701 protein-coding genes, 12 tRNA genes, 2 rRNA genes, 3 pseudogenes and 2 riboswitches (2 of these 720 only partly in view) are annotated in these 922,746 nt (G+C 59.6%); of the genes and pseudogenes, 344 read left to right on the top strand and 374 right to left on the bottom strand.

Annotation, left to right across the window (positions count from 1 at the left end):
* Positions 1 to 3,455: the 3' portion of a methionine synthase gene (gene metH, locus AC6H1L_RS15465; protein ID WP_497598382.1), read on the top strand. 139 nt of this gene lie to the left of the window's left edge; the window shows 3,455 of its 3,594 coding nt (coding positions 140-3,594); the start codon falls outside the window, past its left edge; its stop codon occupies positions 3,453 to 3,455.
* Between the two features lie 283 nt (positions 3,456 to 3,738).
* Here metH and AC6H1L_RS15460 read toward each other — a convergent pair whose 3' ends face one another.
* Positions 3,739 to 3,927 carry a hypothetical protein gene (locus AC6H1L_RS15460; protein ID WP_497598381.1) on the bottom strand — a complete coding sequence of 63 codons (189 nt, stop codon included), beginning with the start codon at positions 3,925 to 3,927 and terminating at the stop codon, positions 3,739 to 3,741.
* 741 nt (positions 3,928 to 4,668) lie between these two features.
* On the opposite strand from AC6H1L_RS15460, the gene cysS reads away from it, so the two are divergent.
* The 4 genes from cysS (at position 4,669) to AC6H1L_RS15440 (ending at position 11,301) form a co-directional block, all read left to right on the top strand.
* Positions 4,669 to 6,099 carry a cysteine--tRNA ligase gene (gene cysS, locus AC6H1L_RS15455; protein WP_497598380.1) on the top strand — a complete coding sequence of 477 codons (1,431 nt, stop codon included), beginning with the start codon at positions 4,669 to 4,671 and terminating at the stop codon, positions 6,097 to 6,099.
* Positions 6,100 to 6,586: 487 nt separating this feature from the next.
* Positions 6,587 to 9,034 (top strand): penicillin acylase family protein, encoded by a 2,448-nt coding sequence (locus AC6H1L_RS15450; RefSeq protein WP_497598379.1) that lies wholly within the window; start codon positions 6,587 to 6,589, stop codon positions 9,032 to 9,034.
* A gap of 290 nt (positions 9,035 to 9,324) precedes the next feature.
* Positions 9,325 to 10,104, top strand: a complete 780-nt coding sequence (locus tag AC6H1L_RS15445) for a Clp protease N-terminal domain-containing protein (protein ID WP_497598378.1) — start codon at positions 9,325 to 9,327, stop codon at positions 10,102 to 10,104.
* A 306-nt stretch (positions 10,105 to 10,410) separates the two neighbouring features.
* Positions 10,411 to 11,301 (top strand): DNA adenine methylase, encoded by an 891-nt coding sequence (locus tag AC6H1L_RS15440; protein WP_497598377.1) that lies wholly within the window; start codon positions 10,411 to 10,413, stop codon positions 11,299 to 11,301.
* 163 nt (positions 11,302 to 11,464) lie between these two features.
* Here AC6H1L_RS15440 and AC6H1L_RS15435 read toward each other — a convergent pair whose 3' ends face one another.
* The 4 genes from AC6H1L_RS15435 to AC6H1L_RS15420 all read right to left on the bottom strand — a co-directional run bounded on the left by AC6H1L_RS15435 (position 11,465) and on the right by AC6H1L_RS15420 (position 14,801).
* Positions 11,465 to 12,370 carry an ABC transporter permease gene (locus AC6H1L_RS15435; protein ID WP_497598376.1) on the bottom strand — a complete coding sequence of 302 codons (906 nt, stop codon included), beginning with the start codon at positions 12,368 to 12,370 and terminating at the stop codon, positions 11,465 to 11,467.
* A gap of 5 nt (positions 12,371 to 12,375) precedes the next feature.
* Positions 12,376 to 13,473 (bottom strand): ATP-binding cassette domain-containing protein, encoded by a 1,098-nt coding sequence (locus AC6H1L_RS15430; protein ID WP_497598375.1) that lies wholly within the window; start codon positions 13,471 to 13,473, stop codon positions 12,376 to 12,378.
* Positions 13,454 to 13,978, bottom strand: a complete 525-nt coding sequence (locus AC6H1L_RS15425) for a MarR family winged helix-turn-helix transcriptional regulator (protein ID WP_497598374.1) — start codon at positions 13,976 to 13,978, stop codon at positions 13,454 to 13,456. Before AC6H1L_RS15425 ends, AC6H1L_RS15430 begins: the two co-directional genes overlap by 20 nt.
* A 496-nt stretch (positions 13,979 to 14,474) precedes the next feature.
* On the bottom strand, positions 14,475 to 14,801 hold the full coding sequence (locus AC6H1L_RS15420; protein WP_497598373.1) for a Sec-independent protein translocase subunit TatA/TatB: 327 nt from the start codon (positions 14,799 to 14,801) through the stop codon (positions 14,475 to 14,477).
* A gap of 956 nt (positions 14,802 to 15,757) precedes the next feature.
* Between AC6H1L_RS15420 and AC6H1L_RS15415 the strand changes: the two genes are divergently transcribed.
* Positions 15,758 to 16,453 carry a hypothetical protein gene (locus tag AC6H1L_RS15415; RefSeq protein ID WP_497598372.1) on the top strand — a complete coding sequence of 232 codons (696 nt, stop codon included), beginning with the start codon at positions 15,758 to 15,760 and terminating at the stop codon, positions 16,451 to 16,453.
* Positions 16,454 to 16,716: 263 nt separating this feature from the next.
* Here AC6H1L_RS15415 and AC6H1L_RS15410 read toward each other — a convergent pair whose 3' ends face one another.
* Together AC6H1L_RS15410 and AC6H1L_RS15405 are read right to left on the bottom strand one after the other, a co-directional pair.
* The gene (locus AC6H1L_RS15410) at positions 16,717 to 17,571 is read right to left on the bottom strand and encodes a purine-nucleoside phosphorylase (protein WP_497598371.1); all 855 of its coding nucleotides are present in this window, start codon (positions 17,569 to 17,571) and stop codon (positions 16,717 to 16,719) included.
* Positions 17,572 to 17,577: 6 nt separating this feature from the next.
* Positions 17,578 to 18,471: a tyrosine-type recombinase/integrase gene (locus tag AC6H1L_RS15405; protein WP_497598370.1), complete on the bottom strand. Its 894-nt coding sequence runs from the start codon at positions 18,469 to 18,471 to the stop codon at positions 17,578 to 17,580.
* Between the two features lie 397 nt (positions 18,472 to 18,868).
* Between AC6H1L_RS15405 and AC6H1L_RS15400 the strand changes: the two genes are divergently transcribed.
* Positions 18,869 to 19,702 (top strand): hypothetical protein, encoded by an 834-nt coding sequence (locus AC6H1L_RS15400; protein WP_497598369.1) that lies wholly within the window; start codon positions 18,869 to 18,871, stop codon positions 19,700 to 19,702.
* Positions 19,703 to 19,828: 126 nt separating this feature from the next.
* On the opposite strand, the gene AC6H1L_RS15395 is transcribed toward AC6H1L_RS15400, so the two are convergent.
* Together AC6H1L_RS15395 and AC6H1L_RS15390 are read right to left on the bottom strand one after the other, a co-directional pair.
* Positions 19,829 to 20,545, bottom strand: coding sequence for a PIG-L deacetylase family protein (locus AC6H1L_RS15395; RefSeq protein ID WP_497598368.1), 717 nt, complete (start codon positions 20,543 to 20,545; stop codon positions 19,829 to 19,831).
* 7 nt (positions 20,546 to 20,552) lie between these two features.
* Positions 20,553 to 21,536 carry a hypothetical protein gene (locus AC6H1L_RS15390; protein WP_497598367.1) on the bottom strand — a complete coding sequence of 328 codons (984 nt, stop codon included), beginning with the start codon at positions 21,534 to 21,536 and terminating at the stop codon, positions 20,553 to 20,555.
* Between the two features lie 217 nt (positions 21,537 to 21,753).
* Here AC6H1L_RS15390 and ispE point away from each other — a divergent pair, with 217 nt between their 5' ends.
* From ispE to AC6H1L_RS15365, 5 genes are all read left to right on the top strand, one after another.
* Positions 21,754 to 22,686, top strand: a complete 933-nt coding sequence (gene ispE / locus AC6H1L_RS15385) for a 4-(cytidine 5'-diphospho)-2-C-methyl-D-erythritol kinase (RefSeq protein ID WP_497598366.1) — start codon at positions 21,754 to 21,756, stop codon at positions 22,684 to 22,686.
* Positions 22,687 to 22,960: 274 nt separating this feature from the next.
* Positions 22,961 to 24,175, top strand: a complete 1,215-nt coding sequence (gene waaF / locus AC6H1L_RS15380; protein WP_497598365.1) for a lipopolysaccharide heptosyltransferase II — start codon at positions 22,961 to 22,963, stop codon at positions 24,173 to 24,175.
* On the top strand, positions 24,175 to 25,401 hold the full coding sequence (locus AC6H1L_RS15375) for a glycosyltransferase family 9 protein (RefSeq protein ID WP_497598364.1): 1,227 nt from the start codon (positions 24,175 to 24,177) through the stop codon (positions 25,399 to 25,401). The genes waaF (AC6H1L_RS15380) and AC6H1L_RS15375 overlap by 1 nt, the downstream gene beginning before the upstream one ends.
* Positions 25,402 to 25,424: 23 nt before the next feature.
* Entirely contained in the window at positions 25,425 to 26,819 is a 1,395-nt protein-coding gene (waaF, locus tag AC6H1L_RS15370) for a lipopolysaccharide heptosyltransferase II (protein ID WP_497598363.1), read from the top strand.
* A gap of 64 nt (positions 26,820 to 26,883) precedes the next feature.
* On the top strand, positions 26,884 to 28,131 hold the full coding sequence (locus tag AC6H1L_RS15365) for a glycosyltransferase family 9 protein (protein WP_497598362.1): 1,248 nt from the start codon (positions 26,884 to 26,886) through the stop codon (positions 28,129 to 28,131).
* Positions 28,132 to 28,211: 80 nt separating this feature from the next.
* On the opposite strand, the gene AC6H1L_RS15360 is transcribed toward AC6H1L_RS15365, so the two are convergent.
* The 3 genes from AC6H1L_RS15360 to aroA all read right to left on the bottom strand — a co-directional run bounded on the left by AC6H1L_RS15360 (position 28,212) and on the right by aroA (position 31,866).
* Entirely contained in the window at positions 28,212 to 29,489 is a 1,278-nt protein-coding gene (locus tag AC6H1L_RS15360; RefSeq protein ID WP_497598361.1) for a radical SAM family protein, read from the bottom strand.
* A gap of 334 nt (positions 29,490 to 29,823) precedes the next feature.
* Entirely contained in the window at positions 29,824 to 30,126 is a 303-nt protein-coding gene (locus tag AC6H1L_RS15355) for a hypothetical protein (protein ID WP_497598360.1), read from the bottom strand.
* Between the two features lie 372 nt (positions 30,127 to 30,498).
* Positions 30,499 to 31,866: a 3-phosphoshikimate 1-carboxyvinyltransferase gene (gene aroA / locus AC6H1L_RS15350; RefSeq protein ID WP_497598359.1), complete on the bottom strand. Its 1,368-nt coding sequence runs from the start codon at positions 31,864 to 31,866 to the stop codon at positions 30,499 to 30,501.
* 388 nt (positions 31,867 to 32,254) lie between these two features.
* Here aroA and AC6H1L_RS15345 point away from each other — a divergent pair, with 388 nt between their 5' ends.
* Complete coding sequence (locus AC6H1L_RS15345) at positions 32,255 to 33,466, top strand: FAD-dependent oxidoreductase (RefSeq protein WP_497598358.1); 1,212 nt, start codon at positions 32,255 to 32,257, stop codon at positions 33,464 to 33,466.
* Here the strand turns inward: AC6H1L_RS15345 and AC6H1L_RS15340 are convergent.
* On the bottom strand, positions 33,441 to 33,866 hold the full coding sequence (locus AC6H1L_RS15340) for a hypothetical protein (protein WP_497598357.1): 426 nt from the start codon (positions 33,864 to 33,866) through the stop codon (positions 33,441 to 33,443). The genes AC6H1L_RS15345 and AC6H1L_RS15340 overlap by 26 nt on opposite strands.
* Positions 33,867 to 34,235: 369 nt before the next feature.
* On the opposite strand from AC6H1L_RS15340, the gene AC6H1L_RS15335 reads away from it, so the two are divergent.
* The 6 genes from AC6H1L_RS15335 to AC6H1L_RS15310 all read left to right on the top strand — a co-directional run bounded on the left by AC6H1L_RS15335 (position 34,236) and on the right by AC6H1L_RS15310 (position 39,932).
* Positions 34,236 to 34,478 (top strand): helix-turn-helix domain-containing protein, encoded by a 243-nt coding sequence (locus AC6H1L_RS15335; protein ID WP_497598356.1) that lies wholly within the window; start codon positions 34,236 to 34,238, stop codon positions 34,476 to 34,478.
* A gap of 588 nt (positions 34,479 to 35,066) precedes the next feature.
* On the top strand, positions 35,067 to 35,657 hold the full coding sequence (locus AC6H1L_RS15330) for a TetR/AcrR family transcriptional regulator (protein WP_497598355.1): 591 nt from the start codon (positions 35,067 to 35,069) through the stop codon (positions 35,655 to 35,657).
* A gap of 263 nt (positions 35,658 to 35,920) precedes the next feature.
* Complete coding sequence (locus AC6H1L_RS15325) at positions 35,921 to 37,231, top strand: ribonucleotide-diphosphate reductase subunit beta (RefSeq protein ID WP_497598354.1); 1,311 nt, start codon at positions 35,921 to 35,923, stop codon at positions 37,229 to 37,231.
* A 218-nt stretch (positions 37,232 to 37,449) separates the two neighbouring features.
* Positions 37,450 to 38,058 carry a DUF6114 domain-containing protein gene (locus AC6H1L_RS15320; protein WP_497598353.1) on the top strand — a complete coding sequence of 203 codons (609 nt, stop codon included), beginning with the start codon at positions 37,450 to 37,452 and terminating at the stop codon, positions 38,056 to 38,058.
* Positions 38,059 to 38,233: 175 nt separating this feature from the next.
* The gene (locus AC6H1L_RS15315; RefSeq protein ID WP_497598352.1) at positions 38,234 to 38,920 is read left to right on the top strand and encodes a DUF6230 family protein; all 687 of its coding nucleotides are present in this window, start codon (positions 38,234 to 38,236) and stop codon (positions 38,918 to 38,920) included.
* A gap of 232 nt (positions 38,921 to 39,152) precedes the next feature.
* Positions 39,153 to 39,932: a hypothetical protein gene (locus tag AC6H1L_RS15310; protein ID WP_497598351.1), complete on the top strand. Its 780-nt coding sequence runs from the start codon at positions 39,153 to 39,155 to the stop codon at positions 39,930 to 39,932.
* A 534-nt stretch (positions 39,933 to 40,466) separates the two neighbouring features.
* Here AC6H1L_RS15310 and AC6H1L_RS15305 read toward each other — a convergent pair.
* Positions 40,467 to 40,540: transfer RNA gene (locus AC6H1L_RS15305), tRNA-Arg, on the bottom strand.
* A 485-nt stretch (positions 40,541 to 41,025) separates the two neighbouring features.
* On the opposite strand from AC6H1L_RS15305, the gene AC6H1L_RS15300 reads away from it, so the two are divergent.
* Together AC6H1L_RS15300 and ftsZ (AC6H1L_RS15295) are read left to right on the top strand one after the other, a co-directional pair.
* Positions 41,026 to 41,523 carry a response regulator gene (locus AC6H1L_RS15300; RefSeq protein WP_497598350.1) on the top strand — a complete coding sequence of 166 codons (498 nt, stop codon included), beginning with the start codon at positions 41,026 to 41,028 and terminating at the stop codon, positions 41,521 to 41,523.
* Positions 41,524 to 42,156: 633 nt separating this feature from the next.
* Positions 42,157 to 43,608, top strand: a complete 1,452-nt coding sequence (gene ftsZ, locus AC6H1L_RS15295; protein WP_497598349.1) for a cell division protein FtsZ — start codon at positions 42,157 to 42,159, stop codon at positions 43,606 to 43,608.
* Between the two features lie 468 nt (positions 43,609 to 44,076).
* Here the strand turns inward: ftsZ (AC6H1L_RS15295) and AC6H1L_RS15290 are convergent, their stop codons facing one another.
* Positions 44,077 to 44,403 (bottom strand): general stress protein, encoded by a 327-nt coding sequence (locus tag AC6H1L_RS15290; protein WP_497598348.1) that lies wholly within the window; start codon positions 44,401 to 44,403, stop codon positions 44,077 to 44,079.
* 106 nt (positions 44,404 to 44,509) lie between these two features.
* Positions 44,510 to 45,322 carry a nickel pincer cofactor biosynthesis protein LarB gene (gene larB / locus AC6H1L_RS15285; protein WP_497598347.1) on the bottom strand — a complete coding sequence of 271 codons (813 nt, stop codon included), beginning with the start codon at positions 45,320 to 45,322 and terminating at the stop codon, positions 44,510 to 44,512.
* A gap of 800 nt (positions 45,323 to 46,122) precedes the next feature.
* On the opposite strand from larB, the gene AC6H1L_RS15280 reads away from it, so the two are divergent.
* Positions 46,123 to 46,611, top strand: a complete 489-nt coding sequence (locus AC6H1L_RS15280; RefSeq protein WP_497598346.1) for a hypothetical protein — start codon at positions 46,123 to 46,125, stop codon at positions 46,609 to 46,611.
* Here AC6H1L_RS15280 and mutM read toward each other — a convergent pair.
* A complete protein-coding gene (gene mutM, locus AC6H1L_RS15275; RefSeq protein WP_497598345.1) occupies positions 46,605 to 47,570 on the bottom strand; it encodes a DNA-formamidopyrimidine glycosylase in 966 nt (321 codons plus the stop codon). The genes AC6H1L_RS15280 and mutM overlap by 7 nt on opposite strands.
* Positions 47,571 to 47,693: 123 nt before the next feature.
* The gene (locus tag AC6H1L_RS15270; protein ID WP_497598344.1) at positions 47,694 to 48,368 is read right to left on the bottom strand and encodes a DUF3267 domain-containing protein; all 675 of its coding nucleotides are present in this window, start codon (positions 48,366 to 48,368) and stop codon (positions 47,694 to 47,696) included.
* A 300-nt stretch (positions 48,369 to 48,668) separates the two neighbouring features.
* Here AC6H1L_RS15270 and AC6H1L_RS15265 point away from each other — a divergent pair, with 300 nt between their 5' ends.
* On the top strand, positions 48,669 to 48,851 hold the full coding sequence (locus AC6H1L_RS15265; RefSeq protein ID WP_497598343.1) for a hypothetical protein: 183 nt from the start codon (positions 48,669 to 48,671) through the stop codon (positions 48,849 to 48,851).
* Positions 48,852 to 48,864: 13 nt separating this feature from the next.
* A complete protein-coding gene (locus tag AC6H1L_RS15260; protein ID WP_497598342.1) occupies positions 48,865 to 49,824 on the top strand; it encodes a ribonuclease Z in 960 nt (319 codons plus the stop codon).
* A gap of 4 nt (positions 49,825 to 49,828) precedes the next feature.
* Here the strand turns inward: AC6H1L_RS15260 and AC6H1L_RS15255 are convergent, their stop codons facing one another.
* Together AC6H1L_RS15255 and AC6H1L_RS15250 are read right to left on the bottom strand one after the other, a co-directional pair.
* Positions 49,829 to 50,872 carry an alpha/beta hydrolase gene (locus AC6H1L_RS15255; RefSeq protein WP_497598341.1) on the bottom strand — a complete coding sequence of 348 codons (1,044 nt, stop codon included), beginning with the start codon at positions 50,870 to 50,872 and terminating at the stop codon, positions 49,829 to 49,831.
* Between the two features lie 441 nt (positions 50,873 to 51,313).
* Positions 51,314 to 52,843, bottom strand: coding sequence for an alkaline phosphatase family protein (locus tag AC6H1L_RS15250; protein WP_497598340.1), 1,530 nt, complete (start codon positions 52,841 to 52,843; stop codon positions 51,314 to 51,316).
* Positions 52,844 to 53,263: 420 nt separating this feature from the next.
* On the opposite strand from AC6H1L_RS15250, the gene AC6H1L_RS15245 reads away from it, so the two are divergent.
* A complete protein-coding gene (locus AC6H1L_RS15245; protein WP_497598339.1) occupies positions 53,264 to 54,535 on the top strand; it encodes a cytochrome P450 in 1,272 nt (423 codons plus the stop codon).
* Here AC6H1L_RS15245 and AC6H1L_RS15240 read toward each other — a convergent pair.
* Together AC6H1L_RS15240 and AC6H1L_RS15235 are read right to left on the bottom strand one after the other, a co-directional pair.
* Positions 54,521 to 55,192: a GNAT family N-acetyltransferase gene (locus AC6H1L_RS15240; protein WP_497598338.1), complete on the bottom strand. Its 672-nt coding sequence runs from the start codon at positions 55,190 to 55,192 to the stop codon at positions 54,521 to 54,523. The genes AC6H1L_RS15245 and AC6H1L_RS15240 overlap by 15 nt on opposite strands.
* Positions 55,193 to 55,294: 102 nt before the next feature.
* On the bottom strand, positions 55,295 to 56,032 hold the full coding sequence (locus tag AC6H1L_RS15235; RefSeq protein ID WP_497598337.1) for a class I SAM-dependent methyltransferase: 738 nt from the start codon (positions 56,030 to 56,032) through the stop codon (positions 55,295 to 55,297).
* Positions 56,033 to 56,304: 272 nt separating this feature from the next.
* Between AC6H1L_RS15235 and AC6H1L_RS15230 the strand changes: the two genes are divergently transcribed.
* Positions 56,305 to 57,702, top strand: a complete 1,398-nt coding sequence (locus tag AC6H1L_RS15230; protein ID WP_497598336.1) for an NAD-dependent succinate-semialdehyde dehydrogenase — start codon at positions 56,305 to 56,307, stop codon at positions 57,700 to 57,702.
* Positions 57,703 to 58,040: 338 nt separating this feature from the next.
* Positions 58,041 to 59,729, top strand: a complete 1,689-nt coding sequence (locus AC6H1L_RS15225; protein ID WP_497598335.1) for a phospholipase D-like domain-containing protein — start codon at positions 58,041 to 58,043, stop codon at positions 59,727 to 59,729.
* Positions 59,730 to 59,976: 247 nt separating this feature from the next.
* Here the strand turns inward: AC6H1L_RS15225 and AC6H1L_RS15220 are convergent, their stop codons facing one another.
* Entirely contained in the window at positions 59,977 to 61,362 is a 1,386-nt protein-coding gene (locus AC6H1L_RS15220) for a glutamine synthetase family protein (protein WP_497598334.1), read from the bottom strand.
* A 275-nt stretch (positions 61,363 to 61,637) separates the two neighbouring features.
* On the opposite strand from AC6H1L_RS15220, the gene AC6H1L_RS15215 reads away from it, so the two are divergent.
* Both AC6H1L_RS15215 and AC6H1L_RS15210 read left to right on the top strand, forming a co-directional pair.
* Positions 61,638 to 61,769 (top strand): hypothetical protein, encoded by a 132-nt coding sequence (locus AC6H1L_RS15215; RefSeq protein WP_497598333.1) that lies wholly within the window; start codon positions 61,638 to 61,640, stop codon positions 61,767 to 61,769.
* A 407-nt stretch (positions 61,770 to 62,176) separates the two neighbouring features.
* Positions 62,177 to 63,400 (top strand): D-alanyl-D-alanine carboxypeptidase family protein, encoded by a 1,224-nt coding sequence (locus AC6H1L_RS15210; RefSeq protein WP_497598332.1) that lies wholly within the window; start codon positions 62,177 to 62,179, stop codon positions 63,398 to 63,400.
* A gap of 221 nt (positions 63,401 to 63,621) precedes the next feature.
* On the opposite strand, the gene AC6H1L_RS15205 is transcribed toward AC6H1L_RS15210, so the two are convergent.
* The 5 genes from AC6H1L_RS15205 to AC6H1L_RS15185 all read right to left on the bottom strand — a co-directional run bounded on the left by AC6H1L_RS15205 (position 63,622) and on the right by AC6H1L_RS15185 (position 69,696).
* Complete coding sequence (locus AC6H1L_RS15205) at positions 63,622 to 64,437, bottom strand: phosphodiester glycosidase family protein (protein ID WP_497598331.1); 816 nt, start codon at positions 64,435 to 64,437, stop codon at positions 63,622 to 63,624.
* A 228-nt stretch (positions 64,438 to 64,665) separates the two neighbouring features.
* Positions 64,666 to 65,505, bottom strand: a complete 840-nt coding sequence (locus AC6H1L_RS15200; protein WP_497598330.1) for a type 1 glutamine amidotransferase — start codon at positions 65,503 to 65,505, stop codon at positions 64,666 to 64,668.
* 6 nt (positions 65,506 to 65,511) lie between these two features.
* The gene (locus AC6H1L_RS15195) at positions 65,512 to 66,951 is read right to left on the bottom strand and encodes a MurT ligase domain-containing protein (protein ID WP_497598329.1); all 1,440 of its coding nucleotides are present in this window, start codon (positions 66,949 to 66,951) and stop codon (positions 65,512 to 65,514) included.
* 279 nt (positions 66,952 to 67,230) lie between these two features.
* Positions 67,231 to 68,694 carry a proline--tRNA ligase gene (proS, locus tag AC6H1L_RS15190; RefSeq protein WP_497598328.1) on the bottom strand — a complete coding sequence of 488 codons (1,464 nt, stop codon included), beginning with the start codon at positions 68,692 to 68,694 and terminating at the stop codon, positions 67,231 to 67,233.
* A 666-nt stretch (positions 68,695 to 69,360) separates the two neighbouring features.
* Entirely contained in the window at positions 69,361 to 69,696 is a 336-nt protein-coding gene (locus tag AC6H1L_RS15185) for a tRNA-binding protein (RefSeq protein ID WP_497598327.1), read from the bottom strand.
* 938 nt (positions 69,697 to 70,634) lie between these two features.
* Here AC6H1L_RS15185 and AC6H1L_RS15180 point away from each other — a divergent pair.
* From AC6H1L_RS15180 to AC6H1L_RS15160, 5 genes are all read left to right on the top strand, one after another.
* Positions 70,635 to 71,627 carry an ABC transporter ATP-binding protein gene (locus tag AC6H1L_RS15180; RefSeq protein WP_497598326.1) on the top strand — a complete coding sequence of 331 codons (993 nt, stop codon included), beginning with the start codon at positions 70,635 to 70,637 and terminating at the stop codon, positions 71,625 to 71,627.
* A 159-nt stretch (positions 71,628 to 71,786) separates the two neighbouring features.
* Positions 71,787 to 72,446 (top strand): ABC transporter permease, encoded by a 660-nt coding sequence (locus tag AC6H1L_RS15175; RefSeq protein ID WP_497598325.1) that lies wholly within the window; start codon positions 71,787 to 71,789, stop codon positions 72,444 to 72,446.
* Between the two features lie 33 nt (positions 72,447 to 72,479).
* Positions 72,480 to 73,163 (top strand): ABC transporter permease, encoded by a 684-nt coding sequence (locus AC6H1L_RS15170; protein WP_497598324.1) that lies wholly within the window; start codon positions 72,480 to 72,482, stop codon positions 73,161 to 73,163.
* A gap of 139 nt (positions 73,164 to 73,302) precedes the next feature.
* Complete coding sequence (locus AC6H1L_RS15165) at positions 73,303 to 74,253, top strand: glycine betaine ABC transporter substrate-binding protein (RefSeq protein ID WP_497598323.1); 951 nt, start codon at positions 73,303 to 73,305, stop codon at positions 74,251 to 74,253.
* A gap of 313 nt (positions 74,254 to 74,566) precedes the next feature.
* The gene (locus tag AC6H1L_RS15160; protein WP_497598322.1) at positions 74,567 to 76,030 is read left to right on the top strand and encodes a glycosyltransferase family 87 protein; all 1,464 of its coding nucleotides are present in this window, start codon (positions 74,567 to 74,569) and stop codon (positions 76,028 to 76,030) included.
* 107 nt (positions 76,031 to 76,137) lie between these two features.
* On the opposite strand, the gene AC6H1L_RS15155 is transcribed toward AC6H1L_RS15160, so the two are convergent.
* The gene (locus AC6H1L_RS15155) at positions 76,138 to 76,356 is read right to left on the bottom strand and encodes a hypothetical protein (protein WP_497598321.1); all 219 of its coding nucleotides are present in this window, start codon (positions 76,354 to 76,356) and stop codon (positions 76,138 to 76,140) included.
* A 388-nt stretch (positions 76,357 to 76,744) separates the two neighbouring features.
* Between AC6H1L_RS15155 and AC6H1L_RS15150 the strand changes: the two are divergent.
* A pseudogene (locus AC6H1L_RS15150) lies at positions 76,745 to 77,017 on the top strand (DNA-methyltransferase); the annotation flags it as partial.
* 141 nt (positions 77,018 to 77,158) lie between these two features.
* Here AC6H1L_RS15150 and AC6H1L_RS15145 read toward each other — a convergent pair.
* Complete coding sequence (locus AC6H1L_RS15145; RefSeq protein ID WP_497598320.1) at positions 77,159 to 78,022, bottom strand: GNAT family N-acetyltransferase; 864 nt, start codon at positions 78,020 to 78,022, stop codon at positions 77,159 to 77,161.
* A 344-nt stretch (positions 78,023 to 78,366) separates the two neighbouring features.
* Complete coding sequence (locus AC6H1L_RS15140) at positions 78,367 to 79,512, bottom strand: acyl-CoA dehydrogenase family protein (RefSeq protein WP_497598319.1); 1,146 nt, start codon at positions 79,510 to 79,512, stop codon at positions 78,367 to 78,369.
* Between the two features lie 142 nt (positions 79,513 to 79,654).
* On the opposite strand from AC6H1L_RS15140, the gene AC6H1L_RS15135 reads away from it, so the two are divergent.
* On the top strand, positions 79,655 to 80,941 hold the full coding sequence (locus tag AC6H1L_RS15135; RefSeq protein WP_497598318.1) for an alkaline phosphatase family protein: 1,287 nt from the start codon (positions 79,655 to 79,657) through the stop codon (positions 80,939 to 80,941).
* A gap of 195 nt (positions 80,942 to 81,136) precedes the next feature.
* Here AC6H1L_RS15135 and AC6H1L_RS15130 read toward each other — a convergent pair whose 3' ends face one another.
* Together AC6H1L_RS15130 and AC6H1L_RS15125 are read right to left on the bottom strand one after the other, a co-directional pair.
* Complete coding sequence (locus tag AC6H1L_RS15130; RefSeq protein WP_497598317.1) at positions 81,137 to 83,884, bottom strand: ABC transporter permease; 2,748 nt, start codon at positions 83,882 to 83,884, stop codon at positions 81,137 to 81,139.
* Positions 83,881 to 84,666, bottom strand: a complete 786-nt coding sequence (locus AC6H1L_RS15125; protein WP_497598316.1) for an ABC transporter ATP-binding protein — start codon at positions 84,664 to 84,666, stop codon at positions 83,881 to 83,883. The genes AC6H1L_RS15130 and AC6H1L_RS15125 overlap by 4 nt, the downstream gene beginning before the upstream one ends.
* 663 nt (positions 84,667 to 85,329) lie before the next feature.
* On the opposite strand from AC6H1L_RS15125, the gene secD reads away from it, so the two are divergent.
* The 3 genes from secD to AC6H1L_RS15110 all read left to right on the top strand — a co-directional run bounded on the left by secD (position 85,330) and on the right by AC6H1L_RS15110 (position 89,317).
* On the top strand, positions 85,330 to 86,706 hold the full coding sequence (secD, locus tag AC6H1L_RS15120; RefSeq protein WP_297161207.1) for a protein translocase subunit SecD: 1,377 nt from the start codon (positions 85,330 to 85,332) through the stop codon (positions 86,704 to 86,706).
* Between the two features lie 12 nt (positions 86,707 to 86,718).
* Complete coding sequence (gene secF, locus AC6H1L_RS15115) at positions 86,719 to 88,251, top strand: protein translocase subunit SecF (RefSeq protein WP_497598315.1); 1,533 nt, start codon at positions 86,719 to 86,721, stop codon at positions 88,249 to 88,251.
* A gap of 133 nt (positions 88,252 to 88,384) precedes the next feature.
* Positions 88,385 to 89,317, top strand: coding sequence for a VOC family protein (locus AC6H1L_RS15110; protein ID WP_497598314.1), 933 nt, complete (start codon positions 88,385 to 88,387; stop codon positions 89,315 to 89,317).
* Positions 89,318 to 89,438: 121 nt separating this feature from the next.
* Here AC6H1L_RS15110 and AC6H1L_RS15105 read toward each other — a convergent pair whose 3' ends face one another.
* The 3 genes from AC6H1L_RS15105 to AC6H1L_RS15095 all read right to left on the bottom strand — a co-directional run bounded on the left by AC6H1L_RS15105 (position 89,439) and on the right by AC6H1L_RS15095 (position 92,240).
* Positions 89,439 to 90,080, bottom strand: coding sequence for a hypothetical protein (locus AC6H1L_RS15105; RefSeq protein ID WP_497598313.1), 642 nt, complete (start codon positions 90,078 to 90,080; stop codon positions 89,439 to 89,441).
* Between the two features lie 167 nt (positions 90,081 to 90,247).
* Complete coding sequence (locus AC6H1L_RS15100; protein WP_497598312.1) at positions 90,248 to 90,778, bottom strand: CHAD domain-containing protein; 531 nt, start codon at positions 90,776 to 90,778, stop codon at positions 90,248 to 90,250.
* Positions 90,779 to 90,782: 4 nt separating this feature from the next.
* Positions 90,783 to 92,240: a Ppx/GppA phosphatase family protein gene (locus AC6H1L_RS15095; protein WP_497598311.1), complete on the bottom strand. Its 1,458-nt coding sequence runs from the start codon at positions 92,238 to 92,240 to the stop codon at positions 90,783 to 90,785.
* 306 nt (positions 92,241 to 92,546) lie between these two features.
* Between AC6H1L_RS15095 and AC6H1L_RS15090 the strand changes: the two genes are divergently transcribed.
* Positions 92,547 to 92,631 (top strand) — tRNA-Leu (locus AC6H1L_RS15090).
* Between the two features lie 200 nt (positions 92,632 to 92,831).
* On the opposite strand, the gene AC6H1L_RS15085 is transcribed toward AC6H1L_RS15090, so the two are convergent.
* A complete protein-coding gene (locus AC6H1L_RS15085) occupies positions 92,832 to 93,446 on the bottom strand; it encodes a TetR family transcriptional regulator (protein ID WP_497598310.1) in 615 nt (204 codons plus the stop codon).
* Positions 93,447 to 93,665: 219 nt separating this feature from the next.
* Between AC6H1L_RS15085 and AC6H1L_RS15080 the strand changes: the two genes are divergently transcribed.
* Positions 93,666 to 94,433, top strand: coding sequence for an SDR family NAD(P)-dependent oxidoreductase (locus AC6H1L_RS15080; protein ID WP_497598309.1), 768 nt, complete (start codon positions 93,666 to 93,668; stop codon positions 94,431 to 94,433).
* 260 nt (positions 94,434 to 94,693) lie between these two features.
* Positions 94,694 to 94,807: riboswitch (TPP riboswitch) on the top strand.
* 105 nt (positions 94,808 to 94,912) lie between these two features.
* Positions 94,913 to 96,205, top strand: a complete 1,293-nt coding sequence (thiC, locus tag AC6H1L_RS15075) for a phosphomethylpyrimidine synthase ThiC (RefSeq protein WP_497601555.1) — start codon at positions 94,913 to 94,915, stop codon at positions 96,203 to 96,205.
* Between the two features lie 137 nt (positions 96,206 to 96,342).
* On the opposite strand, the gene AC6H1L_RS15070 is transcribed toward thiC, so the two are convergent.
* Both AC6H1L_RS15070 and AC6H1L_RS15065 read right to left on the bottom strand, forming a co-directional pair.
* Positions 96,343 to 98,718 (bottom strand): phosphoketolase family protein, encoded by a 2,376-nt coding sequence (locus AC6H1L_RS15070; protein ID WP_497598308.1) that lies wholly within the window; start codon positions 98,716 to 98,718, stop codon positions 96,343 to 96,345.
* Between the two features lie 671 nt (positions 98,719 to 99,389).
* Positions 99,390 to 100,343, bottom strand: a complete 954-nt coding sequence (locus AC6H1L_RS15065) for an MBL fold metallo-hydrolase (RefSeq protein WP_497598307.1) — start codon at positions 100,341 to 100,343, stop codon at positions 99,390 to 99,392.
* 651 nt (positions 100,344 to 100,994) lie between these two features.
* Here AC6H1L_RS15065 and AC6H1L_RS15060 point away from each other — a divergent pair.
* The gene (locus tag AC6H1L_RS15060) at positions 100,995 to 101,333 is read left to right on the top strand and encodes a zinc-ribbon domain containing protein (protein WP_297161230.1); all 339 of its coding nucleotides are present in this window, start codon (positions 100,995 to 100,997) and stop codon (positions 101,331 to 101,333) included.
* 11 nt (positions 101,334 to 101,344) lie between these two features.
* Complete coding sequence (gene rpsU / locus AC6H1L_RS15055; protein ID WP_497598306.1) at positions 101,345 to 101,539, top strand: 30S ribosomal protein S21; 195 nt, start codon at positions 101,345 to 101,347, stop codon at positions 101,537 to 101,539.
* 123 nt (positions 101,540 to 101,662) lie between these two features.
* Here rpsU and AC6H1L_RS15050 read toward each other — a convergent pair whose 3' ends face one another.
* From AC6H1L_RS15050 to AC6H1L_RS15000, 11 genes and pseudogenes are all read right to left on the bottom strand, one after another.
* The gene (locus AC6H1L_RS15050) at positions 101,663 to 102,865 is read right to left on the bottom strand and encodes an SAVED domain-containing protein (protein ID WP_497601554.1); all 1,203 of its coding nucleotides are present in this window, start codon (positions 102,863 to 102,865) and stop codon (positions 101,663 to 101,665) included.
* 252 nt (positions 102,866 to 103,117) lie between these two features.
* Positions 103,118 to 103,477, bottom strand: a pseudogene (locus AC6H1L_RS15045) (TIR domain-containing protein); the annotation flags it as partial.
* A gap of 15 nt (positions 103,478 to 103,492) precedes the next feature.
* The gene (locus AC6H1L_RS15040; RefSeq protein ID WP_497598305.1) at positions 103,493 to 104,659 is read right to left on the bottom strand and encodes an RAMP superfamily CRISPR-associated protein; all 1,167 of its coding nucleotides are present in this window, start codon (positions 104,657 to 104,659) and stop codon (positions 103,493 to 103,495) included.
* Complete coding sequence (csx19, locus tag AC6H1L_RS15035) at positions 104,656 to 105,315, bottom strand: type III-D CRISPR-associated protein Csx19 (protein ID WP_497598304.1); 660 nt, start codon at positions 105,313 to 105,315, stop codon at positions 104,656 to 104,658. Before csx19 ends, AC6H1L_RS15040 begins: the two co-directional genes overlap by 4 nt.
* Positions 105,312 to 106,370: a type III CRISPR-associated RAMP protein Csx7 gene (gene csx7, locus AC6H1L_RS15030; protein WP_497598303.1), complete on the bottom strand. Its 1,059-nt coding sequence runs from the start codon at positions 106,368 to 106,370 to the stop codon at positions 105,312 to 105,314. Before csx7 (AC6H1L_RS15030) ends, csx19 begins: the two co-directional genes overlap by 4 nt.
* Positions 106,371 to 106,395: 25 nt before the next feature.
* Positions 106,396 to 107,346 carry a type III CRISPR-associated RAMP protein Csx7 gene (csx7, locus tag AC6H1L_RS15025; RefSeq protein WP_497598302.1) on the bottom strand — a complete coding sequence of 317 codons (951 nt, stop codon included), beginning with the start codon at positions 107,344 to 107,346 and terminating at the stop codon, positions 106,396 to 106,398.
* A complete protein-coding gene (locus AC6H1L_RS15020) occupies positions 107,337 to 107,774 on the bottom strand; it encodes a hypothetical protein (protein WP_497598301.1) in 438 nt (145 codons plus the stop codon). The genes csx7 (AC6H1L_RS15025) and AC6H1L_RS15020 overlap by 10 nt, the downstream gene beginning before the upstream one ends.
* A 53-nt stretch (positions 107,775 to 107,827) precedes the next feature.
* Positions 107,828 to 108,337: a hypothetical protein gene (locus AC6H1L_RS15015; protein WP_497598300.1), complete on the bottom strand. Its 510-nt coding sequence runs from the start codon at positions 108,335 to 108,337 to the stop codon at positions 107,828 to 107,830.
* The gene (locus tag AC6H1L_RS15010) at positions 108,282 to 109,619 is read right to left on the bottom strand and encodes an RAMP superfamily CRISPR-associated protein (RefSeq protein ID WP_497598299.1); all 1,338 of its coding nucleotides are present in this window, start codon (positions 109,617 to 109,619) and stop codon (positions 108,282 to 108,284) included. Before AC6H1L_RS15010 ends, AC6H1L_RS15015 begins: the two co-directional genes overlap by 56 nt.
* Entirely contained in the window at positions 109,616 to 110,410 is a 795-nt protein-coding gene (locus AC6H1L_RS15005; RefSeq protein WP_497598298.1) for an RAMP superfamily CRISPR-associated protein, read from the bottom strand. Before AC6H1L_RS15005 ends, AC6H1L_RS15010 begins: the two co-directional genes overlap by 4 nt.
* Positions 110,394 to 112,190 (bottom strand): Cas10/Cmr2 second palm domain-containing protein, encoded by a 1,797-nt coding sequence (locus AC6H1L_RS15000; RefSeq protein ID WP_497598297.1) that lies wholly within the window; start codon positions 112,188 to 112,190, stop codon positions 110,394 to 110,396. The genes AC6H1L_RS15005 and AC6H1L_RS15000 overlap by 17 nt, the downstream gene beginning before the upstream one ends.
* 555 nt (positions 112,191 to 112,745) lie before the next feature.
* Here AC6H1L_RS15000 and AC6H1L_RS14995 point away from each other — a divergent pair.
* Complete coding sequence (locus AC6H1L_RS14995) at positions 112,746 to 114,032, top strand: phospholipase D-like domain-containing protein (protein ID WP_497598296.1); 1,287 nt, start codon at positions 112,746 to 112,748, stop codon at positions 114,030 to 114,032.
* Positions 114,033 to 114,180: 148 nt separating this feature from the next.
* Here the strand turns inward: AC6H1L_RS14995 and AC6H1L_RS14990 are convergent, their stop codons facing one another.
* The 9 genes from AC6H1L_RS14990 to lysW all read right to left on the bottom strand — a co-directional run bounded on the left by AC6H1L_RS14990 (position 114,181) and on the right by lysW (position 123,686).
* Positions 114,181 to 115,284 (bottom strand): isocitrate/isopropylmalate family dehydrogenase, encoded by a 1,104-nt coding sequence (locus AC6H1L_RS14990; RefSeq protein ID WP_497598295.1) that lies wholly within the window; start codon positions 115,282 to 115,284, stop codon positions 114,181 to 114,183.
* Positions 115,281 to 115,769: a 3-isopropylmalate dehydratase small subunit gene (locus tag AC6H1L_RS14985; RefSeq protein ID WP_497598294.1), complete on the bottom strand. Its 489-nt coding sequence runs from the start codon at positions 115,767 to 115,769 to the stop codon at positions 115,281 to 115,283. The genes AC6H1L_RS14990 and AC6H1L_RS14985 overlap by 4 nt, the downstream gene beginning before the upstream one ends.
* 124 nt (positions 115,770 to 115,893) lie before the next feature.
* A complete protein-coding gene (locus AC6H1L_RS14980; RefSeq protein ID WP_497598293.1) occupies positions 115,894 to 117,147 on the bottom strand; it encodes a 3-isopropylmalate dehydratase large subunit in 1,254 nt (417 codons plus the stop codon).
* The gene (locus tag AC6H1L_RS14975; RefSeq protein ID WP_497598292.1) at positions 117,135 to 118,286 is read right to left on the bottom strand and encodes a LeuA family protein; all 1,152 of its coding nucleotides are present in this window, start codon (positions 118,284 to 118,286) and stop codon (positions 117,135 to 117,137) included. The genes AC6H1L_RS14980 and AC6H1L_RS14975 overlap by 13 nt, the downstream gene beginning before the upstream one ends.
* The gene (locus AC6H1L_RS14970; RefSeq protein ID WP_497598291.1) at positions 118,283 to 120,664 is read right to left on the bottom strand and encodes a [LysW]-lysine hydrolase; all 2,382 of its coding nucleotides are present in this window, start codon (positions 120,662 to 120,664) and stop codon (positions 118,283 to 118,285) included. Before AC6H1L_RS14970 ends, AC6H1L_RS14975 begins: the two co-directional genes overlap by 4 nt.
* The gene (locus tag AC6H1L_RS14965; protein ID WP_497598290.1) at positions 120,661 to 121,545 is read right to left on the bottom strand and encodes a [LysW]-aminoadipate kinase; all 885 of its coding nucleotides are present in this window, start codon (positions 121,543 to 121,545) and stop codon (positions 120,661 to 120,663) included. Before AC6H1L_RS14965 ends, AC6H1L_RS14970 begins: the two co-directional genes overlap by 4 nt.
* 42 nt (positions 121,546 to 121,587) lie before the next feature.
* Positions 121,588 to 122,649: an N-acetyl-gamma-glutamyl-phosphate reductase gene (argC, locus tag AC6H1L_RS14960; protein ID WP_497598289.1), complete on the bottom strand. Its 1,062-nt coding sequence runs from the start codon at positions 122,647 to 122,649 to the stop codon at positions 121,588 to 121,590.
* Positions 122,646 to 123,509: a lysine biosynthesis protein LysX gene (gene lysX, locus AC6H1L_RS14955; RefSeq protein WP_497598288.1), complete on the bottom strand. Its 864-nt coding sequence runs from the start codon at positions 123,507 to 123,509 to the stop codon at positions 122,646 to 122,648. Before lysX ends, argC begins: the two co-directional genes overlap by 4 nt.
* A gap of 3 nt (positions 123,510 to 123,512) precedes the next feature.
* Positions 123,513 to 123,686 carry a lysine biosynthesis protein LysW gene (gene lysW, locus AC6H1L_RS14950; protein WP_497598287.1) on the bottom strand — a complete coding sequence of 58 codons (174 nt, stop codon included), beginning with the start codon at positions 123,684 to 123,686 and terminating at the stop codon, positions 123,513 to 123,515.
* A 1,150-nt stretch (positions 123,687 to 124,836) separates the two neighbouring features.
* On the opposite strand from lysW, the gene AC6H1L_RS14945 reads away from it, so the two are divergent.
* The 4 genes from AC6H1L_RS14945 (at position 124,837) to AC6H1L_RS14930 (ending at position 130,658) form a co-directional block, all read left to right on the top strand.
* A complete protein-coding gene (locus tag AC6H1L_RS14945) occupies positions 124,837 to 125,628 on the top strand; it encodes a 4'-phosphopantetheinyl transferase family protein (RefSeq protein WP_497598286.1) in 792 nt (263 codons plus the stop codon).
* Positions 125,629 to 125,710: 82 nt separating this feature from the next.
* Positions 125,711 to 127,669 carry a baseplate J/gp47 family protein gene (locus AC6H1L_RS14940; protein WP_497598285.1) on the top strand — a complete coding sequence of 653 codons (1,959 nt, stop codon included), beginning with the start codon at positions 125,711 to 125,713 and terminating at the stop codon, positions 127,667 to 127,669.
* Positions 127,670 to 127,872: 203 nt separating this feature from the next.
* A complete protein-coding gene (locus AC6H1L_RS14935) occupies positions 127,873 to 128,547 on the top strand; it encodes an SRPBCC family protein (protein ID WP_497598284.1) in 675 nt (224 codons plus the stop codon).
* An 851-nt stretch (positions 128,548 to 129,398) separates the two neighbouring features.
* Positions 129,399 to 130,658: a DegT/DnrJ/EryC1/StrS family aminotransferase gene (locus AC6H1L_RS14930; RefSeq protein WP_497598283.1), complete on the top strand. Its 1,260-nt coding sequence runs from the start codon at positions 129,399 to 129,401 to the stop codon at positions 130,656 to 130,658.
* Between the two features lie 108 nt (positions 130,659 to 130,766).
* Here AC6H1L_RS14930 and AC6H1L_RS14925 read toward each other — a convergent pair whose 3' ends face one another.
* The 4 genes from AC6H1L_RS14925 to AC6H1L_RS14910 form a co-directional block, all read right to left on the bottom strand.
* Positions 130,767 to 131,177: a response regulator gene (locus tag AC6H1L_RS14925; RefSeq protein ID WP_497598282.1), complete on the bottom strand. Its 411-nt coding sequence runs from the start codon at positions 131,175 to 131,177 to the stop codon at positions 130,767 to 130,769.
* A gap of 455 nt (positions 131,178 to 131,632) precedes the next feature.
* A complete protein-coding gene (locus AC6H1L_RS14920; protein ID WP_497598281.1) occupies positions 131,633 to 132,673 on the bottom strand; it encodes a sigma-70 family RNA polymerase sigma factor in 1,041 nt (346 codons plus the stop codon).
* Positions 132,674 to 132,755: 82 nt separating this feature from the next.
* Positions 132,756 to 133,676, bottom strand: a complete 921-nt coding sequence (locus tag AC6H1L_RS14915; RefSeq protein ID WP_497598280.1) for a PP2C family protein-serine/threonine phosphatase — start codon at positions 133,674 to 133,676, stop codon at positions 132,756 to 132,758.
* 40 nt (positions 133,677 to 133,716) lie between these two features.
* Complete coding sequence (locus tag AC6H1L_RS14910) at positions 133,717 to 133,938, bottom strand: hypothetical protein (protein ID WP_497598279.1); 222 nt, start codon at positions 133,936 to 133,938, stop codon at positions 133,717 to 133,719.
* A gap of 827 nt (positions 133,939 to 134,765) precedes the next feature.
* On the opposite strand from AC6H1L_RS14910, the gene AC6H1L_RS14905 reads away from it, so the two are divergent.
* From AC6H1L_RS14905 to AC6H1L_RS14895, 3 genes are all read left to right on the top strand, one after another.
* Entirely contained in the window at positions 134,766 to 138,902 is a 4,137-nt protein-coding gene (locus AC6H1L_RS14905; RefSeq protein WP_497598278.1) for a DUF6788 family protein, read from the top strand.
* A 381-nt stretch (positions 138,903 to 139,283) separates the two neighbouring features.
* Positions 139,284 to 139,451 carry a hypothetical protein gene (locus tag AC6H1L_RS14900; RefSeq protein ID WP_497598277.1) on the top strand — a complete coding sequence of 56 codons (168 nt, stop codon included), beginning with the start codon at positions 139,284 to 139,286 and terminating at the stop codon, positions 139,449 to 139,451.
* 1,590 nt (positions 139,452 to 141,041) lie between these two features.
* Positions 141,042 to 145,193, top strand: a complete 4,152-nt coding sequence (locus AC6H1L_RS14895; RefSeq protein ID WP_497598276.1) for a DUF6788 family protein — start codon at positions 141,042 to 141,044, stop codon at positions 145,191 to 145,193.
* A 93-nt stretch (positions 145,194 to 145,286) separates the two neighbouring features.
* On the opposite strand, the gene AC6H1L_RS14890 is transcribed toward AC6H1L_RS14895, so the two are convergent.
* Both AC6H1L_RS14890 and AC6H1L_RS14885 read right to left on the bottom strand, forming a co-directional pair.
* The gene (locus AC6H1L_RS14890; RefSeq protein ID WP_497598275.1) at positions 145,287 to 146,516 is read right to left on the bottom strand and encodes a protein kinase domain-containing protein; all 1,230 of its coding nucleotides are present in this window, start codon (positions 146,514 to 146,516) and stop codon (positions 145,287 to 145,289) included.
* Positions 146,517 to 147,086: 570 nt separating this feature from the next.
* Positions 147,087 to 148,763 carry an NAD(P)/FAD-dependent oxidoreductase gene (locus tag AC6H1L_RS14885; protein ID WP_497598274.1) on the bottom strand — a complete coding sequence of 559 codons (1,677 nt, stop codon included), beginning with the start codon at positions 148,761 to 148,763 and terminating at the stop codon, positions 147,087 to 147,089.
* 938 nt (positions 148,764 to 149,701) lie between these two features.
* Here AC6H1L_RS14885 and AC6H1L_RS14880 point away from each other — a divergent pair.
* The 6 genes from AC6H1L_RS14880 (at position 149,702) to leuS (ending at position 157,156) form a co-directional block, all read left to right on the top strand.
* Positions 149,702 to 150,199 (top strand): hypothetical protein, encoded by a 498-nt coding sequence (locus AC6H1L_RS14880; protein ID WP_497598273.1) that lies wholly within the window; start codon positions 149,702 to 149,704, stop codon positions 150,197 to 150,199.
* A 506-nt stretch (positions 150,200 to 150,705) separates the two neighbouring features.
* Positions 150,706 to 151,725 (top strand): phosphogluconate dehydrogenase (NAD(+)-dependent, decarboxylating), encoded by a 1,020-nt coding sequence (gene gnd, locus AC6H1L_RS14875; RefSeq protein ID WP_497598272.1) that lies wholly within the window; start codon positions 150,706 to 150,708, stop codon positions 151,723 to 151,725.
* A gap of 525 nt (positions 151,726 to 152,250) precedes the next feature.
* A complete protein-coding gene (locus tag AC6H1L_RS14870; RefSeq protein WP_497598271.1) occupies positions 152,251 to 153,651 on the top strand; it encodes a polysaccharide deacetylase family protein in 1,401 nt (466 codons plus the stop codon).
* 111 nt (positions 153,652 to 153,762) lie between these two features.
* Positions 153,763 to 153,835 (top strand) — tRNA-Ala (locus AC6H1L_RS14865).
* A gap of 344 nt (positions 153,836 to 154,179) precedes the next feature.
* Positions 154,180 to 154,252 (top strand) — tRNA-Ala (locus AC6H1L_RS14860).
* 429 nt (positions 154,253 to 154,681) lie between these two features.
* A complete protein-coding gene (gene leuS, locus AC6H1L_RS14855) occupies positions 154,682 to 157,156 on the top strand; it encodes a leucine--tRNA ligase (protein ID WP_497598270.1) in 2,475 nt (824 codons plus the stop codon).
* A gap of 103 nt (positions 157,157 to 157,259) precedes the next feature.
* On the opposite strand, the gene AC6H1L_RS14850 is transcribed toward leuS, so the two are convergent.
* Positions 157,260 to 157,445 (bottom strand): hypothetical protein, encoded by a 186-nt coding sequence (locus tag AC6H1L_RS14850; protein WP_497598269.1) that lies wholly within the window; start codon positions 157,443 to 157,445, stop codon positions 157,260 to 157,262.
* 354 nt (positions 157,446 to 157,799) lie between these two features.
* Here AC6H1L_RS14850 and speD point away from each other — a divergent pair, with 354 nt between their 5' ends.
* Positions 157,800 to 158,162, top strand: a complete 363-nt coding sequence (gene speD / locus AC6H1L_RS14845; protein WP_069804310.1) for an adenosylmethionine decarboxylase — start codon at positions 157,800 to 157,802, stop codon at positions 158,160 to 158,162.
* Between the two features lie 241 nt (positions 158,163 to 158,403).
* Here the strand turns inward: speD and speE are convergent, their stop codons facing one another.
* Positions 158,404 to 159,336, bottom strand: coding sequence for a polyamine aminopropyltransferase (gene speE / locus AC6H1L_RS14840; RefSeq protein ID WP_497598268.1), 933 nt, complete (start codon positions 159,334 to 159,336; stop codon positions 158,404 to 158,406).
* A 695-nt stretch (positions 159,337 to 160,031) separates the two neighbouring features.
* On the opposite strand from speE, the gene AC6H1L_RS14835 reads away from it, so the two are divergent.
* The 3 genes from AC6H1L_RS14835 to AC6H1L_RS14825 all read left to right on the top strand — a co-directional run bounded on the left by AC6H1L_RS14835 (position 160,032) and on the right by AC6H1L_RS14825 (position 162,994).
* Entirely contained in the window at positions 160,032 to 160,268 is a 237-nt protein-coding gene (locus AC6H1L_RS14835) for a hypothetical protein (RefSeq protein ID WP_497598267.1), read from the top strand.
* Positions 160,269 to 160,643: 375 nt separating this feature from the next.
* Complete coding sequence (locus AC6H1L_RS14830; protein ID WP_497598266.1) at positions 160,644 to 161,849, top strand: ArsA family ATPase; 1,206 nt, start codon at positions 160,644 to 160,646, stop codon at positions 161,847 to 161,849.
* 254 nt (positions 161,850 to 162,103) lie between these two features.
* Positions 162,104 to 162,994: an NAD-dependent epimerase/dehydratase family protein gene (locus tag AC6H1L_RS14825; RefSeq protein ID WP_497598265.1), complete on the top strand. Its 891-nt coding sequence runs from the start codon at positions 162,104 to 162,106 to the stop codon at positions 162,992 to 162,994.
* Positions 162,995 to 163,260: 266 nt separating this feature from the next.
* Here the strand turns inward: AC6H1L_RS14825 and AC6H1L_RS14820 are convergent, their stop codons facing one another.
* Positions 163,261 to 163,947, bottom strand: a complete 687-nt coding sequence (locus tag AC6H1L_RS14820) for a hypothetical protein (protein ID WP_497598264.1) — start codon at positions 163,945 to 163,947, stop codon at positions 163,261 to 163,263.
* 301 nt (positions 163,948 to 164,248) lie between these two features.
* Between AC6H1L_RS14820 and recG the strand changes: the two genes are divergently transcribed.
* Positions 164,249 to 166,996 carry an ATP-dependent DNA helicase RecG gene (gene recG, locus AC6H1L_RS14815; protein ID WP_497598263.1) on the top strand — a complete coding sequence of 916 codons (2,748 nt, stop codon included), beginning with the start codon at positions 164,249 to 164,251 and terminating at the stop codon, positions 166,994 to 166,996.
* A 299-nt stretch (positions 166,997 to 167,295) separates the two neighbouring features.
* Positions 167,296 to 167,676, top strand: coding sequence for a hypothetical protein (locus tag AC6H1L_RS14810; RefSeq protein ID WP_497598262.1), 381 nt, complete (start codon positions 167,296 to 167,298; stop codon positions 167,674 to 167,676).
* A 142-nt stretch (positions 167,677 to 167,818) separates the two neighbouring features.
* On the opposite strand, the gene AC6H1L_RS14805 is transcribed toward AC6H1L_RS14810, so the two are convergent.
* Together AC6H1L_RS14805 and AC6H1L_RS14800 are read right to left on the bottom strand one after the other, a co-directional pair.
* Positions 167,819 to 169,081, bottom strand: coding sequence for a sensor histidine kinase (locus AC6H1L_RS14805; protein ID WP_497598261.1), 1,263 nt, complete (start codon positions 169,079 to 169,081; stop codon positions 167,819 to 167,821).
* 176 nt (positions 169,082 to 169,257) lie between these two features.
* A complete protein-coding gene (locus AC6H1L_RS14800) occupies positions 169,258 to 169,668 on the bottom strand; it encodes an ArsR/SmtB family transcription factor (protein ID WP_497598260.1) in 411 nt (136 codons plus the stop codon).
* Positions 169,669 to 169,794: 126 nt separating this feature from the next.
* Here AC6H1L_RS14800 and AC6H1L_RS14795 point away from each other — a divergent pair, with 126 nt between their 5' ends.
* Entirely contained in the window at positions 169,795 to 171,198 is a 1,404-nt protein-coding gene (locus tag AC6H1L_RS14795) for an MmgE/PrpD family protein (protein WP_497598259.1), read from the top strand.
* Positions 171,199 to 171,544: 346 nt separating this feature from the next.
* Entirely contained in the window at positions 171,545 to 171,880 is a 336-nt protein-coding gene (locus AC6H1L_RS14790; RefSeq protein WP_497598258.1) for a class I SAM-dependent methyltransferase, read from the top strand.
* Between the two features lie 94 nt (positions 171,881 to 171,974).
* On the opposite strand, the gene AC6H1L_RS14785 is transcribed toward AC6H1L_RS14790, so the two are convergent.
* Complete coding sequence (locus AC6H1L_RS14785) at positions 171,975 to 174,212, bottom strand: ATP-dependent Clp protease ATP-binding subunit (protein ID WP_497598257.1); 2,238 nt, start codon at positions 174,210 to 174,212, stop codon at positions 171,975 to 171,977.
* 524 nt (positions 174,213 to 174,736) lie between these two features.
* Here AC6H1L_RS14785 and AC6H1L_RS14780 point away from each other — a divergent pair.
* The gene (locus AC6H1L_RS14780; RefSeq protein ID WP_497598256.1) at positions 174,737 to 175,783 is read left to right on the top strand and encodes a phosphotransferase family protein; all 1,047 of its coding nucleotides are present in this window, start codon (positions 174,737 to 174,739) and stop codon (positions 175,781 to 175,783) included.
* Between the two features lie 26 nt (positions 175,784 to 175,809).
* Positions 175,810 to 176,499 carry a histidine phosphatase family protein gene (locus AC6H1L_RS14775; protein WP_497598255.1) on the top strand — a complete coding sequence of 230 codons (690 nt, stop codon included), beginning with the start codon at positions 175,810 to 175,812 and terminating at the stop codon, positions 176,497 to 176,499.
* 100 nt (positions 176,500 to 176,599) lie between these two features.
* Here the strand turns inward: AC6H1L_RS14775 and AC6H1L_RS14770 are convergent, their stop codons facing one another.
* Positions 176,600 to 177,280, bottom strand: a complete 681-nt coding sequence (locus tag AC6H1L_RS14770; RefSeq protein WP_497598254.1) for a hypothetical protein — start codon at positions 177,278 to 177,280, stop codon at positions 176,600 to 176,602.
* A 1,067-nt stretch (positions 177,281 to 178,347) separates the two neighbouring features.
* Between AC6H1L_RS14770 and prfA the strand changes: the two genes are divergently transcribed.
* The 3 genes from prfA to AC6H1L_RS14755 all read left to right on the top strand — a co-directional run bounded on the left by prfA (position 178,348) and on the right by AC6H1L_RS14755 (position 182,056).
* The gene (gene prfA / locus AC6H1L_RS14765) at positions 178,348 to 179,448 is read left to right on the top strand and encodes a peptide chain release factor 1 (RefSeq protein WP_497598253.1); all 1,101 of its coding nucleotides are present in this window, start codon (positions 178,348 to 178,350) and stop codon (positions 179,446 to 179,448) included.
* Between the two features lie 241 nt (positions 179,449 to 179,689).
* Positions 179,690 to 180,928, top strand: a complete 1,239-nt coding sequence (locus AC6H1L_RS14760; RefSeq protein WP_497598252.1) for a pyridoxal-phosphate-dependent aminotransferase family protein — start codon at positions 179,690 to 179,692, stop codon at positions 180,926 to 180,928.
* Between the two features lie 273 nt (positions 180,929 to 181,201).
* Positions 181,202 to 182,056, top strand: coding sequence for an HAD family hydrolase (locus AC6H1L_RS14755; RefSeq protein WP_497598251.1), 855 nt, complete (start codon positions 181,202 to 181,204; stop codon positions 182,054 to 182,056).
* Positions 182,057 to 182,149: 93 nt separating this feature from the next.
* Here AC6H1L_RS14755 and AC6H1L_RS14750 read toward each other — a convergent pair whose 3' ends face one another.
* Positions 182,150 to 182,860: an NUDIX hydrolase gene (locus AC6H1L_RS14750; protein ID WP_497598250.1), complete on the bottom strand. Its 711-nt coding sequence runs from the start codon at positions 182,858 to 182,860 to the stop codon at positions 182,150 to 182,152.
* Positions 182,861 to 183,311: 451 nt separating this feature from the next.
* On the opposite strand from AC6H1L_RS14750, the gene AC6H1L_RS14745 reads away from it, so the two are divergent.
* From AC6H1L_RS14745 to AC6H1L_RS14710, 8 genes are all read left to right on the top strand, one after another.
* Entirely contained in the window at positions 183,312 to 186,419 is a 3,108-nt protein-coding gene (locus AC6H1L_RS14745; protein WP_497598249.1) for a helicase C-terminal domain-containing protein, read from the top strand.
* 302 nt (positions 186,420 to 186,721) lie between these two features.
* Positions 186,722 to 187,858 carry a hypothetical protein gene (locus tag AC6H1L_RS14740; protein ID WP_497598248.1) on the top strand — a complete coding sequence of 379 codons (1,137 nt, stop codon included), beginning with the start codon at positions 186,722 to 186,724 and terminating at the stop codon, positions 187,856 to 187,858.
* Between the two features lie 109 nt (positions 187,859 to 187,967).
* Positions 187,968 to 188,312, top strand: coding sequence for a histidine triad nucleotide-binding protein (locus AC6H1L_RS14735; protein WP_497598247.1), 345 nt, complete (start codon positions 187,968 to 187,970; stop codon positions 188,310 to 188,312).
* Between the two features lie 469 nt (positions 188,313 to 188,781).
* Positions 188,782 to 189,972, top strand: a complete 1,191-nt coding sequence (locus AC6H1L_RS14730) for a glycosyltransferase family 4 protein (protein ID WP_497598246.1) — start codon at positions 188,782 to 188,784, stop codon at positions 189,970 to 189,972.
* Entirely contained in the window at positions 189,956 to 191,116 is a 1,161-nt protein-coding gene (locus tag AC6H1L_RS14725; protein ID WP_497598245.1) for a glycosyltransferase family 4 protein, read from the top strand. The genes AC6H1L_RS14730 and AC6H1L_RS14725 overlap by 17 nt, the downstream gene beginning before the upstream one ends.
* Positions 191,091 to 192,278 carry a glycosyltransferase family 4 protein gene (locus tag AC6H1L_RS14720; protein ID WP_497598244.1) on the top strand — a complete coding sequence of 396 codons (1,188 nt, stop codon included), beginning with the start codon at positions 191,091 to 191,093 and terminating at the stop codon, positions 192,276 to 192,278. Before AC6H1L_RS14725 ends, AC6H1L_RS14720 begins: the two co-directional genes overlap by 26 nt.
* A 76-nt stretch (positions 192,279 to 192,354) precedes the next feature.
* The gene (locus AC6H1L_RS14715) at positions 192,355 to 193,608 is read left to right on the top strand and encodes a glycosyltransferase family protein (RefSeq protein ID WP_497598243.1); all 1,254 of its coding nucleotides are present in this window, start codon (positions 192,355 to 192,357) and stop codon (positions 193,606 to 193,608) included.
* Between the two features lie 73 nt (positions 193,609 to 193,681).
* Positions 193,682 to 195,025 carry a protein kinase domain-containing protein gene (locus tag AC6H1L_RS14710; RefSeq protein ID WP_497598242.1) on the top strand — a complete coding sequence of 448 codons (1,344 nt, stop codon included), beginning with the start codon at positions 193,682 to 193,684 and terminating at the stop codon, positions 195,023 to 195,025.
* A gap of 47 nt (positions 195,026 to 195,072) precedes the next feature.
* Here the strand turns inward: AC6H1L_RS14710 and AC6H1L_RS14705 are convergent, their stop codons facing one another.
* Positions 195,073 to 195,885, bottom strand: coding sequence for a TIGR01458 family HAD-type hydrolase (locus AC6H1L_RS14705; protein ID WP_497598241.1), 813 nt, complete (start codon positions 195,883 to 195,885; stop codon positions 195,073 to 195,075).
* A 377-nt stretch (positions 195,886 to 196,262) separates the two neighbouring features.
* On the opposite strand from AC6H1L_RS14705, the gene AC6H1L_RS14700 reads away from it, so the two are divergent.
* From AC6H1L_RS14700 to AC6H1L_RS14690, 3 genes are all read left to right on the top strand, one after another.
* A complete protein-coding gene (locus AC6H1L_RS14700) occupies positions 196,263 to 197,477 on the top strand; it encodes a protein kinase domain-containing protein (protein ID WP_497598240.1) in 1,215 nt (404 codons plus the stop codon).
* 107 nt (positions 197,478 to 197,584) lie between these two features.
* Positions 197,585 to 198,952 (top strand): FHA domain-containing protein, encoded by a 1,368-nt coding sequence (locus AC6H1L_RS14695; RefSeq protein ID WP_497598239.1) that lies wholly within the window; start codon positions 197,585 to 197,587, stop codon positions 198,950 to 198,952.
* Between the two features lie 277 nt (positions 198,953 to 199,229).
* Positions 199,230 to 200,372 carry a serine/threonine-protein kinase gene (locus AC6H1L_RS14690; RefSeq protein WP_497598238.1) on the top strand — a complete coding sequence of 381 codons (1,143 nt, stop codon included), beginning with the start codon at positions 199,230 to 199,232 and terminating at the stop codon, positions 200,370 to 200,372.
* Positions 200,373 to 200,381: 9 nt separating this feature from the next.
* Here AC6H1L_RS14690 and AC6H1L_RS14685 read toward each other — a convergent pair whose 3' ends face one another.
* Positions 200,382 to 200,864, bottom strand: a complete 483-nt coding sequence (locus AC6H1L_RS14685) for a response regulator transcription factor (protein WP_497598237.1) — start codon at positions 200,862 to 200,864, stop codon at positions 200,382 to 200,384.
* A 238-nt stretch (positions 200,865 to 201,102) separates the two neighbouring features.
* Positions 201,103 to 203,226 (bottom strand): GAF domain-containing protein, encoded by a 2,124-nt coding sequence (locus AC6H1L_RS14680; RefSeq protein ID WP_497598236.1) that lies wholly within the window; start codon positions 203,224 to 203,226, stop codon positions 201,103 to 201,105.
* A 621-nt stretch (positions 203,227 to 203,847) separates the two neighbouring features.
* On the opposite strand from AC6H1L_RS14680, the gene AC6H1L_RS14675 reads away from it, so the two are divergent.
* Together AC6H1L_RS14675 and AC6H1L_RS14670 are read left to right on the top strand one after the other, a co-directional pair.
* Positions 203,848 to 204,669 carry a hypothetical protein gene (locus AC6H1L_RS14675; RefSeq protein ID WP_497598235.1) on the top strand — a complete coding sequence of 274 codons (822 nt, stop codon included), beginning with the start codon at positions 203,848 to 203,850 and terminating at the stop codon, positions 204,667 to 204,669.
* Positions 204,670 to 205,060: 391 nt separating this feature from the next.
* Positions 205,061 to 205,930 (top strand): zinc ribbon domain-containing protein, encoded by an 870-nt coding sequence (locus tag AC6H1L_RS14670; protein ID WP_497598234.1) that lies wholly within the window; start codon positions 205,061 to 205,063, stop codon positions 205,928 to 205,930.
* A 128-nt stretch (positions 205,931 to 206,058) separates the two neighbouring features.
* Here the strand turns inward: AC6H1L_RS14670 and AC6H1L_RS14665 are convergent, their stop codons facing one another.
* From AC6H1L_RS14665 to AC6H1L_RS14650, 4 genes are all read right to left on the bottom strand, one after another.
* Positions 206,059 to 207,021 carry a dihydrodipicolinate synthase family protein gene (locus AC6H1L_RS14665; protein WP_497598233.1) on the bottom strand — a complete coding sequence of 321 codons (963 nt, stop codon included), beginning with the start codon at positions 207,019 to 207,021 and terminating at the stop codon, positions 206,059 to 206,061.
* Positions 207,022 to 207,154: 133 nt separating this feature from the next.
* Positions 207,155 to 208,072 carry a J domain-containing protein gene (locus AC6H1L_RS14660; RefSeq protein ID WP_497598232.1) on the bottom strand — a complete coding sequence of 306 codons (918 nt, stop codon included), beginning with the start codon at positions 208,070 to 208,072 and terminating at the stop codon, positions 207,155 to 207,157.
* 302 nt (positions 208,073 to 208,374) lie between these two features.
* Positions 208,375 to 209,490 (bottom strand): hypothetical protein, encoded by a 1,116-nt coding sequence (locus tag AC6H1L_RS14655; RefSeq protein ID WP_497598231.1) that lies wholly within the window; start codon positions 209,488 to 209,490, stop codon positions 208,375 to 208,377.
* Between the two features lie 194 nt (positions 209,491 to 209,684).
* Complete coding sequence (locus AC6H1L_RS14650; protein ID WP_497598230.1) at positions 209,685 to 210,167, bottom strand: hypothetical protein; 483 nt, start codon at positions 210,165 to 210,167, stop codon at positions 209,685 to 209,687.
* A gap of 544 nt (positions 210,168 to 210,711) precedes the next feature.
* Here AC6H1L_RS14650 and AC6H1L_RS14645 point away from each other — a divergent pair.
* The 8 genes from AC6H1L_RS14645 to AC6H1L_RS14610 all read left to right on the top strand — a co-directional run bounded on the left by AC6H1L_RS14645 (position 210,712) and on the right by AC6H1L_RS14610 (position 219,490).
* Positions 210,712 to 211,587: a class I SAM-dependent methyltransferase gene (locus tag AC6H1L_RS14645; RefSeq protein ID WP_497598229.1), complete on the top strand. Its 876-nt coding sequence runs from the start codon at positions 210,712 to 210,714 to the stop codon at positions 211,585 to 211,587.
* Positions 211,588 to 211,965: 378 nt separating this feature from the next.
* Positions 211,966 to 212,757, top strand: coding sequence for an ABC transporter ATP-binding protein (locus AC6H1L_RS14640; RefSeq protein ID WP_497598228.1), 792 nt, complete (start codon positions 211,966 to 211,968; stop codon positions 212,755 to 212,757).
* Entirely contained in the window at positions 212,754 to 213,644 is an 891-nt protein-coding gene (locus tag AC6H1L_RS14635) for an ABC transporter permease (protein WP_497598227.1), read from the top strand. Before AC6H1L_RS14640 ends, AC6H1L_RS14635 begins: the two co-directional genes overlap by 4 nt.
* A gap of 188 nt (positions 213,645 to 213,832) precedes the next feature.
* A complete protein-coding gene (locus tag AC6H1L_RS14630; protein WP_497598226.1) occupies positions 213,833 to 214,801 on the top strand; it encodes an ABC transporter substrate-binding protein in 969 nt (322 codons plus the stop codon).
* Between the two features lie 297 nt (positions 214,802 to 215,098).
* Positions 215,099 to 215,956 carry a class I SAM-dependent methyltransferase gene (locus AC6H1L_RS14625; protein WP_497598225.1) on the top strand — a complete coding sequence of 286 codons (858 nt, stop codon included), beginning with the start codon at positions 215,099 to 215,101 and terminating at the stop codon, positions 215,954 to 215,956.
* Between the two features lie 210 nt (positions 215,957 to 216,166).
* Positions 216,167 to 217,249 (top strand): ABC transporter substrate-binding protein, encoded by a 1,083-nt coding sequence (locus tag AC6H1L_RS14620; protein WP_497598224.1) that lies wholly within the window; start codon positions 216,167 to 216,169, stop codon positions 217,247 to 217,249.
* A 258-nt stretch (positions 217,250 to 217,507) separates the two neighbouring features.
* The gene (locus tag AC6H1L_RS14615; RefSeq protein WP_497598223.1) at positions 217,508 to 218,476 is read left to right on the top strand and encodes an ABC transporter substrate-binding protein; all 969 of its coding nucleotides are present in this window, start codon (positions 217,508 to 217,510) and stop codon (positions 218,474 to 218,476) included.
* A 147-nt stretch (positions 218,477 to 218,623) separates the two neighbouring features.
* Positions 218,624 to 219,490 carry a class I SAM-dependent methyltransferase gene (locus tag AC6H1L_RS14610; protein ID WP_497598222.1) on the top strand — a complete coding sequence of 289 codons (867 nt, stop codon included), beginning with the start codon at positions 218,624 to 218,626 and terminating at the stop codon, positions 219,488 to 219,490.
* A gap of 261 nt (positions 219,491 to 219,751) precedes the next feature.
* Here AC6H1L_RS14610 and AC6H1L_RS14605 read toward each other — a convergent pair whose 3' ends face one another.
* The 3 genes from AC6H1L_RS14605 to dnaA (AC6H1L_RS14595) all read right to left on the bottom strand — a co-directional run bounded on the left by AC6H1L_RS14605 (position 219,752) and on the right by dnaA (AC6H1L_RS14595) (position 223,682).
* Entirely contained in the window at positions 219,752 to 220,915 is a 1,164-nt protein-coding gene (locus AC6H1L_RS14605; RefSeq protein ID WP_497598221.1) for an S-adenosylmethionine:tRNA ribosyltransferase-isomerase, read from the bottom strand.
* Positions 220,916 to 220,973: 58 nt separating this feature from the next.
* Entirely contained in the window at positions 220,974 to 221,681 is a 708-nt protein-coding gene (locus AC6H1L_RS14600) for an SDR family oxidoreductase (protein WP_497598220.1), read from the bottom strand.
* Between the two features lie 408 nt (positions 221,682 to 222,089).
* Positions 222,090 to 223,682: a chromosomal replication initiator protein DnaA gene (gene dnaA / locus AC6H1L_RS14595; protein ID WP_497598219.1), complete on the bottom strand. Its 1,593-nt coding sequence runs from the start codon at positions 223,680 to 223,682 to the stop codon at positions 222,090 to 222,092.
* Positions 223,683 to 224,481: 799 nt separating this feature from the next.
* Between dnaA (AC6H1L_RS14595) and AC6H1L_RS14590 the strand changes: the two genes are divergently transcribed.
* The 7 genes from AC6H1L_RS14590 (at position 224,482) to AC6H1L_RS14560 (ending at position 233,187) form a co-directional block, all read left to right on the top strand.
* Positions 224,482 to 225,249: a hypothetical protein gene (locus AC6H1L_RS14590; RefSeq protein WP_497598218.1), complete on the top strand. Its 768-nt coding sequence runs from the start codon at positions 224,482 to 224,484 to the stop codon at positions 225,247 to 225,249.
* Positions 225,250 to 225,457: 208 nt separating this feature from the next.
* A complete protein-coding gene (locus AC6H1L_RS14585; protein ID WP_497598217.1) occupies positions 225,458 to 225,877 on the top strand; it encodes a zinc ribbon domain-containing protein in 420 nt (139 codons plus the stop codon).
* A gap of 215 nt (positions 225,878 to 226,092) precedes the next feature.
* On the top strand, positions 226,093 to 227,475 hold the full coding sequence (locus AC6H1L_RS14580; RefSeq protein WP_497598216.1) for a double zinc ribbon and FHA domain-containing protein: 1,383 nt from the start codon (positions 226,093 to 226,095) through the stop codon (positions 227,473 to 227,475).
* Between the two features lie 47 nt (positions 227,476 to 227,522).
* The gene (locus AC6H1L_RS14575) at positions 227,523 to 229,094 is read left to right on the top strand and encodes a phytoene desaturase family protein (RefSeq protein ID WP_497598215.1); all 1,572 of its coding nucleotides are present in this window, start codon (positions 227,523 to 227,525) and stop codon (positions 229,092 to 229,094) included.
* Positions 229,091 to 230,458: a UDP-N-acetylglucosamine 1-carboxyvinyltransferase gene (murA, locus tag AC6H1L_RS14570; protein ID WP_497598214.1), complete on the top strand. Its 1,368-nt coding sequence runs from the start codon at positions 229,091 to 229,093 to the stop codon at positions 230,456 to 230,458. Before AC6H1L_RS14575 ends, murA begins: the two co-directional genes overlap by 4 nt.
* A 238-nt stretch (positions 230,459 to 230,696) precedes the next feature.
* Positions 230,697 to 231,290 carry a TetR/AcrR family transcriptional regulator gene (locus AC6H1L_RS14565; RefSeq protein WP_497598213.1) on the top strand — a complete coding sequence of 198 codons (594 nt, stop codon included), beginning with the start codon at positions 230,697 to 230,699 and terminating at the stop codon, positions 231,288 to 231,290.
* Positions 231,291 to 231,483: 193 nt separating this feature from the next.
* Positions 231,484 to 233,187, top strand: coding sequence for an MDR family MFS transporter (locus tag AC6H1L_RS14560; RefSeq protein ID WP_497598212.1), 1,704 nt, complete (start codon positions 231,484 to 231,486; stop codon positions 233,185 to 233,187).
* A gap of 215 nt (positions 233,188 to 233,402) precedes the next feature.
* Here AC6H1L_RS14560 and gltB read toward each other — a convergent pair whose 3' ends face one another.
* From gltB to AC6H1L_RS14540, 4 genes are all read right to left on the bottom strand, one after another.
* Entirely contained in the window at positions 233,403 to 237,965 is a 4,563-nt protein-coding gene (gltB, locus tag AC6H1L_RS14555; protein WP_497598211.1) for a glutamate synthase large subunit, read from the bottom strand.
* A gap of 530 nt (positions 237,966 to 238,495) precedes the next feature.
* On the bottom strand, positions 238,496 to 239,365 hold the full coding sequence (locus AC6H1L_RS14550) for a metallophosphoesterase (protein WP_497598210.1): 870 nt from the start codon (positions 239,363 to 239,365) through the stop codon (positions 238,496 to 238,498).
* A 109-nt stretch (positions 239,366 to 239,474) separates the two neighbouring features.
* Positions 239,475 to 240,461 carry a serine/threonine protein kinase gene (locus AC6H1L_RS14545; RefSeq protein ID WP_497598209.1) on the bottom strand — a complete coding sequence of 329 codons (987 nt, stop codon included), beginning with the start codon at positions 240,459 to 240,461 and terminating at the stop codon, positions 239,475 to 239,477.
* A gap of 568 nt (positions 240,462 to 241,029) precedes the next feature.
* Positions 241,030 to 242,598 carry an APC family permease gene (locus AC6H1L_RS14540; RefSeq protein ID WP_497598208.1) on the bottom strand — a complete coding sequence of 523 codons (1,569 nt, stop codon included), beginning with the start codon at positions 242,596 to 242,598 and terminating at the stop codon, positions 241,030 to 241,032.
* A gap of 421 nt (positions 242,599 to 243,019) precedes the next feature.
* Between AC6H1L_RS14540 and AC6H1L_RS14535 the strand changes: the two genes are divergently transcribed.
* On the top strand, positions 243,020 to 243,409 hold the full coding sequence (locus tag AC6H1L_RS14535; RefSeq protein WP_497598207.1) for an ACT domain-containing protein: 390 nt from the start codon (positions 243,020 to 243,022) through the stop codon (positions 243,407 to 243,409).
* On the opposite strand, the gene AC6H1L_RS14530 is transcribed toward AC6H1L_RS14535, so the two are convergent.
* Entirely contained in the window at positions 243,406 to 243,558 is a 153-nt protein-coding gene (locus tag AC6H1L_RS14530; RefSeq protein WP_497598206.1) for a hypothetical protein, read from the bottom strand. The genes AC6H1L_RS14535 and AC6H1L_RS14530 overlap by 4 nt on opposite strands.
* A gap of 520 nt (positions 243,559 to 244,078) precedes the next feature.
* Between AC6H1L_RS14530 and AC6H1L_RS14525 the strand changes: the two genes are divergently transcribed.
* Both AC6H1L_RS14525 and ppc read left to right on the top strand, forming a co-directional pair.
* Entirely contained in the window at positions 244,079 to 245,587 is a 1,509-nt protein-coding gene (locus AC6H1L_RS14525) for a carbohydrate binding domain-containing protein (RefSeq protein WP_497598205.1), read from the top strand.
* 635 nt (positions 245,588 to 246,222) lie between these two features.
* Positions 246,223 to 249,153, top strand: a complete 2,931-nt coding sequence (ppc, locus tag AC6H1L_RS14520; protein WP_497598204.1) for a phosphoenolpyruvate carboxylase — start codon at positions 246,223 to 246,225, stop codon at positions 249,151 to 249,153.
* 97 nt (positions 249,154 to 249,250) lie between these two features.
* Here the strand turns inward: ppc and AC6H1L_RS14515 are convergent, their stop codons facing one another.
* Entirely contained in the window at positions 249,251 to 250,213 is a 963-nt protein-coding gene (locus AC6H1L_RS14515; protein WP_497598203.1) for a TIGR03560 family F420-dependent LLM class oxidoreductase, read from the bottom strand.
* A gap of 773 nt (positions 250,214 to 250,986) precedes the next feature.
* Between AC6H1L_RS14515 and AC6H1L_RS14510 the strand changes: the two genes are divergently transcribed.
* From AC6H1L_RS14510 to AC6H1L_RS14500, 3 genes are all read left to right on the top strand, one after another.
* On the top strand, positions 250,987 to 251,133 hold the full coding sequence (locus tag AC6H1L_RS14510) for a hypothetical protein (protein ID WP_497598202.1): 147 nt from the start codon (positions 250,987 to 250,989) through the stop codon (positions 251,131 to 251,133).
* Positions 251,134 to 251,685: 552 nt separating this feature from the next.
* Positions 251,686 to 253,134: an argininosuccinate lyase gene (gene argH, locus AC6H1L_RS14505; protein ID WP_497598201.1), complete on the top strand. Its 1,449-nt coding sequence runs from the start codon at positions 251,686 to 251,688 to the stop codon at positions 253,132 to 253,134.
* A 4-nt stretch (positions 253,135 to 253,138) separates the two neighbouring features.
* Complete coding sequence (locus AC6H1L_RS14500; RefSeq protein WP_497598200.1) at positions 253,139 to 254,443, top strand: argininosuccinate synthase; 1,305 nt, start codon at positions 253,139 to 253,141, stop codon at positions 254,441 to 254,443.
* Between the two features lie 186 nt (positions 254,444 to 254,629).
* On the opposite strand, the gene AC6H1L_RS14495 is transcribed toward AC6H1L_RS14500, so the two are convergent.
* On the bottom strand, positions 254,630 to 255,535 hold the full coding sequence (locus tag AC6H1L_RS14495; protein ID WP_497598199.1) for an LLM class flavin-dependent oxidoreductase: 906 nt from the start codon (positions 255,533 to 255,535) through the stop codon (positions 254,630 to 254,632).
* Between the two features lie 207 nt (positions 255,536 to 255,742).
* A complete protein-coding gene (locus tag AC6H1L_RS14490) occupies positions 255,743 to 256,654 on the bottom strand; it encodes an LLM class flavin-dependent oxidoreductase (RefSeq protein ID WP_497598198.1) in 912 nt (303 codons plus the stop codon).
* Between the two features lie 300 nt (positions 256,655 to 256,954).
* On the opposite strand from AC6H1L_RS14490, the gene AC6H1L_RS14485 reads away from it, so the two are divergent.
* Positions 256,955 to 257,533 (top strand): nitroreductase family protein, encoded by a 579-nt coding sequence (locus AC6H1L_RS14485; protein ID WP_497598197.1) that lies wholly within the window; start codon positions 256,955 to 256,957, stop codon positions 257,531 to 257,533.
* 298 nt (positions 257,534 to 257,831) lie between these two features.
* Here AC6H1L_RS14485 and AC6H1L_RS14480 read toward each other — a convergent pair whose 3' ends face one another.
* Both AC6H1L_RS14480 and AC6H1L_RS14475 read right to left on the bottom strand, forming a co-directional pair.
* Positions 257,832 to 258,596: a zf-HC2 domain-containing protein gene (locus AC6H1L_RS14480; protein ID WP_497598196.1), complete on the bottom strand. Its 765-nt coding sequence runs from the start codon at positions 258,594 to 258,596 to the stop codon at positions 257,832 to 257,834.
* A gap of 215 nt (positions 258,597 to 258,811) precedes the next feature.
* Entirely contained in the window at positions 258,812 to 259,516 is a 705-nt protein-coding gene (locus tag AC6H1L_RS14475; RefSeq protein WP_497598195.1) for an RNA polymerase sigma factor, read from the bottom strand.
* 1,056 nt (positions 259,517 to 260,572) lie between these two features.
* Between AC6H1L_RS14475 and AC6H1L_RS14470 the strand changes: the two genes are divergently transcribed.
* Positions 260,573 to 261,292, top strand: a complete 720-nt coding sequence (locus AC6H1L_RS14470) for a universal stress protein (RefSeq protein ID WP_497598194.1) — start codon at positions 260,573 to 260,575, stop codon at positions 261,290 to 261,292.
* 204 nt (positions 261,293 to 261,496) lie between these two features.
* On the opposite strand, the gene AC6H1L_RS14465 is transcribed toward AC6H1L_RS14470, so the two are convergent.
* Positions 261,497 to 263,656, bottom strand: a complete 2,160-nt coding sequence (locus tag AC6H1L_RS14465; protein ID WP_497598193.1) for a thioredoxin domain-containing protein — start codon at positions 263,654 to 263,656, stop codon at positions 261,497 to 261,499.
* A gap of 274 nt (positions 263,657 to 263,930) precedes the next feature.
* Between AC6H1L_RS14465 and AC6H1L_RS14460 the strand changes: the two genes are divergently transcribed.
* The 9 genes from AC6H1L_RS14460 (at position 263,931) to AC6H1L_RS14420 (ending at position 273,654) form a co-directional block, all read left to right on the top strand.
* Positions 263,931 to 264,767 carry a TetR/AcrR family transcriptional regulator gene (locus tag AC6H1L_RS14460; protein ID WP_497598192.1) on the top strand — a complete coding sequence of 279 codons (837 nt, stop codon included), beginning with the start codon at positions 263,931 to 263,933 and terminating at the stop codon, positions 264,765 to 264,767.
* Positions 264,703 to 265,617, top strand: a complete 915-nt coding sequence (locus tag AC6H1L_RS14455; protein ID WP_497598191.1) for an ABC transporter ATP-binding protein — start codon at positions 264,703 to 264,705, stop codon at positions 265,615 to 265,617. Before AC6H1L_RS14460 ends, AC6H1L_RS14455 begins: the two co-directional genes overlap by 65 nt.
* Before the next feature lie 55 nt (positions 265,618 to 265,672).
* Positions 265,673 to 267,316 (top strand): DUF2705 family protein, encoded by a 1,644-nt coding sequence (locus tag AC6H1L_RS14450; protein ID WP_497598190.1) that lies wholly within the window; start codon positions 265,673 to 265,675, stop codon positions 267,314 to 267,316.
* Positions 267,317 to 267,647: 331 nt separating this feature from the next.
* Positions 267,648 to 268,313, top strand: a complete 666-nt coding sequence (locus AC6H1L_RS14445) for a DNA-3-methyladenine glycosylase family protein (RefSeq protein ID WP_497598189.1) — start codon at positions 267,648 to 267,650, stop codon at positions 268,311 to 268,313.
* A gap of 40 nt (positions 268,314 to 268,353) precedes the next feature.
* Positions 268,354 to 269,784 carry a DnaJ domain-containing protein gene (locus AC6H1L_RS14440; protein WP_497598188.1) on the top strand — a complete coding sequence of 477 codons (1,431 nt, stop codon included), beginning with the start codon at positions 268,354 to 268,356 and terminating at the stop codon, positions 269,782 to 269,784.
* 202 nt (positions 269,785 to 269,986) lie between these two features.
* Complete coding sequence (locus tag AC6H1L_RS14435) at positions 269,987 to 270,763, top strand: glycosyltransferase family 2 protein (RefSeq protein WP_497598187.1); 777 nt, start codon at positions 269,987 to 269,989, stop codon at positions 270,761 to 270,763.
* A 150-nt stretch (positions 270,764 to 270,913) separates the two neighbouring features.
* Positions 270,914 to 271,909, top strand: coding sequence for a 2-hydroxyacid dehydrogenase (locus AC6H1L_RS14430; protein WP_497598186.1), 996 nt, complete (start codon positions 270,914 to 270,916; stop codon positions 271,907 to 271,909).
* A 219-nt stretch (positions 271,910 to 272,128) separates the two neighbouring features.
* Complete coding sequence (locus AC6H1L_RS14425) at positions 272,129 to 272,410, top strand: hypothetical protein (protein ID WP_497598185.1); 282 nt, start codon at positions 272,129 to 272,131, stop codon at positions 272,408 to 272,410.
* Positions 272,411 to 272,883: 473 nt separating this feature from the next.
* Complete coding sequence (locus AC6H1L_RS14420) at positions 272,884 to 273,654, top strand: hypothetical protein (RefSeq protein WP_497598184.1); 771 nt, start codon at positions 272,884 to 272,886, stop codon at positions 273,652 to 273,654.
* A 114-nt stretch (positions 273,655 to 273,768) separates the two neighbouring features.
* On the opposite strand, the gene groL is transcribed toward AC6H1L_RS14420, so the two are convergent.
* From groL to AC6H1L_RS14405, 3 genes are all read right to left on the bottom strand, one after another.
* On the bottom strand, positions 273,769 to 275,394 hold the full coding sequence (gene groL, locus AC6H1L_RS14415; protein ID WP_497598183.1) for a chaperonin GroEL: 1,626 nt from the start codon (positions 275,392 to 275,394) through the stop codon (positions 273,769 to 273,771).
* Between the two features lie 130 nt (positions 275,395 to 275,524).
* On the bottom strand, positions 275,525 to 275,815 hold the full coding sequence (gene groES / locus AC6H1L_RS14410; protein ID WP_497598182.1) for a co-chaperone GroES: 291 nt from the start codon (positions 275,813 to 275,815) through the stop codon (positions 275,525 to 275,527).
* Between the two features lie 366 nt (positions 275,816 to 276,181).
* Positions 276,182 to 276,463: a hypothetical protein gene (locus AC6H1L_RS14405; protein ID WP_497598181.1), complete on the bottom strand. Its 282-nt coding sequence runs from the start codon at positions 276,461 to 276,463 to the stop codon at positions 276,182 to 276,184.
* Positions 276,464 to 277,563: 1,100 nt separating this feature from the next.
* Here AC6H1L_RS14405 and murI point away from each other — a divergent pair.
* Positions 277,564 to 278,508: a glutamate racemase gene (murI, locus tag AC6H1L_RS14400; protein WP_497598180.1), complete on the top strand. Its 945-nt coding sequence runs from the start codon at positions 277,564 to 277,566 to the stop codon at positions 278,506 to 278,508.
* A 5-nt stretch (positions 278,509 to 278,513) separates the two neighbouring features.
* Positions 278,514 to 279,182, top strand: a complete 669-nt coding sequence (locus AC6H1L_RS14395; protein WP_497598179.1) for a phosphoesterase PA-phosphatase — start codon at positions 278,514 to 278,516, stop codon at positions 279,180 to 279,182.
* A gap of 354 nt (positions 279,183 to 279,536) precedes the next feature.
* On the opposite strand, the gene AC6H1L_RS14390 is transcribed toward AC6H1L_RS14395, so the two are convergent.
* The 14 genes from AC6H1L_RS14390 to AC6H1L_RS14325 form a co-directional block, all read right to left on the bottom strand.
* Positions 279,537 to 280,934: a complex I subunit 1/NuoH family protein gene (locus AC6H1L_RS14390; RefSeq protein ID WP_497598178.1), complete on the bottom strand. Its 1,398-nt coding sequence runs from the start codon at positions 280,932 to 280,934 to the stop codon at positions 279,537 to 279,539.
* A 188-nt stretch (positions 280,935 to 281,122) separates the two neighbouring features.
* The gene (locus AC6H1L_RS14385; protein WP_151727299.1) at positions 281,123 to 282,274 is read right to left on the bottom strand and encodes an NADH-quinone oxidoreductase subunit D; all 1,152 of its coding nucleotides are present in this window, start codon (positions 282,272 to 282,274) and stop codon (positions 281,123 to 281,125) included.
* 673 nt (positions 282,275 to 282,947) lie between these two features.
* Positions 282,948 to 283,676, bottom strand: a complete 729-nt coding sequence (locus tag AC6H1L_RS14380) for an NADH-quinone oxidoreductase subunit C (RefSeq protein ID WP_497598177.1) — start codon at positions 283,674 to 283,676, stop codon at positions 282,948 to 282,950.
* Positions 283,667 to 284,035 carry an NADH-quinone oxidoreductase subunit A gene (locus AC6H1L_RS14375; RefSeq protein ID WP_297160537.1) on the bottom strand — a complete coding sequence of 123 codons (369 nt, stop codon included), beginning with the start codon at positions 284,033 to 284,035 and terminating at the stop codon, positions 283,667 to 283,669. The genes AC6H1L_RS14380 and AC6H1L_RS14375 overlap by 10 nt, the downstream gene beginning before the upstream one ends.
* A 208-nt stretch (positions 284,036 to 284,243) precedes the next feature.
* Complete coding sequence (locus tag AC6H1L_RS14370) at positions 284,244 to 286,940, bottom strand: protein phosphatase 2C domain-containing protein (protein ID WP_497598176.1); 2,697 nt, start codon at positions 286,938 to 286,940, stop codon at positions 284,244 to 284,246.
* Between the two features lie 59 nt (positions 286,941 to 286,999).
* Positions 287,000 to 288,796, bottom strand: a complete 1,797-nt coding sequence (locus AC6H1L_RS14365) for a protein kinase domain-containing protein (protein WP_497598175.1) — start codon at positions 288,794 to 288,796, stop codon at positions 287,000 to 287,002.
* 356 nt (positions 288,797 to 289,152) lie between these two features.
* Complete coding sequence (hisD, locus tag AC6H1L_RS14360) at positions 289,153 to 290,484, bottom strand: histidinol dehydrogenase (RefSeq protein ID WP_497598174.1); 1,332 nt, start codon at positions 290,482 to 290,484, stop codon at positions 289,153 to 289,155.
* Positions 290,485 to 290,566: 82 nt separating this feature from the next.
* On the bottom strand, positions 290,567 to 292,285 hold the full coding sequence (locus AC6H1L_RS14355) for an MFS transporter (protein ID WP_497598173.1): 1,719 nt from the start codon (positions 292,283 to 292,285) through the stop codon (positions 290,567 to 290,569).
* Positions 292,286 to 292,361: 76 nt separating this feature from the next.
* Positions 292,362 to 293,210 (bottom strand): DNA repair protein RecO, encoded by an 849-nt coding sequence (recO, locus tag AC6H1L_RS14350; RefSeq protein ID WP_497598172.1) that lies wholly within the window; start codon positions 293,208 to 293,210, stop codon positions 292,362 to 292,364.
* Positions 293,211 to 293,277: 67 nt separating this feature from the next.
* Positions 293,278 to 293,348 (bottom strand) — tRNA-Cys (locus AC6H1L_RS14345).
* 5 nt (positions 293,349 to 293,353) lie between these two features.
* Positions 293,354 to 293,428: transfer RNA gene (locus AC6H1L_RS14340), tRNA-Gly, on the bottom strand.
* A 161-nt stretch (positions 293,429 to 293,589) separates the two neighbouring features.
* On the bottom strand, positions 293,590 to 294,399 hold the full coding sequence (locus tag AC6H1L_RS14335; RefSeq protein WP_497598171.1) for a 16S rRNA (uracil(1498)-N(3))-methyltransferase: 810 nt from the start codon (positions 294,397 to 294,399) through the stop codon (positions 293,590 to 293,592).
* A 6-nt stretch (positions 294,400 to 294,405) separates the two neighbouring features.
* The gene (gene prmA, locus AC6H1L_RS14330) at positions 294,406 to 295,329 is read right to left on the bottom strand and encodes a 50S ribosomal protein L11 methyltransferase (RefSeq protein WP_497598170.1); all 924 of its coding nucleotides are present in this window, start codon (positions 295,327 to 295,329) and stop codon (positions 294,406 to 294,408) included.
* 318 nt (positions 295,330 to 295,647) lie between these two features.
* Positions 295,648 to 297,381, bottom strand: coding sequence for an acyl-CoA mutase large subunit family protein (locus tag AC6H1L_RS14325; protein WP_497598169.1), 1,734 nt, complete (start codon positions 297,379 to 297,381; stop codon positions 295,648 to 295,650).
* A 200-nt stretch (positions 297,382 to 297,581) separates the two neighbouring features.
* On the opposite strand from AC6H1L_RS14325, the gene AC6H1L_RS14320 reads away from it, so the two are divergent.
* Positions 297,582 to 298,916, top strand: coding sequence for an MFS transporter (locus AC6H1L_RS14320; protein WP_497598168.1), 1,335 nt, complete (start codon positions 297,582 to 297,584; stop codon positions 298,914 to 298,916).
* Positions 298,917 to 298,979: 63 nt separating this feature from the next.
* Here the strand turns inward: AC6H1L_RS14320 and AC6H1L_RS14315 are convergent, their stop codons facing one another.
* The 12 genes from AC6H1L_RS14315 to AC6H1L_RS14260 form a co-directional block, all read right to left on the bottom strand.
* On the bottom strand, positions 298,980 to 300,308 hold the full coding sequence (locus AC6H1L_RS14315; RefSeq protein ID WP_497598167.1) for a hypothetical protein: 1,329 nt from the start codon (positions 300,306 to 300,308) through the stop codon (positions 298,980 to 298,982).
* A 40-nt stretch (positions 300,309 to 300,348) separates the two neighbouring features.
* Positions 300,349 to 303,672, bottom strand: a complete 3,324-nt coding sequence (locus tag AC6H1L_RS14310; protein WP_497598166.1) for a glycosyltransferase family 39 protein — start codon at positions 303,670 to 303,672, stop codon at positions 300,349 to 300,351.
* A 59-nt stretch (positions 303,673 to 303,731) separates the two neighbouring features.
* Positions 303,732 to 305,174, bottom strand: a complete 1,443-nt coding sequence (locus tag AC6H1L_RS14305; protein ID WP_497598165.1) for a tetratricopeptide repeat protein — start codon at positions 305,172 to 305,174, stop codon at positions 303,732 to 303,734.
* Between the two features lie 31 nt (positions 305,175 to 305,205).
* Positions 305,206 to 306,408, bottom strand: coding sequence for an efflux RND transporter periplasmic adaptor subunit (locus tag AC6H1L_RS14300; RefSeq protein ID WP_497598164.1), 1,203 nt, complete (start codon positions 306,406 to 306,408; stop codon positions 305,206 to 305,208).
* A 150-nt stretch (positions 306,409 to 306,558) separates the two neighbouring features.
* Complete coding sequence (locus AC6H1L_RS14295) at positions 306,559 to 307,419, bottom strand: lysylphosphatidylglycerol synthase transmembrane domain-containing protein (RefSeq protein ID WP_497598163.1); 861 nt, start codon at positions 307,417 to 307,419, stop codon at positions 306,559 to 306,561.
* 365 nt (positions 307,420 to 307,784) lie between these two features.
* Positions 307,785 to 308,813 carry an NAD-dependent epimerase/dehydratase family protein gene (locus AC6H1L_RS14290; protein ID WP_497598162.1) on the bottom strand — a complete coding sequence of 343 codons (1,029 nt, stop codon included), beginning with the start codon at positions 308,811 to 308,813 and terminating at the stop codon, positions 307,785 to 307,787.
* A gap of 137 nt (positions 308,814 to 308,950) precedes the next feature.
* Positions 308,951 to 309,745 (bottom strand): class I SAM-dependent methyltransferase, encoded by a 795-nt coding sequence (locus AC6H1L_RS14285; RefSeq protein WP_497598161.1) that lies wholly within the window; start codon positions 309,743 to 309,745, stop codon positions 308,951 to 308,953.
* Entirely contained in the window at positions 309,742 to 311,037 is a 1,296-nt protein-coding gene (locus AC6H1L_RS14280; RefSeq protein ID WP_497598160.1) for a glycosyltransferase, read from the bottom strand. The genes AC6H1L_RS14285 and AC6H1L_RS14280 overlap by 4 nt, the downstream gene beginning before the upstream one ends.
* Before the next feature lie 84 nt (positions 311,038 to 311,121).
* Positions 311,122 to 312,111, bottom strand: coding sequence for a glycosyltransferase family 2 protein (locus AC6H1L_RS14275; protein ID WP_497598159.1), 990 nt, complete (start codon positions 312,109 to 312,111; stop codon positions 311,122 to 311,124).
* Positions 312,112 to 312,487: 376 nt separating this feature from the next.
* Entirely contained in the window at positions 312,488 to 313,675 is a 1,188-nt protein-coding gene (locus tag AC6H1L_RS14270) for an acetyl-CoA C-acetyltransferase (protein WP_497598158.1), read from the bottom strand.
* A 145-nt stretch (positions 313,676 to 313,820) separates the two neighbouring features.
* Positions 313,821 to 314,867 (bottom strand): hypothetical protein, encoded by a 1,047-nt coding sequence (locus AC6H1L_RS14265; RefSeq protein ID WP_497598157.1) that lies wholly within the window; start codon positions 314,865 to 314,867, stop codon positions 313,821 to 313,823.
* Positions 314,864 to 315,496 carry an RNA polymerase sigma factor gene (locus tag AC6H1L_RS14260; RefSeq protein WP_497598156.1) on the bottom strand — a complete coding sequence of 211 codons (633 nt, stop codon included), beginning with the start codon at positions 315,494 to 315,496 and terminating at the stop codon, positions 314,864 to 314,866. Before AC6H1L_RS14260 ends, AC6H1L_RS14265 begins: the two co-directional genes overlap by 4 nt.
* Before the next feature lie 558 nt (positions 315,497 to 316,054).
* On the opposite strand from AC6H1L_RS14260, the gene AC6H1L_RS14255 reads away from it, so the two are divergent.
* From AC6H1L_RS14255 to nfi, 5 genes are all read left to right on the top strand, one after another.
* The gene (locus AC6H1L_RS14255) at positions 316,055 to 316,681 is read left to right on the top strand and encodes a HEPN domain-containing protein (protein WP_497598155.1); all 627 of its coding nucleotides are present in this window, start codon (positions 316,055 to 316,057) and stop codon (positions 316,679 to 316,681) included.
* 279 nt (positions 316,682 to 316,960) lie between these two features.
* Positions 316,961 to 319,651: a pyruvate, phosphate dikinase gene (gene ppdK, locus AC6H1L_RS14250; protein ID WP_497601553.1), complete on the top strand. Its 2,691-nt coding sequence runs from the start codon at positions 316,961 to 316,963 to the stop codon at positions 319,649 to 319,651.
* A gap of 362 nt (positions 319,652 to 320,013) precedes the next feature.
* Positions 320,014 to 320,727 carry a hypothetical protein gene (locus tag AC6H1L_RS14245; protein ID WP_497598154.1) on the top strand — a complete coding sequence of 238 codons (714 nt, stop codon included), beginning with the start codon at positions 320,014 to 320,016 and terminating at the stop codon, positions 320,725 to 320,727.
* A gap of 265 nt (positions 320,728 to 320,992) precedes the next feature.
* Positions 320,993 to 321,772, top strand: a complete 780-nt coding sequence (locus tag AC6H1L_RS14240; protein WP_497598153.1) for a class I SAM-dependent methyltransferase — start codon at positions 320,993 to 320,995, stop codon at positions 321,770 to 321,772.
* Positions 321,773 to 321,775: 3 nt separating this feature from the next.
* On the top strand, positions 321,776 to 322,531 hold the full coding sequence (nfi, locus tag AC6H1L_RS14235; protein ID WP_497598152.1) for a deoxyribonuclease V: 756 nt from the start codon (positions 321,776 to 321,778) through the stop codon (positions 322,529 to 322,531).
* Positions 322,532 to 322,649: 118 nt separating this feature from the next.
* Here nfi and AC6H1L_RS14230 read toward each other — a convergent pair whose 3' ends face one another.
* The 3 genes from AC6H1L_RS14230 to mnmG form a co-directional block, all read right to left on the bottom strand.
* Entirely contained in the window at positions 322,650 to 323,975 is a 1,326-nt protein-coding gene (locus AC6H1L_RS14230) for a sensor histidine kinase (RefSeq protein WP_497598151.1), read from the bottom strand.
* 18 nt (positions 323,976 to 323,993) lie between these two features.
* Positions 323,994 to 324,863: a response regulator transcription factor gene (locus tag AC6H1L_RS14225; protein WP_497598150.1), complete on the bottom strand. Its 870-nt coding sequence runs from the start codon at positions 324,861 to 324,863 to the stop codon at positions 323,994 to 323,996.
* 163 nt (positions 324,864 to 325,026) lie between these two features.
* The gene (gene mnmG, locus AC6H1L_RS14220; RefSeq protein ID WP_497598149.1) at positions 325,027 to 327,075 is read right to left on the bottom strand and encodes a tRNA uridine-5-carboxymethylaminomethyl(34) synthesis enzyme MnmG; all 2,049 of its coding nucleotides are present in this window, start codon (positions 327,073 to 327,075) and stop codon (positions 325,027 to 325,029) included.
* Between the two features lie 345 nt (positions 327,076 to 327,420).
* Here mnmG and AC6H1L_RS14215 point away from each other — a divergent pair.
* The 6 genes from AC6H1L_RS14215 (at position 327,421) to rlmD (ending at position 333,102) form a co-directional block, all read left to right on the top strand.
* Positions 327,421 to 327,507, top strand: a tRNA-Leu gene (locus AC6H1L_RS14215).
* A gap of 382 nt (positions 327,508 to 327,889) precedes the next feature.
* Positions 327,890 to 328,453, top strand: a complete 564-nt coding sequence (locus tag AC6H1L_RS14210; RefSeq protein WP_497598148.1) for a DUF4352 domain-containing protein — start codon at positions 327,890 to 327,892, stop codon at positions 328,451 to 328,453.
* Positions 328,454 to 328,855: 402 nt separating this feature from the next.
* Positions 328,856 to 329,638: a sigma-70 family RNA polymerase sigma factor gene (locus AC6H1L_RS14205; protein WP_497598147.1), complete on the top strand. Its 783-nt coding sequence runs from the start codon at positions 328,856 to 328,858 to the stop codon at positions 329,636 to 329,638.
* A complete protein-coding gene (locus AC6H1L_RS14200; RefSeq protein ID WP_497598146.1) occupies positions 329,619 to 330,185 on the top strand; it encodes a hypothetical protein in 567 nt (188 codons plus the stop codon). Before AC6H1L_RS14205 ends, AC6H1L_RS14200 begins: the two co-directional genes overlap by 20 nt.
* A 214-nt stretch (positions 330,186 to 330,399) precedes the next feature.
* The gene (locus AC6H1L_RS14195) at positions 330,400 to 331,335 is read left to right on the top strand and encodes a bactofilin family protein (RefSeq protein WP_497598145.1); all 936 of its coding nucleotides are present in this window, start codon (positions 330,400 to 330,402) and stop codon (positions 331,333 to 331,335) included.
* A 345-nt stretch (positions 331,336 to 331,680) separates the two neighbouring features.
* Positions 331,681 to 333,102: a 23S rRNA (uracil(1939)-C(5))-methyltransferase RlmD gene (gene rlmD, locus AC6H1L_RS14190; protein WP_497598144.1), complete on the top strand. Its 1,422-nt coding sequence runs from the start codon at positions 331,681 to 331,683 to the stop codon at positions 333,100 to 333,102.
* 236 nt (positions 333,103 to 333,338) lie between these two features.
* Here the strand turns inward: rlmD and AC6H1L_RS14185 are convergent, their stop codons facing one another.
* Together AC6H1L_RS14185 and AC6H1L_RS14180 are read right to left on the bottom strand one after the other, a co-directional pair.
* Positions 333,339 to 334,910: a PH domain-containing protein gene (locus AC6H1L_RS14185; protein ID WP_497598143.1), complete on the bottom strand. Its 1,572-nt coding sequence runs from the start codon at positions 334,908 to 334,910 to the stop codon at positions 333,339 to 333,341.
* Between the two features lie 154 nt (positions 334,911 to 335,064).
* A complete protein-coding gene (locus AC6H1L_RS14180; RefSeq protein ID WP_497598142.1) occupies positions 335,065 to 335,598 on the bottom strand; it encodes a hypothetical protein in 534 nt (177 codons plus the stop codon).
* A 408-nt stretch (positions 335,599 to 336,006) separates the two neighbouring features.
* Between AC6H1L_RS14180 and gyrA the strand changes: the two genes are divergently transcribed.
* Positions 336,007 to 338,571 carry a DNA gyrase subunit A gene (gyrA, locus tag AC6H1L_RS14175; protein WP_497598141.1) on the top strand — a complete coding sequence of 855 codons (2,565 nt, stop codon included), beginning with the start codon at positions 336,007 to 336,009 and terminating at the stop codon, positions 338,569 to 338,571.
* 208 nt (positions 338,572 to 338,779) lie between these two features.
* Here the strand turns inward: gyrA and AC6H1L_RS14170 are convergent, their stop codons facing one another.
* Positions 338,780 to 339,172: a hypothetical protein gene (locus tag AC6H1L_RS14170; protein ID WP_497598140.1), complete on the bottom strand. Its 393-nt coding sequence runs from the start codon at positions 339,170 to 339,172 to the stop codon at positions 338,780 to 338,782.
* 11 nt (positions 339,173 to 339,183) lie between these two features.
* Positions 339,184 to 339,963: a glycosyltransferase family 2 protein gene (locus AC6H1L_RS14165; RefSeq protein WP_497598139.1), complete on the bottom strand. Its 780-nt coding sequence runs from the start codon at positions 339,961 to 339,963 to the stop codon at positions 339,184 to 339,186.
* 624 nt (positions 339,964 to 340,587) lie between these two features.
* Here AC6H1L_RS14165 and hisS point away from each other — a divergent pair.
* Positions 340,588 to 341,895: a histidine--tRNA ligase gene (hisS, locus tag AC6H1L_RS14160; RefSeq protein ID WP_497598138.1), complete on the top strand. Its 1,308-nt coding sequence runs from the start codon at positions 340,588 to 340,590 to the stop codon at positions 341,893 to 341,895.
* Positions 341,896 to 342,089: 194 nt separating this feature from the next.
* Here hisS and AC6H1L_RS14155 read toward each other — a convergent pair whose 3' ends face one another.
* The 3 genes from AC6H1L_RS14155 to fdhD all read right to left on the bottom strand — a co-directional run bounded on the left by AC6H1L_RS14155 (position 342,090) and on the right by fdhD (position 345,767).
* Positions 342,090 to 343,337, bottom strand: coding sequence for a hypothetical protein (locus AC6H1L_RS14155; RefSeq protein ID WP_497598137.1), 1,248 nt, complete (start codon positions 343,335 to 343,337; stop codon positions 342,090 to 342,092).
* 69 nt (positions 343,338 to 343,406) lie between these two features.
* Positions 343,407 to 344,855 (bottom strand): tRNA uridine-5-carboxymethylaminomethyl(34) synthesis GTPase MnmE, encoded by a 1,449-nt coding sequence (mnmE, locus tag AC6H1L_RS14150; protein ID WP_497598136.1) that lies wholly within the window; start codon positions 344,853 to 344,855, stop codon positions 343,407 to 343,409.
* 36 nt (positions 344,856 to 344,891) lie between these two features.
* Positions 344,892 to 345,767, bottom strand: coding sequence for a formate dehydrogenase accessory sulfurtransferase FdhD (fdhD, locus tag AC6H1L_RS14145; RefSeq protein WP_497598135.1), 876 nt, complete (start codon positions 345,765 to 345,767; stop codon positions 344,892 to 344,894).
* A gap of 398 nt (positions 345,768 to 346,165) precedes the next feature.
* On the opposite strand from fdhD, the gene AC6H1L_RS14140 reads away from it, so the two are divergent.
* Complete coding sequence (locus tag AC6H1L_RS14140; RefSeq protein WP_497598134.1) at positions 346,166 to 346,660, top strand: Fur family transcriptional regulator; 495 nt, start codon at positions 346,166 to 346,168, stop codon at positions 346,658 to 346,660.
* A gap of 177 nt (positions 346,661 to 346,837) precedes the next feature.
* On the opposite strand, the gene aroC is transcribed toward AC6H1L_RS14140, so the two are convergent.
* On the bottom strand, positions 346,838 to 348,013 hold the full coding sequence (gene aroC / locus AC6H1L_RS14135) for a chorismate synthase (protein WP_497598133.1): 1,176 nt from the start codon (positions 348,011 to 348,013) through the stop codon (positions 346,838 to 346,840).
* A 182-nt stretch (positions 348,014 to 348,195) separates the two neighbouring features.
* Positions 348,196 to 348,369, bottom strand: coding sequence for a hypothetical protein (locus AC6H1L_RS14130; RefSeq protein WP_497598132.1), 174 nt, complete (start codon positions 348,367 to 348,369; stop codon positions 348,196 to 348,198).
* Between the two features lie 143 nt (positions 348,370 to 348,512).
* Here AC6H1L_RS14130 and AC6H1L_RS14125 point away from each other — a divergent pair, with 143 nt between their 5' ends.
* Positions 348,513 to 349,883, top strand: coding sequence for a tetratricopeptide repeat protein (locus AC6H1L_RS14125; RefSeq protein ID WP_497598131.1), 1,371 nt, complete (start codon positions 348,513 to 348,515; stop codon positions 349,881 to 349,883).
* Between the two features lie 52 nt (positions 349,884 to 349,935).
* Here AC6H1L_RS14125 and AC6H1L_RS14120 read toward each other — a convergent pair whose 3' ends face one another.
* From AC6H1L_RS14120 to AC6H1L_RS14110, 3 genes are all read right to left on the bottom strand, one after another.
* Positions 349,936 to 350,991, bottom strand: a complete 1,056-nt coding sequence (locus tag AC6H1L_RS14120) for a hypothetical protein (protein ID WP_497598130.1) — start codon at positions 350,989 to 350,991, stop codon at positions 349,936 to 349,938.
* A 55-nt stretch (positions 350,992 to 351,046) separates the two neighbouring features.
* Positions 351,047 to 351,982 (bottom strand): hypothetical protein, encoded by a 936-nt coding sequence (locus AC6H1L_RS14115; RefSeq protein ID WP_497598129.1) that lies wholly within the window; start codon positions 351,980 to 351,982, stop codon positions 351,047 to 351,049.
* A gap of 533 nt (positions 351,983 to 352,515) precedes the next feature.
* Positions 352,516 to 353,898 carry a helix-turn-helix domain-containing protein gene (locus AC6H1L_RS14110; RefSeq protein WP_497598128.1) on the bottom strand — a complete coding sequence of 461 codons (1,383 nt, stop codon included), beginning with the start codon at positions 353,896 to 353,898 and terminating at the stop codon, positions 352,516 to 352,518.
* A 691-nt stretch (positions 353,899 to 354,589) separates the two neighbouring features.
* On the opposite strand from AC6H1L_RS14110, the gene AC6H1L_RS14105 reads away from it, so the two are divergent.
* Together AC6H1L_RS14105 and rsmI are read left to right on the top strand one after the other, a co-directional pair.
* Positions 354,590 to 354,775, top strand: coding sequence for a hypothetical protein (locus AC6H1L_RS14105; protein WP_497598127.1), 186 nt, complete (start codon positions 354,590 to 354,592; stop codon positions 354,773 to 354,775).
* Positions 354,776 to 354,983: 208 nt separating this feature from the next.
* Positions 354,984 to 355,754: a 16S rRNA (cytidine(1402)-2'-O)-methyltransferase gene (gene rsmI / locus AC6H1L_RS14100; RefSeq protein WP_497598126.1), complete on the top strand. Its 771-nt coding sequence runs from the start codon at positions 354,984 to 354,986 to the stop codon at positions 355,752 to 355,754.
* 156 nt (positions 355,755 to 355,910) lie between these two features.
* On the opposite strand, the gene mdh is transcribed toward rsmI, so the two are convergent.
* From mdh to AC6H1L_RS14085, 3 genes are all read right to left on the bottom strand, one after another.
* On the bottom strand, positions 355,911 to 356,837 hold the full coding sequence (gene mdh / locus AC6H1L_RS14095; protein WP_497598125.1) for a malate dehydrogenase: 927 nt from the start codon (positions 356,835 to 356,837) through the stop codon (positions 355,911 to 355,913).
* A 513-nt stretch (positions 356,838 to 357,350) separates the two neighbouring features.
* The gene (locus AC6H1L_RS14090) at positions 357,351 to 357,839 is read right to left on the bottom strand and encodes a CHAP domain-containing protein (protein ID WP_497598124.1); all 489 of its coding nucleotides are present in this window, start codon (positions 357,837 to 357,839) and stop codon (positions 357,351 to 357,353) included.
* 963 nt (positions 357,840 to 358,802) lie between these two features.
* On the bottom strand, positions 358,803 to 359,789 hold the full coding sequence (locus AC6H1L_RS14085) for a CHAP domain-containing protein (RefSeq protein WP_497598123.1): 987 nt from the start codon (positions 359,787 to 359,789) through the stop codon (positions 358,803 to 358,805).
* A gap of 482 nt (positions 359,790 to 360,271) precedes the next feature.
* On the opposite strand from AC6H1L_RS14085, the gene AC6H1L_RS14080 reads away from it, so the two are divergent.
* Positions 360,272 to 361,630, top strand: a complete 1,359-nt coding sequence (locus AC6H1L_RS14080) for a S53 family peptidase (RefSeq protein ID WP_497598122.1) — start codon at positions 360,272 to 360,274, stop codon at positions 361,628 to 361,630.
* Between the two features lie 187 nt (positions 361,631 to 361,817).
* Here the strand turns inward: AC6H1L_RS14080 and asd are convergent, their stop codons facing one another.
* From asd to metX, 4 genes are all read right to left on the bottom strand, one after another.
* Entirely contained in the window at positions 361,818 to 362,885 is a 1,068-nt protein-coding gene (gene asd / locus AC6H1L_RS14075; RefSeq protein ID WP_497598121.1) for an aspartate-semialdehyde dehydrogenase, read from the bottom strand.
* 41 nt (positions 362,886 to 362,926) lie between these two features.
* Positions 362,927 to 364,402 carry an aspartate kinase gene (locus tag AC6H1L_RS14070; protein WP_497598120.1) on the bottom strand — a complete coding sequence of 492 codons (1,476 nt, stop codon included), beginning with the start codon at positions 364,400 to 364,402 and terminating at the stop codon, positions 362,927 to 362,929.
* Between the two features lie 67 nt (positions 364,403 to 364,469).
* Positions 364,470 to 365,795: a homocysteine synthase gene (locus tag AC6H1L_RS14065; protein WP_497598119.1), complete on the bottom strand. Its 1,326-nt coding sequence runs from the start codon at positions 365,793 to 365,795 to the stop codon at positions 364,470 to 364,472.
* A 118-nt stretch (positions 365,796 to 365,913) separates the two neighbouring features.
* Positions 365,914 to 367,062, bottom strand: a complete 1,149-nt coding sequence (metX, locus tag AC6H1L_RS14060; RefSeq protein ID WP_497598118.1) for a homoserine O-acetyltransferase MetX — start codon at positions 367,060 to 367,062, stop codon at positions 365,914 to 365,916.
* Positions 367,063 to 367,329: 267 nt separating this feature from the next.
* Here metX and AC6H1L_RS14055 point away from each other — a divergent pair, with 267 nt between their 5' ends.
* Positions 367,330 to 367,545: a hypothetical protein gene (locus tag AC6H1L_RS14055; RefSeq protein WP_497598117.1), complete on the top strand. Its 216-nt coding sequence runs from the start codon at positions 367,330 to 367,332 to the stop codon at positions 367,543 to 367,545.
* A gap of 92 nt (positions 367,546 to 367,637) precedes the next feature.
* Positions 367,638 to 367,747: riboswitch (SAM riboswitch) on the bottom strand.
* Between the two features lie 255 nt (positions 367,748 to 368,002).
* Positions 368,003 to 368,647: a GNAT family N-acetyltransferase gene (locus AC6H1L_RS14050; RefSeq protein ID WP_497598116.1), complete on the top strand. Its 645-nt coding sequence runs from the start codon at positions 368,003 to 368,005 to the stop codon at positions 368,645 to 368,647.
* On the opposite strand, the gene AC6H1L_RS14045 is transcribed toward AC6H1L_RS14050, so the two are convergent.
* Together AC6H1L_RS14045 and AC6H1L_RS14040 are read right to left on the bottom strand one after the other, a co-directional pair.
* Positions 368,648 to 368,890 carry a PLD nuclease N-terminal domain-containing protein gene (locus AC6H1L_RS14045; RefSeq protein WP_497598115.1) on the bottom strand — a complete coding sequence of 81 codons (243 nt, stop codon included), beginning with the start codon at positions 368,888 to 368,890 and terminating at the stop codon, positions 368,648 to 368,650.
* Between the two features lie 347 nt (positions 368,891 to 369,237).
* Complete coding sequence (locus AC6H1L_RS14040) at positions 369,238 to 370,284, bottom strand: lipid II:glycine glycyltransferase FemX (protein ID WP_497598114.1); 1,047 nt, start codon at positions 370,282 to 370,284, stop codon at positions 369,238 to 369,240.
* 341 nt (positions 370,285 to 370,625) lie between these two features.
* Here AC6H1L_RS14040 and AC6H1L_RS14035 point away from each other — a divergent pair, with 341 nt between their 5' ends.
* A complete protein-coding gene (locus tag AC6H1L_RS14035) occupies positions 370,626 to 371,066 on the top strand; it encodes a potassium channel family protein (RefSeq protein WP_497598113.1) in 441 nt (146 codons plus the stop codon).
* Positions 371,067 to 371,077: 11 nt separating this feature from the next.
* Positions 371,078 to 371,740: a potassium channel family protein gene (locus AC6H1L_RS14030; RefSeq protein WP_297166768.1), complete on the top strand. Its 663-nt coding sequence runs from the start codon at positions 371,078 to 371,080 to the stop codon at positions 371,738 to 371,740.
* 11 nt (positions 371,741 to 371,751) lie between these two features.
* Here the strand turns inward: AC6H1L_RS14030 and AC6H1L_RS14025 are convergent, their stop codons facing one another.
* The 4 genes from AC6H1L_RS14025 to AC6H1L_RS14010 form a co-directional block, all read right to left on the bottom strand.
* Positions 371,752 to 373,119 (bottom strand): AI-2E family transporter, encoded by a 1,368-nt coding sequence (locus AC6H1L_RS14025; RefSeq protein ID WP_497598112.1) that lies wholly within the window; start codon positions 373,117 to 373,119, stop codon positions 371,752 to 371,754.
* 1,014 nt (positions 373,120 to 374,133) lie between these two features.
* On the bottom strand, positions 374,134 to 374,979 hold the full coding sequence (locus AC6H1L_RS14020) for an FG-GAP repeat domain-containing protein (RefSeq protein WP_497598111.1): 846 nt from the start codon (positions 374,977 to 374,979) through the stop codon (positions 374,134 to 374,136).
* 170 nt (positions 374,980 to 375,149) lie between these two features.
* Positions 375,150 to 377,114, bottom strand: a complete 1,965-nt coding sequence (locus AC6H1L_RS14015) for a serine/threonine-protein kinase (protein WP_497598110.1) — start codon at positions 377,112 to 377,114, stop codon at positions 375,150 to 375,152.
* A gap of 94 nt (positions 377,115 to 377,208) precedes the next feature.
* A complete protein-coding gene (locus AC6H1L_RS14010; RefSeq protein ID WP_497598109.1) occupies positions 377,209 to 379,269 on the bottom strand; it encodes a DUF790 family protein in 2,061 nt (686 codons plus the stop codon).
* A gap of 532 nt (positions 379,270 to 379,801) precedes the next feature.
* On the opposite strand from AC6H1L_RS14010, the gene AC6H1L_RS14005 reads away from it, so the two are divergent.
* Complete coding sequence (locus AC6H1L_RS14005; RefSeq protein WP_497598108.1) at positions 379,802 to 382,021, top strand: serine/threonine protein kinase; 2,220 nt, start codon at positions 379,802 to 379,804, stop codon at positions 382,019 to 382,021.
* A 72-nt stretch (positions 382,022 to 382,093) separates the two neighbouring features.
* On the opposite strand, the gene AC6H1L_RS14000 is transcribed toward AC6H1L_RS14005, so the two are convergent.
* The 4 genes from AC6H1L_RS14000 to rnc all read right to left on the bottom strand — a co-directional run bounded on the left by AC6H1L_RS14000 (position 382,094) and on the right by rnc (position 386,167).
* Positions 382,094 to 383,509 (bottom strand): DEAD/DEAH box helicase, encoded by a 1,416-nt coding sequence (locus tag AC6H1L_RS14000; protein WP_497598107.1) that lies wholly within the window; start codon positions 383,507 to 383,509, stop codon positions 382,094 to 382,096.
* An 88-nt stretch (positions 383,510 to 383,597) separates the two neighbouring features.
* Positions 383,598 to 384,566, bottom strand: a complete 969-nt coding sequence (meaB, locus tag AC6H1L_RS13995) for a methylmalonyl Co-A mutase-associated GTPase MeaB (protein ID WP_497598106.1) — start codon at positions 384,564 to 384,566, stop codon at positions 383,598 to 383,600.
* A 7-nt stretch (positions 384,567 to 384,573) separates the two neighbouring features.
* Positions 384,574 to 384,996: a cobalamin B12-binding domain-containing protein gene (locus AC6H1L_RS13990; protein WP_497598105.1), complete on the bottom strand. Its 423-nt coding sequence runs from the start codon at positions 384,994 to 384,996 to the stop codon at positions 384,574 to 384,576.
* Between the two features lie 448 nt (positions 384,997 to 385,444).
* Positions 385,445 to 386,167 carry a ribonuclease III gene (gene rnc, locus AC6H1L_RS13985; RefSeq protein WP_497598104.1) on the bottom strand — a complete coding sequence of 241 codons (723 nt, stop codon included), beginning with the start codon at positions 386,165 to 386,167 and terminating at the stop codon, positions 385,445 to 385,447.
* Positions 386,168 to 386,450: 283 nt separating this feature from the next.
* Between rnc and AC6H1L_RS13980 the strand changes: the two genes are divergently transcribed.
* The 3 genes from AC6H1L_RS13980 (at position 386,451) to AC6H1L_RS13970 (ending at position 390,990) form a co-directional block, all read left to right on the top strand.
* A complete protein-coding gene (locus tag AC6H1L_RS13980) occupies positions 386,451 to 388,469 on the top strand; it encodes a copper resistance CopC/CopD family protein (RefSeq protein ID WP_497598103.1) in 2,019 nt (672 codons plus the stop codon).
* 200 nt (positions 388,470 to 388,669) lie between these two features.
* Positions 388,670 to 389,674: a WD40/YVTN/BNR-like repeat-containing protein gene (locus AC6H1L_RS13975; RefSeq protein WP_497598102.1), complete on the top strand. Its 1,005-nt coding sequence runs from the start codon at positions 388,670 to 388,672 to the stop codon at positions 389,672 to 389,674.
* 104 nt (positions 389,675 to 389,778) lie between these two features.
* Positions 389,779 to 390,990, top strand: coding sequence for a YncE family protein (locus AC6H1L_RS13970; protein ID WP_497598101.1), 1,212 nt, complete (start codon positions 389,779 to 389,781; stop codon positions 390,988 to 390,990).
* A gap of 150 nt (positions 390,991 to 391,140) precedes the next feature.
* Here the strand turns inward: AC6H1L_RS13970 and AC6H1L_RS13965 are convergent, their stop codons facing one another.
* The 10 genes from AC6H1L_RS13965 to AC6H1L_RS13920 all read right to left on the bottom strand — a co-directional run bounded on the left by AC6H1L_RS13965 (position 391,141) and on the right by AC6H1L_RS13920 (position 409,175).
* A complete protein-coding gene (locus tag AC6H1L_RS13965) occupies positions 391,141 to 392,922 on the bottom strand; it encodes a hypothetical protein (RefSeq protein WP_497598100.1) in 1,782 nt (593 codons plus the stop codon).
* A gap of 16 nt (positions 392,923 to 392,938) precedes the next feature.
* Positions 392,939 to 393,784, bottom strand: coding sequence for an ABC transporter ATP-binding protein (locus AC6H1L_RS13960; protein WP_497598099.1), 846 nt, complete (start codon positions 393,782 to 393,784; stop codon positions 392,939 to 392,941).
* Positions 393,785 to 394,279: 495 nt separating this feature from the next.
* Positions 394,280 to 394,675, bottom strand: a complete 396-nt coding sequence (locus AC6H1L_RS13955) for a hypothetical protein (RefSeq protein ID WP_497598098.1) — start codon at positions 394,673 to 394,675, stop codon at positions 394,280 to 394,282.
* A gap of 88 nt (positions 394,676 to 394,763) precedes the next feature.
* Entirely contained in the window at positions 394,764 to 396,482 is a 1,719-nt protein-coding gene (locus AC6H1L_RS13950; protein ID WP_497598097.1) for a hypothetical protein, read from the bottom strand.
* 234 nt (positions 396,483 to 396,716) lie between these two features.
* On the bottom strand, positions 396,717 to 399,092 hold the full coding sequence (locus AC6H1L_RS13945; RefSeq protein ID WP_497598096.1) for a serine/threonine protein kinase: 2,376 nt from the start codon (positions 399,090 to 399,092) through the stop codon (positions 396,717 to 396,719).
* Positions 399,093 to 399,516: 424 nt separating this feature from the next.
* Complete coding sequence (locus tag AC6H1L_RS13940) at positions 399,517 to 400,881, bottom strand: dihydroorotase (protein WP_497598095.1); 1,365 nt, start codon at positions 400,879 to 400,881, stop codon at positions 399,517 to 399,519.
* A gap of 11 nt (positions 400,882 to 400,892) precedes the next feature.
* Positions 400,893 to 404,087, bottom strand: coding sequence for a carbamoyl-phosphate synthase (glutamine-hydrolyzing) large subunit (carB, locus tag AC6H1L_RS13935; RefSeq protein WP_497598094.1), 3,195 nt, complete (start codon positions 404,085 to 404,087; stop codon positions 400,893 to 400,895).
* Positions 404,087 to 405,235: a glutamine-hydrolyzing carbamoyl-phosphate synthase small subunit gene (carA, locus tag AC6H1L_RS13930; RefSeq protein ID WP_497598093.1), complete on the bottom strand. Its 1,149-nt coding sequence runs from the start codon at positions 405,233 to 405,235 to the stop codon at positions 404,087 to 404,089. Before carA ends, carB begins: the two co-directional genes overlap by 1 nt.
* 22 nt (positions 405,236 to 405,257) lie before the next feature.
* The gene (gene pyrB / locus AC6H1L_RS13925; RefSeq protein ID WP_497598092.1) at positions 405,258 to 406,247 is read right to left on the bottom strand and encodes an aspartate carbamoyltransferase; all 990 of its coding nucleotides are present in this window, start codon (positions 406,245 to 406,247) and stop codon (positions 405,258 to 405,260) included.
* Positions 406,248 to 406,736: 489 nt separating this feature from the next.
* On the bottom strand, positions 406,737 to 409,175 hold the full coding sequence (locus AC6H1L_RS13920; protein WP_497598091.1) for a DEAD/DEAH box helicase: 2,439 nt from the start codon (positions 409,173 to 409,175) through the stop codon (positions 406,737 to 406,739).
* 903 nt (positions 409,176 to 410,078) lie between these two features.
* On the opposite strand from AC6H1L_RS13920, the gene AC6H1L_RS13915 reads away from it, so the two are divergent.
* On the top strand, positions 410,079 to 411,446 hold the full coding sequence (locus AC6H1L_RS13915) for a glycine--tRNA ligase (RefSeq protein ID WP_297165991.1): 1,368 nt from the start codon (positions 410,079 to 410,081) through the stop codon (positions 411,444 to 411,446).
* 436 nt (positions 411,447 to 411,882) lie between these two features.
* On the top strand, positions 411,883 to 412,905 hold the full coding sequence (locus AC6H1L_RS13910; RefSeq protein WP_497598090.1) for an endonuclease/exonuclease/phosphatase family protein: 1,023 nt from the start codon (positions 411,883 to 411,885) through the stop codon (positions 412,903 to 412,905).
* A gap of 203 nt (positions 412,906 to 413,108) precedes the next feature.
* On the opposite strand, the gene dnaJ is transcribed toward AC6H1L_RS13910, so the two are convergent.
* Both dnaJ and dnaK read right to left on the bottom strand, forming a co-directional pair.
* Complete coding sequence (dnaJ, locus tag AC6H1L_RS13905) at positions 413,109 to 414,263, bottom strand: molecular chaperone DnaJ (protein WP_322481143.1); 1,155 nt, start codon at positions 414,261 to 414,263, stop codon at positions 413,109 to 413,111.
* A 26-nt stretch (positions 414,264 to 414,289) separates the two neighbouring features.
* Positions 414,290 to 416,197, bottom strand: a complete 1,908-nt coding sequence (dnaK, locus tag AC6H1L_RS13900) for a molecular chaperone DnaK (protein WP_497598089.1) — start codon at positions 416,195 to 416,197, stop codon at positions 414,290 to 414,292.
* Between the two features lie 188 nt (positions 416,198 to 416,385).
* On the opposite strand from dnaK, the gene AC6H1L_RS13895 reads away from it, so the two are divergent.
* Positions 416,386 to 416,508: a hypothetical protein gene (locus tag AC6H1L_RS13895; protein WP_497598088.1), complete on the top strand. Its 123-nt coding sequence runs from the start codon at positions 416,386 to 416,388 to the stop codon at positions 416,506 to 416,508.
* A 96-nt stretch (positions 416,509 to 416,604) separates the two neighbouring features.
* Here AC6H1L_RS13895 and hrcA read toward each other — a convergent pair whose 3' ends face one another.
* The gene (gene hrcA / locus AC6H1L_RS13890; protein WP_497598087.1) at positions 416,605 to 417,696 is read right to left on the bottom strand and encodes a heat-inducible transcriptional repressor HrcA; all 1,092 of its coding nucleotides are present in this window, start codon (positions 417,694 to 417,696) and stop codon (positions 416,605 to 416,607) included.
* A 338-nt stretch (positions 417,697 to 418,034) separates the two neighbouring features.
* Between hrcA and AC6H1L_RS13885 the strand changes: the two genes are divergently transcribed.
* Positions 418,035 to 418,586 (top strand): hypothetical protein, encoded by a 552-nt coding sequence (locus AC6H1L_RS13885; protein WP_497598086.1) that lies wholly within the window; start codon positions 418,035 to 418,037, stop codon positions 418,584 to 418,586.
* A gap of 225 nt (positions 418,587 to 418,811) precedes the next feature.
* Here AC6H1L_RS13885 and AC6H1L_RS13880 read toward each other — a convergent pair whose 3' ends face one another.
* Positions 418,812 to 421,856 (bottom strand): transglycosylase domain-containing protein, encoded by a 3,045-nt coding sequence (locus AC6H1L_RS13880; protein WP_497598085.1) that lies wholly within the window; start codon positions 421,854 to 421,856, stop codon positions 418,812 to 418,814.
* 438 nt (positions 421,857 to 422,294) lie between these two features.
* On the opposite strand from AC6H1L_RS13880, the gene AC6H1L_RS13875 reads away from it, so the two are divergent.
* From AC6H1L_RS13875 to AC6H1L_RS13860, 4 genes are all read left to right on the top strand, one after another.
* Entirely contained in the window at positions 422,295 to 423,887 is a 1,593-nt protein-coding gene (locus tag AC6H1L_RS13875) for a peptidase MA family metallohydrolase (protein WP_497598084.1), read from the top strand.
* A gap of 216 nt (positions 423,888 to 424,103) precedes the next feature.
* Positions 424,104 to 425,297, top strand: coding sequence for a DNA-processing protein DprA (dprA, locus tag AC6H1L_RS13870; protein ID WP_497598083.1), 1,194 nt, complete (start codon positions 424,104 to 424,106; stop codon positions 425,295 to 425,297).
* Between the two features lie 41 nt (positions 425,298 to 425,338).
* Positions 425,339 to 427,927 carry an alanine racemase gene (gene alr / locus AC6H1L_RS13865; protein WP_497598082.1) on the top strand — a complete coding sequence of 863 codons (2,589 nt, stop codon included), beginning with the start codon at positions 425,339 to 425,341 and terminating at the stop codon, positions 427,925 to 427,927.
* A gap of 306 nt (positions 427,928 to 428,233) precedes the next feature.
* Positions 428,234 to 429,139, top strand: a complete 906-nt coding sequence (locus AC6H1L_RS13860; RefSeq protein ID WP_497598081.1) for a hypothetical protein — start codon at positions 428,234 to 428,236, stop codon at positions 429,137 to 429,139.
* Here AC6H1L_RS13860 and AC6H1L_RS13855 read toward each other — a convergent pair.
* Together AC6H1L_RS13855 and AC6H1L_RS13850 are read right to left on the bottom strand one after the other, a co-directional pair.
* Positions 429,136 to 429,303: a hypothetical protein gene (locus AC6H1L_RS13855; protein WP_497598080.1), complete on the bottom strand. Its 168-nt coding sequence runs from the start codon at positions 429,301 to 429,303 to the stop codon at positions 429,136 to 429,138. The genes AC6H1L_RS13860 and AC6H1L_RS13855 overlap by 4 nt on opposite strands.
* A 102-nt stretch (positions 429,304 to 429,405) precedes the next feature.
* Entirely contained in the window at positions 429,406 to 430,035 is a 630-nt protein-coding gene (locus AC6H1L_RS13850; protein WP_497598079.1) for a hypothetical protein, read from the bottom strand.
* A gap of 474 nt (positions 430,036 to 430,509) precedes the next feature.
* On the opposite strand from AC6H1L_RS13850, the gene AC6H1L_RS13845 reads away from it, so the two are divergent.
* The gene (locus AC6H1L_RS13845; RefSeq protein ID WP_497598078.1) at positions 430,510 to 430,728 is read left to right on the top strand and encodes a hypothetical protein; all 219 of its coding nucleotides are present in this window, start codon (positions 430,510 to 430,512) and stop codon (positions 430,726 to 430,728) included.
* A 120-nt stretch (positions 430,729 to 430,848) separates the two neighbouring features.
* On the opposite strand, the gene AC6H1L_RS13840 is transcribed toward AC6H1L_RS13845, so the two are convergent.
* A complete protein-coding gene (locus tag AC6H1L_RS13840) occupies positions 430,849 to 432,591 on the bottom strand; it encodes an AMP-binding protein (RefSeq protein WP_497598077.1) in 1,743 nt (580 codons plus the stop codon).
* 340 nt (positions 432,592 to 432,931) lie between these two features.
* Here AC6H1L_RS13840 and selB point away from each other — a divergent pair, with 340 nt between their 5' ends.
* Together selB and pknB are read left to right on the top strand one after the other, a co-directional pair.
* The gene (gene selB / locus AC6H1L_RS13835) at positions 432,932 to 434,902 is read left to right on the top strand and encodes a selenocysteine-specific translation elongation factor (protein ID WP_497598076.1); all 1,971 of its coding nucleotides are present in this window, start codon (positions 432,932 to 432,934) and stop codon (positions 434,900 to 434,902) included.
* Between the two features lie 565 nt (positions 434,903 to 435,467).
* On the top strand, positions 435,468 to 437,282 hold the full coding sequence (gene pknB / locus AC6H1L_RS13830) for a Stk1 family PASTA domain-containing Ser/Thr kinase (protein ID WP_497598075.1): 1,815 nt from the start codon (positions 435,468 to 435,470) through the stop codon (positions 437,280 to 437,282).
* A 413-nt stretch (positions 437,283 to 437,695) separates the two neighbouring features.
* On the opposite strand, the gene AC6H1L_RS13825 is transcribed toward pknB, so the two are convergent.
* The gene (locus AC6H1L_RS13825; protein ID WP_497598074.1) at positions 437,696 to 438,529 is read right to left on the bottom strand and encodes a YjbE family putative metal transport protein; all 834 of its coding nucleotides are present in this window, start codon (positions 438,527 to 438,529) and stop codon (positions 437,696 to 437,698) included.
* 420 nt (positions 438,530 to 438,949) lie between these two features.
* On the opposite strand from AC6H1L_RS13825, the gene otsB reads away from it, so the two are divergent.
* Positions 438,950 to 439,795: a trehalose-phosphatase gene (otsB, locus tag AC6H1L_RS13820; protein WP_497598073.1), complete on the top strand. Its 846-nt coding sequence runs from the start codon at positions 438,950 to 438,952 to the stop codon at positions 439,793 to 439,795.
* A gap of 59 nt (positions 439,796 to 439,854) precedes the next feature.
* Here the strand turns inward: otsB and AC6H1L_RS13815 are convergent, their stop codons facing one another.
* Positions 439,855 to 441,465, bottom strand: a complete 1,611-nt coding sequence (locus AC6H1L_RS13815) for an alpha,alpha-trehalose-phosphate synthase (UDP-forming) (protein WP_497598072.1) — start codon at positions 441,463 to 441,465, stop codon at positions 439,855 to 439,857.
* A 406-nt stretch (positions 441,466 to 441,871) separates the two neighbouring features.
* Between AC6H1L_RS13815 and rph the strand changes: the two genes are divergently transcribed.
* The 5 genes from rph to AC6H1L_RS13790 all read left to right on the top strand — a co-directional run bounded on the left by rph (position 441,872) and on the right by AC6H1L_RS13790 (position 448,447).
* Entirely contained in the window at positions 441,872 to 442,582 is a 711-nt protein-coding gene (gene rph / locus AC6H1L_RS13810) for a ribonuclease PH (protein WP_497601552.1), read from the top strand.
* Positions 442,583 to 443,371: 789 nt separating this feature from the next.
* Positions 443,372 to 444,529: a hypothetical protein gene (locus AC6H1L_RS13805; RefSeq protein ID WP_497598071.1), complete on the top strand. Its 1,158-nt coding sequence runs from the start codon at positions 443,372 to 443,374 to the stop codon at positions 444,527 to 444,529.
* Between the two features lie 17 nt (positions 444,530 to 444,546).
* Entirely contained in the window at positions 444,547 to 445,689 is a 1,143-nt protein-coding gene (gene hisC / locus AC6H1L_RS13800) for a histidinol-phosphate transaminase (protein ID WP_497598070.1), read from the top strand.
* Positions 445,690 to 446,149: 460 nt separating this feature from the next.
* The gene (gene eno, locus AC6H1L_RS13795) at positions 446,150 to 447,466 is read left to right on the top strand and encodes a phosphopyruvate hydratase (protein WP_497598069.1); all 1,317 of its coding nucleotides are present in this window, start codon (positions 446,150 to 446,152) and stop codon (positions 447,464 to 447,466) included.
* Positions 447,467 to 447,544: 78 nt separating this feature from the next.
* Positions 447,545 to 448,447, top strand: a complete 903-nt coding sequence (locus tag AC6H1L_RS13790) for an alpha/beta fold hydrolase (RefSeq protein WP_497598068.1) — start codon at positions 447,545 to 447,547, stop codon at positions 448,445 to 448,447.
* 170 nt (positions 448,448 to 448,617) lie between these two features.
* Here AC6H1L_RS13790 and AC6H1L_RS13785 read toward each other — a convergent pair whose 3' ends face one another.
* Both AC6H1L_RS13785 and AC6H1L_RS13780 read right to left on the bottom strand, forming a co-directional pair.
* Positions 448,618 to 448,821, bottom strand: coding sequence for a hypothetical protein (locus AC6H1L_RS13785; RefSeq protein ID WP_497598067.1), 204 nt, complete (start codon positions 448,819 to 448,821; stop codon positions 448,618 to 448,620).
* A gap of 27 nt (positions 448,822 to 448,848) precedes the next feature.
* Positions 448,849 to 449,649, bottom strand: a complete 801-nt coding sequence (locus tag AC6H1L_RS13780) for a hypothetical protein (RefSeq protein ID WP_497598066.1) — start codon at positions 449,647 to 449,649, stop codon at positions 448,849 to 448,851.
* Positions 449,650 to 450,249: 600 nt separating this feature from the next.
* Between AC6H1L_RS13780 and AC6H1L_RS13775 the strand changes: the two genes are divergently transcribed.
* The 6 genes from AC6H1L_RS13775 to pcaF all read left to right on the top strand — a co-directional run bounded on the left by AC6H1L_RS13775 (position 450,250) and on the right by pcaF (position 456,454).
* Positions 450,250 to 451,098 (top strand): XdhC family protein, encoded by an 849-nt coding sequence (locus AC6H1L_RS13775; protein ID WP_497598065.1) that lies wholly within the window; start codon positions 450,250 to 450,252, stop codon positions 451,096 to 451,098.
* A gap of 278 nt (positions 451,099 to 451,376) precedes the next feature.
* Positions 451,377 to 452,330 carry an NHL repeat-containing protein gene (locus tag AC6H1L_RS13770; RefSeq protein ID WP_497598064.1) on the top strand — a complete coding sequence of 318 codons (954 nt, stop codon included), beginning with the start codon at positions 451,377 to 451,379 and terminating at the stop codon, positions 452,328 to 452,330.
* Positions 452,327 to 453,241, top strand: coding sequence for a CoA transferase subunit A (locus tag AC6H1L_RS13765; RefSeq protein ID WP_497598063.1), 915 nt, complete (start codon positions 452,327 to 452,329; stop codon positions 453,239 to 453,241). The genes AC6H1L_RS13770 and AC6H1L_RS13765 overlap by 4 nt, the downstream gene beginning before the upstream one ends.
* Before the next feature lie 180 nt (positions 453,242 to 453,421).
* The gene (locus tag AC6H1L_RS13760) at positions 453,422 to 454,201 is read left to right on the top strand and encodes a CoA-transferase subunit beta (protein ID WP_497598062.1); all 780 of its coding nucleotides are present in this window, start codon (positions 453,422 to 453,424) and stop codon (positions 454,199 to 454,201) included.
* Between the two features lie 146 nt (positions 454,202 to 454,347).
* The gene (locus AC6H1L_RS13755; RefSeq protein ID WP_497598061.1) at positions 454,348 to 455,124 is read left to right on the top strand and encodes an enoyl-CoA hydratase-related protein; all 777 of its coding nucleotides are present in this window, start codon (positions 454,348 to 454,350) and stop codon (positions 455,122 to 455,124) included.
* A 133-nt stretch (positions 455,125 to 455,257) separates the two neighbouring features.
* A complete protein-coding gene (pcaF, locus tag AC6H1L_RS13750) occupies positions 455,258 to 456,454 on the top strand; it encodes a 3-oxoadipyl-CoA thiolase (protein ID WP_497598060.1) in 1,197 nt (398 codons plus the stop codon).
* 111 nt (positions 456,455 to 456,565) lie between these two features.
* Here pcaF and rplI read toward each other — a convergent pair whose 3' ends face one another.
* The 3 genes from rplI to AC6H1L_RS13735 form a co-directional block, all read right to left on the bottom strand.
* The gene (gene rplI / locus AC6H1L_RS13745; RefSeq protein WP_497598059.1) at positions 456,566 to 457,090 is read right to left on the bottom strand and encodes a 50S ribosomal protein L9; all 525 of its coding nucleotides are present in this window, start codon (positions 457,088 to 457,090) and stop codon (positions 456,566 to 456,568) included.
* A gap of 355 nt (positions 457,091 to 457,445) precedes the next feature.
* On the bottom strand, positions 457,446 to 458,615 hold the full coding sequence (locus AC6H1L_RS13740) for a carboxylate-amine ligase (protein WP_497598058.1): 1,170 nt from the start codon (positions 458,613 to 458,615) through the stop codon (positions 457,446 to 457,448).
* A 286-nt stretch (positions 458,616 to 458,901) separates the two neighbouring features.
* Positions 458,902 to 459,312, bottom strand: coding sequence for a cytidine deaminase (locus tag AC6H1L_RS13735; RefSeq protein ID WP_497598057.1), 411 nt, complete (start codon positions 459,310 to 459,312; stop codon positions 458,902 to 458,904).
* A 363-nt stretch (positions 459,313 to 459,675) separates the two neighbouring features.
* On the opposite strand from AC6H1L_RS13735, the gene AC6H1L_RS13730 reads away from it, so the two are divergent.
* Both AC6H1L_RS13730 and AC6H1L_RS13725 read left to right on the top strand, forming a co-directional pair.
* Positions 459,676 to 460,374, top strand: coding sequence for a response regulator transcription factor (locus AC6H1L_RS13730; protein WP_497598056.1), 699 nt, complete (start codon positions 459,676 to 459,678; stop codon positions 460,372 to 460,374).
* Positions 460,375 to 460,928: 554 nt separating this feature from the next.
* Positions 460,929 to 461,210: a helix-turn-helix domain-containing protein gene (locus AC6H1L_RS13725; RefSeq protein WP_297168068.1), complete on the top strand. Its 282-nt coding sequence runs from the start codon at positions 460,929 to 460,931 to the stop codon at positions 461,208 to 461,210.
* A 197-nt stretch (positions 461,211 to 461,407) separates the two neighbouring features.
* Here the strand turns inward: AC6H1L_RS13725 and AC6H1L_RS13720 are convergent, their stop codons facing one another.
* Entirely contained in the window at positions 461,408 to 461,863 is a 456-nt protein-coding gene (locus AC6H1L_RS13720) for a hypothetical protein (RefSeq protein ID WP_497598055.1), read from the bottom strand.
* Between the two features lie 759 nt (positions 461,864 to 462,622).
* Positions 462,623 to 463,777: a helix-turn-helix domain-containing protein gene (locus AC6H1L_RS13715; RefSeq protein ID WP_497598054.1), complete on the bottom strand. Its 1,155-nt coding sequence runs from the start codon at positions 463,775 to 463,777 to the stop codon at positions 462,623 to 462,625.
* Positions 463,778 to 464,385: 608 nt separating this feature from the next.
* Here AC6H1L_RS13715 and AC6H1L_RS13710 point away from each other — a divergent pair.
* Positions 464,386 to 465,330, top strand: a complete 945-nt coding sequence (locus AC6H1L_RS13710; protein ID WP_497598053.1) for a methyltransferase domain-containing protein — start codon at positions 464,386 to 464,388, stop codon at positions 465,328 to 465,330.
* A 591-nt stretch (positions 465,331 to 465,921) separates the two neighbouring features.
* Here the strand turns inward: AC6H1L_RS13710 and AC6H1L_RS13705 are convergent.
* Complete coding sequence (locus AC6H1L_RS13705) at positions 465,922 to 466,152, bottom strand: hypothetical protein (RefSeq protein WP_497598052.1); 231 nt, start codon at positions 466,150 to 466,152, stop codon at positions 465,922 to 465,924.
* An 825-nt stretch (positions 466,153 to 466,977) separates the two neighbouring features.
* On the opposite strand from AC6H1L_RS13705, the gene AC6H1L_RS13700 reads away from it, so the two are divergent.
* The gene (locus AC6H1L_RS13700; RefSeq protein WP_497598051.1) at positions 466,978 to 468,090 is read left to right on the top strand and encodes an ABC transporter ATP-binding protein; all 1,113 of its coding nucleotides are present in this window, start codon (positions 466,978 to 466,980) and stop codon (positions 468,088 to 468,090) included.
* A 330-nt stretch (positions 468,091 to 468,420) separates the two neighbouring features.
* Here AC6H1L_RS13700 and AC6H1L_RS13695 read toward each other — a convergent pair whose 3' ends face one another.
* The 6 genes from AC6H1L_RS13695 to AC6H1L_RS13670 form a co-directional block, all read right to left on the bottom strand.
* Positions 468,421 to 469,350, bottom strand: coding sequence for a ribonucleotide-diphosphate reductase subunit beta (locus tag AC6H1L_RS13695; protein WP_497598050.1), 930 nt, complete (start codon positions 469,348 to 469,350; stop codon positions 468,421 to 468,423).
* 346 nt (positions 469,351 to 469,696) lie between these two features.
* Positions 469,697 to 472,159 carry a 3-hydroxyacyl-CoA dehydrogenase/enoyl-CoA hydratase family protein gene (locus tag AC6H1L_RS13690; protein ID WP_497598049.1) on the bottom strand — a complete coding sequence of 821 codons (2,463 nt, stop codon included), beginning with the start codon at positions 472,157 to 472,159 and terminating at the stop codon, positions 469,697 to 469,699.
* Between the two features lie 2 nt (positions 472,160 to 472,161).
* A complete protein-coding gene (locus AC6H1L_RS13685; RefSeq protein WP_497598048.1) occupies positions 472,162 to 473,358 on the bottom strand; it encodes a thiolase family protein in 1,197 nt (398 codons plus the stop codon).
* Positions 473,359 to 473,542: 184 nt separating this feature from the next.
* Positions 473,543 to 473,998: a MaoC family dehydratase gene (locus tag AC6H1L_RS13680; protein ID WP_497598047.1), complete on the bottom strand. Its 456-nt coding sequence runs from the start codon at positions 473,996 to 473,998 to the stop codon at positions 473,543 to 473,545.
* 233 nt (positions 473,999 to 474,231) lie between these two features.
* Complete coding sequence (locus tag AC6H1L_RS13675; RefSeq protein WP_497598046.1) at positions 474,232 to 476,025, bottom strand: acyl-CoA dehydrogenase FadE; 1,794 nt, start codon at positions 476,023 to 476,025, stop codon at positions 474,232 to 474,234.
* A 271-nt stretch (positions 476,026 to 476,296) separates the two neighbouring features.
* A complete protein-coding gene (locus AC6H1L_RS13670; protein WP_497601551.1) occupies positions 476,297 to 478,066 on the bottom strand; it encodes a long-chain-fatty-acid--CoA ligase in 1,770 nt (589 codons plus the stop codon).
* Between the two features lie 253 nt (positions 478,067 to 478,319).
* Here AC6H1L_RS13670 and AC6H1L_RS13665 point away from each other — a divergent pair, with 253 nt between their 5' ends.
* The gene (locus tag AC6H1L_RS13665) at positions 478,320 to 479,123 is read left to right on the top strand and encodes an MmyB family transcriptional regulator (protein WP_497598045.1); all 804 of its coding nucleotides are present in this window, start codon (positions 478,320 to 478,322) and stop codon (positions 479,121 to 479,123) included.
* 199 nt (positions 479,124 to 479,322) lie between these two features.
* On the opposite strand, the gene AC6H1L_RS13660 is transcribed toward AC6H1L_RS13665, so the two are convergent.
* The 6 genes from AC6H1L_RS13660 to AC6H1L_RS13635 form a co-directional block, all read right to left on the bottom strand.
* Positions 479,323 to 480,021 (bottom strand): hypothetical protein, encoded by a 699-nt coding sequence (locus AC6H1L_RS13660; protein ID WP_497598044.1) that lies wholly within the window; start codon positions 480,019 to 480,021, stop codon positions 479,323 to 479,325.
* A 440-nt stretch (positions 480,022 to 480,461) separates the two neighbouring features.
* Positions 480,462 to 481,319, bottom strand: coding sequence for a hypothetical protein (locus tag AC6H1L_RS13655; RefSeq protein ID WP_497598043.1), 858 nt, complete (start codon positions 481,317 to 481,319; stop codon positions 480,462 to 480,464).
* A gap of 383 nt (positions 481,320 to 481,702) precedes the next feature.
* Positions 481,703 to 483,145, bottom strand: a complete 1,443-nt coding sequence (locus AC6H1L_RS13650) for a tetratricopeptide repeat protein (protein ID WP_497598042.1) — start codon at positions 483,143 to 483,145, stop codon at positions 481,703 to 481,705.
* Between the two features lie 492 nt (positions 483,146 to 483,637).
* The gene (locus AC6H1L_RS13645) at positions 483,638 to 485,299 is read right to left on the bottom strand and encodes a tetratricopeptide repeat protein (protein ID WP_497598041.1); all 1,662 of its coding nucleotides are present in this window, start codon (positions 485,297 to 485,299) and stop codon (positions 483,638 to 483,640) included.
* A gap of 407 nt (positions 485,300 to 485,706) precedes the next feature.
* Positions 485,707 to 485,982: a helix-turn-helix domain-containing protein gene (locus AC6H1L_RS13640; RefSeq protein WP_497598040.1), complete on the bottom strand. Its 276-nt coding sequence runs from the start codon at positions 485,980 to 485,982 to the stop codon at positions 485,707 to 485,709.
* 325 nt (positions 485,983 to 486,307) lie between these two features.
* Positions 486,308 to 486,529, bottom strand: coding sequence for a helix-turn-helix domain-containing protein (locus AC6H1L_RS13635; RefSeq protein ID WP_497598039.1), 222 nt, complete (start codon positions 486,527 to 486,529; stop codon positions 486,308 to 486,310).
* Between the two features lie 252 nt (positions 486,530 to 486,781).
* Between AC6H1L_RS13635 and AC6H1L_RS13630 the strand changes: the two genes are divergently transcribed.
* Positions 486,782 to 487,183, top strand: coding sequence for a hypothetical protein (locus AC6H1L_RS13630; protein ID WP_497598038.1), 402 nt, complete (start codon positions 486,782 to 486,784; stop codon positions 487,181 to 487,183).
* A 446-nt stretch (positions 487,184 to 487,629) separates the two neighbouring features.
* Here AC6H1L_RS13630 and AC6H1L_RS13625 read toward each other — a convergent pair whose 3' ends face one another.
* Positions 487,630 to 487,881, bottom strand: a complete 252-nt coding sequence (locus AC6H1L_RS13625; protein WP_497598037.1) for a helix-turn-helix domain-containing protein — start codon at positions 487,879 to 487,881, stop codon at positions 487,630 to 487,632.
* Positions 487,882 to 488,280: 399 nt separating this feature from the next.
* Here AC6H1L_RS13625 and AC6H1L_RS13620 point away from each other — a divergent pair, with 399 nt between their 5' ends.
* Positions 488,281 to 492,867, top strand: a complete 4,587-nt coding sequence (locus AC6H1L_RS13620) for a TIR domain-containing protein (RefSeq protein WP_497598036.1) — start codon at positions 488,281 to 488,283, stop codon at positions 492,865 to 492,867.
* A 20-nt stretch (positions 492,868 to 492,887) separates the two neighbouring features.
* Here the strand turns inward: AC6H1L_RS13620 and AC6H1L_RS13615 are convergent, their stop codons facing one another.
* Positions 492,888 to 494,633: an Eco57I restriction-modification methylase domain-containing protein gene (locus AC6H1L_RS13615; protein ID WP_497598035.1), complete on the bottom strand. Its 1,746-nt coding sequence runs from the start codon at positions 494,631 to 494,633 to the stop codon at positions 492,888 to 492,890.
* Positions 494,634 to 494,872: 239 nt separating this feature from the next.
* Here AC6H1L_RS13615 and uvrC point away from each other — a divergent pair, with 239 nt between their 5' ends.
* The 5 genes from uvrC to AC6H1L_RS13590 all read left to right on the top strand — a co-directional run bounded on the left by uvrC (position 494,873) and on the right by AC6H1L_RS13590 (position 499,727).
* Entirely contained in the window at positions 494,873 to 496,831 is a 1,959-nt protein-coding gene (uvrC, locus tag AC6H1L_RS13610; protein ID WP_497598034.1) for an excinuclease ABC subunit UvrC, read from the top strand.
* 294 nt (positions 496,832 to 497,125) lie between these two features.
* A complete protein-coding gene (locus AC6H1L_RS13605) occupies positions 497,126 to 497,431 on the top strand; it encodes an FmdB family zinc ribbon protein (protein WP_497598033.1) in 306 nt (101 codons plus the stop codon).
* 174 nt (positions 497,432 to 497,605) lie between these two features.
* The gene (locus AC6H1L_RS13600) at positions 497,606 to 497,818 is read left to right on the top strand and encodes a hypothetical protein (protein ID WP_497598032.1); all 213 of its coding nucleotides are present in this window, start codon (positions 497,606 to 497,608) and stop codon (positions 497,816 to 497,818) included.
* Between the two features lie 220 nt (positions 497,819 to 498,038).
* Positions 498,039 to 498,818 (top strand): sensor histidine kinase, encoded by a 780-nt coding sequence (locus tag AC6H1L_RS13595; RefSeq protein WP_497598031.1) that lies wholly within the window; start codon positions 498,039 to 498,041, stop codon positions 498,816 to 498,818.
* A gap of 612 nt (positions 498,819 to 499,430) precedes the next feature.
* Positions 499,431 to 499,727 carry a DUF4177 domain-containing protein gene (locus AC6H1L_RS13590; RefSeq protein ID WP_497598030.1) on the top strand — a complete coding sequence of 99 codons (297 nt, stop codon included), beginning with the start codon at positions 499,431 to 499,433 and terminating at the stop codon, positions 499,725 to 499,727.
* A 256-nt stretch (positions 499,728 to 499,983) separates the two neighbouring features.
* Here AC6H1L_RS13590 and AC6H1L_RS13585 read toward each other — a convergent pair whose 3' ends face one another.
* Positions 499,984 to 500,511 (bottom strand): peroxiredoxin, encoded by a 528-nt coding sequence (locus AC6H1L_RS13585; RefSeq protein ID WP_497598029.1) that lies wholly within the window; start codon positions 500,509 to 500,511, stop codon positions 499,984 to 499,986.
* Between the two features lie 451 nt (positions 500,512 to 500,962).
* On the opposite strand from AC6H1L_RS13585, the gene AC6H1L_RS13580 reads away from it, so the two are divergent.
* The gene (locus AC6H1L_RS13580; protein ID WP_497598028.1) at positions 500,963 to 502,459 is read left to right on the top strand and encodes an aldehyde dehydrogenase family protein; all 1,497 of its coding nucleotides are present in this window, start codon (positions 500,963 to 500,965) and stop codon (positions 502,457 to 502,459) included.
* Between the two features lie 233 nt (positions 502,460 to 502,692).
* Here the strand turns inward: AC6H1L_RS13580 and AC6H1L_RS13575 are convergent, their stop codons facing one another.
* Positions 502,693 to 503,958 (bottom strand): DUF4388 domain-containing protein, encoded by a 1,266-nt coding sequence (locus AC6H1L_RS13575; protein WP_497598027.1) that lies wholly within the window; start codon positions 503,956 to 503,958, stop codon positions 502,693 to 502,695.
* 139 nt (positions 503,959 to 504,097) lie between these two features.
* Complete coding sequence (locus AC6H1L_RS13570) at positions 504,098 to 505,360, bottom strand: glycosyltransferase family 4 protein (protein WP_497598026.1); 1,263 nt, start codon at positions 505,358 to 505,360, stop codon at positions 504,098 to 504,100.
* A gap of 282 nt (positions 505,361 to 505,642) precedes the next feature.
* Between AC6H1L_RS13570 and AC6H1L_RS13565 the strand changes: the two genes are divergently transcribed.
* Both AC6H1L_RS13565 and AC6H1L_RS13560 read left to right on the top strand, forming a co-directional pair.
* On the top strand, positions 505,643 to 506,356 hold the full coding sequence (locus AC6H1L_RS13565) for an SDR family NAD(P)-dependent oxidoreductase (protein ID WP_497598025.1): 714 nt from the start codon (positions 505,643 to 505,645) through the stop codon (positions 506,354 to 506,356).
* Between the two features lie 209 nt (positions 506,357 to 506,565).
* Positions 506,566 to 507,000, top strand: coding sequence for a 6-carboxytetrahydropterin synthase (locus tag AC6H1L_RS13560; RefSeq protein WP_497598024.1), 435 nt, complete (start codon positions 506,566 to 506,568; stop codon positions 506,998 to 507,000).
* Here the strand turns inward: AC6H1L_RS13560 and AC6H1L_RS13555 are convergent.
* The 3 genes from AC6H1L_RS13555 to AC6H1L_RS13545 all read right to left on the bottom strand — a co-directional run bounded on the left by AC6H1L_RS13555 (position 506,987) and on the right by AC6H1L_RS13545 (position 510,183).
* A complete protein-coding gene (locus tag AC6H1L_RS13555; RefSeq protein WP_497598023.1) occupies positions 506,987 to 508,168 on the bottom strand; it encodes a ribonuclease D in 1,182 nt (393 codons plus the stop codon). The two genes, AC6H1L_RS13560 and AC6H1L_RS13555, sit on opposite strands and share 14 nt — an antisense overlap.
* A 292-nt stretch (positions 508,169 to 508,460) precedes the next feature.
* A complete protein-coding gene (locus AC6H1L_RS13550; protein ID WP_497598022.1) occupies positions 508,461 to 509,048 on the bottom strand; it encodes a beta-class carbonic anhydrase in 588 nt (195 codons plus the stop codon).
* A gap of 328 nt (positions 509,049 to 509,376) precedes the next feature.
* Complete coding sequence (locus tag AC6H1L_RS13545; RefSeq protein WP_497598021.1) at positions 509,377 to 510,183, bottom strand: phosphate signaling complex PhoU family protein; 807 nt, start codon at positions 510,181 to 510,183, stop codon at positions 509,377 to 509,379.
* A gap of 374 nt (positions 510,184 to 510,557) precedes the next feature.
* Here AC6H1L_RS13545 and AC6H1L_RS13540 point away from each other — a divergent pair, with 374 nt between their 5' ends.
* Positions 510,558 to 511,409 carry a PIG-L family deacetylase gene (locus AC6H1L_RS13540; RefSeq protein WP_497598020.1) on the top strand — a complete coding sequence of 284 codons (852 nt, stop codon included), beginning with the start codon at positions 510,558 to 510,560 and terminating at the stop codon, positions 511,407 to 511,409.
* 177 nt (positions 511,410 to 511,586) lie between these two features.
* Here AC6H1L_RS13540 and AC6H1L_RS13535 read toward each other — a convergent pair whose 3' ends face one another.
* Positions 511,587 to 512,438, bottom strand: coding sequence for a serine/threonine-protein kinase (locus tag AC6H1L_RS13535; RefSeq protein WP_497598019.1), 852 nt, complete (start codon positions 512,436 to 512,438; stop codon positions 511,587 to 511,589).
* A gap of 971 nt (positions 512,439 to 513,409) precedes the next feature.
* Between AC6H1L_RS13535 and AC6H1L_RS13530 the strand changes: the two genes are divergently transcribed.
* Entirely contained in the window at positions 513,410 to 514,723 is a 1,314-nt protein-coding gene (locus tag AC6H1L_RS13530) for a glycosyltransferase family 4 protein (RefSeq protein WP_497598018.1), read from the top strand.
* Between the two features lie 11 nt (positions 514,724 to 514,734).
* Positions 514,735 to 516,198 (top strand): glycoside hydrolase family 57 protein, encoded by a 1,464-nt coding sequence (locus tag AC6H1L_RS13525; RefSeq protein ID WP_497598017.1) that lies wholly within the window; start codon positions 514,735 to 514,737, stop codon positions 516,196 to 516,198.
* Between the two features lie 15 nt (positions 516,199 to 516,213).
* Here the strand turns inward: AC6H1L_RS13525 and AC6H1L_RS13520 are convergent, their stop codons facing one another.
* Entirely contained in the window at positions 516,214 to 517,491 is a 1,278-nt protein-coding gene (locus AC6H1L_RS13520) for a cytochrome P450 (protein ID WP_497598016.1), read from the bottom strand.
* A gap of 219 nt (positions 517,492 to 517,710) precedes the next feature.
* Between AC6H1L_RS13520 and AC6H1L_RS13515 the strand changes: the two genes are divergently transcribed.
* The 3 genes from AC6H1L_RS13515 (at position 517,711) to AC6H1L_RS13505 (ending at position 520,999) form a co-directional block, all read left to right on the top strand.
* Entirely contained in the window at positions 517,711 to 518,331 is a 621-nt protein-coding gene (locus tag AC6H1L_RS13515) for a TetR/AcrR family transcriptional regulator (RefSeq protein WP_497598015.1), read from the top strand.
* A 212-nt stretch (positions 518,332 to 518,543) separates the two neighbouring features.
* Complete coding sequence (locus AC6H1L_RS13510) at positions 518,544 to 519,542, top strand: hypothetical protein (RefSeq protein WP_497598014.1); 999 nt, start codon at positions 518,544 to 518,546, stop codon at positions 519,540 to 519,542.
* A gap of 209 nt (positions 519,543 to 519,751) precedes the next feature.
* The gene (locus AC6H1L_RS13505; RefSeq protein WP_497598013.1) at positions 519,752 to 520,999 is read left to right on the top strand and encodes a lytic transglycosylase domain-containing protein; all 1,248 of its coding nucleotides are present in this window, start codon (positions 519,752 to 519,754) and stop codon (positions 520,997 to 520,999) included.
* 285 nt (positions 521,000 to 521,284) lie between these two features.
* Here AC6H1L_RS13505 and glmS read toward each other — a convergent pair whose 3' ends face one another.
* Positions 521,285 to 523,156, bottom strand: a complete 1,872-nt coding sequence (gene glmS, locus AC6H1L_RS13500) for a glutamine--fructose-6-phosphate transaminase (isomerizing) (RefSeq protein ID WP_497598012.1) — start codon at positions 523,154 to 523,156, stop codon at positions 521,285 to 521,287.
* Between the two features lie 501 nt (positions 523,157 to 523,657).
* Complete coding sequence (locus AC6H1L_RS13495) at positions 523,658 to 525,430, bottom strand: NAD+ synthase (protein WP_497598011.1); 1,773 nt, start codon at positions 525,428 to 525,430, stop codon at positions 523,658 to 523,660.
* Positions 525,431 to 525,564: 134 nt separating this feature from the next.
* Between AC6H1L_RS13495 and AC6H1L_RS13490 the strand changes: the two genes are divergently transcribed.
* Positions 525,565 to 526,068: a hypothetical protein gene (locus AC6H1L_RS13490; protein ID WP_497598010.1), complete on the top strand. Its 504-nt coding sequence runs from the start codon at positions 525,565 to 525,567 to the stop codon at positions 526,066 to 526,068.
* Between the two features lie 442 nt (positions 526,069 to 526,510).
* Here AC6H1L_RS13490 and AC6H1L_RS13485 read toward each other — a convergent pair whose 3' ends face one another.
* Positions 526,511 to 527,227, bottom strand: a complete 717-nt coding sequence (locus AC6H1L_RS13485; RefSeq protein WP_497598009.1) for an SRPBCC family protein — start codon at positions 527,225 to 527,227, stop codon at positions 526,511 to 526,513.
* A 667-nt stretch (positions 527,228 to 527,894) separates the two neighbouring features.
* Here AC6H1L_RS13485 and AC6H1L_RS13480 point away from each other — a divergent pair.
* Positions 527,895 to 529,232 carry a cation:proton antiporter gene (locus AC6H1L_RS13480; RefSeq protein WP_497598008.1) on the top strand — a complete coding sequence of 446 codons (1,338 nt, stop codon included), beginning with the start codon at positions 527,895 to 527,897 and terminating at the stop codon, positions 529,230 to 529,232.
* A gap of 173 nt (positions 529,233 to 529,405) precedes the next feature.
* Here AC6H1L_RS13480 and AC6H1L_RS13475 read toward each other — a convergent pair whose 3' ends face one another.
* The 10 genes from AC6H1L_RS13475 to AC6H1L_RS13430 all read right to left on the bottom strand — a co-directional run bounded on the left by AC6H1L_RS13475 (position 529,406) and on the right by AC6H1L_RS13430 (position 537,230).
* Positions 529,406 to 529,954 carry a hypothetical protein gene (locus AC6H1L_RS13475; RefSeq protein ID WP_497598007.1) on the bottom strand — a complete coding sequence of 183 codons (549 nt, stop codon included), beginning with the start codon at positions 529,952 to 529,954 and terminating at the stop codon, positions 529,406 to 529,408.
* A 233-nt stretch (positions 529,955 to 530,187) separates the two neighbouring features.
* The gene (locus tag AC6H1L_RS13470) at positions 530,188 to 530,802 is read right to left on the bottom strand and encodes an enoyl-CoA hydratase/isomerase family protein (RefSeq protein ID WP_497598006.1); all 615 of its coding nucleotides are present in this window, start codon (positions 530,800 to 530,802) and stop codon (positions 530,188 to 530,190) included.
* A gap of 268 nt (positions 530,803 to 531,070) precedes the next feature.
* On the bottom strand, positions 531,071 to 531,880 hold the full coding sequence (locus AC6H1L_RS13465; RefSeq protein ID WP_497598005.1) for an enoyl-CoA hydratase/isomerase family protein: 810 nt from the start codon (positions 531,878 to 531,880) through the stop codon (positions 531,071 to 531,073).
* Positions 531,881 to 531,895: 15 nt separating this feature from the next.
* Positions 531,896 to 532,129, bottom strand: a complete 234-nt coding sequence (locus tag AC6H1L_RS13460) for a PaaD-like zinc ribbon domain-containing protein (RefSeq protein WP_497598004.1) — start codon at positions 532,127 to 532,129, stop codon at positions 531,896 to 531,898.
* Positions 532,126 to 532,932: a Phenylacetic acid catabolic protein gene (locus tag AC6H1L_RS13455; RefSeq protein ID WP_497598003.1), complete on the bottom strand. Its 807-nt coding sequence runs from the start codon at positions 532,930 to 532,932 to the stop codon at positions 532,126 to 532,128. The genes AC6H1L_RS13460 and AC6H1L_RS13455 overlap by 4 nt, the downstream gene beginning before the upstream one ends.
* Before the next feature lie 199 nt (positions 532,933 to 533,131).
* Entirely contained in the window at positions 533,132 to 533,374 is a 243-nt protein-coding gene (locus tag AC6H1L_RS13450) for a hypothetical protein (RefSeq protein WP_497598002.1), read from the bottom strand.
* A gap of 32 nt (positions 533,375 to 533,406) precedes the next feature.
* Positions 533,407 to 533,760: a metal-sulfur cluster assembly factor gene (locus AC6H1L_RS13445; protein WP_497598001.1), complete on the bottom strand. Its 354-nt coding sequence runs from the start codon at positions 533,758 to 533,760 to the stop codon at positions 533,407 to 533,409.
* The gene (locus tag AC6H1L_RS13440; RefSeq protein WP_497598000.1) at positions 533,757 to 534,716 is read right to left on the bottom strand and encodes a Phenylacetic acid catabolic protein; all 960 of its coding nucleotides are present in this window, start codon (positions 534,714 to 534,716) and stop codon (positions 533,757 to 533,759) included. The genes AC6H1L_RS13445 and AC6H1L_RS13440 overlap by 4 nt, the downstream gene beginning before the upstream one ends.
* Before the next feature lie 280 nt (positions 534,717 to 534,996).
* Positions 534,997 to 536,289, bottom strand: a complete 1,293-nt coding sequence (locus tag AC6H1L_RS13435; RefSeq protein ID WP_497597999.1) for a M16 family metallopeptidase — start codon at positions 536,287 to 536,289, stop codon at positions 534,997 to 534,999.
* Between the two features lie 362 nt (positions 536,290 to 536,651).
* Positions 536,652 to 537,230, bottom strand: coding sequence for a hypothetical protein (locus tag AC6H1L_RS13430; RefSeq protein ID WP_497597998.1), 579 nt, complete (start codon positions 537,228 to 537,230; stop codon positions 536,652 to 536,654).
* Positions 537,231 to 537,432: 202 nt separating this feature from the next.
* Here AC6H1L_RS13430 and AC6H1L_RS13425 point away from each other — a divergent pair, with 202 nt between their 5' ends.
* Complete coding sequence (locus tag AC6H1L_RS13425; RefSeq protein WP_497597997.1) at positions 537,433 to 538,605, top strand: acyl-CoA dehydrogenase family protein; 1,173 nt, start codon at positions 537,433 to 537,435, stop codon at positions 538,603 to 538,605.
* Positions 538,606 to 538,931: 326 nt separating this feature from the next.
* On the opposite strand, the gene AC6H1L_RS13420 is transcribed toward AC6H1L_RS13425, so the two are convergent.
* From AC6H1L_RS13420 to AC6H1L_RS13385, 8 genes are all read right to left on the bottom strand, one after another.
* On the bottom strand, positions 538,932 to 539,240 hold the full coding sequence (locus AC6H1L_RS13420; RefSeq protein WP_497597996.1) for a winged helix-turn-helix domain-containing protein: 309 nt from the start codon (positions 539,238 to 539,240) through the stop codon (positions 538,932 to 538,934).
* 158 nt (positions 539,241 to 539,398) lie between these two features.
* Positions 539,399 to 540,196 (bottom strand): HAD-IIA family hydrolase, encoded by a 798-nt coding sequence (locus AC6H1L_RS13415; RefSeq protein ID WP_497597995.1) that lies wholly within the window; start codon positions 540,194 to 540,196, stop codon positions 539,399 to 539,401.
* An 88-nt stretch (positions 540,197 to 540,284) separates the two neighbouring features.
* Positions 540,285 to 541,844, bottom strand: a complete 1,560-nt coding sequence (dnaA, locus tag AC6H1L_RS13410) for a chromosomal replication initiator protein DnaA (protein ID WP_497597994.1) — start codon at positions 541,842 to 541,844, stop codon at positions 540,285 to 540,287.
* The gene (locus tag AC6H1L_RS13405) at positions 541,841 to 542,239 is read right to left on the bottom strand and encodes a RidA family protein (protein ID WP_497597993.1); all 399 of its coding nucleotides are present in this window, start codon (positions 542,237 to 542,239) and stop codon (positions 541,841 to 541,843) included. The genes dnaA (AC6H1L_RS13410) and AC6H1L_RS13405 overlap by 4 nt, the downstream gene beginning before the upstream one ends.
* 92 nt (positions 542,240 to 542,331) lie before the next feature.
* On the bottom strand, positions 542,332 to 543,300 hold the full coding sequence (locus tag AC6H1L_RS13400) for a protein kinase domain-containing protein (protein ID WP_497597992.1): 969 nt from the start codon (positions 543,298 to 543,300) through the stop codon (positions 542,332 to 542,334).
* Positions 543,301 to 543,391: 91 nt separating this feature from the next.
* A complete protein-coding gene (locus AC6H1L_RS13395; RefSeq protein ID WP_497597991.1) occupies positions 543,392 to 544,597 on the bottom strand; it encodes a TolB family protein in 1,206 nt (401 codons plus the stop codon).
* A 406-nt stretch (positions 544,598 to 545,003) separates the two neighbouring features.
* Positions 545,004 to 547,130, bottom strand: coding sequence for an LCP family protein (locus AC6H1L_RS13390; protein ID WP_497597990.1), 2,127 nt, complete (start codon positions 547,128 to 547,130; stop codon positions 545,004 to 545,006).
* 981 nt (positions 547,131 to 548,111) lie between these two features.
* On the bottom strand, positions 548,112 to 550,280 hold the full coding sequence (locus AC6H1L_RS13385) for a tetratricopeptide repeat protein (protein WP_497597989.1): 2,169 nt from the start codon (positions 550,278 to 550,280) through the stop codon (positions 548,112 to 548,114).
* A 134-nt stretch (positions 550,281 to 550,414) separates the two neighbouring features.
* Here AC6H1L_RS13385 and fmt point away from each other — a divergent pair, with 134 nt between their 5' ends.
* Positions 550,415 to 551,401, top strand: coding sequence for a methionyl-tRNA formyltransferase (fmt, locus tag AC6H1L_RS13380; RefSeq protein WP_497597988.1), 987 nt, complete (start codon positions 550,415 to 550,417; stop codon positions 551,399 to 551,401).
* Positions 551,402 to 551,579: 178 nt separating this feature from the next.
* On the opposite strand, the gene AC6H1L_RS13375 is transcribed toward fmt, so the two are convergent.
* The 8 genes from AC6H1L_RS13375 to alaS all read right to left on the bottom strand — a co-directional run bounded on the left by AC6H1L_RS13375 (position 551,580) and on the right by alaS (position 562,568).
* A complete protein-coding gene (locus AC6H1L_RS13375; RefSeq protein ID WP_497597987.1) occupies positions 551,580 to 551,792 on the bottom strand; it encodes a hypothetical protein in 213 nt (70 codons plus the stop codon).
* 299 nt (positions 551,793 to 552,091) lie between these two features.
* Positions 552,092 to 552,271: a hypothetical protein gene (locus tag AC6H1L_RS13370; RefSeq protein ID WP_497597986.1), complete on the bottom strand. Its 180-nt coding sequence runs from the start codon at positions 552,269 to 552,271 to the stop codon at positions 552,092 to 552,094.
* A 222-nt stretch (positions 552,272 to 552,493) separates the two neighbouring features.
* Positions 552,494 to 553,387 carry an undecaprenyl-diphosphate phosphatase gene (locus AC6H1L_RS13365; protein ID WP_497597985.1) on the bottom strand — a complete coding sequence of 298 codons (894 nt, stop codon included), beginning with the start codon at positions 553,385 to 553,387 and terminating at the stop codon, positions 552,494 to 552,496.
* Between the two features lie 29 nt (positions 553,388 to 553,416).
* Positions 553,417 to 554,526 (bottom strand): endolytic transglycosylase MltG, encoded by a 1,110-nt coding sequence (gene mltG / locus AC6H1L_RS13360; protein ID WP_497597984.1) that lies wholly within the window; start codon positions 554,524 to 554,526, stop codon positions 553,417 to 553,419.
* On the bottom strand, positions 554,523 to 555,014 hold the full coding sequence (gene ruvX, locus AC6H1L_RS13355; RefSeq protein ID WP_497597983.1) for a Holliday junction resolvase RuvX: 492 nt from the start codon (positions 555,012 to 555,014) through the stop codon (positions 554,523 to 554,525). The genes mltG and ruvX overlap by 4 nt, the downstream gene beginning before the upstream one ends.
* 320 nt (positions 555,015 to 555,334) lie before the next feature.
* Positions 555,335 to 557,974 carry a baseplate J/gp47 family protein gene (locus tag AC6H1L_RS13350; protein WP_497597982.1) on the bottom strand — a complete coding sequence of 880 codons (2,640 nt, stop codon included), beginning with the start codon at positions 557,972 to 557,974 and terminating at the stop codon, positions 555,335 to 555,337.
* Between the two features lie 177 nt (positions 557,975 to 558,151).
* Positions 558,152 to 559,486 (bottom strand): cell division FtsA domain-containing protein, encoded by a 1,335-nt coding sequence (locus AC6H1L_RS13345; RefSeq protein ID WP_497597981.1) that lies wholly within the window; start codon positions 559,484 to 559,486, stop codon positions 558,152 to 558,154.
* 433 nt (positions 559,487 to 559,919) lie between these two features.
* Positions 559,920 to 562,568 carry an alanine--tRNA ligase gene (gene alaS, locus AC6H1L_RS13340; protein ID WP_497597980.1) on the bottom strand — a complete coding sequence of 883 codons (2,649 nt, stop codon included), beginning with the start codon at positions 562,566 to 562,568 and terminating at the stop codon, positions 559,920 to 559,922.
* 338 nt (positions 562,569 to 562,906) lie between these two features.
* Between alaS and AC6H1L_RS13335 the strand changes: the two genes are divergently transcribed.
* The gene (locus AC6H1L_RS13335; protein ID WP_497597979.1) at positions 562,907 to 563,422 is read left to right on the top strand and encodes an AAA family ATPase; all 516 of its coding nucleotides are present in this window, start codon (positions 562,907 to 562,909) and stop codon (positions 563,420 to 563,422) included.
* Positions 563,423 to 563,526: 104 nt separating this feature from the next.
* A complete protein-coding gene (locus AC6H1L_RS13330; RefSeq protein ID WP_497597978.1) occupies positions 563,527 to 564,489 on the top strand; it encodes an HAD family hydrolase in 963 nt (320 codons plus the stop codon).
* A 128-nt stretch (positions 564,490 to 564,617) separates the two neighbouring features.
* Here the strand turns inward: AC6H1L_RS13330 and AC6H1L_RS13325 are convergent, their stop codons facing one another.
* From AC6H1L_RS13325 to AC6H1L_RS13305, 5 genes are all read right to left on the bottom strand, one after another.
* Positions 564,618 to 565,121 (bottom strand): helix-turn-helix domain-containing protein, encoded by a 504-nt coding sequence (locus tag AC6H1L_RS13325; protein WP_497597977.1) that lies wholly within the window; start codon positions 565,119 to 565,121, stop codon positions 564,618 to 564,620.
* Positions 565,122 to 565,182: 61 nt separating this feature from the next.
* Positions 565,183 to 565,566: a VOC family protein gene (locus tag AC6H1L_RS13320; RefSeq protein WP_297159661.1), complete on the bottom strand. Its 384-nt coding sequence runs from the start codon at positions 565,564 to 565,566 to the stop codon at positions 565,183 to 565,185.
* Positions 565,541 to 566,185 carry a 16S rRNA (guanine(966)-N(2))-methyltransferase RsmD gene (gene rsmD, locus AC6H1L_RS13315; RefSeq protein ID WP_497597976.1) on the bottom strand — a complete coding sequence of 215 codons (645 nt, stop codon included), beginning with the start codon at positions 566,183 to 566,185 and terminating at the stop codon, positions 565,541 to 565,543. Before rsmD ends, AC6H1L_RS13320 begins: the two co-directional genes overlap by 26 nt.
* 24 nt (positions 566,186 to 566,209) lie before the next feature.
* Positions 566,210 to 567,484 (bottom strand): hypothetical protein, encoded by a 1,275-nt coding sequence (locus tag AC6H1L_RS13310; protein WP_497597975.1) that lies wholly within the window; start codon positions 567,482 to 567,484, stop codon positions 566,210 to 566,212.
* 220 nt (positions 567,485 to 567,704) lie between these two features.
* Positions 567,705 to 568,337, bottom strand: a complete 633-nt coding sequence (locus AC6H1L_RS13305; protein WP_497597974.1) for a glucosaminidase domain-containing protein — start codon at positions 568,335 to 568,337, stop codon at positions 567,705 to 567,707.
* 312 nt (positions 568,338 to 568,649) lie between these two features.
* On the opposite strand from AC6H1L_RS13305, the gene AC6H1L_RS13300 reads away from it, so the two are divergent.
* The 5 genes from AC6H1L_RS13300 (at position 568,650) to AC6H1L_RS13280 (ending at position 576,684) form a co-directional block, all read left to right on the top strand.
* Positions 568,650 to 569,396 (top strand): hypothetical protein, encoded by a 747-nt coding sequence (locus AC6H1L_RS13300; protein WP_497597973.1) that lies wholly within the window; start codon positions 568,650 to 568,652, stop codon positions 569,394 to 569,396.
* Between the two features lie 171 nt (positions 569,397 to 569,567).
* Positions 569,568 to 571,460 carry an AAA family ATPase gene (locus AC6H1L_RS13295; protein ID WP_497597972.1) on the top strand — a complete coding sequence of 631 codons (1,893 nt, stop codon included), beginning with the start codon at positions 569,568 to 569,570 and terminating at the stop codon, positions 571,458 to 571,460.
* A 251-nt stretch (positions 571,461 to 571,711) separates the two neighbouring features.
* A complete protein-coding gene (locus AC6H1L_RS13290) occupies positions 571,712 to 573,292 on the top strand; it encodes an ArnT family glycosyltransferase (RefSeq protein ID WP_497597971.1) in 1,581 nt (526 codons plus the stop codon).
* Between the two features lie 811 nt (positions 573,293 to 574,103).
* Entirely contained in the window at positions 574,104 to 575,780 is a 1,677-nt protein-coding gene (locus tag AC6H1L_RS13285) for a spermidine synthase (protein ID WP_497597970.1), read from the top strand.
* A gap of 91 nt (positions 575,781 to 575,871) precedes the next feature.
* Positions 575,872 to 576,684 carry a cyclase family protein gene (locus AC6H1L_RS13280; protein ID WP_497597969.1) on the top strand — a complete coding sequence of 271 codons (813 nt, stop codon included), beginning with the start codon at positions 575,872 to 575,874 and terminating at the stop codon, positions 576,682 to 576,684.
* Between the two features lie 157 nt (positions 576,685 to 576,841).
* Here the strand turns inward: AC6H1L_RS13280 and AC6H1L_RS13275 are convergent, their stop codons facing one another.
* Positions 576,842 to 578,233, bottom strand: coding sequence for a glutamine synthetase family protein (locus tag AC6H1L_RS13275; protein ID WP_497597968.1), 1,392 nt, complete (start codon positions 578,231 to 578,233; stop codon positions 576,842 to 576,844).
* Between the two features lie 287 nt (positions 578,234 to 578,520).
* Here AC6H1L_RS13275 and AC6H1L_RS13270 point away from each other — a divergent pair, with 287 nt between their 5' ends.
* From AC6H1L_RS13270 to dcd, 7 genes are all read left to right on the top strand, one after another.
* Complete coding sequence (locus AC6H1L_RS13270) at positions 578,521 to 579,069, top strand: helix-turn-helix domain-containing protein (protein ID WP_497597967.1); 549 nt, start codon at positions 578,521 to 578,523, stop codon at positions 579,067 to 579,069.
* A 278-nt stretch (positions 579,070 to 579,347) separates the two neighbouring features.
* Complete coding sequence (locus AC6H1L_RS13265) at positions 579,348 to 580,160, top strand: caspase family protein (RefSeq protein WP_497597966.1); 813 nt, start codon at positions 579,348 to 579,350, stop codon at positions 580,158 to 580,160.
* A gap of 27 nt (positions 580,161 to 580,187) precedes the next feature.
* Positions 580,188 to 580,778, top strand: coding sequence for an NTPase (locus AC6H1L_RS13260; RefSeq protein WP_497597965.1), 591 nt, complete (start codon positions 580,188 to 580,190; stop codon positions 580,776 to 580,778).
* Positions 580,779 to 580,915: 137 nt separating this feature from the next.
* Positions 580,916 to 583,375 carry a tetratricopeptide repeat protein gene (locus AC6H1L_RS13255; RefSeq protein ID WP_497597964.1) on the top strand — a complete coding sequence of 820 codons (2,460 nt, stop codon included), beginning with the start codon at positions 580,916 to 580,918 and terminating at the stop codon, positions 583,373 to 583,375.
* Positions 583,376 to 583,377: 2 nt separating this feature from the next.
* On the top strand, positions 583,378 to 583,683 hold the full coding sequence (locus AC6H1L_RS13250; protein ID WP_497597963.1) for a tetratricopeptide repeat protein: 306 nt from the start codon (positions 583,378 to 583,380) through the stop codon (positions 583,681 to 583,683).
* 152 nt (positions 583,684 to 583,835) lie between these two features.
* Entirely contained in the window at positions 583,836 to 584,114 is a 279-nt protein-coding gene (locus tag AC6H1L_RS13245; protein ID WP_497597962.1) for a hypothetical protein, read from the top strand.
* Complete coding sequence (gene dcd / locus AC6H1L_RS13240) at positions 584,098 to 584,622, top strand: dCTP deaminase (RefSeq protein ID WP_497597961.1); 525 nt, start codon at positions 584,098 to 584,100, stop codon at positions 584,620 to 584,622. The genes AC6H1L_RS13245 and dcd overlap by 17 nt, the downstream gene beginning before the upstream one ends.
* 39 nt (positions 584,623 to 584,661) lie before the next feature.
* Here dcd and AC6H1L_RS13235 read toward each other — a convergent pair whose 3' ends face one another.
* Positions 584,662 to 588,309, bottom strand: coding sequence for a WD40 domain-containing protein (locus AC6H1L_RS13235; RefSeq protein ID WP_497597960.1), 3,648 nt, complete (start codon positions 588,307 to 588,309; stop codon positions 584,662 to 584,664).
* Positions 588,310 to 588,772: 463 nt separating this feature from the next.
* Here AC6H1L_RS13235 and AC6H1L_RS13230 point away from each other — a divergent pair, with 463 nt between their 5' ends.
* Complete coding sequence (locus tag AC6H1L_RS13230; protein ID WP_497597959.1) at positions 588,773 to 589,423, top strand: hypothetical protein; 651 nt, start codon at positions 588,773 to 588,775, stop codon at positions 589,421 to 589,423.
* Between the two features lie 151 nt (positions 589,424 to 589,574).
* Here AC6H1L_RS13230 and AC6H1L_RS13225 read toward each other — a convergent pair whose 3' ends face one another.
* On the bottom strand, positions 589,575 to 590,600 hold the full coding sequence (locus AC6H1L_RS13225; protein WP_497597958.1) for an alpha/beta hydrolase: 1,026 nt from the start codon (positions 590,598 to 590,600) through the stop codon (positions 589,575 to 589,577).
* Positions 590,601 to 590,872: 272 nt separating this feature from the next.
* Between AC6H1L_RS13225 and AC6H1L_RS13220 the strand changes: the two genes are divergently transcribed.
* Positions 590,873 to 592,027 carry a trypsin-like peptidase domain-containing protein gene (locus AC6H1L_RS13220; protein WP_497597957.1) on the top strand — a complete coding sequence of 385 codons (1,155 nt, stop codon included), beginning with the start codon at positions 590,873 to 590,875 and terminating at the stop codon, positions 592,025 to 592,027.
* A 115-nt stretch (positions 592,028 to 592,142) separates the two neighbouring features.
* Here AC6H1L_RS13220 and hflX read toward each other — a convergent pair whose 3' ends face one another.
* The gene (hflX, locus tag AC6H1L_RS13215; RefSeq protein ID WP_497597956.1) at positions 592,143 to 593,483 is read right to left on the bottom strand and encodes a GTPase HflX; all 1,341 of its coding nucleotides are present in this window, start codon (positions 593,481 to 593,483) and stop codon (positions 592,143 to 592,145) included.
* A 230-nt stretch (positions 593,484 to 593,713) separates the two neighbouring features.
* Positions 593,714 to 594,241: a CvpA family protein gene (locus AC6H1L_RS13210; protein WP_497597955.1), complete on the bottom strand. Its 528-nt coding sequence runs from the start codon at positions 594,239 to 594,241 to the stop codon at positions 593,714 to 593,716.
* Positions 594,242 to 594,453: 212 nt separating this feature from the next.
* On the opposite strand from AC6H1L_RS13210, the gene rlmN reads away from it, so the two are divergent.
* Entirely contained in the window at positions 594,454 to 595,638 is a 1,185-nt protein-coding gene (gene rlmN / locus AC6H1L_RS13205) for a dual-specificity RNA methyltransferase RlmN (protein ID WP_497601550.1), read from the top strand.
* Between the two features lie 139 nt (positions 595,639 to 595,777).
* On the opposite strand, the gene rpmB is transcribed toward rlmN, so the two are convergent.
* Positions 595,778 to 595,969, bottom strand: coding sequence for a 50S ribosomal protein L28 (gene rpmB, locus AC6H1L_RS13200; RefSeq protein WP_297160586.1), 192 nt, complete (start codon positions 595,967 to 595,969; stop codon positions 595,778 to 595,780).
* A gap of 664 nt (positions 595,970 to 596,633) precedes the next feature.
* Between rpmB and AC6H1L_RS13195 the strand changes: the two genes are divergently transcribed.
* From AC6H1L_RS13195 to AC6H1L_RS13175, 5 genes are all read left to right on the top strand, one after another.
* Complete coding sequence (locus tag AC6H1L_RS13195) at positions 596,634 to 597,029, top strand: Asp23/Gls24 family envelope stress response protein (RefSeq protein WP_497597954.1); 396 nt, start codon at positions 596,634 to 596,636, stop codon at positions 597,027 to 597,029.
* A 55-nt stretch (positions 597,030 to 597,084) separates the two neighbouring features.
* A complete protein-coding gene (locus AC6H1L_RS13190; protein ID WP_497597953.1) occupies positions 597,085 to 598,836 on the top strand; it encodes a DAK2 domain-containing protein in 1,752 nt (583 codons plus the stop codon).
* A gap of 258 nt (positions 598,837 to 599,094) precedes the next feature.
* Entirely contained in the window at positions 599,095 to 599,943 is an 849-nt protein-coding gene (locus AC6H1L_RS13185; protein WP_497597952.1) for a DegV family protein, read from the top strand.
* A 615-nt stretch (positions 599,944 to 600,558) separates the two neighbouring features.
* Positions 600,559 to 600,798 (top strand): hypothetical protein, encoded by a 240-nt coding sequence (locus AC6H1L_RS13180; protein ID WP_228026331.1) that lies wholly within the window; start codon positions 600,559 to 600,561, stop codon positions 600,796 to 600,798.
* 2 nt (positions 600,799 to 600,800) lie between these two features.
* Entirely contained in the window at positions 600,801 to 601,205 is a 405-nt protein-coding gene (locus tag AC6H1L_RS13175; protein ID WP_497597951.1) for a hypothetical protein, read from the top strand.
* Between the two features lie 343 nt (positions 601,206 to 601,548).
* On the opposite strand, the gene AC6H1L_RS13170 is transcribed toward AC6H1L_RS13175, so the two are convergent.
* The 4 genes from AC6H1L_RS13170 to AC6H1L_RS13155 all read right to left on the bottom strand — a co-directional run bounded on the left by AC6H1L_RS13170 (position 601,549) and on the right by AC6H1L_RS13155 (position 605,920).
* Positions 601,549 to 602,175: a DUF3090 family protein gene (locus tag AC6H1L_RS13170; RefSeq protein ID WP_497597950.1), complete on the bottom strand. Its 627-nt coding sequence runs from the start codon at positions 602,173 to 602,175 to the stop codon at positions 601,549 to 601,551.
* A 348-nt stretch (positions 602,176 to 602,523) separates the two neighbouring features.
* Entirely contained in the window at positions 602,524 to 603,507 is a 984-nt protein-coding gene (locus AC6H1L_RS13165; protein WP_497597949.1) for a D-2-hydroxyacid dehydrogenase, read from the bottom strand.
* 460 nt (positions 603,508 to 603,967) lie between these two features.
* The gene (locus AC6H1L_RS13160; protein WP_497597948.1) at positions 603,968 to 604,696 is read right to left on the bottom strand and encodes a hypothetical protein; all 729 of its coding nucleotides are present in this window, start codon (positions 604,694 to 604,696) and stop codon (positions 603,968 to 603,970) included.
* A gap of 54 nt (positions 604,697 to 604,750) precedes the next feature.
* Positions 604,751 to 605,920: a glycosyltransferase family 4 protein gene (locus AC6H1L_RS13155; protein ID WP_497597947.1), complete on the bottom strand. Its 1,170-nt coding sequence runs from the start codon at positions 605,918 to 605,920 to the stop codon at positions 604,751 to 604,753.
* A gap of 375 nt (positions 605,921 to 606,295) precedes the next feature.
* Between AC6H1L_RS13155 and AC6H1L_RS13150 the strand changes: the two genes are divergently transcribed.
* The 10 genes from AC6H1L_RS13150 (at position 606,296) to AC6H1L_RS13105 (ending at position 615,829) form a co-directional block, all read left to right on the top strand.
* On the top strand, positions 606,296 to 606,985 hold the full coding sequence (locus AC6H1L_RS13150; protein WP_497597946.1) for a response regulator transcription factor: 690 nt from the start codon (positions 606,296 to 606,298) through the stop codon (positions 606,983 to 606,985).
* Between the two features lie 470 nt (positions 606,986 to 607,455).
* Positions 607,456 to 607,683, top strand: coding sequence for an AtpZ/AtpI family protein (locus AC6H1L_RS13145; protein ID WP_497597945.1), 228 nt, complete (start codon positions 607,456 to 607,458; stop codon positions 607,681 to 607,683).
* Between the two features lie 59 nt (positions 607,684 to 607,742).
* On the top strand, positions 607,743 to 608,681 hold the full coding sequence (atpB, locus tag AC6H1L_RS13140; protein WP_497597944.1) for a F0F1 ATP synthase subunit A: 939 nt from the start codon (positions 607,743 to 607,745) through the stop codon (positions 608,679 to 608,681).
* Between the two features lie 327 nt (positions 608,682 to 609,008).
* Positions 609,009 to 609,224, top strand: a complete 216-nt coding sequence (atpE, locus tag AC6H1L_RS13135) for an ATP synthase F0 subunit C (RefSeq protein WP_112429942.1) — start codon at positions 609,009 to 609,011, stop codon at positions 609,222 to 609,224.
* A 398-nt stretch (positions 609,225 to 609,622) separates the two neighbouring features.
* Positions 609,623 to 610,150, top strand: a complete 528-nt coding sequence (atpF, locus tag AC6H1L_RS13130; RefSeq protein ID WP_497597943.1) for a F0F1 ATP synthase subunit B — start codon at positions 609,623 to 609,625, stop codon at positions 610,148 to 610,150.
* Positions 610,150 to 610,794, top strand: a complete 645-nt coding sequence (gene atpH / locus AC6H1L_RS13125; protein ID WP_497597942.1) for an ATP synthase F1 subunit delta — start codon at positions 610,150 to 610,152, stop codon at positions 610,792 to 610,794. Before atpF ends, atpH begins: the two co-directional genes overlap by 1 nt.
* A gap of 411 nt (positions 610,795 to 611,205) precedes the next feature.
* Positions 611,206 to 612,765, top strand: coding sequence for a F0F1 ATP synthase subunit alpha (gene atpA, locus AC6H1L_RS13120; RefSeq protein ID WP_497597941.1), 1,560 nt, complete (start codon positions 611,206 to 611,208; stop codon positions 612,763 to 612,765).
* Between the two features lie 22 nt (positions 612,766 to 612,787).
* On the top strand, positions 612,788 to 613,684 hold the full coding sequence (gene atpG / locus AC6H1L_RS13115; protein WP_497597940.1) for an ATP synthase F1 subunit gamma: 897 nt from the start codon (positions 612,788 to 612,790) through the stop codon (positions 613,682 to 613,684).
* A 272-nt stretch (positions 613,685 to 613,956) separates the two neighbouring features.
* Positions 613,957 to 615,375 (top strand): F0F1 ATP synthase subunit beta, encoded by a 1,419-nt coding sequence (atpD, locus tag AC6H1L_RS13110; RefSeq protein ID WP_297159444.1) that lies wholly within the window; start codon positions 613,957 to 613,959, stop codon positions 615,373 to 615,375.
* A gap of 1 nt (position 615,376) precedes the next feature.
* Entirely contained in the window at positions 615,377 to 615,829 is a 453-nt protein-coding gene (locus tag AC6H1L_RS13105; protein WP_497597939.1) for a F0F1 ATP synthase subunit epsilon, read from the top strand.
* A gap of 205 nt (positions 615,830 to 616,034) precedes the next feature.
* On the opposite strand, the gene AC6H1L_RS13100 is transcribed toward AC6H1L_RS13105, so the two are convergent.
* From AC6H1L_RS13100 to AC6H1L_RS13005, 20 genes are all read right to left on the bottom strand, one after another.
* A complete protein-coding gene (locus AC6H1L_RS13100; RefSeq protein WP_497597938.1) occupies positions 616,035 to 617,075 on the bottom strand; it encodes a hypothetical protein in 1,041 nt (346 codons plus the stop codon).
* A 63-nt stretch (positions 617,076 to 617,138) separates the two neighbouring features.
* Positions 617,139 to 617,288: a hypothetical protein gene (locus AC6H1L_RS13095; protein WP_497597937.1), complete on the bottom strand. Its 150-nt coding sequence runs from the start codon at positions 617,286 to 617,288 to the stop codon at positions 617,139 to 617,141.
* Positions 617,289 to 617,568: 280 nt separating this feature from the next.
* Positions 617,569 to 618,687 (bottom strand): hydrogenase expression/formation protein HypE, encoded by a 1,119-nt coding sequence (gene hypE, locus AC6H1L_RS13090; protein WP_497597936.1) that lies wholly within the window; start codon positions 618,685 to 618,687, stop codon positions 617,569 to 617,571.
* Positions 618,688 to 618,809: 122 nt separating this feature from the next.
* Entirely contained in the window at positions 618,810 to 619,949 is a 1,140-nt protein-coding gene (gene hypD, locus AC6H1L_RS13085; RefSeq protein ID WP_497597935.1) for a hydrogenase formation protein HypD, read from the bottom strand.
* Positions 619,933 to 620,667 (bottom strand): D-sedoheptulose-7-phosphate isomerase, encoded by a 735-nt coding sequence (locus tag AC6H1L_RS13080; RefSeq protein WP_497597934.1) that lies wholly within the window; start codon positions 620,665 to 620,667, stop codon positions 619,933 to 619,935. Before AC6H1L_RS13080 ends, hypD begins: the two co-directional genes overlap by 17 nt.
* A gap of 159 nt (positions 620,668 to 620,826) precedes the next feature.
* Positions 620,827 to 621,114 carry a HypC/HybG/HupF family hydrogenase formation chaperone gene (locus AC6H1L_RS13075; RefSeq protein ID WP_497597933.1) on the bottom strand — a complete coding sequence of 96 codons (288 nt, stop codon included), beginning with the start codon at positions 621,112 to 621,114 and terminating at the stop codon, positions 620,827 to 620,829.
* Positions 621,111 to 621,731: a D-sedoheptulose-7-phosphate isomerase gene (locus tag AC6H1L_RS13070; RefSeq protein ID WP_497597932.1), complete on the bottom strand. Its 621-nt coding sequence runs from the start codon at positions 621,729 to 621,731 to the stop codon at positions 621,111 to 621,113. The genes AC6H1L_RS13075 and AC6H1L_RS13070 overlap by 4 nt, the downstream gene beginning before the upstream one ends.
* Before the next feature lie 29 nt (positions 621,732 to 621,760).
* A complete protein-coding gene (locus AC6H1L_RS13065) occupies positions 621,761 to 622,033 on the bottom strand; it encodes a HypC/HybG/HupF family hydrogenase formation chaperone (RefSeq protein WP_497597931.1) in 273 nt (90 codons plus the stop codon).
* Between the two features lie 103 nt (positions 622,034 to 622,136).
* On the bottom strand, positions 622,137 to 624,566 hold the full coding sequence (hypF, locus tag AC6H1L_RS13060) for a carbamoyltransferase HypF (RefSeq protein ID WP_497597930.1): 2,430 nt from the start codon (positions 624,564 to 624,566) through the stop codon (positions 622,137 to 622,139).
* Positions 624,563 to 625,267 (bottom strand): hydrogenase nickel incorporation protein HypB, encoded by a 705-nt coding sequence (hypB, locus tag AC6H1L_RS13055; RefSeq protein WP_497597929.1) that lies wholly within the window; start codon positions 625,265 to 625,267, stop codon positions 624,563 to 624,565. The genes hypF and hypB overlap by 4 nt, the downstream gene beginning before the upstream one ends.
* 12 nt (positions 625,268 to 625,279) lie before the next feature.
* The gene (locus AC6H1L_RS13050) at positions 625,280 to 625,693 is read right to left on the bottom strand and encodes a hydrogenase maturation nickel metallochaperone HypA/HybF (protein ID WP_497597928.1); all 414 of its coding nucleotides are present in this window, start codon (positions 625,691 to 625,693) and stop codon (positions 625,280 to 625,282) included.
* 85 nt (positions 625,694 to 625,778) lie between these two features.
* A complete protein-coding gene (locus AC6H1L_RS13045; RefSeq protein ID WP_497597927.1) occupies positions 625,779 to 625,883 on the bottom strand; it encodes a DUF6893 family small protein in 105 nt (34 codons plus the stop codon).
* Positions 625,884 to 625,947: 64 nt separating this feature from the next.
* Positions 625,948 to 626,547 (bottom strand): hydrogenase maturation protease, encoded by a 600-nt coding sequence (locus AC6H1L_RS13040; RefSeq protein ID WP_497597926.1) that lies wholly within the window; start codon positions 626,545 to 626,547, stop codon positions 625,948 to 625,950.
* Between the two features lie 7 nt (positions 626,548 to 626,554).
* On the bottom strand, positions 626,555 to 626,893 hold the full coding sequence (locus AC6H1L_RS13035; RefSeq protein ID WP_497597925.1) for a hypothetical protein: 339 nt from the start codon (positions 626,891 to 626,893) through the stop codon (positions 626,555 to 626,557).
* A complete protein-coding gene (locus AC6H1L_RS13030; RefSeq protein ID WP_497597924.1) occupies positions 626,890 to 627,957 on the bottom strand; it encodes a hypothetical protein in 1,068 nt (355 codons plus the stop codon). Before AC6H1L_RS13030 ends, AC6H1L_RS13035 begins: the two co-directional genes overlap by 4 nt.
* Complete coding sequence (locus AC6H1L_RS13025; RefSeq protein WP_497597923.1) at positions 627,954 to 628,613, bottom strand: DUF6084 family protein; 660 nt, start codon at positions 628,611 to 628,613, stop codon at positions 627,954 to 627,956. The genes AC6H1L_RS13030 and AC6H1L_RS13025 overlap by 4 nt, the downstream gene beginning before the upstream one ends.
* A complete protein-coding gene (locus AC6H1L_RS13020) occupies positions 628,600 to 629,373 on the bottom strand; it encodes a DUF5947 family protein (RefSeq protein ID WP_497597922.1) in 774 nt (257 codons plus the stop codon). The genes AC6H1L_RS13025 and AC6H1L_RS13020 overlap by 14 nt, the downstream gene beginning before the upstream one ends.
* Positions 629,374 to 629,388: 15 nt before the next feature.
* Positions 629,389 to 630,048, bottom strand: coding sequence for a NifU family protein (locus AC6H1L_RS13015; RefSeq protein WP_497597921.1), 660 nt, complete (start codon positions 630,046 to 630,048; stop codon positions 629,389 to 629,391).
* A gap of 161 nt (positions 630,049 to 630,209) precedes the next feature.
* A complete protein-coding gene (locus tag AC6H1L_RS13010) occupies positions 630,210 to 632,006 on the bottom strand; it encodes a nickel-dependent hydrogenase large subunit (RefSeq protein WP_497597920.1) in 1,797 nt (598 codons plus the stop codon).
* Positions 632,007 to 632,208: 202 nt separating this feature from the next.
* Positions 632,209 to 633,237 (bottom strand): NADH-quinone oxidoreductase subunit B family protein, encoded by a 1,029-nt coding sequence (locus AC6H1L_RS13005; protein WP_497597919.1) that lies wholly within the window; start codon positions 633,235 to 633,237, stop codon positions 632,209 to 632,211.
* Between the two features lie 137 nt (positions 633,238 to 633,374).
* Here AC6H1L_RS13005 and AC6H1L_RS13000 point away from each other — a divergent pair, with 137 nt between their 5' ends.
* Complete coding sequence (locus AC6H1L_RS13000) at positions 633,375 to 633,527, top strand: hypothetical protein (protein ID WP_497597918.1); 153 nt, start codon at positions 633,375 to 633,377, stop codon at positions 633,525 to 633,527.
* A gap of 785 nt (positions 633,528 to 634,312) precedes the next feature.
* Positions 634,313 to 635,065 (top strand): FG-GAP repeat domain-containing protein, encoded by a 753-nt coding sequence (locus AC6H1L_RS12995; protein ID WP_497597917.1) that lies wholly within the window; start codon positions 634,313 to 634,315, stop codon positions 635,063 to 635,065.
* A gap of 252 nt (positions 635,066 to 635,317) precedes the next feature.
* Here AC6H1L_RS12995 and AC6H1L_RS12990 read toward each other — a convergent pair whose 3' ends face one another.
* Together AC6H1L_RS12990 and scpB are read right to left on the bottom strand one after the other, a co-directional pair.
* Complete coding sequence (locus AC6H1L_RS12990; protein WP_497597916.1) at positions 635,318 to 636,166, bottom strand: deoxyribonuclease IV; 849 nt, start codon at positions 636,164 to 636,166, stop codon at positions 635,318 to 635,320.
* Positions 636,167 to 636,273: 107 nt separating this feature from the next.
* Entirely contained in the window at positions 636,274 to 636,981 is a 708-nt protein-coding gene (gene scpB, locus AC6H1L_RS12985; protein ID WP_497597915.1) for an SMC-Scp complex subunit ScpB, read from the bottom strand.
* A 271-nt stretch (positions 636,982 to 637,252) separates the two neighbouring features.
* Here scpB and clpB point away from each other — a divergent pair, with 271 nt between their 5' ends.
* The 3 genes from clpB (at position 637,253) to AC6H1L_RS12970 (ending at position 643,478) form a co-directional block, all read left to right on the top strand.
* Positions 637,253 to 639,853 carry an ATP-dependent chaperone ClpB gene (gene clpB / locus AC6H1L_RS12980; protein WP_497597914.1) on the top strand — a complete coding sequence of 867 codons (2,601 nt, stop codon included), beginning with the start codon at positions 637,253 to 637,255 and terminating at the stop codon, positions 639,851 to 639,853.
* Between the two features lie 120 nt (positions 639,854 to 639,973).
* Complete coding sequence (locus AC6H1L_RS12975; protein ID WP_497597913.1) at positions 639,974 to 641,368, top strand: LuxR C-terminal-related transcriptional regulator; 1,395 nt, start codon at positions 639,974 to 639,976, stop codon at positions 641,366 to 641,368.
* A gap of 277 nt (positions 641,369 to 641,645) precedes the next feature.
* A complete protein-coding gene (locus tag AC6H1L_RS12970) occupies positions 641,646 to 643,478 on the top strand; it encodes a methyl-accepting chemotaxis protein (protein WP_497597912.1) in 1,833 nt (610 codons plus the stop codon).
* 183 nt (positions 643,479 to 643,661) lie between these two features.
* Here AC6H1L_RS12970 and AC6H1L_RS12965 read toward each other — a convergent pair whose 3' ends face one another.
* The 3 genes from AC6H1L_RS12965 to upp form a co-directional block, all read right to left on the bottom strand.
* A complete protein-coding gene (locus tag AC6H1L_RS12965) occupies positions 643,662 to 644,483 on the bottom strand; it encodes a M55 family metallopeptidase (RefSeq protein ID WP_497597911.1) in 822 nt (273 codons plus the stop codon).
* A gap of 234 nt (positions 644,484 to 644,717) precedes the next feature.
* Positions 644,718 to 645,197, bottom strand: a complete 480-nt coding sequence (locus tag AC6H1L_RS12960; protein ID WP_497597910.1) for a hypothetical protein — start codon at positions 645,195 to 645,197, stop codon at positions 644,718 to 644,720.
* Between the two features lie 20 nt (positions 645,198 to 645,217).
* Positions 645,218 to 645,886, bottom strand: a complete 669-nt coding sequence (upp, locus tag AC6H1L_RS12955) for a uracil phosphoribosyltransferase (RefSeq protein ID WP_497601549.1) — start codon at positions 645,884 to 645,886, stop codon at positions 645,218 to 645,220.
* Positions 645,887 to 646,444: 558 nt separating this feature from the next.
* On the opposite strand from upp, the gene AC6H1L_RS12950 reads away from it, so the two are divergent.
* The 5 genes from AC6H1L_RS12950 (at position 646,445) to murJ (ending at position 651,309) form a co-directional block, all read left to right on the top strand.
* Positions 646,445 to 646,735: a DUF503 domain-containing protein gene (locus AC6H1L_RS12950; protein WP_497597909.1), complete on the top strand. Its 291-nt coding sequence runs from the start codon at positions 646,445 to 646,447 to the stop codon at positions 646,733 to 646,735.
* Between the two features lie 62 nt (positions 646,736 to 646,797).
* Positions 646,798 to 647,613, top strand: coding sequence for a WecB/TagA/CpsF family glycosyltransferase (locus AC6H1L_RS12945; RefSeq protein WP_497597908.1), 816 nt, complete (start codon positions 646,798 to 646,800; stop codon positions 647,611 to 647,613).
* On the top strand, positions 647,610 to 648,638 hold the full coding sequence (locus tag AC6H1L_RS12940; protein ID WP_497597907.1) for a bifunctional heptose 7-phosphate kinase/heptose 1-phosphate adenyltransferase: 1,029 nt from the start codon (positions 647,610 to 647,612) through the stop codon (positions 648,636 to 648,638). The genes AC6H1L_RS12945 and AC6H1L_RS12940 overlap by 4 nt, the downstream gene beginning before the upstream one ends.
* Before the next feature lie 112 nt (positions 648,639 to 648,750).
* Positions 648,751 to 649,254, top strand: a complete 504-nt coding sequence (locus tag AC6H1L_RS12935) for an adenylyltransferase/cytidyltransferase family protein (protein WP_497601548.1) — start codon at positions 648,751 to 648,753, stop codon at positions 649,252 to 649,254.
* Positions 649,255 to 649,509: 255 nt separating this feature from the next.
* Complete coding sequence (murJ, locus tag AC6H1L_RS12930) at positions 649,510 to 651,309, top strand: murein biosynthesis integral membrane protein MurJ (RefSeq protein ID WP_497597906.1); 1,800 nt, start codon at positions 649,510 to 649,512, stop codon at positions 651,307 to 651,309.
* Positions 651,310 to 651,524: 215 nt separating this feature from the next.
* Here the strand turns inward: murJ and AC6H1L_RS12925 are convergent, their stop codons facing one another.
* Positions 651,525 to 652,436 carry a glucosaminidase domain-containing protein gene (locus tag AC6H1L_RS12925; protein WP_497597905.1) on the bottom strand — a complete coding sequence of 304 codons (912 nt, stop codon included), beginning with the start codon at positions 652,434 to 652,436 and terminating at the stop codon, positions 651,525 to 651,527.
* Between the two features lie 467 nt (positions 652,437 to 652,903).
* On the opposite strand from AC6H1L_RS12925, the gene AC6H1L_RS12920 reads away from it, so the two are divergent.
* The 4 genes from AC6H1L_RS12920 (at position 652,904) to ccsB (ending at position 656,621) form a co-directional block, all read left to right on the top strand.
* Entirely contained in the window at positions 652,904 to 653,749 is an 846-nt protein-coding gene (locus AC6H1L_RS12920) for a YjbE family putative metal transport protein (protein WP_497597904.1), read from the top strand.
* Positions 653,736 to 654,437, top strand: coding sequence for a DedA family protein (locus tag AC6H1L_RS12915; protein WP_497597903.1), 702 nt, complete (start codon positions 653,736 to 653,738; stop codon positions 654,435 to 654,437). Before AC6H1L_RS12920 ends, AC6H1L_RS12915 begins: the two co-directional genes overlap by 14 nt.
* 251 nt (positions 654,438 to 654,688) lie before the next feature.
* Positions 654,689 to 655,252: a PadR family transcriptional regulator gene (locus AC6H1L_RS12910; RefSeq protein WP_497597902.1), complete on the top strand. Its 564-nt coding sequence runs from the start codon at positions 654,689 to 654,691 to the stop codon at positions 655,250 to 655,252.
* A gap of 286 nt (positions 655,253 to 655,538) precedes the next feature.
* Positions 655,539 to 656,621: a c-type cytochrome biogenesis protein CcsB gene (ccsB, locus tag AC6H1L_RS12905; protein WP_497597901.1), complete on the top strand. Its 1,083-nt coding sequence runs from the start codon at positions 655,539 to 655,541 to the stop codon at positions 656,619 to 656,621.
* 171 nt (positions 656,622 to 656,792) lie between these two features.
* Here the strand turns inward: ccsB and AC6H1L_RS12900 are convergent, their stop codons facing one another.
* The 3 genes from AC6H1L_RS12900 to AC6H1L_RS12890 all read right to left on the bottom strand — a co-directional run bounded on the left by AC6H1L_RS12900 (position 656,793) and on the right by AC6H1L_RS12890 (position 660,093).
* A complete protein-coding gene (locus AC6H1L_RS12900; protein WP_497597900.1) occupies positions 656,793 to 657,560 on the bottom strand; it encodes a hypothetical protein in 768 nt (255 codons plus the stop codon).
* 482 nt (positions 657,561 to 658,042) lie between these two features.
* The gene (locus AC6H1L_RS12895) at positions 658,043 to 659,059 is read right to left on the bottom strand and encodes an alpha-ketoacid dehydrogenase subunit beta (RefSeq protein WP_497597899.1); all 1,017 of its coding nucleotides are present in this window, start codon (positions 659,057 to 659,059) and stop codon (positions 658,043 to 658,045) included.
* Positions 659,056 to 660,093 carry a thiamine pyrophosphate-dependent dehydrogenase E1 component subunit alpha gene (locus AC6H1L_RS12890; protein WP_497597898.1) on the bottom strand — a complete coding sequence of 346 codons (1,038 nt, stop codon included), beginning with the start codon at positions 660,091 to 660,093 and terminating at the stop codon, positions 659,056 to 659,058. The genes AC6H1L_RS12895 and AC6H1L_RS12890 overlap by 4 nt, the downstream gene beginning before the upstream one ends.
* A gap of 421 nt (positions 660,094 to 660,514) precedes the next feature.
* Between AC6H1L_RS12890 and AC6H1L_RS12885 the strand changes: the two genes are divergently transcribed.
* The 5 genes from AC6H1L_RS12885 to AC6H1L_RS12865 all read left to right on the top strand — a co-directional run bounded on the left by AC6H1L_RS12885 (position 660,515) and on the right by AC6H1L_RS12865 (position 665,129).
* Positions 660,515 to 661,000 carry a hypothetical protein gene (locus AC6H1L_RS12885; RefSeq protein ID WP_497597897.1) on the top strand — a complete coding sequence of 162 codons (486 nt, stop codon included), beginning with the start codon at positions 660,515 to 660,517 and terminating at the stop codon, positions 660,998 to 661,000.
* Positions 661,001 to 661,462: 462 nt separating this feature from the next.
* A complete protein-coding gene (locus tag AC6H1L_RS12880) occupies positions 661,463 to 661,897 on the top strand; it encodes a MaoC/PaaZ C-terminal domain-containing protein (RefSeq protein WP_497597896.1) in 435 nt (144 codons plus the stop codon).
* 40 nt (positions 661,898 to 661,937) lie between these two features.
* Entirely contained in the window at positions 661,938 to 663,575 is a 1,638-nt protein-coding gene (locus tag AC6H1L_RS12875; RefSeq protein WP_497597895.1) for a long-chain-fatty-acid--CoA ligase, read from the top strand.
* The gene (locus AC6H1L_RS12870) at positions 663,559 to 664,518 is read left to right on the top strand and encodes a ribonucleotide-diphosphate reductase subunit beta (protein WP_497597894.1); all 960 of its coding nucleotides are present in this window, start codon (positions 663,559 to 663,561) and stop codon (positions 664,516 to 664,518) included. Before AC6H1L_RS12875 ends, AC6H1L_RS12870 begins: the two co-directional genes overlap by 17 nt.
* A 332-nt stretch (positions 664,519 to 664,850) precedes the next feature.
* Positions 664,851 to 665,129 (top strand): Lrp/AsnC family transcriptional regulator, encoded by a 279-nt coding sequence (locus AC6H1L_RS12865; RefSeq protein WP_497597893.1) that lies wholly within the window; start codon positions 664,851 to 664,853, stop codon positions 665,127 to 665,129.
* 66 nt (positions 665,130 to 665,195) lie between these two features.
* Here AC6H1L_RS12865 and AC6H1L_RS12860 read toward each other — a convergent pair whose 3' ends face one another.
* From AC6H1L_RS12860 to AC6H1L_RS12850, 3 genes are all read right to left on the bottom strand, one after another.
* The gene (locus AC6H1L_RS12860) at positions 665,196 to 665,726 is read right to left on the bottom strand and encodes a DinB family protein (RefSeq protein WP_497597892.1); all 531 of its coding nucleotides are present in this window, start codon (positions 665,724 to 665,726) and stop codon (positions 665,196 to 665,198) included.
* A 273-nt stretch (positions 665,727 to 665,999) separates the two neighbouring features.
* On the bottom strand, positions 666,000 to 667,538 hold the full coding sequence (locus AC6H1L_RS12855; RefSeq protein WP_497597891.1) for an MFS transporter: 1,539 nt from the start codon (positions 667,536 to 667,538) through the stop codon (positions 666,000 to 666,002).
* 480 nt (positions 667,539 to 668,018) lie between these two features.
* Positions 668,019 to 668,651, bottom strand: a complete 633-nt coding sequence (locus tag AC6H1L_RS12850) for a histidine phosphatase family protein (RefSeq protein WP_497597890.1) — start codon at positions 668,649 to 668,651, stop codon at positions 668,019 to 668,021.
* A gap of 316 nt (positions 668,652 to 668,967) precedes the next feature.
* Here AC6H1L_RS12850 and AC6H1L_RS12845 point away from each other — a divergent pair, with 316 nt between their 5' ends.
* Together AC6H1L_RS12845 and AC6H1L_RS12840 are read left to right on the top strand one after the other, a co-directional pair.
* Positions 668,968 to 669,702: a response regulator gene (locus tag AC6H1L_RS12845; protein ID WP_497597889.1), complete on the top strand. Its 735-nt coding sequence runs from the start codon at positions 668,968 to 668,970 to the stop codon at positions 669,700 to 669,702.
* 265 nt (positions 669,703 to 669,967) lie between these two features.
* Positions 669,968 to 670,831: a PHP domain-containing protein gene (locus AC6H1L_RS12840; RefSeq protein WP_497597888.1), complete on the top strand. Its 864-nt coding sequence runs from the start codon at positions 669,968 to 669,970 to the stop codon at positions 670,829 to 670,831.
* Positions 670,832 to 670,848: 17 nt separating this feature from the next.
* Here the strand turns inward: AC6H1L_RS12840 and AC6H1L_RS12835 are convergent, their stop codons facing one another.
* The 3 genes from AC6H1L_RS12835 to AC6H1L_RS12825 form a co-directional block, all read right to left on the bottom strand.
* Positions 670,849 to 673,131 carry a transglycosylase domain-containing protein gene (locus AC6H1L_RS12835; protein ID WP_497597887.1) on the bottom strand — a complete coding sequence of 761 codons (2,283 nt, stop codon included), beginning with the start codon at positions 673,129 to 673,131 and terminating at the stop codon, positions 670,849 to 670,851.
* 720 nt (positions 673,132 to 673,851) lie between these two features.
* Positions 673,852 to 674,577 (bottom strand): helix-turn-helix domain-containing protein, encoded by a 726-nt coding sequence (locus AC6H1L_RS12830; RefSeq protein WP_497597886.1) that lies wholly within the window; start codon positions 674,575 to 674,577, stop codon positions 673,852 to 673,854.
* Between the two features lie 220 nt (positions 674,578 to 674,797).
* Entirely contained in the window at positions 674,798 to 675,868 is a 1,071-nt protein-coding gene (locus tag AC6H1L_RS12825) for a phospholipase D-like domain-containing protein (protein WP_497597885.1), read from the bottom strand.
* Positions 675,869 to 676,426: 558 nt separating this feature from the next.
* On the opposite strand from AC6H1L_RS12825, the gene AC6H1L_RS12820 reads away from it, so the two are divergent.
* Both AC6H1L_RS12820 and AC6H1L_RS12815 read left to right on the top strand, forming a co-directional pair.
* On the top strand, positions 676,427 to 677,728 hold the full coding sequence (locus AC6H1L_RS12820) for an NAD(P)/FAD-dependent oxidoreductase (protein WP_497597884.1): 1,302 nt from the start codon (positions 676,427 to 676,429) through the stop codon (positions 677,726 to 677,728).
* Between the two features lie 231 nt (positions 677,729 to 677,959).
* Positions 677,960 to 681,406, top strand: coding sequence for a beta-sandwich domain-containing protein (locus AC6H1L_RS12815; RefSeq protein WP_497597883.1), 3,447 nt, complete (start codon positions 677,960 to 677,962; stop codon positions 681,404 to 681,406).
* A gap of 128 nt (positions 681,407 to 681,534) precedes the next feature.
* On the opposite strand, the gene AC6H1L_RS12810 is transcribed toward AC6H1L_RS12815, so the two are convergent.
* A complete protein-coding gene (locus tag AC6H1L_RS12810; protein ID WP_497597882.1) occupies positions 681,535 to 682,011 on the bottom strand; it encodes a Clp protease N-terminal domain-containing protein in 477 nt (158 codons plus the stop codon).
* 340 nt (positions 682,012 to 682,351) lie between these two features.
* On the opposite strand from AC6H1L_RS12810, the gene der reads away from it, so the two are divergent.
* The 18 genes from der (at position 682,352) to AC6H1L_RS12720 (ending at position 701,274) form a co-directional block, all read left to right on the top strand.
* Positions 682,352 to 683,779, top strand: coding sequence for a ribosome biogenesis GTPase Der (der, locus tag AC6H1L_RS12805; protein ID WP_497597881.1), 1,428 nt, complete (start codon positions 682,352 to 682,354; stop codon positions 683,777 to 683,779).
* A gap of 270 nt (positions 683,780 to 684,049) precedes the next feature.
* Positions 684,050 to 684,613, top strand: coding sequence for a type 1 glutamine amidotransferase domain-containing protein (locus AC6H1L_RS12800; protein ID WP_497597880.1), 564 nt, complete (start codon positions 684,050 to 684,052; stop codon positions 684,611 to 684,613).
* A gap of 355 nt (positions 684,614 to 684,968) precedes the next feature.
* Positions 684,969 to 685,616, top strand: a complete 648-nt coding sequence (locus AC6H1L_RS12795; RefSeq protein ID WP_497597879.1) for a TlpA family protein disulfide reductase — start codon at positions 684,969 to 684,971, stop codon at positions 685,614 to 685,616.
* 119 nt (positions 685,617 to 685,735) lie between these two features.
* Positions 685,736 to 686,221: a CopD family protein gene (locus AC6H1L_RS12790; RefSeq protein ID WP_497597878.1), complete on the top strand. Its 486-nt coding sequence runs from the start codon at positions 685,736 to 685,738 to the stop codon at positions 686,219 to 686,221.
* Between the two features lie 227 nt (positions 686,222 to 686,448).
* Complete coding sequence (locus AC6H1L_RS12785) at positions 686,449 to 686,913, top strand: cytochrome c maturation protein CcmE (RefSeq protein WP_497597877.1); 465 nt, start codon at positions 686,449 to 686,451, stop codon at positions 686,911 to 686,913.
* A gap of 132 nt (positions 686,914 to 687,045) precedes the next feature.
* Positions 687,046 to 689,226 (top strand): heme lyase CcmF/NrfE family subunit, encoded by a 2,181-nt coding sequence (locus tag AC6H1L_RS12780; protein WP_497597876.1) that lies wholly within the window; start codon positions 687,046 to 687,048, stop codon positions 689,224 to 689,226.
* Positions 689,223 to 689,792, top strand: coding sequence for a cytochrome c-type biogenesis protein (locus tag AC6H1L_RS12775; protein WP_497597875.1), 570 nt, complete (start codon positions 689,223 to 689,225; stop codon positions 689,790 to 689,792). The genes AC6H1L_RS12780 and AC6H1L_RS12775 overlap by 4 nt, the downstream gene beginning before the upstream one ends.
* The gene (locus AC6H1L_RS12770) at positions 689,792 to 690,187 is read left to right on the top strand and encodes an SPASM domain-containing protein (protein WP_497597874.1); all 396 of its coding nucleotides are present in this window, start codon (positions 689,792 to 689,794) and stop codon (positions 690,185 to 690,187) included. The genes AC6H1L_RS12775 and AC6H1L_RS12770 overlap by 1 nt, the downstream gene beginning before the upstream one ends.
* Positions 690,162 to 691,574, top strand: a complete 1,413-nt coding sequence (locus AC6H1L_RS12765; protein WP_497597873.1) for a carboxypeptidase-like regulatory domain-containing protein — start codon at positions 690,162 to 690,164, stop codon at positions 691,572 to 691,574. Before AC6H1L_RS12770 ends, AC6H1L_RS12765 begins: the two co-directional genes overlap by 26 nt.
* A gap of 146 nt (positions 691,575 to 691,720) precedes the next feature.
* Positions 691,721 to 692,509, top strand: coding sequence for a heme ABC exporter ATP-binding protein CcmA (gene ccmA / locus AC6H1L_RS12760; RefSeq protein ID WP_497597872.1), 789 nt, complete (start codon positions 691,721 to 691,723; stop codon positions 692,507 to 692,509).
* 1 nt (position 692,510) lies between these two features.
* Complete coding sequence (locus AC6H1L_RS12755) at positions 692,511 to 693,194, top strand: heme exporter protein CcmB (RefSeq protein WP_497597871.1); 684 nt, start codon at positions 692,511 to 692,513, stop codon at positions 693,192 to 693,194.
* Positions 693,195 to 693,259: 65 nt separating this feature from the next.
* A complete protein-coding gene (gene ccsA, locus AC6H1L_RS12750; RefSeq protein ID WP_497597870.1) occupies positions 693,260 to 694,003 on the top strand; it encodes a cytochrome c biogenesis protein CcsA in 744 nt (247 codons plus the stop codon).
* Positions 694,004 to 694,107: 104 nt separating this feature from the next.
* Positions 694,108 to 694,254 carry a CcmD family protein gene (locus AC6H1L_RS12745; RefSeq protein ID WP_497597869.1) on the top strand — a complete coding sequence of 49 codons (147 nt, stop codon included), beginning with the start codon at positions 694,108 to 694,110 and terminating at the stop codon, positions 694,252 to 694,254.
* Positions 694,255 to 694,368: 114 nt separating this feature from the next.
* Positions 694,369 to 694,863: a DUF3054 domain-containing protein gene (locus AC6H1L_RS12740; protein ID WP_497597868.1), complete on the top strand. Its 495-nt coding sequence runs from the start codon at positions 694,369 to 694,371 to the stop codon at positions 694,861 to 694,863.
* Between the two features lie 567 nt (positions 694,864 to 695,430).
* Positions 695,431 to 697,392, top strand: a complete 1,962-nt coding sequence (locus tag AC6H1L_RS12735) for a hypothetical protein (RefSeq protein WP_497597867.1) — start codon at positions 695,431 to 695,433, stop codon at positions 697,390 to 697,392.
* Positions 697,393 to 697,498: 106 nt separating this feature from the next.
* On the top strand, positions 697,499 to 698,740 hold the full coding sequence (locus AC6H1L_RS12730) for a DUF2851 family protein (protein ID WP_497597866.1): 1,242 nt from the start codon (positions 697,499 to 697,501) through the stop codon (positions 698,738 to 698,740).
* A complete protein-coding gene (locus AC6H1L_RS12725) occupies positions 698,737 to 699,579 on the top strand; it encodes a pseudouridine synthase (RefSeq protein ID WP_497597865.1) in 843 nt (280 codons plus the stop codon). Before AC6H1L_RS12730 ends, AC6H1L_RS12725 begins: the two co-directional genes overlap by 4 nt.
* 216 nt (positions 699,580 to 699,795) lie before the next feature.
* Complete coding sequence (locus AC6H1L_RS12720) at positions 699,796 to 701,274, top strand: helix-turn-helix transcriptional regulator (RefSeq protein ID WP_497597864.1); 1,479 nt, start codon at positions 699,796 to 699,798, stop codon at positions 701,272 to 701,274.
* A 183-nt stretch (positions 701,275 to 701,457) separates the two neighbouring features.
* Here the strand turns inward: AC6H1L_RS12720 and AC6H1L_RS12715 are convergent, their stop codons facing one another.
* The 3 genes from AC6H1L_RS12715 to AC6H1L_RS12705 form a co-directional block, all read right to left on the bottom strand.
* Complete coding sequence (locus AC6H1L_RS12715; protein WP_497597863.1) at positions 701,458 to 704,028, bottom strand: RelA/SpoT family protein; 2,571 nt, start codon at positions 704,026 to 704,028, stop codon at positions 701,458 to 701,460.
* A gap of 603 nt (positions 704,029 to 704,631) precedes the next feature.
* Complete coding sequence (locus AC6H1L_RS12710) at positions 704,632 to 707,265, bottom strand: RelA/SpoT family protein (protein ID WP_497597862.1); 2,634 nt, start codon at positions 707,263 to 707,265, stop codon at positions 704,632 to 704,634.
* A gap of 425 nt (positions 707,266 to 707,690) precedes the next feature.
* A complete protein-coding gene (locus AC6H1L_RS12705; RefSeq protein WP_497597861.1) occupies positions 707,691 to 707,996 on the bottom strand; it encodes a zinc-ribbon domain containing protein in 306 nt (101 codons plus the stop codon).
* 649 nt (positions 707,997 to 708,645) lie between these two features.
* Between AC6H1L_RS12705 and tgt the strand changes: the two genes are divergently transcribed.
* Positions 708,646 to 709,842, top strand: coding sequence for a tRNA guanosine(34) transglycosylase Tgt (gene tgt / locus AC6H1L_RS12700; protein ID WP_497601547.1), 1,197 nt, complete (start codon positions 708,646 to 708,648; stop codon positions 709,840 to 709,842).
* 34 nt (positions 709,843 to 709,876) lie between these two features.
* Positions 709,877 to 710,695 (top strand): lipoate--protein ligase family protein, encoded by an 819-nt coding sequence (locus AC6H1L_RS12695; RefSeq protein WP_497597860.1) that lies wholly within the window; start codon positions 709,877 to 709,879, stop codon positions 710,693 to 710,695.
* Positions 710,696 to 710,724: 29 nt separating this feature from the next.
* Here AC6H1L_RS12695 and AC6H1L_RS12690 read toward each other — a convergent pair whose 3' ends face one another.
* Positions 710,725 to 711,666, bottom strand: coding sequence for a DUF8757 domain-containing protein (locus AC6H1L_RS12690; RefSeq protein ID WP_497597859.1), 942 nt, complete (start codon positions 711,664 to 711,666; stop codon positions 710,725 to 710,727).
* 25 nt (positions 711,667 to 711,691) lie between these two features.
* Complete coding sequence (locus AC6H1L_RS12685; RefSeq protein WP_497597858.1) at positions 711,692 to 712,603, bottom strand: DUF488 domain-containing protein; 912 nt, start codon at positions 712,601 to 712,603, stop codon at positions 711,692 to 711,694.
* 368 nt (positions 712,604 to 712,971) lie between these two features.
* Here AC6H1L_RS12685 and AC6H1L_RS12680 point away from each other — a divergent pair, with 368 nt between their 5' ends.
* Positions 712,972 to 713,769 (top strand): glycosyltransferase family 2 protein, encoded by a 798-nt coding sequence (locus tag AC6H1L_RS12680; RefSeq protein ID WP_497597857.1) that lies wholly within the window; start codon positions 712,972 to 712,974, stop codon positions 713,767 to 713,769.
* 35 nt (positions 713,770 to 713,804) lie between these two features.
* Positions 713,805 to 717,197 (top strand): glycosyltransferase, encoded by a 3,393-nt coding sequence (locus tag AC6H1L_RS12675; RefSeq protein ID WP_497597856.1) that lies wholly within the window; start codon positions 713,805 to 713,807, stop codon positions 717,195 to 717,197.
* 33 nt (positions 717,198 to 717,230) lie between these two features.
* Here AC6H1L_RS12675 and AC6H1L_RS12670 read toward each other — a convergent pair whose 3' ends face one another.
* Positions 717,231 to 717,971, bottom strand: coding sequence for an MBL fold metallo-hydrolase (locus AC6H1L_RS12670; RefSeq protein ID WP_497597855.1), 741 nt, complete (start codon positions 717,969 to 717,971; stop codon positions 717,231 to 717,233).
* Positions 717,972 to 718,248: 277 nt separating this feature from the next.
* Between AC6H1L_RS12670 and AC6H1L_RS12665 the strand changes: the two genes are divergently transcribed.
* Complete coding sequence (locus AC6H1L_RS12665) at positions 718,249 to 720,057, top strand: WD40 repeat domain-containing serine/threonine protein kinase (RefSeq protein ID WP_497597854.1); 1,809 nt, start codon at positions 718,249 to 718,251, stop codon at positions 720,055 to 720,057.
* 163 nt (positions 720,058 to 720,220) lie between these two features.
* Here AC6H1L_RS12665 and AC6H1L_RS12660 read toward each other — a convergent pair whose 3' ends face one another.
* Positions 720,221 to 720,817 carry a GvpU-like protein gene (locus AC6H1L_RS12660; RefSeq protein WP_497597853.1) on the bottom strand — a complete coding sequence of 199 codons (597 nt, stop codon included), beginning with the start codon at positions 720,815 to 720,817 and terminating at the stop codon, positions 720,221 to 720,223.
* 333 nt (positions 720,818 to 721,150) lie between these two features.
* Positions 721,151 to 723,532 carry a transglycosylase domain-containing protein gene (locus tag AC6H1L_RS12655; protein ID WP_497597852.1) on the bottom strand — a complete coding sequence of 794 codons (2,382 nt, stop codon included), beginning with the start codon at positions 723,530 to 723,532 and terminating at the stop codon, positions 721,151 to 721,153.
* A gap of 272 nt (positions 723,533 to 723,804) precedes the next feature.
* On the opposite strand from AC6H1L_RS12655, the gene AC6H1L_RS12650 reads away from it, so the two are divergent.
* The 10 genes from AC6H1L_RS12650 to AC6H1L_RS12605 all read left to right on the top strand — a co-directional run bounded on the left by AC6H1L_RS12650 (position 723,805) and on the right by AC6H1L_RS12605 (position 736,929).
* Entirely contained in the window at positions 723,805 to 724,530 is a 726-nt protein-coding gene (locus AC6H1L_RS12650) for a hypothetical protein (protein WP_497597851.1), read from the top strand.
* 37 nt (positions 724,531 to 724,567) lie between these two features.
* Positions 724,568 to 725,500 carry a 16S rRNA (adenine(1518)-N(6)/adenine(1519)-N(6))-dimethyltransferase RsmA gene (rsmA, locus tag AC6H1L_RS12645; protein WP_497597850.1) on the top strand — a complete coding sequence of 311 codons (933 nt, stop codon included), beginning with the start codon at positions 724,568 to 724,570 and terminating at the stop codon, positions 725,498 to 725,500.
* Between the two features lie 215 nt (positions 725,501 to 725,715).
* Positions 725,716 to 728,040 carry a tetratricopeptide repeat protein gene (locus tag AC6H1L_RS12640; RefSeq protein WP_497597849.1) on the top strand — a complete coding sequence of 775 codons (2,325 nt, stop codon included), beginning with the start codon at positions 725,716 to 725,718 and terminating at the stop codon, positions 728,038 to 728,040.
* A 434-nt stretch (positions 728,041 to 728,474) separates the two neighbouring features.
* Positions 728,475 to 729,824 carry an acetyl-CoA carboxylase biotin carboxylase subunit gene (accC, locus tag AC6H1L_RS12635; RefSeq protein ID WP_497597848.1) on the top strand — a complete coding sequence of 450 codons (1,350 nt, stop codon included), beginning with the start codon at positions 728,475 to 728,477 and terminating at the stop codon, positions 729,822 to 729,824.
* A 252-nt stretch (positions 729,825 to 730,076) separates the two neighbouring features.
* Positions 730,077 to 731,321 carry a beta-ketoacyl-ACP synthase II gene (gene fabF / locus AC6H1L_RS12630; protein ID WP_497597847.1) on the top strand — a complete coding sequence of 415 codons (1,245 nt, stop codon included), beginning with the start codon at positions 730,077 to 730,079 and terminating at the stop codon, positions 731,319 to 731,321.
* Positions 731,322 to 731,504, top strand: coding sequence for a hypothetical protein (locus AC6H1L_RS12625; protein ID WP_497597846.1), 183 nt, complete (start codon positions 731,322 to 731,324; stop codon positions 731,502 to 731,504).
* The gene (locus tag AC6H1L_RS12620) at positions 731,504 to 732,025 is read left to right on the top strand and encodes an acetyl-CoA carboxylase biotin carboxyl carrier protein (protein WP_497597845.1); all 522 of its coding nucleotides are present in this window, start codon (positions 731,504 to 731,506) and stop codon (positions 732,023 to 732,025) included. Before AC6H1L_RS12625 ends, AC6H1L_RS12620 begins: the two co-directional genes overlap by 1 nt.
* A gap of 202 nt (positions 732,026 to 732,227) precedes the next feature.
* Entirely contained in the window at positions 732,228 to 733,199 is a 972-nt protein-coding gene (locus AC6H1L_RS12615) for a TIGR03621 family F420-dependent LLM class oxidoreductase (protein ID WP_497597844.1), read from the top strand.
* Positions 733,200 to 733,365: 166 nt separating this feature from the next.
* Positions 733,366 to 734,877, top strand: coding sequence for an APC family permease (locus AC6H1L_RS12610; RefSeq protein ID WP_497597843.1), 1,512 nt, complete (start codon positions 733,366 to 733,368; stop codon positions 734,875 to 734,877).
* A 411-nt stretch (positions 734,878 to 735,288) separates the two neighbouring features.
* Positions 735,289 to 736,929 carry an APC family permease gene (locus tag AC6H1L_RS12605; RefSeq protein WP_497597842.1) on the top strand — a complete coding sequence of 547 codons (1,641 nt, stop codon included), beginning with the start codon at positions 735,289 to 735,291 and terminating at the stop codon, positions 736,927 to 736,929.
* 247 nt (positions 736,930 to 737,176) lie between these two features.
* Here AC6H1L_RS12605 and AC6H1L_RS12600 read toward each other — a convergent pair whose 3' ends face one another.
* Entirely contained in the window at positions 737,177 to 738,538 is a 1,362-nt protein-coding gene (locus AC6H1L_RS12600; RefSeq protein ID WP_497597841.1) for a glutamine synthetase family protein, read from the bottom strand.
* A gap of 398 nt (positions 738,539 to 738,936) precedes the next feature.
* Between AC6H1L_RS12600 and AC6H1L_RS12595 the strand changes: the two genes are divergently transcribed.
* Positions 738,937 to 739,650, top strand: a complete 714-nt coding sequence (locus AC6H1L_RS12595) for a zinc ribbon domain-containing protein (protein ID WP_497597840.1) — start codon at positions 738,937 to 738,939, stop codon at positions 739,648 to 739,650.
* A gap of 354 nt (positions 739,651 to 740,004) precedes the next feature.
* Here the strand turns inward: AC6H1L_RS12595 and AC6H1L_RS12590 are convergent, their stop codons facing one another.
* Complete coding sequence (locus tag AC6H1L_RS12590; protein WP_497597839.1) at positions 740,005 to 740,787, bottom strand: L,D-transpeptidase; 783 nt, start codon at positions 740,785 to 740,787, stop codon at positions 740,005 to 740,007.
* 433 nt (positions 740,788 to 741,220) lie between these two features.
* Between AC6H1L_RS12590 and AC6H1L_RS12585 the strand changes: the two genes are divergently transcribed.
* The gene (locus tag AC6H1L_RS12585; RefSeq protein WP_497597838.1) at positions 741,221 to 741,343 is read left to right on the top strand and encodes a hypothetical protein; all 123 of its coding nucleotides are present in this window, start codon (positions 741,221 to 741,223) and stop codon (positions 741,341 to 741,343) included.
* On the opposite strand, the gene AC6H1L_RS12580 is transcribed toward AC6H1L_RS12585, so the two are convergent.
* The 13 genes from AC6H1L_RS12580 to AC6H1L_RS12520 form a co-directional block, all read right to left on the bottom strand.
* Positions 741,340 to 741,987 carry a uracil-DNA glycosylase gene (locus tag AC6H1L_RS12580; protein ID WP_497597837.1) on the bottom strand — a complete coding sequence of 216 codons (648 nt, stop codon included), beginning with the start codon at positions 741,985 to 741,987 and terminating at the stop codon, positions 741,340 to 741,342. The two genes, AC6H1L_RS12585 and AC6H1L_RS12580, sit on opposite strands and share 4 nt — an antisense overlap.
* 498 nt (positions 741,988 to 742,485) lie before the next feature.
* Positions 742,486 to 744,924, bottom strand: a complete 2,439-nt coding sequence (locus AC6H1L_RS12575; protein WP_497597836.1) for a polyribonucleotide nucleotidyltransferase — start codon at positions 744,922 to 744,924, stop codon at positions 742,486 to 742,488.
* A gap of 1,166 nt (positions 744,925 to 746,090) precedes the next feature.
* Entirely contained in the window at positions 746,091 to 746,360 is a 270-nt protein-coding gene (gene rpsO, locus AC6H1L_RS12570; RefSeq protein WP_497597835.1) for a 30S ribosomal protein S15, read from the bottom strand.
* A gap of 422 nt (positions 746,361 to 746,782) precedes the next feature.
* On the bottom strand, positions 746,783 to 747,172 hold the full coding sequence (rplL, locus tag AC6H1L_RS12565; RefSeq protein WP_497597834.1) for a 50S ribosomal protein L7/L12: 390 nt from the start codon (positions 747,170 to 747,172) through the stop codon (positions 746,783 to 746,785).
* Between the two features lie 66 nt (positions 747,173 to 747,238).
* Positions 747,239 to 747,784, bottom strand: coding sequence for a 50S ribosomal protein L10 (gene rplJ / locus AC6H1L_RS12560; RefSeq protein ID WP_497597833.1), 546 nt, complete (start codon positions 747,782 to 747,784; stop codon positions 747,239 to 747,241).
* A 716-nt stretch (positions 747,785 to 748,500) separates the two neighbouring features.
* The gene (gene rplA, locus AC6H1L_RS12555) at positions 748,501 to 749,208 is read right to left on the bottom strand and encodes a 50S ribosomal protein L1 (protein WP_497597832.1); all 708 of its coding nucleotides are present in this window, start codon (positions 749,206 to 749,208) and stop codon (positions 748,501 to 748,503) included.
* Between the two features lie 339 nt (positions 749,209 to 749,547).
* On the bottom strand, positions 749,548 to 749,970 hold the full coding sequence (gene rplK, locus AC6H1L_RS12550) for a 50S ribosomal protein L11 (RefSeq protein WP_497597831.1): 423 nt from the start codon (positions 749,968 to 749,970) through the stop codon (positions 749,548 to 749,550).
* Between the two features lie 244 nt (positions 749,971 to 750,214).
* On the bottom strand, positions 750,215 to 750,835 hold the full coding sequence (gene nusG, locus AC6H1L_RS12545) for a transcription termination/antitermination protein NusG (protein WP_297163453.1): 621 nt from the start codon (positions 750,833 to 750,835) through the stop codon (positions 750,215 to 750,217).
* A 359-nt stretch (positions 750,836 to 751,194) separates the two neighbouring features.
* A complete protein-coding gene (gene secE, locus AC6H1L_RS12540) occupies positions 751,195 to 751,461 on the bottom strand; it encodes a preprotein translocase subunit SecE (RefSeq protein ID WP_497597830.1) in 267 nt (88 codons plus the stop codon).
* Between the two features lie 151 nt (positions 751,462 to 751,612).
* Positions 751,613 to 751,783, bottom strand: a complete 171-nt coding sequence (gene rpmG, locus AC6H1L_RS12535; RefSeq protein ID WP_297163449.1) for a 50S ribosomal protein L33 — start codon at positions 751,781 to 751,783, stop codon at positions 751,613 to 751,615.
* Positions 751,784 to 752,322: 539 nt separating this feature from the next.
* Complete coding sequence (gene tuf, locus AC6H1L_RS12530; protein ID WP_497597829.1) at positions 752,323 to 753,537, bottom strand: elongation factor Tu; 1,215 nt, start codon at positions 753,535 to 753,537, stop codon at positions 752,323 to 752,325.
* A 430-nt stretch (positions 753,538 to 753,967) separates the two neighbouring features.
* Positions 753,968 to 754,039, bottom strand: a tRNA-Thr gene (locus AC6H1L_RS12525).
* Between the two features lie 186 nt (positions 754,040 to 754,225).
* Positions 754,226 to 754,309, bottom strand: a tRNA-Tyr gene (locus tag AC6H1L_RS12520).
* Between the two features lie 335 nt (positions 754,310 to 754,644).
* Between AC6H1L_RS12520 and AC6H1L_RS12515 the strand changes: the two genes are divergently transcribed.
* The 3 genes from AC6H1L_RS12515 (at position 754,645) to selA (ending at position 756,986) form a co-directional block, all read left to right on the top strand.
* Entirely contained in the window at positions 754,645 to 754,869 is a 225-nt protein-coding gene (locus AC6H1L_RS12515) for a hypothetical protein (RefSeq protein ID WP_497597828.1), read from the top strand.
* A 125-nt stretch (positions 754,870 to 754,994) separates the two neighbouring features.
* Positions 754,995 to 755,426: a type II toxin-antitoxin system PemK/MazF family toxin gene (locus AC6H1L_RS12510; RefSeq protein WP_052887442.1), complete on the top strand. Its 432-nt coding sequence runs from the start codon at positions 754,995 to 754,997 to the stop codon at positions 755,424 to 755,426.
* Between the two features lie 186 nt (positions 755,427 to 755,612).
* Positions 755,613 to 756,986, top strand: a complete 1,374-nt coding sequence (selA, locus tag AC6H1L_RS12505; protein WP_497597827.1) for an L-seryl-tRNA(Sec) selenium transferase — start codon at positions 755,613 to 755,615, stop codon at positions 756,984 to 756,986.
* A gap of 16 nt (positions 756,987 to 757,002) precedes the next feature.
* On the opposite strand, the gene AC6H1L_RS12500 is transcribed toward selA, so the two are convergent.
* Both AC6H1L_RS12500 and rsgA read right to left on the bottom strand, forming a co-directional pair.
* The gene (locus AC6H1L_RS12500) at positions 757,003 to 760,344 is read right to left on the bottom strand and encodes an adenylate/guanylate cyclase domain-containing protein (protein ID WP_497597826.1); all 3,342 of its coding nucleotides are present in this window, start codon (positions 760,342 to 760,344) and stop codon (positions 757,003 to 757,005) included.
* 14 nt (positions 760,345 to 760,358) lie between these two features.
* Complete coding sequence (gene rsgA, locus AC6H1L_RS12495) at positions 760,359 to 761,357, bottom strand: ribosome small subunit-dependent GTPase A (protein ID WP_497597825.1); 999 nt, start codon at positions 761,355 to 761,357, stop codon at positions 760,359 to 760,361.
* Positions 761,358 to 761,917: 560 nt separating this feature from the next.
* Between rsgA and AC6H1L_RS12490 the strand changes: the two genes are divergently transcribed.
* The gene (locus AC6H1L_RS12490; protein WP_497597824.1) at positions 761,918 to 763,108 is read left to right on the top strand and encodes a potassium channel family protein; all 1,191 of its coding nucleotides are present in this window, start codon (positions 761,918 to 761,920) and stop codon (positions 763,106 to 763,108) included.
* Here the strand turns inward: AC6H1L_RS12490 and AC6H1L_RS12485 are convergent.
* The 7 genes from AC6H1L_RS12485 to AC6H1L_RS12455 form a co-directional block, all read right to left on the bottom strand.
* Positions 763,065 to 764,417, bottom strand: a complete 1,353-nt coding sequence (locus AC6H1L_RS12485) for a methyltransferase domain-containing protein (RefSeq protein WP_497597823.1) — start codon at positions 764,415 to 764,417, stop codon at positions 763,065 to 763,067. The two genes, AC6H1L_RS12490 and AC6H1L_RS12485, sit on opposite strands and share 44 nt — an antisense overlap.
* A gap of 38 nt (positions 764,418 to 764,455) precedes the next feature.
* Positions 764,456 to 765,865, bottom strand: coding sequence for an amidase (locus AC6H1L_RS12480; RefSeq protein ID WP_497597822.1), 1,410 nt, complete (start codon positions 765,863 to 765,865; stop codon positions 764,456 to 764,458).
* Positions 765,866 to 766,185: 320 nt separating this feature from the next.
* Entirely contained in the window at positions 766,186 to 767,694 is a 1,509-nt protein-coding gene (gene gcvPB, locus AC6H1L_RS12475) for an aminomethyl-transferring glycine dehydrogenase subunit GcvPB (RefSeq protein WP_497597821.1), read from the bottom strand.
* Complete coding sequence (gene gcvPA / locus AC6H1L_RS12470; protein ID WP_497597820.1) at positions 767,691 to 769,046, bottom strand: aminomethyl-transferring glycine dehydrogenase subunit GcvPA; 1,356 nt, start codon at positions 769,044 to 769,046, stop codon at positions 767,691 to 767,693. Before gcvPA ends, gcvPB begins: the two co-directional genes overlap by 4 nt.
* 326 nt (positions 769,047 to 769,372) lie before the next feature.
* Complete coding sequence (gene gcvH, locus AC6H1L_RS12465; RefSeq protein WP_497601546.1) at positions 769,373 to 769,759, bottom strand: glycine cleavage system protein GcvH; 387 nt, start codon at positions 769,757 to 769,759, stop codon at positions 769,373 to 769,375.
* A 135-nt stretch (positions 769,760 to 769,894) separates the two neighbouring features.
* Positions 769,895 to 771,052 carry a glycine cleavage system aminomethyltransferase GcvT gene (gene gcvT / locus AC6H1L_RS12460; protein WP_497597819.1) on the bottom strand — a complete coding sequence of 386 codons (1,158 nt, stop codon included), beginning with the start codon at positions 771,050 to 771,052 and terminating at the stop codon, positions 769,895 to 769,897.
* A gap of 174 nt (positions 771,053 to 771,226) precedes the next feature.
* Positions 771,227 to 772,270, bottom strand: a complete 1,044-nt coding sequence (locus AC6H1L_RS12455; RefSeq protein ID WP_497597818.1) for an ATP-binding cassette domain-containing protein — start codon at positions 772,268 to 772,270, stop codon at positions 771,227 to 771,229.
* 388 nt (positions 772,271 to 772,658) lie between these two features.
* On the opposite strand from AC6H1L_RS12455, the gene AC6H1L_RS12450 reads away from it, so the two are divergent.
* The 5 genes from AC6H1L_RS12450 (at position 772,659) to AC6H1L_RS12430 (ending at position 779,394) form a co-directional block, all read left to right on the top strand.
* Complete coding sequence (locus AC6H1L_RS12450) at positions 772,659 to 773,546, top strand: ABC transporter ATP-binding protein (RefSeq protein ID WP_497597817.1); 888 nt, start codon at positions 772,659 to 772,661, stop codon at positions 773,544 to 773,546.
* 87 nt (positions 773,547 to 773,633) lie between these two features.
* Positions 773,634 to 774,752 carry an ABC transporter permease gene (locus tag AC6H1L_RS12445; RefSeq protein ID WP_497597816.1) on the top strand — a complete coding sequence of 373 codons (1,119 nt, stop codon included), beginning with the start codon at positions 773,634 to 773,636 and terminating at the stop codon, positions 774,750 to 774,752.
* 281 nt (positions 774,753 to 775,033) lie between these two features.
* Positions 775,034 to 777,742, top strand: coding sequence for a sensor histidine kinase (locus AC6H1L_RS12440; RefSeq protein WP_497597815.1), 2,709 nt, complete (start codon positions 775,034 to 775,036; stop codon positions 777,740 to 777,742).
* A complete protein-coding gene (locus AC6H1L_RS12435) occupies positions 777,726 to 778,100 on the top strand; it encodes a response regulator (protein WP_497597814.1) in 375 nt (124 codons plus the stop codon). Before AC6H1L_RS12440 ends, AC6H1L_RS12435 begins: the two co-directional genes overlap by 17 nt.
* A 109-nt stretch (positions 778,101 to 778,209) precedes the next feature.
* Positions 778,210 to 779,394 carry a tetratricopeptide repeat protein gene (locus AC6H1L_RS12430; protein WP_497597813.1) on the top strand — a complete coding sequence of 395 codons (1,185 nt, stop codon included), beginning with the start codon at positions 778,210 to 778,212 and terminating at the stop codon, positions 779,392 to 779,394.
* Positions 779,395 to 779,429: 35 nt separating this feature from the next.
* On the opposite strand, the gene queA is transcribed toward AC6H1L_RS12430, so the two are convergent.
* Positions 779,430 to 780,605, bottom strand: coding sequence for a tRNA preQ1(34) S-adenosylmethionine ribosyltransferase-isomerase QueA (queA, locus tag AC6H1L_RS12425; RefSeq protein WP_497597812.1), 1,176 nt, complete (start codon positions 780,603 to 780,605; stop codon positions 779,430 to 779,432).
* Between the two features lie 688 nt (positions 780,606 to 781,293).
* On the opposite strand from queA, the gene AC6H1L_RS12420 reads away from it, so the two are divergent.
* The 4 genes from AC6H1L_RS12420 (at position 781,294) to AC6H1L_RS12405 (ending at position 787,005) form a co-directional block, all read left to right on the top strand.
* Positions 781,294 to 782,823 carry an MFS transporter gene (locus AC6H1L_RS12420; RefSeq protein ID WP_497597811.1) on the top strand — a complete coding sequence of 510 codons (1,530 nt, stop codon included), beginning with the start codon at positions 781,294 to 781,296 and terminating at the stop codon, positions 782,821 to 782,823.
* A 179-nt stretch (positions 782,824 to 783,002) separates the two neighbouring features.
* Complete coding sequence (locus tag AC6H1L_RS12415; RefSeq protein ID WP_497597810.1) at positions 783,003 to 783,905, top strand: sulfite exporter TauE/SafE family protein; 903 nt, start codon at positions 783,003 to 783,005, stop codon at positions 783,903 to 783,905.
* Between the two features lie 117 nt (positions 783,906 to 784,022).
* Positions 784,023 to 785,174, top strand: a complete 1,152-nt coding sequence (locus AC6H1L_RS12410; RefSeq protein ID WP_497597809.1) for a DUF2330 domain-containing protein — start codon at positions 784,023 to 784,025, stop codon at positions 785,172 to 785,174.
* Between the two features lie 889 nt (positions 785,175 to 786,063).
* Entirely contained in the window at positions 786,064 to 787,005 is a 942-nt protein-coding gene (locus AC6H1L_RS12405) for a class I SAM-dependent methyltransferase (RefSeq protein ID WP_497597808.1), read from the top strand.
* A 778-nt stretch (positions 787,006 to 787,783) separates the two neighbouring features.
* On the opposite strand, the gene AC6H1L_RS12400 is transcribed toward AC6H1L_RS12405, so the two are convergent.
* The 4 genes from AC6H1L_RS12400 to AC6H1L_RS12385 all read right to left on the bottom strand — a co-directional run bounded on the left by AC6H1L_RS12400 (position 787,784) and on the right by AC6H1L_RS12385 (position 793,044).
* The gene (locus tag AC6H1L_RS12400; RefSeq protein ID WP_497597807.1) at positions 787,784 to 788,989 is read right to left on the bottom strand and encodes an LLM class flavin-dependent oxidoreductase; all 1,206 of its coding nucleotides are present in this window, start codon (positions 788,987 to 788,989) and stop codon (positions 787,784 to 787,786) included.
* Entirely contained in the window at positions 788,989 to 789,810 is an 822-nt protein-coding gene (locus AC6H1L_RS12395) for an alpha/beta fold hydrolase (RefSeq protein ID WP_497597806.1), read from the bottom strand. Before AC6H1L_RS12395 ends, AC6H1L_RS12400 begins: the two co-directional genes overlap by 1 nt.
* Positions 789,811 to 790,180: 370 nt before the next feature.
* Positions 790,181 to 791,275, bottom strand: coding sequence for a three-Cys-motif partner protein TcmP (locus tag AC6H1L_RS12390; RefSeq protein WP_497597805.1), 1,095 nt, complete (start codon positions 791,273 to 791,275; stop codon positions 790,181 to 790,183).
* Between the two features lie 257 nt (positions 791,276 to 791,532).
* A complete protein-coding gene (locus AC6H1L_RS12385; protein ID WP_497597804.1) occupies positions 791,533 to 793,044 on the bottom strand; it encodes a radical SAM family protein in 1,512 nt (503 codons plus the stop codon).
* 365 nt (positions 793,045 to 793,409) lie between these two features.
* Between AC6H1L_RS12385 and AC6H1L_RS12380 the strand changes: the two genes are divergently transcribed.
* The 6 genes from AC6H1L_RS12380 (at position 793,410) to AC6H1L_RS12355 (ending at position 802,318) form a co-directional block, all read left to right on the top strand.
* Positions 793,410 to 794,549, top strand: a complete 1,140-nt coding sequence (locus AC6H1L_RS12380) for a LacI family DNA-binding transcriptional regulator (RefSeq protein WP_497597803.1) — start codon at positions 793,410 to 793,412, stop codon at positions 794,547 to 794,549.
* 101 nt (positions 794,550 to 794,650) lie between these two features.
* On the top strand, positions 794,651 to 797,101 hold the full coding sequence (locus tag AC6H1L_RS12375; RefSeq protein ID WP_497597802.1) for an MGH1-like glycoside hydrolase domain-containing protein: 2,451 nt from the start codon (positions 794,651 to 794,653) through the stop codon (positions 797,099 to 797,101).
* Positions 797,102 to 797,369: 268 nt separating this feature from the next.
* Positions 797,370 to 798,758, top strand: a complete 1,389-nt coding sequence (locus tag AC6H1L_RS12370; RefSeq protein WP_497597801.1) for an ABC transporter substrate-binding protein — start codon at positions 797,370 to 797,372, stop codon at positions 798,756 to 798,758.
* Between the two features lie 206 nt (positions 798,759 to 798,964).
* A complete protein-coding gene (locus AC6H1L_RS12365) occupies positions 798,965 to 799,927 on the top strand; it encodes a carbohydrate ABC transporter permease (protein WP_497597800.1) in 963 nt (320 codons plus the stop codon).
* Positions 799,928 to 800,039: 112 nt separating this feature from the next.
* The gene (locus AC6H1L_RS12360) at positions 800,040 to 800,948 is read left to right on the top strand and encodes a carbohydrate ABC transporter permease (RefSeq protein WP_497597799.1); all 909 of its coding nucleotides are present in this window, start codon (positions 800,040 to 800,042) and stop codon (positions 800,946 to 800,948) included.
* Between the two features lie 80 nt (positions 800,949 to 801,028).
* Positions 801,029 to 802,318, top strand: coding sequence for an amylo-alpha-1,6-glucosidase (locus AC6H1L_RS12355; protein WP_497597798.1), 1,290 nt, complete (start codon positions 801,029 to 801,031; stop codon positions 802,316 to 802,318).
* Between the two features lie 124 nt (positions 802,319 to 802,442).
* Here the strand turns inward: AC6H1L_RS12355 and AC6H1L_RS12350 are convergent, their stop codons facing one another.
* From AC6H1L_RS12350 to mraZ, 17 genes and pseudogenes are all read right to left on the bottom strand, one after another.
* Positions 802,443 to 804,140 (bottom strand): 5'-methylthioadenosine/S-adenosylhomocysteine nucleosidase family protein, encoded by a 1,698-nt coding sequence (locus tag AC6H1L_RS12350; RefSeq protein WP_497597797.1) that lies wholly within the window; start codon positions 804,138 to 804,140, stop codon positions 802,443 to 802,445.
* A 114-nt stretch (positions 804,141 to 804,254) separates the two neighbouring features.
* On the bottom strand, positions 804,255 to 805,814 hold the full coding sequence (locus AC6H1L_RS12345; protein ID WP_497597796.1) for a radical SAM protein: 1,560 nt from the start codon (positions 805,812 to 805,814) through the stop codon (positions 804,255 to 804,257).
* 147 nt (positions 805,815 to 805,961) lie between these two features.
* A complete protein-coding gene (locus AC6H1L_RS12340) occupies positions 805,962 to 808,700 on the bottom strand; it encodes a tetratricopeptide repeat protein (protein ID WP_497597795.1) in 2,739 nt (912 codons plus the stop codon).
* A 22-nt stretch (positions 808,701 to 808,722) separates the two neighbouring features.
* Positions 808,723 to 810,042: an ATP-binding protein gene (locus tag AC6H1L_RS12335; protein ID WP_497597794.1), complete on the bottom strand. Its 1,320-nt coding sequence runs from the start codon at positions 810,040 to 810,042 to the stop codon at positions 808,723 to 808,725.
* A gap of 40 nt (positions 810,043 to 810,082) precedes the next feature.
* Positions 810,083 to 811,147 carry an SIR2 family protein gene (locus AC6H1L_RS12330; protein WP_497597793.1) on the bottom strand — a complete coding sequence of 355 codons (1,065 nt, stop codon included), beginning with the start codon at positions 811,145 to 811,147 and terminating at the stop codon, positions 810,083 to 810,085.
* 1,360 nt (positions 811,148 to 812,507) lie between these two features.
* Positions 812,508 to 813,506: pseudogene (gene ftsZ, locus AC6H1L_RS12325) on the bottom strand (cell division protein FtsZ); the annotation flags it as partial.
* 208 nt (positions 813,507 to 813,714) lie between these two features.
* Positions 813,715 to 814,950, bottom strand: a complete 1,236-nt coding sequence (gene ftsA / locus AC6H1L_RS12320; protein WP_297164702.1) for a cell division protein FtsA — start codon at positions 814,948 to 814,950, stop codon at positions 813,715 to 813,717.
* Positions 814,951 to 815,291: 341 nt separating this feature from the next.
* A complete protein-coding gene (locus AC6H1L_RS12315; protein ID WP_497597792.1) occupies positions 815,292 to 816,440 on the bottom strand; it encodes a cell division protein FtsQ/DivIB in 1,149 nt (382 codons plus the stop codon).
* The gene (locus tag AC6H1L_RS12310) at positions 816,437 to 817,537 is read right to left on the bottom strand and encodes a UDP-N-acetylmuramate dehydrogenase (RefSeq protein ID WP_497597791.1); all 1,101 of its coding nucleotides are present in this window, start codon (positions 817,535 to 817,537) and stop codon (positions 816,437 to 816,439) included. Before AC6H1L_RS12310 ends, AC6H1L_RS12315 begins: the two co-directional genes overlap by 4 nt.
* Positions 817,538 to 817,671: 134 nt before the next feature.
* Positions 817,672 to 819,312, bottom strand: a complete 1,641-nt coding sequence (gene murC / locus AC6H1L_RS12305) for a UDP-N-acetylmuramate--L-alanine ligase (protein ID WP_497597790.1) — start codon at positions 819,310 to 819,312, stop codon at positions 817,672 to 817,674.
* A 177-nt stretch (positions 819,313 to 819,489) separates the two neighbouring features.
* On the bottom strand, positions 819,490 to 820,644 hold the full coding sequence (gene murG / locus AC6H1L_RS12300) for an undecaprenyldiphospho-muramoylpentapeptide beta-N-acetylglucosaminyltransferase (RefSeq protein WP_497597789.1): 1,155 nt from the start codon (positions 820,642 to 820,644) through the stop codon (positions 819,490 to 819,492).
* Between the two features lie 299 nt (positions 820,645 to 820,943).
* The gene (gene ftsW / locus AC6H1L_RS12295; protein WP_497597788.1) at positions 820,944 to 822,599 is read right to left on the bottom strand and encodes a putative lipid II flippase FtsW; all 1,656 of its coding nucleotides are present in this window, start codon (positions 822,597 to 822,599) and stop codon (positions 820,944 to 820,946) included.
* Between the two features lie 173 nt (positions 822,600 to 822,772).
* The gene (locus tag AC6H1L_RS12290) at positions 822,773 to 823,153 is read right to left on the bottom strand and encodes a hypothetical protein (protein ID WP_497597787.1); all 381 of its coding nucleotides are present in this window, start codon (positions 823,151 to 823,153) and stop codon (positions 822,773 to 822,775) included.
* Between the two features lie 29 nt (positions 823,154 to 823,182).
* The gene (locus AC6H1L_RS12285; RefSeq protein ID WP_497597786.1) at positions 823,183 to 824,964 is read right to left on the bottom strand and encodes a peptidoglycan D,D-transpeptidase FtsI family protein; all 1,782 of its coding nucleotides are present in this window, start codon (positions 824,962 to 824,964) and stop codon (positions 823,183 to 823,185) included.
* Positions 824,965 to 825,277: 313 nt separating this feature from the next.
* Entirely contained in the window at positions 825,278 to 825,679 is a 402-nt protein-coding gene (locus tag AC6H1L_RS12280; protein ID WP_497597785.1) for a hypothetical protein, read from the bottom strand.
* A gap of 209 nt (positions 825,680 to 825,888) precedes the next feature.
* Complete coding sequence (gene rsmH / locus AC6H1L_RS12275) at positions 825,889 to 826,881, bottom strand: 16S rRNA (cytosine(1402)-N(4))-methyltransferase RsmH (RefSeq protein WP_497597784.1); 993 nt, start codon at positions 826,879 to 826,881, stop codon at positions 825,889 to 825,891.
* 149 nt (positions 826,882 to 827,030) lie between these two features.
* A complete protein-coding gene (gene mraZ / locus AC6H1L_RS12270) occupies positions 827,031 to 827,438 on the bottom strand; it encodes a division/cell wall cluster transcriptional repressor MraZ (RefSeq protein WP_112430241.1) in 408 nt (135 codons plus the stop codon).
* 622 nt (positions 827,439 to 828,060) lie between these two features.
* Here mraZ and lipP1 point away from each other — a divergent pair.
* Positions 828,061 to 829,023, top strand: a complete 963-nt coding sequence (gene lipP1 / locus AC6H1L_RS12265) for a LipP1 family hormone-sensitive lipase (RefSeq protein WP_497597783.1) — start codon at positions 828,061 to 828,063, stop codon at positions 829,021 to 829,023.
* 80 nt (positions 829,024 to 829,103) lie between these two features.
* On the opposite strand, the gene AC6H1L_RS12260 is transcribed toward lipP1, so the two are convergent.
* The 3 genes from AC6H1L_RS12260 to rhaI form a co-directional block, all read right to left on the bottom strand.
* Positions 829,104 to 830,609 carry a rhamnulokinase gene (locus AC6H1L_RS12260; protein ID WP_497597782.1) on the bottom strand — a complete coding sequence of 502 codons (1,506 nt, stop codon included), beginning with the start codon at positions 830,607 to 830,609 and terminating at the stop codon, positions 829,104 to 829,106.
* A gap of 87 nt (positions 830,610 to 830,696) precedes the next feature.
* Positions 830,697 to 832,769: a bifunctional aldolase/short-chain dehydrogenase gene (locus tag AC6H1L_RS12255; protein ID WP_497597781.1), complete on the bottom strand. Its 2,073-nt coding sequence runs from the start codon at positions 832,767 to 832,769 to the stop codon at positions 830,697 to 830,699.
* A gap of 89 nt (positions 832,770 to 832,858) precedes the next feature.
* The gene (gene rhaI / locus AC6H1L_RS12250; protein WP_497597780.1) at positions 832,859 to 834,097 is read right to left on the bottom strand and encodes an L-rhamnose isomerase; all 1,239 of its coding nucleotides are present in this window, start codon (positions 834,095 to 834,097) and stop codon (positions 832,859 to 832,861) included.
* A gap of 45 nt (positions 834,098 to 834,142) precedes the next feature.
* On the opposite strand from rhaI, the gene AC6H1L_RS12245 reads away from it, so the two are divergent.
* Entirely contained in the window at positions 834,143 to 834,355 is a 213-nt protein-coding gene (locus tag AC6H1L_RS12245; protein ID WP_497597779.1) for a hypothetical protein, read from the top strand.
* On the opposite strand, the gene rhaS is transcribed toward AC6H1L_RS12245, so the two are convergent.
* The 4 genes from rhaS to AC6H1L_RS12225 form a co-directional block, all read right to left on the bottom strand.
* Positions 834,352 to 835,335, bottom strand: coding sequence for a rhamnose ABC transporter substrate-binding protein (rhaS, locus tag AC6H1L_RS12240; protein ID WP_497601545.1), 984 nt, complete (start codon positions 835,333 to 835,335; stop codon positions 834,352 to 834,354). The two genes, AC6H1L_RS12245 and rhaS, sit on opposite strands and share 4 nt — an antisense overlap.
* Positions 835,336 to 835,513: 178 nt before the next feature.
* On the bottom strand, positions 835,514 to 836,707 hold the full coding sequence (locus AC6H1L_RS12235; RefSeq protein ID WP_497597778.1) for an ABC transporter permease: 1,194 nt from the start codon (positions 836,705 to 836,707) through the stop codon (positions 835,514 to 835,516).
* Positions 836,704 to 837,744 (bottom strand): ABC transporter permease, encoded by a 1,041-nt coding sequence (locus AC6H1L_RS12230; protein ID WP_497597777.1) that lies wholly within the window; start codon positions 837,742 to 837,744, stop codon positions 836,704 to 836,706. Before AC6H1L_RS12230 ends, AC6H1L_RS12235 begins: the two co-directional genes overlap by 4 nt.
* Before the next feature lie 13 nt (positions 837,745 to 837,757).
* Complete coding sequence (locus AC6H1L_RS12225; protein ID WP_497597776.1) at positions 837,758 to 839,287, bottom strand: sugar ABC transporter ATP-binding protein; 1,530 nt, start codon at positions 839,285 to 839,287, stop codon at positions 837,758 to 837,760.
* 593 nt (positions 839,288 to 839,880) lie between these two features.
* Between AC6H1L_RS12225 and AC6H1L_RS12220 the strand changes: the two genes are divergently transcribed.
* The gene (locus AC6H1L_RS12220) at positions 839,881 to 840,945 is read left to right on the top strand and encodes a LacI family DNA-binding transcriptional regulator (RefSeq protein WP_497597775.1); all 1,065 of its coding nucleotides are present in this window, start codon (positions 839,881 to 839,883) and stop codon (positions 840,943 to 840,945) included.
* A gap of 101 nt (positions 840,946 to 841,046) precedes the next feature.
* On the opposite strand, the gene AC6H1L_RS12215 is transcribed toward AC6H1L_RS12220, so the two are convergent.
* On the bottom strand, positions 841,047 to 842,222 hold the full coding sequence (locus tag AC6H1L_RS12215; RefSeq protein WP_497597774.1) for an aminotransferase class I/II-fold pyridoxal phosphate-dependent enzyme: 1,176 nt from the start codon (positions 842,220 to 842,222) through the stop codon (positions 841,047 to 841,049).
* Positions 842,223 to 842,461: 239 nt separating this feature from the next.
* Between AC6H1L_RS12215 and AC6H1L_RS12210 the strand changes: the two genes are divergently transcribed.
* Positions 842,462 to 842,992 (top strand): protein-tyrosine phosphatase family protein, encoded by a 531-nt coding sequence (locus AC6H1L_RS12210; protein ID WP_497597773.1) that lies wholly within the window; start codon positions 842,462 to 842,464, stop codon positions 842,990 to 842,992.
* 35 nt (positions 842,993 to 843,027) lie between these two features.
* Here AC6H1L_RS12210 and AC6H1L_RS12205 read toward each other — a convergent pair whose 3' ends face one another.
* Both AC6H1L_RS12205 and AC6H1L_RS12200 read right to left on the bottom strand, forming a co-directional pair.
* Positions 843,028 to 844,638 carry an amidohydrolase gene (locus AC6H1L_RS12205; RefSeq protein ID WP_497597772.1) on the bottom strand — a complete coding sequence of 537 codons (1,611 nt, stop codon included), beginning with the start codon at positions 844,636 to 844,638 and terminating at the stop codon, positions 843,028 to 843,030.
* Between the two features lie 2 nt (positions 844,639 to 844,640).
* On the bottom strand, positions 844,641 to 845,720 hold the full coding sequence (locus AC6H1L_RS12200; protein WP_497597771.1) for a methyltransferase: 1,080 nt from the start codon (positions 845,718 to 845,720) through the stop codon (positions 844,641 to 844,643).
* Between the two features lie 4 nt (positions 845,721 to 845,724).
* On the opposite strand from AC6H1L_RS12200, the gene AC6H1L_RS12195 reads away from it, so the two are divergent.
* Positions 845,725 to 846,393: a transaldolase family protein gene (locus AC6H1L_RS12195; RefSeq protein WP_497597770.1), complete on the top strand. Its 669-nt coding sequence runs from the start codon at positions 845,725 to 845,727 to the stop codon at positions 846,391 to 846,393.
* Between the two features lie 485 nt (positions 846,394 to 846,878).
* On the opposite strand, the gene AC6H1L_RS12190 is transcribed toward AC6H1L_RS12195, so the two are convergent.
* Positions 846,879 to 848,615, bottom strand: coding sequence for a DUF4129 domain-containing protein (locus AC6H1L_RS12190; RefSeq protein ID WP_497597769.1), 1,737 nt, complete (start codon positions 848,613 to 848,615; stop codon positions 846,879 to 846,881).
* Positions 848,616 to 849,068: 453 nt separating this feature from the next.
* Between AC6H1L_RS12190 and AC6H1L_RS12185 the strand changes: the two genes are divergently transcribed.
* The 3 genes from AC6H1L_RS12185 (at position 849,069) to plsX (ending at position 853,656) form a co-directional block, all read left to right on the top strand.
* Positions 849,069 to 851,762, top strand: coding sequence for a type ISP restriction/modification enzyme (locus AC6H1L_RS12185; RefSeq protein ID WP_497597768.1), 2,694 nt, complete (start codon positions 849,069 to 849,071; stop codon positions 851,760 to 851,762).
* 380 nt (positions 851,763 to 852,142) lie between these two features.
* Positions 852,143 to 852,514, top strand: coding sequence for a response regulator (locus AC6H1L_RS12180; protein ID WP_069805377.1), 372 nt, complete (start codon positions 852,143 to 852,145; stop codon positions 852,512 to 852,514).
* A gap of 92 nt (positions 852,515 to 852,606) precedes the next feature.
* Entirely contained in the window at positions 852,607 to 853,656 is a 1,050-nt protein-coding gene (gene plsX / locus AC6H1L_RS12175; protein WP_497597767.1) for a phosphate acyltransferase PlsX, read from the top strand.
* A 237-nt stretch (positions 853,657 to 853,893) separates the two neighbouring features.
* On the opposite strand, the gene AC6H1L_RS12170 is transcribed toward plsX, so the two are convergent.
* Together AC6H1L_RS12170 and AC6H1L_RS12165 are read right to left on the bottom strand one after the other, a co-directional pair.
* Positions 853,894 to 854,268 carry a J domain-containing protein gene (locus tag AC6H1L_RS12170; RefSeq protein ID WP_497597766.1) on the bottom strand — a complete coding sequence of 125 codons (375 nt, stop codon included), beginning with the start codon at positions 854,266 to 854,268 and terminating at the stop codon, positions 853,894 to 853,896.
* 12 nt (positions 854,269 to 854,280) lie between these two features.
* A complete protein-coding gene (locus AC6H1L_RS12165; protein ID WP_497597765.1) occupies positions 854,281 to 854,703 on the bottom strand; it encodes a dUTP diphosphatase in 423 nt (140 codons plus the stop codon).
* 69 nt (positions 854,704 to 854,772) lie between these two features.
* On the opposite strand from AC6H1L_RS12165, the gene AC6H1L_RS12160 reads away from it, so the two are divergent.
* The 3 genes from AC6H1L_RS12160 to AC6H1L_RS12150 all read left to right on the top strand — a co-directional run bounded on the left by AC6H1L_RS12160 (position 854,773) and on the right by AC6H1L_RS12150 (position 857,616).
* Positions 854,773 to 855,300, top strand: coding sequence for a hypothetical protein (locus AC6H1L_RS12160; protein WP_497597764.1), 528 nt, complete (start codon positions 854,773 to 854,775; stop codon positions 855,298 to 855,300).
* The gene (locus AC6H1L_RS12155; RefSeq protein WP_497597763.1) at positions 855,297 to 856,019 is read left to right on the top strand and encodes a DedA family protein; all 723 of its coding nucleotides are present in this window, start codon (positions 855,297 to 855,299) and stop codon (positions 856,017 to 856,019) included. Before AC6H1L_RS12160 ends, AC6H1L_RS12155 begins: the two co-directional genes overlap by 4 nt.
* Before the next feature lie 349 nt (positions 856,020 to 856,368).
* A complete protein-coding gene (locus AC6H1L_RS12150; RefSeq protein ID WP_497597762.1) occupies positions 856,369 to 857,616 on the top strand; it encodes a sigma-70 family RNA polymerase sigma factor in 1,248 nt (415 codons plus the stop codon).
* Between the two features lie 19 nt (positions 857,617 to 857,635).
* Here the strand turns inward: AC6H1L_RS12150 and AC6H1L_RS12145 are convergent, their stop codons facing one another.
* Both AC6H1L_RS12145 and AC6H1L_RS12140 read right to left on the bottom strand, forming a co-directional pair.
* Positions 857,636 to 857,800, bottom strand: a complete 165-nt coding sequence (locus AC6H1L_RS12145) for a hypothetical protein (protein ID WP_497597761.1) — start codon at positions 857,798 to 857,800, stop codon at positions 857,636 to 857,638.
* Positions 857,801 to 858,139: 339 nt separating this feature from the next.
* Positions 858,140 to 859,519: a dipeptidase gene (locus AC6H1L_RS12140; RefSeq protein WP_497597760.1), complete on the bottom strand. Its 1,380-nt coding sequence runs from the start codon at positions 859,517 to 859,519 to the stop codon at positions 858,140 to 858,142.
* A 338-nt stretch (positions 859,520 to 859,857) separates the two neighbouring features.
* Here AC6H1L_RS12140 and AC6H1L_RS12135 point away from each other — a divergent pair, with 338 nt between their 5' ends.
* The 3 genes from AC6H1L_RS12135 (at position 859,858) to AC6H1L_RS12125 (ending at position 861,791) form a co-directional block, all read left to right on the top strand.
* Positions 859,858 to 860,511, top strand: a complete 654-nt coding sequence (locus AC6H1L_RS12135; RefSeq protein ID WP_497597759.1) for an SOS response-associated peptidase — start codon at positions 859,858 to 859,860, stop codon at positions 860,509 to 860,511.
* A 201-nt stretch (positions 860,512 to 860,712) separates the two neighbouring features.
* Positions 860,713 to 861,336, top strand: a complete 624-nt coding sequence (locus tag AC6H1L_RS12130) for a biotin transporter BioY (protein ID WP_497597758.1) — start codon at positions 860,713 to 860,715, stop codon at positions 861,334 to 861,336.
* Between the two features lie 137 nt (positions 861,337 to 861,473).
* Complete coding sequence (locus AC6H1L_RS12125) at positions 861,474 to 861,791, top strand: class I SAM-dependent methyltransferase (RefSeq protein WP_497597757.1); 318 nt, start codon at positions 861,474 to 861,476, stop codon at positions 861,789 to 861,791.
* Positions 861,792 to 861,820: 29 nt separating this feature from the next.
* Here AC6H1L_RS12125 and AC6H1L_RS12120 read toward each other — a convergent pair whose 3' ends face one another.
* Positions 861,821 to 863,227 carry a DUF512 domain-containing protein gene (locus AC6H1L_RS12120; RefSeq protein ID WP_497597756.1) on the bottom strand — a complete coding sequence of 469 codons (1,407 nt, stop codon included), beginning with the start codon at positions 863,225 to 863,227 and terminating at the stop codon, positions 861,821 to 861,823.
* Between the two features lie 538 nt (positions 863,228 to 863,765).
* Here AC6H1L_RS12120 and AC6H1L_RS12115 point away from each other — a divergent pair.
* A complete protein-coding gene (locus tag AC6H1L_RS12115; RefSeq protein ID WP_497597755.1) occupies positions 863,766 to 865,043 on the top strand; it encodes a hypothetical protein in 1,278 nt (425 codons plus the stop codon).
* 55 nt (positions 865,044 to 865,098) lie between these two features.
* Here AC6H1L_RS12115 and AC6H1L_RS12110 read toward each other — a convergent pair whose 3' ends face one another.
* A complete protein-coding gene (locus AC6H1L_RS12110; RefSeq protein WP_497597754.1) occupies positions 865,099 to 868,527 on the bottom strand; it encodes an Eco57I restriction-modification methylase domain-containing protein in 3,429 nt (1,142 codons plus the stop codon).
* Between the two features lie 393 nt (positions 868,528 to 868,920).
* Here AC6H1L_RS12110 and AC6H1L_RS12105 point away from each other — a divergent pair, with 393 nt between their 5' ends.
* On the top strand, positions 868,921 to 869,505 hold the full coding sequence (locus AC6H1L_RS12105; RefSeq protein ID WP_497597753.1) for a pyridoxamine 5'-phosphate oxidase family protein: 585 nt from the start codon (positions 868,921 to 868,923) through the stop codon (positions 869,503 to 869,505).
* Positions 869,506 to 869,559: 54 nt separating this feature from the next.
* Here AC6H1L_RS12105 and AC6H1L_RS12100 read toward each other — a convergent pair whose 3' ends face one another.
* Positions 869,560 to 869,703 (bottom strand): hypothetical protein, encoded by a 144-nt coding sequence (locus tag AC6H1L_RS12100; RefSeq protein ID WP_497597752.1) that lies wholly within the window; start codon positions 869,701 to 869,703, stop codon positions 869,560 to 869,562.
* 306 nt (positions 869,704 to 870,009) lie between these two features.
* On the opposite strand from AC6H1L_RS12100, the gene AC6H1L_RS12095 reads away from it, so the two are divergent.
* The 6 genes from AC6H1L_RS12095 to AC6H1L_RS12070 all read left to right on the top strand — a co-directional run bounded on the left by AC6H1L_RS12095 (position 870,010) and on the right by AC6H1L_RS12070 (position 879,561).
* Positions 870,010 to 870,261 carry a hypothetical protein gene (locus AC6H1L_RS12095; RefSeq protein WP_497597751.1) on the top strand — a complete coding sequence of 84 codons (252 nt, stop codon included), beginning with the start codon at positions 870,010 to 870,012 and terminating at the stop codon, positions 870,259 to 870,261.
* Between the two features lie 272 nt (positions 870,262 to 870,533).
* Complete coding sequence (locus AC6H1L_RS12090; RefSeq protein ID WP_497597750.1) at positions 870,534 to 871,484, top strand: nucleoside hydrolase; 951 nt, start codon at positions 870,534 to 870,536, stop codon at positions 871,482 to 871,484.
* 224 nt (positions 871,485 to 871,708) lie between these two features.
* Complete coding sequence (locus tag AC6H1L_RS12085; protein ID WP_497597749.1) at positions 871,709 to 874,828, top strand: FAD-binding and (Fe-S)-binding domain-containing protein; 3,120 nt, start codon at positions 871,709 to 871,711, stop codon at positions 874,826 to 874,828.
* A 266-nt stretch (positions 874,829 to 875,094) separates the two neighbouring features.
* The gene (locus AC6H1L_RS12080) at positions 875,095 to 876,435 is read left to right on the top strand and encodes a hypothetical protein (RefSeq protein WP_497597748.1); all 1,341 of its coding nucleotides are present in this window, start codon (positions 875,095 to 875,097) and stop codon (positions 876,433 to 876,435) included.
* A gap of 599 nt (positions 876,436 to 877,034) precedes the next feature.
* Entirely contained in the window at positions 877,035 to 878,600 is a 1,566-nt protein-coding gene (locus AC6H1L_RS12075) for an APC family permease (RefSeq protein WP_497597747.1), read from the top strand.
* 277 nt (positions 878,601 to 878,877) lie between these two features.
* Positions 878,878 to 879,561, top strand: coding sequence for a helix-turn-helix domain-containing protein (locus AC6H1L_RS12070; RefSeq protein WP_497597746.1), 684 nt, complete (start codon positions 878,878 to 878,880; stop codon positions 879,559 to 879,561).
* Between the two features lie 115 nt (positions 879,562 to 879,676).
* Here the strand turns inward: AC6H1L_RS12070 and AC6H1L_RS12065 are convergent, their stop codons facing one another.
* Both AC6H1L_RS12065 and AC6H1L_RS12060 read right to left on the bottom strand, forming a co-directional pair.
* Entirely contained in the window at positions 879,677 to 880,180 is a 504-nt protein-coding gene (locus AC6H1L_RS12065; RefSeq protein ID WP_497597745.1) for a hypothetical protein, read from the bottom strand.
* Complete coding sequence (locus tag AC6H1L_RS12060; RefSeq protein WP_497597744.1) at positions 880,167 to 881,654, bottom strand: CCA tRNA nucleotidyltransferase; 1,488 nt, start codon at positions 881,652 to 881,654, stop codon at positions 880,167 to 880,169. The genes AC6H1L_RS12065 and AC6H1L_RS12060 overlap by 14 nt, the downstream gene beginning before the upstream one ends.
* A gap of 401 nt (positions 881,655 to 882,055) precedes the next feature.
* On the opposite strand from AC6H1L_RS12060, the gene gpmI reads away from it, so the two are divergent.
* Positions 882,056 to 883,630 carry a 2,3-bisphosphoglycerate-independent phosphoglycerate mutase gene (gene gpmI / locus AC6H1L_RS12055; protein ID WP_497601544.1) on the top strand — a complete coding sequence of 525 codons (1,575 nt, stop codon included), beginning with the start codon at positions 882,056 to 882,058 and terminating at the stop codon, positions 883,628 to 883,630.
* Positions 883,631 to 883,741: 111 nt separating this feature from the next.
* On the opposite strand, the gene AC6H1L_RS12050 is transcribed toward gpmI, so the two are convergent.
* The 4 genes from AC6H1L_RS12050 to AC6H1L_RS12035 all read right to left on the bottom strand — a co-directional run bounded on the left by AC6H1L_RS12050 (position 883,742) and on the right by AC6H1L_RS12035 (position 889,168).
* Positions 883,742 to 884,500: a class I SAM-dependent methyltransferase gene (locus AC6H1L_RS12050; protein ID WP_497597743.1), complete on the bottom strand. Its 759-nt coding sequence runs from the start codon at positions 884,498 to 884,500 to the stop codon at positions 883,742 to 883,744.
* 142 nt (positions 884,501 to 884,642) lie between these two features.
* Positions 884,643 to 885,692, bottom strand: a complete 1,050-nt coding sequence (locus tag AC6H1L_RS12045; protein ID WP_497597742.1) for a hypothetical protein — start codon at positions 885,690 to 885,692, stop codon at positions 884,643 to 884,645.
* A gap of 262 nt (positions 885,693 to 885,954) precedes the next feature.
* The gene (locus AC6H1L_RS12040) at positions 885,955 to 887,820 is read right to left on the bottom strand and encodes a glutamate mutase L (RefSeq protein WP_497597741.1); all 1,866 of its coding nucleotides are present in this window, start codon (positions 887,818 to 887,820) and stop codon (positions 885,955 to 885,957) included.
* A gap of 25 nt (positions 887,821 to 887,845) precedes the next feature.
* A complete protein-coding gene (locus tag AC6H1L_RS12035) occupies positions 887,846 to 889,168 on the bottom strand; it encodes a hypothetical protein (protein WP_497597740.1) in 1,323 nt (440 codons plus the stop codon).
* A gap of 484 nt (positions 889,169 to 889,652) precedes the next feature.
* On the opposite strand from AC6H1L_RS12035, the gene AC6H1L_RS12030 reads away from it, so the two are divergent.
* Complete coding sequence (locus AC6H1L_RS12030; protein WP_497597739.1) at positions 889,653 to 890,732, top strand: DUF92 domain-containing protein; 1,080 nt, start codon at positions 889,653 to 889,655, stop codon at positions 890,730 to 890,732.
* Here the strand turns inward: AC6H1L_RS12030 and AC6H1L_RS12025 are convergent.
* The gene (locus tag AC6H1L_RS12025; protein WP_497597738.1) at positions 890,625 to 890,993 is read right to left on the bottom strand and encodes a DUF4870 domain-containing protein; all 369 of its coding nucleotides are present in this window, start codon (positions 890,991 to 890,993) and stop codon (positions 890,625 to 890,627) included. The genes AC6H1L_RS12030 and AC6H1L_RS12025 overlap by 108 nt on opposite strands.
* Before the next feature lie 281 nt (positions 890,994 to 891,274).
* Between AC6H1L_RS12025 and AC6H1L_RS12020 the strand changes: the two genes are divergently transcribed.
* The 3 genes from AC6H1L_RS12020 (at position 891,275) to AC6H1L_RS12010 (ending at position 894,052) form a co-directional block, all read left to right on the top strand.
* On the top strand, positions 891,275 to 891,646 hold the full coding sequence (locus AC6H1L_RS12020; protein WP_497597737.1) for a PTS sucrose transporter subunit IIBC: 372 nt from the start codon (positions 891,275 to 891,277) through the stop codon (positions 891,644 to 891,646).
* 64 nt (positions 891,647 to 891,710) lie between these two features.
* Positions 891,711 to 892,823: a DNA polymerase III subunit delta gene (gene holA, locus AC6H1L_RS12015; protein ID WP_497597736.1), complete on the top strand. Its 1,113-nt coding sequence runs from the start codon at positions 891,711 to 891,713 to the stop codon at positions 892,821 to 892,823.
* Between the two features lie 122 nt (positions 892,824 to 892,945).
* Entirely contained in the window at positions 892,946 to 894,052 is a 1,107-nt protein-coding gene (locus tag AC6H1L_RS12010; protein WP_497597735.1) for a class I SAM-dependent methyltransferase, read from the top strand.
* Between the two features lie 29 nt (positions 894,053 to 894,081).
* Here AC6H1L_RS12010 and AC6H1L_RS12005 read toward each other — a convergent pair whose 3' ends face one another.
* The 8 genes from AC6H1L_RS12005 to AC6H1L_RS11970 form a co-directional block, all read right to left on the bottom strand.
* Positions 894,082 to 894,564: a hypothetical protein gene (locus tag AC6H1L_RS12005; RefSeq protein ID WP_497597734.1), complete on the bottom strand. Its 483-nt coding sequence runs from the start codon at positions 894,562 to 894,564 to the stop codon at positions 894,082 to 894,084.
* A gap of 265 nt (positions 894,565 to 894,829) precedes the next feature.
* Positions 894,830 to 894,946 (bottom strand): 5S ribosomal RNA (rrf, locus tag AC6H1L_RS12000).
* A 67-nt stretch (positions 894,947 to 895,013) separates the two neighbouring features.
* Positions 895,014 to 895,086, bottom strand: a tRNA-Ala gene (locus AC6H1L_RS11995).
* Between the two features lie 13 nt (positions 895,087 to 895,099).
* A tRNA-Ile gene (locus tag AC6H1L_RS11990) sits at positions 895,100 to 895,173 on the bottom strand.
* A 422-nt stretch (positions 895,174 to 895,595) separates the two neighbouring features.
* Positions 895,596 to 897,120 (bottom strand): 16S ribosomal RNA (locus AC6H1L_RS11985).
* A gap of 393 nt (positions 897,121 to 897,513) precedes the next feature.
* Positions 897,514 to 897,738, bottom strand: a complete 225-nt coding sequence (locus tag AC6H1L_RS11980) for a hypothetical protein (protein WP_497597733.1) — start codon at positions 897,736 to 897,738, stop codon at positions 897,514 to 897,516.
* Positions 897,739 to 897,815: 77 nt separating this feature from the next.
* Positions 897,816 to 898,307: a beta-class carbonic anhydrase gene (locus tag AC6H1L_RS11975; RefSeq protein WP_497597732.1), complete on the bottom strand. Its 492-nt coding sequence runs from the start codon at positions 898,305 to 898,307 to the stop codon at positions 897,816 to 897,818.
* Positions 898,308 to 898,457: 150 nt separating this feature from the next.
* On the bottom strand, positions 898,458 to 898,898 hold the full coding sequence (locus AC6H1L_RS11970) for a DUF6249 domain-containing protein (protein WP_497597731.1): 441 nt from the start codon (positions 898,896 to 898,898) through the stop codon (positions 898,458 to 898,460).
* A gap of 138 nt (positions 898,899 to 899,036) precedes the next feature.
* Here AC6H1L_RS11970 and AC6H1L_RS11965 point away from each other — a divergent pair, with 138 nt between their 5' ends.
* Together AC6H1L_RS11965 and AC6H1L_RS11960 are read left to right on the top strand one after the other, a co-directional pair.
* The gene (locus tag AC6H1L_RS11965) at positions 899,037 to 899,705 is read left to right on the top strand and encodes an RNA polymerase sigma factor (protein WP_497597730.1); all 669 of its coding nucleotides are present in this window, start codon (positions 899,037 to 899,039) and stop codon (positions 899,703 to 899,705) included.
* Positions 899,692 to 900,243 carry an anti-sigma factor family protein gene (locus AC6H1L_RS11960; RefSeq protein WP_497597729.1) on the top strand — a complete coding sequence of 184 codons (552 nt, stop codon included), beginning with the start codon at positions 899,692 to 899,694 and terminating at the stop codon, positions 900,241 to 900,243. The genes AC6H1L_RS11965 and AC6H1L_RS11960 overlap by 14 nt, the downstream gene beginning before the upstream one ends.
* Positions 900,244 to 900,618: 375 nt before the next feature.
* On the opposite strand, the gene AC6H1L_RS11955 is transcribed toward AC6H1L_RS11960, so the two are convergent.
* Together AC6H1L_RS11955 and AC6H1L_RS11950 are read right to left on the bottom strand one after the other, a co-directional pair.
* Positions 900,619 to 900,692, bottom strand: a tRNA-Pro gene (locus AC6H1L_RS11955).
* Positions 900,693 to 900,847: 155 nt separating this feature from the next.
* On the bottom strand, positions 900,848 to 904,366 hold the full coding sequence (locus AC6H1L_RS11950; RefSeq protein WP_497597728.1) for a DNA polymerase III subunit alpha: 3,519 nt from the start codon (positions 904,364 to 904,366) through the stop codon (positions 900,848 to 900,850).
* Positions 904,367 to 904,664: 298 nt separating this feature from the next.
* Between AC6H1L_RS11950 and AC6H1L_RS11945 the strand changes: the two genes are divergently transcribed.
* Entirely contained in the window at positions 904,665 to 905,819 is a 1,155-nt protein-coding gene (locus AC6H1L_RS11945) for a LacI family DNA-binding transcriptional regulator (RefSeq protein WP_497597727.1), read from the top strand.
* An 88-nt stretch (positions 905,820 to 905,907) separates the two neighbouring features.
* On the opposite strand, the gene AC6H1L_RS11940 is transcribed toward AC6H1L_RS11945, so the two are convergent.
* On the bottom strand, positions 905,908 to 906,792 hold the full coding sequence (locus tag AC6H1L_RS11940) for a class I SAM-dependent methyltransferase (RefSeq protein WP_497597726.1): 885 nt from the start codon (positions 906,790 to 906,792) through the stop codon (positions 905,908 to 905,910).
* A 231-nt stretch (positions 906,793 to 907,023) separates the two neighbouring features.
* Here AC6H1L_RS11940 and purL point away from each other — a divergent pair, with 231 nt between their 5' ends.
* The 12 genes from purL to AC6H1L_RS11880 all read left to right on the top strand — a co-directional run.
* Positions 907,024 to 910,158 (top strand): phosphoribosylformylglycinamidine synthase subunit PurL, encoded by a 3,135-nt coding sequence (gene purL, locus AC6H1L_RS11935; protein WP_497597725.1) that lies wholly within the window; start codon positions 907,024 to 907,026, stop codon positions 910,156 to 910,158.
* Positions 910,155 to 912,137 carry a phosphoribosylformylglycinamidine cyclo-ligase gene (purM, locus tag AC6H1L_RS11930; RefSeq protein WP_497597724.1) on the top strand — a complete coding sequence of 661 codons (1,983 nt, stop codon included), beginning with the start codon at positions 910,155 to 910,157 and terminating at the stop codon, positions 912,135 to 912,137. Before purL ends, purM begins: the two co-directional genes overlap by 4 nt.
* Positions 912,138 to 912,228: 91 nt before the next feature.
* Entirely contained in the window at positions 912,229 to 912,975 is a 747-nt protein-coding gene (locus tag AC6H1L_RS11925; RefSeq protein ID WP_497601543.1) for a phosphoribosylaminoimidazolesuccinocarboxamide synthase, read from the top strand.
* 78 nt (positions 912,976 to 913,053) lie between these two features.
* Positions 913,054 to 914,637 carry an amidophosphoribosyltransferase gene (gene purF, locus AC6H1L_RS11920; RefSeq protein ID WP_497597723.1) on the top strand — a complete coding sequence of 528 codons (1,584 nt, stop codon included), beginning with the start codon at positions 913,054 to 913,056 and terminating at the stop codon, positions 914,635 to 914,637.
* Positions 914,638 to 914,720: 83 nt separating this feature from the next.
* Positions 914,721 to 915,998, top strand: coding sequence for a phosphoribosylamine--glycine ligase (gene purD, locus AC6H1L_RS11915; protein WP_497597722.1), 1,278 nt, complete (start codon positions 914,721 to 914,723; stop codon positions 915,996 to 915,998).
* A 92-nt stretch (positions 915,999 to 916,090) separates the two neighbouring features.
* Positions 916,091 to 916,588 carry an AIR carboxylase family protein gene (locus AC6H1L_RS11910; RefSeq protein ID WP_497597721.1) on the top strand — a complete coding sequence of 166 codons (498 nt, stop codon included), beginning with the start codon at positions 916,091 to 916,093 and terminating at the stop codon, positions 916,586 to 916,588.
* Positions 916,569 to 917,267, top strand: coding sequence for a phosphoribosylglycinamide formyltransferase (gene purN, locus AC6H1L_RS11905; RefSeq protein ID WP_497597720.1), 699 nt, complete (start codon positions 916,569 to 916,571; stop codon positions 917,265 to 917,267). The genes AC6H1L_RS11910 and purN overlap by 20 nt, the downstream gene beginning before the upstream one ends.
* A 298-nt stretch (positions 917,268 to 917,565) precedes the next feature.
* The gene (locus tag AC6H1L_RS11900; RefSeq protein ID WP_497597719.1) at positions 917,566 to 917,805 is read left to right on the top strand and encodes an ADP-ribosylglycohydrolase family protein; all 240 of its coding nucleotides are present in this window, start codon (positions 917,566 to 917,568) and stop codon (positions 917,803 to 917,805) included.
* Between the two features lie 57 nt (positions 917,806 to 917,862).
* Positions 917,863 to 918,102 (top strand): hypothetical protein, encoded by a 240-nt coding sequence (locus tag AC6H1L_RS11895; RefSeq protein ID WP_497597718.1) that lies wholly within the window; start codon positions 917,863 to 917,865, stop codon positions 918,100 to 918,102.
* A 205-nt stretch (positions 918,103 to 918,307) separates the two neighbouring features.
* Positions 918,308 to 919,912: a carotenoid biosynthesis protein gene (locus AC6H1L_RS11890; RefSeq protein ID WP_497597717.1), complete on the top strand. Its 1,605-nt coding sequence runs from the start codon at positions 918,308 to 918,310 to the stop codon at positions 919,910 to 919,912.
* 152 nt (positions 919,913 to 920,064) lie between these two features.
* Complete coding sequence (locus tag AC6H1L_RS11885; protein ID WP_497597716.1) at positions 920,065 to 921,273, top strand: glycosyltransferase family 2 protein; 1,209 nt, start codon at positions 920,065 to 920,067, stop codon at positions 921,271 to 921,273.
* Positions 921,274 to 921,463: 190 nt separating this feature from the next.
* A protein-coding gene (locus AC6H1L_RS11880; RefSeq protein ID WP_497597715.1) for a glycosyltransferase family 2 protein crosses the window boundary here: on the top strand, positions 921,464 to 922,746 show its 5' portion. 166 nt of this gene lie beyond the right edge of the window; 1,283 of the gene's 1,449 nt are visible here — the first part of the coding sequence; the start codon lies at positions 921,464 to 921,466; the stop codon falls past the right edge of the window.

Below are 922,746 nucleotides of genomic sequence, written 5' to 3'. Positions count from 1 at the left end.
TGACACGACCGGAGGTCATTGAGGAGATCCACGCGGGCTTTCTGGAAGCGGGCTGCGATGTTTTGGAGACTAATTCATTCACGGCCAGTCGTTTGAAGCTCAACGAGTACGGCCTTGGAGAGCGCACCTATGAGATTAACTTGGCCGCCGCGCGTCTGGCCCGTCGGCTGGCCGATCGTTACAGTACACCTGACTGGCCGCGCTTTGTGGCTGGTTCTATTGGCCCCACTGGTATGCTGCCATCCTCCGATGATCCCGTGTTGAGCAATATCACCTATCAGCAACTGGCGGCGGTCTTCCAGGAGCAGGCCGCTGCTTTGTTGGAGGGCGGCGTCGATGTGCTGCTGATCGAGACCAGTCAGGATCTGCTGGAGGTCCGCGCCGCTGTGACAGGCCTGCGGCGCGCAATGGAGCAAACGGGGCGCCAGGTACCGATTCAGGCCCAGGTCTCGCTTGATACGAGCGGACGGATGTTGCTCGGTACGGATATCGCCGCAGTGATGGCTACTCTGGTTGGACTGCGGGTCCAGATTATTGGACTCAACTGCTCCACCGGTCCCGAGCATATGCGCGAGCCGGTGCGCTATCTGGCAGAGCATTGCCCGCTCCCCATTTCAACGATCCCGAACGCCGGTATCCCGCTGAATGTGGGTGGCAAGGCCGTCTATCCGCTCGCTCCCGAGGCGATGGCCGCCGCCCTGCGCGAGTTCATTACCGACTTCGGCGTCAATATTGTGGGAGGTTGCTGCGGTAGCTCTCACGCCCACCTGCGCGCCATTGTGCAAGCTTGCCGCACGGCCCCACGCCGTCCACGCCCTCTGGCCGACAGCGTGCTACAGCGGCGCAGCTTTGCTAGCGTCTCGCTGCCTCTGGTGGCCAGTGGCATGCGCGCCAGCAGCCTGCAGCAGGACCCGCCGCCGCTGCTGATCGGCGAGCGCGTCAACAGCCAGGGGAGCCGCAAGGCCAAGGAGGCCCTGCTCCGGGACGACTATGATGCCTTATTAGCCATCGCCCGTGAACAAGTTGAGGGCGGGGCCCATGCTCTGGATGTCTGTGTGGCACTGACGGAGCGCAGCGATGAGGCCGCCCAGATGGCCCAGACTATCAGGAAGCTCTCCCAGGGTATTGAGGTACCGCTCTTCATCGATTCGACGGAGCCGACGGTCATTCAGGCGGCCCTGGAGGTCTACCCAGGTCGGGCCGTGATCAATTCGATCAACATGGAGAATGGGCGCGAGCGTATTGAGCGCGTTCTGCCTCTAGCCCGCGAACACGGGGCGGCAGTGGTGGCGTTGACGATCGATGAGGTCGGCATGGCCAGAAGCGCCGAGCGCAAGCTAGAGGTGGCGCGCCGCATCTACGAGATCTGCGTGAACGAGTATGGCCTGTCTCCCGAGGCGCTGCTCTTCGATCCGTTGACGTTCCCCATCACCACCGGCCAGGAGGACTTACGCACAGCGGCGATCGAGACGCTGGAGGCGCTGCGTCGGATTAAGGCCGAGCTGCCCGGCGCCTTGACGCTGCTGGGGGTGAGCAATGTCTCCTTTGGCCTCAAGTCGCAAGCGCGCGCCGTGCTCAATAGCGTTTTTCTCTATCACGCGGTCCGCGCCGGTCTGGATGCCGCCATTGTGAACCCCGCTCATATCAAGCCGTATGCAGAGATCCCCGAGGAGCAGCGACGCCTGGCCGAAGATCTGATCTATAACCGCCCCGAGGCGCTGCCGCGCTATATCGCTTATTTTGAGGAGCATGGCTCAGTCGAGACAGCCGGGGAAACGCGCGCCGACCCGACCGAGGGCCTCAGCACCGATGAGCGTATCCGCTGGCAGATCTTGCACCGGCGCAAAGAGGGCATCGAGGAGCTGATCACCCAGGCTATCCACGAGCGTTGCACTGCCGGTATAACAGCCAGTGAGGCCGCTATCCAGGTTCTCAATGGCGTGCTCTTGCCCGCGATGAAAGAGGTCGGCGACCGCTTTGGGGCCGGTGAGTTGATCTTGCCTTTTGTGCTGCAGTCCGCCGAGGTCATGAAACGGGCCGTGGCCCATCTCGAAGGCTATCTTGAGCGCAAGGAGGGCTATACCAAGGGGCGGGTCGTGCTGGCGACCGTCTTCGGCGATGTGCACGATATCGGCAAAAACCTGGTCAATACGATCCTGAGCAATAACGGCTACACCGTCTATGACCTGGGCAAACAGGTCCCGCTGAATACGATTCTCGCCAAAGCCGTCGAGGTTAACGCCGATGCCATTGGTCTTTCGGCTCTGCTGGTCAGTACTTCGAAGCAGATGCCGCTCTGCGTCCAGGAATTGCACCGTCGTGGTCTGTCCTACCCGGTGATCGTGGGCGGCGCCGCCATCAATCGCGCCTATGGCCGCCGCATTCTCTTTGTTGAGGAGCGGGATGGCTCCGCCAAAGATCAGGTGCGCCTGGTTCCTTACGAGCCAGGGGTTTTTTATGCGCGCGATGCCTTCGAGGGGTTGGAGATCATGGACCGCTTGACCGGAGACCCGCAGGAGCGGGCTGCCTTCGTGGAGCGCATCAAGCAGGAAGCCCTGCGTGAGCTACAAAGGCAGCAGCAGCAACAGGCTACACCCAGCGAGGGAGCTGCCACCGCGGATGAGCAACCGTCGGCCAGCATCCAGCCGGCTCCTTCGATCCCGAGGCCACCTTTCTGGGGACCGCGCCTGCTAGACCGCCTCGGCCTGGAGGATATCGCAGCCTGTCTGGATGAGAATACGCTCTTTCGGCTGCATTGGGGTGGCAAGGCGCATGGTGAAGACTTCGCGCGCCTGGTAGCGGAGGAATTCCGCCCGCGTTTGGAGCGCATGCTCCGTGAGGCGAGGCAGCAGCGCTATTTGCAGCCGCGCGCTATCTATGGCTACTACCCCTGCCAGTCTCAGGGCAATAGCCTGATCATCTATGATCCGCAGCCGTTCATAGAGGGCCGCCAGACGCTGCGCGAGTTAGCGCGCTTTCGCTTTCCTCGCCAACGCCAACGCGAGCGGCTTTGTCTGGCTGACTACTTCGCCTCGACAGCCAGCGGCTCGGTCGATGTCGTGGCGTTGCAAGTGGTGACGATGGGACCTGGCCCATCAGAGCGCGTTCAGCAATTGCAGCAGGAGGGCCGTTATTCAGAAGCCTATTTTCTCCACGGCCTGTCAGTACAGCTCACAGAGGCGCTGGCCGAGTATACCAATCAACATATTCGGCGCGAGTTGGGGTTAGCAGAGCAGGAAGGGCGCGGGCGACGCTATAGCTGGGGCTACCCGGCCATCCCTGATCTGGAGGACCATCGGACGCTGTTCGCTCTGTTGCCCGTCGAGAGCAGTATCGGCGTCGAGTTGACCCCCGGCTATCAGTTGGTACCAGAGCAGTCGACAGCGGCCATCGTAGTCCATCACCCCCAGGCTGTCTACTTCGCGGTGCGCGAAGCCCCAGCCGCTGGAGCCTAGAGAGACGAAGAGCGCGTCGGCCCTTTAGGCTCACCCGGCTTAGAAAGGCCACGACCGCCACGGCCCCGACTGGCTGTGGCCGCCTCGCATTAGCAGCCTTGGCCCGCCAGGCTTGCCGTGGCGGTTGCTTTTGTAAATCTCGCTGTGGTAGGATAGGCAGGGGCAGAGCTCGATGGCGCCGGTACGTTGTGCCTCGCAAGCCGCACTCTTGCGGGCTAACGCTCCTGTATCAGGTGCTGATCTGAACGCTGTTTGATCCCGTTGAGGGGATAGAAGAGGCGAGCTACTGCCCTGTCCCTTGATTGCTGACTTGCGAGTCTCCTTCCTCCTCTTCCTCGGGATCAGTGTCCTCCGGCGAGGTGCCAGGCTTCCAGCGGCCCTCTCCGTCGTTGTCGTCATCGTAGGGACCTGGCCCATCGTATGGGAAAAGTCGCCAGGTGCGCTGCTCAGATGGCGAGCATCCGTAGACCATGTCTGTAACTCCTTTCCTGTTTAAAGCAACTACTTTCAAGCTGACATCGATTTCGAGATTATAAAAATCTCGAAATCTTAGAGAGATCTAAATCCTAGTAGTAGAATCACTATAAGTTTACCGTCACCGCCGGGCTTATCCTGGTACGGATACCCAGGTTGAACATAGGAAAGCAGGGCGGGAGGTCGCTGCCCTGGGGACTGGCCCGCGGGCAGGGTCGTCAGCTTTGACCAAAGGGGACCGGCGCTATCAGCTCTGTCCCTGCGGTTGCCTTCCACCTTGTAGACGTCGCAGGGGGGGCAAACCGAAAAAAATGGTGGGCGATGATCGCTGATAAACAAAAACTCTGCAAATTCTGTCTGGGGCTATACCAGTGCCTGAGAGTGTGCTATACTAGCGAAGACGGACCGACCTTAACCGTCATCTATCGGTGGTTTCCTCCCGACAGAAGCATAGAGCGGCCTCCAGGCATGCGCTCGCCCCGGCAACCTGGCGATAAGCGTGAGCGCAGATGAGACGAGGCGCAACGAGAAGAGAGACATGGGGCAGAGAAATCAGAGGACTGAAGGTGCTATGGGCATGATGGCGGCTATACCACGAGCTGCAACACACTTCTGTACCCACGCTGTTTCTGGCCGCAACACGCGCAACTAGCGTACTGCTTGCCTGCATTCTTTTCCCTCGGCTCCACTTTGGGTACAGTCTTGTGAGCATTTCTGCACATTAGGAGAGAACAGCGCAATGAGCAGCATATCGGCCAGGCCGATTGTGCTTTACAATACACTCGGTCGAGAGAAACAGCGTTTTGAGCCTCTTCACCCGCCAAAGGTGGGCATCTATAGCTGCGGACCCACTGTCTATCGTGATATCCACATCGGTAACTTTCGCACCTTTCTCATGACCGACTGGCTACGCCGCATGCTCGAATACAACGGCTATGAAGTGCTGCTGGTGCGCAACATCACCGATGTTGGTCACCTGCAGAACGACGTCGAGGAGCGCGGCGAGGATAAAATCGAGCATGAGGCGCGCAGAACGGGCCGTTCAGCCTACGAGATCGCAGCCTACTACACGCGCCGCTATGAGGAGGATGCCGCCGAGCTGAACATCCTGCCCCCCCATATCGCGCCCAAGGCGACCGATCACATTCCTGAGATGCAGGAGATGATCGCCAGGCTTATCGAAAAAGGCCTGGCCTACGTGACCAGTGAGGGCAACGTCTACTACGATGTGAGCCGCTTTCCCGAGTATGGCAGGCTCTCTGGCAATACATTGGAGCAGTTGCGGGCTGGCGGTCACGGGCGCGAACAGATGGAGGTGGCCGAGGATAAGCAGTCTCCCGAGGACTTTGCGCTCTGGAAGCGTGGCAGCCCTAAGCGCCAGATGAACTGGCAAAGTCCCTGGGGCCTCGGCTTCCCCGGCTGGCACATCGAATGCTCGGCGATGTCCGTCAAGTACCTGGGCGAACAGTTCGATATTCACACCGGCGCGGTTGATCTGATCTTCCCTCATCATGAGGACGAGATCGCGCAAAGCCAGGGTGTCAGTGGTAAGCCGCCAGTGCGCTATTGGGTCCACGGCGAGTTTCTGGATTTCGGCAATGCCAAGATGGCCCGTTCAAAAGGCAATGTGGTTCTGCTCTCTACCTTGAAGGAGCGTGGCATTGAGCCGCTGGCGTTGCGCTATCTACTGCTGACCGCTCACTACCGCTCAAAGATCAACTTTACTGATGAGTCGATCGCGGCGGCGCAGAATGGGCTGAATAATCTGCGCGAGGCCCTGGCGGAGTTGCCCGCTGATGGCGTGGGCGCAACGGGCCCCTGGTCCGATGAGGCTCAGCGCCTGCGAGAGGCTTTCCACGAGGCGATTAACGATAATCTGGAGCTGCCTACGGCCCTGAATCTGACTCACCGCGCACTGCACAATCAGCGTATTCCTCCAGCCGAGCGGCGCCGCCTGGTCCTGGACTTTGACCGCGTGCTCGGCCTGCGCCTGGAGACGGTCGCTCCTCGCCAGCCGCGCTCTATTCCTGAAGAAGTACTGGCTCTGGTGCGCGAGCGCGAGGCCGCTCGCGCCGCTCGCGATTGGAAGCGCGCTGATGCGCTACGCGAGCAGATCAAGGCATATGGCTTTGAGGTGCGCGATACGGCTCACGGCACTGAGTTGGTCTAGCTGCCCCTTTCATCAGAAAGGAGAGCTGGCCCGCCAGGCCTGGTGGGTCGCAGTTGGATTGGCTCAGCGGCCCGCCGATCGCGCTTGCTTGCCAGGATTGGCCTTCGGAGCCTGCACTCAACGCTGATCACAACGTATAATATTGCCTGGATGATCCAGGTTGTCTTAGCCAGCTAGTAAGAGCGGGAGGGAGCCAGGACCGCCTGGTATTCTTCCCGCTGTTCTTCTGCCTTTTCTCGCTTGCTTGCTCGTACAGAGGCAGATGAGCAAGCGCCGAAGGCTGAGGTACCAGTCCGTCCGTCTGTCTGTTAGATCCAGCGACTCGCTGATTCGGCATGTGCATGCAGCGTTGTCCAAGTTATAGAGAAAGTGGTGAGGTAAGATAGCCAGCAACTTGTTGCGCATGTGCTGATAGATGATGGGCGGTTCGGCCCATCTGCATGACAGTCAGCGAGTCGTATACACGCACGCAAAGGAGGCGAGAATCATGGCATCCTGGTGGCAAAAGACGCTGATGGCTGCCGCCGGTTTGGCGGGTGCGCTTGGCGGCGCGTATTATTTCCTGCTGCGTCGCCCCATTCCCTCGCCCAAGGGTGTCCGGCGCCTGCCTGGTCTGCATGAGGAAGTCGAGGTCATTACCGACCGCTATGGCGTGCCCCATATCTATGCTCGCAATGAGGATGATCTCTTTTTTGCTCAGGGCTACGTTCACGCACAGCAGCGTCTCTGGCAGATGGATTTCAATCGTCGCCTGGGCGCCGGTCGGCTCTCGGAAATTGTAGGTGAGGTGACGTTAGAGCTTGATCGCTTTTGCCGTCGTCTGGGTTTGCACCGCGCTGCCGCTAAGGATGTGGCGCATCTCTCGGCCCATCACCGCCGGATTCTGGAGGCTTACGCTGCTGGCGTTAATGCCTTTATTGAAACTCATCCGCTCCCCGTTGAGTTCACCCTTTTGCGCTATCGACCTGACCCCTGGCAGCCCGCTGATAGCCTGCTCTGGGCCAAGATGATGGGCTGGAACCTCAGTGGCAACTGGGAGAGCGAGCTGATCCGCGCTCGCATCATTGCCCGCGCCGGGGCCGAGCGGGCGGCCCGCCTGGAGGCAGGTTATGATCCTTCGCATCCGCTGATCATTCCTCCAGGCGCTGAGTATGGTGGTGTCAATCCGGGTTTGTTGGAGCCATACGAGCAGGTGCGCCAGTTGAGCGGCTTCGGTCCGTTGGGAGCAAGCAATAACTGGGTGGTGGATGGCAGTAAGACTGTGACGGGCGCGCCGATCCTCTGTAACGATCCTCATCTGGCTCAGAGCGCCCCTTCGATTTGGTTTGAGTGCCACCTGGTGGCTGGCGATATCGATGTGATTGGGGCCTCGTTCCCGGGAACCCCTGGTATTGTGATCGGCCATAACCGTTATATCGCCTGGGGCCTGACAAATGCGATTTCTGATGTTCAGGACCTCTACATTGAGAAGTTTGATCCGCAGAATCCCCTCCGCTATGAGTTTCAGGGCCGCTGGGAAGAGGCGCAAGTGATCCGTGAGGAGATCCGCGTCAAGGGGCGTAAGGAGCCGGTTGTTGAGGAGGTAGTGATCACTCGTCATGGTCCGGTCTTGACGAACTTGCCGACGGGGAAGGCGCAGGCGGGTCAGGGCGATGGTGCTACGCCCGCGGCGTTACCTCTTGCTCTGCGCTGGACCGGCTTTGAGTCGTGCCGCATTATTGCGGCGGTGGAGAAGCTGAACCGCGCGACGTGCTGGGAGGAGTTTCTAGAGGCGATGCGCGATTGGGATGTGCCGCCGCAGAATGTGGTTTATGCGGACCGTGAGGGCAATATTGGCTACATTATGGCGGGCTTGATTCCTGTTCGCAACCATCGTCAGACGTTGCTGCCTTCACCGGGGTGGACAGGTGAATATGAGTGGACGGGCTTTATCCCCTTCGAGGAGCTGCCGCGCCTCTTTAATCCGCCTGAGCACTTGATTGTGACGGCCAATAACCGTGTGGTGAAGGATGATTATCCCTACTATATTACTCACGAGTGGCTCAACGGCTATCGCGCGCAGCGTATCCGCGATTTGCTTTTGAGCAAGGAGCGGCTATCGCTGGCGGATATGGCGCGCATCCAGTCGGATCAGTATGCGCTGCCGGCTCGCGAGATTGTGCCGCATGTGCTGGAAACGGTGAGTCCGGCGAATGCTTTGGAGGAGACAGCGCTGCAGACGTTGCGCGAGTGGGATTATGTGCTTTCTCCGCAGAGTGCGGGGGCGGCAATTTATGAGACATTCTTGCAGAAGTTGGAGCGCATTGTCTTCGGGGCGGTCATCGGCGATGATGAGCAGTTGCTCTATCAGTATCTGGGCGTCGGCTCAACGCTGCTGGCGATTCTCAATGGCTATGCCAGCCGGAGCAAGCCGCTGCTGATTCGCCTGCTCAGGGAGCGTGATGACCGCTGGTTCGCGGATTCAGCGATCCCCAACGGGCCGCACTCGTGGCATGCGGCGATCTCGGCAGCCTGGTCGGCGACCATCGCTGAGCTGCTGGAGAAGCTAGGGCCGGATGTGTCGCGCTGGCAGTATGGGGCCATTCACCGGTTGACCTATCAGCATCCGCTGGGGAATGTGAAGCCGCTTGATAAGCTGTTCAATCGTGGCCCCTATCCGGCGGGCGGCGATATTGATACGGTCTTTATGGGGGCTGTGCTGCCCAACCAGCCGGAGCAGGTGGTGATTGTGCCTTCGTATCGCCAGATTGTGAATCTGGCTGATCTGAATGCCTCGCTCTCGGGCCATGCACCCGGGCAGTCGGGTCACCCCGGTAGCCGCCACTATGGCGACTTTGTGCGTCCCTGGCTGCGGACGGAACACCATCCAATGCTCTTCGAGCGCCAATCGATCGAGGAGAATATGGAGGGCCGCCTGCTCTTGCAACCACGCTAGTCCGGTTGCTCCCCCGTGAGTCAGACAAGTCGTGGAGCAGCCTTTCAGGACCAGCATGGGCGGGCCCCCATCACTCTTAGAGGGCAGGCGGCAGCCAAATTGCTGTAGCCTGCCCTCTACGCCGGCTTGCCGGTTGCCGCCTCCTGCCTCTGATTGGAAAATCTCCTTGATTTCTTCCTTTCGCTCTCACCAGCTCTCGAATAGTGTTGAATGTTTTAATAGCTATCAATATAATGGGCTTATTCGCTGTCGTTGCAGCCAGCATATAGTGATAGGATGGGCAGCTCCTCATGTCAAACGAGTCACCAGATCAGTCCATATTCCCAGCTTCCCTGAAGCCTGTCCCCGGCACCTTTCAGTGGTGGCTCCTCGGCGTCCGTGGCGACCCCGCCAAGGTGATCCCTCCCCTGGCCGAACCGTGGGAGCGTGAGCTGGGGCTCGGCTTCTCCAGAGAAGCTTTCTTCTGCCTGAGAGCAGCGCTAGAGGCTGCCAGCCAACGGGGTCAGGCCGTGCTCACTCCTTTCCACCTCCTGCTCGGTTTCTGCGAGTCGAAGTCGTGGGATCTCTACCTGTTCCCAGCCGGCCCTTCCAGCGCTCTGATCGCCCCCGCTGTCGACAGCCTGCTGCAGCAGGAAAGCCCTGCCCTGCAGCTGCAGTGGCAGCATGACCCAGCCCTGCAGGAGGCCCTTGCCTCTGCCAGGGAAGAGGCCCACGAGCGTGGCTATCCCATCGTGGGTATCGAGACCTTCCTTGTCCCCGATGTGGCCCTGCAGCGCATTTTCGCTCTCGCCAAAGACGAGGCCCGCCAGCACGGGGCACAGTACGTTACCCCCAACCCCATGCTGCGCGCTTTGCAGCGTATAACCGTCAGCTCCGAAGCCAGGGATAGGGATTTCCAGCCTTGCCAACCGAGCCAGCCACTGGCCAGCGTCGGCCCCCTGCTGCTCGGCCTGCTGCGCGTCGCCGATGAAGGTCTCCTGCTGCCCTCCTTGCAGCAGTTGCTGACCCGCTTCGGCCTCTCCTATGCCGTCGTGCGCTCCTCTCTCTCCGAGGAGACTTTCTCTCTCTAGGGCCACCTGCCACCTTGCTCTGCTCCACAAGGCCAGTCAAGGGGATACAGACAGACCCTGGCTATCTTCGCCCTCTATTCGGACCCAGAGAGAGCAAGGAGTCAGGGTCTCACCAGGCACCGGTTGGATCGCTTGCCAGAAGCTGCGCAGGGACAAGCCTTTCGCTGCAGAGACTCTTGCAAAGGCCAGGCAACTGGTCTATGCTGCCTCATTGACAGTATTCGCCGCCACGGTTTTAGCTGCGCGGGAATCCAAAGCGGCGGATCAGAGGTACTCTTCTATTTCAAGCGCATTGAGGCTGCTGGCATGGAACACGATGGAAAAAGAAGACTGATCGCCTTTGGCTGGTACGGGGGGAAATTTAATCATCTCAATTGGCTCTTACCATTGCTGCCCAAAACCATACACTACTGCGAACCTTTTGGCGGCTCTGCCGCCGTCTTGCTCAACCGCGAACCCTCACCAGTGGAGACCTACAATGACCTCGACAGCGAGGTGGTCAATTTCTTCCGCGTGCTGCGCGAGCAGAAAGAGGCCTTGATCGAAGCCATCGGCCTGACGCCCTTCTCGCGCGAGGAGTTCGAGCGCGCCTGTAGCGAAGCGCCGGAAGGTCTCTCGGATCTGGAACGGGCCCGGCGTTTCTTCATTCGCGCCAGGCAAGTTCGTACCGGGCTGGCGCAGTCCGCCAGCGCCGGACGCTGGGCGCACTGCATCCTGACCAGTCGCGCCGGGATGGCAGGGGCCGTCTCGCGCTGGCTGGGTAGCGTCGAAGGGCTGGCCGAAATCGCTCAGCGTTTACTACGCGTCCAAATCGAACATGCCCCCGCCATCGAGGTGATCCAGCGCTACGACAGCAAGGAAACCCTTTTCTACTGCGATCCTCCCTATCCCCACGATGCTCGCGGGGATGCCAATGCCTATGCTCATGAAATGAGCGACGATGACCATCGCCGTCTGGCAGAGGTACTGCATAGTGTGAAGGGAAAGGTCGCTCTCTCAGGCTATCATTGCGATCTCCTTGACCATCTCTATCGCGACTGGAAATGTATCGAGGCGCCAATAAAGCTCTGCCATTCAAAGAAAACCCCCAGGCAAGAAGTACTGTGGGTGAATTATGACGTCACGGAAGCAACATCATGGAAAGAAACGACACAGCAGGAGAGCAACGAGATCCTTCTTTGCGTCTGGCAGCGGTAGACAGCAGCGGGATCAGCGCAGAGGGGAACTGAGCCAGGCCGGGCTATGGTCACAAGAAGAAAGCCGGCATCCTCGCCTCACAAGCAAGCGATACCGGCTCTCCTTGCTGGTAGGTAAGCTGCCCACCGGCCGAGGGGGCCAGGCTCGCAGGCAGCTCCTGCCTCTAATCCTGCTTATTGAAGGCCAGCGCCCCCCAGACAATAAAGATCAGCCCCAGCGCCGCCACAATCCCCAGCTCCACCGACGTCGATAGCGTTGTATCGAAAATCTTCACGCCCAAACCCAAGGCATCCAGCACAAACTGGGGCAGATTCAGCGCGCGCAGCACCGCCTGCCGCAGCGGGTCCACCCCATAGGTCACCGGATTAATCTTCGTCAAAAAGGCCAGCCAATCGGGCAGATTGCGCAGTGGGAAGAGCGCGCCGCTCAGGAAGAACATCGGCATCAAGAAGAACTGCATGATCATTTGGAAGCCTTCCATCGACTTCATGCGCGAGGCGATAACAATGCCCAGCGACGTCAGAGAGAAGGCCAAGAGCAGCATCTCTAGCATCAACTTGACGACCAGGCCGACGCTCAGATTGACCCCTACCAGCGGCGCAAAGATCAACATGATCGTCCCCTGCAACATAGCAATCGTACTGCCACCGAAAGCCTTCCCGAGCACCAGAGACGTACGCGAGATCGGCGCCACCAGCATCTCACGCAAGAAACCAAACTCGCGGTCCCAGACGATCGAGATCGCCGAGAAAATCGAGGTAAAGAGCACCGTCATGCTCAACACGCCCGGGAAGAGGAAGGTACGGAAATCGAGGGTCGGCGTCCCCGGTGGCAGATTGGCCTGGCCCCCCACCACATTCAAGCTGTTAGAGAGGCCTGAACCGAAGATAAACAAAAACATTAACGGCTGGGCCAGCGAGGTGATGATGCGTATCCAGTCGCGCACAAAGCGCAAAACCTCACGATACCAGATGATAAAGATCGTGTTCAGGTTGCGGCGGAACGGCCCATTGATCGGCGTCAGCGCCCTCTCTAGCTGTGCCGGTTGCGGTGTCACTACAGTGGCCATCGTACTTACCTCCTTGCCCAGCGGCGCGAGCGCATGAAGCCACGCATCTGCTCTCTGGCGTCCGCCTCTTCATCGCGGATCTCACGCCCTGTCAGCTTGATGAAGACGTCGTCAAGCGTCGGGCGCCGCACGCTGATCGAGGCGATGCGCGCCGTCACCTTTTCGACGATACGCGGTACAAGCTCCTCTCCGCCCGCAATCTCGAAGATCAATTCACCCTTATTCTCACGCGGTTCAACCCCAAAATGCTCCTTGATCTGCTGGGCCGCCACCGCGTTATCGCTGGTCCTGAGACGGATGACGTCGCCCCCGACCATGTCCTTGAGCCGACTCGGCGTGTCCAGCGCCACGATCTTGCCATGATCAATAATGGCAATTCGATCACAGTATTCAGCTTCATCCATATAGTGCGTGGTCAAAAACATCGTGATCTGCTTTTGCTGACGCAGATTCAGAATATATGACCAGAGATGGAGGCGCGTCTGAGGGTCGAGGCCGATTGTCGGCTCATCAAGGAAGAGCACTCGCGGATAGTGCAGGAGGCCGCGCGCAATTTCGAGACGGCGCTTCATGCCTCCTGAGAAGGTGCGCACAAGCTGATCACGTCGATCGTAGAGATCGACCATCTTGAGCAGCTCCTCACGGCGCTGCTTGCTGACCGCCGCAGGCAGGCCATAAACGGTGGCGTGAAAGCGCAGGTTCTCATCCGCGGTCAGGCGATCATCAAGGCTCGGGTCCTGGAAGATGAGACCGATCGACTCGCGTACCTTGTTGCGCTGCGCGACAATGTCATAGCCCGCAATGCGCGCCCGCCCCGCCGTGGGGCGCAGCAGGGTACAGAGCATGTTGATCGTCGTCGACTTGCCGGCCCCATTGGGACCAAGAAACCCAAAGATCTCCCCTGGATAGACTTCGAATGAAATGCCTTTGACCGCCTCTAGCTTGCCGTAGTGGCGGGTCAGGCCCTCAACTTCAATAATCGGGGGGCCACTCGGACGTACCCCCTCGCTCGCTACGGCTAGCTGCAGATCCGCCGGCGACTGAAAGCGACCGTTTAGCTGTTCTTCCCGCATTGCCTGCTCTTCAGCAGCCATGTCTGCCATGTGTCTCTCCTTCTCTCTCAGCTCTCTCAGCTATCACTCTGGCTAGCTCTTCTAGCCCGCGTAGAAGGGCAAAGCGCCCCTCTTCGCTCATCAGGCTGAAGACCGCCTTGAGCTGCTCTTTCATTTGTTGCGCCATATGCTGGCGCAAGGCTTTGCCAGCATCGGTGAATTCAACAAAAACCTGACGACGGTCTTGCTGATCACGCCGCCTGATGACCAGCCCCCGCCGCTCTAGACTGTCGACGGCTCGCACCACCGTCGCCGGGTCCAGGTCAAGGCGATTGGCCAAGAGACCGATAGTGTACGGCTCCCCCCCCTCTTGTTGCGCCCGTTGCAGTAAGCCCAAAACCATGAATTGGGTCATGCTTACCATCGCCCCATGCTGCGGAAAACGCTTGAAGCTTGCCCCCAGCGCACGCTGAACCTGATTGAAGAGGGCCGCAAAGCGCTCCGCTTGCTCCTCCAGGTGCTGCACCTGCCTTTCACCATCGGTCTCTTTCTCCATAACCTCCGGTTGCTTCCTTTCTTCCTGCGTTGCTGATCGGTCGCCCTGGCCAGTTAATTGCCCCTACCAATTACTGTCGGTAACAATTATTGGCCTGGTCAAAGAATAACACGGTCGTTTTCGGGCTGTCAAGCCCACCTTCAATCCGATATATCGTTTTCTGAGAAGTATAACGATATATCGGATAGATGTCAAGGTGAGCAGGCCTCGCCTCGGCTGAGCCGGTCTTTGAGGGGGAGACAGACGCGAATAGGCTGCGGACTACTCCCGGACGCGCTGGCTTGCCGATCGATCTAATCGGTTGCTAGCGTTGTGCACAATAAGCCGGTGAGGGACAACAAGAGCAGGGAGGGGACGACTGCGTAATGAAAGGATAGCGAGGGCGGCGCCGCCGTCGCGGCGGGAATGTGAACAGCTAGCGACAGGTTAGGCCGGCTCGCACGATAGGATGGCCAGGGGCCAGGGCATAAGCAGGTTTGACCCGCGGAGGAGCCTCTCAGGCGCTGGCCGCGCTATCACGGACCGCCCCTTCGTTCGCCTGGTTCGTCTGGGTCGATGCCGCTTCCTGGCTGGTACGCTGCTCCTTTTGCTCTGTCAGAAGAAGGCGGGCCGCTTCCCGCGTATTGAGCGGCAGACGAGGGATGTTCTCGGAAATGTGCGATAGCTCTTCAACCTGCAGCTCTTCCTTGATCTTATCTTTCATGACGCGAGCTTGACCAACTCCTCTGCCCAGATTGCGCGCGACCGACTGCAGCGCTCGCGGACCAAAGAGCGCCAGGCCAAAGAGGAGAATGATCAGCAGGTCAATTGGATGAAAGCCCATAGGGGCCACCTTTCGTCTTCGCTCTCTCGCTTGTTAGTTGGGAGGCAAGAGGCTGTGTCCCAATTCGATGCTACTTTTATATGATACCATAAGGCGCTAGCTTCGTGGGAGAGCATGGGGACTTAGAAAAGGTTCGGTTCTCTCGCGCACTCGCTATCTTGCTCATCCGGCACCACTTCAATCAGGTCGCGCGGGCCACTCTCCAGCGCCCTCGCTATCTTCTTCACTGACCCCCTTTTCACGGGCAACTTCTTTGCTCTCTAAAGGGAGTCGGCACCCTCCGCCACACTAGCCAATCCGCGCCTGGCTGGTTCATGGGGTTTCTTTGAAGCGGCCGGGATAGGAGCGAGAAAAATTCATGAACGAAAAAGTGATCGTTGAGAGTTTATTATATTGGAGAGAGTGCCGAGGTTGACCGTCCGGCTCTTCCTGGCATCGTAGTTCATGTGCTCTCTCAGTATCTCCTCGTGTCTCTCAAACCTCGCCTCGTAAGAGGGGGCAACCCACAACGAGGAGCCTGGCAAGGGCATGGGAAGACGCGAAAGCTGAAGAACAGGACTACGGTTCTGAGGAGGTTGCAGCCGGTCAACGCAGGAGATCCAGGCCCGGGGTTATTCCCCCACACACCCCCACTCCGAGCCTGCCGATTGCTGTTTTTCTGGTTCCTGCTACAGCAATCGGTCTCCTTCTTTTTGGAGCACTGGCGAGCGCCGCCAGCCTCCTCCTTCCTGTCTTGCCTCCTTCGCCCTATCCTGCCCTCGCCCGCCTGGCCCTCGTGATCCTCACCCTCATGGCCAGATCGGGGGAGAAAGAGGCCCGTGACTACTGCCCACTCCCTGGCCTGTGCTATCATCTAAGCCGAATATAGAAATGCAGCGATAAAGAGGAGCGATCGACGCCGCTGCGCGAGCAAGCTAGCGCTCAAGCGAGCGATTGAGTGAGCAAGTGAGGAGACCATGCAGTTCAGAGAGAACTTTCCCCAGAGTGGAACCCATCTCCGCACCATCGTAGTCAGTGCCCTCGTACTTTTTGCCCTGGCCGGGATCATGAGCGGTTTCGCCTTTGGCGCCGTTGTCCATCGCAAATCAAGCGCGACCCAGCCGACGCCCTCGCCAACCGTGCCAACCATTGCCCAGCACACCATCACACCGACGCCCACACCCTCGCCGGTGCCCATTCTCCTCGGTATCCCTCGTTTCGCCGCTGGACCAACCTTTAGCGAAGTAGCCGACGGTCAGACCAGCTACACGGTCACCGTTCAGGCCGTCGATAAGCAAGGGCAGGCCATTAACCGCAGCGGAGTAACCTGCAAGCTCTGGTTGGTACACCGCGTTCCCGATGGGGCCCTTCTGCAACTGCCCGACATCGGCAAGCGAATGGATCTAGCCAGCATCCAGCAACCCATTCCGGGTCAGGTAAAAGACAAACCCTACAACGAGGTCGCAGGGCTACAGTTCTCAGCCGGTACCCCGCAGACGCAGTCATGCGATGCCCAGGGGCGCGCCACCTGGAACTATACCATCTCGCCCAGCCTTGAGCCGGGCAAGTACGACCTTGTTCTGCTGACTGACTGGCAGGGCATCCACTATAACTGGAGCTGGGCCCACATCGTCGTTACCAAAGCTCAGGGGCAAGGACCAGGCAATGACTGATTCTAGGCCTGGCAAGAGCCTGAACAGAGGACGTCACTGCGGCAGTGCAATAGGCGGCAGAGCTTTGCTGGTTGCCTTCTCCCTCTGCCCCTCGTCGCTTGCATGGCAGCGCCTATCGAAACTTCACGGACCAGTTGCGGCTTGGCCGCTCAGGAGCCCTAGCGCAAGCTCGACGGCTTTGGTCAAGCCTAGGCGTGGCCAGGCTTTTCACTGGGATCGCCACGGATAGGCAACTGCCCGCATTCTCCTCGCTTGCTTCCCATTTACTGCGCCTGGCTCTTTAAGAGCTGAGCCAGTTCGCGCAGCACACCACGCATCAGCAGCACAAAGCGCGAGCTGGCAGCCGCGGCGGTCGCCAAGACCTCACCGTGATCCACGGCCTGCCCTTCCGCTCCTGTGGCGCTATTCGTAATCAGGCTCAGCCCAAGAACGCGCAGGCCCATATGGCGGGCAACGATCACCTCGGGCACCGTGGACATGCCGACGGCATCGCCCCCTATCTGGCGCAGGAAGCGCAGCTCAGCAGGCGTCTCATACGATGGGCCACAGACCATCACATAGACACCCTCATGCAGACGCACGCTGGGAATCTCCCCCGCCACTTTCCGCACCAGAGCGCGCAGCTCCTCATCATAGGCCGCCGCCAGAGAGGGGAAGCGCTCCCCAAAGCGTTCATCGTTGGGACCACGCAAAGGATGCCAGCCGGCCAGCCCAGGCAGATTAATATGATCCCGAATCAGCATGAAGTCGCCCGGCTGATAAGCCGGATGCAAAGCCCCTGCCGCATTGGTCACCACAAGCACCTGCGCCCCCAGGCGGGCCATGACCCGCACTGGCAGCGTCACCTCTTGCGGCGTATAGCCCTCGTACAGATGCAACCGACCTTGCATGGCCACCAGGGCCACCCCCTCTAGCTGCCCCAATATCAAGCGACCCGCATGGCCGGCCACAGTAGCCGCGGGCCAATGGGGTAGCTGAGCATACGGAACGGCAGCCGCGACCTCCACCGTCTCAGCCAACTCGCCCAGGCCAGACCCCAAAATCAGCGCCACCTGGGGCACCAGCGCAGAGCGCTGTCTAATAGCCCTGACGGCCTCCTCAACCTGGTCATAGAGCATAAAAAGCTATCCTCGCTTCACTAGCGCATCAGAGCGCGCAGACGGGCCCCACGGCCTTGATAGGCGCGCCCCTCTCGATACATGAGCATGTTCCAATAACGCCTGTATGCCTTGCAGCTCACTACTGCGCTTAATGGCCAGCATCATTAATGACTGACGCAACTGACAGGGAGTCAACTCAGCAATACCGGCGCGCTGAGCATAGTTTCGCACCACCAGCCAAAAACCCTGGCGCGTGAGTCGGCGGCCATGATGGTTCACGAAGAGCCCAGGCTCCTCGGGATGGTGACGCGCCAGATAAGGACGCGAGCGTAACAGATACTGATCCAGCGCCATAATGGCCTGCGAGGTCAGCGGACACTCGCGGACACGATCTTCGCCGCGTAGATAGACCAGCGAGCCCCGGAGACGATCAAAGCAGCCCATGTCCAGGGCCACCAGATCAGTCAGGTGCATCCCTGTTGCATAGAGCACATGCACCATCGCCAGATCGCGCATACCGGTGGGCGTGAAGGGCGGAATCTGCTCCAGCAGACGAGCAAGCTGCTCAGCAGAAAGCACAGGTACAGTAGCCCCGAAAGCACGGGGAGTCGGCACCGTCTCCAGCGGATTCCTCTCCAACAATCCCAGGCCCTTGAGGTAACGAAAAAAGGTCTTCAGCGCCGCCAGCTTGCGGGTGATCGTTGTCGGCTGATAGGCACGCACCTGGCGCATCTCCTCAAGATAAGCCTGCACATCCTCGCTCTCCACCTCCGACCAGCGCCGGCGCTGCCGTCTTTGCTCTACAAAGACGGCGAACTGAGAGAGATCATTGCGATAGGCCGCCACCGTGTGGTGATTGATCCCGGTGCTCCGCTCAGCCAATGTGGCAAGATAGGTCTCCACAGCTTCTTGCAACATCGCGACATATCCCCTGCCCAGAAATGAGAAAGAAGCGCATCTACCACCATCTTCTCGTCTCGTCCGTGTCTGAGGGAGGAGTGGGTGGCTTGCCCTGGTGCTGGCATTATATGCCAGAGATTGGAGAGAGGCAAGAGTAGCTACAGAAGAGTACCACTGCGCCAACATAAGAAGCGGGTGCTATAATAGGACTACCCGCCCGGAAGGAATTGCCCAAAGGCGACCCAGCGCTCCCTTTCAGGGAGGCATGGCGGGCCGTTGTGCTAGCTTGCTGGCGCCTGTACTGGCCGCGAGCCACAACAACCCTTGTTCGACGGCTCTGCCTGCTATTGCGAGAACCGTTGCGCTGTACTACCAACCTAATCATCCACCACTATCTAGCTAGCTGGAGAGAGAGATGAGCAAGTTTTCAGATATGTTGAGCCAGGCACGGCGTGGTCAGAGCGGTGGCACCATCGGCTTTTTCGGTGGCAAGAGCCGACCAGCGGTGAAGCCACGCGCCGCGGCGCTTCTCATTGAGTTTCCCGCTGTAGACACCGGCCAGGCGGAGGCCGCCATTAAAGCTGGTGCGAATGGCCTGCTCTTCCACTGGTCCGGCTCCACCTTAGAAGGCGCCAGCCTGGCTACCCTGAAACAGCTCAGCGAGACCATCCAGAGCCAGGATGAGAACGCTGCTCTTGGTTTGCGCCTGCTTGGCGACGGAGCCGGCATTGAGCGCAAGACGCTAGAGGATCTGAAAGAGCACGGGGTCCATTTCTTGATTGTACCACTTCAGGCGCCAGCACGCTTGCTGAACGTGCATCTGAAGGACTTCGATATAGCGGTCACCCTGCCCTGGCGCAGCAATGACCCGCTTTACCCCCTCGTGATACGCAACCTGGGCGCGTTTGAGGGAGTTTCAGCCCTCCACCTGGATGGGCGTGAGCTGCTCCTGGAGCGCTTGAGCATTGAAGAAGCGCTCGGCTACCGCGCCATGCGCGAGGCGCTGCGCCTGCCTGCACTGCTGAGCTTGACAGCGCTGCAGAGCGAAGCCGCGGCCTATGGCCTGCTGGCGCTGGGAGTACAGGCGATCATTGTGCCAGCCGCCGAGAGCGCCGCCGCAACGATGCAGCGTATTCAGGAGCAGCGCGAGTGGCTCGAAAAGGTGCATCGGCCAGAAGAAAAGGAGTTGCCTCCGCCGACCGTACCTCAGCCACCACTCTCGACCTCCTTTGAGGAGGAAGAACCCTAGAGCACAGCAGAGCTGGCTGCTCCGGTGAGCGGAGGCGGAGGCACGCCTCCGCGCCTGAGCGCCGGTCCGCGCTCAGGGTAGGAAGGGGAGCGAGACCTGTTTGTTGTCAGGCTATAGGCGGGCGGCTCAGTTCATCACCAGGTGATGAAAGGCTTCGGCACAGGAAAAGCCGTGCTCGCTGCCAACGGGACGGCCCCGCTGAAGCACCAATTCGCGAACGGCTTGAGCATCGCGCCCGCGCATCTGACTGGCATGACAGAGCAGCGCCTCAACCTTCCTGTCGACAACGGCACTGATGTCGACCCAGTGATTGGGCTGATCAGTGGCGAAGAAGTAGATCTGACGCACGCGGTGGGGTCCGCCTGTCTCGGCAAACTGCTCCGTGTAATACATGAGGTTACGCGAGGCGGCCAGGGCGTCCAGGGTGCAGAGGCCGACCGCGCGATGGTCAGGATGCACCTGGTAGCGCTGCCAGGGATCAAAGGTAAAGACGACGTCGGGCTTGAGCAGCCGGACCATGCGGGTAATTTCACGCCGCATCTGCAGCGAGGGCTCAACCTCTCCATCGACATAGTCGAGAAAGAGCACCTGGCGTACGCCTAATACCTCCGCTGCCCGCCGCTGCTCGGCCTCGCGGATCACTGCCAGGCGCTCCGGCGTCATGGCGGGGTCGTCGCTGCCGCGCTGCCCGCGGGTGGCGAGGAGATAGCTGACGGTGCATCCCTGGGCGGTCAGGCGGGCAATGGTCCCTCCGCAGAGAAACTCGGCGTCATCGGGATGGGCCATCACTACCAGAATATGCTGACCGCCTGGGGGAAGAAGCACACTGCTGTTCTCGGCCATCGTTCTCTCACTCTTCTCCTAAGCGTGGAATAGCGAAGTGCTTGCCGGTCTGCCAGTGCAACTGGCGACGGGGAATGCTTCGCAGCAACTGCCTGGTGAGCTGCCAGACTCCCTCTGGATCACTATTGTTGCGCCAGTAGTAATAGCATGCAACTTCGTCGGGTTCAGCTTGCAGCACCAGTTGAAAAAGCCGCGGTAGCTCCTGCTGGCCCTCTTCGTCCAGGTCGAAGTTTTGCAGCCAGAGCAAACTGCGCTTCTGGTGTTGACGCGCCAGGTCTACAATGTCCCGCTCGCTGCGCTCCTTGCCAGCGACCTCGGCCTCAGCCCGCTGAGGCTGGCGGGAAGGCCGCCCCAGATGTAACCCCAGTACGTCTAGATCTGGCAGGAGCGCCAGGTCTTCGACCAGGCTGGCATCATACGATGGGAGGACAATGGCAGTTCTGATATGTTTATCCAGGCCTTTAATGTGGGCGCAGAGATCGCTTAAAAAAGTAACCCATGAGCGGCGACGGAAACCCGCCAGGTCGGTCACGTCGGGACACAGCGCCCGGCAGACTGAGCAGAAACAGGTGATTTCACCGTAGTGCGGTTCATCAAGCAGAATACCATTGATGGGATAGGTGTTTAAATAAAAAGCGAGTTCCTGAAAGAACCAGCGGCGAAACGGCTCGTGATTGAAGCAGGTAAAGTCGTGATAACGACCGTGGTGGTCCAATACCCGCGACTCAGGGTGATGGAAGGTGTACCAGCTCGGCGCAGGCGAGGGGGTGGCGAATAGGTTACCATGTTGACCCGGACTCAGATAGACTTTGAGGCCTACGTCTTGCGCGAGGAGTAGGCCCCGCTCCAGGTCACGTGGCCAGTAGTGGCGTTCTTCATCGAGAATGCTGTAGACAATGCTGCTGGCGCCTGCGGCGCGAATCTGCTCAAAGTCCCGTTTGACGAGGTCGGGATGAAAGAGTGAGTGGAAATACGCAACAGTAATGTCCATGACGCTCACCAGGCAAGCGGTCCAGGATGGGTGGTGCGGAGACCGATCGCTGCTCTTGTTGAGCAAGCGGCTTGGCTATGTTGGGAAATAGCTCGCTGGTAGTATACCACAGGTGGGGCAGAATAGTGCTCCCACAGCGAAAAAGGACTAACTTCCTTCTGCGGGGCGGCGTCCTTGACAACTTGCTCGCGAAGCGGCACAATCCAGACGAGTGACTATGGCGATGCATTGGCAATGGTTACAGCCGGGGATGAGCTGCAGCGTTCGCGCGTACGCCAAGATCAATCTCACGCTTGATGTCCTTGGCCGGCGCGGCGATGGCTACCATGCTCTGGCCACGGTAATGCAAACGGTTGATCTCTACGATACGCTCTGCTTGACACTGCGCCCCGATGAACAGGTGCGGCTGGTTTGCACACAGCCTGAGCTGAACACAGCGGCCAATCTGGCGCTCCGCGCCGCGGCGTTGCTCCGGGAATATGTCGGTGAACAGCATGGCGTGCTGATTGAGCTGCAGAAGCGTATTCCTACCGCCGCCGGTTTGGGTGGGGGGAGCAGCGACGCTGCGGCGACTCTGTTGGCTCTCACGCGTCTCTGGCAGCTCAGTCTGACGCCGGAGGAGTTGCTGGCGCTGGCCGCCTCACTCGGTTCGGATGTGCCCTTCTTTCTCTACGGTGGGCTGGCCCTCTGTGAGGGTCGGGGCGAGCTGGTCACGCCTTTGCCCCCCTGCTGGCCAGCCTCCTGGCGCTGGCTGCTGCTGTTGAAGCCGGCGATTAGTGTTTCTACGGCAAGCGTCTTCAGGGCGTTAACGGCGCATGACTATAGCGATGGGTCACATACACGGGCGGTCTCTACAGCGCTCCGCGAGGGACGCTTGCCTGATTTGGCTCACTTGCATAACGGTCTTGAGCGCGGGGTCGTGGAGCGCTATGCGGAGGTGGCCGCTGCGCGGGCCGCGCTGCTGGAGGCCGGCGCTCCTTTTGTGCGCCTCTCGGGCAGTGGCCCAACGCTCTTTACGGCGCTGGCCGACCTGGTAGAGGCTCATCGTCTTTGGTTCCTCCTCCAGGAGCAGGGCTATGAGGTCTATTTGACGCAGGTGGTTTATCCCTCGGCCGAGTCTCTGACCCTTCCTTCTCGGCTCACTCGCTAGACTGCTTTGAGCTCCATCGAGTTGGCTAGGGCACTCGACTGGCTCATGCGCCCTTTGCTATAATGGCCTCACATTCGGCGCTCTGCCAGACCGCACGGAGAGGGTGGTGTCTCTCCACTCTCCAGGTACGCAAACCACGAGTCAGGAGGTGGCCCGATCGCCTCCACCGGCTCGCTGGTGCCTTTTTTTGCTGCTTGGCCGGCTCCGTTCAGCCGGCGGGCAAGGACTGCACTGGCTGAGACGCGCTCTGTCGAGGATGAGGGAGAAGAAGACGATGCCTTTGGCAGTCTTGCGCCAGCACGTGGTGAGTCTGCTCTGCTACGCGCTGCGTCTTCCTTTCGCCTGTTTTAATCTTGTTGAGCGCTGGCTACGGCGACGCGCCTGGCGCGAGCCGCGCCGTATTGTGCTGATTAAGCCCTGCTGCTTGGGCGATTTGCTGATGACAACGCCGCTGCTGGAGGTGCTGCGCGCCGCTTATCCCCAGGCCCACATTACCTATGTGGCAGGTAGCTGGTCGAAGGTGGTACCAGAGCATCATCCCGCAGTGGATACGGTCCTTGATTGCGGTACGGTTGGCATTCCCGGGCGCTATCGCTTCTCAGAGTATCTGCGCCTGGCCCGCTTTCTGCGCAGGCAGCGCTTTGATCTGGCCCTGGTGCTGGACCGTTCTCCTATGCTGACTTTGTTGCCGTGGCTGGCTGGCATTCCTCGCCGCGTGGGACCGGATAGCCTGGGGCGCGGCTTTGCTCTGACTGATCGTGTACCTGCCCCTGTTTCTCCGACCACTCTGCGCCACCAGGCTGAGCTGTATTTGGATCTGGCTCGCGCGCTCGGTCTGCCACTGCCACGGGTCCATATGCGTTTTGTGCCTACGAGTGAGGAGCGCCTCCAGGCTCGGGCTTTGCTCTCCAGCAGGGCGGGAGGAGATGATGAGCCACGCCTGCAGGTCGCGCTCTTGCCCGGCGGTGGCTCTAACCCTGGTATGACTTTGACGGCTAAGCGCTGGCCCGTGGAGCGCTATCGCGAGCTGGCCCGCCGTTTGATCAAGGAGCTGGATGCTCGCGTGCTGTTGGTGGGTGGCCCGGAAGATCGCGCGCTCAATGAAGAGGTGATGGCTGGCCTGACCGCTCCGCCAACTCGACTTCTGAACCTGGCCGGACAGACGAGCTTTGGGGAGCTGGCGGCGATCTTTGAGCAGTGTGCGCTTTTCATCGGGAATGATAGTAGTCCGATGCACCTGGCGACGGCTGTAGGCATTCCCGTGATCGCGCTTTTTGGGCCGACCAGCCCAGAGGAGTATGGCCCGTATCCACTGGACGAGGCGCATCATGTGGCGCTCTGGCAGCACCCACGCGGAGAGCCGTGCTTTTTCTTAGGTCGCATGCGGGCCTGTCAGGAATGCACATGTATGCAGGCCCTCACGGTAGAGATGGTCTGGCAGGCGGTGCGGCAGCTCTTGCCCAGTCCTGAGCGGGGAGGGATTCGCTGATGCGAGAAGTGCTGCGCCGGGTGCTGCTGCTGCTGATTTATGCGCTGGGCCTGCCCGGGTCGTGGCTGGCGCGGCGACGGGCCCGTCAGTGTCCGTTTGAGGCCCCTCGTTTGCTGCTGCTGCGACCGGACCATCTGGGGGACCTGGTGCTGACGACGCCTGCTCTGACAGCTCTCAAGGAGCATTGCCCCCAGGCAGAGGTGACGCTCTTTGTCGGCCCCTGGTCAGAGGCTATTGTGAGACGCCACCCCGCGGTGGCGCGTGTGCTGACCTGCGCTTTTCCTGGCTTCCGCCGCACGGCCCAGGGAGCTTTAGGTCCCTATTGGCTGCTGCTGCGCCTGGCCTGGCAACTGCGGCGCGAACGTTTTGATCTGGCTATCAATCTACGCCCTGATTTCTGGTGGGGTGCGGCTCTGCTCTATCTGGCGGCTATCCCGCTCCGCGTGGGTTATGCCCTGTCTCCAGGCAAGCCTTTCCTGACCCATGCGCTGCCTTTTCCCGAAGGCGAGCATAGCACTCGTTCCAGCCTGCGCCTGGTCAGTGCCGCGCTGGAGCTGTTGGGGCAGGCTCCGCTTGCTGAGCCGTTGACGCCTGAGCGCTATCCGCTGCTCTTTGAGCCGGTAGCCCATGAGGAGGAGCGCGCAGCAAGCCTCCTCGCTGAGGTTGGGCTGACAGACGAGACTCCTTTTGCAGTGATCCATCCAGGCAGTGGGGCCGCAGTGAAACTCTGGCGCCCGGAGGGCTGGGCTACGTGTGCTGTGACCCTGCAGCGCCGCTATGGTCTGCGTCTCGTCTTCACAGGGACCTTCCAGGAGCAGCCTCTCCTTGACGCCATTGCTACGCTGGTTCGCCAGCAGCTTTGGCCTGGCGAGGCCCCGCCTGTTCTGCTTTTCTCTTTGAGCGTTGGTGAGTTGGCCGCTGTTCTGCGTCGTGCCCGGCTGGTGCTGGGAGTCGATAGCGGCCCTCTGCATGTGGCCGTCTCCCAGGGAACACCGACCGTGGCCCTCTATGGGCCTGCCGATCCAGCTATCTTCGGTCCCTGGGGTGATGTCAGGCGCCATGTAGTCATTATGGCCAGCGAGCGCTGCCCCTCTTGTCCGAAGATTCCCTGCGGGCGGCTCGACATCGCTCAGCAGGATTTGCCTTTGCATCCCTGCGTACGCCTGATTCGAGAGGAGCGCGTCCTTGCAGCAGTGGAGCAGCTCCTGCCGGCACGTATGTTGTAGAATAAGGAAGGCCCGCGAGAGCTATGGCAGCAAGAGAAGAACTCGACGAATATGGCTATCCGCTGCGCCCGCCCGCTCGGCGTCGCCTGCGCAAGCTGCTCATCCAGGTCAGCAAGCGCACGCTGCTGACGATGATCTACCTGGTGCTGAGCAGCTACGGTTTGCTGCTGCGCTGCGCACGGCTGGTGCGACGTTACGAGCCGCTCAATCCACAGCATTTTAAGCCGCAGCGTATCTTGGTCATCCGTCTGGACCTGATTGGCGACCTGGTCCTCTCGCTGACGCTGGTCCACGCACTTAAACGGACTTATCCCGAAGCGGAGATTGATCTGTTGGCCATGCCTTCGACAGCTCCGATCGCCGGCGCCGATCCTGATCTGGCCCAGATCATTACCTACGATCCCAATATCTGGCGCCGGCCCAAGGCGCTGGTTCGAGGTCGCAACTGGCGCGAGGCCGTAGCGCTCCTGCGCCGACTGCGGGCCCGCCGCTACGACCTGGCCGTGAGCGTCTTTGGCCCCTGGGCCGCCCTCCTGGCCTTGCTGAGCGGTGCCCGGCGCCGGGTGGGTTTTGCCGGCGAGGGCTATGCAGGGTTCATGACCGATCCGGTGCCAGGTCGCCACTGGCAGCGCGGCGATCGTCGGCATGAGGTCGATTATTGCCTGGAGCTGGCACGCGCAGCCGGTGTTAGCCTGCGGCCAGAAGATCGCTGGCCACGCCTCTATGTTGATCCCCAGGCGCGCCAAGAGGTGGCCACTCTGCTCAAGCGCCTTGATCCTGTCGGAGCACTGCCCGACCAAGAACAGCCAGCAGCGTTACAAGCGCGGCCTCTCGTGGTCTGTCACGTGGCCTCACATAACGGCTATGCCAAGCGTTGGCCTATCCCCTATTGGGCGCGCCTGCTGACAGGCCTGGCGCGGGAAGCCCAGGCGCGCCTGGTGCTGACGGGAGCCAGCGGCGACCTACCGCTGATTATGGCCGTGCTCCAGCGTCTGGAGCAGTCAACGCCGGTGCTCAACCTGGCCGGGCAGACCAGCCTGCCGCAGTTAGCTGCTCTGATGCAAATGGCCGACCTGGTCATCAGCGGAGATAGCGGCCCGATGCATATTGCGGCGGCTACTGGGGCCCCGCTGATCGCCATCCACGGCCCGACCGATCCAGCGCTTAGCGGGCCAGTCAGTCCACAGGCGACGGTTCTGCGTAGCGGGATCTGGTGCAGCCCATGCTACGACGCACGCAGTCCAGCCGACTGCCGCTTCCACACGGTTCAGTGTATGAAGGATGTCACCCCGGAGCAGGTGCTGGCGCTCGCCTTACAGCGCCTCCAGGAGCGGTTAGCGGTGCGCTCCTCAACCGCCTCCGCCGCTCCGCATCCTCCTACCCCAGTCAGCCGCGAGCAGCCCGATCAGAGCCGTTAGACCTTCGTTCGGACCTTTACCAGAGGAGGCCGCGACAGCCGTGCAACAGCAACAGCATTCACTTTTGAAGCAGTCACTTGCAGAGCCAGAGCAGCTGCAACACCACGAGCCGGCGCCAGTTCGCCTACCCGAAGAGGCGCGGCTCCTCGTGATCAAGCTGGCCTCCATCGGCGATCTCCTACTGGCTACCCCTGCTCTGCGCGCTCTGCGCGAGACCTACCCACAGGCCCGCATCGACCTACTCGTGACGCCAGCCTCTGCGGACCTGCTGACCGGGTGGGAGATCATCGATGAGATCATTGTCCTGGACAAGTACTTGTTCGATTCGCCGAAGCAAATTCTGACCAATCCGCTTCAGCTCAGGCATCTCTACCCACTCTGGCGGCGGCTGCGAAGTGCCCACTATGATGCCGTACTGCTGCTCCACCATCTGACCCTGCCCTTTGGTCGCCTGAAGCACCAGCTACTGGTACGCGCCACAGGAGCGCGCTGGCGCGTAGGCCTGGACAATGGACACGGCTGGTTTCTCAATGTGCGCGTCAAAGATGAGGGCTTTGGGGCCATGCATGAAGCTGATTATAACCTGGCCGTCGCCGCAGCCGTCGGCGCCCATACCAGCGACCGGCGTCTAACCGTCCCGCTGAGCGAGACCGATCGGGAGCAGGCCCGCTATCTGCTCTATATGGAGGAGGCCCCTGACCCCTTTACGCGCCCGATTATCGCCATGCACCCGGGCAGCGGTAGCTATAGCACCGCCCGCCGCTGGGCCCCCGAACGCTTCGCCGCCCTGGCAGATACCCTTTACCGCGAGGTAGGCGGACAACTGGTCCTTCTTGGAGGACCCGAGGAGCGCGAGCTGCATCAGTACATCCTGAGTTTGCTACGCTCAGGCCTGCCAGCACGTAGCTTCGCCGGCAAAGGCAGCGTCAAGGTCACTACGGCAGTGCTGGAGCAGGTCGATCTCTTTATCGGGAACGATGCGGGCGTCATGCACCTGGCAGCCGCCGCCGGCACCCCTACCGTCGCGATCTTCGGCCTCTCCAATCATCGGGCCTGGGGACCTTACACAGGTGATCTGCCGGGACGCCACGCTATCGTCGTGCGTCTCGATCTGCCATGCATGCCTTGCTTCTACCGCGGCCATGACTTGGGAACACCCGAGGGCTGTGCTACCCGTGATTGCCTGGCGCAACTAGGAGTCGATCCAGTCGCTGCCGCAGCGCGCAGTCTTCTCTACCAGGCCGGCTACCGGCCTATCTCGTCCTCTCACTCCCCTCAAACAGGCAGGCCCAATAGAGACAGAGACCCCTGACCACCAACCCAACCATCTCACAGGCAGGCTGGCTGGCTGGCCGAAGGGCCGATCGCGCCCCGCTATGCGCGGCACCTCCCCTACACGCCGGCCTCAGCAGGCTGGCACGCGCGCCGCTTTACCGGTCGCGAGAAATTGCCGATCTCAACCTCGGGCAGCTCCCGGCGCAGAATCTCAATCAGCGTACGCATGCCCAGCGCCTTGCCAAGCGTATCAAGCGGCGGGAGACGTGGTAAGAGCACTTCGGGATCAATGTTCAGGTTGCGTAGCTGGATCAAACGCAGGCCCGTTTCTCGCACAAAGGCCAGCAGGGCTTCCACCTCGCGCTCACGATCGATCAGGCCGGGGAAACAGAGCAGGTTGATCGAGGCGTAGACACCGGCATCGCGCGCACGCTTGAGCGATTCCTTCACATCAGCCAGCGTATAACCGAGCGGACGATAGTAGGCCATATAGGTCTCCTCGCGGCCAGAGATCGTGCTAGCGCGCAGCATATCAAGGCCGGCATCAAAGAGGCGCTGCAGCCAGCGCGGATTGCTGGCATTGGTATTGATATTAATGACACCGCGATCAGTGCGCCGGCGGATCTCGCGAATGGCCTGTTCAATGCGCCGCCACTGGAGCAACGGCTCCCCCTCGCACCCCTGACCGAAGCTCACAATCGCCTCCTCAGCTTGCTCCAGATGGGGGACAGCCACCTCTACAATCTCCTCCACCGTGGGCACAAAGGTCAGGCGATCTTGAGGCGAGATCAGCTGCTCCTCCTCCTGTTTCGAGATACAGCCCACGCAACGAGCATTACAGCCAGGAGAGACGGCGATCGCCATCTCCCAGCGCCCAAAAAAGAGGTTACTGGCCGTGGGGCAGTAGTAGTCAAGGGCACAATGAGCATGCTGCTTCACAATACGATTATGGGGATAGGCAGCTAGCTTCTCCTGGACCAGACGCTCCAGCTTTCGACGCGGGAAAGCGCGTGGATGCCACTTACGCGGGTCGTCCGTTTTGAGCGCTGCCGCGAAGAGCTGCCCCTTGAAGCCGGCGACAGCACAGTAGCCAAAGAAAGGTAAAGGTCCGCTGTCGGGCACCTTGCTATAGGCCGGCAAATGGGTACGCGTATAGCCAATCGGCAAGAGCGCCGCCAGAGCCCAGATTCCGCGCCGCTGCAGTGTTCGGCGCTGCCCAGCCGCGTCCAGCCCCACAGGCAGGCGACCAGGCAACATTGAGAGTGTCGCCCCATCGGGTAAAGGGATCAACTCCTCAGCCCGCAGAGGGCTTCCATCAAAAGCCAACGCGCGTAGCCCCCGCTCTTCACGGACCTCGCCTTGCGCTGTTGCATAAACAAGATACGGTTCCTTCATAGCACCTCGCGCACGGCGCTCATCAGAGCGCCGACAAGCATCTCCCCTGGTTCATCTCTTGCTGCACTCAACTCTCATCACAGACAGCAGCAGGGACCCCTGGCGAGATCCCGAAAGCCTCACAGCTGCACGCTCCCCACAAAGTCGCAGGCCTCAACAAGACAGACCCAGGGGAGCAGAGTAGAAGCAAGTAGAGCATAATCTCAGCAGAGACAGAGACACCCCACCCGCGCGCTGCCCTCGCCATCACGGCAGCGCAGCCAAGCGACAGCGGAGACCGAGTGTATGCCTTGCCCGGGAGGCAAGACGCTCCCCCCTCCGAGGGCCAGGTTGCTCAGTGGACAACCGGCGGGATAATTGGCAACTGAGGATTGGTCGGAGGCCCTTCTGAGCAATCCTCATCCAGAAATCTAGAGCGAGCGCTCCCAGCCTGCGTCTGAGCCTGGGCAGGCAGGCGCTGCTCTAGCTCTGACATTTCCTCGTAGACAAAGCTCAGCAGGATGTGGTTATTCAGCACACTCTGGCAGACATGACGGATGCGGGGGCGCTCGGCCTCCATCCAGGCATTGATGGCCGCCTCAAGGGCGGAGATGCTATCGCCGCACTGGGCACTATCAAAGCCTTTGTATCGATACACCCCTCTGTCCTTTCTCTGCTCGAACACTCAGGCAGACTCAGGTAAACAACGCTTCCTATCATCCATAACGTGCCGCGCTTGCCCCTTGGATATATCCAGGGGAGGAAGGCGACTCCCCGCTTACTCTCCGCCGAAGATTGACATTGCAGCCTCTTTCTGGCCATCCTTCTCCTCGTGAGGCCAAAGGCAGCGACCTGCCGGTTAGCAACGGCCTCCCCTCACAGCGCCGAGGAACGGGCCAGGCCTTCTCACAGTGCTCTGCCGTTCTACGGGGCAGTGGGTGGGCTGCAGTCAACCAGCCGGCAGCCTGGGCCGACGAGGCTGTGGGCAAGCCCCTGACTTGCGCCAGGGATCATTGACCTGGACAAAAGTTTACCACGAAAGCGCAGGACTGACCACTGCCCCCAGACGCTGCAGCTCAGAGAAGAAGTGCGGAAAGCTCTTGGCAATATGTTCCACCCCGGTCAAGACCAGCCCGCGGCGGCTACGCATTCCCACGATCGTCAGAGCCTGCAGGAGGCGATGGTCACTATGGCCATCGACGCAGACGCCGCCCTCAACCCCTTCCGGCCGCCCCTCGACCACAATGGCATCCGGCAACGGAGTCACACGACACCCTGCGCGCTGCAGCTCAGCGCAGAGATCATTAATACGATCTGACTCCTTATAGTGCAGATTTTCCACGTTATAGAAAACACTACGCCCTTCAGCGAAACACGCCAGGGCCACCAGCACCGGAATACAGTCAATAGCCCGGCTGCCATCCATCTCCACCCCATGCAGCCGGCGTCCGCCACGGATCAGCAGCGTCTCGCCCTCCCGCCGCAGATCGCAGCCCATAGCCAGCAAGGTCGTCAGCAGCGCTTCGCCATCCTCCTCACCAGCCGGCAAGCGTCCAAGGCGCAGCTCGCTGGCAGGATCGGGCATAGCCGCACAGGCCGCCAGCAAGGCCGCGGCTGAGGGATAATCGCCAGGAATCACATACCTTCCGGCCCGGTAGCACTGCGGCGCTGGTACCAGGAAACGGCGTAGAGCGGCATCATGCTCAATCACAATGCCGGCCTGACGCAACACCTTCAGCGTTAACTCTACCATCACCTGAGAGGTCAGGCCCTCGACCACCTCGATCGTCAACGGCTCACTCAGTAAAGGAGCCAGAAAGAGCAAGGCACTCACATACTGAGAGCTACGCGCGCCCGAGACTGCCACATGCCCACCTCGTGGATGACCACCATAGAGCGTAATCGGCAGATAGCCCTCGGCTCCCTGGGCCTCGACCCGCACGCCCAAGGACTCCAGCGCCTGTAGCAGCTCGCGATTCGGCCTGCGCCCCAGCGACTGGGGCTGATCAGTCACAAAAGTCACCTGGGGCAGCCAGGCACTGACACCTAGCAGCAAGCGCAGCACAGCCCCAGCATTGCCCACATTGATCGTTACCGCCCCCTCGGCTCGGGGCCGTCCCACCCCCTGCACTCGTAAGCACTCCCCCGATTCTCCTATCCAATCGAGCTGCGCCCCTAAAGCCCGACAGCCCCGGAAAAGTGCCTCGCTATCCTCGCTGAGCGCAGGAAAGAAGACCTGGCTCTCCCCCTCCGCCAGAGTTGCCGCTAGCAGGTAACGCAAGGTATAGTACTTGGAAGAGGGAAACGATGGTTCCCCCCGCAGCAAGGCCGTCGGTGCAATCGCAAGGCTGCGTCCCGAAGGGCCCGCTGCTGTGGTTCTTACGTCTCGTTGCTCCATCACTCTGATCGGCCTGGCCTGTACGCATCAGGTTGCATCGACCGTCCGTCCAGCAGAGCCGCGCTTGCCTCACGCGACCGCCCTGCCAGCAGACCGAAGCTTGTCTTCAAGATAGTATCACGCTAGCGTTGTTTTTCTCAAGAGGCAACAGAGAGAGACGCCTTGCAGGGCAGCGCTTGCAACTTTGTGACTAGCAGCCAGGGCGACATGTGTCTCATGCTCATCTTACAAAGGAATTACACTGTACATACAAACAATGCCACACTTTATAGTGTACCACTTTATCTTTTCAACAAGGAAAGGGTCATAGCTATCGATTGACTAAAAATGTATATTCTGCTATACTAGGATTCCATATAGCAGAATTTCTAGGAGGCGCCAGACGATCGTGAAGCACGACCATTTTGTCATTGTGGGAGCGGGGATCGTGGGACTGGCGACGGCCTATGCGTTGCTGGCCCGTGGCATAGAGCACGTCACCGTACTAGAGCAGGAAGTGGTTGACCATCCGCGCTCTACCTCTCACGGGGCCTCGCGACTATTACGCTTCGAATATGGAGCCAATGCTCTCTACTCACAAATGGTCATCTTAAGCCTAAGTCGCTGGGTGGCATTGGAGCAGCTCACAAAGCGAACTCTCTATCTGCGCACAGGTTTACTCTTACTTGGGCGTGAAGACGACGGCTTTACTCTGGAGAGCTACCGCACGCTAAGAGCGCTGGGCCTGCCGACAGAGCGGCTCGCCGAGCAGCAATGTCGCCGGCGTTTCCCCCAGTTTGAAACCCATGCTTTTGATCTTCTGACATATAATCTGGAAGCGGGTATTCTGCACGCCTCAACCGCCCTGCGCGCCCTGAAAGCGCTGGTCAGTGAGCTGGGAGGCACCATCTGCGAAAGGACACGCGTACGCGCCCTCGATGCCAGCAGCCGACAGCGCCCCCTACGCCTCTGGCTGGCCGATGGGGCCACCATCAGCGCGGATCGCGTCGTGCTGGCGACCGGGCCGTGGGTACATCGTCTGCTTGGCGATCTCCATTTACCCGTCCAGACCACTCGTCAGTATCTGCTCTATTTTGGAGGTCTACCGCTCTCTAGCTTTGGTGTTCATCACTTCCCGGCCTTTATGGCCAATGATCTTTATGGGCTGCCTATCCATAGTACCTATAGCGCCAACGGTGAGGGGCTGCCCTGGCTCAAAGTGGCATCCCACGCCACCGGGCCGGCGATTGACCCCGATGAAACAGAGCAGCCTGCCCACGGTCAGCAGCTTGTGCGTCAGGCCATCCACGACCTGGAGGAGCTGATTCCGGCCCTGCGGCGGGCCTACCTTGCTCACGTTGGCAAATGCATCTACGACATGAGTCCCGACGGCGACTTCATCATCGACTTCCTGCCTGATGAGCCGCGCGTCGCCTTCGCGACAGGCCTTTCGGGCCACGGCTTCAAGTTTGGCCCTTTGCTCGGCGAACTACTCAGCAGCCTGGTCTGTGGCGAAGAGCCGCTGGTCCCGCTCACGCCCTTTCGCCTGGCTCGTTTCCGCGAGCGCGATGCGCTGAGCAGTCGCCAGTCTGGACCTATCGATCAACGGGCGCCCAGGTAAGCAGTGCCCCATTGCTGGCGTCGATCACCAGGTAGAGGCGCGAGGCAATCGGGGCCACCCGCCCCAGAGGACGGAGCGGGTCATGGATCTGAAACGGCCCCAGCAGCTCAACAAGACAGACCTGCTCTTGCTCTGGGGGCAGAGCAGCCAGCGCCTGCCCTGCCCGCCCCTGGCGCAGCAGCGAGGCTGCCTCCGCACTGGACAGAAAGCGCACACTACCAACAGCAGGTATGGCGCCAAACATCGTGTACAGAGGAGGATGCTCACCCAGATAGGCGCGAACATCCTCCTCTGTGAAAGCCGGGACCCCCTGCCGTCGGCGGGGGATGGCCCAGCCTGTTTGCCGCTCCTTTTCTCCATCCGTGCCGGCCCCTGAACCTGAAGCCAACTGGGCAGGCATAGCTTTCACCTCCTCGTAGCGTAGACCGCAGTCTCCGCCAGACCGCCCGCTTCTGCCAGAACATATTACCCGCATTATTTCAAGTGAGCATCAACATTATATAAGGGAGGAGCATGGGGAAGCTGGCAACAGCAGGCCCTGCACCGTCTAGCATAGCCCCGTCTCGCCAGGCAGGCAAGGCTGGACAGGGCCATGCAAAGTCAGGCAGGGGGCACCCGAAAAGGCTCCTCCGGCAGACTCACACCCGGAGGTGAGTCGGTCTGCAGACATCCTCTTTGTGTACTGACGTATGCTAGTGGTAAGACGGAGGCCGCTCCGTTCGGGAAATACTGCAGGTGCTTTTTGGAATTCAGGAGGAAGGAGAAACACATGGCACGAACACGCACACGCCACGAGGAAGCAGGTCGCACGCTGGAGCCTCCCCCTGAGCTGCTCACTGTAAGCGAAGTCGCCCAGCGGCTGCGCGTCGATGACACTACCGTGCGACGCTGGATTAAGTCGGGCGCTCTGGAGGCCATCCTGCTTCCCCATCGGGGGAAACGCCAGGGCTATCGGGTGAAGAAAAGTACACTGGATGCCCTAATTCATGGCTCAACGGCGGTCAGCGTTTAGTCTAAACAAGACCGCCGGAGCCAGGCCCAGCTTGGCCAGCAGCGCGCGCCAGGAGGCAGCAGAGTGCAGTTGGGCGATAACCATTAGTCAGAGTTTGCTCAGGTACGCACATAGGCATCTCAGCCTGCCGAGCAAACAGGCTGCCCCACTGTCGTGGTCAGCACCGCCCTTTCTGGCGGCGTGCAGGCTTAGCTGTTCCGCCCACTCCCAGGTCCGCTCTGCACGTGGAACAACGCGGACATGTAGCGGATAGAGCCATAGACCGCCGACCCACCTCCCAGCCTGCTCGGATCTGTGCCCAGAAGCGGGCCCCTTCGAGGGCTAGACCCGAGGAGCGCCACGAGGTGGGTCAGCCTTCCTCTCCGCTTAACCTTCCCAAGGCAGGCATCAGCCTGCGCTGTCGGCAGCAAGCGCCACCAGGCCACCGCTCACTCCCGCTGTGGACCACCCTGCCGGCTGGCTGGCCATAGTCCTTTTCTGTGAGCTTACAGGACAGGCTTGACCTGGCGTATGGCCGTGTTTGTATGCTATGCTATTAGAAAAGACTAGCAAGGGATCTGCTTTACTGATAGCACAAAGGTGAAGGGAATGGCAGCAAATCGAGGCAATCGCGAAGCACGTAAGGCCGAGTTGCTCAGGATCTCGCGCGAGGTCTTCGCCGAGAAAGGATTCGAAGCAACGACCATCTCCGAGATCGTGGCGCGCGCTGGCGTGGCCCAGGGAACTTTCTACTGGTACTTCCCGTCTAAGGCCTCGGTCCTGACGACGCTCGCCCGCGAAATGCAAGAGCGCATTGAGACCGCCCTCCGACGCGCCTATGATGAGGCCCACAGTCTGCAAGAGATGATAGAGCGCAGCGTGGCCGAAACGTTCCAGATCATGTCAGAGTATCGCGATATTCTGGCAATTGTGCACTTCAATACCTGCTGGACCGAGCATCCCGCAGAACGCCAGCATATCTTTGCTCCCTACTACGGCCTGATCGCCGAGATCATCCGCCAGGAGCAGCAGCGCGGCACTCTCAGCCCGACGATCAACCCCGAGGTGACGGCGATCCTCATCGTCGGTACCGTCTACTACGCCGCCGAAGAGTGCTACATCTATAATTCGCCCGTCTCCCCCGAGGTCTTCATCGCCGAATGCTCTAGCTTCATTCGCCACGCGCTCGGCATCGCCTAACGCCGGTTCACAGCGGTAGCTCGCTCTCGCTCCCGGTATCCTATCCGGTCGCAGAAACTACCATAATTTACCAGGCGATCGTTTTCCCCTTGACAATCACCTGATTGCCGGCTATAGTCATATACAACAAGGTTGACTGACTGTCAGTCAATTTTATCGACGGTTCAGGATCTGGCGAGGGCCAGCCGTCCCCAACGCGGCTTTGTTGGGGCGGCGCCTCCCTCACAGGCAGGCAGGTACCCAGGAACAAGGGGGGAAAACCCATGACCACCGAACCGGTCCAACAGGAAGGCTTCATCGACGTCGATTCTGAGCAGACGCCACCGGTTGAGAAAGATCGACTCTATCGCCTGTGGGAGGAAGGGAACTGGTCAGCAAAGGCGCTGGACTTTAGCCAGGACGCGCTGGATTGGAGAGAAAAGCACAGTGAGCGAGAGCGGGCCGCTATCCTCTGGAACTGCTCCATGTTCCTCGACGGTGAGGAGTCTGTTACCCTGACGCTGGCGCCCTTTGTAGAGCCGGCGCCGCGGCCAGAGGATAAGATCTTCCTCGCGACACAAATCGCCGACGAGGCCCGTCATCATGTCTTTTTCGATCGCTTTATCCGCGAGGTTTGCCAGCTTGGCCAGGATATCAGCACGACGCTGAGCGCGGTTCGTCCTCATCTGAGCTGGGGCTTTGTCCAGGTCTTTACAGAGCTGGATCGCGCCGCAGAGCGGCTGCGCCGCAACCCGCATAGCCTGCCCCTTCTGGCTCAGGGGGTGGTGCTCTACCACATTGTGATCGAAGGTATGCTGGCCCACACCGGACAGCATTTCTTGCGCGAGTATACCGCGCGCACCGGTCTTTTGCCAGCCCTTGGGCGTGGTATCTTCTTTGTTTCGCGCGACGAGTCCCGCCATATTGCTTTCGGTATCCAGTTGCTACGCGAGCTGGTGAGCAGAGACCGCCGTTGTAAAGAGGCGGCTATTGAGATGCTCAATCGCATTCTGGCCTGGACAGCTGGTGTTCTGGCTCCCCCCGATAACGATTGGTCGTACATTACCTGCCTGGGCTTTACCCCACAGGAGATGTTTGCTTTCGGCTTGCGTTCGCTGCATACGAAGTTGCGCCGCGCAGGCATTGATCCACATGAAGTGAGCGAGCTGGCAAAGCTGGGTCTTGACGATCCCTTCGAGGTACAGGCCGAGCGCATTATTAAGTTTATCGAGGGCGGCGTTCTAGGCACCGGCGATGCTCCCCACGTGACTGAAGAGACAATGGAGACGATCTTTACCTCGATGCGCCTGGTAGCCGCCTGGTCACAGCAGCGCTCTAAGCCGATCCGCGCCTCGATCCAGTGGCTCTTCGATGATATGCAGCCGCGCTATCTGAAGCTGGAGCCCGGTGAGCCTCCGGTCACCGGTGTGGGCCGCGTGGAGAATCCACGGCTGACCCTGCGCTGCTCTGCTAACGACTGGGCTAGCCTCTCGAACCGTCGCCTGAGTCAGCGTCAGGCTCTGCTCTCGCGCCGCTTGCGCATTAGCGGCGACTGGCGCCTGGCTTTGGAGTTGCCGCGCTTGCTCGCTGTCTAGGTGAGGGGTGTGGCGCTCTCTCCTCTCAAGGCTGCGAGAGCGAGGCCACTCCCCAGCAAGGCAGCAGGAGGATCGGGCTGCATTCTCCTTTGTCTCTAGCGTCAATCACATTATTCCCTGCTCGCTCGACTTGCTAAGCGTCGTTTGCTTCCCTGGTTGCCGGGGCTGGTTACCGGCAGGTCGCTTCACCGCAGAGGCGTGGAAAAGGAGTTTCTACAATGGCGATGTCTCAGGAACCACAGGCGGAAGGTACCGCGCAAAGCAGCAGGAGTGAAGGTCAGCAAGTTATTGTCGTTGACCTCTCCAGTCGCTCTAGTCGTACTCACGGGCTGACACGCTCGCTGGCAGGACTACGCCAGGCCTTCAGCGCCTGGCGCACTCACCGGCGCTTGCGCACAGCAGACAAGGATGCGCGGCTCATTCAGCAATGGCACCGCTGGGGCCGCTTCCGTCGTTGGCGCCGTTCACGTCCTTTTGCTGGATCTATCCTCTTAATCCTCTCTGGCCTGCTTGTCCTCTGGGGTCCTGCCATGCTCATCAGGCTGGCCATGCTTCCTGGCAGTACGTTGTGGGCAGGCCTCCTTGTCGGTGCTCTGCTGATCATCATGGGGGTGATTCAGCTCCTGGTCCCGGCGTACTCGCTCATTACTGGGGCCATTGGCGTGGTTCTTGCCCTGGTCTCCTTGATCGCTTCTTCCTTTGGCGGCTTTGGGATCGGGATGCTGCTGGGCATCATCGGCGGAGCCCTGGGAGTAGCCTGGCGTCCGGTGGCTGCAAGCAAACGGGGCGGTGCACGCATACGTGCACGCGCGACGCTGCGCCCATGAGTCTGCCAGCAGGACAGGCCTGAGCAGCTTAGTCCAGCCGGACGGGACGTCAGCATATTTGCCGCTTTGATTATCTATGCTCTTTCTCCCCGTTCTTTCGCCTGTAATCCCGTTATCGGGATTGCATATACATAAATATATCTGGTGATGTATTACTTGAAAAGGAGAGTGACTCATGGAAAAAGAGCACGACACCGGAATGACCCGGGAGCCAGAGCGTGAGGAAACGAGCTTACCTATTCACCTGCCGCCTTTCGAAGGAGAAAGCATTGATGTCAGTCGGGTGGAAACCATTGAGACCAGGGCGGTGACTGACGAGGAGGAAGAGCTGCCTCCGGTGGGGCGCACCAACCGCACTGTCTTCTGGTCGGTGATGCTCATTGCAGCCCTCGTGCTCTTTGGCATGCTGGGAGCGGTGGAGAACGGGGCCATTGCCCTGGCAGCAGCGGCACCGGTGCCGGTCACAGTGCAGGCTAAGGTGTTGCAGGCCAAGAACTTCCACCTTTACCCGGGCATCTCGCCTGCTGACAACAGCACGCCGGTAGCTGTCAACCAGCTTGATGGTACTATCACCGATCTGGTGATCAGCAAGAGCATCAGCCTGGGTCCGCTGGGCACGGTGACCGTCAAGCTAGAGGCTGGTCAGAACACGCCGGTGACGGTGACGGGTCTGACCAATGACGCCACAGGCCTGCAAGCTGACGAAGGCCAGTTCCAGAATCTGGTACTGAATACCGGTCCCAATCCCTTCGATCAGACGGCCACCAGCGCGACGCTGACCAATCTTACGATTAGCTCCCCGTACCAGGCTGTTAACAGCATCACGCTGCCTGGTCTGACGCTGAGCATTACTCACAGCTAAGCCTGGCAAGGGAAGGGTCGCTCACTCCGAGGCCCATGCATTGTCACGGCGCGGGTGCAGTTGGCGCTCCCGGGGCTGGCTGCACTTGCGCCCCTCCCTGTCTGGTATTCCACCAGTGGTTTTGATGCCGTTAGTCTGTGATGCTATTTTTCTGCCTATGCTCTCAAGCTCAGTGTCCATACGCCTAGCATACGAATGAGTTGCGTACAGAGATAAAAGGTCAGGCTAAGCGATGAAGAAGAAGCGTTCTCCAGCAACGTTGGCTTTCTGGGGAAAAGTCGGCGCACTCTGCTCTTTTCTGGTGTTCTTGCTTCCAGCCTTTGCAGCGGGTAGCCAGGTTGCCTTTGCCGCTGGTCCTGGGCTCGTGCCGCAGGCCGGGCCGCAATTCTGTCTGCCGCCGCTGATCCCGTGTCATCATCGCACGCCGACTCCTACGCCAACGGTTGACCCACCAACCCCTACGCCTACACCGACGCCACGGGCGACCCCCACGCCTGGCGAAACGGCCACAGCGGCGCCGACTCCGAGCGCGGTTCCGTCGGTTACGGTCACGCCGAGTCCTACGGTCACTGTGACCGTCACTCCAACGCCGACGCCTACTGCTACGCCGAAGCCGACTATTTTGACGGCTCCGAACTCGATCGTCTTGCGAGCCAGCGAGATCATTGGCACCAACGCCCATCTGAGTCTCTTGCCTGATCCGCTCCACCCCGTACTGACTTTTAGTTCGACCACGATGTCGGGGTTACAGATCTCGCGCGATCTGGGTAATGTGACCATTACCATCACTGCTTCAGGCACGGCGGTAGCGACTGGCGTCTCTATCAAGACGTCGATTTTGCAAGATATCGTTACGGGCCTGAGCAGTTTCACTAATAAGGCTGATCTGCTGATCCTAGCCGCCGGGGGTACGGTGCCCCGGCTCGTCATGACCAATGTGGTGCTTTATATCGATCGCTCTCTCAGCAGCGCCTCCCTTCAGGCCAGTGGGCTACAGGTCTCTTTCTCCTGACCTTGTGGTCAACGCCGGCCTCAGCAGCACTATGCGTGGCCACAAGCATAAGGGGGACGCAGCGGTGCGTCCCCCTTGTGCTTTTTTCTTTTGTTTCTGTATGCAGGCAGGTTTGCTGGCTGCCTGGCAGTCACAGGACAGCAGGGTTTCCCCGGGCTGTGCGCCCCTCGCCCGGACCGCGCACATGCCGCGCGCAAGAGATGATCAATCGCTCCAGCGTTTTCCCCCGCCGGTTGGGCAGCGACAAGTCTGCGCACGATGAGAGCCGGCGATTAGGCGCAGCAAGTGGCGCCTTCTGCTCTGTAGCGGACCTGCCAGCTCGCCGCTGTTGGAATCAAGCCGGCAGCGGCCAGGAACGCGGCACGCTCGAGACAGGAACCAGGCGGGAAGCAGGTGGTTCCCAGGGGAGGCAGGCAGGTGGTCGTTGCAGGGAGCAACGGTCGTCTTGCCGACCCCCATCGCCTCCGCCCGCTGCTTCCGCGTGGCATCGCGGGGCTTGAGAAGCGGAGGGAGCGGGTGATCCCGAGGGGAGAGCGCACCTGGCAGGACTCGAACCCGCAACCACTTGATCCGAAGTCAAGCGCTCTATCCAATTGAGCTACAGGTGCAGCGCTTTCATGATAGCATAGTCCCCCGCCACTCTTCAAGTCCCTCCCCCTTTGCCATCGTCAGTCTCCTAAAAGGAGAGGCCAGTTGTTCCTTCACCCCTTCCCAAGACGGGGGTGTCTGCTCTATGCTAGGCACGAGCAGCTACACTGGAAGGAGAGCAAGCGGAGACCTACGCTGCTCGTCTCGCCTCCTAACCAGATGCGGCGTGCCCCTCTCCCTGGGGCACGTGCTTGGCCCCTCGACCAAAAGGAACAGGTCAGAAGGGAGGCTGGGCATCTTTTTTCATAATGAGTAAGAAGAGCGGTGCAGATTCAACGTGCAAGCCCGCATGAAGATGGTATGCTTTCAGAGAGAAGAGGGCGTCGCGGTTAAATGTTGTGATCATGTCACCTATCCATAGGAATAACCGTTAGACTACAATGTAGTTATCGGTTATCCTTTCTCTCTCCATTGAGCTGACAGAGACAAAGGGAAGGAGTACACAATGTCAGGGCTTGTCTTTCCGCCGGCAGCCCAACGCCCACGCAGCGCTATTATCCTAATTGTCGAGGACGATGCCGATTTTGGCAAGTTTCTGGAGGAGGTCATCAACAGCGAGACCCCCTATCAGGCAGCTCTTGCCGAAAATGGTTCCTGTGCCCTGGAGCAGGCCAGGCGCCTCCGCCCCTGCCTTCTCCTCCTCGATTATAAACTCCCAGATATCAACGGCTTAGAAGTCTTTGATCGTCTGCAGGAGATGGAGGAGACACGTGGAACCCCAGCTATTATGATGAGCGCCGATCTCCCCTACGAGGAGCTGCAGCAGCGCGGTATTCATCCCTTGCGCAAGCCGATGGACATCCGGCGCGTCATTCGCGTGATTACGCATGCCCTGGCTACCAGTGAAGAGCAGCAGCTAGCCCGCGCTCAGCAACAGTTCCAGCCTCCTCAGCCGCCACGGCCCCAGCAACCACATCAACAGCTGGTACGCGCCCAATTCTAAATAGCAGCGGCAGGAAGGCAAAGAACTGAAGCGGCGCCCTCTCGCCATCGCTGGTGCCCTGTCTTGTCACCAGGCCCGAGTATTCCCTGCGCGCCAGTCTCCTGGATGCGTGAGATGGGGAAGATCAGGTTCTAGCAAGGCAGGAGAGGAGCTGTGTGGGGGCTGTTCTCCCGTTCCGGGTACGTACGAAGGGAGACAGCCCCCGCTGTCTTGATTGGCGTTTCCGTTTGGCTTCCGCGCGTCCCTCTCAAGCATTTCTTATCTTCTCTTACTCATTACTGTATTTTTTTCTTTCAATTGTATAAAAAATGAGCAGGAGAGAGGCTGGCCCGGCCAGCAGAATGTTAGAAGGCGAGACTATTGCCCCGCCTGTTTTGCCTAACCCCCTCGCTCCTCGTAATATCTCATAGAGAGGGATCGCATTTTGAAGAAGAAGGAACGTCTTGCCATCCCTTGACACACTTGTTACAATGCGCTTAGAACGCCTTTCGGCAACATACTACCTGCTCATCGCAGCACCCAGACAAGGGCTGCTCGCTCACAGACAGAAGAGAAACGGGGGTCCGCATGCAGTCTATATTTCATAGCGATCGATATGAGAGAGGGAGGCCCTGGGACCGCCAAGCACACGCGGTGAACGAGGGGTCAGATATCTACGATGAGCAGGCGAACCGCTGGGCCGTACTCCGACATGAGGTAGAGGTGGGAGAGGATATGCGGGAGGAGCACACCCTGGCCGGCTGGGAGCAGCGGGATACGGAAGAGGAGCTGATTGCTGCTCAGACACCCACTGAGGAGCGCTGCGATGAGCCGCGCCATGTTGATATTGTGGTGGCTGGCGTAGGCGGCGGAGGCACGAATGCGGTGAATCGCATGATTGATATGAATGTCAGGGGCGTGCGCTTCATTGCCATGAACACGGATGCCCAGGTGCTGGAGCTGTCACAGGCCCCGCTGCGCATTAGTTTGGGCTATCACTATACCAAAGGCCTGGGAGCAGGCGGGAACGCAGCTGTGGGGATGCGCGCAGCCACGGAGAGCGCGGCGGAGATTCGTGCCGCGCTCAAGGATGCTGATTTGGTCTTTATCGCCGCCGGCCTGGGCGGCGGCACCGGGACCGGAGCCGCGCCAGTGGTGGCCTCGATTGCCCGCAAGCTGGGAGCCTTGACCATTGGCATTGTGACCCTCCCATTCAGCTTCGAGGGCGCGCGTCGTCGCCGTGTGGCTCAGGAGGGCCTGGCCGAGCTGAGCAAGGAGGTCGACGCCCTGATCACTGTTCCTAACGACCGCTTGCTGATGTCGAGTACACGAGACCGCAGCCTGGCGGAAGCCTTTAAGGTCGCCGATGATGTCCTGCGCCAGGGAGTCCAGGGGATTGCTGAGGTCATTAATGTACCAGGGCTCGTCAACGTTGATTTCGCCGATGTGCGCAATGTGCTGCGCGGCGCCGGCAGCGCTTTGATGAGCATCGGCGAGGGTAAGGGTCGCAACCGCGCTCAGTTGGCCGCCCAGGAGGCAATTGCCGGCGGCTTCCTGAATGTGACTATCAAGGGGGCACATCGAGTACTGTTCAATATTAGCGGCGGAGAGGATCTGACGCTCTTTGAGGTGAACGAGGTTGCCGAATGCATTCGTAGCGTCGTTGACGAAGCGGCCGACATTACATTTGGGGCAGTCATTGATCCAACGCTCCAGGATACGCTGCGTGTCACCTTAATCGCCGCTGGTATGGAGGAGCCTTTGACGGCCCAAACGCCGGCGCTGATCTCAGGGGCACCGCGCCCGGCCCAGCTTCAGGCTCCGGCCCAGGCTAGCCAGGCAGCTCACAGCGCAAGCGCCCCGGAACCGGCCCGGGCGGCTCATCAGATGCTACCTATGCCACCTTTGACGCCACGCCCTTCCCCATCTCAGGGGACGTCAGCAGCTTCCGCAGTGCCCTCAGCCTCCCTACGACCGCCTGCGCTGCCCCGCCCACAGCGTAGTCTGGAAGATCTGCGCGGCTTACGCAGTCTGGCGCGCCGCTATCAGGAGCGGCTTGAGCAGGAAAAGGAGATTAGTGCACCTCCTTTTTTGCGTCGTCGCTAGAGCGAGGAGGATGGGAGGCTCACCAGAGGAGTGAAGGAGGAGTCTGCCGTCTCGTCCCCTTAGCAGGGCCATCTCCATTGAGTGAGACAGGCAGTGAGGACGAGCGAACGAAAAGACTGCTGTCCTTCCTTGACTTGATCAGGAAGCAGGTACCAAGTCGACCCTGCTGGCAGGCCAGGGCAAGGCTAACCTTCCAGAACATTCAGGGGGAGCTGACCACACTAACACTAGACGTGGCCAGTCTCCCCGCTGGTCAGCCTCTTCGCTGGTCAGCTTTTCTCTTCCCTACAGCTTCCCCGCCATAGGGTCTGCGCTCATGCTGGAAGACATCACTAGTCACTTCACTCCTGACCCTACCCGACTCGACCCAGCTCGCGAGGGGAGTGGATCGGATGGTGATAGGCAATGGCCCGCCAGTGAGCCAGCCACCTCTTCTCTGGTGGAGACAGCCAGGTAAGGTATCATCGATCAGCTACTCTCTGTCCCGCTATTGCTCTCCTCCGGCGTCTGAGCCGGGGCGACAGGGGAGTTAGCCCCTCCAGCGGCACGCCCCCGTTCGCCCCCCTTCTTGCCAATGCGCGAATAGAAAGCCGAGCCTTGCTGACGCTTCGTCGACTCGCCGCCCTTCTTACCGATCTCAGAATAGAACTGAGGGCCGCGTCTCTGCTTGACTGCTTCGCCTCCCTTCTTGCCAATTCTGGCATAGAACTCCGTGCCATACTTCTCACGCACAGCCTGACCGCCATGCTTGGCCTTCTGCGATCCGGGTTCCGGTCCGCGCTTATTATTTGCCATAGAAAGTCCCGCCTCTCTTTCACTCAAACTCCACGTTTACCCAACAACGCGGCGAGACAGTCTCTGCTCCCAGCTAGAGAGAGACAGAAATCTCGCAGCCTTCTAGCTAGCGCAAGGGATGCTTGCGAGCCTGAGCCACGCGGTTGGCGATCAGAGCCGCGGTAATGCCCGCGCCGACACCGTTATCGATATTGACGACGGCGAGGCCCGGCGCACATGTCTGCAGCATTGACAGGAGGGCGGCCAAGCCCTTGCCACCCAGGCCATAGCCAACCGAAGTGGGCAAGCCAATGACAGGGACAGGAACCAGTCCTGCCACGACCGAAGGGAGCGCCCCATCCATGCCAGCGGCCACCACGATTGCATCTACGCCGTTCGAGAGCAGGTCGCGCAACGGGCCAATCAGACGGTGTAGCCCTGCCACCCCCACGTCATAGATACTGGTCACGCGGCAGCCCATTTCCTCGGCAACGAGGGCCGCCTCCTCCGCTACAGGGACATCGGAGGTGCCCGCCGTGATGATACCGACGTGCCCCCCGGTGTCGGGACGCACAAAATCGGGCCTGGAGATGACCATCGCTCTGGCGGCTTCGCGCAGACGAATGGTATAGTCATGAAAGACTTCCAGGAGTGCATCCTTGGTCTCTGAGCGCATGCGGCTGATAATCGCTCGCCCCGAGCCAGCCAGCAATGCCTGGGCCATCGCGATCACTTGCGCCGTCTCTTTGGTCTCGGCAAAGATGACCTCCGGCGCTCCCTTCCTACGCTCGCGACCAGGATCGGGGCGAATCGTTACTGGGTCCAACTCGGTACGGGACGACGCTGGCTGCACCCTCCCGCTGGCATGCGCCTCTAAGCCTTCGCTCAGTCGCTCTAGCTCTGCGAACAGCTCCCACTGTTCGTCAGCCTGATGGCTCATAAAAATGTACACTCCTGATCGAGCAAAATAATTGTCTTCCTATTCAGGAATTCTCCAACGCCCAATAGTGTAACACATCTCTACAGAAAGAACAAGACAATGATGCCGGACCAAGACCATCAGGGCCTTGAGAACCTGCGGACAAGCACGTCTAGGAGAAGAACCTCCCTCCCTCACCACCTGTCCGGCCAGTCGTCGGCCTCAGAACGGAACCTGACGGGCAGGCCTCTTACCGCCAAGCCAGGCAGCCACCAGCTCCCGCGAGGACTGGCCTTCCCTCTCCCACTTGTATGCTTGCTTGCTTCCTTTCTACTAAGCATTCCCTTGCTTCAGCGTCTGCCGGCTTAGCCGGCTTCGCGTAACCTCTCCTATACTACCTGTCTATGATATAATGTACTCGCACCTCCAAATGTGGTCTATTTCTAACAGGTGCTATGGCCCCGCTCCAGGGAGCACCGCTTCAGGCCGGAAGATGTTCGGCTCTTTCGCTGCAAATATCTTTCCTCTTTGCTTGTGCATAAAGATAACAATTTATCTTGCATCACCTGCCCAGAACGTGAAGCACGCTCGGGGGAGAGTCGGGCCAGTCCCTTTCTACGCGGACTTGCCAGATGTCCGTTTCAGATGTATCCTGCCTGTCAGTAGAGAGTGAAGACCGCAGGAGAGCTGAGCGTGCCGCTATAAGCGAGCCAATCGGGGTTGGTTCTACCCCGCGCTTTTTTTGGCGCTCTGCCGCATTCCGCCCGCGCTGGAAGGATCAGGCTGATGCCTTGTGAGAGAAGTTCTGAGGGGTAATCTGTATGAGTAGATCTTTGCTGCATAGATGCATGTGTACCTTGCTCTCGGGGCTGGCTGTGCTCTGGCTGCTCCTGCTAAGTGCTTGCGGTCCGACGGCTAATCAGCTCTCGCCCGCCGCGACGGTGACCATCAATCCTGCTTTCCAGGCAAGTACTTCGCCCCTTCCCACGACGCCACCCTATCGCTGCGGCGCTTGGGCTTCGAATAACGCTCCAGCTCCTACAGCGGTGATTACTATCTATGCCCGCCTGACCAAAAATCTCCAGGGAGTGCCCGGCGCAACAGCAACGGCTGTGGTCCATTTTAGCAGCGGCGATTTGACTTTGACTCAGCAGCCGACCAGCGATCAGGGAGGCTATGTGCGTTTCACCCTCCCTTTGGCTGGCCGTCAGCCGCGCAATGTGCCGGCCACTGTCGATGTGACCTTCACCAATATCCCTGGAGGACCCGCTAGCTTGCGCTGCAGCCCGGCTTTCTTTACCCCTCAGTAAGGCGCTGGCTGGCAGGTCGGACAGAAATGGGTGCTCCGCTGGGCGACGATGATGCGCTGGATAGGGGTGCCGCAGCGTCGACAGGGCTGGCCAGTGCGCTGATAAACCTGCACGTGGGCATAGTTGTTTCCGGCTTCTCCCCAGAGGCCGCGATAGTCGTTGAAGGAGGTTCCTCCATGTTCGATACCGAGCTGGAGCACGGCAACGATGGCCTGGCGTAAGGCTGCCACTTCCTCGGAGCTGAGGGTGTCGGCCCGGCGCAGCGGGTGAATAGCCGCCAGAAAGAGGGCTTCGTCTGCATAGATATTGCCCAGACCAGCAATCAGGGTTTGTTCCAGGAGCACCTGTTTCAGTGGCCGCTTCTTCCCTTGCAGCAGTTGCCCTAGTCGCTCAGCTGTGAAGTCGGGGGCCAGCGGCTCCAGACCCAGGCCCGCCAGGGCCTCGGCCTCTTGGGCACGGGGCCAGAGGGCCAGCTTCCCAAATTTGCGCAGATCGTTGTAGAGCAAGCGCCGCCCATCGGCAAGGGTGAAGCAGACACGACAGTAGAACGGCTGATCATGCCGCAGACAGAGAGTCTCCTCCTGTCCCTCCTGCTGTTTCTCCTGACAGCGGCACTGATATCCTTCGTTGACAAAGGTCGGCCCCAGGCGCTCCCATAACGCCCGATCTTGCTCCTGGAGGCGACGATCGAGGCGCCAGCCCGGAGGCAAAACCAAGAGGTTACCGGTCATGCGCCGATGGATGGTCAGGAGATAGTCGCCGCTGAGATCCAGCAGCAGTAGTTTGCCGCGACGGCGCACGCCTTCAATGCGCTGTCCGGCGATGGCCTGGCAAAAAGTGGCGCTGTCGGGCCGGGCAATGCTCCTTGCCCAGAAGACCTGGGCCTCGATTATACAGGCCCCTAAGAGAGCATCTCGAACCTGACGAGCAGTATATTCAACTTCTGGTAATTCTGGCATGATCCTCTGGACTCATAGCGTAGCTACGGACTCGGATGCAGTCGCCGGGCTGGGCGAAGAGATGGCCAGGTCTCAGCCCTGCCCCACGCCCAGGGCGTCTTTGCTCCTGTCGCATAGTATGCCTCAGTTCGCCTGGACTGTGGAGTTGAGGTCAAGGTGATGGGGGAAAATTTCCCATACCCGGAAGCCCAGTTCGGTATCCTCAATGCAAAGGTGGGATGGGTAGCGCAGGAGGAGGAAGATCGCCAGCAGGTCGCCGGCGCAGCCGGAGAGATGACCGGCCCCGGCCAGCACCAGGTAGGGAGCTGTTATTGGCCAGCAGAACATGAGCAGAACCAGGAGTAAGGACAGGATCAAACAGGGAGCCAATCCTACAAGGAGATAGTGGTTGCGACGAAAGAGCTGGTTACGTGCTCCGCAATAGAGAGCCACGGGCAGGCGCATGCCATAGTAGGGTTGTCCTCCCCAGAAGCGGAAGACCAGCCCATGCAGAAGCTCATGGAGAGGCAGCAGGGCCAGATAGACAGCGCTGCTGATGGCGAGCCAGATGAGCAACCGCAGGACATCGATGCTCCCTGCGGACCAGCCAGGGAGCGTGCGCCAGGCAAGGGCCAAGAGAGCCAGGGCGCTAAAGCCTACTAGTCCAATGAGCAGAAGGAGAAAACTGAGCAGCGTCAGGAGATACAGCTGTGGCGGTTCTAGCAGGGAGACCTCTCCCCGCAGCAGCGCCAGGCCAGCATCGAGAGCAGCCTGTAGCTCACGGCATCTCTGAGGATGGAAGCGATCAATGACTCTCACGGGGCACCTGCTCCTCGCTTCTTTTTTGCTTTTGCCGGCTAAGGTAGCCTTATTGACTCGCTTGCCTGGGACTAGATCTTTGCAGATTGATGATACCACAGCTATTGACGCAACGATAGGGGAGAAGAGGAGCCTGTGAGGCGCCGCCTGGCGTCACGGGGCCTGGCAGCATAGCCCTGGTTGTCAATAGTAGGTGTCAGGCTAAGGGCCTGGCAACAGAGCCGCTGCCCGCTATGCTGGTTGCAAAGGCCTTCCAGGCGTGCTACCATACGAGGGAAACGGCGCGAAAGGATGCAAGCTATGCGGCGGATTCCTGCCCTCGCCTATCTGGCAGCAGCCTTGCTCATCTTCTGGCTTTTGTTGGCCACGGTGATGATCATGTCCGGCTTCCCTTTCATCGTGGTGACGCTCTCTCTGAGCAGCGATCTGGTCATCTCTCTTTTCATTCTTGGGCTGGCCTGGGCCTACCAGAAAAATCTGTGAGTGCGAACAAACGATGATTGACATCTGCATGCTGGGAACAGGCGGTATGATGCCTTTGCCTGGACGCTGGCTTTCGTGCGCCTTGGTGCGCTGCGGCGCCACTCTGACGTTGCTGGATTGCGGAGAAGGGACGCAGATCCCCTGGAAGAGCCTGGGCTGGGGCTTTCGCCAGCTTGGAGCCATCTGTTTGACGCATATGCATGCCGATCATGTGGCTGGCCTGCCCGGGGTGCTCTTTATGGTCGCTCACGCCGGACGCACGGAGCCATTGCGGCTCTATGGGCCGCCCGGGACTAGCTATGTGGTTGAGGGTCTGCTACGCATTGCGGGTGAGCTACCTTTCCCGTTGCAGATACAGGAGCTGCAGGGAGGCGAGCGGCTGGCCTTGCCTGGGGGACTGCAAGGCGCCTGCGCTCCTGCTCAGCACGGTGTGCCCTGTCTCGCCTACCGTCTGGAGCTGCCGCGCCGCCCTCAATTTCAGGTAGAACGGGCCCAGGCCTTGGGTTTGCCTGTCCAGTACTGGTCTCGCCTGCAACGCGGCGAAAGTGTTGAGTATGAGGGCCGGCTGATCACGCCCGATCAGGTGCTTGGCCCTCCACGACGGGGCATCTCCCTGGCTTTCATTACTGATAGCCGCCCGACGGCCAAGCTCGCTGCCTTGGCCCATGATGTCGATCTGCTGATTTGCGAGAGTATGTACGATGATCCTGCGGATCTGCCCCTGGCCCGCGCTCATGCGCATATGCTGGCAGAGGAAGCAGCCCGCCTCGCTAAGGAGGCCGGCGCTCACGCGTTGCTGTTGACGCACTTTAGCCCTAAGATTAATGATCCTTCGAGCGCAGAAAAAGCGGCCCGGCGCATCTTTCGCGCGACCCGAGCCGCCCGAGATGGAGAAATTCTGACGCTGAGCTATCCACCGGCTCCCGGCGAGCAAGAGGAGCGCTCGCTATCTCAGGAGCTTGCTGACTCCTGACTCACTAGCTGGCTTCCGATAGGTCGCTCACTGCTTCGCCCGTCGCCTGGGCCGGGCGCGGGAGCGCTGATCCTGCCGCTTCTCCCTCGATCAGTTGCAGGCGAGGGCGCGGCTTCTTGAGGTGCTCGTCGAAGAAGGAGAGTACTTTGTTGACATAGGCACGCCGGTCGGCGAAGTAGGCGCCGCAGTGGTCAGCTTCGGGTACAATCCATAGCTCTTTCGGCTCACCGGCTGCCTCGTAAAGGAGTGGCGCATCGCGCGGGTCAACCAGTGAATCTTTCCCACCGTGGATGATGAGAATGGGACGCGGCGCGATTTTGCCAATATCGCGTAGCGGCGCCACCTGGTCGAAACGGTAGCCCGCGCGCCACCAGAGCAGGTAATCGGCGACCCAGGTGAAGGGAGCGGCGGGCAGGTGGAGAACCCGATGGACATTGTAGTCGATGACGCTCCAGTGGGTGGCAAAAGAGCTGTCAGCGACAATGGCCTCTACGTCCGGGCAGCGGGCGCTGCACATAATGGCTACAGCAGCCCCCATCGAATAGGCAATGACCCCTAAGCGGGCCTGGGGGGCCCGCTCTTTGGCATAGGCCACGGCCCCCATGAAATCATTGATCTCACGATAGCCCAGGGTGACCGGTTTGCCGACCTCCTGCCCATGTCCGTAATACTCAAAGACAAGCACGTTGTGACCAGCTTTCCAGAGATGGGCACACATGCCCAGGACATCGGCCATGCCCGAACGATAGCCGGGACAGACCAGGATGGTCGTCGTGGCCCCCGGGTACGGGATGTACCAGCCATTGACCATGTGGTCGCTGTTGGGCGCCGGAAAGGTCACTGCCTCGGCAGGCAGCTCAAGCTCAAATGGAGAAATCTTGTAGAGGTCCGCAAAACTGACAATCTTCTTCGGACGGATCAGCGTTTCTACAACGTAGACCGCTACGGTGAGGATGAATCCCGCCACTCCGATGACGCTCCCCAGGCCGCCAACCAAAAGCTGCTTCAGAGAAGGCTTGCCTACACGAATCTTGCTCAATTCTATCACAGAGGCCGCCAACCTTTCTACTCGCTAGCTGATTGGCCCAGAGGGACGAGATCACACTTGCCCAGAGGGACAGCTGAGCTGACTAGTATACCTTGTGCTTGCTATGACTCCGCGACTCGCTCGCCTGGCAGCCTGGTAGTTGGACCTTCTGTTCGCCTTGCGAGCATAGGTCAGCCTCCTTACCAGCTCGGCCTTCGTTGCCCGAAAGGCGCAAAAAGCCCCTTCTACCAGCGCGGCAATTGCAAGTCGGTGCATGCCCTTGTAGATGCACTCTCCCCACCACTGTCGGCCCCACCCAGAGAGAAATAGAGGCAGCGGCACGCTGTCAGGCCCTCTCGGTCTCAGCCGCTGCGACAATTCAGGCGATTCGAGGCTGCTATCGCTATCCTGATAGCAATCGTAGATAGACATCACCAATGAATTAGCTCATTAGCTATGATACTATATCGAGGAGGGGCTTGCAAGGGGCGCCTCCTTGCCAAGAAGCAGGTGCCCGCTGAGTTGCGCAGGAATCGGCACGTTGAGCGCAGCCAGAATGGTCGGCACAATGTCATAGGCGGAGGCAGGCTTGAGGACAGCTCGGGCCAGCCCAGCCCCGTAAAGACAAAGAAGCCCATCGGGATGATGCATCCCACAGCAGGCTGTCCCCGCGCTCCATAACTGTCGATGCCCCAGCGTCTGGGAGAGGAGCACCCCATCGTGAGCCAGCAGCATGAGACGGCGCGTCGGCCCGCCTGCTGTCTGCAGCCCGGCTGATGCTCCGATAGGAATGCAGGCATCGTCGCGGTAGATGTCGCCAATAGCGGGATAGGCTGTCTCTGGATCGACTTGCGCTTGCAGGTCAGCGATGAAGTCTTCGATCTGCCTCTCCGTCAGGTGGTCGGCAGGAGCGATGATTGCATAGCCTCCCAACGGTGATGAGGCCGGCAGGAGCGAGAAGGGCCTGTCCGCCACAACCTGCCCGGCTCGCCCCTTCCTCACCGAGGCCCTGGCCAGATATGAGGCCCGCCAGCGCCGCTGTGCGGGAAAGGGGAGTGGCAGATGAGAGAGAAGGTGCAACCCCCAGGCTCTCCAGCGAGTTCCTCCGTGCCAGCGCCTGGCGCGGCTGGCTCCTTGACCGCTGTGGCTGAGAGAGACGCTCATATGGCGTAGCAGATATTCTTGCAGATGGAATGTTCTTCTAATGCTTTGGAAGCTATAGGGTGAGAGAAGGATCAGAAGATCGGCTGGCTGTAAAGCCGCCAGCGCCAGCCCAAGTAGCTCATCCAGCAGGCGATAGCAAGCGACTACGTCGCTGTGCAGATCAAGTACGCGATCCCAATAGAGATGTTGTAGCAGATCGATCTCATGAAGCGCAAAAAGACAGCAGTCCCATGTCTCGCGTAGCAGCAGGCTCAGCAGCGCGCGACGCTCTTCCAGCAGGCGGCGAATCTCTGTCAGGGGTTCCCTGAACCAGGCAGCCAGCCCGTGCCAGGTGGGCATGAGCTGATAGTCTGGGATGGCTTCCAGCAGCCTGGCGGCAAAATCAGGCGGATAGGCGAGGCCGGCATAAAAGGCCGGTGCCGGCGGGCCGCTGAGCATGATGCCATTGATGGGACAAGGCGGATAGGTTGCGGGCACATTCGCGACGACTACGCGCCGTCCCCAGGAGCTGAGGAGATCCCAGAGCGTCCTACTCTCCTCCAGGGCCAGGGCGCGCGACGAGAGTGAGGCCGAAGGCAAGGCGCCAGGGGCCTCTGGCACACAGCGATCATATTCATCGTAGTCAGGAATCGGGCCCTGCCGCTGAGGTGGTAGACCTGTCACGATGGCCTGCCAGCGCGTGATTGCCGTTGGAGGCAAAGGGGCGTGTAGCAGGGCATGGCTTCCCCCCTCGTAGATCTGCCGCAGATGGGGTAGCAGTCCTTGCGCCATCAGCGGTTTCACAATGCGCAATGTCAAGCCATCCACCCCAATAAGCAAGACCCGCATGATTACCCTCAAAGTGCTGTGCTGTATTATACTTGATATATATCGCCTTTGGAGAGCATGGAGCCGTCAAGATCTGGTTAACGCCGGGCATGATCCATAAAGATTTCTCCATAGGCGGCGGCTTGATTAAAGAGAAAGGCAGCGGGCCCTCCCTTCGCTTCAGTTCAGCCCGCGAGAGCCGGAAGGGCAAGGCAGGAAGAGAATGGCTCTGACGCCCCTGACGGAGCCCAGATTGTCGTTGGTCCAAGCGCTGTGATAGGGTAAGAAGGAGAGAGAGCAGGAGTGAAGAGAATCTTCACCAGGATCTGCCAGGCGGCAGCCTTAGCGCCCTGGTGGCCCTGGCTATCTGATCGCCTGTCACTCCCTGCGCTTCTGTTTTTGAGAGAGTAGCAGCCTGGTCTGCAAGGAGCCACAACTACGATGCAAGAGCACCAGAGTGATAGCCAGCGTCTCACCTTAAGCGATGTCCAGCGGCCAGAACATCTGGCTAATCCTTATCCCCTCTATCATCGCCTGCGCGAGCATGATCCCATCTATTGGGACAAAGAGATGAACGCCTGGGTGCTGACACGCTACGCCGATGTTGTCGCTGTGCTGCGCGACCCTCGCTTCTCGTCGGCCTGGGGGACGCTAGAGACGACCTGGATGCCCGAGGAGCTGCGCCCCCAGCTAGAGCCTGCCCTGCGCGCTGTCTCGCGGCAGATGCTCTTTCTTGATCCTCCTGATCATTCTCGCATTCGCGGTCTGGTGGCGCGAGCTTTTACACCGCGGATGGTAGAAAGTCTGCGTCCACGTGTGCAGCGCCTCGTCAATGAACTGCTGGACGCGGTACAGGAGCAGGGGCACATGGAGTTTGTCGCTGATTTCGCTTATCCGCTGCCCGCGATCGTGATCGCCGAAATGCTCGGCGTGCCAGTCGAGGATCGCCAGCAGTTTATCGCCTGGACCCAAGATTTCGGTCGGCTCCTGGACGGTAGCGATCTCAGTTTTGAGGAGCTGCTGAAAACGTTGAGCAGTATTGCGGAGTTTCTCGACTATTTCCGGCGTCTGATCGAGCAGCGACGCAAGGCGCCGCGTAATGACCTTTTGCAGGCCCTCATCATGGCTGAGGAGCAAGGGGACCGCCTCAGTGAGGAGGAGCTGCTTGGCAACTGCATCTTACTGCTTGCTGCCGGTCATGGTACTACTACCCATCTGCTTGGCAACGGCCTCTATGCTCTCTTGCAGCACCCTGAGCAGCTTCAGTTGCTGCGAGACGACCCCGGTCTGGCCCCGACAGCTGTGATGGAGCTTTTACGTTACGATAGCCCGGTGCAGCTGACTTCGCGCCGTCTTAAGACTGATGTGGATTGGACAGGGCGACGTTTCAAAGCCGGTGAGGAGGTGCTGACTGTGCTCGGCGCAGCTAATCGCGATCCCGAGCAGTTCCCCGAACCCGATCGGCTCGATCTTCGTCGCGCTGATAATCGTCATCTGGCCTTCGGGCACGGTCCCCATTTCTGCCTGGGGGCCCCTCTGGCCCGGCTGGAGGCTGAGGTGGCCTTTACCACTCTGCTGCGACGTTTGCCTGAACTACGCCTGGAGACAGAGGAGGTTGAGCGTCTTCCGTCAATGGTCTTCCGTGGTTTCAAAGCCTTGCCGGTAACATTTGAGGCTGTCTCGCCAGCGGCAGGCAGATCAAGGGAAAGCTAAGGAGGAAGAGAGGCCACACCTCATAGCGACAGACGGCGGGGCTGGCGGTGAGCTGGCGATCTCCTTCGCATAGATGACCAGGGGTCGGCCTGGTCCTGGTCGCCCAGGCAACGGCATGGGTGTTTGCCAGGTAGTACAGTAGCCCGCCGCGGCGAAAGGGAGGAGAGCGCGGCAAAAGCCGAGGGTCAGGAAGACATAGCCCTCACGCTTCAGGAAGACCTGCGCCCCATCGCTGTCTCGCCCTAACAGCACCGGAATACAAAGCCAGCCCCGCGCCGGTTTACGATTACCAGGTTCTGGTAGGGGAGAAAGCCCTCTCACTAGCTGGCGAGCTTTCTCCTCCGCCAGGCGCAGCAAGAGAGTAGCCAGGCCCCGACGACGATGATGCGGATGCACGAGGAGGCGCAGCAGACAGGTCAGACCGACAAGGCCGGCGGCTTCTTCTTGGCCTATCCTCTGAGTATGAAGATCAGCGTAGGCAATCGGCTCCTCACAGCCGGATTTGATCAGCCAGGCCTCTTCGGCGGTAAGCAGCGTTCCGTATCCATCAATGGTCTCGGAGAGGCCATAATCACAAACAGCAAAGAGCTGCAGCACTCCCCCGAGGTCAGCAAGATCAGGAGCAGTCAAACGCAGTCCGTGCAATAGCGCGCTCACAGCGATGGTTCTCCCTCTCTCTTGCTTGCGCTCTTGTCTTTCCAATGCAGGCCAACAAAGGAAAGCAGCCCTTTATATGGCCGCCGTCGTCGCCTTGCCCTCTCAACTGGTCAGCGGCTTGTAAGCCAGCAACATACGCAGAGGCGGGAAGACACGTAAGGACGGGCGCCCAAGCATGAGCAACTCAACCCCAAGTTCGCGTAGATCGCGGGCATACTGCTTCACATGGGCCAGATCAAGGATCGCGATTCGTCCGCCGGGCTTGAGCACCCGCACCATCTCACGCAGGGCCTGACGACGTTCCTGCTCCCCGTGAATATTGTGCAAAGCGAGACATGAGACGATGACATCGAAGCTTGCCTCTGGAAAGGGCAGTTGCCGCGCGTCAGCGGTGACCACGCTGACCCGTTCGGCCACGCCGGCCAGGCGGGCATTCTCTTGAGTAATCAGGGGGCTATTACCGCTCTGGTCGCGCGTGTCCCAGATATCGATGCCCGTGGCGTGTCCACTGCCCAGGCGGCGCGCCGCTTCGATGAGCAGCATTCCACGTCCACATCCCACATCAAGCAGTTGCTCATCGCCGCAGAGGACCAGGTAATCGAGCATGCGTCGTATCTCCCGCAGCTTTCCGACCCGCGAGGTCCAGAGCATGGCCAGAGCCTCTCCCAGACAGAGAGAGGCATTCGCCAGCAGCCAGATGGCCAGACCTGTCAGGCGCAGGCCAATTATGAGCCAGAGCGCTACAGCGTAGAGCACGAGCGCGCTCAAGATGAGCATGCGAACCACGCCGGGGGCATCGACGCCATAATCCGGTCGCGTGAGCCTGGGCCGGCTCTGCATAGTCTGATCCTCCTTTCAGTCAGCCGTCGTCTGCAGGGCGCCACGTGCGCTCTTCCCTATTGGCAATAGTTTGCATCGCAATGATTTTATTTGCCATATTTATGGGGAATTTTACCATGAATTTGGAGAGATGTCAAATAATCTCCAAGGATTAGGCAAGGAAGTCGCAATGCCTGCTTGATCAGGTAAAAGCAAGCGTTCGGAAGGGCCGGCTTGCGAGTGATATAATACAGTCGAGAGGAGCCTTATTCTGTCCCCTGGGAGTTGTGCCGATGACCATCCCATCTACCAGGCCGATCATCCAGTCGATCAATCCGGCCACCGAAGAGATTCTGGAGACCTTCGAACTCTACACGGAAGAGCAGATCAACGCCGCTCTTGATCAGGCACGCCGCGCCTTTCTCCAGTGGCGGGACACCAGCTTTGCGGAGCGCGCCGCCCTTTTCCAGCGCCTTGCCACCTACTTACGCGAGCACAAGACAGAGCTGGGGCGCCTGATTACGCTAGAGATGGGAAAGCCCATTACAGAGGCCGAGGCCGAGATCGTCAAATGTGCCTGGGCCTGCGACTATTACGCTGAGCACGCTGAACAGTTTCTAGCCGATCAACCTGCCGAGAGCAGCGCCAGTGAGAGCTACGTAGCTTTCCGGCCTCTAGGAGTGGTTCTGGCGCTCATGCCCTGGAATTTCCCGTTCTGGCAGGTGTTCCGTTTTGCCGCGCCGGCGCTGATGGCAGGCAACACGACGGTCCTCAAGCATGCCTCGAACGTCTCGCGCTGCGCTCTGGAGATCGAACGCGTTTTCCGCGCATGCGGCTTTCCCGAGGGCATTCTACGCACAGTGCTCGTACGCGGCTCCGAGACCGAGAAGCTCATCACTGATCCACGGATCGCCGCTGTGACGCTGACCGGCAGCGCGGAGGTGGGTATGGAGGTGGCCGCCACCAGCGGGCGTGCCCTGAAAAAGCACGTGCTGGAGTTGGGTGGTTCCGACGCCTTTATCGTGCTGGAGGACGCAGATCTTGACGCGGCTGCCGAATGGGCAACCCGCTCGCGTTTCCAGAATACTGGTCAGAGCTGCATCGCAGCCAAGCGCTTCATCGTAGTGGAGGCGGTCGCTGCTGATTTTGAGCGCCGCTTTGTTGAGGCAGCTTCCCGCCTGCGTATGGGTAATCCACTAGAGCGGGAGACCCAGATCGGTCCGGTGGCACGCGGTGATCTGCGCGAGACCCTGCGCCGCCAGGTTGAGGAGACGCTCCAGATGGGCGGGCGCCTGCTCCTTGGTGGCAAGCCCGGCCCGGGCCGCGGCTTCTTCTATGAGCCGACGATCGTGAGCGGTGTCACCCCGGCCATGCCGATGTTTCGCGAGGAGACCTTCGGTCCAGCAGCGGCAGTGATCTACGCCCGCGATGCAGAGCATGCTCTGGAGCTGGCGAATGCTTCTCCTTTCGGCTTGGGCGGCAATATCTGGACGCGCAATATCGAGCGGGCACGCCAGATGGCTCGCCATTTTGAGACCGGCGGCGTCTTTATCAATGGGATGACAGCCAGTGATCCCCGCCTGCCGTTCGGCGGCGTGAAGCATAGCGGCTATGGCCGTGAGCTATCGATCTTCGGTATTCGCGAGTTTGTGAACATCCAGACGGTCTGGATCGGACCCGCTCGTCAGTAATCCCTCCCTATCCTGGCCTTCTCTCTCCTGGCCCTTTGCCCTGGTCTCGCCAGCGAGCAGGGGCCAGGAGGCGAACGGCGGCGAGAGCCTGGCCACTGACTTGCGCTCTCTGGTGCATTCTCTGCTCGCCGTGGCTCGGCTTAGAGGGTGCTAGCTCTCGCTCCAGCCGCAGCAATGTTCCCAACCTCTGCTTTCTCGCTCCCTGCCAGCTCGTCCCAGTTCATCCGGCTTGTGCTCCTGGCAGAACGCATGCTACAATCAGGGGGCTTGCGTCTGCCGGCAGAACGAGCTTTGTTGTCCAGTGCAGCATTCGAGCAACGGAGGGAGATACGGACGCCATGAGCGGAGAGAGCGCTGACGGGCTGCAGTGGTGGGCCCAGGGTGACACCCCGGTCCGTCGTGATTCGCGCGTGACCTATCTGGTCGATGGCCATGCCACCTTGCTGGCTTTCTGTCTGGCTTGCTTTCAAGCCAGACAGTATATTTATCTTGCGCACTGGGGCCTTACTCCTTCGATGCCTCTCGTGCGTGGTAAGGATCAGCGCGCTGGGCCCGACGATAGCCCCGCCCAGCAGGAGCTTATCGCTGAGCTGCGCCAGGCTGGCTTAAGTGAGGAGGCGATCGCCTTCTGGTGCAACCATGAGCTGACCCTGCAGGCCGTCCTGGGGTATGCTGTCGAGCGTGGCGTTGAGGTGCGGGCCTTGCTCTGGGACTGTCCCGAGATCTTTTCACACTATAGCCCGCAGCAGGCCTACGAGGAGCTGAGTGCGGTCGGCGTCCTTTGCCTGCTTGACGACAGCTCGCGCGGGCTGCTCCATCATCCGGCGGAGTCGCTTCACCAGAAGGCCAGCGTGATCGATGGACGCTATGCCTTCGTGGGCGGCATCGATCCTTTGATCGAGAATGACGGCGAATTCGATCGCTGGGATATGCACCCTCACCCGTTGTTTACTCCTCTTCGCCGTTTACTTGCCAAGCCTCTTTCACCGCACCCCTGGCATGATGTGCACGCCTTGATTGAAGGACCAGCAGCCGCCGATGTCGAGCTGAACTTTCGCCAGCGCTGGAACGATGTGGTAGAGCGCAAAGGGCTTGAGGCAACATTACTGGTACCAGAGCATCCGCTGCCTCCACCGCTCCAGAGCCGTACAGTCGTGCAGATCGCGCGCACTATCCCTCAGCATACCTATCGCTTTGCCCCAGAGGGAGGCATCCAGGGGATCGCTCAGCTTTATGCCTCGGCCTTCCGCAATGCGCAGCGCCTGATCTACCTGGAGAACCAGTATTTCTGGCTTCGCTCCTTTCTCGGGTTGAATGTCCCCTTTATCGGTCCTGATAGCCCCGATATGGAGCAGAACTTGCGTCTGCTTGGGGAAGCACTGCAACGGGGTGCGCGCCTGGTGCTGGTTCTGCCTGATCATCCCAATGTGGGGCGAGCGTTCAGCGATGCCAGTTTGCAGCGTCTTCGTGAGGAGGCTCCCGAGGCCGTTCAGGAGGGACGCCTGCTTGTCTTGACACTGGCCACTTCTGATGTGATCGATGGTCGCGTTCGCTACCGCCCGATCTATGTGCATGCGAAGGTAGCTTTGATTGATGACCTTTGGGCAACGGTTGGCTCGGCTAACCTGAATAACCGAGGTATGCGTGACGACGCTGAAATAAATGTGGCAACGCTCGATAGCGAGTTAGTGCGCGGTCTGCGCCTTCTCCTCTGGGGCGAACATCTCGGCCTCGTCCCTGATGAAGACATGCTGACCCTCCTGCGCTACCTGGGCCAGCAGCCTTTGCATCCAGAGCGCCAGACTCGTGCTCGCGCTCTCTTCGCAGAGCTAGAAGGCCGCCTCGCTGAGGGTGAGCAAGGGGCGCTCTTGCTGGCCAGGCAGGCTCAAGAGAATCTGGCCCGTTATCGCAACGGCGAGCTATTGGTCGGGCATGTCCTCCCCTATTTGACGGCAACAGAGGCCAGAGAGCAGGGCCTTACCTGTGACGAGGCGCATGGCTGGATCGAGCAGGAGCAGCCCTCCTAACTCTTCCAGCCTTGCCCTTCCAGCCTCCACCCCATCGGCCCCTCCCGAGGCCCCAGCGCAGGGGCCGCCGTTCTCGCGACCGCTCTCGTTGCTTGAACGAGAGCACGCCAGCACAGCCACAAGAGCGCTGCGCTGCGGCTCTCGCTCCTTAGCGCTGCTATCAGGAGATCATGAGGATCGTGGAGGCGGTTGCGGGGCGGCGATACTCTCCGCCCGCGAACAGTGCCAGGGGCGCCAGCCGGACCACTCAGATGAGTTCGAAATAGCGACGACGCTCCCAGTTAGTCACGGCGCGCTCAAACTCACTGACCTCCCAGCGCCGCGTAGCAGCGAAATGCTCCACAAAGTCGCTGCCGAAGTACTCGCGCGCTACTTCGCTCTGCTCAAAGAGGTCGGTCGCCGCGGTCAGATTACGCGCCAGGGCCTGAATGTGACCGCTCTCAGAGGCACGCGCAATGGTGGCCGGGTCATAGGCATTCCCGCGCAGTGCTGGACCCAGCTCTAACTTACGTTCGATGCCATAGAGGCCGCCCGCCAGCATCGCGGCAAAGACCAGGTAGAAATTGGCGTCGGCGCCGGGCACACGATTTTCGATGCGGATGGCCCGCGGACCATTATTGATGACACGGACCGCGCACGTGCGATTATCCCAGCCCCAGGTAGTATTGAGCGGGGTCCAGGTACCAGCGACATAGCGCTTGTACGAATTGATCGTTGGAGCATAGAGCGCCATCAAGCCAGGCATCGACTCCAGAATGCCGGCCAGGAAATGGCGCATTGTTGTCGACATGTGGCCTTCGGCTTCCTCATCCCAGAACAAATTGCGCTCCATATCCAGGTCCCAAAGGCTCATATGAGAATGGCCACTACTGCCATCCTCCTGGTCATGCCACTTGGCCATAAAGGTAGCGGCGTAGCCCATCTGATAGCAGATCTCCTTGACCCCTGTCTTAAAGAGCATGGTGTAGTCAGCGGCGACCAGAGCCGGCTGATAGCGCAGGTTCATTTCGTACATGCCGGGGCCATGCTCGCGATTGTAGCCCTCGACAGCAATGCCATAATCGCGCATCATGCGAGCAATACGACCCAGCAAATGATCATCCGCGCTTGCCTGGCTGATGGCGTAACAGTTCATGCCAGGGTTGAGCGGGGTCAGATTTGGCCCGAAGTCCTTCTCACGCAGAGAAACCTGACTCTCGCGGAAGAGGCGAAACTCTAGCTCGGCAGCCGCTGCCACGCTGTAGCCAAGCGAGCGGGCGCGCTCAACCAGTTGGCCGAGCAGGTAGCGCGGCGAGAGCTTCACCGGTTCACCCGACTCGGTCCACAGGTCACAGATACAAGAGGCGACATGCTCTTCCCAGGGGACCAGCGCAAAGGTCGAGAGATCAGGGCGCATGACCAGGTCAGCAAAACCGCGCTCCCAGTTGCTAAATTTAAGATTGGGCAGAACATTTTCGGCGATATCCCAGCCAAAGAGCACATCGCATTGTGCAAAGCCTTCGTTGAGCGCATGCAGGAAATAGGTGGCATCGACGCGCTTGCCGCGGTAGACTCCTTCCATATCGGGTGTCCCGATCTTGACATATTCCACTTTGCCATCGCGTACAAGCTGCTCAATCTGAGCGAGTTCCATTCGATCTCCGTCCTTTCTTCAGCAACTGAGGGCTGGCGCCTCGCCTCGTTGACTCTCGCCAGCAGGCCAGACAGACGGCAGAGGTAGCGAGGCATTGGTTGCAGAGTAGCATGCCCGGCCCAGACCGTCAAGGGCCGAAAGAGCGGACAGTCGCCCCTCTTTCCTGTGACTCCGGCCACTCTTCCCCTTGAACAAGTATGCTAGACTAGAACCGGTGTTGCTGAACTACCATAGAACGGAGAGATACATTTCGATGCAACGCACGCCGCTTGACGATGATGAGCAGCGCGCCTATCGGCCTGCCTTTTCTCCGCGGCAGGCTCCCCAGCAATCTCGGCAGTCCGCCCAATCCCAGCGATCGCGCCGGCTGCCAGCAGCCAGCGACCCCGACCTCTCAGCGACGATGAGCAGGCCTTCCTGGAGGAGCGTTCCCGTTCCAAAGCGCCGAGCCTCACTGCGAGCCAGCCGGGCTGCCGCTCAGGCTGGCCCAGGCCCAGATGCAGAGGCCGAGACAGGTTCTCTACGCCAGCAGCGTCCTGCTGCGGCTATGGGTGCTAGCTCGCAGCGCGCCGCTGACTGGCCTACGCTTGCTGATGACGCTGAATCGATCTCGCTGGACCCGACGCGGCAGGGCCGTCCCCCTCTCTCTAGCGCTAGCGCAGGCGCCCGCTCTGGCCGCAGGCGCCTGGCTCCGTCTTCCCCGCTTTCCCAACCTACTACTATGGCCAGCCCCTCTTTTCATCCTCAGAGCTTAATACGTCGCTTGAATGATCTTAGCCATAACAGAACATTTCTCTTGCTGTGCGCTGCCATTATGGTTGTGCTTGTCTCTCTTATTCCGCTGCTCGTTAGCTGGCTCGGGGCCCCCAGGCCGATGGGCCTCAGCGTCCAACGGAATACAGCCACCGTGGCAGCCACGCCGCTTAACCAGGTTCCTGTTCATCCTCACCAATTGGTGATTATTCCCAGCGATACCGATCACCCTCCTCCACCAGTGCTGGCAACGGCGGCCTACCTTATGGATATGGATACTGGGGCCACGCTTTACGCTTACAATCCCTTCATGCATCTGCCAATGCTGAGCACCACTAAACTGATGACGGCCCTGCTGGCAGTGGAACATGGCAATCTCGATCAGCAGGTGACCATCACGAGCGCCCTCGACCGCGATATCCAGCAGCATATTTCGCCCGATAGCAGCCTTTTCGGTTTGAAGAAAGGAGAAACCTACACGCTGCGCGATTTGCTCTACGGGCTGCTGCTGCCTTCTGGTAACGATGCCGCAGTGGCGATCGCCGATGCAGTCGGTGGCTCCTATCAGCATTTTGTGGACATGATGAATCAGCGCGCTCGCGAGCTGGGCATGTATGATACTCACTACATGAATCCCAGCGGCCTGCTCGCTACTGGTCACTACTCCAGCGCGCACGATCTGGCAGTACTCGGCCGCTATACGATGAGCAACCCTATCCTCCACCAGATCGCCAACACGCGGACCTACCACATTCCCAAGACCTCCCAGCACGCAGAACACTACCTGGTCAACGGGAATCAGTTTCTCTGGTGGTATCCCGGTGCCGACGGCGGTAAACCAGGCTGGGACGGCAACACTGACTTTGTCCAGGTGGTCTCGTGCACGCGCAATAACCGCCACTTGATTGGGGTCACTATGAACACGAAAGACTGGTGGACGGACATGCGCGATTTGATGAACTGGGGATTCGATAATTTCCAGTGGGTGTCACCTTACGATGTCGATCTGCAGCACGCTATTCCCTATGACTCTGACTGGGACTACTTTGTCCGCGATAAAAAGACCAATACGATTCCGACACCTGACCACGGTCGCTATTACATCTACACGGGCTACAGCGTCTCACCTCCCATTCTGGGCTATTTCGATAAGAATGGCGGCCTGGACAAATTCGGCTTCCCGATCGGGATGCCCAACTATACACAAGGGAACCTGGTCAGTCAGCGCTTCCAGAAAGCTACAATTCAGTGTGACCTGGCCGGCAAACAGTGCAAACGCCTCTAGCTCTGCACAGCCCGGCTGGCGCACCAGGGCCGCCCTTGTGCTGACTCTCGACAGGTTCCAGGCCTGCCGCAGGCCTGGCCAGACGCCAGGAGGAGAACAGCAGGAAGAGAGCAGCTTGCTCGTAGGCAAGCTGCTTTTAAAGCCCTCCAGCATGAAGGAAGGGCACCAGCGCTGGTCACACACTAACCCTCAGCGAGCCGCTAGCCAGTGCAGAGCGGGCGCTAGCGCGGCAGCAGGACGAGGGCGATTGGCACCGGTGTCAGCGAGTCCACTCCGACGCGCTGGCCCCCGGCATTGAGGTACATTCCTGTTGAGGAGCCGCCGTCAAGGTTGAGGGCGACATCAATATTCAGGTCGGAGGCCAGCAGCAGATCATCAAACTCGTCCAGCGAGAAGGCAGCCTCGGGGCTGATAATGAAGAGGAGGCGCCCCTCTTTATCAAAGGCCACGACCGTCCGCCGGTTGCTCGATGCGTCGGCGTTGAACTGGGTGCGCTTGCCCCCAGGAAGGACCAGCATGGGAGAGGATTGGGTAGCCTGCTGAAGCTGTTCCCCAGGACTATACGGATACTGGCTCAAGGAGCGCAGATGAATGGCCCCCTGGCTGTCGACGTAAAGCATGCCACCAAAGCCGCTGTAGGAGCTACCATAGACCTGACCATCAGAAACGACCAGGCCGGTAGCCTCTCCCTGATCGTTAAAATAGCCACCGTTGATGACGGCTAGCGCCCCTTTCTCCAGCTTCAGCCAATCACTAATGAAGTGCGGCGCCGAGGGACTGTAGAGCACCCGCAAGGCCACCCGTTGCGGATCAAAGCGGGCGATCATCAGCGTATCCTCGTTGCCACTTGGTCCCTTCCAATGCTCGTAGCGCAGCTCAACACCCTTAGCGAGCGTCAGCCAGCGATTCAGCGGGCGGCTGCTTGCATCGGTAGAGGCCAGCATCGTAGGCGAAGGGGTACCCGCTCCAGGAATGCTGATTGTGAGCGGCATCTGACAGGCCGTCACGAGCCACGCACACACAAGCAGCCCGATCATTAACAGTAATGACAGTCTTTTATTGCCTTTTTCTCTCCCTCTCATCCGGGGCATTACAAAAGTCCCTTCTTGCCACAGCTACAAGATCAAGAGCTGGTTCTCCTTATCTCCTGCCCTGAAACTGCCACCGCTCGTGCTCGCATAGACGACGAGAAGAGACAGTCAGGCCGGGCAGAGCCAGCGCTAACGCCAGGAGCCTCCTGGCCTCAAGGCCAGAGCACACCTGAGCTAAAGGGAACGCGAGGTAGAGCCAGGAGAGAGGCGTTCTCGCCAGGGGGTAGCATCGATAGCCGAAACCGTTCCCTTAAAAGCCATCGCCAGCTTGAAGGCCGCCGCGTGAGCCGCCTGCTCAGTCGAATCATCCAAAGGTGGTAGCTCAACATGGCCGTAGCGCCGAGCCAGCGCCCGCGTAATCAGCAGATCGGTGAACCAGGGATTCTTCGGGAGCACGGGGCCATGCAAATAGGTCCCGAAGACATTTTTATAGACCGCCCCCTCATAGCCATCCTTGCCATTATTGCCCCAACCGGCCAGCACCCTGCCCAGAGGCTGGGCGCCTGGACCCAGGTAGGTTCGCCCACTATGGTTTTCGTAGCCGACCAGGACCTGCTTGCCGCACTCAGGGAACTCGCATTCGATCGCAATATGCGTCATGAAACGCGTACTGCCCCCTTCAGTATGCAGGTCCAGGATACCGACGCCTTTCAGCTCGGGGCCTTCAAAGGGCTTGTAGGAGTGCCCAAGTAACTGGTAGCCGGCACAGACAGCCAGAAAAACAGTATTGGATTCCGCCGCCTCGCGCAGCGAGGCCGCTTTCGCCTGCAGATCACGGGAAGCCACCTCCATCTCGCGATCGGCCCCACCGTGGAAGAGGATCAAATCATATTGAGTGAAATCCGGCGTCTGCTTCACAAAAATCTGATCAATAGCTGTTTTGATCCCGCGCCACTTACAACGCTTAACGATTGCGAAAAGATTGCCGCGATCCGCGGCCACACTCATCAACTGGGGATAGAGATGCCCAATGCGTAACACCAGACGCGTATCTTTTCCCTGCTCGTTCGCCATGCCTGCTTACTCCTCCCAATAGGGCTTGACCCAGCCGCGTTTCTGCATAATGCGGCGCAGCTCCTGCGTTGGCGTATAGCTTGCCATAATATAGAGCGTGCCGCCAGGGCCAGCATTCTGCAGGGCGGCATTCAGCGCAGCCTCACGCTCATGGATAATGCGCACGCGATCCAACGGCACCTCTGCATATTTCAAGCGCATCGCCAGCTCCTCGGCTTTGGTCCCGCTGCAAATGACATCGGCCACCTGGGGCGAGATCTCCTCTAAATCGACATCCCAAAGCCAGGCGAAGTCTTCGCCGTCGACCACCGTATTGCTGGCAACCAGCAGCAAATGTTTTTCGCCTGGATGCTGGGCCACAAGACGCAACACCAGATTGAAGGAAGTTGGGTTCTTGACAAAGGCCAGATAGATAGTCTGATCGCCAGCCTGGATCTTCTCCAGACGCCCGAAGGCGGTACGGATATTGCTCAGGGCCGCCGGGACCTTTTCGATACCGAAGCCGGCGGCGATGGAGGCAGCGATCGCAGCGGCGGCATTGTAGACATTGTGCACACCAGGCAAAGGCAGCGTCAGCTCCAATTGACCAAGCGGCGTCTGCATCGTCACCTGCGTTGGCCCGTCGCCCTGGGGGTCCAAACGGATGGAGGTTGCAGCCACATCCAGCGGCGGCAGCTCATAGCCACAGTTGGGGCAGCGATACAGCCCCAGGTGGGAAAGATAAGCGACCTCGTAGACCAGGTCCTCGTTGCAGCGAATGCAGCGAATGACGTCGGCAGCGTGCTCGGGCACGGGGCGGCCAACATCGGTAGTGCGCAAGCCAAAGTAAAGCTTTCTGGCGCGAGCCTGCTGCCCAAAGCTGGCTACCTGGGGATCATTGCCATTCAGCACGATCGTGGCGGTCTCTGGCAGACTCTCTAGGAGCTTGTCAAGGGCCTTCGCCACAGAATACAGCTCGCCATAGCGATCAAGCTGATCGCGGAAGATATTGGTGATGACCACCACATCGGGCTGAATCTCGGGCATAGCCACCGGCATGGTACCCTCATCGATCTCAAAGAGCAAGAGATCGCTGTCGAGTCGCCCGAAGATATCCGCGTAGTTGACGACGACGGAGGTCACGCCTTGCAGCAAATTCGACCCGGTACGATTATGAGAAACGCGCTGACCGCTGGCATCGGCGATGGCGGCGGTCATGCGCGCGGTAGTAGTTTTGCCATTGCTGCCGGTGATGACAATCTTTTTGGCGGTTGTGGTCGCCATGACAGAGCGGAGCACGTTGGGATCGATGCGCCGCGCAATCATACCTGGCAGACTGGTACCGCCACCGATACGAAAAAGGCGGCCCGAGGCCCCCGCCAGCTTGCCGGCGGAGATCGCCAGGGCCAGGCGCGCACGGCTTGGCCAAGAGATTCCCCCGCCACCATGTTTCGAGTAGTCAGCCATACGAAAAGAGCCTCCCAGCACTCAAGGCGGATAGTTCATCGTGAGCAGTATAACAAAGGAGGCTCAAGCGGGCAAGTCAGATAGGTCTTCTTGTACCCACCTGCCCAGACTCGTCAGTGGCCGAGCCAGCTCATCAGCATCATCGCGCTGGGGGGCAGTCCTCAACGGCCAACGCCCTTCAAGGTCCAGCCCCTCAGCGCGCATTGCCTCAGCCCAAGAGCAGGGAATAAGCGCGCACGTCGCCGGGAGCCTCTGGCTGCTCCCCAACCAGCTACTCTCTCAATACGAACGGGCAAAGACCGCCTCACAGGTCGCTGGCTTGCCTGTATAGAAACACTTTCCCTGAACGCCGCCTTCGGGTTGATCAAAGGGGATCACACGCAGCGTTGCTTTTGTTTCCTCCTTGATCGCCAGCTCGGCTTCGCTATCCTCTGCCCACTTCACGCGCACAAATCCGCGCTTCTCGCGCATAATTTCTTTAAACTCATCGTACGTTTCAGCATAGTAGGTATGCTCTTCGCGGAAGGCCAAAGCCCGCTGGAAGAGAGCCTGCTGCAGTTCCTCCAGCAGCTCTGGCAGGCGCGTTTCCAGGGCCTCGATCGCCACCGTCTCCTTGGCGCGATTATCGCGGCGCACCAGCACTACGCTATTGTTCTGCACATCGCGAGGACCGATCTCAATGCGCACCGGGACCCCGCGCAGCTCCCACTCGTTGAACTTCCAGCCCGGCGTATTGTCGCTTAAATCGACCTTGAGCCGTACTTTCCCCTTCAGCATGCGCTCGATGCGGGCGATAGCCTCCATAATCGCCCCCTGGTCAGCATCCTTGCGCCAGATCGGCACCACTACCGCCTGATAGGGAGCCACACGCGGAGGGAGAATCAAGCCCGACTCATCGCCGTGCACCATAATGATCGCCCCTATGATGCGGGTGCTCAGGCCCCAGCTCGTCGTTGCACAATATTTGCGCTGGCCATCGGAATCCAGATACTGGATATCGAAGCCGCGGGCAAAGTTATGGCCCAAATTATGGCTGGTGGCCGACTGCAGCGCCTTCCCATCGCGCATCATCGCCTCCAGCGAATATGTGCGCAAGGCGCCCGCGAACTTCTCGTTTTCGCTTTTGCGCCCATGAAGCACCGGGATCGCCAGGTCCTCCTGCACAAAGGAGCGATAGACCTCCAGCATTAGGCGCGTGCGCTCTTCAGCCTCTTCCAATGTTCGATGAGCAGTATGGCCCTCTTGCCAGAGAAACTCTGCGGTGCGCAGGAAGAGTACCGTACGCTTCTCCCAGCGCATCACGTTGTTCCAGAGGTTAATTAAGAGGGGCAGATCACGATAGCTTTGAATCCACTTGGCGAAGCTATAGCCAATGATCGTCTCGCTTGTCGGGCGAATCGCCAGCGGCTCCTCCAGCTCTTCACCTCCCCCACGCGTGACCCAGGCTACCTCGGGCGCAAAACCCTCCACATGCTTGGCTTCTCTCTCCAGGAAGCTGCGCGGAATCAGCAGGGGGAAGTAGGCATTCATCACCCCTGTTTCCTTAAAGCGAGCATCCAGCAGGCGCTGAATATGTTCCCAGATGGCATAGCCGTAGGGGCGGATAATCATGCAGCCACGCACTGGCGCATAATCAGCCAGCTCAGCCTTACGCACGACCTGGTTGTACCAGCGTGAAAAATCGTCGCTCTGATCGACAAGCTCTTCGACGTATTTCTCCTTTTCCTTTGCTCCTTCAGCCATACGGAAGAACACCCTTTCTCTCACTCGCTGAGAGCAAGCAGACAGACAGATAGGCCAGGAAACAGCCCAATAAAAAAACTCGCCCTTTAGAGAAGGACGAGCATCGAGACCCGTGGTACCACCTTACTTGAGCTGCCTCTTGCGAGACAGCCCCACTCGTACGACCAGGCAGCCAGGTACCTCCCGCAGCGCTTCCTCCTCATCGTCTACCCGGCCATAAGCTTAATGTTCTCTCACTCACTCACTCACTGAGCCAGGCCAGGAAGGAGCCGGCATCGCCCTGGCGGACTGCCCCTGATCGCGTCCTCCTCTAACGGAGAGGGAACCGGTCGGCTCCTCGCCGACGCTCTCAGGTGGGTTCAGCGTGGCCACATTCGCCGGCTTGCACCGCCCCGGCTCGCTGTCGAACGGTCACCACGCCTACTAGTCCTGATCATCGCATTCCGACTCTGTTCGCTTTTCACAGCCGGCTCGCCTGGGTCGCCCTCTCAGTCAGTAAGCATAGCCACTATGGTGAGAAAGGCTCAGGCTGGCCGCTGCTCAGGATTGATGATCACTACGTTGCGCTCTGTTGCTCTGGCGCTCAGGATACACCTTTTCCTGTGGGCTGTCAAGCAGGTGGGGGGAGAGGCGAGAAGGGAGGCGGGCACCGCTAGCCCGGCCTCCTCAGAACATACGTCCGCCAAGGGGTACCTCGCGGGTAGGGGTAAGCAGGATCACTTTGCCCTCGGCATCGGGAACCCCCAGCGTCAGCACCTCAGAGCGGAAGGGGCCGATCTGCTTGGGTGGGAAGTTGACCACCGCGACTACTTGCATGCCAAGGAGTTCCTCTTTTGCATAGTTGGTGATCTGAGCTGAAGAACGCTTGATGCCAATCTCAGGGCCGAAATCGATGGTGAGCTTATAGGCAGGCTTGCGCGCTTGCGGGAAGTCTTCGACAGCGATGATTTTGCCTACGCGAATATCGACTTTTTCGAAGTCTTCATAGCTAATGGTCGCCATAGCAACAGTAGCTACCCTCCTTGTAACTGTTTCCCCTTGTCTCTTCGCACCGTACCGTCTCGGCGTGGCGCCTATTATAGCATAAGATCGTCCGGTCCGCATGGATGGTCAATACTACACGCATATGGGGCGAGCGCGCTCTAGCGGTCCGCTGGTTGCGCACTAACACCAATCAGGCAGAAGAAAAACACCCGGATCGGCGATCCTTCGCGCGATCCGGGTGCCTCCGGATGGTATGGTCCAAGCAGAATGGGTACGCCAGAACACACAACTGTCGATCAGCTCAGGCCGCTGCTCTCACCTCCCGTCTGAGTTGGATGAGATGGTCATGACAGAGATCATGTGCGTGCAAATCGTGTGCCAATCCGCCGGCTAGAGAAGCCGCATCGCAACTGCTTCGTTGTGCAGGGCCTCTATCGTTACACCAGGATCATACGCCGAGAAATTCAAGAAAGTATGGGGAAGTTGTCAGATTTCTATCAAAAAATTTTTAGGCAGAAATAAGAACTGGCTCAGTCTTCAAGACGCCAATAGATGGCCTTGCTCAGTGGTCGTAGTCGCCTCACAGCGCTCTGGCGCCCTCGCCAGCACCCAAAAAGGAGCTCTCATCGTGTCTATATGGTGAGCCGCTGCTGCCGTCTCCAAGTGACTAGCCAGCAGGCTAGCTTGCGAGGGAGCCTAACCGTATGCCATAATGAAGAGGTTCGCCTCAGTCCAGGCAGGCAAAAAAGCCAGAAAGGGACTAGAGATGCGCACCTACTTTCTTGTTGGCAGAAGCTCTGGCTTGACAGCGCTTTCCAGCAGGAAAGCATGAGCTGGCACAGCGGTGCTGGTGCCTCTGTCACTATCTGACAACCGGAACGAAGCGTGAAGAGAGAGGAGCACCCGGGAAACAGTCGGAAAGAGCAACATACACTGCTCTAGTGAAGGAGTGTTGTATGGCCAGAATTGCGTTTCACGAGGTCAGCAAGTATTACCGCGGTGCCAGCAAGCCTGCTGTCGACCGAGTCAGCTTTGAGGTGGCCGAAGGTTCGATCTGCATGCTGCTGGGGACTTCCGGCTCAGGCAAAACTACCTTGCTGCGCATGGTGAATCGCCTGATTGAGCCAAGCAGCGGTACCATTACGATCGATGGTCACAACATTCTAGAAGAAAACCCTATTCAGCTCCGCCGGCGCATTGGTTACGTTATCCAGCAGGTCGGCCTCTTCCCTCATATGACTATCGCCGAGAATGTGCGGATCACCGCCGAAATCGCCGGCTGGTCCAAGGCGCGCATGGCGAGCCGCGTTGATGAACTGCTTACTTTGGTGGGCCTGGACCCGGCAGAGTATCGGCGGCGCTACCCACGCCAGCTTTCGGGAGGCCAGCAGCAGCGTGTCGGGCTGGCCCGCGCTCTGGCTGCTGATCCGGCCATCTTGCTGATGGACGAGCCTTTCGGCGCCCTGGATGCGATCACTCGCACGCATCTGCAGGATGAACTGCAGCGCATTCAGCGCGAGATGCGTAAAACGATCTTGTTCGTTACGCACGATGTTGAGGAGGCTTTCAGGCTCGGAGATCAGATCGCTATTCTCTCTGAGGGTCGCCTCGTTCAGATTGGCTCACCGGTCGATCTGCTACTGCAGCCGGCGAATGAGTTCGTGAGTCGCCTGATCGGCTCCGATAATATCCAGCGTCAACTGCAGTACTTGCCCGTGAAAAGCGCGATGATAACGGACGCTAGCGGGCTTGAGCCTCAGCCAGGCTGCTCCTCAGAGGCGACGCTGCTAGAGGCCCTGATGAGCTTGATCGCTTCTGGCTCACAGGCCCTGACAGTCTACGACGCCCAAAGCCAGGCCCCGATCGGCAGGATTACGCTCAGCGCCATTAACCAGGCGATTACTAGCGCCCGACAGAGAGAGCAGGCTGCGGCTAGTCCGGCTTTTTGAAGCGGGGGCAATTTGCTTGGCATGCCGGTTCTCTGAGCAGCGGCTCAGGCTGGCTGAAGGGAGATGGCTTGAGTGAGCTGGCATGGCCGCCGCCTGGCCCCAAACGGATTGTCCTTTGCCCCTCTGGTTTCGCGATTGTTTCTCAGCATGGGGTTGTCTATGCGTTACTTGACCAGTCCATCGAGCTACGATCTCTCAGATCCTAGCAGCATACCGAATTTGCTTTTGCAGCATTTCACGATCGTGACGATCAGCATGCTGCTGGCCTTGGCTATTGCTTTCCCTCTCGCCTTGCTGATTGTGCGCTATCGCCGTTTACGCCTCCCTGTGATCACCTTCATGGGTCTGCTCTACACGATTCCGGGCCTGGCCCTCATTGGCATTCTTGTCACGATCACTAAGCTGTCCCTGGCGACGGTCGTGATCCCTCTGGTGCTCTATGCCCAGCTTGTGCTAGTGCGGAACATCTCCACAGCCATTAGCTCTATTGACCCGTTGCTGATCGAAGTCGGGCGGGCAATGGGCCTGAATCGGGCGCAGATTCTGTGGCGTGTCACACTCCCGCTGGCCATGCCCGTGATTATAGCAGGGATTCGCGTGGCAACTGTCACGACTATCGGCATTGCCTCGCTGGCCTCGCTTGTGGATCAGGGCGGGTTAGGCGACTTGATCTTTAAGAGCATTCCTCTCGGGGACTACGATACGATCCTGGCTGGAGCCATTCTTTTGGCGCTCTTTGCCCTGGTGGCCGATTTGCTCTTGCTCTTGCTGCAGCGTGCGCTGGAACGCGGTCATCGTCAGTTGGCGCTGGCATCTTAGTTCAGGCGCTGGATGAGCGCCTCAAGGGAGAAGATGATGCTGTTGCTTGTCCAACTCTGGCAGTTCATGCTTGATCCAGCCAATGCCTTCCTGGATCACACGCTGGCTTATTTGCAAGTCTGCGCTGTCTCGGTGATCCTGGCGACACTGCTCGGCATCGCCATTGGCGTGGCCGTGGTTCGCAGCCCCTTGCTCTCGTTTATCGCTGTGAATCTGAGCGGGCTGATGCGCGCGATCCCCATCATAGCCTTTCTCGCCGCAGCTCTTCCCTATCTAGGGGTGGGCTTTAAGCCGACGGTTGTGGCCCTGACGCTGCTGGGCATCCCGCCAATCCTGCTGAACACCTATACTGGCATTCGCAGCATTGAGACCGCTATCATCGATGCCGCGCGTGGTATGGGCCTCAACACGCGACAGATCTTGCTGCGCATTCAGGTGCCGCTGGTGCTGCCAATTGTGGCGGCTGGTGTGCGGACTTCGGCGGTCCAGATTGTGGCTACCGCTACGCTGGCGGCGATTATCGGAGCTGGCGGCTACGGCGAGTATATTATCAACGGCCTTTATGAGTTTAAGACGGTTCAGATCCTGGCTGGTGCCCTGCCTGTGGCCGCGCTGGCTATGCTGGTTGAGCTGCTGATGGGCTGGCTCCAGCGCGCCCTGACGCCGCCTGGCCTGCGCGTTCAGGAGCAGGCGCTGAGCGAGGCTGCACGGGCCTGACCGAAGGTTGCTCCGGAAAGGGTGGGCGAAACCGGCCTTTTTTGCACTTCACTCACTATTTAACCCTTCATTCTTGTTCACTGGGTATACTGAGAGTGGAGTCAGCCTGTCCTATTTGGATCTTATGAGGAGAGTGTTTATGCGTTCCGTTGCCTTGCTAGTGCGGCTGCGCGCGTTGCTGCTGTTGTCCGTAGTAGGGATTGTCCTGATGACTCTGGCCGCCTGCGGTGGCTTGTCCAGCTCGGGTGGAGGGTCTTCTCCGAATAGCCAGATTACGCTGACGGTCGGTGGTAAGCTCGACGTGGAGGCCCAGCTACTGACCAAGATGTATACGCTCCTGCTGCGCCATGCTGGCTTTAAAGTGATAGAAAAGCCGGCTCTCGGCACCAACGATGTGGTCTTTAACGCGATTACCAGCGGCGCCATCGATCTCTATCCAGAATTCACAGCGACGGGCCTGCAGCGTTTGGGCCTGCAGACAACGCATGACCCGAAGAAAGACTACGAGTTGGTGAAGCAGGGCTTTGAGAGCAAGTACAAGATTGTCTGGCTGGATGTGGCGCCTCTCAATGATACCTATGGGATTTGTGCCCCCAAGATGGCGGCTGCACCTTTGCAGATTACGAAGCTCTCTCAGCTCCCAGCCGTCGTAGCCTCCCAGTTGACGGTTGCGACGCCAACGGATGGTCAGCAGCCTTTGCAGACGATGGAGTCGATCTACGGCATCCACTTCAAGAAGGTGATCGTGATGGATGAGGCGCTGACCTTTAATGCTGTCAAGCAGAACCAGGCACAGCTCAATGTCTGCTATACGACGAGCGCCTTGATCGATCAGAACGGCTTCGTGCTGCTGCAGGACGATAAGAACGCTTTCCCCATCTATAACCCGGCGCCGATTGTGCGCGAGGATACGTTGAAGAAGGCTCCGGGCATTGCCACGGCTCTGAATCCGTTGGCGCCTAAGCTGACTACCCAGGTCAGCATTGATCTACAGCGTCAGGTCACACAGGCCGTTAATAGCGGTACGCCACGCTCGCAGGCGATTACTCAGGTGGCGACTAACTGGCTGAAGAGCGTTGGCTTGCTCTAGGGCCAAACGGTGCATTTTCGCCCAGCCTCAGATTGGGCAAGGTATGGCCGGCGCTTGCCGGCGCCTGGCGGGGCTGTCGCCTGCTTGTCGGCAGCCCTGCCTTTTCTTTGCGGTGAGCGTCGTCGATCGCTCAGCCTTGTCGACTTCATGCAGCTTCCTGGCCGTGTCGTCTTTGTTGCGCGCGTCTGGTCAATCAGGGCTTCCGGCTCGCTGGCTGGCGGCAAGCGGACAGGCAATGTGCTATCATAGTTGAGACAGCGGCTCCCGAGAGCCACTGCCCAATCTGATGCGATCTTTACCCAGGGAGACGGCGATGACACGCTTGGTCAGAGAGGCTGAGCCGCAAGAGACCCGCCGGCTGACGCTGTTATCCCTGCCTCTCAACTGGCGCCTTGCCCTCCTGGCGCTGCTATGGCTGCTAGAGGCCTTTCTGCAGATACCCTTGTTCATCAATCCTCCGAATACCAGTAGTCCCGCTCCTCTGATCAATGCCTTCGTCTGGCACTGGCTTTTGACGTTTTTGCCTTATCTGCTAGCCTGTGGGCTTGTGCTGGTCAGCGCGCCGCTCCCAGGCCGAGCGCGCTACCTTGAACTTGGATTATTGCTTGGTGGGGCCCTGGTGCTACGTCTGATGCTGCTGCCTATTTCACCGGTGCTGTCGCCAGACGCCTGGCGCTATTTGTGGGACGCACGGGTGACGCTGCTTGGTTACAGTCCCTATGTCTACGCTCCAGGTGATCCGCACTTCATTCATTTGCGCGATTTCGTCTTTGCCAATAGCCGCTATCGCAATGTGCCGACGCTCTACCCGCCCGGTGCCCAGCTTTTTTTTCTGGTCAGCTATTTGCTGGCCCCCAGCAACTTGACGGTTCTGAAAACGATCTTTGTAGGCTGCGATTGGCTGGCCTGTGCCGCCCTGGCCTGGCTGCTCTCTAGGCGAGGCAAGGACCCAGCACGTTGTGTGCTCTATGCCTGGTGTCCGCTGCCAATCGTGGAATTCGCCATCCAGGGCCATGTTGATGCGCCGGCAGTGCTCTTGACGATTCTGACTCTGCTGGCAGCCGAGGCTACGACTCGCCGCGGGCGGGCCGTGACCGGCTTTTTGCTGGGGATGGCGACCCTGGTACGTCTCTATCCCGCGCTGCTCTTGTTGGCAGTTGCACGCCGTCGCGACTGGCTGCTGCTGCTAGTCTGGACCGCAACGCTGGTCGCTGGTTACTTGCCATATCTGATTTTAGGACATGGCCAGTTGCTGAGTCCTTTTGAGAGCTACGCTGGCAACTATACGCCCAATGCAGGCTTACCTCAGCAGCTTAGCCATTGGTTGGCGCTGCATACTTCCCTGAATCCGACAGCCCTTCATTGGCTGGAGGAGGGCCTCATCGTTGCTATCATGGGCGGGTCAGCACTGATAGTGCTCTGGCTGCGCTGGAGACAACGTCTGTCAGGAGAAGCTGCCTCGCTGTGGCTCTTCGCCGCCTTGTTCGCCGTATCGGCCCATATTTTCCCCTGGTATACGCCTGTCTTGATCCCGCTGGCGGCGCTGCTGCTCGTTCCCGCCGGAAGCAGACTGACCTTGGGAACGTTGGCGGCACTTTGGGCCTGGTACTTTGCCTGTGCGACTCCGCTGGCCTACTTTTTCATGTATGAGCGCGATTGGACGCCCTATTATGCGCTCGTCTATTGGCCTCCCCTCGCTGGATTAGGGCTGATTGTTGGCGGCGTTGGCTGGCAATGGCTACGTCGGGAAAGGATCGTTCGCCGGTTCTCTAGCTAGCTAGCTAGGAGGCGCAAACCGCGGCACTGGTTCACGCCTCTGCTTTGCCATTCTTACAGCTAGGTGCGGCTGTGGATATCTCATCATGAGGAGATGACAAACGGTTGCTAAGATGACTCTTCTCGTGAAGAAGAACGCCGATAGAGGTAGAGGTAGGCCTCTCCCGCAACATGACCCGAGGAACTGGCGTGGTCGACGGGCAGGAACCAGGTGCCACGTCGCTGCCATTCCGGGCTGTCGGGGCCATCGCGGCTATCCGCGCCCCAGAGCATGGCCGCTACATCGAGAAGGATGATCAGCAATACGAGCAGCAGGATATAGATCACCGGGTACCTCCTGGATCGAGACAGGCTCTGTCCTAACGCGCTCAAAGGATACTCACTTTGCAGGGTAGAGTGAAGCGGCATCTGGCTGGGGCTCTCCTTGCCTGGTTGGGCCGACGGCATCGTATTGAGGCCCGCCAGCCTCCTCGTCGCAGCGCTGCTGTTGGCTATAACAATCATAGAAGGAGAAAGGTTGCACAACCACAGCCAATCTGTAGCCTTTCCCCTGCAGTAGAGCGAGCCAATCAGTTCCAGGCATAAGTACTGTTATGTTGCTCTCGCCGCCAGCAACTCTCTTTATCTCCGACTCTGCGCCAGGGCAGGATAGGAAGCCTGGGGAAGAGCCCACATTAGGGTGGCTGGGGAGGGCGGTGCGTGGTATTATGTCTTCTATCCAACCCAGAAGCCTGAGGAGCTGCTGCGCAAAATAGTGCTCGCTTCCTCTAACCCTGGCGATCTGATCCTTGATCCCTTTCTTGGCTCCGGTACTACGGCAGTGGTCGCAGAGCAGCTCAAGCGCCGCTGGAAGGGTTGTGATATCTCCGTCGAATACTGTCGCTGGGCCGTCGAACGGATTGAGCTTGTGGAGGACTGGCCCATAGAGAGGTGGATTTTGTATGACCAGGAGAACGCTAGACGCCGGCAATCAATCAGATGCCTATAGAATCCTGCTGAAGAGACTGCAGACCAGAATCCTTGTAGACTATCGACCTGCATTGAGCACAGATCACAAACTGCAAGGGCAAGTCAGATCCTTTGAGGATCTGCTCTTTCACGACTTGTGGCTGCTGCTGAACCCTCCCGATCAGCTCACCGGTACCTCGTAATAATCAAAAGTCGTAGTGATCTCGAAGCCACAGGAACGGTAGAGCGAAAGAGCGCCTTCGTTAGTCGTATCGACCTCCAGGGCGATCCGGCGCGGACGCTGACGCAGGATATGCTCGATGGTCCAGGCCAGTGTTTGGCGTCCATAGCCCTTGCCCTGGTGCTCAGGCAACATGCAAAACCCATAGATGAAGGCCTCTTCCTCGTCATCGATATAGCGGATCAGGCCAACTACCTCGCCAGCTACCTCTGTCACCAGGGTCACTCGTCGCGGACTGGTAATGTCACGCGTTGTTTCCGCCAACAGGGCCCTATCCTCCGTCATCTCGAAGGCTCGTGCTGTAATGTGCGTCAGCAACGGGGCCTCTTCCTCCCGCGCCGGACGAATACGTATTCCTTCCCGCGGCTTCACATAGAGCGGCGCCCTGCTCAACTCCCGTACCATGCGATACTCAGAGTTGCGATAGCGCGCCTTCACGGCTTGCACAAAGCCCTGAGCCCCCAGAGACTTGCGATCAAAAAAGAGAAGAATCCGCGGCACCCCCCGATACCGTAACTCCTGATTGGCCAGGCGGAACAGCAAGGAAAAGATGCCCTGGCGGCGCCTGTCGGGGTGAACCATGCCCGTCAGTTCTGTCTCACGTGGATTGAAGCTATAGAGCGCCAGATAACCTAAGAGCTGACCATCCTCATAGTAGAGAAAGTCATTGGTCACTTGCCCTGAGCGCGAACGCAACATTTCCCAGAGCAGACGCACCTCAATGCCCTCACGCTCCCGACATAAGGCCGCCAGCGCGGCAATCTCGCGCAAATCCTCAGCGGTCAGCGTTCTCTTACGTACCAAGCCGTGTTTCTGCATCTCGTGCTAGTCCCATCTAGCCAGGCTGCTGGTCTCGGGGATCACATCCCGCCGCAGCCTGCAGTCTACCCTATGTGTCGAGCGAGACGAAAGAGCGCTGGTCATCCTTCCCCCTGGCCAAGCGGCTTGAACGAATCTGCTCAGAGAGCCATCCTCAAGGGCCATGCTGGCCCTATAAGGGATGTCATGACACCAGCGCTCCTGGCAAGCAGAGAAGACCGACGGGAGCTTCCGCGGCTTCTGGACTCCCTCCGATCTCTCCACGCCTCACGTGCCTTGCTCCCGACTGTCCAGTCAGAAAGCGACAGAGTCAGGGTTACATTGGAACATCAGCGCATACCAAGCAACTCACGCGCAATGATAAGCTGCCGGATCTCAGTGGTTCCCGCTCCGATTTCCGCCAGACGGGCATCGCGCCACATGCGCTCGACCTCGAAGTCTGTAGTATAGCCCCAGCCGCCATGAATCTGCAGCGCCTCGTTCGCCGCCCGCCATTGTGCACGCGCCGTAAAGAGCAGTGCCGCAGCAGCTTCCTTACTGACGCGCTTCCCCTGCTGAGCCAGCCACAAGGCCCGATGAGCCAGCAGCCGGGCTGCCTCCAGATCAGTATACATGTCAGCCAACTTGGCTTGAATAAGCTGGAAATTGGCAATTGGCTGCCCAAATTGCTGGCGCTCGCGGGCGTATTTGAGCGAAAGCTCCAGGGCCGCCTCAATACCACCGACAATGCTCACGGCAAAGAAAGCTCGCTCCAGGTCAAGGCCACTCATGACCACACGGTAGCCCTCGTTGACCTGGCCTAGCACGTTCTCCGCCGGCACAAAGGCCTCCTCGAAGACCAGCTCTCCGGTGGGAGAGCCATGCATACCGACTTTTTCGATCTTGCGCGCCACATGGTAGCCTGGCGTCTTTGTCTCGAAGAGAAAGGCTGTAATGCCTCGGCTACCTGCTTCCGGCCTGGTTTTAGCATAGACAATGAGCAGGTCGGCAATCGGGCCGTTGGTGATAAAGACCTTGGTGCCGTTGAGCAGAAACCCGCCCTCAACGGCGCGCGCCGTTGTTCGGATGCCCATCGCATCGGAGCCGGCATCAGGCTCGGTCAGGGCCAGTCCACCGATCATCTCCGCCGCTGCCAGCTTTGGTAGATAGCGCTGCTTCTGCTCTTCAGTGCCATTGCGCAAAATATTATGGGCACAGAGGTTCAGATGCGCCCCAAATGACATGGCGATGCCCCCGTTGGCTCGCCCAATAGCTCGCGCCACCAGGGCCGCCATCAAGAAATCACCCCCGCTCCCACCGTAGGTTTCAGGGATACCAATGCCGGTATACCCCTGAGCTGCCAGTTTCTGCCACAACCAACGTGGAAAATCATCGCTCCGCTCCAGCTCGGGCGTCAGGGGCTTAATTTCGTGTAGCGCGAACTGCAGAGCGCTCTCGTAGGCTAGCCGGTGCTCTTCAGGGAGTTCGAAGTCCATAGGTCGCCTTATCCTTTCCTCTCAGCGGAAACGGACTGCGCGCATGCGCTCTCTCTTTTCTTTTGGGAGGCAAGTTGCGTATACTCTATTATATGACGAAACCAGAGCAGCACCGACCCTCCCCCTGGAAAGCGAACTGAGCATGCTCAATACAGCTTCTGTGCAGGCCGTTGAGAAGGCCCGCTTCTCCCAGGTCTTCACGCGACCGCTCTACGACTCCTATTGCTTTGCCAATATTCCTGATACTATCCTGGCCCTGCTCACAGGCCAAGGCAGTCATCCCTTGCCCATAGACGTCCTTGGCTCACTGCCACGGCGCTATCAGCGGGTGATTCTCCTCTTTGTCGATGGCTTCGGCTGGCGCTTCTTGCAGCGTTACGCCGAGCGCTTTCCTTTGCTACGACTTGTCTTCGACGAAGGGAGCGTCTCACTCCTTACTTCGCAGTTCCCTTCGACCACCGCCGCCCATACAACAACCATCCATACCGGCTTGGAGGTCGGCCAGAGCGGCATCTATGAATGGACCTACTATGAGCCACTGGTCGATGAGGTGATCGCCCCTCTGCTCTTCTCCTACGCCGGCGAATTTACGCGCGACACCCTGATGCAGTGCGGCTTGCCGCCCTCAGCTTTCTATCCACAGCAGACATTCTACGAAACGCTGGCTACCTACGGCGTACGCAGCACGATCTTCCAGCACCGTTCTTATACCCCTTCCACCTTCTCCAACGCGGTATTCCGTGGAGCGAGCGTCTACGCCTTCGATACGCTTTCCCAGGCCCTCGACGAGCTGCGCGATCATTTGCTCTCCGCCGTGGCCAGCAGTACGACGCCCGCTTACTATCTGCTCTATTTCGACCAAATCGACGCGGCCGGCCATCGCTTTGGCCCCGACTCTCCAGAGTTCGAGGAGGCAGTTGAGCAGTTCTGGACAACGCTGGAAACAGCTTTCTACCGCCCACTGCAGGGGAAGCTCAGTGAAACGCTCCTCATGCTCACCGCTGATCACGGCATGGTCCCCGTCCACCCCGAAACAACGCTCTATCTAAACCAGCAGGCACCAGAGCTTGTGCCCATGTTACGGACAACGCGCCAGGGTCGCCCGCTGGTGGCTGCCGGCTCAGCGCGCGATATGTTTCTCTATGTGAGAGATGAGGCCCGGGACGAGGCGCTAGCTCTCCTCAAGCGCCTGTTGGCCGGGCGGGCAGAGGTCTATCTCACCCAGGAGCTGATCGACAAAGGTTTCTTCGGAAGAGAGGCTCCCAGTGAGCGGTTTCTGCAGCGAGTCGGCAACATCGTGCTCTTACCCTATGAGGGGGAAAGTGTCTGGTGGTTTGAAAAAGGACGCTTTGAAATGCGCTTCCGTGGGCACCACGGAGGGCTGACTCCGGCGGAGATGCAGATTCCGCTCCTCCTGCTGCCCGTCTAGCGACCAGTAGCGCCCGGCTGGTAACGGCAATGCGCTCCTCAGCCCAAGCCCAAGCCACCGGCAGACGCGAAGATGAGGAGCAAGGAGACGGAAAAGTAAGTGTTTCTTGCCCCCCACCTTCGCGTTGCCCATGATGAGCAGCCAGCGTGCTGTGTTCACCGGACGAAGGCAGCACCGTCAGTCCGCCTTGATCGCTTACTCGTAGCGCAGCACCTCCAGCGGGCGTACACGGACCGCTCCCCAGGCTACGAGGGCCGCTACGACCATTGCCAGGACCGCCGCCCCCCCGATGAGCGCCAGAATAATGAGTTCATTGGCCCCCAGGCTGATATTAAAGACAAAGCGACCCAATAAGCTGAGAGCCAGGCTGACCAGCAGCATGGCCAGGAAGGCCCCAACCCCAGCCACTCCCCCGTTTTCTATTAACACCTCGCTCAGGATCGAACGACTGGTATAGCCCACCGCCTTGAGAATCCCTAGCTCGCGCCGCCGCTCTAGCATGGCAAGGCCCACGGCGTTGGCAATGATGACAATGCCGGCAAAGAGCGAGAGCGAAGCGATGGCGCTCAGAGTCAGAATGATGTAGCTCAGGAATTGGTTTACATAATCGCCCAGATTCGCCAGGTTAGTCACAGAGATGGCCCCAGCAATGGCTTGCATGCGATCGAGCGCCTTATTCACCTGGGCTGGATCGATCTTCAGGTAGTAGATGTTGGTGGCCTGACCTCCAGGACTCAAGGCACGCACTAGACTCAGCGGCGCCAGCATAGCGCCAGTCGAGGTAATCCCCTGCAAGCGATAGATCCCTACTACTGTCACTGTGCGGACGAGTTTGCCATCCTCGCTGGCCAGGGTGAGCTTACTGCCAAGCCGCAGATGGCCCTCCAGTCCCTCGAACTGCAGAGCAATGTCGGGCACGAGCACGCTATCGCCATTGGCATCTGCCGCACTGAGATTGCGCCCTTGCACGATAGTTATGCCTTGAGCAGGGATCTGCCCATGTGCCAGATCGTATCCCTGCAGACTCCCCAGGTAAAAGTAAGCGGCCTGAGTTTCGAAGTTGCCTGGGGATGGGCTGCCATTCTGCTGGAGCAGCGTCTTCAACGGCACCCCATCGATGGTCAGCGGAAAGCAGGAGGCCACAATCAGACGCTGCCGCTCCTGGAGGCCAGGGACGCTGCTCCAGGCTCCCTCTAGCTGGCTGGCCTGCTGATCATTGGTGACAGCAATGATATTGAACGATACGACGCGTGCCAACGAAGTATTGATGGCGTCGCGCAGGTCCTGCCCTAGAATCAGGATCAGACCGATCGTGAAGATGCCGACGAACAAGGCCAGCATAGTGGTGGTCGTGCGTACTCGCTGGCGCCCGATATTGCGCAGGGCCATCTTGATATTGGCCTTCCAGGCAGTGGGCAGGAAGACTGTCACTAGCCCGACCGCCGTCGCCAGGAGGAGCAGCGAGCCGAAGACGGGCAGCACAAAGGTGATCAGCGCGGAAATGACAAGGGCTACCAGGATCAGAGCCAGGAAACCTGCGTTGAGCCGCTCCGGCACCGGCAGCAAGCTGATGATGATGACAGCCAGGACAAAGAAGAGACTGAGGAGCCCAAGAAAGATGAAGGTCCCATAGACGACGCCGATGCCAAGAACCACATCGTTGTTGAGCACCACAATGGCCATGCCGCAGAACAGTACCGAGAGCAAGAAGAGCAGGCCCGCTGTGAGGGCATAGCTCCCTGGACGAAAGCCCTCCGGGAGATCACGAATGACACTGAGCGGGCGAATGTTGGCCGCCTGAACAATCGGCAGCAGCCCAAAGATGAGGGCTGTCCCTAAGCCAATGAGTACCCCTCCTCCAAGGATGAGCGGATCAAAGCTGACAGGCAAACTCAACAGAAAGAGCCGCATGATCAGGCTGCGCACCAGCAGACTTACACCAAGGCCAATGGCTGAACCAATGATGCCCCCAATGCAGCCGAGCAAGCCAGCCTCTAGCCCGAAGAGCAGGTAGAGATCGCGCCGTCGATAGCCCGCAGTCTTGAGCATGGCGATCTCTGTGCGCCGCCGCAAAAGCAGCACTTGCATCGTGTGCACAATGCCTACTCCCCCAATCAGGAGCGCCAGCAGGCCAGCAATCTCCAAAAACTTGCGGATAAATTCTACTTGCTGCTGATCAGCCTTTAAAGCATCAGCCGCAGTCTGCGCCGTGGCATAGTAGAATTGATCCTGAATAGCCCTGGCGACACGATCAGTGCGCGCTTGATCGTTATTTGTGGATATATAGATATGATCGTAAAGCAACGGCATGTCAGGAGCGGCGGCCTGATAAGTCGCTGCAGACAGATAGACGCTACTACCAACCATCGCGGTCAAGCCTTCATTGGCGATAATGCCGGCAATGGTCACATGGAAGGAGCGCCCTGTAGAGCTGCTAGAGCTGGTATAGATAGTCAGGCTATCCCCGACCTTGTAGTGATATTGATCAGCAAAGTTCCTGGTTACGACGACCTGCTGGCTCTGGACCAGGCGCGCGAAACTGCCATCCGTTGGCTGGAGAAAGGCCGGAGAGGGCACCACAGGGAAGGTCTGCGGGTCAATCACAATGACCTGGAAGGCATCTCCCAAACTCGCTGAGAGCCGCGTCGAAGCGCGCACTGTGATCACCGGGGTGTAGGCGTTGATCTCGCCTTGCTTCTTGAGGCGCTCAAAGAAGGCCAGATCAGTGCTATTGAACGGGTGAACGTAGGTCGAGACATCAATGTCGCCGCCGTTGGCCTCCCGGACATTGCTGGTGAAAGCGAGATTGATCATCTGGCCAACCAGCTCCAGCGAAACGATGGCCAGCACGCCGACAGCTATACACAATACTGCCAGCACACTGCGCTGACCGCCCCTAAGAAGAGAGCGCCAGGCATATTTAAAGTACAGTGAGGCCTTCATGAGTGAATAGCCTCCCCCCGCAGCACCTCGATGGCCGCGATGCGCCCATCGACGATGCGAATGGCCCGATCAGCATGGCTGGCTACCGTGGCGTCATGGGTCGCAATAATAAAGGTTTTCCCTGTGGTATGGCGCAGGTAAGCGATCAGCTGCAGCAGCTTTTCACCGTTGGCGGCATCCAGATTGCCGGTCGGCTCATCGGCGATAATAATCGGAGGGTCCGCCGCCAGCGCACGCGCAATGGCGACGCGCTGCTGTTCGCCCCCCGAGAGCTGTGTTGGTCGATGCTTGAGGCGATGAGAGAGGCCGACCAGCTCTAGCAGCTCACGGGCCCTGGCGGCAGGCGAGCCTTTGTGCTTGCCAACATAAAGGGGGATCTCAACGTTCTCTTGAGCCGTGAGTGTGGGGATCAGGTTAAAGGCTTGAAAGACCATGCCGATTTTCTGATTGCGCACAGCAGCAAGCTTGCCTTCGCTCATGCGCGTGACATCGATGCCATCAATGATGACTCGCCCGCTCGTCGGATTGTCGAGTCCCGCAATGATCCCCAGTAAGGTGCTCTTGCCCGACCCCGATGGTCCAACGATGGCGATAAATTCCCCTTGCCGCACACTGAAGCTGATGCCACGCAGAATCTCAATGCGCTCATGGCCAAGCGGCAGGCTGCGCGTCACTTCTTCAACCTGCAGAATCGTGGCCCCAAGCGCCGGACGCCCTCCTTGTCCTACCTCTGCGGCTACAGCATGGCTCTCGGATTGACCTGCGCTCTTCTCTTCTTCCATAGCGATGATTTCTCCTTCTCTCGGCGACCTGCAACAGCGATCGCCTATTTACTTACTCTGTCACTTTCCCCTCCCCTATGAGGCATATGACGGCTCTCTCCAGGGGAGAGGGTAGCTGTCTGCTAGCCCGGCGTCAATCTCTTGCCCATCATGCTGGCTATAGCTTATTGTTATAGCTTTCGAATTTATAACATACTGCTATCTAATCTGTCAAGGGGGCTTCATGACCCTGATGGAGGTTCTGCCCTCCCTACCCTACAACAGCCCAAGCGGATAAGCAAGCTTCCTGGCGAAGGAGGGAGGAGAGAGCAGGTAGGGATGCGGCCATCTGTCGGCCCGCGAGTCCGGGATAGGCAAGCATCATCAACTATGCTATACTGCACAGGAACTCATCGTAGGACCTTGACAGAGGAAAGAGCGAGCGACTGTAAAGAATCGAACAACAGCGACCGCCTGTGCTCATCAGCGGTTCGGTTCAAGAGCAAGGGGGCCGGCACCTGCGAGTTCTGGCTGTCGCTGATCAAACCAACCCAATATCATCTCTTTCCCTGAGTTTTCTCTCCTATGGCCTTCGCAGCGCAGGCAGGGCGGCAGGGAGAGCCAGCGTCTGCGCGAGCGAGCTGGGGAGAAAGCCAGGCAGAGAGCGAGGAGAACGTAGACGCTATGCGTAGAGGAACAGCCCTACTCCTCCTGCTGATTGTTATCCTGGCGGCCTGCGCGGCCTATATTGACTGGCCTAACACGCCGGGCATTCACATCCTGGGAATTAACCATGATTTCAAGGTCAACCTGGGACTGGATCTGCAGGGAGGCGTACGCGCCTTACTGGTGCCTTCTAACCCCAACGAGCAGGTGACCGATGAGACCATTCAGGCCGCCCGCAACCTCATCGAGCAGCGCGTGAATGGCGGACTGGGGGTCTCGGAGCCGAGCATTCGCGTGCAACAGAACGGTAACCAATATAGCATCTCAGTTGAGCTGCCGGGCTTTAATACTGGTAATCAGACCCAGGCCCTGCAGACCTTGCTCCAGGCGGGCAATCTCGAATTCTGGGACACTGGTTCAACGCCTCTCTCCGAGAACAGCACCTTTGATCCCAGCCAATATACCAGTACCAACCCTGGCGGTAAGCCCTGGTTCACTGGCAAGGACCTCGACCCCAGTCAGATCGGGGTAAGCACGGATTCGTCCGGCCAGCTACAGATTAACTTTGCGATGAAGGGGGATGCCGTCGCTAAATTTGGCCAGTTTACCCAGCAGCATATCGGCGACTACCTGACCGTTACCCTCGATCGCAAGGTTATTCAGTCGGCGGTTATTCAGAGCGCCATTAACGGCCCGGGCGTCATCACTGGTCGCTTTACTCTCCAAGAGGCTCAGTCTATCGCCACGGTTCTGCGTTACGGGGCTTTGCCTATCGCCCTCAAAATCGCTAGCCTCCAGACTGTCGGCCCCACCCTGGGTACGGACTCAATTCAGAAGAGCCTGATCGCCGGCGCTATTGGCCTCGGGATGGTCGTGCTCTTCATGCTGCTCTATTACCGCCTGCCCGGCTTGCTGGCCGATTTGGCTCTGGCACTCTACGCCGGCCTGACTTTCGCTGTCTTCAAGGTGATCGGGGTCACTCTGACGCTGGCCGGGATTGCTGGTTTCATTCTGTCGATCGGCATGGCAGTGGACGCCAATGTCTTGATCTTTGAGCGTGTTAAGGAGGAGTTACGCGCCGGTCGCTTGCTGGCCGCGGCCATCGACGTTGGCTGGAAACGTGCCTGGCCTTCGATCCGTGATTCTAACTTCTCCACAATTATCACCTGTCTGGTGCTTTTCTTCTTCGGTAATACCTTCGGGGCAACGATCATCAGCGGTTTCGCCACAACGCTTATCCTGGGCGTGCTGATCAGCATGTTCACGGCGATCGTGGTCACGCGCACCTTCCTGAACGTGCTGGTACCGACAGGAGTCATCAACCATCCCGCCCTCTTTGGTCTGCCTGCTGGCTCGATCGCAGCGGCAACCGCGGGGCGACGTAGCTCGCTGTAAGAGGAGGCTGCTGTGTTCAGGCTCGTTGAAAAGCGTTATCTCTTCCTGGGGCTTTCGCTGCTGGTGATCGTGCCTGGGGTGCTTTCTCTGATCTTCAAGGGACTGAACGTCGGCATTGACTTCGCCGGTGGGTCCTCTCTCAGCCTGCGCCCCGAAAAGCAGCTTAGCATCACCACTGTCCGTAATCTGCTCAAGCCCTTCCCGCTCAAAGATGTGCAGGTTCAGCTTGGCAGCGATCAGACGCTGGCTGGTAAGGGCACTGTCTGGGTGCGCCTGAATACGACTGTCGATAGCACGGTCCAGAACACCATTAAAAAGGATCTGCAGACGCTCTACAAGAGCACGAGCCTGGGGATCACCTTCGATGATCTGACCTATAAGGGCAAGAAGGTCACGATTGTGACTGTGACCAATTTCCCCAAAGGCGTGACTCCCAAGGTCGAAGACATCAGCAAGGCGCTGAGCAAGCTGCCCAATACGACCGATACGACGAAGTCAAGCTCTTCTAGCGCAGTCTCTTCCGCGACGCCTACACCGACCTCGGGTCCTTCGGTCGCGCGCACGCCTACCCCAACGGCTAACGCTCAGGCGACGGCTACGGCTGCAGCCCAGGCCACAGCCACGGCCCAGGCCAAGAAGGTCACCCCCACCCCAACGGCCACAGCGACCGCGACGGCCACGGCCACAGCGACTGCGACGGCTACTGCGACGGCCACCCCCTCTAGTGGCTCTAGCAGCAATCCTGCCAATATTCCGGTCAAGGTTATGGAGGTCCGTCAGGGCACGACAACCCAGACGATCAACATCTTGACGGTGACGCCGCTGGATGCCAATATGCAGGCGGCTATCGAAAGCGCCTTTATCAATCAGGGCAATACCTACGTCCAGTTGCTGCAGACCGCCACCGTTCAAGGCTCAGTGGCCGCCGATACGCAGCGCAATGCTGTGCTGGCTGTGATCGCCGCCTCGATCTTGATTTTGCTCTATATCTGGTTCTCTTTCCGCAAGGTGCCACGTCCCTGGCGCTATGGCGTCTGCGCTGTCATCGCTCTGGTGCATGACGTACTGGTGGTCGTGGGCATCTCTTCGATCCTGGGCTGGACCATCGGTTTCCAGGTCGACGCGCTTTTTATCACTGCTTTGCTGACGGTGATCGGCTTCTCAGTGCATGATACGATCGTCGTTTTCGACCGCATCCGTGAGAACATGCAGCGGCGCACGGTGGAGACGTTCGAGGAGGTAGTGAACGCCAGTCTGGTGCAGACAATGGCTCGCTCGCTCAACACGTCGCTGACGGTGCTCTTTACGCTGGCTGCGCTGACGCTCTTCGGTGGCGTCTCGATCCGGCCTTTTACAGGGACGCTGCTGCTGGGTATCTTCAGCGGTACGTATTCGTCGATCTTTAATGCAAGTATGCTCCTGGTGATCTGGGAGAAAGGCGAGCTTGGCCTGAGCTGGCTGAAGGAGCGCTTCGGTGGCGGCCCTCCTCCCGCGACGAGCGCTCGCCGGGCGCGCGAACGCGAGCTGACCACGACGCGCGGCTAGCAAGGCTACTCGCTTGAACGCGGCCAGGTAGACTTGATCCGTTGTGGTCTGCCTGGCCGCCAGAGCGGTCAGATCGACGCTGCTCTGCGAAGTAGAGTTTTGGGGCGAGTAGAAAGTAGAAAAGCGAGAAGTTATGCTCACGGGTCTCGATCATGTCATTATCGGCGTCAAGGATCTGGAGAGCGCCAGTCTACTCTTTACTGAACGGCTGGGTTTGACGGTCTCAGGCGGCGGACGGCACCCTGTCGGTGGGACAGCTAATCGCATTATTGTGATCGGCGATACTTACCTGGAGCTGATTACGGTAGTGGCCCCGGATGAGGCCCAGCCCAGCATGCTGGAGCGCCTTGCCAAAGGAGAAGGTTATTGGAATTTTGCTCTGGCTTCTGATGCCATTGAAGAGGATTGCCAGCGGATGCGTGCGCGTGGGGTGCCCGTGTTGGGGCCCGCACATGGCGAGCTGCGGGCCGCCGATGGTCGCTCTCGTTCGTGGTTGCGCGCCGATATTGAGCGTCCCGACCTGGCCCAGCATTATCCTTTTTTGATCCAGCACGACAGCAGTGGCGCAGAACGCCGTTTCCGCCTGGCCGGCTGGCGGCAGCCGCCGGCCCATCCTCTGGGAGCAGTGCGCGTCTCCAGTGTGACTATCGCGGTGGCCGATTTGGAAGAGGGCCGGCGACGCTTCAGCCATATCTATGGGCTGGAGGCTTCACCTCCTTATACCGGCGAGGCCGATCACTGGGAGGCCCTTCTGACCGCTTTTCCTCTGGGGAATGGTTTTCAGAGCTTTGAGCTGGCAGCTCCCTTGCCGCTGGCCAGCGCTGAGGATGCCCTTCTTAGCCCAGGCGAGTTTTTGCCTGAGCCGGGCAGCTTGACCCGCTACCTCCAGACTGTGGGGGAGAATCTCTGTCGGATGACCTTGGAAGTGGCTGATCTGGAAGCCGCCCGGCGCTATCTTGACCAACAGGGGGTCACCTGCACCTTCCAGACAGAGCCTCAGCCCGCTCTCTGGATTCACCCGAGCTTTACCTGCGGCGCCGCCATCGTGCTGCACCAACTGGTGTGAAGCGATCCGTTAGGAAGGCATGGGTGAAGCATCAGCCCAGCCAGGGCTGACGGGGAAAGAAAGAAGCCAGAGGCGCAGCCAGCCGTCCAACCAGCCAGCCAGCGCTGTTCCTTTCCCTGCTCTACTCAGCCGCCGTGATCTGAAAACGCAACTTACGCTTAAAGACCTTCTCGAAGAGGTCAGCTTTCTCATGCGCCTGGTCAAGTTCTTCGTCGAGATCAGCCAGGGGCCGGGTCCAAAGCTGGATGGTCCAGCGCTCGCGGGTGCATTCCTCGGGAATGCTGGCTAGACGCAGGACGCGAGCATCATGGTTGTAGTCGAGGGCATCGGCTATACGCAGAAGGGCCGCGAGCATGGAGACGCGCCTGCGCGCTGTACGGCTCATGCTCGCGTATTCTTCGTGCGCAAGGCTGGGCAAGGCGCGCCGATGGTAGCGTGCAATACAGGCAATCTCATGGCGCTCCTCGTCCGAAAAGTCAGGGAGTGGCGTCTCCTTGATCAGGCGGAAGGAGTGTTTGTGATGGCGTCGCGCCTCCACGAGCATGCCTGTATTGTGTAAGAGGGCCGCACGCTCTAGTAGACGTTGGGCTTGAGCATCAAGATGGTGTAATGGCTCAGTGGCGACAAAGAGCTGTGTGGAGAGACGAGCCACATGCCGGGCATGGGGCCAGTCTTCTACCTGTAATCCTCCGCTGAGATGCAGCTCCTCGGGTGTGGGCTGAGGAAGCTGCCACCACTCTAATTGGTCCTCTATGGTATGCATTCGGTATACCCACCTTTATACGCCACGCTCTTTAACCATACCATGCCTGATAGCATAGTTTTAACCTGGCGTTTACTGTCCCTTTACCTGTTCTTATTGTACACCAGATTGACGAAGACTGCTGAGCTGCGATGTATAGAGCCGGCTGACGTAGAGCGCGCCTGGCCTCAGTCTCGCAGGAGGGCTTGCAGCTCTTGTCGCAAGCTGCGGGCTTCAAGGGTTTGCCAGTGTTGACGGAAGGCCTGGAAATGGGCATCGCGCTCTCTGCGGAGGCGCCTCAATAGCTGGCGCAGGCCCGCCTGCAGAGGAGAGGGAGGGCTCTGGAAGGCTTCCAGCAAGGATCGAGGGAGCAGAGCCTCTGCAGCCTCGGAGGGTGTGTCATGCTCGGTCAGGGCGGCTTCGATCAAGGTCACCAGTACATCATGATCGTGAAGCCTCCCCAGCTCTTCCTGGAGCTGCTCCAGCTCGGCTAGAACCGCCTGGCACGCCTCCGGCAGCACCGCCTGGAACAGCTCCAGCGTGTAGCGGAGTCGCTTGACGGCAATACGCAGATGGTGCTGACTGGCGGTGTCCTGCGGATCAGTCGCCGCCTGGCTCCAGTGATAGAGTTCCTCTAAGCGCTGTAGGGCAATCAAGCGGGCATTGCGCGTAGCAGGCGCACAGGGATCGAGATCTTTGACAGGTTGGGCTTTGGCCATCCCTTTAACACTCCTCTTCTACAACAAAGCAGGCTGCTAGCTGCGAACGCAGCGTTTCGGCGTCAAGCTCACGGAGATGCTCCTCCAGAACCGAGATTTGCTGGCTGCGCTGCTCTTCGAGCACGGCCAGCAGCCACAGAAGAGCCGGACGCTCGTCGGCGTTGGCGTCGCTTAATAGGGCGCGCAGGCCCAGGAGCATCACATCGCTGTCACGTACGGCGCCGAGAAGAGCGGCGGTTTTTTTGATCCGGCGATAGAGCTTCTTGAAAGCCGACGGTTCCAAATAGCCACGGTAGGCATCGAGAGCGGCCCGCAGGCGTCTAGAGGCTACTCGCATCTTATGAATAGCCTCTTCATCCGGCTCTTTCAGCAGCAGACGACGCCAGGAGAGCATCTTTTCGAGGCGCTCGGTGAGTAGACGACGCCCATAGGCAAGGAAGCTCTCTCCCTGAGTCTGCTCATCAGCTCGCCGCGCCTGACCCTGGTTGCCGATAGTACCTTGTTTCTCTATCTCGCTCAACCAGGCCGGACCATGGCGCTCATAGGCTAACAAGGCTCCTTCACGAATGCCGTGGGGACTGATCAATAGCTGGTCCAGCCCTAGACGCGCCAGTACGGCTCTCAGGATCAGGACCCCAGCAGGGAGAATGCGCGCCCGTTTATAGGGCTGCCCATAGCGCTCGGCGATTTCGCTGGCTGATAGGGCCGCAAGTAGCCCTTCACATTGGGCCAGCTCGTCAGCGCTCAGGGAACGCTGAGTCTGGGCCGCCGTTAAGCCGAAGGCGCGTTCAGCAAGCAACCAGAGAGAATTTGCGCTTCCCCCGGTGGCAACCAGCACAGGTGGATAGAAAGGGATGGCCAGATTGCGCAAATAATCCTGCAGGAAGGCGCGTGCGCCGGCCCGCTCTTGATGGGTCGGTGGATCAGAGGGCAGGTAGCGATCCAGTAACCAGCCCGAGCCAATGGGTAGTGAGATGCGCCAGGTGATCTGCCCGTCATGGGCAGTGACTAGCTCAGTGCTCCCTCCTCCAAGATCAACAACCCCGAGATCAAGCGGGGCATGACCGCCGCTATATAGCTCGTAAGTCGCGCCATAGAAGGTCAGAACAGCTTCCGCTTCACCGCTAATGAGGGCCACAGGTAAGCTTGTTTGCTGCTCAATGCGCTGGAGAAAGTTCTCCCGATTGCTGGCGCGGCGAATGGCTTCGGTGGCAATCAGGAGAATCGTTTCTGCCCCAAGGCGCCTGGCCAGCGCCACATAGTGGGCAATGACCAGCAGGGCTTGCTGTGTTTTCTCTTCTGAGATGGCGCCACTGACGTTGACACTTTCGCCGAGGCGGGTCAGATCAAGCTCGTCAGCGAGAATGTCTAGATGATCAGGCCAACAGCGCGCAACTACCAGGTGAATCGTGTTGCTGCCAATGTCGATGGCGGCCCGTACTGGCCGCGGCTCACTTCCCATATGTCGCTTTTCGCCTCTTCTGCAGAGCTGAGCTGCTGCTCTCGTGTTCCAATAGACTAGCCGCTGCTCATCACCAGGCGCGCCCATCAGGGATCGCGCTCATTCCTGCGGCTCGGTGGCCGCCTGCTTTGGTCTCATTATAGCATGTTGGCTCGCGGGCCAGAGAAGAGGCCGAGCAGGAAAGAAACCCTGGAAGTCGCTGGTAAAACCCCTTGACAGCGACTAGAAGTTGGAGTAATATAGGGTCACGGAACCGAAAGCCCTATCGCTCAGGTAGATGAGCACCGGGCCACTCGCAGCACACAGGCCGAAGTGGTGAAATTGGTAGACACGCAACGTTCAGGGCGTTGTGCCTCTTGAGGGCGTGTGGGTTCGAATCCCACCTTCGGCACCTCTTTCAGGCTGCCATACTTGAGATGGCTGAACGAGCCTTTTCAAGTATGGCAGCCTGCTTGCTTTTTTCTCTTCGAGAGAAAGAGCCTGGCAAGCTAGGCTCCTGGCTCCCTCACGGCATAGCTCCCCCCGCCAGCACCTGGCACAACAGGGTAAGGCCATGCGCGCTTATGCCGCATGCGGCAAGCTTGCAGTTGCTCACTCCAACATTTTCAGGTGGCTTTTGAGTAGCGTCTGCAGATCCGCTTGCGCCCCTCCATCAAGCCATTGCTCCAGGGTAACGCGCAGAGTAGCGATATGTGTCGCTACGAGCAGACGTAGCTGAGCACGGTCGAGAGTCTCTCCCCCGCGCTCTTGCAGCAGATCACAGAAGGCTGTCTCGGCTTCCAGGAGAGCATACAGATAGAACGCTGCCACCGAGGGAACCTGTCTGGCAATTTGGTAGCGGAGCAGAAAGCTGCGACGCTGCTGTTGATACAGATCGGCAATGTGGAGGAGGGCGCCCTGTAGAGCTGCGCGCGCCTCCCTGGCCTGGGCTACAGGCAGTGCGCGCAGGTAGGCAAGTCCAGCCTGCATGACAGCACGTGTCGGCCCTAGTAGCACTTCTTCCTTGGAGGGAAAGTAGCGGAAGAAGGTACGCGGCGAGATCATGACGGCTTCGGCGATGTCCTGAATCGCGGTCTGTTCGTAGCCGCGCTGACGGAAGAGGGTAAGGGCAGCCTGCTCGATGGCTTCCTGCAAAAGGCGTTTCTTGCGCTCGCGCAGGCCGGGCCGCGTGGCCTGGCTCTGCTCAGAAATGGTTGCGTCTCTCATTGGCTCTTTTCGTCCACTCATTGACTTTTGTCAGTTAGTGACATTATAATGCCAGCAAGCGGCGCTGACAACTGGCCCGCCCGTGCTCTGACGGCGCAGCTCCAGCAGTCAAGCGCCGCTTGGATTGACCGACGAGCAGGGAGGAACAACTCCGAGTTTCACAGTCTGTCTCTTCTTCTGACGACGTCCTTAGTTTAGCAGAGAAGGAGTAAGCAAGAGATGAAGCGCTTTGAGCAACAGGTCGCCGTAGTGACAGGAGCCGCGTCGGGCATCGGTCGCGCGCTGGTGCAGCGCCTCACCAATGAGGGTGCAGCCGTCGTAGCTGTCGACATCGTGGAGGAGCCGCTGCAGGCCTTGGTAACAGAGCTGCAGGGCCAGGGAGCCAGCATCTGTGCTTGCCGTGCTGATGTGGCCTCAGAGAGCGGGGTCGAGGCCATGCTGACAACGGCCACTTCGACGTATGGACGGCTTGATATCCTCTGCAACAATGCGGGCATTATGGATCTGATGACGCCCGCGGCTGAAGTCCCCCTAGAGTTGTGGGAGCGGGTGCTAGCGGTCAACCTCTACGGGCCTTTTTTAGCTTGCCGCCGGGCCATTCCAATTTTTCTAGAGCAGGGTGGAGGTACGATCGTCAATACGGCTTCGGAGGCTGGCCTGCGCGGCGGGGCCGCTGGCACTCCGTATACGGTCTCCAAGCACGGCCTGATCGGTCTGACCCGCAGCATCGCTTTCCACTACGGTGAGCGCGGTATCCGCTGCAATGCTGTTTGCCCGGGAGCCGTGGCTACGGCCATCGGCCTGGGACAGGGCGTTCCGCACCAGTCCGGTCTAGAGCGGGTAGGGGCTTTTATCCGCGCCAGCGCGCCTTCACGGGTGGCCTCTCCTGATGAGATTGCCGCAGCCATTGCTTTTCTGGCCTCGAAAGAAGCGAGCTATATCAATGGGGCTATCCTTCCTGTTGATGGCGGTTGGTTAGCGGCCTGAGTTGTTCCTCTCTAAGGACTGTTGGAGCATGGCAGACGCCGGGGACAGCCAGGCTTGGGCAGCTCTGTTTGTTCATTTGACTACGCTTGTTCCTCCTGGGCTATGGCGGTCTGAGGCATCCGTGGACGCTTATGCCTTGCTTCTGGCTCTTTTAGAGGGTGTGCTCAAGCGGCCAGAGACGCGGGCTGCTGGCCCTCAATGGCGACTTATCGGCAGGCTCGATATGGTATGATTCTCTCAGGAGAAGACTGAGCGCTTCTGATTGGACCTGGGGGAGCTCGGGCAACCGGGCTGAGAGGGCCCCTATGAGCGGGGCCGACCCCTCGAACCTGACCCGGGTAATACCGGCGGAGGGAAGGGTCCGTCTGGCTGCCCAACCCGCTGCCGGTTCCCCTTCAGGTCAGTTCTTGACAATGACCGGAGGTGGAACAGTGCCAACCCAGCTTGAGCAGGCCCGTCAGGGCCGGATTACTGAGGCGATGGCCTACGTGGCCCAAGTCGAAGGTCTCCCCGCTGAAGAGATCCGCGAAAAGGTAGCTACTGGTCGGGCCGTCATTCCCGCCAACCCCAACCATCGTACGCTCTCCCATTTCACTGCTATCGGTCAAGGTCTCCTGGTCAAGGTCAACGCCAACCTTGGTACTTCGTATGACTATGTCAATCTAGAAGAGGAGCGCCAAAAGCTTGCCTTGGCACAGCAGGCCGGCGCCGATGCTGTGATGGACCTCTCGACCGGTGGCGACATCCCCGCTATTCGTCAAACGTTGCTGGAGTCCTGTGCGGTCCCCCTGGGTACGGTGCCCATCTACGAGGCAGAGTTTCGGGCAGTGCGCGAGAAGGGTTCTTTTCTCAAGATGAGCGCTGATGAGCTGTTCGAGACGATCGAACAGCACGGGAAAGCCGGCGTCGATTTTATTACTGTGCACTGCGGCGTGACTCGCCAGACACTGGAGCATTATCGGCAAGCTTCGCGTGTGACGGGGATTGTTTCGCGCGGTGGAGGCCTGCTCGCTGCCTGGATGCTGGAGAATGGGGCTGAGAACCCGCTCTACGAGCACTTTGATCGGTTGTTGGAGATCGCCCGTCAGTATGATATGACCTTAAGCCTGGGGGATGGTCTGCGGCCTGGGTCGCTCGCAGATGATCTTGATGGGGCTCAGGTGGGCGAGTTGATCATTTTGGGAGAGCTGGTCGAGCGGGCCCGACGGGCCGGCGTGCAGGTGATGGTCGAGGGCCCGGGCCATGTGCCTCTCAGCGAGGTACAGACTAACGTTCAGCTTCAGAAGAAGCTTTGTCGCGGCGCGCCTTTCTACATCCTGGGCATGCTGCCCGTCGATACTGCTGCCGGCTTCGACCATATCGCTGGTGCGATCGGCGGGGCGCTGGCAGGAATGCACGGCGCCGATATGCTCTGCTATTTGACGCCGGCGGAGCATCTGGGACTGCCCAATCCGCGTCAGGTCTACGAGGGCGTGGTAGCCTTTAAGATCGCCGCCCACGCCGCCGATGTGGCCCGCGGGCATCCCCAGGCGCTGGCGCGCAACCGTCAGATGTCTGAGGCTCGCTATCGCCTCGACTGGGATACTCAATTCCAATTGGCGCTGTATCCCGAGGAGGCGCGGCGTATTTTCGCCGAGCGGGCTTCTAAGACACGGGCCTGCTCCATGTGTGGGCCGTTCTGCCCGATGAACCTCGTTGAGCATGTGCTGCGGCGCCAGCAGCGGAACGGCAGCGCCAGCCCGCTGGCAGCCGCGCAGCAGGCAGGTCTCTGAGCGCGAGGGAGAGCGGCCAGGCCTTCGCCTGAGTCGGCTTCTTTGAGGATCTACGTTCTGGGTGCACAGGGGTGGCGCGAGCGAGGAAGGCCACCTTACTGGTTTGGCTTCCTTGCGCCACTCCTGTTGTGTGAGTATTAATCGCGCCAGGTCCAGTCACGAACCTCGGGCATATCCTCTAGATGCTCGCGGATATAGGCATGGTGCTGACGAAGCAGCTCTTCACATTCGCGTACCAGGGGTGCTGTCAGGTGGCGCAGGCGCGGCACGTGCTCCATTGCCAGCAGGCAGAGATGGTAGCGGCTGACCTCGTTGAGGACAACCATATCAAAGGGGGTGGTTGTCGTCCCCTGCTCGTTGTAGCCCCGGACGTGGAAGCGGGCCGGATTAGGGCGCCCGTGCACAAGCTGGTGAACGGCGCGTTGATAGCCGTGGAAAGCGAAGATGACGGGCTTCTCTTCGGTAAAGTGAGCGATGAAGGTCGCCCGGTCAATGCCATGCGGATGCAGCTCGGGGGGATAGAGGGTCATTAGATCGACGATATTGACGACGCGCACTTTGATTTGAGGGAGCCGCCGGCGCAGCCACCAGGCAGCGGCCACGGTCTCCATCGTCATGACATCGCCAGCGCAGGCAAGCACAACGTCTGGCTCGCCATCCTCTTCGTTGCCAGCCCAGGACCAGATCGAGAGGCCGCGTCGGCAGTGTTCGATGGCTTCGGCCATGCTGAGATATTGCAGATGCGGCTGCTTGTCGACGACGATCAGATTGATGTAGTCGCGGCTGCGCAGGCAGTGATCGGCCACCGAGAGCAGACAGTTGGCATCGGGTGGCAGGTAGATGCGCGCAATGCTGCCGCGGCGCGAGAGCATGGTATCGATGAGGCCCGGGCCTTGATGGGAGAAGCCGTTATGGTCGTTGCGCCAGCAGGTTGAGGTCAAGAGGAGGTTGAGCGAAGCCACTGGGGCCCGCCAGGGGAGGGTACGTGCGCCTTCGAGCCATTTGGAGTATTGGATGATCATGGAGTCGGCGATCATGGCAAAGGCCTCGTAGGTGGCAAACAGGCCATGCCTGCCAGTCAGAAGGTAGCCTTCTAACCAGCCTTCGCAGAGATGCTCGCTGAGCACCTCCATAACGCGCCCATCCGGCGAAAGATGGTCATCGATGGGGGTGATGCGCTCCAAAAAGGTGCGGTTCTGGGCCGCAAAGATGTCGCCGAGACGATTAGAGTTGGTTTCATCGGGACAGAAGTAGCGAAAGTTGCGCTGCTCTGCATTTTCTTTGAAGATGTCGCGCAGCAAGGCACCGAGTGGACGAGTGTTACTGTAGTAGCTGGTGGCTGGCTTGATGACTTCAACGGCGTAGGAGCGAAAATCTGGCAGGCGTAGATCGACTAGCAGCTTACCGCCATTGGCGTGGGGATTGGCCCCCATGCGTCGCTCACCCTGGGGAGCCAGAGCCGCCAGCTCGGAGCGCAGGCGTCCTTGCTCATCAAACAGCTCCTCGGGGTGATAGCTGCGCATCCAGTCCTCAAGCAGCTTGAGATGGGCAGGATTGGTTCTTACCCCTTCCAGGGGGACTTGATGAGCGCGAAAGGTGCCTTCGATGGGGAGGCCGTCGACTTCTTTGGGGCCTGTCCAGCCTTTGGGGGTTCTGAGAACGATCAGCGGCCAGCGTGGGATACCGCTGAAGCCCTGAGTTCGCGCCTGCCGCTGATGGGCGCGGATCTCGTGATAGCAGCGGTCAAGGGTCTCTGCAAGAGCGCGATGGACAGCAAGCGGCTCGTGGCCTTCGACAAAGTAGACGTGGTAGCCGTGACCGCTAAAGAGTTGTTCGATCTGCTCGTCGCTGGTGCGCCCCAGGACCGTCGGTCCCGAGATTTTATACTCATTGAGGTGGAGAATGGGAAGGACAGCCCCGTCACGAACGGGATTGAGGAATTTGATGCTTTTCCAGGAGCCTTCGAGGGGGCCGGTCTCAGCCTCTCCATCACCGACGACGGCGGCGACAATTAGCTCGGGATTGTCGAAGGCGGCGCCGAAGGCATGGGCCAGGACATAGCCCAGCTCGCCCCCCTCATGAATGGAGCCGGGGATCGGAACGCCGACATGACTAGGTACGCCTCCCGGAGTCGAGAATTGACGGAAGAGACGGCGCAGTCCTTGTTCGTTCTGGCTGACCTCTGGGTAGATCTCTGAGTAGGTGCCCTCAAGGTAGACGTTCGCAATCACAGCGGGGCCACCATGTCCCGGCCCTGCCAGGAAGATCATATCGATGTCGTAGTCTTTAATGAGCCGATTGAGATGAACGTAGATAAGATTGAGGCCCGGTGAGGTTCCCCAGTGTCCCAGCAGCCGCGGTTTGATATGTTCGGGTCGCAGCGGCTCTCTGAGCAGGGGATTGTCCTGGAGATAGATCTGCCCCACAGTCAGGTAGTTGGCAGCACACCAGTACTTATGCATCAATTCTAGCTGCTGCTGGCTGAGTGTGCGCACACCGGCGGCAGTCGACATGTTTCCCTCCTCTGTTGGGTGCTTCAGTAAGCGACGACAACTGCAGAATTTTCTCTTTCTATCATTAACTAGCCTATCTTTTTGCTGCTGCTTTCTCGCCCGCGATGACAGTTAGCGGCGATCGGCGGCCGTCAAGAGCGTGGTTGGATAGTAGCGCTCTCTCCCGAGCATAGCCACTACAACTCACACGGCGATCACAGTCCACCTCATCAGTGCTCACAGGAGTGGCACGATTCTGAGCGCAGGGGGAAAAGAGCCATCAGCAGCCTGTCCTGTGACAGGTACGACTGGGACAGGCAAAAGGTGTCTCTGCTTTCTGTCAGGCCGGCAGGCCATGTTCTGGTCTCGGAAGGAGAGAGCCAGGCGGCGAAGGAGGGAGGGGATTGCCAGCGTGTTGGGTAGCAGGCAGCAGGTAGATCTGCTGATTAAGCCCCCTGGGTTAGCGTGGCCGCGCTGAAGAGCAGCAGCCGGCAGGGCCTGGCAAACAGCGGCGAGCTTTGGGAGCAATCAGCAGGCTCCAGAGCAGGACCGCAAGCAAGGCTAGCCCCAGAAGCAACCTGAGTGCCAGGCACTGGCTCGGCTGTACATTCCTCCGTAGGCAGGGTGAGGATCATGCCCCGTTCAGCAAGGAGGCACAGAGCCGGTGGAGCGGAGGCGCGACAATAGCGAGATCAGGTTAGATGCAGTGTGGTGCCAACACTGGTCTGGATGTAGGCCGCGGGCAAAGCACGCGCCAGTTCATGAGTGGCGCGCCAGCCGGTGCAATGGCCGGGGACGATGATACTGGGGCCAATTGTTTGCAGTTCGGCAATGGTGCGCGGAATGATCGGCTCGAAGACGGCTCCGCTCAGGTGGAGGCCTCCGACAAAGGCATAGATAGCCTCAATGCCGGTGAGCCGGCGAGCATGCTGTAGGATGTTGATGACCCCCGCATGGCTACAGCTAGAGAGCACTACCAGGCCGCGATTCTTGAGGTGACAGACGACTGCTTGATCATCCCAAACCCAGATGTCGGGTTCCCAGCCGTGGTCTGTGCGCGCTTGTTGCAGAGGAAAACCTTTTTCAAAATCGGTGACGCGTTCAACCTGGCCCGTAACCAGCACGGTTCCGTCGAGGAGCAGTGAGGGGCCGCGTTCTTCGATGATCGTGACGCCTTCGCGATCAAGGTCGGTGTGACTTGGCGGAGGCATGTGAATTTCGGTGCCGGTTGGGAAGACGATGCGCCGATAGCGCCAGGCATCGGGATGGAGGAGGAGAGGCAGACCGCGTTTGCCGAGGCGGCGAACGATGCCTTCTAGTCCTCCGTGATGGTCGGCATGGCCGTGTGAGAGCACAATGGCCCGCAGTTCGCTGGGGCGAACTTCCAGGACATCCATATTGTGGAGGAGCGTGTTACGCCCAAGTCCGGCGTCGTAGAGCAGAGAAGCGCGCTGCCCATTGCGTACGACTGTGAGCAGCAGGGCATAGCCGTGCTCAGCAATGAGCTGCTCGCGCTCGGTCCAGTCGATGGCCAGCGGAGCACGCTGAACCATCTCATTGCCAGGTAGGAGAACGTCGACGCTGTTGTCAACCAGGATGGTGATATCGAGGCTGTCAACGGGGGCCAAGGTGACGTGTTCGCCCATGAGGCCGCACTCCTTTCCATCAAGAGTGGCGCTTTGGCTTATCCAGCTAGTATTGTTGTTTACTCCACTTTCCTGCTTGATAGTTTGCTCACGCGCAGAGACGGGCAGGCATCGCTGTTTTCGCCGGATCAGCTTCCTGCTACCCATTAGCAGGCTCTGTAAACCGGAGGCAAGCTATTGTCAGCATACCGCAGGCAGACAGATGGCTGCAAGCGAGAGACGCGAAGAGATACGGCAATGGAAGGTGAAGGCCTCCCCCTGGCTTGGAGCGCTTGTCTTCGTCGACTGTGGTGGCTGGCTGGCGGGAACTGGTAGAGCGAGAGATAGACGGGCTGGGGGCTTGCTCTGCTAGACTTGACGGGGGACGGCAGGTGTGGTATGCTGCATATGGCACATGGAAGCGAAACTGTTAAAGCCGCTGCCCATGTTTGTGGGCGGCGGCTTTTTTTGGCGAGCTGTTCGCTCTCAGCGGTTCCGCGCCGACGCTGCCTCCCAGTTCCAGGCTCAGGTCGCACGTTTCCGCACCTATGGCCTTTTCGCCGTCTGGCGCTATGCAGATCAGCGTAATGCGCTCCAGGCGAGCCCCTTTGCATTGCATGGCACTTCTCTACCACGTACGGGCGGAGAAATGCACGTAAGGAGACTATCTAGATGATTAATCCTGGACAGGACCAGATCCTGATCTGTCGCGATTGCGGTCAGGAATTCACTTTTACTGTTGGAGAGCAAGAGTTTTTTGCCAGCCGTGGTTTGACCAATACGCCCAGCCGCTGCCCTAGCTGCCGGGCGGCTCGTAAGGCGAGCGGTGGGCGCCGTGGGCGTGGCTATGGGCGCGAGGAGCGCCAGATGTACACGGTGACCTGCGCCAGTTGTGGCAACGAGGCCCGTGTACCTTTCCTGCCTCGTGATGATCGCCCCGTCTATTGCAGCGATTGTTATCGTCCCCAGGAGTCGTACGGGCGCGGCCAGGGCCGCCGCGCGCGTTGGTAAGGCGGGCTGTCATGAGTGAAGTCCGCCTGAACCCCGATGAGTCCTTCGAGGTTGCCCTCAAGCGCTTTAATCGTAAGGTCCTGAATGCTGGCATCCTGGCTGAGGTGCGTCGCCGCAAGCACTATGAGAGCCGTAGCGACCGTCGCAAGCGTAAGGCTGCTGTGGCTCGCCGTCGCCGCCGCCGCCATAGCCGTTCACGCCGCTAATGCTCAGACACTTCTGGCCTACATAGGCTATTCTCCTTTCTCGCCCGCTTGACGTTAGTCATGCAAAGACTTCGCGGCGGGCGAGAAAGCGAGCCACAGTACGCGTGCATTATATGTTTCCTTTCAGGTAGAGCTGCGGCTGTTGTCCAGAACACAAGCAGGTAGATATCCCTGCGGCGCTCGATATTCGTAGACGGTAATGGGTACCAAAGTGTTGAGCTGATATCCTATCATGACAGCCAGTGCTATTGGCACAGCGGCAAATAGGTGAATATGTTTGATGTGTTCTCCCGCCGGTCCAAATCTATGCGGCAGCAGGCGTAAGCCTTTGCGTATCTCGTACATCATGCTCTGAGCTTCCTGCTCATCAATCGACTTCTTATCTGTACGAATCTCATATCTTTGGCGATAGCCGTAGCTAATACCATGCAGGTCCAGATAACTTGTTATTACCTGCGGACTGAAGGGAGGACTAATAGCAATCTCAACAACTGCTGTAGAAGGATCTCCCCCAGGATTATAGCTATCAATAAGCCTCAACTGCTGTGAATCACTATCAGAAAGCATCGTATGCCAATATTTTTCTTCTACAGCTTCTGCGCTAGCAGGGCCACTGTTTTTGATAGCGAGCTTGAAGCCAGTTGGCTCTTTGAACATAAGTCCAATAGCAAAGCCAACCGGAATAATGGCTTTAAGAGCCAAGTAAAGAGTACGTGCTGTAGTATGCTTGCTCAGCAGTGCCTTGAGATCCGCTAAGGCCGGCCAGAGCCATCTATTCCATTCTTGCTCATTTGGCAACTTGCTCTTGCCCTGGAAAAAGTCGTACCAGTCGAGTTCCAAGTCAAGGCGTCTGGCAGATTCGCGGTCCTGGAAATGGGTGATGCCAATGAAGGGCATATAGTCGGTTCCAGCCCTCGCACGATGCTGGCGCTGGTGAAATGCCTGGCGCAAGATCGCGCGAGCCAGCAAACGCAGCTTGCCGTCTACTGCCTGCTGATCGCTCTCTTCCGGCTCAAGCTCGCCGCCAATAAAACTGATCAGCTTCCCGAGACCGACCTTTTCCAAGGCATTCTGCGCTCTCTTCCGGCTGACCCCCTGGAGGACTAAAACTATCGGAAATTCCGGCTCGCTTTGCTGGCGCTGCAGGGCGGCGTGCGCCTCGGGCCGCCAGAGCTGAGGCCGCTTGAGGGCCTCGGGTGTGAGGTAGAGCAAGTAGGCGTCGGCCAGCGTGCCAACCGCCCGCTCTGCCGCCTTCTCGCGTATGCCGAGAAAGGGCAGATCCTCGCTGTCGCGGTGCCAGAGCTTGAGGCCGCGCAGGCGCAGCATGAGCTCTAGCTGTTCGCGGTTTTTGCCAGCGTCGGCAGCAGAGCTGATGAAAACAGTGGCCGGCCTGGTGGGGTCCTGCTCTTGCTGCTGAGACTGATGAGCTTCGGATTGGCCTGCCTTCATCGTCGTCTTCTCCTTCTTCTCTGCTCCAGAGCCTGCGTCGAGGGAGGCTACGAGGCCTCGCCAGATCTTCTGAATCTCCTCAGCAATTTCTTTCCATGCCCTATTGCGATCATCCCCCTCGTGCTGAGTGAGAGCCTTTCCATCGCGCGGCAAGCGCTGCAGTCCATCCAGATCAGTGCCTTCAAGAGCTACGGTCTTGTACAAGATAGGAATAATTTCAATCTTTCCGCTTCTCGCCTGCTCTAAGGCCATGCTGGCCTCTTCTCTCAGCGAATCCGAGAGTTCAGGGCTGATCAGCAGAATCACCAGCCGCGCCTGATTGATCAGCCTGATCCGCTCCTCCTTCACTGGCTTACCCGGTGAGATATTTTGAATATCCCCTATCTCTCCAAAATTACTAAAATGTTTCTTTAAATCATCAAAGCCTCTCTTACTATCATTGGCATACAAACAAAGGATTTCAAAGGTTTTTGACTGATTCGTTCCCATGAAGAGGTCTCCCTTCTACGCAGAGTCGCGCGTCTCAGCGATACGCTTGCGGGCGTTCTCGGGCAGATCGAACCACCCAGCTTTGTCAGGATAGTAGTATTCGACATCGGGATCAGGCGGCCAGCGCCAGATACGACGCAGATCCTCCATTGCCAGCCGCTGTAAGTGCTCGCGCTTGAACTCCCCTACCAGCTCGCCGATAAACTGAGACAGAGCCTCACCCTCCAGTTGCTCTCTGCCAGCCTGACCACGGGAGGTCAGGCTGTAGCGCCGCGCATAGTCGATCAGCTCCAGACGCAGCGGCTCCAGGGCGATCGAGCCAAGGCCCAGCGGCTTGGCGTAGCCGATCTTGTGACACATGCCCTCTTCCAGCACAATGGCCAACAGCAGCGCACCCAGCTCATCACGCTCCAGATTGGTAAAGTCGAGGCGGGCGTAAAAGACGGTGTCGTAGTCCAGCGGGTGAATATAGCGGTTGGCCGGCTGCGCGCGCGTGAAGTAGACATAGCCGCCCTCCCGTAACGGTTCCTTACTGGGATCATGGTGGAAGTAGAACTTACGCCCGGCGATGTAGCGCTCTTGCTCATCGAGATAGAAGGCGCGATGATGCGGCTTCGGCTCAACCAGGGGCTTGGTATACATTGGCTCATAGAGAACAACCGTTTCGGGATCGGCGTGAGCATCCCCGATATTGACCTTCCCCATAAAGACGCTTCGTTTGCCCTCCTTAAGCGAGCCAAAGATGCGGCAGGAGATGCACAGGCCGGTATCGTTCTCACAGTGCAAGAACGTAGGCTTCACCTTATCCTTATACATTGCCTTAAAGCGCCGCTCGCCTGTTTTCTCCTGCTCATAGTTGCCATCGAAGAGCGTCAGGCAGCCGTTGCCCAGGGTTTCAACCAGGCTGCGCAGCAGGCCCTTGAGCGAGGTGCCGGGAATGATATAGTGGCCAGCTCCATCCTGGAGGAAAGGCTCTGGCTTACGCGGATCTCTGATCGCTTTGCCAGCAGCCGCCAGCGAGTAGGCCGGGATAAAAATGGGGGTGCGCGCCGTCAAGCGCAGCTCCAATCTGCCGCTGTAGAGCCGTGGGAGACCAGCGCCGAAGAGGCGATGATGCCAGACGGGCTTACGCCGCTCCGGGGGACGGTCCCAATCAATGCGCGCAAAATCATACGGGTTCATGACCGCCCTCCTCTCGTCTTTGTGGGCAACGACTCGGCCTCTAGACCGGCAAAGCGGAAGTAGAGGGTTGTTCCGTCCGCAGGATTCTGGTAGTAGTAGCTTTTCAGGGTTACCCGTTCTGTCGGCAACAGCTCGGCAGGATAGAGTAGAGGCCGCGGGATGCGCGTGGTCAGAAAGAGACGCCGCTGCTCTTCAGGGGCCACATCTACCTCTTGGGGCTTCACATCACGGGGGCGCTCTCCAAAGAGATAGTAGGTAGTAGGATAGCGCTTGAGACCCGCTATCGGACGTGAGCTTGCCTGCAAAGGCTCGGCCAACAAGTGCGCCTGTCCTAGATAGACTACGCGTAGCTCTCCTTCGCTGCCATCCCAGCGCAATTCTCCTTCTTCGCAGAAGACACGTCCCCAGGTATAAGCAGTCCACGGCAGAGGGTCCCCCGCCATCTGTTGCACCTCGCTCAGCCGGGCAAAGCGCACCAAAAGGCGCCGCATTTGCCGATTATCATCCACGACCGTGCCGGGCAAATGTTCGCCAAGAAAGAAGGCCTCTGAAGGAAAAGGCTTCACAAGCTGTTCGAGGACAGCGCGCGTCACAGATGCGCTGGCAACAACCTCACCAGACTGCGCGTCACATGCAGGAGATGCTGTTTCGCTCATACGCGTCCTCCTGCTGCCAAGGCAGCCCGCACTGCTGACTCATCTGGCCATTCCTGGATGCGACGAATGAAGTGCCCAATGGCCTCCTCGCGGAGTTGCGCCAGGGCCTCATTGGTGAAGACGCGCAGGTGGCGAATGCCGCGCGGGCGTCGTTCAATGCCAGCAGGCAGCTTGACCAGATCGTCATACCAGGTCCCGTAACGACCTAAGTTCGTCTCCCTGGCAGCAGGCTGCTCATTCAGCCAGCGCCCCAGTCCCCACAGCTCGTCGATCGGCTCGCGCGCATCGCTGCCGCGAATGGTAGCCGTGACAAAGCCGCCGGGCCAGCCCTCGTGCTCTTCCTGACTGATGGCCCCTTTGACCCAGCCCAGGCCACGCGAGCGCCCTGAGCCAATGCGAATCAGGCCATCCTCCAGGTCTTGCAGGACCACAAAGAGCATGCCAAGCTGCCAGATCTCGAAGTTCCGCAGATGAATCGCGCATTCGAAGGCGACCCCTTCACTGATGGCCTCTAGCTCAAATTTGACTCCGTGGGCAGCGCCGCCGGTCAGGCGATCAATGCCCACACCATCGCGCTGCTCGCGGATAGGGGCCGAAACAAGATAGGCATCGGTGATGGTCAGGCGCCCAATAAACCAGGTTGAACCGAAGAGGCGACAAACCGGGCAGGAACGCGCATAGACTTCATCTGTACGGGCTTCGAGATGGCGGCGGAGAGTCTCATTGTGCCTGACCTCACGATTGAAGCTTTCGCCGCAGGAATCACGATAGGTGCGGCGGCGCTCCTCAAGATCGGCCTCCTGCTCCTCACTGCCAGCGAAGGGGTAGCAAACCACCCGCGGTCTCAGGCTGGCGACAATCTTCTCTACGTGGCTGCGAAAGACCCCTTTGAGCGAACTGCCGGGCAGGAACGGCTCCTGACGTCCGTTGCGGAAGGTCAGCACTGGCGTCATATCCGGCCCGCTGACAGTAGGCAGACCAGATCTCACGAGCAGTGGCCCGGTGGTGGTGATACGCAGGCGCAAGCGGGCCTCATTGAGGAGTTGTTTGAGCATCGGTGACAACCTCCCGTCTCGTTTGTTACCTGGCGTTAAACAGCAGTTCAATCTGCTGCGCCAGGAAGCTCTCACCGTCTTCGACGCGGTTAAATTTCTCTTCGGGACTGTGCCCAAGCAGGTAACGCTGCAGACGCCGGGCACGCTCCTCGGGACTCAGCTCCCTGTGCCCGCCATCGGTTGTCTCTTCCTCCTCCAGCTCCAGAATGTAGACACGCAGGTCGCGCAGGCGGCAGGCCCCCAGGCCGCGCGAACGCATGCCGCCGATTGCTCCGAAGCCGTTGACAAACTCGCTGAGTCCCAGACTGAGTAGCCAGAGATCTTCTCTGCTGGCGTTCTCTAGAGTGATCTCCAGGTCAAAGGCAGTGCTGGCCGGCACGACCTCGTAGTCGTATTTGAGGCCTTCCTTGGCGCGCTCGCTGTCGCGTTCGATGGCGACGCCGTCGCGCAGCTGAATGATGCCGCTCCATTCCTCCTCGGGAATGTAGAGGTCGTTGACGTTGACTCGTGAGGCGGAGAACGGTGAGCCAAAGAGACGGCATGTATGACAAAGCTGCTCTAGAATAGGCAGAAGGTCCAGCTCGCCCCGCTGGCGCCTTTCCTCAGCTATGGTGCGCTGGCGTGCCGTCGGGCAGATGCTATCAAGACTTCCTCCCCCTCTCTGGATCTCTTCTAGCTCTTCTTGTTGCCTCTCAATGAGGCCGCAGGTACGCAAGCGCGGCTGAGGAAGATCCGCGAGAGCGGCCACCAGTTTCTCTACAGTGCTGCGCAATGCCCCTTTGAAGCTTGAACCCGGAATGAAAGGGATGTTTTCGGGCGTCAGGACAATCGGGCTTCTGCTGCTGCTGAGGGTAAGCCTGCCACCGCCGATGTGGAGCGCTGTCTCCATGACCAGGCGTCCCTTGAAGAGATAGCGGTTGCGCAGGCGCAGCCGCCGCACGGGGTCTTTGGCATAGAGCTGATGATTCATTGCCATGATCGCTCTCCCCTGGCAAGATTCTTGTTAGCCTGCTCCTCTTGTTGCTTGCGGCGCGCCTCCTGGCGGCTGTTTTCTGCCACCAGATGCTGAATGAATTCAGCCATCAACTGAGCCATCAGCTCCTCAGTCTGGGCGCGCATTGCCTGTATCCCTCCCTGGTCATCAAGCAGATGGAACTCAGTTTTCAGGCGCTTCTTTTGCATATTATCCATATATTTCTTTAGATTTTGATAGAAGATTTCAATATTCCTTTTACTGGCAGGCCAGTTACGTTCGGCCTGATGGGTGATGAAATCACGCAGCGCCTGGTAGTTGTGGGCTAGTGAGATGGAATGCAGGTCGTTGATTTGGCTACTGGACAAAGGCTTACAGTCTTCCTCTTCCAGCAACTGGCGCATGAAGTCTATCGCCTCGGGATAGAGCACCTCGTCGCTGAGCAGGGCAATAGCTCTGATCTGCTGCCCGGAGAGCATGAGCGCTACCTCCTTCGCTCCATAAAGGCTTCTACCTCCTTGTGGCCCTCCACCATTGAGCGAAATTCATAGTGGGCCACCATTGAGCGGATAAATTGACGCATCAGCAGTAGATGCACATGCCGACGCAGCTGACGGTCCTCCTCAGTTTTCTCGCCGATGCCCAGCTCCTGGCAGACTCTGTCAGCGCGCTTGGCTAGATCCTGCTCCAGGACAAGCAGCAAACGCTCGCCGAATCCCGTCTGTGGATCGATCTCATCGTTATGCGATGGCAGGCGCCAATAGCCAAAGCGTGCGATCTGCTTCTTGACATAGTCCAGGACATCGCTACGTTTGAGCGTTCCATTGGCGACAGCCTCCAGCCCGGTCATCTGCGAGCGATGTTCCTTCTTCAGGGCGATTGCTGCATGGTATCCAAGGCGTTCGGCCAGATCATAGAAGTCCGGTTTATCGGCTTCCTTACTCACAGCAATCACAAGCTGACTCTCCGGGATAGCCTTGGCCTTTGTGCTCATGGTCTAACACCTCAAAATGAAAAGGATCAGAAACACGTATACAACCGAAACCCTCGTTGCGACGGCGACCGACGCCCTCCTCTTCCAGGCGGAAAAGGGCCTCAATCAGCCGATCAAGGTCGACATCGCTACGCTCCCAGTAGGCGAAGAGGAAGACCGAGCCGCGTTCAATGGCGTACTCCGCCGGACGCGGCAGCCCCCACAGGTCGTTCCAGCCTGTGACACGGCACACAGCCGCCGCCGTGTGGAGACAGCGCACATCATTGCTGGTGAAAGGTGAACCGAGCAGCTCCGCCAGAGTTGTTTCATCGATGCGACCACGATAGCGCAGGAATTCATCGCAGAGGATGGTCGGCGAGTAGAGCGTGAGCGCAAAGTAGAAAGGCTTCCGACCCTGGCATGGCTCTGGAATCTTGTAGTCGGTCAGATAGTCCCTCAGCCTGCGATCGAAGGTCAGCAGGCGCTCGCGGAAACCGGCCAAAGACAGCGACGGATCTTGCAGGGGAGTCAGCGTCAGCTCAACTGCGCCGAGGCCGCGCGTGCGTCCCGTTCCGATGCGCACCAGACCCGAATGGCCCGCCTCCTCAAGAAAGCGCTGAAGCAGGGGAGCCTCTTCGTCGGCGGCCTTTAACAATCCCCAGAAGCAGGTTCCCTCTTCCAGAACCTCACGATTGTAAAGAATCTCTTCCTGCACGGTTCCCCGCAGGCGATCGATGCCGGTATGGGTCTGCAAGTGCCGCCGCCCCCGGTAATCGGCCAGATGGAAGGCCCCGTTTTGGCGCGCATAGTAGCCGGCAATACTCTCCATTGGAGCACTACAGACCTTGCATAAGTGCTGTCTCTGGAGAGCTTTGATAGCTCGCGGTTCATCATTGGACTGCAGAGCAAAGGCGGCCCAGGCGAAGAGGGTGTCGTAAACGCCATGTCCGCTCTCGCTGGCTTCTGGGCCGTTACCGCTCTTAAAGCCAGGATAGCGCTTGCAGCTCTGCGCTGTACGAGGTAGAGGATAGACAGGACTCAGCGGTGTCTCTTGCCTGGTCCCGCTCCCATTCCGTACGACCAGGGGCGCGAGCAGGAGATCGGGGAATTGGACGCTCCCGCTGAGAAAGAGGCGCCTGAATTCCTCGCGCTGGGCCGGATAGAGCAGACGGTGGAGGCTGGCCAGGCTGCCAGCTAGACTGGTGCCAGGCAGGTAGTCCAGGCAATCAAACCCAGCGGGGGCATGATCAGCGCGAATGGCCAGCGGAGAGCGAGCTTGCAGCAGTAGGGAGAAAGCTTTCATTCCTTCATCTCCTCCTCCTGCGCCGTCGAATAGTACGTCAGTTCGTCGAGGTGGGCTAGCCAGCCGCGCCATTCCTCGGGAGGATACTCCTCGCCGTTGATTTCCAGACGCAGTACCTCGCAGCGACAACGTCCCTTGCCTGTTGACTTGTTGGCTCCGAGCTGCTCGACTAAATGCAGGCCAGCGAGCAAGAGCAGCAGCGAGTAGGTTGGGCTACGCGGTTTCTCATCAAGAGGAAGGCAGGTCAGCCAGCCGCGAATCGTGCCGTGGAAAGTCAGATGGCGCCGACCAAACTCGCTAGTGTAGAGGGCGCCAGGGACCGCCGTGCGCGTGAGGCGCCGCAGACGCACCTGGGTATAGGAAGTTACCAGAGCCTCGGGGGACTCTTGCGCTCCTTCTGTTGCCGGTGCTGTTCCTGCAGTCGAAGCCGTCTCTGAGGCTGTCGAGAGGCGGGCGTTGTCAAAGAAGAGCGTTCCGGGCAGCATCTGCGAGCCGAAGATACGTGTGATCATGCTGACACGTGACCCGAGGCCGCGCAGGGCAAGCTCATCATCATGCGGGGTAGCCATGAGATGGCGCATTTCAGCCAGCTCTTCGTAGGTGCGGGCCAATTGCTCGCAGCGTTCGCGGACGGCCCCCTTAAAGGTAGCCCCGGGTACGTAGAGCCAGCCGTGCCGATCACGCGCTACTGTACGATCGACCAATCCCCAGCGGAAGCCGGTCCCGAAGTGGAAGGGAGTAAGGAATGTTAAGCTGTAATCGATCGACAGGCGGTCAGTCCTCGCTTTCACGCTCGCCCTCCTGTACGGCTACAAAATCGTAGAGTTCGACCAGGTCAAGCAGAGGCGTCAGGTAGATCTCTCGTCCAGACTGGCCTGGGGCTTGCAGGCACGACCAGGGGAAGATCACTCGCGGGAACCCCTGGATGGTGCCGGCCTCTTCTGCCGGCTGGCCATTCTGAAGGAGATAGCGCTGATTGAAGTCATAGAGCCATCTCAGCAGGAACTCACGCTCTCTGTCGTGGCAGCCCTGCAAAGCAGCCAGCGCCGCGAGAACGGTGCTGGTCCGGTTCATCTTGAGAACCGCTTCGCGGAGCTGATGCAGCTTGGAGCGCGGAAAACCCAGGCGCTTCGCCTGGCGAATGGCTTCTAGGAGAGCCTCCAGCACGGGGAGTCGATAGGGGCGCAGCGTGGCGCAGAATTCGCTGTTGCCCTCGCGCCTGGAGTAGACTGTCTGGTAGAGATAGTCAAACTCGTGGGTAGCAGCGCCCGCGACAACCAGGAAATTGAGGCGCGTATCGTCATCGTCTCCGGTGCTATGCCATTTGCTAGCATGAGCCTGCTTTTTAGCGAACCTGAGTGCATTCTCAGCCAGGCTGCGCATCAGACCAAAGGGATACTTCAGGGGAGCAAAAACTACCCCCACCGAGAGCGTGCCCTGCTGCTCACGCGCCTCCGAGCGGAAGACACGGGCCACCTCCAGCGCTACTTGAAGGGCACGATCGCCGCTGGTCAGCAACATCAGGTCGTCACCGCCAAGCAGAAGCACGTCGAAGGGGAAGAAATAACTATCTTTCTTCGGTTGACCGCCTTGTTCCGTCTGGCCATTTTCCTCGTCTTCTTCAGCGAGCAGGCCGCTGACGTGGACCGGGGAAAGGTGCCTGGCGACAGCGGTCGCCAGGGCCTCGTAGATGGCATCGTCAATGCTCTTGGCGAATTTTTTGATTTCGCCAAGGGTCAAGCATTTTTCTATCTTGCCGCCCATGCCGTTGCCATCGGCGTAGATGAGGCCGAGATAGTCCCTGATGCTGCCTTGACTGGCGCTGGCTACGGAGCGCAAGGTATCGATATCACGCGGGCGCTTGGGCACGATTGGCTGGCCATCCTTGAGAAAGTAATCAGGCGCTATTCTATGTAACCGATTGATCAGATTGGCCCAAAGTACCGCTTGCTTCGCGTCTTCGCCAGAGCCTGGCCTCACCTCCTGTGGCCTGGCCGCCATTTTCTCAATACTTTTCTTGATCTGAGCATCCTCACTTCTCTTCTGAAGGCAGATAGCGCAGTAGCGCTGGTGTTCTTCCCGAGGCTCTCTCCAGGGGCTTTGGCCAGCAGCATATTCAAGGCCACAGGAGTCACAGAGCTGAAACAGCGGATGGGATGGCCGGGCCACGGTGGCTGGCGGGCATTCCTTGGCACGGCGCAGCTTGTAGAGCAGCAGAGCAAGCTGCTCTTGCAGATGGGCCTTCCACAGATCACGCTCTGCCAATCCCGCTGGCAGCCGTTGCACAGCGCCAGTGACAGTAGCCCCACCCCGGGTTTCTTCGCTATACTTCGCCTGAACGCGCCTCACGAACTCCTCGGCTTTGTCTTCGGCCAGTAGGAAGAGGCCTGAGCCACCATTGGCATAGACCACCTGCGCCCTGGGGTCGAGGTCCCTGGCAATCTCCTCCATGATCTCACGGTTGAGTCGGTCAAGGATGGAGCTGGCTCCACGGATCTCTCTTAGTCGGTCGGTGCCGAAGACATAGCTTTTGATGCGATCAGTATCGAGTGCTACCAGCGCATAGGCCACAGCTGCACTACCTCCTTCTGATGTCTACAGCACGTTCTGGTCGCCCTACCCGGCAAGCAATAGGAGTATAGCATAGTTATAGATCCCTTTCCTCAAAGGAGGATATGGACTCCTACACAAATTTCAGAAAATTTTATTTGGTCATACATGCCAGTGACCTTAGTAGGCACAAAATTTTTCAGTAAAAAATACCTTTATTTCCTTAATCTAACAACATGCAAATGTACCATATATACAGCCTTTTAGCAATCCATTGTTACACAAGTGACCAGCAATACTCATACAGAACTAAGGGCTGATCATGACCAGGAAGTAGCAGGGGGGTTCCTGCCCAGGGTGACGATCAGCCAATGATTTTTAAGCCTAGTCCATTGTCACCTTCCCCGAGGGGGCAAAGTACGCTATCATATCAGGGCAGCCAGGAACAGCAGAGGGCAACGGGGGTTAGCTTGCTCACCAGTCAGTCAGCTTGGCGGCACACGACACATCAGTCCGCACCGAACAGCCCAAACAACCCAACCCGCCATCCTCGCGGAACAAATGGAGATTGACCATATGAAGAACAGAGAGCGCAGCAGTCTGAGTAGCACAGCGATGGCATTGCTCATTTTCCTCGCCCGTCATCTCTCCCTGAAGCGTCTACTCTTACGGGCTCTGGGGGCTATCCTCGGCGCGCAAGCCATCACCCTGATCATCCTGCAAGTCATCTCGCGCCAGCGCAAGCGCTATCTTCCCCAGGGCGGCTTCCCACATACCCGCTTCGCAGAAGTCACCATCGGCGAAGACCACCTGCAGCTCTACGACTACGGACGCGACCTCTACGATGACATGCTTGCCGCCATCGACTCTGCGCAAGAGACTATTTATCTGGAATCATATATCTGGAAAGATGACAGCATCGGTCGCGCCTTCAAAGAGCACCTCATTCGTAAGGCCGAAGAAGGTGTCGCCGTCTACGTCATCTTTGACTGGTTCGCCAACCTGGTCGTCCCACGCAAATTCAAAATCTTCCCCCCAACCATCCATGTGCTTCAGTACCAGGCGTTCCGCTATCCCTGGCACCTTTTTGACCCCCGGCGTTACGCCCTTGACCATCGCAAACTGCTCGTTGTCGACGGCAAGATCGGCTTTATCGGCGGCTACAACATTGGCGAAACCTATGCCACGAGCTGGCGCGACACTCACCTGCGCATCCGCGGGCCAGCCGCCGCCGACCTGGCTCAGTCCTTCGTCGACTTTTGGAACCAGCATGTGCCTCCACACGAACGCATCACGCGGCGCCACCCGCGCTGCTTCAACCCGCTCATCAATGTGCGCGGCACCAGCGCCCTGCGTCTGATGTTCCCCATCCGCGACATGTACATTGAGGCCATCGATCGCGCCCAGAAATTCATTTACCTCACCAACGCCTATTTTGTCCCCGATTCCATCTTGCTCGACGCCCTCAAGGCTGCCGCCCGTCGCGGCGTCGACGTTGAAATCCTTGTCCCCTGGATGTCTAACCACATCATCGCCGACTGGCTCTCACGCAGCCACTTCAGCGAGTGCCTCAAGGCCGGCATTCGCATCTTTGGCTACCGTCATATGCTCCACGCCAAAACCTGTACCATCGATGGCGAATGGTCGACCATCGGCACCGCCAACCTCGACCGCCTCAGCTCGATCGGCAACTATGAAATCAATGTAGAGATCTATAACAGCGACCTGGCCCGTCAGATGGAGGTCCTTTTCAAGTACGACAAGACCAACGCCTTTGAGCTGAGCCTGGAAGACTGGGAGCAGCGTCCCTGGTACGTGCGCCTTAGCGAGTGGCTGCTTGCTCCCCTGCGCTTTCTGACCTGACCCCGAAAGGAGCAACTCAGGTCCAGCAGTATCGGCCTCTCCCATTCCAAAAGACCCAACAAAGAAGCACGCCCCGGCTGCATCTGGTAGCTAGCATACGCCGCCAGACGCAGCCGAGGCGCACTTTTATCCTCTAGAGGCTCCTCGTCTACGAGAGCAAGCGCATCACCGCCTCCACGAATGCCGCCGTTGTGGCCGCGCCGCCCTGATCAGGAGGCAGCACCTGCCCACGCCGATATACTTCAGCAATGGCCTCTCTCAGACGCTGGGCCGACTCTTCATAGCCTAGATAATCCAGCAACATCGCCCCAGAGAGCAGCATGGCCGTCGGGTTGATCACTCCCTTGCCGACCAGGTCCGGGGCCGAGCCATGCACCGGCTCAAAATAGGCATACGTGGGGCCATAGCAGCCGCTCGGCGCCAAACCCAGGCCTCCAATGCAGCCGGCAGCCATATCGGCCAGAATATCGCCATGCTCGTTCGACAGCACGACGACATCGAGGCTCTCTGGGACCGCTACCATGCGCCGCGCCAGGTCATCAATGAGAAATTCCTGATACTCCAGCTCCGCATAGCGACCCACTGTCTCGCGCACAATCTCGCGAAAGCGTCCATCGGTGCGCGGCTGAATCGAATACTTGGCCCCCAGCGTCACCCGTCCCGCATAGCCCTGGGCCTTGCGCTGCAGCGCTAACTCACAGGCCGCCTGCGCTACATAGGCCATCTGCTCGTCGGTACAGATGCGTACCGCATAGGCCCCCTTTCGCTCTACCGGCGGCGGCTGCCACCAACTGCGGCTACTTGCCAGGGCCGTCAGCTCGGCAAGATCCCCCTCGCGCGGCGGATACATGCCCTCCAGATTGTCGCGTACAATGACAAAATCGACGCGCTCCGGCTCACGCAGGGGACTGCGATAGCCCGGTTGCCAGCGCACTGGACGCACGTTGACCCGCGTATCCTTGCCCCAGCGTAGATACCAGAGCACGGGCCGGCTCGGTCCGCCACTGGCCCCAAAGAGCGTACACACCGCCCGATCGATCAGCTCACGCGTTTCCTGGGGGAAGGCCGTCCCATAGCGCTTCTCAGCTTCGCGCCCACTGCAGCCCTCGACAAAGCGCAGCTCCGGTACCAGGCAGCGCAGGACTTCCACCGTGGGCCAGACCACTTCGGGCGCGGCATCATCTCCTGCTACCACACAAATGATGTCCGACTCGCCCGGGGCCAGCTTCCGCCGAAAGATGCTCGCGCTCATCGCAGCGTGCCCTCACGCCGAATATATTCAATGATGCCCCCAGCCTCCACAATCCGGGCGATAAAGGGCGGCAGCGGCTGGGCCTGAAAGCGTTGCCCGGTGGTCAGATTAGTAATCACCCCCTGCTCTAAGTCAACTTCGGCTTCTTGACCGTCCTCGCTATTGAGGACGGCCTCCTCACAGATGAGCACTGGTAGCCCGATGTTAATGGCATTGCGGTAGAAAATGCGGGCAAAGCTGCGGGCTACCACCGCTTTGACACCACTGGCCTGAATGGCCGCCGGGGCATGCTCGCGCGAGGAACCACAGCCGAAGTTGTGGCCCGCCATGATAATGTCCCCCTGCCGCACCTGCGCCGCAAATTCGGGCAGAATCTCACAAAGACAGTATTTTGCCAGTTGCGCCCGGTCAGTCGTCACGTTATAGCGCCCTGGGATGATTACATCGGTATTGATATTGTCACCAAGCTTCCATATACGCCCCATATTTTTCTCGCTCCTTCTCTCACTCTCTGCAGCAATTGGCCCTCTACCTGCCTGAAAAAGCAGGCGTCACTGATAGCTCCGAGGCTCCGAGGCCAGCTTCGCCGCCCGGTTACCACGCTCAGGCTCAGGCCAGAAACTGGCGTGGATCAGTAATGTGTCCGGTGATGGCAGTCGCCGCTACCGTGGCTGGACTGCCTAGATAGATCTCGGCCGTGGGGTCACCCATGCGTCCAGTGAAATTGCGATTCATCGTCGTCAGGGCGCGCTCACCGGGACCCAGGACGCCGAAATGTCTGCCAATACAGGGACCACAGCCCGGCGTGCCCACTGAGGCCCCCGCCTGGATGAAGGTTTCAATGTAACCCAAGCGCAACGCCTCCAGATAGACCTCGCGCGAAGCCGGAATCACCACCATGCGTGTATTGGGGTGAATGGTGCGCCCGCGCAAGATCGAGGCGGCAATGGCCAGGTCATCCAGTCGACCATTGGTGCAGGTGCCCAGGAAGACTTGATCGATCTGAATATGCTCTACCTGCTCAACCGGGACAACGTTATTGACATCCGGCGGGCAGGCAATCAACGGTGGAAGATCCGAGACATCGACTTCCACTACGCGCTCATAGCGTGGATTCTGCGGCTGCAGCATGGGATAGCTACGGTTGACGCGCCCGCGTAGCCAGGCCTCGGTCGTGGCATCAGGTGCCACCAGCCCGGTTTTGGCGCCCATCTCGATGGCCATGTTGCAGAGTGTAAAGCGCTCGCTGATCGACATGGCCTCAACCAGTGGGCCACTATACTCCAGGGCCCGATAGTTGGCCCCGTCCACGCCGATGCGGCGCACAAGCTCCAGGGTTACATCTTTGACATATACGCCCGGCTGCAAACGGCCCGTCAGGCGCACATTGATGGTCTCAGGGACACGGAACCAGCTTCGCCCTGTAGCATAGGCAACGCCAATATCGGTCGACCCCATACCGGTGGCGAAGGCGCCGAGCGCGCCATAGGTGCAGGTATGGCTGTCAGCTCCCACGATAATCTCGCCTGGCGCCACAAAGCCGCGCTCCGGCATCACCTGGTGACAAATGCCCTCCTGAAGGATCTGAATGCCCTGCTCACGCGCAAAGGCCCGAATGTCGCGCTGGAGGGTGGCCGCTGCTACGGTCGCTGCCGGGACGATGTGATCAAAGATGATATGGGCACGTGCCGGATCAAAGACGCGCCCTCCACGCTCGCCCGTCAGCTTACGAAAGGCTTGAATAGCCAGCGGCGAGGTCGTGTCATGGCTCATAACATGATCAACGTCGACAATCACAATCTCGCCAGCGCTCACTGGCCGGCCCAGTTTATAGCTAAAGATCTCTTCGGCTAGCGTTCCCATGCCGTACTCCTCTGTTCTTCATACCAGGATCGAATAAAGGCATCGACCGCCTCCGGTGAAAGCGGCCCTTCTTCAGCACGCATCTTCAGCGACCAGGTCAGCTCTCGCACCTGCTCATCGCTGAGCTGTAGCCCCAGTTCCGCAGCCCGATGAGCTATAGCATGGCTGCCCGTAAAGCGCGAGCCGAGATCGACGCGGCGCTCCAGGCCGAAGTCCGTTGGATCAAGAATCTCATAGGCTCGCGGATTGTTGAGAATGGCCCGCGTATGAACGCCCGCCCGGTGCGTGAAGGCATACGGCGCCGTGATCGGATTATTAAAGGGAATAGGGAGATGAAGACATTGAGCAACGTAGGCATCTAGAGGCGCCAATTGCCTTAGATCGCGCTGCTGGAGCGTGTCGGGATAGTGTAGGTAGAGCTGGGCCACCAAGCCACTGAGTGAAGCGATCCCATTGCGCTCTCCGATGCCCAACACGGTCACATCCAGGCAATCGGCCCCGGCCTCATAGGCAGCAATGGTATTGGCGATGGCGCAGCCGCTATCGTTGTGGCCGTGAAACTCGATTCCCACCTGGGGATAGCGCTCAGCGCAGAGATGAATGATGCGCTCTACCTGGCGCGGCGTAGCGATGCCGACCGAATCGGGCAGGCCGATACGCTCCACTCCTGCCTCTACCACGGCATCAAAGACGGTCAACAGGTCGACCAGATCACTGCGGAAGGCATCCTCAGCCGAGAAGCGTACATAGCGTCCCGCCGCCCGGATACGCTGAATCAGCGGCACGGCGTCGGCGATAATCCGCTCGATGCGCTTTCCATGACTATATGATCGCAGTTCAGGAGAGGTACCGTAGAAGAGATTGATACCGGCCACGGGCGTCGCCAGGGCTGCCTCAACATCCGCCTCGACGCAACGCACGTGGGTCACAATGCGCGCCCGCAGCCCCAGTGCGCAGAGCTGCTCGATGGCGTCGCGGATGCGCGGCGAGGCGATCGGTGACGGCACCTCAATGAAGTCGACGCCGAAGGCATCCAGCATACGAGCAATCGTGAGCTGCTGCTCCAGATTGAAGAAAGCGCCGGCAAACTGCTCACCCTCTCGCAGGGTTGTATCCAGAATATGCAGCGGTCGTCTCACGACTCTCCCTCCTCTCCGCCAGCCGCCTCCTGGGCCAGGCTCATCAGCACGCGCTCCAGTATGGCAATGGCCTCCATATATTCCTCCACAGCAAGGTGTTCCTCGGGGGTATGATCCAGGCGCGCATCGCCCGGACCATAAGCCACAATTTCCGGTCCCCAGACCGGTCCGACGACATTCATGTCAGAGGTCCCAGTCTTGACTTTCAAAGCAGGCTGGATTCCCATTGCCCTCATGGCCTGCACAAAGGCGCGCACCAGCCTGGTTGTGCGCGGTGCCTGGAAGGCAGCTTCCTCGCCGCTGAAGTCGACCTCAAGCTCTGCCTCCGCCGCCCAGCGCCGCAGCTCGTCGCGTAGTTCCTGCACCGGGTAGGCCAGTGGCAGACGATAGCCGATACGCAGCGTTGCCCATTCTTGCAGACCGTCCTGACCGCTCTCGATGCTGCGCAGCACCGGTTGCAGCGCCGCAAAAGCTGATGTACCGCTATGCTCTCGATTCCACGCCTCAGCATGCCGCCTGATCCGCTCCCAGAAAGCCGCTGCGGCCTCCGCCGCCGTCTGGCGCGGTCCGGCGCTGTGACCACAGGGACGCACTGCCCGTCCATCAACCAGCAGTCGCCCTTTATAGCCGAGCGTCACCGCCCGGCTGCCGCTCGGCTCGCCGATAATGCAAGCAGCGGGACGATAGCGCCCAACCACAGCCCGCGCCCCTCGCGAGGTAGCCGCCTCTTCCTCAACCGCGCCGATGACGACGATGGGACGCCGGAGCCCGGCCCTGCTGTGCCTTGCCAGGCGCGCCGCCGCCGCCAGGAAGGCCGCTAGTGGCCCCTTGGCATCGACCGCCCCACGCCCGTAGAGCTTACCCTCACGGATTGTCACCGGAATGGCCCCGGGGACCGTATCGAGATGCCCGAGCAGCACCAGCGGAGCCCGCTCTGCAGCTTCAGTGGCCACAGGGACTGTAGCAATCAGATTGCCGACCGCATCAAGCTCGGTCTGTAGCCCCAGATGGGGGAGATATTCAGCGAGCCAGGTGGCAAGAGATCGCTCCTGACCGGAGAGACTGGGAATGCTGACCATGCGATAGAGCAGATCGACTTCCGCCTGCTCTTGGGAGACCGCCCCTTCCGAGATCACCCCTGGGTTCGCCGCACGCCGCTCGCCTGGCGCCTTCGACTGATCAGCCTGCAAGACCTCCGCCAGGCAGTCAAGAGCCTGATCAAGCTGCTCCTCGCTGATGACCAGCGGCGGGAGCAGGCGGATCACGTTAGGCCCTGCCGGTAGGGCCAGTACGCCGCGCTCCAGCAGCGCTTCTAGATAGGGCTGCACGCGCGTACGTAGCTCGACGCCAAGCAGGAGGCCCAGACCACGCACCTCGCGGATGAGCGGCGACGAGATGGCGCGCAGTCGCTCTAGCGCATGCTGCCCCAGGCGCGCCGCTCGCTCGGCCAGCTTTTCACGTTCGATGATATCGAGCGTCTCCAGAGCTGCGGCACAGACCAGCGGATTGCCGCCGAAGGTGCTGCCGTGCACGCCCGGCGTGAGACGTCCGCTGGCCACCACGCGCTCGCCAAGGGCCACTACTCCCATCGGCAGCCCGCCGGCAATCCCTTTCGCCAGGCAGAGCAGGTCAGGCTGCAGATCGTAATGCTCGCAGGCCAGAAAGCGCCCCGTGCGACCGCAGCCGGTTTGCACCTCATCGACAATCAGCAGGACCCCACGCTTTCGACAGAGTGTGGCCAGTTCCTGGACGTACGCCGGATCAGCGACATGTACGCCCCCCTCGCCCTGGACCAGCTCAAGCAGAACCGCTGCCGTCTGGTCGTCAATCGCCCGCTCCAGAGCCGCCAGATCGTTGTAGCGCACATGCGTGATCCCTGGCACCAGAGGAGCGAATGGCTCGCGATAGCTCCGCTCCCAGGTGGCCGAGAGCGCCCCGAAAGTGCGCCCGTGGAAACCGCGTAGAGTGGCAATAATGCCCGGTCGTCCGGTTGCCAGGCGGGCAAACTTGAGAGCACCCTCGACAGCTTCCGCCCCGCTATTGCAGAGAAAGAAGCGCTGCAGACCGGCAGGCATGAGCTGCGCTAGACGAGCGAGTAGACGCGCCCGCATATCGTTGTAGACACTCTCGGGACAGGTGATCAGGCGTTGAGCCTGAGCCGCCAGCGTCGCGGCGATCTCTGTCCGCCCGTGCCCGATGTTCGCCACTCCATGCCCGGCGGCGCAGTCAATGTAGCAACGCCCCTGGGCATCCCAAAGCAGCGCCCCCTGACCGCGCACAATTTCCACCGGACGCTTATTGTAAACGCCGCTGCTGTAAAGGCGCTCCAGCTCGATGAGCGTCTCGGGCTGCGCGACTGCTTCGCTGAGAGTGCTCATCGCCGCACCTCCCCCGAGAGAGCAGGAATGGAGGAGGAGGAGGAAGAGGAGGAGGCAGCACCAGCCTCGCTCAGATCCACAGAGGCGGTGATGACCGTGCCGTCACCCGCCAGCAGCGCCGCCAGCGAGCTAGAGCCAATGCACACGCGCTGCACTCCACCCGCTAGAGCCTCGCGAGCGCCGAGCAGTTTCTTGCGCATGCGCCCCTGAGCATAGGGGAGATACTCCTCCAGATCCGGGGCTGCGATGACACGCACCACGCTCGTCGGATCGGCCAGATCGCGCAGCAGGCCCGGCACATTGGTCAGGATCGCCAGCGTCTCCACGCCCAAGGCCGCCGCAATGGCCGCCGCTACGCGGTCGCCATCAACGTTCAAGCGTTCTCCCTCCAGCCCCAAGGCCAGCGGCGCCACCACCGGTGTGTAGCCCGCCTCCAGGAGCAGGCGCAGTAACGGGGCGTTGACTTGCTCAATCTGACCGCTATAATCGTCGCGCACCACGCGGATACGACCATCGGGCATCACGGCGCGCAGCGCTGTCTTGCGCCGCGCCAGCAACAGGCGTCCATCGACTCCAGCCAACCCCAGTGCATTGACGCCGCGCCGCTGCAAGAGTGCCACCAGTTCCGTGTTAATCTGACCGGCCACCGCCATCGCGTAGATGCGCAGCGTCTCTGCATCGGTATAGCGGCTGGTCATGCCATTAGGAGCTGTGAGCACCTGCATCGGATGGCCCAGCCGCTCGCTCAGCTCATTGGTGAGCTGCGAGCCGCCATGCACCAATACCACCCGCTCGCCTTCAGTAACCAGACGCGCAATCTCGTCAACGATCGGCGCAGCATCAATACCGGCCCCACCGCCAATCTTGACAACCAGAGTCATGGCCTGTGCCTCCTCTCTTTAGCGAACCCAACAGAACTCAGATCAGATCGGATGTAACCCCGGGAAGGTCAACCCCAGAGTCTCGCTCCAGCCAAAACGACAGTTGAGCGCCTGCACGGCGTTGCCAGCGGCTCCTTTCATGAGGTTGTCCAGCGCAGCCATGACAACCAGGCGGCGCTGAGACGCATCCAGCTCGAAGCCAATGTCACAGTAGTTGCTGCCAGCCAGAATCTTCGGCTCAGGATAGCGATAAACACCGCTGCGCTCTTTCACCAGGCGAATGAATGGCTCATCACGATAGGCTTCGCGGTAGAGGCGCCAGATGGCTCGCTCATCCAGATCGGTATTCAGGAAAACCTGGGCAGTGATCAGGACGCCTCGCACCAGCTCTACAGCGGTCGCCGAGAAAGCTAGCGTCTGCTGCCATGAGCCGCCTGCCAGGGCGCCCAGCTCCTGAATTAACTCGGCGCTATGGCGATGACCGGTCGGCTGAAATGAGCGCACCGCTCCGCTGCGATCAGGATGATGGCTACCCGGCCCGGGCGTCGCGCCAGCCGCCGATGAACCAACTTTCGCCTCTACTACCAGGGGCAGGCTGGCATCGACAAGGCCGGCCCGATAGAGCGGCGCCAGTCCAAGAATGGCCGCTGTGGCCATGCAGCCGGTCCCACTGATGAGCGCAGCTTCTCGCAATTCCTGCCGATGCAGCTCCGGGAGACCATAGACGGCTTCGGCCAGCAGCTTCGGCTGTGGATGCGTCTGCCCATACCAGCGCGCATAGAGGTCAGGCGAGCGCAGGCGAAAATCAGCCGAGAGATCGATAACAACCGGCGCGAGACTGCGATAGCGCTCTATGGCCTGCATCGCCGCTCCATGCGGCAGGCAGAGAAAGAGAGCGTCACACGTCGCCAGTTCATCAGGATGACAGAAGCGCAGGCTACAGAGCTTGCGCAGGTTGGGATGGAGGCTATGCACATACTGATTTGTATGGCTGCTCGAAGCCACCTGCGCGATCTCTACCTGGGGATGAAAGAGTAATAGACGCAGCAATTCACCCGCCGTGTAGCCCGAGCCGCCGATGATCGCCACGCGCACCTGACTCATCGCTCCGCTCCTTGCATCACACATTGCTCGATATAGTCCAACATCGCACCAGGGATATCTACCCCTGTTGGGGCGATGCTGTTGCGGAACTCCATTGTCGCATTAATCTCATTGACGAGCAGGCCACGCTCTTCGTCTTCTAAGAGATCGATGGCCAGGATACCGCCACCGACTGCCTGGGCAGCACGCACGCAGAGTACGTCAAGCTCAGGGGTGACTGGGCAATTGCTGGCCTGCGCACCGCGGGCCGTGTTCGTAATCCAGTGCTCGCTAGTGCGATAGATCGCGCAAATCGTACGCTCACCTACTACAAATGCTCGAATATCTCGCTGCGGCTTATGTATATATTCCTGGATGTAGTGCAGATGATGCTGATAGGAGCCGAGCGTCTCGCGGTGCTCTAGCACGGCCTCAGCGGCGTCGCGGTCATTGACGCGCGCGAGCAGACGACCCCAAGAACCAGTCGTCGGTTTAATGACGGCAGGATACCCCAGGGCTTCGATGCCCCGCAGGGCGCTCTCAGCGCTGCAGGCCAGCAGGGTGCGCGGCGTAGGAATGCCTGCCCGCAGCAAGGCTAGTGTGGTCTGCAGCTTATCGTTACAGATGGCCGTCGTCGCCGGGCGATTGAAGACTCGCACCCCCCAGCTCTCCAGAACCTGGGCTACAGCCAGGCCGTGCGATTGGCTGACGCTTCGGCAGAGCACGGCATCGTAGGCGCGCCAGCGTTCGTCAGGCCGCGCCAGATCTAGCAACAACTCTCCGTCATTGAGCAAGTCGAAAGCGATGCCGCGCTGGCGCATGGCCTCGATCAGCAGCTTCTCCTCTACGCGAATGCGCGAGGTCAGAATTGCCAGCCGCATGGCTTATTCACCCCAATCCTCTTCGACGCGTGGCGCCAGGGCTACCGCTGGCTGGTCCAGATTGGTCACCTCCAGCTCTGCATTGCAATCGGGACAATAGACAATCTCGCCTACCAGGCGGTTCTGCAGGTCAATTTCGGCCTCACATTCTGGACAGAGCGCCACCAGTTTGCTCATTTCTCCTCCTCCTGACTAGCAGCATGTGAAAACGTGCATCTGTTGTCAAGTCTAGTCAAAGGAATCACAATACAAACAAAAATGCTCTTCGCCCCTTCTCTATGCCGAAGGGCGAAGAGCGCCAACTAGCTCAATCGACGGCTCTCGCGGTACCACCTTCATTCGCCGGTACTACTGCGCACCGGCCTCTGCGAGCACACCAGCGTACTCTTGCCCGATAACGGGGGCTCCGGCAGAGGTCTACTCTCACCCGCCCGCTCTCCTCTCGTGGGCGGATGATTTCTTCTCGCGGCTCCAGGGTCTTGCTCACGGCTCACGATAGACGAGCTTTCCACCAACCGCTCGCTCTCTGGCTATCGGAGGAACCGCTACCTGTCCCCTTCAAGGCCTTTTTTCGTATCGCTTGTCAGCAACCACTCCAGAGAGCTGGCCGGACGAGACAGCCTGGCCAGCAGTCTTTATCAATAAAAAAACTCTTCATCCCTGCAAGGACGAAGAGCACAGCAGACACGATGGCTCTCGCGGTACCACCTTCCTTCGTCGCTACCTCACGGCAGCGACCTCAACGAGTGCAATCCATCGGGCAGCCATAGTCACTGGCCTGAAGAAGGACCACACTCTTGCCCGATAACGGGGGCTCCGGCAGAGGTCTACTCTCGCTCTCCTCTCGTGGGCGAGCGATTTCTTCTCGCGGCTTCGGGACCTTCTTCACGGTCTGCCAGCATACGAACTTCGCACCAACCGTTCGCTCTCTGAATGCGGCCTGACCGCTACTCATCCCGCGACGCCTTTCGCTGTTCGAACGGGTTGCTTTTTTGGGATTTATACCATCTCTTGCCGCTGTTGTCAAGTCCCGGGAGAGAAGGAGCCTGAGTCGTGGTCAGCGGATGGCCGCCGAGGCCGGGCAAAATCTTGGCAGGGCTTCTCTGAGCAGGATTACTTGGCTGAAACAGAGGGCCTGGTTGAGCCGTCTGTAATGAATGAGAGGGTGAGTATGAGGAGAAGAGGAGAGCCTTCGCAGCGCAGCGGCCAGGTCAGAGTAGATCGCCCGCTCAGGCGAGACGGGACGCAGCGCATCCAGCACTCAGGCTCGCTTATCCCAGCAGGCGCGCTCTCTCTACCTGCAACGAGCGAGGGGGAGGATCTTTCCATGAGCAGTATCTCCGACTGGCAGTGCTGGTCAGAGCCACCAGCTCGCCTCGGCCTGCCCCCTGGCGAGGTCCATATTTGGTGCGCTTCGCTGGCCGTGCCCCCTGGCGCTGTAGACCAGCTTGCTTCCGTCTTAGAGCCTGGCGAGTGCCAGCGGGCCGCGCGCTTCCGCTACGAGCCGGATCGTCAGCGCTTCATTGTAGCCCGTGCGATCTTGCGCATGATCCTGAGCCGCTATCTCGGCCTTCTTCCCCAGCAGCTACGCCTGCTTACCAATCCCTGGGGCAAACCTCTTCTGGCCCCATCCTCCACGGGTCCGTCGCTGCCGATCACTTTCAATCTGTCGCATGCAGAATCGCTCGCGCTCTATGCTTTTACGCTTGAGCAAGATATTGGCGTCGATTTGGAATATTTACGTCCTTTACCTGAAAAGGAACTGGAGCAGCTTGCTGCTCGCTATTTTTCTCCAGCAGAGTACCATACGCTCTGCAGTTTGCCACGCGAGGAGCGGCTGTCGTCCTTTTTTCGTTGCTGGACTCGTAAGGAGGCCTACGTCAAGGCGCGTGGCCAGGGCCTCTCTCTGCCATTGGATGCCTTCGAGGTCTCTCTAGCGCCCGGGGTGCCCGCCAAGTTATTGGCCAGCCGCGAGGAACCAGAGGCCCCTGAGCGCTGGTCACTCCTGACCATTGAGCCTGCTCCCTCCTATATTGGGGCCCTGGCCGTCAAGGGTCATATCCAGCATGTAGCGTATTTGCGCTGGAACGAACAGCAGTTCTCCTCTTTTGCTACTTGACAAAGCAAGCGTTCAATCTCATAATCCAGGCAGTGAGCTACACGAGTCAGCGGCGGCCTTCGAAGAGAGCAAGGAGGCGCGAATGGCGAAAAACCACAACTCTCGTGAGCAGCCTCGCTCAGAAGTACTACATAGTCAGGCTATTAGCATCATCGAGGTGCGGCCCGAGGATACGCGACAGAGCGTGCTCACCGCCATCATGACGCAAGAGAAGTTAGGGCGCTGGCAAACGGTGCTGATTCTGCCCGCAGAGAATAAGGCCTTCTATCGTAAGGTTGACTTCGAGGGGCTGCGACAGCTTCAGCGCGAGCTGCATACTCAGCTTGTCATCATCGCGCCTCCAGACTCGAAAGTGGCTGCTTATGCCCGCCAGCAACGCTTACCTGTCTTTTCTTCGCTGGAACAGTACGCCGCCACTCAGCGGCCACCGTTTGCGCCGGCTGAAGAGGCCTCTTCAGCCGAAGCCGAGCGCTCGGCTTCGGCCCCCGAGCCTGCCAGTCGCACTGGTGGAGAAGCGAGCGCAGGCACTCCGCCAGGTCCCCCCACAGCACTGGCCCGCATTAGCGACGCTGAGCAGGAGAGCGCTACAGCGCCCGAGCGCTCCGCTCCCTCTCCCGGGCCAACTGGCGCCCTTCCTCCCTTGCTGCCCGCGCTCAGGCCGCGCCTGCTTCCTCCTCTCACACGCCTGAATCGAGCTGCCCGCAGTTCCTTTGCCAGTAAACGCGCCTGGTTGCTGTTCGGCATCGTCATCGGACTGCTCCTACTCGCCAGTTTAACGCTGATTCCTTTGACTCAGCTTTTTAGCGGGGCGGCGGTGGCTGCCAGCGTGATCATTACGCCCGAGACGCGCGATCTCAAGCAGATCTATACACTGAGTGCGCAGCCAGGCCTGCCAGCTAATGCCGCCCGGCACCAGATTAGTGCGCGTTTTCTGGCTTCGCCAGAATTGCGCCAAAGCCGCCAGGTGCCAGCCAGTGGGCACGGCGTTACGCCAGCGACGCGAGCGGAGGGCATCCTGACGTTCTATAACGCTTTGCCGCTGCCCCAAAGCGTTCCCAAAGGCACCATCCTGAGCGACCCAAGCGGCGTACAAGTCGTTACCGATCAGACCGCTTTCTTGCCAGCCGCTGCCCCCCCGTTAGAGTCCAGCGCCAGCGTTCCAGCCCATGCTTTACAGCCCGGAAGTAAAGGGAACCTTCCAGCCTTTGCTTTCCGCGCCTCCCCCTGCTGCGCTAATGGCATCACGGTCCAAAATCCGCTGGCTTTCAGCGGCGGTGCTGATCCTCAGCCCTATACCTATGTCCAGCAAAGCGACATTGATCAGGCCAGCACTGCCCTTCAGACTCCCTTAACTGCTGAGGCGCAGCGCGCTCTCCAGGCCCAAGCGACGGCGAATGAGCGCTTTGTGGGTACGGTGCAATGCCCGGCTTTGACGAGTGCTAACCAGCAGGCCGGTGACCGCGCCGCCAGCGTCACTGTTACCGTGACTGTCATCTGCAGCGGCGAGGTCTACGATCAGGTAGGGGCCCGTGTTCTTGCCGCGAGCTTGCTGACCAACGATGCCGCGCGGAGCCCTGGGCCGGCTTATAGCCTGGTGGGGCAGATCATCACCAGCGTGGTTTCAGTTGTCCCCAATCCGCGTCAGCCAGGCCTGCTGACCGTGCATGTGCAGGCAGAAGGCATCTGGGCCTACCGTCTTGATGATCAGGAGCGTCTACGGTTGGCCAATCTGATCAAAGGAAAGACCAGGGATCAGGCCCTGACCTTGTTGAAACGGCAGGCTGGTATCCATAGCGCCTCTATCGTGCTTAGTGGCCCCGGCTCGCGCCTGCCCGATAATGCCGCCGCGATCACCATCCGTGTAGCCAGTGCTGTTGGGCTGAAAGGTTCGCCGCTACCAACGGCTTCAGTCAGTTCGGGTCTGGCTCAACCCTCGACGACTCCCCAGACTCTCCAACCCCTCGGCAGCAGCACCCCCTCAGTAGCGCCGTCTCCTCTCCCGACAGCTACCCCAGCACCAGGCGCGTCGAGCCTTCCCTAGGGCGGCCAGGTCGCCCGGCCCGACCTTTGGCCTGCTCGCTCGTCTCAGCCCCTCTCTCCCTCACACAGGCCCCTCTGCCTATTTATCGGCATATCTACACTTGCTTGTCATAGGGCGTATCCATACTGAGAGCAGGAGAGAAGTGACGGATCAGCATATATACTTGCTAGAAGACGATATAGATCAGGAAAGGAGTGCATTTTGTGAGTAGAATTATCGTTCAGAGCGAAAAGGTTATTCCGGGTAGGCCGGAAGATATCTATGCTATTCTGGCCGACTATAAGGGACGGCACCCCCAGATTCTGCCGGCCAATTTCCAGGATTACCGTGTTGAGCAGGGGGCCCAGGGCGAGGGCACAGTGATCAGCTTTCGCCTGCGTGCTGGCGGACGAGAACGCCTCTACCGGATGCGCGTCAGCGAGCCGGTACGGGGACAGACATTGACGGAGAGCGATCTGAATTCCTCGCTGGTCACCACCTGGACTGTCACCCCAATAGCCGACGGGCAGCGTAGCCAGGTGCGCATCGCTACTATGTGGGAGGGTGGCAGCGGCCTTGGCGGCTTCTTTGAGCGTGTTTTCGCTCCCTTGGGCCTGCGACGTATCTACAGCCAGACGCTGGCAGCGCTGGCTGCTCTGGTTGAGGGCCGTCCCCCCGAGGAGCGCCGCGCCTTTAGCCCGATCCTGCTCCTGCCAGCACTGGCGCTGATCATGGCCCTGCCGTTGATCATCCGATTACTGCAGCAACGTCGCCAGCGTGGGAGGCCGCCAGCTCGCATCGTTCCGGCCAGCAGGCTGCAAGAGGTCCGCGCTCGGGTCCGTGAGGCTCGCAAGCAGGCCGAACGGGCCTGGCCTCGCCTGCGCTCGCTTCGAGCCTAGGTAGCTAGATGTGGCTACGGCTCCGGCGAGCTTCAGCGCCAGTGAGCATGCGAGGCGTCAGCATCTTGATTCCGCTGGCGCCTCACTGGCCTGCTGCCACCCTCATTTCGCCGCTTGCCGCTTGACAATTTCCTCTTCAGTCGCTATCCTCCCAAGAGAAATAGCAGTAGAAAAGCATAAACAAGCGAGCTTTGTTAAAAAGAAGAGGAATCGGCTTCTGCAAGAGAAAAACGGCTCGCTTGCTTTGAGGGCAAGTCGCTCTCGCTCTGGTAGCACTGCCGAAGGCTGCTAGCTTGCTGTCAGGAGATCGTGAGCATGCAGGCTTCTTCTATCAGTCTAGCGATCTTCCGCCTGACAGGCTGGGAGGGGAGAAACGAGTCAGCTAAGGGGAGCAGTGTGGTATTCGACGTGTGAAGAGGGAAAGAGCCGGCCTGGTTGATCAGATCAGCCCAGGCGCGATACTACGGCTACGGCTGGCACGAAGAGACGGGAGACTACCAGTGCTCAGCTCAGCCGCTGGCGGGAAGCGGTGCCTTGTCCTGCGTCTTGTCCCTGGCTCTTTGGACCAGACGCCCTGATCAGTCTGGACAGCTTTCTGCTGCCCAAGATAGAGCCTCCTGCCCCGGATTTGCCTCCCTTGCCCGCAGCGGCTCAAACATCTGTGCCCCGGTTGCACGCTTTGCACCCCCTAACCTCGATATCCTTTCATCGATAACCTGGTAGAAATCACAAGGCATGCGACTATAAATCATGATAGGCTATCGTTACGACGGAAACACTTATCTTGAAGCAAGCGAATATCGCGTCCACCGCGGCCTCAGTTGGAGACCGCGCAGCAAGGAGGCATTGCCATGAGTCGGTCAGCATCTTACGGTAGTGCAGCAGCAGCCCCCAGCGAGGTCCGGCCTTTGATCCCTGCACAGGGCAACGGGCGCCGTCTGCAGCAACGCTTGACCGCCCTTCAGCAGGAGGTGGCCGAAGTGGTCGAGGAGGCAGTGGAGAGCGGCAGTCACACCAATGGACCTCGGGTACGGGCGCTGGAAGAGGCCTTTAAGGCTTATCTGCAGGTAGCCGATGCCATCGCTGTGAATAGCGGCAGCTCTGCCCTGCGAGCCGCCTGTGAACTGCTACGCCTTCCGCCCGGCAGTGAGATCATTGTCCCGGCCTACACCTTCATTATGACCGCCTACTCGGTCAATGACGCCTTCGCCTTTGACCCTCAGAGCGGTACTCTCACTAAGGGTGGTCTGATCCCCGTCTTTGTAGACATCGATCCACAGACTTATACGATTGACCCGGCGAGCGTCAGGGAGGCTCTCAGCGAGCGGACTGCTGCGCTTATTGCCGTTCATATGCTTGGGCAGATGGCCGATATGCGCCCGCTGTTGGAGCTAGCTGATGAGCATCGGCTCTTTGTGATCGAGGATGCCGCTCAGGCCCACGGCGCGACCTATTGTGATCCCCGAACCCACCATATTTACTACGCGGGGAGCATGGGCGACTGTGGCTGCTTTTCCCTGAGTGATGTGAAAAACATTGGCTCGATGGGCAGCGATGCAGGTCTGCTCACCTTAACCACACGCCTCGGTTCTCGCTTGCCTTTCCTCTCGGCTGAGGCCCGCGCCTGGCGCAACACCGGTCGCCTCGGTCGGCACCGCTATGAGCATCAGACCTGGGGCATCCGGGCCCGCATGGACGAGTATTCAGCGGCGGAATGCCTGGCTCAATTGCGCTATCTTGATAGCTGGGTGGCCCGTCGCCAACAGATTGCCGCACGCTATAGCGCTGCTTTGGCCGGTACTTCGTTCACCGCGCCTTACATTGCCCCTGGTCGACGCCACGCCTTTTTCAACTATATGGTGAAAGCGCCCACGCTGGAAGCTCGCCACCTGTTAGAGTCCCGTCTCCGCGCGGCGGGTATCCAGGTTGCCGACACCTACAGCGTGGTGCCAGACCAGCCGCTGTACCGTCAGGGCCAGCTTCCCTGCCGTGTCGTGACTACCGAGCGCGCCCGCGAGGTCGCGCGCTTACTGGTGGCTATCCCTTGCTATCCCGAACTGCGGGAGGAGGAAATCGCTCGCATCGAGGAGGTATTAAGCCGCTGCCCTTAAACGCTTCCCTGCCAGGGCCTTCCAAGGCGAGGATAGGAGCCGCGCCGGCAGCAAGGTTCGTTTCTGCCTCTCCCGCCGTCTCTCCTTGCACCGACGCTGGCTCCTTCTTCATTCAACAAGGGCGGCTGGTTGTCCAGAAGGTTCACTTTCCCCCAGGTGCGTCTTGATGACTGCTAGCAGCTCGTCTGTCCGAAAGGGCTTGGTGAGATAAGCGCTGGCACCCGCCAGGCGTCCTTTAAGGCGATCGAGGACGCTATCGTAGCCGGAGAGCATGATGATCACAGGACGGCGCGGGTGACGAGTCTTGAGGATCTGGGCAATGCGGTAGCCGCTTAGATGCGGTAGAGCAATATCCAGGAGCACGAGATCGGGGAGGAGATCACGTTGCTTTGCGAGCGTGCGGATGGCCTCTACGCCATCGGCATAGGTAAGGCACTCGATGCCCTGGCGTCGCAGGCATACCTCGACGATCTTGCGCACCGGCAATGAGTCGTCGATCACCATGACAAGCTTGCCCATCGTGACCTGCTCTTTCTTCTAGAGAAAACGAGTCCTGATCGCTGCTCCGCCAGTCCTGAGCTGAGCGATCCGGCCCTCGTTGGTCAACAATACAAGCTGGTTACTATCCCTCTCATTTTGCTGGCCACCAGCGAGAGACGGCGCTGCTCGTGGCTTCTCATCTTACACGATAGCCCACCCTGAGAGAGGTGCAGGCGCTTTCGCTTGTATGCCTGGCCTGTCTGTGCGGTTGGGTCGATGTCCGGCTCTAGAGTACGCAATAAGTTGTTTCTTGTCTATCTGTTTGCCTTCTTGTCTCCTGCTGTTCGCTTCCCAGCCCCCTAGCTTGCCAGCGATAACCTGCTCTTGTTCATTGGAGAGGCAGGCGCGTGGCCAGGAGAGGTGCCAGGGTCTGGGCCTCCCGGTCGCACGCGCTTGTGGCTGACCATAGATAGTTTGCTCCGTGTGGTTGTGCACTAAGGTACAAGGAACTCTTCAAGCATACGCTTGCGACAAGGCTCGGCCAGTTTGCGCAGGGCTTTTGCCTCCGCCTGCCTGATGGCTTCGTGAGTGACCCCTAGTTTGCGCCCGACCTCTTTAAGGGAGTGCTCGCGTGCTCCCTGGAGACCATAGCGCAGGCAAATAATGCGCCGTTCATTGGGGCTGAGGCTCTGAAGTACCTCCTTGATATGGGCTTCCAGCATCTGGCGAATCACCACTTGCTCGGGCGAGTAGGCTATGTCGTCCTCAATGGTGTCCCGAAATGGGATCTCGTCTTCTGAGCCGGTGGCCGGTGAATCAAGGCTGAGGGTCTCTTCGCTGGCCTGCAGCAGGGCAATCACCTGCCGCTCCGGAAGGTCCAGTTCTTCGGCCAGGTCCTCAGTGGTGGGGTCGCGCTCCAGATCTTGCTGCAAGCGCTGGCGCACCTGGGTCAGACGCTTCAGCTCTTCGCGCTTGTAGAGGGGCACGCGAATGGTATGCGCTTGTTTGGCCAGCGCGTGTGACATGGCTCGCTTGATCCACCAGGTGGCATAGGTACTAAACTTGTAGCCCCGGCGGTAGTCAAATTTCTCAATGGCATGAATGAGGCCAATGTTGCCTTCCTGGACCAGATCCATGAGATCCATTCCCAGACCCACGTAGCGACGCGCAATGCTGACAACCAGACGCAGATTGGATTCGATGAGTTGCCGCTTGGCTTCCTCGCCCTGAGCGAGAATGGAGGGATCAGGGTGGGCCTTTTTGCGTTCCTCGCGCGCACGTTCCATCTGCCGTGCCAGAGCCGTCACTTCTTCGGCGGAGAGCTGCCGCGTACGCCCAATCTCGTGTTTGTACATCTGGCGCGAATCTCGCAGGCAGAGGATGTCTTGTTCTGGTTGCAGGGATGTCTTGTCATCCGTAATATCAAAGGCCCGCCCCAGATAGCGCGGTTGCCAGCGCAGTTCCTCATCATCAGCCGGTCCGGCCCCGATGACAACACAGGTGGTGGATGGGGTCTTTGGCAAGACACTGACCATGTGTATGAACCTCTCTTTCCTCCGTATCAGCTTGAGAAATAACCTGGTAATGAATAGGTGCAGAAGTCTATTTAGATAGCGATCAGGCGATTATGGGCGCCACGTGCATGACGATCGCGCTGATGTTGTCAAGCCCGCCGCTGTCGAGGGCTGCGGTCACTAAGCGGTTGCAGATTTCGGTCGAGGACAGGCCGGGCTGACAGATGATCGCCAGCAACTGGGCATCGTGTACCGCCTCCCATAGCCCATCAGAGCAGAGCAGTAAGCGATCATCAACCTGGAGGCCAAGCTTGTAGCAGTCGACGTCGACAGTGGCTTTACCGCCAAGTCCGCGATAGAGTTGACGGCGCTCGGGATGATGAGCGGCTTCCTCTGGCGTGAGGACTGCGGTCTCTGCCATGCGTGCCGCCAGTGAGTGATCGCGGGTGATCTGTACGAGTCCCTCGCGCTCCCGGTAGCGGTAGGCCCGGCTGTTGCCAACGTTGGCAATATAGGCTGTTAGTTCGATGATGAGCGCTACTGTCAGCGTCGTCATCATATATGTGCATGCTTCTATGCTGCGCAGATAGACGACCTGGTTAGCGCGTCTGACCCCTTCGACGAGCAGTTGTGGTAGTTGCTCTTCGTTGAGTTGGCGGGAGCCTGTCAGGCCAAGAAGCACGAACTGCAGCAGAGTTTGAATGGCCAGGCGGCTGGCTTCCACATCGCAGACACGGTTACCCAGACTCAGGCCATCGGCTACCACAAAGAGGCCGAAGGGGAGCAAGCGCTCATTGCAAATACAGGTTCCTTGCAGTGCCACCAGGTGATCGCCGTTTGAGCTGAGGCGCCGGCCCTCGCCCTGATGCCAGGCGGTGCCCACCTCCAGGCGCAGTGGCAAGTCGCGTTGCCAGCGGCGCACTGGCGGTCTGCGTCGAGCGAGCTGGCGCTTCAGCAGGCCGGGGAGAGCTTGCAGGTCTGGCAACAAAGGCGCCTCGTGCTTCGACTGTAACTGCTCTTTCATAGTCAGCGTCCACGCCTCCTCATGCGAGCGCTTGTCCCTTCTAGCCCACTACCTGGACGTAGAGGGTATACATCAGTTGCATGGCTTGCTCCTCGCCTATTTGGCCCGCGAGTCGCTGCTGACAATGTCCAAGATAGTCCATTCGCCGCCGAATGAATTCATGGCGGGCGGTACCCAGAGCCAGGCCGTAAAGACCACGCTGCATGGCCTCTAGCTCTCGCTGGATTTGCGATCGCAGCCGTGCAACCTCGCTCTCGCACATGGGCTGTCTTCCTCCTTGCTGCCTGCGCCAGGGGCGCAGAAGAACACATGGACGACGAGGACCTTACTGACACTGGGCAGTATACCGACCGGCAGTTTTCTCTACCTCCTCAGTATCTTCCTGGTGAGTTATTGCTCTCTCGCTCGTTCTTACTGACTGAGAAGAGGATAATCCACGCGGAGGTCGATGTAGCGCCATGCTCGCGAGGTCCCTGGGAGAAAGAGCGCACGCTATGAGTTACTTCGACAGGCGTCCCAGAATCGCGTGATGCCTGCCTTGCAATTGGGTAATGCAGGTCCCTGCAGAGGATGATGCAGACCCCAGGCTTCCGCTCCTTGATGGGAGCAGAGCTGGTCGTGGGCGAAGAGGGGGCGGCTCTCGTAGAAGATGCGCTCCAGCTCTGTCTTATACCAGTCTTATGTAAAGAGCGTGGACCCGACCAGTGATCCTCGACCGACAGAGCGCCTGCTCATTCATCCACTGTCCGCGCTGGGCCTGACCGGCCCAGCGTTGTCGGTTGGGCCTGGGTTGCCTGGCCTGTCGCTCGCTTCCGGCTACAAGTGCGATGATTGGAAGCTTGCACCACAGTGGCGCTTGGCTCTTTGAAGGCTGGCCAGGCGCTAACGTTGAGAGGTGAAGACAGCGAGAGAGGTGCGCGATCCTTTTCACTCGTTTCTGCTGCCAGCTTGCGCACAATTGGGTATAAGGTATAATGAGGGAAGTTAACCAAAGGTCCTCCAGGCTCCTTTAGCGCAGTTCAGCCTATTTCTATCTCCAGTAAAGTGCATGCCAGAAGCAGGTAGGAACCGCTGTTAGGGGATCATCACATGAGCACAAAAGTGACCTACCATCAACAAATCAGCTTCTGCGGCAAGCCGCGCTGTCGCAAATGCAATATGGGCATTGGACACGGCCCCTACTGGTATGCCTACAAGACAGTGAACGGTCGCACGACGCGCACCTATATCGGGAAGACGTTGCCGCCCGATGTCCAGCCGGAGCAGATCCAGACGTGGATTGCGGGGCGTCCCGCCCAGGATGATGATCCGGCGCTGCTTCGCGTATCTATGCTCGGGCGCTTTGAGCTTGAGCGTCGGGTGGGGCGCAACTGGCAGACTGTTGAAGATGCCCGCTGGCATCACCAGCGTCAGCGCCAGCTTCTGGCCCTTCTGTTGCTTAGTCCGGGCCGCAAGCTGGGTCGGGAGCAGATTATGGAAGCCCTCTGGCCAGGCCTTGACCCCGAGACGGCTGCCGCACGGCTTGATCGTACGGTTTACTCGCTCCGTCGAATTTTAGAGCCTGCGCTTCCACGGGCCTCGATTTCGCACTTGCTCCGCACGGAACATGAGGGGCTGGCGTTGGCTGATCAGCACGAGATCTGGACGGATAGTGATGCTTTTGAGTTGCTGCTGATGCAGGCCCATGAGGAGCAGCGCTCGGCTTCCGAGCGGGAGCATCTGCTTGAGGAGGCGGTGGCGCTCTATGCTAATGATCTGCTTCCCGAGATGTCAGATGTGCCTTGGGTGGTGCCGCGCCGTGATATGCTGCGTCGCCATTGGATGGGTGCGTTGCTGGAGCTGGCTGATCTGCGTTTGGCACGCGAGGCCTACGCCGCTGTGATTGAGCCAATGGACCGGTTGTTAGCTGCTGATGATACGAATGAGGCCGCCGTGCAGCGTCTGATTATCGCTTTGACGGCGCAGGGCCGTCGGGCTGAGGCGATGCGTGTCTATCACCGCCTGGTCGAGGCGCTGCGGCGGGCGCATGACATTGAGCCTTTGGCTGAAACGCGCCGGCTTTATGAGGAGGTGCGTCGTGGCTCGGTCAATGTCAGGGGGCTTCCGCCGGTGCCGCTGACATCGTTGCTGGAGGTGGAAGGGCGTGGCCAGGAGGGACGCGATGGGCGCTCGCAGGTGCAGGTGGGACGCCAGCATCAGAGTCCGCTCGTGGGTCGCAAGGAGGAGCTGGAGACGCTACGTACGGTGATGCAGACCTGTGAGCAGCAGCGCCGCGTCCGTCTGGGAAACCGTCGGCGCGCGCTCCTTTCGCCGTTTGATCAGCCGCGTCAGCCGCAGTGTGTGCTGCTGGCAGGTGAGGCGGGCATTGGGAAGACGCGTCTGGCGGAGGAGGTGGGGCGTGAGGCTCAGCAACGCGGTTGGGTGATTGCCTGGAGCCGTGTCTATGCCCAAGAAAGCAGTGTGCCGTATCGCCCCTGGACAGAAGTGCTGCGCAATGCCCAGAGTCGTGGTCTTTGGCAGATCCAGGAGATTAGTCATCGCCCCTTGCTTTATCAACCTCTCAGTATTCTCCTCCCCGAGCTGAACGCTTTGCCCCATGTCGAGTTTGTTAATCCCCTTTCGCCCGAGGATGAGCAGCGCCGTCTCTGGGAGGCAACGCTTGATCTGTTGACGATGATCAGCGAGCGCACGCCTCTGTTAATCGTGCTGGATGATATGCATTGGGCTGATCCCAGTAGCTGCGAGTTGCTGGCCTATCTGGTGCGGCACCTGCAGCAGCGGGCGATGATGGTTATTGCGACCTACCGCGATACGGAGTTGCCGGAGGATCATCCTTTGCGGACGTTGCTGCCTCATTTGCAGCGCGAGCAGGTGGCTTTGCGGCTGGAGGTTGAGCCGCTGAGTGAGGAGCAGATTGCTTCGCTGGTGGCGCATTTGCCGGAGCCGCTGGTGCACTATATTCAGAAGCAAGCGGGAGGTAATCCGTTTTTCGCCGAGGAGCTGGCGCGGACGTTGGCGGGTGCGAGTCCAGAGGTAGTGCAGCAGTTGTTGACGGAAATGAGGGGCAAGGGCCGCGAGCAGGAGTTAGCGCGGACGATGCCGTTGCCGGAGACGATCGCTGCCGTGCTCGATTTGCGCTTGCGTCGTCTGAGTCCGGCCTGCCAGCGGCTTCTGAGCAACGCTTCGATCCTGGAGGGAGCTTTTGAGTTTGGCGAGGTGTTGCAGCTAGAGCAACTGGGCGGTAGCTCTATCGACGAAGCAACCTTGCTCGATTTGTTGGAGGAGGCGCTGCGTGAGGGGGTCCTTGTTGAGGAAGGGGCGGGAACGCGTATCAGTTATCATTTCTGGCATCCGTTGCTGGGTCTGCATCTCTATCAGCGCTTGTCGGGGGCGCGACGGACGAGTCTGCATCGGCGGGCGGCGCAGGTGTTGGAGCGCAAGTATGCGGGGCGTGAGGCCGAGGGTGCGGCGACGATTACGCAGCATTTGGTGAAGGGTGGTGGCGAGGCAGCGGCGATTACGCGCTACGCCGAGTTGGCGGGTGATCATGCTTATGCGCTGTCGTCCTATGGGGAGGCTGAGTACTATTATCGCCTGGCGATCCAGTATTTGCAGGAGTCTCAGGGGCGTCCGCTGGCGGCCTGGAGTCAGGAGGAGCGCCTCCATCTGGCGGATTTGTATGAGTTGTTGGCCTATTCGCTGCGTGTGCAGGGCAAGTCTGAGGAGGCTCGCCGCTTCTATGAGCGCTTGTTAGAGGTGCGCAATTATCAGCGCCAGCCGGCGACGCCTGAGGAGGCTCTCTATGAGGCTCAGTATCAGGCTATGATCTGGGTCGAGATCGGCTGGACATGGTACGATGCCAGCGATACAGAGGAGGCCACTCGCTGCTGTGAGCGAAGCGCGCAAATCCTCCGCGAAGCCCGCATTGAGAAAAGTCCCGCCTGGGCTAGTATTTATCGCCAGCAGAGCTATATAGCCTGGCAGATGGGGAATTATCAGCTTGCTATTCAAGCCGCAAACCATGCCTTAGACCTATTTCGGCAGAAACTAGAGCACCCGGCTATTCGGCTTCCTCTTGATAAACCTCTCAGAGGGACTAACATTAACTCTAGTCTTATGGGCGACCAAGTGGACATAGCTTTAACGCATCGGTTGTTGGGATCTATTGCAATTACTATCGGTAAGTTAAAGGAAGCTCTTTATCATTTAAATATATCTTTAACAATATTTGAGAAATATAGTTGTTTTAGAGATATCGCGGCAACATGCTGTAATATTGGCCATACATACTTGACCATTGGACAATATAAATCGGCTCAGGCAGCCTTCCGTCGAGCACTGATGCTCGCCGAAAGGCTGGGGAATAACCAGCTCAGGGCAGTCACCACTAGTAACCTGGGCCTCTTGGCCGTACGTTTAGGGGACCTGGAGAGGGCAGAAATGGAGCTTAAGAAGGGCCTGGAGCTCGCAAGAAACACTAGTGATAAGGTCTATCTTTGCCTTTGGAACGCTTTTTTAGCAGTAATCCTACAAAGGAGGTCTAAAATTAGGGATGCACTGTCAGCTATCCGCAAGGCTTTTTCTCTTGCTAGATCTATTAATCTTATACCTTTTATGGGTTTCGTACTTGTATCTCTTGCAAGAATGCGATTAACCCATGCCACGCTAGTGCTGGGTGTCGACACTCTTACTGAGCAGCAAGTAGCACCTAATAGTACAGATTACAACAAATACATAAAATGTCTAATGAAAGCCCAAAAACTTCTAGAACGCGCTTTATCCCTTGATGAGTTAGATTCGGAGACACGCAACGAAGGGCAGCTTATACTAGCGGAAGTCCTCTTCCTCCTCGGTGATCGAGAGGAAGCCAAGACACTTATTGAAAAGTTACTGCAGGAGATCAGTGAAGAGGAATCTGTATGGGAATTCGCCAAAGCACAATTTATTAAGGGAATCATATCCTTAACTTCTTTGACAGAAAAATCTTTTGAAGATCATATTAAACAATCATTAGATATTTTCCTTCGAAGAGATATGATACTAGAATATGCTAGCTCTCTCTACACTCTTGGCACGCTCCTACTTAGGAGTTTTCAAGGCCCTAGTAGAGAAAGGCAGAGGGGTATAAGCTATTTAAACGACGCCTGCAGTATCTTCGAGAAATGCCACGCTACCCTCGATCAGCAAGCAGCGGAGAGAGTACTGCATCGCCTTGGCCGAGTTTAATTGGTAAATGACTAGGTCATACACATGCAAATGTGCATGCACTAAGACTGACAACAGAGGCATATTTCCATACATCCAAAAGGTATGATATGCCCCTCCTTCATCCTCCAAGTTACTTGCCCTACCACACAGATGAAAACTCAAAGCACCTTCTCCCCGCTCTCGATTATCATATAAGTAAACAAGTGAAGCAAGGCTCTAGCAGCTACTAGCCATCAGAAATGATAGTGTGCTGCTTGCTTACTACGATAGTCTTTAGGTATTCAAAGTAATCGGAGGTGTTTCAATACACTTTTCCAGAAGAGCATGAAACATAGATGCTAGATCCAGTTAACCAGATTTAGCTTTTTGTCACGTCACACGCCCCGAAGGAGGAGACTCATGAGCATCACACTACAAAAGAAGCAGCTGATCACTATCCTTTTGGTGTTGGCACTGGTAGTAGCCATCGCAGTTAGTCTAGCAATGCTTGTCAGCAACCATGCATTCATGCATATCTTGACGACCGCGGGCAGTGTCCCTAACTTCCTGTGGCGTAGCAGCCCTTGATCACCTGAGATGGCTCTCTGGGCTAGAGAGCCATCTGATCAGGCCACAAGCGGCGTTGCTTTGCAGCGTCGCTGAAGGGTTGCCCAGCTTGAGACACGCTGGTCCTGCTGCTGGCATGGCCCTGGGGTGATCTGGCCAGCGACTGCGAGCTAGCGGCGCCGCCGGGTGGTAGCCCCACCCAGCGAGCCATAGCCCTGACAGCTTCGGTCACCCTGGCAGGATCTCCCACAACGGGAGCACCAGCCAGCACTGCCCATAGCCCACACGGGCCCTAACAACCCTTGCCTGAGAGGGCGGGGAAGCGACCAGGTGAAGACCTCACAACCGGTCGCTCACACCTCGCCCCTCAGAGTAACGTCCCTGAGAAAGGAAGCGGCTGATGTCTCACTTCGACTAATCAGCGCACCTTTACCTTATCGTAGACACGGCGAGCTAGCTCAGGCTCCGGCAGGGCGCCAAAGCCAGCGAGCCGCCACATACTACGGCACCTGCCCGTAGTACCACGCAGGCTCACAGGCGCACCGGCCACACCTGCCTGGCCCGCCTGTCGATACAACGGGGTCGGTCAGCCTCCCCCGGTCTTGAACCCCTCGAAACCGCAGCGCTGACCGACCCTTTCTTCTCGTCAAAGTCCCTACCGCACATCTCCAATGACCTGAACCTCAACCACAGAGAACTCCTCATCTTTGGCTGGCACACCTTTCCACCCTATAGCAAGCTTCGCCTGACAGATCACACCTCATGAGCTATAATAAAAAACGCCGGTTACTCGCATGAGGAGATTGACCTCCACGCCGCTTACTAGCGGTCGTAGCCGTCAGTCAAGTTGAAGCACCGATATTTATCGGGTAATCTTAGCTGTGATTAACTACTCCCTACGCTTCAAGGTGCGGGCTTCTTGGAACACACAGGGAAGGGTAAGTCATGGCGGGTCCGTCCCGCCTGCGCCCTTTGGCCACACCCAAGCTGCAGCCCTGTCTACCATCAGTGAGCAGGCACAGCCAGTTCAACAGATGAGACCGGAGCGGCCAGGCCTAACCAAAGGCCAGGTAGCGGCTCTGCCTCATCCTTTTGACGCTTAAACAGGGTGCCCTATGCGCCAGGCAAGTCAGGCTAGTTGACGAGGGAGCAGCAGAGCACATGCGAGTAGTAACAATGGGGCCAGATAACCCACTCAGGGACCTGTGCCACGATTGCATAACGCCTGCAGCACTCCCCTATTCTCCTGCCCAGCTCGCCAGAGCAGCGCAGGCGCGGGATGGTCTCATGCTGCCAGCAAGCAGCCAGCCGTATCAGCTACCCCTAACCATCAGCCAGCGCCATCCCCGCAAGCCTGCTTGCGGGCCTGCCTGTCCAGGCAGGCTCTGCCAGGCCCCGCCAGAACCTGCGCAGCCGCTAGCTGGCCCCTGTCTGGAAGAGGAGCCTGTAGGCTACCTTGTTGTCCCTAGTCTTACTATCAATCGCATCAATCGAAACAGCACAGCGACGCTTGCTGATCGTACTTTTCCCAGTAGGCCATCCGAGACTGCTGGCCACCTCTATCATCCAGACCTCAGCAGCAAGCTTGCGTAGCGGCAAGGAGTGCGCGCGATGAACAGTAAGGTCACCTATTATCGTCAATATAGTTTCTGTGGCAAACCACAATGTAAAAAATGTCGCGAAGGGCGTGGACATGGACCTTACTGGTACGCCTATCGCAGCGAGGGTGGCCATGCCACACGTACCTACATTGGCCGCACGCTGCCACCCGAAGCTCTGGCCCAGACTGAGCAACAGGAGATTGTGGCAGGTTTAGCTGGTCAGCCTCCCCTGCGACGCCTCTACTTGCTCGGTAGCTTCCGTCTGGAACGGCCAGCCGACGAACAGCGAGCCACTCGACGCGGCGGTCGCCCGACCCTGCAACCCACCGGTCGCGCCCTCCTGGCCCTCCTCATCTGCAGTCCAGCCCGTCAGCTTCCACGGCACCAGGCCCTGATCACACTCTGGCCCGACCTTGCTCCCTCCGAGGCCAACCGGCGCTTCGAACGTGCAGTTGCCAATCTACGCTATTGGCTTGTCAGCGCTCTCTCAACAGCTCTTCCTTCCAATACACCCTCTTCGGCTCCCGCGCTGCTTCAGGAGAGCGAGGGAACGCTCAGCCTGGCAGGACAGCAGACCCTCTGGATCGATGCCGATGCCTTCGAGGAAATGCTTTTTCGCGCCTCCGAGTGTAGCGACGAACCGCTCCGCGAAAGCCTGCTCGATGAGGCCCTACGCCTCTACAAAGGAGACCTGCTCGCCGGCTGGGCCGTCCCGCCTTATCCCGCCCAGCTCGCCAGAAGGCGCGAAGCCCTGCGCAGGAGCTGGCGGCAGGCTCTGCTGACTCTGGTCGATCTACGCCTTGCCCGCGATAACCTCACTGGTGCCCTGCCGCTGCTCGAACGCCTCCTGGCTACCAGCCCCGGCGATGAAGAGGCCCTCTCCCTGACCATGTACTGCCTGGCAGCCCTGCGCCGCCGCAGCGAGGCCATTCGCCTTTATCAGCAGTTCCTCGCTTCCCTTCAAGGAGCACCCTCAGAGTCTCTTCAGGCCCTCTACCAGGCTATTTGTGCCAACCACTCCCTCTCTCGGCCACGGCCCGCACCCGCTACGCAGCAGCCGAGCCAGCCAGCTCCCGCCCGAGAGAGCGCCTCCGCCTCCCAAATCGGGCGCGCTCACCGCAGCCCTCTCGTCGGACGCGACCAGGAGCTCAGCCTCTTACGGCAACTCTTAATCACCACTGAGCAGCTCGCTTCCACCACACTGGAGCGGCTAACCTCCGCCACCGCCGGCACCGGCACCAATCGCAATGGCGCCACTGCCACCCTGTCCCCGACAACGCAGCGCCAACCGCAGTACGCTGTCCTGGTTGCCGCCCCCGGTCTCGGCAAAACTCGCCTTGCTGAAGAACTCAGCCGCGAGGCCCTGCAACGCCAGTGGACCGTTATTTGGAGCCGCGTCTACGAGCAAGAGAGCACCATCCCTTACCGGCTCTGGATCGAGCCACTGCGGAGTATCACGGCACACGACTTCTGGTTCACACAGGAGATTCGACAACATCCCGACCTCTACGCGCCCCTGGGGGCAATCCTGCCGGAACTCTACGAGATCCTGCCGCCCCCCTTGCCGCTGCCGCCAGAGCAGGAACAGCAGCGCCTCAAAGAGGCCTTGCAAGAACTGCTCACGCGTGTCAGCAGACGGGTTCCCCTCCTGCTCGTGCTGGACGATCTACACTGGGCCGACGCCAGTAGCTGCGAGTTGCTCGGCTACCTGGTGCGCCGTCTCGCCGGTCATCCGGTGCTCTTCATCGGCACCTGTCGCGATAGCGATCTGGCCGCTAATACTATGCTCCAAACCCTTATTGCCCATTTGCAGCGCGAGCACGGCGTGATCACGCTGGATCTGCCACCGCTCACCGATGAGCAGATCGCCCAGATCGTCAGCCATATGCCGCCAGCCGCCCTGCGCTTTATCCAATCGCACGCCGCTGGTAATCCCTTTTTCGCCGAGGAGCTGGCCCGCAGTATTGAGATGCAACTCCTCTCCCCCACTGAAGGCAGCTTCCAGGCGAGCCTGCAACGCCTGCCCGAGACGATCACCGCCGTCCTCGATATGCGTCTCAACCGGCTCAGTCGTCACTGCCGCCGCCTGCTCAGCGACGCCGCTATTCTCGGCGGCTCCTTCGAGTTTGAAGCCCTCTGCGCTCTGGAAGCCAGCGACCCACAGCCGTTCGATGAAGAACGCGTTCTTGATCTGCTAGATGAGGCCCTGCAGGCTGGCGTTCTCACTGAGACAAGCAGCGGTAGCCATATTAGCTACCACTTCTGGCATCCCTTGCTGGCAAGCCATCTATACGAGAGCATGTCAGCTATGAAGCGCGTTCTACTCCACCGGCGCGCCGCAGAGATCCTGCGCCGCCTCTATGCTGGCCATGAAGAGAAAGGGGCCGCAATGATTACTTATCATCTGGTGGCCGGCGGGGGCCATCCAGAGCAAATCATTCACTACGCTTCGCTGGCAGCCGAAGCCGCTTATGCCCTCTCTGCCTACACCGAGGCGGCCCGCCTCTATCGGATCGCAGTTGAACATTTTCCTCAGCTCGGCGGCCCCACCATGTCCGACAATGGCCCGTCCGTCCTTCCCTATGATCGCCGCGCTTATCTTCTGGGGAGACTGGCCGAATGCATCCGTATCCAGGGCCATTACGCTGAGGCCTGCCAGCTCTATCAGCGTGCCTTAGATGTTGCACAGGAAGGCCGGGGCACTAGCCAGAGCGACCCCCTCTATCAAACTCAGCTTGAGGCGCGTCTGCTTACCGAAATTGGCCGCACCTGGTTCTACATGAGCGATTTCGCCCGAGCACACGACTACTGCGACCGGGCTGCCGCCAGACTGCGCGCCGCTGGCGTCGAAGATGGCATGGCCTGGGCCACCCTGCGCTATCTGCGCGGCTATATCTATAACGATGAGGGCCGCTATAGCGAAGCACGCCAGGAGGGACAAGAGGCGCTCCGGCTTTTCGAGGCGCTCTACGCGCGCAGCTTCCCGACGCGCTCGCCAGTCTCGCCCCCGGCCAGCAGCGAAGAAAGGCCAGCCGCCCTAGAAAGCCGACCGGCAGCTCCCTTGATCAGCGGTGACCCCATCGGCCTGGCCCGCACCCACCGCTTTTTAAGCACATTGGAGATCAACACCGGACGCCATGAGCAGGCTCTGCAGCATCTGCAAGTCGCTCTCCAGCTCGCCGAAGAACTCGGCCATAAGCGCGAAATCGCCCACATTTGTTGCAACATCGGCCATGTGCTGCTCCACCGCGCCGCCCATCAGGAAGCTCTCGCTTACTGTCGGCGCTCCCTGGAGCTGGCCGATGAAGTGGGGGACCTGCCGCTGATGGCCGTGGTTTTCAGCAACCTGGGCATTCTCGCCGAACGCACAGGTGACCTCAGCGACGCTGAGCGCCATCTCAGACAGGCGATCGCCCAAGGCGAGCAAGGAAAAGACCAGGTCTATTTGAGCTACTGGAACGGCTACTTGTCCAGCATTCTGCAGGCCCGCGGTCAGCTGAGCGAGGCCGCCCAGGCCCTCTATCAGGCCCTGACCATCGGACGCTCCATCAAAAGCAGTCCCTGCGTCAGCTCAGCCCTGGTCGCCCTGGCTCGCCTGCGCCTTGACCAGGCCCGTCTTTTGCAGGCCAGCCTCTCCCAGGAGAGTAGCGCCAAGCCCCAGCAACACGAGACAGACAAGCAAATTCAACGTCTGCTACGACGAGCCTGCGCCGCTCTGAAGCTCGCTCTAGCCCAGCCAGGCATCACCGCCGATGTCGAAGCTCAGGGGAAAGTGACTCTCGCTGAGGTCAATTTCTTACTCGGTGAGCACCATCACGCGCAGCTCCAGGCTCAGGCCATCCTCGAACAGGCCCGGGCTGCAGACATGATCATCGTGCAGGGCGAGGCCCTGGCCTTGCTCGCCCGTATTCTTGCCCGCGCAGATACCAGCGAGGCCCATAGACGCGCAGAGCACTACTTTGAAGCGGCCTTGCAAATCTTCCAGGAGCGAGGCATGCGGCTCTACTACGCCCGCACACTCGCCGCCTACGCGCAGATGCTCCTGCAGCATCGCCCTACACGCCAGGCCGAGGCCCTCAACTATCAACGCGAGGCCGCGGCTATCCTCAACGATTGCGGAGCTACCCTCGATGTATTACAACTTGGAGAGCTGCCGGCCTGAGTGGCTGCCTGGTAGATCAGCAGCAGCCACTCTACTCAGGACAACGGAAAGGAGGCCCGGCTCCGCACTCCAAGTCGGGCCTCATGCTTCCTATCAAAACCAGCCACGCGCCAGCGCAATGGTTAGCGCCAGTGAGAGAAACAAGGTGAACGCCCAAAGCAGCACGCGCCGATAATCATTGCTATCTGGCAAAGGTGGCAGCTCCTCGGGAGCAGGCAACAGCGACGCCTCACGCTGGAAAGGGTCAGAAGCTACAAGCGATTGCAGCAGGGGATGGTCTCGAAGCGGGTCCTCAGAGGTATCCGTTAGCGGCTCCGTCGTAGGAGCAGGCGCAGAGGAGGAACGCGACTCAGAACCCGCTGGCTGGGGAGAGGGCGAGAAGGATTCCGCAACCTGAATCGGGGCCGGTGCCTGCGTCGTCCGTTCCATGAGCGCCTGACGTAGCTGAGCAGGATGTTGATAGCGCTGCGACAGATCTGGCCGTAAACCCTGTCCCGAGTAAAGGCCTCTGCTTAAAATCGCCTCCAGCCCCGGACTGAGCGCCGGATTCAATTGACGAGCAGGCGGAATACGCCCCTGATTCCTGAGCGGCGGGCAGCCAGTCAGCAGGTGATAGGCCGTAGCTAACAAGGCATAGAGATCAATGCGGGTATCGATGACGCCGTGACTTAGCTCAGGCGCAGTATAGGGCGAGAGCTGTGAACGCGCCATGCCCGTCACGAACTGCGTAGCCCCCGAGGCCAGCATGACTGAGAACCCCGTGAGCACATAGTGCGCACGCGCACGACCAGCGATAATGTACTCAGGCCGGATCAGCCCATGAACGATAGGCGGTGTCTGGCTGGCGAGAAACTCCAGGATATCCACCATTTGTAGACAGCACTCGACCACCTCCTGCTCACTGAGAGGACGCCCGCGCCGGCGCAGACGAAGTAGTAAGGACTCACCTTCAGTGTGCTCGAAGACAAAGAAATCGCGCTCCGCCTCTGAGAAGACATCGAGCAAGGTGGGAATTTGAGTATGGCGCCCCGCAGTATGGAGCGCAGCAGCCGCCGAACGCACTAATGCGCCCTGCAGGCGGCGATCTTCACGCGGTAGCACAAACTCACAGATACGAACCGGCGCCCCACCACGGCGGGTATCGTTGGCCAGCCAAAACGCCTCGTAAGCTCCTGCTAACCATTCATGGCGCCCCTGGCATTCGCCCAGGCGATAGCGTCCACCCTGCAACAGCTCTCCCGCGCGCAGCGCTTTTACTCCCCCGCCAGCGCGCTCCTGACCGTGTAACGGCCCATCCGTACGACGCTGATCATCCAGCGTCACAGGCTCCCTGCGACCCTTGCTCTCCCGCCCCTGCCAGGACCGCTGTCGCTGAGGGCCCGGCGTCGGCGCCTGGCGAGGCGCCCCCTCACTAACCAACACCGGCGGAACGGATGGCTGTTGTCCCTCAGAGAAGGGAGTCACTCGCGGAATATTCAAGCGCGGCGCCTTGACCTGAGGCTCCGTGTGCCAACGGGGCTGCCCCTGGCCTATCCGGCGAGCCGCTTCGCCTCCATCACCGCCATCGGCCCCTGATAGCCCAAAGCCACACCTTAGACAGGCTTGCCTCTCCCCATCCCACTGAGCATGACAACGCGGACACAGCATACAGATCATCCTCCCCTGATGTATGGATGTTTCAGCGACCGATCCCTGACCAGCGCGCGACGGCTTCGCCAGACCCTCGCGCGGATGGCCAGCTCACTCAGGGCAGCCAGCCCTAGCTAGCGCTCGCTAGCTAGGGCCAGTGGACTGATCGACCAGCCGGCCATTCCGGCCTCTCCCAGTCAACTTGAAAAGAAGGATTGCATCGCTCCAGAGAGTAGCAAGCCCACACCTGACGCTCAGGCCAGGCTACTGATAACACCGCACCGGATGCGGGTTTGGTTGGGGCCAGGAGGTCGGTAACGCCAGCCGCTGCGACAACGGCTCAAGCTCAGGCCTCCAGGCGTACACATCAGCAAGAGCTTCAGCACTGGCAGCATTGCCCACATCGGCAGCTTGCTGCCCAGGGATCAATCTCCGTAGTGGCTCAGTTTGGGGCCTCCTTCTTGATACGCTTCCCTGCAGGAAGGGTTCACCGCCCTGAGACGGCTGCTGCCATCCCACTGCCGCAGCCGTTGTGCCTGGCGGAGGAGACAGAGGAGGCGCACACCGGGAGGTCGCCAATGTACGCTCCGCCAGCCGCCCGGGCGCCGTTAGGGTATAGAGCTTAGACGAGCGAAGCTGTGCAAAGTAGGCGCGCGCATCAAAGGTACCTCGGAGCAGCGCATCCTGGATCGCCGTCACCGGCAGCGCCTCATCGATGAGGCGCTTGATCGCCAAAGCATCAGGCTGGGCCCTCCCCAAAGCGAGATAGCCAATGAGACGCTCACCCGCTAGCACCAGGCGAGAGTAGCTCTGCTTCCCATGCCGCGTCAGCACTCTCACTTCCGCCGCCTCCGCTAAAGGAGCGCCAACGGCCAGGATCGAGAGCGAACCTAGACGCGTCGCCTGCCAGGGAGCGCCGATCACCTCGCTGACATGGGTCGCCAGCCGCCCCGTCATGGTCGCCGCTGCCGTTCGTCCCTGAAGGACAGCCGCATGCCAGGACGGCTGCGAGCGATAGGAGCCGCAGAGAGGATGCCACCAGGCCGCTACATCGCCCGCGGCCAGGATGGCCGGGACACTGGTGCAGAGCCGCTCATCGACAAGGATGCCTTGCTCCGCCTCATAGACCAGTGGCAGCGTGGAGCGCGTCGCCAGATCAAGCGCGGGGCGCGTTCCTGTGCAGATCAACGCTAGCTGGGCCGGAACGACACGTCCGTCAGCCGTGGCAACCGCTGCTAATTCCCCCACGCTCCCCAGAAAGCCTATCACCTCGCTTTCCAGATGAATTAGCGCCCCCGCCTGCTCCACGTGCCGCAGCACAAGCTCAGCCGCAGCCCGGTTGAGCAGGCGCGGCAAACAGTAGGAACCGCGAATAAACCAGTGAACGCGCTTGCCGATGTGCAAGAGGCTCATGACAGTTTCGGCTCCATGCACACCGCCACCGATCACCGCCACCTCGCGGACCTCCCGTAGCCGGCGCCTGACATCCAGATAGTCGGGTAGACGATGCAGCGTCAGAACGCCATCTAGCGCAGCACCAGGCAGATCCTTCGGTAGCCCACGGGCAACGCTCCCCGTCGCCAGTAGCAGTACTCCATAGTGGATTATTCCCCCACGGGCGATATGCAGCCGCCGCTCAAGCGCGTCGATCCCCTCAACTCGCGCTACTCCTACCTTGATCCCCCGCGCCTGCTCTGTCCCCTCGGGATAGGCCAGCAACTGCTTCCGGTTGACCTTGCCAGTGAGAATCTGGCGCAATGCCGGTGTGTGAATCGTTGGATAGCACTGCTCCGTCAGAACCAGAATCGTGGCTTCAGGCGCCAAACGACGAGCCTCAATGGCAGCTGTCAGGCCGGCGATCCCATTCCCTACGATGACGATGTCCGCACTGGCTTCTATACGCGCATCGCCGAACCAGGCCGGCAGGGCGGTCTTCTGCATGGTTGAAGCGCACCTTTCCTATGAAGTGAAAGTTTTTCGTTTTCTCAGAGCTACTATCTCTCTTGCCTCATATATCACAAGCAATAGGAACCTTCCACTACTTGCTTGTGGGATCAATAGAACCGAGCTAGTAGGAATGGAAGAGTAAATGTGAGGTATAGAGGCCTGAAGAGAGATAGCTCTCTCTTGAGAGACTAGCTGTGTTCCGGCTCTGAATAGCTGATACCGAAAGGAGTATGGAACAGAATCCGGCAATTTGCTGGCAGAATAGGGGGTGAATAGCCAGAATATCCCATACGTGGCGCCCGCCATCCTCCCCTGATGGACCAACGGCCATGTTATTCTGGCAAGAGACGCAGAAAAGCCAATTCAGGTATTGATTTTTGGGTGATTATCTGGTACTGTAAAATATGGAAGGAGCGAAATATATCAGACATTGAATATCTTTGTGTTTCTTTGTATAGTGCCTATCGAAGCAGGTGATGTTTGCTACGGCGCAGGCCGGCGCCTCGGTGCGCTGGCTTAGTCACAGCAATGGTGCTGCCCAGAGCCAATTTGATTGTCACGCCGCTCGCTCGTCATCTGTAGAGAGCAGCGACCAAAAGCATGAGTGCTTGAGAGAAAGCACAGAGAGGAAAGGAGCGTTCTTTTATTGCACAAGTATAGCTTTTGAGCAGCGCAGTATCTGCTGCTGCCTGAGTAGCAGCCATTTCGCCAGCCGGCACAGCAGCGAGCGCCAGCGGAAGAGGGGTCCGCGGCCCGGCGACGAACTGCGCTGGCCTTGACGCGGGAAGAGGGGAAAGGCCCGGGCGCTCCGCTCCATGAACAACCAGGCCGTCAAAAGCCATAGCAGGCCTCCGGCTTGGCGCGGGTTCACTTCGGGTTCTGCAGTCGGTCTATCATCGGTCAGCAGCTATCTCATCCAGAAGGAGCGTGCCATGCAAAAAACCTCTCTGCGCATGACCAAAGCATCCCCGCGTCCCCTGCAAGAAGCAGCAGCCGAGATACGCCATTTCTCGCTGCGCGATTTGCTCCCTCCCCATCACTTACTTGCCCTCAACTTAACACTAGGCACCCTCGCCCAGCTCGCCTGTGAAGAGGGGCTGCCTCGCCTCATCGCTGAACAGCAATTCACCAATAGCGAAATCTGCGTGTTGCTGCCCTTACTTGAGGCCTACCCACATTACTGCCCCTACGAAGTTCTGCTGGCCAGCTTTATTAATGGCCACATCACCGACGCTGAGGTAGAGCGCTGTCGGCGGCGCCTGAGCCTGGCCCAGGCTGAAGGGGTGTGGGATCAGGAGATGCGCCCAGTACGCAATGTGCTGTCGCGCACGCGCATGAAGCTCTACGCCTTTGGCATTGATATCTTTTCCATCCTGGAAACCGGCTATGTGCTGATGCGCCGAACGCGCCAGCGTCCCAGCAGCAGTTAGGCTAACCTAAACGCACGCGAGAGCGCCTTCTCCCACCTGGTCACGATCCCACTGGCCTGGGCATGCTCTTGTCCCAGTCCCAAGAGGAGACGGCAGGCAGCCTTACCTGATCCTCACACCTGCCACGGGACAAGCAAGCCACCCAGCCAGTGGAGCGTGTCCACCCCCCCTGTAGCCCTGACCAGCTTTGACAGGCTGACTGATCAACAAGCAGACGGGGTATAGCTCGCTCTGTTCCCGCCCCGTTCCGCGCGCTATCGCTTTGCTTGCCTTGCTCCCTGCGCCAGCTCAGGCGACCGCGAGCCTCCCTCTTTTCATTTCCCCGCGCCTGTATGGTACACTTAGCGATGGACAGGCAGCGCTGCGCTGCTCCCTCCTTGGCATAGTACCTGGCTGCCCGCCGTTAGAGCAGAGAGAGCATGCGCCGCGCCCGTCTCGCCTTCTGCATCCCGGAGCATAACTACTTCTTCGCTAGCTAGAGAAGAGAAGACAGAAAGGATCGCTACATGGAACTTGGTCTTATCGGACTTGGACGCATGGGGGCCAACATGGCTCTACGGCTCCAACGTGCCGGCCATAGATGTATCGGCTACGCGCGCCATGCTGAGACAGTTGAGAAGCGTCTGAAAGAGGGGGCTATCTCGGCTGGGGCGACTTCTCTGGCCGAACTCGTCGGGCAGTTGCAAACGCCCCGCATCGTCTGGCTCATGATTCCCGCCGCTTCCGTCGATGCTACTTTGGAACAGCTTATTCCGCTGCTCTCCCCTGACGATGTCGTCGTCGACGGCGGCAACTCTTTCTATCAGGATGACATTCGCCGCGCCGCCTTGCTCAAGGAACATGGCATCCACTACCTGGACGTCGGTACAAGCGGCGGCGTCTGGGGCCTCGAACGCGGCTACTGCCTGATGATCGGCGGCGAGAGCGAGATCGTTCGGCGACTCGAACCGCTCTTTGAGGCCCTCGCGCCCGGCGTGCAGGCCGCTCCACGTACTCCTGGACGCGAGCAGGTCGGCGGAACCGCCGAGCATGGCTATCTGCACTGTGGCCCCCACGGCGCCGGCCACTTCGTTAAGATGGTCCACAATGGCATTGAGTACGGCATCATGGCCGCCTACGCTGAGGGCTTCAATATCTTGCGCCACGCTAATATCGGCAAGCATCCCGAGGAGATCGATGCCGAAACAACTCCTCTGCGCAATCCTGAGTATTATCAGTATGATTTCAATCTGGCCGATATCGCGGAACTCTGGCGCCGCGGCAGCGTCATCGCTTCCTGGTTGCTTGACTTGACCGCCCACGCTCTGCTCAAAGACCCCGACTTGAGTCAGTTCGCTGGGCGCGTCTCCGACTCCGGTGAGGGACGCTGGACGATTAAGGCCGCCATCGATGAGGCCGTACCCGCTGGCGTGCTCAGTACCGCCCTCTATGAGCGCTTTGCCTCCCGCGGCGAGGCGGACTTCGCCGATAAGCTCCTCTCGGCCATGCGCTTCGAGTTCGGCGGCCATCAGGAGAAGCAGGGCTAGCCCCGGCTGGCTGCGCCTCCTCCTTAGAGACCTGACAGATTCCCTGCGCGTAGCCGCTCTGCTTGCCTCCCTGGCAAGCACGTTGCACGCCGGGTCGCTATGCCCCCAAAGGCAAAGGGCTTAACGGCGCCCCACCGACGCGCGCCGGCATTCGCCTACACTTATCGGTCGGGCTGGCCCGCCGTTGCGGGGCCAGCCTTTTGACTTTCTTCCCTCTCCCGAACTACTCACAAGAGATCAGCTTTTCTTCTCTCCCTGCATCTCTCCCACGATTGTCAACCGCTCTCTTCACTTCATTATCGCTCAGATCGCTTCATTCAGAGTTCGCTCTAGCTGCCGTTCTTAAATAGGTATTTTTACCTAGATTCTGGTATAATGAAGGGGCGGTCATGTACAGCTATAGGCAGGAACACACAACAGAGCAGACTGCACAGGTTGTCAGCCATGAGATACATCTCCAATCATCAGTCGCATGGGTACGCCTTTCACAGAGAGCCACACTCAACGGCTCCCGGAGAGCAAGCAGTGCCTACAGCCAGCCAGCCCCCCTATGCCCCACGCCGCGGTCGCCTGGCCCGGCCGAGGACCAGACAATGGCTGCTGGCCGCCCTTCTCTGTCTGCTCCTGGCGGCTAGTGCCGTGCTCGCCTGGGGACTCTACGCCCTGCTGACTGGCAGCAACATAGGGGCAGAGCCGACCTCACACAGCACTGTCACCTTTATAGCCGAGCATCCGCAGGAGGCCGCCAATGAGCAGCAGGTCGTTGTGCTGGCACAGCGCTATCTGGGCGCTTTTCTGCACCATGACTACACCACCATGTGGTCGCTGCTGGTGCCTGCCCGTCGTGCCCTCTGGCCTAATGAGCAAGCTTTCGCTCACTTCTGGCAGGAGCGCTTTGCCCATTACAACTTGCAGGGCTTCAGTCTGGGACTCCCCAGCCGGCTCAGTCGCTGGGTCGACCCCGAAACGATGACGAGCTACAGCGATGTCCTGACTGTGCCGGTCTCGCTGCAACTCACCCCTGACGCTACGTTGAGCAAGGAAGCCAATCTACCGCCCGAGGACCGCGCTCCAGAGAGTGTCTATCGCAATTTGCCCTTTATCGTCCAGGCCAGTCCTGGCCAGGGCACCGCGCAGCTACACTGGTACGTGCTCGCCGGCGGACCGGCTGATCCCGAGGCCCCGATCTTGCCCCCGCCACAGCCAGCGGCTCACAGCGTCGCGGTCCCGATCCTGATGTACCACCATGTGTCACCAGCTCCTACCCATAACCTGCTTGATTTCAGCCTGACCGTCACGCCGCGCAACTTTGCCGCCCAACTCGACTACCTCAAAAGTCATGGCTACCACACTATCACCTTTAATCAGCTCTTTAATGCTCTCTATTTCGACGCTCCACTACCGCCGCATCCTATCATTCTCACCTTTGACGACGGCTATGAGGATGTCTATCGCTACGCCGTGCCCCTGCTGCAGGCTCACGGCTTCAGCGGTATGTTCTACATCATCACCGGCGCGGTGGGCGCCACGGGCTATATGAGCTGGGGAGAGATTCGCGACCTGCTCGCCCAGGGCATGCAGGTCGGCTCACATACCGTGCATCACACAAGCCTGGGCTGGATCATTATCGGTGACCCTCAGCTCACCCAGCAGGAGCTGCAGCTTTCTAAGAGCACTCTTCAGCAGCATCTCGGTATCACTATTCAGCAGTTCTGCTACCCGAGCGGTGAGCCGTTCCGCCACGGTACCGCTCTTGAACAGGCGCGTGTCACCGTTATGCTGGCCAGCGATGGCTACGTCGGCGCCACGACCGACCCCGGCCCTACTGGCTGGCTCCAGCAAAGTACGCGGCCTTTCGCCCTGCTGCGCATCCGCGTCGATGGGCGCGAAAGCCTGGCGGACTTTATCGCGAGCTTGCCTTCGTAGCTCTCCTCTCCTTCAGCGAAGGGGGTGAATTTGAAAGATCCTCGCAATCAGGGTCTTTACAATTCACCCCCAGATGTGGTATCATTCTAGCTGCCAACACGAAGGCACTGCGGGGATGTAGCTCAGCCGGTAGAGCGCGACAATCGCACTGTCGAGGTCAGGGGTTCGAGTCCCCTCATCTCCACCCGCTGCTCACTCCAGGCAGTAAGGATGAAAGGGGTTACCCCCCTTGCAAATCACAAAGCTTTGTGCTATAGTAAAGGGCAGCGGAAAGAGAACAGACCTGGCGATGAGCAGGAGTAGTAGGTCGCTCACCCGTCCAGAGAGTAGCCGGTCGGTGCAAGGCTATACGGGAACACGACCGAACTCGCCTGTGAGCAACAGGTGCGAACGCCTCGGGAGTCAGTAGCACCTGTCGGTATGCCCGTTAAAGCAGTGAATGAGTGCCAGTCACCTGGCACTGCGGAGTAGAGGCTGTCTGCTCTACGGCTTCTACGAGCCGATGCTTCAAAGCGTCTGTTAAGTCATGGGCCTGTAGCACAGTTGGTAGCGCGCCTCTATGGCATGGAGGAGGTCAGGGGTTCGAGTCCCCTCAGGTCCACTTCTCCTCAACTCCGCAGTAAGCTGCCAAGGGTGATTGGAAACAGGGTGGTACCACGGAAAAACCTTTCGTCCCGAGCGGATGAAAGGTTTTTTTATTGCTACGCTCGCTCCCTAGACATCGCTCATTCCCTGGCCTGTCGCCTTCCGTCCCGTGTCTATGCTGTAAACCCTGCCTCTCGGCTGCCACATCGCTCGCTCCTTCTGAGCCAACGCAGCACAGCAGATGCAGGGCACTTGACCACAACAAGCGATAGAGTGCACACAGACCAGGTGAAGCAGCAGTACAGTACTCATCGCTATCGCGCGAGCGCCACGGGCTGGCTTCGCAGACGTCTATACGATGCCAGCCCGCTTTGCCTCTGCTTTCCTGCTGTTGGCCGCAGTGCCTGATCAGGTCCGACCGATTATCAGGGGAGGGACACCTGCAATGATCACGCGCACAAAATATGATCCAAAGGTAATTGAACCAAAATGGCAGACTCGCTGGGAGGAGGAGCAGATCTATCACGCGCCGGATGATTCGCCGAAGCCGAAGTTCTATCACCTGGTGATGTTCCCCTACCCCTCCGGCGATCTGCATATGGGCCACTGGTATAACTATTCGCCGTTCGATGCCTATGGCCGCTTCATGCGCCGCCTGGGCTACAATGTCATGCAGCCTATCGGCTTCGATGCCTTCGGCCTGCCCGCCGAAAACGCTGCTATCAAGCGCGGAGTCCAGGCTCGCGATTGGACCATGGCCAATATCGAACGTATGCGCAAGCAGCTGCGCATGATGGGCGCTCAATGGGACTGGCAGCGTGAGGTTGTGACTTGCCAGCCCGAGTACTATAAGTGGACTCAGTGGCTCTTCCTGCAGTTCTATAAGCATGGCCTGGCCTATCGCACACGCGCCCCTGCCAACTGGTGCCCCGGTTGCAATACCACTCTGGCCAATGAGCAGGTGCTGCCTAATGGCACATGCGAACGCTGCGGCAGTACAGTCATCCGTAAGGAGATTGAGCAATGGCTGCTGCGCATCACAAAGTACGCTGAGGAGCTGCTGCGCTTCGATGGCATCGAATGGCCTGAGAAGACCATTACGATGCAGCGCAACTGGATCGGGCGCAGCGAGGGCGCGGAGATCCGCTTTTTCGCTGAGGTTGACGGCGAGCGCGTCGAGATTCCTGTCTTTACTACGCGCCCCGATACTATCTACGGCGTGACTTTCTTTGTGCTGGCTCCCGAACACCCGCTGGTCGAGCGCCTGACAACTCCCGAACAGCGCGCCGCGGTTGAGGCCTATGTTGAGCGCACCCGCCGCATGACCGAGATCGAGCGCATGAATACTGAGAAGGAGAAAACGGGTGTGTTCACTGGCGGCTACGTGACCAATCCCGTCAGCGGCGACCGCGTGCCAGTCTGGATCGCCGATTATGTGCTGCTGAGCTATGGTTCAGGCGCGGTGATGGGCGTGCCCGCCCATGATCAGCGCGATTTTGAGTTTGCTCGCAAGTTCGGTCTGCCGATCCGTCAGGTCATCCTGCCTCCAGGTGAGGAGGAGAGCGATCCCGCAACATGGAATGAGGCGAAGACTGCCTACGGGACGATGATTAATTCTGGCCCCTTTACGGGCACGCCCGCTGATCAGGCGATCCGCCGCGTGATCAGCTACCTGGAGGAGCAGGGCATCGGTCAGGCCAAGGTCACTTATCGCTTGCGCGATTGGTTGATCAGCCGTCAGCGCTATTGGGGCGCGCCAATCCCCATCATCTATTGTCCCAAGGATGGTACTGTCCCCGTTCCAGAGGATCAGCTGCCGGTCTATCTGCCCGAGCATGTCCAGTTCAAGCCCACGGGGGAGTCTCCTCTGCGCTACGAACCAGAGTTCTTGAATACGACTTGCCCCAAGTGCGGCGGCCCGGCTACGCGCGAGGTCGATACTATGGACACCTTCATTTGTTCGTCCTGGTACTTCCTGCGCTACGCCGATCCGCATAACGATAAACAGGCCTGGAGCGAAGAGGCTATTCGCCGCTGGCTGCCGGTCGATCAGTATGTGGGTGGGGCCGAGCATGCTACGATGCACCTGCTGTATGCACGCTTCTTCGTCAAGGCCCTGCGCGATATGGGCTATCTGCACTTCGATGAGCCGTTCTTGCGCCTGTACCATCAGGGCATGGTGCTGGGCGCCGATGGCCAGAAGATGTCGAAGTCGCGCGGCAACGTCGAGGCCCCCGACCAGTATGTCGAGAAGTACGGCGCCGATACGGTGCGCTGCTATATGATGTTCATCGGCCCCTTCGATCAGGGCGGCAGCTTCAAAGCGGAGAATCTGGAAGGCGTCTGGCGCTTCCTGAACCGCTTCTGGAACCTGGTGACGGAGAGCTGGATCAGCGGCCCGGTCAGCGAGGAGGAGAACGAGGCCACTCGCGCTATCGAGCGCCTGCGCCATAAGACGATTAAGCGCGTCACCGAGGATCTGCACCATTTCCGCTTCAATACGGCTCTGGCTGCGTTGATGGAGATGAACAATGCCCTGATGAAGCAGCAGCATGAGCCGGTCGCCCGCACCGCTACCTACCGTCGGGCCTTGGAGACCATGATGCACCTGCTGGCTCCAATGGCTCCCCACATTACCGAGGAGCTGTGGGAGATGACCGGTCACCAGGGCAGCATCCATTTGACCGACTGGCCTCAGTACGATGAGGCGCTGACACGCGATGAGACCTTCACTCTGGTGGTGCAGGTCAATGGCCGTGTGCGCGAGCGCCTGGAGGTGCCGGTCGAGACCCCCGAGGAGGAGATTCGTCGCCTGGTGCTGAATAATCCGCGCGTGGCGGCCTATATCGGCGATGCCGCCGTGGAGAAGTTCATCTACGTGCCGGGCCGCATTGCCAACGTGGTCACGCGCCGGGCTTAAGCCGACGGGCTAAGGCCTCACTCGCGGTGGTGAGCAATTGAGCGGTGTCGCCTCTCGCTCTCGCCTCGCCTTGGCCTCCGACAGGCTGGCCTGGCTGCCGCGGTCAGGCTACCAGATCGGGCCGGTCCGGTGGTTCGGCGTTCATGTGTCCAAGAAAGACGCAGAGGCCCAGCCAGCAAAGCAAGTAGCAGGGCTGGAGGCTGGTGCCTTGATCTTCTTTCACAGCGGCAATGACAAGCACCGGGCAACCAATCAGCCTATGGCCGTGATGCCTGCAGCTTTGCAACATCACGGCCCCCTTTTTGGGTTGGCCTCTTTTTGTTTTTTTGCTCCTCACTTTTTCCCGCCACTTTGCCGCAGAATTTGCCAGGTTGCTGAGTCCCTCAACGCGCACGAGAGGCCCTTAGAGGCAGTAAGCGCCCGCCAGCGAGAGCCGAAAGCCCAGCCATTGTCATGGGGGAAGAAATATGCTAAACTAGTATGGCCGCTGTGACAAAACGCCCTGGAGCCATCTGGGCTGATATATCTGCTTTCACCAACGCACCTCAACAATATCGCTTTGGCGATACATAGAGTTTGGTTGCACCGACCAGGGCTAATTAAAGTGGTACATTAATTCAGGAAAGGAAGCGTTTCTGAATCGATGGCACCCCCTCCGGTTGGAAAGCACATCTTGTCGGAACTGTACTCGTGCGACAAGAACCTGATGGCTCAGCTGGATAGCGAGAAGCTGCGTGCAGCCGTCTCTAGGATGACGAAAGAGCACAATCTCACGCAACTGGGAGCTTTCTGTCATCAGTTCGATGGGGGCGGTATCACCTGCCTGATCGCCCTGGCTGAGTCTCATATTGCTATCCATACCTGGCCAGAATTGGGCTACGCGACGCTGGAGGTCTACATCTGCAATTATCAGCGGGATAACTCCGACGCCGCTGAACGCATCCACGCCGCGCTTGTCTCGTTCTTCGAGCCAGGGAAAGTCGAAACTCGCCGGCTCGCCCGCTAATTCCGCCCTCCACTTATCCACCAAACCTGTCCGCCTGCCCGCTATCCACCTGCCTGTCCGCAGGGACGGGTCGTCGCGATGGTGCGAGAGAGGAAGGAAGGGAGGAGGAAGGAAAGGGTAAGAGAGGAGGGAGGGGAGGAGAGCATCCCTGTGGGTGGGGTCGGCTCTTCGGCGCAGAAAACGCTCACGGCCATGCCCCGCGCCGAAGCCGAGCGGGGCATGGCTCAGGTGGGCGTTTTTTCTATTCAACTACAAGGACACGGTCGTCCCGGATAATCATGCCTACGTTCGGGTCCTCAATGGCATCCCGCACGTACTTTGGCAGGGCAAACATGTGCTGGTGCGACTCAACATCATAAAACTTGAGATTGGTGCATCCTCTCTCTTGTAAGGTCGCTGTGATGACCTCGGGCGTCAAGCGCGCGGCAATGTCTTCGTCGCTGGCCACCGCAAAGCCCCAGGGCAGGCCAAAGAAAGTGACCATCGTCTGATAGGAAAACACCGATTTGAAGCACTGCTTCAGGGTCTTGATGATCGAGGCATGAGCTTCACATACTCCGATGTCTGTCGCTTCGGCCTGCATGCCAAAGGTCCCGCCTGGGTTGAGCCGGGACTTGGCAAGGTTGAAGAATTCAGCGGTGAAGAGCAGGGCCGCCGGCCCGCCCTCCAGCGGATCGGTGGCATCAACAATGACGCTGTCAAAGGTCTCGCTGGTCTTCTCTAGATAGCCGCGCGCATCAGCATGTACCAGCTCAACGCGTGGATCGTCAAAGGCTCCCTGGTGCCAGTCCTTCAGGTGCTCTTTGGCCAGGGCCACAAGCGTGTCGTCAATGTCTACCATGACAACTCGCTCAACTGTGTTGTGCCTCAGCACTTCACGTAGCGTGGCCCCCTCTCCTCCTCCAACAATAAAGACTTTCTTGGGCTGCCGGTGCGCAATCAGGACTGGATGGATGAGCGCTTCGTGATAGATGTGTTCGTCAAGGGCCGACGACTGCGGAATGCCATCGAGAAAGAGCGCTCTCCCAAAGCCAAAGGTGTCCAGTATCAGGATCTCTTGATACGGCGACTTGGTGGCGACAACGGTCTTGTGCACGCGGTACATGTTGGCTCGCGTGCCTCCGCGGAAATCTATGAGCCAGTTTTGTGCCTGCATCTGCTTCATCAAATGCATAATTCACCCCTCAACTTCCTATGATATTGTGAGATAAGAGTATAAGAGGAGAGGATCGGATAAAAGAAGTGAAGTGCGGCTTAAAGCCACTCCTCGCTCCTGAGCTGTTCCAGTCCCGGCAACTATTATAGCATATTCACTCCTCTCTGCCTCTGCTATTCTGCCTTCTCAGGCCGTCGTTTACTCGCCTGCTTGTCTGTTACCTGCTACAGTTTGGCCGATTGCCTGGCCGGCCGGCCGGCTTGAGGCCCGGAGGCGAGTGCTCCTATCCCTCGCTTCTTTCCCAGGTCCATCGCCTCCCGAGATGGAACCTGCGCGGGGCCTCAATCGTAATAAGAGCGAGAATTGCTAGAGGCTGCGCGGTGCGCCGCTTGGGCGCTCCCAGGCCAATGGGCAGAGAGCCGCGCCTGCTATTTCCGCTTTCCCTGGTCACTGAGGAAATGCCAAAGTGAGCGATGGAAAGCGTTACTATAAAATGAGAGGACTTGTGCAGATGCTCAGGTCACACCTTATTTGAAGCTTGACCGCTTGCTGCTCTTCTCTCTCCGTAATTGACGGGTAACAGCGGTCTCCGCACCTGCACAAGGGTGGGTAAAGTGGGATAGGGGCTCGGCTGTGCACGAATGTCGTTTGTCTAAGTGTAAGTGAGTGAGCGAGTGAGCGAGCGAGCGATTGAACGTGAGGACAGAGAGAGCATGATGAATCCCAGGATCGACGAGGAACGGCAACCTGAAACACCCTATGGCACGACGATCAGTCATGTGGCGGATGAGGACGAGGCGCTGATCCGCCAGGGCTTTACTGAGGATGAGGTTACTTCTCTGCTCTGGCTGCGCCAGTGGTATCAGAGCGGCGGCAGCGATCGGATGGAGATTGTGCGCCGTCTGGAGTTCATTAAGATGCTGTTCCTCCGCGGCAAAATTGAGCTGTAACGTATGTATTTCGTCCACCTGCTCCCCGGTTGGTTATCCCGATCTTCTCTCTCGGCCTGTCCTCTAGAGAGCGATAGGCGCTACGATAGAGAAGGGCAACCGCGCCAGAGAGCAGGCACGTGACGATAGACGCTTTCTGCCCGGCGGGTTGGCTGCCAGCTCGTTTTTGCACGGCAGCCTGCTCGCCGTCTTGCTTTCTCCCTCTTATCTCCTTCTAACCTGGCCCCGCTACCAACGTAGTAATGGCTGAAAGCAGCAAAAGACAGTCTGACCAGGGGCCGCCCTATAGAATAGATACCTCGCGCCTCCAGACTGGGCTTTTGAAAGCATATAATAAGGACAGCACATACGACGAGGGAACAGAAGGTTTCTCCTATGCGAATGATTCTCTATCTCGGCAAGGGTGGCGTGGGGAAAACGACGGTGGCCGCCGCTACAGCGGTGCGCTCGGCCCAGCTTGGCAAACGTACCTTGGTGGTGAGTACTGATCTGGCCCATAGTCTCGCCGATTGCTTGAGGCAGCCTCTGACTTCAGAGCCGAGCGAAGTGGCTCCCCAGCTGTGGGCCCAAGAGGTGAATGTGCTTGATGAGATGCGGCGTAGCTGGGGGAAACTGCAGAGCACGCTGAGCAGCCTCCTGCGGGCCCAGGGGCTGAATAGTATTATGGCTGAGGAGCTGGCGCTGATCCCTGGTATGGATGAGATCGTCAGTCTGCTCAATATCTATCGCAATGCCCGCGACGGCGCTTTCGAGGTCGTCGTGATTGATGCCGCACCAACCGGCGAGACAGTGCGTTTGCTGAGCATGCCCGATACTTTCCAGTGGTATGCCGGGCGTATCGCTGGCCTGCAGGCGAGCACGCTGAATCTGGCACGCCCCCTGATTAAGGCCTTCCTCCCTTCAGCAGAGGTGCTGGACGCCGTTCAGTTACTGAGCGAGCGCGTCCAGGCTCTCCGCAACGTGCTTAGCGACCCCTCCGTTAGTTCTTATCGTCCGGTTGTGAACCCGGAGCGCATGGTGATTAAGGAGGCGCTCCGCGCCGAAACCTATCTCGCTCTCTTCGGCTATCCTATCGACGGCGTGGTCTGCAATCGTGTCTTGCCCCCCGGCTCCTATCAGGATCAATTTATGCAGCAGATGTATCAGAATCAAGAGAGACTGCGCCGCCATATCCAGCAGACTTTTGCGCCTTTGCCGGTCTGGGAGGCTCCCTACTACGCTCAGGAGCCGTTGGGGATCGAGCGCTTGGCCGAGCTGGCACAGGCCATCTTTGGCGAGCAGGACCCGACGCAGGTCTTTTATCGTGGGCCTGTCCAGGAGGTCATTGAGCAAGATGGCCATTATGTTTTGCGCCTCCCTCTGCCGCATGTCGAGCTGGAAAAGGTGCTCATGACGAAAAAAGGAGATGAGATGATTATTGAGATTGGAAATTTCAAGCGCGATATTCCTCTGCCTGCCGTGCTGGCTAGCCAGGAGGCAACGGTAGCGCGCTTTGTCGATAAGGCCCTGGAAATTCATTTTGCGCCACCCTCCAGCCAGTCAGCATCTCAATCCGTATCAGAGCATGAGAAATCAGCCTGAAGGGTGGCCTTACCATCTCGGGCTTGCATAGGCCAACCTGGCCAGGCTGGCAGCCCTCTGCTTTGGCCGCTTTATGCGCCCGCTCGTCCTCCGATAGCGGGCTGTCTCCCATCCTGCTCTACCGCCGATGCCATACCGGTATCAAGATCGGCCTACTTACTGACTGACTGGCGTTATCAGTCAGTGATCTAGCCAGTAGAAAAGCGGCTGGCAGCCAGGCCCAAGCAAGGCTAGCGGAGAAAGGTGAAAGGACAATGCATGTCTTTGTTGCCGGTGCAACAGGCGTCCTGGGGCGCGCACTTGTCCCCCGCCTGCTTGAGCAAGGGCATACGGTGCGCGCGCTTGTGCGCTCTCCCGAACGGGGACAAATGATCCGAGCCGCTGGCGTTGAGCTGGTCAGTGGCGATCTGCTGACTGAGACAACGGCGCAGCAGCTTCCCTCGCTGGTCCGCGGCTGTGATGCAGTGGTGCATATTGCTACGGCGATTCCTCGTAACCCGACCGATGCTTCAGCCTGGGAGCCTACCACCCGGCTGCGCACCGAGGGTACACGGCTGCTATTGGAGGCCGCGCAAGCCGCCGGGGCTCGCTATTATGTTCAGCAGAGCATTGCTATTGCTTATCCTGATGGCGGTGAGCGCTGGCTCGATGAGACGACTCCCTTGGACCGCTCGCCGCAACGCTCTACGATCTGTGGACCTGTGATCACAATGGAGGAGATGGTACAGGCTGTCAATCCCGCTGAACTGGGATGGTGTATTCTGCGCGGCGGCAGCTTCGTCGGACGCGGCACGGCTCAGGATACTTTGGTGGCTCGCTTGCGCGAAGGGCGCCTGGTGGTGATCTGCGATGGAAGCAATTTTATTTCGCCGATCCATGTGGCCGATATGGCGACGGCTATCATTGCCGCTTTGCAGCCGGCTGCCGTGGGACGGATCTTTAATATCGTGGCCACGCCGGTCCGCTATGGGGAGTATGTGGACCATATCGCCGCCCTGCTGCAGGTCCCTCCTCCTCCTCGCGATCCGTCGATGCCCTGCCCTCCCTCGTTCCGCTGCAGCAATGCGGCTGCTCGCCGCTTGCTAGGCTGGCAGCCAACACACGATATCTATGAGGACGTGGTAGCCGCTCAGAACCAGCCGTGAGAGGCTCCGCTCTGAGGGTCTCCGCCGTAGAGAGGGCCAGGTCAGCGACCAGCCAGAAAGGGGTAGGGGACCCTCTTGGTCAGTGGCGCCCGCTTGCTGTCCGAGCACCATTGACCAGAACGGGGGAGCAGCTTGACTGGCTGATTGATTAGCATGCTCGCCGCTGGGTTACGTCAGCCTGTTTGCTGCGTCAGGCCCCGGGCCTCTGAGGCGGGAAGCCAGGGCATAGGATAGCTTGCCCGCCTCAGCCCGGTTCTGGCTGTGAATCAACCGTCACTTTGCGAGGCTTCGCGGTTCGGCCCGCTGTTCTCAGGGCGCTCTTCTCCCCGGCTGGCAGCCGTCTCCGCTGGAAGAGTGACCGCACCTTCGTTAGCGGGTGAGACGGCTCTGCCCTCGGGGACGGTCAGGCGCAGCGCCGCCATTGCCGCGGTCTCCGTGGCCCGGGGGGCCAGCGCGTTACGCGCTCCATATTTGCGCAGGATCGAGGCCGCTTCGGCCTGGCGCTCTAGCGTCCTGACCATGATGATGGTGCGCCCTGGCAGGGCCTCGGCTTCCGTGTAACGCGGCCCCGGACCGATCAAAGTGGGACCGATGACCGTTCCAAGAAAGCCCCCTCCCAGAGCCCCCAAAACTAGCCCCTCAAGAAGGGCGAGAAGCGGCCCTCCACCGATCTCAACGCCGACCCGGGGGAGAATCAGCGACGCCAGGAGGCTGAAAAGTCCTCCTCCTAGCGCGCCTATGATCCCCCCTAACAAGGGCAGATTATATCTGGCTCTCGCTCGCTCTAGTAGCCGCTCCGTTGGACCAGCCTCCTGCGGCTTGAGCGGCTCGCGCGAGAGCCTGGTAATTTGCTCATCCTTGAAGCCAGCAGCCTTCAGCTCACCAATGGCCTGCTCCGCCTGGCTCCGCTCTTCGAAAATACCCACCACAGCAGCAGATCCGATCAGTGCCATCTCTCTTTCTTTCCCTCCAGCAGCTTCTTGCAGGCTCACAGCTTCTATATTATGCCCAATCCGTCCCCAGGATCAACAGGTACTATTTATGCAACACCTTTAGTAGATAGGCTCACCAGGGTCAGAGGCACGGTTTTATTTTACTCGATACAGGATGCATACCATATGCCGTGTACGCCGCCAGAGCCGGGCCGCCAGCAGTCCTATTGGAGCGGCGCGCAGGCCCTTGACACTGGGGGGCAGCGACGACTATAGTAGGTGAGCAGCAGTACTCTTAAGAAACAGGCAGCAGCGTCAACGTATGACAACAGGGACAAACACCGCTCTCAAGTCGTATATCGAGCGTGCCCGCAAAGTGCTTCAGCACGAACAACGCACCAACCATCGCGACCAGGCAGTCAAACCGGGCGGGTTGGAAGTCTTTGTGAAGCACTGGCTAGATGAGATCAAGCCTGTCTGCCATGCGTTAGGACGCGATCTGCGCCCCTTCTATCGTCTGGCCTCCTATCTAGAGGGCTATCGCCAGCAGGACCCCATGCAGCGCGCCGCCAATTTGCGGGCGGCCCTGGCTCTCCTGAACGAGTTGGATCGCGAGCATACCAGCGTTTCCAGCCAGCCGCCGCCGCCAGAGCCTGGAGCGCGCTGGCACACCAACGAGCCGGGGTCAGGCGGGCAACTCGTGAGACCGGCCCCCGGGCCGACGCCCCTGCGCGATCAGCCTCGGGCAGGAGGGAACACGTCCCCGCTCCGTCCTGCGCGTAGCGAGCCTGGCCGCGGCAGCAGGGAGCGCCAGGAAGCCGAGTTGGATCGCCTCGCTCTCGACGGTCGTAGCTCGCCTGGACACGCCGCGCTGACCCTGCTGACAGCCGATGTTTCGGCTATTCACGGTGTAGGCCCGACAGTCGCCGCCCGCCTGCGCAGTCTGGGCATCCACACGGTCGGCGACCTGCTCTTTTATTTCCCGCGCGAGCATCGCGACTACAGCAAGCTGCTCAGCATCGCGGAACTGCCTTTCGATGAGGTGGTCACCACGCGCGGCCTGATCTGGGAGGTCAAGACGAGCCGCACAAGCAGCGGGCGTACACGCACAGTGGCCACATTAAGCGACAGCACCGGTCGCCTCAGCGCTGTCTGGTTCAATCAGCCTTACTTGCAAAAGCAGCTCTCCGAGGCACGCGGCGAGTGGCTGGTTGTCACCGGGGTAAAGCAGCGCTTTGGCAACAAGGTCACTTTCACTGTGCGCAGCCACGAGCTGCCCGAGAAAGGTGAGTTACTCAATACGGGCATTCTTGTTCCCGTTTACCCGCTCACCGAGGGTTTGCCGGCTCGTACGATGCGCCGCCTGACGCGCTGGGTCGTCGATCGCTACGCGGCTCTCATTCCTGACCACCTGCCCCCCACGATTCGCCAGGCCGCGGGCCTCTTGCCCCTGTCAGAGGCGATTGCCCAGATGCATTACCCTGCTAATGAGGAGATGCTTGCAGCAGCCCGGCGCCGTCTGGCCTTTGATGAACTCTTCTTGATCCAGCTTGGCATGCAGGAGCGCCGCACACGCTGGCAGCGCGAGCTACCCAGCGGCCAGGCTTTCAAAGTCGATCTGGCGCGCATCTTCGTCGAACCGACCCCCGCCGAACGCGAGGCGGTGCAGGCTGCTGCTACTGCTGGAAAGCACGAAGCTGATGCCCAGGGAGCGCAAGGCGCCCAGGCTATGGCCGGTACAACACTCTGGACCTCTCTGGCAGATCAGCGTCCTTTCGAGGCAACCCTTCCTTTCCGCTTCACGGCGGCTCAGCGCCGCGTGCTCTGCGAGATCCTCGGCGATCTCAGCCGCAGCCGACCGATGTGCCGCTTGCTGCAAGGCGATGTCGGCTCCGGCAAAACCGCAGTCGCCGCCGCAGCTCTCTTTGTGGCTGCCCTCAATGGCTATCAGGGCGCAATTATGGCTCCGACTGAGATCCTGGCGGAGCAGCATGCCCGCAGCATCGGCGCTATGCTGGCTCCTTTCGGCATCCGCACCGTTTTATTGACCGGTGGCCTGCGTCCCAAGGAGCGCGCCCTTGGCCGCGCGGCCATCGAGAGCGGCGAGGCTGCAGTCGTCATCGGCACCCATGCCCTGATCCAGGAAGATGTGACGTTCCAGCGCCTGGGCCTGGTCATTATCGATGAACAGCATCGCTTTGGTGTGGAGCAACGCGAGGCCCTGCGCCAGAAGGGTTACCATCCCCATATGTTGGTGATGACGGCAACCCCCATTCCGCGCACGCTGGCCCTGACGCTCTATGGGGACCTGGATCTGTCGGTGATCGATCAGCTCCCGCCGGGCCGCCAGAAGGTGATTACGCGCTGGCGGACCGGTGCCCGCCGTGAGGAGGCCTATCGCCTGGTGGAACAGCAGGTAGCCGAGGGCCGGCAAGCCTTTATTATCTGCCCCCTGGTTGATGAGTCGGAGAGCCTGAGCGCCAGAGCGGTCACTGCCGAATATGAACGCCTGAGCCGAGAGGTCTTCCCTCACCGACGGCTGGGCCTGCTGCACGGCGGTATGAAGCCCGCTGAAAAGGATGCGGTGATGCGACGCTTCCGCGATCACGAACTGGATATTCTGGTCGCCACTTCGGTGGTAGAGGTGGGCATCGATGTGCCCAATGCGACCGTTATGGTGATCGAAGATGCCGACCGCTTCGGCCTCTCGCAGCTCCATCAGTTCCGTGGCCGCGTCGGACGCGGCGCCCACCAATCCTACTGCTACGTCTTGAGCGCCGATGCAGGCCCCCAGGCTCGTGAGCGCCTGGCAATCTTCCAAGAAACTGATGATGGCTTCAAGCTGGCTGAGCACGATTTGCGCCTGCGCGGTCCCGGCGACTTTATCGGAGTGCGCCAGAGCGGTATGCCGGAGCTGCGTATCGCTGATTTCAACGATACGCGCCTGATCGAGGAGGCACGAACCCTGGCCATACGTCTCTGGGAGAGCGATCCTTACTTGCAGCGACCAGAGCATGCGCCGCTGCGCGAACATCTCAGCCGCTTCTGGCAGGCCTTTATTCCACACTAAGGCTCCGGTTCCGACGCCTGGCAATGCTCCAGCAGGGCGTTTGCCTTCCCCGCTCCGTTAAATGCTATGATTCTAGTTGTGGCGAGGAGCAAGCCGCCATCTGCCCCTCCTAACTGAACTGAACCGGAAGTACCGGTATCGGTACGGCTCTCCCCGCCACACTATAGTGAGTGTGCTCTCTCGCGGCCCAGATCTGGCAGACAAGCAGGCAGGCTAACCTAGCCGGCCAAGCGCTGCTGTTCGAGCCCAGGTCAAAGGGAGATCACATCTGCTACTTTCGCCGTTTGCAGGAGAATTGCATGGCTATTAAGATCGCTTCCTTTGTTCTGCGTATTGCTGGCTTGCTAGCTTTGATCCTCGGGGTGCTCTTTTGGACAGGCAACGCCGCCCAGTTGATCCCGCTACATATGCTGCTGGGCTTTCTGGTGGTGCTATCACTGTGGGTGATTGGCATCGGGCAAGCACTGGTGAGTGGGGGTAGCCCGGTGATCGCCGTGCTGGCCGTCGTTATCGGTTTGCTCTTGCCCATCATAGGATTGATGCAGAATTCCTGGCTGCTGAATTCTTCACATTGGATTATCCAGGTCGTGCATCTCCTCATCGCTGTGCTGGCCATCGGCCTCGGCGAGATGGGAGCCGCGCGCTACCGCCGGGCCAGCGCCGGCGTCTCTGCCAGCTAGCCGCCTCCCCCTTCGGCTGCGCTGCAGCTCAGCGAACAGGAGCAGGCGTCTCGCCTCCATTCATTCCTCCGCTACAGACACCTGCGCGGCGCGTCTGGCTCCTGTTCCGGAGGGCCTGCAGCGCGCCGCTCTCTTCCTTTCTCTATCTCCCCAACCCCTCGGCGACAGAGGACGAGCTACCACCGATGGGCAAGACCACTACAAAGACCGTGCCTTCGCCAGGAGCGGATTCGCACCAGATGCGCCCGCCATGCCGCTCCACAATATCTTTACAGATGGCCAGGCCCAGGCCCCAGCCGTCCTTTGGTGACGCCTGGGCTTCGGGTGTCCGGTAAAAAGCTTGAAAGATCTGCTCTCGCTGATCAGCGGGGATGCCTCGCCCATGATCTCGGACGCGGATTTCAATCTGACTATCCTGGCAGGCCAGGCTGACTTCAACCGGGGTTTCTTCCGGTGAGTACTTGATGGCATTGCTGAGGAGGTTGGTCAGCACCTGGTGGAGCCGGTCGGCGTCAGCCTTGATGATCAGGCTCTCCGCGGGCGCCGCCAGGGTAATGGTGCGCCCCGTGACAAGGCGCTGATCCTCAACAGCCTCGCGACAGATCTCAACCAGGTCGCAGGGGCGAGGTCGCAGTTTGAGCTTGCCAGCCTGGATGCTGCTCAGAGCCAGCATGTCATCAATGAGGGCGCTGAGACGATAGGTCTGCTCGTCGATCTTCTGCAATGCCAGACGTACGCTGTCTAGCTCGGGCGGTAGCTCAGCCACACGTGTGAGACGCCGCAGGGCGATCTGCGCCTGACCGCGAATGGTGGTGATTGGCGTTTTCAGCTCGTGTGAGGCTACAGAGATAAAGTGATCTTTGAGCTGATCAACACGCTTGAGTTCCTCGTTGAGTTGCTCCAGATCGTGGGCGCGGGCCTGGGCCTCTAGCTCGGCCAGTAAGGCGCGACGCCGCGCCGCTTCGCGCTGGCCCGCGATGATGGCAATCCCCACCTCGATCAGAAAGAAGGGCATAATCTCGGCCAGCTTGTCGATGTTGTCCGCCGCCCATTGAACACGCGGCAGCACGGTAAATGCTCCCTGGGGAGGAACATAAATATAGATGAGTGCTAGTGTACAGAGCAAGGCAGCGCAAAGGGCCGGCCCTACTCCCCATAGCAAGGCCACAAGGAGTACTGGCAGGACCAGCGGCATGTCAGGCACATAGATATGAAGCGAAAAGAAGTGCTCCAGGTAGACTATCCCTAGCCCAAAGGCAACGATAGGGATACAGAGGAGATAACCAATCGGGGCGCGTCGCCACCAGGGGACGCGCGTGGCATATAACCTGCGCACCTCCGCGCTCTGGCGTAGACGCATGAGGATCAATGGCTTGCGGCCTTCTTTGACGCGTGTGGCTTGCATGACCGTCGGTCTCTCCTGCCCAGGTTCATTGTCGTTCATTGTGCAGTATAGCATTCCCCGACAGTCCAGGCAAAGCAGATACGCTCGCCTCCCCGTAAACACGTTGAGAAGGCGAGCGTTTGATTCTTCTACTCGTTATGATTTTCTATTTGATTCAATTTTTGTTTAAGTCATTGTTATGCACTTTTATCGCTATCAGACGTGCCCTGCTTGCCTTTAAAGCGCTCCTGATGCTCTTTATAGAGGGCTTCGACCAGATCGTGGAAGGCACGCACAAGCAGGTGATTGCGCACGCTGTAGTAAACCTCGTTGCCGCTGCGTCGCGAGCCGAGCAGTCCGGTGCGCGCAAGCAGACGCAGATGGCCGGAGACAGTGGCATGGGCCAGCCCCAGGGCCCGCGCAATCTCTCCTGAGCGCATCTCAACCGGTTTCTCATGCTCAACTGCTGGGGCGGCGAGCAAGGCCAGAATCTGCCGTCGGCTGGGATCGCACATCGTGCCAAGGAAGTGGTCAATGAAGGCTTCGACGTCCTCCGGTAGCTCCTCTAGTGGTTCTTCAGACGCCCCCTCCGATTTACGAGCACACATCTATACACCTCTACTTCATATGGGATATCATCAGAATCGAGTGTTAATCTGCAATACAGGTGAGGGAGTGAAGGTCACCTCTTCTATTACACGAGGAACCTCCCACAGAAAGAGACGAGGTGCTCTATGAGCGCAACGCAAGCGCTGGCAGGCTTCTGCGCTACCCTGGAAGGGACGGACCTTCCTGAGCGGGTGCGCGCCAGAGTCCGTGATTTGCTACTTGACCATGTGGCTGTCGCCCTGGGTGGGGCCCGGCTTCCATCCACAGAGGCCGCCTATCAGCTGCTGGTCACGATGGGAGCGCTGCAGCCCTCGGGAGCTGACGCCTACCCTGACGGGCGGGGGGCAACGCTCCTGGGACGGGGTCAGCGCGCCGAAGCCGCCTGGGCTGCGCTGGTCAACGGTGTCGCGGCCCACGGTTTGGAGATGGACGACGTCGAGAATCGCTCGTCGCTCCATCCGGGCGTGGCAGTCTTTCCTGCAGCGTTGGCCCTGGCCGAACAACTGGCTGCTCCAATAGCTGATTTCTACGCGGCTGTCGTCGCTGGCTATGAGGTGACCCTGCGCCTCGGGGCCGCCCTCAATCCTGCCTCGGCCTACGCCCGTGGCTTCCATCCCACCGCTCTGTGCGGGACCTTCGGCGCTGCCGCTGCCAGTGCCCGCCTGCTGGGTCTCTCGGCAGAGAAGACGGCGCAGGCGCTGGGCATCGCCGGCAGTATGGCGGCTGGTTCACTGGCTTATCTTGATGATGGCGCCTGGACCAAACGTCTGCACCCCGGCTGGAGTGCTCACGCTGGCATTACCGCCGCGCGCCTGGCTGCTGCCGGCTTCCGCGGACCGCAGGAAATCCTGAGCGGGCGTTATGGCTTCCTGCACGCCTATTCAGATGCAGGCCATCCCGAAGAGCTGCAGCCGCCAGCAGCCGCCGAGGAGTTGGCTATCCTGCGCGTCTCGCTCAAACCATATGCCTGCTGCCGCTATATGCACGGTCCCATCGACTGCCTCCTTGCTATCCGCCGTCAGCATGCCCCTGATCCGCAGCACATCCGCCGTGTGCGCTGCGGCGTGCTGAGCGCCGGGCGCGGCCTGATTGCTGATCCCATCGAGGCCAAACGTCGGCCTGGCAACATTGTCGATGCTCAGTTCAGCATGCCCTTTGGCGCCGCTGTGGCTCTCATCACCGGTCAGGCTGGTCTGCGTGTCTTCAGCGAGGCCTGGCTTGAGCGCCCGGAAGTCCGCCGCCTGATGCAGCGCGTTGACTGTGAAAGCGATCCTGAACTAGATCGCTACTATCCCGCCGAGTGGCGCGCCACGGCTAGTGTCGAAATGGACGACGGGCGTATCTTCAGCGCCAGTGTGCGCTACCCGCTCGGCGACCCCGAGAACCCTCTGAGTGAGGAACAGCTTAGGGCGCGCTTCCATGAATTGGCCGCCGCTTCCATTGAGGAGCCTGCCCGACGCACGGCTCTCATCGAGCACCTGCGCCAGCTCGACCAGCTCCAGCGCTTCTCATGGTCTCATCTGCTGTAGCGCTCCATCGCAACACGAGGTAGGAGGAAGAGCTGTGACCCTGGAATGTACAGTCTGGCTGCAGCAACGCCGGCAGCTCACAGTCGAGCGCTATAACCAACTGGCGCCGTCCTATGACCGCGACTGGGGGGCCCCTGGATGAGACTCACTGCAGGATGCTTCTCCGTCTGCTGACAGCTTGCTCGCCAGGCAGCCGTGCGCTCGACGCGGCCTGCGGCACCGGTAAGTATTGGGGTGGAGCGTGACTACACCTTTGCCGGCATCGACCAGTCAGCGGGCACGCTGCGACGCGCTCAGGAGAAATTTCCATCTGTGCCGACCCGACAGCAAGGACTCCAGTGAGGCTGTGCTTTGCATCGACGCCCTGGAAATGCTTCCGCCGGAGGATTGGCCCCTTGTGCTGGCCAATCTGCGTCGGGCCGTTAAGCCCGGCGGACTGCTCCATCTGACCGTCGAGCTGATCGAAGCCACCGAGCGCGAGCGGGCTTTTCTGCTGGGTCGGGCGCAGAGCCTGCCCATCGTTCCCGGTGAATACGCCCATCACGCTGGCTATCACTACTATCCCTCGCTGGAGCAGGTGCGGGCCTGGCTTGAGGCCGCTGGCCTGGTCACCCTGGAAGAGTGCACCGGCGACGGCTACCAGCATTTTCTGCTGCAACGCCCCCCATCATCTTTCTCCTGACCAGCTAACACCCCAGGACCCAGTGTACAAAAAACGTCCATCGGTCCTGCTGTGAGACCGATGGACGTTCTCATCTGGCTAGAAAGGGTACGCCTCAAGCGGCCGGCTCAGGCTCAGGCTCGGGAACCACCGCCTCGGCCACTACGCGGCCAGCGCGCAGTACCAGACGCACCGTCTGACCTGGCGCAATCTCGCCGTTCAGCAGGGCATCAGCCAGCGTATCATCAACGTGCGTCTGGATCGCGCGGCGCAGCGGACGTGCACCGTATTCCTCATCGTAGCCTTCGCGCAGCAAGAACTCGCGCACCTCATCGCTGACGATCAGTTCGATCTTCTGCTCGCGCAGGCGCTCACGCACCTGACTCAGCAGCAGATCGACGATCCGATAAAGCTCGTCCTTGCCCAGCGAATGGAAGACCACGATTTGGTCGATACGGTTCAGGAACTCGGGCCGGAACATTTGCTTCAGGCCCTCCAGCGCCTTTTCGCGCATCGCCTCGTATTGCTCCGCGCGCTCGTCGCCGCTAGTGATGGGCATGAAGCCGATACGAGCTGCGCGCCGCAGCTCATTGGTACCAGCGTTACTGGTCATGATCAGCACCGTATTCTTGAAATCCACGGTGCGACCCTGACCATCGGTCAGGCGGCCATCATCCAGGATTTGCAGCAGGGCATTGAAGACCTCGGGATGCGCCTTCTCGACCTCATCCAGCAGGATCACGCTGTACGGGCGGCGCCGCACCTGCTCAGTCAATTGGCCACCTTCCTCGTAACCCACATAGCCAGGCGGGCTACCGAAGAGGCGCGAGACCGTATGCGGCTCCATGTACTCGGACATGTCGAGGCGGATCATATTCTCCTCGCCACCGAACAGCTCACGCGCCAAAGCCCGCGCCAGCTCTGTCTTACCCACGCCCGTCGGGCCGAGGAAGAGGAAGGAACCAATCGGCCTCTTCGGATCTTTCAATCCGGCTCGTGAGCGGCGGATGGCGCGCGCCACCGCGCTGATGGCCTCATCCTGGCCAATCACATGCTTGCGCAGGCGCTCCTCCAGGTCGCGCAGATTCTGGCGCTCGCTCTCCATCATCTGCGTCACCGGCACGCCCGTCCAGTTCTCGACGACCTGAGCGATTTGCTCCGGCGTCACAATCAGCTGGAATGAGGCATTGACCTCAGAGCGGGCCTTCTCCAGCTTCTGCAGAGTCAGTAGCTCCTGCTGACGCAAGAGGGCCGCGCGCTCATAATCCTCGGCGTTAGCCGCCGCCTCCTTCTTAGCCTGGATATCGGCTAGCTGCTGCTCCAGCTCAGTAATCATCGCCGGGCTAACGATACCCTTCTCCAGAGCCTCCAGACGCAAGGCCGAAGCAGCCTCATCCATCACGTCGATAGCCTTATCGGGCAGGAAGCGATCATTGATGTAGCGATCCGAGAGCTTGACAGCAGCCTCGATCGCCTCATCAGGGATGGTCACGCCGTGGTGCGCCTCATAGTTAGGCCGCACGGCGCGTAGCATCGCAATGGCTTCCTCGACCGTCGGCTCATCAACCATGATTGGCTGGAAGCGGCGCTCAAGAGCCGCATCCTTCTCAATGTACTTGCGATATTCATCAAGTGTCGTCGCACCGATACAGCGGATCTCACCGCGGGCCAGCGCCGGCTTGAGCATATCCGACGCCCCGACCGCACCTTCCGCCGCACCCGCTCCGACAACGGTATGTAGCTCATCGATAAAGAGGATCACATCCGGCGCCTGTCGCAGCTCATCAAGGATAGCCTTCATGCGCTGCTCAAACTGCCCGCGGAACATGGCCCCGGCGATCATGCCGCCGATGTTGAGCGCCACGATGCGCTTGTTGCGCAGCGGGGCGGGAACATTACCCGCATGGATACGCCGCGCCAGATCCTCAACAATGGCCGTCTTACCAACTCCTGGCTCGCCAATCAGCACCGGGTTGTTCTTCTGCCGACGACCCAGGACTGTGATCAAGCGGCGCAGCTCACGCTCACGCCCAACCGCCGGATCAAGCTTCCCCTGCGCTGCTTCCGCCGTGATGTCCCGACCATACTGGTCTAGCGTCGGCGTCTTGCTGTTGCTGTTGGCCTGACGCTCGGCGGTCTTGGTCCCGCGCCCATTCGTCGCCTCATGGCCATTCAAGAAGCCAAAGGCCGCCGCAGGGAAGCCCTGCCCGAAGAAGTTGCCAGCCTGGCTCATCGATGAGCGCATAAGCTCGTCGACGCATTGCTGGCAAAGATAATGCCGCTCATGGCGCCCTTCCACGAGCAGATCGACGGTGATGCTGGCGTTGTTCTTATGACATCGCTCACACTTCATTCCAGGCTCCTCACACAACCGGGGGAGCGGCAGCTCCGCTGGCCGGCGCCCCGCTCTCTCTCCGCCCCGGGAATTTTAGCAATCTGCGCGGGTGATTGCCAGCATTATAGCACAGGTTTTTCACTGCTGTCTAGCACTCGCCACTCTTGACTGCTAACTACCCTGAATAACACGGGGCAAGGCCCGTTTATTCCCGGCTTGCCCCTCTCCGCCTCCCTCCTAACTTGCACCCTCGCCTGACTGAGTGCCCCGAGGGTAGTCAGCCAGTTCGGCTGGCAATCCCTTCACTGCACTGCGCCTCGCTTCTTTCCTCTTCTCTTGATTCCTCTTGTCACCTTCTAGAACAGAGGTTTCAGGTCCGATTATTCCCGGCGCTGCCTGGCCGGCTTCACGTCCTCTCTCATCCGTCCGCGTCTGGCCAAAGCCCGAGTGGGCGCGTTATCATATCATAAATAAATAGAGCGATATGCCGAAGGCAGCTCCCTCCAGGGAATTCCAGGCTCGCAGACAACAAAGGAGGAAGTATGACCACTCTCCCCCCTCTCATAGACGAGGAAAAACTTCGCCGTTATCTGGCCGAGCAGTTGCCGGGCGAGGACCTGCCCCTGATCATCGAACGAGTCCGCGGAGGACACTCGAACGAGACGTTCTATATCACGCGCGGAGACCAGCAATGGGTTTTACGCCGGCCACCGCGCGGTCCGCTGCTGCCTACTGCTCACGATGTGCTGCGCGAGTATCGCGTGTTGAAGGCGCTCAACAATAGTGCTGTGCCGACACCACGCGTCTTGCTCGCATGCGAGGATACGAGCGTCATCGGCGCCCCTTTCTATCTCATGGAACGGGTCCACGGCTACATTATCCGTGACACGCTCCCGCCTTATGGGGCCGATGAGGCGGGCCGTAAGGCCATTAGCCGCGCTCTGATTGATGCCCTGGTCGAGCTGCATGCCGTCGATTGGCAGGCCGTGGGCTTGGGTGATTTTGGCCGCCCCACCGGCTATTTGGAGCGCCAGCTACGCCGCTGGATCGGTCAATTGGAGCGCTCGCGTCAGCGCCCTTTGCCTGAGCTGGATATGGTGACCGAGTGGCTCAAGGCCCACTTGCCCGTTTCAGGGCCGTCAACCATTGTTCACGGCGATTATCGTCTCGATAACGTCATGTATGCCGAAGATGGGCCGCGGGTTGTGGCGATCTTCGATTGGGAAATGGCCACGATCGGCGATCCTCTGGCCGACCTCGGCTACTTGCTCTCTTTTTGGCGTGAGCCGGGCGATCCACCACCTGCTCTCGATACCGAGACCTGGCGGGTCATGGAACAGCCGGGTTTTCTGACCCGCGCTGAGTTGAAAGAGTACTATGCTGAGCGCAGTGGGCGCTCTGTACGCGAGATGGACTTCTATGAGGCGCTGGCGATCTGGAAGCTGGCTATTCTGTTGGAGGGCAGCTATGCCCGCTACCGGGCTGGTACCACCGATGACCCGTTCTTTGAGCAGTTGGAAACGGGCATTCCAGCCCTGGCCAGACGAGCGCTGGAGGTTTGTCAGCGCAGCGCCAGCGGAGGCCACTGATTGTGTGTGCCGGTGAGGAGGTTTCTTTGTTGCTGCAGGATGACCCGTTTCTGTTGCGGCGCGCTCATGCCGCCGAGCTGTTCCTGATTCGTCATGGTGATGCTCTCCCCCCCGCCGATGAGCTGATCCCCGGGGGCCTCTACGATGATCTGCCTCTGTCGCGTAAGGGCCAGGAGCAGGCGCAGGCCCTGGCCGAGCGTCTGGCCGGCCTGGAGTTCGCCGCTATTTATAGCAGCCCGCTGCGTCGCTGTCGCGAGACAGCCGCTCCTCTGGCCAGCCGCCTGGGTCTGACTCCGATTGTGGTTCCCGATCTGCAAGAGATCCGCCTTGGGAGAGTGCGCCCTCTGCCCGCAGAGGCCGATAATCTGGAGTTGCTGGCTCGCACGCTGCAAGAGCGGCAGATGGATATTATTCGCCTGGCGGGCGCCGCCGGTAGTTGGGACGCGATTGAGGGCAGCGAACCGTCTAAAGCCTTTCGCGCACGGGTGGTCAAGGCTTTGGATGCCATCGCCAATGCTCATGTGGGAAGACGCGTGATCGCCTTTGCGCACGGTGGGGTGATTAATGCCTATGTTGCTGAGGTTTTAGGACTGGAACGTGATTTCTTCTTCCCAGTAGCCAATACTTCAATTACGGTGGTGCGCGTTGCAGGAACGCAGCGCGTCCTTTTCTCTCTGAATGATATCTGTCACCTTCAGCATTTTCAGAGAGGATAAGGCCGAGTCCAACGGTGGCGGGCAGAGAGGCCCTCTTGCCATTATAGGCAGATGCTGGCCCCCCTGGCCCGCCTCTGGCTTCTTCATGACTTGCTTCCAGTTAACGGACATTGAGCGGCACGTGTTCGGCGGTCTCCGACTCGGAGCGCACAAGTGGCCGCGACTGGAAAAAGGCGATCACGTTGCGCAGATAGCCGCCCAGACGACGCCTCGTCTCCTGGCCAGGGCGAGGCGCAAAGAGCAGGGCGAGAACAATGCCGACCAGCAAACCGAAGCGGAAGAGCATGCGTGCGCGACGCCGACGCCGGGCCCGGCGTTCGCGCTCTTGTTGCCAGGCCGCGCGAGCTTCGACCAGGTTGCCGCGCGCACGCTCTAGCCGACCACGGGCAGTGCGCATGCTGCGTTCAATGGTCACTTGCAGCAGACCCAGGCCCGCAGCTACAGCCCCCAGGAATAGGCTGAATTGCTCACTGAGCAGCCCCTTGAGGCGCCCTCCCTCGCGACGAGCCTCAGCTAGTGAGCGTTCAACGGGCTTACGGCCTTCGCGCCAGCTACGCTGCAGCGCCTGACGTCCTTGCTGAAGTTGATCTTCGACGCGCTCTGAGGTCTTGCGCAGGCCTCCGCGCAGGCGCTTGAAAAGGCGGCGGCGACGGCGCGGCTCTAGCACGGTCTGCACGTTGTCCTGAACGGTTGAGAGACCAGTACGCGCTATCTCCGCTGTACGCGCACGGACTTCCTTGAGGGCATCCGTTACTGGTGCAAAACCATTCGCTTTGGCCATGATAATTCATCACATCCTTTCAACTGTGGACAGGCCCCTTTCATACGGCTCTCTGACCTACTTGCTCTACCCACTGCCAGCAGGAGGACAGGGCTTGCTTTCTCAGTTCCCTCCCTCCCTCCTTGCCTGGAGCCCATTTGAGCGAGCAGACGGGTCAACAATGCCGCAGACTATCTCTCAGGGGGCGTCGGTCCCATACGCTCGCTCCTATGGCTCTCTTGCGCTCGTTCGCCACACTCACCGGTATGAGTAGGGAACCTGCTCCTGGCACGATTAGATAGGACAGCAAGTTTCATCCCCTTCGGGCAAAAGATGCCAGTTCTCGGGGAACCGGAGCCGCCTCCCTGGTCTGCTTGCACCGACTGACTCGATGCGCTGGAATGCCGGCTGTCACTCCTGGCAATCCGCCGCTCTTAGCAGAGAGTGGCTCTCACCTCCATCGCTCGCATCGGGCCTGACTCGCTCCGAGCAGGGTTCTCTTTCTCTCTAGCGCCTCGCTTCATCGAGATCCTACACTTTTGAGTATAGAGATGCTTGCCAATAGCAGCCAATGGCAGCAAGCGCTTAGGAGCGGGTCAGAAAGAACGCTGCCGCTGTGTTATAATACAATGGAAATGGGCTTGTTCCTGTCTGTCATCATGCGCGATCTTCCGCGTCTATCATCCTTTGCCCATCGTGCCGGGAAGACAGGCACTGAGTACTACTTGCTCGCTGCTGGGTAGCGACTTCCTTCTCTGCTCAGAACAGGGCCATGCCTGCTCTGCACGTGACAGCGTGACAAACCAAACAGCTCGCACTGCTCTCCTGCCGAGATCCTCTGCACAGCGCGCCGGTCAGTCCTTGGAGTGAATGGCCTGGTGCGTAGGCATGGCACAGCGGCACGATAGCACCGTGCGTGGTCACTGTTGACAAGAATGATCATCTGCTCGATCGGGATCGGACGGGTCACTCTGCAGGGAGCAGGAGCCCCAGCGACGCGGAGCGGCAAGTCGCCAGCAGCTAGCCAGCCCACCAGGCGGCTCTGTCGCGGACGGAATCAGTACCAGCCAGTCAGTGAGGGATCATCTATGGATTTAATGCAGAAGCTTGAGAGCCTGGCTCATCGCTATGAGGAACTCAATACGCTCATGACTCAGCCCGAGGTTCTGAGCAATATCCCTCTGCTCCAACGTTATGGGCGCGAGCAGGCCGAGCTAGAAGAGGTTGTTCAGAAATACTACCAACTGCGCTCTACTCTTAAAGAGTTAGAGGAGGCCGAAGAGCTGGCGCGCGAAAGCGACGATCCGGCCCTGCGCGACCTGGCGCGTGAGGAAATCGCCCGTTTGAAGGAGCGCCGCGAGCAGTTGACCGAAGAGGTCAAGCTCGCCCTTCTGCCCAAGGATGCAATGGATGAGAAGAACGCCATTGTGACCATCCAGGGCGGCGCCGGCGGCGAGGAGGCCGCGCTCTTTGCGGCTGATCTCTTTCGCATGTATAGCCGCTACGCCGAGCAGCGGCGCTGGAAAATCGAGATTCTCGATCTCAATGAGACCGACCAGGGAGGCATCAAGGATATCACTTTCTTGGTACGCGGCAAGGGAGCCTACCGCCGCCTGAAATATGAAGGCGGCACACATCGCGTCCAGCGCGTCCCTGTGACGGAGGCCAATGGGCGCATCCATACCTCAACAGCTAAGGTGATCGTTCTGCCCGAGGCCGATGAGGAGATCAACATCGAGATCAAGGAGAGCGATATCCGTATCGATGTCTTCCGCTCGACCGGTCACGGCGGCCAGAGCGTGAACACGACCGACTCGGCAGTACGCATTACCCATCTGCCGACTGGCCTCGTGGTGACCTGCCAGGATGAGAAGTCGCAGTTGAAGAATAAGGAGCGGGCGCTCTCTGTTCTGAAAGCTCGCCTCTGGGATCTGGAGGAGGCGCGCCGTCAGGAAGAGTTGGGAAAGGCTCGCCGCTCGCAGGTGCAGATGGGCGACCGCAGCGAGAAGATTCGGACCTATAATTTCCCCCAGGATCGCGTGACCGATCATCGCATTGGTCTGACTCGCTATAATCTGCAAGGTGTGCTTGACGGCGAGCTGGATGAGTTTATCGATAATTTGATCGCCGCTGACCAGGCCGATCGCTTGCAGCGCCTCTTTGCTGAAGAGCCTGCCGCCGTCCAGTAAACCGCGGAAGTAGGGGGCTGATTATGCGTCTCTTGCCTGTGCGCTGCCAGTCCAGCCAGCGGCTCTGCTCTCCCTGCTTCCGCGCGTCTTTCAGTCCCTCTCTCCCGGCCAGGGCGCCCCGCCGCTCCCGGCAAAGATGGCGACAATGTGCTATCCTTCTCTCGTAAAGGGAGAAGGCTGGCGAGATGGGAAGTGTATGATGATCCTATTTCTTTTGAGTGAAAGGTAGGCTTTTCTTTCGATGATGCCGCCACTGCCGGACCAGACTGCTCAAACGCAGGGAGGTCGCTCTGAACTTTACCCACCTTATCGGCTGTTGCTCGGGCCGGGTCCTTGCAATGTCGATCCCCGCGTCTTGCTCGCTGCCGCTGCTCCGCAGCTCGGACACCTCGATCCTTTCTTGCTCGATATGCTTGGCACAATTGCCAACCAGCTCCGCCAGGTTTTTCAGACGCAGAACGCGCTGACCCTCTGCGTCTCCGGCTCGGGCTTCGCAGGAGCAGAGGCCGTGCTCTGTAATCTGTTGGAGGAAGGCGAGACGCTCATCGCTGGCAGTCTGGGGTTTTTTAGTGGCAAAATCGCGGAGATTGCCCAGCGGATCGGGGCCCGGGTGATCTTGCTAGAAAGTGAGCCAGGGCAGCCACTCGATCCGCAACGGTTGGCCGAGGCCTTTGCCAGGCATCCCGAGGCCAAGCTGTTTGCGACGGCTATCGCTGAAACTTCCACTGGCCTGCTGCAGCCTCTGGCAGAGCTGGAGCAAATTACTCATGCGCAGGGGGCGCTTTTTGTCGTCGATGCAGTCTCTGGGCTGGGCGGCATCCCTATGCATGTCGATCAAATGAAGATCGATGCCTGCTATGCGGGCAGTCAGAAATGCCTTGGGGCGCTCCCAGGCCTGGCCCCGGTGACGCTGAACGCGCGCGCTGTCGAGGTCATCCGCCGTCGCCGCAGGCCAGTCCAAAGCTATTATCTTGACCTGTTAGCTCTCCAGCGCTATTGGAACGGCGATCACGCTTATCATCATACGGCTTGCAGTAACCTGCTGTTCGCTATGCATGAAGCCTTACGCCTTGTACTTGAAGAGGGACTGGAGGCCCGCTGGCAGCGCCACCGTCTGCATGGCGAGGCACTGCGCGCCGGCCTGCAGGCGCTCGGCCTTGAGCTGCTGCCCCACCCCGGCTTTGAATTGCCCGTTCTGACTGCCGTCCGTCTACCTGCCACTGTTTCTGAGGAGCAGCTGCGCTCCCAATTGCTGACAACCTATGGCCTGGAAGTCGGCGGTGGCCTCGGTTCTTTGAAAGGTCACTTGCTCCGTATCGGCCTTATGGGCAGCAATGCCTGTCGCAAGAATGTGGAAATGGTCCTGACAGCTCTTGAGCAGCTCCTGCCCTCATATGGCTGGCCGGTTCAGACTGGCGCGGCCCTGAGCGCCGCCGCTGCGGTCTACAGAGACAACAGCCAGGCTCTCTTACGTCGCTGAAACGCCGTGCGCATGCTGGTTACGCCAGCAGGGAACAGGGCCGCTTTCGTTCCTGACCCTTGGATGAAGCATGAGAGCGACAGCACGCATCAATCGGAGCGAAGGCGATTAGAGGGCGAGGCTATGTGCAGCTTGTCCCCCGTATTGCTACCCTGGCTGCGTGAGCAGGCAGGCTTGTGTCTACGCTGGCTCGCAGCCAGGCAAGCAGGCCTGCGCTACCCGTTCGCTCCTTCGTCCGTTCATTAGCTGGAGCCGACTGGAAAAGAGGTGACTATGCGTCTTGAGCAACCCCAGGCGATTCGCACGATCTTCTTTGATGCCGGTCAGACTCTCTTGCAGCCCTATCCCTCGGTTGTCGAGATCTGCCAGCAGGTCTGTCAGCGTGCCGGCCTTAGCGTCGACTTGAGTCGCCTTAAGCAGGGTTTGATCGAAGCAGAAGATTACTTTTACCGCCAGGTGCGCTTGAACCGTCATACGTGGGCCAGCGAGCAGGCTATCAATGAGCTGTGGCTTGGCTATTATGTCAGCATGCTGCGCCAGGCCGTTGACGAGCGCAGCGATCAGCGCTTGTATGAGCTGGCTCGGGCCATCACGGATGAGTTTGCGGCGCATACGAGTTGGGAGGTCTTCCCCGATGTCGTTCCCACGCTGGAAGTGCTGCAACAGCATCACTATACGCTGGGTGTGATCTCTGATTGGGGCATTAGCCTCGGCCCCATCCTACGCCGCCATCGCCTGACGCGCTTTTTTGACTGCGTGATTGTCTCGGCCATTGCCCGCTACGCTAAGCCATCGACGCTTCTCTATGAAACGGCCCTGCGGCGGGCTAATGCTATCGCTGACTACACGCTCCACGTCGGTGACTCCTACATCCATGACGTGCTTGGCGCTCGCTCAGCAGGCATGACACCTGTGCTGCTTGATCGCGCCCACCGTTTGCGCAGCAGCGATGTCGACTGCATCCTCATCCACTCGTTAACGGAGCTGTTAGAGCTGCTTGAGCTGCCAGGCCCAAGCCAGATCTCTGGCGCTCAGGAGATCAGACCCACGCCTCCCGCTTTTCCACCGGCGCAGCACGAGCGAGACGGGTCACAGCAGCAACCAAGCACGCCTTTCTTACAGGGATAGGCCTCACCGCATGCTAAAGAAGAGGCTGGAAGTGCGCATCACGACAAGAAGAGACAATCAATGCCCATCTTGCCCAGCTCCTGCCGTCCCGCCCTACTGGCGCGCTACCGCTGCTGGATTGAAACGATAGAGGCGGGCGGGTCGGTGGGTTCCCTCCATTTTCTTGGCGCCAGTATCTTCCAGAATACCGGTGGAGAGAATCTTTTTGCGGAAATTGCGCTTATCCAACTTGCGATGAAGAATGATTTCGTAGACGCGCTGCAGCTCACGCAGCGTGAACTGCTCCGGCAACAAGTTAAAGGCAATCGTTGTATACTCCAACTTCCCCCGAATGCGCTGCAGCGTATAGGCCAGGATCTTGGCGTGATCAAAGGCCAGCTCCGGCAGGTTATACATAGAAAACCAGCCGACATCACTGGCATCGTCCGCCGCCCGCACCTGGAGACGCTCCGAATCGAGCAGCGCATAGTAGACTACCGTGATTACCCGCATGCGCGGGTCGCGTCCGGGATCGCCGAAGGTGTAGAGCTGCTCCAGATAAACATCTTGCACGCCCGTTTCTTCGCGCAGCTCGCGTTTGGCCGCATCTTCGAGCGACTCATCGATGCGCACAAAGCCCCCCGGAATGGCCCACATGCCCTCATACGGCCAGGAGCGCCGTTTGACCAGCAACACCTGCAGGTCGGACTGACGAATGCTCATCATCACCACGTCAACGGTCACCGATGGTCGCTCATATTTTGAGGGATCGTAGTGATGGGCCTGGGCTTCGGCACCCGGTGTCTGGCTCGGCCCACTGCTCATCTGTTCGTTCTGCTCACCCATAGTCACTGATGATCAGAGTCAATCTGTCGGCAAGAAAGCCAGGAGACCACTCAGTGATGAACAAGAGGCTAGACTTGGGATGAGCGGCGCAAGCGAGAGTGAGATGCGTCGGTCTCTTCTCCGGGGTCAATAGCTCGCAGCGAGAAGCGTGCTTTCTTCCCCGGCATCCGCCCGCTCGCTCATCCATTGCGTGTCGTGCCACGCTCCTCACAATGCGTGTCTCGTTTACGCTAAAATAGCTGACTCTGGCCATCCTGTCAAGTGGCAGCAGACCAGGCCGCCGCTCTTGCTGGAGAGCAGGCCCTCCCTCACGCCTGGCGCGGCACCGGCTCTAGAGAGGGCCAGGTGGTCAGCATTGTCCCCCAGCGATGGCTGTGATATACTGGCACAGGCAGCACAAACATCTGTTCAGTTGTGGGGAGAGCCATTAATGGCAGGTACCGATTTACAGCAGATCGCCTCCTACGCCATCGTCGAGAAAATCAAGGAGAAGGCCAGTGGCACCCTTTACCGCTGTCAGTCACCGAAACGCTCCCGTTCTGCGATCTTTATTCAGGTCTGCGCTCTCCCCTTGCTCACGGAAGCCGATCAACACTGCTTTCAGGAACGCGCACGCCATCTCAAGAGACTCGCTGGTCACCGCGCTATCGCTTCAGTGAGAGACTATGGCCTCTTCAGACAGCCCGCCAACGGCCAGCTCTATGGCTATCTCGTGTTTCACGACCTGCCTGCCGCAAGCATCGCCGATTCCTTTCAAGGACAGCCTTGCCTGACTCCCGATCAGATTTTGCCCGTGTTGCTGGCTATCGGCGATGCTCTACATGTCGCCCATCAGCGCAAGACCCTGCATGGCAATCTTTACCCGGGCTGTATTCTGGGCGAGCCATTCAACGCGGTCCTGAACGATTTTGCCCTGGCCTGCCGCAACGGCAGCCTGACCTACGATGATGAACCTGCCGCTTTGCCTTATAAGGCTCCGGAGCATCTACGCGGTTCGCCGCTGCCAGCCAGCGATCAGTATGCCCTGGCAGCCCTGGTCTATTCCTGGCTCTGCGGGCGCCCTCCCTACGAGGGACAGACGCCGCAGGAGCTGCTGTCCCAACAGGAGCGCCGGCGCTTGATCAGGCCGCGCAACTTGAATGCGACCATCCCTCCAGCTCTGGAGGCGGTGCTGCTGCAGGCGCTGGCCCTCGATCCTGCCGAGCGTTTTCCTCACGTGCATGCCTTCACTGAGGCTTGTCTGGCCGCTATCAAGAGCCTACCTCTCTCGCATCGCCACCAGTCGCTTGAGCCAGAGAGTGCGCCCCGGTCCGCGCTTCAGGCCCAGGCGCCTTCTCCAGGGCTGGTCTCTAGCGCAGCGACAGCGCTGAAGGCAGCTTCTGACGACAGGAGCGTCACCGTGTCAGACCCCGCGCCCGCGGCATCAGTCGCCCCGTCCACCGTTATGGCTCAAGCAGCCTGTACAGTGGCGACTTCGGCGGCTGCGCGGCACGGGGAGAAGCCAGCCGAGAAGGAGGAGCAGCCAACAGGTCTGTTGGCCGTTGTACGCGCTGATCTGCGCCAGGGGGGCATTCTCTCGCGCAGCTTGCCGGGCTACGAGGAGCGACCCGCTCAGATCGCTATGGCGGAGGTCGTGGCCCGCGCGCTGGAACAGGAGCGACACGCCATTCTCGAAGCGGCTACCGGTACAGGTAAGTCGCTGGCTTATCTGGTCCCTATTGTCCGCTCCGGGCGCGTGGCGATTATCAGCACAGCTAATAAAGCCCTGCAAGAGCAGCTCTTTTATAAAGATATTCCTTTCGTTCAGCAGCATATCAAACCCTTTGAGGCGGCCCTGGTCAAGGGCATGGGAAACTATATTTGCCTCGATCGCCTCGAAAACGAGCGCCTGGGACTGCAGTTCTACGCCCAAAATCGGGAGTTTCGTCGCCTCTACGAGCTAACCCAGGACCCGGAGGCTGATTTCAATGGCGACATTGAGAGCCTGGATTTCCCCCTCTCTCCCGAGCTGCGTAGCCGCATTGTGGCCGAGCGTGATCAGTGCGCCTGGAGTAAATGCCCCTTCTTCTTCGATTGCTATGTGCGCCAAATGCGTTTGCGCGCCGAGCGCGCTCAGATCATTGTCGTCAATCATACGCTGCTGCTGCTCGATGCAGCCCTGGAAGGCCACCTTTTGCCCGAACGGGATGTCATCGTCCTGGATGAGGCTCATCACCTTGAAGAAGAGGCCACACGCGCCTTTACGATTACCATCAGCCCCAACCAAATTCGGACGCTGCTCGCACAGCGCATGCTTAAAGAACATAGCCGCTTGAGTCTCCAGGAAGAGGCCGAGCGCGCCTGGCTCACGACCTGGCGCCGCCTGGAGCAGTTGGCCCGCCACTGCGGCCCCGGTTCACGCCTGAACTTGCATGAACCAGTGGAGGAAGGTTTGCACCTGGCCACGGCCTTCGCTCAGCTCGCCGATTCTTTGCGCCAGGAGCGCCCCCGCGATCTGCCAGAGAAGGAGAGCACTCTCTACGATCGCCTGCTCAAGCGGACACAGAATCTGGCCGAGCAGGTTCGGACCGTGTTCTCTGTCAATCAGCCTGAACGCTATGTCTACTACCTGGAGCGCGTGACCCAAGCTGGCCAACGCGGCAGCCACATCGAGGTGTCGGCTGCGCCGCTTGATGTAACCTCGTGGCTGCGTGAGAAGCTGCTCAAGACACGGGTTCTGATCTTTACTTCGGCTACGCTGGCTACCACGGGACCACATCCGCTGCGGCCCGAGGAGAAAGGCCCGCATTTCGCTTATTTTCGCCAGCGCATCGGCCTCAGTTATGAAGAGATGCCCGAGGTGGAAGAGCACATTCTTCCTTTGACCTTTGACTACGAGCAGAACGCTCTGCTTTACCTGCCGCGCCATCTGCCCGAACCAGCCTACGGAGGCGATGAGGCCGTGCGGCGCTATACCGAGGCCATCGCCGGCGAAATGCTGCATCTGGTCAACGCTTCCCAGGGCCGCGCTTTCCTGCTCTTCTCCAGTCAGCGCATGCTCGACGCCGTCTACGGCCTGCTGCAGCAGAGCAGCCTGCCTTTCCGTCTGCTGCGCCAGGGCGACTGGCCACGCAGCGAGCTGCTCCGTCAGTTTAAAGCAGAGCCAGCGATTCTCTTCGGCCTCAAGAGCTTCTGGGAAGGGGTTGATATCCCTGGTGAGGCTCTCTCGTTGGTGGTGATTGATAAGTTGCCGTTTGATCCGCCCGATGATCCGGTGCATGCCGCCCGCGTGGCGCTGATGAAAGAGGCCGGCGAGAATTGGTTTGGTTCCTACGTGCTTCCCCAGGCCGTGCTGCGCCTCAAGCAGGGGCTGGGCCGCTTGCTGCGTACGCGCGACGATCGCGGGGTGATGGCGATCCTGGATAGTCGCATCTATACGAAGAGCTACGGACGGCTGATTCTCAAAGCCCTGCCCCCAGCTCGCCGCACCGATCGGCTGGAAGAGGTCTACCGCTTTTTCCAGAATGGGCGCCCACCCCGCTCGGGAGCGCACAATTGACAGGTGTTCCGGTACTAAGCATTATTGCGCACTCGGCAATATCAATGGGGAAACAGGATCTTTTTCTAGGACAATTGACGCTCCGGGTAAAGCTGCTATACTAGGAAGTGCATTCCGACGCGAGTGAGAGAAGTTCTTGTATCCAGCGGTACAGGGAGAACTGCATGAGCAAAGTCAAGATGCGCTGCATCAACTGCGGCAAGCGATTCCAGTCGGTTAATGCTAAAGAAGCCCTTTGCCCTGAGTGTAACCAGAAATCGAGAAAGGAGAAGCAGGTCGCCAAAACAGGACCGCAGCGACCGATGAGCGCGCCCCGCGTGGTGCCGCCGCCCCCGCGGCCCCGCCCTTCTCAAGGAGGCCCCAGCCACTGGTTTGACCACCTGCAAGATGTCAAAGTCAGCGAGCCAGAGCCACCCGCTCCGCCCGCGCGCTCTCGACCGCCGCAGGCCGCGGCTCCGCGCTTTCCCGTCGACCCACGCCACCCCGGGCGCGAAGGCCCGCGGCATACAGAGCGTCCTCTGCGCACGGAAAGGGAGCGCGAGCGGCCAGGGCCACGCGGTCCCGCCCAGTATTGGGAAGCTGAACGCCGAGGCCCCCTTTTCCGTAGCGGCTTCTCGGCTTTGGGTCAGCGTCCCCGCCCGCCTGTCGAGAGCGGCCCGGCTCGTGGTCCCCGTCAGGCTGGCCCTTCCTCTAGACCTGGACCTGCCGGTGTAGGTCCCGGCGTCGGCTCTAGTGGCAAAGGAGGAATACGCCCGGGATCAGTCCAGGCTGCTCATCATCATTCCCATAGACAGGCAAAGGAGCCCGCTAAAGCAGCGAAGCCTCTCCCACAGCCGGCCAAGCCCAAGCGTGAAAAAACTCCTCCGCCAGCTCCCTTTGTGCCTACCCCTGAGCAGGTGGCCCTGGTTGAAGCACGCTATAAAGAGCTGGCGCAGCCCGTTGAGTTCGATGGTATTCGTACCCGGATTGCCCATGAGCTGAATATTCCTAAATCGGCGGTGAAAAAGATCGTTAAGGCCCTGCGCGAGCGCGAGGGGCTACCGAGCTGGTGGGAGGTTCAGCCTTACCGAGGGAACAGTGAAGAACTGGCGAAGATCCGAGCCTTGTATGAGCCGTTTCTCCCTGTGCCTCCGATCGGTATCCATCGCACCATCGCGCAGCAGCTTTCGCTCAAGCCCGCTGTGGTCTATCAGGCGATCCGCCTCATTCGCCAGGAGCTAAAGCTGCCGCAGTACAATGATCCTAGCCTGCATGCTCAGGAATTGACAATGAGCGCACAGGCCGGAGACAATAAACAAACGGTGCCGGCCTTGCCGGCGGGTACTATGGTCACCTCGCCTCCTCCAGAGGCCGTCTCTCTCCCTCGGGAGAGCGCCAGCTCTGGCAGTGGTGAGCCTCCGGCTCATAGCGCCGAGAGCCAGCCAGCCTCGGAGGAGTAATCGGCGAGAGTCGGGCTGGTTGCTAGCTGGCTGGCTAGCTAGTTAGCTGACAGGCCTATGCGGGAGAGCCAGGCCACTCCGGTCCGCTCTTGGCTTGAGGAAGGCAACTATGCAAGACTGTCTGTTCTGCAAGATCGCTAATGGCGAGATCCCGAGCAAGATCCTTTATCAGGATGCCGAGGTCGTTGCATTCGCGGATATCAATCCGCAGGCACCGCATCATGTGCTGTTGATTCCGCGGCGTCACCTGGCTTCGATGAAGGAGGTGACGGAGCAGGATGGGGCTTTGCTGGCCCATCTCTTCGTCGTGGCTAATAAGCTCGCTCAGGATCTCGGTCTCGCTGAGCGTGGGTTTCGCTTTGTGACCAATGTCGGACCCGACGCCGGACAATCGGTCTTCCATCTGCATTTCCATCTCTTGGGCGGACGCCCGTTCGGCTGGCCGCCCGGCTAGTCGCCGCGCGTTAGCTCGGCTTATCTTGCTGGCTTGACTGGGGCGAGAATCGCCAGCACTTTCTTGCTTGCTCCGCATTGCTGTGGCTTCTCGCCCCTTCTGTCGTTTCGGCACGGCTTGACTGAACCAATCCGAGTCGTTGCTGTTCCGCGAGCTGGAGGGGACGGTTGGGTTGCTTCGGGTTGGGTCTCTGCGGCCCCGCGGTAGGATGGTCGGCCTCTGGTAGGCTTGCCTCGCCCCTTGTCCTTGGGCTTTTCTTACCTTGCTCTCTATCTCACCTTCATTCACTGACGGGCAAACAAGAGGAAGAGCGAACAACAAGGTGAGAAGTGCGCAGGTAGTCAGGCAGGTAGGTAGATAGACAGGCCGGAATAGCTGTCAGTCGTGGTTCTGTGGGGAAGGCTGCCGCCATTGGCCGAGCAGCGCTAATCCATCAGGAAGATTTGCTACAAAGGCCAGGGATGTCTTTATGCGCATTGCCATTGATTACACAACGGCTATCCGACAGGGTGCGGGCATCGGGACCTATATCCGTTGCCTGGTCGATGCCCTGCTTGCTCAAGATCAGGTAAACCACTACGTCCTGTTGAGCAGCCAGCCCCCTCAGGAGGGACGCACTTTCCCTCAAGCAGAGCATGCGACGATTCGACGTATTCCGATTCCTGAGCGCTATCTCAATATTATCTGGTATCGCTGGCAGCTCCCACCCTACGCCAATTGGTTCACTGGCCCTGTCGATCTCTACCACGGTCCCGATTTCGTCTTGCCCCCCTTTAGTCCCTTTCGCCGCCGCCCGCGTACGGTGGTGACCATCCACGATCTGGCTTTCCTGGAGTACCCTCAGTATGCTGTTCCATCGCTGGCCGCTTACTTGCGTCAGGTAGTCCCACGGGCGGCACGCACCGCCGATGTGGTCGCTACTGTCTCTCAGGCTTCGGCCCGCACTCTTACCAAGTACTTGGGCACTCCTCCTGAGAAGATGGTGATTATCTCTCCTGGCGTGGCTCGCGCCTTCCGCCGCATTACTGATCCTGTGCTCCTAGAGGCTACGCGCTATAAGTATGGCCTGAAACACCCGTTTGTGCTGACCGTGGGCACCAAGGAGCCGCGCAAGAACCATCTTGGCCTGATCCGCGCGTTCTACCAGACCCAGAGCCGCAAACCGCGCCCGAAAATGCTGGTCATTGTCGGGGGCACAGGCTGGCTCTATGAGGAGACCGAGCAGGAGGTTGTTCGTCTGGGCCTGACCGAGAAGGTGCGCTTTCTGGGACGGGTGAGCACGCTCGATCTGGTTATGCTCTACAGCATGGCCGATGTTTTCGCTTATCCTTCCTTCTATGAGGGCTTCGGCATGCCCGCCCTGGAGGCCCTGGCCTGTGGCGCTCCCGTGGTCACCTCAAATACTTCTTCGCTGCCCGAGGTGGTCGGTGAGGCCGCTCTTAAGGTCGACCCTTATGATGTAGAGGCCCTGGCTTCCGCCATTACACGCCTGCTGGAGGACCCACAGCTCTGTGAGGAACTGCGCCAGAAAGGCTATGAGCAGGTGAAACGCTATACATGGGAAGCCTCGGCGCGTAAAATGCTCCTTGTCTATCAGAAGCTCTATGAGGGCCTCTCGGATTTCACTACGCTGGAGGCTTCCTATGCGGATCGGCATTAATGCGCTCTTCTTTCGCTATCCCGCCAGCGGGAGTGGACAGTACTTGTTGCATCTGCTCAAAGCTCTGGCCTCGCTCGATCAGAGCCATGAGTACGTCTTGCTCGGTCCTCAAGCCGGGCTGCCGCCTTTTACTCTTTCTCCTCAGATGCGCTATGTCGCGGCTCCCGTTCCTTCTTTGCTGGCAAGAAACGAGAATATTGAAAAACTGATATGGGAGCAGATCACGTCGCTGCGCGCAGCCCGCCGCCACGGCGTTGATCTGCTCCACATCCCCTATTTCGCGCCGCCAGTGCGTGCCTCTATGCCGGTCGTTGTCACCGTGCATGACGTAATTCCCTGGCATATTTCTATCTATCGAGCAGGGGCTAAGATTGAGGCCTATATGCGTCTCATTGAATACGCAGTGCGGCGCGCCACCTTAATCATTACAGTTTCCGAGCATGCCAAGCGCGATATCGTTGAGACGTTGAAGCTGCCTGCTGAGCGCATCCGCGTGATTTACGAGGCCGCAGGGGAGGAGTATCGTCCGGTACGTGACCCCGAGCAATTGGCCAGAGCGCGCGCGCGCTACGGCCTGGCCGAACACCAGCGCTATGTGTTTTACCTCGGTGGGTTGGATGTACGCAAGAATGTCCCGCAGTTGGTGCGCGCCTTTGCGCGTGTCTACCAGCGCCTGGGAGAACCGGATCTACGCCTTTTCATTTCGGGCGACCCTGACCGCCAGCGAGGCCCGCGCTTCTCTGATCCGCGCCCACTGGCCGCCGAGCTGGGCATCGCCGATAAAGTCATCGTTCGCTTCGTGCGCGATGAGGACAAGGCTGCTCTCTATAGCGGCGCCGGTCTCTTTGTTTTCCCTTCGCTCTACGAGGGCTTCGGCCTCGATCCTCTGGAGGCGATGGCCTGCGGCGCTCCCGTGGTTTGCTCTAATCGGACGTCACTGCCGGAGGTCGTGGGCGATGCGGCTCTATGCGTTGATCCTACCGATCTGGACGCTCTCACAGATGCAATGTATGCTGTTCTCAGTGACATGAAACTTGAGGCAGACCTGCGCGCACGTTCGCTGCGCCGCGCCACTCAGTTTAGCTGGCAGCGGACCGCAAGCGAGACGCTGGCTGCCTATGAAGCAGCTTTATCTCTGGAGTGAGCTGAGTGCGATGCGTGTGCTGACGATTTCTAAGGCTTATGTGGCCGGCACTTCTCACCGCAAGCTGGAGGAGCTGGCTAAGTGCCCCGGCGTCGAGTTGATCGCCGTGACCCCTCCTTATTGGCTGGCTGATGATGGTAGTAAGCAGGATCTGGAGCGGGTCTATTTGGAGGGCTACGAGCTGATCGTGACCCCTATGGCTCTCAATGGCCATTTCCATATCCACTATTATCCCCAGCTCAATAGTATTATGCGCCGTGTGCGCCCGGATATTGTGCATATCGATGAAGAGCCGTATAATTTCGCCACTTACCAGGCGATTCGGCTGGCCCGCCGCTATGGGGCATTGCCGATCTTCTCGGCGTTCCAAAATCTCTATCGCCGCTATCCTCCTCCGTTCCGGCAGTTTGAGCTGTATTGCTACCACCACACCCGACACGCTCAGGTCTGCAACAAGGCGGCGGGCGAGGTGCTGCGCCGCAAGGGCTATAAGGGTAAGATCCATCTGATCGCCCAGTTCGGAGCAGAGCCAAGCCTGCATTATCCCGATCCACAACGTCGGCCTTATCAGCCGGGCGAGCCGTTCATCTTGGGCTACGTTGGGCGCCTGAAAGAGGAAAAGGGTGTACCGCTGATTATCGAGGCGCTGGCGCTGCTGCCAGAGTGCTGCCGCGTGGTCTTTATCGGCTATGGCCCCTTGCGCGATGAGTTGGAGCGGATGGCTCAACGTTTAGGGGTGGCCGAGCGTGTGACCTTCTTGGGCAGCTTGCCAAGCTATAAGGTGCCTGATGAGATGCGTAAGATGCATGTGCTGCTCCAGCCTTCGCTGACGCGGCCTAATTGGATGGAGCAGTTCGGGCGCTCGATGGCTGAAGCCATGTGCTGCGGGGTGCCTGTGGTCGGCTCTGATTCGGGCGAGATCCCGGTAACGGTCGGCAACGGGGGACTGATCTTTCCCGAGGGAGATGCGCGGGCAATGGCTGAGTGTGTGCGCCGCCTGCTAGAGGATCAGGAGCTGTATCAGCGCCTGTCTCGCCAGGCCCGTGAGCATATCTTGCAAAATTATACGCAGGAGGCCATTGCTCGCAAGACCTATGAGGTCTTCTTAGAGATGCTGGCTGAACGCGATGCCGCTGGGTCGGCGCCAACTGCTGCCCCCTGACCTAACGAATGCCCTGGCTATGCGACTTTCTGCGCCTCTCTGGAGAGGTAACTTGCGCCGGTGGCCCTCCTTCTGGTTGCTTACGCTGCTCGCTGGCGCGCTCTTTGTCGAGAGCACCTGGCAGGTCTTTTTGGCGCCCACTGATTTGCTCCGCTATCAGTGCTACGCTGTGGCCTTCTGGTTCGGCAGCGCTGCTCTCGGCTGGCTTCCGGCGCATCAATGCGCATTTCTCTCCTTTTATGGCCAGCAGCCCCCTTTTCACATACTGCCCCTTGAGTATCCTCCTCTGGCCCTGCTCCCTTTCTCGCTACCTCTGGTGGTTCCCCCGCCTTACTATACCCTGACCTTCGCGCTGCTGATGCTCGCTGTCGCTGCCTTGCTGCTCTGGCTCCTGTATCGTATGATCTCGCCCCAGGCGGCGCTTGTTGGCGCCTTGCTGCTGATCCTGGGCGGTGGCCCGCTCTTGCAGGTGCGCTATGATCTGTTCCCCTCGCTCTGTGTGCTGCTCTGCCTCGTGGCAGCCCAACGCGACCGGTGGACGCTGGCATACCTGGCCCTGGCGGGTGGCACGCTTTTGAAGCTTTACCCGCTGCTGGGCCTGCCAGCCCTTTTCCTGGCTGAGCAGCAGCACCTGAGCGCTGGTCAGGGACTGCTGCGTAAGGTCACCATCTGGCGCTGGCGCCATCTGTTGCTCTTCATCGCCACCGTGACGCTCGTCAGTGGCCTCTTTGCGTTGCTCAACCCCCAAGGTGCGCTGCTGGAACCACTGCGCTACTTTAGCCAGCGCCCTCCTCAAGTCGAATCCCTGGCCGCCAGTTTGCTCTGGCTGAGCAGTTTGATCGGCGTTGGCCAGCCGCCTCAGTTGCTCTTCAGCTATGGCTCGCTCAACGTCCTCAGTCCTCTGGCGCCTCCAGTAACTTTGCTCTTGACCGGTCTATTGGGCGGCGGCCTCCTGTTGACGCTGTGGCTACAATACAAAGGCGCCTTCGACCTCTGCGACAGTCTCCTTGCTATCTGGCTGCTGCTCATTCTGACCGGTAAGGTCTTCAGCCCGCAATATCTGATCTGGGTTATTCCTCTGGTAGCCAGTTCTGCTCTGGGCCGCGCTACCAGGCTCCGTGGTCGCCTCTGGCTCTTCCTCTGGCTAGCCATCAGCCTGCTGACGAGCTTTATTTACATCTTCTATTATTCACATCTATCCAGCGCCTCTACAGCTCCCCAGATTGCGCTTACTCTTCCTGGTTTCTTTGAGCTGATCCTGCTACGCAATGCCCTTCTAGCTGTGGCTAGCATGAGTCAATTTGGCTTTGGTCTTCTCCGAACGTTATGATATAGTGAACCAGGGACAGCGCTAGTGGCGTCGGTCGAGACGGTCAGGCAAGTCAGGAGGATGAGGGATTCCTATGGACGATGCTTTTCTCGGCTATCTGGTCAAGGAGCGCTATAAACTGATCGACAAGATCGCAGAAGGGGCCTTCGGCGCCGTTTATATCGCGCGCGATCTAGAGACCAACTATCTATACGCCGTCAAGCTGCTGCAAGAGAAATTTCTTCGCAATACGGAAATCCTGCAGCGCTTCGAGCGGGAGGCGTCGCTCCCGCTGGGCATCGATGATCCCCACATCGTCCACGTCATCGATTATGGTTGGGATGGGCAGGTACATTTCATCGTCATGGAATATGTGGATGGTCACAACTTGCGCACCATTATGCTGCGCTGCGGGCCACTCTCTCTAGAAACAGCGCTGGACTATGCCGGGCAGGTGGCCTATGGACTGGAAGCAGCCAACCGTCGTGGCATCGTGCACCGTGATCTTAAGCCGCAGAATATCCTGGTGAATAACCAGGGACAGGTGAAAATTACCGACTTTGGTCTGGCCCGCGCCAAGGACACCCCGACCATCACCGAGACCGATGAATTTATGGGCACAGCCTACTACATTTCACCTGAGCAAATTGATAGCGGCCACGCGGCAGACATTCGCTCTGATCTTTACTCGCTGGCGGCCATTCTCTTCGAGATGCTGGCCGGGCAGCCGCCTTACCGGGGCAGCAACGTCATGGAACTCATTGTCAAGCACAAGAACGAGCCGATTCCCGCTTTGCGACCGCTACGCCCCGATCTGCCCTCGGTCGTTGACCAGTTTTTTCGGAAAGCTCTGGACAAGCGACCAGAGCAGCGCTATCAGACTCCCCAGGAATTCATAGAAGCGCTGCAGCTTCTGCGCCAGGCAGCTACCAGCGATGCGTACGCCCCGACGTTACCAGTTATTATGCCAGAGCCAGCGGCGGCGGTGAAGGCTTCCCCTTCCCCACAGCTCACCCCAAACGCTAGCAGTCAGCCTACGCCTGAGCAAAGTACTTTGATAGAGGCTCCCGCCATCACAGAGAAGGCGCCGACGCCGCAGGTCCCAGCGCAGCTTGTGCATTTGAGCACAGGAGAAATCTTCCCGCTCACTCGCCAGGAGATGATTATCGGACGGCGTGATCCCATTCGCAACCTCTATCCAGATATCAGCCTGGCAGACAAGATGGTCGGTCGGCGTCACGCCTGCATCCGCAATCGTCAGGGCACCTTTACTGTCGAAGATCTCCATTCACGGAACCGAACACGCCTCAATGGTAGCTTCCTGCCCCCCGGAGAAGAGCACCCTCTTAAGCATGGTGATGTTCTGCGCTTCGGCAATATCGAGATGCGCTTCGAGCTGATCAACGGTCGCCAGCCTCCAACGCAGAAAAACGAGTAAGCAGCCCCGCCCCGCGGCTTCAACCAAGGGCACTGTCAACGTCCGCTTTAGCCCTGACGGGCCAGATAGTCAGGTAAAGCCGCTACTGAGGGCAGAATCGCTTCAGGACGCTCTTCGGGCCGACAGGTCTGGAGCAAAGGCGAATCTGGCCCATGCTTGCCGGTGCACACCAGTAGCGCCCGCAAGCCGGCTCTCCTGGCTCCCTGGACATCGTTGACAAGATCGTCGCCGACCATCAGCGTCTCTGCAGGTCTTGTTCCAAGCAAGCGCAGCGCTTCCTCAAAGAAGGCACGCTCTGGCTTCCCCATGACCAGCGCCTGCTTGCCGGAAGCGATCTCGAGGGCGGAGACGAAAGGGCCACTATCGAGGCGTAAGCCATCGCTGACACGCCAATAGAGATTTTTGTGCATAGCCAACAGCTCGGCCCCGGCCATCAGGAGGCGAAAAGCCCGATTCATGTTCTCATAGGAAAGTAATTCTTCAGCTCCCCCAATCACCACAACAGCGACTTGCTCTCCCCCGGTCTCATTGCCCGGCTCGACCAGCTCGACCCCGGCGAAATCGGCCGCCGTATCGCCTTTAGTGAGCAACCAGCAGGGCTTTCCAGGATAGACCCGGCGCAGATAGGCCGCCGTAGCGACAGGTGCGGTAATCAGTTGGTCGGCAGAGACAGGCAGCCCGATCTCCCGGAGACGCAGAGCCAGCGTCTCACGGGCCATCGTCGTCGTATTCGTTACAAAGGCATAGCGATAGCCATGCTGCTCCAGCCAGTGGAGGGCCTGGGCAGCGCCTTCCACAGGCTGCATACTCACATGCAGGACGCCATCGATGTCCAGTAGCACACCGCGAATCGCTCCCATGAGAGCATCTCCCCGTTCGTACCATCTCAAGAGATGTATAAGCGCTACGCTCAAACAAAAAGGAAGAGGGGCCAGATCAACACAAGGGGAGAGACACAGCCAGATTGTGTCTTCCATCCCCCCAGAAAAGGGCAGCGTCATGCGTTCCTGACAGGAAGCAGACCAGTGCTCGTTATCACTATATGCGTTCCCAGTCGTCAAAGCAAGAAGCGTTGGCGCGTTTACTCGAAGAGTAATCTATTACATTGTTTTACCCGGCCTGTTAGCTCCCGTCTCCTGAGATGAGAGCGATGAAAAAAGCCACGTACCAATGACACGAGACAGGGAATGATGCTATAATAGCCGCGAGGAATAGCCTTTAAGTAGGAGATAGCGCCATGGACGGTGACATGATCGGGCGTGTCATCAAGGGTCGATATAAACTGATTGACGAAAGAGGGCGGGGCAACTTCGCCACCGTCTATGTTGCTCGTGACCTTGAAAACAACCACATCTATGCCATCAAGGTCCTACACGTCGAGCTGGCAGGGGATAGTGAACTGCTCGCCCGCTTTCAGCGTGAGGCCCGCATTCTGCTCCATCTAAGCGATCCCCATATTGTGCGCATCATCGACTACGGGGAAGATCATAACATGCATTTTATCGTGATGGACTATATCGATGGGCAGAATCTCAAGTACCACACGATCACCTATGGGCCGCTGAAGCCCTCGCGAGCGCTCAACTATGCACATCAGATTGTCGAGGGCCTGGACGTAGCCTACCGACATGGCGTGGTCCATCGCGATATCAAGCCGCAGAATATTCTGATCAACACGAAAGATGTGGTTAAAATCACCGATTTCGGGCTGGCGCGCAGCAGCGAGACAGTCACCCTGACCCGGTCAAACATGTTCATGGGCACTCCGTACTATATTGCGCCCGAGCAGGCCGAGAGCGGGCGCTCGGCGGACACCCGCTCGGATCTCTATTCGGTCGCCACCGTCCTGTTTGAAATGCTGACTGGCCATCCGCCGTTTGAGGGTGAGACTGCAGTAGACATTGTGATCAAGCACATGAATGAGAAAGTGCCCTCAATTTGCCGGCAGCGGCCAGGGCTGCCACCGGAGATGGACCAGTTCTTTCAAAAGGCTATGGCCAAGTCGCCCGCCGACCGCTTTCAGACACCTCAGGAGTTTCTGGCCGCGTTGGAGCAGTTGCAGCAGCGCGTTCACGAGGTAGGCGCCGATGAGCGGGCCGAGCTTCCCGAGGGCGAGCGATCCGCGCCTCCTCGCATGCCTCCTCAAAAACAGGCTCGCCTGGTTGTTATTGCCACGGGCCAGGTCTTTCCTCTGACCGGAGAGCAAATGGTCGTCGGTCGCCATGATCCGATTCTGGGGATTTATCCCGAGATCAATTTGATGGATAAGACAGTTGGCAGACGGCACGCCTATATCCGCAATCAACATGGTACTTTTACCGTTGAGGACTTGAATGCTCTGAACAAAACCCGCTTAAATGGAGTGGTTCTTGCACCGCATGAGGAGCATGTACTCAAGGATGGAGATATTCTCCGCTTCGGCAGCGTCGAGGTTCGCTTTGAACTGCGCTGAGCTATTACGCTATTTTGCAGTTGTAGGGACGGCCCACGCGGTCGCTTTCTCCGCCAGGATATGTGGATCGGCCAGGCAGCTCCTACAACTCGGAGGGGTGAACCAGTATGCATAATAATCTACTATCGAGTCCGCTCATCCTCGTCATTGCAGCGGTCATCGTGATCATCCTGATCGTGGGGGCCATCTTGCTGATACGCAGCAGCGGCAAGAAGCGCGATGAGGAGGCGAGCGCTGCGCAGGCTCAGGCGCCAGAGTGGCAGCGCCAGGCCGCCCCAGGAGGGTGGGGTCAGCAGCAAGCGATGGGGAACTCTCCTGACCAGTTCTGGGGCCAGCCAGCTCAGTCACAGCAGCCAGGCGGATGGGGAAGCCCTGGCCCTGGTATGGCTCAGCCCCAGCAGCAGCCTTCCTTCTCGCCGTGGAGCGCCCAGAGCCCTGCCCAGCAGCCCGGCGGTTGGAGTGGTGCGGGTGCAGCCCCAGCGCAGCCGCAGGCCGCTCCCTGGTCCGCCGCACAGCCACAGGCCCAGCCGCAAGCGCAGCAGATGTCACCTTGGGGCGCTCAAGCGCAACCGCAGAGTACACCGTGGGGAATGCCACCGGGCCAGCCGCAGCCGCAGGCGCCGGGGGCTCCCTCGCCTTCGGGCGCCAGTTGGGAGAATCAGCCGGCTGGCGCTAGCCCGGTCTCGCCGTGGGAAAGCCAGCAGCCAGCAGCCGCCCAAAGTCCCTGGAGTCAGCCAGCCGCGCAGAGCGGCAATACTGCGCCTTGGGGACTGTCCCAGCAACCCCAGCAGCAGCAGCCTGCCTCTGGTCCCGGCGCTATGCCAGCCTGGGGACAGAGTGGGCCAACCCCAACGGGGCAGCCGCAGCCAGCTTCCGCTGATCCGTGGGCCCAGGCGGGATCACAGCCTCAGCCCTGGGGGCAGGGATTGCAATCGTTCCAGGGTGCAGGCGCAGGCATAATGGGGCAGGTCCCGGCTACTCCCGCTCCTCCCTCGCCCGCTGGCAGCCCCTGGCAGCAGCCTCAGCAGGTCCAACAGCCGGTCTCGCTCCCCGGTTTCCCACCTGCCGGCTCTGGCAGTCAACCTGGCCAGTTTGGCCAACCCCAGGAGGCAGGCCCTTCCGCCTTCTCCGAGGCCGATAAAACACTGCTCCGTACGACCGGGCCACAGGGCCGGATCGGTATTCTGCGCGTCGAGGAAGGGAAAGAGGCTGGTCGCGTCTATGAGATTCGTAAGGATTCGCTGAGCATTGGACGCAGTCGCGAAAGCGATATCTTCCTGGAAGATCTGGCGGTCTCGCGCCTGCATGCTTCGATCATCAATATGGGCAATGGCAATTACGCCCTCAAGGATGAGGGAAGCGCCAATGGGACCCGGCTTAACGGCCAGATGATCACTAAGTATCAGCCCTACCCGCTCCAGGAGGGGGATAAGATCCAGCTCGGACAGACCGTGCTCGTGTTCGCCAAACGCTGATGTATGATCCGCGGCTCAGCTTACTGCTACCTGGCCCGGGTTTGGCTGGGCGCAGGCGGCCTAGCCCGGTGGCAGTCAGGTTGGCCTGGTTCGGTTCAGCTCGGCTCGGTTCCTCTATCCTGGGTCTGCCCTTCCTCGTCAGATGCTGGCAGGCCCGGAACGATATGTCACGTCGGTCGGGCACCCACCACGTCGCATCAGATCGGATGTTGCGGCTGGTTGCAGGCTTTTTGGCCTGGCAACCGTCATCAGGGTGCCCGCATCAATGGGGTGAGTTGTGCAGTCACAACGCGATGAGCTGATCGGAGCAACACTCGGAAACTATCGCATTCTGGCTCCCCTGGGGCAGGGCGGTATGGCTCGCGTCTACCGCGCCCGGCAGGAAAATCTGGACCGCGAGGTCGCTATTAAGGTGCTCCCGCCCTGGTATGCCTCAGACCGTAGCTTTGTCGAGCGCTTTAACCTGGAAGCTCGCCTGGTTGCTCGCTTGACCCATCCCAATATCGTGACTGTTCACGATGCAAGCGAGTATAACGGGTTGCTTTACATTGTTATGCAGTTGGTCGATGGGGGAACGCTGAAGCAGCGGCTTGATCAGCTGCGCGCCCAGGGAAAGACTATGGATTTGCATGAGGCGGCACTGATCTTCCGCCAGATTGCCGATGCGCTCAGCTATGCCCATGATCAGGGGATCATTCACCGCGATGTGAAACCGGTCAATGTTTTGATGGACCGCTCAGGCCGGCCCATTCTGTCAGATTTCGGTATTGCTAAGGTGCTGGCAAGTAGCCACGAGCAGCTGACTCGCCCGGGCGCCGGCGTCGGCACGCCTGAATACATGTCCCCTGAGCAATGCATGGGTGGGCAGGTCGATGGACGCGCGGATATCTACGCGCTGGGAGTGATGCTCTTCGAGGCCCTGACTGGTCGCACGCCTTTTATCGGCGACAACTACCCAGCCCTGGCTCACAGCCACCTCTATGAGCCGCCCCCTCCTCCGAGCCGCTTCAATCCGGCTCTTCCTGCCCCGGTGGAGCGGGTGATTCTGACGGCCCTGATGAAGGACCCTGCCCAGCGCTATCAGCGAGCCAGCGAGCTGGCCGATGCACTCGATTTGGCAATCCACGCCACTGGCCGGCTGCCAGCTTTCCAGAGGGAGCGCTCCTCTCCGCCAGCTCCGCAACCCGCGCAAGCCGCCTCAGCCGCTTCTCCAGGCCTACCGGCTGGGGCCGGAACGCCTCAACCACGCTCACTCAGCTATCTCTGTCCGAACTGCCAGCATCTGAATAAGCCACAGATGCGCTATTGCACCCGCTGCGGCTGCCCTCTCAACCAATGCCCTGCTTGCGGGCGCATCAATCCGGCCAGCAATCGTTTCTGTACTGCCTGCGGCCACGCGCTCTCGGCAGTACCCGTTTGAACGACGTGCTTAATAGAAGCATTCATCTTTACCAGGCCGCACAAGCTGCTCCAGGATGCGACGCTGCTGCAGCAGGCGCTTCTGGAGCAGCGAGAGCAAGGCTTCGTCGCTCATGGCCAGAATACTGCGGATGCGCTCAACCAGTACACTTGGCTGCGTTGGCTTGGTCAAATAGTCGACGGCCCCCTCCTCCAGGCCACGCACGTGCTCGCTCAGACGGGTCGAGGCCGTCAAGACCAGGACCCGGATGGGCGGGCTTAGTTTGTTGGCGCGCAACCAGTGAAGCACTTCCCAGCCGGAGATAGGCCGCATGTTCAGATCGAGGACGATGAGCTGAGGGCCAAAGCTGTGTACCAGTTGCATGGCCTCCTCTCCACTACGCGCCCCACGTACTTCAAAATGGGAATAGGACAGAAAAAGGCTGAGGACATTGAGAATAGCTTCGTCATCTTCAACAATGAGAATTTTTGGCTTTCGCTCTTGAACAGACATATCATCACCTTCTCCCAACCACGGGGACTCTCGGAAGAGGCCCGAGCACGAGAGGCCATTACTACCAACCCACCTTTGACAAGCCCCTTAGCTTGCCTGTTCGTAGAGGTCTCCGCCTGTTCGCCTGCTGAAGGCGCGCCCTCCCTCCGCCAGTCCCCCCACCTAGCAGAGATAGATGGGCCAGTGCCGAGGCCAGCTAGCCAGCCTGGATATGCCGGTGGAGTATACACAGCCACGGCTAGAGCGTGCGTGTCAAAGGGAAGCGCACCTCTGCCACTGTATAGCCCCCACAGATTGGCTTGAGGCCGGGCGTACTGGGCGGCGGATCAAGCTCGGTTACACGGCGTAGACTGAAGTGCCCACGGAGATCAGCCAGCAAATTACGGATCAGCGAGAGGCCTAGCCCTTCACCGCTCTCCTCTTCCTCCAAGGGCTTCTTTGGCCCTTTCCCCGTATCAATGACCTCGACCACAACCATGCCTTCCTCTTCACGTCCCCGCACCAACACCGTTCCCTCGGTGAGATCAGCCATGCCATGCTTAATGGCATTTGAGACCATCTCGTTGAGCACCAAAGCCAGAATCGTGACGGCCCGCGACGGGATCACAATCGGACATGGCTCAACTTTAAAGGTAATGTGAGCATCAGGTGGGCTGAGATTAGCGCTGGCAACGCCAACAATCTTGCGCGCGATGTCATCCACCCGAGCCTCACTCAGGTCCTCATGGGCCAGCAAATCGTGGGTAGCCGCCAGACCTTGGACGCGATTGACGCTCTCGGCAAGCGTATTGCCCACCTCGGGCGAGCGCGTCCGTCGGCGCTGCAGCGAGAGAATACCCGCCACCGTCGCCAGATTGTTCTTGACGCGATGATGTAGCTCGCGCAGGAGCATCGATTTCAGCTCCAGGCCCCGCCGCGTCTCCTCATAGAGGCGAGCATTCTCAATGGCGATAGCCGCCTCATTGGCAAAGGTCACTACTAGTTGCATCTGCTCTGGACTCAGCAGATGCCTGTGACTGCTGTAGATACAGATACATCCCAGGACCTTGCGCTTGACCTCTAACGGCACGCACAGTACGGAATGAATTTCGGAGGAAATGAATGGATCAGCGCGCAGAAAACATTTCTCGTCCTGCTGGAAACAGTCGACGAGCATAATCGGGCGCCCGGTTTGCACGGCCCGCCCCGCGCAACACTCTCCGACCTTGACGCGCGCTTGCTGGATCTGACTGCCTCCGAAGCCATAATGCGCCAGGATGTGCAGCGTCTGCGTTTCCGCATCCAGCTCAAAGATACATGAGCGTTCGGCGCCGCTGAGATGCACCGCCTGCGTAGTGATCATCTGCAGCACTTCGTCGAGGTTCAACGTGCGCGCAATGACCGTGGTGACACGATGAATGGTCGCTAGCTCATGCACCTTGCGCCGTAGTTGCTCATCCGTCTGCTCGTAGAGGCGCCCATTTTCGACATTGATAGCAATGATCCCCGCCACCACCTCTAGAAAGTTCATCTCATCGGGCGTGAAGTCGCGCGGTTCTTCCGATTGCACACTGATGACGCCGATCAGGCGCTCGACCGAGCCGAAAAAGATAATGGGCAGCGCCATCAGGCCGTGATACTCTGTATCATAGGTGGTGGCCTCGGCGGCAAAGTGTGGATCGGTCATCACGTCTCGCACTAGCAGGGGATGCCCCTTATCGGCCACCCAACCGCTGTAGCCCTCGCCCAGGCGCAGAGTAAAATGCATGCCACCGAGAGGGCGGGGGCCATTTGTGGCCCGCAGCGTCAAAAGACGTTGCAGCTCATCGTAAAAGAATATCGCGCACAGCGAGACCTGCAGTTCCTCAGCAACAATGCGTGCGGTCATTTCCAGCGTCTGATCAAGGTCCATGCTGGAGTTATTGATGCCGTTGATGCGCTGCAGGGCCAAGAGCCGTCGGCTGTGGCGTTCCAGCGAACGCCGCTGTTCGTCGGCGATCTGGTTCATCGCTTCCTGGTAGCCGCGGGTCAGCGCTAGCGAACAGGTAGACTGCAGCCGGTAAAGGCGCGCGAGCGCAGCAGCCAGGAACTGGGGCTGATCGGTGAAAATAGCCTGCAGCTCCTCTCTGAGGGCCTCGATATAGGCCTGCATGGCCTCTAGACGGGTGTCTAATCTCCCCCCCTGCTCTGCCAGCCAGCGCCCCGACTGCTCAAAGCGGCGCCGTAGCTCAGCCTCATCGTCGCCCACCAGTGCCTGCAAGAACAGCCAGGCATCGCTTCCCTCCTCGGGGCCAGAGCTAGCGCCCGAGACACGCTGTAAGCATATCTGTAATCGTGAGAGGTGTTGACCAAGCACCTGCTCCACTTCACACTGTTGCGACACGTCCTGTCACCCTGTTCTGGTTACTGCCTCTCTCGCAAGCCACGGATGGAAGAGGTGTCTGTTCTCTGAGGGAGAGGACCAGATATTCTCAGGTCAACCAGGCCAGATGTCTTATCCGACCTTTCTGCTTCAGAGAGATGTGCTATCCTCTGCCCGTGGTACTTCAGCAGCGACCGCTACGAACTTGAACCACATTATATCATAGATAGCGGCCAGTATATAGCCATCTGGCCCTCTTCAGGCTTTCCCATCCAGCGGGTCCCGCCACGGCCCGTACTGATAGCCTTTTCAGGGGAAGAGTCGCTCTGTAGTTTGCCTGCAACCGTTACTAAAAAGGTAACGGGAAATAACGCTGAGATCACTCGTGAGCATGTATGGGAGAAACAATCGATGAGAAGGTGCTCGCACTGCGGCCTGTCGCTCTCACCAACGTGGACAGATAGCCGTTGCCCTCGCTGCGGCTCTGTCCTGGGTCAGGTCTCCTCATCGTCACCGCTCCTGGCCGCGGATAGAGTAACGCCATCCGAATACCAGTGGGGAGCAGTCCCGACCCCAACCCCAATGCCCATGCCCCAGGCTCAGCCTGGCAGCCCAACGTCTGCTTCGACTCCTGTTCAGCAGATGCCTTTTCCGAGTTGGCCCCAATCCGGGCTAGCACCTCAGCCAACGCCCTTGCCGCTGGGGAACGGCGACTGGAGCGAGGTTGATCCTGCCAGCCCGACAGCCGTTTTCTCTCCTCAGCCTGCGCAGCAACCGTCTCAACAACAGCAGCCGCTCTGGCTACCCGGGACCCCTGCGCAGTCAGGAGCGCTGTCACAGGATTTCTCACCGACACCACCGGTTTCACCAGGCACACCGCTTCAGGCCGCTCCTTACCGCCCTGGTCATGTGCGCTTGGGCTTTTTTGCTTCCGCCGCATGCCTGGTGACGGCAGCCATTATCTTGCTCTTTGTCTGGTTTATGGCCACCAATATGCTGGTGAATTCCTCGGGGGGTAGTAGCAGTCTGCAAAACCTGGTGACCGCGACTGCGCCTAGTAGCTCAGCTACATCTACCGCTTCTGGCGTTACAGCCACCCCTTCCGCGACGGCTCTCCCTGGCCAGGCCTATATTGATCAGCCTCAGCTCGCCAGTGCCATCAATACACAGACTGGCCAGCCCACTGAGGTGACGACAACCTTTAAAACCAATCAGGCGATTTACGTGACTTTTGCTCTCCATCCTCATGGACAGGCAGGCGCTGTCTGTGTTTACTGGTATCTCAATGGGAATAGTGTGACAAACTTTGCTTTTCCTGTCAGGCCCTACAGCCAATCTGGCTATTCCTACGCTATTTATGGCCAACCCGGAACCGGCAGCGTCGACCTCTATTGGGCCAGTACAACGCAATGTACCGATCGTGTTCTGGCCCAGCATGTTACGTTTACTGTCGTGGCGGGCTAGGGAGGCACTGCCCTCGCGCCTATGAGGCCTCACCCCAACCAGCTCAAGCTGTCGCGGTGCACTTTGCTTGAGCGAGGTAGCCAGAAGAAAACGGTCCCCCAGAACGCTCTACTGTGACCGTTTTCTTTGAAGAAAGAAAGAAAAAGAGCGAGAGTAGTTATCGGCTACTTGGCAGCTCAGGCATTGCGTGCTATTCTGGAAGAGCGAGCAAGCTAGACCGGAGGACTGGAGGGGGTTGTAAGCTGAGCGGCCAGCAGGGTAAGGGCACTTGCACGGGAAGGTACATCTCGCTAGGGTCCGCCAGCACTACTTTAGGGTGTTTTTGGATTACAGCCCTGATCTCATATCGACCTTCGGCTGCCGGTTCACCTAAGCGAGGAGGTTTTTTCCTATGCAATGTAACCATTGTGGGGCCCCGCTTCCAACGGGAGCAGCCTCGTGCCCAGCTTGTGGCCATCCTACTCCATACAATACTTCCGGCCAGGCCGCCTATGATCCTGCTGGGACAATGCCTTCCTATCAGGAGGGAACTCCACCCCCTCCGCCATCGCCGGTTACTAACTACGGCCTGTCGGGGGGCTTTCCCTACAGCCCTGCTCCCACTGATCCTTACAGCCCCCCACCTCCACCAGGTCCCTATGCTCCAGGCGCTCAGCCCCCTTACGGCCCGCCAGCCACAGCGCCACGCCAGAGCAACCTTGGCAAGGTCTTGCTGATCACGGGCGCTATTCTGCTGGTTGTCATCGCGGCTTGCTGCGGCGGCTTCTTCCTTCTGACTCGTAGCGCTTCTCAGACCCTCAGCCTTGTCGATGCTACCGCTACCTCCTCGGCCGCTACTGCTTCGGCAGAGAATGCTACGGCAAGGAGCCTGTTGACGCCTACTCCAACGCCCACCTCTTCCCCTTCCGGCTCGCCGATCGCCGCTTCAGCAGCGGCTATCATCACAAAGGTACAGATGGCCGACCAGGTGAACGATGTCATACCGACGCATCTAACTACCACTTTTAAAACCGGCCAGGTCATCTACGCTACTTTCGAGATCAAAAAAGGTAGTAGCGGTTATGCGCAAGCCAAATGGTATCTGGACTATACAAAGGTTCTGAATAGCAAAATACTCCAGATCCAGGCGAATTATGACGCAGGCTACTTTGCCGCCCGCTACCGTCTGGCCGGTCAGGGCACAGTTGAGATCTACTGGTGCTCGACCTCCGACTGCAGCGATGCTCAGCTAGCTCAGGTGGCCACCTTCAGCGTGGAGTAGAGGAAGCGCAGGGGCTGTGGCCAGTGCGCAGCCCCTGCTTGTCTATCTCTGCCTGCCGTAGCGCCCTCATCCAGGCACAACAGTGCTGGTTGCCTCCTGGGCCTCATGCGCAGCGCCGAAGCAGCAGCTTAGCCAGTCTCCCCGCTATCGCTGATGAAAGGGGCGAGCGTCGCTTTCAGGTTGATCAGCTCCTGCTCATCGAGGGGCAACACGGGCGCGCGAGGGCGTCCACCATAGCCTCTCAGCAGTTGGAGCGCCGCTTTAAGACCAGCAACACTGTAGGTCGCAGTGAGCAAGGTATTGAGGGGGACAAGACTGGCCTGCAGGCGGCGCGCCTCTTCCAGCTGACCAGCCTCGAAGAGCTCCTGTACGCGACAGACCTGCCGTGGCAGGACGTTGGCCAGTGCTGGTATTCCTCCCCGGGCGCCAACCGCCAGCGCCGGCAGCAAGAAGCCAGCGCTTCCGGCCAGTACGGCAAAGTCGGGACGACTGTTGGCAAGCTGCCCAACGATCTGCGCCAGCTTGGCGACATTACCAGCGCTATCTTTGAGGCCGATGATGTTGGGATGTTCCTCAGCCAGACGGCAAATCAGCGGTGCATCGAGATCCAGACCGGCGGTATTGGCCGGCATGTTGTAAATAACGATCGGTAGAGGAGAGTGCTCAGCGACGGCGTGGTAGTGTGCCAGGAGCGCCGCCCCATTCATGCGCCCGCGGAAATAGAAAGGGGGGAGTACGAGTACGGCATCGGCTCCTGCCTCTGCTGCTCGCTCACAGGCAGCGATGGTAGCCCGTGTTGATTGCTCTCCACAGCCAGCCAGCAGCAGGAGCCGGGCCCGTGCAGCCCCTTCCTCCTCCCGGCTGTGAGCGCGCTGGTTGATCACTTCACGGGCAGTGCGAATAACGAGTTCGCGCTCCTCACTGGTTAAATGGGGCGCTTCGCCATTGGAGCCGAGGACAACGTAGCCAGCAATACCACTGGCAGCTAGCCACTGGAGATGGCTCTCCAGCGTCGTCAGATCAAGCTCCTCATCGGCAGCGAAGAAGGTCGGGACGGGCGGATAAACCCCCTGTAGATGCAAGGCAGTCATGCGGCTCTCTCTTGCGTGCGTATGCTAAATGACTCATTCAGGCTCTACGAGCTGGTCTCTCCCAACCGCTCCTCAATTGACTGAGCACTGAGGCTGGCTTGGCGCTGGACACGCTCTACTTCGCCTGCCGGCTTTAATGGATAAGGGTATTCAGCGCCATGAGGCTCAAGGCGGCTACCACCGCTAGAAGAAGCGCGAGCGCCAGCAGGAAAGACAGGCTGCGTCTGCGCGCTGCCGTCGCGCGCTCGCGTTCAAGGCGTTCCTCTTCAGCAGGGCACCAGCGGGCCCGTGCGCAATAAGGGCAGAGAGGAAAAAGCTCATAGGGGTGACAGAGCCGCCCCCCGCCATAGCGATAGACCCCAACTTCATAGCGAATCTGCTCGCTCTCGAAGACAGCCCGACAGTGGACGCAGCGCAGCAGCAAATAGTCCGCCCAGTCAGACGCCTGACAGTGCGGGCACACTATCTTTTGCACTGCTGCCGACTCCTGCCCTGCGGGAGCTGGCCAGCGCTGATGGCAGCGATGGCAATAGAGCATGTCGCCCTGCGACTTCTCTGGACTGTCCGAGAGCCGGAGATGGATCGTCCCATCTTTGCGCACACTACCGCCTCTCACGCTGCCACGCAGTAGGCCTCTCTCCTTGAGGGCAATCGCCTGCTCAGCGTCCAGACTATAGACGATTTCGCCCAGATAGACGGTAGCCGGGCCGTCCAAGGCAGGGAAATCGTAATGGCGATGGCGATCACGCCGAGCACGCGGAGAAACCTCAGCAGGAGAGCCAGAATCTGCTTCCTGGACCAGTCCCGGACGGCTTGTAGTTGCCAGACCGAGCTGCTGACGGCGACGGACATCGTATTCCCGTCGCAGCTTGGCATCACTGAGAGTCTGATAAGCCTCCAGGATCAAACGCATGCGCTCCTCAGCATCTTCACCTTTATAGACATCAGGATGATAGCGGAGCGCCAATTTCTTGAAGGCTGCCTTGATTTCAGTAGGGGAGGCATTAGCCTCTACCCCTAATACCGCGTAGTAGTCGATAAAGGAACTCATCAGGTGCCTGTCTCACGTTGTGGCATGCCGCCCGGTTTCCTGCTAACCGATACGTATGATACCACAAGGAAGATACGCATGAGCCTCGCTTTTGTTTCAGCACCAGGGCAGCGACCTGTCTCTGTCAGTAGAGAGCAATACTGCTCATCGTACCTCGACGGATGATCCCCCCGGCCAGTGTGAAACAAGGTTCCAGAAAATAGCAAGCGAGCGAACAAGTAAGACAAAATAACGGGAGCGCCAGCACTCTACCTTGGCCTCTTCTTGCAGACAGACCGCAGCCTGCCAGAGGCTACCCTTCCTTAGAAGCGTTCCTCATCGGTGTGCCAGATGAGCTTTCTGGGATTGTCCGGTGAAAACTGCGAGAGATTGGGCGATGTGCCCCGCGTGCGGCTCTCTTCCTCGCGAAGCTGCTGGAGAGCCAGAACCGTTTCACGCAAGCGCCTGTTCTCCTCGCGCAACTGATAGAAGCCCTGTTTCATCTTCTGTAGCTCGGCTGAGTCCTGATGCAAACGTTGCATGCGAGCCAATAAGTTATTCAATGAGCCAGATATCTGCCAGAGCACATTATCGCTCGTTAGTGGAACACGAGCGCTATAGTCTCCATTGGCCACGCGAGTATGGGTTTCGACGATTTTCTGAATGCTATTCTCTAGCTGCTCCTTCTGGCGGGCGGCGGCTTCCGCCTGCATGGCTAGATCATGCTCAAGGCGAGCGATCTCCTCAGCCCGATCGGCCCGCGCCAAAGCATGCACCGTACTGCTGACCCAGACATAGGCCACAACCGAGATGATAATCTGGCTAATGAGGATAGGGCTAATAATGCCAGTGAAGTTAATTTCAAGCATTCCCATCAGCTCGGGTGTCTGGGGGAGCTGGGTCAGAGCGAAGAAGGTAAAGAGGCAGTTGATCAGAGCAACGACGAAGACCCACCAGGGCGGCAGGAAAGAGACGGCACAGACCAGAGGGAGGATCAACATGCCGAAAACTGGCAGGTCCATCATATTGATGCCGCCGGGGGTAGTTACAATATCAGCGATGGGGAAGAACATGAACGTCAAGACCACTACAAAGCCAGCGGCATTGACCAGGCCAAGACGGTTGAGCACCGTGGCAATGACCAGCATCAGGAAGCAGACGATTACAATCGGCACCAAGTAAAAATTCGTACCGAGAAAGCCGGCGGGGAGCGCCACAACCAGCAGGACATAGAGGGCAGGCAGTATCTGGCTACCGGTACGCCCGCGGCGGAACAGTTCACGGCGCTGGAAGGAGGCCGAGGCTGGCGGCATCGAGGGAGAGGCCAGCCGGTACCACCAGCGCAACCAGCGGTTCTCACGGTGCTCGGAGGTCAGATAGCTGGGCACCTGCGCATCAGTCGTTTGGGTATCGAGATCAGCGATCGTGATTCTTTTCATCGGAAAGCCTTTCCTTCTTTATTCTTTGCAAGACGGGTAGCAGTGAAATAGGTAGGACCCAGAATCTGGCGTAACAAGCATCAGTAGCGGGAAAGGAAGAGCGCTAGACAGCTGTCTAGCAGGGCCTCTCTTCCATCCAGGCGCTGGCGCCTCTCTTAGGAGCACTGGCCGCCTTGATTGCGAAGGCTATGCCTTCACAGCCGGATTACCCCAATCGCCTGGAGATCACGCAGGACAGCGCGCACCGCCTCTGGAGAGGTTGAGAGAATTTCAGCGATTTTTTCCACGGAACGTGTTCCATCAGCCAGGGCGAAGACCATGCGATGCATGCGTGACCAACCGACCATTTGCCACTGCTCCAGATGTAGCAGGCGCTGAGGAAAAGCCGAAGACCCTGTGGTAGTGTTTCTGGTCTGTCCAGGAGTAGAGCGCGGCTCAATGGGAACATCTTCCTGGGGGACGAAAGTCCAGTCGAGCTTTCCAAGGCGGGCAAGCTTTGGCGAAGCGTCTTCCTCTTTGAGGCGCCGTCCGCTTCTGCCGACAAAGAAGCAGGAAACGATGTTCCCTGCACGCAAGATGATCTCTACGCGGCATGGCTCCGGCATCCCCGGGACTCCTGCGGGCAGATCGGCATAGAGGAGTCCGGTTTTGCGATGTTCGCGCATGACCTGCTTCATTGTTTCAAAGTCCAGGCGATACATCGATCAAGGCTCTTCCTGTTGTAAACAAGGCGTCAGGAGCCTGGTTGCTATCAAGCTCCTGACCTTCTCCGATTCACAGAGCTCCACAATTCGGGGAAAGGCGGTAACCGCTTTCTTGTGCTGCTTTATAGGGTCCTTACCACAGAGCCGACTCCTCGCTTAGTTATTTTAACAGACGATGCTTTCCCCAAATATTAAGATCACATAAAAATGCCAGACATATATTGCATAAGTCTGTAGAAAATACTATCCTTTGATAGATAGAGAAGCCCGCTCCTTTAGGGCCTGCTACCCAGAGAGGTATTGACAAGGCTCTATATCATAGATCCAGTGGAAGCACTAAAGTCAAGCTCTTCAGTCAAAATAAGCTCTTCAGTTGAAGGCGCTCTGACGCCATGGATGGATCAGTCTGAGCGAGTGCCGATCAGGCATAGCAGATCGGGCCTGCCTGACTACCCGCGATAAGGGTTACAATTTGCTGTGTCTCACACATTAGAGGTATAGAGGATCTTAAGGTTACATGAGCGAGCCGGACAAACAGCGCATCAGCGTGACTGCCCACCTGACCGCGGCTGCCCGTGCTTATGAGAGTCAACGACCTGATCATCTTTTTGATGATCCGTGGGCGGCTCTGTTAGCTAGTCGTGAAGGATTCAGTATTCTCGAAAAAGGCGAGGACAAAGGTGGGTCCATTATTGTGCGCACGCGCTATTTTGATGAGTGGCTGCAGCGCCTGACCCACGAAGAGGGATTACGCCAGATTGTGTTACCGGCGGCTGGTCTTGACACGCGAGCTTTTCGCCTCGACTGGCCAGAGCAAACATGTCTTTACGAGATCGATTTGCCCGCCGTCATGGACTATAAGGAAAGCCGTCTCCAGGCCTATCAGGCGCAGCCTCGCTGTAAGCGCTTTGTCCTGGCCACGGACTTATTCTCCGCTGCGTGGGAGAGTCAGCTAGTAGCAGCAGGCTTGAATCCAGCACAGCCCTCAGTTTGGCTAGTCGAAGGTCTATTTTTTTACATTCCCTTGGAGCAGACTCAGCAACTGCTGGAGCGCTTGAGTCGTCTTGCTGCGCCAGGAAGCTGGCTCGGCTTCGATGCCATTCACAGCGCCATGCTCTCCTCTCCTCTGACAAGCTCGCGTATCCAGCTGACAAGGAAGAACGGTGCCCCTTGGATCGGGGCTATCGACGATCCCGTTGCCTTGCTGGCTTCCTTTGGCTGGCAGGCCAGCTTTGTGCCCAATGTGCGCAAGGGGTATGAGTATGGGAGAGCAATCTTTCCCTTTATTCCCCCGGATGCTTTAACGAGTGAAACAGAGAAGCTCTATCACATGCTTGTTACTGCTAAGCGCGTTGGGGGAGGAGAGCAGGAGATAAGGCTTGTTTCCCGATGAAGGAGGATAGTCCTGCCTTACGTAGCTCAGTTACTTTTCATGCTCATTGGAGAGCCAGGGGAGCCACAGAGCAAGAGCAGTAACCAGGAAGAGAAGACAGCTAACGCTGGTCGGAAGCGCCATCTCACGCTGATCAAATCGGCCTTTCGCCCAGGGGTGCCATTCTTAGTGAACGAAATCAGCAGCCAGCAGGTAAGACAGTTTTGCCATGCTTTGACATACTTTTCTGATAGAGGCCAACAGCGTGATACCGTCTGGTTAGACAAGACTCAGACTAGATTTGTCTGCAGTAGAGCTGCATGATGCACTTCTGAAGCCAGCTTGAAGCGCAGCTTCAGTTGCACTTGAGACTCTTCCAGGCTTAGAAGGAGCAGCTGAATGAGCATTGTCATACATATCGAACAGCTCAGTAAGTCATTCATCCGCAATGACCGAGAAATCATCGTATTGCACAATGTAAACCTTGATATCGAGAGTGGGAGCTTTGTCGTCATTGCCGGACCGAGCGGCTGTGGCAAGACTACCTTGCTCAACATCGTCGCAGGCCTGCTTCCTCCAAGCTCGGGAGCGGTCTACTATAGGGGAGCCCCTATCAGCGGGCCACGACTGGAAATAGGTTATCTGACCCAGAAAGATACGCTTATGCCCTGGCGGACTGTTGAGCGGAATGTCGAAATGCCGCTGGAGATTCGAGGGGTGACGGCTCCTGAGCGACGGCGACGCGCCGCCGAGTTCCTTCGCCTTGTTGGCTTGACAGGCTTTGAAAAGCTTTATCCTCACGAACTCTCTGGAGGCATGCTACGCCGTGCCAGCTTGGCCCGTATGCTAGTGACCATGCCCGAAACGCTCTTGATGGATGAGCCCTTTGCGGCGCTTGACGCGCAGCTGCGTTTAGAGCTTCAAAATGAGTTGCTCTCGCTCTGGTCCCGACAGCGCTCCAGCGTGCTCTTTGTGACTCACGACCTGGAAGAGGCCATTCTCCTGGGCGACCGTGTTGTGGTGCTTGGCACAGGAGGGCGCATCATTGCTGATGAACCGGTTACACTGCCGCGCCCCCGTGACGTCTTCCACATCCGCTTTCGTCCTGAGTTTACCAGCCTTCACCGGCGTCTCTGGGATGCCCTTATGGAGTCCCGCTCTCAAGTACAAAGACAGGAGGTGAGGCTATGAGCCTGGTTAACCAGTTCAAGCCCGAGGCCTCACAGTCAGTGCTGGTGGCCCCTTCTGCTCTGGTGAGACAGGTTCGGCGTCGCTCGCAGCGCCAGCAATGGTTGATCTATGGCGCTCGTGTACTGCTCATCGTGGGGGCACTTGTTTTCTGGCAACTAGCTTCCGGGACGATTCTCGATTCATCCTTCCTGAGCAATCCACTGGCGATTTTGCGCCAGACCATCACCTGGCTCAGCGACGGTGATCCCTGGTATGAGAGCACACTGATTATCAACACAGCTGTGACTTTGGAGGAGACGCTGCTTGGGTTGTTTTTCGGCGTTCTGAGTGGGCTGATCTTGGGATTCCTTTTTGGCCTGCAGCCAACGCTCGAGCGCATTTTCAGTCCTTTCATCATTGCCTTGAATAGCATTCCCAAGATCGCGCTAGCACCGCTTTTCATTCTTTGGCTGGGGATCGAGATTCCCATGAAAGTCGTCCTGGCGGCAGTTACTGTCTTCTTCCTTATCTTCCTGAATACGCTCAATGGGGTGCGTAACGTTGATCAGCATCTTGTTGATGCTGTGCGCCTGATGGGTGGACGACGGCGCGACATCATTTTCAAGGTCATTCTTCCCTCTGCGACCGGTTCAGTGCTCACTGGCCTGCATGTGGCCATCCCTTATGCCCTCATTGGGGCCATTGTGGCGGAGCAGATTGGCGCCAATCATGGCATTGGCTATCTCATTCAGTCGTCTGGAGAGTCTTTCAACGCCGCTGGCATTTTTGCTGCGTTGCTCGTTTTGACTTTGATTGCTGGCTTGCTGAATGCGGTGGTGAATCTCATCGATCGCAAGACTTCTCATTGGAAGGCAGGCTTGAAGCTTAGTAACGCTGATCAGCCATAAGAGGCTTTATGAGGGCATGACGACACCCTCTTCCTGCTATAGCTCTTTCTTAGCAGAAAGGCGGATATATGAGGCTAAGCGCATCAGGTCGGAAAAAATTTCAGCTGGCGCTATTGCTAGCCCTCATAGTGGTGGCTTGCGATCTCGTCAGTTGCGGTTCTGGGCAAAGTAGCCCTGCCACAGACGATATGAGGCTGAAGGTGGCCATTAACAGTCTCTCCAGTGGCTATCTGGCTGATCTTGTGGCCATGGACAAGGGCTACTTCCAGGCTCAGGGGCTGACCGTCTATCCGCTACCATTCCAGACCGAGCCATCCAGTCCTCAGATGGCGGAAGCTATTCATTCCGGCGCCATTGAAGTGGCGATCGGCGGTTTGCTCACTGAGGCCTTTCTTGTGTCACGCATGGATGCCGATGTAAAAGTCATTGGTCAGCTGCAAATAGGGCTGGCTGGTGCTATCACGGTCAGCAATAAGCTGCAAGAGGAAACTGGCCTGACAGAAAACAGCCCCCTGGAGGCTAAGGTCAAGGCTCTCGTCGGCAAAAAGATTGGTGTTGTCTCTACTACAGGGCTGACGGGAGCCTTCGTGACCTATCTTTTCCGTCGCTATGGCCTCAATATCAATAAAGATGCTACTCTCGTCGCTCTTGGCCCCACTGTGGCCAGCGCCGTGGCCGCTATGAAGGCCGGACGTGTCGATGCGCTCAGCTTCTTTGAGCCTGTCGGGGAGACGGTCGAATCCCAGGGGCTGGGACACGTTTGGATTAGCCCGCTAAAGGGAGACATCCCCGAGCTGGTCGGGGAACTCAACGCCGTCTTCTACGCCAAAGCCAGCCTCATTCGCTCCAAGCCCAATACCATTAAGGCACTGGTGCGCGCTATTGCTATGGCCTTGGCTTTCATTCAGAAGTATCCCGACCAGGCGATGAAGATCCTGCAGAAATATACGCAGGTCGATGATAAGACAATAGCAGCTGCGAAGGAGGTTCTTAGGCACGCTTATCCAGCAACGCCGGTCATCGACAAACGGGCTTACGATCTGGGAGCTACTTTCAGCCTCAGAGCAGGTTTAATTACGAGCGTTCCGCCATATGAGAAGCTGGTGGATACTCAGACCGCGGCTCAGGCAATGGCGGGTTTTCACCCAGATGTTTAGAGAGCGCAAGGAGCTTATTTGAAACACAGGCGGCAAGCAGTCTGTCATACAATGATGTCAGGCGCCCTTGATGGTCTTGTGCTGACCGTCCGTTCAACAGAGTAACTTCGGTGTTTTTGCGGTGGAAGATACGCTTATCGCCCTTAGTACAGAGCAACCTGAGCAACGTAACAATCTTCCAAATCACCAGCGACTTATGTCCGGCTGATCGGTTGACAGGACGGTCGGTAGTCATAGCTTCCCGCGCTTGGGCAGGGAAGCTAACACATACATAGGAGTGAAAAGGAGGTCTCTTTGATGTCTGAAACCGTCTACTCCCCAACCCCCAAGGAACTGATTAGCCCGACAGCTTTCTTGACAGCGGCAGCCCGCGCTTTCGAGAGCCAACGACCAGATCGCCTTTTTAACGATCCCTGGGCTGCCGTCTTAGCCGGTCATGAAGGGCAGAGACGCTTCGCTTCAGTGGAAGACCAGGGCGGTTCAATCATTGTACGTACACGCTATTTCGACGAATGGCTTCAGCGTCTTGCCCATGAGCATAACATCCGCCAGATTGTTCTGCTAGCGGCAGGTCTCGATACTAGAGTATTTCGCTTCAATTGGCCTTCTGAAACTCGCTTTTTTGAACTGGATCAGCCGCTGATTCTAGATTATAAAGAAGCCGTTCTCAAGGTTCAGCAGGCTCAACCCCGCTGCGAGCGTGTTCCGGTGATCGCTGATCTTGCTCAGCCTGGCTGGGAGGAGGCACTGTTACAGGCAGGCTTCAATCCTACGCTGCCATCTGCTTGGTTAGTCGAGGGTTTGCTGTTCTATCTACCTCTAGATCAGATTAGTCGTCTACTCGAGCAGATAAGCCGTCTTGCGGCACCTGACAGTTGGCTTGGCTTCGATGCAATCCACAGTGAAATGATTAGCTCACCGCTCACGCGAGTAAGAATCGACCGTTTGGCCCGGTCTGGTGCCCCATGGATTGGAGCAATTGATGATCCTATTACTTTGCTCGCCTCGCTTGGCTGGGCGGCAACCTTTGTTTCCAGTGCGCGCAAAGGGTACGAGTATGGGCGAGCAGTTTTCCCCTTCATCCCTCCAGCAGAGCTGACTTTAGAGACGGAAAAGCTCTACCATATGCTGGTCACCGCATGGCGAAAACCTTGAGTCCACTTTTCTATCCAAGCCCATAGGTAGCAGCACGCCTGTTGAGGAAGATCCCGATCTACTTCCTCCCACACAATGCCTATTTAGTTCAAACAGGGCATTGAAGATCGGAAAGCCTCAAGTAGGCTTCTGATATCTTCATAAGAGGATAAGAATGGGTCACGCCCATGAAGCGAAGTAACTATATTTCCACTTTAGGAGGGTAACAGTATGAAGTTTTTCACCTATAATCGACTCTATCCTTTTATGCTCATCCTGCTGTTCACTAGCCTGTTTAACATCGCAGGGTGTAGCTTGGGACCTGCCACTACGGCAAGTGATGATATGAAGCTAAGGGTGGCAATTGATAGTCTTTCGGCGCCTTTCTTACCCGATCTGGTGGCCCTGGACAAGGGCTACTTCCAGGCTCAGGGTCTCACCGTCTACCCCACCCCCTTCCAACTCGAACCGACCAGCCCCCAGATGGCTGAAGCCATCCACTCCGGCGCTGTCGAGGTCGCTGTTGGTGGCCTGCTCACCGAAGCCTTCCTCGTCTCCCAGATCGACGCCGACGTCAAGGTCATCGGTCAGCTACAGGTCGCTTTCCCCAACGACATCACCGTTAGCAACCACTTCCTCCAGCAGACCGGCCTCTCCGAAAGCAGCCCCCTGGAGGCCAAGGTCAAAGCCCTCGTCGGCAAGAAAATCGGCGTCATCTCTACCACCGGCCAGACCGGCGGCTTTGTCAGCTATCTCTTCCGTCTCTTCGGCCTCAATGCCAGCAAAGACGCCACTCTTGTGGCAGTCGGCAACAACGTCTCCGCCGCAGTGGCTGCCCTCAAGACGGGCCGAGTCGATGCCCTCAGCTTCTATAAGCCCGTCGGCGAGTCCGTCGAGACTCAAGGCCTGGGCCGGATCTTCATCAGCCCCCTCCGCGGCGACGTCCCCCAAATGCAGGGCCAGCTCAACTCCGTCTTCTACGCCAAGGCCAGCCTCATCCGCTCCAAGCCGAACACCATCAAGGCCCTCGTGCGCGCCCTGGCAATGGCTCTGGCCTTCATCCAGAAATATCCCGATCAGGCTATCAAGATCCTGCAAAAGTACACCCACATCGATGATAAGACCGCTGCCGCCGCCGCCCAGGATCTGCGCACTTCCTACGCTACCACCCCCATCGTCAATGAGCAGGGCTATAACGTCACCGCTGCCTTTGATATAGAGGCTGGTTTGCTGTCAGCAGTTCCCCCCTTCAAAGCGATCGTCGACACAGATACTGCCTCTCAGGCCATGCAGGGCTTTGTCCCTGTGGTTTAATAGGGCAGAATCTATCATGGAAAAGCATAACTTAGATAATATTACTTGTTTAAAATCAATATTTGATGCTTTCCATGATAGACATGCAAAGGATAGATATGCGGCCAGCCCTACGGGTACATCAGGAGGAAAACCATGCAGCTCACTCAGATTCAGGTGTGTTACTCAAAGCCTCTCATGCTGCTTCTATCTCTACTTTTACTTCTCCTTACTGCCTGTGGCTCCAGCTCAGCCACACATACCAGCAGCACCGATGATATGAAACTGAAGGTAGCAGTCGATAGTCTTTCGGCGCCTTTCTTACCCGATCTGGTGGCCCTGGACAAGGGCTACTTCCAGGCTCAGGGTCTCACCGTCTACCCCACCCCCTTCCAACTCGAACCGACCAGCCCCCAGATGGCTGAAGCCATCCACTCCGGCGCTGTCGAGGTCGCTGTTGGTGGCCTGCTCACCGAAGCCTTCCTCGTCTCCCAGATCGACGCCGACGTCAAGGTCATCGGTCAGCTACAGGTCGCTTTCCCCAACGACATCACCGTTAGCAACCACTTCCTCCAGCAGACCGGCCTCTCCGAAAGCAGCCCCCTGGAGGCCAAGGTCAAAGCCCTCGTCGGCAAGAAAATCGGCGTCATCTCTACCACCGGCCAGACCGGCGGCTTTGTCAGCTATCTCTTCCATCTCTTCGGCCTCAATGCCAGCAAAGACGCCACTCTTGTGGCAGTCGGCAACAACGTCTCCGCCGCAGTGGCTGCCCTCAAGACGGGCCGAGTCGATGCCCTCAGCTTCTATAAGCCCGTCGGCGAGTCCGTCGAGACTCAAGGCCTGGGCCGGATCTTCATCAGCCCCCTCCGCGGCGACGTCCCCCAAATGCAGGGCCAGCTCAATTCCGTCTTCTACGCCAAGGCCAGCCTCATCCGCTCCAAGCCGAACACCATCAAGGCCCTCGTGCGCGCCCTGGCAATGGCTCTGGCCTTCATCCAGAAATATCCCGATCAGGCTATCAAGATCCTGCAAAAGTACACCCACATCGATGATAAGACCGCTGCCGCCGCCGCCCAGGATCTGCGCACTTCCTACGCTACCACCCCCATCGTCAATGAGCAGGGCTATAACGTCACCGCTGCCTTCGCTCTGCAGACAGGGGCTGTGAAGAAGATCCCTCCCTTCTCCACTCTGGTCGATACTCAAATCGCCGCTCAGGCCCTCCAGGGCTTCACCCCACAGGTCTAGCTCTGGCTCGCCCTGAGCACGCGGTCGAATAGGCCTCTCGCGCCTGGCGAGCACGGTGCTGAATATCGTCGGCGCTCGCCAGGCGCCTGGTTACAGCTGCTATTCGCACGACAGGCAAGGAGACTTGCCCTGGGAAGGATGAACGCGATGTCGGAGCATAGCTCAGTTTCGCTCCAGAAAGCCTCAGTAGGATACACAGCTTATATGACAGCCGCCGTGCGCGCTCATGAGAGTCAGCGACCAGACCGGCTCTTCGATGACCCTTGGGCCGCGACGTTGGCCGGCGCAGAAGGCGAACGACGCTTCCGCCAGCTCGAAGACGCTGGAGGTAGCATTATTGTTCGTACCCGCTTCTTCGATGAGTTTCTGCAGCATGCTATCGGCACGCTGGGCATCCGTCAGCTTGTTATGCCAGCCTGCGGCCTCGATACTCGCGCTTTTCGTTTGGCATGGCCACCAGATACCCAATGGTTTGAGCTGGATCAGCCCGCCGTGCTCGACTACAAGGAAAATATCTTGCGTGCACAGCAGGCCCTTCCGACCTGCCAACGCCACATTATTCCTACCGATCTCACCGAAGATTCCTGGCCCTCAGAGTTACTGAAAGCAGGTTACGATCCCTCTCTTCCTGCCGTCTGGCTCGTCGAAGGCCTGCTCTTCTACTTGCCTCAAGAGGCAATTTTTCAGCTGTTTTCACACATCAGTAGCTTGAGCGCGCCTCAGAGCTGGCTGGCATTCGATGCTATTCATAGCGCTATGACAACCTCGCCTTTAACGCGTCAGCGTACAGAGCGCGTCTCTAGCCTTGGCGTTCCCTGGATCGGTACACTTGATGATCCTACCAGCTTCCTGGCCTCGCTTGGCTGGCAGGCTTTTGTTACTTCCACCGCCCGCAAAGGCTACGAGTACAATCGCCCCGTCTACCCTTTTATTCCAAGTGAGGCCCTGACCCCCGAGACGGAAAAGCTCTATCACTGGCTGGTCACTGCCGTACGCCAGAGTCAGGATAGTTAAGTGCAGCCAATCAGGCAGCTCAAAACCCAGGAAAGCTAAGCCCGACAAGCGCGGCGCGATCAGCCTAGAGAGCAAGGGCGTCCTCTCTGCCTGCTGCCTCGCTCGATGGCGCATCCCTTGCGGTAGAAAAGCCGCCCTTGACTGTCCTCTCACCTTGCTCGCCGCCGCGCCTGTCGGCCCGGCCCCAACGCTCAGCCTATAAGCGTCGCACCAGTTCGACTCGGGACATCAGCAACCAGGGAATTTTCAGCCACCTGCCGCTCAGGGCAGAATGAGATGAACATCGCCGAACTCATGCCAGAGATAGCCCTCCTGCAGCGCAGCCGCATAGGCGGCCTCCAGATGCTCGCGTTGTGCCAGCGCCTCTAAGAGCGCAAGATGGGAGGCTTGTGGCTCATGGAAACCAGTCAGCAAGCCATTGACGACACGCAGGCCTCGACGTGGAGTAATCACTAGATCCGTCCAGCCCTCTCCAGCATGTACTACCCCATATTGATCAGCCACTGTCTCGATCGCCCGCATAGAGGTTGTCCCCACGGCAATGACTCGCCGCCCTTGCCGCCGAGCAGCATTAACCAGCTCAGCACTCTCGACAGGCACCCGATAGTATTCCTCGTAAGGAGGCTCATGAGTCTCCAGGCTGGCTACCCCCGTATGGAGGAGCACCGGCGCAAACTGGACCCCCTCCGCCACCAGGCGTGTGACTAACTCAGCCGTGAATGGGCGACTGGCAGAGGGCATTTCTGCGCTGCCTATCTCTGTGACAAAGACTGACTGATAATACTCAATCGGCCACTCTCGTTCTACATAGCTGTAGCGAATGGGAAAGCCATGATGCTCTAAATAGAGATCGGGTGGCTCCGGCAGATCTAGCGTGGCTACCCACAGACGCACTTCGCCAGTACGACCGCTCTGTACATAGGGCCGATGTAGCTCTAGACGGCCCCCCGCGGGCAGGGTCAAGACCTCGCCAGCCCGCATCGTGAGGAAGAGCCGCGATCCTGCGGGCAAGGGCTGCCTCACTTCGACTACCCATAGCTCAGCCGGCAAGCGCGTCGAGAGATGGAGCTCTAGCAGCTCCCCATCGGCCCGCTCAGCGTGTAGGGCAGCTTTCATGGTCCCGCTCGTATTGATGACTAGCACATCTCCCCGTCTGAGAAAGGTCGGCAATGCACGAAACTGAGTATGCACTAGTCGATTCGCATGGCAGTATGAAACCAGTAATCGTACCTCATCACGCGCCAGGCCCCGCGCTTCAGGCGGCCCTTTAGCTTCGAGCCAATCAGGCAGTTCAAATCGTAAAGGTTGTAGCTTATCCTCATCAGTCAGTGTTCTCAGCGTTCGAATCGTTTTAAGATAGGCATCGCGCTTTCCCTCCTGTTCATCTGCTCCATAGTCCTGCCTATTTTGTGATAGTATACTCATGGACACCCTCCACCTGCTGCAATGTGAGGCTGCTGCCAGCACACTGAAGACATCTAGCTTAAGCTTTCACTTCGCGCGCCAGGTAACGCCCAGAGGGATAGTTTCCCTCAATTAAGGCCAGTAAGCCGGGCACACTCACCTCCGGTGGAGGACGATCACTGATGTCCTCGCCGGGGAAGGCCTCCTGATGGAGGCGTGTATTCATGTCACCAGGGTCAACCAGGTAGACCCGCCATTGTGGTTGCTCTGCCGCCAGGATGGCAGTTAACTGCTCGAGAGCGGCTTTGCTTGATCCATAACCTCCCCAGCCAGGATACGGCTCGCGGGCCGCATCGCTGGTTATATTGATAATGCAGGCCCCTGGTAGCAGATAGTGTTTTAATTGCTGAATCAGCGCCAGCGGTGCAATGGTATTGACACGATAGACCTGCTCCAGGACATCAAGCGGATAGTCCAGGAGCAAAGGCTGAGGACTGAGACCAAGAATACTGGCATTGTTGACCAGCAGGTCAAGTCTCTCCCAGCGGGCCACAGCCTGGGCCAGAGCCTGGCGGTGTCCAGCCTCGCTCACATCCCCAACAAGAGCCACTATCTCGCTCCAAGCCGCTAGCTCGCCCCGCGCTTGCTCTAGCTCGCTGCCAGTACGGGCATCGATCACAAGCCGCCAGCCAGCTCGGGCAAGCTGGCGAGCCAATGCGAGACCCAGACCACGCGAGGCGCCGGTAATCAGGGCTGTACGCCTGGTACGCTCTCCAAAAGCCGTCATCGAAAGCGACCTCCTTGCGACGCATCAGAGATGAGCTGTAAGCGTGATCTATGCTAAAGGGCAGCTTCCTTGCCAGCATCGGGCAAGCGGACAGATCTCAGGCTGTTCCTATGGACAGGTCTGTGTACTCCTCCCTCCCTGGTCAGCTCTGGCTAGAGTCCCGCTACGGCGAAGCAGCAGCCTGCGCAAACAGCTCGGCAAGGCAGCAAACATAAAGAGACCTGCAGCGCACCGACCTTCTCTTCGGCTACGCCACAGGTCTCTCTGCCTCTATGCTCTTCTCTCTGGTCCTGGCTCCGAGCTTCTTTGTTTGTTCACTCGTTCCCTCACCAGCTCTCTCCCCTCAGCGGACGGCTGCTAGTGAGGGGCCAGGCGATGAGCAGCGCCGCAGGGATAAGGCCAGAGACCTCAGAGCCGCCGCAGCTCCATTCTCGATTGCTCAATGGTCTCGATCACTGCGGCAATCTCACGGCGCACGCGGTCATTGGTTGCCATCTCAGCCTGCACCTTCTCCCAGCCATGCATGATCGTTGTATGATCACGTCCGCCCAGCTCGGCACCAATCTGCAGGAGTGAGGCATCGGTCTGCTCCCGCATTACATACATAGCCACCTGGCGCGGCCAGACAATCTCACGGTCCCGCGCCTTTCCGCGCAACTGCTCGGGATCAACGTTATAATAGCGACAGACCCCCTCCAGCACCTCACGCACCGTCAACGTCGCTGGCGGCTTGCTGTTATAGATATGCTCTAATGCCTTGGCAGCGAGGCTGACGGTGAGCGGCTCCTGATGCAAAGTCGCGTAGGCGATCACGCGCTTCAAGGCTCCTTCTAGCTCACGAACACTACGGCACTCGGGACGAGCGATATAATCAATCACCGCCGGCGGGACCTGGAAACGCATCGATTCGGCCTTTGAGCGCAGAATCGCCTGACGATGCTCATAATCAGGCGGCTGGATGTCCGCAAGCAGCCCCCACTCAAAACGCGAGCGCAAGCGGTCCTGCAAGCTGACAATGGCCTTTGGCGGGCGATCGCTGGTCACGACAATCTGCTTGTTCGAATCATAAAGTGCGTTAAAAGTGTGGAAGAATTCCTCTTCAGTCGATTCTTTGCCGGCGATGAACTGGATATCGTCGACCAGCAAAATATCGATCTGCCGGTATTTCGCGCGAAACTCCTCTGTCTTTTGAAAGCGGATAGCGTTAATAATTTCATTAGTAAACTTCTCGGAGGTTGTATAGAGAACGCTGAGGCCGGCTGCTTCGCCATGATGGCCGATGGCGTGGAGCAGGTGAGTCTTGCCCAGGCCGACCCCGCCGTAGAGGAAAAGTGGGTTATAGACATAGCCAGGACGCTCGGCTACAGCCTTGGAGGCGGCATGAGCCAGACGGTTCGATTTCCCCACAATGAACGTATCGAAGGTATAGCGTGGATTCAACATACTACCGCCTTCAGCAGGGGTGAAGAGATGCTCCTGCTCGCCGCCACTGCCCGCTTTCTCCTCCGGGGAGCGTTCATAGCCCAGAAACATGGCAGCCTGCTCCTCTTCATGAGTTTCAGCGCGCTGAGGGGCCGGGCGGGGACTAGAGAGGGCATGAGACGTCATCGCAATTGCCGGTGAAGATGGATCGAGCTTTGCCCGCAGGGCCGGGCGATGCCTGGGCGCGCGATAGGCGCGCTTCAAACGCTGAGCAGGGCTTTCGCTCAGGGCAGCCTCCTGCTCTAACTCTTCTAGCTCCTCATTCACCGTCGAGCCTTTTGTGACCACAAAACGCACCTCAGGCTGACAGCCAGTCACCTCTGAGAGGAGCGAGCGGATCATCTCGATAAAGCGCACTTCCATCTGAGCCTTGGCAAAGGCCGAGGGCACCCCTACCATAAAGACATTGTTGTCGAACGAGAGTCCTACCGTCCCGCTAAACCAGGTGTCATAGACGGACGGCTGGACCCGGGTCTGTATCTGCTCCAGTGTCGCTTTCCAGATCTGTCTTGCATTCACCGGCTCTCACCTCATACGCAGTTCGTCTCTGCCTTCAGGCTGCGTCAGTTCTCTTGGCGTTAGTTCATTCGGGCATAGGAATGCCGTCAGGTCATCGGCTCGGATCTTAAGAGCAAGTCGTAGCTAGAGGGGTGCCCAGCCCTACGCTGGTAGTACAAGGGTCGGATGAGTAGGACAAAAAACACCCGGATGAACGTATTCCTGAATAGCAGAGGGTAATGGTAGCACTAAACCAAAAGGCTGTAAAGCCCTCTTTTGGTACCAGATGAGAAGCAGGCCATAGGAATTCCTTTACCAGTAATATATACTGGGTCCAAAGCGCGCAGGGCGTTCTCGCGAGCGAGGAAAAAAGTACTGTTGCCGCTGGAAAGCGCGGACTCGCAGCCGAGTGTCCTCCCATGCCCCTTGGTAGAGGACCTTCGTCTCTCATCGGTCCGTCTCGCTTGCCCGGCTCCAGTCGGAGACCTGATCTCTTTCCTCTATCTGTAGCTACAATACCTGTCAGGTCGCTTTATTCTTCTCTTGCTGTTTATTAACCTGCTGCCTGATTCTTGCAGAGAGCGATAGCATAGCGAACGGAGGCGAACACTCCCGACTCGTCTCCTCGCCGCTTGTTTTTGCTTGAGTGAGGAAAAGAAAAGTCTGGCGGCAGAGCATTGCGCTCAGCTCCAGGCGCGCCTTGCTTCCACAATGCAATCTCTTGAGTGAGAGGATAGAAAGGAGGGGCAGCCGCTCCTCTCCCTGCGACTCGCTCAGTGCGTTCGTGCTCAGTTGAGGATAGGGAGTAGGCTGCTCAGTGATGCCCATGAAAGCACTGCTGCGCTCGGCACAAGTGGTCTATCGGCACAAACAGCCTAGCTATAACTGGCTTCTGCTCCTGACTCTGGCGATTTTGACGGGATCATTAACTGCCGCCTGTTCCGGCCTGTTGGGCGGCAGTGCTACACCTACCCGGTCCTCTTCTACGACTCCTACCCCGGCTACTGTCGCCTTGAATCAGCTTCACTGGTGCGGCAAACCATCGATGTTGTTCCGAGATGAGGGGGCCACTGTCTCACCGGCGGCCTCTACCTCTACTGTCACTCCCACTGTCACCCCAACTGCTCAGGGTACTGCGACAAGTAGCCCGCGCACTCTTACGAACTGGGAGCAGGTCCAATCCTTGCTAGGCTTCACTGTCTATCTGCCGCCTCGCTTGCCAGCTCAGAGCTGTCTGGTGAGCGCACTCGGAACGGTCCATGATCCTATTTTCGGAGGGAACTTCTCTATTTCCTACCTGCTACCTGATGGAAGCGCTATTAGTCTCTCGGAGGCGCCTCATCGCAATCAGAAGTCGCTATTTCAGTGCACGGCTTCTTTGGTCACCCCTACAGCAGCGGCTCGCTCACAGACTAAGGCTACTCCCACAGCTCGGGTAAGTCCAACGCCGACGCGTACCCCGAATCAAATCTGCTCTGGTGTGCGCGGAGAGACCAGTATTGTTTTCTCTGCCCCCGGCGATGAGAAAGCGCTGAAACAATTCTTTGATTCCTTGCAGCCAAACGTAGCCTGGGTCCCTCTTTCTTGATTAGCTCATCAAGCGCTGCCGAGCAGCATGGGGAAAGCCAGAGAGAGGCCGGATAGGTATAGCTTCCACTCAACTGTACGTTGAAGCCTGCGAGCATACGAGCTCAGAAGCAACCATCAAGAGGGTTGCCCACTCCTATGGAGAGGAGGCCGATCTGCGATGCTCTGTTGTGTGTATGTCCTGCGGGCTAGAAAAGGAGTCAGAGATCATGCAGATGCCAAGCACTTGCTCTTACTGTGGTACGCCTCGCGACCCGCAGGCGCGCTTTTGTACACACTGCGGCGCCGCGCTATCCTCTCCAGCCAGCAGCGCCGACGGACCGGGCATCAGGGGCGGAGCGTTGGAGCAGCAGCTTGCTCCGCAGATACAGTCGATGCCAGACTCGGCTTTCCGCTGGACGACGGTTTCTTCTGGTCAGCAGTCTCTCAAGCAGGCAGGCTTGATCTTGCTCGCCCTTATCGGCGGCATCATAGCAGCTCTTGTTCTCCTGGGCCTCCTGTCCTGGTTCATTCCTGGATTGCGTGGCCTCTTCTGGTGCTTCGTTGGTCTGATTGCACTCACGCTTTTCCTGATCTACCTGTTTGTGCGTCGCCTCATTCGCGGGGCTTTCAGGCGCCTGTTCTGGTAGCCCTGGCTGCGCTCTCTCGGCGCGCCTCGGCTCGTCCGCGCTACGGGCAGGCGGGTAAGGGCTGCTCTCTTACAGCCGCTTGTGTCCCCGCTCGACGCCTGGTGACCACTTCTGGTATAATGGCAACAGTTTTGCGAGTGCGCTAATTACTCCTGTGAGGTATACGAGGAGCACAAAAGCAAAGCCTACGTGCTAGCAAAGGGAGGAGATCTATTATGGACAAGTGCCCCCGTTGTGGTGCAGAAACGCGGCCCGGGGATCGCTTCTGCTTGAGTTGTGGTCAGCCGCTGCTTTCCTCCGCTCCTGCTTATGAGCAGGCCCAGGCCCCGCTGTCCGGGGGCGATGCGACTGTGCCAGCTCAGGATGAGTGGGGGCCTTCTGCTCCTGGTTCGCAGTCGTCACCTTCGCCCGGCGGAGGCTGGTCAAACGCTACGATTCCTGCCTCGCCATCAGCCCCGACGGAGCTGTCACCTTCGCCAGCTCAGCCAGTCGCCAGCCACGAGGTGGCAGTGGCTACTGCTACCCCTAAAATCAAGAACCCTGCTCGCTTTACGCTGAAATCAGAGAGCGGCGAGGTCATCCAGGAATATACTCTTGATAAAGAGGAAATCACTATCGGACGTGCTCCAACGAGCGATATTCTCCTTTCTAAGGATAAGCTCACCTCGCGTCGTCATGCTACTGTACGCTACGAGAATGGTCAGTATATCTTGCGCGATGAGCGGAGCGCGAACGGTACCTTCGTCAATGGCCAGCAGCTTGAGGAGCTGGTCCCCTACGTCCTGAAGGACGGCGACCATATCGGCATTGGTGAGCATGAACTGATCTTCCACGCCCCCGTCGCCAGCGTCGATGAGCTGCCAACGATTAGTATTCAACCCAGCGAGCTGACCTATCGTACGCGCGAGGATAGCAATTTGACCGCCGCTGGCTCGCTGGATCAGTTCGCCACCCGTACCGAGGGCGAGCTATCTCCTTCGGGAGCAGCTAGCAGTGGCTCAGTTTCTCCTGCTCCCAAGAGCGTCGAGAGCAGCTCTAGCAGCGCGGCAACAGTAGCTGAGCCTGCTGCAGCTAGCCCTACACGCGAGGCCGAGCCGGCAGCTTCTCCTGCTCCCGCTACGGAAGGCGCTCAACCCCCGGCGGCCAGCCCTGCCGATGGTGTGACTTTCAATCGCTTGACCAGCTTGCCTCTGCCCGCTCTGCCAGATATGTCGTCGCTGATGGCCGCTCTGGCTACGCTCGACGGCCAGGTCTCAGCTCTCCAAGAGCAGTTGAATGCGACGCAGGAGGCTCTGCGCAATCACGAGGCCGAAATCGCTCAGACAGCTAATCAGTTGCGCGCTGGCGTGCGCCGCGTGGCCGAGCGGATGGATCAAACAATCGCCGATGTGGCGCGCAGCCGCGAGGCGCTAGCCTGGTCTGAGCTGATCCAGTTGATGGAAGATGTAACGAACAATCCCCGCGATATTGAGTACGTGACACGCCTGGCCCGTAAAGCTCGCGAGTTAAATAAGGTTTTCCAGATCCATCAGAGTGTGCTCAATACGCTGGCTGAGTGCAATACCCTATTGCGCGCTCTCATTGGAGAAGAGCGCTAATATCGTCAAGATCTAGCACGAGAAACAACTATCGCTTGCTCACAAAGATGCAGGAAGAGCACTATGATGCCATCGTCATCGGCGCTGGCTTGGGGGGATTGCTCAGCGCCGCTCAACTGCTGCAGCGGGGCAAACGTGTGGCCCTGCTGGAGCGGCTTGACCACTGTGGCGGACGTTTTACAGCTAAAACCTTCAAAGGCGTGCAGGTCAGCACTGGCGCTGTGCATATGGTTCCCTTTGGAAGCAGCGGAGTGCTGGCCCGCACCCTGCGGCGTCTGCAGATCCCCCATCGCCTTCTTGACGCCGATGTCTTCGGCTCTTTCCATGTGCATGGACGTCAGGTGCGCGCTCGCGGGCTCCTCGGCGTCTATCGCTTCCTTGGCCCGCGCCAGTTCTTCTGGTTTCTGCGGCTGGGCTATCTGATGTTCTTGCGCCCGCTCCCCACCGAGGAGCGAGACTTGCCCTTCAGCTCCTGGCTGGCTCGCCATATCAATGTCGAGCGCAATCGCGAGCTTGTGGCCTTCTTCGAGCGCATCGCGCGCTTTGCTCTTAGCCTGGAGCTAGATCAGGTCTCAACAGCCGAGGTTATCGCAACAACTAAAAATATGTTTCGCTACGGTGCGCCCGGCATTGTTGAGGGTGGCTGCGGCGCGCTGGTGGCCGAGCTGGAGCGTCGTTTGCGTGAGCGAGGCGCCACTGTGCTGCTGAGCCATGAGGCGCTGCAGATTTTGCAGGCCTCGGGGCGGGTGACGGGCGTGCGCGCTCGTAACAGGGTGACTGGCGCTGAGCTGGTGCTCCGCGCTCCTTTGGTTGTCAGCGATATAGGCCCGCGTGCTACAACGGCCTTGATCGAGAACCGCCAGGTGCGTCAGGCTGAGCTGCTGAAACAGCAGCGGCAGAGCGCTCAAGCGGAGGCGTCTGCCGGCGCGTCAGACTGCACCTATCGCGAAGCGGTGGGTTTGAAGGTCCATGTACTGAGCGATGTCTCTCTCATCCCACATCGCGGTATTATGTACTGTCTGGATACCCAGCGCATCGCTGGCGTCGTGCAGCCAACGAACTGCGATCCTCGTCTCGCTCCTCCTGGCAAGCATCTGCTCATTACTCACCAGGTGCTCCAGAGTGATAATATTGAGGAGGAAAAGGCCCTGGCCATCGCCGATCTGCGTAGCCTCTTCGGCGAGACTTTTGAACGACATTGCCGCATTCTCACCATGAGCGTCTACCGCGGCGAGTGGCCAGTGAATCGCCTGGCCCAGGGAACGGATCTTTCGCCGGTTACTCCATTGCAGGGCCTCTTTCTGGTGGGCGACGCTGTCAAACCCAGCGGTTATTTGATGGTCGAGGGAGTAGCTCAGAGCGTGAATTATGTGCTCGATCTCCTCGATGCCATCGAGCGTGGCGAGGCTGCTGGTCCACTTGGTGCCCCTCGCTTGCCAGCGACAGCAGCCGCAGGCAGGCACGCGCGCTGGTTAGACCGGCTTCCTTTTGGACGCGGGCGGGGACGCTCGCGCTCAACCTGTGTCGAACGCCCTCCTTCCCGCCTGAATGCCCTGCGCTGGTTATGGACGGCCCCGGGCAATGCTCGTAAGCAGGTAAGGAGACCTCTCTATCCATGACGGACGCTGCAAAGACTGCTCCCTATTATCTGATCCGCGGTGGTACCCCCCTCCACGGCGAGGTGACGGTCAGTGGTGCCAAGAACGCCGTGACGAAGATGACCATCGCTTCTCTGCTGACAGAGGAACCTTGTACGCTGCGTAATGTACCCCTCATCGGCGATCTCTATCTGACGTTGAGTCTCTGTCAGGAGATGGGTTCTGAGGTGTCGCTCAATGAGCGGGAGCATACGCTCTCGATCAGAACGCCCGCTATCCATTCGACTTCAGTTTCAGCGACGATCGGCGGCTTGAACCGCATGGCGATTCTGACGGTTGGTCCGCTGCTGCACCGCTGCGGTGAGGCCGATATCCCTCTGCCTGGCGGCGACCGCATCGGCGCTCGCCCGATCGATTTTCATTTGAACGGCTTGCAGCAGATGGGAGCAACGATCGTGGAGCTGGGGGGTCGCTACTATATGAGCGCTCCGCATGGCCTCCACGGCGCGACGATCCGCTTGCCTTTCCCTAGTGTGATGGCCACGGAGAATTTCTTGATCACGGCTTCGCTGGCTCGGGGCGTGACGATCATCGAGAATGCCGCTCTCGAACCCGAGATCATCGATCTGATTAAGTTCCTGCAGAAAATGGGGGCCATTATTGAGCAGAAGGTGGATCGCCGCATCGTGGTCGAAGGGGTGCAGCGTCTGCGCGGTGCCCGCCATACGCTGCTGAGCGATCGCAATGAGGCGGTGTCGCTGGCTATCGCGGCCTACCTGACGAAGGGCGATATTTATCTGCGTGGGGCTCAGCAAGATACGCTGCTGACGTTCTTGAATACGTTGTCAAAGATGGGCCTGCGTTTCGAGGTGGAGGATGAGGGCATCCGCTTTATCGGGGATGATCGCCCTCCTCCTCCTATCGCTCTGGAAACGGATGTCCACCCAGGCTTTATGACAGACTGGCAGCAGCCTTTCACGATTCTGCTGACTCAGGCCGATGGGATTTCCGTGGTGCATGAGACGATCTATGAGGATCGCTTCGGGTACACTCATGCCCTCAAGACGATGGGGGCCCATATCGGCCTCTATACAAAGTGCCTGGGTGAGGTACCCTGCCGCTTCCGCGAAAAGCAGTATCTGCATAGTTGTGTGGTCCGCGGACCTACACCGCTGAGCGCTGCTCGCCTGGATATTCCCGATATCCGCGCCGGCTGCTCCTATATCCTGGCTGCCCTCTGCGCTACGGGTACCTCCGAGGTGCATGGCGTGGAGCACATCGAGCGCGGCTATGAGCGCCTGGATGAGAAGCTACGCTCGCTCGGGGCTCAGCTTGAGGTTGTTCATCCCCTTGCAGAGGATGATACTCTAGATGCCTTCGCTTAGCTTCACTTGGCCTGCTTCAGCGCTTTCTGACCCCGGCTGCGCTCGCTGTTCCGCCTGCCTCGCTCGATAGCGCTCCTCACTCTCTGCTCTCTTGACAGCGGCTCAGCGCTCGCTTATACTCTCTCATGTGTTGAATGAGTGATCACTCATTCAAAAGGCCTCTCCCAGCGGCGGAGGCCAGTCTGAGCCAGAACAGGAATGTAGAGTAAAAAAGGTTATTTTACACGTTGTTGAGCCAATGCCACGCAGCGAGCATGTCAATCAGCAGATACGCGACGAGCGCCGCCGTCAGATCCTTCATGTGGCCGCGGAGATTTTTGCGCGTAAAGGTCTGGGCGAGACGCGCATCAGCGATATCGCGGAGGCGAGTGGCATCAGTCAGGGCCTGATTTACCGCTACTTCCCCAGCAAGGAAGAGCTGTTTAAGGCGCTCATTGAAACCTCGACGAGTGCTACGGCCACGGGCCTGGAGCAGGCCCTCAAGCTGGCCGGGACGCCTTGGGAAAAGTTGACCTGGCTGACAAGCTATATCTGGCAGGGAATCTGCGAGCATCCCGCTCATTTTCAGGTGGTGCTCCATGCCCTGATCAGCGAAGCCGTTCCCCCCGATATCCGTACGCTGGCGCTCGAACGCATTCAGGCCACGCTAGCCATCTTCGGCCAGTTGATCAGGGAAGGGCAGCAGGCTGGCCAGGTGGTCACCGGCGATCCCGATGAGCTGGCCCTCCTCTATGGGGCCTTGATCCAGGGATTGGCCGCCAGTGCCTGGTACATGGGCTACCGAGCCGAGCGCCTCTCCGTTGAGCTGATTTTGCGTCTTCTGAAGCCGTAGGCAAGGAAGCAGCTTGTCTGGCTAGCCGCCACCTACGGCCTGGCATCCCACAAGGGACGGCGCATGGATGGTGCCGCTAGAGGCGCAGCGCCATCTGAGACAGTATGTGGCATTGTGTTTCACGGTGATCTGTATAGACGTCTGTTCGCATAAACGTCATGTTGTCCTGTGAACATAGAAAGGAGCAGACAGGATGCAGCCCTCATCAGAGTCAGGAGTACAGAGGCAGCTTGAGGCAGTGAGCCTGCCGGCCTCTCTTGCCGCAGAGCATGTCTCTCTGCGGCAGACGCTGGCTACCATGAGTGGCCTGCTGCTGGTCCTTTTTCTGACAACCCTGGATCAAACTATTGTGGCGACGGCTCTGCCCCGCATCGGCGCCGATCTGGGTGGCTTTGCTACCATTCCCTGGATCACCACCGGCTATCTGCTGGCCTCAACCGTGACTATTCCTATTTACGGCAAGCTCTCTGACCTTATGGGTCGCAAACCGATCCTGCTGGCGAGCATCGGCCTCTTTCTGATCGGCTCCGCATTGAGCGGTCTAGCTCAGTCATTGCCGCAGCTCATCGCCTTTCGTACACTGCAGGGCCTGGGGGCTGGCGGCCTGCAACCGGTGGTCTCGGCAGCGGTCGGTGATCTTTTCGCACCGCGCGAACGTGGGAAATGGATGGGGATTACGGGAGGGATGTACGCCCTCGGTTCGATTATTGGGCCACTGGCCGGCGGCTGGTTAACCGATCGTTTTGCCTGGCGCTGGATCTTCTTGCTGAACGTACCCGTTGGCCTGGCTGCGCTGCTGGTCCTGGTCATGATGATGCCCAGGCTCAAGCCTCCAGCTCGCACGGTGTCTATCGACTATGCCGGCGTTCTGCTGCTTGCGCTTGGCACGGTACCATTGTTGCTGGCCTTCTCCTGGGCCGGTAACCAGTATCCCTGGCTCTCACCTCAGATCATCGGCCTCCTCAGCGTTGGTCTCCTCTTTCTCTGTCTCCTGATGATTTATGCCCGCTATCAGGAGCAGCGAGAAAGAGAGCCAATTGTTGAGCCAAGCCTCTTTGCTGCGAGCTGGCGTGTCTTCGGCATCGCTTCGCTGGTAACGTTCACTCTCAATATGGCCCTGCTGGGAAGCGCTTACTTTATCCCGCTTTTCGCCCAAGGAGTGATCGGGATCTCGGCCACAAGCAGCGGCCTGATCACCATCCCGCTGGCATTGACAGCTATTGGGGGAGCAGTCCTTTCGGGGCTGCTGCTGTCATGGACCGGGCGCTATCTGTGGCTGGCCCTCGGGGGCGCTCTGTGCGCTTTGGCGGGTTCACTCTGCTTACTAGGCCTCAGTGCCGCCTCACATTGGTCCGACCTGCTGATCGCCATGCTTGTCTTGGGCTTCGGTATGGGTACTGGCCAGGCGATCTATACGACGATCGTTCAGAACGCTTTGCCACAGAAGCTTGGCCAGGCGACTGCCGCCCTGGCCTTTTTCCGTCAGCTCGGCGGGACATTGAGCATCGCCATCCTGGGTGGCGTGCTGGCGGCTTCCTACACGCCAGCCTTGCAGGCAGCTCTGCCAGCGGCCCTGCGTAGCCATCTGCCTGCCTCCGCAAGCGTTATCTTTACCAATCCTCTGGTGCTGCTATCATCCGGTAATACGCTCACCAGGCTAAAGGCGGACCTCCCAAGCATCGGCCCCCAGGGCGCGGCTGCCTATCAGGCGCTGGTCCAGGCCGTACGCCAGGCTCTGGCTGCCAGTCTTCATCAGGCCTTCCTGATCAGCTTCGTGCTTAGCGCGCTGACACTCATTGCCGTTTGCTTTCTACAGGAGCTACCGCTGAGGAGCAAAGGCGTTCCGGCCAGCGGAGCAGGGGGAGGACAGATGTCAGAGACTGAGCCAGAGCGCTGAGGAGCACGCTGCCGGACAGCTTCGGCGCTCGTTCTCCGGTCAGCCTCGGTCGCCCTGGCCCGGCGGTATGGGCAGCGCTGGGTCCCTGGGCTGGGCCTTCAACAAGTGAGAGTGCCTCTTGGAGAGCGCTTCTGCACTCTCCAAGAGGCACTCCGTACGAGTCAGCCAGCCAGCTTTCTCCCCGCGTTGATCCTGGCCTGGCAGTTGGCTACTGGCTAGCTGCCCACAGCATCACGCTTCTCCTCGGGATAGGCCCCAAGGAAATCACAGGCCGTCTGCACGCGCTCGCGCGGCGCCACGCGCCAGAAGAAGCGCTGCATGTGGTCCCACTCGGCCAAAATCTGGGCTGCGCGCCAGCTATGGGTCTTCTTGCGATGAAGCACAATGAGCTTGCGCAGGGCCTCCGCCTCATCGGGATCGTTGATACGCTGGAGATCGACCAGCTCAGTATTGCAGCGCGGCGGGAAGACGCCCTCGGTATCGAGGACGTAGGCGACACCGGCAGACATGCCGGCTCCGAAGTTAATGCCCGTGCTGCCGAGGACTACCACCATGCCGCCAGTCATATACTCGCAGGCATGGGCCCCAACACCTTCCACCACAGCTAAGGCTCCGCTGTTGCGTACGGCGAAGCGCTCGCCAGCACAGCCAGCGGCAAAGAGCTGGCCACCAGTGGCGCCATAGAGAACCGCATTGCCCATGATGATATTCTTGTGGGCCGGGTAGCGCGCCGAAGGCGGCGGCATGATAATGATCTGGCCGCCGGTCATGCCCTTACCCACATAGTCGTTGGCTTCGCCGTTGAGGATAAGCCGCATGCCCGGCACACAGAAGGCGCCAAAGCTCTGCCCCGCCGAGCCGTGGAACGTACACGTGACGCTCACGCCCGGTAGCCCCTTGTTACCATAGCGTCGTGCGATCTCGCCGGCCAGGCTGGCCCCAACCGTGCGATCGGCGTTCTGGATGCTATGCTGCGTAAAGACGCTACGCTCACCGTTCAGGGCCTGCTCGGCCTCGCTGAGGATCTGGGCCGCTACCTGGGAACCTGGTGGCGGGGCTACTGGTGCCACAAAGCCCCCCGCCGGTGTCGCCAGGATGGGCGCCAGTTCAATGCGCACGTCCTCGGGACACTGCAGCAAATCGGCCCGCCCGATAATCTCGTCGAGGCGCCGCACTCCCAACTGAGCCAGGATCTCACGCACCTCCTGAGCCAACAGGGTCAGATAGTTGACAATCATCTGCGGGCGACCTGTGTACTTGGCGCGCAGATCCTCACGCTGGGTGGCTATGCCTGCCGGACAAGTATTGAGGTGACATTGACGCGCCATGTCGCAGCCGATCGAAACCATGATCGCTGTGCCGAAACCGAACTCATCGGCGCCCAGCATGGCGGCAATCACGACATCGCGTCCTGTCTTCAGACCCCCATCGACACGGACTTTCACGCGGCTGCGCAGGCCATTGCGTACCAGCGTCTGCTGTGTCTCTGCCAGGCCCAGCTCCCAGGGAATACCTGCATGCTTGATAGATTGGAACGGCGAAGCCCCAGTACCGCCATCGTGACCGGCAATATGAATGTAGTTGGCATGGGCCTTGGCCACGCCCGCCGCGATAGTGCCGACCCCTTTGCTCGATACGAGCTTAACGCCTATGCGCGCCCGCGGATTCACCTGGCGCAGATCGTAGATCAATTGCGCGAGATCTTCAATGCTATAGATATCGTGATGGGGAGGCGGCGAGATCAAAGGCACACCTGGCGCCGTATGGCGCAGACGAGCAATGAAGGGTGTTACCTTGTTGGGCGGAAGCTGCCCGCCCTCGCCCGGCTTCGATCCCTGGGCCATCTTGATCTCCAGCTCCTCGGCGCGTACCAAATACTCGGTGGTCACGCCGAAGCGCGCCGAAGCCACTTGCTTAATCTTGCTGCTCACCGGATGGCCCTCTAGCAGCTCGTAGTACCAGTCAGGATCTTCGCCACCTTCACCAGTGTTGTTGCGCCCGCCAATGCTGTTCATAGCGGCGGCAATCGTACGATGGGCCTCGGGACTGAGAGCTCCCAGCGACATCGCCGAGACCACAAAGCGGGCGCGAATGGCTTCGACCGGCTCAACTTCGTCGATGGGAATGGGTTCACGTGGCACAAAGCTGAGCAGATCGCGAATATTGGTAGGCGGGCGCCCATAGACAAGCTCAGTAAAGTGGCGATAGTCCTCGGGATCACCGGTCTGCGCTGCCTTCTGCAAGGCGCGCACAACCAGCGGGTTAAAGGCGTGATACTCCGCGTCGCGGCGATAGCGATAGTAGCCAGCCTCGGGCAGCTTGCGCCGCTGATGAGCCGCAGCGGCAGCCGCGCGCGCCGCTCCAGCCGCAGCCGGCTGATCCGCGGACTGGACCAGCTTTTGATGATGGTCGATCAACTGGCGCGCGATCTGTTCAAGGCCGATCTTGCCCGGATGAGCAGGGGAGCCGGCAAAGCAGCGCTCCACAAGGGCCGGGTCCAGCGCCACGATCTCGAACTGGCCACCGCCAATAATGTTGCGCACCGTGGAAATGCCCATGCGCGCCATGACCTTGCGCAGGCCCTCTTCGACACCGTGGAAGTAGCGCTCAACCGCTTCCTCGGGAGTGATCGACTCCAGATGACGATCACCAGCCAGGGCGCGCACGGTGGCCAGGGCCACCGCCGGCATCACGGCCTCTGCACCGTAGCCAAGCAGCAAGGCAATCTGATGAATATCCCAGGCGGCACCGGTCTCACAAATCAGCGACACAGAGGTCCGTAGCCCCTGACGGATCAGCTCCTGATGCACAGCCCCGACGGCCAGCAGCATCGGAACAGGCACATGCTCCAGATCGGCCCCGAGGTCGCTCAAAATCAAAAGGTCTATGCCTTCCTGAACAGCCGCTACCGCCTCACGCTCGAGACGCGCTAAAGCGGCCTCTAGCCCCGCAGGACCTTCAGCCAGCGGGAAAGTAGCTTCCAGCGTACGCGCCCGGAACCCCTGTTCCTCCAGATGGCGCAGCGTCGCGAGCTGAGCCTCGGTGAGCAGTGGCGTCTCCAGGTGAATGAGATGCGCATGGCGCGGCGACTCAGTGAGCAGGCTTTCCCGCCGTCCTAAATAGCAGTCTAGTGACATGACCACCTGCTCACGCAAAGGATCGATGGGCGGATTGGTCACCTGAGCGAAACGCTGGTGGAAGTAGTCGGCCAGGGAGCGGGAGCGCAGCGAGAGGGAAGCAAGTGGGGTATCATCGCCCATGCTCCAGATCGGCTCTTTGGCGCTCTGAACCATCGCGCGCAGAATTAGCTCAACATCCTCATTGGTTACGCCAAAGAGCAATTGGCGCTGAAAAAGGGCTTCGGCATCCGACTCCGGTTGATCACTACAGAGCTCCGACGATACCACCTGGGGCAGACGCGTCAAACGCACCAGATGAGCATCTAGCCACTGCTCGTATGGCTGACGCTGCGCCAACAGCCTCTTGATGTCCTCATCGCGCAAGACAGTATGACGCTCCAGGTCCACGGCAATCATCTGCCCTGGCCCCAGGCGCCCTTTCTCGACTACCTCATGTGGCTCACAGGGAATGACCCCAACCTCAGAGGCCAGAATCAGCAGCCCGTTCGAGGTCAGAGTATAGCGCGCCGGACGCAGGCCGTTGCGGTCAAGCGCGGCCCCCACAAAGCGCCCGTCGCTAAAGACCAAGGCCGCCGGTCCATCCCAAGGCTCAATCTGACCCGCGTGGTACTCGCACCAGGCCCGCCATGCATGATCCAGTTCGGGCATCTGCTCCCATGCCGGTGGAATCAGCATCTGCATACTATGCAGCAGGTCCCGGCCAGAACAGGTCAGGAACTCCAGCACGTTATCGAGCTGGGCCGAGTCGCTGCCGCCTTCCTGAATGACGGGCAACAGATCAGCCAGCTTCTCCCCCCAGCGGGCGGCAGTCAGGCCCTTCTCACGGGCCCGCATCCAGTTACGGTTACCTAGCAAGGTATTGATCTCGCCATTGTGGGCCAGCATACGGAAAGGCTGGGCCAACTGCCAAGAGGGAAACGTATTGGTACTGTAACGCTGGTGGAAGATGGCAAAAGCGCTGGTATAGAGAGGGTTGGCCAGGTCGCGGTAGAAGCGTGCCAGAGTATCGGGGGCCATCAGGCCCTTATAAACCAGCGTGTGGCGAGAGAGAGAAACGACATAGGCCCTGGAGAGCTTAGCCTCCAGCCAGCGGCGCTCGATCAGACGGCGCGCATAATAGAGAGTGGCATCGAACTCTTCTGGGGTAAGCTTGTCTGGACATGCAAGCAAAACCTGGGAAATCGTTGGCAGCGTGGCGCGCGCCTGCGAGCCAAGCACGCTCTCATCAAGAGGCGGCTGGCGCCAGAGCAACAGCGGGATCTCCAACTCGGCCAGCGTCTGCTCAACGATCTGGCGACTGGCCGCCAGTTCCTCGGGATAGCGCTCGCGAGGGGGGAGAAAGAGCATGCCCACAGCCAACGCCTGAGCAGCAGGCGGCGTAATCCCCTGGTTTTCCAGCTCCGCGCGGAATAGATCCGTCGGAAGCTGAGTCAGCACGCCAGCACCATCGCCGGTCTCGGCATCGGCGTCCTGGGCTCCCCTGTGGGTCAGGCGAGCCAGCGCCTCCAGAGCCATCTCTACCAGCGCATGACTGCGCTCTCCGGAAATCTGTACAATAAAGCCTGTGCCACAGGCATCATGTTCCCACCGGGCATCGTAGAGCGGATATGCAGGATCAGCAGAAGCGTGGTGCTGCATAGATTGCCCTCCTGTAAAACAGACAGCATAGAAGACCAGGAGGCACCAGCGTTGGAGCCACACTGTGTCGGCGACCAGAACAGCGCTCGCCGAGGTCATCGGGATAGACAGGATTACAGGGCGCACAGATGCGCACACATGAGCGGCATTGGTCGGGGAAGAGCGGCGGGGCTCGCGGACACCTGGTCACGGTCCATACAGCCGAACAACCAGCGTTCGCTGTTCAAAAAGTGTAACATACGAACACGGTTTTTGGCAAGGGGAAACCCGCGCAGCAGGCACGGAACGGAGGCCGTGAGCACTGTAACAGTCGCTCACGGCCTCCAGGCTCCGTCCAGCGAGCTACTCGCATGAGAACTGCCCTGTTCCCACACGCGGCCTGTCTCAGGAGTTCAGGAGGGCTTTAAGGAAGAAGAAGAAGAGTCTGGCACTTTCACTGTTCACAGGCAGCGGAGCGCAGCAGGCAAGGAGACGCTGGCCAGTAGAGAGGAGCCAAAGTCACTGTGAACTCCACCTGTTTGTCTGCCTCCCTAGCTCGCCGCGGCCTTAAGCGCTGCTGTAGTACTATCCTCAGAGAGAAGAGCTGCAGGCCTGTGACGCTCCGAGCGAAGCTGATAGAGCAGACCTGCGCCGCCCAGATGGAGGCCACCATCGATGTTAATACAGTGCCCGTCGGCATAGATCCAGGGATCAACGATTCTGCCGGCGGCCTGGCCAGTCATGAAGCTAATCGGCGTATGGCCATGTACCAGGCAACGACCTCCGAACGTGCGCAGGAAACGCTGGGCCATCTCAGTGCCTACGAAGGGGTTGGCAAAAAGGCCACGCGCCCCAAAATCTTCTAGTGTTTCTTCCCAGGCGAGGGCATCGCTGAGACGCAAGAGGCGCGCGAAGTGAGCGTTGACCTCTTCCAGTGTTCTCCCACAGCGAAGGTAGAGCGGCGCATCAGCATGGATGAGTAAATGGTCGTCGACCAGCGCGATCGCCGGTAGCCGCAACAACCAGTCGATGTGATGCTGACGGAGAGCGGCCAGGTCTGCGCGTTGGCCACCATTTTTGCGCCAGCGCGTGAGAAAGTTACTGCCGAGACCGGTGGAACGTCTGCCGAAGCGATAGGCTGCCAGCAAGAGTAATTCGTGATTTCCCAGCAGGGCTTCAACGCTCCCACTCACCGCCGCCGCTTCCTGCTGGAGACGCATGACAAGTTCGATGACCGCAATACCATGCGGTCCGCGATCAACAAAGTCACCTAAGAACCACAGCCTGGCCCGCCCCCCACTCCAGTGGTGCTGACTATCGATCAGTTGGACCCGCTGCAGGAGTGCAAGCAGCTTCTTGAGATGGCCATGCACGTCGCCGACAAGATAGACTGGTACTGGCACCGCTGCGGACACGGACATGCGAATCGCCCCCCTTCTGTCCCAAGGAACCACGAAGACTCTAGGCATCTAGCAGCAAGCACCCACGCAAGTAGTAGCTCTCCAGGAGGAAATGAGTGGCCCACTCACGCTAGCGCGCTGCATGATGCAGAAACTGCAACAAAAACCCGAAAGCAATGATCGCGAGGGAGATGGCGATGATGGCGAGGGAGGCGAGAAGCACCAGGCGCCCCGTTTGATCGAGCTGGACAGGATCAGGCGTGTACGGCACTGGCTTGACTTCTTCAAGATTGCGCAAATCGTGGAGCAGCTCTTGCATGCTTTGATAGCGCTTCTGAGGATCGCGCCGAATCGCCCGCATCACAACGGTCTCCAGCTCCGGCGAGAGATGCGGATTGTACTTCAGAATCGAGGGAGGGTCTTGCGAGACATGCTGATTCATGATGGCAAAGACATTCTCCCCCTCGAAAGGGGTACGACCGCAGAGCATCTCGTAGAGGATAATCCCCACCGCATAGATATCAGAGCGGGCGGTACCGCGCTCGCCTTTCAGCTGCTCCGGCGACATGTAGTCAGGAGTACCCACCGTACTGGAGAGGCCACGCCAGGTCACGCGTCGCGCCCCTTCAAGAAGGGCAATGCCGAAGTCAATGATCTTAACGTCGCCATTCTCCTGAATCATGATGTTCTCAGGCTTAATATCACGGTGAAAGACTCCATGCTCATGGCAATAGGCCAGCGCCTCGCAGATCTGAATGGCAATGCGCAAGGCTTCAGCCACCGGCAGGGGCTCGGGAGCGCGCTCCTCCAGGATCTCTCTCAGCGAGCGCCCCTTGATATATTCCATCACCAGGTAATCTTCGGAGCGCGGTTCGTCTACATTTAGCAAGCGCTGGATGTAAGGATGGTTGATTCGATGACCGATCTCGGCCTCGCGCTTGTAGCGCTCGAAGACGGCGATGTTCCCAATCAGCTCACTATTAGGGAACTTGAGCACGACCAGCTCCTGGTTGTGCAGGTCACGGGCCAGATAGACGCGGTTCATACCGCCGTGGCCCAGCATGCGCACGATCTCATAGTGGTCGATGCGCGTCCCCGGTGGATAGGCCCCTTGCATCGGCTCCGTATGCCTTTCCGCGAGATAGTTGCCAGTGCCAGTCTGTCTCTCCCCAGTGTAGCATAAAAGGGGGAGTCTCGCCAGTCTTTGCCTCTCCAGCAGCAGAGCCAGCCTGGCGCTCATCAAGGAGTCCGCCAGCGACTTTGCCTCCCTCATTCACTCCCTCTTTCTTCCTCTTCGCCAGGTTTATTGCTTAGCTAGTTCATCTTTCACCCACTTTCTGCCTGCCTGCCAGGAACGCCACTCTGTCGGTTGGTGGTTGGTTCGGCGCCTGGCCTCCAGGTCGGAGCCGCCGGGTACAGTGTACATGGCGTACTTAGTGTCTGTAGATTGTGGCGGGACGTGGAGCCAGGCCGGCAGGATTAGCTAGAGAGCTGGCTGCCCCGGCTGCCCCGTTGCCGCGCCGCAGGGCGAAGCTTCGTCTCTCCAGCCTCCTGCTCGACCAGCTCATGACAGGAACAGGCAAACACACTGAGAGGAACAGTTTGCACAATCGCTGCTGGCCTGGCTCGCTCTGAAGCAGGCTCCATCGCCAGGCCCAGCGCCGTCCGCTAAAGCACAGGAGCCTCTAGCTGCTCTCGCCCGACAGGACCCCGGAGCCAGCGCCGATCTGCATTCCTACTTTCTCCTTGTGGTCTGGCGGGTAGAGGATGGGCGTGCCTGTCACCAGCTTGCGGATGTAGAGATAGGCGAAGCCGATGACCAACCAGGCGATGGCAAAGGCAGCGGCGATGATCGTGTTGAGCTGCGAGGCCCCGCCCGCTGTGATCGCGTAGTAGAGCACGCCGATCAGCATCAGGATGTTCATGATCGCGCCCAGGCCCGGGGCAATGATCGTTGAGAAGAGGCTTCGCCCCGGCACACCGCGAAAGGCAATCAGACAGATCAGGCAGGTCATCCCATAGAGCAGGAAGGTGCCGATGTTCGAGATCAGGGTCACCTGCGTCAGGTTATTGACGTTCAGTACGCCGTATGACCCGACAAGCGCAGAAATGATCGTCAGGACAATGACGCCGACGTGGGGTGTGCGGAAGCGCCCATGAAGGAAGCCGAAGACCACCGGCAGCTCGGTGTCTTTGCCCATCGCATAGGTGACACGCACTCCCGTGTTCAGACAGGAGAGCGAGGTACCAACCAGGGCCACCACTACGCTAGCGGCTAGCATCATGGCGTAGGCCAGACCGTTACCCCCCAGCAGGCTATCGCCAATGATGCGCGCCAGGTCACCAATGGGAGCTACCGAGCCATTGGCCGCCGCAAAGCCACTGCCACTGGCATTTTTGTATGCATCGTTGATCACGAAGTTGGCGGCAAAGTACTCCAGGAAGTAGAAGATCACAGCCTGGATCACTAGCGAGAGAATGACCCCACGTGGAATATCGCGCGCCGGATTCTTGGCTTCGGCAGCCAGGGCCGTGGCCGACTCGAAACCGACCACCAATAGGATGGCAATTGTCGACTGGAAGATCAATCCGCCCAGGTCGTGCGGCGTTACTACGCTGAGCGGATTGGGATGCATGTAATGCAGCTCAGGATGCTGGATACGGTAGACGATGGCAAGGATCGAGAAGCTGACCAGCGCGATGATCTGGATGGCATTAATGATGATGTTGGCCAGCGTGGCGCCAGTGACGCCGACGTAGGCAATGGCTCCTACGATCACGGCGAAGATAATGCAGACCAGCACCTCTTGCCAGGGCGCGCCGAAGCTGGGAATAAAGGTCTGGATGATATAGGTGATCACCAGGCCCATGAAGGCTACCATCACGCCCGGGTAGATCCAGTAGTAGAGATGTGAGGCCCAGCCAACGATGAATTTGCTCAGGCGGGCAAATTTGAAATGCCGGTGCTCCTCTTGCTGCAAAACCGCCGCCTCAGCAAAATAGTAGGAGCTGCCAGGACCCGCTTCGGGGTAGCGCTTGGCCAGGGTCGCGTAGGCAATGGCAGTAAGCATGGCGATGGCTGTGGCAATGAAAACCGAAAACCACATGTTCATCGCCGATGACGGTACCGCCTGGATCTGGTAGGTGGTCCATAGAAAGGCGCCCGGCGCAATCAGGGCCATCGCGTTGATGGTGACCCCCGTCAGCCCCAGGGTGGGCTGCATGCGCACCTCTCCACCGGTTTCTGTCGCCATGAGGAACCTCCTTTTCTAGCAGCGCAATCCCAGGAAGGAAGGTGTGATGATTAGGGCTGGCCTCGTTACCTCTGCTGCCCGCCGTCGTGGCGCTCCACCGCGGAAAGAGCTACCGGGCAATCACCGCACGCTCGTTTCTTGCTCTTCCCCACGCTAGTAGTGTAGCGCCGCTCCCTCCCCGAAAAGTAGAGGCAATCCATCAAAAAGTCAGGCATGGGATTCATGCATTGTGCACAATCACGCCGACGGTTTCGGCGGCTATACTTGACGATGTGGGGGCTTTTTGCCTTCCGTAACCCGGCCCTGTCCGGCCTCTCTCTTGTAGGTGCGGGGCGGGCAATTGTGCAAAAGGCACAGATCTCGGCGCTGCTCTGCTTTCTTGCTCTGTTGCTGTTGTCGAAGAAGGGAGTCAGATCGTTCTATGCGGCAATTGACGCTTTCAATCTTGCCCGGCCAATATGCTGTCTGCCGTCTTGATCCCAATGGCCCTATCCCTCACTGGGCCTTGATCGGGGAGGACTTTATTTCGTTGACACGTACCCCTTATGAGCTGTCTGTCGTGTGCTGTGAGGAGAATGTCCCTCTGGAGGGCTATGTGGCTGAGCGTGGCTGGAAGTGCCTGCGCGTCGATGGCCCTTTCGATTTTTCTGTGGCCGGCGTTCACGCTTCTTTGGCTCTGCCTCTCGCTGAGGCCAATATTAGTGTCCTGGCCATCGCTACTTATGAGACCGATCATATTCTGGTCAAGGTTGAGGATCTGGAGCACGCCAGGGAGGTCCTGGAAAAGGCTGGTCATCGCTTCCGTACTTAGCGAGCAAGTGCCTGCGTTTGCTCTTTCTTTTTCTCTCTCCCTCCTCCTCCTCTCCCCATCGACTCGCTTAACCCGAGGCCGCCCTCCTCTAGGCGGCCTATGCCTGTTTCGCTCCAGGCCGGGTGATCCAGGTAAAGTGGACTATACATCTTGACATCTAATCCTTGGGAGACTACTATCTCATCGGAAAGGTTTTGTTCGGTTTCGCCGGCTCGTTCTACGCGGGCAGAAGGTGACGCTCAAGCTGGCCTATGCCTGGTCACCATGTTTCGCCTGCCGCAGGCCAGAGTGAGGCCGCGCGTCTTGGCCGTCAAGGTGAGGTTGCCAGGCAGCGTGGCCTCTCTGGCCTGGTCCTTGGCCGGGCCGGTCACCAGGTCTTTGCTTTCTCTTGTGTCGGGCTAATCAGGTCCGCGCTCAGTTCGGATACTATGTCGGTGATCAGACGGCGCTGCAAACCTTATGTCACCTCTACGATGAGGTGCTCAATCAGGAGGTAAGCGATGCCTCTCCTTCGCTCCGCTCTTCCCCCTGAGCCTGTGTCGGCTGGCCATGCGCAAGGCTGCGCTGCACGCTTTTCCGATCCTCTTTTCTGCGCATGGCTGCGACCTTCCTCCCTCTTGGCTGGTTGTTTTCGCTATTACCGATGCATGATGCAGCAAAGGAGCAACGATGCAACAGAGATTCGCGCGTCCTATCGCTTTCGTCGTTCTCTCGGTCCTGTTAGCCGCTGGCCTTCTTGCTGGCTGGCAACTCCGCCAAAGTCAGCCGGCGCAGGCCGCCGGCTTCCCGGCGCATTACTTTGCCCCCTACGTTGATACGGGACTGTACCCGACTTTCCAGCTCACGCAAACGGCCCAGCAGATTGGCGTGAAGTTCTATACGCTGGCCTTTATTATCAATGGTGGCGGGAGCTGCCAGGCTGAGTGGAACGGAACGACGCCGGTTAATCAGGGCTTCTTGCAGAGCGATATCAGCAACCTGCGCGCTTTGGGCGGCGATGTCATTGTCTCGTTTGGCGGGGCTAATGGTATCGAGCTGGCCCAGGCCTGTAGCAGCGTGAGCAGTCTGCAGGCCCAGTATCAGGCCGTGGTGACGAATTACCAGTTGAAGCGCATCGATTTCGATATCGAGGGGGCGGCCATTGCAGACTCAGCCTCGGTCGATCGGCGCAATAAGGCGATTGCAGCCTTACAAGCGGCCAATCCGGGCCTGTTCGTTTCGTACACGCTGCCGGTGATGCCCTCGGGCCTGACCCAGGATGGCCTGAACCTGCTGCAGAATGCTATCTCCAACGGGGTAAATGTAGGGATGGTCAATATTATGGCGATGGATTACGGCAGTTCGGCCCCGCCCAATCAGATGGGACAGAACGCGATAAGTGCCGCTCAGAGCACGTTTAATCAGTTGAAGAGCCTCTACCCCGGCAAGTCGAGCGCTCAGCTGTGGGCAATGATCGGGGTGACGCCGATGATTGGGCTGAACGATGTGTCGCCCGAGGTCTTTACGCTACAGGATGCTCAGCAGCTGCTGACGTTTGCGCAGCAGAATGGGCTGGGCGAGCTGTCGATGTGGTCGGCGGGCCGTGATCAGCCCTGTCCCAACAACGGGGCTTATGTGTCGCCCACCTGCAGCGGCATCCAACAGCAGCCATTTGACTTTTCGAGGCTCTTTAACCAGTTCACCAGTGGGGGTACGAGCAGTCCTACGCCTACCCCGACATCTCAGCCAACTACGCCTACGCCTACCCCTGGCCAGACGCCTACTCCTACGCTGACGCCTTCGCCAACGCCGACCGGGGGAAATTTGGCGGCCAATCCTGGCTTTGAAAGCGGTTCGCTTTCGCCTTGGAGCTGCGACGCCGGCGACCGCGTAGTGACTTCGCCGGTCCATAGCGGTTCCTATGCTTTGCAATTGGCACCGAGCAATTCAACGACTGGCCAGTGTACGCAGACGATCAGTGTGCAACCCAATCATACGTATACGCTGAGCGCGTATGTGGATGGTCCCTACGCGTACCTTGGGATCAGCGGCGGCGCCAGCAATTGGACCAGCAGCACGAGCTATACGCAGCTAGCGGTATCGTTTACCACCGGTCCCTCGACAACCAGTGTGACGATTTATGTTCATGGCTGGTATGCTCAGGGGGCGGTCTATGTTGATGATGTGTCGCTGCGCTAGGGCGAGCGCAGCGGAGCTGGCAGTCATCGCTCAGGGAGGCCAGCGAGTCGCTGCCGGCCTCTGTTGAGGAAGGCCTGACCCTTGCTGAAACCTGTAGCCAGCATCTTAGGCTCTGAGCTGCACCCAGGTGCCTGCGTGTGCTTTGAGAGCAGGGCTGGCTACAGGTCTTTTCGTCCCAGGCTACTCCTGTCGGGTCCATATGCCGGACCCAATGGCAAGCAAGATAGCAAGCAGATCTGCTCTCTCTTTCAGAAGCACGACTATTGGTGCGCTGATGTGCTACAATTGCTAGTGACGGCGCAATGATGAGCCTCTCACAAGGACCGTTGACCCACCACTGACGCGAGTTGCTGCAACGTTGATTGTGCGATTGTCTTCCTGTCCAGGGGTCTTCCGTGGATGATGAGGCATGGGGCCGCCATCTGTGTTATCCCGTCCCGGGCCATCTGGGGTCATAGGGCTACGGCTACGGCAGCGTTGTGATGTCAGCTGTGATGTCAGCAGGCCAGAGAGCAGGAAGCTAAGCGGGATCGGCTGCCGGAGTCGCAGAGAGCCGATCAGGCCGGGAAGGGTCTGGCCCCTCCTCTTACAGAGCAGGGCTATGCATCTGAGCGCATTGAAAAGGATGCTTCTCTATGTCTGAGCAAGAACGCCGTCAGGAGAAAGATGCTCCCTTGCGTCGCGATATCCGTATGCTTGGCGATGCGCTGGGGCGCGCTATTCAGCAATACGGGGGCAGCGAGGTGTTTGAGACTGTGGAACACCTCCGCCGTAGCTGCAAGCGCCTTCGCGATTACGCTGAGCAGCTTACCCATGCCGAGGGGGCAGAGGCAGAGCAGTTAAGGCGAGAGATCGAGGCACTGGATGCCGAGATTATGCGGGTCGTGGAAGGCTGCGATTTGCGGATGGCGATCGATGTGATCCGCGCCTTCACGATCTACTTCCACCTGGTCAATACGGCGGAGCAATATCACCGTATTCGGCGCCGCCGTGAACATGAGCATGGCCCGGAGCCGACGCCGCAGCGCGGCTCGCTCGCGGCCCTGATGCGGTTCTTCGATCAGCATGGGGTCGACAGCGAGACTCTGCGCTCGCTCTTGCAACGCCTTTCCATTGAGCTGGTCTTTACAGCCCATCCGACCGAGGCAACGCGTCGCGCGTTGATCATCAAATCGCGTCAGGTGGCCGATTTGCTCGATGCCTATGATCGCGAATATGGTCATCTGCCTGGTCAGCCTCAGCGTCCCTGGCTGCGTCAACGCGAGCTGGAAAGCACTATTGCTTTGCTTTGGCGCACTGATGCTGTTCGGCATGTGCGCCCGCAGCCAGTGGATGAGGTGAAGATGGGCATCTATTATCTCGACGAGATCATCTACGACGCGCTGCCTGAGCTTTACGAGGAATTTGAGCGGCTGCTTGAACAGCATTATCCTGATCTTGATCTACGCGTACCTCCTTTCTTGCGTATTGGCTCCTGGATTGGCGGTGATCAGGATGGGAATCCCAATGTTGGCCCGGAGACACTGCTGCAGGCTCTCCGTTTGCAGCGGGCCAGCTTGCTGACACATTATCGCCGCTCAATTGAGGCGCTGGCTCGGGAGTATTCACAGTCGATTAATTACAGCACGGTGACTGAGGAGCTGCGCCGCTCGATCGAGGAGGATGCCGCTCGTCTGCCAGAATATGATCGCGAACTGGGCGAGCAGACACGCCTGGAGCCGTATCGGCGCAAGCTGTCGTTTATGTGGAAACGCCTGGGAGCAACGTTAGCGGCTGTGGCCCCGGCCCAGGCTGAGGAAGTGGGTGAAGCAGCGTCGTCCTTTCAGCGCTCGGTGGCCTATCGCGATGCCGAGGAGCTGTTAGCTGATTTGCGCCTTGTCTATACGAGCTTGCTGGCTGATGGCGAGCGCGAGGTAGCCAATGGGGCGCTGGCGCGCCTGATTCGCCAGGTGGAGCTGTTCGGGTTCCATTTTGCTGCCCTTGACGTGCGCCAGCACAGTGAGCGCCATGCACAGGCGCTCTCGGAGCTGCTACGCGTCACTGGTCTGGCGGCCACTCTGGCCGCGGAAGGCGCCGGCTCGCCTGCCAAAGACTATCTGGAGATGAATGAAGAGGAGCGGGTCCAGTTGTTAGCGCGTCTGCTCCGTGATCCGCGTGTCTTGCCACGCCGCGGTCTCCAGTTGAGTCGCGAGACGGCAACAGTTCTGGGAACCTTCGAGGCTATTCGCCAAGCGCGCGAGGAGTTCGGTCCGCGTGCGGTGACCTGCTATATTATTAGCATGGCCCGCACGCTGAGCGATTTGCTGGAGGTGCAGTTTTTCTGCAAGGAGGCCGGGATTAGCGCTTTGCCGATTGTGCCGCTCTTTGAGACCATCGCCGACCTGCGCGGCTGCTCCCAGATTATGGAGGCGGCTTTCCGCTTCCCGCTCTATCGCCAGTGGGTGGCCAGTCATGGTAATGAGCAGCAGATTATGCTTGGCTACTCGGATAGCAGCAAGGACGGCGGTATGCTCACCTCCGGCTGGGAGCTTTATCAGGCTCAGCAGCGTCTGGCAGCTCTTGGGGAGCGCTATGGCATCGGGATTACGATCTTTCATGGTCGCGGCGGAGCCATCGGGCGCGGCGGCGGCCCGATTTATGAGGCGATTCTTGGCCAGCCACCGGGGACGGTCAACGGGCGCATTCGCATCACCGAACAGGGGGAGATGCTCTCGTTTAAGTATGGGCTGCATGAGATCGCTCTGCGTAATATGGAGCTGGTGGTTACGGGAGTCATTGAGTCAAGCCTCCCCCAGGCTCAGCCCTGCGAGGAGCCGCCGCGCTGGGGCCAGATCATGGATCGTCTGTCGCAGAGCGCTTATCAGCGCTACCGCCGCCTGATCTACGAGGATCGCGAGTTTCTGACTTTCTTTGAGCAGGCCACCCCCATTCTCGAACTTGGCTGGCTCAATATCGGCTCGCGTCCGGTGCGCCGTACCGGCGGACGCAATATTGAGGAGTTGCGCGCTATCCCCTGGGTCTTCTCCTGGATGCAGAGCCGCTATGTGCTGCCAAGCTGGTATGGAATCGGCGGGGCCATCGAGGAGTTTGTGCAGGCCGAGCCAGAGGGCTTGCGCGAGCTTCAGGAGATGTATCGCTCCTGGCCCTTTATGCGCGCTTTCCTCGATAACCTGCAGATGACGCTCTCAAAGGCCGATATGCACATTGCTCGCCACTATGCGACGCTGGTGGCCGACGAGCAGCTACGTCAGCGGATCTCTGCGGAGATCGAGGCGGAGTACGAGCGGACGCGTAGTTGGCTGCTACGCATTGTGGGAGGCAAGGCGCTGCTCGATAACTCGCCGGTGTTGCAGCGTTCGATCCGTCTGCGCAATCCTTATGTGGACCCGCTGAGCTACTTCCAGGTGGTTTTGCTCCGCCGGCTGCGCTCCCTCGGCGGGCCACTGGACTTGAGTAAGGCGGAACAGCAGGAGGCCGGCGAGCAGGAGCGTGAGCGCGCGCGTCTGACCTACGCCGTGTTGCTGACGATCAATGGGATCGCCGCCGGTCTGCGCAATACCGGTTAAGCCGCGAGAAAGCAAGCGAGCGCAGCCTGTAAGGGAGGAGAGGATGGGACCCGTGACGCGTGGTCCCATCCTTCTGTTTTGTGGATGCGTCTGTAGGTTAGACATGGGGTAGCACTGTCTCGGCGAAGTCGCGCAGGCCATCAATGTCGTCGAGATAGAACCACTGGAGCATTAGCTCTTGGACACCGGCCTCGCCGTAGCGCCTGATCTGGGCAATGGCCATGTCGGGTGTGCCGACAATGGTGCGATTCTGGGCCAGCACGCGATCCAGGATTTCTTGTGAGGAGAGGGGCGCGTAGCTGGGATCATAGTGACGCCACCAGTCAAGGCGCTGATAGAGATCTTCGCGCGTACGTCCGAAGAAGAGCGAGGTCATCATGGTGCGCTGAACGCTGGCAGGCGGGCGCCCTGCCTCTTGCAGCAACTGATCAAGGAAGGCCGAAAGGTCGCGAAACTGTTCGGGGGTGAGAAAGCCAGCGTTCCAGATGTCGGCATAGCGCGCCGCCAGAGGCAGGGTGCGTTTGCGTCCACCACCCCCGATCATGATTGGCGGCCCGCCGGGGCGCTGTGGACGGGGCAGGAGTTGCGCCTCGCGTAGCTGGTAGAATTGGCCTTGAAAGGTCACTGGCTGCTCGGAGCGCAGCAGGAGATTGATCACCTCCAGCGCCTCGGCAAATCGCGCCATGCGTGTGCGCATGTCGCCCAGGTTTAGCCCGAACATGGCGTGTTCTCGCTCTTGCCAGCCAGCTCCAACCCCGAAGATGAAGCGGCCCCCACTCAGATCGTCGAGGGCGATCGCCTGGCGCGTTAGCATCACGGGATGGTGAAAGGAGATCGGCGAGACAAGTGGACCAAAATGGACGCGCTGGGTGTGGTCGGCGGCGTAGGCCAGGGAGACAATTGTTTCCAGAGCCTCGCGGTCGGGCGGCACTGGATCGGTGAAGTGATCGGAGCGGAAGAGGCCTGCGTAGCCCAGCCCTTCAATGGCCTCAACCAGGCGTTTCCAGCGGGACCAGGTGAGGCCTGTCTGCCCTTCGATCTGAATGGAAATAGCGACCATCGCGCAATACTTCTCCCTCTCTTGACTGAGCTGTCTCTCTCGGCAGGGTCGCCTACACCATAGACACGAAGACCCCGCCATCTCTGCTACCAGTATGACACACCGCTCTCCAGGACACAAGCGCCGGCAGCGTCCTGCCGCTCAGGCCGTGGCCCCTGGGTCTCGCTCGAAAGAGCGCCTGGCGCGGCCCCCCCGGCAACGAGCAGGCCGCAGTGGCACTGTTCAGTGACTCCAGCAGGGCAAAGAGGGTTCAGCAGTCCCATGCCTGCCAGACGCCAACTTGCTCAAGCCCGACCATCTCTGTATAATACTCTCAGCAGAGTGTCTCGCCTATGGGAATAACAGCTAGCATCAAGAGCGAAAAGGAGGGCAGGGGAAGCCCCAGCCCAAGGCAGCGGAGGAAGACGACAGCGAAGTATCTTCCACCTCGAAAGCTGCCAGGAGCTCGCGGCCTGGCATGAGCTAGCTCCTCTGCGCTGTTTTCTGCGCAATCGCTCCTTGCTGGCGCTCAGAGCTGATCTGGCGAGAGTTCGCCTCACTTGCCGCAATCTACAATATACTAATGCAGAAAAAAGATAGGCCTGCAGGGCAGATCACCGCTTGCAGGTATCGCTCTTTTTCATCAGCAGGAAAACACCGCGGCCCCACCCCTGGCCAATGAGAGGCCTCAGATAGTCGGGCAAGAAGCCGAGAGAGGCCCTCAGTCCACCAGGACAGGTGCTTAGGCCGCACAAGCGACAAGCGAATACGGGCTTGCTGAGAGCTGTCCCGCGTTGAGCGAACAGAGTACAGAGGAAACGGCCTACAGCGATCCGATGGCTGGTGAGAGTTCGGAAGGATACGCCCTCTGGAACGCCTTCGTGAGCGGCTGGCCGAAGAAAGTTCGTGATATGCCGTTGTGGCTTGCCCGCGTGGTCTGAGACAGGCTGCAGGGGCCTTCCAGAAAGGCCAGCGTTGTAAGTAAGTAAGAAAACACAGGGCGCATATCACGGGCAAGTAGGATCAGGTGGGTGGTTCCCACGCAGCGCAATCACCACAAAGAGTGGTCACCGTGCATGCTCCTCCCAGTGGTGTGAGGAGCGTTCCTGAGAAGAGAGCTGGTCTCTTGTCTTCTCAGGTGCGCGGCAGCGACTGGTGACAATAAGGGTGGCACCACGGGCGTAGGTGCAAGCGAGTCCTCAGCCTGAGCTAGCCGGTCTCGCCTTCGTCCTACTCTCGTCCCTTCAGGTTCCCAGGACAGGAAGGGGCGAGGGTTTTTTGATGCCTGTTCGCTCCTTCTCAGTACGTCATTCCCTATCGTAGCGCGCAAGGCAGAGGGTGGCCTCTTCTTCCCCGACCTGCGCTCGATCAAAAGCGCCAGCTTCAACCAGAAGGAGTGCGCCGCTGTGGCCCATATGCGCGGTCCGCCTTATGAGCTGATTGCGCGCCGCAACCAGAATCTGGGACTCAGTCCCGTGGGAGGAGTCTGATCAATGCCTAAACTCTGGCAGAAAACCTACCGCGTGAATGAACAGGTCGAGCGCTTCGAGGCGGCGCAGAATAGCGCTCTCGATATGCGCCTGGTGCGCCATGATGTCTGGGGATCACTGGCGCATGCAGCCATGCTTACCAGGATCGGTGTTCTGAGTGAGGATGAGCACAGGGCCTTGAAAGAGGCTCTGTGTGACATCCTTCGCCTGGCCGAAAGCGGCCAGTTTACGATCACCCCCAGCGATGAAGATGTCCATACGCGCGTCGAAAATTATCTGATTGAGGTAGCTGGAGCTGCGGGCAAAAAGATCCATATGGCCCGCTCGCGCAATGATCAGGTGCTGGTTGACCTGCGCCTCTACGCCAAGGAGCAGCTACACGGCATCGCCAGTTCGTTGCTGACGCTGGTGGAAACGTTGCAGCGTTTCGCCGCGGCTCACGCCGATGTGCCGATGCCGGGTTATACCCATATGCAGCGGGCTATGCTTTCGTCGGTGGGCCTGTGGGCTGGCGCTTTCGCTGAGGCCTTGCTTGACGATGAGCTGCTCTTAAGTACGGCTTACTGTCTGAATGACCAGTCGCCGCTTGGTTCCGCTGCTGGCTACGGCGTTCCGATCGCCATCGATCGCCAGTATACTGCCGAGCTGCTCGGCTTCGCGCGCGTGCAGAACAATGTGATCTATGTTCAGAACAGCCGAGGCAAGGTGGAGGCAGCCATTGTTCAGGCGCTTGCTCAGATCATGCTTGATTTGAGCAAACTCGCTCAGGATATTCTGCTCTTCACAACAGCAGAATACGGCTTCTTCCACGTGCCACAGGAGCTTTGTACGGGCAGCAGCATTATGCCCCAGAAGCGCAATCTAGGCGTGATGGAGCTGGTACGCGCCCGTACGCAGACGGTGCTGGCTTTGCAACAGCAGATTCTGGGCATTGTCACGGGTCTCCCCTCGGGCTACAATATGGACTATCAGGAGACCAAGCGCCCCTTTATGGAAGCGCTGGATGTGGTGCGCGAGTGCCTGGAGATCTGTACGCTGGTGGTGGGGTCGCTGGAGGTGAATGTTGACCGCCTGGTCGCCGCCTGTACGTTTGAACTCTTCGCCGCCGATCGCGCCTACGAGCTAACCCGCACCGCTCATCTGCCGTTCCGCGATGCCTACCGTATTGTTGGGGCCGAGGTAACGGCGCGACTTGACCGCCATGAGCCGCTGCCAACGGAGAACCGTGAGCAGTTGGTCGAGCGCCTCAAGACGCGCAATCACCTGGGCGGCGCAGGCAACCTCGGTCTGGAGCAGGTGGCTCAGCGGCTGGCCGCCGCGCGGGCAGCCTGGCAGGAGCGGGCAGCGGCTTTTGAGAAGGCTATCCAGCGCCTGATCGGGTCAGAACAGACCGACCAGGCTCGCCCCGCGTCGGCGCAGGGCAGGATTCAGTCTGAGCATGGGGAGGCTTAAGCTGATGGCTACTGCGGTTCTCGCTTATTCTGGCGGCCTCGATACCTCTGTGGCGATCCGCTGGATTAAGGAAAAATATGATCTGGATGTGATCGCGCTGACCATCGATGTCGGCAATGATCGCGATTTGCAAAGCATTGCGCGCCGCGCGGAACAGATCGGTGCTGTGAAAGCGATCGTGGTGGACGCGCGCGCCGATTTCGTTCGCTATTTTGTCTGGCCGGCTCTGCAGGCAGGGGCAATCTATGAGGGTCAGTATCCTTTGGCCACCGCCCTGGCTCGCCCTTTGATCGCCCGCCTGCTCGTGGAGGTGGCCCGCGCTGAGGGGGCGGTGGCTGTGGCTCACGGCTGCACCGGCAAGGGTAATGATCAGGTGCGCTTTGATGTCTCGATCGCGACGCTGGCTCCTGATCTGAAGATTATTGCGCCGGTGCGCGAATGGGGCATGACGCGCGACAGCGAGATCGCCTACGCTGCCGAGCACAATATTCCTATTCCGGTGACGAATGCTAGCCCCTATTCGATTGATCAGAATCTCTGGGGACGCAGTATTGAGTGTGGCGTGCTCGAAGATCCCTGGCAGGAGCCTCCGGAGGACGTCTACGCCTGGACGGTCAGTCCCTGGCTGTTCGGGCGCCCTGGTGGGCCACCTATCCCTGAGCCTACCTATATCGAGTTGACCTTTGAACAGGGTATCCCGGTGGCGCTCAACGGCGAGGAGACCGACGGGGTGACGTTGATCGAGACGCTCAATCGCCTGGCCGGTAAGTATGGCATTGGGCGTATCGATCACGTGGAGAATCGTTTAGTGGGCATTAAGTCACGCGAGATCTATGAGGCCCCCGCGGCGGTGGTGCTGCACGCCGCTCATAAGGCTCTGGAGAGCTTGACGCTCAGCCGAGATCAATTGCGCTTTAAGGAGCTGGTGTCGGCGGAATATGCGCGTCTGATCTATAACGGGCAGTGGTATAGTGCCTTGCATCAGGATCTGGCGGCCTATGTGCAGAGCACACAGCGTTTTGTGAGCGGGAAGGTACGCGTGAAGTTGGCACCGGGCCAGTTTGCTGTAGTTGGACGCCAGTCTGAGCATTCGCTCTATAGCCACAGTCTGGCGACTTATGATACGGGCGATCAGTTCGATCATCAGGCCGCAGTGGGCTTCATTAAGCTCTGGGGGCTGCCGCTGCAAACTCAGGCACAGGCTCAGCTCTTGCCCTCCCTGGGCATCGAGGGAAATCTGCTCAAGGGCGTTGAAGGCAATCTCTTGGAGAAAGGGCCTGCTCATCCGCCATCAGAAGCCCAGAGGTGAGCCTCTAGACAGTCCAGACGCGGCCAGAGTAGCGGGCAGCCGGCGCGCTTCAGTCCATCAAGCACGCAGGCAAGCCGTTTAAGCCCTGCTTTCTCTGGTCGCGTTGCTTTGCGGCTGTCGATATCGTCTGCCTGGCTGGCTCGCTAGCTGGCGGGCGGGAGAGCCCAGATAGCCAGTCGGGCCGAGTCAGAGCCTCCCGAGGGCGGCCCGAACCCCGGGAACGACTTCGGCGGCGAAGCGCTGGATTTGGCGCAGGCGATCCTCCAGTGGCCAGTAGATAAAGGTATCCAGACCTACTTCGTGCGCCAGTCGCGTCAGCTCGTTAATCCAGTCCTGAGCGCTGCCGCGGAAGGTGCCACGCTCCCAGCCAGGGCCGCCAGGGGTGATCTGGCCGATGATGTTGTAGATGCGCCGGATAGCCTGCGCTGGACGCCCCGCCTGCTGAGCGGCTTCATCGATCTGACGCTGCATGGCAGGTAGCTGCTCCGGCGCGGCATAGGTGCTGCTGGGAATCCAGCCATCGGCAAGGCGCCCGGTGAGGCGCAGCATACGTGGACGATAAGCGCCAAGCCAGATGCCAATCGGGTGAGTGGGACGCGGGCCGGGATGTGTTCCCTGGGCGCTGTAGTAGCGTCCTTCAAAGCGGATGCTACGCTCACCGCTCCAGAAGCGGCGGATCAATTGCACCGCTTCCTCCAGGGCGGCGACCGCTTCGCCGGCGCTGCGCCGCGGTCCCCCCATTGCCACAATACCATCGGCGAAAGCACCAGCCCCTAGCCCTAGTTCAATGCGACCGTTACTGAGAACGTCCAGCGTAGCCACGGCTTTCGCGAGCATTAGCGGGGGCCGTAACGGCAGATTGGCAACGTTGGGGAAGAAGCGCACACGCTGCGTGGCCTGCGCCAGTGTGGCGATGAGGGTCCAGGTGTCCAGGAAGCCCGCATTGTATGGGTGATCTTGAATGCCAATGAGATCTAGACCCGCCTCTTCAACAGCGCGTGTCAGTTCCAATGGCCAGCGTGGATCGTCCGCCGTCGGATCGACATTCGCACCGAAGAGGAGAGGCAGCCGTGGATTCGTCGGCATCGCCATTGGCCTTGCTCCTTTTGCGCTCATTTGTCTGCTTGTCTGCTCGCTAACCCGCAGTGTTCTTACTTGCTTGCTTGTGCCTGGCCTGACGACAGGGCCAGGACAAGGCCAGGAGAGCAGGCCCCCTGGTTACTCACTACTCACAGGTAGGCGAGCGTTGGCTGATTCTGCCCTGCAAAGCAGCAAGCAAGCAGTGTCGGTGCTTACGGTTCACGCGGCGCTGGTGCCCGGACGGAAGCGCGGTAGCACCTGGTGCGCCAGCAGTTCAACGGTTTGCAGATCCTCTAGCTCCCAGCTTCCCAGCATAAAGGAAGTGATGCCCAGATCGATATAGGCCTGAAGCTGCTCGGCAATTTGGTCCGGGGTTCCGAGCAGCCCCCTGCCCTGCAGCCTGGCCGCTTCCTCGGCGGAAGGGACACAGATGCAGCGCCCAAACCAGCTACGTTCAACCTGAGCGGGATCACGCCCGAGTTGGCGACAAGCGCTCTCGAAGATGGTGAGCCGCTCACGATAGGCATCGGGCTTAATCCAGGCGGCATTCCAGCCATCAGCATAGCGAGCTACGCTATGAAGCAGGCGCGTACCGAGGCCACCAACAATGATGGGTGGCTTCGGTTCCGGCTTAGGCTCGCAATAGGCCTCGTGAACATGATAATGACGCCCCTCAAAAGTCACTTGCTCTTCGCTCCAAAGTGCTCTGACAATCTGAAGCGTCTCTTCAAGCTGCTCAATGCGAGCACGTGGCTCAGGAAAGGGGTAGTTGTAGGCGCGATACTCTTCTTCATGCCAGCCCGCGCCAATGCCCAGCAACAAGCGCCCTCCGCTAAGGTACTGTAAGGTAGCCGCCATCTTGGCCAGAAGCGCTGGATTGCGAAAGGACTGGCAGAGGACCATGTGGCCAATGCGATAGTGCGGGTAGAGGGCAGCAATATAGGTGAGAGCTGTCCAGCCCTCCAGTACAGGCGAGCTGCCAAACTGCAGATGATCGGTGAACCAGAGAGAATCAATCTGTTCGCCTACCAGTGCAATCTGTTGGCGCGAGATTGCCAGAAAACGGCTCGCCTCCATACCGCGCGTCGGTCCGGCGTTGAGAACCCAGCCAAAGCGGATCTCTCTTTTCATGGCTCGCCTTCGCTCACGTCCTTCTCTCTCTTTGTCTCCATTGTACCCCCGCGGCGAGCAGGGCGACAAGGCACAGGCGCTAGTCAGGGGCTCTCACCGGACGTGCTCAGGGGAGCCGCAGGCACCTGGCGGCTCTGGCGCTCCTCTCTTAGGGAGCAGGCAATCTAAAGAAAGAAAAGCAAGGTAGCTGCCACAGCCTGTCAGGCCGCTTGAGACCGAAAGTCCTCCTTGAGTAACAGGGCTGCATAAGGTATAGTATACGGAACATCATCATCGCACTCCATAAGGGTGAACATCCACATGCTGGTGTTTGAAGCAATCCGCCGACGGCGCAGCATCAGCAAGATGAGCGAGCGCCGTCCGACGCGGGACCAGATTGAGCGCATGCTGGAGGCGGCGACGCACGCCCCTAATCATCATAGAGTAGAACCCTGGAAATTCATCGTTTTTAGTGGCGCGGCGCGTCAGGAGCTAGGGGAGGTCATGGCGCAGGCGCTGGCCCTGCGCCTGGGCCAGGAACGTGACGAGAAGACTCAGGCCCTGATCGAAAAGGAGCGTCAGAAACCGCTGCGCGCTCCTGTGGTCATCGTGGTAGCAGCCGAGGCCCCCCAGCGTCCCGAAGTGCGAGCCATTGAAAATGTCGAGGCAGTGGCCGCCGCCGTTCAAAATATGCTCTTGACCGCCGAGGGGCTGGGACTGGCAACTATGTGGCGTACCGGCGAAGCGGCCTATGATCCTCATGTCAAAGCCTGGCTCGGCCTGGCACCCGAGGATGAGATCGTCGCTTTTCTGTACGTCGGCTACCCGGCCCTCTCGCCCCCAGAGCGTATACCAACCGATTATCGGCATAAGACGCGCTGGCTGGGAGAACTGGACTAGAATAGGACAGTGAGCCAGGTCTCCCGTCTCGCTGCCCATGTCCACAGGGCCAACACAGCCCGATCGGTCCAGAGAAGCCAGGCTGAGCAGCCAACAGCGGCGCCCATTCTGCTCGATCTACCCGCCGCTCACCGCGCTCGCTCGCTAGTCAACCTCTGTCCCGACGGAGGACGCTATCCGATCTGCGCACCCATCAGCGCCGGCTTGGGGAGCGAGAATGACAGGTTCGCCCGGGCTGGGCTCCAGATCCAGGCCGGCGCTCGGCTTGCTTTGTCTACTCCTGGCGACTCGTTTCCCCTTAAACTACTTCACACATGTCGATGTGTAGCTCTTCAATGACCAGGTCACCTGTAGATAGATGCAAAAGGAGCGTATAGCGTCCAGGGGAAACCGAGGAAAAGAGCAGCTTGCCATCTCTGTCAATCCTGGTGGTCAGCAGCGGTCGACCGTTGCTAGCAGCCAGGCGTTTTCTTTCGCCTTTCTCTAACGAGAGCAGCTCGGCCTGCGCGCCCTCGAAAGCCAAGCTATCAAGCCCGGAATCGACACGGCTGAGCAGGCCGTAGAGCGCGCAACGCCCCGGAGCCACGTATGAGATAGAGAGCACAAGCTCACACTCCTCACTGCGGTAGAGGCGCGGCCAGCGGGCTGATCCAGGCTCCTTATGCCAAATCAGGTGCGCCTGCCACCCGCTGCGTGTGGGCGCTCGTCGAAGGCAAAGGGATGTCGACGCAGCGGGTAGCAAAGGATCAGCCAGGAAGCGCCTGGAGAACGCGGCTTCTTCGGCGCAAAGCGGACATGCTCTTACATGGGCCTCAATTTGCTGTTGCTCTTGCTGGTCAAGAAGACCGGCGCAATAGAGACTGAGGCGCAGACCATCAGGGCACTGACTTCTATAGAGCTTGGTCAGCAAGGAGAGATAAAGCTGTTTCAACTGCCTGAGTCGCTGCTGACAGACCATGCATGCGTGCAAGTGGCGCACAATTTCGGGCGCTAGCTCTCCCTCGCCAAAGGCCAGCAAGATCAGCTCCTCAGTTCCAGGGGCAAATCGATCCTGGCAATCCATCGTCTCGCTATTTCCTTCACCTGGCAGCATGGCATGCAATAACGCCTGAACGGAGGCAGGCCTTTCCTCCTTTGAGGATTCTCCTTTCGCTAAATCAACGTTTCAGGTGCTGCTTTTTACGCATGGCGTTCTTCAGCCACCTTCTGCTGTCTTCTCGCTACCCTGATAAGGGACAAAGAGACCGTGTGTGACCAGGCTACCAGGGGAAGAAACAGCTAACGAACGCTCAGCTTCCAAAGCAACTGATCAATATTGCGAGCCAGACGCTCGATAATGTTGCGTCTTAGGCGATAGACTTCTTGGACACTGTGGAATTCGCCCGAGCAATAGCGGACGACCTCGCGTGGCTTGAGACCACAATAGAAGAGCAGATAGGCCAGGTAGCGTTCTCGCTGTTGAGGCAGTAGACTCTTGAGCGCCTCCCAAAGCTCGCCATCTTCGTCCCGATCTTCACTAGCCGATGCCCCCTCGTAGCCTGGCTCTGAGAGATAGGCCTCCCGCGGTCGGGCATACATGCGCAGGGTATCCATGATGGCCCCGTTCAGGCTGGCCCGCAGGTAGCTCAGGGCAGCCGCCAGGGAAGTAAACTGGAGATCCTGTTTGCAGGCGGTCGCCTGCCAGAACCGCTCAAAAGCCTGGGCAATATAGTTCTCTTCGCTATCCAGACGCATGGCAATCTCGCGTTTCGGATGTCGGCGCATCCAGGCACGGACTAGCTCGGAGAACTGGCTTTGAAGCAGCGCCCAGGCCTGCTGGTCGCCTCCCATAATGGCACGTTGGAAGATCTCCAGCCCAGAGCGTTCCGCCTCGTTCCGTCGCTCGGCTTCTCTCTCGCTCATCGCTTCGGCTCCCCCAGCCTCACCCTCATCCGGCTGGGCTAGCTCCAGGACATTTAAGAGTTGCTCTGTCTGCACGCCCATCGCTTTCAACCTGCTTTCTTCCTTCAATGCCTTCGCTTACACGGAGATGCTCTTTTCCTCCTGCTCGCTCGCAGGGCTATAACACATCCATAGTCAGTTAGACGTTGCCGACTCGCCAATCTCCAATTTTTTATCCGTACATAGTGGGATTATAGATGTATAATGACAGGCTCTCCCTCGCCTACCGCAGAGAGCAGGCGAAGGGAAGAGCATCGGAAGGCTGGGCAAGCAACTGGGCCTCCCCCGGCCCAGTTCGTCAACCTCGCTCCGTGCAGAGGCCCCACCCTAACAGGATTCAGTTACCTGAAGGGCCTGAACTCTGCTGTAGAAGCGACTTGAGGCTCTTGTGGCTCCTTCAAAAAACAGCTATACTATCGTATAGAGAGTGTACGGTCCCTGCTCAGGACAGGCTATGTCGCAGCTAACCAGCTCAGTGTGAACTACTGCACAAATCAACGGTGGGGTGAGAGCAGACAGATGCGAATAGCGCCAGGGAGGATGGAACCACAGGCGCGCTGCCTTCTTGCCTGCTTGTCTGGCTTCCCGCCCTCCGATCCAAGCTCAGGGTACTCTAGCGCTGACTCATCTGAACCGCTAGCATCCGTCGCTTGATTAGTCTGCTCGTGGACGTCAGTTGAGTATCTCCAGCTTCGCTTGCCCCCTGATAGGGCGCGCAGAAGCGCTCCCAACCAGAAGACTGGTCGCCGGGAGGAAAAAGGACCACATACATGAGGCGCATGAGGCACAAACACGGCACAGAGGGAAGAGAGCAGAGAGGGGCCTTGCAGCCAGCGGTAGTAGTAGCAGCTAGCTAGTTAGCTAGCCAGTCGGGGCAGTAGGCAGGCGAAGCACTCAGCCCGCCAGGAGGTGGCAGTGAGCATCAGGTAGAGCGCTCTCAGTCCCCTGTCCTCGCATAGAGAGCTGCACTGGTGAGACACGCAGTGTCAGCCTGACCCGGCAGTGGATGCCCGGGCCGCAGATCCCCGCTGAGTGAGAAAAACTGCACCCGAAAGATGGGGTGGCCATCTTCGGGCGAGCTTCGGGAGTACGGTAGCCATGAACAGGCATATCTTGCTTGGTATCGATCCCGCGATCTCTCCGGCCACCAGGCACGCTATTACGAAAGTTAGTGAGCTGGTTGGGCAGGTTCCTTCCTTCCATTTGATTCTCCTGACGGTCATCCCCATCCCCTATACTGCTTCTCCTTCGCTTGGCATGTATGTTGGTCAAATCCAGCCCCTGCCTATCACCGCCGATCAGCGTAGCGAAGCCGAAGAGGTGCTCAAGCGCGCCCGCCTTGAATTCCAGAAATATGCCATCTCCTCCGAGCGTATTGAGATGATGATTCGCGTCGGTGAGCCGGCTGGGGAGATCGCCAGGGCCGCGCGTGAGCTGGGGGTTGACCTGATTGTTGTGGGCAGTCGTGGCGAGGGCCTGCGCCATAAACTGCGTCGCTTCCTGGTCGGCAGTATCTCCCGCCGCGTACTGGCACTGGCCCCCTGTCCAGTGATGATTGTGATGGCGCCGCCGATTACCCATCCAGGCGATCTGGTCGCGTGGTATCGCAAGGCCCTGACCGCTTATCTGGAGGAGCACACCGGCTCTCTCGCTGTCTTCACCCCCCAGGAGGTGGCTACAATGTTCTTGCCAGCCAACAAAAAGAAGGCCGGGCGGAAAGAGATCGCCGCGGCCACCCTGGCACTTGAGCACCTTGTGAAGAGCGGCAGGCTCTGCCGTCATGAGGTGAAAGGTCAACTGCGCTATGTCAATGACTAGCGCCGAGCGCCCCTTCTCGCCGAGGCCAGCGCTCCTCTCCCCTCCTCGACGCTGGTCTCTTTGTCCCCTTCACATCGCGGGATTTGCCAGTTTGTGCCCCAGGCACTGCGGATCAGCAGGGCAAAGGGACGCCGATCCGCAGTGCTTTGTCTGGCTCTTCCGCCCGCTCCCAAGGCCGAGACGAGCGCTAGACAAACAGATCGCCTAGCGGTCCAGGTCCCCAAGCTGCTGCTGCAAGGCTTCGGGAGAGGTTACCGGGGCCTGGCAGGCAAAATGCTGGCAGACATAGGCCGTCGCTCGCCGATCTTGCTGGGGCCGCTCAGCCACAAGCGGGATGAGCGCCGCAGCGCGTTCCTGTTCGGCGCCAGGCGCGACGCAGGCCAGCACACTATTGGGTCGGTAGCGGCGGTTCACGACGCTGAGCAGCGCGGCGGTCTCCTCACTCTGGGGCTCGCCAATGATGGCGATCTCACGTCCAGGCGAGAGAGCAAAGTCGAGCGCACCCAGGATATGCCCAAAGGCGTGGGGATGCTGCGTCATGATGTCGGCCAGTGCTTGTAGATAGCTCTCTGCTACCTGGCGATAGCGCTCTTCTCCTGTGAAGGCCGCCAAACGTAGGAGCACTTCCGTGGCGACGCTATTACCCGCCGGCGTGGCGTTGTCCATGATCTCTTTTGGCCGACACACCAGGGCCTCCTGATCGCTGCCAGTATCGAAGAAGCCGCCATTTGCAGGATCGGCAAAGAGACGGAGGGCCTCCTCCATTAAGGTCCGGGCCTCACTGAACCAATGCAAGTTGAAGCTGGCTTCGTAGAGGGCGAGCAAGCCATCTGCCAGAAAGGCATAGTCCTCTAGATAGCCGGCCAGATGGGCCCGTCCGTCTTTCCAGGTGCGCTGCAGGCGTCCGTCCTTGCGCAGCGCCGTCAGCAGAAAAGCGGCGTTACGCTCGGCTACTTGCAGATAATCGCTGCGTCCTAGATAGCGCGCGGCTTCGGCGAAGCTGCGGAGCATCAGCCCATTCCAGGCTGTCAGAACTTTCTCATCGCGCCCCGGCTTCACGCGCTGCTCACGGGCGGCTAGCAGCACGGCCCGCCCTCGCTCCAGGGCTTGTTCAAGGCGCTCGCGGCTGACCCCCAGCCGCTCGGCCACGCGCTGGGCATCCGGTTCAGGGACATGGAGAATGTTCTTGCCTTCGAAGTTGCCGCGCGGGGTCACGCCGTACCAGGCCATGAACAAAGCGCCATCCTCGCCCGGCAACAGGCGCGCGATCTCTTCGGCTTGCCAGAGATAGAACTTGCCTTCCTCGCCCTCGCTATCGGCGTCCTGGGTCGAGTAGAAGCCGCCTTCAGGTGCCGTCATCTCGCGCCTGACGTAGTCAAGGGTCTCTTCAGCGATGCGCCGGTAGAAGGGTTTGCCCGTGATGAGATAGGCATGCAGGTAGAGGCGACTGAGCAGCGCGTTATCGTAGAGCATCTTTTCGAAATGCGGAACCAGCCAGCGAGCGTCAACCGAGTAGCGATGAAAGCCACCACCAAGCTGGTCGTAGATGCCACCGCAGGCCATGCGCTGCAGAGTCTGCTCAACCATCGCCAGCTCCGAGCGCTCCCCCTCCTTCACCGCTGGCAGCTCACCGGCGGCGCGATGCAGGTGGACACGTAGCAAAAACTCAAGCGCCATGCTGTTGGGGAACTTGGGAGCGCCGCCAAAGCCGCCGTTGACCGGGTCAAATTCAGCGGCCAGTTCGCGTGCGGCGTTGGCTAGCAGTTCCAGCTGTGGGAGAGGCTGCCCTTGGCTACGACGTAAGAGGGGCGCCCCGCTGCGCTCACGCAGGTATTCGGCCAGGCGCTCGGCCTGCTCTTCGACTTCCTGACGCCGATTCTGATAGGCGTCGGCAATGGTCAGCAGGACACGCGGGAACCCGGCCATCACTTGCCCGCCATAGCGGCGATCTTCGGGCGGAAAGTAGGTTCCGCCAAAGAAGGGCCGGCCATCGGGCGTGAGAAAGACGTTTAGGGGCCAGCCCCCCTGGCCAGTGAGCGCTTGAACGGCCTGCATGTAGATGGCGTCCAGATCGGGCCGCTCCTCGCGGTCTACTTTGATAGGCACGAAGTGACGGTTGATGAGGGCGGCGATCTCTTCGTTTTCGAATGATTCGCGCTCCATGACGTGGCACCAGTGACAGGCAGAGTAGCCAATGCTGAGAAAGATAGGCTTGTCTTCTTGCCTGGCTTTGTTGAGGGCTTCCTCTCCCCACGGGTACCAGTCCACCGGGTTGTGGGCATGCTGGAGCAGGTAGGGACTGGTCTCGTGTATGAGTCGATTGGTATGCTGAGCGCCTCGCGGCGCGCCACTTGCTTCTGTCATGTTGCCTCCCGAGCATTTGCTCGCTTTTCTTCTCAAGGACAGTCCGCTTTCTCCTTTAGATGTCCATTGTACGACATCGGGAGTGGGGTTGCGAGATCGCTGCCTCCATAAGCTCGCCGGCCTCTGCAGCCTAGAGTCTCTTCTCACTCTCAGCGCCAGGGTAGCTCCCTTGACTTTTTGGTGACCACCGACTATACTTTATCCAGAATTTTTTGACCAATTTAGTTCATTTAGTCATTTAGTCAAGATAAGAAGAGAAAGGAGGCCAGGAGGAGTGGCAGGCCAGGCAGAGCAGCCACGACGGCGCGGCAGGGCGCCAACTTCTGCCCAGAAGCGCCAGGCTCGGGCCGAGCGCATCCTTGACGCTGCCGTCAGGTTGATCGAGCGTTGGGGGTACGATAAGACGACCATCGACGACATCGCGCGCGAGGCCGGGGTCGCTAAAGGGACCATCTATCTGCACTGGAAGACGCGCGAGGACCTCTTTATGTCGGTGATTATGCGCGAGGCCCTGGCCGTTATCGAATCGCTGCAGAAGTACATCGCCGAGCATGCTGATAGCTTCGCATTCCATACGCTTTTTCCCTATGCCTTTCTGCTCTACCAGCAGCGTCCGCTGGTGAAAGCACTGCTCACCAACGATGTTAGCCTGCTTGGTTCATTGGCCCAGCATGACTATCTGCAGGGGAATTCTATAGCTCGCCGCAAAGTGCTTTTTGCTCACGCCATCCTGGAACAGATGCAGGCGGAGGGCTTGTTGCGCTCGGATCTGAGCCTTAGGCGCTTAGAATACATGCTAGCGGCCCTCTTTATGGGCTATATGACGCTCGACCCGCTCTGGCCAGAAGAAGAACGCCTCCCACTCGAGCAACAGGCTCAGGATCTGGGCGAGGCTATCCGCCTGTCTTTGGAAAGCCAGCAGCTACTACCCCCAGAAAGGCGCCGCCGTTTGGCTCACGCAGTCAATGAGCATATTGCAGGCTTTGTGGCGGCTATTCGCGCCTATCTGGAGCAATATATTCCAGGCTTTTCAGGAGGAAACACTCATGACGGCTCTGATTCAAGCCAGCGGTCTGACGAAGTATTACGGCCGCAGCCGCGGTATTCTTGACCTGACCTTTGAGATTGAGGAAGGCGAGATCTTTGGCTTCCTCGGACCCAATGGGGCCGGTAAAACGACCACGATCCGCACCTTGATGGGCTTCTTGCGTCCCTCGGCGGGCCGCGCGACCATCGCCGGTCTGGACTGCTGGGCGCAGGCTCCCGCTGTCAAGCGGCTGGTAGGTTACCTGCCCTCGGAGTTCGCTTTTGATCCCAGGCTGACGGGCGCCCAGATTCTCACCTACCTCGGCCATCTGCGCGGCGGCGTCGACCGGGCCTATGTGCAGCAGCTCTGCGAGCGGCTGGATTTCGATCCCAGTAAGCGCTTCCGCGAATATTCACACGGCAACCGCCAGAAGCTGGGCCTGATCCAGGCTTTCATGCATCGCCCTCAACTGCTCATTCTGGATGAGCCAAGTAACGGCCTTGATCCCCTCAACCAGCAGGAGTTTTACCGTATGCTGCGTGAAGTGCAGAGCGAGGGGCGCACGGTCTTCCTTTCGTCTCACATTCTGCCCGAGGTTGAACAGACCTGCAGCCGTGTCGGCATTATCCGCGAGGGACGCCTGGTCGAGGTGAATGAAGTGAACCGGCTCAAGCAGATGCGTCAACAGACGGTCGTCATTAGCTTCCCCGGGCCAGCTTCGCCGGAGTGGTTCCAGGGCCTGCCGGGCGTGACCGCTGTTCAGCTCAATCGCGACGGTCGCGAGCTGCATCTTGACGTTCAGGGCGATCTCCAGGCGGTGATCAAGGCTGCCGCCGCCCACGATGCGCTTAGTCTCATTACACAGGAACCGAGCCTCGAAGAGATCTTCTTGCGCTTCTATCAGGTCGACCAGCCGGTCGCCGCTGGTCGTTAAGTGAAGCCTTGCTTGCTGGTCGCATGGCAGCGGCCAATGATGGGAGGAAAGCACTATGCTGCGCACGATCTGGCTGAAAAGCCTGCGCGAATACTGGATCGCGATCCTCTGCTGGGGCGTCGGCCTGGGATTGCTGATCTACGCTATGTACGCCACCGCTGAGGACGCCCTCAGCGCCGGTGTTACTCAGATTTATCAGTCTTTCAGCTTCTATGGCGATCAGGTGGCCCTCGGTACTATTCCCGGCTACGTTACTTTCCGCGTCTTTGGCACGACTTTGCCAGCCTTTTTGGCTATCTGGGCCATCCTGGCTGGCGCCCGCCTGGTGCGCGGCGATGAGGAGCGCGGCACGCTCGATGTCTTGCTCTCACAGCCTGTTGCTCGCGTACGCCTCTTGCTGGAGAAGCTGCTTGCTTTGATGCTGGCTATTCTCGTGATGATGCTCATCATTAGCGTCTTTATCCTTCTCGGCCAGCTCAGCGCCCACGAGACTGCCGACTACCTGCGCGCTTTGTCGACGGTTCTCAATGTCGGTCTCTTCGAGCTGATTTTCGCTTGCATCGCCCTTTTGATCTCGCAGTTCGTGCGCTGGCGCGGCGCCGCTGCCGGCTGGACGGCGGCGATCCTGGTGATCATGTTCCTGTTTGATAGCGTCGGGCGCGTTCAACACAATTTCGACTGGCTCCGTCATCTATCAATTTTTTACTACTACAATTCCAATAAGCCTCTGATTCCGTCGGTAAGTGCGAACTGGGGGGCGGTGGCGCTGCTGCTCGTGCTCACGCTGGTCCTGATCGCCGCCAGTACTCTGATCTTCGCCCGGCGCGATCTGGGAGGTGTGGCTCTGCAGCTCGCCCTCAATGGGAGGCGATCAGGGGCGGTCGAACGCGGTCGAGCCTTGGCGCGCGCCGCAGGCGATCCATTCCTGCGCTCGCTGGGCCTGCGCACCCTGCGCGCGCAGTTCACGGCCCTCTTCTGGTGGACGGTAATCACCCTCTTCTTTGTCGAGCTTCTGACCTCTCTCATTCCCAGCCTGCTGGACGTCTTCAGAAAGGCCGTGCAGGGCAACCCCGTCATGAGCCAGCTCTTTAGTGGCTATAATGTCGCCACCAACCAGGGCTTTCTGGGCGCCACCGTCTTCGCCTTTGTCCCTGTTGCCCTGACCATCTTCGCCTTGACGTTGGCCCACACCTGGAACCGCGACCTGGATAACGGGCATTTGGAGATTATTCTCAGTACGCCGCAGTCACGTCTCCGCCTGCTCGGTGAACATGCCTCGATGGTCGCGCTGGCCTCGCTGATTCCTCCGCTCGTGATCTGGCTCGGTCTCCTGCTGACGGCCAATATCATCAATCTGCGTATCGACGTCGGCGATACCGCAGCCGCCTGTTTCAGTATGCTGCCGCTGGAATGGCTGGCCGCCGCTCTGGTCTACCTGCTGGCGACACGCCTGTCCGCCGGCCTGACCACAGGCCTCGTTGGTTTCTTTCTGGCTCTCTCCTTCCTGATGGAGTTTCTGCAGCCGATGCTGAAGCTGCCTGACTGGCTGATCAACTTCTCGATTTTCCATCTTTACGGCAGTCCGATGACCGAGGGCATGCGCTGGGGGCCAACGCTGATCATACTGGGTCTGGCTATCGTAGCGATGCTGGCTGCACTTTTCCACTTCAAGGAAAGCAGCCTTGTGACACGGGCCTGACGCGCGTCCGCCCAATTTCGCAGGCGGAGGAGTGAGTATTATCTTGAAACTCCTCCGCCTCTCTGCCAGCCTGTGCCATTGTTTCCTCTATCGCTTCCTTTACCGCTCAGGCCGGAGCGCGCCAGTGGCAGGAGGCCAGCATGTGCTACAATATCAGCGGAGAGAGGAGCCGATACACCTCGCAGGGCTTGCCAGGCGGCGCTTGACTTGCACCCGCTTTGCTCTCTGCCCCAGTAGTCGGCCCGGCTTGCCGTGGCTCCAGTGGCTGGGTAGAGGGCGAGCAGGCGATCGGCTCGGCTCTAGAGCGCTGAGTAAGCCGAAAGATAGACGAATGACCATACAACAACCCTGGACTGCTGTTGTTGCTGCTGCTACCCTGGCGCTGAAAGCACGTGATCCTGTCCTGGCCAGCGCTATTGAGCGCGTGGGACCTTGCACTCTGGTGCCAGACCCCAACCTCTTCGAGGCGCTGGTTGACGCCATTATTTCACAGCAGATTTCCGTCCGGGCCGCCGATGCGATCATGGCCCGTTTGCGCTCATTGCTGCCTCCTGGCCCTATCCAGGCTCAGCCTCTTGCTAACCTCGATCAGAGGCAACTGCAGGCGGCTGGCCTCTCTTCCCAGAAGATCCGCTATGTACGCGATCTGTGTGCGCGCGTTCTGAGCGGTGAGCTTGACCTGCAGCAACTCCCTGCCCTCGATGATGAGGCTGTCATTCGCGCTTTAACCGCCGTCAGAGGCATCGGGCGCTGGACCGCTGAAATGATCTTGATTTTCTCGCTGGGCCGCCTCGATGTCTGGCCCGTCGATGATCTGGGGCTGGCTGAGGGCCTCCGCCTCCTCTATGATCTGGAGGCACGGCCTACGCGCAAGGAACTGCTGGCCTTCGGGGAGCGCTGGCGACCCTATCGCACCGTTGCAACCTGGTATATCTGGCGCATACGACGCTTGTCGCTGCAAGACAACCGGAGTAAAACCCGTATTGTCTCGCTCTAAACGATTTGTCTATTCTCGCTGAGAGACATCAGAGCTGGCTATGGAGAGGGATGAACTGGAAAACTACTACGCTATCCTGGGTGTCCCGGCGGACGCCGATCAGGAGACGATCAAGCGCGCCTATCGGCAGCTAGCGCGGCGCTATCATCCTGATCTGGCTGGGCCGGAAGGCGCAACGCAGATGAAACGCATCAATCGTGCCTATGCGGTTCTAGGAGATCCACAGAAGCGGCAGCAGTACGACGTGGCTCTCAGGGGCGTGCTGGATGTGCGCAGCGGCTTGCTGCGCCCCCGTCGGCGTCCGCAGCGCGTTGATCCTCGGGAGGAGCTAGAGTTTGCCAGCCTGAGCATCTTCAGTACACGCGGTCCCTTGCATGCCGGTGCTCGCTTTCAGACATCCCTCGGAGTCATTTCAGCCTTGGGCAGCGTGCACACTGAGGATGACGATCTCTATATTGCCGCCGGCACGCTGGACGGCCAGGGCGCCATTTGGAGTCTGGCCCGTCACGCTCAGCTCTCTCAGTTTCGGGCCGATCCGGCACTGACGGTCGAATCGCTGCGAGAATTGCGCTTCTCGCCACACGGTAGGCTATTGGCTGGCTGGGGACGCTTGGGTCTGCATGTCTGGGAGACACAGAGTGGCTCGCTGGTCTGGAGCTATCCTTTGCAGCAGCGCACCGTCTTCGACCACTATACGCTTGATTTGGCCTTCGTTGAAGAGAGCACCGCGGCTACTACACCACCACCGGAGTCGGGCCAGAGCACTCGCCGCCTGGGCTTGCGCCTCGCCCTCCCTTATCAAGCTGAGGACCCTCGTACACCCCGGAAGGCCGGGGCCCGCGCCACTGACGTTTTGTTGTATCAGCCTGGCCAGAGTCCTGGCCCTCGGGAGAGCCTTGTTTGCATTGAAGAAGAGCTTGAGAAGCGTCAGTTTTGGGCTATCCGCCTGCGCGCCCTCTCGCGCGACACGCGCTCATTGCTCACGCTCTCCTGTGGCCATACTCCAGAGAGCCAGGAGGAGGTGATCATTGTTCGACGCTGGGATCTTACAGCGCGCACACGCTTCGGTAACCGTCTCCGTCCACGCATTGTTTCCTCTGTGCTGGCTGGAACGTGTAGCGATTGTGCTCCGCCGTATGCCGTGACACCCGACTTGCAGGCGGTCGCCTTCGCGTCCAGACAGGAGCGCAATCGCGTGCGTGTACAGGACCTGCGCGCCGCTACGTACTATGATCTGACCGTCGGTACTCTGGGGGGCACTTCGCGTCTAGCGCTTTCCGACGATGCTAGCTGGCTGGCCGTGGCTCGCGAAGATAGCGAGCTGAATGAGGGCGTGGTTGAGCTATGGTCGTTGGCTGCCGGGCAGCTCGTGCAGAAGCTCTATCACCCCTGGCAGATCAGCGCTCTCCATTTCGCTGATCACCGCCTGCTTGTTGCTTTGACTGACGGCACAATCCAGCTCTGGGAATGAAGTAAGCTCCATCGGCCATGACATCTTGTCTTGTCTATGCGCCATCCCTCTGGCCCTTCAGAAGAAAAAAACTCTATTACGGTGATTTCTCTCCAAAGATGGGTATCATGAATAATGAGAGTAGGTAGCATGAATAGCAGCCAGAGTATGCGCTCCCCATGCTCCTCACCCTTCTGCACCGGGAAGTGAGGTTACTGCGAGCATGCGTGTTTCAGTGGTTGTGCCTGTCTACAACGAGGAAGCCACGGTAGCCCGGCTACTGGAAGCGCTGGCCAGGGTGCCCCTTGAACTAGAGGTTGTCATTGTCGACGATGCCTCCACAGATCGCACCTGGGATATCCTCCAAACGTTGCGTCAACGTCCACCTTTCGATCGCTACTGTTATGTGCGCCACAGTCACAACCAGGGAAAAGGTATGGCCCTGCGGACGGGCCTCGGCTATATCACGGGCGATCTGGTTCTGATCCAAGATGCAGACCTGGAGTATGATCCCCAGGATATCCCCCTGCTCGTTGAGCGCTGGCTCAGGGCCGGCCAGCCGCTCGCTGCCGTCTATGGCTGCCGCGATCTCTCTCGGCAGCAGTGGCTGATACGTTGGGGGAATCGCTTCTTGACGATGCTGACCAATCTCCTCTATGGCTGTCGCCTCTCGGATATGGAGACGTGCTATAAGCTCATGCCGCGCGCGGTCGTGCAGGCTCTCCCCCTAGAAGGACGCCGCTTTGAGATCGAGCCAGAGATCACTATCTACCTGGTACAGGCCGGCCTCACGATCCTGGAGGTCCCCATTCGCTATAACCCTCGCAGGGCTAAAAAGCTTTCGCCGTGGCGCGATGGCTGGCCCGCACTGATGATGCTCCTGCGTCGCCGTCTGGCCAGGCCCTTTCGTTTGCCTGCTACTCTGACCTGTCAGCAGCCAGTAGCCGGGGCTGATCGCCCAGACGACCAGATGAGAGGCTTGCCAGAGGTTATACAATAAGAGGAAGGTTCTCTCACGACAGGTCAGCGGTCACAGACCGCCGTGCGTTGTCCGGCAAAGCGGGGCACCGCTAGCAGAGGCCCCGGCCAACGAGGCCCGTTCAGGCAGGCCAGTGCTTTCTTTAGCAAGCAAGATCGGCAGGAGAGTGCTATGGCAGAGCGTCCAAAGATCCTCGTGACCCAGCGTGTACCCGACGTGGCCTATCCGCCTCTGGAGGCCATCGGCGAGGTGGAGGCCAATATGGAAGAAGGGGTCATCTGGCCCTACGAAGAGTTGCTCCGCCGCGGCCCTGGTCATGACTATATTTTTTGTTTGCTTACCGATCAGATCGATGCCCGCTTTCTGGAGGCTTGCGCTTCGGCTACGCCGCGGCTCAAGATGGTGGCCAATATGGCCGTCGGTTACAATAACATTGATGTCGAGGCTGCTACCCGCCTGGGGATCGCTGTCAGCAATACACCTGGGGTGCTCTCAGATACCACCGCAGACCTGGCCTTCGGCTTACTGATCGCCGTGGCTCGCCGTATTCCCGAGGCCGAACGCTTTGTTCGCGCCGGTAAGTTTAAAGGGTGGGGTCCGCTACTCTTCTGTGGCGCCGATGTGCATCACGCTACTCTGGGCCTTATCGGCGCTGGACGCATCGGGAAAATCGTGGCGAAGCGCGCTAGTGGCTTCGAAATGCGTGTCCTCTACTACGACGTCTATCGCCTACCTCCCGAGGAGGAGGCCGCCTATCATCTCACCTACGCCCCGCTGGACGAGCTCCTGCGCGAATCCGACTTTGTCAGTATCCACACTCCTTATCTGCCCTCAACGCATCATTTGATCGGCGAACGGGAGCTGTCGCTGATGAAACCAACGGCCTATCTGATCAACACTTCGCGTGGACCTGTTGTCGATGAAAAGGCCCTGGTTCGCGCCTTGCAGGCGAAGCAGATCGCTGGCGCTGGCCTGGACGTCTATGAGCATGAGCCGGCCATTGAGCCAGAGCTGCTGACTATGGAGAATGTGGTTTTGCTGCCACACATTGCCAGTGCCTCCTACGCGACACGCAATCAGATGGCCCTGATGGCGAGCAATAATATTGTGGCTTACCACGAGGGGCGCCGGCCTCCTAATCTGGTCAATCCCGAGGTGCTGGGTTAAGTCTGGCCTGCGCGATCCCTCCAGCCTCCTTTCTCTCCTGCCAGGCCGGGAGCACGAGGCGGACACGTCCGCCTGGCCAGTCTCCGACCCAGGAGAGCTGCCGGCAGCTACGCTGCAGCGCAGGAGCTTACGCTCTAGCGGATAGTTGACTTTTGCTGCAGACTCTTCTACTATGTCTTTAGCATTCAGCCATCCTCCGCTGAACTGAGGAGCGGGAGGATGCAGACTTTCAGAGAGGGGTGCCTGCACACAGTGAAGCGCACGGGTACGTTGCTGGCCAAGGAACCAGGCCTACGGGCCTTTATTGGTGGCGAGGAACATCCTTACGTGCGTTGCATTATTGCCGATCTCAATGATCCCACACGACATTTTGAGTGCCGTGTGCTTGATGAGGACGACTTGCCGGTGGCAGTTGGAGAGCCGATTACCCTGGAAATTGTCAGGGCGATTACCGATCGCCGCAGTGGACAGGTTCGCTTTGATTGCCGCCTGGTGCAGTAGTCATTTTGCGTGCCGGCACCCGCTGATTGGGCCTGTTTGCCATGCGACCAAGTCGAGAAGACTGAGCCAGGCCACATGGAAAGAGCAAGGACGCTCTGTCCACTAGAGAAGGAGCCTGATCCCTGGTCAATCTCGCTCTCTCTCTGGCCAGTCGGTCAGCCATCCCTCGGACGCAAAGGAGGCACTCAAGCAATGGAAGTCGCAGCGCCGCACTATGCTGGATCTCGCTATGCGTGCCTCCGTTACTTATCGTTGCATTTAGTGCAATCTGGTAGAATTTGCTGCTACCGGAACGACATGGGAGAGGAGCAGCCATGACCTGCACACAATGCAAGACAGAACTCCCAGCCTATGCCGCAGTCTGCCCTCAGTGCGGTACAGCAGTGATATCAGGAGCGTCAGCGTATTATTCGTATCTCCCTAGCGATGCCCCCGCCTGGCCGCGAGATCCGCGCGAGGTTTCCAGCTCCGTGATGCTTGCCAGCAATCCGGCAGTTCAAACACCAAATGCTGCTTTGCCTGGCCAGGCTCGTCCTGAGAAGCGCTTTGCCCGTTGGTTGACCGTGATCGCCGTGCTGCTGCTGAGTTGTCTGCTCGGCGTTGGCGCTACCGTGGGGCTGCTCTGGGCAGATGGCTATTTCGCCCCGCGGGCCCCTGTGCGCAGCGTGCCTTTGCCCAGCCAGACACCGGCGGCGACCCCAGTGACAGGCTCCCAAAGCTCGTCAACAGACATTCTGCCTACGCCATCTTCCTTCAAGCCTCTGAGCACTGCTAGCAGCCAGTCCCTGGGTCTGACCATAAACCTGCCTCAAGACTGGGTCGAGGGTCAGCTGAATACCTCCAGTAGCGGCCTCAAGACGCTCGCCCTCACTCCACCGCAGAGTCTTTCGATACCTTTGACCTTACTCATTGCCCAATTCCCGAGCGACGCCAACCAGTTCTTCTCTAGCGGGCACGATCTGGACCAGTTTCTGATTCAGGACTTTGCCCAGGCCAATAGTTTGAGCAACCCCCAAACCCTGACCAATACGCCGAAGACACGCACCCTCGGCGGACAGACCTGGAGCGAGGACGATGTGAGCTTTCCCCTCAACAACAATCAAAGTCTGCACCTCGTGACTTTGAGCGTCCTCTACAAGCAGCACTACTACAGTCTCGAGTTTTACGCCAGTGGCGATGTCTTTGATGAGGCCATGCAGAAGTACTATAATCCGATGCTCGACTCGCTGCACTTCCTTTCATAGGTGAAGGATAAGCGAGGCCTCCCCTCCCTCGCCGTCTCTTCTCGGCAGGGAGGAAAGGCCTCGCTAGCATCTATCCCCGTCCCAACGAGCCGGGGTGAAGCGGTTTGAAGAGCGCTAGTACTCAGGCATAGAAGGAGCAGCAGATTTCTCTTTCTCGGGCACGTCGGTGATGAGGGCCTCGGTCGTCAGGATCATGGCCGCGATGCTGGCCGCATTCTGCAGGGCCGAGCGGGTCACTTTGGCCGGATCGGTGATGCCAGCGGCGATCATATCCTCGTAGCGATCCAGCAAGACATTATAGCCATAGTTACGGTTGTTATGCTCGCGCTGAGCGCGCAGGATACCCTCAACCACGACCGAGCCATCTTTACCGCCATTGATCGCAAGCTGGCGCACTGGCTCCTCAAGGGCCCGACGCAGGATCTTCACCCCGGTTGCGGCGTCGCCAGTCAGCTCCAGCTTATCCAGGGCCTCAATCGCATTCAGCAAAGCCACGCCCCCACCGGGGACGATGCCCTCCTCGACCGCGGCGCGGGCCGCCGACAGAGCATCCTCAACGCGTGTCTGGCGATACTTCTGCTCCACTTCCGAGCCAGCGCCGACCTTGATCAGCGCCACGCCGCCAGCCAGCTTCGCCAGGCGCTCCTGTAGTTTCTCGCGATCGTAGTCGCTGGTGGTCTCCTCGATCTGGGCCTTGATCTGGCGGATACGAGCCTGGATCTCGGCAGGGTTGCCGCGGCCCTCAACGATAGTCGTCGTATCCTTGGTCGCCACCACGCGGCGGGCCTGGCCGAGGTCCGCTAGCGTCACCGAATCGAGGCGGCGCCCCATCTCCTCGCTAATCACCTGACCGCCGGTCAGCACAGCGATATCGCGCAGCATCTCCTTACGGCGATCGCCGAAGCCGGGCGCTTTGACGGCCAGGACATTCAAGACGCCACGCACCTTATTGACTACCAGCGTTGCCAGAGCATCCCCATCGACATCCTCAGCAATGATCACCAGCTCCCGCCGACCCTGCTGCGTGATCTTTTCCAGCACGGGCAGAATGTCGGCCACGGCGCTGATCTTGCGATCGGTAATCAAGAGATAGGGATTCTCAATCGCGGCTTCCTGCTTCTCGTTATTAGTCACAAAGTAAGCCGAGACAAAGCCCTTATCGAGCTGCATGCCCTCGACAAACTCTGTCTCGAAGCTGGTGCCGCGCGAGGCTTCCACGGTGATCACGCCGTCCTTGCCGACCTTGTCCATGACATCGGCGATCAACTTGCCGATTGTCTCGTCAGCCGCGGAGTTGGTCGCAATGTGCGCAATATCTTCCCGCGTCTGAACTGGCACCGCCACCGAACGAATGTAGTTGACTACGGCCTCTGTGGCGCGATCGATGCCATACTTGAGCTGCATTGGATTGGCGCCGGCGGCCAGGTTCTTCAGGCCTTCAGTCACGATGGCCTGGGCCAGAACAGTGGCAGTCGTCGTACCATCTCCGGCGACATCGTTGGTCTTGGTCGCCGCCTCCTTCAGCAGCTGGGCCCCCATGTTCTCAAAGGGGTCCTCTAGTTCGATCTCCTTGGCAACTGTGACGCCGTCGTGGGTAATGGAAGGAGCTCCAAACTTCTTATCGAGGGCGACATTCCTCCCTTTGGGGCCAAGGGTCACCTTGACGGCCGCCGCAAGCAGGTCGATCCCGCGCTTCAGAGAACGACGCGCCTCACTGTCAAATACAAGCTGTTTCGCCATCTATAAATTGTTCCTTCCTCTCTATCGTGCTTGCTTGGCTAGGGATTGGTCAATCAATGGCCGCGCGCTCCCCCTTCAAGGGAAGAGTGGACCACCAACGGCTGGGAGGGTGTTATGCGACAGGGGTCAGTCAGCTCAGAACGGCGAGAATATCACTTTCTTTCAGTACCAGGTACTCCTCACCATCGAGCTTGAACTCTGTGCCACTGTATTTGGCAAACAGCACCCGGTCACCCTCGCGCACCTCTAACGCCGCTCGCTCTCCATTATCAAGCAGCCGACCACTTCCTACGGCGACGACTGTCCCTTCTTGGGGCTTCTCTTTGGCTGTGTCAGGAATGACAATTCCGCTCTTGGTGACCTCTTCTCTGGCCGCGGGCTTCACTACCACACGGTCGCCAACAGGACGAATCTTCGCCACGAACGTCTTCTCCCTTTCTTCCGCTAGTTTTTGCTGCTTTGCTCTCCAGGTCGGACCCAGCATCTACATCCTGCATGTACACAGGCGAACAAAAGGGGGCTGCTAGACAGGTCAGTCTCTTTTTGGAAGAGTCATGCTCTTCTCTTCCCTTTCCGCCTGCCACTCTGGCTCACTTAGATCAGGCGCCTTCCTCTCGCTGTCTCATGGCCTGAGCACCGGGTATGCCATGACGAAACAGCGCCCAGTCCCATGCAATTCCACGATCAGCACCTTCGATCGCTCAGTCACAGGACGGGGAGACAGCAGAACCGGGGGACCACAGGAGCCAATGGGTCAGTCACTCGCAAGTATCTAGAAGAAGCCAGCTCAGGATGAACTGTTTTCCATTCCGTGCGACTGGACACCATCCTGCTCCTCATGCTCAGGCATGTAGTGGATCACTCCAGAGATGTTGACCGAGTGATACTGTGAGTAGTCACAGCTGCAAGGGCCCCCAGCGGCACACCCGCTACAGCAGTAGGCCTTGCCCTGCACAATCGTTGGAGACCAGCGGATCTCGATGTCGCAGTTCGCACAGCGCAGCGGCTGCGGCGCCCGCTGAGCACTTTGACCAGCGTTCCCTTGTGACCGATTGCTCGCTGCGTACATGGGTCCTCGCCTCTCCTTGCTGTCCAAGCAACACCTGAGCCTGCTTTGAGTATGCCATATTCCTCATTAGAGCTGCGTAGGAAAAGCATTAGAGGAGCGTAGGAAGAGTGTTAGAGGACTGTTAGAATCTCTTGCCAGGTTGCCCGCTCTTTCGCCATCTCGCCAACGGCCAGGCTATGAGCAGCTAGAGACAGTAACGGTCACCCTCTGAATGAGTGGGACTAGTGTCGCCAGTGTGGTTGATCCCTCGCCAGGATCGTTTTATATAGAGTACCTGACTGATAGACTGGAGTTCGGGGCCTCGGGCCCCCTTGGGACAAGGCAACTGACCTGACAGCAGCGAGCAGAAGGGTTGCCAGGTGCTTCCTGCACTGCGTTGGAGATTGGCAGAGGACAGGGGAATTGCCCGGATCAGCGCGGCACGCTTCGCCCGGTTGCGGCGATGGTTCGCGATGCTCCGGCTAGAGGATCACTGACTGACTGACTGCGGTGCGGTGGTTGAGCCTTTTACACTGGAAGGGGAGAGGATGGGCTGCCTCGAGTTGTCTTTGGCTGCTCAGATTCTGGCTGGAGGTCCCGGCGGGGGATGCAGGGGACTCGCTTCGCCAGGCCGCTGGTTCTTCTCTCCGCTCCGGGGAACAGTGGTCTGCCTGGTCTGGACCCTGCGGCCTGGCCGGGGAAGCCGGAGGATCGAGCAGCCAGCTTAGTTTCAGTTGATGGCGCGCCGCTCTGCTTGCAGGCCAGCAAGGCGTGAGGAGGGCCAGCTATCAGCCGTTATGGGGGATTGAGCATCCTCCATGCTGCTTCATGGCTCGCTATCGGCAGACCACCACATTCCGCCTGGATGCCAATCTCTCTTTGTGCGTTCTCTGCGTGCACTGCCCATGTGAGCCAGGCTCGGCCTTTAAGCCTGGCTCATCTAGCCAACGCTCTGCCAGGGCTTTGGCTGTGCCCAGCCTGTCAGCATGTGGCTCGCCTTTAGCAATGTCTCAGGCGATGATCGTCAGGTCTGTGCCTTGCCATGTTATTGATCACTTTGCTGGTGAATCTGCCATAGTGCTATGCATGATAGTGAAGCGAAGCAAATAGATGAAGCATCTTTGAGCAGCACTTCAGTTGGCGCCCATCTTCAGCAGGCGGTAGAGTTCCAGCGCTCACAGCTTCCAGCTCAACAGGCTCCTGGAGTTGGTCAGGCCAGTGCTCCGATCGGCGTTTTTGATTCGGGCGCTGGCGGGCTGACCATTCTCAGTGCTCTTCGGCAAGAGCTACCCGCTGAGGACTACATCTACGTCGGTGACACTGCTCATTGCCCTTATGGTCTGCGCAGCGAGGCGGAGATCATCCAGCTCGTGCTGGCGATCAGTCGCTTTTTGGTAGAACGCGGGGTTAAACTGATCGTTGTGGCCTGTAATGCCGCCTCACAAGCCGCTCTGGCTACTCTACGCGCCACCTTTCCTGTACCGTTTGTAGGGGTGGTGCCGGCTGTGAAGCCAGCAGCTCAGCTAACACGTAAGGGACGCATTGGTATCATCGCCACTAATCAGGCAGCGCGCTCGCCCTATCTGCAGCAATTGATCGCTAACTTCGCTCGCGATATCGAAACCTATACTCATGGCTGCTCCGAGCTGGTGACCCTTGTCGAGCGCGGAGAGCTGGATACGCCGGTGGCTGAGGAGGTTGTACGCCAGGCCTTGAGGCCAGTGCTGAGCAAGGATATCGATGTGCTGGTTTTGGGATGTACCCATTTTCCCGCTTTGCGCCCAGTCATCGAGCGCGTGGCAGGCAGCGACGTTCAGGTCATCGATAGCGGCTCCGCTATCGCTCGTCGCACACGCTTCGTGCTGGAAGCCGCTTCACTGCTGAAGCCAGCGAGCCAGCAGGCCCCTGCCCTGCCTGCTGGCAATCTGGAAGTGTGGTGCAGCGGCGACCCCGCCTCTTTCCGTGAAATTGCCTCTAGAATTCTGGGTTATCCCGTGGTGGTGCGCCAGGCCAGCCAGCTTGCTCAGATCACTGCCGCCGCAGCTTGTGAGGAAAGGGAAGAGTGATCGGAATGAACAGCCGCCGTCTGTCTCAGGTGCTTAAAGAATATGCTGCCGGCCCTCAACTTGGTGAAATCGGTATGACTGATAGCGGGTCTTTGCGCCTACGGATTGCACGTTACATTTCAACTGTTCTGGCACCTTTCTCTATCTCTTTGCCGCTTGTAATGTCAGTGGCTCTCTATCATAGCCCAGATCCTGGCCACGCTTTGGCCTGCGCTCTCATCGCTCTTTTTTTCCTAAGTCTGGGTCCTCTGCTCTATATTGCGATTGGTGTCCATACCGGTCGGCTCTCCGACCTGGATATCACGCGTCGCTCTGAGCGCCTGGGACCTTATCTGTTTTCTATCTCCTCGGCCACGGTCGGCCTTTTCGTCCTGCAGGCCCTTCACGGTCCCTATAATTTGATGACGTTGCTGATCATTACAATTATCAGCGGCATCGTCATGCTCTTCATTACGCTTTGGTGGAAAATCAGTGTGCACGCCTCATCGATGGCCAGCGCTGCTACTCTGCTGACCGCTATGTACGGCTCCGTCATGCTTCCCCTCTTCCTGCTGTTGATCCTGGTAAGCTGGTCAAGGGTGGCTCTGCGCCGGCATACGGTGGCTCAGGTGACGATCGGTGCCCTGCTGAGCATTTTGCTCACAACACTGATTCTCAGACTGCGTGGACTCTAAGTAAGAGAAGAGAAGATGAGGCCTGCGTTGGTTGCTGGTGGAGAGGAGAGAGAGAAGAGAGCAAGAAGGAAAAGTCGGGCTGGAGACAGAAGGACTTCGTAGACAAAAGCCTCTGTTTGCTTCACTATTTAGGGCAGGAAAGCTGTCCAGCCGTAAGTGACTGTGAACAGCCTTCCCTGCCCTCGTTGCCCTTATACCTACGCTGGCACTTGCTCAGGTAAAGCATGATCAACCAACCGCCCAGCCGGCTCAGCCAGCACGGCACTGCAACGCTAATGCTTCAGCAGAGCGTCGTGAGGTCGCGCTGCCGCTTGACTGCGCTGGACGATCGATCCTCCTCACGCCTGAGCTGCCTCATCGGCTGCCGGTCGCAGTGGCGCTCGTCGCCCCAGCCCGCTCCGGTTCAGGCAAGCGCGGCGCGGAGGGCGTTGCTGCCAGCGCAGCCAGGCGCTGACGGGCGCGAATAGCTGGCGCCATTGCTCGCCGAGTCGAGGCGGTTGTAGCCCGGCTCACGACCCAGAAGAAGCCGAAGAGCATCAGCCAGTTGACGACGCCCAGGACGACCAGGAAGACCAGATTCGAGGCTCCCAGGGCATTCAGCACCAGATAGAGGGCCCCGGTGAGAACGATATTGACGAGTGTCGTAGGGATGAGAATCAGCCAGGCAAACTGCATCAACTGATCGGCGCGCAGGCGCGGCAGCGTGGTCCGCACCCAGATGAACACGCCACAGAGCAAGTAGATCTTGAGGATAAAGTAGAAGAGCGCGAGCAGATTGCCGAGCACCTGCCAGCCGATAGCCATGCCAGGCGCTGTCAGGAAGGCCACTCCAGGGCCTGACCAGCCTCCGAGGAAGAGCATGGCTGTGATCGCCGACACGATCGTCATGTTGCCATACTCACCAAGGAAGAAGAGGGCCCAGCGCATGCCGCTATACTCGGTGAGATAGCCCGCCACTAGCTCTGATTCAGCCTCGGGCAGATCAAAAGGCGAGCGGTTCGTTTCAGCCAGGCCGCAGGTATAATAGGTCACCACAAGCAATGGCTGCACCAGAATGAACCAGGCCCAGGGGGTAAACCCTTCGAAGATGAAGTCCCAGACTGGGTTACCCTTGCCTGGCCAATTCTGGGCCATCTGGAAATTCATAATGTCCTTGATGGCAATTGTGCCGATGCCGCTGTCGCGCAGGATGCTGGTCAGCATAATCACGCTGACCAGAGAAAGAACCAGCGGCAGCTCGTAAGAGATCATCTGGGCCGCGGAGCGGAGGCCTCCGATGAGGGCATACTTATTGTTCGAGCCCCAGCCCGCCATGATCACGCCCACTACATCCAGCGAACTCATGGCAATCAAGTAGACGATACCGGTCGCTAACGGCGCGCCCGGCAGGCTGATATAGGGCGAGAATGGCAGCACAGCGAACGAGGCAATGACCGGGGCGAGGAAGACAGAGGGTGCCAGAATAAAAACAGCCTTATCGATTTTTCCAGCATGAATATCTTCTTTGAGCAGCAGTTTACCCACATCGGCCACCGTCTGCAGCAAGCCCCACGGTCCCGTATGTAATGGGCCATAGCGGTCCTGCATCCAGGCCATCACCTTGCGCTCGGCCAGGATTAGAATGACCGCGCTTGTCATCACGAAGCCAAAGATGGAAGCAAACGCAACCACGAACTGGAGAAACTCCCAAGAAAGGATGCCGTGGAGGAGCTGCTCCCACCAGACTTCGGCTAATACAACTCCACCGGACATAGATACACTCCACTCTCTTACCTTACATCAAAGCGCCAGGGCAAGCCGCCCACCCCGCCCATCTCGCTTTAGCGACCACATCGCCCTTGCAGCCGCAGCAGGCAAGCGGCAGGCGTGAGCACCCCTTGTCGCTAGCTCAACTCAGGCGAGGCAGTGGGCGGCGCTGTTTCTTCTCTTGCCCGAGAGCGTTAACGATCGACCTCTCCCAGAACGATATCCAGGCTTCCCAGAATGGCTACGACGTCGCTCATCTTATGCCCGCGCAGCAATTCGGGCAGAATCTGGAGATTCACAAAGGAAGGACCGCGGATCTTGGCCCTCCACGGATACTCACTGCCATCGCTGATAAAGTAGATCCCCAGCTCCCCCTTGCTGCTCTCAATCGCGAAGTAGGTCTCGCCACGCGGCGGACGGAGCGCGATGGGCGTCCGCGTCGAGATCGGACCTCCAGGGAGCTGATCCATGGCCACCCGCACCAGGCGCAGGCTCTCAGCCATTTCCTGCATGCGTACCCGATAGCGAGCATAGCAGTCGCCTTCTTGGCGGACCTGGGGATTGACCTTGATCTCGCGATAGGCCATATATGGGCGGTTGACCCGCAGGTCCCAATTCACGCCACTCGCACGCAACATCGGGCCGGTCAATCCATAAGCGATGGCCTGCTGGGGATCAACATAGCCGACACCTTGCGTGCGGGCTTCGAAAATTTCGTTGCCTGTGATCAGCGTCTCCAGCTCCTGCAGATTCTTTTCAAACTGATTGCACCAGGCTTCACACTGCTGGAGCCAGCCTTTGGGGAAATCATGCAGGACACCGCCAACGCGCATATAGTTGACATTGAAGCGGCTCCCTCCGAGAGCCTCGAAGAGTGAGAGAATCCCCTCGCGATCGCGGAAGGTCCACAGGATCGGCGTAAAGGCTCCCAGATCCAGTAGATAGGTACCGATAGCCACCAGATGGCTGGCAATGCGCTGCAGCTCATTAGTGATCAGGCGAATATATTGGGCACGCCGCGGCGGCTCGATCCCCATCAACTGTTCGACCGCCCCAACGTAGGCGGTCTCATTGAGCATCGGTGAGAGATAGTCGGCATTGTCCATATAGCGGATGCCGGCCATCACTGTGCGGTTCTCCAGGATCTTTTCAATGCCGCGATGGAGATAGCCGATGACCGGCGTACAATCCACCACTGTCTCCCCTTCCAGGGTGAGGACGAGGCGCAGAACCCCGTGAGTGCTCGGGTGCTGCGGCCCCATGTTCAGAATCATTTCTTCGGAGCGCAGCTCGCCGGGCGCGACCCCTTCGAGGGGAGGTCTATTTACACCTTGATTGGTCGCCATAGCTTCCTCGCAGCTCTTTACAGCTCTTCAATCTCACTCGCTCACTTACTCAGCCAGTAAGGAGTAGAGTAGTAGAGGTAGTCAGCCGTATCCCTTGTGTCTGCAGCGGGCAGGTGAAAGGCTCGCCTGATCCTGCCTTAAGCCGGCGCCACGACCTGGCTCCTCACCTCCATTGGGGGCGTGCCTCCTACCTCTCTTGTGCCGCTACCGGCTCGCTGACGGCCAGGTAACCAGCGGGCAGCAGGGCCTCTATTCGCGTCGGCCAGACCAAATCGGCAGGCATGGGCCTCTTTTCTTCAGTTCAGGCGGGCAAGCACATAGGCAGGGCGCCGGTGAGCTGCTCAGCGCTGCCGCCTCCTCACTCTGGCGAGGCGCAGGCTAAAGTTCATAGTCCAGAGCAGCGCCAGAAGCGCCGCCATTGCAGCATAGAGAAGGCGATTCGGGTCCTGCTGCAAGTGCACATAAAAGACGATCGCCAGGCACCAAAAAGCGAGAGCCAGAAAGAGAGACCAGATCAGGCTACGTAACTCAGGAGCGGAAAAGCCTCCAGACAAGCGCTCGCTGGGCCGCGGCTGCTGCCCTGCGCGAGGTAGCTCGCCTGCTTCAGCGCTCCTTGCGGCATCTGTAGCTTTCCTAACGCTGGTTCTCTTGCTGCGTCCCCCGCTGCTGGCCATTAGCGAGTCTGGCCCCCCGTTGAACTGGAGCGTGTCTGCTCTTCTGCCTCTTCTTCGTGCTCGTGAGCGTGGGAAGCATGGCCAAAGGTCGGAGTTCCTGGATGCAGCCTCTCTAGCTTGCCCTGACCAAACTTCTTCTGTACCACATGCTCAACCCCACGCTGCTGATACTGGCCAGCAACCGCCATATTGGGATCAACCTGCGTCGTTGCTGGCGGCTTGACGGTCAGAGGCACCTGGTGGAAGCTCTTGCGCAATGGATGCCCCTCAAAGTCATCATCGAGCAGCATGCGCCGCAGATCAGGATGCCCAGTAAAGCGGATGCCAAACAGATCGTAGGTCTCTCGCTCCAGCCAGTTAGCCGTTGGCCACACCGAAACTACGCTGTCTACCTCCGGGTTCTCGGCATCCAGACGGACCTTGATCTGCAAGAGCGAGCCGCGCGTGGTCGAACGCAGATGATAGACCGTTTCCAGGTGGTCAAGCATGTCAACCCCAGAGATACAGCTGAGCAGGTCAAACCCAAGCTGATCCCGGAGAAAACGACAGACGGCTACCAGATGTGCGCGATCAACTTCGATGCCCAGATAATTGCCTCTCATCACCCGTGGCGTCACCGGCTGACCAGTGATCTGCGCCAGGGGCGCCAGGTCACGCGCAAGCTCGGCTAGCTCGTCGCTGTAGTCGGCAGCGCTCGGAATCTGCGAAACACGCGGTACTATATCCATCGGATCACTCCCTTGCGCCAGGCATAGACCAGACCGAGCGCGAGCACAAGAATGAAGAAGAGTATCTCAAAGAAGCCAAAGATACTCAGACTTTTGAAGAGGACAGCCCAGGTGACAATAAAGACAATATCGACATCGAAGGCAACGAAGAGTAAAGCAAAGATATAAAATCCCAGGGGATACTGAACCCAGGCTGAACCGATCGGGACCTCGCCCGACTCATAGGTCTGCAGCTTCTCCTGAGTTCTGCGCCTGGGAGCCAGCAGATTCGCGACCGTCATCGTGATCAAAACAAAGGTGAAGCCGGCGGCCAGCAGAATCGCGGCGTAAAGATAACCCGTACTGGTAGTTAGTGACACACGCCTTCCTCCAGCTCTTGGACCCTTGTTTATGAAGAAAAAGAGGGTCAGAAGATGCTGCAAAGATTATAGCACAGGGTTGAACAGGCGACAAACTGACCGCTCGCCCTCACCCTCTCTGACCTAGCAGAGCTACCACCCAGGGGACCCAAAAGCAAAGCGCCAGGAGGGTGCCTCTCTCTCCTGGCGCGCCTCTGCTGCTGCGGTTTCAGCCCTGCGGTAGGGTCGGAAGAGCAAACTGATCGGGCTGAGCCAGCACTTGCAAGTCTGGCGTAGTTTGCGCGCGTGCGCTTTCCACGAGCTGGACCACAATGACAGAGATATTATCCTCACCACCTCCATCGAGGGCGAGCTGGACCAGATCGTCGACGAGTCGCTGCGGCTCAGCAGGTTTGCGTAGTACTGCCTCGATATGGGGATCACGCGTCATATCCCAGAGGCCATCGGAGCAAAGCAAGAGTTTATCGCCGGGCAGCAGCTCCTCTCGGAAAGGATCTACTTCGACAACTGGCTTTTCACCTAAGCTGCGATAGATCTGGTTGCGCTTCGGATGCGTATAGATATCCTCGGGCTTGATGATGCCAGCTTCCACCAGGCTGGCAACGACCGAGTGATCCTGTGTCACTTTCTTGAGGCCCCTGCCTTCCCGATAGAGATAGGTGCGACTATCGCCGACATTGGCCACGTACGCCACAGAACCGACAATCAGGGCCGTGGTCATGGTCGTGCCCATATCGGCATGCTCGCGCTGGTTCTGCTCATGGACGGCCTGATTGGCTGACTGAACCCCCTCTACCAGGAGACGTTGATAGTCATTGCTGCTCAGCTCGCGCTCACGGACCAGGGAAGGCAGGACATAGTCGACGATGGTTTGGATGGCCAAACGACTGGCATCCTGCCCATTGGCATGGCCTCCCATGCCATCAGCCACTACAAAGAAGCCCCAGGGCTGCACTTGTCCATTAATGCGTCTTCCGCCAAGTATAGCTAGCAGACTGTCCTCATTCGGTTTATGGCGCCTCTTGATACCAGGATCGGTACGATGACCAACCAGCAGCTGGAAACTCCTCATCCGCTGTTTTCCTCTTATGGCCTGGGTTTTATCCGCCGGCATGGCCGCACTGGGGGAGAGAATGGCCTGCGTCGGCTGCTCGCTGAGTGGCGGCAGGACAAAGGTGGGCTGATCGCTGAGTGAGGACTGCAGGACGGACTGCGAGGGGGATTGAGGCCCAGGCGCCGATAGGGCGGCGGTCGGCGCCTCTCCGGCCTCGGGTGCGGACATAGGAGGTGCCGGCTGAGCAGCCGCCTCGGGAGACACCAGGGCCCGTAGACGCAGCCCCGAGGTCGATGGTGAGAGTAAGATACCACACGAAGGACAATATTCGCTGCCCCGACTGACCGGCTCCTTGCAAGCTGGACACTGGAGCACGGCGGTAGGCCCTACCGAGGCCGCCGGGCGTTCGCTCCTCTCTATCTGCCCCTGCGGCTGTGGCAACGCACCAGCCCCAGCCTGCGCTCTGGATTGCCGTGGTGTCTGGAAGGTCCTCACCCGCTGACGCTGGCGCTCCGCTTCCAGGTCGGCCTGACGCTTGGCCTCCTCCGCCTCTTTCCAGAAGCCTTCCGCCTCCCGGCGCATCCTCATGCGCCGTACCATGAGCGTGATTAGCAGAATCAGGAGGAGGAGCAGCAGCACACCGGCAGCCCCCGCCCACATAAGGAGCGGGAAGCCCAGCAAGGTGGTTTCGCCGCTCAGCGCCGGAAGCTGGGTTTGGGTCTGGCTGACGGCTTGAGCCTGGAGGCGCTGATTAATTAGCTGTAGGAATTCCTGAGCTCCACGGAGCTGGCTGTGGCTCAGCGCGAGGACCTGCTGAAATTCGGCCTTGGCCTGGCTATATTGGTTACGATAATAGGCTTGGATACCGGCCCGCCAGTGCACGAGCAGCTGATTAGCCGGCGTTGCAAGCAGGTTAAACCCTCGCAGGAGGGTACTCACTTGACCCGCATCGCTTGTCCCGTCGCCCAGCACCTGTAGTCCGACTACCTGGCCCAGTTGATTAATAACGGGCATGCCCGCTTCTTGCTCCCCACTAGGTGTCGAAGTGGCGGTATTGACCGGTCGCTCTTGTCCCCCAACGAGCATGGGGGTCAGAAAAGCTGGCGCCTGACTGGCTTGAGCAGGCAGGCTACCGCTGCTATCTGTCAGCTCCAAACCAAACGTCGTCTGGCTCTCCTGGGAGAGCGGGGCCAGATCGGCATAAGGTAGAGCATAGGCACTATGGAAAGGCACGAGCACCAGCGCATGAGCGCAGTTCAGTTCTAGCGGGCAGCTACTTCCCCCACTTGGGAGCAATTGGCCATGATTCGAGCATATCAAGGAAGAACCAGCACACGTAATGTGAGCCAACAAGCTCGCTAGTCCCGTCGTGCTGCTATAGATATCGATCGAGACTAGCCGATCAGGGAGACCGTTTGTGCTGCCGCTATTTCCACAGAGACGCTGTCTGCCCACCAGGTCACCATCGGTTAAGAGCCACGTATTCAGATCGTCTGTTCCCTGCGGCTGCCAGCTTTTGACAAGCACACCCAAGCCTGTACATTGGGTTCCGGGCAGACCCAGCGGCAACGGCTGATCAGCCAGGGTGCCGCTCTGCGAAGGACGTGTGAGGGGCAGCTGACTGCTCTGGCCAGGCACATAGGTCACCAGTAAACGCACTACCGCTGCTCCTACAAGGTCAAGCGCTTGATTCTTCCCAACGTCGACGCTCCCGTCCCCAGGAGCAGCGATTGCAGCAACAGGCCACAGGAGCTGTAAGGCGATGAGAAGGATAGCAAGCAAGGGACCAAGCACGCGTGACAGCAGGCCGATGCCTTTCCTTTCCGCAGAACACAAGTGATATGTACTCATCGGCACTTTCTCCCTTACATCCAAAGCTGACGGAATGCGCCGAAGGAGCGCACGATTTCTCATCGTCCTAACCTGGCTTGCAGACGCTGTAACATGGCCTGAGCCGCTTGATTGGTAGGCATAGCCCCAACCACATAGCGACACTCACGCAGTGCATCGCTGAACTTGTTCTCCCGCTCATAGACCTGGCTTAGGAGAAAGCGCGTCTGATGATCGGCGGGATTAATAATCAGAACCTGCACAAAGCTCCGCTCTGCTAGCGGCAGTTGGTTGAGCCGCCAGGCAAGCTGACCGATCTCGTAATGCAGCGCCGCGAGCAAAGCCGGGACCTTGGGTGCCAGCCGCAGCGCCTCCTGAAATTCTCGCAGGGCAGCTCCCAACTGATTCAAGCGCTCGTAGCACTGCGCAAGGCGCTGATGGGCCTCAAAATCATTGGGATTGAGGCGCAGAGACTGCGTATAGGCCGTAATGGCATCACCAGGGCGCATAAGAATGAAATGATAGACATCACCAACCAGCTTATGCGTTTCAGCATCATTCGGATTCAGCTGGACCGAGCGATTGTAAGCCTGGATTGCCCGCTGCGGATCGGGTGGTTGGCGACGTGCAAAGATCTGCCCAAAGATCTTGTGGACCAGGGCATTATTTGGTTCTAACGCATAAGCCTGCTGTACAGCGGCATAGGCTGCCTCGATTCGCCCTGCTTGCAATTGCGCCTGCGCTGTGAGGATGAATTGTCCAGCCGGGCCGGTAGTGCCTCCAACGGGCAGGGCGACATTGCGCGGCGTTGCTGGGGAAGCCGCTACCGTTGGAGGCACATTGCTGATCACCGGCGGCACCACTTTGATCGGCGGCAGGCTCAAAATGGCTCGCTCCATTTCCTCCGCACTCGACCAGCGCTGCTCTACACTCGGCGAGAGAGCCTTCATGATGACTTGTTCGAACTCAGGCGAGACATCAGGGCGCAAGCTTCTTACAGGAGGAAAGGAGAAAATCGTCGGCCTGTTATTAGCCGCATCATGGTGTGTCAGGAGACGATGTAGCGTCGCCCCCAAGGCATAGATGTCGCTACGCGGCTCTGGCATCCCGTGCAACTGCTCCGGTGGCGCATAGCCAATGGTCATGATGATAGTGGCCTGGCGCTGCGACTGAAAGGTACGTGCAATTCCAAAGTCTATTAGCTTGATCTCATCGCGGTCCGTGACCATAATATTCGAGGGCTTCAGGTCACGGAAAATAATCGGTGGATTCTGGCGGTGCAGATAGTTCAGAACATTGCAGATTTGCTGCGCCCAGCTTCTGGCGCGCGCCTCGGGCACGCCCCGCGCCCCATTGACCCCCATAACGTTCCCCTCCTCCTCCAGCACCTTGGCCAGCGTGCGCCCTTCGATAAAGTCCATCACCAGATAATGGCGCCCCTCTTCCACAAAGAAGTCGCGTACGCGGGGAATGCAGGGATGATTCAAATCGAGCAGTAATGTCGCCTCTCGCTTGAACCACTCCACCGCCTGGTTCCGCTCCACCTCGCTCTGAAAGTCGTCCAGCATTTCCTTGACCGCGCAGGGACGCTCAAAGCGCAGATCGATCGCGCGATAAACAGCCCCCATACCGCCCGCCGCCACCAGGCGCTCAATTCTATAGCGTCCGTTCGATAGCAAAACCCCAGGGCTGAGACGCATGACGCCCACACCGGGCGCGTGAGATCCAGCGCTGGCCGGCATGGCACTGCCCGCCCCGACTGCCGCTGGAGCCTCAGGCGGCGGGGGCAACTGAGGCCCGCTCTCGCCCCCGCTTGAAGGTGTGGCCGCATTCCCGGCAGACACGACTTCTCTGGGATCAGAGTGATTGCTAGCCATCTCTCCTCACACCGCTTTTTGATGCAGCCCTCAACTCTACCAATAGGCCTGCTCCTCGCCGCGCGTGCCCTCTTCGCCAAGACATGCCATTATCCTGGTCCCTCGATGCTTGCTCCTGGCTTGCCCGCCTACTCCTACGGTCGCTTCTCTCCCTGGCCTATCGGCTCCGGCTGTCCTGGTTCTCCATGAAAAACGCTCGCTCGTTGCTCGTGGTGCTGGGCGCATTATAGCACATTTTCACTGAACAGGAAGTAAGCTATTGTACTATCTCTATGTGAACCCAGCACAGGCTCGCTTACCTGCGTTTCTCACAGGCGCCTGGCTGGCCTGCCCTGCCGCAGGGCCAGCCAGCCAGCTCATTTCCCTGCCTCTGGCCGTACTGGCAATGGACGCTCAGAGACGGCTGCCGCATGTGCAGGAAAGCCCTCAAACTCGGCCAGGATCTGTGTCGTTCCCTGCAGCGCCTGGTAGCCTGCTGCCGTCACATAGGCAACTCCGGTACGCTTCAGGAAATCATGGACCGAAGTAGCCGAGAAAGTGTGAGCAAAACCACCTGTTGGCAGAATAGCATTAGTCCCTATGCAATAATTGCCAAGACAAATGGGAGTGGCAGGTCCTATGAGGATCTCACCGGCGTTGCGCAGCTGCGTCAGCAAGGCGAAAGGTTCACGTACCTGGACCTCCAGATGCTCGGGAGCGTATTCGTTGACGAAAGCCACGGCCTCGTCCATATCGCGCGTTAGGATGATCCCCCCTGTCCCCCTCTCCTCTTCTAAGACGGCTCGGCAGAAGGCGCGCCGCCATTCTGGCAGAGCGGCAATCTTTTCAGGCAGGCGCTGCTTGACAGCTTCTGCCAGAGCTCGATCTGGCGTGACCAGCAAGCTGGAGGAGTCGGGACCATGTTCAGCTTCGATCAAAAGATCGCGCGCGACTAATTCGGGATCAGCGCTATCGTCAGCCAGTAGAATGGCTTCGCTCGGTCCCGCAGGCAGCCCGACATCAACGACTCCATACAGTAGCCGCTTGGCGGCTGCGACATAGCCGCTGCCAGGTCCCATGATCTTATGCACCCGCGGAATGGTTTCGGTGCCGTAGGCCAGGGCGGCAATGGCTTGCGCGCCACCGACGCGGTAGATCTCATGCACGCCACAGAGATCGGCAGCTACCAGGGAGGCTGCGTCAATTTCTCCATCAGGGCCCGGAGGCGTGCAGACCACGATGCGCGGCACTCCAGCGATGCTGGCAGGAGCGGCCAGCATGTACATCACCGAGGGAAAGGCCCCCTTGCCGCGCGGTACATAGAGACCTACGCTGCTGATCGGCGTTACCATCTCGCCGGCTATGACGCCCGGCATGACCTGGGTATACCATTGCTCATGCGGCAACTGCCGTTGATGAAAAGCCTTGACGTTGCTAATGGCCTGCTCCAGAGCTGCGCGTACCCGGCTATCAAGTTGGCGATGAGCGCGCTCGATTTCCTCTGTGCTTACGCGTAGGCGCTCTGTGCTCAGCGTGACGCCGTCGAAGCGGGCTGTATACTCCAGGACAGCGGCGTCGCCACGCAAACGCACGTCCTCTATGATCGGACGCACGCGCTCCGTTATCTCTTCTATATGCAGCTCAGCGCGGCGCAGTAAACGCCGGCGCTGGGCTGCATCCATTGTCGTCAGCTCATAAAAATGCACCATTACTTACCAGACTCCGATGAAGAGATGCCTGTTGTTTTTTCTCCTCACCATGCCCACCTGTTGTAAGCGCGACTGACCTCGGCTATGCTGAGATAGCACCTGTACCACGTGCCTGCGCCAGCGCGTCAGCACGCTGGGCGGCAGCAACGTCGCTCTTCATCCAGCGCGCGCCGAAGATTCCAATCAGTCCAGCCAGCGCCAGCATCGGAACACAGGTCACTAAGAGCGCCTGGCGTAGGTCCTGACCGGCGATATTGTGTGCGAAATGGCCGCCATGCGTTGGGTCAAAATGTTGGGCCAGGACGCCAACTAGCGATGGCGCAAAGGCATCGCCGAGCAAGTGAGCGACCAGCAGGGCCAGGGCAAGCGCCGAGGCGCGCAGGGCCGAGGGCACAGTGTCCTGAATGGCCGCCGTGCATGGTCCATTATAAAGCAAGATGAGCATGGCTGTGATAAAGAAAAAGACCATGAAAGCGGTAGTACTACGGACCGTCACCGCCAGGGCAAAGCTAGGCGCGCAGAGCAAAAAGCCGATACCACAAACAAGAATACGCGCCCCCGGATGGAAGGTATTCAAGATATCTGCCAGATAGCCGCCGATGATCATACCTGCAATGCCGGCAATGACCACCACCACGCCCGAGAGGGTCGCCGCTTGCGCCACCGTCAGCCCCAGAGCATCCTGTTGGTGCAGATAGACTGGCAAAAAGGTGACGCTCGCCCCTTGGGCGTAGAAGGCAAAGGCCTGGACCAGAGTCAGCACAATCAGGCTGCGAATGCCCAACAGAGCCGTGAAGTCTTGCCGAAGTAGACGCCAGGAAACAGCGACGCGCTCCTCCGCCTCAGCCGGAGCGGGGGCAGGCGTTGTCACTTTTTCGCTTGTGGGCGCCTGCCTACTGACTTGCTGCCAGCGACTCATCACGAGCAGACCGCCAAGCGCTAAGAGGGCAATGACCAGCACCAGGACCAGACCGATGATCACAAAGGCCAGAGCAATCCCCCAGTCTTTGAGCACCAGGCTGCTAACAACCCCACCCAAGATGAAGCCCCCTAAGAGATAGGTCAGCGCCTGGAGTATTGATTTGACATGCCTCTGCACGAGAGAGGAGTCTCTCTGCTCTTCCTCCGTCAAGAGGCCGCCGGCCTGCTCCGCCTCCATTCTCTCCTGCTCATCGGCCTCATTGCGTCTCGGTTCCCGCAAGCGCCAGGCTAACAGGGCAAGCACCAGGCCGGGGATGCCCGCGATCAGAAAAGCAAAGCGCCAGGTTCCTTTTCCTAAGCCAGCCACGAAGCCGCCGAGAACGTAACCCACCATCAGACCAAGCATTGAGCCAGCTCCCCAGCGACTCATGATTTGGGCCCGCTTCTTACGGCTATAGTAGTCGCTCAGCAAAGCTATGCCGGCGGGATAGTAGCCAGCCTCACCGACCCCCAGGACCATTCGAGCGAGGAAGAGGGCGATAAAGTTGCCAGCCAGGGCCGTCAAGGCAGTGGCCAGACTCCAGATAGTTACACAGAACGCCACCACGTTCTTACGCAGTGTACGATCGGCCCAGATACCAAAGGGCAGTGTCCCCAGCGTGTAGATGATAAGGAAGGCTGAGCCAAGATAGCCAAGCTGGTCAAGGCCTAGCCCCAGCTCCTGGCCAATGACGGAAGACGCGCCTGTGAAGATGTAGCGATCCATGTAGTTGAGGAAATTAATAGAAAACATGATCGCGAAGGCATAGGCTGCATAGCTGGAGGTGCGCCGTTTAGAGACTCCCAGGTCGGCGTTGACGGAGGGAGCAGATGGATTCATAAGAAAACCTCCTCGCAAGGAGATAGGCCAAGAAGCCGAACGATAACCCCAAAAGGACTGACCTGAGCACACTCTATCACAGATTCTGACCAGAGGGAAGGGCGGGACCATTAGAATTTCGCTCCAGGCGCAGCATTTCAAGAAAGCTCCAAGTTTTCAAGTCGCGCTCCAGATGGAAACGGAGGAGATCATACATTACGCGCTCAATTTCCAGCAGGAGAGGGGCATCGAGCTGCCAACGAGGGACGGCCTGCCACTCGCTACGCTGCAGCACGCGCAGTACATGCAGGGCTTTGACTGAGAGAGGGCGACTCCAGAAACGTGAGCAGCGAGGACAAAGGGCCCCCCCCAATGAAGCGGAGAAGCCGTTTTGCTCTGGACGTAGCTCGGTAGCACAATGAGCGCAGGCCCGAAAGGCCGGCTCATAACCTACCTGGCCTAGGAGATGAATCTCAAAGTAGCGCAGCAGCAACTGAGAGACTGTGTGTAAGGGATCGTCCGCTTTATCAGCCGCTTGCTTTTGCTGCGAGAGAGCCGCATCGCTGTCGAGGGCGCGTAGCATCTCCAGCATGAGAAAGTACACCCGACTGTGCTGGATATGCTCCTCAAGGAACCGATCTACCAGCTCAGCCAGGTAAAAACCGCAGGTCATATGCCACTGGCTTGTCCGCAGATCAAGAAAGCTCTCGCGATTCTCTGCCTGCGTTACGATATCCAGGTCGCGCCCAACAGCCAATTGCAGCTGACTGTGGCAGAGGAGTTCCAGGTGACCAGCGAGCTTACTGGTCGGGCGACGTACTCCTTTAGCTACCGCCTGGATCTTCCCATGAGAGGGAGTGAGGAGTGTTACAATGCGGTCGGCCTCACCGAGGTTGATCCGCTTGAGGACAATCGCTCTGGTGGAGTAGCTACGCTGCTGCCGCATGCGCTGGAGTCCTTAACAATAAAAAAGACGTGAGCACCAAGCATCACGCCTTTACATCAGAGAAGGGAGGCGACGAGCGGATTCGAACCGCTGATCGGGCTTTTGCAGAGCCCTGCCTTACCACTTGGCCACGTCGCCGCACCTGGAGCGGGAGACGGGATTCGAACCCGCGACATCTTCCTTGGCAAGGAAGCGCTCTACCACTGAGCCACTCCCGCAACTTGGATTAGAGAGGAGTTCTCTAACCTTGTGCCATTAAGATAGCACATCTCTGGCGATTTGTCAACGGGTTTGGCCCCGACTTCCAAAAATTTCTTAGCACGCGGGAGACCAGGAAAAGAGGGAGATGTTTGCTCGCCCCTGGCCCAGAGATCGGCGATCAAGCTGTCTCGCCGGAAGGGTTCTCCATATGCTCGTATTCGTAGAGCACATTGGCAGCGGCCACGAGAGCCGCCGTTTCTGCGCGAAGAATGCGGGGACCAAGTGAGACAATGAGGGCGCCACGCTCACGCGCTAGCGCCACTTCCTCGGGAGTCAAGCCGCCTTCGGGGCCGATAAAGAGGGCTACCGTTAATGGGCCTTTCAGCAAAGCTGCACGGACCTGCTCCTGATGAGCGCGCAAAGCTGCGCGCATACTGAGCAACTTCTCCTGTTCCCACGGCATTACAATCAAGGCATCAGCAGGCAGCTCGGCTAACGCCTGGCGGAGATTGCGTACGGGGAGCAATTCGGGGATACGTGCTCTACCACACTGCTCTGCCGCCTCTTGGAGGATACGTCTCCAGCGTTGGATTTTCGTGGCGCCAATAGCCTCCAGACCTACCTGTGACCGCTGGCAGCGTAGTGGTACAAAGGCGCTGATGCCCAGCTCCGTCCCCTTTTCTAGAATCCATTCGAAGCGGGCCGACTTCAGCAGTCCCTGATAGAGCACCAGCCGGAGGCAGCCCTCTCCGCTGCCCTCCCGTCGTTCGAGAAGCTCTACTTCGACGCCGGACCGCCCGGTGTGGACGATTCGGGCCTCGACCTCAGCGCCCGTGTTATCAAGCAGGAGTAGATGCTCATCGAGGGGAAGCCGCAAAACATCGCGTACCTGATGAGCCACTGCCGGTGGCAACATGACCCGGCGCGTCGCGGACCGGCTGGTCGTGGTCTGGATCAACAACTCAGGCGGGACAAAGAAACGGTGCATAGCCGCTTATGAGGCCGCTTTGCGCATGACAAAGAGTAACCAGTCATCGGCCTGGACAGTGGTCAGGGGAGACAATCCCGCCTCTCTCAAAGCCTGTTCGACCTTCTCGCGATGCTCCTGCAGCACGCCACTGGCCAGCAGTAGCCCCCCGGGTGCCAGTACCGTAGCCATGAGCGGTGCCAATGAGCAGATTACGCCAGCGAGAATATTCGCCACTATCAGATGATAGCGACCAGCCAGGGTCTGGCTACGCTCTTCATCAAGGGTGCCGTGGATGACCCGAATGCGCTCGCTGAGATGATTGCGCTCCACGTTCTCACGGGCGCTGGCGACAGCCACATCGCTAATATCGTAGGCATCGACCTCATCAGCTCCCAGCAAGGCCGCGGCTAAGGCCAGGATACCCGAGCCTGTTCCAAGATCGAGTACACGCATCCCCGGCTGAATGCGCTTTTCTAGTTCTTCCAGACACATCCTGGTTGTTGGGTGCAGGCCTGTACCAAAGGCCATCCCCGGGTCAAGCGTCATCACGACTTCGCCCTGAGCCGGAGTGTACTCACGCCATGATGGGCAAATGACCAGGCGCCGGCCTATGTGCGTTACATGATAGGACTCTTTCCAGGCGGTCGCCCAATCTTCTTCTCGGATCAGGCGCGTTTCTAGCTCTCCCACCAGTCCGGTACCGATGCTGGCCAGATGCCACAGTCCTTCGGCAATGCGCTGCCGGGCCTCCTCCTCCTTGCCATCGACTGCCAGATAGGCATGAATCTTCACCGGATGACCAGGGAGAATGCGATATTCTTGTCCGTCATCAAGCAGCTCGATCGGCTCCTCAATGGCTACGCCGCCATGCGTATAACGCATGAGGAGTTCACTGACGGACTCAACCGCCTCTGGGTGCGCTTGTACCGTTAATTCTATCCACTGCATCGCATCTCGATCCTCACCTTAATCAGGTAACGCCCTATCACTCTCTTACCCCAAGGGGTCGCGCGATATTCTATTATGCCATCAGCAGGGCCTGCACGCAACGCATTGGCCCTGCCCGCGGAAAATGAGGGGAACAGTTGGCGGCCAGCTAAGCAATCAAGCAGGCAAGCCAAGACAGGGACAGGGATTCCACCCCTGTTTATCAGCTCACCCATCCCTGGGGCCTGGTTTTGAAGCTGGCTGGCCAGTCTATCTCTGATCTGTTCCCCTGGATAGCATTGGACGGGCGTAGTGCCAGTGCGTCAGCCCGAGCCTGGGCTAAAAGACGGCAGGCTCTGTATACTCTCCGAAGACTGAGCGGAAGACATCCATGATCTCGCCCAGGGTGGCATAGGCTTTCACGGCCTCAATGATGGCCGGCATGGTATTCTCTGTTCCTTCGGCTACACGGCGCAGGTTGTCGAGAGCCTTCCGCACAGCCGTCTGATCGCGCTCTCTGCGTACACGGTTCAGGCGTTCTAGATGGACACGCTCCCCTTCGCGATCGATGTAAAGCGTGGGCACCTTCATATCCTCTTCCATCACGTACTCATTCACGCCAACGATGATGCGCTTACGCTGCTCGATCTCTTGCTGATAGCGATAAGCTGATTCAGCGATCTCTCGCTGGAAGAAGCCATTTTGGATACAAGCCAGCACTCCCCCTAGTTCTTCGATGCGCCTGATATACTCCCAAGCCGCTTGCTCGGTCTCGTCGGTAAGTTTTTCCACGAAGTAGGAGCCTCCGAGCGGGTCAACGGTATTGGTAACGCCGCTTTCATAGGCTATGATCTGCTGGGTACGCAGCGCAATCAGGGCCGCTTTCTCTGTGGGAAGGGCCAGGGCCTCATCGAGGGCGTTGGTATGGAGCGACTGCGTGCCGCCGAGCACAGCGGCCAGAGCCTGGATAGTTGTGCGTACAATATTGTTCTCTGGCTGCTGCGCTGTCAGGGAGACACCGGCTGTCTGGGCGTGACAGCGGAGCAACCAGGACCGTGGATTTTTGGCTCCATAGCGCTCACGCATGAGTTTGGCCCAGATGCGGCGCGCCGCGCGGAATTTGGCGATCTCTTCAAAGAAATCATTATGTACGTCGAAGAAGAAGGAGAGTCGCGGCGCGAATTCATCGATCTTCAGGCCACGCTGGAGGGCTGCTTCTACATAGGTCATGCCGTTGGCAATGGTGAAAGCCAGCTCTTGGACAGCCGTGGCACCTGCCTCACGGATGTGGTAGCCACTGATGCTCACTGTGTTCCAGCGCGGCATGTAGCGCGCTCCAAACTCGATGGTATCGACGACGAGGCGTAACGAAGGCTCAGGCGGGAAGAGGAACTCCTTCTGAGCAATGTACTCCTTCAGGATATCGTTTTGTAGCGTTCCTCCTAGTTTCTCACGTGGGTAACCCTGCTTCTCTGCATTGACGATATACATGGCCCAGATGACTGCCGCAGGGCTGTTGATGGTCATGGAGGTCGTAATGCGATCAAGAGGAATATCCTTAAAGAGGATTTCCATATCGGCTAGTGAGGAGACCGCTACGCCACATTTGCCGAACTCTCCGGCAGCCATTGGGTGATCAGTATCATAGCCGTAGAGCGTGGGCATGTCAAAGGCTGTCGATAGCCCTGTTTGTCCCTGCTGCAGTAGATACTTGAAGCGCGCGTTTGTATCCTCAGCCGTGCCGAAGCCGGCAAACATGCGCATGGTCCACGGCTTGGCTCGATACATCGTCGGCTGTACGCCGCGGGTAAACGGATACTCACCCGGTAGGCCAATATCGCGCATGTAATCCAGGTGGGCGACATCCAGCGGGGTATAGAGGCGCTTGATAGGCACGCTGGAGGTGGTTACGAGGTGCTCGCGCTCAGGCATACGCTCCAGCGACTGTTTCAGTGTGGTTTCTTCCCAGCGCCGTTGCTCGGCTGCCAGCCTCTCAAGTTCGGTCTTATCAAAGAGGGTTCCCTGCACAAGGCCGGGTTCCTTGCCAACATCTACAGATTCCTGGTCTAGCATGCCGCTCACTCCTCTTCATCGAGAGAGAACCCTGCGGGACGGCCTGAGCCATTGACCTTGCCGTCCCCCGGGACGATTTCCACAGTTGTATTGTACCATAGCTGCGGCCCCCGCATAGCCCACCGCTTATTGACAAGCGCCTTTTTCTTCTCTCTCCTCCCGCGCTTCTTTCCATGTTACACTTAACTGGGAGGGATCTTATGCAACAAGCAGAGCAGAAGGCAACTGATGGTCTGAGTCGCGATGCTACGCTTTCGGAAGAGCAGATCGCTGCTTTGCCCGCAGCAGGGCGGGATCTTTTCCTGGTCAGTACAGCTCATGCTTTCATTCATGCTATCACTGTCTTGATGCCGCTTGTTTACCCTCTTATCCAGGCAGAGTATCATCTCAGCTATACCCAGATTGGTCTGGTGGTAGCTCTGCCCAATGCCCTGGGCGGGTTTCTTCAGGTGGTCTTTGGTCTACTCAGCCGCTATATCCTGCGTAAGGTGCTGCTTGGCAGCGGTGCGATCCTCGGCGGTCTGAGCACTTTTCTTACTGGTACGATCAATGGTTTCTGGCCTTTGATGACCTGGAGTACTGCCTTTCGGCTGGCCACTGCTCCGCAGCATCCAGTAGGTAGCTCTTATCTGACCGACCGCTATGGCCAGCGTCGACATGGCTATGCTCTAGCCTGGCACATCGCCGGTGGGAATATCGGCACCTTGGCTGTCCCGTTTATCGCTGGTCCTCTGCTCGGACTCTGGGGCTGGCGCCCTTTGCTCTATGTGGCTGCTTTGCCCGGTATCCTGATCGGCATTGCCATTCTGATCCTGCTCGAGGAGGGTGGACCTCTCGACCGGCGTCAGCGTGCCCGGCGGCGAGCAGCGGGAAGCGCGTTACCATCGGCTCGCAGCCTCCTCGGGCGCGGGCCTGAGCTGCTCCAGGTGGTCAAAAGCTTATTGTTGCCGTTGCGCGATCGTACCCTCCTGATTATCATGGCTGTTTCTATCATTGCGGCTGGCGGGCGTGGTCTGGGCAATGTCACGACTTATGTCCCCTTATATTTGCAGAACGTGCGCCATGTCGATAGCCGTTGGCAGGGGATACTCCTGACTTTGCTGCTCCTTGGCAGCGTGATTGGCCCGTTGCTTGGCGGACGGCTGTCGGATCGTCTGGGACGTCGCCCCATGCTCTATCTGTTCTATGGGGCCTCGGCTGCGACTACGCTTCTTTTCATTGAGGTCGCCCGTCCAGGTATGCCTTTCTGGCTGATCCCTCCGGCCTTGTTGCTGATGGGATTGGCTGTTTATGCCGAAGCTCCTTTGCTTCAAGCCTACCTGGCCGACTCAGCCAGCCGCGATTTGCGCGACAATGCCTTTAGTTTGTACTTTGCGCTCGCTTTCGGCGTTGGCTCTGCCTGGGGAGGCATCATCGGCTGGCTCATCGATCAGTTCGGTTTCCAGGTTGCTTTTATCGTCATGGCACTCTCCTACCTTCTAGCTGGCAGCCTGCTAACTCTGATCCGCCAGCAGTCGAAGGCCAACCAGCGTTAGCGGAGTACCAGGCCATTAAGCTTGTTCATGCGGTTCCCGTTATGGAGAGCTAGCAGCCGGGATCTATGCCGGCAGGAGCACGGCGAACAAAGCGTTGAGTACACAGCCCATTGCCTCCGAGGTGAAATAGTCTTCTTTACCGATCCCAGCACCGGCTTTGCTAACGTAGATCTGGAAATCAGCGCTCAGGCGATAAAAGTAGCCATGATAGGTATGCTCGTAAAATGGTCCCAAGAGTAAGGCGATCAAGGAACGCTCCTGGCTGAGGAATGGGGCGCTGGCATGGGCATTATAGAGCTGCAGGCCATTTACCGTCAGGCACTGAGCACGCGTCTCCTTGTAATCCTGGATTACTTTGCCATTGCTCAGGTGAAGAGCAAAGTAGAAGCCGCCACGCTGCTCATCCCAGAGACCGCTAGTCATGAAGAGGCTCCGCAGCAACAGGCCTGCCAGTGTGAGGTAGTGTCGTTGACCTGTGAGGCGATAAGCGAGCGCCAGCGCTGAGACTGCCTCTCCCTCGGAGGCCGCTCTTACCTCATCGCTTTGCGGCTGATCATGGCCAGCGGGACCCACTACCATGCTCTCACGAAGCAGGTGCCAACGGGTGTCAAAGGCCACGTTGATGACGTGTTGCAGGGTTCGCTCTCCGGCTTCTCTCCATGCCGGCATATGCCAGCGTTTTCCAGCGTCGATTAATGCGGCGCCGCATTCCAGTGTATGAACCGTGCTGTAATCTGGAGGCCGATGGAGCCGATCGTAGACTCCTCCTAGGAGCGGGTCATACCAAAAGCGATAGAAGCGTTCGGCCACTGCGCGCGCTTCCTCCAGCAAAGCGGCATCGGGCAGCGTGAGGCCTGGGGTGAGAAGAGAGAAGTAGATCCAGCCTTTGGGTAGGTTGTAGCCTTTAAATGCCAGCTTGACTACTGCCAGGATACGCTGAAGATCAGCCTGATAGATTTTGCTGTCTGGATGGAGACGCCGATAGGAGCTTAGAGCGTTGAGATAGAGCAGATCGACCTGGGGATCGTGTCGTTCTAGTGTTCCCTCTTGCGGGTTGGGACGCAGAGCATTGACATGCTGGGGGTCGCTCATCTTCCAGTTAATGAAGAGGCCGCCAGTGCGCAGGCCATGTGTTCTGGCCTGCGCATTCCAGGCATGCTCATGCATGTTCTCTAGCACCTGTTCAATGACTGTCTCGGCCTGCTCAGGCCAGTCGGCTGACAAGGCCAGCGAGGTCGGGAGCTGCTCTGAAGTGGGTGCAAGGTTGCTCCCTACAAGTAAGGGCGGACGCGGGAGCCGCTCCCACAGCGGGGCGCAGCTCACAATGTACCCTGCTGCTGTCATAATTACCCAAAGCACAATCACAATCCACACGATAATTCTCAATATCATGTATAGCTTCTTACGCATAGAATTAGACCCTCCGAAATAGCTAACCGCCGCGCAGATAGAGAGCCGATGCGTACCCTTCAAAGACCAGGTGCACATCGGAGGGAAAGATAAAGCGCTTTCTGACAGCGGCCTCATATGGCCCGTTATCTGAGACAATCCAGATGCGTGTATGCTCAGCTAGCACTGCGCTAAAATCATCCTGGTTGAGGAGTGCCTCCGCGGCGGAGGCGGTTTCGATGATCTGCCCATGCCGTTCCATGAGATAGAGAGCACGATCGATGGAGAAAAAGTAATCGACTTGCCCAACATAGTAGCGTACGCAGTTGGCGGGAGCTACCGCAATTACCACGTCTCCTCGGCGTAGATGCTGCCGTAGATAGGCCCCTATGAGATCGTAGTCGGCATAGTGACGATGGTAGGGGAGGCCCAGCAGCCGGCTCAGGAATAGACTACTTGCGTTCATCGCTATCAACGGCGCAATTAAGAGAAGAGCACAAAGTAAACCCGAGCTTCCTATCAGCATGAGGCGCCGGGTTCCTATCAGGCGTCTCCAGTTCCACTCAGAAGGCGACAGGCTCGCATCCGCCACGGCTGCTGTTGCGCTTCCCAGCCTCTGGATTAGCCCACTCGTCCCGTAGGCGCTGAGCAGGTAGTAGCATGGCAGCAGCGGATAGAGATAGCGATCAGCCTGGAGTGTGAAAGCATAGACCAGTGTCAGCCAGGCAGCGAGGAAGAATAAGACACAGTAGCAGGCGCGTGGATCTCTTCTACGTACGGCCTGTAGACAGCCTAGCACCAGGCCGATGGAATTGAGAAAGAGCCAGGGCGTCCGCTCGCTAGCGATAGGATTAAACAGCATTTCTGCATAGAAGATAAAGTTATTGATTGTGAAGTGGATAAGTGGTCGTTGCGAAGCATCAGTACCCAGGACAGGCGGGCGGCTGAAATGGGTTAGCAAGAGTTGGGCGCTGATGCCTGCTCCGCAAAGCAAAGCAGCCCGTTGCCAGGAGGGTGAACGCCAGAGAGCGGAGAGACTAAGTCGCCGCCGGTCTCTGCAGCAGAGAGCGCAGAGCAGCAGAGCTGGCAGAATAATGAAGGTCTCTTCATGGCTTAGATAGGTCGCTAACAGGCTGAGTGCAGCTCCATAGATGAGGCGAGAGCGCGCCGGGCGCTGCAGGCAGCCATAAAAGAGCAACAGGGTCAGGAGCGTGAGGAGTTGCGCTTGCTGATACATGCGCATCTGACGCGACCAGATCAGAGCGAGGGGCGAGCAGGCCAGCATGGCCGTGGCCAGCCAGGCCACGCGCCGGGAGAAGAGGTAGCGCCCGGCAAAGTAGAGTAACGGCAGGCTCACCAGGTACTCTCCAACACTGATGGCACGGGTCAGTGCTGGATGCTCACCGAAGAGTGCATTCCAGATTGCTAGCAGATAGGAGTAGAGTTCTGCTTTCGTGTAGAGAAAACCTGAGGGGAAGAATGGCCAGCCCGTGCTCAAAATGCCACGTGCGGCGTAGTAGCTAGAAAGCTCATCCTGCCAGTAAGGCTCATACGAGAGCTGGTAGCCAGACAGAAGTACGGCTATGACTATGATGGGTGCCAGAGCGCCCCAGAAGTGCCAGGATCTCCAAAGAGATCGAGGGGTCGCTTGGCAGTGAGACGACAATGGCCTCCAATTCTGGAGCCGGAGCCATATTGCTGAGCCAACCGTAGTATTTGTTCTCGTCTTTACCGTTTTCCTCTCAGCTCCCCCGCCCTCACTTAGTATCGCTATTGAGCTGGCCCGAAGCCGGGCGCTGGACCAGATTGCCCAGGCCAGCGCTGCATAGTCCAGCAGCAGCAGTGCTCCCAGGCCTTCAAGCCAGAGCCAGGTATACGGCCAGGGATGCGGAAAGAGTGGAAGGCGTGCCAGCACAATGAGCAGGCAGACGAGCGTCAGCGGTGGTACTACCGCCAGGCTCAAGGGTCGCCAGATGAGACGCGGCGCAGTGGAACAGCGTAGGCCAAGCAGTAAGCCCAGTACCAGCCACGGTAACCCCACAATTGCCATCGCTCCGCCGATGACCAGCCATCCATTGGCAGGGATAGAGAGTAGCGAAGGCGAGATCAGTGAGACCGCGCTCAGGTATGGCAGGAGCAAAGGAGCAGAGGACGGTTCCAGCGGGGCTGCTGGCCAGCGCTTCGGCGGCTGTTCCGTTCCCAGCCGTCCACAAACCTGATGGCTGACCAGACGCCAGGCCTCTGATGGTTCCAGCCAGAGATTCCGACCCTGGCTATGCTCAATCATGATGTCGGCCAGTACGCTGGCCTTGCCAGCTCCTTGCTCTATCTCCCCGTCAGCCAGCGGGGCCGGCGCCATCACGTGGATGGCAAGCGCATTGTGACCGGGGTGCAGCCAGGGCGAGATCTCATAGAGCATCACCGCAAGCCCGGCTTGATAGCTCGCTCGCGAAGACGCAGATCTGAAGGGCAGTGGCTGCCATCCGCCGCTCAGGGTTGTCAGCAGGCTGCCATTCAGATAGATGCTTGTCTGGGCGGTACTTCCAAGACGTAACCAGACCCTGGCTGCGTCTGCTGGTATATCGAGGAGCCTGAAAAAACAGGCATCGGGACTGTCAGTCCTGAGCCAGAGGCGAGGCAGGGGTTGCTGATAAAGGCGGGGATTCACGGAGAGATAAGGGATGGAGTCCATCTTTCCCGGAAAGCTTCGGGCCGGTCGCCAGTCAGCCGCGTCGAAGCCGGGCAAGCTCCAGGCATTGGAAGCGACCGCATCACGACGATGGGCTAGACCGCTTTGAGCAGTCGCGTGCCAGGACTCTCCAGAGCCATAGTGATAGACTGTTGCTCCCTTCCTTAGCTCTAGCAAAGCTCTCAGGGCTGGTAACTGTAGGTCGGCATTAGCTACACGCACAGCGACGACGTTGACGCCGATACGTAAGGCGCGCCGTATATCGTAGATGTAGGCCCGAGGAGCAAACTGGCCCTGATTGTTGCCCAGCGCTACCCCATTGACAGCCAGTGTAAAGGTCTGCTGCGCTGCTACTGTAAGAACCGCTACTTCTGGCCATGCCTTGAGCTGCAGTGTATAACGAAAATAGGCAACAGGCGCGCTGCCGTCTGCTGCTGTAATCCAGCGGGCCGCTTCCCAGTCAGGATCAAAGTCGGTTGACTGTGGGACTATAGCCACTTGCCAGGCGAACCAGGCTGCTCCTAACACTGCCAATAACAGTAAACAGAGACTGCCAGCATTGGGGAAAAAGCGCCGAAGAGAGAAGAGTAGAGGCTTTTGCTGAGCTTGCTGCGCAGCCAGCGAGGGCGTGATTAGCCACTCAGCACTTACATGCCCCCAGAACCAATGCTTCATCATAAGACCCTACGACCATCCCTTCTTGCTTCTTTTAGAACTTTTTCATATCTCAAAGCATCTTAGTGCAATCCAGAGAGCGCCTCACGTGCCGTGTTATTGCGATAGTCGGGATCAAGCGCGACAGCAATGAGCAAGGCCTCCCGCCCCTGCACAGAGTGTCCTAGGGCAATTTCTGCCAGGCCAATGTAGGTGTAGGCGGACGAGCGGAGATCGTCATCCGAGGAGAGCGCCAGCACGTTGCTCATTTCAGCCCGGCAGCCACCATAGTTGTGAAGCTCATAGGCAACTCTCCCCAGAAGATAATGCGCGTAGAGGCTATGAGGATTGACCAGCACGAGACGCATGAGCCAGCCCTGAGCAATGGTCAGTCTGTGGTTCCGTGCCGGCGTATCCCCCGAGAGCAAGGCGGGAGGCCAGGCGGCTTCCACCAGGCCCGCCAGAGCCTCACTCAGAGCAGTAGTTAGCCAGGGATCAGGAGGCTCCTTCTGCCGTACATGGCTTAACCAGAGGGGGAATAGTACTTGATAGGCTCGCAAGTAAGCTCGCTGCTGAAGAAAGGCGCGAGCCAGTGCAAAGCTCACCGTTTCCGTTTGCGAGTGAGGCTCTAAACCAGAAAGGATTTGGCCAAGTCGCTCCTGATAGGCCGCAGAGTCGCCAGTGGCTGGGGCAGCCTGGCGAGACAGCTCTAACCAGCCAAGAGCCTGCTGATAGTCGCCTGCGGCGATGGCCAAATCTACCTGTTGCATAGACAGCCATCCCCATAGTGGGGTCCCAATCGCCGGCAAGAGAGAGCCGCCTCCTACCAAGGCTACTAAGGCTACTAGAGAGAGCGGACGTAAAAAGCCCGCCTGAAGGAAGGTGCAGGACCTTTCCCCGCGTTTCGGCCAGCGCCCCCATAAACTCAGGCCTACCAGCGGTAGCAGGGCTCCTGGCCGTAGCTGATCCACCAACAAGACGAGGCGCCAATGGAACGTCGCCATGTCCAGCGCGAAGGGAGCTGTGACAGGGCACCAGTCCCGGGGAAGATTGTAGCCTAAGTGACGCAGGATCAGCTGAGCCTCTAGCTTATGATAAGCCAGTTCATCGCCAAGCTGAGTGTCGATGCACACAAAGTGGAGTAGGAACAGACAGAGTGGCAATAAGCAACAAATTCCGACTAAACGATAGCCATAGCATCGCTTATCAGAGGAAGCAGCAGCGATAGCACGCTCTAATGGCCCCCAAGCAGCACAGCCCAGGCAAACGAGAGCCGCCACTACAGAGCCAGCCCCAACACTGGTCAGCAGGGAGCCTGCCGTACCTGGTGCTGCTAATGACCATCCTGGAGCAAGTGGAATCTCCCACGGGGAATATCCCCCATGAAAGGGATCTGCTAACCAGGGCAAACTACTCGCTCCTAGCATCACGACCCCAGCCAGGAGCAGCCGGCCACGATCAAGCATCCACCATGTCCAGCACCCCTGTCCCGGCCCCATCACCAGAGCATGAACCCCTTGCTTCATCGTTCTCTTCTCCCATTTCCACCTATTGAGTTTAGCCCTTCTCGGTGCCGATTATTCGCACCTCTTGTCCATCGCGCAGGTCAGCCAAACCGACCAAAACGACCAGGTCCCCGCTGCTCAGACCAGTATCGATAAAGACTCGGGCAGAAGAACGCGCTATCACGTGCACCGGACGCAGATGAGCCTTGGATTGCTGGACAATAAAGACAGCAGGTGCCAGATCTAGATCAAGGATGGCGAGCCGCGGCAGTCCCAGCGCTTTACCCTGCGCCGCAATGCGCACGAAGACGCTCATACCCGGCAGGAGCATTCCCTGCCGATTATCCAGTCCCACCCAGACCTCGAACGTGTCAGTCTGCGGGTCAGCCCGTGGCACAATGGTCAGTACCGTCCCCTTAAGCACAGGCGCAGCCCCTGTGGCGGCAAAGACCTCAGCAGACTGACCGACATGGACTAATCCAAGAGCCCTTAAGGGTAGCCGGGTATGCACGATTACTGTCGACTGGTCACTGATTGTCAACAAGGAAGAATTCGCGGAGAAGGATTGACCGGCTACGACATTGATAGCTGTCACGACTCCGCTGAGTGGGGCCAGCAAGCAATCCTCCGCAAGCAAGGATGAAGAACGAGTCTGCAGAGCCTCATACTTACTTTTGGCCAGCGCATAGCGCTGACGCGCCTGAGCCACGGCGGTCGGATTACCGCTGGACATCACGTCTTGCAAATAACTCGCCGCCGCCGCCATCTCATCCCTGGCCAGCTTCAACTGTAGAGACAACTCCACTGGATCGAGGCGCAACACGGCCTGACCGGCTGCGATAGAGTCGCCTACTTTAACCAGCACAGCATCCACCTTGCCTGCGAAGGGGAGAGAGAGCGCGAGCTGCCTCTGAGGATAGACCAGGCCTTCGCCTCCCAGGCTCTGAGCGTAGTCCTGACCTTGAGCCTGATAGAGGATCACCGCCGGCGCTGACGAGCGTAGCAAAGCCAGCCAGCCCACCACGAGCAAAAAGAGCAGACAGCTACTCACAAGAGCCACAAAAAAGCGGCGGCGACGCTGATGGCGCTCCCATGCGCCTGGAAGAATCCGCAGGCGTAAAGTCGCGATCTGCCAAATTGGCGGCTCCCCCCATTCCCCAGATCGCGCCAGCGGCAAGGGCTGAGGGATGAAAGCCCTCCGAGACTGCTGAGACTGCACCTCAGCATCAGTGCCGGTTCTAGCATCTTGCGCCATTCCCATTTCATCTGTCGACCCTGAAAGGGAAGGCCGAGCAAGCGTGTTCTCCTCATCATCGAAACAAAAGTGCACTTGGGACCCAGGCCTACCGAGGCCCGGCTTGAACTGGCGTCGTTTAGGTTTAGCTGGTGGCTGCTGAGTCATGGCTCATTGTTCCCCCTTCCTTCGCAGGACATAGACCAGCCAGCCACTGAGCGTCAGCACCATCCCCTGAGCACCTGCACAGCCAGCCAGCAACAAAGCCTTAGCCGCAGGCACATGATAAAGAGCCAGGATACAGATCAGAGTACCTTCCCGTAACCCGAGGCCATTCCATAACGAGAGAGGGAGCGCAGCAGCAAGAGCCGCTAGCGCAATGGCTACCAAGTAACAGGGCAGCGGCAGATGGATATCGAGGGCCAGGCCATAGCCATAGTAATTCAGCGTGGCCACGACCCAGAAAGAGAGACTGAGGCCCAGCGATGGCAGGAAAGCACCTGGCCTGGCAGCAATTGCCAGCAGCGCTGCCCCTAGCTCCTTGCCCCCCAGAAAGCGAGGAGGGCTATATCTATCCTCCAGCCGAGACCCTTTAGCCTGCCTGTTGGCTAGCCTGGCCCCCCCAAACAGAGCCATCAGAGAGAGCGTAATGAGCAAGCTGACCGCTGCGGTCACGGCTTCCAAGGGGGCAGGCAAGAGCTGCCCCCACATACAGAGCGTCCCCCCGAGCAACAGGCCCAATGCCAGCAAACCCAGCAAGCGCGCCAGGGCCAGCGTTGCGATGGCCAACGCGTAGGAGCCGAGCATTCGACCCGAGTAGAGAGCCTTGATAGCATCGCCTCCTATCCCCAACGGCAGCCAGTGGCTAAAAGCGATACCTATCAGATAGAGCCTGATCAACTCGGCCAAGTCGATGCGCTTGCCCTGGGCCAGCAAGAGAGCATGCCACTGGGAAGCACTGAGCACAACACCGAGCAGTCCACCGATGCCTCCCAATAGCAGGCAGGCATAGCTGATATGGCTGTGGTCCAACTCCTTCCACGCAGGAGGAGTGGCAAGCAGCCTCCAGACAAGCCCACTCGTAGCTACCAACATCACCATCCCTAACGCTAGTCGCCAGATCCCCGCTCTGGGCTTGCTGCCCAGAGCATGAGGGGCGCCATCGCCAGAGCTTCCCGTACCAGAGGGCCCGTCTCCTGGTAAAGCAGCGCTCGGCAAGCGGCCCGCCTCATCGGTGGGCTTGGCTAAAAAAGGTAGTTCCGCTTCCTTAGCCAGAGGGCACAGCCTGACGCGCGTCAGCCCCCTTGGCCGAGAGAAACTTTGTGGGGCCGATGGCTTAGCGCTTTCCCTCTTGTCAGAGGCCGGACTAACAGGGAGCATTGTAAGCTGTAGCCTTCTCATTGTTTCTCCTCCCCAGTCCCAGCATCCGGCCTATCATCCTCAGCCAACGACCAACCAAGATACAAACGAGGCGTCAGGCTACGGGCATAAGCGATCACATAATCCAGCTCTCTTTGCAGGCCTTCGCGTAGTCCCACCCGCGGCGAGTAGCCCAGAACATGGCTGGCTCGCGAGATGTCCGCAAAGGTATCATGAGCCTCGCCACGCTGCTCGTCGAGGAACACCACCGGCAGAGGAGCGCCGCTGATCTCCTCTAGCAAGTCAAGGACTTCGCGCATACTGACCTGCACTCCCCCTGCAATATTAAAGGCCATCCCCACTGCCGCAGGAGCCGCCGCCGCTAACAGATTGGCCTCCACCACATCATCCACATAGGTCACATCGCGTGTCTGCAGCCCATCACCGTACACACGAGCAGGCTGTCCATTGACCAGCGCAGAACAGAAGCGATAGAAAGCCATATCAGGTCGTTGACGAGGGCCATAGACAGTAAAGTAGCGCAGAATTACCACCGGCAGGCCATAGTTATGGTGATAAAGCATGCATAACTGCTCAGTAGCAACCTTGGTTACCCCATAGGGAGAAACGGGACGGAGCGGAGCCGTTTCACTGACAGGCAAACGCGCAGCCTCGCCATAGACCGCCGAAGAGGAGGCGCAGATGAAACGCCGCACATTTCCCGCGCGGACAGCAGCCTCCAGTAGACGTTGAGTAACCAGTACATTGGCATCCACATAACGGACAAACTCGTTGCCCCATCCCTGCCGCACACCGGCTCGCGCAGCGAGATGAAACACCCAGTCAACGCCATCGAGCAGCGAGACCAGAGGCAGCCGCAGCAGGTCGCCCTCAATAAAGTCAAAGCGGTTGGACGTCAAGAGTCCCTCTAGGTTCCGTTCTTTGATCTGGCGCGGATAGCAATCGCTAAAGACATCGATGCCACAGACCTCATGCCCCTCAGAGAGCAGACGCTCAGCTAGATGGGACCCAATAAAACCAGCGACACCGGTAATAAGACAGCGCATACGTCTTCCTCCGCCACTTATCTTTGTTGTAGAGAAAGAGATTATAAATCGGTCAATAAGCTTAAGATCAGAATCAGAAGGCTGAAGAATCGGGAGATACCCACAGCCAGCGATGCTACAGTCTGTATTCCTCACGATCAGCACCTCACAGCTAAGAAAGCTAACTCGCTCCCAGTTCGCCTTATACAGCGAGAAGAGAAGCGAATGAGAGGAAGAAAGAGCGGGGCCAATGCGGCGAAGCAGGGACCGCGGAGGCGACGGCCTGCAAACGCCCCTGTCAACAGCCGGGCGCAGAGGCACCAACAGTACATAAGATTGAGAGGGTCACGTGAATCGTCTCGGACCACACGAAAGCCACTGGCTTCGAGCAAAGCATACATTTCAGGCACAGCATAGCCGGGGCGCACGTGGCCATCTTCCCTTTCAGCGGCAGGCAGCACCTTTCGACACGCCGAAGGGACTTGCAACACCAGGAGGCCCCCGGGGCGTAACACAGCAGCGATCTCTCTGAGCAGCGCGAGGTCATCCCTGATGTGCTCCAGGACCGCCAGGCAACAGACACCATCGAACAAGCCTAGCTCTAGCTCCCTGAGCCGACAGACATCAGCGGCGAGAAAGCGCACGTTAGGTAACCCTGCGCGAGAGGCCACAGCGATTGCACGAGCAACCTTGCGCTCATCGCGCTCGATCCCTACCGCCTGAGCGCCGCAGGCCGCCAATCTTAGCGTCAGATCGCCAATACCACAGCCAAGATCCAGCCAGCGTTCTCCCCGCACACTATAGCCGCGCAGCACTGCACGCAGCAGATCAAGACGGATCGTCTTCCCAAGCGGAGGCTCCAGTAGTGCCAGATAGAGATGACCCAGCCAGCGAGGCAGGTGCCATTCCTCAGCCGCAGCCTCGGCGAAAAGATCACGCAAATAGCCTTTCATTGGCAGGGCCTCCTTGCCTCAGCAGCGACCACTTCGGTATAGAGGCGCTGCTGCTGGGCTACGAAGGAGGACCAGCTCCAGCGTCTGATAGCGAACCGCCGGGCAGCACGAGCCAAAGCCCGTGCGTAGGTCGGATTCTCCAGGAGGAAGAGAGTACCGGCAGCCAGCCCATGCGATGTTGGGGGTACCAACAGAGCTATCTCGGGAGTCAGCACCTGAGTATGAGCAGCGATTGAGGTCGCCAGCAGAGGCTTGCCAGAGTACAGGTAGCTTGCCAGCTTCAGCGGCATGTTGGTCCCTGCACAGCGGGGGCTAACCAGGATTGTCGCCTGTTCCAGACAGGCAGCCGTCTCAGAAGGAGGAAGCTGGCCGAGAAATTCCACCCCGTCCTCAATGCTCAAACGACGACAGAGCAGCTGCAAGGCCGCAATCTGATCCTGTCGCCCGCCAATGATCCGGTAACGGACTGCGGGACAGCGCCGTCGTACCAGGACAGCGCTCTCTAGCAGCAGATCAATCCCCTGGTAGCGCTCCAGCGTTCCGGTGTAGAGCACCAGTGGCCCCGCCTCGCAGGACTCAGGCAGCAACTCATACCGACTGAGGCTGGTCACGGTCTCGCCTGGCGCCGGAGCTGCCGCAGGCAGGCCAGGCGTTTTTGGCAGCCCTGCAGCGCCCGGCTCCTTCGGATACCGTCCTCCGGGGATCATCGATAGTATCTCTGCCCGCTCCTCCGGCAAGATGACGTTCTCAATCAGATAGGTCTTGCCACGAGCCCCCATCTGCCAGGCCTCTTGCTCCAGAGCAGGACAGATCGTCACTACCGCACTGGCATGGCGAATGACCCAGCGTTGCAGAGAGTCCAAGATGCGCAGCATCCAGCGCCGACGTGAATAGCCCAGACAGGCCGCCTGCTGGGCAAGATTTGAGTGCATATAATAGACATGCTGGCAGCGGAAAAGCCGCGCAAGCACAACGCCGCCGACTCCAGCCTCCTCATGGGAGCAAAGACAGTCATAACGCTGGCAGCAAAGCCGCCAACAAGCCCAAAGCCAGAGCACGAGATCGAGACACAGTTTTGCAATAGAAGGGCCAATCCGCACCTCACGCACGAAGGGCAAGTGGGGGACACGCCAGATGCGCACTCGGGGCAGCGTCACCGGCTCTCCAAACGGGTAAGTCACCACGTCCGCATGATGGCCCAACTCGCTCAGGGCGCGCAGTTGGGCATAGACGCTGAAAGGCACTCCACGGGGGACAAAGAAGGGTTGAGGAGCAATTACTAGGATCTTCATGTGTTCTCCCTGCTTCTTCCCTTACAACTTTCGCCACAAACAGAAGTTTAGTAAAACTTTACCCACTAAGCCTATTCAGAGGAGCTACCAGCATTCACAGCTTTCTGCACCAGAGACCGTACAGCGTACAATATAAGGTTGCTTGCCCTGAGACTCATAGTAGGTACGCATCAGCATCTCTGCCAGTACGCCGAGCTGGAGCGAGAGGAGACCGAAACTGAAACAGGCTGCCATCCCCAGCAACAACGGCCCCGCCCATTGGGATCTATGGAGCCTGCCTGCACGCGAAAAGGCTTTCATCAGAGCAATTGGCAGGAAGGCCAGACCCAGGGCGAGCGCCAGCAGCCCGGGCAGGCCCAGCAGCTGCTGAGGACGCGTTGCGAAGCTGCCATAGAATTTCAAGAGCAAGAGATCGAGCAGCACCCGCAGCGTCCGATCAAGCCCGTAGTGTGAGCGTCCAGCATGCCGGGGATGATGAACCACTTCAACCTCAGCAACGCGTGCCCCGGCCAGGGAGGCATAGGCGGCGATAAAGCGGTGCGTCTCTCCGTAAAGGGGAATATGAGCAAAGACCGTGCGGCGATAGACTTTGAGTGTGCAACCGAGGTCATGTAAAGGGACACCTGTAGCCCTGGCAACAATGGCATTGGCTAAGCGGGAAAGCAAGCAACGCAGCCAGGGATCTCCCCGTCGCCTCCGCCGCCAACCACTCACCAGGTCATACCCCTCTTCCAGCTTCGCCAGGAGCCGAGGGATATCCGCCGGATCGTTCTGGAGATCAGCATCGAGCAGCGCCAGCACCTCGCCACGGCTGTGAGCTATCCCAGCAGCCAGAGCTGCCGTCTGGCCAAAATTGCGGCTCAGCCTCACTACCCTGACAGAGGGGTCCTGCGCCGCCAGCCGCTCTAGCAGGGCGAAACTGCCATCAGTACTGCCATCATCAACATAGACAATTTCGTACTCAAGAGGCATATTATGCATAGCTTCTCTGATTTTGCGCTGTAAAAGCGCCAGGTTTCCAACTTCATTGTGCACAGGAATAACCACAGATAAAGAGCTAGCTTGTTTACCCATGTTTATATGTTTCAACCTTCCAGTATTTAATTTTCCAAGACATCTATTTTGACGATTCACATTGGCAGAAGTAACTTCTTTTTCTTCGATTTATTTGATATTGATTATTTTAAATGAATCATATATATGACCCTAATATAGGAAGGCTGGTCAGAAAGAGAGGTGTTGTAAGCAGGAATCGACGAGATACTCAAAAAAGGAGAGCGAAGGAGGAGTCAAGAAGCACAGAAAGCGTCCAGGATCTTAGTGAAGAGGGTAAGCAGCAAGCAAGGAAGATTGAGGAAGCGCTCTTCTCTGCTCCTCGCCGGTTCTGGCGCTCACTGAGGTAGGCAGAATCGGCGAGGAGCCAGGCGTAACCGGAGGAAAATCGCGCTGTCTACGAGACCTCAACAGCCAAGGCAACGGCGCCACCACCGCCCAGACACAGCGTTGCTAAGCCACGTCCTCCACCGCGGCGGCGCAGCTCATAGATGAGCGTAATCAAGATTCGCGAGCCACTGGAGCCGATCGGATGGCCGAGGGCAATAGCGCCACCATTCACATTCACCCGGTTCCAGTCCCAGCCCAGTTCCTTCCCATTGGCCAGCGTTTGAGCCGCGAAAGCCTCATTCACCTCAATCAAGTCGAAGTCACTCAGGCGCAAGCCAGTGCGTTCCAGCAGCCGTCTGACTGCGCGTGTAGGTGCTGCGAAAATATAGCGGGGAGTAATGGCCGCCGAGGCATAGCCAATAATGCGCGCAAGCACCGGCAAACCCTGCTCCTGAGCAAGTGTCTGCTCCACCACCACCGTCGCTGATGCTCCATCGCTGAGTCCAGGAGCATTGCCCGCCGTGACCGTTCCCTGCTCCTGGAAAGCCGGTCTAAGCCTGGCCAGTGCCTCCAACGAGGTATCAGGGCGAATCGGCTCATCGCTTTCAACCAGGACGCTAACGCCTTTCTGCTTGACCTCAATAGGAACAATCTCATCCTTGAAGCGACCTGCGGCTGTAGCTGCCGCAGCTTTCTGATGGCTTCCCAATGCGAAACGATCCTGCTCCTCGCGGGAGATGCCAAAGGCCTCGGCAATAATCTCTGCCTCGTTCCCCATATGCATATGCTCAAAGGCGCACCAGAGGCCATCATGAATGACGCCGTCTATCAGCTCGGCATGTCCCATGCGGTAGCCAGTGCGCGCCTTGGGCAAGAGATAAGGGGCATTCGACATACTCTCCATGCCACCGGCGACAAAGGCGCGTCCATCGCCAGCGCGAATGGCCTGAGCTGCTAGCATAACAGCCTTAAGGCCGGAACCACAGACCTTGTTAACAGTAAAGGCAGGGATCTCGACCGGCAGACCGGCCCCAATCGCCGCCTGGCGTGCCGGGGCCTGCCCTAGCCCCGCAGAGACCACATTGCCCATAATTACTTCATCGATAGTCTCGACAGCGATACCTGAACGGCGCACCGCCTCCTTGATGGCAATGGCCCCAAGCTGAGGGGCTGTAAAGCTCGCAAGCCCCCCTAAGAATTTCCCCGTCGGAGTACGGGCCGCGCCGACGATCACAGGCACTGGTTCTGTTGCCATGATGTATGCTCCTGCTGCCAGTGTAGCCTCTCAAACTGCTTCATTGCTGGAACAGCCCTCTATCAGAAGACGCGGCTGCTCTCTCGTTGTCCCATTGTAGCCCGTAGCCTGGAAACAATGCAAGCAAGCAAGAACCGGAGCGAGGCTAAGGCTCGGCAGGGAGCTGACCTGGCAAAAAGCCCGAGGGAGGACGCATCTCCCAGAGATGTTCGGGGACCTGGTCTTCCGGCAGCAGGCGCACGCTCTCGTAGACCGGTTGCCCCTGCTCAGCACCACTGGCATACAGGAGATTGACCGGACGGTAGTGCTCATCTAGCAGCAAGATATAATCGCTGGGCAGCCAAATACGGTAGACAGTTTGCCCTTGAAAGTCTCCCTCACCAAGATAGTGCGCGCTCCCTTGCTGGAGATCACGGCGCAACTGCTCAAGATCAAATGCTGTATCCTGGACATTCCAGCGTGAGGGATTCCATTGAGCCACATGGTGCATCATATCTAGCCCAAGTACCGTTTGACCGTCGCTGATCAATACCACATCAAGGCGCCCGGGCATAGTGGCCTCGATATGTAGCTCGCCCGTGCCCAGGTTATGGTAGGTTTCAACACGGTAGGGCAGCCCTTCATCGCTCATTTTCGTCTGACGATGATAGAGCACATAGCCCCTCCAGGAGAGTCCCGGAGGCAAGGCAAAAGCCTGCGACGGGTGCCAGAAGATGCTTACCCCCAGCGAGGCCCCAAGCACCAGGAGCAGCAGAGCCGCGACCGCCGGTAAGAGGAAGAGACGGCGTCGAAGCAGGGGACGTCGGGCCGGGCGTCGCAGAGCTGTCAAGCGCGAGCGAGCGGGCGAAACGCTGTACGCTTGCTCCTGGCGCCTCTCCTCAGGCTGTGCCACAGCGGTATTCCTGGATGCCCCCCAGCGAGTTGCAATAGCCTGATAAACAGCGCGATCAACGCGGGCAGAAGGGCGTGTTTGCTCTAGATTACGCAGAAGCTGATTCACCTGATTGAAGAGACGATAAGTCTGCAGACAGGAAGAGCAATCGTAGACATGCTCAAGCACGGCCTGCGCCTGCTCAAAGCTCAGATCATCAAGCACGGCCAGGTAGAGCTGAATAGTTGTGCAGACCTGGGGTCCGCTTTCATGAGCTGATGGCAGTGGTGGCAAACCAGGCTCATGCCTTGCCTCGCTCATCGCCGGCGTTCCTCCCCCTTCAGATGTTCACGCCCGATGCGGATATAGCGTTCGATAAACATCTTTTTCGCCCGAGATATACGTGTCGCCGCAGCATTGGGGGAGATTCCGATGATAGCAGCAATCTCCTGATAGGGCAGGCCCTGCACGGCACTCAGCACGAGCACGACAGCATAATCAAAGGGCATAGCTGCCAGGGCAGCGCGGATATGCTCGCGCTCGATGACTTCGGGGATACCGCCGCTATCGGCCAGCAACAAAGCAAACTCCTCAGAGATCGAGCTTTCATCGTGATTACCTTGATGGCTACTCAAAGAGAGAGGCCACCAGGCGATACGCTTACGCCTGCGCAAGAGGTCGACGCAGAGATTGGTCGCAATGCGATAGAGCCAAGCAGCCAGGTTCTCGCGGTCATGCAGATGGTCCCAGGCCAGGCAGGCACGGATAAAGACCTCCTGCGTCATATCATCGGCATCCTCACGGTTCCCCAGCAGGTGATAAATGTAGGAGTGAATTGGCCGGCTGAAGCGCTCATAGAGCCTGCTTAGGGCCAGGGCATTATCATCAGAATCAGCAGCAAAAGATTCAGAGCCAGCTCTCTGCGAATGCGCAGGCGTTTTCTCGGTCATGCTGACATGTACTCTTTCTCTCCGGGCCTCGGCGACAGCGGCGACATCAGCGTTACTCGCGTTACCGGCACCCTCGCCACCTTCAGTGAGCTTGCTACCAGGATGCACATGCATACCTAAGTATAGCAGGAACGCCCGGTGAATAGAACATGCCAGTGCATACTGAGGAGATGCCCGACGACAGGCCAGCAATCCTGGGAAAGTGCTTCTCAGGAGCTACCGCTCTCCCTATCCCTCTCACGAGCCAGCGCGCTTGCTTTTTCAAGCCTTCCGGCTCAAGCCTTAGTGGGAGAGACACTTCATGATAAGAAAAGACCCACCAGGAATGATCTACAGAGAGAGCCGTCCTCGCATCGTTCTCTCTCTATGATTGGCGAACCTGCATTGACACCACGCGCTGACAGGACTAATATAGAGGAGAAACACACAGAGGTATCGATAAGCGAAAAGCCCGATATGTTACGGGCAGGGGACAGGTCGTTTGAGCCAAGAGAACAGTCGCCCGGGGCGCTAGCTGGCCGGTTTGCCCCTGGGCGAGCACTGGGGAGAGCTTTTCAGATGTCAGAGCGCCACACAGCGGGCGACGCCCCTCTACCGCATCAGCCAGAGGAGGATTTGGAGCGATTGCTGCTAGAAGGTGTTCATCTGCAGCAGTCGGAGCAGGCCCCTATCTCCCACACTGGGGAAGAGGCTGCCTCACTATCAGCCCGAAGGACAGCAGGGCCTGGAGGAGGAGATACAGAAGAGGCAGGGGACGAAGAGGAGACGGAAGCCCCCCAGCCAGCAGGAGGCGACCTGCAGGGAGCATTAGCCCTGTTCGCCGAAGCTGCCCAGGATATGGCCACCGCCAGTCTGGAGCTGAACCTTGGTCGGCATTTTGCTTGTGTCGACTACTGCAACCAGGTAGCAGAGAAGGCCGCTCAGGCGGTGAGCCTGCTCCTTTTCGGGCGTCGTTCCCCTTATAACCATGATCTGCGGGCCTTGGGCGAGCGTGTCGGCGCGCCGCTTGAGATTCTGCGCGATATGGAGGCTCTCACTCCTTTCCATCCTGAGACATTCTATGTCGATACGCCTCCTGAGGAGGCCGATGAGGTCATTAGCGCCGCCGAGGCCAATGGCCATGTAGAGCGTGCCCGCCGTGTCTTGCGCTGGGCCAGGGGAAGGATCTTTTCTGCCAGCGTCTAGAGCTTGGCTGAGCGCTTACCTTCTCCAGCGCGGTCTAGCGGCGCGGGTCAGCGCCGACCCGGTTGCTTGCAGCGCTCCGTCCTGCCTATCCTCTATGAGGAGGATTCCCCTGGCGTTGTGATCCGGCTTCTATAGATCCTGAGTAATTCTATCAATTGGGAGGAGTATTTCGTGACGCAAGCAATCACAGGAGGGCAGCCCCAGGGAACGCCCTTTGAAGAGGTGGTCAAGCAATCGCCGCGCAAGTGGGTCTATTTATTCACAGAAGGCAACGCCAGCATGCGCGACTTGCTCGGCGGTAAGGGGGCCGGCGTCGCCGAGATGACCAGGGCTGGCTTGCCGGTTCCTCCGGGTTTCACCATCACGACTGAAGCCTGTAACGCTTACTATGAGGCTGGTAAGCAGTTCCCGCCAGGGATGTGGGAGCAGGCGCTAGCCGCGCTGCGCATTGTCGAGCAGCAGACCGGCAAAACCTTCGGTGATCGTCACAACCCGCTGCTTGTCTCCGTGCGCTCGGGGGCTAAGTTCTCAATGCCGGGCATGATGGATACGGTGCTGAATCTGGGTCTCAATGATGAGACGGTACAGGGGCTGGTGGAGCAGACCGGCGATGAACGTTTCGCTTACGATGCTTACCGGCGCTTCATCCAGATGTTCAGCAAGATCGTGCTCGATGCTGATCCGCGTGAGTTCGAGCAGAAGCTTGATGAGTATAAGGAGCGCACGGGCGCTAAGAGCGATGCCGAGCTGCCCGCTTCGGCCCTCAAGGAGCTGGTAGCTGAGTTTAAGCAGATTGCTGAGCGGCAGTCCGGTCAGCCTTTCCCCACGGACGTCTACGAGCAGCTCAAGCGCGCTATCGAGGCGGTCTTTGCCTCGTGGAACAATAAGCGCGCCATCGACTACCGCAATTTCAATAAGATCCCTCACAATCTGGGCACCGCTGTCAATGTGCAGAGCATGGTCTTCGGCAACATGGGCAATGACAGCGGCACCGGCGTGGCCTTTACCCGCAACCCCAGCACCGGCGAAAAGGAGCTGTATGGGGAGTACCTGCTTAATGCCCAGGGTGAGGATGTGGTCGCTGGTATCCGCACGCCTTCGAAGATTAGTCGCTTGAAAGAGGAGCTGCCCGAGGTTTACGAGCAGTTCCAGGAAATTGCTCGCCGCCTGGAGCGCCATTATCGCGATATGCAGGATATGGAGTTTACCGTGGAGCGCGGTCGGCTCTACATGCTGCAGACGCGCTCGGGCAAGCGCTCGGCCAGGGCGGCTGTCAAAATCGCGGTGGATATGGTCGAGGAGGGGCTAATCAGCGAGGAGGAGGCGATCAGGCGCTCCGATCCAACGCAGATCTATCAGTTGTTGCTGCCGCGCTTTGATGAGGAGGCGAAGGCGCGCGCTCATAAGGAGGGGCGCTTCCTGGCCCGGGGGTTGAATGCTTCGCCCGGCGCCGCAGCAGGCAAGGCGGTCTTTGACGCCGATCGCGCCGAAGAGCTGGGGAAGGCTGGCGTGCCTGTGGTCCTGGTGCGCCCGGAGACGAGTCCCGACGACGTGCATGGGATGCTGGTCTCAAAGGGCATCCTGACAGCTCGTGGTGGCGCTACCAGCCATGCGGCAGTGGTAGCCCGCGGCCTGGGCTTGCCTTGTGTGGCCGGCTGTGAGGGCATCCGTGTCTATGAAGAGGAGAAGCTTTTCCGCGTGGTCGGCAGCGATGTGGTCATCCGCGAGGGCGATGAGATCTCCATCGATGGCGACACCGGCGAGGTCTTCGCGGGCGTGATCCCAACGGTGGAGCCGGACTTTGAGAAGGAGACGGAGCTGCAGAAGCTGCTGAGCTGGGCGGATCGCATCCGTAAGCTGGGTGTGTGGGCAAATGCGGATTATCCGCGCGACGCTCAGCGCGCCGTGACTTTCGGCGCGGAGGGCATCGGCCTCTGCCGCACTGAGCATATGTTTATGGAACAAGAGCGCCTGCCCATCGTGCAGAAAATGATCCTGGCGAAGACGCGCGAGGAGCGACAGGCCGCTCTGGATCAGCTGCTACCTTTCCAGCGCAGCGACTTCATCGGGATCTTTGAGACGATGGTCAATCCGCGCACCGGCGATTGTTATCCGGTGGTGATCCGCCTGATCGATCCGCCGCTCCATGAGTTCTTGCCGAATTATGAGGAGCTGCTGGTCGAGGTGACGCGCCTGGAGGCCACGGGCTCCGATCCAGAGGCGCTCAAGGAGAAAAAGGCTTTGCTCGATGCTGTGGCTGCCATGCGCGAGATGAATCCGATGCTCGGTCTGCGTGGCTGCCGCCTGGGCTTGCTCTACCCGGAGATCACGATTATGCAGACGCGCGCTATTTTGGAGGCTGCTCTAGAGGTGGCGCGCAAAACGGGTAAGAAGCCACAGGTGAAGATTATGATCCCGCTGGTCGGCCATGTGAATGAGCTGCGCGAGGTGCGCCGCCAGCTTGAAGCCGTCGCCAAGGAGATTACAGCCGAGGCGGGAGCTGCAGTCGAGTATAAGTTTGGGACGATGATCGAGCTGCCGCGCGCCGCTCTGACTGCCGACCAGATCGCAACTGTGGCTGACTTCTTCAGCTTCGGTACCAATGATCTGACCCAGACCACCTTTGGTTTCAGCCGCGATGATGCTGAAGGCAAGTTCTTGATGAAGTACGTCGACGGTCTGGAGGCGCCGGGCCTGCCAGAAAAGGTCAAGATTCTGCCTGTGAACCCCTTCCAGACGCTCGACCGCGATGGAGTGGGTCAGCTTGTGCGGATGGCGGCTGAGAAGGGCCGCGCCGCGAATCCTCAGCTTGAACTGGGGATCTGTGGTGAGCATGGCGGCGATCCAAGCAGCATCGAGTTCTTCCACGAGGTCGGGCTTGACTATGTGAGCTGCTCACCTTTCCGCGTGCCGGTGGCGCGTCTGGCCGCCGCTCAGGCTGCACTGAGCAAGTCCGAGAAAGATAAGTAAGTCGTAGCCTTCTGGCTCTTCTTTGCCCATCTTCGTGAGATTTGCTCTCTCGGGCAAGCCCAGAGATGGGCCGCGGGCATCCCTCTAGCCGCGCTGTTGCTAGAGCGGTATGCCCGCTTTTCTCTGTAAGGGCCTTGCTGTTTTCTGTTCACTCCACGTCATTGAGAAGGAAATCTTTTTCGTTCTCCAGAAAGATGCCTCTTTTATTCTAGAGCGAGTTGTTGAGTTGTGCATCACAGGGTTGAGAATTGCAGGCTTGTCAAACAAGCCGTGATCCTTTATACTACTCTTGCTCCAAGAGGGAGTTGCTTAGAAGTGCTGTTACGAGATCTTGGATCATCAGGAGCGGAGGGATAAGTCAGATGCAAACAGATCCTCAGCAGGGGCAGCAGTCTGGACCCCCACCTTTTCCTCCTTCGTGGCCCGTTCCTGTCCCAGGGTCGCAGCCCTGGCCCCCTGCCCAGCCCATCGTTCCACCGACCTGGTTTCCTCCGCCGGCTACTCCCGTCTCTCCTCCGCCCCCGCCGGGCTTTCTTCCCCCCGGCTCTCCTCAGTTTCCTCCCTACGGCTACGGCGGCCCCGGACCAGTGGCGCCAGTCGCTCCAGCGGTGCCCCGGGCCTCACGCCGTCATACCTGGCTGGTGGCTCTGGCCATCTCTTTCTTTGTGGTTGCTAGCCTGGTAAGCTGCGGCGTGCTGCTCTTTCTGTCCTTTCAGCAGGCCAGGCAGTATCTTAGCCTGAGCACGTCGTCGGGATCGCTGAGTATCACCCATCACGTTCTTGTGGAGGATTACTACACGGCTCTTCAGGATCAGAACTACCAATTAGCCTACAGCCTGCTGGCAAGCAACGCTACTGTGAAGGGCCAGCATCTGGATCTCAACGGCTATGTACAGCTCGCGCGCGCTCAAGATGAGCGCTTCGGTAAAATCGGCAGTTTCTCAATTCAAGAGGTGGACCCTAACCATTTCACCGTCACAGTCTGGCGCGACCAGGCGATTTATGATGTTCATGTGACCTTCGCTGCAGAGAGCCTATCCCTCTTTGACGGCATTAGCTCGGTGGATGGAATCTAGGGCCTTGGCATCCTCTTTTGTCTGTCTCGGGCGCCGCTAGCCAGCTCTTTCCTCAATAGGAGCAGTGGTCTGTCCGCAGGCCAGTTTTCCCGACGGCTGACCGTTTTGCCGATGGGGCGGCTGTTTTCGCTCTGGGCCGTGGCCGGTTCCTGTTTCATCTCCTCTTTTTCCCCTCTTGCGGCTCTTTTGCCACCGTGCTATTATCGGGAAAGCATGACAACAGAGGTAAGCGCCCATCGCCGAGTCACGCGGAGCAGATCTTTCTATGCAAAGAGATAAAGTGAACGATTACGATACCATTGCAGCCTTTTATGATATTGAGCACGCCCACTTCCTGGAGGACCTGGACCTCTACCGGGACTTCGCCGAGCTGTGTGGTCCCTACGGCCCCTTGCTGGAAGTAGCCTGCGGCAGCGGTCGCTTGCTGGTGCCGCTGGCGCGCGAAGGTCATGAACTGACCGGGGTTGACATCTCGGCCAATATGTTAGAGCGCGCCCGCCAGCGGCTGGCGGAGGAGGGCCTCTTGTCACGGGTGACACTGGTGCAGCAGGATATGCGGGCTTTGCATCTGGAGCAACGCTTTCGGCTGGCCTTTATCGCGCTCGGCTCCTTCGCCCATTTGACTGCCCGCAAGGATCAGCAGCAGACGCTGGCTTTGCTGCGCGCCCACCTGGTGACCGGTGCCACGCTCATTCTCGATCTGAGCAACGCCGATGCTCGCGCGATGGAGAATTTAAGTGGTCAGCTGCTACACCAGGGCACCTGGACGTGTGCCGACGGCAGCTTTTTGACACATTTCGTCTCTCCTTCCGCCTCAACTACCCGTCATGTGCTGGATCTGGTTCATTTTTATGACCAGTACTGTCAGGGAGAGATTGTACGACGTACAGTGACGCGTACTTCTTTTTATCTTTTTGAACGCAGCGAGCTGGAACTGATGCTAGAGCAGGCGGGTTTTGTAGTTAAGGATGTCTATGGCAATTATGAGATGGCCCCCTACGAGCTGCAAAGCCCGCGTATGATTTTCATTGCGGAGGCACGATAGCCCATGCGAGCAGCACGCCCTCCCCTGCACCAGTGGAATTTACAGCCCGAGCAGGCGATCGCTTTGCAGAAAGAGCTTGCCAGCCGCGTGATCCGTGAGGATCGCCTGCCATCTAAGGTGCAGCATATTGCCGGCGTTGATCTGGCGATCAATGAGAACAATGGCCTGGCGCGCGCCGCTGTTGTTCTTCTCGCCTATCCTTCCTTGCAGCTTGAGGAGCAACACGTTTACGAAGAGCCTGTACGCATGGAGTATATTCCGGGCTTGCTTTCATTTCGTGAGCTGCCCTGTGTCCTGGGAGCGCTCAATCTGCTGCAGCAGGAGCCGGATCTGATTATGGTTGATGGTCAGGGCATCGCCCATCCGCGTCGCCTGGGCATTGCTTCGCATCTGGGCCTCTGGCTGGACCTGCCCACTATTGGTTGTGCCAAATCGGTGCTGCGAGGCCACTATAACGAGCAGGAGCTAGGCGAGGCGGTTGGCTCCTGGGTTCCTTTACGCGACCAGGGTGAGGTCATTGGGGCCGCTCTCCGTACGCGAGAGCACACGAAGCCGATGATTATTTCCATCGGTCACCGGGTGAGTCTGGATACGAGCATTCGCTACGTGCTCTCCTGCTGCCGCGGTTATCGTTTGCCAGAGCCGACACGCCTGGCTGATCGACTTTCCAAGAATAATGCTTATCGAGAACCCGCTAGCGGCAGCCGGGGAGGACAGGGCTCATCCAGCGAAGCTATTCAAGATTCGCTCTGGCAGTAAAGTCAGGCTCGGGCGTTCTTTCGCCATTGCTACGCCTATTTAACATCTATCCATTCTACGCGTATGTTGCGCACTATCTTAGCCTGACTTCCAGGCAAGCCACGGGTACAGCTTCTTGCTAGCTGTGCTCCCCCTCCCTCTCATGCTCCGCCGGCGCCGGCTCATGATAGAGGGGAAGAGTGAAATAGAAGGTTGTGCCACGGTTGGGAACCGTCTCGAACCAGATTCTGCCCCCATGCTGTTCAACGATGAGCCGGGCAATAGTCAATCCCAGGCCATAGCCGCCCATCCTGGATTGCATACTATGGGTGGCCTGGTAGAAGCGTTCAAATACATGGGGCTGATCCTCGGGTGCAATACCAAAGCCAGTATCTTTGACGGACAGGAGGACCATTTGAGGATCTTCAGGATCGGGCCGAGCCCGCAAGATCACGGTTCCTCCTGGAGGAGTGAATTTAATCGCGTTCCCCAGCAGATTTGAGAGGACCTGCTTCATTCTTTGGGGATCGGCCTGCACGAGAGGATAGGGAAGTTCAATATCTTTGCTCATGACGATCTCGGCTTTGCGTGCCAGCGGCAGCATACTCTCTAGCACCTGCTGCGCGAGTGTTTCAATATTGACCTGCTGCAGCCGTATTTCAAAGTGCCCGGCATCGGAACGCGCCACAAAGAGGACATCCTCAGCCAGTGAGAGCAGCTGCTGCAAAGCCTCACTGGCATACCCCAGATACTCCCGTTGGGTCTCGTTCAAGGGCCCCATCTGCCCACGTAAGAGCAGTTCAATGAAGCCATGCACAGAGCTGAGCGGTGTGCGCAGTTCATGCGAAACCATCGATACAAAATGCTCTCGCATGCGATTGGCCATCTTGAGGGCGGAGACATCGCGCGCCAGAAAGAAGACATAGCGCTCTTGCGCACTCACGATGGGGGTCACGCTCACCGAGGCCTCCCAGTCCTGGGCCTCTTCAGCCCCAAGAATGAGTTCCTCGTTGGCGAGTGGCTGTCCACCCTGCAGAACACGCACCAGCGGACAGCCCGCCGTACCGCAGAGCGGCAGGTGATCAAGGTTGCGGCACCTGAGTACGCGGGCGCAACCTTGGCCAATGGCAGCGCCTGTCTCCCACTTCAAAACCGCTGCCGCTGCGGGATTGAAAGCCCGGAGGCGAAAGTAACTGTCCAACAGGAAGGCCACATCGGTAGTGGCGGCCAGCGCCTTACGGGCGCAGTCTGCCAGTAACCCATCATCTGAGCGCACACCCTGATCAGGCGGATAGCGCTCCCGCACCACCTTTCTCTTGCTCCCCGTCTCCTCAATCGCCTGGCGCTGCTCCGGCGAGGCAGCAGCCTGCTGGCCCTCCCCGCTCTCCTCATCCTTTGTCATCTTAGTTGCAGCAGCATAGAGATTACGCTCTTTGAGGCGCGAGCGCCGCGAATCGGATTTCACCGCATTCCCCCTTTTTACTTATTTACTGACAAACTTATACCCGATACGACGCACAGAAATAATATGTCGGGGATGAGCAGCATCCGGCTCCAACTTTTTGCGCAAACGACCAATGTAGACATCCACAATATTGCTATTATTCTCATTATCGTTCCAGACAGAGGAGAGGAGCTGATCACGGCTCACCACCTGATCGGGGCAGCTCATCAGGACGCGCAGGACCTGCATCTCAGTACGGGTTAAGGATACCTTGACGCGATCATTAATGACTACCTGCAGCTCAGCCGGGAAGAGTTCGATCGGGCCAACCCGAATACTGTGGCCTTCGTTGCGTTTGCTGCGCTTGATGCGGCGAAGCACAGCATGGACGCGCGCCACCAGCTCTTGATGATCGAAAGGCTTACAAATATAGTCATCAGCCCCGATGTGAAAGCCCTTGAGTTTAGACTCCATGCTATCCTGGGCGGTCATGAAGATCAGAGGGATATCGTAACCCTCGGCTCGTAGCCTGGCTGTAAACTCGAAACCGCTCTGGTAGGGCATGGCAATGTCGAGGATCAACAGGTCAGGCTCACGCTTCTGGATCATCTGCATGGCCCCACGAGGGTTGTCCGTGACTTCAACTTCGTAGCCTTCCTGTTTCAGAGCAAACTGCACCAGTGCAGTTGTAAACTGGCTATCGTCAACCACAAGGATATACACAGTTCTTCCCCTCTTCAGCACATAGTGCTCAACTGCCGGGACCGAGGAAGGCCCGCAGTCCAGGGCCAGGCTGCGCGCGGCCTCGTGGCCCGGCAGGATGGGCATGCTGTTCGGACGCATCGCAATAGAAGCAAAGGAGCGAAAGAAGTCACCTAAGCGGTAGCCACATGCCATGCCTCCTTGCATCCCTCTCCAGGCCAGCAACATTACCGGTCCTTTCTCCTCACCTTACTCACCACGGTCCATCAACAATGCGCCAGGGGCTGATCACGGCCTTCCTCCCTCTGTGCTCTACCATTGCACTTGCTCGTTGGCTTGGCTGAGCAGGGGCAAAACTCTGGCTCTATGGCTATGAGACAGCCTTTGCCGCCGCGCGTAGCTTTTCTACATAGACCATCAGAATAGCGATATCTGCCGGCGTGACCCCTTCGATGCGCGAGGCCTGTCCTACCGTACGCGGGCGTAAGCGGGCCAGCTTTTGTCGTGCTTCGGTCCGTAAATGAGGAATACTTTGATAATCGATATTCTCAGGGATCACTAGCCCTTCAAGACGCTGGGCCTGCCGAACCAATTGTTGCTGTTTTTGTACATAGTATTCGTATTTAACCTGCAGCTCGACCTCTTGAGCCACCTCTGAGGGGAGCGCCGGCAAGGGTGGCTCAGGGTCCTCCTCCTGCTCGTTCTGATAGACCAGGCGAGCCAGCTCAGCGACTTGAGCATAGTGCACCTCGGGACGCCGCAACAAGTCGCGAGCTGACGTTAGCTGACCGGGTGGTGCTATGCCAACTTCGCGCGCGGCAGCCTCCACATTGCGCGAAGAAGTAAAAATGACCTTGCTCAGGCGCCCGAGAGCCTGCTCTATCTGCTCGCGCTTGCGTAGCACGCGAGCGTAGCGTTGCTCATCAATGAGACCAAAGCGATAGGCGTAGTCGCTCAAGCGTAGATCAGCACTGTCGGCGCGCAGCAGCAGGCGGTATTCGGCCTGTGAAGTATGCAGGCGGTAGGGTTCACTGAGCGGGCGAGTTACCAGATCGTCGATCAAGACGCCGATGTAGGCTTCATGACGGCCCAGTACAAAGCCAGGTTCGCCACGAGCATAGAGAGCCGCATTAATTCCGGCCATAATCCCTTGAGCAGCGGCCTCCTCGTAGCCGGACGTTCCGTTGATCTGACCAGCGAGAAAGAGACCAGCTACAGCCCGCGTTTGCAACGTCGGCATCAGCTGATAAGGGGGGACATAGTCGTATTCGACAGCGTAACCGAAGCGAACAATCTCCACATGCTCAAGCGCCGGAATAGAGCGCAGCATGGCGAGCTGCACATCTTCGGGGAGACTGGTATTCATCCCCTGCACATAGACCTCACCTGTGCGCCAGCCTTCCGGCTCTAAGAAGACCTGATGAGAGGCCTTGTCAGCGAAACGCACCACCTTATCTTCGATGGAGGGACAATAGCGCGGGCCAATGCCCTCGATGAGACCATTGAAAAGAGGAGAGCGGTGGAGATTGGCCCGGATGACCTCATGGGTGCGCTCATTAGTGCGCACCAGATAGCAGGGCAACTGTGGACGCCACCCATAGAGATCCTCATCAGTGACCGGATAGACCGGGTTCGGGCGTCCGCCCGGCAGCTGCACATCGGCTCGCGCCGTTTCGTCCCAGGAGAAATAGAGGGGGACACGGCTGCCTGGCTGCGGCTCCGTCTTGCTAAAATCGATGGTGCGCGCATCGATGCGCGGCGGCGTCCCGGTCTTGAAGCGACGCACCTCCAGCCCAAAGGCGCGCAGCGAGTCGGCCACGCCTAACGAGGGACCCTCACCGGCCCGTCCGCCCGGCTGCGTTTTCTCTCCTACTACCAGGCGCCCATTCAGGAAGGTTCCCGTTGTCAGTACGACCGCCTTCGCCTCGTACTGCCAGCCCGTGCTGGTGACAACGCCTCGAATCGCCGGGCGCCCATCTGCGCCTTGCTCGTAGAGAAAGTGGGTGATCGTCGCCTGCTTCAGGTCAAGATTCGCCTGCGCCTCCAGCGCAAATTTCATCGCCAGCCGATAGGCCTGTTTGTCGCACTGAGCGCGCAAAGCCTGAACCGCTGGCCCTTTGCCTGTGTTGAGCAAGCGGATCTGAATGAAGGTGCGATCGGTATTGCGGCCAACTTCACCGCCAAGGGCATCGATTTCCTTGATCAGATGCCCTTTGGCCGGTCCGCCCATTGAGGGATTGCAGGGCATCAGCGCCACACTATCCAGGTTCATGGTCAGTAAGAGCGTCTTGCGGCCCATGCGTGCACTGGCTAGAGCAGCTTCGCAGCCAGCATGGCCGGCTCCGACCACAATCACTTCATACGTGCCTCGCTTTTGCCCTTCCCCAGAAAGATTGTGAGTGCCTGCTTCGTTTGTCATTTGTTGCGTTCCGCCCACTTACATGTCATCTACATGTATAACGATCACTCTGGTATTATGCCGCAGATAAAAAGGCACGTCAATACAGCCACCGCCGCCTTTGACAAATTGCTCCTCAAGTCGCCTGCTAGAGAAGAATTGGTCAAGCCTCTACTTGTCCTCTTCCCTAAGATCTGCTAGAATTGCACTGGGGTCTGAGAGATGGCCGAGCTTAGCCCGGCCACTAGGAGAATCGGCCTGGTTCGCTCGTGCTAGTCTGGTAAGGCCTGCCACTTGAGCACGGTTCAGCTCCGCCGGGAACGGGCGGGCATAAGTGTAGCCAGCCCGAGATAGCTGGCCTGCAATGGGGCGATGGCGGAATGGTAGACGCAGGGGACTTAAAATCCCCTGGGGTGAAACCCCGTGTGGGTTCGAGTCCCACTCGCCCCACCAGGTTCTCCTTCCCCCTCTCTCATCTCCACAGGCCCTCAGCATCGCCATGTCAGCCGCCGCGCTCAGCCTCTTTTGACTCCTCTTCCACCCGAGCTTTCCGTACTTTGCTTTCCTCCGCTCCGACGCCTCCCCCGGTCCCCTCATCTCGCGTTCAGAAAAAGGTGAGAAATAGAGCCTTAAAATTTTCGCTTTTAATAACAAAAAAGCAGTCATTGGCATATCAAATAGCGCGTTGCAACAGCTTGGCAAGCCACTGCAGCCTCCAATCCAAACGATAAAAATGGCCCCAGCCAGCGTTGAGCGATTAGGACAGACGGGAAGACGACATCCCCCTTACGTCCATCTGAATGTTCATCTGAAAGAATGGAGGTTGATTGCAAAGATGAAGCGCATCTTGAGTGTGGTTGTAGGAGTGGGACTCATTCTAATGGCCCTGTTGGCTTGCGGCGAGAGCGCTGGAGGCTCCTCGTCCAACACGGGCACGGCAGTTACTCCAGCTTCCTCGACCTCTGCCGGCAAGTCGACAGGAGCTACAGCCACAAGCGCCCCGGCTAATCAGCATTTTAAGGTCGGTCAAGCAGTCAAGGTCGGCGACACCTGGCTTGTAACAGTGCTGGGCACCAAAACGAGCGATGGCGACGAGTTCAGCCATCCGAAAGCTGGTCACACCTATCTCCTGATCGACGTCTCCCTGAAGAACCTCAGCAACAGTGAGCAGGAAGTCTCTTCTTTGATGAACTTCACCCTGCGCGACAGCAGCGGTCAGCAGATGGATGTTGCCATTGTCAGCTCGGCGCCGAAGTCACCCGATGGCAAAGTCGAGGCCGGGGAGCAGATCCGCGGCACTCTGGCCTACGAGGTGCCCCGCTCAGAGCATCAATATACACTGGCTTTCGTGAGCGACCTCCTGGACAGCGGTCAAACCATTTGGGATATCACCATCTAGCTCCCTTCCTTTCTCTCCTCCTTGCTTAGCTGACCCCGTGCGGAAAGAAAACCCGCCCAGGGAAGCAACGGACGTCCTGTAGTCTCATTGTACTCTCTACAGGACGTCCGTCTCACTTACCCCGAACTCGCCTTCGCCCGTTGCCGCTGTTGCAAGCAGGCTGGTCGTTAAAGAGCTTTCCTTCCAGGGAGCAGGCTCCCTCGCTGGCGCGCACGGGACAGGGTACAGGAGGCAGCGCTGAGCGTAGAGCCGCCCCTTGTCAGGGCCTCTTCTCTCGTGCTACACTTGCCAAAAGATTACAACTTTTTTAGTCACCGCTCGTATCTCGCTATAGAAGGATCTTCCAATCAATTTCTATATATAGATAAAGCGGTCAAAACGGAAACGAGCGGATAGCCGAAGATGGATTCGACACTACGCGCATCAGGAACGCTGAGTCTTGGGCCAGTGGCCCAACCAGCACGCCATATACGTCGCAAGCGAGGTAGCCGGCCCGAGGAAAGCGCCGAGGCTATTTCGAGCCGGGGCCAGGCCCAAAGCGGGCAGGGAATAGCGGTGGGGGAACAAGTGCTGCACGGGCAGGTACAAGGGGCAGCCGTGGAGGCGATCAGCGATACGGCGCTGGTCGAGCTGGTGCTGGCAGGCGAGCAAGATGCCTTCAGCGTCCTCGTCGAGCGCTACAAAGACGCAGTCTACAATCTGGCCTACCGCATGCTGGGCAATGTGACCGAAGCGGAGGATGTCACCCAGGAAGCTTTCGTTCGCGCCTATATGCAGCTGGCCAGCTATAAGCCTGCCCATAAGTTCAGCACCTGGTTGCTCTCCATTGCTTCTCACCTGGCGATCGACCAGTTCAGACGACGGCGCTTCCTGGCGAGGTCGCTGGAGGAAGTGCCGTTTCTTGAATGGATTATCGATCTTGGTAGTAGCCCAGAGCAGTCCGCTCTAGAGGGCGAACAGCATGACGAGATCCAGCGCTACCTGCAGCGCCTCCCCGCAAAATATCGTGCCGTGATTGTCCTGCGCTACTGGTACGATCTTTCTTATGAGGAGATCGCAAGCGCGCTGAAGCTAACGCCTGCCCTGGTGAAGGCGCGTCTGCATCGCGCACGCGAGCTGCTCGCTCGCTATATGCAGCAGGAAGAGACGAAGGAGGGTGCGGTCAATGCGCTGCCGCGACGCTAGAGCATGGTTGATTGAGGAGCACAGCGAGAGCGAGGCAGAGACGGCCCGCCAGCGCTCCGAGGCGCTCGCCCACCTGGCTCGCTGTCCTTCATGCCAGCGCTATAAGCAGCAGCAGCAACGGCTGCAAAAGATGCTGCATGAGGGCTTCTTGCCTGTCTCTTGTAGCATCTCTACTGAGCAGATCATGCAGGCCATCTACCTGCGCCAACGCACAACCCGCCAGCTTGAAGCACTGCATCAGCAGCAACGCACCCGCCTGGCCCGTCTACGAGCGCTAAGCTCTTTATTCATGGCCTCTCTGTTTATATTAACTGCTGGCATTCCCTTCTTGTTATTCATGCTTTTCTTTAATCAGCCAGAGCTTCTGGTTAAAACGCTGCTAGTGCTAAGTGATGCTGTTGATGTCTTCCTGGTAGTGCTCACCTATCTGAGCCTTGGCCTGAGCTTTGTCTCACGGGATAATCTCCTACTGGCCGCGCTAGCCTTTCTCCTTCTGCTGCTCGCTGCCATGTGGCTGCGCCTCATGCGTGTACCGCAAGAAGCGTAGCATCGGCAGTAGTAGAGAAGATCTCAAGAAAAGGCGCAGGACAAAGCGGGTAGTGCTGCCAGGTCAGCTGAGCCTGACAGGTTGACTGAGCCTGACCTGCAGCCGGCATTTGAGTCTGGCTGGCTGCCCATATCGAGAGCGAGGGGATCGGGAGCCGATGCTTAAACCTATGCGGAAACGACAGCTGTGGCTCTGGTTTGCGAGGGCCGGCTGTATGGGGTTGGTGCTGTTCTGCCTCTTACTGCTCTTTTCGACCGGAGCGCTTTTCCCCAAGGAGGCCTTCGCCGCGACCGCTCTGGGTCCCCAGTTCCCAGGAGGAGGTGATCAGTGCGTCAGACACGGGCCGTTCATCGGTGGCAATCTTGTGGTTGCCAGCAATCAGGTGCTCTGCAGTGATATCATCTCTTTTGGCGGTACGGTCGCCATTAATGGCACGGTGAATGGCGATGTGGTGGCCTTTAATGGCGATGTTATTATCGAGGGCACAGTGAATGGAGATGTCAACCTCTACGGTGGCATGGTCACCCTGCAGAGCGGTTCGCACGTCCACGGCGATATTCACCTCTACTATAATGCTCACTGGGCTCGTGAGCGTAACGCCCAGCTCGATGGGGCCCTCATCGACCGCTCTCAGCGCTTGATCTGGCCTTTCACTAGTCCTCTGAGTTTTAGTTTCCCTTCCCTCTCTTTGCTCATCTGGGTTGGGCTGGGATTGCTACTTACCTGGTTACTCCCGGAGCACTTGATGCTGGTACGGACCACTTTGCAGACCAGCGCCGGGCGCAGCCTGCTCGTCGGTCTGCTTAGCTCGATCCTCGCCCCCGCGCTGATCTTACTGCTGAGTACTCTGATCATCACTATTCCACTCGCTATTATAGTGGCTGTAGGATTGGTTGCAGGGTGGGCCTTGGGCACGGTTGCTCTCGGTCTGTTCATCGGTGAGCGACTCTTACATACGTCTGCTCCCCAGCGACACGCTCGCCTCCTCCAGGTGACAGTTGGACTGTTTATCTTGACCCTGGCCAGCTCTCTCCCGATCATCGGCTGGCTGGTTAGTCTGGGAACGGGCCTGCTCGGCCTGGGCGCTGCGCTTCTGAGTCGCTTTGGCACGCGGCTCTATGGCCTGCCCAGGTATCCGCTTATGCTCTAGGCGGCGAGCTACTACTTGCTCGCTTCCTCTCTACTGGCCTTGGTCGTTACTTACTACTATGACGTTGACTACTTATTTGCTGGCCTGGAAAGAGGTCGAGGGACGCGCTGCTGAGACTAACTAACTAACCATCGCCTGACTGTGCGACATCCGTTATAATAGGGGCGTATTACTGATTGGGCCCGTCGCTTGCGGGCCCCCCCCTTCCCAAGTTCAGAAGAGGGGGTACGTACGGCCCCTCCTTCTTCACCCCTGCTGTTGCACAACAGTGTAGGTTTGTTACAATGTTGGAAAGATGGGACGGCACAATCGATGCGCTCGTAGGGCCTGCCCCCGCAGTTATACATGCAACCAGTCGAAACGTTTGCAGGGACGCAAGCCTCTAGAGTGCAGGTGGCCGCCGAGGTGATTATGAGCATCGATGTTGAACTGACAGACCTTGCCTATGGAGGCGACGCCGTAGGACGTTATGAGGGACGGGTCCTTTTTGTACCCGGTGGCATTCCCGGCGAACGCGTTCGCGTGGAAATTGTCGAAGAACGCCGCGGACATGCGCGGGCGGCGCTGCTGGAAGTTTTGCGCCCAGCCCCGGAGCGGGTGGAGCCACGCTATCCTCAATTGACCGATTGTGGCTGTCAATGGCAGCATATTGCCTACCCCGCACAGCTGACCTGGAAGGCCCATATCGTCCGCCAGTTGCTGGTACGCATCGGCAAGCAGCCCGATGCCGTGGTCCATCCGACGATTGGTATGCCCCCCGGCGTTTCGCCCTGGCACTATCGCAATATCGCTCAGTTTTCGACCGGTCCCAATTGTGAGATCGGTTTCCAGCTGACCGATAGCCATGACGTCCAGGACCTGGAGGATTGTCCGCTGCTACATCCCGCGCTGGATATGGTCTATCAGCGCGTGCGTGCCAAGTTGCTGAAGTACTTCGGGGACGCGCTGGGCCAGATGATCCAGAAGTTTACGATTCGCGGCGCCGTCGGCACTGTCAGCCCCGCCGGCGGCTCCGGCGAGACAGCCAGGGCTGTGCCTACGCTGTTGACGATCCAGGCCCGCCCCGGCTCGATCATCGAGGCGCCACAACAGTTGGCCCACGAGCTGATTACAATTGCTCCCGGCATCGTTGGGGTCATTATTGAGCGCGTCGGCGGACGCTTCGGCCGCGTGGTGGTGGGGCAGGAGTTTCTCACTGATATGGTCCTCGGTAAGCGCTTCCGCGTCTCTGCCGATTCGTTCTTCCAGGTGAATATTACTCAGGCCGCCACTTTGATCGAACGCACGCTTGCGATGCTGGAGCCGCGACGCAGCGATGTGGTGCTCGATGGCTACAGCGGCGTTGGCCTCTTCTCGGCTTTCCTCGCTAATCACGCCGCTCGCGTCATCGCGATCGAGTCGCAGCCCAGCGCCGTGACTGATGCGCGCGCCAACGCTTTGCTGAATAATCAGAGTAATATCACAACGATAGAGGGTACGCTGGAGCGCTTGCTTGGACAGCTCCATTATCGCCGCGAGCGTATCGATCTGGCGGTGATCGATCCACCCCGCGCCGGCTGCCATCCAAAGGCTCTTCAGGGCTTGCTGGCTCTGGCTCCGCGGGCAATCTGCTATGTGTCGTGCGATCCAAGTACGCTGGCGCGCGATATCGCAACGCTTTGCGCCGGCGATCGCTATCGCTTGATCGCCGCTCAACCAATCGATATGTTCCCTCAAACTTATCATATCGAGTGCGTCGCTCTGCTTGTACGCGGGAACATGCGCTGAGCTTGAGTTGCTCGCCTGCAAAGGCTCTCTTTCCTGAGTGTGTAAGCCTGTTGTCTCGCTCTGTGTTCTTGTATAACAAGAGAGCGCTGGACCAGTTGGCCGGGTCTCTTCCCCCATCCGAGGGAAGAGCCTCTACCGGTCCGGCGCTCGCTCGCTATTCTTGGGGTCCTCTTCCTCCGAGTTGAGTCGACCTCAGAGATCGATTCGATCGGCCCACTAGCCTGAGCGAGCCGCTCTTAGGGTCGCTTGCTTAGATAGACCTGGATTTCGCCTCCCTGGCTGATCACGGTGCCAGGTGGGGGATTCTGGCGCACGACCAGCCCGGGAGGAAGATCAGGGTAAGAGGCATCTTCACCTACGGCCACAACGCGCAGGCCAAACTCACTGGCGCGCTCAACCGCCGACCAATAATCTAAGCGCTGCAGATTGGGCGCGCCATAGTTGAGCCATTTTCCCTCTAACGTTGCCAGGATCGTTGCAAACCAGGTCTGCAGTTCCTTTTTGCTGGCATTCTCCTTGGAAATGGCATCCACCCGGTCCTTGTAGCCCTTAATCGAGTAGATCTTGTCCTGAATCAGGAAGGGATGATCAACAGTAGCGAGGACGATGTCGGCGCTGGACCCCGGGGTCTCGATGTAGACGTTCCCAATATCAAGTAGTCGCTCAATAACGCTGGAAACCGTCACCTTGACATCGCGAATATTCTTGTACTCGGTCTCAACTCGCGCCTCATAGAGAAAGATCAGGCGACGCTGGATGTCAATGATGCGACGGTCCGTCAGAATGTAGACGTCGTCGACATAGTTGATATAGATCAGCCCCATGACAAGCAGGAGCACCACTTCGATCAGGGCGACCAGATACCAGGTAGCAGGGAGGAGCTGGGAGATGCGTATCGCCAGCAGGGGAATCCCGATGAAGAAGAAGAGCGGCAGGGCCAGATTGCGATAGAGGACATAGCGCGAGCGCTGAATATACTCAACGGTGAACTCGCCCGAGGAATATTGGACATCGCAGGGGATGCGTAGGGGACCCCCAAAGGTACGCCGGGGACCACGCACGCGGTCAGGATGGCGCAGGGGATAGCCCTCATCGGCATCCGGGAGCTTGGGGACTTCCTTGCCTTTGGCAAGTTGCTCCAAGACGCGGGTCAGATCCTGGTCGCGGGGAGCAGGCTGCTTCTCCTCTGGCTTTTTATTGGCCTTCACTTCAGCGGTCAGCCCCTCGATGGCATCTTTGACCTTACGCGGGGCCGGTACGTCCTTCATGATAAAATCGCCGCCGGTGAGATAGAGATGGACGTTACCATAGGAGAGCAGGAGGCTGACCAGGCTGTCTTGATCGATGCCTACCTGGTTGACCTTGTTGATCTCGATCTGCTGGCGCACCGGCTGGAGCACTCCCCGCGAACTGATGATCCGCTTATTGGTAATAATGTAGGTCTCTAACCACCAGGCAAGGAAGTCTTTCCAGAGAAACCAGCCAAAGGCGGCCAGGGCCAGCAGCGTGATAATTACCTCCAGGGCCAGCCAGAGACCCCCCAGAGCGGGCTGACGCGTGCTGGCCCAGATTACCAGCAATAAAGCCAGGACCAGGCCAATGGTGGGCATGGCCGGCTTCAGCAGAAAGACTTTGTGCTTACGGACCACTAGCCGGACAACCTCATCAGGTTGCTGGCCAGGGAAGTGCCAGCGCCTGTCACGTCCTCGCCGGAACTGACGAATGTTCCAGCGTGCTCTCCCTGAGCGCCAGGGGTCGTCTTTCTCCTGCTCCTCGGCAGCAATGGTCTTGGCGTCTTTCTTGCTCATCGCTCACTCACCTCGGCTGCGTACCAGACGACTAGCCAGGCTTCCCTTGTCACCAGGCCGCTCGCACCTGGCCTCGCTCAGCCATTCCTCGCCTCTCTCTCCGCTCACTACTGACTTACTCCCCCACTTACCTGTCTCGCTGCTAGAACTTCTGCTACTTCTTCTTGCCAGCGCTGGCCGAGACCAGCCGGATGACGACCACAATGGCGACGATAATAAAGAGGCCGAGCGCATAGTAGCCCAGATGGTACTGATCCAGTAGAATGAAGCCCTGCCCCAGCATCACGGTCTGGGTCTGAGGGAAAACGAGGGTAGTGAGATAGAAGACCGCAACGCAGCCGGTGATGAAGGCTGGGCCCAGGCCAAGAACGCGATCCTGCGGCGCGCTCGGCTTGGGGAAGAGACGATTGCCCAGGAGATAGCCGGCTGCAATAATGCCCGCCAAGCAGAGGACAGTGACTATGGTCACCGCCCGCGATGAGGGGCCGATGCCAGGCTGATCAACAAAGAGCTGCGTCAGAAACTCTGTCAGCCCTCGCCCCACGTTCAAAATCAGAAAGAGCACCGCTCCCAGCACAAAGGGCAGTAGGAACAGCTCACGGCGCCATCCTCGACGGTAGCCAAGCCACAGAAAGACCGGCACCAGCAGGATGAATAAGGCTGTCTGGAGAGTAAGATGCCATTCCATTGTTTGCTTACCCTTCTCCCTCTAATGGCATCAGCCGTAGCCTGATTGCTAGCAGCACTGCAGTCCCCCTGAGCACAGTCCAGGGCGCTTACCTTACAGCGCTATACAAGCCTCTTTTAATCCCGCTCTAGCATCTATCATACCACATGTCAGCTATGAAATATAGCACTGGACGGGCGAAAACTCGCGGGTTTTTCGACTCCCGATAGGGAAGTTCTGGCTCCCATTCGCAATTTTCTCTCAGATATGCTATACTATAAGAAAATGCGAGTTTGAGAAGGAGCCACGGTCAGGCCAGGACAGGCCAGACGCTTGCTCCATCTCCACCCACCTCGTTCTCATCCGATGCAGCTAGCAGCGATCAAGAACTGGCGCTGATCTTTCTTTTTGTTTGAGGATTCTTGCACGATGGAAGAAGTAGGTAATGTTAAAACCGTCGATATTGTTGAGCAAATGACCGTCGCCTATCTGAACTACTCCATGAGCGTCATCGTCAGCCGCGCGCTGCCGGATGTGCGCGATGGCCTCAAACCGGTGCATCGCCGTATTCTGTACGCCATGGAGCAGATGGGCTTGCAGGCCAATAAACCCTTTCGCAAATGTGCCGGCACCGTCGGCGAGGTGCTCAAGCTTTATCACCCGCATGGCGATGTAGCCGTCTACGATACACTGGTGCGCATGGCCCAGCCCTGGTCGATGCGCTATCCCCTGATCCTGGGACAGGGCAATTTCGGCTCGCAGGACGATGACCCGCCAGCGGCGATGCGCTATACTGAGGCCAAGATGGCCCCCATCGCCGATGAGATGCTGCGTGATATCGACAAGGACACTGTCGATTTCGTGCCCAACTACGATAACCAGACGAAGGAGCCGACCGTTTTGCCAGCGCGCCTGCCCAACCTGCTCGTTAATGGCTCGGCAGGCATCGCGGTCGGTATGGCGACTAATATTCCTCCTCACAATCTCGTTGAGGTCTGTAACGGCATTATCTACCTGATCGATCATCCCGACGCCACAACGGAAGATCTCTCGCGCATCATCCTGGGCCCCGACTTTCCCACCGGCGGCATTATTCAGGGCCGCGAGGGTATCCGCAATATGTATGCCAACGGACGGGGGCGCATTATTGTGCGCGCTCGCACCCACATTGAGGAAAATGAGCGCGGGCGTGTCAGCATCGTGGTGACCGAGCTTCCCTATCAGGTCAATAAGGCCGAGCTTGTCAAGAAGATCGCCGAGCTGGCCCGCGACAAGAAAATCGAGGGGATCGCCGAGGTGCGCGACGAATCCGATCGCCGTGGCATGCGTATGGTGATCGAGCTAAAGCGCGATGCCAATCCGACCAGTGTCCTCAATTCTCTTTATAAGTATACTGCCATGCAGAGCGCCTTTAATGCCAATATGCTGGCACTGGTCGATCGTCAGCCACGTATTCTGACGCTGAAAGGGTTCTTGCAGCACTATATCAGTCACCGCGAGCAGGTGATTACGCGGCGTACCCGCTACGAGCTGGCACGCGCTGAGGCTCGCAAACATATTCTCGAAGGCTTCCGCAAGGCCTTTGAACATCTCGATGCCATTTTGCAGACGATTCGGCAGTCGCAGGGAACGGAGGCCGAGCTTAATCGCACCCTCCAGGAACAGTTTGGCTTCTCGGAGGCGCAGGCCAGTGCCATCCTCGATATGCGTCTGGCCCGTCTGGCCGCTCTCGAGCGCCAGCAGGTCGAAGAAGAGCTGCGTACCGTTCAGCAACATATCGATTATTATAATCTGGTGCTGAGCGACATTAATGAGGTACGGAAGCTGATAAAAGCTGATCTGGAGGAATTGAAGGAGAAGTATGGCGACCCGCGCCGGACCGATATTCGCGAAGGAGAAGCCGGTGACTTCACTGAAGAGGACCTTATCCCGAATGAGGAAGTGGTCGTCACGCTGACGGAGAAGGGCTATATTAAGCGTCTTCCGTCGAGCACCTACCGCGCTCAGCGCCGTGGGGGCAAGGGGGTCACTGGCATGGTCACGCGCGAGGATGACGCCGTTCGGCATTTGCTGGTGGCCCACGCTCACGATAGCCTGCTCTTCTTTACAGATCGAGGCCGCGTCTATCAGCTCCGCGTCTATGAACTGCCCGATGTCAGTCGGACAGCCCGCGGCGAGCACCTGATTAATTTGATTGCCCTTGATCAGCAGGAGCGCGTGACGGCGATTGTGGCCGTTCCCAAGGGAGTCAGCCGCGACTATATGATTGTGGCCACACGCAAGGGCGAAGTAAAGAAGACCGCGATGAGTGAGTTCGAGAGTGTGCGTCGCCAGGGTCTGATCGCTATGAATCTGGAGGAGGATGATCGCCTGATTGGGGCCAAGCTGGCACGCTCCGACGATCACGTCCTCTTGATTACGGCCCACGGGAAGGCGATCCGCTTTACGGTGGAGGAGCTGCGCGCCGCCTCGCGCATGAGCGGCGGCGTGCGCGGTATTCGGCTGGAAGAGGGCGACAGCGTGGTCTCGCTCAATCTGACTCCTCGCAATAGTGAGCTGTTAGTGGTTACGGAGCGCGGCTATGGCAAGCGTACCCCGATCGAGGAGTATCCAGTCCAGAGCCGCGGCGGCAGCGGCGTGATTACGGCTAAAGTAACAGAGAAGACCGGCCCCGTGGCGACAGCTCGCATCATTACAGATCTCGACAATGATTTGATGATCATTACTGCTGGTGGCGTGGTGATCCGTACCGAGATCAGTAACGTTTCGCGCCTGGGTCGCGCAACCCAGGGGACCCGCCTGATGAGCATTGCTGAGGGCGATAGCGTCGTAGCAGTGGCAACAACAAATGGGAAGCGCAACGGTGAGCGCGAGGAGGGTAGCCTCACTAAAGAGGATCAGCAGAGACCGACTGGCGAGACGGCGGATACGCTGGCCACGGGGGATGAGGGAGAGCCGGCTCCTTCCGAGGACCTGGCTTCTCAGCAGGACTAGCCGGCCTGAGCGCGTTGGCAAGCGTCGTCTGGGGGCGGGCCAGGTCTGGCCCAGCTTGGCCGGAAGGCCAGCATCTTGCCAGATCTCGCCCGTCCCCCGCTCTTTTTGCTGCTTTGACTGGACCCTCTCCGCTTCGTCTGGAGTAGACTTCCCGCCTTCGCTTTCCGGGTGTGAAGGCATCCCTACAGCGAGCGGTCTGTCTCGTCTCCTACAGCTCTGCCTGCTCGTTGAAGAGCCGCGCCAGTTCGTGAGGCGATGGCAGCGGTTGCCCAGCCCGGATGCGCTGAGCCGCCAGTCGATCTTGATGAGCGCTCTGGCGTACCAGCGGGAAAGAGCGGCGGAATTGACGTGCAAAGCTGGCAGCCTTTTGCTCGGAGAGCGCGGCTCGCCGCTCATAGGCATGGGCTAGCAGCTCTCGCTTGAGATCATCCTCTGCTTCCACGAGCAGTAAGAAAGCAAGGACAAAGTCCGGTTTGCCTCGTTCAGCATAGGAACGCGCATATTCCAGGCCGTCTACTCCCTCGGCTAAGCGCTGCCGGGCCTGAGCAGTAAAGACCTCCTTCAGCGCAGGAGCATACAGCTCGGCAAAGGTCGCACTCATTACGTTTTACCTCACTCGTGCAGAGCAGCTCGATAGGCCTGCCTCTGACGACGCTCCTCCTGTCGCCACTTCCAGGCGTAATAGATTAGCTCGCGGAAGGCTCGCGCAATGACGTCCGGTCTGGCGCCTGTCGCTCGCCCTCCTTTGCGAGGAAGATGGCGTACACCAACCTCGGTATAGGTATAGCCCGCGCGCGTGAATTTGTAGAGGATCTCGGTGTTGATCATGGCGCCCCGCGTCTCTAGCTTGTGCTCGCGAAAGAACTGCGAGCGGTAGAGCTTAAAGGCGCAGTCGATGTCGCGTACGCGCAGGCCAAAGACCAGACGCACAAGCCATTTCCATCCCCAAGCATTCAGCTTGCGCATCCAGGTGTCCTGGCGTTTGATTCGGTAGCCGAGGACGGCGTCGAAGCGCTCAATGAGGGGGAAAAATCGCTCAATGTCGCGGATATCGAACTGGCCATCTGAGTCCATGAAAAAGGCCAGGTCTTTACTCGCTGCCTCAAAGCCACTGACCAGGGCTGCTCCATAGCCGCGATTGACCGGATGGTTGATGAGGCGGATGCGTGGATCGGTGGCAGCCAGCGCCTCCACGATGGCCCTGGTGTTGTCTTTGCTGCCGTCGTTGACTACCACGACCTCAAAGTCCTGCACCCAGGGCGTCAGAGTTTCGAGGACATTCTGCAGTGTACCGGCAATGGCTGCCTCTTCATTATGGGCAGGCAGAATGACCGAAAGGCTGTACTTTGTTTTGACTCCTGTCTCAATGGTTTCTGACTGTAATTCGCTCATAGCTCCTTGTTACTTGCCGTACGGCGGTTGAGATGAAGAAGAACCGGGTTTTTCTTCTGGCTCGCACGGCCCAACGGAGATGTCAGTAGCATCCTTGCTGACGTGCAGACCTTGACCATTCTGGCCCATGCATAGCCGGATGCCTGATGCCGACTGCCGGCGGAGGCGCGTGCAGGACCTACCATCCTTTTGCCTGTGGGGAGGCCCTTTGGCATTCCAGCAAGCCTGATGGCAGCTATTAGAACGAGCCAGTTCCTCAGTTGTGTAATACCATTTCCCCGCCAGAATGTCCAGTGGCTGGAGCGACTAGGCTTTCAGGCCAGAGGCCGCCCCGCTTCCGTGCCACTACGCCAGGCTCCCATTCACTGCTCGCTTCATGCAAGTGCACAACCGCTAGCGCTAGCTAGATGGGCCTTTCCTCAGCTAGTCATGTGTGTAACGCCTGCTTTAGCTCAAGAGTAACAGCCTCACAAGGTTGTGGCCAGGGTGAGGGAGGTGCCAGGGGCAAGGAGCCGCTTTTCCCGTTCCTCTCTTGGCCTGCCTTCGCTCAAGCTCCTGCCTCTGGACACCATCTGCTATAATAGGCTGTGCATTTCCGATCTGGAGGCGCGAGAGAACCAGGCTATGTCAGCACAGCAATACCGAGCCTTGCAGGGCTTCCGCGATATTTTGCCCGATGAGCAGCCCTACTGGCGCTTTGTCGAGCAGACCGCCGTAGCGGTGGCTGAGTTGTATGGTTATCGCCGTATCGAAACTCCTATCCTGGAGGAGACCGGGGTCTTTCTTAAGACTTCTGGCGAAACCTCGGATGTGGTTGAGCATCAGATGTATACTTTCGAGGACCGCCCAGGCAAAGAGGGCCGAGGCCAGAGTCTGACGCTGCGTCCCGAGGGAACTGCAGGGGTGGTGCGGGCTTACTTGGAGCATGGGATGTTTAAGCTGCCCCAGCCTGTGAAGCTCTACTACCTCAGTGAGCCGATGTTTCGCCACGAACGGCCCCAGGCTGGTCGGTATCGTCAGCACCACCAGTTTGGCTGCGAAGCTCTAGGCGAGAGCGACCCCGCTATCGATGCTGAGCTGATCGCTCTGCTCTATCAGGTCTATAGACAGCTCGGCCTGCATGCGATCCGCGTTCAGCTCAACAGCATCGGTGACCCGGTCTGTCGTCCGCGCTATGTGGAGGCTCTGCGCGCTTATTATCGTCCTCTGCTTGACCAGTGCTGCCATAACTGTCAATCTCGCTTCCAGAAGAATCCTCTGCGGCTGCTGGATTGCAAGGAGCCACAGGATCAGGCTAAGATTGCCGCCGCGCCGCGCAGTGTTGATTACCTCTGCCAGGCCTGCCATGAGCATTTTGAGCGTGTCCAGCGTTTCTTGTCTCTTTACGAGGTACCCTTCGAGCTGAACCCGCTGCTTGTGCGCGGTCTGGATTATTACACGCGCACGGTCTTTGAGTTCACTTCTGAAACCGACAATACCGCGCTCAATGGGGGCGGACGCTACGACGGGTTGGCAGAGCTTTTGGGTGGTCCTCCTACGCCTGGCATTGGTTTTGGCATGGGCATCGAGCGGGTGATTCTAGAGCTGAAGCGTCAGGGGATCGTTCCTCCTGCCCCTGAGAGGCCCCGGGCTTTTGTGGTTTATATGGGCAAGGAGCCGGCGCTAAAGGAGGCGGCGGTGCGTCTCATTGCTGAGCTGCGGCACGCTGGTATCAAGGCCGAAATGAGCTACGGCGATCGCAGCCCCAAGGCTCAGATGAAGCAGGCCAATGCTTCAGGCGCCAGCTATGCCTTGATCATGGGAGAGGAAGAGCTAGCCAGAGAAGTAGTGACTGTACGCGCTCTGCGCGCCGAAGAGGCCGAAGGAGAAGGGCGCCAGATCGCCATCCCTCGCACCGAGATCCTTGGCTATCTTCAGAATCTGCAGGGTTAAAGCGGGCAAGGAGCAGCGCAGCCAGAGCGCGCCGGACCTCGTTGAGGTGCTGCGCTTTCGCTTAGTGATCCTTTCTTTCAATGGTGATCTGCTCTTTGCTCCTTGCCCGTCTGTCAGTTAGCTGGCTTGTGGACGGTGAAGATCTCCCAGAGGCCAGCCTCCCTCTTTCAGATGCTCCCCGTCTTTGCTTGCGCCTAACTGGCCAGAATGCTGTAATAGTTAGCTGGGAGCTGGCAGCCGCGGTAGAGGGCCCCGAGTAAGGCTGGCTGCGTCTCGACTTCGACAGCACCTCGTGGGCAACTGAGCGTCAGGCTGCGTGCTCCCATGCCCAGATCTTGTCTCAAAGGTTTGGGATGGCCGTCTACATCTACGACGCCAATTGGCCAGAGCTGCCCGTCGATGATAAAGTCCTGCCCGCTGAAGTAAAAGAAAGGCACGCGGTAGCTCATGGCGGTGCGCACATCGGTAATCAATGACAGGATATGGGCAATGGCGATTTCGGTCGGGTTGTAGACATTGAGGCCACAGCCCTGGAAACAGCCAGTGCCCTCGACAATCCAGATGTGTTCCCCTAGCTTGCCGCTGTTGAGATCGATGCCGAACTGCTGCGCCCAGAAGGTCAACAGCCCATAGAGATTGTTAACATAATCGCCTGGGTAGCCATTATGCCAGCTATCGATGAGGCCCAGGGTCTGCGTGTGCCAATCCCAGTGGCCACCTGGATGGACCAGAGTATTCATGGCGGTTTGCATCTCGTTGAGATAGGCAACGCGTCCCATGAGCTTGCTATAGTCGTTAGGTACCACGAGAGGATCAACCGAGCCAAGGATGACTTTGGCACCTGGATCGTAGGTATGTACCGCCTGGGCGCACAGATCGTAGAAGCGCGCAAAGCGCTCGGGGGTCACATAGGTCGTCCAGGCGTCTAGCTTCATCTGCTCGTTGCCGCATTGCACCGCATCTGCGCCGGCAGAAGCAGCATCTTGAATAATGTTGGGATCATAGAGGCGCGGTGGCCCTGCGCTTGGTTGGCACAGCGTCAGTAAGACATGGAAGCCTGCCGCATGCATACTGGCAATGGCCTGCTTCAGGGCAGTGCCCTGTAAGCCGGCCGCGCCACAGCTGTGAGCCCCGAGACGAACCCAGCTGATGCCGCCTGCGGCGGCGGCGATGCGCCCCTCAACGCCGAGAATGGTGGCCGGATTACGGGTTGGCGAAGGGGTTGGCGTCGGCGTCGGTGTCGGGGTGGCGGTAAGCGTCGGTGCAGGGGTTGGCGTCGGCGTCGGCTGCTGGGCCATCGGCACCGGGGTCGGTGTGGCATCTTTGCCCTCGATGCCCGCCAGCGCCACCCGATAGGCCAGGGCCGTCAGGGCCACGCTGCTCAGCATGATTGCTACACTAAGGAGTAGCGTCGAGCGCTTGAGCGTGCTTCGCGAGATCATCTTTCTTCTTAAATTATTAAATAACCACTATTACAAATAGATCAATACAACAAAAGCAATCAGAGGGCACTACTTCCCAATGCAAAATTCGCTGAAGATTCGTTCAAGCAGGTCAGCGCTCGCCGTCTCGCCCGTAATCTCGCCGAGAGCGTGGCAGGCAGCCTGCAGATCGATGGAAACGAAATCAAGGGGCAAGCCCTGTTCCAGCGTCGCCAGGGCTGCTTGCAGGTGCTGTGAGGCCAGACGCAACGCCTCTTGATGGCGCAGATTGGTCACCAACACGCTATCGCTCTGCAGGACTTTCCCAGCCAGCACCTGGTTAGCGATTGTCTCCTCTAGCTGGCTCAACCCCTCGCCGGTGAGGGTCGAAGTCATCACTAGAGGCGCTTCCGGCCAGAAACGGCGTACCTGCTCAATTGGGAGCGAGCGCGGACGGTCGATCTTATTCAGCACCAGAATCACCGGGCGCCCGCTGCGGCCATCGGCGCCTGCGTTCTCCCCTTGTCCAAATCCCAGGCGCTGCAGCTCCTCACAGACCTGGCGATCTTGTGCGCTGAAATCTTCTGCAGAGTCGAAGACCAGCAGGACCAAGTCAGCACTCTCGGCGGCGGCGCGGCTACGCTGAATGCCGATCTGTTCCACAGGGTCGTCTGTGGGGGTGATTCCGGCTGTGTCGATCAAGTGCAGCGGGATACCGCGGAGATTGGCCACCTCTTCGACTGTATCGCGCGTTGTTCCGGCGATTGGCGTGACGATAGCGCGCTCGCTGCGCAAAAGGGCATTCAGGAGGCTGGATTTGCCGACGTTGGGGCGGCCAATAATGACGGTGCGCAGACCCTGTCGATAGAGGCGTCCCTGCTCTGCCCCCCGCAACAGCTCGTCGATCATGCTCTGAGCGGTCTGGATCTGGGGACGCAATTCGTCCGTCTTGGGAGTAGGGATATCGTCTTCAGGGAAATCAATGCTCGCTTCGATGCGCGCCAGCACTCCCAGCACGACCTGCCGGGCCTCGCGCAAGCGGGCTGACATGCGCCCCTGCAGCTGCTGCATGGCCAGCCGTAGCCCCGCCTCAGTGCGCGCGCTGATGATATCCATCACCGCCTCAGCCTGCGCCAGGTCAAGGCGCCCGTTGAGAAAGGCGCGCAGTGTAAACTCACCCGGCTGAGCAAGTCGCGCCCCGTGCTCCAGGACAAGACGCAGTATACGCTGCAGAACCAACGGCCCACCATGCCCGTGGATCTCAACGACATCTTCACGGGTATAGGTATGGGGCCGGCGCATGAACGCTACCAATACCTCGTCGATAACCTCGCCGTTACGCGGGTCGACGATCCTCCCATAGGTGAGCTGGTGCGAGGGTGGGAGCGTTTGCTCCCCCCGAGGGCGGCGGAAGAGCGGGAGCACGATGGAGAAAGCCGCTTCCCCACTCACGCGCACGATGCCGATGCCACCCACGCCGGGAGGGGTGGCGATGGCTGCTATGGTGTCACTCTGCATGGCTCCTCGCATAGTCCGCATTATAGTGCGCTCCTCCTCAGCATGCAAGAGGACCCCCTAGCCAGTAGAGAGCAGGCGCTCAGGGTGCGTGTAGACGTTCATTGAATGCCCTCGCAGGAAACCGACTAGCGTAATACCGGCTTGCTCTGCCAGCTCCACCGCCAGACTCGATGGCGCCGAGATTGCAGCAACACAAGGGATACGGGCATAGAGCGCTTTCTGGATGATCTCGAAGGAGGTGCGCCCACTGACCATGAGAATATGCTCACGATAGGGGAAGTTGCTCTGAAGCAGGCCAAAGCCGACCAGCTTGTCGACAGCGTTATGTCGCCCAACATCTTCACGCAGCAGCAGGAGATCACCTTCTGGCGAGAAGAGCGCCGCCGCGTGCAGGCCCCCTGTATGAGAGAAAACCGCCTGAGCAGCTCGCAACCGTTCGGGCAGGCTGTAGAGCACATTGACCCCGATGCGTAGCCTATCCGGCTCCAGTGGGGCGATGGAGCTGAGCAGATCGGCAATGCTATTTTTGCCACATAGTCCGCAGCTAGAGGAGACTGCAAAATGGCGCTCAAATGTGACCTGACAGGCGGCAGCCGGTTCACCTGCCGGGGAGCCTTCAGAGCGCAGGGTGACATCGATCACGTTCGGCAGCGGAAGACCATCGGCATCGACGGCCTCCGCTACCCTGAGCACCTCCTGCGGCGAGCGAAGAAGACCTTCGTTGAACAGAAAGCCCAGAGCCAGCTCGCGATCGTGACCAGGGGTACGCATAATCACGGCAAGACTGCGCTGGTTGAGCCGAACTTCTAGCGGTTCCTCGACGGCCAGCGCCTCTTCACGCTGCTGGGGCTGCTCTTCCTCCCAGTGCAGTACGCGCGCACTCATCACGCGCAGAGGATCAATGGCCGAGCGCCAGAAATGCGTAGCAGTCACGGTGCTCTCCTCCTTTGCCTTTCATTGCACCTTCTCATCAGGCAAGCCGCCTTGCCGACAATGGCAGGCCGCTAGACTATCATTCTGGCCCGATGTCCCTAGCAATTGACCCTACGCTCAGATGAGCGCCTCTTGATGGTCACGTTGCGGCTTGATCCGGTCGCAGGCAGAGCTTGACTCGTCCTCATCAGGTCAGCAGCGCCGCCTGCTGTCCTACCTACATGCTCCACCCCGTGTTAGCCTCGTTTGGCCCTGATTGACGCCTCGCATCTGGCCATGCTAGGATTTAAGGAAAGTTGCTTCCTGAATCCCTCAGCTATTACTGCCGACACGGCTGTCAGGCTGTTCCTGACCCAGGAAGGACAGCTTATATCGATCAGCATGCAGGGGTTTCAGCTATGCACCATTATGTTAAATCGTCAAACGAGCTGCTGCGCAAGCGCGGCTATCGCCTTACACCCCAGCGCTCCATGATCTTAAATGTCATTCATGAAGCTGACACTCACTTGAGCATCGAGCAGATCACTGAGCGCGTTCAGCAGCAGAATCCCTCAGTCAGTCTCTCAACCATTTACCGCACCCTTGAATTGCTCAAGGAGCTGGGGCTAGTGCGCGAGAATCGCCTACCGGGCGAGCCACCGCGTTACGAATGTGCACCGGGCAAGGCGCATCACCATCTGATCTGCCGCGACTGCCGCGTCATCATTCACCTTGATGAGAACCTCCTTGGCAACTTACATGAAGATCTCCAACGCCAGTACGGTTTTCATGGCCTGACACTCGATCTGGTCGCTAGCGGCTACTGTGATACTTGCTGGCAGAAAAGGGAGTCCGTTTCCTCAGCCAGTGAGGCCGCTGGCGTGGCAAAGCACAATAGCCATGACGAGATCTGAGGGAAGCAGTCTCAGCCTTTCCCAAGGCAGCGCCAAGTAGTGGTTAGCACTTGAGAGAGTCAGCGTCAGGCGTTCCAGGCCTGGAACGCCAGGCCATGTTTGGTTTGCTCTCAGCCTGGGCGCTGCCAGGGCCATCCGCGCTCTACCATAGCCTCCCTGACTGACTGATTGACTTACTCATACCTCACCCTGGGCCGCCTGGCTGACCTGGAAATGACGCAGCATCTCCTCTAGACTATCGCCGCCGTATTTTTCTAGCAGCGCTTCCGTCAAGACAATCGCCATCATCGCCTCGCCGACAACGCCGCCGGCAGGCACAACGCAGACATCGCTCCGCTCATAGCGAGTCTGCTCGATATTCTCACCGCTGGCCAGATCGACAGCGGGCAAGGGATGAGCCAGCGAAGGAATGGGCTTCAGAGCCACACGGACCACCAGAGGCTCACCATTGGTGATCCCTCCTTCGATGCCCCCAGCATTATTCGTCAAATGGTACCAGCCGCCGTCGGGGCTATGCCGCAGCACATCATGGACCTGGGAACCGGTGCGCCGCGCCGCCTCCAGACCTGCTCCGATCTCGACAGCTTTGGCAGAAGGAATGCTCAACATGGCTAGGCCCAGACGCGCGCTCAGACGCCGATCCCACTGGCTATAGCTACCCAGTCCGATAGGAACCCCTAGCGCCACAACTTCAAAGACGCCGCCGCAGGTGTCACCGCTCCGCTTTGCTTCCAGGATACGAGCAATCATACGCTCAGTCAAGGCCGGGTCCGCACAGCGCATCGGCGAGGCCTCAACCTGCTCCCAGAAACCAGCAGGATAGGCATCGCGTGTCAGTGGGCGCGGCTCCTCATAGCCGACATCCGCAATGGCCAACACATGGCTGTGAATCGAGATGCCAAAGACCTGCAGCAGTTGCCGACAAAGAGAGCCGACAGCCACGCGCGCCGCCGTCTCACGCGAGCTGGCCCGTTCAATAACATTGCGTACATCGCGATGGCCATATTTGATGGCCCCCGTAAAGTCGGCATGGCCGGGTCGTACACGCGTCACTGGCTCAGGTGCTACCTCAACTGGTTCAGGACTCATTGTCTCTTGCCAGTTGACCCAGTCGCGATTCTCAATCTGCATCGTGATGGGCGAGCCCAGCGTACGCCCGTGCCGGATGCCAGAAAGAAAGCGTACGCCGTCCTTCTCTATCTTCATGCGCCCCCCACGACCGTAACCACCCTGGCGACGACGGAGATCATGGTCGATCGCCTCACGGTCAATCTCTAGTCCGGCAGGCAGGCCCTCGACAATGACGGTCAGGCAGGGACCATGCGATTCCCCTGCGGTTAAGAAGCGAAACATCGGTAGGCTTACCCTCCCAAAAGTCCAGGTTGCCTTGATTATACAGGGAAAGGAGGCAGGCCGTCAGCAGGGAGGAAGCGTAAGCAGGTCCGTTCCCTTTTCTCTCTCAGTTGCCTGGAGACGGCCACTCATGAAGTGCAGGGAAGATAGTACTAGATCTGGAGAGTTTCTGCTCTACCTCATCATAGATAAAGATTGATATACATTTCGGGCAGAGTGGCTGCCAGAGGGCTTTTCTCAAGCGAGAAGCGGGTCTGCTTGAAATTCGATTGAACTGTGCATAGCATTGCGATGTTTGCTGCAATACGCTGTTCATTCAGGTAACCAGCACCTTCAGACAGCTTTAGTTGTAACACAAGAAAGGGACTTTTTTGCGTGCTGATTTTTTCCTGCTATTGACACAACAATAAAAGGAATTTACAATCTCTTTTATGAGGAAGTTATCTATTTATTGACTCCCCATTCATGTTCACGAGTGTGCTGTACGTAGGAGGGTTCTATGTCACCAAAGACGCCCAATCACCTCGGGTCCTCACTAGGGGCAAGAGTGCGAGCGATCAGGCAAGCCAGGAAACTGACTCAGAGCCAGCTAGCAGGTAAAGATTTCTCCGTGAGCTATATCTCTGCGATTGAACGGGGGCAAATCCAGCCCTCTATTCGGGCCTTAGAGATCCTGGCGAGCCGGCTGAATGTTTCTCCCGCTCAGCTCTTGACTGAGGGCGGCGGGGGAGCCTCTGGTCAGCCAGCCGCTCGCGATGGGCGACGTACCCTTGCGGGTGAGAGCGAGCTGCGCCTTCAGCTCCTGGAAAGTGAGATCTGGATTCATGAGGGCGAGCTGGCTCAGGCCACGAGCGCCTTGCATCACTTGATAGGGGCGATCCTCCCGCGCCAGGACAAGGCGCGGGTCTATTATCTTCTCGCCCTTGCTGCCTTCTCCGCCGGTCATCTCTCCGAGGCCGAGCGCTCGCTGACAGAGTCCCGCCAGCTTCTGGCAGATAATGGTCCTTCTCCGCTAAAAGCACGTATTCTCTATCTTTCTGGACTTGTACATTTTTCTATGCAAAATTATTATTTAGCAGAATTTTTCTATAATGAGAGCATCAGTATTTCAGACCAGATTACTCCTAGAGATCATTTCCTTTTGATCCGATCCTATTTCAGCCTCGGACAGCATTATCTCAGGCGGGGCACTCCCGAACGCGCGATCGCTGCTTTGGAAAAAGCGGTAGCCCTGAGTGAGAGCGCCGCTGTGACGCTTGCGCAGCATCCCGAGCGCACCTATTATGACCTGAGCGCGGGCTATGCCCGGCACGGCGACTATTCGCTAGCTTTGCTCCATGCCCACAAGGCTCTCGCTGCCCAGGCCCAACGGCGCCTTAGCCGTTTAAAAGGTGAGATCACCCACCTCCTTTATCATGCCCGGCTGCAGAGCGGCGATGAAGTCAGCCGCCAGCAAGCTCTTGCCTCCTTAGAGGACCTGCTGCAGCGGACACGCGAACCGCTGCAGGCTGCCAGCGTAGCTTTTCATCTGGCTCAGTGGTATTTTCAGCACAGGCATCAGCTCACGGAGGCCAGACGCTATAGCGAGCAATCTCTTAGTCTGGCGCGCGCCTTTGGTGACAACCTTATTCAGGCCGAAGCCCTTTTCCTCCTCGGCCAGCTTGCCTACGAGGAAGGTCAGTATGAACTCGGCGATCAGCATTGTCGCGAGGCCCTCGCGCTTTTCGAGCGCCTTCATATCGACCGCGACCAGCTCGCTGAATACTATAGCACTTACGCCCGCTTGCTTGAGGGACGCGGAGCCGTGCGCGAAGCCTTTCTTCATTTCCGCCGTGCTTACGAGATCGGTCAAGGACGCACTCGCCCTTGAGTGGGGCCTGCCTTCCCTTCGCGCCCGTTCCCAGGTCCTCTTTGACTTCCCTTCAGTCAGGCCCTACGGGACGTAGCTCAAGGCGCATGAAAACGGCCTCAAGTATGTTGCGTTCTTCTATCTTGCTTAACCGCAGCGGCGTACGACCCAGAGGGATGCGCAAACGGCCCTGAGCGTCTACCGGCTCAGGGCTGCGAATCGCTTGCGGATGGTCACCGAGCCATTCTACGACTTCGACGAGCGAACCAAGAGGGAGCGCAGCTTCCAGATGGTGGCCCCTCAGTTCCGGCGGCAATCCCTGGAGGGAGAGGACAAGGAGATCGCCTTCTTGCTCTATCTTTCCTTCATAAGAACCAGCTTGCAAGAGGATCGCTGGCACCTCCTGCCCGCCCGTCAGCGATAGACTCGCTGAGGAGATAGCAGCGCGGCGGGCGGAGCGTGAGGCCGGGCCGAGCTGACGTAGCTCGTAGGTGTAGAGCGGCGGCTTGCGTGGCGGCCCCTCATGCTCGCTCATCAATGTCGCTACACGCACAAGATCGCGCAGAGCCTGTTCGCGCTGCTGAGAGAGGCCTGCACTCAGGCGAATGGCCTGCTGTAAGAGCTGCCGCGCTGTCATAAGAGCAGCTTCAGATTGCTCACCAGACGCCGCTTGACGCAGCCATAGCTCAGCCTGGCGAATCAGGGCCTGGCAGAGACGCACTAGCGAGCGTACAGGCGCCGGTGGAACAGTGACCGGGGGGCGTAGCAAGGCTTCCTGCTCGGAAACAAGAGGCTGAGCCACGAGTACACTGTGTAGCGCCGTATAGGTTTCCACATAGACGGTGCGACAGAGCGAGCAGCCTATCAGATGATAGATGAGTCCAGCATAGCGAAGGTAGACCTGATCATCATGCTTCAGTAGGGCTTCACAGAAATCAGGGATTTGCTGATAGAGGCGCAGGTGATCATCATTGCTCTGGAGCAAGGTGAGCTGCTCGCTGGAAGACGAGGTGGAAGGAGCCGGCACATTGGGGGAGAGCATCAACTCTTGCAACCAACGAGCCAGTCCCCCAGAAGAACCCGGTTGTGGCTGGGCGGTTTCGCCCTCATAGTTGCTGTGGTTGCTCATATACAACCTCCTTCCTTCCTCTTGATTAGGGGGATCTTCTGTCTCTGCATGGCCTTCATTCGATTCGATAGTAACGAGTCAACCGGCGGAGGCGAGCAGCATCAAGATGGACAACCTCATCCTCTTCACGCCAGTCTAGCAGGCCCTCGAAAGCCAGTTGTCTCAGGCCCTGCCTGACCTCTGCCAGGGTCAGATCTTTGTGCGCCAGGTCCTCTACTGGGACCTTTAGCACGCTGCCAGCCTCATTGCTAGAGGGGAGCCAGGCCCCATACTCTGTTAGACGCAAAGCTACCCTCACCGCCAAATTGGAACTCTGCGATTGCAGGCAGGCGCGCAGCTTCTTATAAGCGTGGTCGCGATGTTGGCTCAGGTGAGCCAGAGGGGCTTCAGTAGGAAGGGGAGTAACCGCAATGGCCTGGAGTTCTTCCACTACCTCACGGGCCAAATCGAGAGCACCTAAGGTTTCCAGCTCCTGCAACACAGCGCGTAGCTGACGTGGAGCGCTGGCGAGCGCTTTAATACAATGCTTCAACAGCATACGCAGCTCCTGCCGGGTCACAGCAGCTAACGCCGCCTCTTCGGGATGAGCGAAAGGGGGAGCGCCCCACAACGGCATAGTGACCTCGCTCAAAGGGTCGGCTTCGCCCTGGTATTCTTCGCGCTCCTCCAGCTCAGAAAAAGGGGTCACCTGCCCGTGGCCGTGGTGTCGGCGCAGGCGGTCAATCGCCTTATGGCGTATACAGTTATTGAGGAAGGTATAGAACTGGGCTTCGCTCAGGCGGTCTAGCACCGTCTCAGGCTGCCGATCTCCTCCACCTAGCAGACCCAAAGCTACCAGGCGCTCGATCACATGGTGAACCACGTGATCGACCTCCTCAGCATCGTACTGCAGTGGTCCCAGGTAGCGCTGAGCCCGCTGCCGGAGGAAAGCTTCCAACGCTGGAAAGCTCTTTTCCGGCTCATATCTCAGATCACGGGCTGTGAATGGCATGCTCAAGATTCCCCTTTAAAGAGTCAAGGATCAAGCAGAGCCTCTCTTCCCGAAGGCAGCGAGTGCAGGATCTCACAGCAGTATATCTGCTTTTGAGCGATCAGGCAAGGAGACGCAGAACAGAGAGACATGCTGCAACTCAGTGGAATATTCTGCAACTTATACCGCGATGCCCGAGGGAGGGAACAAGGGTATTTCTGAGAGCACAAAACGAACGGCCGAGAAAAGGAAAGGGAGGGCGACCAACATCGCAGGCCTTGGTGGCGCCGCGGCGGGAAGGCCACGGGCGAGAAGGTCAACGAGGGACAGCTTGAGCAGATAGAGGGAGAGAGGGCACTGCCGAGAGCCCCCATGAGCAGGCACTAGCGCCAGGGTAGCCAGCACCTAGAGTAGCCTCGGTCAGTAGCCACAACCGTCGCCTGATCCCGAGGCACGATGCGAAAGGAAGACAGGACAGGAAAGCAGGAAGGAAAAAAGAAGAGTAGCCCCGGTCCTACTGCTCGCCAAATGCGGGCGGTAGTGGGCCGGGCAGGCTACTCTAGGTCACCTAGCTTTCCCTGGCGCTGATGCTCATAGGCTCGCTTAATGGCGTTGAGGCTGCGCTGCACCTCACCCCGCTGCTCTAGAAGATTCGCATATCGGAAGTAGGCGCTAGCCGCCAGCTCATGAGCATTTGCGCGATCCAGCAAGTCTAGCGCTTGATGGAACAGCTCATCAGCACCGGCGAAGTCGTTCTCGTGGTGGCGGATCTGAGCCAGAGCAATCAGAGCCTGCCCCTGGGTCCGCGGGTCCTGGCTGGCGCGTGCCAGGGTGAGGGCTTCCTGAGCCTCGCGCTCGGCCTCGGCCAGCTTGCCTTCTTTCAGCAGCAGCTCCGCCAGACTGGTATGACAGAGCGAGGCAGCTACCTCATCGTTCAATTCGCGCTCGATTTCAATAGCGCGACGATACTCCTGCTCCGCGCCTGGCAGATCGTTTTGCTTCTCCAGAGCCTTGCCAAGCTGCTGGTGCGTCAACCCGATGAGGCGCTGCTCATCGCGCATCTCGTAGATGGCCAGACTGCGCATGGCATAGTCGCGAGCCATAGCCAATTTGCCGGCGCTCCGATATTGCTGGCTGATCTCCATATAGCGACGAGCAAAGGCCCGACTATCGCGATAGACCTCATCGAGGGTCTCCAGGGCGCGATGATAGAAGGTCACGGCCTTCTCCAGCTCACCGAGGCGGAAGTAGTCATTAGCCAGGTTGCTAAAGACCTCAAGGGCGAAGATTGGGTCCTTAATCTGACCAGCCTCGATGACCTCCAGACAGTGCTGATGGTTCTCCAGCGCTAGCGTGTAGTTGTACAGGAGAAAGTAGGCTTTGCCAAGGTAGTTGCGCGCACGTTCGCTATATTCGATCTCGTTCATGCCCTCGCCCTGGTTAACCGCAGCGCGCAGGTCTACCACGGCCTCCTGATACTCGCCCGCGCCCAGATGGATGAGCCCCCGCAGGAGATAGAGACGAAAGGCCTGATCAGTCGTGAGACGCTCGGGCTGGAGAGGAGCGAGCAACTGGGTCGCCTCCTCATAGGCCTGCTGCTGGATCAGAATACCAGCGTGCAACAGGTCAACCTCGACACGCTGATCAGGACCAGAGTCCGCCGGCGAGTAACCGACAGCTCGCGCTTCCGCCGCTCCCGCGGGTGAGCCTTCCAGGAGGAAGGTCAGCGGGACATCAAGCCGCCGGGCGAGAATAGAAAGGGCTTTGAGCGAGGGGCGGATTTTGCCCCGCTCGATGGCAGAGATATATGAAATTGAGAACTCAGGCGACGCCAGTTGCGCCTGGGTGAGGCCCAACCGCGTGCGCACCTCACGGATATTGGTGCCCACTCGGGCTGCAACTGCTTTCCCTACGTTCGCAGTTTCCGTCGATGGCATAAGGATTTTCCTTTCCGAGATTCCGCTTGCTCTCTCGAAAGTATGCTGGCTTGTCCGGCAGAGGCATAGCAAAGGTCCAGCGTCGCAGTGCGGCCCTCGCCGCTATGCCTTGGCCCCAGTGGATGCCGCCGGCTGCCATCCCTGGCTGAGCAGCGGTTTTCCATACGTTTGTAGAAGCCGCAGCGAATCAGTAAGCAAGGGATGTATCAACATCCAGGGATGAGCAGTCTAAGCAAAACATCAAGTCTACTCTATCATACTTAGGGCACGAGGTCAATATATCGTGCATTATTAGTTTAAGGAATAGCCAGATAGGTTCTCTCTGTATGGGTACTTCTCTCTAGCCTGATTGTCCCTAGGAGGTCAATTCGTTAGCCTGATTCAGGAGCAGCAAAAATATGGCCCGTTTCCCTTTGATTTAAATACAAAATTCACATATTTGAGATACAACTACGCTGTTGGCGAAAATCGGCTCCTCTATCATTATACAACAATAGCTAAATGCGTTGCGAGTGCCAACACCTTGATCTTCAGAGGGTATACCCTTCCCACTTTCAGGCCTGGAATAAGTTCAACGATTACAGTGCTAGCGAAACAGTCTCTCTCTCGATTATAATCTCTCTGGCCGGCTAGCATTTCAGCAATGTTTTTGAGCAGTGAAAGACTGATGCTTGAGTCACAGCTATGAACAATGGTCGTGCTATTTTTCCATTTCAATCAGAACGAGCTTGGATCTATCCCTCCGACCGACCCCCTCGCCACCCGACACTGGGTCAGTGCTGTGCTGGCAGTGCCCGACATCGTCTTGCCGCATCCCCCACGGCAAGCGATCAGCCGACCTGATCTCTGGGGTCCATGCCCTCTGGCATTGACATAGGCTCGGACCCGAGACTTTCATTTAATACAACGCTTCAGCCTGGCCTGGGCCTGTCTGACCCTCCCAATATTACTAATGAGGTTCCGCTGCCCGCAATGCCAACCAGCCTGGTGGGTGGTGGCTCGTTCCTATCCACTGGCTGCCGTTAGGCACACTCGTAACTCTTCAGCTTTAGAAGATGCATCTTCATAAAGGGTGGATATCTTGCATGAGCACACTCTATCTTGTGGCGACACCGATCGGCAACCTCGGCGATATTACTCTACGGGCCTTAGAGGTCCTGCGCAGCGTCGATGTGATTGCCGCTGAAGATACTCGTAAGACGGCCATTCTTCTGAGGCACTACGATATTCACAAGCCCCAACTGGCATTCTATGAGCACAACGAGGAGCGAGCTGGTCGACACATTGAGGCCCTACTCAAGCAGGGAAAGTCAGTTGCGCTGGTGACCAACGCAGGCACGCCTGGCATCTCTGACCCGGGCTATACCCTGGTTCAGCGAGCCATTCAGGCTGGTATTCCTGTCACGATGATCCCTGGGCCTGCCGCTTTCGTGATGGCTCTTGTGCTGTCGGGCCTACCGGTGCACAGCTTCACTTTCCGCGGCTTCCCGCCTCGTAAGGCGGGCCGGCGTCGGCGCTTTCTGGAGGCCGATCGCCACTCTCCCTATACTCTGATTTACTATGAAAGCCCTTATCGGCTGGCTGATCTCCTCCGCGACGCTTTGGAGGTCTTTGGTGACCGCCCAGCCGCTCTAGCCAATGAGCTAACCAAGCTCTTCGAGAAGGTTTATCGCGGTACGCTCTCTTCTCTGCTTGAGACGATTACCCAGGAGAAGCCACGGGGTGAATATGTTCTGGTGGTTGCCGGCGCCTCGCACGAGCTGGGAGCTGGCGCCCATGAGGGTCCAACCTGGGAGGAGTCTTCTCCCGAGGAGGAAGGGGAGGCCAGTGAGACAGAGGCGGCTGAAGAGGGCTAGCCTGCGCCCGTTAGCTCTGCGCGGGCTGCCTTGCAGGACGCTACGGCGGGGCGGGGCCGCCTTCTCATACGCTGGGGCGTGAGAGGCCAGATGACCCCGCTCCGCCATCGCTCTTGCGGCTGGCGTCCTCTCTGCCAGTCAGGCCTGGCCTGAAGGTTAGATGCCCATCACCTTGACGAGTTCCTGTACGGCTGCTGCCGATTTCTGCAGGAGAGCACGCTCTTCCTCCGTCAGCTCTAGCTCGATGATTTGCTCGACGCCGTTGGCACCGAGCTTGACTGGTACGCCGACGAAGAGATTGTGAATCCCATATTCTCCCTGCAGGTAGGCAGAGCAGGGCATGATCATTTTCTTGTCCAGGACGATTGAATCAATCATTTGGAGCACAGCCGCCGACGGAGCGAAATAGGCGCTCCCAGTCCCCAGCAGGTTGACAATCTCTGCTCCGCCGTCGCGCGTGCGCTGAATGATCTGCGCGATCCGCTCAGCAGACAGGAGCTGCGAGATCGGCACGCCGGCCACCGTGCACATGCGGGCTAGCGGGACCATCGTGTCGCCGTGACCACCGAGGACGTAGGCCTGGACATCACGGACCGAGACGTTTAGTTCTTGCGCAATGAAGGTGCGGAAACGGGCGGTGTCGAGCACGCCCGCCATGCCAACGACGCGATTGCGGGGGAAGCCGCTGACATGGTAGGCCAGTTGGGCCATAGCGTCCAGCGGATTGGTGACTACGATGAGCATGCAGTTGGGTGAGTATTTGACCACTTCCTGTACAACCTGGGTGACGATCTCCTGATTCTTACGTAGCAGATCGTCGCGCGACATGCCAGGCTTGCGCGGGAAGCCAGAGGTGATCACCACCAGATCGGAGTTGGCTGTATCGGCGTAATCATTGGTGCCAACTACGAGGCTGTCGTAGCCGAGGATGGGGCCGGCCTGGAGCATGTCCAGTGCTTTGCCCTGCGGCATATTGGGCACAATATCATACATCACTACGTCGGCATAGTCGCGCTCCGCCAGACGCTGTGCGAGTGTGCTTCCAACAAAACCGGCGCCAACAATGGTTATCTTGGTGCGCATCGGGCTTTCCTCTCTCCAGATCAGATTTTTTGCCGTTCGGGATGCTGCCGACCGTCAGCAGCTCCGTCAGCAGTCGTTCGGCGATCGCGCAGCAGTGGCCCCTCGCGATCAGCTCAGGCCCGCTCTCGCCAGGCCAGACCTCGGAAGAAGGAAGGGCCTGTTCTATCAATAGAAGCCTGATCCGTTTGTCTGTCTAGCTCGCTGGCTTGCCCTTCTGTCTCTAGCTACCTGGTCGCATGGTAATAGCGGACCCAAGCCATATTGTATGTCTCTTCCGCAAGGGTGCGCAATGTTCCTGGCTAGCATCCCTGGCCTGCAAGGAAATAGCGACCTGGTAGCCGCTTCTGGACTGATCAGGCGATGGTCAGGTCGGGCTGGCTGGTCAGTGCTGCCTGAACGGGAGCTTGTTCTCTGCGCCCTCTCCGCATCCTGGCGGTCGACAGGGCGAGTAGAGCAAGGGGAGAAGGGGATCACGGCTGACTGGACGGGCAAGCCCCGACCGAGCTTGGCTCGTTAGGGATGCCAGACGAAGGCCACGCCTCGCCCCGGATAGAAGGTGGCGTACGATAGGCGATTCCAACCACCGTTGGCGTACCAGTTGTAGTTACTGGTATAGACGCTGCCATCGGGGTTAATGCGCTCGACGACAGCAACATGGCCGTAGCTACTCGCTCCCTGTACGCCCGGCTGTAGCACGATGATCGAGGGTACATGTGGCTGTGATGAGACTATCCAGCCATACTGTTCAGCTCCTGCTACCCACTGGTAGGCGTCTCCTTGCCAGGGTACCCAGTAGCCCGTTAGCTCGTGATAGCGCAGGTTGGCCCAGTAGGTACATTGTCCATAGGCAAAGCGGTTGAGATCTCCCTCCGTCGGCTGCCAGGGTAGCCCTGGATAGTGTAATGGCCCATTGTCGTAGCCATCTTGCGTTACTGCTGTGGCGGTGGCCGCCTGTGGCCCAATTTGATAGGTATTATCCTGACCATTGCGAATAAAGCTCATCACTGAGCGCAGAGGGTTGAATCCCTGGCCTCCGTCTCCCGGGCCTGTTGGCAGGACTGTCATTAGTGTTATCAGAAGCATCAATATGACCAGGCTCAGGGTGATCAGATGCAGCCACCAACGCCGACGTGGTGCTGAGGCCTCCCCTTTAGCTCCCCCTGTCGGTGCACCGTGGATGACCAAAGGAGGGCGTCTCTGATCACGCTTGATCGTCCGTATGGCCGGGAGAGATGTGGTGGATGGCGCGTCTCCACCCTCTAGCGACGCGAGTGGCACTTGTTCTGGAGCCTGAACGCCGTTCTTCTCATCAACCACCGCAGGCTCTGACCCTGGAGGGCGCCGCTCGGCCAGCGCTGCTGCTCTCCTCATCCCAGTCCCTTCATCCTCGCTCCGCTTCTCCAATCCCTTGCCACCACTGTTATCTCGACTACCCTTCAACCGTGACATAGGCTCTCCCCGATCCGGCTAGAGTAAAACCAGTTCCTTCGGTATGTGTTTGACTCTACTCAGGAGGCTGCTCGCGGTCAAGATACTCTTGCTGCTATTTAGGAATATTGTACTAATCACTGCTTATATAGCAAGCAGACGAAATTTGTGATTTTTGTTGCTTCGGCTGAGGACGCAAGCCAGGATCAGGCTTGCTGTTAGAGGAGGCGGAGGGGAGAGAGCGCTGGCGGCCACCGGCGCATCGCAGAGGCCATAGTCAGTCAGAAGCAAGGATAGGGAAAGGTCGGCAGACAAGCAATTGCAGATCGGCCCAAGAGAAAGGGGAACAACAACAGAACAGAGAGGAAGAGAGAGAAATACATAAAAGGAGAGGCCGGCCTGTCTTATGCAGCCAGCCTCTCTCTGCGCGCTCTTTAGGGCCAGACCTCTTTTTTGCCCTGTGCCTGTCAGTCAGGCCGCCTTGGGGCGGGTCTGGTTCGGTGCGGGTTCACGTCGACTATCTATTGGACCTGGCAGTTAGATCCAGACAAAATAGACGCCACTGCCAGGGTAGAAGGTATAGTAGGACACGATGTCCCAGCCGCCGCCATTGGCGTACCAGTTCATGTTACTCGTATAGACTCCGCCGTCGGAGGTGAGACTCTCGACGACAGCAACGTGACCGTAGGTGATATTGGCGCCCTGGACGCCGGGCATGAGCACGATGATCGAGGGCACATGCGGCTGAGTCGAGACAATCCAGCCATAGGCTCTGGCTCCCGCCACCCAGTCAGCAGCGTTGCCTCCCCAGGGCACCCAAACCCCTGTTAGCTGGTGATAGCGGTAATCGGCCCAATAGGTACACTGGCCAATTGGGAAGGGATCACCCGCGCTGCTGCCAACAATCGGAGCGGTTTGCACGCCAGTCGGATTGCTTGGACCAGGGTCATAACCAACTCCGCTGCGAACGATGGCTGTGGCGGTGGCGGCGCGCATAGCGGCCAGATCCAGCGTGCTAGAATTGCTGCTATTGCTGGGGATCATGCTCATAATAGACTGGAAGAGGCCGCCCCCACTCCTGGCCCCCACAGGACTCTCAGGTAGCACCGTCAGCAGGGTACCGGTGAGGATAATCGCCACCAGAACCAGGACCGCCGCATGGACATGCCAGCGCTTCCGCGGAAGCGGCTGAGCACTGTCCCGACGCCTGAGCGCTTTTTTGCCATCGCCATGAATAACGAGCGGCGGACGCGCTGCGCTTGCATTCGTTGCACTTACCAGCGGTAGGAGGGCCGTCTGCAGCTCAGGGAGTTGACCGGTCTCAGGTGCCGTGTTTTCTTGCGCTGTTCCCACCCCGGCGGCTACGGGCAGGAGAGCTGTCTCCTTCTCGGCTCCCTCGTCTACCACCTCGGGTATGGGAGTTTGAGAGCCGTTGCTTAGCTCGCTTGCCTCCGGAAAGGCAGGTGACTGTGTCGGAAAGGCGAGTTGCTCAACCGGCGATAGCTGGGTGACTAACCCAGGCATGTGGATCGGCTCCCCAGCTTGCTCTTGCATTTCTGCAACTCTATCTTGACGGTCCTTAAATGATAGCATGCTGCTTTCCTATCGTTGAAAATATGAGCCGCGTTCTTGCGCGCCTTCTTATTGATATCTTTCTATGTCATCATGCCTGAATGTACTCTGAAAGGAGGAGGGCGGTCAAGCGCGCCTTGCTACTGTTAGGACCATAGTACCGCGAGATAGGAGCCTTCTTAACCGGCTGCTTGTAGCCCACCTGAACCGCATATCATCTGGCCTGGCTGCCCTCGCGAACTAGATGAGATGTCCTGCGCGAAGAGGAGCCTTTCTGACAAAGAATTGACCTTTTTGCGCCACCGGGATATACTGCTTTCGCGTTGGGCTGCAGTGAACTGCTCCTGTGGGATACCATGCTGTTCGCACTCGCTCACTCACTGGCTCATGGCAAAGAAAGCACAGACAGGGAGATTTTTCAGAAGGAGAGCTGGATGCGAGGTCACCGCCAACCACAGCCATTTCTCAAGCTGCTGATACTACTATCCTTGACGCTGACGCTCGCTTTTTACGGCTGCGTGGGCCTGCCTGGAACCAGTAATGGCCCTCAGCCGACAAAGAGCGCCACGCCATCGCCCTTATCCACACCCAGCGCAGTAGCCGAGAGTTGCCCTTCTATCCTTTTCGGCTCCGAAGTAACCTGCTATACTCCTCTTCAACTGCGCCAGTACTATGGTTTCGAGCCGTTAATCGAGCGTGGCTACACTGGTAAGGGGCAGACCATTATCGATATTGTCTCATTTGGCAGCCCCACCCTGCAGCAAGATCTTGACGTCTTCAGCCGTCGCTTTCACCTCCCCCTTATCAAGGTGCAGGTGATCGAGCCGATCCAGAAAGCGGAATACGATCCCCATCACGACAAAAGTGGCTGGGCCGCTGAAACCGAACTCGATGTAGAGATCATTCACGCCCTGGCTCCCGAGGCCAATATTGTGGTGCTGGTCAGTCCAATTGCTGAAACGGAAGGCACAGTCGGCCTGCCTGAATTTCGCCAGTTGATCCAGTATGCCATCGATCACCATCTGGGCACGATTGTTTCTCAGAGCTGGGGCGCTTCCGAGGTCACGCTAGAGGACCCCGCCGGTCGCCAGGAGGTCCAGCAGTGGAATGCTTTGCTCCAGCGCGCAACATTAGAGGAGCATATGACTTTCTTTAGCTCTTCGGGGGATAATGGAGCGACCGACTATGCTGATTTGAATATGTCACGTCTGTCACCTAGGGCAACGATCAACTTCGCCGCCGACCTGCCGTGGGTGACCAGTGTGGGGGGAACCACGCTGTTGCGCCAGGGCAACCAGATCCGTGAAATCGGCTGGAATGAGAGCGGCGGCGGCTTCAGCAGCTTTTTCTCCCAGCCGTCTTATCAGAAGTTGCTGCCCGCCTCAACCCAGGCCGCTTTTCAAGGCCGGCGGGGCATTCCCGATGTGGCCGCTGCTGCGGACCCAGAAACTAATCTTCCTTTTTACTTCCGTGGTGTTTGGGAGACGGTCGGCGGGACCAGCGCCTCCGCTCCAATGTGGGCCGCTTTGGCGGCGATCGCCAATCAGATGGCCGGTCACCCCCTGGGCTTCCTCAATCCTGCTCTGTATACGATTGCGACCTCGGACAATTATCCGCGTGATTTCCATGATATTACTGTTGGGGATAATAGCGTTCACAGGAGCGTAAGCGTCCCTGGCTACCGCGCTGGACAGGGCTGGGATGCTGTGACCGGCCTGGGGAGCCCTAACGCTCAGTACCTTATCCCTGACTTGATTCGAACTCAGGCAACTCTGTCAGGCTCAGGGGAGTAGCGCCAGAAGGCTCACGCCCAGGCGAGGCGCCAGGGCCACAGCCACTAGATGGGCAAAGAGCGAGCTGGCAGGCAAGCAAGTACTTATCGAAGTGCAGCGGTGGCTTTCTTCTTATTCGTTTACTCGCTTGCCTGCTTTTCGCTCGCTCTTGCCCTCAGCTGAGACCGGATCGGAGCGATCTGGCCGGCTACAGGAGGCCCTTACTGACGCACAGCTCCGCATTCAAAAGGGAGCCGCCCGCGGCGCCCCGGATGGTATTATGGCCCAGCGCCACGAATTTATAGCTCAGCACAGGGCAGGGGCGCAGGCGCCCAAGGGTCACGGTCATGCCCCGCCCCGCATCACGATCAAGCAAAGTCTGGGGACGATCCCCCTCACTGCGATAAATTAAAGGCGGCACGGGAGCGCTCGGCAGCTTCAGGCGCTGCGGTTCGGGTAGGAAATGTTCCCAGGCCGCAACGATCTCCTCGGGCGAGGCCTGCCGCTCTAACTCGACACTCACGCACTCTAGATGGCCCTCGCGCGTCGCAATGCGATTGCAGTGCGCACTCACGACCAGCGAGGCCAGGCTGAAGCCATGCTCTTCACGCCAGTCGCCCAGCATCTTAAGCGTCTCACTTTCGACCTTTGGCTCCTCGCCAGAGATGAACGGAATGGCATTGTCGAGAATATCGTAAGACGGCAGGCCGGGATAGCCAGCTCCCGAGATCGCTTGTAGGGTTGTCACCAATACTTTGCGCACCCCAAAGGCTTGTTGCAAGGGCTTGAGAGCCATCACCAGCGGGGTCGCCGAACAATTAGGGTTGGTCACAATGCAGCCGCTCCAACCACGGCGCTTGCGCTGTTGTTGAATAGCCAGGGCATGATCAGGATTCACCTCGGGGACCAGGAGCGGTACATCGGGCTCCATACGGTAGGTCTTGGCATTGCTGAAAACGGCCACCCCAGCCCGCGCGAAAGCTGCCTCTACCTCACCGGCCACCTCCGCAGGCAGGGCTGAGAAGGCAATCTTGATCTCCGGCAGAGCCTCCGGGCGGCACGGCAGAACCGGCAACTTTGCCACTGACTCGGGCATGACCCCCCCGAGACGCCAGCGCGCTACCTCACCATATGGACGGCCTCCATGAACATCGGAGGCCGCCAGCGCCACTAGCTCAAACCAGGGATGGTCTTGCAACAGCTCGATAAAGCGCTGCCCCACCATACCCGTCGCGCCTAGCACGGCTACAGGAAGACGTTGTGGTACCTGCTGCATTGTCAAGGCATCCTCCTTTTGATATGCCCTCGGCGCCTTGCCTAGCGGGCTTTGAGCGCTTCTAGACGCTTCTCATGGGCAGGATGACGCACGAGAGGGATCACCGGCGCGATGAGATCACGATGAAGGCAGCGTAAGGCACGCTCGCTGTCGCCATCTTCAATGATGAGAATAATGCCCTGCTCAGAAGCGCCTTGGGAGATAATAGGGATGCGCTCGCGGGCCAGAGCACTGATGGCCCGCGCCGGACTCATCGGATCGCTCGTGAAGCCCGATCCGAGACAAGCGCAGGCTGCCAGACCAGGTCGGCAACTGACACGCCAGTGCCCCAGATCATGCTGAAGCAAAGAGACCACCGAGGCTGAGGCCTGCTCTTCGACCATAAAAGAGAGATGGTGACCGGAAGAAGAGCAGATAGCCACAGGAGCAGCGCCCACGCGAGCAGCCAGAGCAAAGACCTGGCCGGCGTTCTCAGGGGCCCCAAACATATTGGTACTCTCAACAGTAACAAGGGCCAGTCGCCGTCGGACTGTAATCGCCGTCGCGCCACTGCGATACTGGCCCTCTGGACCAATGAGTGTGCCCTGCATCTGGGGACGGAAAGTATTGCGCACCCGCACAGGAATATTGCGCTGGGCCACAGGAATCAAGGTACGCGGATGCAAGACTTTGGCACCAAACCAGGAGAGGCGCGCCGCCTCCGCATAGGTCAAGGCTGGCAACAGGCGCGCATTGGTGACAATGCGCGGGTCAGCAGACATTACGCCATCCACGTCGGTATAGATAGAGACCTCGCAGCAATCGATGGCGGCGCCGATCACGGTCGCCGAGTAGTCGGAGCCATTACGCCCCAGGGTTGTCACCAGGCCAGCGCGCGTACGTCCGATGAAGCCTGGTGCCACTGGTACCGTCCGCTGTTGCAACCGCGGCCACAGCAGAAGCCGCGCCCGCTCGCGTGTCTCCTCTTCCAAAGGCTCAGCGCCGATGACAGCCCCAGGCTCAGCCGGGGCCTTGCCTTGCGGCTCCCCCGTCACAATCACCTCTTCGCGGATCGGAGCCGCCGTTACACCTGGCAGGCCGAGATCATTGATCGCGGCGGCCAGCAAGAGCACTGACAGACGCTCGCCCCAGGCAGCCACTGCGTCAACATAATCCTCGCAGCCAGCGGCCTCGCTCTCCAGCTTCCTTAGCGCCTGCTCCAGATCGGCGCGCAGCTCTGCCAGTCGTTGCCCATCATGGACGGCCTTTTCGGCCGCCTGCAGATGCCGCTCGCGTAACGCCTCTAATTCGCGCCGCCATTCCGCGCTCTCGCCGCGCCGAGCATAGTGCGCAATGCGCAGCAGCTGGTCTGTGATGCCCGACATGGCGGATACTACAACGACGGGGAAAGGCGTGGCCTCACTGAGAGCTTTGCTGGCCGTCTGGGCCACGATCTGAGCCACACGGCGAATACGCTCGCCACTGCCAACAGAGGTACCACCAAACTTCAGCACACAGAGCGAACACTCAACGTCCATTGACAATCACCCTTTATCTCTCCACAGGCGAGGCAAGACAGGACATGCTCGCCTCGTTTCCTCTTACCTACGCAACACCGAGCGGCTCGCCGAGCTTAGCCGAGACCGCCCGCAACGCCTGATCCAAATCCTCGATCAGATCCTCAACAGTCTCTAGCCCAATCGAAAGGCGGATGAAATCAGGGGTGACCCCCGTCTCCAGTTGCTCATCGGGCGTCAACTGCGAATGAGTGGTGCTGGCCGGATGAATAATGAGCGACTTGGCGTCACCGACGTTCGCCAGGTGAGAGAATAGCTCCACATGGCGAATCAGCATCTTGCCTGCTTCCAGCCCTCCCTTGATTCCGAAGCCCAGAATAGCCCCATAGCCATGCGTCAGATAGCGCTTTGCCAGCTCATGCTGGGGATGACTGGGCAGCCCAGGATAGCTGACCCAGCTCACAGCCGGATGGCTCTCTAAAAACTCAGCAATGCGCAGGGCGTTCTGGCTGTGACGCTCCATGCGCAGCGGCAGCGTCTCCAGGCCCTGCAGGAAGAGCCAGGCATTGAAAGGGCTGATTGCAGCACCAACATCGCGCATCAGTTGGACGCGGGCTTTGACAATGTAGGCCAGAGGCCCAAAAGCCTCAACATAGCGCAGGCCATGATAGGAAGGGTCGGGCTCAGTAAAGCCCGGGAAACGCCCATTGGCCCAATCAAATTTGCCGCCGTCCACAATTACTCCACCGATGGAGGTACCATGTCCACCGATGAACTTGGTTGCCGAATGTACGACAATATCGGCCCCATGCTTGAGGGGCTGCAACAAATAGGGCGTTGGCAAGGTATTATCGACAATGAGGGGAATACCGTGTTCATGGGCGATAGCGGCCACGGCCTCGATATCGAGCATATCCAGCCGGGGATTGCCGAGAGCTTCGGCATAGATCGCCTTGGTGCGCTCGGTAATTGCGGCCCGGAACTGTTCCGGCTGGCGGCTGTCGACAAAACGCACCGTGATGCCCAGCTTGGGCAATGTGTAGCGGAAGAGATTATAGGTGCCGCCGTAGAGGCTGGTGGAGGAGACCACCTCATCGCCTGCTTCAGCAATGGTCAGAATGGCCAGCGTCTCCGCCGCCTGGCCGGAAGCGGTTGCCAGCGCTCCTACGCCGCCCTCTAGCGCTGCCATGCGACGCTCAAAAGCGTCCTGGGTAGGATTCATAATGCGTGTATAAATGTTACCGAACTTGCGCAGCGCGAAAAGGTCGGCGGCGTGCTCCGGGCTGTCGAAGACAAACGAGCTTGTCTGATAAATGGGAACGGCCCGGGCCCCTGTGGCGCTATCAGCCGTTTCCTGACCTGCATGCAGGGCTAACGTCTCAAAACCATAGCTACGATTGCCGTTCAGTGCCATGAGAGAATCTACTCCTAAAAAAACCAGATCTAACGACAGGCAGCCGCCTTGTAGGCAGGCTGGAGAAGCTCCAGGCGCCGGCGAGCAGTGGCCGGCAGCCTATAATCCGGCTGGCGGGCTAGGCCTCCAGCCAGCGCAGGGCGGCTTTCATCTGCTCCCACTCCTTCAAAAAAGCATCGTGGCCGTGGGGGGAATCCAGCTCAACATAGGTGGCATCACCCCCAAGCTGCCTCACACGCTCCGCCAGCCAGCGAACCCGCGCTGCCGGGAAGAGGAAGTCGGAGCGAATCCCGACAAAGAGCGCGCGACTGCGAATACGGGAAAGGGCTGCATCAAGTGAAGGATAGCCCTCACTGACATCATAGAGGTCCATCGCGCGGCTCAGATACAGATAAGTATTAGCGTCGAAGCGTCTCACCAGCGCCTGGCCCTGATAATAGAGATAATTCTCCACATCGAAGCGCGTCCCCAGGCTAGGGGTACGAGTTGGTGAAGGCACCTCGCAATTACGCGCTGGGCGGCGGGAGAAGCGCAGCTCCATCGCTTCTTCACTCTGATAGGTGATCATGCCGAGCATGCGCGCGATCGCCAGGCCGGCATCGGGTCCCTCGCCGGGCGGATAGTCCCCACCTTGCCAGCGGGGATCGAGCATAATGGCCTGGCGGCCCACCTCGCTGAAGGCGATGGCCTGGGCCGTCAGAGCGGACGTGGCCGCTACCACGATCACCTTGTCCACCAGCTCAGGATAGCTGACTGCCCACTCTAGCGCCTGCTGGCCTCCGATCGAGCCGCCGGCCACAATCAAGCGCCGGATGCCCAGGTGCTCTATCAGGCGGCGCTGGGCCCGAACCATATCACGGATCGTTACCAGTGGGAAGCGCATGCCATAAGGTCGGCCCGTGTTCGGATCGATTGAAGAAGGGCCGGTACTGCCATAGCAGCCGCCGAGCACATTCGAGCAGACGACAAAGTAGCGCGACGTATCGAAAGGTCGGCCAGGGCCGATCAGCGGGTTCCACCAGGCGGCCTTCGGGTCGTCCGGGTGCTCAGGATCATGGGCATGCGAACTGCCCGTCAGGGCATGGGCAATCAGGATGGCATTGTCGCCCGCCGCGTTGAGGCGCCCCCAGGTTTCGTACGCCAGCGTTATAGGGCCAAAATGGCCCCCATATTGAAGCGGCAACGAGTCGAAGGTATAGCTTTGCAAGCACTTCACAGGAACAGGCTGTGTACCTGTCACAACGCTGTGCTCGACGCGAGCCACCATGTGTACACTCCTTGCAACAAAAAGGGAACAAAAAAAACCCTCACCCTACCCAGGGGCGAGGGACAGTCTCTTCGCGGTACCACCCTGTTTTGCCAGCGCCTCACGACGCTGGCCTTGGAGTGTTGCCGAGCCGTCTGTTTCCAGGCGAACCGGCGACTATCGACTATCCATCACCAGCAGCACAGCCGGGTCAGATCCCCTGTTTCTTTACTACCGATCCGATCGCCCGCCCCCAGCTCATCCCGCCTCTGATCGAGAGCAGGCCCTTTGGCCAGGGTTCAGCACGCTCGCAACACTACAGCCTTTAACGGAGCCACCCGGCACAGTCTACTCGCCCGCCCACCACGGGCCTTCAACCTGCAACTCGGAGGGCATTTTCAACGCCGCCGCAGCGCCGGCATCTCAGCACCACCGGCTCTCTGTAGCCGCCTACGACGTCTACTCGTCCTCGTCAACGTTATTCTCGATTCGATTGACCGCTAGACGACTGGTGAAGCGCTTGTACCCACCCGGTACGCGGGGCAAGAAAAAACCCCTTTTTGTGAAAAGGGGTCTTTAGCATCGTTGCCAGGTTCCCCTCATCTTGCGGAACAGTGTTCCGCCGGAATTGGCACCTTGCCAGCAGCTCTGCTGGCGGGTTGCCGGGCTTCACAGGGCCGTCTCCCTCCACCCGTCTTGATGAGAGCGCTAACCGCGTCGGTTCGATTGTTCGGGTACATTATAGTTGTTAGTTAGTATAGCGGAGATGGCTGGAGCTGTCAAGGGTCAGTCTGGCGCTGGTCACCCGGCGGCCTGACTGGCTTTCCAGTCCGGTCAGTCAGGTCGCTCCCGTCCCTCCGGAGAGCGGAGACTACCATGAGCAGGAGCCAGGCGGGCGCAGAAGGGAGCGGCCGGCCGAGAGAGCTATCACTCAGCAGAGGGGAAGGATTATACGCATCCTATGAATCAGCCGAAGTGTGAGCCAATTTTGCTGCCTGCAGAGCAGGCAAGCTACGCGTGTCAGGTGCTGGCACGGGCCTTTCAGCGTGACCCGCTGATGGCCTTCGTTATTCCTAATGAGAGACGGCGCGCTGCCCTCTTACCGGCTCTTTTTACTGTGACTGTCCATTATTGTTTGCGTTACGGGCAGGTCTATGCCTCACCGGGCCTGGAAGGAGTCGCTTGCTGGCTGCCCCCAGATAAGACGACGCCGACGCTGCGGCGCCTGCTGAGCGTCGGGCTGCGTTTCCCTCCGCTACGCCTGGGACCACGCGGCCTCTGGCGTATCGGGCTTACCGAGAGCTACGCCGCTCAACAGCATGCGCTTCATACACATGGACCGCACTGGTACTTGTGGGCCTTGGGGGTAGACCCGCCTTATCAGGGACAGGGAATCGGGAGCGCCTTGCTGCGGGCCGTCTTCCAGCAGGCTGATGCCCACCGCCTCCCTTGCTACCTGGAAACCCAGAATCCACGTAACGTCGGTTTCTACGAGCGTCATGGCTTTCGCGTGGTGAGCGAAACAGCTATTCCTCACGCCCAGGGCCTGCGCTTGTGGGCCATGCTGCGTGAGGCCCAGCCCGTTCCAAATGCTCCCTTTGCCTAGCTAGCGCGCTCCGTAGCTCGGCTGGCCAAAGGCGACATGATGACGCCTCTGTCCAAAGAGCAGGTAGAGGAGTGGCCCGAGAAATGGAATACACCAGACCACCGCTAGCCAGAGAAGCTTGCCAACGGTTGAATGATCATCTTCCAAAATCATGACTGTCTCGATAATGTGCCCTAAAAGCGGTACAAAGACAATGATGAGAAAGAGCAGGGAATTGAAGAAACATCCACGTTCGCCGGACATGGCGCCTCCTTAGTACAAAGTTGCTTGAGCAGGTTAAAGAGAGGAGAGCAGACCACTCGCCAGCGAGGTCCGCTCTTGTCCAGCAGATCGCCGGGCCGATCGGCTGCGCTCTTGCGGAGAGCCCGGGATAGGACAGGACACGCTACTACCTTGACTTACAGGCAAAGTGGTCAGGAAAAGCATATTGACTATCTTTGGCTCTCCCATGCAGAGACACGGATCAGCCCGGTGCCACGGTGACAGGATGGCCGCTTCGCGAGGGGCAAGGGAAAGAGAGGAGGCAGGGCGTCAAAGCAGGACCAGGCCGCGACGGCTGGCTGCAGAGACAGGGCAGGAGCCGGCTTAGATTAGAGTGCGAGGCGTTGGCCGAGGAGGCGCCGCGCCAGGCTCATACTGAGCGGGCGATAGACGTACTCGTAGCCTCCAATGAAGCGTACCACTTCGCCACCCCAGCCGCGCTTGAAGCGATAGACGCCGGCCAATGGCTCATGCTCGTCTTCCGTCTCTGGGATGCCCCACAGATCGTAGCGGATCGCTCCAGCGGCGCGCGCGCGGCGCATCGCCTCCCACTGCAGCAGATAGTTGGGCATGAGCTGGCGCAGCTCGTTACTGGAAGCTCCATACAGATAGAGCGCTTCACGCCCCATCCGTCCCACAAAGATCCCAGCCAGTAGCCGCCCTTCATACTCAGCGAGCAGCAGATCAAGCTGATTGCGGGGCGCGAGAATCAGCCAGGCATGCTCATAGTACTCATAGCGATGAATACCAAAGCCATCGCGAGCAGCGGTCACCTTCAACAGCTCATACCAGGCACGCACATCTTCAAGCGTCTGCGCCTCACGTACCTTGACGCCACGCCGAGCCGCAAGGCGGAGATTATAGCGCCATTTCTCTTTCATCCGTGAGAGCAGCGTGGACTCATCTGCCTGGAGATCGACAATAATCGTGCGCAGCGGTTGGATCGTGCGCGCGGGACGGAAGCCAGAGGCCAGCAGGAAACGCGCGACAGCTTCGCCCTGGGGGGTACCGGCGAGTAGCGGCGGCTCCAGACGGAGCGCCAACGCTCCCCGTCGGCGTAGCCAGCCATGAAGGGCCGTCCAGAAAGCCGTAGCGCATTCCTCCTGCGACCAGTCAAGCACGGGGCCACGCGGAATGTAGGCCAGGTGGCCACACCACTGCGGCAGCCGGGCCGCGCCGCGACAGAGGACTTGAGCAGCGGCGATGATTCTCCCAGATGACCGCTCACAGAGTGCCAGGCGCAGAGGTCGCCATCCAGCTTCAGCCTTCAGCTCTCCCCATCCCCAGCTCTGCAGCAGGTGACCATCGTGTCGCTCCAGGAAGTCATCCCAGATCCGGCGCTCGCTGATTAGCCTCAAGACATAGTCTTGCCTCATGGGCCTTATTGTATCATGCTTGAAGCGGCCAGCAGCACAGAACGCCTGGATAGATAGGTAGGTAGTAGCTTTGCTGCTCGCGCGCAGAGCCAGGCTTGTCCGCTCGACCTGTCTGCCAGGCAGCCCGGGTCAGAGCGCTTCTCTCTGGCCCCGAGGGCAGAACCGGGGAGCACGCGTGCTGGCACAGCAATGATATAATATCGTCTGGTGGGTTCCACACCTGCCACGCTTGCCCACCGGCCTTCACGTGGGCAGGTGCTCAACAAGGAGAGCTAACGAGCGATCCAAGGCTGGTACTACTGGCGGGAGGGTAGCCCTCGCCGCAGATCAGGAGGCAACAGGTGAGAATAGTGATCCTCGGCTGTGGCCGCGTTGGCGCAACGCTGGCCAATATGATGGATCGCGCGGGTCACCAGGTCTCGGTCATCGACTATAGCAGTGAAGCCTTTCAGCGCCTTGACCCCGACTTCAAGGGCGAGACCATCCTGGGCAACGGTGTCGATGAAGATATTCTGATCCGCGCCGGCATCAAGGAAGCCGACGCCTTCGCGGCGGTTACCAATGGCGATAATCGCAATATTATGGCGAGCCAGATCGCCAAAGAAATTTTCCATGTCAAAAAGGTTGTTTGCCGTATCTACGATCCGATTCGGGAACGCACCTATCATGAGCTGGGATTGGAAACCTTCTGTCCCACGACGATAGGGGCCCAGATGCTCGCCGAGGCGCTTCTTGGCGAGCCTGCCGCGGCAAAAGCAGCGCAACAAGACGAGAAACAATAGAGGATAGCTCTATGTATATCATCATCGGAGGCGGTGGCGACATTGGCTACTACCTCACCAAAACGCTCCTGAGCCAGGGACATGAGGTCCTGCTTCTTGAGAAAGATGCAGCGCGCTATCAGGCGCTGAGCGAAGAGCTGGGAGAGGCCGTCGTGCGCGGCGATGCCTGTGAAGCGCGCGTCATGGAAGATGCCGGCGCCAAGCGTGCGGATGTGGTCATCGCCGTCACCGGCGAAGACGATGACAATCTGGTCATCTGTCAGATGGCGAAGCGGCGCTTTAATGTCAACCGCACCATTGCCCGGCTCAACAATCCCAAACACGAGAAGATCTTTCAGAAGCTTGGCATCGATATCACCGTTAGCCCAACCAAGGCCATCCTCTCGCTCATTGAGGCGGAGATTCCAACCACGCGCTTTGTGCCGCTCATGAAGCTACGCAGGGCAGGCCTTGACTTCGTCGAACTGCGCATCCCCGCAGAGTCGCCCACGATCGGAAAAACCCTACGTGAAATCAATCTGCCACGCAATAGCAACCTGGCCCTGATCGTGCGGAATAACCAGCCCATTATCCCCAATGCCGACACTGTCATCCAGGAAGATGATGAGATCTTTGCGCTGGTGAGTCCAGAAGGCGAGGACGCCATTCGCAAGGCTTTTGGGGCGCTTGGCTAAGCAGCTTTCCACTAGCGTTCGACGGGTTCATCCTGCTCCTGTTGCTCGCCCTGAACAACCGTGTGGCGCTGTTCCTGCGGCTCAGGGAAGGGGCGCAGAAGATCGAGCTGTTCGATCTTCCCTTCCAGATCGATCCCCTTCTTGATAGCCGGAGCGGCGCTGACACGGTTTATCCCCTGACTAAATAGCCCCCTGGGGGCATACGGGCCGCGGGTTGTGCTGCGCTCTGCGGCCAGTGTTTGCTGAGGCTGAGCGCGGCGACGGCGTAGTACCCAGGGCTGGCGACGCGGCGTCAGGATCTGCTCGGCGCTTTCGCCCTTAACCAGGGAACGGTAGATACTGGCTACCACTACCCAGGAGGCGGCCACAATCGGCGTAGCGATCAAGGCGCCGAAGGCTCCAAAGAGCTGGGCGCCAATGATCAAGGCCAGGATCGAGGCGACCGGATGCAGTCCCACCGCATGGCCGACAATGCGCGGCCCCAGCACATTGCTTTCGACAATCTGGATGATGACAAAGTAGCCGATGACCACAAAGGTGCGGGGAAAGGGTTCAGGCAGAAGGAGGGAGATCGCTACTGCCGGCAGCGAAGCCAGAGCCGGCCCTACCATCGGAATGGTCTCGAAGAGGAAAGCCAAAGCTCCCACGATCAGAGCATAGTCCTTCAGTCCTAGCCAGGGAGTGGCACACCCTACACCCGCCAGCACTCCAATGATGACCGCCAACGTCAGTTGACCACGGATATAGTTGCCGACCACGCGATTGAGCGCGTCTTCGAAAAGCAGAAAGTGTGGCAGTGAGCGGCGAGGTACTACCTGGAAGAGGCTATCGCGGATTCGCTTGCCGTCTAGCGTCAGGTAGAAGCTGAGGACAGTCACCAGGACGACATTGACGATGAGATCGGTGAGGGTGAAGACAAAGCCTACAATGTTGTTGACGAGCGAGCGCGCGAAGTCGGTCGCCTGCATCTCGATCTGCGTCAGGACGCTGTCGATTTTCTCCTGGGGAATGCCCTGGTCAACAAGGAATTTCTGGAGCTTGGCCGAGAGCTCGGGGAGCTGGTAGGCATAATTCTGAATGGTCACCGAGAAGGTCTGAGCCTGGCGAATCAGGGCAAATAGCAAGGCGTAGAAGAGGCTTCCGACAACTACCAGCACTACAGCATAGACGAGTAGCGTCGCAAGCGAGCGCGGTAGGCCATAGCGTTGCAGCCTGTCGACCAGCGGTGAAACCAGAAAGGCGATGGCCATTGCGAGCAGGAGCAGTACCAGCGCATGGAGAAATAGCCCGGAAATGCTCCATCCTAACCAGCCCAGAATGCAGATGCAGACAATGCTGATGAGAACATCACGTACACGTTGCCAGTTAATGCGCTCCATGCACTCCCTCCTTGCCAAGCTCAGCCAGTTCTAACCCCAAGCGGGCGACCCTCGCCGGAAAGGTCCGCTTCTATTATGCTCCTCTCCCAATAGGAAGACAAGCAGGAGAGGGAGCAGCGAGTACGGTCGCTTAACCACCCGGCTGCGCTTTGGGCCAGAGCTATGGTACTTAAAGAGATCACCACTTACCTAATCAGGTGGCTGCTCAGCGATGACCCCATCTCATCTTTGCTTATCCTGTCTGACAGGCAAGCCTGGAGACCAGGATCGCCGTCGTGCTCGCCCGCGTGACTTCAGGGTAAGCACGGGGCAGGAGCGGCTGGCCTGGTCACCACTTTCGCTGATCGACGGGAGAAAAATGCCTTCCTCCAACGTAACTTTTTTGAGCAGGATACGTTTGTAAACCTTGGGGAGTCTGTACGGTCGGTTGCTTCTTCATCGGCGATCAGCCAGAAGGGAGACGAAATCACACGAGCAGGCAGAGGGAGGCCAGCGCTCCTTTGCCCTTTTGAGACCCTCAACGCGCGGAGCCAACAATCAGAGCGGTACCTTGGTCCAGCCATCGTTAACCTGTCGTTCGGTTATCGTCTACGACATTGCCAGCATATATAAATTTGTAAGGGATGTGCCCATGAGCGGTCTCGCTATTGCTCTAAGTCAGACTATTATATATTGGACACTTTTGATACTACTCATTTCATGGATAATCATTTTCGCTATTCTTGCATTGCGTCCGGAATCGCCCAGCCAGGGAGAGACTGAAGGGCGTGCCCGCCACGTCTCGTCTGCCGCGGAAGCCAGTGCAGTGCCCCAATTCCAGATTTTACAGCATCTGCGCTCTCAGTCAGAGGCACTGCAAGCAGTCGGGGTAGCTGGCCGGCAGGAGCAGGACAACTAAGCTCACACGTTTTGTGATAGAGGCCAGTGCGGTTACGCAGCGCCGCACCGCCGGATTGGCAGTCTTCCGGGCCGGGGGAGAGGTGCCAGCTCTCTCCCGGCGAGAGGTAGCCTGGTTCAAGAAGATGAATATCTGATTGGCTCACCAGGTCGAGCCGGACGGAAGGAACCGTTCTCATTGAGAAAGAAAAAGTGACTGTCCTCGATCGTCACGACCATATCGGGCCTGCCATCGCCGTTCACATCCTGGAAGCTGAGCGTTACAGGAGTCAGATCCTGGCCTGGGCCGACCAACACCGGCCCCACATAGATACGGGCTTTAGTAGCATCGCCTCCGGGCAACTCAACGATCTCCACATGGCGATTGAGGTTGAGAGCAATGAAATGACTTGGGTTGGCAGGAGAATCGCTGTGACCCACCACAGCATCAATCTGGAAAGTCCGGGGACGCCCATAGCGCCAGTCATCAAGGGTGGTCTGCCACCACCCTGTCAGCGCGCTCAGGACGACCCAACCGACAACCATTACAAGCCAGCATAGTCCCAGCCACAGGAGCCAGTGATAGCGTCTGCCTGCCCGCTGAGATGCCCGGAGTGGCTCGTCAGTGTAGCGCTCCCGCTCTCGCCCTGTGCTTCCCGCATCCACTAAAGACTGACGTTCACTGGCACGGCGACGTGGAGGTACTGGCGTTCCTCCTTCGCTCTGACGCCGCAGACTACTCCGCCGTGGACCGAGGACGCTGCTCTCCGGCAGCGCATCGGCTCGCGCTCGTCCTACCTCAGTCCTGACATCGGCCAAGGCCTGATAGCGACGCACTACGCTCGTAGGCCGCACCTCTGCCCAGTACTCTTCGTCCTCTTGCCCTTCTTCTTCGCTCGTGCTTAGTAGTTCTTCCGCTGCGCTGGGCGAGCATTGACGCCGAGAGGGGGCCTCCGCTGCTTGTTGAAGATGGCTCCGGTTCAAGCTGTCACCTGCTTCCTTTCTTGCGCTAGGCTCTTGGGACGATTACTAGAAAATTTGTTCTAGTTTGTGAGGGACAGTATACCCTAGAAAGCTGTTCTCGTCAAGCTACGCTTTTCGATGTTGGGGGCTGGCCATGCAAATGAGCGATGGCTAGGCGCCTGTGCCGCTCGCTAGTGGTGGCGTTGGGTGATGCGCAGATAGAGATAGGCATCCAGCAAGCCACGCAAAGAGCCGATGAGAGCCAGCAGACCTGCCCAGAGGAGCAGAGCGATCCACGGGGGGCTGAACTGGGCAAAGAACCAGCTCTGTCTGGCGAAAAGTAATCCCCAGGCACAGGTGAATAGGAAGGCAGTTACAAACATGAAGAGGCCAGCGCAGGCGCTGGTACGTATGAAGGAGGCGACGGAGAGCTTGCGGGTCTCGATGGCGACCACCGCCCCTGGCGTCGGCGCCGCGACAAGCGCGATAAGTAGTAAGCCAAGCATGTTGAGCAAATGAGCGGGAAAGAGATGCTGAGCCGAAGTGGCCAGTGTTAAGATCAGGATAATGGTCAGGGGGAGCAGTCCGGTCAGAGCAGCTTCGACAGCCGCACGCCAGTGGACTGGTGCGCTTTCAACCTGGTCATGAGCGACATCAATCTGACCAAGCTGGCGCACAGCGTAGATATTGCTCCCTAACAGCAATGTATAGGCGAGCAGCGGTAACCAGGGGGCTGCGGCGTCGGCCAGGCCGATCAGGAGGGTAGCACCCGCCAGGGCCACGAGAGAGGCTGCGCTTGTGCGGTAGATCGCTCCGCTGACGTTGCGCAGCGCAGTGCGCGTGACTCCGCAGAATCCTTGAGCGGCGAGGGCCAGCAGATTGACGCCTGTGGCCAGTAAGACCCCGAGATCAGCCAGCAGCACTCCTTTGCCACTGCTGAGGGCATAGAGCAGGGCCAGAACTGGAAACTGAGCCACCAGAGCGATCAGGATCAGGCTGTAGTAGAAGAGACGACGCCCCTCATGGAAAACTGGTGCAGGCTCGGTCTCTTCGTCCGGCGAAACGGACGACACAAGCTGTTCCTGGGCCTGACGCTGTGAAGGCCACTCCCAGGCCCGCGGCCCTTGTTGCCAGGCGGCATGGCCGCCAGGGCCACCATGCCCGGCTCTGCCAGTTTGTCCGGCTCCTACGGCCTCGCTTACGGCCTCCCGCACCGGCTCGGCAACGGTTAGATCGCTGTTGTCAGCGTTGCCACTGATGCGCAGGACGCCCGAAGCTGGCGCAGGCAAAGCCCCTAGCACGGCGCTGCGCAGAGCTGCAGCCAGCTCCAGTGCACTCTGATAGCGATCTTCAGGCCGCTTGGCCAGCGCTTTGAGGACAACGTCCTCAACGGCTGGCGGCAGATCGGGACGCTTCTGGCGTGGCGAAGGCACTGGCTCACTCAGGTGTTTGTTCATGACAATAAAGGGTGTGGTACCAGTAAAGGGTACCTCTCCCGTTAAGAGTTCGTAAAGCACGACCCCCATTGAATAGATATCAGAGCGATGGTCGACGTCGCTGGTGCTGACTTGTTCAGGTGAGGCATACTCAACGGTGCCAAGGAAGTCGCCAATAGCCGTCAATGCCGGCAAGGTCTCCAGGCGCACAATGCCAAAGTCGCTCAAAAGTAAGCGCCCATCCAGGTGAAAGAGGAGATTCGCAGGTTTGACATCGCGATGGACTATCCCGAAGCTATGAGCGTAGTTGAGCGCGTCAGCAAGCTGACTTATGTAGCTCACAATGATGCGCAGGTCAAAGTGCCGTCCCTCGCGCTTCATCTCATCGATGCGATCGCGCAGCGTTCCCCCACGCATGTAGGGCATAACTAGATAGGCCAGGCGCTCATTACCAACAAGAGCCTCATCATATTCATAGATAGGAAGAATATTTTTATGTTCTAGGCGCGCAACAGTGTCGGCTTCGCGCCGAAAGCGTTCGAGAAAATTGCGCTGCTCCTCGGGGTCGTAGCTCAGGGAAGGAATCAAGACTTTGACGGCGACTGTGCGCACGGGCCGCGATTGTTGAGCCAGGAAAACAGCTCCCATGCCGCCACGTCCAATGATCCGCTCTAGTGTACATGTGCCAAGTGTCACGCCTAGAAGCTCATTGACGTCCATTCTCTATCCTTAAGCTCTTTTTCTTTGGTATTTTACTATCCACCGAGCAAAGAAGAACAGGCTTAGTGGCGCCGCTGCCGCTGCTGCTCTCTGTTCAAGCCCAGAGATCAGGCTGAGCTGCTTGCGGAGGCGTGGACGGACGGCGCTCTTTCTCAGGGCGCGGTCCTGAGTTGGGACGAGCTTTCTGCTCGCGTCCGGCTCGCTGGGTTGCTGGGGCCGCGACTGTCGACAGCTCGCCCTGCTCGTTGGCGGCTCTGGTCTCATCGGGCGCTCCTGCCATTTCACCTCCATAGGTGAGTTGCGCCTCAAAGATAGAGCCGTGCTCAATGCGCACTCCGTTAATTTGCTCAAGCAGAGCCTCCAGAGCCGCATCATCAGAGGCCGCCAGACATGGCCACCGCCGACGTAGCTCAGCCGCCACTGCACCCCAGGCCGTTGGCCCCCGTCCTTCTACCCACTCTACGAACGAGGAGGTGAAGCGTTCGAACCACTCCTGCGTATAGAGACCAACGCCGGGGAGAAAGCGGATGCTTTGATCAGTGATCAAGGTGGCTGCCCGTTCTAGTTCAGCCCGGCGATAGCAATGCAGCAGGCTGTAGCAATCGCGCTCGGCCATAAATCCCTCCTGACGAACCTGCCGTCGTATGGCCTCGCGATCGAGGAGGGCCAGACGTGCGGCAAAGTCATCGTACCGGCTGCGAAGGAGGTGCAGGAGATCACCAAGGGCCACCTGCTCATCGTAGCACACGATGGGAAAGATCCCCTCCAGGGAGGCGAAGGCCGCACGTGCCTCGCGCGGTACAAGCAGGATGATATCGCTACGTCCCTGTAACTGCAGTAACTTTTGTATTTTCCGTTCCCGGTAAGCAGCCGTCCAGAAACCCAGGATCTCAACATAGATGCGCTGTTGTTCTCTTGAAAGGGCAAAATCAGGAATAAAGATTCCTTCCTGCAACAGGAGCGGCTCGGGTTCACGCTCCAGATGCCAGCCCTCTAATCCCTGGCCAGAGCCACGCTCAAGGGCCTGGAAGGCGGCAGCAAAAGCGCTTTCAAGTTGGCTGTCAAAGAGATCCTCGCCCTGCCCGGCCTGGTCAGTCGTGAGGGGAGTCGCGGCCTCCTCTGGCACGGTCAGCAAAGAGAGAAGGGTGGCATCGAAAGGTAAATGATAGGCCCGCTCTCCCAGATAGACGAGAGCTTCCGCAGTCACGATGGCCCTGCGCAGTCTCTCGCCGCTACCGCGGCTGTATTCTCTCCGACGTGCAGCGGCCCCAGAGCCTGAGCGCGGTGCATATTCCAGAAGCCAGCGACAGAGGCGCGCCAGCCGTTGCCCATACTGTTGGGGCAGCCCCGTCATTTCTTGGGGACCATAGCAGGTTAAGCGCAGACGCCGGGGGTGTTCTCGCTCGGAGAGAGGCCGAGGCTCATCCGCTAGATTATCCGCATAGTCGAGATCATAATAGACGCCGAGACGGCGCGCCAGATAGCAGAAGCGCTTGACCACGGCCCCGATACCTGCCTGCTGGTCAGCGCGGAGCGCTTGACTGTCGAGGAGAAAGGTGACACGAGCTGCGCTGCTAAGGGCCGCCTCAAAGATGGCTTGATTGTAGTGGGCAATGATCGCCACTGGTTGGGGAACGCTTTCACTGAGCCGTACTAGACGAGCTTCATCCTCGCTGTCCAGGATCAGTAGCCGCTCTAGCTCGGAGAGCGAGAGAGAGAAACGCGTCGCGAAGGCCGCCAGGGCCGCCGCGCGCTCGCTACGCGCCAGAAAGCCATCGTAGCTGCTGTTGACATAGTCGAAGAGCGCCAGACGGAGCTGAACAGAGGAGGAGATCCCCGCCTGTTGAAGGGCCAGACTTGCTTGCTCACCGGCAGCCAGGTGACTCACCTCCTCGGTCCAGGCTGGCTGCTCCCAGGTGTACCAGTCTCCGAGAACCGTGATCAGACTATCAGCCAGTCGGTAGTCACCAATACAGGCACGCGCTTCATCCAGGGAAAAGATACGCCGCGGCTGCCCGAGCAGCTTTTCATAGTAGTCCAGCAAACACGTGATTTCGGCCTGCAGCTCACCAGGCCGCAGCCAGTGTAAGGCTAGATAGCGCTCGCCGCCACGACGGTAGACTTGCTTCTTCACATCCTGTAGACTGAGACGCACACACGATCTCCCTGACTTCTCGCCCCCGTCGTTCTCTAACGGACAGAGGCATTATATCGCAAACAAGCGGCACTGCCTAGCAGTGACCTCGCCGCCGCACACTGGCTCGTTAGCAGGCGAGAGGCTCAGGCCAATGGGGGGACCTTTGCCTCATTCCCCTCTATAGAAGAGGACGTAACTGGGGATGCTTTCTCTAAAGAGATGTTACGAAAAATGCTATTCTAATATTTAGAATATCTTTTAATAAGAAAAGTATTGTCTTGAAGGTTGTAAAGAAGCTGACCCAGAGACATTGGTATGATCTCATTGCATGGTTGTCCTACATCTGGTATAGTACTCACGGGAAGGCAATGGATGGGCATGGGGCTGGCGGGCGGCAACTCTCGCCCTCAGGTGCTCCGATGAAGCGGGTAAGGGGCGCCGCGCTGTCCTCACAAAAAGGGGCGGTTTCAACCGTGTTCTATGTAAGGTAAGGGAGAGAGCATACACATTGTTGTAGGACGACCACCATCCTGAACAGAGGGGGGTTGCTATGAGCACCATCCCGCGCCGCATTGGCAAATATGGATTGCAGCAGCAATTGGGCAGTGGCAGCCTGGGCGAGGTCTGGATGGCCTACGACCTTGAGCGCAACCAGGTGGTGGCGCTCAAGCTGTTTCACAGTGATTTGCAGGCCGATCCCAATTTCCTGGCGCGTTTCCAGCAAGCTGGCCAGCTCCTGAGCGCCCTGCACCATCCTAACATTGTCTCGCTGCTCGGCTTCGAGGTACTGCGGCTACCGGAGACGAACAGCACGACGGCTTGTATGGCAATGGAGTACGTGGAGGGGGAGACACTGGCCGATTATATTCAGCATACGCTGCGTAAGGGCCTCTTTCCTCCTATCTCTGCGCTGGTGTATCTCTTTAAGGCGCTCGGCGCGGCTCTAGACTACGCGCACCAGCAGGGAATTATTCACGGTGGCTTGAAGCCTTCCAATATTCTGCTGGACCAGCGTCATGCTTTGCATAGTAAGATCGGTGAGCCGCGCATTACTGATTTTGGTCTTGCCACGCTTTTCAAAGGCACGAGCAGCTTGCAGAGCGCGCTCTACATCTCGCCCGAGCAGGCTCGCGGTCAACCCCCCACTGAACGCAGCGATATCTACTCTCTGGGCGTCATTTTGTACGAGTTGTGCACCGGGGTGCAGCCGTTCCGCAGTGAGAGTGCTGTTGCGCTGATGATGCAGCATATTAATGTGCTGCCAACCCCGCCGATTTTGATTAATTCGAGCATCCCGCCTGGGCTTTCAGAGGTGATTCTGCGGGCGATTGCTAAGGACCCGGCGACGCGCTTCCGCAGTGCTTCCGCGCTGGCTGAGGCGGTAGCGGAGGCCTGCGCAGCCCTGCCCACAGGCCAGCTTTCGCTGGGCGATGAGTTTTTGCGCGATGGACACGGCCTCGCGGAACCACCTGGCACGGTCTCCGGTCCGCTGCCCGCTGCCACAGCTCAGACAACGCGCCGCATACCAGTGGTTACGCCGGAGAGTGGCACGGCTCCCAGCACGCCCCTACCGGCCTCGGCTTCTGCCCGGCTTCCTCAGTCTCTCCCGCCTGTTCCCCCTGCCCCGGCCTTGCCACCAGCTACAACAGCAGTGCTGCCGGCTGTCTCAGTGCGAGGGCGTGGCAAGGAGTTCCCGCTCAGCTATGCCATCATTAGCGGGGTCGTTCTCTGTATCATTATCTTAGGTGCCAGTTTCGCCAGTCTCTGGCCTCATCAAAGCCAGCCAAGCAGTAAGCCAGCGGTAACGCCGGGCCCTCCTGGTTACGTCTTCTTCCAGGACGATGCTCTAGGCCATGCCGATGTACTTCGTATCGAGATCTCCGGTTTGGCCGCACCGGCAGCGAATCAGGCCTATTATGCCTGGATGCAAACCAGTGATTCGCGTGTTGTTCCTCTCGGGAAGCTTCCGAGCGCCAACGGCAAAGCAACCTTGCTCTATCCAGGCGATGCCCAACATACTAATCTGCTCTCGGTCGCCAGAGGTTTCTTTATCACCCTGGAGGATGGTCAACAGCAGCCTCAAACGCCTGCTGGTCCCAAGGTCTACGCGGGTAATCTGAGCAGCGCAGCCCTCCCCTACTTGCAGCATCTGCTTTATCAAGGCCCTGGGCTACCCGAGAAAGTCGGTATCGCAGTAGAGATGTTTGAGACCATCAAGTCCATTAATGAGAAGGCTGGCAGCATCGTCGATGATTTGCAAGGTCCTCATGATTACGGCCTGGCCTGGCGTCAAGCTAATCGCATTATTACGATGATTGATGGTACCAGCTATGCCCGCAGCAGCGGGGATCTGCCCGCCGATCAGCCGGCGCTGCTCCAGATCCCGATTGGCCTCATTTCTTCGCCTTCGACGCCGGGCTATCTGGATATGATGGCCAGCGAGATCAGCCACTTGCAGGAAGTGGCTGGCCGCGATGCTACTATGCTGCAACATATCCAGCATATCAATAATGCCTTAAGCGATCTGCGCCAGTGGGTGGCGAATATGCGCACCTATAGCGCCAAGCTGGTGCAGACGCCGCTGCAGCAAATGGGAAGCCAGGCCGCCCTCGATCTGGCGCTACAGTTGAAAAAGACGGCGGCAGATTCATATACTGGGCGAGTGATTCCGCCCAATGATCAGCCCACGCTCGACCAGGGCTCAGCGGGCATGTATCAGGCGTATATCGAGTGCCAATATCTGGCCGCGGTCCCCTTGGAAAAGGTCTGAGTTGACAGAAGCTGCCAGGCGAGGCAAGCAGATCAAGTAAGTAAGGTATGGGGTTGGGCTGCTGGCGCTCGCTCAGGATGACTGACGTCGCCGGCGGGCGATCTCTTCTTCGGTGGTCCCAGCGGTAACGAGTTCATAGAGGAGGGCCTGCCCTTCTTTGGGTCGCAGAACTCTCCCTAAACGTTGGATATACTCCCGCTTGGTACTGTTGCCGCTGACAATAATGGCGATACGGCAGTTGGGCAGGTCAACCCCTTCGTTGAGTACCCTTCCGGTGACCAGCTTGCTGTATTGGCCGCGGCGGAAGCGCTCTAGAATGAGATGCCGCTCCTCGGCGGCGGTCTTGTAGGTGATACTGGGCAGACAGAAGCGCCGGCTGATCTCTTCAACAACCTGGTTGTATTCAGAGAAGAGGATGACTTGATCGCAGGCATGACGCTTAAGCAGTTGCTCGATCTGCTCGTATTTGGCCGCCGCATTGAGGGCCAGAGCGCGCGCTTCTCGCCAGGCCAGCATGGCGGCGCGCGCCTCTTGATCGCGTGCGCTGAGAAAGATGAGTTTCTGCTGAAAATCTTCAGGTGAGCGGATGGCGATCCTTCGGCGGCGCAGAAAGGAGAGGTAGATCGCCCGCAGGTCGTTATAGCGTTGCTGCTCCTCGGGCGGGAGCGTTACTTCTACCCGCACTTCCTGATACTGGGCCAGGTAGCGGCCTGCGGTCAGCTCTGCCGGGCTGCGCCGGTAAACCTCGGGGCCGATGAGTTCCTCTAGCTCCAGGTGAGCCATGTCGCTACGCTCGGGAGTAGCGCTGAGGCCCAGCCGGAAGGGAGTAAAAGCGCTGAGAGCGATCTGACGATAGGTTGGGGCAGGGAGATGATGGCATTCGTCGAAGATGAGTAGACCAAAGCGCCGCAGCTCCAGAGGATAGAGCGCCGCCGAGTCATAGGTGATGACCGTGATCGGCTGCAGGTCCTTGTCGCCTCCTCCAAACAGGCCGATAGTGGCCGGAGCAAGCTGAAGCATGGAGGCGAGGGCCAGCCGCCACTGTTGGAGTAGATCGATGGTGGGGACCACAATGAGGGTTGAGAGTCGCAGAGCATGGATGGCCAGGGCCGCTACTAGTGTTTTGCCAGCTCCTGTCGGCAGCACGACGACGCCCGCCCCTTCGGCAGCTAGCCAGCGTTCCAGGGCCTCTTGTTGATAGGGGCGCGCTTCAACGGCAGGAGTCGGAAGAAAAGGCAGGGTGGGACGCTCGTCGAAGGCGACTTGAAAAGGAGTTCCTTGCTGGCTCAGCGCCTGCTTGACGGCGGAGAAATGGATAGGTAAAGTGCGCAAGAAGCCCTGGCGGCGATCGCGTCCAAGCTGGGCCGCGACTCGCCGCGGCAGGTGAGGGCCAAAGAGGTGCTGCAGGAGCTCCTCTGTTGGCAAGGCACCCCAGTCGGGGGGCGGCAGCAGTACCAGATCACGCCCACGTAGATCGATCACGACCATCGAAGTTCTCCTCGCTTTTCCTGGTTGCTGATAGGCCCTGATTCGTCTGGCCTATCCGTGACCACCGCCCGCCGCCTGAGTGAGATGCTTAGCGAGAGATTCTCAGACGGGCCTCTAGCTCGCGCGCCACGCTATAGGGATCACGCGCCCGCTGGTTGACCTCGTTGAGTAGATGCTGCCACTCATCGGGGCTGACCTGCTCGTCGAGCGATTGGAGCACCCTCTGCACAATCAGGGCCTCGATCTCACTCCGGATCTGGCGCTGAGCGCGCTGTTGCAGCAGGCCACTCTCCTGCAGAAAGCGGCGATGGCGCTCTAAGGCGTCCACGAGCTGATCAATTCCTTCGCCCTTGAGAGCACTGGTCAGCACAATGGGGATGCGCCAGGCCGCCGTACGACGGTCGGGAGCCAGGCTCAAGAGCATGGCCAACTCGGCGGCGGTTTGGTTGGCGCCCGGTTTGTCTTTCTTGCTGACGACAAACAGGTCGGCAATTTCTAAGATTCCAGCCTTGAGGGCCTGAACCTCATCGCCAAGGCCCGGGGCACAGACCACCATCACGCTATGGGCCGCGCGCATGATCTCAACCTCTGCCTGCCCTGTACCAACAGTCTCGATGAGGATCGGGTCGTAGCCAGCGGCATCCATCGCGCGCACCACATCGCGCGTGGCCGCAGAGAGGCCGCCCAGGCTGCCACGACTGGCCATGCTGCGAATGAAGACGCCCGGGTCGCCCGCCAGCTCCATCATCCGAATGCGATCACCGAGCAGCGCGCCACCCGAGAAAGGGCTTGTGGGATCGACGGCGATCACGGCCACACGCCGCTCGCGACGGCGAAATTCACGCGTGAGTTGCGTGACCAGGGTGCTTTTCCCAACGCCGGGGGCTCCCGTGACGCCAATGATGTGAGCATGTCCGGCATGTCGGTGAAGCTCAGCCAGGCATTCGCGCGCGCCAGGTACCCCATTTTCGATCAGGGTCACCATGCGCGCTAAGGCTCGCCGATCGCCAGTGAGCAGACGCTCGATCAGATGTTGGTTCTGATGTTGGTTTTGCAAGCCGCACCTACACCTCTACCTGGAGACGCTCAGGATTGATATTGTCACGTACAAATTGGATGATCTGTTCAATAGGGGTTCCTGGGCCAAAACAGCCCTTAATGCCCATCGCTTTGATGGCCGGGATGTCCTCATCGGGCAGAATGCCTCCAGCAGCCACGAGGACATCGGTGACGCCGTTCTGCTTCAAAAGCTCCATGATGCGAGGGAACAGGGCCATGTGGGCGCCGGAGAGGATGCTCAGGAGGATGGCGTCGACATCTTCCTGAATGGCGGCTTCGACGATCATCTCTGGTGTTTGACGAATGCCCGTATAGATAACTTCCATGCCCGCATCGCGCAGGGCACGGGCGATCACTTTCGCGCCACGGTCATGCCCATCCAGTCCTGGTTTGGCAACCAACACGCGAATGGGACGAGTTGCAGCCATAAGGTGACTCCTTTGTCTAACCTAACCTTGCTGAAACCTGTGTTTGGACCGGCCAGACGGGAGCGAAGCGGACCTCGCGTTCGTTAGCTCCCCAGCCAGCTCGCCTGCTATTCCAGCCGATCAGATCAGCGCTCCTTCTTTATACTTTGCTCCCTTCTTTCCACTGCTGAGCCGCTGAGCAGCGATCGATCCGTTTGCATCAGCAGCCCTCCAGACCGAGGTAGATCAGCATGTGTATCTGTACCACACCACCTGTCAGCAGGGGCCTTAAGGTTCGGGCCTCGGGCCTTCTGCTTATTTTATGAGAGCACTTCCATTCTACAATGGGAGGCTGGTCCCTGCAAGCCAGGGCTCCTGGCAGGCATAGTAGCCGCCTTGAGAGAGGGAGGAGAGCAGATAGCCGGATGCGCGCGCGGACAGGGCTGGACCCTTAGAGGAGGCTTCGGTTTCAGGAGGGAGTTTCGGGCGCCTTCTCTTGCTGGAGAGCACGCAGAGCATCAAGGGCCGCTAAGCGCCCGGCCTCTTTGATGCTGGAAGCCGTGCCGACGCCAAGCAGGAGGTCGTGTTCGAAGACGCCAACGGTGAAGGTACGGTCATTACGGCTCCCACCTTCCTCCAGTACACGATAGCGAGGAAGACAGCCGGAGCGCTGGAGGACAATATTCTGAAGACGTCCTTTGGGGTTGCTATTGAAGAGCTGCTTGTGTACGTCCTTGACAACCGGGAGAATCCAGCGGGCGACAAAGTCACGTGCCACTTCTGGCCCCTGATCGATGTGAATGGCGCCGACCAGAGCCTCTAGCACATCGGTGCACAGGGAATCGCGCGAGCGCTCATTGAAGGTGCGGAGGCTGGCTGTATCAACGCGCACGAACTCAAAGAGACCAAGCTGCCGCCCAATGCGCGAGAGCACACGCCGGCTGACTACCTCCGACTTGAGGGAGGTCATTTCTCCTTCGGAGGCTTCAGGAAAGTTACGATAGATATATTCAACGACGTGGGCGCTGATGATCGCATCCCCTAGAAATTCCAGCGTGTCGTACGAGTCTCGGATCGCTGTTTCAGGACAGCAGGAGTGATGCGTCAGCGCGCGCTCCAGCAATCGTCGATCGTGAAAGGTAATCTGTAATCGGGCTTCCAGTTCTGCAAGATCGCTGGTGCTCTCTGCCATACAGTATTATTATAGCTTACCTGAGCCGCAGGCGTCGAGCCTCCTTTCTTTCCCGTCAGCTTTGCGCCTCACAGTGAGCCGCTTTAGCGACGCTTTTCCGTCTCTTGACACGCTATGGCAATCATCGGACAATGGGGAATGACCAGGGATCATGAATATCCTGTTTTTCCCTGTCTTGGCCAGGATCTTTCCCGCCGTGTTTGCGTATCCATAGAGTAGAAGCAGAGAAGAAGGGGAAGCAAAGCGAGGCAATGACCATGCCCGCGCAGCCGAGGATAGAACAATGCTAATAAGCAAGGGTTCGCATCTCTCTGTTCGCTGGCGGCTCGTGATCGGGGCTGCCCTGGTAGCGCTGCTGCTGTTCCTATTCTTTCGCGGAACGGCTGAGGCGCACGCGGTGCTTTTGCGCTCCGATCCAGCTCAGGATGCCCTCCTGCGGTCCGCTCCGACGCAGGTACGCCTGTGGTTCAGCGAGGATTTGAATGCAGCGCTGAGTAGCGCTGCCGTGGTCAATAGCCATAATCAGCGTGTTGATAAAGGGGATGCTCATGTCTCATCCAGCGATCCCCGTGAGCTTGATCTTGGCTTAAAAGCCAATCTGCCCCCTGATGTCTATGTCGTAGTCTGGCGCAGTGTCTCTAACGTCGATGGGCATGTCCTGCGCGGTTCATTCCTGTTCACGATAGTCGAGCCCAACGGCGCGGTTCCCCACTTGAATGCCAACGCGCCGCCTCCTGGTCAGGATCTGCTCGGGGGCGGCAACACGAGCAGTCTCTATACAGGGCAGATCGACGCCGTCGGCCTTTTCAATTTGCTCGCCGTGACCTTGAGCGAGCTGGGAGCCATTTTCTGGGTCGGAGCCCAGCTATGGCGCTTCTTTGTATTGGAGGCGGTGCCTGCTGACGAGAACGGTGAGAGTGCTGAGGCCGGCGCTATTATCCAGGCTATGCCTCTGCGTTTTGCTCGTCTCTTCTCCGTACCCACTTTGCTATTGCTCCTGGTGGCCAATTTGGGCGTGCTCATCGGTCAGGCCCTCTTTCTGAGCAACGGCCAATGGAGCGGCGCCCTGGCTCCCTCACTTCTGCTGAGCATGATCAGGAGCAGTCGCTTTGGTACGTTTTTGATCGCCCGCGAGGTTGTGATCACCCTGGCGCTGGTGTTGGCGCTCTATCTGCTTTTGGTTCGCCAGCGTCCTGCCTTCATCGAGCGCGCCGCTGCCTGGCTCAATCTCTTGCTCGGTCTGGCTCTCTTTGGGGCTATGACGCTCTCCAGCCACGCCGCCGCGGTGAGCAGCAATGTCTTTCTCTTCTCGGTTTTGATTGATTGGCTGCACCTGCTCGGCTCGGCCTTCTGGATCGGGGGCATGTTCTATATCGTGACTTGCTATCTGCCCCTCTTGGAGCAGCAGTCACCGTCAGTCCGGGCTCAGTCGCTGACAACAGTGCTGCCTTACTATTCCCCCTGGGCAATCGCTGGTGTAGTCTTGCTGACCATCACAGGGCCTTTCAGTGCTTCATTCCATTTGACGGAGCCAGCGGAGTTGCTTACAACGGCCTATGGGCGTGCCTTGTTGATCAAGGTCGGGCTGGTGGCCGCCTTGCTCTTGACGAGTGCTTTTCACGTGCTGGTGCTGCGCCCGCGCTTGAAGAAGGAATATCGTAAATATGCTTATTGTCTTGAGCATTTGGAGCAGGGCTCGGCCAGGGCGCAACCAGCGGCAACTGCCGCTATGTCGGCAGCAGAAGCCCAGCCAGAAGCCCGGCAGAAGCGCTGGACACGTCAGCTCAAGCTCCGTGAGAAGCGTTTGACCAGGCTCACCAGTCGTCTGACAACGGTGCTGCGTTGGGAGCCGCTGCTTGGCGTGGGAGTGCTGGTTTGCGTCGGCCTGATGAATATCTTCGCCGGCACGTTGACCCCTATCACCGCAAGCACGCCATCAGCTCCTACCGTTAGTTCAACACCCGCGCCGAAGCCCTTGACCACCAGTGCTACGACAAGCGACGGGCGCTTCACGGTGACCTTGACGGTCTCGCCCAACCGCTTTGGGACCAATACTTTTACTGTTAAGGTCAGCGACCGTCAAACGCAGCGCCCTACGACGCAGGTAGGGGTAGCGCTCTATCTGAATATGCTCGATATGGATATGGGCACTGAGGTGCTGAACTTGCAACCAGCCGCCGATGGGAGCTTCAGCGCTCATGGTGATCTCACTATGAGCGGCGATTGGCTGGCGCGCATTCAGATTCGCACTCCAGATAATAAGCTGCACGAGACGCAGATTAAGTTCTTCACTCCATTCTAGCGAGGGGAGCAATGAGGATGGCTGCAGCATTGGCTGGATGGTATAGGGGTCGCTTTCAGCGGCGGAGGAAGGTCGCTGGAAGCGGCTCCGGGCGGCGCCTCTGGGGGAAAGCCTGGCCAATTTCATTAGCGCTGGTGTTGTTAACGCTGCTGCCAGGAGGTCTGTCAGCTTGCACCCTGCCAGGCCCTGGGACAGGCTCGATGCTTTCGACTCCTACACCAATCCCGGCCAGCAACGGCTTCGGTAACACAGCCAATCACGTCCATTCCTTGCTGGCTTTGTCTCCTCATGTCTTGTTGCTGGCTACTCATTATGGCCTCTTTCGCTCTAACGATGGAGGTCAGCACTGGCAGGAGGTTGCAGGTGGTCGTGGGCAAATTATGGAGGACCTCATGACTTACTCGTTGACGGTTAGTCCGCTTGACCCGCAGCGTCTCTACGTGCTGACTTATCCTAGCGTGAGCAACGCCCGCGGCACACCGGGCCTCTATATGAGCAAGGATCAGGGGCGCACCTGGAAACTGATGACGAGCAGCGCCAGCTTGACCAGCACGACCATTTTCCTGGCCGCCGCCGGGAATGATAGCCCTGACGAGGTGTATATCTACCTTTCAGAGCGTCAGGCACATGGCTTGCTCGTCAGCCACGATGGAGGAAGCCATTTCCGCGAGACAGGGACGCTGCCTTTCAGTGTGATCAGTGGCCTGCTCCCTCTGCCCGGGAAGCCAGGGCAACTGTTAGTCTATAGCAGTGCGGGCATGGCCTTTAGCAGCGATGGGGGAGCCCATTGGCGCTTGATCACGGGCATCAATGGCGGCATCTTTGATGCCACCACTGCTGGCCCTAATCAACCAATCTATGCCAGCGGCGATGCCGGGATGTATGTTTCACGCGACGGAGGGCGCACCTTCACGCGCAGTATGAGCACACGCTCTTTCTTTCTCTTGACCTCTCTGGCTGTGGCTCCCAGCAATCCGCACATTCTCTATGGCAAAACCGCCACCTCTATTTACCGCAGCACCGACGGCGGCCAGAGCTGGACAGGCCTGCCTGCGATCCGTGGTAACTTGAGCGAGCTGGCCGTTGATCCGCTCGATCCTTTTCAGCTCTATCTCTCACTCTCCTACCCAACAGCGGTCTATGTGCTCACTGGCCAGGGGAACGGTGCGCACTGGCAGTCGCTGACACCAGCCAGTGCCTCTTGAATGCCATCAGGCCAGCCAACCAGCCAGCAAGACAGAGAGAAGATTTGCCTGCCCTTGCTGGCCTCACAAGGCAAGACACCAAGTCAAGTGAGGAAACAGGCACTATGCGGATGTCTTTTCTTGGACGAGGAGCGGCCTTCTTGCTGCCCCTGCTCCTGGCGCTGCTGATGGTCCTGAGTCTCGTCTTTGGCGCCGGGTCAGGTGATCCGCAGCCGGCCAGAGCCGATGGCGGGGCACCCAACCTGGCCTACGTAGTAGGGGGAGGCAACGGCATCGGCGTGATTGATATTGTCAAGCAACAGGTCCAGGCTTCGATCCGCCTGGCGGGTGATCCCCATATGGCCTATCTCAGTCTGGACGGGCGTTTTCTGTATGTGACCCAGCCCGGATCAGGAACAGTAAGCATGCTTGCGGCTCGGACAGGGCAGGTGCTCTGTTCGGCTCACCTGCCCGGGGCCCCTTCTTTCGTTGCTTTCGACCCGGGCGCTAATCTGCTCTACGCCGCCGGTCCCCAGAGTCCGCTCATTAGCGTGCTCGACCCGACGAACTGCTCCGTGCAAAGAACGCTTCACGCGGCGAGCAACGTCGCCGGGCTGGCGGTGGCGGTGGTTGGCACAGGCATCTCAGGCGGCAAAGGCAATCAGCTCTGGGTTTCAGAGAGCCAGGCGCTGGCTGTCTATAACTCCTCTGGTCAGCGTCTCGCCACGGTGCCCGTTCCCCAAGGACCGCTCTCAATCACTATTCCTCTCGGCTCTATCGCCTACGTCAGCACGCGCCAGCACACGATCATTGCGGTCAATCTGGGCACACGTGAGATCTACCCCACGCTGTTCCGCGGCGGGGACTTCGGTACTATGGACTATGACGCCATCACAGGCGATATTTACGTGCCAGATAAGGCGAGTCGGCATCTCTACGTGTTAGCGCCGATTATCCCGGGGAGTCCTCCCCCGGCAGAACCAGACCATAGCTTTACGCTCAGTGCCGCCCCCCAGGCAGTAGCGATCACCAGCGATGGCCAGTTTGGCTTTGTGGCCCTGGCCAATGGCGACGTCGCCATGCTCGATATCCCAGCCCGCCAGATCGTTCAGACTTTCCATGTGGGTGGCTCTCCCCATTTCATCATTACTGGCCTCTATCCTCCGGCCCTGGGCACAACGGCAGCAACAGCGCAGTCTAGCAACCGTCTCATGACAATGGCTCTCTATATCCTGCTCGCTCTCGTGATCATTCTTCCCGTCCTCTTCTTCTGGCTGCGCCAGCGTCTAAGCCACCGCCAGAAGCCGAAGGATGTGACCGCGCATGGTAAAGAGTGACCGCTGCAGGACAGGAAAGGAGCAAGGATCGTGCAGCCCCGTCGATCGACGGGGCTGCACAGGTGCTCAGAAAGCCGATGAGGGGACAACCTCCCTTCTCGCCCGCCTCTTGCTTTCTTCGCCTGCCGGACCCGTTGCTTGCCTTTACGATTATTCACGGACCACGATCTCAAGGATCTCCGGGCCACGGCGTAGGAGAGCCGGAGCGGCCACCAGGCGCGTAAGGAGCAGATAGAAAGCGAGGCCGTAGAGCAAGGAGGCCGGGGCAACTACTATCCAGAGCCAGGTTACGCCGAGCCAGAGTGGGACCAGCATAGCGAGAATAACCGGCGCCAGTGAGAGGAGCATGACGGCTAACATCGCTAGTTGGATTAATCCCCTTGTGCAACCAGCCCCGCTGTAGCCAGCGGACGAAGACAAGAACATGCCACGCTGAATTAGGGGCATCGGGAAGAAGACAGAGGTAAGGTTACCCCAGCCGAGCACAACACTCATGCCTGCCAGTCCTGCCACCAGGAAGAGGGGCGAGAAAGACCAGAGGTTGAAGACAGCGCATTCAAAGACGAGAATCACCAGCAAGACGACCAGGCCAGGTATAACCGCCGCCAGATTCTTGCCAAAGAAGATGCGCTCTGGCTTGATTGGGTAAAGGAATAGGAGCGTCAGTGGCTTGCGCTCCAGCCCCAATGCATTGAGAGAGATACTAGATAGGTAGATGAAGACAAAAAACGGCAGGTAAAAAAGTAAAAACCATTGATAGCCTTCCCTTTCGATTGAATTTCTTCCGATAAAAGGAGCGACTAAAGCTACGCAGGCAACAACTAGAGGCATGATCAATAGCCCTAGCAATTGCGGATCGCGCCGGAAGTAGCGTAGATCCTTGGCAGCGATGGCGAGCGTCTGGGCTGAAATGAAACGCCTCAACCACGGGAGGCTGTCCTGAGCGAGAGGCGGGTTAGCAGTGGCTCCGAGAGCCGCCGTGGCAGCAGACGGCAGCGAGCTTGCCACAGCTGGAGCCGTTGCGCGCACCGCCTGCCGGGCCTGGCTCTGTCCCCCTACTTCAGGCCGCGTGAGGGTGCTCTCCAGTACCCTCTGCCAGAGGTAGAGCATCACCAGGGTCAATAGCAGAGTCAACAGCAGCCAGCCCAGGCTAGCCAGCCACTCACCCTCTAATCCAGCCTCAATAGCATGGGCGATCCATCCCGGCGGCAACCAGCCCAGGTAAGGGGAATAGTGACGCCACACTAAAGCGTTACTGAAGCCCCGGCTAAAGACACCGCGCAATAAGAACTGTTGCGCAATATAAATGATTGCTAAGACTATAACAATCGCAATATAGATTAGGTCACGAAAGCGGCGGTTCTGCAGGACGCTGGAGAGCAGGACCACCACAAGCTGGCTACAGCTCACCACGAACCCCAAAAAGATGAGCATAGCCACGATATTCAGAAGCAATAGTCCCGGAGAGAAAGTGAAGCCCACAATTAGCGCTACCAGCCAGAGCACCAGCCCGAAAGTGGGCACATCCACAAGCTGAGAGATCAAGAGGCCGACCATCATTTCTCCCCGGGTTAGGGGAAACTGAAACAGCTTGAAGACATCCAGGCCTTCATTCTGCCCATACTGGAACACGGGCAGCAGTATCCAAAAGAGAGTAATAGCAGACAGGACCACATAGAGCAGCTCAACATTGCCGGGTGGCATGATGAAGCGCGAAGCCAGGGCAAGGCCAAAGGCTGTGCTGCCGCAGCAGGCCGTGAGCACAACAACCGTGAAGGCAAAGGCAAACGCGCTTCGCGCATTGCGAGTGATGCCGCGTGTGAAAATTTTCCAACGCAGCCAAAGGAGCCAGCGCAGTTTTCGCGGATTCAGCTTCAGGCTTTCCAAGATAGCAGACCTTTGGCCGGAAGCAGAGAACGAGTCAGATGGCATGGAGGCCTCCTCTTCTTCATTCAAGCCAGCTTAGATTGTGCTCCTCGCTGCGCACGCCGATCACATTCAAGAAAATGTCCTCAAGGGTAGCATCTCGCGGCATATCGCCGGCACCGCTAGCCCGGGCCCGCAGCTCCTGGAGGGTGCCTTCTGCCACGAGGACCCCTTGATTGATGATACCCACTCGTGAGCAGAGCCGCTCGACTATCTCCATAATGTGGGAAGAAAAGAAGATGGTCGTTCCACGTCGTGTCAGGTCGTGCAAAATGTCACGGATTACCTTGGAGCTAACCGGATCGATGCCCTCAAAGGGCTCATCCAGGAAAAGCACCTGCGGATTGTGGATCAAGGCCGCCGCCAGGGCGATCTTCTTACGCATGCCTGCCGAGTAGTCAATAATGAGCTTGTCAGCATCCGCCTCCAGCGAGAGGACACGCAGCAGGTCATAAGAGCGGCGCTCAATTTCCGCTTTCGGCAACTCATACATATGGCCAGTAAAGGTCAAAAATTCGCGCCCAGTCAAGCGCTCATAGAGATTGAGCTGCTCAGGCAAGACCCCCATCAGGCGGCGGGCCTGCAACGGCTCTCGCCAGACATCACCCCCAGCCACCCAGACTTGACCCGCCGTTGGACGCAGCAAACCAACTATCATTTTGATGGTGGTCGATTTACCGGCCCCATTGGGGCCCAGGAAACCGAAGAATTCACCTCGTCTGACTGTCAGGTTGAGGTGATTGACCGCCACTTTCTGGCCAAAGACACGCACAAGGTCACGAGTCACAATGGCCAGATCCTGCTGTGGCTCCGCTGCTCCCTGGGCAAACGGATTAGCTACAGCATACTGCTGAGGCTCAGGGTACATGCTCTTACCTCCAAGAGTTATAGCTAATTGCTATAATGTATAACACGCAAAGGTTACCTTTGTCAAGGACAACCACAATAGCAAGGTAAAAAGGAACCTCTTGCTAAAGAAAGACGCAGGCAGAGCAGCCAGCTCCAAGGACATAGAGGCTGTAAGCGAGCGAGGGGAACACAGAGAGAGATAACTCAGCAGACCTGTTGCAGGGCCACCAGGGTGCTCAGCTAACCTGGTAACGGGCAGGTAGTGCAACGGTCAGCCGCATTTAAGGAGGGCCAGCCCGGGTCACCGTAGAGAGGAAGTTTGAGTCAAGGCAGCCAGCAGCAAAATATGCCTCTGCTCGTTGCTTTTGCTGGTCAGTAAAGCAACGAGCAGACGGCCAGCGAGCTGCTAATACTTGAGGAGATCATGAGTGGGGCTAAGGCGGCACAACAAGGCAGCACAGGCTCAAGGAAGGCCCTGCTGACCAGGTGCTGACCAGGCGCCAGCCCGGTTCACTCAGGTCATCCATTCCTCTGGGGTCTTAATGCGTACGCCCCCATCGCTACGCATCTTCATTAAGCGGGCATCCTGCTCCATGCGAGCACGCAACTGCGCCATAGATACCCGATGCCAGTAAGCCGCCGGGAATAGGCCGATCCCCAGGGCCAGCGCGGCGGCAATCTCGGCGCGATTGAAACTCAGGCCGGGGGGCAAATGAAAGGGGATCGAGGTCAAGACACCCAGATGGAACAGGAGGACCACGCAGAAAACAGCCAGCTCAATCAGGCCAGCCCCGATATAGGACAGCACTTCTGTCTTTTTCCGCTTACGAAAGATAATCACAAGCCCGAGATTGAGCAAAAACAGGAAAGCCGTAATGATCAGCGTCAGCCAGACAAAGACCGTTCTCAAAATACTGCCTCCAGCCACAGGCCCAAGAGTGGGCAATTTCAACCAAAGGAAAACTACGACCGTTCCCCGTTACTAGAAAACGATCAGCTCAAGGCGTCGTCACGAGCAGATTGGAAAAAGCCACCTCCGTTCCTTTGAGGTTCACGAGCAAGCCAAGCGAGCCAGAGGGGATCGAGCCATCCTGAGCCGTCCCCACTTTCTTGCCATTGACGTAGAAGGTGAAGTTCTTGCCACTGGCCACAATCTTGATCGTGTTTACCGCTTTTGATCCATGTCCCTGGTGGTACTCTTTACCAAAGCTCTTCGACCAGATCTTGGTCCAGCGATCATCTTCGGCTGCAGCGCTATTGAACTTCCAGAATTGGTATTCTCCGTCACTCGTGTTGCGCACTTCAAAAGCATAGAATTGGGTTGTTACTTTTCCACCCTTGGATTGCTGGCTGTAGCGGATTATCATACCAAACTGGTTATTGATCGAGCCATCATCTCCTTTGATTTCTTGCATCGTGAGAGTATAGGCCAGCGAGGTGCTCAGCAACGGCCCTGGCGCATCGGGCAAGATGGCCACGGCCATGTTATTATCATCATTGTTAATGATGTGATAGGCGCCGTTCTTGAAGATGAAGAGGCGGGAGCCGCTGGTGGCAACGGGCCAGTTGTGAATGTTCTGGTCAAGCGGGTCCTCCATCACTACCGCAGGCGTCGGCGTTCCTTTGACCGTTGCCGTTCCCGTGGCTACCACGGCGGTGGCAGCACCTTTCCTGGCCTGCGGTGCCGGATTGGCATGCAGGCGGGCGAAGACAAGCACGCCTGAGCCGGTCAGTACCACGAGCAAGACACACAGCAAAAGTAAGAGATTTCTTTTCTGTTTCCAGAGTGACGCTGGCGAGAGGCTTGTCCGCGCTGTCTCACCTTGAGAGGGGGGAGACGGGGCCGGCTCAGTCAAGACCGGCAGCATACTGGTCACGTAGCGACCTGGCTGACCAGCGACAGGAATCTGCACCAGGCGCAGAGCACCTGTCAACGCCGCTGTATTCTTATTCCCCCCTGCCTCGACAAAGGGCGAGGGGCCCAGAGCGCCAGTCGCTGTGCGTGGCAGGGTGCTCGTTACGCCACCTGGGAGCGGCCCGGTCAATGGCGAGAGGACGCGTGTAACATTAGGCGAGAAGCCAACAAAGGAGGTAGGGGCTGCGCCAGGGAAGGGCAATTGAATATCCGCTGGGTCTGAAGAACCTGCCGTTGAGATCGCCTGTGTCGCTGTCGCTCCTGACTGAGGCGCAGTTGTCTGAGGGCCTTGAGCAGGGGCAGTGCTGCCTGTTGCTTGCGGGCTTGAGAAGAGAGCTGTTTTCTCCAAAGCCATTGTGGGCGCCTCAGCCCCTGCGTTCGTCATAGAGCCTGCGGCAGTTGAGGGCGAGCATGGGGCAGATGCGGAAGGAGAAGGAGCTGTCACGCTAGCAGTGGGCATCTGAGGCTGAAAAAGCTGGCCTGTGCCCGGGAAAGGCATTTGAGGTACCTGCGCCTCGCCCGCAGCAGAGCCGCTAGCCATATCGGCCTCAGCCTGGAGGCGAGCAGCGCTCAGAAGGCCAAGCTTGCGCATCGGGCGGGGACCAAGCGTCCCAGTGCCAGCGGAAGTCTCGCCCGGACCAGGGATGACGCTGTTTCCCGTTGCTTCTTCAGGCAGTGTCTGCTGTGACGCTGCCTGAGTAGCAGGCAAATCAGTAGTACCCTGGATACCCTGCTGTTGCCAGAAGGGATCGAAGAGGCTCCGTCTTGGGCGTGGCTGATCTTGACTCTGAGATGATTGCATCCCCGGCTGTCCTCCCTCTCGTGAGAAAGTACCTTGCTCGTCTTGGCTCAATTCTGACGAAGAGTGGCAGCTCTTGAGCGACGTTTACACAAGCGTTCTCACCTGCCTCTGTCTGCAGCAAGCCTCCCAAGAGCGCCGAAAGCATCAGTATGGCTGACGGTCTCCAAGCCTATTCATGACAATGGCTTAGGCCAACCACCGCCTGCGCGTTCAGCGTCTTCCTTCGCCTCCGCGTCAGTTGCGCGTAATCAACAGATCTTTAAAAGCGACCTCCGTCCCGTTCAGATTCACCAGCATGCCGACTGTACCCGATGGAAGCGAGCTATCTTTAGCCTGGCCTACAACCTTACCATTGACGATAAAGGTAAAGCTAGAACCATTGGCAAAGACCTTCAAGGTATTGACATTCTTCGGCCCCTGTCCCTGGTGGAACTCGCTACCAAACTTTTTGCGCCAGATCGGCGTACCCCAAGCATTATTAGGGCCGCGACTATCATCATATTTATAGAAGCGGTACTCGCCCCCCTTGATGTTCTGCACTTCGAAGCTATAGAAAGTCGTCACCGTCTTACCACTGCGCGTCTGCTGGCTGAAGCGCAGAATCAGGCCGAAGGAATTGTTGACATTGGTATCGTCGCCCTTCACCTCCTGCATGGTCAGGCTGTAGCCAATCGGGCCAGTGAAAGGCGCAGATTGCAGGACGACAGCGATACCTTTCTGACTATGGTTAGTAATATGATAGGCCCCATCCTTAAAGGCATAAGTGTCCGCAGGAGTTGTCGGCCAATCATGGATATTCTGCGACAGCGGATCAGAGAAGAGCACATCGCTTGCGCCAGCAGCCGTAGCCATCGGTGACGCGGTGGTCTGCAAGCCCGGTGTTGCTGTTACCTGTGGCCCCGTTTTCTGGCCGGCATGCAGATGGCCCCATAGCAAGAGACCAGAGCCTACTACCAGGATGAGCGCCGCCACAATCAGCGTCACGATCATGCGCGCCCGACGACGCTCGCCCCGCGACACGCCCTTACTCTGGCCCGTTCCAGCGGCAGTCAGAGGCAGCAGGCCAGTGACGTAGCGACCCGGTTGACCAGCCACAGGGACCTTGACCACCTTGACCGGACCAGTTAATTTCACCAGCGGAGAAGTAGCGGTTTGCTGAGCTACCGGGGCCAGCGCCCCCGTCGTCGTTGAGCGCGTTGACGCAAGCTGCTGAACGCCCTGAACATCCGCGGGCTGCTGCTCGCGCTCTCCAGCAACACCAGTGCCGGCAATAGAGGGGGCGACGGATGGCAAGGGATCAGTGAAATTATGCTGCTGTTCCTCTGCCTGCCAGAGAACGGCAGGCTGCTCATTGGTGACCGGACCGGCCTGACCGGCTACGGTTTCTGGCGCAACGCCGGCCCCCACACGGGGGAACATCCCAGTGCGAGAGAGGAGGCCACCGCGCCGACTAGCGCCGCTGGTCACCGGCAATTTCGCGGTTGGCAGAGCAGGCTCAGCCGTGGGGAGCTTCAGGGAAGGGGCTGGGAAAGCCGGCGCCGGCGGCTCCCCCGCTACTCCTCCTCGCGGCTGGGCCTCCGCCTGGGCCGCGGGAGCCTGGGGCCTGGAAGCGACATTCAGCGCCGGCTGAGGCGCACTGGCCGCTGTCCAGCGAGGGTCAAACAGCCCTCCAGCACTGCCAGGAACAGCAAACTTCCCCGAGAGGCCCAGGGCCGCAATCGCAGGATTCTGCCCCGTGTCGACACTGATACCGGCAGAAGTCAAAGCCAGACGGAAGGCTAAGGCCATCTCCTGGCCAGAAAAGTAGCGATCAGCAGGATTTTTCGCCAGTGCGCGCAGGATCACCTGCTCAGCAGCCACAGGCAGATCGGGGCGAAAAACCCGCGGCGAGGTGGGAGGAGTCTGCAGATGCTGAGCTGCGATCTGCATCGGAGCCTCACCTCTAAAGGGGGCCACCCCAGTCACCATCTGATAGAGAATGACCCCAAGCGAATAGAGATCGGCTCGCCCATCAACCGGCTGCCCAAGGACCTGCTCGGGAGACATATAGTCAGGGGTGCCTACTGGCGCACCCGGCCCGGTCAAACGTACCTGGTTCGCCCGCTCTTCAGAGATAATCTTCACCAGGCCGAAATCAGTCAGCAGCAGGCGCCCCTCGGGCGTCTTCAGAATATTGGCCGGCTTGACATCGCGGTGAATTACACCCCGCTCATGGGCAAAATCAAGGGCAGCGGCCAACTGCTCAAGATAATTGAGTACCTTGGGCAGGGCCATTGCGCCCTCGCGCTCCATTTCATCGCGCAGTGTCCCCCCGCTGATATAGGGCATGACCAGATAGGCCAGGCCATGCTGTTCCCCGTACTCATAGACCGGCATAATATTGGGATGCTCCAGCGAAGCGGCTGCATCCGTCTCGCGTCGAAAACGCTCTAGAAAGGCCGCCAGCTGATGAGGTGTCAGCGAGGCCATCGGAAAGAGTACCTTGACAGCCACCTGACGGCGCGGTCGTGACTGCTGTGCCAGGAATACCGCGCCCATACCACCCTGCCCGATCAAGCGCTGGAGCGTGCAGGTCCCCAGCCTCATTCCAATCAAAGCTTCAGGATTCATGCACCATCCTCTTTTGTTTCAATCGCCCAGCCGCGATTGTTCTTCGGCAACGACGTGCAACCCAGTCTTCAGCGCGCAGGCACGTCGGGGGGGGTACACCACAGTGTATCGTGAAATATTTTTTCGTTTGTACATCTTAGTTAATTTACACAGCGCTGACAATGAATCCGCCTGGCAGGCATGACCAAAGTAATGGTTGCGGGTAATGGTCTTTTACGACCTGGGGAGAGGTTTCAGTGGTCTCCTGGTGTCCCAGGATGCTTAAGCCTGCAGCCGTTCCAGCAACTGTGCAGGGAAACACGGGAAGGCGATACGCCAAGCCTGAATGGAAGCTAGGGAATCTTGCGCTTCACTTGGAGCGCGCAGGCTCGCCCCCCCTGGAGAAAGGAGGGACGAGCCTGCTCCGTCAGCACGCGGGATCAGGTCACCTCTCAAGCGTTTCGCGCCTGAGCCACCGGCCTTGAGGCTCGCCGATGATTTGGCCATCGTGGTAGACGAGATGGCCACGCAAAAAGGTTGCCACTGGGCGACCAATCAATTCTTGACCTTCATAAACCGACCATTGATTTTTGGTATAGAGATCCTCCCTCCTCACTTTCCAGGTTCGCTCAGTATCGATCACCACAATATCGGCATCCTTGCCCACGGCCAGCGCCCCCTTTTGCCCGAAGCCGAAGATACGGGCAATATTGCCTGACGTTACCTGAGCAATACGCATCAAGCCCTCCTCCAGGGTCTCCCTGCCGAAGCGCTTGACCCAGTTGCTCACCAGGACAGGGACCGCTTCTTGCAGCCCAGGCATTCCCGAGGCAGCTTCCCAGACGCTTTCTTTCTGCTTCTCAGCCAGTGTGTGGGGGGCATGATCGGTCACGACAGTATCGATCTTTCCCGCACGCAGGAGCTGCCAGAGCCTTTCCTGCGCCTCTGGCGGGCGCAGAGCAGGCGCAATATTGATCAGGTTGCCGTAGCGCTCATAATCGGCAGTACTCAGGGCTAGATGCGCCGTGGTAACCTCGCCGTAGACCTCTACGCCGATCTGTCGGCCAAACTCTACTGCCGCCAATTCTTCCGGCGTCGAGAGATGCAGCAGATAGAGCTTAACCCCAAAGTACCTGGCCAGCGCGATCATCTCCAGCACCGATGTCAGCACTACCGAGAGGTTGCGCACCTCTCCCCAGGCCGCCGGGTCGTGCCTGCCAGCGACATCACGATAGTGATGGAGAAAGTAATCGATCAGCTCCTGATTCTCGGCGTGCACAATGGCCATCAGGCCGCGCTCACCCAGAATGGCAAAAATGCGGGCCAGGTCACTTAAACGCGGGATGGTAGTCGGCGCACTCAGGTGACCAGCGGCAAAAATTTTGACGCCTGTGATCTTAGCGGGATCAACCGCCCTGAGTTCGTCGATCTCCTCACGCGCAACCCCCATGTTGATGGCAAAGTCGCAGTAGGAGCGCTGCGCATACCTCTGGATCTGCTCGTCAACCCGTGCCGCAGTGGTGGTCGGGGGCCTGGTATTGGGCATATCCAGGATGGTCGTATAGCCCCCAGCCAGGCCCGCCCGCGTTCCATGCGCAATATCCTCTTTGTATTCCAGCCCCGGCTCACGCATATGGCCATGCACTTCGATTAATCCGGGCAACAGGTACTTGCCCCGAAAATCGAAGCTCTCCCCTTCGTGGCCAGAGAAGCCTTCGTCAATGCGCTCGATCTTGCCGTCAACCACGGTAATCGTCCCGTTGATAACGCGGTCGGGCAGCACGAGCGCCCCCATGAGGGTTGTCGGCATCGTTGCGCTCCTCAAGCAACATATTCGTTCCAGGATTTGATCGGGATCGTACGCAGATCCTTGTTGACAATGGCCCTCGCAAACAAGCGCACTTGTTTCACTTTGGTCAGCAAGGGAATGTTATGATCAACAGCGGCGCGGCGGATCATATACCCGTCATCGACCTCCTGGAGCACATAGTTGTCGACCACGTTGATGGCCAGATCAACTTTGCGTTCGCGGAAGTAGGTGAGGATATTCGGCTCTTTTTGCTCATGGATTTTGAAGAGCATCTCCGCCTGAATGCCATGCTGGCGTAAGAAAGCGCAGGTTTTTTCAGTGGCATAGAGCGGTAGCCCTAGAGAGGCTAGTAGCTTAGCCGGCTCCAGGAACTTCTGCTTTTTCTCTTCGCTGCCAATGCTAATAAAGATGCCCTTCTGCGGAATATGCCCGCCGGTCGCGATGAAAGCCTTGAGATAGGCTTCCTCCAGATCTTCGCCAAAGCAGGCTACCTCGCCCGTCGAGGCCATTTCGACCCGCAGCACCGGATCAGCCCCCGTCAGGCGCGAGAACGAGAACTGCGGCGCCTTGACGGCTGTAAAGGTCAGGGTCGGCATGGCGACCGGGGCCAGTTCCTTTTGAAAGAGGGCATCGACAAAGAGTTCAATCAGATTGATGCCTGTGACCTTCGAAATGAAGGGGAAAGTTCGCGAGGCTCGTAGATTGGCCTCGATGACATAGACCTGATTATCTTTGGCCAGGAACTGGACATTGAAAGGTCCGGTAATCTCCAGAGCCCGGGCAATGGCTCGCCCTGCCTCTTCGATGCGCTGCAGCGTCTCCGCATTGATGGTCTGAGTAGGCAGCACAATGGTGGCGTCGCCCGAGTGAACACCGGCGTTCTCCACATGCTCCGAGATCACAAAGGCTTTGATTTCACCTCGCTGGGCAACGGCATCCAATTCGACCTCTTTGACCTGCTGGAAGAACTTGGTGACGGTCACGGGATGCTCAGGCGAGACGGCTGCCGCATATTTGGCGTAGCGCTCTAGCTGCTCAGATGTATAGCAAACATTCATAGCGCTGCCAGAAAGCACGTAGGAGGGGCGCACCAGGACCGGATAGCCTACACGCTCGGCGAAGTCAAGGATATCTTCGAGCGTCTCGAAGGTGTCCCAGGCGGGTTGGTGAATGCCCAGCTCATCTAGCAGCTGCGAGAATTTTGAGCGATTCTCAGCCTGATCGATATGCTCGGCAGAGGTGCCCAGGATGGGAATACCATAGTCGTGCAGGGCCTTGACGCGATTATTAGGCGTCTGTCCTCCTACGGAGACAATGACTCCCTGTGGGTTCTCAAAGTCGCAGATATCGGCAATGCGCTCAAAAGTCAGCTCTTCAAAGTAGAGACGGTCCGACATATCATAGTCCGTGGAAACCGTCTCAGGGTTGCAGTTGATGACGATCGAGCGCTTGCCGTATTTCTTGAGGGCCTGCACTGTGTTGACACTGCACCAGTCAAATTCCACGGACGAGCCGATCCGATAGGGACCGGAGCCAAGGACAACAATCCCCTCCTGACCAAGCGGCTGGACATCGTGATGGTTGCCGTTGTAGGTCATATAGAGGTAGTTCGTGTCTGATGGGAACTCACCTGCGAGCGTATCGATCTGAAAGATGGATGGCAACACCCCATAGTGTTTGCGCAAAGCCCGGATCTCCAGCTCTGTTTTGCCGGTCAGCTCCCCAATACGCTTGTCAGAGAAGCCAGCTTGCTTCAAGATCAACAAGCGCGACGCAGTCAGCTCGGGATCGCGCTCTAGCTCCTGCTCAAGCTTGACAATATGCTGAATACGATGCAGGAACCAGGGATCGATGCCCGTGATATCACTGATCTTTTCAATCGAGAAGCCGTGGCGCAAGGCCACAGGGAGGGCGAAGATACGCTTCGGCGTCGGAGTATAGAGATACTTATCGATGATAGCGGCCTCGCTCTCCTCTCCGAGAAAGACCCGCTTTGAGGTTGCCCCCTCAAGCCCGAGGTCGAGCATACGAATGGCCTTCTGATAGGCTTCCTCAAAGGTGCGCCCAATGCCCATTACCTCGCCGACGGACTTCATACTCGTTCCAATTGTTTGATCCGCCCCCTTAAACTTATCGAGGTCCCAGCGAGGGATCTTCACCACCACGTAGTCCAGGCTCGGCTCAAAGCAGGCTTGCGTCACGCCTGTGACCTTATTGGTCAGCTCAGGGAGCGCATAGCCCAGAGCCAGCTTGGCCGCCACGTAGGCCAGCGGATAGCCGGTTGCCTTGCTGGCCAGGGCCGAGCTGCGCGAGAGGCGCGCATTGACCTCAATGACATAGTATTCGGACGTGCGCGGATTAAGAGCAAACTGGACATTGCATTCGCCGACGATGCCCAGACTTCTCACAATAGCGATGGCCGCCTTGCGCAGCGTATGATACTCGCTATTGGTCAGTGTCTGGCTGGGGGCCAGTACCACCGACTCGCCGGTATGGATGCCCAGCGGGTCCATGTTTTCCATATTGCAGACCGTGATGCAATTATCATAGGCATCACGGACAACCTCGTACTCAACCTCTTTATAGTGGTGCAGGTATTGTTCAACCAGCACCTGGGGGGAGAAGGCCAGGGCCCTGGTAACAATGCGCCGCAACTCGTCCATGTTGTGGGCAATACCAGAGCCTTGGCCGCCCAGCGCGAAGCCGGCTCGCAGCATAACGGGAAAGCCGATAGACTGGGCAATCTCCTGCGCCTCTTCCAGCGATTCCGCGCTTTTGCTCACCGGTGTTGGGATATTGATCTTGTGCAGGTGTTCAGCGAACTCCTGGCGATCTTCTGTCAGAATAATAGCCGTGACCGGTGTTCCCAGAATCTCTACGTGATACTTCTCTAGCACGCCGCTTTTGAACAATTCGACTCCACAGTTGAGGGCCGTCTGTCCTCCAAAGGAGAGGAGCAGCCCATCGGGGCGCTCTTTTTCGATGACACGCTCGACAAAAAAGGGCGTAACAGGCAGAAAGTAGACCTGGTCGGCCAGCTCTTTGGACGTCTGAATAGTGGCAATGTTGGGATTGACCAGAACGGTTGAGATCCCCTCTTCGCGTAGCGCTTTCAGGGCCTGAGAGCCGGAGTAGTCGAACTCTCCGGCCTGGCCAATTTTCAGCGCCCCTGCACCCAATACCAGCACCTTGCGTACTTTTTTCATCACGAGCCACGCGCCTCCTTTTCGCTGCGAACCCGAGTAAGGAAATGATCAAAGATCCAATCAGTATCCATTGGACCGGGCCTTGCCTCCGGATGGAACTGTACAGAGAAGAAAGGCAGCTCGTGATGGATCATACCCTCATTGGTTCCATCGTTCCCATTGATAAACCAGGGCGCAAATCCTGGAGGCAAGGTGCCAACGGCAAAGCCATGATTTTGAGTTGTAATAAAGCAGCGCTTGCTATCATTCAGCAGACATGGCTGATTCTGGCTTCGATGCCCAAACTTCATCTTGTAGGTGTCACCGCCGGCGGCCAGGGCCAACAACTGGTGACCCAGGCAGATACCCAGCATCGGGACGGCCCGCTCCAGAGCAATCTGAATGGTCTCAATAGTCTTCTGCACGGTCTTTGGATCGCCAGGCCCGTTGGAAATGACGATCCCGTCAAAATCAAAGGTAGTGGCGGGCGCAAACAGTTCGTAGTCCCAGGGCACACGGACCAGGCGCACATTGCGCCGCAGCAGGGAACGGATGATATTGTGCTTCGTTCCGCAATCGATCAGGGCAATAGTGACGTCGCCTTCACCCAGGCACTGGACTCCTTTGCAGGAAACGCGCGCCACCAGGTTTTCAAGGTTCGGATCGTAGAAAGGCAGATCTTCATCGATAACGATCTTGCCCAGCATTGTCCCATGCGTTCGGATATGCTGCGTGAGCAAGCGGGTATCTTTAATTTCTAGAGCCGGCACCTTCTCCTTCTGCAACCAGGAGCGCAGGCTCATCACGCTCTGGGCATGGGAGGGCGTGTCGATATAGTCGGAAACGATCAGACCCGCGATGTGAATCCTGTCACTTTCCCAGAGCTCTGACAGGGGCACGCCATAATTACCGACCAGTGGGTAGGTCATGGCGAGAATCTGGCCACCGTAGGAGGCGTCGGTCATTGCCTCCGGATAGCCGACCATGCCTGTGCAAAACACGACCTCACCAGCGGTGGAAGCCTCATAGCCGAAGGAGGTTCCTTCGAAGATCGTCCCGTCTTCCAACACGAGCATTCCGCGGCGGGTACCGGTATCGAGGGCAAAGCGAGAGAGGGCCGCTGAGTCTTTCTCAACCAGAAAAGTCCGATCTACCATGTTCTGCTGCATCCAGGACATCCTTTCAACGATACTAAGCTTTCCCCAAGACCAACGCCAATAAGGCCATGCGAGTGTACAAGCCGTTCCTGATCTGGGAACGCAGATAAACCGCGCGCTCGTCGCCATCGACAGCAGGATCAATCGTCCCAACCCGCGGCAGGGGGTCCATGAGGATCATCTCGCGATTGGCACGCTCAGCCAGTAACGCCGGTGTTACCTGGAACGAAGCAGCAGCCACCTTTTGATATTCTTCGAGAGATGAGAATCGTTCTTTTTGTATACGTGTCCAATACCAGAAATGACAGTCAGTTGGAATTTCTCGCTCACTGTGGATCTCTATAATCTGTATACCACGCGCGCTCAGAGCGACAAAATCGTCGCGCGAGAGACGCAGCTCCTCGGGTGAGAGCAGATAGACCGTGTTGCCCTCAAAGAGGGCGAGACCTCGGATGAGCGAGTGCAGAGTACGACTGTTGAGCGGATCACCGGCCAGCAGGCCTTTCAGATGATCGAGACGCCCAAAGTGCTCATAGATGGTAAAGAGATCAAGCAACGTCTGGGTAGGATGCTCGTTGTTGCCGTCGCCAGCATTGATTACTGGCACACTAGCCACTTCCGCGGCTCGCCTGGCCGCACCCGGCACAGGGTGGCGCAGGACAATCGCCTGCGTGTAGGCCTCGAAGACGCTGATCGTGTCTTCAAACGATTCCCCTTTCCGAACCGAGCTGACTACTTCCGGGTTCTGAATATCAAGCGTCTGCCCTCCCAGGCGCTTGACGGCAGCCGCAAAGGAGCCAAAGGTCCGGCTGGAGGGTTCGTAGAACAACAGGGCTACGAGTTGACCAGCGAGCAGTTGAGATGGCTCACCTGCAAGGACCAACTCTTTCATCTCGCGCGCCAGCGCGAAGACTCTATAGAGATCAGCCGCTGAAAATTGATCAAGAGAGAGGATATCTTTTCCCCTGAAATCTCCGCTGATCAGCTCAAGCGAGCCTGGCGGATGCGTGATTACTTGATTCATGCTGTCCTCCAGCTAGCCTTTGAGCACAACCTGTTGACTGGTCATATGCTTGTCAGTGCTCCGCCTCTCTCAAACAGCAAGGCTTACGACGGAGCGGCTGCATGTGAGTTTGCTCCTCACTTGCTAACGAGCTAAGGTCTGCCCTGGCTGAGGCTATAAAAAAATTCCCCACCCCTGTTTCCAGGGGTGAGGAAAAATCTTCTTCCCCAGGCAAGACACCGGGTCCGCCCCATCTATAGAATGAACAATCCACCCTCCATAAGGGATGGACAATCAACAATCGCAAACTACCTAAAGACATGATGGAGCCAGACCCTTTGTCCACAAACTTGCCGAGTAGACCCATTTCAAATCGTCATATATTTATACACGTTACGTAGTTAAAAGTCAATAGCCAACAGGTACCTGATGAAGAGGAGAGCCCTGCTAGCTCTGCGGCCTGGGGTCAAGGGCATTCACACCTGGACGAGGCGCGCCGGCCCTTGTAGCCTAAGCTCCTTCGATCAGATCCTGAAGAGCCTCGTGGGGATCACTATCCTCTTCGGCGTCTAGCGGCAGCTCCTCCCCGGCGATGCGCGCCACCATCGAAGGCACAGTGCGGCTCTGGAGAATGATACCCCTCATCAGTGAGGCGCTGGCCTGAGCAAACATCGGGCGCAGGCGCGTGAGACGCTCATGCTGCTCTTGCAGTTCAGCATGCTGACGCCGCATCTGTTTGATTGCATTGCGACTGAGGCCAGAGCCATCAGTGGACGGGGATAGCAGCAGCTCAGGCCAGAGGTCACGCGCATCTAACAGTTGACCAATTGCCCCCTGCACCTGCTGCAGCAGGTCGATGGTCTGGTTGAGCAACATCAGGATGTCTCCCTCGGCCAGGTCGATGCGTCGCAACAGGCCATTCAGAGACATACCACGGGCCCAGGAGAGGGCGACGCCGTGAAACTCGGGAACAATGCGCGGCGTTAGCGCGAGGCCCGCCATCTCTTCCATTTCACAGATCCGCTTCTCAACCTGTTTGAGTTCACGCCGCACCTCTCTCAGGCGCGAATTGAGGACATGGCGATTGTAGAGCCGCCGGTCATTGTCAAAGGTAAACCAGCTACAAACCTCCGCCAGCTCCGCAGGCGTTAGCTCATCCAGAACCCCATCCATGATCAGCTCAACGATCAGGATGCCTGCAGGATGGAAGATACTACGCAGGAGGCGCCCGCGTAGGGTGAGTCGGTCGTCACGCCCAATGTAGCCCAAAGCACGCAGTACAAAGACCGTCCCTTCCAGCTCTTCTTTTCCTTCGCGGCTGAGCTGTAGCCAGCCACGCCGGCGCTGACTGCGCTCCAGCGCCCGCACCGCCGCCTCCGCCGCTTTGAGCTTTTTCCTGCTCACCTTCCGTCCCCTACGGAGCTGATGCTCTACTTGCCGAATAAGATGCAGCTCCTGCTCTTCCCAGGCACGATAGCGCTGATACTCACGCAAGCTGGAGGCGCAGATACGACGCAGATGCTCAATATCTCCCTCGCGCCAGAGGTTAAGAATCGAATTATAGCGGATTACAAAGGAGCTAGAGACCGGATGCAGCTCAGCAGTAACGTGGGCAAAAGCCTCCTCGAACGGCTCCCAGGGCGAGTATGGGATCACCGCCGCTCCGCGCACATCCATACCGCGGCGGCCAGCGCGCCCGGTGAGCTGGCGATACTCATTCGGCGTCAGGAGGCGCATCTCTACCCCATCGAACTTGCTCAGGCTCCCTACGACTACAGAGCGGGCCGGCATATTGATGCCGAGCGCCAGCGTATCGGTGGCGAAGACTGCCCGCAAATGGCCTTGAGCAAAAAGGGTTTCTACCAGCACCTTCAGGCCGGGTAGCAGCCCCGCATGGTGAAAGGCCAGGCCGCGGGGAAGCAGATTGACCAGCGCATGCACCTGCTGGAGATTCCGGTCCTCGGGTGGCAACTGCTCCAGCCAGATACGGATCTCTTCACGGATACGCTCCTGTTCCTGGGGGGTGGTGAAGAGATGGCGCGCCGCGCTCATGGCCGCTTCCTCAACAGCCCGTCGCCCTGGGAGAAAGTAGAGGCAGGGCAAGAGATCGGCATCGCGCAGGGCTGTCAGTACCTCTCCTGGTTCAGGCGCCCGTCGGAACGCCAAACGGGCCCGCCTGGCTTTGGCTCGCGTTTTGACCTTACCATCATCCACGGCCTCCTCGTGCGCGACGGCACTGATCTGCCTGTCGTGCGCAGTTGTCTCGGACGCCGCTTGCTCCTCCACCTCCTTCGCACCGCGATCCTCTAGCTCAAGCTCATCCCAGTCACGACCGAAGGCATAGCGTCGCGCCAGGCGCGCCTCTCCTCCAACATTGGGGAAGCGCTCGACGCGCCGCCCTGCAGCGTCCTGAACCAGGTGCAACTTACCGTCAAGAAAGTAGTAGTGCTCCAAAGGTACGGCCCGCTCTTCATGCACAACCAGCGCAACAGGGCGATGAACACGGCTAATCCAGTCGGCCAGCTCCTGAGCGTTGCTGACTGTGGCAGAGAGGCCGACGAGTTGCACATGAGGAGGAGAACAAATGATCGCCTCCTCCCAGACGGGTCCTCGCTCGGGGTCGCTCAGATAATGCAGCTCATCGAAGACAACATAGGCAACATCGGCCAGCGAAGAAGCGCCGTCTTCTCCCCCTTCCTCCAGGAGCATATTGCGGTAAACCTCGGTTGTCATAATGACAATCGCCGCCCGGCTCCTCTCTACGATATCCCCCGTCACGAGGCCGACCGCCTCCGGCCCATAGATAGCGCGTAAATCGCGGAACTTCTGATTCGAGAGCGCTTTCAGTGGGGTAGTGTAGATCACACGCGCACCTTGCTGCCAGGCTTTCCAGATGGCATATTCGGCCACGAGTGTTTTCCCCGTGCCTGTCGGGGCTGCGACGAGCACTGACCGTCCTCGAGCAAGGTGCGCTATGGCTTCTTTCTGAAAGGTGTCAAGGGGAAATGGATACCGACTTGCAAATGTCTCTATCTCTTCCTGAATTTCGGGTCCAACCTCCACGTTTCTCTTGCCCATTTCAACCTTTCTCTAACGCGCTACCAGAAAACAGACTACGATGCTGCTCAATATGAAGAACCATCTTCCGCGTCGGAGACTTTGTACAGCCATTGTGTTTCATTGCCTCATTGTAGCACGAAAGGAGGAAGGGGGCAAGCAGGGCTGGCTATCAGGCCGCCGGACGCAGAGCCAGCGATACCGCCCTGACCAAAGCTGCCCAGTCCAGCTACTCAGCTTCATCTGTTGTGCCTTGCCGCAAGGTAAGTGCTGGCAGGCTCTGCAGACGGCGGCAGGAGGCTGGGGGTTTGGGCTAGGCTATGCCTGGGAGGTCTGGTCCCGCCCTCTTGCGGAGAAAGACGCACCCTGCTATACTACACACACAGAAGCTCATGGCTGGCAACAGAGCAGGGCCTTTGACGAGCAACATAGAGACAGGCAGACAAACCAACTGAACAACGAGACCGGCGATGATGAAGAGGAGTAACCGGTCGAGGGTATCAGCGAGCCGGCGGTTGGTGGAAGGCCGGTAATCCAGAACCGGTGAAGGGCGCTTCGGAGCCGGTATATTGAGAATGAGTGGCTTCGCGCTGAGTTCCTTTCTCGCTCCACGATGTTCGCAGTAGCGAGCGAGCGAGCGAGCGAGCGGGGACGAAGAGCGTGAAGAAGCAGGGTGGAACCGCGCATATCGCCTGAGAGAGGTCTGCCCCGGGCGGCTTACATTGGCGATATTCGTCCCTGGCGTTCGTGAACGCCTGGGGCGATTTTTATTGCAGAGGAGGAGACCACTCACCTATGACCCAGCTTGAGCAGCAACAGACTAGTGAAACGGCCTTTGTCCCTATTGAAAAGATTGTCTCGCTCTGTAAGCGGCGCGGCTTCGTGTACCCGAACTCGGAAATCTATGGCGGCATCTCGGGCGTCTATGACTTCGGCCCCCTCGGCGTCGAATTGCGCAATAATATCCGCCGCTACTGGTGGTGGTCGATGGTTCAGACGCAAGATAACATCGTCGGGATCGAGGGCGCGATTCTGACTCATCCTCGCGTCTGGGAGGCCAGTGGCCACGTTCAGAACTTCGTTGATCGCCTGGTTGAGTGTAAGACCTGTAAGAGGCGCTTCCGTGTCGATCACTTGCCTCCAGAGAATCTGGAGCAGCGCAAGTGCCCCAACGATGGCGGCGAGCTGATGGAGCCGCGAACCTTTAACTTGCTGATGGAGACCTACCTGGGCGTGGTCGAAGACGATCGCGTGAAGACCTATCTGCGCGGCGAGGCATGCCAGAATATCTATCTGGACTTCATGAACGTCGTGAAGTCTTCACGCATGAAGATTCCTTTCGGGATCTGCCAGATCGGGAAAGCTTTCCGCAACGAGGTAACGCCCGGTAACTTCCTCTTCCGTCAGCGCGAGTTTGAGCAGTGGGATCTGCAGTTCTTCGTCCACCCGAGCGAGATGCAGCACTGGTTCGATTATTGGAAACAGCGCCGCTTCGAGTGGTACCGTGGGCTGATTAACCATAAGGATCGCCTTCGCCTGCGTGAGCACGGCCCTGATGAGCTGGCCCACTACGCCCGCCAGGCTTTCGATATCGAGTATCAGACGGTTCTCGGCTGGCAAGAGTGGGAGGGCATCCATTGGCGCCAGGATTGGGATCTTTCGCGCCATAGCCAGTATAGCGGCGAAGATCTGAGCTACGTCGATGAGGTCACCAAAGAGCGCTTTATCCCCTGGATCGTGGAGACCTCCGGCGGTGTTGATCGCACCTTCCTTTACCTGCTGCTGGATGCCTACGAGGAGCAGCCTGATCCACAGGGCAAGAGCGGGGAGACCCGCACGGTGCTCCATCTGCATCCGATGCTTGCCCCTGTCAAGGTGGCTGTCTTCCCGCTGAAGCGCAATAACGAGGAGTTGGTGAAGCTGGCTCGGGAGATCTACGAGCGCCTGCGTCGGCTGATGGTGGCCCAGTACGATGATACGGGTAGTATTGGGCGCCTCTACCGTCGCCAGGATGAGATCGGTACGCCTTACTGCGTGACCGTCGATTTCCAGTCCCTGGAGGATAAGACGGTCACCGTCCGCGATCGCGATACGATGGCTCAGGTACGCGTGGCTATTGATGAGCTGCCAGCTTACCTGCTAGAGCGCGTGACCTGGCATTGATGGGCGCCCCAATGCAGGTGCAGTCCGTCACAGGCCGTTAGCGTGAGAGGGAGCAGTTGACCGCAATGCACAAGCGGTGAGCTTGCTCCCTCTCCTCTTATGCGCTCTACCCACTCTACTTCAGAAAATGGCTCTGCACCTGCTCTCATCGGAGGATTTCTCCCCAATCTCTTTAGCTTTTTTCCCTACCCGCTCATGCTCACCGAGGCCTGAAGCTGCGCCGCAGCAGTGACGGATCTGGTGAAAAGCAATGAGGGACTGTGCTTTTCGCACCGGTCGAATCGTTCTTAAATTCCAGGCTGAGCGTGCAGCTCAGAGTACCTCCCCCCTGCGCCCTCCCAGCCGTTCGCCAACGGAGAGCGCGGGATGGCGATTGAAGATCATTAATTCGCCCATCTAGAGCTTGATAAAGCTTTAAGAAGAGTTATTGCCGAGGATGACACGAGTTCTCTCTTATAATATTCTGGCCGGTGGAATGACCCCATGTGGGGGCAAGAGCCGGCGCACGGAGCCACTAGCGCGCCTGATCAGCGCAGTTCAGCCCGATATTATTGGACTGCCCGAGGGTCTCAACCCGCGCAAGAGGGAAGAAAAAGCCGTGGTAGAGGAGCTGGCAGAGCAGCTAGACATGACCCTCATCCGGGGAGACCACCCCTCGGCAGGCAATGAGTTTCAAGTAGCCTGTCTTACCAGGCTCCCGGTCCTTGCCAGTCAGGTCCATGTACGACCGGGCATACTGACCCGCCCGGTGCTGGAGGTACGTGTCCGCGAGGAGGATGGGGGGGAGCTGACTGTTTTTGTGGCTCATCTGATCGCCAGTTTTCATAAAGGATGGGCCGCAGAACGCCTGCGACGACGCGAGGTTGAAGCGATCCTGGAGATCATGGCCGCGGCCCGCGGTCGGCCCCACCTGCTGATGGGCGACTTCAATGCCCTGGCGCCAGGCGAGCCGTTGCGGGCTAGCGCTCTCCTGCGCTACGTGCTCTACCTCGACCAGACCTTACCTGCCGGGCCAGGCGAGCGCGATGGTCACCCCCACCTGGCCTATGTGCTCCCTGAGCGTTTGCGCCCCTGGCAGCCATTCTTGGCCCAACTCATACGCCGGCGACCGGTCCTTTGGCTCATCGACGCGCTGGCTGGTCTCTATGTGCCGCGTAAGAGCATCGCCCGCTTGCAGCATGCCGGCTACGTCGACTGCTTCCGCCGCTCGCATCCACACGATCCGGGCTTCACCTGTCCGGCGCTGATGCCGGCCGGGCGGATCGACTTCATCTTCGCCAGCCCTGAGCTGGCGCCGCGGCTACGCTCCTGCTGGATCGTAGAAGAGGGCAACGGCGTGAAAGGATCGCAGGCCAGTGACCACCTGCCAGTGCTGGCCGAATTTGATCCGAGCACTGTGCACGCTGCAGGGGGAGAGCAAAGCAGGCCCCAGGCCGTTGCTACACTGGCCTCTTCTTGAGCCGAAACGAGGCCACAGGAGGGGCGACAGCAACAGATAGCCAGGCCTTTCCAGCACAGGCCGCCTCAACCAGCCAGATCTGCCCCCAGCGCTTTACCTGCGCGACTGGCGAGGCCTATCGGAGGAGAGGGTCTAGAGAGTGTTTCCCCTCTCCTCCCTGGCCTGCTGACTGCTTTCTCTAAGCAGAAGCGCCGCACCAAGGCTCACTGAAAGACATCCTTGGTCTTCTCGAAGAGATTGCGGAAGATATTCTTATCGTTCTGCTCGCTCTGCTCGCGCTCCAGACGAGCAAACTCTTCGAGGAGACGCCGCATCTCGGGCGTCAGATTCGTGGGTGTAACGACCTTCACGATCACATGCTGATCGCCACGCGCGCTGCTGTGGACCACCGGGACCCCCAGGCCCTTCAGACGGAAAGAGCGACCGCTCTGCGTACCAGGCGGGATCTTCAGCGTGGCCGTCTTGCCGTCGATCGTCGGCACCTCGACCTCATCACCGAGAGCTGCCTGTGTAAAGCTGATGGGCAACTCATAGATAATGTCGTTGCCCTGGCGCTTAAAGAAGGGATGAGGCTTAACGGTCAGGATCACGTAGAGATTGCCCGGCGTACCACCGCGGGCGCTGACCTCGCCTTCGCCCGTCACGCGCACGTTGATCCCATCATCCACGCCAGCAGGGATATTGACCACCACGCGGCGATTATTGCGCACGCGGCCCTGTCCACGGCACTTCTCACACGGGGTTGTGATCACCCGCCCCTCGCCGCGGCAACGCTCACAAACGGTGACATTGACAAACTGGCCGAAGATCGACTGCTGGACGCGCCGGATCTCGCCCGTGCCTCCGCAGGAGGAGCAGCGAGCTGTCGATGTGCCTGGCTGAGCGCCGCTTCCATGACAATGGGGACAAGTCTCCCAACGCGGCAGCTCAATCTCCTTCTGGCAGCCAAAAACGGCCTCTTCAAAGGTGATCGTCAGCTCATAGCGAATATCAGCGCCCCGCTGCGGTCCCGTCCGGCGCTGCGAACCTGCCGTTCCAGCGAAGAAGGTCTCGAAGATATCGTTGAGCGTCGTGAACGTGCCGAAGTCGCTGAAACCGCCGAACCCGCCAAAACCGGCTCCGCTTCCATTACCGACCCCGGCATGGCCATAGCGGTCGTAGGCCGCGCGTTTCTGCGGATCACTCAGTACCTCGTACGCCTCATTGATCTCAATGAAGCGCGCCTCAGCGCCTGGCTCCTTGTTGGCGTCCGGGTGATACTGCTTGGCAAGGCGGCGGAACGCTTTCTTAATCTCTTCCTCGCTTGCGTGGCGCGATACACCCAGAACTTCGTAGTAATCTCGTTTACCAGCAGGCATCGACAGGTCCTTTTAACGTAAGAGAACTACATTTCCTTGAACTCGCCCTCGATCGTATCGTCCTGCGTCGTTCCCCGCGACTGGCCATCCCCGGTGCTGGTGCCAGTGGAGGAAGCGCCATCGGTGCTCTCCGCCTGACGATAGAGGGCTTCACTGACACGATAGAAGCTCTGTTCGAGAGCCTCGCGCGCAGCCTTCACGCGCGAGATATCGTCGCCAGCCAAAGCGTCGCGCACCTCGGCGATTTTCGCCTCTAACTCGCTGCGCTGCTCGGGAGAGAGCTTCTCGCCCAGGTCGGCCAGGCTTTTCTCCGCGCGATAGGCGACACTATCGGCCTGGTTACGCTCCTCGACCTCCTGCTTACGCCGGCGATCCTCCGCAGCATGCTCCTCGGCCTCGCGAATCATCCGCTCGATCTGCTCTTGAGTAAGACCACTGGAGGGCATAATCGTAATCTTTTGCTGGCGCCCAGTGCCTTTATCACGAGCCGAGACATTGACAATGCCATTGGCATCGATGTCGAAGGTCACCTCGATCTGCGGCACACCACGGGGAGCCGGAGGAATGCCATCGAGGATGAAGCTTCCCAGCGAGCGGTTATCTTTGGCAAACTCGCGCTCGCCTTGCAACACGTTGATCTCGACGCTGGGCTGATTATCACTGGCCGTAGAGAAGATCTGGCTTTTGCGCGTTGGAATGGTTGTGTTGCGCTCGATCAAGCGTGTAAAGATGCCGCCCATTGTCTCGATGCCCAGCGAGAGCGGCGTCACATCGAGCAGCAACACATCCTTAATATCGCCAGTGAGTACGGCGGCCTGAATGGCGGCCCCGACAGCCACCACCTCATCGGGGTTCACGCCGCGGTGAGGCTCGCGATCAAAGATGCGGCGCACCAGAGCTTGAACCGCAGGCATACGCGTCTGGCCACCGACCAGGACCACCTCTTGGATATCGCTCGGGCGCACCCCAGCATCGGCCAGGGCCTGCATCACAGGACCCCGAGAGCGCTCAATCAGGTCTTCTACCAGTTGCTCCAGCTTGGCACGGGTCAGGGTCATCATCAGATGCTTGGGGCCACTGGCGTCGGCGGTAATGAAAGGCAAATTAATCTCTGTCTGCAAAGAAGATGACAGCTCCTTCTTTGCGCGCTCGGCGGCCTCCTTCAGACGCTGCAGCGCCATGCGGTCCTGCCGTAGATCGATCCCATGCTCCTTCTGAAACTCCTCGGCCATCCAGTTGATGATGCGCTGATCGAAGTCATCGCCGCCCAGATGCGTATCGCCATTTGTACTTTTCACCTCAAAAACGCCATCACCCAGCTCCAGCAGGGAGATATCGAACGTTCCTCCACCCAAATCGTAGACGGCGATGCGCTCATCCTTCTTCTTATCCAGGCCGTAGGCCAGCGAGGCTGCGGTTGGCTCATTAATGATACGCAGAACCTCTAACCCGGCGATCCGCCCGGCGTCGCGTGTCGCCTGACGCTGGGCATCGTTGAAGTAGGCCGGCACGGTGATCACGGCCTGAGTTACCCGCTCGCCCAGATAGGCTTCCGCATCGGTCTTCAACTTCTGCAGGATCATGGCCGAGATCTCGGGAGGGCTGTACTGGCGCCCCTGGACCTCGACCCAAGCGTCGCCGTTGCTGGCACGGATCACCTTATAGGGAACGAGGCCGCGATCGCGCACGACCTCGGGATCATCATATTTGCGCCCCATGAAGCGCTTAATGGAGTAAATGGTGTTCTCAGGGTTCGTGATGGCCTGCCGCTTCGCCATCTCGCCAACAAGCCGCTCGCCGTTCTTCGTCACCGCAAAGACCGACGGCGTCGTGCGCGAGCCCTCGGCGTTGGGGATCACCACCGGCTCGCCGCCTTCCATAACAGCAACACAAGAGTTCGTCGTCCCAAGATCAATGCCAATAACTCGTGGCACAGTTGCCTCCTACAATCTCGCAAGATTTCCTGCGCTGGCCAGGGGAGAGAGAACAGCAGGATGATCAGAAGGAGCCGCCTGTCCGTTCCAGCTCTGTCCTGTCACTCAGCCGATGTGTCTGTCTGTTGATGGCTATGACTCAGCTCCTATTCTCCAGGCTGGACCATCAACAAGGACGTGGTGGAAAGGTGGAAGCTCTAGCCGATCAGACGCTCTTCATCTCAACGACCGCCTCCCTCCAAGGAGCTTCCACTTTCCCCGCGATCGATCGCGCATCAGCCCCTACCTACCACCTCAGCGGCAGCGGCTGATACGCCTCTGGCCGTGCTGCACTGCTCCGCTTCGCTCCGCCCCTCCCCGCTTCTCGCCACCCAGCGCCTGGCAGCCAGGCCAGGACAGGGATGCGCTCACAAGCCATAACCCTGCTCTAGCAGGTCGTTCATCACCTCAACCATATAGCGGACAACAGCCACCGCTCGCCCATACTGCATTGGGGTGGGGCCGATCACTCCCAGCAGGCCGCTCAGCTTATCCTCACGGCCATAGCGAGCGACGACCAGGCTGACATCCTTCATCTCATCCCATTCATCCTCTCCGCCAATGATGACCTGTACCCCATCAGACTCGCGCACGTGTGAGGCCAGGGCTGGTAAAAAGCTCTTCTCCTCCAGCACCTTGATGACTTTATTAACACGCTCGCGCCGCTCTTCCTCCAGCGCGCGGTGACTACGTTCACGGCGCTCTTCATCGCCGGCCCGGTTTCGCCCATCAGGCGGCTCTAGAATGTTGAGGACACCCTCACGATAGAAGAGATCAGCGACAAGACGGCTATGTTGCTCAAGCAGTTGGGCGATCGCCGTGCCGATCAGCTGCTCGACTGGGGAGAAGCTCTGCTTCTCCAGGAGTGCCGTGACTTCGGCGGCACACTTCCCCTGGAAGAGTTTATTGAGGCGCGTCGAGATGGCACTCAGATCCTCTTGTTTGTAAGGCGTCTCCAGCAACAGGCGCCGCTGCCTCACTGTGCCATCGCTCATCACCAGAACCAGATGGGCCGAGTAGTCGGAGACTGAGAGAACTTCAAAGTGCTTCAACCGCCCCACACTGGCCCGCGGCGGCGTCATCACAGCAGCACTGTGCAACATCCGCGCCATGACCGAGGCCGTCAGACGCACCCACTGGTCGAGTTGGTCCTGCACCTGGTAGAACTGATGCCGGATCAGGCGCTGCTCCTCCAGGGAAAGCGCCGACTCTTGCATCAGATGCTCAACAAAATAACGGTAACCCTGGTTGGTCGGCACCCGCCCAGCCGAGGTATGGGGCTGATAGATAAGCCCCGCTTCCTCTAGACCAGCCAGCTCGTGCCGCACCGTCGCCGAGCTATATCGGAGGCCGTACTTACGCACCAACGTCTCCGACGCCACTGGCGTGCCAGTATGAATGTATTCCTCGACCAGCGCTCTCAGGATCTCTTGCTTGCGTGGACTCAACAGGATCGACATCGGCTCACAGGCCCCCGTCTCTCGCTCGCTCTCCCCGACCCCGGCCTCTCCTCTCCGCCGGGTTGCTCAGGCATCAATGAGGCCAAAATAAGTGCTAGCAGTCTCACGAAGAGACTGCAAGTACAGCATAGCACTCGCTAGAAAGGATTGTCAAGGGGAGGTGACCGCTGGCCTCTAGCGCCCCTTCCTCCCAAAACTCAGCCACCGGAAGATAGTTATCGGCCTCTCGGAGCCGAGATTGACAAATGAGCATGTGTATACTAAATTACCGAAAGGATCTGTAAAAGCATGCTTCTCAGAGGATTTCCTATGAAGCAAAGCTTTGGAGGTTTTCTCGGATGTTCTTCTCTCGGCGCAACTTGGCCATTCTCTTCTCCTCTTCGTTAGTCATTCTGGCGATACTTTTTCCGACCTTGCTTGCTTCGCCTGTCGCACACGCTCAGGCTCACGCCAGTAGCGAGCAGAGTATTCAGCCTCACTACTATCCACCTCCCTGTCAAGGGGAGGAATGCTACGGAGCCGATCCCTATACCACTACCTGCGGTAAGCCCAGCTCCTTCAATAATGTGACCCTCACCGCAGTCAATATCTGGACTGGCGGGCCGCAAGGAGGAGGCACACTCATCGGCCAGCTCTATAATTATTACTCGTCGGCCTGTCAGGCCAACTGGGCCGTTGTCTGGCTGAATACGCCTTATGCGATCTCGATCCGTATCTGGCCCGTCGGCAGCAACGAGCGCCAGTGCTATCCTGAGAACTGCACGAGCTACTATACAGGCCGGGCCTTCCCAGCCTGGACCAACATGGTCGACGGCACTCTACTGACTACAGCTTGCGCAAGTCTGGCCATCTGGGGGTCGCTCTCCCGCCAGGTGTGCGTTAATCAATAAAGGCGGCTGGGCCTGCTTTCGCCGGCCAGGTCCGCAGCAATCGATTAACTGGCTGGTCATCAGCTTCCACCTCTGACATTTGTTAGCCCAACAAGCAGAGCGGGTTGGCGCTCCTGGGGCGCTCCTTGTACCTTAGCGCCTTCTCGCGGGAGCACCAACCCGCTCGCTATCAGCCAGGCCCAAGGCAAAGCCATCGGCATGCTAGCGGTTGAGGCCAGCATACCATCAGCGGCGGTGGCCATTGCCGGAGTTGCCATTACTGTTGCCTGGACCTGGATTCATTCCCGTTCCGGTATCTGTTCCTGTTGTAGTGGCAGTAGGCGTCGGATTCGGATTCGCATTGGAAGACGAAGAAGAAGAGCCAGTTGTCGCCGGCAGGCCACTCTGCTGCGGATACTCGTCCTCCAACATCACATCGCAGTAGCCGCTCCCCTGCAGTCCATTCACCGTATTGACACACATCTTTTTCACGCCCGGCGGCGCTGTAAAGAAGTAGTCGTGATAGGGGGACTTATAGGAGCCGCAGGGAATACCGGCCCCATCGGCGTTGCAGGCCCCCATCACGCGCTCGATGACGCTGTGCCAGATGGGAGCAGCGCCCGTGATACCGATCACGTTGCCACGGAATGGCTCGTTATTGGCATTCCCGGCCCAGACCCCTACCACCACATCAGGCGTATAGCCAATGGTCCAGTTATCCTTAAAATTATCGGTCGTACCGGTCTTGGCAGCCACATCAGGCACGCGGCCATCGGGCAGGTGCCAGTCCCACATCGACAGCGTATGATCGCCACCGAACTCTTTAGCGCGAGCTGCTTCGTCCGACAGCACGTCGGTCATCATATAAGCGATCTGAGGGCTAAGCACGCGGGTGGCAGGCGGATGGCTGGTGTCATAGTGATAGAGATGGTGACCGTAGTTGTCCCAGATGTCCAGGACGCCCTGGGGCGGGACACGCAGGCCGCCATCGGCAAAGACCTGATAGGCTCCCGTCATTTGCAAGAGCGGCACCTCAGCGGTGCCCAGCGCCAGGCTTGGGAAGAAACAGTCCTGATAAGTCAGGTTGGGGTTGTGCTTACTCTGCCGACAGGCAGGCAAGTCATAATCGCGAATGGCCGTGATACCCATGCGCTCGGCCATCGTGACGACGTTCTGCACCCCCGCAAACTCCATAGCCTTGACCGCAGGCACGTTCAGCGAGTTCTGCAGAGCCTCGCGGATGGTCGAATTCCAGTTATGGTAAGTATTGCCATAATCGGTTGGATGATAGGCGTTGTTTTCTGGATCGACCAAGGGATTCTCATTGTTATAGGGGAAGTAGGTCTTAACATCCGGTAGTACAATGCCAGGATACCAGCCCATCTGGAAGGCAGTCGCATAGACAATCGGCTTGAAGGAGGAACCCGGCTGGCGCGGGGAGAGAGCAGCATTAACCTGCCCTTTGATCTCGGGCTTATTTGAATTCCAGTCCGAGCTGCCGGCCATAGCCAGGATCTCGCCCGTTTTAGCGTCCATGACGACCACGGCAGCATCATTGACATTGTTGACCGTACTTAAGGGACCACAGCCCGTATAGCTGGCGAAGTAACGGCACTCGACCTGGTTGAGATGGCGATCAATGGCCTTCTCAACAAAGGTCTCTAGATTCACATCAACTGTAGTACGGATATTGAAGCCGCCCGTCAGGAACGCGACTTTGCCAGCCTGCATATCACCGTGGCCCAGCGCTTCCTCAATCTGGGTGATGACCCAGAAGACGAAATGCGGCGCCCGAATGGTGTTGACATAGGGATGGAATTTGAACTTGGCCGAGATGGCCTCGACTTTGGCAGCAACCTCCGGTGTGACCTGCCCAACCCCATCAACAACCATGCCGAGCTTGATCATCTGGTTGAGTACATATTTCTGGCGGTTGAGGGCTCGCTCCGTGTTACCCGGTATGACTTTCTCCAGCGATGGGTCGTAGTAGTCAGGGTTCTGTGGGAGACCCGCCAGGAAAGAGGCCCGCGCTAGACCCAATAGGGGATCATGCTTGCCGGTTTTCAGGTCTACATCGAGATAGCGAATACCCGGGATACAGTTGAAGTGGACATCACAATGGGGCTTGAGGTCAAAATAGTCTTCAACGGCGGCTTCGATGCCTAGCTCCTGGGCCCCAAACGGTGCCACATTAAAGTACATCTCCAGGATTTTCCACTTGGGATATTGCTGGGTCAGGGCGATAGCTAGCGCAGCCTCGGTGATCTTGCGCGAATAGGAATATTGATCATCGTGAGTAAGGTTCTTAATCAACTGCTGGGTTAAGCCACTGCCACCGCCGTTATGCTCGATGAAAGCGCGCAGGATACCCTGGGGATCAAAGCCAGCGTTCTCCCAGAAGGTCGGATCTTCAGCAGCGATCATAGCCTGCTGCATCACCATCGGGATATCCTTATACGCCACTGGCGTGCGCCGCCCAGCGTACTGGCTCTCCGTGTCATAGGCTTGATAGAGGAGGTTCATGTTACGATCATAGATGCGCGACGTCTGGCTGACATGCTGATTCGCCAGTTGCTGCACCCGCGGATACTGCTCCTGATAGTAGGCGTAGGCCGAGGCTCCTCCCGTTGAGAGCAGGATCAGGATAAGCACGGCCATCACGGAGGCCACAATGGTTACGACACGCCGTGGACCAGACTGACGGTTCTTGAGACGCTGGCGACGTCGCTTGCGGAGCATCGAAATGCGCAGGGTCCGTGAACGGCGCCAGGGCCGGCTCTTTTCAGTGCTGCTATGCTGAGTCGGAGAGGTCGGTCTTTCCAGGAGGCCCGTGCCAGCACCAGCAGAGAAAACCGGGGACCGAGACGCTGACGATGGCATCGCTGGTCGCGCTGGCTGGCCCTGCGAGCCTAAGCCCATGTTGCCAGCGACAGCCGCTACCTTGCCTGACCAGCGACGAACTACGTTCGAGACGTTGGATACCCAGTTATTGTAGCGCCCCGAAAGAAGACCAGTGCGTCGCGGCTGTCCTCCCTGATTACTGGGATTCGCCTGCAACGGCAAGGGAGTCGGTGCTCTTCCTACTTGCGGGGTAGCTGGAGGCCCCGCTTGCGGGACCTGAGCGATGTTGGGTTCTTGTGCTGGTGGCTGCGACGGCTGAATGAATGGCCCCTTGGCAAACTGCTCGCCGTAGCGGCGTAAGAGGCTTCCTGTCGCTCTCTCTTGCTGATGCCCGTTACGGCCTGACCCTTCAGGATAGTTAAATGGCTGCTTCCATTGACTGTTGCTCATTGGTTCACAATCCCCTCAGTGAGACTCCTTGTATACCACCGCTCGGCTATGCACGATAAGCCAGAACGCCGGTTCCAGGGAGAGGTCCACCCCCTTTACTTACAGGCTCCAACCAGCATGGCAAGCCTGCAGCTCCGCTTTCTTCTCTCTTGTCGTGAAGGTTAACAATGAGACTTGCTTGGTTTGCTCGCCACTCTATCGGACGTAGACACAATAGCACACGGTAAGATAATTGCCTATCGCTATCCCCCTTTCAGGCCATGCTTTCCGATTCCTTCCCCCCTATGCCGAATATCTCTCTGCGGTGCCCCAGCCCTTGGACACTTACACACACTAACAGCTGTACCAATTCATAGCTTCACATCTCCAGATGAATCATGTACAATACACGAGGTAATAGAAGCCTGGGCCGTTCGCTTGCAAAGGAGCAATATACCCATGCTTGTGCACCATGAACGCTTGCCGTTGGTGATCAGAGTTCTTTCTTCTCTTGTCGCTGCCTGGCTGCTTTTGGGAGGACTGGCCTCCCCCGCTCAGGCAAAGCCGTCCGCCGATCCAATCTCGGTGACGGCTCAATCGCAGAGCGTCCATTTCCCTGACTACATTGATTTCCAGCTCAGCGCTGTGGATAGCCTGGCTCCCATCGTCTCCGCCGCCATCCATATCTCTATTCCTATGTTCGGCTTTGACGACACAGAAACTGTTTCCGTTAATAAATCTAAAAATATTACTGTTGATTGGCGCATGAATACTAGCGGGGACAATTATGTGTTGCCTGGGACTTCGATTACGTATTATTGGGAATTAACCGATTCGATAGATAATGTTCACCTTACTAAGTATACCAATTTTATTGTAAGTGACACACGTTTCACCTGGCAAAGTGCAACGCAGGGATATATGCGTCTCCATTGGTATAATACAGCTCCTGGTTTTAGTCAGGCTTTGCTCAGCCGTGCTCTGAGCGATGAGGAGCATCTAACCCAAGTGACGGGCATGAGCTACCACCATGTCTTTGATCTCTGGGTCTATAGCAGCGATAGCGCTTTCCGAAGAGCGCTCCCACCAGATACCTTTGAATGGGTTGGAGGCGTAGCTTTCCCTCCGCTTAATGAGGCCTTCTTTACGGTCAGTAGCCCCACAGACGAAACTTTGGTGCGCGATATGCCTCATGAGATGACTCATTTGCTGCTGCATCAGACAGTTTCAGATCGCGTGGCTATTCCTCACTGGTTCGATGAGGGCCTGGCCGTTTACTGCCAGCTCTTCCAGGAGCCAGAGCTGACTGACCGCCTCAACGAGGCTCTACGCACTCACTCTTTGCTCCCGCTCATCCAGATCATGAATCATTTCCCTAGCGATAGCGACACGGCTGAGCTAGCTTATGCGGAAAGCTGGAATCTGGTTTCTTACATGTTTCAAACTTTCGGAAAGGCCGATATGGAGCACCTGCTTCAGTTGCTCAGCAGTGGTAAGCAGAATTTCGATCAGGCTCTCCAGGCCGCTATCGGCGAGGATCAGGCCCATCTTGAGAATCAATGGCATCTGGCTCTGCACCAGCCACCGACGCTCTCGCCCGCCGAGATGCAGACGCCTGCCGTTCCCCCAGCGTCAACGGCCCGGCTGCAATTGCCTACACCGGCTACCAGCGATAGCCATGACCCCCTCTTGCTGGCGCTTGGAACAGCGTTGATGCTCGCGGCTCTCTTGGGGACAATGTTGCTCCTGGCTTCGGTCCGTCACCAGCGTCTGCAGGCAATGGAGGCTGTGCAAGCTGCAGAGCAGATCTTGGCGGTTAGCCGGAGAGATTGGCAGACTCCCCCACCCCTGGGCAACTCTCCGTCGCCAGGCCCCTCCGGCACTCGGCCCGGATGGCCTGCCTCTGGCCCTGGTGCTTCCGGCAGCTTTTCGTACTTTAATATTGACCAGCCCTTCGGCCTCTCAGGGACTGAGGAAGGGCCCCGGTCCTCGTCTTCTCAGGGGCCAGAACCTGACGATGACGAGCAGAGGCCGCCTTTCTCCGGTCGTTAGAGAAGCTGAGCCATAGGTCAGAAGAGCAGCAGCAGGTCTATGGCTCAGCCTCCGGCCCGGCCTTTGCCAGCTCTCGGCACCCGTGCAGGATCAGGTCAGGTAGTCGCTCTACCGTGACCCTTCTGCTCTCTTCTACCTCTCTTTGAGGCCTTTGACCATAGAATGGGTCTCCGCTCTCAAGAATTTTTTGGGTGTAAAGTGGAAAGGATGTGTACGATGGGTGACGCGACGGAAGATATCGTTGCCGCTTCCTCAGCCAGGAGCGCGCCGGCAGGTGCGCCCGTTCCCTCTGCAGATTTCTCCTGCGCCTCTCTCTCCGACGAGGAGCGCGCTTACTGGGTGGCTTTCAGTCGCATCCGGGGCATTGGGCCAGCCACTTTTAAGAAGCTTGTAGCTTTTTTTCATGGTGAGCTGGCTGCGGCCTGGAAAGCTGGACGAGGGGAGCTACTTTATGCCGGCCTCACTAGTCGTCTCGTGGAGAGCCTGCTCCGGCAGCGAGCGTCTATTGACCCGGAGAAGGAGCTGAAACAGTTGCAGCGCCTGGATATTGAGGCGTTAACGCTTAGGGACCAGCTCTACCCTCCTGCCCTGCGGCGCCTGGGTGATGCTCCTCCTGTCCTTTATCTTCGCGGTCAGCTCAGTCCCAACGATCAATGTGCCCTGGCCATCGTGGGGACGCGTCGCATGAGTTCCTACGGCAAGTTGGTGACCGAGCGCCTGGCCACGGAGCTGGCGCGGCACAATGTCACCATTGTCAGCGGTTTGGCGCTCGGTGTTGATACTACGGCTCATACAGCAGCTTTAGCCGCCGGTGGACGCACGATTGCAGTGCTTGCCTGCGGTTTGGACGTGCTCTATCCCGGCTCGAATGTGAATCTGGCACGGCGTATTGTCGCTTCGGGCCAGGGGGCCTTATTAAGCGAGTATCCCCCGGGCGTCTATCCCGATAGCGGGAATTTCCCAGCGCGCAACCGCATCATTGCCGGCCTGGCGCTGGGAGTGCTGGTAACAGAGGCTCCTCTGAAGAGCGGTGCGCTGATTACGGCCCGGCATGCGCTGGAGGCCGGTCGTGATGTCTTTGCTGTCCCTGGCAATATGTTTGCTCGTGGCAGTGAGGGAGTCAATCGCTTGATCCAGGATGGGGCCCATCTGATTACAGGAGTGCAGGACATCCTTGATGCGCTCAATCTGTTCACGGTCGCCCAGTGCCTGGAACTGCAGCAGGCTCTGCCGGAAGATCCGCTTGAACGTCAGTTGTTGTCCTTGCTGGATCATGAGCCACGCCACATTGATGAATTGATCCGCTCCTCGGGCTTGCCTGCGCAAAGCGTAGCTGCAACGTTGCTGACCCTGGAACTAAAGGGTATTATAAAGCAAGTAGGCGCAATGTATTACGTGCTGGCCCGCTAGGGCACAATGGTCCCTGAGCCTGAGAGTGAGAGGTCGGCTGTATGATTCTGCTTGATCAGCTGCTAGAGGCGACTGGAGGAAGATTAGCTTTTCCTGGACGTCAGCAGCAGTTTCCCGCTTTTAATCATGATACACGCCAATTGCTTCCGGGAGAGCTTTTTGTGGCAGTACGTGGCGAGCGCGGCGATGGCCATGATTACTGGCAGGATGCCCTGCGTCGCGGGGCTGGCGGCCTTTTAATTGAGGACCGCTATTTGAGCATCCTCTCTGAGGAGCAGCGTAGGGCTCTGCAGGAGAGCGGCGCGGCTGTCGTTGTGGTTGCGGATACTCGCCAGGCACTGCAAGCTTATGCCCGCTCAATTCTGGCCCGTTGGCGGCCTACGGTGATCGCGGTCACAGGGAGTACAGGGAAAACAACGACGAAGGAAGCGATTGCCCATGTACTTGAGCGCCATTTTGCGACTTTCAAGAGCTGGCAGAATTACAATGATTTGCTGGGCCTTCCCCTTTCCCTGGGCCGCCTGGAGGAGCATCACGAGTACGCGGTAGTCGAGTTGGGCTGCGATCATCCCGGCGAAATCGGCGATCTCTGTCGCATCGCTCAGCCCCGGATCGGAGTGTTGACGAATATCAGTCCGACCCAATTGCAGTACTTTGGCAGCCTGGAGCGTTTAGCCACAGAGCTGGCAAGCCTCGCAGACTACCTGCCTGCTGAAGGGACGCTGGTGGTCAATGGAGATGATGAGCTGCTCCGCCGCCTACTGCGACGAAGCGATGATCGTCGCTTAGAGGTTTTTACGGCTGCAACCCTGGAAAAAGTGCTTGTCTCTTGGGAGGGAACAGAGGCATATTGGCCCGGTCGCGGGCAGGTGCTCAAAACGCGTCTACTTGGGGCCCACTTTGTGACGACTCTGCTAGCCGCCTGGACGGTCGGTCGTTTGTGTGGGCTGGCCGATGAGCAAATTGCACAGGCGCTGGTGGAATTTGCTCCTCTGCCGGGTCGCCTGAATCCTTTGCCCGGTCTGCGGCGCACATGGCTGCTCGATGATACGCACAATGCGGCGCCGGCCTCGATGCTGGCAGGCCTGGAAACTCTGGCGCGCTTGCCCGCACGACGGCGTATTGCTGTGCTGGGTGATATGCTCAACCTGGGGAGTTTTGAGGAGGAGGGCCACGCTCTTGTTGGTCAGGCCGCGGCTGGCCAGGTCGACTATCTGGTGACACGCGGCGAGCGGGCGGCGCTGATCGCTGAGGCAGCGCGTGAGGCTGGCTTGCCTTCTGAGCGGATCATCCAGACCTCGACCCATGAGGATGCGGCTCGCGCCGTCATGGCGCTGTTAGAGGAAGCAGCAGAGCCGGCGGAGGGCGAGCTGCGCGATGTCATCCTTATTAAAGGCTCCGAGGAGGCGCGTATGGAGCGCGTGACAGAGCGCCTCCTGGCCGATCCCGCGCAGGCTCCTGAGCGTTTGGTGCGCCAAACGCCAGGCTGGAAACAGATTGTGCGCATGCGCCCAGAGCGACCGACATGGCTGGAGATCGATCTGAGCGCCATCGCCAATAATACGCGGCTCATTAAAGAGCTGGTCGGGCCCCGGGTCCAGGTCCTGGCTAGTTTGAAAGCGGATGCCTACGGTCATGGGGCGTTGAAAGTTGCTCGCACGGTCCTGTTGAATGGAGCCAGCATGCTGGGGGTGGCCACGGTTAGCGAGGCTGCTCCTTTGCGTGCGGCGGGTATTACGGCCCCGATCCTGGTCTTCGGCTATGTGCCGCATTGGCAGATGCGCGAGGCGGTACGTTTGGGCCTGACGATTACCCTGTATTCGATTGAAGCCGCGCAAGCCCTCTCGCGCGCGGCCCAGGCCTTGCAGCGTACGGTGAAGGTGCATCTGAAGGTCGATACGGGCATGGGACGTCTGGGTATTCGCGCCGAGGAAATTGAGGCCATTGTGGCACTGGCCCGGGAGGTCAAACGTTTACCTGGGCTGGAGCTGGAGGGGATCTTTACCCATTTCGCAATGGCCGATGCGCGCGATCAGTCGTATACCCGCAAGCAGTTGGCACGCTTTCAGCGCGTGTTGCAGGCACTGGAGACTGAGGGCCTGCGTCCCCCGCTGGCGCATGCGGCAAATAGCGCGGCCACGCTGACGGTACCAGAGGCCCACTTTGAGATGGTGCGGCCAGGAATTGCCCTCTACGGCCTCGATCCTTCACCGGAGGTTCGGCTGCCTCCCGGTTTCCGTCCGGCGCTCTCCTTCAAGACGCAGGTGGCTCAAGTGAAGCTGATCCCAGAGGGCGAGTGTATCGGTTATGGGTGCACGTATGTGACGACACGTCCGACGCGCATTGCGGTGCTGCCGGTCGGCTACGCCGATGGCTTCCGACGCGCTCCGCGTACCTGGGGTTCGGTGCTGATTCACGGCAAAGAGGCCCCAATTGTGGGGCGGGTTTGTATGGATCAGTGTATGATCGATGTGACGGATATTCCCGGGGTGCGTGTGGGCGATGAGGTGGTGCTGATTGGGCGCCAGGGTGAGGCCCAATTGACGGCGGAGCAGGTGGCTGAACGTCTGGGCACGATTAATTACGAGGTGGTATCGGAGATTCTGGCGCGTGTGCCACGGGTCGATTGATATGATAATCGGTGCTGCGTCTCCCGGCCTGCGAGCAGAGAGAAAAGGAATATGCTCGCAGGCCGTATCTCACGCTCAGGCTCGTCCACTTCGTGCGCCTCTCGCAATCCTCCGACTCCCATGCGGTTGGCGTTCCCCTCACCGAGGAACCAGAGAAGATAGATAGGTTCGGTGAAGATCTCGGCCCTGATTCGTTAGGATAGATTAGTTGACATGTAGTGATACAGAGAGGGCCGTGATCCGATGATGAGAAAGCGCTGCGCTATATGCAGGACCGCGGGGCTGTTCGTCTCAGAGCGGCCAGTGTTGACAGGGGTAATGGCGCTGCTGGCGCTGTTGCTGGCCTTGAGCGCTTGTCTTGGGCCTCATTCATCCGCTGGCCCGTCAGTTGGCTCTGGCCAGCCGGCGGTTACGGTGAGCGCGGGAGCGCTGACCTTTCAGCCGGAGGCGCTGCCGACGCCTTCGCCACGCCCTACGGCCGTGGCCACTACGCCTGTGGCAACGGTACCCCCCATGCCTGGCCTGATCAGTGCTGTGGGGGCAAGCCTTCCCGATGATCGGCAGTGCGCGGCCAGTATTCACTACAGCTCGTGGGAGCCGCGTCCAGACAACACGGCTGCTAATCATCGCGTGCCCACAGCTCAGCAGCTTGCTGCAATCGATCAGTTCTATCCTACTTATACGCAGAACCCCCAGGCCAATCGCTACAGTGCACGCATTAGCGGCAACTTTACTGGGACTACCGATGAGATCATCCAGTGGGTGGCCTGCAAGTGGGGGGTCAATGCCGACCTGGTGCGCGCTCAGGCGGCGGTCGAGTCGTGGTGGCATCAGAGCACTGCAGCGGGCAAGACGACCGCGAGCCGCTATTGTCCTCCAGGCACCTGGAATGGCTCATCTTGCCCTTCCTTTTATGGTCTGCTGCAGATCACTTACCGCTATTTCAGCCATGAGTGGCCGATGATGCGCGATGATACGGCCTTCAATGCCGATTATGTCTACGGGATGATGCGCATGTGCTATGAGGGCCTGGCGACTCAACTGCAGGCGTCGACGCCCAGCGCCGGCTACCCGCGCTATCACGCCGGCGATATTTGGGGCTGTCTCGGTTCCTGGTTCAGTGGCCAGTGGTACGACAGCGGCGCCATCCACTATATTCAGGAGGTACAGCAAACGCTGCAAGAGAAGCCGTGGCTCGGTCGCTGGTTTTAATCGGTTTCCAGCAGGGGGCGAAAGGCCTGGTAGCGTTGGTGTAGGCGCTCGGGCGAGAGATTGGGGTAGCGCCGCCGATAGGAGGGAGACGCCAGCTTGTCTAGAACGTTCTGACAAAGACGATCCAGCTCTTCAAGAACAATGTAGCCCTGGCGCTTCAGCAATTGGACATCAAAACTATCGCGCTGGCTGGTGGGTACGGCCTGGCTCGATCAGGAAGCGCTCGATTTCTTGCTGACCAACACTGGAGCGCATGCTCATGGGAGTCACTCCGACTGAGCAGGTTCCTGCAACGCCTGTCGACTCATCTCACGCAAAGCCTCAACCACTTCACTGGGGATCACTCGCCTTTTTGCCTCCTCTTGCTCTAACAGGTGATCAATCTGATTCTGCCAGTCAGCCATAAAATTGAGAGGCAAACCATAGCGCCGCTGTAGATAGTCCTCCAGAGCGAGCAGGCCGGCACGCCCTCCATCAACAGAGGGGGGTGGCAGCTGACGCTCTTCCCAGAGAGAGGCAAACGGCTCTTCGGGAAAAGCTGGCAGGCGTCCAAGAGCAAAGGCGAGGCGAAAGAGCCACCAGCGCTGCAGGTAGAGCGTGGCCAGAATAAGCGTCGCCAGCCGCTCACGGACCTCGCCCTCACCGCGTTGGAGAGCCTCTTGCGCGGCAGGAGCCAGCTCGGGATGGAGGATGAGAAGAGCAATAACTGCATGCTCTACCAGTGGATCATTACAACCAGCCAGGCGCAATAGCAGCTCGACCGGATCAACCGCCGTCGAGGCCCCTGGTGGCGGTGGCGCGCTGGCGATCAGATAGTGAATCCCCTGCTCGCGCAGGATGGCAATCAACGTCTGAATCTCGCCCGGATCTATATCGGCCCTCAATCTGACAGACATTGCCCTCTCTCTGCCTGCTCCTGTTTGAACCAACTGCATTGCCTCTTAAGGATACCACCTTTCTGCCTCAAGCGGCAACGGCGAGTCGGCTGCGCCGCATTACCCATCTGTCAGAGAGATCCCTGCCATAGCAAGAGTGACCCCAGCAAATACTTTTGTTTCCTGCTTAGCCCTGATGGTAATATCTCAGCGAAAAGGTTTCGAAACGTGTAGGGCCCTTGGCAGAGGTGGAAGGGCCGGCCCAGTCGACGGCCCCCTCGCGAACGAAGGGGGATCTCTATGCAGCAAGAATACTCGTCTCAGCAGCCAGTCCCTTCCTCTATCCTGAGACAGGCAGAGGTCATGGAGCTTGGTGACTGGCTAGCTATAGACTACGCCAGAAGACCTGGGGTTGCCTCTTTGTACTCCTTCCTGCCCTTTTTATCGAGCTGCTCTTTGTTGTAAACATCTATGCCCTCGGCGGGAGGTGAGACCTTGAATTTTGACCCACTCTTCGTCAGCCGAGACGTCCTGTGGGACCAAAGGGACTTCTTGCCCTGGAGCCAGGTCGAAACACTGGCAATAGGGCCAGAGCGCATCGTCATTCGACGCGAGGGACGGACCTCGGACTGGTACCGCACCTGGGTTCCGCTCCAACCCAATGCCTGCTTGCTCAAAGCAATGGTCGATTTTATGCGCATGGCTCCTCGCTAGCAAGCCTGGCGAGCGCTCTCCAGAGAGCCAGACAAACAAGCGCCAGGGATGGATCAGGATCGCCGCCCCCTGGCGCCTGGCTGGTTCGTCGCCTTACATGCAGAGAGCGAGGAGTCTAGTCTAGGCCGTCTGGATACGGGCAGCCTCCTGTAAGCCCAGCTCCTGAATAGCCTGCTCGCGCATAATAAATTTCTGGATCTTGCCCGTGACCGTCATCGGGAAGCTATCGACAAACTTGATATAGCGCGGGATCTTGTAATGGGCGATCTTCCCCTGACAGAAGGCTCGGATCTCCTCGGGCGTAGCCTGCTCGCCTGGCTTGAGCTTGATCCAGGCCATAATCTCCTCGCCATACTTCGCATCCGGGACCCCGATCACCTGGACATCGCTGATCTTAGGATGCGTATACAGAAACTCCTCGATCTCACGCGGATAGACATTCTCACCGCCCCGGATGATCATATCCTTGATGCGCCCCACAATGTTGATGTAGCCGTCGGCATCCATGACCGCCAGATCACCGGTGTGCATCCAGCGCGCCCGATCGATGGCTTGCGCCGTAGCCTCGGGATTATTCCAGTAGCCCAGCATGACGCTGTAGCCGCGTGTGCACAGCTCACCCGGCTGCCCCACAGGCACCACCTTGCCGCTTGCCGGATCGATAATCTTGATCTCCAGGTGTGGATGCACCTGCCCCACCGTGCTCACGCGCTTTTCCACGGGGTCATTGAGCCTCGTCTGCGTACTAACCGGCGATGTCTCCGTCATTCCATAGCAGATCTCCACCTGCTTCATGTGCATCTTCTCGATGACCTTGCGCATCACCTCGACCGGGCAAGGCGAACCAGCCATCACGCCGGTACGCAGACTGCGTAGATCGAACCGCTCAAAGTCGGGATGCTCCAGCTCAGCGATGAACATCGTCGGCACCCCGTAGAGCGCCGTACAGCGCTCCTCCTGCACTGCCTCCAGCACAGCCCGCGGCTCAAAGCTCTCCGCAGGATAGACCATCGTCGCGCCATGCGTCACACAGCCCAGATTGCCCATCACCATGCCGAAGCAGTGATAGAGCGGCACCGGAATGCAAAGGCGGTCTTCATGAGTGAAGCCCTGCAAGCGCGCCACGAAATAGCCGTTGTTGAGAATGTTATGGTGGCTCAGCGTCGCCCCTTTGGGATAGCCAGTCGTGCCACTCGTATACTGAATGTTGATCGGATCGTCAAATTCCTGCTCTCGCTGTCTCGCCTGTAATGCCTCATCACTGACAGTCTCCGCCTGGGCCAGCAGCTCGCTCCAGCGCAGCATACCAGGTACCGACTGTTCACCGAGCTGAACGATCAGACGCAGCTCAGGCAGACGCGCCGCCCGCAGCTCTCCTGGAGCACAGCTCGCCAACTCGGGCGCCAGCGAGGTCAGCATCTCGATATAGTCGGAAGATTTAAAAGCGGCTGCCGTAATGAGGGCCTTGCAGCCCGACTGCGTCAGGGCATACTCAACCTCATGCAGACGGTAGGCGGGATTGATATTGACCAGGATCGCGCCGATCTTCGCTGTGGCAAACTGGGTAATGCACCACTCGGCACAGTTAGGGGCCCAGATCCCGACCCGCTCCCCCTTCTGGACACCAAGCCGCATCAGCCCTTTGGCGCAGCGATTGACTTCCGCCTGCAACTGACGATAGGTGAGGCGAATACCCTGGTGGCGAACAATCAAGGCAGGATGGTCAGGAAAGCGCTCGACAGTCTGATCAAAGAGGTCGCCGATGGTCAGCCCCAATAGCGGGACATCGCTGGGGCCACTGGCATAGCTCCATTGCCGGGCCACAGGCGCTGTGGCCCCTCCAGAGGCAGATGATTGTGTCATGGTGCTTTCTCCTGTGACAGTGAACCAGACAACAGGGCGCTCCAGGACGGGCAGAACCACGCCCATCCCTCCACTGCTAGCGTAGCCAATGCTCTACCAAAAATCAAGTTCCTCTTTTGCAATCGGCACGAGATCAGACAGAAACCTCCTTCTCAACCCCCTCCAGTCCGCGACGCCTTCCCCGGCTGACAGCCCTCCATAGCCAGTCGGCAGACAACGATGTATACTATAGCGAGGCTCTCTTCACCCTAGGACTGGCAGAGATGACAAGCCAATCCTAGAGAAAGAACGGAAATTATACAAACAGCCAGGCATCTATTGAATTATCAATAATACAATTATGACGTGCATAGGGACAGCCGGGCACATTGATCATGGGAAATCGACGCTTGTCAAGGCCCTCACAGGTATCGACCCCGACCGTCTTGCCGAAGAGAAAGCCAGAGGCATGACCATTGACCTGGGCTTCGCCTGGTTAACACTGCCAGACGGTCGCGAGGTTGGCCTCATTGACGTGCCTGGTCATGAAGGCTTCATCAAGAACATGCTCGCCGGCGTCGGGGGTATCGATGTCGCCTTGCTCGTTGTGGCAGCCGATGAAGGCGTCATGCCGCAGACACGCGAGCACCTGGCTATCCTCGATTTGCTGCAGGTGCGCAGCGGTGTGGTGGCCTTGACCAAGGCCGACCTCGTAGACGAGGAATGGCTTGCCCTGGTCAGCGAAGACATCGCCGCCTTACTGCGGCCTACGAGCCTGGCCGGCGCCCCGATAGTCCCTGTCTCAGCCACTACCGGCCAGGGACTACCTACCCTGCTGGCGCGCCTGCAGGAGGCCACTGCGCAGGCCCCCCAGCGGCCCGATCACGGACGCCCTCGCCTCCCCATCGATCGCGTCTTTACCCTTGCCGGCTTTGGGACCATCGTCACAGGGACCCTCATCGATGGCCGCTTCCAGCTAGGACAAGAGGTCGAGATCTTGCCGCGAGGCCTTAAGGGGCGCATTCGTTCGCTTCAGCGCCATCGCCAGGCGATTAGCGTAGCCCAGCCAGGAGAACGCACTGCCCTCAACCTGGCCGGCGTGGCCCGCCAGGAGGTAGAGCGGGGTGACGTTGTGACCTTGCCAGGCTTGCTACAACCGACCACCCTGCTTGATGTCCGCCTGCGCTTGCTGCCCGATGCCCCTCGCCCGCTCAGTCACAATGCCCTGGTAGATTTCTACTGCGGCGCGCGCGTAGTGCCAGCGACCGTGCGCTTGCTGGAGAGCGATGAGCTGCATCCCGGTGAAAGCACCTGGGCTCAGCTGCGTTTGCAGGAGCCGACGGTAGTCGAGCGGCATGATCGCTTTATCGTGCGCCTTCCTTCGCCCAGCCTCACGCTTGGTGGCGGGGAGATTCTCGATGCGCATCCACGTTATCACCGTCGCCGTCGCAGCGAGGTTCTGCAGCGCCTGGCAACCCTGGCGCAGGGCAACCCTGAAGCCATCGTCATGGCCCAGCTCGAAGGTCCGCAACGCCGCTCGACGAGCACAACACACCCCCATTGGCCTGCCTACGAAGTCGCCGAGTTGGCCCGTCTGAGTAATCTCGCCCAGCCTGTGACGCAGCAGGCCTTGGAGACGTTGTTAACACAGGGAAGAGTGCGATGTGTGGGAACATACTGGTTCGCACTGAGTGTCTGGCAAGCTCTTAGTGATGCGGCCATCCGCCTGGTTCGCGATTACCATGAGCAGTTTCCTTTGCGCAGTGGACTGTCGAAAGAGGAATGGCGCTCTCGTCTTCATTTGCCACCCCGCCTGGCAGCGGAGGTCTTCGAGGCCCTGCGCAGCGAAGGATTGCTCACAGAAGCTGGCAGCGCTGGCCTGCTCCGTCTCCCTGAGTTTACACCAACCTTTAGCGCCGAGCAGCAGAGGCAGGCCGAACGTCTGCTTCAAATCTTTCGTGAAACTCCGTTCATGCCGCCAACGCGAGGAGAGGCCGAAGAGCTGGTAGGTGGGGAGCTGGTGAGTGCCCTGATTGAACGTGGGGAGCTGGTGAAGCTGGGCGATGGCTCTATCCTCTTGCTGCGCGAGGCATACGAGAGAGCAGTAGCACTTATCACATCCTATTTGCAAGAGCATGGTACCATTACTGTAGCTCAGGCACGTGACCTGCTGGGAACGACACGCAAGTACGTCTTGCCTCTCCTGGAGCACATGGATGAAGAGCGTATCACGCGACGGGTGGGCGATACCCGTCTGCTGGTGTCCCAGACAGCAGACCATTTGAGAGCAGAGCCGTCAGCCGCAAGTGGGGAACAGGGCAAGAGGGGCTGACAGGATGATTCGGGCTAGCACCAGGCGGGAGACCTCCACAGAGGCGGGTGTCTGAAGAGGAAGAGATAGTACGTCTGTGTCGTAAAGTGGCCCGCAGAAAAGATGTTCCCAATGGGGATAGGATGCGCTACAATAAGGAGCGAACTGTAGTTTACCGGGTATCCTGCGTTTATCGTTCATAGCAGGGCGTTTCAGTAAAGAACACCTCGTCCCATCCGGAGGGCACGCTCGCTGGAGCGTGGAAGCAGCGGGCCAGGCTAGTCGGTCGAGCCGGGCCAAGCTGACTGGACCAGGCCAGATATGGAGAGGAATGGCAGGGGCGCGGGCCGCCAGGCCAGGTTAGGGTCATGCCATATTCATCCAGGCTCGGGGAAGCACAGGCGTGACAGGCTGACACGACGCAGGCTGCAGGCATGGGGGAACAGACGAATAGGCCTGTTGGCAGACAGAACCGAGAAGCATCAGGGCAGGGGAGAAGCAGAGAGGAGAGGCGGGAGGCCGGTCCGACCAGGCTGAAGGCCCTTGCAGCCCCTCCAGATAAGCTGTACGGTCAAAGCGGAGAGCTATGCAAACTGAAGTTCTGGGCGAGCGATACCAGCTATTGGACCCCATCGGTCGGGGGGGCATGGCAACCATCTACCGCGGGCGGGACCTGCGTATGGATCGCCCTGTGGCGATTAAGGTACTACGCGAGGTCTACAGTACCGACCCCAAGTTCGTCACGCGCTTCCAGCGCGAGGCAAAGGCCGCCTCTGCCCTGCAACACCCTAATATTGTTCAGGTCTACGACTACGGGCAGAGCGACGGGAACTACTATATCGTCATGGAGCTGGTCGAGGGCACAGATCTGCGCCGCTATCTGCGCTCGCGGGGTGTACTGGATGTGGAGCGCGCGGTTATTATCGCCCATGATGTCGCCCTTGGCCTCGGCGCTGCTCATCGCCGCGGAATCGTCCATCGCGATGTCAAGCCTCAGAATATTCTGGTTGGGCGCGATGGCTCGATCAAGTTGACCGATTTCGGTATCGCCAGCGTCTATAAGGATATCAATGCCGAGCGCTTGACCACAACCGGGATGACGCTCGGTACAGTGCAGTATTATGCACCTGAACAGGCTCAGGGCGAGATCGTCAGCCCAGCCGCCGATGTCTATGCGCTCGGCATCGTGATGTACGAGATGCTGACCGGGCGCACTCCTTTTGAGGGCGATACTCCGGTGGCTGTGGCTATGCAACATATCCAGGAGCCTCCGGTACCCCCCAGCCACTATAATCCGGCCATTCCACCTGCCCTTGAGGAGATCATTCTGCGCTGCCTGGAAAAAATACCGGAGATGCGCTATCGCGATGGTAGCGCGCTGGCCCGCGCTCTGGAAGCCCTCGGCGAAACCGAGCTTGCAGAGCCTGCCAGAGATGTGGCAGCCGCGCCGACCGTCGTTACTTCTCCCTATCGCCCGCCGCTCGCGGGTGCCGGGCAGGCTCTGGCCAACGAGGTCCCAGCATTGGCCGCCTCCGCAGGCTATGATCAGCAGCCTCATGCTGCCGGCGCTGTGGCAGCCTCTCCCTATGCCTCGCCAGAGGTAGCCCCGCCACCGGCGCCAGGTCCCTACGGAGGCTTTGTCCAGTCTGGAACAACGCGTCCTTTCCAGCGCGATGCAATCGCCGGTGAGCGAGGCTCTCGCTTGGCTGGTATTATCACTGCTCTTATCCTTATCGCTACCGTTGTGCTCATCGGCTTTAGCGTCTATCTGGCCGCCATCCTGGGATTTGTACCTTTCCTTCATCTCTCTACCCAGGCTACGCCTGCGCCGCCCGAAGTGCCAGTCCCTTCGCTGATTGGCCTCACCTATCAGCAGGCATTGACCCGCGCGACCAACGCCGGCTTCGTCTTGCAGGTGCATAATGGCCTGACTTCGGGCTATGTGGTGCGCCAATCGCCTCAGCCGCCCGCACTCGCTCCGCGCGGCTCGACTATTCTGGTCGATCTGCAAGAACGACCGACGCGCGTCATTGTGCCTGATGGGCTGGTAGGCAATACTCTGGCGGGCGCCGAACGCATCCTGCGCAGTCAAGGCATCCCCTTTACGGTGCAGTCTGACGGCGTTGATCCGACCAAGCCGGCCAACTATGTGGACCGCACCTCACCCAAGAGCGGCGAGGAGCTGCCCCAGGGTCAGAGCGTCATTCTCTACGTGGTCAATTTGAGTACTGGCTCACCGACAACGGCTCCTTCGCCAACAGCGACCGAGAAGCCGTCACCGACACCGACGCCGTCGCCGACACCATCACCGACGCCGTCGCCTACACCATCGCCGTCGCCGACACCGACGCCGACCGCGCATCCTCAGCCCAGTGCTACGCCGCCGTCGCTTTTCCCCTAGCAGGCGCGAGGCGCTGGCTGAGATCCAGTCCAGGGCTGAGCAATAGCCGCGTCCACTGGGGCTCAGCGCCTCCCTACTGTACTGAAAGGGCCTGGCCGGGACAGATAGTAAGGGACTCCCTGGAGCGGGGAGTCCCTGCTTGTCTGTTGTCTCTCTTGTCCCGTTCGTTTCAGGCTCGACCCTGGCCCTTTCTCCCGCTTCGTACGCAATCAACCTGAAGCAGGATCGTTCAATCTCACAAACCAGCTTACTTCCGAGCATCTCCAGCCAAGACAGGGCCTCCGCTCCCGCTCCCTCGGGCTGGCTCTGGCAATGGTCGCATTCAGGACTCCAGGTCGATCCTCTGACAGCGCTGAGGGTCTACGCTGCCACTCTTATCGCCGTCGTGCCCCTAATGCTGCAACCTTTTTAGCTCAGCGGGAAGGAGGCGAGGAAGAGTGCAGATAGCGCTGATGACGCTGCTGGACATAGGCGACGAGTGCCATAATCCCTACGAAGACGAAGGCCCCTACATAGACAGCGATCTCATGGTTCTGGAGGAAACCGATAGCCGGATCGTTAATGATCAAATTGCTCGCCACCCAGGCCAGAATGAAGCTGGCTACCAATGTGAGGCCAGGCACATGACTGAGCAGCTCAGCCACCAGCGCACTGCCTAAGAGCAGGAGAAGGATGCTGGTTAAGAGACCGATGATCAAAACCGGAAGCTGCCCCTGAGCAATGGCCCCAATAGCAATCACGTTGTCCAGGCTCATCGTTACGTCGGCCACCACGATAGTGAGCAGAGCCAGCACAAAGTTCGTACTTTCTGGCGAGAGACGATGCTCCAGGAAGCGACGCAGATAGGAAGCCTTGCTCAGAATAGGGCTGGCGCTCGCTGCTTCAGGCAGTGGCTGAGATGCGCGTGAGGCATCACTCGCTGAAATCGAGCTGACCGCACTTGTGGGCTTTGATTGCTCTTCAGTAGATGCTCGATTAAAAAAGAGACGAACCGCAATTGAGAGAACCAGGAGTCCCCCAACGGCCTGGAGATAGGGAATCTGCAAAAGCCAGCTAGCCAGAGCAGTAAAAGTGAGACGGAAGAAAATGGCCAGACCTCCGCCAATGGCCAGGGCTGTCCAGCGCCGTTGCCGTGGAATGCCCACGGTGGCCGCACCGATGATCAGGGCATTATCACCACTCAAAGCGAGATCGACCAGAATAATACCGCCGACGGCGCTCAGAAAGTGCAGCCAGGTCTGCGGCATCTCAAACCCCCTTCAATAGAGAAAATGCAGCGCTGTACCCCGCAGAGCCAGATCCTTGAGCAAGCCAGGTCAGGCCAGGGCAGGACAGAGAGAGGAGCAAAACACGCGCGATCAGCGAGATCGACGCGAACGCACCAGGACACCGCGGCTCGGATCTCTGCCACCTTGGCTGCACGCACGGGGGCCAGAATTGCGGGCAGGAATAGCCTGATTGCTGCGCCTGGGCTATGAGGTCAGCCCTGCGATCAAAAACTGCCTCTGAAAGGCTCATGTTTTACTTACATAGTACCACGCGAGACGCAGTGCAGCAACATCGTGTGATAGAATGCAGGGCGCTCAGCCTCGCCCTGCAAACGCACAGAGCGAGCGCGCCATGACAGCAAGATCCTCAAAGAGAAAAGATAAAGGTGCAGGAGAGCCATGCTTAGTGCCGCCTTGCGCAACGTCTTGCAGAGCCACCCTTGCGGGCTAACCTTTGATATTGATGGCACACTCAGCCCCATTGCTCCTACACCCGAAGCAGCCCGACTCTTTCCCGGTGTCGCCCGTCTGCTGGAACGACTGCGCCCCTACGCGCGGGTGGCGGTGATTACCGGCAGAGCCATAGTCAGCGCCGCCGCTCTGGTAGGCGTTGACGAGATCACCTACATCGGGAATCACGGTCTGGAGTGGGCAGAGGGCCTGCCAGAGCGCCACCCGATCAGGCTACTGCCAGCCGCCGAAGCGTATCGCCTTCCAGCGCAGCGACTGCTCACACTAGCAGAGCAGCGACTAGCGCACTCGTCACCTTGCGTGCAGATCGAATACAAAAGCATCGGCGGAACGATTCACTATCGCCGCTGCCCTGATCCCGCTCAGATCCGGCAGGAGATTCTAGAGCTACTCAGGGAGCCAGCTCAACAGGCCGGCCTCCAACTCTCTGAGGGGAAAATGGCCGTTGAGCTGAGAGTACCCGGCCTGAACAAAGGCCAGGCCCTGCAGCGCTTCATTGAGCAGCACCAGCTACGCGGCGCGCTCTTCGCCGGCGACGATATCACCGACCTGGACGGCGTAGAAACACTGCTGCGCTTGCGCCAAGAGGGAATTTGTCCGGCAGCCGTCGCGATTGCCGTGCGCCACCCGGATACTCCTTCGCGGCTGCTAGAGCGGGCAGATCTCATAGTTGAGGGCGTAGCCGGTATGGCAAGCTTATTAGAGGAAATGGTGACTTTTCTGGAGAGGGAGGCCGGGGCGTCCTCGCCAGGCTGGCAGGAAAAGCGTGCGTAGTGGATTACCTCCACGCGCTTTTCTTGCCAGCCCGAAGACAGCGGCATCTGGCTGCAGGGTCATCCTGCAGAAAGAGACAGCGGGCTGGGCGCAAGCTCGGGTTCACTTTCCGGTTCGTCCTGTTCGCGTGGCTGCATCTCGTTCTCAGCAGCCAAACGCGCCAGGTCAAGAAGCTCATTGATATCCTCAATCTGGCGAGTGAGCCAGGTCTGCAGATTGTTCTGCTCCACGATCTGCCGGGCCAACCTGGCCCGCCGCTCACGCTCTTCAGGGGGCAGAGTCAGAGCGGTATAGAGAGCCTCGGCGGTCTCGGTCACGTCCAGGGGAGAGGTCGGAATAGCGGCCTTGCCAAGCTGCTGGAAAGCTCCAGCCGTGCGCGAGAGCACAAGGACCCCGTTGCGCTTGTTGACAACAGCCCCTTCCTTGGCGACCAGGTTCATCCCATCGATAATGGGATTAACGAGGAGCACATCGTAAAACTGCATGGCAGCCAGCGCCCGAGTACGGTCGTTGTCGCAGAAGACCTCGATTGGCTTCCAGCTAGCATCACCATAGCGCGTGTTAATCTCCTCAACGAGCTTGAGCACCTCACTATTGAGCCGCTTGTATTCGGGCAGAGATTGACGCGAAGGAACAAGGAAAGCCAGGAATTTGACTTTGCCGCGCAGCTCAGGATGTTCCTCGAGCATCTGAGCATAGGCCTGGAAGCCCCGCGGAATGTTCTTTGTCGGTTCGATGCGGTCAACACGCATGATGGTCTGCTCACCCAGCAGGGGTACGATCTTTTCAGCAGCGCGCCGCCCGGCCAGGCTTTGGACAATGCGCCGCTCCTCAGTGACGGAGATCGAGATCGGGTACGCCCGCGCTAGCGTCCGATGCCCCTGCCAGACAACGGTCCCTTCTTCAAAGTCGACCTCAGCTCCTTCAAGGATGGTCCGCGCCCCCTCCAGGAAATTGCGTGCATCGCGCTCCGTCTGGAAGCCAACGATGTCGTTGCCTACCAGGCCACGGTAAATTTCCTGGCTGATGTTACTGGGCAGGAAGTGCCAGCAGCGGCTGTCTGGCCAGGGTATATGGATAAACTGCTGGGTGATAATGGTCGGGTGGCGCTCACGGATCATGGCAGCCACCAGATAAAGATGATAGTCATGCAGCATGACCACTGGTGTGGTCTCCGCACGCTCGATCTCGGCATTGACCGCCTCGGCAATGGCTTGATTGGCCACCCGGTAGCCGTTCCTCCAGGCGTCTTGCAGCCGCTGATAGTTGAAGGAGTCGCTGCTAGGATCATAGAGGTAGTGCTGCAAGAACCAGAGGACGCGATTACTGATGATGTCGTAGTGCTTGCGGTAGGCCGTTTTGGGGATGACCACGTAGCGAAGCTGCATCTTGAGGTTCGGCAACGGCGAGGGGATGCGTCCGCTCTCGGCTTCGGCATTGCGCGCCGCCAGGCGGTCGCCCTCTGTCATCGCCATCGCTACCCAGGTGACTTCCATGCGGCTGGCCGCCTCAATGAGAGCAGTGACAACACCTCCCGCGCCCCGCCGAGACTTCAAAACCTTATCTTGTGTAAGATAAAATTCAACAGGACCGCGGTTGGTCGCAATGATGAGACGATGCGCATGGAGTGGCTCCGCTTGCGCAGGATGCAGCGTTTTATGCGCAGACATAGGTTGGTCCTTTCTAACAGGTTCTTCGCGCTTCGGCTGCGACTTTCTGCTGCTGCTCTTCATCTCTCTCTCGCAATGTTACTCGTTTGTCCGCTCCCTCCTTATTCAGGCCTGGCTGGGTGTGCGTTATTCGCCGCCTACGCTAGCCTTCCCGCCAGCCTGGAGACGAGAAGAGAGGCGCGACGAGAGGGAACGCAAACCCTTCTCAGCCCTCTTTAGGCGACACACGGTCAGATACCTCTGTTGGAGACACCCTTATGTATAGTACCATATTCGCTGAGGAAATGGGGCCTCTTCCCTTCGGGCATAGCAGCCCGCTTCAGGCGAAGCACCCCGCCTCAGTATTTTTCATGAGTTGGCACCAGACTTTGAATGAGTTGAAATTGTCACGAGGGCTTCGCTTATGATACGCACAGACGGGCGTTCTCAGACTCAACTACGGCCCGTACACTTCACGGTTGATTACCTGGACTACGCCGAGGGCTCTGTGATCATCGAGGCTGGACGAACACGAGTATTGTGCGCCGCTACAGTCGAAGAGAAGGTTCCTGCTTTTCTGGAGGGCAGCGGACGCGGCTGGGTCACCGCGGAGTACAGCATGCTTCCCCGGGCAACCCATACCCGCACCCCCCGAGAACGCGAGGGGCGCCTCAGTGGCCGCACCCAGGAAATTCAGCGGTTGATCGGCCGCTCCCTGCGCGCCGCCGTAGATCTGGAGGCTCTGGGAGGACGCACGTTTATTCTCGATTGTGACGTGCTGCAGGCCGATGGCGGCACCCGTACTGCCGCTATCACTGGCGCGTTCGTGGCACTCTATCGCGCTTGTAGCCGGCTGGTGGAGCGCGGCCTCTTGCCCAGTCATCCGGTGCGTACTGCCGTGGCTGCCGTCAGCGTCGGTATCGTTGAGGGAGAAGCCTTGATTGATTTGTGCTATGAAGAGGATGCCAGGGCTGAGGTCGACTTTAATGTGGTGATGACGGCGAATGGCGACTTTGTGGAAGTCCAGGGCACCGGCGAGGGGGGCGTCTTTAGCCGCGCTCGCCTGGATGAGTTGCTCTCTCTGGCTCAACAGGGGATCAGCCAGCTCCTGGCTCTGCAACAGCCATACTTGATTTGAGTTAGCTCCCAGGACCTTCCTGGCGTTGCCCCTCGCTCGCGCCTGGCCTCTTGAGCTACCTGTCAGCGGTACTAAAGTACCGCTTCTCCCCCTCCTCAAGGGAGCCTGCTTCCTTGCCTTGCTCGTGGCTCTGGTACAATAAAAATGGCATCGTTGCGGTATGTCAGGATAGCCCAATATGCCCCTGCCCTGCCGACAAAGCTTGCAGGCCCCAGGGGCCCATGTTAGAATCGTCCCGCAAATGGCCAAATGAGAGCGCTAGCTGCAGAAGGCCGCTCGTCTGCATTAGCTTCGCCGGAAGCCGTACCAGAAGAGCAATAGGGGCAGGAAGTAGGGGTCAACCCCGCCAAACGCAAAGAGGTTAGTAGCAACGCGATAGTCGGCAGGCGAGCCAGCCAATAATAAGGGTAGCTCGCTCGTCAGAGAGAGTGGCTGAGCTTTCCCAGAGAGGGTAGTCGCTCCTGCAAGCAGATAGGCAAGCTGACTTCGCCCAAGCCCTTACGGTAGATGGGGCAAGGCAGCCGAGGCCTCCAGGTCAGGAGAGAAGAGGGTGGTATCAGGGGCAGGCAAGGGAAAGAAAGGAAGAAAGCAAAGAAGGCGAGGTCTGTACGGCTGGCTGGCTGGCTGCGGCAAGGGGCGCAGTGAAGCAAGGGCAGCCAGGTTAAGGCTCTGATGATTCTGGCTGGCAATTGGACGGCTCGGTCCACGTGGATAGTCTGCGGGCGGGCAGTGAGTTGAGCAAAGGATAAGAGACAGCGGCATCGTAGTGTGATGTCAGAGGAGCGTATCTTGAAGAAGACAGAGCGTGCATGGTTCTGGCGTATCATCGATGTGATTAATCCTCTGCGCGATCCCAGCCTAACGGTGGCGGTTGTCCTGACCATCATTGAGGAGGCAGGGCAGCATGACCCCTGGTACTGGATTATTGTGATCGGTCTGGTGAACTGGCTGGCAGTGCGTGGGCTGGTCTGGCTGCTGGTGAACTTTACCTTTGCCTGTACTTTTCTGGCGCGTCGTCTCTGGTGGGCGATCAAGCATCCACGGCTAGCCTGGCGCATTCTCGACGCAATCGGGCATGAGGAGATCGTCATCGGTGGTCTGCCTACCATTCCCGAAGGCATGCTGATGCCCGATGGCTCCTCGATCTTGAGTCTCAACCCCGCCTTCGGAGGGGTGACTGTCACGGGCGAGCTGGCTTCCCCACAGGGTCCCTTCCTTGGCTTGCCCGCTGGCCAAACGGGCCAGACAGGTCCAATGGCTCAGGTCGGCCAGGGAGCCGAGGGAGCTGCGGGAGCTACAGATTACGCAAGTTTGCCCGGTAACTCTGGCTTCTTCCCCGGCATGCAGCAGGCGCCTGCCTACTTCCAGAGTGGTTTCTATGGCCAGCCTGCTTCCTCGGCTGAGGGCTTGCAGCAGAGTGGCTCGCAGTCTCGCAGTGCCGAGGAGGAGCGCTTGCGCCAACAGTTGGAGTCTTGCATTCGCTTGATCGAGGACTGGATTCAGTTTACTGAGGAAAAGTGGCGCACGGTCAGCGATAGCCAGCTCGGCTGGAAGCCGCTGCGCGGGCGCTGGTCAAGCTGGGACGATATTTTCCAGGATACGTTCGCCGCTCGTACGTCCGATCCACTGGCTCAGGCGGCTCAGGATGCCGGTGAGGCCAATGCTCGCCGCTTCGAAAGCGCTCGCGAAAAGGGTTCTGCCGCTTCCGCTGTCGCTTGCTTCCTGCGGGATATGATGACTTTGCGTCGCGGCCTGGAGATGCTGCAGGCTACCGGCGGCCAGTTGCCGGAAACTTCGGCGATGCAGCCTGTTGTTCCCCATACGTCCCTCCGCTCGTTCGGCACCAGCGGCCCTCTGCGCGGTAATACCGGCGCTAGCTCCCCTGTGCGCAATTCGTTGATCCGCCGTCCCGCACAGATCTTTGTGGACGCTGATACTGAAAAGTAGGATGGATATATAAGCCCATGCAACCATATGCCTCGCGTGTTGTTCAGGTCCGTCCAGAGATCGAACGCATTGCTCCCTATGTGCCAGGAGAATCGCTAGAAGCTTTCTCGCAAAGAACCGGCATTCCAATTGATCGCTTGATCAAGCTCAATAGTAATGAAAATCCCTATGGCCCAATCCCGCCGGTGTTGGCCGCCTTAGGGCGCTATGTGCACTATAATAATTATCCCGATACGGACTCTACTGCCCTGCGGCGAGCGCTGGCCGAGTTCACGGGCCTCGATGAGCGCTATATCGTGCTGAGCCACGGCAGCAATGAGCTGATCAATCTGCTCTGGCATGTCTTCCTGTCGGTTGGAGACAATATCATTTGCTGCCCGCCTACTTTTACGCTCTATACGACAGTGACAACGCTCTGCGGCGCTTATGTGATCGAAGTCCCGCGGACAGAGTCTTACGACATCGATGTCGAGGCCATCCTGTCAGCTTTGACTCCCGAAACAAAGCTGATTGTGCTCTGCTCTCCCAATAATCCGACGGGCAATCTGGTGGCCCAGGAGGATATTCTGCGCTTGCTGGAGACAGGGCGCATCGTGGTCGTCGATGAGGCTTATGTGGAGTTCTCGCAGCAGCCGCGGGGCGTGGCCCATCTGGTCCCTGAGTACCCCAATCTGGTGGTGCTGCGCTCTTTTAGTAAGTGGGCGGGCCTGGCGGGTCTGCGCATCGGCTATGGTCTCTTCCCGGAGTGGATCGCCAGCTACTTACGACGGGCCCAGTGTCCCTTTGAGGTGAATGTGGCCGGCCATATCGCTGCTATAGAGACACTGGCTCATCTCGATTGCGTCTGGGAGCGCGTCCAGCGCCTGATCGAGGAGCGTGAACGCCTCTTCCAGGTATTGGCCGCTCAGCCCTACCTGGCGCCCGTCCCTTCCCAGGGCAACTTTATTATGGCGCGCGTCTGCGATGAGGAGATTACAGTGGAGGACGTTCGGGCAAGCGTTGAGGCGTATGGCATTCTTCTGCGCTATTTCCAGCATCCGTATCTGCAGAACGTTCTGCGGGTGACCGTGGGCTTGCCGGAGCATACTGATTTGCTGGCGCGCGCTTTGGCTGAAGTGCGTCCTGGAAGGGCGCTCCGCAGCGCAGGCTCCTCCGGCTGAACCGGTCGGAGGCGCTGACCTCGCCAGTTTTGGGCCGGTCTGGTTGCTTGCTTGCTTTGATCCGCTCTTCTCTCACGAGTAGGGTTGAGATCAGGCAGCTTCTCCAGGCCGGCAAGTCCTTTTGCTGAGCGAGGCTGGCGACCCGCTCCTTTCTTCCGGCATCTGTGCGCTTGCTTGCACTCTTCTTCTTTCTTTCCACCCTTCACCGATGTGCTTCTGTTGTGCGTCGTCTGTCCTGGGCTTGCTTTGACGACTGCCCTTGGCTAGCCCGCCGGTTTCTGGTTTTGGTGGCACCCTTCGCCTGGCAACAAAATGCTTGCCCGCGTCCCCTGGCACGCGTTACAATACAGCCGGCAATGATGGGCAACGCCGCGCTATCATCGACTGTTCGTCTTCTTTCTACCCAAGCATCTAAGATCTGAGTAGAGTTGAGAGAGGTAGGTATCGTTCTATGCCTGGTGTGAGTAGAGAAAGTACGGTCATCGCGAACCTGCTGGCTCGCGAGATACTTGATTCGCGGGGCAATCCGACGGTTCAGGTGGAGGTCTGGCTGAAGGGCGGTGCTCACGGCGTGGCCTCGGTTCCCTCGGGGGCCTCAACAGGGGCCCATGAGGCGGTAGAGCTGCGCGATGGCGACAGTCAGCGCTATGGCGGTAAGGGTGTGCTCACGGCGGTCCAGCATGTCAATACGACGCTGCGCGAGGCGCTGATCGGCCAGGACGCCACGGATCAGGTGGCCCTTGATGGCTTGATGGTCCAGCTTGATGGAACAGCGAATAAGGGCAAGCTTGGCGCCAACGCGATTCTTGGCGTCTCGCTCGCCCTGGCCCATGCGGCTGCCAATGCTCTTGGTCAGCCGCTCTATCGTTATTTGGGTGGGGTCTCAGCCAGTGTGCTGCCTGTGCCGATGATGAATATTCTCAACGGGGGCAAGCATGCCGATAACTCTGCCGATATGCAGGAGTACATGATTCTACCGGTGGGGGCCCGTTCCTTCCGCGAGGCGCTGCGCATGGGGGCCGAGGTCTATCAGAGTTTGAAAAAGGTCTTGCACAGCAAGAAGTATAATACGAATGTCGGTGACGAGGGCGGTTTCGCGCCGTCGCTCAGCTCGAATCGCGAGCCGCTGGAGCTGCTGCTGACGGCCATTGAGGCGGCTGGCTACCGTCCCGGTGTCGATATTTGTCTTGGCATGGACCCCGCCGCGAGCGAGCTTTATCAGGATGGCAAGTATGTGCTGGCTCGCGAGGGCCGCACGCTTTCATCTGCCGAGATGGTCGATCTCTATGAGCAGTGGGTGAATGAGTATCCGCTGATCTCCATTGAGGATGGCCTGGCAGAAGATGACTGGGAGGGCTGGTCGCTGCTCTGTCGCCGCCTGGGCGGGCGCGTGCAGTTGGTCGGCGATGACCTGTTTGTGACGAATACATCCCGGCTGAAGCGCGGCATTGAGGAGCGGGCCGCTAATTCGATCCTGATTAAGCTCAACCAGATCGGCACCTTGACGGAGACTTTGGCCGCGATTGAGATGGCGAAGCGCGCATCCTTTACGGCAGTGGTCTCTCATCGCTCGGGGGAGACCGAGGATACCACAATCGCCGATCTGGTGGTGGCAACGAATGCGGGCCAGATTAAAACAGGGGCTCCTGCCCGCAGCGAGCGCGTGGCGAAGTACAACCGCTTGCTCGTGATCGAGGAAGAGCTAGGAGAGCGCACGGCCCACTATGCGGGTTTCGGCGCGTTCTATAATGTCCCAGCACTCTACGCGCGGATGTGAGGAGCGAGGTCAGGATGGGTGCCAAGAGCGGGCATCAGGACGCTCGTTCGCAACGCACGGAAGAGCGAGGAAGAAGCGATGACAGAGAGTACTGCGCAGATACCACGGGTGGCGAGCGCCGGTGAGCGGCGTACGATCCGCCTGATCCATTATAATCTGACCTATTATGTCTACGGGGCCGAGCATGGAACCGATGGGGCCCTGGTGCTGCTTCATGATGTGCTGGCGGGGGCCTTCGCCTGGCGCGAGGTCATTCCTGCTCTGACCAGCACGGGGCGCGCTCTTTATGTGTTCGATTTGCTCGGCCACGGCCTCTCTGATCACCCCTGGCCGGCTGATACTTCTGTCTGGGGCCACGCCGACTATCTGGCTATGTTCCTGGACGCCTTGCAGCTGACCAATGTGGTGCTGGTAGGGCATGGGCTTGGCGGTGGTGTGGCCCAGATTCTGGCCACACGGCTGAGCCGTGAGCGTGTGGCGGCTTTGGTCTTGGTTGATACAGTGTGCTATCTCCATGCCTTTGCTGAGGACTGGCCGCTGCCGAAAATGAAGGAGCGTCAGGAGTATGATGCTCCGAAGCGCGCGAGCGTTGAGGATGTGCTGCGCGATCTGCGTGCCACGCTGCCTTTGGCCTCGACGCGGCCCGAGCAGTTTAAGCAGCAGATGCTGGACGATTTCGTGGACCACTGGAATAGCGAACTCCATAAGGAGGTGCTCTATCAGCACATCCGTAATCTTATTCCCTATTACGTGAATTCGGTGTCAAGCGACCTGCAGCGCGTGGGCAAGCCTGTGCTGATCATTTGGGGAGAGGAAGACCGTCAGATTCCGCTCAAGTATGCTCAGCGTCTGCACCGGGAGATTCCAGGCTCGCAGCTCAGCATTATTCCCCAGGCCGGTCATCTGGTGCTTTTCGATGCGCCAGAGGCGGTGGCGCAGGCCATTCGCCAGTTTGTAACCTCCCTGCCAGGGCGCTCATAGCCGCCGGCGGTGGCGAGGAAGCAACAGCAGAGCCACCTATTCCAGACAGGCCCCGGGCCGGCAAGTCCCCCCAGGCCAGGCCCAGGTTGCCATGCTGCTCTGTTCGGGCGATCGTTTCTCAGCCTTCAGATGCCGCCGCAAGAGCAGTACAGCGGCCTGGGCCTTCCGTTTCAGGCGCAGCGGTGAACGTCGATGCCAGCAACTTCCCTACAATAGGCTTCGTAGCAGCGCAGGTAGCACTGCAAAGCCAGCGAGTAGGCATCATAGAGACGCTCTAGCTCAACCGATGAGGCGCCACGCTCGCCGGCCACGACCATGTCGCGCCAGAGCTTGCGCATGCGCTTTTCGGCGTATTGCACTTGCTTCAAGGACATAAGTGATCTCACCCTCGCTTCTGAGCACTAGGAAGCCTTACGACTCTCGCTACGCTGACGATATTCACGGCTTAGCTGCTGAATCAGTTCGCGCGCCGCCGCGTAGTCCCAAGAGGCGAGGTCGCCCGGCTCGGCTTTGCCAAGGGTACTGCAGAGCTTGCGAATGCTGGCAAGTTGTTGATCAGTGATAGGGTCGTGCTCGCTACCGTTATTGCCGCCGGGCCGGGCCTGGCGCTGGCGGGTAGCTGCGGCATTGGCCCCACGCGTGGCAGAGGTGGCAGCCTCAGCTTCAGCAGGGGTGACTGTCTCAGGAGCCCGCTCGGGCGTAGCAGTTGAGGGCCGCTCAACTGGACTATCGACGATGCGATGCTCTTCGTCCAGCTCCGGGGCAAATTGGGTCCCGAAGCCCAAAGCAGCGAGCGCCCGCCCGATCGCTCCCGTTTCAGCCTTTTCAATGAAATCAGGGAAGCTGGCAGCTTTCTCCGATTTCGTGCCTGTGGCGACTCCCCCTTTGCCATCCTTGACAACAGCACGGAAGATCACGAAGCCCTTGGCGCGACGCACCATCTTTTCGTTCCGTCGCGTCTCGCTGTTGTAGGCGTAATACTCCTCTTCAGTCTCGCGCTCAAGATCCAAATGCACCATCTCGGTCTCGATGGTCCCCTGGGGACAGAGTTCGCGAAACCAGACGAGCCGCCACTGAACGGGTAGGTAGTCGCGTAGCTCGCCACGATTGCCGCTTCTGATCTGTACGAGATGCTCGCTCGGGTTGAAGCGTGGGCGCTGCTCATCCCGATGGGGTTGATGTTGCTCTCCAAGAGAGGCCATAGACGCTGCTTCCTCCTTTTGGCTGGTTCGCGCGCCGCAACCTGGCTCGCAAGCCTCTTTGAGCGACCTTCCTGAGCGGCGCTGCGCGCATGATCTCCCCCGTTGAGACCGGACCACTGGCGCACTTGCCCACCGATGTTAGCCCGGCTTATCAGGAGTTAGAACTAATGTTCTAGTATTGTACCCGACCCGGCAGCCTGTGTCAAGCTGGCTGCTTGCTTAGCAGCATGTTGGCAGGCCGGGGCGTCCGTTCATTCATAGGAATCGTTCCAGCGGCAGGCGGCAGAAATGGAAGGGCATATTGATCTTTAGATGAGAAAAGATGATCTTTTTCAAAGCGAGACGAATGACTCTGAGATGGTGATGAGAACAGCCAAATTCTGGAAGGTGTTGCATTGCTGGCCATAATTACTGGTAGAGCAGCTTTTCCGCAATGGAGAGGTATTCACAGGCAAGGCCAGGGTCAGAGAGAGGGGGAGGTAAGCCAGCCTGGTCTGTCAAGCAAGGGGGCAAGAGGTTCGCTGTGCTATAATGGAGAGTGTCCTGCTCAATCATTGAGTAGGAGAGGCAGAGAGCAACGGACAGAGGATGGAAAGAACCATGAGTGCCATCAGCCCCACAGCCGTTTACGAGGCCATTCAAACTGCGCTGCAACGAGGCGAGCGCATTGGCATCGCCACCGTGGTCAAAACCATTGGAGCAGCTCCCTGCGATGTTGGGGCGCGCATGCTGCTTCACGCCGACGGCAGCGCGAGCGGCAGTTTTGGCGGAGGGCGCGTCGATGAGCAAGCGATCAAAGCCATGCAGCAAGCCCTCCAGGAAGGGCACTCGTTCCTCACCCATATCCATATCGATCCCGACGAAGCTGTCGGGAGCTGTGGCGCCACCTTGGAAGTCTTTGTTGAGGCCATCTCGCCCGAGCCGCGGCTGATCATTGCTGGTGCTGGTCACGTCGCCCAGGCGCTGGCGCGCCTTGCCGCCGACCTTGACTTTCGCATCATCGTGGTAGACGATCGCCGCGATCTGGCCGATCCCCGAGCCTTCGGCGAGCGGGTCCAGCTTGTCTTTGGAGACATCGCTCAGACCATTCGCGAGCTGCGACCGGATGCCTCAACCTGGGTGGTCATTGTTACCCGCGGGCACCGGCTCGACGAGGAGGCGCTACGCGCCGCGGTAGAGAGCGAGGCCGCCTATGTAGGGATGATCGGCAGCGCTGGCAAGATTCGCAATATCTTTCGCAACTTACTCAAGGCCGGCATTCCACGCGAGCGCCTTGAGCAGGTGCACACGCCCATTGGCCTCGACATTGGCGCTGTCACCCCCCAGGAGATTGCATTAAGCATCGCTGCCGAGTTGGTGATGACCAGGCGCAAAGGTTCCAAAGGCACCGGGGCCCCGCTCAAGACACTTCACCATCTCATTGAAGAAGTGGCGCCCGTAACTGCCTGATCGAGCGAGCGCAGTAGCGGCGGAGCAGAGGCCGGGGAGCCTCACCCGTTTCGTTTACCCGCAGTGGGCGGAGGCTGAATCAGCGGCCTTCCGATCCTGATTTCCCTCAAGACGCCCGCTTGTGATACGATGGCAATAGAGACAGCGCCTGTTCCATGCCGGCAACAGCGATTGGCTTTCCTTGCCCTGGGCCGGCATGGCCAGGCTCCAGGCGGGGAGCAATCGCTGCTCCAGGTCAGCAATTGATCACATATCGGGGTTTTCGGGAAGGACACGCTATGCTGCGAAGCGAGCATTCGAGGATTCTCTCGGCGTTGCTCCTCTGTTTGCTCATGTTGAGTGCCTGCGGGAGCACCGGCTCCGCCGTTATGCCCACGTCCACGCCTTCCTCGCCAGCGCCGGGGAAATCAGCCACTGCCAGCGCCACCGCCACAGTCAGCGGCACGGTAGTCGCGCCGCACCACTACCGCAGCCGCCTGCTTCTACGCGGGTATGGCAGGCCAGACGATCTGGCCCTTGATGCCCAAGGCAACCTTTTCTTTAGCGACGCTCATAACGGCACCATCAACCGTCTGAACCGGGACGGTTCTGTGAGCGTGCTCGCGCGTGGCCTGGCCGCTCCAGAAGGGCTGGTTGTGCTCCAGGATGGTACAATCATCATAGCGGAACAACGCACTAACCGGCTGCTGCTCTTAATGCCAGGCGCACAGATGCCCTTGGTCTTGCGCACCCTGCCGGGTACGCCGAGTAGCCAGCCGTGCAAAGCCGGGATCGATGGGATCGCCTTTGATAGCACAACTCAGACCCTGATTGTACCAGACAGCCCCACCGGCGAAGTCTACCGCATGAGCCTGGATGGTCGCGCCCTGCAACCCTTGGCCACAGGTATGGAGCGTCCAGTAGGGGCAGCCGTTGATGGGGCTGGCAACGTCTATGTGGCCGATGAATGCGGCCACGCAGTCTGGCGGATCAGTCCTAACGGGCACAAGGTTCGCTTCGGCGGCTTCGGTATGCCGGACGACGTGGCCTGGGATGGACATGGCAACCTGCTGGTGATCGACCTGGCGCCAGCCGTGCATGCCCTGATCCGCCTGCAGCTGGCGACCGGCCAGCGCGAAACGCTTGCAAGCCAGGGCTTTATCGAACCACAGGGACTGGTCATCGACAAGCATGACCATATCTATGTGGCCGATGACTATGCAAACATGATCGTGGAGTTTACACCGACATGAGTAAGCTGCTCTCTATGACCGAGGCGATCAGACGCTATGTCCCCGATGGGGCTTCGGTAGCACTGGGTCTGGCCCTGGAGCCGTGCATTCCCTTCGCTGCAGGCCACGAGATCATTCGCCAGGGGCGCCGCGACCTCACCCTGATCGGACCAATCTCCGATATCCTCTTCGATCAGCTCATTGGGGCTGGCTGCGTGGCGAAGATCCAGGCGGCCTGGGTGGGCAACGTCAGCGAAGGCCTGGGCCACTGCTACCGTCGCGCAACGGAGCAGGCCCTGCCTCGTCCTATTGTCACTGAGGACCACAGCAATTTCACGATCGGCCTGGCTTTGCGCGCCGCCAGTCTGGGTGCCCCCTATATCCCCACGCGCTCTTTGCTGGGGAGCGACCTCCCGCGCAAAAACCCGACTTTTCTGCAGACTACCTCTCCTTTCGATGGCAGCCCTCTGCTGCTCGTGCCAGCCCTGCAGCCCGATGTCACTATCCTCCACGTCCAGCGCAGCGATGAAGACGGCAACGCCCATCTGTGGGGTAGTCTCGGTATCTGCCAAGAAGCCATGTTGGCTGCACGCCGGGTGATCATTGTCGCCGAAGAAATCGTACCGCGCGAGGTTATCGTCAGCGACCCCAACCGCGTCATTGGGCCCTCATACAAGGTCTGCGCGGTCGTTCATGAACCCTGGGGCGCCCATCCCTCAGCCGTTCAAGGCTACTATGATCGCGACCATCAGTTCTACCATGAGTACCATACGCGCACGCGCACACCAGAGGGTTTCCAGCAATGGCTAGACGAGTGGGTGCTTGGCCTCAAGACGCGCCAGGAATACGTGGCGAAGCTGGGCGAGGCCCGCTGTCGCTCTCTGGGCGTCAAGGAGCACCGCTACGCCGCCCCAGTCGACTACGGCTACTAAGCACAGCCTGTCTGTCTGATTGGCTAACTGGCTAACTGCCTATGGCTATCAGGGTCTTTCTGCCCTCTCTTATGCTCGCCGGCAAAGACCACAGCCAGCGAGCAAAGGAGCAAGTGAGCGTCGTGTCGCCCTGCATGCTCGCCGTGAGCGAGAGAGCTACTAGGTAAGGAGGAAAGGGAAATGGACTACACGCCCCGTGAGCTGATGGTCGTGTGCGCCGCGCGCCAGATCCGTGACGGCGAGCGGGTCTTTGTTGGCATGCGTTTGCCGTTGTTGGCCTTCGCCCTCGCCAAGCGCACCCATGCCCCCAACTGTGTCGGTATTTTCGAAACGGGCCTGATTCGCGATACGCCGGCCCGCGAGCTGCTCTACACGATGGGCGATGCGCCCAATATCTGCGGAGCCTTATGGGCCACCGGTACGATCAACGTCATTGGCCTGATGGCGGCGGGCGAAATCGAACTTGGTTTCATCGGCGGAGCGGAAATTGACCGCTACGGGAACCTCAACACCTCGCTAATCGGCAACTGGCAGCAGCCGCGCGTCCGGTTGCCAGGCAGCGGCGGCGGGGCCGATATCGCCTCGTTGGCCCAGCGTCTGGCCATTATCATGCCCCATGAGCGGCACCGCTTGCGCGAGCGCGTCGACTTTGTCACCAGCCCAGGCTACGGCTACCCTGATGAGCATGGGCCTGCTGGAGTGGCCTGGCGGCAGCGCGTGGGCCTGCCACGTGGGGGGCCAGCGGTGCTGATCACTACGCTGGCCGTCTTCACCTTTGATCCTACCACCGGCGAAGCCCTGCTACAGTCCTACCATCCAGGCAGCAGCATTGAGCAGGTCCAGGAGCAAACCGGCTGGCCTTTGCGCCTCGCGCCCGACTGTGCCGAAACAGCTCCGCCTACACCAGAGGAGCTGCGCCTGATTCGCGAGTGCGACCCGCATGGCGTCTGGACCAGCTAATCTCAAGACTGTTCTGGCGGCAGGCGAGGGAAGATTAGCTTTTGCTTCTCGCCTTTCGCCAGCGCGCTACCACACTGTACCCGCCACGCTGTGGCGCAACACCCTAGCACAACAAAACAACCCAGATCAACGCAACGAGGAGAGGCATGGCTGAATATCAATATATTCTCGTTGAACGCGATGAACGGGTGGGCATCGTCACGCTCAATCGTCCCGCGAAGCTGAACGCTCTCAATACGCAGCTCGTCGCCGAACTGAGCACAGCCCTGGAAGAGCTTGATCGCGATGAGGCCATCCGTTGCATGATCATCACCGGAGCCGGCGAGCGCGCCTTTGCCGCCGGTGCTGACATCGAAGAGATGGCCGATAAGTCGCCGATCGATATGCTCACGGGCGGCTTTGAGGCCTGGGAGCGCATCCGGCGTATCAAAAAGCCGCTCATCGCCGCCGTCAACGGCTATGCGCTCGGTGGAGGCTGCGAGCTGGCACTACACTGCGACATCATCGTAGCCTCTGAGAATGCCCGCTTCGGTCAGCCCGAGATTCTTCTAGGTATTATCCCGGGCGCCGGCGGCACGCAGCGCCTGGCGCGCACTCTGGGCAAATATCGCACGATGGAGATGGTGCTCCTGGGCAACCAGATCAGTGCCCGCGAGCTGGCCGATCTGGGGCTGGTGAACCGCGTCGTGCCCCAAGGCGAGCACCTCAAGGAGGCGCTGAAAATCGCCAAAGAGCTGGCCGAGCGACCTCCCATCGCCGTCCGCCTGGCCAAGGAGGCCGTGCTAGCAGCCTTTGAAACGCCGCTGGAAGAGGGGCTAGAGGCTGAGCGCAAAAACTTTTTCCTGCTCTTCGCCAGCGAAGACAAGCGCGAAGGTATGCGCGCCTTCCTTGAAAAGCGGCGCGCGCAATTCCAGGGGCGCTAAGACGGGCTGCCCTGGTCTGGTCGAGCGTTGAGCTGTGACCTTCCAGCCCAGCTTGAGAGCAGACCGACCAGGCACCCTGACCTCTCCACTAGTGAGCGAAGCCTCAGCAGCAATCAGAGAGGAGGCCACAGCTATGGAAGAAGCGGTAATCGTCTCAGCGGTGCGCACGCCTATCGGACGCTATGCGGGAGCGCTCAAAGATGTGCGCCCTGATGATATGGCGGCGCTGGTGATCGCCGAAGCTGTGCGCCGTGCCGGCATCGAACCGGGCAGCGTTGAAGATGTCATCCTGGGCTGCGCCAATCAGGCGGGGGAGGACAACCGCAACGTTGCGCGCATGGCCCTACTGCTGGCAGGCCTGCCGATCCATGTGGCAGGCCAGACCGTCAATCGGCTCTGTGGTTCTGGCCTGCAGGCCATTAACAGCGCCGCGCAGGCGATTCAGGTCGGCGCCGGCGATACTTTTGTCGCCGGCGGTGTCGAGAGCATGACGCGGGCCCCCTTCGTCTTGGGCAAGGCCGAGAGCGCCTTTAGCCGCAATGCCACCCTCTACGATACCACCCTGGGCTGGCGTTTCATCAACCCTAAGCTCGCCGCTATGCACTACCCCTACAGCATGGGCGAGACGGCGGAGAATGTCGCCGAGCGCTATGGCATCAGCCGCGAGGAGCAGGACCGTTACGCTTTGCGCAGCCATCAACGAGCCGTCGCCGCCCAGCAAGATGGACGCTTCGCTGAGGAGATTGTCCCGGTCCCTGTCCCGCAGAAAAAAGGGGAGCCAGTGCTTGTCAGCCAAGATGAGCATCCACGTCCCGATACCTCGCTAGAAAAGCTGGCCGCCCTCAAACCCGCCTTTCGCGAAGGAGGGACCGTCACCGCCGGCAATTCAGCAGGCATCAACGATGGCGCGGCTGCTCTGGTCATGATGAGCGAGCGTCAGGCCCGTGCGCTGGGAGTGCGCCCGCGAGCGCGCATTGTCGCTACTGCGGTCGCCGGCGTCGACCCGGCCTATATGGGCCTGGGACCTATCCCGGCGACTCGCAAGGCCCTGCAACGCGCCGGGCTGAGCATCCACGACCTCGATCTCATCGAGTTGAACGAGGCCTTCGCCGCCCAGGTACTGCAGTGCGTGCGTGAGCTGGAAATCGATGAAGAGAAACTCAATGTGAATGGCGGTGCTATCGCGCTGGGGCACCCCTTGGGCTGCAGCGGCGCTCGCATCATGGTCACGCTACTTCACGAGCTAGAGCGCCGCGGTGGGCGCTATGGGCTGGCAACCATGTGCATCGGCGTCGGCCAGGGGATCGCCACCATCATTGAGCGCCTCTGATCCGGCTTGATCAGGGTGGCTAGAGCGCCAACCAGCCAACTACTTAAAGGAAGGAGGAAACCAGGGAGCTAGAGAAAGGAGGGCGCCCAGAGCGGGTCGGCTGGGCGCCCTTTACTCTTCCTGCGCTGGCTCGGCCTGTTCGGAGGCCTCAGTCGCTGCAGCTTCCGTAGCTTCTGCGGTCTCAACGGCCTCCTGATCGATTACGCGCACGGTAATCCGCGGAACCAGATTGCGAGCCACTCTTACCGGAACCTCAAAGGTGCCGGTAGTTCGAATGGGGCTGGGCAGCTCAATGATGCGGCGATCAATGATCAGGCCCTCAGCCTGGCGTAGGCCATCGGCGATATCCTGGCTCGTCACCGAGCCATAGAGCCGTCCGTTGCGTCCCACCCGCGCCTTGAAGGTCAGTGTGACCTGACTCAGCCGCTCAGCAAGCTGTCGGTTGAGCTGCTCCTGCTTCTCCAGCCGGCGTCGTTCTGCGGCGATACGCTGCTCGCGATTGGCAAGCAAGGCAGGCGTAGCGCCGGCAGCAAGCTTACGTGGCAGCAAATAGTTACGCGCATAGCCGTTGGCAACCTCTTTTACATCGCCGGCCTTGCCCAGCCCCGCTACATCCTGAAGGAGAATGACTTTCATCGTTCTTACTCGAAACTCCTGAAACAGGGGGAAGACTGGCAAGCGACTCACCCAGCCAGGTGAACGCCCAGCCTTCCCCACAGTGTTGGCTAGTGGTCTGTTCCCGAGAAGTATACACCTTCTCACGGGGAAGCGCAAGCAGCATCTGGCAGAAAAGCAGCTACCCGGCGAGCAAAGCAGCGCGAAGGCCCCGGAGGCAGCGCGCCAGCTTTCCCCCAGCAGAGAGAGACAACGACCTCCCTCCGCCCTCACACATAAGCAGCGTCAACCCAGGGAAAAGCATCAGAGAACCACCAGGCCCGCGCCGATAGCTCAGCCCTCAAGCAGCCAGGCAGGAAAGAGCCAGAGCAGGCTCTTAGTCAGAGCGGGTCATCAGGGACCGTCGGTCGGGAGCGGAGTCAAGAGGGACCCCCTCAAGCGTCGTCTCGATCAGATACCGGATGACAGCCAGAAAACTGTGCGTCTCATTCCAGATAGCAATCTGGCGATCAGCGCCAGTGCCACGAGGATCATCGAGCAGGAAACGCAAGTAGTTGATCTCGCGTCGCGTGCCCAGATCGTCGAGGACATCATCGACAAAGTCAAGCAGCTCATGAATAGCGTCGCGCATGGGCAACGTGCGATGATTCACAAAATCGATGACCTGGGCATCGAGGCCGTAGCGCATGGCCCGCCACTTATTCTCTTCTAGGTAATCGCGCGGCATCACATGCAGTCCCATGCCGTGCTTATAGAGCCAGGTCAGCTTTGCCACCAGCGCTTGACAGAGCGCAGCCAGCGCAAGCGTATCCTCGATGGTCGCTGGCATGTCGAAAATCCGAAACTCCAGGGTCTTAAAGAATGGATGCGGGCGCAGATCCCACCAAATCTTTTTCGCATTATCGATGCAGCCGCTCTCTATGAGCGCCTGCACATAGCGATCAAAATCGCCCCAGGTCGGGAAGACCTCTGGCAGCCCGCTGCGCGGAAAACGCTTCCAGACCACAGCACGGTAGGACTTCAAGCCGGTAATACGGTTGCCCCAGAAAGGAGAATTGGCCGACAGCGCCAGCAGATGAGGAAGCCAGGTGCGGACCTGGTTCATCAGGGCAATGGCGATGTCGTTGTTCTCGACGCCGATATGGACATGCAGTCCAAAGATGAGAATCGAGCGACCTACATCCTGAAATTCCTCTTCAAGCTCGACATAGCGGGGATGATTGGACCGCTGCTGCTCCTGCCACAAGCCGCCGGGATGCGTGCCAGCGCTAACCAAGGCCAGGCCCTCCTGAGCCACCAGCCGCGCCAGCCGCGCACGTAATTGCTGCGTCTCCAGGCGCGCCGCCGCAATGTTAGGATAGACGGGGCTGATTAGCTCAATCGTGGACTGCAACATCTCTGGCTTGATTTGCTCGCCAAATTGAGAGGCTCCTTTCTCAAGAATGGTGTGGACGCCGGGCACAAGGCGGCCTGTCTGCGGGTCGACAAGCTGGAACTCTTCTTCAATTCCAATGGAAGGAGTAGGCAGCTGGTATGTTCGGAACATATGTCCTCCTCAGCGTTGAAGGAACAAGCAACCGGCTGGCAAGGTACATTTCCTTACTGGGGCCGGCATGGCCAGCAATCAGCCATGCTGGAACACGCTGCTTATATTGTACCATAAGTCGATCATTTTCACCAGATATCGCATCGATGGAGATAAAAGCAGGTGCTGAGGAAAGAACAGGGAGAGCCGACATCTAGCACCGGTCAGCCAGGCAGGTCAGACGAGACGGCGGGCACCGCCGCCGTGCCTGATCCGCGAGTCAGGCACGGCTTGAACAGCGCCCGGACTAGAGACCAAAAGCGTAAGGCAAGAGATCACTGACAGTAAAGCTCTCCTCAAGGCCATCGATATAGATGGTGGCCTGGGGAGCCAGATCAGCCAGCCACTGGCGACAGGCCCCACAGGGCGTACGCGCTGAGGCAGGAGCGGCAGGCGGCGCATCGATGCAAGCCACAGCCACATGAGTGATCGTGCGCGCGCCCGCACTCAGCGCGGCGGCGAGAGCCGCACGCTCAGCGCACAGCGTCAGGCCATAACTTGAGATCTCCACATTGACCCCACGATAGAGCTGACCGTCAGCCACCACCACTGCGCCGACCCGAAAATGGGAATACGGGGCATAGGCCTGAAGCGCCGTTGTTCGCGCCAGCTCTAGCAAAGCTTCTCGCTCCAGAACTCCAGATTGCTCCCCTGTCATTGTGCTTGTGCTCCCTTCTTGTCCGTATCCAGCCTGTTTGTTGGTCTAGCGATCTCGCTCTTCCTCTCACCTCGGCTGGCGCTACCTGTCCGGCGACCCGATCCGGCCCTGGTCCTTGGCCTCGTGAGAGGGTAGGATGGCTAAGTTCCCAGCACCAGGAATCCAAGATTCGCACGGCGAGGTAGCCAATCGGGTGACTGGTCGTAGCCCAGATTGTATCATGCTGTTACCACCCTGAATACGACCCGTTACTAGCAGTGAAAGCTTAACCCGACCGGCTAGCTACAGCCACGAACACACGCCGATCCGTCCCCAGTGGGGGAGAAGAGCAGCAACAGGCTTGCAAATCAGGAGGAAAGACACGTGAAGATCCTGGTAGCGGATGACGACCGCGATATGGTGGACATCCTGAGCTACTGGCTCAAAGGGCATGGCTACGAGGTAGTGCGCGCCTTCGATGGCGAGCAGGCGATCAAGCGCTGGCGCGAGACGCTGCCCGACCTGGTGATTCTGGATGTTGAGATGCCTAAGATCGACGGTTTCGAGGTCTGCCGCCAGATGCGCAACGAGACCAATTCGATGGTGCTGATCTTGACGGCCCACGATCAGGAGGAGGACGAGATCCGCGGGCTGGAGTTGGGAGCCGACGATTACCTGCGCAAGCCATTTAGCCCGCGTCAACTGCTGGCGAGAATCAAGGCAATCCTGCGCCGGGCCTCGAATGTGCGTGGCTCTACCAACTCGTCAACGATCACCGTGGGACCATTCTCGCTGGACGCCATGCGCCATGAGGTGGTGCGCGATGGCGTGAAGATTCGCTTGACTCCCACGGAGAGCCGCTTGCTGCATCTGCTGATGACTCACACAGGCCAGGTCTTGACTACCGATATGATTATTGAACGCGTCTGGGGCTACGATGAGGCCGGCGATTCGGGCCTGGTGAAGACGCATATCCGCCATCTGCGCCAGAAGATCGAGCCAAATGCCAACCAGCCCCGCTATATTACGACTGTGCCCGGCGTTGGCTATACCTTCACTGCACCGACTCCCGTCGAGTCTTGATGGCCCTGAAAGGAGGATGTTTCCGCTTTATCCGCAGCCTCTCTATCCGCCAGCCCGGCGCGGCCCGGCTCTCGCCCTTGGCTCAGTATCGCTGCCAGTTTGTTCGGTTCTGCTCTCTGCTGAGCTGCTGATCTCGTCCGCCCTGCTGGCTCAGGCGCCTGGTCAGTTGCGGTGAGCAGCGATACTGGCCTCGCCTGCCCGGCTCCCAACTCGCCAGGGCGCTGGTCAGAGCAAGGATCAGACACCGTCGCAGCTATACCGTACGCCCTGCATGGCATGGGTCGCCCGTGTTCTCTCTACGCGCTTCCTCTCCATCACCACTATCAGCTCAACCCGGCTCGGTCGGCACGCGGCTCCCTTAGATCGATGGTTATGAATGCGGAACGCCGGAGGGCAAAACTTAACCTGATGTTAACCGGATCTCCATAAAAAAGTGTATCAAGGTAGGTTAGGATAACCAGCGTTGAGACAATATATCTACATATAGCTCTCAGTATCCAAGAAATGCTCTTTTTGAGCGGTGAACTCATCAATCGGTCGTAAGGAGAGAATCGATGGCAATGCCAGTTATGCAAGATGACGATGTTCTGTTGACGTTCAAAGAGGCTATGAACTATCTGCGCGTCAGCCGTTCGACGCTCTACCGCCTGATGTGGTCTGGCCAGCTCACAGGGCACAAAGTTGGCAGCACGTGGCGCTTTTACCGCGGTGACCTGCGCGCCTGCGTGGGCCGCGAGACGCCGACGCCGGTGGCCAAGCTGCAGGCCAAGCTGCAGTCGCGTCTCTCTACGCAGAACAACCAGAACCAGAATGCTACTACGGCCCACAATAGCTAGCTGCTGTACTACGCCTAAAAAAGGTGACGCGCTGTAGCATCATTCACTGGTTTGCGCCCTCCATAGCGAACCGGACCGAGGCTAGCTGGCCCGTCCGGTTCGCTTTTTGCCCTACGCACGCATACTCGCCTGCCGAGGCGCACCGCCTGGAGCCACAGTGCAAGCAAACACGCTGCTGATCTCCGCTCTGTCCCTCATCAAATGCGATCAAAGTCGATAATTTTCCAGCTATCGCCTACCTGTTGCACCGTGAGCAGCACTGTGTAGGACAGGTGCCTGCGCGCTACATCGACCTCCACGGTATAGGTTGGTCCCTGTTGCAGACCAAGATCAGGCAGCGAACGGATTTGATAGCTCAGAACAGGGCCATAGCGCTTATCGAAATCGTTCGCCTCCTGAATGAATCCCTGCTGTGTTAGCTGAGCATGGAAACCGCCAGGCTGCAAATCCTGAAAGGCCTGGGCGTAGTCCTGACGCTGAATAGCATCATAGTAGTCGCTCACCAGCGCCACCAGGCCGTTATACTGCTGCTGAAGCTGTCTGACAGGCCCAGCAACGACCCAGGCGCCCACCCCGATACAGGCGAGCAAGACCAGGCCCAGGATGGCGAGCAAGATCCAAACGATGCGCCGCGAGCGCCTGGCGGTGGTCACCGGGGCCCCACTCTGTGACCAGCCTGAACCTCCGTAGGATGAGGAAGGTGCAGAGGGTCCAGAAGAAGATATCTCCGGTTGACGGGATGCCTCTGGAGAAGTGAACGGCGGAAATGGAGGGAGCGCTGAGGGGGTTGCTGGCCGCCCAGTGCCGGGCGTAGGCCTGGCCTGCACGTGGGAACCCTGTCTTTCCACGCCAGGAGCGAGACGCTCATAAAACGAAGGGGGCGGCGGATAGACAAAATCACTTACTGGCTCAGCGGCTGCGGTAGACGGTGGTTGCCCCGAGATTGGCCCTAGCGTTTGGCTTACAGACTCCTTTGAAGGCGAGGGAGTCGAGGAGTCAGAAGCGATTTTCTCCTCTGGCTCCTGCTGGCCCTGGCCGCTACTCTGCGGGGCACCTGCCGGCTCTGGAGACTGCATGAGCTTGCTCCTCAAAGAGAGTCACTCTAGTGAATAGAGCTTATTCACTTGTACCAAAAAGCTAGCAGATCAGGCCCCCACTGTCAAGGAAAATACCGGGAGACAAAGATGCCCCACACGCCAGTGGCCCTGGCCCAGGGAAGCGCGCCCCCAGCTTGAGCGCCTCGCTTCACCCGACGCCTCAGCCCTCACTGGCAGAGCAAGGCGAGGCAGCTCGCTGCTGCCCTGACTGGCTGGTAGCAGCAGCCGAGCCGACCAGAGGAGCCCCCCAGAGCAAGAGCGCGGCCCAGAGGTAAGAGGAGCGGCCTGAGCGCTGCGCTCCTGCTTCGGCAACGCTCAAGGCCGCTCCGTCGAAAGGGCGAAATGCATCGGCGCCAGTTGCTCAAATTCCTCTTCCATCTCCATGCGGACGCGCTTCTCTGCCTCTGGACGGGAAAGCTGAAAACGGCGTGCGTACATAATGACGCGGTTCACGAAGGTACGGCTGATCTCTTCACGCTGCCAGCGGATATCAGGCATGGGACGCAGGTGAATCAGCGAGGGATCATAGAAAGCCGACTCGGGCAGAGCCAGAGCCACCAGCAGGGCATACTCATTGACAGCCTGGCAGACGGCTGGCGAGAAGAAATCAGCTTGAGTGCTGGAGACGATGAGCACCCCGGCACAGCGACCGGCAAACAGAACGGGACAGGCGCAGGCGCTGCGCTCGAACTCCTCGGCGACGAACTGATGGCGCTGCTCGCGATCTAGCTCACTCCAGGTCTGCAGGCGCTGGAGCATCGCCGCGGTGCCAGCCAGGGTCGTGCTCCCAAGAAAGGCCCGGCTTTCCTGCGTCTCCGACCAGGGGCTGGTAGCACGGACCTCGGCCTCATAGAGGGAGTGGATGCCATCGGGACGCGGCGGCATTAGCTCCGCATAGGTTAGCGCCAAACCACGCTGTTCAGGATCAAGATGCCTGATGGCCGCTTCGAAAATAAGTTGGATCATCTGCCAGCGTCGGCTGTCGTCCTGCACAATGGTCGCGCGCAGCTCCAGGATCTGCCGGTAGAGCTCGCGGGAGACCGGCGGGACCTCGCCAGCCGGCGGCAGGTCCAGCACATTTGGAAAACTCTGCTCGATAGCTTCCTGCAGCTCGCGTCGATACTCAGGCATTACCACCTCTACCATCTGCCTCAGATAGGCAGGCCGCGGCTCCGATTGGCCATTCATCCAGCGATAGACCGTGTTCTCAGAGACACTGAGGGCATTGGCGAATTGGGAGATGCGCGCTCGGTCACGCTTGAGAATCCGCTGCAGGGTCAGGCTGAAAGGAGTAAGTCCCGCGATGGCCGGGCCAGATTCGGCGGAGCGGGACCCGCTCCGGCGCCGAGAGCGTTTGGCCGCGCCGGGATTGGCATGGCGACCACGGCTACGCGCCGGAGGACGCGCTTCGGGCCCACTAGCCCGCTGCCTCTGCCGCGGCGGGCGTGCAGGGTCATGTCCTTGCTTCATGTTGCTCGATGCTCCTTCCTTAGCTTCCTCCCTTATGGAACGAGACGGGTGCGCTAGTAAGCAGCGCTGCCGCTAGAAGAGTCCAGCCCAGGCCCGGACGGCGGCTACGCTGCGGATCAACGATCTATGTCTGTATGCTTGCTTACTTGCGTCCACGTGTGATGGTGAGAGGCGGCGCTGAAGATGGATCTGTCTCTACTCTCTTCTTGCCTGATCTGGTTGCAGAGAAAGGATTTGCCTGAGCCGATTATATCACGTCGATGGAGCAGATTACCAGGGCGTTTTCTCACATGAAAGCATTTTCATGCATCCTTCCATTTATTACAACATTTTAATATCGTGAGGAGCAGGCTTGTTCAAGGTGGGAAGCGGCCTGAAGGGGCTTTCTAGCATCGAGCGTGCAGTGTTTGTGCATCGTGCCCACTTGCCAGGTTGCATGATAGGACGCGATGCAGCCTTCTAGCTCAGGCTGGATCATGAACAAAGTATTACAAAATTCCTACAAATGTACACACACTATTGTCTTCTCAGTGGCCTGCATGTTATACTCTCCTCATCATTGAAGAAACCTTTGTTTGCGCCACGTGCGCGAAGGCGAGGATTGTACTATGGCAGCGAATAATCCGGTCTTTGGTAATGAATGCGGGCTTCCACTCAATGCGGTTGCCTGGCTGGAAATGCACCACCGCTGCAAGGCAGCAGAGCGCGAACAGATGGTGCGCGACCTCCAGCTCAAGGCGGGAAGCCTCGTGGTTGATGCCGGCTGTGGCCCCGGCCTCTGGGTCCCTTTGCTGGCCCGGGCCATCGGCCCCCAAGGACGCATTATCGGCGTAGATATCTCGGTCGAAGCCCTGGTTACCGCCCGGCGACGCAGCGCGGGCACCTGGTACGCTTCCCAGGTTGAGTATAAGCTGGCTCCCTTGGAGCAGTTGCCTCTCGCGCATGGTACCGTCGATGCTATCTTTAGCGCCAATGTCAGTCAGTACTTGCCTGAGCCGGTCAAGACGTTCAAGACGCTCGGTCAGTACCTTGTGCCCGGGGGCCGCCTGATCGTGAAGGACATCGACTTCGGGACGCTCCGCTTTCATACCATTGATGCCGGCCTCCAGGCCCGCGTTTTTCAGGCGCGCGAGCGCTGGGAGCGCGTGCGCGTCGAGCATGGCTATCCTTTCGAAGATAGTTGGGTCGGTTCGAAATTGGCGGGCTACCTCCGCGAAGCTGGCTATGAGGAGATCGAAGAGAAGACCTATCTGATCCAGCGGCGCTATCCCCTCTCACCCGACTACCGCGCTTACTTGCAGGGCATTGCCGAATGGTTCGTCTGCGAGGGGGCTCCAGGCCTGAGCTCCGAGGATCTTACGGCCTGGCTCCAATGTTTCTTTGATGAAGAATACAATGTCTTCGATCAGGAAACTTTCTTATATGAGGAGACAGAGTATGTGGTAAGTGGCGTCTGGCCCGGTCGGCTCGCCTCCCGCGAAGAGGAAACGCTGGCCGCCTCCTTCGAGGAGCCTGAGCGCCGTTTGCTCTCTCTGGAGGAGGTGCTGCATTAGTTAGCTCCTCTCGTCGGGCGGGCAGGTGAGCCCAGGGGCCAGCCTTGTAGTGATGGGCCTGTGGCCAATGGGCGGCAAGCCTGTCAGGACGCTGCCTTGTTGAAGGATGCGCTTATGGCATCCTTGCGCTGCGCTTGCTCTTTGAGCGCCCTCGCCGACTCCCTGGCTTGTTTGTACGGTACGTACCTTGGTTCGCTCCTTGGCCATCAAGGTTTCGCTCGCCAGCGGCTGGCCCAGAAGACTAGGAAGAGGCTACAAGGCTGTCGGTAGGTAGTCCATCCAGGCAGGGATCGCTCAATCACGCGCGCAATAAATAAGCACTCGCTCGGGGGAGAAGTCCTAGATTCTTTTCCTCTAACCGCCCCTCGTGGCGATGCACCGTTTCCGATCCGCGTTGCTCTCCCACGGCGGGCAGGGGTGGTTTCCCCTCCATCCCTGCCCTTCTCTTCTCCAGGTGTCGCTTCGCTGCAGGCCGCCCCTCAAGGCCCTCGTCTCCCTCCGGCTGCGCCGGCCCATGCTCTCTTCGTTGCCCCCCATGAAAAAAAACGGCCCAGTGGGCCGTTTCGCGCGGAAAAGAGCCTTGCCAGCTCCCTAGTGCAGGGTATTGAGCCGCTCCGCAATCATCGCGATGGCCGCGTCGCCCACAATGGCCTGAAGCTGGTTGTGAAGCTGGCCCAGATGCTCCATTCTGGCGGTAATGAAGTCGTGGCGCGAGACACCACAGGCCAGCCCGTTCAGGCCGCGCTGCGCCGCCTCGTACTCATCGCTGATTTGCTTGAGTAAGCGCGCAACTTCGCTACCCTGTTCCTTGGTCGTCAGCATGGTTTCCTCCCCTTCTCTGGTCTGGATCAGTAAAGGTCTCCGGGGCGATCCCCTGCGGTTGAGCGATGTCTATAGCCACTCAGCGATTGTGATAACAATGTATGCTACTTGTTAGCAACATACTCGGTAACGCACACTCATAGTATGCACGAAAACATCTCCTCTTGTCTAGAGGCAACCTCGCCTTTTTTGAAAATTGACAGAGAGACTACATATTTCAATCAATGTTATGATAGCGATGTGCGCAACGTGTTGGCTTTCCATCTGCTTTTGTAAGCTAACAAGCTAGCAGCTCGCTACGCCAGACCAGGGCGCTCGCTCCTGCCCAATCGCCGCTTGCTAGTTAGGACCTTTGGGCTGGTCAGCGCAGGGAGCCAGGGCTGTCTTGTGTATCATACAATAGACGGATAAGTCCGCTGACTTTCAAATGCAACTGCTCGCCCCGCGTACAGCGGTGCTTTTCTACTCCCAGGCGGGGTCTAGCCCGTCAGACGCGATCTAGCCCCCGTGCTCTCGGCTCCTTCCTGGGCTGGGACCCTTCCCGGCTGCTCCGGCTGCGGCTCTCGTATCCCTCTCGCTTGATTCGCAAGAGCATTGCTCATTGCAATCGTTGGGCATTGTGTATATACTCTACATAGCGCTTGTCCAGGTGAAGGCAAGGAGAAGCTCGACCTGGCCCTCTGGGCAATTGGTGCGCGAAGAAGCCCCGTTGACTCCCTTCTGACTCAGCAGTCAGTTGCAACGTGGCACCAAGCGATAGCTCTTTAGCAAAGGCCCTGGTAGATTCAGGAGCGGATCTACCAGCAAGAGCGAAAAGGAGTTAGTATGGCCCGTGTAAGTTTTGTACACGTTTACAAGCGGTTTGACAAGGTTGATGTGGTGCGTGACATCAACCTTGAGGTGAAGGATCAGGAGTTCCTGGTCCTTGTCGGCCCATCGGGGTGCGGCAAGAGTACCTGCCTGCGGATGATCGCCGGACTGGAGGAGCCGACCGCTGGAGAGATTTATATCGGCGACATGCTGGTTAACGGCGTGGAGCCGAAAGAGCGCAATGTGGCGATGGTCTTCCAGAATTACGCGCTCTACCCCCACATGAATGTCTTCGATAACATGGCCTTCAGCCTCAGGCTCCGTGGTGTTCCCCGCCAGGAGATTAAGAAGCGGGTGCAGGAGGCTGCTGAGATCCTCGAAATTGCGCATCTCCTCAATCGTAAGCCCAAGGAACTCTCCGGCGGCCAGCGGCAGCGCGTGGCGCTGGGACGCGCCATTGTGCGCGATGCGCAGGTCTTCCTGATGGATGAGCCTCTGTCAAACCTGGATGCCAAGTTACGTGTGCAGATGCGGGCAGAGATCATTAAGCTGCACCGGCGCGTCCAAACGACCTTTGTGTATGTGACCCACGATCAGGTAGAGGCGATGACGATGGGGGACCGCATCGTGGTCTTGCACCAGGGTGAGATTCAGCAGATGGGGCCTCCGCAGGAGTTGTATGACCATCCGGCCAATATGTTCGTGGCCGGCTTTATCGGGTCCCCAGCGATGAATTTCTTCCCGGACGCTCAGGTGGTCGATCACGATGGCTCGGTGAGTATTGTGCTGGATGGTTTCGGACGGGTGCAGGTGCCGGCCCACTACGCCGAGAAGGCGCGGGCGGCCAAAGGGCGCCGGCTGATCTTTGGGATTCGCCCCGAGCATTTGCGCGATGCCGCTCTGCTGCCGGCAGGTACCGATACGGCGACTTCGACGATTGTGGCTCCGGTCGATGTGGTGGAGCACCTGGGCAATGAGGTGCAGGTCCATATGTCGGCCAACGGTACTACGCTGGTGGCCCGCCTCGATCCGCGCTCACACCCGGTGGTTGGTGAGCCGCTGCGCTTGCATGTTGATCCCGATCAGATCCACCTCTTCGATGCCGAGACGGAGAAGGCCTACTTCTAGCGCTCAGGCCTCCCATCTGTTCGGCTTGTTCGCCCGGCGTCGGCCTGTTCCGCTGACTCTCTCAGACGGGTAAGAGGGTTCCTTACTTAGGCCAGGTTGATCGGCTCGGTTGCTTTCGCTTGCGCCGTCAGCCTGGCCTGCTTTTGTTGGCTGGCCGTGCGCTGCTTGCTCTGCTGCTTTGGCTGGCTTGCTCTTGGTAGGTAGGAGCTGAGCTTTGTGGGGCGCCCGCTCTCTACGCGCACGGCAGCAGAAGAGGGCGCGGACCTCCACACCCCCGCCAAGGCCCGCGCCATACGTTCGATCGCTCTCCCGCAGCAGTTAGTTAGGCTGCTAGGCGACCGCCGGCAGGAAGTCAGAGGGGACGCCGATGACCTTGAGTTTCTTGCGCAGCGAGTTCATGCCAAACCTGAGCAGCTCGTCGGGGTCCTCGCCAAAGCTGCTTAACAAGGCGCGCTGGAAGTCCGAGAGGTAGAGGATGTCATGGATCTGCGGCATCCATTTCTGGATGGTCTCGCGGATCACGTCCGCATAATGGGCATCCTCTTGGACCATGTCGCGCAAGAAGCGCACGCCAAAGAGGACGTGCCGCGATTCGTCGCGCGCGATGGCGTTGAAACCTTGCTGGAAGCCCGGATACCAGCCCATGCGCTTGTTGCGGTTGAGCATGCTGCGCTGCCCGGCCAGGGCCAGTGTGCCTTCGGTGATGATGTGGTAGAGGGTCACTCCCTCAACAAGGTGCTCTAGCTTGTCGGGCTGGGCCTGGATGCGCTGGCCGATCTCGACCAGGCCTTCCATGAGGATCTGCCGTTCGCTTTCGCGCAGCAGGGGACGGATCTGGGCAAGCAGGGCCTCGATGTCCTCACCTTCAAAGCCCAGGGCCTCGCGGAAGAAGCGGTCAAAGAAGACGGAATGGCGCGCTTCGTCAACGAGCTGGGTGGTGAGAAAGATGCGCTGGTCTTCTTTGGGGGCGGCGGCGCAGTAGGGGATGAGGGTGTGAGTGACGCTCACTTCTCCCTGGAAGAAGACAACGAAGCCGCTGATGTGTACCGGTCGGGCGGCCTCCTCGATCTGGCTCCATTGCTGACGGTCAGCGCTGAAGTCGATGTCCTGTGTGCTCCATTGCTGTTTCTCCCAGCGATGGTAGAGCTCGCGGTAGGTCGGCAGGTTGACAAGTTTGTCGTCAATCTCGCCGACGATGATAGCGTCTCCTCCCAGTTGACCAAGCTCTTTGAGGGTGGCCTTGCTGATGTCGATCGCCATGATGGATTCGGCTCCTTTCCTTTCCTTGCGGCTAGGCCCCCGCTTCCGCGCGGAGGCGATCCGACTGACTGGCAGTCTTGCATTCCGCTGTCTGTCCTTCGTCCCGGTGCCCCACTGGCTGGAGTGCGCCGCTGCTCCGGGACCGGCCACGCTACGGGAGCGCGCTTCTTCGCTTTCCTCTGGCGGTTCTTTGGTTGCCGCGAGGAGCCAGGGCCGCGACGGATAGGTAGGTGGACAGGCGGCTCCGCCCGCGCCCGTCGTGACCCCGGCCCCGCTCGCTTTGAGCTTGGCCCGATCGATGGGTGGTCGTTGATGGCTGCTCGCTGTTGGGCGAGCCTGGTTCTGGTTAGTTGCGCAGAGGCTTGCCGGTCATGAGAATGGCCTGCATGCGCTCCTGCGTCTTTTCCATGCCGCAGAGGCTCAGGAAGGCCTCGCGCTCCAGGTCAAGGACTTGCTGCTCAGTGAGCGGCGTCAGGGGCGAGGTATTGCCGCCGGTGACAATCCGCGCCAGATGGCGCCCGATCACGGCGTCGTGCTCGGTGATTTTGCCGGCGAGCAGCATGTTTTCGATTTGCTGCTCCAGTACCAGGCGCCCGCCCGGCCCGGGCAGCAGGAGCATGGCCGGCTGCGGCGGCTGCCAGCGGCCCGCTTCGCGCGCTTCGGCCAGACGCAGGGCGTCGGCCTTGGCGTCGCGCAGCAGCAGATCACGATTGGTGGTGATGCTGTCGCTCTGCCGCAGGAAACGGTATTCCTGGGCCTCGACAGCGCTGGTGGCGACCGTGGCCATCGCCACTAGTTCAAAGACGCGCCGCGGGGCGGCAAATGGTCCTCCAGAGCCACGCGCTTGTTGATCTTCGAGACGGGCCCCGTGGCGCAGGAGCAGCTCTTTGACGCCGCCACCGCCGGGCACGAGACCGGCCCCGACTTCGACCAGGCCGATGTAGGTCTCGGCGTGCGCGCGGACGTGGCTGCTGTGCATGACAATTTCACAGCCTCCACCCAGGGTGCGCCCGGTGGGCGCTACGACAACCGGGATGGGGCTGTATTTGAGTAGCATGTTTACCTGCTGGAAGGAGTTGACGGCCTGCTCTAGCATCTCCCATTGACCGTTGCGGGCCCCGACGAGCATCAGGAAGAGGTTGGCACCCGCCGAGAAGTCCGGGGCATCGTTGGCGATGACGATGGCCCGGTACTGCTTCTGTCCCTCTTCGACGGCGTAATGGAGCATCTCGATGATGTCCTGGTCGATGGCGTTCATCTTGGTGTGGAATTCGACGCAGACAATGCCATCGCCCAGGTCGACCAGTGAGGCAGAGCCGTTTTCGCGAATGACTTTGTTTTGGGCCTTGGCAACGCTGAGGGAGAGGCTGCCGCGGAGCTGCGGCACCGGCTGGTAGCTGCCAGTGTGGAAGTCAAAGTAGCGCCGTTGCCCAATGGGGCCGCTGTAGAAGCGCCCTTCTCCCTGCGTGATGACCTGGCGCACCAGCTCGGGCAGGCGCGCACCATGCTGCTCGACCAGGGCGCTGAGGCTGGCCGGCGCTTGCTCTTCGCTGACATCTTTAAAGGAAGGATGGGCCCGCAGGACGCGATAGAGCGTTTCGGGATGCTGCAGGAGAATGTCCCAGCCTTCGAAGCTGCCCAGGTCAAAGTTGAAGCCCCAGCGCATGGCCTGGTCAACGGCTACGATGCTGTCGGCGATTTCTGGCGCCAGCCGCGCAGCATAGATGAGCGAGTCGGCCAGGGTCTCGCGCGCAAGTTGGGCGGCGCGATCGTTTCCGTTGAGCACGGTCAGCATGCGCTCGGCAGGGTCTTCAATGTTGCGGGCGGCCCCAATGGATTCGAAGCGCGGCTTCTGCTGGGGCTGGTATTCCAGCGTCTGCAGGTTCAGCTCAAGAATGGTGGATTCGCCACCCGGGTTCTTGATGCGCTTGTAGAAGCCTTGACCGCTCTTTTCTCCTAGCCAGCCACGCCGCACTAGCTCGCGTACTACCTCGGGCACGCGGAAAACTTCGCGCTCGGGGTCGTCAGGAGCGTTTTCGTAGATGTTGTCGGCGACATGGACCAGCGTATCAAGGCCGGAGAGGTCGGCTGTGCGGAAGACCGCTGATTTGGGCCGGCCCATGCTGGGGCCAAGGATGGCGTCGACTTCGCTGACGCTGTAGCCCTCTTCGAGAGCCCGGCGAATGGTCGAGAGGAAGCCATAGACGCCTATGCGGTTGGCGATGAAGTTGGGTGTGTCCTTGGCCAGGACAACGCCTTTGCCGAGCACTTCGGTGGCAAAGTCCTGCATGAAGCTGACCAGGGCCGGATCGGTTTGCTGGTCAGGGACGATCTCCAGCAGGCGCATGTAGCGCACCGGGTTGAAGAAGTGGGTGATCAGGAAGTGACGACGAAAACGCTCGCTGCGCCCGGCGGTCAGCAGGTGCGCCGGCAGACCGGAGGTGTTGGAGCTGACGATGGTCTCAGCCCCAAGGAGCGGCTCCAGTTTGTCGTAGAGCTGCTGCTTGACATCGAGTCGCTCAAAGACGGCTTCGACGACCCAGTCTGCTTGTGCAGCCTCTTGCAGGTTATCTTCAATGTTGCCAACAGTGATGAGTTTGGCTTTGTCTTTGCTGTAGAAAGCGGCGGGACGGGCGTTGAGGGCGCGCTCCAGGCCGGTGCGCGCAATGCGGTTGCGGTCTGTGCCAGCGTCAGGCGGGACGATGTCCAGCAGAAGGCTGGGAATGCCGACGTTGGCGAGATGGGCGGCGATGGCGGCCCCCATGACACCGGCCCCAATGACCGCCGCTTTGCGAATCTGGTACCCCATGACTACGACAACCTCTCGATGATGGTCGCTACGCCCTGGCCGCCACCGACACAGAGGGTGGCCAGACCCAGGGTCTTATCGGCGGTCTGCAGGTCATTGATGAGCGTGGCGACGATGCGGGCGCCGCTGCAACCCAGGGGATGGCCCAGGGCGATGGCGCCTCCGTGCGGATTGAGCTTCTCTTCGTCGATGCCCAGTTCCTGGATCACGGCCAGGTTCTGGACAGCAAAGGCTTCGTTGAGTTCGATGATGTCGATGTCGCTGAGCTGCATGCGGGCACGTTGCAGGACCTTCTTGACCGCCGGGACGGGCCCGATGCCCATGATGTCAGGGCGTACGCCGGCGACGGCCATCGCGACGACTCGCGCCAGTGGTTGAATGCCCAGTTCGCGCGCTTTGTCGGCGGACATGAGGATGACGGCGGCGGCTCCGTCGTTCAGCGGGCTGGAGTTGCCGGCGGTCACGGTGCCGTCTTTGAGGAAAGCCGGTTCCAGCGCGGCCAGCTTCTCCATAGAGGTGTCGCGCCGCGGTCCTTCGTCGGTGTCCATGATGCGCCCATCGGGCAGCTTGACCGGGACGATTTCGCGCTTGAAGAAGCCGCTGTCAATGGCCGCGACAGCGCGCTGATGGCTGCGCAGGGCAAAGGCGTCCTGGGCCTGGCGGCTGATGTTGTATTTGCGTGCCAGGTTCTCGGCGGTCAATCCCATCGGGATGTAGCTGTAGAAGCCGTACTCTTGCTCGGTGGGCGGATAGGGCCAGTCGTATTTCTCGCCTTCGGCTGGCTTGATGAGGCGCGGGTTGAAGCTGGGATTGAAGCCGCCCATCGGCACGCGCGACATGCTCTCGACTCCGGCGGCGACGATGGCCTCTCCCTGGCCGAGCATGATGCTCTGCGCCGCCATGTTGACCGCCTGCAGGCTGGAGGCACAGAAACGGTTGACGGTGACGCCGCCGCAGGTCTCGGGCAAGCCGGCCAGCGGGGCGACGATGCGCGCCATATTCATGCCTTGCTCGCCTTCAGGGAAGGCGCAGCCGAGAATGACATCTTCAATGAGCGCGGGATCAAGCTGCGGTACGCGATCAAGGGCGCCGCGAATGGCAAAGGCCGCCAGATCGTCGGGGCGAACGTCCTTGAGGGCGCCTTTGTTGGCGCGCCCGATCGGTGTGCGTACGGCACTGACAATGACAGCATCTATCATGGGGGATCTGCTCCTCGTATGTATCTGCTTGTTGTGAGAACAGGGCACCTGCCTGGACAGCCTTGGGCTGCCGCGACAGGGTGGTGCGATTGATCCGATCGTGAGTCGGTGCGTGCTGCCTGGCAAGGCGAACTATTCCACTGGGCCGGCCCGGGTTGGCGAGCCGCGGCGGTTGGTCACCTTGCTAGGGCGTGCTCTGCTCGGTTGTGGCCTGCCCGCTGGCTGGTGAGCTGGCAGATGGCGACGCCTGGCGAATGATGCCCTGGGCCTGTCCGCGCAGCACTTCCTTGCCGTGCTGGTTGCGGCAGACGGAGACTAGCTCCACGAGGAGATAGCCGTCCTCTGGCTCCAGGCGGCTGACGGTCATTTCGCAGCGCACGCGGTCGCCAGCGAAGACCGGGCGCAGAAATTCCATCTGCATGCTGCGCGCGATGAAGTTGAGGTCGCCGCCCAGTTTGGTCGGAATGCTGGCGGTGAGCAGGCCGTGGACCATCAGTCGGCCCTGGGCGTCGGGCTGCATGTGATGGCGGCCTTTATCGCCCGAGAGTTCCGCGAAGAGGCGGATATCCTCTTCTTGAAAGGTGCGCTCGTAGGTCAGGACGTCACCGACCTGCAACGGTTGTTTGCGTTCGCTATCCATCGCTTCCTTTCGGCGACCAGCCGGCGACGGCGGCGGAAGGGTGGGCCGGGATGTCCGTGGCTGGTCACTGCGCCCGCCAGGCCCTCGCCCACAGTCCACCGACCGCCGTCGGCCTTTGGCACTCGGTCACGCTATCACACCGGATAGCAATGGGGGCAGGAGAGAGAATCTGGTTATCTGCTCGGTTGGCTGACTGGCTGGCCGGTCAGTCAGCCAGCCAGTCAGGGCGTGGCTTAGAAGTGCGGCAGCGGGTAGCCTTTCTTGGCGACGACCGCGGCGGCGATCTCGCGCTGCAGCGCCACGCCGTTCACCAGGTAGTCGCCGATGTAGGCGCGCACGCGAGCCAGCTCCTCGCCGACCGTCTCCGGTTCAAAGTAGGTCATGATCATCTGGTCCAGGTTGAGACGGATGCGCGAATGGGCCAGCCAGGTCGCTAGCTGCGCCAGCTTGCTATGGAGGTCGCTGTTCTCGTCGCCTCGGCGGATGGCCTGGATGGCGCGCGCCAGGGCGCTATCGCTGGCGTAGATGTCGATCAGCAGGTTCGCCAGGTATTCGATGAATTCCTCTTCGTTTTCCAGGGCCTGCATGTAGCGCATGGCGACGCGCATGCCGGCGTAGATGGCCACGTCCTTGGCGCGCTCGACAGCGTGGACGGCGGCGCGCAGCTCGGCGGGCACCTCGTCGCCGGGGGCAGGCGGGACCTCGCCAGCTTTGATGCGGGCCTCGATGGCCGGGTAGCGCTGCATCAGGTCGATCTTGCCGCCCAGGACGCGGCGGAAGAGGGTGCCGGCGGCCACCAGCCGGTTGATCTCGTTGGTGCCCTCAAAGATGCGCTGGATGCGGGCGTCGCGATAGGCTTTCTCGATCGGGTATTCCTGCATGTAGCCGTAGCCGCCAAAGATCTGGACGCCCTCGTCGACGACGTAGGCCAGGACTTCGCTGCCGTGGACCTTGGCGATGGAGTCCTCGATGGCGAATTCTTCGATGGCCTTAAAGACCTGCTCGGTGTTGTCGCCGGCTCCGCGGCGGGCGTTCTCGATGTTGGCGGCGGTGCGGAAGACCTCGCTTTCGGCTGCGTAGGTCTCAGCGGCCATGCGCGCCAGCTTCTTTTGAATCATGCCGAATTCGTGCAGGAATTTGCCGAAGGCTTTGCGCTCGGTCGTGTAGGCCGCGGCCAGGTCGAGGGCCGTGCGCGCTCCCCCAACAGCACCGGCACCGAGCTTGAGGCGCCCGATGTTGAGGATGTTGAAGGCGATCTTGTAGCCCTTGTGCAGCTCGCCCAGCAGGTTTTCAACGGGGACCGGCGTGTCTTCAAAGTAGACTTGACGGGTCGAGGACCCCTTGATGCCCATCTTGCGCTCTTCGGCGCCCGTGGAGATGCCCGGCCAGCTTGTCTCGACGATGAAGGCCGAGGGCCGCTGGCCATCGACGCGCGCGAAGACAATCATGAGGTCGGCAAAGCCGGCGTTCGAGATCCATTGCTTGGTCCCGTTGAGCAGGTAGTATTTGCCGTCCTCGGAGAGGCGCGCCGTCGTGCTGAGGTTCATGGCGTCCGAGCCTACGCCCGGCTCGGTCAGGGCGTAGGCCGAGATCCATTCACCGGTGGCCAGCTTCGGCAGGTACTTGCGCTTCTGCTCTTCCGTGCCGTAGAAGACGATCGGCAGGGTGCCGATGGTGGTGTGGGCGCCGAAGGCCACGCTGAAGGAGGCTTCGTGAATGGAGGAGGCGACGATCGCGCTGGTGAGCAGGCCCAGTTCGGCCCCGCCGTAGGCCTCGGGAATGTCAATCATGAGCAGGCCCTGCTCTCCGGCTTTTTTGACAAGTGAGGGCATGACGCCCGGCTCCTGGTGTTCAACGGCCTCTAGCTTGGGCAGGACCTCGCGCATGACGAAGGTGGCCGCCGATTCGGCGATCCAGCGCTGCTCGTCATCCATCTGCTCCAGGGTGAATATTTTGTCGGCACTCTCGCTGACCGGCGTCAGCAGGAAGGCCGTTCCGCTCTCTGTGGGCTTCATCGTCGTAGACATGCTTCGTTGTACCTCCAGTGGCTGGCACCAGGCCGGCTCTGGCCTCACGGACAGCGTGCCGTGTTTGCACGCCGCTCGCGTCGCCCAGCCAGGTCAGGCGAGGGTCCCAGCCGTTTGCGTCTTGCTTGTTGCGAATCGGTGTTGGGTTGTTGTTGTTGTGTTCACCGTCGCTTGTTTGGGTTGTGGTTTGACTGCCGCCAGGCGGACGCGCCGGGCCAGTCGATGGCTGCTGCGCTCGCTCGCTTCGCTCGCCTGACCCGGTCGCCGTGGCTCAGTTGTTCTTTTGGCCTGCGCCTCGCTGCTGGAGCCATTGCTCACGCAGCTCGCGGCGCAGCACTTTTCCGATGAGAGATTTGGGCAGGCTCTCACGGAATTCGACTATCTTGGGGACTTTGTATGCTGTTAGCTCTTTGCGACAGAAGCTGACGATGTCTTGTCGGGTGGCGTCGTTGGCGGCTACGCCCGGTTTGAGGACAATGAAGGCCGCCACGGTCTCGCCTCGGTATTCGTCGGGCACGCCAACAACTGCCGCTTCTTGGACCGCGGGATGACGGAAGAGAACTTCTTCTACTTCGCGCGGGTAGACGTTGAAGCCGCTGGCTAGGATCATGTCTTTGGCGCGCTCGACCAGGTAAAAATAGCCTTCTTCGTCCATTTTGCCGAGGTCGCCGGTGCGCATCCAGCCGTCGCGGAAGATGGCCGCGGTCTCCTCTTTGCGGTTCCAGTAGCCTTGCATGATGTTCGGCCCGCGGACCACCAGTTCGCCAATTTCGCCCGGCGGGAGCAGTTTGCCGCTCTCGGGGTCCATGATGGCGGCGTCAACTTCGGGCAGCGGTAGGCCGATGCTGCCTTCGCGTACGTCGCCGTTGAGCGGGTTGCAGTGGGTGACGGGCGAGGCTTCGCTGAGACCGTAGCCCTCTACGAGACGGCCACCCGAGAGGCTCTCGAAGTCGTGTCGTACTTTGGCCGGCAGGGGTGCGGCTCCGCTGATGCAGTAGCGAATCGATTGGAAGGCGCTGCTGTCTTTGCCGGCTTCGCGCATGATGGCAATGTACATGGTGGGAATGCCCGGGAACATGGTCGGGCGGTAGCGCTTGATGGCGCGCACGACTTCTTTGGGCTTGAACTGCGGCAGCAGTACCATGCTGGCCGCTGCGAGAATGCCCAGGTTGAGGCCTACTGTCAGGCCGTAGGAGTGGAAGAAGGGTGCTACGCAGAGGCCGGTCTCTCCGGCATCATGGGCCCGCGGCGTCCAGTAGCGCGTTTGGTAGGCGTTGGCCAGCAGGTTGCGATGGGTGAGCATGGCGCCCTTGGAGAGGCCGGTCGTGCCTCCGGTGTATTGGAGAACGGCCAGATCCGAGCTGCGCGGCGGGTCGGGTACCGTGAAGACCTCGATTCCTTCGGCGCTCGTGGGCTTGAGCAGGTCGCTCATGAGGAGCAGCTTGGGGTCGGAACGCAGCTCTTCTTTGGTCAAGGGGGGCTGCGGTTGCTTGTGCCGCTCGCGGCGCTGGCTCAAGGGGTAGAGCGTGCGCAGCAGGGGCGGCAAGAAGTCGGCGGGACTGGTGATGATGATGTGCTCCAGGGCGGTCTTGTCTCGAATGGCTCGCACTACTGGATAGAACATGTCTAGCATGATGAGGACACGGGCCCCGGAGTCGGCCATCTGGTGCTGCATCTCGCGCTCTGTGTAGAGCGGGTTGGTCGGGACGGCTACGGCCCCTAGTCGCAAGGTGCCGTAAAAGGCGATCGGATATTGCGGGATGTTGGGCAGGGCAATGGCTACCCGGTCGCCTTTTTTGATGCCTAGCCGCTGAAGGGCCGCGGCAAAGCGGTTGGCCAGGGCGGCAAAGCGCGCGTAGGAGATGCGCGTCCCGTAGTAGATAAAGGCGGTCTTGTCAGGATGACGACGGACTGTCTCGTCAAGCAGCCAGGTCAGGGGCTGGTCGGGAATTTCCAGGTGAACGGGGACACCCTCTTCGTAATGTTTGATCCAGGGCCGCTTTGCCAACAGCTCCGCCTCAGCCTGCACCGTTGCGCTCATCGAGGGTTGTTCGTTCGGCTGTGTATTCTTGCTGACCGCAGAATCAGGCATGTTCTCGCTCCTCATTGTCTGGTATCCACCAGGATACGCCAACCGGGCAGCCCACGATGGCCACCCTTCCGAGCATACAGTCCCCACTTGTTACTAGTATTATATGTTGCTCTTCCGATGATGGGTACGTTGCCAGCTAACAATTTTTGCGCCATAATGAGGATGTAGCTAACACATAAAAGCGCACAAGGATGGTTCAGCGATGAGTCGGAGCACTGAGGCCGCTGAGCGTTCGGAGTTCGCTCGTCTCTTGACGGAGCTGCGCCAGAAGCATGGTCTTTCTCAGGGCCAGCTCGCTCAGGCGAGCCGCCTTTCTCGGACGTATATTTATCATTTGGAGGTGGGCATGCGCGCCAATCCGTCCCCGCATGTGGTGCGCAATATTGCCCGCGCTCTGGAGCTGCAGGGCGAGGAGTGCCAGCGTTTCTATGAGGCTTATACGCGCTTGACCGGCCAGCATGTGGAGCCGGATCATTTGAGCAGCGCTTTGCTGGAGCTGGGCGAGCTGGCAAGTTTGTTGGTGCAGAGTACGTCGTACCCGGCGCATTCGCTCGACCGCCTCTGGTTCTTGCATTCGTGGAATAATGCTTCTCTTCGCCTCTTTGAGATCGATCCTCATCTGGCTGAGCATCATCCCAAGTTGCATTTGTTGGAGTTCGTCTTTGATCCGCAGATGCGCCGCCGCTTTCATGGCTGGGAGGATCTGGCTCGCCGCCTGGTGAGTGATTTCTTGTATAATACGCATACGATGACGCATTTGCCTGAGTATAAGGAGCTGTGGCGTCGTTTGCGCGAGTTGCCGGAGTTTAAGCGCATCGCGGCGGCGGCTTATCCCAGCGGGAAGCCGGCTCCGTCTTTTGTCTTCCAGGTGCAGCATAGTGAGCTGGGCCGCCTGACCCTGCGTACGGCTACGACGGTCTTTACGGGGATGAGCAGCTACTCTATGGTGAGCTATGTGCCGGGCGATCAGCAGACGCTGAAGATTTATCGTGAGCAGGGTTGGTAGCCCTCTGGCTCGGCCCGACCCGGCTCGGCTCGGCTCGGACCAGGCCAGGTCAGGACGTCAGCGTCGGGGCCGCTCAGGTGCAGCGCTGCTCGCTGGGCCGGGGCGCTGGGCTTCTGGCGCTCGCCAGTGCCAGGCCTGTTGTCTGCCATTGCCGCTCTCAGTAGCAGGTCGAAGAGCCGGGAGATGAGGCGGCCAGGAGTCAGGTCTTTCTTGCCGTGGTCTTTCTGAGGCTGCGCCCCAGGCTATTGGCCAGCCAGTAGGCCCCCAGGCCGAAGGTGAGGGCTAGCAGGCCGTTGAAGAGCAGGCCGCCCGCCAGCAGCAGGGTGACGGAGTAGAGCAGTATGCCTGCTAAGAGGAGGGTCTCGATGCGAAAGCCGCCGTAGCTAAACAGGTAGAGGATGAAGAAGGGGAAAAAGAGGATGGCGTCGGCCAGCAGGTAGCAGGCGGTGGCGCGCAGGGCTGCTCTAAGGCCGTGGGGAGGCGAGGGCAGCCCGGGCGCGCTCTTTTCGGTGGGCGGCCAGCCGCAGGCGAAGTAGCAGATGATGGCCAGGCCGCTTTGAATGAGGCAGGCCCAAAAGGCATATGCGACCATGATGGAGAAGATGTCGCCAAAATGGAGATGGTCCATGAGGAAATTGGCCAGCGGCGTGACGAGGACATCCAGGGCCTGGCTGACGGGGAGCAAGAGGACGAGATACCAGGCGGCGGTGAGGACGATGAGGGTGTTGCGGAGGATGGGGTCGGCCCCCGACCAGAGGCCGCTATGCCCTGGAGCATGGCCGGCTGCTGTTGACGCCTGCGCCGCTCGCTCCGACAGCGTTCGCTCGCCCGGAGCCGCTTCCTCAGCCCTGCGCGTCGGAGGCTCTTGCTCCGCGTGGGGCCCGCGCTCGACGTCCATCAGGTTCTCTTCTTTCGCTTTGCCCTGCGGCAGGTGCAGGCTGCCCAGGTTCCGCAGCCAGCCAGGCTGCTATGACTATCATTGGCCGGCGCAAGACTGGCGCGCCAGGCGTTGCTTTTCTATGAGCAAGTATAAGCGCTGGCGGCGGTTTTGTCCAGCGCTGGCGGTTCAGGAGGCTGGGGCGGCTCGGCTGCCCGCTGCCGAGCCGGCGGAGGTCGCTCCGCTTCCTTTTAGGTTGGGTCTCTGATCTTCTTCTTCTCTCTCTGAACCTCTGCTTTGGCGTTACAAGGCAGGCAGCGTCTGCTTTCAAGAGCCTGACAGCCCGGCGCTGGCTCGCGCTCCTGAAGAATGGCGACGGGCGAGCGCGGGCAGGCCAGCGCCGGGACGGCTGTCTCTCCAGGCCGGTCGCCTCTCTGGCGACAGCGCATCAGGCCGAGATCTCAAGCGGTGGTCGGCGGCTCTTGATTGGGCCTTGCTCCCGGTGGTGTCCCCGGCCCCGGATAGGGCGGCGTCCCGCTCCCGCCCGCTGGCTGTCCGCCTGGCATGGGATAGGGCATCTGGACCGGATAGGGTCCTTGCATCAGGTAGGGATCAAGGCGCACGGGCGGCAGTCTTGGGAGAGTCAGCTCCCCTCCAAGAGCGGCTGCCCCAAGGCCAAAGATGCCGATCATGACTGTATCAAAGATGGTGAATATGATGTATTGTCTAATAAAATCTGAAGAAGAAAAGTATGAATTTAATTCATATAAAGGTATTGATCGTATTTGAAAGAAAATGACCGTAAAGAGGAATGGGAACAAGACATCGAGCAGGACATACCAGAGGGTGGCCAGGCCGGCTGCGCGCATGACCACGCCCATGTTAGCGGTGCGCCGCCCCAGCAAGAGGCCGGCGCCGAGATAGACGCAGGCGGCCAGCAGTGCCTGAACCAGACTGAAGATCAGGCTATAGAGGTAATTAGCCAGGGTCACACTGTCATACCCAAGCATGCCACTGGCCATATTCACGCTTAGCCGACCGAGGGCGTCGCCCAGGGGCGTCAGTGTGCAGGCATTGAGCAGGGCCATGATGATGAAGAAGGCCAGCGCCATAAGGAGGCTGGTGCGTAGAACCAGGTCCCCCTGATGGCCCGGGGTAGCCGGCTGGAAAAACTGCGGCTGGCTGGCTGGAGGCATGGCCGGCTGACCCTGTCCGCCGCCCGCCGCTGCGGCTTGAACTGGCGCCATCTGCTCGGGTCCCGGCGCCGGAGATGACCCCTGCAGGGCCTCGCGATCTGAGGCTTGCTGTGGTTCTTGCATGAATCCCCCTTCTTGAAGAGCTGAACAACCCTGGGGCACCCATCCCGCTCTCTCTCTATCTGTCGATGCCACACCGCTAGATGATGTGCCTCAGCTTCTTAACGATGCTCTTCCTCTTCTGCTGGAATACGCAGATCACTTCTATTATCAGACTTGTGAGTGTTTCTGTAAATAGGGTCGCGCTGGCGCTTCTTTTGCAGTGAGGGCCTCGATCGGATGCGCTGAGCGGTGGAAGCCGCCAGACAGGACGGCAGTCAGAGCGACGCGGGCCGTCAGCGGTTGTGAGCCGAAGCCGTGAGCAGCCGCGCCGGCCAGGGAACTGGCCCCGCGGAGAGCGCGCCGCGGCTCACGACCGCTCCGGTCGGGTCAGGCGCTGGCCAGGGCTAGCCTCTGCCCGGCGCGTGCTCTTGCTGCTGGTGGTCGGGATCGCTAAAGTAGAGGTCGATCCCTCGCTTGAGGGTCTCTAGCAGGGTCTGATAGCGATGGCGCGGCGGGAGAGAGACCGCCTGGCCATCAAGCAGGCCCTGCAGCGCGGCCAACAATTCTAGCTCTTGATGGCCGGTCCCCGCTCCAGCCAGGCCATTGGCAAGCTGGGCCCGCAGGACCTCCCGCGCGCGCTGCAGGATCACGCGCACCGCCAGGCTGGCTTCGGGATGGGCGGTACAGACGTCGACAACCGCTTCGCTGATGAAGGCCAGCATCTCTAGTGTCAGGGCGCCCCGGCTGAGGGCCCGCATGGCCTGGGTGGGTGGCCGTTCCAGGGCCTCGGCGATCAGGTCGGCGGCCCGCGGCGCCAGTTCCTCTAGCTCCTCGTTGATGCCCTCCTCTCGCAGCCGCTCATGAAGCAGGGCGATCGAGGCCTCCACTTCATCGCGTTGGCCAGACGGCGCCGGCCAGTCTTGCAGCTCGCGCATGCGTAGAAAGCAGGCCAGCGCCAGGCGCGTCTGATTGAAGAAGGCGAAGAAAATCGCCAGGTTGCTCAGGATGATGGCCTCTCGCTCCTGGTCCTGGATGAGGCGCGCGAGGCTGAGGGCTTCGCGGTAGCAGCGTAACGCTTCTCTGGGGAGCAGACAGGTCTGATAAAGCTGGCCCAGGCCGCTGAGGGTGAGCGCTAAGAGGGGGAGGTCGTTTTCGCCGCGGAGCAGGAGCAGCGCTTCCTGATAGTAGGCATGAGCGCGCTGGATCTGTCCCAGTGCGAAGGAGAGGCAGGCCAGTTTGCTCAGGGTGGCTCCCTGGCCGCGCTGATCGCCTATTTCGCGCTGGATGAGCAGGGCTTCTTGAAAGCAATGGAAGGCCCGCTGTATCTGGCCGTGCTCTTGATAGAAGCTGCCCAGGTTGTTGAGGGTGGTGCCCTGGCTGCGCCGGTTGCCTACTTCTCGATGAATGGCCAGGGCTTCGCGATAGCAGATGAGGGCTTGCTGATCGTGGTGCAGCTCATGGTAGAGGGTGGCCAGCCGTCCCAGGGTGATGCCTTCGCCCGGCAGAAAGCCGTTCTCGCGCTGGATATTTAAGGCCTGCCGGTAAGCGAGTAGCGCTCGCTCGCGCTGGCCACGCTGCTGATAGATGGTGCCCAGGCTGCAGAGGGCGTTTGCTTCTTCAAAGCGTAGGCCTCGTTCGCGGCTGAGGACCAGCGCCTGCTGATAGTAGTCGCAAGCCTGTTCAAGATCATGCTCTCTTTGGAAAAGGAGGCCGAGCCTGAAGAGGCTAGCCATCTCACCATCCCGGTCCCCTTGCGCGCGTTGCCGCTCTAGTTGTTGTTGATAGTGCGCAATTGCTTCACTGCGGGTCATGTGACCCGGCTCTTCATGGTCTTGCTCGTATGCCATTGCTGGCAACTCCTCTGATACTATCAGACTAGGGGTCGTTCGACCCGGCCTCCTGCGCGCGCTGCTCGCCGCTCGCTGCGGCGCCTTCTCTTCCCCCTTCTGCTTACTCAGGCGGAAGCGGACGCCGCGCGGACGGCAGGGATGAGCGCAGATATGCCGATGTGTCAGGTGCCTGGCTCGGAGGTTCCTTTTCTTTCACGACTGGCTGGCTTACGACGCCTACGACGCCCTTCTCCCCCCGACGCTCACGCCGACTGGCCCGATCCTCTGGCGCTCTTCTCTTCTTCAGCCCGGCTGCCTCCGGCCCCAGGCCGGGCAGCCCGCTGCTGTATTGTGAGCAGCTACACGCTTGAGATATACAGGGTACATAGCTACTTGCTTGGTAGCTATTTCTGTCTTAAGTATATAACAAATTTTTCTGGATTGATATACCTATCTGTCAAGTAGTGAGAAGAAGCACACGAAGAGAACGCGAGAGTTAGCCCAAAATGGCTAATCTTGCTGATTGCTTGCTATCTGGGAGGCCCTCCAGGCGGTCTGGCCTTTCTGGATAAGGGAGAGCGGCAGGGCATAGGGATGCTCGGCGGGCAGCCCGGCAGGCTCTCCCTCTAGCAGGGCCAGGAGGGCGGCGTAGAAGTCGGCGGCCGCGGCGCGGGCGCGCTGTTCGGTTTCGTCAGGTGCGCTCTGGGCCTGGGCCTGGGCCCGCAGGTGCTCTAGTTCGCTTTGCAGGGCCTGCCTCTCTTGGGGCGGACTCTGGTCCGCCAGGGCCAGGCTGATGCGCTCGATCAGCGGGCTGAGCTGCTCGGGCGGCAGGATGATCCGCTCTTGCTGGCTAAGCTCGGGGGAGATGATGCCGGCGATGGTGGCCTCGATCAGGAGGCTGCGCTCAGATTCGCTGATCTGGCGGATAAAGGCAAAGGCTTCGGGACCAAGCTGGTTGCGGATGGAAGCGATCCGGTCGTCGATGCTGGCGCAGGTGGCGCTGTCTCCCTCTTCCTCGGCGATGGTGCGCGCCTCGAGGAGGTGGGCCAGGCCGCTCTCTAGCTGGCCAAAGTGGCCGTAGAGGTCGCCGAGGGAGCACAGGGTGAGGATGAGGCCGGTGATGTCGCCGCTGCGGGCGCGGCTAAGGAAGGCCCGTCGATAGCGGTCGATGGCCTGGACGGGCTGGCCCAGGTAATGGAAGAACTGCCCGAGGGCGTTCCAGCTCATGTCTTCGCAGGAGGGGGGCAGGTCGTTGCTCCTGGCCAGGGTCAGGGCCTGCTCGTAGTGGCGGCGGGCGCTCTCGGTGAGGGCAAGCATAAAGAGGAGGCCGCCAAGGTCGAGGTGGATGGCGAAGAGGCTGAGCGGGTCATCCTGGCTCCCGGCTTGCAGGGTCAGGGCCTGCTCGTAGGTGGCTCGCGCCTGTAGGAGCTGCCCGCTTTGGTGGTAGACCCCGGCCAGGCTGAGGAGAAAGCCAACTTCGCCTTCACGGTAGCCGAGTCGCCGGCAGAGGACGCAGGCTTCTTCGTAGAGGCGCCGGGCCTCTTTGTAGCGCTCCTGACGCTCGGCCAGCCGCCCCAGGTCTTTGATGGCTATCAGTTCGCGCTTGAGGGCACCGGCTTGCTGCAGGAGTTGGCGCGCTTGCTGGTAGTACTGGCGGGCCTCGTCGTAGCGCTCGCTTCGCTCGGCCAGTCGCCCCAGGTTGATGAAGGGGACGGCCTCGTTGCTGGGTTCGCCCAGGGCCTGCAGGATCGCAATGGCTTCCTGGTAAGCGGCTTTTGCCTGTTCATCACGCCCAAGGCTTTCGTAAAGCTGGCCAAGGTTGTGGAGGGTGAAGGCCTGCCCTCGCCGGTCGTTGTGGTGGCGCAGGATGGTCAGGGCTTGCTCGTATGAGGCGCGCGCGCGCTCGGGGTCTTTGTCTTTGAGGAGGACGCCAAGGTTGTGAAGGGTGGCAACTTCTCCCAGGAAGTCCCCAAGCTGCTGGAAGATGCTCAGGGCCTGCTCGTATGAAGTGAGCGCATTCCCGGGCTGCCCTAGCTTTTGGTAGAGTCCTCCCAGTTCATGGAGGGTGGTCGCCTGGTGCCAGCGATCACCGCTGCGGCGGTAGTGCTCTAGTTCGAGCTGGCGCTGGGCGATCGCTTGTTCCAGGGCCAGCCTTTCGCCGTCGGTAGTCATGCGAGGCTGCTCCTTTCTCCAGCGCTCTGGAGCACGCCTCGGGTGGATCGCTCTCCGGCCAGGTGGCGGCGTGAGGGACGGGCCAGGATAGCGCGCTCCGCTTCGGCTGGTTTCTCGTTGTTTGGCTCCTGCGCCCGCTCGCCTCTTTCGTCGCCCAGCGCTGCGCCTGGCGTTGATTCGCGCGCTCCTCTCAGTCGCCCCAGGCAGCATCAGCGTTGCGCTGGATGATGATCTAGCAAGCAGACGCCCCTTTTCTTCTCTCTTGAAGAGTATACACTATTCACCAGGGTGTTTGCACGCGATGTCGCTCGCTTTCGTTCGTGCTCTCCCGTGGCTGTCGTTGTTCTGAAGGGGCCGGCGTGCGCTATGTGGCTGAGTGCTGCGCTGATGCCGCCAAGGCCTCTCTGCTAGGCTTGACGAGTGGAGGGTTTGCCGCCGGAGGCTTTGCGCTTGATCTGCTGGAGCTCCGCTTCGGCCTGCTCTCGCGGTACGTCTTCGATGATCTCCGTGACCGGCACGCCCAGCGCTTCGGCGACGCGGTTCAGGGTGTAGGTGGAGATCGTTCTATATGGGTTGGCGCAAATGCCTCTGATGATGTAATAGCTGATTTCTGCCACCATAGACAGCCGATGCATTGAGATGTTCTTTTCTTGAGCAACCTCTTTGACGCGCAGCCGTAGCATACATTCCCCTCAACTTTCCTGCCATGCCAGGCCCGGCAACCGGCGAATGAGGCGCTGCGTTTTATCTGGCTCGCTCATTCGTCTCCCCGTCTGTCTGTCTGCTTCCTGGCTGTGACCAACTTTCAGCGTCCGCCGCTTCAGGGCAGTACAGCAGGCAGATCATGCTGCGCTGCTGTTGGGAAGAGTATACACCGTTTGCCAGAGATTCACACGCGGGTTCTTTCTTGCGTTCGCCCTTTTCTACTCTTCCAGGCATACCATCCCTGCCCTCCTGTGGCCGGGCGGTTGACCGGACGTTCGCCTCTGCTCATCTGCTGTCAAGTGTTCAACTGGGAGATGTTTTGTCTTCAAAGGTCCTCCTTCTAAGCCGCTGCCGTTCTTTTTCAGCCTGCTCCCGCGGTACATCTTCGATGATCTCCGTGACCGGCACGCCCAGCGCTTCGGCTAGGCGATTAATGGTATCTGAGGAGACCGGCTTGTAGGGGTCAACGAAAATCTCACGAACGACGTGATAGCTCAGCTGCGCTTGCAGAGAAAGTCGGTGCATTGACATTTTCCTTGCTAGAGCAACCTCTTTAACGCGCAGGCGTAGCAAGCTGGTTCCCCCACTTATTTTTTTTCTTAGCATACCAGCCAGTCGCTATGCCGGTAATTCCATTTCTTGATATCTCCTTGTAAGGAGATATTTACAAATTGATACTTTGAAGATATAATTTGGATGGGTTAGGACGGACCCCCAAGGTGCAAGCAAGGGATTCGATGGCAGTGTTGTTTAGCCGGTACGGAAAGGAAGTGCAAGATGAAGGAGGGGCAGCGGGATGGGAAGCGGGTGATGATGGGGATTGGGGCCGATGACCTCAAAGCCATCAAGTACATCCTGCTCTTCTATGGGCGCTACCTGCAGAGTGGCCAGGCCGATCAGCCGCGGCCGGAGGTAGACGAGCGCCGCATCAACCAGATTCAGCTTGCGCTGCTCAAAATTGAGCAGATTCTCAGCGGGCAAGTCATCATGCTGAGCTGGGAAGAGCTGGGGCTGATCACCGAAGCCATCGCCACCTTTACCCGGCTGGTGCGCGGCAAGATCGCCGCCACCCAAGAGCGTGATCAAGTCCTGGCGAGCTGCGAGCAGCTTCGCAGCTATTTGAGCCTGGTTCTGCCGCCCATGCAAGCGACCCTGAAAGGAGGTGGGAGCCGCAACTGAACCCCTCAACGCCCAGGCAGTGAAGCGGGGCCTTCTCGCTCCCCTTCTCTCTCTCTATCTCTATCCCTGTCCCAACGCTGGCAGCCTGCAGTCTCCTACCAGCCAGTCAACCCGCGAGCGAGAAGGCCCCCTTCTCTCCTGGCGCAGACAGCCGCCTTACTCAAGGCAGCGATGGCAGAGATTCCGCGAGATGACGCGGGTGGGAGCGTCGAGCCTGAGCGGCCTCGGCGCGAGCGGACCACGCGCGCCATCTTTTTGCGCAAGTTCAGCTTAACTCAGCAGTGCCGCCGGAGCGCGCGGGCATCAGGGCAGATGGCCAGCCAATCAGATCCGACACCCAGGCGCGGATTGGCCAGAGCCTCTCTGCGTTTGCCGGCCCTGGCCCTTGCTCGCTGGCTTACTGGGCTGGTCGCCTGGGCCTGCCCGGCCTGGCGGCGCTCCTCATCTCAGACTGGGGGCCGGTTCTGGTTGCGAGGCCGGCGCCCGGGCCGGCGCGGTATGGCCAGCTCCGCCGCCAGGGCGAGCTGTTCGCGGGCCATCTCCTCCTCCGAGACATCTTCCATCAGAGCGGTCGTCGGCACGCCCAAGGCCCGCGCAATGCGGTTGACAGTCGCTGTATTGGTGGGCCGATACGGATTGCGATAGATGGCCTTAATGATGTTATAGCTGACCTCTGCACGATGCGATAGCTGGTTCATTGACAATCCCTTCTCACGTGCGACCTCTTTCACGCGCAGCCGAAGCACAGTTCTGCCCTCATATGCGAGATATTTCCGCCAGTATAGCGCACCCGCGCCATTTAGGGAAGAGTTTCGCGGAAAAACAGCATTCTCTGCGGCCAAGCGCTGTCTGGTGCGTCTGTGCGCTCTACCATATACAAGCGGCCAGTATTCTGGATGACGCTGTGCCGTATTCTATGGTATACTTACCGAAGGAGCAGGCAGCCTGCTAAGACAAGAGCAGCGGGTTGCCCTGTCGGCGGGAAAAGCCCGCGGGCGCGGGCCAGCCTGAGAGCGCCGACGACGCCAGCCGCCAGGCGCCGCATTCCTTCGACCGTCACGCCAGGACCATAAGCCGTGGTAAGGCAGAGGAGCAGCATGGGAGCCGAGAGCCGAGCCGATCGTCGCCTGCACGTCTACATCAGCCATACCAGCGCGGAAAGCAACTGGAGCGAGCATATCGAGAAGCGGGTGAGGCTAGCTGCGCGGGCCGCCGGCCTGGAAGTACCGATCATCAGCGGGCCGGGGAAGATCCTGGCCGGCAGCGACATCCAGCAAGCCAGGCGCGCCGCCCTGGAGAGTGCCGACATCATCCTGCTCCTCATCAGTCCCTCCTTTCTCGACGACGACCAGTGTCAGCAAGAAATGGCAACAGCCCTGGCGCGGTGGCGCGAGCACGCAACGACGGTCGTCCCCATCATCGTGCGCCCCGTGAGCTGGGAGCACACCCCACTTGGCAAGCTAGAAGCCCTGCCCTTGGGCCAGCCGCCCAAAGCCCTCAGCCTCTGGCGACCGCGCGACGAAGGTCTGTACAGCGTTGAGGAGGGGCTGCGCCGCCTCATGAGCGCGCTGCAGCCGCGCACGCGTTCTGACGGAGCTGGTCAGCTCGCGCCCGAGCACGCGCGGGCCATTGGCGCCATGCTCATCGATCACCGTCCCTTTATCGCCAGTTGCCTTGACGGCTTTGTCGGACGCAACGCCGAGCTAGCCGCCATCCGCCAGCAGATCGCCGACCTGCAGCCGGGCGGCGGCTACCTGATCATCAGCGGGCAGGCGGGCCAGGGCAAAAGCAGCCTCATCGCCCGCCTGGTCCAGGAAGAGGGGCCGGAGCGCGTCCCCCATCACTTCCTGCCACTCGACCCACCTCCCGATCACGCCGTGGCCCTGCTGCGCGACCTGCTCGCGCGCCTCATCCTCGCCGCAGCCCTTGACCCGACGCCCCTGCTGCTGGCCGGGACCAGCCGCGCCACGCTCACCGCGGTCTTCTGGAACCTGCTCAACAAGCTGAGCGAAGCCGGCAGGCCCGTTCTGATCTGCATCGACGGCCTCGACCAGCTTCCGCGCAACGCCTTCGGCAAGCGCGATCTGAGCTTTCTCCCCCTGAGACCACCGCCGGGCTGCGTCTTGGTCCTCGGCAGCCGGCCCGATGACACGCTGGCAGCCCTGCACGCGCGCGGGCCTGAGCGTGAGTACAGCCTGCCGCCGCTCAGCCGCACCGACTTCGACCAACTGCTCCAGGCGCACGGCCTGCAGCTCACGCGCGCCGAAGGCGACCGTCTCTACGCCCTCGCGGAACAGAACACCCTCTACCTCAACCTGATCGCTCGCGAGCTGGCGAGCAACCAGGGCCTGACCCCGGAAGCCCTCAGCGCGCGCCTCTCTCACAATCCCGCCCACATCTTCACCCTGAGCATCGAGCGCCTCAAGCAAGATCCGCATTGGGAGCGCGCCAGCTATCCCCTGCTGGGCCTGCTGCTGGTCGCCCGCGAGCCGCTGGCAGCCACTCAACTGAGCGACATTCTGGCCCCCCTCCCCACCTATCAAGTGCGCGACGCCCTGCAACAGCTCGGCGGCCTGCTGGTCGTCGACGGCAACGGGTGCTACAGCCTCTTCCACTCCAAGCTCCGCGACTATCTGCGTCAGGACCCGCAGCAGCCGGACAAGCCCTATCTATTCACCATAGCCGAAGAGGCCCACTGGCATCGCGTCCTGTCCGACTGGTGCGAGCGTGGCGGCAGTGAACTGATCTGGCAAGAAGCGCCTCGCAATCCCGACGAGAACGCACGTCGGCGCTATGCCCGCCAGCACCTGGCGGCCCACCTCTTCTACGGGCGGGCCTGGGAGCGGCTCTTTGCCCTCCTGGATGCCGGCCGCTACGGACAGCGCAAGATTCACGAGCTTGATCCGAGCACGCGCGCCTATGCTGGCGACCTGAACTTTGGGCGTCAGGCCGCCGCCTGGGAAGGCTGGAGCTTCAAAGAAGGGCTGGCCCAGCTCCCCCGCCTCTGGCACTACACCCTGTTGCGTTGCAGCCTGAGCAGTCAGGCCGAGCGCTACCCGCCGGAAGCCTTTGCCCTGCTCGTTCAGCTTGGGCGCCAGCGCGAGGCCCTGGGACTGGCCGACCTCATCAGCGATCCCGGGCGCCAGCTTGAGGCCCTGGTGGCCATCGCGCGCCAGCTTCAGGAGCAGGGGGCACCGGAGAGCGACTACGGGCCGCTCTACTGGCGCGCCTGCCAGGTGGCGCGGCGCAGCAGCGAGCCGGACCGACTGGCCCCCTTGCTGAGCGAGCTGGCGGCGGACCTCCACAAGGCCGGCTGGCGTGAGTCGGCGCTGCAGCTCTGGCAGGCGGCCATCGACGTGGCACGGCGCATCGCCCTGGCCGCCCCGTGCGCTGAGACCCTCTTGCAGATCGCCGAGGGGCTGGCCGAGGCCGGGCAGAGCGCCGAGATCGAGGAGATCATCGAGGTCATGCCCTCTGATACCCTGCAAGACGAGGCGCGTCAGGCCCTGGTCGCCGCCCTGGCGCGAGCACGCCGTTGGCGCGAGGCCACAGAGGCGCTGGCCGCCATTCCCAAGCACGCCGCTGGCGCGCGCGTCGCTGCCCTGGCCGTGCTTGGGCGCGAGCTGGCTCAGGCCGGCGAGGCGGCTCAGGCGCAGGCTCTCTGGGAGCAGGCTGAGCGCCTGGCTCTGACCATCCCCTTTGCCTGGGAGCAAATCCTTGCCCTGGTCAGGCTGGTCCAGGCCCTGGCTGGTGCTCAGCGCTGGAGCGACGCCGAGCGCCTCTGCGAGCACATTCCCAACCACTGGCAGCAGGGCGAAGCGCGACTGGCGCTGCTCCAGGCCCTGGCTGAGGCTGGGCGCTGGTCGGAAGCCGAGGCCATCTGTGAGCACTTCGCGGACGAGCGGCAACAGGCCGAGGCCCGACAGCTGCTGGTCCAGGCCCTGGCCGCCGCCGAACGCTGGTCCGAAGCCGAGCGACTCAGCAGCAGCATCGCCCTCCCGCGCGAGCGTCTGCGGGCCTTGATTGCGCTCGGACAGGCCCGGGCCGAGCATGGCCAGGTGGACGAGGCGCGGCGCCTCTGGCAGCAGGCCGAGGCTGAGCTTGGGCGGCTAGAGAGCCTTGACGAGCACCAGGAGGCCTGTGTATTGCTGGGCCAGGCCGTGGCGCGGGCAGGCCTCCTGGACGAGGCGCAGCGCTACTGGCGGCGGGCCGAGGCCATCATTCGCGCCCTGCCCGAGGGCGAAGAGCGGCGCGAGGCCCTGGCCCTGCTCATGCGCAGCCTGGTTCAGCTTGAGCGCTGGCAGGAGGCCAGCCGTCTCGCCAGCGCGCTCGGCGACTGGCAACAACAGGCCGAGCTGTTGATTACCCTGGGCCGCGGCCTCAGCCAGGCCGGGCGGCGAGCCGAGGCCGAGCAGCTCTGGCGACAGATCACCAGCCTGGTGCGCAAGCAGGCCACCACCCGCGAGCAGCGTCAGGCAGCCATCACCCTTGCATCGGCCATCGATTCGCCCGTGACCTGGGACGAAGTGGAGCGCTGTGTCCGCAGTCTAGTAGAAGGCAAAGAGCGGAGCGCGGTCCTGGCCTATCTCGGACGACTGGAGGCCCAGGCGGGCGCCAGAGAACGGGCCCGCCATCTCTGGCAGGAAGCCGAGACCCTGATTGCGAGCGAAGACAGCAGTTGGAAGCAATCCGACGGCTATCAGGCGCTGGCGCGCGAGCTGGCCCGGGCCGGCGAATGGGCCGAGGCCGAACGCATTGTTGAGCGCGTTCCTGACGGCTGGGAGCGGGCCGATGCTCGCGTGCTCCTGGTGCGCGAGCTGGTTGGGGCCGGGCGCCTGGAAGAGGCCGAGCGGCACGCTCGCGCCATTGAGCTGGCCCCTCAGCGAGTCGAGGCCTTGCTGATCCTGGGGCAGGCCTACGCGCGAGCGGCAGAGCCTGAGCAGCGGGCGCGGACCGAGGCCTGCTGGCGCGAGTGCGAGCAACTCATCGCCGGCGTCGAGGTGGCGCAGCAGGCAGAGCTGCTGGCCGCCCTTGGGGGAGCCATCGCCGCCACTGGCGAACGCGAGCGAGCCCGGCACTACTGGCGGCAGAGCGAGCGCTGCATTGTCTCCCTGTCGAGCGAAGGGGTGCAGGTGGAGGTTCTGGCCGATCTGATCAAGGCCCTCATCGCTGCGCGGGAGTGGGACGAAGCAGAGCGTCTGCTGAAGTGCTTAGCGCAGTGCTTAGTGCATAGCCCGCGGGCGAACGAGCTGAAGAGCGAGTTAGTGGCTTCGCTGGCTGAGGCTGGGGAATGGGAGGCCGCGCAGCGCATCAGTCACAGTATTGAGGCTGATCAAGAGCGGGCCCGGGCCTTGGCGGTCCTGGGACGGGCCTTCGCGCAGGCAGGCCAGCGTGAGCGGGCGCGCCAGGCCTGGGCCGAGGTTCAGCGCCTCAGCGCCACTCTCACAGAGGAGAGACAGGCGCAGGTTTTGTTGACGCTGGGGCAGGCCCTGGAAGAGGCAGGCGAGCATGAGGAGCTGCTGCGCCTGGTCCAGCGGGCGTGGTCGCGGGTCAACACGCGTCTGCAGGCGCTGCGACTCTTTCCCCTGGTGGGGGGCCTGATCAAGCTAGCGCCCGAGCTGGGGCCAGCTCTGGGTGAGGCTTTTGCCGCTGTCGATCGCTTCCTGGCCGGCGCCATCGACTGACGGCGCCACCGGCGCTCAGCTCACAGCGGGCAGAGCGTGATCCCATACAGCTCCAAGGCGATGCGCGTCGCCAGGCGCCGATCACGCTGACGGAAGGCCGTCACTAGTCCGGCCTGCTGGTCTGGCGACACCTCACTCAAACGAGGGAGGCGAATCCGTCGCAGATACTGGGCCTGAAAGCGATAATAGCCACCGCGCATGCGCACCCCATAGCAGGCCACAAAAAAGAGCGCCACATCCGAGAGCAGCAGCCCGCCCAACGCCTCCAGATCCCACGTCTCAGACCAAATCACATACAAATTGTGGTGAGGGTAGGTCTGTCCCTCATCAAGCACAGGCTCCAGACAGCGCGCGATATCCGGCACATAGAGCTTGCGGCGCCCAACGAGCGGGAATTGTACGCGATCAATGGTGCGATACCACTGGGCGGGAGCACGGCGAGCGACATAGCGCTGCCTGAGCAGCGACTCATGGCGCAGGAAATAGGCTCGCAGACGGGGAAAATCCTCCAGAGGGACCAGGCCCTCTGGCGACCAGGGATTTACCAGATAATGGCCCGACCAGCGCAGCACACCGCTCGCTGTATCGCCCCGGAGAGCCAGCGGCAGCAGGCGCGACGGCTCTACCAGCATTGGATCGCTCGTAATAAAGACCTCATCCAGACCCGTCGCCAGGCCGATGCTTACCACCGTGCCGCTCTCTGCCGACTCCAGTGGCGGGAAACGCTCCTCCAGCCGGCGCAAGAGGGCCAGGCGCTCGGACGACAGGGCAGGCCCCGGCCAACCGGTGGCAGCCCGCAGGCGCCCCGCTCCCTCCACCCGCCTCGCCCGCAGGCCCGCGGGGAGCGCGACCGTCCTCCCCTGACGCATAGCCTCCAGGGCCTCGGCCACCGCCCGCAGACGGCTGGCAGCCTCATCCTCCGAGGCCATCGGCTCCTCCTCTTCGAAACGGGCCAGGACAAGGTGATCCTGCTCGGCGCGGCGGATCAAGGTGATAGCGGGATAGGCCGTCACGTTCTGGGCAAAGGGCGCGGCGCGGTGCATCTCAAGCACCAGCTCCAGGCTGAAAGCCTCAGCTACCAGGCGACGCAGCTCGGCCCCGTACTGGTTAAAGAGCCAGCGATCGGGACAAATGAAGGCACAGACCGCCCCCGGCTTCAGACGCCAGAGCGCCGCCTCCAGAAAGGCCACATAGAGATCGGCTCGTCCGCGCATTGTCCGATAAAGCGAGCGATAGAGGCGCAGGCGCTCGCGGGGCAGCGCCTCTGGCCGCACATAGGGCGGATTGCCCACCACGAGATCGGCGGCGGGCAGACCTGGGGCCTCCAGCAGGAAATCGCCCGTACGCAACCAGGCCGCAGCCAGGCGCTGAGCCTCCTGAGCGCCGAAGCCAACATCAGCCAGCAGCCCACAGAGCGCCTGACGGGCACGGGCGGCCCGTCCCTCATCCAGCTCGTATGCCAGCAGGGCCGGCGCCAGATCGCGCGCGGCTCGCCCCTGGCGCTGCCAGCTTGCGAGCAAGCGGCGAGCCATAGCCAACAGAAAAGCCCCCTCGCCCGCCGCCGGCTCAAGTGCCAGCCGGTCAGTCAAAGCCTCTTCCTGACGATAGCCGGCCACATCTAGCATCAGCTCCACCACCGCCGGGCGCGTCGCCACCGCGCCCGATCCCTGCCCCGGCTGGCGCGCCGCCTCCTGCGGCAGCCGCGTCACCAGAGGCAACGCTAACTGCCATACAGTCGATCGCTCATCAGCATCTTTCCAGGCCATACTTACACTCACTCACTCACACCGACCGCTCTCGCTCCGTCCCGTCGCCCGGGCGAGTCCTCTTTCGTTCGCCCCTGAACTGGCCTCATTATACCAGTCTGGTGCCTCACGCGACAGCGCCACGGCCTACCTTTCCCGGGGAAGCCTCAGCCCGCCCCTGCCATGATATAATGAAATGCGGAGCCAGGGCAGCCACAGCCAGCTAACAAGCCAGACCATCAACGAAAACACCAGCCAGTATGAACGACAAAATCCGGAGTGTCCTCAACAGCCTGCCGCACAAGCCAGGCATCTACCTCATGAAAGATGCCCAGGGGCAAATCATCTACGTCGGCAAAGCCGTCTCACTGCACCAGCGCGTCCGCTCCTACTTTCAGGAGTCCGCCAACCTCAGCCCCAAGAATCGCAGCATGGTCGCGCGCGTCGACGACATCGAATACGTCGTCGTCGAGAACGAGATCGAAGCCCTCGTTCTCGAAAGCAACTACATCAAACAATATCGCCCGAAATACAATGTTCTGCTGAGGGACGACAAAAACTATCCCTACATCAAAGTGGCCCTCAGCGAAGACTTCCCGCGCGTCTACCGCGTGCGCAACTACCAGCGCGACGGCAACCGCTATTTTGGGCCATACACCAGCTCAGGCGCCGTTGACGCCACCCTTGACCTGCTCAACAAACTCTTTCCGTTCCGCACCTGCCGCTACGACGGCAGCGCCTGGGCGCCCCCGCGCAACGGGCAGACGCCGCCGGGCTGGAAGCCCAAATACCTCAGCCGGCCCTGCACCCAATACTATATACACCGCTGCCTGGCGCCGTGCGTCGGCTACGCCACGCGCGAAGACTACGACGCCATCATCGCCCAGGTCATCCTGTTTCTCGAAGGCAAACACGAAGAAGTCGTCAAGCAGCTAGAGGCCCGCATGCACGAGGCCGCCGAGGCCCTCAACTTCGAAGAAGCCGCCCGCCTGCGCGATCGCATCCGCGCCGTCGAACATATCCTGGAGAAGCAGCGCATCATCAACACCGAAGGGCAAGAAGACCAGGACGTCATCGCCCTGGCCAGCGCCGAAGACGAAACCTGCGCCCAGGTCTTCTTTTTCCGCGCCGGCAAACTCATCGGGCGCGAATACTTCATCCTGCAGGGTACCCGCGACAGCAGCCCGGGCGAAATCATGAGCTCCTTCCTGCAGCAATTTTACGAGAGCGCGCCCCACATTCCCGCCGAAATCGTCCTGGAAGTCGAGCCTGACGACCGCGACATGTTGCTAGCCTGGCTCAAAAGCCGGCGCGGCAAGACCGTCAGCCTGAGCGTGCCGCGGCGGGGCGAGAAGCGCAGCCTGATCGAGCTGGTCAAACAGAACGCCCAGGAGGTGCTAGAGCAAGAGCGCATCAAATGGCTCAGCGACAGCCAGAAGACTCAGCTAGCCCTCGAAGAGCTACAGGCCGCCCTTAACCTGGCGGCGCCGCCCTACCGCATCGAATGCTACGACGTTTCCAACATCCAGGGCAGCAGCGCCGTCGGAGCGATGGTCGTCTTTGAAGCCGGGCGCCCCAAGCCGGCAGAGTACCGGCGCTTCCGCATCAAGAGCGTCGAAGGCGCCAACGACCCCGCCAGCCATCAGGAGATCCTGCGCCGCCGCTTCCGACGCGAGCAGGCCCCCACCAGAGAGGCAGGGCACCCAGAGAACGAGCCCGAGAACGCCGAAGGCCAAACAGCCACCTTCAGCCACGACTGGCCCCTGCCTGACCTGATCGTCATCGACGGCGGCAAAGCCCAGCTCAATGCCGCCCTGCAGGTGCTGGAAGAGCTACACGTCGAAGTACCCGTCATCGGCCTGGCTAAAGAAGAAGGCTCACATAGCCGCCTGCCGACCGCCGAAGAGATCTATCTGCCACGGGCCGCCGAACCGCTGCGCCTCCCGCGCACCTCACAGGGCCTCTACCTCTTGCAGCGCATCCGCGACGAGGCCCACCGCTTCGGCCTCACCTACCATCGCAAGCTGCGCGGCCAGCGTACTTTCAAATCCCAGCTCGACGAGATCCCGGGCATCGGCCCCCGGCGCAAGCAGGCCCTGCTCAAGCACTTCGGCTCGCTGCAGGCCATCAGTCAGGCCAGCGTCGAAGAGCTGGCCGCCGTCGAGGGCATGACGCGCGCCGCCGCCGAAAAAATCAAAGAATATATCGGCAGATCATAGCGGGCTGACGGGAGCAAGCCACAACAGCCAACCTGCCTGGCCCGGCTCGCGGCTCGCTCCCGCCAGCCAATGCTGAGCGCTAGCACTCCCTGCCTTCGATTGACAACGAGGAGATCGGCGATTACTATTTAATGTAGAGCATCTCGTAAATTGAGCAGACGCTCTCTTGTCAGGCAAGGAGGAAAGCGGCAACGCTTTCCCTCCTGTTTCTTATGAAGGGAAGGAAGTCATTCTCTTCCGTTCTTCCGTTCTCTAGTGTTGAGCCATGTTCTGGCGCGGAGGTGACAGCACCCTATGCCCACGTATGAATATGCGTGCCGGGCATGTGAGCATCGTTTCGAGATCTGGCAGAAAATCACTGACGATCCTTTAACGGTTTGCCCACAGTGTGGCGGCGAGATCCATCGCGTGCTCTTCCCGACGGGGATCGTCTTCAAAGGGCACGGCTTCTATAAGACGGACTACAACGGCTCCCATTCCAACGGTAGCAGCTCAGCGCAGAGCGAGAGCAGCAAGTCGAGCGAGAGCAGCAGCAGCTCTGCAGCTACCAGCGAGGGAAGCGGTAAAGCTCCCGTGGCATCAAGCAGCAGTAGCTCCTAAGCCAGCCAGCGCAGTCGCTCGTCCGCTCGCTCACCGCCCAGACGCAGACTGGCGGGCAGACCAGTAGCTAGCCAGGCGACCAGACAGGCATAGCCCTGGCCGGTCAGTCGCCACGCTTCCAGGCACCAGGCAGACGAACGAGCGAAACTCTACCCCGAAGGGAGCACAGAACGCATGGCCGAATCGGCATTGGCCGCTCTGCAGCGCCGGCAAATTGAAATCACGATTGGCGAACTGTGGCTGGCAACCGACTTCTATACACGCCAGGAGATCATTGAGCGGCTGCGCCACCTGATCGCCCATGCCGATCCCAGCCTCGACCTCACTCAGTTGAGCGAGGGGGCACAGGAAGAGCTGCGCGAATTAGGTCTGATTCCGGCAGAATGAATCAGTTTTTGAGCGTTGCGGCTGTCGAGAGGCAGCAAGCGCCCGCGCTTGCCTGCCCCTCTTGACAGCGGCGCGCCGCCTTCCCAAGAGCGGAAGCCCGTTCCCTTCACCTTGCTCTCCCCCAAAATTCCCAGCGGCTTCCGCCTCAACCGCCGGCCACGTGGATTAAGTGTATACTTAACGATGTATTAGCCACCGAGCGAGTAGGGAGGCCACACGCATGCGAGCTCACCGCAAGCAGTCGCAGGAAGAGGTTGTCAGGGCGCTGCAGCAACAGGTAGATGAGTTGACTCGCGCCAATCTGCTCCTTCAAGAGGAGTTAGCCCGCAAAGAGCAGTTCACAGCAATGATTGCTCATGAGCTACGTGGCCCGCTCGCTCCTATCATCAACTATGCCCAAATGATTGCTCGCCCCAACTGCCGCCGCGAGACGGTCGAGCGTGGCACGGCGATCATTATCAGCCAGGCTCAGCGCCTCAAGCGCCTGGTGAATGATCTGCTCGACGCTTCTTATCTATCAACCGGTCAGTTCAAGCTGCTCCTGGGCGAGTGCGACATCGTGGCCCTGATTCGCGAGCTGGTGGAACAGTTCCGACCGCTGGCCCCTTATCATCGCCTGGAGGTCGAGGCCCCCGAGAGGCCGCTTGTTGGCCGCTGGGATGGCGAGCGTCTTCAGCAGGCCGTCGGCAACCTGCTCGACAATGCGATCAAATACTCCGATGAGCATACGACCATTACGGTTCGTGTCAGCCAGCCCGAGGAGCATCTAGTACGCGTGAGTGTTCACAATGTGGGACGCGTGATTCCGGCGGCAGAGATCAATAGTATCTTCCGCCCCTATGTACGGCTGCAGACGGCGCGCAGCCGCCAGGGGTCGGGCCTGGGCCTCTATATTACCAAGAGCATCGTTGAGGCCCACGGCGGGACGCTGCGCCTGGAGCGTCCCGGCGCCGAGGAGCAGGGTACGACCTTCTCGTTTGATCTCCCCCTCTCATCCTAGCCTGGCCTGGCCGCCTGGGGTCGCCGCAGACTGTCGCGTCGGGCTGAGTACGCGCCCGTGAGATCCCAGCTCCAGGGCCGCGCCTGGCGTGCCCCTTGCCCCACCGCAGCCGCTCTGTTCTGCGCCACGGCCTCCCTGGACATTTGAACAGGGTCCTTCCCTGGGAATTTACTCGGCCTCGCTCCCCTGCCTTCTGACGGTGCGCTCCGCCTGGCCGGAGGCTATACTGTCTCCTGGGCAGAGAGACCCGTGGGAGCGTGTCCTCTCCCCTGCCTCGCCCGGGGCCTGCTGCATTGTGGAACCCGGCAGGCTCCGGTGTCTGGCGGATAGGCCGCGTGACCTGGCAAGAGCGTGCGAGGCGTCAGGTTGGCCTGTCCAGGCGCCAGGGAGACAGCCGGATGCGGTCTCAGATGGTACGGACGGACGGCACGCCACCACGGGTCTGGCACCTGCCCCGGGTGCACTGGCTCGCCGGGCCAGGTATGGCCCTCCCGTTTTTCTCTTGTGATCTGAAGGAGGGCCCGGCATGGTTCGCCTTGCCTTGCGCCGCCGGCCGGGCGCCATGCTCAGCCGGTGGGTTGAGGCTAAGGCATTTTGAAAGGAGCAAGCGCTATGCCACAGCAGTGGGCCTACAAGGTCGCCTATATTGATACGCGCGGACGCATCTCCTGCGAAGGCCTGGAGACGCTGATCGGCAACGAGCGACGCAGCGCTTTTGTACGCCGCTATCTGAGCAGTTTGGGACGCGAGGGCTGGGAGCTGGTGGGCATTCAGCCCCTGACTTCGACGTCGGCCTACTATGTCTTCAAGCGCCCCGCGCAGGAAGGCGACTACAGTGAGTCGGCTCCTGCCGCCCAGCAGCCACGGGCTGAGCCGAGCAGCGGCGGCCCCACGATCGAGACGGCCTGAGTCTCTCTGTCAGGCCACCCAGCCGGCCAGTCGGGTTGTTTTCGATGGTAAAAAAATACGCTGCGTCTATCGCAGCCAGCCCGGCGCGGCCCTGCGCCCTCCCCTGGCCGCCGCCCCCACCGGGAGTCGAGAGCGGCAAGACAAGGGAAGAGGCGCCCAGGGCCGCGCCGTTTGCCTCTGGCTCGCTGCCGTCCGGCTTCAGAGCCAGGGGCTTTGGTAGCTCCGCCAGCTTCGGTGCCAGACGGCAGGCAAGCGGTCAAGCTTCTTCACGGCTCCCCTCGACCGCCACCCCTTCCTCGTTCTGCAAGGCTCGCACGATGGTGAGAGCCTCCTCAACGTGCTTCTCAGGATTGAACTGTGATGAGAAGATATGACGCACGATGCCGCGTTTATCGATAATATAGGTCACACGCCCCGGCAGGAGACCGAGCGTCGTCGGCACCCCATAGAGCTTGCGCACGGTAGCCCCCTGGTCGCTCAGCAGAATAAAGGGCAGCCGATGCTGATTGGCAAACTGCTGATGCGACTCGCTTGAGTCCGAGCTGACGCCGATCACTTCGGCCCCCGCCTGCTTGAAGACGACATAGCTATCGCGGAAACAGACCGCCTCAGCCGTGCAGCCAGGCGTATTGTCCTTGGGATAGAAGTAGAGGACAATCACCGCTTTGCCGATGAAGTCGTGGAGGCTGACCGGACGGCCCGCCTGATCGGGCAGGGTGAAGTCGGGGGCCGGGTCGCCGACCTGCACCTTTTTCCGCTGCTCCGCAGTGTTCGATCCGCTCATGAGCGTGTTTTCCTTTCTTTCCTTTCACGGTGCGGAAGAGCCGGCGCAGCGCCGACGCCAGACGCCCTGACCCTGAGAGCGCAGCTCGCGTGGCGTGGGACTGGCCCCTCTTCCGAACTAGACAGACCACTCACACGTAGAGAATCTAGGTCAGACGAGCAAGCCGGGTCAAGGGACGAGCAGGTCAGCCTGCCCTGGCGCCCATCAGCCCAGCGGCGGGCGCGCTCGCCCCGTTCAAGCCTCTTCTGACTGGTATGCTATAATGAGGATCGGCTGCCAGCGGCGAGGCCGCTCAGCCGACGGAGCCTGAGCCTTTGACATGACGGCGGGTCAGCCAGCGAGCGGGAGAGCAAGTGCCCTCTTGAGCAGCCAGCAGCCGCTGATCAAGGCCGATCCCATGCTGTTCCCACAGCATGCTGTGACGATACCCTCAGTGAGGAGTGACCTTTCTATGACACAGCCACAAGTGCAGATCAGCGCCCCGGCGCGTAGCGAGCCGCCGGTTTTCTATAACTTCATCGGCGGCCAGTGGCGGCCCGCGGCGAGTGGGGCCACCTTTGCCAGCACCAACCCGGCCCACCTTTCCGAGATCATCGGTTACTATCAGCAATCGAGCGTCGCCGACCTCGATGAGGCCGTGCGCGCCGCGCGCCAGGCTCAACCCGGCTGGGCGGCCACCCCCGCGCCGCAGCGCGCTGCGGTACTGCTGCGGGCGGCCCAGATTCTGGAGGCGCGCCAGGAAGAGCTAGCCACCCTCATGACGCGCGAGATGGGCAAGATCCTGAGCGAAGCGCGGGGAGAAGTGCAGACGGCTATCGACGTCGCCCGCTACATCGCCAGCGATGGCTGGCGCGCTGAAGGCGAGACCGTTCCCTCCGTCCAGCGCGGCAAGATCTATCTCACCGTTCGTCAGCCGTTAGGGGTTGTCGGCCTCATCACTCCCTGGAACTTTCCTCTGGCTATTCCCGCCTGGAAGACCTTCCCCGCCCTGCAAGCCGGCAACGCCGTCGTTCTGAAGCCGGCCAGCGACACGCCGCTGCTGGCCCTCAAGCTGGCCGAAGTGCTGCAGGAGGCCGGGCTGCCAGATGGCGTCTTCAACGTTGTCACCGGTCCGGGCGGCACTCTGGGCGAGGCCCTGGCCAGCCATCCCGACGTCAATATGATCTCCCTCACTGGCTCGACCGAAGTTGGCAAGCGCGTGGCCGAGCTATGCGGGCGCGACTTGCGCCGCTGCGCGCTGGAGCTGGGCGGTAAGAATGCCGTCATTGTTCTGGAGGACGCCGACCTGCCGCGCGCCGTCGCCAGCGTCGCCCTGGGGGCCTTTGGCACGACCGGCCAGCGCTGTACGGCCACCAGCCGCGTCATTGTGCAGCGCCCCGTCCTTTCCGAGTTTACCGAGCGCCTGATCGAGGCAGCCGCCAGGCTGCGTATCGGCGATGGCCTGCGCGACGATGTCGATATGGGGCCGCTTGTCAACATGGGGCGCGTACAGGCCGTGCACGAGTATACCGAGCTGGGCAAGCGCGAGGGAGCCAGACTCCTGTATGGCGGCAGCCCACTGCGCGAAGGGGAATACAGCGATGGGGCCTTTTACCAGCCGACCATCTTCGGCGATGTCCAACCGCAGATGCGCATCGCCCGCGAGGAAATCTTTGGTCCTTTCGTCTCTATCATCCCGGTCGACTCCTACGAAGAAGCCGTCAGCGTGGCCAATAGCACCATGTACGGCCTCTCAACGGCCATCTTCACGCGCAGCACGCACTATACTTTCCGCGCCATGCGCGATATTCAGTCCGGGCTGATTTACGTCAATGCGCCAACCACGCGCTCGGAGATCCACATGCCCTTTGGGGGCATGAAGGCCAGCGGCAATGGTCACCGTGAACTGGGGCCAAACGCCGTCGCGGATTACACCGAGGTCAAGACCGTCGCGGTTGTCTACGAGTAGCCCCTTGCCGGTCCGGGCAAGGAGCACAGCGGGCAGCAGCCTGTCTGACGGGTTCCGGGTCCAGCCGACCCAGCGTGAGCATCTGGCGTCGCGCTTACCCGTCGCGCCGCTGCTGTCCGCCTGGTTTGCCCGGCACGACCCAGGAGAACACACGCTACAAGACAAGGCCCTCCAATTACAGGGAGGGGCCGCTGCGTTGCCCTTGAGCATGCGGGGCGCCCGCGCCCGGCGACTCAATTCTGTGGCGGCTCAAAGAGCGAGAAGAAGGCTTCCCAGACCTCTTGATTCTCCAGCCGCTCATAGAGCGAGGCGACGCGCGAATTAATGGTCTCAAAGATCACACGCAGGATACGCGAGAGCACCGAGAGCGCCTCCTCATAGAACTCTTTGGAGCGCTGTAAATCGCCGTGGAGCACCTCATGGCAGAGGGCCGTGAAATTCTCCACATCGATGCGATTATTGTGGATAATGAACTTATAGTTCCCCATATAGCGCAGCTTCTCGCGAGTCAGCAGCGCCTCCAGCGTATTGGGGTCCAACTCGGTGCCATTGGCGCGGCACGTTTCGGCCAGCGCCTCCATTGTCCAGTTAATATACTGCACCAGGGCCGGCAACTGCTCCACGGGACTCTTGCGCTTATACCAATCCTGTTCCATGCGGCTGATCAGATTCAGCAGCTCAAAGCTCTCCATGCGCATGCGCTCGGCGGGGCCGGGCAGGCGCACAGTGCGCGCGTCGCGCGAGGGGGGATGCGGCTCCTCGGGCAGCGGAACAATCAGCCGCTGCTGTACCAGTGTCGCCAGGTCGCGCGCGACTTCCAGCTCGGGCCGGCGCAGACCAGTAGCAATCTTGCGCACCCAGCGATGGAGCGCCACCCGCTGCAGGATCTCAATCACGCGCCCGTTAAAGCTCAGTGGGTAGGGGATGGTCGGCACCAGCTTTAACATGGTGCGCATGCCATTGGGGAGATACGGCTTGAGCTGCTCCCACTCATCGGCGTAGCGCACCATCTCCATCGTCACACGCACAATCTCCAGATCAAGCGACTGCTCCCCATAGGGCAGAAAGGCCTGCTTTTTGGGGCTTGTAATGAACTCATAGGTACCTTCGCGCCAGAGCGCCAGCTCACGCGCCGTCCAGAGGGCTTTCGTGCGCAGCGCCTCATAGAGCTGCTGCTCAGTAATGACCCGCATGGCAATCAGGCGCTCGCCAATGCGGCGCCCAAAAGCATCTTGCAACTGCTGGCTAAAGGCAAACTCCACCTGCTGAAAGGTAGCCATCCCCAATTGCTGGAGCACATCGCCCAGGGTCAGCGCGCATGGATCAAGCTCAGAGCAGTTGGCGATCTTGCCATCGCTGAAATAGAGAATACCGACTCGCCCCTGCTCGTGCTTCAAGTGCAAAGCACCCGTCGCCGACCCCAGCTCCATCATCTGCAGAATTTCAACCAGCCCGAAATCTCTCAGCGACCCCTGCAAGAGTCTGGTATTCGTTGTCATAGTTCCCCCTCGAATGGGACTAGCCGCCACGCCACTTGTCATCACTTCCGGCCACGCCAGGCCAGTCAGCGCCTTGGTGTCTGCCTGCCTGATGCTATGGAGAGTACACTTGATGCATTATAACAAACACCAAGTCATTTCAACAAGCACCGCCTCGCCCTTGCCGCGTAGGCTCATCCCCCGTCAGCGCTGCCCGTAGCAGGGGTTCAAGCGCCTCCCAGGAATAGCGCTCCTCGACGAGGCGCCGCCCATTGCTTCCAAGCTGGCGGGCCAGGCGCCGATCCCGCAGCAGGGTCACAATGGCCTCGTCAAAGTCTTCCAGCTCGCGGATAAGCACATGTTCCCCATCGCGCAAGGCCAGGCCTTCGGCCCCGCGCGGCGTTGTAACGACGGCCCGCTCCAGCGCCAGAGCTTCCAGGATCTTATAGCGGGTACCTGAGCCATGCCGCAACGGCACCGGCACCACCGCCGCCCGCGCTAAATATGGTCGCACGTCAGGCACGGTATCGGTGACAACCACCTCCGGCTCACGGCGCAGACAGGCCACCAGCCCGTAGCGATCGCGCCCTACCAGTACGAGCCGCGCCTGTGGACAAGAGCGGCGCACCGTGGGCAGGATGCGCCCGCTCAGGAGGGCCGCCGCTTCAACATTAGGACCGTAGCCGAACTCTGCAGGATAAACGATATCAAAGCTTTCTTCCGCCGCAGGCTCGTCAGGCTCTGAGGCTCGCGGCGGCTCATACTGGCGCAGGTCGAGCGCGTTCGGTATGACACGCAAGCGCACCGCGGCGGACGGACCGCAAACCTGACGCTGGCGGCAGGCATCGGCCTCCGACGGGAGCCAGACCTCATCAGCGGCGGGGAAACAGAGACGCTCGCGCCGTCGAAAGACCAGATGGCGTAGACGCGCCGCCTCCGCTTCCTGCGGCGAGCCGGCCAGCTCCGCGAGTTGTAGCGCTAGCTCGCTTTCAACATTATGACAATCAATAAAGACATGCAGCCCACGCCGCTTGAGGGTCGGCGCCAGCTCGCTGGCGTAAGGATGCACCAAAACGACATGGGTGACCTGCTGTTGCGCAAGCCAGGCCAGCAGACGCCGGCGCTGACCTGCCAGCGACGTCGCCATATAGCCCGGCCACAGATGGCCCAGGCGCAGCCCCAGAGCGCGAAGGCCTCGCGGTGGCACAAAGGCCGCCAACTCGGGGCGCCGCGGATCAGAGGGTGGCAGCTTCTCCAGCGAGACCGGGCCGCCTTCGCGCAGATCCCAGATAGCCAGCCCCTGATCTCCAGCCAGGCGCGCCAGCAAGCACTGAAGCTGATAAAAGCGGATCTGCAGTCCTCCAATGATCGGCGGCGTCACGACCCAGGGAGCGATCAACGCCAGTCGCATCGTCTTCGGCATCGTCTTCACCACCTTTTTCCTCCTCCCTCCCGGAACGAGCGACAAGCAAGCCAGGCCGTGGCGAAGAGGCTCACCCTCTCCCTCTGGCTCGCTCATCAGCCAGCCAGCCAGTCAGCCGCCGGCTGCTCCGTGCGCTCGTTCTCATCAGGAGCATTGTGCGCCACGAGCCTGGTTGCTGTCAAATCCCCTCGTGGCCGCCCGGCACCCGCCGGAGGGAACGCCAGCCATCACAGGAGAGAGAGAGCATGAAAAAGCCCCGTCGCCTTTGCTATAATTCCGAACATGAGCATTAAAGATCGTGTCGCTGTCATCACCGGAGCAGGTCGAGGCATTGGGCGCGCCACCGCCGAGCGCTTTGCGCGCGAAGGGGCCCACCTCGTCCTCTTTAGCCGCACGCCGGAGCACCTCGACGAGACACGGGCCCGCGTCGAGCGCCAGGGAGGCCAGGCTCTCACTATCGTCGGCGACGTCGCCCGAGAGGAGGACGTCGAGCAGCTCTTTCAGCAGGCCCGCGCCCACTACGGGCGCGTCGACATTCTCATCAACAGCGCAGGCATCGTCGCTGTGCGTCCCTTTCGCGAAATGGATACGGCCACCTGGGATCGGGTCCTGGCGGTCAACCTGCGTGGTACCTTCCTGTGCTGCCGGGCTGCCTTCCGCCTTATGGCCGAGCAGAGGCAGGGCGTCATCATCAACATCTCCTCACTCTCGGGCGTCAAAGGCGTCGAAAAATTTCCCGGCCTAAGCGCTTACAACGTCTCTAAAGCTGGCGTCGCCAGCCTGACCGAGATCCTGGCTTTGGAGGGCAAAGCCTACAACATCCGCGTCTGCGCCGTCAGCCCGGGAGCCGTCGATACCGAGATGCTCCGCCAGGCAGCCCCCCATCTCAAACCTGGCATGAGCGCAGATGACATGGCGGAGATCTTGCTCTTTCTGGCCGACGACAGCGGGCGCATGCTGAGCGGCACCAACCTGGAGATCTACAGCAACGCCTAGCTGGCGCAGGAAGAGAGTAAGCAAGCGACCTTGGCTGTCGGCTCAGGCAGGCAAGACAGGAAAGGAGAGCGAAGCAGACCAGCCCGGCACAGACAGGGCTACCAGCGGCCGATACGCCGCATGGACGACCTTTCTCCAAGAGCAGCCAGCCGGCCAGCTAGCTAGCTAGCGAGCAACTGAGGGGACAAGACGGGAGATAAGACGGGACTATGGCAACGGTCTACTTAACACGTCGTGCCAGCTTCAGCGCCTCGCACCGACTGTGGAGCGAGGCCCTCAGCGAGCGCGAAAACTGGGAACTTTACGGCAAATGCGCCAATCCCAACGGGCATGGGCACAACTACACCCTGGAGGTCACCCTGCGCGGCGAACCGGACCCGCGCACGGGCATGCTCATGAACCTGAGCGAGCTGCGCGCAATCATCCACCGTGAAATCGTCGACCAGGTCGACCACCACCACCTCAACTACGATGTACCCTGGCTACGCGAGAGCATTCCCACGACCGAAAACCTGGTCATCAAATTCTGGGAACGCCTTGAGGCCGCGCTCCCGCCGGGCCTGCTCTATGAAGTCAGGCTCATCGAGACCGATAATAACAGCGCCAGCTATCGAGGCGAGCGCCACCCACTCACTCGTCCATAAGTGAGCGGAGGCGAGCCTTCCAATCGGTGTCGTTGGCAGCATCATCGCTCTCGCCGATCGTCCAACTGCGGGCGCCATCGGTGAGGCGGGTTGGCTGTGCTGTCAGCGGACGCGGAGAAGCATTGAGGGTACGCAGGGCAGACTGCGCGGCCTTGCGCACATCGTAAACGGGGTCCTGCAAGAGAGAACGGATCGCCTCGCGGCTGCTCTGGTGCCCCAAGCGGCCCAAAGCCCGCGCGGCAGCGGCGCGCTCATCGGAAGTCGGCGCCCTGAGCAAGGCCTCGATCTCGGGCGCGAGACCGGTCAGCGAGAGATCAGCGATCAGCCGCAAGAGCCGACTACGACGCATCGGATGGCGCAGACTCGCCAGGGCGGCGCGGCAGTCGGCGTAGATCTGCTCCTCGCTCAACAGCCCCTTCTCACGCGCCTCGGCTACCGCCAGCTCGGCGGGCAGCGACGACGAGCCGCGCAGGAACGGCTCAATCCAGTCCGCGACCGGCTCCAGCCCACCGACATACTCATGGAGCACCAGAATATCATGATAGTGCTCATCCAGCCAGTAGTAGAGGGCTAGCGTCATCTCAGCGTCTCGCGCCGCATAGGCCACCATCGCCGGTGGCAGGGGACGCCGCGCCCAATCGGTGCGCTGCAGACTCTTATCGAGATGAATGCCAAAGGCCCGCTGCAACATGGCTGCTAGCGACGACTCGTTCTGGCCGAAAATCGAGCGGCTCGCGGCCTCTAAATCAAAATAGTGAGCTACATTCAGGCCGCGTTCGGCCATGACGTGGAGATCAGCCCCCGCCCCATGTAGCAGAATGCTGATCTCGGGGTTTTCGGTGACCGCCGCCAGAGGAGAGAGATCGGCAAGGCGCCAGGCATCGATCACAAAACATTGGCCATCGATCGCCAACTGCAGCAGAGCCAGGCGGTGAGAAGGACCATTCTCGCCCAGGAGCCGAGAGCGGCCCTGGACAAACTCGGCATCGACTCCAATAATGCGGGCCGAGCGTAAGACCTCGACAGCGTCAAGCAACTGCTCCGGTCGCTCTACATAGAGCCGCCGCCCCTTGGCCGGCGGGCGACCGGGCGGAGGTGTCGGGCCAAGATAACCCGGCTGAACTTTTTCCTGAACGCCTGGTTCCGGCGAAGCATCTCTGTCTTTCAACGCTTCTGCCATCCTGGTCACAAAAGCTAGAAACGCTACCTGACTATCAACCTGGAGGTGTCTCCCACTATAGCAGATTTTCGCGCTGACGTACAGACCGCAGTTGCCAACCGCCCAAGGACTCCACAGCTCAAGCTCAGCCCAGCTCTTCCGCCCCGGCCCACTATGCCCAACGCATGAGTGATGGAAGCCTGGCTCACGACCAGACAGAGAGTGGCGCAGCCTCAGCGCCTCGATGCCAGCAGGGCCACGCCAGCTCTCTTCATGCCTCACCAGTCAGCCAGCCCCGGCTTTAACTCGCCAGACCGGGACGCGTGTCGCGGTCGACCAGCTCCAGCTTGCCACTGACAACGTCGATCACCAGGCCATGCACCGGCAGCTTGGGCAAGAAGGGACTATTACGAATAAACTGCACAACCTCGCGGACATTGCCCTCTATGTCAGAAAAGGCCCCTAACCAGCGTACCAGGCCAGCCTGATCGCCCAGGCCATAGCGCTCGATCAGGCCCTGCGGCTCAACCCCCAAGGCCTGCATCGAGCCAGCCAGGGCCGCAGGCTCAACCCGGGCCAGTCCACAATTGGTATGGCCGATCACCAGCACCTCGCGCACGCCAAGCAAATAGATGGCCCCCGCTAGCGAGCGGATTAGATCGCTGTTGAGGCCATCTCCCTCGCGTCCGGGAGCGGACACCGTCGCCCCCGCCGTACGTAGCTCAACCACATCGCCACGCTCCAGCCCAAGCGCCTGCTCCAGCAAGCCCACTAGACGGCAGTCCATACAGGTTACCACTGCCGTGCGCCGGCGAGGCAAATGGCTGAGCGTCGGTAGTCGCTGCTCGGCGACAAAGCGGCGATTATGCTCTAGAACTTCATCCAGCATGACATACCTCTCGCCAAAGATCGACATCTGCCCGCTAGAAGTGCTCGCCCCGCCAGCGCTGGCGTGATTGATAGACCCGGTCTTCCTCTCACGCCAGGGGCCGGGCGAGCTGCGAGCGATGCCCCCATCAGTGAGTGAGTAAATGGCATGGATGAGTCCAGTGTAGCATAGCCGCCAGAGACCTGCAACGAGTGGGGTTCCGCCCTGCTGCCCTGATCAGCCAGCTCCTCGGCGACGCAGGTCGCTCGCCTGGCGGTGCGGAGCAATGCGGCGCCGCGCCGCGTCGCTGAGCGCCAGCGCCAGAGGAGTCGGGCAGGAAGTCAGATGATCACTCTGGCTCGCGCTCAGCGATGGCCGCCTCTCCCTCGACGATAAAGACAATGCGCTCACAGATATTCGTACAATGATCGGCGACGCGTTCCAGCTTGTGAGCGATCCAGAGCAAGTAAGTGGCTCGCTGCAAGATACGCGGATCACTCTGCAGGGCGGGAATGGCCTGCGCCCCCGCCAGCATGGCCATCAGATCATGGCGCACCAAATGATAGCGCACATCCACTACATCATCCTCTTGCCAGAGATGACGGGCAGCCGCCGCATCGCGCTGTGCAAAGGCCTGCATCGTGCCTTGCAAGACGCGGCGCGCCTCCTGACCCAGATCAAGGATGCCTTGCATGATCGAGGCCTCGCTCACACGGTGGGGCACCTGCCGCCCGGCAGCTTGAGCAGCGGTCGGCCTGGCCTCAGCCTCGCCATCCACCAGGCGACTATCGACCTCCACCTGCGAGGCAGCCTCAGCACGCAGCGGCATCATACGCAGGATAATCGTCGCTATGCCCGCCGCACCATCGCCGATGCGCTCTAGATCGCCGGCAATCGAGAGGGCTGCCGTCAGATAACGCAGGTCCATACCTGCCAGCGGCTGCTGAAGCGTGAGCAAGCGGATCGTATGCTCCTCAATAGCCGCCCGCAGACTATCGACACGCGCATCCGCCTCTATCACCATGCCTGAGCGCGCCTGGTCGCCGGTGCGCAAAGCATCGAGCGCGTTTTTGAGCGCCTCATCAACCATCGCGCCAAGCTGATTGATCTGCTGATCTAGCTCCTGTAGCTCTTTATCAAGCAATGTTCGCGTCATCAATCTCTCTCCTTGCACAAAGTCAGCTCGCTGTGGGAAAGCAACCAGATCGCCAGCCGCCGAGCACGCCCACAGGCAGGCTGCACGCTGCTGCCTCGTGGCCAGTGCTTCCTTGCCTTGCTTTACCCTGCCTTGCCACCGCCAGGCCAGGCAGCCAGATGGCTGCCGGTTCTCACCCCGTTCAGTGTACCACATTTTTCTCCGAAAAGATAGAGTATTATTGCAATCTCCTCCTCTAACCTTTAGGGATAGGAGAAAAACCCTGCAGCCGACCAGGCAGCGGCTCTACGCTTACAATTGACAGCCGGCGGCGGGTGATGTTAGAGTAGCAGCAGGTTCCACGCAGCTAGCTCGTATAAAGGGGATAGAAAGACATGGCAACACGGCGACTGCTGGGCGTTTTCGCCCATCCCGACGATGAAGGGAGCATGAGCGGAGCCTTCATCCTTTACGGTCAGGCAGGAGTTGAAACCGGGCTGGTCTGTGCCACACGGGGAGAAGTAGGCGAAATCGCCGATCCCGTTCTCGCCACGCCGGAGAACCTTGGCCAGGTGCGCGAACAAGAGCTGCGCGCTGCCGCCGACGTGCTTGGCATACGGCATCTCTGGTTTCTCGACTATCGCGACTCGGGCATGGCGGGCACACCAGACAACGACGATCCGCGCGCCTTCATCCAGGCCCCGCCCGCCGACGTCATCGGCAAGCTGGTCGCCATCATCCGCGCCTTCCGCCCTCAAGTCATGGTGACTTTCGACGAAACTGGGGGCTACGGCCACCCCGACCACATCGCCATCTATCGCTACACCACCGGTGCTTTTTACGCCGCCGCCGATGACGCGCAGTACCCCGAGCTAGGGCCGGCACACGCTGTCTCGAAGCTCTACTACACTGGTTTTCCGCGTAGCGGCATCCGGGTCCTGGCCGAATGGCTCAAAGAGCAAGATCTCTCTCTGGAAGGGACCGCGCTGCGCGGCAGCGACCTTGATCAGCTTGGTATTCCTGACGAACAGATCAGCGTCTTCCTCGATGTGACTTCCGTGCTTGATCTCAAAGACCGCGCCTGGGCCTGCCACCGGACGCAGCTCGGAACGGTGGGCATTATGGCGCGCATCCCCCAGGAGATCCAGCGGCGCTGGCGCGGTTACGAGTGCTATCAGCTTGCCGCCACGCGCGTTGGTCCCGATCTGCCCGGCGAGAATGACCTGTTCGCCCATATTCATAGCTAAGCTAAAGAAAAGAAAGAACGGCTCCAGCGCCCTCGTCTTTCTTTTTCCCAAGTCTTCAGACCACTCTGCCCCCAGCCGGTCCGCTCTGGTGCAGCCCGGCTTTGACCAGGCGCCTGGAAGCAGGCCTCGCCAGGAAGCGATGAGCGCCTGGCCGGCGTTATCAGGCCCGGCCCTCTGCTATGCTCCCAGCAAGGCCCGCTCACAGGCCCTGGCAAAGGCCCAGACCGAGGGATAGCGTCGCCCCGGCTCATGAGCCAGCGCCCGCGCCAGCACTGGCTCAATGGCCGGCGGCAGGCTGGGCACCCGCTCGCGCGGAGAGGGCACTGGTGCCCGGCGTTGGTGAAGCTGCTGCAGCTCGGCCACTGAGCCAACAAAGGGAGGGACGCCGCAGAGCCACTCGTAGAGGACTACCGCCAGGGCGTACTGATCGCTGGCCATGCAGGGCCACCCTTCAAATTGCTCGGGAGCCATATAGGCAGCGGTCCCAACCAGCGTATGAGTCGCGCGCAGACGCGCCAGGCGCAGCGAGGCGGCGATACCAAAGTCGCTCAGCAGCAGATGGCCCGGTCTGGAGAGCAACAGATTGTCGGGCTTGACATCCTGATGTACTAGCCCATAGTTATGCACCATCTGCAAGGCCGCCGCCGCTTGTCGCAGATAGCGACAAGCTTCGCGCGGCAACAGGCAAGCCCCACCTCCACAGTAGCTGCGCATGCTCCCGTAAGGGGCATACTCCATCACCAGAAAGGGGACGCGACCAGCAAAATCAAATTCGTAGATCTGCACAATGTGCGGATGGGCCGATAGCCTGGCCAGGAGGCTGGCCTCACGCCGCAGTTCCTCAGCTTCCTGGAGCGAGGCCCGCAGATCCAATATTTTGATCGCCACCAGGCGGTCGATGTAGATCTGCCGTGCCAGATAGACGCGCGCCATCCCTCCTTTGCCCAGCAGGCGGATCAGGGAATAGTTGCCAAGCCGTGTGCCAGGCTCAAGCTCGCTCTCATCAGCGCTTTCTTTCACGCGCATCATTCCTCCGATCTCCTTCATCACGCGGCCTTTCGCTTATGACCGCGCGGAAAGATACATAGGCCGTTTCCAGCTCCTCTGCATGGGCTTGCTCTATTTAAAGCAACAATGGTCATTCATCATAAGTAGAGCACAGTTCAGCGTCGATAGAAGCACGCTTCTCTATATAGAAATGACGTTATGGGGAGGCCGGAGCCAAAGCCCCGGCCGGTTGCTAGCTAGAGGGAGGCCGTTCGTCAAGGGAAGAGGGCCAAGGCCACAAGAGGATTGTCCGCTTGCTGTTGCAGAGGAGATGGTATACTAGACATGAGCAGAGGCGATGTTTCCAGCGCTGCCCGCTTCTACGCCAGATGCAAGGCAAGCCTGAGCGAAGACGCCGTCTCTTCCCAGCGGCCCGGAGCCAGGGTAAACAGGGTTGCCGCCTGGGGAGAGGGCCGCCTCTCCCCCTGACGGACCAGCGACGACAGCTCAAGGAAGGAGTGTCGACGACACACAGCCGCAGTCATCCCACTCATAGACGATTCATAGACGTCATAGACGCACACGGACGCGCACGCCCATGCATGCACGCGCCACCAGGCGCCTTGATGCAGAGCCGCTCATTGTGCCCGACCACGCATGGGATCGCCATGAAAGGTCACGGGCTGCTCGCGCCCGCTTCCCTGTTCTGCGGGCCTGGTGGGCATTCCTGGTTGCCCCTGCTCTCTGCCTGCAGGATGGCTGTGGCTGGCTGACGGATGGCTTTGACAGGCTAGCAGACAGACAGGCACTGCGTGCACGCCTCCGGCGCTGGCTGCACCAGCCGCCGAGCCAGCGACCTGCCGTTCTCGTCTGTGCTGTGCCTGGCCTGCCTGGTGCCCGGCCTATGTCGCCCGGCCAGTGCCCCCGCCTCTCAGCAAGGTGACGGGAAGAGCAAGCCCAAAGGGTCAGAGTTCTTCTTCCATAGAACAGAACAGAATAAGGACAGACCAGCTATGATTGAATTAGAGGGAGCTATCTCGCCAGAGAACACACTCTTCGTGCTGCTATGCTTTGAGGGGCCAGATGTCTACTCGACTGCCGGCGGCCTGGGGACACGGGTCACTGAGCTGAGCGAGGCCCTGGCCACTCAAGGCTACACCACCCATCTCATCTTCATTGGCGACCCCTACAAACCCCCAGTAGAGCACCGCGTCGATGGCCGTTTGATCCTCAAGCGCTGGTCGCAGTGGGTCAGCAAATACTATCCCAACGGCGTCTACGATGGTGAGGAGCAGAAGCTCTACGATTATAATGAGAGCGTTCCCCAGCACATCTACGAGGAGATCGCCCGCCCGGCGGTCGAAGAGGGGAAGCTTGTGGTGATCATGGGTGAAGACTGGCACACCGCCGAGGTGATGTGTCGCATCTCGGACCTGCTGCACTGGTTTGGCATCCGCCAGCGCGTGCTGATGCTCTGGAACCTCAACAGCTTGATGTCGCTGCATCGCATCAACTGGGGGCGACTGAGCTATGTGACCACGCTCTGCACAGTCAGCAAATATATGAAGCATAAGATGTGGGAGCTGGGTGTGAATCCCCTGGTGATCCCCAATGGCATACCGGCCCGCCACTTGGCCCCAGTTGACCCGGCCATTGCCAGCCGGCTGCGCGAGATCGCGCGCCAGGGTGATCCGCGTCGCCTCTTCCTCTTTAAGATCGGGCGCTTTGATCCCGATAAGCGCTGGATGATGGCCATCGAGGCCGTGGCTCGCCTGAAGCATAGCGGCCATCCCGTGACGCTCTTTGTCCGTGGCGGCATCGAGCCGCATGGGGCCGAGGTTCTCAGCCATGCCTATCATCGCGGGCTGGTCATTCGCGACGTCATCGCCCAGCGCCCTACGTTGGAGCAGTGTATTGAAGCCGTCGCTAACGCCGGCCCTGCTGACATCTACAATCTCCGCTTCTTCCTGCCCGAGGAATTTGTCCGGAGCATCTATCATGCCGCCGATGCTACGCTGGCTAACAGCGGTCATGAGCCGTTCGGTCTGGTAGCTCTGGAGGTCATGGCCGCTCGCGGGATCGCTGTCACTGGCTGCACCGGCGAGGACTACGCCATCTCCTTTGAGAATGCTATCGTGACCGAGACCGATGATCCCGATGAGATCGTCGGCTATCTGCTCCATCTGGGCCGCCATCCCGAGGAGCAGGAGCGCATCCGCTGCGCGGGTTTCCGCACGGCTGAGCAGTTCCTCTGGGACCAGGTCATCGAAAACCTCATCAGTAAGCTGGAGTTTCTGGCACGAAAACAGAACATCGTGCTGAAGTAGGGGTTCGGGTTATGGTTGCTGAGCTTGCCATTTATACCGTGGTGCATCAGCCGCGCCGCCTCAAGCTGCCTGCGCAGCCGATTCCGCGAGGCGCCTCGATCGAGGATATTGTGCGTTGCCTCTTCGATGAGCGCATGAACGAGCGCTATTTTCGCAAGGTGGCCACGTATTGCTACTACCCGGCTACACGCATGTTTCTGGATTTGGTGCGCCAGGGCCTGCATTTCTCGATCGGCTTCTCGCTCTCGTTCCTGCGCCAGGCCGAGGCCTGGGACCCCGCTCTGCTGGATCTCTTTCGCGAGCTGGTGGCTCACGAGAATGTGGAGATTATCGGCGTGGAGCCGTACCATAGCTTCCTGTTTTTGCTCGATCTGCCGGCTTTCATCGCCCGCATGCAGTGGATGGCCGATGAGATCGAGCGCCTCTTCGGGAAGCGCCCCCAGGTGACCGACACGACTGAGATGTGTATGTCGGTGACGATCTATCATGCGCTGGATCTGGCAGGCTTCCGGGGCGCGCTGATGGATGGCCGTCCCTGGGTCTTGGGGTGGCGCGAAAGTACTCACCTCTACCACTATACTGAAGAGCAGCCCTATGCGCTGCCTCCCCAGGCCTACCGTCCGCCAACGGCCCCCGGCCGGCGCAGCTCCGGCAACCATCGCAGCCGCAATGCTGTGGTGGGCAACCGTGAACGCGGCCCTTATCTGCTGGCGCGCCATCTTGATCTGAGCGACGATGTGGGCTATCGCTTCTCGAATCGCTCGTGGTCAGGCTACCCTCTGTACGCCGATACGTACGCCGACTGGATTGCTCATACGTGGGGCGATTTTCTGTTGCTCGGCTGGGACTACGAGACCTTCGGCGAACATCACCGCCTTGATAGCGGTATCTTCGAGTTTATGCGGGCCTTGCCCGCTGAGCTGGCGCGCCGCGGGGTGCAGACGCGCACCCCTAGCGAGCTGATCGAGCGCTTCCAGCAGCGCTCGTATCATCTGCCTCTACCGGTCTATCCGACAACCTGGGCCGGTAGCGGGGGGATGGAGTTTTTCCTTGGCAACAGCGCCCAGCAGACAATCTTTCAGCTGATGGGCCAGGTCTATGGCATGGCACGCTTGACTGAGAACCCGGAGCTACTGGATCTGGCCATCTGGTTGGCCCAGTCCGATAACTTGCACCTGATTCAGTGGTTTGGGCGCAGTGGCCCGGAGGCAGAGGTCTCGGCCTACTTTACGCCGCGCGAGTGGTGGGAGTTGGGACCGGATGGCGTGATTCGTGAGCAGCAGCAGGTCTATCTGAACGCGATTCGGGCGATGGAGCCGTATCTGCCAACGACGGTGGCGCGTCAGGAGCGCCTGCGCGCCCGCCTGGCCAGGGCTAGTAGCCCTCGCAGCATGCGCACACGCTCGGCTGACGCACCGGGCAAGGAGCAGGGCAGGGCTTTGCTGGAAGCCGGTTATGTGCTTCAGAAGGCTTAGGTTACTGCCAACCGCTCATAGGGCCAATTCCGGCCTTTTATCTATGGCTATGATGCAGTCACGGATCTCGTAGCCGCAGATCAGGTCGTTCCAGCGTAGCCGCGGCGGACGCTCAAGACGCAATCCCGGCAGCGCTAGCAGGCGCCGCAGGAAGATGTCGCTTTCTTGCAAGGCAATGGGGGCCCCAGGACAGCGATGCGGGCCATCGCCGAACCCCATGAGCGAGGGCGAAACACGCTCTTCGCGCAGCTCTCGCCCGGCACAGAGCCGCTGCGGCTGCGCTCCGACGACCCTTTCGTCTGTGTTGATGGCATAGATGTGCAGGTCGAGGAGGGCGCCCGCCGGAATGTGGGCCTCTTCTCCAGAGGGTGCGGGGAGTCTCAGCTCTGTGCTGGTCCGACGATAGAGATGGCCCACTACCGGCTCTAAACGGAGTATTTCCTCTAGCAGTGCGAGGCGTTCTTCGTCTGGAGCTTGCAGGAAGCGCTGGCGCAGCGCCGGTTGCTCTAGCAGATGCCAGGCGGCCACGCTGATGAATTCGCGCGTGGTGATCATGCCCGCGGCGCCATAGGTGACGCATTCGGTCAGGATCTCCCGCTCACTATAGCCCTGCGCTAGTAGATGGGAGATGACGTCTTGGCGGGGTCGCCACCGGCGCGCCCGGATCGCCGGACGGACATCCAGCCAGTAGAAGCGCAGAACCGCCCATTGTAAACCCAGAAAATTGAACCAGGTCCGTGGGTCGGCGCTCAGGCGCTGAATGGGATAGCGAAAGAAGGCTTCTAGCCGGCGCGCCATGCCCGGGAGCAAACTGTCGGTCAAACCAACGACCTCGGCGGCGACGCGCACGGCCATTTCTAGTGTCAGTCGACTCAGGTCGACTCGCTTGCGCCGCTTCAGCTCTTCAATGAGATGCTCGCTTAATCTTTCCATCAGGTCCCGGTATTGTTCGCTGACAACGCGCGGCGCGAAAAAGCGAGCCGTCTGCCGCCGCTGCTGTTGGTGATCCTGGCCGTCGCTGAAGAGCAATGGCAGGCGCATGAGATGGGGCAGCCGCTTCAGGACTTCGGCTTTGAAGCCGGCTTGACGTACAGCCCCGCTGCGTAGAATGGCTCTGGCGGCCTTGAAGCTGCGTATGTGCCAGATGCCTGCTTGATCACGCTCAATTGCTGGCTCGGCTCGCTCAGGAATACGCGCCGTCTTCTGTTCTCCTCCCCAGAGTTGAGACTTGCCCCGCTCACTGCTCTCTGGCTCGCGTTCGGCTGCTGCCATGCTTTGGGCACGACTCTCCATTGTTGGCCTCCCTCTCGGTCTTGTTTGTGGCTTCTGCTTCGCCGGTGAATAGATCATTGACAGCCTTCCTTATGATACATACTATATCATAGTATATTCATAATATCAAATCTTGAGGAGGGGGAGGTCGCTGGAAGAGAGCCGGGAGTCGGGCGCGCGCCTCTCGCCCGGACGTGCTATAATAGCACGGTACAGGGGGAAGCTCTGCCGTTAGTCGGCATGGCGCGGCGAGAGCAGTTCTTTATGGGGGAGGCACGCATCCTGGCTATGCACGTTCGGGACCGGCGCGTGAAGCGCACGCAAAATTTGCTGGCGCAGGCTCTGCTGGCTTTGATCGCCGAGAAAGGCTACGAGGCCATCACCATTCGAGATATCACCGAGCGCGCGGATATCGGTTACGCCACCTTTTTTCGGCATTATCGCGACAAAGATGAACTGCTGCGCGATGTGGCCGATGTGGTCATTAACGAGCTGCTGGAGATCTTGTTTGGGCAACAGACCGGGAGCGAGCCGACTGCTGTAGGCCAGCTCATCTTTCGCTATGTTGCAGAGCATAGCGCAGTCGTGCGCGTCTTGTTGGGCAGCCGGGGGCCAGCCTCGCTTGTACAGCACGTCATCCAGCGTGGCAGCGAAAACGTGCTGCGCCAGAACAAGCCACGCCCCGGCAGCCCGGTGCCGGCAGAGATCGCTGCCCATCATCTGGTCGCTTCCTCTATCGCTCTGATCCAGTGGTGGATCGAACACGATATGCCTTATCCTCCCGAGCGCATGGGTGAGATCTATCGTCAATTAATCGTGCAACCGACCCTGCTCTCCGCCTTCATCACAGACCCAGACTGATCCAGGCCTCAGCGTCTTCCCGTCGCCTCTCTGACTACGTGCATCTTGCGACCGCCAGGCCACTTCTGCCTTCTCCGTTTTTGGTAGCCTGGGTCAGAATACTCTGACAGACCTTGAAAAGATGTTCGAATGTTGACCTTGTCTGTTCATCTGGGAGGCGCGTCAGGCCTTAGCGCTCTCCCACCGCCAGCAGCAAGAAAGCCTGATCTACGATGAAGAGCGAGAAGCCCACATTGACCGAAGCGGGGACGTCTCTCAGGCCACTTTCTCTAGTGCAGCAACTGGCACAGGAGGATCTGTCTTCTCGCAGTGCCTCTCTCTATCAGCTTTTTAAGGGAGACTGGTCGTGCGAGGAGAAGGCGCTGATAGCGACGGCTCTGCTGGAGCTGTTGGGTCGTCAGCCGGGGCTGCCGGATCGTGCGGCGTTTGTGCTGCTTTTGGCCGAGCTGGCCCGCGATTGGTCAGCCCTGGATCGGGCAGAGACCCCGCCTGATCGTCAGCGGCGTCTGCGCGCCACCCTGGTACGGGGCCTGCCGCTTTATTTGGAGCTATTGGAGACGAGCGAGCCACAGCTACGTCTCGCTAGCCTCTATTTGAGCGCCTGGCTCCCCGAGGGACGCGCGCAACTGTTGCCCGTCTTGCTGCGTCGTTTGGAAGAGGAAGAGGTGGCGCGTGTGCGAGCGGCTTTAGCTCTGGCCTTGGCCCAGCTTGCCGGTGATCAGCCGCAGGTGCGCCTCCATCTGACAGCTCTCCTGAAGGCTCCAGAGGCTCCTATCGCGCGCCTGGGGGCTGCTCTTGCTCTGACACGTCTGCTGCGCGCTGAGACGCCTATGCGGGCCGTGCGTCTGCTTGTCAGAACAATTGCCAATCCCCAGGTTGTCGCTCATGACTACGATGACCTCCCCTGGGCACGCAATAGTGTGGTTGCTGACAGCAGCGATCTTCTCCGCTTGCTGCCACGCCGACGGCTGCAGTTTGCCCTGCCAGTGCTCGTAGAGGCGTTAGCCAGTGCCAATTACTATGAAGCGCTTAGCCTTGCACGCACTCTGCTCTATCTCGGCTTCGCCAGCCAGCGGCCCGGGATCTCCTTTCAGGCGGCGACGCCGACCCAGCAGGCCATTCTGTCCGCGCTGCGCACCAGTCTCAGCTCCTGGCAGGCCTCCGAGCTGCTCAACACTGTCGAGGCTCAGGCCCGGCTCTCCGCTGGCTGAGAGCAGTTCGCTGCTGTTTGCCAGTGGCGCTATCGACATTTGAAGCATATGCGGCATATCGCCCATCCGGGTTAAGATTGGGGTCGGTACTTGGGAGTTTGGTACTAATTTGCGCTGCTCCTGCGCGTGGCTAAATTGACACACATTGGTCTATGCAGGTAGACTCACAACCAGGTAAAACGTCAGCAGAGCAGCGAGGTTGATCAAGCATGCCGCAGTTTCGCCCGTTCCCGCCGTTTCAGGACAGTGGTGAGTCTGAGTCGGCGGGCGAGCAGGCCCAAGGAGCGCACTTAGCAGGTTCAGTCTCAGGCATACAGGCGCCTTTCTCACCGCAAACCGTGGCCAGGCCCGGCGAGAGTGCTCATCGTCAATTTGCTCCATTTAAGCCGCTCTCCTTGCCAGCGACTGGCCCGCTTTCGACGACGTCCAGTTTTGTGCCTTCCCCCTCCCAGGGCCAGCCAGGTGCTGCCGGGGCCACTGCTCCATTGGCTACGGAGCCGCTGCGGAGACAACTGACGCCGACGACCGATCAGTACATGGCTCTGCCTCCGAGCGCGGGACCTGAGCCGATAGCAGCTTTTCCTGCCTCTCAGCCTGGCGTGACTCCCGAGCCAGCGTCAACGTCAACGGTGGCCCTGATTGAACGCTCAGGGACTACTGATCAGCTCGCTGAGCTGCCCCGCCAGCCCCAGACGACTGGCAATTTGGCTGACCTGCTCGCCGCTCTGCAAGCGACGCTTGAGCAGCCCCGACGCATGGTCGTTATTCCCGCCGAGCATCCCCGGCAGCCAGTACAGGAGCCTGTCAATCCCCGGCGCCTGAGCGCTCGCCAGCGCCAGGGCATCATTCTCACGGTGCTGGCCACGGCTATTCTGGTCACCATGCTCACGCTCTCACCACTGGCCGGGGGCAATGCGGCCCCTCTTCTCGGCGGTATCAAACAGTGGATTCAGAGCCAGCAGAATGCCTGGCAGATCGCTGCTCACCAGCAGCCGACCGATGGCAACGATGGCGGCGGCATGCCGCTCTTTAATTTCAACCCGGCTAACCTGCCTTTCATGACCATTCCTAACAGCCCTTATGTGGCCGTCGCCCAGCAGGCCGCCCTTGATGCCGGTATCTCCCCTGTCTACTTCGTGCGTCAGATCAACGTCGAGAGCGGTTTCAATCCATACGCGGTCTCGCCCGCGGGCGCCGTGGGGATTGCGCAATTTTTGCCCAGTACCGCGGCTGGCCTGGGAATTGACCCCTGGAATCCGGTAGAAGCTCTACGCGGGGCTGCGCGCCTGATGGCCAGCTACGCCCGTAGCTACGGCGGCGACTACGCCAAGGCCCTGGCAGCCTACAATGCCGGTTCCGGTAATTTGCAAAACGCCCTTAATGCTTGTGGTAGTGCCTGGCTAAGTTGCATGCCAGCCGAAACACAGAACTACGTCTACCGCATTATGGGCATCTAATCTGAATGGAGATAGGGGGTCTGGCTCGCGGCCGGGCCCTCGTCCGACTATCGCCGCCTTTTACGTAGATTTCTACTCTTGCTAACCTTGTAACACTTCTTCCTTCACGATCCTCCGGCTGCAACCACCTCGCAACGAAGAGGGTCCGCTTCCTCCGTAGGGGGGAGGCGGACCCTGGTTTTGCCAGGTTAGACGAGCAAGTCAGCCAGATAGCTGGCCCGTCCTTCTGACCTTTCTCGTGGGCGGCTGGCAGCACGGCTAGACGGGCGAAGGCGCGCCGCTCTGCTACTCTACTGTGACAGATTTGGCCAGATTGCGCGGTTGATCAACGTTACAGCCTCGGGCAACCGCCGCATGATAGGCCAGCAACTGCAGCGGAATAGCAGCCAGCACCGGGCTTAGCTCTTCCAGCGTTGGCGGTACATAGAGCACGACATCGGCATGTTCGCGAATGGCCTCGTCCCCTTCGGTGGCCACGGCGATCACGCGCGCGTCGCGGGCGCGCACCTGCTGCATGTTGCTGACTACTTTTTCGTAGACGTGCGAGGCCGTGGCGATGGCCACGAGCGGCGTTTCAGGATCAAGCAAGGCAATGGAGCCGTGCTTGAGTTCTCCAGCCGGGAAGCCCTCTGCATGGATATAGGAGACCTCCTTGAGCTTAAGGGCCCCTTCAAGAGCTGTGGGATAGCCCACGCCGCGCCCGATAAACATGACGCTATGGAGGGGGGCCAGCTCACGCGCCAGTGAAGCGATGGGGTCATCGGGGGCTGCCGCACGGTCCAGAATCCGCTGAATTTGAGCAGGTAACTGCTCCAGGGCCGCTAAGACCTCGGCAGCCCTCTCGGGGCGCAGGGTGCCACGCTGGAGGCCAAGGAAGAGAGCAAGCAGGTAGAGCTGAGCCAGGGTGGCAATGAAGGTTTTGGTTGCCACCACGCAGATCTCTGGTCCCGCCTGGATATAGAGCACGGCATCAGCCAGGCGCGTCACAGCGCTGCCCACGACATTGGTAATGGCCACGACTGGAGACCCTTGCTCGTGCGCCTGGCGAGCACTGACGAGCACGTCGGCGGTCTCGCCCGACTGAGTCACCGCGATGCACAGCGTATCTGGTCCAACTATAGGGTCGGCATAGCGAAACTCGCCTGCGGTGATGACCTCGACAGGCAGACGCGCCCAGCGTTCGATGACATATTTCCCCACAAGGCCAGCATGATAGGAGGTGCCACAGGCGATGACGACGATGCGCCTGACCTTCTCCAGGGACCCAGAGCGTTGGAGGGCCTCCAACTCGGGGAGCTGAAGCTGCCCCGCGCGCACACGACCCAGCAGCGCGCGCTTGAAGGCGTCCGGCTGCTCGTAGATTTCCTTGAGCATAAAGTGAGGATAGCCGCCTTTTTCAGCGGCCTCGGCGTCCCACTCTACGGTCGTCGGGGCGCGTTCGACAAAGGTGCCATCGAGACGCTGGATGGTGATCCCCTCGGGACGTAGCGCGACCAGCTCTCCTTCGTCGATGATGACCACTCGTCGCGTATACTTGAGAAAGGCGGCAATGTCGGAGGCCAGGAAGTGTTCTCGCTCGCCCAGGCCTACCACCAGGAAGGGGCCGTTGTAGCGCGCCCCAACCAGGAGTTGGGGCTGCTCGCGACAGAGAACGGCAATGGCATAGGAGCCACGTACGGGCTGCAAAGCCAGCCGCACCGCTTCCAGCAGGTTACCCTGCGCTTCACCTCGATAGGCGCGCTCGACAAGATGGGCCAAGACCTCGGTGTCAGTTTCGGAATGGAAGCAGTGGCCTTCCTGCTCCAGGCTGTGGCGCAGCTCGGCATAGTTCTCAATGATGCCGTTATGCACTACGGTGATTAGCCCGCTGCAGTCGGCATGTGGGTGGGCGTTGGTATCGCTGGGGCGTCCGTGGGTGGCCCAGCGGGTATGGCCGATGCCGAGGGAGCCAGGGGCCGGGCGAGCTCCGTTTTCGACCGCCGCCGCCAGGTTGGCTAGCTTGCCAGCGCGGCGACATACTTGTAGCTCGCCGCTAGCGGTGAGTACGGCGATGCCGCTAGAGTCATAGCCCCGATATTCGAGCCGGCGCAGCCCGTCGAGCAAAATGGAAGTAACATCGGTGCCTGCGGCACCGACGTAGCCAATAATCCCGCACATGAGGCAGGGTATCCTTTCCGTCTGTGATGTGGTATAGAAAGAACAGGCTTGCTCCAGACTGCCGAGCAAGGCCCGCCCCCGGTGCCCAGACGGTACCTCCTCCGCCTGGAATAGCCCTGTTCCGGCTATATCACTGAGAGCGTTTTGTCCTGGCCGTTACCAGCCAGTTTTGTGCGCTCCCTTCACAGGGAAGTGATCTCCCCTGGGGGCTCCCCGCTGATTATTCCGAACAGCCCCCACCTCGTCAGCCGTGGCCCCTCCTCTAGCCCGGCCCTTGCGCTACTCACTGGGACGATCAAAGCACCGGTTGGTAGTTTTAAGTATACCAGATCAGCAAACCTCTATAGGAGGAACGCTCCCCACGGCTTTTTCTGGGGCGTGGCTGCTCGCTGGTCGGTGCCTGGCCGGCTATCCGCCTGGAATGTAGGGCGAGTCGGCGCGGAACCGTAAGGAGCGCGGACAGGACCAGGCCGGGCAGGGCTGGGAAAAATTGGCTCTTCCTTAGCCCTCGGGCCGGTCGCGGTAACGATTGGTAATGGGCAGGCGCCGATCGCGACCAAAGGCCCGCGGCGTGATTTTGACGCCTGGCGGAGCCTGGCGCCGCTTGTACTCACTCCGATCAACAAGCTGCATGACACGCTCAACGAGGGCAGGATCGAAGCCCATCGCGACCATCTCTTCGAAGCTGCGATCTTCCTCGGCGTAGGCTTGTAAGATCGGGTCGAGCAGCTCGTAGGGCGGCAGACTATCGGTATCCTTCTGGCCTGGACGGAGTTCGGCTGAGGGTGCTTTCTCCAGGACGGCTTGCGGGATCACGGGACGCTCTCCTAGCGAGTTGCGATAGCGGCTCAGTTCGTAGACCAGCGTCTTGGGCACATCTTTGAGCACGGCAAAGCCGCCGGCCATGTCGCCGTAAAGGGTGCTGTAGCCGGTGGCCATCTCCGATTTGTTACCAGTGGTCAGGACGATTGGCCCGAGCTTGTTGGAGATGGTCATGAGGATGTTGCCGCGAATACGGGCTTGCAGATTCTCGGCGGCCAGGCCGTGATCACCTTCTCCCAGGGCCGGGGCCATGACGCGTAACGAGGTGCGGAAGATCTCTTCAATGGGCACCGTGATCAACTGGATGCCGAGATTTTCAGCCAGTTGCTGGGCGTCGGTCTTGCTCCCCTCAGAGGAGTACGCTGAAGGCATGGAGACCCCCAGGACGTTCTCAGGGCCTAAAGCATCGGCGGCAATGACGGCGGTTAGAGAGGAATCAATGCCGCCTGAGAGGCCAACCACCGCTTTGCTAAAGCCTGTTTTGCGTACATAGTCGCGCGTGCCCAGGACGAGGGCCGCGTAGATCTCTGCTAATCGCTCTAGTGCTGGCTCGATACGCTGGCCGGCTCCGAGCAGAGGACGCCCTTCTAGCGCCGGCGGCGGCAGGCTCTCGCGGGAGACTACGATCAATGGCACTTCCTCTGGACGCAGCTCCAGTCGTTCCTGGCGGCGGCGGGGATCGTGCAGGCGCGAGCGGAAGACCGAGGCGATGTCGAGATCTACTACAAGGAGATCTTCTTCGAATTGTTTGGCCCGGGCAATCAGTCGCCCCTGCTCATTAAAGACCATACTGCCGCCGTCAAAGACGAGCTCGTCCTGACCACCCACAAGGTTCAAGTAGGCCACGATGAGACCGTTGTCGGCGGCCCGCGTTGCTAGCATCTGTTCACGAAAATGGCGCTTGCCCGCGTGGTAGGGAGAGCCGTTGATATTGATGATGACTTCGGCTCCGGCATGGGCCTGCAGGGTTAACGGGCCAGTTGGATACCAGATGTCTTCACAGATCGTAATGCCCACGTGGACGCCATTGATCAGGAAGAGCGGCGCTGTTCGCCCGGCCTGGAAGTAACGATATTCGTCGAAGACGCCGTAGTTTGGCAGATAGTGTTTATGATAGCTGCCGTAGAGACGCCCATCGCCTATGACGGCAGCGGCATTGTAGATGTCTTCGTCGCGATCGACATAGCCAATGATGGCGGTCAAACCGGGCAGTTCTTTGCTACGCTCGATCAGCCACTGCAGGCGACGCAGGTTTGCTGAGACAAAGCCTGGTTTGAGGAGCAGATCCTCAGGCGGATAGCCGGTGAGCGCCAGCTCTGGCGTGCAGACGATGTGCGCTCCAGCTTGATGCGCCTCGCGCATCGCTATCCAGATTTTCTCGGCGTTGCCATCTAGGTCGCCAACCGTGACGTTGATCTGCGCCAGGGCTATACGCAGAGGTACGATATGCATGGGGAGGCTCCCTTCCTGGCCAGCGCGGCGGCTGCGGTTGCTACTGCCTTCGCAGGTAACGCTGGCTGGCAGAGTGGCAAAATTTTCACCATAATATTACAACTGACTCAGCGTTGGGAGGTTCTTTCCCTTTGATGGACCTTGTAGCCTACCTTGTGCTGGATGTTCCCTTTATTCTGGTGGTCTATCTCGCCGTGCTGCTCTTTGTTCGCCCGGGACGTGTGCCGGCTCTGGCGGCTCTGCTCGGCGGCCTCGCGATGGCCGTCATCAATATGCTGGCTGATCTCCTGGCCTACTATCTCCACCTGTGGCATTATACGCTCTCCGGCCTGGTGCTCCATTTGCCTCTGCCTTTCTATATACCCGATGTCTTTATCTACGGAGGCATTGGCTACCTGGCGATCTGGATTCTCTGGCAGCGCTCTCGCTGGCAATGGGCGGCGATCGGGCTCCTGGTGGCTATCCCACTCGTACGTATGCTGTTCGATTATGCCCGCGCGGCAACAGCCAGCGGCTACATTGTGTGGGATAGTCCGCTAGCGAGCTTCGTCGATCTCATCCAGTACTTGATCGCCTTTTATCTGGGCTATCTGCTCTTTACGCTGTGCGTGCGTGCCTATCTCGGCCATCGCCAGTAAGCCGACCGGACCGGGCGCGGGCAGGCTGGCGCGGCGCGCAGGAAGACAGGATGTGGAAAGACTGATAGCGCTACCTCTCCGTGCGGCCCGACAAGCAGGGCGGCGACTGGGCTGGTGAGCCGGAGGGGAAAAGAACAGTCAGGCTCAATGAGAGAGCCTGACAGGGATAGCGGTGGGGCGGACAAGCAGGCAGCTCGCAAGCAAACATCCAGCGTTGGGAGAGAGAGAAGAGCAGCGCCCTCACACCGGTCTGTGCTTGCGGAGAGAAGAGAAGCGAGGCCTTGGCGAGTCAGGGAGCCTGGAGACGGGCGCGGGCAGCGATCGCATCCCATCCCTCTCGCCGGGTGTGACCTGGGCTGGTACAAGCGCCTCAACTGGCTTTGACGAAACTGGCGCCGGGCCCCGCTTCTATTGTGCGTGCCACCGGCAGCCTGCTGGCGGGCTAGCGCCGTGGCAGCTTGGTGCCTACCCAGACAAGCAAGAGCAGCGCCGCCAGCATAGCTGTACGACGGATCGCCTGGACCCAGCGCTCTTCTGCCTGCGGATCACCACCGCCGAGGTGGAGGCGGCGCACCAAAGTATGTAGCGGCGTTGCCGGACCACGCTGCAAGCCCGACTCACCAGCGGCGGCAGCTCTCGGCTGCCACGCTGGGGTCTGGCACTGGGCACCGGTGCGGTTCGCCTGTGCCGCCAGCTCAGCGCTTTCTTCGATCTCTGGGGGACGCATCACGCGGAGCTGATCGGCCAGTCCCAGGAAAAACTGCTGAATGAGCATCTTGGTCGTGCCACGCAGCACCGGTGTGGGCAGGAGGCCGGCCCGTCCCACGTTCAGTACGCCCTGGTAGGAGACCACGGTGTTATGTTCGCGTCGCAGCAGGCGTACCCAGCCCTCACCCCGCACTGGGCCGTGTCGGCTCTCGCCTTCAACGGTGATACGATAGCAGTGAGGGTACTCCTGATCTGAAATGGTGACGATCCCCTCATAGCTACCTCGCAGCGGCGCCTGCCTGACCACGAGCCTGATTGCGTAGCGATTCTCGCCGAGCGCCTCCAGGTGCTCGACTCCTGGCAGGGCCTGGCGCAGAATCTGCTGATCCATCAGGCATTTCCATACTTCTTCAGGAGTTGCCTGGAGTGTATAGGCTCCTTCAACGTCCATAGGATAATTCCTTAAAGATCAATAATTGCCGCCCTCATTATAGAAGAGGAGGCCGTCACTGACAAGCGGATGAGGGGGCTTTTATGAAACATCCTCGCTGCTCTCCTATGCTCTTCTTACCCTCTCCTTGCTTTTTCTTGTTTGGCACCCAGCAGAGGGGAGGAAGCTGATTCTGGTCCGTAGCCAGGGCACCGGTCCCCCCTTGCCAGCACGGGCGCTCTCATCTATACTAGAATGTGCAAGCGTCGGAAGCACAAATTGTGTTTCTCACTCACAGCTTGAGGAGTGCCGGGAAGCCTGGTCGGCCCGGCACTCCTCTTTTTTGTTGGTGAGCCACGTGAGCAACCCTGGCCTGCGCCGGGCACAACCGCAACAGGCTAGCTCCTCGCGCTCGCTTCTCACGGCTACAGGTCCCTTGACCTGGATAGAAGTCGTAGCGGACCGACAGGACCAGTCGGTCCGTCGATAGTTTAGTTACCTGTGCAGATCGGGCCTTGCTGCCGCAGGGCAACTTGTAGCGCGACGTCGGGCGGGAGATGGGACGCTGGGATGTCCAAGCGAGCAGCAACTGATCCTAACTCAGGAGTAAGCTGGCGCAAGGTGCGGGCCAGTCTCGCATGTTTGAGCGAGGTTCACAGTTAGCCAGGAGAAAGGGGGCCTGCTGAGGATGTCGATTCCTCTGGTGGAGAGCTACGTGATTCTTTTCCTGCTCGTTGCCCTGGCGACCATGCTGGTCGCACGCTGGATAGCCGTCCCCTATACGCTGGGCCTGGTGATTGTCGGGCTGCTCTTAAGCATGCTCCACCTGCTTCCCCCGTGGCAACTGGACCCTGAGCTAGTGCTCTTTGTTTTCCTGCCGGCCTTGCTCTTCGAAGGGGCCTGGTCGCTGAACTGGCAGTTACTCAAGCGCGAGTGGCGCAGTATCTTCTTTCTGGCCGGCCCCGGACTGCTGCTTTCACTCTGTCTGATCGCCGCTTTGCTCCATTGGCTGGAAGGACTCGACTGGGGGAATGCTTTCTTGCTGGCCGCCATTCTCTCGCCTACCGATCCGGTGGCAGTCTTGAGCCTCTTCCGTCAGCTTCACCTTGACGAACGGCTCTCGGTGATCATTGAGGGCGAAAGCCTGTTCAATGACGGCGTCGCGGGTGCGCTCTATCAGGTTTTCCTGGCGGTCGTCTTGCTGGCATCCTCTGCGGAAGCCGGCGGCTCCTCATCTGGCCTGCCAGCCCCCCTGTTGGGGCTGTTGCTCCTCCTGCTACAGGGCGGAGGCGCCGCCCTCTTAGGGCTACTTGGTGGCTGGTTGCTCTGCCAGATCTTGCGTCGTATCGATGATGCCCTCAGCGAAGTCTGCATCACGCTTATCGCCGCCTACGGCCTCTACTTGCTGGCTGATCGGCTCCATCTCTCGGCCATCATTACGGTGATCGTGGCTGGTTTGCTTGTGGGAAACTATGGGCGCCAGGCTGGCATGTCGGCAACCACACGCGCCGCGGTCGACGCTTTTTGGAGCGTTGTCGCTTTTATCGCCAATGCTCTGCTCTTCCTCTTAGTCGGCGTTCAACTGAATCCGCTCGCCCTGCCCCCGTTGCCAGGGGGAACCGGGCCCAGTGTGCTGAGGGCAACTCTCGCCATTGGTGCTGTGCTAGTGGCGCGTCTCTTCCTGGTGCTATTGCTGGCCGCTCGCTCGTGGCTGACCATCCCTGGGCGCATGGGCAAGCTTCCCCTCGCCTGGCAACTGGTGATCTTCTGGGGGGGCCTGCGGGGTGCACTCTCGCTGGCGCTGGCCTTAGCTCTGCCCTTGACTCTACCACAGCGTCCGCTGATCCTGGTCTCGACCGGCGCTGTTGTCCTCTTTACCCTGCTCGTCCAGGGTCTCAGCATGCGCTGGCTCTTGCTCCAGCTTCACTCTTCTTTACGTGATCCCTATGCCGGCCCCGACTCAGAACAACAGCCGCCTGCCGCGAGCGATCAACCAGCAGCCGAGCCAGCGTCGGAAGGCCCGTGAGGTTCCTGGTCAGACGCTGGCTCTCTCCACCGTCTGACCGGGCCACGGCCCCGATTTCACGGCCAGCGCAGAGAGCGGTCAGGTCGAGCCAGCAGGTCACACTTACCAGCGAGGCAGGTGAAGGGAGCAGACCTCACTTGACCCGCTGGCTCGTTTGGCTTATCAGCGCTCGCTTACTCGACAGCAACGGTAAAGGAAAACCGCATGATATACTGCGGGCAGAGCTGATGCGGCTGACAGAGCGGACGCGCAATGAAGACGACTTCGCTCTGCCCACTGCCCTGGGCTACATAGCGCCAGATACAGGCGTGCGCCTGCTGGGAGGCGTAGCCTGCCGGCTGCTGCAGCTCCAGCACTCCTTGAGAGCCTGCCGGTGTCTCCCAGCGCTGGCCAAAGGGCAGCTCAAACACCACGAGCGTTCCCCGATGCACAGTGATCGTCTGTCCGTTCTGAGTGTTTCTCACGATCACCGCCTGCTCGGGCAAGGTCTCAGCGACCACGGCATCGCTGGGACAGCCATGACTGGTGCCATATCCCTTAACGGTTGTGGCGGTAGGTGTCGCTGCGCTCTTTATCGGCGTGGGGGTCGACTGACTTGCCCCGCCGCTCGTCGCGGCGTTGGTACCACAGGCACCCAGCCCTACGAGCAGCGCCACTAAGGCAGGCACAATGACAAGCCACCATGAGCGGCACCGAATACCATAAAGCTTGCTACGACGCATACACAATCTCCTTACGCCCAACAATCTCCTCGTTGCTCAGCTCGCTAGGGCAGTTCCGCAGAGGCTGCTGCCTTCATGAAAAAAACGTTGCCATTGCTTCAAAAGTTCCCACGGCCAGAGAGAGCACCAGGAAGAGGTGGAGAGGCCGGCTATGGGGTCTACGACATGAGTTTTGCTCGCCATATCAGCGCGCTGGGAATTCTGGGGACGATAGCTTTGCGGGGCGACGGCTCTCACGAGCGTGGCTGGCGCCGGCCCAGCGTTGCCAGCATCACTAGCAGCTCTTCGGCGTCTTTGAGGAAGCGCCGCGCCGGCAATACCTGATGCACCAGACCAAGACGGAAAGCCTCAGGTGCTTTGAGCATTTCTCCCGTCAGAATCAGACGCATGGTGGCCTGGTAGCCAATCAGAGCGGGGAAGTAGGTCGCAGCTACCGGCGGGAAGACTCCGAGGGTTACTTCAGGCAGGCCAAAGATGGCATCTTCATGGGCGATGACGGTATCACAGAGGGCTGCTAGCTCACAGCCTCCACCCAGCGCATAACCTTTGACTAAAGCCACCGTCGGAATGCCCTGACGGCGTAGCTCTTCAAAGGCCGCGCAATTGTCATAGACGGCGCGCAGCATCTCGCGTTCACGCCCATCCAGATGATCACGAATGTCCACCCCGGCGCTAAAGGCTCGCTCACCTGCCCCCGTGATCACAAGCAGGCGGGGCGCTTTCTGCGCCGCGGCTCGCATGGCACGCGTGATCTCATCCAGCGTGGCAATCGTCAAAATATTGAGCGGAGGGCGATCCAAAATGAGCCAGAGTACGCCGTCACGCTCCCGCAGATGGATCTCCGCCATAGCAGTTCCTTGCAGCTAGCTCTCTCTGTCGCAAAGAAGATCTTGGGCCAGAGCTGACCAATATTGTAGCACTAGCTCGCTGGGAGCGTAAAGCGACAACCGTGGGGACAGCACACCAACGACAAGTAGAGAACCACGCTCGTGCGCGCCGCGCTGTCGCTGTCATGCCATCCCCACGCTTCCCAGAACCGATTACATCGCTGAGCTGAGCTGTTTTGGTCGGTTATCTGGCAAGGGCGAGAAGGAAGCAAGTAGCTTCGTTGCTTGCTCAGCGCCCTGTGAAATGTTTCTCCTGGCGCTTCTCCACATAGGCGGCCAGGCCTTCCTTGGCGTCCTCGCTCTGGAAACAGAGTTGCTGCAGCTCCCTCTCCAGAGCCAGGCCTTCGGCCAGCGCCACCTCAGCGCCCGACTGCACGGCCCGCTTGATGCGTCCGACTGTGCGCGAGGCGCTATTGGGCGGACAGAAGCGTCGGGCGTAGGCCATCACTTGCTCCCAGTAATTGTCGGACTCATAGATATAATTGACAAGGCCCAGCTCCTGAGCTTCCTCAAAGCTGATCAGCTTGCCCTCGGTCATCAGCTCGATGGCCTTGTTCTTCGGTAGGGCCCGGGCCAGACGCTGCGTCCCGCCGGTGCCCGGCAGCACGCCAAGCGAGACCTCCGGTAGCCCGATCTTGCCTGCGTTGCGGCGGGCGATACGGATATCGCAGGCCAAGGCGATCTCCAGGCCGCCACCTACTGTGTGGCCATTGAGGGCTGCAATCACCAGCTTGGGGGTCTGCTCCAGCCGCAGCAGAGTTTCATTGGCATGGAGACAGAAATAGTATTTGTAGGTCGGCGAGACGGAATTGAGCATGCTGATATCCGCTCCAGCACAGAAGAAGCGCTCGCCCGCCCCGCGCAAGACCAGTACATGCACGTTTTCATCAAAACGCGCCTGCAGGATGGCCTCATCGAGCTGGCGCATCATCTCATAGCTATAGGTATTGGCTGGCGGATTCGTCAGCTCAATGATGGCTACCCCGTCGCTCACGCTATAGTTGACTAGCGTTCGCTCGCGCTCTGTCGTCGTCGTCATCGCTGCTCTTCCTTTCTACTCTTCAGGCGCAGACAGCTTCGCCTGCGCGTCTTCAAGAACATCATCGCCTTTGATGTACTCAAATGGCGTATGGCATCTGTTACAATAATACTGCGCTGTCAATAACTGCTGACCAAAGAGAGAGAACAGCTCAGTCTCTGTTGAGCCGCAGAAAGGACAGCGCGGGCGCTCGCGCTGGGGAGAGCGCTCTCCCAGGTGTGCAGATGCGGGATCAGGGGCCTCGCTCATGGCCGATTCTCCCTTTCCTCTCTCTCTGCCTGGGGGCCAGTGGGAGTCAGGCGCCGGCTCTCGGCCTCCCAGCGTTCCCAGGGCAGCGCTCGCTCCGGTAGCCAGCACTTGCGTTCGGGGTCGAACCGGGCGGGCATTTCAATGGCCAGGCCCTCTAGCAGAGGCATCACGCGCTGGAGGTAGCGGCGGCGCAGCTCTGCCGGCGGGGCATCAATAAAGCCTTCGCGATAGAGCCTCCCCATCACCGGATCATCATCGGGACCAAACCAGCAGAGCGTTTCTTCCCACAGACGTTGCAGCGAAGCGATCAGGGCCTGGCGAACTGCGCCGCCCGCCTTCGCCAGACGCCGTACCCAGCCTTCGGCATGCGCCCGATGGACCTGCTCCTCTTGTACAATTTTGCGCGCACGCTGCCGGAGTGGCTCATAGGCCGACTGCTGTGCGGCCTCGAAAAACGTCGTCAAAGCCCCATCCAGCAGGAAATTTGTGGCCACAAAATCGGACCAACTGGCGAATTCACGGTCGAGAAAGGCCACGTGGTAGCGCAACGTCCGCGTCTCAGGAGCTACCTGACGCGGGTCCGTCGCGGCCTGAGCAAAGTCCTCTAGGAGCGGGTAGAGCGTGCGCGCGTGGCCGATTTCGTCCTGAGTCATCGCCGCGGCGGCCACCGCCGCCTCCAGAGCAGGCGCTCCATTGGCCCAGTAGGCATAACGCCGCCCCATCGCCTGCTTATTGTCCGCCAGCGACGCCAGGACCGCGAAAAGCGCCGCATTATCGATGCGGGCCGCAGCAGTACCAGTCATAATAGCAAGCTCCCTCTATCTTCTTTGAGCAGCCGAGAAGGTAGTCGCAGCCGCCATTGGCCTGGCAGCGCGCTGCAGGCGACCATCCTGCCTGTTCAGCCCAGGCCAGCATCTGGTCGTCGCGGCTGAGAGACCGCTCCTGGACCGCACAGCTCATCAGGCTATAAAGAAGGCCTGGCGCGCTCCCAGAACGGGCGGGTCAAGGGGCAATCACGGTCACTATGCAGTCGCGTGGCACCAACACCATTTCGATCCAGGGAAACTCATCGTAGATGCTGCGCGCATAGACCCGAGCCAGCTCCACATCGTCGGCCACGACATTGCCGATCTCGTGCAACGGCTCATCGTACTTGCGCCGCGCATAGACATGCCACACACGCCGCTCGTTGAGCGCCTCACGTCGGGGCTGGCTACCGCCCATACTGGCCTCGGTTCCCGCCATGCTCGGGCCCGGCGCCTCGCTGTTTATCCTCTTCATGCCGAGATCCCCCAGGTACGCATCAGCTCGATGCCTTCTTCGCTCAGACGCTCCTTGCTCCACACAGGGTCCCAGACCACTTCGATGCGCACCTCACGCACTCCCGGTTCGCGCAAGAGGCGCGCCCGGATATCGTCTATAATGAACTCCATCGCGGGGCAACCCAGGGCTGTGAAGGTGAGCTTGACGTCAACGACGCCATCGCACTGCTTCAGATCGACAATGAGCCCCATGTCGACGACGCTAATCGGGATCTCTGGATCGGTCACCTCGCGCAGAGCATCCCAGAGCGCCGGACAACTGGGATCGTCGGCAGGATGCGTACGCAGCGATGGATAGACCGCTGTCATAGCTCTGGCTCCTGCTCCAACAGACGGAGCATCTCGCGCTTGCCTCGCTGAATCAGGCCGACAAACTCTTCATTAGCAGGACCGCGCGCCTTCCAGCGCTTGAGGACATCGTCCCAACTGCAGGGGCCTTCTTCCAGCAGCCAGCGCTTGGCTTTGGCATCGAAATGCGCCGGGAAGGGACAGTCAAGGACGTACTTTTGTTGCTCCGGGTCGTAGTGCGCCGGGACCTTCAGTTGCAGCTCTTCGCAGAGCGGCACCGCCGTCGACATCCAGATTTGACGTAGTTCGTCATTGGTGTGCCCTTTAAAACCGTATTCCAGTTGCTCGCTGTGCTTCTTGAGATCATCGGGTAGGCCAAACCATTCAACGGTTAGTAAGAACATCCAGTCGACAGCGCGCTGTAGCTGCTCGTGGCCTTCCGGCGTGGCGTTGAGACGCCTCATCCACTGCTCACCGTGGCGCAGATGAAAGGTCTCTTCTTTGTCTACCTTCACTAGTGCCCGCTTCCACGGCCCGAAGGTCGTGCTATGGTAGATGTCGCTGAGCAGCACATAGCCAGCCCGATCATAGAAGGCATTGGCCACAATTAGCTCTACCCAGCTATCAAGCGGCACATCAAAAGCATAGGGGTACTTGAACTGGCGCGGGTCGCGCTCAAAGATGAGCTGCTCGGTATCAACGCCCAGGTCGCGCAACAGACGATAGGCGATGTGGGCGTGCCCCAGCTCGTCCTGGATGATGGCGACGGCTGAGCCAAAGGCGTTCAAGGTGGGGGCATGAACGGCAGCATGATAGTAGGCAGGCGCGCTGATAAGCTCGGTGTCGGCAGAGACCGTCAGGATACGCTTGATCCCCTCCAGATAGAGTGGACTCATGTGCTCTACCGACTCGACGAGCTGCTGCCTGCGGATGCGATTCAAAAGAGCTTCTTCGCTCTGTAAGGCTGGTGCGACCATAGCTGTTGCTCCTTGCTCTTGGAACGAAACCTTTCCCGGCCCCCTCGTGATGCCTCGCCGCCAGCTCCAGAGCACGGCTCACAGCCCACCAGCCCAACCAGTTACTTCACCAGAGACTGGCCAGGCGCAGGCCGCCGCCAACTGTTCCCCAAGGGGAGCCAGGCTTCTTTGCTTCCAGCCATATATCCATATGGACATATCAAATTGTACGCTGAGGAGAGGGCGAAGTCAAGATGGCGCTAGCATCCTCAGCAGTCAGAGCACCGTGCCCAGATGCAGATCAGGCGAAGGGGAGCAGGTTGCCAACCAGCTCGTCGCGGCTGAGCGGGCCAATAGCGGCCACCGTCAACGGCTCCAGTGGGGAGAACTCGCGCAACACGCGCATGATCTGCTCAGCGGTGACGGCGTCGATTGCTTCCTTGACCTCATGGGGCGTACGCAGGCGGCGCTCATACCACCATGAGCGAGCATTAGCGCTCATACGAGCGCCCGACCCCTCACTACGCATGATGTGCTCACTCTTGAGCTGCACACGGGCGCGCTCTAGCTCGTCCTCAGTCAGGCCCTCCTCGCGCAGACGCTGCAACTCATTCAGGATAACGGCCAGGCACTCGTGTCCTTGCTCGGGCGTTGTGCCAGCGTAGATGCGCAAGGCACCAATGGCCTTATTGCTGCTCAGCCCTGCAGAAACGCTATAGACCAGGCCGCGCTTTTCGCGGACCTCGACAAAGAGCCGCGAGGCCATATTGCCGCCAAGGGCCTCACTGATGATTTGCGCCGCATAATAGTCGGGATGGGTATAGTTCGGAAAGGGAACCATCAGTCCCAGATGCTCTTGTTTCCCCTCTTGATGTTCCAGGACAACGGTGTTAGAGGGGCGTGGATGCTGTTCCGGTGAGGGACTGGCCGCTCCCTGCCAGTCGCCAAAGAGCCTCTCCACCTTGGCGACTACCTGATCCCAGTCGAAGTTACCCGCGATCGAGAGCAGGGCGTTGTTGGGGCGGTAGCGGTCCTGCCAGAAGCTTACCAGGTCCTCTTGTCGAAGCGCACGGACACTCTCGGCAGTTCCATAAATTTGGCGTCCCAGAGCACTGCCGGCGTAGAAATGCGCGCGGGCCAGATCAAAGATGCGGCTCATCGGCTCGTCGTCGCGTCGCCGAATCTCCTGCAGAATAATATTGCGCATCTGTTCTAACTCATCGCGCGGAAAGGTGGGCATCAGCAGCACTTCATGGAAGAGATCCAGCGTGGCATCGAGCTTGGTATTGACAATCTGGGCCCAGACCTGCGTTGTCTCCAGGGTCGTGCTTGTTCCTTTACGCGCCCCCAACGATTCAAAAGCCTCATTCAGCGTGCGAGCATCTTTTTCCCTGGTTCCCTGAAATAGCATATACTCGAAGAGATGGGCCAAGCCGCTCTTGTCTTCAGGCTCGTGAATGACGGCTGCATCGAGCTGAAAGCCAAAGGTCACCGATCGCAGGCTGGGCATATATTGCCCGATGACTTCCAGGCCATTAGGCAGGCGATGATAGAAGAAGTCCGGTGGCAACTGCAGATCTTGTTGACTGTCCATAGAGAAGCAACTTTCCTTTCCGATTTCCCAGGCTAGCTTAGCTTAGGGGAGTCAGTGAGTGATTTATCTGCGCGCATTATTTACACTACAGCCAGTATATCATAACAGCTCTGGGCCGTCGCTCAGCCCGTCTGGTGCCAGCTTCTTCCTTCTGCGCCGACCTGCCCCTCCTGCAAGCGAGCAGCAGAGCCAGCGCGGGACCTGGGGACAGCCCAGGACGAGCGGACATGGCGAAACAAGCGCGGCTTTGGTCTCGGCTGCGAGCCTCGTCGTTCGTCAGTTCGCTTGCTCGCTGCGCTCTCGGCTCTCTCTGCGGACCCACGCCATCGCTTCCTGCCTTTCGCTCCGCCGCTCTACACTGGTCATGGCTGATAAGGATGGGCTGAATGGATCTCGGGCAGCGGTCTGGTGGCTCCGTGTTCATAGAGCACAAGCAGGTACCAGCCGAGAGTAGCGAGTAGAGGCAGCAGGCTCAGTCTGCTGGCTGCCGGCTCGATGGTGAGTACACCACTCATGCGCAGATGAGGGAGACAAATGAGCTGATTGAAATGCAGGAGAGGACGGTCAGTCAGGTCCTGCCACTCCCAACAGGGGCCGGCTAGCGTTCCTCCCGCAGCGTGCTCTTTACGGACGCGACTCCAACGATAGAGGGGGCCGCGCAGGCCAATGAGCACGCCATCGCGACTCCATAGCTGGGGTTCAAAAACGGCCAGCTCCTCGCCGTGCTCATCGCCCTGCCGGACCGCTACCTGCGGCAGCCAGAGGCCGCGGCGCTCAAAGTAAAAGCGTCCTTCGGCCACCTCGGCCAGGGCTGGGGTCTCTGCGAGTCGCAGAAAGCTGATGAGCGCCAGTGTCTCTTCTCCCGCCTGCAGTTGATGGCGGCGGAGTGTTCCCTCGCGCCAATGCAAGGGATGATCAGCACACTCACGAATCGCACGCATAAGCCACTCCTTTCTTGCCTTCATGAGCTTGGACGCTCTAGGCCTACTATTCAGGTCAGGTAGACTCGCAGCCAGCAAGGGAGAGGCAGCCGGCGAGGACGGGGCCCCTCTTCTCGCTGATGCGCCCCCTCCACGTGCTATAATCTTGGCCAGAGCCATCCTACGATGGAGTGTCTCTTTAGTGCGCGACAAGGAGGCCAGCGTGGATTTTTCCCTGACAGAGGAGCAGAAGCTGATTCAGCAGACCGTGCGCCAGTTCGTTGAGCGGGAACTCATACCGCTGGAGCATGAGGTGCTGCGCAATGAAGGGCGCTACCCCACGGGCATCGAGCCGGAGCGCTACCGGGCTTTGCAGCTCAAGGCTAAGGAGCTGGGCTTTTGGGGCATCAATACGCCGGAGGAGTATGGCGGCGCTAACCTGGGGTCAGTGATGACCGCGCTCATTCAGATGGAGCTGGGACGCACGATCGTCCCTTTCAGCTTCGGAGGTAGCGTCGACAATATTCTGCTGCACTATAGTACCGAGAAGCAAAAGCAAGAATATGTTATTCCTGTGATCGAGGGGAAACGCATTTCGTGCTTTGCCTTGACTGAGCCGGGCGCCGGTTCCGACCCTTCAGCGATCCGCACGACCGCCGTCAAGGACGGCGATCACTGGGTGATCAACGGCCAAAAGGTTTTCATCACCCACGGCAATGAGGCCGATTTCGCTATGGTTTTCGCCGTTACCGATCGTGAGAAGCCTCCGCAGAAGGGTGGCGTGACTTGCTTCCTGGTAGATCGCGCTATGGGCTGGACCTCGCGCCCGATCCCTACAATGGGCGGATGGTCGCCAGCCGAGCTGTTTTTTGATAATGTGCGCGTCCCTGAAGATCACGTGCTGGGAGAGGTCGGTCAGGGCTTCTCGTTGGGTATGCAGTGGATTGGTCAGGGGCGCTGGCTGATCGCCGCTCGTGCTGTCGGTACCGCTGAGCGCTTGCTGCAGATGGCCATCGATTATGCGCGCCAGCGGGTGACCTTTGGTAAGCCGATTGCTGAACGCCAGGCTATTCAGTGGATGCTGGCCGACTCGGCGGTAGAGATCCAGGCTACAAAGTGGCTGACGTTGCACGCCGCCTGGAAGGCCGATCAGGGACTCGATAACCGCTACGAAGCCAGTATCGCCAAGCTCTACGGTTCGAATATGGTCAATCGAGTGGTTGACCGCGCCCTGCAGATCCACGGCGGTATGGGCTACACCAAGGAGCTGCCTATCGAACGTTGGTATCGCGATGTGCGTGTGACACGCATTTATGAGGGGACGGACGAGATCCAGCACTATATTATCGCTCGCGCCCTGCTGAAAGGCTATGTCCGCCTCGGCACCTGGGACTAGCCTGCTCCGCTCTGATTCTTAGCCACCCCCAGCCGAGCCAGCTTCCACCTCAGGTGCACCCAGATCGTCAGGAAAGAGAGATCAGCTCGTGGTGCAGAGCCAGTCTGGCCAGGCCTGACTGATCCCTCTTTCTTGCTTATTGAGCATTTGTCGTTCAGATAATTTCAAACCTCTAATCTCCAAAATAGTCGCTATCTATCTTTTTCAAGACATAGCGTGTTTCTTCGGTGACGCCCACGCCGTGATCGATCATTAACTGCGCCATTTGCTCACCGTCGATTAAGACAATGCTCAGATTATCGACGCTGCGGGCATAACTCTGGGCCTCATTCGAGTAAGTATGAGACGTCCAGAGCGGGAGGGTGCTCCTCCAGGACCTTTCTGCCGCGCTCAGTAATGCGGAAACGCGCGCGGCCCGCGCTGGCAAGCAACTGCGCTTTCTGCAGATAGGTCCGGGCCCAGGAAAGGCGGTTCCAGAACCTGGTTTGTTTGCCGCTGGGCAGCGGCTCATTACGCTCAGCCTCAGTGAGGCCAAAGCGCCGGGCTACCACTTCAGCGGCCTCGGTTAGCGTATGCTCTTGCCCATCGCTGGCCAGCTCCAGCAAGGGCCAGAAAAACTCTTGAAAATTTGGCACAGCCATGATCTTTCTCGGCAGAGCAGCATTGTCAAAGCGGTATCATTATAGCATAGATAGCCCATCGCTTATCTCGTCAAAAAAGAGCAGGATCTCCGCGCGGTGGAGATCCTGGCAACCTGACCAATATGACCGCAGAGGGGTCTAGCGCTGTCAGATCAGGACTTCACTTGCTGCAACTGGCGCAACAGATCGGCCAGATCTTCATAAACGTGCTCGGGCTTGATCGGCGAAACCTCGATATCGGCGCGATTGTTGCGGCCTGAGAGCACCAGGATTGTATGCGTACCGGCGGCCTGGCCAGCCAGAATGTCCACATCCAGGCCATCGCCGATCATCGCGGTCTCCTCTGGCTTACTGCCCAGACGCTCCATCGCCTCTAGCAAGAGCATGGGCTCCGGCTTCCCCACAACCTCCGGCGTCACACCGGTACCGGCCTCGATAGCTGCCGCCAGGGTTCCGCACCCCGGTAGAAAGCCGCCACCCGCAATCGGTAGCAAGGGATCGCGATTGATTGTAATAAAGAGGGCCCCGGCCAGCACGATGCGCACCGCGCAGGTCAGCTTGCTATAGTCGAAAAAGCGATCCAGCCCCACGAGCACCACATCGGCCTCTTCTGCATCGACCTCCACCACCGTCAGACCATACTCCTGCGCCAGTTCGACAAGCGGCTGCTCGCCCACGATATAGACACGCGCCCCAGGCAATCGGCGAGCGATATTCTGCATGGCCGCCTGGCCAGCGCTCATCAAGTGCTCGGGCGTCGCCGGGATACCCAGACGCTCCAGCTTCGCCAGAATCTGCGAGCCGGTAGCGAACGAGTTATTCGTTAAAAAGATGTACTTCTTACCGGTGGCCTCTAGCCACTGCACAAACTCGCGCGCGCCCGGCAGTAGCTCATTTCCACGGTAAACCACGCCGTCCAAATCGATCAGGTAGGTCGTATAAGGCAGCATATACCTTTTCCCACAACGTTCGGCAAAGCACAAGCAAGGATGACGGTCAGAACAAGCAAGCAAGCAAGCACCTGGCGAGAGCATTCGCCTAGCGCGGCAGCAGTAGCTCACGGATTGCGACCACATCGCGGCGCAAGGCGGGATCGAGTTGAATGGCCCGCTCGATCTTCTCGCAGGCGTGCAACACGGTACTATGGTCGCGTCCACCGAAGAGCTGGCCGATCTCCAACAGCGAGAGCTGGGTCTCCTGGCGGATCAGGTACATAGCAATCTGGCGCGGGATCACAACCTGTTTATCGCGCTGCTTACCGCACATGGCCTCTAGCGGAATACGGAAGTAATCGGCCACTGCCTGGGCAATCTGCCGGCCACTGAGCTGGACCTCGCGCGGCCCATTGCCCAGAGACGACATAGCGGCTCGCGCTACATCAAGCGTCAGCTCCGTGCGGTGCAGCTGCTGATAGGCCATCAGGCGATTGAGGCAGCCCTCTAGTTCACGAATGTTCGTCTGGACACGACTGGCGATATAGGCGATGACCTCATCTGGTACCGGATAATGCAGCATATCGGCCTTTACGCGCAGAATCGCCATGCGTGTTTCAAGATCGGGCGGTTGAATATCGGCGATCAGTCCCCACTCGAAGCGCGAGCGCAGTCGCTCCTCCAGGCTCACAATGGCCTTGGGAGGGCGGTCGCTGCAGATGACAATCTGCTTACTCATCTCGTAGAGACTGTTAAAGGTATGAAAAAACTCCTCCTCTGTCGACTCCTTGCCGGCGATAAACTGGATATCATCGACCAGCAGGATATCGACGGAGCGATACTTGGCGCGGAACTCCTCGGTAGTGCGATAGCGGATTGCATTGATGATCTCGTTCGTGAACTGCTCGGATGAGACATAGAGCACGGTCAGGCCAGCCTGGGCGCCTTTATGGCCAATAGCATGCAACAGATGCGTTTTTCCCAGGCCGACCCCTCCATACAAGAAGAGCGGATTGTAAGCCTCGCCGGGCGCTTCTGCCACGGCATACGAAGCGGCATGGGCCAGGCGATTACTATTGCCCACGATAAAGGCATCGAAGGTATAGCGCGGGTTCAGACGATTCGGCAGTGCTCCCACGCTCTCCTGCTCCCAGGAAGGCCCTCCGCCAGCCAGTGACTCCGGCAGCCGGGTCCCACGCGGCCCATGCGCAGGCGACTTGCTAGGCAGATCATAATCGTAGTAGGGAGAAGGAGGAGTAATAGAGTCATCTCTGCTGTAGCGAGCGACAAACATCTCCGTCGTTGACTGGCGATCCTCCATAGCGGCCATCTCCAACTCCTCATCGGCGCGAGCTTCCTGGGGAGCACCATCCGCCGTCACCACCCTGAGCGTCACCGGCTGCTGAACCAGCTCGGTCAGCGCCTGCTCGATGGCAGACTGCCACTGCTGCTGAATCAGGGCGCAGGCGAAAGCATCGGGGACCAGGAGCCAGAAAGAGAGCGCCCGCGTCTCCGTTGCCGCGATCAGCGGTTCACCTGCGGGCGTGGAAGCAACAGGCATCAGCCGGGCAGTGCGCAGCCAGACTCTGGCGACAATGTCGACAGGAAACTGCTCCAGGCGCTGGAGCGCCTTGTGCCAGAGCATGGCGGGATTCACGGGGATCACTCTCCCGCCTGATCCTCGGCGAGCGCAACACACTCGATCTCGACCAGGGCCTGACGCGGGAGCTCGGCCACCGCCACTGTCGAGCGAGCCGGGGCCGGCTCACCAAAGTAGGTAGCGTAGACCGCATTCATGGCCTGGAAATCGCTCATGCGTGTCAGAAAAACGGTCGTCTTGACGACCCGAGAGAGAGAGCTACCGGCGGCCTCTAACACAGCCTGCAGATTCTGCAGTACCCGATGCGTCTGGGCCGCCACATCGTCGCCGACCAGCTCGCCGCTGGCTGGATCAAGCGCAATCTGGCCAGAGGTATAGATGAACTGGCCACAGCGGATCGCCTGGCTATACGGTCCAATGGCAGCAGGTGCGCTAGCAGTACTAATCTTTGTTCGCTCCATAGGGCAATTCCGACAGCGGGCGCCTGAGCGGCGCCCCTCCTTCTCTTCCAGGTTCTCTTCTAAGAGTATGATACTGATGGGGCCAATCCGCTTCACAGGTACTGGCCCCGTTGGGGTGGGAACAGAGGGCCAGCGCCGCCAGCCGGAGCCGCCAGACCCTGCCAGGGAGAGGCCACAGCGGGATGTCCCTGCTGCACCAGCTCACGTAAGCAGGATCGCAACGCCTGCTGCAGCTCAAGGGCCGAGTGGAAGCGCTCCTCCGGCTCCTTCTCCAGGGCGCGCATGACCACGCGCTCAACGCTTACCGGCAGCGAGGGATTGAACTGGCGCAGGAGCGGGGGATTGGTAGAGGCATGTTGCATAGCGATCGAGACCGCGGTTGGCCCTACGAACGGCGGACGCCCGGCCAGCATTTCAAAGAGGACCACGCCAAGCGAGTACAGGTCAGAGGAAGCCGTCAGCGTCTCGCCGCGGGCCTGCTCTGGCGACAGATAGTCCGCCGTGCCAAGGACAATGCCGCTATTCGTCAGCCCGGCATCCTCTGCTACGCGCACAATCCCGAAATCTGTCAGCTTGACCCAGAGGCCACTGCTCAAATCATGGGAGAGCGGCGTTATGCCATTCCAGGTCAGCATAATATTTTGGGGTTTAATATCGCGGTGGATAAAGCCGCGCGCGTGGGCCACCTGCAGTACTGCGCAGACCTGGCAGGCGATTTCAAAGGCTTCACGCACCTGCAGACGGCGGCGCTGCGTAATCAACTGCTTGAGCGTCGGACCCTGGATGTACTCCATCACCAGGAAATACTGTCCCCCCTCCTCCACAAAATCGTAGATGGTGACCGCATTGGGATGGGCCAGGGCCGCCGCCGCGCGCGCTTCCCGGCGGAAGCGTTCCACGGCGCGCAGATCATTTTTATCGAGCGAGCGCAGCACCTTGATCGCCACAATGCGCTCTACACGATGGTCCCAGGTCTTGAAGACGCTGGCCATGCCACCGGTGGCTATGTGCTCGCGAATCTCGTAACGTCCCGCGATGAGAGTGCCTTCCAGTTGACTCAATGCTCTACCTCAGATCCCCCGGCAAGGTGATATCAAAGGATCGTTATTTGTTCCCAGTATAGTGCGCAGGGTAAGTATATCATCAAAACACTCATGCCGTCCAGGATGGGTGAGAATCGCCATCGACGCCACCGCTGGTGAGCTGGATCGGACTGCCAGCGGGACTGTAGGTCTTGGTTTTCTGATTGTAATTGAGCTTGAGCAGCCAGAGGTTAAACTCTTGGTTGGAGTAGAAAAAGTAGGCGATGGCCTTCCCATCTGGCGACCATACAGGTTGGCTGACAAACTGTCCTTTGACGAGCAGCTTGGATTGCTGGTAAGGCAAGAGGGCCTGCTTTTCAACCGTTGGATCGTTTGGGTTCGTCGTAACTCCTTCCGGCGTCGGCATGACATAGAGGCCCATCTGTCCATCCTTCTCGCGCCGAATGTAGGCAATAGTGTTGCCATCGGGCGAAAAGGCCGGCTGTAGACACTGCGCATCGGGCGGTGTGATGGCAATCCCTGGATCGAAGCCTGGCAGCCCGGGATAGTAGGTGCCATGAGGCTTGCGCGAAATCTCGTTCGGGTCCTCCATGAAGAGCTGAATCACTTGCTGCGTGCGTGTACTATCGTAGGCGTAGTGGGTATAAATAATCTGGTCGGGATGACCTGGGCGGAAACTGGGATCGCTGTCTCCGCCGTCGCCGACATAGGCGTAGGCTACATCTTTGACTGCATTATAGTTGTTCGGCTCATCGATCGACATCTCGTAGATCTGCAGGTCGAGCACTGGCGCATCATAGTGCGTGTACTGATACCAGTCCTCCTTTTGGAAATCGCTCAGAAAGAGCAGATGTTTGCTGTCTGGCGCCCAGCGTGGCTGGGCATTCCACTTGAAATCGTCTTTAGGCACATCCAGGCCGGGCACAAAGTAGTAGTGACCATTGCCGTCCAGGAGCATATGCCACGGCCCACCGTTGACCGACATGTACTCGATATTGGAATAGTTCTTGAAGCGCACTGTAAAGGCGATCCACTTACCATCGGGCGAAACAGCTGGGTCGCTCACTGTCTGGCCCTTGGTGAGCTGCTTCAGGCTATTGGTCGCTCCGTCCAGCACCCACAGGTTATGATCGATGGTCAGGTAAATCTTCCCTTTGAAGATGTTGGGATTCTGGTTGACTCCTACTTGTCGATTTCCGACGGTGGTCTGTTTGAAGCTACTGCCGCTGCCCCCAAACCAGAGACAGCCTTGTAGTAGGACCACCAGGCATGAGAGTAAGATACCCAGGCGCCAGGAATTGCTGTGCTTCTTCATAGCTCTTCTTCTTTTCTCTGGACCGCTCGCTCGGCTCGTATGCTCGCTAGGTCGGTAGGCGGGTGGTAGTGATACTACGCAGTAGGACTCTGCCGATGGTGTCCGCGGCGGGCGGGTACAGGGAAAGTTTCGCTTCTTCTGACGCGCGTTGGAAGCCCTCTGGATTGGTCTGCTCTTCTCCCTCGCGCAGCCAGCCAGCTAGCTAGCTCTTGCCGCTCTTCCCTCTCTGCCCAGCCCCCCAGACGGACACCATTCTCTCTCACTTTAGAGAATCGCTACAACGCTTCGCCTCGTCTCGTCCGTTCGCCAGACAAGACTACCATGGCCCGCACCACGATAAAGCAGACGTCCCATCTACCTAAGCTAAGACCAAGGCTGGATCTCTTGCAGCCGCCTGTCGCCCAAACTAGACTTTCGCCGCATCCAACGATTCAAAGACAACAGCCAACATCAAATCAAGCAAACTGCGCATACCCAGAAGATTATCACCGCTGCCACCTTGCAGGCTCATCAGGCCAAGATTAGCCATTTGGCCAGCCGTTGAGAGAGGGCTAGCGCTCTGAGCATTTGGAGCGGCAGTCAAGGAGGACTGAACTGCCGAGGAAGCGTGGCCTGTCTGCCCTGTCGCCTGAGCAACCGCCGATGACGACGTCGTGTCAGCCGTACCGATATTGCACTGAGCCTTATCCCCCAGAGCAAACATCTTCGCTATCACGGGTAGCAGCGCATCACAGTTGGGAATCTCCACATCGACCGACTGGCCATTGCGCGTCACAGTCGCGGCGTGAGAATAGGGAGGGCCAAGCGTTACACGCTGCACGCTCGCCGTATTGATGGTGCGAGCGAAATTCATCAGCTCCAGCACCTGAGTCAAGGTGAGATCGGTCTTGACGTAGCCGTTGAGATCCTGGGCAATCTCCTGCAGCTTACCGAAAATCTCAGGATTATCAAGCTTATTCTTCAGCTGAGTGAGCACCTGCTGCTGACGGGCCGAGCGGCCAAAGTCACCGACCAGGTCAGCATGACGCGAGCGCACATATTCCAGCGCCTGAAGGCCGGTCAAATGCTGTGGTCCCGGCGCAATATAGAGGCGCTTGTAGGCATGAATATCACCAGTCGTATTGCCGACGTCATCGGGATAGGTATCATCGGTAATCGGGTGCATGACATCGACATCGACGCCGCCGACCGTGTCGATCACTTTGACGAAGCCATCGAGGCCAACCCAGGCATAGTAATCAATAGGGATACCGAAATCGGCATGGATCGTAGCGCGCGAAAGAGCCACACCGCCATAGCCATAAGCCTCATCCAGCTTGCCCATCCCGACCCCAGGGATCGGCAGCCAGAAGTCACGCGGGATCGAGAGCATACCCACGCTATGGGTGGCCGGATCAATGGTCACGACAATATCCGTCTGGGCGATATAGTGGCCGGCGAACTTCTCGTCGGTATCGCTGCCGAGCAAGAGAATATTGAAGCGCCCCCCACTCAAGATAGAGCCACCGTTATTGTTCCGCGTGGAGTCGGAGCCGCTATCGCCGCGCAGGCGTGGCACCTGCTGGCCAACGATATTATTGACGGTGCCAGCGAAGGCATAGTAGTAGTAGGCCACCGCGGCGCCCGTGAGCAGGAAAATAACCAGACAGACAGCGGCAACGATCCGCGCCCAGAGCGGGAAGCGACGGCGGCGGGTCTGCCCCTTCCTGGCGGTGCGCGGCAACGATGGGCTGGCCGAAGCAGCCGCATGCTGAGGCATCTGCTGAGGTGGAACGCCCCAGCCGCCAGGAGCAGGCCAGTCAACGCCTGGCGTGGGACCTATGGCCGGCTGGCTCCCCCCAAAGCCCGGCAGAGACACAGGGTGAGTGGTCACCGGTGTCATAGGAGGTGCGGTGACAGCCCCTTCCATAGCCAGTGGTCCAGTCCCCGGGGTTGCCCCCAATCCCTGACCCTGGCCCATATAGCTCATCATCGCCGGTGCCGAACCACCACCGGCCAGCGCCGAGCCCGACTCTACCCCCGCAGGCCCGATGCCACTACTCCCAGCAGTACCCGGCCAGGGTCCAAGGCCCGGAGAGCTGAGTGGACCACCAGAGGCATTGGCAGGCAACAGCGGCTGAGCCGGTCCCTGCTTCAACAAATCTGGTAAGCGATTTAAAGGTACATTGGCATCCGTCTGATGCGAAGAAACCTGATTGAACGAGAAGGGCGGCAGGCCCTGCTGAGAAAGTGGCAGAGGCAGATCGCCGGTTCCATGCGACGACTGGTCAGCAGGCGTTGCCAGAGGCGAGGGCGTCGCAGGTCCAGGAATACCGGGCAGAGAGAGCATCGGCGGCCCTCCCTTCGGATTCTTCTGCCAGAGGCCCGAACCTGTTGACCGCGTTGCAGTCGGTCCCGCCTGCTGATCCTGCGCCGTGGCTTCTCCCCCCATTTGCTCGCCGCCCGGCGACCACAGACCCGACTGAGGCTCCTGCTCAACAGGCTCATTGAGAATCTGAGCCGGATTCTTGATAAACTGGCGTTTCGCAGTCATTCAACTCACTTCCTGACAACTTCCTAGCAGCGAGCCTTATGAGCACGCGTAAAAACACTTTGCGCGCTCTACGCTTATTTGCTCTAAAGTCAGTTTTACTCCGTACAGGAGCCCTGTGATTAACCCGGCCCTGCCACCACCACCTCGTGTTTTCCTCTCAGCTGCCTAGCAGTTAGCAGCAGTGATCTTGCCTGCTAGTTGTTGGCTTGCCTGTTCTCGCAGCAAGTTAGAAGCTTACTCTTCGCCAGAAGAGAGCTGCCCGTCTTTCGTACTGACAAGTACAACGTTTCAGCAAGCCGCTTTCCATGACAATCACAAAATATGGCTATCCTGAAGGATAGCAATAGCAGGCTGGCAAAGGGAAGGCACGTATCTAGCCTGTTATGGTATGTGTGTAGAGTTCCCGCAGCGAACGAGCAAGCTGATCAGCGGCAGCAACCGCTCACGCCTGACGTACCTACTGCCTGCTGGTTGGACCCCACCGCAGCAGCATCGACCCATCCGAGAAAGGAGCCGCTCCCGGCAGCCAGCTAGCCAGCCAGAGAGCGAGGTAGAGAGTACAGCGGCGCCTGCCTGGTAGGCAAGCACTCGCGCTGGCGAGGTCCGTCCCTCAAGCAGGGCTGTCACTGTCAGCCCCTGGCAAGACTGGGCGGCCTCTTATCCTTGCGGCCTGCCCCTGCCATTGAGAGCGCAGACGCTTGAGCTGTCGGTGGCCCCGACAGTCGAACGGTTTCTGTTTGATCGCAAAGCTTTCCTGATTTCTTAGTCACTTACTATAACGCATAGTGTTCCAGCAAGTTAGCAAACAGAACCTTTTGGGCCAGCCTGTTGGTCTAACCTGGGGACCCTACGGACTGCTGGCGATCAATCAGTCCGTGGGAGTAGCCTTGTGCAGGGTGGGCTATGAAGCCTTCTGGCGACCACTTCCGTAGGTAGAGAGAGAGGCCACCGCTCTTAACCTGATCCATCCCAGCTCTTTGGCTAGCTAAAGAGCTGATTAATCAGCTGCTCTTGTTGAAGCAGAGCGGCCTGACGCAGACTCGCAAAGGTCTCGGCTCCTAAACGCTGCTCCAGGGTATTGAGAAACAGCTCGATCGTGCTCACTGTGGGGTCCTGCAGTGCCTGGCGCCATTGTAGGGCAAAGAAGAGCAAGGCCAGTCCCTCGGCCTGGCGCCCCTGCTCATAGAGGAGCATGCCCATATTCGTGATAATCATGCCAATGTCATAGCGTTCTTGCGTGCGCAGCGCCAGCTTGAGCGACTGCTGATAATAGCTCAGGGCCTGCTGATACTGCTTTTGCGTCTGACAGAGCAGCCCCAGGTTATGGAGCGCTACGCATTCAATCTCGGGATCAGGCTCAGCGAGCTGGCGATTGAGCAAGAGCGCCTGCTCAAAATAGGTCTGTGCCTGCTGGAGCGCCCCCATGCTGCGATACAGCTCACCCATGTTGACCAGCGTCACTGCCGCATCATGCTGATCTCCCAGTGCCTGCTGAATGCTCAGGGCCCGCTCATAGCAGGCCTGGCTCTGCTCATATTCTCCCAGGCGGGCATAGAGCAGCCCCAGATGGCTATTGACTAAGCCCTCATCATGACGGGTCAGCAAGCCACTGGGCGGCAGCATCCCTGTATAGAGGCTCATCAATGTATTCCATGTTCCCCAGCGCATGAGACTCTCATGCAGGCTCTCGCCAAAGAGCAGATCGCAAGCCTCCTGCCAGCGCCATCCCAGGCAGAGATGACGAATAGCATGGAGCAGCGGCACGACATCCTGCAGGCCTGTACGCTGCTCACGAGGTGGACACAGCTCCTGAGCCAGACGACGATAGTAGGCGGCGACCTGCAAGTGGCTGTTCGCCAGGGCAATTTCGCGCGCCTCTGGCTCATCCGGCCTCAGCCCATCCAGGGCTTCCAGCAAAGGGCTGCGCAGGCCTAGCATGTTTTCCAGGGCCTCGGCATGGCGGAGATCGTTCCCGTCCAGGTATGCTGCAAGTACATACTGGCGCAGCAAACTATGCAGGTCGTAGCAAGTGACACCCGCCTCATTGAGCGAGCGCTGCACCAGAGAAAGCTGCACGAGCTGCATCAGCTCCTGCTCGAAGCGCAGCGCATGGGCTGAGGCGTACTGGCCCGTGACCGTCATCACGATGCCCGCCAGGGGCACTGGCTCCGAGAAGAGCGCCAGTGCACGCAGGAGCAGGGTCTGCAGCGGGGAAAGATGGCGATAGAGCGCTCCAATGGTCTGCAGAGTCACATCGCCGCTCCAGAGCGGCTGATATTCGGCAGCATGCAAGAGGTAGGGAAGAGAGATGCCTGAGAGCTCCACAAGGGCACAGACCAGCAACAAAGCAAACACATGGCCACCGCAACGCTGCCAGACCAGCGACAGATCTTCATATGAGCCTTGCAGGCCACGCTGCACCAGCAACGAGACGCCTTCTGGAATACTGACCCGCGAAACCAGATAGGAGCGCACCCGTTTTTCATCATCGTTGAGGGGGCCGTAAGGCGACAGATAGCTTGTGAGCAAGAGGCGACTGGTCCCCAAATCCATTTGGAGCATTTCAAAGAAGGCAGCTAATGCGCCACGCCCAACCAGCCCCTGCGCTGTCTCCGGGTCTAGTAGCTGCTCAAACTGATCAAGCACGATGAAGGCGCTCTCTTGCGGACGACGCAAGGCCCGCACCAGGGCCGCGATTTGTTGCTCGGGCTTGAGCAGAAAGAAGGTAGAGGTGTCAACGTTGATGCTGCGCAAGATAGCGGCGATGACATCCGGCAGGTTGGCGAAAGAGCTGATGCTGAGCCAGACAAAGTAGCGCGGCCGTAACGGCGGCTCCTTTGCCACCTGGGCCATCGTCTGGATACTTCTGTAGACAAGCGCAGCCAGAGTCGACTTGCCAACCCCTGGCTCACCAGTGAGAAAGACCGCGCTGGTATTGGGATTGCTCAGCATGCGCCTCACCGTATTCACCTCATCGGCGCGCTGCAGAATACATTCAGGATCGGTCGCGGGCGGCGTAGTCGAGTAGATCCCGAACGTGAACTGCTGCTGACGCTGAGGTGTCGGTTGCAGAGCAGCGGACAGCGGCGGCGTCCCACTGCCAGTTTGCCCGCCCCCAGAGACCAGGTTGTTGTATTCCCACCCTTGCATACAACGTTGTACCTCGATGTTTCACTTGTGGTGAGTGCAGTATACCATATTGGCACGCCTCAAGGGGTGGATAGCCTGAAAATGCTACTATAAGGGACGGAATTCGTGTAGAAGGGAGAAGGCTTAGCAGACCTATGCTTCGACTGATTTACATGGGTACTCCTCAGTTCGCCGTGCCGCCTCTAGAAGCCTTGATCCGCGGGGCCAGGCCCGGGGCGGTCTTGCCGGAAGGCTACGAGATTGTGGCGGTGATCACCCGTACCGATAAGCCTGCAGGCCGCGGTCACCAACTGGCCTTTTCACCTGTAAAACAGGTTGCGCTCGCTCATGGCCTTCACGTCTGGCAGCCCGGATCTCTTAAGCGCCCAGAAACGATTGAGGCCCTGGCGGCTTATCGCGCCGATCTCTATATCGTCACGGCTTTCGGTCAGATCCTCCCCCAAGCTGTGCTTGATCAGCCGCGCTACGGCACCTTGAACATTCATGCTTCTTTGTTGCCGAAATACCGTGGCGTTTCACCAATTAGTGAGGCTATTCTGCAGGGAGAGAGCGAGACCGGTGTGACCATTATGCTGCTCGACGCCGGCATTGACACCGGCCCGATTCTCCATCAGCGCCGCCTGCCGATCGCTCCCGATGATACTACGGAAACGCTGAGCGCTAAGCTCTCTGAGCTAGGCGCTGCGGCTTTGCTGGAGACGCTCCCACGCTGGATTGCTGGCGAGATCACACCTCAGCCCCAGGACGAGAGCCAGGCCAGCTATACCCGTATGCTGCGCAAGGAGGATGGCCAGATTGATTGGCAGCGCTCGGCGGTCTGGCTGGCGCGCATGGTACGCGCTTATACCCCCTGGCCTGGCAGCTACACCTTCTGGCGCGGCAAGCTGCTCAAGATTCTGACAGCCACCGCTCTGACAGGGCAGGCTCTTCCCGCTGGCCTGCCCCCGGGGACGGTCAAGCGCTACACGGCTGCCGGTGAAGAGCTGCTGGCGGTCGCTTGCGGAGAAGGCTGGCTACTGGTCAGTCGCTTGCAGCTAGAAGGTCGCAAGGCCGTCAGTGCAGCTGAGTTTCTGCGCGGCTACCCTCAGATCGTGGACAGCTTACTTGGAGCCTCCAGTTAGTTTATCCCAGACAGCAAGCTGCTTCTGCCGGCTGAGGCCACACCAGGAGCGGAGATCAAATAATACAAGGCAGAGAGAGGCGGTGATTAGCTCTCTCTGCCCGGCCTGCCTTTGCTTGCTTTCATAGACTCAGACTGGGGGACAGCGCTCTCCCACGTTCTGCCTGGCTTACCAAGGCTCAGGCGGCCCGCGGTCGCGTCACCAGCGCGCCAATGACACAGATGACGGCGATCGCAAAAAAGAGCACGGCGTGTTTCACATGCACAGCAGTTGGCGGCGAAGCGAGCACGTGAGGAATGCCAGGGATCAGATAATAGACCCCCACGATCAGCGCCACAATCGCTACGATAATCGCCAAAACAAACACTGTAGGATTGGATGAATTTTTCATTACTCCACCCTTTTCTAAAGCGATTTACAATTTTTGATGCTTGCAGCTAGCTTATGTCATGAGAGCGAGGGACTGGACAGCCTTCAGAGAGGCTGGCGCGTGCTAGAAGCGAGCGAGCATAACCGGGGCAGCTCAGGGATCTTGCTCGGCACAAAGCCAACAAGAGAGGAAGTAACAGAGAGCAGCCAAGCGAGAGTCAGCTGCTACGCTGTTGCTCCCTGTCCTCCCTCTCTTGGGGCCAGTCAGCTCAGCCTGTAACTAACTGTCCAGAGGTCAGCGACAACGACGAGCAGGCTCAGCTAGGCTGTTTTGGGCCGCCCCATCACCATACCGACGATCCCAACAATCAGGAGGATCGCACCGACGATCAGGCCGACCAGGCCGCGCGTAGGATGATGAGACACCTCGAACACGATGCCGAGGATGAGCAGGATAATACCTACAGCAAGAGCGGCGTAAAAAAGATACTGGTTCTTCATACGCGGTGTTCCTACCTTCTCCTCAAAAGTTCAAAATAGGGACCTCGGTTCGCGGGAAAGATGGCCTTCACCAGGACGGCGGCAGGGCCACCCTTCTCCAGAACGGGGGCCTTTGCGGGCCAGGGGCAGCCACCCCAGGCAGGACCGGCTTTGCTGCCGACCCTGCCTCCAATGGCTTGGTTGGTTGCGCTGCCCCAGCAGCCTCTAAGCAATTCTACCTAATCAGGAGGCGCTATGCAATACGAAGAAAAGCAAAACAAGCCCAATCAGCCCAGCAACCCAGCAATAGACGGCAAAAGGATAGAGGTTTCCCGTTTCGAAGTACTTCAGTAAGAATTTAGTACTGAGGTAAGCCGCCACCCCTGAGAGTACCATGCCGGTAAAGACCAGGAACAGGACGGAAGAGGGAAGACCAAAGAGCTGTGGGATCTCCAACACTGCCGCAGCGAAGATGATCGGTGTTCCCAGGAGGAAGGAATAGCGCGCCGCATCTTCATGGCTGAGGCGCACCCCCAATCCGGCCACCATCGATGCGCCGGAGCGCGAGATCCCAGGGATCAAGGCCAGGGATTGGCCTAACCCCACTAGCACCGCCTCTTTCCAGGAGAGCGAGGCTAGTGGGCGCAGCACGGCCTTGCCATCCTTCTGCGCGAGACGCCGCGCCTCCTGAGCCGTCAGATAGCGACGTAGCGCTTCACCAAAGAAGAGGAGCGAGCCATTGACGACCAGGAAAGTCGCAGCGATGACGGGCGAGGCAAAGAGCTGCTTGAGCGGCTTCTCTAGAAAGACCCCTAGAATGCCCGTCGGGATCGTGCCGATAATGATCAACCAGCTCACCCATTCCTCAGTGCCACGCTGCACCTGGCCTTCTTTGATGCTCTTCCACAGCGTGCGCAACACCTGGAGCCAATCGCGCCAGAAATAAATCACGAGCGCCAAAGCTGTTCCCAGATGCAGCGCTGTAATCAAGGGGACAAAGCGTTCGTTATCCACGAGATCCCCCCAACCCAGCAGCCCGGGGATGACGACCGTATGCCCCAGGCTGCTGATGGGGAACAACTCAGTAACCCCCTGCAACAGAGCCAGAAAAATGACCTGTCCGAGATTCAGATTCATCAGCTCAACTCTCGCCTAACCTTGCTTCCTTACTTGAGATACTTCTGAACCTCCTGATCAAATTCGGCCTTAGTCTTAGCAAAGACCGCCCGCCCATTATCAGGCCGGTTCAGGAAAAAGTAGTAATCGGTCTTGGCCGGCGAGGCCGCCGCCTGCAGGCTGGCCAGACTCGGGCTGCAGATCGGCGTCGGCGGCCAACCCTTATGGGTATACGTGTTCCAGGGACTATCGGGTAGTACCTGGCTGCCCGCAGCAGTCAGGGCCGCCCAGTAGGTTTTCGTCCCGGGCTGCGAATCGCGCGCGTACTGGACAGTGGGATCAGCGTCCAGAAAGCCGGCAGTCTCCGCATTCGGGCGATAGATGCGGTTCCAGTAGACACTAGCGATCAAGGGGCGGTCGCTATCAAAGGCCGCCTCACGCTCAACGATCGAGGCCAGCGTTACCATCTGATAGAGAGTCATGTGATTGGCCGCCGCCTTTGTGTCAAGATGGTACTGCTGTACCTTGGCCTGAAATTCCTGGAGCAGACGGTCTATCACATCGGTCGTCGTGGCTCCGAGATCGAAAAAGTAGGTATCGGGGAAGAGCAGACCCTCCATCGTCGCCCCCGACGGGAGCTGCTTTAAAAAGGGAAATTTGTTGCGATCGGGAAATTTCGCCGGATTCTTCGTATAGGTCAGAAAATCTTGCTTGCTGAAGCGCGGCAGGCCCGCCGCCTCAATTTTGTCCGCGATTTGCTCCAGCCGCCAGCCTTCGGGAATACGCACGACAATCTGATCGGGCTGGGCGTTCATGAGCGCGTCGATGATATCGCTCATATTCATGCTGGTGTTCAAATTGCGGTAGACGCCGGCCTGCAAATGCTGATCCAGACCCTTGATCTTCGCCCAGAAGCGAAAAGCCAGCGTGTTCCGAATCAGCCCCTTGGCCTGGAGATCATTCGCCAACTGCTGTACCGTCTCGTTCTCCTGGACAATGATTGTCACCGTATGCCCCTGGCCAGGCGGGCTGACAGGCTCAAAGACCGCAGTGACCAGATTCCAGGAGACATAGATGAGGCCCAGAACCAGCGCGAAGACCAGAAAGACGATGAGAATGGCCCCCCGCGAGCGGGGAGGGTGAGGACCTCGTACTTTCATTGTGACGCTTCCTCTGAAGCTTGGTGCCGGTGATTCAGGTACTGCTGCAGAATAAGCGTCGCTGCCAGAGCATCGATTCCCTGCCGGTTCCTTCCTTTTTTGCCCTGACCACCTTGCTGACCACCGCGCCTGGACCGCCTCCTCCCCTCCTCTTGCTCCCGCTCTGCGAGCAAACGCTGTGCCTCTACCGTCGAGAGGCGCTCGTCCCACAGATCCACCGGGATCTTGATATGGCGCTTCAAGCGCTCCACAAAGGCGAGCACACGCCGCCCCTGCTGATGGATCTGTCCATCCAGGCTGATTGGTAGCCCTACTACGAGCGCCTCGGCTTCGTTCTCATCAATGATGCGCTGCAGCGTCTCCCAAAGCCGGGCCTCGTTGCCGGCTACCTCCAGCGTCGTATAGGGTGAGGCCAGAATCTGCGAGGCATCACTGATGGCCACTCCGATACGAGCCTCTCCCACATCTAAAGCCAGTATGCGAGCCATAAAAAGTCAGACAGACAAGCGTGCTGTCCTTCGCCGTTACTACTTCTTACTATAGAGCAGTATCCATAGCATTCTAACGAAGGAACCCTTCGCTGTCTACGCTGCGAGAGAAAGAATGGCAATGCCTGGTAGGCCGGCAGCGGTACCCACCCGACGCCTTGGGCAACCAGCGACTGACAGATCTCTGTCTGCCAGCGGGCCGCTGTCATGCCTTCCCTCTCTCATCGCCCCTCAATGCAAAACGCCGACGGCCTGAGCGACCAGCCTGGTCGGCTCGGCCTCGTCGGCGCTTTTCCCCGTCCGCCGTCTCTACGGCCCTCTCAGGAGATGGTGACAATGTTCCGATGGATATGAATATGATCGCGCAGCAGTGGCATCCAGGGGTAGAAGCCCGGATTGACGGTGATGGCCGTCTGGATATCTACCGCCTGCTTGCCGAGGCGGGCAGCCAGCAGGCTATTGAGGTCGCTGAGGGCCTGATCTTTAGCCTTGCCACTGAGCTGGCTCTGTAGCTCTTCGTCGCTAATGGCCGGCGCCATCAGACCAGTGGCGGCAAAGGCGATGGTCAGTGAGCTACCGCTGTTGTTGGGCGTGCTCTTAAGCCGGGTAATAGAGACAGGCTTCTCAGCAACGAGGGCGTAGCCCTGTTGTTGCTTGGCAATGGCAGCATTGAGGGCCGCACGCGCCGCCTCTTGAATATCAGCCGCGCGCACCACCAGGATGGCAGCTTGCAGGGTTAGTGTGGCTGTGAAGCTGCCATCTGACGTTATCTGGCCAACAGCGGGGACAGCATTGATCTGCTCCTGTATCGCTGGTTTACCGGCCACATCTCCGTTATGGAGCTGTTGCTGAAGCCAGTTGCGCATCGCTTGTTGCAGGCGGCTATCCAACTGGGCTTTCAGCGCATTGACATCGGCGCTGGTCACCTGGGGCACGCTGCCCAGGCCACCGCCCGAGGTAGGCTGAGGGTTTGTCACGGTCAGCTCACCGGCCGAGGCACCGATCTGGCGCAGGCTGTCGGGCGGGATGACAGTGATACTGTTGGCCGGGACATTGCCGCTCGTGCCCGGATTGACCGCCTCAACCTGCACCGGCAAAGTCAAGCCGGGCGAAAGCAGCGGTTCAGCAGTCGTTCTGAACTGAATACCAGAGGGAGTCTCTACGATCGTCCCTGTGGGGATCACCAAGGAACGCGTCCCCTTGTTGGTGAAGTTGACCGTACCGCGGGCTTTCACCACACCTACTTTGGCCTGGCCGGTTGCCCGTCCCTGCGCCTGAGCGGTGCGACTGAAGAACAGGACCTGGGCCGGCAGCGTATGAGCGGCCAGATTCAGGCGTGTTGTCGAGGTAGCAGTCAACTGCAGATTCTGGCTGAAGGCCCGCGCCGGCAGCGTAAAACTGACCTCTGCGCTGGGAACATAGTAAGCCAGGACCCCAACAAGGGCCAAGAGCAGCACGAGCAGGCCAACAAAGAGGAGAGGCCCTCTGGCTCCGCCTCCGCGGGCCGAGGCTGGTCGGCGAGGAGCACGCGCCGTCGTCACCCGGCTAGCGGTGCTGGAAGCAGGCGCCGCTGTGCGAGGCCGGCCCGGCAGCGGCTCGTCTGGCCCCCGCGGCACTGCCCCCGGAGCAGCCGTTTTAGAGGAAGCAGCGCCCGTCGGTGTCCGTACCAGGGAACCGCTGACGACACGCGAAGGCTCAGGAGCAGAACGGGGAGGCAGGGCACGCGTGGGGAGTACCTCAATAGGTAGCTCTTCTTCGCTCTCTTCTTCAGCACCAGGGAGAGCGCTCTCTCTTCCCAGGCTGCTTAATCGCGAAGGTGGCGCCTGGCCATAGGTCCGCCTTTCCGACCTGGGCACGGCGGACGGGAAATCTTCACCTTCCTCGGCTGGTTCTTCCCTACCAGAGGTACTCCAGCGGTCGGCAGAAAAGTGCGTCGATGGCAGAGCGATATCCCCCTGATCACCCAGATCCTCGACCTCGGCTTCGAGGAGGGTGCCGCGCCGACTGGAGATGGCCGGAATGTCCTCCTCAATCTCATCGACGGGCGCAAAGGCTCCGCGCTGCTCGGGAAGAGGGCTGGGAGAGAGGTCCTCGATGCGGCTGAAAGGGTCGATGGCCTCCTCTTCTTCCCGGTGGCTTTCCTCTGTCTCAAGGGGGGCAGTAGTATAGGGCTGCCGATCCAGGGCGGCAGACGCAGCGTAAGCAGGGCCCTGCTGCGCGGCCTGGCGGATGTGCTGGGCGGTGCGGAAATCCTCCAGCAGCGTATCCTCAGCCTCATCTTCCTCTTGCTCGGATGGGAGGGATGGAGAGATCGCCGCGGAGGCATCGATTGGTTCGATATGAAAGTCATAGGAGTGCTCGGTCGATGGCTGAGAGTATCGGCGGGCGGAGCCGCCGGCCTCAGCGCGATGCTGAGGACTGGCCAGGTCTTCGATGAACGGCCCCTGGCTTTCGCGTACGCGCCCCAGGGAGCTTGAGAGCGTCTCGCGCTCTCCCACTCCTGGCCGCCCCCCCTGGCCGACCAGGGGCGCACCTGGCGGTGATAGCTTGCTCTCCTGTTCTTCAGCTCCAGCAGGGGCACGACGCTGCTGCTCAATCCGCGTACGCGCCGTAGAGCTGCGTGCTGCTGGCCGCGAGCTAGAGCCATGCTGCAGGACACGGGCAGGCCGGCTGCCCGGACGCGCTCGGCTGCTGGGAGGCGAGGTCAGCGATTCGGCCACCTTGAAGCCGGCAGCCTTGACTACTACACGGACCTGACGATCCGAGCTGACGACGAGCACATCTTTGCCCAGCTCGCGCGTGCGTGCATGCAGCAGCCGCCACCCCACATGGCTGCGCAATTTGGTCTGCGGGGGCACCACTAGAATGAGGCGCCGCGCCGGGGCCTTCTCCAGGCGCTGGCGCACATCGGTCAGTTCTTCTTCAGGGCCAAGATAAATAATCTGCTGCTCGTCAGACATGTGCCCTACTCCCTGCATGCAGGCCAGCACGCAACTGCTTCTACGTGGGTCCTGCCTTCTGTCGTTGTCCCATGCTGTTTGTGCTCTTCAGCTTGCCAGCCAAGGCGCAACCGCTCTTCACGCTTACTCACTGCGCTTGTTTGCGTGCTCGTCTGCTCGCCGCTGCGCGCTGGCAGGTCAGAGGTGCATATTCTGAATGACCTTATAGAGCGCTTGCTCTAGAGCGCTATTCTCGTTCTGAAGCTCGATGGCCTGATACGCCAGAGCCATAGGTGTGATATCCTGGGCGTCGCGCAGGAGCTGACGCGGATCAAGGATGCTAGTGACCATATCCGGCTGAACCGTCTCAATGAGCGGTGGACGAGCAAAGGGCAGCCGTTCTGTCCAAGGGAAGCTACGCAGTTTCTCTTGCAGGTCGGGCAGAGCTGAGCCCCCGCCGACCATATAGATCGCAGGGGGCAGAAGTTCGTTCTTCGCCAGCTCCTCGATGAGCAACTCTACGCTATCCATCCAGGTCTGGCACTCGGGAGCCAGAATAGCCTTGATCTCCTCGCGCTCAGGCCCCTTGACCATCCCATTGCTGTAGAGCACCTTGAGTTTCTCGGCTTCCTTCAAAGAGAGGCCTTTGCCCGTCGCCAGGCGCCGGGTGAAAGTTCGGCCTCCAAGGGCGAACATGCGGGTCTCTTCGATGCCCCCCTGGCGCACCAGAGCAATATCGGTGGTTCCACCTCCCACATCAATGAAGATTGCTCCGCTATCGGCACTCGCGTTGGTACTGAGGCAGCGCGCCAGGGCATATGGCTCCGCCACAATGGCCACCAGGCGCAGATCCAGGCCCTGAGCCACCGTTTCCAGCGCTCCTAGCTGCATGAGGGGTGCAAAGGCGCTGAAGAGGGTGAGGGATAGATGGCGCCCACGGAAACCAATAGGGTTGGTGACCACCTGCCCATCGACGCGCACGGAGATCACCGCCGCGTTGGTAAGGCGCACTTCGATGTTCTGATACCCCGTTTCCGCTGCAATACGATCGCGGGCATTCTTCAACAGCTTCTGCTGCGCCATGCCGATCAGGCTTTCCAGCTCATCGGGCGTGATGAACTTGTTTGGCTGCTGACGGGTCTTGGTCACAGTGATCGAGCTTCCCTTGACCAGCTCCCCCGCGATGCCAATGACGGCATCCGGCGCCACAATATCGCCGGCTGCTCGTTCAGCCTGGATCAGCGCCTCATTGCAGCCGTGAATGACCCCCTCGATATCCGTAACGATGCCATCGGACATATGTGAGTAGCTCTGGCGATGTCGGCCCACGCCCAGCACAATCCCCTGATCATCCACTACTTCGAAGACGATCGCCTTGGCGTACTCCGTGCCAATATCGAGGGCAGTATAGAACTGGCGCCCGCTCCCGTCGCCGTATTGCTCATCGTAGCCGTCCTCGGGGATATACTCGTAGTTGCCCTCTCTGATCGGTCTCCGGAAGAAAGAGCGCAAGCGGTCAAAGAGCTTTACCATCAGAACTCACAACATCCCCTGTTGATGCATGCCACAGAGAACATGCTGCCTTTCGGTCCAGGCTTTAATAGGTAAACACGAGCACTACACGTACGTTATAACACAATGCCTGCTGGACAACAAGGGGCACCGCCTTGCACCTTTCCACCTCCACCATCCATGTCTTCAGCCTGGGCTGCCCGCCTTGTTCAGGTTCTTTCTTGGCCGCCCTGACTACCGCCAATCTTGCCGCTCCCAAGGCAACCATGCGCCAGTCCGCCGGTCGCAAGCAGAGCAGCGCTTTCCCTCGCTGCAGCGTGGCAGCATCCTTGCTCTACGCTTGGCTCATTCATGGCAGGCCAGTTGACTGACCTCCGCTTAGTCTGGCCACTCGCTGGCCAGCAGCAGCCGGCTGCTGGCGCTGATAGAGGAGCAGGCTACGAATGGGGCGAGCTTAAGCAGCCCCTACGGCCTGCTCTACCAGTGAAGGGACCAGGGCCAGGGCAGAGCTGAGGGCACTCTTGTCGCGCCCACCGCCCTGGGCATATTCTGGCCGACCGCCGCCTTTACCGCCAAGGTGCTGACCGACGGCAGCGGCAATTTTACCCGCATGTAGGCCGCGCTGAACCAGCTCGGGAGCTACCAGCACCAGCACGCTCGCCCGCTCATCGTAGACAGCCGCGAGGGTCACGACCCCGGGGCGGCCCAGTTTGTTGCGCGTCATCTCGGCCAACTCGCGCAGCACACGATCATCGGGAGCCGAGACGCTGGCGGTCACGACCGGTATACCGGCCACTTCACGCGCCTGTTCAGCCAACGAGGCCGCCTGACGCTTGGCCTCGTCGCGCTGGTACTGAGCGAGTTGGCGACGCAGCGCGGCCAGCTCATCACGCAACTGATCAACGCGCTCGATCAGATGGTCGGGCTGGGTCTGCAGGCGACTGGCCAGTGTCTCAACCAGAGCCTTGCGCCCGCGCAGATATTGCTCAGCGCCACGTCCCGTCAGCGCTTCGATACGGCGAATACCGGCAGCGATGCTGGTCTCCTGGGTCGTGACATAGATGCCAATTTGACCGGTGGCGCGGCAGTGCGTGCCGCCACACAGCTCTTTGCTGCTCCCCATCGTGACCACGCGCACCCGCTCATCGTACTTTTCACCGAACAGAGCCATCGCGCCCGTCTTGAGCGCTTCCTCCAGCGGCATGATTTCCGTAATGACCGGGTAGTCGGCGCGAATCCAGCTATTGACCAGCTCGTCGAGGCGGGTCAGATCCTCACTCGTCAGCGGACGCGGTGAGGCAAAGTCGAAGCGCAGACGCTCCGGCTCAACCAGCGACCCACGCTGCTCAACCTGGGGACCGAGCAGGTCGCGCAGGGCCTTATGGAGCAGGTGGGTAGCGCTGTGATTGCGCATGGTATCTTCACGGCGCTGGGCGTCAACCTCGGCCTGAACCGTCTCGCCAACGCGCAGGTAGCCCTCTGAGACGCGGCCATAGTGGACAATCAGGCCCTTGACGGGCCGCTGCGTGTCCTCAACCAGGAAGGTCCCTACGCCACCTTTGATGAGGCCCCGATCGCCGATCTGGCCGCCCCCCTCGGGGTAGAACGGCGTGCGATCCAGAATGACTAAGGCCTGCTGCGGCGCACTGACGCTCTCCACTTCCTCGCCGTTGACCAGCAGTGCCACAATGCTGCCAGTACCGCTCGTGCCCTCGTAGCCCAGGAACGTCGTCGGCTCCAAACGTCCCGCGATCTCAGTCAGCTGCTGATCGTTACGGGCCTGAGCAAAGGGGCTGGCAGCCCGACTACGCTCTTGCTGCTGGCGCATGGCCTCTTGGAATCCAGCCACATCGACTGTCAAGCCCTGCTCCGCGGCAATCTCCTGCGTCAATTCCAGGGGGAAACCGTGCGTATCGTAGAGCTTGAAGGCCTCGCTTCCAGGCACGACAGTCGCGCCACGCGCCTTCAGCTCGGCCAATAGCTCGTTCAACAGCTGCAAGCCAGTCGTGAGCGTCTGATTAAACTTCTTCTCCTCCAGGCTAAGCAGCGCAATGATGCGGTCGCGATGCTGGCGCAGCTCGCTATAGTGGCCGCCCATCAGTTCGATGACCGTATCGGCAGCTTCGGCCAGGAAGGGCTTCTCCAGGCCGAGCAAGCGCCCATGCCGAACAGCGCGGCGCAGGATGCGGCGAAAGATATAGCCACGGCCCTCATTGCTGGGCAGCACCCCATCAGCAGCCAGAAAGACCAGCGCGCGCCCGTGGTCGGCGATCACTCGCAGGGAGGTATCGGTACGGGCATCGCGGCCATAGGCCGTACCGGCCAGGGCCGCAAAGCGGTCAATAATCGCCCGAAAAACGTCGGTCTCAAAGACAGACTGCTTGCCCTGGAGCACCATCGCCAGGCGTTCCAGGCCCATGCCCGTATCGATATTCTTACGTGGCAGGGGCGTGCGCTTGCCATCGAGATCCTGATAGAACTGCATAAAGACGAGGTTCCAGATCTCCAGGAAGCGCTCACAATCGCAGCCGGGCTTGCAGTCGGGCTTACCACAGCCATGCTCAACGCCGCGATCATAATAGATTTCGGAATCCGGTCCGCAGGGGCCAGCGGCTCCCGGCGGCCCCCACCAGTTATCTTCCAGGCGCACAATGGCTTCATCGGGAATACCGGTGATCTCTGTCCAGTAGCGCGGGGCCTCCTCATCCTCGGGGTGGACCGTCGGATGCAGACGCTCGGGTGGGAGCTTCACCACCTGGGTCAGAAACTCCCAGGCATAGGCAATGGCTTCGCGTTTGAAGTAGTCTCCCACGGAGAAGTTGCCCAGCATCTCGAAGAAGGTCAGCGTGCGCTCATTGCCCACTTTGTCGATATCCGTCGTGCGGAAACACTTCTGCACCGAGGTGAGCCGCGTGGCGGGAGGCGTCTCGCGCCCCAGAAAGAAAGGAATCATCTGCTGCATGCCGGCGGTGGTCAACAACACCGTCGGATCGTCGCGCGGGATGAGCGACGAGCTGGGCATTGGATAATGGCCCTTCTGAATAAAGAAGTCCAGGAAGCGTTGACGAATTTCTGCAGTGGTAGGCTGCACTTTTACAGACACAGCTGCCTCCTCACTAGTACAATCGGGCCGGGCTCACCCGCGGCACCTGAGCGGGACGGCTTGTGCGTTACCAATCCAAAAGAGAACTGGCCGCTGCACTCATCGCCTTGGTCTTGCTTGGCCTCGGTCTTGCTATGGCGAGCACGCAAGTGCGTTGCTGTGCGCTCCAGATCGCTATAAGTAGATGAGATCCGGTGTGGATAATAGAACCAGCGTCCTCCCCAGCACGATGCCGCGTCCCGCCAGATCGGACATAGGTAATACTAGAGCCATTTGTGCACGGGCATTATATCAAAGCCAGGGACCTATCGCAATGCCTGTGGAAAGGAGCGAGGTGCATGCCTGTTTCGATGAAGCTTCCCCGTCGCACGCTCATGGTCCTCTGCGGGCCAGCCGGCTCGGGCAAGAGTACCTTCGCGGCGCGCTACTTTAGCGCAGTGCCAACGATGGTGGTCTCCTCCGACTATTGCCGGGCCCTGGTCTGTGACGATCCGACCAATCAGCAGGTCAATCGCGACACGTTCGACGTTTTCCACTATATAATCAGGAAGCGTCTTTTCAATGGACGCTTTACGGTCGCCGATAGCACCGCCCTCCATGCAGAGGCGCGCCGCAAGCTCTGGGAGCTGGCTTTCCATTTCGGCTACCTGAAATGTCTGGTGGTCTTCAATGTCTCGCCTGCTACCTGCCTGGAGCGCGATCGCCAGCGCGAGCGCCAGGTCGGTCCCCAGGTGATTGAGTATCATGCTCGCCTGCTGCAGAAGGCTCTACAGGAGATCCCTGGCGAGCAGTGGGATCGCGTCTATCTGCTCGATGAGCATGATATGGAGGCCATCATCGAAATCGATCCCTGAACGGTGTCGCTCATATTAAAGTAGATCAAGCAAGATTGTCTTGATCTACACTTTTCATTGTTAATTACTTACTCAATTTTAAGAGAAAGGATCGTCTTTCTTCGATGGAATCGATTTTACCCTGGAAACGTGATGGTCTGCGTCTTCCTGTTCCTTGTGATACGCTCTTTTTTGATGTTGATGGCGTTCTAATCAAGACTAGCGAATCGTTCCGCGCTACCGATATCGCCGTGGCTGAGTATATTGTGGGGACGCTCCACGGCCTGGATTGGGGCCGTGCTGAGGGTCGCCCCTTGCTGACGCTCGATGATGTTAAGCTCTTTAAACAAGCCGGCGGCTTCAATGACGATTGGCATATGTGCTACTTGCTGGCGGGACTCTATACAGCCAAGCTGCGTGAGTGGCGTGGAACTCCCCTGGCGGAGCGCAGCAATCGCGAATGGATGCAGCTAGCACGGGCTGCCATGCTGGAAGGACACGGGGGCCTGGACTGGGTGCGCTCGGTGATTCCCGCCAGTGCCCTGCCTGACTATGAGCTAGTGGGCGAGCTGTGCCATGAATTTTACTGGGGCGCGGCTGAGTATCGCCGCCGCTTTGGACGCGAACCGCGCTATCTGCCAGACTGGCCCGGCTTCGTTCATCGTGAAACTTTGCTGCTGCCGCCTGATTTACCAATGCGTCTGCACGATGCCGGCCTGCGCAAGTTGGGCCTGATTACGGGCCGCATCGGCCCCGAGGTCGATAGCGCTTTGGAACGGTTGGCCGCTCACTGCGGCGGACCGTGGTGGGACGTGGTGATCAGCGGCGATGATTGCTTGAAGCCTGATCCACGAGCGCTGCGCCTGGCTATCACCGCCGTGGAGGCTGCTGGCGGTCTCTACGTAGGCGATACGGCTGACGATCTCGATCTCGTCCTGAATTATCGGCGTACCCAGGCTCCTGGCGAGCCTGATTTTCTGGCTGTGATGCGGGTCTTCCCCGATGAGGTGGATCTGTACCGCGAGCGCGGCGCCGATCTGATTGTCCGTGAGGTGGCCGAGCTGCTCGCTTGCCTCTCTTCTCTTTAAGTACGAGGCCTTTTTCTCGCCTCATCTCCACAGAGTAAGGCGGCCAGGCGACTCCAGCGCCGGCTTGAGGATGCAGTCAAGCCGTGGAGTCATCTGACCGCCTGGGCAGCGCGGCCCCGGCCTGTCAGCTAGGGCGTGCGCTTCTGCGCCTCTTCAATCAGGCTGACCAGGTATTGTAGCTTCTGGATGGCATGTAAGGCATTGCGTCGATTGCGTTCGTAGCCTTCCGGGGCAAGCTGCATAAACCAGGCCCGGATGTCATCCTCTGAAACGTCGTACCACTTGGTGTCGGCTTGCAGGCGCAGGTAGACGCGCATGGCCGGGTCCTGTTGCTTGCGCCGAGGCACGAATTGGAGAGGTTGGGGGCCACCCGAGCTACCCGCGGCCTCGGCGCTTTCCTGCTCATCGGCGGCGATGGCCTGGGCCAGCTCAGGTTCAGGGTGCAACTCTTTGTAGAGCGCCTCTACGTCGGCTGTCTTGAAAAAGTAGTCGCGCCCTACCCCCTTGTAGGCCCGAATCCGTCCCTGCTGGACCCACTGTTCCAGTGTGCGTCGATCGATCCCCAGGCGGCGGGCCGTTTCGCCAGCATCCAGAAAGGCGAAGCGCCCGCGGGCCGGTCCACCGGTGGTCATAGTTTAGACTCCTTCACTTACCTCTGCTTAGCCGAGAAGAGAGGCCTCTTTGCTTGCGCCGTTATGTCAGACGCTGCTGGAGGGTGATGCCCATGCCATCGGGATCATGCAGCACGGCAATCAGATTCCCGGTCACCTGCTTTTCCGGCGGCTGGGAGAAGGTCGCTCCGCGCGCCTTCAGCTCTTCGTAGGCTGCCTGAATGTCGGGCACCACAAAGGCCAAATGGGCGACGCCAGCCGGTGGCCGCCCTGGATAGAACTGGGCCTGTCCCTGGCCACCAGCGCGATGGAGCGCCAGGCGCACCGAGCCGGTTTCAAATTCCGTCCAGCCCGGCGAGCTGAAGCGCAGAGGCAGGCCGAGGACATCGCGATAGAAGGCCGTTGAACGCTCCATATCGCTCACGTATACCACAATATAGTCAGGCTTCTCCAGCTTGAGTGTCATAGCCAGTAAGCTCCTTTTTGACGGCGTAGAACAGCAGCAGGGTACTGCCGTAGCGCCGTTCGTCCTCTAGGGTCAGGCACGTCAGCGGCACCGCTAGCAGCTCATCTCGCTCGCGCGGATGAATCTGGACGATCACCAGGCCATCGTTGCTCAGCAGTGATGAGCGATCAAGCAAAGCCAGCGCGCGAGCGGCAAGCTGATGATACTGCGGCGGGGCTACATAAATGATATCATACGCCGCCCGTCCGGGTAGGGAACGCGCAGCGCTACTGACAGCCGCCTTGGCCTCCGGCTGAGCTTGGGCCATCAACCACTTGAAGGCATCAGTGCGCAGCGTTTCAGCTTTTTCATGCAATCCGGTCAGTTGGAGGTTTTCGCGCAGAATCCTGAGAACACGCGGATCGATTTCGATAAAGGTAGCAAAGGCAGCGCCCCGGCTAAGCGCCTCGATTCCTACGCTGCCGGTGCCGGCAAACAGGTCCAGAAAGCGGGCGCCTTCAATGCGTGGGGCCAGAATATCGAAGAGTGCTGTTTTGACACGGTCAATAATGGGACGAGTGCCGGGCGTGCGTGGCGATTTGAGGCGCCGCCCTTTGGCTTCGCCGGCAACAACGCGCATGGTCGTCTCTCCTCTCCAGCTCGTTTAATTCAGGGCCAGAATCATAGCAACGTCGCGCTCAAAGTCGTCCTGCTTGGCCCACGAGATCAATGCTTCGACTTGATCAAGGCTGAGCTGCTTGAGCGCCGTAGCTCCCCAGATGCGGCCTATTAGCTCGCGCAGCTCATCCTCGCTGATCTGGTCGCCAATGACGTTCCAGAGAGCGGCCAGGCGCTCCTGGCCGGCTGGAGTCTTACCGCGAATCTCGCGCAGCTTGTTCAAGAGCGTCCGCGCATGAACACGCTCCGGCAATGAGAGCTGCCGCTTTTCTGTACCCGCCGCACCCAACTCTGTTTCTTCCTCATCAGCTTCCTCTTCTCTATCCTCATCTAGAATTTCTTCCTCGTAGTCTTCAGATTCATCGACTACTCGTCTTTCTGAGATATCATCATCTTCTTCTGAATATTCTTTTTGATATTCTTGATCTAGAGCATTTTCAGCGTAGAGATCTTCCTGAGAAGGAGGCTGCTCTGCTCTATCTTTCTCATCAGGAACCTGATCTGTCTCTTCTAGCTCTTCATCCTCGATGATCAGTTCCTCGCGAGTACGGCCCTGACTCCACTCGCGCTGTGAGAAAACAGCAGGATAGGTTTGCTCTAGAGAGAGGGCCTTGCCCACTGGGGAGACGTTGGCTGTTTGGCTCCGCTGAGAGACAAGGTAGCGGAGCTGATCCAGAGCCTCGCGCAGGTTGAGGTTGCTGAGGCTTCTGACCCCGAGCAGCTTCATAGCCTGCTTGGAATCCATATTGAAGTTATCGCGCAGGATCTGTAAAAACTGCGGGAGGGTGAGGTCGCTATGGAGATTGCCGAAGACCCCCGGCGTTGAGGGTAAATTGGGAGCCATGCGGCGCCGGAGCGGCGAGGCGGAGGGCGGCCTCCGGCTTGCGGCTGAGGCGGTAGGAGCCGAGGGCGGGCGCTGGCTAAAGCGCGTCTCCACCTGGAACTCACGCGCGCCGGCTGGATGGGAGGGCGACAAGCGCCCACTCTCACCACTCTCATCTCCGCCCGGCGAAGCTGCGGGAGCCGTCGACGGTGCTGGCACTTGCTTGAGACGCTGCTCCAGACGCGTGCTGAACTGATCCAGGCCGCTCAGCGCCTCCTGCAGGAGACGCTCACGCTCTTCAGCGCTGGCGTTGACAGGTACTGGCACCTCCACTTGAATGACATGGAGACGCCCCTGCGCTGCAAACTGTGTTTTATAGTGGAACCAGATATAGGCCCCACTGGTTGAGGTTTTCTCCTTCGCTGCAGCCTCATCCATAGCAACACCTGCCTATCCGCTCTGCATCAGCTCCCGCGCCGCTACGCGCGATGCTGCCTGTTCCATTCGCGATCATGACAGGCTGGCAGTGCATCGCACCCTCAGAGAGAGGAGCCTGTGCGGAGCTGCTTCTGATTGGTCCTCCCATTATACCCCAAATGAATGTTGTCCTGATGGCCACGAGTAGCTCTAGCTGGATAGACTCGCAGCGCGCGACTGGCTAGACAAATACTTTTCCTGACCGCCAGCTATCAACGGCCAATTTCACTGTACGAATATAGGTAGCCACATCGTTGCCATCAGCAGCAGGAGCGTAGACCGGTACAATCTGGTCAACGGTGATCAAGCCCCGAGCCACATACTCCTCAGCGATCAGGCGATACCAGTCAGTAAATCCCTGCTCCCAGCTCGTATAGCGTCGGTAGCCTTCATAGCTCGCCTCGCCAGGCAGCGCGCGGATATTGCCCAGAGAATGGGTGACGCGTGCTACGCCGGCGGTACCAAAGCGGCTCTCTTCCAAGAAGAAGGCCAAGGCATAAACGGGATCGATATGGTAAGCTACACCGTCAGCGTACAGCGCCTGGCCCTTGCCCGCCGCTGGCGACTCATAGGCCGTCAGCACCCGATCAATGAAGTCGGCAGACACCGAGGGAGAGCCGACTACCGCGTAGCGGCTTCCCCCTCGCAGAGCAAGGGGGTCAGCGATAAGCCAGAGCAGCGCTGCCACGACCAGGGCGGCGAGCGGCAAGATGATCGCCTTGCTCCGTAGCTGCTGCCTCTTCCGGTTGTAGTTGCGACGGCGGCGCTGGCTTCCTGTAGCTTTTCCTCTGCGAGTTCGTCCTTTGCGCATCATGCTTCGTCAGCGCCCAGTCCAGAGACCATTGTCGGCTTTCCGCCGGGGGCTATTATCGCACGGCTGGGGGACAAAACACCAGTCGCTTGCCAGACTTGTCAGGTAGGCGTCAGTTGGAAGGCAGTTGCTGATTTCTTCACAGGAATGACTTGTCAGCCAGGCTAGCACACCGTACAATACAGTAAAAATAAGGCGCCCGGTCTTACGAGCAACGTCAGAACAGCAGCGAAGTCGCTGAACAGAAGAGAACGGGCCGAAATATATGCAGGATTCAAGAGAGACAGCAGGATAGGGGACTGTTATGGCGAGTCAGTGAGTGAGCGAGCGAGTGGCTCATCTCGCCGCGCCAACGGGCAGCTTGTTTGTCCCGACTTTCTTTCTTTAGGAGCGCGTCCTATGCTTCACCCTTCACCCACCTATCCGCGATTACCGGAAGCGAAGAGGAGCGAGTCAAAGCAGCTCAGAGCCACACCGCTGCATCCACGTCTGGGGCAGAGACCTCTTGCGCGCAAGGTTAAGGCCATCTTACGCCCACCGATCAAAGCTATCTACTACCTGGTCACCCTGATTCGCAGCCATAAATGGCTCAGCCTGGGGGTGGTGGTAATCTTCCTGGCTACCGCGACTGTCACCAACTATGCGCTGACAGGCGAGTGGCCGCTAGGCATTGCTAAGGATCAGTTTAATTTTCATATTAATGGTGGCAGCGGCGGAGGCGACAAAGTCAAAGACTGGCTCTATGCGCTGCGGGATGGCGACGTGGCAACGTTGCGCATGCTGCAATCAACGCTGCAGATGGCTCAGCCCCCAGATCCGGCAGAGCTGGTCAGCCAGTACAGTGAGAAACAGACGAATCTGGTCTGGCAGAATATCCGCGTGATCGGCGTCTACCAGCAATCAGACACGACCGTCGACAGTGTGGTGAGCGTGAGTTTGGGAGCGCGCGGGCCGGGCGGAGGCACCAGCGGTTTCATGCTCTGGCACTTCACGACTTTGCCCCAAAATGGCGGATTGCTGCTCTATATTCACCTTGTGAGCTTTCGGAACGCCCTGAGATAGCGTGAGCTGCTCCGTTCCGAGGCTGCGACCCGAGTCAGTTGGTCAGGTTTAAAGCTTTGGGCTTGAAAAACCTTGCGAGCATAGGCGAGACGGTTCTAGCTTGCTTGTTAGTTGGTCACAGTCAAAGAGGTCGCTCGCCGACCCCAGCTAGTATCGAAAAGGGGACTGCTCATGGCGACAGAGAAACCTTTCGAGAAGCAAGAGGAGCTAGATAGGTCGATCGATCTGGGCCTCGACCAGTTCGGGCGCTTTGTCCGTCATAACTGGTTCTGGCTCCTTCTCGGCGGCTTGGCCCTCTGGTACTTTTTCAGCAATATTTTTCCTCAGCTGAGCGCTCCCTCACCTGAGGCAATCTTTGCCTATCTGTTCCAGATCGCCTTCGCCATCTTCTATATCCTTATCCAGTTCATTGCCCTCTTCTGGTTTTTGGGCCGTCCCCGCCTCTACTGGCTGATGCCTGGTGAGACGGGCGTTGGGTTCAAGGACTACAAGGGCAATCCAGAGGTTTTGGAGCAGGCGAGGCGCATTGTGACTGTTCTCCAGGGGATCAAAGAGTTCCGCGAGATGGGCGGTCAGCCTATTCGAGGGCTGTTGCTCTCTGGACCACCTGGTACGGGCAAAAGCTACCTGGCTCAGTGTATCAGCAGCGAAGCTCAGGTTCCTTTTGGCTACGCCAGCGCCGCCAGCTTTCGTAATATGTTCTGGGGGATCGACGTGCTGATTATCATGCGCCTCTACCGGCGGGCGCGCAAGCTGGCGCGGGAGTACGGCGCATGTATCCTGTTCCTGGATGAGATCGATGCCCTCGGAGCCTCGCGCTCGCGTCAGAGTCGCATCCCAGTGCCCGCAATGGGCGGCGGCCTCTTTGGCTTCATGGGCATTGGGGGGGCCCTCAATCAGCTTCTCATGGAGATGGACCCGCCACCAGTTGAAACTGGCTGGTTCAAGAAGATTCTGCGCGTCCTTGGCCTCTATCACGGGCGAGTCCAGCGCGAGCCGGTCCTGACCATTGGGGCCACCAACCTGCCCGAGGCGCTTGATCCAGCTTTGCTGCGCCCAGGCCGCTTTGATCGGCGCATCCATGTGGCTCCGCCGACGGATAAATACCGGGGCGAGGTGATTGAGTACTACCTGGATAAGGTCAAGCACGATCCCAACATCTCGATTAATGCCCTGGTCTACCGCATGGCGGGCTACACGCCGGTGGAGATCAAGCACGTGATCAACGAGGCCGTGATCATTGCCTACTTCTCTGGGCGCGATACCGTGAGCTATCAGGATATTATCGAGGCCCAGGATGTTCATGAGTTGGGCTATCGCCGTGAAAGCAACCTCTCTCTGCTGGAGCGCCGGCGTATCGCCTATCATGAGGCAGGCCATGCCGTGGCTTCCTACTATCTGTTGGAACGCTTTCTACCACCGTTTGTGACGATTCATCAGCGCAGCGGCTTGGAGACTGCGGCGGCTTTTGCTCTCCCGCGCCCAAAGGAGACTATCTTTACCATGAGCAAAGAGGAGGTACTGGCTCACATTCAGGTTGATCTGGCCTCCCGCGCCGCTGAGGAGCTGTTTCTGAATACGCAACTGAATGGGGTTTCCGCTGACCTGCGCCATGCCACCGAGCTGGCCGCCTCCTATATTGGGCTTTACGGCATGGACGGTACGCTGATCTCCTATGGCGCCTTCGTTCCAGAGTCCCCTGAAGAGGGCCCGCAGCCTACTTCGTTCCCACAGGGGCAGCTCAGAGAGCGGATCGAGGCCGTGCTTCAATCGCAGTTCAAAGCCGTGAAACGCCTGCTGCAGGAGCACCGTGAGGCCGTGATTGCAGTAGCCGAGTCGTTGATTGAGCGCCATGAGCTGACCCCCGAGGAGGTCGAGGAGCTGATCAATCAGGCCGATACGCATCGTGTGACGGTCGAATTGCTGCCCGAGCTGGCGCCGGTGCTGGGTCTGAGCCGGGATGAAGCTGATGGCGATGGGCATGCGGCCCTCTTGCCAGCCAGCAACGGTCACGCTGCAGGCGAGGGCGCTGCTTCCGAGGCAGCTCCTCAACCAGGAGGCTGAGGGGAGCTGCTGGCCGTACAGACCAGGCCGCCGCTCTGCCAGGCGAGCGCTCCCTGCTACTGTTGTGCTTCTTTCCTTCTCCTAGTGCTGACCACTGTTCACGCCGCTCTCTTTGCGGCGTGAATCTTTTTGCTCTCCTCGAAGCAGACCAGGCCATTTCTCTCAAGTTGGTGACCATTGCATTATCGTGTTGTATAGTGGAATACGTCTCTCTCTCGGGAGAGCCCCCAGAATTGCTTGAGGTCTAAATCATGACTAGCGAGGTTATCGTGGATAGCCAGGCCCCCGTATCCGCGACCAATGGCCCCCGGAGCGTACGCTCTCGATGGTGGCTGAGAGCTGCGCTGTGCCTCTTGCTAGCCATCGGGGTGGGCATGCGTCTCTATCAGCTTGGGCAACCGTTAGAGCGCGACTTTGACGAAGGTGTCTATCTGCAGTCGCTGCGCGCCATGAGTCACGGCTTCGCCCTCTATAGCCAGGTTTTTTACTCGCAACCACCTTTCTTTCTGGAATCGGTCTTTCCGATTTATATGCTGGCAGGGCAAAGCCTTTGGGCAGGACGGCTGGCCATCGCCCTGCTCTCGCTCTGGGGCTTGATCGGCGCCTGGCTGCTTGGCAAGGCCCTCTATGGCTATACAGGGGCCTTTATAGCACTGCTCCTAACCTTGACCAGCGTGTCGTTTCTTCATGAAGCGCGCGTTCTTCAGGCTGATGGTCCTTCAGTTGCTCTATCGCTGCTGGCTGTCGGCCTGGCCTTTCAGTGGTGGAAGCAGCCAACTGGCGGGCGTGGTCTAACTCTAGCGGTGCTGAGTGGCACCAGTCTAGCCCTCAGCATTATGACAAAGTTTCTGGTTGTCCCAGCTCTGCTACCCATCGGCTTTCTGGTGCTCATGCGCTTCTGGCAGTTGATCCGCGCATCTGAGCGCCCGTCGTCGTCAGGGGAACGCCTGGCATACTGGGCCCCAGTGGCCGGTATAGTTGCTTTTGTGCTTGTGGCGCTTGCGCTGTTCCTGCCCTGGATTGGCTCCCTGGCGATCATGATACAGAGCATGGTCTCATTTCACACAGACTCGAACGCGGTCTTTCGCTATACTTTTCGTACGATTACGCTCCCTCTGCTGCTGCAAGGCCTGCTCACTCCTTTAACGTTCACGGGGCTTGCGGGGACAATCGTGGCTGGGCTACGTCGCGACTGGCGTGTGATACCGCTGCTCTTGTGGCTGGTGGGAACGATTCTTGTCTTGCTGGAGCAGCGACCGCTGCTTTCCCACCATCTGGTTGCACTGGTGCCGCCGCTTGTTGGCTTGAGTGTGTTGGGCTGCTCTTCCGCTCCGCTGCTGCTTCGCCAATTGCAAGCGAACAGCAGCCAGACTCAGCGCACCCTGGCCAGGGCCAGCATGGTCGCCATGATCGTTCTGGCGGCTGGTTGCACTTACGCAGCCGGGCAAGACATCTTCTACCTGCTTAAGCCCCCACTGCCCGCTACACCTACAGGGCCGCTGCATCAGGCGGCGAGCGACCTGCAGCGCTTCACGCAGCCGGGCGACCTGGTAATTAGCGATGAACCGCTGGCAGTAGCTCTGGCTGGACGTGACACCCCTCCCTGGCTGGTCGATACGTCAACGGTACGTCTGCGCAGCGGCTATCTAACGCTGCAAGACCTGATCGCTGCCAGCGAGCAGCCGCAGGTCCGGGCCATTCTTTTCTTTAGCTCACGTTTTCACCTCGAAGAGGTTGAGGGGTATCATAGTTGGGTGGCCCAACATTTCCATTTGGTACGTGTCTACGGCAAGGATAGTTTGGGCTATCCTCAAGAATTGTGGGTGCGCTGAATCAAGCTGGTCCGCCCCAGCAAAGACAGTGGTAATCGCTGAATAAGCAAGCCATAGCGGAAAGGAGTTGTGCAGATGGCGGGACGTCGCACCTTTAGTACGATGGAGCTTGTTTTGCTAGGTGTCCTGATTGGATCACTGATTCTCTCGTTCTTACAAGCGCGCCGCCAAACAGAGCAGCGCTAGCGCCGGAGCCAGGCCTATGGCTCTGGCGCTCCACCTTGTTCGACGGCCACCTCTGCAGTGCAACAGAGGCCTTCAGTCAGACAGAGGGCGAATGATCGGCCCAGCCTGCAGCGCTCAGGCAGACTGGCAAGCAACAGGCTGTAGCATCTATGCTATGCTGCAGCCTGTTGCTTCCTTGCAAGCCAGTAGCAAGCCGGTGGGCAAAGTCTGATCAGCATGATATCATTAGGTAGCAGCGAAGGAGAGCAAGGCGCTAGCCCTCCTGGATATGTATACTAGCCGCGGCTCCCTCCAAGGTCGGCTCAGACCGCTATAGAGCAGCAGCATAAGAGCCAGGTGAGTGTGACGTGGGGTACGTACGTACCAGTTGCTCGTAGTCTGCCTCAGCGGCGTTTCAGCTCAGCCAGGGGCGGGCGGGACACAGGCGTCTGCGGCACTTTCGTCGCCGTTCAGCGCGCACAGTTGCTGTTAATTGGCTGTCCGCTTGCCTTGGAGAGATAATTACCAGTCGACTCATTGAGCCAGGCGTGGCGGTGCTGGCCCTCGGCCCTCGCTCTCACCTGTCGATACACGCGCACAAAGGCCTGATGCCAGATTGTCACCTTGTTGAAAGAGAGTTGGTGTCATGACAACGGTCACCTCAGATGAGCAAAAGCCACATCTCGAAGAGAGCATCGCACCGGCGGCAGCGCATCCCCTGCAAAAGTGGCTGCTGGTGCTGGTTGTCTTTGTGGCTGGGGCCGCTTCGCTGGGGGTCGAGATGGCCGCTTCGCGTTTGCTTGCCCCTTATTTCGGCTCTTCGCAGTTCGTGTGGGCGGCCCTGATCGGCCTCATTCTGCTCTACTTGACCTCAGGTTACTATCTTGGCGGCCGTCTGGCCGATCGTTTCCCCCGGCCAATCGTCTTCTACCTGATTACCACCATCGCCGCTTTTACCATCGGCCTGATTCCCCTCATCTCGCGTCCGATCCTGCTCTGGTCGCTCAACGCCTTCGCCACCTACTCCGCCAGTGTCTTCATCGGTTCGCTTGCCGCCGTCATTCTGCTCTTCGCCATCCCCGTTATTCTGCTCGGCTGTGTCTCCCCCTTCGCCATCCGCTTGCTCCTGCAGCAGGTAGGCCGCTCGGGTCGGCTGGCTGGCCAGCTCTATGCTATCTCGACCGCCGGCAGTATCGTGGGCACTTTCTTGCCCGTCCTGTGGCTGATTCCGAACTACGGTACGCGCTTCACGTTCCTGGTGACAGCCATCACGCTGCTGCTGGTTTCAATCCTTGGTCTGGTGGTCAGCAGCCTCGGCACAGGTAATGGTGGCTGGCCCCCTCGCGATAGCAAGCACGCCGCTCGCATTAACAAGAAGAGCCTTCTTTCTCTGCTGCTCCTGATCCCTCTGGGCCTGGAGTTCCTGGCGCTGCGCGGCCCGATTAAGCCGGCATCGGGCACCGACGGCGGCGGGGTGCTTATCGCAGAACGCGAATCCGACTACAACTACATTCAGGTGGTGCGTGTTGGCAGCGAGATGCAGCTTATTCTCAACGAAGGGCAGGCGGTGCACTCGGTCTATGACCCAACCACGATTCTCACGGGCGGCCCTTGGGACTACTTTATGATTGCGCCTTACTTTAACAAGCCGCCGTTTACGCCGGCAATGGTGCATCGCGTTGCCATTATTGGCCTGGGCGCCGGGACCATCCCCCGCGAAATTACTGCGGCCTATGGCCCCATCCCCATCGACGGCGTCGAGATCGATCCTGCAATTGTCGAGCTGGGGCGCCGCTATTTTGCGATGAATGAGCCTAACCTGCATGTGATTGTCCAGGATGGGCGCTACTTTTTGCGCACGACGACACAGAAATATGATCTCATCGGGATCGATGCCTATCAGCAGCCCTATGTTCCCTTCCAGCTCGCAACCGAGGAGTTCTTCAGTGAGGTGCGCGCCCATTTAACGCCGACTGGCGTGGCTGTGATTAACGCCGGGCGCACGCGCCATGATTTCCGCCTCGTGGAGACGCTCGCTCAGACCATGCACGCGGTCTTTCCGAATGTCTATATTATAGATACAGCACGCTTTACCAATAGCATCATCGTTGGCACGAACGCGACAACCTCCCTGAGTAACTTCGCTCGCAATACGGCCATGCTGACCAATCCGCTGCTGGTCAGCGTTGCTCAGGCCAGCCTGGCCTTTGGCAATCTGCGCGAGGAGCAGGGACGTCACGTCTTCTTTACTGATGATCGCTCGCCGATTGAGCAGCTTATCGATCAGATGATTCTCGATGCTATCCGCAGCGGCGACGAGTGACCGCGCCCACCAACTCTGTGAGGTTTACGCCGCTGTCGCCGCGGTCAGAGCATAACTTACTCTTCAAACTTTGTGCGCTGGAGGAAAGCGGATGCCTTTTAATCCGATTGATCTAAGTCATGTACGCGTGCTTGACCTTTCGCAAAACTGGGATATTCACACGCCAGGCTTCGCGACCTATGAAGGGCCGACCGTCAAGTGGATCAAGCGCGTGGCTTTCGATAAAGTAGGCGGACAGCATATTTCGTCGACGCTGCACGTGGGAACCCATCTCGATGCGCCCTTGCACTTTATTACGAATGGCCAGGATATCGGGAGCATTCCGCTCGACAAGCTGGTCGGGCCTGGCGTGGTGGTTGACCTGGAGGCAATGGGCATCGGCGACTACGATATCTACACTTCAGCCCACTTCGAGGAGTGGGAGCGCAAGACGGGCCTGCGCATTGAGCCTGGCGATATTGTCGTTGTCCATACTGGCTACCACAAGTATTATCCCAGTAACTGGTACGGCGAGAGCCAGCCGGACGAGACGCGCTATTTCGTCAAGCACCCCGGCCCGACGCGGGAATTCGTGCAGTGGGTGCTTGATCGCAAGATTTCCTGGTTCGCCATTGATGCCGGCTCAATGGACCATCCAATGAACACGGTCATTCGCAAGATTCGCCCGGACCTGGCGGCCAAGTGCGCCGAGAAGCTGGGTCGGCCTCTGGAAGAGATCTGGCCCGATGAGGACCTGCAGCTCATGCATTATGATCTCTTCCCACATGGGGTCTTCCACGTTGAGAACGCTGGCGGGATGATCGATGAGGTGCTGGACCAGCGCGTTTGGATCGGCTGCTTTCCGTGGAAGTTTAACGGGGGCGAGGCCGCCTTTTGTCGTCTGGTGGCCTTCGTGGGGAAGTAGAAACGCAGCGAGCGGGCCGGCTGGGCTGGCCTGCGCGCCAGAACAGAGAAAAAAAAAAGCGACTCGGAGCGACCTGGCTCCGGGTCGCTTTTTAGTCAACGGAGCAGGCGGTCGAGATGAGGCTTTACCGCGGGCTACTGCTCTTTTCTTATCAGGCTTAGAAGATGGGCAGATAACGCTCAAGCTCCCAGGGATGCACATGCTTGCGGTACTCGTTCCATTCAATTGATTTCGCTTCCAGGAAACCTTCGTAGATCAGGTCGCCTAACGTCTCGCGGATCAGCGCATCCTGGCGCAAATCATCAAGGGCCTCTCCTAACGTGGCAGGCAGGCGCGATAGCCGACTGAGCGGCTCCCCCTCATCGCGCAGGAAGAGGCTTTCATCCATCGCCAGTGGCAGCGGCAAGCGGTGCTGGATGCCATCCAGTCCGGCCCGAAGCATAACCGCCAGCGCCAGGTAGGGGTTACAGCTAGGATCACAGCTGCGCAGTTCAATGCGCGCCGAGAGTTGGGGGTCTTTGCCGGGACGCGGCACACGGATCAAAGCTTCGCGGTTGACCCGCCCCCAGTTGACATAGACAGGGGCCTCATAGCCCGGCACAAGGCGCTTGTACGAGTTGACGAGTGGAGCCACAATAGCGCACATGCCACGAGCATGGGCGAGCTGGCCGGCCAGAAAATGACAGCCAACTTCAGAAAGACCGTATTCGCCATGCTCATCGAAAAAAGCGTTTTTCCCTGTCTTGATATCAATTAACTGCTGATGGGTATGCAGACCTGAACCGCTGACATTGTAAAAGGGCTTGGGCAGGAAGGTCGCATAAAGACCGTGCTGAGCGGCGATGGCTTTGAGCACATACTTGGCAGTCACCAGGCCATCGGCAATATACAGGGCGTCGCCAGCCTGGAAATCTAGCTCATGCTGGCCTGCCGCAACTTCATGGTGGCTGGCCTCAATGGCGATGCCCATTTGCAACAGGGCCTGCACCATCTGGCGTCTCACCGTAGCCGCCAGGTCGGTCGAGAGATCAAAGTAGCCGCCACGGTCATGGGGCAGCGGCGTCGGTCCGCCGTTCTCGAAGCGCAAGAGGAAAAACTCTAGTTCGGGCGCAACTTGAAAGCGATATCCCATTGACTCGGCTAGCTCAAGCGAGCGCAAAAGAGTGGCGCGTGGGTCCCCCTCAAACGGCTCCCCATCCGGTGTCATCACATTGCAAATCACCCGGGCCACTACGTCGTTAGCCTGCATCTGGTCGGCAATTTCACGGTTCAGGGCCTGGGGCCGTACGTGTACTGGGAGGACGGCAAAAGTACGTAGATCGGGGAAGAGATACATATCGCTCTCGGCCACGCGCGCGAAGGCCTCGATTGAGGAGCCGTCAAACCATTTGCCGCGCTCCAGGCAGTCGGGAAACTGCTCTACAGGGATTGTGACACATTTGGCCATGCCAACAACGTCGGTGAACTCCAGGTTGACGAAGCGCACATGCTCCTTTTCAATGGTCTCCATCACCTGTTTCACCAAAGCCTGATCCTGCTGCTCCGCCATTGCTGCCTCCTGGATGCCCGGCCAGGCATCCCGTTTTCGTTCGCATGATGCATCTGTTATCAGTCTACGGTACAATCCGATGCTCCAGAGTGGGTACCCATTATATCAGAAAGTTCTGGCTGTTGATATCTCTCCCCCCATCGCCTGCCTTCCGGCCCTCTCGTAAGCTGCGCCCTCCTCGCCATATTTCTATATTTTCTAAAAAATGTAGATATTTAGTAAGTAATGTTATAGATATCTCAATAGTTAGTTTTACAATTAAGTATATATACTACTATACTAGGTGCATGTCAGATGGAGTCACGATCCCTGGTCTGCCAGGCTATGTTTCCGTCAAGGAGGCCGCCGAGATACTGGGGGTCTCCGATAAGCGGGTCTATCAGTACGTGATGGCGGGGCGTCTGCCGGCTCGCCGCATCGGTCATATGCTTATCCTGCCCGTCGAGGAGGTGCGGCGCTTTAAACCTCAGCCATCGGGACGCGCCCGCGTTCGCTCCCCCTCCTGGCGCGTCTATCGCAGCCGCGGAACCCTGGTCGTGACCGATATTGCTGTTGCCGTACGCGCCGGCTGCCAGGCGCGTTTAATTGAGAAGCTCAGGGCCATCCAACAAGAGGATCGCCACCTTTTCCCCGGCACAGTGGCACGCTATGTCCTGAAAGACGAACAGGAACCTAACTTCCAGACACTACGCATTCTGCTGATCTGGAAGGACACCGAGATGCCTGATGAGGAGACGCGCCGACGCGACCTGGCCGCCTTTCAGGAGGAGCTGGCCGATCTCCTGGATTGGTCTCATGCCGAGGTCCATACCTATGAGGCTGTTATCCATACATGATTGCTGTTCCCTCCTCCAGTAAAATACGGCAGTCACGGGCCAATTCCCCCTTTATCGTCATCTTTGTTCATTTGCTTTCTATACCTGAAAATTCACTGCTCTAGCAATATATCTATGCTATTCTTCTCTTTCAACCAGATCTACGATTATCTATTTACTATTTTCAATATTTACAAATAAGTATATAAAATCACACAATTTAGACAAAAGGAGTATTATCTCCTCGCAGTGGCAACACGAGGCAGCGGCCTCCCAGGAGAGCAGAAAGCTTTGGCCTTATGAAGCTACACGGGGTCCTTGTTGGGATCAATCGTTACGAGGACAGGCGCATCGGCACCTTGCAGTATGCGGCCAGGGATGCCGAGCGCTTCTACGCTCAGCTCGCCAGCAGCCTGGCGGCTGAGGACCTCAGCCTGCAGCTTCTGACCGATGAGCGCGCCACGCGCAAAGCCATTCTCATGGCCGTTGGTGAGCTACTTCCGCGCCAAGCCCGCCCCGAAGACGCAGTCCTACTCTACTTCGCCGGTCACGGCTCACCCGAGACAGGAGAGGCTCCCGATCGCGTCTCGCGCTACCTGATCGCCCACGATACCGAGTACGATGCCATTTTTGCGACAGGTCTCGATCTGGAACGAGATCTGATCCGGCTCGTGCAACGCATCGCCTCACGGCTGGTTGTTGTCATCCTGGACACCTGTTTCAGCGGGCGAGCCGGGGGACGCACCTTTGAGGGTCCTGCTCTGCACAATCGTCGGATCGGCCTGCGCAGCCTGGTTCTCCCCAAGCCCCGCTTGTGTGATTTGCCTCTCGGCGAAGGGCGGGTCATTCTGGCAGCCTGCGATGACGACGAGGTAGCGCGCGAAGATGGGCGGCTGGGCCAGGGTGTCTTTACCTACTTTCTGCAGCAAGCCCTGAGCAACACCGAGAAAGCCTCTTGCGATGAGCCTGCGGAGGCCACCATCAGTCTCAGTCGCCTTTACGAGCGTGTAGCAGAGGGCGTCGTCGCCTTTACCAGGGGGCAGCAACATCCGGTCTTGAATGGGCGGCTAAGCCTGGCGCGCCTGCCGCTGCTGAGAACGCCAGAGCACTAGTCTGAGGGCATAATCAGGAGGAGTCAGATGGGAGAGGTTTACTTGCTGACTGGAGAGCCAGGAAGCGGCAAGACCACGGCTATTAAGAAGCTCGTTGCGGCTCTTGGGCCCGAGCGCTGCGGCGGCTTCTATACCGAAGAGGTACGCATCAATGGCCAGCGCACTGGCTTCGAACTTGTCACGCTTGAGGGAGAGCGCGGCTTACTGGCCAGCGTCGCGCAGAGTGGGCCGCTGCGCGTGGGCCGCTACGGCGTCGACCTGACTGCGCTGGAATCTGTGGGCCTGGCAGCGCTCCAGCATGCCCTGCAAACGCGCCCCGTAGTTGTCATCGATGAAATAGGGCCAATGGAACTCTTCTCCGCTGCCTTTCGTGAGACCGTCAATGCCGTCCTTGAAAGCCCCTGTATACTTGTTGGCACCATCGTCCAGCGCCCTTACCCCTGGGCCGACGAGCTGAAGCAACGCCCCGGCGTACGGCTTCTGGAGCTTACCCCCGCCAATCGCGACGAACTAACTGAGCAACTGGTCATCTCCCTCCAGCAAAAACTGCAAAAGCAGGGTATGCTAAAGGAAGGAGAGAAGGGAGCGCAGGAAGAGGAGGGACAAGAAGGAGCCTGATCCGTCCCGGGGCCACGGTCCTCCACAGGTGCATGGTAGGAACGGTAGGCCAGCCTGGCGCTGCATGCGGTCAGTTGAACGAAGCGGGCCAAGAGCAGCGAGGGGCTCGGGGCTTTACTCCCAGAGGGAATGCCGCTATGGATGCGACCTACAAGAAGCAGAGCGGGTATCGACCGGCCAGTAGTCCTATTGAGGCCTGGGAACGAGCGGGGGAGCGCTTACGCATCTTGCTTGTGGTCAGTTCCCCCATCGATGAGCCAGAGCGAGTCAATGCTGAGCTTGAAATCCAGGAGATCTATCGCCAACTGCTCTGGTCGCGCGTGCCGGCGGCGCTCATCCGGCTGCATCCGCCGACCTGGCGCTCTCTGCAGACCATCCTGCACGCTCGTCCTTTCGATATTGTTCATGTGATTGGCCATGCTCGCGGCAACGAGCTGCAATTAGAGAAAGAAGATGGCAGTACTGATTGGGTCTCCGCTGAAGATCTTGCCGCGCTCTTCTACGATACACGTGTCAAACTGGTGGTGCTCAATAATTGCAGCAGCGAGCACCTGGGAGATGTGCTTGTCCTCAATGGCGTGCCGGCGGTGATCGCCACCGCGCGCCAGCTTGACAGCGATACGGCGACCTTGCTGGCCAGCTCTCTCTATGCATCGTTGGCGCGCGGCACCAGTGCCAAGGAGGCTCTGGAGTTTATCCAACGCACGCTACAGCGGGAGTCGGGATCGCCTTTGCGCCAGGGGCAGGTGGTGACGCTGCTCGGCCCAGGCGCTGACGAACCTCTGCGCCCGGGATTGGCCAGTGCCGGTGAGCCCGAGTTTTTCGCTTGCGAGCCGCCCCATAATTTGCCCGTGGCGCGAGCGCGTAATTTCCGCGACCGCGTCTCCGAGCTGCAGCGCCTGGCTGAGCTGCTGAGCAATGGCTCCACTCCCTTTATCGGCCTGGTTGGCCTGGCCGGCAGTGGCAAGTCTACCCTGGCGCTCGAGCTGGCCCACCGCTCTAGCTGGCGCTTTACGCGCGGCATCGCTTATCTCTCGCTGCGTCGCACACGCCCCTTTGATCTGATCTCGCTGCTGACGCATCTTGATTGGGGCCTGGAAGAGACGAGCGGTCACCACCAGCGCGCGCTCGCCCTTTACGAGATGGCCCGCGGCCCTTTATTGTTAGTCCTCGATGACCTAGAGGAGGCCTCTGCCGAAGAGGCTCAGGATATCTGTGACCTTCTGAGCGCCTGGGATACCTCCCTGGGAGGCCGGGCACTCCTGGTCATGCGCCATCATCGCTCTGAGTTTGATCAGCTTCTTCAGACCAACTGGCTCACAGTAGGCCAATTACCTGCTCAGGCCGCTTGCGAGTTGGTTGAAGAGCAACTCGGCGGACGCGAGGCCGCGCGCGTCCGGCTGGGCCGTCATTTGCCTGAGCTGCCCCGCCTCTGCTATTATCATCCCAAGCTCATGACTCTGGCTACCTCAGCCCTGCAGCGGGGCATTCCCTGGCAGGAACTGGCTACACAACTCCGGCTGCTCTCCGGCAAGCCTCTCAGCCAGATGGAACAACTGCTTCATCTGACGATTACACGGGTCACCACAGAGTCACCCATCGCCGGCCAGTTTCTCGATTGCTGGCCCGTTTTCGCCGAAGCAACCGCCGAATCCGCCTGGCGCTTCGTCCAGGCCGGCAGATTGCCCCTTGCGAATGATCGACTCTGGCAACAACAGAACGAGGCCTTGGAAGCGCTTCAGCACGCAACTATCCTGGAGCGTAGCGAAACTACCCTCGGCCCGCAGTGCCATATGCATCCACTGGTCAGCGATTATTTACGCTTACATCGCTGGAACGAGCTTTCTCAGGAAAAACGCGCCGAGTATGAGCGCCGTCATCTGCAATATTACATCGAAGTATGCAAATCAAAGGGAGAGGTGGAGCAGCTCTTGCGCGAGTGGGATGATGTCGCGTTGGCGATTGAGCAGGCTCAGCGCCTGGGCCTTTGGGAAGAGCTGCTCACACTGGCGGAAGAGCTGGTAGAGAAGGAAGAGGCCCCTTTGCTGAGGCGCCACCAGTTGAAGCAGGCTTTACACATTCTAGAGGCAGCTCTGGAAGCCACAGCGCGCCTCAAGCGACCAGCGAGAGAGGCCGCCTTTCTGCTGCGACGTGGTATTTGCCGCTACCGCCTGGCAGACTATCAGCAGGCCTATCAGGATATAGCCAGCAGCCTGCAGTTAGCGCAGCAGTTAAGAGATGAAGAGCTGATCAGCGCCGCTGAACTAGAGCTAGGCCGTGTCTGCTACCGCCTGATGCGCTACGGAGAAGCCGAGCAGCACTTCAAGGCAGTGCATGCCCGGGCGACAAGCAGGGGAGATAAGCAGCGAGAGGCCGACGCACTCCACGAGCTAGGGCGCCTGGCTTATCGTCGGCGTCAGTTTGAAAGCGCCTTGCAGTTTCTCAACGAGGCCCTGGAGCTACGCGAGTGCCTGGGTGATCAGGTGGGACTGGCCCGCACTCTGCACGAACAAGGACGCGTCTACCACGAACTGGCCATCCATAGTCAGCCCCCGCGGGGCTACATGAGGCAGAGGCCCTTTATCTGCGCAGTCTGACTTTGCGCCAACAACTGGGCGACTACCTCGGCCAAGAGGCCACCTTGCATCAGCTTGGCCTGTTGGCATTTCATCGCGGCGATCTGCAGCAGGCCGGCTTTTACTACGCGCAATCCATGCGGCTGGCCCGCGAGCTGAACGACCGTTTCTGGATCGCTCACAATCAGTTCCGTCTTGCCCGTTTGCTCTGGCACGAGGGCCAGCAGCAGGAGGCGCTGGCCCAAGCGCAGGAAGCGCTGGCCCTTTGCCAGGTGCTGGGCATTGGCTTGCAGCGGGAGATCGAAGACTGGCTTCAGATGCCTGCCTAGTAGCGAACAGCGCACTTGTCGACTATACTACTGATCTGATATCATACTAACAATGAGGGATTTCTAGCACTCAAGATAGCAGTTTGCTCCGTTCGCCAGGCTGAGGCCAGAAGCGCAGAATCTTCTCCACCCAATGGCAGGAGCCTTTCCTAATGCACGATGAGCAGTTACAACGCAAACAAATCAAGGCCGGGCACTATGCCCAGCAACCGGAGCGTTTCACGCTGCTAGAGATCAAGCTACAGATGCGCTCAACACATGGCACACGCCTGATCAGCTACCAGGGAGGTAGCTGGCACTGCACCTGTGACTTTTATCGGGAGCGCGGTACCTGCAGCCACATCATGGCAGCGGAGCGGCTGCTTGGCCCCCTGGCCCCGGCGCCAATCGACTCCAGTTCCCGAGCAGAAAGCCATGATTCTGAGCGATAGGGATCTCAAAGCTTTACTGGCCGCTGGCCTCCTGGTGATTGAGCCTTGGGAGGAACGGCAGCTTGGGCCAACCAGCATCGATCTGCGCCTCGGCGCGCGTCTCGTCAAATATCGGGGTAGCCGTCTTGAGCTTGGCAAAGAGCCACCTGCTATCGAAGAGATCAAGATTGACCCGCAGCAAGGCTACGAGCTGCGTCCAGGCGAGTTCATTTTGGGCTGTACACTTGAGCGTATCCGCATCCCTAATGGCTACCAGGGCTTCATCGAGACAAAAGGAGACATTGCACGCGCAGGACTGCAGGTGCACAATGGCGATGGTCACATCGACCCAGGCAGCGACCATGTGCTCACATTAGAGATCACCAATCTCAACAGCATCCCCGTCGTTCTCTACCCCGGCCTCTTTATCTGCCAGCTCTTCATCCATCAGCTTAGCAGTCCTTGCCTGCGCGAGTATCGCGGCAAATACTTCGGGCAACAGGGACCAACCATTTACCGCCCCTTCTAGAGCCGGGCAACGCACTGCTTCCCCCACAGACCCCCGTGCTCAGCTCCCACTGCTGGAGTTAGCCGCCGTCAGTTTGTTCACCGGGTTCTCGACGGCCCCGAGAGAACGCAGGATCGAACGCTGCGAAAGTGAGAGGCCCGTAGCCTCGTAGATGTTCATTCCCTCATAGGGTCGCTCACTGCGCAAGACTCCGAGACGCTGGGAACGCTCGACATCCCAGACCTCAATTGCGCCAGTAGGGCTGCCGCTTACCAGTAGTACCGGTCGCTCGCCACGGCTGAAGGCCACCTCTCGAATGCGATAGCCGAAGCGATTCAAGACCTTCAATAGCTCGCCACTCTCTAGATCCCAAAGGCAGACAAGCTGATCATCGCCTCCACTGGCCAGCACCCGACTATCAGGGCTAATGGCCAGCGTCCAGATACGCTGAGTATGCTCGGCCAGCAGCGCCCGGGGAAGACCCAGCCCTAGATGCGCTAAATCCCAGAGGCGCACTATTTGATCGGCTCCCGCTGTGGCCAGCCAACGGCCATTAGGGCTAATAGCTAGAGTGTAGATCGCCCCCGCATGGCCTGATAGCTTCTGTAGACAGCGATAGCTACGGGTATCCCAGAGGCAGACAACCTGATCTTCAGCGCCACTCACCAGCCAACGGCCATCGGGGCTATAGGCCACCGCGTAGACGCGGCCCCGGTGCTCACGGAGAACCTGCAAACACTGACCAGTTGCAGTCTCCCAGATGCGCAACGTGCGATCGGCCCCGCCGCTAGCCAGGTGTAAGCCATCGGGAGAAAAAGCCACCATATAGACACGCCCAGCATGGCCCTTCAGAATACGGAAGAGCTGGCCGCTCTCAACATGCCAGAGGCGCACCGTGCCATCGGCACAGCTACCGGCCAGTAAGCGCCCCTGCTGATCAAACGTCACCGTCCAGATGCTGTCGATGTAGCCCTCCAGGGGACGCAGACAGCGCAGCTTCCCCAGATCCCAGAGACGTACCTGACCATCATCGCCGCCGCTCGCAAAGAGCTGGCCATCGGGGCTTGTCACTACCGTACGCACCTGGCTGCTGTAGCCCTGCAGCATGCGCATACAGCGCCCACGCTCTAGATCCCAGAAACGGACGGTCTGATCATCGCTGCCACTCACTACTGTGCGGCAATCCGGGCTGACAGCCAGCGAGTAGACACGCCCGCTGTGCCCTTCTAAGGTTCTGATGCAAGAGCGATCTTGCGTGCTCCAGACGCGCAAGAGGCGATCGCCGCCGGCACTGACCAGGAAGTGACCATCGCTACTGAAGGAGAGGGCATACACCAGGTTGTGGTGAGCAGACCAGGAGGTGATCAGGGAAGAAGAAGACACGTGCCCAAGCGTAATCTGCTCTATCCCACCACAGGCGAACAGGCCGCCATCACAGCTGAGGGCCAAAGACCAGATCCCGCGCTCGTCAACCGGAAGACGAGCCCGACACCCGCCCGTCTCTACATCCCAGAAGCGCAGTACCCCATCTTCGCCCCCGCTGATCAGCGTCTTGCTATCGGGGGCGAAAGCAACCGCATGGACGCGTCCACTCTGGCCAGGATCGATCAGCAGGCGCTCGCGTTCAGCCAGGCCCGAGGCCGGATCAACATACCAGAGCCGTACGGTCTGATCACCGCTGCCACAGGCAAGCAGGCGTCCATCAGCACTGACGGCGACGGCATAGATGCGCTCTCGCTGGCCTCCCAAGGTTTGCAGGCACTGACCGGTCTCCACATCCCAAAAACGGATCGTTCCATCTTCGCTGCCGCTGATCACCATGCGACCATCGGGACTGAAGAGAACGGAGCGCACCCAATCAGCATGGCCCCGGCAGGTTACTAGCGGCTCATAGTCACGCACCCGGAAGACACGGACCTCACAGGTCGTCGTGCCGAGCGCCAAGAGAGTGCCGTCCTGGCTAAGGGCTACCGACAGAATGCTGCCAAAGATCTCGGTGAAGACCGAGCCTGTCAGATCGGCCCAGGCGAAATTGACACCCGGGAGAGCTTTACCGCGCAGATAGGCTTGCCAGACCGCCAGGCCGGAGAAATCCCAATCACGGATATTGTATTGCAAATAGAGCAACAAATTAAGGATATTACCAGCAGCGTAGCCCGGTTTGCCCCGCTCTAGCTGAGCGAGCAAAGAGCGCAGGAGCTGCTCACAGCCGCGCTCTCCCCTGGCAGAGCGCAGAATGCGAGCCAAGGGATCAAGGATCGAACGGATTTGATCTTCGCGCACATAGTCGCGCGCCTGAGCCTTGAGCAGGGCATGGCTCTGCAGGAGTGCAAGCGGCCGCTCTTGCAAGATCTCAGCCGCTACCTGCTGTACCAGACGCTCCGTCACGTACTCACAAATGACTGGCTGCAGCGTATAGCCCACGGCCCCACGCACCTCGACAAGCGAGCGGTGCCGTAACGACGTCAGCACTTCCAACAGCGCCCCCTTGGGGGTGCGCGCCAGGCGATCCTCCAGCAACTCCGAGAGCGTTACCACCTCGCGCCCAATTGCCAGCCAGTACAAGACATCCTGCTCATCAGGGGTCAGGCGTTCGAACTGCTGATCAAGCAGATCCTTAATGCCCTTGAGAACCAGCACTTCCTGATCGAGGAAGCGAGCAATCTGGCGATCAAAGACCTCGCGGACCGTAGGAGAAACCAGCTTCAGCGCCAGGGGATTGCCAGCATAGCGGCGAATGAACTCGGCCCAGTGCTCGTCACTGCCCTCCAGTCCCTCGCCAGCCAGCAAGAGACGCCCAGCCTCGGGCGAGACCCCCGCTAAGGTCATGGTGCGCACTGGGGCGTACTTCCCCTCCTGCAGGGGAATACCATCAGGCTTCTCGCGACTGGTCAAGAGAACGCAGCTTTGTAGGGCATGGCTGCCCAGCAAATAGAGCAGCTCCTCATAGCCCCTGTAATCGTCCTTATACTGGCCTGCTAAAGCACCACTCTGGAGGAGCGCATCGAAGTCATCGAGGACTAACAGAAAGCGCTCACGCTCAAGCCGCTGAATCAGCAGTTTCAGGCGATCCTCTTCGCCTTCGGGAAGAGAGAGCGACTGCTGTTCCGGCTCGCCGATGATGAAGTGCAGACAGCGATCGAGGAAGCGCCCACGGGATAAGGGAGTGTGGAGCGAGAGCCAGAGCAGTCCCTGAAAATCCGAGGCAGTGCGCAGGCGCTGCACCAGGGCCGCCGCCAGGGCTGTCTTGCCAATGCCGCCTATGCCTACGATGGCGATCAAGCGACAGCGGTCACGCATGACCCAGCGCCAGAGCAGCTCCTGCTCCTCATCGCGGCCATAAAGCTGTGTTACATAGGGAGCCTCTCCCAGGTCACAGCGCGGCTGCGAAGTCAAGGAAGGCGAGGCGGTAGGAGAAAGCGGCTGAACAGAAGGGAAGCCATTACGCCGCCGCCCGCGCGGGAGCCGCTCTAGCTGCTCATCCCGCAGGGTCTCCGCCAGCTCGCCGCTGCGTAGCTGTAACGCACGTTCATACTCCAGCACAAGCTGACGCGAAGGCAACGTGACATTGTTCTCAACCGCGGAGAGATAGCTCTTCGAATAGCCCACCGTCTGGGCCAACTCGCTCAGGCTCTTCCCCCTCTGCTGGCGCAGGTTGCGCATGCGCGTTCCGATAGCGGTTGCAGGAGCGTCTCTGTCTTCAGCCATTGCAGCCTCTTCTTCGCCCATCACGGGGGACTAGCGTCGATTGTTCTCTTGCGTAGTATAGAACAGAAGTGCATGGCCTGTAAAGAGGTTCTGTGTTTTCTTGCTGTTTATCATCTCTTTGTTGGACGATCGTTCGTTGTTTTTCTCCTCGTTATAAGCTTGCAAAAACCAAAGTGAACATGGTATATTGTTCTATAGAGAACAACCAGGCGTTCATTAGCTTCTCAGGTGCTGCTATAGAACGGGCTAGCACGGTTTACTACCTCCGGCCATCCCGCCGCAGACCGGCCTGAGTTGAGCCGGTTGCTCTCCCTCCAAACTCTTTGTTGGTCATCGCTTCTGGACGCGACTGCCACGGCCTGGCCGTAGTATAGGGTCTGCTAGCTCCTCCGGCTCCGGGATAGAAGACAATAGGCTTCTTAGGTGCTTGCTCGTTTGTTTCTTGGCTTGAAGGAGGAGAATCTTGAATCCAGCAATCCCGTTCGGAGTTTCCAGCCACGACAGCGACGCTGAGGATGAGGCTCTACTCCGCGCTTATGAGGCTCAGATCATCGCTCAAGTACGTTCCTCCTTCTCGCGCGTTGCTTACAGCAAGCGCGAGGATGTGGAAGCGCTCTATCAGGACGAGAGCCAGCAGGTGCGCCTGGCACTCTGGAAAATGAGTCGTAGAGGGCCCCTGCGTAGCCCTCTCTCGCTGATTCACGTTATTGTGCAGAACCGGGCGCGCGATGCCTACCGTCGTCTCCGCCGTCGCCCTTTGATCCTCTCCTTGGAGCTTGAGCAGCCCGAGATGCTGACGCTCGATGAGCAGGGCGCCGCCAATAATGAGGGGGCTCGCGATCCAGCCTACGAATGCGAGCTGCACGAGTTTCCTGCCGAGCGTCTAGCGCTGTATGTTCGCGCTATTCAGAGTCTGCCGGCAGGGGAGCAGGCGGCAGTTCTTTGGCGCATTCGTGACTGCTGCCTTGAGCTAACTCCCGTCATTGCGGCGCTGCGCAAAGCGGGCCTGGACCCCGAGCAGGTGCCGGAGCCGCAGAGCCGGGCCGAGCGAAAGCGCTATCGGGCTGCCCTGAGTGCCGCCCGGCGACACCTACGCAAACTGTTCGGTACCTAGTATTGGCTCAGCGTCTCTACCTCCTGGGCCTGGCTTTCTTCGAGAGTCCAGCCAGAGCAGCCAGGCTCGGTTTCGTTCGAGAGCGTGACCCACCTTCAGCTTCAGAGCCTGCCCCCAGAGCGAAGGGAGACGCTTCCTTCGCTGGTGCCCGTTATGGGGAGAGTCGCTCAGCGAGGTATTTCAGACTCAGCGGATAGCGGTACTCGATTCCGCCGTGTCGCCCATCGAACAGCTCGAAGAAAACATCGGTGACGCCAATCTCAGCCAGGGCCCGTCGGAAAGCCTCGGCCCCCAGATCGAGATAGTACTCATCGCGCTTACCAGCATCGATGTAAATGGCTCGCATCGAGCGCAAGGCCTCGGCGTGCAAGGGGACCATGCGCACCGGGTCCCAGGCTAGCCAACGTTCCCAGACATCAGGGATGAGCTGGCCGGTGGCGATATCGAAGGGCAGATGAACGGTGCCATCCATATCTGCTGAATAGCAGGCCGCCATACACCAGACGTTGAGCAGATCAGCGTCGCTCTCCTTCGAGAAGGCCGGGCGGCTGCGAAAATCCTGCCAGAAGCGCTCGTAGGACCCACCGTAGTGATCGCGCAGGGCACGAGCCACCTTGGCAAAGTCGCGCTGATAGCAGACCTCAAAGAGCGCATCGCCAGCATGGGTGGCGAAGCCGCCCCACAGGTCAGGGCGGAGCATAGGGGTGACCATAGCGCCGTAGCCGCCGCTGGATTTGCCAGCAATCCCCCGATGCTCTCGGGCCGCCAGCGTGCGATAGTGAGCATCAACCCAGGGGACAATCTCGTCACAGAGATAGGTATGGTAGCGTCCGACAGCGGGCGAGTCAAGGAACTGGCTTCCTCCGAGGGAGGTCCAGCAGTCGACCCAGACGAGAATACAGGGCGGCGCTTCGCCTTTGGCAAATAGTTCATCGGCTAGCTCGGGGAAGTTGCGCCGAAAGGCTGAACGATTGCGCCACATGTCAAGTTGGCCAGTCAGCCCCTGGATCAAATAGATAGAGGGATAGCGCCGCTCTGGCTGCTCGTCATAGCCTGGTGGCAGGTAGATCCAGAGCGGGCGCTGATAGGGATCGCCTAGAGGATTGTCTTTGAGTACCTGACTTTCAAAGGTCACTTCGTCAAAGCGTCCTTTGAAGTCGTGCGACCAGGGATACACGCTTTGCGCCTCCTTTTTCTTCTCTCATCCTGGTGCTTCGTGTCCTAGTCTAGCACGCTTCTCAGAAGGCGTCTATCACTCTGGCCTGCGAGCTTGAAGGCAGGCGATCAGCCAGGGCTTCTCAACGATCCCTGTCCTGCTCCATCTCCCCTCCAGCCTACCTCTTTCATGAGAAGAAAACGCAGCCCTGACACTTTACGAGCAGTCTAGCTTTGGCTTAGAATAAAAGCAGTTCGCATGCTGCCGACGTAGACCTGCCTTGAGGGTGCAAAATGGAGAAGGCAGATACTTTAGAAGCTCTTCTACGGAGCGCCACTGTCCGCGTCGACCTTGATCAGGCACCTGCAGGTACAGGCTTTTTTGTGGGTCCGGGACTGATTCTTACCTGTGCCCATGTCATTCAACCTGCTTGCGCGGGCCGGGCGCGCCTCCACATTTTCTGGCAGGGGCGATCTTGCGAGGCAGCGATCAGAAGCGCCCCCCGTGATTACACGGCCCCAGATGCGGATCTAGCCCTACTGAAGGTCTCGCTTCACGAGCATCCCTCTGTCCTCCTTTGGGGCGAGGCTCGGCCCTACAGCCGGCTCTACAGCTACGGCTACCCAAGCTGGGAGCCTAATGGCAGCTCGCTCACGTTTATCACCGCGGGGCCTGCAGGCGAGCACAACCGGTGGATCACCTTTCAGGATGGCCCGGTCGATCGCGGCATGAGTGGCTCCCCGCTGCTCGACAAAGATAGTGGCAGTGTCTGCGGCATTATCCAGTTTTCGCTAGGCCTCAACAGCGATCGTGGTGGGCAAGGTCTACAGGCGCGCGTCATTCTTGAGCAGCTCCCGGCACTCGCCGCAGAGCAATTGGCCGCCCATCGCCAGAACCGGCGCTGGTTAGACATGCTTTCAGGAACCCAACGTCAGCAGCTTGCAAGGCACTGTCCCCAGTATGTCCCTCTCCTCCAGCAGAGTAGCACAGCACTCAAAGTCTTTATATCCTACTCCAGAGCGCGCCAGGATCAGAAACTGCGCCAAGAGCTTGAGAAGCACCTGTCCGGCCTTCGAAACGAGCGCCTGATCGAAAGCTACCATAGCGGCCAATTGAGTGCAGGACGTGAACAGAGCGAGAGCCAGCGCTGGCTAGAGCAGGCCGACATCATTCTGCTGCTCATTAGCCCTGATTACATAGCCGACGAGCAGTGCTACAACGAAGAAATGCAGCGGGCCATGCAGCGTCACCAAGCCGGCACAGCGCGCGTTATTCCCATCGTCCTGCGACCGACAGAGGGCCTGGCCAGCTCTCCCTTTGGCAAGCTTCAGGCTCTGCCACGCAACGGCCCAGCCATTACGGAGTGGAAAAACAAGGATAAGGCTTTCAAAGAGATTGCCTGCGAGCTACGTCAGGTGATCAAAGAACTGAAAGGCGAGCAGGTCTAAGGTCCTGAGCTGAGCGCAAGCCTGGCCGACCGCAGTCGCCCAGCCCAGGGCAATGGAGGGCAAGTCGCCCAGGAGTAGCCTCTCCTCCTGCCGCCTTCACCCATGAGCGCATCAGCTAGACGCGAGCGCTGGGCACCTTGAGCGAGCCTTTGCGCTGCTGAAGACGATACGGCTCATAGTAGCCGGACAGCGCGGATGGCAGGCGTCCGACGAGGAGTGTCCCCTCAGCGCGATGCTCTTCGATCTCAACGCGCCCGCGGCGATGGAAAAGTTCCACCAGATCGCCACGCGCATAGGGGACCAGCACCTGTAGTGGTACCATCTGTTCGGCTATGACCTGAGCCAACTTCTCGCGCAAGGCCTCCAGGCCCCAGCCGCGCAGAGCTGATATCATCACAGCATTCGGATAGAGCGAAGGATCAACGCGCTCGGGATCGGGCAACAGATCGATCTTGTTCAACGCCGTCACCCGTGGCTTCTCGTGGGCCTCCAGCTCGCGCAAAACCTCATTCACCGTCTCGCTCTGCTCAATGGCATTCTCATGGCTGGCATCCACCACCTCCAGCAAGACATCGGCATCAACTACCTCCTCCAGCGTCGCCCGGAAAGCCGCAACCAGACGAGTTGGCAGGCGCTGAATAAAGCCGACCGTATCCGTCAGCAGGATCTCCTGATTGCCAGGCAGGACCACGCGGCGCGTCGTAGGGTCAAGCGTCGCAAAGAGTTTGTTTTCGACTAGGACGTCGGCCTGGCTCAAGGCGTTAAAGAGCGTGGACTTACCGGCATTGGTGTAGCCCACCACCGCCACCACTGGCATCGTCAATGCCGCCCGCTGACGGCGATGCAAAGCGCGCTGCTCACGTACCTCCTCCAGCTCACGGCGCAGTTCAGCCAGCCGATTGCGAATGCGTCGACGATCAATCTCTAGCCGCGTCTCGCCCGGACCACGGACACCGATCGCTCCCCCTACTCCAGCAGCGCCGAGCGAGCCACCGGCTTGCTGCGACAACTCTACGCCGCGCCCGCTGAGGCGAGGCAAGCGATATTCTAACTGCGCCAGCTCAACCTGCAGGCGTCCCTCGCGTGTTCGCGCATGCTGAGCAAAGATGTCGAGGATCAGCGTCGTACGATCAATGACGCGCGCATTCAGCGCCTTCTCTAGATTGCGTTGCTGCGAAGGGGACAGTTCGTCATCGAAGATCACCAGATCAAAGCCTAGCTCTTGTTCCAGAGCGGCCAATTCCTGCACCTTTCCCTTGCCGAGATAGGTGGCCGGATCAGGATGCCGCAGACGCTGCAACATCTTCCCAACCACCTCAGCCCCAGCGGTCTTAGCCAGCGCCTCCAGTTCATTGAGCGAGTCCTCAGCGCTCCAGAGCGTTTCCTGTCGCTCGCTCTCCACTGCTACGAGAAAGGCCCGCTCTGGACCCTCGGTGAATCTCTGTCTGCTCAGCACAGCCTCGTTTCTTGTCGTAAAACGCCTCCTTTGTTCCAGCTAAGCTACACAGCTCTTCTAGAATACGTAGAATAGCCCTTGACTATATAGGTATTGTATGCGCCTTGACTCTGGAACGCAAGCCCAGAGGCATCAGCTCCGTCCGCGAGCCGCCCCCCTCCTCTCGGAGCGAGCAGCCATGCGAGCGTGAGGGGGCCTCTAGCCCACCACAGCACCCCACCTCTCCTCACTCAAGGAAGCTGGCTCAAAGGAGCCTGACCCAGCAACCACTGATTGACATGCGCAAACAGACTCTGGGTCATCGCCTCATTATATGCCCGCTGCCAGATACTGAACTGTCCCGGGTCGCTGTGCGGTAAATGCTGGATAGCACTCAAGACGCCATGCAGAGCTACGAGCAGTATCAGCCAGAGCAGCCAGGCCTCAACCAGGCCTACCCCTAAGCCTAGCAGAGCATCAATGAGGCCCACCACCGGCAGGCGATGGACAAAGGCCCGGACAACGGCCGTGACCGTATGCACAATCAGCACCGAGGCGAGAAAGATCAGGCCATAGGCAAGCAACGGCGCCACCTCAATCCCCTTGCTCGCCAGAAGAGCAGTGAGCCAGGGACCGAAGAGCAAGGCCGCCCCCAGCCCCAACGGTAGCGCTATCAGATTGATCAGGCTAGCCAGAAGACCATTGCGGAAACCATTGATGGCCAGCACAATGGCTGTCGCCAAAAAGGCTAAATCGATGAAGTTAAACGTGAGAGGCATAGACTTCTTTTCCTTCCAGGAGCCTGAATGAGACGCAAGGACAGAGAAAATCGAAGCTCCCGATCTATAATGGAAACGTCCACTCCAAGCAACTGTCACAGTTGAGATTTCAGCTATGCCTCTCGTCATAGGCAGAAGCAAAGCCGGGCGAGAGTGATAGGTCATCACATTGGCTGGTCTTGGCGGGGTCAACGTGCTATAATGAAGGCATGATGATCAGGGGGAGAACCACAACAGAGCCAAGCGCCCCCCGGCGCGACCTCCTCGGACTGACCCTGACACAGCTAGAGGACTGGTTTAAAGAGCTGGGGGAGCCAGCATATCGCGCCAGGCAAGTCTACAACTGGATCTACAAACACCTGGTCACGGACTTCGCCGCCATGAGCAACCTGCCCCTAAGCCTGCGGGAACGCCTGGCGCGCGAAGCCAGCATCGGCCAGGTCACTGTTCGCAGCGAGCAACGTTCTAAGGATGACCGCACGCGCAAGATCCTGTTGGAGCTAGCCGACGGCAGGCTGATCGAATCAGTGCTTATGCTCTACCCTCCCTTGCGCGGGAGCAGCGCGCGGGCCACTGTTTGCGTCTCCAGCCAGGCAGGCTGTGCCTTTGGCTGCACCTTCTGCGCCACGGGCCAGATGGGATTTGAGCGCCATCTGAGCGCTGGGGAAATCGTCGCCCAGGTATTGCACTTTGCCCGCGAACTGCGAGCCGCCCCGTGGCAAGCGCGTGGTCTGCCTGGGAGCCAGCCCATTGACCACATCACCAATCTGGTCATGATGGGCATGGGCGAGCCACTGCACAACTACGACAACGTCATGCAAGCGCTGCGCATCCTCAATAGCCCCGAGGGCTTTAACCTGGGGGCGCGGCACATGACGGTCTCTACCGTCGGGCTGCCGCACGGCATCCGGCGCCTCAGCCAGGAGGGACTACAAATTAACCTTGCCATCTCCCTGCACGCTCCTAACGATGAACTACGCGCCCAAACCATGCCTGTCACACGTAAATACCCCCTGGCTGAAGTCCTGGCAGCCTGCCGGGACTACATCGCCGCCACCAGACGGCAGGTCACCTTTGAGTACGTCCTGCTGGCCGGCGTGAACGACAGCCCGGCCTGCGCTCACCAACTCGGCGAGCTGTTGGCACCGCTCAAGCAGTATGCGCATGTGAATTGCATCCCAGTCAACAAGACAGCAGCTGACTACCGCCCGCCTGGGCCGGAGGCTATCCGCCGCTTCCGCGACATCCTCTTCCAGCATGGCGTGAGCAATAGCGTGCGCGCTGAGCGGGGAGACGACATCGATGCGGCCTGCGGGCAGCTTCGGACCCGTTTCGTAGCGCAGAGGCGCAGCGCATCAGCGCTCAGCGCCGCGCCGGAACCGGCCCGCTCTCACTGATCACCGTCTAGCTCCCCAAAAAAAAAGAAAACCAGGCAGGGAGGGAAGGCAAGAAGAACAAGCATGCAACAGGTAACAGCCGGGCAGGCCGGGGCGGGAACGCCGCCTGAGCGGCGCTTTTACCTGCCTCCGGCCAGCATCACTCTTTGGGTAGCTTGAGCATTGTGCGCAGGCAGCGCGTGCAGACATGCACTGTGCGCCGCACACCGTTGATCTCCAGACGCCGCCGCTGCACATTGACTACAAAGCGCCGCCGTGTATGACGCTGCGAGTGCGATACCTTATTGCCATACATCGGCCTGCGCTGACAGAGATCACAACGACCAGCCATAACAATCTCTCCCTTCCTCTCTTTTCTCTTTCCTTCCTTCCTTAACCCTAAAAAGAGCAGAGAGCCATCGTAGCCTCGCGCTCTCGACTCCGAAGCCTTACGGTCTGCAGCCTGCCCCAGGCCTTCAGCCAGCAGGGCAGCACGGCCCAGCCGCCTGACCACCCTACTTGTCAGAGCCGGCTAGCGTAGTCCCCCCGTCTCTCCCGCGCTGAGGCCGGGTCAGCCGGCCCCGCGATCAGCCGGCCAGCCAACCAGAGGACACGCCCAGGACAGGAAAAGAGGCTTGCCCTCCCAGACTTTCAGCGGCCACGCCCCCATCTGTCAGGCTGAAAATAAAGAGAGACAGACAGATTTAAAACGTTCGGTTGGGGCTGAAGCCACGCTCCACGCGACCTACAGCATCTACCGGACCGGGCCACATCAGCAAGAGCTACAGAATGTCAAGATGCGCCCTTGATTCTGACGGGGGCCTTTGATATACTGCAACAGAACGCAGACCTTGCACTCCAGTGCGTTGAGTAGAGAGCAAAGCGTTACAAAGTAAGTAAGCGTCGGGTACGCTTTGCGAGTATAGCAGATTGCCCTCGCTTTGGCAAGTGCGTAGGCCAGAAGACCAGCAGAGCCGACCAGAAGACCAGTAGAGAAAGCTAGAGACAACATGGGTATGCCGAAGCCATCGACGATTCAACCGCAGCACGGCACGCGCCCTCTAGGCAGAATCGAGGTCCTTCCTCACGCGATTCACACCATCGCGGCCCGCGCCGTCAGCGAGAGCTACGGCGTAGTAGGTATTGCCGCGCCCCGCCTGCGTAACGGAGAGGCCATTCTTCTCCCCCCCGAACGAAGCGGCGAGGGCATCCAGGTGCGCATCGTCAACGGACGCCTGATCATTGAGGTGTACGTCGTGCTGGAATACGGGCTGCGCATGTCAGAAATCGCTCATAATATCATGAGCAGCGTCAAATTCTCGGTTGAAAAGATGCTCGGGGTACCCGTGCAACAGGTGAACGTCAATATCCAGGGGCTGGAACATAGCCCTACCACACGGCGCGAGCACTAACGACAAGGTGTGGGCACCACCTACCTCATCTACCACCACATAAGGTAAGCGATCTATGCAGGAACAGGCATCAGGCGCTCGCCATGCGCAAGATGCGCCAAGTCAGCAGCAGATGCAGCGGATCAACCGGCCGCGGCGGATCAGCGTGCTGGACGGCCAAGACCTCAAGAAGGCAATGATTGCCGGGGCCGCCTGGCTGGAAGAGCGGCGCGAGAGCATCAACGCCCTCAACGTCTTTCCCGTGCCAGATGGGGACACAGGTTCGAATATGTCCGCCACCATGCAGGCCGCCATTCGCGGCATCATCGATAGCCAGGAGACGGCTGCAGGGGTCATCGCGGCGCGCATTGCTCACGATGCCTTGCTGGGTGCACGAGGAAACTCGGGAGTGATTTTGTCACAGGTGCTGCGTGGCCTGGCCCAGGGACTGGAGAAAAAGCAGACCTTCACGTCGCTTGACCTGGCCAACGCTTTCATGGAAGCCTCGCGACTGGCCTCGCGGGCGGTCATCAAACCAGTTGAGGGCACCATTCTGACAGTCGTACGCGACTGCGCCGAGGCGGCGCTCGCCAGCGCGCAGCGCGGCGATGACCTGGTGACCCTGATGCACGAGGTAGTGACCGCCGCCCGGCAGTCTGTGGCCCGCACCCCCGAGCTGTTGCCTATCCTCAAGCAAGCGGGGGTCGTTGATGCGGGCGGCCAGGGGCTATGCGTAATCCTTGAAGGCATCTGGCATGCGCTGCGCGGCGAGGGGCGCGAGTCACGGCCTTTCCCGGCGGCTGCCGCTGGCGAGGGCACTCCTCGCCGAGGACGGGTGAACGTCGAAGAGGAGCAGTACGGCTATGAGGTGGTCTTCCTCCTGCGCGGCGAGAATCTCGATGTCGAGCGCATTCGCCAGACAATCATCGACATGGGCGGTGTCTCAACGGTCGTGGCCGGCGATGAAAAGCTGCTTAAGGTGCATACACACACGCAGTGGCCCGGCAAGATCCTGGACTACGGTGTGAGCCTGGGGAGCCTCCTGGACATCAATATCGAGAATCTGCAGGAGCAAAGTCTGGCCTACGCAGCCGAGAGCCGCGCCGAACACGAGCAGGCCAGCCGCCAGGAAGACAATGCTGCTGGCGGCGCTGAGCTTTCAGCGCCAAGCATCCCTATCGCCACCGTAGCTGTCGTCTCAGGGGCAGGCTTCGAGAAGGTCTATCGCGGCCTGGGCGTCAGTGCTATCGTCCCCGGTGGCCAGACCATGAATCCCAGCATCGAAGAGCTGCTGGCCGCCGTCAACTCCGTTGAAGCCGAGCAGGTCATTATCTTACCGAACAATAGCAATGTGATCCTCAGCGCGCAGCAGATCCCACGCCTTACCAGTAAGCGCGTGGAGGTTATTCCTACCGAGACGCTGCCCCAGGGGATCGCGGCCCTCATGAGCTTTAACTATAATGCCGACCTGGCCACCAACGTACAAAGCATGAGTGCTGCCGCTCGTCGCATCCAGACCGCCGAAATTACCACGGCGGTGCGCGCCGTGCAGATCGACGGCCTGCGTGTCCGTGAGGGCGATATCATCGGCCTTATCAATGGCAACCTGGCCGTAGCCGGTAATAGCCTGGAGGGAGTCATTAACGATTTGCTCCAACGTATGCATGTCGAGCGCTACGAGCTGCTCACTATCTACTACGGTGAGGGGACCAGCGAGGCCCACGCTCAGGAGACAGCGGCCCGCATTAAGCAGACCTATTCTCATCTGGAGGTGGAGGTAGTGGATGGTGGTCAACCCTACTACACCTATATTTTCTCAGTTGAGTAAATAATAAACAACAGAAGCAAGGAGCCGGTCGTAGCGAGCGGTGGTAGAAAGCCAGGCAGGCTGCCCGAAACGGAACGAACCCCGAGGCAGCCAGGATCAGGCCGCAAGGGCTGGCCTCGTCTCGTCTCGACGCTCTTCCCGCTACCCTGGCCAATCTACGCTATCCACGCACACTTGCAGCCTGCCATGTGTGCGCCCATGTCTGTGCCGGTTCGGCGCGCATGGTGCAGAAATTCTCTCGCGTTCAGGAGGTGCCTCATGGCCGTCCGCATCGTTACCGATAGCACGGCGGATCTCCCTAAAGAGCGGGCCGCAGCCCTGGGAATCAGTGTTGTTCCTCTCAAAGTTATTTTTGGCAGTGAAGAGTATTTAGACGGCGTCGATTTGGATACGGCGGGCTTCTTCAAGAAGCTGGCAGAAAGCAAGGATTTTCCCCGAACGTCGCAGCCGACTCCTGCCGACTTCCTCTCCGTCTATCAGCGCTTGATCGAAGAAGGCGCCGAGGCCATCCTTTCGGTGCATTTGTCGGCTAAATTCAGCGGAACCTATCAATCAGCCTGTGCTGCACGGGCCGCCTTGCCACCGGAGCTACAGCGCATTCCCATCGAGATTGTGGACTCAGAGAGCATCAGTCTCGGGATCGGCATGTCGGTCATGCACGCCGCGGAAGAAGCCCAGGGCGGCGCCGACCTGGAGTCGATTAAGGCGCGCCTGGTCGATCGCTTGCGCCGGACGCGTATTCTCGGAGTGCTGGATAGCCTGGAGCATTTGCGCCGCGGCGGACGCATCGGACGCGCCAGCGCCTTCTTGGGTACAATGTTGAGCTTTAAGCCGATCATCGGTATTCAGGCTGGGGAAGTGGTGCCAGTTGAGCGCCCTCGTACACGCGCCAAGGCCTATGAGCGAGTGGCTCAGCTCTTCCAGGAGGCTGGCCCCGTGGAAGAGGTGGTCATTGTGGAATCGAGCGATGAGCTGGGAGAACAGCTCGCCGCCGCGATGAAGGCAGTCTATCCTCAGCCAATCCCGCGCTATAAGCTGGGTGCAGTGCTTGGTACCCATACTGGACCTGGAACCGTGGGCATTATCTTTATTACCGCTCATCAGTAGATCTTCTCTCCTCTGGTGACGTCAGTAAGGCCCGTGAGCAAGGTGCGATGAGATGCGCCGGGCAGGCAGGTCATGCTCAGCCTGCCCCCGCTCTGTCCGTGCTTCCCCTGGCGCCGCGCTCATGGCTGGCGCGCGTCGGCGTCAGGCAGCTTCGACTATGGCTGTTCAACCCTGCTCCATCGAGCGAGCGCATCTCATCGCAGGATTGGGCCGCCTGCCCAGTGGCGAGACTGGACGGCATGAGGTCATCTGATGCAATAAAGCTGATACATTATGAGATAACCATTGACGACTTGCATCTTCGCCGGTACAATAGTAGATAGTAGAGCGCTTACCCACGCCAGAAAGGGCTGTGCTGCAGGCACTGCAGGGCTCGCGCTAGGCGCTTGTCCGTGACTGCCCGTTGAGTCGCGAGACTTCCACACGGGCTGGCTCGCTGGCTTAACAACAGGTGCCCCAGCAACGGACTGGCGCCCCGAGGGTTGCTTTGGAAACCTCTGTGGTAACCCGCGCGGGAGCTTGTAGCCAGAAGATCATGCGTTCACTTACTGGAAGGTTCGTTAGTCAGCCACCATTCATGATGGTGCAAGCGACGAAGGAGGAACAACCGTGGGAATGCTACGGGTGATGTCACGGCGCGGTGATGATCGTGTCACCTGGGATGAGCAGAAGGTGTTGGCAGGTGACCCTGAAGCACTGGCCGCCGTGCGAGAAGCTGAGCGCATTTTCGCCCAGGAGCGCGCCAGGGGAGCCACTGCTTTTCGTGTCGAGCCCGGGAAGCCTGCTCAGCGTATCGATCAGTTTGATGCAACCGCCGAGCAGATCATTATGGTTCCGCGCGTTGTCGGTGGATGAGCTTGATTTCCGAAATTTTGACGATTCTGGACTGGGTGATCATCGCCACCGCGATGGGGGCTATTGTCTGGCTGATCACTCAGCCATATTTACGGGGCTGGTCGCGGGCCGAGCGGCAAGCCTCCGATTTGCTGCGCGATATTCTGACACCTGAACAGCTCCGCCAGCTCCTCTGGCATGGCTATTTGGAGGTGCCCAGCCCTACTGCCCCTCAGCGCATCTATCGCGTGCCCCGCGGTAAGGGCTTCGTCCAGGTAATTGAAAATGGACGTGCGACGATGCGCCTCTGCCTTCAGCCTGTGGAAAATCTGCCAGACGCCGATATTGTGGTGCTTCATAAGTTGATGATCGAGGGTAACGAGGAGCTGTATCTGCAAAAAGCCAATAAGTATCTCTGCACCGATTAACTGTTTAACCGACTCAACTGACGGCGCGGGCTATCTTGTTCGCCCGCTCTAGCTGTCAAAGCTTGCTCGCAGGCGGGCCTTGGCCTGGCGGGTGCCCGACCTCTCCTGTCCTTGCTCGCTTCGGCCTCTGGCTCGTCGCGTCGTCCGCCAGGTCGGCAGGTTTCTCCCGTACAGGCCGTTCTCCGCCAGCGAGCTGTAAGCTCAGTGTGCCTTAGCCAGGTTGTTCACACTCTCTGCTCCTCCTTACTCCGCGTCTTGGCCCAGTCTGGCCAGTTCACTGGCTTCCTTCTCCCAGCCTCAGCCTTCATGGAATAGCAGACCGCTCTCCTATTGTCCTGATCAATCAATCGCCCTCTTCCTCTTCTTCATCATCGTCATCGTCTTCTTCCTCCAGAAGCTGGATGATCTGACGATGACCGTTCTGCTTCTCACACATATGTGGCCCCTCTTCCAAGGGCATATGGCAGAAAGGACAGACCGGGCGACCCGCCGCCACGACCCGCGTGATCATGCTGGTGAGAGCCTGAGCCTGGGCGTGCGTGAAGGAAAAGGTAACCGCCCGATCCTCACGGACACGCCCCCGCAGCTCCTGACCTGCCTCCATAATGATCTCCAAAGGGACCACCATCAGGATGATCAGCTCCCGGCGGAAGTCGTAGCTGAGCTTTAGCTGGGCTACCTGGAACTCCTCGTCGGGAATCAGCGGGAAGTCGGCTGGCAGCCCGAGCGGCTCTTCGGCCTCCTCTTCACCTTCCCGCCGGGCCCGGGCCTCAACGCGCAGAATCCTGCCTTGCGTCACCTGGGTCAGCAGGCGGTCGATGGCCAGCCCCAATTCGTTGAGTTGCATCTTTTCCATCCACATAATAGCCGAGCCACTTTCGCTGCGCGCAAACAGCCGAAAGCGACGCTGTCCCGGTGGGCCAACGGCATCTGCGCCCAGTAGTTCCACCAGACCTAAATCTCTGCTCATCGGACCTCCTCTTTGCCCCTACGTGAAGAGTGTCTTTCTCCCTTCTGGCTGGATAATCGATTAGCCTCTGCTACAGAGAGCGCCGCTCTCTGCTGCGACTGCTCTAGCCCCGCCTGCCCGGCGACAGACGAACGAATTGGCCTTGCTCTCTTTCAGCAATTGTAAACGCTCGTTTCCAGAGAGGGCAGAGTCGATAGCGGTTCCTCCGTTGGGTTGACTGACCGATCGGGTCCCGGGAGTTGGGCCGAGTCAGACAGGCCGCAGACTGGTTAGTGCCCGCCCGGCGGCCTGCTGCGGCGCTCCTCTTTGCCCACGCGCTCGCTGCCTCTCTCTTGCCTGGCAGTCGCCTTAGTAGCCGCGTTGCGGGTCGTAGCGGTTGCGCAGCGGCTCACCACGGCGATAACGCTGCAGATTATCGACAAAGAGCGAGGCCAGCCGGGCACCGTAGTGGACGCTCTCACCTGAAATATGGGGCGTCAGAATGACATTGGGCAGCGAATAAAGCGGGCTATCTTGGGGCAGCGGCTCGACCTCAGTGACATCCAGACCGGCCCCGGCAATCCAGCCCTCGCGCAAAGCCCGAATCAGGGCCTGCTCGTCGATGACACGCCCACGAGCCACATTGACCAGGTAGGCAGTGCGACGCATAGCGCGTAGCTCCGGCTCGCCAATCAGGTGCTCTGTCTCAGGGGTCAGCGGCGTTGCTATCACTACATAGTCGCACAGCGGCAGCATCTCGCGTAGCTGGCTGAAGGCATAATAGCGCTCGACATCCTGATCCTGCTCGCCTCCCCTGGCCGAGCGCCTCACCCCCAGGACGCGCATGCCGAAGGCCCGCCCTAAGCGGGCCACATAGCGCCCGATACTGCCAACGCCGATGATCCCCAGCGTCTGCCCATAGAGTTCCAGGGTGCGCAGGTGATACCAGGCCGTATTGCCCCAGATATGGCGATCCTGCAGGCGCACCAGCTCGGGCCAGGAACGATTGAACATGATCATGCTGCCAAAGACATACTCTCCAATAGTGGAGGCATGAATACCAGAGGCAGTGGTGACAATCACACCGCTGCCTGGATCAAGCAGGCCTGTGTCACGCAGACCATCAACACCAGCACCGGCAAATTGCAGCCAGCGCAGGCGCGGGGCAAGCTGCAGGATGTTCTTGGGCAGCCAGAAACCACAGATGATCTCGGCATTTTCCGCGTGCGCCGCCAGTTCCTCGTTTCTCGTGGCGAGCACAACCTCGCTCTGGGCCGCTTCGCGAATCTTTTCCAGCGCTTCTTCATCGAAGGGGAAGGTACAGAGCACTTTCAAACCCTGATGTTGACTCACTGCCAGACTCTCCTTACCAGATCAGACGAGCATTTGCTGAGACAGTAAAACAGTACAGTGAAAACAGGCTCGCTAGGCGTGACCGCGTCTCTTCCCTCAGTCTATCCGAATTGGTTGCCTTCTGGCAAGCCGTCACTCGGGCAGTTCACCCCGCTTCCACGACTGTCGCCGTCGGCCATGCATCTCTGCGCAGAGAAAGCCTGTCTGCCAGATCTTGCAGCGACACAAGCGAATGTAGCAAGTGGCTATCGCTCGTGGCTGATAACGGAACACGCTCACAATGGTTTTTCAGGCCTGCAGAGGTGTTCTGGAGCAGTATAGAAAGCAGGAGCGCGGAAAGTCAAGGGAGGACGGGTCAGGCTTGCCTTCCCCTCCTAACCAGAGCACGACCGGCCCTACACCAGTTCGCCCACGCCATCTAGGCGCGCGGGCCAGGCACAGGAGCAGAGGGAATGAAGACTTAGAAGCCTATCAGTAGGAGGACACCCACGGCAAGACCAATGCTCAACAGCGCGCCACTGACGACCTGCGCTAGCGTGTGACGCCCCAGGACAACGCGAGACCAGCAGACAAGTACGAGCAGAAGAAAGGAGGGGAGAAAGATCAGGCCATAGAGAGCTGTCAAGACAGTTGCTGCTCCAGCCAGGGCCGCCGCATGAATACTGATTTTCCACCACAGCGTAATGACCAGGAGCAGCAGCCCTACGACCAGGGTCAAGCCGAGGATCAGCTCTAAACTACGTGGAGCATGCAGCAGGAGCAAAAAGAGCAAACCGAGACCATAGGAGAGCAGACAGAAAAGGAAAGGATGCCAGCGTTCATGGCGGCGCGTGAGATCCAGATCGCTGACCAGCCCCAGACGCAGGGAGAGAACGACATAGAGCAGGGGGCCAGCACAGACAAAGCCCAGCGTCAGCAGGGCGAAGCCAAGCGCAGGCCAGAGCGAAGAGGAGCGATAGAGGGCCACCAGCAGCACAAAGGGAACTGAGATGGCCGCAGGTGATAGCACGATCGAAATGCCGCGCGCGAGACGCTGCGCCTGCCCGGCGGAGCGGCTGGCCAGGCTGCCTACCTGAGCGCCTGCCAGGGGCTGAGTCAGGGGTCCCTTTGCCTGAGTAAGGGGAATCGAGGAGAACGCTGCAGCTATCGAGTGCCTTTCCTCTTCTCGTTCCTGTTGTTGTAACTTCATGGCAAAATCTCACGTAGATGGCAGCAATCCAGAGTGGCGACTCCTCTCGCGGACTCAAGCCGCCAGGAGGGTCTGGTCATTCATCAGAATCACTTCCTGATAGCCACGCAGGAGGGCCTCCATCGCCTCATACCAGCTATACCTGGCAGCTTGGGCCAGAGCGGCGGAGCGCATGCGCTCACGTGTTGAGCGCTCAGAGACCAGGCGCTCTAGCAGTTGCCGATAGGCGGCTACTTGCGCTGCAGGGCTCAGACCAGTGGAGTCCAGCAGCAGGCCATGCTCACCGTGCACTACCAGATCACAGATACCCTCGGCCTGGAGGCCGACGACCGGCAAGCCCGAGGCCAGCGCCTCCAGCACCACCTGACCAAAGGTCTCGGTCGTTGAAGGGAAAGCAAAGACATCGGCTGAGGCATAAGCCTCAGCCAGGGCCTCACCGCTAAGATAACCGGTAAATGTGACAGGCAACCCGGCCAGGGCCTGGCGCAACTCAAAGAGGGCCGGCCCCCCACCAACAATGACCAGATGGCAGCGTCGATGGTCCATCTGACGATAGGCCTTTGCCAGCAGCAAGAGGTTTTTTTCGCGCGAGATTCGCCCGACATAGAGCAACACACAGCGCTCGCCAGCCTCACTTTCAGAGCCTAACCAGGCGGCGCGCAGCGCCGCGCGGCGACGTTCAGGCCGAAACAGCGTCCCATCTACCCCACGAGGCCAGAGACGCACGCGCTGGAATCCTTGCTGACGCAAAGCTCTGGCCGTCGAAGGCGAGGGACAGAAGGTCAGAGCACATTGATTGTGAAGAAAGCGATTATAACGCCACATGAGGCCAGTCAGCCAGGGAAAGCCGAAATGGCGACAATAGACAGCGAGATTGGTATGATAAGAAGAGACAAGGGGGCGCCGCAGCAGCCTGGCCACGGCTACCCCCACGGCACCCAGCACGACAGGATCGACAACGTGGATGATATCAGGTTGGAACTGCCGAAGCTTCTTCACAAAGAGAGGACGGAAAAAATTGAATCTGAGTTCCGGGTAGAAGGGAAGCGGTATACCGGGCGTCGTCACAATCTCAGCGCCAGCGTACTCACGCATCCCACAACGCGGGCCTAACAAGAGCGCCCGATGGCCAGTGGCCTCCAGATGGGTAAGCAAGCGTGCCAGCGTGCGCGTCACCCCATCCAACTTGGGCAAGAAATTCTCTGTAATTATCGCGACCCGCATCCTAGTCCTCCTGCTGTCTCCTGCTCTGCCAGTAGGTCTCTTTCCCTTCTCTTTTCACCGCATCTCTTCTGCCCATACCCACCCTAGACAGAGTACGCTTCTTAGGCGCCTCCCAATGAGGAGGGCCTTGCCACCACGCCCCTCACAGAAGAATCTTCAGCCAGCCGCGTTATAGCCGTGTAAAATTCCATCAAAGAACCCGTTAAGCCAGGACAAAATTTGTGCGCGAGGCGAGAACATCGCTGTTCATTTGTCAACGGAGACGCTAGAATATCCATAGAGGGAGAAAGTTGTGGCGGAAGGAGAGGCAACACAAGAGCAGAGGAGACCAGTGGCGAGCAGCAATCACCAGCGCACTCAGACAGGAGGTCAGCCTTGCCGCAGACACCTATCCGGCTTCTTCTTTGCGAAGACCAGACGCTGATGCGTCAGGGCCTGCGCACTATTCTCGACCTGGAGCCTGGCATGGAGGTCGTTGGCGAAGCAGCCAACGGCGAAGAAGCGGTCAGCCGGTATCGCGAGCTGCGGCAAGCCGGCTTGGGGCCAGATATTGTGCTGATGGATATCCAGATGCCCCGCATGAGCGGAGTCGAAGCAACTGCCGCTATTATGAGCGCTTACCCCGATGCCAAGATTATCATGCTGACCACCTTCGACTATGACGATTACGTCTTTGAGGCTATCAAAGCCGGAGCCGCAGGCTACGTGCTCAAGGATCTGCCCGCCGAAGAGCTGGCGGCCACCATTCGCCGCGTTGCTCAAGGAGAGCCGTTCATCCAGCCAAGCATCGCCAGCAAGCTGCTTATCGAGTTCGGTCGGGGAAGCAAAGGAGGCCGGAACCAACCACGCTCCCCCGGAGCAGGGAGTGCAGAAGATGAGCTGAGCGCCCGCGAAATCGAGGTGCTGCGCTTGCTCGCTCAGGGAGCCAGCAATCGCGAGATTGCTCAGCAATTATGCCTGGCTGAAGGGACAGTCAAAAATCACGTCTCCAATATCCTGAGTAAGCTACAGGTGACTAATCGCACTCAGGCCGCTAGCAAGGCTCGGGAGCTTAAGCTGATCTAAGTGAGCTGAACGCTCAGCCAGACTCATCCTCCTGATCCGCTCCGCGCAGCGCCCGGCCATCAAGGCAGCCCTGGCCCGGGGAAAAGATCGATCGCGCCAGCTTCTCTAGCAGGCGGAGCAGCGGCGTCGAAGCCGGCGCACGCAATGAAGATGCGCCCCGAGATACATAAATAATAGATGCGGCTCAGAGAGAGAGGGGTCGCTATCCAAGAGAGCTGCCAAGTTCAGGAGCCGGGTGATAGCTTGCTGCGAGCTTCTGGCTGAGGCTATCCGTAGAAATACGCAATTGACGGGGCAGAGATTCTTGCAGGATGCTTGTTCTCTGAAGGCGAGAGAGCGGCATGGGCTGGGAAGCGAACCGAGGGCGAGGGCGCTTGAGGGATGCTGTGACTGCGTTGCACAGACAGTCAGCCTTATGCTATAATCCTCACGGTATGATATAATCGTGAGACAAGCGGGACAACATAAGGATGAGTAAGAAGCCTCCCCCCACCCTGTGGGAAATCGTGGGGCCAGTGGGAGGATTGGGGTTTACAATCGCAGTCCCCATTGCTGCAGGTGCCATCCTCGGTCACTACCTGGATGGCCTATTGCGTACCGCACCGTTGTGTATACTTCTCGGGCTGCTGCTTGGCCTGATAGCAGGGATATACGGCGCGTACCGTTTATTTAAAATCTTCTTCTCAAGCATGAGATAGACGGCGTCGACGTTGACAGACCGGGCCACGCAGAGCACGATTCGGATGGAGGATATTGAGTGCTCTGGAAATTTCCTGAGGTATCCCTGGCGCCAGAGGTTATATGGAATCCAGGCGGTATCTTTCCGATAACAAACACGTTACTATGCACCTGGATCACCATTATTGCTCTGGTTGCCTTTTTCTACTTTGGCACACGCAACGCTTCGCTGATCCCCTCGGGTTTTCAAAACTTCGTTGAGTGGATCGTCGAATTTCTGGTGAATCTGGTCAACGGTGTGGTTGGCTCGCGGCGGGATAAAGCGGCGCGTTTCTTCCCGTGGGTCGCCTCCTTCTTTATCTTCATTCTCTGCGCCAACTTGATGGACGTGCTGCCAGGGATCGACACCATTGGCAGCCTCAAGGGAGAGGAGATCGCCCACGCTGGCGGCAACTGCGCGCCGGTTCTTGGCTTTCTGCCTTCGTGTCAGCCGCTCTCGTTGGGGCCGATTCACTTCCTCTTTGGCAACATTTCCAATCTGATCATCCCCTGGTTCCGCCCGCCGACCACCGATTTGAATCTGACGGTGGCTATGGCGCTGCTCTCAGTGGGGGCCACTCAGTTCTTTGGCTTCTACCATCTGGGTGCTAAAGAGCACCTGTCAAAGTACTTCAATTTCCGAGCACTACGCAAAGGCCCGATGGGCCTTATTGACGTCGTTGTCGGGCTGCTGGAGATTATCTCCGAAGCTGCGCGTATCATTTCCTTCTCCTTCCGTCTCTTTGGCAATATCTTCGCCGGTAGCCTTGTGCTGGCCGCGTTTGCCTTCATCCTGCCATTCGTTGCCGCGATTATCTTCATTCCCTTTGAGATCTTTGTCGCGGTAATGCAGGCCCTGATCTTCTCCCTGTTAACTTTGGTCTTCATGGAGATCGGCACCACCAGTCACGAGGCGCATGAAGAGCACCTTGTCGAAGAGGAGCAGAAGGTACTACAAGGGGAGAAGGCCGCCGCGTAGTGCCTGCACCTCGCCGTTCGCGAGCCTCCTCTGCCACCTGGTCGGGGAGGTTCTCTTGTGAGCGCGCCCGCCCGTTTGCTCCCAGTGCAACGGGTTCTTTCTGGCGCGGGTGCAGTGCGAGCATGGCGAGGAGGTGCCGCTTGTCTGCCAGCCGTTGGCCATACGGGTCTACTGGCCAGCCAGCCAGGCTGCAGTAAGTCAGGCGCTTTTGAATCGCTTGCTACTGTTTCATTCATACGTACTTTACTTGCCCGCTTGACACCAACCAAGCAACAACACAGCGAGTACGAACCAACGAAGCTTTGTCCTTAAAGGAGGATATTCAACATGCAGCAGTTAGCTGTCGCATTGGCTATCGGTCTGGGGGCTATTGGCCCGGGTTTGGGTATCGGCATTGCCGCTGGTCAGGCTGCCTCGGCCATCGGACGCAATCCCGAGGCGGAGCCTCAGATCCGTATTAATATGATCCTGGGTCTGGTCTTTGCCGAGGCCATTGCCATTTACGCTCTGGTCATCGCCATCCTGCTCCAGTTCGTGAAGTAAGCTAGCAAGCAGAGACAGGCAAGGGCGAGACGAGCTGTATGCCACTTCTCGACGCCGGGCCAGCGCTTCGGCCAGGGAGCAGCGGTCGCGCTCAGTCTTCCGTGCGTTTGGCTGCCATCTGGTTCCGCTCGCCGCGCCGAAGAAGGTGCCCGGCGCCGCCCGCCGTTCGGCTGGTATGTAGTAGCTTGTCCCTGGCCTGTCAGAGTGCGTAGTGTGTGCCTGACGACGCGGATTGCGGGTATGCCTTTTTTCCAGGCTTCTTTCATCGGCCAGCTTTCGGCGGTTCGCCTGGCCGCCGGCAGGGTTTCCCTTGGGCTGGTTGGCAGCTCGTTGGCTGGCCTGCCCGCGTCTACGGCACCAACCAAACGCCTTACTCAGATCAAAAGGAGGGGGTCGGCGTGACTTTCATTCTCGCAGCGAGTCCGCTGGAGGGCCTGGGTATCAATACCTTTGCTTTCCTCTCGCAGCTCGTTAGCTTCATCATTGTGCTGATTCTTCTGCGCAAGTGGGCCTTGCCCACTGTTCAGCGCATGCTGGATAGACGCGCCGCGATCATTCGTGAGGGTATCGAGAATGCCGAGCGAGCGCGGGAAGAGCTAAAGAATGCCACCGCCCGCGCTGAGCAACTGCTGGCTGAGGCGCGTCGTGAGGCTCAGGAGGTTATCGCTAGCGCGCAGCGCGCCGCGGAGCGCGAGGCCCGTCGCATTGAGGAAGAGGCCCTGGCGCGCGCCCGCCAGATTGAGCAGCAGCAAATCGAGCGCATCCGCCAGGAGGCTGCACGCGCCCGCGCCGATCTGAGCCGTCTGGTGGTGAATCTCTCTATTGCCGCTGCCAGTAAGGTGATCAGTAAGTCCGTTGATAGCAGTGATAATCGCCGCCTGGTTGAGGAGTTCGTCAATGCCAGCCAGGCTACGAAGGGACAGTAATGCTTAAGGGAGCGATCGCACGCCGCTACGCTGAAGCTATCTTCAATATCGCGCGCCAGCAGCAGACGGTTGATCGCACGCTCGATGAGGTGCGCTCAATCGCCGAGCTGTTTGCTCAGCGCAAGATGGCCTATCTGCTGAGCGAGCCTAAAATTCCACTCGCGCGCAAGGAGCAGGCGCTGCGTCAGGCGCTTGCCTCGCGGGTGCTGCCGACGTCGCTCAACCTCGCATTGCTGGTGGTTCAGCGCAATCTGGTCGAGCTGATGCCGAATATCGCGCGTGAACTCGAACAGCTCGTGCTACAGTATAAGAACCAGGCCATCGCTGAGGTGATCACGGCGGCGCCTCTCGACGAAGCTGCGCTTCAGCGCGTGAAGCAGGCCTTAGAGCGACGAACAGGAAAAGAGATTATCCTGCAGACAAAGGTCGATCCAGAGATTCTAGGAGGGATCATCGCCCGGGTCGGCGATGAGGTCATTGATGCCAGTGTTCAGCATCGGCTGGCAACGCTGCAGCAGCGCTTGCTGCAAGAGACTGCCGCCCATAGCGCTGAGCTGTTGGCTTCTCTGGAGCTTCCCGCCGAATTGGCGACGGTCAACGATCCGCCTGCCCAGGACCGTGCTGAGCCGACGCGCACGCAATAAGTGCTGCGCCTGTTCTCGCCTGGCGCGCTGGAGATCTAGTGTGTAGCACGTCAGCGCTATATCTGCAGATGGGCTGGCGGCAGATCTCTGGTCTCCGCTAGCTGTCTTTCATCGTTTTTCGCCTATTCGCTTACTTCGCATTGACTGATTAGTTGACTTGTACGTACTGTAGCGCTTTGCCCATCGCTCGCTCTCGCCCGTAATGGGCCGGCTGCCCTGTCTGCTTGTCGTCGCCTGTCTTGTGCTGGCTGCGGTCGGTGCAGCAGGATTGACCACGGGTTCGCCTGTGTGCGCCTGTTCGCCATGCTTGCCGTTTGGTGGCTGCTGTGGCGCGCAGCGTGTGCCTGTTCTTGTTGTTTTGGGCTGGCCTCTATTCTATGGCGAGGTGAGATTATCTGAGGAGGAAAGACGATGGCATCGTGGGCAGATGAAATCAGTGCCATCATCGAACGCAATATTGTTGGCTTCGATCAAAGCCAGCCTGCCACGGCCAGCGTCGGGACCGTGATCGCCGTCCAGGACGGCATCGCCCGCGTCTATGGCTTGCAGGATGTGAAATATCTGGAGTTGGTGGATTTCCCCCGCACCGGGTTGAAGGGCATGGCCTTCAACCTGGAGGAGGAAACAGTTGGTATCATTATCCTCGGAGACTATACGCAGCTCCGCGAGGATGATGAGGTGCGCACGACCGGCCAGGTGATTTCGGTCCCTGTCGGCGATGCCCTGATCGGGCGCGTGGTTAATGCGCTCGGTGAGCCGATCGACAATAAGGGGCCTATCATCACCAATAAGCGGCGCCCGATTGAGCGTGTGGCTCCGGGTGTGATTACGCGCCGCTCGGTGAATACGCCTGTCCAGACCGGTATTAAGGCCATCGATGCGATGATCCCCATCGGGCGCGGTCAGCGCGAGCTGATCATTGGCGACCGCCAGACCGGTAAGACGGCCATCGCCATCGATACCATCATTAATCAGAAGGGCAAAGATCTGATTTGTATCTATGTGGCCATCGGCCAGAAGAATTCTTCGGTGGCGCGCACGATCGCGACGCTGGAGAAGTATGGGGCGATGGAGCATACAATCGTGGTGGTGGCTGGTGCCTCTGAGCCGGCACCGATGAAGTATATTGCGCCTTACGCCGGCTGCGCGATGGGTGAGGAATTCATGGAGTCAGGCCGTGATGCGCTCATCGTCTACGATGATTTGACTAAGCATGCCGAGGCCTACCGCAACATTTCGCTGATCATCCGTCGCCCGCCAGGTCGTGAGGCTTATCCCGGCGATGTTTTCTACTTGCATTCGCGCTTGCTGGAGCGCGCTGCTCGTCTGAATGATGACTACGGTGGCGGCTCGCTGACCGCTTTGCCGATCATTGAGACGAAGGCAAACGATATCTCGGCCTATATTCCGACGAACGTCATTTCGATCACCGACGGTCAGATCTTCCTGGAAACGGATCTCTTCAACGCCGGTATTCGTCCGGCGATTAACGTCGGTATCTCGGTCTCTCGTGTGGGAAGCAGCGCTCAGACGCGCGCGATGCGCCAGGTGGCTGGCTCTCTGCGTCTGGATCTGGCCCAGTTCCGCGAGCTGGCGGCCTTTGCGCAGTTCGCTTCCGACCTCGATAAGGCAACGCGCGCCCGTATCGAGCGTGGTCAGCGCTTGACGGAGATCCTCAAGCAGAAGCAGTATCAGCCGCTTGAGGTGGAGAAGCAGGTGATGATCATCTACGCTGCCACACAGGGCTATCTGGACGATGTGCCGCTGGACTTGATCCAGGAGTGGGAGGCGGCTTTCCATCGCTATATGGAGGCGAACCATCCCGAGATCGGCCAGGAGATCATCGAGAAGTCGGTGAAGCAGCGCAACAATATGTCCGAAGATCTGCTGGCACGCCTGCGGGCCGCTATTGAGGAGTTCAAGAAGACCGCCGCGCCGCAGCCGCAGAAGGCTCAGGCTGCTGCCAGCTAGCCAGGAGGCGGAGAGAAGAGCTATGCCATCAACCCGCGAGATTCGGCGACGCATCCGGACGGTCAAGAATATTGCGCAGATTACGCGCACCTTCCAGATGATCGCCAGCAGCCGTATGCGGCGGGCCCAGGAGCGCGTGCGGCGGGCGCGTCCTTATGCGGAGCAGATTCGGGAGCTGGTCTCACGTCTGGCGACGGTGGCCGGTGAGGATCTGGGCAATGAGGTCGCTTTGCTGCGCAGTCGCCCGGTGAAGCGCATTGGCATTATTGTGATCTCGCCTAACCGTGGCTTCTGCGGAGCGCTGCCGAGCAATATTAACCGCAAGGCGGCCTCAACGGCTCTGGAAATCCAGGAGGAGATCCAGCGGACCGAGGGCCAGCGCCCGGGAGTCTCGTTCGTGGCCATTGGCCGCAAGGGACGCGATTTCATTGTGCGGACACAGCAGCATCTGCTGGCGGAGTTCACGCAGCTGAGTGATAACCCGTCGATGAACGATGCGTCGGCGGTGGCTCAGGTGGCGATGGACGCGTTCTTGTCCGGCGAGGTGGATGTAGTCTATCTGGTCTATGCGCGCTTTGTGAGTACGACTTCGCAGCAGCCGGTCGCGATCCAGTTGCTGCCAGTGCAGCCACCGCAGGGCGAGGGGAGCAGCGAGCGTCAGCGCATCGACTATATCTATGAGCCGGACCCACGGGCGATTTTTGAGGCCCTGCTGCCGCGCTATGTAGATATTCAGGTCTATCTGGCGCTGCTGGAAGCGCGGGCTAGTGAGGAGTCGGCGCGCATGGTGGCCATGAAGAATGCGACCGATAATGCTAATGAGCTGGTCGATGATCTGACGTTGGCCTACAATAAGGCGCGCCAGGCCAGTATTACGACGCAGATTCTGGAGGTGGTGGCCGGCGCCGGCGAGCTGTAGCCGTAGACAGCGAGCGTAGTAGTGCTGGCGCCTGGTCCGCCCGGCAGGTGTATGGCAGTCGTCTGCCGGATGAAGCGTCAGGCCCGCCACAGAGGGTTACGGACTAAACGCCCAAGAGAAAAAGATACCGTTAAAGAAAAGAAACGAACGCTGAACGGAAGCCGACAGCATGGTGGAGGCCCACTTGCCTGGCTCAGAGCGGTAGCAAAGGAGAAAGGCGAGGGAAGTGAGGGCAGCCGTTGTCAGAGCTTCCGCAGGAGGCGAAGAGATACATGACGACAAAGACACTTGCCAAGGGGAGGGTTGTCCAGGTGCTCGGGGCGGTGGTCGATGTGGAGTTTCCCCCCGAGCAGCTGCCACCTATCTATAACGAGCTTGTGGTCCGCCCCGCCGGCTCTGATCAGGAGCTGTCGCTGGAGGTGGAACAGCACCTGGGCAATAACTGGGTGCGCTGTGTAGCAATGGGGCCGACCGATGGCCTGCAGCGCGGTTTGGAGGTCATTGACCGCGGCCAGCCCATTTCGGTCCCCGTTGGCCCGAAGACGTTGGGGCGCATCTTCAATGTGCTTGGTCAGCCAATCGACAATAAGCCACCGGTGACCGATGCGCCTCGGCTGCCGATCCATCGTCCCCCTCCGAGCCTGGAGGAGCAGGCCAAGGAGGTGCAGGTCTTTGAGACCGGCCTGAAGGTGATTGATCTGATCTGTCCCTTTATGCGTGGTGGTAAGGTCGGCGCCTTCGGCGGCGCGGGCGTGGGCAAGACGGTCATCATTCAGGAGCTGATCAATAACGTGGCCAAGGCCCACGGTGGTTATAGCGTCTTCGCTGGCGTCGGCGAGCGCACGCGCGAGGGGAATGATCTCTACCATGAGATGCAGGAAGCCGGCGTCATCGACCGCCTGACGATGGTCTTTGGTCAGATGAATGAGCCGCCTGGGGCGCGCTTGCGCGTGGCCTTGACCGGCCTGACGATCGCGGAGTATTTCCGCGATGAGGAGGGCAAGGACGTGCTGCTCTTCATCGATAATATCTTCCGCTTCACGCAGGCTGGTTCTGAGGTGTCGGCTCTGCTCGGTCGGATGCCTTCGGCGGTGGGTTATCAGCCGAACCTGGCGGAGGAGATGGGCGAGCTGCAGGAGCGCATCACTTCGACGACGCGCGGTTCGATTACGTCGATGCAGGCGGTCTATGTGCCGGCAGACGACTATACCGATCCGGCGCCGGCGACAACCTTCGCGCACCTGGACTCGACGATCGTGCTTGATCGTTCCATCTTCGAGCAGGCGATTTTCCCGGCGGTTGATCCTCTGGCCTCGACGAGCCGCGTGCTTGATCCTCAGTTTGTAGGCCAGGAGCATTACGATACGGCGCGTGGGGTGCAGCGCGTGTTACAGCGCTATAAGGATCTCCAGGATATTATCGCGATCATGGGCGTTGATGAGCTGTCCGAGGAGGATAAGCTGATCGTTTCCCGCGCCCGCAAGATCCAGCGCTTCTGCTCGCAGCCGATGTTCGTGGCCGAGGTCTTCACGGGTCGTCCCGGCAAGTATGTACCGCTGAAGGAAACGGTACGCGGCTTCAAGGGCATCCTTGAGGGGAAATACGATCATATCCGCGAAGAGCATTTCTACATGGCGGGTACGATCGATGAGGTGATCGAGCGTCACGAGCGCGAGCAGAGGTCACTCTAACATGGCAGGAAAACTACATGTCGAGGTAGTGACTGCTGAGCGGGCGCTCTACAGTGGCGAGGCCGACCAGGTGAACGCCCCCGGGACAGAAGGTCGTCTGGGCATTTTGCCACGCCATGCGCCCCTGCTGGCCGTGCTGGCGCCGGGCGAGCTGCTGATTCGGCTGGGAGAGGCAGAAGAGCCGATCTTCGTCTCGGGCGGCTTCCTGGAGGTTTTCGAAGATCAGGTTACGGTCCTGGCTGATGCCGCTGAGCACGCCGAGGAGATCGACGAGGCCCGCGCTCAGGAGGCTCGACGTCGGGCCCTGGAGCGCCTGGCGGAGGCGCAGACAGATGCTGAGCGCGCCGAGCTGCAGGCGGCTCTGGAGCGCGCAGTGAGCCGCTTGCGCGTGGCTGAACTGGCCCGACGTCGCCATACACGGCGCATTCGCCAGAGCATGGGTCAGGAGGAGTAGCCGCAAGGCAGCATACCGCTACTTTCCGAGCGAAAGACGCAGTCAATAGCCGATTCTGCATACTGTAATAAAATAATAGGGAGAGCGCTCATGGCCGGCGCTCTCCCGGTTTTTTTCCTGTTGCTTTCTGCTGATTATGATCGTGTTTTGTTGCCAGGACCGAAACCGGAGGGGCCTCGACTGCGAGGCAGCCGTTTCTTTCAGCTTAGAAGCTGCCCCCATCGCCGCCACCGAAGTCACCGCCGCCACCGAAATCGCCGCCGCCGAAATCACCGCCAGCACCACCGCCAAAGTCGCCGCCGCCGAAGTCGGGGCCACCACCGGCGCCCGGATCACCGGCGAAACCGGCTTCGTGCTGGCGGGCCTCTTCTTCTCCGGCCATTTTGCCCAGCTCATAGCCGATCAGGCCGCCGCCAAGGGCGCCCAGACCGCCCGCTGCCCAGGGGCTCATACCGCCACCCTGGTTCGGGTAGTAGTTGGGCGGATAGCCTCCCTGATATGGGCCTTGATAAGGATAGCCTGGGTAGCTTCCCGGTGGCGGAGCTTCATACGGCTCAGAGGGAGCAGGCCTATTCCAGCCCCAACCCCAGCCCTGGCCCGAACGCCGGCGGATGACCGCGAAGAGGATGCCACCGATGATGAGCACCAGCAGGCCAATGCAGCAGAGTGTACCCAAACCGCCCGACAGGAAACCGCCAGCCCCAGAGCTGGCCGGGGAGCCTCCTTCGTTGCTCGAAGCCGCCAGCGAGCTTTCTAGCGAGCGAATGGCCGCTAGCGTCGCGCCAGTATAGTCGCCGTTGTTGTAATTATCCTTGAAGGCGTTGTAGGCGTCCTTCGCAGCGCTATTGGAAAGCGGCACTTGCGAGCCAGACTTGATGTACATCCAGTGATGGACGGTATCGATGGCGATGACGATGAGGCGCGAGTTGGTGACATGGCTTTGGGTGCGCGCCTCAAAGTCGGCCTGGCTGCCAGTGAAGGAGTTGGTTGTATAGATAGCGAGAGGGTAAGCTAGTTTTGCCCCTTCGCTCTGAATGCGAGCTTTATCCAGGACACCGGCCCCGTCGCTGATGGTCACGCTATCAGCGAAGACAGTAGCGCTCGTCAGCAGGAGCAGCAGGCCGGTCAGCAGGAGCGCCAGCAGCGGGCGCAGCCAACTGAAGCCGCGAGGGCGAGCGCGCCGAACAGGCTTCCCTCTCGGCTGCTCAGTCTCTGGTCCATCTGATGGTGCTTTCGTGAGATTCATGAGTGCGTTCCCCTCCTCTTTTTGCCCTATCATGCCGCACATTGTTGCTCTTTGCCACGCTATTTATACGGATGATGTGGCGTTAGGGTTGACAGGGTCGCCCGGCAGGAAATCACAATTGGTCGTAGAGACCACCAACGGATAGGGCGGCTTCTCCCCTGCGCTCTTGACGCGCGCCACATCCAGCACACCCGCTCTATCGTCGACCGTCACGCTGTTCTCCCACGACAGAGGATCAGCAGCATGGTCAGCAGGAGCGCCCCCAGTCCCAGGCAAACCGAGCAAAGCAGAAATAGAGAGGTTTTTCTGAGGAAAGGGAATAGAGAGGTACTTTCTTAGCAATAGATCCTGGCAGTGATTCTTGTATGACATTCTCCCGTAAGAGCACAAGATGGAGAGCGTCTCTCGCTAAGAGAATGGACGAGCAGAGCGCTCTCCTTTCCAATGCATCTGAGCACTTACGGGTTATGGAAGCGGCGGAGAGTACGGGAGCTTAACAGATGCGAGGGAGCGGATCACCAACCAGCATATCGAGGACGCGCATGCCGCCAATCTCGGTGCGCAGAAAGACGATGCCCGGCGGCTCCGCCTGGACGCTACCAATGATCGCCGCCTCCTGTCCCAGCGGATGGGCGCGCATGACTGCCAGCGCTTCCTCCGCCGCCTCGGGCGCGACTACCGCCAGCAGCTTGCCCTCATTGGCAATGGTCAACGGATCAAGCCCTAAGATCTCGCAGGCGCCACGCACCCCGGGGTGGACCGGGATGGCCTGCTCCTCCAGACCAATGGCTACCTCGGAGGCCAGGGCCATTTCATTGAGGGCCGTGGCTACGCCGCCACGCGTGGGATCTTTCAGACAATGCAGATGCTCGCCGAGCGCCTCTACTAAGGCTGCTACTAAGGTATGCAGTGGCGCCGTATCGCTCTGCACATCCGTTTCGATGTCCAGGGCCTCGCGCGCCAGCATGATGGCGATCCCGTGGTCGCCAGCGCTGCCGCTGATGAGCACGACATCGCCCGGCTGCAGACAGGTTTGCCCCAGGGGCCAGCGCGCGCGCCGCAGACCCACTCCTGCCGTGTTAATGAAGACCCCGTCGCCTTTGCCGCGCTGGACGACCTTGGTGTCGCCCGTTACGATGGCTACGCCCGCCTCGCTGGCCGCTTGCTGCATGGAGGCCACAATGCGGCGCAGCTCGGCAATGGGAAAGCCTTCCTCTAGAATAAAGCTCGCCGACAGATACAGCGGCTGGGCCCCGGCCATCGCCAGATCGTTGATGGTGCCATGCACGGCCAGCTTGCCGATGTCGCCGCCGGCGAAGAACAGCGGACTGACGACATAGGTATCGGTGGTAAAGGCCAATTGCAGGTTGCTCCCATCGAGTGAGAAGACCGCCGCATCGTCCAGCGCATCCAGCAAGGGATTCGAGAAGGCCGGGGCAAAGACGCCTTCGATCAGGTTATGGGTGGCCTTGCCACCGCTGCCATGACTGAGCGTGATGCGCTCATCGCGTAAATAGAACTTGTGCCGGCGCGCCTGTCGGACACGCTCGATTTTCTGCAGGACGGCGTCGAGCTGTGCCGCCTCCTGCTCGGAACTGGGCTTGACCTCCATGAGAATCCCCCTCCTTCCTGGTTCTAGCTGCCTGTCTGGCTGGTGGCTAATGGGACCGATCCGCTCGACCGCTGTCTGCCCCGCCCGACAGCGGCAGGCGTCGCACGTTCACAGGCTGCGGCTCACGGCGTTTGTGCCAGGCGGCGCAGGTGGTCGCGCTCGGCTGCCATTGAGAAGCGCCCATAGTTGTAGTAGGCCGCGCAGGCCCCTTCGGGTGAGACCATACAGGTCCCGATCGGGGTCTCGGGGGTACAGGCAGTACCAAAGACCTTGCACTCCCAGGGCTTGATGACGCCTTTGAGGACCTCGCCGCACTGACAGGCTTTGGGATCAGCTACACGCAGCCCCGGCACCTCGTAGCGTAACTCGGCGTCCCAGTCGGCAAACTCGGGCCGCAGCTTGAGGGCGCTGTGGGTGATGAAGCCAAGGCCGCGCCATTCGAAGAAGGGCCGCAGCTCCATCGTGCGGGCCATCGCCTCCAGGGCGCGTACGTTGCCCTCGGGACGCACCACGCGCGTGTACTGGTTCTCGACCTCTGCTCTTCCCTCGCTGATCTGCTTGACCAGCATGTAGACAGCCTGGATGATGTCGAGTGGCTCAAAGCCGGCAATCACGACCGGCTTGTGATGGTCACGGGCGATGAAGGTGTAGGGGCGCATGCCGATGACCATGCTGACGTGCCCTGGACCAATGAAGCCATCCAGCCGCAGATCGGGCGAGTCGAGAATGGCCTTGATGGCGGGAATAATGGTTACATGATTGCAGAAGACCGAGAAATTTTTGAGGCCCTCGGCCTTGGCCCGCAAGAGGGTCACCGCCGTTGAGGGGGCGGTCGTTTCGAAGCCGATGGCGAAAAAAACCACCTGGCGATCGGGATGCTGCCGCGCCAGCTTGAGGGCGTCCAGCGGCGAGTAGACAAAGCGCACGTCAGCCCCGTCGGCCTTGGCGTCGAGGAGGCTGCCTTTCGAACCGGGCACGCGCATCATGTCACCGAAGGTGGTGAAGATGACCCCATCGGTGCGCGCAATAGCAATGGCATCGTCGATGCGCCCCATTGGCAGCACACAGACGGGGCATCCTGGTCCATGCACCAGATCGATGCTGCGCGGTAAGACGTCCTCGATGCCATGCTTATAGATCGTATGGGTATGGCCGCCGCAGACCTCCATGAATTTCAGCGGGCGCCCGTCACTGAGGCGAGCAATCTCGGCAGCAATGCGTTTGGCCAGGTCGGGATCACGATATTCATCGACGAACTTCATCGCTGTCAGCTCTCACTTTCTCTGCGGCTAAGTGGGCCTGCACCAGCTCGATGAGGGCATGGTAAACGGTGGCCTGCGCTTCCTGAATGCGCGGGATGTGGTCGCCTGGCGAGATGATGCAGAAGTCAACTGCCGGCGAGCGCCTGGTTTTGCCGCCGTCGTAGCCAGCCAGGCCCACGGTGAGCAAGCCCTGTTTTTTGGCCTGCTCGAAGGCGTGCAGGACGTTGAGCGAATTGCCGCTGGTGGAGATGCCCACGGCAATGTCGCCGGGACGCCCGAAGGCGATGATCTGGCGCGTAAAGATATTCTCGAAGCCGACGTCGTTGCCCACCGCGGTGACGACGGCGATGTCGTTGGTGAGAGCAATGGCCGGCAAAGGGCGCCAGTGGGCAAAGGGCGGCTGGAGCAGATCGGTGACGAGGTCTTGGGCGTCGGTGGTGCTCCCACCGTTGCCAAAGGCCAACAGGGTGGCCCCAGCCGCAAAGGCGCGCGCCATCGCTTCGGCTGCCGCTAGGAGCGCTTCGCGCGAGGCGGCCAGGGTCGCCCGGCGCAGCGCGATGACGTCGCGGCACTTCTCCAGAGTAGAATGTTGGACCTGGTTGAGGACTTCGTCCAGGCTGACCTTGCCTCCGGCAAAGAGATAGGGATAAAACAGGCGATCGTACTCCGATCCCTGTGCGTCGGTAGCATCGGCCTGGTTGTTCGCACGCTCAGTCATGGCTCGCTCGCTTCCTATGTCATCTTCATGCTGGCACGCTGCCTATGCCCACGCCTTTTGGTGCGAGAAGCCCAACATGCCACAAACATGGCAGGGGATCACGGCGCCGACTGCGCTGGGCTGGCTGGCAGCGGGGCCAGGCTCTCTCTCAGACAGAGGCTACTGGTCATCTGGAGGCTCGTCACGCTCAAGGCGCTCCAGGGCGACCCCTCCATGCACGAGCAGGCGATCGCCAGGCTGGACCACGCCCAGCAGGGTGATGTCGATCAGGGCCTCGCCCAGCCCCAGATTGACGCAGGCCAGGCCAGCCTCTTTATCGACGCTCAGGACTGTCGCCGCGACCGCTTCGTCGGCGCAGGTGGGACAGTGTCCCTCGGGATCTGGCTGACAGAGCGGGCGCTGCGCGATCAGTGGTGAACGCTGGTTCTGCTCCGGTTCCAGGTTCATTGCAGCAATCCTTCGTGTTCGAAAAAGACGTGCACCAGCTCCCAAAGCACATGGTACAGGGTTTCATGAATCTCTTGCACGATGAAAGGGTCATCGGCGGGCACCACAAAGCGATAGTCGACCGCCTCAGCAGTGATCAGCCCTCCATCGCCGCCCAGCATGGCCAGGGTGAGCAGGCCCATCTGCCTCGCCTGCGCCAGGGCGGCCTGGACGTTGGCACAGCGCCCGTCGGGCGAGAAGCCCAGGGCCATATCTTGTGGGCGAGCCAGAATACGCAGTTGCTCGCGAAAGGGCATCTCAGGCCGCCCGCCTGGTCCGCTCGCCAGCAGCCCCGTCAGGGTGGCACTGTCGTTGGTGAGGGCCAATGCTGGCAAGGCGCGCTTGCCCACGATGACCGGATGGACGAACTCCACCGAGACATGTTGCGCATCCGTGGCCCAGGCCCCATTACCAAAGGCCAGCAGGCGCCCTCCCTGATGAAAGCGGCGGGCCATGGCCCAGCAGGCTTCGGCAATGCGCGGCGCCTCGCGCTCAAAGAAAGCTGCCGGTAGACTGGTGCTGAGCGCAAAGCGCCGCTCCAGAACTGTCCTCAGCCTGTCTTGTTCTTCTGTTGTCATGTAATCCGCCTCTCCTCTCCATTTCACACTCACTCGATCTGACTGGAGCGTAGCAGCTTCAGCTCATCGGTGTAGACGTCTCCCATCATCTGGAGTGCCTTAAGGGTCTCTCGGGCCTCGGCTTCGTCAATCTTGCTCATGGCAAAGCCGACATGGATCAGTACCCAGTCGCCGGGGGCAATGCCTTCCGAGCGCACCAGGGCTACGCTGACATTGCGCTTGACGCCCGAGACGTCAACGCGTGCGATCGAGTTGGCGTCATCGACAATTTCGAGCACTTGACCGGGAATTCCCAGACACATCTGACTGGCTCCTCTCTTGAGTTGTGGCAAACAGGAGAGCGCATTGCTCAGCACGCTGAGGCGATCTGCTCGGCTCAAGGCGCCTGCCGCTAGTAGCCGACGCCTATGCCGTTGACCTCTCGGGCGCGGCGCTGCCGCTCTCCGCCGCCAGACGGGCCGCCGCGACCGCCAGTTGCCCCAGGCTCAGCCCGCCATCGTTGGGCGGCACACGGCGATTGAGATAGACAGCGAAGCCACTGGCTTGCAGCTCGCTGACGAGTTCTTCGAGCAAGAGACGGTTCTGAAAAACGCCGCCGCTGAGGGCCACCTGCGCGAGGCCAGTGCGCTCCCTGATCTGCCGACAGAGATCCGAGAACATGGTAGCAAGCGAACGGTGGAAGCGCCGGGCGATTCGCGCCCGCTCTGTGCCACGCTGAAGGTCCTCAACCAGGGCGGCGAGCAAGGGAGCCACGTCGAGCTGAAGCGGCCCCTGCTGCGAGTGCAGGACCGCGTAGGGATAGGGCGGCTGCTCGTCCGGGGGAACACTGCTGGCGAGCATCTCCAGCTCAATGGCGGCCTGCCCCTCGTAGCGCACTTCGTCACGCAGGTCCAGGATGGCCGCTACGGCGTCGAAGAGGCGCCCCAGACTGGAGGTGGGCAGCGAGTTGAGGCCGCGGGCGATCATCTGCGCCAGGATGCGCCAGGTGCTGCGGTCAAGGCGCCGGGCGAAGGGGATGTTGAGGGTCAGGAAGCGCTCGCCATAGGTGCGCGCCAGGTAGACCGCCGCCATGCGCCACGGCTGGCGGACGGCCTGCTCTCCGCCGGGCAGCGGCACATAGGCCAGGTGGGCCAGGCGCTCAAAACTGCGCAGATCAGCCAGCAGGATTTCGCAGCCCCAGATGGCTCCGTCGGTGCCATAGCCCGTTCCGTCGGCGGCAAGGCCGATCACCGGTCCACTCAGTCCATGCTCGGCCAGGACGCTGGCAATGTGGGCGTGATGGTGCTGGACACCGATGCGCGGCTCCAGGCCGCTATCCAGCGCATATCTGGTGGCCAGATAGTCGGGATGGAGATCGTAGGCCACGGCCTCGGGCACAATGTTAAAGAGGCGCTGGAAGTGCTGAATGCCTTCCCGGAAGGAGGCCAGGGTTTCCAGGTTCTCCAGGTCGCCGATGTGATGCCCAAGGAAGGCCTGTCGCCCCTTGCCCAGACAGAAGGTGTTTTTGAGATGCCCTCCGCAAGCCAGCACGGGCCGCGGCAGCTCGAAGGCCAGGGTGATCGGTTCGGGGACGTAGCCACGCGAGCGCCGGAAGAGCTGTTCTCCGCCAGCGACCAGACGCGTGACTGAGTCGTCGCAGCGCATGTGGATGGCGCGATCGTGGCTGAGCATGCCATCTGCAATGGCCCCCAGGCGCCGGCGGGCCTCGTCGTCGCGATAGGCGATCGGTTCCTCGCTGAGGTTGCCGCTGGTCATCACCAGCACCGGCGGACGCTCAGCGGCTATGCACTGGGCAAAGGCCTGCAGCAGGAGATGATGGAGCGGCGTGTAGGGGAGCATCACGCCCAGCGTGCGATAGCCAGGGGCCACAGCGGGCGCTACAGGACAGGCGGGCCGCTGCTCAAGCAGGACAATGGGCCGGCGCGGCGACTGTAACAGGGCCGCTTCGGCCTCACTGATAACGCAGAGGCGCTGCGCCGTCCCCAGGTCGGGCACCATCAGGGCGAAGGGTTTGGCCTCACGCTGCTTGCGCCTCCGCAATCGCTGGACAGCTCCAGAGTTCAGCGCGTCGCAGGCCAGATGGTAGCCGCCCAGGCCTTTGATGGCCAGGATGGCCCCGCGCGCGAGCAAGCGGGCCACCTGCTCGATCAGATCCGCCCTTCCGCTTGTTTCTGCCTCTTCGGAACTCAGCGCGGCCAGGATGCGCAGCTCTTCGTCCCAGAGTTCCAGCCTGAGCTGTGGCCCACAATCCGGGCAGGCATTGGGCTGCGCGTGGAAACGCCGATTGGTCGGGTCCTCGTACTCGGCGCGGCAGGTCGGGCACATAGGAAAGACGCGCATCGTTGTCTTTTCACGATCATAGGGCACATCCTGGATAATCGTGAAGCGCGGTCCGCAATTGGTACAGTTGATGAAGGGATAGCGATAGCGGCGATCCGCCGGATCAAAAAGCTCATGCAGGCAATCGGCACAGGTGGCCATATCGGGCGAGACCAAGGCGCTGCGCTCGCTGCTTTCCTGGCTCTGTGCGATCACAAAGGCCGTCTCGTGCTGCAGCGGGAGTGCTTCAACCGTCACACGTTCGATGCGCGCCAGCGGGGGGGCCTCCTGCTGCAAGCGCTCACAGAAGTGGGTCAGCGCCTCCATTGGTCCTTCGATCTCGATGGTCACGCCGCGACTGTCGTTGCGCACGAAGCCCGCCAGGTGGAGACGCTGAGCCAGCGCATAGACAAAGGGGCGAAAACCCACTCCCTGCACGATGCCTGTCACGGTGAGACGCTGCCGCAGCCGCGCCGTCACAGTTGCTGGTGCTCCGCCAGACACACGCTCGCTCATGTTGTCGCCCCTCCCGTCAGGTGCGGCATTTCACGGGTGGAGACCACAGGGCGCTTGCCCGCGAAGGAGAGTAACCAGTCACACCAGGCGTCCAGTCCCTCGCCACTGCGGCAGCTCAGCGCGAAGATGTGCAGCTCTGGATTGACGGCCAGCGCTTGAGCGCGCACGCGCTCGAGGTCATAGTCTACGTAGGGCAAGAGATCCAACTTATTGATCACCAGCACCTGGGCGGCAGCAAAGATCTGCGGATACTTGGCCGGCTTCTCATCACCCTCGGTTGTACAGACCACGACGGCCCGCAGATCCTCGCCCAGGTCCCAGGCCGCCGGGCAGACCAGATTGCCGATGTTTTCGATGAAGAGCAGGTCCAGGCGCTGCAGATCAAGCGCCTCCAGGGCATCGCGCACCATATGGGCCTCCAGGTGGCAGGCCCCGCGCGTATTGATCTGTACCACCTGCGCCCCGGCGGCCTCGATACGCTCGGCGTCCAGGCTGGTTTCAATATCGCCTTCGATGACCCCCACAGCCAGCCGTCCACGCAGATGAGCGACGCTGCGTTCCAGCAGGGTCGTCTTGCCCGCTCCCGGGCCGCTCATCAGGTTGATACAGCGCACGCCGGCAGTCGCCAGTCGTTGCCGCACATTCGCCGCAATCTCATCATTGGCCGCCAGAATGTTTCTGGCAATCGTCACTCTGGGCATAGGTGCCGCTCCTCACAGCTTGCTCTCCTGCTCCTGGCCTCCCTGCTCGCTATCAGCCCCAACTTCCATGTCGAGGATCTGGAGTTCGGTGCCCGAGAGAATGCGCCTGGACCAGGTGCCGCAGGTGGGACAGCGGGCAACGAAGTCCACGACAGCAAAGGCGCAGGCACACGGCTCACACCAGGCTCGATGCGGCGTCACTTCGATGGCCAGCCGCGCCCCGGCAAGGGTGGGCGAGAGCGACGCCAGCATTTCAAAGGCGAACTCCAAGGCCTCCACCAGGACACCGCTGGCTTCGCCCACTCGCAGATGGACCGCTCTCACCCGCTGGACACCGCATTCCTCGGCCCGGGCTTCCACCGTTTCGATAATGCCCTGGGCAAGCGCCAGCTCATGCATGACCGTACCTATCTCTCCTTGCCGCATCAGCTATGCCCAGAACGCCTTTCCTCTCTCTGCCATCCTCTTAGTGCCTGCTCATCTGCAGCCCCATCCACGGCTTTCTCCTCCCCTACATCGAGCGAATGCGTAAATACCGCTGGATATCAGGTAGCTGCTGCCTGAGCACCAGGACCAGCAGAGCCAGTACGATTGCGCTCATGATCCATTTGACCATCGACAGTACCTCCTTTCAGCTCAGCTCTGCGTTTTCCAGTATGGACAGAAGCCTTGGCTTCACTTCAATCAGCAGGGCCTGAGCCGGCATAGAGCTGGTTTACAATGGTGTCGAGTAGCAGTAGAGCACGCTCGACCGCCGCCTGCACTGGAGGAGTCAGCCCTATCTGTAGCTCTTCGTCGCCCGCTTCGCTGTCGAGCGGCGTTGGCTCACAGCCGAGCACTAACGCCGGAATGGCCGGCGCCCCAAGGGCCCGGGCATAGGTCAGCACACGCACAGGATCAAGGCTATGCGCTTCCAGCCCCAGCCTGCCAGCGGCCAGATCGGCAGCCTGGTCCTCCGGGGGCAAGAGCGGCTTGAGCAGATAGAGCGTGCCCGGATTGCCGCCACGCGGTACGGCATCGATCAAAATCAGCGCCTGATAGCCATCGAGGAGCGCATAGGCCAGCTCCAGACCGCGAATACCGAAGTCGACCACCTCCACCTCGGGTGGATAGCGTCCGCGCGCTCGCTGAGCTACTACGCAGCCGAAACCGTCGTCGCCGAGAAAGAGATTACCGATGCCAGCCACTAGCAGGCGCCGCAGCCCACCGCGGGCCGCCTGGGCAACGGTCTCCTCTAGCTCCTTTTGTAGCTGCTGCTGATGCTGCTCATCTATATCCATGTACGCCTCATTCCTCCTCAGCGAGTGGCTCCACCTCTTCCGGGAAAAAGAAGAAGCGATGACCCGGCAGCAGGCGTTCGTCCCCCTGGTCTCCAGCAGGATCATCATCGAGAGTCACCACCAGGTAAAGGCGGTTCTCAAAATCCTGGTGGATGACCTCGACGCGCCCAGTGCGCCCCTCCAGCAGCAGATCAAAGGCATCGGCCAGGCGTTCGCGCCGCGCTCGCCCTGGGCAGAGGCGTACGCGTGTCCCCGCCCTTACCTGGCGTCCTGCAATCGTAATCGTCTCCGGCGGAGGGTCATCCTCGCCTGGAAAGATCCAGCCGTTGGCACCGGTGAGGTTCATGACCCACCCTCCTCCAGGGAGCGCAGCCCGCGAATAGTACCGTGGAGCTGCAGCCATTGCTCCGGCGTCATCTGCTCGACCTGCTCCAAGACAGCCCGCCCGCGAGCGTCAGCCCGGCGAATTTGCTCCTTCTCCTCGTCCGTCAGCGTCAAGATGCGCAAGGCCAGCAGCTCATCGATCTCGGTGCCGTCGAAGAGGGGAGCTGGACTTTCGGGGGCGATCTGCGGATAGTCGTAGAGGATGATTGGTGCCGAGAGCAGGCCGTCACGCTCGCCGGGCTCACCTACCAGGACCGGCCAGGTACCGCAGTTCTGACAGGAGGCCGCGACCTGATGCAAGGCTTCGGGCGGCTCCATCAGGGAGACAAAGGCGCCCCTTTCCACCTGGAGGATGGTATGCGTTGAAACGCAGGCCGAGAGCAGGGCCTCCTGTGCGCGCAGCTCGGCGGGGGTCTCCACAGCGGTTGTGTTGACCACGCTCACGCGTAATTTCCAGAGATCCTCGTATTCAGGCACCGCTTTCGCAGTGATGCGGACCTCACCGCTCAGCGCACGCCCTTCGCGCACAATGCTCCCTGATCTGCCCGCGATTGCTCTGACCGGCTCCTCTTCCACCAGGCGCCGTGCCGGAAACGCGAAAGGCAGACACCGCTCCGTCTGGAGCAGGTCACACAGCGGCAACGCCCTTACGCTCACACTGCGCTCGATTCCCTCCTCCCACGTGCCTGCTATCGAGGTATGTGCCCACAGCAACGCTCGTTCCTGCGGCTGCCCTGCCGGCTCTGCCCCTATGCTCTGGGCCTCTGGGCGCCAACAGCGCATCAACTGGAGAAAGCGGACAGAGATCGCGAGCCGCGGATCAGCCTCCAGCCTGGCCTCTAGCAGACATTCCGTCTGCATGCGCCAGGGTTCCACCTCGCCGCCCGCCTCGCTGTAGGCGCGCGGATAGACCACCCCATAGGTCCAGCGCTGACGGTTCTTGAGGGCCGAGTGACGGTACGGATAGAGCAAATAGCCCTCATAGAGCACCGCATCGGCGATGGCCTGAATCGTCTCCAGCTTCATCCCTGGCTCACCTCCCGCTCAGCCGCCGCCAGCAGGCGCAGTATGGTCTCATCCCAGGTCGGCAGTCCGCGGGCCATTTTATAGGCATAGAGCCGGTCGAAGACCTGGCGCTGCAGGCGAATCCAGGCGCTCCCCGGATAGAAGCGCGCGACCAGCTCACGCCAGCACTGCAGCGGCAGTGCAAAGGTCGCCTCCTTTGACCAGGGAATCGGGGCGATTTGGAGACGCCCATCCTCGCCCTCGTAGAAGACCGTACCGCTGAAGAGGAAGCGCAGCGGAATGGCTCCCTCCTCGCCTTCCAGGGCGGCAAAATACTTGGTGCTGACCACTTCGAAATCGTAGGTGCAGGAGACCGGCAGTTCGACCTCCGTACGCTCGCTGAACGGCGGGACGACCGTCCCGGCATGTGCCCAGAGGAGCGAGCGCAAGGTTTCGCCCCAGCGAGCTGGCTCGCCAAAGACTTCCAGCAGGCGCGCCTGGGCCACAGGGCTGTAGCGCCGGCGCGTGGCTTCGATCTGGATCTGGGCCCGCAAGACAACGCTCTGGATTGGCTCGCCGGGCAGACGATTGCGGAGCTGCAGGCGAAAGAGCAACATGGGTGCAGCGGCATAGGCTGGCACGTCTGCGCCAACGACGGTAAAGTCAAGATCCGGCATCGTTTTCCCCTTCCCCAAGGTCCGGCGCCGCTCGCCCAGCCGTCACGACCTCAGCCCGCGCTTGCAGCTCGCCGAAAAAGGTTCGTAGCGCCTGCTCCACCTCGGGGCCGCCGCTCAGGCCACGCCAGGAGGAGCGGATCAGGCCCGTCAGGCGATAGCAGACATCGATCGGCACCAGATAATAATCGTGCGCGCCGCGGACCCGATTGATCAGCAAGGCCTCCACATCGGGCAACAGCTCCCCCAGCAGCGGATAGCGTGCGACCAGTCCCTGCCAGCCGTCGAGGTTCAGCAGGGACTCTGTCGCGCCTGCCGGGCCGGGATAGAAGGCCAGCACACGCCCCGCTGGCGTGCTGTAAAAGAGATAGACCAGGTTCACTGGCAACCCTAGCGCCTCCCATTCGCCATCAGTCAGCACGAGGTCGCGCAGCCAGCGGGTACGCTCGGGGATCAAGCGATAGCGGCTCTGGCCTCGCTCAGCCCCGACGCGGAAGAGCAGTGCACACGGATCACAGACACAGAGCACCTGACGTCGCTCGGGGGCAAACAGATGTCGGTGGGTCGGCAGGAGCACCGCCCGGCACAGCTCACAATGCTCCAGGGGGCCGCGCTGCGGCTTGACTTCGCGTTGCACGAAGCGCCGCAGCGCGCCCAAAGGGAGCGCCATAGGGGCCCGGCTCATCTGCTGCTCACTTTCGCCGCCCGCTTCCTCACGCCAGGCAAGCAGGCCAGGCCCCAGCTCCGACCACACATCACCCACACACCTCATTGCTGCTCACCCCCCTCTCGCGCCGGTCCCCGGCTCCTCTGCCCCTACCCCAGCCGGAGAGCCACCGCCGCCACGCCGGCGCGGGACAAAGACCACCGGGAGCGGCGTCTTGCCCCGGACCGGCGTTCCGGCCTCCTCATCCCCCTCCTCGATTTCCAAGCCGCTTAGATCGGGAGCCGCACGATACACCGCCTCTTCGATCCTCTGCCGCAGATACTGTACTGAGGCGGGACAGCCGCGACAGCTCCCACTCAAACGCAGCGAGACCACGCCATCGGCCACGCTCAGGAGCACCAGCTCACCGCCATGCCCTTGAACCACAGGCCGCAGCTCCTCTAGCGCTCGCTCAACCCGCTCCTTGAGCGGGACAGGATACAGATCATGTAAGAGCAGCAAACTGGCGACCAGCTCATCGCTGGTCAGCAGATCGAGCAAAGGCGGAGCGACAGCAGAGGCCAGCCTGCGCGTGCTCTCCACAGCCGTCAACAGCTCCACAATACGCCGCAGGCCCTCACCATAGAGCGCCACCAGCGCCCGGACCAGCTCCTCTGCGAAAGCACGCGCATGGGGATCGGGCAGACGCTCGATGTCTGCTAGCAGACGCTCAATCTCTTGAGCTGGATGAGGCTCCTGGCGTCTCTGGTGCTCCGGCGCACCACCGCTCATGGCCTTCTCCTCCTGATTCCGGCGGCCCGCCTGTTGGCAAGGCACCGTAGCGGGCCGCCCCTTGACAGCCTGGTCAGCAGGCCACTCCGTGCCTCTGCTGCTGGTTGGCCGCCCCAGCTCACAGAACGTGGCCTGGCTTGCTCCGGCTCGCCACACCTTCCTTACTGCACTCGCCCGAAGGTCGGAGAATGCACGACCTGCAGCTCTTTGCCGTTGCCTAGATACATATGCACCCCGCAGGGCAGGCACGGATCGAAGCTACGCACCGCGCGCATAATATCGATGCCCTTAAACTTGTCGGGGCCATTCTCCTCGAAGATCGGCGTATTCTGGACCGCGTCCTCATAGGGGCCGGGCGTCCCATAGATATCGCGCACACTGGCATTCCAGGGCGTGGGCGGGTAGGGGTGATAGTTGGCAATCTTGCCGTTCTCGATCACCAGATGGTGCGAGAGCACCCCGCGCACCGCCTCATGGAAACCGCAGCCAATGGCCTCCTTGGGCACTGTAAAATCGCTCCAGGTCTTCGTGCGACCCGCGCGGATCTCGGCAAGCGCCTTCTCCACACAGTAGAGCGCCACCGCCGCCGCATAGGCCTGGAAGTACGAGCGGGCCCGATCGCGCTCCAGGGCATTGCTCCACTTCGGGATCTTCCACTCAAACTCGACCTCGGGTTTCAGCGCCGTCTTCGGCAAGCGGATCTTGACACTGTGTCCGGTCGCCTTGATGTAGCCGCCCAGATCGACCAGGCCCGCCAGCGCCGTCACCCACAGGCGCGCCAATGGCCCGCCGCCCGTATCCAGCGCCAGATACTGCCCCGTGCGCTTATCGTACCAGCGCGGCGACATCACCCAGCTATACTTCCCTTTGAAATCGCGCTTCTGCGGCTTCGGAATTGTCGTCTGGTTCCAGGGATGGCGCTGATCGACCGGGTTGCCCAGCGGATCACGATCGACAAAGGTCCGCTCGTTCTCCCAATCCTCGTAATAGGAGCTACCCAGTAAGATGCGAATCCCCAGATTGATATCGACCAGACTCGTCGTCACCAGCTCCCCATCGACCACCACGCCCGGCGTCACGAACATGGCCCGTCCCCACTTATCCATCGTGCGATAATCGTAGTCGCAGACGTCGGGGTCCTGGAACGAGCCCCAGCAGCCCAGCAACACACGCCGCTGGCCGACCTTTTCATACCCAGGCAGGGCCTGATAGAAGAAATCGAAGAGGTCATCATGCAAGGGAACGACCTTCTTCATAAACTCCACATATTTCATCAGGCGGACCAGGTAGTCGGTGAAGAGCTGGACCGTTGCCACCGTGCCTACGCCGCCGGGATAGAGCGTCGACGGATGGACATGGCGCCCCTCCATCAAGCAGAACTTCTCGCGCGTCAGGCGGCTCATCTGCAACGCCTCGCGATAAAACTCGCCCGTGAAGGGATTGAGCGCCCGCATAATATCGGCGATCGTGCGATAGCCGTGGTCCCTGGCATGCGGGGCCTCGGTCTTCTGGGCCAGCTCCCAGACGCCGGGATTGGTCTCCCGCACCATCTGCTCGCAGAAATCGACCCCGACCAGATTCTCCTGAAAGATGTTGTGGTCAAACATGTACTCCGCCGCCTCGCCGAGGTTCAGAATCCACTCGCCGAGCGCCGGCGGCTTCACCCCATAGGCCATATTCTGCGCATAGACCGAGCAGGTCGCGTGATTATCTCCACAGATCCCACAGATGCGGCTGGTGATGAAATGGGCATCGCGCGGGTCCTTACCCTTCAGAAAGATGCTGTAGCCACGGAAGATCGACGACGTACTGTAGCACTCCACGACCTGCCGCTTCTTAAAATCGATCTTGGTATAGATTCCCAGACTGCCCACAATGCGCGTAATCGGGTCCCAGGCCATTTCAATCACCTGGCCAGGCTCAGCCGGGGCAGCCTGACGTCGTACTTCAGTGGTCATCGTGCTCTCTCCTTTGCTGAACAGGCCAAAGCGAGCCAAAGAGTGCCGGCCATGTTCTTCTTGCATCCACATCAATGAGCAAGGGTCTAGACAAGCTAACAGCGCAACAAAGGACGGCGGCACACAATTATCCACTTTGAGCCAAGCTCTTCCAATATGCTGGAGGCGCTGCAGCCCGTCGAAACGTTTACGATGGTTCTCGCTACCAGCGCGGCTGATAACCGGTTGCTAACTCCTGGCCCTTACGGCGCCACGAAGGTTCCTTATTGAGTGTCGACTTCGTAATATTGCGCAGAGCGCGGATCGCGCCGCCGTAGGCGCCGGCGATGCCCGTCGACAGCTTGGCCCCGGGCGGCTCATCCATGAAGGGCATAAACTTATCGGGGAAGCCAGGCATGGTACAGCCGATACAGATCCCGCCCACGTTGGGACAGCCACCAATGCCGGCCATCCAGCCGCGTTTCGGCACGTTGCACTGTACGACCGGGCCCCAACAGCCGAGTTTCACCAGGCATTGAGGAGCGCCATACTCGGTAGCAAAGTCGCCCTGCTCATAATAGCTGCCGCGGTCGCAGCCCTCATGAACTGTTCTGCCAAAGAGCCAGGTGGGACGTCCGAGGTCATCGAGGGGGATCATCGGCGCCAGACCCGCCGCCTGATAGAGCAGATAGAGGAGCGTCTCCATGAAGTTATCCGGCTGCACAGGGCAACCAGGAACATTGACAATGGGAATACCAGCCCACGACTTCCAGGAGTGGCCCAGATAGTCAGCCAGGCCCATCGCCCCTGTGGGGTTGCCCTGCATGGCATGGATACCGCCGTAGGTGGCGCAGGTCCCAATGGCCACCACCGCCCAGGCTTTCGGCGCCAGCCGATCGATCCACTCGCAGGTCGTGATCGGCTGCCCAGTCGCCGGATCAGTTCCCAGCGCGGCCCAATAGCCTTCCCGCTTGATGCGCTCGTTGGGGATCGAGCCTTCGACCACCAGCACAAAGGGATCAAGCTCGCCACGTTCGGCCTGGTACCACCAGGTCATAAAGCTGTCGCCGCCCAGCTCATAGGCGAGGACAGGATTGTGCAAATAGACGCGGGGAAGTCCCGGAATGGCTCCCAGGATCACATCCTCCAGGCTTGGCTGACTGGCCGCCGTAATTGAGACCGAGTCGCCATCACAGCCCAGGCCCGCAGTGATCCAGACGATATGGACCGCCTCCACGCGCGTCCTGGTCATAGCGGTGCCTCCTTCAACATGAGCGCGCACATGCAGGCACGCTCGCAGCTAGGCCAGTGCATTGACTGGCTCACCGACCGGCTCTCAGATGAACAACACCAGACACACGCACACGCTACAGCCTCTGCTGCCTGCGGATGCAGCGTATTCCGTTTCGTTCCGTTCCGGGCTTCCTTGCTCACTGTAGTAAAACCGCAGCCATCCCAACAACCAGCACGCTCCCTCGTCCCTATATTGAGGATAGCGAGCAGCACCAAATCACGAGCCGCTTCGCCCGCCAGCCGGGCTAACGCATGGCCATCACCCGGCGAGAAGCGGAGACACAAAGTACTCTCCCACCGCTAGGCCCCAGCCCGAGATCATCAACGTAAGCGCAAGACGAAACGGGACGGACAAGTGGACCCTCTCCTCCGCGGCGAGCGCCAAAGGCAGCCTCTCCTTGTCTTCTCAGGCGGCAGGCGCGCGAAGCCCCAGGCAGTAGTGGTCACCAGGGCCAAAGCAAGCCTCGGTTAGGAGAAAACGCAGCTCGGGTTTGGTTCAGGTCAGCATACAGAATAGCAAGTCAAGAAGGGCACACACTCCGGTGACGAAGACCACACAGCAAAGGAGCAGGCAAGGGGGTTCCGATGTAAGCAGCACAGCCGGAAAGCCCTCAGCCGGTCCGCCGTCTCTCCTCCTGGGCGCAACACATGCTAACAGCACGACGTTCAAGGACCAGCTCTTCCCTGGAGCAAATGGCGCTTCCTTGTTCTGACGAGACTTTTGACAGAAACTTCCGCTCAGGGATGGACTTTGGCTTCTTCAGTAGTATTGTTGAGGTTCATGCCCGGCAAGCATCCCGAGACAGAATCAACTATAGCATAGACAAATCGCCAGAGTCAAGCGGGAATCTGGCACAATGGATATTAGCGTTGCAACACAGCTGCATCTGTCTCACATTGTTATACGCTGTTTCACTCAAATGATACCTAAGATTTTCATACCGGGGGACTTGACAAACGAGCCGTGATCACCTTAGTATATAGAACATGCATTCTAGGCCCACATGGGCCGGCAAAAAAGGGGAAACTACTCCATGACCATACAGCTTCGTCAGCCGCCCGGGGTGACCAGGAAGAGGCAGGCCATCACCGGGGAGGAGGATGATGCCATCTACCTTGCGCCGCGGCTGCCGAGCAGCACACGCCGCTATCAGCCCCTGCCACCCGCACGCGCGGACGTGGCCGGCCCGTTGAGCGGACTCACTGGCCCGCAGCCAGCGGTTTTCATCCAACGGCGGCGCGCCAGTAATCAGCTGAGGCCAGAACACGGCACGACCTCCAAAGCGGTGGTGCCCGAGGGCCTGCGCGCCGTCGCTCCGACACGCATCAAGGCCCGGCGTATGGGTCGTTTCTGGGCCCTGCGCCTCTTCGTTCTCGGCCTCTTGCTCACTGCCCTGCTCGGTCTGGGCCTGGCTTACCTCGGTTCCTGGTGGCAGCTCCATCAGGAGGATGTCCAGTTTGGGCGCCCACGCACCTGGCAGATGGACGCCGTGGTCGGGCATCACGATAGCCCAAGCCATCCCACCCATTTTGTCTTTATCAATCTCAATCGACATGTTGAGATCATTGAATTTCCTGGTGGGGACGGCAGCAACGCGCGCGTCTACAATGGCCCAGTGCTCTTCGGCTCCAATCAGGACCTGGTTCCGGTTACCGCCGAGGTCCATGATGTGAACGGCGACGGTCGGCCAGATCTGATCGTCCATATCGGCGAGCAGCGTCTTGTCTTGCTCAACGACGGCGATACGTTCCGGCCCGCTACTGCCGCTGATCACATCAATCTCTAAGTCGGGCGCCAGCCACCAGCCGTGGCGTCTGTGGCCCTTCGGGGCCTATCTGCTCAGCCTGCCATTCATACAGAGGACAGAAGCAGGCTTTCGCTCGCCTTGGTTCGGCTCAGAGCCGGCTGTCGGCGAACCTGGCTTCCGTCCTCTGCTTTTCTTTTGGTGGTTGCTTGCCCGAATCAAGCATTCGCAGGCTGAGACGGACCTCTTCCTTCTCCAGCCTGCCCCTGCCTCGGCAGCGGAGTGAAGCGGTCACTAGCTGGCGCGCAGGCTTTTGACATACTGCAGATGCGCCCGATCATGTTCCCAATCTTCGCGGTCCTGCTCGTCGCGCTTGATGGGTGTTTCCAGCACAACTGTCAGCGTGGCCAGACGCGCATCGCTGAGGAGCGCCTGCAGTCCAGCTAAGGGGATCAGCCCTTCGCCGACGCGCGCATGCACATCGCGATGACTTCCGAGCGGCTGCCGGCTATCGTTGAGATGAAGCACCTTGAGGCGAGAGAGACCTACCAGCTCGGCGAAGCGCTGCAGCACGGCCTCTACTCCTGCAGGAGAGCCGATATCGTAGCCTGCTCCCCAGAGATGGGCCGTATCCAGACAGATTCCCAAGCACTCCTGTGCCTCCGGCAAATGAGCCAGCACGGTGGCCAGCTCCTCAAAGCGCTGCCCCAGGGTATGGCCGGCCCCAACATCATTTTCGAGCAAGAGGCGTACGCCCGCTGGCATCTCGGACAACACCAGGCGCAGGGCTTCGACCAGGCGCGCAATGCCCTGTTCAAGGCCAGCTCCGCGGTGACTGCCGATGTGCACCACCACATCGGAGGCTTCCAGCAGGGCTGCCCGTGCCAGCGTCCAGGAGAGCAACCTGATCGAGGCCTGCCAGATCTCCTCACGTGGCGAGGCGAGATTGATCAAATACGGCGCATGCACAATCACTGGCGCCAAACCCCGAGCCCGGGCGGCCTGAGCAAACTCCCGCGCTGCCTCTTCACCGCCAGTCGGCGGCTTCCAGCCCGTAGGATTGCTCGCAAAAAGCTGGATGGTTTCACAGCCCAGGAAACAGGCTATCTCTAGCGCCCGCAGTGGCCTGCCATTGAGAGGCATATGTCGTCCTATCCGCATCTTGCCCTTACTTCTATCTTCAGGTCCCTTCTGGTCTTGACTCGGCCCGGAGTCTCGCCCTCCTCCTGTTTCCAGCTCAGCCACGGCGCTCAGGGCCTCGCCTCTTCTGGTGAAGAAGCGTGATGCTCGCTCTCAGGTAGCTGCTCACGTCGTTCGCCCGCTGTGGCCGAGCCTTCACCCAAAGGCAGCCGTTCCTGCAGAGCCTGAACAGCGCGCTGAACATCGGGCAGGCCATCGATATGCGGCAACTCATCCAGGCTCGTCAGCCCAAACTGCTGCAGAAACTCGGGAGTGGTTGCAAAGAGCGCCGGGTGACCCACCGTCGGAGCCCGTCCCACTTCGGCGACCAGCCCATGCTGAATCAGGCTCGCCAGGGCCCGATCACTGTTGACCCCACGAATGGCCTCGATCTGGGCGCGCGTAATCGGCTGCCGATAGCAAATCACCGCCAGCGTCTCCAGGGCTGCCGGCGTCAGCTTGGCGGTCAATGGCAGGCCGAGCAATGCCGCCACATAGCGCGCATTCTCAGGCGCTGTGACAAGCTGCACCTGAGTGCCCAGACGCTGCAGGCGTAGTCCGCGTCGCTGCTCCTCCAGGTCACGCGCCAGCGCGCGCAGACCCGCCTGTAGATCCTCCTCGCCGATTCCCAATACTTTGCGCAGCTCGTTCTGCTCTAGCGGACGCCCTGCTACGAAGAGTAGACTTTCAATGGCCGCTGCTATGCGCGCCTCATCTCCCTGTAACGCCTGTGGCAGAGCAGCTATTTCTCTCGTGCCATGCGGCGTCTCCGCGCTCACCTTGTCCTGCCTCCGCATAGTGGGTGGATGGTGGGTGAGTGAGTGAGTCACTGACTGACCTGAGCGATTCGATCGGCTCCCCCCCGAATGAGGGGACGGAGACGGCGCGGCCATTATACCATAGCCTTCCCGCCGAGCATAGCCACCAATTTTTGGTCTCTCCGCCCAACTTTGATAAGAAGACACTCAAATCTTCTTGCAATGATGCACTCAATGTGGTATAGTAACAGACAAGGTAAGAAGTTTGCAGACAGGGGGAGGCCATAGAGCCATGAAGTTGGAGCGCTTAACCGAGAAGGCCCGCGAGGCCATCACGGATGCATCAGAGTTAGCGCGTAGTTATAATCATAGCCAGATTGAACCGGAGCACTTGCTCTATGCCCTGCTGGAGCAGCAGGGGGGCATCACGAGCGAGATTATCCAGAAGGCTGGGGGTGACCTGGCAGCAGCGCGGCGTGTGGTACGCAATGAGTTGGAGCGCATGCCGCGCGTCTATGGTGGCAGTGAGCCAGGCCTTTCGCCGCAACTGCGGCGGGTTTTGGAAGAGGCCTGGCGTCAGATGGCTAGCTTCAAGGATGAGTATCTAAGTGTTGAGCATTTACTGCTAGCGCTCTTTGAGGTCGGCGGCGATGCTATTCAGCGGGCTTTCCGCGCCGCTGGCGTGACACGCGATACGACGCTGCGTGCGCTCAGTGCCATCCGCGGCTCGCAGCGCGTGACGGATGAGAATCCCGAGGGGAAGTATCAGGCCCTGGAGAAGTATGGGCGCAATTTGACCGCCCTGGCCGCTCAGGGTAAGCTTGATCCGGTGATTGGACGCGACGAGGAGATCCGCCGCGTCATCCAGGTGCTTAGCCGGCGCACGAAGAATAATCCTGTGCTGATCGGTGACCCCGGTGTTGGTAAGACGGCCATTGTTGAGGGCCTGGCTCAGCGCATTGTGCGCGGCGATGTGCCTAAGACGCTGAAGGATAAGCAGATTATTGCTCTTGATCTGGGCGCTTTGATCGCCGGGGCCAAGTATCGCGGCGAGTTCGAGGAGCGCCTGAAGGCGGTGTTACGCGAGATCCAGAATTCTGAAGGACGCATTATTCTCTTTATTGATGAGCTGCATACGTTGGTGGGTGCCGGCGCCGCTGAGGGGGCGATGGACGCTTCCAATATGCTGAAACCCTTGCTGGCGCGCGGCGAGCTGCACTGCATTGGCGCAACAACGCTCGACGAGTATCGTAAATATATCGAGAAAGATGCCGCTCTGGAGCGCCGCTTCCAGCCAATTATGGTTGAGGAGCCATCGGTCGAGGATACGATCAGTATTCTGCGCGGCTTGAAGCAGCGCTATGAGGTTCACCACGGCGTCCGCATTCAGGATAGCGCTCTGGTGGCGGCGGCTATGCTGTCGAAGCGCTATATCAGCGACCGCTTCCTGCCGGATAAGGCCATCGATTTGATCGATGAGGCGGCTAGCCGACGCCGCGTGGAGCTGGACAGCACTCCCAGCGAGATCGATGCCTTGGAGCGCCGCATCCGTCAGCTCCAGGTCGAGCATGAGGCGCTCAAGAAGGAGACGGACCCGGCCAGCCGTGAGCGACGCGAGCGGGTGGAGCAGGAGATCGCTAATCTGAATGAGCAGTTGCATAGTTTGCGTCTCTCGCTGGAGCGGGAGCGGGAGCCGGTGGAGACGCTGCGCCGCTTGAAAACAGAGCTGGAGGAGGCCCAGGTGGCTTTGGAGCGGGCAGAGCGCGAATATAATCTGGAGGAGCAGGCGCGCTTGCGCTACGGTGTTATTCCCGAGCTGGAGCGTCGCATCCGCGAGATGGAGGGTAAGCTCAGCGAGATCCAGGGGGCGCGTATGCTGAAGGAGGAGGTTGACGCCGAGGATATTGCGGAGATCGTTTCCAAGTGGACGCATATCCCGGTCGCTAAGTTGATGGAGGGCGAGGTCCAGAAGCTCCTGAAGATGGAGGAGCGCCTGCGCGAGCGGGTGGTTGGCCAGGATCACGCCCTGCGCGCGGTCTCGGATGCCATTCGCCGCGCCCGCGCTGGCTTGCAGGACCCCAATCGTCCCCTGGCGAGCTTCCTCTTCTTGGGTCCTACTGGCGTCGGTAAGACGGAGTTGGCCCGGGCTTTGGCCGAGTTCCTCTTCGATAATGAACAGGCGCTGGTGCGCATCGATATGTCAGAGTACATGGAGAAACATAGCGTCTCGCGCCTGATCGGTGCTCCTCCGGGCTATGTGGGCTATGAGGAGGGCGGCCAGTTGACGGAGGCCGTGCGCCGCCATCCTTATAGCGTGGTGCTCTTCGATGAGATCGAGAAGGCGGCGCCCGATGTCTTTAATGTGCTGTTGCAGTTGCTCGACGACGGTCGCCTGACGGATGGTCAGGGCCGCACCGTGGACTTTAAGAACACGGTGATCATTATGACGAGCAATGTGGGCACGGCCTGGCTGCCTGAGCTGGAGGGCCTCGATGAGGAGGAGGTACAGCGCCAGGTTCGACAGCGCCTGCGCGAGGAGGGCTTCCGTCCAGAGTTTATCAACCGCATCGATGAGATTGTGATCTTCCATCCGCTGACGCCTGAGCGGATCAAGGAGATTGTGGATATTCAGATCAATCGCCTGCGCCCGCGCCTGGCCGAGCGACATATCACGTTGCAGGTGAGCGAGGCGGCTCGCGAGTTGCTGGCGAGCGAGGGATACGATCCTCATTTCGGGGCCCGCCCGCTCAAACGGGTGATCCAGCGCGAGGTCGAAAATCGTCTGGCGCGGGCTTTGCTGGACGGAACAATTCGCGAGGGTGATACGGTGCAGATCGATGCGCGCAACGGCCAGATTGTGATCGAGCCAGTGCGCGCGCCTGCCCAGGTCTGAGCAAGCAGGCTTCACCGGTGGCTACTGGCTTTGGCTGGGCGGCGCCAGCCGGACCGGGCCGGACTATCAGGAGCACGGTAGGGCCGGCTGGCCTGTCCTATTTTGGGAGAGTGTGCTGTCATGCTATCACTACCAGTGGAGAGCGTTTACGCCTCCCAGCCTGAACAGAGTGCCAGCTTAGTTGATACGCTCAGCGCGATCGCTGTGCAGCTCCGTGCCTTGCGTACCTTACTGAGCAAGCCGCCGACTCCCGAGCAGGTGTCTAGCGTGGCCCAAGGTCTGGCGCTGATAGAGGAAGAGGTAAGCGCTTTGCTAGCTGAGCTGCGCCTGACGGGCGAGGCTTCCGCCGGCGAGGAAGCGGAGAGCCAGACAGAGCGGTTGGCGGAGGCTCTGGGGCGGCTGGTCGAGGAGCGGGCTGAGGCTCTCGGTGTGGCGAGCCGGGTTCAGGTGACAGGCGAGGCGCGACGGCTCGACCCTCTGATTGCCGTGCTGCTCTATCGTTTGACGCGCGCGGCCCTCGCTGCCGTTGCCCGTCATCGCGCTGTCCATCATCTACGCCTGGCCCTGCACTATGGCCGTGAGAGCCTCCAATTGACTCTCACCGACGATGGCATCGCCTCTGAAGAGGAGGCGAGTTCAGGCGTGGCGGCGCCCCCCTTTGCGCCGGCTACCACTGGCCAGGAGGCGCTAGAGGTGCTGGACCAGCAGCTACGGGCAGCAGGCGGCCGGCTCTCTATCAGTGCCACGCCGGGTCAGGGTCATCAGATCAGCGCTAGTCTACCCTACGAGCGTCCGCCGGGTGCTGGCTTGCCCGCCTTGTCCCCTACGCGCGCTACAGAGACGCCAGCGCAGCGCCTGCGCTTGCTGGTAGTGGCCGGTCAGCCAGTGATGCGCGCTGGTCTGCGCCGTCTGCTGGAGAGCTATCCCGATCTGCAGGTCATTGGTGAGGCGGCTAATGGTATTCAGGCCAGCGGCGAGGCCTTAGAGCTGGGGCCGCAGGTGGTGCTCTTCGATCTTCCGCGGCCTGATGAGCAAGCAATGGAAACGCTGCGTCAGATGAAACAGCTCAGCCCCGATACCCGCATTCTTATCCTCTCTGCCTCCAGTCAACCTGAGCAGCTCGCAGCGGCTCTGCGAGCAGGGGCCGACGGCTACCTGCTCAGGGAAGTGGCTCCCGATGAGCTGGTCCAGGCGATTCGCCTGGTCGCACAGGGCGAAACGATCGTCCAGCCCCAACTTGCGGCCCGCCTGCTGACGCGTCTCAGCCAGCGGACGGAGGGGACCCCCGCCACAACTTCGCTGACCGCGCGCGAACGCCAGGTCTTGTGGTTGCTGGCACGCGGTCTGCGCAACAAAGAAATCGCCCGCCGTTTGCAGGTCAGCGAGCGTACCGTAAACTTCCATCTGGCCAATATCTACCAGAAGCTCCACGTTTCAGGACGCACCGAGGCCCTGAGTCGGGCCTTAGAGGAGGGTCTGCTCTCGCTTGAGGCTCTGACTTCGACTGAGGCGTAGGACAAATGGGGCGGTAAGCGCCGCTTCTCTACAGCCCTGCTCGTCATCGGTCTGATGTGCCCGGGTTCCTCGGGGCGAAACCATCTTCCCAGTCACCTTGTACTCTTGCATGAGAATATGCTATCCTCACCCTGAGACTGGAGGCGACTTTTTAGCGCGGCATGAGAGTCCTTTTCGCCCACCGGGACCGGGAGCATAGGAGGCCAAACCGGCTGCCTCGCTTTTTGCCGCCAGGCCAGACCGCGCGGGCCGCACTGGAAAGGATTACGATGCTGGCATGGCAGAGAGAAAACACCAGAACTGGTTTATTCCCCTGCGTGTACGCCTGCGCAGCGGCAACGAGCCGACACGCCAGGAACGGAGCGTTCATCACGAAACTAACCATGCACGGAGTAGGGCTGCTATGACGACGTTCCCCCCGCTCAATACCTCATCGGAGCGCGAGCGCTCCGCCTTACGGCCTCAGTCCGCCGTATCCTCGGTACCCGCTACAGGCTCTACGAGCGCGTCCAGCCTGCCTGGCCCTGCGACTCAGGACCAGGCGCTGTATACACGCCAGGTCAAGGAGCTGATCCGCCTGGGGAACATGTTGCGCGCTGAGTTGGGTCTTGAGGAGGTGCTCCAGCAAATTGCGGCCTCGATTACCGCTTGCACTGGTTTCCGTAGCGCGGTGATTAAGCTGCTGCAGGAGAATAGCGAGTATCTGAAAGCTGTGGCTTTTGCGGGCATCTCCGCTGAGGATCAGCGTCGCCTCACTGAGCATCCAATGCGGGTGGAGCAGATGCTGCGCCAGATGCGGCCAGAGTTCCGCATCAGTCAGAGTTACTTTATTTCTCATGAGCACATTCATGAGTTTGCCGATGTGACCCTGGTTGGCAATATGCCGCTCAGCGACTATCGGCCCGGTGGCTGGCATCCACTCGACATGCTCATCGTGCCGCTCTATAGCCCTCGCAAGAAACAGCTCGTCGGCTTTATCTCTCTCGACGAGCCGGAGGACGGCCAGATTCCCACGCTTGAGCGCATCGAGATCCTCGAACTCTTTGCGAACCAGGCGGCCATCGCGATCGATAACGCCCAGGTCTTCGCTCAGCAGGAGGCCGAGCATCGTGCTCTGCAGGAGGCCATCGCTGCTTTACAGGCCGATCTGGAGCCGCTGAGCCGTGGCGATCTGCGGGTTCGTCTGCAGGCCCGGCACGCCTCGCTACAGCCGGTGGTGGAACTGCTGAATGCTTCGATCGATCAGCTTCATGCCATCGTCTCCGAGGTGCAGAAAACTACTCGCATCCTTGATGATCAGGTCCATAACTTGCAGCGCAGCACTGAGCTGCTGGTACGCGATGCCGACCAACAGGAGCGCCAGGTCTACCATCTCTCGCATGAGGTCGATCAGTTGACCGCTCTTATCCGCCAGCTAGGCGAGCACGCCGGCAAGCTCACGCAGATGACTTCAGAGGCCCTGGACGTGACGGCTAAGGGTCAGGAGACCGTCGATCGGGCAGTGGAGGGCATTCGTCAGGTGCGTGAGGCTACCATGCAGTCGGCCCGCCTTATGAAGCGCTTGAGCGAGAGTGGACAGGAGATTAACGAGACGGTCACGGCTATTACTGATCTGACGGCCAGTATGAATCTGTTGGCGCTCAATGCGGCTATTGAGGCCGTGCGTGCTAGCGAGTATGGGCAGGGCTTTGCAGTGATTGCTCAAGAGATTCGCACGCTGGCCGTGCGCAGCGCTGAAGCGGCGCGTAAGGTGGCTACCCATATTCGTACAGTACAGCATGAGACGACGGCTATCTCTCAAAGTGTGGAGCGCAATACGCAGCAGGTGATCACTCAGACCGATCTGGTGACGCAGACCGGCATCGAGCTAGATGCCATTCTGACGGTGGCCGAGCAGATCGCCGATCTGGCCGATGTGATCCATGTCGATACGGAGCGCCAGAGCAAAAGTTCGCAGTTGGCTATCGCCTCGGTCGAGGAGATGTCTCGCATGAGCGCGGAGCTTAATGAGCATTTGCAGCGCTGTAAGCAGTCAGTCGATGCGATGGCAGGCTTGACTGAGAGCCTGCGTCGACGTGTGGCTCCCTTCAAGGTGAAGGAAGAATTGTGAAGCAGGCTCGCAGTTAGGCTGGTCCCCTGCCAGGCCGGGCGGGCAGGCAGATACCTGCTTTGGAAGCGGCGCCATCGGGCCAGGAGGAGTGGTCTGGCTCTGGCCCGGCAGAGAATCCAGCTAGCCTGGACGATGATCACTTTAAAGAATTGGGTCCACCTGTGCAGGCGCGCCCTTCCTCAGTCAGGCGTGGCGATACCAGAACTGGTCCCAGGCTTGCCAGAAGGTTGCCGCTGTTGAGACTACCGTCCGCGGCTCGACAATCTCTACTCCCTGCCGCCCCTTAAAGTCGCTCGCCCGATCAGGTGAGGCCAGTTCGACTTTGAAGGTGACCGGGGTTGTGGCTGGCTTGTAGGGCTTGGGCCAGTTGCGTGTACTCAGTGCCCGGGCAACGCCCATTTCGATCAGTGAGCAGGCATCACGGGGCGCCATATGGACTGCAGAGAAGCGGCTCAGGCCGCGCTTGACTTCGGCTGTGACGACCTGTGGGCCGAGCAGCGCCGTCACTTCGCGACAGGTGGCCGCGTCCCCCGAGACGAAGACGGCAGGCACATCCCAGCAGCCAGCGATCGCGGCGAGGATGCCGCTTTCGCCAACACGTGTCTCGTTGATCCAGGCGTTGTACCAGGCCTCGGAAGAGACGGTATGGCAGAGTACCCCGTCAGGCGTGCCGGCCATCGCATGGGCACCCACAAAGAGGATGGCGTCGCAGCCGCGCTCGAAGGCCTCGATGTAACGCGCCCAGGGATGCCCCAGGACATATTGCGCCCCCGACTCCAGACGCTCCGGGAGAAAGCTTTTGAAGTTATAGGCTCCGCCGGCCCCGTGACAGTCCACTACGGTGATTTCTGTGGCCCCGGCAGCGCGCGCTCCGCGCACCGCTGCATTCATCTCCTCGGTATAGAGCCTGCGCGCCTCCTCATAGAGCGGATGACCTGCCGTGACCTGCTCCCACTTCTCAATACAGGCCACTCCTTCCATGTCGCAAAAAATAACAATACGCATAGGGGAAAAAACTCTCTCTCAATTGATGTTGAACCGCTTATACACTCTTATACAGGCCTGCTGTTCGCGCATTGGCTTTCTCTATCTTATATGACGTAGCAAGGCATCAAAAGGCAAAAAAAACAAGGCCACCCCCTACCTTCCTCCGGTCTTCCTCTATCCAGAGATGGGTGAAATCAGGTGTTCTGGCGCTACTCAGCAGGCACCTCTTCCCCCTCGCACACGCAGACTTGCTTAGAGCCGGCGTCGCTGACGTTGAGCGTATTTGCGCTCTAGCTCCTCCAGGCGGCGCCGCTGACGTGGACTTAGCTCATATTCACGATACAGAAGACGTCCGATCTTCCAGCCAAAGTAGCCGCAGATGCTGGCTGCCACCAGAGCAGCCAGAACCATAGCTACCCGCAATAAGGCCCCATTGAGGAAATCAGTGACTGGCGAGCCGATGAGGCGTGCGGCTACAGGCAGAGAGAGGCTGAGCAGGAGACCGACGGTCACGCCCAGGCAGCAGCCCAGCGGACCCCCATTTGTTTCCCCATCTGTGCTAGACGCAGCCGCCGGCGTGGACTGTCCGGCTCGCCCGGCGCCTGCCTCACTGTCACTGGTCTGGGAAGCCGCTCTAGAGGCTGCGGCCTCCCCTGTTGTCTGCTCCTGCCCGACGGCTTCCTGAGCCGCTCCTGCGCTGGGCTGATTCTGGTCATGTTTCACATCCGACATCGCACCCTTCGCTGTCCTCCTTAGAAGGTTCCAAACTGCCGATCGCCGGCGTCGCCGAGGCCCGGCAGGATGAAGCCATACTCGTTGAGGCTCTCATCAAGAGCTGCAATATAAATGTCGATATCTGGATGAGTCTGAGAGAGGCGCAGCAGTCCATAGGGAGCAGCGATAATGCCCACATAGCAGATGCGCGGAATATGCCGCTCCTTCAGAATCGTAATGGCATCAATCGCCGAGCCGCCAGTAGCTAACATAGGATCGACCGCATAGCAGACCTGCAGATTTACAGTACTTGGCAGCCGATTGTAGTACTCCTGGGCCCTGAGTGTACGCTCATCGCGCCGTAAGCCCAGGTGCCAGACTTGAGCGTCGGGGATGACCTCGCGGAACCCTTCGGCCAGTCCCAGGCCGGCGCGGAGGATCGGCGTAATGCCAATGCCGCCAGCCAGACGCTGGCCGGTAGTTTTCTGCAGTGGTGTCTCAACCTCCACCGGCTCCAGCGAGAGCGTTGCCGTAGCCTCATAGGCCAGCAAGGCCCCTATCTCTTTGAGCAGGCGATAGAACTCGGTTGGCGGCGTGCGCTTGTCGCGCAGCGCTGTCATCTTATGGGCTACTACTGGATGGTTCGATATATGTACACGCGGTAGATTGAGCACCTCTTCTCGACGAGGTTGGGGCACTCCCTGCATTGGGAGCACGGGCTGTTCTTCGCGCCGAATACCAACTTCTGTCATCTTGCCTTCTCCTTCATGCTCCTGGCAAAAGAAAAGTGGCCTGTATGGTTGCCTTGATGCCATTCTATCATCCATAATGAAGGGCGTCGAGAGTGTCCCGCCCCGCCCGCCAATTGCCAGCAAGCCGCTCGCTCAGCGGGCAAGAGATACCAGGCTACTGGCCGATCTCTCTGGCAACTGGCCCGGCGGCAAGCCAGCGGTCCTGCTTCACTCACTCATCCACTCAGACTGTCTCCGGCCTGTGTGGTAGACGAACGGCCAGTGTGACCGCCAGGCTGCAGGTTGACCCGCGCCGCGCGTTACCGCGAGCCGGTGACAGCAGGCAGGTGAAGCGAGAGAGACGCCGTGAGCGACTGAGCAGTCAGCATGGCAGCTCGCCATCAGGACGCTCACCATGCTGGAGACAGACCAGGCTGGCCTGATTTAGCTTGGTTTGGGGCCTCGCGATCGATAAGGCAGGCAAGTGAAGACGAGTAGATCACGATAGCTGACCAACTGTGCTATACTAGCCTCATGGTCGTGGGAGTCTGTCAAATCACTTTGCATCTGCCGTCGTGCCACTCGCTGAAGGCGAAACGGCAGGTTCTGAAATCGATCATGGCGCGCGTACGCAATCAGTTCGAGGTAGCGATCGCCGAGGTGGATGGGCATGATCGCTGGCAGATCGCGTACCTGGGGCTGTCCTACGTGAGCACGAGCAGTCAGCACGCCGAAGAGGTGCTTGATCACGTCTGGCGCTTCATCGAGGAGGCACGCCCCGATGTGATTGTGACCGACGCCAAGACCGAGATTATGAGCTGGTGATGGTGATGCCCGCCCCCGCCAGGCTCGCCTCATCGAGCTGAGCAACCGAGAAGTAAACAGGCATGATGTCATCTGTAGAGCACGTGGCGCGCACGCCTAGCCAGAGGCAGGGGGGGAGGCGCTCCGTCTCTGTGCTCGGCGTGCGCATCGATCGCGTTACGCAGGAGGAAGCTGTCACCTTCATTGAGGAGCAGATCCGCCGCCGGCGCGCTAGCGGCAATCGTTTGCCCTGTTGTCAGATCGTCACCGTCAATCCTGAGTTCGTGATGGAGGCGCAGCGCAATCCGGCCTTTCGCCAGGCCATCAATGAGGCAGCTTTGAACGTACCCGACGGCATTGGCGTGGTCTGGGCGACGCGCTACCTGGGTCAGCCTGCTCCTGAGCGCATTACCGGCACCGATTTGATCCCGGCCTTGGCGGAGCGCTGCGCCACCCACGGCTATCGTCTCTACTTGCTTGGCGCCGCACCCGGTGTGGCCGAGGCTGCCGCTGCCCGCCTCTGCGCGCGCTTTCCCGGCTTGCAGATCGCCGGTACCTACGCCGGTTCGCCTGATCCCGCTGAGGAGGAGGCGATTCTGCAGCGCCTGGCCGCCGCTCAGGCCGACTTGCTCTGCGTGGCCTACGGTGCCCCCGCTCAGGAGCTGTGGATCTGGCGTAATCTGTCGCGCTTGCCGGTGGCTGTGGCGATGGGAGTCGGCGGCGCCTTTGATTTCCTTTCGGGCCGTAAGAAGCGGGCACCCCGCGCCTGGCAGCGCCTGGGCCTCGAATGGCTCTATCGCCTCTATCGCGAGCCGTGGCGCTGGCGCCGCATGCTGGCTTTGCCCCGCTTTGCACTGATGGTAATCTTCAAGGGACGAGGAAGGCACTCACAGGCATGATGCAGGAAGAGCTTGACGCCAGCAGGCTTGAGCGCCTGCGTGCTCTTATTTCTTCCTTCGCCGGCAAGCGCGTGCTGGTCATCGGCGATATGGTTGCCGATGAGTATTTGATCGGACGCCCGACCCGCATCGCACGCGAGGCTCCGGTCTTAATTCTTGAGCTGAGCGAAGAGCGCACTATTCCAGGCGGTGCGACCAATGTCGCTGTCAACGCGCGCGCCTTGGGCGCAGAGGTCTTCTTGGCCGGTGTGGTTGGCGATGATGCCCCAGGGGCTCGCCTGCGTCAGGCGATTCGCGATTGGGGCATTCATCAGGAGGGCCTCTTCACTGATCCCAGTCGCCCAACCTCGACAAAGACGCGTATTCTGGCTGGCAGCCCGCAGGTGGTGCGTCAGCACATCGTGCGCCTGGACCGCGTCGATACGTCGGAGGTCACGGAACCCTGTAAGAGCCAGATCATCGCTTATATTCAGCGTATGCTCCCTTCGATGGACGCTGTCATGGTCGCCGATTACGAGAACGGGGTCATTAGTCCCGATATCATCGCCGCCTGCCTTCCCTTGGCGCGTGAGCTGGGTAAGATTATTGTGGTCGATTCGCATGGCTCGCTTTTCCGCTTCCAGGGCGTCACAGCTTTGACCCCTAACCAGCCGGAGGCCGAGGCTACGCTAGGAATGACGATTCATAATGAGGCAGAGTTGAATGAGGCCGGGCGGCGCCTGCTGGAAGGCAGCCAGGCCCGCGGCGTGCTGATCACGCGCGGCAGCGAGGGCATGAGCCTGTTCGAGGTTGGTAAGGAGCCATTGCATCTGCCGGTTTATCGCTTGAATCGCCATAGCAGTGAGGTGGTCGATACCAATGGCGCCGGCGATACGGTGGCCGCCACTTTCACGCTGGCTCTGACCGCTGGCGCTACAATGGCTGAGGCCGCCTTTCTTTCGAATGTTGCCGCCGCCTTGGTGGTGCGTCGCCTCGGCTGCGCCAGCAATACACCAGAAGAGTTAATGGAAGCCTTGCATGAGTAAGCATGGAGAACCCGAGCCGACTAGCGGCGGAGGCAGCAGCTCCTCAGCAGGAGCCGCATCTGCCTCCTATGGTGCCGAAGCGCCCGCGACAGCAGCCGCTCAGGCGAAGATCATGCAGCGCGAGCAGTTGGCCGCGCTGGTGCAGCGACGTCAGCAGTCTGGAGAGCGGGCTGTCTTTACTAACGGCTGCTTTGACCTGCTCCATCTCGGCCATGTGCGCTATCTTCAGGAGGCCCGCGCTCTGGGCGATTTCCTGATCGTCGCGCTCAACAGCGATAAGAGCGTGCGCACTCTCAAAGGACCAGGGCGCCCTGTGGTCCCCCAGGAGGAGCGGGCCGAGATTGTGGCTGCTCTAGCCTGCGTCGACTATGTGACCATTTTTGACGAGCTAACGGCCTGCGAGCTGGTGGCACTCTTGCGTCCAGCGATCTACGTGAAAGGAGGCGATTACGCGGCCTCCTCGGCAACAGGCAATCAGGGCCAGGGCAAGCCTGATGTCACGCGCCTGCCAGAAGCCACGGTAGTCCAGACCTATGGCGGCAGCGTCCGCCTGATCCCATATCTGGCACACCATTCGACAACCGAGCTGATCATGGCTATTAAGCGCCTGCCATGACCACTTTTTCTATCAAATCTTGCTTGTTCTATTATTTTTATTCTATTATGCCTGCTTTCTTTGCGCGCGTTCCCTGGCCGGCTGGCCCACCTTGAGAGGGCCGCCTTTCTTGGGCAGACCAGAGGCCTGGCTCAAGGGATGCTACGTAGTCAGTAGCGGAACGCTAGCCTTGACTCACCAGCCGGCTGTGTTGCGGCCTGCCAGGTAGCCAGGGCTCAAGTTGTAAATCGCACGGAGATAGGATCGATCCAGCCTATGGCAGATTATGAAGCACAGCATTCGAATCATGTAGAAGCAGAAGCAGAGGAACCACAGGCGCAGGGTCACTCTTCAGGTCCAGTGCCGCTGATCACCGTTGGTACACCAGGCACGCCAGCAGCAGAAGGAGAGCTACCGCTACCGGTCGCGGCAGAGCTGGTAGAGCAGCAGAACGAGACTGGTGTCGGGCCCGCGCCTGCGGCAAGCGTCTCGCCCAGCCCTCACGGCCAGGTTGCTCGCGGGGCCTCGCTGGTCATGCTTGGCAACCTGGGCAGCAGCATCATGGGCATGGTGCGCCAGATCGTTATTGCGGCCCTGGGCAAAAGTATCGCCGGGCCATTTTTGGCTGCTAGCGTCTCCATGCAAACGTTTTATGATTTCGTCATTAATGGGGCGGTCGATAAGGCGCTGATCCCCACCTTCAGCGATTATGTTGCCCCCGAGAAGCGCCAGGAGTTTCGTCAGCTCGTCTTTACCCTGGTGAATGTGGTTACACTCCTTATGCTGCTGATCGCCACGGGCTACGCGCTGCTCGCGCCTTTCTTCGTCAACTTTATCGCCCAGGGTTATACGGGGGCCGAGCGAACGCTGACGCTGCATTACTCGCAGATCATCTTCTTCTCTCTAGTTGGTCTTGGGCCATTTTCAGTGCTTTTAGCCGCTCTGTATACCTTGCGCGAGTTTGGTTGGCCCGCCTTCGCGACCGCTGCTTTTCACATAGGGATCATCATCGGCGTCATCGTTGGCGCACTGGTGGGCGAGCAGCACTTTGGCCAGTATGGCATCGCCTGCGGCGTCCTGCTGGGAGCGGCGGGTGAGATCCTCTTGCTTTTACCAGGCATCCGGCGCCAGAAGCTGGGCTACCTTTTCACTTTTCATTTGCGCCATCCGGGCATCCCGCGTATTCTGAAACTGTACGCCCCGGTGGCCGTCAGCTATTTTGTCCTCAATGTCCTGCTGGCTAACTTTGATTTGCATCTGGCCTCGCTGACACCAGGCGATGGGGCAGCCAATGTCACTGCTTTGCAAAATGCTACTCGCCTGCTCCAGTTTCCAGTTGGGCTGGTGGCCTCCGCTCTGGCCTTTTCGATTCTGCCCCTGCTTTCGGTTCAGGCCAATGCAGGTGAGGAGGAGCAATTTAAAGAGACGCTGATGGCTGGTATCCGCCTGGGTTTGCTGGTCATGATCCCGGCGGCGCTGGGGCTAATTATCCTACGTCAACCGATCTGCGATCTCATCTATCGCCACGGTCGCTATACCCAGCACGATACTATTCTGGCAGCGACAGCCCTGCAAAATTACGCTTACCAGCTCCCTTTTGTGGCGGTTGATCAGCTACTGATGGCTGCTTTCTTTGCTCGCAAAAACACCGTTGTACCGGTTGCCGTGGGCTTCATTACGATTCTGGGTTACCTGGCCGTTGCTTTGCCGGGATACAGCACCATCGGCATGCCCGCCCTGGCCTTTGCCAATACGGTGCAGAATTCCTCGCATGCGCTGATTCTGCTCCTGATCTGGCGGGTACAGCATGGCTCTCTACGCCTGCGCAAGACCTTGCCAGCCTTGGGGAAAATCTTGCTGGCCGCCACCATTATGAGCATTACCGCCTGGCTACTGCAGATGGGATTAGGGCATTTGCCGCTCTTTTCGCCGGCGACGACGTTAGGCGCCTTCTTGACGGTAGCCGTCACTGGTGGGCTGGCTGTCGCAGTCTATTTTGCCTGCATTCTGGCGCTGCGGGTTGAGGAGATCCACCTGCTCACCAATGCTGTGATGGCCAAACTGGGGAGGAAATAAGATCCCCTCTCCTCCTCCTTACCTAACTGGCGAGCCTTGCTCAGCTCTGTCGCCCTGGCGGCCAGTCACAGTGCCTATGGCAGAGGAATGCCCCCAGACCGAGCAGGCTCGCCAGTTTTCCCAATCGCTCGGTTTTCTCGGTTTCCACCTCGGGGAAAGAGCCTTCTCCGCAACTCAGCCAGTCAATGCGCCAGAACCAGTAGCGTCGGCAGGCTTCAGGTCACATAGATGCTGCCCGCGCGCCAGGTATCGACGGCATGCTCAACGGCCCGAATATAGGCCTTCTCGTCGTTGTGATCGGCAGCCGGGGCATACTTCGGAATGATCTGTTCAACGGTCACAAGTCCCCACTGGGCGACATAGAGATTGCGGATCAGCTTGTACCACTGGAGGAAACCATCCTCCCAGCTATACATGATGGCGAAGCCGTGGCCGTCAGGGCTGGTACAGGGGCGAGTGGGAATGCAGCGGATATTGCCGAGCGATTTGGTCTCGCGCGCTACTCCCTGGGTGCCAAAGGTACTTTCATGCATAAAGAAGGCCAGCGCGTAGACGGGGTCAATGCCATACTGCACTCCATAATCGTAGAGGGCCTTGCCCTTGCCAGCGGCAGGCGAATGGTAGGCAGCCAGCACTTTATTAATAAAGTCGGCGGTGATCGTTGGCTTCCCCAGAACCGAGTATGGACCCGGATGAGAGGGAATGCTTTGCTTGGGAGGCAGTGGCCCGGTGCTGGTCTCCCAGGTGTTGAAGGCGTCGAAGGAACCGCCAATCTGCACGGGATAGACCTGACCAGGTACCGTGACAAGATTGAGATGAGCGCTCCTTTCATACAGGATGGCGCTCAGCATGACCAGTAGGCCAAGCACAACAGTGGAGAGGCAGAGTAAAAAGGGCCCAAGCCAATGCCCGTGCGCTCGTAGCAGCCCGGGAGCCGGAACAGGGCGGCTCTCGGGTAATTCAATGGTGGTCACCGGTGTCGGTACACGTCCCCGCCTATACGGTGGCTCCGTGACTCCCCCACCGTCCGAGGGCAGGATGCGCGTCGCCCTGCGCCGCGGCGGCTCAAATAAGAGCGGTTGTTCTTCTGATCGGCTATTGCGTCCGTAGCTGCTCCCGTTCGCCATGCACAGGCCTCTTAGAACTTTTGTTCGTGTCTTGCAATGCGAAGATGCGGTTATTGTAACACAGCATTCCGCATGGATGCAAGGCGTGACTGCATGCTTTGCAGTGATGGGTTGACATCTATTTGTACTGGTCCTGGCATTAGAGAGCATACCATAGACAGGCTAAAAATGCCAGTTGAGGCCCTCGATTACACGGGATGAGAGTCACTACTTTCAGGTAACATGTGCCCTGGCCGTCGCTGTCAGTAGGATTGCTGATAACTAGAGACGCGCCTCCACCGTACTTCCACTAGGAACCTCGCATCGCAGCAGCAAAAGCATTGCTGCCTGAGCTTGCACGAGCCTGCCTGCAAGAGATCAGGAAGTCAGAGGCAGGCGCCTGCCGAGGCTGGCTCAGGGTACGGTGGATGGAAGGGAGAGAGCGCGAGGGAGCACATTTGTACAGGAGGAGAGGAAAGAGGGAAACGGTGCTGGAATTACTCGGTTCTATTGGCGGTATTGTTCTGATCGACCTGGTGCTCAGTGGCGATAACGCTCTGGTCATTGGCGCGGCGGCGGCCCGCTTGCCACGACGAGAGCGCTGGCTGGCTATTCTGGTGGGAGGCGGTGGCGCGGTGGTCCTGCGCATCCTTTTTGCGATTGCCGCGACTCTGCTACTGACAGTGCCACTTCTGCAGGCGGTGGGGGGAGCAGTGCTTCTTTACATCGCGATTCATTTGCTGGTGGAGCGGATCAATCATTCAGCCGCGGAGGCAAGGTCAGGCAGTGCTCATGGCTCCGCACAAGCTCAGCAGGCTCAGGCCGGCGCGACCGCGGGAGAAGGTACACATTCCCTGTGGCAGGCCCTGCTTACGATTATTATCGCAGATGCTACGATGAGCCTGGATAATGTGATTGCTGTTGGGGCCCTGGCTCACGGCAATCTGCTCTTGCTGACGGCAGGTATTCTGTTGAGTCTGCTCATCCTGCTCTTCGGAAGCGCTTTGGTCGCGGAGCTGATTGGACGCCTTCCCTGGTTGCTTGATTTGGCGGCGCTGGTTTTGGGCTGGACGGCAGGACACATGATCTTGGGCGACCTGCGCCTTGGGCCTTTCTTGAAGCAGGTCTGGTGGAGCGAGTACGCCATCTACGCCGTCTGCCTTGGTCTGGTGCTGGCCGTCGATATCGTGCTGCGCCTGCGCTCCCGTCGCTCTCCTTCAACGTCTCCTACTCATTCTTCTCCATCTGCAACACAGGCAGGATCGCAGCCTACTGTAACAGGGGCCTCCCGAGATCAGGCGTTGCCCCAGAGAGGAACCAATGAACGATCTTAGTGAGAAGGCGCTGACCCGCTTAGGGGAGTTCTATGAGCAGTATGGCTATGCCGCCGCGCTCTTGGGAGCCTTGAGTGAAAATACTGCTCTGCTGGGTTTGCTGCTGCCGGGTGGCTCGCTGGCTCTGCTGGCAGCCTTTCTGGCTCGCACTGGTCAGCTTGATATCGTGGGGGTGTTCTTCTGTGTCTGGCTAGGCACCGTGCTCGGCTATCACTGCGACTATCTGCTAGGACGCTGGTTGTTGGCCAGAGCTTTGTTTCGCCGTCTTCCCGGCTCGCTTGATCGGCGCTGGCGCCTGGCTGCTCGCCTGCGGCTGGCCAGGCGCTGGCTTCAGCGGCATGGCGGCAAGGCGATCTTGCTCTCCCACCTGGTTGGTCATATGCGCTCTTTGACTGCTATGAGCGCCGGCATGCTGGCCATGCGCTACCGACGCTTTTTGCTGTGGGAGCTGCTGGCCGCCGGCTTGTGGAGCTTGCTCTACTGCGGCCTCGGCTACTTGCTGGGGAGCGAGTACGCTCTGTTGAGCCGCTGGCTTCAGGGCAGTGGTTGGGCTGCTCTCTTACTATTGGCAGGGATTGGTATGGCCTGGCTCTTCTTCCAGCGTCTGAGCCAGCGTAACCGGCAGGGCCGCGGGAAGAGACGGGTAGTCTCACGCTCTCCGGTCGAAACCGCAACTCGTCTGCCTTGATCAGCAACCAGGTCTATTGAGGTTCGTCCCACCATACCAGCGCCGCAAGGCGCTCTGCTTGCCTCTCTTGCTGTCTGTAGACCTCTGGCGCTCTCCGGAGGGGCCCCTCCCTGTGGCAGCCTCGCGCTGGCTAGGCCGCCCTTTTCAGGAGCGATAGCTTGCTGCGTCTCTCCAAGTAGACTATAATGAGAGCACAGACAGACCGCACCAGCCAGCCAGGAGCGGGGCCGTTGCACGAGAGGAGCGGTGGTATGCACGTCAGCGAGCCGGCCGAATATGCCATTCTGGGGCTGCTGGAGGCGCGCCCCATGCATGGCTATGAGATGTTCCAGCACTTCCAGGGCGGTACCCTGGGCCAGATTGTCCATCTGGAAATGAGCCAGATGTATGCCTTCCTTAAGAAGCTGGAGCGGCTCAACTATATTGCGGCGGAGCTGGAGCCGCAAGGCTCGCGTCCCCCACGCAAGGTCTTTCATCTCACCTCCGCTGGCAGGGATTATTTCCGGCATTGGTTGACGGAACCAGTCGAGCGCCCGCGCGATATTCGCATCCTTTTTCTGCTGAAGCTGTATTTTATTCGGCATGTCCTACCGGAAGAGATGCCCGCTCTGATCGAGCGTCAGATTGCCGCTTGTCAGGCCTTTCTACGCCATCTTGAAGAGCTGCAACGGGGGCAAGAGCAACGCGCTCCGGCCCAGGATCTGACGTTTTTCGATCGCGTCGTGCTCCGCAGCCGCATTCACCAAACACGCGCCCTCATTGCCTGGCTCCAAGAGCTGCAGCACGATTGCAGCCTTGTAGGTACATCTTCATAAGGACGAGCAAGCTGTCGGCAGTTGTGGCCAGCCAGTCCCATTTCACGCTTGCTGCTGGCACGCCAGGGAGAGCGGAGCGCGATCTGAGGCCCCGTCTCCTCGCTGCCTGTGCCACCTTCTTTCATTTGACGCCCCTCCTCAGCTATGCTACTATCTCTAATAACCAGATCTCAACCTTCCGTTGACCTCTCTTTCTTCCGCGCCTTTGATGCGCGAAAGATGTGGAAAGCGAGATGAATTGAATCAGCCCGGCAGTCCTGATATGACATGATCAATGAGGTTAGCAATGCAGCTCTTTATGGTGACGGCCAGTAGCGAGACGGCAGCCTTGCAGGGGCTGGCGACGCTGTCCAAGTATCTTTTCACTACTGGCCTTTGTATGATCGGCGTTATGACAGCGGCCTATCTCTGGTATACGATCGGCACGGCGCGCCTGGCGAAGCAGGTGATGAGCCAGGCGCAGCGTCAGCGGAACAAAGGCCAACGGTCAGCTCACGGCTCCAGGCAGGCTGCCGCTGTCGCCGCAGTAGATGGTGAAAGCAGTGTCGCTACGCTGGTACGCGATGAGGTCATTCTTCATGAGCAGCCCGACGGCGAAAAGCCGATCCCGCTGAACCGCAGTTTGATCGCCATCGGGCGCATTGGCACGACAGTTGGTTGGTTCGCGACGCTGACGCTGGTCCTCTCGCAAGTGCTGCGCACCGTCGTGACGGGCCATGCTCCCTGGAGCAACCTTTTTGAGTTCAGCGTCAGCTTTACGGCGGCCCTGCTGCTCTGCTATCTCATTTTCGAGGCCCGCTTCCATGAGCGTGTGCGCGCCTGGGGCCTTTATGTTTGTTTGCTCTCGGTCGTGACGCTGGCCATTGCCATTTACGTTGGCACGACCTATAACCTGATCACTGGCTCGTCGCAACTGATTCCGGCTCTGCAGGATCAGCCCATTCTGACATTGCATGTCTCGATGGCCATCTTCGCCTACGCCCTCTTTAGCGTGGCCTTCGGGACCGGCGTGATTATCTTGCTTCAGGGCGGCAGTGGTCAGCGCATCGCCTGGCTCCCCTCTGCGGAGGCCGCTGACGAGCTGGGCTACAAGGCGGTGATCATCGGCTTCCCCTTATTGGCACTCAATTTGATCCTGGGCGCCTACTGGGCTAACTACGCCTGGGGCCATTTCTGGAGCTGGGACCCCAAGGAAACGTCGGCCCTGATCACGTGGCTGATCTACGCCGTCTACCTGCACGCGCGCGGCATCCGCGGCTGGCGCGGCAAGCGCATTGGCTGGCTGCTGGTCATTGGCTTCGCCGCCACGCTCTTCACCTACTACGGTGTGAGCTTCCTGGTGCCCAGCCTGCATAGCTACGCGAAATAGCAACAGGTCACGGCGCGCTTGGCGCAGCACGGCCACGGCATGGAGTGCGCTGGGTAAGGTGTCGCTGGGTTGGCTGCCATTCCCCAGCCCTGCCACCCACTCGCTCCGATCTCGCGCCAGTCGCGCTCAGCTGAGCGCTGTTTCACTGCTGAGCTTCGCCCGGCAGGCTCTTCAGAGAAGCTCGCGCGCGAGCAGCAGCCGATAGCGCGGATTATAGGCCTTGTCGCAGAGACTACACGAGACGGGACGGCTGTAGCGGCGTGCGCGCGGGTATTCCTTGCCGCAGTTGGGGCAAACATAAATATAGCGCAGAGGCGCTCGCGCCCGTCGAAGCTGTTCACGGCGGGCGCTTTCTTCATGGAGCAGCCGTCTTAGCTCTTCCAGATCATAGCCGGTGATTGCGGCCTCGTCGGCGGCAATGGAATCATAGCCATGATGGCGATGGCGCCGTGGGGTGCCGCGCACGCGGTCGGCGAGGTGAATCAGCTCGTGAGCGACCGTGACCTCAATGGAACGTGGCTGCATATCCGGCTCAATGAAAATGCAGTGCCGATGACGCGGCGGCTCGCTGGTCACGGCAACCGGACGAGACAGCGGCCCCTCGCTAAAGCCGGGCAGAGGTAGCATTGCACTGGCGCGCCGGCCCTCTGGCTGACCAGGCTTGCCACTAGCCCGGTCGGCTACTGAAGAGCTGACCTTCCCCGTGAATTGGAGGTAGCAATAGCAGCCGAGTACCATAAAGTTCAGCCGCTTCCCTGTCCAGCGCTGGTACTCACGACGATCCTGGGTTAGCGCCAAGAGCGCTAGCTCACTCTCTGGCAGTCCTAAGCGCTGCCAGTAGTGCCAAAACCAGCGCTCCACCAGCGGTGTGGCGTGCAGAATGGGACCGGCTTGCACAGGTGGAAGGGCTGGCAAGCCGGGCTTGCGTCTCGCAGCCATATGATTCCGTTGCCCTTAAAGTTTGCTTCGCGTCACATTCAAAAGGCCGGCTCGCCTGCTCATGTTCCGCAGCGCCGTTGCTGTCTCCTTTCACCCAAAGAGGCCGGAGAGCTCGCCGTGAGCGGTGAAAGCGAGCCATAGCTGACATCGTAGTGGAAGAGTTCATAAGCCAGTCCAGCCAGGCTCCAGGCAGCGTGAGGCCCCCTCACTGTCAGCACGAGAGGAGAACTGTCCGCCTTTGACTTGACTGGGCTCGACTCGACTTGCTCTGTCCTCTTCTTGCTGCTCTCTTGCCGTCTCTCTGCCGGCAGAGTCTGGCGGTCAGCCTTTGCCCAGTATAGCAAGGGGAGCCGAGGGCTGCAAGTTTCCCTGTCCAAAAACACAGGGTAGGGCCGGTCAGTCCGGTCCTACCCCTGTTTCAGCATGGGAGGGGAGGAGCGAGCAATAGGAAAGGCTCGCTCCTCACATCTTCGCCCTTTCAGTCAGGCCGTCGCCTTTGCCCCGACAAGGCTGCGAGCAGCCTCATAGATGCGCTGGACGCTGGGAATGACAGCGTTCTCCAATGGTTCCGAGAAGGGGATCGGCACATCGGGCACAGCCAGCCGCTGGATCGGCGCTTTCAGAGAGCTGAAGGCGCTGGCCTGAATGCGAAAGGCAACTTCACCCGTTAATCCATAGCTCATATAATCCTCGTCGACGATCAGGACCCGGCCAGTCTTGCGGGCCGAGGCGATTAGCGTGGTCTCATCGAGAGGCACAAGCGTGCGCAGGTCAATGACCTCTGCCGAGATGCCCTCCTGGGCCAGGCGTTCGGCGGCCTTCAGACTGCGAGCAACCATCAGGCCAGCCGCGATGATGGTCAGGTCCTGCCCTGGCCGACGAATGGCGGCCTGCCCGAAGTCGACCGTGTAGCGCTCCTCGGGGACCTCCTCCTCTTCGCCTTCGAAGGGTAGGAAAGGTAGGCCCGTCAGTAGCTTGTGGCCAAAGATGATCACCGGGTTCGGATCTTCAAGTGCCCGTAGCGTCAGGCCCTTGGCATCGTAGGCCGTGGCAGGCACCACGATTTTGAAGCCCGGCAAGTGAGCGAAGAGACCATAGAGTACCTGCGAATGCTGGGCTGCATCGCCGTAGCCGCCCCCGACAGCAGTGATCACCGTCACGGGCATCGGCACCTGTCCCCCAGACATGTAGTGGTTCTTGGCCATGTGGTTAAACATCTGATCGAAGCCGGCCCCGCAGAAATCAACAAACATCAGAGAGACCACCGGGTGCAGACCGACCGAGGCCGCGCCGACCGCCATGCCCATAAAGGTCTGCTCTGTGATTGGCGTATCGACCACCCGCGCCCGGCCATACTTCGGGAAGAGGCCCATTGTAAAGCCAAAGACAGCCCCCCAATAGGTGACATCCTCTCCCAGGACCACCAGGCGCTCATTGTGAGCCATTTCTTGATCAATGGCCTCGGCGATGGCAAAGGCCAGCCCTCTAAGCTTTCTCATCGGAAGACCCCCATGAGAGCCTCTTTCGGCTCTGGCAATGGACTGTTCTCTGCAAACTGAATGGCCGCTTCCGCTTCGCGCTGGGCCTCTTCTCGCAGCCGCTCCAGCGTCGCATCATCGGCCCAACCCAGCATTTTGAGCCGTTCACCCAGGCGCGGAATGGGATCGAGGGTTCGCCAGCGCTCAACCTCTTCGCGCCTTCGGTACTCCTCAGCATCGCCTTCAAAATGGCCGCGGTAGCGATAACAGAGCGCCTCAATGAGAGTTGGCCCCATGCCTTGGCGCGCTCGCTCAATGGCTGCTTTTGCTGCGCGGAAGACATCGATGACGTCCATTCCATCGACGACATACGAGGGGACATTGAAACTCTGGGCGCGCTGAAAGTGATGGGTTGTGGCGAGGGCGGCCCATTTCGGGGTTGAGTCCGCGTAGAGATTGTCTTCAATCACGATCAGCAAGGGCAATTGGAAGAGGCTGGCCACATTCAAGGTTTCGGCAAATGTTCCATGATTGGCCGCACCCTCACCGGCAAAGGCGACAGCCACATGGCGCTGACCGAGCTGGCGGAAAGCAAAGGCCGCCCCCGCCGCCTGGGGAAAGGAAGCTCCCACAATGCCGCTGCAGGCGAAGCGTCTGGCCGTGTCGAAGAGGTGCATGTGACCCCCCTTGCCACGGCAGAGACCGTCTGCTTTGCCGAAGATTTCAGCCGCCAACCTCTTTGGCTCAACCCCCTTGGCCAGGGCGTGGTGATGAGGCCGATGGGTACTTACGACCACATCGCCCTCCTCAAGTAAGGAGCAGACCCCAACGGCTACCGCTTCCTGCCCAACAGCAAGGTGCATCTCACCCCGAATCGGCCCCGCAGCCATATTGAACTCGGGTGCTTTGCCAAGGTAATAGCGGTCAGCAATGAGGTTCTCAAAGGAACGAATGAGAAAGAGCTGTCGATAGGCCCGACGTAACTGGTCCGCATCAAGCCCAGCTTGCGCAACAAGATACTGGAGGTCCTGCGGGCTGGGTTCAGGCTTGATCATGGTCACCTCCTTCGGTTGAAGGGGAGGCGCTACGTGTACACAACTACGCGACATTTGCCGCGCCGCTCCCGGCTGCGGAGGAAAAAGGCCCGAGGATAGCTTGTCTGGCAGGACCACTTTGGCGCAGGGGAGAGAGCCACATCTCAGTTAGACGCTCGCCCTCCTTTCCCTCCCCTCCTCTTCTCTTCCCCGCTCCTCGCGAGCGAGCTGACTCCGGCTCAGCTTTGTCTGGCTGTTTGCCTGCTTCAACTCTACTCGATGCCTGGTGAAGCTGTCAAGGTAAAGAAAGAGCTGACCTGCTAAACATTGACAGGCCTTCTCATGAGCAGTAAGATGAGGCACACGGCACAATTAATCACTCAGGTTGTCACCCAGATGGCGCAACTGTCCTCGGATCTCCGCCCCTGTAAGGAGTACCCGTATGTCTTTCCAGGTCTTCATCAAAACAGAGAAACCCTTGCATCAACTCGCCAGCGAGATAGGTACGCTGCTCTCCCTGCCTCCCTTCAAGCGACAGCGAAGCCGCGACGTGCTCTATTATCAATTTGAAATGCTGGGCATGCTCATTCTCATCCATTACCTTGATGAAGAAGAGCGAGCGCCGGAGGTACTCAGCTATCCCTATGTCTTCACTCTGCAGTTCGCTTTCACAGAGCATGATCTTGACACCGATGATCTGGAGTACCGTCTGCAGCCCTACTATGCACGCCTGCTCAGCTTTCACCTGGGAGTCGAAACGGCCTATCACGAGAAGCAGCGGCTGAACCAGCGCTGGCGCGTTCGCTACCACTTCTGTCGCAAGAATCCAGACTGGAAAGGAGACATTCTTTACGGGGAACCCGGCTGGCAGCCGGCAGTGATCGAGGAACCGCCGAGTGAGTGGCGCAATCAGCTTCTCCCTGACTAAGCCCTGCCTCCTCTCCACCCGGCCCATTTCCTGTTTTCCTTCTCCGCTACCGCTCGTGCGCTTGTTGACAAGAGAGTTACTGAATCAGAGTGCTCAGACGAGATTGAGCGAGTGATACGCTGTCGGTCATAACAGCGTATCAAGCCATCTCGCGCTGCCAGCGCTGGTCAGATAGGAGGCTACGATGCCCTTCCCCTGGCCCCTTGCCCTAAGCGGCCCCATCATGTTACAGTCTTTAGCGAGAGCGGTTGCTGCCGCTGCCGCCCTGCTTGGCAGTCAACTTGCGAGCACGGGCGTACGCATGTACGTATGTGCTTGCGTGTCTGTGCGCTTGTGTAAGCGCGTCAGTCGGTGAGAGAGTCAGTGAGTGTGTGCTCCTCAGCCAATACCAGGGCGATCGGAGAGGATCAACCTGGTGGGACGGCGTGGGTCCACTCTCCTCAGAGCAATGAAAGGCAGGCTATGAGTAGCAGCATTGTCGAAGCAGCCATCGGAGCCGAACTTCCCCCACTGGTGAAGCCACCGATTACCCGCGAACAGCTCCACCGCTATGCCGAGGCTTCCGGCGATTACAACCCCATTCATCTAGATGACGAAGCGGCGCGCCGTGTTGGGCTAGATGGGGTTATCGCCCACGGTATGCTCAGCATGGCCTTCCTCGGCCAATTTATCGAGCAGCAGATTGCCGCTTACCCCGATGCTTTGCTCACCCGCCTCAAGGTTCGCTTTGCCAGCATGGTGCGTCCGGGCGATGTCTTGACCTGCCGTGGTCTGGTCACGGCGCGCAGCCGCGAGCCTGATGGGCGTGAGCTAGTCACTATCGAATGTTGGGCTGAGAACCAACGTGGCGAGCGAGTAACGAGCGGCGAGGCTGTAGTCTCTTTGCCGCCAGCCTAAGTGAGTGACTGCACCGGTCGACTAACAAGGAGGTTTGCGCATGGTCGAAGCCAAGAACATCAGGGACATTGCCGACCTGCGGCTTCAGTACGACCTGGCGATCTACAACTGCCAGCGCTTCGGCACCTATGAGGCCTTGGTCTATGAAGACCCCCAGCTAGCTGAGCCCCGCCGCTATACTAATGTCGACATCGCTCGCGAGGCCGTGCAACTGGCCGCTGGCTTACGCGCGCTTGGCATTCAAGCTGGTGACCGCGTGATGGTCATGATCCCGAACTGTCCCGAGGTCATTATCTCTTACCAGGCGATTGCGCGAGCTGGCGCCATAGTCATCCCTGTTCTTCCTCTCCTGAAGCCACCCGAGGTACACTACATTGCGCAGAACTCGGGAGCTCGCCTGTTGATCACCAGTCCGCTGCTGCTCCCATTACATGGGGCTACCCTGGCCCAGGTGCCTACGCTAGAACAGATCATCTACGTCGGTGATCCGGCAAGCGTGGAAGGGCTTCCAGCCGGGGCCAACCTGCAACTTCACGCTTATCAGGATGTCCTCGCTCGCGGCGCCGATTACGCTGATTACTACCTGAGCGACTTACCCGGTGTCCAACTGACGCCCGATGACACTGCTGTCATTCTCTATACTTCGGGCACGACAGGCCGCCCCAAGGGCGTCATGCTTTCCCATCGCAATCTTGTGGCCAACGCGGTCAGCGGACGCGGCGTCGGCGGCGATGAGGACCCCCAGGCCGCCGAAAGCCAGGGCGAAACGCACCTCGCTATTCTGCCTCTGGCCCATGCCTATGGCCTCGTGGCCTCCAACGTGGCCTATCTCAACGGCGCCCGTATCGTGATGCTGCCTCGTTTCGACACTACTGCCGTCTTCTCGGCCATCGAACGCTACCGTGTTTCCGGCTTCGCCGGTGTGCCCGCCATGTTCGTTGCCCTGCTGCACAGTCCAGATGCTGACAAGTACGACACCAGCAGCCTGCAGTACTGCGTCAGTGGCTCGGCTCCCTTACCGGTAGCAGTTCTGGAGGCCTTCGAAAAGAAGTTCGGCTGCCGCATTCTCGAAGGCTACGGCCTCTCGGAGGCCACGGCTGCTCTCACAGGCCATAATCGCGAGATGCCGCGTAAGCCGGGCTCGGTCGGCAAGCCGCTGCCGGGCGTCGAAATCCGCATTGTTGACGAGAACGACCAGGACGTCCCGGTAGGCGAGGTAGGTGAGATTATCGCCCGGGGCCCCAACATCATGCAGCAGTACTACAACCTGCCCGAGGAGACCGCGGAGGCCATGCGCAATGGCTGGCTCCATACCGGTGACATGGGGCGTATGGATGAGGACGGCTACATCTACGTGGTGGAACGCAAGAAGGACCTGATCATCCGCGGCGGCTTTAATATCTATCCGCGCGATGTAGAGGAAGTGCTCAATCGCCATCCTGCCGTCGTCGAGTCCGCCGTGATTGGTATCCCTTCCGAGCGGATGGGTGAGGAAGTCAAGGCTTTTGTCGTTACACGCGAGCCGGTTGACGCAGAGACACTCAAGGCTTTCTGCCGCGAGTACCTGGCTAACTACAAAACGCCGAGCGAGATCGAGTTTGTGGATTCGCTGCCGCGCAACCTCGTGGGCAAGATCGACAAGAAGGAGCTGAGGAGGCGCTATGTCCAACAGTCCTGAAAGGAACCCGCTAGAGACCGCGCCGCTCTCCCAGCTAGAGGGCACGCCGATCGATGCCGTCCTTAATATCATCGATCAGGGCCTGGTGCAACTGCCCAGCTATCGCGAGCTGTATTATCGCTGGGAGCGTCAGCAGTGGCAGGCCCAAGAGCTGGATTTCAGTTATGACCGACAGCAGTGGCAGACCATGCCCAACGAGGAGCGGCAGGCACGCATGTATGGCCTCTCTGCCTTCTTCAAAGGCGAGGAGTGCGTGACCAATACGCTGGCTCCTTACGTGGTCGCCATGCCCGATGAGGAGATGCGGCTCTTCTTGACTACGCAGCTTGTCGACGAGGCCCGCCATACGGTCTTTTTCGACCGCTTCTTCCGCGAGGTGCTGGGAGTTGAGCAGGAGAGCCTGGACGGAGCCTTGCAGGTGGCTGTCGGATACATGAATGAGCACCTGCGCGCCATCCTGATCGGGGCCCTGGCGGAAGTGGCCGAGCGTATCCGTCAGGAGCCGGATCACCTTGAGCACCTCATCGAGGGGGTGACGCTCTACCATATCATCGTTGAGGGCACGATGGCTTTGGCTGGTCAACGCGCCATTCTAGAGACCTACCGTCAATTCAATCTCTTCCCCGCTTTTCGCGCCGGTTTCACTGCCGTGGCCCGTGACGAGTCGCGCCATGTCCTCTTTGGCGTCAAGTTTCTGCGCGATATGATCCAGCAGGATCACGAGCGGGCGCGCATTGTCCATGCCGCAATTCAGAAGTATCTGCCAACTGCTCTGGCCGGCCTCACACCTCCCGAGCGCGAGATTCCGCAGTACCTGGCGGCGCGCCTTGATCCCTGGCAGACTCCACGCTATGCCATCGAGTCGCTCAGAAAGAAGCTGAAGGGTATCGGGTTGAGTATGGAGCTACCCAGCGTGCCACCGCCGCCCGTCTTTCAGGCGTAAGGAAAGAGAGAAAGCCCCAGGGAGGGCGAAGGCTTCTTTAGGAATAAGCCAACCTTAGCGGCAGCGTGGGCGCCGCCTGAGAGGCGAGCGAGCGCGGGGCGGCGCTCACGCCCTTGCCTGTCTGTCCGCCTTGATGCTGGTCTTGTCTTGGACAGTGCTGGCCAGCCAGCCATCCGCCTACGGCCAGTTTGCTCCGTCGCTGGGGCTATCCCAGCTAACCCAAGAGGATCAGCGCGGGCAGCGGTCGGGAGAAGACGACACGATAGGCAAGCCGGCCTTGCCAGACCCGGTGCAGCAATGAGCTAGCTAGAAAGAAGGAGGTCACGAAGAAGATGATTACGGCCCTGGTCCTGATGAACGTTGAACGCGGACAGATCAACGAGACCGCACAGCGCTTGCTGGAGATCCCCGGCGTGGCTGAGGTCTATTCGGTTACCGGCGACTACGACCTGGTGGCGCTGCTGCGCCTGCCCCGCTATGAGGATTTGGCTGAGGTCGTGACGGGGAAGATGACCGCTATTCCGACGATTCTACGCACACACACCCTGATGGCCTTTCAGTGCTACTCGCGGGCCGATCTGCAGCAGGCCTGGGATCTCGGCGTCGAGTAGCCAACGGAACAAGCTCAACAGGGCTGCCACCAGGTCATACCAGCGGATATCTCACTCACAGTGTGGTCAGATCGGCATGCCTTGCTTGCCCAGCTCCCCGCGAATGTGAGCGATCTCGCCAAGATGGGTGAAGCAATGCGTGAGACAAATCTGACCGATGGCCTGGATAGCCGGCATCTCGCCCAGGGGCTTCACCTTTACAACGCGCGCCGACAGCTCAGCCCCTCCATCCTGCACGGCAGCCAGGTAGTCTTCAAACTCCCGCCAGACTCGGGCTGCGTACTCCATAAACCGTGAAGGATCGGCGATACGCAGTTGCCGAGCCTCCTCAGTGCTCATGCCAGTGCCCTGAACACGCGGCGGCAAGCCCAGGCGTGTAGGCCAATCTTCCTCATTCCAGATTGGCTGTCGGCCCTGTAAAATAAAGCGCAAAATGTTATCTTCCGTACGTACGCAGTGCCAAAGTAAAAAGGCGATCGTGTTGACCTGCCCCGGGCCCTGATAATGCCATTCCTCTACACTGAGATCGCTGACGCTATTGCGCATCCACTCATGCAAGCGACGCTGCTCCAGTCGGAAGAACTCGATAATATTCATGGCAACAGGTTGACCCCTTTCTGAGACTCGCCCAGCCTGGTGCCCCGCCTCAGCGCGGGCTGGTCTGCTGGCCTTTTACAGCCCATCAGCAAGCAGCAGGCAAAGAAAAGACGGCGTGCTCTCACACTCAGGAGCTATTGTACACGCCGTCGTTGCTCTCTACCAGGTTGCTGGCTAACGCTCCCTCGCCTCCTGGCGGAGGCGGGGGCTGCCCGGACTTGGTCACTCATCTTTACGCTATGCTCCTCGCCCGCTGGCTTGCCCGCCGCCGGTCTAGCGCGAAACCAGCTCACCGACAGCAACGCTCTCGGTCAGCAAGGAAGAGGGGGCAAGCGTCTCCTGCTCGACCAGCTTGTATTCTCCAGAGATCTCCTCCAGCGAGCGCCCGCTCGGTTCAGGCAGCGTCAGCAAGGTCAGGACCAGCCCAGCCACCGAGATCATGGCGGTGAAGGTCATCACTCCTGGCAGATGGAAGCTGCTGAGCAGGAAGGGGAAGATCAAAGCTCCGATAAAGGCGCCTACCTTGCCCAGGGCAGCCGCAATGCCGTGCGCCGTGGAGCGGACCATCACCGGGAAGATCTCCGCCGGGTAGACGAAGGTCGTCACATTCGGGCCGAACTCGGTGAAGAAGTAGCTCACACCGTAGACCAGGAGGAAAGGCCCTGTGAGCTGAGTCAAGCTCGGGAAAATCGCCAGCAGTCCATAGGCCAGAGCCATCATAGCAAAGCCCACACACTGAATCCACCTGCGACCCAGGCGATCGATGGTCAGCGCCGCCACGATATAGCCGGGGAAAGCGGCCACCAGGAAGATCAGCAACGTATAGACCATGTTGAGCAGCAGGCTGGAGTGAGCATTGAGGGCTTTGAGTACCAGCGGGCTGGAGATCGTCGTACCATAGTAGGCGATGTCGAGCAGAAACCAGGCACCAGCGGTACCAATCAGCCAGAGCAGGTAAGGGGGCCGCCAAAGCAACGGGAGCCAGGAGCGCTTTGAGGTCTTCGCCTTGACTGACTCGGGCTGAGTGCTGCGGCTCGCTGCCCGGGACTGCATTGCGGGGCGCGTGCCATTGTGGCCATTCTGGCCTGTAACCTGACTGATCGTCGCCGCAGCGGTCTCTAGATCGCCTTGCATCATCAGGGCAAAGCGGGGCGTCTCAGCGATTTGGCGGCGCAGATAGAAAGTAGCCAGGGCGGGCACGGCGCCCAGAGCCAGCATAATGCGCCAGGTCAAATCGTGGTCCAGGCCGGCCAGCAGGAGGGCGATAGCCACCAGAGGGCCGAGAATCAGGCCTACCCCCTGCATCGCAAAGACCATCGTCACCAGCTTGCCCCGATCGCGCCGATTGGCGTACTCACTCATGAGCGTTGCGCTCAGAGGATAGTCGCCACCGATCCCCAGACCGAGAATAAAGCGGAAGATGATCAGCCAGATCACGTTAGGCGCCAGAGCCGAGGCCAGGGCGCCTGCCGCCAGCACCAAGAGCGTGAAGCCGTAGATCGAGCGTCGCCCCACAAAGTCAGCAAGGCGTCCGAAGATCATCGAGCCGAGAGCAGCGGCGATCAGCGAGGTGCTGCCAACGAGGGAGATCTCGAAATTGCCGAGATGCCACAGGGGCGTCAGGATCGCGAGGACAACACCAATAATAAACAGGTCATAGGCATCCGTGAAGAAGCCCATGCCTGAGGTGATCATCGCTTTCCAGTGGAAGCCCGAGAGATTGCTGTTATCAAGGGCATGTAAGACAGATCTGCGTGTTTCAATAGCACTATCCACGGCTGCAATCCGGGATGGCTCTCCGCCATCAAGCATATGTGCTGGGTCTCCTTGCTTTAGGGACATGTTTGCAACTCAAACCAGTTCTTGCAGAATCATAGCGCGTCAATGTTATGGCTTTGTTAAACCAGCTTTAAGGCTAGTTAACAAAGCCTCGCTGAGACCTGCTCTCTTCGCCCTGCGGACAACGGCCGTGTCGCCGGCTCCAAACAGAGCCTGCGAGCTGCAAAGGCCGCCACGTCTAGCGGAGCAGTACGTATCCGCCTTCTCAGGCTAAAGGAGCGAGTCCTCTGCCAGACCGGTTTGCTGCCTCCTTTTTTCTCCCTCCACTTCATTACAACACAGATCAGCCGTCTAACCATGCCGCCCACGTACCTCACCCGCCCGAGACTGGTCACCGCTGCTTTCCTGTTCTTCAAGCACCAAAGCCGCAAGACAGGCTCGTCTTGCGGCAAGCAGGCATCAGTCGGACCTCAGCAAGCGAAATGAGACCACGCAAGCCAGCCGTCTCCTAGCCTATTCCATGTCACGGAGATGGCAAGCGTCGTTGTAACAGAGCAGATGCCAGTAGGCCCGTTCGCCCGGGAAGGAGGCGCCGTAATACCAATGAGTAATAGACGTATTTTGAGTTTGAAATCGAACAGATGGGAGAGCGAGTGAATTGAGGCCAAAGAAGTAAATAAATGAGCCATCGATTACACCGCCGTGACAGACCACCACGATCGTTTTACCGGCATACTCGCGGGTAATACGCTGGAGGGCGCGACCCACGCGAAGCATGAACTCAGGCCAGCTTTCGCCCTCTGGAGCCCCAGGCTGAAAAGGATTCTGCTCAAAATCGGGGCGCCCAAAGCGCTGCACAAACTCCTCTTCGCTCAGCCCGGCAGCCTGCCCCTCACGCATCTCCTGCACCTCATCGTCGGGGATAATCGGGAGGCCCAAAGCTGGCGCAATAATCTCAGCAGTCTGATAGGCGCGGCGTAAGGTACTGGCAATCAGGACATCAGCGGCAATTTCCCCTGTCGCAGCCAGGCGATCACGCAGGCGTTCGGCCTGCCTGATGCCGCGGGGAGAGAGGTCCAGATCACCGAAGCGATGTTGAACAGCGTTCAGAGATTCCGCATGCCGGATCAAATACAGATGAGTCATAAGGAGCGTCTCCTTGCTTTGCTTGTTTATACATGCATTTTTCACTTGGCAAGACAGCGAAGGACAAACAACAGCCTGCAGCGGGCCGCTCAGCCGGGCCAGGCTGTTGAGAGCGACCGGCCTACCGCAGCCGATCCTGCTCTGTTCATCTCTCATCTCATGCTACCATGCAAGGGAGCCGCGGACAACACAACACGGGGTCCGGGCCAGGTACTGGCCGCCAGGAATGAGAAATATAGTATAATGAAATGAAGTGATTCAGAGTAATGCCCTCCAAGCTCAGCCAGCCAGAGAGAGACGAGGATGGAGAAGAACCGTGGCGCGCAAGATTCTCGTCGTAGACGATGAGGAAGTGCTAGTCGAAACCATCGCCTACAACCTGGAGCAGGCCGGCTACCAGGTAATCACAGCGGCAGATGGTTACAGCGCCCTGGAAGCGGCCCGTAGCGAGCATCCCGATGTCATCCTGCTTGACATCATGCTACCTGGCCTCGACGGGCTGGAAGTCTGCCGACAGCTACGGCGCGAGCCAGAAACCGCCACTATCCCCATCATCATGCTTACCGCCAAAGGAGACGAGATCGACAAAGTTGTCGGCCTCGAAGTGGGGGCAGACGACTATGTCACCAAGCCCTTCGGGCGACGGGAGCTACTGGCGCGCATTCGCGCCTTGCTGCGCCGCGTCGAATACGGCAGCGCCTTTGACGAAGAGAGCCTGCGAGCCAGCAATGAGGCCCCAGTGCGGCCCAGGCGCGAGCTAGTGGCTGGACCCCTGCGCATCGATCTCGATGGCCGACGCATCTTCTGCCGCGACCAAGAGATCGAGCTGCAGCCCAAGCAGTTTGATCTCCTCGTCTACATGGTGCGCAACCGTGGCACGGTCCTCACGCGTGACCAACTCCTTCATAACGTCTGGGGATACGACTACGTCGGTGACACACGCACTGTCGATGTCCACGTGCGCTGGCTACGCGAGAAGATCGAAGAAGATCCAGCCAATCCCAAGCTGATCCAGACAGTACGCGGTGTCGGCTACTGCTTCCGCCGCTAGGAATAGGGGGAGAGGGCGGGAAAGAGAAGAGGTCGGCGCTCAGCCGACGGCGAGCCGGGCATCGATCAAGCGAGCGCTCAGGCTCATCACCGCTTTGCGCCGCCGCCAGCTCTGGAGCCTGCTAAGTAAGCAGGACAGAGCTGAGCAGAGCGTCCCAACCCGATCCGGGGCGTTAGCCAGGGCGCTGTTTTTCCACCCTAGAACTGGCTGAAAGCGCTAATTCAACAATAACCAAGCGAAAAAATTCGCCAGAAGGAGTTCACTGTTGGACATATTCACCGCACCGCTCAAGCTTTCTCCAGAAGCGCCCATCGACTTGCACATGCACACCACCTATAGTGATGGGCGCTGGACAGCCGATCAGCTGATCGACTATCTGGTTCAAGAAGGCTTTGCGCTGGTAGCCGTTACGGATCATGACCGTGTTGACACCATCAACACCGTACGCCAGCAGGCCGCAGCTAAAGGGCTGCCTGTGCTGGTGGGGGTTGAAATGAGCACCACCTGGCGCAACCATGCGGCGCACATTCTCTGCTACGGCTTCGATCCTGAAACCACGCCCCTGCGCCATGTTATCGCGGACGTTAAGCGTCGACAGCAGGAACAGACACGCCAGGTCTATGACACCCTCAAGAAGCGCGGCTACGCCTTTCCGCGAGCCGCAGAAGTGCTTGCCGCCAGCGGAGGAGAGCCGCAACAGCCGCGAGATAACGCCCTCCTCCTGATCGAACATGGCTACGCGCGGGACTGGCCAGGCGCCTTAGAAATTCTGCGCGAGGCTGGTCAGCGGACCATCCACGCGGAAATGGCCGAGACCGTCGAGGCTGTTCACCGCAGCGGAGGAGTAGCCTTGATAGCCCATCCAGGGCGACGCGAACGCGGCTTCACCTACTATGACCCTGCCCTCTTGGACGAAGTCCGGGCCGAAGTTCCATTAGATGGGATCGAGGTCTACCACCCCTACCACAGTCCTGAAAGCATCGAGAGCTATCTCGCCTACGTAGAGAAACACGACCTTCTGCTCAGTACCGGTTCGGACTCCCACGGGCACGCTGGCCGCATGCCCATTAAGTACCGCGCCGAGATCAGTCGGCGTCTGCTTGAGCGCCTTGGCGTGCAGGTAGGATAGAGGCGGTCGCCTCTATCCTACTCGCCATTGTGCACAATATACCAATCGGTTGAGGTCAACCCTGGGTAGGAGACTGTCTTTTTAACCACACCAGGCGGTGGACCGGGGAACTGCTTCACCGGCTTGCCCTTCTCCACCAGGAGCATGGTATCATGCCAGATGGGGCCGGCTCCATCGACACCAATTACATTGATCATCGGCGAGTTGTCGTCATTACCAACCCAGACCCCCACCACCACATCAGGTGTATAGCCCACTGTCCAGTTATCCATAAAGTTCTCCGACGTACCCGTCTTAGCTGCCGCGGGGCGCACCACGCCAGGATTGCCGGCATAACACTGCTGCTGCGAGTTGCTATAAAGGTAGAGGGCGCTGCACTTCCCGAACTCGTAGGTACGGTTATTGTTATCGCTGAGCACATCAGTGATCACAAAGGCCACCTGGCGGCTGATCACCCGCTTGCCCTGGGGCACAAAGCGATAGATAAGGCGGCCCTGAGAGTCGGTCACCGTATCGACCGCATGAGGCGGCACACGGATACCACCGTTGTCGAAGACCGCGTAGGCAGCGGTCATATCCAGCAGATGGACCCCGAGCGTGCCCAGCACCATCGTGTAGTTAGGTGTGCCGACATAGCCCGTGATGCCCAGCGCCTCCGCCGTCTTCAGAGACTTATCGACTCCGACCTGCATGAGCAGCTTGACCGCTGGAATATTAAAGGAGTTCTGCAGAGCGTAACGGTAGGTGATCAGGCCGTGATAGCTCCGATCATAGTTTTGCGGCGTGTAGGGGGGCAGGCCGCAGCACATCTGAATGGTCAAGGGGCCATCATAGACCGGCATACCCGGGCTAATCCCTTGAGCGAAGGCCGTGGCATAAATGAAGGGCTTGAAGGCAGAGCCAGGCTGGCGATAGCCCTGGGTCGCCACATCGAACTGACCAGTGTTCGGGTCATTCGGGTGAATATTGCCAATCAGCGTGCGGATGGCCCCCGTATGCGGGTCCATCACCACGACCGCTGCATCACTCATATGGTGGGAGGCCATCTTCTGAATCTGCTGCTTGGCGATATTGAAGACCTGCTTCTGCAGATTCAGGTCGAGGGTTGTGTGAACAATCAGGCCGCTGCGCGCGAGCTGAGAGACCTTGACATGCAGCACCTGGGCCAGCTCGTTGAGCGCATAATTGATGAAATGCGGCGCATCGGGACTATTCTTTACCACACCGCGGTGCAGGAAATTCGGCTGCTGCATTTCCACGATGGCAGCCCGCTCCTGCTGGGCCGTGATGTAGCCCTGAATGCGCATCTGATGCAGGACGTCCTTAGCCCGCTGGAAGGCAGCCGGCCAATTGATGAAAGGATCGCGCGCAATTGGTGAGCTGGGAATGCCGGCCAGCATGGCCGATTGGGCAATGTCGAGCTGAGCGGCTGCCTTTTTGGTCGGGGTATCCTTGAGACCAAAGTAGGTGAAGGCTGCTGCCTCGGCTCCATAGGCCTGCTCACCGTAGTAGACGGTGTTCAGGTACATGGAAAGAATCTGCTCCTTGGTGTAGTAGCGTGTCACCTGCGGAGCGAGGATGATTTCTTGTAGTTTTCTTATAATAGTATCTTTATTGCCGACAATTGCATTTTTGATAAGCTGCTGAGTGATGGTACTACCGCCGGAGACAATGCGCCCGTGGGTGAGATCGTCGAGGGCGGCGCGCACAATACCGGTGATATCGTAGCCAGGGTTATTCCAGAAATTCTGATCCTCGATAGCGATCTCGGCATGCTGGAGATGGATAGAGATCTGAGAGAGCGGGACTGTCGTCTGCAGTCCTTCGCTCGTCATCTGATAGATCAGATCTCCATTAGCATCATACATTTTCAGGTTGTCTTTGGGCAGAATATCAGCCAAAGTGACAACCTGATGTCCGAAGCGCTCTTGGGTGGCACTGACCAGGCCTGCAACGCCGACCAACACGCTGGTGAGCACGATGATCACGGCCAGCGAGATCACAGCCAGCGGCATCAGTGTCCACTGAGTCCCGATCTTCTCGGCCAGCGCGTAACGCAGATTGCTGCGGTGGAGGTTCTTACGCTTATAGTGGCGTCGCAGGCGCCAGCCGCGCGGGTGAGTCATCAGATGAGGCGCCTCATAGTAGACCCCGATGGGGGGTTTCTCAGGGCGCTCCTCCAGCCGCTGCGCGGCAGCGGCACGGCTGTTGGCCGGCAGACGAGCTGGAAGATGGAGGATCTCCGTTTTCTCTCCTGCTGACTCTTCTTCCAGGATCTCTATCTGTCTCTCGTCAGGCATAGTATATCCCTTCTTCTCTCTCCTGCTTGCTTGTTGAGCGCATGACAGGGCCTGCACAGAGGCTTTCCCTGCCTGCCGGCTGCTGACTCTTAGCGGAGATAGCGTTCACACTTCGCACATTGCACTGACCCGTAAGTCTCAGAGACAGGGCGTCATCTGAGAGTCAAAGGGTCCTTATATCCAGAATAGCAGGTAATAGAAACTGACAATCTATCGTAACGGAGTGGATTTCACAGGAAAAGTAGAATCTTGATCGCTTTTGCTGCTCCGCCTTTCAGGCAGGAGCCGCCAGAAGAACATGCCTTTACAATTGCTGTGCTTGCTTCTGGTCGTACCCCTATTCACGAACGAATGAGCGGCACTGCCAGTCACCGGCCACTCCCGCCCACGCCGTTTTCAGAGTTATATTCATATTGTAACACAGAATGTATCATTAATTCAATTATGGACTGGGAGTTACGCAATACTTTCTAGATTACTGCTGAGATCTGCCGCCTTCTCTTCCCCCGGAGAGTGGCAGGCCTGTGCTGCTTACAGGTGGTAATACGTCGATCATTCCCGTTTTGTATCGGGGGGCCAATCTTGTAGGAGAGAAAGGTAAGCAGCCGGTCGGGGAAGCATGCATGAACAGGAGTTAGGCGCCGTGGGGGGAAGTGAGGCAAAGCAAGGCAGGGGTCGGCAGAGAGGCGGTCGATAGTGGCGCTGGCAGGAGCACAGGCTTTATGAGGTGGACTGGCAAGGCGTTTGTTCGCCAGGAGAAGGGTTGCTGGGACCAGCTGCAGAAGGGAGCTGACCACGCTCCTCACCCAGGGCGGCCTCGATCAAGGCTGGTAAGATCTCATTTGTCAGCCGCTGGATTTGGTAAAGGCTTTCGGCCCAGGGGATTTCCTGGTGATCACGTGTTCCCTGGACCTCGGCCAGTTGGATGAGGGTTTCGTCGACGAGGCTGCGGAAATAGAGGAAGGCGCGCACGGCATCGGCCACGGGCACATGGGAAGCGCGAGTAATTGAGCCATACTCATGGCCGAGGTGAGCGGCTTCATGCAGCAGCTCGGGGTAGGCGCCGGCCTCGGTCAGGGCGCGCAGCAGCAGCTCTAGCAAGCGGCGTCCCAGGCGGCGATAGGCTTCGCGTGCGGCCTCATCGAAATGGCGATGCCAGGGTAAGCGATCCAGCATCCCTTCAGCCCAGGCTTCGCGCACGCGGCCCAGCACGCTTTGCACGAGGAGTCGTGCGGCGGGGTGAGGTTTGCGCTCGCTTTCCTGGCGCAAGTGGGCCTCGATATCGGAGCGGCGGAAGCGGCGATGGCCTCCACTGGTACGTCGTGAGGGCAAGGCATTGCGGTCGGCCCACAGGCGAACCGTCGCCGGGTGCATTCCCAGCAATTCTGCTGCCTCACGTAGACTTAGCCACTCCTCCTCTGGCCGTGGTGTAGAAGCAGACGTCATGGCCCGACCTCCCTCCAGAACCAGGGCCGATGTGGTGCCGACAGATGAACAACGATCGAACGAGCGAATGAAGGTCTGACGTATCTTCTGTGCGTGATGTTTCCCGAGCTTCACCAGCTGACTGACAGCACATCTCTCCCCTGTAAATAGATTGTATGGGAATTGCGCATGCCCGTCAAGGCCGCTCTCTCCCTGTTCCACAACTGACCCACAAGGCTTTTTAGCCAATGGCTTTGCTGACTAGTCTTTCGATAGTGGCCCGTTCTTCTTTAAAATGCTGTACCAGGCGTTGAATGGCCAGATCGCGCAATCGGGCACGCACTTCAGGGGTCAGCGCCTGCACAAGCACCGGGCTGACAATATAGTAGTCCCCTTCGGTGCTCTTTTCCAGAAGTCCTCGACGCTCAAGACGAGGGAAGGGATTAATACGAATAATGTCAATGAAAGCATCTTCGTCCAGCTCTGGATCTTCAATCGCTGCTCTTCTTCCACCACGCCGCCTTTCACGCGGCAATCCTTCCTGATCCCGCAGCTGATAGAAGCGCCGCACACAAGCCGCTGTTTCACGCTGTGAAAAGAAGCCGCGTTCATCAGCGCGGGTTAACATGACGAGACAGAGCAGCATCTGGTAGGCGTAGACCATGCGTGTTTCTCGCATATAGCGTTCTAATTCTTCCAGGGCCTGGTGCTGCAATGGTTCAGGAATGCTAAGCGTAGGACGTGCCGCCACAGATATACCCTTCCTGCATAAATACTCCGCATAGTCCCTCTCGCGTACTTGGCTTCCCAAGCGTTGCTCAGCAGCCTCCAGTTTTCTATATAGTTCCTCAGTAAGGGGATGAGCCTGTTTCCGGTAACCTTCCAGCACCGCTTCTAGTTTGGTAAATGGCTCGCCGAATCTTCGCCCCTCAATGAGCAGATTGAGCTCGACGTTGAGGCCCAGGCCATTATTGGTCAGATTCGAAGAGCCAATCATGGCCCAGGCAAGTCCATTGCTCATGCTGCCGTAATAGACCTTGGGATGAAAGGTGTAGCCAGGCTCGGTGAGGTAGATGTAGATCTCTGCCCCCAGCTCCTGTAGCTGCCTGAAGGCCTCCACACGATTGACTGGAGCGACTCCAACTGTGATTCGCGTACGTTTTGCAGCTTTGATGAGTGGATTGAGACCGCGTACGCCGTTAGGAGAGATATAGGCTACTGCTAGCTCTAAATCCATGCCGCTATAGCGCTCGGCTATTGCCACAAGCTGCTCTAAGGGTTGATTAACCAGTCTGGCACTCAGATTGGTCATGAGCTATGCCTTTCTCTATGGAGCTTCCTAAAAGGGAGGAGTCGGGAAGTACGATAGATAAAATACCGCCTGCTACTTGTTTATTCTAACGCACCGAGTTAAACAGTGAAAGCTTGCTTATCCCGAGATAACAGTCTTGCCTAAGAACAACCTGGAGCAAGCTTGAGTATGCTTGAGGCTTGTTGATGAAAGAGAGAAGAAAAGGTTCGGATAGTGAACAAGGTGAGGCTGCATGGCTGGGGGCTGGTACAGTACCGAGGCCTATGGTACAATTGATGCCAATCAGCAAGAGAGCAAGGACGCCGGCGAGGCCCTCTCACTATAGGAGGCTGATGCGCTTGGCTCGTTTCTCCGGCTGCACCTATTTTCTGGCCTCCTGGCCCGGAACCTGCACGCCGGGCAGGCATTCAGGCACCTGCCACCGCTACAGGTCACTTTACCCAGGTCCAGGTCACGGGAAGATCAGGCCGGGCCAGGGACCACGAGCAAGCTTAAGCCACCAGCATATAAAAAAGGGGAAGGGCCCCCGCGAGCACCAGGGAGAGGAGCTATACCACTATGCAGCGACAGTACGCCATCCTCGGAGGCGGAGCGCTCGGCCTGGTCGCCGCCTACCGCCTGGCGCAGGCCGGCCAGTCGGTGATGGTCTTTGAGCAAGAGGAAATCCCCGGCGGATTGGCCGCCGGCTTTCAGGTCGAGCCTGGTATCTGGTTGGAGAAGTTCTATCATCACCTCTTCCGCACCGATCGCGCCGCTATTCGCTTGATTAAAGAATTGGGGCTTGGCCCACAATTGGTCTGGTCTACCCCTCGCACAGAATCGCTGATCGAAGGCCAGATCTACCGCCTCGATTCGCCAACGTCATTGCTGGCCTTCCGCCCACTGCGCTTCTATGAACGCCTGCGCGTCGGAGCCGTGGCCGCTTTTTTGAAATTGTCCCCCTCCTGGCCACTGGAGGGCCGCACCGCCGCTCCCTGGCTGCGGCGCTGGATGGGCAAACGCCCCTATGAACTGGTCTTTGAGCCGCTTTTTGTCAGTAAGTTCGGCGCCCTCCATGAGCAGATCGCCTTGCCCTGGTTTTGGGCCCGCTTCCATGACCGCACCACTAGCCTGGGCTACCTCAAGGGCGGTTTCCAACAGCTCTACGACCGCCTGGTGGAACGCATCGCTTCTCTCGGGGGCAAGGTCCTGCTCGGCACCCGCATCGAGGGCGCTGAGCCCCTGGCCGACGGCAGTTGGCAGGTGCGTACTACCCGCGGCACCTGGACCGTCGATCGCGTGATCTCTACGCTGGCTACTCGCCTGACGCTGCGCTTGATCCCCGCCCTGCCAGCAGACTACCGCTCCCGCTACGAGTGGGGCCAGGCCTACGGCGCCCATTGTCTGATCCTGGCCCTCGATCGCCGTCTGACCGCTACCTACTGGCTCAATATCTGCGATCCAGGTTATCCTTTCCTGAGCATCGTCGAACATACTAATCTGCGCCCCCCCGAGGAGTACGGCGGTCGCCATCTGCTCTACCTGGGCAATTATCGCCCGATGGATGATCCGCTCTTCCACATGGAGAAAGCTGAGGTCCTGGCCCAGTTCTTACCTCACCTGCGCCGCATCCGCCCCGATTTCGATCCCTCTTGGGTACGCGAGAGCTGGATGTTTCACGCTCCTTTTGCCCAACCGATCGTTACTCCCGACTACCGCGAGCATATCCCACCCCTTAAGACCCCCCTGCCTGGCCTCTGGCTGGCTAATATGTTTCAGGTCTATCCCCATGATCGCGGCCAGAATTATTCGATCGCGCTGGCCGAACGCCTGGTTCGCCTTATCCTGGCGGAGGAGAAGACGACCCCCTCTCGACGCTGAGAGGAGGGAACTCCCCTTCTCCTTCCTCTCTTGCCTTGATCCTCTAGCTCCCTCCCCCCTTTTTCACAACTCTACACTACAATTAGAGTAGTTATTAACTTGACAGCAATCAATTCTATTTTACCTATTCTAAGCTGTTAAATAGGTGATTCTCTGCCAAGAGATAGTATGCTCACCGCTGCATGGAAGCAGCAGTAGCCCGCTATAGCGAGAAGAAGAGGAGGAGGGTTGATGAGCCAGGCTCGTTTCTCACGTCAGCAGCACCCGCTGATTTGGCTGTTCACGCTGTCGCTACTTACCGCACTGCTTTTACTTGACCCCTTAATGGGCACACGGCTCCGGGCCGATCATTTCCTTATGCCGAAGGCCAGCTCAGCCAGTCGCCTCCAGGGAAAGGCACCAGGCAGTAGCGGTCATACCGCTGTGTTGACCTATAAAAACGATAATTGGCGCAGCGGCCAGAATACGACTGAGACGATTCTCACCCTGAGTAATGTTAACGCCCAGAGCTTCGGCAAGCGCGTGGCTTACCCAGTCGATGGACAGATCTATGCCCAGCCCCTCTATGTCCCCAACCTCAACATAAATGGCCTGCCCCACAACGTCGTTTTTGTGGCCACTGAGCATGATAGCATCTATGCTTTCGATGCCGATGCCCAGGCCAGTACTAGCCCCCCTCCTCCACTCTGGCATGTGAATTATCTGTCCCCCGGAGAGACAACAGTGGCCTGGGAAGACGTGGCCTGCGGCGACACAGTGCCAGAGATCGGCATTACCGGCACGCCGGTCATCGATCTGTCTACACGGACAATGTTCTTTGTGACCTTCTCGGAGAATAGCAGTGGACAGTTCTTCGATCGGCTGCATGCCATCGATATTAGCACGGGTCGCGAGCGCCCGGGCAGCCCGGTCGTGGTTCGGGCCAGTGTCCCAGGTCAGGGCGCCGGTAGTCAGAACGGCACCGTGAGCTTTGACCCCCGCTACGAACGCCAGCGTGCCGCTCTTTTGCTAGCGAATGGCCAGATCTACATTGCCTGGGGTTCGTTCTGCGATAATATGCCTTACCACGGCTGGATTATGAGCTATAGCTACGATGGTAGCGGCTTCCATCAAACCCATGTCTTCAACGTGACACCCGATGGGGCCGGTGCGGGAGTCTGGCACGGTGGCGGCGGCCTGGCCGCCGATGGCGAGGGCAATATCTACTTTATCAGCGGCAACGGCGATTTTGAGCCGACTGCTCCCCGCCCGTCGCTGGGCGATAGCTTTATCAAGCTGAGTCCCGATCTGCGCCTGCTGGACTACTTCGCCCCCTTCAATCAAGAGTGCCTGGGCGAGGCCGACGCCGATCTTGGCTCCGGCGGGCCTCTTTTGCTCCCCTCCTACCAGGAGCTGATCGGCGGCGGCAAGGAGGGCCGCATCTATGTGCTGGATACCAATAAGTTGGGCCAGTTCACGACGATCAGTCAGCCCTGCACAGAGACGAATCGAAGTCGCACCGATGTCGATCAGGTGCTCCAGGAGACACCACCCAGCACCGTCGGCGGTATGTATGGTACCCCCGCTTATTGGCGGAGCGCTAATGCGGAGTATGTCTACGTTTCCAGCGTCGGACACCCTACTCTGGCCTACCGCCTGCAGCATAACAGCAAGGGGCAGGCTTTGCTCTCATCTGCACCAAGCTCACAGACACCTGAGCGCAGCTTTCTTTTCTCTGGTGGCAATCCTTCGCTCTCTAGCAATGGGACCAGTAACGGTATCCTCTGGCTGATCGATCCCAGCGGCGTCCTGCGCGCTTACGATGCGACTAACCTGTCCCATGAGTTGTATAGCAGCTCCCAGGACGCAGACTACGATACGCTCGATAGTTATGTGAAGTTTAGTACGCCAACAATTGCCGATGGCCGGGTCTTCGTGCCGACTAAGACGACTTTGACTATCTACGGTCTGCTTAATAAGGGGAGCGCTCCACCTCCACCGGTGACCTATAACAATGTGGGTATCAGCGACGATTTTACGCAGAACGTGCAGGCGGCCAACTATGACGGCCTGGGCTATAGCTACTCAGCTACGGCTCTGGCTCAGGTGGGGATTACTCCCGGGGCGAGCGTGCTGTGCAACGGCCTGGCCTTTATTTGGCCAGACCTGCCCGCCGGCGTTAAGGATAATTACCAGGCCAACGGTCAGACAATTCCTTTGAATAGCGGCCCAGGCATAACCCTGCTGGCCTTCCTCGGCTCGGCTACCCAAGGTTCGACTAGTGGTATTGGCCGCATTAATTATAGTGACGGCTCGACACAGCCGTTTACGCTCGGTCTGACTGACTGGACCACTAGCACGCCAGCTTTTAATAATAAGCTGGTGGCGACGATGAGCTACCGCAATGGACCTGGCGGTCAGCAGCCCGTCGCAGTTTATCTGTTCTATGCCGATGTGGCGGTCGATCCAACCAGGGTGGTTAAGAGTGTGACGCTCCCTCCAGAGCCTTCCGGCCCCAGCCGCTTGCATGTCTTCGCTATGGCAACGCAGGGCCTCTATGGGAGCTACAACAACATTGGGGTGAGCGATGATCACCTGCCCGCCCATGCCAATTTCGATAATGCCGGCCATAGCTACTCGTTGCAAGCTCTACAGCAGGCGGGCATCAATCCCGGCGATAACGCCTTCTACCGCGGCGTATCCGGTGTGGTCTTCCAGTGGCCTAACGCAGCCGCTGGCCAGCTCAATAACTATATTGCATGCGGGCAGACTCTGCCGGTGGCTCCTCAGAAGAATGCCAGTTTGCTGGCCTTCCTGGGCGCGGCCTCGGGCGGCCCTTCATACGGTACAGCCTATGTCAACTACAGTGACGGCAGTCGCCAGGCGTTTACGCTCGGCTTTAGCGACTGGACCCTTAATGACGGCAAAGCTAGCAGACCGTCCTTCGGCAACGGTATCTTTGTCGTCCTGCCTTACCGCAACCAGCCTACGGGACAGGAGCCAGTGAAAACCTATATCTTCTACGCTGAGGTGGCTCTGCAAAGCGGCAAGTCGGTTAAAAGTGTGACTCTACCGGCGAGGGTGAATCAGGGCCTGCTGCATGTCTTTGCTCTTTCGACGAAGACGGCAGAGGATACACCTTACAATAACGCCGGCACGAGCGATGATAGCAATCCCCAGGCCGCTAATTTCGATGGCGCAGGGGCTAGTTACTCAGCCCAGGCTCTGGCAGCCGTTGGCGTCTTTCCCTGGCAATCGCTGAGCTACAATGGAGTGGTCTTTAGCTGGCCCAATGTCCCATCAGGGGCTAACAATAACTATCTGGCAAATGGGCAGACCATTCCTTTGAGTGGCGGCCCCCATAAGACCGTGTTGGCTCTGCTGGGTGCCGCTGATCACAGCGATGCCTCGGGCGCTCATGGTCAGGTGCTGGTCCGCTATAGCGATGGCTCGCTTCAGCCCCTGCCGCTCTGCCTGAGCGACTGGACTCTAGGGAACGGTTCCTTCGCGCCAAGCTGTGGCAACAGCATCGCCATTGTGACCGCTTACTATAATGGCCCCAGCGGTCCGCAGCTCCAACGAGCTTACGTCTTCTATACAGAGCTACCGCTTGATCCTGAGAAGACGGTGAAGAGTATCACGCTACCAACGACGGTTTTGGGAGGCCGCCTGCATATCTTTGCCCTCGGCTTCAAATAGTGTGAACAGCATAGGGGAGCGGCTTGCGCTGCGGATCTGCAGTCTCGCCAGCTCCCCTGTTCAGGCGCAGTCACCGGCTCAGGCGACAATCAACCGCCGCCTCGATCCTGCCAGTCTCGCCGCGTCGCTTAGGGCTCCGACAGATGCCCTCCCTGGCGCAGACGCTGGAGCTGGGCGCGCCCGGCCTCCAGACTGATCCCGAGCTTCTCTAGAACCTCGCTCGCCAGGGTTCCATGCTGACGCAGGAGCGCCAGGAGGAGATGCTCGCTGCCAACAGAGCTTAGTTGCTCCTGATGTGCCTCGTCGACCGCCCACTCAACAGCCTGTTTGGCCTCGTCAGTCAGGCCAAGCCATTGCCTCTGACTGTCAGGATGGGCGGCCAGTTGCTCGGCAATCGCTTGTTCCGCAGCCTCCCTCAACCGCTGCGGCTCTACCTCTAGCTTATTCAGCAGCCTGGAGGCATTGGTTGCCTCACCGCTCGCCAGTCCGACAAGGAAATGCTCCGGCGCAATGTATGTCTGCTCGAATCTTTCTGCAGCTTGTTGCGCTTCTTTGAAGATGTTCCTTGCGCTGCTGGTAAAGTAGTGGGAATGGGACTTGATCATGTTTTTCCTACCTTCGTTGCCAGGGAGCAAGCGGGTGCGCTGCCGCGAACCGCGCTCCGCTCTTGCCTGTATGTACGGCCTGCCGCTTTCACTTGCGCCGGCCTGGCCTTTTCTGACGCACTGCTCTCATCAGCTTTTCAATGCCTTTTCGGCGCATTGAACGCGTCAGATAGGCGACCAGCTTCTACATTATAGCATCTCCTGATGAGCGTTGCAGCATAATGCCGTGCAGAAAAACAGGGATTCAAAGGGTGTCTGAGTTTGTGTTATAATCAAACCCAGGCTGTTTTTTCTCTTACTCACTACTTTGCGGGATCGCAAGAAAGGGGTGGTAGGGGCTATGAAGCCACTTGTCGCCATTGTAGGCCGACCGAATGTCGGCAAATCCACGTTTTTCAATCGCATGATCGGTGAGCGGCGCGCCATTGTCGAGGATCTGCCAGGGACAACGCGCGACCGCCTCTATGGAGATACAGAGTGGAACGGGCGAACGTTTACGCTGATTGACACTGGCGGCCTGGCCCTTGGTGAGGCCGCTCCTCCGGGCCAGGTTGGTTTAAGCGGGGTCAGCGGCGATTTGATGGATCACGTGCGCGCTCAGGTGCGCCTGGCCATCGAAGAGGCCGATGTGATTGTCTTTATGGTCGATGTGCGCACAGGCGTCACTCCCGCTGATGAGGAGGTGGCCGCCCTCCTGCGCCGCACCAACAAGCCGGTGATTCTGGCCGCCAATAAGGCTGATAACGACAGGCAGCGCCAGCACGCTCCAGAGTTCTATGCGCTGGGCCTGGGCGAACCGATCGATATCTCCGCTTTGCACGGCCTGGGCACCGGCGATCTCCTTGACAAGATCGTCGAGTCTTTGCCGCCAGAAAGCCCTGAAGAGCAGGCCGAGGAGGACGAAACCGAGCAGGTTCGCATCGCGATCGTCGGGCGCCCGAACGTCGGTAAGTCGTCGCTGCTTAACCGTATTCTGGGCTACGAGCGCGCCATTGTGAGTGAGGTGCCCGGCACCACGCGCGATATGATCGATACCGAGCTGCTCTTTGAAGATCGTAAGCTGGTGCTCATCGATACCGCCGGCATCCGGCGGCGCGGGCGTATTGAGCCGGGTATCGAGAAGTATAGCGTGATGCGCTCGATGCGGGCCATTGACCGCTGCGATGTGGCTTTCCTCTTGATCGATGCTGTCGAGGGATTGGCGGCTCAGGATACGCATATCGCGGGCTATGTTCATGAGCAGGCTAAGGGCATTATCGTTGTTGTGAATAAGTGGGATATTGTCCAGGAGCAGCGCCGGGCCGCACGCCGGGGAGAGCCTCTCAGCCTGGCCAGGGAAATCGCTGAAGCCGAAGAGTACCGCAAGATTCTGAGCGCGGGTCTCAAGTTTATTCCGTATGCCCCGGTGGTCTTTGCTTCAGCAAAAACTGGCTATCATGTTCAGTCGCTGCTGCGTAAGGCCATCGAGATCGCGGACACCCGCTACGTGCGCATCCCCACGGCGCGCCTCAATGAGGTCGTTCAGGAGGCGATCCGCCGGCATCATCCGACAACGGTTCACGGGCACCAGCTCAAGATCTTCTATGCTACTCAGGCTCAGGTGAATCCGCCAACGTTCGTCTTCTTCGTGAACAACCCGGATTACCTCCATTTTAGCTACGAGCGCTACCTGGAAAACCGTCTCCGCGAAGCGTTCGGCTTCGCCGGAACGGGAATCCGGATGATTTTCCGTGCCCGTTCGAAGGTGGAGCTACCACGCTTGGGCTAGGCTCAAGCCAGGCTCTGTTCAGGCTGCTCCATAGATTGGGGTTTGCTTTCATCGCTTGCCTGTCTTGCTGCCTGCTTGAGCCACTGATGTCCGTTGGTACGCATCTCACTTATATACTCTTCTCGCCGGCCTCCAATAGCAGAGTCTCCTTATATGGGGGGCAGTGCGTGTACCTGTGGGTGGAGGAAGCACCTAGGTGGAATGGGACACGCTGCTTTGACGATCGTTGTCTGTGTTGTTTGTTGCCCTTTGCGAAGGAGGTTGCGATCGATGCAAGGGACGAATCTCCAGGGTATGCGCGTGGCTATTCTGGCAACGGATTACTTTGAGCAGGTTGAGCTGAGCGAGCCGAGGAAGGCGCTGGAAGAGGCTGGGGCCCGCACAGCCATTGTGGCGCCAAAGGCCGGTCAGATCCAGGGAGTGAATCATGTTGAGAAGGGTGACAGCTTCCCGGTCGATCTGACGCTACAACAGGCCAATCCAGACGAGTTTGATGCGGTCCTTTTGCCGGGCGGGGCTTTGAATGCCGATGCCCTGCGCGTCCAGCGTGAGGCCCAGGAGTTTGTACGGCGTCTTGACGCTGCCGGCAAGCCTATTGCGGTCATCTGTCATGGCCCCTGGTTGTTGGTCTCCGCTGGCTTAGTACGGGGACGCACCTTAACAAGCTACCATACGATCCAGGACGATATCCGCAACGCCGGCGGCAACTGGGTGGATCAGGAGGTTGTGCGTGATCGCAACTGGGTGAGTAGCCGCAGCCCTCGCGATCTGCCCGCTTTCAATCGGGCAATGGTCGAGCTGTTTGCTCAGAGCCGGGTGAGCGCCCGTGGCTAAGTTCGCGCGGTGCAGCCCGAAGGCAGACTAGGACCGAACTCCTGATCTGGTCTGGTCTGGCCGGCGAGGGATGAGGTGCCTGGAGAGCAGCGCTGGAGAGTCCAAGGTCAGCAGCGCTGCTCTTGCAGGTACCTTTTTGTTGGCCGGCTGACCGGCTGATAGTGCTCTCTGCCCGTCAGCAGAGAGGCGCGCACTGGAGGCCTGCCCGCCGCTCCTTGCTCAGGCTCGCTTGTTTGACAGCCACCGATATTCAGGCTATTGTAAGGTATGGGTCAACGATTGCAAGCCCGCTATCAGGCAGCACCCTCATAATCTAGCCTGGCATCATCTTGCACGCAAAACGAACAGGGCACCGATGAGCACTGAAACGCTACCGGCCAACGAGAGCACCGCGCTGGCTAGCGAGCTGGCCCAAGCACGGCGCAGGCGGAGACGCAGCATTGCGATCTTTGTGATCGTGAGCCTGCTCAATGTGGCGCTGCTGGCCGTGCTGTGGTCGCAGTTGTTGACACCCGCACCGGGACAGAACAGCACAAATAGTCAGACAGCTCCCGCGGGTTTCAGCGGTCCAATGGTAGGAAAGATGGCGCCGGATTTCCGTCTGCCTTTGCTGGCTCCTGGTGCCGGGTCTCATAGTTCGGTCGCTCTCTCCGATTTTAAGGGACAGGCGATTGTCTTGAATGTCTGGCAGTCCTCTTGCGAGCCGTGCCAGCGCGAGGCTCCAGTCCTTCAGGCTACCTGGCAACGCGTCCAGGGTCAGGGTATCGTCTTTCTAGGCCTCGATTTCCAGGACAATCGCAACGATGCGCTCAGCTTCTTGCAAGGGCACGGGATCACTTATACGAATGTCAGCGATAGCAGCGGAGCGACAGCTATCAGCTACGGTGTGGCCAATCTCCCCACGACGATCTTTATCGATCGCACGGGCAAGATCGTGGGCTGGCATGAGGGTGAGCTGACAGTCCAGCTCTTAGAGCAGGGCCTGAAATTGCTGAGTCATTGAGATTAGAAGGTCAGAGAGCTGTGCTATGCAGAGCCAGCTTTTGAAGAAAGCATGAGCGTTCTACTCAGGCAGGGAAGGGAAAACGGGACGGTGGCCTACGAGGCTGAAAGGGGCTGGCTATGGATTGGCTGCTGGCGCTGCTGCCACAGGCGCTGCTGCTGCTGATGCGGGTGACACATACCCTGGCCGCCGCTGCCTGGATTGGCGGTAGTGCAATGTATTTATTGGTCGTGCAGCCGGCTCTGCGTCTGGCTCCTGCGCCTGAGTTGGCTGCTAAAATAGCCGCGCGTTTCAGGCGCCTGGTCAATGGCTGTGTCGGCTTGCTGTTGGTGAGTGGGGCCTTTTTAACAGTGGATCGCCTGACGGAGACGCGCCTCGGTCTGCCTTATTTGCTGACGCTGGGCTTGAAAATTACTCTGGCTTTGGGTCTGTTCGCTCTGGCTTTTTATCTGGGACAGAGCCCGATTCGCCGGTTGGCTCGCCGCTCGTCGCGCTTTGCTCAGGTCGCTCCTCGCTTGATGTTGGCCCTAGGCGTGCTAGTCTTTGCCCTCGGCGCTCTGCTCAATATGCTGTTCGAGGCCAGCCTGACAGGGATAGGCCATTAGCTGGCCTGCAGAGTCGAGGGATCGGCTGGCTCGGTTGGCTGTCTGCTCTGCTGGCAGTGATCACGCTGCTGGGCTCCGATTGCCAGAGGTAGGTGAGGCGGAGTGAGGACCGCAGAGAGACAGGGAGCGGGTGCCGCAGTTCAATGAGCGGGTAATTATGAAGGCGAGTGAAGCGCGAGCCTGCCTGTGGACCAGGCTCGCTTTCCAGCTGTGTGGAGGTTCCCTTCGTGCAGTCGGCTGTGGTTTCTACTCAGACTGAGAAAGATACTGTTCAGACGCCAGCGCCTAAGCGCCGGCGCTTACCGGCTGGTCTGCTGATCGCTGGTCTGGCGATCGCCGCTGCTGTCATCTATTTGATTGTGGCGAATACGCGTTCTAGCGCTGTCTATTATATGACGATCTCCGAGTTAAAGCACTGTACGACCTGCAGCAGTCAGGCGGTACGGGTCATGGGCGTGGTACAACCCGGCTCGATCGCGCGCCACGACCAGACGCTGAGCTTTGTGATTACTGACAATCGGCAGTCGCTGCCGGTCGTTTATAGCGGCGTGGTTCCTGATATTTTTCGCGCGGGCATTCAGGTAGTAGTTGAGGGCTATTATCGTGGTCAGGGCGCCTTCGAGGCCCAGACTTTGCTGGCAAAGTGCCCGTCGAAGTTCCAGGCCGCAACACCAACATCTGGCAGTAGTTGAACCGGGACCGCGCTGTAGCTCTGCTTGGTTTTCGTTCTCGGCTGATCTCTGCCTTCTCTGCCTGCTATAGGCGCAGCTTGCTGATGGAGCAACTGCCCCACTGTGGGAGTGTTTTTGAGGGAGAAGAGAGCTGTGTACGTTTCTGATCTGGGCGCGAGCGCTATTCTGTTGGCGCTGCTTTTCGCAATCTATACACCGGTGGCGGCGGTGGCTGGGGCCTGGCGGCAGAATGAGGCGTTGGTTGCAAGCGCTCGACGGGCGACGCTGGTGGTCGCGGCTTTCCTGATATTGGCCTCAGCGGCCCTGGTGGCCTCTTTTCTGCTGCACGACTTCGGCGTGAGCTATGTGGCGCAGCATTCCAGCCTCAGTATGCCCTGGTATTATGTGACGGCGGCTTTCTACGGCGGTCAGGAGGGTTCACTGCTCTACTGGGCTTTGATGTTGGCCCTGTTCTCCGCCCTCTTCGTGCTGACCTCCCGCCGCGCACCCGCAGCGCTGGTTCCGTATGTTCTGGCCACGCTGATGGCTATCGAGACCTTCTTCTTGTTGATGCTGGCGACCGTCTCCAGTCCCTTTGTGCGTCTCGCTCATCCGCCTGCCGATGGCGTGGGCCTGAACCCGCTGCTGATGGACCCGGGCATGTTGCTGCATCCGCCGCTGCTGTTGATGGGTTATATGAGCTTTTCGCTGCCGTTCGCGTTTGCTGTGGCGGCGATGATTACAGGGCGGCTTGATAGTGAGTGGCTGCGGGCGCTCCGACGCTGGATGTTGGCGGCCTGGACCATCCAGAGCGCCGGGTTGTTGATGGGGGCCTGGTGGGCCTATCATGTGCTCGGGTGGGGCGGCTACTGGGGCTGGGACCCGGTGGAGAATGCGGCGCTGTTGCCCTGGTTGACGGCAACGGCTTTCTTGCATTCGACAATGGTCCAGGAGCGCCGCGGCATGCTGAAGGTCTGGAATCTGGCGCTGGTGATCGCTTCCTTCGCTTTGTCGATTTTCGGCACCTTCGAGGTGCGCAGCGGTATTATTAGTTCGGTCCATTCTTTCGCGTATTCGACGATCGGCTCCTATTTCCTGGCCTTCCTGGCGCTGATCATTATCTTTAGTCTGGGCCTCTTCTTTTTCCGTCTGCCTCGCCTGCGCGCTGAACAGGAATTTGACTCAGTGGTCTCCCGCGAGGGGATCTTTCTGGTGAATAATTTGCTGCTGGTCGGGATTGCCTTTGCGACACTCTGGGGAACTCTCTTCCCTCTGATTTCGGCGGCTGTGCGCCATGAGGAGATGAGCGTCGGGGCGCCTTTTTATAATCAGGTGACTGGCCCGCTCTTCTTGCTGCTCTTGTTGGCTATGGGCATTGGGCCGTTGCTGGCCTGGCGCCGTACTTCCTTGCAGGCGCTGCGTCGCAATGCCGGTCCTCCGGCGCTGCTGGCGGCTCTCTGCGCTGCCATTTTGCCTTTGCTTGGGGTACCGTCGCTGTGGGCTAATGTGGCTTTCTCGGTCTGCAGCTTTACCGGCTGTGCGATTCTGTATGAGCTTTGGCGCGGGGTGCGCGTGCGCCATCGCCACGGAGAGCCGTATCTGCGTGCGCTGCTCATGCTTTTCGCACGCTATCGCCGTCGCTATGGCGGCTACCTGGTCCATCTGGGCTTGTTGATCTTGGCCGTGGGGGTCATTGGCTCGCACTTCTTCCAGCAGCAGAGCGATGCTACGCTCAAGCCTGGTCAGCAGGTGAGTATCGCTGGCTATCAGCTGGTCTATCTGGGCAATATTGAGAATTTCTATCCTGAGAAGGATGTGGTGATGGCTCAGTTCCAGATCTGGCAGCATGGTCAGCTTTTACGCTATATCTATCCCGGGCGCCAGATCTATCACAACTTCAGCGATCAGCCGGCGAGCATGATTTCGATTACGACCTATGGGCTGACGGATCTCTACGTTTTCCTGGAAGACTGGCAGGGGGCCGCGCAGGCGACCGTCCACATCTATGTGAATCCGCTAACGGTCCTGGTCTGGCTGGGCGGTTTGGTCATGATCTTGGGCGGTGTGGTTTGCTGGTGGCCCGAGCCTCCTGCACGGGTCCGCTTCAGCCGCCTGGCTCCTTCGCCTGCCGCTGTCGAGGGCAAGGGGACTGAGGCACCAGGGAGGTCGCTCGCCCAGGCAGCGACGGCTCCAGGCGGGCCCGTTGCTGAGGCCAGCAGCGCTAAGGAGAGGCAGGCTGTGGTCTCAGCCCAGGTTGTTGAGCGCGCTACGACGCCGTTCCTGTCAGGCTCGTCGGACCTGGCGGGAGAGCGTGGGGGGGAGGCGAGTCAATGAAACGGCTACCGCGGCAAGCGCTTGTTCCCGCACTCGCCTTGCTGCTTGTCGCGACCATCGCCCTGGTCTGGTGGCTTGTCTATCTCTCTCATCCAAGGGCAACCACGCTGGATCAGCGAGTAGCTGAGGTGGCCTCTCAGCTCCGCTGCCCGGTTTGCCAGGGTGAGTCAGTGCAGGATTCGCCCTCAGAGCTGGCTCAGCAGATGCGCGCTGTTATTCGCCAGCAGCTGCAGGAGGGCCGCTCAGAGCAGCAGGTGATTCAGTACTTCGTAGATCGCTACGGGGAGACCATTCTTTGGAATCCGCCTCGCCAGGGCTTCAGTTTGCTGGTCTGGCTGATTCCGCCGGCCATCCTCTTAGGGGGAGCCGTGCTTATCGGTTTCGTCTTACGCGAGTGGCGTCAACATCGTCAGGCTCAGTCTGAGACAGTGGAGGCTGAGGCCGGGTCGGCTCTCGTCGATCCAGTGCCTGATGAGGAGCTGGAGCGCTATCGCGCCGAGTTGGAGGCCGAGCTGTCCGCAGATGATCCGTTGTTCCAGCCGTTACCGACACAGAGGGGGTCTTGATGATCTTTCCTGGTTCGCCGCTGGCTCTCCTGCTGACTATTCCATTAGGGCTGTTGGCCCTGGCTCTGGTGCTTTATCCACTGGTGCGCCCAGCCGAGCATCAGGCTGGCCTCGCTGCTGAAGAAGGTTGGAACTCGCTTTCGGCGACAATGCCAGGCCCGGGGCCTTCTGAGGAAGAGTCGGCGGCGCGGGCTGCTCTCCATGAAGTCGAGTTAGAGTATCAACTTGGTAACTTGACGGAAACTGATTATCGCTCCTTGCGGGAGCGCTATCTACGGCGTGCGTTACTGGCTATCAAGGAGCGTCATTCACGTGAAAAGGAACTGGATGCCTTGATTGAAGAGCGCTTGCGCCTGTTGAGGGAGGAAGATGCCGGAAGAAGCAATGGTGTCTAGTGGTGGGCCTGCTCCTGGCCGCTGTTCCTCGGCTGCTGCCTTTTCGCTGCTAGCTTTCTTTGCCTTGCTCTGGCTGCTGTCCCCCGCTGCTTCGGCCCGGGCAGCCAGTGGAGCTGGCACGGGCACGATTCGCGGCCATCTGGTGAATGGAACGCATGATCAGGCACCGGTCGCGGGTCAAAGTGTGACTCTGCAAATGGCGCAGGATGGGTCAGCACGCGATCTGACGACGCGCAAGACCGATAGTCAGGGCGCCTTTGTCTTCACCGGCCTGTCAACGGCCAGTACGGTCAAGTATGCGGTTTACACCCGCTATCAGGGCGCTCAGTATGTCTCAGATCTCATCGATCTTAGCAAGCAAGCAGTACAGCAGATTGAGCTAACGGTTTACGATGCCAGCAGCAGCAGTGCGAATGTGGCAGTCGTGCAGGCGACGATTCTGGTGCACGAGCCTGACGCCAGTAAGGGGACATTCAGCGTCTCGGAGATTTACTTTTTCCAGAACGTCGGGAAAACGACCTATGTCGGGTCGCTGAACGCCGGTCAGGGACGCCCCAATGCTCTGCTCTTTTCGCTGCCCCAGGGAGCGCGCAATGTAGCTCTGGCCCAGGGTTTTAACGGTGTAGAGGCCGTTCAGGTTGCCGGCGGCTTCGCCTGCGATGCAGCGGTGCCACCGGGAGAGACCCAATTTTCTTTCTCGTTCGAGGTACCATATCAGAGCAGCAGCTATGATTTTGCCTATACTTTCTTCTACCCGACGGTTCAGCTCTCGGTCTTAACACCGCCCGCCCTGCAGGCCAGCTCGGGCGCGTTGCCCTCCAAGGGATTGATGACGGCGAATAATCATCCTTATCTGCTGCTACAGAATCAGAATTTCCGCAACGGTGACCAGGTGCATATTAAGCTGCAGGGCCTGCCACTGAGCAACAACCAGAGTCAAGGCAGCAGCTTGATGCTGGTCCCAACTTGGGTCTGGATTGTTAGCGGCGTGCTGGTGATGCTGGTGATCATCGTCTTGTCCTCGCTTCTCTACCATCTCGTCCAGCGTTGGCGCGAGGGCAAGGGTCGCGGTCGCCCGCAGGCCCAGAAACACACTGCTGCGGCACGTTCGGAGCCAGCAGCAACGCGCTCCCGCGGAAAGGCCGCCCCTGAGAGCGATGAACAAGATCGGCTGCTGCGTCAGTTACTGGAGCTCGACAAGGCCTTCGAGGAGGGGCGCCTCAAGAAGGCAGAATATACAGAGGAGCGTGCGCGTATTAAAGAGCGCCTGCGCGTTCTGATGAGCCTTGAGCAAGAAAAGGAGAGTCGCAAGGGGGCCAAGGAACAGCAGGCCGTTGAGAGTGCGCGCTCATCTGCGACTGGTAAACGCCGGTCAGAGAAAAGCTGAGCCGAAAAGAGCTTGCACGAACGGAAGATCTGGGCTGGCTGGATTTCACGCTGCGTCACGTACGGTAGAGCACGGTGATCCGGCCAGCCAGGCGCAGAGAGCAGACACCGCCAGAGGGATAGAGAGAGGCGGAGCAGAGGAGCAGGATGACAGATAGTGGCAGCAATGAGCAGGCGAGAAAGCCAGAGCTTGATCAGGCGCGTAGGGAAAGGCTATCTCAGTTAGGGGCTGGGCGGCCCCTGGTAGAGATCCAGCGACTGAGCAAGAGTTTCGCTTTTCGCCCAGTGCTCCGCGGCATTGACTTGAGTCTGCAAGCAGGTGAGCGGCTCGCTTTACTGGGCGCCAACGGGGCAGGTAAAACGACCCTGTTGCGCGTGCTGGCTTGTCTGACACGTCCCACGGCAGGCCGTGCTCTGGTGGCCGGCTTCGACTGCGTCCACGATGCTCAGGAGGTGCGACGGCTGGTCGGTTTTGTAGCTCATCAGCCTTATCTCTATGAGGAGCTGACAGCTCTGGAAAACCTGCTCTTTTTCGCTCGCATGTACGGGGTGACAAAGGGACGCCAACGCGCCTTCTCGCTGTTAGAGCGGGTTGGGCTGGCTCGCCGTGCGCATGAGCGTGTCAGCTCGCTCTCACGTGGCCAGGTGCAACGGCTGGCTCTGGCTCGCGCTCTGCTGCATGAGCCACGCCTGCTGCTGCTCGATGAGGCCGAAACCGGACTGGATGAGGCAGGTACCGCTCTCCTGGCTACGTTGCTGGCCGAGCATATCGCTCAGGGTGGGGCCTTGATTTTGACTACCCACCGGCCCGAATTTGCTTTCCAGCAGGCAGACCGGCTGGTGATGCTCAAAGGGGGACGCATCGTCTATCAGGAGACCGTGGCTAACCTGGAGCTTGCGCAGGTACGCCGCGCCTATCAGGAGGTCGTTGGTTGAGATGAACAGGCTAAGCGCTCTGCGCCTTTTTTGGAGCCAGGTCCTGGCCATTCTCGGCAAAGATATCCGTTATGAGTTGCGCAGTAAGCAAACCTGGCTGGGCATGGGTCTCTTCGCCCTGCTCGTTTTTGTCATTTTCAATTTCGCCTTTGATCTGCGCGTCGAGAACCGAGCCGCAGTGGCTCCCGGAGCACTCTGGGTGGCTTTTGTCTTCGCCAGCCTGCTCGGCTTGGGCCGTACTATCGCCGCTGAGCGCGAGGGGTCATTGGATCGCCTGCTGCTCTGCCCGGTGGATCGCCGTGCTATCTATCTGGCGAAGCTGCTCGGCAACCTGCTCTTTATCGGCGTGGTCGAGCTGGTCGCGCTGCCCATCTTCTCGGCTCTCTTCTCGGTTCCTCTTCTCAGCGGCGAGCTGCTTCCGATCGTGCTGCTTGGAACGCTCGGCGTGGCTATCATTGGCACCCTTTTTTCAGCCATGAGCGCCGTCACGCGCGCTCGTGAGCTGCTGCTGCCTCTGCTGGTCTTTCCGCTGATCGTACCCGTCGTAATTGCCGCGGTGCGAGCTACAGGGGCGCTTATGCTGGCCGCGCCCGCTGAGCCGCCCTGGCTGGGGTTGCTGACTGCCTTTGATGTGATCTTCTTGAGTCTGTCGCTCTTGACTTGCTCCTATGTGCTTGAGGAGTAAATGAAGCTTGATAAGCTGGTGATGAGGGATGGCGGGCCAGCAGCCCGCAGGAGGAACATGAAGGTATGGCTGTGATCAATAAGATAGACTCGGCCCGGGGTGAGGCTGCTGCGTCGCCGAAGAGGCCATCTTTGCCCCTCGTGTCGCTGCTGCTTAATGCTCTGGCTTTCGTGGGCATGATGATTTCTATCTGGGCGATCTTTCTCTACGCTCCCACCGATGCGATTGAGGGACTTTCTCAACGCATTTTCTACTTTCATGTACCGGTCGCCTGGTTAGCCATGCTCTCATTCGTGCTGGTAGCGTTGGGGGGAGTTGTCTATCTGTGGCGCGAAGATGAACGTTGGGACTGGCTGGCGCTGGCTGCGGCGGAGGCCGGTGCGGTCTTTACGACGCTGACGCTGGTGACCGGCTCGCTGTGGGGCCGCGCGACTTGGGGAACCTGGTGGACCTGGGATGCCCGTTTGACGACGAGCTTAATTCTGTGGTTCCTCTATATCGCTTATCTGATGCTGCGCAGCTATCTCGGTAAAACAGCCACGAGTGCGCGCGCCGGCGCCGTGCTAGCGATCCTCGGTGTCATCGACGTTCCGATTATCTACGAGTCAGTGAACTGGTGGCGTACTCTCCATCCGGCCGCGGAGATCGGCACTCCTGGCGCTTTGCCGCCCTCTGTCGTCCTGGTTCTGATGCTGGCTCTGGCCAGCTTTACGCTTTTCTACGGCGCCCTTCTGATCCAGCTCTATCAGATGGTGCGCCTCCAACACCTGACCTGGCGGCTACGGGCTCGCCTGCAGGCCGTCGACTAGGGGAGGGGAGCGCTAGCGCTGCGTATGGTATTGCTGCCAGCAAACCCATGAGTCGCTGCCCTCTTGATCAAGAGTGAGTGAAAGTGACGAGGAGGTACCGCTCAATGATATATATGGTCATTGCCTATGCTCTTGTATGGGCCGGGCTATTCGCCTATCTGGCTTTCGTCTCCTTGCGGATTCGCGCCGTGCGCACGGAGTTGGCGGCGGTCGAGGAGCTGGTACACGAGCGCGAGGCGCGGCAGGAATAGCCGGCGCGCTCATCAGTCAGAGAGAGCTTTTGGCCTTGCTATCCCCAAACTCTAGCTCTTGCCTCTCTATGGCAAGCCGGAATAGATAGATTGTTTGTTCAGGAGAAACAGAGTATGGCAGCAACTGAGAGAAATCTTGAAGAGCCTGGCCAGCAGCCCTCAGCGTCGTCTCCCGCGCCGCTCAAGACGACGCCGGGCTACGTAGCCAATCTGGTGGTGGGGGATATACTCGTTTTTCTGCTCTTCGCCTTCGTGGGTTTGACGAGTCATCACGAACTGAACGGTGGGGCACTCCTCTCCCAGATCGTGCAGGTGGCCTTGCCTTTCATGTTAGGGTGGTTCCTGGTCGCTCCCTGGTTGGGGGTTTACCGCCGGAAGCTGGAGACGAGCACGCGCCTTATGACCTTCTATACGCTGCGCGCCTGGATTGTCTCCTGGCCGGTGGCGATGGGCATGCGCTGGCTCTTCGTTGAGCGTCTGCATCCTGTACCGATTGATGCCTTCCTGACCTTCTCGCTGGTGGTCTTCTTCACTGTTCTGGTGCTCCTGATGGTCTGGCGTTGGCCATTCGCCTGGTACCGGAGCGGGCGGGCCCGTGGTCTTCATTAGCCGCCAGCAGGGGCTGACCAGGCGGTGGAGATAACAGCGATTTGTATCTCTCGGTCGCTTGTGCGCTCGCTTGCTCTCCTCTGCTCTGTTGCCTAGGGAGCTTTTTCAAGCCTGTCTCGTCCAGCTCTCCCCCAGATTTACCAGCCCAGCGGCTTTCAGAAGGCCTCTATTGCAATCTTGGAGACGATACGCTATCCTCTCCGAAAGGAGAGTGGGGGCATTCTTCACTCACTGATTCGTTAGCCGACAACTGCATGCTGACCCTGGCCCGACTCAGGCTGAGGCGCGGACAGGAGAGGAGTCCGGCCAGCGACCCCCTTTACCAGCCGCCGCGGTCGCGCCGCGAGTGCAGCACGCTGAGGGAGACAGATGGCAGCGAGGTAGGCAGATTGATGGCCCACTCCCGTGGGTAGAGAGCTGGATGAGTTGCCCCCAGAGACAGCGGCGGGTTTCTCGATCAGCGTCAGTCTAGCCAGGACAAGGCCGAGGACGCAGGGGCGTTCGCTCATTCGCCTGTTTTTATCCAGCGGCAGTCAGCAGGCTGAGACAAGAGGGGAGAAGAGCGCCATGACGCAGGTGCCATCTGACCACGAGGCAGAGCCACAGGAGGCTCTGGCCGATCTCACAAAGAAGCTGCGCAAGCGTGAGCGTCGCCTGCTTCAACGACTGCAGAAGGCTCAGACAGCGCGAGCAAAGGCGGTCGAGCGTTTGAATCGGGCTCAGGCCCGGCTGGAGAAGCGCACTGCTCGCCTGCAGCGCCTTGAAGAACGACTCTCGCTGGTTCGTCAGCAGCTTCAGACCCTGGAATCGCTGACCAGACGGGCGCCCGTTGCGAGGTCTGTAGACGAGCCTGCCTTGAGTTCCCATGAGAGCAAGAGCGCGCTTCCCGCAGTGCCAGAAGAGGAAAAGCAAGAGACAGCTCACCAGGGAGCTGCCTCGCTTGCCGCTCCCTCGATTCCGGCAGACACAGTCACACAAGATGCTTCTGCGGAGGCCAGCCAGGTCGCTAGCGGAAACCCAATGATCAGCGAGCTGCAGGCATTGACTAACCTCCTTCTTGAGGAGGGACGCCGTGAGGAGCAGCTACGGGCAAGCTGGGAGCGATCCGGCCTCTCTTCTCAGTCATCTTTGATGACAGCAGAAGAAACCTCTGTTAGTCCCAGCGAGCAGACTCCGACTGCTCCTGAGTCGGAAGGCCCCATTTGGCCGGTCTTTGAGCGGGACGCCGCGAAGCTTGCAGAACAGCGTGAACCGGACTGGGTGAACCAGTTGGGCGCGAGCGCGAGCGCTTCCAGCTCGGCGCCAGCTTCGCAGAGCGAGCCAGATAGGCACTCTACGGCGGAAGAGGCCGGCATCTTGATCGCCAGGGAAGAGCCAGACAATCAGCCGGCCTTCCCTTCAAGGGGTGCGCGCCCCGCCTCGCAGGCAGCCGAGCGGTCGCCACAGGCGGCTCTGTACGGCTTTGACGAGCCTCCAGAGTTGCCGGAAGGAGTTGAGAGTGAAGAAGAAGAAGCAGCTTTCTCGCCGATGACGCCCGCTGTGCTCGCCTCTTCACTGCTGCCTGCTTCGCCCGCTGAGCTGGTACGGGAGGCGCGCGCTGCGGCGGAAGCGGCTGAGGAGGCCGCCAGGCTGGCGATCGAGCGCGCCGCTCTGGCTGCGGCTCGCCTTGAACAGCTCCCATCTGGCCGGCATCTGGTGCAGGAGCTGGCAGAGGTTGAGCAGGCAGTAGCCCAGGCAAACCATGCCGCGGAGGTGGCCCAAACAACGGCTCGCGCGGTTGAGCGTTGGGCACAGGCACTTAGCGCGCCTGCAGGCGCTGCCATCGAGAACGACTCGACCAGCCTGTCAGCTCAGGGCCAGGAAGAAGCGCGGGACTCTTCCAGTGAGTCGAGCGAGTCAGCGGTGATCACCGGCTCGGCTGAAGAAGCAGAACCATCAGGCGAGCTAAGGTCAACTCGGCCAGGTCTGAGCGCGAGCGCCCCCGAGCAAGGGGCCGGTCAACCAGAGGAGGCCTCTGGGTCCGAGGCGGAGCAGGCTGATCCAGCCTCACCCAGTCAACAGGATAACGAGGAGGGGCAACGAGATCCGGCGAACGGAACAGAGAAGATCGACCCTCCGACGGTGGCCCAAGAGAAAACAGCAGAAGAGTCCAGCCAAGCAACGCCTGACGCTCTGGAGGCCGAGGAGAGAGGAGATAGCGCAGAGGAGAGTCACGCCCAGGCAGCAGGCTCCTCGCAGGCCGCTTCTGCTAGCATAGCAATCGCTCCTCCCTCTGAGGCTCCCACTAGCTCGGAAATCTCAGAGGAGGAAGTCATGCCAGCGGCTACGGACTCTCCGATTCAGCAGGCGCCCGAAGCCTCACAGGAGGAGAGTACCACGCTGACACCTGGCGGGGAAGCCGGGCACGAGCAGGAACCTGTCTCCGAGACCTCAGAGCAGGCTGAGAACCAGAACGCTGCTCCCGGGACCAGCGCCGAAGCCGTTCAGACACCGGCTGAGTCGCAGCGAGCTGAAGCCGAGGCGGGCTGAGCGAAGGGTGAGGACCGGCACACTGGCGGCCCTGGGCCTCCCTCCGGAAGCCAGTCGGTCCCGTCCCGGTAAGGAAGGAAAGGAAACTGAGGTAGGGTTAGTTATTATGGATGCCAGGGTAGAAGGTGAGAGGCAGCCGGGAGCGCGGGGGGCCAGGTCTCTGGAGCTGGCGAGCGGCACACCCGGCCAACAGGTGGTAGCCGAGAGCCGGCCTATTAGGGCGAGCAGCAATCTGAATGAGGATGAGGTGGCACGTCGTTGGTGGGCGCTCCAGCCTGGGAGCTTGCTTTCCCTGAATTCTGGCGGCTCCCTGCTCCTGCTCTTTCCGGGGCGACCCGGTGGTCGCTGTGGGCCAGATGTGCGCGATGCCGTTTTGCACGATGGGACACAGGAGCTGGTCGGCGATGTTGAATTACACGTCCGTGCCAGCGACTGGCAGGCACATGGCCACCACAACGATGCCCGCTATAACAGTGTGATCCTGCATGTGGTGCTGATCTGCGATCAGACTCGGCCTCCGCTCCATCAGGACGGTAGCCCTCTCCTGGTCTGCTCTCTCTACGATGCGGTGATCACGCCCGCTGATCTCTCCCTGTTTCCGCTGGTCACTGACGGCTCGCCGGGGCGCTGGCCTTGTCAGCGTCTCTGGCCCCAGATGACGCCGGGAGAGAGGTCTCGCCTGCTGACATTGGCTGGTACCTTGCGCTTTGAGGAGAAAGCCGCCCATTTTGTGGCAGCCGTGCGGCAGACAGAAGCTCGTGCCCCATTCTCCGCTTACGACGTCTGCCTGATTATAGCTTTGGCCGAGGGCCTGGGGTATGGGCGCGATCGACGCTTTTTCCGCGCCTGCGGTCAGCGTCTGCTCGGCCTCACGAATGAGCTGCCCGAGCCGGAGGGACGCTCGCCAGGCCCGCCCCCATTGGACGCGGCTCGCCTCCAGACCCTTGGTCGGCTGATAGCTCGCTGGTCGGCGATGGGGGCCTGGGCAACGCTAAGGCCGGCTCTGAGCGCTGAGACGGCCCGAGGCGCCTGTACCGAGTTGAGAGCAGCACTGGCGCCATTGAGCAAGGCCCGCAGCGATATTCTGGTCTGCAATGTGATTCTGCCCTTTGCCTACGCCGTCGCCCTGATCGAGGGCAATGAGGCCCTGGCTAAGCAAGCCCGGCAACTCTATCACAGCTATCCAGCACTGCCGTCTAACCAGATCACGCGCGCCATGTCGCGTCAGCTCCTGCTCCCCAGCGAGCCGCGACTTGCCTGTCAGCAACAGGGATTACACTATATCTATCAGGAAACATGCCGCTCTAAACATTGCGGCATCTGCATGGCAGGAAAGAAGCTGCTATGACTACATCGCCAGGTAAAGAGCGCCTTGCCCGCTTTTTGGCCCATGCAGGCGTTGCCTCACGCCGGCGGGCTGAGGCCCTCATCTTCAGTGGGCGCGTACAGGTCAATGGTCAGACCGTGACCACGCCGGCGACACGCATTGATCCCGAACGTGATGCCGTCACCGTCGATGGCCAGCCGGTCCAGGCGCAGGCATCAGGTCATCTCTACCTCATGCTCCACAAGCCAGCAGGCTACGTCAGCACCGTGAGCGATCCCCAGGGACGGCCCACAGTCCTGGATCTACTGCCAGCGGACCTGCGCCGTCAGCGGCTTTACCCTGTGGGACGACTCGACCGGGAGACCACAGGTTTGCTGCTCCTCACCAATGACGGTGAGTTTGCGCTGCACATGACACATCCGCGCTTCTCGCCCGAGAAACGCTATCACGCACTTGTGCAAGGACATCCTGCTCTCGGGACCCTGGAGCGGCTACGTCAGGGGGTAGTTATTCAGGAGGATGATGGCCGCCTCTACCGCACCGCCCCTGTCGGCGTCCAGCAGCTAGGGCGCACTACCGGCGGCACCTGGCTGGAGCTGCGCCTGCACGAGGGACGGAAACGCCAGATTCGGCGCATGCTCGCCAGCCTTGGTCATCCCGTCATCGCTCTGCACCGGGTAGCGATTGGCCCTCTGACGCTGGGCGACCTGGCGCCTGGCGCCTGGCGCCCGCTGACCAGAGACGAAATTGCCGCACTGCGCGCCCAGACGAAGCGGACCGCCCTCTCTAGCCCAATGCAACCTCCGGCAGCTCCCAGCAGAGGAGCCAGGCCGCAACCAGGTTGTCCCCCTGATCCCTGACCCTCCCAGCAGCGCCCTAATCGCCTGCACTGCCCCAGGGAGGGACTACCCGCTGTTCGCGGCAGAGGCTTCCTCTTAACATAGGAAGACATAGCTTCTATCCCCTGGGTATGGTAAGAGCAAGAGCACAGCAGGCTGAGACAGTGATCACACTGGCCCAACCGTGCAGCAAACGCCCTTGCTCTGCACCTTAGCTCTAGCCAAGAGAGATCTCCTATGCTCACAGTGGAGAGGCTGTTACGGATCACCGCACGCCTCCAAGGCTCGCCCGCGGAAGACAGGCGGCATCGACTACTTGACTTTCTCCGCAAAGGGAGCGCTGCCCGGCGCGGCCTGCTGTTTTTGATCGAGCAAGAAGCCCAATGCTTGCGCCTAGTGGCGAGCAGCGGCCATCTGCCGACACGGCCTGCTCCCCACAAGGCCAGTCGGCCCCCTCTCGACGTTCCCACCTCCATAGCGCTGAACGGTCTCTTTGGCACCGCCGCCCTCCAGAGCGAAGCGCGCCTTATCTCATCGCTCCAGCGAGCAAAGCAGGCCCTGCCCGAAGAGCACTACTGGACGAGTGACACCGAGCGGCTGCTACTCTGTCCGCTCGGCCTCGGCCACGGCCCTCAACCCGCGAGCGGCCTGCTTGTTCTCTGCTTCGCTCCCAGGCAGAGCAGGCAACGAGCAGCCCAGTCCGTTGATCCTTCGACCCTTCTTGCAAGCACCCTCTTTCACCTCTGCCTGTGGCTGCTCGCGAGCACTCTGCCTCAGCCAGCCACACGCGCTGTCAGCGTCTCCGAACAAGTGAGCGAGAGCAGCGCGTCGAGACGCCGCAGAGATGCCGTAGCAAGGGCATCCACAGCGATCAAAACTTTCTACTCAGAACCAACCATCGAAGAAGAGCGGGCCCGCCTTGCCCACACCCTCCATGACGGTCTGGCTCAGGAATTAGCCCACATCCTGCACCAACTGGAAGCCGCCAGCACGCTGCTGCCAGCGAATCAGCCGGAAGAGGCTCAACGGGTGCTGAATGCAGCTCAGCAGCAACTGCGCCAGAGCCTGGAGCGCCTGCGCGAAACCATTGCCACCCTGGCACCCGCCCCACCAGGCGAAATCGGCTTTGAGCCTGCCCTGCGCTCCCTGCTAGCGGACTTCAAGCGCGCAGAGCCGGCTATAACCCTGGAAGTAGATCAGGAACAGCCGCTTGCCATACCACATTTCCTGGAGCCGACAGTATTCCACATAATACAAGAGGCTCTGAACAACGTACGCAAGCACGCTCAAGCCAGTCGCGTGAGGGTCAGCATCCGGCAGCAAAAGAAGGCGCTCGTAGTCAGCATCGAAGACAACGGGAGGGGCTTCCTGCCGGAACAACGCGAGCACGCTCTACAGCCTCAACTTGGACTATACTTCATGCGTGAGCGCGTCCAACGGGCCGGCGGTCGTCTGACAATCCAGAGCGCGCCCCAGCAGGGCACCCGCATCGAAGCCAGCTTTTCACTGGACCTCGCCACCTCGCCGCTCACTCCACGCGAGCGCGAGATTCTACAGCTACTCAGCAGCGGCGCTAGCAGTCGGGCCATCGCTCAGCAGCTCTCACTGAGCGTCGACGGCGTTAACGCCCACATCCAAGGCCTCATGCGCAAGCTGAAGGCCCGCAATCGTATCCAGGCCGTGGCCAACGCTCTACGGCTCCATTGGCTAGAATGACTATCCTGGCCTCCCCAGCTAGCTCCTCGGCCTTGCTTCCACCCACCAGGGGAGGTCAAAGAGATGATCAGGGGATAAAGGAAGCGATATCAGTTTTTGACCAACAAAAGTGCAGCGATGGCAAGCAAAATGCTTGAGAAACCGGGGATGGGGAGAGCGAGCGAGGCAGACAGCCACCCTACCCTAGCGTCTGCGATTGCGTTTCAAATCGCGTCCCACCTGCAGTACATCCTTTACCCGTTCGAGGCGAGCAATGACGCGCTGGAGCTGCTCCAGGCTCTCGATTTCCAGAGTAGCGTTGATCACCGCCAACTCACGCGAACCGTGCGTGCGGGTAGACAAAGCGGCCATATTGATGCCCAGCTCGGCGATTGCGCTGGCGATATCGCGCATCAGGCCCGGGCGGTCGCGCGCCGTCATCACGATCGGCGCCAGATAGTGTGACTGTTCCACACCGGCCCAGCTTACCGTGATCAGGCGCTCGCCGTTATGCTCGCGATAGCGGGCAATATTAGGACAATCAGCGCGATGCACAATCACGCCGCGACCGCGGCTGATAAAGCCCACAATGGCATCGCCTGGCAGAGGACAGCAACAATTCGCCAGGCGTGTCAGCAACCCCGTGACCCCATCGACGCAGAGGCTGACCGCCGGCGCCTCCTTACTGCTGCTTGCAGCTAGCAGCGGCTCCTCCTCCTGATGAGCACCGTTCTCACGATTCTCGCGCTCGCGCTCGCGGACCTGCAGATACTCGCCCAGGCGCACCGCCACCCAGTGCTGACGGACCTTATCGCTGCCAATGGCGGCCAGCAGATCCTCAAAGGAAGAGAGGCGCGGCTCACGCTGCTCGCGCTGAGCATTATATTCCTCCAGGAGACGATCCTGCAGATCCTCTGTCAGCGCCTCCAGTCCACGGACGCCGAGAGCTTTCAGCTCGCGATCCAGGCGCTCGCGCCCGATCTGGATATTGATATCGCGCTCGTGGGCCTTCAGATAGCGGCGAATATGGCTGCGAGCTGTCGCTGTGCGCGCAAAATTGAGCCAGTCGCGACTTGGATGAGCCGTGCGGCTCGTTGTAATATCGACGATCTCCCCATTCTTCAGCTCATAGTCCAGCGGGACCATGCGCGCCACCAACCGCTCACCCTCACCATCGCCGATCTCAGTAATGATGCGAGCGCCGGCGCAATGATTACCGATCTCGCTATGGATGCGATAGGCGAAATCGATCGGAGTCGAACCGACGGGCAGATCCTTGACCTCCCCTTTAGGCGTAAAGACAAAGATCTGCTCCGAGAAGGGATCATTGCGCGACGTTTCCGGCAACTCTGGCTCACCGCTCTGAGAAGCCCGCAGCTCACGCTGCCACTCGGCCAACTGGCGCAACCAGGTCAACAACTCCTTAGCCGAAGGAGAGGCGTGGTCTCCCACATCCTTATAGTGCCAGTGCATGGCCACGCCATACTCGGCGATCTGATGCATCTCAAAGGTGCGAATCTGAATCTCTACCAACTGATCGTCCAGGCAAAAGACCGTCGTATGGAGAGCCTGATAGCCATTCGGCTTGGGATTCGCAATATAGTCCTTAATGCGGCCCTCCTTGGGCTTCCAGAGACTGTGGATATGACCCAGCGCCAGATAGCAATCCTGAGTCGTCTCAACCAGAATGCGGAAAGCAATCACATCATGGATCTGATTCAGATCCAGGCCACGCTTGAGATCCTCCAGGCTCTCAGTACCCAGCAGGCTCGGCTGCGTAGGCAGACCAGCAGCCCGCAGGATCTTCTTGTAGAAGCTGAAAAGGTGCTTAATGCGACCAGAGACCTCCACACGCTTGAGGCCGATAGAAGCCATCTCGCGGCGCAGAATTTCACAGACCTTCTCTACATAGGCCCCCCACTGCTTTTTCTCGGCCTCCATCTGATCGCGAACCCAGGCGTATTGCGCCGGTTGCAGAATCTCAAAGGCCAGGTCCTCAAGCTCGCACTCCACCCGCGACATCCCCAGGCGACCCGCCAACGGAGCATAAATCTCGCGCGTCTCTCTGGCCATCGTCAGACGCTCCTGGGGATCGTACTGGAAGGCGGGATCGCGCAACATACGCATGGCATGCAGGCGATAGGCCAGCTTCAGCAGCACCACCCGCGGATCATCCGACATGGCCAGGAACATCTTGCGCACCGTCTCCGCCTGCTGATGCTGCAGCGCATCCCGATTGCGCCGCTTCCGGCTCTCACGGCTGCTCTCAACCTCAGAGCGGCCCGCTGGCAACAACTGCGCCCCCACCTGCTTCTTGCGCTCCAGAATATTGAGGCGCAGCATGCTGTTCACCACACGCGCCACCGCGCGACCCAGCTCCTCAGTAACGCGCTCCAACGAGAGCAACTCGGCATCAACTGCCTCGAAGATCAGCCCCGCGGCAACGCCGATAGCGTCAATGCGCATCTCAGCCAGGATCAAGGCCACCCCTAACGCGTGCTCCAGAGGAGGAAGGGCGCGCTTCCCCCTCACGCCACGACAATGCTCCTGAGCCAGACGCAAAGCGCGCTGTACCTGCTCAATTTCAGTAGGGGACATATATTCCTGGACGCGCGCCAGCAAGACTTCAGCCACACGCTCGTCGGGGGGTTTCTCTCCAACGGCAGTGGTCAGACCTCCGCCGGCCTCCGCCTCCCCCCGTGTTCCCGCCGCAAACACGGATGAGCGCTCTCCCAATTGTCGGTCTGACTCGTGCTCGATCGTCATCTCGACCATATGCACATTTCTATATTTCATGCAGAAAACTGCAGGATTTGGCCCTATGCAGATTCACGTATCGCTGTTTCAGGGTAGCTTCGCAAGAATCATTAGAGGCCCTGCCACCTTCCTTTTCCGCCAATGTGCTCCTTCACTTCCACCGGGCAGCATCCCGGGCCTATAGTGCCACAGGTTCTAGCAGTACATCCTTTCAGATTATAGACCTTGCAGATAGCCTTGTCTAGCTGCTCTGGCAAGCGTTGATCCAGAGGAAGCGCCTTGCAGTGCGCTCTCAAAGCGAGGTTGACCGATCCAGCTAAGAGCATGGCCTCCGAATAAGCCCAGGGTAAAGAGTACCACCGAGGCTAATACAATGTACCCCTTCCCCAGCGACAGGCACCAGTAGCTATCGCGCCAGGAAAGGGTTATAGCCAGCCCATCACTCTCGAAGCGAGGAGGGAGAACTACCAGTCAGCAATCTCAGCGGGCGCAGAGCGGAGACGAGGCTGATCAACGTCGCCACCTCCTACACTGCCCACTGCGCCCCACCGGCTCCAGGAAAGGCCAGGCCGCCGCCAGCGCCGCGCGGAATCCCATCTGCGTTTTCTCTCTCGCTGACAGTTACTTGCCACTGGAGCATCCAGGCGAATCCGAGAACATTCCTTCATCGCCCGCGCGACTGCTGACCTTGCTACTCTGGCCGGCTCGATGGCCCAGATTGCGCCGCACGCTGACAACGCTCTTTACCTGCAGCAGACGCTTGAAAATGCGCTCAATCTGGTCCACCGACTGGATCTCCATTGTGGCTGTAATCACAGCCTTCTGGAGAGCAGGATTCGTAGTAGAGGAGACGGCAGTCATGTTGATGCCCGCATCGCTGACCACCGCCGCTACATCGCGCAGCAGGCCAGCCCGATCGCGGGCCACAATCGTAATCGGAGCCAGGTAAGACTGTGTCTTAACCTGCGACCAATCCAGATCAAAGATGCGCCCTTTGACGCGCTCGCGGAAGCGCTGTAGCGTACGGCAATCCTGCCGATGAACAATCAGGCCCTTATTCGGACTGAGAAAACCAGCTATCGCGTCCCCCGGAAGGGGACAACAACATTGGGCGAGGCGAGTAGCCACCCCGGGAACAGGCTGCTTTTCGCCAGTGTGTGTCTCCGTCCCTGCTGTAGGCGAGCGATGCCCATTGAGGGCGGGACCAGTGGCAGGGGCTGGCAGCTCAGGATGAGAGTGGCCCGTAGGAGCCTCCGCCTTCTGTAAGGCCCCACGCTCGCGCAAGACCGGTAGCAACTGCTCGACCAGATCCTCTACTGGCAGATCACCGCGTCCCAGAGCCACATAGAGAGCCTCAATTGACTGATACTTGCGCGCATTCGCCAGCGGCAGCAGGTCCTCATCGCGCAAGGCCTCCAGGCCCGCAGCACCCGCTGCCTTCAGGGCCAGGTCGAGCCGTTCGCGCCCAAGCTGCAGATTGATCTCCCGCTCGTGGTTCTTCAGGTAACGCTTGATCTTGGTACGCGCATTGGCTGTACGCACGAAAGAGAGCCAGTCGCGCGTAGGATGGATGGCCTGATTGGTCACAATGTCAACAATCTCACCGCTCTTCAGCTCGTAGTCCAGCGGAACCAGGCGCGTCACCAAACGCTCGCTATCGCCCAGACTGGTAATGATGCGGGCACCCGCGCAGTGGTCGCCAATATCCGTATGGATGCGATAGGCCATATCAACCGGCGTTGACCCGCGAGGGAGATCCTTAATTTCGCCTTTGGGAGTAAAAACAAAAATTTGCTCCTGAAAGATATCCCCCTTCACGGCTTCTATGAAATCATCGGCGCTCTGGGGTAGCTCACGCTGCCACTCACGGAGCTGCTCGATCCAGGCGATCATCTCCCGATACGAAAGGCGGGAGCCGCCGCGCTCGCGCAGATACCAATAGCTGGCGATCCCATAGTCCGCCGTACGTTGCATCTCATGGGTGCGGATCTGGATTTCAGCGAGGCGATCATCGAGGCAGAAGACCGTAGTATGGAGGGACTGGTAGCCGTTGACTTTCGGGGTCGCGATGTAGTCCTTGATGCGGCCATCCTTTGGGCGCCAGAGCGCATGGATATGACCGAGAGCCAGATAACAATCGTGATCGCTATTGACCAGGATACGGAACGAGACCAGATCATGCAACTGACTGACCTCGCCACCGCTCTGCAACAACTTACGGTTGATACTGGCCAGATGTTTCTGCCAGGCCAGCACCTCGGCCTGAATTTCGGCGCGACGCATCTCCTCCTCAATGGCGCTGCAGACGGCGTCGACATACGGTTGGCGTTTGCGTCGCTCCTCTTCAACCTCACGCGCCAGGCGCATATAGCGCTCTGGCTCCAGATAATAAAAAGCCAGGTCTTCCAGCTCAGCCTGCACCAGGCCCATGCCCAGACGCCGCGCCAGCGGGGCATAGATCTCGCTGGTTTCGCGAGCAATGATCTGCTGCTTGGCGGGCGGCATGGCGCCCAGCGTCCGCATATTATGCAGGCGATCGGCCAGCTTAATGACAACCACGCGGGGATCTTCGGCCATAGCCAGCAGCATCTTGCGCACCGTCTCGGAGCGCAAACGGCTCTTGAGGTCGCGTGCGGCCTCTTCCGTGTGCGCGGACTCGGAAGCGGACGTACGCGCTCCCGAGCTGGCCCCCGACTTGCCAGCCAGGGCATCGAACTTGGTCACCCCATCGACGATCGTGGCGACCGCCGGGCCGAACTGGGCCTGCACCTCCTCTAGCGTATAGTCGCTATCTTCCACCACATCGTGCAGTAAAGCGGCCACAATACCATCGGCGTCGATGCGCATCTGTGTGAGGATCAGCGCAACCGCCAATGGATGCTGAATATACGGCTCACCCGAGCGGCGCCGTACTCCCATGTGCGCCCGATTTGCCAGCTCATAGGCCCGCTCGATCTTCTCGACATCCTGCGGCGAGAGATAAGCCCGCGTTTCCGCCAGCAGTTGCTCAAGGGCATTGCCCTCCAGATGCCCATCGGAGGGCTGATACGGATAAATCACCGTCCAGGTTCGCTGCCGCCGCTCTTGCCGAACCTGATTCTGGCTGGCGGCCTCCGAGGCTGCAGTAATGATCGTGTCGGTGTCCACGCTCATATCCGGGGAAACCACCGAGGCCACGGGCCGGCCATCAGTTCCCTCTGGCCCCGTTAGGGTACCCGCCTCATGCCGGCTTCCATTGTGTTCACGTGAGTTCATATCTGGGTACCCAATCCTCTGCCTATGATGCCTATACTGTTCAACAAATCTAGCTGGCCGTTGAGAAATGTTAGACACCTGCCTGTGCATTACCTTGTAATTATAAGGTGCGAGGCATTACTGTCAAGCAGTCGACGGCGAGCGCCAACGAACGAAGAAAAGAAAGAGACAAGGCCAAGAACAGACCTTGGTCTTGTCCGTGAAGCAGATACTTCTTATTCTAATGATTCCTACGTTCCGGGATCACCTTCCCTCACACGAGCGCGTGCCACAAGCAGAGCCGCGCAGTGGAGGAAGGCAAATCAGGCAGGCAGAATCAAGCAACCCTACCCTGTTGGCGATGCCGACCGCCTTGTGGTTCCAGACGCAGATTGCCAGCCTGGCTGCGTGAGCAGCGGCTCATCCGTATCTGGTGCACTCAGCGGCTAGCGCCGCGCCATGCGCGCTTTATCATAGCAGCTGCTGCAGTAGACAGGCCGGTCGTTGCGAGGGAGGAAGGGTACTTTTGCTTCCTGCCCACATTCGGCGCAGATCACCGTGTGCATCTCACGCGGCGCGCGCTCGCTCCGGCTGCCTCCTCCCGCTGCCTGACGCCGCAAGGCCCGACAGGCCGGGCAACGCGCAGGCTGGTTTAGCAGGCCCTTTTGCTGGAAAAACTCTTGTTCCCCTGCTGTGAAGACGAATTCACTTCCGCAATCACGGCACTTGAGAGTCTTGTCGACGAAGCTCAACCAAGGACCTCCTTAGTGGTATGGTCGGTATCCTTTCTTCAGGTCCATTCCTGGCCTCTGTCACCAGTCTGTTCGTCGCCCTGAGCAGCGTGGGACCCATGCCTGATGGCACTGTGCGCAAGACCAGTCTCGGATTACCGCTTGAAAGCATACACCAACTTTTGCTGTTTTTCAAGTGATTCCAGTCCCAATCAGTCAGCGTTTTGATATTTTTACGCGCTTTTCACGTGCGGTGACAGCCTTACATTGGTTTCACAATGTTTCTTCATTTATCAAATAGGCCTAAGCAAGCGGATAGGCACCCTGTCCGCCAGAGCCAGAGCGGGACGTTGCGCAAACCCGACCGATTCGCTATACTTTCTCGACAGAGGAGGTGTGCCCGGCAGGCCGATGTGAGCCTGTCTCAGGTTCGTTGTTTTTCCATCTTGCTCCGCTGAGCTGGCCTGAGCCGCCTCTTAAATTGAGCGCTGAGAGCCTCTGCAACCTCATCCGGCTTGTGGTCCCTGTGGTCCAGCATGGCACGGCGCTGGCTCAGCCGACTCGCCTGGGCTGAGCTGGGCTGGCCCCCTCTCACCAGGCAAGCTTGTTGTTGCGAAGGGAGTGGCCTGTGGACGTACTCGCGGCTCGTTCCGGCCCGTTTGCTTTTACGATCGAGGTTGAGAATCCTCCGGTGCCCTCGGCCTCTACCTGGGCCCGCGCCTGTACTTTGCAGACTCCTCATGGGACGATTCAGACGCCGATGTTTATGCCTGTCGGCACCCAGGCTACGGTGAAGTGCCTGACGCCCGAGGAGGTGCAGGCGGCGGGCGCCCAGATTATTCTTGCCAATACCTACCATTTGATGCTGCGCCCCGGCTCGCAGCTGATCGATAGCTTTGGCGGCCTGCATCACTTTATGCGCTGGCCCGGCCCGATACTAACCGATAGCGGCGGCTTCCAGGTCTTTAGCCTGGGTCATCTGCGCACGCTAACCGAGGAGGGCGTGACCTTTAAGTCGCATCTCGATGGCTCGCTGCATCTGTTGACCCCTGAGCGCGGTCTGCAGATTGAGGCTGAGCTGGGCGCCGATTTTGTTCTGCCCCTGGATATTTGCAGCGGTTATCCCTGTTCCCCGCAGGAAGCACGCACCGCTATGGAGCGAACTCATCGCTGGGCGATGCGCGCGCTGGAAGCTTTTTATAAGCACCCGCATCGCCCGGAACGCCCGCAGGCGCTCTTTGGCATCGTGCAGGGCGCTTTTGAGCCTGAGCTGCGCCAGGAAAGCGCTCGCTTTATCGGCTCCCTGCCTTTCTTCGGCTTGTCGATCGGCGGTCTGTCGGTTGGCGAGCCAAAGGCGCTGATGTGGGAGCTGCTGCGAGTGACAACGCCCGCTTTGCCGCGTGAGAAGCCGCGCCATTTATTGGGGGTCGGCTCGCCCGAGGACCTGATCATGGGGATCGATCTGGGCATGGACCTGTTCGACTGTGTGCTGCCAACGCGGGTGGCGCGCCACGGTGGCCTCTTTACTCGCCGCGGACGGGTCAATATCAAGCGCGCTCGCTTCCGCGCGGAGCGTGGCCCTGTTGAGGAAGGCTGTGATTGCTATACATGTCGCAACTATAGCGCCGCCTATCTGCATCACCTGGCGCGGGCAGAGGAGCAGCTCTACTATCGTCTGGGTAGTATTCATAATTTGCGTTTCATGTTGCGCCTGGCCGCGGAGGCTCGGGCCGCGATTCTGGCAGGCACCTTTCCGGCTTTCCGCGATGCGTTCCTGGCTAGCTATGTGCCGGCCTCAGAGACAGCGCGCGAGGAGCAGCGGGCAAAGTGGTTGGCTCGTGCGGCTGCCCGCGCTCTGTCGTCCTGAAGGTCTGCTCAGTCAGAGAGAAGGATAGCAGCTTATGGCCGAATTGTTCCGCTTTCTTGATACTGGTGTGCACGATGCGGCCTTGAATATGGCCATTGATGAGGCGATCTTGATCCACCACCTGCGCGGAGAAGTGCCGCCCACTTTGCGCGTTTTTCGCTGGTCACAACCATCGATTTCGCTGGGCCGCTTTCAGAATGTAGAGCGCGAGATCCTGAGCGAGGTCTGCCGCGCGCGCGGTGTCGCTCTGGTACGTCGTCCAACAGGCGGTCGCGCTGTCTATCACCGCGATGAGTTTACTTATAGTATTGTGATTAGCCGGCGCTATGGGGTACCTACGGGTGTGGTGGCAGCCTATGCCTATTTAGCCCGCGGTTTATTAGAGGCCCTGGCGCTGCTGGGAGTACAGGCGGAGATCAGCGATGGTCGCGTGCATAAGCATCCCTCGGCGGCTTGCTTCGCTTCGTCGACGCAGGCCGATCTGACTAGCGGTGGCTATAAGCTGGTGGGCAGCGCGCAGGTCTGGCGCGAGGATGCCTTACTACAGCAGGGGTCGCTGCCTCTGGACGATCGCGCAGAGGAGTTCTATGCGCTGCTGCGCTTTCCCGATGAGGCAGCGCGAGCCGAGGCGCTGGCTGTCTATCGCCAGAAGACTCAGCCGCTCCATGCTTTTGCTCCTGCTGTGAGCTGGGAACAGGTGGCAGAGGCGTTCCGCCGCGGCTTCAGTCAGGCGCTGGAACAGGAGTTTGTGCCGGCAGAGCTGAGCCGCTCTGAACTGGCCTTGGCTGAGCAGCTCGTGGCGGAAAAATATAGTAAGCTGGAATGGCGCAAAGAGCGCGTGACTTTGGTCTGAGGAATCATCGTGGTCGCGCTCTCTCGCACCTAGAAAAGGCTGAGTTGAAGAGGGGCTGCCCTCTGAGCCTGAACCGGTTTCGGCGGATAGAAAACGCCCACAATGATGAAAGGATTAGGGCTTATCTTATGGTATTGTCTGGTCGTGCCTAAGAAAAGATAAATGTCTCTCTTAGAGCAGAATTCGTCTAGATACTTGTGACGCACAAGACGATTGGCCTCGGCTTCATCGCCATGAGCGTTGGTCAGGCAGTTCCAGTATAGCGCGCCAAGCTCCCAGTCTTCTATCAAGAGTTTGTGCGGCTTCGTGTCGCCACGACTCATAAAGATGTAGTAATACTTGTATGGTAGCTTTTTAATGGGAACTCTTTTCTTTGCCTCACCACTGCTGTCTATCTCAAATAGATTGCATTGGAGAAAGAAATCGTTCCATTTTTTCTTCCACTGGCGGCTCGTTGGCTCTACTGCGAGATCGATGATTTCACAGGGCTTGAGGACAGCGAGCGAACGTAGTTGCGGACCTTTGGCCAGGCTTATAATTTCCGACATCGAATCGAAGACTTCTCGCAGCACATAGCGCTTGCGCTCCTCCCAACCCATCAAGCTAGCGGGTATATGGCCATCGAGCCTGATGGGTTCTTCAAGGTTCAGACGGGGCCGATAGCTTTCCGGGCGAAAATCTTTGACGTTCCTGACGAGATTAAGGCGAATCCATTCAAATTTACGATATTGCTGATCATAGGGGAGGCTACGGAATGGTATAGGATAAATCCGTATCCACTTTCCATTTTCAAGCACTCCCGCAGTGCAGACTAGCTCTTCGTACTTATTAGAAGGGAGGGGGTAGGCTTTCACAGCGATCAAGACACGAGCATCGGGAAGAACGTCGGGCAGATACATCATTGCCTCCTTTCTCAGAGAGGGACTAACCCCCTCCCCTCTCAAATCAGCAACAGCCGTCAGCTCTTCCATCTCGGATAGTCGCTTCCGACCGTGGCTATCCTGATGGTTGCCGCGGCTGGAGCCCAGTTGTCTTACCAGCTAAATGCACGATAGGCATATCGATATAGCCCTGCTGCTGCAAATAGGCAGCCAGGACAGCACGATGGCAGTGGCAGGGATCAGCCTCAAAACAGGTAAGTGCCACCCGCTTGCGCTCAGCAATGAGCCTCGCCAGGCGCGCAAGACTCTCGGTCTCCCGTGGAAGCAAGTCAGCGACATACTGTGCAAAGAGCGCCCGATAAGCCTCCTCGGTCACTAATCCCCGCCGCAGCTCGGAGGGCACGCCCAGAGCCGGCAAATGGAGATAGGCGATCCCCACCTCGTAGAGAGCCTGGGCCAGGCGTGCTCTGGCAAAGCCGAATTTGCGCGACAACGGATTGCGCCGCACATCGACCAGGACACGCACCTCATGAGAGAGCAGCAAAGACAGGTAGGCATCCAGGCTTAAGCCTTCATAGCCTAGCGTGAAAAGGCAGGCGGCTTCTCGCGGTCCACGATAGACCTCTGCCCTGGGTCGGGAGAGAGCGGCGAGCTGTTGCCGCAGCAGAGGCAGAGCCTTGCGCCAATCAGCAGCGAGGCCCCGGCTTTCCTCCCATACCTGCAAAAGCAGGCGGCGATCTTCTCGACCGAGCTGGGAGAGAAAAGAAACTCCCGCCGCCGCTGCCAGCGCCACCTGTGGCGGCGGGGTGAGATAGCGGCGGAGACGCAGCGTCTGCAGATCATGCTCAAGCACAAAGCTACGCCACTGCTTGCCCCAGGTCACGAAATCGTAAGGTGCCTGTCTCTGCTCGCGCTGAGCCTGAGCAGAGATCAGCATGACCAACAGCCGCGCGGTCTCCTCGTCCAGCTCTTCTCCTGCCAGTTCAGCCAGCGCCAGAAGGAGCCGCTGACGATAGGGCATAGTCATGGGTCGGTATCTTCCTCTCGTCTAATCATTGTCCAGAGTACTAGGACGAAAAGCTGACCGCCCAGCTACACCCTCAGCGCAGGAGTCCTACGCCATCCTAGCCGCCCGGTGCTGGTCCTTCTACCGCCACCATAATGCTTCACTATATTGATTTTACTTCATACAAAATAATGGCGCAAGTGTTTTGTCTAAAAACAAGGTTATCGCTCTCTCCATTCCCGAGCTGCCCCGTTTTGCATGCAAATACATATTAAGTTCCTGACCTACATAATAGCTTAAGAAAGGCAAGGAAAGCTTTCCTCTACAGTGTGAAGAAAGGCGGCAATAGCACCTGTAGACACATATCTAGAGAAAGGATATCTAGGGCCATGAGCATATCGTCCCTGGCACAAAGTGATCACAAGCAGACGGAGGCGCCGGCTAGAGCACAAGCTCCATGCCAGGCCGGAGCCACCGCTATTCCACGCAGCCTCTCGATCGTGCTCTTAACCCAGAACGACGAAGCGAGCATTGAGCGGGTCGTACGCTCGCTGGTGAGTGGCCTGGAAAGCTGGGCCGACGACCTGGAGATTCTCGCTGTCGATCGCGGGAGCCACGATCGCACGGGCATACTGCTCGACTGCCTTGCCGCGGAGGAACCGCGCCTGATCGTTGTGCACCAACCAGCAAGCTGCAGCTATGGCCGAGCCCTGGCCAGCGCTCTGGGTCAGGTCAGCAAAGAGTTTGTCTTCATCACAGAGGCCCAGCCGGCTTTCGATGTGGACCTCCTCAAGCGAAGCTTTTCGCTGCTGAGCGACTACGATGCAGTACTCGGCTTTCGCCAGCGCCAGGGCTGGCCACGGCTGACAGCGCTGCTCTGGAGTTGGCTCCTGCGCTTTACTCTGGGTTTGCGCGTGCGCGATCTCTATTGTCCCTTTAAGCTCTATCGCGCCGAGTTTTTCCGCCAACAAACCCTAGAGATGTGCGGGCCACTCATCAACGCCGAAATGATCTATAAATTTGTGCGCGCCGGCTACGTCTACACAGAGATCGCACTTGGCCCAGAGCAAGCGGGCAAGTCGCCAAAGGCCTCGCGCCGACACAAGCTTGCTCTCTTCTGGGAGGCACTCTGTGAGTTGAGCAATTACAGCGGTCGTTGCTATCAGGAAGAGCATGGATGTATCTGAGCAGTATCACTGGAGGAGTGTGGAGGAGAGGATTGATGGCGTCCGGTCTTCTGACAAAGGAATCCCCACAACTAAGCGAGCTACAATTTCGCAACCGCGTAGCGCGCTATCGGCGCTGGCTAGAGGGCAACGTCAGCCCTGGAGCGGAGCGCAGCAGCAGTCGTGAGCTTGCGGAATATCAGCGTGCGGCCAGTCGTCCGATTCTGATTCATGGCAAGGAGGTGACCGTCTTTGCGCCTTTTCAGCCTGAGCGCGCGGCCCTCCATACCTTCAGCCGCCCCCAGCTTGTGATTCTCAGCAGCCTGCTGCTAGCCTGGGCTGCTAGCCTGGCCTGGAAAGGGCCAGCCGTGCTCGTCGTGGTCACGACCCTGATCACCCTGCTCTATGTCGCCCATCTGCTGCTCCAGTTCGCTATTGTAGGCAGTCATCTGCTGACCCCCGCTAATGGCAGCGGCGACGAGAAGATCGACGAGCACCTGATCAGGGCCCTCAATAACGCTGACTGGCCTCACTATACCATTCTCTGCCCTCTGTACCGTGAGGCCTCGGTCGTCGGACAAATGGTCAGCGCTTTGCGCGCCCTGGACTACCCTCGCGACCGTCTTGAGATCCTGCTGCTGACAGAAGAAGATGATCTAGAGACGCGCGCCGCTCTCAAGCAGCAGGCATTACCGGCCCACTTCCGAGTACTTGTGGTCCCCCGCGGCTATCCCCGAACGAAGGCGCGCGCCTGTAACTATGGACTCCTGCACGCGCGCGGCGATTATCTGGTGATCTACGATGCCGAGGATATCCCTGATCCGTTGCAGCTCAAAAAGGCAGTTTTGACTTTCGCTCAGCATGATCACTCGCTCGCCTGCGTGCAGGCGCGTTTGAATTGCTATAATCCTACTCAAAATCTCCTGACTCGCCTCTTTACCGCTGAGTATTCCCTCTGGTTCGATGTGGTGCTGCCGGGCTTGCAGCGGCTCGGTCTCCCGCTGCCGCTCGGCGGCACCTCGAACCACTTCCGCGTCTCTGCGCTGCGCGCCGTGGGCGGCTGGGATGCTTTCAATGTGACCGAGGACTGCGATCTTGGCCTGCGCCTCTTCCAGCACGGCTTTAAGACCGTGATTCTTGATTCCACGACCTATGAGGAGGCCAATTCGCGCCTCAGTAACTGGCTGCGCCAACGCTCACGCTGGATCAAAGGCTATATGCAGACGTACCTGGTCTATATGCGCCATCCCCTGGTGTACTTGCGTGAGCGTCGCCTGCGTGAACTCTGCAGCCTGCAACTGGTGATCGGCGCCAGCGCCGCTAGCCTGCTCGTGAATCCGCTGGTCTGGGCGCTCTTCCTCTTCTACGTCTGCACCGCTGGCCGCTACCAGGCTTTTTATCACTTGCTTTTTCCTGGCGCGCTTCTCTACCTGGGCGCATTCTGTCTGATCTTTGGCAATTTCTTTCATCTCTATCTCAATTTGCTGGCGCTGCTGCGTCGCCGCTACTATGCCCTGGTTCCCTGGGCCCTGCTGATGCCCTGTTGCTGGCTGCTCGACAGTCTGGCCGCCTATCTGGCCCTCGTCGAGCTACTGATCAGGCCCCATTACTGGCAGAAGACACTCCACGGCTTTCACCTGCTCAAGCAGCAGAAGCCTCTTGGTCAGCTCAGTTCGACGCCGGTTCCTTTGACCCCCCAGCGTGGGCCAGGCGAGATCGAGGTGGGCCTGACACCTATCCGCCTCAGTGGTCGCGCTCCTTTCCGACCGCTGCGCCTGGTCTTGACGCCCGAGACAACCATTCGCCCTCTGCCCCGTATCAGGCGCTCACGGCCCCGCGATCTGGGCATACTGGTGACTTTCCTCTGCGCTTGCCTGAGCAGTATTTCGGCCTGTATCTACTTTTTCCTGCATCAGGAGATTCTGCTCTACGGCGATGCCTACGCTCACCTGCGCATTGCGCGCAGCGTCTTCGATAGTGCCACGCCCGGTCTGGCCCAGCTCGGCGGCGTCTGGCTACCGCTGCCCCATGTGCTGATGCTTCCCTTCGTCTGGAATGACTTCCTCTGGCATTCCGGTCTGGCAGGCAGTTTTGTTTCTATGGCCTGCTACATTATCGCGGCCCTCTACCTCTATCGCGGTGGCCTGCGCCTGACACGCGACCGCTGGGCCGCTTTCCTCTGCTCGCTGGTCTTCATGCTGAATCCGAACATTCTTTACTTGCAGTCGACGCCCCTCACTGAGCTGACGCTGATCTGTATGATGACGGTCGCCGGCTACTACTTCTTGAGCTGGGCCCAGGAGAACCGCCCGCGCTATCTGGTCCTGGCGGCGGCCAGCACTTTCCTGGCCACGCTTTCCCGCTATGAGGGCTGGTCTTTCTTCGTTTGCCTGCTTCTGCTGGTCAGCCTGACCAGTCTGCTCAAGCGGCGCTCCTTGGCGGAGGTCTGTGCCAATACGCTGGTCTTCGCTCTCTTGGGCGGCTTTGGGATCGCGCTCTGGCTGGCCTGGAATCGGATCATCTTCGGCGACACGCTCTTTTTCCTGCACGGCCCCTTTTCATCTGAGATGCTGCTCTCCAGTTTCGCCCGCGCCGGTCGCTTCTATACCTATCATAATGTCAGTCTCTCGCTGCTGACCTATCTACTGCTCTCGGTCAAGACCTTTGGACCTTTTTTGCTCTTTCTCTCGCTGTTGTCTTTCATCTTTTTCTTGCTGCGTCATCGCTTGAAGCCGGAGACGCTGGCCTTGATTGCCTTTATGGCCCCTCTCGGCTTCTACGTGCTCTCAATCTACAGCGGTCAGGCGCTGATTCTGCTGCCCGAGATCGGGCCGGGGCATGATCCTGGCCGCTTGTACAACGATCGCCACGGGGCGGCGGTCGTGGTGCCGGCGGCGCTCTTGCTGGCGACGCTCATGAGCAGCGGGTTGCGCCTGCTGCGCGGGCGCCTTCACTTATTGGGGCGCCTTGTCTGTGCAGGGGCGATCTGCGGTCAGGCCTGCTTTATTGCCGCTACCGGGATTGTGACCTTGCAGGACGGTCTCTATGGCAATTCCTGCACGGGGACGCACCCCGTGAGCATCTACCTGGCGAAACACTACAATGGTGGCTTGATTCTGGAGGATGTCTCTCCCACGAATTTCGATGTGTCGGAGGCCGGCATTAACTTCCGCAATGTCATCTACGATGGATCGGGACAGCTCTGGCAGCAGGCTCTGCGCAATCCAGGAGCAACTGTCGACTGGATCGTGTTGAATCCACGCCTGTCCAGTGATCGCGTGGCGCGGGCCTTGCCGCCGGACAGTCCTTTGCTGCGCCCTTTCAGGCTGGTGCTGATCGACCCACGTAGTGGGATGCATCTTTATTACCATCGCGGGCGCCCCCCTTTGCCAGAGCGTCCGATCCCGCCAGAGCTGTTGACCGCCCATCGCCTTTGCCCGAATGACTGAGGGTCTCCCTTCTTCCCTCCTGGCTGGCCTGCCTCATTCGTCGGGCAAGGCAAAGGTCATCAGATCACGTCCGACAATGATGCTGCCGCGATAGCCCTCGGCGCGCGCCCGCTCCTGCAAGCGGGCCGCGTCGAGTTCGCGGTAGAGATGCGAGCAGACCAGCGTTTTGACCCCGGTGGCGGCTGCCAACTGCACGATTTCATCGTCACTGAGGTGGCCGGAGTCGATGATTGCCAGGTCGACGCCTTCGAGGAAGAGACGCTCTTGCTCGTGAAAGGAGGAGTCGCCCGTGATGGCGTAGCGCTGCCCGTGCCAGGTGAAGCGGAGCCCGTGGTTGCCAGCCGGCGGCAACTCGATGAAGTCAAAGCTGTAGGGGCCAATCTGGCATGTTTCTTCTGTGATCTCGTGCACCTGGATCTGATAATGAGGCTGACGAAAGCTGTGAGGGCTGAATAGGCGCATCAGCCCATCGATCAGGCGCTGCAGCCCGGGTGGCCCATAGAGGTGGAGATCCTGTTTGCGCGGCTGCCTCCGCGACCAGGCCCCGGCATGTAGGAGAGGAATGAGGTCGGAGACGTGATCAGGATGGAAATGGGAGATGACAATGTGCTCTAGAGCGTTGGGATTGAGGCCCACCTCAACAAGACGCTGGCTGATGCCGCGCCCGCAATCGAAGAGGATGGGCAGACCGGCGAGATGAAGGAGGACGCTGGAAGCCCGGCGCTCTAGTTCGATCTGACAGGTACCCGTGCCTAGCAGCATGAGATAGCTCATCGTTTGTCTTCCCTCTTCTTGACAGACGAACGTTCTAGATGCTACCATGCAGGTAAATCATCGGCAGCATGCAGGACCAGCAACAATGCAGGGTTCTCCCCCTCTTTATTGTGACATATGTGGAGCTGCTAATCGTCCCCAGGCGCGTTTCTGTTTCGCCTGCGGTCGCCCTCTGCAGAATGGCGCTCAGCCATCACTACCATCTGTTGCAGGGCCAGCTCAGCCCCTTGTGACTCCGGTCTTGCCGATGAGCAGCGGCCTGCTTCCCTCCCAGACGGTGCTGAGAGGACGCTACCAGATCATCGCCCCCGTTGGGCAGGGAGGCTTTGGCGCTGTTTACCGCGCCATCGACCTGGCTCTCGCTAATCGCACTGTGGCTATCAAGGAGATGAGCCAGCAGTATTTAAGTGCTAAGGAGCAGCAGGAGGCAGCGACGGCTTTCCAGCAAGAGGCTCACCTGCTGGCCGGATTGCTTCATCCAAATCTGCCGCGCATCTACGACCACTTCAGCGAAAAGGGACGCTGGTACCTGGTCATGGACTTTATCGAAGGGGAAACCCTGGAGGCGCGCCTGAGCCACATGCCCGAGGGGCGGCTGCCTCTCGATGAGGTTCTCCGCCTGGGGATTCAGCTCTGCAATGTCCTCGGCTATTTGCACAGCCGTCAACCGCCTATTATCTTTCGCGATCTTAAGCCGGCGAACATCATGCTAACGAGCGAGGGGCATGTGTACTTGATCGACTTTGGCATTGCACGTCTCTTCAAGCCGGGCCAGAGCAAAGATACGACCGCCCTTGGCTCAGCCGGCTATGCCGCTCCGGAGCAGTATGGTCGCGCTCAGTCGACGCCGCAAACTGACATCTACGCCCTTGGGGCCACGCTCCATCAACTGGTCACCGGCCAAGACCCTTCATTTTCTCCCTTTAGCTTTGCCCCTTTCCCCCAGCAGGATGCTGATCATCGCCGACTAGAGGCCCTGGTGATGCGCATGGTCCAGACAGAGGCCAGCCGCCGCCCGGCCAGTATTCAAGAGGTCAAAGCGGAGCTTGAGAGCCTGGCAGCTGAGCGCCTGAGTGCCAGAAGCCAGCCCGCGCCAGCAGCTTCCGCATCTGCGAGCAGCGTTACAGCGGTCAGCAGGGCGGCCCTTCAAACTCCGAGGCCGATCGTCACGCGCTGCCTCTATAACGGCCATCGACGGAACAGCGGCATCTATGCCCTGGCCTGGTCCCCCGACGGGCGACTTGTGGCTTCCAGCGGAGCCGACGGCAGTGTCCAGATCTGGGAGGCCCTCAGCGGACGACAGCAGCAGCGCTGCGAGGGGCATCGCGGTCCTGTCTACGGTCTGGCCTGGTCCCCCGACGGTCAGCGCCTGGCCTCAGCGGGACGCGATGGCACGGTCCGTCTGTGGAGCCTCAGCTCCGGCGAGGAACTCACAAGCTACCAGGGCCATACCTCCCACGTCTATAGCGTGGCCTGGTCTCCCGATGGCCAATGGCTGGCCTCAGCTAGTGAGGATGGCACCGTCCACGTCTGGGCAGTAGCCAGCCCCTGGGAGAGCAGCATCTATCGGGCCCACCGAGAGAGCGTCAAGGCCGTGGCCTGGTCTCCCACTGGTCAGCGCCTCGCCTCGGGTGGCAGCGACTGTATGCTGCGCATCTGGCCGCGACCGACAAACAAGGCGCGCAGCTTCTTGACTTCCTTCCTTCTTTCTAGACAACAGGTCAACTGCCAGGGTCAGCAACGACGCATCGACGCCATTGCCTGGTCACGCGATGGACGCTACATCGCTGCGGCCAAAGCCGGCGGCCATGTTGAGATCTGGGAGAGCCAGCGTGGCCGGTTACAGCTCGCTTACCGCCAGCACCGGGGGCCGGTCCATGCCCTTAGCTGGCGTCCAGATGGCTTCCTCCTGGCCTCGGGAGGGCGCGATGGCCTTGTGCATTGCTGGCAGGCCGTCGATGGGCGGCAATGGTTGACCTACAACAGTCGCCAGGGCATCATCTACGCCCTCGCCTGGTCTCCAGATGGGCGCTATCTTGCTTGCGGCGGTAAGGATGGAAGCGTCTACATCTGGGAGATCAGCTAAGGGTGGAGGGATCAGTTTCCCATCAGCCCGGCCCCGGCGGGACTCGCATGGCAAAGCTTCTAAGGTAGAGATGAGGTACACACAGGAGAGGAGCAAGGACCGCGCTGGCTCTCAACGACGACAGGTCGCGCTCGCGCAGGCTGATACAAGGCCGCAAGGCGAGCTAATCCCCAACCGTTGCCCCCACCACAAAGGCATCGACGCGCGACGCCTTGCCTCGCCAGTAGGGGACCTTGAACTTGTGCCCGCCGCTGAGGATCGTCACATCGCGCATATGGATGTAGTGGTAGACAATCGGTAAGCCCTCGGGCCCATATTCCGGTTGGTCACGCGGCGGCACGAGCGCCGTATAGTACTTGCGCAGCGCATCAGCGGTATCAGGATCATGCTCGCGATGCGTCTCCTCGTTGAGATCGATGTAGAACTGAGCATAGTGCGCTGTACTTACCATCACTCCGAAAATGAGCAGACCATGCATCTGGAGCATCATTTCTATCTCCAGATCATGCTGCTCTACAAGCTGAATCCACATCTGCAGCGCGACATCCTGCTCGCCATACTCTCTCAGCCAGAGCTGCCGACGCTCCATACGCGTCAGGGGACGGAAGCCGCTTTCTAGAGCCTCATTGAGTTCTCTCTCCGCGGCAGAAGCCGCTGAGGAAGCAGCGTTCACTTTGTCGCTGCTGTTGCTGTGGGTAGCTGCTGGCTGCGGTTGCTGCGGTCCTTGCTTGCTCGCTTCCTGCCCAGCTTCGTTACTCATTGAAACAGAAACCTCCACAGTAAGCCATGATGCGAGGTTCAAGGCCTTCCTCTGCTCTTCTTATGATATCACGGAGCGAGAGAATGGACCGACAGAGAAAGGGGGGGAAGCAGCAAAGAAAAGAACGAGGCAGCAGCGCAAGCCCTGGCCCGGTTATAGCCTGCTCAGGTAAGAGTTTCCCGCGCCTTGACCTGAGCCTTGCGCCTTTGCCCTGCTGCCGCCTCGCCGGATGGTTTACTTATTCAGCCAGGAGGTGGAACATGCAGGGCGGGCCGGAACAGCTTCCTGACTGCCCCAGACCAGACACGGCAGACTGTCCAGCCCGGCCCGCACTCACGAAGTCGTGGGCATGGTGCCGTCGATAAACCAATCGGTCACCGTTGGATCGCCCGGGCGAGGCAAGAGACCGGTTAGGGCCGAGACTCTCCCTAGATGGACATTGGGAGGGCGAATGAAGTCCTCTGCTGGATAGTGATAGCGTTGTGAGGCATATTCCATGACATCATGCCAGATGGGGCCTGCGCCCGTGATACCTATCACGTTATTCATCGCACTATTATCGCTATTGCCGGCCCACACGCCGACCGCCAGATAAGGCGTATAGCCAACGGTCCAGTTATCGCGGAATGTCTGGGTCGTACCGGTTTTGGCCGCCGCCGGGCGATCGGCCAGCTCCAGCGGGTTCCCCGGACCAAACTCGTGATAGCGCGAGGCCTTATCGGAGAGGATGCTGCTGATCAGGAATGAGACATCAGCTCCGAGGGCGCGCACTCCATGCGGATGAGCAGCATCATAGCGATAGAGGGGATGACCCAGGCTATCGGTGATTTCCAGGATCGCCACCGGCGGGACACGCACCCCTTGATTAGCGAAAGTGGCATAAGCCCCGGTCAATTCCAGTAACGAGACTTCCGCCGTACCCAGGGCGATAGAGGGGAAGAAGCACTGTTCCGGCGTGGCCTTCGGTGCATTGTAGTTCTTGCGGCAGGCCTGCAGATCGGCGGTATCGATCGACGTAATCCCCAGGCGCTTGGCCATATTGAGCACGTTATTGAAGCCGACATACTCGACCGTTGTCACAGCCGGAATATTGAAGGAGTTCGCGATGGCGTTCCGAATCGTCATCGGGAACGTCGTATGAAACTTCTCATCGTAGTTATTCGGCGTATAGTAACCCGAAGGCGAATTTGAATCTTTCACCGGATAGATCGTGCGATGATCGGGGACAATCATCGCCGGGTACCAGCCCATCTCGAAGGCCGCAGCGTAGACAATAGGCTTGAAGGCCGAGCCGGGCTGGCGCAGAGCCAGGGCCGAATTATACTGGCCCTGCACCTGGGGGCTCTGATTATTGAAATCGGCGCTGCCGTCCATGGCCAGAATCTCGCCCGTCGTCGGACTCATCACCACCACCGCCGCATTATTGACATTATTCGTCTTATAGAGCGGCCCCTCATACTGCCCTAGATAGGCATCGTACTGCACCGTGTAGAGGTGGTCATGTACGATCTGCTCGACTTTCTTCTCCAGCGTCAGATCGAGAGTGGTATAGACATTGTAGCCACCGTTGAGGAGATTCTGGCTGCCGAGCAAAGACGTGAGCTGATCGATCACATACTGCACAAAGTGAGGAGCCTGAATATGATGGGTCTCGCTGTAGGGTTTAAAGACAAACTTTTGGCTCTCGGCCTCGGCGGCAGCCGCCTGCTGTGGCGTGATCATCCCCAGCTCGACCATCGATTGCAGGACCACCTTCTGACGAGCCAGGGCCGCCGGCTTATTGACCGTTGGATCATAGTAGGAAGGGCTTTGCGGCAGGCCGGCCAGCAACGAGGCTTGAGCCAGATCAAGTTGAGCCACTGCCGGCTTGCAGCGCGTTGCTGTACACTTCGGCTGCAGATTAAAGTAGTTCTCAGCCGCAGCCTCCGCGCCGTAGTTCAGGTCGCCGTAGTAGACCGTGTTGAGGTACATCTCCATGATCTTCCATTTCGGATATTGCTGGGTCAGACCATAGGCTAACACGGCCTCCTCGGCCTTGACCGCCAGTGTGCGAGGCTGATTACTGAACAGCTCGTTCTTAATCAGCTGCTGAGTGATCGTGCTTCCGCCCTGAACGACACTCTGATTCTGGAGGTTCGAGAAGACGGCCCGAACAATACCCTGTAGATCAACCCCCGAGTTCTCCCAGAAGGTATGATCCTCAGCGGCCACCGTGGCATTGATCAGCAGAGGTGAGATATCGGTATAACTGACATAAGTGCGACGCCCACGATTGGCGCTGTGATCAAACAGCTCATAGAGCAGCGTACCATTGCGGTCGTAAATGCGTGTTGTCTGAAAGAGCGCATTATTGTTGGCAATGTTACGCAGCAAAGGTAGCTGCGACTCATAATAGGCGTACACAGCGCCAGCACTACTCGTAAAGAGGGCGATACCGAGCAGCGCGGCCACAAGGAGAATGACAGCCCAGCGCGAAGCACGACGCGGGTAGAAACGTCGTCGCCAGCGTCTGCGCAGGAGAATGCGATTCGCACGCCAGCGACGCAGCGGAGGTGCTCCGCTACCGCCGCCTATGGCCGTTAATGGAGCCAGCAAAGGCGGCTGTTCCCCAGCCCCTAGACGGTGGCGAGCCGGCAGCCGCAGCCCCGGAACCCTGGGACTCAGGGCTCTGCTGTGTTCGCCCCCCCCCGTGCCTTGACTCTCGCGATAATCCATTGCTCCCTTCCTCTTTTCGGCTTGCAAGCAGATCTAGTGGTGGCGAATGCGCCAAGGCCCTCTTCTGTCTATAGAACGATCGATGTGTTTTCGCGTATCATGATAGGTAATTCAAGACCACTCTGCAACCCCCGTAGCCTCTTTGCGTATCCTATGGTAATAGATCGTTCCCGGGAGAAGCTTTGTATCGTTTGTGGCCAGAGTCAGGGAAAAAGAGGCCACAGGCGGCTAGCCGAGTTGAGTGAGCGAGGAGGCAGCAAGGAGCGAGAGTTATGCAGCAACAAGAGCAAGCCTGGCAAGCACAACAGCCTGAATCAGAGACAGCACAAGGGGCCTCTGCCACCGGGTTCGCGAGCGAGCCTTTTAACCGTCGCGCTTCTTTCTGGTATCGGCTGAAGCGCAGGGGCGAACAAGGCCAGAGTGCCCAGCCACGTCAGGAGCCGTTCGGAGCTGAGGCTGAGCCGTTGCATGATTATAGCTATTGGCGTGGTTATCCAGCCCAGGATTATCCGCTTCGAGAGGAAGAGGAGCAGCCTCCGACCAACTCTGTACTGTCTGGGTCCGCAGCTTCTCCGAATGAGTCTCTGGGGAGCTGGTCGACGGCAGCCTCGGCCCCGGCTGGAGCACACCGCTATTCAGGCCCAGATCCGGCGTTGCCTGCCACCCCAGGGCCTGGCCGTTTCCAGTATGCGCCTTCGAGCGCGCATGTTGACCCTTCGTGGTCGCAGCCACCCTGGTGGGCGCGGCCTCAACCCCAGTCTTCGCGGGGCCGCCTTATCACCTGGATCTTGCTCGCTCTGGCCTTGCTGACGTTGCTGCCGGGAGGAGTAGGCCTTCTTCTCGGACTACTTGGAGCAACCGTTGGACTGATGATTGCGGCCCTGGTGATCGCCCTTTTCTGCGTGCTTCCACTCGCCATCGGCGGAGCAATCGTCTGGCTGCTAGTGCACGCCAACCAGCGTGGTTGGCTGCGGCGTCCCGGTCCGGGGAACCTTTAGGGTACAAGCTGATCCACAGGGAGAAGAGCGGCTAACGATGGTTGAAGAACTGGATCTGACAAATCCCCGGACCCTGCGCGCCCTGCTTCAGCGGCATGGCATGCGTCCCCTGAAATCCTTTGGCCAGCATTTCCTGGTGGATCGCGGCGTGCTGACCCGCATCGTGGCGGCGGCAGCGCTGGAGCCAACTGATAGCGTGCTGGAGGTGGGGGCCGGCACTGGGGTCCTGACACGCGAGCTGGCCCGCCGGGCGGGCCGCGTGGTCGCAGTGGAGCTAGAGCGCTCGATGCTGCGCCTCCTGGCCGAAACGACCGCTCCTTTCACCAACGTTGAGATCGTGGCGCAGAACTTGCTGACCGTTGAGCCGCAGGCGCTCTTTGGGCGCCAGCCTTATAAACTGGTGGCTAATCTTCCTTACTATATCACGGCGCCCACCTTCCGCCATTTTCTGGAGAGCGAGCATCCGCCCTCTCTGATCGTTGTAATGATTCAGTATGAGGTCGCACAGCGTATTGTGGCCGCGCCCGGCGATCTGAGCCTGCTGGGGGTAAGTGTGCAGTTCTTCGGGCGTCCTCAGTTGATCGCCCGGATACCGGCGCGGGCTTTCTATCCGCCGCCGCGCGTGGATTCCGCGATCGTGCGCGTCGAGGTTCAACCGCGCATGACGCTGACCCCCGTCGAACGCGCCTCCTTCTTCCGCCTGGTTCAGGCCGGCTTTGCTGAGCGGCGCAAGCAGCTCCATAATGCGCTGACGCGCGGATTGGGATTGCCAGCAGAGACGGTTCTCACCTGGCTGAGGCAGGCCGGGATCGCCCCCGAGCGCCGTGCGGAGACGCTGAGCCTCGACGAATGGTTGCAGCTTTGGCGTACACTTCCTTCTGGGGCCTCTGGCCGCTCACGCTCGGAGGAGACAGTCACCCCAGAGGCGCCTTCCTTCGGCCCCAGCCAGCCGGCTGGACCGCAGCCCTGACTGAGGAGCCCACACCGTCAGGCCCAGCACAGGCGCTGAGATAAGCCCTGTGACCAGGGCATGGCAACCCATCAGTCAGGGTGAACCGGGTGGCAAGCAAGCGTCGGCTACCTGGCTAGCTGTGCTATGATATACGATGGGCAAAGGGCGCAGTGCAATGCCCCTGCCCTCCAGTGGCAACCGCGGCAGTTCGAGCCTGAGTGACAGGTTTTTTTATGACAACGCAGGAGCAGGAAATCTTTTGTGATCACTGCGGCATGGCCAATCCTCCAACGGCGCGCTTCTGTCAGTACTGCGCCGCTGCCTTGCCGTTCCAACATACTACGGGGACCCTTAGTGAGCAAACGCTGCTAGCCGGGCGCTATCAGCTGCTGAGCCTGATAGGACAGGGAGGCATGGGCGCCGTCTATAAGGCCGCCGATACGCGCCTGAATAATCGTCCAGTGGCCGTTAAAGAGATGAGCAAAGCTGGCCTCACCCAGGCCCGCATTCAGGAGGCCGAGCAGGCCTTTGAACGTGAGGCCAACTTGCTGGCTGAGCTGCGCCACCCTAATCTGCCGCGTATCTACGATCACTTTACCGAAAACGATCGCTCGTATCTGGTTATGGACTTTATCGAGGGCGAGTCGTTGGAGGAATATCTGGCGCGCCAGGGCGGGGGCCCGCTGCCAGTGGACCAGGTCCTGAGCTGGGCTGAGCAGCTCTGTGATGTGCTCGGCTATCTGCATAGCCATCAGCCGCCAATTGTCTTCCGCGATCTGAAGCCTTCTAATGTGATGATCGATGGCAGCGGACGCCTCTATCTGATCGATTTTGGCATCGCGCGCCTCTTCAAGCCAGGCCAGTCGCGTGACACTACGGCGCTCGGTTCTCCGGGCTACGCGGCCCCGGAACAGTATGGCAAGGCTCAATCGACGCCGCGCTCCGATATCTATAGTCTGGGGGCTTTGCTGCATCATCTGCTGACCGGCGTTGACCCGTCAGATCAACCTTTCTTTTTTCGGCCCGCCTCTGAGCTGAATCCGGCTGTACCACCTGCCCTGGAGGCCCTCATTCAGCGCATGCTTGAAATGGACCCGGAGAAGCGCCCGGCCAGTACCCAGGAAGTGCTCCAGGAGCTGCGCGCCTGCCGTGAGGGCTCTGGTTCCCGCAAGAGCCAGACTCAGACCACTGCCACTACGGACACCAGCCGCTTAATTGAACAGGCCCGCCAGCTCCGAACGCAGGGACGCCTGACAGAAGCGCTTACCCTCTACGAGAGCGTGCTCGCTCGCGACGCTTCGCAGGCCCTGGCCTGGCAGGGGCGGGGCCTTACCTACGGAGACCGTTCTCAGCATCGCGAGGCTCTGGAGTCCTTCAATAAGGCTCTTGACTTGAACCCCTCGCTGGTCATTTCCTGGATCGGCAAGGGTACCGCCCTCTATGCTCTCCATCGCTATCAGGAAGCACTCAGGGCCTTCGAACGCGCCCTTCAGCTCGAACCACGCAACGCTACTGCCTGGAATGGCAAAGGGGCCGTGCTCGTCGGCCTGCATCGCGATTCAGAGGCGCTGGCCGCCTTCGAGACCGCTCTACGCTACGACTCGCGTATGGCCCGCGCCTGGTATAACAAGGGGCTGCTGCTCAGTCGCCAGGGGCGCTTACGCGAGGCGCTCGATGCTTTTGAGCAGGCCTTGCGTTACGACAGCCGGCAGGCCCTGGCCTGGTGCTATCGTGGGCAAATGTTGCACGAGCTTGGCCAGTTACGTGAGGCTCTCGACTCCTTCGAAGAAGCTATTCGCCTGCAGACCGACCTTGTACCCGCCTGGGCCGGGAAAGGTGCAGTGCTCTATGAACTCCAGCGCTGGCCCGAGGCCCTCAGTGCCTTCGAAAAGGCCCGCTCTCTCAACCCTCGCTACGCGCCTGCCTGGTATGGCATTGCCCAGATCTACTATGGTCAGCATCGCCTCCGTCAGGCACTGGATATGCTGGATGAAGCCCTCAAGTATGACCCGAACTATGTTAAAGCCTGGATACGCCGCGGCGCCATCCTGAGCGAGCAAGGGCAGCATGCGGCAGCGCTCGAAAGCTACAATCGAGCACTGGCCCTGGCCCCCGATCACGCTGGCGCCTGGCAGGGCAAGGCCGCCACTCTCTATGCGCTGGAGCGCTACCCCGAAGCCTTGCGCGCTTACGATCAGGCTCTGATGCTGAACCGTAATTCCGCCCTCTGCTGGAACGGCAAAGGCAATACGCTCTACCGCCTCGGCTACTACCGCCAGGCGCTTGAAGCCTACGATGAAGCCTTGCGCCGCGATCCTCAACTGGCCTCAGCCTGGCACAATAAAGCTCTCCTTTGTCAGGAGCTGGGCCGGTATGAAGAGGCGCTGGACGCAGCCGAACGCGCCATTCAAATCGCCCCCAACGACCCCGACCACTGGGAACGCAAGGCCGAGGTCCTCAAAAAGCTGCGACGCAAGCGCGATGCCCGTCTGGCCGAGGCCGAAGCCGCGCGCTTGCGTGGCCAGACAACGACCGGTCCTCGCCTGTCTCTCTGGTAGCTCCGAGGTCTCTCTGCCTGCTATCGGGTCATTGCCTCGCTGACCGACCTCCCCCCTGAGACGAGAGCGGACCAGCCGGCCCGCTTTTGCTTTTGCCCCGCTCTCCTCCCATCCGCTTGCTCAGCTCAGCCGACGGCTTCTTTGCAACTGGCGGTCGCCGCTCGCTTCTCAGCCCAGAGTAGCCAGTCAGCCAGCCCAACAGATGAGGAAGCTGGCTCATGCTGGCTTAGTCCGAGTTGCAACCAGGCCAGCGATGAATCAGGCCGTTGTCAACAGAGGGAGGCAAGGCAAGCCTTTGCCCCACTGGTCGGCTTCGGGCGGGCATGGTATAATAACCCGTAAATTGCCCCTGCCATATCAGGCAGTGAATCACTATGGATAAGAGAAAGGACCGTGCAGGACCCCTGCGCCTGTCCTGTTCCGCTTGAAAGATTATGTTTCGCAAGATCTTGATTGCTAACCGTGGCGAAATTGCCGTGCGGATCATCCGCGCTTGCCGTGAGATGGGCATCCGCACGATTATCGCGCACTCGGAAGCCGATCGCGATTCGCTGCCCGTGCGCATGGCGGACGAGCGCATCTGCATTGGACCTGGGCCAAGCGGAAAAAGCTATCTTAATATTCCTAATATTATCAGCGCTGCTCTTATCTCCGGGGCCGAGGCTATTCATCCCGGCTATGGTTTCCTCTCAGAGAATCCCAGCTTTGCCCAGATCTGCGCAGATGTGAATCTGACCTTTATCGGCCCATCGGCGACAGCAATGGCGATTATGGGCGATAAGGTCTCAGCTCGCGAAGCGATGGCCGCCGCCGGGCTGCCGATGCTACCCGGCACGCGCGTTCTGCGTACGCTGGCGGAGGCCCGGGAAGCTGCGCGCGAGATCGGTTTTCCCCTGATGTTGAAAGCCGCCGCTGGCGGTGGAGGACGCGGTATTCGTCTGGTCAATAGCCCTGACGAGTTTGAACGCGTCTTCACTCTGGCCCAGAACGAGGTCCGGGAAGCCTTCCGCGATGACGGCCTCTATCTGGAGCGCTATCTGCCACGTGCGCGGCACATTGAGATTCAGGTACTCGTTGATCAGCACGGGAACGGCATTCATCTTGGGGAACGCAACTGCTCGTGTCAGCGCCGCAATCAGAAGGTGCTTGAGGAGTCGCCAAGCCCGCTGCTGCCACCCGAGCTGCGGCAGGAGATCGGCATGAAGGCCGTGCGAGCCGTGCAGCAGATCGGCTATACAAATGCCGGCACGCTAGAGTTTCTGCTTGACGAGCAGAACCACTACTATTTCATGGAGATGAACACGCGCTTGCAGGTGGAGCACCCGGTCACGGAAATGGTGACCAGCGTCGACCTCGTCAAGGAGCAGATCCGCATTGCCGCCGGCGAGCCACTGCATCTGAAACAGGAGGATATTCAGTTCCGTGGCCACGCCATCGAGTGCCGGATCACGGCAGAGGATGCTGAGGCCGATTTTCGTCCGCAGACCGGGGTGGTAGAGAAATACCTGCCGCCCGGCGGCCCTGGCGTGCGCGTTGATAGCCATCTCTATACCGGCTACTCGGTTCCACCCCACTACGATTCGTTGCTGGCCAAGCTGATCGTCTGGGCCGAGGATCGTGATGCCGCTATCGCGCGTATGCAGCGTGCCCTCGATGAGTTTGTCATCGAAGGCCTGCCTACGACGATCCCTTTCCATCGGCGCCTGCTCAGGCATCAGGTCTTTATCCGTGGAGAAGCCTATACCCGGTTCCTCCAGGAGGAGGCTGCCTCGCTTGGCATCTGACCGGGTTCGTAGCAGGTTCGCTCTGGGTCCTTGCTGGGTTCTCAGCGGGCCTCTCCTCGCCGCTTTGCGCTCGCTCTCTGCTGGTCGGTTCGCCTCTAGGGTTCGCCTGCCTGGCCTGGTCAGCAGGGCCTGCCGGCCAATAGCCAGCCAGTCAGGGCCTGGCCACGGACCAGACCAGTCATCAGGGCTTTGCCTGCCTGCTTGCTGGTCGGCGAGCGGTTGAGGGAACCCGATTATAGAGGAGGTGACGTAATGAGACGCGTTGTTGTAACCGGTTTAGGGCTGATTACTCCCCTGGGGAACGATGTGGCGTCTTCCTGGGAAGCCCTCTGCCAGGGGAAATCTGGCATCGCCGAAATCGTCGGCTTCGATACCAGCCCCTTCCGCGTAAAATTTGGGGGCCAGATCAAGAATTTCGATCCTGCGGCCTACATGGACCGCAAGGAGATCCGCCGCACTGACCCCTACCAACATATCGCCATCGCCGCCACCAAGCAAGCGCTGGCTCAGGCCCGCCTGGAAATCACAGAGGAGATTGCCGACGATGTGGGGGTCTACATCGGCAGTGGCATCGGCGGCTTGATGACACTCCACGAGCAATTTCGCATTCTCTTCGAGCGAGGCCCCGATCGCATCAGTCCCTTCTTCATCAATATGATGATTATCGATGGTGCCCCGGGCATTGTCTCAATTATGACGGGGGCGCGTGGCCCCAACTGGGCCGCCGTGTCAGCCTGTGCGACTAGCGCCCACACGATCGGCGAGGCCTGGGAGACCATTCGCCGCGGCGACGCGAAGGTCATGATCGCCGGAGGCTCCGAGCGCGGCATTACCCCGATTGCGATCGCGGCCTTTGATAATATGCACGCTCTCTCGCGGCGCAACGATGACCCCCAGGGCGCCAGCCGTCCCTTCGACGCGACCCGCGACGGTTTTGTGATGGGCGAGGGGGCCGCGGTGCTTATTCTGGAGGATCTGGAGTTCGCTAAGGCGCGCGGGGCGACGATTCTGGCTGAAATGGTCGGCTATGGCGCAACGGGCGATGCCTACCATGTGACCGAACCAGCTCCCGGTGGCGCTGGATTGGTGCGGGCGATGCAGATGGCTCTGCGCAAGGGCGGACTACGTCCTGAAGATGTCGATTATATCAATGCTCATGGCACCTCGACGCCCTACAATGATCGTACGGAGACACAGGCCATCAAGACCTGTTTCGGCGAGCACGCCTATCGTCTGGCGATCAGCTCCACAAAGTCGATGACCGGCCACACCCTCGGGGCCGCGGGCGCCGTCGAGGCAGTCATTAGTATCATGACGCTGCTCACCGGCATTATCCCGCCGACTATTAATCTCCATCACCCCGATCCCGATTGCGATCTGGACTATGTGCCCAATCAGGCACGTCAGGCCCAGGTCAAAGTGGCCATGTCTAATTCGATGGGCTTCGGCGGCCATAACGCCTGCCTGATTTTCAAGCGCTACGAGGAGGGCGAGTAGATGGCGGAGAAGCTGGCAGCCACGCCACGTAGCCTGGCCGCCTCCTCGCCCCTTACTCTACCTTTACTCAAGCGCACACCGGAGCGGATGAGTCTGGCACGCCCAGGTGAGCACATACAGTGCGCCGGAGCGGCCTCCTCCGCTCCAGCCCGCTGTATGTCTCTGGTCTACAAGCGAGTGTGATGATGAGCAACAACAAGGAAGAAGATCGCAAAACCGCCTGGATTGAGCGCCTTGAGGAGCTGGTACACGTGCTTGAGGGCAGCTCGGTGGCCGAGCTGGAGCTGAGCGAGAACGACCTGGAGATTGTCATCCGCCGCCACCCCAGCATGGTGCTGGTGGCAGCTCCGACTGTGACAGAGACCGTGACACTGCCCGCCACGGCAACGCGCAGCCCGAGCGCGGCTAAACGGCCTGTCGCGGCTGGCAAGGCAGGAGCGAGCAAGGGCCGCGACGAGGAGCGCACGCTCCCGATCGTAGCTCCGCTTTCAGGGGTTTACTACGCCGCCCCTTCGCCAGATGCCCCACCTTTCGTCTCAGTTGGGGATGTCATTCAGGTCGGCCAGACGGTGGCCCTGATTGAGGCTATGAAGTCCTTCAACGAGGTGCCTTCTCCGGTCGCCGGACGTGTCACCAAGATCCTGGCAGAGAACGGCGCCGTTGTCCAGAAAGACGAGGTGCTCATACGCGTTGAGCCAGTCTAGCCGCTGGAACATGATCAGCCGGCGGAAGATCGTTCGTTGGCTCTGCCTTTGCAGGACCTGAGCAGGCCGGAGAGAGCGCAGCGATTGGTTGCGCGCTCAACGGGCGGCCTACCAGGTCCCTTTCTGTCCTTTCTTGCCTGGCCAGGAGCGCTGCTGAGCTGGAGAAGACAGGATTACGGGATCAGGAGAGTGAATAGTCCTCATGCTTGAAGAAGGTTTCGAGAAGCATCGTCCCTTGCGCTTCGGCGTCCTCTCACATAACACCACTCCCGACTTTTCAAGCCTGCTGGCGCAGGCCAGGCGCGCAGAGCAGCTTGGTTATTCAACCTTCTTGCTGCCAGACCACATCGGCGATCAGTTTGCAACGACTCTGGCCCTGGCGGGCATCGCCGGCGCTACCACCAGTTTGCGGGTAGGCAGCTATGTCTTTGCCAATGATTTCCGCCATCCCGTTATGCTAGCGCGTGAGGTGGCCACCCTCGACGTCTTCTCCGGTGGGCGCTTCGAGCTGGGCCTTGGAGCCGGCTGGATGGCCAGTGAGTATCAGCAGTGCGGGATTCCCTTTGCATCAGCCGGCGTGCGCATTGAGCGACTGGCCGAGTCACTCCAGATCATCAAGGCTCTGTTGGCCGGCGAGCGGCTCTCCTTCAGTGGTCAGCATTATAAGATCGAGGGGCTAGCCCTGGCCTTGCAGCCAAAGCAGCGCCCCCATCCGCCGATTCTGGTGGGCGGTAGCGGGAAACGTCTTCTCTCGCTGGCAGCTCGCGAAGCCACTATCGTCGGCTTTTCGCCGCGTACGCAGACCATCAGTGTGGCCGGCCATATGAATCAGAGCCTGGATCTGCAGGATGCCCTGGCAGCGGCTCTGGCGGAGAAGGTCCAGTGGGTACGCCAGGCTGCAGGCTCACGCTTCTCTTCTCTTGAGCTGAATCTGATTGTCCTCGAAGTGATTCGGACAGATCAGCGCCAACAGGCGCTAGCCGAGGTCGCCAGCCGCTATGGCCTCTCTGAGGAACAGGTCGCTTCTACTCCCTATTTCCTCATCGGAAGCACAGAGGAGATTGCTGCTCAACTGCTCCGCTATCGCCAGCAGTATCACATCTCATACTGGGTGGTTTGGGAAGAATATATGGAGGCTCTCGCCCCCGTCGTAGCTATGCTGCGCGGCCATTGATCAATCGCTCGTCACTTCTCATCTGGTTTTTTGGCCCACAACTGGCTGCTCACAATGTTGTTATTACAACATACATCTCTTACATTTGTGAGACAAATGCATTGACATGTATAAAAAGATCTGCTATGGTGAGAGCGGTGGGAACTATAGCAATTAAGGAGGCTCCATGATTACCAGTAGCCAGTCACAGAGGGATAGACCGCTACATATCCTGACCTCTGAAGACTACCCAAGTAAGGTCATGCCAGCCGTGCTCACAAGCTGGGACCTGATTACTCTCTATGTTTTGCTTATTTTCTTTCCGACCAATGTCTCTAACGCCATCGCCGGCGGAGCGGCAGGCATTACTTTTTGGCTAGTTGGAGCCTTGCTCTTTTTCGTGCCCTGCGCCATCGCCACTGCGCAGCTAAGTGTTATCTTTCCATATGAAGGCTCTTTATATAATTGGTCCTATCGCATCTTTGGGAGCTATATGAGCTTCTTTGTGGGCTTCTGTGTCTGGCTGCCTGCTCCGCTGCTACTGATGGCTACCAGCGACCTGGCGATCAGCTATATCCCAGGCCTTAACAGCGGCTGGCTCACCGCTCCCTGGCAGCAAGGTCTTGCTCTCATTATCGTTATTCTGATCTCGGGTTTCATGGCCATGCAGCCGCACCGCACGGTACAGAACATTACCAATGCCACCTTTGTGCTCTTGATGATTGCCAGCGGTCTGGTAGTGGCGGCGGGCATCGTCTGGCTGCTGACGGGTCATGCGCCGGCAACCAGCTTTTCGCGGCTTTCGGACTGGCTGATTACCTGGGACCCCAAGACGGGCGGGAATTTCGGTCTCTTCGGTGTGATTACGCTGGGCTATCTCGGCGTCTATCTGCCGATTACGATGCAGGCTGAAACCATCGCCACCAACTCCGAGACGCGTCGCCACCTGATTGTCCGCCATCTGGTATGGGGCACGCTCATTGTGGTGGTTGGCTATATTCTTGTCACCTTCGCCGTCCTGGTCGTCCAGGGGCCGAAGTCTGCCTATATGCTCTTTGTTCTCGTAACCACCGTTGATGCGGCCCTGGGGAAACTGGCTGGCAATGTGGTCGCTGTTTGTATGCTGGGCGTCTTCTGCCTGGTGACGATGGTCTATAACCACATCTATGCTCGCTTCCTTATGGTGGCAGGTTTCGACCGCCGCATTCCGGTGGGCATCAGCCTGCTCAATAGCAACCGCCAGCCCGCGCGTGCCGTTGCTATCCAGACGGGTGCCGCCATCTTTCTCACCATCCTCTTCTTCATGGTCATTCCTTACCTATTCGGCAGCAATCCAGCCGATCTCTCTCTCGAAGTCTACTTCGTCGGTATTGGAGCAGGGACCATTCTGTGGGCCTTCTCAACGATTCTATTGTTTGTCCTCATCCTCGGACTGTACATCCGCGATCGCCGTGCTCTCCTGCTGCATCGTATTCTCCCGATACCAGTGCTCATTGTGAGTTCAGTCATTGGCCTAGTCACCGGTATCATTGCGATCGTTGATACAGCCCTCAACTCGTGGGTACCCTTACTGACGAATCAGCAATGGAGCTGGATCGTGACAGGGCTGACAGCGGCGACGCTCATGCTCGGCGCTATCGTGAGCATGTTCGCTACAGGTGAGGCGGCATGGCAGGAGATCGAGCAGGGGGCTAGCTAGCGCATTGACAAGCGTTAGCTCTGCTGCCACCATTTGGAAAGGAGCAGAGCAATCACGACCACGCGCTGTTACGGCTGCAAGCCCAGAGCCTACCGGCAGGCAGCCAGACAGTCTGCTTGTCTGTCTGGCTGCCTGCCGGCCAGCGACCAGTTTTCTGCCCCCTGGTATCAGCTTGCCCGTTCTTATTCATTTTCATCGTCATTCAGCGTTTCCTTTTCTGGAAGGGAGAGATACTGTGTGAGGAAACAGCGCGAGGAAAGGCCGGCCTCCCAGACAATGGGAGCGAAGCGGCAACGCTACACCTGCAGCATGGCTTTACCCAGGATAGCAGCAAATCTCTCACTATTCAGCAATCAAGCGCTCTGTGGATGATCTGGTCTTCAGAAGTAAGACCTGAACTGGAGGTGATTTATGGCATCTCAGGAAGAATTGGTAGGGCAGACGGCGCCCGGTGCGGCTCTTCCCGAAGGCGATATAGCTCTGGAGCAGCGCCAGGACCTGGACAAGCTACACATCAATGCGATTGGCATGCCCAGCGTCATGTATTACTGCTTTGCGGGAGCGGCACCGATTGCCGCCATGTTCTTTAATGTGCCCAACATGGCGGCCCAGGCTGGCGCCAGCGTGCCACTGGTCTTCCTGCTCTCGGCGATCGGTCTCTTGCTGTTCGGCATTTCGATCGTCTATTTCTCGCGTCGCCTGACTTCGGCGGGAGGTTTCTATACCTGGGTACGGCACGGTCTAGGGACTGGGACGGCCTTCCAGGCGGGCTGGCTGATGCTCTTTGGCTACGCTATTTTCGAAGCCTCTTCCCAGGCGGCCTTTGGCGGCCTGGCTGACATCAATATTTCGACCTATCTCGGCTTCCACATGCCCCTGGGCTGGGTCACCTACGCTCTGATCGGCTGTGTCCTTGTCTTCTTGCTCTCCTTCTTTGACATCAAGTGGTCTACCTGGTGGCTGGCCCCCTTCCTTTTGCTGGAGATCGGGAGCCTGGTGCTGCTAGATCTGATGATCACCATCCACGGCGGAGCCGCTGGCCATGACCTGCTTCATACCTTTACGCCCGCAGGCTCCGACCTCAAAGGAGTGGCGCCAGGCGGTGTGCTAGGCATCGGGGTGGCTATGGCGCTTGGGATCTGGTCCTGGATTGGCTTTGAGGCCGGCGCTGTCTACGGCGAGGAGTCGCGCAATCCACGCCGCGCCGTGCCAATGGCTATCTTCTCAGTGATCGTGATCATGGCTCTACTCTATATCTGGACTACCTATAGCGCCGTTATTGGCCTCGGCTGGCAGCATGCTGGCGACACCCTGGGCAATATCTCTATCGCCCCGACGCCTTACTATAATCTGGCCGATCGCTACGTCGGCGGCTGGCTCAAGGTGCTGATGATCATTGCCGTGACTACCAGCGGCTTTGCAGCCTGTCTAGCTTTCCATAACGGCATGGTGCGCTACTTCTACGCGATGGGCCGCGAGGGCATCCTGCCCCGTGTTTTCGGGCGCACGCACCCGCGCTGGAAGAGTCCCTATTATGCCATCATGGCTCAGAGCCTGTTCACGGTTCTGGTCATCATCTTTCTGGCTTTCATTATCCAGAAAAATAACCCCGATGGCAGCGTGAGCTATGCTCTGGGCATTGCCGATGGCAAGGTCTATACCCAGACCAGCGGCATTACTAGCTACGCCTGGCTGGCGACGATCGGTACGATTAGCTTCCTGGTGGTCTACATTCTAGTGAACCTCTCGCTACCGGCTTTCGCGCTGCGCTTCGATCGCCGGAACTTTAACCCCCTGGTCCATCTGATCGCCCCGATTGTGAGCTGCCTTTTCCTGCTCATTCCCCTGATCTCGTTCATCATGCCGCCGCTACCCGTCATTGGCGATTTCTTTACGAACCTGGGCTTCTTCCCCACACCGTTCCCGCTGAACATTCTGCCGCTCTTTGTCATCGGCTGGGTTGTCGTGGGATTGATCTACGCCTTCTATCTGGCACGGCGCCACCCCGAGCGCTACGAATTTCTGGGTCGCGTCTTGCGTGCCGAGGTGTAGTCTCTCTTAGCAGGCGCCCTGGCTGAGAGCAGCAAGCAGATAGAAAGAGAGGGGCTGGAGCCGGTGGCTGGTTGAGTCAGCCAGCCAAGCGCCGGCTTCAGTCCCTCTTTTGGTATGTATCCGGGGTCAGCGTAGCCAATTAGTAGAGAAAGGGGAAGGTCAGCCTGGCTAATAAGTCAGTAAGATGGTCTGCGACCCCCCAGGAGATGCCGCTCCCCCCTCCCTGCTCGCTCTGGCCCGGTTCGCTTTAGAAGTCAGCCAGATATTCTTGCTCTTCCCACTCTAGTTCGGCGGCCTGCAGACGCTGGCGCACATAGTCGCTACGGCGCGCCAGCTCTTGACGCTTAGCTTTGATGAAGATCTCGGTGAACTGCATACCCAGCAAATCGCGCAGAGCTGTGTCGGCCTCCAGATGGAGCAGCGCCTCCTCTAGCGTAGCCGGCAACGGCGCAAAGCTCTCGTGCTCTTCTGCCGGGCCTTCCGCCAGGGCCGGTGGCAGCGCTTCCTCTTCGATGCCGAGCAGGCCGGCGGCAATGGTAGCGGCCAGAGCCAGATAAGGGTTGCTCATGCTGGAAGGGGCCCGGTTTTCGATATGGGTGCCGGCATCGCCTGTATTCTTGACGCGCACCAGGGCGGTGCGATCATCAAGACCCCAGCTGAGATTGACGGGCGCAAACGAATGGTGCAAATAGCGGCGGTAGCAGTTTGGGGTGGGGGCCAGCAGCGCCAGCGCGCCCGGCATATGCTTGATCAGGCCGCCAATGAAACGGTAGGCCAGCGGCGAGAGGCCGTGCTCATCGCTGGTGTCAAGAAAAGCGTTGCGCCCGTTGGCATCGCGCAGGCTGAGATGGACATGGGCCCCCGAAGAAGACTGGTCGAGGAAAGGACGAGTCATAAAGGTGGCATGATAGCCTAGTCGACGGGCTATCATTTTGACCCCATTCTTGAAGGTATAGCCATAGTCTCCGGCGATCAGTGCATCCTCAGCATCGTAGGTGATTTCATACTGCCCGGGGCCATATTCACAATTGCAGGTCAGCATCTGCAAGCCCAGTTCGGGTAACTGATCCATGATTTGCAAAGGCACCGGGCAGGCGACGTTGCGCTGCGTGTGGAAAATATGGAGCCGGTCAAAAACAGGTTCCTTGCTTAGGAGATCCTGCAACAAGTAAAACTCATACTCGATGGCCGTATGGGCGCGATAGCCCAGGGCCGCCAGGCGCTCCAGGACACGGCGCAATACGTAGCGCGGGGCCGACTCTACAGGCGAGCCATCTGGCCAGAAGGCATCACAAATCACCCGGGCGCTGGCATCCAGCCAGGGTACGACTGCTGCGGTTGTCAGATCGGGACGCAGCACGGCATCGCCGTAGTTGCGCTCTTCGCTTTGATAGGTGCCGGGCACCAGGTTGGTGCCTGAGTCGACGGTCGTCATAACGCCGATCATGCGTAAGCCATCGCGGGCAAACTGCTCCCAACGGCTCAGAGGCACAATTTTTGAGCGTGCCATACCATGCATATCGGGCAGCTCGAAGACCACATGGCGGATGCCTCGCTCCTGCCAGCTCCGGCTGAGTTCTTCAATGGTTGCCAGATCGGAAATAGGCACTGCGGACATCAGATCCTCCCAACGCGATTCTCGGGGGCTCTTCAACAGGCAGCTTGCTCACCGCTAGCTGTCTGTCTCCCAGGACAAACTTTATTATTGCTGATCCATCTGATCTTGACAACGCTTAACCCAGTTAAACGGCCCTTTTGGAGGGGCCTCCCCAGATCTGCTAGCTGCCGTGCCGCGCGCTACGAGCTGGGCCTGTTTTTCATCATTTAATCAATATGAGTGATAAGAAGCAAAAGATCTATCCCTTGGACGGAGCGCGATCCTTGCCCAAGGGATGCTAGAAGGGATACAATACAGGCTAGTTCCTTACTTGCGCACACAGGGCGGACCGATCTGGTTGAACGACCGATCAGGTTAGGGCAGCAGCCCGGAAAGGAGACGCATCGATCATGAGCACGACTCATGTCGCTGCTCCACTCTTTCAGCTTCAGCAGCTAGACCTTGAACTTGAGCGCCTTGCGTCGGAGCGCCAGGGCATTCTGCAAGCCCTGCGCGAAAACCGCACACTAGCGAAGCTACGCCAGGAGCTTGCCAACGCTCGGCAACAGTTGCAAGCCGGGCAGCAGGCCCAACAAGAAGCGGAGTGGACGCTAGAGGGGATCAGCCGCCGTCTGCAGATGCTGGAGCAGCGCCTCTACAGTGGCAGCATTACCAATCCCAAAGAGCTGACCAGTCTTCAGCAGGAGGTGCAGCACCTGCGGGCCCAGCAGAGCCGTCAGGAGGAACGTACGCTCGAGGCGATGGATCTTCTGGAGACACTGCAGCAGCAGGTCGCTCAACGGGAAGAGGAGTTACGCCGGGCCGAAGCGGACTGGGAGCAACAGAGCGCCGTCCAGCGCGCCCGCCTTGATCAGCTTGAGCAGCGGCGCCGTACCCTGGAAGAGCAACGCGCCGCGCTGGCCAGTTCTCTCGCCCCTGATTTGCTGAGCCGCTATGAGACCTTGCGCCGCACCCGCCAGGGCCGCGCTATCTCGCGCGTCGAGCAGAATGCCTGCCAGTGGTGCCGCGTTCTCCTGACCTCCAGCGAGATACAGCGCGTGCGGCTAGGGACCGAGATCCAGACGTGTAGTAATTGCGGTCGCATTCTCTTTTACGATCGCTAGGCGAGCCACTTGCTCTGGCTCGCGTTGTCAGGACAGAGGCCCTGAGCGCTGCCCGCGAGTCCCCCTCATTGTAGGAGAGAACAGCAACGGGCCTTGAGATCGGGCCAGGGCCGGGCCAGCGATAGCGCCAGTACCTGCGGAGGTTGCGAGAGGATGGTAATGGGGCAGGTCACTCAGAAGAAACAGTTAGGGGTTGCCAGGTGAGCGGGGCGGCGTCTCCGCGCATGGGGCAGAGGCGTGCGTGATTGCAAGACGCCTTTGATCGCCCGCTCACCGGCCATCAGAGCAGATTCGCAAGCACAGACATGAGAGTAAAGCTTTCCTGGTCCTTGTCTGACCAGGAGCACGAGGCGACTAGTTTGCCTTAATGATCACTGTCGTGCCCACCGGCGCCCAGTTATAGAGCCAGGCCGCGGCCTTCACTGACATCTCGACACAGCCATGCGATCCCCACGTCCAACCGGCCACAGGATCATAGTGCCAGCCGTTCGTGCCGGGGCCAAAGACTCCATGCCACCAGGCATCATGGAGGAAGTAGCCATCCCAGTCAAATTCCAGGGCATAGTTGATGAACGTCGGCGGGTAGTAGTAGGGCGAGCCAGGCGGCCAGGGCGAATAGAAGGTCGTCGGATGCAGCTTACGCAGCACATGGAAGGTGCCCGTTGGAGTTGGCAACGAGGGCCGGCCCGAGGTGATTGGCGTATTAAAGACCTGCTTCCCATTTTCATAGGCATAGAGCCATTGCTTTGACAAAATGACCACAATCACTTTGCCGCTGCCATAGGGATTGGCCTGACTACTGCTTTGGGCATGGACGACCAGGCCGCTATAGATATAGAGAGGGGCACTATTGAGAGGGCTAATGCGATACCAATAAGGGCTGCCCCAGACGTTCTCTCCTACAACACTCGCATAGACAGTGACGCTTGTATTCGGTGCATAGACTTGGACAACTGCATAGTGAGTGCTCGGACCTCGACGCACATTCGACCAGTTAATGGTGATGCCCTTCCAGGTGGCTGCGGCCTGGGCGGTCGCACTAGCGCCGGGGAGGGGAGCAAGTGATAAGGTCAGTGCTGCGAGGGAAGCGAGCAACACGAGAAGGGCCATCTGTTTACGCAGAATTGCTCGCATCATATCCTCCAATTTGTCAAGCGCAGCTGTGCTTGCTGCTGTCCAGTATATGCGAAGCATAGCTGGCAAGCAAGAGTCAGCAAATCATCATGTATCACCGTATTGCATAGACGGTACCTTCTGGTCAGGGATACCTTTCTTGAGGAGCAACTCTATGCGGAGGAGCCTGATCAGGAATCAGCAGCAGCAGCATAAAGAAGGACGCCCGTACTGGGCGGGCGCCCCTATTGATTGCCTATCATGACAGATACGACGCTGCGACTGGCCGACTGGTCGAATGACTGTCAGTCGCTGACCGCCGTGAGGCGCATGGAACAAGCCCCATATCTGCGCGCCTTCTTCTAGCTGTTGCCCGCCATACCCTCAGCCAAGAGCAGAGGAGTCGCTTGCCAGTCGCCAGCCATTAAGCGACCAGGCAGGGGAAGGAGCAGCCTGCATGAGCGGGGAGGAAGGTGGGAAGGCGAAGCAGCCAACGCCGAAAAGCGCGACCACCCACCTGGCCACGCCCAGCCACAGCAGTCAGGACGAGCCTGCATCTGTCATCCAGGTGAGCAGCTAAAAGAGCGAGAGCTGCTGTGGCGGCTCCTCCTGGGGGTGGGCAGTCTGCGAGCTGGCGGCGCCAAGCTTTCCTTCCGCTGCCAGGCGTTCAGCTTCAGCCAGCACCACCGGGAGCTTCTTAAAGTCCTGGCGAATCGTCTCTTTCAGGCTTGCCTGGTGGAGGCCAGCAGCCGGATGATACATCGCCATGCAAATATAGCCATCCTTTTTCTGGGCCTTGCCGTGAATCGCGCTGATCTTTGCCGTGCCAAAGAACTTGGCCATCGAGTAGCGTCCTAGTGTCACTATGACCAGCGGCTTGATAGCGGCAATCTGGCGATCCAGGTAGTCGTTACAGGCGCTGATCTCCTCGGGGAGGGGATCACGATTGTCGGGAGGGCGGCACTTCACCACATTCGTAATAAAGACATCGGAGCGCTTGAGATTAATGCTCTGCAGCAACTCATCGAGGAACTGGCCAGCAGGCCCCACAAAAGGCCGCCCCTGCTTATCCTCATGATACCCTGGCCCTTCACCGATGAAGAGGATACGGGCATTCGGGGGACCTTCGCCTGGGACAGCCTTCGTTCGTCCCTTACAGAGGCCACACTTAGTGCAGACAGAGACCTCCGCAGCTATCTCCCGTAGAATCTCCTCTGACGACATAGATACCTCTCTAGTATAATACCTTGCTTGCTATCGGCGCAGGTCGCTTTCGGATTGACAACCATTATGGAATGTTTCAGCCCTCGCCGCAAGAGGCTTAGGACCTGCAGGTACTTCTGTCCAAAACAGGCAGGGGAAGCCAGGCAGTACGCCCGGCTGAGATCAGCTCTGACTGCGTCATCACTGCTGCTCATGCCGCCTGCAGCCAGGACCAGGCCGGGCGGTCCAGCCACGCCAAGCGCAGCAGCCCGGTCAGCGAGCCCCAACGGGGGAGGGCGCGGCTCTTCTCTAGCAGGAGAAGCGGCAGCCAGACCGAGCCAGCGAGCCAAAAAGCAAAGAGGAGGGTAGCCTGCTGAAATCTGCTTCCAGCGGGGCCCCTCCTTATAACAGGCGCTAACGACGACTTGTCAGCGTCAGCGGCTATGCGCTTAGCTTAAGGTGCTGCAGGTGGCGGCTGGCTGATACCTCGCCCCCTCCTGGCGCGAAGAGCAGTCCAGGCTACCACCGGCGCTCGTTGGAGCGAGGACCGAAGCCGCTATCGCGCCGCGAACCACCCGAGCCACGGCCAGGACCGCCTGAGCCTCCGGGGCCCATCGGGCGACGCTGTCCGCCGCCGAAGTTGCCACTATTGTAGCCCGGAGCGCGCCCGCCGCCACCGCCACGCTCAGAGTAGCCGCCGCGCTCGCGACTACCACCGCCGCCGTAGTTGACATTACGACCGGGAGCCGCCAAATCGCGGTCACGTCCGCCGCCATAGCCACCGCCGCCGCGGCCAGAACCACCGCGGTCGCGTCCGCCACCACGGCTGGCAGCGCGATCACTCTCAAGCTCGGCCTGTGAAGGCAACTCACCACTGAGAGCAGCGCGACGCGACAGATTGATGCGCCCCTGCGAGTCGACCTCAATCACCATTACCGTGATTTCATCGCCCACCGAAACCACATCCTCGGGGCGCGACACCTGATAGTCGGCGAGCTGCGAGGTACGGACAAGGCCCTCCTTGCCAGGCAGGATCTCGACGAAGGCACCGAAGTCGACCAGGCGGCGCACCGTGCCCGTATAGATGCGACCGACCTCCACTTCCTCGGTCAGAGCGCGGATCGCATCCATAGCCTGCTGCATCGACTCGCTGGAAGTGGCGGCGATATTGACCGTGCCGTCATCCTCGATATCGATCTTGGCGCCGGTCTCATCCTGGATCTTGCGCACCGTCTTGCCGCCGGGGCCGATCACCGCGCCGATCTTATCGGGATTGATCTTCATGGTCTGGATGCGCGGAGCGAAGACCGACAGCTCCGGGCGCGGAGCATCGAGGGCATCAAGCATCTTCTCCATGATATACATGCGGCCCTCGCGCGCCTGCTCCAGGGCCTTGGCCATAATATCGTAGCTAATGCCCTTGACCTTAATATCCATCTGGAGAGCTGTCACGCCATCGGCGGTACCGGCGACCTTAAAGTCCATATCGCCCAGAGCATCTTCGATCCCCTGGATATCGCTCAGCACAGCCCATTTACCAGCACGCTCACCCTCACCGGTGACCAGCCCCATAGCCACGCCGGCCACAGGGGCATGGATAGGCACGCCGGCATCCATCAGCGCCAGCGTTGTACCGCAGACCGACCCCATCGAGGTCGAGCCATTGGACGAGAGCACATCGGAGACCGCCCGGATCGTGTAGGGGAACTCCTCCTGAGAGGGAATCACCGCCAACAGAGCGCGCTCAGCCAGCGCCCCGTGACCAATCTCGCGACGGCCAGGACCGCGCAACGGCCTTGTTTCACCGGTCGAGAAAGGCGGGAAATTATAGTGATGCATAAAGCGCTTGCTCTCGCTGGGGGTCAGTCCATCAAGGATCTGCTCCTCACCCGGCGACCCAAGCGTCACCACGCTCAGCACCTGGGTCTGACCACGCGTAAAGAGGGCTGAGCCATGCGTACGCGGCAACAGACCGACCTCGCAGGTGATCGGGCGGATCGTCTTCAGATCACGGCCATCCGGCCTGATCCCATAGTCCAGAATCTGGTTACGCACATAGGTCTTCAGCTCCTTCTCGTAGAAGGCCATAATCTCCTTCAAGCGATCAGGATACTGAGCCCCGAGCGTCTGCACCAGCTCATTTTGAACCACTGTCAGGGCCGCTGAGCGAGCAGTCTTATCGGGATGGTTCACCGCCTGCTCCAGGCGCGGTAGCACGAACTCAGCCACCTGACGCTGTAGCTCCTCGTCAACCGGAGGCGTTTCGAAAGGCCGCTTGGCCACGTTCACGGCCTGCATGAGCTTCTCTTGCATCTTGATAATATCCTGCAGCGCCTCCTGTCCACGAATCACCGCCTCCAGCAGGATATCTTCAGGAAGCTCCTTGGCCCCGGCCTCGACCATCATCACCGCGTCCGCCGTACCAGCCACGACCAGATCGAGGCGGCTGCGATCCATCTGCGACTCCAGCGGGTTGATCACCAGCTCGTTATCGATGTAGCCCACGCGCACAGCGCCGACGGGACCGGCAAATGGGATATCGGAGATACAGAGAGCAGCCGAGGCGCCGATGATCCCCAGCACATCGGGATCATTCTCCTGGTCTACAGAGAGCACAGTGATGATAATCTGTACATCGTTGCGGTACCCTTTCGGGAAGAGGGGGCGGAGAGGGCGGTCAGCGAGGCGGCAGGCAAGAATGGCATGCTCGGAAGCCCGCCCCTCGCGCTTAATAAACCCGCCGGGGATCTTACCGGCGGCATACATGCGCTCTTCAACGTCAACGGTCAATGGAAAAAAATCAATGCCTTCACGAGGCTCTTCACTGGCTACGGCGGTCGCCAGGATGACAGTATCGCCATAGCGCAGCAGCACTGCGCCATTGGCCTGCTCGGCCACTCGTCCGGTTTCAATGCTCATGACGCGACCGCCTATGACGGCTTCTTGACGATGGATCATAGTTCCTCCGACTACTATACACCCCTTGGCTGGACCGTAGACCTGGAAACTCTCCTTGCTTCACGGGGACATAACGGGGTGCGTGTGAACAGACAACTGACCGACTACTTACTACTACTACTACTTCTACTCTTGCTCGCAACGATAACCTGAATGAGATCCCCTGCCTCTGCTCTTTCCTGACTGGCTGTCTGACTTCCTTCCGAACCGCTACAATGAGCGAGCGAGTAAGAAGAAGGAAAGATACCGCGCTGCTTTCAGCCCCTTAGTTGCAAACACGTGTTCCGACCGGGCGATCGATCGCTCGACCAGTGATCATTCGCTTAAGATGCACAGATTATCGAATTCACTGTGACTTGACTACTGGTAGCGGTGCCTCTCTGGCCAGCCAACTAACGGGGCGCTAGCTGGCAGGCCATCAATATTCTGCTCCTGAACCAGGTCCCATAGCAAGCGGAGGGCGCAGTGCCTGGTGGGAAGAACATTCCGCCGCCTTCTGAAGCTGCTTCTGCTCTCGTCTTAGCCAGGCAAAACGAGAGAGATAAGAGAGACCGCTCTTGTGGTGCCTACTCCTATCCTACATTGGCAGCTCACAGCTGCAGGCGCGTTGCAGCCTCGCTCGGCAGACGGCCATCAGAGACACAATTATGCGACAATTACCAATTACAACATATGAGATCCCAGATCGACGACAACACTCACAGCATGATCTTCAGTGCAGTGCCTAGCCCACGACCTGCAGGATGCTGGCACCGACCCCTTCATCCTTGCTTGTCTTGCGTTCTTCCTCCCCCATATGAGGGAGCCATTTACCGGAGTGAAGCACCCTGCCCGCACCTGATCCCAGGCGGAGGCAAGCCTCTCCTTGCCAGCGCTGTCCAGCCCGGCTGTCTGACTGAGATCGCCCGCCTGCAGAGGCTCTGCGAGGCTGGGGAGGAAAGAACGTCACGAACAGATTTCACCCAGCGACCAGCCGAGCGAGCGGTCGGCAAGTGCTATGCAAGAGCGCACTCTTGCTCTCCTCTCTTCCATCCTCCTGTCGGCTTGTGCTTCCACTCTCACCTTTGCCCTGACAAACAGAGGGACATCCGCGAGGCGAGTCAGCGAAGGAGGAGCCAGAAGCCATGCCGACCGACCGCTTGCAAGATGAGGGCATCTCGCTCTCGCTAGTGGCGTAGACCGAGCTTCGTGATCAGCGCGCGATAGCGCTCCGGACTTTTACGGCTGAGATATGCCAGCAAGCGACGCCGCTGACCAACCAGCATCATCAGGCCGCGGCGAGAATGGAAATCGTGCTTATGGATCTTCAGATGATCGGTGAGCTGATTGATACGTGCCGTCAGCAGCGAGATCTGCACCTCGGGTGAGCCGGTATCGGCCTCGTGAATGCGAGACGAAGCGATGATTTCGGCTTTATCCTCGCGAGTCAATGCCACCCTCTGTTTCACCTCCTCAGAGCAGGCTCAGGCGAGATTACGTACTATTAGGTGTTCAGCAGGTTTAACAGCTGTTCTGACGAGGGTCTCTCAACCTGAGTGATCTAACTAATCCTGGATGATACACCCATGCATTATATCACGCTGGTTTGCCAGCGTCTAGATACCCCCTGACGCTTGCCGCCGTGAGCAGCCGGCCTCTAAGCTTACAGGCTCCCATGAGCAAGCAAGCGTGAAGCCAAGTCCAGCCTGGCTCACAAGCGCCGTGCTCCCTGCCAGCTCGCCAAGCGGCAATGGCAGGGACGGCGAGAGGGTGCACCCACTGGAGCGGCTGCCAATAAGGGATGGGGGCATCCTTCGCTCCGCAGGCGCGCCCTCTCTCGCCCGGTCAGGTTCCGAGAAAGCCTCCCTTTGCTGCCAGCTTACTTGATGGTAACCTTGGCCCCTACCTCTTGCAGCTTGGCCGCAATCTGCTGGGCTTCCTCCTTGGAGACGCCCTCCTTGACCGGCTTGGGTGCCCCCTCGACCAACTCCTTAGCCTCCTTGAGGCCGAGATTGGTCAGCTCGCGCACCACCTTGATGACCTTAATCTTTTCAGCGCCGACCTCGCTCAGAATCACGTCGAACTCGGTCTTCTCCTCTGGCTGAGCCGCCGGAGCTGCCTCAGCCGGGGCCGCGGCGGCTGCCGGAGCCGCAGCTACTGCGACCGGGGCCGCACTGACACCCCACTTTTCTTGAAGCTGCTTGGTCAGCTCCACTAACTCTAAGACATTCAGCTTTTCAATCTCAGCAATGATGCTCTCGATGGACATGGAGCAACCTCCTTGGATTCCTATGGTCTCAGATAGCTTCTTGACTAGATAAGGCTCGCTATACCATCAGGCAGACTCTGACTGTTGCTGCTGCTGGAGCTGTTCTGCGCGTGCCTGCAATACGTAGCAGAGATCGCGTAGCGGGGCAGTCAACAGGCTGTAGGCTGTAGAAAGCGGTCCTTGCAGGCCACCCACTAGCTGCGCTTGAGCAGACGCTTTGCCACCGCTGATCTTGGCGAGTGTCTCAACACGCTCAGGCGTTAGCTGACGTCCTCCCAGAATCGCCGCTTTGAGCACCACCACGTTCGAGTTCTGCACGTAATCGGTGATTGCCTTGGCGGCGGCCACTTCATCATCGTAGCCGAATGCTACAGTCGTCTGCCCATGAAAGAGGTTGGGGTCAACCTCCGTCATCTGGTTGCGCTGAGTAGCCAGACGCAGCAATGTGTTTTTGGCTACCTGCACCTCGACATTCATCGGGCGCAGTTTGCTGCGCAGCTCGTTCATTTCCTTGACCGACAGCCCCTGCGTCTGGATCAGGATGGCAATCCGCGCGCGCGCCAGCTTGTCGGCTAGTTCTTCGATCTTTGCCGCCTTTGCCGGTGTAGGCATGCCGCTCTCCCCTCCTTTCCTTATGGACTCTGTTTGCTTACTTGCTTGTTTGTTCTACCCTGTACCATAGCGGAGACTTGCTTGCCGCTTAGCTCCCCTTGCTTTGAGAAAGGAGCGTCTGCTACGTTAGCTCTCTTCGGCAGTCCAGGCCCATAGAAGGACACGCCAGCCTGGCCTGTAGCGCCAGGACGAATATGGGCCTCTGTCGCCCGGGGCGTAGTCCACAAAGTGGCCCACAAGAGAGCATAAGAAAACGGGCCTTCAGCACTGCACCGAAGGCCCGGAGGCAAGCTTACGTTGGTAGCAGCAGCGGTGGATGGTTCACACGTGCGCGCAGGAGACGCGGAAGCGGCCCGACCGGAGGCCAGGCAGCTAAGAGAGCGCAGGTCGCACGCGCGTTGTCACCCTTTCCCCTCTGCCCTGTCCTACCCTGCCAGGCAAGGCCAGACCGATTCACTCGTAGGCTGGTCAGGGACAGAGCACGCTCCTCGGCAAGCTGATACCGTGCGGTATCATTTACATGCCCCGGGCATACTTGCTGTCTTCGGTCGCAAAGGTTACAGGCTGTTCAGATTATAGGCAAGAGACGAAGGCCCCGTCAAGACGATGCTCCAGCCGAAAGCTGAGGCCGCCTCTCTTATGGATCTACCCGTCTGCTTAGTCGCCCGCTCCTTGCCCAGCAGACTCGTCGTCTCAGCTAAGGCCAGGAGCATTAGCTAGACGCGCAAGGATAGAGCCGACTGGAGATCCAGCGGCACGCCTGGAGACATTGTCGAGGCCAGAACAATATTGCGAATGTAGGCCCCCTTAGAGCTGGCGGGCTTGGCACGCATGACCGCATCGATCACAGCAGCCACATTCGCTAGCAGGGCTTCATCACTAAAGGAGAGTTTGCCCGCCGGCACATGCAGCAGCGCTGTACGATCGACACGGAACTCCACGCGTCCGGCTTTTGCTTCGCGGACAGCGCGGGCTACATCCATCGTGACGGTTCCTGTTCTGGGATTCGGCATCAAGCCGCGGGGACCGAGCTTTCTACCGAGACGACCGATTCTGGGCATGACATCCGGCGTGGCGATCGCCACATCGAAGCCCAGCCAGTCATTCTCAATCTGCTTGATCAAATCATCAAGACCAACGAAATCGGCTCCCGCAGCTTCGGCCTCGCGAGCCTTTTCACCTTGGGCGAAAACCAAGACTTTGACCTCTTTACCGGTGCCCGCCGGCAGCAAGGCCACCCCGCGCACCATCTGATCAGCGTGCCGCGGGTCAACCCCCAGGCGCATATGCACCTCAAGGGTCGGGTCAAACTTGACATAATTCATCTTCTTGAGCAGGGCAATGGCCTCCTGGGGCTGATAGAGCTTGCCCGGCTCAAGCAACTTCAACGCTTCAAGATACTTCTTTCCGTGCTTTTTTGGCATGACTTAAGCCCTCCTCGTGGCAATCTACCGCAGTGACTGACGGGCCCATCTTGATAGGCTTGTAGCGACCTTGCCGGACTGGCCCGCTCACACAAGCCAACCGGAGCCGAAAGCTTAACCCGGCGGCAAATAGTGGGTAAAGCAAGGCAACGGCGGCCAGCCCTTCCATCCCTTTCAGCCAGGTCCAGCCTGCCGAGTCAGCCAGGACAGCCCTCACGGCCACGGAGCAAACCAACGCAGACAGCCAATCCGCTAGCTTGCCTCGTTGGCACCACATCCCTGGCTCCGGCCTCCAGCCGGCCAGGCGGAGAAAGAAGAAGCGAACGACGCCGCTGCTGCTCAGACAATGGTGATTCCCATGCTGCGGGCCGTACCCTCAACGATGCGCTCAGCGGCCTCAATATCGTGGACATTGAGATCCTTCATCTTGAGCTGAGCGATCTCACGCAGCTTCGCACGGTCGATTGTCCCAGCCTTGGTTCTGCCAGGAGTGCCGGACCCTTTTTCGATCCCTGCCGCCTGCTTCAGCAGGAACGTCGTCGGCGGCGTGCGTGTGACAAAGGTGAAAGAGCGATCCTCGTAGATCGTCACCTCGGCGGGGATAATCATCCCTCGCTGGCTTTCCGTGCGCGCATTATACTCCTTACAGAAGGCCACAATATTGATGCCCTGTGAGCCAAGCACCGTACCGACCGGCGGTGCGGGCTTAGCCTCACCGGCAGGCAGCTCCAGCCTGATCACAGCTTTGACACGTTTTGCCATTGTAACTCCAGCTCCCTCAACAAGCGACAATCGCAAAGTGAGTGCGGCCCACGCCAGCCCTCATCAGCAACTGGCATGAGCGACGACGCCCGGGCCTGACGGCAGACAGCGCCAAAGCGGTTCCGGCGGGGCCGGAGCGCCCGGCGAGCTGCTTGCCAGCCCGTTGGGCGTCGCCTTACCTGTATGCATGCATGCATGAAAAAGTGGGAGGTTTAGCTCAACCTCCCGTTGCTCTTATTGATCGTTAAATCTTCTCGACCTGGAGGAAATCCAGGACCACCGGTGTCTCTCTCCCGAAGAAGGAGACAAGGACCGTCACTTTATTGCGATCCATATTGATATCACTGACGGTCCCAATGAAATCAGTAAAGGGGCCGTCAATGACACGCACGCTTTGACCTTTCGTGAAGCTGATTTTCGTCTTTGGCTTCTCAGCCTCTTCAGCAACCTGCTTCAGGATTGCCCTGACCTCATGTTCCTGGAGAGGCACCGGGCGCGTTCCTGATCCAACGAAGCTGGTGACCCCCGGCGTGTTGCGCACCACATACCACGATTCCTCGGTCAAGATCATCTCGACCAGCACATAGCCAGGGAAAACCTTGCGCTGCACCGTCCGCCTCTGCCCCTGCTTGATCTCCACCTCTTCTTCCATTGGCACGACGACCCGAAAGATCTTATCGCGCATATTCATCGAGGCAATGCGCGCTTCGAGATGGCTCTTGACCTTATTTTCGTAGCCGGAGTAGGTGTGGATCGCATACCAGGCGCGCTCTCCAGCACCAGGGCTACCTGACTTCGACAGCGCGGCGCTGAACCGCGATTCCGAGCCAGCCCGTTCCTTTGGATTTGGGTCATCAGCAACCATGGTTTTTCCCTCTTGCTTATTGCCCAGCTAAACCTAGAATCCTACCCACTGGCCCACTGGCAGTGCGGCCATTGGGAGGTCTTCATCCATTGCCGTCCATTCCACAGAAATTACAACACTGAGGCGCGCGAATCTATGCTCTCCCTCTCGCGCCCATTGGCAGGCAGGCCAGCGACCTGTCCTGTACTCCCCTGGCTTTTACCACGACAACGAAGCGCGGACCAACCTCTCTCCAGGCAGGCCACGGTCCCCATCGGATCGGAACGCCCGACGCCGCCAACAACAAACGACTGCTGCCACCAGCAGGATCAGCCAAGTAGGCCGCGTTCGCTAGCTAAGTTCACCTGACTTCCTACCTACTATCGAGCAGTACCAGTGATCAGGCGGAAGAGCTGGAAGAGGCCGATATCGACCAGCCCCAGGACAATGCCGAGGGCGAGGGAGAGCGCGATCACCGCGATTGTCATATTGCGCGCCTCCTCGAACGTTGGCCAAGTGACCTTATAGCGCAGCTCGTAGTAAGCCTCATAGAGGAAGCGGAATACCTTTAGCTGGCGCAAGCGAGCAAAAACGGACGGTCTCCGTTCGCGACGTACCTCCTGACGGCCCTCACGTCGCTGCGTCATCGACTTTGACTCCTTGTGGGCAGGAGCGTCCTTCTCGCCGCGGGGCTTGGTCTGCAAAACCTCGCTTGAAGCGGAAGTAGCCTTTTTCTTGTCGGCCATTTTATTCGCCACGTTGACCCTTTCTCGATCAGGAGTGATCGTTGCCCGGCTATCATCTGGTCTCGCGATGGATCGTGTGCGTGCGACAGGTTGGACAGAACTTTCTCAACTCCAGGCGATCAGGATGAGTACGCCTATTCTTGGAGGTATGGTAGTTGCGATGCCGGCAATTTGAGCAGGCAAGAGCAACAATGATGCGATTCTCTTTGCTTTTGCTAGCCATAGTTCTCCCCGTTCCGGGCTGCTCCCCTCCTTATGACAATCGATCGCAGGAGAGGCCGCCGACCGGCAAGTCACTCACTCACTCAGATATAGGTATGGGCCAAGGTCAGGAAGGGTATCAAGGACAGCCAAACCGATGTCGACGGCAGGCGCTGACTCCAGCCATGAGCTGAGCATAGCAGCATACAGGGCCAGGTCTACTCTGCCTTCCCTTCCTGACCATCCAGTCAACTGCTGCAGTCCACGCTTGTCGCTGCTGATTGCTACTATTACCTGGCGCGCGGCAAAAGGTGGACTCGCCTTCTGTTCACGCCAGGCTCTCGCAGGGAATAGCCTTAGCGGCCTGCCATAGCGTGCCGGTCAGGCAGAACCGGGCCGGATCAAGCCGCCACCACGCTCTTGCTTGACCTTGAGCGAATCGGCGAACGCCAGGAGTAGTCACACCTTGCCAGCGCTGGTCAGTATCTATAAGCCCGACCAGGCATCAGACACTGACCGAACCGACCGAGCAAGCGAGCAAGGCAGGAGGCTGGAAGGAGATTACTCCAACACCTCGGTGCAGACGCCGGCGCCGACGGTGCGCCCACCTTCGCGGATCGCAAAGCGCACCCCTTCCTCCATCGCCACCGGATAGATCAGCTCCACCGTCATGTTCACATGATCCCCCGGCATCACCATCTCCACCCCCTGCGGCAACCTCACCGTCCCCGTCACGTCCGTCGTCCGAATGTAAAACTGCGGCTTGTACCCAGACACAAACGGCGTGTGCCTCCCTCCCTCCTCCTTCGACAACACATACACCTGCGCCTTGAACACCTTATGCGGCTTGATCGACTTCGGCGCCGCCAACACCTGCCCTCGCTCTACCTCGTCTCGCTCCACTCCTCTCAGCAGGCAGCCCACATTGTCCCCCGCCAGCCCCTCATCCAGCGTCTTGTTGAACATCTCCACTCCCGTCACCACCACCGTCCTCACCTCATCGCTGAACCCCACAATATCCACCTGATCATTCACCTTAATCTTCCCTCGCTCAATCCTCCCTGTCACCACCGTCCCTCTCCCCTTAATCCCAAACACATCCTCGATCGGCATCAGGAACGGCTTATCGATCGGCCGCTGCGGCGTCGGAATGTACGTATCCACCGCATCCAGCAGCTCCCAGATACAGCGCGCATCCGGATCGTTGCGCGTCAGGTCCCCCTTGCTCTCCAGCGCCTTCAGCGCCGACCCCCGGATCACCGGCACCTCATCCCCCGGAAACTCGTACTTCGACAGCAGCTCCCTCACCTCCAGCTCCACCAGCTCCAGCAGCTCCTCATCCTCCAGCATATCCACCTTGTTCAAAAACACCACCATCGCCGGCACTTCCACCTGTCTCGCCAGCAAGATATGCTCTCTCGTCTGCGGCATCGGCCCATCCGGCGCGCTCACCACCAGGATCGCCCCGTCCATCTGCGCCGCCCCGGTGATCATGTTCTTGATGTAGTCCGCGTGGCCCGGGCAGTCCACATGCGCATAGTGGCGCTTCTCCGTCTCGTATTCCACGTGCGAGATCGAGATCGTGATCCCGCGGGCCCGCTCCTCGGGCGCCTTATCGATCTGGTCGAAGGCCACGTACTTGTTCACGCTGCTGGGCAGCACCCGCGAGAGCACCCGCGTGATCGCCGCCGTCAGCGTCGTCTTCCCGTGGTCAATGTGCCCGATCGTTCCCACATTCACATGCGGCTTCGTCCGCTCAAACTTCTGCTTCGCCATAACCTCAAAGGCTCCTCCTGCAATTTGACCGTACTAGTGCAATCGAATGATGAAGAGAAACAAAAGAGCGACCTGCGCTAGACATACAGCAGCCGTCTCCTGAGCCTTGCTTCAGGCCTCGTTGCGGCACCCTCGTTTACTCTCCATTTTGCTACTGCGACTATAGCTCTTTTCAGGCGGATTGACGAGCGAGTGACCGAGCGAACGGATTGGTCAAAGAGCCAACCTGGCTTCTCTCGCTCTTTCGGATTCTTCGCCTCTTCTCAGGATGGTTATTGACGCAAGCCACCAGGAGAGGAAAGAATCTGCGAAGAAGGAGGGAAGCGGCGACGGTATCAGAAGACGGCAGCGAAACGTAGAAAGATCCGGCGCGGATATTCGTGAAGATGCATGCCTCAGAAAGCAGCAAGGCATCATCAGAAACCACGGGAGCCCGTGATGGGAATCGAACCCACGACCACAGTCTTACCAAGACTGTGCGCTACCGCTGCGCCACACGGGCCAGACAGATCATCAGCGCATTCACACCAGGCGGCGGATCACATCCTCAGCTGCCAGATTGCCAACTGACTCACCTGCCACTGCTCCACGCTCGCCCAGGTGCACCGCTGCCCTGCAGCCGCCTCTTGACCTTATCCACTCACCTGATCTGAGCGTACGCCCTGACCGAGGCACGCCGCTTTTGCGCTGGTGGGCAGTGAGGGATTCGAACCCCCGTAGGTTTCCCAGCTGATTTACAGTCAGCCCCGTTTGACCGCTCCGGAAACTGCCCACACGAAATTACGTCGGTCATCAGCCACTTGCTGTTTGGCTGACGTGTCCATTATAGCCGAAGGGGCTGTTGATGTCAAGCACTTTCTAGAAAAGGCTGTCTGGAAAGCTCGCGCTAGGAAAGTCTGGGGGCCAGCCATTGTCGTGGGCCAGTTTTGCTGGTATAATCTCCTGCGTCAAAGACAATGCGCTTCCCCACCAGCACGGGTGTAACCCTCGCGCCAGCCTGCAGCAGCTCGGCCTGATGGTGTCGAATGCTGTTTTCTGGCCAGGACGGAAAAGGACGAAGGCAAGGCAAGGCAAGGTAAGGAAGGAAGAAGGAACGAGGTATTCCCTATGGCAACAAACTGCGACTTCAAGCGCTCTTCTTTACTCGCTGAGCAGTATCAGCAGGAGATGGAGCTGATCTCTCAGGCCCTCCAGGAGGAAAGTGAGGAGGAACGCGAGGAGCGCCTGAGCCTGGTCGAGCGCTCTTGGCCTCTCACCAGCGCTTGTTTCTATGCCCAGCGCGAAAGCGGCGATGCTTCAAGCCGTACCTCCGCCGTCTCTGCTCATCGCTAAGGTTAGCATAATACCTGCCCTGTGCCAGATGCATACTGGCTCTTTTTGTGGTATCATTCTCGTTACTAAGCACTATCTCAATTTATCACGTGATGTGTCAAGGTAGGGTGTCTGGATAAAACGCTATGCCTCATCCACCAGAGTTGCCGCCTGAAGCATTGACGTATCATACGCCTGTGCAGTTCGGCATGGTATACTGGGTGAATTTTGGCTATCCCGCCCTTCCCCCCGGCATCGAGGAGAAGCGCATCCTGGACTGGCATCCGGCCCTGGTGGTCTCCGCTGAACCTTTCTGCCGCCACGCCGGCGCCGTCAATGTGGTCGCACTGACGTCCTACCGGGGCAAGCTCCGCCCCTATCACCATCTGCTCTTGAAGCGCGATTATCCTCTTCTGGATACCGATAGCCTGGTGAAGACGGAGCTTCTCTATCCTGTTCTTCGGACGTTGCTCGCAGACCAGTACGCCATCTGCCGGCTCCATGATGCCGATCTCTACGCGATCATGGGGAAGATCGCCAATAGCCTGGGCATTACGATGTACTATTCTTTGCACTGATGTTGAGGACGCAACCATCTGGTCGAGCGGCCTCCTGCTGGCCTAGCCATTCGCCTGGGTGGGCGCTCGTCCAATGGCATTCCTTCTGCTCTTTGCCAGGCTCCGCCTCTGGTTGCTGCCACTGCGCCGTGTTGCCGTGGGCCGTTGGCTGCATTGGCTGACTCTCTGGCCGTTGAGGATGCTGTGATGTTGCGTCTTCTTCCTTCTATTAGCGCTCTGTTGCAGTCGCCTGAAGGCCTGCAGTTGAGCGCCGAGTTTGGGCGCCCTTTGGCGACGCGGGCTCTGCGTCAGGTGGTGGCAGAGGCTCGCGCTGCAGTGCGCCAGGGCGCTCCCAGCCCTTCACCCTCTGACCTGCTTGCAGCCGCTCGTCGCTGGCTCTCGGCCATGCTACAGCCTTCGCTGCGTCCTGTGATTAACGCCACTGGGGTGATTATTAATACGAACCTGGGGCGCGCCCCTTTGAGCGCTGCTGCTCTGCGGGCTATGCAGGCTGTGGCCCAGGGCTATGCTAATCTGGAATATGACTTGGAGGCTGGGGCGCGTGGTTCTCGCCATGTGCATGCTTCTGCTTTGTTGCGTGAGCTAACCGGTGCCGAGGCGGCGCTAGTGGTGAATAATAATGCGGCGGCGGTTTTGCTGGCTCTTTCGACGCTGGCGGCTGGTCGCGAGGTGATTATTTCGCGTGGGCAGTTGGTGGAGATCGGCGGCGGCTTCCGAGTGCCCGATGTGATGCGCCAGAGTGGCTGCCTGCTGGTCGAGGTGGGCACGACCAACCGTACGCGCTTGAGCGATTATGCGGCAGCTATCTCGGAGCGAACTGCCCTGCTGCTGGCTGTCCACCCGAGCAATTTCCGCCTGACTGGTTTTGTGGAGTCGACGCCGATCGGTGATCTGGTGAAGTTGGCGCATGATCACGGGCTGCTGGTTATGGAGGATTTGGGCAGTGGCTGCCTGCTCCCGAGCGAGCGCTATGGTCTGGCCCATGAGCCGATGCCGCAGGAGAGTTTGGCGGCGGGTGTGGATGTGGTCTGCTTTTCTGGCGATAAGCTCCTGGGCGGTCCCCAGGCTGGGATTATTCTGGGGCGCGCGGCGCTGCTGGAGCGCATCGCTCGTCATCCTTTGATGCGGGCCCTGCGGGTGGATAAGCTGACGCTGGCCGCGCTGGAGGCAACGCTGCGCCATTATCAGCGGGGTGAGGCTGAGGAGATGATCCCGGTCTGGCGCATGATTGCGCTGCCGCTGTCGCGTTTGCAGGAGCGCGCCGGGCGCTGGGCACGGGCCTTGCAGGAGCAGGGGTTTGCGGCCAGTGTACGTGCTGGCGAGTCAACGGTTGGCGGTGGATCGCTTCCAGGAGAGACACTTCCGACGGCCCTGCTGGCTCTGGAGGGGGGCAAGGTACCTTGCCCGTTAGAGGAGCTGGCGCGTCGTCTGCGCGCTCGTCCGGTGCCGATTGTGGGCCGCATTTTGCGCGATGCGTTGCTGCTTGATCCGCGCACGGTCCTGGAGGAGCAAGATGAGGAGCTGCTGGCTGGGCTGCTGGCCTGCTTACGCGCTGAATAAGTGTGCGGTCTGGCGACTAGCTGGCGCGCTGTTCGGATGGGGCGCTGCTGAGGTTGACCTCGATCTCAGCCAGGCGCTGCAGGGCACGGCGGTCTCCCAGACGCTCTAACAGGGGACGGGCACGCTCCATCTGCTGACGGTCGCCACTGCGCTGAGCGAGGATCAGGCGCATGCGGGCGGCATGTGGGAGGTGGCCAGCGGCTTCGGCTTCGTCGATGGCCCGGGCGAGAGCTACCAGGTCATTGCTGGCCAGGGCCTGGGCAATTGCCAGGTAGAGAGCCAGCAAGGGACTGTCCCCCTCGCTCTGAATCTCCTCGGCTTCTCTCAGCAGGGCTGGCGGGGCGCTCAGGCCATGTTCGCTATAGAAGCGCAGGAGATTGAGCAGGTGTAAATAATCGCGCCGGAAGCCTTCGACGGGCATGAGCCGCGGATCGTCCTGCCGCATGGCTTCCAGCACGCCGCGATCGATCGCGAAACGCGGGTCCTCTGGCACCAGAGAGCGTACCAGGGTTGCCAGGCGCTCCCACTCTACCGTTGCTTCGCGCGCCTGCGCGACAAAGAACGCGATGGCGTAGGCATCGGCCAGCTGAGCGGTACGCTCCGCGTCGGAGCTGATCTGCTCGCGCGTGGCCTCCAGCAGGGGCAGCAGAGCGTCGATCTCTTCCCAGTGGCCGGCGAGGAAGGCCGCGATGGCGAGCGCGGAGAGCGTTTTGCTCAGGTATGGCAGAGGCAACTCCGCACGAGCACGACTGCAGGCTGTTTTGCCGAGGTCGATCACTTGCTGCAACTGGCCGAGCAAGAGGTTGGTGTAGGCGGCGCCGTTGATGGCATCGATGTACTCCTCGGCAGGCAGAGCGGGCAGGCTCAGGCGGCGCATGGCAGTGCTGATGAAGCTCTCGCTGTTCCCCAGAAAGAAGTCAAGTGCCCCCAGGGCATCGAGGGCCTCGCTCAGGGCAACCTGGTCGCCGCGCTGTTCGAAATAGTCTATGGCCTGCTGAAGCAGGTTGCGCGCGGCCTCCAGATGGGTAGGCACTTTTGCTAAGCCGGAGGCAGGCTTCATGAGCACATTCGTGAATAAGAGGCTCGCGGCCTCTTGAGGCGCCTGGGACTCGGGCAGACCTGCGCGCTGCTGGATAATCAGGCCGAAGCTGAGGGCGACGCGCAGGCGCCAGATCTCGTCTTCGTCACCAGCCTCTTCAGCGAGGGTGAGGGCCTCTTGACCCAGCCGGACGACCTCCTCTAGCGTGAGCGAGCGGAGTATGGCGAAGCGTGTGTCGCAGATGATCAGCTTGCGCAGCAGGCGCGCCCCGCTGAGGGGATCGCGCTGCTCCAGTGAGCGCCAGCGCTTCAGAGCCTCTTGATAGGCCACACGCTTCGTATCCCCCCAGTAGAAGCTGTCGCCGAGCAGCTCATAGAGGCGCACTTGCTCGTTAGGAGGGGCCAGCTCGATGGCCAGCTCCAGCCAGCGCTGGGCTTCGGCAAAGGCACCAGCACCAGCAGCCAGCAGGCCCGCCTGCTCGAAGGCGCGTAGCGCTACGGCGCTGGGAAACGGGAGGTCCTGACGAATGGCTCCTTGGCGGGCAAGGTTCAGGGCTTCGCGATAGTGATAGGCGATCAAGGGGATGTTTGCCAGCGCCGATGGCTCGTTCGCCTGCTGCTCCAGCCAGGCAGCGATACGACTGTGCAGGTGAAGGCGTTCGCCACGCGCCTGCATTGTATAAGCGACATCGCGCACGAGATTGTGTGAGAAGGTTAGGGTTTCGGCCGGCTCAGCGACTAGGAGCTCGCGCAGCAGCAGGTCATTGAGGGCCTCCTCAAAGTCCTCACTGGTCAGCCCTTCCTCCTGGAGAAAGATGGCCTGCAGCAGGGATCTGGAAGCGCTCTGCCCGGCTACCGAGGCAATCTGCAGCAGGCGGCGCGCCGGCAGGGGCAGCCGGTCAAGGCGCGCCAGCAGGCTGGCATGGACGGTATCGGGCAGGGCGATACCAGCAGGGCTGTGGCCCTGTTGCTGCAGCTCCTGCAGACCACGTACCAGCTCCAGGGCAAAGAAGGGATTGCCACCGGCGCGCTCTACGATCTCCTCGCGCAATGCCTCAGGCAGAGCCACCTCCGTCTTTGCCAGCAATGTGCGGATCTGCTCGCTAGTGAGAGGCGAAAGGGCCAGGCAGAGAGCGTTTTGCCGACCACCCCCCCAGTGGCGACGGCGCTCCAGCAGCTCGGGCCGGCTGAGCAGGATCAGCAGGAGCGGGACCGCAGCCCGCATGCCGAGCAGGGCTTCGATAAGGTCGAGCAGGCTATCAGGGGCGTGATGGAGGTCATCGACAATGATGAGGCAGGGAGCGCGCCGAGCGCAGCCTGCAATGAGCTGCCGCCAGGCGGCAAAGATGCTTGCCGGCAAAGCGTTCTGGCCGGCGCTCAGTCCCAGCGACTGCAGGATCAAAGCGGCGAGGCGCGCGGCATCCTCCTCACTATAGCCTTGCTCGCGAAAGCAGGCCTGCAGGGCGGCTCTGTCGTTCTCCGAGCCAGGTGCTGACTCGCCGTGCAGCAGACCACTGAGCAGCTCGCTCAGCGGTTGGGTCGCAGAGAGCTGGCCATAGGGCGGGCAGGAAGCGTACACGATGCGCAGTTCGGGATACGAGGCGAGCGAGTCCAGGAAAGCCGTCAGGAGGCGCGTCTTGCCGCTGCCCGCCGGCCCGATGAGCGAGAGATAGTATGGACGCTGCTCCTCGCAGGTGCGTTCAAGCAAGAGCCGCAGCTGCTCTAGATCGCGCTGGCGGCCTACAAAAGGAGGCAGCTCTAGCAGGCGCCGCGGGCGGGCGGCCTCCAAGGGAAAGGCGCGTAGCGGCTGTAGCTTGCCTTTGACAGTTACTTCGCGCGCCGGGCCAAAGAGAAAGGCAAATCTGCCTGCCTGCGCGGTGCGCTCGCTCACCAGAATCTCTCCGGGGGCCGCGCTCTGCTGCAAGCGAGCAGCGATGTTGACGGCGTCGCCTGTCACTAAGAAATCGCCCCGGCTGGTGTTGCCCGCGGCCATCACCTGGCCGCTGTTGACGCCGATGCGCAGGCGAAAAGCCGGGGGCAGCAGCGGGTCATCTGCCACAGCCTGGCGCAGGGCCAGCGCCGCGGCCAGGGCTCGCTCAGCATCATCTCCGTGGGCAAGCGGCAGGCCGAAGACAGCCATTACAGCGTCGCCTATGAACTTCTCCAGCGTACCGCCGTGGGCCGTGATCACCTGGCGGGCATGCTCGTAATAGCGGCCCATCAGCGTGCGCAGGTCCTCGGCATCCAGCTCATCGCCGAGAGCCGTTGAACCAGCCACATCGGCGAAGAGGACGGTGACCAGCTTGCGTTCTGCAGGCATGCTGCTGACGTCCACTAGCGCTCTTCCTCTTTCAGCATGCGGACGTAGCTCTGATAGCGCCGTTCGTGGATCAGGCCATCCCTGACCGCCTGGCGGATGGCGCAATTTTCCTCATCGACGTGAAGGCAGTCGGAGTAGAAGCACTCGCCCAGATAGGGGCGAAACTCGACAAAGCAACTGGCCAGCTCTTCCTTGGGAATATTCCAGGCGGCAAGGGCCCGGATACCAGCGGAATCAGCGAGCCAGCCCCCGCTAGAGAGCGGGTAGAGCTGAGAGCTGGTCGTGGTATGGCGTCCTTTGCCCGTGGCGGCGCTCACCATACCAGTGCGCACAGCCATGCCCGGTTCAAGGGCATTGACTAATGAGGATTTGCCCACCCCGGAAGGCCCAGTAAAGAGCGTGATATGATCCTTGAGCAGCTCGCGCAGTTGCTCGATCCCCTGGCCGGTCTCGCAGCTCGTCCAGAGGACGGTGTAGCCAAGCTGCTGGTAGAGGGCAGCAGCTTCCTCGACGCTCTTGTCGTGGGGTAGATCGACCTTGTTAATACAGATGATCGGGCGCAGCTCGGCATGCTCGCAGATAGCAAGATAGCGGTCGAGCATGCCAAAATGAGGCTCCGGTTGCGTGGTGGCGAAAACAATCACCACCTGATCCAGATTTGCAAGCAGCGTCTGCGCCCGCGGATTGCTCTCGCGCGAGCCGACATCGCGCCGCGCCAGCTCGCTCTGACGCGGCAGCACCTCCTCAATCAAGCCTGTCTCTGCATCAAGGCGCCGCACCTTAACACGATCACCGACGCTCAGCCGCGATGGCAGCGTCGTCACTTCCGCCTCTGCACGCTGCTGACGCGCCAATGGACCGGTGACCTTGCCGCGCGCGGTACGCCCCCGAGCTGCCTCAGCGAAAGCCTTCTTGAGCTTGCCACGGAGCGTGCAACGCAGCTTGCCCTGATCGGTATAGACCTCGTAAATGCCGTGTGCTCCGCTAAGCACTATACCGGTCAGCAGTTCCATCGTGTTTTTGCTGGCTTCCTTTTCTTCAGTACCCTCAAGCGTTCAGCGCCCTCATCTTCCGTCATGAGAATAGAGCCTCTACCCCAGAACTCTAGCTGATAGCACGCCATCAAGTAGGGGAGAGGGAGACAGAGAAGCTCGCTGATTTCCGGCCTGGCCATGGACTGCCCAGGGACGGAGATCCCTATCAGCCTCGCGCCTTCATGCCCCCGTTCCAAGGCCCAGGCCAGAGAAGAGAGGCCCTTTTTGTCTCTCCTGACAGATTACAGGAGAGACGGGCACTTTGTCAATGCACTTCACAATCGTCAGCAGGCCAGGTCCGGGGCGGGCTGCTGGTCGCAGAGCCAAGAGGTTGCTTGTCTTACGGCGACATGTCTGGTCACCGATCTGGCCAATGATCGATGATCGCTCGATAAGGGAGCAACACGGAGCAGGCATTGACGTTGCCTCCTTTGATAGGCTAGCCTGAAACAGCGTCGACTCTCTGGCGCTTCTTGTTGAGCAGAGATGGAGTTTGTCGGCATTGCTTCGGCTCAGGCACAGGAGGGAGGAGTGCTGCTATGTCCTGGATCGTTGGCCTTGGGAGTGTTCTCTTGATACTTGTCATCCTGCAGGACGCCTTTGAAACCGTGGTTTTACCGCGGCGTGTCTCGCACCGCTTTCGTCTGGCGCGCCTGATTTTTCGAGTAAGCTGGTGGTTGTGGCGCCGCCCTGCCCATCTTATCCCTCATGGGGCCAGGAGAGAATATGTTTTGAGCCTGTACGGGCCACTCTCACTCTTGTTTCTGCTGGTAGTCTGGGCAGGAGGCTTAGTCAGCGGCTTTGCTCTGCTGCAATGGAGTCTGGGCACGGCAGTGCGCGCCCCGGAGGGACATGTGACGCTGGGGACGCTTTTTTATCTGAGCGGTACAACCTTCTTTACGCTTGGCCTCGGGGATGTGGTCCCCCAGGCCGGGCCGGCGCGTCTGGTGACAGTGGTGGAAGCCGGCACGGGCTTTGGCTTTCTGGCGCTGGTGCTGAGCTATCTGCCAGTGATCTATCAGGCTTTCTCGCGCCGCGAGGCCAGCATTGCTCTACTCGACGCGCATGCTGGCTCGCCTCCCAGTGCTCTAGAGCTGCTGCGCCGCCACGGGCGGGGCGAGCAGTTCCCCGAGTTGGTGCGTTTGCTGCGCGAGTGGGAGCGTTGGGCTGCTGAATTGCTTGAGAGCCATCTCTCTTACCCTGTACTGATCTACTATCGCTCTCAGCACGAGCGTCAGTCGTGGCTGGCTGCCCTGACGACACTTCTCGATGCCTGTGCCCTGATTATCGCCTATCTGGATGACCTGCCCGCACAAACTGCCTGGTTTACCTTTGCTATCGCCCGCCATGCGGCTGTTGACCTGGCCCAGATTTTCGACGTGAAGCCCCGCTCTGCCGCTGAGGAACGCCTGACCAGCGACGAGCGCGCGCGTCTGCTGGCGACACTGGCAGAGCTGGGGCTAGCAACCTCGCCCGAGCGCGAGCGGCGCCTTGCTGAGTTGCGACGGCTTTATGAGCCGTATGTCCAGAGCCTGGCACGGCGTCTGGAGATGCCGCTACCTGCGTGGGCGCCTGCGAAGGTGATTGATGATTGGCAGACCAGCCCGTGGGAGCTTTTGGCCGCCAGCCAGGATGCTGCGGCCTGGCAGCACAAGATGCTCAAGTTGCAGCGCCAGTTCGAGTCGATCAAGCCTGGCGTTCAATCACCAGACGAGACCAGCGCCGGGTAAAGATGAGGCGCTCGGGCGCAGGCTCCTCGGGACAGGGAACCTGCAGCGGATAGACACGCAGGCGGAAGCGCTCATCGCTGGGGAAAAGATACCAGCCAGCAGGCCGGCCCGCCGCATTCCAGGTGCGCAGCAGAGACAGCAGATGCCGGGCCAGATATTCGGCCCCGCCAAAGCAGCGCACCATGATTTCGCAGGTGGCCTGATTGCTTTGTCCATTGGTGCTGGCCGGCTGTCTCCAGCCCGGAGGCAGAGCAAGCAAGGCAATATGATTGTCGGCCACAATCCCAATGGTGGCGCGCGTCTCCAGGCCAGCTATCCTGAAGAGCCAGGGTAGCTCGGCTAGCGCGGCGTGCTCGCGCTGAGCCACAAGGCTGCAGGCCGCTGGCTCGCGCTGCGAGAGCCAGGAGTTAAAGCTGTAGTGGATCTCATGCAGACTGGAGAGTACGCCGCTGGGCAGGTCATACCAGGGACCCGTTAGATCGCGATAAAGCGCGGCCACGTCCACCGCCTGATAGTTGTTCAGGCGCAATTGGAGAACAGGGCTGGCGTCTGACCTTGGTCCGAGGGCGAAGATCCCGCCGGCCTCCGCGAACGGCCCACGGAGCAGCATAAAGGCGCAGCAGCGCACCGAGACGCTCTCAAGGTGGTCCCCTTGCCACTCTAAAGCTACCGAGAATTGGGCGTCGCGCAGGGCCAGAGGCAGCAAGAGGCGTCCGTTGGGCTTGAGCTGTTCATACCAGGGGGCCGCAATATCGCCCGAGGCTACAGTAAGAATGATGCGATCATACGGGGCCGCTGGCGGATAGCCCTGGGCGCCGTCCCCACAGATAACGCGCACATGTCCGTAACCGGCGGCATCCAGATGCGCGCGCGCTCCCGCCACCAGATCCTCATCAATGTCGATGGTGACCACGCTGCCGCTTTCGCCTACAATGTGAGCCATGAGCGCGGCGTTGTAGCCGCTGGCAGCTCCGATCTCCAGCACATGCTGACCCGGCTCCAGTTCAAGCTGCTCCAGCATAATGGCCATGATGGCCGGCTGCGACGAGGAGCTGACGCAGACGCCGTCAACGACTTTGAGGGGAATGACCTGGTCGCGATAGGCCTCTTCAGGCGGCACCCCAGGCAGGAAGAGGTGACGGGGCACAGCCCGAAAGGCCGCTTCGACCCGGGCTGTGCGCAGGAAGCCACGCGCTTTCAGGTGGTCGACAAGCGATTGTTGCAGGGCCGCTACGTGCGCCTGGCGCTGGCGCGCGCCATTCTGGCGGGCCAGATCGGGATCAGGGTCGCGCGCTGGACCTGCTTCCATGAGGCCCTCCTTTCCGTTCTTCCTGCTGACTGATAGGATCAGGGAATGTCTCGCCGATGCCAATCGGTTAGTTGCTGGTAGGCATGAGCAATTCTCAAGACAGTTGCTTCGTCGAAGGCGTTGCCTACTACCTGGAGGCCAAGCGGAAGACCGGCCCGGCTGAAGCCACAGGGGAACGCCACGGCGGGAAGGCCAGCCAGATTGAAGGGCAATGTGAGGCGCAAGGCGGCGGCAGTGGCCTCCTCTCGCTGGCCCTCGATAGTGATTTCCTGATCGATCTGGTCGATGGGGATGGCCGGCATCGGTTGAGCAGGCAGCACCAGGGCATCGACCCGCTGTAGCACCGAGCGCAGGTGTGTGGAGAAGATCCGTCGCTCCTGCTGAGCACGCAGATAGTCAATGGCACTGATGCGCTCGCCCTCCTGCAGGCGACGCAGCGTGAGCGGACCATACAGGGCAGCTCGCTCGCTAAGCCAGCCGCGCTCACGATGAGCAAAGGCAGCTTCGGGAAGCTGGATGGTACGGAAGGTAGCGAGCGAAGGCCGACTGAGCGACACCTCACTGATCTGGGCACCGGCCTCCTGGAAGATAAGGACGGCAGCCCTCCAGGCGGCGCGCACTTCGGGATCAAGCGGTGCCACGAAATCCTCCGGCGGCAGACCAAGCCGCAAGCCCTGCAATGAGAGCGGCCCGCGCCCCTCTGGTCCCTCAATGAGGAGGGCCGACGAGCGTGAGGGCGGGCCAGAAACGCTTTCAGGATCGCGCGGATCATAGCCGGCGATGGCGTCGAAAAGCAGGGCGCAGTCTTCAGCGCTGCGGGCCAGCGGCCCTACGTGGTCTAGCGAACGGGAGAGCGGGATCACTCCATGACAACTGACGCGCCCATAGGTCGGTTTGAGACCAGTGACGCCACAGCAGGCCGCCGGAATGCGAATCGAGCCGCCTGTGTCGGTGCCGAGAGCACCGGCGCACATACCGGCCGCCACCGCTACAGCGGAGCCGCCGCTTGAGCCGCCAGGAACATGTTCGCGCTTCCAGGGATTGCGCGTCGGAGGGGTGAAGACACCTAGACCAAATTCATGGGTGTTTGTCTTGCCGATAATGACGGCTCCATGACGCCGCAGATGCTCGACAACGCTGGCATCCTCCTGCGCCACATGGCCAGCCAGAACCTGCGAGCCAGCGGTGAGAGGTGCCCCGCGTACGGCAATGAGGTCTTTTACGGCGATGGGAATGCCATGCAGGGGACCACGGAAGAAGCCGCGACGCTGCTCGCGCTCGGCCTCTTCGGCAGCCTGGAGAGCCGCATCGCGCATCACAGTGATAAAGGCTCGTAGTTCACCATCAAGGGCCTCAATACGTGCTAGAGCCTCGCTGACGAGTTCCCCAGGGGTTGTCATCCCGGAGCGGATGTCGTCCGCCAGCTCACGAATGGTTCGATAGAGCATGCTTTCCTTTCACGCTGCACAATGCATATACATGCATGCATGCTAGCTAGCACCGGGCACTTGGGCGGCCAGGTCTTCCTTTTATTGTATCACGCCCGGGTAGGCCATCTTGCTCCGGTTCCTCCCGCTTTCTGCTCCGCCCCGCGCTGACTGAAGCAAGAGTTTCTCTCCGTCAGGCAGCGCAGGGGAGAGCAGAGCGGTCACGAGCGAGGCGCGAACGCAGCCGGCAAGCAGCTCAGGGGAGAGCCGAGATAGCCGTTGCTGCGTCCGCACGCTCGCTGCGTTGATCTCCAGGCCCAAACCCGCAGGCAGGGTAGAGCCTACGGCTGCCCGAGGCCATGAGTCCGCTCCTGCCCCGGCCGCCAGCGCAGATTGGGACGGCGCGCCGCCAGCGCCTGATCAAGCCTCCCCACCGGCGTGGTGTGCGGGGCCGTTTTGACGATCTCTGGGTTGGTGCGCGCTTCGTGGGCAATCTGACGCATGACTTTGACAAAGTAGTCCAGCGTCTCGCGCGTCTCGGTCTCCGTCGGTTCAATCATCAGGGCCTCATGTACGATGAGCGGAAAGTAGATGGTCGGGGCATACATGCCGAAATCAAGCAAGCGCTTGGCGATATCGTTGGCCGTAACACCGCTCTCTTGCTTTTGGCGCTGAGCTGTGGCAACAAACTCATGCTGGCACAGGCGCACTTGAGGGAAGGCGATTTCGTAGTCAGAGGCCAGTTCATGCCGCAGATAGTTGGCATTGAGAATGGCGCTCTGGGCAACGCGCAGCAGCCCATCCGGCCCATAGGTGCGAATATAGGCATAGGCACGGACAAGTACCCCGAAGTTGCCCGTGTTGGCGCGCACTTTGCCAATCGAGAGCGGCCCCGGATCAGCCCAGTAGTAGTTACCGTGCTCGTCTTTGGCCGGCAGCGGGCCAGGCAGGAAGGGGACAAGGTGCTCTTTAACGCCAATGGGGCCTGCCCCTGGTCCCCCACCACCGTGCGGCGTGCTGCAGGTCTTGTGTAAATTGAAATGCACAACATCGAAGCCCATGTCGCCCGGGCGCGTGATTCCCAGGACAGCATTGGCATTGGCCCCATCGTAGTAGAGCTGTCCTCCTGCCTCGTGCACCAGACGCGCAATTTCAACGGCATTGCGGTCAAAGATGCCCAGCGTATTGGGATTGGTTAACATGATGGCCGCCACCTGCTTCCCCTGGCTATCGAGCAGCGAGCGCAGGCGATCCATGTCAAGGCCGCCAGTGGCCGGATCGGTCTTGATTTCAACGGCGCGATAGCCAGCCAGCGTGGCGCTGGCGGGATTAGTGCCGTGGGCGTTGTCAGGGATCAGCACCAGATTGCGATGCCCCTCGCCACGATGTTCATGGTACGCCTTGATGAGCATCAGGCCCGTGAGTTCACCATGCGCCCCCGCTGAAGGTTGCAAGGTTACGCGCGCCATACCAGCAATTTCAGCTAGATACTGTTCTAACTCATATTGCAACTGAATGGCTCCCTGGACAGTACTTTCGGGCTGGAGGGGATGAAGTGCGGCGAAGCCTGGTAGCGCAGCCATATCCTCGTTGAGCTTCGGATTATACTTCATCGTGCAGGAGCCGAGCGGATAAAAGCCGGTGTCAACCCCAAAGTTGCGCTGCGATAGATGGGTATAATGGCGCACAATCTCGATCTCGCTGACCTCGGGCAGAGGAGCCGGCTCCTGGCGCAGCAGATGGGGTGGTATCAGGCTCTCCAGCGGCTCGGCAGGCACATCCAGCGCGGGCAAGGTTGCAGCACGTCGTCCAGGGGCACCTTTTTCGAAAATCAGCGGCTCAACGCTCATGCCGCCACCTCCTTTAAGGCCGCCACCAGGCGGTCGATATCCTCGCGAGTGCGCGTCTCGGTCACGCAGAAGAGCATATGATTGGTCAGATCGGGATAGTCGCGGCCCAGGTCGTAGCCGCCGATGATGTCGTACTGCAGCAGGTGCTCCTGCAGGCGCGTGGGCGAGACCGGCAGGCGGATCACAAATTCATCGAAGAAGGGACTATTGAAAGCGAGTGAGAAGCCAGGCAGGGCGCTGATCTGGCGCTGAGCGTAGCGAGCCTTATGCAGGCAGAGGGTCGCCAGTTCGCGCAGGCCCTCCTTACCCAGGGCCGCCATGTAGATTGTGGCGCCAACGGCCAACAGTGATTGATTAGTACAGATATTAGAGGTTGCGCGCTCGCGGCGAATATGTTGCTCGCGCGTCTGCAGCGTCAGAACATAACCGGTCTGCTTGGCGCCTCCTTCTTCGACCGTCTGCCCCACCAGACGCCCCGGCATCAGGCGTAAGAAGCGCTCGCGCGCAGCCAGGAAGCCCAGGGCTGGCCCGCCGAAGCTCATAGGGTTTCCAAAGCTCATCAGCTCACCAACAGCGATATCGGCGTTGTACTCCGCCGGCGAGGACAGCAGGCCGAAGGAAGCCGGCTCGCTGGTGACGCTGATGAAGACGGTGCGGCTGTGACGGTGAACCAACGGTTCGATAGCTTTGACATCCTCGATGCAACCGAAGAAGTTCGGCTGTTGGATGGCGACGGCCACGGTCTCAGGTCCGACGGCAGCTTCTAGAGCCGCAAGCGAGGTGACGCCGTTCTCTGTTGCGATTTCACGGACGCTGAAGCCGCGTGCGTGGGCATAGGTTCGCAGGACGCGGCGGTATTGGGGGTCAATGCCGGCTGAGACGACGACTTCGCCTTGGCCGCCGGGACCGAGGGCCATGAAAACGGCCTCGACGAGAGCCGTGGCGCCGTCGTAGAGCGAGGCGTTGGCAATGTCTAGCCCGGTAAGCTGGCAGACCATTGTTTGAAATTCGTAGATGGCCTGCAGCATACCTTGGCTGACTTCCGGCTGATAAGGCGTGTAGGAGGTGACAAATTCGGAGCGGCGCTGTAGATGCGGTACAACGCTGGGAATGGCATGCTCGTAGGTGCCGGCACCCAGGAAGGAGATGACCTGATCAAGGCTCTTGTTTTTGGCCGCCATGCTCATCATGAGTCGCTTCAGCTCTGGCTCGGCCAGGGCCGGCGGCAGGTTGAGAGGACGGCGCAGGCGTACTTCCTCGGGTACCGGCTCTAATAAGTCTTCCATCGATCGTAAGCCCAGGTGCTCAAGCATGGCTTGTTGCTCCTGGGGCGTGTTTGGTATGTATCCCATCGTAGCTTCATCTCCTGAACGGTGAACTGGAATCAGGGTCAATCGATCGCAGATGTCGCAGATGCCCACTGATCCGCTTCCGCCAGCCAGAAGAGCCAGCCGTTGTTCGCACTCAGGGAGGAAGACACAGGACATCCAGACATCTGACCAGTTTTGATAAGCGTGGCCCGCCGACGCAGGCGGCAAGGCAACTGCGCGCCCTCTTTTTGCCTCTCCTGGGAACTGGTCTGGCAGACGGTGGGCTGCAGAGAAAGCAGATGGGCAAGTGAGAAGCGGCAGAGTAGCGGCATAAGCAGAGCGGGCCACAGTGAGCCAATAAGCCAGCATCAACGCCCTTCGAGATAGGCGATGTACTGCTCAGCGGTCATAAGATCATCCAGTTCCGCAGGATTGCTCAGCTTGACTACCAGCATCCAGCCTTCGCCATAAGGCTGTTCGTTGACCAGCTCAGGGTGATCCTTGAGCTGCTCATTGATCTGCAAGACCTCGCCGCTGACCGGCGCTACCAGCTCGGAGGTGGCTTTCACGGATTCGATGTCGCCAAATTTCTGATCGCGGCTCAGCTGTTGGCCGGGCGCCAGGGGAATTTCGACATAGACGACATCGCCGAGCTGATCCTGAGCATAGTCTGTGATGCCGATGGTCGCCTGGTCGCCCTCGACGCGGACCCACTCATCGGTTTTGCTGTATTTGAGGTCAGCCGGATGATTCAGGCTCGCCATATCCTCTGTTCTCCTTTTGCTCTGTTCAGCCTTTCTTTTTCCTGCTGTTCTGCTCGCGGGCTAAGGCAGCGTCTTCCACGTGCTTCGCCGCCGGTGACGTGCGACCTGCCTGCTCAAGGCTTCGCCTTATTTGCGGCGCTTGTAGAAGGGCAGGGCCACGAGGCGTGCGGCCAGGCGCCGATCACCAATCTCGACCTGTACGAGGTGCTCGGGCAAAGCGCGAGAAGCCTCGACATAGCCCATACCAATGCTCTTGTTGAGCGTTGGGCTAGGGGCCCCACTGGTTACTACGCCGATGGCCCGCTGGTTCTCCCCATTGCGCCCGCTGGCGCCGTCGTTGTCGCTATCATAGATAGTATAGCCACCGCGGGGGACGCGACGTTCGAGCATCTCCAGGCCCATGAGCTTGCGCGCCGCTCCCTGCTCGCGCACCCGCAGCAGGGCCTCGCGGCCAATGAAGTCACCTTTTTCAAATTTTACCGTCCAGGCCAGGCCAGCTTCCAGAGGATTAGTCTGCTCCGTCAACTCGTGCCCGTAGAGGCAATAACCGGCCTCCAGACGGAGTGTATCGCGTGCGCCCAGCCCTGCGGGGACCAGCCCATGTTCTTTCCCTGCCGCTAGCAGGCGCTCCCAGAGCAGAGGAGCTGCTGACGCCTCACAATAGAGTTCAAAGCCGTCCTCACCTGTGTAGCCCGTGCGGGAGATCAGGCAGGCCAGGCCCGCCACCTCGCCCGGCAGACAGCGATAATAGCGAATCGTCGCCAGGTCAACGGGCGTCAAGGGCTGAAGGATGGTCTGAGCGGCTGGCCCTTGCAACGCTAGCAAGGCAGTCTCTTGCGAGCGATCGCTGATCTGGACAGCCTTAAAGCGCCGGGCCTGCTCCTGGAACCAGGCCAGGTCTTTGGCAATGTTAGCGGCATTGACTACCACCATATAGCGCTCTGCCTCCAAACGGTAGACCAGCAGGTCATCGATGACGCCCCCCGTGGGCAGGCAAAGCGTCGTGTAAAGCGCTTGATTGATGGCAAGTCGCCCGACATCATTGGGAACCAAATACTGAAGAAATGGCAGCGCCTCTGGACCCTCAATCTGGAACTCGCCCATGTGGCTGACGTCGAAGAGGCCAGCCTGTGTGCGCACAGCCCGGTGTTCTTCGAGAATGCTGCTGTACTGGAGCGGCATCTCCCACCCCCCAAATTCGACCATCCGCGCCCCAAGGGCCCGATGCTGCTCATAGAGGGGAGTGCGTTTCAGAGGAGCTGCTGCGGCGTGCTCTGTTGTCATCGTTGACTCCTTGGCAAGGTTCGAGGCTTGGCTTGGTGTGCCTGCACGGTTGACGCTTCCACTATAACAGATTTTGCCGACCGCGTCGAATCGCCTTTGCTTCTTGCTCCAAGCGCTGCCTGTTTGCGCTGCCCGGCTACACTGGCGGGCATCCTTTTGCCTTCTACGCACCGCTCAGTAGTCAAGCAGACTCTGCAGCTCTCGCTCTGCCTGCTTACTCAGCGGAATCATGATCTCCTGGGGGTCGTCAAGCTGGAGCGTATAGCTGTTGCGCGTGAATTGAATGACGGCCTTGATATGTTGCAGATTGACCAGATAGGCACGATGAGCTTTGAAGAAACCGCGTCCGTTCAGGCGTCGCTCCAACTCCTGGAGTGTCAGAGGGGTGGTAGCTTCCTCACCGCTGATAGTACGCAGGATGGTTCGACCATCACGGCTGGTGGCGTAGAGGACCTCCGAGGGATCGTAGAGCATGATGCGATCGTCCCGGCGCGCCGTGACTTTGTAGGGGACATAGCGTGTGGGTGCCGCCGCGGTCGCTCTTTCGTCTTCTCTGCTCTCGTCTTCGCTCTGGCGGGCCGCATAGCTATAGTCGCCGCTGATGCGTCCGGCCTCGAGTTCAATGACGCGCGTGCAGAACTTCCCGGCCCAAGCGAGATCTTTGGCGCTGAGCAGGACAGCGCTGCCCTGAGCGGCCAGCCCCTGGATCAGGTGGGCAAAGAGCTGGGCGGTATCCCAATCGACGCGTTCCACCGGCTCGTCGAGCAGGGCCAGAGCCGGCTGTCGCAGTTGCAGAAGAGCAAAGGAGAGGCGCCGTTTGGCCGAGCACGAAAGCTTATCGATCTGCTGCCGAGCTTGATCGCCTAGTCCGACCGCTATCAGTACCTCATCTATCTTGCGCGAGGGAAGGCCATAGAGTGCGCAGCAGAAGGCCAAAAACTGCCGAGGGGTCAGCCGCTGGTAGAGCAGATCCTCCGCAAAGAGCAAGGCGACGCGAGCCAGCGCCTGACGATCACGAGAGAGGTCGCGCCCATCCAGGGTAATGCTGCCTCCGCTGGGCTTGAGCTGGCCAGCCAGCATATGCAGCAGGAGGGTCTTGCCACAGCCCGAGGGGCCGATTACAGCCACTATTTCCCCTCCCTGGACCTGCAAATGGGCAATCGATAGCACGGTTCGCCCAGCAAAGGTCTTCTCCAGCCGGCAGACCTCTAATAGCATGGTGCTCCCTCCTCTCGCGATGCTGCGGTTGCGTCTGGGTCGAGTCGGGTCAATGATCGCAGATTATTATACAGGAGAGCCAACCTGGACAGGAAGTAGAGGGTTATGCCGCACAGCGGCCCTTTTCCCCGGCTAACAGCCGCGCTATTCACCCCGGCTTTTGCTCCACTCAGCGTCAATACGCGACCATTCAAACCGTCAGGCAAGCCTTTCAGCCTCTCAAATGCGCCAGTCGGCCTTTTTTTGTGGCGCACGAGAGTCGCGGATGGTACAGTCAGCCTAGAGCGCGTTGCCAGGTTAAGCGCGGAGACGCCTGGCCAGATCCTTTCCTTCCTCCAGCCTTGCCCTGAAAGCCAAAGAAAGACAAGACAAGAAAGGAGATCTACAAGTGGAGACCATCTCTGAGCCGGAGCTGATGATTGAAGCCCAACAACTCCGGCGGGCCTTCGGTCAGCGTCTGGCTGTTGCCGATCTCAGCTTCAGCGTTCGGCGTGGCGAAATCTTTGGCCTGCTCGGTCCCAACGGGGCCGGCAAAACCACCACCATTCGTCTGCTCAGCGGTCAAATCACTCCCGATAGCGGCTGGGCACGCGTGGCCGGCTGCGATATAGCCCGTGAGCATTTGCGCCTGAAGCAGCGCATCGGCGTCGTCTTCGAGGAGCAGAACCTCTACGAGCGGCTCACCGCCCGCGCTAATCTTCGCTTCTCGTGCTGGCTCTACGGCCTGCCCGAGAAGCGCATCGACGAAGTGCTGACCTTAGTTGAGCTGCGCGACCGCGCTCGCGAGCCGGTAGGCAAGCTTTCTCAGGGCCTTAAGCAGCGTCTGCTCATCGCGCGTGCCCTGATTCATAAGCCCGCTGTGCTCTTCCTTGACGAGCCTGGCCGGGGCCTCGACCCCATCTCAGCGCATACCGTGCGCCAGGTCATCCGGCGCCTGAGCGAGGAAGGCACCACAATTGTGCTCACCACCCATCTGATGGAAGAGGCCGACCAGCTCTGTCAGCGCGTTGCCTTTATCGTCAACGGGCGCCTGATCGCCAACGACACCCCGCGCCATCTCAAGCTCCAGCACGGCAAGCGCCTACTGCAGGTCACGCTGGAAGAGTCCCAGGACCACAGCCCGCGTCTGTGCGATCTCGTTCTCAAACTCGACGATGCCAATGATCAGCAGCGGCTGGCACGTTGGCTGAGCGAAGGGAGAGTTCGCGCTTTGCATACACAAGAGGCCAGCCTTGAAGAGGTCTTCTTTCGCGTTGCCGGCGTGCCACTAACGTAAAGCCTCCCTCATACAGCGCACGCCGTGGGCCAGATCATCGTAGCAGCAGAAATAGCCGACAGCCAGACATCAGAAAGGGTTAGCATCATGCATCTGCGAGGCATGCTCGCCATTGCCCGTAAAGACATCATCGACATAGTGCAGAACAAAGCCATGCTTGTTGGACTGCTTATTCCCATCATCATGGCTGTGCTTTTCAGTTTCCTCAACAGTCTCATCAGTGGCACACCAACGCGTCTGCTCATCTACAACCCGGGTCACTCACCGGTTGAGCGCATCGTCAGCGCCGCCTTCTCCTCGCCGGCCATCAGCTACGCCGCGAGCCCCGCCGAAGTAGAGGCGGCCTTTGGTCCCGATGGGACCCACAAGCAGTCGCCCTACGCCCTCGGCCTGATCGTGCCCGCCACCTTTGAGAGCGACCTGCGCGCGGGCCGCCATCCGCAAGTACAGCTTTTTCTCAACGGAGAGAGCGTCGGAGCGACCCAGCGCGCCCTACTCACCCAGGCCCTGACCGACTACGGGCGCCAGGTGGTCAATCCCGAGCCGCCGCTGACCGTAGTCACCAGCACTATTAACCCGCCTCAGCCGAGCGCCTTTGGCCAGGACAGCCGGGCCTTTTTCGTCATGTATGTGCTCGTCATGACCATCATGAACTCTGCCAACATCGTACCTGGCCTTATCATCGAAGAGAAAGAAAAGAAGACCCTGCGGATGTTGTTGGCCTCGCCAGTTTCCTTTGGCGACATCATTGCCGCCAAGCTACTGGTCAGTCTGGCCTACCAGATACTGCTTCTGGCCGTCGTTTTTCTCATCATGCAGGGCTTCACCGGTGACCTGCCCTGGTTACTGCTCTTTCTCTTCATCGGCGCCTGCCTGAGCAATACTCTCGGCCTCCTGATTGGCTGTCTGTTTCAGACTACCTCAGCCTCGGGAGCAATGGGGGGTATCCTGACCTTCTTTTTCAGCGTGCCTTCGCTCTTCGTTGGCCCTCTCGGACAACTGGCCGAGGGGCAATCGTTCATGATCATCGTCAAGGCCGTCCCATTCTACTACCTGGCAGAAGGCATCTACCAGGCCCTGAGCAGCCAGATCAGCATCTCGACCTTGACGACCGATCTGGCGGTTACCGCCGGCACCACCTTGCTATTCTTCCTGCTGGCCGCCTGGAGCCTGCGCCATCAGGCGGCAGTTGCCAGCAGCATCTAGCTCCAGGCGCGGAACGGGAAGAGCTTGATCCTGGCCGGGCTCGGGCCACTGTCTCAGTCCCAGCCCGGCTTTGTGCGCAGTAGTTCGGTTCGGCCTGGCTCCCTCAGCAGAAAGGCCCCAGCCTGGTGACAACGCGCACAGCTTGTGATATCCTGTCTCGCGACAGGACGAGCGCGAGCATAGCAGACGCTACCAGCGGCGGCCAGCGGGCGGGTGGTTCGTCGGCCTGCACGTTCGTGCCGCCTATGCGCCTTTGCAACGGAAGACAGGAGAACAGACCCATGCCGACAGCAATCTGGGGGGAGCCGGAGCCAGAAGGCAACGAGGCTTATCCGCTAGCAACCCTGAAGCAGCTGCTTCACCAGATGATGGTGCATTTCGCGGCTCAAGGGGCATGCCTGGCGCTCTACGATGCCCTGCTAGGACAGATGGTGATCAGGCTCCATGTGCGTCTGCGCAATGGTGGCGCAGGGGGACAGCCCAGTCTGAGCCTGAGCGCAGGTCAGAGCGGCGTGGAGGGTGTCCATCGCGTCGGCAGGCGAACAACCATCAATCTGCAAGACCCTTCTTCTTCGGCCATTGGGCGTCTGAAACGTACCCCCGCACCTCAAGATGAGCTGGAAGATGTACCACCCCAGCCAGGCAGCCTCTTCCCGGTGGGCAGCCGCTACGCGCCAGGCCAGGATCTCATCGGTTATGTGTGGCGCGAGAACCGCTCCTGCATTATGGAGCATGAGAGCTACATCTATGCCTTTCACGGGCAGCGCAAGATGGCGCTCACCCTTGACATCAGGCCCCACTGGTACTTTGCCGCTCCCATTCAGGAGCCGCTGCTTGCCCATGAAGAGAGCGGCCAGCGGGTGGCTTCTCAGCCGCAAGTATTAGGGGTCGTGGTGCTTTACAAGCTGATGCCAGCGCCGGGTTTCGACCTCAAGCAGCGCCAGGAGGTCCATGCTTTCACAGAGCGCATGGCCCTCTATCTTGAGAACCATCGTCTGCGCCAGATCCAGCGTCGCACCAGCGAGCACCTGCAATCTCTGCAGCAGCTCAGCGCCATCTTTCCGTCGACCGTTAACCTGGCCTATTTGCTGGAGCAAGTCTATCAGTTCACACGGCGCATCGTCGATGTCTCGGCCATGCTGGTCACCCTCTATGATCGCGATACACGCATGATCTACGACGTCTACGCCGTCCGGGATGGCAAGCCGGTTGAGGGACTGCCTACCGAGTCAGTCGAGCCGCGTACACGTCGCCAGTGGTGGCGCGTCACTCAAGAGGAGAAACGCACCCTGCTGCTTAGCCCGGCTCATCTGCGCCAGCATGAATACGACGAGCTGCTGCAAGGAGTCTGGGGAGACCAGCGCCAGGCTGAGTCGTTCCTCCTGCTGCCGATGAAAATGTTTAACCGTGTCATCGGCTCGGTTAGCCTGGCCAGCCAGCGGCCTAACGCCTACCGGCACGAAGATATTCAGGTGCTGGAGACGATGGTCCAGATCATCACTGTGGGGATCGAGAACGCCCGACTGTACGAGCGCTCGCGGCGTCTGCTACGCAAGGCCCGGCAGCGCGAAGAATCGCTGGCGGCCATGAATAGTGCCCTGCAGTCCATCAGCCTCGTGCTCAACGTGCGCGAGATGCTCGACAACTTTGTCCGCGCCGTTGCCAACCTGGTTGAAGCGGAGGTTAGCGTCTTCTTCCAGCTCTCAGCAGACAAAGAGGAGCTGGTCGCCCAGGCCATCTATGCCCGAAGCAATAAAGGGGCCAGCAATGAAGCCCTCTCCTTCATGCACGCCGACAGCGAAAAGGAGCGCGAGCTGATCGAGATGATTCGCCTGCCTTTCAAGGGGTCGCTGTTAGAGCGCATGGCGAGCGAGGGCGCCTTTTTCTATCTTGATGCCGCCCTGGCTGAGGAGCTGGCGCAGACGGCCAGCGAGGGAGGAGCCATCTTTCTGCGCGAGACCCAGATTCAACGCATGATCATGATCCCGGTCCAGTATCAGACCGAGCTAATGGGCATGCTGGCCCTGCATACGCCGCGGCAGGACCGTGTCTTTCAGCCGGAGGAAATCGGCATGCTGCTGGCCATCTGCAGTCAGGCCGCCAGTGCCATCCGCAATGCGCAGCTCTTCGAGCAGATTCAGGAGGCCAATGCCGAGCTGCAACGCATGAACACGCTCAAGGATGAGTTCATCGTCACCGCCTCCCACGAGCTGCGCACGCCACTGAGTGCTATCAGCGGCTATGCCTCCCTGCTTAAGCGCCAGAGCGCGCGCGCCACACCGCAGCAGATTCTGCGCTTCGCCAGTAAGATCGCCGCCTCGGCCCAGCAGCTGAGCGCTCTGGTGGCCAACATGACCGAGGCCGCCAATATGGATGCCCTGGGCCGCAAGCTGGAGCTACATCCCAGCCCCGTCGAATTGCGCACCGCCGTGCAGATGGCGGTCAGTATTTTGAGCATCAATATTGAGCAGGAGATCGAGGTCAATGTCCCCGAGGGCATCTGGCTCTACTGCGATCCGCAATTGTTGCGTCAGGTCCTGACGAACTTGCTCGACAACGCCGCCAAATACTCGCCGCCGGATAGCCGCATCGAGATTCGGGTCCGGGAGATGACGCTTGGCGAGGTGCCCCTCCCCGAGGAGCAGGTTGATCACGAGGCTTTGATCGAGAAGGGGGCCGATCTGCCCGTGGCCGTGGTGAGCGTCTGCGATCAGGGTGAGGGTATCTTGCCCGAAGAGCAGCATAAGATCTTTGAGAAGTTCGTCCGCGCCTCACGAACCCTGACCACGCCTGTGCGCGGCTCCGGTCTGGGTCTCTATATCTGCCGCCGCTTTATCGAGGCAATGGGTGGCAAGCTCTGGCTGGAGCGCAGCGTACCCGGCGAAGGCTCGATCTTTAGCTTTTATCTGCCGCGCACCAGTCCACCACCCGAAGCCCGCGAGCAGGAGGAGGAGGAAGAACCGGCCAGCAATCATGAAGAGTCTGCCTGATGTGTTGATTGTTGACGACGATCCGCTCATCCGTGAGATGATGATCGATATCCTTGAATTTGAAGGCTACCGCCTGCGCACAGCCCGCAATGGGCAGGAGGCCCTGCAGCTATTACAGGGCGAGGGGCGCTATGTGGTCTTTCTCGACCTGCTGATGCCGGTCATGGATGGCAGTACGCTTTGCCAGCAACTGGCCGCTCAGCCGGAGCTGCGCCGCCGCCACCGCATTATTCTGATGTCGGCTATGGATCGCCTGGCCGACGCCTCCTCCCTGCAGGCCGATGGGTTGATGCCAAAGCCCTTCTCGGTTGAGGATGTTCTGCAGGCCCTGGCTCCCTTTCGCGCGCTCTCTCCATGAACGTTGATCCTTACATCAGCGTTCCTCTCCCCTATCCTCTGTTGCTCTGTTGCCTACAATAATATATGAAAAGACAACAGAGAGCCAATGCTGATCGGGAGCGGCCCGCATGAACCCAACCAGCATGTTTACGGCCTTGAGCATATTTACAACGTTCGCCAGCATTATACCCGTCTATCACTTTGTCTATCGCTTTCTACATATTGCGCCTTTCATTCAGGGAGAGGGACCTGACCTGCTGCTTTATTCCAAGAACCTGGACCAGGAGAGGGAGGCGCGCAGGGCAGAGGCGGCAGCCCTGGCGCGCCGGGCGACCATCTACCTCCATCGTGGCCAGCCCCAACGAGCCATTGAGCTTTACAATCGCGCGCTCGCCCTCGCAGATGATGAGGCTGGCCTCTACTTGCGTCGTGGGGAAGCCTGCTATCAGGCTGGCCAGTACCAGCAAGCCCTAAGCGACTGCGAGCAAGCGCTCCGCCTTCAGCCTACGCTGGCCGAGGCCCATTATCTGCGTGGACGCGTCTGCGCACGTCTGGCCGCCTATCACCAGGCGCTGACGAGCTATACCCAGGCCCTGGAACTTGAACCGCGGCTGGCCGCCACTATCTACCCGGAGCGGGCTGCTCTCTATCAGCGGCTTAAAGATCCTCATGCAGCGTTGCACGATTACTGTCGTGCTCTGGAGTACCATCCGCAGGAGGCCTCGCTTATCTTCCAGCGCGCCTTACTCTATCTCTCCCTGCGCCAGCCTCGCCAGGCCATCGCTGACCTGAATAGCGTGCTGGAGGTTCGTCCCAACTTCGCCTGTGCCTATCACTACCGCGCTCTAGCCTACCTCTATGTGCAAGATCTCAGGCGGGCGCGCCAGGACTGCCAGCGCGCCATCACGCTCAATCCGACGCACATTGATCATGGCTGGCTGGCCTGCTGGATAGCTCTCTGCGAAGAACGCCCAGGGGCTGGCACGGCTGAGCGCCTGGAAGCCCTGGCACGCAGCGCCCCAGAGCAGCATGTGACCCTGCTCTGCCAGGCGGTCAGCGCCTGGATACGGGGCGAGCAGGAGGCGGCTCAAGCGGCCCTCCTCCGTGCCCAGGCTGCTGCAGGCCTCGATGAGCATTGGGACACCCCCTTCTGGCAGGCCGTGATCTGGGCCGCAGCAGGGCGCGAGGCCGACGCCCATCAGGCCTTGCGCGAAGCGCTCGTCCGTGGGCTGCCCCTGCCCTTGCTCTCTCCACTGCGCTGGGCTCATCCCGCCTTCTATGCTCACTATGCCAGCGCCCTGCTTGAAGCCTGAAAGAGGGGGACACGAGTCAAAGGCCCAGCCCGGATCTACAGCAGCAGCATAGCATCGCCAAAGCTGTAGAAGCGGTAACGCTGGCGGATGGCCTCTTGATACGCCTTCTCTATCAGAGCCTTGCCCGCAAAGGCACTGACCAGGAGGATCAGCGTCGAGCGCGGCAGGTGGAAATTGGTGATCAGAGCATCCACTACCTTGAAGCGATAGCCAGGGGTAATAAAGAGGTTGGTGTGGCCATGATAGGCGCGCACCTGGCCATTGAAAAGATTGGCCACGCTCTCTAGCACGCGCACCGAGGTGGTGCCCACAGCCACGACACGCTTGCCCGCACGCCGCGTCTCGTTGACCAGCTCCGCTGTGGCCTCATCGATATCGATTTCCTCGCTATGCATCTTGTGATCGCGCACATCTTCTACGTCGACTGGACGGAAGGTATCCAGGCCAACATGGAGGGTCACAAAGCCAATGCGCACCCCCTGGGCGCGTAAACGATCAAGCAGCTCCGGTGTAAAGTGGAGGCCAGCGGTGGGGGCTGCCGCCGAGCCAGCGATGCGCGCATAGACCGTCTGATAACGCTCAGGATTGGCCAACGGCTCACGAATATAGGGAGGCAGGGGCATGCGCCCGATCTCCTCGATAACCTGGGCCACTGCCGGCGGCTCAGCTTTGGTCTGGGCCAGGAGGGCCAGATATTGGGGCGTCAGCGTAAAGCGAACGAAACGTCCGCCCGCTTCGGTGCGCCCCAGAATCTCGCCCTGCAGACGCGGCGGTAGGCCTGCCGCCTGATCCTCGCCAAAGAGGATGCGCGCCCCCTCGCGTAGACGCCGCCCAGGGCGAACCAGGGCTTCCCAGGTGTCCGCGCCAAGATCAGCCCGCTGGGCCAGGAGCAAGACCTCGACTGCGCCGCCTGTGCCTTCGCGCTTGCCAAGTAGGCGCGCGGGAATAACGCGGCTCTGGTTAGCGATCAGGAGATCGCCCTCCCGCAAATAGTCGCCGATATCGCGAAAGTGGCGGTGCTCTAAGGCCCCCGTCGCCCGATGCACCACGAGCAGACGGGAGGCGTCGCGCGGCTCGACGGGCTGCTGCGCGATCAGCTCCTGCGGCAGCTCGTAGTCGTAATCGCTGATCCGATAGGAGACGCCTTCTTTCTCCTGCAGCTCTTCTTCACCTGATTTTTGCCTCTGAAAATCCTGTTGATTGTTCTCCATCGCTCAATAACCCATTCCTCTTCTTTTTAGTGTATTTATAGCTCTACAAGAGAATGAGAGCACCTTGTAATTCTGCACCGCTGTACATAGCCAGAGCAGAAAGCCCAGCTTTTCATCGCTCTTAGTATCGCGATGTATGATAGCACGTTCGCAGCCCCAGCGAAAGCCGGGCCTCGAGGCGTGTCACCCCGAACGCGGCAAGGAGCTGCGGGTCAGAAGAGGGCCACTATGACAACCTGTCCAAAAGGACAGTTTTCAGCCTTCAGCTGTGGCGATATGTCGTTATGAGGAATGCCACTTCTGTCAAAGTTGTTCTATCTAGATAGAAAATGAAGAGAGTGTCTCGCTACCACAGCGCCCTACAGTGTAAGGAACAGCACAGAGCTATCTTCTGTGGATGCGAGTGCCGTACCACAGATGCTCTTTTCGCAGGCTATCCATCACCTATCACAGATAAATAGACAGGGATAGCACCTGCTTCTATTCATAGAAGATACATAGATTTCAACCCCTGTATATATTGGGAGTGAGTGGAACAGGAAGGATAATGCAGTATCAAGATCCCCGATTGTCAGAACTACATCGATCTCAAGAAGCGCAGATAGGTCAGCCTTGTGAGAGGGTTGAGAGCAACGGTCACTGCGAGAGGCGAGAGAGGCAGACCGGGCAGACCATCGCGCTCCCCATTGTGGAGCCACGCCCGACGCCGGCAGCGGCCCCGAGCCGGCAGCGCGGCAGCGAGAAGGCGACAGTCATCGAGACGAACAAATGGCTTGTCTTTGTTATTTTGGCCATTGGCGTTTTCATGGCCACCCTTGATGGCTCCATTGTGAATATCAGTCTGCCGGCCATTGCCAGTTATTTTCGAGTGCCACTCAACGGAGCAGTTGAATGGGTCACCATTGCCTACCTGGTGGCCACGGCTTCTATGCTGCTGACAGCCGGGCGGTTGGCCGACATGGTAGGCCAAAAGCCTGTCTGGCTGCTGGGGCTAATCATTTTCACGCTGGGTTCGGCGATCTGTGGCGCGGCGCCTTCGCTGCTCTTTCTCGTTATGGCCCGCGGCTTCCAGGGCCTTGGGGGCGCGCTCATGATGGCCATCTCGCCAGCCATGTTAACCAGTGCTTTTCCGCCTTCTGAGCGCGGGCGCGCCTTGGGCCTCAACGCTATCAACGTCGCTCTTGGCGTCAGTGTCGGCCCGACCGTAGGCGGCCTCATTACCACCTATCTATCATGGCGCTGGATCTTCTACGTGAATGTCCCGGTCGGCATCATTGGCCTCCTCGCAACCTGGTTCCTACTGAAGGAGCGCCACGCTCAGCGTCAAGGGCGCTTTGATCCATTGGGCGCGCTGACGCTGGGCCTGGGTTTGGCCGGCATTACGCTCGCCCTCTCTTTCGGTCAGGAGCTGGGCTGGCTTTCTCCTCTGGTTCTCGGCAGCCTGCTGGCTGGGCTGGCCGCGCTCGTCGCGCTCTACTTTATCGAGCAGCGCGTTACTTATCCCGTCATTGATTTTTCACTGCTGCGGCGGCGTGTCTTCCTTTCAGCCAACGTCAGCCTGATTCTATGCTTTATGTCGCTTTTCGCGGTCAGCTTTCTGATGCCGTTCTACCTGGAGCAATTGCATGGCTTTCCGACCGAGGTGGCAGGTCTCTTGCTCACGCCGCTGCCCATCACGCTCGCCTGCGTAGCGCCGCTCAGCGGGAGCCTGGCGGACCGTATTGGCTCGCGCTGGCTAGCGGCCAGCGGTTTGGCGATTTCCTGTCTGGGGTTGATTTTGTTAGGCCAGCTTAATGCCCACAGCTCGATCTGGGATATCATTTGGCGCCTGGTGGTCACTGGTATGGGGCAGGCGATCTTTCAGTCGCCCAACAGCAGCGCTCTGATGGGCGATGCTCCCCCCGAGCAACAGGGCAGTGCTTCGGGCTTTCTGGCCACGGGGCGCACAATGGGACAGAGCATTAGCGTGGCGCTCGCTGGCGCGGTCTTCACCAGTCTCGGGGGAGCCAATGCAGGCCTGCAGCTCGTGATGCTGCGCTCTCACGGCGCTCTGTCCGCCGCGCAGGCCGCTGCACTTGAGCAGACCTTCAGTCATGCCTTCCAGAGTGCTTTGCTGGTCTGCGCTCTGATCGCCGCTGTCGGTGTAGGGACCTCGCTTGTGCGCGGCAAGGAGGAGCGACGAGGAGCACAGGCCCGTCTCGCTGAGTCAGGCCACTAGGCCCTGGCCGTTGTTCCGTCTGCCCTCATCAGCAGTGGGTCCTGACTCCTGTCGCTCCTCTCCACAATGGTTCCAGACAGAGGGGCTTTCGCTTAGAATCGGGATCGCTCCTTTTCCAGCTTTGTTGCTGCTATGATTAAGGCAGGATCAACCTCACAAAGGAAAGTTGGAATACGTCTATGACCCTTGCACAGGCCTTCTTGCTCTTTCTGGCCGCGGTGCTCGGCGGCATGTTGAACTCAGTTGCGGGCGGGGGAAGCTTTATCGGCTTCCCGGCTCTGATCTTCACTGGCGTACCTTCCATCAATGCTAACGCGACCAATACAGTGGCGCTCTGGCCCGGCGTCGTGGCCAGCGCTGGCGCCTACCGCGAAGAGCTGGCACGCCAGCCACGGGTTTTGATGCTGGTGCTAGGCGGTACGAGCCTTATCGGTGGAGTGCTGGGCGCGCTGCTCCTGCTACGCACGCCGCAGCAGACTTTTACTTTGTTGATTCCTCCTCTGCTCCTGATCGCCACTGTGCTTTTCGCCGCCAGTCCTCGGCTGACGGCCCTCTTGCGCAAGCGGCGCATGGCGGCTCTCTCGGTGACCTCAGCAGTGACCGCTGATGGGGCTCAGTCTCAGGAGGCGACTCTTTCGTCCGGGATGCCAGCTCCTACGACGACGAGTACGCTGGCCATGAGCATGGAGAAGCTTTCTCCTTTGAAGCTGGTCACGGTTTCTTTTTTTCAGCTCCTTATTGCCACTTACGGGGGCTATTTTGGGGGCGGCATCGGTATCTTGATGTTGGCGACGCTGGGTATGATGGGCATGGAGAATATTCATGAGATGAATAGCCTCAAGACTGTGCTGGCTGGCTTGATTAATGGGGTGGCAGTGATTACTTTCACGTTGGCAGGAGCAGTCTTCTGGCCCCAGGCGCTGCTGATGGTGGTAGGGGCCATTATTGGCGGCTATGGCGGCGCCTACTACGCACGCAAAATTGATCAGCGCTGGGTCCGCCTTTTTGTGACGTTGGTCGGCGTGGCTATGACTCTGTACTTTTTCATCAATATTTACGTCCTGGGACACAGCGGTAAATAGCTGGCCCAGGCGCATAGCGAGCGCTCCCGGCCAGAGGTGGAACTTTTCGGGCGCGGGCGCCGTCTTTCGCTTCGGATGATTGCTGATCATACTATGCGCGAAGGAGGTGCCCCGCCTATGTCTCTGTTTCGTCTGTCTCGCCTCTGGAGGTGGCCGCTCGCTGTCGGGCTGCTGCTGCTGCTCACTGTGCTGCAGGCTCAGCCGGCTCTGGCTTGTGGGGGACTGGTGGCCCCCAATGGCAGCGTGCGCCTGCAGCGGGCTACCACGCTGGTCGCCTGGCATAATGGCATTGAGTATTATCTCACTAGCTTTGCGTATCAGGGAGATGCCACCCGCCTGGGTTGGATTGTGCCACTGCCAACGGCTCCGCTGAGCATTCAGGAAGGAGGCGCCTGGACATTGCAGCGCCTGGGCCTGGAGGTGCAGCAGCACCTATTTGTACACGGACAGGCCGAGCCAGAGGCAGTGCAATCTAGTCCAACTAACATACAAATAGTGCAAGAAGAGCAGATCGCGGCGCTCAATATTACCGTGGTTAAGGGGAGCGGGGCGGCTGTCCTTGACTGGGCTACCCAGCGTGGTTTTCTCCTCGATGAGGAGACACGGGCCCATCTGCTGGTCTATGGACAGGCCAGTCCTTTTTTTATGGCGGTGCAGTTTGATGCCTCCCAGGTTCGCCAGCGCGGTCTGACGCAAGGGGACGGGACGCCGCTGCTGATTACGATGCGCTTACCACGGCTCTGGGTGCCACTGGAGGTGCTGGCGATTGGGACCGATACGGTGAATGCCGATCTGTTCCTGTTGACTGATCAGCCGCTCTATACCAGCGATTGGGCCTATCATCTGGGGCTGTCCCCAGAGGGGAAAGAGGTGCCCGGCGCTCCGGGTCTGCGTGTGCTCCTTCAGGAGCCGGTGAATGAGAGCCTGTATCATGATCTGGTGAGCGATCGCAATATGGGTTGGGTCTGGCCACACAGTTGGCTTACCTACCTGAGTTTATCTGCGCCGGCCCCGCAGGTCACCTACGATTTGCAGGTTACTCCTCAGCCGGGATTGATGCAGGGGGTTCCTTTCGGTACTCCAGTGCGGCAGTTGACTCAGACTCAGCTTGCTCAGTTGCCAGGCTGGATACCTGCCCTGCCTCCGGGTACCTTGCCGGTGATCCTAGAGACCGCCGCGCTGCTGCTCTTGGTCGGCGGTTTGTGGTTCTGGCATTATCGCCGTAGTAGGGGCGGTATTCCAGGTAGGGTCTTCTCTGCTCGGAAGTGAATAATCTTCCCCACAAGGATGGTAGGCGCTGCCGCACATCTCGAAGGAGGCTGGCTGGTGGAGCAGTTAGACTTGCTCTGCCAGCCAGGCACATGGCGAGTGTAGGCCGGCTGAACAGCAAGAGCTGATCTATCTCTGCAAGTTGATTATCATCAAGCTTCAGTTTCTCTATTTCCTCTTATATCTTACCAATCCTCTTTTGCTATACCAAAGCCCGGCAATTCCACAGAAATTACATTATTTATAGATAACCGAAAGCAAAATTATCGCCTGCTTGATAGCAAGCAGGCTGTAAAAATGAGGAGCGTTCTCATGAAGGTTGCAAGCCTTTTTATGGGACCGATTACACAAGATATTAGATCGAAAATGGGAAATCTGTCTGAAATTGTTTGCCCAGATCTTGAAAAAGATGCTTGCCAAAATGTACAACTATAGATGAGCACTTGCAATCGTCTCAGGGGGAGCCTGCTGGTGAGCGCCCAAGCAGGCAACGGAGCAGGTGAGGCCGCCGGTGTGCAGCACCGCGGCTAGTTGGCAGGATGGAGCGAGGCAAGAAAGCGCTCTGCCTCGGGACAAAAAGGAGCAAGAAGTAGCTCAGAAAGAGTGAAAATCTTGCAGAGAGTGGAATGTGTTTATGAAGAAGATCTTTCAGTGGTTGAAGCAGTTGTGGCGAAGCAAAGGGCAGGCGCGGAAGAGACTGAGTGTGGCGCCGTTGCCGGCTAGTGTGGGAAGCGCGACAGTGAGGAGAGGGTTGCCCTCTAGAGACAAGGAGATAGGGAAAAGAGACACCTGGGCGCCCCCTCCTGACCGGGGTCGTGCGAATGGCTGGAGCGGAGCGGCCAGCACGCCTGCCGATAGCTGGCCAGTCTGGGTAGTGGCCAGTCCATCTATGGATGGGAGAGAGGCGCAGGTCAGTCCAGCGCAGCGGGAGCTAGCAGGGGTAGGCAACACGACGAGCGCGCGGCGCCAGGCTATAGCGCAGCAGCCGACTGTCCGGCTCTCTCAGGCGCCTTCTGTCGCCGTCTTTGCCAGGCGCTATCTGATCGATACGGATTATCTCTTGCCGAAAGATCTCATTGAGGCCAACCGTCTTGACTTCCAGCATTTCTATCTCAAGCACGTGCTCAAAAGTAACTATCTGGCGCCACTCGATAAGGAGCAGGTGCGCACTATTCTCGATGTTGGCTGCGGTACGGGGCGCTGGGTGCTTGAGATGGCGCGCGCTTTCCCTCAAGCCCGTGTCTACGGCATTGATCTGGAATGGTCCACTCCTCTTCAGAAGTTGCCTCCAAATGTGACCTTCCTGCAGGGAAATGTCTTGGAGGGCTTACCTTTCTCCGACCATACTTTCGATTATGTCCATCAGCGTCTGCTTGCCCTGGGTATTCCTGCTAAAAAGTGGCCTTTTCTTCTTCAGGAGCTGCTGCGGGTGACAGCTCCTGGCGGCTGGATCGAGCTGTTTGAAGGAGGAGATACTTTTGTGAACGCGGGTCCAGCTCTCCGGCTCTTTATTGAGTGGTATCGTCAGGCCAGCAAGCGCGCGGGCTATGATCCTGCCATCCTGGACCGTCTGGGCAATCTTTTTCAGGGTCTCGGCCTGCGCAACGTTCGTCTGGAAACGCTCAGTGTGCCGGTCGGTCCCTGGGGTCTCCACGAGGGTGTGATGCTCCAAAAGAATTTGATGGCCACCTTCCCGGGCCTCTTTCCACTCCTGCAACAGCAGCTTAATATCGACGAAAGACAATTCAACGTTGTCTTGCAGGAAATCAATCGAGAGATGGAAATAATGCATGTAGAGTATCAGTATTATGTAGTCTATGGACAGAAATGAGGAGCGCGCAGCCCTGACCCTGTCCTCACAGACGTGTCTTCTAGCGGCTGAGGGTGGGGCTTTGTGCCGGGCATGCTCGGGCTATCCAGGCCAGGGCCGCTGGCAGAAAGCATCAGCCAGCCGGCGTCACTCGCTAGCCGGGAGGGCTGCGGCTCTACCATGATCGCACGGCGGGAGACTCAGCGCCTTGCTTCCTTTGGTCCTGGTGAACCGCTGCGTTGCTCAACAGGCCTTGTCTATGCTTTCCGCGGCTAAGAGGTGACTAATCAGGGAGAAAGCTCCCGGTCCTTCTCAAGAAGGCTGGACCAAACAGGAGCTTTCTCCCTACGGGTTTGGGTTCACACTCTCATGTCTCTTTTCCGTCGCCTGTGGTCTGTTCTGACCACCGCGCTGGGAGTAGAGGGGCTGGCTCTTCTCCTCTACTGATTTGTTCCGTCTGGCGCTCATCTTGCTGCAGCGGTTGGGTTGCTGCTGCCGTTTGACGCGCAGCACAATGCGGACAGACCAGCCGCGGCAGCTTCTCTTTCAGCCAGATCGGCGGCGCGGTTGCTGCAAACACCATTGATCTCCCCCTTGTTGCCTGCTGTCTCAGGTGACCGCGATGGTGGTTATCTGAGCAGACAAGCAGGACAGGAAATCCGCTGTTCTGCACTTGTCTCTATAGGGAGGACACGCGCCACCGTGGAATAGCTGACAGCTTACTCCGAAAGTACCAGGCCGTTTGGCGATCCCGGCCTCCTCGCTCCGGCGCTCTGCGCCAGGTTGGCATAGGGCTGACTTATGATGAGCGCTGATTACCAATCTCAACCGGTCGTGGCTCAGGCGGTGGCTCCTGCCGGCGGAAATAGGGCATGACTTCCTTAGCCATCATCTCCTGATGCTTGAGTACCAGGTAATCGGGCATGCCGTCAGTGCAGCCGCCGGTCACCAGCATGCCGGCATGCAGGACCTCGGTGTAGTAGCTCAGTTTCTCAATGACCGTGGCCGGGCTGCCAGCGATGACTACCCCCTGCTCTACTAGCTCCTTAAAAGTCGTGTTGCCAAAGCCGAAACTGGCCCGGTTCTCGATGGCGGCGCGGATGCTGCGCAGGCTCATGTAGCCCGGTGGCATGAAGAACTCAGTTGGCACTTTCATGGCTTTCTGAAAGAGCCACATCATGTAGCGCTCGCCTTCTTTCATGGCCAGCTCATCGGTTTCGGCAATGGCAATGGGCACGCAAAAGGCAAGCTGCTCGGGCTGGGCTTCGTAGCCATATTTCTCCTCGGCCAGACGGCGATAGAGTTCATAGGCGCGCTTGCGCTGCTCCATTGGCATAAAAACGGTCATGTAGGGATAGCGATGGGCGGCAGCGAAGTCGATGGTTTCCAGGCTGGCGGTGCCAGGCATCCAGATCGGCGGATGCGGCTTCTGTAGCGGACGTGGCCAGATGTTGACGTAGCGATAGTTGTAGTGCTCGCCTTCGAAGCTGAAGGGACCAGGCCGCGTCCAGGCTTGAATGATGAGATCGTGAGCCTCGTTCATGCGTTCGCGGCTGAGGGTTGGATTGATGTTGTAGCTGAAGTATTCCATACCGGTGCCGCGCACGAAGCCCGAGATGATGCGTCCGCCACTGATGACATCTAACATGGCGATTTCTTCTGCGACACGCAGAGGATCATCGTGTAGCGGCAACGCATTGCCAATGATGCCGATCTTGGCGCGTTTGACGCGCTGCGTCAGCACCGCAGCCATGATGTTGGGCGAAGGCATGGTCCCGTAGGCATTCTGGTGATGCTCGTTGACGCAAACGCTGTCCCAGCCCAGTTTGTCCGCGCGCTCTAGTTCGTCAAAGTAGCGGTTGTAGAGGGCATGGCCTTTCTCTGGATCGTAGATGCTATTGGGAAGGGTAACCCAGGCCGAATCATATTTCTCGTCAAAGTCGGGGGGTAGATCAGGCCAGGGCATGAGATGGAAGTAGTGAAAGGTGAGTCGAGGACGGCTCATCAGGGCTTTACCTCCTGCTGCTGCGACTCTTGAAGAAATGAGCAGATGTGCGCGGTCCATTGCTGGGGCAGCTCGAACATGGGCATATGACCAGTGCCCTCTAGCACGACCAGGCGCGCGCCGGGAATGAGTCGCTGCCATTCTTCGCCATAGGCGGGCGGAATGAGCCGGTCGTGGGCTCCCCAGATGATCAGCACGGGACAGCGCAGAGAGGCCAGGCGCCGCGCTAGCTTCGGGTCGTAGTGCGGATTCCAGGCCAGGGCAGCCAGGGTAGTTCTTTCGGCATAGAGACGCACAAAGTAGTCGGTGTTGATCTCGCGTGGAATCAGAGGCGCCGCCGCCATAAGGTTCTCAAAGCAGGTCTCCAGTAGTCGCTGGGGACTCAGGGCAAAGATGTCGACTATTGGGACCCCTTTGACACGTAGACCTGCCGCGTTGGAGAGAACGAGCTTGCTGACTCGTTCGGGATACCAGACGGCGATTTCGGCGGCCATCCAGCCGCCAAGCGAGTGACCGACCAGAGCGACTCTCTCAAGGCCCAGGGCCGCCATGAGGTCGCGGAAGTAGAGGACGTAGTCGCTCATGTCACGCATCCAGTCCGGCCGCTCGCTGAGGCCAAAGCCGGGGATATCAGGGGCGAAGAGATGGAAATGCTGGGCTAGCAGACGATGGTAGTCGAGCCAGAGATTGCCGAGATGGGTGCCATGCAAGTAGAGCAAGGGCGGTGCCGTGGGGGGACCGGCTTCAAAGAGATGGGTGGGTATCCCTTGGACTTCAAGGGTGTGTTCGATCCGGTCGCCAGCGTGATCGGCTTCGGTCATCGTTGACGCTCCTTTCTCTCCAGAGGTAGAGCTTGTCTTTGCTCAGTCGGTCAGATAGAGGCAGGCGGAGGTTTGAGTCCGTCTCCCCTGACGTCTGCTCTCTTCTTGCCCCGGTTCAGCAGTCAGTCTCTGACGCGCCCGGCTGACAGGTAGATAGCCTGGCCATTGGTCAGCAAGCTGCCGGGGCCAAACGCTCTCTTCATGCCAGAGGCCAGGCGCAGAAGAGAGCCTCGCCTGTAGGTAACAGGATGCTCTTCACGAAGAGAAGGATAACATACGAAGGGAACCACCGCTCTGCGTCTCGCGCACTGCACCGGTGCAGGCATGTACGTACGAAGCTGGGCCGGAGGTAAGAGCGGGCTGACCGGACTTAGCAGAAATAGACGACCAGGTTGGAATCCTTGTAGCTGCCTTTTCGCCGTCCCGGCGGTCCATAGACCACAACCTGGGCTTTATCTTCCAGCAGCTTCAGACTCGACTTGTAGGTGAAGAAGGGGGTCTCGGCAATGACAAATTCTTCGATCTCATCCACAGTAACCCTTTGCCCTTTAAAACGCTCGCGGAGCAGCGAGGCCAGCAGCGCAGGATCATTATTGCGGAGCAGGAAATCTTGCCCCAGGCCCGTGCAGTCAGAAAAGACAAAGTTGCCTGTCGGGTCAACCTTCCACATCGCTCGCTTCATCTCTTGCATCCCCCGGCGATGCTTCGTAGCGAAGAAGAGGAAATAATCAGTCGTATTCCTGCTATCCCGCATACAGAAAGAGCGCACGTAGCGGGCGCCAGCGACTGTTAGGAGCTGATGACGATAGAGATCGTGCAGGCGCCGCAGGCGCGTTTGCACATCGGGGGCATCAACGGCGATTGTCTGCCATTCGGTGGTGCCGAAGAGGGCATCATAATGCTGCCGCTTCGTCCTGTAATCAGCTTCCAGAAAGCGATTGATTTCTTTATACATGAAGGTAATTAAGACTTCACAGCGAGGGCAGCCCATCAGGTCGCGAATAACAGACATGGGCGCATGGGAGAAGCCAAATGGGTCGATAAAGACGAACATGGCATCGTATTGCCAGCAGCCGCTGGCCAGGAGCCTGGTCATTGCGTCTACAAATGTTCCTGTATACACCTCGTAGGTCGCCGTAGGAGGCAGCGGCTGACTCTGGAGATGGGCCTGGAGCTTGCGCTGAAGATGAGCCGAGCGACTTGGATCAAGTTCCACAAATAAGAACTTCACTGTGCCCCGTCGAAGGGAATCAGCGCGATGCTGCTGATAGGCGTTGATCATAATCAGCGGCGAGCCGATTTCTCCTCCGATGTACTCCCCGGGACCCGCAAACCCATCGATCAGCAATCCCCTTCTTCCCTCGTGGATGAGGATAGGGAGCCAGGCATCTAGATACTTCCGCAGAATGATGTGTTTCGCAAGGGTATGATCTTCCAGTTTCCAGATCACTGACTGCGGGGCCATGTCACGCTCCTTTCGAGCTCGCCGCTCCTGAGCCATTCCTTGGACAAGGCCAGCAATGCCGTTTCTCGCGCCACGCTTCTGCGACGGTGAGGCGAGCGGTAGGCGCTTCAGTTTAGAGCTTGTACCACTCGCCAAATCTTCAATTTTTCAACGAAAAATGACGCTATTAGTTTAGATCTAACTATTTTTAAGTATACCTAAGAGCAGGCCACTTGGCAAGCGAAATTTAATCAAATAATCAAGCGAGCATTAAAAATCTACTCCTGTGGAGCGCGATTGAGCACAGGCATCGGGCCGCGCTGGAGCTCGGCCCGGAGTCGATAGCTGATGTGGCAGGCGCAGGGCATGCTGCTGATCACCCCCGCCTTCAGAAACTGCAAGGCCTCGCGCGGGTCCGCCTTGCAGGGCGTCGTCTGCACCTGCCCGAGGCCATAGCGCGCCAACAGCAGCCGCACCCAGCGATAGAGCCGCTGCTGTCGTGTCACCGACGGACGATACTTGTGCGCCACCACCTCGGGTTCCAGCTCCTCTAGCAAGGGCGCCACCTGCTCCTCGGGCAGACTCGCCCGCAGCACCCGTGGCATCTGCGGCGAGAAGCGCAGGATGTCCACCGTCATCCGCTTCAGCCGCGGCCCCAGGATGTCGCGGATCTGGGCAAACAGCTCGTGGTAGGCCTGCCGGTAGCCGGCCACCGGGATGATCGGCCCCAGCCGGATCGTATGATCCAGCGCTCCGTGTTCGATGGCCCAGGCCAGCCCCCGTAGCCGCGCCTCGGGCGGCGCTCCCCCCGGCTCAAACTGCGCCGAGATGGCCGCCGGGTTCAGGCTGATCGCCACCAGGGCCAGCCGCCCTTCCAGCCGCAGGTACGGCTCATAGACCCCCTTGGTCAGCAAGAACGAGACGATCCCGCGCGCGCTGGCCAGGTCCAGGATGGTCTGCACCAGCGACCCCTGTCCCTGCTCGTCGACAAACCAGGGATCTTCTTCGACGGGGCCGCCCAGCTCCGCCCAGTTGACCACACTGCCCCGCGGGAGCTGCTCCAGCTCGGGCACGACGTCCTCCAGATTGAGGGCCACGCTTTTGATGCCCATGCCATGCAGGCCGCGCAGGTAGCAGAAGCTACAAGCGACCGGGCACACCCCCTGCGCATAGTTGCCGCGCAGGAAGCCGCGGATCGGTTCAGCCCCGCGCTCCTGCTCGGGCGGACGCGTGCCCGCGATCCAGGTCTGGCGGCCTCGGCGATAGGCCACAATGGGCGTCCAGGCCCCGCAGGTGGTGCCGGCACCTCCGACAAAGGGGGCGATGAACTGCGGCTTGCCCGCTCCCCCGCGGCGGATCAAGAGCAGCAGGCGCGCTTTGCGCCGGGCTTCCTCCTCCGCAGGCCAGAGCTGCCGATGCAGGGCCAGGGCCTCGCTGGCCACCTCGGTGCGACTGCGCAGCCGCCGCAGATGGACGGCGGCCACCAGTGGGGCCAGGGCCGCCGCCGCCTCGCGTGCCAGGTCCTCTTCGCGGGGACTGTGGGCGTGCAGCAGCAGGTGGGCGGGGCGCCCCGGCGCCAGGCGCTGGCGGTTGGTCAGCAGCCGCCGGGCACGCGCGAGCGCTGGCCCCGTGCTCACTGCCGCATCCAGGGTCACCAGATCGATCTCGGCCAGCCGTCCTAGCATCGAGGGCCCCCGCTCTCCCCATTGTTCAAGAGTGGGAGAGCCTGCCCGCTCCCGTACCGCAGGATGGAGCTGCGCTTCACCCTGCTCATAAGAAGACTTCATCATTTTTGTACCCTCGTTGAACTCATACTTCACTGTGCTTCTACATATTCAGCGGCTAGCTCAGGAATACAGTGGAATTTTTGTTCGAAATATCCTTCCCATTATATGCTGGAAAGAGCGACGAAGTCGAGAGAGGAGAGACAACAGGCTAAAATGGTGCGCATCGGCACCCGCTGGCCTCGCCCAGGCCTCCCGTTTTTCTCCCGCTTTCCATCTTGACAGACAACTGCTTCGTATGGTATCTAATCAATAAGCCAACGCAACCGGTTGCATAGTAGGAGATCAACCGGAGAGGAAGAGGCAGGGCAACGGATCGCAACGCAGCGACCGGTCCAACGAGCAACGAAACCGCGGCTAGGGGGTCTCCGATGACCACACAGGAGCAGCACACGGCAAGCACCGGCCCGAGCGAGCCACGACAATCAGGCGGCTCGTCCGGCCAGACGCTACCCGAGCTGAACACTGCGCGGCCCACACTGGCGGAGATCGCCCGGCGGGCAGGTGTCAACAAATCCACCGTCTCGCGTGCCCTGCGCGATGATCCCTCGATCCCGCAAGCCACGCGCCAGCGCATCCAGGCCCTGGCCAAGCAGCTTAACTATGTGCCCAATGCCAGCGCCCGCCACCTCAATCACGCGCGCACCGACACGCTCGCCTTTGTTTCGCGCGCCCTCAACCTTGACGCCGGTGCCGGAAATGCCGATCCTTTTCTGGTCGAGCTGCTCGCCGGCATTGCCGATGAGGCCGCTAACCATCATTTCGATGTTCTCCTGGTCAGAGCCGAAGAGGGAGAGCGCGAACTTGCCGTCTATCAGCGCATTCTCGGGGGTCGGCATGCTGACGGCGTGATTCTCACCGACCTGCGTCCAGACGACCATCGTCTTGCCTATCTTTGTCGTCACCGCTATCCACACGTCCTCTTCGGTCGCTCCGCCGAGGACCTCGCCACGGCCCGCCTCTATCCCTATCCCTGGGCCGAGGTTGACAACCGCAGCGGGGCCAGAATCGGCACCGAGCACCTCATCAGCTTGGGCCACCGACGAATCGCCTTCATCGGTGGGGGTGACACCTATCACTGGGAACGCGATCGGCGCGCCGGCTACCGCGAGGCCCTGGCTCAGGCCAACCTGCCTTACGATCCGCGCCTGTGTATTCCAAGCGGCATTTCCCAGAAAGATGGCTATCTGCTCACACAGCACCTGCTCTCTTGGGAAGAGCCGCCAACCGCCATCTTTGCAATCAGCGATGTCCTCGCCGTCGGCGTGATGCGGGCAGCCCTTGACGCCGGGGTCCAGGTCGGGCCGACTTTCTCCGTGATCGGCTTTGACGGCCTCGGCCTAGGCTCGTATTTGACACCTCCGCTCACTACCTTACGCCAGCCCATTAACGAGGTGGGGCGCATCCTGGTACGCCTGCTGTGCGCTGTCTTGCGCGGTACCCCACTCGAAGAGCCACACGTCTTTCTACAACCGGAGTTGATCGTACGCGCCTCAACGCGCGGCTATTGACCAACGCCAGCAGCCACAGCGCCCAGAGCAGAGCAGCAGCTCTCTCGCATCTGGCAAGCTGAAGCCGCAGCACCAGTATCGTCAAAGGGGAGAACGGAACCGTGTACGAGAAGGAGCAGCAATCAGGTCCAGCTCTAGAGGCACGCCCTGACAGGAAACGCTACTACGCTCTCAGTGGTAGGCGCCTCTACGCGATTGCCACCCTGGACGGCAGCTTTCCTGACATAGGCTGGCACCAACCGGGCGAGATGGGCGGCCTGTGGGCTCCGCCGCTCAAGCTGCTTGACGGCTACTGGTTCGCGCTGCGCCTGCCGGCGAGCAACGAGCCACTTTGGCTGGTGCATCCCGAGCACTGGCAATGGACAGCCGCCGGCGTGACTCTCAGCTACACGCTTCCGACACTGGGCCTCTCGATCGAGCGCTGCGAATGGATCGTACCCGACGAGAGCGCGCTTGTCATCCAATTAAGCCTGAAAGCGCAGCCACACCTGACAGAGGCACTGGTCAGCGAGGTGCTTTGCGGCCTGGTGGTGCGCAGCGATTTGCACGGCGCCTGGATGGCCGAGGAACGCCTTGGCTGGCACGACGGGCAAGACCTGGCCGAGTATGATGAGGAACTGGCCGCCGTCGTGCTGCGCGACGCGCTCCATCCCACGTGGACGGCCTGCGTGGGAGCCACCGTCGCCCCCGTTGCCTGGCAGGTAGGCGACTCTATTCAAGGACCGGAGCGCACCGGCGGGCGCGGCACCGGCGCCGCGCTCTGGTACCGCTGCCAGGTCTCCTCCGCCGGACCTGCGCAGCTCAGCTTCCTCATCACCGGCCCCGCGCGACCCGCGGGGTCGGCTGCCGACCTCTTTGCCCGCCTGAGAGGGGGAGAACAGATCTCAGGCGGCCTGACGCCCGTGCTCGTCGAAGCTCAGCACCGCGCCCGTGCCGAGTTTCTCTCTCCCTTCGAGCACTGCGCCCTTTCCTCGCCCGATCCGACTTTCAATGAGGTCTTCGCCTGGTCTAAGGCCAATGCCGCCCGTCTGCTACTGGAGGTGCCCGGCATCGGTACCGGCCTGATGGCGGGCCTGCCCGATTTCCCCTGGTGGTTCGGCTGCGACACGGCCTACGGAGTGCTGCCACTGTTGCCCATCGGGCAGACCGAGGCAGCCGTGGCCAGTCTGCGCACTCTGGCCATCTTCGGCGAACGCTGCGACTCCCACAGCGCAGTACCTCATGAAGTGCTCCCCTATGGTCAGATTTGGGCGAGCGGCAATCTGGTGGAGTTGCCGCTCTTTGCGCGCGCACTCTACCACACCTATTGCTGGACGGGAGACCAGAGCCTGCTAGGCGAATTGTTCCCCTTTTGTCTGGAGGCTCTGCGCACCTGGCCGCTGGCAGACTGCGACCGGCGCGCGAGCCTGGTCCCCCACGGCAAGAGCATCGTAGAGACGCCGGAGATGGCCAGCGATGAGGTGCAGGCGCTAGATGTGGCCGCCTATCTGGTTGAGGCTCTCGACTGCCTCGCCGCCCTGGCCACGGAACTGGATGACCCTGGGTTGGCCACCGAGCTGCGCCAGCGCGCCGCGCAGACTCGCGCCCATGTGCGCGACGCCTGGTGGTTGTCACGCGAGGGCCTCTTCGGCGATCTCTACGCTCCTCCCGCCAGCCTGCGCCAGCAGCAGGCCCTGCTACAGGCGCAGGCCTCGGCGGCCTCCCACCGCTCAGAGGAGACTGGGGCCCTGTACGAGGCAATCATGGCCCTGCAGCAGGCTCTCCAGGAGCAGGCCCCGGCCAGTAGCCAGGCGGAGGAGGCCCCTCGTCCCTGGCTGCTCTACCATATGGTCCAGGCTCTGGCCCTGGACGCCGGCCTGCCTTCTCCCGCTCAAGCCAGCTCGCTGCTGGCCCGCCTGGAGACGCCTGAGTGGCAGGAAAGGTACGGTCTGGTGCTCAATGCCCGGCGCAATCGCGCGGTTATGACCTTACCATCCGGTGCCCTGGCAGTCGGTGCGGCCCGCTACGGTCGCCCTGATCAAGCGCTGGCCTGGATGCAACGTATGAGCAGGGCCTTTGGTCTGGCTTCTCCAGGCACTCTCAGCGAGTATGCTCCCGATGGCGGCTGCTTCCTCCAGCTGTGGTCGAGCTATGGCATCGTTTGGCCAGTGGTCCATTACTTCTTTGGTATCCGCCCCCAGGTAGCTGCACGCCGCGTGCTTTGCATCCCTCAACCACCCAGCACCTGGCCCCGGGCAAGCCTGCGCCGCATCCCACTGGCTTCGGCTTCTCTCGATGTCGAGCTGACCGTAGAACCGGATAGCCTGTACGTCCAGCTCACAATCAACGAATCGACCTGGGAGCTGCTGCCCGGCCTGGCACTCTCTCCCGACCAGCACATTCGCGAGGCCCGGCTGAATGGCAGACCCGTGACGCTCCGTCCGGTCCAGCTCGCCGGATTCGAGGGGCGCACGATCTGGCTCGCCCCGGCCTTGCAGCAGACAACTACCTATGAGCTGCTGGTACGCTGGTCTACCTCGGCCGCCGTGGCTGCCCCATACCATAGGAGGTGAGCGAAGCGGGCGTATCTGAATTGCTCAATCTTTTCATCAATTATGTTTAATCTATCTTTCTTGCAAAGATGCAAGAACTAAGGAAAGAACAGCGCCGGCATTTTTGCTTGACCTGTTCCATGACGTGGCCCCAGTCCTGTCAGATCCAGCCGAGGCGAACAGCGGCGGACGCTCAACGATCCTGGCGCCCACGGAGCCGCGCCGCCCAAGGCGGCCTGACAGAGGGATCGGTAGAGTAGCCGATGAGAGCAAACGAAGGAGTTCACGTATGCCGAGCAAAGTGAGAAAAAGGAGCCTCTGGAGTGTCTTCATGGCCCTCACCCTCGTAGCCCTCCTTACCGCCTGTGGCGGTGGCAGCAACACTAGCGGAGGCACGACCAGCGGGGCCGGTGCCAGCGTGACAGGGCCTAAAAACGCCCTTGTGCGCTGTCCAAGCAACACTAACACCACGGCAGCCAGCCCGGAGAGTGGTCAAATCCACCTTGTCGTTGCTGGCTGGGCCTCGACACCAGCAGAGGACGCACTTGTCAAGCAAGGTTTGCAGAATTTCGAGAAGCTGCATCCTAACGTCACGGTGACCTGGACGCCTATCCCTGGCGACTATGCCACGAAGATGCGCGCCAACGTCGCCAGTGGCAATGTGCCCGATGTCTTTTATTTGCAGCCGCCGATGGCCCAGGAGTATATTCCCGCCGGCAAGCTGCTCAACCTCAGTCCCTACATGGCACGTGATCATGTCTCGCCCTCAACCTACTACCCATCGCTGATGCAGGACTTCGACTGCGCCGATGGCACGGTCTTTGGCATTCCCAAAGACTGGAATTCGCTGGGCCTGTTTTATAACAAGACGCTCTTCCAGCAGGCCGGCCTTGGTGATCCCTCTAATTGGACCTGGGACGATCTGAAAAACGCGGCGCAGAAGCTGACAAAGCGCGGCAGCAGCCCGGCGAATAGTGTCTACGGGATCGCGCTGCCCGCCGATGCTTCGCGTTGGGGAGCTTTCCTCTTCGCCAACGGCGGCCAGATGGTCTCTGCCGATGGCAAGCAGGCCCTCTTTAATAGCCAGGCTGGCATCCAGGCGGCGGAGTTCTATACGTCTTTCGAACTGAACCACACTGGCGTTATGCCCGGTGACATCGGGGCCAGTTGGGACGGCGATGCCTTTGGGAAGCAGCAGGTGGCCATGACCTTAGAGGGTGGCTGGATGATTCCTTTCCTGGCCCAGAACTACCCCAAGGTCCAGTATGGGATCGCGCCGCTGCCTATCGGACCCAGCGGCAAGCGCGGCAATCTGCTCTATACCAACGCCTGGGCCGCCTATTCCGGTACGAAGTATCCCGGCATGGCCTGGGAGCTGATCAAGTATATGACCGGTGCCGAGTATCAGACCCAGGTGCTGCACAATGGCTTTGCCCTGCCTACCCTGACCTCGCTGGCTAATGACTCTTACTTCCAGCAGAATCCGGGGGTCAAGGTGCTGCAGGATGGAGCCGCCTACGGTCAGCCCGACTTCTATGGCGTGGCGGATACGGAGATCCACAACGATGTGAGCAATGCTCTGCAATCGATTATGCTTGGCAAGCAGTCGGTTGCAGATGCGCTCAATGCAGCAGCTCAGAAGGTCAATACCTGGATACAGCAAAACGTGGCTCCCTAGCCCTGAGCTGTTGGCGTTGGTTCCAGCAAACGCCCGCCCTGTGATCCTGAGTGAGAGCGGGAGGGCAAGGGAGCCAGATGAGGTCTTTGGGCGCACTGCGTCCCGACTGGCCTTGCTCTGGCCCTGCGCTCTCCTCCTCTCGCCAAGAGCTGTGCCGTTGCCTATTGGGGTAGTTGGCCTGGTTTGTAGACAAAGGAGCTTTGATCATGCAACTGGCAGCAAGGAAAACCCGCCCGGGCGCTCCAACCGGTTCGCGCCGTGGTCTGCCCTTCAAGATCAACCGGCGCAAGCTAACGGAGACTCTGACCGCTTATACCTTTCTGGCCCCATATCTGTTTGTCTTGATCGTCTTCACGCTGATCGCCATCGTCACTGCGCTCACTCTGAGCTTCTTCTATGTCGACTTCGGCTTTACTGAGCCGATCTTCTATGGCTTCCGTAACTACTTGAACATCTGGTACGATCTGACGCATGACGGTGATTTCGCCGTCGGTCTGCGCAACTGTGTCGAGTATACGATCGGCGTTGTGACGCTCCAGACAATTCTGGCGCTCTTCCTGGCGCTCTTGCTTAATCAGAAGGTGCGCGGACGGGGCTTCTTCCGCACCATTTTCTACTTGCCGGCCATGACCTCCTCAGTGGCTATCTCTCTGATTTTCTACTGGCTCTATCAGCCGCAAGGAGGCATCAATTACGTGCTCTCGCTGTTGCACATTCAGGGACCGGCCTGGCTGGAGAACCCCTCGACGGCTCTGCCAGCTATTATGTTGCTGAACATCTGGACAACAGCCCCGACTTTTATGCTGATGTACCTGGCGGCCCTGCAGGACATTCCGTCAACGCTCTACGAGGCGGCCCGTGTCGATGGGGCCAATAGCTGGCAGATGCTTTGGAAGATCACCATACCTCTGCTGCGCCCGACCACTTTCGCTGTGGTGGCGCTTGGCTCGATCGGGGCTTTCCAGATGTTCGATCAGGCCTTTGTGATGGAGGGCGCCAGTGGGGCCCCGCTGCGCTCAACCTTGACGGCGGCTATGGTTATCTACGATACGGCCTTTCAAAAGTCGCTGATGGGCCTGGCCTGCGCTCAAGCCTTTGTGCTGTTCGTCATCATTTTCACGGTCACCTTGCTGCAGAAGCGCTACATCGACGTCAACATTCAGTATTAGTGCCAGTCAGCCTGGCAGGCAGAGAGACAGCCGCGTCAGGTGGAGCAGATCGCGCCTGCCTGTCTTGTCTCTTGAGCCAGTCAGCATCAGCACGAGAGGAGGAGTAAGAGCGATGAGTACGATTGGAGGCCTAGCCAGAGCGGAAAAGGCGCCTCTGCCAGCAGTTGCCGTCTCTCTGAGGCGGCGGCCTCCCTTGCCTGTGCAGCCGGGCCGCATCTTGCTGTACATCGTATTGGTCGGCTACGGGCTATTCTCGCTGGCCCCCTTCCTGTTTGCCTTCTCGTCGTCTTTCAAGACCTATGCGCAAGTACTTTCGTGGCCACCGAGCCTCTTGCCCAATCCGGCTACCCTCGACAACTACCGCTTCATCTTGAGTGGGTCCCAACTTTTCCCGCGCTACATCCTGAACTCGATCATCTACGCCGGCGCCGTGACCATCCTCAATGTGTTGCTGGCCTCGATGGCTGGCTACGCCTTTGGGCGCATGGAATTTCCTGGCAAGAACTTTTTCTACTTGCTGACGCTGGCCGTCCTGATGATCCCCGCGCAGCTCATCCTGATTCCGAAGTTTCTGGTAGCTTATACCCTGGGTTTGACCGATAACTACGGCGGTTTGATTGTGCCCGCAATGGTCACGCCCACCTCGGTCTTTTTAATGACCCAGTTCCTCAAAACACTACCGCGCGAGCTAGAGGAAGCGGCCTTAATTGATGGCTGCTCGCGCTTCCGCGCTTTCTGGCAGATCATCTTTCCCCTGGTGCGCCCAGCGGTGACCGTGGTGGCGCTCCTGTCATTCCAGGGAGCCTGGAATGAGTTTCTCTGGCCGCTCATTGTGATGTCCCACCAGGAGAACTATACGCTAACGGTGGGCCTGGCCTTTTTCAAAGGCAACTATGTGACTCAGTACAATCTGGTCCTGGCAGGGGCGATGATTTCAATTGCGCCGCTGGTGATCATCTTCTTCATTTTCCAGCGCTACTTTATCCAGGGTCTGGCTACATCTGGCCTGGCCGGTAGGTAGGTAGGTAGGTAGATAGATAGGTAGAGTCAAGCTGGCCCAACAACAGGATCTTCGCAACGCTATTGTGTGTGGTGGAGTCTATGCACGATTCGCAACAGACTGCTCTTCTTATCCGCTGGTTGGAACGAGGACGCGCCTGGCTGGATGAGCTACAGACGCCCGCCGGGCTGCATGCCAGCAGCGCTAGCGATCACTACGATGCCCTGTTCGGACGTGATACGCTCTGGTCCATGCTGCTGGTACTGGAGGCCGCGCGCCTGCGCCCGACCGATCAAGCTCTGGCTTCGTGGGCTGGGGAGTTCGCCGCCCAAGGTCTGCAGGCCCTGGCGGCAACGCAGGGCACAACCGAGCGCGACGAGAATGAGGAGCAGCCGGGCAAGATTATTCACGAGTATTGGCCAGAACCGCGCCGCTGGCCCGAGGGCTCCTGGCCGCTGTGGGAGGGTCGCTACTATGGTTCGGTGGATGCAACTTATCTCTTTCTGATCGCCGCCGCCAGGGTCTGGCAGCAGATCAAAGGGGGACAGCAGTTGATCGAGCAGCTGTGGCCTCATATCTTGGCGGCGCTCAATTGGACCTTGAAGTACGGCGATGTAGACGATGACGGGCTGGTCGAAGTGCTGCCGCGCCAGCCCCGCGGTCTGGGCTTGCGTAATCAGGTCTGGAAGGACAGCAATGATGCTCTGCTGCTCGAAGATGGTGCTCTCCCCGAGCCACCGATCGCCTGGGTCGAGCTCCAGGGCTATGCCCTGGCTGCCTTTCGCGAGATGCGCCCCTTGCTTCAGGAGGCAGGCGCAGAGGCCGCGCTTTTGCGCGAGTTGGAGGAGCGCAGCGAGCGCCTGCGCCGTGGCTTGCTCCGCTTCTGGCTTCCCACAGAACAGTGTCCCGCAATGGCCCTTTCTCCAGAGAAGCAGGCCATTCCTTTGGTGGCTTCCAATATGGGGCATTTGCTCTGGTGCTCCGCTCTGGAGGAACCTTACGCTTCTCAGACAGCAGAGCGCCTGCTTAAGCCGGACCTGCTCACTTCCTGGGGCGTTCGTACACTCTCTCGCTCCTCCTACGCTTTCGATCCATATTCCTACCACCGTGGGACTGTCTGGCCTTTCGATAATGCAATCATCGCCGCTGCCTTCTGGCACATGGGCCGTCGTCATCAAGCACGTCTGATCGGTCAGCGCCTCCTTGAAGCGTTAGTTCTCTTCGATTCGCCAGTCGAACTCTACTGCGTGCTGCCGCCGGAATGGATTCTGTCCCCTCCTACGGGCGGCTCCGAGGTACTGGCGGTCTATACACGCGCCTGCAAGGTCCAGGCCTGGACCGCCGCCGCTGTGATGCTGGTCACTGCCCAGTTGCTGGCCGACGCCGGCTGATGGGGGAAGAGGAATAAGCAGGCTCGTTGTCAGCCGGCAGCAACGCGGAGCACCCTCATGGCTGTAGCGGAGGGCCGACCGACCGTCAGGACCAAGCTCCATGTGAAGCGCAGTGCTTTCCTCACTAGCTCTCCGCCAGGTTCTGGGCGGGAGCCAGGCCCCCCTGAGCCAGCACATGCAGCGTGAAACGGGCCGCATTGCTCGCGGCCTTACGCTGGCGCCGCTCTTTGTTCACGTGCTTGAAGCCATCGGCCCAGTCGGCAATGGCCTTGACAAGAATCCAGTCGACCTTGTAGTGCTGGGCCGCCGCACAGAGGCCAGCTCCTTCCATCTCGCCGCCGATGGCTTCAGGCTCCAGGGCCTGCAGTTGATCACGATACTCCTTGTCATTGATCATTTTCTCACCCGAAAGCAGTAGGCCAAACTGGACGCGCTGCCCCTGCCAGCTTTTGGCGCCGCTTTTGAAGCGGTCCAGCAGCAATGCAGAGGCGGTGACCCGGTCGCCTCGCAGGCGCACGCTGCGCTGGCCTTCACGGGCGACAACGGCTTGCAACTCGTAGGCCAGGATCTGGCGCGCGACCAGGATGTCGCCGATGCGCTGCTCCTCGGGCTTGAGACCAAAGGCAATGCCAACCATGATTACCGCCCGCGGCTGCAAGTGGCGAATACCCTCGCTGACAGTCAGGAGGGAGCCGCCTACACCGCCCTGGCCCATCTCGGATTGCACCATGACCAGGCCGGTGCCGCTCACCTCGCCAAGAAGATAGTAGGTCTTTTGGCCAATGTACTGCCGCTCAAAGTGAGGAAAGAGCGCCAGCACGGCCTGGGCTTCAACCTCGGTGACGGTGACAAGCAGCACATCGGCGTGTGGCCTGGGCTGTAACGATAGGCCGCTTCTGGCGGGGAGAGCAGCCGCTACGGGTGGGGAGATAGCGCTCTGCTCTGGCCCTATGGCATGCTGAGGCGCAGTAGTCGGCAGAGCAGAGCGCTGTCCGTCCAGTTCGGTGATCCTGACCTCGATGGCCCGCCTGGAAGAGAGCAGGGCCTCCAGCTCACCAAAGAAGGTGGCAGGCCGCCCATAGGGTCCGCTGATCAGGAACGGCGCCCATTTTCCATGACGCGCCTGGATGATGCGGAGCAGCCGATCCTCTTCAGAAGGACTCTCCGGCAGCACATAATAGATGCTGCTTTGGCTGGTGGTGCTCAGGAGGCGCAGAATGGCTTCTTCCTGAACAGGGTCCCCTATCACGATCAGGTCCTCGTTAAGCTCGCGCTCTAGTGCCTCACGCAGCGGATAGCGAAATTCCAGCAGATCGGGGAAACTGGGTGCGAGTATGCCAGTCCCGAGGCTACCGAAGAGCCTCACAAGGAGGATTCCACGTCCGTGCGTATATTCTCTCAGCTTTTGTTGAAGAAAAGCTTCGCTTTCACGACCAAGCACGAGCTGACACAGCAGTTCCGGCCCTATTTCCTCGCAGGCAAAGGCGCGCTCCAGCAGCGTATCGATCTCGCTCGCCAGGATGGCTGCAAAGTAGCCTTGCTTGCAGAGGCGAGCCAGAGCCCGATAGCCGTCCAGGTCGTGGGAGGCTTCTCGCTGCGCGAGACCATGCGCCAAAACTCCAAGGCGATCACGCGGTCCTAGCTGATGCAGGTAAGCGCGCAAGTCGCTCCAGCTTTCACTCTGACAGATAGCTTTGCGCACCTCGGCGGTCAAGCTGGCGGCCAGGGTGAGCAGCACCCGATAGGGCTGATCTCCTTGCTTTCTGCGCAGGTCGAGCAGCCGGGCCAGGTGCATGAGAGCAAGTGGCTTCTCTGTTTCCATCGTTTCCTCCTCTCTGCCGGCTCAGCCACACGGCAGGCCCACACTCTGCGCTCATAGGCCGGAGACACCGCGCGCAGAGCACAGGGAAGGGCATCGCGCGCTCTTTGTAGCTAGCTAGAAAGCCAGCGATGTCCCGTATTTGAGCACACGCAGCGCCTCCAGGCGCAGCACTTCAGGGAAGAGGGCTTGATAAATGGCGCAATTTGGCGATCGGACATCAAGTCGTCCAGTCAGGTGATAGGTCAGCAACGGACAGCCGCCTGCACACCAGTAACGCCAGCGGCAGGTTCGACAGCCCTCTTTCTCGTCAACCGGGATGGCCGACATTCCCCAAGCGGGACGGCGCACCGCCTCTAGCGGATCGTCGGCAGCGATATCTGTGACCGTTTGCCAGAGCGCAGCATGACAGCGCGCTACGCCACCACGCTGATCGATCACCAGATAGTTGCGGCCCATGCCACAGGCGTAACGAGAGGCAAGGCCTGGATGGGTCCGATCAAGCAGCGCATGGAACAAGCAACGACGCGGCAGGCGCTTCTCAATCACCTCAAAAGCGGCTCGCATGCCCGCTATCATTTCCTCTTCCTCAAATCGAAGACATTCAATATTAGAGGAACAATCGTTCTCGCGGTAGTAGCTCAGAGAGAAGGGGACATCGCGCTCTAGTAAATACTCCAGCAGAGCGGGCAGGCCAGCGAGATTGCGTCGCGAGACCGTCACATTGATAGAAGGGGGCCAGCCTGCGGCTAGCAAGCGATTCAGGGCGCGCTCAACGTAGGCGAACGAGCCGCGACCATGCACAAAGGGGCGCTGCAGATCGTGCTGCTGACCGAGGCCATCGAGCGAGAGCATCACCCTGATGCGCCGTTCTTTCAGAGAGGCGACCGCCTGCTCGCTCAGGGCCACGCCGTTTGTCAGCAAGGAGGCGGTTACCCTGATGCCCGCCGACTCCCCCAAAGCGAGAGCATAGTCATGCAAAGCCAGCACCTGGCGCAGGCGTAAGGTTGGCTCGCCGCCAGCATACTTTAAATGTACCGCCTGATAGCCGTGACGCCGCGCGGAACGCAAGACGGCCTCCACGGCCCGCTTGGCCGTCTCTTCAGACAAATGCTCGGCGCTTTTACGCACGTAGCAATACTGGCAAGCGAGGTTGCAGGCATTGGTGATATGCAGCCAGGCGGAGAGCGTCATGCTGCTGCTCTCTTGCCTGATAGGGGAGCCTTGAACAGGCTTTGCGTGCACAGGCCGCAGCAATCCCAAGCCGATCAGCAGGCGCAGGAGAGAGAGCAGGGCCTCGGCAGGCGCCTGGAAGAAAGCCTGAGCGGCCTCGGCGGGCGAGGCTGGCTGCTCAAAGAAGCGGAGCAGAGCCAGGGCCTCGCCATCCAGGACAGCCAGATGGAGGGCTGCCAGTCGCTCAGGATCACAGACCAGCCAGAGCCCGGGAGTGGCTTCTTGCCAGTAAAGAGAAGCAGGCATATATAGCCGGGCAGAACCAGGCGAAGAGAGGTCCTCCGCAGACAGCAGAGACTGGTCCTGGTAACAGAGCAGCGTCTCTTCCTGCTGCATCCCGGCCCAACCGCCAAGGCTGCACTCACTGCCCTCCTCGCAATCGTCAGAGGTCCATGCCTTCAGGGAGTTGCCCCCCACCGGATCAAGGTCAACCCAGACGTTCATTCGTGCGCGTCACCTCGCTGAGAGACTGAGCGATAGCAATCATCACTTTGAGGACCGCACTACGAGCCTTGCAGCGACAACGCATGACGCCTGTGGGTTAGCGGGATTAGAGCAGCATGGTGCCTTTCTCACCCAAAGCGCCACCGGCTAGCTTGGTACACGCAAGAGTTGGATAATCTCCTCGCAAGCACGCTCTAATTCGGGATAGCGCTCGATCAGGCCACGCTGGCGCCAGTCCTCTCGCACGAGCTGCGCCAGCGCCGGAACGGTTTCCAGGGGGAGAGCCAACAGCCGCTCCAGCAAACGGCGCTGGGCTTTGTGGTATTCCACCAGATTGTGTTGGGCCATCCAGGCACAGCTGGCGACGTAGTGCCGCATGGCCTCCTCCCACCGCTCTGCCGCGTAGGCCAGGTCCCCCAAGACCTCCTCCCCATGCCCCAGCAGCCAGCGATAGCCTTCCTCCTCCGCAATCGTGCGGGCCTCTTGCCAGGCCGCTTCCGCCTCCGTATGCCGGCCCAGGTGCGCCAGAGCCCGCATCAGCTCGCACAAGCTCATGACGAGCTGATGGCGATCCTGCACATGGCGGGCATGCTCACAGGCCCGCTGGAGGCGCGCCACCGCCTCCGGCCAGCGTTCTTGCGCCGCCGCTACCCGCCCCCGATAGTACTGACTGTTGATAAAGACCTCCTCATCGAAGCCGGTCACCAGGGCCTCGGCCTGGCTGAACAAGGCGTCGGCCTCTTCACACTGGCCCTTGAGAAGGGCCACCTGCCCCAGCCGGATGTAGGTAGCCGCCAGGCCGCTGCGATAGCCCACATGCGCGTAGCACTCGAAGGCTCGGCGAAAATGCGCTTCCGCTTGCTGCAAATCCTCATTCTCCAGATAGATCAAGGCCAGGGTACTGTGAGAGAGGCCGACGGCGCGCTCATCCAGCTTCCCCTGTCGCCACAGCTCCTCTCGCACCCGCAACCCCAGCAAGCAATAGCGCAAGGCTGCTTCGATATGCCCTTGCAGGCGGTAGACATGCCCGATGCTATTGAGCAGATTGGCATACCAGGCCAGGCTGCCCCGTTGCTGATGATAGGACAAGGACGCATAGTAGTAGTGGAGCGCCTCATCCCACTGGCCGAGCCGGCGGTAGATATAGCCGAGCTGCCCCTGCAGGGTGCTGACCCGTTCCTCATTGCCTCGACGCTGGGCCACCGCCAGGCACTGCTCATACACCTGAATGGCCTCGCGGAAGCGATACTGTTGCAAGGCACAGCGGGCCTGCTCATAGAGCAGCTCTCCCTGCTGCTCGTCCTGCCAGGCCGGGTCGGCCTCCTGCCGCAGGCGTTCCAGCAAGGCCTGAGCCTGGGCGGGCTGTTCCTCAATGCGCAGTAAGCGCGCTTCCCAGAGGCGGAGCTGCCAGCGCTGCGGCAGGGTCAGCAACGGCTCGAACTCCCGCACCGTCTCCAACAGGGTGCGGGCAAAGCCGCTGCGCCAGCTCAAGAAGGCAGGCGAGAAGAGGCGTTCAAACCATTTCAAGCCCTCCTCGCGATCTAACGCCAGTCGATGATAGAGCAGCTCGACACTACAGGCCTGCCATTCCTGCTCTGGGAGCGCCTGCTCAGCGCGTTGCTCATAGTAGGCGATGACGGCACGACTCAGCTCGCGGCGAAAGCGGCGATCGGGGTCCTGGCGATCCCAGCAATATTGCACTACCAGTCGACGCATCTCATCATGCAGCGCCAGCTCATCCCCCTCGCCGGCAATGCGCACAAACGAGAGCTGCCGCAAGGCTGCCAGCCACTCATCAATAGAAACATGTTCGCCATCCTCCGCCAGCCTGACATGAGCCAGCAACCAGGAGAGGAGAGGGGCAGACAAACGATGGTAGACATGAGCCAGGACTAGAATCAGCCAGTTGAGCGGACGCTCTAAATCGTTGAGGCGGATGACAAGCTGTTCCTCAAAGCGTCCTGGGGGGAAGGCCACTAACTCAGTGAGCGTCAGCAAGCGCCTCGCCAGCAGATCGCAGGCCAAGCCGACCAAAATAGGGCGACCCGCCGTCAGCTCATAGAGGCGCTCAATGGCTCGGACCTGGCTCTCCACCGCCTGAGCAGGGGCCTCCGCTGAGCTACCCGCTGCCCTGCCAGCCTCAACCTCCTCATCAAGCAGACCAGCCAGCTCACGCGCCAGATAGAGACGCACCTCAGCGGCAGAAAAAGGAGGCAGTTCCAGGTCCAGTACTTCCTCCTCCCGTCCGCGCCACGTCGGATGCTGCCAATCCAGGCGATTGCGTCCCGCTAACAGGACCTTCACATGAGGCAGGCCATAGCGCTCAGGAAAGAGCTGACCGAGACCCAAGACCGCTACTTGGGGATTGCGTTCAACCAGCTCAAAAGTATCGAACACGACCAAGAGCTGTGGAGCATCCTCCGGCAAAAGTGGCAGCAACTCCTGCACATCGCGAGACAAAGCCTCCGAGAGGCTATCACGAATGCGGATATCAGCCACATCTTTTTCAGGGTAGAGGCTGCTGAGATAGCCCTGCGCCGCAAAACTCTCCAGCGTCTGGGCGAAGATGCGCGCCTGCCACTGAGGATAAGCTGCCTGAAGGCGCTCAACCACGCGTCGTGCAACCACCAGCCGATCGCGATCAGCGACGCGGAAGAAATCCACCTGGACAACAGCCAGGTGAGGAAAGCGCTGCTGCGCTAAGGCGACGCAGGCTTTCAGCAGCCAGGTCTTGCCAACGCCTCCCCGACGGGCAGGGTCCGGCTCGGCGTCGTGGATAGAGAGAATCCAGGGAGCATCGGGCTGAACGTTTGTCAGCCAATCCAGAAAGAGAGCAAGCTCATGATCTCGCCCAAGAAAGGTCTCGGGCACCCCTCGGCGTTCCATGGCACGATTCCCTCCCCCTCGTCTAGTGTTCGAGTGCTTGCAGCCCCAAGAGCAGGCGCTGAGCCTGTTCGCCCAGGGCTTCCCGCAGTTCCTGATCTTGCCGCACCTCTTCAACAAATTGCAGACGAGCCTCAGCGTTCTCCATAAGCAGAGCGGCAAGAAGCTCCTGGATAGCCGCCTCCAGCGCTACTGGCTCCAGACTAAAGGCACTATGATAAAGCCATTCACGCAAATAACGGATACGATCGGAGCCGCTGACGCGTCCAGCCAGGCGCAGATTAAAGGCGGCGAGCCAGCGATGAAGAGCAACGAACTGCTCCGGTTGCTCGCTACGCAAAATCAGCAGGAAGAGCCAGCGCACTGGCTCTTCGACGGCATAACCCGCTCGGTCCAGATGCCAGCGCACAACCTCTGTTTTATCGCTCAGCTCGCGCGGCAAAAAGAAATAGTCTAGAGGGCTTTCACGGGTCCATTGTGGATCAAATTCCTCGATAAGCTCTTGAAGCAATAGGAGATTAAAGCGGCGAGGGACCGAGAGGAGACGCAAGAGACTTTCATAAGACGGACGCTCATCAGGCAAGAGTTTCCTCAGAATCTCCTGGCGAATAACCCGCTCGGTCAAGAGCTGGAGCAACTGGAGGCGATCAGCCGGCTGGAGGGGATCGAGGCCACCCCGAATAGCCTCAGTGAGGACTTCCATCGCCAGAGGATAGCCACGGCTCCAGGAAAATACAAGCTCGCGCGCCTCAGCCCCGAGAGGAAGCCCAACCTTCTGTAGATAAACCTCGCAACTGGGGCGATCGAGAGGTCCTAGCTCCAAGACCGTCATCTTGCGCGCCACGGAGCGCTCGCGCTCGAAGGTCACCAGACGCGAAGCCGCCAGCACCACAAAGAGCGTATACTCCTTCAATAGCTCGCGGAGCAGAGCCTCCAACCAGCGCACCTGGCGCTCACTCCCAGCGTCCACGGCATCGACCAGTAGGACCGCCCGCCCTCGCTGGGCCAGAAGACGCAGCGCCTCCACCGAGCGCCGCAAGCTTGGGCTCTCCAGGCCGTTCTCCTCGCCCCCCCCTGGCTGGATCTGATAGCGCTGCACCTGTTCCACGATCTGGCTTGCAAGGAGGCCCTCCTCTCGCCCGGCCTCAGTCCAAATACAAGGCACATCCGTTTCCTGGCAGCGCTGCTGAACCTGACGCAGAAGCGCCGTTTTGCCAATGCCCCGCACCCCGCATAGCTCCACCATCGGCGTGCGTAGCAGCCGCTGACGGTCTCGCAACGTCTGCAACGCCTCTTCAATCAGCTGTAATTCCGCTTCTCTGTTGACAAAGAGTTCGCCCGCCATGCTAAAACTCCAAGCATGATCAACCTGACGCCGTAAACGACTACTCTTCGTGAAGAAGCAGACGCCGTAATGATCCTAACTGCTCCCTTAGCATAGACAGTTCGGAGGCAAAGAGCTGAAAGCCCGTCTCCGTTTGCTGCTGGAGAGAGCTGAGTTGCGTCAGCACATCCTGTAGCATCTCTCGTGTCTCTCGTCTCTCTCTCCGCGTAACTGTATACTCACTGTTTATTTTACGCAATTCATTAAGAATATCCTGAAAGTTTCTAATATTTGCAGGTATCGATGAATTCAAGTGCCAGAAAAGAGCCTTCAAGAAGTTCTCGTATTGTCCATCCCAACCAGTGAGATAAAGTGCCTGGCGAGCGTGGAAGACGCGGTCCATCTGTGACTCTGGGGGAGGCAAGCTTTCATCGACAAACCAGGTTGAGCTTAGCCCTCCATCGAGAGGCAGCAAATCGATCAGCTCAGCATCCCAGACAGGGTCAAGGCCGATGACCAGAATATCGCTCCCCAAAACCTGCTGCAGGTGGCTCTTGAGCACGGCCTGCCGATCGAGATAAGAACGCTGCCGCCTGGCATCGTAGACGCGGGCAACCAGATCCCCAAAGACCTTGATCACGCGACAGGGTCGCCTTTGGGGAAGGAGTAAACGGTGTTCATAGCTCCGCCCCGGAATGAAAACCTCGTAGTGCTGCCCCTCTCTCATCTCTACTAGACTGAAGGCTTGCTCAAGCAGATCATCGATATTCGTGGTGATAATTTCGCTAAAATACTCTTCCTTAACCAGCTCCGCCAGGCAGAGATCAGCCATCGTGACTGTAACATCACGCAAAGCTGCCTGGAAGATAGAATCCAGATCGCGTTCGCTAAAAGGATGCTCGTTTAAGACGCGGTAGCACTCGCCAAAGGCGGCGGGCTTGCTCAAGCCTTGTAGGCTGCGCTCGCTAAAGCCCATGACCATCTCTTGAAAGGCCGAACTCAGGCGGTAAAAGGCACCAGCCCGCGCCCCCAGCACAAGCACAATCCCGGAACCGCTTTGCTTGCGGATGTCAAGCAATTTAGCGATATCTGGGATGCTGGATTCACTGGCATCTCGTCGGGGCATAGTCTTCTTTCTCCCTCTGCCTGCCTTCTCTCTGCGCCTGCTTGCCGCTGTTTTTAACCATTGCTGCCCATCACTCGACGCTTCGCTCTCGCTCAGCAGGACCTTCCTACTCCCTGGCCCGGCAGGCCAGAGGCTGCCTTCCCTGCTTCTCTTCCTTATGGCACCCAGCGGGCTGCCTTTTCCGACGCAGCAGATCAGGGCCTTCGCTCGTCAGCACGTCGGATTTACCGTGAGCAGGCAGGATGATCTTGGTTCCGTTCCAGATCTACTCGAACTCTCTGTCGCTGTAGCCTGAAGACAGAGATTATCTTCTTATATTGTGCGAGATACCAGCAATCATGTCAACCATTAGCGTATCAATTTTATTACAAGATCGATCGCCCTTTCCCTTTTCCTCCACAAGCCCCACCAGGAGGCTTTATTTATATAGTGAAAAATCCTCTCTTCAGAGCGATCCTCAAAACCCGTGGGCAATGGCTCCTCTTAAGCAGAAGTGATAAGCTCAGCCAATCTATATTTCCTGCAAATGTCTACTGTAATTGATCCCCACGCCACGACCAGCGCTTTACACACCACCAGAGAAGCCCAGAGGTCCAAGAGCGGCGGCTTGCTCAGCCAAAGAGGAGAGAAGAAAACAAGGGTACGAAGCGCTTGCTCAGCCAAAGAGGAGAGAAGAAAGCAAAGGTACGAAGCGAAGATAGCCTTTCAGGCCGTCCTAGCAACAAAAAGGGGGAGCTGGCGGCGACAAAGACGGGGCAGGTTCGCAGGTCCAGACACCCTGCCCCTGGCTGGTAGTTACCTGACGGCTGCCAGCCTCCCCTTTGGGCCTTCCCTTGATCAGCCTGTAGAGGCGGCGACATACAGGAACCCTGCCTGCCATCGCCACCCCCTACTCAACACCAGGCTAGCGCTTTCGCAAGAAAGCTGGAATATCGATTACATCGCTCGCCGGCCCGCGATTGCCGCGTGGCAGATCAGAGATCTTTGGATCAAGGCGCCGAATCTGGCGCTGCGGTCGCTGCTCAGGCCGTTGCAGCGGTCGGGCCTCCGGCTCAGGAACGGGCAGGCGCCCATGAGCTGGGGTCTCCAGCTCCTCATCTTCTCCCTCGAAGCCCTCGCCGTAAGCATCGCCCCGCAGATCCGCGGCCAGCTCGCGGCCTCGCTGGGTGCGCGCATGCTCTCCCGCCACCGGCCCGGGGCCGGTCGGAACATTGGCGATATTGAGCGGCGGCGTGGCCGGCAGTGGCGTGTAGCCTGTATAGCCCTGAGACGAGCTGTGGGAGGCCGCCGGCGCTGACTGGCGCAAAGGGGAGCCGCCTCCCGAGGCTCCATTGCTCCCCAGCCCCACGGGCTGATAGAAAATGCTCCGATTGTATTCCAGGCGACTTGTACCGGCGGACGATTGATTGCGCACCGTATCAAAGCCGGTAGCGATCACTGTGATCTTAATACGCCCATCGTAGGCAGGATCTTGTACCGCCCCGAAAATGATATTGGCCTCGGGGTGAGCAGCGCGGCTGATCACATCAGCGGCCTCCTGGACCTCGAAGAGCGTCAGATCGGTGCCTCCAGTGATGTTGAAGAGCACGCCCCGCGCACCGCTGATGTCGATGTCGAGCAGCGGGCTGGCGATCGCCATCTGGGCGGCATCGATGGCGCGTGTCTCGCCGCTCGCCTCGCCGATCGCCATCAGCGCCGAGCCAGCGGCGGACATAATCGTCTTCACATCGGCAAAATCCAGGTTGATGAGTCCAGGCACCGTAATCAGATCGCTGATCCCTTGAATGCCCTGACGCAGCACATCATCGGCCAGGCGGAAAGCCTCTGAAAGCGGCGTGCGCTTGTCTGCGATCTGCAGCAGGCGGTCGTTCGGCACCGTAATCAACGTATCTACATGCTGCTTCAGATTCGCAATGCCCTCCTCAGCCGTCTGCTGACGTTTCTTTCCTTCGAAGCTGAAAGGGCGGGTCACTACGCCAACTGTGAGGGCCCCCACTTCGCGGGCGATCTGCGCCACAATGGGGCTGGCGCCGGTGCCAGTACCGCCGCCCATGCCGGCGGTAATGAAGACCATGTCGGAGCCTTTCAGCGCCTCATATAGCTCCTCGGCGCTCTCCTCTGCTGCCTTGGCCCCCACGCTAGGATTCCCTCCCGCACCGAGGCCACGGGTCAGCTTATCGCCGATACGGATATGCTTCGGGGCTTGCGTCAACAGCAGGGCCTGAGCATCGGTATTGACAGCAATGAACTCGATGCCCACCATATTGGCCTGAATCATGCGATTAACCGCGTTGCTGCCGCCGCCTCCCACCCCGATCACACGGATCTGGGCGAAGCCTTCAACCTGATGTTGTCCCATTGATCCCATATATTCGTGGCCCCCTTTCGAGCCTGTCACAAGTTCTCTCGCTCCGCTCACCGACCGCCAGCCAACCAACCAGCTAGCTAGCCCGTCCCCTTGCCCCCTGCCCGCGGTAATGCCCCCAGGTCAGACCAGAGCCAGGCGGGCCGGTCGGGTCGGATGCACGGCCCGGGTCGCGTCTCCTTCCTTTCACAGGCTCCAAAACTTACGGAATAAACGAACGTAGCCAGCGCCCGATGCGCGACAGCATATTGCCGCGACCAGCCTGCTGCCCTTCTTCATCGTCGTAGGTCAGCGATGAGTGGGTCAGGCCCCACAGCAGCAGACCGACAGCGGTCGCATAGGCTGGGCGACAGATCGAGTCGGCCAGGCCATGCAGGCCAAGAGGGACGCCGATGCGCGCCGGTAGATCAAGGATCTGCCCGGCCAGCTCCAGGATACCCGGAAGCTCGGCAGTGCCTCCCGTCAGCACCAGGCCGGCAGGAAGCAGCCCGTCGTAGCCCGACTTCTTAATCTCATCATGCACCATCTCGAAGAGTTCTTCAACGCGCGCCTGGATGATCTCCGCCAGCAGCTTGCGCGGCACGAGATCGTTACAGTCTGGCATGAATTGCGCGAGATCAATCATGTCATCATCGTCGATCGCTGAAGGATCACAATGCCCGTAGGTCACTTTTAGCTCCTCAGCGACCGCGAAAGGCAGGCGCAAGCCGATCGCGATATCGCTCGTAATCAGGTTGCCGCCGATGGGCAAGACCACGGTATGCCAGATGGCGCCGTCGGTGTAGATGGCGATGTCGGTGGTGCCACCGCCCACATCCACGAGTACTACCCCCAGGTCGGTTTCGCCATCGGCTAGAACCGCTTCCCCCGAGGCCAGCGGCTCCAGCACCAGATCCTCAATTTCCACATGAGCCTTCTGGATGCACTTAATTAGATTATGGATCGAAGATACAGAGCCTGTGACGATATGCGTCTCTACCTCCAGGCGGAAGCCAGACATGCCGATGGGATTTTTGATACCCTCCTGCCCATCAACGACATAACCGCGCGGAATGACGTGAATGATCTCGCGATTAGCCGGAATGGCAATCGCTCGCGCAACCTCGATCGCTCGGCAAATATCATTCTGAACGATATCGCGATGGCTTGGAGTGATAGCGACAAAGCCTTTGCTGTTTTCCGACTCGATATGGCTGCCGGCAATGCCCACGTAGGCCGTGGTGATGTGCTTGCCGGAGAGGCGCTCGGCACGGTCGATTGCTGCGGCGATCGAGGTGACTGTCTCCTCGATATTGACCACTACCCCGCGCCGCAAGCCCTGTGAAGGGCAGGTGCCAACGCCAACAATGTTCAGTTTCCCGTCGCGATCAAGCTCGCCAACGAGAACACAGACCTTTGTTGTTCCGACGTCGATTCCGACGATCACCCGCTCTTGCACGATCTAGCTCCTCATCGGGCGGCATTGCTAGCTAGGGACACGCTTTTGCGCTTGCTCTCCCCTTTGTGGCTTCCTCTCTTCCCCCCGCTCCTCTCGTCTCCTCGCGCCGGCTGTTCCCTTCCCTTCCGCCATCGTCAGCTCCCCTGCATTGCCTTTCACCGCGCTACCACCTCGCTTCTCCCTTATCATCTTGTGCTCCTTTGTGCGCATCGCGTGTCCGTCAGAGACGCACTACAACTTTGTTTTCTGCGTTGCTTACTTGCTCTGCTTCGCAGGCAGGATCAGGTCCGCGGGCTTCACGAAGAAGCCGGGCCTGTCCGGTCCCAGGTATTTCCTGCTGCCTATGGCTGTAGAGTGTAGGCCACATTCAGGCCAAAGCGCAGGTCGATGGTTGCCAGGTGAAGCCCCTTCTGCTGCGCCATGACGAGGATCTGCTGCAACTCGCGCAACCGATTGGCCAGCGGGTTGACATCATCCGGCCCTCCAAGGTACGCCACCCAGCCGGCGGGGCTGACGATGACAAAGGTGGTGTGGCTCACTGTTTGCGGCTGCTGTGTGGAAGGGCCGGCATTGCTTACATATATTTTACTCTCATAGCGTAGTGTGAAATTGCTAATCCCCGTCAATACGGGTACCTCTTTAAAGACCTCTACAGCAAAGGTGACTTCTGCAGCCTCCAGGCGCGCGCCTGGTCGAATGCCAGCGGTGATGCTCTGCTCGCGCGCATCGATCACCGTCTGGAGTTGGCTGGCCTGGGGTGTGCTGCTGGCTGGTGCCAGGATCATGCCGCTGCGATCCACGCTATAGCTTCCCTGGGCAGTCTTCCAGAGCAGCACCGGTTGGCGCTCGCTTACGATCACCTGTAGCCGATCGGGCCAGTCGCGCTCAACGCTGGCAGTCGCTACCAGGGGCAGGGCAGCAATGCGCCTGCTTAGGGCGGTGGTATCGACCAGGAAGAGGTTTTGACCCTGGACGCCGAGCCGCTGGATTTGGGTTATGAGGGCCTGATTCTGGGTGCCAATTATGGTGATCTGCTGGATGCGAAAAGCAGGACCCAGCAAGGCGAAAAGCAGTCCAGCAGGCACCAGCACCAACCCAAGCAGAGACGCCAGGAGCCTGCGCCAGCGTCTGCTCTGCCGAGTCTGCAGGCGGCTGCTTCTGGGGGGAATGGGAGTCACCGGCCCTCCTCTGGACCCGGCCCCCGGTCTGACTGCAGCTGAGCGTATAGCCCGCATCTGTCCACTTGAGGCCCGCACGGCTGTCTGAGCGAGAGCGCGCGCTACGAGAGGGGAACTTTCCTGGCGCTGGCGCATGCGCCGCTGCCGCGCGCGTCGCTCCGCCATCGCCGTCCAGCCCGCCGGGCGCACGATCGTCTGAGGTGTCGTCACTACCCGCTGGCGGGGCTGTCCTCCCCTACTTTTCTCCGGCTCAGCGCGCCTGACGTCCCAAAAAGCTATTTGCTCTCGTATCTCTCCTCTGTATTCGGTCATGCTATCTCCCACTCGCCGCGCAGTTCGACCTCCAGCTCCAGCTCCACGCCGAACCGCTCTCGTACACGATTGCGCGCTTCCCTGATGAGGGCCGCGATATCGGCTGCGCGGGCACCTCCCAGGTTGACGATAAAGTTGGCATGCCGTTCAGAGATACAGGCGCGTCCACAGCACAGCCCCTTGGCGCCGGCCTGCTCGATGAGCCGCCCGGCATAGTCGCCAGGCGGATTCTTGAAAACCGAGCCGGCGCTTGGCTGTGGCGGTTGTGTTCGCTTGCGATGTTGCCTGTACTCTTCGATCAGGGCGCGCAGTTTGGCTGGATCATCGCGCTGCAGGCGCAAGGCCAGCAGCAGGATGATTTCCGCCGGCTCGATGAGCGTGCGCGGAGCTGGTTGTGGATAGCCGCGCTCATCGAAGGTGACCTGGCGCCCTGCTCGGAAGCGACTATGACGATAGCTCAGCTCCAGCTCAGCACGCTCGTAGCGCCGAACAAGCGCTGCGGCTGCCCTGGCTTCTTCTGTCGTTTGATCCCGGCTTTTATCCCCTTGAGGCTGGCCCTCTCCTTCAGCGCTGCTCGCTGCTGCTCCCAGGGCCAGCGCAGGGCGTACATCCAATACCTCCACCCATTCAAGCACCTGGGACAGCTCCCGCTGATGCGCTCCGGCGTTGCTGACTACGCCGCCGCCGAGCGTTCCCGGAATACCAGGGCCGAATTCCAACCCTCCCCACCCCCGAGTCGCCAGCTCGTTGAGCAGTTTCGGCCAACTGACGCCGGCTTCAGCGTAGAGCAGGGCTGAGCCATCCTCTTGCTCCGCCAGGCGGTAATCGCTGAGGGCAATCCGCGCCACAATGCCACGCACTCCCGCGTCTCCAAAGAGGACGTTGGTGCCGTTGCCTATCACGAGCAACGGCCAGCCCTCCGCCAGGCAGCGCCGCACGAGCCAGATCAGCTCGTCGCGCGTCTCTAGTGTGAGCCAGAGATCTGCCGGCCCTCCAACCCCAAAGGTGCAGTGGCGCGCCAGCGGCTCATGCAGGCGCAACCGCCTACCGAAGCGTGGCAGGAGCGTGGTATACACGCGCTCCGCATCAAATGTCATTGTCGCTTCCATTCTCCATTCTTTTGCCAGGTTTTGAATCAATTTGCCAGGAAGGTGGCCTCCCTTGTCCTTGACTATGTTGCCTTGCTTCAGATTGTCCCGTTGTGTCTCCCGATCCTATGTACGTCCGGCTTTTAGTCCAGGTGTTGAGGCCGGCCACCTTCTCCTAGCAGGTGTTCTGTGACGGTATAGATGTCGCCGGCCCCCATGATCAGGGCTAGGTCGCCATCGCGCAGGTGCCTGCGCAGCTCGCTCTCCGTCTGCGCGCGGTCGCCGCTGTAGAGGGCGAAGCGCCCCTCTGCTCTGAAGCGTGGGCGCTGGGCCAGGGCTGCTGCCAGCTCACGGGCATGCACCAGACCTGTATCGCGCTCGCGCGCAGGGAAGATGTCGCTGATCATGACGACATCGGCTTCGTCAAACGCTTCCACGAACTGCTCAAAGAAGACCTTGGTACGACTATACATGTGGGGCTGGTAGACGGCCACAAGGCGCCGCTGAGGATAGCGCTGACGAGCTGCCGCCAGTGTCGCCGCGATGGCCGTGGGATGATGGGCGTAGTCATCGATGAGGATGACATCGCACGTCCGTTCGCCGAGCGGCAGCGGTCCCTGATGGCGTATCTCAAAGCGGCGTCTGGTGCCGCGGAAGCCTTCCAGTGCTCGTCTGATGGCCTCCTCAGCGATGCCGAGGCTATGGGCTGCAGCGATGGCCCCCAGGGCATTCTGTACATTGTGCAGGCCAGGTACGTGTAACGCGACCTTCTCTCCGCCAAAGAGGGGCCGCACCTGGCTGGGAGTGCCCCGGCTTCCCTCGGCATACCAGCGCACACGAAAGCTGGTTTCTCCTTCCAGCTCCAGATCGTGGGCTTCGAAAAGTGGGGGGCTTTCTTCTTTTGTATTATCTGTAATAGACGTTAGCAGCTCAGCCTTTTCGCCTATTGCTTCTTTGGTCACCGTGTAGAAGACGGTACGACCCGGCCAGGCGCCCAGGCGGGCGCGTAGCTCCAGGCAACCAGGGCTGTCAGCATTCATAACCAGGGTGGGAGGCAGTGGCCAGCGCTCGCTGAGGTCCATGCCCTGGATGAATCGGGTGAAAGCCTGCAGAAAGGCCTCATAGTCCGCAAAGAATTCAGGATGTTCATACTCAATTGAGGTGACGACGGTCAGGCGCGGATGGTAATGCCAGAAATTATGGTTAAACTCGTCGGCCTCGTTGACAAAAAAGTGACTTGTGCCAAGGCGATAGTTGGCCCCGAAGGCTGGCACCACCGTCCCTATGGCGCAGGTGGGATCAAGCCCTCCCTCAACCAACATCAGGGCCAGCAGCGAGGTCGTAGTCCCTTTGCCGTGAACGCCACAGACCGAGAGCAGGCAGTAATCGCGGGTGAGAGCCCCTAGTAGCTCCTGCCAGGTCACAATAGGCAGGCCCTGCCGTTGGGCAGCGATCAGCTCTTCTTGATCGGGCTGCAGCGAGGAGACGGCAGGCGTAATGATGAGCGCCTCCCGCCCCTGGAGATGCTGGGCGCTGTGACCGATAGTTACCTCAATGCCCGCCGCGGTCAGCTCGCGTGTCGTCGCCGATGGGACCCGATCACAGCCGCTGACCACGGCGCCGGCGGCCTGCGCCAGGCGCGCTACAGCCGAAATACCTTGTCCGCCAATGCCCATAAAATGCAGGTGCTTGCTGAGCAGGGCGCGCAGATCCGCTTGTCGGTCTGCTGCGCTCGTCCCTGCGGTTTCTGTGCTTATGCTCGACTCTCTCTCTGCTCTCTCCATCGCAGCCTGCCTCTTTAGACGGTAATTTGCCACTCGGTGTCACGGCAGGGCGGAACGGGCCTGGATCGCCATCTGAGTGCTGAAGCAGAGATCTCTGCCCGTTACCCGCCCGCGACTCGCCTCCGCTCTTGCTTGTTGCTTATGCTTGTGCTCCGGCCGCGTGCCTGCTCCTCCTCTTTAACAGAGGCTGGCTTGTTGCTCACGCGCCGGGACCGCGCCGGCCAGGCGTGCCACAGCCGAGGCGATGGCCTCGGTGGCATCTGGCCGCGCCAGCGCACTGACCGCCCGTACCATCGCCTCGCGATAGGCCGGATTGGTCAGCAGGGTCTCTAGATGGCCGGTCAGTACCTGCGGCGTCAAATCGTCGTTGCGTACTACTAGCGCGGCCCGCCGGCGCCCAAACATAGCGGCATTGGCCTCCTGGGGCGAGGACCCGATTGCTGGCGGCAGCGGCACCAGAATGCTCGGTTTGCCCAGGATCGCCAGTTCACTGAGAGTGGCAGCGCCGGCCCGACAGACGACCACATCCGCGGCCTGCAGGGCTAGAGCCATTTCCGCATCGAGATAGGGCACCAGATGATAGCGCCCTCGCTGCTCCTCAGAGAGGGTGGCCAGCGAGCGTTGTGCCAGGGCCTCCGTTTCCTGAAAGAGCTTTTTTCCGCTGATATGCAGGACCTGACAGCGCTCCAGCAAAGCAGGCAGGGCACGGCAGGTCACTTGATTCAGATGGCGCGCGCCCTGGCTACCGCCCGTCACCAGGACCAGCGGCAGAGCCGGGTCGAGACCCAGGCGCTGACGCGCCTGCTCGATTGGTACATGGCGCACCTCTAAGATCGCCTGGCGCACAGGATTGCCAACGTGGAGGGTCTTGCGCGCCGGGAAATAGACCCGTGAATCTTCAAAGGCCAGCGAGATGCAGGTTGCCAGCGGGGCTAACAAGCGGTTCGAGAGATTCGCCGGCACATCCTGTTGATGCATCAGCAAGGGTATGCGATGCAGCCAGGCCGCCAGGCCCGCAGGCACGGCCACATAGCCGCCACTGGTGAAGACCACCTGTGGGCGAAAGCGCCGTACCACGCCGATGGCTTGCACAATGCCCACAGGGACACGCGCCAGTCCTGTGACCGTGCGCCAGGAAACATAGCGCGCCAGCTTACCGGCCTTGATGGTCACAAAAGGCAAACCGGCAGCCGGGGCCAGCTCGGCTTCCAGCCCGTCATCGCTGCCCAGATAGAGAATTTCCGCTTGAAAAGTCCGTTGTAGCTGCGCCGCCACCGCCAGTGCAGGATAGATATGCCCGCCGGTGCCGCCGCCAGATACCAGTATCCTCATACACTGCCTACCACAGTCAGAAAAGGTTCTCGCCGGAGAGGTTCCCCTCAGACAGGCTCCCCGGTCTAGCCAGCCTCACCAGGGTGAGGCGCCAGGTGCGCTGTCCGCTATCAGTCTTCACCCCGGCGGCATCATTTTCACAGCGTTGCGCGCACAGGCGCGCTTTTTCCTTCAAGAGCCAAAAGAGCATGATCTGTGTTGATCATTCACAGGCCGCTTGCCAGTGCAGTCGGAGGAGCGACCGTAGACGCTCCGCCCATCTCCCCCGACTCCTGGTAGTTCACAGCCCGGTCAGCCAGTTAGTGCCCGCGCGCTGCGGTCCCCTGGCTGCGACGGCCTCGTTTCAGGCGCAGCTCCAGGGTGCGCCGCGAGAAGAGCGGGTCAGCAGGCTCCTGGAGATAGCGCGAGATGTTCAACAGGACCCCCACCGCTGCCATCGAGACCACCAGTGAAGAGCCACCGAAGCTGATGAACGGCAGCGGCACACCGGTGTAAGGAATCGAAGCTGTGCTCGAACCAATATTGATCATGGCCTGCACGACTAGCCAGGTTGTGATGCCCGTCGCCAGTAAAGAACCGTAGAGATCTGGCGTGCGCCGCGCCAGGCGGAAACCGCGAAAGGCCAGCCACAGGAAGAGGAGCATCACAGCAGCACAGCCAATAAAGCCCAATTCTTCGCCAATAATGGCAAAAATGGAATCAATATAAGGCAAAGGCAGATAACCTGTCTTCTGGCGACTTGCCCCCAGCCCAAGGCCGAACCAGCCCCCTGAGCCGAGCGCCAGCAACGACTGATAGAGCTGCAAATTGATACCGGTCACATCGCGGAACGGGTCTAGAAAGCCGAGCAGGCGAAAATAGCGATAACCCTTGAAAGCCTGGGTCAGGAAGACCAGGCCGCCGCAGGCTACAGCTAAGAGAAACTGGGCGATATTGGCGCCGGCGACGAAAAACATCGCCGTGGCTGCCACAGCGATAATGACCGCTGTGCCCATATCTCTCTCCAGCAAGACCAGGCCGAGCACTATTCCTACAAGGATCACGAACGGCGCCAGGCCATAGAGGAAAGTCCTGACCTGATTTCCCTTGCGCGCCAGCCAGTCGGCAATATAGAGAGCCAGCACCAGTTTGACCAGCTCGCTGGGTTGAAAAGAGAAGAACGAGCCGAGCGTGAGCCAGCGCGTGGCTCCGTAGGCACTCGTGCCAAACTTTAAGACCAGCACCAGCAGGGCCAGGGCGACCAGCATGCCGGGCAGTGAGAAACGGCGCCAGAGCCGATAGTCGATATGCATCGTCACCAGCATAGCGATGACTCCCAGCACGGTCCATAGCAGCTCACGCTGAAAAATGTAGGAGGCGTCGCCATAGAGGCTGGCCGAGATAAAGGAGCTGGCGCTATAGACCATGACCAGGCCAAAGCAGAGCAAGGTGAGTACGACGATGAGTAGCCAGTGATCGATCTTGCCAGGGACACGCGGCAGGCGCATCTCTAGCTCCTCAAGCCGGCGCTCTTCTTCTTCACTGATCGCCGATGGGGCTGCAGTCGCAGTAGCGCTCTCCTCTTCGGCTTCGGCCAGCAGCCGCCGCCGCCAGCCAGCGGTTAAGCCGCTGCGTTGCGGGCGAGCTGATCCTTCCTGTCCTGCGCTAGTGCGGTCCAAGACCTTGTCTAATAGCCTGACAGCCCGCGCCGGCAGCTTCTTGCGCGCCAGCGGAGGGATCTGCAGCTGCTCCTCAGCAGCAAGATAAGCCTGGCTCGAGACCGGCTTCCGCGGCAGCCGGTCCGCCACCTGCTCTCTCTTGCTTCGCTCGTTGCGGCGCTGCCCGGGGCTTCCAGCACTGGGCCCTTTGGCCAGGGCTTCCAGCGCCGGCGAGCGCAGATGCGGCAAGGCCTTGCGCTGCCCCTCCTGCTTGCCCGGTTTCGCTTGTCGAGCTTGTCGCTCACGCTCATCAGGCATTTTAATACTCTTTTTTTCTATTTATATCATTTTATGATGATAGATATAATTCGCTAGCCTGACCAGGCCTGCCGCCCGTCTCATAGCCTCAAGAGCTACCCCTGTGCGGCTGACTGTCCGTCAGCGGCCAAAGTGGCAGGTGGGCGAGACAGGGGGCCAGTTCCTGCCTTTTCTCAGCTCTCTCCCCCCATTGGCTGACCATCAGCCTCACGCGTCTGGGCCTGGCCCGGCTGAACAGGCTGTTCCTGAATCACCTGGAGAGCCTGCTCTACGTCCTGCTCGCTCAATGGCTCATGGCTGGCATGCAGACGCTGGAGATCAATCACCTCCGTGCCTCGCGTTTGCACCAGCTCGCTCCAAGGATCATTAGGAAGCGGCTCGATCACCACAGGCTCAGCGGGCGGCTGCTCCTCCGCCCTTTCCTGCCCGGGCTGCCCGGCCAACCCCAGCAACTGCCGCCAGGTATCACTGAGTTCAAGCTCCTCCAGCCGCCGCGCTTTCGCCTCCAAATCAAGATCGTTATGCTGCTCTTGCTTCTGGTCCTGTAATTCCATCTTGCACCTTTTATAGTATCAGAAAGAAATCACTGCGACCGATCGGGCGGGACATGATAGTACCACATCAGCTCCTGAGCGATAGCCTTCCACAGAGGAGCGGCGGCGGTCCCCCCGTAGATACTGGCCTGGGGGCGATCCAGCTTTACCAGAATCACAAAGCGGGGATGGGAAGCGGGCAAAAAACCAGCGACCGAAGCCTCAGTCTGATCCTCTGAGATCCCCTGAGTAGTAGCGGTACCGGTTTTTGCCGCGACCGAGTATCCTGGGACGAGGGCGCGCTGAGCAGAGCCATCGATGGCAGCCACCTCCAGCATAGCGATCAACTCGCGGGCGGCCTTACTGCTAATCACCCGGCGCACGACCTGGGGCTGGATCTTCGTGACATGGCCGTTGGTCTCGATAGCGGAGACCAAGTAAGGGCGCATCATGACGCCATCGTTGGCAATAGCCTGGTAAGCCAGAGCCACCTGTAGCGGTGTCGCCAGGATACTTTGACCGAAGGCCTGGCGGGCCAGATCGCTGGGAGTCCAGCCGGGCGAGCCGGGCCGGCGATAGAAGCCGGTCGCCTCGGGGCTATCGATACCGGTGCGCTGACCAAAGCCGAAGCGCGCCAGGTAAGGATAATAGCGCGAAGGGCCAAGCAGATCATGAGCCACATAAGCGGCCCCGACATTGGCCGAATGCACCAGCACTTCCGTCATGGTCTCACGTCCCCAGGCCTGGTTCTGCCAATTGGTTACCATTGGCGTCCCATCATTGAAGGTCAGATAGCCACGATCATAAATGGTGGTATTGGGCGTAATCAGGCCCTGATCAAGGGCCGCTGCCATTGTCACGGCCTTCAAGGTTGAACCAGGCTCATAGGCGCAATAGAGGGCCGGATTGAGATAGACCTCCTCGCTATGGAGGCAGCCGGTCTGGTCGGCATAGCGTGCGTACTGATTCGGATCGTAGCTTGGGTAGCCAGCCATTGCCACCACCGCGCCGGTGCGGGCATCGAGTACCACCACCGTGCCGCCCTGGGCGCCAAGCTGCTTCACCGTCGCAGCTAACTGAGCCTGGACAAAGTACTGAATGGTACTATCGATGGTCAGCGTCAGATTAGCGCCGGGCACTGGTGGCTCCTCGGACGAGGAGCCGACCACTAAGGGATTACCATATAAATCGCGCTCGGCGGTCAGGCTGCCTGGCTTACCGGCAAGCAAGCTATTATATTGGGCCTCGATTCCATAGACGCCCTGCAGGGACGAGCTGCCGCTGACATAGCCCACATAGCCGAGCACCTGGGCGGCCAGATCACCCTGAGGATAGATACGTTCTGTCTGGGGGGCCAGAAAGACCGCTGGCAGGGCCAGCTCCCGCAGGCGCTCACTCTGTTGCGGGGTAACCGCGTGAGCAATGAGCAGCGACCAGCGATTGGCAGTGAGCGCTTCCATGAAAGCGCGGCGAGTCTCAGCGATGGAGAGCGCAGGTAGCACGCTATGGAGAGCCGTCAGGGTTTGCGTGAGAGCCTCCTGCAGATCATCGGGATGGTTCTCGGAGAACTGAACAGGCTCAATATAGACGTCGTCGCGCACCACATTCGTTGCAAGCACCAGGCCATTGGCATCATAGATCAGGCCGCGAGAAGCGGTGAGCACCTGATCATGAATATGCTCCTGACTGGCTAGCAGCGCCAGCTTATGGCCGCTATATGCCTCGACGATCTGCCAGTAGTAGAGTCGTCCGAGCAGGGCAAACATGCCAACGCAGACCAGCAGGAAGATGAGCATTTGCCGGGCGCGCGCGCGGCGAAGCTCCGTGCTCATCTAACCTCCTCCCCCTGATGGAATGCTGCTCCTCATCATCTTCATGCGTTGCTTCCTTCATCCATCGCATCGCGCTGGCAACCCTGATCCAGGCCACGATCCTGGCAGGCCCGCAGCGTGGCCTGGGCATCCGGCCCTGGCTGGCTGTCTACCGGCCAGGCCCCTGCAGACAGACCAGCCGTCTCTTTGCTGCTTGTCTGTCCGATCAATTGGCTGAGAATCAGTGAGCCGATCCAGGGGCCTACTCTGTCTATCTGCCTGTCTTAGATCCACACGCTCATTCACTGACTCACAGACGGAGACGGATGCTACATCAGGGGGCCGCTCCCGGCTGCTGGCCGGGAACAGATTGCAAACCGGGTACTTCCAGCACCTCAACGGCCTTCGGGTCGGCAGGCACCAGTCCCTGAGCCTGGGCATGACCAGCGATGTAAGCGGGAGACTGCTCCTGCGCCAGAGTATTGACCAGGTCCTGATTCTGCCGCTGTAGAATCGCCTGCTTGGCCTGGTAATCCTGAATCTGCTGGTTCACATTGAGCGCCTGACTCAGCTGCGACAGGTAGAGCAGAGCCATCAGCGCGATCAGGAGGACGCAGCTGATCGTCAGCGCTACTGGCCCCATCTGGAAAAAGAAGGGATGCAGCTGACGACGGCGCCGCGCCGCGACAATTGGCCGCGTTGGAGCTTTTCTCTGTCCACTACTAGCGTAATGCATCGCTGGACCTTCTTTCTCTCTCTCGCATGCTTCTTGCTCTTTGCTTGGCTACTTGCTTTCGCTCACACCTCTGACGCAGCACGGCTATCGTGCGGCTCCGGCCAGGAAAGACCCAGGCAGGTCTTCACCTTACCTGTCGGCCCGCGAGGCGATCAGGGCAGCCCCGAGGCGGGACCGAGAAAGCAAACCGGCCGTAGAAGAGGTCTTCATCAAGCAGGCGCATCCGCCAGGCGCTCGGCAGCGCGTAGGCGAGCGCTACGCGAGCGCGGGTTAGCGCTAACCTCCTGAGCCGTTGGCCGCACTGGCTTAGGCGTGAGCAGGCGTAGCCGCGCGCGATGGCCACAGACGCAGACAGGCGTCCGCGGGGGACAGAGGCAGTCCGTTGCCTCGCGCTTCATAAATTCCTTCACAATGCGATCTTCCAGCGAATGAAAAGCGATGATGACCATTCTGCCTGCCGGCCCATGCTCGCCAGGGGCACCACGGCTGAGCAGATTGAGCATCTGCGGCAAAGCTCGCTCCAGATTCTCCAGCTCGCGATTGACAGCAATGCGCAGAGCCATAAAGACACGCGTCGCTGGATGGATGCCATCGCGGGGGGGCCCTTGGCGCGCGGCGGCGATGGCCGCTGTCACAATCTCAGCCAGCCGGCGTGTACTGGTGATGGGCGCCTGTTCACGTTCGCGCACAATGCGCCGGGCAATCTGGCGCGCGTAGCGTTCCTCGCCATAACGGTGAAAGATGTCGGCCAGTTCCTGCTCATCGGCCCGGTTCACCAGGTCAGCAGCGGAGAGCGGCTGCGCCGGATCAAACCGCATATCCAAGGGCCCGTCCACACTGAAAGAGAGGCCGCGCCGCGGGTTCGAGAGCTGCAGAGACGAGAACCCCAGGTCGAGGAGAATCCCCTGGACCGGCCCGAAAGCGTGCGCCGCAGCGATGCGTTCGAGGTCGGCAAAGTTGCCTTGCGCCAGGATCAGGCGTCCACTTTTGACATACCTGGAGAGGCGCCGCGCTACGCGATCCAGCGCCTCGGGGTCGAGATCGATACCCAGAACTCTGCCATCGGGAGCCGAATGCTCAAGAAGCGCCTCTGTATGGCCACCTTCACCTAATGTCCCATCAATATAATGACCGCCTGCTTGCGGCTGAAGAAACCGTACCACCTCTTCCAGCAGCACCGGCATATGCCATGATGCTTCCATACTCCACTCGCTTAAACCGCTTGGTACGCGCAGCCGAGCGCTCGACGGTAGGGAGAAAGCCTCTCCCCGCCGCATCCTTCGACCCTATCCCGCTCCTAACTGCTGCTCTACCTCCCTCACTCCACTTTTTATAGGCCCCACGCAAAAAACTAAAAAGGGATTTTTCCCCCCTCGGCCTCCAGCTTCTCCTGATAGGCTCGCCAGATGGCGCGATCCCAAATCTCAAAATGATCTCGCACGCCGGCTACAGTAACTTCCGTGCCAAGCCTGGCATAGGCTCGCAGCTTGGCCGGGATCACAATCCGTCCCTGAGCATCTAGCTCGACTTCGCTGGCGCTGGGATAGATGCGACGCTCGAAGTCGCGCAGCTCATCGCTGTTCTTGCCCGCTACCAGCTCCGCCGATTTCTCTTCCCAGCGTTGCATCGGATAGACCGAAAGGCAGGTCCCCATGCCTTTGCTAATGACAGCCCCTCGCCCCATTTGCGCCCGAAAGCGCGCCGGAACAGCCATGCGTCCTTTCGAGTCAATTGTGTGTTCGTACTCGCCTAGAAACATACACGCTCTCAACTCTGCAAGGAGGAGCTGTCTCTTCTGACCGTAAAGACGGCCAGGCATAGGGTCCGCCAGTGGCCTGGGTAGCAGCACCAGGATTCACCACTTTCCCCCACTTCTCCCCACTACATTATACAGTAATCCGGGGGAGGCGAAAAGAGTGTTATCCACCAATTTGGCCCTCCTCAAGTGGATAACTTGTGGATAACTTCAGACGTGCAGTCAGTTCCTCTGTAACAGTAACACTGTTACAGCTTCTGTGATCTTTGGTACAAGAACCATTATTATATACAGTACTGTATATGTCTTGCTCAGCCCCTTTGCCCACGAGCGGCCAGCCCTCTCGCCCGCAGTCAGGGAGGGAGCTGGCGATGGTGGTCTGCGGCTCGCGGCTGCACAGCCGATCTTTGCCATGTTGCAGATACAGCCCTGGCTGTTCGCCGGGCCAGGGATGCGGGGTTCTGATGCTGGTATTTGTCTTGTCTGCCAATTGTACGCTATGATGATAGTGCTGCTATTGCTTGGGCTGCTCTGCTCTATCTAGCGTCAGCCCCTGTCAGGGGTGGAGACAGCGAGCAAGCCTGCGATAGAGTCCTTTGAGAATGAGAAAGGCAGGAGATGACTGATGCCTCTCGATCCGAATTTGCGCGTCTATCTCGATGGGTTAGCGGCGATGAATGTGCCTCCGATCAGTGCTTTGACCCCGCAGGTGGCGCGTGAGGCCATCGCCGCCCAGCTTGCCACAGCTCAGGTCAAGGAGCCAGTGGCCCGCGTTGAGGATCGGCGCATTCCTGGCCCTGCGGGTGAGATTCCTATCCGCGTGTATACTCCCGCTGGGGCTGGTCCTTTTCCGCTGCTCGTCTTCTTTCATGGCGGGGGCTGGGTGATCTGCAATTTGGAGACGCACGATGGGCTGTGTCGCAGTCTGGCTAATGGCGCCGGCTGCGTGGTGGTCTCTGTCGATTACCGGCTGGCGCCCGAGCATAAGTTTCCGGCAGCGCCCGAGGACTGCTATGCGGCGACTCGCTGGGTAGCCGAGCATGCGGCGGAGCTGAATGGGGATGCTGGGCGGCTGGCTGTTGGTGGCGATAGTGCCGGCGGCAATCTCACGGCGGTGGTGACGCATTTGGCGCGCGAGCGCGGTGGGCCGCCGCTGGTCTTTCAGCTGCTGATCTACCCGGCGACGGACTTTACGGCAGATACGCCGTCGCGCCGCGAGAACGCCCAGGGCTACAGTCTGACGCTCGACGATATGCTGTGGTTCGCCAATCATTACTTGAATAGTCCCGAGGAGGCGCGTAATCCGCTGGTTTCGCCGATGCTGCGCGAGGATCTGCGTGGGCTGCCGCCGGCCTTGGTGATTACGGCCGAGTATGACCCGCTGCGCGACGAGGGCGAGCTGTACGGGGAGCGCCTGCGCGCGGCGGGAGTTCCGGTGGTGATCCATCGCTATGAGGGTATGATCCACGGTTTCCTGACGCCTCCCATTCCTCTGAAGCAGACTCAGGAGGCGATCGCTGAGTGTTGCCAGGCCCTGCGCCGGGCCTTTGGATTGGAGGCTGACAGTCAGGCATCTGCCTCCGCTTGACACACGCTCTACGAGGCGAGGCCAGTGGGGCTGCCAGACGAGCAGACATAGTAAAGATCGTTCGTCTGGCAGCCCTGTTGCTATTGGAGAGGGGGGGTCAGAGGGAAGAGCGTCGTGAAGCGAGCGTAGGCCTCATCCCAGGCGGCGCGCTGCTCAGCATGCGGGAGAAAGGTTTGGGTCGCAGTGGAGCGAGCAGCCAGGGCGCGGACTTCTGCCAGGGAATGGAGTTCGCCAAGGCCAACGAGCTGGAGCAGGGCATTGCCCTGGGCTGTGGCTTCAATGGGGCCGGCCACGACCGCCAGGCCGGTGGCGTCGGCTAATCCCTGGTTGAGCCAGCGGTTTTGCGCGCCCCCACCGACGATATGGATAGCCTGGAGCGTTCTACCAGTGATGCTGACAGCCAGTTCTAGCACTTGACGATAGCGCAGAATGAGGCTATCGAGGATGGCGCGCACGAGAGCCGGGATGTCCTCGGCGGCGGGTACAGGCTGACCGTGGGCGCCAAGCTGCTGGCGGATGCGCGTCGGCATGTCGCCCGGTGGCAGAAAGAGGGGATGGTCGGGATCAAAGAGAGCGGCTCGGGCGGGGGCGCCTTCGGCCAGGGCTAAGAGTTGTTCATAGGTGAATGCTTGCCCTCGTTCCTGCCAGCTTCGACGGCATTCCTGGAGCAGCCAGAGGCCCATGACGTTGCGCAGGAAACGCACGGTGCCGAAGACGCCGCCTTCGTTGGTGAAGTTGCTGGCGCTTCCCTGGGAGATTTGGGGGTGCGGCAGTTCAAGGCCTACCAGGGACCAGGTGCCGGAGCTGATGTAGGCCCGATCATGAGGAGTGGCAGGCATAGGTATACCGGCGACGGCTGCGGCAGTATCGTGGGTTGCTGGGGCAATGATCATGACCTCTCTCCCCAGCTCCTCGGCCAGCTCGCCCTGCAAGCTGCCCAGGGGGGTGCCCGGCGCGACGACCGGCGGCAGGAAGTGCGTCGGTAGGCCGAGTCTGGCGAGCAGCTCCCTGGCCCAATCCCCTCGTGGGACCGACCAACATTGCGTAGTGGTGGCGTTGGTGTATTCGCAGAGGCGCTCGCCACTGAGCCAGTAATGGAAGAGGTCGGGCATCAGCAGCAGATGGGCCGCCTGTTCCAGCAAGCGCGGCTGTTCGCGCTGATGGGCCAGGAGCTGGTAGAGGGTATTGATCGGCATGAATTGAATGCCCGTTTGGGCATAGATCTCCTCGCGCGCCAGGCGCGCAAAGGCCTCCTCCATGAGGCCCTCAGTGCGCCGGTCGCGATAGTGGAGCGGCAGACCAAGCAATAGCCCTCGCTCGTCTAGCAGGGCATAGTCGACTCCCCAGGTGTCGACGCCGATGCTATCGAGCCTGCCGGCCTGGCGATGCGCTTTCCGCAGGCCGTTGACCACCTCCTGCCAGAGAGTGAGCACATTCCAATAGAGGTGGTGCTGCAAGGCCACCGGACCATTGGCAAAGCGGTGGACCTCTTCGAGGGTCAGGCGCTGGCCATCGTAGCGCGCCAGGTGCACGCGCCCGCTTTCCGCTCCCAGGTCGACTACGGCAAGATAGCGCTCGCTGCTCATCTTTTCCTCTTCCTCGCTCTTCTATCTATCAGCGTCTGGCCGGCCTGGCCAGCGCCTGGGCCAGGCGGTCCAGCGCTCGTACTGGTGCTAGCGTAGATAGGCGGCAGGTACACCGCCATCGACGGTGAGAGCGCTGCCGGTTGTCTTGGAGGAGCGGTCAGAGGCGTAGAAGAGCACAGCCTCAGCGACATCCTCCGGGAAGACATTGACCTTGAGGGTGGTACGCTGGCGATAATACTCTTCTAGTTGCTCAGGAGCGATGCCATAGGCGCGGGCCCGCTCTTCACGCCAGGCGCTGCTCCAGATAGAGGAGCCGCGTAGCACAGCATCGGGCATGACGATATTGACACGAACGCCCAGGGGGCCCCCCTCCTCGGCCAGGCAGCGCGCAAGATGCTGCTCAGCGGCCTTGGCGGCGCTGTAGGCGCTGTTGTCCTTGCCGGCCACCACAGCATTCTTAGAGGTAATAAAGATCAGGCTGCCGCCGATACCCTGCTCCTGCCAGAGGCGGAAGGCAGCGCGCGCGACCAGAAAGTACCCCTGAACAAGGACATCGAAGACCTTGCGCCAGTCCTGCAGACGGGTCGCAGTGAGCGGGGCTGCGGTGGCAAAACCGGCGTTGCTAACGACAATGTCGAGTCCGCCGTAAGCGCGTACCGTAGCGGCGAAGGCCTCCGCGACTTGCTCTTCGTCGCTGACGTCGCAGGGGCAGGCGATGGCACGCCCCTGACCATACTGCTGCTCGATGGCGCTGGCAGTCTCCCGAGCGCTCTGGTCATTGAGATCAAGAATGGCCACATGAGCGCCCTCGGCGGCCAGACGCAAGGCTGTGGCGCGCCCGATGCCGCTGCCCCCACCAGTGACCAGGGCGATGCGCCCGGCCAGCTCTTTTTCAGGCGGACGGCGGGTCAGTTTATAGAGTTCCAGCGGCCAGTATTCGATGTCGTAGGCCTCCCTCTCGGAGAGCGGGGTAAAACGATCAAAGCTTTCACAGGCGCGCATGACGGCCACGGCACGCTGATAGAGGTCGCGAGCAACCGCGGCCATCTGAGCATCACGTCCGCTGGCAATGATGCCGATGTGTGGGACGACCACAATGCGGGGATTAGCATGCTGCAGGACGTCGCCCGGACGATGGCACTCTTCAAAGTAGCGCTGGTAGTTTCGACGGAAGGCTGCGATCTCGTCGCGCAAGGCCGCCTTGAGGGCTTCGCTGCCCTGAGCAGGCTCCCAGGGAACCCAGACAGGCCAGTGACGGGTGTGGACCAGGTGATCAGGACAGGCAGAGCCGCGACGGGCCACCTCTCGCGCCTCCACAGCGCTGGCAAAGGTGAGGGCTTCGGCGCTGGCGTCAACCGTGAGGACCATGCGCTGCGGCTGGCTGAGCTGACCACGTAGGCCAGGCAGGATAGCCGTCAGTATTTGCTCACGCTCGGCAGCGTTCAGAGCCGGCTGCCCTACAAGGACGGTCGTTCTTCCACGGCGCTGACGCTCAGCGGCGACAAAGTCCTCAGCCTCCTGGACGACACGGAGGGTCTGCTCATAGCAGGCGCGGGCGCTCTCCCCCCAGGTCACCAGGCCATGCTTTTCGAGAATGACCAGTTCGATGCCAGGATCAGCGCGAACCGCCTGCGCCACCTGCTTCGCCAGCGTGAAGCCAGGACGAATATAAGGAATCCAGGCCATGCGCCGGCCAAAGACCTCTTCGGCCAGGCGGCGCCCGTTTTGGGCGTTGGCGAAAGCCAGAATGGCATCAGGATGCGTATGATCGACATGGGCAAAAGGCAAAAAGGCATGGAGCAGCGTTTCGATCGAAGGGCGCGGGCGCCCCGGCTCGGCAATACAATGGAGCAGATAGGCCACCATTTCCTCATCGCTGAGGCTTTCGCGCTCCTCCAGCGGCACTACATCGTCCAGGCGCAGCGGCACAAAGTCCGCCATTGTCATGGTCGCCAGGTCAGAGCCACTGCCCTTGACCCACATGATGCGTGTGGGCCGTCCCCGGAAATCTGGCTGGGTCAGCTTGACCGAGGTATTGCCACCGCCCCAATTGGCCAGGCTCCGATCGCGGCCCAGCAGATGCGAGCGGTAGAGCAACAGCGCGACTTCGTCGGCTGCCTGCTCGCGAACTTCATCATCGCGCCAGAGATTGCGCGGCATAGCGTCGTCTCCCCTTTCCAAAAGCCAACAAGACAAGTGTCGCTCTAAGAGCAGCAGAGCGGCCCCAGTCTGCCTAGCGTATGTATTGGTCAGGCGCCTGGATAGCCACTTACGCCGCTTTTACTGGCTGGACGTGAGCGGGCTACCTCCTCGGCGTAGCCGCTGCGACGGAAGGCCGCGATAGGATCGGGATCAAGACCCATCTCCTCGCGCGCCTGGGCCAACAAGGGACGGACGTCAGTCTCAAAGGCATCGCGCAGCACACGGTAGGCGCCAAGCACATCCCCCGCCGCTTGCGCCTCCGCTAAGCGCTGGCGATCAACCAGCAAGGCGCGGGCGTAGGCGCTCTGGATATGGAGCACCGACTGAATCATGGCCTCGATCTTTGGCTCAATGTTATGCGACTGATCGATCATGTAATCGATGCGCGGCCCCTGAGACTGGCTTGTCGCAGCCACCAGCTCATTGAAGACTAGAAACAGCTCAAAAGGGTGCTGCGAGCCGACGATCAGGTCATCGTCGGCATAGCGCCGATCGTTGAAATGGAAGCCGCCAAGCATATCTTCGTCGAGGAGAAAGGCCACAATATGGGCCAGATTGGTCCCCTGGGGATGATGGCCGGTATCGACCAGAACCCGCGCCTGCGGCCCCAGCTTACGCGCCAGTGTATAGGCCATGCCCCAATCGGCCAGGTCGGTGTGATAGAAAGCCGGCTCAAAAAACTTATATTCGATCAAAAGACGCATGCCGGGAGCCAGGGCAGCATAGATCTCGGTGAGCGTCTCCTCCAGACGGCGCTTACGCGCCCGCAGATCATCCTGACCAGGGTAGTTTGTGCCGTCAGCCAGCCAGAGACTGATCGTGTCTGACTCCACCTCACGCGCGATTTGAATGCATTCCAGCACATGCTGCACGGCGCGACGGCGCACCGCTGGATCAGGATGGCAAAGGCTGCCAAAGCGATACTCCTCCTCTTGGAAAAGATTGGGATTGACAGCCCCAATACGGATACCCAGCTCCGTAGCGTAGGACTTGACCGCCGCCCAGTCAGCTTCTTTATCCCAAGGGATATGAATGGCCACACGTGGGCAGACGCCTGTTAAACGATGGACCAGAGCCGCATCGGCCAACTTCTCGCGCAGGTTGCGCGCAGCTCCGGGCCAGTGGAAGACCTTGAAACGAGTGCCTGAGTCGCCATAGCCCCAGGAAGGCGTTTCGATGGTAAAGCGCTTGATAGCCTCCAACAGCGCGCGCCGCTCTCCAGAGGCCAGCCCCTCGTTGGCGAGCCGCGCGCCGTCTTCGATCGGCTGATCCTGTTCTCTCTTCAAGAGAGCCTCCTTTACTTCGCTATATTTCGCCTATCGCCGCAACAGATGGAAGAGCAGGAAGAGGAACAGGCGGGCCGTAGTCGCAGTGAGCCTGGAACCGGTGCAGAGCCGGCGCGGCGGCGGGCTGTAGCTCTGTACCGCCAGAGCCTGCGCCCGCCGGCCCGCCTTGACCCGACCCGCGTCAGGCGTCGCAGCGCATCGATAGCCAGCCAGAGCCAGCTAGAGGCCGCGACGCCACTGACAGTCCAAGCCAGCTAGAAGTTGAACTGATCGATGTTGTCCTTATTGAAGACCGTCGGTGGACCAAGCAAGACAACATTATTGGGGCCGATCGTCTTCGTACCGAGCTTGCCAGCGCTGAAGCTCTCGCCCGGCTTCCCCGTGATCTTGCCCTCCACCAGGGCCGCCGCCGTATAGTAGGCCAGATAGCCCAGATCAGCGGGGTTCCACAGCGCGAACTCCGGGCACGTGCCATCCTTCACATACTTGCGCATCAGATTGGGAGTCCCCAGGCCAGTCAGCATCACCTTGCCGCCCTTACCCACCGACTCGATGGCGCGGGCAGCGGCAGCCAGGCCCACGGTCGTAGGCGAAATGATGCCCTTGAGATTGGGATAAGCCTGCAGCAGCCCCAGGGTCTCTTGAAAGCTCTTCTGGTCATCATCATTACCGTATGCGATCTTGACCAGATGCATATTCTTGTACTGGGGCTTCGACAGCTCATCCTTCATGTACCCGATCCAGGTATTCTGGTTGGTGGCCGTGCTGGCTGCCGAAAGAATGGCGATATCGCCGCTGTAGTTGATCAGCTTCCCCAGAATCTGGACCTCGATGCGGCCAATATCCTCGGAATTGGCCTGGTTCACAAAGACCTGGCGCGCATCGGGCGCCACATCGGAGTCATAGCTGACCACCTTGATCCCCTGCTGCATGGCGCGCTTGAGAGCAGGCGCCAGCGCATTGGGATCGTTGGCCGAGACGACAATCGCGCTCACATGCTGTTCTGTCAGCGTGTTGATGAACGGTACCTGAGCCGCCGCGCTATTCTCCGTCGGGCCAACCTGCTTGAACTGCCCCTTCAGCTCTGCAGCCGCCTGCTTTGCCCCATTAGCGGCAGTATCGAAATAGGGATTATTGATCGCCTTGGGGAGAAAGGCAATATTCAGGGAAGCGGAGCCGCTTGAGCTGCCACTCCCGCTACTGCTGCTGCCGCCGCAGGCAGCCAGCACCAGCAACATTGCCACAGACAGCGCGCTAAGCAGTGTGCGCAACAGCGTCTTCACTGTGTTCCTCCTCCTTTCAACGCTCCCGCAAGGGAAGCGTCCTGGTGTGGTAGTGGTGGGCAGTAGGAATGACCACCAGCACATCTATCCCGAGGTGGCAGGCCTCTCACGCGAGGAGCGAGTGAGCGCCGGATTAGCGGCGCGTCTCTCGCTCGCGGGTAGAAGCCCCAACCTCTGCCGGCACAGACCGCGCGCTGCGGGCCAGCCCGCTGCTACGCCCAGATTCAGCCGCGTGTCTGCGCGACGCCGCCTCCTGTAAACGCCGGACCACATTGGGACCCAGCACCGAAAGAATGAGCAGGGCGCCTACGGCAATATTCTGGATATCGCCGCTGATATCCGCCAGGCCCAGCGCATTGCGCAGGACCCCGATAATCAGAAGAGAGAGCACTACGCCGGGCAGGCTGCCACTGCCGCCAAAGATGTTGACTCCACCCAGCAAGACAATCGTCACTACATCCAGCTCAAAGCCAAGGGCGTTATCAGCGCGCGCATTTGAAAAGCGCGCCGTGAAGACCACGCCGGCCAGAGCCGCTACCAGGCCCGAAAGGACAAAGAGCAGTAACTTGATATCGTCAACGCGGATGCCGGCAAAGCGAGCCGCCTCCTTATTGCTGCCGATGGCGTAGATCTGCCGGCCCAGCGTGCTGCGATGCAAGAGTAAGGAGAAGAGCAGGGCCAGGACCACGAAGAGCACAAACGGCCAGGGAATCAGCGTGCCGGGCACCGTGCCGAAGCCGAAGTTTGTGAAGGCCGGTGGAAAATTGCTCACCGCCTGGTCGCCCATAACCACGTAGGCCAGGCCACGGAAGAGGGCCAACGTACCCAGGGTCACTACCAGCGATGGCAGGCCGAGGCGCGTGACGGCCAGGCCATTGATCAGGCCACAGAGAGCACCCAGCAGCAAGACCGCCGCAATGGCCAGACCCAGTGGCAGCCCGTGGCTCCAGGTGTAGCCGAGCACCACACTCGCCAGACCCAGGATCGAGGCCACCGATAGATCAATCTCGCCAGCAATGACGATCAGCGTCATCGTCAAGGCCATCAAGGCCTTCTCCATCATGTCGCTGATGAGCAGCGAGAAGTTCGAGGCGCTCAGAAAATAGGGAGAGAGCGTACTACCGAGCGCCAGCGCCAGCAGCAACAGCACCAGGAGCAGTGTCTCCCACGAGCGCAGCCAGCCAGGCAGACGGACAAGAGCGCGCTCAGAGAGAGAGGCCGCGCCCCTGTGCTCCCTCCTCTCTCCAGCGGGAGCCGAGGGAGCCGCAACAGGGGAGGAAGCATCGAGGCCGAGCGCAGGCGGCTTCACTTCGGACGAATCACTCATCGTTGCCTCCCACTGACCAGGCGGCGCTGGAGCCAGCGCGTAATCAAGGCATCCAGCGTCACCGCCGCCAGAATAGCGGCGCCATCGATAGCCTGCAGCCAGAACTGCGACAACTTCAGCAGCGTCAAAGCGTTATCAATGGTCCCGAGCACGATTGCGCCGAGCATCGCCCCCAGGATCGTCCCGGAGCCGCCGAAGATATTCACGCCACCCACTACTACCGCGGCGATAACCTGCAGCTCCAGACCTGTCGCCGCGCCCGAATCGACTGTTGCAAAGCGCGCGCCCCAGAGGACGCCGGCGAAGCCGCTCAAGAGGCCACACAGTAGAAAGGTCAGGAAAATCAAGCGCTCACTGCGCAAGCCAGCCAGGCGCGCCGCCTCGGGATTGCTCCCCAGGGCGTACAGCTCGCGCCCGGCCCGGGTTGTCCGCAGCAGATAGGAGAAGATCAGGGCGATGGCCACGGCAAAGAGAATCAGGGCCGGGATACCAAGTACATGCGTCGTGGCCAGCGCCAGAAAGCTATCTGGCACATCATAGGCACTCACCTGCGTTCCGCCAGCGATATATGAGTCCAGGCCGCGATAGAGATAGAGCGTGCCCAAGGTGGCCACGATCGCCGGCACCCGTCCCAGCGCCACAATCAGGCCATTGACCGCTCCCAGCACGGCCCCCAGTGCGCAGCCGAGCAAGACAATCAGGATCACGGGCGTCTGTGGATGATTCTTCAACACATCGGCGCAGACAAAGGCCGTCATGCCCACCATTGAGCCGACGGAGAGATCGACATTGCGCGTCAGGATCACCATTGTCTCGCCGACCGCCACAATGGCCAGGATAGCGATCGAGAGCAGGATCTGCTCAAAATTGCCCGGCGTCAGGAAGCGCGGCGTTTGGAGGCTTACCAGCGCGATGATCAGGAGTAGGACGACGATCAGGCCCAGCTCTCGCACGCGGCCCACCAGCGCCACGAAGCGCTTGCCGCCAAGGCGCGCGCGCCAGCGCGTTTCCTCTACACGGGTCGTGGTTGTACTCATGCGCCCACCTCGCTCACCGGCTCTCTCTGCTGCCGTTCTGTCCCGTTGCTGCCAACATGACTTTCTCCTGATCGGCCTCAGCGCGGCTGAACAGCCCACTGACGCGGCCTTCGTGCATGACAAGTACGCGATCCGCCATAGCGAGGATCTCGGGTAGCTCGCTGGAGATCAGGAGGATGGCCAGGCCACGCGCGGCTAGTTCGGAGATAATGCGGTGCACCTCTGCCTTTGCTCCGATGTCGATACCACGGGTTGGCTCGTCAAGGATGAGAATACGCGGCTCAGTCGCCAGCCATTTGCCCAGGACTACCTTTTGCTGATTGCCCCCCGAGAGGGCGCGCACCGGCTGGGTCAGGCGCCCGCCGCGCACGCGCAGGCGCTCAGCGTAGTCAGCAGCGATCTTCAGCTCCTGCCGCGATCTGACGAGCAAAAAGCGGGCAATGCGCCGTAGGATGGAGAGGGTGATATTCTTCGCGATAGAGAAATCAAGGATGAGACCCTGCTGATGGCGATCTTCGGGGACATAGGCGATGCCATAGCGCATGGCATCACGAGGCGAGCGGATCGTGACCGGACGCCCGTCGATCAGGATCTCACCGCTCTCGGCCTGATCGATGCCGAAGAGCACGCGCGCCACCTCGGTGCGACCGGCCCCGACCAGACCAGCCAGACCGAGAATCTCGCCGCGCCGTAGCTGGAAGCTCACATCGCGGAAGACGCCGGCCCGGGTCAGATGGCGCACCTCCAGCACAACATCGCCGATCGCTGCCTCCTCCTTGGGGAAGAGTGCCGCCAGCTCGCGCCCCACCATGTGACGGATGGTCTCTTCAGGCGTGAGCGTCTGGGCCGGGGCCGTGATCACGCGCTGCCCATCGCGCAAAACCGTCACGCGACTGGCCAGACGAAAAACCTCTTCCAGGCGATGGCTGACAAAGAGGATCGCCACCTGACGTGCGCGTAGTTGCTCGACAATGCCAAAGAGATCGTCTACTTCGCGCGGCGAGAGCGAGGCTGTCGGCTCATCCATGATCAGCACGCGCGCATCCTGCGACAAGGCCCGCGCAATCTCGACCAACTGCCGATCGGCTACTGAGAGGCCACGTACTGGCAGATAGACGTTCAGCTCTACGCCCAGCGACTGCAGCAGTTGGTCTACTTCGCGATACATGCGGCGCCAGTCGATGCGCCCCAGGCGATCGCGCGGCTGATGGCCCATAAAGACGTTCTCGGCCACATCGAGGTCGGGGAAAAGGGTCGGTTCTTGATGGATGACAGCGATGCCAGCGGCCTGGGCCTGCGCGGGACTGCGCAGCTCGACCACCTCGCCGTTGATTTTGAGGAGACCACGATCGGGGCGGTGCACGCCTGCCAGGATCTTTACCAGCGTGCTTTTGCCTGCACCATTTTCGCCTACTAGAGCATGGACCTCACCCGCATAGAGACTCAGGTCCACCTCTTTGAGGGCCTGAATGGCGCCAAAGCTCTTGCTCACACCGACCAGTTCGATCACAGGCACCGCCGCCTGCGGCGCGGCAATTTCCATAGTTCCCCCTACTGAGTGTCCTTCGCTGACGATCAGTTTCAGACTCTAAGCGCCAATCGCTACCATGCCTGATCAGCGCCTGGCCAGCCAGTTAGCCTGGTTGGCCGGGGTATATGGGCCGGCTGCTAATTGAAACGTTTCAATGCTGAGAGTATAATCGAGGCTTGCACAATTGTCAAGGGGAGGCCCGCCCTTTTTCGTTGGGAGAGCGGCAAGATGGCCGAGAGGACAGGAGGGCCGGATGGACGGCAGGCAAATAGCCAGAGGGCCGCCAATTGTGGCATACTATCTTGTGATACAGTCAGATGAATGAGTCAAGCCACCAGCAGCGGAAAAGGGTTCGGCAGCCTCTTACTTGCTTGTTTGTTTGAAGCGGGGAAGAGGGGCTGAAGTCTGTTTGTCTGGCCGCATTCGCTTTGAGCAGAGCTGAAGGCACAGCGGTATCATCCCTTCTCAGCGTTGCAGAAGGAGGAATCTGCCTGTGCCGCGACGAAGGTGCTCCAGCGAGGCGCTTGCCTGCAGCGCTGTGGGGCCGAGCTTGCCATCACCATCCCAGATGGATTGTGCATCTGTCCTGTCTATGGAGTGCGTGCATGCCAAGTATTCGTGAGGTAGCCGAGCGGGCCGGTGTCTCGCTCGGGACCGTCTCTAACGTCCTGAATCATCCTGAGCTGGTAGCGGAAGAGACACGGCAACGTGTGCAGCGCATTATTGACGAGCTAGGCTTTGTTCGCAACGGCTCGGCGCGCCAGCTTCGCGCTGGGCGCAGCCTCTACATTGGGCTGGTGGTGCTCGATGTGGCAAATCCCTTCTTTACCGAGGTGGCGCGCGGCGTCGAGGATGCCGCGAGCGAGGCCGGTTATGTGGTCATCCTTTGTAATTCGGATGACTCGCCTGAGCGCGAGGCCCATTATTTGCGCGTGCTGGAAGAACAGCGCGCACATGGGATTCTGATCACGCCCGTTCTTGACGACCACGCTCACCTCTATCGCCTGCGCAAGCGCGGCATCTCAGTGGTCCTGCTGGACCGTCCCAGCCGGCTGCCTGATCTGTGCTCGGTGGCTGTCGACGATGTGCACGGGGGGGAGCTGGCGGTGGAGCATTTGCTAGCCCAGGGCCACGAGCGCATCGCTTTTGTGAATGGGCCGCACACCATCCGGCAATGCGCCGATCGCCTGGAAGGCGTGCAGCGGGCGGTTCGTGCTGCCGGCGCTGATCCGGCTCAAGTCGTGTTAGAGATCGTGATGCCCTTCTTGAATGCGCGCGAGGGAGAGCGCGCTGTTGAGCAGATTCTCAGTGAGCGCGAGTCTGAGCGCCCCACGGCGATTTTCTGCGCGAATGATCTGCTGGCCCTGGGCGTGATGCGCGGCCTCACCCGGCGCGGCTTTGCGATCCCGCGCGACTTTGCGCTTGTCGGCTACGATGACGTTGATTTCGCCGGCATGCTCTCGACCCCGCTGACCTCCGTGCGCCAGCCGAAGTATCAGCTTGGGCGCAGCGCCGCCGAGCTGCTTCTCGATGAGGCCGACCATCCCACGACTCACGAGCATCGCCAGCTCACCTACCAACCCGAGCTGATCGTACGCGAATCCAGCAGCTATCGTCGCCCACGCCGCTCCCGCTCTCCAAGGCGAGCTGCCCCTTCCTCCTCCCCTTGAACGCTGGTCGCTGACCAGCGCCCAACGCGCTGCCGCCCTTTTCAGCTCAGCCGCCGCTCTCCCAGCCTCTCCCTCTGCCTGCTTTTGCCTTGATCCTCACCTTAGCGCCGTTTGGCGGCCAATTTGGCCAGGCGTTCGCCCGCCTGCTGCAGAGTCTCATCGTTTTTGCAGAAGGAGAAGCGGAGGTATTTGCCGCCGATATGCGCATGTTCGGGACAATAGAAGGTCTCGGGAGGAATACCGGCGACGCCGATCTCGCTGATCAGATAGCGAGCGAATTCGAGCGGCGTGCCGTCAAAGACCGGCGAGAAGTCAGCCAGGACGAAGTAGGTACCCTCGGGGACGCGATAGGGCAGGCCCGCCCGATCAAGGGCCTGAAGTAAGAGCTGGCGCTTGTGCTCGTACAGTTCTTTTAAGCCGCGATAGTAGCTATCCGGGAGACTCAAGGCGTAGGCAATGGCTTCTTGCGTGGGATGATGCACGGCAAAGGTGATGAACTGATGGGCCCGCGCGACCCCATCGACGAGGTCTGGATGGCCGTAGACCCAGCCGATCTTCCAGCCGGTGGCGCTGAAGGCCTTGCCGGAGCTGCTCACTGTTACGGTGCGCTCAAACATACCGGGCAGGGTCGCAATGGGGATGTGGCGCGCCTCGTCAAAGACGAGGTGTTCGTAGACCTCATCTGCAATGACGGTGACATCATGTTCGATACACAGCTCTGCGATGCAGGCCAGCTCTTCGCGTGAAAAGACGCGCCCACAGGGGTTATGCGGAGTATTGAGGATCAGGGCGCGCGTCTTGCGCGTGAAAGCGGCGCGCAGTTCAGCGGGATCAAAGGTCCAGTGAGGGGGGTGCAGGGGCACGTAGACGGGCGTGGCGCCAGCCATGAGAATATTGGGTACATAGGAATCGTAGAATGGCTCGATCACTATGACCTCATCGCCGGGGTCAACCAGGCCCAAGACGGCGGCAAAGATGCCCTCGGTGGCCCCTGCTGTGACAATGACGCCGCGTTCAGGGTCGATTTCCAGGCCGTAGAAGCGCGCCGCATGGGCCGCCACGGCGCGGCGCAGCGAGGCCGTTCCTGGCCCCGGGGCGTACTGATTGTATTGGCCGGCCTGCAAAGCCGCCACCAGTTGGGCAATGATGTCCGGAGGGGTATCGAAATCAGGCCGGCCTTGTCCCAAATTGAGGGCGTTATGCTGCTGTGCCAGGACGTTGATCTCTGTAAAGATAGTGGTTCCAAAGCTCGCTACACGCCGAGCAGCAGTAGCCATGCCTCTATGCTCCTCAAAGAGTTGATCAGTTGAGACTATTATACCTCTCTGGTATACTCCGAGTATATGCCGCTCTGGGGGAGAAAGGTGAGCCTCGTGTGAGCCTGAGCCAGAGTCGACGGCGTGCTCTGGGGCCTCTCTCTCAGAGGCAGGGCCGTCGAGCTGGCCCGCGGCTCTTCTGTCCTATCTCGGATCTGGCTAGTCTATCTAGCATCTGGCAGGGGGTCAAACGGAGCACGATGGCAGTGGTGAGAGGACTATACACTGTTGACTTGTTGAAGGATCAGCGTCTGAGCATTATGGGCCATCCAGCGGGCGGCGCGCTGCTGGAGCCGGCCATCAAGTTGCTGCGCAGGGCAGGCGTAGATGTGCTGGTCTCGTTGCTGACAGGCGAGGAAATCGAGGAGATCGGCCTACAGCGCGAGGCCCAGACCTGCCAGGAGCAGGGACTGCGCTATTTCCATTTTCCAATTGCTGATCTGCAAGGGCCGCCTCTGGACGGCGCTATCCAGGATTTGCTGAGCGAGCTGTACGCATTGCTGAGCGCTGGTCAGCACATTGCAATTCATTGCCGCCTCGGCATTGGGCGCTCAGCAATGATCGCCGCCGCGCTGCTGGTGCGAGCCGGCTATTCGGTGCCGCTGGCTGTGGGGCTGCTCTCGTCGGCCCGCGGCTGCTTTGTGCCGCAGACGCTGGCGCAGTTGGAATGGATCGAAGCCCTGGAGCGCTACTATCGTCAGCAAGGCCTGCCTTTTCTCGACGACGATTGACTGCAGAGGGCGGAAGCTGAACGCGCCTCGCTTGCTTAGACTTCCCCATAGGCCGGCAGACCGCCGACAATCGTGGCCTGAATGCCGTTGCTGACGAGACGTTCGGGCGAGATCTGAAAAGGATCTTCTGGCAGAACCACGGCATCGCCAAATTTGCCAACGCTGAGCGAGCCTTTGTCAGCCTCTTCGGCGCCGGCATAGGCCGCCCCGAGGGTGTAGCTGTAGAGCGCGACGCTCAGCGGGAGGGCTTGCTCTGGCAGCCAGGCGGGGCGTCCGCTATCCGGGTCGGTGCGTTTCACCGCAGCATAGATGATGCGCAGTGGCTCAAATAGCTCGACGGGAGCATCGGAGCCGAGTGCCAGCGGGATACCCAGCTCATGTATGGTCCGGTAGGCGTAAGCCTGCCGGTGGCGCGCCCCCCAGTAGCGTTCAGCGATGTCCCGGTCGGCCACGGCATGATAGGGCTGCACCGAGGCAATTACCCCCAGGCGCCGCATGCGCTCCAGGTCGGCAGCAGTGATGAGCTGGACGTGTTCCAGGCGATAGCGCAGTCGCTGGCGAGCGCGCCGGCCCTGCTCGGTGAGATGGCGATCAGCCATCTCGATGGCATCGAGAGCCACACGCGCCGCCCGATCGCCAATAGCGTGGATAGCAATGATCAGGTCTAGCTCGCTGGCCTCCCTGACCAGGGTTCGCATCTCGTCTTCGGAGGTGGCCAGAATACCGTAGTTCTCGGGGCTGCCCTCGTAGCTTTCGAGCATAGCGGCGGTTTGCGAGCCAAGGGTACCATCGGCGAAGATTTTGATACCGCCGATCCGTAGCCGGTCATCTGCTTCATCGGCCTGGAGCTGACCAGCGCGCAGCTCAGGCAAAGGATGGCGCTGGAGGATCATGCGCACGCGCAGTGGCAGCCTGTTCGTAGCGCGCAGGGAGGCCAACAGCTCATAGACTGTGCGGTCTTCGATATCGTGGATGGCCGTAATGCCAGAGCGCAGGAGCGCCCTGAAAGTTTCCTCCAGGAGTTGACGCGCCAGCGCAGGGGAGGGCGCTGAGATGAGCCGCGCAACCAGCTCCATCGCCGCCCCCTCTTGCAGGATACCGGTCGGCTGGCCACTGCCATCGCGTAGGATCGCGCCGCCAGGCGGGTCAGGCGTCTCCGCAGTGATGCCAGCCCGCTCCAGAGCCAGCGAATTCACCCAGAGCAGATGCCCGTCTTTGCTCCAGAGCGCTACCGGGTGCGCAGGCGCCGCCGCATCCAGCACCTCTCTAGTGGGGAAAGCGCGCCCTGGCCAGCGATTGCGATCCCAATGGCCCCCAACAACCCACTCGCCGGCAGGCGTGCGAGCCGCGCGCTCACGCACTAACTGCGCGACTTCTTCGGGACTGTTGCAGGCCGCGGCGTCGATGTCATGGGTCCGGTAGGCCGTGGCCAGCAGATGGATATGGGCATCGATGAAACCCGGCAGGACAGTTTTGCCGCGTAGATCGATCAGCTCGGCCCGCGCGCCTGCCATTTGACGAACCTCGGCATTGTCGCCAACTGCCACCAGGCGCCCGCTCTCGCGCTCGATGGCCATCGCCTGAGCCCGGGGTCGGGCACTATCCATTGTATACAGATTGCCGTTGAGATAGGCTATGTGACTCATGCTTAGCGCCATCCTTTTTTATAGAGCTGGGTCAGTTCTTCCTCGCGTTCGACCCGGCGCCCGGGGCGCACCGGTGAGGTAGCGCGCAGCACCTTGTAGCGACTGTTGCCGCCAACTTCCTGAACCTCCTCAAAGCACTCCTCTAAGACCGGCTCGTATTTCAGGAAGCGATTGGCCACCAGATAGAAGCGCCCGCGCCGATGGTTCAGGAGCCGAGCACTCTCGCGAATAAAGCGCTCGCCAATTGCCTTCGTATTCACCCCCCAGACATGGAAAGGAGGGTTGGTCGCAATCAAACTAAAGCGCTGCCCGCTCACCGCACTGGTGGCATCGCTGGGCAAAGCCTGAGCGTTGGTCAGGCCTTTTGCCTGCAACTGCTGCTGCGCCAGAGCCACCGCCGCCAGGCTGGCATCGACGAGCGTTACACTGCCCTTGCGCGCTCGCTCGGCAATATGCATGCCAATATAGCCCGCTCCACAGCCCAGGTCGAGCGCCACATCGGTCACGTAGACCTCCAGCGAGTCAAGCAAGAGGCGTGTCCCTTCGTCCAGCTCACCGCCCGCAAAGACCTCGCGCTGCGGCCAGGCCGGCGGTTCCGCAGGTACAGGCGTCTCAGCCGTCTTCTCCGCGGCCACAACGCGCCAGCCCTTGCTGATCTCAACGGTCTCCAGGTTGCCAAAGTACTCGCGCATCCGCCGCGCGATCGAGAGGATGCCGCGATCCTTGGCCCCGGTCACATAGAGGCGCCCGCCAGGCTTGAGAGCATAGCGCGCCGCCTCTAGCCCGTAGTAGATCCAGGCTTTGGAGGGCTGATAGAGGAGATTCATGACCGCGACATCTATGGTATTCGGCGAAGTTTCTCGCGTATACTCATGGAAGGGAATATGTTGTAACTGGCTGCGGGCAGGGACAGCGTACGCCTGCTCAAGAGCGCTGACGTTGTCTTCCGCCAGGATGATTCGCCCACGGCTGAGCTGACGCGCGGCCACCTGGACAAAGGGGTCCGCCGCCGAGTTTAAGATCAGTAAGCGCTGCTCAGCATGCAATGGAACGTTGTCAGCTAAGAGTTGAGGATGGAGCATACGCATGGCCCTCTACGTTGATACTGCTTTTATAGATGATATCACGAACGTGGCCCGCACGGTACCTTTGGCCGGCGTGACCACCAATCCAACGCTGCTGCTGGCCGCCCGCGAGCGCGGTCAACGCCTCTCGCCACAGCAGGTGCTGGAGGCGCTGCTAGAGGCGCTGAGCGGGCATGTCTTCATGCAGCCGGGCGCCAGCGATGAAGAGGAGATGTATCGCGAGGCTCTCAGCTACATCGAGATGGCCCCCGAGCGCGTCATTCCCAAGATCCCTATGAATCAGGTGGGAATGCGCGTGGCACGCCGCCTGAGCGGCCAGGGCTATGCGCTGGCTTTCACCGCTGTCACGACGGTGCCTCAGACTTATTGCGCTCTCCAGGTGCGTGCCGATTTCGTCATTCCCTACTACAACCGCCTGGAGCGCTCCGGCATCGATGCCGCGGCACGCATCGCTCAGATGGCTTCTCTCTGCCGCTCGCAAGAGCCTGCCACTACGCGCGTGCTCGTGGCAAGTATCAAGACGCCTGAGGAGGCCGCTCGCGCTCTCCTGGCCGGCGCCCATGATTTGACCGCTCCTCCTCAGGTGTTGCTCGATTTGATCAGCGACCCCCTTAGCGAGGAGGCCATTCAGCGCTTCACTCGCGACTGGGAGAAGATGAACAAACTGTAATCGTTCACGCTCCCCCTCATGGCAGAAAGATGAACATTCTTTCACCTTCATGCCGCCCGCGTTCATGCGATTCTCATGTGAGCGCGCTATTATGTAGGCGTAACGAGCTTCAGAGAACGGTTCCGCGGGCGCGAGGCACACGTGTGGTGGGGGATAGTAGAGAAACGGGACTCCTGGGGTCAGGTAACGTGGCAGGGTGGCACGTCTCTCTGGGCAGTTCTCCGTCATCTCACTACTACTACTTGCTCGACACGGATCGGCGCAACGTGGTGAGGGTGGTTACTTCGGAAGCCTGAAGGGTGCCTCCCCTTCAGGCTTTTTTTGTTGCACTGTGTTCCGTTGCGTTGCGCTGCGCTGCACTGCCCCGTCAACCAGCCAGCCGGCGAACGCCCCGCGCTCATCTCCCGTATGGCTGGCTGGCCGGCACCTGGTCCCTGCCACACCTGACTGACTAACTAATTAGCCGGTCTTCCCTGCTCTCTCCGTCAGGCCTTTCGCGGTTCGCGCGAGAGAGGTCCAGGAGCGGCCTGGCGCCTTCTCCGGCGCCAGCGTTCCTGCAGCTCCAGCCAGGTCGCGCGCAGCCAGCCCAAGCGGGGGGCATCAGGCTCGCTCCGACCATAGCGCGCCGCCAGATAGGCCCCTGTCAGCGGAACCAGGCGCGGATCAGCTAGAGGCGTCTCATGTTCCAGGCGCCGCCGATATTCCAGGGCGGTCTCGCTTTGCCGGCGTGGGTAGCCTTGCCGCCGGGCTTCGTCCAGCAAAGCCCGGTAGATGGCGCGCATGTTCTCCAGGCTGCCGCGTATCGGCTGTTGCAGCGTCGCCGCCTGCGTTCGGCGCGCCAGCGCTGTGGCTGCCAGGCACCAGCGCCGGAGAAGGCGCCCCGGCCCGCTCAGCAGAGTGCTGAGCAATGTTCGTACTTGCTGCCAGAAGAGCGAGCCGGACCACAGGCTCTCGTGGTACTCCTCAAGTTCCTGCCGTTTATAGAGGCGCACACGCCGCTGACGTAGGGCCTTGCTGACCAGCCGGAGACAGCCGATGGCCATCAGCAGAATCACCAGCAGCACCAGAATGCGGCTGGTCAGGAGCAAGCCCGGAGGCAGACTCGTGCTCTCGCCCGCTGGTCGCAGGCCAGGCTGGCCCGGTCCCCGCAGCGGATGGATGATCAGCCCTCTGCTCTGAAAATGCAGCACCTGCAGCAGCCAGACCACCGGGGTGAGCAACCAGACGATGAGTTGGGCCAGGCCGCGCACGAGCCAATCATAGGGGATCAAGAGCAGGGCCAGCGCGCGACGCAGCGTCTCGAAGAGACTGGCCCCTGCCAGGATAGCCACCGCCAGGCCAAGAAGCGCCATAAGCAGACCGAGACCAAGGAAGAGGAGCAGAATAGCGCGCTCCTGTTCCTTGATGCTTCCTTCCAGACCGAAAGGATGGAGGCGGCGCTCAGCGATAGCCTGGGCCAGGGTCTGCGCCAAGAGCGCACAATAGATAAAGACTGGGATGAGCAGGAAGAAAACCAGCGTGCTCGCGTTGGTCAGAGCCTGATCAGTCTCTTCGCCGGAACCGAGGTGGACGAGCATGGCCAGCAGGATCAGCAGGCCACTCCCGCTGACGGCCCGACGCACTGTGGCTGGCTCCGGCTCCTGACGGGCCCGCCTGGCCCCTCGCCAGGTCAGTAGCACCACACAGCAGAGAATGGCAACAGCGCGATAGGCAGCGGGACGCAGGGCCAGTAGATCGCCGCCCAATGCAAGCAGCCAGGCAGGTTGATAGAGGGGAAAGGCTGCCGCATAGTTGTTGAGCCAGCCCAGACAGAGGGTACTGGCGATCAACAAGCCCATAATGAGGACCCTGCCAGGCAGTGGCGCGCCAGGACGATCAAATTCGTCGAGCGGCGGTGCGCTGCGTGCCTGACGCTGCTCGAAGAAACGAGTGAGCCAGAGCACCGCCGCGCCGAGCGGAAAGGGCACCCAGAGCGGCACGAGCGGCAGGGCGCTCTCAAAAAGATGGCTCTCAGCGAGTACCTGGAGCCAGGCGGCCAATGCGCTGGCCTCTAGAGCGAGGCAGAGATAAGCGACGAGGCGCTCTCCGCCTGTCCGTACGTAGGGGAGATAGGCGGTACTCTGAGAGAGGCGCTCGCGGCGACGTCGCTCCGCGAGAGCAATGCGCGCTAATAGATCGTCCGGCAGCTCGCCCTGCCTGCTTATGGGGTCCTCCTGGCTCACGCCTTCCTCCCGCAAGACGCTTCTCTGCGCGTCGTCTCGCTCGATCGATCCAGAACCTCGGTGGTCACGCCGAGCCGTCACCTCAGCCTGGTCCGCCAGGCCAGCCATTTCCAGCTCACGAGGCCTATCAGAGACAGCGAGCGCCATTCCTGCGAGCGTTACCTATTCATTGTATCGCCGAGAGGAGCGAGCTGCAAGGTGCCTTTCATTTTCCCTCCCTTCCTCACTGCGGCCCTCCCCTCCACAGATTTTGCGCAGCCATGCCCTGAAGCTAAATGCAAGGCCGTTCTATAATTCAGAACAGCCTACAAATATCAAATATAAATATATCTAGGGGCAAGCCAGGGCAGGCACCTGGCGGTCTGACAAGCTCAGCCATTAGCGCCCAGGTCTGCCGGCTCAGTCCCACGCATGTATCTCGCTTTCGTGAGTTAGGAGTGGAAGAGGAGAGCCATGCCATCGCAGTCTCCGCCATCAGCATCGGCGCCGGCTGCCGTTCCTGCGCGCGTCTATCGGCGCCAGCCAGCGATCGTGCGCCAGTGTAATCGCCTGGCCAAGCAGCTTGCCACACTAGCTGTCACGCGTGTGCGCCCCCTCTGCGAGCGAGCCGTACGGGCGGGCGCCTGGGAAGCGCTCAGTGAAGTGGTCGGGCCAGACCTGCCACCAGAGGAGAGCGCTGATCTCTATACGCAGGGTCTCTGCTGCCTCGCTCTGACCGCCGCTCTGGTGAGAAGCGGGGTCCTCTGGGAGCGCGGACCGGAGGATGACAGGAAGAGCGAGCTGACTGATGTCTTAACCTGGCTGCCGCCAGCGCTGCAGTCGCCTTTCAAGCAGGCGCTCCTGACCACGGCGCTGACCGAAACCATCGCTGAGCTGCAAGAGCTGAGCGTGGCGCTCCCTCTCCTGCCAGCCCGCGGGCAGCCCGCAAGGTCCGCCATCGCGCCGGCCATGCAGACTCTGCAGCAAGAGCCGCTCATCTACTGCTATGAGCAGTTTCTGCGTCACTACCGCCCTGATTTGCGCCGGGCCGCGAGCATCTACGCCACACCGGCGCCGGTAGTTTCGTATATGGTGCGCAGCGTCGACCTCCTCCTCAAACAAGCGTTTGCCCTGCGCCACGGTCTGAGCGAGCTGGGACGCTTCGAGGTCGTTGATCCGGCAGTCGGCAGCGGCGCATTCCTCAGCGGACTGATCGAGTTCCTGTATAGCCAATTCATCCAGCAAGCGGAGCCGGACCGCTGGCAGCGCTTCGTGACTGAGCAACTTTTGCCCTATTTGCGCGGGTACGAATTGCTACCGGCGCCCTGGCTGGTGGCCCACCTAAGCCTGAGTCTGAAACTGGCCGCCTGTGGTTACGACCCGCGCCCGCAGCCGGGCCGCCTGGGCCTCGTGCTCGGCGATGGCCTGCTCTGGCTGGCCCGCGAGCCAGCGCGCACGGGCCTGCCTGTACTCATCGGCAACCCTCCCTACGGCAACTTCGGACGCCCCACGCGCTACCCCTGGCTGCGCCTGCTCCTCCAGGATTACAAGCGTGACCTGGGCGAACGCAAGCTGAACCTCGATGACGACTTTATCAAATTTATTCGCTGTGGCCAATGGCACATTGAGCAGGCGGGGTGCGGCCTGCTGGCTTTTATCACCAGCCACACGTATCTTGATGGCCTGACCCATCGCCGCATGCGCGAAAGCCTGCTCGCCAGCTTTGACGAAATCTACCTGCTTGACCTGCATGGCAACAGCCAGCGGACGCTTGCGCGTGAGCCGACGGCCCCTGATGACAATGTCTTCCCCATCCGCCAGGGGGTGGCAATCGGCCTTTTTGTCAGGCGCCGAGACACGGATCAGCGCCCGAGGACGGCCCTCCGACGAGCGACTGTCTACTACGCCGCCCTGCGTGGGAGCCGCAGCGAGAAATACGCCTATCTGGAGAGCAGGGACCTGGTAACCACGCCCTGGCAGCGCTTGCAGCCCCAACCTCGCTTCTATTTCTTCGTGCCACGCACCCTGGCTCATCAAGCCGAATGGGAACGCTATCCTTCTCTGGCCGAGATCTTCCCGCTCTATGGCACAGGCATCAAAACCCATCTCGATGCCGTCCTGGTTGGCTTCTCCGATGAAGCTATCGCCCAGCAGATTGCTGCCTATGTGGCCAGGCACGGCCAGGAGCAGGCCCCAGGAGCGGCAATGGCCCCCGATGCCAGCCGCCGGGGCACGCCGCAGCACAAGGCCCGGCTCCTGCGCCAGCTCCTGGGGCTGCCACCTCAGCAACTCTATCACGACTACGCCTATCGCCCCTTCGACACGCGCCGGATCGCCTACTGGCCCCCGGCCATCGAAGCCGGCGACCACCGCTTCGCGCTGATGCGCCACGCCCTGCGACCTAATATCCTGCTTGTCACGACGCGTCAGCTCAGTCAAGACAGCTTCCAGCACGTCTTTGTCAGCAGGACTCTCACCGACATGTGCCTGCTCTCAAGCGCGACGCGCGAATGTGCCTACGTGTTCCCCCTCTACCTTTTCGAGGGCGAGGACCGGGATAAGCAAGGGAACGGAGAAACGGCGCATCCTAACCTGGCACCAGCCTTCATTACAAGGCTGGCGCGCAGTCTCAATTTGCGCTTTGTCCCGTGGGGCAGCGGCGATCTGCTCACCAGCTTCGGACCGGAAGCCGTGCTAGCCTATCTCTATGCCGTGCTTCACGCGCCAATCTATCGCCAACGCTACAGCGAGCAGCTCAGCAGTGACTTCCCGCGCTGCCCCCTGCCAACGCACCGCACCGGCTTTCGCCTGCTCTATCGCATCGGCAGCCGCCTGCTCAAACTGCACCTGCAAACAGGCCTGCCCCGTCCCTCGGCCTATGTCCTCCCACCGGCTCAGGCGACGCCTCTCCAGATCGACTGTGTGCACTACACCCCAGATGGACGCCTCTGGTTGAACGCGCGCCAGGCTCTGGAGGGCCTGCCAGCCGCGTGCTGGCATTTTCGCATTGGACATTACCAGATCTGCGCGCGCTGGCTTCAGGAGCGCCTCGGACGGGAGCTATCTCCAGTCGAATATGAGCGCTATCGCCTGCTGCTGGCCATTATTACTGAGACGCAGGAGCTGATGGCTCAAAGCAGCAGCGCTCTGGAAGCGCTCCTTTCCTAAAGCCCAAACAGGGACGCCAGCCAATCAGCGCGCGGCTAGCCAGGCCGCAGCTACCTGAGCGGCCGCCTATACCGAGAAGGCCATTCAGCCCGTGGTCAGCGCCAAGGCAGGGCAGTCGCAGAGCCCTCAGACAGAAGGTCCTATTGAGGGAGCGAAAACTCTCGCTGGCACGTCTAAAGACAGTGGCAGAGTGCTATAATTATACGAGCATCTACTATCCAGTTCACTCAGACAGTCAAAGGTACTTGCTCTAGCGCTGGACCAGGCAGCTCAGTTTGCTCCCTGCCGAGAGCGAGAGCATGACATTGACCGCGGCACAAAGGAGACTGTTGTAGTTACTGTATTACGATGAGAAGAGAGACGAGGGGGCTGTTGGTCACATGGCCAAAAAGATCTTGATTATGGATGACGACCCCACCATCGCCGATCTCCTGACCGAGGCGCTCGCAGACGAGGGCTACGAGACTCACATGACGACCCAAAGCCTACGCTTCTACGACGCCGTACGCGAGCATGACCCCGATCTGATTCTGCTCGATATCATGATGCCCTATCTGGACGGACGGGATGAGTTGAAGCTGATGGAAATGTGGCTGGAGAAGAAGATTCCCGTAATCATCGTGACGGCCTATCCCAACGTGGCCCATGAAGAGCAGACCTTCCGCGATGCCGGCGTTGTGGAGATTGTGTCGAAGCCCTTTAACCTGGATGAGTTGGTCGAGCTAGTGCGCAAGACCATCGGCGAGCCGTGAAGAGAAGGGACGCCCCGAGGGACAACAGGAGCGGCAAGGTTCATATGGGCGACAAGAACAGACTAGACTGAGGGTGAGAGGAGAGTAAGGCTATGGAGGCGAAAGTCCGCGTCGCGCTCGACGCGATGGGGGGTGATTATGCCCCCGCAGCCACAGTGCAGGGAGCGGTGGAGGCGGCGCGTGAGTACGGCATTGGTGTCCAGCTCGTGGGCAATGAGGACCAGATCCGCGCCGAGCTGGCCCGCTACGATACTCGTGGCCTGGATCTGGCGATCACCCACACCGCTGAGGTCATCGCTATGGATGAGCACCCGGCCAGCGCGGTGCGACGCAAAAAGAACGCATCGCTAGTGGTGGCTCTGGAGCTGGTGCGCGAGGGTCAGGTAATCGGGGCCGTCTCCGCCGGCAACAGCGGCGCGATGATGGCCGCCTCGTTGTTCGTGCTCAAGCGCATTGCCGGCGTTGAGCGGCCTGCCCTGGGCACAGTCATGCCTACCCGCACCGGCACAACCCTGGTGCTCGATGTGGGCGCTAATACGGATTGCAAGCCCGAGTACCTGCAGCAGTTCGCCCTGATGGGCGCCGTCTATATGGAACGGATTTTCCGCATCAACCGCCCGCGGGTGGCGCTGCTGGCCAATGGTGAGGAAGAGACTAAGGGGAACCAGCAGGTGCAGGAAGCCCACCGCCTGCTCAAAGAGAGCGCTCCCCAGCTTGGACTGAACTTTATCGGCAATATCGAAGGACGCGATATCCCTGCCGGAGCCGCTGAGGTAGTGGTTTGCGATGGCTTCGTGGGCAACGTAGTGCTCAAGCTGAGCGAGGGATTGGCAGAGACGCTGATCGCTATGCTGCGCAGCCAGATGACCAGCAACCCGGTCAATACCCTGGCGGCGGCAGTTCTGAAACCGAGCCTGAAGCAGCTCTTCAAGCGTCTCGACTACGCTGAATACGGAGGGGTGCCTCTGCTGGGTGTCAACGGTGTAGCCGTCATCGCGCACGGGCGCTCGAATGCCAAGGCTATCAAAAACGCCCTCCGCGTGGCGCGCGAAACGGCGGAGTTAGGCGTGGTGACAGCGATCGCCGAAGGCCTGGCCAAGCTGGGCAGCAGTGGCAGCCAACGCGCCGAAGCTGAGGTCTAAAGAGAGTTCAATCACGCCAGGCGTCAGCCTGCTCAGGTGCCTACACGCACGCAGGACCCGTGAAGGGAATTGGCATAGTACCAGCCAGCCAGCCAGGCCAGAGGTGATCAACAAGAAGAACCACCCACCTGCTCACCTTGCAGCTCGTGGTGACCAGCTCCGAGGATGCATCAGGCAGCTCTGCCTTAAGCCTGCGCCAGCCGACGCTGATGGACAGCCCCGGGGAGGGCTGAGCCGCTAGTCCTCGCGCAGGCTCCGTTTCAATTCACGCACGAAGCCGACCAGCCCTTCAAGCCAGGTCATTTCGGTTGAAGAGCCTTGCTTATTACCTACCTGAGCCTGATACTTCAGACGAGCCTCACGCAGAGCGCGTACCCGCAATTCAGCGGCCCGGTGCACATCGTAGGCGGCGCGACGCCGCGGGTCACCCAGCACCTCGTACGCCTCGTTAATCAGCTTCATCTGTTGCTCATGCATGCTCTGTAGACCGGGTACAGCAGCAGCATGATTGGCATCGGGATGATAGCGGCGTACCAGGCGGAGATAGGCGCGTCTGATCTCCTCGGGTGAGGCGGTTGGAGCCACACCCAGAATCGAATAATAGTCCTGCATCGCTAGCCTCTCTCACTCACCCGTACTTCCGAAGCCGCCGCGTCCCGGCCCAAGGGCTGTCACCTCCTGCCAGCGGGCCAGGGCCACCGGAACGAAAATCCCCTGAGCGATACGCTCGCCGCGCCTGACCAGGGCTGGCTCATCGCGGAAATTGTAGACCTGAATCAGCACTTCATCGCCCTCGCCGCAGTAGTCCTGATCGATAATGCCCACCCCATGCGGGATCAGCAGCCCCTTGCGTCGCGGCGTACTGCTGCGCAGGGTCACCAGCAGCAAGTAGCCCGGAGGGGTGCGCACAATGACATTGCCCGGAATGAAACCGAGATCGCGGGGCGCGATCTCAGTATCCTGGCGGCAGAGGAGATCAAAGCCAACCGAGCCGGCGGTGGCGTAGGTCGGCAACGGCAAGGTCGGGTCCACACGTTTGATCGCCACGTCGAGCGGTTGCAGATACTTGTTCATTTCTGCTATTCTAGAAAAGAGCTTCTGTGACGTCAAGAGCAAGTGCAGGATTTCCTTGTAGAGAAGCGGCTCCAGCCGCCGGCCTTCGGCGCTGTCGCGCCGGGCTTGCTGACCTTTGTTAATGCTATGTCGGGCCGCAGCCTGATATTGAGCCTGAAACTGAAGATCCTCGGCCTGGTGCTTCTGCTCTGCCTGGCCGTCAGCACAACGGTCTACGCTGCCAGCTCCACCTATCACGCTGTTCAGCACCTGCAGCAGCAGAGCGCCCTGGTCAAAGCGGGAGATGTGCGCAGCATCCGCCCCTGGATGACGATTCCTTACGTGGCTCGCCTTTGCCATGTGCCAGCGGCATACCTTTATCAGGCATTGCATATACCAGATACTCCCGCCGTGCAGCACTTGACGCTCCACGCCCTGGCCCTGCGCACCAAACGCCCCGTCGATAGCCTGATACGCACCTTACAGCAGGCCATCGAGACCTATCGTCAGCACCATCCCACGCCGAGCAGTACCAGAACGGCAGAAGAGCAGGGGGTACCTCTCGCACTGGCAGAGGGAGAGCGGCTATGAGCGCCTTGCTTCCCTATCTGGTGAACTGGCTTCAGGAGTATGGCTATCCGGCCCTGTGGGGCCTGGTCTTTCTAGGTGCCGCCGGTATTCCACTCCCGATCACCCTGCTCTTATTGGCAGCCGGCGCCTTTGCGGTTCTGGGAGATTACAATCTTGGCTTGCTGGCCCTGCTAGCGGTGAGCGGCGCTGTGGCCGGCGATAGCGTCGGCTATAGCCTTGGGCGCCGCTGGGGAAGTCGCCTGCTCGATTACCTGGAGCACTCGCCCCAGCATTGGATTCCACACCAGGCGCTCGGCCGCGCACGGCAGCTCTTCCATAAGCGCGGGGGCTGGGCTATCTTCCTTGGGCGGACCGTCTTCTCCGCCATTGGGGTGCCGATTACTTTGCTGGCAGGAGCCGAGCGTTATCCCTATCGTAAGTTCCTGCTCTTCGATGCGCTCGGCGAGCTGATCGGGGTCGGGCTGCCGCTCAGCCTCGGCTTTCTCTTCGGCGCAAGCTGGGAGGCGGTCGGCGAGATTCTGGGCACCGTCTCGCTCCTGCTGCTGGCCCTGGCGCTGGCAACCTGGCTGAGCTATCGCTTGCTGCTGCTCCTGCGCCGTCTGCGGGCAAGTCATGCTGAGCCTGCTTCTGAGGCAAGGGCGCACCCCCAGTTAGAGCCGCCAGAGCGGGCCGCTTCGCCGGGCGCTGCTCCCGGTTCCTCGGGTTCTCTGCCACTTTAACCTACCCCCAGGCGTATGTAATAGTGATCGCAACGTTGAAAAGCTTTGAGCTTTCAGCACTTGAATAAGCTCTTGCATCTAAAGCATCTAGATATCGTCAATGCTGCCACAGACTGGCACGGAAGGAAACCTTTAGGGTATAATTGGAATAGCGCTGGAATATTTCTGGGCCGTACTGTGTTCCTATCGGTAGAAGCAACGTGTCTCGTCTTACATCTTTCTCCTACCCGGCGTTAGACCTGGTCTCACACAGGTCGAAGGCTCGCTTTCCCTGCGTGTAGGGTCAGACAGCCTCACTGCCGCTATCTTGCTGCTTAAGATAGACACTACCTTTTCATGGAGGGCGCACATGATAGACCTGGAGCGTGCCGACACGGGAAATGCGCTTACCTTAGACGACCAGCCCACACGAGACAATCCAGATCTGGAGAAGCAGCTTGATCAGTTGCTTACGAAGGATCTTGAATATATAGATTTTGATGACGACAACGACGACGCTGTTGTTGATGGAGAGGAGGAACCTGGCAAGGACGAAGAGCCTGAGCTGGACGAGGACCTCAGCGGTCTGGAGCCAGCAGCCCTGGAGTTAGAAGAGATGCCTGATATGCATGAAGAGCTAACACAATTGCCAGGTTCGCCTGAGCTAGAAGATACTGCCTCGCTGCTCTCTCTTCCCTCCCTGCCTGCGACGCGTGGGGGTGCGACACGCCGTTCGGGTGGGCGCCGGCGCCGCGCCGATTATGCGGATGAGAGCACGGCGAGCGCTCTAGACACCGGCGAATCAGATGCCGTGATGGCATATCTGCGCGAGATCGGGCGTGTTCCCATGATCTCGCATGAGCGCGAAATCGAGCTGGCCAAGCGCATTGAGATGGGCGACCGCGAGGCCAAGAAACAGTTTATTCTGGCCAATTTGCGCCTGGTGGTGAGCATTGCCAAGCGCTATGTCGGGCGCGGCCTGAGCCTGCTCGATCTGATCCAGGAGGGTAACATCGGACTGATCCGCGCCGTGCAGCGCTATGACTGGCGTCGCGGTCATCGCTTCTCGACGCATGCCACCTGGTGGATTCGCCAGGCCATCAGCCGTGCGGTCGCTGATAAGGGGCGCACCATCCGCCTGCCCGTCTATGTGAATACGGCGTTGAATCGTATCCGTCGTGAGCGTCAGCGTCTGCTGCAGGAGCTGGGGCGGGAGCCGACGGAACAGGAGCTGGCCGAGGCCACAGGGCTGGACCCGATCCGCATGCTGGAGCTGCAGTCGGCCCCGGGCGCGCCTGTCTCGTTGGAGCTGCCCGTCGGCGAGGATGAGGAGCAGGAGCTAGGCGATGTGCTGGCTGATACTGAGTCCGCTTCGCCAGAAGATATTGCGACAACGCAGACGCTGAAGGACGAGGTCCAGCGCGTGCTTGAGTCGGTGCTGACGCCGCGCGAACGTCTGGTACTGCAGTTGCGTTTCGGCTTGGGTAACGGCCAGGCTCATCCGCTGGAGCAGGTGGGCCGCGAGCTGGGGATCACACGCGAGCGTGTGCGCCAGATCGAGGCCGGTGCTCTTGCTAAGCTGCGTCAGCCGCCGGTCTTGGAGCGCTTGCGTGGCTGACTCCCCCAGTTCGTGCACGCTATTCGTATTCTTGCTTGCTGGTTTGCTGGCCGTTCCCCAGATTGGAGCCGCTTCTTTCACTCGCTTGCAAGGCGCGGCGCAGCCCGGCATGGCTCTTCAGGTATGAGCCATACTTGCCAGGTAGTCCGCCACCGGTAGGCGGTAGGCGAGTCTCGCAGGTCAAGCGCTCGCTCTCTTTGCGCAGCGTCGCAACGCCTCTCAAGCCCGATCATGGATTAGCATAGAACCGATCAGGGATGAGAACAGCACAGCACAGAATGAAGATGGGAACGGATAGGCTACAGAGCAGGAAAGGTAGCCTTATGACAAAGGGCTACCTTTCCTGCTCTGTTCCTATGCTGAGGCATCGGTGACCCGCGGCGCAGTCGGGGCGAGCGCCACCGACTGTGGTCTGTCGGCAGCGTTTTTCCTGCCGACCCGCCGCCTTCCCTTCTCTTTTCTTGGCTCATCCCCCGCACCGTCGCGAGGCGTCAAGGGAAGGATTGCCATCTAGTCGACTGGTTCAGACTCTTTGGGCGTAGAGCTGCAGAAAGCGCGCGACTGTGCGTATGCCTTTGAAGAATTGCTTGAGTGAGTATTTTTCGTTTGGCGAGTGCAGATTGTCGTCGGGCAGGCCGAAGCCCATCAGGACGATGGGAACCCGCAAGATACTGCTAAAGAGGGCGGCGATGGGAATAGAGCCACCTTCACGAATGAAGACCGGCTCACGCCCGTAGGTCTCCTGGAGGGCTGCCGCGGCAGCTCGCATGACTGGGGCGTCGATCGGGACAAGCACGCCGTCTCCGCCGTGGATCTTGAAAACACTGATTTCAACGTCAGGCGGGGCCAGCTCTTTGACGCGCCGTTCGAAGAGACGGTAGACTTCTTCAGCTGTGAGTCCCAGGTCCGGCGGGATGCGCATGCTGATTTTGACTTTGCCGCTGGCGGGGATGACAGTTTTGGCCCCTTCACCGCTGAAGCCGCCGACAAAGCCATGTACTTCGAGGGTCGGTCTGGCCCAGATGCGCTGTAGCGGTGGATATTCTGGCTCGCCGGAGAGTTGGGGGACTCCCATCTCTCGGCGCAGTGTTTCGGCCAGGTGCAGGGGATCTGCTTGCCAGAAGCGCTGTTCTTCTGGCGGCGCTTCGCGCTGGCGCTCGTAGAGACCAGGGATGTGAATGTGTCCCCGGGCGTCTTTGAGGCCGGCGATGATCAGGGCCAGTGCATGGAGGGGGTTGGGAGCTATGCCGCCATAGGTACCTGAGTGCAGGTCGCGCACGGCTCCGCGCGCTTCGATTTCGGTATAGATGATGCCCCGCAGCCCGGTGATCAGGGCCGGCAGATCTGGCGCGGGCATGTGGGTGTCGCAGATGAAGACGGCGTCACAGCTCAGGCGCTCGGGATAGGTGCGTACATAGTGCTCGATGGATTCGCTGCCGGCCTCTTCTTCGCCTTCGATGAGGACACGTACGTTGACAGGCAGGCCGCCATCGGCGGTGATGAGGGTCTCCAGGGCTTTCAAGACCAGCATCGTCTGTCCTTTGTCGTCGCAGGCCCCGCGACAGTAGAGGTTTTCGCCGCGGATGGTCGGCTCAAAGGGCGGCGTCTGCCAGAGTTCGATCGGGTCAACGGGCTGGACATCATAATGTCCATAGATAAGCAGGGTGGGCTTGCCTGCCGCTTTGAGCCATTCGCCATAGACAAGCGGGTGGCCACTCGTTTCGATGAGCCGTACGTTGTCCAGGCCAAGGCTGCGTAGCTGGGCGGCGGCGTATTCGGCTGCCCGGCGCACCTCCGCGGCGTATTCGGGCAGCGTGCTGATGCTGGGAATGCGCAGCCAGCCTTTGAGGTCTTCCAGGAAACGCTGCTCATGCTCTGCTATATACGCTTCTATCTGCGTCATGACAACTCTTCCTTCCTTAAGCGTCTGTTAGGGAAATCCGCCTGTTATGGTAGCAGGGTGGAACCGGCTTTGTCCAGAGCAAGCCTCCCCCACTCTGGCTTTCTTCGCCTGGCCGGCTGGCTGGTCACGGCTGCGGCTGGCACTTTTTTGACAGGAGGAATGGTATCAGGTGGCGTTAATAGCCTGGTCTGATCCTTGCCGCTGGCGGCTGCGGCGCGCAGAATAAATAAAGGAAGGAGAGCGGTGTATGGGGAAACTGTTGTGTTTTGGGCGCGCTGGGGCTTGCTGGTGAATGGCCCGGGGGCCAGGCGCTCCCTGGGGAAGGAGCTGTTTCGCTTATGTGCGGTCGTTTTACGTTGATCACTGATTTGAAGACGATTGCCGAGATCTTTGGGGTGCCGGCTACGTTGGAGGCTCAGCCACGCTACAATATCGCCCCTTCACAGGAGGTGGTGGCGATCTTGCATGAGGGGACGCGCCAGATGGCCTGGCTGCGCTGGGGCTTGATCCCTTCTTGGGCTAAGGAGGAGGCAATTGGGAATCGGATGATTAATGCGCGCGCTGAGACCCTGGCCGAGAAGCCAAGCTTTAAGCGCTTGCTGCGCTCGCGTCGCTGCCTGGTGGTGGCCGATGGCTTCTATGAGTGGCAGCAAACCAATGGCTCCAAGCGGCCAATGTACATTACGCTGCGCGATGGGTCGCCGTTCGCTTTCGCCGGCTTGTGGGATCAGTGGAGCGCCTCGGATGGGCGTACGCTGCGCACGTGTACGATTGTGACGACAGAGCCAAATGAGTTGTTGGCAACGATCCATGATCGTATGCCGGTGATTTTGCCGCGCGAGGCCTGCGAGCGCTGGCTTGATCCTGCCTTGCACGAGACGGAGGCGCTGCTGCCGCTGCTGCGTCCTTATCCGGCCGCGGAGATGCAGGCTCGCCCGGTCTCGCGTCTGGTGAATGATCCGCGCAACGAGGGCGCCGCTCTGCTGGCCTGAGGTCAGGGCTGCGCGCAGCGCAGCGTCAGTCTTGCCGTACCAGTCAGCGGCTTTTTATAATTGCTTCTGGAGAGAACGGGGACCCGCCGCAACCGCTCCGCTCAGATGGGTTGGTCACGCAAGGCGGGTCGCCGGTAGGCTCCTTTTCGCAGCGCTCTGGCTCGCTGCGCCTGTACTACTTTGTCCATAAGGAGTTTGTCGATGGCTTCTGTGTCCGGAACTACGCTGGTTGATCGCCTGCTGCCGGCCCGCTCGCTGTCACGCTCCACAGCTTTGTTGCGCGATGGGATACTGGTGCTTGGCTTCAGTGCTCTTATGGCCTTATGTGCTCGTTTTTCTATTTATATTCCCTGGATTACGCCAGTACCGATCACGCTGCAGACGCTGGGTGTGCTGCTGACGGGGGCTGTCCTGGGGAGCCGGCGCGGCGCTCTGGCTTTGTTGGCCTATCTGGCTGAGGGGGCGATAGGGCTGCCGGTCTTCGCCGGCGGCGCTGGCGGTGTGGCGGTGCTGCTCGGCTATACCGGTGGCTACCTGTGGTCCTACCCGCTGGCGGCCTGGGTGACTGGCTGGCTATGTGAGCGGGGCCTGGACCGCCGCTATGTGACGGCAGCCCTGGCGATGCTGCCCGGCTCGCTGATCATCTACGCAGTGGGCGTGCCCTGGCTGGCCGTGGTGCTGCACCTGGGATTAGGTCAAGCCTTGCTGCTCGGTATGGTACCGTTCTTGGTCGGCGATACGCTGAAGTTGCTGCTGGCAGCGGCCTTGTTGCCCTCAGCCTGGTTGCTGCTGCGCCTGGGACCGCAGCATAGCTCACAGGAATAGCTTGGCAGGCTGGCTACAGTCACCTGTCAGGGTGTCCAGGCCAGTTGGCAAATGCGCCGCAGTTGGAAGCTTCACAGGATAGTTATCCTGTGAAGCTTCTTTTGTTGCTCTTCCTTCTGATCTGAAAGGACCAGGAGATGAGCCAAGAGACCCCTCCGGAGGCGTTCGACGTCGAGGGAACTTTTGCGCCTTGCGACTACCGCTATTTCTATGACCCGGTGCTGACAGAGAAGCGTAGTGAGCGCGAGGTCGGGCAGATCTGGCAATTGCTGGGATTGCAGCCGGGGATGACAGTGCTTGATGTCGCCTGCGGTTACGGGCGGATCGCCAATCGGTTGGCGGCGCGCGGCTGCCTGGTGAGCGGGCTGGACCAGCAAGGAGCGCCCTTCACTCTGGCTAGTCGACGCCTGCGGGTCGTGGCCACCAGGCCGGCGCTCCCGCCCAGTCCCAACTAGTTAGAGGCCTCCGCCGACTCCATCCCCGCTTAACGTGCCGCTAATGTTGGCCATAGACGCGGCGCGGGAAGGCCGGCTAATTCGCGTATCGCGGCTACAGTCTCCTGGGCATTGCGCACGAAGAGGGAGCGCACCGGTAAGCGCGCCTGAAATTCTTCGACGGTGACATCATCCAGAAAGCGCTCTCCGGCATTGTCGAGCATGATGCGCGGGAGAAGGACGAGATCGCCGAGGTCCCCTTGTTCGAGCAGAGTGGCAAGCACATCTTGACCACAGAGCAGCCCGGCTACGGTCACCAGTGGACCAAAGAAGCGGTTTTCAACGGCGATGACGCGCGCTTCCAGCCCTTCGATGCGGTTGAGGTCCGCCGCCAGGCGCTCGATGATGGGGCGCGCCATTGTTCCAGTGACCAGGGTGACACGCCTCGGCTGGGCCAGGCGCGCAGGCAGGCGGCGCCGCGCGCTCTCCCACTGCTCAAGGAGGTAGCGCGTCATGCCAACGCCGTTCTCGATCTGGGCGTAGTCGCCGTAATGGGCAGTGGGCGGGACTTCACGGCCTGTGAGATAGTACCACTCGTCCGAGAGGTAGACGAAGGGGTAGCCCTCGGGATGGCTGGCGGCAAAGCGCTGCTGATGGGCCTCGACTTGGGCGATGATTCGCTCGGCCTCTTCGCGCGTGTAGGGGCGCAGCGGCGGCAGGTCGCCGGTCTTGAGCAGGTTGTTGTATTTGGTCAGGCCTACCGGTACGACCGAGATCGATTCGACGATGGGACGCAGGGCGGCCAGATCTTGAATGCTGCGTTCGAGATGCTCGCCGTCGTTGATGCCAGGGCACAGGACGAGCTGGGTGTGACAGGTGATGTGCAGTTCCCCAAGACGCCGGATTTGCTCAAGAATCTCGCCGGCTCGCGGCCCGTCGACCATCTTGCGCCGCAGCTCCGGCTCAGTCGTGTGCACTGAGACGTAGAGCGGACTCAGGCGCTGCTCGGCCAGCCGCTGCCAGTCTTGTTCTTTCAGGTTGGTGAGTGTGATAAAGTTGCCAAAGAGGAAGGAGTAGCGGTAATCGTCATCTTTGATGTAGAGGGTGGAGCGCAGGCCGTGGGGCAGCCCCGGCTGTGGCGCATAGCGCGGCGGTAAGCCTTTGATAAAGCAGAAGACGCATTTGTTCGCACATTGGCGAATAAAGGGCGTAGGCTCCTCGCCAAAGATCAGCCCCAGGCTCTCCCCCTGTTGGCGCACAATGGTGACCTCGCGCTGCTCTTGCTGGCGCTCGAAGACGATGGTGAGTACGTCGTCGGCGCTGTAGAACTGGTAGTCGACGAGGTCGCGAATGAGATGGCCGTTGATCGTGCGTATGAGATCGCCTGGCTGGAGGCCCGCGCGGTCAGCAGGGCTGTCGGGCACCACCTCACGCACCCAACCGTAGAGCTTTGGCATGAACGCTGCTTCCTTCCTTTGATGACTGGCTGCCGTGGTTTGGGCTGGCGGCGCGCACTGGCGTCGGCCCGCTTGATTTATTCGTCGGCTTCGGTCCGCCCCGTGTTGGAGGTATCGGCCAAGATTATACGGCTGACCGGGCCTGGACGTCAAATCATCTTTCCCCTTTCCTCCTGCCCCGCTGACTCGCCACGCGCCCCGGTCTCCCCTGGCGTATCCCCCGATCGTCCTATGGCCCGCTCCAAATTTTGGCCATTTTTTCGGTCAGGACCTCCTCGCCTCGCTCCCTCTGCCCGGCATCTCGGCCAGCCAGGGAAGCCGTTTTCTGCCTCTCAGCATGCTCATTTTAGGCTCAGCAGATTTTCTACCTCTCGATATCCTCAATATCGCTTGCTTGTTGACGATACATGTCAATCCGCTTATCCTCCAAAAAGGGGCCTGGCCCTGGTAAGCGTGCTACCGCTCCGGTGGTGTGCGCTAGCGCCCCCCGCCCTTGATCTGGCCCCTGAAGTCAGGAATGAAGGAAGGAGAAAGAGAGATGAGCGCGCATGATCCCTGGTGGGTTCAGATGGGTCTCCCTGCCTTTGCCGCTGGTCCTGATGGGTATCCCCGTCCTGGCCAGGTTACTCGCTACTACCGCCAGCAGATGATCAAACACTGCGGCTGGTCCTGGAGTCAGAAGGATCTCGCCCTTGCGCTTGGCGTGAGCGAGATCACCGTTCGCAAAATGGAGGCTACCGATATGGGTTTCGACTCGATCTCCCGACGCCGCGCCGTCGCCAGCTTGCTCAACATCCCTCCCGTCCTCCTCGCTCTGGCCGCAGGCCCGGGCGACTCTCCCCTGCCAGGCCCGTTTCAGGACCCTGTTACCTTCTTTGTGATGCACGGCTCGCCCCTCTTCACCGATAGCAATCTCCCCGATTGGCAGAGCGCTACCCAGTTCCTGCACCAAGCCTGGACCAATCACCACCAGATCAGCGCTCGCCCCGATCTCGCCCGCCTCCACTGTCTGCTCAACGACCTCTATCGCCTGCTCCCTTTTACCAGCGGCCAGGAACGTTCCACCGCCCTGGGCCTGCTGAGCAGCGCCCACATGCTTTATACAACTGTGCTCCGCGACCTGCAGTGCTTCGAACCCGCCCTTCAACAGGCCACTAAAGCCCTCCACTGGGCCCACGAACTCCACTCCTACGAGGCGATGGCCGCAGTTTATTTTTGGGCTGGCTTAACGCTGTTGGATGCCGGTGATCCGAAGCAGGCATTGAAGTACTTCGACAAATGCAAAGTTCTTCTGCCCCAGGCCCCGGCCTCGCTGGGCGCCGCCCTCTACCTGAATCTCGGCGTTGCCCGCGCCCTCACGGCCCGCTCTCAACAGGAACAGCGCTCCTCCCTGACCTCCTTCGATCGCGCCGCCTCCCTTCTGCGGAGCGCCCCGACCGACGACGATCCCTTCTTTGTCAAGGCTGATGCCGACCGCTACCACGTCGATCGCGCGCGCGCTCTCCTGGCCCTGGGCCGCCCAGGCGACGCCCTCGCCGAACTGGCTCAGCGCCGTCCTGATCCCCACCTGCAACGTCGCCGCCTCTATGCTTCCATCCTGGAAGCAGAAGGCCACTTTCTCAGCGGCGAGCCTGAGCAGGCGGCGCACCTTTTGCAGCCCTGCCTCTCCCAGGCCCGCGAGCTGCATTCCGCCCTCAACGTTGAACGCATTCGCCTGCTCTACCGTCGGCTCCGGGCCTCGTCCGCAGGCCAGGAGCAGGCCATCATTGAACTGGGCAACCAGCTCGGGGCCGATCTCTCGCCTCAGAGCGCCTGAGCGATGGCCTGAGAGGCTTGTCTCATGCGCCTGAGAGCCGGGTCCTGTCCCGGGCTTAGTCGCTCTCCAGCAAGCGCTCGACGTCGGCAAAAGCGCGCAGCACGCCCTCCTTGACGGAGGCGGGCACCAGGGGAAAGCTCTGGGGCTGGGGACCATAAAGCAGGTCGCGCAGGTCAGCCGCACTCAGCCCATAGAGATGAGCGACCAGGGCATCGATCTCATGCTGGAGCTGCAGGCGTGCCCGCCGCTGCTCTGGTGGCAGGGTGGGCGCGTCTTCAGCGCCCAGCAGTTCGCTGCGCAGGTGAGCAAAGGCGGGGCCAAGGCAGACCAGGCGGGCGACGCGGCGCGCAATGGCCTGGCAATAAGGCTGTTCTGGGTCCAGGCGCGCCAGAGGAAGCTGAGCGGCCTGAGACATGGTAATGTCGACCGAGACCTTGTGGCGAATGACATAGTCGAGAACAAAGGAGTTGAGCAGACCACACAGATAGGCCAGCAGCGTCGGGGAGAGGCTGCGCTCATAGGCCAGGCTGAGCGGTTGGGCTGGCCCGGCTCTCACAAGGGCCAGCAGCTTATCGCGGTTCAGGCGCCAGGGGCGCACATAGGTGAGCGTGTTGCCGAGAAAGCAGCCCGCAGGCAGGATAGTAGCGATCAGGCTGCGGGCGTTCGTGCTGCTGGCGACGCGGCGGAAGACAAGGCGCGGCGCCTCGCAGTCGAAGCGCACATCGGCGGCGGTCAGAGGTCCACGGCCATACGTGGTCAACAGGGTCATGAGGCGCTCACGACGTCCCCCCTGCAGGGGCTGAGGCAGCTCTATGCGTGCCAGTTCATCAAGCTCTTGTTCCAGGCGCTCAAGTTCGCCGCGCAAGAGCGCTTGCCGCCCTATCTCGGGTACCACATGGTAGCGCGCTGGCGCAAAGCAGGGACAATACTGATGGATCATTTTGCCCTCGTAGAGCGGCCAGCCCTCACCGGAGCGGTTGAACAGTCGGCGATCGCTGGTCATATCGAATTCACGGGTCAGCGTCACCGACCAGGCCCCGGCCGCCTCCCGTTCCTGGGGCTGTGCGCCGAGCAGCGGCCATGTCCCATAGATGCGGCTCAACAGCTCGGCCTCGCGCTGGGTCCGCAGCTCCAGCAGCGAGAGCGTTTCTGGCGCGAAGCGTTCGATCAAAGCGCGCGGCAGAGCGATGGTAAACTGCTGCTCATCGCTCTGCAGGACAGCGGGGTCGCGGAGCATAAAGGCAGCCCGGAAATGAGCCGCAGGCCGCTCGCGCGTAAAGACCAGGAGGGCAAATTTGCAGCGGCTATCAATGGGAAAGAGGCCGGCCCGGTTCTCAAAGCCAAGCAGCACTATGAGGCGGGCCCGGTCCAAGAGCAGACGGCGCAGCCCGGCACTGCTCTGATCGGTGTAGAGGCTGGCCGGCACGACCAGGCCGCAAGAGCCACCAGGGCGCAGTAGCTGATAGACTCGCTCAACAAAGAGCTTGTAGCTGTTGAGATCGCCGCCGCTGGCTCTGCTGCCGATGGGGACCCGTTGAGCTGGATAGAGACCGCTCTGACGCACATAACGACTCAGTCCCTCCAGCCAGTGCGCCTCGTCCTGCCAGGCGCGTTCGATATGGTGATCAGCCAGCAGGTGCCGACGCTGCTGCTCGGCTTCGACGCGTTCCAGGCGGCGATACAGAGGATCATAGGCGGCGAAGAATTCGCGCGAGTTGGGCTTGAGCGTCTCCCAAGGCGGATTGGTCAGCACAGCATCGAAGCCCGGTCGGCTCCGCAGGCGCCCACTGTCCTCGAAGAAGACCGAGGAGAACTCAAGCTGCCAATGAAAAGGCCGCATGCGTCTGACCAGGCGCCTCAACGTCTGCAGATAAGGAGCGAGCCCCAACGTGCCAGCAGCGTCAGTCGCGCTCTTCGTCGAGCCTGCCGTAGCCTCCGCCTGGCTGCCGTCCTCGCCACGAGCCACAGCGGCCACGAGTGCCGCCCAGGTGCGCCGATCGGGCAAAGCAGGAACGGCCTCATTCTCGGGGCCCCCTGTCTGATCCCGAGCAGCAGAGGAGCTGGCGCGCGGCCAGAACCAGAGCGCCACCCAGAGATCGGCCAGGCGCCGCATCCGCGCGCGCTCCTCCGTTGTCGCAGGCAGAGCGTTTTCCGGCAGCGGGATCAGCCGCAGCAGGCGGTCCAGGCGTCGAGATCGGGCCGGGGCCTCAGACCTCACATGCGCATCTGGCAGCGGGATACTGATGAGACTATTGCCGCAGCGCAGGTTAGCGCTCACAAAGGGAGCCGCCTGATCCAGATGGCCGGTAAAGAGCCAGAGAGAGAGGCGGGCCAGCTCTACAGCCAGCTCATCGAGATCGACCCCATACAGACAGTGCTCCGCCACCAGGCGCCGATAGCGCTTCCAGCACTCCAGCGGCGCCGTCGCCAGGGTCTCCCCTTCGCCCAGCAAACGCACATAAGCTCGGGTCAGATAATCGCAGGCCGCCACCAGGAGGGTTCCTGTCCCCATCGCCGGATCAACCACCCTGAGTGCAAGCATATCCTCAGCCCGCCGGCAGCGGCTCACCAGAGGCTCTAGTGTTCGCCGCACCAGATAGGGAACCAGGGCGGGGGGCGTCGAGTAGCTGCCGCGGCTTTTGCGCCCGCGGCTGGGCATCAGATAGACGTTGCCAGGAGCCACGGCGCGCACCACCGGGTAGCGCGTCCGACCGTCGCGGGCCGGCGAGGAGACATTGAGCCGCGCTGGAATAACAAGGCGCCGGCCCCGGTCCTGTACCTCGTGCAGCGGCTCACTGGCCAAACGCGGCTCATAGGCCAGCAAATCCTCATAGAGGGCCGCTGGCAGCCAGATCCAGTCGGTCTCCGGCGTCACCTCGCCAGCAAGCGTATCACAATCCAGCAGCGCCAGCACCTGGATCAGCACCGCGTCCGGCACGGCCAGAGCCTCCAGATAGGGCGTTGTCGCCGGATCAAAAAGGCGCCCGGGATAGGACGCCAGCCTCAGCCCTGGCTGCTGGCAGCCGGAACGCATGAGCGCACATAGCTCTTGCAGACGCTTCCAGAGTCGGCCGGCAGACGCGTCATCCTCATCGACCTCCCCATCAGGCGCCCCTGTGCCAGGCTGATTACTCCTCTGTCTGGCCGGCTCCCGGCTATCAAGGTTAAGCGCGCAGTCGGCACTCACGTAGCCGGCCCTTCTGGCGGTCTGGATGAAGAAGAGGCGATAGATCAGGCGCAGGGTCTGCTCATAGAGACCTCGTAGATCCTGCAGGGCCAGCCTGGCAAGCTGATCACGCTCAGAGCGAGAAGCAGCGGCCTCCTTTGCCAGCAAGGCGCGGGCCTGCCTGAGTAGAGCCGTCAACAAGAGTACCAGCGCCTCGCAGGTTCGCTCTTTCAGCTCTGACAGCCGGCGAGCAGCCTCTGTCTGTTGACTGATAGCGGAAGATGGCCTATGCGCCTGGGCAGTTGGCACTGATCTCATAGCTCGTTCAGAGCGGCCTCTTTCGAGATTGGACCGAGAAACATGCTCAAGAGCGCGACAAGGCCAGCAGCCCTGGTCGTCGCCTGTCGGCCTCCACAACCTGAGAGGGAGGGCATTGGCTCACCCCTGAGCCAGGCTAGCTAGCTAGCTAGCTAGCTAGCTAGATATAGCTTTGAATGTGCAGGATTGTCAATAGTCGCTGTAGCCAGCGAGCCAGCGCGAACGGCTGCGCTGGCTGTGACCAAAGTGAGCCATTGGCTCTTGCTCATCACGCCAGAGGCGGGCATGCTAACACCAGCAGGCCGAAAGCCAGAAAGCCAGAAGGGAGCCTTACACGAGCAAGGTGAAGGCACCCCATTGGCTAGCCCAGAACCAGCAGAAGGAGTCAGCAGCGTGGATGCAGAACAGACAACCCAGCAGCCAGAGCTAGCGCGTGTTCGCCGACGTGACCGCGCCGTCGACGACGAACAGTGGATACGTAGCTTTCTCAAACGGGCGCCGGTTGGAGTGCTGGCCACCATTGACGGGGAGCAGCCGTTTCTCAACAGCAATCTCTTTGTCTACGACGAAGCAGCGCACGCCATCTATCTGCATACCGCAGTCGTGGGTCGAACACGCCGCAACATTGAGGGCAGTCAGCGCGTTTGCTTCACCGCCTACGAAATGGGGCGCTTGCTCCCCGCCGAGACCGCCCTTGGCTTCAGCGTCGAATACGCCAGCGTCGTAGTTTTCGGGGAGGGCAGCCTCACCCGCGACCGGGAGGAGGCCCGGGCCGCGCTGCATCTGTTACTCAAGAAATATGCTCCGCACCTGGAACCGGGACGCGACTACCAGGCCGTTACCGATGACGAGCTGAAGCGCACCAGCGTCTATAAGATCCGCATCACTGCCTGGAGCGGCAAAAAGAAAGAGGCAGCGCCGGATTTCGCAGGTGCCTACTACTATGGAGAAAAGCAGCAGCTTCACGAGCCGTCCTGACGCTGCACCGCTGAGCGGCCTGGCTCTTCCTCGCCACCATCAGACATGGATATCTCATAAGAGCTGGCCGCTCTCCAGTATATCCGTGAAAGCCAGGACGAAATCGTGCTGATCCTGCGGCATCTCATAGACCGGAGTACCGCGAATCTTCGGCTGTGGCTCTGCCTTGCCCATCGGCGGGGGACTCGTGAAGGTCACAGCAGACAGCTCAATCTCGCGCCCCTCAGTATCGCGCAGCGTAAAATTTAAAATTATAGCTCGCAGCTACTACCTGCTCGCTGTTCGAGATATTCAGCAGCGTAACGTCGATTAACAACTACTGATCGCCAGCCTTGGGCTGCTCGAAATTCAGACCAGGAGAAGTCTCGATAGAGTTCAGCAATCTGCCAGCTATCATTAAATGTCACCGTCTCGCCAACCTTATGACGGACATTGGCTACTTGCACCTGTCGTTGAAGAGGTAGCCGTCGCGCCAGTGCTGCTGACCGCCGTCGACCGGGCAGAATGATTGGCCGTACTGGCCGTTGTCGTCAGCATAGCGATGACATCACCCAATGCCAGGCCGGTGAGAAAGGCCACGACCAGGGCTACAATCCAGACCAGGTAATGCAACGCCGCGCCGGCGGCGTCGCCTGGGCCGGTACTGGTACCGGCACCAGCACGATCCCGGAAATGCCAGCCGTGGGGGTACAGGGATCGGACGGCTTCCAGGGCCTACAGCCCGGCACCGAAGGAGAGTTTCCAACAGGTGGCTGATCAGAGTGATACTCCTCTCAATCGAGATCTCTGCCCGAAAAGTGAGAGAGATCAGGCTAACCGCGCCCTCACCAGGCTCTTGCCTCTCCAGGCCAGAAGGTAGAAAGGCTTGACCCTGACCTGTCGTCAGGGATATCCTAACCTAGAGGAAGACAAACCAGAGAAGAGCGAGAGCCTGAGAGCCGACAGAGACAGGCAGGCCACTCACTCCCTCCCTCAATGAGCGGAGCACACAGCCAGCCAACCAGTCAGCCAGATGAGAAGGAAGATCCATGCCAACAGAGCAGCCTTTGCATCTCATCCTTGACACCGACCCAGGCATCGATGACGCCCTGGCCATCCTGCTCGCCCTCGCCTCGCCCGAGGTCAGCCTGGAAGCCATCACCACCGTTAGCGGTAACGTTCCACTAGCGCATACCACCCGCAACGCGCGGGCCTTGCTCGCCCTCGCCGGGCGGCACGACATTCCGGTCGCCGCGGGCGCGGCGCGACCGCTGGTACGTCCGCCAATCCACGCCGCTGACGTACACGGTCAATCCGGTCTGGGACGGGCCGAGCTGCCCGAACCAGCCTCAACATCTCCGGTTGAATACGCCCCCATACTGATCAGCGAGCGTATCAAAGCCGCGCCGGGCGCGGTCACCCTGGTGGCCATCGGGCCACTGACCAACCTGGCTCTGGCCGTCCGGCTGGCCCCCGAGATCGCCCAGCAGGTACGCGAGGTTGTCATCATGGGCGGAGCCTTGCGCGTTCCCGGCAACGTGACCCCTGCTGCCGAATTCAACATTTACGCCGATCCCGAGGCCGCCCACATCGTCTTTCACGCCGGCTGGCCACTGCGCCTCGTCAGCCTCGACACCACCCAGCAGGTCGGCCTGACGCGCGCGCAATTCGCTCCCCTTTGCCGGCCAGAGAGCGCCATCGGGCGCTGCATCGAGGCGATGCTAGCCCACTACTTCGAAGACTTCGCCCCGCGCGCCGGCTACGAGCGCTTTCATCTCCATGATCCGCTAGCGCTAGCCGCCGCCTTCCATCCCGAGCTGCTCCACTGGGAACCAGTCTATGTCGACGTTGAGCTGAGCGGCAGCCAGACCGCCGGGGCTACCGTTGCCTGGTTCCGACGCCGTCGCGAGACGCCACCCCCCAACGTTCTGGCCGCCACCGCCGTAGACAGCAATGGCTTTATCACCTTCTTCCTGGAACGGCTGGCACACTTGCTGTGAGCAGTAGAAGACCTCGGCCTGCGCCGCCTCGCCTGCCCGTCTCAGTTGCCGCTCGCTCTCGCAGCGTCAGGAGCGCGACCAGCACACGCAGTGACGCTTTCGCTTCGCTTCGGCGCCTGAGTTCGCCCGTCAGCGCGGACTGGCAGCCTCCTTGCTAATGTTAACCTCAGCCCGACTTGCTTACTTGCTCGCGCTCAGGCCCGGAAGTATCAGGACCAGGAAGGATGGACAAACAACCTGTGACACATGTTCAGCAGCCGCCAAGGAAAGATGTGATCAGCTCCCGCAGGCTCAGCGAGCTGGCAAGCGCCCTGCGCACCCAGGTGCGCGGCGACGTACGCTTTGATCCCGGCAGCCGGGCCATGTACTCGACCGACGCCTCTAACTACCGCCAGGTGCCTCTAGGCGTCATTCTTCCGCGCGACGCCGATGACGTCTGCGCTGCGATTGACATCTGCCGCACCTACGATGTGCCCATCCTGGCGCGCGGCGCTGGTACCAGCACCGCTGGCCAGACCTGCAATATTGCTGTTGTCCTTGACCTATCGCACTACATGCGGCATATCCTCAGCCTTGATCCCGAACGCCGCCTGGCACGCGTCGAGCCCGGCGTCGTGCTGGATGACCTGCGCCACGCCGCCGAGCAGCACCACTTGACCTTTGCCCCCGATCCCTCAACGCATAACCGTTGCACCCTGGGCGGCATGATCGGCAATAACTCCTGCGGCACCCACTCGCTCATGGGTGGCAAAACCGTCGACAATATCGAAGAGCTGGAAATCTTGACCTACGACGGGCTGCGCTTGCGTGTCGGCCCTACTAGCGAGGAAGAGCTAACCACAATCATCGCCGCCGGCGGACGACGCGGCGAAATCTACGCGCGCCTCAAAGCGCTGCGCGATCGCTACGCCGACCTTATTCGCCAGCGCTACCCGGCCATCCCGCGCCGCGTCTCTGGCTACAATCTCGACCAACTGCTCCCCGAGCATGGCTTTCATGTCGCTCGCGCCCTCGTTGGCAGCGAAAGCACCTGTGTCACCGTCCTGGAAGCCACCGTTCGCCTCGTCCCCAGCCCCCCCGCACGCGTCTTACTCGTCCTGGGATATCCCGACTTCTTTCGCGCCTGTGACGAGGTTCCCGAGCTGCTCGAATTCCGCCCCATCGCCCTTGAAGGACTTGATGAGGGACTTGTCGCCGATAGCCGGCGCAAAGGCCTCAATCTTGACCACTTGCGCTTACTGCCACCAGGAGGCGGCTGGCTGCTGCTCGAATTTGGCGGCCAGACGCGCGCCGAAGCCGAAGAGCAAGCGCGCACCTTGATGGCCCATCTGCAGCGGCGAAGCGGCAGCCCTCCGCCAGAGATGCGCCTCTGCAGCAGCGAGGCCGAAGCACGGGCCTTGTGGGAAGTGCGCGAATCGGCCCTTGGCGCCTCCACCTTCGTGCCAGGCCAGCCCCTCAAATGGGAAGGATGGGAAGATTCCGCCGTTCACCCCAACCGTCTCGGCGCCTATCTGCGTGAGCTGCGTGCCCTGCTTGACCGCTATGGTTACCAGGCCAACTTTTACGGACACTGCGGCGAGGGGTGCGTCCACATGCGTGCCAGCTTCGACCTGGAGAGCCAGGAAGGCATTCGCCGCTTTCGCGCCTTCATGGAAGAAGCCGCCGACCTGGTGGTAGGCTACGGTGGCTCGCTCTCCGGGGAGCACGGCGATGGTCAGGCGCGCGCCGAATTGCTGCCCAAAATGTTCGGTCCAGAATTACTGGAGGCCTTCCGCGAGTTCAAAGCCATTTGGGACCCCGCCGGACGCATGAACCCTGGAAAGGTTGTCAATCCCTATCGGCTCGACGAGGACCTGCGCCACGCCCTTCCTCTTCCTCGTCCCCCGGCCACACACTTCCAGTATCCCGCCGATCAGGGCAACTTCGCCCATGCCGTCATGCGCTGCGTTGGCGTCGGCAAATGTCGCCGTACCGATGGCGGCCTCATGTGTCCGAGCTACATGGTCACCCGCGAAGAGGCGCACTCGACCCGGGGACGCGCCCGCCTGCTCTTCGAGATGCTTTACGGCCATCCTCTGCGCGGCGGCTGGCGCTCCGAAGAAGTGCGCCAGGCGCTCGATCTCTGCCTGGCCTGCAAAGGCTGCAAAAGCGAATGCCCTGTCAACGTTGACATGGCCACCTACAAAGCCGAATTCCTGGCCCATTACTACGCCGGTCGCCTGCGACCGCGTAGCGCCTATCTCTTTGGCCTCATCCATCGCTGGGCCGCCCTGGGGGCCCATGCGCCCGAGCTGATCAACCTCTTGACGCAGGCGCCCCTCTTGCGCCACCTGCTGAAGCGCGCCGGGGGCATCGCGCCTGAGCGACGCCTGCCCCGTCTGGCCCCGCTGAGCTTCCGCGCCTGGTTCCAGGCCCGCCCGGCGCGTCCGGCAGAACAGCGCCGCGGCCCACGGGTGTTGCTGTGGCCTGACACCTTCAATAATTACTTCCATCCCGAAACAGCCCGCGCCGCCGTCGAGGTTCTCGAAGCCCTCGGCTTCCAGGTCGAGCTACCGCCGGTCGCTCTCTGCTGCGGGCGCCCCCTCTATGACTATGGCATGCTCACCAGCGCCAAACAGCACCTGCACCAGATCTTGACTGTGCTGCGCCCCTATCTGGAGCAGGAGATCGCCATCGTCGGACTGGAACCCGGCTGCGTCTCTGTCTTCCGCGATGAACTGCCCAATCTTTTCCCCGAGCGTCCAGAGGCGCAGCAACTCAAAGAGCGCGTCCTCCTGCTCAGCGAATTTTTAGAGCGCTACGCCAGAGACTACCGCTGGCCACGCCTGGAGGGTCAGGCTCTACTGCATCCCCACTGCCATCAGCGCGTCCTCATGGATGTCGCTGCCGAACGCCGCCTGCTGGGCAAACTCGGCCTGCAGGTCGAGATACCCGACGCCGGCTGCTGCGGCATGGCTGGAGCCTTCGGCTTTGAAGCGCAGCACTATCCTATTTCCTTGCAGGTCGGTGAGCGCGTCCTGCTGCCGACGGTGCGCGCGGCTCGCCCGGAAACGCTAATCATTGCCGACGGCTTTAGCTGCCGCGAGCAGATCGCCCAGACGACGCCGCGCCGGGCTCTGCACCTGGCCGAAGTCTTGCAGTTGGCCCTGCGCCTTCCGGCCAATGCCCGCCTGGGACCTTACCCTGAGCGAGCGGCCCTCTTCGCCCCGCCTCTACCGGCGGCCAGACGTCGCCTGGGCAACGCCTTCGCCTTCACCGGGAGCCTGCTTCTCACACTGGGCACGCTGCTGCTCTTGCGCCAGCGCTACAGACGCCGCCCGCCGCTCCAGCGGAAGCGCAATTAGAACAAATGTTTGACACACATCGTGACCTGAGCTATAATAAGAGCCGGAGAGAACAGGCACCATCTTCGCCAGGCTAAGCAAGGGTCATAAAGTGGCCAGATGAGCGTTTTTTTTCTACAGAATGCTGCGCCACGGTAGACGGAGCGCTTACCAATGAGGTAAAATGAGTATAAAGCGCACAGTGTTCAGCGTTTACCCAGGTCATCGATGCAGGCAAGGTGACCGCGCCACCGACCAAAGAGCCTGATCAGTGTTGGGAGGAATGCATGACAAACGAGCGTATGGAGAGAAGGCTATATCGCAGAAGCCCGGGCCGCCAGTACAGCCAGGAAGATTACGAGGACCAGAGATCGCAGAGCATCCGCGGGCAGACGGAGCAGACACGCTGGCCCACCACCAGCAGCCGTACCCCTTCTGGATCACTACTGACGCGGCGCCCCGATCTCCGCCGGACGCGCCAGCTCATGCGTCAGAGCATCCTGGCGAGCAAACGAGAGGAAATGAGCCTCCACAGCGAAGGAGTCTTAACCGCCTCCCCAGAGACAGAGGAGGAGCTGCGCCCATCGGTGCGGAGCCGGAGCCATACGCTCTATAGCCACAGTCGCGAGCTGTACGCCACGACTGCGCCCCGCTCGTCCCGCCTGCCCTCGCGCCGTCCGCTGCTGGCAGAACAGGAGGCCGAGGACTGGAGCGCCGAGATGATGCCGGTTGCGGCAGAAGAGAGGGCCTTGTATGATGAGGTTGGCTCTCCAGAGCTGGAAGTCGCCGAGGAGGAGGGCTACTTTGATCAGGGTGCTGTGCCGGCAGTCCGCTACGAGGACGAGCTAGCCGAGGAGGATTTCGGCACTGGCGCCATCAGCCAGCCCCTTCCACCAGTCAGGCGACGAGCAACCAGGCATCTGACCACGCGACGCTTAGCCGAGCCAGAGCCGGAATTTTTTCCTCCCGAAGCAGAGGAATATTACGAAGAGGAGAAGCCCCGGCGCAGAAAGCGCTTGCTTACGCGACGCCGTGTGCTGGTTGGCCTGGGTGTAGCTGCCACCGGCGGGGCTGTGGTCGCCGCTTCCCAACTGGCCCCTAAAGTCCCCCAGGCTATTAGCAATACCGCCAGCAATATCGAGCGCCAGGTCGCCGACGCCTTTAATCGCGGCTTCCAGGCTGGCGCGGATTCTGTACGCAAGGAGATCATCGCCTCTCTGGAGAACATGGAAGGGGTTTCGCTCGACGCCGCTATCACGGCTGCTCGTCTGTTGCGTACAGCCTACGATGTCTTTGTTAACCCATTGGTGACCCTGGCCGCCAACGTCACAGGCGACTTCCTGGGTTTGACCCTGGCCGCCTTCAAGCAGGCTCGCCAGTGGCTGGCGAATATCGGCCATGATAACCAGATACTGGCCGCCCTCCAGACCGTGCTGGAGAACTGGTCAACCCAGGCGAAGCAGATGCCCAAGCAGATTCAGGCTATCACTGATGCTGATCTTGACGGCACTCAAGCCTACCTGCGCGGCGTCCAGCGCAAGATCGCCGAAGAGAAAGCCAAGCTGAACGGGAGCAGCCAGCAGACTACCCCTTCTCCTTCGCCCACCGCCTCAGCGAAGAAAAGCTGACCCTGGTGCAATGACCTGCTGTTGGCTATACTCTAGAGTAGTATAGAAACTTGGGCTGTGAGTGTCGGCTAGAGCCTAGCTTTATGCCGGCCTCGCCTAGAAACGGCTCAGGTTCAGGAAGTCTCTTTCTGCCCTGGCAGGCCGATCCGAGAGGGGGGATGCTTTTTTAGCTCCGCACCACCTATGTCACACCACCTGCAGCACCACAAGATTTCTACTGTGCTGGGCCTGATCTGACTGATTCACTCGTATAACAATCGAAACGAAGGTAGTTGGCCCAGAGGATGAGCAAGCGCCCTTTACTTCATTCACTGCCCGCCTTGCTCTCCCGCGTTTGTTTCACGCCCAAGCCCAGCAAACGAGCTAGCCAGCGAACGAATGGGCGCCTGCCAGGCAACTCAGGCCGGGCCAGGTGCTCTCGAACGGGCCGCCTCTTTGAGTGAAGATCAATTGTCGTCAGGGTCGCTCAGGCCTCGCCGCGCTGGCTTGCCTTGCTCACTTAGACGCCCTGCTTTCCTTATAGAGGCAAGCGCAGGGCGAGCAAGCGGCAATCGTAGGCCAGCAGAGCGACCAGTTTCTCAGCCGGGAGGCAAGCTACTATGGAGACTGCAGCAGAGAAGACCGGAACAGCCTTGCGCTCCGAGCGTATCGCCGGCGGCATTCTCCCCAAGGTCCTCAACTCCTTCGACATGGTGGCGATTTTCGTCGCTATCGTTCTCTTCATCAGCAACTCCAGCGTTGTCACAGGAGCCGGAGCAGCCGCCTTTATTTACTGGTTGCTTGGATTTCTGACCTTCCTCATACCTGGCGCCATTGTCACTGGCCAGCTTGGCCTGATGTTTCCAGGCGAAGGCTCGATCTACGTCTGGACCACGCGCGCCTTTGGGGCCTTCATGGGCTTCTTTGCGGGCTTCTGCGCCTGGTGGCCTGGCGTTCTAGTGATGATCGCCACAGGCGACGCCGTCGTCTCCCTCATTCAGCAGCTTGGCAGCCAGTACGGCCTGTCCCTTCTGCCCGAGCCCTGGCAGCAGGGCCTGGTGATCCTTCTGGTGATTGCCTTCTCCTGTCTGCTCTCAGTCCTGCGCTTCCGCGTGACGCAGAACCTGGTTAACGTTATCTTCGTAGCTTACGGCGGCGCCATTCTGCTCGTCGGCCTCGCCGGCCTGATCTGGCTCTTGAGTGGGCACCCAGCCCAGGCGGACTTCTCCCCCGCTCGCTGGCAGCTCACCAGCACGAATTACACCTTCTATGGCCTGGTGATTCTGGCTCTGCTCGGCATCGAGGTCCCCCTCAACATGGGGGTAGAGATCCAGAACACACGCGCCATCACGCGCTACCTGCTGTGGGGCTCGGTGGTCGTCATGGTGGCCTATTTGCTCGGCACTTTTGGCGTCATGATGGCCGTGCCTCCTGACATCCAGAGCCAGGGCAATCCGTCTGTTGTAGCGGCGGCGGTCAAGTACGGCTTTGGTCCACTGGGCAACGCGCTGGCAACCATCGTCAGCCTCATCTTTATCGGCTTCTTCCTCTTCAACACCGTTGTCTACAACTACTCCTTCGGGCGTCTGCTCTTCGTCTCAGGCCTTGACCGCCGCCTGCCCACCTTCATGAGCAAAGTTAATCGCAACCGCGTGCCCTGGGTAGCAGTGCTGGTCCAGAGCATCATTTCGGGAGTATTGGCCGCCATCACCTTCATTATTGCCCCGCTCGTTATTCAGGTGCTCAAGCCCTCCGACCTCTCCACTGCGGTTTACAATGTCCTGCAGGCCTCGGTTACCATCATCTGGTGTATCTCGATGGTCTTCCTCTTCATCGATGTGATCTATATCCGCTATAAGTACCGCGAGAGCTTCCAGCGTGTCCAACTGGCCCCAGACTGGGTCTTCTACCTCTGCGCGGCCATCGGCTGCCTCGCCAGCGCCTTCGGCGTGATCGTCATCTTTATCTCCCCCTGGACGACCCTGATCAGTACGCTGGTCTGGGACCTCTCGCTTATCGGCTTCGTCGCCATCTCACTGGTGGCCGGGGCCGTCATCTACCTCATCGGCCAGGCAACCATTCGGCGCGATATCTCTGACGAGGAAATTATAGCCGAGGTTATTGGCGCCCCCGAGGGCGTGAGGCCAGCCAGCGACAGCGCTGGCGGCAGCGGCACAACTGCCTGAGCCTTGACGTAAGAGCGCTGAGCGCTAACAGCCCAGCCACGGCGACCGGGTTGGGGCTCCCACGCCTGTCAGCCAGCCCATATGGCGAGCGCAGAGGCGAGAGCCAGCCAGTCGCCGTGGCCACCTCCCCTGCTAGCTGTACAGCCCGCCTCTCAGAGCACTACTCAAATTGGTGAGCCAGGCTCGCCCAAGTCTCGCAAGCAGGCCGACGGCACGTTACGTTATATATAAGCAACATACCAAGCAACCATCCCATACGTGCCGAGGTTCATAGCCCTTGCAGCAAGAAGACACCGAGCGTGAGCTGAGCATAGACGAGCTAGCCCAGGTGACAGGCATCCCCAGCCGCACCATCCGCTTTTACAATACACAGGGCCTACTCCCGCCGCCTCACAAGCGGGGGCGCGTCGCCTACTACAGCGGGGAACATGTACGCGTCCTTACCCTGATCAAGGAGCTAAAGGAGCAGCATAACCTGTCGCTTGACCTGATCAGGCAGCTCCTGGAGATCCGCGCCCAGCATGGCGAGATTCAGATGAATCTTGCCCTGAAGCAGCGATTACTCCGTCCCCTGGCGGCCAGCGGTCAGGAGATGCGCTTGAGTCGCGATCTCCTCATTGAGCAAACAGGTATCTCGCCCACATTGCTCGACGAATTATTGCAGCTAGAGCTACTTTTCCCGGTGAAGGATGGAGAGAACCTTCTGTTCACAGGCGACGATCTGCTGCTGATCGAACTCTATCGCCGCTTGGCGGAGCTGGGGCTGCCGCTGGCCCTGGTCACTCTCATGCGCTTCCATCTGCGCCAACTGGTACGCAGCGAGATCGCCGCCTTTGAGCAATACCTGCTCCCCCAATGGCGTAGTCGCGGCTTTCCTCTAGAGGAACAAGCGCGCCATTTCGAGGAAATCCTGACTCTGACCGATACGCTGATCTCTATTCTTCACCGCAAGCTGCTCTAGAATGTGCTCTGTGGCCTTGCGATGAGCAGTCAGCATCAGCGGAGAGAGAGAGACAGACCGGCAAAAATATAGGCAGCGGCGAGCACGATCGCGGGCCGAACAGGATCAGCTCACCTTAGAAGACGCCGAGATGGCGGAGCACGGCAATGACAATCACAATCACCAGGATCAACACAATGACGAGCACAGAATAGAGCACACGGCGCCCTAGATGGATCTGGCGCGGAGCCGTCTCGACTATTTTCTCAACCGTCTTCTTCTGCTGCTCTCTCTTTCGCTTTTGCTTCTCCAGCCTCTTGCGATATTTATCGGCGGGAGAGGGCGTTTCGCTATAGGGGCCAGCCTTCATTTGGCGCAGGCGGCGGCGCATCTCGCGATTCAGGCTCTCGAACTGTTGCTGCTGCGGATCAGTGGCCGTCACCGTACGCGGCAAAGTCGACTTGGCGCCCGGCACCGCCGGGCCACCGATGCGAGGCTTTTGCTCTTGCCGCCCCTTACGCGCCTCCGCAGACTGCTCGTTCGCCTTGAGCTTCTGAGAAGCGGACGCCGAGGGAGAAGAAGTCGAGGCAGCAGCTTGTGACTGCGACGGCGTTTGCGCTCCTGGCTTATTCTTTGGCATGGCTCAAACCCTCACCTTGCTCTTCCTGCTGTTTCTGTAACTCCTGTTGCTGCAAGTGCGCTGATTGTAGTTGCGACTGTTGCGGCTGCTGCGCAGCGGCTTGCTGCTCCTGCTGAGCCACGAACTCTCTTGCGAACTGAGCCGCGCGCTCTTTATCGTCGGGGGCCAGAACCCCATCGATGACCAGGCTGAGCAGGTACTCTTTCAGCGGTCGCAGCCAGGGACCGGGACCACGTCCGAACATAGCCATCAGCTCATGGCCATCAAGCGGGCTTTTTAGAGGCACGCGCTCGGCCTCCTCCTTCAAGCGGCGGCAGCGTTCGGCCAGCTCCACGACGCGAGCGGCAGCGCGTGAGACCTTATCGGCCCGATAGCTGGTAATATCGGCGCGAGACAGATCCAGCAAATCCTCCAGATCGTCATTAGCCTCCAGCATCAGGCGGCGCACCGCCCCATCGGTCCAATCCGAGGTATAGGCATTAGCGCGCATATGCAGCCGGACCACCCGCGCGACGCGCTCGCAGAAATCGCGATCAAAGTGGAGGCGGCGCAAAATATCGCGGGCCATTGCCGCCCCAACCTCCTCATGGCCGAAGAAATGCACCTTACCATCTTCAACGGTGCGCGTGCGCGGCTTGGCAATATCGTGAAGCAGCCCGCTCCAACGCGCTACCGGACGTGGCGAGGTACGTTCCACTACGCGCAACACATGCGCATAAACATCCTTTGAGGGGACACTTCGCTGACTCTGCTGCTGACTCACCCCGCGCAGCTCCAGCACCTCGGGAATGATCCATTGCATCAGCCCCAGCTCCACCAGCAGGTCCAGACCACGGGCCGGATGCGGCGAGAGCAGCAACTTATGCATCTCATCGCGAATGCGCTCGCGGCTGATCTTCTGCAACTTGCTCGCCTGACGAGCGATAGCCTGACGAGTCTCTTCTTCGATCGTAAAATTGAGCTGGGCCGCCAGGCGAACGGCACGCAGGAGGCGCAGCGGGTCCTCATCGAAGCGCTTGTCAGGCTCATTACCGACGGCGCGCAAGACGCGTCGCTCCAGATCAAGGCGTCCACCGAACGGATCATAGAGCTGGCCAGTCAGGGGATCATAGGCCATAGCGTTGATGGTAAAATCACGGCGGCGCAGGTCCTCCTCCAGAACGGTACCAAAGCAGACCTCCGGCTTGCGCGACTCGGGGTTATACCGCTCATCGCGGAAGGTCGTGATTTCAATGATATGTTCACCATAGTGGAGGCGCACCGTGCCAAAGCGCTCCCCTACCAACACAATGGCCGTCGGTTTCGTCGGCGCCACCAGGCGCTTTATCTCATCCGGGCGCGCATCCGTTGCCAGGTCGGCATCACTTGGTTCACCGCGCCCCAGCAGCACATCGCGCACCGTTCCCCCCACCATATACAGTTGTTTATTGTGCGCGCGAAAAGTCCGGGCCAGTGTTAGTATGATATCTCGCATCGAATGTGTATATATTCGCTTCCCTTCACTAATAGAGTCGTTTCTTTGCTGGTTCGCTACGATTGGCCTACTCCTTCTTCGAGCTTTGAGCGACGTTGGCGGGGGAATTGCTGGAAGCGATCTGCCTCTCTGTCTGATCCAGGACAGGTCACAGCAAGTGCAACGGATTTATTATATCATGGCTCCAGGCCACAGGCGATAGCCAGCTTTACCCGCCGGACCGGGTGGGGCCAGCCCAGGCCGGTCCCGCCCCCACAGCGCAGCAGCCACCGCTTTTGCGCGAGCTGATTGGTGGCTTTGGGGCCTCAGCCTGCTGAAGGTCAGCGGCAGCCATGATACAATAGGACACACGCCTTAACTTTTTAACTGGAGCAGAACGAGGAACGATGAGTAAGGCTTCTATTGGGCGACCACGCCCGTTCGTGCTGATCGTGATGGATGGCTGGGGCTTCAACCCGCGCAAGGAAGGCAACGCCATTGCCCTGGCGCGCACGCCGCACATAGACGAGCTAGAGCGTCGCTGGCCCCATACCCTTGTCAAAACCTCTGGTGAGGCTGTCGGTCTGCCCCCGGGTCAGATGGGCAACTCCGAAGTCGGCCATCAGAACATCGGTGCGGGCAAGCGCGTTCTGCAAGATTTTACACGCATCAGCGAATCTATTAAGGACGGTAGCTTCTACCAGAACCCGGCCCTGTTGAAGGCGATCGAGCATGTCCGGCGCAATCACTCGCGGCTGCACATCTGCGGCTTACTTGGCAACGGCGGCGTGCACGCGCATGAGGACCACTTAGAGGCCCTCTTGCGCCTGGCCCGCCAGCATGAGATCGAGCAGGTCTATATCCACGCCTTTACCGATGGGCGCGATACATCGCCCACCGCCGGCATCGAATTCATGAAGCGCCTGGAGGCACGGGCGCGCGAGATTGGCGGCGATCGTCCGGCGCGCGTGGCGACGGTCAGCGGGCGCTACTACGCTATGGACCGAGACAATCGCTGGGAGCGCACCGCCAAAACCTATTTTGCCATGACGCGTGGCGAAGGTGAGCGCGCCTCATCGGCGGTGGCGGCCATTCAGCAGTCCTACGAGCGCGACGTTACTGACGAATTCATTGTTCCCACAGTGATCATGGAAGAGGAGCACCCGCTAGCTCTTGTCAAGGAAGGCGATGCCCTCATCCACTATAACTTTCGTCCCGACCGTGCGCGCCAACTGACCAAAGCCTTTGTGCTGGAAGAGCTGCCGCCCCAGGCCGCCGGCAAATTTGAGCGTGGGCCGCGCCTGCGCGACCTGGTCTTTGTGATGATGACCGAGTACGAGGCGGGGCTGCCAGCAGAGGTGGCTTTCCGCGCCGATGAGGTCGAGATGCCGCTAGCCCGCGTCATCTCTGAACATGGCCTGCGTCAGTTCCACACCGCCGAAACCGAAAAATATGCCCATGTGACCTACTTCATCAATGGGCGTCGCGAGACGCCTTTTCCCGGTGAGGACCGGCTGCTTGTCCCTTCGCCGAAGGTTCCCACCTACGATCTGCAGCCTGAGATGAGTGCTCCCGGCGTCACCGAAACCGCAGTCGAGCGCATTCGCAGCGGCCAGTACGACCTGGTGATCATGAACTATGCCAATGCCGACATGGTCGGTCATACCGGCGTACTTGAGGCCGCGATCAAGGCAGTTGAGGCTGTCGATGCCGGCGTCGGGCGAGTCGTCGAGGCGACGCTTGCTGTCGGTGGCGGCCTGCTGATCACTGCCGATCATGGCAACGCCGAGCAAATGATCTACTATGATAGTGGCAAGCCCATGACGGCCCACACCACCAACCCGGTTCCGCTCTACCTTGTTGTGCCCCAGCTTGCCGATGCCAGACTGCGCAGCGATGGTATTCTGGCCGATATCGCTCCGACGATCCTCCAGATCATGGGGCTGCCACAACCGCGCGAGATGACAGGTCGTTCTTTGCTGCTACCTCAGCAGTAGCCAGAGTTATCCACATCTTGTGCTGGAATCGGGGGAGTTATCCACATCTTGTGGTGACATATGTGGATAACTCTCCACCAGTGTGGATAACTCTGACACAGCGATAGCTCCTCACAGACGGCGAGCCAGCACCCGCAAGCGGCGATAGTCCAGCTCCCAGTGTCCTTCTCTGAAGAGCAAAGGGCGAAGCTTCTCTTCGATCGCCATCAAGATTTCCTCTCGACGCTCGGCGGGCACCGCCTCCAGCAAGGGAGACCCGAACATCTCCAGCCAGAGGCGCAGCCCCCGCTCACCCTCCTCCAGCGCCGTCGGTCGTGCAAAGAGCCAGGCAGCCTGCACCTCGAAACCGTGCGTCTCCAGCAAGGTTGCATACTCACCCAGGGCGGGAAAGTACCAGGGATTGACCGGCGTTATGGCCAGGCGCTCCTGCAATACCGCTTCTACTGCTGCTTGCAGCGTCGCGACATTGCCGCGCCCTCCCATCTCCAGCACCAGGCGCCCACCGGGTTTGAGCAAGCGGGCCAGAGCCTTAACCACCCTCTCCGCCTCGGGTATCCAGTGCAGAGCCGCGTTAGAGAAGAGAGCATCAAAAGGATGCGGATAGTCGAACGTGCGAATATCGCCTATGTGCCATTCGAGGGTTGGATAATGCCGACGGGCAGTCTCGATCATCGCCGGCGAGAGATCGAGGCCTACCACTCGCGCACCGCTGCGCGCAATAGCGGCTGTTAGATGGCCCGTGCCGCAGCCCACATCAAGGATCAGCTCGCCCGGACGGGGCGCCAGCAGCTCCACCAGGCTGCTGCCATAAGCAAAGACGAAAGCGTGCTTGGTATCATAGAGAGTGGCATTCCAATCGCCGCTAGTCAAGCCAGCACCTCAGCTTTTCCTTCCTTCTTTCTTCCTCCCTTCTCGCCTTAAGGGGAGAAGGAAAAGAAGAGATAACGATAAAAACGGGAACCACGACACTGAGAGCAGAGCCTCCCTGGAGAGAGGAGAAACCACAAGAGAGCTAGCCGATGCGATCGAGGCAAGAGAGGGCAGCGACAATTACTTCGCCTTCTTCCAGAAGGACACGCGCCGCCTGAGCGTACACACCAGACGGGAGACGCTGACGATGGAGAAAGAGAGAGAGAATCTCGCCAGTCCTACCCCGGTAGTCACCGCAGCAAACACGCACCCGGGCACCAGGAACGAGCGTCAGATCAGGCTCCTGAGAGGGGAGCGCCTCAGCCTCAGCGGCGGTCAGGGAGATCAGCAGCTCAGGCAAGACATGATGCCGAACCGAAGTAAAGCCCGATAGGAGGGCCACGCGCCCTTGATAGCAGCTCAATAGCTGCAACAAACGGGCGGGCATCGCTAAGCTTCCCAGGCCCTCCGTCAGCATGATCGTTAACGGCGGCAAGCGAGATTGCAGGGCCTCAGCGTTGGGGCTATTCACCAGTTCCAACAGATCGGCATGCAAGAAGCCTTCAAGATCACGCAGAAAGATGCTGCTCGCGACGATGCCAACGACGCCGGAATTAAGGGCATGACGTAAGAGAAGGAAACTGAGCGGACCAGGAACCACCAGAATGGCCCCGGGAGGAATAGGCTGCACCGAAGAACGCGAGCCACTCCCGTCAAGAGACCGCCAGAGCGTCAATATGCCTGCTACCTGGGGACCAGCGCCCAGAACCCCCTGCACAGCCACCACCTGACTTTCGATCACTACCCCCCCGCGTGCCGTCACATCGACAACACGCCCCCGCAGGCCAGCCGGCACCGTCTCCTCACCCAGTGCGGGCACAGCCAGCGCCGTTTCCGTATCGCTTAGGCGATGCGCAGCACTTGCCGGCTGGATGGCCGGTAGCTTTCGCGTAATTGCTGGCAGCGAGAGGCGAGGGAGATCACCGAGTTCCTCGCTGCGCTCTTCACGCTTCAGCCGAATTACCGGCTGATCCGGCTCGACCATTTGGCCGGGATAGACCAGAGCCACCGCTCCCGCACGCGAGCCACCGGGCCAGCGCTCTCTGCGCACCACAACCTGTAAGCGCACAGACCACCCCAGGGGATAGGCCATCGTAGTGGGCGCCTCCCACGCACACGCCAGATCGCAAGCAATAGATCATCAACGTTAACAAAACTTTAAAGTATGTCGAATCGCGCGATCATAGCACAAACAAATAGAAAAGATAAGATCGGGCCAAAGCAGTAGAGAGAGCGGGACAGCAGCGCTCCCCCGCGCTGGACAGGCCAGCTCTGCAGTTGAGCCGACTGGGGTAAGGAGTAAGGAGCAGTTTCTTTCTCAACAAGCCAGCCGGCATCGGGCCAGGCTTCTCGCTCTAAGCACCAATTGCCTGGGACCACTGCAACAGCCGGGCCTGGCGTTCAGCCTTATCACCCGGCAGGACCAACGGGCGCCCGCGAGCATCGATGATCAGGCCTACCAGGCCACCATCGATCTCCTCAGCAGCGCGAGCACGTTCGCCCGGACCCAGCCCCACATCAACCGTCGGAGCGGGATAAAGCGTCAGCAAAGCCTGCTCATTCAGGCGCAGAGGAATCACCTCTATCGAGCCGCTCATGACCTCGACCTGAACTTGCCGTCCATTACTATACTCCACAACGACCCGCAGCGCAATCTGATCGGGCGGCAAGGCCCCATAGGGGATTACACAGGTACCCAGGCGATGGGTTACAGCATCGTTCTCATTGACCTGCACGGCAGCCACAGGGTTGACCGTCGCGATTGCCCCCAACTGCTGGAACAGCAAAGTACGATCGAGCACCAGCGAGGTCACGCCGCGCGGCTGCAAAGCGTCGAGCAAGATCAAGGCCGCCTGAGCAGGTCGAGGAGCATGCGCCAGCACACTGCCAGTAGCCAAAATCAAGTCGGGCGAGAAGTTGCTGAGCGCTCCCGTCTTCAGAGCCTCAGCAGTTAAGAGAATGGCCTCACGCGCAAAGGCCTGGCTAATCTGTAGCTCTCGCTGATTGCTGGGAACCACATGAGGATGCAGCATCGTATTAAGCACAAACTGGCGCAGCTCCTCATCCGAGACATCAAACGGCAACCAGCGGCTGATATTCTGAGAACCGACGCGCTTCAACAGCTCGCCCAGACCGGAGCCGACCCCAATACCCGCATTAACCATTGGGATAAACTCGCCGCGCTCGCCGGCCAACAGCAGGGTCGTATTGGCCCCACCGGCATCGACAGCCATGACATTCATCGTATAGTGGTGAGCCAGAAAGCGCACCAGGCTACTAAGCGAGGTGGCGGTCGCTACAGGAGCTGCTGCAGACCAGGACCAGAGGGTCTCACTACCGGGCAAGCGACGGAGAATCGCCCGCTCGTAGAGCGAACTGGCGGCCATGCTGATCGGGCCGAGATTCGCGGCAGAGACCAAAGGATCAAGACGCATCACCTCGCCAGCGCCGTTAATTAAGCGTCGGGACGCCTCGACATACTGAGGAGCAGCGGCATAGAGCACAGGCAGGGGGAAAGTTCGCGTCTTCTCGCGCTGCTCGTGCGCTGCATTCAGCAGCAACTGGCAGGCCTCCTGGATCGGAGTGGCGCCCGTTGGCCCGTCGGCCATGCCGACAATGATGGCCGCATGCGGCTGCAACTCGCGCAAGCGATCGATCTGGCGCCGCCATTCCAGAGCCAGGCGCTCAGGGGTCCAGGGAGCAGGTCCTGCCGCACCTGGCAACGGCGTCGCTCCCGGCGGTGAGAGCTGCGTGGCGGCCATACTGGCGGTAAAAGTTGGCGAGGGCAGAGCGTGCATCTCGGCATAGAGGCCCGAGACCGCCTGTCTCACCAGGTCTGTCAGTGCAGGGCTGGCGGCGCCCAGAACCACCAGGCGCAAAGGACCGCCGGCGCTGATCGTCGACACAAAGACATCGACCCCATTACCGTCCGGCTGCTCTGGCGCCAGCAAGCGGCCATCGACGATAATTTGCCGTCCCGTGACCAGCTCGATTTCATTGATGGCCTGCACAATGCCCCGAGTAATATCCTCCTGGGGAGTGGTCAACGTCGTTGGGGCCTCACCACGAGCCATCAGGCGATACTGCCCCTCGACCAGGCCCAGCAATGAAACCTTTGTTAGCACGCTGCCGCAGTCGGCGACCAAAATAGAATTTGCGGCAGCGGCATCTTTTCTGTGAGCTGCCGCCTGACCCTCCTGCTGATTCAACTGCGTCTGCATCTCCTGAACACCCCTCTTCTCTCACCTAATGCGGGAACCAGCTACGAATCACATCGAGGAAACTGCGCTTAGCAGGCCGGGCCTGCGTTCGGGACTGAGCTTGCGCCTCGATGCCTGGTCCTTGGGCGGGCGCAGATGGCGCGGCTGGGGACGGCGCCGCGTAGGCGGGAGCCGCAGGTACAGGGTTCGCACTGGCATTGGTGCTGGCATAGGCCGCAGCGGGATAGCCAGAAGGGCCTGCGGGTGTGGAAGGTGGTACCCCACCAGCAGCAGGAGCTGACGGCGGCGACGTCGGCATCATCTGCCCATAGCGTGGCTCGCCCCCCTGAGCAGGCAACGAAGGCGTAGCCGAGGCCACTCCCAGGAGAGAAGCAAAAACATTGGCGGCCGCCTCGCTCTGCTCGCTAACGCCCAGTTCCGTGCGTGGCCGGCTGGGCACACGCATATTTTCTACACGCGGTTGCATAGGATCAGGCAGCACTCGCCCCGGCTCCTGGGCAAGCGGGCCCTGGCCGGCAGAGCCAGCCGGAGCAGGTGTCTCCATCGAGGAGCGCAGCCATTCAGGTAAAGCATTCATGTCAATGAGCGAAGCCGCCGTCAGGCCGCCCGCGGGCACAGTCGGCACAGGAGGAGAAGACGAGGCCGGACCAGCTTGTGTCCCCGATGATGCCGACGCCGATGCTGAGCTGGCGCCTTCTAGCTGTCCCTCACGCAGCCAGGCGGGCAGGGCATTCATATCGATAAGCGAAGCCGCCTCTAGCCGCGTGGCCCCGCCGGCCCCAAGAGCAGGGCCCGCTTTCGCCGCCTCGGTACCCGAGTTTTGGCCCCGCAGCCAATCGGGCAATTGCTGCGGATCGATCAGATCGTGGGCCTGAAGCGGCTGGCCGGGCCTGGGGGACACGCCCGGCTCTCCACCGGTCACTCTGGCCCACTCCTGGGAAGCAGGCGCCGCAGGAGCTGATCCAGCAGCCTCCTCTGCCGACGGTTTCAAAGACTTCATCCATTCTGGCAGGGCATCCGGCTCAATCAAGCTAGAGGCGGGAATATCTTTCTTCGGACCGCTCTCCTGCTCCTGTCCCTCACGCATCCAGGAAGGCAGCGCCTGCTCATCGATGAGAGAGCGAGCGGCAATTCCCCGTGCTGGCGAGGCCGCCGCGTAGCCTGCAGGTCCACTAAACTGGGGACTGGCAGGAAACTGATATTCTGCAGTATCTTCCTTTTGCTCCGCGCGCATCCAGCTTGGGAGACTATCTTCGTCGATCAGATCAGCGGCAGAGAGAGGGATAGGACCGGTAGCGCCCGTTGGCAGGCGCTCACCCGCCCGCAACGATTGCAGCCATGCGGGCAACTCTGACCGCTGGGGTACCCCTTTCTGCGCATCTGCAGCGCTTGCAACACTTCCAACTCCGCCAGATAACGGCAAGCCGCAGCGTCGGCATGTCGCCATGCCGGCGGCGACTGGCTCTCCACAGTTGCTACACCTAATCACTGTTGCTCCTCACTTTCACCAGGCCGTCTCCTTCGCTCCTGGATCTGGCTCGCTCGCAGTGTAGCATGCTTTTCGGTGGCACGCAACGCACTGCGCTGGTTGCCTGCCTCGATTGGTATACCTATCTACTAGTGATAAACATGACCAGGCTCACTGATATGATACTATAGATCCATAATTCCCGGCCAAAAGTACTACTTACTTCTCTCCCCTGCAGGCCAGGCTCCTCGCCCCTTGCAGGCAAGCAATGCCCTTTTTACAATAGGACTGGCCTGGTCGGCATTCTGTAACAAAAGATAGGAGAGATGCTTAACATTCGCCAGGTAAAGGAGGAGCAAGAACAATGGAGGTCAGGAGTGCCAGGGCCAGGCGGCCCCCGTGGCGGCAGCGGCTCTTTCTCTGGCTGCTGGTGAGCAGCGGGATCAGCCTCTTAGCTCAGCGGCGCGGCGCTCTCAAGCGCAGCGGCGTGCCGGCAGCCATTGCGACGGGAACAGTGACTGCCGGCGTCGGTGGTTGGGAGTTGGGCCTCTCCCTCATTTTCTTTTTCATCTCTTCCAGCATCTTATCCCGCTTCCGTCAGCAGAAGAAGACCAAGATCGCGGCGGAGAAGTTTAGCAAAGGCAGCGCCCGCGATGTGCTGCAAGTGGTGGCCAATGGAGGTGTGGCTACCTGGTGTGCGCTGCGTTACGGGCTACGTCGGGAACTGCGCTGGCGTTCGCAGAGGTCCCTGTCTCCTTCTCTGTCGCCCACCTCTCTTCAGAGCGAGCCGTATGATCCGTGGCTGGCAGCCTTTGGCGGTGCTCTGGCAACGGCCACGGCCGACACCTGGGCCACTGAGGTGGGAGTCCTACTACACCGCTCGCCACGCCTGATCACGACTGGACGCCCAGTCTCTCCGGGCACCTCGGGGGCGATCTCCTGGCCAGGAACGCTTGTGGCTGCGGCCGGGGCGCTGGCCACAGGGGTGGTGCTTCAGGCTTCGCTCGCGCTGGCGCGCCTGTTTTCCGGGGGGAGCAGAGGACGCAGTCAGGGCCACTCTCGGCCTTTGCCGCTGGCCTTTATTGCCTGGCTCAGTGGTCTTGCCGGCTGCCTCATTGACAGCCTTCTTGGTGCCACCTTCCAGACCATCTACCGCTGTCCACGCTGTGGGCAGGAGACAGAGCAATCCTTTCACCAGCGCTGCAGCACCGCTACCCAGTATGTACGCGGCCTACCAGGCGTCAACAATGATACAGTGAATTTCCTGGCAACCCTAAGCGGAGGCCTGATCGCCTTTGCGCTGACCCGCTGCGCTTTCGAGCGCAGTTCGTGGCCCCTACACCAGAGTGTCCGCCAACTGACTGAAAAAGGGCAGGCGGTAGTCCGGTCTGAACCAGGCCATCAACATCAGCCAGAGCCAGAGCAGCAGCACCAGCCAGCCTAGTAGATGGATCAGCAGCCCCAACCCGAAGCCGATGAGCCACCCCAGCAGCGGTAGCAGGCTCACAATGCCGTGCAGAAACTGGAGGACCAGGATCACCAGCGAGAGGGAGCCGAAGGTCACTAGGGACTGAGCAGCGTGCCAGCGCACATTGCGGTTTCTCTCGAAGAGGAAGAGGATCAGACCCGAGATCCAGAAAAGCGCATAAGCAAGCACCCGTTCTAGACGCTCGTCCAAGCCCAGAGTTGTCATGCGATTCATCATGGCCTTTTCCTCGAATTCATCTGGTCGAGATGTGAGATTGATTGCTCTCAGGATCTGACTGCCTATATATACGCAGCGCGCCGGGAGGTGTTGCAGGACCGGCGCGCTGCTCCTGTCTCTGTTTCTCGCTCTTCCGCCCCCTTGAGCGATCTCCTCTTCTTCATTCGACTGGCCTTACTTATCGTAGCCGGAGCTGCCCAGGAGGCTGCTATTGTCAGCCCTCTGAAGCTGCAGTATAATACGAACGCAAAAGCTAGCTAGCGGGAGGCAATGCGAGGTCTATGGGAGGACCGGCACTCATCATCAATCCCAGCGATGGGCTTTTCCTGGCCAGCCTCTTTGGCTTCTTACTATCGCTGCCCCTTTCGCTCTTTGTCATCTTCTGGGTCAGTATGGTGCTGGTCAGGCGACGCTGGGCCGTGATCCTGGGAGCTTTCATCGGAGCGTTTATCGGCCTTCTGGCTATTCTAGGGTGGGTCGATACGCTGATTTTTGATACGCCCCTGCCCAATGCCCAGGTTGGGGCCACCTTCTTCGGCTCGCTCTTCCTGTGCAGCATCCTGGGTCTGGTCGGCGGCATGCTGACTGATTGGGCGGTCGCGCGCTCTGAAAGCCGCCGTTCGCGCCGGCATGCGACGCCCCTGTCCGAGTGAGCAGTGGCTCTGGCAAGCCAGCCAGCAGGCCTGTCTGACGCTTGAGGGGGAGTGAGGGTATTTTATGTTTTATTTGCTGCATGGCGATGATGAATTCAGCAGTCGCGAAGTGCTCAGGCGCCTGCGCCAGCAGGGAGACTTTGGCTATAACCAGGATGTCTACCACGGCGATGAGACTGAGCTAGCGACCATTGTCGCTACATGCAGTACGCTGCCTTTCCTGAGCGAAGGCCGATTAGTAATTGTCGAGGGACTGCCCCGCAAGCGTCGGGGAAGTTCCTCGACCGTTCAGGGAAGTGAAGGGGCTGGCGCAGGCCTTGACGATGATAAGGGGTCAAATTCAGGGCCAGCGGCGGAAGGGGAGGCCAGTGGCGGAGAGCGCAAGCGCAGTCGAGCTCGCAAGGGGAACAAGAAAGCAGGGGGAGTCTCGCGGGCTGACTTTGAGCAGGGCTTAGCGTCCTTTGTTCCTTCGCTGCCAGCTTCCACTACTCTGATTCTCCTGGTGGATGAGGTGCTTGATGCCCGTCACCCCCTGGTTGAGGCAGCCCGACGCTACGGTCAGGAAATCAAAAGTATGCTTCCCAAGGGAGCGGCCCTTGAACGCTGGATCGAGGAGCGAGCGGCACAGCTCAAGGTTCGCATTACGCGCGAGGCTGTGGCTCTCCTGGCTAATTTTATTGGGAGCCAGACGCGCATGTTAGCCAATGAGCTAGAGAAGCTAGCGACCTATGTCGGTGAAGGTGGCACCATCGATGTGCCAGAGGTGCGAGCCCTCTCTGCCCAGGTGCAGGAGACTCGCATCTTTGATTTGACCGATGCCCTTGCCCAGCGGAGACCGCAGCAGGCCTTTGATATCCTTCACAGTTTGCTCTCCGAAGGGCAGCCGCCTCTATTGCTCCTTGGCTTCATGCTCTCGCAGGTGCGCACCTTATTGCTCGTCAAAGAGCTGACCCAGAAAGGGCTACGCGCAGCAGAGGTCGCCGCCACACTTGGTATCGCACCTTTCATCGCTGAGCGTGCCGTCCAACAAGTGCGGCAGTTTAGCCTTGCTCAGCTAGAGTTCATCTATCGCCAGCTCGTTGAGACAGATGCTGCACTGAAGCGCAGCCGTCTTACCCCCGAGGTAGCTTTCGACCTGCTGATCATGCACTTCCTGGCCGCACCGGCCCGTTCCTAGCGACAGCCCTGGGGATGACGCGTGAGCCATAGATACGTCGTAAGCCATGCGTGGCCAGAAAAGGTCTAAGCCGCCATCCTATCCCCAGAGACAAAAGCGCAACAGCTTCCAAGGGTGCCTTGATGACCACGACTTCTCTCCTTGAACAAAAGCTGATCGCCCGCATTGAACGCGAGGGGCCTTTGCCCTTTGCCGAATACATGCGTGCAGCTCTCTATGATCCCCAAGGTGGCTACTATGCCTCCGGCACATCACGCATTGGCTGGACAGGAGATTACTTCACCAGCGGTGACCTTGGGCACTTTTTTGCTCACTGCCTGGGGCGCCAGCTCTACCAGATGTGGGAGGAGCTGCGCCGCCCGCGGCCTTTTCGTGTCTGGGAGCAGGGAGCAGGACGTGGCGAGCTAGAGGCAGGAATTCGCACCTGGTCCGAACAGCAACAGCCTGAATTTGCTGCTGCGCTCAGCTACCGCAGCCTGGACCTGCAGCGTGGGGAAGATGTCCTTTCGCCTGAAACGCTGCAGCAGCTTCAGGTGAGTGAAGGGAGGCCCCATGTCATTCTGGCCAACGAGCTGGTTGACGCCTTTCCTGTGCACCTTGTTGAGGTACAGCAGGGACAGCTCTACGAGATCTACGTGAGCGTAGAAGCGGGTAGATTGTGCGAGATTGCCGCCCCTCCCTCATCACCGGAAGTAGCCACCTACCTTGATCGGTATCGCGTTCCCTGGTACCGCTTTCCCGATGGCTGGAGAGCAGAAATCAACCTGGAGGCCCTGCGCTGGGTGCAGTTGCAGGCCGCGCTGCTGCGACCTGGCTTTCTGCTTGTCATAGACTATGGCGATCGCGCCGCACGGCTCTACACGCGTTCGCGGCTCCGTGGGACCCTCCTCTGCTATCACCGGCATCGCATCAACGAGCAGCCTTTAGCCAGGCCGGGCGAGCAGGATATCACGGCTCATGTCAACTTCAGCGCCTTGATCGACGAGGGACGTCGTCACGGTCTTCGCCTACGCCTCTTTACGACACAGCGCGCCTGGCTCGAACGGCTGGGCATCTTTGAAGAACTGGAGGAACTTCGTCGCACCCACTTCACGGCGGCAGATCAGCAACGAGCCACGGACCAAGGACAGATAGCTCTGCTCCGTTGGTATAACTTGCGTCAACAAGTGCTGGCACTGACTGATCCCGGCGGGCTGGGCAACTTCAAAGTGCTCATCATGAGGCGCTGAATCAGGCAGCCAGGCAGCGGGTCAGGCCTCTAGCGGAGCAGCGAGGTATCGATAAGCGAGCAGGCACTACTCACGCCGCTGAAGCTACCGCTGTGAAAATTTAACCAGAGCTTGCGCGAGGCCAGGCTTGCGGGATCGCTGAGATCAAGCGAGAAATCTTTGAGAGCGGTTCCGGCCTCATCGGTCTTTAAGGAGCCAACCAGCAGAAGAGTAGGGCCACCGCAGGCGCCCTCATCAATGGTGAGGTAATACGTCGTCGTCGGCTTGAGGCCCTGGACAGCGATCTGCAAATGAGAGGGCGAGGAGGCGGCAGAATCCGTCTGGGAAGGGGTATGAACCAGGTGAGCCTGAATATTGGAAGATGGCAACGAAATAGCGCTCGTGAGAGGCTTACCCACACTCCCAAGGAGACCTTTAGCAAAATCAGCCAAATTCGGGCCGAAGATGGCCACAATAATTAACACGAGAAAGAGCGCTACAGCCAGGCGCTTCAGCAACTTCCAGGGCTTCATCACACGGGTCCCCAGTTGGACTTAAAGGAAAAGGATACAGGTCAAAGCGACCGCCGACTGAGTGAGGCAGCGACGAAGGCATCCCCCTAATTCAGTCGTGAGCCACCGCCCGCGATAGCGAGAACGCCATCGCTATGGGTTCAGAATCTATTATAGGCGAGGCACAGCGAAGGTGTCTATTGCTGCGGCGGCGCAGAGCAGATGATAGCAAGGAGAAGAGAAGGGAGGGGAGGATGAAGAGGAAAAACGCCCATCCAGGCAGGTGGGGCGGCAACGTCCTACTTTCCCACGGGGTCCCCCCCGCAGTATCATCGGAGCTGGAAGGCTTAACTTCCGTGTTCGGGATGGGAACGGGTGTTTCCCTTCCGCTATAGTCACCGCCCCACCTGCATGGACAGGCGAGAAACAGCGAGCCAGTTCACATATCAGGGAACTGACATCCCCTCAGGTGGAGATGAGGGGACTCGAACCCCTGACCTCTGCCGTGCAAAGGCAGCGCTCTACCAACTAAGCTACATCCCCCTGTACGGGTGGGTGGGCCATCCTGGACTCGAACCAGGGACCTCAGTCTTATCAGGACTGCGCTCTAACCACCTGAGCTAATAGCCCACAGCAAGCAAGCAATATAGTGATCACACTGTGTGGTGCCGGGTGACCCGAACACCTGGAGAGTGATAAGGTTGAGTTTATGACGACCGACCTGCCAGGCACCAGCCTCATGGCAAGTGGGTATACTCTCTGCGCGCTGCCACCCGATCACCGCTTATTATTTTACCACCTACCAGCGTTTCTGGCAAGGGGGTTTTGAGCGGATTTCCCGACTTCGCAGAGAGAAGAAGTCGGGACATCGAGTCGAGTGACAGGATCGACCTGGGAGAGGAGGAGCAAGCATCGGCAGGGGCGGAGCCAGAGCAACTGATCAGATGTGAGAGCATCTCAACTGCTATCAGGAGAGAGGCTAGCGAGAGCCTCTAACGAGACGGCTCCGAACCCTAGCTGCCTGCCGCAATTCCCTCCAGCCGACTCCCTAGAAAGGAGGTGATCCAGCCGCACCTTCCGGTACGGCTACCTTGTTACGACTTCACCCCAATCACCGACCCCACCTTCGACGCCTGCCTCCCCATGCCTTAGCACAGGGTTAGCCCGACGGCTTCAGGTGTTGCCGGCTTTCGTGGTGTGACGGGCGGTGTGTACAAGACCCGAGAACGTATTCACCGCCGTGTGCTGACCGGCGGTTACTAGCAACTCCTCCTTCATGCAGGCGGGTTGCAGCCTGCAATCTGCACTGAGATCGGGTTTTAGGGATTCGCTTCCCGTCGCCGGGTCGCTGCCCGCTGTCCCGACCATTGTAGCGTGTGTGTCGCCCAGGATGTCAGGGCCATGCTGACTTGACGTCATCCCCACCTTCCTCCGCGTTGTGCGCGGCAGTCCCCTCGGAAACCTCCAACCGAGAGCGAGGGTTGCGCTCGTTGCGGGACTTAACCCAACACCTCACGGCACGAGCTGACGACAGCCATGCAGCACCTGAGCACGCCTCCCTTGCGGGCCGGCCCATCTCTGGACCCTCAGCGTGCTTGTCCAACCCTGGTAAGGTTCTTCGCGTTGCATCGAATTAAACCACACGCTCCGCTGCTTGTGCGGGTCCCCGTCAATTCCTTTGAGTTTTAGCCTTGCGGCCGTACTCCCCAGGCGGACCACTTACTGCGTTCGCTTCGGCGCGCAGGGGGTCGATCTCCCCACACACCTAGTGGTCATCGTTTACGGCTAGGACTACCGGGGTATCTAATCCCGTTCGCTCCCCTAGCTTTCGCCTCTCAGCGTCAGGTACCACCCAGGACACTGCCTTCGCCTTCGGTGTTCTTCCCGATCTCTACGCATTTCACCGCTCCACCGGGAATTCCATGTCCCTCTGTGGCCCTCCAAGTCCGACCGTCTTCCCGCCTCTCTCGCAGTGAAGCCGCGAGCTGTCAGCGGGAACCTGCCAGACCGCCTACAGGCCCTTTACGCCCAGTAACTCCGGACAACGCTCGCCCCCTACGTCTTACCGCGGCTGCTGGCACGTAGTTTGCCGGGGCTTCTTCCTGGGGTACCGTCCTCTTCTCTTCCCCCAGAAAAGCAGTTTACAACCCGAAGGCCTTCTTCCTGCACGCGGCGTCGCTCGGTCAGGCTTGCGCCCATTGCCGAAGATCCCTCACTGCTGCCCCCCGTAGGAGTCTGGGCCGTCTCTCAATCCCAGTGTGGCTGGCCGTCCTCTCAGACCAGCTACCGATCGTCGCCTTGGTAGGCCTTTACCCTACCAACAAGCTAATCGGGCGCAGGCCCCTCCTGCAGCGCCCCGCGCCCTCCGGCACGGAGCTTTCCTGACGCCTCTCGCAAGGCGCCACCGTATGCGGGATTGTCGGCGCTTTCGCACCGGTATCCCCCACTGCAGGGCAGGTTACCCACGTGTTCCTCACCCGTCCGCCACTCCCTCCCCTCGCGGGGAGAGCGTTCGACTTGCATGTGTTAGGCACGCCGCCAGCGTTCGTCCTGAGCCAGGATCAAACTCGCCATCCAGAAGATCTATCTGAAAGTCTCCTCATCTGGAGACCTTCATTGACAACTCTGGTGGGCTAGCCGCCTGTAGACCCAGGTTTCCGGTCGTCACTCAACTCAAAGCCTTATCACTCTTCAGTTGTTCAGGTGCACCTGGCACTACGGCCATGTGATCTTTTCATCAGGGCACCCGGACCAGGCTTGCTGTCGTTGCCTTGTTCCCGAGTGCAGTGGAGATGATAGCACTGTTTGGCGTAGCTGTCAAGAGGGTTAAGCGGGGAATCCGAAAAATCGGAAAGTTACCTTTTAGGATCTGGCCAGGCTTGCCCCCGTTTCGGGAGGAGCTGGGGCCGCTACGTTCGGTAGGAACGCAGCGCCGCAGAATCCCTGCCGGCGCAAGCCTGGCCAGGCGTTTTATCCCAGCTCATGCATGGCATAGACCCAGAGAGGAAGACGATGCTCTCGCTTCTCACTCTGCTCGCGCTGCTGTTGCTCATGCTGATAGCTATGGAGAAACTGATGCAATTGCCAGCTAAGCTGGCGATCAAGCACATAGCGTCGCTCTCCGGTTTCAACAATCAGTCCCTCGCGGCTGGTGCGAAACACGAGTGGTCCTAGCTCCAGACTATCGCGCTCCATACCACTCTGCTTGTTCCTCCTCTTTGGCGTTCTGCCAGCGCATCAGAGCCTACTGCTCTTCCACGCGACAGAGCATGTCATTGCACGGGCGAAAGTCGCCCGCTGTGTACATCGTAGATGAATCCCACAATCTCGGTTTCTTTGAGAAGAAAAGGAGAAGAGCGGAGCAGAGCGATGTCATCACGCACCGACTGCTCCAGATTTTTGAATGGCAGAAAGTCCAGCGTTGACGCATCTACACCAAATTGCGTTTGCAAGCGCCGCTGCAGGTCAGCATTTTCAAAAGTGAGCATGCCACAATCGGTGTGGTGAATGACAACGATGGCTGTGGTCCCCAGGAGCTGCTGGGAAATGATGAGTGAACGCAGCGCCTCCGCCGTGCGCCCCCCGGCGTTGCGTATGACGTGGGCATCACCTTCCTCTAATCCCAGCATACGCGCTGGATCAATCCGCGCATCCATACAGGTGACGATGGCTAGCTTCTTCGCCGGCGGCAGCGGTAGCTCTCCCTTGTTGAAGGTGGCGGTATAGCGCTCGTTTGCCGCTAGGAGTTCCTCAATAAGCGACATGGCAGCTCCTTCTCGTGGCTATTGTTGACTTAGTTGATTTACTAAAGGAACTTGCTCTGAGTATAGGACGACGGGGCAGAGCTGTCAAGAGATGAGGGGCGGGGGAGGACCAGGAGGCTAACGGATGACCAGCGGGCGTGACGCCCTTTTTCAGGGAGAGTCACGCTCGGGTCGTGCGTTTTCAGGAGGTGGCATCGAGGGGGGTGGTGGACCATTGTGCTCGTGCGGTGGCTGCCCATCTTGCTCTAAGTAGTAGCTGGCGACAAGGGCGGCCCCCACGCCAAGAGGGATCAGGCCCGGCAGCAGCCAGGGGCCGAGATGGAAAGGAGCGGCAGTAAGAGCCGATGGCAGCATGAAGCCCAGGGGATAAAGGCCGAAGGTCAAGGCTAGCCCTACCATCATAGTAATCAGCCCCGCCCGCAAGGTCCTCCGGCTGCGGCTGCGCCTCTGCAGGCTCTCCAGGTCTAACCCACGTGCAATGAGTGCCATGCGCTCTCGATGGTCAAGGTAGCGTAGCAGGACAATAAAGCCACAAAAGATTACCAGGGCCAGGAGCCAGCCCAAAAGGGCTGCCAGGACGTTCGACGACATGCATCTGACCTCGTTACTGTTGCCTCGCGTGTATAATATATAAGATAAGTCGATTAAGAAAGAGTCCTGCACGACGAAGTCCGTTTCGTTCCTGGCCGAGCTTCGCTCTCCAGTCGTACCAGGCTTGATGCACAACCTATGAATGAGGAACTGCTGCACTCCGCTCGCAGCCTGAATCTCCCCCTCTCCAGCGCTGCCCGCGCTCGCCTGGAGCAGGACGATGCTCAGCTCGTGAGAGCCAGCCAGCATGGAGACCGCGAGGCCTTCGCTTTGCTGGTTCAGCGCTACCAGCGCCGCATCTTTAATATGATTCTGCGCATGTTGCAGGACTACGAGGAGGCCTGTGAGATCACGCAGGAGGCTTTCTTAGCCGCCTGGCAGAGCCTCCCAACGTTCCGCGGCGAGGCCCGCTTTCCTACCTGGCTCTATCGCATCGCTTATAACTGCTGCTTGCGCCAGCTCGAACAGCGCAAGCGCGACAAGGCTCTCCAGAGCGCTATGCAGGAAAAGCAGCTCCTGGACGAAGCCGGCGACCAGAGGCGCCAGGCCGAGTCTACTCTCGAAGCTCATGCTCGCCAGGCTCTGGTTCGCGAACAGCTGGAGGCGTTACCAACCAAGTACCGTATCGTTCTGATATTGCGACATCTGCAGGAAATGACCTACGAGGAGATGGCGGAGATTTTGATGATGCCGATCGGTACCATTAAAACGCACCTCTTCCGCGCTCGCAACTTGCTTAAGGCACGCTTACAGGCCCAGCGCCAGGCGGATTCTCAGAAAGCGGAGGTGACGAATGCGGTGCAGTGAGGCTGTTGATCAGCTTCAGCTCTACCTTGATGGACGGCTACCGATGGAGCGGACGCGAGCCTTGGAGGCTCACCTGGCTCGCTGTGCAAGCTGCCGTGCTGAGCTGGAGCTGCTCGAAGAGGTCGTACGCCACCTGGAGAGTCTTCAGATGGTCGCCGAGCCGGCGGATCTCTCTCTGCGCATCATGGAGCGGGTGGCCCTCACTCCTCAGCAACAGCCGTCTTCGATCCTTGCCCAGTTGCGCCCTTCTCCGGGCGAGCTGCTGGCCGCAGCCTTATTGGCAACGATCGCCTCGCTGGGCAGTTTGTTGACTCAGCCGGCTTTGCTCCGCCTCCTTCCTATGGAGGGCGGCCCGCTCATGGGCCTGCTGGCTTCGGTCATCCATCTGCTGCAGTCGATGGATGCTACTACGCTCACGCTTGTCTGCTGGATTCTGGGTACACTGGTGGGTATCTGCATTACGTTGCTGGTGGTCGGCGAGGAGTTACGCTCGCGTTGGCTGCGCGCTGTCTGGGAACGTCTGCCCGTGCTGCACTAGCTAGCTCCCTTACTGTGTCACGCCCCTTTGCGGCTGCTCGCCTGCCCTGTAGCAAAACGAGGACGCATCATCGACCCTCGTGCGCATGAGTGTCGGCTGGTTGGCTGGCGCTTTGCTTGCCTTTACATGGGCTGGTTCCGCGCCGTCCGGCCCGTATTCTGTTCCTCTGGGCCGCCCGTTATTTCCTCCGTGAGGCGCTTCTCTCCGGGCATGGCAGGAGTCAGATGCCCACTTTTGAGTATGTGGAATGGAGGGCTTCGGATGCGCCGACAGTCCGGCCCCCGCTGGCCAATGGAGGGACGAAGGAATGCAGCCAGCCTGCAACCGCTGTGAGTAAAAAGAGAGGCACTGGTTAGAAACCAGTGCCTCAACAGGTCGGGGCGAGAGGATTTGAACCTCCGACCACCACAACCCCATTGTGGTGCGCTACCGGGCTGCGCTACGCCCCGCCTTTGACAAGTGCAGTATAGCAGACCGGCTTTTCTTTTGTCAAGCCCTGGTCGCACTGGCCCGGCAGCGCGAGGAGGTGAGGCAGACAGTGCCTGACTGTCCGCCTTTGTTCCTCCACGGTTAGCCTGTTCCCGCCGCCCTCTGGACGTGTTCGCTAGACATCAAGCGCCTGGACAGTAATGGCTTCGCGTCCGAGCAGCTCTTCAAGCTTAGCATGTAGCTCGGGTGAATAGTGCATAGTATTATCGCGCGGTCGCAGGCGCACGCGCCAATGACCATTTTCGATAATCAGCTCGTAGCGATCGCGCCCGGGCCGTTCCTGGATATAGCGATAGAGATCCTGGAGCTTGATGATGTCGTCAGAGACGGCGCGCTCGCTCTCGCCGCTGGTGCGGAAGCGTAGACAGACCTGATGGCGGCGGCGATTTAGCTCCTCCTCAGCGGCCTGGAGAGGTTCAATTTCCTCGCAGATGAGGGTTGGCTCATCGCGACGCATCTGCACTTTGCCCCGAACCAGGACCACCGCTTCTTCAACCCACTGGTCGGCGGTGCGCTCGTAGACCCGAGGGAAGACTGTCACTTCCACTGTGCCTGTCAGGTCTTCCAGCTTTGCCACGCACATTGTCTCGCCCTTCTTAGTCGTAATGCGCCGCGCCTCCAGAATAGTTCCCCCGAGGGTCACTTCCTGGTTCTCCATTTCTTCGCTGAGCTGGCCAGTTGTGTGGGTGGTGCGCTTGCTCAGCAGATCGCTGATGTAGGCCAGGGGGTGGCGTGAAATATAGGTGCCCAGTAGTTCCTTTTCCCAGTTGAGCAATTGCTTACGTGGGATTTCAGGGGTTTCGGGATTAAGGCGGAAGGCAAAGCTTGGCTCTACGCTGAGGCTTTCGCCGAAGAGACTGACCAGCCCCTTTTCACGGGCGGCGCGCTCGCTTTTGCCGATCTGCATAGCGCGTTCAACGGCATCGAGAAGCTGGTGGCGCTTGCCGTTGCCCAGGCTATCCATGGCGCCGGCCTTGATCAAAGTCTCTATGACGGCGCGGGTCACTGTGCGTGGATCGACGCGAATGCAGAAATCGGCCAAATCGCGGAAGGGACCGCCCTCCTCCCGGGCTCTCAGGATCTCCTCGATCGGCCCTTCGCCGATGCCTTTGATGGCCAGTAGGCCAAAGCGGACGCCGCCGTTTTCGACGGTGAAGCCTTTCTGGCTGGCGTTGACATCTGGTCCCCAGACCGGCACGCCGAGGCGCTTGCATTCGGCTACCGCATTGGCGATCTTCTTGGCGTCGGCCGCCTCCGTTGTCATGGTGGCCGCCATGAACTCGGCAGGGTAGTTGGCCTTCAGGTAGGCGGTATAGTAGGCCACGACAGCGTAGCTGGCAGCGTGGGCCTTGTTGAAGCCATAGCCACCGAAGGGTAGGATCAGCTCAAAGAGCTGCTCAGCGACTTCGCGTTTCATGCCGTTCTTGAGGCAGCCTTCGACGAAGTCGCCTTTGTAGCTCTCTACTTCGTCCATCTTCTTCTTGCTAAGGGCCTTGCGGAACTTGTTGACTTTGCCCCAGGAGAAGCCAGCCAGGTGGACGGCAATCTGCAGCACCTGGTCCTGATAGACAATCACGCCGTAGGATTCTTCGAGCCACTCCTTGAGCCGCGGGTCAAGGTAGCTGACTTGCTTTTTGCCGTGCTTGGCGGCGATAAAGTCAGGAATGCTGTCCATTGGCCCGGGACGGTAGAGGGCCACCATTGCGGTGATGTCTTCGATGCAGGTCGGCTTGAGCTGCTTGATGTATTCGCGCATCTTGGCGCCTTCAAGCTGGAAGATGCCTGTTGTCTCGCCTTCAGCCAGGAGAGCAAAGGCGCGGGCGCGCTTCTCGTTCAGCTCGCGGCTGCGTTCGTCGGTCTCGGGCAGAGGATCAAGCGGCAATTGCTCCAGGATAACTTCTTCGCCCCGGGACTGCTTGATGAACTTGAGGGTGTTGTCCAGAATGGTCAGGTTGGAAAGGCCCAGAAAGTCGAATTTGATCAGACCCAGCTCTTCCAGGTGCACCTGTTCGTACTGGGTCTTCCAGCCCTGAGAGGGGTCCTTCGGGTTGATGGCCTGCAACGGCACAAAGTGCTCCAGCGGCTCATTGGCGATGATGACGCCAGCAGCATGGACCCCAGTGCCTCGCACCGAGCCTTCCAGGGCCTTGGCCTGATCAATCAGCTCGCGCGCCGTCGGGCTTTGGTCGTAGAGAGTACGCAGCTCGCGGACGTTGTCCAGGGCGCTCTCTAAGGTGACCTTCGGCCCCGAGGGGATCAGCCTGGCGATACGGTCACCTAGCTCCTGCTGCCCCATGACCCGCGCGACATCGCGCACCGAGTTTTTGGCGGCCATTGTCATGAAGGTTACCATCTGCGCTACGCATTCAGGCCCGTACTTGCGCGCCACATAGTCAATGACTTCGGCGCGCCGATCATCCGGGAAGTCCATATCAATATCGGGCATATCCGAGCGCTCGGGGTTCAGAAAGCGCTCGAATAGAAGCTGATAGCGCAACGGGTCCACATTGGTGATGCCGAGTACATAGGCAAGCAGACTGCCAGCCGCCGAGCCACGCGCTGAGCATCGGATGCCATGCTGACGCGCGTAATTCACGAAGTCCCACTCGATCAGGAAATAAGGTACAAAGCCCTTCTGAACGATCAGGTTGAACTCATAGTCAAGCTGCTGCTTGATGCGCTCGGTCATTTCGCCGAAGCGCTCTTTGACACCCTGCAGACAGAGATGGTAGAGATAGGCCTCTTGTGAGGGGAACTCAGGGGGAATAGTATACGCCGGAAGCGAAGCTTTATAGGCCAGAGGATCAACCTCGCAGGATTCGGCCAGGCGCACTGTATTTAGCAGCGCTTCAGGGAGATCAGGAAAGAGGCGCTGCATCTCTTCGGGACTGCGTAAGTAGAATTCGTGGCTTTCGAATTTGAAGCGCCGCGGGTCATTTAATTGGCTCTGAGTCTGGACGCAGAGCAGTACCTCATGGGTGTGAGCATCTTCGGCATTGACATAGTGCAGGTCGTTGGTGACGATCAGCGGCACACCCATTTCGCGATGCAGCTCGTAGAGGCGCTTGTTGACAATCTTTTGCTCAGGATAGCCAGTATGCTCTTGAAGCTCGAAATAAAAGTTCTCTGGACCAAAGACATCTTGATACCAGCGAATGATTTTGCGCGCCTCGTCGATCTTCTCTTGGATCAGGAGCTGCGGGATCTCACCGCCCAGACAGGAGGAGGTGGCTATCAGCCCCTCGCCATACTGCTCCAGACAGCGACGATCGATGCGCGGTTTGTTAAGATGCACCCCCTCGGTGTTAGCGATGGTGGTCAGCTTCATTAAATTGCGATAACCAGTATAGTTCTTAGCTAAAAGCAGTAGATGATTATAGTCCTCTTTATAGCGCTTTGAGCGATCATGGAGATCTTCAGTGAGATAGGCTTCTACGCCAATAACAGGGTGAATACCTTCATTCTTGCAGGCTTTATAGAACTCGATGGCCCCATACATAACGCCGTGGTCAGTAATGGCCAGATGCTTCATGCCTAGCTCCTTCGTCCGTTTGACCAGGGCATTGATGCGGCTGAGGCCATCAAGGAGGGAGTACTCCGTGTGGACATGGAGATGGGCAAAGTCAGGAGCCATGACTGAATATCTGCCTCCGCCGTAAGAGTTTCCTGTCCTTCAGGATAAAAGGCGCTCTCTGTGCTGTCAATGTGACCATCGGCCTAGGACCAGGCCGGCACCAGGCTTCAGCGGGGAGCAATTTCTCCCCCACTGGCCGCCTCTTGCCCGCCGACTTCGGTCCTGTCCCCTTGACATAGCAAGCACTCGTTATTACACTGTACCTTGTAACCGGTTACGATACCGGTATCGTAACCGGTAACGCTTAGAAGGCGACAGCAGGGCAGAGGCTGCATGCAAGACGCAGTGAGGCAGGAGCATGAGCAAGCGCATGACGATCAGCGATATCGCCCGTCTGGCTGGTGTCTCCAAAGCCACGGTCTCGCGGGTGCTCAATCACAAACCGGATGTTGATCCGGTGACGCGCGAACGGATTTTGCGTATCATGGAAGAACACAACTTCGTGCCGAGCGTGGCCGCCTCGGGTCTGGCCGGGGGCAAGGGTCACCTGATTGCTGTCCTGGTTCCGGCCCTGACCTGGCCACTGATCCCTGATATCATGCGGGGCATTGCCGAGGTCGTTGAGGAGACCAGCTATGAGCTGGTGCTCTACAGTATCAAGACCAGCAACCACGAGCGGGATCGCAGCGACGTTATTAATCGCATTCTGGCGAATCGTCTGATCGCCGGCCTGCTGGCGATCTTTCCGGGCCAGTCGGCGCGCTACCTGCCTGCGCTGCAGCGGCAGGGCCTGCCTGTGGTGCTGCTCGATGACCAGGGTCTGCCGCCTGAGCAGATTCCCTGGATCACGGCCGATAACCGCGCCGGTGCTTATGCGGCGACGCGCCATTTGATCGAGCTGGGCCACCGACGGATTGCCCATATTCAAGGGCCATTGAAATATCAGGTTTCGCGCGAGCGCTTTCAGGGTTACTGTGATGCGCTCCAGGACTATGGTATTCCGCTGGACCCTTCGCTGATTCTGCAAGGCGACTTTATGCCCCCAGGGGGTCGGGCCTGCGCCTGTCAGTTTTTCGCGCTGCCTGAACGCACGCGCCCCACGGCTATCTTTGCGGCAAGTGATCTGATGGCCTACGGTGTCATGGGCGCAGCGGAGGAGTTCGGCCTGCGCATTCCAGAAGATGTCTCGCTGGTCGGCTTTGACGATATTCCCTCTTCTGGTCATATGCGTCCGCCCTTGACTACGGTGCGTCAGCCGCTGTCGGAAATGGGGCAGTGTGCTCTAGAACTGCTCCTTTCGCTGTTAGAGGCGCCCGAGCGCTCTGGAGGGGCTCTGCTGCGCGCTTCGCCCTTGTTGGCGCGCTATGCTGGCTCGTCTCAGCGCCAGCTCCAGTCGTCTCAGACGTCGATCACAGCCACGATCGAGAGCGCCGAGCCGGCGCATTTCCGCCTGGCAACGACGCTGGTGGTGCGGGCTACGACTGCTCCCCCTCCTTGTTACGCTCGTATGTAGCTGCTTTGCTACTGCTGGCACGGGCATAGGGTCTGACCCCTCCAGGGTAGGCCGCCGGCGCGTATGGGGGCCGGAACGATGGCAGCCCTTATAGTCCGGCTCCTTCGCCGGCTTTCTTTCCCCAGGCGGACAGGATATAACAGAGACCGGCAAAGGTGTCGTCCAACATCTCTAAGAGAGCACGACGGTATAGGGCGTCAAATTCGGCCGCGGTGGTCACTCCGGCATCCAGGAGAAAGGGTCGGCTCAGTAGCAGCTCGACCTCATAGCTACGACAGAGCGCCTCATGGGCCTCGCTGCCGGCGGAGAAGTCCAGGACATAGGCCCGCTGCTGGATCTGGCAACAACCGGCTTCGCGCAGAAGCGCGGCGAGCCGCGGGAGCACGCCGAGATGATGGCTGGGCGGCGGAAAGCTGCGTCCGGTTCGCTGAAAGGCCTGCCTGGTCAGCTCCTGGAGCTGCATAAACGCAGGCCCGTTGCTCACCGGGCGCTCAAATTCGGTGAGCCGGAGGAGGCCGCCAGGCCGGCAGATACGCAGGGCCTCGCGTAGCACTCGCGGCCAGGTGATGGGCGTCAGGAGGCCGGTCAGGTCGCGAGCGTTGACCAGGTCAAAGGTGTCGGAAGGTAACGGTAATGGTTCTTCTAGTAGATCCATGACTTCAAAGCGCGCGTTGCTCAGTCCCTGAACCTGCGCTTGAGCTCGTGCATACTGGATGAGAGTTTCGCTAATGTCTATCCCAGTCACTTGCGCCCACGGATAGCGCTGCGCTGTCTCTAGTACCCAGCCCCCAGGTCCACATGCCAGGTCGAGCACCTTCCCTAGTTGTCGACTCTCAACCCCTTCTGGCAGTACTCCCCCCATCGCCTCGTTGACAAGCCTGTCCCTTAGCATGAGACGAGCCGTCTCAGCCGCATTCTCCGCATCCAGCACGTAGCCGCAGTCTTTTACGATGTGGTTCTGGGAAGCTACCATGCAATGCACTCCTTCATTCACCTCAAACGCCAGTCCTGCGGGGTAAGATTGACATCTGCCCCGAGTTCACTAGAAAATAGTCTTTTCCAAAAGCTGAGCTTTTCTGAATAGAAGTATAGCTAAAAAGTTATTTTGCATCAAGATATTGTACTGCAAGATAGCTGTTATCGGTCAGTGAAAATATGCCGATTCTGATCTGTAAAAAGCATAGCAGCCTTTCTCACCATAGTCTTGCCAGGGATTACCCGAAAGTGCTACAATGAGGCTGTTCCATTCAATGGAAACAGCAATCTGTCCCCCGGACAGGACGAAGTAGTGGGTAGAAGTACTGTGACCGACTACCATATTGAGGTACGGGCAACCTCGCCGCAGTATGATATTCAGGCCCAACAGCTTATTCGTGAGCTGTCCTATCTCTCGCGTGCCAGGCTGCCCGCGCTAGCTACTCTCTCAGAGAGCGCTCCCCCCTTTTTCTTCCGCACTGCTCAGCTCTATTTTCTCAGCGGTAGTTGCTCCCCGGACGAGGTTTCGCGCCTCGCCCGCGAGCTGTTGATCGATCCTGTTACTCAGACCTTTTCGCTGCTGCCCTCTGCTACACGCCCCGCCGTCGGGGCTGCTGGTCATATCATAGACGTATTTTTTCTCCCAGGCGTCACTGATACGCTGGCGGACAGTGTCTTGCTCGCCGCCTCTCTGCTTGGGATGACCGGCCTGGAACGAGTCGCGACAGGCCGGCGTTATTTTCTAGACGAGCGCCTCAGTCGGCAAGAGGTCCGCGTGATTGCTGAGGCTTTGCTTTATAATCCGGTCATTCAGTTTTACCGCCTCCTGCCGGCGGAGGGCGAGCGGGCCCCTGGTAGCAGCGTGACTGCTTCCCGCTCTTTCCCCGTTTCTTCTCCCCTTTCCCCTTCTAGTGGCTCTTCCCCGCTTGTCACCCGTCTCCCTCTTGTCGAAATGAACGCTGATGAACTGAACAATTTGAGCCGCACCAGAATGCTAGCGCTAACGCTTGAGGAGATGCAGGCGATTCAGGAATATTTCCGTCAGCAGGGGCGCGCACCTACCGATGTGGAGCTGGAGACGCTGGCGCAGACATGGTCTGAGCACTGTTCCCATAAGACGTTTAAGGCGACCGTTCGTTATCGCGAGCTGACTTCTGCCGATGAGGTGGCCTTTGAGGAGATGATCCCCGGGTTGCTGCGCTCTTTCATCATGCGGGCGACGAGCGAGCTGGCGCGTCCGTGGGTGGTTTCGGCTTTCAGCGACAATGCGGGGGTAGTGCAGTTCACAGAGGGGTACGATCTGGCGTTTAAGGTGGAGACGCATAATCATCCTTCGGCGATTGAGCCGTTTGGAGGAGCCAATACAGGCGTTGGCGGGGTGATCCGCGATGTGTTGGGGGTCTCAGCTCGCCCTATTGCCTGTACCGATGTGCTCTGCTTCGGGCCACCCGATACGCCAGTGGAGGAGCTGCCGCCGGGCGTGCTGGCGCCACGGCGCGTCGTCTCGGGAGTGGTGAACGGCATTCGTGATTATGGTAATAAGATGGGCATCCCGACGGTGAACGGAGCCGTACTCTATCACCGCGAGTACCTTTGCAATCCGCTGGTGTTCTGCGGCTGTCTCGGGCTGCTGCCGCACGGGAGCCATCCCCGCTGCGTGGAGCCAGGCGATTTGGTGGTGGTGCTGGGGGGTCGCACGGGACGCGATGGGATTCACGGCGCGACCTTTTCTTCGGGCGAGATGAGCAGTGAGACGCAGGCCGTGGCCGGTAGCGCGGTCCAGATTGGCGCACCCATTACGGAGAAAAAGGTGACAGATGTGGTGCTCCAGGCCCGTGAGCGTGGCCTCTATCATGCGATCACCGATTGCGGGGCAGGCGGCTTTTCGTCGGCGATCGGCGAGATGGGGGCAGGTACAGGGGTGCGTGTGGATTTGGCGCGGGCTCCGCTGAAGTATCAGGGGTTGGCTCCCTGGGAGGTCTGGCTCTCTGAGGCTCAGGAGCGCATGGTGTTGGCTGTGCCGCCAGCCTGCCTTGATGAGTTGCTGGAGTTGTGCGCCTTGGAGGAGGTGGAGGCGACCGTCTTGGGCGAGTTTACGGATGATGGCCGACTAACGGTGACCTGGGGTGAGGAGGTAGTAGCTGATCTGGAGATGGCTTTCTTGCATGAGGGCCGTCCCCAGCGGACGCTAGAGGCGGTTTGGCGCCAGCGTCCTTTGACGGTCGGTTCGGCAACGGCCTCGCCGGAGGCTCTGCCCGATGCGGCTGATGTCTTGTTGATGCTGCTGCGCCATCCGACGATCGGCTCCAAGGAAGGCGTGGTACGGCGCTACGATCACGAGGTGCAAGGGGCCACGGTGCGTAAGCCGCTGGTGGGGCGGGCAGGCAATGGACCCGGCGATGGGGCGGTCTTGCAGCCGCTGTTAGAAGATTTGAGCTTGCCACGCGCTGGGGTAGTGCTGGCCAATGGCATCAATCCACTTTATGGTAAGATCGACCCCTATCATATGGCGCTCAATGCGGTGGATGAGGCCCTGCGCAATCTGACAGCGTTGGGCGGCGATATCGAGCGGGCAGCGCTGCTGGATAACTTTTGCTGGGGTAGCCCTGCCGATCCCGAGCAGCTTGGCATGCTGGTGCGGGCGGCGCGTGGCTGCTACGATGCGGCGCTGGGCTTTGGTACCCCTTTCATCTCTGGCAAGGATAGCTTGAATAATGAGTACCGTCACGGTGAGCGCCGTCTGCCGGTGCTGCCGACACTGCTGATTTCGGCGCTCGGGGTGATCGAAGACGCGGCGCAGACAGTTGATATGGCCTTGAAAGCGGCCGGTAATCTGCTTTACATGGTAGGTCTGACGCGCAACGAGCTGGCGGCCTCGCATTACGCTGAGGTAGTGGGAACGGAGCTGCTGCCGATCACCTCTCTGCCCCAGGTAGAGCTGGAGCAGGCGCGGACGACGATGAAGGTCCTGGGCGAGGCGATTCGGCGCGGCCTGGTGCAGTCCTGCCATGATCTTGCAGAGGGAGGGTTAGCTGTTGCGGCGGCAGAGATGGCGCTTGCCGGTCTGCTGGGCGTGAGCATTGATCTGGCACGCCAGCCGGCAAGCGGTCTGGAGGCGCTGCCAGAGGGTTTCCGCTCCACGATCCTGCTCTTTAGTGAAAGTCCGTCGCGCTTTCTGGTCGAGGTGGCCCCAGGCCAGCGCGAGGCCTTTGAGGCCCATATGCGTGCTGGTGGAGTGACGGCGCTGGCAGCGCTTGGCCATGTGACGGCCAGCGGGCGTTTTGTAATCAAACAGGGAACGGAGACGCTGATCGACCTCTCGATCGCTGAGTTGCAGGCTGCCTGGAAGGGAGAGGTACCATGAGCGTTGTGCCGCGCGCTTTGGTCTTGCGGGCCCCGGGTATCAACTGCGAACGCGAGACAGCTTATGCCTGCCGCCTGGCCGGCTTCGACACGGAGCTGGTCCATATTAATACGCTGCTGCGCGAGCCGGAGCGGCTGCTGAGCTACCATTTCTTGGTCTTGCCAGGCGGCTTCTCGTATGGTGATGATCTGGGAGCGGGGACGCTGCTGGCAAAGAATTTGACGGTGCACTTGGGTCAGCAGCTACAGCGCTTTGTGGAGGAGGGCCGCCCGCTGTTGGGTATCTGCAATGGCTTTCAGGTGCTGGTGCGCGCTGGCCTCTTGCCGCATACAGACTGGAGCAATTTTCGTCAGACGGCCAGCCTGACGGCCAATAGCTCGGGGCGCTTCGAGTGCCGCTGGATTTCGCTGGTGACAGAGAGTAGCCGTTGCATCTTTACGCGCGGTCTGTACCGTCCCTTGGAGCTACCTGTCGCCCACGGTGAGGGGCGCTTCGTGTTGGCCGACGGCGAGCAACTGGAGGAGCTGCGCCGGCATGAGCAGATTGCTCTGCTCTACGATGGTGATGGCTATCCCGCCAATCCCAATGGCTCGCTGGCGAATGTCGCCGGTCTCTGCAATCCGGCAGGCAACGTACTGGGTTTGATGCCCCATCCTGAGCGCTATGTCCGCGCGCTCCAGCATCCTCAGCAGCGCAGTCCTGCCGACGGCCTCCTGCTGTTTCAAAACGCTTATGCCTATGTCTGTCAGTTGCTGGGTCAGGAGGCGCCGCCGGCAGCCCCTACTGCCAGCGCACGCGAGCGCGTCGGAGCGGGAGGCGAGCGCCGCACCTGGGCGGCCCACCTGGCAAGCGAGGGTGAGAGCAGCGAGCAGTCGGGGCCGACGCGCAGGTCGGGGCCTCCCTCAGCCTCAATGAGCGGCGCGTGGGGACGCCCAGCGGCCACTAGCGTGAACATAGGTGAGCCGGTGTCGCTCTCGTATGCCGCCAGCGGTGTCCATATTGAGGCAGGAGAACATGCCGTTGAGCTAATGAAAGCTGCGGTACGCGCTACTCATGGCCCCGCTGTCCTGGCCGGCGTGGGGGCTTTCGCCGCTGCCTTTCGAGCTGAGGCCCTCAAGGAGATGCGTGAGCCGGTCCTTGTGGCCACCACCGATGGCGTGGGAACGAAAACACTGCTGGCGGTCCAGATGGACCGCTTTACCACAATTGGTTACGATCTGGTTAATCACTGTGTCAATGACTTGCTGACTCAGGGAGCAAGGCCGCTCTTCTTCATGGACTACCTGGCCACGGGCCAGCTTGATCCTGAGCAGGCGGCGACGATTGTGGCGAGCGTGGCCCGGGCCTGTCAAGAGGTGAATTGTGCCTTGCTGGGAGGCGAGACCGCTGAGATGCCCGATATGTATGTGCCCGGTACCTTTGATCTGGCCGGGACGCTGGTCGGGGCAGTTGAAGCGGCGGAACGTATCGATCCGGCCACGATCTGCGCCGGCGATGTCCTGCTGGGACTGCCTTCCAGCGGTCTGCACACGAATGGCTATTCACTGGCGCGGCGTGTTTTCGCCGCTTATCCTCTGGAAACAGTCTTTCCAGAGCTGGGGGAGCCGCTGGGTGAGGCCCTGCTGCGTCCCCATCGCTGCTATCTAGAGGAGATTATGCGCCTGCGTGCCGAGCTTGGCGCGGCCCTCAAGGGCCTGGCGCATATCACCGGCGGCGGTTTTCAGGGCAACGTCGTCCGCATTCTGCCACCAGGTACCCAGGCGGTCATCGAGACTGGAGCCTGGACGGTGCCTCCGCTCTTTAGGCTGATCGCCCGTCTCGGCCAGATCGAGGCTGCCGAGATGTACCGCACTTTCAATATGGGAATCGGTATGGTCCTGGTGGTTGCAGAGGATCACGTGGACCAGGCCCGGCGTTTACTGCCCGAGCTGATCCCCATCGGGGTCATCCGTCAGGGCGAGGGCGTCATCCTGGTCTGAATTTTCTAGCCTGCTTGCACTGCAGGAACGTAACAGAAGAGAGAAAAAGAGAGGAGCAGGTAGCAATATGAGCACCGGACATGAGGAGCAGGTGACTTTCGGCCCTTTGCTGGCAGAGGGTAAGACGAAGCAGATCTACGCTCATCCCGAAGATCCGACCCTGGTCTACATGGTCAGCAAGGATCAGATCACGGCGGGGGATGGCGCGCGCCGTGACCAGCTCACTGGTAAGGGACGCTGGAGTACCATCACAACGGCCAATGTTTTCCGTCTGCTCAACGCGGCGGGCATCCCAACCCACTTTGTACGCCAGATCAATGACACAACGCTGCTGGTGAAGCGCTGCCAGATGCTGCCCATCGAGCATGTGCAGCGTCGTATCGCCACCGGCTCCTACCTGAAGCGCCACCCCGAGGTCAGCGAGGGCACGCGCTTTGATCCGCTGGTGATCGAGACGTTCCTGAAGGATGATGCGCGTCATGATCCCCAGATCTGGGATGAGGACATCATCAATATGGGCCTGGCAACTGCCGAAGAGATCGCCTGGATGGCCGAGCAGGGGCGCCGCGTTTTTGAGACCCTCGAACGGGCCTGGGCGAGCGTTGATGTCACGCTAGTCGATCTGAAAATCGAGTTCGGGCGCGATAGTGAGGGCAAGCTGTTGGTCGCCGATGTCATCGATAACGATAGCTGGCGCCTCTGGCCCGGTGGCGATAAGAATCGCATGCTCGACAAGCAGGTTTACCGCAATCTGAAGGAGGTCACTGAGCAGGATCTGCAGGGAATCGCCGACCGCTATGCTCTGGTGGCCGACTTGACTGGGAAATTGCGCATCTGAGCAAGGCTACAGGGCGGTGCAGTCCACTTTCTGCACCGCCCGCACCGTTTTGAAGAAGAGGAAAGCAGGAAGGAAGCCATGGAGCGACTGCGCGATGCCTGCGGTATTGTTGGGATCTACGCCAGACCGGGCGACGAGAGCATCGATGTGCGCCAGTATTTGACGCTGGCTCTGACAGCCTTACAGCACCGCGGCCAGGAGAGCGCGGGCATGGCGGTTTATGACGAGGCGGGCCGCATCGCTCATCGTGTGGGCATGGGCAAGGTGCGCGAGGTCTTCTCCGATATGGGCCAGGGTCTGCCCCCTACGCGCTGCGGCATCGGCCATGTGCGCTATTCAACAACCGGCTCCAGTTGCGTCGAGAATGCCGGCCCGTTCGTTGTCGGCGAGCAGGAGGATGGTCAGGATAGCGCACGCCCGCGGGCGATTGCGGTAGCTCACAATGGAAACTTGGTTAATGGGTCGGCTTTGCGCGCGCGCCTGCCGCAGCATTTGCTCTCTTCGACGACCGACAGCGAGGCGATCGCTCTCTTGCTCCTGCTGGTGGAGGGGGCAACTCTGCGCGAGCGTATGCTGACGGCTTTTCCGCTGTTGAAGGGAGCCTATAGTCTGGTGATCCTGGCGGAGGGTAAGCTCTACGCCGTGCGCGATCCCTGGGGGATGCGCCCGCTCTGCCTGGGGCGCATCGGTGACATCTGGATCACCGCTTCAGAGTCGTGTGCCCTCGATCGCATCGGAGCCACCTTTGTGCGAAATATTGAGCCCGGTGAGCTGATCACTATCGATGAGCAAGGCCTGCGCTCGGAGATTCTGGCTCAGGCTCCGCGCCAGACGCTCTGCGTTTTCGAGTATATCTACTTTTCGGATGCCACCAGCTACGTCAATGATCGCTACGTCTATTTGGTACGCGAGGCGCTGGGTCGCGAGCTGGCCCGCGAGCACCCGATAGACGCCGATTTGGTGGTCCCGGTGCCGGATTCGTCGATTCCGGCAGCGCTGGGTTATGCTGCCGCTTCGGGCATTCCCTACGGCCAGGCGATTATTAAGAACCGCTATAGCGATCGTACCTTCATTAAGCCCGATCAGCGTCTCCGTCAGATGGAGGTCGATCTGAAGTTTAATTTCGTACGTCCCAAGGTAGAGGGCCAGCGCCTGGTGATTGTCGACGATTCGATTGTGCGAGGCAACACCATGAAGCGTCTGGTAGCGGCCCTTCGTCATCAGGGAGTGCGTGAGATTCACTTGCGGTCGAGTGCGCCGCCGCTGCGTCATCCCTGCTACTTCGGAATCGACATCCCTCACGAGGATGAACTGATTGCGGCTGGGCGCAGCATTGAGGAGATAGCGGAGTATATCGGCGTCGATAGCTTGGGTTATCTGAGCATCGCCGGCCTGGGGCGGGCCATTGCTTCGGTGCGCCGCCTGGGGGAGGCAGCGGCCCCAGCGCCAGAGATGGCAGAGTCGGGGGCAGCCCAAGCCCAGAGCGATGCCCGGAAAGGCAGAGCAGCAGCCGAGCATGAGGGGCCAGCCTGCTATGAGGAGCTGCTGCATCGCGAGTTTTGCTATGGCTGTATGCGCCGTGAAGGCTGGCCGTTCGACCCTGTTCTAGCCGCCGACGAGTCTCATCCTTTGCCGCTCGCGCGCCAGCCCTCGCGTCCCTGAGCCGTGAGTGAGGCTAGAGGCCGAGTGTCAGCGCGTGAGAGGCGTGCGCGAGGAGTGAGGGGTACAAGGAGGAGTTGCTACCTATGCGAGTATTGGTCATTGGTTCGGGGGCACGTGAGCACGCGCTGCTTTGGAAGCTGGCTCAGAGCCCGCGCGTGACGCGGCTGTGGGCAGCTCCGGGCAATCCAGGCATGGCCGCCCTGGCGGAGTGCGTGCCCATCGGGCTGCACGAGTTGGAGCGCCTGGCTGAGTTCGCTGAGCGCCAGGCCATTGATTTCACCGTCGTCGGTCCCGAGGCGCCGTTGATTGCGGGCCTCGTCGACGTCTTTGAGGCGCGTGGCCTGCCCATCTTTGGGCCGCGGCAGGCTGGCGCTCTGCTGGAAGGGAGCAAGGCTTTTGCCAAGGAGCTAATGGAGGCGGCTGGTATTCCGACCGCCCAGCATCGCAGCTTTCGTGATCCCGCCGCCGCTCTGGCCTATCTGGAGGAGCACGGCGCTCCGGTCGTGGTGAAGGCCGATGGCAATGCCGCTGGCAAGGGGGCAATTGTGGCCCTGGACCTGGAGACCGCTCGTACGGCAGTACAGCAGATGATGGTCGAGCGGGTCTTTGGCAGTGCCGGTGAGGTGGTAGTGATTGAGGATTATTTGCAGGGGGACGAGATCGGTTCGACGGCGCTCTGCAACGGGACCAGCTTTGTGCCGCTGGTGTTAACGCAGGATCATAAGCGCGCTCTGGATAATGATGAGGGCCTTAATACGGGCGGCATGGGTGCCTATGCGCCACTGCCGTTTGTTTCCGCCGAGACCGAGCGCGTGGTACAGGAGCGCATCATCGCGGCAACGCTGCGGGCGCTGCAGGAGCGCGGTATCGCTTTCTCAGGGGTCCTCTATTCGAATATTATGCTGACCGAGCGTGGGCCGATGGTGCTGGAGCATAACGTACGCTTCGGTGATCCAGAGACGCAGGCTATGATGCTCTTGCTGGAGCGCGATGTTGATTTGCTCACGCTGTTGCAGGAGCCACAGCGTCTGGCCGGCGTGCAGCTCTGGCGTCCAGGCTATGCGGTCAGTCTGACGCTGGCTTCCGGTGGCTATCCCGGCAGCTATCGCACTGGCCTCCCGATTCGGGGCCTGGCCGAGGCGAGCCGGCTAGAGCAGGTGCAGGTCTTCCATGCCGGCACCGCTTTGCGCGATGGCGAGCTGGTGACAGCGGGTGGGCGCGTTCTGAGCGTGGCCGCTTATGGCGCTACGCTCGCGGAAGCCCTGGCGCGCGCCTACGAGGCGGCCCGCCTGATCCACTTCGAGGGTATGCACTATCGCCGCGATATTGCTAAACGCGGCCTGCGCGCCCTACAGTCTTAGGCCCGCGCCAGCGTCTACAGCAATGGATAACCTGCTGACTTATTCAGTTCTTTTTCAAGAACAAGAACAAGAAAAGGAGATGTGAGGTTCACATGGCAGCTAAAGTTGTGATTATCATGGGGAGCAAAGGCGATCGTGGTCATGCTGAGAGCATTGTGAAGACGCTGCAGGAGCTGCAACTTGCCTATGAGCTGCGCGTCTGTTCCGCTCACAAGGCCACGCGCCGCCTGCTGGAGATCCTGGAGAGTTACGAAGGGAGCAGCGACCCCATTGTCTATATTACGATTGCCGGGCGCTCTAATGCTTTGTCGGCGGTAGTTGACGCCAACACGCGCTTTCCGGTGATTGCCTGCCCGCCTTACAGCGACCGCTTCGCGGGCATGGATGTGCTCTCGTCGCTGCGCCTGCCTTCGGGCATCGCCTCGCCGACGATTCTGGAGCCGGACGGGGCGGCGCTGTTGGCAGCCAAGATGCTGGCACTCTTTGATCAGGATCTGGCCCGGCGTCTGGCGACCTATCGCGAGCGTTTCGCCGCCGAGCTGGAGCGCGCCGATGCCGAGGTGCGCGGTCATGGTGGAGCCAGTGCCTAGAGCAGACATGTGTCAGGGGGAGCCAGGCGGCAAGGTCGAGCCTGTACCACATCTGCGTCTGGGGGTACTGATCTCCGGCAGTGGAACTAATCTGCAGGCGATTATCGATGCTTGCGAGAGCGGACGGCTGCATGCGGCTGAGATCGCCCTTGTGGTGAGCAATGTGGCCGGTGCGGCGGGCCTGCAGCGCGCGCTCAGACACCGCCTGCCAGCGATCTATCTGCCGTGGCGCGAGCGCGAGGAGAGCGAGCAGCGTCTTGCGGCACTGCTGGAGCTGTTCCGCGTCGACCTGGTGGTATTGGCGGGCTGGATGCGCATTCTGAGCGCCGAGTTTCTGGCCCGTTTCCCGCGGCGGGTGATCAACCTGCATCCGGCGCTCCTGCCCGATGATCCCAGCGCCGATGTGTATATCGCCAGCGACGGCAGCGCTATCCCGGCTTTCCGGGGCCTGCATGCCGTTCGCCAGGCACTGGAGGCCGGCGTCAAAGTCACGGGGAGCACCGTCCACTATGTGACGCCAGCGGTCGACGCCGGTCCGGTGCTTTGTCGGGCGGAGGTGCCCATTCTGGAAGGCGACACAGAGGAAACGCTGCATGAGCGCGTTAAGGCCGTCGAGCATGTGCTTGTCATCGAGGCTATCGAGCGCTGGCGCTCGCGCGAGTTGCTCCCCCAGCTTTAGCGGATAGGCTGTCTGTCCTCCCGGCCTCTTGAGGCAAGAGGAGGCCTGTCAGGTTGTACCCTGCTTCTTTGCGAGATAGCTACGCAAAGTCAGGAAGCGGCGTGAGATCATGCCGCTTCCTTTTTTGGAAGCAGGCCAGAGAAAAGTATAGGTAATCCCAACTTCTATAGATGCCAAGCTTAAGAGCAGGAGACTTTAATGGCTGGTAGCCTCTCTCTGAACGAGCGTTTCCAGGGAGCAATGCTTTATGGAGCGATCAGCGATGCTCTTGGCTGGCCTGCCGAGGTGCTCATGCCGCTTGAAATACCTCCAACACCCTCAGCAAGGCATCATCGTCGCTGTGAATACTTTTGGCAGCGATACCGACACGATTGCTCTCTTCCTCGGCAGCCTTCTGGGCGCTTTTTATGGCCTGCAGGCCATGCCCCCAACGCTCATGAACCATGTCCAGGATCATCACTTCCTGACGGCGATCGCTCGTCGGCTTCATGATATCGCCTCGGCCACTGTCACTCCGGAGGAGTCAACAGAGGGGTAGAGCGATCGCCGAGCATTCTATTTCAATATTCTCTCCTGGGAAGTTGCCTTTCATGAGATGTTCCAACGCGAATACCAGGACAGCAATACGCTGATCCATCCAGCTCTGGGCCTGGGAGCCATCCTCTCTCAGGAGGAACAGCCTTTACGCCGCGATGGCTATGTTGCCCGTCTGATCCGCGTACAGTTCAAGTGTGGTCAGACGTTCGTTTTCCACTCGCGGATCAAAGAGCACGAATCGCCCTCAGAAAGCCTGGCCAGAGAGGTAGCCCGGGCATTGGAAGAGCCAGAGCCATGAGAAACAGCAGGCAGCCACCTTCTGAAAGGTCTGCCATCAGTCCGCAGCCGCCCCGATGAGATCTCGTATGCAGGGAGGCGGAGGAAGGCAAGCGAGCACTGGGACTGGTCGGAAAGCGCGGAGAGGTTATAGAATGGTGAGTGAGACGAGGGGTTCGCCTTGGATGCCGCCCGACTGTCCGTGTTCGTGGAGGTAGCCTTGCCAAATGAGAATCGTCAAATTGCTCTTCATCTGCCACCTGGCGGCGCTTGTCTTTGCCCTGGGTGGCCTCCTGATTATTCTGCCTCATCCTGAACTGTGGAACAGCAATCCCATCGGAGTGCGTATCTTCCAGTTCGCCCTACACTGGGCCGGCTCGCTGCATATCCTCTTTGGAGCAGCTACCATGCTGCTCTTTGGCCTGCTCTGTATCGATGCGCGGCGTACACTAGTCTTCTTCGCCACCTCGGTGCTCATCTCTATTGCCGTGAGCCTGCTCAGCCTGATGGGCATCCCGCTGAGCACCGCCTCCTTCTCCGCCTTCCCGGGTCCGAAGCTAGCCGGCATCGTCCCCTACTCGCTTCCGCTCTCATGGTTCTATATGGGCTTCACATCCTATCTGCTGGCCAGCAAACTAACCGACCGGCTCGGGTTGGAGCGACAGACGCTCTGGTCGTTGGTGCTCGGCACCTACTTTCTGACAGTCTGGGATTTGGCCCTGAACACCGTGCTTGTGAGCGGACGCCTCGCCACAGCGACTGGTCTACTGAGCAGTTATAGCAGCGCCTACGGTTTGCCAGTGGGGAACCTCTTTTTGTGGATCGTTAACTGCCTGCTACTGATGGCAATCAGCCGCTGGTTGTGGCGCTCCCATCTCGATGTACACCACCTGGCGATCTGGCTACCGTTCGCTGTCTATACGGCCAATACCGGCTTTGTGATGGCCCTCAACCTGGGTAGCGGTCTCTGGTCGCCGCTGCTCTTGACAGCGGTCTTTGTCCTGGTGCCGGAGTCGCTGGTGGTCTTCCCCCGCGAGGAAGGGTCTCCCCACCCTCAGCATCCGGGCCGCCGCGCGCTGAGCCAGTCGACCTGGCTTCTGATGCGTGCGGGCGCCCGCGCGATCTCCCATTGGGCGGTGCGCATTCGCGTCGAGGGCTTAGAGCAGGTGCCCCGCAAGGGCCCGGTATTGATTGCCGCTCGCCATTTTCACTACTTTTATGATGGCTATGCCTTGCTACGGGCCATCCCGCGCCGCCTGCATACCGTTGTCGCCCTCGACTGGCTGCGCTCGAAGTCCTCACGCTTCGCCATTGAGCTGGCCTGCTCGCTAGTCGACTGGCTCGTCGTACTGCGCAGCGAGCAATTCCGCGAGCAGGAGACCAGCAGCAACGGTAAGCCCCGCGCGTATAGTCAGCGCGAGGTGCGGCGCTACTTGCGCCAAATGGCCAGGCGCGCGGTCAGCCTGCTCCGGGCGGGCGAGGTCCTCATTATCTTCCCGGAGGCCTATCCGAATATTGACCCCCATCCCTCGCCCAAATCAAATCTGGAGCAGTTTTTGCCGTTCCGCCCCGGCTTCGTCAAGCTGGTCGAGATGGCAGAGCGCGATGGCCGTACGCAGGTGGCCGTCGTCCCGGCTGGTCTGGCCTACGCCCGCGAAAATGGACGCCACCAGCGCTGGCGGGTCACTGTGCGCTTTGGCCCAGCGCTTTACCGCCGAGATTTCTCCTCTGCCGAGCAGATGCGGCGCGTGGTCGAGGAGCAGGTGCAGCTCCTCTCCGCAGCTACACCGCCACCTTCCTCCCCACGCAGAGAAGGCCCTCTCTCGGTGTAACAGTCCAGCCCTGGTCGGCCCCTTCTTTGGCCCGCTTCACGCTACAATATACGCGCTGCCAGGGCCCCGGAGGGGGCCCTGCTCGCGCTTGAAAAGAGCACGCTTGCTTTGCTACTTACTTATTCAGTCAGTAAAGGCGGAATTATAGAGGTATGCCAAAAGTAACGCGCCTCTTGAGCGCACTACGTACCCTCCTGCTCAGTGCCAGCGTTCTAGTGGGCCTGTGGCAGGACTACCGTATTCAGAAGGCCATTCGCGAGACAGCTACGCCTCGCCCGCGGCGGCTGCCGCAGCCAGCTCCACGTGTCTCCATTATTCTGCCTGTGCGCAACGAGGAGGAGAATATCGATGGCTGTCTCGCCTCGCTGTTAGGTCAGGACTACCCTGATTTTGAGGTCATTGTTGTTGATGACGGCTCGACCGACGCCACGCCGGCGCGCCTGGCCACCTGGCAGCAGCGCGACTCGCGTCTGCGCGTCACGCGCGTCGACGAGCTGCCCCCCGGCTGGGCCGGCAAGGCCCACGCCCTTCACACCGGCGCCACTCTGGCAAGCGGCGACTGGCTGCTCTTTACCGACGCCGATACGCGCCACGCCCCCCAGACCCTGCGCCTCATGGTCTCTCATGCCATTGCTCACCGCCTTGATCTGCTCTCGATGTTCACCGAGATGCAGATCATTGGTTTGGCAGCTCGCTTGCTCACGCCCATGACGGGTCTGCTGCTGACGATACTGATTACGCCCGGCGAGATTCGCAGTGCCGCCCATCCGCGTCAGGCCTTCGCCTTTGGTCAGTACATCCTGGTACGGCGCGAGGCGTATGAGGCTACAGGAGGCTTTGCCGCCCCGGAAGTGCGAGCCTCCTTCACCGAGGACATGGGGATCGCCCAGGTCTTTAAGCGCCAGGGTTGGCGCGAGGACATCGTTGGGGGCTGTGGCCTCGTGAAAAATGTGCAGTGGACAACCTGGCGCAGCGCCTGGCGGGGCTTGCGCAAGGGCGCCTATGGGAAGCTGGCACCTTATCCGTTGCTGGGCCTGGTCGGGGGCTGCTTCCTGATCTACTATGGTCTGGCCCCGCTCTTGACCCTGCGCGAGGCCTTGCGCCCTGGGCGCTTGCGTCAGGAGCGCCTGTCGGCCCTCCTGGCATTGTTGGCTCTCTGTTTGCAGATCGATAGCAAGCGACGCTTTGGCCAGGCTTTCGGGCTGCCAGCACGCTGGGCTTTGCTGGCTCCAGTGGCCAGTACGGCCTTTGGTATGTTGCTGCTCGATACGATGCGCCTGGCCCTCAATGGCCAGGGAGCTGACTGGAAGGGCCGCCGCGCTCCACGTCTCACCAAAACCAATATGTTACCTTTATTGTAGGAGGCCGTAAGGAGAGCAACAGGCACACTAGCTATCGCTCCGCCGTCTCGCCTGGCTGATTAGTACGCGCTATGGCTAGCTGGCTGTATAAGCCAAAGCCGGGACGGCAGAGCAACCGGTCAGCTACTGGTAGGTATCGGTGATTGATGGTTCCTGAGAGGACGCGCCTTGCAGCAGCGAGGTGTCTAGCATGAAGCTGTCGCAGTTTTTCTTACAGCTACAACTGTTCTTCTTGCTTCTGATCACTATAGTCGCTTTCTGGCAGCGCCGGCGCATCAAGAAGGGCATCAAGGAGCTGATTCCTCTCGATAAAGAGGCCTCGCTGCCGGAGCCGGCGCCTCGCGTTTCCATTATTCTCCCAGTACGGAACGAGGAGGCCAATATCGATGCCTGCCTGGCTTCTCTGTTGGCCCAGGACTACCCTGATTTTGAGGTCATTGTTGTTGATGATGGCTCGACCGACGCCACGCCGGCGCGCCTGGCCACCTGGCAGCAGCGCGACCCCCGCCTGCGCGTCACGCGCGTCGACGAGCTGCCCCCCGGCTGGGCTGGCAAGGCCCATGCCCTTCACACCGGCGCCACTCTGGCAAGCGGCGACTGGCTGCTCTTTACCGACGCCGATACGCGCCACGCTCGGCACACCTTGCGTCGCGCTGTAGCCCACGCTATCACTCATCATCTCGATCTGCTGACCCTTTTCACCGATACTCGCCTGCCCGGGGCAGCCGCGCGCCTGCTGACAGCCATCGGCGCAACACTGCTGGCCATGCTGGCGACGCCCGGCGAGATGCGTGATCCGCACCAGCCAACGCGCGTGCTGGCCGTTGGCCAATACCTGCTTGTGCGGCGCTCAGCCTACCTGGCTTGCGGTGGCTACAGCGCCCCCGAGCTGCGCTCGACTTTCTCGGATGATATTACGCTGGCCTGGTATCTAAAACGCCGTGGCTGTCGTGAGGATATTGTGGCTGAGCGCGGTCTCGTCTTCAATGACCAGTGGACGACCTGGAAAAGCGCCTGGGAGGGCATGCGTAAAAGCAACTACGGCCTTGTAGCCAGCAGTCCCCTTCTGGGCAGCGCTCTGGGCCTGGCCCTCATCATCTATGGTCTGTTGCCACCCTTCACGTTGGTGCGTCAGCTGTGGCGCTGGCGCCCTCACAGACGGCACCAGCCTCAGTCACGACCATCGCGGCGCTCAGGCCTGCTGGTGACTGCTCTGGCAGCGCTGGCTCTCTTTTTCCAGATCGACACGAAGCGGCGTTTTGAGCGCGAATACCGCTTGCCCTGGGCCTGGTCGTTGACGGCTCCGCTGGGATGGGCCACCTTTGGGCTGTTGATGCTCGATACGACGCGGCTTGTGCTGAGTGGACGCGGCGCTACCTGGAAAGGGCGCATGGCTCCACCTCAGCATCGCTCTGTTCACCCGCTGGCGTTCATGGGCAACGCCCTCCAGCGTCTGCGCCCACGCGCCTCGAG

It is taken from the genome of Thermogemmatispora argillosa (assembly GCF_059696725.1).
The sequence above is the reverse complement of the archived record's forward strand: the minus strand, read 5'-3'. Positions and strand labels throughout refer to the sequence as shown.

Coding starts and splice junctions, on each gene's coding strand:
- AC6H1L_RS15375 (WP_497598364.1), top strand. CDS start 24,175: ATGCGAGAAGTGCTGCGCCGGGTGCTGCTGCTGCTGATTTATGCGCTG.
- AC6H1L_RS14665 (WP_497598233.1), bottom strand. CDS start 207,021: ATGACTGCCTTGCATCTACAGGGGGTTTATCCGCCCGTCCCGACCTTC.
- AC6H1L_RS12315 (WP_497597792.1), bottom strand. CDS start 816,440: ATGACCGAATACAGAGGAGAGATACGAGAGCAAATAGCTTTTTGGGAC.
- AC6H1L_RS13735 (WP_497598057.1), bottom strand. CDS start 459,312: ATGACAGGGGAGCAATCTGGAGTTCTGGAGCGAGAAGCTTTGCTAGAG.
- AC6H1L_RS14600 (WP_497598220.1), bottom strand. CDS start 221,681: ATGACGGCTTTTGGAGAGCGTACCAGGCGTACAGCCCTGATTACCGGC.
- AC6H1L_RS13560 (WP_497598024.1), top strand. CDS start 506,566: ATGGCAACGGTCTACTTAACACGTCGTGCCAGCTTCAGCGCCTCGCAC.
- AC6H1L_RS12595 (WP_497597840.1), top strand. CDS start 738,937: ATGAGCACGACTCATGTCGCTGCTCCACTCTTTCAGCTTCAGCAGCTA.
- AC6H1L_RS13815 (WP_497598072.1), bottom strand. CDS start 441,465: ATGTCTGCGCATAAAACGCTGCATCCTGCGCAAGCGGAGCCACTCCAT.
- AC6H1L_RS13635 (WP_497598039.1), bottom strand. CDS start 486,529: ATGCACCGACTTTCTCTGCAAGCGCAGCTGAGCTATCACGTCGTTCGT.
- purN (WP_497597720.1), top strand. CDS start 916,569: ATGGTGGAGCCAGTGCCTAGAGCAGACATGTGTCAGGGGGAGCCAGGC.
- hypF (WP_497597930.1), bottom strand. CDS start 624,566: ATGAGCGAGCGTGTGTCTGGCGGAGCACCAGCAACTGTGACGGCGCGG.
- aroA (WP_497598359.1), bottom strand. CDS start 31,866: ATGGAGCAACGAGACGTAAGAACCACAGCAGCGGGCCCTTCGGGACGC.
- ppc (WP_497598204.1), top strand. CDS start 246,223: ATGTCTGAGCAAGAACGCCGTCAGGAGAAAGATGCTCCCTTGCGTCGC.
- AC6H1L_RS14180 (WP_497598142.1), bottom strand. CDS start 335,598: ATGGAATGGCATCTTACTCTCCAGACAGCCTTATTCATCCTGCTGGTG.
- AC6H1L_RS12675 (WP_497597856.1), top strand. CDS start 713,805: ATGGCGTCCGGTCTTCTGACAAAGGAATCCCCACAACTAAGCGAGCTA.
- AC6H1L_RS14425 (WP_497598185.1), top strand. CDS start 272,129: ATGCAGACTTTCAGAGAGGGGTGCCTGCACACAGTGAAGCGCACGGGT.
- AC6H1L_RS12350 (WP_497597797.1), bottom strand. CDS start 804,140: ATGGAAACAGAGAAGCCACTTGCTCTCATGCACCTGGCCCGGCTGCTC.
- rpmB (WP_297160586.1), bottom strand. CDS start 595,969: ATGGCTGGTCGTTGTGATCTCTGTCAGCGCAGGCCGATGTATGGCAAT.
- AC6H1L_RS14015 (WP_497598110.1), bottom strand. CDS start 377,114: ATGGACGTCAATGAGCTTCTAGGCGTGACACTTGGCACATGTACACTA.
- purM (WP_497597724.1), top strand. CDS start 910,155: ATGAGCGTTGTGCCGCGCGCTTTGGTCTTGCGGGCCCCGGGTATCAAC.
- AC6H1L_RS13430 (WP_497597998.1), bottom strand. CDS start 537,230: ATGCGTGCGATTCGTGAGTGTGCTGATCATCCCTTGCATTGGCGCGAG.
- AC6H1L_RS13650 (WP_497598042.1), bottom strand. CDS start 483,145: ATGGCATACGAGCAAGACCATGAAGAGCCGGGTCACATGACCCGCAGT.
- AC6H1L_RS11965 (WP_497597730.1), top strand. CDS start 899,037: ATGAATGAGGAACTGCTGCACTCCGCTCGCAGCCTGAATCTCCCCCTC.
- AC6H1L_RS14760 (WP_497598252.1), top strand. CDS start 179,690: ATGATGCCGCCACTGCCGGACCAGACTGCTCAAACGCAGGGAGGTCGC.
- AC6H1L_RS13290 (WP_497597971.1), top strand. CDS start 571,712: ATGACTAGCGAGGTTATCGTGGATAGCCAGGCCCCCGTATCCGCGACC.
- AC6H1L_RS14995 (WP_497598296.1), top strand. CDS start 112,746: ATGAAGAACAGAGAGCGCAGCAGTCTGAGTAGCACAGCGATGGCATTG.
- AC6H1L_RS12935 (WP_497601548.1), top strand. CDS start 648,751: ATGCAGCGCGAGCAGTTGGCCGCGCTGGTGCAGCGACGTCAGCAGTCT.
- AC6H1L_RS13740 (WP_497598058.1), bottom strand. CDS start 458,615: ATGTTCCGAACATACCAGCTGCCTACTCCTTCCATTGGAATTGAAGAA.
- AC6H1L_RS14450 (WP_497598190.1), top strand. CDS start 265,673: ATGCTGCGCACGATCTGGCTGAAAAGCCTGCGCGAATACTGGATCGCG.
- secD (WP_297161207.1), top strand. CDS start 85,330: ATGCGTAGAGGAACAGCCCTACTCCTCCTGCTGATTGTTATCCTGGCG.
- AC6H1L_RS11970 (WP_497597731.1), bottom strand. CDS start 898,898: ATGTCGTCGAACGTCCTGGCAGCCCTTTTGGGCTGGCTCCTGGCCCTG.
- murG (WP_497597789.1), bottom strand. CDS start 820,644: ATGAGGATACTGGTATCTGGCGGCGGCACCGGCGGGCATATCTATCCT.
- rplL (WP_497597834.1), bottom strand. CDS start 747,172: ATGTCCATCGAGAGCATCATTGCTGAGATTGAAAAGCTGAATGTCTTA.
- AC6H1L_RS12745 (WP_497597869.1), top strand. CDS start 694,108: ATGATATATATGGTCATTGCCTATGCTCTTGTATGGGCCGGGCTATTC.
- atpA (WP_497597941.1), top strand. CDS start 611,206: ATGGCATCGTGGGCAGATGAAATCAGTGCCATCATCGAACGCAATATT.
- AC6H1L_RS15040 (WP_497598305.1), bottom strand. CDS start 104,659: ATGAACCCGTATGATTTTGCGCGCATTGATTGGGACCGTCCCCCGGAG.
- AC6H1L_RS14545 (WP_497598209.1), bottom strand. CDS start 240,461: ATGCAAGGGGCCTATCCACCGGGGACGCGCATCGACCACTATGAGATC.
- AC6H1L_RS12660 (WP_497597853.1), bottom strand. CDS start 720,817: ATGAGTAACGAAGCTGGGCAGGAAGCGAGCAAGCAAGGACCGCAGCAA.
- plsX (WP_497597767.1), top strand. CDS start 852,607: ATGGAGGCGAAAGTCCGCGTCGCGCTCGACGCGATGGGGGGTGATTAT.
- AC6H1L_RS12620 (WP_497597845.1), top strand. CDS start 731,504: ATGATGAGCAACAACAAGGAAGAAGATCGCAAAACCGCCTGGATTGAG.
- ccsA (WP_497597870.1), top strand. CDS start 693,260: ATGGCTGTGATCAATAAGATAGACTCGGCCCGGGGTGAGGCTGCTGCG.
- AC6H1L_RS15340 (WP_497598357.1), bottom strand. CDS start 33,866: ATGCCTGCCCAGTTGGCTTCAGGTTCAGGGGCCGGCACGGATGGAGAA.
- AC6H1L_RS12230 (WP_497597777.1), bottom strand. CDS start 837,744: ATGAGTACAACCACGACCCGTGTAGAGGAAACGCGCTGGCGCGCGCGC.
- AC6H1L_RS12885 (WP_497597897.1), top strand. CDS start 660,515: ATGTCTTTCCAGGTCTTCATCAAAACAGAGAAACCCTTGCATCAACTC.
- AC6H1L_RS14165 (WP_497598139.1), bottom strand. CDS start 339,963: ATGAGCGAATTACAGTCAGAAACCATTGAGACAGGAGTCAAAACAAAG.
- AC6H1L_RS15410 (WP_497598371.1), bottom strand. CDS start 17,571: ATGCTCTATGACCAGGTTGAGGAGGCCGTCAGGGCTATTAGACAGCGC.
- AC6H1L_RS13405 (WP_497597993.1), bottom strand. CDS start 542,239: ATGGAGCGAACAAAGATTAGTACTGCTAGCGCACCTGCTGCCATTGGA.
- AC6H1L_RS12965 (WP_497597911.1), bottom strand. CDS start 644,483: ATGCGTATTGTTATTTTTTGCGACATGGAAGGAGTGGCCTGTATTGAG.
- AC6H1L_RS13235 (WP_497597960.1), bottom strand. CDS start 588,309: ATGGCTGAAGACAGAGACGCTCCTGCAACCGCTATCGGAACGCGCATG.
- AC6H1L_RS12790 (WP_497597878.1), top strand. CDS start 685,736: ATGGATTGGCTGCTGGCGCTGCTGCCACAGGCGCTGCTGCTGCTGATG.
- AC6H1L_RS14625 (WP_497598225.1), top strand. CDS start 215,099: ATGTCTGAAACCGTCTACTCCCCAACCCCCAAGGAACTGATTAGCCCG.
- AC6H1L_RS12950 (WP_497597909.1), top strand. CDS start 646,445: ATGGTCGTGGGAGTCTGTCAAATCACTTTGCATCTGCCGTCGTGCCAC.
- AC6H1L_RS12895 (WP_497597899.1), bottom strand. CDS start 659,059: ATGAGAAAGCTTAGAGGGCTGGCCTTTGCCATCGCCGAGGCCATTGAT.
- AC6H1L_RS12810 (WP_497597882.1), bottom strand. CDS start 682,011: ATGATCAAGTCCCATTCCCACTACTTTACCAGCAGCGCAAGGAACATC.
- AC6H1L_RS15205 (WP_497598331.1), bottom strand. CDS start 64,437: ATGATCGGGCTGCTTGTGTGTGCGTGGCTCGTGACGGCCTGTCAGATG.
- thiC (WP_497601555.1), top strand. CDS start 94,913: ATGGCCTACGTGGCCCAAGTCGAAGGTCTCCCCGCTGAAGAGATCCGC.
- AC6H1L_RS14630 (WP_497598226.1), top strand. CDS start 213,833: ATGAGGCTGAAGGTGGCCATTAACAGTCTCTCCAGTGGCTATCTGGCT.
- AC6H1L_RS13490 (WP_497598010.1), top strand. CDS start 525,565: ATGGACCTTGTAGCCTACCTTGTGCTGGATGTTCCCTTTATTCTGGTG.
- AC6H1L_RS14675 (WP_497598235.1), top strand. CDS start 203,848: ATGCCTTTTCCGAGTTGGCCCCAATCCGGGCTAGCACCTCAGCCAACG.
- fmt (WP_497597988.1), top strand. CDS start 550,415: ATGCTTCGACTGATTTACATGGGTACTCCTCAGTTCGCCGTGCCGCCT.
- AC6H1L_RS14290 (WP_497598162.1), bottom strand. CDS start 308,813: ATGCGCTGTCTTATTACCGGTGTCGCTGGTTTTATTGGGTCCCATCTA.
- AC6H1L_RS12755 (WP_497597871.1), top strand. CDS start 692,511: ATGAACAGGCTAAGCGCTCTGCGCCTTTTTTGGAGCCAGGTCCTGGCC.
- AC6H1L_RS12830 (WP_497597886.1), bottom strand. CDS start 674,577: ATGACGTCTGCTTCTACACCACGGCCAGAGGAGGAGTGGCTAAGTCTA.
- accC (WP_497597848.1), top strand. CDS start 728,475: ATGTTTCGCAAGATCTTGATTGCTAACCGTGGCGAAATTGCCGTGCGG.
- AC6H1L_RS12490 (WP_497597824.1), top strand. CDS start 761,918: ATGTCCTGGATCGTTGGCCTTGGGAGTGTTCTCTTGATACTTGTCATC.
- AC6H1L_RS13265 (WP_497597966.1), top strand. CDS start 579,348: ATGAAGCTACACGGGGTCCTTGTTGGGATCAATCGTTACGAGGACAGG.
- AC6H1L_RS13690 (WP_497598049.1), bottom strand. CDS start 472,159: ATGGGGTACCAGATTCGCAAAGCGGCGGTCATTGGGGCCGGTGTCATG.
- AC6H1L_RS13760 (WP_497598062.1), top strand. CDS start 453,422: ATGGACTACACGCCCCGTGAGCTGATGGTCGTGTGCGCCGCGCGCCAG.
- AC6H1L_RS14985 (WP_497598294.1), bottom strand. CDS start 115,769: ATGGGGCGTATATGGAAGCTTGGTGACAATATCAATACCGATGTAATC.
- AC6H1L_RS12435 (WP_497597814.1), top strand. CDS start 777,726: ATGAAGAGTCTGCCTGATGTGTTGATTGTTGACGACGATCCGCTCATC.
- AC6H1L_RS13620 (WP_497598036.1), top strand. CDS start 488,281: ATGGGAGCCGAGAGCCGAGCCGATCGTCGCCTGCACGTCTACATCAGC.
- AC6H1L_RS13665 (WP_497598045.1), top strand. CDS start 478,320: ATGAGTCGGAGCACTGAGGCCGCTGAGCGTTCGGAGTTCGCTCGTCTC.
- AC6H1L_RS13485 (WP_497598009.1), bottom strand. CDS start 527,227: ATGGACGTTGAAGGAGCCTATACACTCCAGGCAACTCCTGAAGAAGTA.
- AC6H1L_RS12795 (WP_497597879.1), top strand. CDS start 684,969: ATGAGCACTGAAACGCTACCGGCCAACGAGAGCACCGCGCTGGCTAGC.
- AC6H1L_RS14685 (WP_497598237.1), bottom strand. CDS start 200,864: ATGTCTGTTCAAGAGCGAAAGCCAAAAATTCTCATTGTTGAAGATGAC.
- AC6H1L_RS14490 (WP_497598198.1), bottom strand. CDS start 256,654: ATGAAAAGAGAGATCCGCTTTGGCTGGGTTCTCAACGCCGGACCGACG.
- AC6H1L_RS12005 (WP_497597734.1), bottom strand. CDS start 894,564: ATGAAGCCCTGGAAGTTGCTGAAGCGCCTGGCTGTAGCGCTCTTTCTC.
- AC6H1L_RS13480 (WP_497598008.1), top strand. CDS start 527,895: ATGTCGATTCCTCTGGTGGAGAGCTACGTGATTCTTTTCCTGCTCGTT.
- AC6H1L_RS12480 (WP_497597822.1), bottom strand. CDS start 765,865: ATGCTCTATCGAACCATTCGTGAGCTGGCGGACGACATCCGCTCCGGG.
- AC6H1L_RS13185 (WP_497597952.1), top strand. CDS start 599,095: ATGGCCGTCCGCATCGTTACCGATAGCACGGCGGATCTCCCTAAAGAG.
- AC6H1L_RS14335 (WP_497598171.1), bottom strand. CDS start 294,399: ATGCACCGTTTCTTTGTCCCGCCTGAGTTGTTGATCCAGACCACGACC.
- AC6H1L_RS13565 (WP_497598025.1), top strand. CDS start 505,643: ATGAGCATTAAAGATCGTGTCGCTGTCATCACCGGAGCAGGTCGAGGC.
- AC6H1L_RS14660 (WP_497598232.1), bottom strand. CDS start 208,072: ATGAGTTCCTTTATCGACTACTACGCGGTATTAGGGGTAGAGGCTAAT.
- AC6H1L_RS13685 (WP_497598048.1), bottom strand. CDS start 473,358: ATGATAGATGCTGTCATTGTCAGTGCCGTACGCACACCGATCGGGCGC.
- rsmA (WP_497597850.1), top strand. CDS start 724,568: ATGGTTGAAGAACTGGATCTGACAAATCCCCGGACCCTGCGCGCCCTG.
- purD (WP_497597722.1), top strand. CDS start 914,721: ATGCGAGTATTGGTCATTGGTTCGGGGGCACGTGAGCACGCGCTGCTT.
- ccsB (WP_497597901.1), top strand. CDS start 655,539: ATGCAGCTCTTTATGGTGACGGCCAGTAGCGAGACGGCAGCCTTGCAG.
- AC6H1L_RS13975 (WP_497598102.1), top strand. CDS start 388,670: ATGCTTTCGACTCCTACACCAATCCCGGCCAGCAACGGCTTCGGTAAC.
- AC6H1L_RS14385 (WP_151727299.1), bottom strand. CDS start 282,274: ATGGCGACCAATCAAGGTGTAAATAGACCTCCCCTCGAAGGGGTCGCG.
- AC6H1L_RS15395 (WP_497598368.1), bottom strand. CDS start 20,545: ATGGCCGAGAACAGCAGTGTGCTTCTTCCCCCAGGCGGTCAGCATATT.
- AC6H1L_RS13780 (WP_497598066.1), bottom strand. CDS start 449,649: ATGGCCTCTCTTGGAGAGCAACATCAACCCCATCGGGATGAGCAGCGC.
- AC6H1L_RS14155 (WP_497598137.1), bottom strand. CDS start 343,337: ATGATCTCGCGAAGCACGCTCAAGCGCTCGACGCTACTCCTTAGTGTA.
- AC6H1L_RS12765 (WP_497597873.1), top strand. CDS start 690,162: ATGCCGGAAGAAGCAATGGTGTCTAGTGGTGGGCCTGCTCCTGGCCGC.
- speD (WP_069804310.1), top strand. CDS start 157,800: ATGGCACCCCCTCCGGTTGGAAAGCACATCTTGTCGGAACTGTACTCG.
- AC6H1L_RS14990 (WP_497598295.1), bottom strand. CDS start 115,284: ATGAGCGCGAGCATCTTTCGGCGGAAGCTGGCCCCGGGCGAGTCGGAC.
- AC6H1L_RS13875 (WP_497598084.1), top strand. CDS start 422,295: ATGCTTGTGCACCATGAACGCTTGCCGTTGGTGATCAGAGTTCTTTCT.
- AC6H1L_RS15440 (WP_497598377.1), top strand. CDS start 10,411: ATGGAACACGATGGAAAAAGAAGACTGATCGCCTTTGGCTGGTACGGG.
- AC6H1L_RS12125 (WP_497597757.1), top strand. CDS start 861,474: ATGAGCCAAGAGACCCCTCCGGAGGCGTTCGACGTCGAGGGAACTTTT.
- AC6H1L_RS15135 (WP_497598318.1), top strand. CDS start 79,655: ATGCTCAATACAGCTTCTGTGCAGGCCGTTGAGAAGGCCCGCTTCTCC.
- AC6H1L_RS12605 (WP_497597842.1), top strand. CDS start 735,289: ATGGCATCTCAGGAAGAATTGGTAGGGCAGACGGCGCCCGGTGCGGCT.
- AC6H1L_RS13275 (WP_497597968.1), bottom strand. CDS start 578,233: ATGGCGGAGCAGCAGGATCAGGCTTTGGTGAAACAGGTGATGGAGACC.
- selB (WP_497598076.1), top strand. CDS start 432,932: ATGACGTGCATAGGGACAGCCGGGCACATTGATCATGGGAAATCGACG.
- AC6H1L_RS14470 (WP_497598194.1), top strand. CDS start 260,573: ATGAACAGGCATATCTTGCTTGGTATCGATCCCGCGATCTCTCCGGCC.
- AC6H1L_RS15200 (WP_497598330.1), bottom strand. CDS start 65,505: ATGGCGAACGAGCAGGGAAAAGATACGCGTCTGGTGTTACGCATTGGG.
- AC6H1L_RS11945 (WP_497597727.1), top strand. CDS start 904,665: ATGAGCAAGCGCATGACGATCAGCGATATCGCCCGTCTGGCTGGTGTC.
- AC6H1L_RS14065 (WP_497598119.1), bottom strand. CDS start 365,795: ATGGCACTGAACGGCAATCGTAGCTATGGTTTTGAGACGTTAGCCCTG.
- AC6H1L_RS15335 (WP_497598356.1), top strand. CDS start 34,236: ATGGCACGAACACGCACACGCCACGAGGAAGCAGGTCGCACGCTGGAG.
- AC6H1L_RS13675 (WP_497598046.1), bottom strand. CDS start 476,025: ATGTCTACGACGATGAAGCCCACAGAGAGCGGAACGGCCTTCCTGCTG.
- AC6H1L_RS14650 (WP_497598230.1), bottom strand. CDS start 210,167: ATGAAGCAGGTCATGCGCGAACATCGCAAAACCGGACTCCTCTATGCC.
- AC6H1L_RS13880 (WP_497598085.1), bottom strand. CDS start 421,856: ATGAGCAACAGTCAATGGAAGCAGCCATTTAACTATCCTGAAGGGTCA.
- AC6H1L_RS13990 (WP_497598105.1), bottom strand. CDS start 384,996: ATGGCTGCAACTCGTCCCATTCGCGTGTTGGTTGCCAAACCAGGACTG.
- AC6H1L_RS12900 (WP_497597900.1), bottom strand. CDS start 657,560: ATGGCTGCGAGACGCAAGCCCGGCTTGCCAGCCCTTCCACCTGTGCAA.
- AC6H1L_RS14740 (WP_497598248.1), top strand. CDS start 186,722: ATGAGCGCGCCCCGCGTGGTGCCGCCGCCCCCGCGGCCCCGCCCTTCT.
- AC6H1L_RS14045 (WP_497598115.1), bottom strand. CDS start 368,890: ATGTCCGGCGAACGTGGATGTTTCTTCAATTCCCTGCTCTTTCTCATC.
- AC6H1L_RS14705 (WP_497598241.1), bottom strand. CDS start 195,885: ATGGGAGCGATTCGCGGTGTGCTACTGGACATCGATGGCGTCCTGCAT.
- AC6H1L_RS12200 (WP_497597771.1), bottom strand. CDS start 845,720: ATGCTCCATCCTCAACTCTTAGCTGACAACGTTCCATTGCATGCTGAG.
- rsmH (WP_497597784.1), bottom strand. CDS start 826,881: ATGGAAGCATCATGGCATATGCCGGTGCTGCTGGAAGAGGTGGTACGG.
- AC6H1L_RS12880 (WP_497597896.1), top strand. CDS start 661,463: ATGAGTAGCAGCATTGTCGAAGCAGCCATCGGAGCCGAACTTCCCCCA.
- rnc (WP_497598104.1), bottom strand. CDS start 386,167: ATGGCAGAGAGCACCAGCGATCTTGCAGAACTGGAAGCCCGATTACAG.
- AC6H1L_RS14735 (WP_497598247.1), top strand. CDS start 187,968: ATGCAAGACTGTCTGTTCTGCAAGATCGCTAATGGCGAGATCCCGAGC.
- AC6H1L_RS14480 (WP_497598196.1), bottom strand. CDS start 258,596: ATGGATTGCCAGGATCGATTTGCCCCTGGAACTGAGGAGCTGATCTTG.
- mutM (WP_497598345.1), bottom strand. CDS start 47,570: ATGCCAGAATTACCAGAAGTTGAATATACTGCTCGTCAGGTTCGAGAT.
- AC6H1L_RS12995 (WP_497597917.1), top strand. CDS start 634,313: ATGACCATACAGCTTCGTCAGCCGCCCGGGGTGACCAGGAAGAGGCAG.
- AC6H1L_RS13145 (WP_497597945.1), top strand. CDS start 607,456: ATGAGTAAGAAGCCTCCCCCCACCCTGTGGGAAATCGTGGGGCCAGTG.
- AC6H1L_RS15175 (WP_497598325.1), top strand. CDS start 71,787: ATGCGTTACTTGACCAGTCCATCGAGCTACGATCTCTCAGATCCTAGC.
- ppdK (WP_497601553.1), top strand. CDS start 316,961: ATGCGCGACTTGCTCGGCGGTAAGGGGGCCGGCGTCGCCGAGATGACC.
- AC6H1L_RS13170 (WP_497597950.1), bottom strand. CDS start 602,175: ATGAGCAGAGATTTAGGTCTGGTGGAACTACTGGGCGCAGATGCCGTT.
- AC6H1L_RS12670 (WP_497597855.1), bottom strand. CDS start 717,971: ATGAGCTATCTCATGCTGCTAGGCACGGGTACCTGTCAGATCGAACTA.
- AC6H1L_RS14930 (WP_497598283.1), top strand. CDS start 129,399: ATGAGTCGGTCAGCATCTTACGGTAGTGCAGCAGCAGCCCCCAGCGAG.
- csx19 (WP_497598304.1), bottom strand. CDS start 105,315: ATGAGCGAAACAGCATCTCCTGCATGTGACGCGCAGTCTGGTGAGGTT.
- AC6H1L_RS11890 (WP_497597717.1), top strand. CDS start 918,308: ATGAGAATCGTCAAATTGCTCTTCATCTGCCACCTGGCGGCGCTTGTC.
- AC6H1L_RS14125 (WP_497598131.1), top strand. CDS start 348,513: ATGTCACCAAAGACGCCCAATCACCTCGGGTCCTCACTAGGGGCAAGA.
- AC6H1L_RS14710 (WP_497598242.1), top strand. CDS start 193,682: ATGGACGATGCTTTTCTCGGCTATCTGGTCAAGGAGCGCTATAAACTG.
- prfA (WP_497598253.1), top strand. CDS start 178,348: ATGGATTTAATGCAGAAGCTTGAGAGCCTGGCTCATCGCTATGAGGAA.
- AC6H1L_RS15095 (WP_497598311.1), bottom strand. CDS start 92,240: ATGGGAAGTGAGCCGCGGCCAGTACGGGCCGCCATCGACATTGGCAGC.
- ftsW (WP_497597788.1), bottom strand. CDS start 822,599: ATGCCTGATGAGCGTGAGCGACAAGCTCGACAAGCGAAACCGGGCAAG.
- AC6H1L_RS12515 (WP_497597828.1), top strand. CDS start 754,645: ATGGCAACAAACTGCGACTTCAAGCGCTCTTCTTTACTCGCTGAGCAG.
- AC6H1L_RS14025 (WP_497598112.1), bottom strand. CDS start 373,119: ATGGAGCGCATTAACTGGCAACGTGTACGTGATGTTCTCATCAGCATT.
- AC6H1L_RS14440 (WP_497598188.1), top strand. CDS start 268,354: ATGGAGAGGGATGAACTGGAAAACTACTACGCTATCCTGGGTGTCCCG.
- AC6H1L_RS13320 (WP_297159661.1), bottom strand. CDS start 565,566: ATGACACTCAAGCTGGAGAAGCCTGACTATATTGTGGTATACGTGAGC.
- upp (WP_497601549.1), bottom strand. CDS start 645,886: ATGCAGGGAGTGCCCCAACCTCGTCGAGAAGAGGTGCTCAATCTACCG.
- AC6H1L_RS13305 (WP_497597974.1), bottom strand. CDS start 568,337: ATGATGCGCAAAGGACGAACTCGCAGAGGAAAAGCTACAGGAAGCCAG.
- murA (WP_497598214.1), top strand. CDS start 229,091: ATGACGGACGCTGCAAAGACTGCTCCCTATTATCTGATCCGCGGTGGT.
- AC6H1L_RS13585 (WP_497598029.1), bottom strand. CDS start 500,511: ATGAGCGGATCGAACACTGCGGAGCAGCGGAAAAAGGTGCAGGTCGGC.
- AC6H1L_RS15235 (WP_497598337.1), bottom strand. CDS start 56,032: ATGCAGAGCCGGCCCAGGCTCACGCGACCGGATTATGGCGTCGATGCC.
- AC6H1L_RS11940 (WP_497597726.1), bottom strand. CDS start 906,792: ATGGTAGCTTCCCAGAACCACATCGTAAAAGACTGCGGCTACGTGCTG.
- AC6H1L_RS14655 (WP_497598231.1), bottom strand. CDS start 209,490: ATGAAAAGAATCACGATCGCTGATCTCGATACCCAAACGACTGATGCG.
- recO (WP_497598172.1), bottom strand. CDS start 293,210: ATGCGGCAGCAGCGTAGCTACTCCACCAGAGCGATTGTCCTCAAGCGG.
- AC6H1L_RS12185 (WP_497597768.1), top strand. CDS start 849,069: ATGCCATCGCAGTCTCCGCCATCAGCATCGGCGCCGGCTGCCGTTCCT.
- AC6H1L_RS14320 (WP_497598168.1), top strand. CDS start 297,582: ATGCAACAAGCAGAGCAGAAGGCAACTGATGGTCTGAGTCGCGATGCT.
- AC6H1L_RS13775 (WP_497598065.1), top strand. CDS start 450,250: ATGAGTGCCATCAGCCCCACAGCCGTTTACGAGGCCATTCAAACTGCG.
- AC6H1L_RS13435 (WP_497597999.1), bottom strand. CDS start 536,289: ATGGACAGTCAACAAGATCTGCAGTTGCCACCGGACTTCTTCTATCAT.
- atpD (WP_297159444.1), top strand. CDS start 613,957: ATGACGACAAAGACACTTGCCAAGGGGAGGGTTGTCCAGGTGCTCGGG.
- AC6H1L_RS12625 (WP_497597846.1), top strand. CDS start 731,322: ATGGCGGAGAAGCTGGCAGCCACGCCACGTAGCCTGGCCGCCTCCTCG.
- AC6H1L_RS13065 (WP_497597931.1), bottom strand. CDS start 622,033: ATGTGTCTGGGAATTCCCGGTCAAGTGCTCGAAATTGTCGATGACGCC.
- AC6H1L_RS12740 (WP_497597868.1), top strand. CDS start 694,369: ATGGCAGCAACTGAGAGAAATCTTGAAGAGCCTGGCCAGCAGCCCTCA.
- AC6H1L_RS14225 (WP_497598150.1), bottom strand. CDS start 324,863: ATGCAAGGAGGCATGGCATGTGGCTACCGCTTAGGTGACTTCTTTCGC.
- AC6H1L_RS14030 (WP_297166768.1), top strand. CDS start 371,078: ATGTATATCATCATCGGAGGCGGTGGCGACATTGGCTACTACCTCACC.
- AC6H1L_RS13285 (WP_497597970.1), top strand. CDS start 574,104: ATGACAACGGTCACCTCAGATGAGCAAAAGCCACATCTCGAAGAGAGC.
- AC6H1L_RS15325 (WP_497598354.1), top strand. CDS start 35,921: ATGACCACCGAACCGGTCCAACAGGAAGGCTTCATCGACGTCGATTCT.
- AC6H1L_RS14725 (WP_497598245.1), top strand. CDS start 189,956: ATGCGGATCGGCATTAATGCGCTCTTCTTTCGCTATCCCGCCAGCGGG.
- AC6H1L_RS13445 (WP_497598001.1), bottom strand. CDS start 533,760: ATGACAGCGGTCTATCCATCGCTGCGTACGCATCCTGCCGACGATCCC.
- AC6H1L_RS13590 (WP_497598030.1), top strand. CDS start 499,431: ATGCCACAGCAGTGGGCCTACAAGGTCGCCTATATTGATACGCGCGGA.
- AC6H1L_RS13245 (WP_497597962.1), top strand. CDS start 583,836: ATGCACGATGAGCAGTTACAACGCAAACAAATCAAGGCCGGGCACTAT.
- AC6H1L_RS14925 (WP_497598282.1), bottom strand. CDS start 131,177: ATGGGCAAGCTTGTCATGGTGATCGACGACTCATTGCCGGTGCGCAAG.
- AC6H1L_RS13325 (WP_497597977.1), bottom strand. CDS start 565,121: ATGACCACCGGTGGACCGGCCCGCGGGCGCTTCGCCTTTCTGGATGCT.
- AC6H1L_RS14105 (WP_497598127.1), top strand. CDS start 354,590: ATGGTCGTGCTATTTTTCCATTTCAATCAGAACGAGCTTGGATCTATC.
- AC6H1L_RS12415 (WP_497597810.1), top strand. CDS start 783,003: ATGACCCTTGCACAGGCCTTCTTGCTCTTTCTGGCCGCGGTGCTCGGC.
- AC6H1L_RS11885 (WP_497597716.1), top strand. CDS start 920,065: ATGCCAAAAGTAACGCGCCTCTTGAGCGCACTACGTACCCTCCTGCTC.
- rhaS (WP_497601545.1), bottom strand. CDS start 835,335: ATGTTGCTGGTGCTGGCTGCCTGCGGCGGCAGCAGCAGTAGCGGGAGT.
- AC6H1L_RS13210 (WP_497597955.1), bottom strand. CDS start 594,241: ATGCCTCTCACGTTTAACTTCATCGATTTAGCCTTTTTGGCGACAGCC.
- secE (WP_497597830.1), bottom strand. CDS start 751,461: ATGACGCAGCGACGTGAGGGCCGTCAGGAGGTACGTCGCGAACGGAGA.
- AC6H1L_RS13840 (WP_497598077.1), bottom strand. CDS start 432,591: ATGACACAATCATCTGCCTCTGGAGGGGCCACAGCGCCTGTGGCCCGG.
- AC6H1L_RS12730 (WP_497597866.1), top strand. CDS start 697,499: ATGGATGCCAGGGTAGAAGGTGAGAGGCAGCCGGGAGCGCGGGGGGCC.
- AC6H1L_RS14965 (WP_497598290.1), bottom strand. CDS start 121,545: ATGACTCTGGTTGTCAAGATTGGCGGTGGGGCCGGTATTGATGCTGCG.
- AC6H1L_RS14280 (WP_497598160.1), bottom strand. CDS start 311,037: ATGAAGATCCTAGTAATTGCTCCTCAACCCTTCTTTGTCCCCCGTGGA.
- fabF (WP_497597847.1), top strand. CDS start 730,077: ATGAGACGCGTTGTTGTAACCGGTTTAGGGCTGATTACTCCCCTGGGG.
- AC6H1L_RS13455 (WP_497598003.1), bottom strand. CDS start 532,932: ATGACTGGTACTGCTGCGGCCCGCATCGATAATGCGGCGCTTTTCGCG.
- AC6H1L_RS14485 (WP_497598197.1), top strand. CDS start 256,955: ATGCTGGTGTTTGAAGCAATCCGCCGACGGCGCAGCATCAGCAAGATG.
- AC6H1L_RS15215 (WP_497598333.1), top strand. CDS start 61,638: ATGATGAGCAGCGCGCCTATCGGCCTGCCTTTTCTCCGCGGCAGGCTC.
- AC6H1L_RS14905 (WP_497598278.1), top strand. CDS start 134,766: ATGAGCACAAAAGTGACCTACCATCAACAAATCAGCTTCTGCGGCAAG.
- AC6H1L_RS15140 (WP_497598319.1), bottom strand. CDS start 79,512: ATGGACTTCGAACTCCCTGAAGAGCACCGGCTAGCCTACGAGAGCGCT.
- AC6H1L_RS13915 (WP_297165991.1), top strand. CDS start 410,079: ATGACCCAGCTTGAGCAGCAACAGACTAGTGAAACGGCCTTTGTCCCT.
- AC6H1L_RS13260 (WP_497597965.1), top strand. CDS start 580,188: ATGGGAGAGGTTTACTTGCTGACTGGAGAGCCAGGAAGCGGCAAGACC.
- AC6H1L_RS12510 (WP_052887442.1), top strand. CDS start 754,995: ATGCCTCATCCACCAGAGTTGCCGCCTGAAGCATTGACGTATCATACG.
- AC6H1L_RS15065 (WP_497598307.1), bottom strand. CDS start 100,343: ATGGGCGAACACGTCACCTTGGCCCCCGTTGACAGCCTCGATATCACC.
- AC6H1L_RS12220 (WP_497597775.1), top strand. CDS start 839,881: ATGCCAAGTATTCGTGAGGTAGCCGAGCGGGCCGGTGTCTCGCTCGGG.
- AC6H1L_RS13630 (WP_497598038.1), top strand. CDS start 486,782: ATGAAGGAGGGGCAGCGGGATGGGAAGCGGGTGATGATGGGGATTGGG.
- AC6H1L_RS12095 (WP_497597751.1), top strand. CDS start 870,010: ATGATTGGCCGTACTGGCCGTTGTCGTCAGCATAGCGATGACATCACC.
- AC6H1L_RS12150 (WP_497597762.1), top strand. CDS start 856,369: ATGATAGACCTGGAGCGTGCCGACACGGGAAATGCGCTTACCTTAGAC.
- AC6H1L_RS13310 (WP_497597975.1), bottom strand. CDS start 567,484: ATGGATGAGGCTGCAGCGAAGGAGAAAACCTCAACCAGTGGGGCCTAT.
- AC6H1L_RS14540 (WP_497598208.1), bottom strand. CDS start 242,598: ATGGCGACAGAAACCGGTGGAGAGGTGCGCATGCAGCCCACCCTGGGG.
- AC6H1L_RS12215 (WP_497597774.1), bottom strand. CDS start 842,222: ATGGCTACTGCTGCTCGGCGTGTAGCGAGCTTTGGAACCACTATCTTT.
- AC6H1L_RS14185 (WP_497598143.1), bottom strand. CDS start 334,910: ATGAGCAAGAAAGACGCCAAGACCATTGCTGCCGAGGAGCAGGAGAAA.
- rlmD (WP_497598144.1), top strand. CDS start 331,681: ATGCAACCAGTCGAAACGTTTGCAGGGACGCAAGCCTCTAGAGTGCAG.
- AC6H1L_RS14420 (WP_497598184.1), top strand. CDS start 272,884: ATGCTTGCCAGCAATCCGGCAGTTCAAACACCAAATGCTGCTTTGCCT.
- uvrC (WP_497598034.1), top strand. CDS start 494,873: ATGAACGACAAAATCCGGAGTGTCCTCAACAGCCTGCCGCACAAGCCA.
- hisS (WP_497598138.1), top strand. CDS start 340,588: ATGTCAGCACAGCAATACCGAGCCTTGCAGGGCTTCCGCGATATTTTG.
- AC6H1L_RS15085 (WP_497598310.1), bottom strand. CDS start 93,446: ATGAGAGACGCAACCATTTCTGAGCAGAGCCAGGCCACGCGGCCCGGC.
- proS (WP_497598328.1), bottom strand. CDS start 68,694: ATGGCTGAAGGAGCAAAGGAAAAGGAGAAATACGTCGAAGAGCTTGTC.
- lysX (WP_497598288.1), bottom strand. CDS start 123,509: ATGCGGCTGGCAATTCTGACCTCGCGCATTCGCGTAGAGGAGAAGCTG.
- AC6H1L_RS15010 (WP_497598299.1), bottom strand. CDS start 109,619: ATGAAAGCTTTCTCCCTACTGCTGCAAGCTCGCTCTCCGCTGGCCATT.
- AC6H1L_RS12390 (WP_497597805.1), bottom strand. CDS start 791,275: ATGGCCCCGCAGTCAGTGATCTGGAAACTGGAAGATCATACCCTTGCG.
- AC6H1L_RS14080 (WP_497598122.1), top strand. CDS start 360,272: ATGCGAGGTCACCGCCAACCACAGCCATTTCTCAAGCTGCTGATACTA.
- AC6H1L_RS13365 (WP_497597985.1), bottom strand. CDS start 553,387: ATGAATCTGAATCTCGGACAGGTCATTTTTCTGGCTCTGTTGCAGGGG.
- AC6H1L_RS12255 (WP_497597781.1), bottom strand. CDS start 832,769: ATGCCGCGCAATCTCTGGCGCGATGATGAAGTTCGCGAGCAGGCAGCC.
- AC6H1L_RS13220 (WP_497597957.1), top strand. CDS start 590,873: ATGGAGAAGGCAGATACTTTAGAAGCTCTTCTACGGAGCGCCACTGTC.
- AC6H1L_RS14260 (WP_497598156.1), bottom strand. CDS start 315,496: ATGACCGAGAAAACGCCTGCGCATTCGCAGAGAGCTGGCTCTGAATCT.
- AC6H1L_RS14085 (WP_497598123.1), bottom strand. CDS start 359,789: ATGCCTGGGTTAGTCACCCAGCTATCGCCGGTTGAGCAACTCGCCTTT.
- AC6H1L_RS12405 (WP_497597808.1), top strand. CDS start 786,064: ATGGATGGGAGAGAGGCGCAGGTCAGTCCAGCGCAGCGGGAGCTAGCA.
- AC6H1L_RS11960 (WP_497597729.1), top strand. CDS start 899,692: ATGCGGTGCAGTGAGGCTGTTGATCAGCTTCAGCTCTACCTTGATGGA.
- AC6H1L_RS15015 (WP_497598300.1), bottom strand. CDS start 108,337: ATGAGCACAAAGGCCAAGGCTATCCCGGAGAGTCAGCTTGTGATTGCT.
- AC6H1L_RS14070 (WP_497598120.1), bottom strand. CDS start 364,402: ATGGACGTTGAGTGTTCGCTCTGTGTGCTGAAGTTTGGTGGTACCTCT.
- AC6H1L_RS15400 (WP_497598369.1), top strand. CDS start 18,869: ATGAGCAAGTTTTCAGATATGTTGAGCCAGGCACGGCGTGGTCAGAGC.
- AC6H1L_RS12910 (WP_497597902.1), top strand. CDS start 654,689: ATGCACGTCAGCGAGCCGGCCGAATATGCCATTCTGGGGCTGCTGGAG.
- AC6H1L_RS13525 (WP_497598017.1), top strand. CDS start 514,735: ATGGTTGCTGAGCTTGCCATTTATACCGTGGTGCATCAGCCGCGCCGC.
- AC6H1L_RS13600 (WP_497598032.1), top strand. CDS start 497,606: ATGGCCGAATCGGCATTGGCCGCTCTGCAGCGCCGGCAAATTGAAATC.
- AC6H1L_RS13075 (WP_497597933.1), bottom strand. CDS start 621,114: ATGAACCTGGAACCGGAGCAGAACCAGCGTTCACCACTGATCGCGCAG.
- AC6H1L_RS13045 (WP_497597927.1), bottom strand. CDS start 625,883: ATGGTCAAATGGATCATGAGCGCAATCGTACTGGCTCTGCTGGTCCTG.
- murC (WP_497597790.1), bottom strand. CDS start 819,312: ATGGAGAGAGCAGAGAGAGAGTCGAGCATAAGCACAGAAACCGCAGGG.
- AC6H1L_RS14275 (WP_497598159.1), bottom strand. CDS start 312,111: ATGGGTAAACAAGCTAGCTCTTTATCTGTGGTTATTCCTGTGCACAAT.
- AC6H1L_RS14445 (WP_497598189.1), top strand. CDS start 267,648: ATGACCATACAACAACCCTGGACTGCTGTTGTTGCTGCTGCTACCCTG.
- AC6H1L_RS14755 (WP_497598251.1), top strand. CDS start 181,202: ATGCGTCTTGAGCAACCCCAGGCGATTCGCACGATCTTCTTTGATGCC.
- AC6H1L_RS12990 (WP_497597916.1), bottom strand. CDS start 636,166: ATGCCTCTCAATGGCAGGCCACTGCGGGCGCTAGAGATAGCCTGTTTC.
- AC6H1L_RS13535 (WP_497598019.1), bottom strand. CDS start 512,438: ATGATGCGCGTGAAAGAAAGCGCTGATGAGAGCGAGCTTGAGCCTGGC.
- AC6H1L_RS13645 (WP_497598041.1), bottom strand. CDS start 485,299: ATGACTACCGACGGCGAAAGGCTGGCCCTGGAACAAGCGATCGCCCAG.
- AC6H1L_RS15430 (WP_497598375.1), bottom strand. CDS start 13,473: ATGGCAGACATGGCTGCTGAAGAGCAGGCAATGCGGGAAGAACAGCTA.
- AC6H1L_RS13155 (WP_497597947.1), bottom strand. CDS start 605,920: ATGCGGGTCGCGATAATTACAGAGAATTTCTTGCCCAAGTTGGATGGG.
- asd (WP_497598121.1), bottom strand. CDS start 362,885: ATGCAGCAGGTACCACAACGTCTTCCTGTAGCCGTGCTAGGCGCGACG.
- AC6H1L_RS13755 (WP_497598061.1), top strand. CDS start 454,348: ATGGCTGAATATCAATATATTCTCGTTGAACGCGATGAACGGGTGGGC.
- AC6H1L_RS15100 (WP_497598312.1), bottom strand. CDS start 90,778: ATGGCCAAAGCCCAACCTGTCAAAGATCTCGATCCCTGTGCGCCTGCT.
- AC6H1L_RS14560 (WP_497598212.1), top strand. CDS start 231,484: ATGCAGCCCTCATCAGAGTCAGGAGTACAGAGGCAGCTTGAGGCAGTG.
- AC6H1L_RS14945 (WP_497598286.1), top strand. CDS start 124,837: ATGAGCAGTATCTCCGACTGGCAGTGCTGGTCAGAGCCACCAGCTCGC.
- argC (WP_497598289.1), bottom strand. CDS start 122,649: ATGAGTCAGGTGCGCGTGGCGATCATCGGCGGCTCGGGCTACACGGCG.
- AC6H1L_RS12720 (WP_497597864.1), top strand. CDS start 699,796: ATGCTCACAGTGGAGAGGCTGTTACGGATCACCGCACGCCTCCAAGGC.
- AC6H1L_RS13575 (WP_497598027.1), bottom strand. CDS start 503,958: ATGACAACGAATACCAGACTCTTGCAGGGGTCGCTGAGAGATTTCGGG.
- AC6H1L_RS14915 (WP_497598280.1), bottom strand. CDS start 133,676: ATGAAAGAGCAGTTACAGTCGAAGCACGAGGCGCCTTTGTTGCCAGAC.
- AC6H1L_RS14310 (WP_497598166.1), bottom strand. CDS start 303,672: ATGATGAAGCATTGGTTCTGGGGGCATGTAAGTGCTGAGTGGCTAATC.
- AC6H1L_RS14265 (WP_497598157.1), bottom strand. CDS start 314,867: ATGAGCGAGGCAAGGCATGAGCCTGGTTTGCCACCACTGCCATCAGCT.
- AC6H1L_RS14580 (WP_497598216.1), top strand. CDS start 226,093: ATGGACAAGTGCCCCCGTTGTGGTGCAGAAACGCGGCCCGGGGATCGC.
- AC6H1L_RS14575 (WP_497598215.1), top strand. CDS start 227,523: ATGCAGGAAGAGCACTATGATGCCATCGTCATCGGCGCTGGCTTGGGG.
- AC6H1L_RS12010 (WP_497597735.1), top strand. CDS start 892,946: ATGACCACGACTTCTCTCCTTGAACAAAAGCTGATCGCCCGCATTGAA.
- speE (WP_497598268.1), bottom strand. CDS start 159,336: ATGCATTTGATGAAGCAGATGCAGGCACAAAACTGGCTCATAGATTTC.
- AC6H1L_RS12380 (WP_497597803.1), top strand. CDS start 793,410: ATGACCACACAGGAGCAGCACACGGCAAGCACCGGCCCGAGCGAGCCA.
- AC6H1L_RS13670 (WP_497601551.1), bottom strand. CDS start 478,066: ATGAGCGCAACGGTGCAGGCTGAGGCGGAGCTGTTGGCAAAGCGGCCC.
- AC6H1L_RS12075 (WP_497597747.1), top strand. CDS start 877,035: ATGGAGACTGCAGCAGAGAAGACCGGAACAGCCTTGCGCTCCGAGCGT.
- AC6H1L_RS12870 (WP_497597894.1), top strand. CDS start 663,559: ATGTCCAACAGTCCTGAAAGGAACCCGCTAGAGACCGCGCCGCTCTCC.
- AC6H1L_RS12330 (WP_497597793.1), bottom strand. CDS start 811,147: ATGCCCCGACGAGATGCCAGTGAATCCAGCATCCCAGATATCGCTAAA.
- AC6H1L_RS12800 (WP_497597880.1), top strand. CDS start 684,050: ATGCAAGGGACGAATCTCCAGGGTATGCGCGTGGCTATTCTGGCAACG.
- AC6H1L_RS12170 (WP_497597766.1), bottom strand. CDS start 854,268: ATGCAGGACTATTATTCGATTCTGGGTGTGGCTCCAACCGCCTCACCC.
- rpmG (WP_297163449.1), bottom strand. CDS start 751,783: ATGGCTAGCAAAAGCAAAGAGAATCGCATCATTGTTGCTCTTGCCTGC.
- AC6H1L_RS14585 (WP_497598217.1), top strand. CDS start 225,458: ATGCAGATGCCAAGCACTTGCTCTTACTGTGGTACGCCTCGCGACCCG.
- glmS (WP_497598012.1), bottom strand. CDS start 523,156: ATGTGCGGGATTATTGGCTACGTCGGTGCCGCAGGCACCGATGTTACT.
- AC6H1L_RS15450 (WP_497598379.1), top strand. CDS start 6,587: ATGGCATCCTGGTGGCAAAAGACGCTGATGGCTGCCGCCGGTTTGGCG.
- rlmN (WP_497601550.1), top strand. CDS start 594,454: ATGATCAGGGGGAGAACCACAACAGAGCCAAGCGCCCCCCGGCGCGAC.
- AC6H1L_RS15245 (WP_497598339.1), top strand. CDS start 53,264: ATGCAAGAGCACCAGAGTGATAGCCAGCGTCTCACCTTAAGCGATGTC.
- AC6H1L_RS11975 (WP_497597732.1), bottom strand. CDS start 898,307: ATGTCGCTTATTGAGGAACTCCTAGCGGCAAACGAGCGCTATACCGCC.
- AC6H1L_RS14325 (WP_497598169.1), bottom strand. CDS start 297,381: ATGCTAGACCAGGAATCTGTAGATGTTGGCAAGGAACCCGGCCTTGTG.
- AC6H1L_RS12580 (WP_497597837.1), bottom strand. CDS start 741,987: ATGTCGTCAGAGGAGATTCTACGGGAGATAGCTGCGGAGGTCTCTGTC.
- AC6H1L_RS13440 (WP_497598000.1), bottom strand. CDS start 534,716: ATGGTCGCACCAGCCTTACAGAGCGAAGAAGCTCTTTTGAATCGCATC.
- gltB (WP_497598211.1), bottom strand. CDS start 237,965: ATGCAGCACCACGCTTCTGCTGATCCTGCATATCCGCTCTACGATGCC.
- AC6H1L_RS14000 (WP_497598107.1), bottom strand. CDS start 383,509: ATGGTCGTGATCGATCTACGTGGGCGTGATCTGGTACTGCTGCCGCCC.
- AC6H1L_RS15080 (WP_497598309.1), top strand. CDS start 93,666: ATGAAGCGCTTTGAGCAACAGGTCGCCGTAGTGACAGGAGCCGCGTCG.
- AC6H1L_RS12195 (WP_497597770.1), top strand. CDS start 845,725: ATGGCCCTCTACGTTGATACTGCTTTTATAGATGATATCACGAACGTG.
- AC6H1L_RS13335 (WP_497597979.1), top strand. CDS start 562,907: ATGCCTGTTTCGATGAAGCTTCCCCGTCGCACGCTCATGGTCCTCTGC.
- AC6H1L_RS13605 (WP_497598033.1), top strand. CDS start 497,126: ATGCCCACGTATGAATATGCGTGCCGGGCATGTGAGCATCGTTTCGAG.
- AC6H1L_RS13270 (WP_497597967.1), top strand. CDS start 578,521: ATGTCAGATGGAGTCACGATCCCTGGTCTGCCAGGCTATGTTTCCGTC.
- AC6H1L_RS13035 (WP_497597925.1), bottom strand. CDS start 626,893: ATGAACCTCACCGGTGCCAACGGCTGGATCTTTCCAGGCGAGGATGAC.
- recG (WP_497598263.1), top strand. CDS start 164,249: ATGACAACAGGGACAAACACCGCTCTCAAGTCGTATATCGAGCGTGCC.
- AC6H1L_RS12610 (WP_497597843.1), top strand. CDS start 733,366: ATGATTACCAGTAGCCAGTCACAGAGGGATAGACCGCTACATATCCTG.
- AC6H1L_RS12835 (WP_497597887.1), bottom strand. CDS start 673,131: ATGCCTGACGAGAGACAGATAGAGATCCTGGAAGAAGAGTCAGCAGGA.
- AC6H1L_RS13015 (WP_497597921.1), bottom strand. CDS start 630,048: ATGAGCGGTGGTGCGCCGGAGCACCAGAGACGCCAGGAGCCTCATCCA.
- AC6H1L_RS13295 (WP_497597972.1), top strand. CDS start 569,568: ATGGCGACAGAGAAACCTTTCGAGAAGCAAGAGGAGCTAGATAGGTCG.
- AC6H1L_RS12855 (WP_497597891.1), bottom strand. CDS start 667,538: ATGCTTGATGGCGGAGAGCCATCCCGGATTGCAGCCGTGGATAGTGCT.
- AC6H1L_RS12960 (WP_497597910.1), bottom strand. CDS start 645,197: ATGTCGGATGTGAAACATGACCAGAATCAGCCCAGCGCAGGAGCGGCT.
- AC6H1L_RS14895 (WP_497598276.1), top strand. CDS start 141,042: ATGAACAGTAAGGTCACCTATTATCGTCAATATAGTTTCTGTGGCAAA.
- nfi (WP_497598152.1), top strand. CDS start 321,776: ATGCGAGCAGCACGCCCTCCCCTGCACCAGTGGAATTTACAGCCCGAG.
- mnmE (WP_497598136.1), bottom strand. CDS start 344,855: ATGCGGACTATGCGAGGAGCCATGCAGAGTGACACCATAGCAGCCATC.
- AC6H1L_RS12345 (WP_497597796.1), bottom strand. CDS start 805,814: ATGAACGTCTGGGTTGACCTTGATCCGGTGGGGGGCAACTCCCTGAAG.
- AC6H1L_RS12060 (WP_497597744.1), bottom strand. CDS start 881,654: ATGCGAGATATCATACTAACACTGGCCCGGACTTTTCGCGCGCACAAT.
- AC6H1L_RS12290 (WP_497597787.1), bottom strand. CDS start 823,153: ATGGAATTACAGGACCAGAAGCAAGAGCAGCATAACGATCTTGATTTG.
- AC6H1L_RS14920 (WP_497598281.1), bottom strand. CDS start 132,673: ATGGTCAGTGTCTTGCCAAAGACCCCATCCACCACCTGTGTTGTCATC.
- AC6H1L_RS13255 (WP_497597964.1), top strand. CDS start 580,916: ATGGATGCGACCTACAAGAAGCAGAGCGGGTATCGACCGGCCAGTAGT.
- AC6H1L_RS12615 (WP_497597844.1), top strand. CDS start 732,228: ATGCTTGAAGAAGGTTTCGAGAAGCATCGTCCCTTGCGCTTCGGCGTC.
- AC6H1L_RS12590 (WP_497597839.1), bottom strand. CDS start 740,787: ATGATGCGAGCAATTCTGCGTAAACAGATGGCCCTTCTCGTGTTGCTC.
- AC6H1L_RS13570 (WP_497598026.1), bottom strand. CDS start 505,360: ATGCCGAAGACGATGCGACTGGCGTTGATCGCTCCCTGGGTCGTGACG.
- AC6H1L_RS13530 (WP_497598018.1), top strand. CDS start 513,410: ATGATTGAATTAGAGGGAGCTATCTCGCCAGAGAACACACTCTTCGTG.
- AC6H1L_RS15230 (WP_497598336.1), top strand. CDS start 56,305: ATGACCATCCCATCTACCAGGCCGATCATCCAGTCGATCAATCCGGCC.
- AC6H1L_RS13005 (WP_497597919.1), bottom strand. CDS start 633,237: ATGACCAGGACGCGCGTGGAGGCGGTCCATATCGTCTGGATCACTGCG.
- AC6H1L_RS14835 (WP_497598267.1), top strand. CDS start 160,032: ATGATGAATCCCAGGATCGACGAGGAACGGCAACCTGAAACACCCTAT.
- AC6H1L_RS15165 (WP_497598323.1), top strand. CDS start 73,303: ATGCGTTCCGTTGCCTTGCTAGTGCGGCTGCGCGCGTTGCTGCTGTTG.
- AC6H1L_RS13190 (WP_497597953.1), top strand. CDS start 597,085: ATGCAGGAACAGGCATCAGGCGCTCGCCATGCGCAAGATGCGCCAAGT.
- AC6H1L_RS14500 (WP_497598200.1), top strand. CDS start 253,139: ATGGCTACTGCGGTTCTCGCTTATTCTGGCGGCCTCGATACCTCTGTG.
- AC6H1L_RS11910 (WP_497597721.1), top strand. CDS start 916,091: ATGGCAGCTAAAGTTGTGATTATCATGGGGAGCAAAGGCGATCGTGGT.
- AC6H1L_RS14270 (WP_497598158.1), bottom strand. CDS start 313,675: ATGGCAACAGAACCAGTGCCTGTGATCGTCGGCGCGGCCCGTACTCCG.
- AC6H1L_RS13770 (WP_497598064.1), top strand. CDS start 451,377: ATGCTGCGAAGCGAGCATTCGAGGATTCTCTCGGCGTTGCTCCTCTGT.
- AC6H1L_RS13025 (WP_497597923.1), bottom strand. CDS start 628,613: ATGCCGGATCTTGACTTTACCGTCGTTGGCGCAGACGTGCCAGCCTAT.
- mdh (WP_497598125.1), bottom strand. CDS start 356,837: ATGCGCACCAAGATAACCATTGTTGGCGCCGGTTTTGTTGGAAGCACA.
- AC6H1L_RS13725 (WP_297168068.1), top strand. CDS start 460,929: ATGGCAATGCCAGTTATGCAAGATGACGATGTTCTGTTGACGTTCAAA.
- AC6H1L_RS13655 (WP_497598043.1), bottom strand. CDS start 481,319: ATGCAAGAACCACAGCAAGCCTCAGATCGCGAGGCCCTGCAGGGGTCA.
- AC6H1L_RS12735 (WP_497597867.1), top strand. CDS start 695,431: ATGACGCAGGTGCCATCTGACCACGAGGCAGAGCCACAGGAGGCTCTG.
- AC6H1L_RS12310 (WP_497597791.1), bottom strand. CDS start 817,537: ATGACATTTGATGCGGAGCGCGTGTATACCACGCTCCTGCCACGCTTC.
- AC6H1L_RS12860 (WP_497597892.1), bottom strand. CDS start 665,726: ATGAATATTATCGAGTTCTTCCGACTGGAGCAGCGTCGCTTGCATGAG.
- AC6H1L_RS13105 (WP_497597939.1), top strand. CDS start 615,377: ATGGCAGGAAAACTACATGTCGAGGTAGTGACTGCTGAGCGGGCGCTC.
- AC6H1L_RS12025 (WP_497597738.1), bottom strand. CDS start 890,993: ATGATGAATCGCATGACAACTCTGGGCTTGGACGAGCGTCTAGAACGG.
- AC6H1L_RS12690 (WP_497597859.1), bottom strand. CDS start 711,666: ATGGAAGAGCTGACGGCTGTTGCTGATTTGAGAGGGGAGGGGGTTAGT.
- AC6H1L_RS14910 (WP_497598279.1), bottom strand. CDS start 133,938: ATGTGCGAGAGCGAGGTTGCACGGCTGCGATCGCAAATCCAGCGAGAG.
- AC6H1L_RS13595 (WP_497598031.1), top strand. CDS start 498,039: ATGCGAGCTCACCGCAAGCAGTCGCAGGAAGAGGTTGTCAGGGCGCTG.
- AC6H1L_RS13000 (WP_497597918.1), top strand. CDS start 633,375: ATGCAGCGTATTCCGTTTCGTTCCGTTCCGGGCTTCCTTGCTCACTGT.
- AC6H1L_RS12410 (WP_497597809.1), top strand. CDS start 784,023: ATGTCTCTGTTTCGTCTGTCTCGCCTCTGGAGGTGGCCGCTCGCTGTC.
- AC6H1L_RS15415 (WP_497598372.1), top strand. CDS start 15,758: ATGCAGTTCAGAGAGAACTTTCCCCAGAGTGGAACCCATCTCCGCACC.
- AC6H1L_RS14750 (WP_497598250.1), bottom strand. CDS start 182,860: ATGAGCAGTGGGCCGAGCCAGACACCGGGTGCCGAAGCCCAGGCCCAT.
- AC6H1L_RS11980 (WP_497597733.1), bottom strand. CDS start 897,738: ATGGAGCGCGATAGTCTGGAGCTAGGACCACTCGTGTTTCGCACCAGC.
- AC6H1L_RS12085 (WP_497597749.1), top strand. CDS start 871,709: ATGGACAAACAACCTGTGACACATGTTCAGCAGCCGCCAAGGAAAGAT.
- AC6H1L_RS13100 (WP_497597938.1), bottom strand. CDS start 617,075: ATGAATCTCACGAAAGCACCATCAGATGGACCAGAGACTGAGCAGCCG.
- ispE (WP_497598366.1), top strand. CDS start 21,754: ATGGCGATGCATTGGCAATGGTTACAGCCGGGGATGAGCTGCAGCGTT.
- AC6H1L_RS13195 (WP_497597954.1), top strand. CDS start 596,634: ATGCCGAAGCCATCGACGATTCAACCGCAGCACGGCACGCGCCCTCTA.
- rplA (WP_497597832.1), bottom strand. CDS start 749,208: ATGCCAAAAAAGCACGGAAAGAAGTATCTTGAAGCGTTGAAGTTGCTT.
- AC6H1L_RS14115 (WP_497598129.1), bottom strand. CDS start 351,982: ATGCCATTCACAGCCCGTGATCTGAGATATGAGCCGGAAAAGAGCTTT.
- AC6H1L_RS13540 (WP_497598020.1), top strand. CDS start 510,558: ATGGCAACACGGCGACTGCTGGGCGTTTTCGCCCATCCCGACGATGAA.
- ruvX (WP_497597983.1), bottom strand. CDS start 555,014: ATGGCTCGCATACTGGCTTTAGATGTGGGAGAGGCTCGTATCGGAGTG.
- AC6H1L_RS12210 (WP_497597773.1), top strand. CDS start 842,462: ATGGCAGTGGTGAGAGGACTATACACTGTTGACTTGTTGAAGGATCAG.
- AC6H1L_RS15105 (WP_497598313.1), bottom strand. CDS start 90,080: ATGCATACCATAGAGGACCAATTAGAGTGGTGGCAGCTTCCTCAGCCC.
- nusG (WP_297163453.1), bottom strand. CDS start 750,835: ATGGTTGCTGATGACCCAAATCCAAAGGAACGGGCTGGCTCGGAATCG.
- AC6H1L_RS14590 (WP_497598218.1), top strand. CDS start 224,482: ATGCCCATGAAAGCACTGCTGCGCTCGGCACAAGTGGTCTATCGGCAC.
- AC6H1L_RS12340 (WP_497597795.1), bottom strand. CDS start 808,700: ATGGAACGCCGAGGGGTGCCCGAGACCTTTCTTGGGCGAGATCATGAG.
- AC6H1L_RS12020 (WP_497597737.1), top strand. CDS start 891,275: ATGGGAGGACCGGCACTCATCATCAATCCCAGCGATGGGCTTTTCCTG.
- AC6H1L_RS12065 (WP_497597745.1), bottom strand. CDS start 880,180: ATGCCAAAGAATAAGCCAGGAGCGCAAACGCCGTCGCAGTCACAAGCT.
- gcvT (WP_497597819.1), bottom strand. CDS start 771,052: ATGACAACAGAGCACGCCGCAGCAGCTCCTCTGAAACGCACTCCCCTC.
- metX (WP_497598118.1), bottom strand. CDS start 367,062: ATGGTGGCTCGCGTCGAGCACAGCGTTGTGACAGGTACACAGCCTGTT.
- rsmI (WP_497598126.1), top strand. CDS start 354,984: ATGAGCACACTCTATCTTGTGGCGACACCGATCGGCAACCTCGGCGAT.
- AC6H1L_RS12045 (WP_497597742.1), bottom strand. CDS start 885,692: ATGGCCTATCCCCTGGGGTGGTCTGTGCGCTTACAGGTTGTGGTGCGC.
- AC6H1L_RS14090 (WP_497598124.1), bottom strand. CDS start 357,839: ATGAGCTTTATTCGCAATGGTCAGGATAATACCTATCAAATTGGGCCA.
- AC6H1L_RS12130 (WP_497597758.1), top strand. CDS start 860,713: ATGGCTTCTGTGTCCGGAACTACGCTGGTTGATCGCCTGCTGCCGGCC.
- AC6H1L_RS13080 (WP_497597934.1), bottom strand. CDS start 620,667: ATGACTGAGCGTGCGAACAACCAGGCCGATGCTACCGACGCACAGGGA.
- AC6H1L_RS11950 (WP_497597728.1), bottom strand. CDS start 904,366: ATGGCTCCTGACTTTGCCCATCTCCATGTCCACACGGAGTACTCCCTC.
- AC6H1L_RS14525 (WP_497598205.1), top strand. CDS start 244,079: ATGCAACAGAGATTCGCGCGTCCTATCGCTTTCGTCGTTCTCTCGGTC.
- alr (WP_497598082.1), top strand. CDS start 425,339: ATGATTCTGCTTGATCAGCTGCTAGAGGCGACTGGAGGAAGATTAGCT.
- AC6H1L_RS14940 (WP_497598285.1), top strand. CDS start 125,711: ATGGCGAAAAACCACAACTCTCGTGAGCAGCCTCGCTCAGAAGTACTA.
- AC6H1L_RS13885 (WP_497598086.1), top strand. CDS start 418,035: ATGTTCTTCTCTCGGCGCAACTTGGCCATTCTCTTCTCCTCTTCGTTA.
- AC6H1L_RS14900 (WP_497598277.1), top strand. CDS start 139,284: ATGAGCATCACACTACAAAAGAAGCAGCTGATCACTATCCTTTTGGTG.
- pcaF (WP_497598060.1), top strand. CDS start 455,258: ATGGAAGAAGCGGTAATCGTCTCAGCGGTGCGCACGCCTATCGGACGC.
- rplI (WP_497598059.1), bottom strand. CDS start 457,090: ATGAAAGTCATTCTCCTTCAGGATGTAGCGGGGCTGGGCAAGGCCGGC.
- AC6H1L_RS12455 (WP_497597818.1), bottom strand. CDS start 772,270: ATGCTATTAGAGGTCTGCCGGCTGGAGAAGACCTTTGCTGGGCGAACC.
- AC6H1L_RS12865 (WP_497597893.1), top strand. CDS start 664,851: ATGATTACGGCCCTGGTCCTGATGAACGTTGAACGCGGACAGATCAAC.
- AC6H1L_RS14820 (WP_497598264.1), bottom strand. CDS start 163,947: ATGGCACTGATCGGATCTGCTGCTGTGGTGGGTATTTTCGAAGAGCGG.
- AC6H1L_RS12430 (WP_497597813.1), top strand. CDS start 778,210: ATGAACCCAACCAGCATGTTTACGGCCTTGAGCATATTTACAACGTTC.
- tuf (WP_497597829.1), bottom strand. CDS start 753,537: ATGGCGAAGCAGAAGTTTGAGCGGACGAAGCCGCATGTGAATGTGGGA.
- AC6H1L_RS12110 (WP_497597754.1), bottom strand. CDS start 868,527: ATGAGATCAGTGCCAACTGCCCAGGCGCATAGGCCATCTTCCGCTATC.
- clpB (WP_497597914.1), top strand. CDS start 637,253: ATGAAGTTGGAGCGCTTAACCGAGAAGGCCCGCGAGGCCATCACGGAT.
- AC6H1L_RS14365 (WP_497598175.1), bottom strand. CDS start 288,796: ATGGCTAGCAATCACTCTGATCCCAGAGAAGTCGTGTCTGCCGGGAAT.
- AC6H1L_RS14140 (WP_497598134.1), top strand. CDS start 346,166: ATGCACCATTATGTTAAATCGTCAAACGAGCTGCTGCGCAAGCGCGGC.
- rpsU (WP_497598306.1), top strand. CDS start 101,345: ATGAGTGAAGTCCGCCTGAACCCCGATGAGTCCTTCGAGGTTGCCCTC.
- AC6H1L_RS15260 (WP_497598342.1), top strand. CDS start 48,865: ATGATTGACATCTGCATGCTGGGAACAGGCGGTATGATGCCTTTGCCT.
- AC6H1L_RS12850 (WP_497597890.1), bottom strand. CDS start 668,651: ATGACTCATCTGTATTTGATCCGGCATGCGGAATCTCTGAACGCTGTT.
- AC6H1L_RS12640 (WP_497597849.1), top strand. CDS start 725,716: ATGACAACGCAGGAGCAGGAAATCTTTTGTGATCACTGCGGCATGGCC.
- AC6H1L_RS13660 (WP_497598044.1), bottom strand. CDS start 480,021: ATGGACGTCGAGCGCGGGCCCCACGCGGAGCAAGAGCCTCCGACGCGC.
- AC6H1L_RS13345 (WP_497597981.1), bottom strand. CDS start 559,486: ATGGTAAAGCTCTTTGACCGCTTGCGCTCTTTCTTCCGGAGACCGATC.
- carA (WP_497598093.1), bottom strand. CDS start 405,235: ATGCAGCAGAACATGGTAGATCGGACTTTTCTGGTTGAGAAAGACTCA.
- AC6H1L_RS15195 (WP_497598329.1), bottom strand. CDS start 66,951: ATGGCTGACTACTCGAAACATGGTGGCGGGGGAATCTCTTGGCCAAGC.
- AC6H1L_RS14535 (WP_497598207.1), top strand. CDS start 243,020: ATGCGGCAATTGACGCTTTCAATCTTGCCCGGCCAATATGCTGTCTGC.
- AC6H1L_RS15180 (WP_497598326.1), top strand. CDS start 70,635: ATGGCCAGAATTGCGTTTCACGAGGTCAGCAAGTATTACCGCGGTGCC.
- AC6H1L_RS12875 (WP_497597895.1), top strand. CDS start 661,938: ATGGTCGAAGCCAAGAACATCAGGGACATTGCCGACCTGCGGCTTCAG.
- AC6H1L_RS14620 (WP_497598224.1), top strand. CDS start 216,167: ATGAAGTTTTTCACCTATAATCGACTCTATCCTTTTATGCTCATCCTG.
- AC6H1L_RS14635 (WP_497598227.1), top strand. CDS start 212,754: ATGAGCCTGGTTAACCAGTTCAAGCCCGAGGCCTCACAGTCAGTGCTG.
- AC6H1L_RS15290 (WP_497598348.1), bottom strand. CDS start 44,403: ATGGCAAATAATAAGCGCGGACCGGAACCCGGATCGCAGAAGGCCAAG.
- AC6H1L_RS13545 (WP_497598021.1), bottom strand. CDS start 510,183: ATGACGCGAACATTGCTTGATAAAGAGCTACAGGAGCTAGATCAGCAG.
- AC6H1L_RS14390 (WP_497598178.1), bottom strand. CDS start 280,934: ATGTCCGGTGGAGTTGTATTAGCCGAAGTCTGGTGGGAGCAGCTCCTC.
- AC6H1L_RS14970 (WP_497598291.1), bottom strand. CDS start 120,664: ATGAGCACTCTCAGCGAAGCAGTCGCGCAGCCCGAGACGCTCATCGAG.
- AC6H1L_RS13625 (WP_497598037.1), bottom strand. CDS start 487,881: ATGAACCAGCTATCGCATCGTGCAGAGGTCAGCTATAACATCATTAAG.
- AC6H1L_RS14210 (WP_497598148.1), top strand. CDS start 327,890: ATGAAGCGCATCTTGAGTGTGGTTGTAGGAGTGGGACTCATTCTAATG.
- AC6H1L_RS13460 (WP_497598004.1), bottom strand. CDS start 532,129: ATGAGCGAGGCCCCTGATCCCGCATCTGCACACCTGGGAGAGCGCTCT.
- AC6H1L_RS13070 (WP_497597932.1), bottom strand. CDS start 621,731: ATGACAACAGAAGAACAAGACAGGCTGAGGACAGTTCTGGAGCGGCGC.
- AC6H1L_RS14850 (WP_497598269.1), bottom strand. CDS start 157,445: ATGTTGCAAAGCTGCAGGCATCACGGCCATAGGCTGATTGGTTGCCCG.
- hrcA (WP_497598087.1), bottom strand. CDS start 417,696: ATGTCGATCCTGTTGAGTCCACGCAAGCAAGAGATCCTGAGAGCGCTG.
- AC6H1L_RS14245 (WP_497598154.1), top strand. CDS start 320,014: ATGCAAACAGATCCTCAGCAGGGGCAGCAGTCTGGACCCCCACCTTTT.
- atpG (WP_497597940.1), top strand. CDS start 612,788: ATGCCATCAACCCGCGAGATTCGGCGACGCATCCGGACGGTCAAGAAT.
- AC6H1L_RS13385 (WP_497597989.1), bottom strand. CDS start 550,280: ATGCAAGGGTGGGAATACAACAACCTGGTCTCTGGGGGCGGGCAAACT.
- AC6H1L_RS15265 (WP_497598343.1), top strand. CDS start 48,669: ATGCGGCGGATTCCTGCCCTCGCCTATCTGGCAGCAGCCTTGCTCATC.
- AC6H1L_RS13765 (WP_497598063.1), top strand. CDS start 452,327: ATGAGTAAGCTGCTCTCTATGACCGAGGCGATCAGACGCTATGTCCCC.
- AC6H1L_RS12445 (WP_497597816.1), top strand. CDS start 773,634: ATGCATCTGCGAGGCATGCTCGCCATTGCCCGTAAAGACATCATCGAC.
- AC6H1L_RS15360 (WP_497598361.1), bottom strand. CDS start 29,489: ATGAAGGAACCGTATCTTGTTTATGCAACAGCGCAAGGCGAGGTCCGT.
- AC6H1L_RS14405 (WP_497598181.1), bottom strand. CDS start 276,463: ATGTACGCAGCGAGCAATCGGTCACAAGGGAACGCTGGTCAAAGTGCT.
- hypE (WP_497597936.1), bottom strand. CDS start 618,687: ATGGAGGTCAAGCCCAGTTCCGAGCAGGAGGCGGCACAGCTCGACGCC.
- AC6H1L_RS14645 (WP_497598229.1), top strand. CDS start 210,712: ATGAGCGAGCCGGACAAACAGCGCATCAGCGTGACTGCCCACCTGACC.
- AC6H1L_RS13350 (WP_497597982.1), bottom strand. CDS start 557,974: ATGTCTGACGAGCAGCAGATTATTTATCTTGGCCCTGAAGAAGAACTG.
- waaF (WP_497598365.1), top strand. CDS start 22,961: ATGCCTTTGGCAGTCTTGCGCCAGCACGTGGTGAGTCTGCTCTGCTAC.
- AC6H1L_RS15280 (WP_497598346.1), top strand. CDS start 46,123: ATGAGTAGATCTTTGCTGCATAGATGCATGTGTACCTTGCTCTCGGGG.
- AC6H1L_RS13375 (WP_497597987.1), bottom strand. CDS start 551,792: ATGAAAAATTCATCCAATCCTACAGTGTTTGTTTTGGCGATTATCGTA.
- AC6H1L_RS13495 (WP_497598011.1), bottom strand. CDS start 525,430: ATGCATATCGTACCTCTGCGTATAGCCCTGGCGCAGATCAACGTCACG.
- AC6H1L_RS14810 (WP_497598262.1), top strand. CDS start 167,296: ATGGCTATTAAGATCGCTTCCTTTGTTCTGCGTATTGCTGGCTTGCTA.
- AC6H1L_RS12245 (WP_497597779.1), top strand. CDS start 834,143: ATGGAAGAGCAGGAAGAGGAACAGGCGGGCCGTAGTCGCAGTGAGCCT.
- dnaJ (WP_322481143.1), bottom strand. CDS start 414,263: ATGCCTGCTGGTAAACGAGATTACTACGAAGTTCTGGGTGTATCGCGC.
- AC6H1L_RS12770 (WP_497597874.1), top strand. CDS start 689,792: ATGATCTTTCCTGGTTCGCCGCTGGCTCTCCTGCTGACTATTCCATTA.
- csx7 (WP_497598302.1), bottom strand. CDS start 107,346: ATGGCAATGAATCATCAGCTCTATGCCAAAGACCCCGTGCGGCGGCTG.
- AC6H1L_RS13395 (WP_497597991.1), bottom strand. CDS start 544,597: ATGAAGAAGCACAGCAATTCCTGGCGCCTGGGTATCTTACTCTCATGC.
- mnmG (WP_497598149.1), bottom strand. CDS start 327,075: ATGACAAACGAAGCAGGCACTCACAATCTTTCTGGGGAAGGGCAAAAG.
- AC6H1L_RS15445 (WP_497598378.1), top strand. CDS start 9,325: ATGTCAAACGAGTCACCAGATCAGTCCATATTCCCAGCTTCCCTGAAG.
- mltG (WP_497597984.1), bottom strand. CDS start 554,526: ATGAAAGTACGAGGTCCTCACCCTCCCCGCTCGCGGGGGGCCATTCTC.
- AC6H1L_RS13950 (WP_497598097.1), bottom strand. CDS start 396,482: ATGCAATCATCTCAGAGTCAAGATCAGCCACGCCCAAGACGGAGCCTC.
- pyrB (WP_497598092.1), bottom strand. CDS start 406,247: ATGAATCAAGTAATCACGCATCCGCCAGGCTCGCTTGAGCTGATCAGC.
- AC6H1L_RS12655 (WP_497597852.1), bottom strand. CDS start 723,532: ATGGATTATCGCGAGAGTCAAGGCACGGGGGGGGGCGAACACAGCAGA.
- AC6H1L_RS14200 (WP_497598146.1), top strand. CDS start 329,619: ATGCGCTGCCGCGACGCTAGAGCATGGTTGATTGAGGAGCACAGCGAG.
- AC6H1L_RS14315 (WP_497598167.1), bottom strand. CDS start 300,308: ATGATATTGAGAATTATCGTGTGGATTGTGATTGTGCTTTGGGTAATT.
- AC6H1L_RS14880 (WP_497598273.1), top strand. CDS start 149,702: ATGCAAAAAACCTCTCTGCGCATGACCAAAGCATCCCCGCGTCCCCTG.
- AC6H1L_RS14395 (WP_497598179.1), top strand. CDS start 278,514: ATGAACAGCCGCCGTCTGTCTCAGGTGCTTAAAGAATATGCTGCCGGC.
- AC6H1L_RS15310 (WP_497598351.1), top strand. CDS start 39,153: ATGAAGAAGAAGCGTTCTCCAGCAACGTTGGCTTTCTGGGGAAAAGTC.
- AC6H1L_RS13960 (WP_497598099.1), bottom strand. CDS start 393,784: ATGTACCCTGAGCCTCAGCAGTATGCTGTAGCTAATCCGTTTGCCCAG.
- AC6H1L_RS13010 (WP_497597920.1), bottom strand. CDS start 632,006: ATGACCACTGAAGTACGACGTCAGGCTGCCCCGGCTGAGCCTGGCCAG.
- AC6H1L_RS14980 (WP_497598293.1), bottom strand. CDS start 117,147: ATGGGAACGCTAGCCGAAGAGATCTTTAGCTATAAACTGGGCCGGCCA.
- AC6H1L_RS14830 (WP_497598266.1), top strand. CDS start 160,644: ATGCGAATGATTCTCTATCTCGGCAAGGGTGGCGTGGGGAAAACGACG.
- selA (WP_497597827.1), top strand. CDS start 755,613: ATGTTGCGTCTTCTTCCTTCTATTAGCGCTCTGTTGCAGTCGCCTGAA.
- AC6H1L_RS14805 (WP_497598261.1), bottom strand. CDS start 169,081: ATGCAAGCCACACGCGTCAAAGAAGGCCGCAAGCCATTGATCCTCATG.
- AC6H1L_RS12695 (WP_497597860.1), top strand. CDS start 709,877: ATGGCCGAATTGTTCCGCTTTCTTGATACTGGTGTGCACGATGCGGCC.
- prmA (WP_497598170.1), bottom strand. CDS start 295,329: ATGCAGTGGATAGAATTAACGGTACAAGCGCACCCAGAGGCGGTTGAG.
- AC6H1L_RS14240 (WP_497598153.1), top strand. CDS start 320,993: ATGCAAAGAGATAAAGTGAACGATTACGATACCATTGCAGCCTTTTAT.
- csx7 (WP_497598303.1), bottom strand. CDS start 106,370: ATGCTCAAACAACTCCTCAATGAGGCCCGCTTGCGCCTGCGTATCACC.
- hisC (WP_497598070.1), top strand. CDS start 444,547: ATGCAACCATATGCCTCGCGTGTTGTTCAGGTCCGTCCAGAGATCGAA.
- AC6H1L_RS15225 (WP_497598335.1), top strand. CDS start 58,041: ATGAGCGGAGAGAGCGCTGACGGGCTGCAGTGGTGGGCCCAGGGTGAC.
- AC6H1L_RS13550 (WP_497598022.1), bottom strand. CDS start 509,048: ATGCTGGATGAAGTTCTAGAGCATAATCGCCGCTTTGTCGCCGAGCAG.
- AC6H1L_RS14170 (WP_497598140.1), bottom strand. CDS start 339,172: ATGAGTGCGACCTTTGCCGAGCTGTATGCTCCTGCGCTGAAGGAGGTC.
- AC6H1L_RS12825 (WP_497597885.1), bottom strand. CDS start 675,868: ATGACCAATCTGAGTGCCAGACTGGTTAATCAACCCTTAGAGCAGCTT.
- AC6H1L_RS13965 (WP_497598100.1), bottom strand. CDS start 392,922: ATGCCATCTGACTCGTTCTCTGCTTCCGGCCAAAGGTCTGCTATCTTG.
- AC6H1L_RS12925 (WP_497597905.1), bottom strand. CDS start 652,436: ATGGCGAACGGGAGCAGCTACGGACGCAATAGCCGATCAGAAGAACAA.
- AC6H1L_RS14800 (WP_497598260.1), bottom strand. CDS start 169,668: ATGTGTGCTCGTAAATCGGAGGGGGCGTCTGAAGAACCACTAGAGGAG.
- AC6H1L_RS14565 (WP_497598213.1), top strand. CDS start 230,697: ATGCCACGCAGCGAGCATGTCAATCAGCAGATACGCGACGAGCGCCGC.
- AC6H1L_RS15110 (WP_497598314.1), top strand. CDS start 88,385: ATGCTCACGGGTCTCGATCATGTCATTATCGGCGTCAAGGATCTGGAG.
- AC6H1L_RS12440 (WP_497597815.1), top strand. CDS start 775,034: ATGCCGACAGCAATCTGGGGGGAGCCGGAGCCAGAAGGCAACGAGGCT.
- gyrA (WP_497598141.1), top strand. CDS start 336,007: ATGGAAGAAGTAGGTAATGTTAAAACCGTCGATATTGTTGAGCAAATG.
- AC6H1L_RS14605 (WP_497598221.1), bottom strand. CDS start 220,915: ATGAGTATACTATCACAAAATAGGCAGGACTATGGAGCAGATGAACAG.
- AC6H1L_RS12370 (WP_497597801.1), top strand. CDS start 797,370: ATGCCGAGCAAAGTGAGAAAAAGGAGCCTCTGGAGTGTCTTCATGGCC.
- AC6H1L_RS12915 (WP_497597903.1), top strand. CDS start 653,736: ATGAACGATCTTAGTGAGAAGGCGCTGACCCGCTTAGGGGAGTTCTAT.
- AC6H1L_RS14005 (WP_497598108.1), top strand. CDS start 379,802: ATGAGCACCATCCCGCGCCGCATTGGCAAATATGGATTGCAGCAGCAA.
- AC6H1L_RS12235 (WP_497597778.1), bottom strand. CDS start 836,707: ATGAGTGATTCGTCCGAAGTGAAGCCGCCTGCGCTCGGCCTCGATGCT.
- AC6H1L_RS15460 (WP_497598381.1), bottom strand. CDS start 3,927: ATGGTCTACGGATGCTCGCCATCTGAGCAGCGCACCTGGCGACTTTTC.
- hypB (WP_497597929.1), bottom strand. CDS start 625,267: ATGCCCAGAGTGACGATTGCCAGAAACATTCTGGCGGCCAATGATGAG.
- lysW (WP_497598287.1), bottom strand. CDS start 123,686: ATGAGCAAACTGGTGGCGCTCTGTCCAGAATGTGAGGCCGAAATTGAC.
- aroC (WP_497598133.1), bottom strand. CDS start 348,013: ATGTTTCGCTTCTTAACCGCAGGGGAATCGCATGGTCCCTGCCTGACC.
- AC6H1L_RS14285 (WP_497598161.1), bottom strand. CDS start 309,745: ATGAAAGGCTATTTGCGTGATCTTTTCGCCGAGGCTGCGGCTGAGGAA.
- rplK (WP_497597831.1), bottom strand. CDS start 749,970: ATGGCAAAACGTGTCAAAGCTGTGATCAGGCTGGAGCTGCCTGCCGGT.
- AC6H1L_RS13580 (WP_497598028.1), top strand. CDS start 500,963: ATGACACAGCCACAAGTGCAGATCAGCGCCCCGGCGCGTAGCGAGCCG.
- AC6H1L_RS12395 (WP_497597806.1), bottom strand. CDS start 789,810: ATGACCGAAGCCGATCACGCTGGCGACCGGATCGAACACACCCTTGAA.
- AC6H1L_RS14355 (WP_497598173.1), bottom strand. CDS start 292,285: ATGAATCCATCTGCTCCCTCCGTCAACGCCGACCTGGGAGTCTCTAAA.
- AC6H1L_RS14380 (WP_497598177.1), bottom strand. CDS start 283,676: ATGGATATAGTACCGCGTGTTTCGCAGATTCCGAGCGCTGCCGACTAC.
- larB (WP_497598347.1), bottom strand. CDS start 45,322: ATGAGCCATCAGGCTGACGAACAGTGGGAGCTGTTCGCAGAGCTAGAG.
- AC6H1L_RS12180 (WP_069805377.1), top strand. CDS start 852,143: ATGGCCAAAAAGATCTTGATTATGGATGACGACCCCACCATCGCCGAT.
- leuS (WP_497598270.1), top strand. CDS start 154,682: ATGATCACGCGCACAAAATATGATCCAAAGGTAATTGAACCAAAATGG.
- AC6H1L_RS15425 (WP_497598374.1), bottom strand. CDS start 13,978: ATGGAGAAAGAGACCGATGGTGAAAGGCAGGTGCAGCACCTGGAGGAG.
- AC6H1L_RS15170 (WP_497598324.1), top strand. CDS start 72,480: ATGATGCTGTTGCTTGTCCAACTCTGGCAGTTCATGCTTGATCCAGCC.
- AC6H1L_RS12080 (WP_497597748.1), top strand. CDS start 875,095: ATGACAAACGAGCGTATGGAGAGAAGGCTATATCGCAGAAGCCCGGGC.
- AC6H1L_RS12725 (WP_497597865.1), top strand. CDS start 698,737: ATGACTACATCGCCAGGTAAAGAGCGCCTTGCCCGCTTTTTGGCCCAT.
- AC6H1L_RS14430 (WP_497598186.1), top strand. CDS start 270,914: ATGGCAGAGCGTCCAAAGATCCTCGTGACCCAGCGTGTACCCGACGTG.
- AC6H1L_RS12680 (WP_497597857.1), top strand. CDS start 712,972: ATGAGCATATCGTCCCTGGCACAAAGTGATCACAAGCAGACGGAGGCG.
- AC6H1L_RS13180 (WP_228026331.1), top strand. CDS start 600,559: ATGCTACGGGTGATGTCACGGCGCGGTGATGATCGTGTCACCTGGGAT.
- gcvPA (WP_497597820.1), bottom strand. CDS start 769,046: ATGGGATACATACCAAACACGCCCCAGGAGCAACAAGCCATGCTTGAG.
- hypD (WP_497597935.1), bottom strand. CDS start 619,949: ATGAAGTTCGTCGATGAATATCGTGATCCCGACCTGGCCAAACGCATT.
- AC6H1L_RS13700 (WP_497598051.1), top strand. CDS start 466,978: ATGGCCCGTGTAAGTTTTGTACACGTTTACAAGCGGTTTGACAAGGTT.
- AC6H1L_RS12360 (WP_497597799.1), top strand. CDS start 800,040: ATGAGTACGATTGGAGGCCTAGCCAGAGCGGAAAAGGCGCCTCTGCCA.
- AC6H1L_RS12155 (WP_497597763.1), top strand. CDS start 855,297: ATGAGCGCCTTGCTTCCCTATCTGGTGAACTGGCTTCAGGAGTATGGC.
- AC6H1L_RS13330 (WP_497597978.1), top strand. CDS start 563,527: ATGGAATCGATTTTACCCTGGAAACGTGATGGTCTGCGTCTTCCTGTT.
- AC6H1L_RS12205 (WP_497597772.1), bottom strand. CDS start 844,638: ATGAGTCACATAGCCTATCTCAACGGCAATCTGTATACAATGGATAGT.
- AC6H1L_RS12115 (WP_497597755.1), top strand. CDS start 863,766: ATGAGCGCGCATGATCCCTGGTGGGTTCAGATGGGTCTCCCTGCCTTT.
- AC6H1L_RS14255 (WP_497598155.1), top strand. CDS start 316,055: ATGTCAGAGCGCCACACAGCGGGCGACGCCCCTCTACCGCATCAGCCA.
- AC6H1L_RS12225 (WP_497597776.1), bottom strand. CDS start 839,287: ATGGAAATTGCCGCGCCGCAGGCGGCGGTGCCTGTGATCGAACTGGTC.
- AC6H1L_RS13050 (WP_497597928.1), bottom strand. CDS start 625,693: ATGCGGCAAGGAGAGATAGGTACGGTCATGCATGAGCTGGCGCTTGCC.
- AC6H1L_RS12815 (WP_497597883.1), top strand. CDS start 677,960: ATGAGCCAGGCTCGTTTCTCACGTCAGCAGCACCCGCTGATTTGGCTG.
- murJ (WP_497597906.1), top strand. CDS start 649,510: ATGGCAGATTATGAAGCACAGCATTCGAATCATGTAGAAGCAGAAGCA.
- AC6H1L_RS12285 (WP_497597786.1), bottom strand. CDS start 824,964: ATGAGCACGGAGCTTCGCCGCGCGCGCGCCCGGCAAATGCTCATCTTC.
- purF (WP_497597723.1), top strand. CDS start 913,054: ATGGAGCGACTGCGCGATGCCTGCGGTATTGTTGGGATCTACGCCAGA.
- AC6H1L_RS15390 (WP_497598367.1), bottom strand. CDS start 21,536: ATGGACATTACTGTTGCGTATTTCCACTCACTCTTTCATCCCGACCTC.
- AC6H1L_RS15125 (WP_497598316.1), bottom strand. CDS start 84,666: ATGGAAGAAGAGAAGAGCGCAGGTCAATCCGAGAGCCATGCTGTAGCC.
- AC6H1L_RS15220 (WP_497598334.1), bottom strand. CDS start 61,362: ATGGAACTCGCTCAGATTGAGCAGCTTGTACGCGATGGCAAAGTGGAA.
- AC6H1L_RS12400 (WP_497597807.1), bottom strand. CDS start 788,989: ATGAGCCGTCCTCGACTCACCTTTCACTACTTCCATCTCATGCCCTGG.
- AC6H1L_RS12775 (WP_497597875.1), top strand. CDS start 689,223: ATGAAACGGCTACCGCGGCAAGCGCTTGTTCCCGCACTCGCCTTGCTG.
- AC6H1L_RS12945 (WP_497597908.1), top strand. CDS start 646,798: ATGATGTCATCTGTAGAGCACGTGGCGCGCACGCCTAGCCAGAGGCAG.
- AC6H1L_RS14455 (WP_497598191.1), top strand. CDS start 264,703: ATGACGGCTCTGATTCAAGCCAGCGGTCTGACGAAGTATTACGGCCGC.
- atpH (WP_497597942.1), top strand. CDS start 610,150: ATGCTTAAGGGAGCGATCGCACGCCGCTACGCTGAAGCTATCTTCAAT.
- ccmA (WP_497597872.1), top strand. CDS start 691,721: ATGACAGATAGTGGCAGCAATGAGCAGGCGAGAAAGCCAGAGCTTGAT.
- AC6H1L_RS13040 (WP_497597926.1), bottom strand. CDS start 626,547: ATGGATATAGATGAGCAGCATCAGCAGCAGCTACAAAAGGAGCTAGAG.
- AC6H1L_RS15300 (WP_497598350.1), top strand. CDS start 41,026: ATGTCAGGGCTTGTCTTTCCGCCGGCAGCCCAACGCCCACGCAGCGCT.
- AC6H1L_RS13705 (WP_497598052.1), bottom strand. CDS start 466,152: ATGCTGACGACCAAGGAACAGGGTAGCGAAGTTGCGCGCTTACTCAAG.
- AC6H1L_RS13640 (WP_497598040.1), bottom strand. CDS start 485,982: ATGCTACGGCTGCGCGTCAAAGAGGTTGCTCAAGAAAAGAACATCTCA.
- AC6H1L_RS13390 (WP_497597990.1), bottom strand. CDS start 547,130: ATGACTGCGAAACGCCAGTTTATCAAGAATCCGGCTCAGATTCTCAAT.
- AC6H1L_RS12280 (WP_497597785.1), bottom strand. CDS start 825,679: ATGCATTACGCTAGTAGTGGACAGAGAAAAGCTCCAACGCGGCCAATT.
- hisD (WP_497598174.1), bottom strand. CDS start 290,484: ATGGTGCATTTTTATGAGCTGACGACAATGGATGCAGCCCAGCGCCGG.
- AC6H1L_RS14435 (WP_497598187.1), top strand. CDS start 269,987: ATGCGTGTTTCAGTGGTTGTGCCTGTCTACAACGAGGAAGCCACGGTA.
- AC6H1L_RS13370 (WP_497597986.1), bottom strand. CDS start 552,271: ATGAAGAACCAGTATCTTTTTTACGCCGCTCTTGCTGTAGGTATTATC.
- AC6H1L_RS13710 (WP_497598053.1), top strand. CDS start 464,386: ATGGCAGCGAATAATCCGGTCTTTGGTAATGAATGCGGGCTTCCACTC.
- AC6H1L_RS13615 (WP_497598035.1), bottom strand. CDS start 494,633: ATGGCCTGGAAAGATGCTGATGAGCGATCGACTGTATGGCAGTTAGCG.
- AC6H1L_RS13160 (WP_497597948.1), bottom strand. CDS start 604,696: ATGAAGTTACAACAACAGGAACGAGAAGAGGAAAGGCACTCGATAGCT.
- AC6H1L_RS15130 (WP_497598317.1), bottom strand. CDS start 83,884: ATGAAGGCCTCACTGTACTTTAAATATGCCTGGCGCTCTCTTCTTAGG.
- AC6H1L_RS14770 (WP_497598254.1), bottom strand. CDS start 177,280: ATGGCCAAAGCGAATGGTTTTGCACCAGTAACGGATGCCCTCAAGGAA.
- AC6H1L_RS13980 (WP_497598103.1), top strand. CDS start 386,451: ATGCTAATAAGCAAGGGTTCGCATCTCTCTGTTCGCTGGCGGCTCGTG.
- lipP1 (WP_497597783.1), top strand. CDS start 828,061: ATGCCTCTCGATCCGAATTTGCGCGTCTATCTCGATGGGTTAGCGGCG.
- AC6H1L_RS12030 (WP_497597739.1), top strand. CDS start 889,653: ATGGAGGTCAGGAGTGCCAGGGCCAGGCGGCCCCCGTGGCGGCAGCGG.
- holA (WP_497597736.1), top strand. CDS start 891,711: ATGTTTTATTTGCTGCATGGCGATGATGAATTCAGCAGTCGCGAAGTG.
- AC6H1L_RS14745 (WP_497598249.1), top strand. CDS start 183,312: ATGGCAGGTACCGATTTACAGCAGATCGCCTCCTACGCCATCGTCGAG.
- der (WP_497597881.1), top strand. CDS start 682,352: ATGAAGCCACTTGTCGCCATTGTAGGCCGACCGAATGTCGGCAAATCC.
- mraZ (WP_112430241.1), bottom strand. CDS start 827,438: ATGTTTCTAGGCGAGTACGAACACACAATTGACTCGAAAGGACGCATG.
- AC6H1L_RS14305 (WP_497598165.1), bottom strand. CDS start 305,174: ATGAAGCAAGGGGTTCATGCTCTGGTGATGGGGCCGGGACAGGGGTGC.
- dprA (WP_497598083.1), top strand. CDS start 424,104: ATGGGTGACGCGACGGAAGATATCGTTGCCGCTTCCTCAGCCAGGAGC.
- AC6H1L_RS14730 (WP_497598246.1), top strand. CDS start 188,782: ATGCGCATTGCCATTGATTACACAACGGCTATCCGACAGGGTGCGGGC.
- rsmD (WP_497597976.1), bottom strand. CDS start 566,185: ATGCGCGTTGTTGCCGGCGAAGCCAAAGGGCGGCGCCTCAAATCGCCA.
- AC6H1L_RS12715 (WP_497597863.1), bottom strand. CDS start 704,028: ATGGTCGAGATGACGATCGAGCACGAGTCAGACCGACAATTGGGAGAG.
- rsgA (WP_497597825.1), bottom strand. CDS start 761,357: ATGGAACTGCTGACCGGTATAGTGCTTAGCGGAGCACACGGCATTTAC.
- AC6H1L_RS14475 (WP_497598195.1), bottom strand. CDS start 259,516: ATGGGCGTGCAGACAGAGCAACTCTTAAATGTCCTGGAGCTAGCCCAG.
- AC6H1L_RS12585 (WP_497597838.1), top strand. CDS start 741,221: ATGAGCGGGGAGGAAGGTGGGAAGGCGAAGCAGCCAACGCCGAAAAGC.
- AC6H1L_RS13825 (WP_497598074.1), bottom strand. CDS start 438,529: ATGCCGCAGACCTGGCTGCACTTTCTGAGCGCCGTCGGCGGTATTATT.
- AC6H1L_RS14720 (WP_497598244.1), top strand. CDS start 191,091: ATGAAGCAGCTTTATCTCTGGAGTGAGCTGAGTGCGATGCGTGTGCTG.
- AC6H1L_RS15050 (WP_497601554.1), bottom strand. CDS start 102,865: ATGCTGCGCCTGCGCGGCCTCAAGCTCTGGCACCGCGACAGCGAGGAT.
- AC6H1L_RS12710 (WP_497597862.1), bottom strand. CDS start 707,265: ATGAACTCACGTGAACACAATGGAAGCCGGCATGAGGCGGGTACCCTA.
- AC6H1L_RS12120 (WP_497597756.1), bottom strand. CDS start 863,227: ATGCCAAAGCTCTACGGTTGGGTGCGTGAGGTGGTGCCCGACAGCCCT.
- AC6H1L_RS15420 (WP_497598373.1), bottom strand. CDS start 14,801: ATGGGCTTTCATCCAATTGACCTGCTGATCATTCTCCTCTTTGGCCTG.
- AC6H1L_RS14040 (WP_497598114.1), bottom strand. CDS start 370,284: ATGAGGCAAGACTATGTCTTGAGGCTAATCAGCGAGCGCCGGATCTGG.
- AC6H1L_RS13520 (WP_497598016.1), bottom strand. CDS start 517,491: ATGGAGAGTCGTGCCCAAAGCATGGCAGCAGCCGAACGCGAGCCAGAG.
- AC6H1L_RS11895 (WP_497597718.1), top strand. CDS start 917,863: ATGTTCCAACGCGAATACCAGGACAGCAATACGCTGATCCATCCAGCT.
- AC6H1L_RS13785 (WP_497598067.1), bottom strand. CDS start 448,821: ATGTCCTTGAAGCAAGTGCAATACGCCGAAAAGCGCATGCGCAAGCTC.
- AC6H1L_RS12140 (WP_497597760.1), bottom strand. CDS start 859,519: ATGACGCAGATAGAAGCGTATATAGCAGAGCATGAGCAGCGTTTCCTG.
- AC6H1L_RS14780 (WP_497598256.1), top strand. CDS start 174,737: ATGACCACTCTCCCCCCTCTCATAGACGAGGAAAAACTTCGCCGTTAT.
- AC6H1L_RS13970 (WP_497598101.1), top strand. CDS start 389,779: ATGCGGATGTCTTTTCTTGGACGAGGAGCGGCCTTCTTGCTGCCCCTG.
- AC6H1L_RS14465 (WP_497598193.1), bottom strand. CDS start 263,656: ATGACAGAAGCAAGTGGCGCGCCGCGAGGCGCTCAGCATACCAATCGA.
- AC6H1L_RS15210 (WP_497598332.1), top strand. CDS start 62,177: ATGGTTGTGCTTGTCTCTCTTATTCCGCTGCTCGTTAGCTGGCTCGGG.
- AC6H1L_RS12685 (WP_497597858.1), bottom strand. CDS start 712,603: ATGACTATGCCCTATCGTCAGCGGCTCCTTCTGGCGCTGGCTGAACTG.
- AC6H1L_RS14515 (WP_497598203.1), bottom strand. CDS start 250,213: ATGGTCGCTATTTCCATTCAGATCGAAGGGCAGACAGGCCTCACCTGG.
- AC6H1L_RS12355 (WP_497597798.1), top strand. CDS start 801,029: ATGCACGATTCGCAACAGACTGCTCTTCTTATCCGCTGGTTGGAACGA.
- AC6H1L_RS12940 (WP_497597907.1), top strand. CDS start 647,610: ATGATGCAGGAAGAGCTTGACGCCAGCAGGCTTGAGCGCCTGCGTGCT.
- AC6H1L_RS12820 (WP_497597884.1), top strand. CDS start 676,427: ATGCAGCGACAGTACGCCATCCTCGGAGGCGGAGCGCTCGGCCTGGTC.
- AC6H1L_RS13515 (WP_497598015.1), top strand. CDS start 517,711: ATGGCGCGGCGAGAGCAGTTCTTTATGGGGGAGGCACGCATCCTGGCT.
- AC6H1L_RS12975 (WP_497597913.1), top strand. CDS start 639,974: ATGCTATCACTACCAGTGGAGAGCGTTTACGCCTCCCAGCCTGAACAG.
- AC6H1L_RS13470 (WP_497598006.1), bottom strand. CDS start 530,802: ATGGCGGAGATCCATCTGCGGGAGCGTGACGGCGTACTCTGGCTCATT.
- AC6H1L_RS14695 (WP_497598239.1), top strand. CDS start 197,585: ATGCATAATAATCTACTATCGAGTCCGCTCATCCTCGTCATTGCAGCG.
- waaF (WP_497598363.1), top strand. CDS start 25,425: ATGGCAGCAAGAGAAGAACTCGACGAATATGGCTATCCGCTGCGCCCG.
- AC6H1L_RS15250 (WP_497598340.1), bottom strand. CDS start 52,843: ATGCGGGTCTTGCTTATTGGGGTGGATGGCTTGACATTGCGCATTGTG.
- AC6H1L_RS13280 (WP_497597969.1), top strand. CDS start 575,872: ATGCCTTTTAATCCGATTGATCTAAGTCATGTACGCGTGCTTGACCTT.
- carB (WP_497598094.1), bottom strand. CDS start 404,087: ATGAAAAAAGTACGCAAGGTGCTGGTATTGGGTGCAGGGGCGCTGAAA.
- AC6H1L_RS13510 (WP_497598014.1), top strand. CDS start 518,544: ATGAAGAGCGAGAAGCCCACATTGACCGAAGCGGGGACGTCTCTCAGG.
- AC6H1L_RS13910 (WP_497598090.1), top strand. CDS start 411,883: ATGACACGAGTTCTCTCTTATAATATTCTGGCCGGTGGAATGACCCCA.
- AC6H1L_RS14530 (WP_497598206.1), bottom strand. CDS start 243,558: ATGTATAGTCCACTTTACCTGGATCACCCGGCCTGGAGCGAAACAGGC.
- AC6H1L_RS13450 (WP_497598002.1), bottom strand. CDS start 533,374: ATGGCGGGAACCGAGGCCAGTATGGGCGGTAGCCAGCCCCGACGTGAG.
- AC6H1L_RS15060 (WP_297161230.1), top strand. CDS start 100,995: ATGATTAATCCTGGACAGGACCAGATCCTGATCTGTCGCGATTGCGGT.
- AC6H1L_RS13465 (WP_497598005.1), bottom strand. CDS start 531,880: ATGACGACGACGACAGAGCGCGAGCGAACGCTAGTCAACTATAGCGTG.
- AC6H1L_RS12970 (WP_497597912.1), top strand. CDS start 641,646: ATGGCAGAGAGAAAACACCAGAACTGGTTTATTCCCCTGCGTGTACGC.
- AC6H1L_RS12485 (WP_497597823.1), bottom strand. CDS start 764,417: ATGGAAGCAGGTCCAGCGCGCGACCCTGATCCCGATCTGGCCCGCCAG.
- AC6H1L_RS14670 (WP_497598234.1), top strand. CDS start 205,061: ATGCAATGTAACCATTGTGGGGCCCCGCTTCCAACGGGAGCAGCCTCG.
- AC6H1L_RS13715 (WP_497598054.1), bottom strand. CDS start 463,777: ATGAAGCAAGGACATGACCCTGCACGCCCGCCGCGGCAGAGGCAGCGG.
- AC6H1L_RS12040 (WP_497597741.1), bottom strand. CDS start 887,820: ATGCAGACGCAGTTGAATCAGCAGGAGGGTCAGGCGGCAGCTCACAGA.
- AC6H1L_RS13790 (WP_497598068.1), top strand. CDS start 447,545: ATGACAGAGAGTACTGCGCAGATACCACGGGTGGCGAGCGCCGGTGAG.
- AC6H1L_RS14205 (WP_497598147.1), top strand. CDS start 328,856: ATGGATTCGACACTACGCGCATCAGGAACGCTGAGTCTTGGGCCAGTG.
- AC6H1L_RS13680 (WP_497598047.1), bottom strand. CDS start 473,998: ATGGATAGCGAACGCAAACAACCGTTGCAGGTCGGTGACGTCCTGACC.
- pknB (WP_497598075.1), top strand. CDS start 435,468: ATGCAAACTGAAGTTCTGGGCGAGCGATACCAGCTATTGGACCCCATC.
- AC6H1L_RS15160 (WP_497598322.1), top strand. CDS start 74,567: ATGACACGCTTGGTCAGAGAGGCTGAGCCGCAAGAGACCCGCCGGCTG.
- AC6H1L_RS14195 (WP_497598145.1), top strand. CDS start 330,400: ATGGGGTTGGTGCTGTTCTGCCTCTTACTGCTCTTTTCGACCGGAGCG.
- AC6H1L_RS15320 (WP_497598353.1), top strand. CDS start 37,450: ATGGCGATGTCTCAGGAACCACAGGCGGAAGGTACCGCGCAAAGCAGC.
- cysS (WP_497598380.1), top strand. CDS start 4,669: ATGAGCAGCATATCGGCCAGGCCGATTGTGCTTTACAATACACTCGGT.
- AC6H1L_RS15435 (WP_497598376.1), bottom strand. CDS start 12,370: ATGGCCACTGTAGTGACACCGCAACCGGCACAGCTAGAGAGGGCGCTG.
- AC6H1L_RS12090 (WP_497597750.1), top strand. CDS start 870,534: ATGCCAACAGAGCAGCCTTTGCATCTCATCCTTGACACCGACCCAGGC.
- AC6H1L_RS13945 (WP_497598096.1), bottom strand. CDS start 399,092: ATGAATCCTGAAGCTTTGATTGGAATGAGGCTGGGGACCTGCACGCTC.
- AC6H1L_RS14495 (WP_497598199.1), bottom strand. CDS start 255,535: ATGGCGATGCCGACGAATCCACGGCTGCCTCTCCTCTTCGGTGCGAAT.
- AC6H1L_RS14370 (WP_497598176.1), bottom strand. CDS start 286,940: ATGAGTACATATCACTTGTGTTCTGCGGAAAGGAAAGGCATCGGCCTG.
- AC6H1L_RS14700 (WP_497598240.1), top strand. CDS start 196,263: ATGGACGGTGACATGATCGGGCGTGTCATCAAGGGTCGATATAAACTG.
- AC6H1L_RS12575 (WP_497597836.1), bottom strand. CDS start 744,924: ATGATCCATCGTCAAGAAGCCGTCATAGGCGGTCGCGTCATGAGCATT.
- AC6H1L_RS13850 (WP_497598079.1), bottom strand. CDS start 430,035: ATGTCTGTCAGATTGAGGGCCGATATAGATCCGGGCGAGATTCAGACG.
- gcvPB (WP_497597821.1), bottom strand. CDS start 767,694: ATGAGCGTTGAGCCGCTGATTTTCGAAAAAGGTGCCCCTGGACGACGT.
- AC6H1L_RS12135 (WP_497597759.1), top strand. CDS start 859,858: ATGTGCGGTCGTTTTACGTTGATCACTGATTTGAAGACGATTGCCGAG.
- queA (WP_497597812.1), bottom strand. CDS start 780,605: ATGGAGAACAATCAACAGGATTTTCAGAGGCAAAAATCAGGTGAAGAA.
- AC6H1L_RS12890 (WP_497597898.1), bottom strand. CDS start 660,093: ATGATCAAGCCTGAACCCAGCCCGCAGGACCTCCAGTATCTTGTTGCG.
- AC6H1L_RS15070 (WP_497598308.1), bottom strand. CDS start 98,718: ATGTCGACTGCCGCCGGTGTGCGCACACTCAGCCAGCAGCAGCTAGAA.
- argH (WP_497598201.1), top strand. CDS start 251,686: ATGCCTAAACTCTGGCAGAAAACCTACCGCGTGAATGAACAGGTCGAG.
- AC6H1L_RS15405 (WP_497598370.1), bottom strand. CDS start 18,471: ATGTTGCAAGAAGCTGTGGAGACCTATCTTGCCACATTGGCTGAGCGG.
- AC6H1L_RS14885 (WP_497598274.1), bottom strand. CDS start 148,763: ATGCAGAAGACCGCCCTGCCGGCCTGGTTCGGCGATGCGCGTATAGAA.
- AC6H1L_RS14615 (WP_497598223.1), top strand. CDS start 217,508: ATGAAACTGAAGGTAGCAGTCGATAGTCTTTCGGCGCCTTTCTTACCC.
- AC6H1L_RS14640 (WP_497598228.1), top strand. CDS start 211,966: ATGAGCATTGTCATACATATCGAACAGCTCAGTAAGTCATTCATCCGC.
- AC6H1L_RS14050 (WP_497598116.1), top strand. CDS start 368,003: ATGAATCAGCCGAAGTGTGAGCCAATTTTGCTGCCTGCAGAGCAGGCA.
- AC6H1L_RS14550 (WP_497598210.1), bottom strand. CDS start 239,365: ATGTCCGTGTCCGCAGCGGTGCCAGTACCAGTCTATCTTGTCGGCGAC.
- otsB (WP_497598073.1), top strand. CDS start 438,950: ATGCTTAGTGCCGCCTTGCGCAACGTCTTGCAGAGCCACCCTTGCGGG.
- rplJ (WP_497597833.1), bottom strand. CDS start 747,784: ATGCCTACACCGGCAAAGGCGGCAAAGATCGAAGAACTAGCCGACAAG.
- AC6H1L_RS13505 (WP_497598013.1), top strand. CDS start 519,752: ATGCCGCAGTTTCGCCCGTTCCCGCCGTTTCAGGACAGTGGTGAGTCT.
- AC6H1L_RS12650 (WP_497597851.1), top strand. CDS start 723,805: ATGCAGCAACAAGAGCAAGCCTGGCAAGCACAACAGCCTGAATCAGAG.
- AC6H1L_RS14110 (WP_497598128.1), bottom strand. CDS start 353,898: ATGCCATCGACGGAAACTGCGAACGTAGGGAAAGCAGTTGCAGCCCGA.
- AC6H1L_RS12365 (WP_497597800.1), top strand. CDS start 798,965: ATGCAACTGGCAGCAAGGAAAACCCGCCCGGGCGCTCCAACCGGTTCG.
- AC6H1L_RS14610 (WP_497598222.1), top strand. CDS start 218,624: ATGTCGGAGCATAGCTCAGTTTCGCTCCAGAAAGCCTCAGTAGGATAC.
- AC6H1L_RS14300 (WP_497598164.1), bottom strand. CDS start 306,408: ATGGCGCAAGATGCTAGAACCGGCACTGATGCTGAGGTGCAGTCTCAG.
- AC6H1L_RS12500 (WP_497597826.1), bottom strand. CDS start 760,344: ATGCCTGCAGAACGCAAGCTGGTCACCGTCCTCTTCGCCGATGTGGCT.
- AC6H1L_RS13415 (WP_497597995.1), bottom strand. CDS start 540,196: ATGCTGCCTTATACGACCTACCTGATCGATTTGGACGGCGTGGTTTAC.
- atpE (WP_112429942.1), top strand. CDS start 609,009: ATGCAGCAGTTAGCTGTCGCATTGGCTATCGGTCTGGGGGCTATTGGC.
- AC6H1L_RS14785 (WP_497598257.1), bottom strand. CDS start 174,212: ATGAAGTGTGAGCGATGTCATAAGAACAACGCCAGCATCACCGTCGAT.
- AC6H1L_RS13940 (WP_497598095.1), bottom strand. CDS start 400,881: ATGCCGACAACCCTCATGGGGGCGCTCGTGCTGCCCGACCGCGTTATC.
- AC6H1L_RS13030 (WP_497597924.1), bottom strand. CDS start 627,957: ATGAAGCTGGAGACGATTCAGGCCATCGCCGATGCGGTGCTCTATGAG.
- groL (WP_497598183.1), bottom strand. CDS start 275,394: ATGGCGAAACAGCTTGTATTTGACAGTGAGGCGCGTCGTTCTCTGAAG.
- AC6H1L_RS14120 (WP_497598130.1), bottom strand. CDS start 350,991: ATGAGCAACCACAGCAACTATGAGGGCGAAACCGCCCAGCCACAACCG.
- AC6H1L_RS12385 (WP_497597804.1), bottom strand. CDS start 793,044: ATGATGAAGTCTTCTTATGAGCAGGGTGAAGCGCAGCTCCATCCTGCG.
- AC6H1L_RS12260 (WP_497597782.1), bottom strand. CDS start 830,609: ATGAGCAGCGAGCGCTATCTTGCCGTAGTCGACCTGGGAGCGGAAAGC.
- gnd (WP_497598272.1), top strand. CDS start 150,706: ATGGAACTTGGTCTTATCGGACTTGGACGCATGGGGGCCAACATGGCT.
- dcd (WP_497597961.1), top strand. CDS start 584,098: ATGATTCTGAGCGATAGGGATCTCAAAGCTTTACTGGCCGCTGGCCTC.
- AC6H1L_RS13695 (WP_497598050.1), bottom strand. CDS start 469,350: ATGGCGATCGACATCAGCAAGGCCACCCTCAAAGAGCTTGGTCAACTG.
- AC6H1L_RS15185 (WP_497598327.1), bottom strand. CDS start 69,696: ATGGCGACCATTAGCTATGAAGACTTCGAAAAAGTCGATATTCGCGTA.
- AC6H1L_RS14795 (WP_497598259.1), top strand. CDS start 169,795: ATGAGCGCAACGCAAGCGCTGGCAGGCTTCTGCGCTACCCTGGAAGGG.
- AC6H1L_RS15315 (WP_497598352.1), top strand. CDS start 38,234: ATGGAAAAAGAGCACGACACCGGAATGACCCGGGAGCCAGAGCGTGAG.
- AC6H1L_RS15330 (WP_497598355.1), top strand. CDS start 35,067: ATGGCAGCAAATCGAGGCAATCGCGAAGCACGTAAGGCCGAGTTGCTC.
- AC6H1L_RS13475 (WP_497598007.1), bottom strand. CDS start 529,954: ATGCGTCGTAGCAAGCTTTATGGTATTCGGTGCCGCTCATGGTGGCTT.
- AC6H1L_RS12335 (WP_497597794.1), bottom strand. CDS start 810,042: ATGGCGGGCGAACTCTTTGTCAACAGAGAAGCGGAATTACAGCTGATT.
- AC6H1L_RS14825 (WP_497598265.1), top strand. CDS start 162,104: ATGCATGTCTTTGTTGCCGGTGCAACAGGCGTCCTGGGGCGCGCACTT.